General features: G+C 72.0%; 576 protein-coding genes, 3 tRNA genes, 11 pseudogenes and 1 riboswitch. Of the genes and pseudogenes, 273 read left to right on the forward strand and 317 right to left on the reverse strand.

The window, feature by feature from the left end; translation table 11 throughout:
* The first annotated feature begins 618 nt into the window (after positions 1 to 618).
* Entirely contained in the window at positions 619 to 792 is a 174-nt protein-coding gene (locus ACZ6CV_RS13550) for a CsbD family protein (protein ID WP_469250957.1), read from the forward strand.
* Positions 793 to 876: 84 nt separating this feature from the next.
* Here the strand turns inward: ACZ6CV_RS13550 and ACZ6CV_RS13555 are convergent, their stop codons facing one another.
* Positions 877 to 1,176 (reverse strand): hypothetical protein, encoded by a 300-nt coding sequence (locus ACZ6CV_RS13555; protein ID WP_469250958.1) that lies wholly within the window; start codon positions 1,174 to 1,176, stop codon positions 877 to 879.
* On the opposite strand from ACZ6CV_RS13555, the gene ACZ6CV_RS13560 reads away from it, so the two are divergent.
* The 3 genes from ACZ6CV_RS13560 (at position 1,175) to ACZ6CV_RS13570 (ending at position 2,909) form a co-directional block, all read left to right on the forward strand.
* Complete coding sequence (locus tag ACZ6CV_RS13560; RefSeq protein ID WP_469250959.1) at positions 1,175 to 1,708, forward strand: hypothetical protein; 534 nt, start codon at positions 1,175 to 1,177, stop codon at positions 1,706 to 1,708. The genes ACZ6CV_RS13555 and ACZ6CV_RS13560 overlap by 2 nt on opposite strands.
* 181 nt (positions 1,709 to 1,889) lie before the next feature.
* Positions 1,890 to 2,378 (forward strand): VOC family protein, encoded by a 489-nt coding sequence (locus tag ACZ6CV_RS13565; protein ID WP_469250960.1) that lies wholly within the window; start codon positions 1,890 to 1,892, stop codon positions 2,376 to 2,378.
* 93 nt (positions 2,379 to 2,471) lie between these two features.
* Positions 2,472 to 2,909 (forward strand): universal stress protein, encoded by a 438-nt coding sequence (locus ACZ6CV_RS13570; RefSeq protein ID WP_469250961.1) that lies wholly within the window; start codon positions 2,472 to 2,474, stop codon positions 2,907 to 2,909.
* Between the two features lie 70 nt (positions 2,910 to 2,979).
* Here the strand turns inward: ACZ6CV_RS13570 and ACZ6CV_RS13575 are convergent, their stop codons facing one another.
* Together ACZ6CV_RS13575 and ACZ6CV_RS13580 are read right to left on the reverse strand one after the other, a co-directional pair.
* On the reverse strand, positions 2,980 to 3,435 hold the full coding sequence (locus ACZ6CV_RS13575) for a hypothetical protein (RefSeq protein ID WP_469250962.1): 456 nt from the start codon (positions 3,433 to 3,435) through the stop codon (positions 2,980 to 2,982).
* Positions 3,436 to 3,522: 87 nt separating this feature from the next.
* On the reverse strand, positions 3,523 to 5,016 hold the full coding sequence (locus ACZ6CV_RS13580; protein ID WP_469250963.1) for an FG-GAP and VCBS repeat-containing protein: 1,494 nt from the start codon (positions 5,014 to 5,016) through the stop codon (positions 3,523 to 3,525).
* Between the two features lie 304 nt (positions 5,017 to 5,320).
* On the opposite strand from ACZ6CV_RS13580, the gene ACZ6CV_RS13585 reads away from it, so the two are divergent.
* A complete protein-coding gene (locus ACZ6CV_RS13585) occupies positions 5,321 to 5,908 on the forward strand; it encodes a hypothetical protein (RefSeq protein WP_469250964.1) in 588 nt (195 codons plus the stop codon).
* A gap of 68 nt (positions 5,909 to 5,976) precedes the next feature.
* Here the strand turns inward: ACZ6CV_RS13585 and ACZ6CV_RS13590 are convergent, their stop codons facing one another.
* Entirely contained in the window at positions 5,977 to 7,944 is a 1,968-nt protein-coding gene (locus tag ACZ6CV_RS13590; protein ID WP_469250965.1) for an acyl-CoA dehydrogenase family protein, read from the reverse strand.
* Positions 7,945 to 8,056: 112 nt separating this feature from the next.
* A complete protein-coding gene (gene eno, locus ACZ6CV_RS13595) occupies positions 8,057 to 9,400 on the reverse strand; it encodes a phosphopyruvate hydratase (RefSeq protein WP_469250966.1) in 1,344 nt (447 codons plus the stop codon).
* A 234-nt stretch (positions 9,401 to 9,634) separates the two neighbouring features.
* On the opposite strand from eno, the gene ACZ6CV_RS13600 reads away from it, so the two are divergent.
* From ACZ6CV_RS13600 to ACZ6CV_RS13610, 3 genes are all read left to right on the forward strand, one after another.
* Positions 9,635 to 10,057 (forward strand): MarR family winged helix-turn-helix transcriptional regulator, encoded by a 423-nt coding sequence (locus ACZ6CV_RS13600; protein WP_362361812.1) that lies wholly within the window; start codon positions 9,635 to 9,637, stop codon positions 10,055 to 10,057.
* Positions 10,058 to 10,119: 62 nt separating this feature from the next.
* The gene (locus ACZ6CV_RS13605) at positions 10,120 to 10,467 is read left to right on the forward strand and encodes a tetratricopeptide repeat protein (RefSeq protein WP_469251453.1); all 348 of its coding nucleotides are present in this window, start codon (positions 10,120 to 10,122) and stop codon (positions 10,465 to 10,467) included.
* A gap of 117 nt (positions 10,468 to 10,584) precedes the next feature.
* Complete coding sequence (locus ACZ6CV_RS13610) at positions 10,585 to 11,151, forward strand: dihydrofolate reductase family protein (RefSeq protein ID WP_469250967.1); 567 nt, start codon at positions 10,585 to 10,587, stop codon at positions 11,149 to 11,151.
* A 49-nt stretch (positions 11,152 to 11,200) separates the two neighbouring features.
* Here the strand turns inward: ACZ6CV_RS13610 and crcB (ACZ6CV_RS13615) are convergent, their stop codons facing one another.
* From crcB (ACZ6CV_RS13615) to ACZ6CV_RS13630, 4 genes are all read right to left on the reverse strand, one after another.
* The gene (crcB, locus tag ACZ6CV_RS13615) at positions 11,201 to 11,575 is read right to left on the reverse strand and encodes a fluoride efflux transporter CrcB (RefSeq protein WP_469250968.1); all 375 of its coding nucleotides are present in this window, start codon (positions 11,573 to 11,575) and stop codon (positions 11,201 to 11,203) included.
* Complete coding sequence (gene crcB, locus ACZ6CV_RS13620; RefSeq protein WP_469250970.1) at positions 11,572 to 12,057, reverse strand: fluoride efflux transporter CrcB; 486 nt, start codon at positions 12,055 to 12,057, stop codon at positions 11,572 to 11,574. Before crcB (ACZ6CV_RS13620) ends, crcB (ACZ6CV_RS13615) begins: the two co-directional genes overlap by 4 nt.
* Complete coding sequence (locus ACZ6CV_RS13625) at positions 12,047 to 13,162, reverse strand: M20 family metallopeptidase (RefSeq protein WP_469251454.1); 1,116 nt, start codon at positions 13,160 to 13,162, stop codon at positions 12,047 to 12,049. The genes crcB (ACZ6CV_RS13620) and ACZ6CV_RS13625 overlap by 11 nt, the downstream gene beginning before the upstream one ends.
* Before the next feature lie 63 nt (positions 13,163 to 13,225).
* On the reverse strand, positions 13,226 to 13,960 hold the full coding sequence (locus ACZ6CV_RS13630) for a PAS domain-containing protein (protein WP_469250971.1): 735 nt from the start codon (positions 13,958 to 13,960) through the stop codon (positions 13,226 to 13,228).
* 220 nt (positions 13,961 to 14,180) lie between these two features.
* Here ACZ6CV_RS13630 and ACZ6CV_RS13635 point away from each other — a divergent pair, with 220 nt between their 5' ends.
* The gene (locus ACZ6CV_RS13635) at positions 14,181 to 17,441 is read left to right on the forward strand and encodes a bifunctional cytochrome P450/NADPH--P450 reductase (RefSeq protein WP_469250972.1); all 3,261 of its coding nucleotides are present in this window, start codon (positions 14,181 to 14,183) and stop codon (positions 17,439 to 17,441) included.
* An 18-nt stretch (positions 17,442 to 17,459) separates the two neighbouring features.
* Here the strand turns inward: ACZ6CV_RS13635 and ACZ6CV_RS13640 are convergent, their stop codons facing one another.
* Complete coding sequence (locus ACZ6CV_RS13640) at positions 17,460 to 18,884, reverse strand: dihydrolipoyl dehydrogenase family protein (protein ID WP_469250973.1); 1,425 nt, start codon at positions 18,882 to 18,884, stop codon at positions 17,460 to 17,462.
* 165 nt (positions 18,885 to 19,049) lie between these two features.
* On the opposite strand from ACZ6CV_RS13640, the gene trxA reads away from it, so the two are divergent.
* Complete coding sequence (trxA, locus tag ACZ6CV_RS13645; RefSeq protein ID WP_469250974.1) at positions 19,050 to 19,448, forward strand: thioredoxin; 399 nt, start codon at positions 19,050 to 19,052, stop codon at positions 19,446 to 19,448.
* Between the two features lie 22 nt (positions 19,449 to 19,470).
* Here trxA and ACZ6CV_RS13650 read toward each other — a convergent pair whose 3' ends face one another.
* The gene (locus ACZ6CV_RS13650; RefSeq protein WP_469250975.1) at positions 19,471 to 20,505 is read right to left on the reverse strand and encodes a LacI family DNA-binding transcriptional regulator; all 1,035 of its coding nucleotides are present in this window, start codon (positions 20,503 to 20,505) and stop codon (positions 19,471 to 19,473) included.
* 136 nt (positions 20,506 to 20,641) lie between these two features.
* Here ACZ6CV_RS13650 and ACZ6CV_RS13655 point away from each other — a divergent pair, with 136 nt between their 5' ends.
* Positions 20,642 to 22,072 carry an amidase gene (locus ACZ6CV_RS13655; protein ID WP_469250976.1) on the forward strand — a complete coding sequence of 477 codons (1,431 nt, stop codon included), beginning with the start codon at positions 20,642 to 20,644 and terminating at the stop codon, positions 22,070 to 22,072.
* Positions 22,073 to 22,116: 44 nt separating this feature from the next.
* Here ACZ6CV_RS13655 and ACZ6CV_RS13660 read toward each other — a convergent pair whose 3' ends face one another.
* Positions 22,117 to 23,199, reverse strand: a complete 1,083-nt coding sequence (locus ACZ6CV_RS13660) for a glycosyl hydrolase family 18 protein (RefSeq protein ID WP_469250977.1) — start codon at positions 23,197 to 23,199, stop codon at positions 22,117 to 22,119.
* A 71-nt stretch (positions 23,200 to 23,270) separates the two neighbouring features.
* Here ACZ6CV_RS13660 and ACZ6CV_RS13665 point away from each other — a divergent pair, with 71 nt between their 5' ends.
* The 5 genes from ACZ6CV_RS13665 (at position 23,271) to egtD (ending at position 28,293) form a co-directional block, all read left to right on the forward strand.
* Entirely contained in the window at positions 23,271 to 23,729 is a 459-nt protein-coding gene (locus tag ACZ6CV_RS13665) for a type II toxin-antitoxin system PemK/MazF family toxin (protein ID WP_469250978.1), read from the forward strand.
* Positions 23,730 to 23,862: 133 nt separating this feature from the next.
* Entirely contained in the window at positions 23,863 to 25,239 is a 1,377-nt protein-coding gene (egtA, locus tag ACZ6CV_RS13670; protein ID WP_469250979.1) for an ergothioneine biosynthesis glutamate--cysteine ligase EgtA, read from the forward strand.
* On the forward strand, positions 25,236 to 26,579 hold the full coding sequence (gene egtB, locus ACZ6CV_RS13675; protein WP_469250980.1) for an ergothioneine biosynthesis protein EgtB: 1,344 nt from the start codon (positions 25,236 to 25,238) through the stop codon (positions 26,577 to 26,579). The genes egtA and egtB overlap by 4 nt, the downstream gene beginning before the upstream one ends.
* A complete protein-coding gene (egtC, locus tag ACZ6CV_RS13680) occupies positions 26,579 to 27,334 on the forward strand; it encodes an ergothioneine biosynthesis protein EgtC (protein WP_469250981.1) in 756 nt (251 codons plus the stop codon). The genes egtB and egtC overlap by 1 nt, the downstream gene beginning before the upstream one ends.
* A complete protein-coding gene (gene egtD, locus ACZ6CV_RS13685; RefSeq protein ID WP_469250982.1) occupies positions 27,331 to 28,293 on the forward strand; it encodes an L-histidine N(alpha)-methyltransferase in 963 nt (320 codons plus the stop codon). Before egtC ends, egtD begins: the two co-directional genes overlap by 4 nt.
* Positions 28,294 to 28,424: 131 nt before the next feature.
* Here the strand turns inward: egtD and ACZ6CV_RS13690 are convergent, their stop codons facing one another.
* Positions 28,425 to 29,705, reverse strand: a complete 1,281-nt coding sequence (locus tag ACZ6CV_RS13690) for an extracellular solute-binding protein (protein WP_469250983.1) — start codon at positions 29,703 to 29,705, stop codon at positions 28,425 to 28,427.
* A gap of 264 nt (positions 29,706 to 29,969) precedes the next feature.
* Here ACZ6CV_RS13690 and ACZ6CV_RS13695 point away from each other — a divergent pair, with 264 nt between their 5' ends.
* Complete coding sequence (locus tag ACZ6CV_RS13695; protein ID WP_355806691.1) at positions 29,970 to 30,188, forward strand: dodecin; 219 nt, start codon at positions 29,970 to 29,972, stop codon at positions 30,186 to 30,188.
* A gap of 28 nt (positions 30,189 to 30,216) precedes the next feature.
* Here ACZ6CV_RS13695 and ACZ6CV_RS13700 read toward each other — a convergent pair whose 3' ends face one another.
* Entirely contained in the window at positions 30,217 to 30,705 is a 489-nt protein-coding gene (locus ACZ6CV_RS13700) for a phosphatase domain-containing protein (protein ID WP_469250984.1), read from the reverse strand.
* 42 nt (positions 30,706 to 30,747) lie between these two features.
* Here ACZ6CV_RS13700 and ACZ6CV_RS13705 point away from each other — a divergent pair, with 42 nt between their 5' ends.
* Positions 30,748 to 31,773 carry an LLM class flavin-dependent oxidoreductase gene (locus tag ACZ6CV_RS13705; protein ID WP_469250985.1) on the forward strand — a complete coding sequence of 342 codons (1,026 nt, stop codon included), beginning with the start codon at positions 30,748 to 30,750 and terminating at the stop codon, positions 31,771 to 31,773.
* Between the two features lie 37 nt (positions 31,774 to 31,810).
* On the opposite strand, the gene ACZ6CV_RS13710 is transcribed toward ACZ6CV_RS13705, so the two are convergent.
* Positions 31,811 to 32,128 carry a hypothetical protein gene (locus ACZ6CV_RS13710; RefSeq protein WP_469250986.1) on the reverse strand — a complete coding sequence of 106 codons (318 nt, stop codon included), beginning with the start codon at positions 32,126 to 32,128 and terminating at the stop codon, positions 31,811 to 31,813.
* A gap of 296 nt (positions 32,129 to 32,424) precedes the next feature.
* On the opposite strand from ACZ6CV_RS13710, the gene ACZ6CV_RS13715 reads away from it, so the two are divergent.
* Positions 32,425 to 34,782, forward strand: coding sequence for an ATP-binding cassette domain-containing protein (locus ACZ6CV_RS13715; RefSeq protein ID WP_469250987.1), 2,358 nt, complete (start codon positions 32,425 to 32,427; stop codon positions 34,780 to 34,782).
* A 116-nt stretch (positions 34,783 to 34,898) separates the two neighbouring features.
* Here the strand turns inward: ACZ6CV_RS13715 and ACZ6CV_RS13720 are convergent, their stop codons facing one another.
* From ACZ6CV_RS13720 to ACZ6CV_RS13735, 4 genes are all read right to left on the reverse strand, one after another.
* A complete protein-coding gene (locus ACZ6CV_RS13720; RefSeq protein WP_469250988.1) occupies positions 34,899 to 36,413 on the reverse strand; it encodes an acyl-CoA synthetase in 1,515 nt (504 codons plus the stop codon).
* A gap of 79 nt (positions 36,414 to 36,492) precedes the next feature.
* Complete coding sequence (locus ACZ6CV_RS13725; protein WP_469250989.1) at positions 36,493 to 37,239, reverse strand: succinate dehydrogenase/fumarate reductase iron-sulfur subunit; 747 nt, start codon at positions 37,237 to 37,239, stop codon at positions 36,493 to 36,495.
* Complete coding sequence (locus tag ACZ6CV_RS13730; RefSeq protein WP_469250990.1) at positions 37,236 to 39,194, reverse strand: fumarate reductase/succinate dehydrogenase flavoprotein subunit; 1,959 nt, start codon at positions 39,192 to 39,194, stop codon at positions 37,236 to 37,238. Before ACZ6CV_RS13730 ends, ACZ6CV_RS13725 begins: the two co-directional genes overlap by 4 nt.
* 3 nt (positions 39,195 to 39,197) lie before the next feature.
* The gene (locus ACZ6CV_RS13735; protein ID WP_469250991.1) at positions 39,198 to 39,905 is read right to left on the reverse strand and encodes a succinate dehydrogenase; all 708 of its coding nucleotides are present in this window, start codon (positions 39,903 to 39,905) and stop codon (positions 39,198 to 39,200) included.
* A gap of 95 nt (positions 39,906 to 40,000) precedes the next feature.
* Here ACZ6CV_RS13735 and ACZ6CV_RS13740 point away from each other — a divergent pair, with 95 nt between their 5' ends.
* A complete protein-coding gene (locus tag ACZ6CV_RS13740; protein WP_469250992.1) occupies positions 40,001 to 40,876 on the forward strand; it encodes a LysR family transcriptional regulator in 876 nt (291 codons plus the stop codon).
* Between the two features lie 22 nt (positions 40,877 to 40,898).
* On the opposite strand, the gene ACZ6CV_RS13745 is transcribed toward ACZ6CV_RS13740, so the two are convergent.
* From ACZ6CV_RS13745 to ACZ6CV_RS13760, 4 genes are all read right to left on the reverse strand, one after another.
* Positions 40,899 to 41,192, reverse strand: coding sequence for a DUF3303 family protein (locus ACZ6CV_RS13745; protein ID WP_359323886.1), 294 nt, complete (start codon positions 41,190 to 41,192; stop codon positions 40,899 to 40,901).
* A gap of 119 nt (positions 41,193 to 41,311) precedes the next feature.
* Positions 41,312 to 43,447 (reverse strand): putative bifunctional diguanylate cyclase/phosphodiesterase, encoded by a 2,136-nt coding sequence (locus ACZ6CV_RS13750; protein WP_469250993.1) that lies wholly within the window; start codon positions 43,445 to 43,447, stop codon positions 41,312 to 41,314.
* Entirely contained in the window at positions 43,444 to 44,256 is an 813-nt protein-coding gene (locus ACZ6CV_RS13755) for an SAM-dependent methyltransferase (RefSeq protein ID WP_469250994.1), read from the reverse strand. Before ACZ6CV_RS13755 ends, ACZ6CV_RS13750 begins: the two co-directional genes overlap by 4 nt.
* A 213-nt stretch (positions 44,257 to 44,469) precedes the next feature.
* Positions 44,470 to 45,462: an SCO0930 family lipoprotein gene (locus ACZ6CV_RS13760; RefSeq protein WP_469250995.1), complete on the reverse strand. Its 993-nt coding sequence runs from the start codon at positions 45,460 to 45,462 to the stop codon at positions 44,470 to 44,472.
* A gap of 704 nt (positions 45,463 to 46,166) precedes the next feature.
* Between ACZ6CV_RS13760 and ACZ6CV_RS13765 the strand changes: the two genes are divergently transcribed.
* The 4 genes from ACZ6CV_RS13765 to ACZ6CV_RS13780 all read left to right on the forward strand — a co-directional run bounded on the left by ACZ6CV_RS13765 (position 46,167) and on the right by ACZ6CV_RS13780 (position 49,373).
* Positions 46,167 to 46,295, forward strand: coding sequence for a hypothetical protein (locus tag ACZ6CV_RS13765; RefSeq protein WP_355806658.1), 129 nt, complete (start codon positions 46,167 to 46,169; stop codon positions 46,293 to 46,295).
* A gap of 15 nt (positions 46,296 to 46,310) precedes the next feature.
* Positions 46,311 to 47,075, forward strand: a complete 765-nt coding sequence (locus ACZ6CV_RS13770) for a bestrophin-like domain (protein WP_469250996.1) — start codon at positions 46,311 to 46,313, stop codon at positions 47,073 to 47,075.
* A 151-nt stretch (positions 47,076 to 47,226) separates the two neighbouring features.
* Entirely contained in the window at positions 47,227 to 48,573 is a 1,347-nt protein-coding gene (locus tag ACZ6CV_RS13775; protein ID WP_469250997.1) for an alpha/beta hydrolase, read from the forward strand.
* Positions 48,574 to 48,815: 242 nt separating this feature from the next.
* Positions 48,816 to 49,373 (forward strand): hypothetical protein, encoded by a 558-nt coding sequence (locus ACZ6CV_RS13780; protein ID WP_469250998.1) that lies wholly within the window; start codon positions 48,816 to 48,818, stop codon positions 49,371 to 49,373.
* A 122-nt stretch (positions 49,374 to 49,495) separates the two neighbouring features.
* On the opposite strand, the gene ACZ6CV_RS13785 is transcribed toward ACZ6CV_RS13780, so the two are convergent.
* The gene (locus tag ACZ6CV_RS13785; RefSeq protein WP_469251455.1) at positions 49,496 to 49,987 is read right to left on the reverse strand and encodes a hypothetical protein; all 492 of its coding nucleotides are present in this window, start codon (positions 49,985 to 49,987) and stop codon (positions 49,496 to 49,498) included.
* Positions 49,988 to 50,335: 348 nt separating this feature from the next.
* Here ACZ6CV_RS13785 and ACZ6CV_RS13790 point away from each other — a divergent pair, with 348 nt between their 5' ends.
* Entirely contained in the window at positions 50,336 to 51,016 is a 681-nt protein-coding gene (locus ACZ6CV_RS13790) for a class F sortase (protein WP_469250999.1), read from the forward strand.
* 50 nt (positions 51,017 to 51,066) lie between these two features.
* On the opposite strand, the gene ACZ6CV_RS13795 is transcribed toward ACZ6CV_RS13790, so the two are convergent.
* A complete protein-coding gene (locus ACZ6CV_RS13795; protein WP_469251000.1) occupies positions 51,067 to 51,915 on the reverse strand; it encodes a polysaccharide deacetylase family protein in 849 nt (282 codons plus the stop codon).
* A gap of 70 nt (positions 51,916 to 51,985) precedes the next feature.
* Positions 51,986 to 55,285, reverse strand: coding sequence for a bifunctional lysylphosphatidylglycerol synthetase/lysine--tRNA ligase LysX (gene lysX, locus ACZ6CV_RS13800; protein WP_469251001.1), 3,300 nt, complete (start codon positions 55,283 to 55,285; stop codon positions 51,986 to 51,988).
* 155 nt (positions 55,286 to 55,440) lie between these two features.
* Between lysX and ACZ6CV_RS13805 the strand changes: the two genes are divergently transcribed.
* Both ACZ6CV_RS13805 and ACZ6CV_RS13810 read left to right on the forward strand, forming a co-directional pair.
* On the forward strand, positions 55,441 to 55,917 hold the full coding sequence (locus ACZ6CV_RS13805; protein ID WP_362361710.1) for a universal stress protein: 477 nt from the start codon (positions 55,441 to 55,443) through the stop codon (positions 55,915 to 55,917).
* 147 nt (positions 55,918 to 56,064) lie between these two features.
* Positions 56,065 to 57,507 (forward strand): amino acid permease, encoded by a 1,443-nt coding sequence (locus ACZ6CV_RS13810; RefSeq protein WP_469251002.1) that lies wholly within the window; start codon positions 56,065 to 56,067, stop codon positions 57,505 to 57,507.
* Positions 57,508 to 57,513: 6 nt separating this feature from the next.
* Here the strand turns inward: ACZ6CV_RS13810 and ACZ6CV_RS13815 are convergent, their stop codons facing one another.
* From ACZ6CV_RS13815 to ACZ6CV_RS13830, 4 genes are all read right to left on the reverse strand, one after another.
* Positions 57,514 to 59,145 (reverse strand): extracellular solute-binding protein, encoded by a 1,632-nt coding sequence (locus tag ACZ6CV_RS13815; RefSeq protein ID WP_469251003.1) that lies wholly within the window; start codon positions 59,143 to 59,145, stop codon positions 57,514 to 57,516.
* A 61-nt stretch (positions 59,146 to 59,206) separates the two neighbouring features.
* Positions 59,207 to 60,136 (reverse strand): carbohydrate ABC transporter permease, encoded by a 930-nt coding sequence (locus ACZ6CV_RS13820; RefSeq protein WP_469251004.1) that lies wholly within the window; start codon positions 60,134 to 60,136, stop codon positions 59,207 to 59,209.
* Positions 60,133 to 61,176, reverse strand: a complete 1,044-nt coding sequence (locus tag ACZ6CV_RS13825) for an ABC transporter permease (RefSeq protein WP_469251005.1) — start codon at positions 61,174 to 61,176, stop codon at positions 60,133 to 60,135. The genes ACZ6CV_RS13820 and ACZ6CV_RS13825 overlap by 4 nt, the downstream gene beginning before the upstream one ends.
* Before the next feature lie 128 nt (positions 61,177 to 61,304).
* The gene (locus tag ACZ6CV_RS13830; RefSeq protein WP_469251006.1) at positions 61,305 to 62,465 is read right to left on the reverse strand and encodes an ROK family protein; all 1,161 of its coding nucleotides are present in this window, start codon (positions 62,463 to 62,465) and stop codon (positions 61,305 to 61,307) included.
* A 95-nt stretch (positions 62,466 to 62,560) separates the two neighbouring features.
* Between ACZ6CV_RS13830 and ACZ6CV_RS13835 the strand changes: the two genes are divergently transcribed.
* Positions 62,561 to 65,569, forward strand: coding sequence for a glycoside hydrolase domain-containing protein (locus ACZ6CV_RS13835; protein ID WP_469251007.1), 3,009 nt, complete (start codon positions 62,561 to 62,563; stop codon positions 65,567 to 65,569).
* Here ACZ6CV_RS13835 and ACZ6CV_RS13840 read toward each other — a convergent pair.
* Complete coding sequence (locus ACZ6CV_RS13840; protein ID WP_469251008.1) at positions 65,556 to 66,788, reverse strand: CapA family protein; 1,233 nt, start codon at positions 66,786 to 66,788, stop codon at positions 65,556 to 65,558. The genes ACZ6CV_RS13835 and ACZ6CV_RS13840 overlap by 14 nt on opposite strands.
* Before the next feature lie 287 nt (positions 66,789 to 67,075).
* On the opposite strand from ACZ6CV_RS13840, the gene ACZ6CV_RS13845 reads away from it, so the two are divergent.
* Positions 67,076 to 67,588, forward strand: coding sequence for a hypothetical protein (locus tag ACZ6CV_RS13845; protein WP_362362853.1), 513 nt, complete (start codon positions 67,076 to 67,078; stop codon positions 67,586 to 67,588).
* A 90-nt stretch (positions 67,589 to 67,678) separates the two neighbouring features.
* Positions 67,679 to 68,323 (forward strand): zf-HC2 domain-containing protein, encoded by a 645-nt coding sequence (locus ACZ6CV_RS13850; RefSeq protein WP_469251009.1) that lies wholly within the window; start codon positions 67,679 to 67,681, stop codon positions 68,321 to 68,323.
* Between the two features lie 80 nt (positions 68,324 to 68,403).
* Here ACZ6CV_RS13850 and ACZ6CV_RS13855 read toward each other — a convergent pair whose 3' ends face one another.
* From ACZ6CV_RS13855 to ACZ6CV_RS13865, 3 genes are read right to left on the reverse strand one after another with little or no spacing between them, the layout of a single operon-like run.
* Positions 68,404 to 69,264: an Fpg/Nei family DNA glycosylase gene (locus tag ACZ6CV_RS13855; protein WP_469251010.1), complete on the reverse strand. Its 861-nt coding sequence runs from the start codon at positions 69,262 to 69,264 to the stop codon at positions 68,404 to 68,406.
* A 9-nt stretch (positions 69,265 to 69,273) separates the two neighbouring features.
* Complete coding sequence (locus ACZ6CV_RS13860; RefSeq protein WP_469251011.1) at positions 69,274 to 71,391, reverse strand: SpoIIE family protein phosphatase; 2,118 nt, start codon at positions 71,389 to 71,391, stop codon at positions 69,274 to 69,276.
* 45 nt (positions 71,392 to 71,436) lie between these two features.
* The gene (locus tag ACZ6CV_RS13865; RefSeq protein ID WP_469251012.1) at positions 71,437 to 72,645 is read right to left on the reverse strand and encodes a DUF6777 domain-containing protein; all 1,209 of its coding nucleotides are present in this window, start codon (positions 72,643 to 72,645) and stop codon (positions 71,437 to 71,439) included.
* 191 nt (positions 72,646 to 72,836) lie between these two features.
* Here ACZ6CV_RS13865 and ACZ6CV_RS13870 point away from each other — a divergent pair, with 191 nt between their 5' ends.
* Positions 72,837 to 74,264, forward strand: a complete 1,428-nt coding sequence (locus ACZ6CV_RS13870; RefSeq protein ID WP_469251013.1) for a lipase maturation factor family protein — start codon at positions 72,837 to 72,839, stop codon at positions 74,262 to 74,264.
* 34 nt (positions 74,265 to 74,298) lie between these two features.
* On the opposite strand, the pseudogene ACZ6CV_RS13875 reads toward ACZ6CV_RS13870, so the two are convergent.
* The 9 genes and pseudogenes from ACZ6CV_RS13875 to ACZ6CV_RS13915 all read right to left on the reverse strand — a co-directional run bounded on the left by ACZ6CV_RS13875 (position 74,299) and on the right by ACZ6CV_RS13915 (position 83,337).
* A pseudogene (locus ACZ6CV_RS13875) lies at positions 74,299 to 75,182 on the reverse strand (sigma-70 family RNA polymerase sigma factor).
* A gap of 12 nt (positions 75,183 to 75,194) precedes the next feature.
* The gene (locus ACZ6CV_RS13880; protein WP_469251014.1) at positions 75,195 to 76,076 is read right to left on the reverse strand and encodes an amidohydrolase family protein; all 882 of its coding nucleotides are present in this window, start codon (positions 76,074 to 76,076) and stop codon (positions 75,195 to 75,197) included.
* Positions 76,073 to 76,387 carry an L-rhamnose mutarotase gene (locus tag ACZ6CV_RS13885; RefSeq protein WP_469251015.1) on the reverse strand — a complete coding sequence of 105 codons (315 nt, stop codon included), beginning with the start codon at positions 76,385 to 76,387 and terminating at the stop codon, positions 76,073 to 76,075. The genes ACZ6CV_RS13880 and ACZ6CV_RS13885 overlap by 4 nt, the downstream gene beginning before the upstream one ends.
* Complete coding sequence (locus tag ACZ6CV_RS13890; protein ID WP_469251016.1) at positions 76,384 to 77,421, reverse strand: aldo/keto reductase; 1,038 nt, start codon at positions 77,419 to 77,421, stop codon at positions 76,384 to 76,386. The genes ACZ6CV_RS13885 and ACZ6CV_RS13890 overlap by 4 nt, the downstream gene beginning before the upstream one ends.
* Positions 77,418 to 78,173 carry an SDR family NAD(P)-dependent oxidoreductase gene (locus tag ACZ6CV_RS13895; protein ID WP_469251017.1) on the reverse strand — a complete coding sequence of 252 codons (756 nt, stop codon included), beginning with the start codon at positions 78,171 to 78,173 and terminating at the stop codon, positions 77,418 to 77,420. Before ACZ6CV_RS13895 ends, ACZ6CV_RS13890 begins: the two co-directional genes overlap by 4 nt.
* Positions 78,170 to 79,543, reverse strand: a complete 1,374-nt coding sequence (locus ACZ6CV_RS13900; RefSeq protein ID WP_469251018.1) for an L-fuconate dehydratase — start codon at positions 79,541 to 79,543, stop codon at positions 78,170 to 78,172. The genes ACZ6CV_RS13895 and ACZ6CV_RS13900 overlap by 4 nt, the downstream gene beginning before the upstream one ends.
* 47 nt (positions 79,544 to 79,590) lie before the next feature.
* Positions 79,591 to 80,637: an ABC transporter permease gene (locus tag ACZ6CV_RS13905; protein WP_469251019.1), complete on the reverse strand. Its 1,047-nt coding sequence runs from the start codon at positions 80,635 to 80,637 to the stop codon at positions 79,591 to 79,593.
* The gene (locus ACZ6CV_RS13910) at positions 80,630 to 82,234 is read right to left on the reverse strand and encodes a sugar ABC transporter ATP-binding protein (RefSeq protein ID WP_469251020.1); all 1,605 of its coding nucleotides are present in this window, start codon (positions 82,232 to 82,234) and stop codon (positions 80,630 to 80,632) included. The genes ACZ6CV_RS13905 and ACZ6CV_RS13910 overlap by 8 nt, the downstream gene beginning before the upstream one ends.
* A gap of 8 nt (positions 82,235 to 82,242) precedes the next feature.
* Complete coding sequence (locus tag ACZ6CV_RS13915) at positions 82,243 to 83,337, reverse strand: sugar ABC transporter substrate-binding protein (protein WP_469251021.1); 1,095 nt, start codon at positions 83,335 to 83,337, stop codon at positions 82,243 to 82,245.
* A gap of 223 nt (positions 83,338 to 83,560) precedes the next feature.
* Between ACZ6CV_RS13915 and ACZ6CV_RS13920 the strand changes: the two genes are divergently transcribed.
* Positions 83,561 to 84,271, forward strand: coding sequence for a FadR/GntR family transcriptional regulator (locus tag ACZ6CV_RS13920; RefSeq protein ID WP_469251022.1), 711 nt, complete (start codon positions 83,561 to 83,563; stop codon positions 84,269 to 84,271).
* A gap of 118 nt (positions 84,272 to 84,389) precedes the next feature.
* Here ACZ6CV_RS13920 and ACZ6CV_RS13925 read toward each other — a convergent pair whose 3' ends face one another.
* The gene (locus ACZ6CV_RS13925; RefSeq protein ID WP_469251023.1) at positions 84,390 to 85,463 is read right to left on the reverse strand and encodes a hypothetical protein; all 1,074 of its coding nucleotides are present in this window, start codon (positions 85,461 to 85,463) and stop codon (positions 84,390 to 84,392) included.
* Between the two features lie 127 nt (positions 85,464 to 85,590).
* Here ACZ6CV_RS13925 and ACZ6CV_RS13930 point away from each other — a divergent pair, with 127 nt between their 5' ends.
* Complete coding sequence (locus tag ACZ6CV_RS13930; RefSeq protein WP_469251024.1) at positions 85,591 to 86,361, forward strand: hypothetical protein; 771 nt, start codon at positions 85,591 to 85,593, stop codon at positions 86,359 to 86,361.
* 179 nt (positions 86,362 to 86,540) lie between these two features.
* On the opposite strand, the gene ACZ6CV_RS13935 is transcribed toward ACZ6CV_RS13930, so the two are convergent.
* The 5 genes from ACZ6CV_RS13935 to ACZ6CV_RS13955 all read right to left on the reverse strand — a co-directional run bounded on the left by ACZ6CV_RS13935 (position 86,541) and on the right by ACZ6CV_RS13955 (position 94,101).
* Positions 86,541 to 89,558: an alpha-mannosidase gene (locus ACZ6CV_RS13935; protein WP_469251025.1), complete on the reverse strand. Its 3,018-nt coding sequence runs from the start codon at positions 89,556 to 89,558 to the stop codon at positions 86,541 to 86,543.
* Between the two features lie 81 nt (positions 89,559 to 89,639).
* Positions 89,640 to 90,905: a glycoside hydrolase 5 family protein gene (locus ACZ6CV_RS13940; RefSeq protein ID WP_469251026.1), complete on the reverse strand. Its 1,266-nt coding sequence runs from the start codon at positions 90,903 to 90,905 to the stop codon at positions 89,640 to 89,642.
* Positions 90,906 to 90,947: 42 nt separating this feature from the next.
* Complete coding sequence (locus ACZ6CV_RS13945) at positions 90,948 to 91,871, reverse strand: carbohydrate ABC transporter permease (RefSeq protein WP_469251027.1); 924 nt, start codon at positions 91,869 to 91,871, stop codon at positions 90,948 to 90,950.
* The gene (locus ACZ6CV_RS13950) at positions 91,868 to 92,764 is read right to left on the reverse strand and encodes a carbohydrate ABC transporter permease (protein ID WP_469251028.1); all 897 of its coding nucleotides are present in this window, start codon (positions 92,762 to 92,764) and stop codon (positions 91,868 to 91,870) included. The genes ACZ6CV_RS13945 and ACZ6CV_RS13950 overlap by 4 nt, the downstream gene beginning before the upstream one ends.
* A gap of 41 nt (positions 92,765 to 92,805) precedes the next feature.
* Positions 92,806 to 94,101, reverse strand: a complete 1,296-nt coding sequence (locus ACZ6CV_RS13955) for an extracellular solute-binding protein (RefSeq protein ID WP_469251029.1) — start codon at positions 94,099 to 94,101, stop codon at positions 92,806 to 92,808.
* Positions 94,102 to 94,406: 305 nt separating this feature from the next.
* Between ACZ6CV_RS13955 and ACZ6CV_RS13960 the strand changes: the two genes are divergently transcribed.
* Positions 94,407 to 95,420, forward strand: coding sequence for a LacI family DNA-binding transcriptional regulator (locus ACZ6CV_RS13960; RefSeq protein ID WP_469251030.1), 1,014 nt, complete (start codon positions 94,407 to 94,409; stop codon positions 95,418 to 95,420).
* Between the two features lie 64 nt (positions 95,421 to 95,484).
* On the opposite strand, the gene ACZ6CV_RS13965 is transcribed toward ACZ6CV_RS13960, so the two are convergent.
* The 7 genes from ACZ6CV_RS13965 to ACZ6CV_RS13995 all read right to left on the reverse strand — a co-directional run bounded on the left by ACZ6CV_RS13965 (position 95,485) and on the right by ACZ6CV_RS13995 (position 108,076).
* Complete coding sequence (locus ACZ6CV_RS13965) at positions 95,485 to 96,459, reverse strand: nitroreductase/quinone reductase family protein (protein ID WP_469251031.1); 975 nt, start codon at positions 96,457 to 96,459, stop codon at positions 95,485 to 95,487.
* Positions 96,460 to 96,763: 304 nt separating this feature from the next.
* Entirely contained in the window at positions 96,764 to 98,326 is a 1,563-nt protein-coding gene (locus ACZ6CV_RS13970; RefSeq protein WP_469251032.1) for an alpha-L-fucosidase, read from the reverse strand.
* Between the two features lie 29 nt (positions 98,327 to 98,355).
* Entirely contained in the window at positions 98,356 to 100,209 is a 1,854-nt protein-coding gene (locus ACZ6CV_RS13975; protein ID WP_469251033.1) for a family 20 glycosylhydrolase, read from the reverse strand.
* A gap of 293 nt (positions 100,210 to 100,502) precedes the next feature.
* A complete protein-coding gene (locus tag ACZ6CV_RS13980; RefSeq protein WP_355806587.1) occupies positions 100,503 to 100,676 on the reverse strand; it encodes a hypothetical protein in 174 nt (57 codons plus the stop codon).
* Between the two features lie 562 nt (positions 100,677 to 101,238).
* Complete coding sequence (locus ACZ6CV_RS13985) at positions 101,239 to 102,735, reverse strand: SDR family NAD(P)-dependent oxidoreductase (RefSeq protein ID WP_469251034.1); 1,497 nt, start codon at positions 102,733 to 102,735, stop codon at positions 101,239 to 101,241.
* 177 nt (positions 102,736 to 102,912) lie between these two features.
* The gene (locus ACZ6CV_RS13990) at positions 102,913 to 105,267 is read right to left on the reverse strand and encodes a GH92 family glycosyl hydrolase (RefSeq protein WP_469251456.1); all 2,355 of its coding nucleotides are present in this window, start codon (positions 105,265 to 105,267) and stop codon (positions 102,913 to 102,915) included.
* A 175-nt stretch (positions 105,268 to 105,442) separates the two neighbouring features.
* Complete coding sequence (locus ACZ6CV_RS13995) at positions 105,443 to 108,076, reverse strand: PA14 domain-containing protein (protein WP_469251035.1); 2,634 nt, start codon at positions 108,074 to 108,076, stop codon at positions 105,443 to 105,445.
* 173 nt (positions 108,077 to 108,249) lie between these two features.
* On the opposite strand from ACZ6CV_RS13995, the gene ACZ6CV_RS14000 reads away from it, so the two are divergent.
* The 5 genes from ACZ6CV_RS14000 to ACZ6CV_RS14020 all read left to right on the forward strand — a co-directional run bounded on the left by ACZ6CV_RS14000 (position 108,250) and on the right by ACZ6CV_RS14020 (position 114,079).
* Positions 108,250 to 109,263 carry a LacI family DNA-binding transcriptional regulator gene (locus ACZ6CV_RS14000; RefSeq protein ID WP_469251036.1) on the forward strand — a complete coding sequence of 338 codons (1,014 nt, stop codon included), beginning with the start codon at positions 108,250 to 108,252 and terminating at the stop codon, positions 109,261 to 109,263.
* A gap of 168 nt (positions 109,264 to 109,431) precedes the next feature.
* The gene (locus ACZ6CV_RS14005) at positions 109,432 to 110,535 is read left to right on the forward strand and encodes an ABC transporter substrate-binding protein (protein WP_469251037.1); all 1,104 of its coding nucleotides are present in this window, start codon (positions 109,432 to 109,434) and stop codon (positions 110,533 to 110,535) included.
* A 1-nt stretch (position 110,536) separates the two neighbouring features.
* Positions 110,537 to 112,060: a sugar ABC transporter ATP-binding protein gene (locus ACZ6CV_RS14010; protein ID WP_469251038.1), complete on the forward strand. Its 1,524-nt coding sequence runs from the start codon at positions 110,537 to 110,539 to the stop codon at positions 112,058 to 112,060.
* Between the two features lie 52 nt (positions 112,061 to 112,112).
* Entirely contained in the window at positions 112,113 to 113,054 is a 942-nt protein-coding gene (locus ACZ6CV_RS14015; RefSeq protein WP_469251457.1) for an ABC transporter permease, read from the forward strand.
* 29 nt (positions 113,055 to 113,083) lie between these two features.
* A complete protein-coding gene (locus ACZ6CV_RS14020) occupies positions 113,084 to 114,079 on the forward strand; it encodes an ABC transporter permease (RefSeq protein WP_469251458.1) in 996 nt (331 codons plus the stop codon).
* Between the two features lie 10 nt (positions 114,080 to 114,089).
* Here ACZ6CV_RS14020 and glgC read toward each other — a convergent pair whose 3' ends face one another.
* The 3 genes from glgC to ACZ6CV_RS14035 are packed head-to-tail and all read right to left on the reverse strand — an operon-like array spanning position 114,090 to position 117,266.
* The gene (gene glgC / locus ACZ6CV_RS14025; RefSeq protein WP_469251039.1) at positions 114,090 to 115,310 is read right to left on the reverse strand and encodes a glucose-1-phosphate adenylyltransferase; all 1,221 of its coding nucleotides are present in this window, start codon (positions 115,308 to 115,310) and stop codon (positions 114,090 to 114,092) included.
* Between the two features lie 20 nt (positions 115,311 to 115,330).
* Positions 115,331 to 116,497, reverse strand: coding sequence for a glycogen synthase (gene glgA, locus ACZ6CV_RS14030; RefSeq protein WP_469251040.1), 1,167 nt, complete (start codon positions 116,495 to 116,497; stop codon positions 115,331 to 115,333).
* 46 nt (positions 116,498 to 116,543) lie between these two features.
* Entirely contained in the window at positions 116,544 to 117,266 is a 723-nt protein-coding gene (locus tag ACZ6CV_RS14035) for a (2Fe-2S)-binding protein (RefSeq protein WP_469251459.1), read from the reverse strand.
* A gap of 259 nt (positions 117,267 to 117,525) precedes the next feature.
* Between ACZ6CV_RS14035 and ACZ6CV_RS14040 the strand changes: the two genes are divergently transcribed.
* A complete protein-coding gene (locus ACZ6CV_RS14040) occupies positions 117,526 to 118,581 on the forward strand; it encodes a DMT family transporter (RefSeq protein ID WP_469251041.1) in 1,056 nt (351 codons plus the stop codon).
* 24 nt (positions 118,582 to 118,605) lie between these two features.
* On the opposite strand, the gene ACZ6CV_RS14045 is transcribed toward ACZ6CV_RS14040, so the two are convergent.
* The 6 genes from ACZ6CV_RS14045 to ACZ6CV_RS14070 all read right to left on the reverse strand — a co-directional run bounded on the left by ACZ6CV_RS14045 (position 118,606) and on the right by ACZ6CV_RS14070 (position 125,604).
* Complete coding sequence (locus tag ACZ6CV_RS14045) at positions 118,606 to 119,907, reverse strand: transglycosylase family protein (RefSeq protein WP_469251042.1); 1,302 nt, start codon at positions 119,905 to 119,907, stop codon at positions 118,606 to 118,608.
* Positions 119,908 to 120,063: 156 nt separating this feature from the next.
* Positions 120,064 to 121,044, reverse strand: coding sequence for an acetylxylan esterase (locus ACZ6CV_RS14050; RefSeq protein ID WP_469251043.1), 981 nt, complete (start codon positions 121,042 to 121,044; stop codon positions 120,064 to 120,066).
* Positions 121,045 to 121,740: 696 nt separating this feature from the next.
* Positions 121,741 to 122,403 (reverse strand): aspartate/glutamate racemase family protein, encoded by a 663-nt coding sequence (locus ACZ6CV_RS14055; RefSeq protein ID WP_469251460.1) that lies wholly within the window; start codon positions 122,401 to 122,403, stop codon positions 121,741 to 121,743.
* A gap of 230 nt (positions 122,404 to 122,633) precedes the next feature.
* Positions 122,634 to 123,062 carry an aspartate 1-decarboxylase gene (panD, locus tag ACZ6CV_RS14060; protein ID WP_469251044.1) on the reverse strand — a complete coding sequence of 143 codons (429 nt, stop codon included), beginning with the start codon at positions 123,060 to 123,062 and terminating at the stop codon, positions 122,634 to 122,636.
* Positions 123,063 to 123,561: 499 nt separating this feature from the next.
* Positions 123,562 to 123,903: a hypothetical protein gene (locus ACZ6CV_RS14065; protein WP_469251045.1), complete on the reverse strand. Its 342-nt coding sequence runs from the start codon at positions 123,901 to 123,903 to the stop codon at positions 123,562 to 123,564.
* Positions 123,904 to 124,590: 687 nt separating this feature from the next.
* Positions 124,591 to 125,604: an NADPH:quinone reductase gene (locus ACZ6CV_RS14070; protein ID WP_469251046.1), complete on the reverse strand. Its 1,014-nt coding sequence runs from the start codon at positions 125,602 to 125,604 to the stop codon at positions 124,591 to 124,593.
* Positions 125,605 to 126,457: 853 nt separating this feature from the next.
* Here ACZ6CV_RS14070 and ACZ6CV_RS14075 point away from each other — a divergent pair.
* Positions 126,458 to 127,279 (forward strand): hypothetical protein, encoded by an 822-nt coding sequence (locus ACZ6CV_RS14075; RefSeq protein ID WP_469251047.1) that lies wholly within the window; start codon positions 126,458 to 126,460, stop codon positions 127,277 to 127,279.
* A gap of 354 nt (positions 127,280 to 127,633) precedes the next feature.
* On the opposite strand, the pseudogene ACZ6CV_RS14080 reads toward ACZ6CV_RS14075, so the two are convergent.
* The 3 genes and pseudogenes from ACZ6CV_RS14080 to ACZ6CV_RS14090 all read right to left on the reverse strand — a co-directional run bounded on the left by ACZ6CV_RS14080 (position 127,634) and on the right by ACZ6CV_RS14090 (position 129,410).
* A pseudogene (locus tag ACZ6CV_RS14080) lies at positions 127,634 to 128,198 on the reverse strand (DinB family protein).
* Between the two features lie 168 nt (positions 128,199 to 128,366).
* Positions 128,367 to 128,522 carry a hypothetical protein gene (locus tag ACZ6CV_RS14085; RefSeq protein WP_469251048.1) on the reverse strand — a complete coding sequence of 52 codons (156 nt, stop codon included), beginning with the start codon at positions 128,520 to 128,522 and terminating at the stop codon, positions 128,367 to 128,369.
* A 12-nt stretch (positions 128,523 to 128,534) separates the two neighbouring features.
* Positions 128,535 to 129,410, reverse strand: coding sequence for a LysR family transcriptional regulator (locus tag ACZ6CV_RS14090; protein WP_469251049.1), 876 nt, complete (start codon positions 129,408 to 129,410; stop codon positions 128,535 to 128,537).
* A gap of 103 nt (positions 129,411 to 129,513) precedes the next feature.
* On the opposite strand from ACZ6CV_RS14090, the gene ACZ6CV_RS14095 reads away from it, so the two are divergent.
* Positions 129,514 to 130,059 (forward strand): GNAT family N-acetyltransferase, encoded by a 546-nt coding sequence (locus ACZ6CV_RS14095; RefSeq protein ID WP_469251050.1) that lies wholly within the window; start codon positions 129,514 to 129,516, stop codon positions 130,057 to 130,059.
* A gap of 146 nt (positions 130,060 to 130,205) precedes the next feature.
* On the opposite strand, the gene ACZ6CV_RS14100 is transcribed toward ACZ6CV_RS14095, so the two are convergent.
* Positions 130,206 to 130,643 (reverse strand): STAS domain-containing protein, encoded by a 438-nt coding sequence (locus tag ACZ6CV_RS14100; protein WP_469251051.1) that lies wholly within the window; start codon positions 130,641 to 130,643, stop codon positions 130,206 to 130,208.
* Positions 130,644 to 130,904: 261 nt separating this feature from the next.
* Between ACZ6CV_RS14100 and ACZ6CV_RS14105 the strand changes: the two genes are divergently transcribed.
* From ACZ6CV_RS14105 to ACZ6CV_RS14115, 3 genes are all read left to right on the forward strand, one after another.
* On the forward strand, positions 130,905 to 131,312 hold the full coding sequence (locus tag ACZ6CV_RS14105; RefSeq protein ID WP_469251052.1) for an ATP-binding protein: 408 nt from the start codon (positions 130,905 to 130,907) through the stop codon (positions 131,310 to 131,312).
* Positions 131,313 to 131,480: 168 nt separating this feature from the next.
* Positions 131,481 to 132,350 carry a SigB/SigF/SigG family RNA polymerase sigma factor gene (locus ACZ6CV_RS14110; RefSeq protein WP_469251053.1) on the forward strand — a complete coding sequence of 290 codons (870 nt, stop codon included), beginning with the start codon at positions 131,481 to 131,483 and terminating at the stop codon, positions 132,348 to 132,350.
* A 200-nt stretch (positions 132,351 to 132,550) separates the two neighbouring features.
* A complete protein-coding gene (locus ACZ6CV_RS14115; RefSeq protein WP_469251054.1) occupies positions 132,551 to 133,300 on the forward strand; it encodes a class I SAM-dependent methyltransferase in 750 nt (249 codons plus the stop codon).
* 19 nt (positions 133,301 to 133,319) lie between these two features.
* On the opposite strand, the gene ACZ6CV_RS14120 is transcribed toward ACZ6CV_RS14115, so the two are convergent.
* Together ACZ6CV_RS14120 and ACZ6CV_RS14125 are read right to left on the reverse strand one after the other, a co-directional pair.
* Positions 133,320 to 134,003: a hypothetical protein gene (locus tag ACZ6CV_RS14120; protein WP_469251055.1), complete on the reverse strand. Its 684-nt coding sequence runs from the start codon at positions 134,001 to 134,003 to the stop codon at positions 133,320 to 133,322.
* 295 nt (positions 134,004 to 134,298) lie between these two features.
* Entirely contained in the window at positions 134,299 to 134,946 is a 648-nt protein-coding gene (locus tag ACZ6CV_RS14125) for a TetR/AcrR family transcriptional regulator (RefSeq protein WP_469251461.1), read from the reverse strand.
* 233 nt (positions 134,947 to 135,179) lie between these two features.
* Between ACZ6CV_RS14125 and ACZ6CV_RS14130 the strand changes: the two genes are divergently transcribed.
* From ACZ6CV_RS14130 to ACZ6CV_RS14150, 5 genes are all read left to right on the forward strand, one after another.
* Positions 135,180 to 136,655 (forward strand): MFS transporter, encoded by a 1,476-nt coding sequence (locus tag ACZ6CV_RS14130; protein WP_469251056.1) that lies wholly within the window; start codon positions 135,180 to 135,182, stop codon positions 136,653 to 136,655.
* 695 nt (positions 136,656 to 137,350) lie between these two features.
* Positions 137,351 to 137,500: a hypothetical protein gene (locus ACZ6CV_RS14135; protein ID WP_362361536.1), complete on the forward strand. Its 150-nt coding sequence runs from the start codon at positions 137,351 to 137,353 to the stop codon at positions 137,498 to 137,500.
* A gap of 197 nt (positions 137,501 to 137,697) precedes the next feature.
* Entirely contained in the window at positions 137,698 to 139,668 is a 1,971-nt protein-coding gene (locus ACZ6CV_RS14140; RefSeq protein WP_469251057.1) for a B12-binding domain-containing radical SAM protein, read from the forward strand.
* 12 nt (positions 139,669 to 139,680) lie between these two features.
* Entirely contained in the window at positions 139,681 to 142,248 is a 2,568-nt protein-coding gene (locus tag ACZ6CV_RS14145; RefSeq protein WP_469251058.1) for a RiPP maturation radical SAM C-methyltransferase, read from the forward strand.
* Positions 142,249 to 142,283: 35 nt separating this feature from the next.
* Positions 142,284 to 142,925, forward strand: a complete 642-nt coding sequence (locus ACZ6CV_RS14150; protein WP_469251059.1) for a class I SAM-dependent methyltransferase — start codon at positions 142,284 to 142,286, stop codon at positions 142,923 to 142,925.
* A gap of 70 nt (positions 142,926 to 142,995) precedes the next feature.
* Here the strand turns inward: ACZ6CV_RS14150 and ACZ6CV_RS14155 are convergent, their stop codons facing one another.
* On the reverse strand, positions 142,996 to 144,174 hold the full coding sequence (locus ACZ6CV_RS14155) for a serine hydrolase domain-containing protein (protein ID WP_469251060.1): 1,179 nt from the start codon (positions 144,172 to 144,174) through the stop codon (positions 142,996 to 142,998).
* A 179-nt stretch (positions 144,175 to 144,353) separates the two neighbouring features.
* Positions 144,354 to 145,115: a DeoR/GlpR family DNA-binding transcription regulator gene (locus ACZ6CV_RS14160; RefSeq protein ID WP_362361521.1), complete on the reverse strand. Its 762-nt coding sequence runs from the start codon at positions 145,113 to 145,115 to the stop codon at positions 144,354 to 144,356.
* Between the two features lie 271 nt (positions 145,116 to 145,386).
* Between ACZ6CV_RS14160 and ACZ6CV_RS14165 the strand changes: the two genes are divergently transcribed.
* The 9 genes from ACZ6CV_RS14165 to ACZ6CV_RS14205 all read left to right on the forward strand — a co-directional run bounded on the left by ACZ6CV_RS14165 (position 145,387) and on the right by ACZ6CV_RS14205 (position 154,317).
* The gene (locus ACZ6CV_RS14165; RefSeq protein WP_469251061.1) at positions 145,387 to 146,205 is read left to right on the forward strand and encodes an endo alpha-1,4 polygalactosaminidase; all 819 of its coding nucleotides are present in this window, start codon (positions 145,387 to 145,389) and stop codon (positions 146,203 to 146,205) included.
* Between the two features lie 132 nt (positions 146,206 to 146,337).
* Positions 146,338 to 147,666: an ABC transporter substrate-binding protein gene (locus tag ACZ6CV_RS14170; protein ID WP_469251062.1), complete on the forward strand. Its 1,329-nt coding sequence runs from the start codon at positions 146,338 to 146,340 to the stop codon at positions 147,664 to 147,666.
* 9 nt (positions 147,667 to 147,675) lie between these two features.
* Complete coding sequence (locus tag ACZ6CV_RS14175; RefSeq protein WP_469251063.1) at positions 147,676 to 148,698, forward strand: carbohydrate ABC transporter permease; 1,023 nt, start codon at positions 147,676 to 147,678, stop codon at positions 148,696 to 148,698.
* The gene (locus ACZ6CV_RS14180; RefSeq protein WP_469251064.1) at positions 148,695 to 149,582 is read left to right on the forward strand and encodes a carbohydrate ABC transporter permease; all 888 of its coding nucleotides are present in this window, start codon (positions 148,695 to 148,697) and stop codon (positions 149,580 to 149,582) included. The genes ACZ6CV_RS14175 and ACZ6CV_RS14180 overlap by 4 nt, the downstream gene beginning before the upstream one ends.
* Positions 149,583 to 149,670: 88 nt before the next feature.
* Positions 149,671 to 150,627, forward strand: a complete 957-nt coding sequence (locus tag ACZ6CV_RS14185; protein ID WP_469251065.1) for a carbohydrate kinase family protein — start codon at positions 149,671 to 149,673, stop codon at positions 150,625 to 150,627.
* A complete protein-coding gene (gene melA, locus ACZ6CV_RS14190) occupies positions 150,624 to 151,937 on the forward strand; it encodes an alpha-galactosidase (protein WP_469251066.1) in 1,314 nt (437 codons plus the stop codon). The genes ACZ6CV_RS14185 and melA overlap by 4 nt, the downstream gene beginning before the upstream one ends.
* A gap of 146 nt (positions 151,938 to 152,083) precedes the next feature.
* Positions 152,084 to 152,980, forward strand: coding sequence for an SIS domain-containing protein (locus ACZ6CV_RS14195; protein ID WP_469251067.1), 897 nt, complete (start codon positions 152,084 to 152,086; stop codon positions 152,978 to 152,980).
* A 79-nt stretch (positions 152,981 to 153,059) separates the two neighbouring features.
* A complete protein-coding gene (locus tag ACZ6CV_RS14200) occupies positions 153,060 to 153,914 on the forward strand; it encodes a class II fructose-bisphosphate aldolase (RefSeq protein WP_469251068.1) in 855 nt (284 codons plus the stop codon).
* A 4-nt stretch (positions 153,915 to 153,918) separates the two neighbouring features.
* Positions 153,919 to 154,317, forward strand: a complete 399-nt coding sequence (locus ACZ6CV_RS14205; protein WP_469251069.1) for a hypothetical protein — start codon at positions 153,919 to 153,921, stop codon at positions 154,315 to 154,317.
* Here ACZ6CV_RS14205 and ACZ6CV_RS14210 read toward each other — a convergent pair.
* The 4 genes and pseudogenes from ACZ6CV_RS14210 to ACZ6CV_RS14225 form a co-directional block, all read right to left on the reverse strand.
* On the reverse strand, positions 154,278 to 154,646 hold the full coding sequence (locus ACZ6CV_RS14210; protein WP_362361492.1) for a hypothetical protein: 369 nt from the start codon (positions 154,644 to 154,646) through the stop codon (positions 154,278 to 154,280). The two genes, ACZ6CV_RS14205 and ACZ6CV_RS14210, sit on opposite strands and share 40 nt — an antisense overlap.
* Positions 154,647 to 154,674: 28 nt before the next feature.
* Complete coding sequence (locus ACZ6CV_RS14215) at positions 154,675 to 155,472, reverse strand: class I SAM-dependent methyltransferase (RefSeq protein WP_469251070.1); 798 nt, start codon at positions 155,470 to 155,472, stop codon at positions 154,675 to 154,677.
* A 220-nt stretch (positions 155,473 to 155,692) separates the two neighbouring features.
* Positions 155,693 to 156,109 (reverse strand): hypothetical protein, encoded by a 417-nt coding sequence (locus ACZ6CV_RS14220; protein WP_469251071.1) that lies wholly within the window; start codon positions 156,107 to 156,109, stop codon positions 155,693 to 155,695.
* Between the two features lie 164 nt (positions 156,110 to 156,273).
* Positions 156,274 to 156,818, reverse strand: a pseudogene (locus ACZ6CV_RS14225) (GNAT family N-acetyltransferase).
* A 176-nt stretch (positions 156,819 to 156,994) separates the two neighbouring features.
* Between ACZ6CV_RS14225 and ACZ6CV_RS14230 the strand changes: the two are divergent.
* Positions 156,995 to 157,999, forward strand: a pseudogene (locus ACZ6CV_RS14230) (S1 family peptidase); the annotation flags it as partial.
* A gap of 119 nt (positions 158,000 to 158,118) precedes the next feature.
* The gene (locus tag ACZ6CV_RS14235; RefSeq protein ID WP_469251072.1) at positions 158,119 to 158,466 is read left to right on the forward strand and encodes a hypothetical protein; all 348 of its coding nucleotides are present in this window, start codon (positions 158,119 to 158,121) and stop codon (positions 158,464 to 158,466) included.
* A gap of 78 nt (positions 158,467 to 158,544) precedes the next feature.
* Here the strand turns inward: ACZ6CV_RS14235 and ACZ6CV_RS14240 are convergent, their stop codons facing one another.
* Both ACZ6CV_RS14240 and ACZ6CV_RS14245 read right to left on the reverse strand, forming a co-directional pair.
* Positions 158,545 to 159,186 carry a DinB family protein gene (locus ACZ6CV_RS14240; RefSeq protein WP_469251073.1) on the reverse strand — a complete coding sequence of 214 codons (642 nt, stop codon included), beginning with the start codon at positions 159,184 to 159,186 and terminating at the stop codon, positions 158,545 to 158,547.
* A gap of 92 nt (positions 159,187 to 159,278) precedes the next feature.
* Positions 159,279 to 160,199, reverse strand: a complete 921-nt coding sequence (locus ACZ6CV_RS14245; RefSeq protein ID WP_469251074.1) for a hypothetical protein — start codon at positions 160,197 to 160,199, stop codon at positions 159,279 to 159,281.
* Positions 160,200 to 160,487: 288 nt separating this feature from the next.
* Between ACZ6CV_RS14245 and ACZ6CV_RS14250 the strand changes: the two genes are divergently transcribed.
* Positions 160,488 to 161,096, forward strand: coding sequence for an SGNH/GDSL hydrolase family protein (locus ACZ6CV_RS14250; protein ID WP_469251075.1), 609 nt, complete (start codon positions 160,488 to 160,490; stop codon positions 161,094 to 161,096).
* Here the strand turns inward: ACZ6CV_RS14250 and ACZ6CV_RS14255 are convergent.
* The gene (locus tag ACZ6CV_RS14255) at positions 161,093 to 162,043 is read right to left on the reverse strand and encodes an aldo/keto reductase (protein WP_469251076.1); all 951 of its coding nucleotides are present in this window, start codon (positions 162,041 to 162,043) and stop codon (positions 161,093 to 161,095) included. The two genes, ACZ6CV_RS14250 and ACZ6CV_RS14255, sit on opposite strands and share 4 nt — an antisense overlap.
* A 314-nt stretch (positions 162,044 to 162,357) precedes the next feature.
* On the opposite strand from ACZ6CV_RS14255, the gene ACZ6CV_RS14260 reads away from it, so the two are divergent.
* Together ACZ6CV_RS14260 and ACZ6CV_RS14265 are read left to right on the forward strand one after the other, a co-directional pair.
* Entirely contained in the window at positions 162,358 to 163,041 is a 684-nt protein-coding gene (locus ACZ6CV_RS14260; protein WP_469251462.1) for an RNA polymerase sigma factor, read from the forward strand.
* On the forward strand, positions 163,038 to 164,174 hold the full coding sequence (locus ACZ6CV_RS14265; RefSeq protein WP_469251077.1) for a CU044_5270 family protein: 1,137 nt from the start codon (positions 163,038 to 163,040) through the stop codon (positions 164,172 to 164,174). The genes ACZ6CV_RS14260 and ACZ6CV_RS14265 overlap by 4 nt, the downstream gene beginning before the upstream one ends.
* Positions 164,175 to 164,263: 89 nt before the next feature.
* On the opposite strand, the gene ACZ6CV_RS14270 is transcribed toward ACZ6CV_RS14265, so the two are convergent.
* From ACZ6CV_RS14270 to ACZ6CV_RS14280, 3 genes are all read right to left on the reverse strand, one after another.
* Complete coding sequence (locus tag ACZ6CV_RS14270) at positions 164,264 to 165,544, reverse strand: FAD-dependent monooxygenase (RefSeq protein ID WP_469251078.1); 1,281 nt, start codon at positions 165,542 to 165,544, stop codon at positions 164,264 to 164,266.
* Positions 165,541 to 166,875, reverse strand: coding sequence for an MFS transporter (locus ACZ6CV_RS14275; protein ID WP_469251463.1), 1,335 nt, complete (start codon positions 166,873 to 166,875; stop codon positions 165,541 to 165,543). The genes ACZ6CV_RS14270 and ACZ6CV_RS14275 overlap by 4 nt, the downstream gene beginning before the upstream one ends.
* A 315-nt stretch (positions 166,876 to 167,190) precedes the next feature.
* Positions 167,191 to 168,216, reverse strand: coding sequence for a YncE family protein (locus tag ACZ6CV_RS14280; RefSeq protein WP_469251079.1), 1,026 nt, complete (start codon positions 168,214 to 168,216; stop codon positions 167,191 to 167,193).
* 268 nt (positions 168,217 to 168,484) lie between these two features.
* Here ACZ6CV_RS14280 and ACZ6CV_RS14285 point away from each other — a divergent pair, with 268 nt between their 5' ends.
* Entirely contained in the window at positions 168,485 to 169,174 is a 690-nt protein-coding gene (locus tag ACZ6CV_RS14285; RefSeq protein WP_469251080.1) for an alpha/beta hydrolase, read from the forward strand.
* Positions 169,171 to 169,665 carry a hypothetical protein gene (locus ACZ6CV_RS14290; protein ID WP_469251081.1) on the forward strand — a complete coding sequence of 165 codons (495 nt, stop codon included), beginning with the start codon at positions 169,171 to 169,173 and terminating at the stop codon, positions 169,663 to 169,665. Before ACZ6CV_RS14285 ends, ACZ6CV_RS14290 begins: the two co-directional genes overlap by 4 nt.
* Positions 169,666 to 169,736: 71 nt before the next feature.
* On the opposite strand, the gene ACZ6CV_RS14295 is transcribed toward ACZ6CV_RS14290, so the two are convergent.
* Entirely contained in the window at positions 169,737 to 170,987 is a 1,251-nt protein-coding gene (locus ACZ6CV_RS14295; RefSeq protein WP_469251082.1) for a cytochrome P450 family protein, read from the reverse strand.
* 174 nt (positions 170,988 to 171,161) lie between these two features.
* On the opposite strand from ACZ6CV_RS14295, the gene ACZ6CV_RS14300 reads away from it, so the two are divergent.
* A complete protein-coding gene (locus ACZ6CV_RS14300; RefSeq protein WP_469251083.1) occupies positions 171,162 to 171,647 on the forward strand; it encodes a hypothetical protein in 486 nt (161 codons plus the stop codon).
* Between the two features lie 51 nt (positions 171,648 to 171,698).
* Here ACZ6CV_RS14300 and ACZ6CV_RS14305 read toward each other — a convergent pair whose 3' ends face one another.
* From ACZ6CV_RS14305 to ACZ6CV_RS14320, 4 genes are all read right to left on the reverse strand, one after another.
* Entirely contained in the window at positions 171,699 to 172,709 is a 1,011-nt protein-coding gene (locus tag ACZ6CV_RS14305) for a glycosyltransferase family 2 protein (protein ID WP_469251084.1), read from the reverse strand.
* Positions 172,706 to 173,344 (reverse strand): SAM-dependent methyltransferase, encoded by a 639-nt coding sequence (locus ACZ6CV_RS14310; protein ID WP_469251085.1) that lies wholly within the window; start codon positions 173,342 to 173,344, stop codon positions 172,706 to 172,708. Before ACZ6CV_RS14310 ends, ACZ6CV_RS14305 begins: the two co-directional genes overlap by 4 nt.
* Positions 173,341 to 174,156, reverse strand: coding sequence for a PIG-L deacetylase family protein (locus ACZ6CV_RS14315; protein ID WP_469251086.1), 816 nt, complete (start codon positions 174,154 to 174,156; stop codon positions 173,341 to 173,343). Before ACZ6CV_RS14315 ends, ACZ6CV_RS14310 begins: the two co-directional genes overlap by 4 nt.
* A gap of 65 nt (positions 174,157 to 174,221) precedes the next feature.
* Complete coding sequence (locus ACZ6CV_RS14320; protein ID WP_469251464.1) at positions 174,222 to 175,229, reverse strand: acyl-CoA dehydrogenase family protein; 1,008 nt, start codon at positions 175,227 to 175,229, stop codon at positions 174,222 to 174,224.
* A gap of 232 nt (positions 175,230 to 175,461) precedes the next feature.
* Here ACZ6CV_RS14320 and ACZ6CV_RS14325 point away from each other — a divergent pair, with 232 nt between their 5' ends.
* On the forward strand, positions 175,462 to 175,692 hold the full coding sequence (locus tag ACZ6CV_RS14325) for a hypothetical protein (RefSeq protein ID WP_469251087.1): 231 nt from the start codon (positions 175,462 to 175,464) through the stop codon (positions 175,690 to 175,692).
* An 18-nt stretch (positions 175,693 to 175,710) separates the two neighbouring features.
* Here the strand turns inward: ACZ6CV_RS14325 and ACZ6CV_RS14330 are convergent, their stop codons facing one another.
* The 7 genes from ACZ6CV_RS14330 to ACZ6CV_RS14360 form a co-directional block, all read right to left on the reverse strand.
* Positions 175,711 to 176,658 carry a GlxA family transcriptional regulator gene (locus ACZ6CV_RS14330; protein ID WP_469251088.1) on the reverse strand — a complete coding sequence of 316 codons (948 nt, stop codon included), beginning with the start codon at positions 176,656 to 176,658 and terminating at the stop codon, positions 175,711 to 175,713.
* A 32-nt stretch (positions 176,659 to 176,690) separates the two neighbouring features.
* The gene (locus ACZ6CV_RS14335; RefSeq protein WP_469251089.1) at positions 176,691 to 177,338 is read right to left on the reverse strand and encodes an HD domain-containing protein; all 648 of its coding nucleotides are present in this window, start codon (positions 177,336 to 177,338) and stop codon (positions 176,691 to 176,693) included.
* Positions 177,339 to 177,464: 126 nt separating this feature from the next.
* Positions 177,465 to 178,694 carry a metallophosphoesterase gene (locus tag ACZ6CV_RS14340; protein WP_469251090.1) on the reverse strand — a complete coding sequence of 410 codons (1,230 nt, stop codon included), beginning with the start codon at positions 178,692 to 178,694 and terminating at the stop codon, positions 177,465 to 177,467.
* A 96-nt stretch (positions 178,695 to 178,790) separates the two neighbouring features.
* Complete coding sequence (locus tag ACZ6CV_RS14345) at positions 178,791 to 180,692, reverse strand: ABC transporter ATP-binding protein (RefSeq protein WP_469251091.1); 1,902 nt, start codon at positions 180,690 to 180,692, stop codon at positions 178,791 to 178,793.
* Between the two features lie 134 nt (positions 180,693 to 180,826).
* On the reverse strand, positions 180,827 to 181,684 hold the full coding sequence (locus tag ACZ6CV_RS14350) for a GNAT family N-acetyltransferase (RefSeq protein WP_469251092.1): 858 nt from the start codon (positions 181,682 to 181,684) through the stop codon (positions 180,827 to 180,829).
* A gap of 73 nt (positions 181,685 to 181,757) precedes the next feature.
* Positions 181,758 to 182,984: a CynX/NimT family MFS transporter gene (locus tag ACZ6CV_RS14355; protein ID WP_469251465.1), complete on the reverse strand. Its 1,227-nt coding sequence runs from the start codon at positions 182,982 to 182,984 to the stop codon at positions 181,758 to 181,760.
* 198 nt (positions 182,985 to 183,182) lie between these two features.
* Positions 183,183 to 183,959 carry a FadR/GntR family transcriptional regulator gene (locus ACZ6CV_RS14360; protein WP_469251093.1) on the reverse strand — a complete coding sequence of 259 codons (777 nt, stop codon included), beginning with the start codon at positions 183,957 to 183,959 and terminating at the stop codon, positions 183,183 to 183,185.
* Between the two features lie 295 nt (positions 183,960 to 184,254).
* Between ACZ6CV_RS14360 and ACZ6CV_RS14365 the strand changes: the two genes are divergently transcribed.
* The 3 genes from ACZ6CV_RS14365 (at position 184,255) to ACZ6CV_RS14375 (ending at position 187,292) form a co-directional block, all read left to right on the forward strand.
* On the forward strand, positions 184,255 to 185,145 hold the full coding sequence (locus ACZ6CV_RS14365; protein ID WP_469251094.1) for a glycoside hydrolase family 19 protein: 891 nt from the start codon (positions 184,255 to 184,257) through the stop codon (positions 185,143 to 185,145).
* Positions 185,146 to 185,278: 133 nt separating this feature from the next.
* Positions 185,279 to 185,695 carry a CBS domain-containing protein gene (locus tag ACZ6CV_RS14370; RefSeq protein ID WP_469251096.1) on the forward strand — a complete coding sequence of 139 codons (417 nt, stop codon included), beginning with the start codon at positions 185,279 to 185,281 and terminating at the stop codon, positions 185,693 to 185,695.
* A gap of 196 nt (positions 185,696 to 185,891) precedes the next feature.
* On the forward strand, positions 185,892 to 187,292 hold the full coding sequence (locus tag ACZ6CV_RS14375) for an NADP-dependent succinic semialdehyde dehydrogenase (protein WP_469251097.1): 1,401 nt from the start codon (positions 185,892 to 185,894) through the stop codon (positions 187,290 to 187,292).
* 47 nt (positions 187,293 to 187,339) lie between these two features.
* Here the strand turns inward: ACZ6CV_RS14375 and ACZ6CV_RS14380 are convergent, their stop codons facing one another.
* Positions 187,340 to 187,567: a DUF5133 domain-containing protein gene (locus tag ACZ6CV_RS14380; protein WP_469251466.1), complete on the reverse strand. Its 228-nt coding sequence runs from the start codon at positions 187,565 to 187,567 to the stop codon at positions 187,340 to 187,342.
* Positions 187,568 to 187,701: 134 nt separating this feature from the next.
* Here ACZ6CV_RS14380 and ACZ6CV_RS14385 point away from each other — a divergent pair, with 134 nt between their 5' ends.
* Positions 187,702 to 188,223 carry a DUF6328 family protein gene (locus ACZ6CV_RS14385; protein ID WP_469251098.1) on the forward strand — a complete coding sequence of 174 codons (522 nt, stop codon included), beginning with the start codon at positions 187,702 to 187,704 and terminating at the stop codon, positions 188,221 to 188,223.
* A gap of 60 nt (positions 188,224 to 188,283) precedes the next feature.
* Here ACZ6CV_RS14385 and ACZ6CV_RS14390 read toward each other — a convergent pair whose 3' ends face one another.
* Positions 188,284 to 189,465, reverse strand: coding sequence for a 4-hydroxybenzoate 3-monooxygenase (locus tag ACZ6CV_RS14390; protein ID WP_469251099.1), 1,182 nt, complete (start codon positions 189,463 to 189,465; stop codon positions 188,284 to 188,286).
* 257 nt (positions 189,466 to 189,722) lie between these two features.
* Between ACZ6CV_RS14390 and ACZ6CV_RS14395 the strand changes: the two genes are divergently transcribed.
* The 3 genes from ACZ6CV_RS14395 to ACZ6CV_RS14405 are packed head-to-tail and all read left to right on the forward strand — an operon-like array spanning position 189,723 to position 191,747.
* The gene (locus ACZ6CV_RS14395; RefSeq protein WP_469251100.1) at positions 189,723 to 190,418 is read left to right on the forward strand and encodes a HemK2/MTQ2 family protein methyltransferase; all 696 of its coding nucleotides are present in this window, start codon (positions 189,723 to 189,725) and stop codon (positions 190,416 to 190,418) included.
* Positions 190,402 to 190,653 (forward strand): CDGSH iron-sulfur domain-containing protein, encoded by a 252-nt coding sequence (locus tag ACZ6CV_RS14400; protein WP_469251101.1) that lies wholly within the window; start codon positions 190,402 to 190,404, stop codon positions 190,651 to 190,653. Before ACZ6CV_RS14395 ends, ACZ6CV_RS14400 begins: the two co-directional genes overlap by 17 nt.
* Positions 190,650 to 191,747, forward strand: a complete 1,098-nt coding sequence (locus ACZ6CV_RS14405; protein ID WP_469251102.1) for an iron-containing redox enzyme family protein — start codon at positions 190,650 to 190,652, stop codon at positions 191,745 to 191,747. The genes ACZ6CV_RS14400 and ACZ6CV_RS14405 overlap by 4 nt, the downstream gene beginning before the upstream one ends.
* 8 nt (positions 191,748 to 191,755) lie before the next feature.
* Here ACZ6CV_RS14405 and ACZ6CV_RS14410 read toward each other — a convergent pair whose 3' ends face one another.
* The 4 genes from ACZ6CV_RS14410 to ACZ6CV_RS14425 form a co-directional block, all read right to left on the reverse strand.
* Positions 191,756 to 192,442, reverse strand: coding sequence for a DUF6766 family protein (locus ACZ6CV_RS14410; protein WP_469251103.1), 687 nt, complete (start codon positions 192,440 to 192,442; stop codon positions 191,756 to 191,758).
* Between the two features lie 83 nt (positions 192,443 to 192,525).
* A complete protein-coding gene (locus tag ACZ6CV_RS14415) occupies positions 192,526 to 192,930 on the reverse strand; it encodes a hypothetical protein (protein WP_469251104.1) in 405 nt (134 codons plus the stop codon).
* A gap of 172 nt (positions 192,931 to 193,102) precedes the next feature.
* Positions 193,103 to 193,522: a hypothetical protein gene (locus tag ACZ6CV_RS14420; RefSeq protein ID WP_469251105.1), complete on the reverse strand. Its 420-nt coding sequence runs from the start codon at positions 193,520 to 193,522 to the stop codon at positions 193,103 to 193,105.
* Positions 193,523 to 193,622: 100 nt separating this feature from the next.
* Positions 193,623 to 194,588, reverse strand: coding sequence for an LLM class F420-dependent oxidoreductase (locus ACZ6CV_RS14425; RefSeq protein WP_469251106.1), 966 nt, complete (start codon positions 194,586 to 194,588; stop codon positions 193,623 to 193,625).
* Between the two features lie 122 nt (positions 194,589 to 194,710).
* On the opposite strand from ACZ6CV_RS14425, the gene ACZ6CV_RS14430 reads away from it, so the two are divergent.
* Positions 194,711 to 195,874, forward strand: a complete 1,164-nt coding sequence (locus ACZ6CV_RS14430) for a glutamate--cysteine ligase 2 (RefSeq protein ID WP_469251107.1) — start codon at positions 194,711 to 194,713, stop codon at positions 195,872 to 195,874.
* A gap of 136 nt (positions 195,875 to 196,010) precedes the next feature.
* Complete coding sequence (locus tag ACZ6CV_RS14435; protein ID WP_469251108.1) at positions 196,011 to 196,505, forward strand: DUF5709 domain-containing protein; 495 nt, start codon at positions 196,011 to 196,013, stop codon at positions 196,503 to 196,505.
* Positions 196,506 to 196,565: 60 nt separating this feature from the next.
* On the opposite strand, the gene ACZ6CV_RS14440 is transcribed toward ACZ6CV_RS14435, so the two are convergent.
* On the reverse strand, positions 196,566 to 196,874 hold the full coding sequence (locus ACZ6CV_RS14440) for a hypothetical protein (RefSeq protein ID WP_469251109.1): 309 nt from the start codon (positions 196,872 to 196,874) through the stop codon (positions 196,566 to 196,568).
* Between the two features lie 125 nt (positions 196,875 to 196,999).
* Here ACZ6CV_RS14440 and ACZ6CV_RS14445 point away from each other — a divergent pair, with 125 nt between their 5' ends.
* From ACZ6CV_RS14445 to ACZ6CV_RS14460, 4 genes are all read left to right on the forward strand, one after another.
* Complete coding sequence (locus ACZ6CV_RS14445) at positions 197,000 to 197,830, forward strand: SDR family oxidoreductase (protein WP_469251110.1); 831 nt, start codon at positions 197,000 to 197,002, stop codon at positions 197,828 to 197,830.
* 181 nt (positions 197,831 to 198,011) lie between these two features.
* Complete coding sequence (locus tag ACZ6CV_RS14450) at positions 198,012 to 198,698, forward strand: nucleotidyltransferase family protein (RefSeq protein WP_388666073.1); 687 nt, start codon at positions 198,012 to 198,014, stop codon at positions 198,696 to 198,698.
* Complete coding sequence (locus tag ACZ6CV_RS14455; protein ID WP_362361372.1) at positions 198,695 to 198,949, forward strand: hypothetical protein; 255 nt, start codon at positions 198,695 to 198,697, stop codon at positions 198,947 to 198,949. The genes ACZ6CV_RS14450 and ACZ6CV_RS14455 overlap by 4 nt, the downstream gene beginning before the upstream one ends.
* Positions 198,946 to 199,707, forward strand: a complete 762-nt coding sequence (locus ACZ6CV_RS14460) for a metallophosphoesterase family protein (RefSeq protein ID WP_362361370.1) — start codon at positions 198,946 to 198,948, stop codon at positions 199,705 to 199,707. Before ACZ6CV_RS14455 ends, ACZ6CV_RS14460 begins: the two co-directional genes overlap by 4 nt.
* A gap of 65 nt (positions 199,708 to 199,772) precedes the next feature.
* Here ACZ6CV_RS14460 and ACZ6CV_RS14465 read toward each other — a convergent pair whose 3' ends face one another.
* Positions 199,773 to 200,627 (reverse strand): GntR family transcriptional regulator, encoded by an 855-nt coding sequence (locus ACZ6CV_RS14465; protein ID WP_469251467.1) that lies wholly within the window; start codon positions 200,625 to 200,627, stop codon positions 199,773 to 199,775.
* Between the two features lie 236 nt (positions 200,628 to 200,863).
* On the opposite strand from ACZ6CV_RS14465, the gene ACZ6CV_RS14470 reads away from it, so the two are divergent.
* The 7 genes from ACZ6CV_RS14470 (at position 200,864) to ACZ6CV_RS14500 (ending at position 209,358) form a co-directional block, all read left to right on the forward strand.
* Positions 200,864 to 202,132: an extracellular solute-binding protein gene (locus ACZ6CV_RS14470; protein ID WP_469251111.1), complete on the forward strand. Its 1,269-nt coding sequence runs from the start codon at positions 200,864 to 200,866 to the stop codon at positions 202,130 to 202,132.
* 26 nt (positions 202,133 to 202,158) lie between these two features.
* Complete coding sequence (locus tag ACZ6CV_RS14475) at positions 202,159 to 203,127, forward strand: carbohydrate ABC transporter permease (protein WP_469251112.1); 969 nt, start codon at positions 202,159 to 202,161, stop codon at positions 203,125 to 203,127.
* Positions 203,124 to 203,960 carry a carbohydrate ABC transporter permease gene (locus ACZ6CV_RS14480; RefSeq protein ID WP_469251113.1) on the forward strand — a complete coding sequence of 279 codons (837 nt, stop codon included), beginning with the start codon at positions 203,124 to 203,126 and terminating at the stop codon, positions 203,958 to 203,960. The genes ACZ6CV_RS14475 and ACZ6CV_RS14480 overlap by 4 nt, the downstream gene beginning before the upstream one ends.
* An 80-nt stretch (positions 203,961 to 204,040) precedes the next feature.
* The gene (locus ACZ6CV_RS14485) at positions 204,041 to 205,648 is read left to right on the forward strand and encodes a beta-N-acetylhexosaminidase (RefSeq protein WP_469251114.1); all 1,608 of its coding nucleotides are present in this window, start codon (positions 204,041 to 204,043) and stop codon (positions 205,646 to 205,648) included.
* A 95-nt stretch (positions 205,649 to 205,743) separates the two neighbouring features.
* On the forward strand, positions 205,744 to 207,195 hold the full coding sequence (locus ACZ6CV_RS14490) for a cellulose binding domain-containing protein (RefSeq protein ID WP_469251115.1): 1,452 nt from the start codon (positions 205,744 to 205,746) through the stop codon (positions 207,193 to 207,195).
* An 82-nt stretch (positions 207,196 to 207,277) separates the two neighbouring features.
* Positions 207,278 to 208,189, forward strand: a complete 912-nt coding sequence (locus tag ACZ6CV_RS14495; protein ID WP_469251116.1) for an endonuclease/exonuclease/phosphatase family protein — start codon at positions 207,278 to 207,280, stop codon at positions 208,187 to 208,189.
* Between the two features lie 32 nt (positions 208,190 to 208,221).
* Complete coding sequence (locus ACZ6CV_RS14500; RefSeq protein ID WP_469251117.1) at positions 208,222 to 209,358, forward strand: ABC transporter substrate-binding protein; 1,137 nt, start codon at positions 208,222 to 208,224, stop codon at positions 209,356 to 209,358.
* Between the two features lie 42 nt (positions 209,359 to 209,400).
* Here ACZ6CV_RS14500 and ACZ6CV_RS14505 read toward each other — a convergent pair whose 3' ends face one another.
* On the reverse strand, positions 209,401 to 209,901 hold the full coding sequence (locus ACZ6CV_RS14505) for a pyridoxamine 5'-phosphate oxidase family protein (protein ID WP_469251469.1): 501 nt from the start codon (positions 209,899 to 209,901) through the stop codon (positions 209,401 to 209,403).
* A gap of 166 nt (positions 209,902 to 210,067) precedes the next feature.
* On the opposite strand from ACZ6CV_RS14505, the gene ACZ6CV_RS14510 reads away from it, so the two are divergent.
* Both ACZ6CV_RS14510 and ACZ6CV_RS14515 read left to right on the forward strand, forming a co-directional pair.
* Complete coding sequence (locus ACZ6CV_RS14510; RefSeq protein ID WP_469251119.1) at positions 210,068 to 211,666, forward strand: APC family permease; 1,599 nt, start codon at positions 210,068 to 210,070, stop codon at positions 211,664 to 211,666.
* Positions 211,667 to 211,816: 150 nt separating this feature from the next.
* Positions 211,817 to 213,016, forward strand: coding sequence for a PP2C family protein-serine/threonine phosphatase (locus ACZ6CV_RS14515; RefSeq protein WP_469251121.1), 1,200 nt, complete (start codon positions 211,817 to 211,819; stop codon positions 213,014 to 213,016).
* Between the two features lie 115 nt (positions 213,017 to 213,131).
* Here the strand turns inward: ACZ6CV_RS14515 and ACZ6CV_RS14520 are convergent.
* Positions 213,132 to 213,205: transfer RNA gene (locus tag ACZ6CV_RS14520), tRNA-Pro, on the reverse strand.
* A gap of 107 nt (positions 213,206 to 213,312) precedes the next feature.
* Here ACZ6CV_RS14520 and ACZ6CV_RS14525 point away from each other — a divergent pair.
* Both ACZ6CV_RS14525 and ACZ6CV_RS14530 read left to right on the forward strand, forming a co-directional pair.
* Complete coding sequence (locus ACZ6CV_RS14525; protein ID WP_469251122.1) at positions 213,313 to 213,852, forward strand: DUF309 domain-containing protein; 540 nt, start codon at positions 213,313 to 213,315, stop codon at positions 213,850 to 213,852.
* 230 nt (positions 213,853 to 214,082) lie between these two features.
* Positions 214,083 to 216,182 carry an MDR family MFS transporter gene (locus tag ACZ6CV_RS14530; RefSeq protein WP_469251123.1) on the forward strand — a complete coding sequence of 700 codons (2,100 nt, stop codon included), beginning with the start codon at positions 214,083 to 214,085 and terminating at the stop codon, positions 216,180 to 216,182.
* A 16-nt stretch (positions 216,183 to 216,198) separates the two neighbouring features.
* Here the strand turns inward: ACZ6CV_RS14530 and ACZ6CV_RS14535 are convergent, their stop codons facing one another.
* From ACZ6CV_RS14535 to ACZ6CV_RS14560, 6 genes are all read right to left on the reverse strand, one after another.
* Entirely contained in the window at positions 216,199 to 216,990 is a 792-nt protein-coding gene (locus ACZ6CV_RS14535; protein ID WP_469251124.1) for a sulfite exporter TauE/SafE family protein, read from the reverse strand.
* Between the two features lie 10 nt (positions 216,991 to 217,000).
* The gene (locus ACZ6CV_RS14540) at positions 217,001 to 218,518 is read right to left on the reverse strand and encodes a long-chain-fatty-acid--CoA ligase (RefSeq protein WP_469251125.1); all 1,518 of its coding nucleotides are present in this window, start codon (positions 218,516 to 218,518) and stop codon (positions 217,001 to 217,003) included.
* A gap of 152 nt (positions 218,519 to 218,670) precedes the next feature.
* A complete protein-coding gene (locus ACZ6CV_RS14545) occupies positions 218,671 to 219,858 on the reverse strand; it encodes a thiolase family protein (RefSeq protein WP_469251126.1) in 1,188 nt (395 codons plus the stop codon).
* 276 nt (positions 219,859 to 220,134) lie between these two features.
* On the reverse strand, positions 220,135 to 221,355 hold the full coding sequence (locus ACZ6CV_RS14550) for an NAD(P)/FAD-dependent oxidoreductase (protein ID WP_469251127.1): 1,221 nt from the start codon (positions 221,353 to 221,355) through the stop codon (positions 220,135 to 220,137).
* Positions 221,352 to 222,767 carry an FAD-dependent oxidoreductase gene (locus ACZ6CV_RS14555; protein ID WP_469251128.1) on the reverse strand — a complete coding sequence of 472 codons (1,416 nt, stop codon included), beginning with the start codon at positions 222,765 to 222,767 and terminating at the stop codon, positions 221,352 to 221,354. The genes ACZ6CV_RS14550 and ACZ6CV_RS14555 overlap by 4 nt, the downstream gene beginning before the upstream one ends.
* Positions 222,767 to 224,227 (reverse strand): FGGY family carbohydrate kinase, encoded by a 1,461-nt coding sequence (locus ACZ6CV_RS14560; protein WP_469251129.1) that lies wholly within the window; start codon positions 224,225 to 224,227, stop codon positions 222,767 to 222,769. Before ACZ6CV_RS14560 ends, ACZ6CV_RS14555 begins: the two co-directional genes overlap by 1 nt.
* A 237-nt stretch (positions 224,228 to 224,464) precedes the next feature.
* On the opposite strand from ACZ6CV_RS14560, the gene ACZ6CV_RS14565 reads away from it, so the two are divergent.
* Positions 224,465 to 225,457 (forward strand): hypothetical protein, encoded by a 993-nt coding sequence (locus ACZ6CV_RS14565; protein ID WP_469251130.1) that lies wholly within the window; start codon positions 224,465 to 224,467, stop codon positions 225,455 to 225,457.
* A gap of 58 nt (positions 225,458 to 225,515) precedes the next feature.
* Positions 225,516 to 227,042: an amino acid permease gene (locus ACZ6CV_RS14570; RefSeq protein WP_469251132.1), complete on the forward strand. Its 1,527-nt coding sequence runs from the start codon at positions 225,516 to 225,518 to the stop codon at positions 227,040 to 227,042.
* Positions 227,043 to 227,079: 37 nt separating this feature from the next.
* Here ACZ6CV_RS14570 and ACZ6CV_RS14575 read toward each other — a convergent pair whose 3' ends face one another.
* The 11 genes from ACZ6CV_RS14575 to ACZ6CV_RS14625 form a co-directional block, all read right to left on the reverse strand.
* Positions 227,080 to 227,814: an SDR family oxidoreductase gene (locus ACZ6CV_RS14575; protein ID WP_469251133.1), complete on the reverse strand. Its 735-nt coding sequence runs from the start codon at positions 227,812 to 227,814 to the stop codon at positions 227,080 to 227,082.
* A gap of 75 nt (positions 227,815 to 227,889) precedes the next feature.
* A complete protein-coding gene (locus tag ACZ6CV_RS14580) occupies positions 227,890 to 228,243 on the reverse strand; it encodes a hypothetical protein (protein WP_469251134.1) in 354 nt (117 codons plus the stop codon).
* Between the two features lie 45 nt (positions 228,244 to 228,288).
* Positions 228,289 to 228,398, reverse strand: a riboswitch (SAM riboswitch).
* A 75-nt stretch (positions 228,399 to 228,473) separates the two neighbouring features.
* Positions 228,474 to 229,832: a radical SAM protein gene (locus tag ACZ6CV_RS14585; protein WP_469251135.1), complete on the reverse strand. Its 1,359-nt coding sequence runs from the start codon at positions 229,830 to 229,832 to the stop codon at positions 228,474 to 228,476.
* A gap of 106 nt (positions 229,833 to 229,938) precedes the next feature.
* Positions 229,939 to 230,394 (reverse strand): MarR family winged helix-turn-helix transcriptional regulator, encoded by a 456-nt coding sequence (locus tag ACZ6CV_RS14590; protein WP_469251136.1) that lies wholly within the window; start codon positions 230,392 to 230,394, stop codon positions 229,939 to 229,941.
* A complete protein-coding gene (locus ACZ6CV_RS14595) occupies positions 230,394 to 231,848 on the reverse strand; it encodes an MFS transporter (protein WP_469251138.1) in 1,455 nt (484 codons plus the stop codon). Before ACZ6CV_RS14595 ends, ACZ6CV_RS14590 begins: the two co-directional genes overlap by 1 nt.
* A 144-nt stretch (positions 231,849 to 231,992) precedes the next feature.
* A complete protein-coding gene (locus tag ACZ6CV_RS14600; RefSeq protein WP_469251139.1) occupies positions 231,993 to 233,003 on the reverse strand; it encodes a Gfo/Idh/MocA family protein in 1,011 nt (336 codons plus the stop codon).
* Entirely contained in the window at positions 233,000 to 234,031 is a 1,032-nt protein-coding gene (locus ACZ6CV_RS14605) for a Gfo/Idh/MocA family protein (protein ID WP_469251140.1), read from the reverse strand. The genes ACZ6CV_RS14600 and ACZ6CV_RS14605 overlap by 4 nt, the downstream gene beginning before the upstream one ends.
* A gap of 57 nt (positions 234,032 to 234,088) precedes the next feature.
* Positions 234,089 to 234,943 carry a carbohydrate ABC transporter permease gene (locus ACZ6CV_RS14610; RefSeq protein ID WP_469251141.1) on the reverse strand — a complete coding sequence of 285 codons (855 nt, stop codon included), beginning with the start codon at positions 234,941 to 234,943 and terminating at the stop codon, positions 234,089 to 234,091.
* A complete protein-coding gene (locus tag ACZ6CV_RS14615) occupies positions 234,936 to 235,880 on the reverse strand; it encodes a carbohydrate ABC transporter permease (protein ID WP_469251142.1) in 945 nt (314 codons plus the stop codon). The genes ACZ6CV_RS14610 and ACZ6CV_RS14615 overlap by 8 nt, the downstream gene beginning before the upstream one ends.
* Complete coding sequence (locus ACZ6CV_RS14620; protein WP_469251143.1) at positions 235,877 to 237,139, reverse strand: ABC transporter substrate-binding protein; 1,263 nt, start codon at positions 237,137 to 237,139, stop codon at positions 235,877 to 235,879. The genes ACZ6CV_RS14615 and ACZ6CV_RS14620 overlap by 4 nt, the downstream gene beginning before the upstream one ends.
* Before the next feature lie 67 nt (positions 237,140 to 237,206).
* Positions 237,207 to 238,340 (reverse strand): ROK family protein, encoded by a 1,134-nt coding sequence (locus ACZ6CV_RS14625; RefSeq protein WP_469251144.1) that lies wholly within the window; start codon positions 238,338 to 238,340, stop codon positions 237,207 to 237,209.
* Positions 238,341 to 238,831: 491 nt separating this feature from the next.
* On the opposite strand from ACZ6CV_RS14625, the gene ACZ6CV_RS14630 reads away from it, so the two are divergent.
* On the forward strand, positions 238,832 to 239,923 hold the full coding sequence (locus ACZ6CV_RS14630) for a mechanosensitive ion channel family protein (RefSeq protein ID WP_362361283.1): 1,092 nt from the start codon (positions 238,832 to 238,834) through the stop codon (positions 239,921 to 239,923).
* Between the two features lie 146 nt (positions 239,924 to 240,069).
* Positions 240,070 to 240,996 carry a cation diffusion facilitator family transporter gene (locus ACZ6CV_RS14635; protein ID WP_362361280.1) on the forward strand — a complete coding sequence of 309 codons (927 nt, stop codon included), beginning with the start codon at positions 240,070 to 240,072 and terminating at the stop codon, positions 240,994 to 240,996.
* 34 nt (positions 240,997 to 241,030) lie between these two features.
* Here ACZ6CV_RS14635 and lipB read toward each other — a convergent pair whose 3' ends face one another.
* A complete protein-coding gene (lipB, locus tag ACZ6CV_RS14640; protein WP_469251145.1) occupies positions 241,031 to 241,681 on the reverse strand; it encodes a lipoyl(octanoyl) transferase LipB in 651 nt (216 codons plus the stop codon).
* A gap of 307 nt (positions 241,682 to 241,988) precedes the next feature.
* Between lipB and ACZ6CV_RS14645 the strand changes: the two genes are divergently transcribed.
* The 6 genes and pseudogenes from ACZ6CV_RS14645 (at position 241,989) to ACZ6CV_RS14670 (ending at position 246,722) form a co-directional block, all read left to right on the forward strand.
* A complete protein-coding gene (locus tag ACZ6CV_RS14645) occupies positions 241,989 to 242,414 on the forward strand; it encodes a hypothetical protein (RefSeq protein ID WP_469251146.1) in 426 nt (141 codons plus the stop codon).
* 131 nt (positions 242,415 to 242,545) lie between these two features.
* Positions 242,546 to 243,175 (forward strand): class I SAM-dependent methyltransferase, encoded by a 630-nt coding sequence (locus tag ACZ6CV_RS14650; RefSeq protein WP_469251147.1) that lies wholly within the window; start codon positions 242,546 to 242,548, stop codon positions 243,173 to 243,175.
* A 38-nt stretch (positions 243,176 to 243,213) separates the two neighbouring features.
* Positions 243,214 to 243,699: a DinB family protein gene (locus ACZ6CV_RS14655; protein WP_469251148.1), complete on the forward strand. Its 486-nt coding sequence runs from the start codon at positions 243,214 to 243,216 to the stop codon at positions 243,697 to 243,699.
* Between the two features lie 121 nt (positions 243,700 to 243,820).
* Positions 243,821 to 244,357 (forward strand): annotated as a pseudogene (locus ACZ6CV_RS14660) (GNAT family N-acetyltransferase); the annotation flags it as partial.
* A gap of 366 nt (positions 244,358 to 244,723) precedes the next feature.
* The gene (locus ACZ6CV_RS14665; protein WP_469251470.1) at positions 244,724 to 245,572 is read left to right on the forward strand and encodes an aminotransferase class V-fold PLP-dependent enzyme; all 849 of its coding nucleotides are present in this window, start codon (positions 244,724 to 244,726) and stop codon (positions 245,570 to 245,572) included.
* A 157-nt stretch (positions 245,573 to 245,729) separates the two neighbouring features.
* The gene (locus ACZ6CV_RS14670; protein ID WP_469251149.1) at positions 245,730 to 246,722 is read left to right on the forward strand and encodes an esterase/lipase family protein; all 993 of its coding nucleotides are present in this window, start codon (positions 245,730 to 245,732) and stop codon (positions 246,720 to 246,722) included.
* A gap of 77 nt (positions 246,723 to 246,799) precedes the next feature.
* Here ACZ6CV_RS14670 and ACZ6CV_RS14675 read toward each other — a convergent pair whose 3' ends face one another.
* Positions 246,800 to 248,176 carry a phenylacetate--CoA ligase family protein gene (locus ACZ6CV_RS14675; protein ID WP_469251150.1) on the reverse strand — a complete coding sequence of 459 codons (1,377 nt, stop codon included), beginning with the start codon at positions 248,174 to 248,176 and terminating at the stop codon, positions 246,800 to 246,802.
* 1,003 nt (positions 248,177 to 249,179) lie between these two features.
* Between ACZ6CV_RS14675 and ACZ6CV_RS14680 the strand changes: the two genes are divergently transcribed.
* Complete coding sequence (locus ACZ6CV_RS14680) at positions 249,180 to 249,965, forward strand: thioesterase II family protein (protein ID WP_469251151.1); 786 nt, start codon at positions 249,180 to 249,182, stop codon at positions 249,963 to 249,965.
* Entirely contained in the window at positions 249,962 to 250,759 is a 798-nt protein-coding gene (locus tag ACZ6CV_RS14685; protein ID WP_469251152.1) for an AfsR/SARP family transcriptional regulator, read from the forward strand. The genes ACZ6CV_RS14680 and ACZ6CV_RS14685 overlap by 4 nt, the downstream gene beginning before the upstream one ends.
* Positions 250,760 to 250,879: 120 nt before the next feature.
* Here the strand turns inward: ACZ6CV_RS14685 and ACZ6CV_RS14690 are convergent, their stop codons facing one another.
* Positions 250,880 to 252,130, reverse strand: a complete 1,251-nt coding sequence (locus tag ACZ6CV_RS14690) for a cytochrome P450 (RefSeq protein ID WP_469251153.1) — start codon at positions 252,128 to 252,130, stop codon at positions 250,880 to 250,882.
* 272 nt (positions 252,131 to 252,402) lie between these two features.
* Between ACZ6CV_RS14690 and ACZ6CV_RS14695 the strand changes: the two genes are divergently transcribed.
* From ACZ6CV_RS14695 to ACZ6CV_RS14715, 5 genes are all read left to right on the forward strand, one after another.
* A complete protein-coding gene (locus ACZ6CV_RS14695; RefSeq protein WP_469251154.1) occupies positions 252,403 to 257,376 on the forward strand; it encodes a type I polyketide synthase in 4,974 nt (1,657 codons plus the stop codon).
* 111 nt (positions 257,377 to 257,487) lie between these two features.
* Positions 257,488 to 268,899, forward strand: coding sequence for a type I polyketide synthase (locus tag ACZ6CV_RS14700; protein WP_469251155.1), 11,412 nt, complete (start codon positions 257,488 to 257,490; stop codon positions 268,897 to 268,899).
* A gap of 19 nt (positions 268,900 to 268,918) precedes the next feature.
* The gene (locus ACZ6CV_RS14705; RefSeq protein ID WP_469251156.1) at positions 268,919 to 269,353 is read left to right on the forward strand and encodes a nuclear transport factor 2 family protein; all 435 of its coding nucleotides are present in this window, start codon (positions 268,919 to 268,921) and stop codon (positions 269,351 to 269,353) included.
* A 37-nt stretch (positions 269,354 to 269,390) separates the two neighbouring features.
* Entirely contained in the window at positions 269,391 to 269,804 is a 414-nt protein-coding gene (locus ACZ6CV_RS14710) for a nuclear transport factor 2 family protein (protein ID WP_469251157.1), read from the forward strand.
* Positions 269,801 to 271,246: an NAD(P)/FAD-dependent oxidoreductase gene (locus tag ACZ6CV_RS14715; RefSeq protein WP_469251158.1), complete on the forward strand. Its 1,446-nt coding sequence runs from the start codon at positions 269,801 to 269,803 to the stop codon at positions 271,244 to 271,246. The genes ACZ6CV_RS14710 and ACZ6CV_RS14715 overlap by 4 nt, the downstream gene beginning before the upstream one ends.
* A gap of 15 nt (positions 271,247 to 271,261) precedes the next feature.
* Here ACZ6CV_RS14715 and ACZ6CV_RS14720 read toward each other — a convergent pair whose 3' ends face one another.
* A complete protein-coding gene (locus ACZ6CV_RS14720) occupies positions 271,262 to 271,840 on the reverse strand; it encodes a TetR/AcrR family transcriptional regulator (protein WP_362361240.1) in 579 nt (192 codons plus the stop codon).
* 87 nt (positions 271,841 to 271,927) lie between these two features.
* On the opposite strand from ACZ6CV_RS14720, the gene ACZ6CV_RS14725 reads away from it, so the two are divergent.
* Entirely contained in the window at positions 271,928 to 272,809 is an 882-nt protein-coding gene (locus tag ACZ6CV_RS14725) for an SDR family oxidoreductase (protein WP_469251159.1), read from the forward strand.
* A gap of 82 nt (positions 272,810 to 272,891) precedes the next feature.
* Here ACZ6CV_RS14725 and ACZ6CV_RS14730 read toward each other — a convergent pair whose 3' ends face one another.
* The 7 genes and pseudogenes from ACZ6CV_RS14730 to ACZ6CV_RS14760 all read right to left on the reverse strand — a co-directional run bounded on the left by ACZ6CV_RS14730 (position 272,892) and on the right by ACZ6CV_RS14760 (position 333,839).
* Positions 272,892 to 275,915, reverse strand: a complete 3,024-nt coding sequence (locus ACZ6CV_RS14730; RefSeq protein ID WP_469251160.1) for a helix-turn-helix transcriptional regulator — start codon at positions 275,913 to 275,915, stop codon at positions 272,892 to 272,894.
* 44 nt (positions 275,916 to 275,959) lie between these two features.
* Entirely contained in the window at positions 275,960 to 281,215 is a 5,256-nt protein-coding gene (locus ACZ6CV_RS14735) for a beta-ketoacyl synthase N-terminal-like domain-containing protein (protein WP_469251161.1), read from the reverse strand.
* A gap of 17 nt (positions 281,216 to 281,232) precedes the next feature.
* The gene (locus ACZ6CV_RS14740) at positions 281,233 to 293,568 is read right to left on the reverse strand and encodes an SDR family NAD(P)-dependent oxidoreductase (protein WP_469251162.1); all 12,336 of its coding nucleotides are present in this window, start codon (positions 293,566 to 293,568) and stop codon (positions 281,233 to 281,235) included.
* 49 nt (positions 293,569 to 293,617) lie between these two features.
* Positions 293,618 to 305,803, reverse strand: a complete 12,186-nt coding sequence (locus ACZ6CV_RS14745) for an SDR family NAD(P)-dependent oxidoreductase (protein ID WP_469251163.1) — start codon at positions 305,801 to 305,803, stop codon at positions 293,618 to 293,620.
* A 79-nt stretch (positions 305,804 to 305,882) separates the two neighbouring features.
* Positions 305,883 to 318,206 (reverse strand): SDR family NAD(P)-dependent oxidoreductase, encoded by a 12,324-nt coding sequence (locus tag ACZ6CV_RS14750; protein ID WP_469251164.1) that lies wholly within the window; start codon positions 318,204 to 318,206, stop codon positions 305,883 to 305,885.
* A gap of 51 nt (positions 318,207 to 318,257) precedes the next feature.
* A pseudogene (locus tag ACZ6CV_RS14755) lies at positions 318,258 to 324,902 on the reverse strand (type I polyketide synthase); the annotation flags it as partial.
* 42 nt (positions 324,903 to 324,944) lie between these two features.
* On the reverse strand, positions 324,945 to 333,839 hold the full coding sequence (locus tag ACZ6CV_RS14760) for a type I polyketide synthase (RefSeq protein ID WP_469251165.1): 8,895 nt from the start codon (positions 333,837 to 333,839) through the stop codon (positions 324,945 to 324,947).
* A 400-nt stretch (positions 333,840 to 334,239) separates the two neighbouring features.
* Here ACZ6CV_RS14760 and ACZ6CV_RS14765 point away from each other — a divergent pair, with 400 nt between their 5' ends.
* Positions 334,240 to 335,031 carry a thioesterase II family protein gene (locus ACZ6CV_RS14765; RefSeq protein ID WP_469251166.1) on the forward strand — a complete coding sequence of 264 codons (792 nt, stop codon included), beginning with the start codon at positions 334,240 to 334,242 and terminating at the stop codon, positions 335,029 to 335,031.
* Between the two features lie 279 nt (positions 335,032 to 335,310).
* Here ACZ6CV_RS14765 and ACZ6CV_RS14770 read toward each other — a convergent pair whose 3' ends face one another.
* Complete coding sequence (locus ACZ6CV_RS14770) at positions 335,311 to 335,886, reverse strand: TetR/AcrR family transcriptional regulator (protein ID WP_358707263.1); 576 nt, start codon at positions 335,884 to 335,886, stop codon at positions 335,311 to 335,313.
* A gap of 13 nt (positions 335,887 to 335,899) precedes the next feature.
* Positions 335,900 to 337,432: a DHA2 family efflux MFS transporter permease subunit gene (locus ACZ6CV_RS14775; protein ID WP_469251167.1), complete on the reverse strand. Its 1,533-nt coding sequence runs from the start codon at positions 337,430 to 337,432 to the stop codon at positions 335,900 to 335,902.
* 195 nt (positions 337,433 to 337,627) lie between these two features.
* Here ACZ6CV_RS14775 and ACZ6CV_RS14780 point away from each other — a divergent pair, with 195 nt between their 5' ends.
* From ACZ6CV_RS14780 to ACZ6CV_RS14795, 4 genes and pseudogenes are all read left to right on the forward strand, one after another.
* On the forward strand, positions 337,628 to 338,494 hold the full coding sequence (locus ACZ6CV_RS14780) for an SAM-dependent methyltransferase (protein WP_469251168.1): 867 nt from the start codon (positions 337,628 to 337,630) through the stop codon (positions 338,492 to 338,494).
* 34 nt (positions 338,495 to 338,528) lie between these two features.
* Positions 338,529 to 339,404, forward strand: coding sequence for an alpha/beta fold hydrolase (locus ACZ6CV_RS14785; protein ID WP_469251169.1), 876 nt, complete (start codon positions 338,529 to 338,531; stop codon positions 339,402 to 339,404).
* Positions 339,405 to 339,567: 163 nt separating this feature from the next.
* Positions 339,568 to 341,976, forward strand: a pseudogene (locus ACZ6CV_RS14790) (type I polyketide synthase); the annotation flags it as partial.
* Positions 341,977 to 342,008: 32 nt separating this feature from the next.
* The gene (locus ACZ6CV_RS14795) at positions 342,009 to 342,326 is read left to right on the forward strand and encodes an acyl carrier protein (RefSeq protein WP_362361199.1); all 318 of its coding nucleotides are present in this window, start codon (positions 342,009 to 342,011) and stop codon (positions 342,324 to 342,326) included.
* Between the two features lie 45 nt (positions 342,327 to 342,371).
* On the opposite strand, the gene ACZ6CV_RS14800 is transcribed toward ACZ6CV_RS14795, so the two are convergent.
* Complete coding sequence (locus tag ACZ6CV_RS14800; RefSeq protein WP_469251170.1) at positions 342,372 to 342,755, reverse strand: VOC family protein; 384 nt, start codon at positions 342,753 to 342,755, stop codon at positions 342,372 to 342,374.
* A 114-nt stretch (positions 342,756 to 342,869) separates the two neighbouring features.
* Here ACZ6CV_RS14800 and ACZ6CV_RS14805 point away from each other — a divergent pair, with 114 nt between their 5' ends.
* Together ACZ6CV_RS14805 and ACZ6CV_RS14810 are read left to right on the forward strand one after the other, a co-directional pair.
* Positions 342,870 to 343,502, forward strand: a complete 633-nt coding sequence (locus ACZ6CV_RS14805; RefSeq protein ID WP_469251171.1) for a DUF6629 family protein — start codon at positions 342,870 to 342,872, stop codon at positions 343,500 to 343,502.
* A 55-nt stretch (positions 343,503 to 343,557) separates the two neighbouring features.
* Positions 343,558 to 344,106 (forward strand): cupin domain-containing protein, encoded by a 549-nt coding sequence (locus ACZ6CV_RS14810; protein ID WP_469251172.1) that lies wholly within the window; start codon positions 343,558 to 343,560, stop codon positions 344,104 to 344,106.
* A gap of 49 nt (positions 344,107 to 344,155) precedes the next feature.
* Here ACZ6CV_RS14810 and ACZ6CV_RS14815 read toward each other — a convergent pair whose 3' ends face one another.
* A complete protein-coding gene (locus ACZ6CV_RS14815; RefSeq protein ID WP_469251173.1) occupies positions 344,156 to 346,606 on the reverse strand; it encodes a SpoIIE family protein phosphatase in 2,451 nt (816 codons plus the stop codon).
* Between the two features lie 486 nt (positions 346,607 to 347,092).
* On the opposite strand from ACZ6CV_RS14815, the gene ACZ6CV_RS14820 reads away from it, so the two are divergent.
* Entirely contained in the window at positions 347,093 to 347,266 is a 174-nt protein-coding gene (locus ACZ6CV_RS14820) for a hypothetical protein (protein ID WP_469251174.1), read from the forward strand.
* 142 nt (positions 347,267 to 347,408) lie between these two features.
* Here the strand turns inward: ACZ6CV_RS14820 and ACZ6CV_RS14825 are convergent, their stop codons facing one another.
* Entirely contained in the window at positions 347,409 to 348,086 is a 678-nt protein-coding gene (locus ACZ6CV_RS14825) for a DUF3159 domain-containing protein (RefSeq protein WP_469251175.1), read from the reverse strand.
* Between the two features lie 53 nt (positions 348,087 to 348,139).
* Complete coding sequence (locus ACZ6CV_RS14830; RefSeq protein WP_469251176.1) at positions 348,140 to 349,360, reverse strand: FAD-dependent oxidoreductase; 1,221 nt, start codon at positions 349,358 to 349,360, stop codon at positions 348,140 to 348,142.
* A gap of 120 nt (positions 349,361 to 349,480) precedes the next feature.
* Between ACZ6CV_RS14830 and ACZ6CV_RS14835 the strand changes: the two genes are divergently transcribed.
* The gene (locus ACZ6CV_RS14835) at positions 349,481 to 350,137 is read left to right on the forward strand and encodes a TetR/AcrR family transcriptional regulator (RefSeq protein WP_469251177.1); all 657 of its coding nucleotides are present in this window, start codon (positions 349,481 to 349,483) and stop codon (positions 350,135 to 350,137) included.
* A 517-nt stretch (positions 350,138 to 350,654) separates the two neighbouring features.
* Here the strand turns inward: ACZ6CV_RS14835 and ACZ6CV_RS14840 are convergent.
* The 9 genes from ACZ6CV_RS14840 to ACZ6CV_RS14880 all read right to left on the reverse strand — a co-directional run bounded on the left by ACZ6CV_RS14840 (position 350,655) and on the right by ACZ6CV_RS14880 (position 355,963).
* Positions 350,655 to 350,728: transfer RNA gene (locus ACZ6CV_RS14840), tRNA-Pro, on the reverse strand.
* Between the two features lie 100 nt (positions 350,729 to 350,828).
* On the reverse strand, positions 350,829 to 351,041 hold the full coding sequence (locus tag ACZ6CV_RS14845) for a hypothetical protein (protein ID WP_362361170.1): 213 nt from the start codon (positions 351,039 to 351,041) through the stop codon (positions 350,829 to 350,831).
* Complete coding sequence (locus tag ACZ6CV_RS14850) at positions 351,038 to 351,247, reverse strand: hypothetical protein (RefSeq protein ID WP_469251178.1); 210 nt, start codon at positions 351,245 to 351,247, stop codon at positions 351,038 to 351,040. Before ACZ6CV_RS14850 ends, ACZ6CV_RS14845 begins: the two co-directional genes overlap by 4 nt.
* Positions 351,248 to 351,336: 89 nt before the next feature.
* Complete coding sequence (locus tag ACZ6CV_RS14855; protein ID WP_469251179.1) at positions 351,337 to 351,969, reverse strand: disulfide bond formation protein B; 633 nt, start codon at positions 351,967 to 351,969, stop codon at positions 351,337 to 351,339.
* Between the two features lie 11 nt (positions 351,970 to 351,980).
* Entirely contained in the window at positions 351,981 to 352,139 is a 159-nt protein-coding gene (locus ACZ6CV_RS14860) for a DUF5993 family protein (RefSeq protein WP_362361161.1), read from the reverse strand.
* A 201-nt stretch (positions 352,140 to 352,340) separates the two neighbouring features.
* Positions 352,341 to 353,741 carry an MFS transporter gene (locus tag ACZ6CV_RS14865; RefSeq protein WP_469251471.1) on the reverse strand — a complete coding sequence of 467 codons (1,401 nt, stop codon included), beginning with the start codon at positions 353,739 to 353,741 and terminating at the stop codon, positions 352,341 to 352,343.
* Between the two features lie 132 nt (positions 353,742 to 353,873).
* Positions 353,874 to 354,254, reverse strand: a complete 381-nt coding sequence (locus ACZ6CV_RS14870; RefSeq protein WP_469251180.1) for an MmcQ/YjbR family DNA-binding protein — start codon at positions 354,252 to 354,254, stop codon at positions 353,874 to 353,876.
* A gap of 82 nt (positions 354,255 to 354,336) precedes the next feature.
* Positions 354,337 to 355,317 (reverse strand): alpha/beta fold hydrolase, encoded by a 981-nt coding sequence (locus ACZ6CV_RS14875; RefSeq protein WP_469251181.1) that lies wholly within the window; start codon positions 355,315 to 355,317, stop codon positions 354,337 to 354,339.
* Positions 355,318 to 355,606: 289 nt separating this feature from the next.
* Positions 355,607 to 355,963: a beta/gamma crystallin domain-containing protein gene (locus ACZ6CV_RS14880; protein ID WP_355813987.1), complete on the reverse strand. Its 357-nt coding sequence runs from the start codon at positions 355,961 to 355,963 to the stop codon at positions 355,607 to 355,609.
* A gap of 235 nt (positions 355,964 to 356,198) precedes the next feature.
* Here ACZ6CV_RS14880 and ACZ6CV_RS14885 point away from each other — a divergent pair, with 235 nt between their 5' ends.
* The gene (locus ACZ6CV_RS14885; RefSeq protein WP_469251182.1) at positions 356,199 to 356,885 is read left to right on the forward strand and encodes an SDR family oxidoreductase; all 687 of its coding nucleotides are present in this window, start codon (positions 356,199 to 356,201) and stop codon (positions 356,883 to 356,885) included.
* 49 nt (positions 356,886 to 356,934) lie between these two features.
* On the opposite strand, the gene ACZ6CV_RS14890 is transcribed toward ACZ6CV_RS14885, so the two are convergent.
* The 5 genes from ACZ6CV_RS14890 to ACZ6CV_RS14910 form a co-directional block, all read right to left on the reverse strand.
* Entirely contained in the window at positions 356,935 to 357,834 is a 900-nt protein-coding gene (locus ACZ6CV_RS14890; RefSeq protein ID WP_469251183.1) for a LysR family transcriptional regulator, read from the reverse strand.
* A gap of 40 nt (positions 357,835 to 357,874) precedes the next feature.
* The gene (locus tag ACZ6CV_RS14895) at positions 357,875 to 359,086 is read right to left on the reverse strand and encodes a glycine C-acetyltransferase (RefSeq protein WP_469251184.1); all 1,212 of its coding nucleotides are present in this window, start codon (positions 359,084 to 359,086) and stop codon (positions 357,875 to 357,877) included.
* 102 nt (positions 359,087 to 359,188) lie between these two features.
* Positions 359,189 to 360,217 (reverse strand): L-threonine 3-dehydrogenase, encoded by a 1,029-nt coding sequence (tdh, locus tag ACZ6CV_RS14900; RefSeq protein ID WP_469251472.1) that lies wholly within the window; start codon positions 360,215 to 360,217, stop codon positions 359,189 to 359,191.
* A 144-nt stretch (positions 360,218 to 360,361) separates the two neighbouring features.
* The gene (locus ACZ6CV_RS14905; RefSeq protein ID WP_469251185.1) at positions 360,362 to 361,546 is read right to left on the reverse strand and encodes a Gfo/Idh/MocA family protein; all 1,185 of its coding nucleotides are present in this window, start codon (positions 361,544 to 361,546) and stop codon (positions 360,362 to 360,364) included.
* Positions 361,547 to 361,801: 255 nt separating this feature from the next.
* On the reverse strand, positions 361,802 to 363,232 hold the full coding sequence (locus ACZ6CV_RS14910) for a M1 family metallopeptidase (RefSeq protein WP_469251186.1): 1,431 nt from the start codon (positions 363,230 to 363,232) through the stop codon (positions 361,802 to 361,804).
* 281 nt (positions 363,233 to 363,513) lie between these two features.
* Here ACZ6CV_RS14910 and ACZ6CV_RS14915 point away from each other — a divergent pair, with 281 nt between their 5' ends.
* Together ACZ6CV_RS14915 and ACZ6CV_RS14920 are read left to right on the forward strand one after the other, a co-directional pair.
* Complete coding sequence (locus ACZ6CV_RS14915) at positions 363,514 to 365,949, forward strand: polysaccharide lyase 8 family protein (RefSeq protein WP_469251187.1); 2,436 nt, start codon at positions 363,514 to 363,516, stop codon at positions 365,947 to 365,949.
* Positions 365,950 to 366,012: 63 nt separating this feature from the next.
* Positions 366,013 to 367,893, forward strand: coding sequence for a DUF2264 domain-containing protein (locus ACZ6CV_RS14920; RefSeq protein ID WP_469251188.1), 1,881 nt, complete (start codon positions 366,013 to 366,015; stop codon positions 367,891 to 367,893).
* A 4-nt stretch (positions 367,894 to 367,897) separates the two neighbouring features.
* Here ACZ6CV_RS14920 and ACZ6CV_RS14925 read toward each other — a convergent pair whose 3' ends face one another.
* The 5 genes from ACZ6CV_RS14925 to ACZ6CV_RS14945 all read right to left on the reverse strand — a co-directional run bounded on the left by ACZ6CV_RS14925 (position 367,898) and on the right by ACZ6CV_RS14945 (position 371,933).
* The gene (locus tag ACZ6CV_RS14925) at positions 367,898 to 368,479 is read right to left on the reverse strand and encodes a GAF domain-containing protein (RefSeq protein WP_469251189.1); all 582 of its coding nucleotides are present in this window, start codon (positions 368,477 to 368,479) and stop codon (positions 367,898 to 367,900) included.
* Positions 368,476 to 369,069 (reverse strand): GTP-binding protein, encoded by a 594-nt coding sequence (locus ACZ6CV_RS14930; protein WP_355814010.1) that lies wholly within the window; start codon positions 369,067 to 369,069, stop codon positions 368,476 to 368,478. The genes ACZ6CV_RS14925 and ACZ6CV_RS14930 overlap by 4 nt, the downstream gene beginning before the upstream one ends.
* Complete coding sequence (locus tag ACZ6CV_RS14935) at positions 369,047 to 369,418, reverse strand: DUF742 domain-containing protein (RefSeq protein ID WP_362361125.1); 372 nt, start codon at positions 369,416 to 369,418, stop codon at positions 369,047 to 369,049. The genes ACZ6CV_RS14930 and ACZ6CV_RS14935 overlap by 23 nt, the downstream gene beginning before the upstream one ends.
* Before the next feature lie 2 nt (positions 369,419 to 369,420).
* On the reverse strand, positions 369,421 to 369,855 hold the full coding sequence (locus tag ACZ6CV_RS14940) for a roadblock/LC7 domain-containing protein (protein WP_355814016.1): 435 nt from the start codon (positions 369,853 to 369,855) through the stop codon (positions 369,421 to 369,423).
* A gap of 83 nt (positions 369,856 to 369,938) precedes the next feature.
* Positions 369,939 to 371,933 carry a sensor histidine kinase gene (locus tag ACZ6CV_RS14945; protein ID WP_469251190.1) on the reverse strand — a complete coding sequence of 665 codons (1,995 nt, stop codon included), beginning with the start codon at positions 371,931 to 371,933 and terminating at the stop codon, positions 369,939 to 369,941.
* A gap of 322 nt (positions 371,934 to 372,255) precedes the next feature.
* Between ACZ6CV_RS14945 and ACZ6CV_RS14950 the strand changes: the two genes are divergently transcribed.
* Complete coding sequence (locus ACZ6CV_RS14950) at positions 372,256 to 372,774, forward strand: CGNR zinc finger domain-containing protein (RefSeq protein ID WP_469251191.1); 519 nt, start codon at positions 372,256 to 372,258, stop codon at positions 372,772 to 372,774.
* Between the two features lie 31 nt (positions 372,775 to 372,805).
* On the opposite strand, the gene ACZ6CV_RS14955 is transcribed toward ACZ6CV_RS14950, so the two are convergent.
* The 3 genes from ACZ6CV_RS14955 to ACZ6CV_RS14965 all read right to left on the reverse strand — a co-directional run bounded on the left by ACZ6CV_RS14955 (position 372,806) and on the right by ACZ6CV_RS14965 (position 376,228).
* Positions 372,806 to 374,050, reverse strand: a complete 1,245-nt coding sequence (locus ACZ6CV_RS14955) for an MBL fold metallo-hydrolase (RefSeq protein ID WP_469251192.1) — start codon at positions 374,048 to 374,050, stop codon at positions 372,806 to 372,808.
* 134 nt (positions 374,051 to 374,184) lie between these two features.
* Positions 374,185 to 374,970, reverse strand: coding sequence for an SGNH/GDSL hydrolase family protein (locus tag ACZ6CV_RS14960; RefSeq protein ID WP_469251473.1), 786 nt, complete (start codon positions 374,968 to 374,970; stop codon positions 374,185 to 374,187).
* 208 nt (positions 374,971 to 375,178) lie between these two features.
* A complete protein-coding gene (locus ACZ6CV_RS14965) occupies positions 375,179 to 376,228 on the reverse strand; it encodes an aldo/keto reductase (RefSeq protein ID WP_469251193.1) in 1,050 nt (349 codons plus the stop codon).
* 232 nt (positions 376,229 to 376,460) lie between these two features.
* Here ACZ6CV_RS14965 and ACZ6CV_RS14970 point away from each other — a divergent pair, with 232 nt between their 5' ends.
* Positions 376,461 to 377,267: a tyrosine-protein phosphatase gene (locus ACZ6CV_RS14970; RefSeq protein WP_469251194.1), complete on the forward strand. Its 807-nt coding sequence runs from the start codon at positions 376,461 to 376,463 to the stop codon at positions 377,265 to 377,267.
* Positions 377,268 to 377,276: 9 nt separating this feature from the next.
* Here the strand turns inward: ACZ6CV_RS14970 and ACZ6CV_RS14975 are convergent, their stop codons facing one another.
* The 18 genes from ACZ6CV_RS14975 to ACZ6CV_RS15060 all read right to left on the reverse strand — a co-directional run bounded on the left by ACZ6CV_RS14975 (position 377,277) and on the right by ACZ6CV_RS15060 (position 397,429).
* A complete protein-coding gene (locus ACZ6CV_RS14975; protein WP_355814311.1) occupies positions 377,277 to 377,393 on the reverse strand; it encodes a DUF6126 family protein in 117 nt (38 codons plus the stop codon).
* A 50-nt stretch (positions 377,394 to 377,443) separates the two neighbouring features.
* Positions 377,444 to 378,127, reverse strand: coding sequence for a helix-turn-helix domain-containing protein (locus ACZ6CV_RS14980; RefSeq protein WP_469251195.1), 684 nt, complete (start codon positions 378,125 to 378,127; stop codon positions 377,444 to 377,446).
* Between the two features lie 97 nt (positions 378,128 to 378,224).
* Entirely contained in the window at positions 378,225 to 379,655 is a 1,431-nt protein-coding gene (locus tag ACZ6CV_RS14985) for an aspartate aminotransferase family protein (RefSeq protein ID WP_469251196.1), read from the reverse strand.
* Positions 379,652 to 381,562 carry a 1-deoxy-D-xylulose-5-phosphate synthase gene (gene dxs, locus ACZ6CV_RS14990; protein WP_469251197.1) on the reverse strand — a complete coding sequence of 637 codons (1,911 nt, stop codon included), beginning with the start codon at positions 381,560 to 381,562 and terminating at the stop codon, positions 379,652 to 379,654. Before dxs ends, ACZ6CV_RS14985 begins: the two co-directional genes overlap by 4 nt.
* Positions 381,563 to 381,647: 85 nt before the next feature.
* The gene (gene hpnH / locus ACZ6CV_RS14995) at positions 381,648 to 382,670 is read right to left on the reverse strand and encodes an adenosyl-hopene transferase HpnH (protein ID WP_469251198.1); all 1,023 of its coding nucleotides are present in this window, start codon (positions 382,668 to 382,670) and stop codon (positions 381,648 to 381,650) included.
* 5 nt (positions 382,671 to 382,675) lie between these two features.
* Positions 382,676 to 383,329 carry a phosphorylase family protein gene (locus ACZ6CV_RS15000; protein ID WP_469251199.1) on the reverse strand — a complete coding sequence of 218 codons (654 nt, stop codon included), beginning with the start codon at positions 383,327 to 383,329 and terminating at the stop codon, positions 382,676 to 382,678.
* Complete coding sequence (shc, locus tag ACZ6CV_RS15005; protein ID WP_469251200.1) at positions 383,329 to 385,365, reverse strand: squalene--hopene cyclase; 2,037 nt, start codon at positions 385,363 to 385,365, stop codon at positions 383,329 to 383,331. The genes ACZ6CV_RS15000 and shc overlap by 1 nt, the downstream gene beginning before the upstream one ends.
* Positions 385,366 to 385,496: 131 nt before the next feature.
* Positions 385,497 to 386,630, reverse strand: coding sequence for a polyprenyl synthetase family protein (locus tag ACZ6CV_RS15010; RefSeq protein ID WP_469251201.1), 1,134 nt, complete (start codon positions 386,628 to 386,630; stop codon positions 385,497 to 385,499).
* The gene (gene hpnE / locus ACZ6CV_RS15015) at positions 386,627 to 388,036 is read right to left on the reverse strand and encodes a hydroxysqualene dehydroxylase HpnE (RefSeq protein WP_469251474.1); all 1,410 of its coding nucleotides are present in this window, start codon (positions 388,034 to 388,036) and stop codon (positions 386,627 to 386,629) included. The genes ACZ6CV_RS15010 and hpnE overlap by 4 nt, the downstream gene beginning before the upstream one ends.
* Before the next feature lie 124 nt (positions 388,037 to 388,160).
* The gene (gene hpnD / locus ACZ6CV_RS15020; RefSeq protein ID WP_469251202.1) at positions 388,161 to 389,111 is read right to left on the reverse strand and encodes a presqualene diphosphate synthase HpnD; all 951 of its coding nucleotides are present in this window, start codon (positions 389,109 to 389,111) and stop codon (positions 388,161 to 388,163) included.
* A complete protein-coding gene (gene hpnC, locus ACZ6CV_RS15025) occupies positions 389,108 to 390,007 on the reverse strand; it encodes a squalene synthase HpnC (RefSeq protein WP_469251203.1) in 900 nt (299 codons plus the stop codon). The genes hpnD and hpnC overlap by 4 nt, the downstream gene beginning before the upstream one ends.
* A 348-nt stretch (positions 390,008 to 390,355) precedes the next feature.
* Positions 390,356 to 391,159 (reverse strand): ABC transporter ATP-binding protein, encoded by an 804-nt coding sequence (locus tag ACZ6CV_RS15030; RefSeq protein ID WP_362361076.1) that lies wholly within the window; start codon positions 391,157 to 391,159, stop codon positions 390,356 to 390,358.
* Positions 391,152 to 392,090, reverse strand: coding sequence for an ABC transporter permease (locus tag ACZ6CV_RS15035; protein ID WP_362361074.1), 939 nt, complete (start codon positions 392,088 to 392,090; stop codon positions 391,152 to 391,154). The genes ACZ6CV_RS15030 and ACZ6CV_RS15035 overlap by 8 nt, the downstream gene beginning before the upstream one ends.
* Before the next feature lie 94 nt (positions 392,091 to 392,184).
* Positions 392,185 to 393,030, reverse strand: a complete 846-nt coding sequence (locus ACZ6CV_RS15040) for a glycosyltransferase family 2 protein (RefSeq protein WP_469251475.1) — start codon at positions 393,028 to 393,030, stop codon at positions 392,185 to 392,187.
* A 53-nt stretch (positions 393,031 to 393,083) separates the two neighbouring features.
* Entirely contained in the window at positions 393,084 to 393,863 is a 780-nt protein-coding gene (locus ACZ6CV_RS15045; protein ID WP_469251204.1) for a CDP-alcohol phosphatidyltransferase family protein, read from the reverse strand.
* Positions 393,841 to 394,905 carry an iron-containing alcohol dehydrogenase family protein gene (locus ACZ6CV_RS15050; protein ID WP_362361071.1) on the reverse strand — a complete coding sequence of 355 codons (1,065 nt, stop codon included), beginning with the start codon at positions 394,903 to 394,905 and terminating at the stop codon, positions 393,841 to 393,843. Before ACZ6CV_RS15050 ends, ACZ6CV_RS15045 begins: the two co-directional genes overlap by 23 nt.
* Positions 394,893 to 395,630 (reverse strand): phosphocholine cytidylyltransferase family protein, encoded by a 738-nt coding sequence (locus ACZ6CV_RS15055; RefSeq protein ID WP_358707186.1) that lies wholly within the window; start codon positions 395,628 to 395,630, stop codon positions 394,893 to 394,895. Before ACZ6CV_RS15055 ends, ACZ6CV_RS15050 begins: the two co-directional genes overlap by 13 nt.
* Positions 395,627 to 397,429 (reverse strand): DUF5941 domain-containing protein, encoded by a 1,803-nt coding sequence (locus ACZ6CV_RS15060; protein ID WP_469251476.1) that lies wholly within the window; start codon positions 397,427 to 397,429, stop codon positions 395,627 to 395,629. The genes ACZ6CV_RS15055 and ACZ6CV_RS15060 overlap by 4 nt, the downstream gene beginning before the upstream one ends.
* Before the next feature lie 309 nt (positions 397,430 to 397,738).
* Between ACZ6CV_RS15060 and galE the strand changes: the two genes are divergently transcribed.
* The 7 genes from galE (at position 397,739) to ACZ6CV_RS15095 (ending at position 405,296) form a co-directional block, all read left to right on the forward strand.
* Entirely contained in the window at positions 397,739 to 398,722 is a 984-nt protein-coding gene (galE, locus tag ACZ6CV_RS15065) for a UDP-glucose 4-epimerase GalE (RefSeq protein WP_469251205.1), read from the forward strand.
* Positions 398,723 to 398,899: 177 nt separating this feature from the next.
* Positions 398,900 to 399,838: a cation diffusion facilitator family transporter gene (locus tag ACZ6CV_RS15070; RefSeq protein WP_469251477.1), complete on the forward strand. Its 939-nt coding sequence runs from the start codon at positions 398,900 to 398,902 to the stop codon at positions 399,836 to 399,838.
* A gap of 230 nt (positions 399,839 to 400,068) precedes the next feature.
* Complete coding sequence (locus tag ACZ6CV_RS15075) at positions 400,069 to 401,325, forward strand: bifunctional class I SAM-dependent methyltransferase/N-acetyltransferase (RefSeq protein WP_469251206.1); 1,257 nt, start codon at positions 400,069 to 400,071, stop codon at positions 401,323 to 401,325.
* 146 nt (positions 401,326 to 401,471) lie between these two features.
* Positions 401,472 to 402,065, forward strand: a complete 594-nt coding sequence (idi, locus tag ACZ6CV_RS15080; protein ID WP_362361060.1) for an isopentenyl-diphosphate Delta-isomerase — start codon at positions 401,472 to 401,474, stop codon at positions 402,063 to 402,065.
* A 263-nt stretch (positions 402,066 to 402,328) separates the two neighbouring features.
* Complete coding sequence (locus ACZ6CV_RS15085) at positions 402,329 to 403,204, forward strand: glycoside hydrolase family 16 protein (protein ID WP_469251207.1); 876 nt, start codon at positions 402,329 to 402,331, stop codon at positions 403,202 to 403,204.
* A 370-nt stretch (positions 403,205 to 403,574) separates the two neighbouring features.
* On the forward strand, positions 403,575 to 404,081 hold the full coding sequence (locus ACZ6CV_RS15090; RefSeq protein WP_469251208.1) for a transglycosylase SLT domain-containing protein: 507 nt from the start codon (positions 403,575 to 403,577) through the stop codon (positions 404,079 to 404,081).
* A gap of 75 nt (positions 404,082 to 404,156) precedes the next feature.
* Entirely contained in the window at positions 404,157 to 405,296 is a 1,140-nt protein-coding gene (locus ACZ6CV_RS15095; protein WP_469251209.1) for an LCP family protein, read from the forward strand.
* A gap of 34 nt (positions 405,297 to 405,330) precedes the next feature.
* On the opposite strand, the gene ACZ6CV_RS15100 is transcribed toward ACZ6CV_RS15095, so the two are convergent.
* Entirely contained in the window at positions 405,331 to 405,831 is a 501-nt protein-coding gene (locus ACZ6CV_RS15100; RefSeq protein WP_469251478.1) for an ATP-binding protein, read from the reverse strand.
* A 129-nt stretch (positions 405,832 to 405,960) separates the two neighbouring features.
* Positions 405,961 to 406,647, reverse strand: a complete 687-nt coding sequence (locus ACZ6CV_RS15105) for an HdeD family acid-resistance protein (protein ID WP_469251210.1) — start codon at positions 406,645 to 406,647, stop codon at positions 405,961 to 405,963.
* Between the two features lie 90 nt (positions 406,648 to 406,737).
* Between ACZ6CV_RS15105 and ACZ6CV_RS15110 the strand changes: the two genes are divergently transcribed.
* The gene (locus ACZ6CV_RS15110; RefSeq protein WP_469251211.1) at positions 406,738 to 407,490 is read left to right on the forward strand and encodes an enoyl-CoA hydratase/isomerase family protein; all 753 of its coding nucleotides are present in this window, start codon (positions 406,738 to 406,740) and stop codon (positions 407,488 to 407,490) included.
* Between the two features lie 16 nt (positions 407,491 to 407,506).
* Here ACZ6CV_RS15110 and ACZ6CV_RS15115 read toward each other — a convergent pair whose 3' ends face one another.
* Together ACZ6CV_RS15115 and ACZ6CV_RS15120 are read right to left on the reverse strand one after the other, a co-directional pair.
* Positions 407,507 to 408,163 (reverse strand): DJ-1/PfpI family protein, encoded by a 657-nt coding sequence (locus tag ACZ6CV_RS15115; protein ID WP_469251212.1) that lies wholly within the window; start codon positions 408,161 to 408,163, stop codon positions 407,507 to 407,509.
* Positions 408,164 to 408,170: 7 nt separating this feature from the next.
* On the reverse strand, positions 408,171 to 409,172 hold the full coding sequence (locus ACZ6CV_RS15120; RefSeq protein WP_469251213.1) for a GlxA family transcriptional regulator: 1,002 nt from the start codon (positions 409,170 to 409,172) through the stop codon (positions 408,171 to 408,173).
* A gap of 170 nt (positions 409,173 to 409,342) precedes the next feature.
* Between ACZ6CV_RS15120 and ACZ6CV_RS15125 the strand changes: the two genes are divergently transcribed.
* The 3 genes and pseudogenes from ACZ6CV_RS15125 to ACZ6CV_RS15135 all read left to right on the forward strand — a co-directional run bounded on the left by ACZ6CV_RS15125 (position 409,343) and on the right by ACZ6CV_RS15135 (position 413,045).
* Positions 409,343 to 410,233 carry an SCO6745 family protein gene (locus ACZ6CV_RS15125; protein WP_469251214.1) on the forward strand — a complete coding sequence of 297 codons (891 nt, stop codon included), beginning with the start codon at positions 409,343 to 409,345 and terminating at the stop codon, positions 410,231 to 410,233.
* A 112-nt stretch (positions 410,234 to 410,345) separates the two neighbouring features.
* Positions 410,346 to 410,474: pseudogene (locus ACZ6CV_RS15130) on the forward strand (LPFR motif small protein); the annotation flags it as partial.
* A gap of 123 nt (positions 410,475 to 410,597) precedes the next feature.
* Positions 410,598 to 413,045, forward strand: a complete 2,448-nt coding sequence (locus ACZ6CV_RS15135) for a Tex family protein (RefSeq protein ID WP_469251215.1) — start codon at positions 410,598 to 410,600, stop codon at positions 413,043 to 413,045.
* An 18-nt stretch (positions 413,046 to 413,063) separates the two neighbouring features.
* Here ACZ6CV_RS15135 and ACZ6CV_RS15140 read toward each other — a convergent pair whose 3' ends face one another.
* The 6 genes from ACZ6CV_RS15140 to ACZ6CV_RS15165 all read right to left on the reverse strand — a co-directional run bounded on the left by ACZ6CV_RS15140 (position 413,064) and on the right by ACZ6CV_RS15165 (position 422,490).
* Positions 413,064 to 414,707, reverse strand: a complete 1,644-nt coding sequence (locus ACZ6CV_RS15140) for an ABC-F family ATP-binding cassette domain-containing protein (RefSeq protein WP_469251216.1) — start codon at positions 414,705 to 414,707, stop codon at positions 413,064 to 413,066.
* A 25-nt stretch (positions 414,708 to 414,732) separates the two neighbouring features.
* Entirely contained in the window at positions 414,733 to 415,968 is a 1,236-nt protein-coding gene (locus ACZ6CV_RS15145) for an epoxide hydrolase family protein (RefSeq protein WP_469251217.1), read from the reverse strand.
* Between the two features lie 117 nt (positions 415,969 to 416,085).
* Positions 416,086 to 417,117 carry an oxidoreductase gene (locus ACZ6CV_RS15150; protein ID WP_469251218.1) on the reverse strand — a complete coding sequence of 344 codons (1,032 nt, stop codon included), beginning with the start codon at positions 417,115 to 417,117 and terminating at the stop codon, positions 416,086 to 416,088.
* Positions 417,118 to 417,368: 251 nt separating this feature from the next.
* Positions 417,369 to 419,045, reverse strand: coding sequence for a BCCT family transporter (locus ACZ6CV_RS15155; RefSeq protein WP_469251479.1), 1,677 nt, complete (start codon positions 419,043 to 419,045; stop codon positions 417,369 to 417,371).
* 134 nt (positions 419,046 to 419,179) lie between these two features.
* Positions 419,180 to 420,502 carry a M14 family metallopeptidase gene (locus ACZ6CV_RS15160; protein WP_469251219.1) on the reverse strand — a complete coding sequence of 441 codons (1,323 nt, stop codon included), beginning with the start codon at positions 420,500 to 420,502 and terminating at the stop codon, positions 419,180 to 419,182.
* Entirely contained in the window at positions 420,499 to 422,490 is a 1,992-nt protein-coding gene (locus ACZ6CV_RS15165; RefSeq protein ID WP_469251220.1) for a Xaa-Pro dipeptidyl-peptidase, read from the reverse strand. The genes ACZ6CV_RS15160 and ACZ6CV_RS15165 overlap by 4 nt, the downstream gene beginning before the upstream one ends.
* 202 nt (positions 422,491 to 422,692) lie before the next feature.
* Here ACZ6CV_RS15165 and ACZ6CV_RS15170 point away from each other — a divergent pair, with 202 nt between their 5' ends.
* On the forward strand, positions 422,693 to 424,213 hold the full coding sequence (locus ACZ6CV_RS15170; RefSeq protein WP_469251222.1) for a M1 family metallopeptidase: 1,521 nt from the start codon (positions 422,693 to 422,695) through the stop codon (positions 424,211 to 424,213).
* Between the two features lie 45 nt (positions 424,214 to 424,258).
* On the opposite strand, the gene ACZ6CV_RS15175 is transcribed toward ACZ6CV_RS15170, so the two are convergent.
* From ACZ6CV_RS15175 to ACZ6CV_RS15200, 6 genes are all read right to left on the reverse strand, one after another.
* Positions 424,259 to 425,197, reverse strand: coding sequence for an oxygenase MpaB family protein (locus tag ACZ6CV_RS15175; RefSeq protein WP_469251223.1), 939 nt, complete (start codon positions 425,195 to 425,197; stop codon positions 424,259 to 424,261).
* 109 nt (positions 425,198 to 425,306) lie between these two features.
* Entirely contained in the window at positions 425,307 to 426,122 is an 816-nt protein-coding gene (locus ACZ6CV_RS15180) for an alpha/beta fold hydrolase (protein ID WP_469251224.1), read from the reverse strand.
* Between the two features lie 109 nt (positions 426,123 to 426,231).
* A complete protein-coding gene (locus ACZ6CV_RS15185; protein ID WP_469251225.1) occupies positions 426,232 to 426,705 on the reverse strand; it encodes a hypothetical protein in 474 nt (157 codons plus the stop codon).
* A gap of 86 nt (positions 426,706 to 426,791) precedes the next feature.
* The gene (locus ACZ6CV_RS15190) at positions 426,792 to 427,271 is read right to left on the reverse strand and encodes a macro domain-containing protein (RefSeq protein WP_359323311.1); all 480 of its coding nucleotides are present in this window, start codon (positions 427,269 to 427,271) and stop codon (positions 426,792 to 426,794) included.
* A 78-nt stretch (positions 427,272 to 427,349) separates the two neighbouring features.
* Positions 427,350 to 428,819 carry an amino acid permease gene (locus tag ACZ6CV_RS15195; RefSeq protein ID WP_469251226.1) on the reverse strand — a complete coding sequence of 490 codons (1,470 nt, stop codon included), beginning with the start codon at positions 428,817 to 428,819 and terminating at the stop codon, positions 427,350 to 427,352.
* Positions 428,820 to 428,978: 159 nt separating this feature from the next.
* Positions 428,979 to 430,784: an AMP-dependent synthetase/ligase gene (locus ACZ6CV_RS15200; protein WP_469251227.1), complete on the reverse strand. Its 1,806-nt coding sequence runs from the start codon at positions 430,782 to 430,784 to the stop codon at positions 428,979 to 428,981.
* A gap of 218 nt (positions 430,785 to 431,002) precedes the next feature.
* Between ACZ6CV_RS15200 and ACZ6CV_RS15205 the strand changes: the two genes are divergently transcribed.
* On the forward strand, positions 431,003 to 431,773 hold the full coding sequence (locus tag ACZ6CV_RS15205) for a MerR family transcriptional regulator (RefSeq protein WP_469251228.1): 771 nt from the start codon (positions 431,003 to 431,005) through the stop codon (positions 431,771 to 431,773).
* Positions 431,774 to 431,824: 51 nt separating this feature from the next.
* Here the strand turns inward: ACZ6CV_RS15205 and ACZ6CV_RS15210 are convergent, their stop codons facing one another.
* The 6 genes from ACZ6CV_RS15210 to ACZ6CV_RS15235 form a co-directional block, all read right to left on the reverse strand.
* Positions 431,825 to 432,574 carry a hypothetical protein gene (locus tag ACZ6CV_RS15210; protein WP_469251229.1) on the reverse strand — a complete coding sequence of 250 codons (750 nt, stop codon included), beginning with the start codon at positions 432,572 to 432,574 and terminating at the stop codon, positions 431,825 to 431,827.
* 78 nt (positions 432,575 to 432,652) lie between these two features.
* Positions 432,653 to 434,836: a 3-hydroxyacyl-CoA dehydrogenase NAD-binding domain-containing protein gene (locus tag ACZ6CV_RS15215; RefSeq protein WP_469251230.1), complete on the reverse strand. Its 2,184-nt coding sequence runs from the start codon at positions 434,834 to 434,836 to the stop codon at positions 432,653 to 432,655.
* 167 nt (positions 434,837 to 435,003) lie between these two features.
* A complete protein-coding gene (locus ACZ6CV_RS15220) occupies positions 435,004 to 436,218 on the reverse strand; it encodes an acetyl-CoA C-acetyltransferase (protein WP_469251231.1) in 1,215 nt (404 codons plus the stop codon).
* A 64-nt stretch (positions 436,219 to 436,282) separates the two neighbouring features.
* Positions 436,283 to 437,425, reverse strand: coding sequence for an acyl-CoA dehydrogenase family protein (locus ACZ6CV_RS15225; protein WP_469251232.1), 1,143 nt, complete (start codon positions 437,423 to 437,425; stop codon positions 436,283 to 436,285).
* Positions 437,426 to 437,469: 44 nt separating this feature from the next.
* The gene (locus tag ACZ6CV_RS15230) at positions 437,470 to 438,495 is read right to left on the reverse strand and encodes an LLM class F420-dependent oxidoreductase (RefSeq protein ID WP_469251233.1); all 1,026 of its coding nucleotides are present in this window, start codon (positions 438,493 to 438,495) and stop codon (positions 437,470 to 437,472) included.
* Positions 438,495 to 439,682 (reverse strand): CaiB/BaiF CoA transferase family protein, encoded by a 1,188-nt coding sequence (locus ACZ6CV_RS15235; protein WP_469251234.1) that lies wholly within the window; start codon positions 439,680 to 439,682, stop codon positions 438,495 to 438,497. Before ACZ6CV_RS15235 ends, ACZ6CV_RS15230 begins: the two co-directional genes overlap by 1 nt.
* 145 nt (positions 439,683 to 439,827) lie before the next feature.
* On the opposite strand from ACZ6CV_RS15235, the gene ACZ6CV_RS15240 reads away from it, so the two are divergent.
* Positions 439,828 to 440,277 carry a 2-thiouracil desulfurase family protein gene (locus ACZ6CV_RS15240; protein WP_469251235.1) on the forward strand — a complete coding sequence of 150 codons (450 nt, stop codon included), beginning with the start codon at positions 439,828 to 439,830 and terminating at the stop codon, positions 440,275 to 440,277.
* 102 nt (positions 440,278 to 440,379) lie between these two features.
* Positions 440,380 to 441,594, forward strand: coding sequence for a saccharopine dehydrogenase family protein (locus tag ACZ6CV_RS15245; protein WP_469251236.1), 1,215 nt, complete (start codon positions 440,380 to 440,382; stop codon positions 441,592 to 441,594).
* Positions 441,595 to 441,652: 58 nt separating this feature from the next.
* Here ACZ6CV_RS15245 and ACZ6CV_RS15250 read toward each other — a convergent pair whose 3' ends face one another.
* The gene (locus tag ACZ6CV_RS15250; protein ID WP_362360971.1) at positions 441,653 to 443,098 is read right to left on the reverse strand and encodes a glyceraldehyde-3-phosphate dehydrogenase; all 1,446 of its coding nucleotides are present in this window, start codon (positions 443,096 to 443,098) and stop codon (positions 441,653 to 441,655) included.
* A gap of 58 nt (positions 443,099 to 443,156) precedes the next feature.
* Entirely contained in the window at positions 443,157 to 443,864 is a 708-nt protein-coding gene (locus tag ACZ6CV_RS15255; RefSeq protein WP_469251237.1) for an endonuclease V, read from the reverse strand.
* 180 nt (positions 443,865 to 444,044) lie between these two features.
* Here ACZ6CV_RS15255 and ACZ6CV_RS15260 point away from each other — a divergent pair, with 180 nt between their 5' ends.
* Together ACZ6CV_RS15260 and ACZ6CV_RS15265 are read left to right on the forward strand one after the other, a co-directional pair.
* On the forward strand, positions 444,045 to 444,560 hold the full coding sequence (locus ACZ6CV_RS15260; protein ID WP_358707126.1) for a hypothetical protein: 516 nt from the start codon (positions 444,045 to 444,047) through the stop codon (positions 444,558 to 444,560).
* A gap of 143 nt (positions 444,561 to 444,703) precedes the next feature.
* Positions 444,704 to 446,143, forward strand: a complete 1,440-nt coding sequence (locus ACZ6CV_RS15265) for a flotillin family protein (protein WP_469251238.1) — start codon at positions 444,704 to 444,706, stop codon at positions 446,141 to 446,143.
* On the opposite strand, the gene ACZ6CV_RS15270 is transcribed toward ACZ6CV_RS15265, so the two are convergent.
* From ACZ6CV_RS15270 to ACZ6CV_RS15295, 6 genes are all read right to left on the reverse strand, one after another.
* Positions 446,115 to 447,401, reverse strand: coding sequence for a PP2C family protein-serine/threonine phosphatase (locus tag ACZ6CV_RS15270; RefSeq protein WP_469251239.1), 1,287 nt, complete (start codon positions 447,399 to 447,401; stop codon positions 446,115 to 446,117). The two genes, ACZ6CV_RS15265 and ACZ6CV_RS15270, sit on opposite strands and share 29 nt — an antisense overlap.
* Complete coding sequence (locus ACZ6CV_RS15275) at positions 447,398 to 448,345, reverse strand: SpoIIE family protein phosphatase (RefSeq protein ID WP_469251240.1); 948 nt, start codon at positions 448,343 to 448,345, stop codon at positions 447,398 to 447,400. Before ACZ6CV_RS15275 ends, ACZ6CV_RS15270 begins: the two co-directional genes overlap by 4 nt.
* A 53-nt stretch (positions 448,346 to 448,398) precedes the next feature.
* Positions 448,399 to 448,854: an anti-sigma regulatory factor gene (locus ACZ6CV_RS15280; RefSeq protein ID WP_469251480.1), complete on the reverse strand. Its 456-nt coding sequence runs from the start codon at positions 448,852 to 448,854 to the stop codon at positions 448,399 to 448,401.
* A gap of 55 nt (positions 448,855 to 448,909) precedes the next feature.
* On the reverse strand, positions 448,910 to 449,317 hold the full coding sequence (locus tag ACZ6CV_RS15285; RefSeq protein WP_469251241.1) for an STAS domain-containing protein: 408 nt from the start codon (positions 449,315 to 449,317) through the stop codon (positions 448,910 to 448,912).
* Positions 449,314 to 450,195, reverse strand: coding sequence for an STAS domain-containing protein (locus ACZ6CV_RS15290; protein WP_469251242.1), 882 nt, complete (start codon positions 450,193 to 450,195; stop codon positions 449,314 to 449,316). Before ACZ6CV_RS15290 ends, ACZ6CV_RS15285 begins: the two co-directional genes overlap by 4 nt.
* A 251-nt stretch (positions 450,196 to 450,446) precedes the next feature.
* Positions 450,447 to 450,947, reverse strand: coding sequence for a MarR family winged helix-turn-helix transcriptional regulator (locus tag ACZ6CV_RS15295; RefSeq protein WP_469251244.1), 501 nt, complete (start codon positions 450,945 to 450,947; stop codon positions 450,447 to 450,449).
* A 126-nt stretch (positions 450,948 to 451,073) separates the two neighbouring features.
* Between ACZ6CV_RS15295 and ACZ6CV_RS15300 the strand changes: the two genes are divergently transcribed.
* The 3 genes from ACZ6CV_RS15300 (at position 451,074) to ACZ6CV_RS15310 (ending at position 453,190) form a co-directional block, all read left to right on the forward strand.
* On the forward strand, positions 451,074 to 452,246 hold the full coding sequence (locus ACZ6CV_RS15300; RefSeq protein WP_469251245.1) for a PP2C family protein-serine/threonine phosphatase: 1,173 nt from the start codon (positions 451,074 to 451,076) through the stop codon (positions 452,244 to 452,246).
* 128 nt (positions 452,247 to 452,374) lie between these two features.
* On the forward strand, positions 452,375 to 452,788 hold the full coding sequence (locus ACZ6CV_RS15305; protein ID WP_469251246.1) for an ATP-binding protein: 414 nt from the start codon (positions 452,375 to 452,377) through the stop codon (positions 452,786 to 452,788).
* Between the two features lie 102 nt (positions 452,789 to 452,890).
* Positions 452,891 to 453,190, forward strand: coding sequence for a YciI family protein (locus ACZ6CV_RS15310; protein ID WP_469251247.1), 300 nt, complete (start codon positions 452,891 to 452,893; stop codon positions 453,188 to 453,190).
* On the opposite strand, the gene ACZ6CV_RS15315 is transcribed toward ACZ6CV_RS15310, so the two are convergent.
* On the reverse strand, positions 453,187 to 454,296 hold the full coding sequence (locus tag ACZ6CV_RS15315) for a WD40/YVTN/BNR-like repeat-containing protein (protein ID WP_469251248.1): 1,110 nt from the start codon (positions 454,294 to 454,296) through the stop codon (positions 453,187 to 453,189). The two genes, ACZ6CV_RS15310 and ACZ6CV_RS15315, sit on opposite strands and share 4 nt — an antisense overlap.
* 222 nt (positions 454,297 to 454,518) lie before the next feature.
* Here ACZ6CV_RS15315 and ssgD point away from each other — a divergent pair, with 222 nt between their 5' ends.
* A complete protein-coding gene (gene ssgD / locus ACZ6CV_RS15320) occupies positions 454,519 to 454,935 on the forward strand; it encodes a spore wall synthesis regulator SsgD (RefSeq protein WP_469251249.1) in 417 nt (138 codons plus the stop codon).
* Positions 454,936 to 454,979: 44 nt separating this feature from the next.
* Here ssgD and ACZ6CV_RS15325 read toward each other — a convergent pair whose 3' ends face one another.
* Entirely contained in the window at positions 454,980 to 455,672 is a 693-nt protein-coding gene (locus ACZ6CV_RS15325) for a GOLPH3/VPS74 family protein (RefSeq protein ID WP_469251250.1), read from the reverse strand.
* 350 nt (positions 455,673 to 456,022) lie between these two features.
* Here ACZ6CV_RS15325 and ACZ6CV_RS15330 point away from each other — a divergent pair, with 350 nt between their 5' ends.
* From ACZ6CV_RS15330 to ACZ6CV_RS15350, 5 genes and pseudogenes are all read left to right on the forward strand, one after another.
* Complete coding sequence (locus ACZ6CV_RS15330) at positions 456,023 to 457,666, forward strand: ABC-F family ATP-binding cassette domain-containing protein (protein ID WP_469251251.1); 1,644 nt, start codon at positions 456,023 to 456,025, stop codon at positions 457,664 to 457,666.
* A 10-nt stretch (positions 457,667 to 457,676) separates the two neighbouring features.
* Complete coding sequence (locus tag ACZ6CV_RS15335) at positions 457,677 to 459,977, forward strand: ATP-binding cassette domain-containing protein (protein WP_469251252.1); 2,301 nt, start codon at positions 457,677 to 457,679, stop codon at positions 459,975 to 459,977.
* A gap of 62 nt (positions 459,978 to 460,039) precedes the next feature.
* On the forward strand, positions 460,040 to 460,816 hold the full coding sequence (gene ddaH / locus ACZ6CV_RS15340; protein WP_469251253.1) for a dimethylargininase: 777 nt from the start codon (positions 460,040 to 460,042) through the stop codon (positions 460,814 to 460,816).
* 157 nt (positions 460,817 to 460,973) lie between these two features.
* A complete protein-coding gene (locus ACZ6CV_RS15345; protein ID WP_362360922.1) occupies positions 460,974 to 461,945 on the forward strand; it encodes an acyl-ACP desaturase in 972 nt (323 codons plus the stop codon).
* Between the two features lie 308 nt (positions 461,946 to 462,253).
* Positions 462,254 to 463,345, forward strand: a pseudogene (locus ACZ6CV_RS15350) (MMPL family transporter); the annotation flags it as partial.
* A gap of 24 nt (positions 463,346 to 463,369) precedes the next feature.
* Here ACZ6CV_RS15350 and ACZ6CV_RS15355 read toward each other — a convergent pair.
* Both ACZ6CV_RS15355 and ACZ6CV_RS15360 read right to left on the reverse strand, forming a co-directional pair.
* Complete coding sequence (locus tag ACZ6CV_RS15355) at positions 463,370 to 463,615, reverse strand: WhiB family transcriptional regulator (protein ID WP_358707100.1); 246 nt, start codon at positions 463,613 to 463,615, stop codon at positions 463,370 to 463,372.
* Between the two features lie 196 nt (positions 463,616 to 463,811).
* Positions 463,812 to 464,594 (reverse strand): VOC family protein, encoded by a 783-nt coding sequence (locus ACZ6CV_RS15360; RefSeq protein ID WP_469251254.1) that lies wholly within the window; start codon positions 464,592 to 464,594, stop codon positions 463,812 to 463,814.
* Positions 464,595 to 464,825: 231 nt separating this feature from the next.
* On the opposite strand from ACZ6CV_RS15360, the gene ACZ6CV_RS15365 reads away from it, so the two are divergent.
* Complete coding sequence (locus ACZ6CV_RS15365; protein WP_469251255.1) at positions 464,826 to 466,064, forward strand: glycoside hydrolase family 64 protein; 1,239 nt, start codon at positions 464,826 to 464,828, stop codon at positions 466,062 to 466,064.
* Between the two features lie 108 nt (positions 466,065 to 466,172).
* Here ACZ6CV_RS15365 and ACZ6CV_RS15370 read toward each other — a convergent pair whose 3' ends face one another.
* Both ACZ6CV_RS15370 and ACZ6CV_RS15375 read right to left on the reverse strand, forming a co-directional pair.
* Complete coding sequence (locus ACZ6CV_RS15370; RefSeq protein ID WP_469251256.1) at positions 466,173 to 467,204, reverse strand: LacI family DNA-binding transcriptional regulator; 1,032 nt, start codon at positions 467,202 to 467,204, stop codon at positions 466,173 to 466,175.
* A 701-nt stretch (positions 467,205 to 467,905) separates the two neighbouring features.
* The gene (locus ACZ6CV_RS15375) at positions 467,906 to 468,997 is read right to left on the reverse strand and encodes a multicopper oxidase domain-containing protein (protein WP_469251481.1); all 1,092 of its coding nucleotides are present in this window, start codon (positions 468,995 to 468,997) and stop codon (positions 467,906 to 467,908) included.
* A gap of 214 nt (positions 468,998 to 469,211) precedes the next feature.
* Here ACZ6CV_RS15375 and ACZ6CV_RS15380 point away from each other — a divergent pair, with 214 nt between their 5' ends.
* Complete coding sequence (locus ACZ6CV_RS15380; RefSeq protein ID WP_469251257.1) at positions 469,212 to 471,737, forward strand: ThuA domain-containing protein; 2,526 nt, start codon at positions 469,212 to 469,214, stop codon at positions 471,735 to 471,737.
* 89 nt (positions 471,738 to 471,826) lie between these two features.
* Positions 471,827 to 473,974 carry an OmpL47-type beta-barrel domain-containing protein gene (locus ACZ6CV_RS15385; protein WP_469251482.1) on the forward strand — a complete coding sequence of 716 codons (2,148 nt, stop codon included), beginning with the start codon at positions 471,827 to 471,829 and terminating at the stop codon, positions 473,972 to 473,974.
* 102 nt (positions 473,975 to 474,076) lie between these two features.
* On the opposite strand, the gene ACZ6CV_RS15390 is transcribed toward ACZ6CV_RS15385, so the two are convergent.
* The 3 genes from ACZ6CV_RS15390 to ACZ6CV_RS15400 all read right to left on the reverse strand — a co-directional run bounded on the left by ACZ6CV_RS15390 (position 474,077) and on the right by ACZ6CV_RS15400 (position 477,162).
* Complete coding sequence (locus ACZ6CV_RS15390) at positions 474,077 to 475,012, reverse strand: DUF6183 family protein (RefSeq protein ID WP_469251258.1); 936 nt, start codon at positions 475,010 to 475,012, stop codon at positions 474,077 to 474,079.
* A 193-nt stretch (positions 475,013 to 475,205) separates the two neighbouring features.
* Positions 475,206 to 476,237: a non-homologous end-joining DNA ligase gene (gene ligD, locus ACZ6CV_RS15395; protein WP_469251259.1), complete on the reverse strand. Its 1,032-nt coding sequence runs from the start codon at positions 476,235 to 476,237 to the stop codon at positions 475,206 to 475,208.
* Between the two features lie 193 nt (positions 476,238 to 476,430).
* Positions 476,431 to 477,162, reverse strand: coding sequence for a dienelactone hydrolase family protein (locus ACZ6CV_RS15400; protein ID WP_469251260.1), 732 nt, complete (start codon positions 477,160 to 477,162; stop codon positions 476,431 to 476,433).
* Between the two features lie 243 nt (positions 477,163 to 477,405).
* On the opposite strand from ACZ6CV_RS15400, the gene ACZ6CV_RS15405 reads away from it, so the two are divergent.
* The 4 genes from ACZ6CV_RS15405 to ACZ6CV_RS15420 all read left to right on the forward strand — a co-directional run bounded on the left by ACZ6CV_RS15405 (position 477,406) and on the right by ACZ6CV_RS15420 (position 482,871).
* Positions 477,406 to 478,476 carry an ATP-dependent DNA ligase gene (locus ACZ6CV_RS15405; RefSeq protein WP_469251261.1) on the forward strand — a complete coding sequence of 357 codons (1,071 nt, stop codon included), beginning with the start codon at positions 477,406 to 477,408 and terminating at the stop codon, positions 478,474 to 478,476.
* Between the two features lie 326 nt (positions 478,477 to 478,802).
* The gene (locus tag ACZ6CV_RS15410; RefSeq protein ID WP_469251483.1) at positions 478,803 to 480,584 is read left to right on the forward strand and encodes a hydroxysqualene dehydroxylase; all 1,782 of its coding nucleotides are present in this window, start codon (positions 478,803 to 478,805) and stop codon (positions 480,582 to 480,584) included.
* A gap of 181 nt (positions 480,585 to 480,765) precedes the next feature.
* On the forward strand, positions 480,766 to 481,671 hold the full coding sequence (locus ACZ6CV_RS15415; protein WP_469251262.1) for a DUF3048 domain-containing protein: 906 nt from the start codon (positions 480,766 to 480,768) through the stop codon (positions 481,669 to 481,671).
* A gap of 132 nt (positions 481,672 to 481,803) precedes the next feature.
* On the forward strand, positions 481,804 to 482,871 hold the full coding sequence (locus ACZ6CV_RS15420; protein WP_469251263.1) for a hypothetical protein: 1,068 nt from the start codon (positions 481,804 to 481,806) through the stop codon (positions 482,869 to 482,871).
* 49 nt (positions 482,872 to 482,920) lie between these two features.
* Here the strand turns inward: ACZ6CV_RS15420 and ACZ6CV_RS15425 are convergent, their stop codons facing one another.
* On the reverse strand, positions 482,921 to 483,388 hold the full coding sequence (locus ACZ6CV_RS15425; RefSeq protein WP_469251264.1) for a MarR family winged helix-turn-helix transcriptional regulator: 468 nt from the start codon (positions 483,386 to 483,388) through the stop codon (positions 482,921 to 482,923).
* 174 nt (positions 483,389 to 483,562) lie between these two features.
* Between ACZ6CV_RS15425 and ACZ6CV_RS15430 the strand changes: the two genes are divergently transcribed.
* The 6 genes from ACZ6CV_RS15430 to pcaDC all read left to right on the forward strand — a co-directional run bounded on the left by ACZ6CV_RS15430 (position 483,563) and on the right by pcaDC (position 489,119).
* A complete protein-coding gene (locus ACZ6CV_RS15430; protein ID WP_469251265.1) occupies positions 483,563 to 484,378 on the forward strand; it encodes a CoA transferase subunit A in 816 nt (271 codons plus the stop codon).
* Positions 484,378 to 485,034, forward strand: coding sequence for a CoA transferase subunit B (locus ACZ6CV_RS15435; RefSeq protein ID WP_469251266.1), 657 nt, complete (start codon positions 484,378 to 484,380; stop codon positions 485,032 to 485,034). The genes ACZ6CV_RS15430 and ACZ6CV_RS15435 overlap by 1 nt, the downstream gene beginning before the upstream one ends.
* 113 nt (positions 485,035 to 485,147) lie before the next feature.
* Complete coding sequence (gene pcaH, locus ACZ6CV_RS15440; RefSeq protein WP_469251267.1) at positions 485,148 to 485,936, forward strand: protocatechuate 3,4-dioxygenase subunit beta; 789 nt, start codon at positions 485,148 to 485,150, stop codon at positions 485,934 to 485,936.
* Complete coding sequence (gene pcaG, locus ACZ6CV_RS15445) at positions 485,936 to 486,574, forward strand: protocatechuate 3,4-dioxygenase subunit alpha (RefSeq protein WP_469251268.1); 639 nt, start codon at positions 485,936 to 485,938, stop codon at positions 486,572 to 486,574. The genes pcaH and pcaG overlap by 1 nt, the downstream gene beginning before the upstream one ends.
* Positions 486,571 to 487,968, forward strand: coding sequence for a 3-carboxy-cis,cis-muconate cycloisomerase (pcaB, locus tag ACZ6CV_RS15450; RefSeq protein ID WP_469251269.1), 1,398 nt, complete (start codon positions 486,571 to 486,573; stop codon positions 487,966 to 487,968). The genes pcaG and pcaB overlap by 4 nt, the downstream gene beginning before the upstream one ends.
* Positions 487,965 to 489,119: a bifunctional 3-oxoadipate enol-lactonase/4-carboxymuconolactone decarboxylase PcaDC gene (gene pcaDC, locus ACZ6CV_RS15455; RefSeq protein ID WP_469251270.1), complete on the forward strand. Its 1,155-nt coding sequence runs from the start codon at positions 487,965 to 487,967 to the stop codon at positions 489,117 to 489,119. The genes pcaB and pcaDC overlap by 4 nt, the downstream gene beginning before the upstream one ends.
* Here the strand turns inward: pcaDC and ACZ6CV_RS15460 are convergent.
* The 3 genes from ACZ6CV_RS15460 to ACZ6CV_RS15470 all read right to left on the reverse strand — a co-directional run bounded on the left by ACZ6CV_RS15460 (position 489,116) and on the right by ACZ6CV_RS15470 (position 491,787).
* A complete protein-coding gene (locus ACZ6CV_RS15460; protein ID WP_469251271.1) occupies positions 489,116 to 489,889 on the reverse strand; it encodes a type 1 glutamine amidotransferase in 774 nt (257 codons plus the stop codon). The genes pcaDC and ACZ6CV_RS15460 overlap by 4 nt on opposite strands.
* Positions 489,890 to 490,037: 148 nt before the next feature.
* Entirely contained in the window at positions 490,038 to 491,003 is a 966-nt protein-coding gene (locus ACZ6CV_RS15465; RefSeq protein WP_469251272.1) for an SDR family oxidoreductase, read from the reverse strand.
* A gap of 10 nt (positions 491,004 to 491,013) precedes the next feature.
* Positions 491,014 to 491,787, reverse strand: coding sequence for an SDR family oxidoreductase (locus ACZ6CV_RS15470; RefSeq protein WP_469251273.1), 774 nt, complete (start codon positions 491,785 to 491,787; stop codon positions 491,014 to 491,016).
* 90 nt (positions 491,788 to 491,877) lie between these two features.
* On the opposite strand from ACZ6CV_RS15470, the gene ACZ6CV_RS15475 reads away from it, so the two are divergent.
* The 4 genes from ACZ6CV_RS15475 (at position 491,878) to ACZ6CV_RS15490 (ending at position 495,444) form a co-directional block, all read left to right on the forward strand.
* Positions 491,878 to 492,651 (forward strand): enoyl-CoA hydratase family protein, encoded by a 774-nt coding sequence (locus ACZ6CV_RS15475; protein ID WP_469251274.1) that lies wholly within the window; start codon positions 491,878 to 491,880, stop codon positions 492,649 to 492,651.
* The gene (locus tag ACZ6CV_RS15480) at positions 492,648 to 493,520 is read left to right on the forward strand and encodes a CoA transferase subunit A (RefSeq protein ID WP_469251275.1); all 873 of its coding nucleotides are present in this window, start codon (positions 492,648 to 492,650) and stop codon (positions 493,518 to 493,520) included. The genes ACZ6CV_RS15475 and ACZ6CV_RS15480 overlap by 4 nt, the downstream gene beginning before the upstream one ends.
* Positions 493,517 to 494,287, forward strand: a complete 771-nt coding sequence (locus ACZ6CV_RS15485) for a CoA-transferase subunit beta (RefSeq protein ID WP_469251276.1) — start codon at positions 493,517 to 493,519, stop codon at positions 494,285 to 494,287. The genes ACZ6CV_RS15480 and ACZ6CV_RS15485 overlap by 4 nt, the downstream gene beginning before the upstream one ends.
* 92 nt (positions 494,288 to 494,379) lie before the next feature.
* The gene (locus ACZ6CV_RS15490) at positions 494,380 to 495,444 is read left to right on the forward strand and encodes an NAD(P)H-dependent flavin oxidoreductase (RefSeq protein ID WP_469251484.1); all 1,065 of its coding nucleotides are present in this window, start codon (positions 494,380 to 494,382) and stop codon (positions 495,442 to 495,444) included.
* A 110-nt stretch (positions 495,445 to 495,554) separates the two neighbouring features.
* On the opposite strand, the gene ACZ6CV_RS15495 is transcribed toward ACZ6CV_RS15490, so the two are convergent.
* The 4 genes from ACZ6CV_RS15495 to ACZ6CV_RS15510 all read right to left on the reverse strand — a co-directional run bounded on the left by ACZ6CV_RS15495 (position 495,555) and on the right by ACZ6CV_RS15510 (position 501,012).
* Positions 495,555 to 498,203 (reverse strand): ATP-binding protein, encoded by a 2,649-nt coding sequence (locus tag ACZ6CV_RS15495; RefSeq protein ID WP_469251277.1) that lies wholly within the window; start codon positions 498,201 to 498,203, stop codon positions 495,555 to 495,557.
* A gap of 138 nt (positions 498,204 to 498,341) precedes the next feature.
* A complete protein-coding gene (locus tag ACZ6CV_RS15500) occupies positions 498,342 to 499,499 on the reverse strand; it encodes an acetyl-CoA C-acetyltransferase (protein ID WP_469251278.1) in 1,158 nt (385 codons plus the stop codon).
* A 46-nt stretch (positions 499,500 to 499,545) separates the two neighbouring features.
* On the reverse strand, positions 499,546 to 500,133 hold the full coding sequence (locus ACZ6CV_RS15505; protein WP_469251485.1) for a TetR/AcrR family transcriptional regulator: 588 nt from the start codon (positions 500,131 to 500,133) through the stop codon (positions 499,546 to 499,548).
* A gap of 96 nt (positions 500,134 to 500,229) precedes the next feature.
* Positions 500,230 to 501,012 (reverse strand): SDR family oxidoreductase, encoded by a 783-nt coding sequence (locus ACZ6CV_RS15510; protein WP_469251279.1) that lies wholly within the window; start codon positions 501,010 to 501,012, stop codon positions 500,230 to 500,232.
* 93 nt (positions 501,013 to 501,105) lie between these two features.
* Between ACZ6CV_RS15510 and ACZ6CV_RS15515 the strand changes: the two genes are divergently transcribed.
* The 4 genes from ACZ6CV_RS15515 to ACZ6CV_RS15530 all read left to right on the forward strand — a co-directional run bounded on the left by ACZ6CV_RS15515 (position 501,106) and on the right by ACZ6CV_RS15530 (position 506,091).
* Positions 501,106 to 502,287, forward strand: coding sequence for an acyl-CoA dehydrogenase family protein (locus ACZ6CV_RS15515; protein ID WP_469251280.1), 1,182 nt, complete (start codon positions 501,106 to 501,108; stop codon positions 502,285 to 502,287).
* A 19-nt stretch (positions 502,288 to 502,306) separates the two neighbouring features.
* Entirely contained in the window at positions 502,307 to 503,293 is a 987-nt protein-coding gene (locus tag ACZ6CV_RS15520; protein WP_469251281.1) for an acyl-CoA dehydrogenase family protein, read from the forward strand.
* Between the two features lie 520 nt (positions 503,294 to 503,813).
* Positions 503,814 to 504,992 carry an anhydro-N-acetylmuramic acid kinase gene (locus ACZ6CV_RS15525; RefSeq protein ID WP_469251282.1) on the forward strand — a complete coding sequence of 393 codons (1,179 nt, stop codon included), beginning with the start codon at positions 503,814 to 503,816 and terminating at the stop codon, positions 504,990 to 504,992.
* Positions 504,993 to 505,143: 151 nt separating this feature from the next.
* The gene (locus tag ACZ6CV_RS15530) at positions 505,144 to 506,091 is read left to right on the forward strand and encodes a DUF2510 domain-containing protein (RefSeq protein WP_469251283.1); all 948 of its coding nucleotides are present in this window, start codon (positions 505,144 to 505,146) and stop codon (positions 506,089 to 506,091) included.
* A gap of 179 nt (positions 506,092 to 506,270) precedes the next feature.
* Here the strand turns inward: ACZ6CV_RS15530 and ACZ6CV_RS15535 are convergent, their stop codons facing one another.
* Positions 506,271 to 506,855, reverse strand: coding sequence for a TetR-like C-terminal domain-containing protein (locus ACZ6CV_RS15535; RefSeq protein ID WP_469251284.1), 585 nt, complete (start codon positions 506,853 to 506,855; stop codon positions 506,271 to 506,273).
* Positions 506,856 to 507,015: 160 nt separating this feature from the next.
* Here ACZ6CV_RS15535 and ACZ6CV_RS15540 point away from each other — a divergent pair, with 160 nt between their 5' ends.
* Together ACZ6CV_RS15540 and ACZ6CV_RS15545 are read left to right on the forward strand one after the other, a co-directional pair.
* A complete protein-coding gene (locus ACZ6CV_RS15540) occupies positions 507,016 to 507,921 on the forward strand; it encodes a phosphatase PAP2 family protein (RefSeq protein WP_469251285.1) in 906 nt (301 codons plus the stop codon).
* Positions 507,918 to 508,835, forward strand: a complete 918-nt coding sequence (locus ACZ6CV_RS15545) for a DMT family transporter (RefSeq protein WP_469251286.1) — start codon at positions 507,918 to 507,920, stop codon at positions 508,833 to 508,835. Before ACZ6CV_RS15540 ends, ACZ6CV_RS15545 begins: the two co-directional genes overlap by 4 nt.
* A gap of 14 nt (positions 508,836 to 508,849) precedes the next feature.
* Here the strand turns inward: ACZ6CV_RS15545 and ACZ6CV_RS15550 are convergent, their stop codons facing one another.
* The 5 genes from ACZ6CV_RS15550 to ACZ6CV_RS15570 form a co-directional block, all read right to left on the reverse strand.
* Positions 508,850 to 510,286, reverse strand: coding sequence for a methyltransferase (locus ACZ6CV_RS15550; RefSeq protein WP_469251287.1), 1,437 nt, complete (start codon positions 510,284 to 510,286; stop codon positions 508,850 to 508,852).
* Between the two features lie 224 nt (positions 510,287 to 510,510).
* A complete protein-coding gene (locus ACZ6CV_RS15555; protein WP_469251288.1) occupies positions 510,511 to 511,014 on the reverse strand; it encodes an FAD-dependent monooxygenase in 504 nt (167 codons plus the stop codon).
* A 279-nt stretch (positions 511,015 to 511,293) separates the two neighbouring features.
* Entirely contained in the window at positions 511,294 to 512,352 is a 1,059-nt protein-coding gene (locus ACZ6CV_RS15560) for an LURP-one-related family protein (RefSeq protein WP_469251289.1), read from the reverse strand.
* Positions 512,353 to 512,417: 65 nt separating this feature from the next.
* Positions 512,418 to 514,979: a valine--tRNA ligase gene (gene valS / locus ACZ6CV_RS15565; RefSeq protein ID WP_469251290.1), complete on the reverse strand. Its 2,562-nt coding sequence runs from the start codon at positions 514,977 to 514,979 to the stop codon at positions 512,418 to 512,420.
* Between the two features lie 133 nt (positions 514,980 to 515,112).
* Positions 515,113 to 517,170, reverse strand: a complete 2,058-nt coding sequence (locus ACZ6CV_RS15570; RefSeq protein WP_469251291.1) for a phosphocholine-specific phospholipase C — start codon at positions 517,168 to 517,170, stop codon at positions 515,113 to 515,115.
* Between the two features lie 636 nt (positions 517,171 to 517,806).
* On the opposite strand from ACZ6CV_RS15570, the gene mgtA reads away from it, so the two are divergent.
* Together mgtA and ACZ6CV_RS15580 are read left to right on the forward strand one after the other, a co-directional pair.
* The gene (gene mgtA, locus ACZ6CV_RS15575) at positions 517,807 to 520,542 is read left to right on the forward strand and encodes a magnesium-translocating P-type ATPase (RefSeq protein ID WP_469251292.1); all 2,736 of its coding nucleotides are present in this window, start codon (positions 517,807 to 517,809) and stop codon (positions 520,540 to 520,542) included.
* A 100-nt stretch (positions 520,543 to 520,642) separates the two neighbouring features.
* On the forward strand, positions 520,643 to 521,860 hold the full coding sequence (locus tag ACZ6CV_RS15580) for a serine hydrolase domain-containing protein (protein ID WP_469251293.1): 1,218 nt from the start codon (positions 520,643 to 520,645) through the stop codon (positions 521,858 to 521,860).
* 63 nt (positions 521,861 to 521,923) lie between these two features.
* On the opposite strand, the gene ppk2 is transcribed toward ACZ6CV_RS15580, so the two are convergent.
* Positions 521,924 to 522,886 (reverse strand): polyphosphate kinase 2, encoded by a 963-nt coding sequence (ppk2, locus tag ACZ6CV_RS15585; protein WP_469251294.1) that lies wholly within the window; start codon positions 522,884 to 522,886, stop codon positions 521,924 to 521,926.
* A gap of 226 nt (positions 522,887 to 523,112) precedes the next feature.
* Here ppk2 and ACZ6CV_RS15590 point away from each other — a divergent pair, with 226 nt between their 5' ends.
* From ACZ6CV_RS15590 to ACZ6CV_RS15615, 6 genes are all read left to right on the forward strand, one after another.
* A complete protein-coding gene (locus ACZ6CV_RS15590; RefSeq protein WP_469251295.1) occupies positions 523,113 to 524,069 on the forward strand; it encodes a DUF4129 domain-containing protein in 957 nt (318 codons plus the stop codon).
* A gap of 56 nt (positions 524,070 to 524,125) precedes the next feature.
* Positions 524,126 to 524,602: a hypothetical protein gene (locus ACZ6CV_RS15595; protein ID WP_469251296.1), complete on the forward strand. Its 477-nt coding sequence runs from the start codon at positions 524,126 to 524,128 to the stop codon at positions 524,600 to 524,602.
* 65 nt (positions 524,603 to 524,667) lie between these two features.
* Entirely contained in the window at positions 524,668 to 525,675 is a 1,008-nt protein-coding gene (locus ACZ6CV_RS15600) for an AAA family ATPase (RefSeq protein WP_469251297.1), read from the forward strand.
* Between the two features lie 41 nt (positions 525,676 to 525,716).
* Positions 525,717 to 527,051: a DUF58 domain-containing protein gene (locus ACZ6CV_RS15605; RefSeq protein WP_469251298.1), complete on the forward strand. Its 1,335-nt coding sequence runs from the start codon at positions 525,717 to 525,719 to the stop codon at positions 527,049 to 527,051.
* Entirely contained in the window at positions 527,048 to 527,647 is a 600-nt protein-coding gene (locus ACZ6CV_RS15610; protein ID WP_469251299.1) for a hypothetical protein, read from the forward strand. Before ACZ6CV_RS15605 ends, ACZ6CV_RS15610 begins: the two co-directional genes overlap by 4 nt.
* A 65-nt stretch (positions 527,648 to 527,712) precedes the next feature.
* Positions 527,713 to 528,636 (forward strand): NADP-dependent oxidoreductase, encoded by a 924-nt coding sequence (locus ACZ6CV_RS15615; protein WP_469251300.1) that lies wholly within the window; start codon positions 527,713 to 527,715, stop codon positions 528,634 to 528,636.
* Between the two features lie 252 nt (positions 528,637 to 528,888).
* On the opposite strand, the gene ACZ6CV_RS15620 is transcribed toward ACZ6CV_RS15615, so the two are convergent.
* Both ACZ6CV_RS15620 and ACZ6CV_RS15625 read right to left on the reverse strand, forming a co-directional pair.
* On the reverse strand, positions 528,889 to 529,521 hold the full coding sequence (locus ACZ6CV_RS15620; protein WP_469251301.1) for a response regulator transcription factor: 633 nt from the start codon (positions 529,519 to 529,521) through the stop codon (positions 528,889 to 528,891).
* Positions 529,518 to 530,792 (reverse strand): sensor histidine kinase, encoded by a 1,275-nt coding sequence (locus tag ACZ6CV_RS15625; protein WP_469251302.1) that lies wholly within the window; start codon positions 530,790 to 530,792, stop codon positions 529,518 to 529,520. The genes ACZ6CV_RS15620 and ACZ6CV_RS15625 overlap by 4 nt, the downstream gene beginning before the upstream one ends.
* Positions 530,793 to 530,924: 132 nt before the next feature.
* On the opposite strand from ACZ6CV_RS15625, the gene ACZ6CV_RS15630 reads away from it, so the two are divergent.
* Together ACZ6CV_RS15630 and ACZ6CV_RS15635 are read left to right on the forward strand one after the other, a co-directional pair.
* Complete coding sequence (locus ACZ6CV_RS15630) at positions 530,925 to 532,010, forward strand: SDR family NAD(P)-dependent oxidoreductase (RefSeq protein WP_469251303.1); 1,086 nt, start codon at positions 530,925 to 530,927, stop codon at positions 532,008 to 532,010.
* A gap of 88 nt (positions 532,011 to 532,098) precedes the next feature.
* Positions 532,099 to 532,602 carry an FBP domain-containing protein gene (locus tag ACZ6CV_RS15635; RefSeq protein ID WP_469251304.1) on the forward strand — a complete coding sequence of 168 codons (504 nt, stop codon included), beginning with the start codon at positions 532,099 to 532,101 and terminating at the stop codon, positions 532,600 to 532,602.
* Positions 532,603 to 532,663: 61 nt separating this feature from the next.
* Here the strand turns inward: ACZ6CV_RS15635 and ACZ6CV_RS15640 are convergent, their stop codons facing one another.
* Positions 532,664 to 533,053, reverse strand: a complete 390-nt coding sequence (locus ACZ6CV_RS15640) for a (2Fe-2S) ferredoxin domain-containing protein (protein WP_469251305.1) — start codon at positions 533,051 to 533,053, stop codon at positions 532,664 to 532,666.
* Between the two features lie 163 nt (positions 533,054 to 533,216).
* Positions 533,217 to 534,557: a 6-phospho-beta-glucosidase gene (locus tag ACZ6CV_RS15645; protein ID WP_469251306.1), complete on the reverse strand. Its 1,341-nt coding sequence runs from the start codon at positions 534,555 to 534,557 to the stop codon at positions 533,217 to 533,219.
* A gap of 141 nt (positions 534,558 to 534,698) precedes the next feature.
* On the opposite strand from ACZ6CV_RS15645, the gene ACZ6CV_RS15650 reads away from it, so the two are divergent.
* Entirely contained in the window at positions 534,699 to 535,559 is an 861-nt protein-coding gene (locus ACZ6CV_RS15650; RefSeq protein WP_469251307.1) for a hypothetical protein, read from the forward strand.
* 70 nt (positions 535,560 to 535,629) lie between these two features.
* Entirely contained in the window at positions 535,630 to 536,928 is a 1,299-nt protein-coding gene (locus tag ACZ6CV_RS15655; protein ID WP_469251308.1) for an MFS transporter, read from the forward strand.
* A 51-nt stretch (positions 536,929 to 536,979) separates the two neighbouring features.
* On the opposite strand, the gene ACZ6CV_RS15660 is transcribed toward ACZ6CV_RS15655, so the two are convergent.
* From ACZ6CV_RS15660 to ACZ6CV_RS15700, 9 genes are all read right to left on the reverse strand, one after another.
* Entirely contained in the window at positions 536,980 to 538,209 is a 1,230-nt protein-coding gene (locus ACZ6CV_RS15660; protein WP_469251309.1) for an ABC transporter permease, read from the reverse strand.
* A gap of 5 nt (positions 538,210 to 538,214) precedes the next feature.
* Positions 538,215 to 538,919 carry an ABC transporter ATP-binding protein gene (locus ACZ6CV_RS15665; protein ID WP_469251310.1) on the reverse strand — a complete coding sequence of 235 codons (705 nt, stop codon included), beginning with the start codon at positions 538,917 to 538,919 and terminating at the stop codon, positions 538,215 to 538,217.
* Positions 538,916 to 540,187, reverse strand: coding sequence for a peptidoglycan-binding domain-containing protein (locus tag ACZ6CV_RS15670; RefSeq protein ID WP_469251311.1), 1,272 nt, complete (start codon positions 540,185 to 540,187; stop codon positions 538,916 to 538,918). The genes ACZ6CV_RS15665 and ACZ6CV_RS15670 overlap by 4 nt, the downstream gene beginning before the upstream one ends.
* The gene (locus ACZ6CV_RS15675) at positions 540,184 to 541,107 is read right to left on the reverse strand and encodes a hypothetical protein (RefSeq protein ID WP_469251312.1); all 924 of its coding nucleotides are present in this window, start codon (positions 541,105 to 541,107) and stop codon (positions 540,184 to 540,186) included. Before ACZ6CV_RS15675 ends, ACZ6CV_RS15670 begins: the two co-directional genes overlap by 4 nt.
* Positions 541,108 to 541,335: 228 nt before the next feature.
* The gene (locus tag ACZ6CV_RS15680) at positions 541,336 to 541,749 is read right to left on the reverse strand and encodes a peptidase inhibitor family I36 protein (RefSeq protein ID WP_469251313.1); all 414 of its coding nucleotides are present in this window, start codon (positions 541,747 to 541,749) and stop codon (positions 541,336 to 541,338) included.
* Between the two features lie 187 nt (positions 541,750 to 541,936).
* Positions 541,937 to 542,428, reverse strand: a complete 492-nt coding sequence (locus ACZ6CV_RS15685; protein WP_469251486.1) for a thioesterase family protein — start codon at positions 542,426 to 542,428, stop codon at positions 541,937 to 541,939.
* Positions 542,429 to 542,490: 62 nt separating this feature from the next.
* Positions 542,491 to 543,447, reverse strand: a complete 957-nt coding sequence (locus ACZ6CV_RS15690) for a 3-hydroxyacyl-CoA dehydrogenase NAD-binding domain-containing protein (RefSeq protein ID WP_469251314.1) — start codon at positions 543,445 to 543,447, stop codon at positions 542,491 to 542,493.
* Positions 543,448 to 543,597: 150 nt separating this feature from the next.
* On the reverse strand, positions 543,598 to 544,485 hold the full coding sequence (locus tag ACZ6CV_RS15695; protein ID WP_469251315.1) for a beta-keto acid cleavage family enzyme: 888 nt from the start codon (positions 544,483 to 544,485) through the stop codon (positions 543,598 to 543,600).
* A gap of 79 nt (positions 544,486 to 544,564) precedes the next feature.
* Entirely contained in the window at positions 544,565 to 545,449 is an 885-nt protein-coding gene (locus ACZ6CV_RS15700) for a TetR/AcrR family transcriptional regulator (protein ID WP_469251316.1), read from the reverse strand.
* A 183-nt stretch (positions 545,450 to 545,632) separates the two neighbouring features.
* Here ACZ6CV_RS15700 and ACZ6CV_RS15705 point away from each other — a divergent pair, with 183 nt between their 5' ends.
* Entirely contained in the window at positions 545,633 to 546,586 is a 954-nt protein-coding gene (locus tag ACZ6CV_RS15705; protein ID WP_469251317.1) for an ADP-ribosylglycohydrolase family protein, read from the forward strand.
* A gap of 72 nt (positions 546,587 to 546,658) precedes the next feature.
* A complete protein-coding gene (locus ACZ6CV_RS15710) occupies positions 546,659 to 548,530 on the forward strand; it encodes a potassium channel family protein (RefSeq protein WP_469251487.1) in 1,872 nt (623 codons plus the stop codon).
* 43 nt (positions 548,531 to 548,573) lie between these two features.
* On the opposite strand, the gene ACZ6CV_RS15715 is transcribed toward ACZ6CV_RS15710, so the two are convergent.
* The 4 genes from ACZ6CV_RS15715 to ACZ6CV_RS15730 form a co-directional block, all read right to left on the reverse strand.
* Positions 548,574 to 549,425: a metallophosphoesterase family protein gene (locus ACZ6CV_RS15715; protein ID WP_469251488.1), complete on the reverse strand. Its 852-nt coding sequence runs from the start codon at positions 549,423 to 549,425 to the stop codon at positions 548,574 to 548,576.
* Positions 549,426 to 549,454: 29 nt separating this feature from the next.
* Positions 549,455 to 551,110, reverse strand: coding sequence for a cytochrome bc1 complex cytochrome b subunit (gene qcrB, locus ACZ6CV_RS15720; RefSeq protein WP_469251318.1), 1,656 nt, complete (start codon positions 551,108 to 551,110; stop codon positions 549,455 to 549,457).
* Between the two features lie 76 nt (positions 551,111 to 551,186).
* The gene (locus ACZ6CV_RS15725; RefSeq protein WP_469251319.1) at positions 551,187 to 553,091 is read right to left on the reverse strand and encodes a helix-turn-helix domain-containing protein; all 1,905 of its coding nucleotides are present in this window, start codon (positions 553,089 to 553,091) and stop codon (positions 551,187 to 551,189) included.
* A gap of 98 nt (positions 553,092 to 553,189) precedes the next feature.
* A complete protein-coding gene (locus ACZ6CV_RS15730) occupies positions 553,190 to 554,578 on the reverse strand; it encodes an MFS transporter (protein WP_469251320.1) in 1,389 nt (462 codons plus the stop codon).
* A gap of 262 nt (positions 554,579 to 554,840) precedes the next feature.
* Here ACZ6CV_RS15730 and ACZ6CV_RS15735 point away from each other — a divergent pair, with 262 nt between their 5' ends.
* Entirely contained in the window at positions 554,841 to 556,481 is a 1,641-nt protein-coding gene (locus ACZ6CV_RS15735; RefSeq protein ID WP_469251321.1) for a GMC oxidoreductase, read from the forward strand.
* Between the two features lie 15 nt (positions 556,482 to 556,496).
* On the opposite strand, the gene ACZ6CV_RS15740 is transcribed toward ACZ6CV_RS15735, so the two are convergent.
* Together ACZ6CV_RS15740 and ACZ6CV_RS15745 are read right to left on the reverse strand one after the other, a co-directional pair.
* Positions 556,497 to 556,988 (reverse strand): carboxymuconolactone decarboxylase family protein, encoded by a 492-nt coding sequence (locus ACZ6CV_RS15740; protein WP_469251322.1) that lies wholly within the window; start codon positions 556,986 to 556,988, stop codon positions 556,497 to 556,499.
* Between the two features lie 3 nt (positions 556,989 to 556,991).
* Entirely contained in the window at positions 556,992 to 558,068 is a 1,077-nt protein-coding gene (locus ACZ6CV_RS15745) for an NAD(P)H-dependent amine dehydrogenase family protein (protein ID WP_469251323.1), read from the reverse strand.
* A 112-nt stretch (positions 558,069 to 558,180) separates the two neighbouring features.
* Here ACZ6CV_RS15745 and ACZ6CV_RS15750 point away from each other — a divergent pair, with 112 nt between their 5' ends.
* Complete coding sequence (locus ACZ6CV_RS15750; protein WP_469251324.1) at positions 558,181 to 560,970, forward strand: helix-turn-helix transcriptional regulator; 2,790 nt, start codon at positions 558,181 to 558,183, stop codon at positions 560,968 to 560,970.
* Positions 560,971 to 561,549: 579 nt separating this feature from the next.
* On the opposite strand, the gene ACZ6CV_RS15755 is transcribed toward ACZ6CV_RS15750, so the two are convergent.
* A complete protein-coding gene (locus tag ACZ6CV_RS15755) occupies positions 561,550 to 562,317 on the reverse strand; it encodes an SDR family oxidoreductase (RefSeq protein WP_469251325.1) in 768 nt (255 codons plus the stop codon).
* A gap of 398 nt (positions 562,318 to 562,715) precedes the next feature.
* On the opposite strand from ACZ6CV_RS15755, the gene ACZ6CV_RS15760 reads away from it, so the two are divergent.
* The 6 genes from ACZ6CV_RS15760 to ACZ6CV_RS15785 all read left to right on the forward strand — a co-directional run bounded on the left by ACZ6CV_RS15760 (position 562,716) and on the right by ACZ6CV_RS15785 (position 570,349).
* Positions 562,716 to 563,456: a Clp protease N-terminal domain-containing protein gene (locus tag ACZ6CV_RS15760; protein ID WP_469251326.1), complete on the forward strand. Its 741-nt coding sequence runs from the start codon at positions 562,716 to 562,718 to the stop codon at positions 563,454 to 563,456.
* Positions 563,457 to 563,679: 223 nt separating this feature from the next.
* Complete coding sequence (locus ACZ6CV_RS15765) at positions 563,680 to 564,885, forward strand: radical SAM protein (RefSeq protein WP_362360723.1); 1,206 nt, start codon at positions 563,680 to 563,682, stop codon at positions 564,883 to 564,885.
* A gap of 7 nt (positions 564,886 to 564,892) precedes the next feature.
* The gene (locus tag ACZ6CV_RS15770) at positions 564,893 to 567,058 is read left to right on the forward strand and encodes a DegT/DnrJ/EryC1/StrS family aminotransferase (protein ID WP_469251327.1); all 2,166 of its coding nucleotides are present in this window, start codon (positions 564,893 to 564,895) and stop codon (positions 567,056 to 567,058) included.
* Positions 567,055 to 568,227, forward strand: coding sequence for a hypothetical protein (locus ACZ6CV_RS15775; protein ID WP_469251328.1), 1,173 nt, complete (start codon positions 567,055 to 567,057; stop codon positions 568,225 to 568,227). Before ACZ6CV_RS15770 ends, ACZ6CV_RS15775 begins: the two co-directional genes overlap by 4 nt.
* A 7-nt stretch (positions 568,228 to 568,234) precedes the next feature.
* Positions 568,235 to 569,383, forward strand: coding sequence for an acyl-CoA synthetase family protein (locus ACZ6CV_RS15780; protein WP_469251329.1), 1,149 nt, complete (start codon positions 568,235 to 568,237; stop codon positions 569,381 to 569,383).
* A 105-nt stretch (positions 569,384 to 569,488) separates the two neighbouring features.
* A complete protein-coding gene (locus ACZ6CV_RS15785; RefSeq protein ID WP_469251330.1) occupies positions 569,489 to 570,349 on the forward strand; it encodes a phytanoyl-CoA dioxygenase family protein in 861 nt (286 codons plus the stop codon).
* Between the two features lie 63 nt (positions 570,350 to 570,412).
* Here the strand turns inward: ACZ6CV_RS15785 and ACZ6CV_RS15790 are convergent, their stop codons facing one another.
* Positions 570,413 to 571,444: a Gfo/Idh/MocA family protein gene (locus ACZ6CV_RS15790; RefSeq protein ID WP_469251331.1), complete on the reverse strand. Its 1,032-nt coding sequence runs from the start codon at positions 571,442 to 571,444 to the stop codon at positions 570,413 to 570,415.
* Between the two features lie 22 nt (positions 571,445 to 571,466).
* Positions 571,467 to 572,468, reverse strand: a complete 1,002-nt coding sequence (locus ACZ6CV_RS15795) for a zinc-dependent alcohol dehydrogenase (protein ID WP_469251332.1) — start codon at positions 572,466 to 572,468, stop codon at positions 571,467 to 571,469.
* Between the two features lie 222 nt (positions 572,469 to 572,690).
* Between ACZ6CV_RS15795 and ACZ6CV_RS15800 the strand changes: the two genes are divergently transcribed.
* Positions 572,691 to 574,211 (forward strand): glycoside hydrolase family 3 protein, encoded by a 1,521-nt coding sequence (locus ACZ6CV_RS15800; RefSeq protein ID WP_469251333.1) that lies wholly within the window; start codon positions 572,691 to 572,693, stop codon positions 574,209 to 574,211.
* Between the two features lie 45 nt (positions 574,212 to 574,256).
* Here the strand turns inward: ACZ6CV_RS15800 and ACZ6CV_RS15805 are convergent, their stop codons facing one another.
* Together ACZ6CV_RS15805 and ACZ6CV_RS15810 are read right to left on the reverse strand one after the other, a co-directional pair.
* A complete protein-coding gene (locus ACZ6CV_RS15805; protein WP_469251334.1) occupies positions 574,257 to 576,626 on the reverse strand; it encodes a collagenase in 2,370 nt (789 codons plus the stop codon).
* Positions 576,627 to 576,771: 145 nt separating this feature from the next.
* Positions 576,772 to 577,923: an MFS transporter gene (locus ACZ6CV_RS15810; RefSeq protein WP_469251489.1), complete on the reverse strand. Its 1,152-nt coding sequence runs from the start codon at positions 577,921 to 577,923 to the stop codon at positions 576,772 to 576,774.
* Positions 577,924 to 578,364: 441 nt separating this feature from the next.
* On the opposite strand from ACZ6CV_RS15810, the gene ACZ6CV_RS15815 reads away from it, so the two are divergent.
* The 7 genes from ACZ6CV_RS15815 (at position 578,365) to ACZ6CV_RS15845 (ending at position 585,481) form a co-directional block, all read left to right on the forward strand.
* The gene (locus ACZ6CV_RS15815; protein WP_469251490.1) at positions 578,365 to 579,135 is read left to right on the forward strand and encodes an AraC family transcriptional regulator; all 771 of its coding nucleotides are present in this window, start codon (positions 578,365 to 578,367) and stop codon (positions 579,133 to 579,135) included.
* 124 nt (positions 579,136 to 579,259) lie between these two features.
* Positions 579,260 to 580,492, forward strand: coding sequence for an NAD(P)/FAD-dependent oxidoreductase (locus ACZ6CV_RS15820; protein ID WP_469251335.1), 1,233 nt, complete (start codon positions 579,260 to 579,262; stop codon positions 580,490 to 580,492).
* Between the two features lie 112 nt (positions 580,493 to 580,604).
* Positions 580,605 to 580,919, forward strand: a complete 315-nt coding sequence (locus ACZ6CV_RS15825) for a (2Fe-2S)-binding protein (protein WP_469251491.1) — start codon at positions 580,605 to 580,607, stop codon at positions 580,917 to 580,919.
* Complete coding sequence (locus ACZ6CV_RS15830) at positions 580,900 to 582,717, forward strand: FAD-dependent oxidoreductase (protein WP_469251336.1); 1,818 nt, start codon at positions 580,900 to 580,902, stop codon at positions 582,715 to 582,717. Before ACZ6CV_RS15825 ends, ACZ6CV_RS15830 begins: the two co-directional genes overlap by 20 nt.
* Positions 582,714 to 583,622: a dihydrodipicolinate synthase family protein gene (locus ACZ6CV_RS15835; RefSeq protein WP_469251337.1), complete on the forward strand. Its 909-nt coding sequence runs from the start codon at positions 582,714 to 582,716 to the stop codon at positions 583,620 to 583,622. Before ACZ6CV_RS15830 ends, ACZ6CV_RS15835 begins: the two co-directional genes overlap by 4 nt.
* A gap of 68 nt (positions 583,623 to 583,690) precedes the next feature.
* A complete protein-coding gene (locus ACZ6CV_RS15840; protein WP_469251338.1) occupies positions 583,691 to 584,695 on the forward strand; it encodes a proline racemase family protein in 1,005 nt (334 codons plus the stop codon).
* A 90-nt stretch (positions 584,696 to 584,785) separates the two neighbouring features.
* Complete coding sequence (locus tag ACZ6CV_RS15845; protein WP_469251339.1) at positions 584,786 to 585,481, forward strand: GntR family transcriptional regulator; 696 nt, start codon at positions 584,786 to 584,788, stop codon at positions 585,479 to 585,481.
* A 283-nt stretch (positions 585,482 to 585,764) separates the two neighbouring features.
* Here ACZ6CV_RS15845 and ACZ6CV_RS15850 read toward each other — a convergent pair whose 3' ends face one another.
* Genes ACZ6CV_RS15850 through pglW form a run of 6 tightly spaced genes read right to left on the reverse strand, consistent with a single transcriptional unit; the run spans position 585,765 to position 604,154 of the window.
* Positions 585,765 to 587,906, reverse strand: coding sequence for a DEAD/DEAH box helicase (locus tag ACZ6CV_RS15850; RefSeq protein WP_469251340.1), 2,142 nt, complete (start codon positions 587,904 to 587,906; stop codon positions 585,765 to 585,767).
* Positions 587,903 to 589,231 carry a BREX system ATP-binding protein BrxD gene (brxD, locus tag ACZ6CV_RS15855; RefSeq protein WP_469251341.1) on the reverse strand — a complete coding sequence of 443 codons (1,329 nt, stop codon included), beginning with the start codon at positions 589,229 to 589,231 and terminating at the stop codon, positions 587,903 to 587,905. The genes ACZ6CV_RS15850 and brxD overlap by 4 nt, the downstream gene beginning before the upstream one ends.
* Complete coding sequence (pglZ, locus tag ACZ6CV_RS15860) at positions 589,228 to 592,029, reverse strand: BREX-2 system phosphatase PglZ (RefSeq protein ID WP_469251342.1); 2,802 nt, start codon at positions 592,027 to 592,029, stop codon at positions 589,228 to 589,230. The genes brxD and pglZ overlap by 4 nt, the downstream gene beginning before the upstream one ends.
* A gap of 11 nt (positions 592,030 to 592,040) precedes the next feature.
* Positions 592,041 to 595,958: a BREX-2 system ATPase PglY family protein gene (locus ACZ6CV_RS15865; protein WP_469251343.1), complete on the reverse strand. Its 3,918-nt coding sequence runs from the start codon at positions 595,956 to 595,958 to the stop codon at positions 592,041 to 592,043.
* The gene (gene pglX, locus ACZ6CV_RS15870) at positions 595,951 to 599,715 is read right to left on the reverse strand and encodes a BREX-2 system adenine-specific DNA-methyltransferase PglX (RefSeq protein WP_469251344.1); all 3,765 of its coding nucleotides are present in this window, start codon (positions 599,713 to 599,715) and stop codon (positions 595,951 to 595,953) included. Before pglX ends, ACZ6CV_RS15865 begins: the two co-directional genes overlap by 8 nt.
* Positions 599,712 to 604,154 (reverse strand): BREX system serine/threonine kinase PglW, encoded by a 4,443-nt coding sequence (pglW, locus tag ACZ6CV_RS15875; protein WP_469251345.1) that lies wholly within the window; start codon positions 604,152 to 604,154, stop codon positions 599,712 to 599,714. Before pglW ends, pglX begins: the two co-directional genes overlap by 4 nt.
* Before the next feature lie 404 nt (positions 604,155 to 604,558).
* Here pglW and ACZ6CV_RS15880 point away from each other — a divergent pair, with 404 nt between their 5' ends.
* Entirely contained in the window at positions 604,559 to 605,515 is a 957-nt protein-coding gene (locus ACZ6CV_RS15880; protein WP_469251346.1) for a hypothetical protein, read from the forward strand.
* A 174-nt stretch (positions 605,516 to 605,689) separates the two neighbouring features.
* Positions 605,690 to 606,118, forward strand: coding sequence for a hypothetical protein (locus ACZ6CV_RS15885; RefSeq protein ID WP_469251347.1), 429 nt, complete (start codon positions 605,690 to 605,692; stop codon positions 606,116 to 606,118).
* 692 nt (positions 606,119 to 606,810) lie between these two features.
* Here the strand turns inward: ACZ6CV_RS15885 and ACZ6CV_RS15890 are convergent.
* Positions 606,811 to 607,077 (reverse strand): annotated as a pseudogene (locus ACZ6CV_RS15890) (IclR family transcriptional regulator domain-containing protein); the annotation flags it as partial.
* A 45-nt stretch (positions 607,078 to 607,122) separates the two neighbouring features.
* Between ACZ6CV_RS15890 and ACZ6CV_RS15895 the strand changes: the two are divergent.
* The 4 genes from ACZ6CV_RS15895 (at position 607,123) to ACZ6CV_RS15910 (ending at position 608,981) form a co-directional block, all read left to right on the forward strand.
* Positions 607,123 to 607,371, forward strand: a complete 249-nt coding sequence (locus ACZ6CV_RS15895; RefSeq protein WP_469251348.1) for a hypothetical protein — start codon at positions 607,123 to 607,125, stop codon at positions 607,369 to 607,371.
* Complete coding sequence (locus tag ACZ6CV_RS15900) at positions 607,346 to 607,939, forward strand: hypothetical protein (RefSeq protein ID WP_469251349.1); 594 nt, start codon at positions 607,346 to 607,348, stop codon at positions 607,937 to 607,939. The genes ACZ6CV_RS15895 and ACZ6CV_RS15900 overlap by 26 nt, the downstream gene beginning before the upstream one ends.
* A 177-nt stretch (positions 607,940 to 608,116) precedes the next feature.
* Positions 608,117 to 608,443, forward strand: a complete 327-nt coding sequence (locus ACZ6CV_RS15905) for a hypothetical protein (RefSeq protein WP_469251350.1) — start codon at positions 608,117 to 608,119, stop codon at positions 608,441 to 608,443.
* 190 nt (positions 608,444 to 608,633) lie between these two features.
* Positions 608,634 to 608,981 (forward strand): hypothetical protein, encoded by a 348-nt coding sequence (locus tag ACZ6CV_RS15910; protein WP_469251351.1) that lies wholly within the window; start codon positions 608,634 to 608,636, stop codon positions 608,979 to 608,981.
* Between the two features lie 244 nt (positions 608,982 to 609,225).
* On the opposite strand, the gene ACZ6CV_RS15915 is transcribed toward ACZ6CV_RS15910, so the two are convergent.
* Positions 609,226 to 609,313 (reverse strand) — tRNA-Leu (locus ACZ6CV_RS15915).
* A 138-nt stretch (positions 609,314 to 609,451) separates the two neighbouring features.
* Here ACZ6CV_RS15915 and ACZ6CV_RS15920 point away from each other — a divergent pair.
* On the forward strand, positions 609,452 to 610,795 hold the full coding sequence (locus ACZ6CV_RS15920; protein ID WP_469251352.1) for a DUF2254 domain-containing protein: 1,344 nt from the start codon (positions 609,452 to 609,454) through the stop codon (positions 610,793 to 610,795).
* 34 nt (positions 610,796 to 610,829) lie between these two features.
* Here the strand turns inward: ACZ6CV_RS15920 and ACZ6CV_RS15925 are convergent, their stop codons facing one another.
* The 3 genes from ACZ6CV_RS15925 to sucC all read right to left on the reverse strand — a co-directional run bounded on the left by ACZ6CV_RS15925 (position 610,830) and on the right by sucC (position 614,611).
* Positions 610,830 to 612,479, reverse strand: coding sequence for an aldehyde dehydrogenase family protein (locus ACZ6CV_RS15925; protein WP_469251353.1), 1,650 nt, complete (start codon positions 612,477 to 612,479; stop codon positions 610,830 to 610,832).
* Between the two features lie 117 nt (positions 612,480 to 612,596).
* Positions 612,597 to 613,469, reverse strand: a complete 873-nt coding sequence (gene sucD, locus ACZ6CV_RS15930) for a succinate--CoA ligase subunit alpha (protein WP_469251354.1) — start codon at positions 613,467 to 613,469, stop codon at positions 612,597 to 612,599.
* Between the two features lie 11 nt (positions 613,470 to 613,480).
* The gene (gene sucC / locus ACZ6CV_RS15935; RefSeq protein ID WP_469251355.1) at positions 613,481 to 614,611 is read right to left on the reverse strand and encodes an ADP-forming succinate--CoA ligase subunit beta; all 1,131 of its coding nucleotides are present in this window, start codon (positions 614,609 to 614,611) and stop codon (positions 613,481 to 613,483) included.
* 235 nt (positions 614,612 to 614,846) lie between these two features.
* Between sucC and ACZ6CV_RS15940 the strand changes: the two genes are divergently transcribed.
* The 5 genes from ACZ6CV_RS15940 (at position 614,847) to ACZ6CV_RS15960 (ending at position 622,840) form a co-directional block, all read left to right on the forward strand.
* Positions 614,847 to 616,532, forward strand: a complete 1,686-nt coding sequence (locus ACZ6CV_RS15940) for a thiamine pyrophosphate-binding protein (protein ID WP_469251356.1) — start codon at positions 614,847 to 614,849, stop codon at positions 616,530 to 616,532.
* A 14-nt stretch (positions 616,533 to 616,546) separates the two neighbouring features.
* The gene (gene frc / locus ACZ6CV_RS15945; RefSeq protein WP_469251357.1) at positions 616,547 to 617,776 is read left to right on the forward strand and encodes a formyl-CoA transferase; all 1,230 of its coding nucleotides are present in this window, start codon (positions 616,547 to 616,549) and stop codon (positions 617,774 to 617,776) included.
* Positions 617,777 to 619,933: an acetate--CoA ligase family protein gene (locus ACZ6CV_RS15950; RefSeq protein ID WP_469251358.1), complete on the forward strand. Its 2,157-nt coding sequence runs from the start codon at positions 617,777 to 617,779 to the stop codon at positions 619,931 to 619,933.
* A gap of 122 nt (positions 619,934 to 620,055) precedes the next feature.
* On the forward strand, positions 620,056 to 621,444 hold the full coding sequence (locus ACZ6CV_RS15955) for an OFA family MFS transporter (protein ID WP_469251359.1): 1,389 nt from the start codon (positions 620,056 to 620,058) through the stop codon (positions 621,442 to 621,444).
* 1 nt (position 621,445) lies between these two features.
* Positions 621,446 to 622,840 (forward strand): OFA family MFS transporter, encoded by a 1,395-nt coding sequence (locus ACZ6CV_RS15960; protein ID WP_469251360.1) that lies wholly within the window; start codon positions 621,446 to 621,448, stop codon positions 622,838 to 622,840.
* Between the two features lie 74 nt (positions 622,841 to 622,914).
* Here the strand turns inward: ACZ6CV_RS15960 and ACZ6CV_RS15965 are convergent, their stop codons facing one another.
* The 18 genes from ACZ6CV_RS15965 to ACZ6CV_RS16050 all read right to left on the reverse strand — a co-directional run bounded on the left by ACZ6CV_RS15965 (position 622,915) and on the right by ACZ6CV_RS16050 (position 645,122).
* A complete protein-coding gene (locus ACZ6CV_RS15965; protein WP_469251361.1) occupies positions 622,915 to 623,976 on the reverse strand; it encodes a sugar phosphate isomerase/epimerase family protein in 1,062 nt (353 codons plus the stop codon).
* Positions 623,977 to 624,131: 155 nt separating this feature from the next.
* Entirely contained in the window at positions 624,132 to 625,508 is a 1,377-nt protein-coding gene (locus ACZ6CV_RS15970; protein WP_469251362.1) for a nucleotide pyrophosphatase/phosphodiesterase family protein, read from the reverse strand.
* Positions 625,505 to 626,677 (reverse strand): metabolite traffic protein EboE, encoded by a 1,173-nt coding sequence (gene eboE / locus ACZ6CV_RS15975; protein ID WP_469251363.1) that lies wholly within the window; start codon positions 626,675 to 626,677, stop codon positions 625,505 to 625,507. Before eboE ends, ACZ6CV_RS15970 begins: the two co-directional genes overlap by 4 nt.
* Before the next feature lie 3 nt (positions 626,678 to 626,680).
* Positions 626,681 to 627,532 carry a TatD family hydrolase gene (locus ACZ6CV_RS15980; protein WP_469251364.1) on the reverse strand — a complete coding sequence of 284 codons (852 nt, stop codon included), beginning with the start codon at positions 627,530 to 627,532 and terminating at the stop codon, positions 626,681 to 626,683.
* On the reverse strand, positions 627,532 to 628,257 hold the full coding sequence (locus ACZ6CV_RS15985) for an EboA domain-containing protein (protein WP_469251365.1): 726 nt from the start codon (positions 628,255 to 628,257) through the stop codon (positions 627,532 to 627,534). The genes ACZ6CV_RS15980 and ACZ6CV_RS15985 overlap by 1 nt, the downstream gene beginning before the upstream one ends.
* Complete coding sequence (locus ACZ6CV_RS15990) at positions 628,254 to 629,258, reverse strand: sugar phosphate isomerase/epimerase family protein (protein ID WP_469251366.1); 1,005 nt, start codon at positions 629,256 to 629,258, stop codon at positions 628,254 to 628,256. The genes ACZ6CV_RS15985 and ACZ6CV_RS15990 overlap by 4 nt, the downstream gene beginning before the upstream one ends.
* The gene (locus tag ACZ6CV_RS15995) at positions 629,255 to 630,250 is read right to left on the reverse strand and encodes an SCO3242 family prenyltransferase (protein WP_469251367.1); all 996 of its coding nucleotides are present in this window, start codon (positions 630,248 to 630,250) and stop codon (positions 629,255 to 629,257) included. Before ACZ6CV_RS15995 ends, ACZ6CV_RS15990 begins: the two co-directional genes overlap by 4 nt.
* A 187-nt stretch (positions 630,251 to 630,437) precedes the next feature.
* Positions 630,438 to 631,526 carry an inositol-3-phosphate synthase gene (locus tag ACZ6CV_RS16000; protein WP_469251492.1) on the reverse strand — a complete coding sequence of 363 codons (1,089 nt, stop codon included), beginning with the start codon at positions 631,524 to 631,526 and terminating at the stop codon, positions 630,438 to 630,440.
* A gap of 223 nt (positions 631,527 to 631,749) precedes the next feature.
* The gene (locus ACZ6CV_RS16005) at positions 631,750 to 633,219 is read right to left on the reverse strand and encodes a ThuA domain-containing protein (protein ID WP_469251368.1); all 1,470 of its coding nucleotides are present in this window, start codon (positions 633,217 to 633,219) and stop codon (positions 631,750 to 631,752) included.
* A 5-nt stretch (positions 633,220 to 633,224) separates the two neighbouring features.
* The gene (locus ACZ6CV_RS16010; protein WP_469251369.1) at positions 633,225 to 635,705 is read right to left on the reverse strand and encodes a PQQ-dependent sugar dehydrogenase; all 2,481 of its coding nucleotides are present in this window, start codon (positions 635,703 to 635,705) and stop codon (positions 633,225 to 633,227) included.
* A 195-nt stretch (positions 635,706 to 635,900) separates the two neighbouring features.
* Positions 635,901 to 636,905 carry a sugar phosphate isomerase/epimerase family protein gene (locus ACZ6CV_RS16015; protein ID WP_469251370.1) on the reverse strand — a complete coding sequence of 335 codons (1,005 nt, stop codon included), beginning with the start codon at positions 636,903 to 636,905 and terminating at the stop codon, positions 635,901 to 635,903.
* A gap of 32 nt (positions 636,906 to 636,937) precedes the next feature.
* Complete coding sequence (locus tag ACZ6CV_RS16020) at positions 636,938 to 638,155, reverse strand: Gfo/Idh/MocA family protein (RefSeq protein ID WP_469251371.1); 1,218 nt, start codon at positions 638,153 to 638,155, stop codon at positions 636,938 to 636,940.
* Between the two features lie 48 nt (positions 638,156 to 638,203).
* A complete protein-coding gene (locus ACZ6CV_RS16025; protein WP_469251372.1) occupies positions 638,204 to 639,244 on the reverse strand; it encodes a substrate-binding domain-containing protein in 1,041 nt (346 codons plus the stop codon).
* 16 nt (positions 639,245 to 639,260) lie between these two features.
* Positions 639,261 to 640,280, reverse strand: a complete 1,020-nt coding sequence (locus ACZ6CV_RS16030; protein ID WP_358706909.1) for an ABC transporter permease — start codon at positions 640,278 to 640,280, stop codon at positions 639,261 to 639,263.
* Complete coding sequence (locus ACZ6CV_RS16035; RefSeq protein WP_469251373.1) at positions 640,277 to 641,794, reverse strand: sugar ABC transporter ATP-binding protein; 1,518 nt, start codon at positions 641,792 to 641,794, stop codon at positions 640,277 to 640,279. The genes ACZ6CV_RS16030 and ACZ6CV_RS16035 overlap by 4 nt, the downstream gene beginning before the upstream one ends.
* 163 nt (positions 641,795 to 641,957) lie before the next feature.
* On the reverse strand, positions 641,958 to 643,139 hold the full coding sequence (locus tag ACZ6CV_RS16040) for an ROK family transcriptional regulator (protein WP_469251374.1): 1,182 nt from the start codon (positions 643,137 to 643,139) through the stop codon (positions 641,958 to 641,960).
* Positions 643,140 to 643,340: 201 nt separating this feature from the next.
* Complete coding sequence (locus ACZ6CV_RS16045) at positions 643,341 to 644,018, reverse strand: GntR family transcriptional regulator (protein ID WP_469251375.1); 678 nt, start codon at positions 644,016 to 644,018, stop codon at positions 643,341 to 643,343.
* A gap of 156 nt (positions 644,019 to 644,174) precedes the next feature.
* Positions 644,175 to 645,122, reverse strand: a complete 948-nt coding sequence (locus ACZ6CV_RS16050; RefSeq protein ID WP_362360584.1) for a beta-ketoacyl-ACP synthase III — start codon at positions 645,120 to 645,122, stop codon at positions 644,175 to 644,177.
* 392 nt (positions 645,123 to 645,514) lie between these two features.
* Here ACZ6CV_RS16050 and ACZ6CV_RS16055 point away from each other — a divergent pair, with 392 nt between their 5' ends.
* The 5 genes from ACZ6CV_RS16055 to fdhD are packed head-to-tail and all read left to right on the forward strand — an operon-like array spanning position 645,515 to position 652,199.
* A complete protein-coding gene (locus ACZ6CV_RS16055; RefSeq protein WP_469251376.1) occupies positions 645,515 to 646,486 on the forward strand; it encodes a 2-dehydropantoate 2-reductase in 972 nt (323 codons plus the stop codon).
* Positions 646,483 to 648,423 carry a molybdopterin oxidoreductase family protein gene (locus ACZ6CV_RS16060; RefSeq protein ID WP_469251377.1) on the forward strand — a complete coding sequence of 647 codons (1,941 nt, stop codon included), beginning with the start codon at positions 646,483 to 646,485 and terminating at the stop codon, positions 648,421 to 648,423. Before ACZ6CV_RS16055 ends, ACZ6CV_RS16060 begins: the two co-directional genes overlap by 4 nt.
* Before the next feature lie 8 nt (positions 648,424 to 648,431).
* Positions 648,432 to 650,486, forward strand: coding sequence for an NADH-ubiquinone oxidoreductase-F iron-sulfur binding region domain-containing protein (locus ACZ6CV_RS16065; protein ID WP_469251378.1), 2,055 nt, complete (start codon positions 648,432 to 648,434; stop codon positions 650,484 to 650,486).
* Positions 650,483 to 651,343 (forward strand): 2Fe-2S iron-sulfur cluster-binding protein, encoded by an 861-nt coding sequence (locus tag ACZ6CV_RS16070; RefSeq protein ID WP_469251379.1) that lies wholly within the window; start codon positions 650,483 to 650,485, stop codon positions 651,341 to 651,343. The genes ACZ6CV_RS16065 and ACZ6CV_RS16070 overlap by 4 nt, the downstream gene beginning before the upstream one ends.
* Before the next feature lie 7 nt (positions 651,344 to 651,350).
* Positions 651,351 to 652,199: a formate dehydrogenase accessory sulfurtransferase FdhD gene (gene fdhD, locus ACZ6CV_RS16075; protein WP_469251380.1), complete on the forward strand. Its 849-nt coding sequence runs from the start codon at positions 651,351 to 651,353 to the stop codon at positions 652,197 to 652,199.
* Positions 652,200 to 652,320: 121 nt separating this feature from the next.
* Here fdhD and ACZ6CV_RS16080 read toward each other — a convergent pair whose 3' ends face one another.
* Positions 652,321 to 652,770 (reverse strand): MarR family winged helix-turn-helix transcriptional regulator, encoded by a 450-nt coding sequence (locus ACZ6CV_RS16080; protein ID WP_469251381.1) that lies wholly within the window; start codon positions 652,768 to 652,770, stop codon positions 652,321 to 652,323.
* 126 nt (positions 652,771 to 652,896) lie between these two features.
* On the opposite strand from ACZ6CV_RS16080, the gene ACZ6CV_RS16085 reads away from it, so the two are divergent.
* The 3 genes from ACZ6CV_RS16085 to ACZ6CV_RS16095 all read left to right on the forward strand — a co-directional run bounded on the left by ACZ6CV_RS16085 (position 652,897) and on the right by ACZ6CV_RS16095 (position 657,183).
* A complete protein-coding gene (locus ACZ6CV_RS16085; protein ID WP_469251382.1) occupies positions 652,897 to 653,820 on the forward strand; it encodes a quinone oxidoreductase family protein in 924 nt (307 codons plus the stop codon).
* 203 nt (positions 653,821 to 654,023) lie between these two features.
* Positions 654,024 to 655,919 carry an exo-alpha-sialidase gene (locus ACZ6CV_RS16090; protein ID WP_469251383.1) on the forward strand — a complete coding sequence of 632 codons (1,896 nt, stop codon included), beginning with the start codon at positions 654,024 to 654,026 and terminating at the stop codon, positions 655,917 to 655,919.
* A 10-nt stretch (positions 655,920 to 655,929) separates the two neighbouring features.
* A complete protein-coding gene (locus tag ACZ6CV_RS16095; RefSeq protein ID WP_469251384.1) occupies positions 655,930 to 657,183 on the forward strand; it encodes a DUF4185 domain-containing protein in 1,254 nt (417 codons plus the stop codon).
* Here ACZ6CV_RS16095 and ACZ6CV_RS16100 read toward each other — a convergent pair.
* Positions 657,119 to 658,132, reverse strand: a complete 1,014-nt coding sequence (locus tag ACZ6CV_RS16100) for a bile acid:sodium symporter family protein (RefSeq protein ID WP_469251493.1) — start codon at positions 658,130 to 658,132, stop codon at positions 657,119 to 657,121. The two genes, ACZ6CV_RS16095 and ACZ6CV_RS16100, sit on opposite strands and share 65 nt — an antisense overlap.
* A gap of 243 nt (positions 658,133 to 658,375) precedes the next feature.
* On the opposite strand from ACZ6CV_RS16100, the gene ACZ6CV_RS16105 reads away from it, so the two are divergent.
* The gene (locus ACZ6CV_RS16105) at positions 658,376 to 659,245 is read left to right on the forward strand and encodes a LysR substrate-binding domain-containing protein (RefSeq protein ID WP_362360554.1); all 870 of its coding nucleotides are present in this window, start codon (positions 658,376 to 658,378) and stop codon (positions 659,243 to 659,245) included.
* 46 nt (positions 659,246 to 659,291) lie between these two features.
* On the opposite strand, the gene ACZ6CV_RS16110 is transcribed toward ACZ6CV_RS16105, so the two are convergent.
* The gene (locus ACZ6CV_RS16110; protein WP_469251385.1) at positions 659,292 to 660,269 is read right to left on the reverse strand and encodes an Lrp/AsnC family transcriptional regulator; all 978 of its coding nucleotides are present in this window, start codon (positions 660,267 to 660,269) and stop codon (positions 659,292 to 659,294) included.
* Between the two features lie 134 nt (positions 660,270 to 660,403).
* On the opposite strand from ACZ6CV_RS16110, the gene ACZ6CV_RS16115 reads away from it, so the two are divergent.
* Together ACZ6CV_RS16115 and ACZ6CV_RS16120 are read left to right on the forward strand one after the other, a co-directional pair.
* On the forward strand, positions 660,404 to 661,927 hold the full coding sequence (locus tag ACZ6CV_RS16115) for an MFS transporter (RefSeq protein WP_469251386.1): 1,524 nt from the start codon (positions 660,404 to 660,406) through the stop codon (positions 661,925 to 661,927).
* Between the two features lie 120 nt (positions 661,928 to 662,047).
* The gene (locus ACZ6CV_RS16120; protein ID WP_469251387.1) at positions 662,048 to 662,872 is read left to right on the forward strand and encodes a choice-of-anchor K domain-containing protein; all 825 of its coding nucleotides are present in this window, start codon (positions 662,048 to 662,050) and stop codon (positions 662,870 to 662,872) included.
* Positions 662,873 to 662,904: 32 nt separating this feature from the next.
* Here ACZ6CV_RS16120 and ACZ6CV_RS16125 read toward each other — a convergent pair whose 3' ends face one another.
* Entirely contained in the window at positions 662,905 to 663,480 is a 576-nt protein-coding gene (locus ACZ6CV_RS16125) for a dihydrofolate reductase family protein (protein WP_362360543.1), read from the reverse strand.
* A 188-nt stretch (positions 663,481 to 663,668) separates the two neighbouring features.
* Positions 663,669 to 665,141: an amidase gene (locus ACZ6CV_RS16130; RefSeq protein WP_469251388.1), complete on the reverse strand. Its 1,473-nt coding sequence runs from the start codon at positions 665,139 to 665,141 to the stop codon at positions 663,669 to 663,671.
* Positions 665,142 to 665,328: 187 nt separating this feature from the next.
* Between ACZ6CV_RS16130 and ACZ6CV_RS16135 the strand changes: the two genes are divergently transcribed.
* The 5 genes from ACZ6CV_RS16135 to ACZ6CV_RS16155 all read left to right on the forward strand — a co-directional run bounded on the left by ACZ6CV_RS16135 (position 665,329) and on the right by ACZ6CV_RS16155 (position 673,251).
* A complete protein-coding gene (locus ACZ6CV_RS16135) occupies positions 665,329 to 665,928 on the forward strand; it encodes a TetR/AcrR family transcriptional regulator (RefSeq protein ID WP_469251389.1) in 600 nt (199 codons plus the stop codon).
* A gap of 399 nt (positions 665,929 to 666,327) precedes the next feature.
* Positions 666,328 to 668,151 carry an AMP-dependent synthetase/ligase gene (locus ACZ6CV_RS16140; protein ID WP_469251390.1) on the forward strand — a complete coding sequence of 608 codons (1,824 nt, stop codon included), beginning with the start codon at positions 666,328 to 666,330 and terminating at the stop codon, positions 668,149 to 668,151.
* Positions 668,152 to 668,285: 134 nt separating this feature from the next.
* Positions 668,286 to 669,554 carry an ABC transporter substrate-binding protein gene (locus ACZ6CV_RS16145; protein ID WP_469251391.1) on the forward strand — a complete coding sequence of 423 codons (1,269 nt, stop codon included), beginning with the start codon at positions 668,286 to 668,288 and terminating at the stop codon, positions 669,552 to 669,554.
* A 12-nt stretch (positions 669,555 to 669,566) separates the two neighbouring features.
* Positions 669,567 to 672,392: an ABC transporter permease subunit gene (locus ACZ6CV_RS16150; protein ID WP_469251392.1), complete on the forward strand. Its 2,826-nt coding sequence runs from the start codon at positions 669,567 to 669,569 to the stop codon at positions 672,390 to 672,392.
* Positions 672,393 to 672,426: 34 nt separating this feature from the next.
* Positions 672,427 to 673,251: an ABC transporter ATP-binding protein gene (locus ACZ6CV_RS16155; protein ID WP_469251393.1), complete on the forward strand. Its 825-nt coding sequence runs from the start codon at positions 672,427 to 672,429 to the stop codon at positions 673,249 to 673,251.
* Here the strand turns inward: ACZ6CV_RS16155 and ACZ6CV_RS16160 are convergent.
* A complete protein-coding gene (locus ACZ6CV_RS16160) occupies positions 673,220 to 674,260 on the reverse strand; it encodes a chitinase (protein ID WP_469251394.1) in 1,041 nt (346 codons plus the stop codon). The genes ACZ6CV_RS16155 and ACZ6CV_RS16160 overlap by 32 nt on opposite strands.
* Positions 674,261 to 674,687: 427 nt before the next feature.
* Here ACZ6CV_RS16160 and ACZ6CV_RS16165 point away from each other — a divergent pair, with 427 nt between their 5' ends.
* Positions 674,688 to 675,479, forward strand: a complete 792-nt coding sequence (locus ACZ6CV_RS16165; protein ID WP_469251494.1) for an aldo/keto reductase — start codon at positions 674,688 to 674,690, stop codon at positions 675,477 to 675,479.
* Between the two features lie 169 nt (positions 675,480 to 675,648).
* Here ACZ6CV_RS16165 and ACZ6CV_RS16170 read toward each other — a convergent pair whose 3' ends face one another.
* Complete coding sequence (locus ACZ6CV_RS16170) at positions 675,649 to 679,365, reverse strand: nSTAND1 domain-containing NTPase (RefSeq protein WP_469251395.1); 3,717 nt, start codon at positions 679,363 to 679,365, stop codon at positions 675,649 to 675,651.
* A 231-nt stretch (positions 679,366 to 679,596) separates the two neighbouring features.
* Here ACZ6CV_RS16170 and ACZ6CV_RS16175 point away from each other — a divergent pair, with 231 nt between their 5' ends.
* Complete coding sequence (locus tag ACZ6CV_RS16175) at positions 679,597 to 681,111, forward strand: glycosyltransferase family 39 protein (protein WP_469251396.1); 1,515 nt, start codon at positions 679,597 to 679,599, stop codon at positions 681,109 to 681,111.
* A 3-nt stretch (positions 681,112 to 681,114) separates the two neighbouring features.
* Here the strand turns inward: ACZ6CV_RS16175 and ACZ6CV_RS16180 are convergent, their stop codons facing one another.
* The 4 genes from ACZ6CV_RS16180 to ACZ6CV_RS16195 all read right to left on the reverse strand — a co-directional run bounded on the left by ACZ6CV_RS16180 (position 681,115) and on the right by ACZ6CV_RS16195 (position 684,253).
* Complete coding sequence (locus ACZ6CV_RS16180; protein WP_469251397.1) at positions 681,115 to 682,062, reverse strand: class I SAM-dependent methyltransferase; 948 nt, start codon at positions 682,060 to 682,062, stop codon at positions 681,115 to 681,117.
* A gap of 113 nt (positions 682,063 to 682,175) precedes the next feature.
* The gene (locus tag ACZ6CV_RS16185; RefSeq protein WP_469251495.1) at positions 682,176 to 682,916 is read right to left on the reverse strand and encodes a class I SAM-dependent methyltransferase; all 741 of its coding nucleotides are present in this window, start codon (positions 682,914 to 682,916) and stop codon (positions 682,176 to 682,178) included.
* A gap of 177 nt (positions 682,917 to 683,093) precedes the next feature.
* Positions 683,094 to 683,693 (reverse strand): TetR/AcrR family transcriptional regulator, encoded by a 600-nt coding sequence (locus ACZ6CV_RS16190; RefSeq protein ID WP_469251398.1) that lies wholly within the window; start codon positions 683,691 to 683,693, stop codon positions 683,094 to 683,096.
* On the reverse strand, positions 683,690 to 684,253 hold the full coding sequence (locus ACZ6CV_RS16195; protein WP_469251399.1) for a TetR/AcrR family transcriptional regulator: 564 nt from the start codon (positions 684,251 to 684,253) through the stop codon (positions 683,690 to 683,692). Before ACZ6CV_RS16195 ends, ACZ6CV_RS16190 begins: the two co-directional genes overlap by 4 nt.
* A 274-nt stretch (positions 684,254 to 684,527) precedes the next feature.
* Between ACZ6CV_RS16195 and ACZ6CV_RS16200 the strand changes: the two genes are divergently transcribed.
* From ACZ6CV_RS16200 to ACZ6CV_RS16260, 13 genes are all read left to right on the forward strand, one after another.
* A complete protein-coding gene (locus ACZ6CV_RS16200; RefSeq protein WP_355817174.1) occupies positions 684,528 to 684,959 on the forward strand; it encodes a cupin domain-containing protein in 432 nt (143 codons plus the stop codon).
* Positions 684,956 to 685,978 carry a methyltransferase gene (locus ACZ6CV_RS16205; protein ID WP_469251400.1) on the forward strand — a complete coding sequence of 341 codons (1,023 nt, stop codon included), beginning with the start codon at positions 684,956 to 684,958 and terminating at the stop codon, positions 685,976 to 685,978. Before ACZ6CV_RS16200 ends, ACZ6CV_RS16205 begins: the two co-directional genes overlap by 4 nt.
* Before the next feature lie 10 nt (positions 685,979 to 685,988).
* Positions 685,989 to 687,017, forward strand: coding sequence for a methyltransferase domain-containing protein (locus ACZ6CV_RS16210; RefSeq protein WP_469251401.1), 1,029 nt, complete (start codon positions 685,989 to 685,991; stop codon positions 687,015 to 687,017).
* Between the two features lie 3 nt (positions 687,018 to 687,020).
* Positions 687,021 to 688,307 (forward strand): beta-ketoacyl-[acyl-carrier-protein] synthase family protein, encoded by a 1,287-nt coding sequence (locus tag ACZ6CV_RS16215; protein WP_469251402.1) that lies wholly within the window; start codon positions 687,021 to 687,023, stop codon positions 688,305 to 688,307.
* Positions 688,304 to 689,542 (forward strand): beta-ketoacyl-[acyl-carrier-protein] synthase family protein, encoded by a 1,239-nt coding sequence (locus tag ACZ6CV_RS16220; protein ID WP_469251403.1) that lies wholly within the window; start codon positions 688,304 to 688,306, stop codon positions 689,540 to 689,542. Before ACZ6CV_RS16215 ends, ACZ6CV_RS16220 begins: the two co-directional genes overlap by 4 nt.
* Positions 689,521 to 690,021 carry a holo-ACP synthase gene (locus ACZ6CV_RS16225; protein ID WP_469251404.1) on the forward strand — a complete coding sequence of 167 codons (501 nt, stop codon included), beginning with the start codon at positions 689,521 to 689,523 and terminating at the stop codon, positions 690,019 to 690,021. The genes ACZ6CV_RS16220 and ACZ6CV_RS16225 overlap by 22 nt, the downstream gene beginning before the upstream one ends.
* 9 nt (positions 690,022 to 690,030) lie before the next feature.
* Positions 690,031 to 690,285 carry an acyl carrier protein gene (locus ACZ6CV_RS16230; RefSeq protein ID WP_469251405.1) on the forward strand — a complete coding sequence of 85 codons (255 nt, stop codon included), beginning with the start codon at positions 690,031 to 690,033 and terminating at the stop codon, positions 690,283 to 690,285.
* Positions 690,286 to 690,289: 4 nt separating this feature from the next.
* Complete coding sequence (locus ACZ6CV_RS16235) at positions 690,290 to 690,745, forward strand: SRPBCC family protein (protein ID WP_362360478.1); 456 nt, start codon at positions 690,290 to 690,292, stop codon at positions 690,743 to 690,745.
* Between the two features lie 156 nt (positions 690,746 to 690,901).
* The gene (locus ACZ6CV_RS16240) at positions 690,902 to 691,945 is read left to right on the forward strand and encodes a carbohydrate kinase family protein (RefSeq protein WP_469251406.1); all 1,044 of its coding nucleotides are present in this window, start codon (positions 690,902 to 690,904) and stop codon (positions 691,943 to 691,945) included.
* Positions 691,942 to 692,478: a methyltransferase family protein gene (locus tag ACZ6CV_RS16245; RefSeq protein WP_469251407.1), complete on the forward strand. Its 537-nt coding sequence runs from the start codon at positions 691,942 to 691,944 to the stop codon at positions 692,476 to 692,478. Before ACZ6CV_RS16240 ends, ACZ6CV_RS16245 begins: the two co-directional genes overlap by 4 nt.
* A 2-nt stretch (positions 692,479 to 692,480) precedes the next feature.
* Positions 692,481 to 693,290, forward strand: a complete 810-nt coding sequence (locus tag ACZ6CV_RS16250) for a cyclase family protein (RefSeq protein WP_469251408.1) — start codon at positions 692,481 to 692,483, stop codon at positions 693,288 to 693,290.
* A 3-nt stretch (positions 693,291 to 693,293) separates the two neighbouring features.
* The gene (locus ACZ6CV_RS16255; RefSeq protein ID WP_469251409.1) at positions 693,294 to 694,574 is read left to right on the forward strand and encodes an acyltransferase domain-containing protein; all 1,281 of its coding nucleotides are present in this window, start codon (positions 693,294 to 693,296) and stop codon (positions 694,572 to 694,574) included.
* Between the two features lie 20 nt (positions 694,575 to 694,594).
* Positions 694,595 to 695,182, forward strand: a complete 588-nt coding sequence (locus ACZ6CV_RS16260) for a TetR/AcrR family transcriptional regulator (RefSeq protein ID WP_469251410.1) — start codon at positions 694,595 to 694,597, stop codon at positions 695,180 to 695,182.
* Between the two features lie 32 nt (positions 695,183 to 695,214).
* Here the strand turns inward: ACZ6CV_RS16260 and ACZ6CV_RS16265 are convergent, their stop codons facing one another.
* From ACZ6CV_RS16265 to ACZ6CV_RS16280, 4 genes are all read right to left on the reverse strand, one after another.
* Complete coding sequence (locus tag ACZ6CV_RS16265) at positions 695,215 to 696,420, reverse strand: FAD-dependent oxidoreductase (RefSeq protein WP_469251411.1); 1,206 nt, start codon at positions 696,418 to 696,420, stop codon at positions 695,215 to 695,217.
* 51 nt (positions 696,421 to 696,471) lie between these two features.
* Entirely contained in the window at positions 696,472 to 698,019 is a 1,548-nt protein-coding gene (locus ACZ6CV_RS16270) for an MFS transporter (protein WP_469251412.1), read from the reverse strand.
* Positions 698,020 to 698,148: 129 nt separating this feature from the next.
* A complete protein-coding gene (locus ACZ6CV_RS16275) occupies positions 698,149 to 698,808 on the reverse strand; it encodes a response regulator transcription factor (RefSeq protein ID WP_362360455.1) in 660 nt (219 codons plus the stop codon).
* 300 nt (positions 698,809 to 699,108) lie between these two features.
* Positions 699,109 to 699,414: a 4a-hydroxytetrahydrobiopterin dehydratase gene (locus ACZ6CV_RS16280; RefSeq protein ID WP_469251413.1), complete on the reverse strand. Its 306-nt coding sequence runs from the start codon at positions 699,412 to 699,414 to the stop codon at positions 699,109 to 699,111.
* 104 nt (positions 699,415 to 699,518) lie between these two features.
* On the opposite strand from ACZ6CV_RS16280, the gene ACZ6CV_RS16285 reads away from it, so the two are divergent.
* A complete protein-coding gene (locus tag ACZ6CV_RS16285) occupies positions 699,519 to 700,370 on the forward strand; it encodes a helix-turn-helix domain-containing protein (RefSeq protein WP_469251414.1) in 852 nt (283 codons plus the stop codon).
* Here ACZ6CV_RS16285 and ACZ6CV_RS16290 read toward each other — a convergent pair.
* Together ACZ6CV_RS16290 and ACZ6CV_RS16295 are read right to left on the reverse strand one after the other, a co-directional pair.
* Positions 700,367 to 700,810: a hypothetical protein gene (locus tag ACZ6CV_RS16290; protein ID WP_469251415.1), complete on the reverse strand. Its 444-nt coding sequence runs from the start codon at positions 700,808 to 700,810 to the stop codon at positions 700,367 to 700,369. The two genes, ACZ6CV_RS16285 and ACZ6CV_RS16290, sit on opposite strands and share 4 nt — an antisense overlap.
* Positions 700,811 to 700,953: 143 nt before the next feature.
* Entirely contained in the window at positions 700,954 to 701,541 is a 588-nt protein-coding gene (locus tag ACZ6CV_RS16295) for a TetR/AcrR family transcriptional regulator (protein WP_469251416.1), read from the reverse strand.
* A gap of 395 nt (positions 701,542 to 701,936) precedes the next feature.
* Here ACZ6CV_RS16295 and ACZ6CV_RS16300 point away from each other — a divergent pair, with 395 nt between their 5' ends.
* From ACZ6CV_RS16300 to narI, 7 genes are all read left to right on the forward strand, one after another.
* Positions 701,937 to 702,581 carry a CatB-related O-acetyltransferase gene (locus tag ACZ6CV_RS16300; protein ID WP_469251417.1) on the forward strand — a complete coding sequence of 215 codons (645 nt, stop codon included), beginning with the start codon at positions 701,937 to 701,939 and terminating at the stop codon, positions 702,579 to 702,581.
* Between the two features lie 147 nt (positions 702,582 to 702,728).
* Positions 702,729 to 704,027, forward strand: coding sequence for an erythromycin esterase family protein (locus tag ACZ6CV_RS16305; protein WP_469251418.1), 1,299 nt, complete (start codon positions 702,729 to 702,731; stop codon positions 704,025 to 704,027).
* 46 nt (positions 704,028 to 704,073) lie between these two features.
* Positions 704,074 to 705,603: an FAD-dependent monooxygenase gene (locus ACZ6CV_RS16310; RefSeq protein WP_469251419.1), complete on the forward strand. Its 1,530-nt coding sequence runs from the start codon at positions 704,074 to 704,076 to the stop codon at positions 705,601 to 705,603.
* Between the two features lie 239 nt (positions 705,604 to 705,842).
* Positions 705,843 to 709,526, forward strand: coding sequence for a nitrate reductase subunit alpha (locus tag ACZ6CV_RS16315; protein WP_469251420.1), 3,684 nt, complete (start codon positions 705,843 to 705,845; stop codon positions 709,524 to 709,526).
* Complete coding sequence (gene narH / locus ACZ6CV_RS16320; RefSeq protein WP_469251421.1) at positions 709,526 to 711,184, forward strand: nitrate reductase subunit beta; 1,659 nt, start codon at positions 709,526 to 709,528, stop codon at positions 711,182 to 711,184. The genes ACZ6CV_RS16315 and narH overlap by 1 nt, the downstream gene beginning before the upstream one ends.
* Positions 711,181 to 711,759: a nitrate reductase molybdenum cofactor assembly chaperone gene (gene narJ / locus ACZ6CV_RS16325; protein ID WP_469251422.1), complete on the forward strand. Its 579-nt coding sequence runs from the start codon at positions 711,181 to 711,183 to the stop codon at positions 711,757 to 711,759. Before narH ends, narJ begins: the two co-directional genes overlap by 4 nt.
* A complete protein-coding gene (gene narI / locus ACZ6CV_RS16330; RefSeq protein ID WP_469251423.1) occupies positions 711,756 to 712,478 on the forward strand; it encodes a respiratory nitrate reductase subunit gamma in 723 nt (240 codons plus the stop codon). Before narJ ends, narI begins: the two co-directional genes overlap by 4 nt.
* A gap of 31 nt (positions 712,479 to 712,509) precedes the next feature.
* Here narI and dnaK read toward each other — a convergent pair whose 3' ends face one another.
* The 3 genes from dnaK to ACZ6CV_RS16345 all read right to left on the reverse strand — a co-directional run bounded on the left by dnaK (position 712,510) and on the right by ACZ6CV_RS16345 (position 715,976).
* Positions 712,510 to 714,417, reverse strand: a complete 1,908-nt coding sequence (gene dnaK, locus ACZ6CV_RS16335; RefSeq protein ID WP_469251424.1) for a molecular chaperone DnaK — start codon at positions 714,415 to 714,417, stop codon at positions 712,510 to 712,512.
* Between the two features lie 149 nt (positions 714,418 to 714,566).
* Complete coding sequence (locus tag ACZ6CV_RS16340; protein ID WP_362360431.1) at positions 714,567 to 714,992, reverse strand: OsmC family protein; 426 nt, start codon at positions 714,990 to 714,992, stop codon at positions 714,567 to 714,569.
* Positions 714,993 to 715,175: 183 nt separating this feature from the next.
* A complete protein-coding gene (locus ACZ6CV_RS16345) occupies positions 715,176 to 715,976 on the reverse strand; it encodes an SAM-dependent methyltransferase (RefSeq protein WP_355817237.1) in 801 nt (266 codons plus the stop codon).
* Positions 715,977 to 716,107: 131 nt separating this feature from the next.
* Here ACZ6CV_RS16345 and ACZ6CV_RS16350 point away from each other — a divergent pair, with 131 nt between their 5' ends.
* From ACZ6CV_RS16350 to ACZ6CV_RS16360, 3 genes are all read left to right on the forward strand, one after another.
* Complete coding sequence (locus ACZ6CV_RS16350) at positions 716,108 to 716,515, forward strand: VOC family protein (RefSeq protein WP_469251425.1); 408 nt, start codon at positions 716,108 to 716,110, stop codon at positions 716,513 to 716,515.
* Between the two features lie 104 nt (positions 716,516 to 716,619).
* A complete protein-coding gene (locus ACZ6CV_RS16355; RefSeq protein WP_469251426.1) occupies positions 716,620 to 717,303 on the forward strand; it encodes a LysE family translocator in 684 nt (227 codons plus the stop codon).
* Positions 717,304 to 717,606: 303 nt separating this feature from the next.
* Positions 717,607 to 719,241 carry a DUF6345 domain-containing protein gene (locus ACZ6CV_RS16360; RefSeq protein WP_469251427.1) on the forward strand — a complete coding sequence of 545 codons (1,635 nt, stop codon included), beginning with the start codon at positions 717,607 to 717,609 and terminating at the stop codon, positions 719,239 to 719,241.
* A 59-nt stretch (positions 719,242 to 719,300) separates the two neighbouring features.
* Here ACZ6CV_RS16360 and ACZ6CV_RS16365 read toward each other — a convergent pair whose 3' ends face one another.
* The 3 genes from ACZ6CV_RS16365 to ACZ6CV_RS16375 all read right to left on the reverse strand — a co-directional run bounded on the left by ACZ6CV_RS16365 (position 719,301) and on the right by ACZ6CV_RS16375 (position 723,523).
* Positions 719,301 to 720,701 (reverse strand): amino acid permease, encoded by a 1,401-nt coding sequence (locus ACZ6CV_RS16365; protein WP_469251428.1) that lies wholly within the window; start codon positions 720,699 to 720,701, stop codon positions 719,301 to 719,303.
* Positions 720,702 to 720,784: 83 nt separating this feature from the next.
* Entirely contained in the window at positions 720,785 to 722,863 is a 2,079-nt protein-coding gene (locus ACZ6CV_RS16370) for an alkaline phosphatase family protein (protein WP_469251496.1), read from the reverse strand.
* A 219-nt stretch (positions 722,864 to 723,082) separates the two neighbouring features.
* Complete coding sequence (locus ACZ6CV_RS16375; protein WP_362360410.1) at positions 723,083 to 723,523, reverse strand: hypothetical protein; 441 nt, start codon at positions 723,521 to 723,523, stop codon at positions 723,083 to 723,085.
* An 82-nt stretch (positions 723,524 to 723,605) separates the two neighbouring features.
* On the opposite strand from ACZ6CV_RS16375, the gene ACZ6CV_RS16380 reads away from it, so the two are divergent.
* From ACZ6CV_RS16380 to ACZ6CV_RS16390, 3 genes are all read left to right on the forward strand, one after another.
* Positions 723,606 to 724,382, forward strand: a complete 777-nt coding sequence (locus ACZ6CV_RS16380) for an MBL fold metallo-hydrolase (protein WP_469251429.1) — start codon at positions 723,606 to 723,608, stop codon at positions 724,380 to 724,382.
* An 11-nt stretch (positions 724,383 to 724,393) separates the two neighbouring features.
* Positions 724,394 to 724,999: a DedA family protein gene (locus ACZ6CV_RS16385; RefSeq protein WP_469251430.1), complete on the forward strand. Its 606-nt coding sequence runs from the start codon at positions 724,394 to 724,396 to the stop codon at positions 724,997 to 724,999.
* A gap of 160 nt (positions 725,000 to 725,159) precedes the next feature.
* A complete protein-coding gene (locus tag ACZ6CV_RS16390) occupies positions 725,160 to 726,110 on the forward strand; it encodes an SDR family NAD(P)-dependent oxidoreductase (RefSeq protein WP_469251431.1) in 951 nt (316 codons plus the stop codon).
* 46 nt (positions 726,111 to 726,156) lie between these two features.
* Here the strand turns inward: ACZ6CV_RS16390 and ACZ6CV_RS16395 are convergent, their stop codons facing one another.
* The 3 genes from ACZ6CV_RS16395 to ACZ6CV_RS16405 form a co-directional block, all read right to left on the reverse strand.
* Positions 726,157 to 727,206: an MBL fold metallo-hydrolase gene (locus ACZ6CV_RS16395; protein ID WP_469251432.1), complete on the reverse strand. Its 1,050-nt coding sequence runs from the start codon at positions 727,204 to 727,206 to the stop codon at positions 726,157 to 726,159.
* The gene (locus ACZ6CV_RS16400; RefSeq protein ID WP_469251433.1) at positions 727,203 to 728,450 is read right to left on the reverse strand and encodes an aminotransferase class I/II-fold pyridoxal phosphate-dependent enzyme; all 1,248 of its coding nucleotides are present in this window, start codon (positions 728,448 to 728,450) and stop codon (positions 727,203 to 727,205) included. Before ACZ6CV_RS16400 ends, ACZ6CV_RS16395 begins: the two co-directional genes overlap by 4 nt.
* Positions 728,451 to 728,706: 256 nt before the next feature.
* Positions 728,707 to 729,414: an ANTAR domain-containing response regulator gene (locus tag ACZ6CV_RS16405; protein WP_469251434.1), complete on the reverse strand. Its 708-nt coding sequence runs from the start codon at positions 729,412 to 729,414 to the stop codon at positions 728,707 to 728,709.
* 73 nt (positions 729,415 to 729,487) lie between these two features.
* Between ACZ6CV_RS16405 and ACZ6CV_RS16410 the strand changes: the two genes are divergently transcribed.
* On the forward strand, positions 729,488 to 730,618 hold the full coding sequence (locus ACZ6CV_RS16410; protein WP_469251435.1) for a PAS domain-containing protein: 1,131 nt from the start codon (positions 729,488 to 729,490) through the stop codon (positions 730,616 to 730,618).
* 44 nt (positions 730,619 to 730,662) lie between these two features.
* On the opposite strand, the gene ACZ6CV_RS16415 is transcribed toward ACZ6CV_RS16410, so the two are convergent.
* Positions 730,663 to 731,586 carry an RNA polymerase sigma factor SigF gene (locus tag ACZ6CV_RS16415; RefSeq protein WP_469251436.1) on the reverse strand — a complete coding sequence of 308 codons (924 nt, stop codon included), beginning with the start codon at positions 731,584 to 731,586 and terminating at the stop codon, positions 730,663 to 730,665.
* A 245-nt stretch (positions 731,587 to 731,831) separates the two neighbouring features.
* Here ACZ6CV_RS16415 and ACZ6CV_RS16420 point away from each other — a divergent pair, with 245 nt between their 5' ends.
* The 9 genes from ACZ6CV_RS16420 to ACZ6CV_RS16460 all read left to right on the forward strand — a co-directional run bounded on the left by ACZ6CV_RS16420 (position 731,832) and on the right by ACZ6CV_RS16460 (position 738,732).
* Positions 731,832 to 733,598, forward strand: coding sequence for a thiamine pyrophosphate-binding protein (locus ACZ6CV_RS16420; protein ID WP_469251437.1), 1,767 nt, complete (start codon positions 731,832 to 731,834; stop codon positions 733,596 to 733,598).
* Between the two features lie 100 nt (positions 733,599 to 733,698).
* Positions 733,699 to 734,133 (forward strand): CBS domain-containing protein, encoded by a 435-nt coding sequence (locus ACZ6CV_RS16425; RefSeq protein ID WP_358706793.1) that lies wholly within the window; start codon positions 733,699 to 733,701, stop codon positions 734,131 to 734,133.
* 86 nt (positions 734,134 to 734,219) lie between these two features.
* Positions 734,220 to 734,738: a Na+/H+ antiporter subunit E gene (locus ACZ6CV_RS16430; RefSeq protein WP_469251438.1), complete on the forward strand. Its 519-nt coding sequence runs from the start codon at positions 734,220 to 734,222 to the stop codon at positions 734,736 to 734,738.
* Complete coding sequence (locus ACZ6CV_RS16435) at positions 734,735 to 734,989, forward strand: MrpF/PhaF family protein (protein ID WP_469251439.1); 255 nt, start codon at positions 734,735 to 734,737, stop codon at positions 734,987 to 734,989. Before ACZ6CV_RS16430 ends, ACZ6CV_RS16435 begins: the two co-directional genes overlap by 4 nt.
* Before the next feature lie 3 nt (positions 734,990 to 734,992).
* Positions 734,993 to 735,295 carry a monovalent cation/H(+) antiporter subunit G gene (locus ACZ6CV_RS16440; protein ID WP_469251440.1) on the forward strand — a complete coding sequence of 101 codons (303 nt, stop codon included), beginning with the start codon at positions 734,993 to 734,995 and terminating at the stop codon, positions 735,293 to 735,295.
* Positions 735,292 to 735,747 carry a hydrogenase subunit MbhD domain-containing protein gene (locus ACZ6CV_RS16445; RefSeq protein ID WP_469251441.1) on the forward strand — a complete coding sequence of 152 codons (456 nt, stop codon included), beginning with the start codon at positions 735,292 to 735,294 and terminating at the stop codon, positions 735,745 to 735,747. The genes ACZ6CV_RS16440 and ACZ6CV_RS16445 overlap by 4 nt, the downstream gene beginning before the upstream one ends.
* Entirely contained in the window at positions 735,744 to 736,508 is a 765-nt protein-coding gene (locus ACZ6CV_RS16450; RefSeq protein WP_469251442.1) for an MnhB domain-containing protein, read from the forward strand. Before ACZ6CV_RS16445 ends, ACZ6CV_RS16450 begins: the two co-directional genes overlap by 4 nt.
* Positions 736,509 to 736,564: 56 nt before the next feature.
* Positions 736,565 to 736,909, forward strand: coding sequence for a sodium:proton antiporter (locus tag ACZ6CV_RS16455; protein ID WP_469251443.1), 345 nt, complete (start codon positions 736,565 to 736,567; stop codon positions 736,907 to 736,909).
* Positions 736,906 to 738,732, forward strand: a complete 1,827-nt coding sequence (locus tag ACZ6CV_RS16460) for a complex I subunit 5 family protein (protein WP_469251444.1) — start codon at positions 736,906 to 736,908, stop codon at positions 738,730 to 738,732. The genes ACZ6CV_RS16455 and ACZ6CV_RS16460 overlap by 4 nt, the downstream gene beginning before the upstream one ends.
* Before the next feature lie 47 nt (positions 738,733 to 738,779).
* Here ACZ6CV_RS16460 and ACZ6CV_RS16465 read toward each other — a convergent pair whose 3' ends face one another.
* From ACZ6CV_RS16465 to ACZ6CV_RS16475, 3 genes are read right to left on the reverse strand one after another with little or no spacing between them, the layout of a single operon-like run.
* Positions 738,780 to 739,796, reverse strand: a complete 1,017-nt coding sequence (locus tag ACZ6CV_RS16465; protein ID WP_469251445.1) for a Ppx/GppA family phosphatase — start codon at positions 739,794 to 739,796, stop codon at positions 738,780 to 738,782.
* Between the two features lie 43 nt (positions 739,797 to 739,839).
* Entirely contained in the window at positions 739,840 to 740,421 is a 582-nt protein-coding gene (locus ACZ6CV_RS16470; RefSeq protein ID WP_469251446.1) for a TIGR03086 family metal-binding protein, read from the reverse strand.
* Entirely contained in the window at positions 740,418 to 740,657 is a 240-nt protein-coding gene (locus ACZ6CV_RS16475) for a DUF6158 family protein (protein ID WP_355817299.1), read from the reverse strand. Before ACZ6CV_RS16475 ends, ACZ6CV_RS16470 begins: the two co-directional genes overlap by 4 nt.
* Before the next feature lie 285 nt (positions 740,658 to 740,942).
* Between ACZ6CV_RS16475 and ACZ6CV_RS16480 the strand changes: the two genes are divergently transcribed.
* A complete protein-coding gene (locus tag ACZ6CV_RS16480) occupies positions 740,943 to 742,460 on the forward strand; it encodes an alpha/beta hydrolase (protein ID WP_469251447.1) in 1,518 nt (505 codons plus the stop codon).
* A 91-nt stretch (positions 742,461 to 742,551) separates the two neighbouring features.
* On the opposite strand, the gene ACZ6CV_RS16485 is transcribed toward ACZ6CV_RS16480, so the two are convergent.
* Positions 742,552 to 744,171 carry an ABC-F family ATP-binding cassette domain-containing protein gene (locus tag ACZ6CV_RS16485; protein WP_469251448.1) on the reverse strand — a complete coding sequence of 540 codons (1,620 nt, stop codon included), beginning with the start codon at positions 744,169 to 744,171 and terminating at the stop codon, positions 742,552 to 742,554.
* A 139-nt stretch (positions 744,172 to 744,310) separates the two neighbouring features.
* On the opposite strand from ACZ6CV_RS16485, the pseudogene ACZ6CV_RS16490 reads away from it, so the two are divergent.
* Positions 744,311 to 745,360 (forward strand): annotated as a pseudogene (locus ACZ6CV_RS16490) (phosphatase PAP2 family protein); the annotation flags it as partial.
* A 183-nt stretch (positions 745,361 to 745,543) separates the two neighbouring features.
* Entirely contained in the window at positions 745,544 to 746,353 is an 810-nt protein-coding gene (locus ACZ6CV_RS16495; protein WP_469251449.1) for a methyltransferase domain-containing protein, read from the forward strand.
* Positions 746,354 to 746,551: the final 198 nt, after the last annotated feature.

The raw sequence follows: 746,551 nt of genomic DNA on the forward strand, positions 1-746,551 counted from the left end.
GTCGCGCGACCCTGACGGCCGGCTGGCGTCCCGCCGGTGAGGGGGCGACCGCCGTCCCTCCTCCGACCGCGAGTCCGGCCCGGCTCGATGGGCCCCCTCGCGGGCACCCGATCCGGCGCCCGCCTCGCCGTACGCGTACACAGTAGGCGGCGCAGATGTACGCGCTGGTCGCTCTGGTCCCCTTCGTACTGTTCGCCACCGTGCTGGGCCTGTCCTGGTGGGAGGACCGCCTCCTGCCCCCGACCGAACCGGCAGACGCCCTCACGGCCCCGCAGACCTCACTCACCCCGCGCCCGACCACCGGACCCACGCGCTCCGATGGACATTGACATCGGGCGTTCCCGGGCGTTGACTGGCGGCACGGCGCAGGGCCGTGCCCCTCCGGATCGTCCGGCAGCGCACTTCGCCCTCCCGCTTCGCCCGGACCCCGCGGATACCAGGAAACCACTCCGCGCGATCTGGAGTCCCGGCGATGCTCACGTGGATTCTCCTCTCGTCTGCTGATCCCGGTGATCTCCGGTTTCCGCGGCGCCATCCGAGCTCGGATGGGCCGCGACCGCAGTCGAGCCGCCGTCTACACGGCACCGGATTCACCCGATGGACGACCTGAGGACAGCCATGAGTGCTGGAGACAAGTTCAGGAACAAGGCCCAGACCCTCAAGGGCCGCATCACCGAGCGGATCGGCCGCGACACCCGGAACAGGCGGCTGCAGCGCGAGGGCAGGACCGACCGGGTGTCCGGAAACCTCAAGCAGTCCGGCGACAAGGCCAAGGACGCCTTCCGCCGCTGACCCGGCAGGAAGCCACCGGCACGGGGCAGCGGGGCCCCGTGGACCCATCCCATCGGACCCCGTCAGGGCACAACTTCACAGCGGTTAGCCGAGGTTGAGGCACATGAAGCTGAGCAACGCACAGGGCTCGAGCCGGAGAGGGCAGCCATGATCGCCATGGTGATCATCGTTGTGGCCGCGATCGCGGCAAGCGTCTTCCTCTTCGTCGGCCGCTCCCGGGCATCCGGGAGCGGCGAAGGCGGCAGGAGCAGCCTGCAGAAGCGGTTCGGCCCCGAATACCAGCGGTCCGTCGACGGCCACGACGGCGACGTCCGGTCGGCCGAACGGGAAACCGGTGGACTGATCGGCGACGAGCGCTTCGAAGAGGCTGCGGGACTCGACCATGACCTCCTGCATCTCCTCGGTGCTGCTCCGGCACCTGCAATCCCCCGACGACCGCAGCCACGCGCCGTGGGCACAGAGCCGGCGCCACGCGAAGGAAGTGGCACACTTGATGTACGACCGGGAACGCGCACAGCAGCCTGCGAGCGGCAGCCCAAACCTCGCCGAGCAACACGCCCTGCAGGAACCCCTTCACGAGTCGCCCCGCCCGACCGGTGGGCAGGTGCCCGGCACCGACGACTCCGCCCGGGCGGCGGGCCCCGTGCTGCTGGCGCGGGGCGAGCGGGACAAGCTCACCGTGCGGCTCCAGCAGGCCCTCAACACCTTCGTGGAGAGCCCGCGCCAGGCGGTGGAGGAGGCCGACGGCATCTTCGACGAAACCGTCACCCGGCTGACGGAGGCCCTCACGGAGCGGCTCCGCGTACTGCGCACGGGCTGGCAGGGCGCGGGGCAGGGCGCCGAGGTGCAGACCGAGGAACTGCGTCAGGCATTGCAGCAGTACAGGGAGACCGCGAAACGGCTGCTGCACATGTAGGCCTGCCGGTCGGTGAATCGGCCGTCGCACAGGAATCCCAGCCGCCGCGGGGAGCCGGTGTCCCGGTCCGCACGGGGCACGCCCGCGGCGGCTGTGGACCGGAACCGGCCCGACCCGCCGGCCCTCCTTGTGGCGACAACGGGGGCTCGGCACGCCTGCATCCAGAATCACGGAGTCCGCCATGCGAACCGAACCGAACCAGGACCCCTCTCCCGACGACCTGACGTCACCCGGGATTCAACGCATCCCGCCACCGCAGCACGGCATGCGACTCGCCTCGGCCGTGCTGTACGTCTTCGACCTGAGGCAATCGGTGGAGTTCTACCGCGACTTGCTCGGCCTCGAGGTCGCCGTCAGCGCTGCTGACGCCGCGCTTCTGGTCAGCGGTGAGGGGTCACAGCTCTATGTACGGTCAGTGGGCCGGCGCGCGCCGCACGCGACCGGAGGCATCGGTACCCCGTGCCTCATGTGGACCGCCCCGAGCGAGACCGCCCTGCGCCGCTGCGAACGGGTGCTCAAGGTCCGGCACGCCCACATCTCCACGCACGAGGACGCCGGTTTCACCTGGGTGGAAGGCCGCGACCCCAGCGGGATACCGCTGCTGGTGACGTACCCGGGCCCCGAACAGGTGGCGCGCACCCAGATCATCACCCGCGTCTACGCCTGGTGACCGGCGGCCGGAACTCCCGGCCTAGGCCGCCGATTCCACTCCTGCTCACCATCGAGCGGCCTCCCGAGGCCCAAGGCCCCGAAAGGGATGGACATGGTTCTCCCCCGCACCGCTCAGCGAAAGATCGTGGTCGGCGTCGACGGGTCTCCCCCGTCCCGAGCCGCGCTGCGGTGGGCGGTACGACAGGCCCGGCTGACGAACGGGACCGTGGAGGCCGTGATCGCCTGGAGCTATCCGACGGCCCCTGGCTGGCCTCCGCTGCCGCTGCCCGACGACTTCGAGAGCGCCTTCGGCAAGACGCTCGACGAAGTGGTGGAGCAGATCAGCAAGGACGAGCCGGGCGTCGAGATCCGTACGGCGGTGATGGACGGAAACCCGGCCGCGGCCCTGCTCACCGCGTCGCGCGATGCCGACCTGCTCGTGGTGGGCAACCGCGGCCACGGCGGCTTCACCCAGGCGCTGCTCGGGTCGGTGAGCCAGCACTGCGTGCACCTCGCGACCTGCCCGGTGGTCGTCGTCCGCGAGGTCTGACCCTGGTGACGCCCCCGTGGCCATCTACACGGGGCGGCGCGCCGTTCGTCGCCTGCACCGCTCGGCAGGACTACAGGTCCCGGCAGATCCCGCGGGCCTCGTCGAGGTCTCGCCGCACCGTCGCGTCGAAGCGGAACGTCCTCGCGTGGCGATCCTGCGAGCGGCGGATCGCCCGGGCCAGTGGCTTGTAGTGTGCGTCGCCCGCCGCGGCCGACGCGGACAACGCTCCGGCCGCGGCGTATCGGTTGAGGGCGATCTCACCGGCCGGGCCCTTGTCGGTGTACTTCGCCTCGTCGAATCCGTCGAGGGCCCGGCACGCCGCACGGGCGTCTCCGGCGGCACCATCACCGCTCTCCGACGACGCCCTGCCGACGTCCGACGCCCAGGCCGCGCCGACTGCCCCGGCTCCGATCAGGAGACCTGCCGCGAGCCACACGACCACGGTGGTCGTGCGGCCGCGCGGACGCGAGGTGCCGGGCGGGGCGGCGGGGTGGGCCGGGGCGGCGGGTTCCTGCTGTGGCTGCATCCGCACAACATAAGTGCGGGCCGTTCACGGGGCGCCGGTGGGGTCACGGGTTCGGCTCGCGGGTCATGAGTGTGCGGGTCATGAGTGTCAGGGGATCACCGTCCCGGGCCCGTTGTCCCCGCTCAGGTTGTCGCCGAACAGTGCCTTCGCCGCCGGTGCCCCGATGTCCTTCGGGTTCCGCGCCGTCGACTTCGTGGCCGTCAGGCCGCCCGCGGCGCCCCGCAGCAGCCACACCGCGCCGCCGTTCACGACGGAGTCGAGGTTCTCGCCCGGCGCACCCGCGACGAGGTCGGCCTTGGCGTCGCCGGTCGCGTCGAGCAGCCGTACCGACGCGCCGAACACGTCACCGGACTCCGCGACACCCGGCACGCCCGCCGTGTCCTGGTGGAACGCCTGCGCGCCCTTGCCGGTCAGACCGCTCCCGCCGCCCTTCAGCAGGACCACCGCGCCGGCCTTCTTCTTCGTGCCGATCGCCTCGCCGGGGACGCCGACGGCCAAGTCGGGGTAGCCGTCGCCGTTCGCGTCGCCCGCGCTCAGCCGGCCGCCGAACTGGTCGCCCTTCTCGTTCACGCCGGGCACGCCCGTCGTGTTCTGCGTGATCGTCTGCGTACGGGTCTGGCTGGGGCCGGACGCCGAGCCGTAGTAGATCTTGACGGTGCCGAAGTCCTCCTCGGTGCCCTCGGTGTCGCCGCCCGGGAAGATCCGCGTGGCGAGGTCGGCGTAACCGTCCCGGTCGAAGTCGGCGACGGCGGTGCTCGACGCGGAGTTCAGCCGCTGCGGGACCGTGGAGAGACCGGTCCTGGTGCCGAGCCACAGCTTGCCGCCCTCGGCGTGGTTCTCGTAGACGTAGAAGGTCGCGAGATCCTCGATGCCGTCGCCGTTGAAGTCGCCCGCGGCCGTCGAGTTGATGGAGTTGTCGGTGCTGTACACCTGCACCTGCTGTTCGCGCGCGGGGGCGCCGCTCCGGGTGAAGGGGCCGTAGAGCACGTCGTGGTAGTCGTAGTCCTCGCCGTTGCGCAGGAACAGGTCCTGGTGGCCGTCGTCGTCGAAGTCGCCCGCGGTGAGATCGTCGCCGACCTGGGCGTTCGCCGGCGCCGCGACGCGGACGGCGCCCTCGCCGGAGATGCCGGACCTACGGCCCCACAGGACGATCACCGACCCGCTGACGTTGTCGTCGGGCCGGTAGCCGCGGGCGACCGCCGCCAGGTCGGTGAGGCCGTCGCCGTCGAGGTCGCGGGCGACCAGCGCGTAGCCGAAGACCTGGTTGTCGCCCGAGTCGCCGGGCACGCCCGGGGTGTCCTGGGTGATGACCGTGGTGCGGGCCGGGTCGAGGCCCTGGGCCGAGCCGTAGCTGACCGTGATGTAGCCGGCCCACACGTGGCCGCCGACCGTCGCGCCGGGCGCGGCGACGGCGACGTCCTGGTGGCCGTCGCCGTCGAAGTCCTCGCGCACGGTGACGGCGCCGGCCTTCGCGGACGGGCCGGACGTGCCGGCTGCGGCGGACGCGGCGGCCGGTACGCCGAGTGCGCCGATCACGGCGGCGGCCACGGCGGTCGAGAGAGCGGGTCGGCGGATGCCCACGGTTCCTCCTTGGGCGCGAGCGATCGCGAGTGATGTCGAGACGCGTGCGCGCGGGTGACGTTCACCTGCGAGACACGTGGAAGCGGCCGATGGTTGTACACGTGCCGAACGGCCGTCGAAGGGGGAGGACCTGTCGGCCCGCGCACTCTCGGGACCTTCTACCGGCAAGGACGGGACCTGCGGTGACAAAAGGGGCGATATGCCCGTGTTGTGCTTGTGGAAGAGGCGCTCAGCGACGCGCGCTTCCCCACCCCCGTTTCATATCTCGTCCTCATCTCCCCGTCCTCATGGAAGGTCCGCTCGGATGTCCTCCTCACGCACCCGGCGCACGGCCGGCGCCCTCACGGCTCTCGTCGCCGCCGGAGCCGCTCTCGCCGTCGCCTCGGCCGCCCCGGCCTCCGCCGCTCCCGCCGCCCCGAAGCCGCCCGCCCCCTCCTCCGGATACGACGGCCACTACGGCGATGCCTGGATCGGCGGGCACTGGAACCAGGACTACTACCAGTACCCCCGGCCCAAGGCCGGCGCTGACCTCAAGGTCACCGCGACGGGCCCGCAGCACATCGACCACAACCAGGAGCGCGTCTGGCAGGTCGTGGTCACCAACATCGGCAAGAGCACGGCGAACAAGGTCAACTTGTCCACCACGCTCCCCAACGGCATCACGCACGTCGCCGACCGGGTCAGCCAGGGCTCTGCCACGTACACCCTCGGCGGCTCCCTGATCGCCGATCTGGGCGACCTCAAGCCCGGCGCGACCGTCCGCCTGGACATCGCGGGCAAGGGCCCCTCCTACGGCGGCGGCACGGTCCACCTGCGCAGCGAGGCGGGCACCACCAGCCGCGAGACCAACACCGGCAACAACACCGCCTCGGTCGCCACGCGCATCAGCTGACCCGCCCCGAGCGGCCGGCCGTCAGGACGTCAGGGAGTCGACGTCACGGAGTCAGGGAGTCAGCCGCCTCAGCCCACCAGGTCCGGCGCGCGCAGCATCTCCCGCGGAATCCCCCACGCGTTGACGAGTTCGGCCGCGATGGGCCGGATCTTGGCGCAGAGGTCGTTCACCTCGCGGCGGATCGCCTTGGAACGCTGCACGGTCAGCCGGCCGTGCTCCATGAACCAGGCGCGGTCCGCCTCGATGGTGGACAGGGCGAACAGGTCGCACAGCAACCCGAGGGCGACCTTGTGGTCACCGTCGGGCAGCCCCTGCACCTTCTCCACGAAGGCCTCCAGGACCAGCCGTTCGACGTGCGCGTGGGCCACCGCGATGACGTGGTCCTGCACCTGCGAGAAGACGACGCCGGGGTGGCCCTTCTGGTCCATCCCGCGCTTGAGCCGCCGCGCCGCGCCGGCCAGCATGTGCTCCTCGCGGAAGCGGAGCATGGCGAGGTGGTACTCCGAGTCGAGGAGGCCCGCCTCCTGGTCCCACTCGTCGCCGCCGGGCAGCAAATCCCGTACCCGTTCGAGCAGTTTGTGGGCCGAGGACTTCTCGATGACCGTCTCGACGGCGAGGTTCGTGACGTGGCGGACCATGCCGAGCTGGTCCATGCTCTCGAACTCGCTCGCGTAGTGCGTGAGCAGGCCCTTGGCCACCAGTTGCAGCAGCACGTGATTGTCGCCCTCGAACGTCGCGAAGACGTCGCTGTCGGCCTTCAGCGCGGCGAACCGGTTGACGGCGAGATAGCCGGCGCCGCCGCACGCCTCGCGGCACTCCTGGATCGTCCGCGTCGCGTGCCAGGTGCCGAGCGCCTTGATGCCGGCGGCCCGCGCCTCCAGCTCGCGCCGTGCCTGCTCGTCGTCCGCGATCCCCGAGAAGACCTCGTGCAGCTGAGTGCGCGTGACGTCCTGCGCGAAGTGCAGCGCGTAGGTGCGGGCGATGAGCGGGAGCAGCCTGCGCCGGTGCATGCCGTAGTCGAGGAGCACCTGCTCGTCGGCGTCCGAGGCCGCTTCGAACTGCCGTCGCCGGAGCGCGTACTTGGTGGCGACCGCCAGGGCGACCTTGGCGGCGTTGACGGCGCCGCCCGCGACGCTGACCCGGCCCTGCACGAGGGTGCCGAGCATGGTGAAGAAGCGGCGGTTCGGGTTGTCGATCGGGCTCCGGTAGACGCCCTCCGCGGTGACGTCGGCGAACCGGTTGAGCAGTGCCTCGCGCGGCACGCGCACGCCGTCGAACCAGATCCGGCCGTTGTCCACGCCGTTGAGACCCATCTTGCGGCCGTCGTCCTCGATGCGTACGCCGGGGGCCGGCTGCCCGCCGACGCGGATCGGTACGACGAAGGCGTGCACCCCCTGACGCTCCCCGCCCACCTCCAGCTGGGCGAAGACGACTGCCAGCTCGGCGTGCCGGGCCGCGTTGCCGATGTAGTCCTTGCGCGCCTGGTCGTCGCCGGTGGTGATGACGAACTCCTGGGTCCCGGCGTCGTACCGGGCCACTGTGCCGAGCGCCTGGACGTTGGAGCCGTGTCCGGTCTCGGTCATCGCGAAGCAGCCCATCAGCTTCCCGGTGACCACGTCCGGCAGATAGGTCTCGTGGTGGTGCTCGGTGCCGAGCTGCAGGATCGCGCCGCCGAAGAGCCCGAACTGCACGCCGACCTTCACCAGGACCGACAGATCGCCGAAGGCGAGCGTCTCGAACGCGGCGATCGACGCGCCGACGTCGCCGCCACCGCCGTACTCCTTGGGGAACCCCATGCCGGTCTGGCCGGTGGCCGCCATCTCGACGACGATCTCGCGCACGCGTTCGCGGAACGCGTCGAAGCCGAGCTCCTCCGCCTCCTCCAGGACGTCGGCGTACGCCACCAGGTTGGTGCGGACGAGGCGGCGCACCTCGGCGTACTCGCCGTCGAGCAGCTCGGCGAGGGCCTGGGTGTCGATGACGGGCTGCACGTAGCCGCTCGGGGAGTCGGCGTTGTCGGCGTTGTCGGTGACCATGTCGGACGGCTACCCGGTCGCGGGAAGATCAAAGCGGGGCTTGCCCGTACGGACGCGTACGACCGCATAGGACGCGTACGGACGTGTACGGACTGTACGGGCGCCCGCGAGGTCAGGCCTGTCGCAGCACCGCGCGGCCCGCGAAGCGTGCCGCGTCGCCCAACTCCTCCTCGATCCGGATCAGTTGGTTGTACTTCGCGGTGCGGTCGGAGCGGGAGAGCGAACCGGTCTTGATCTGACCGCAGCCGGTCGCCACCGCCAGGTCCGCGATCGTGGTGTCCTCCGTCTCGCCCGAGCGGTGCGACATGACGGCCGTCCAGCCCGCCTCGTGGGCCGTGGTGACGGCGGCGAGCGCCTCGGTCAGCGTCCCGATCTGGTTGACCTTGACCAGGACCGAGTTGCCGACGCCGGTGCGGATGCCCTCGCGGAGCAGCGTCTCGTTGGTGCAGAAGACGTCGTCGCCGGTGAGCTGGCAGCGGTCGCCGACGCGGGCGGTCAGCTCGCGCCAGCCGTCCAGGTCGTTCTCCGCCATCGGGTCCTCGATGGAGACGACCGGATAGGCGTCGATGAGCTTGACCAGGTAGTCGGCCTGCTCGGAGGGCGTGCGGCGCACCCCCTCCCCCGCGTACTCGTACACGCCGTCGCGGAAGAACTCCGAGGACGCCGGGTCCATGACGAGGCCGATGTCGGCGCCGGGGCGGTAGCCGGTGCGCTCGATGGCGGACACCACGAAGTCGAGGGCCTCCTCGGCGGTGCGCAGCGCGGGCGCGAAGCCGCCCTCGTCGCCGACGCCCGTGGAGTGCCCGGCGCTCAGCAGATCCCGGCGCAGGGTGTGGAAGACCTCGCTGCCCATGCGGACGGCTTCGGCGAAGGTGTCGGCGCCCACGGGCGCGATCATGAACTCCTGGAAGTCCAGCGGATTGTCGGCGTGGGCACCGCCGTTGACGATGTTCATCATCGGCAGCGGCAGGAGGTGGGCGTCGGCGCCGCCGAGGTGGCGGTAGAGGGGCCGGCGGTGGGCCGCCGCGGTGGCCTTGGCGGCGGCGAGGGAGACGCCGAGGATCGCGTTGGCGCCGAGCCGGGACTTCGTGGGGGTGCCGTCGAGCTCGATCAGTACGGCGTCGAGACCCGCCTGGTCCGCCGCGTCCCGTCCGCGTACGGACGCCGCGATCTCCTCGTTGACGTGGGCCACCGCGCGGTCGACGCCCTTGCCGTGCCAGCGCGCGGGGTCCCCGTCGCGCAGCTCCACGGCTTCCCGGGCGCCGGTGGAGGCCCCGGAGGGGACGGCGGCGCGCCCCAGGGACCCGTCGGCGAGGACGACGTCGACCTCGACCGTGGGGTTGCCGCGGCTGTCGATGACGCGGCGGGCGCGGACGGTCTCGATGGCGGTGTCGGTGGTGGTGGCGGTGTCGACGGATCCGGCTCGTTCGGCGGACAGGGGTGAGACGGGTGACATGGGAGGTCCTTCCCGTTGTCGCGGTGCCGGGCCCCGGCTGCGACGACGCTGGCGCTGGGCCCTTCGATCACGAACCCTACAGCAATGCTGTTCAGTTTTGCTGCACAGCATTGCTGGCCATCGGCGGAACGGGCCGCGACAGGGGCAGCCCAGGTCGGCCGGGCAGGGCAGCCGTACAGGGAAGCCGCGCAGGTCAGCCGCACGGCGGCGCCGGGCGACGGGCTAAAGTGCCGTATGCCCACCTCGGAAGCCGCCGCCATCGCCGCCGAACTGCGCACGGCGATGGGCAAGCTCACCCGACGCGTCAAGCACGAGGACCGGATCCCTTTGGGCCAGGTCGCCGTGCTCGGCGCGCTCGACCGCGACGGCGCCATGACCACCAGCGACCTCGCGGCCGACCAGCGCGTGCGCCCCCAGTCGATGGCCAGGGCGGTGGGGCTGCTCATGGAACAGGACCTGGTCACGCGCCGGGCGCACCCCACCGACGGCCGCAAGTCGCTGGTCGAGCTGTCGGACGCGGGCCGGGCGGCGCTCGAAGCGGAGCGCGGCCGCAGGGTCGGCTGGCTCGCGCAGGCGATCGACGCCGAACTCGACGACGAGGAGCGGGAGCTGCTCGCACGGAGCGCCACGTTGCTGGAGCGACTCGCCACCCGCTAGTGGAATTTTCAACCACACGGCTCTGTTGCAGGCCTCGAAGGAGGCAGACAGTGGAGCGAACAGTGGACATGACGTACTACGGCCACGGCACGCCGGCGGAGCGCTGGGAGCGGGCGCGGCTGTTCTTCGACGCCAAGGAGTACGCGACGGCGGCGCGCGTCCTGGTCACCCTGGTCGACGAGGTGCCGGAGCAGGTCGCCCCGCGTCTGTTGCTGGCCCGCGCCTACTACCACTCGGCCCAACTGGTGCGTGCCGAGGCCGCGTTGCGCGAGGTCCTCGAACTCGACCCGGTGGAAAGCTACGCACGGCTCATGCTGGGGCGCACGTTGCAGCGGCAGGGTCGCCCGGACGACGCGCGGCCGCATCTGCGGCTGGCGGCCGCACTGACCGGGGACTCCGGCCAAGCGTGAGTCCGTGACGGGCAGACGCCCGTGTGTCCGTAACGGGCACGCGGGCCGCGCACGCTCTACCGTCATCCGTACGACCCGCCGCTGCGGCAGCGGCGGGCACGGATGACGGTGAGGACCATGATGGGCAAGATCATCTGGATGATGTCCGTGTCCCTGGACGGCTTCATGGAGGGGCCGGAACGTGACCTCGACTGGAGCTTGGTCGACGACGAACTGCACCGCCACTTCAACGAGAAGGCGGCCCGCATGGGCGCGTTCTTCGAGGGGCGCGTCACCTGGGAACTGATGGCCTCGGTCTGGCCGACCGCGGACGACGAGCCGGAGTTCACCGAGGCGATGCGGGAGTTCGCCCCCATCTGGCGCACCATGCCCAAGTACGTGTTCTCCCGGACGCTGGAGCGGGCCGACTGGAACACCACGATCGTGCGCGAGGTGGAACCCACCGAGATCCGGGCCCTGTGCGAGAAATCCGACGGGGACGTGGTGGTGGGTGGCGCCGACCTCGCCTCGACGTTCCTGCGCGAGGGGCTGGTCGACGAGATCCATGTCTACGTCCACCCGGTGCTGATCGGCCGGGGCAAGCCGATGTTCCAGCCGACGGACATCAAGACGGACCTGAGACTCGCCGGAACCCACACCTTCGGCAGCGGCGTCGTCCTGCTCCGCTACGAACTCGGCGGCTAGAGAACACCTGTGGGCGCGTCGCACCTGCCCGGCCGCCGCGACGCCCGCCTCACCGCCAGATGGCCTCCGCCACAGCCACCCCCGCGAAAGCCGCGCCCAGGCCCACCGCCACGCTGCCCAGCGCGTTGGCCGCCGCCTTGACGCTTGCGCCACGCTCGGCCAGGCGCAGGGTCTCGTACGAGAACGTCGAGTACGTCGTCAGCGCGCCGCACAGACCCGTGCCGAGGAACAGGTGGGTGTGGGCCGTCGCGGCGCCTGCCATGACCGCCCCGGTGAGCAGGCCGAGGATCAGGCAGCCCACCGCGTTGACCGTGAACGTGCCCCAGGGGAAGGCCGTTCTGTGCCGCCTCTGCACGGTGCGGTCCGTGAGGTAGCGCAGGGGGGCGCCGAGCATGCCGCCGGCGAGGACGAGCAGCCAGTTCATGTCCGCCTCCACGCCACCGCGCGGCGCGTGGTCCACGCCGCGCACCAGACCGCCGCGAGGGCCGCGAGCAGGGTCACGCCCAGGTAGGCGATTCCGGTGCGGGGGTGGCCCTCGCGGACCAGGCGCTCGATGTCCACCGCGTACGTCGAGAACGTGGTGAAGCCGCCGAGGACGCCGGTGCCGAGGAACGGCCGCACCAGGCGGTGTGCCGTCCGTGCCTCCGTGACCAGCACCATGAGCACGCCGATCGCCGCGCATCCCGCGGCGTTCACCACGAGGGTCGTCCAGGGGAACGTGAGGGGGGCGGTCGGCCAGATCTCGGATGCGGCGTAGCGGGCGGTCGCGCCCAGGCCGCCGCCGAGGGAGACCGCCGCGATGATCTGTCCCTGGCCGTGCGTCAGTTCGCGGCGCTGCGCGGCCACGGACAGGTCGATGTCCGGGTCGGTGGGTTCGTCCGCCGACCCGGGCCGTTCAGCTCGCATGGGTTCCACGCTGTCCGGCGGTCCGGCCGGACACCGCGTCACGGGGCCGGTCCTGCAGGGCGCGTACGAGACCGGTGACGAGCTCCGCGCGCTCCGCCATGGCCGCGACCACCAGGTACTCGTGGTCGGCGTGGGCCCCTCCCCCGACGGCGCCGAGTCCGTCCAGCGTCGGCACGCCGAGCGCGGCCGTGAAGTTGCCGTCGCTCCCGCCGCCGACCGACCGGCCTTCCACGCCCGGCATCAGTCGCCGCGCCACGGCGAAGAGTTCGGCCGACGCGGACTCGGGCATCGGGGGGCGTCCGACGGATCCGCGGACGGTAATGTGCGCGCCGTCGAGGTGCGGCGTCAGGGCCGCGAACGCGGACTCGACGCGCTCCTTCTCCTCGCCCGTCGCGACGCGGACGTCGACGACGATCGTCGCCTCGGCGGGGACCACGTTGTCCAGCGTGCCCGCGGACGCGACGGTCGGCGTGACGGTGGTGCCGATATCGGGGCGCCCGAGCGCCGCGATGTCGAGGACCTGGTGTGCCGCTTCGATGAGGGCGTTGACGCCCGCCTCGGGTTCGAGTCCGGCGTGCGCGGCACGGCCCGTGACGGTCACCTCGAACGTCCCGCATCCCTTGCGTCCCGTCTTGAGTCCGCCGCCCTCGGCCGCGCCCTCGAAGACCAGGGCGGCGCCGCAGGCGAGGGCGCGTTCCTCGATGAGGGCGCGGGAGGTGCGGGAGCCGACCTCCTCGTCGGCGGTCACCAGGATCTCCACGCCGGTCAGGTCGTCGAGCGCCGCGAGGCCGTGGACGGCCTGCACGAGACCGCCCAGCATGTCGAAGACCCCGGGGCCTGTCGCGTGCCCGTCCTCGACCTCGAAGGGGCGGCGCGCGAGGGTGCCGAGCGGAAACACCGTGTCGTGGTGGCCGAGGACGAGCACCCGGGGGTCACCGCCGCCCGACCAGTGCACGTGCGGCCCGGCCTCGCTGTCGACCAGCACGGCCCGTCCGCCGAGCCGCTTCTCGACGACCGCGGCGACGGCGTACGCCGAGGCGGTCAGGGCGTCGACGTCGCGGGAGGGCGACTCCACCTCGACCAGCGTCCTGAGGTCATCGATCATCGCGTCGACGTTCACGTCGGCTGCCTTGTGGTGCGTCACGCCGCAAGAATACGTGGCGGTCGATCACGGCCCGCGGCGCGCGACGGGCGCCGCCACCTTCGGCGGCCAGGCCGCGGGATCCAGCAACCCCAGTACGTACGCCCGCGCCACCAGCGCCGTGCGGTTCGGTGCCTGGAGGCGCCGGCAGAGCCGCGTGAGGTGGTAGTTGACGCCGTCGACGCCGATCCCGACCGTGCGCGCCACGACCGATGTCGTGGCGCCGCCGGCCACCAGGCGCAGGACGCGGGCCTCCTGCGCGCTCAGGGCGGGGTGGGCCAGCTCCGCTCCCGTACCGCCCGCGCCGGGCGGGGTGCCCTCGCCCGTCGGCTCCGCCCGCTCCTCGGCCACGCGCAGCGTCACCAGCAGGGGCGGGGTCTCCTCCAGCGGGTCGGTGACCGGTTCGACGGTCACCTGACCGTGCCGGGCCGCGCCCCGCACCCGCCACGTCGCCTCGACGGGGTAACGGGATCTGCGGCCGGAGCGCATGGCCTCGTCGAGCTTGCGGAGCTGCCGTTCGTTGGTGGGCGTGAGCAGTTCGAGCAGCAGGCGGTTCGCGACGCGGCCCGGCTGGAGGCCCAGGGCCGCGGCGAACGCCGGGTTGGCGACGGAGACGAGACCGTCGGCGCCTGCGATGGCGGTCGGGGTGGGGGAACGGTCGAGCAGGCTGAGGAAGCGGCCCCGCCAGACGGCGGCGTCGGCGACCTTCTCCGCCCTGTCGCCGGGGCCGCCGCACGCTTCGCCCGTGTCACTCACATCCATCACTTCCCGCACACATCACGCACCTCCCGCGCACCACGACCGGCCCGTACCGCCACTCGCACAGTTGCGCGCTCCGCGCGCAAGCGCCGGGAGGGAAAAGACCCCTACAAGATTATGTAGTTCTCGGGCCGGATCACGCGCCGGGGCGGGCCACGGTAGGAGCGGCGCCCCCCTTCCGGGCGCTCAACTCCCCTGCGTCCACGGGAAGAGGCACTGGCCCATGAGCGAAGAACACACCGTCGAGATCTACGGTCTGCGGGACCACCCCGACCTCGTACTGCCCACCGTCGACGTGACGGCGGCCGGGCCCACCGACACCCCGATCCAGCAGTCCGTGGAACTCGCGCGGCGGCACGGCCCCTTCTACGTCCGCCGGTACCACGGGCGCGAGACCGTCTGGGTCAGCTCGCTGGAGCTGGTCGAGGAGCTCGCCGACGAGACCCGGTTCGCCAAGGGCATCGGGCCCGCCCTGGAGAACGTGCGCGGCATCGCCGGTGACGGCCTCTTCACGGCGTACGACGACGAGCCCAACTGGGCCAAGGCGCACGACATCCTGCTCCCCGCCTTCGCCATGAACTCGATGCGGACGTACCACCCGCACATGCTGCGTGTGGCCCGGCGCCTCATCGCCTCCTGGGACGGCCGGTTCACGCCCGGCGCCGCCGTGGCGGGGCCGGTGGAGGTCTCGGAGGACATGACCAGGATGACGCTGGACACCATCGGCCTGGCCGGCTTCGGCTACGACTTCGAGTCGTTCGCGCGCACCGATCCGCACCCCTTCGTGCAGGCGCTCGTACGGGGCCTGGCGCACAGTCAGGCGAAGCTGGCGCGCGACCCCGCCGGGGAGTACGCGCGGGAGGACGCGGCGTTCGAGGCCGACGCGGCCTTCCTCGCCCGGGTCGTCGACGAGGTGATCGAGACCCGCAAGGCGTCGGGCGACACCTCCACCGACGACCTGCTCGGCCTGATGCTCAACTCGCCGCACCCCGAGAGCGGCGAGGCCCTGGACGAGGCGAACATCCGCAACCAGGTCATCACGTTCCTCATCGCCGGCCACGAGACGACCTCGGGCACCCTCTCCTTCGCCCTGCACCACCTGGTCAAGAACCCCGCCGTGCTGCATCTCGCGCAGGCCGAGGTGGACGCGGTGTGGGGCGACGACCCGGATCCCGAGCCGACGTACGAGGACGTGGGCAGGCTGCGCTATGTGCGCCAGGTGCTCAACGAGGCGCTGCGGCTGTGGCCCACCGCCCCGGCGTTCCAGCGCCGGGCCCGCGTCGACACGACCCTCGGCGGACGCCACCCGGTCAGGGCGGGCCAGAGCGTCGTGGTGCTCACGCCGATGCTGCACCGCGACCTGGTCTGGGGCGACAACGTGGAGGAGTTCGACCCGGACCGCTTCGCGCCGGAAGCCGAGGCGGCCCGCTCCCCGCACGCGTACAAGCCGTTCGGGACGGGTGAACGCGCCTGCATCGGGCGGCAGTTCGCGCTGCACGAGGCCACCATGCTGCTCGGCATGCTGGTGCACCGCTACCGGTTCATCGACCACGCCGACTACCGCCTGAAGGTCAAGGAGACCCTCACCCTCAAGCCCGACGGCTTCACCATGACCCTCGCGGCGCGCACCCCGCAGGACCGTGCGCGGAGCCTCGCCGCCGCCGGCCGGACGGCCGCGCTCGCCGGCGGCGCGGGCACGGAGTCGCAGGCCGCGGCGCCGGACGACGGTCTGCCGACGCGGGCCCTGCCCGGCACCGCCCTGACGCTGCTGCACGGCTCCAACTTCGGGACGTGCCGCGGATACGCCGAGCAGCTCGGCGATATGGCCGCCGACCTGGGCTTCGACGTGCGCGTCGCCCCGCTCGACGAGGCCGCGGGCGCGTGGGACGCCGGCTCCCCCGTGGTGATCGTCGCCGCCTCCTACAACGGCAGGCCCACCGACGACGCGGGCGCGTTCGTCTCCTGGCTGGAGAAGGCGGCGCCGGACGCCGCCGCCGGTGTGCCGTACGCGGTCCTCGGCGTCGGGGACCGCAACTGGTCCGCGACCTACCAGCGGGTGCCGACCCTCATCGACGACCGGCTCGCGGCCGCGGGCGCGAGTCGCCTCCTGGAGCGCGCCGAGGCCGACGCATCCGGGGACCTCGCCGGGTCGGTGGACCGCTTCACCGCGGCGCTCCGCGCCACGCTGCTGCGGCGGTACGGGGACCCGGAGAGTGTCGGGGCCGCCGGCACCGCCGCCCCGGTCAGGACGTACGACGTCGTGGAGGTGTGCGGCGGGCCGCTGGACGCGTTGGACGCCCGGCACGGCACCCTGCCCATGACGGTCACGGAGACCGCCGACCTGGTCGACCTCGCCCATCCGCTGGCCCGCGCGAAGCGGTTCCTGCGGGTGGCGCTGCCCGACGGCACGGCCTACCGCACCGCCGACCACCTGGCCGTCCTGCCCGTCAACGACCCCGCGACGGTCGAGCGCGCCGCGGCCGCCTTCGGGGTCGGCCTGGACGCGGTCCTCAACATCCGGGCGCACCGGCCCAGCCGCACCACCCTGCCGCTCGACCGCCCGGTCGCCGTCCGTGAACTCCTCGGCCGGTACGTGGAGTTGCGGGACGCCCCGAGCGCCGCGCAGGTGGCGCTGCTCGCCGACCACAACCCGTGTCCGCCCGAGCAGGCCGCGCTGCGGCAACTGGCGGGCGACCCGGAGGCGTTGGCGGCGTGGCGGGGCAACCTCCTCGATCTGGTCGAGGACCACCCGGCGCTGCGCGGGCAGTTGGCGTGGCCGGTGCTGCTCGACCTGCTGCCGCCGGTCCGGCCGCGCCACTACTCCATCTCGTCGTCGCCCTCCGTCGCCCCGGGCCACGCCGAGCTGATGGTCTCGCTGCTCTCGGCACCGGACCGCGCCGGGCGCGGCACGTTCCGCGGCACCGGCTCCTCGTACCTGCACGGTCTGCGGCCCGGCGACGTCCTGCACGCGCGCGTGCAGCCGTGCAGGGACGACTTCCGGATCGCGGCCGACGCATCGACTCCGCTCATCATGGTGGGGGCGGGCACGGGGCTCGCGCCGTTCCGCGGAGCCATCGCCGACCGGGTGCAGCGGCTGCGCGACGGTGGGCGACTCGCGCCCGCGCTCTGCTACTTCGGGTGCGACCACCCCGACGTGGACTATCTGCACCGCGCGGAGCTGGCGGAGGCGGACCGCATGGGCGCGGTGTCGATGCGCCCCGCGTTCTCCCGTGCGCCCGAGAACGACCTGCTCTTCGTCCAGCACCGGATCGCGGCCGAGGCCGACGAGGTCTGGGAGCTGCTCGAGTCGGGCGGCCGGGTGTACGTGTGCGGTGACGGCGCGCGGATGGCGCCGGGGGTCCGCGAGGCGTTCAAGGGACTGCACACGAAGTTCACCGGCGGTGACGCGGGCGCGGCCGAGGCGTGGTGGCGGGAGCTGGTCGCCGCGGGGCGCTACGTCGAGGACGTCTACGCCGGCGGCTGACCGCTCCCGCCAGTGCCGTCAGCCCCGGTAGGTCTCCAGGAGCCGCAGCCACACCTCGCTGATCGTGGGGTAGGCGGGGACCGCGTGCCACAGGCGGTCCAGCGGGATCTCGCCGGCGACGGCCATCGTCGCCGAGTGGATGAGTTCGCCGACGCCGGGGCCGACGAACGTGACGCCGAGCAGGATCTCGCGGTCCAGATCGACGATCATGCGGGCGCGGCCCCGGTAGCCGTCGGCGTACAGGCCCGCGCCCGCGACGCCGGACATGTCGTAGTCCACGGCCCGGACGCGGTGCCCTGCGGCCTCCGCCTCGGCGAGGGTGAGGCCCGCGGAGGCCGCCTCGGGGTCGGTGAAGACGACCTGCGGGACGGCCGCGTGGTCCGCCGTCGCGGAGTGGGCGCCCCAGCGGTCGGTCTCCAGGAGCGGGACGCCCTGGGCGCGGGCGGCAATGGCGGCGCCCGCGATGCGGGCCTGGTACTTGCCCTGGTGGGTGAGGAGCGCGCGGTGGTTCGCGTCGCCGACCGCGTACAGCCAGTCGCTGCCCTCGACGCGCAGGCTCTCGTCGACCGGCAGCCAGGAGCCCGGCTCGAGGCCGACGGTCTCCAGGCCGATGTCCTCGGTGCGCGGGGCGCGGCCGGTGGCGAAGAGGATCTCGTCGGCCTGGAGCGTCGAGCCGTCGTCCAGGGTGGCGGTGACCGTGCCGTTCTCGCGCGCGACCGCGGTGACGGACACGCCGGAGCGGACCTCGGCGCCCGCCTCGGTGAGCGCCTCCTGCACCAGTTCGCCCGCGAAGGGCTCCATGCGGGGCAGCAGGCCGCCGCCGCGCACCAGCACGGTCACCTGCGCGCCCAGGGCCTGCCAGGCGGTGGCCATCTCCACCGCGACGACGCCGCCGCCGACCACCAGGAGCCGGCCGGGCACCCGGTCGGCGCTGGTGGCCTCGCGGCTGGTCCACGGCTTGACGTCGGCGAGCCCGGCCAGGTCGGGCAGGGCGGCGCGGGTTCCGGTGCAGACGGCCACCGCGTGCCGGGCCCGCAGGGTGCGTTCCGTGCCGTCCTTGCCGGTGACGGTGACCGTGCGGGGGCCCGCGAGGCGGCCGTGGCCCCGGTGCAGGTCGACGCCGACGCCCTCCAGCCAGCCGACCTGACCGTCGTCCTTCCAGTGCGAGGTGTACGCGTCACGGTGCGCGAGGACCGCGGGGGCGTCGAGGGGGCCCTGCACGGACTGGCGCAGACCGGGCACGCGGCGGGCGTCCGCGCGGGCGATGACGGGCCGCAGCAGGGCCTTGCTGGGCATGCACGCCCAGTAGGAGCACTCGCCGCCGACGAGCTCGCTCTCCACGATGGCGGCGCTGAGCCCGGCGGCGCGGGCCCGGTCCGCCACGTTCTCGCCCACGGGACCTGCTCCGATGACTACTACGTCGTATGTGATGGCATCCGTCATGAGGACAGTCTGTCGGCAGGTGTGCGCCGTGGCCACATGGGTACGCGCGCCGAATGCGCCGGTGCACATGCGGCACCTTCCGCGCGCACGACAGGCGGAATACGTCCGCATCATCGGCCGTTGTGCACAGCGGCTACGCCCGACAGCAGGAAGTAGGGAAACACCATGAGCAACGCGACCGTGGAGCTCACCAAGGAGAACTTCGACCAGACGGTGACGGACAACGGATTCGTCCTGATCGACTTCTGGGCCGAGTGGTGCGGGCCGTGCAAGCAGTTCGCCCCCGTGTACGAGAAGGCCGCCGAGGCCAACCCCGACCTGGTCTTCGCCAAGGTCGACACGGAGGCGCAGCCCGAGCTCGCCCAGGCCTTCAACATCCAGTCGATCCCGACGCTGATGATCGTCCGCGACCAGGTGGCGGTGTTCGCCCAGCCGGGCGCGCTGCCCGAGGCCGCGCTCACGGACGTCATCGGCCAGGCCAGGAACCTGGACATGGACGAGGTGCGCCGTCAGGTCGCCGAGGAGCAGGCCCAGCAGGCTCAGCAGGGCCAGCCGGAGCAGTAGGCCGCCGAACGGGTCGCAGCCGTCAGCTGGACTCGCGGTGCACGACGTCCGCTCCGAGCACGTCGTGCACCTCGGGTTCGGCGCCCGGGTCGCGCACCACGCGGTCGACGAGCTCGGCGAGGCCGCGGCCGGACGGCAGCTCGATCCGGACGGTGCTGAGCCGGGGTCTGAGGAGCCGCCCCAGCATCAGGTCGTCCGAGCCGATCACGGCCGTCTCCTGCGGTATGGCGACGCCCTCGTCCTGCAGGGCGCGCATCAGGAGCATCGCGTACTCGTCGTTGTACGCGAAGACGGCGTCGACGCCGAGAGCGGGCCAGCGCGCCGCGAGCCGGGCCGCGGACTCCTCGTCGTAGGCGAGCGGCAGCTCGGTGACGGAGGCGCCGGCGGTCCCCGTCTTCCGCACCGCCTGGCGCACCCCTTCGAGGCGGGGGCCCGAGAAGTGTTCCAGGCCCGGTTCCTCGGGGACTATGACGCCTATGCTGCGGCGGCCGCGGGCCAGGAAGTGCAGGGCCGCGGCCTCGCCGACCCTGCGGCCGTCCATGAGCAGGGCGTGCGCGCCCTCCACGCGGTGCGGTCCGAGGGTGAAGACGGCTCGGGCGCCGGACCGCTTCAGGACGCTCACGCCGCGCGGGCCGACCGCGGAGGCGTCGGGGGCCAGGACGGCGACGGGCCGCAGCTCGGCCCAGGCGCGGGCCGCGTCCTCGCCGGTCAGGCCGAGACTCGCGTACTGCACGACGGTGTAGTCGAGCCGGCCGAGCGCCCACTGCAGTTCGTTGAAGAACGCGCTGAAGAGCGGGCCGACCGGGATCTCCGCGGTGGGCATCAGGACCATGCGGCTGTGTCCGGCGCGCAGGCTGCGGGCCGCGGCGTGCGGGACGTAGCCGAGTTCCCTGGCCGCCTCGTGGACGCGGCGGCGGGTGGGTTCGCTGATACGGACGGCGCTGGTGTTGTTCAGGACGTACGAGACGGTGGCGCGGGAGACCCCCGCCAGGCGGGCGACGTCGGCGCTCGTCGGCACGGAGCGCTGCGCGGACTGCTGCTTCGGTATCTGCACCATGGCCCCGTCATCCTCGCAGACCCGGGCCCGGTGTCCACGGCCGGGCGGCAGTGTGAACTTCCCTGCGCGCGTTCCGCGTTGTGCTACTCGCCGGTTAACGTTCGGGCACCCGTCGTCGAGCGAAGGTGTCCCCCACATGACTGCCGACCGTGCCGAGGGCCTGGCGCGCACCGCCCGCGCGCTGGCCGAGGGAGAGGTGTCCGCGCGCGCCCTGACCGAGCGGACGCTGGCCAGGATCGAGGCGTCGCAGCCCGTGCTGAACGCCTTCAAGCTGGTGCGGGCCGAGGCCGCGCTCGCCGAAGCGGACGCCGCAGACCGGGAGTTGGCGGCCGGGGGCGCCGGGCCGGGGCGGCCGCTGCTCGGCGTTCCGCTGGCTGTGAAGGACGACATGGACGTGGCGGGCGAGCCCACCGCGTTCGGCTGCAGGGGCGACTTCCCGCCGAAGGCGGCGGACGCGGAGGCGGTGCGCAGGCTCCGGGCGGCCGGGGCGGTGATCGTCGGCAAGACCAACACGTGCGAGCTGGGGCAGTGGCCGTTCACGGAGGGGCCGGGCTTCGGCGACACCCGTAACCCGTGGAACACCGGTCACACGCCCGGCGGCTCGTCGGGCGGCTCGGCCGCGGCGGTCGCCGCGGGCCTGGTGCCCGCGGCGCTGGGCTCGGACGGCGCGGGCTCGGTGCGGATCCCGGCGGCCTGGACGCATCTGGTCGGGATCAAACCGCAGCGCGGCCGGATATCGACGTGGCCGTGGCCCGAGGCGTTCCAGGGCATCACCGTCAACGGCCCGCTCGCCAGGACCGTCGCGGACGCCGCGCTGCTCCTGGACGCGGCGAGCGGCAGCCACGCGGGCGATCTGCACCGGCCGCCCGCCGTGCGGGCCGCTGAGGCCGCGACGCGCGATCCGGGGCGGCTGCGTGTCGCCCTGTCGCTGCGGATGCCGTTCACGGCGACGGCCAAGCGGCTGCACCCGGTGGTGCGGGACCGGGTGGTGGCGCTCGCGGAACGGCTCGCGGCGCTCGGGCACGACGTGACGGAGGCCGACCCGCGCTACGGCCAGATCGGCCTGACGTTCGTGCCGCGGGCCACGGTGGGCATCGCGGAGTGGTGCCGTCACGTGCCGGACGTCTCCCTCCTCGACCGGCGCACCCGGGAAGCGGCCCGGATGGGGCGGCTGTTGGGCGGCGCCCCGCTGCGGCTGGCGCGCCGCTCGGAGGCCGCGCTGCACCGGCAGGTGGGCGCCGTCTTCTCGACGTACGACGTGGTGCTCGCGCCGACGACGGCCGCTCCCCCGCCGCGCGTCGGCACGCTCGCCGCGATGAACGGCTGGCGGACCGACCAGGCGATGATCGCCGCGTGCCCCTACGCCTGGCCGTGGAACGTGCTCGGCTGGCCGGGCATCAACGTGCCCGCCGGGCGCACCCCGGGCGGCCTCCCGGTCGGCGCCCAGCTGCTGGGCCCGGCGGGCAGCGAGCCGCTTCTGGTCTCCCTGGCCGCGCAGTTGGAGGCGGACCAGCGGTGGTACGAGCGGTGGCCCGCGCCGCTGCCGGACGCGGCGCAGGCACCGTAGCCGCCGTCACGGAGCGCTGTCACGGAGCGCCGTCGCGCCGGCCCTCATGGTTTCGCCAGTTCCGCCCACAGGGCCGGGTCCTCGAAGCCGAGGGCCCACAGCGCGGTGTTGCGCACGCCGTGCCTGCGCAGCACGGGCAGGTGCGCCGCGGTGCCGCGCGCGTCCTGGTACCAGACCGTGCGCTCGGTCCCGCCGTCCCGGTACGTGAAGTGGGGGGTGCTGGAGGCGGGGTCGATGCGGTAGGCCGCGCCCACCTTGGCGCGCAGGGCCTCCGCCTCCCGGGATGTCACGTGCCGGGCGCGCTCGCGCGAGCCGACGGCCCAGTCCCAGCCGTAGGCGGGCAGCCCCATCTCCAGTTTGTCGCGCGGCACTTCGGCGGTGGCGTTGCGCAGGATCTCGTCGTACCAGGCCGGGGTGGACAGGGGGCCCGGGGTGCCCTCCGCCGAGTGCAGGTTGTACGCCATCACGCGGAGCCGGTCGGCGGCGGCGCCGAGCCGCCGGTAGTCCCAGACGCGGCCGGTGCCCGCGGTCTTCGGCGAGACGGTGACGACACAGCTCTTGCGCAGCTCGTGCAGGCGGCGGCACAGGTCGGTGACCAGCGTGGCGTAACCGTCCCTGACCTTCGCGTACTCCGCGTCCGAGGTGATCGCGATGGATTCGTAGTCGAGGTCGAGCCCGTCATAGGCGTGCCCGCGCACGATGCCGAGGAGGGTCTCGATGTGGGCGGCGCGGCCGCGGGGGTCGGTGACCACGGCGGCGAGGGCGCCGCGCGGCAGGGTCTCCATGACGGTCGGCACCACCTTGATGCCGGCCCGGTGCAGCCCGTCGATGACCTTCTGGTCCTCCGCTCCGGAGTGCGGTTCGACCTTTCCTGCCGCCTTCGCCTGGTACCAGAAGGGGCTGACGGTGTGCAGCTGGGCGGCGTGGTCCAGGGCGCTCCGGTACGCGGCCGCCCGGTCCCAGTACGGCAGCCAGGCGGAGACGGTGCGCGGCGGTGCGGCCGCGCCGGGAACGGGGTCCGGGGCGGGGGCCGCGGGGTCGGACGCGGCGGGCAGCGGCGTGAGGACGCAGCCCGCGACGGCGAGGGCGGTGAGGAACCGGGCGTTGCGGAGGGGGCGGAACACCATGGGGTGAGCCTGCGGCCCGACCGTCTCTCCCGCGCTGCGGACTGGGCCGGACAGGTTCTACGGTGGCCCGTGTGACTGCTTTCATCGATGACCCGCACCTGTCCGACCCGCCCGGCCGCTTCGGCCCCGCCGCGACCACCGAGGCCGACCCGCGTGAGGTGGGCCGGGTGCGCACGGAGTACGCGCCGGACCGCGACGGCGACCCCGACCCGGGTGAGGTCGTCTGGACCTGGGTGCCGTACGAGGAGAACGACGGGCGCGGCAAGGACCGGCCGGTGCTCGTGGTCGCCCGCGAGGCGTCGGGGACGCTGCTCGCCGTGCAGTTGTCGAGCAAGCGGCACTCCGGTGACCGGGACTGGGTGCCGATCGGCAGCGGGCCGTGGGACCGGGAGGGCCGGGATTCGTGGGTGGACGTCGACCGGGTGCTGCGGGTGCACGAGCGCGGGATGCGGCGTGAGGCGTGTGCGCTCGACCGCATGCGGTTCAACCTCGTCGTACTCCGCCTGAAGGAGCGGTACGGCTGGCGCTGAGCCCGGGTGGGGCGTCGGCGGCGGGTGGCGCGGCGGGAATTCCCGGTGTGAGAACGGCCTGAGGGGCACTCTTGTGCGAAGGCGCTCAAGGGTTTTGGGTGTGACGAGCTGCACCGGATGGAAGGATCCCCGCATGCCTGAGGGAGACTGTAGGAAACACCGCACCGCGCGCCCCACGAGGGCGCGGGACACGGTGTCGGAGGCGGAGGTGGAGGCGCTGGTCCACGGCATCTGCTTCAAGACCGGCCCGCCCCGCGTCACCGGCGTCGAACTGGAATGGCTCGTCCACGAGCCGGACCTGCCCCACCTGCCCGTGTCCGTCGCCCGCCTCGAAGCGGCCTACGCCGCACTGCGGGCCCTGCCCCTGCACTCCACCGTCACCGTCGAACCCGGCGGCCAGCTGGAGCTCAGCTCGCTTCCCGCCACCTCGTTGGCGGAGTGCATCTCGGCCATGCAGGCCGATCTCGGCGTCGTACGCGACGCCTTACGCCCCCATCGCCTCACCCTCAGCGGGGTCGGCGCCGACCCGTGGCGTCCGCCGGCACGGATTCTGCGCGAGCCCCGCTACGACGCGCTGGAGTCCTGCCTGGACCGCGGCGGTCCCGCAGGGCGCCGGATGATGTGCTCGACGGCGTCCGTACAGGTCTGTCTCGACGCCGGGTACGAGGAGCCCGGTCCGCTCGGTTACGCGCGGCGCTGGCGTCTCGCGCATCTGCTCGGCCCGGTCCTCGTCGCGGCGTTCGCCAACTCGCCGCTGCAGGACGGCCGCCCCACCGGCTGGCGCTCGACCCGCCAGGCCGTGTGGGCGGGCATCGAGCCCGGCAGGTCCGGCGCCCCGCCGCTCGACGGCGAGCCGCGCGAGGTCTGGACCCGGCACGCGCTCGACGCACCGGTCATGTGCGTCAAGAGGGAGCCGGGCGAGGGCCCTTGGAGCGTGCCGGAGGGGCTGACCTTCCGGGCGTGGGCCCGCAAGGGCGCCCCTCTCCGACCCACCCGCGAGGACCTCGTCTACCACCTGACCACGCTGTTCCCGCCGGTCCGGCCGCGCGGTCATCTGGAGCTGCGCATGGTGGACGCGCAGCCCGGCGACGACGGCTGGATCGTGCCGCTGGCCGTGACGAGCGCGCTGTTCGACGACGCGGAGGCGACCGAGACCGCCTACCGCGCCGTGAAGCCGCTGGCCGAGCGGTACGGGCCCGCGGGATCGCCCGCGGCGCCGCACAACCCGCTCTGGCTGGACGCGGCGCGGCACGGCATGGCCGACGCCGAGCTGCGCGAGGCCGCCGTGATCTGTTTCGCCGCCGCCGTGGACGCGCTGCCCCGGCTGGGCGCGCCCCGGTCCGTGCAGGCCGGCGTCGCGGCCTTCGCCGAGCGGTACGTCGCGCGGGGCCGCTGCCCGGCCGACGATCTGCTCGACGCCGTACGCGACGGCCGCCACCCCCACGGGACACCCGGGCCCCACGCGATGCCCGAACGCCCCGAGACACCTGGGAAGGACTCCCGCCGATGACAGGCCCCATCACCGACCCGGAAGCCCTGCGGGAGCGGGCGCTCGCCGCGCTGCTCGCCGCCCGGGACCGCACGACCCTCCTCACCTCCTGTGTGGAGGAGTCCGAACTCACCGCCCAGCACTCCCCGTTGATGTCGCCGCTGGTCTGGGATCTCGCGCACATCGGCAACCAGGAGGAGCAGTGGCTGCTGCGCGCGGTCGCGGGCCGCGACGCCATGCGGCCCGAGATCGACCCGCTGTACGACGCCTTCGAGCATCCCCGCGCCGAGCGGCCGAGCCTCCCGCTGCTCGCGCCCAAGGAGGCGCGCGGCTACGCGGCCGAGGTGCGCGGCCGCGCGCTCGACGTGCTGGAGAAGACGCCGTTCCACGGCACGCCGCTCACCGACGCGGGGTTCGCGTTCGGCATGATCGCCCAGCACGAGCAGCAGCACGACGAGACGATGCTGATCACCCATCAGCTGCGGACCGGGCCGACGGCACTGGCCGCGCCCGACCCGCCGCCCTGCGAACCGTTCGCCGGGCCCGCCGAAGTCCTGGTCCCCGGCGGCCCGTTCACGATGGGCACGTCCACCGAGCCGTGGGCCCTGGACAACGAGCGCCCGGCGCACCGGCGGCTCGTCCCGCCGTTCTTCATCGACACGACCCCGGTGACGAACGGCGCGTACCAGCAGTTCATCGAGGACGGCGGTTACGCCCGGATGCGCTGGTGGGACCCGGCCGGCTGGGCGATGGTCCGCGAGCACGGGCTGCGGGCGCCGCTGTTCTGGCACCAGGAGGGCGGCCGCTGGCTGCGGCGGCGGTTCGGCACGGTCGAGCCGGTGCCGGCCGACGAGCCGGTCCTGCACGTCAGTTGGTACGAGGCCGACGCGTACGCGCGCTGGGCGGGCCGGCGCCTGCCGAGCGAGGAGGAGTGGGAGAAGGCCGCCCGGTACGACCCGGTGACCGACCGCTCCACGCGCTACCCGTGGGGCGACGCGGACCCCACACCGGAGCGCGCCAACCTGGGGCAGCGCCATCTGCGACCGGCCCCCGCGGGCAGCTACCCGGCGGGCGAATCGCCGCTCGGCGTCCGGCAGTTGATCGGCGACGTGTGGGAGTGGACCTCCAGCGGGTTCCTGCCCTATCCGGGCTTCTCCGCCTTCCCCTACCGGGAGTACTCGGACGTCTTCTTCGGCGGCGACTACAAGGTGCTGCGCGGCGGCGCCTTCTCCGTCGACGCGGTGGCCTGTCGGGGCACCTTCCGCAACTGGGACCATCCGGTGCGGCGGCAGATCTTCTCCGGGTTCCGCACCGCACGCGACGCGGGTCCGGCCGAGGCGCCGACCCCGGAGACCGCCTGATGTGCCGTCACCTCGCCTTCCTCGGCCCGCCGCAGCCGCTGGGAAGCTTCCTCGTGACGCCCGAGCACAGCCTGTTCCACCAGTCCTGGGCGCCCCGGATGCAGCGGCACGGCACCGTCAACGCCGACGGGTTCGGGGTGGGCTGGTACGCGGACGGGGACCCGGTGCCCGCCCGGTACCGGCGCACCGGGCCGATCTGGGGCGACCAGTCGTTCGCCGACCTCGCCCGGGTCGTGCGCTCCGGAGCCGTGCTCGCCGCCGTGCGGGACGCGACCGAGGCAGGGGCGGACGGGGAGGCAGCGGCGGCGCCGTTCGCCTCCGGGCCGTGGCTGTTCAGCCACAACGGCGCGGTCACCGGCTGGCCGGGATCCCTCGCCCCCCTCGTCCGTGACCTGCCGCCCGAAGAGCTGCTCTCCATGGCGGCGCGCTGCGACTCCGCGCTCGTGTGGGCGCTCCTGCTGCACCGGCTGCGCCGCGGCGACGAGGCGGGGCAGGCCCTCACGGACACCGTCCTGGAGGTCGCGCGGGCCGCGCCCGAATCGCGCCTCAATCTGCTGCTCACCGACGGCACCACGATCACCGCGACCGCCTGGGGCGACACCCTCTGGTATCTCGCGGAGACCGGCCGCCGCACCGTCGTGGCCTCCGAGCCCTACGACGACGACCCGCGCTGGCGCGAGGTGCCCGACCGCACCCTGCTCGCCGCCGACCGCACCGACGTGACTCTGACCCCGCTCAAGGAGCCTGCTGCGTGAGCCCGTTCCTGCTGACCCGAACCCTGCCCGAGGACGCCACCGAATCCGCGCTGCGCGAGGACGTCCTGCACGGCCTGACCCGCTCCCCGAAGACGCTGCCGCCCAAGTGGTTCTACGACGCGCGCGGCAGCGCCCTCTTCGAGGAGATCACCACCCTGCCCGAGTACTACCCCACCCGCGCCGAGCGGGAGATCCTGGTGGCCCGCTCCGCCCGCATCGCCGAGATCACGGGTGCGCGCACGCTCATCGAGCTGGGGTCGGGCTCCTCGGAGAAGACCCGCCACCTGATCGACGCCCTGCCCGCCCTGCACACCTATGTGCCGGTGGACGTGAGCGAGACCGCGCTGACCGGCGCGGCGAACGCCCTGGTCGCCCAGCGGCCCGCGCTCGACGTGCACGCCCTGATCGCCGACTTCACACGCGGCCTCGCGCTGCCGGGGACGCCGGGCCCGCGGCTCGTGGCGTTCCTCGGCGGCACGATCGGCAATCTGCATCCCGCCGAACGCGCCGCGTTCCTCTCCTCGGTCCGCGACCTCCTCGAACCGGGAGACGCGCTGCTGCTCGGCACGGACCTGGTCAAGGACGAGTCGGTGCTCGTCTCCGCGTACGACGACGCGTCGGGCGTGACGGCCGCGTTCAACAAGAACGTCCTGTCGGTGATCAACCGCGAGCTGGCGGGGGACTTCGACCCCGCCGCATTCGAGCACGTCGCCGTCTGGGACCGCGAGCACGAGTGGATGGAGATGCGGCTGCGCTCCACGACCGCGCAGACCGTCAAGATCCACGCGCTGGATCTGGCGGTCGACTTCGCCGCCGGCGAGGAGCTCCGCACGGAGATCTCGGCGAAGTTCCGCGAGGACGGGGTGCGCACCGAACTGGCCGCCTCTGGCCTGGAGTTGACGCACTGGTGGACAGACGAGCGGGCCCGGTTCGCGTTGTCGCTGAGCACGGTGGCGTAGCGGCACGTCCTGCCCGGAGGCACCTCCTGTCCGGAGGCACCTCCCGTCCGGCCCCGCAGGGTCCGGCTCCGCAGGGTCCGGCTCCGCACACCGATGTGCGGGGCCGGACCCTGGGGTGTGCGCGTCTCGCGTCACAGTCCGCCGAGGTTCAGCGCCCCCGTGATCCGGTCCGACGCCTCGCGGGCCTCGGCCGCCGGGTCGCCGCCGGTGAGGACCTTCGTCATGTACCCCTTGATCGGGTTGTCCGCCTCGACGGCCGCCCAACGGGGCGAGTTGGGGGTCGCCCGGCCGTTCGCCGCGCCGACGGCCATCGCGGCGACGCCCTTCTCGTCGGCGACCGCGGAGGCCAGTTTCGCCTTGTTCGGGACGTAGTTCATGGTCCGCGCGAGGTCGGTCTGCCACTTCTTGCCCGCCAGCGCCTCGATCACCTCGACCGCGCCCTTGTGGTCGTCGCTGCGCTCGGGCACGACGAGGTCGGAGCCGCCGGTGAAGACCGCGCCGGGCTTGCCCGCCTTCTTGCCCGGTACGGGGAAGTAGCCGAGCTTCCCCTTCAGTTCGGGGTTCTTCTCCTCGATGGCGCGGGCCACGCCGGGCACCGCGACGAGCTGGGCGACGTCGCCGGCCGCGAACACCTTCGCCTGCGAGGGATGTTCCTCGTCGGAGTCGCGCGGTCCGTCGCCGAGCGCCTGCAGCCGCTGGTAGAACTCCATGCCGCGCAGGGCCGCGGGCGTGTGCAGGGCGCCGCGCCAGTCGCCGGACGATTCCTTCGTCTCCTTGGCGAGGTCACCGCCCTCGTCCCAGATGAATCCGGCGAGCGTGTACCAGTCCTGACCCGCGAGGTAAATGCCCTGGGTACCGCCGGTGTTGAGCTTCTCCGTGGCCGTGATCCACTCCTCGCGGGTCCGCGGCGGACGGGTGATGCCCGCACGGGCGAACAGGTCCTTGTTGTAGATGACGACGCGGTTGGCGGCGTACCAGGGGATGCCGTACTGGGCGCCGCGATAGCGCCCCGGCTCGGCGAGGCCGGGCAGCCAGTCGTCCATGCCGAGGTCGCGGGCGGACTCCAGGGTGAGGTCGTACAGGCCGCCCTCGTCGACGTACTGCGCGACCTGGGTGTTGCCGACCTCGATGACGTCGGGGCCGTCCCCGTCCTCGTCCTTGAGCGCCTTCTTCACCTTGCCGCCGATGCCGGTCCACTCCTGGACGCGGATGTCCAGGTCGATGTCGCCGTGCTCCTTCTCGAAGTCCGCCGTGAAGCGCTCGACGAACTCGGGCGACGCGCTGCCCCGCATCAGCCAGACCGTGACGGTCTTGGTGTCGTCGCCGCCGGGGAGCACCCCGCATCCGGCGAGCAGAACGGTCGAGGAGAGCGCGAGGGCCAGGGACACGGCGGCGCGGCGGTGCGGGTTCACGTGGGTCACTTTCTACCTGTGGACAGGGAAGGTCGGCCCGACGCGGGGGGATGAGCTCTCGGCTCGAACGGGTTACTGGCTGGATTTTGGTATGTACCAATGATCCGGTCAAGGGGTAGACGGTCGATCCGGTCAAGAGGTACGCCGTCTCGCGCACGCGGGCGCGCTGGTGCACCGTGGAGTGACGGCACTCCACGGAGTCGTGCGTTCCGGCGTACGCGCGTGCGTACGGCTCCACCCGACGGGCCCCGGAGGAACACCTTCATGTCGAACCACACGTACCGCGTCACCGAGATCGTCGGCACGTCCCACGAGGGGATCGACCAGGCGATCCGCAACGGCGTCGAGCGGGCCTCGCAGACGCTCCGTTCACTGGACTGGTTCGAGGTCACGCAGGTGCGCGGCCACATCGAGGACGGTCAGATCCAGCACTACCAGGTGGGCCTCAAGGTGGGGTTCCGCCTGGAGGACGGCGACGTGTAGCGCTTCGCGGGGCGGGTGTGCGCGGCGGTCAGGTTCTGCCCTCTTGTTCCTGGGCCTTCTTCAGTTCCCGTGACGTCGTCGCCCAGTGGGCGCGGATCACGTCGAAGCCCGCCCGCCGCGCTTCCTCGCAGACCAGTTCGTCGTCGTCCACCAGGACGGCGACCTGCCGCTCGCGGGCCAGTTCGCGAAGGATCTCCAGCTTGGTGACGCGGGCGGGCCGGCGGTCGCCGTCGGGCCGCATCCAGACGCGGCCGTCCGGCAGACCGTGACGGGCCAGCCACTCCACCGTGTCCGCCCGGCACCGCTCCGGGCGGCCGGTGAGGTACACGACCTCGCACTCCTCGGTGGAGGCGAGGGCCAGCTCGACGCCGGGTGCCAGCGGCGGGTCCTGGGGCGCCGCCGCGAAGAACGCGTTCCAGTCGCGCGGCCTGCCCTCCAGGTACCGCTGCCGGTGCGCGGTGTCCGCGAGGGTGCCGTCCAGGTCGAACACGGCCAGAGGTCTGCTGTCGTCGGTCACACCGACAGGGAATCATGACGGCGCCGCGGTGTTGAAGTCCGTGTGAGCTCAGTGATCGCAGAAACCCGGTTCTCCGTCCTCGACCGGTCCCGCACCCGTGAGGGGCACGACGGGCCCGAGGCGCTGCGCGACACCGTGCGGCTGGCGCGGGACGTCGAGGCGCTCGGCTACCACCGCTTCTGGGTCTCGGAGCATCACGGCGTCCCCGGGGTCGCGGGGTCGGCGCCCACGGTCCTCGCTGCGGCCGTGGCGGCGGCCACCCGCACCATCCGGGTCGGCACCGGGGGCGTGATGCTGCCGAACCATCAGTCGCTGGTCGTGGCGGAGCAGTTCGGGGTGCTCGAATCGCTGTTCCCCGGGCGGATCGACATGGGCCTCGGCCGTTCCGTCGGCTTCACGGACGGGGTGCGCAAGGCGCTGGGCCGCGACAAGCACGACGCCGAGGACTTCGCGGCCCGGCTCGCCGACCTGCTCGCCTGGTTCCGCGGCACGTCCGGCACGGGCGTACGGGCCCGGCCCGCCGAGGGCCTGACCGTGCCGCCGTACGTGCTGGCCATGGGTGAGGGCGCGACGATCGCGGCCGAGGCGGGCCTGCCGATGGTCATCGGCGACCTCCGGTCCCGCGAGAAGATGCTGCACGGCATCGACCAGTACCGCGCCGCCTTCCGCCCCTCCCCCTGGCTGGCCGAGCCGTACGTCGTGATCTCGGGCAACGTGGCGGTGGCCGGGACGCAGGAGGCGGCCCGCCGGCTGCTCCTGCCGGAGGCCTGGTCGATGGCGTACTCCCGCACCCACGGCACGTTCCCGCCGCTCGCGCCGGCCGAGCGCGTGGCGTCGCTGACCATGACGGAGAAGGAGCGCGGCTTCTACGAGGCGGGGCTGCGCGGCCAGCTGCACGGCACGGAGGAGCAGGTCGCCGAGGAGCTGGAGGCGGTGCTGAAGGAAAGCGGCGCGCAGGAGGTCCTGGTCACGACCAGCACGTACGACCGCGCCGGCCTGCTGGACTCGTTCCGCCGCCTGGCGCGGTTGGCGGGGCTGACGCCGGGCGAGGGACCCGGCAGGAGCTGACAGACCGCATCGCCGCGGAACCGCGGCCGCGGGCAGGTCACGCCGGTGTCGACGCCTCCGTCGGCGGGCGGCGGCCGATGGCCGAGGCTATGGCACGGACCACCCCGGACGGGCCCGTCACCGGCGTGCTGACGCGCAGGTCGTCGCAGGCGGCACGCCAGATCCGGGAGGGCGGCGCGATGATCGAGTTCGTCTCCTTGACGGCACGGATGGTCCAGACGCGGCCCTCGGGGTCTTGCGCCGCGTACTCCAGCGTCGGCCGCTGCTGCACGGTGTAGAGCACACCGTGCTCCCTCAGCTCGGTCTCCAGCGCGGCGGCCTGGTCGGGGCTGGGGTGGGTCGGGTGCACGGTCATGCGCTGTGGAGCCTTTCGGGAGGGGACGGTGGGGCGGACCCGAAGGTGTCGCCGCTCGGTGGGGCGGGCCCGAAGGTGACGCCGCTCACGCCTGTGCCTTCAACGTAAGAGCCGCACCAAGCGGCGGGTAGGGGGCAAAAGACCCCTATGCGCGGGTAAGCGGTCGCAGCCGCAGGTCCCCGCCGGACTCCTGCCGGGGCCGTACGTCCCGTACCGGGAAAGCGCAGGTGAGAGCCGTGGCCGGAGAGCGGGGGCGTTGTATCGTGGGTGTCCCCGAGCCGCGTACGGAGCCCTCCATGCACAGCCCCCACGATCCGTTCGTACGTGTCCGGGGCGCCCGGGAGCACAATCTCCGGGGCGTCGACGTGGACATCCCGCGCGACGTGCTCGCCGTCTTCACCGGCGTCTCCGGCTCGGGCAAGTCCTCACTCGCCTTCGGGACCATCTACGCCGAGGCGCAGCGCCGCTACTTCGAGTCCGTCGCGCCGTACGCCCGGCGGCTGATCCACCAGGTGGGCGCGCCGAAGGTCGGCGAGATCACCGGCCTGCCGCCCGCCGTCTCGCTCCAGCAGCGCCGCTCGGCGCCGACCTCCCGCTCCTCCGTCGGCACCGTCACCACGCTCTCCAACTCCCTGCGGATGCTCTTCTCCCGCGCGGGCAGCTACCCGGCGGGCGCGGAGCGGCTCGATTCGGACGCGTTCTCGTCGAACACGGCCGTCGGCGCCTGCCCCGAGTGCCACGGCCTTGGCCGGGTCCACCGCACGACGGAAGAGCTCCTCGTGCCCGACCCTTCGCTCTCCATCCGCGACGGCGCCATCGCCGCCTGGCCCGGCGCCTGGCAGGGCAAGAACCTGCGCGACGTCCTGGACGCCCTCGGGTACGACGTGGACCGGCCGTGGCGCGAGCTGGCGCGGCGGGACCGGGACTGGATCCTGTTCACGGACGAGCAGCCAGTGGTGACCGTGCACCCGGTGCGCGAGGCCGGCCGGATCCACCGCCCCTACCAGGGCACCTACATGAGCGCCCGCCGCTATGTGATGAAGACCTTCGCGGACTCCAAGAGCCAGACGCTGCGCGCCAAGGCCGAGCGGTTCCTGGCGAGCGAGCCGTGCCCGGCGTGCGGCGGGAGCAGGCTGCGTCCGGAGGCGATGGCGGTCACGTTCGCCGGCCGTACGATCGCCGAGCTCGCCTCACTGCCGCTGTCCGATCTCGCCGACGTCCTCGCGAGCGGCGCGGACACCTCGGAGACCGCCCGCGTGCTGACCGAGGACCTGCTCGCACGCATCGCGACCGTCACCGAACTCGGCCTCGGCTACCTCAGCCCGGACCGCGCGACGCCCACCCTGTCGGCGGGCGAACTGCAGCGGCTGCGCCTCGCGACCCAGCTGCGCTCGGGGCTCTTCGGGGTGGTGTACGTCCTGGACGAGCCGTCCGCGGGGCTCCACCCGGCCGACACCGAAGCCCTGTTGACGGTCCTCGACCGGCTCAAGGCGGCCGGCAACTCCGTCTTCGTCGTGGAGCACCACCTCGACGTCATGCGCCACGCGGACTGGCTCGTCGACGTGGGCCCGCAGGCCGGCGAGCACGGCGGACGGGTGCTGCACAGCGGCCCGGTGGCGGAGGTCGAGGGCGTCCGCGATTCGGAGACGGCTCGTTTCCTGTTCGGCCGGAACACCTCTCCGGTACGTGAAGTGCGCGCCCCCAAGGGGTGGTTGAAGGTCGGCCCCGTCACCCGTCACAACTTGCGCGCGGTGACGGCGGAGATCCCGCTCGGCGCCTTCACCGCCGTCACGGGCGTCTCCGGCTCGGGGAAGTCCACGCTCGTCGGCGAGATCACCGAGGAGCTCGCGGGCGTGGACCGGCTGGTCTGCGTCGACCAGAAGCCGATCGGCCGCACCCCGCGCTCCAACCTGGCCACCTACACCGGCCTCTTCGACGTCGTGCGCAAGGTCTTCGCCGCCACGGACACGGCGAAGGAGCGCGGCTACGGCGTGGGCCGCTTCTCCTTCAACGTGGCGGGCGGTCGCTGCGAGACCTGCCAGGGCGAGGGCTTCGTCAGCGTCGAGCTGCTCTTCCTGCCCAGCACGTACGCGCCCTGCCCGGACTGCGCCGGCGCCCGCTACAAGCCCGAGACGCTCGAAGTGACGTACCGGGGACGGAACATCGCGGAGGTGCTCGACCTGACCGTCGAGGCGGCCGCGGAGTTCTTCGCGGACACCCCGCCGGTCGTACGCAGCCTGCGTACGCTCCTCGACGTCGGCCTCGGCTATCTGCGGCTCGGCCAGCCGGCGACCGAGCTGTCGGGCGGCGAGGCCCAACGCATCAAGCTGGCCAGCGAGTTGCAGCGGGCCAGGCGGGGGCACACGCTCTACCTCCTCGACGAGCCGACGACCGGCCTGCACCCGGCCGACGTCGAGGTCCTCACCGGCCGCCTGCACGAACTGGTCGACGGCGGCAACTCCGTGGTCGTCGTCGAGCACGACATGGCGGTGGTGGCGGGCGCGGACTGGGTCGTTGACCTGGGCCCGGGCGGCGGCGACCGCGGCGGCCAGATCGTGGCGACCGGCACCCCGGCCGACGTGGCCCACACCAAGGACAGCCGCACGGCACCGTATCTGGCCCGCGCACGGGGCGAGGCGGAGGGCCGGGGCTGACGGCCGGGGCTGAGCGACGCCCTCGCGGGGACGCGGGCAGCCGACGTGCGGAACGGACCCGAGCCGCTTCCCCGAGCCGGTTCGGCCCCTGCGGGGCATGACATACGCTCGGCCGGTCACCCCCGCCGATACGACTCCCGCAAGCGCGCCTTCGCCAGCTTTCCGGTCGGGGTGCGTGGCAGTCGTTCGGTGAAGTCGACGGTGCGCGGCGCCTTGTAGTGCGCGAGCCGCTCCCGGGCGAAGTCGACGAGTTCCCCGGCCAGTTCGGGGCCGGGGGCGACTCCCGGCTCGACCTGGACGACGGCCTTGACCGACTCGCCCATCTCGGCGTCCGGCACGCCCACGACCGCCACGTCGGCGACGGCCGGGTGCAGCACGAGCACGTCCTCCGCCTCCTGCGGGTAGACGTTCACACCACCCGAGATGATCATGAAGGCCTTGCGGTCGGTGAGGAAGAGGTAGCCGTCCTCGTCGACGTGGCCGATGTCGCCGGTGGTCGTCCAGTTCGGGTGGTCGGGGTGCTGGGCCTCCCGGGTGCGGTCGTCGTCCCCGTGGTACTGGAAGGGCCGCTCGTCGCGCTCGAAGTAGACCGTCCCGGTCTCGCCCGGCGGCAGGACGCGGCCGTCCTCGGCGCAGATCCGCAGGGTCCCGAGGAAGCCGTCGCGGCCGACCGAACCGGGCTTGCGCAGCCACTCCTCGGGCGAGATGAAGGTGATGCCGTTGCCCTCCGTCGAGGAGTAGTACTCGTACAGGACCGGCCCCCACCACTCCATCATCCGCCGCTTGACCTCGACGGGGCAGGGCGCCGCGGCATGGATGGCGATCCGCAGGGACGACAGGTCGTAGCGCTCCCGCACCGGGGCGGGCAGCTTGAGCATGCGGACGAACATGGTCGGCACCCACTGACTGTGCGTCACCCGGTGCCGCTCGACGGCCGCGAGGGCCGCCTCGGCGTCGAAGGTGTCCATCAGGACGACGGTGCCGCCGAGCGCGGTCACGACGCCGCAGAACCGCAGGGGCGCCGCGTGGTAGATCGGCGCGGGACTGAGGTAGACGGTGTCCTCACCGAAGCCGTACATGGTCTGGAAGACGACGGTGTACGTCGTCGGCTGGTCGCGCACGTCACCGTCGGGCAGCGCCGTCCTGATCCCCTTCGGCCGGCCGGTGGTGCCCGAGGAGTAGAGCATGTCGGCGCCGAGCGGCTGCCGGTCCGGCGGTACGGCGGAGGCGTCCGCGAGGGCCTTCTCGTACGTGCCGTCGTCGAGGTCCAGCACGAGGGCCGGTCCGGCCGCCAACTCCCGTACCTCCGTGGCGAGTTGTGCGAGCGTGCCGGAGTGGATCAGGACGGCGGCCCCGCAGTCCCGCACGATGTGGGCGACGTCGTCGGCCCGCAAGTGGTGGTTGACGGCGGTGAGGTAGAGCCCCGAGCGCATGGTGGCCCAGTAGACCTCGAGGGCGCGCGGGTCGTTGTCGCAGAGGAGGGCGATGTGATCGCCCCGGCGCAGCCCCGCGGCCCGCAGATGGTCCGCGAGCCGCAGGGAGCGTTCTTCGAGCTGTCCGTAGCTGAGGGTCCGTGTGCCGTCGGCGGTGACGACGGCCGTCCTTGCGGGGTCGTACGCTCCCGGATGCATGCGGGCGAAGGTACGCGCCCGCAAGGGGCGCGGGGAACCACGCGACCGGCCACAAACAACCCGCGCCCGGCATCGGGACCTACCGGCTCACCTTCCGGGTGGCCCGCAGCCACTCCTTGTTCATCGCCGAGATGGACGGCAGCGGAATGCCCTTGGGGCAGGCGGTGGCGCACTCGCCGGTCAGCGTGCACCCACCGAACCCTTCCTCGTCCATCTGCGCGACCATGTCCAGGACGCGCGTCTCCCGCTCGGGGGCGCCCTGCGGCAGCACGTTGAGGTGGTTGACCTTGGCGGAGGTGAAGAGCATCGCCGACCCGTTGGGGCAGGCCGCCACGCACGCCCCGCAGCCGATGCACTCGGCGTGCTCGAAGGCGAAGTCGGCGTCCGGCTTGGGCACGGGCGCGGCGTGTGCCTCGGGCGCGGAGCCGGTGGGCGCGCTGATGTAACCGCCGGACTGGATGATCCGGTCGAAGGCGGAGCGGTCGACGACCAGGTCCTTGACGACCGGGAAGGCGGCGGCGCGCCACGGCTCGATGTCGATGGTGTCGCCGTCCTTGAAGGACCGCATGTGCAGCTGGCAGGTGGTGGTGCGCTCGGGGCCGTGCGCGTCGCCGTTGATGACGAGCGAGCAGGCGCCGCAGATGCCCTCGCGGCAGTCGTGGTCGAAGGCGACGGGGTCCTCGCCCTTGACGATGAGCTCTTCGTTGAGAGTGTCGAGCATCTCGAGGAACGACATGTCGGTGGAGATGCCGTCCACCTCGTACGTGGACATCGCGCCGTCGGCGTCGGCGTTCTTCTGGCGCCAGACGCGCAGGGTGAGCTTCATGCGTAGCTCCGCTGAGTGGGGTGGACGTACTCGAAGACGAGGTCTTCCTTGTGCAGGACGGGGGCGGCGCCGGTCTCGGTGAACTCCCAGGCGGCGGCGTAGGAGAACGCCTCGTCGTCGCGGGCCGCCTCGCCGTCGGGCGTCTGGGACTCCTCGCGGAAGTGGCCGCCGCAGGACTCGGCGCGGTGCAGGGCGTCGAGGCACATCAGCTCGGCGAGTTCGAGGTAGTCGACGATGCGGTTCGCCTTCTCCAGGGACTGGTTGAACTCCTCACCGGTGCCGGGGACCTTGATGCGGCGCCAGAACTCCTCGCGGATCTGCGGGATGCGCTCCAGCGCCTTGCGCAGTCCGGACTCGGTGCGGGCCATGCCGCAGAACTCCCACATGACCTCGCCGAGTTCGCGGTGGAAGGAGTCGGGGGTGCGGTCCCCGTCGACGGACAGGAGCAGGTTGAGGCGGTCCTCGGTCTCGGCCAGCACCTCCTGTACGACGGGGTGTTCGGCGCCGACCTCGTCCTGGTGCGGATGGCGGGCGAGGTAGTCGTTGATGGTGGACGGCAGCACGAAGTAGCCGTCGGCGAGGCCCTGCATGAGCGCGCTCGCGCCGAGCCGGTTGGCGCCGTGGTCGGAGAAGTTGGCCTCGCCGACCGCGAACAGGCCGGGCACGGTGGTCTGCAGGTCGTAGTCGACCCAGAGCCCGCCCATCGTGTAGTGCACGGCGGGGTAGATCCGCATCGGGACCTCGTACGGGTTCTCCGCGGTGATCCGCTCGTACATGTCGAAGAGGTTGCCGTACTTCTCCTCGACCTTCTTCCTGCCCATCCGCTGGATGGCGTCGGCGAAGTCGAGGTAGACGCCCTGGCCGCCGGGGCCCACTCCCCTGCCCTCGTCGCACACGTTCTTGGCGGCGCGGGACGCGATGTCGCGGGGTACGAGGTTGCCGAAGGACGGGTAGATGCGCTCCAGGTAGTAGTCGCGCTCGTCCTCGGGGATCTGGTGGGCCGGGCGGTCGTCGCCCTTGGCCTTCGGGACCCAGATGCGGCCGTCGTTGCGCAGCGACTCGCTCATCAGCGTCAGCTTGGACTGGTGGTCGCCGGTGCGCGGGATGCAGGTGGGGTGGATCTGGGTGAAGCAGGGGTTGGCGAAGTAGGCGCCGCGCCGGTGGGCCCGCCAGACCGCGGTGGCGTTGGAGTTCATGGCGTTGGTCGACAGGTAGAAGACGTTGCCGTAGCCGCCGGAGGCGAGGACCACGGCGTCCGCGAAGTACGTGTCGATCTTGCCGGTGATCAGGTCGCGGGCGACGATGCCGCGGGCCCGCCCGTCGACGACGATCACGTCGAGCATCTCGGTGCGGGGGTGCATCTCCACGTTCCCGGCGGCGATCTGCCGGGACAGCGCCTGGTAGGCGCCGAGCAGAAGCTGCTGTCCGGTCTGGCCGCGCGCGTAGAAGGTGCGGGACACCTGGACGCCGCCGAAGGAGCGGGTGTCGAGGAGACCGCCGTACTCGCGGGCGAACGGCACGCCCTGCGCCACGCACTGGTCGATGATCTCGACGGAGATCTGCGCGAGCCGGTGCACGTTGGACTCGCGGGCGCGGAAGTCGCCGCCCTTGACGGTGTCGTAGAAGAGCCGGTGGACCGAGTCGCCGTCGTTGCGGTAGTTCTTCGCGGCGTTGATGCCGCCCTGCGCGGCGATGGAGTGGGCGCGGCGCGGCGAGTCCTGGTAGCAGAACTGCACGACGTGGTAGCCCTGTTCGGCGAGCGTGGCGCCGGCGGAGCCGCCGGCCAGGCCGGTGCCGACGACGATCACGGTGTGCTTGCGGCGGTTGGCCGGGTTGACCAGCTTCGCCTGGAAGCGCCGGGTGTCCCAGCGCTCGGCGATCGGTCCGGAGGGCGCCTTGGTGTCGGCGAGCGGTTCGCCCGTCGCGTACGCGGAGTACTCACTGGGTTGGGTCATGGGTCAGCTCACCAGTCCGGTCATGACGGCCACGGGTACGGAGACGAAGCCGAGGGTCAGCACCACGGCGAAGCCGTTGGCGAAGGGCTTGAGGACGCGGTCGCGGGTGGCGGTGCCGACGCCCAGGGTCTGCGCGGCGCTCCACAGCCCGTGCCGGACGTGGAAGCCGACGGCGGTCACGGCGACGATGTAGATGACGTTGCCGTACCAGGTCGAGAAGGTGTCGATGATGTTCTGGTACGGGTGCAGGTGCTGGTAGGAGCCGGGGTGCACGGTGCCGGTCGTCAGGTCGAGGATGTGCCAGACGATGAACAGCGCGATGATGATGCCGCCCCAGCGCATGGTGCGGGTGGCGAAGCTCGCCTCGCGCCTCTTGTGGACGTACTTGGTCGGGCGCGCCCTGATGTCGCGGCGGCTCAGCTGGTACGCGGAGACGGCATGCGCGACGACGGCGGCGACGAGCACCACGCGGATCAGCCAGAGCGTCCACTCGTAGTGCATGAAGGGCTCGCCGACCGTGCGGAGCCAGTGTGCGTAGTGGTTGATCTCCGACGGGCCGAAGAAGATCTTCAGGTTCCCGATCATGTGCACGAAGAGGTAGAGCAGCATGATCAAGCCGCTCACCGCCATCACCGTCTTCTTGCCGATGGTGGAGTCCCACAGCGTGCGGGTCATGGACGGCCGTTTGTCCGTCCGCGTTGCCAGAGCCATGTCACAGACGCTACGGCCGAAGGTCCCGATCGGTCCAAGAGATGGTTCGGCTCATCTCGATAGCCCGAGCCTATCGATCGACGTATCGTTGCCGTATGCAATTCCAGCAGCTGCACTACTTCGTGGCGGTCGCCGAGGCGCGGCACTTCACCCGCGCCGCGGAACAGGTGCACGTCTCCCAGCCCTCGCTCTCCCAGCAGATCAGGGCCCTGGAGAAGGAGCTGGGCGCGGAGCTCTTCAGCCGGGCGCGCGGCAACATCGCGCTGACCGACGCGGGCGAGGCGCTGCTTCCGCTGGCCCGCCGGATCCTGGCCGACGCCGACACCGCGCGGATCGAGGTGCAGGAGCTGGCGCAGCTGCGCCGCGGCCGGATCCGTCTCGGCGCGACCCCGAGCGTGTGCACCGGTCTGCTGCCCGAGATCCTGCACGCGTTCCACGACCGGCACCCGGGCATCCAGCTCCTCATCGAGGAGGGCGGCTCGCACGATCTCGTACGGGAACTCGCGCGCGGCGCCCTCGACCTGGCCCTGGTGGTCCTGCCGCTGCCCACCCCCTCGCCGGCGCTCACCACGGTCGAGCTGCTGCGCGAGGACCTGGTCGTGGTGTCGTCGCCGGAGTCACGGAGCCTCGGCCGCTCGGTGCAGATCGCGGATCTGCAGGGCGAGCGGCTCGTGATGTTCCGGCACGGCTACGACCTGCGGGAGCTCACCGTCACCGCGTGCCGCGCCGAGGGGTTCGAGCCGGAGTTCGCGGTGGAGGGCGGCGAGATGGACGCGGTGCTCGGCTTCGTGCGGGCCGGGCTCGGGGTCGCGGTCGTGCCGCGCATGGTCGCGGAGCGCGCGGGGCCCGACCTGCGGGTGACGCCGCTGGCCAGGCCGAGCCTGCACCGCACGATCGCGCTCGCCCACCGCAGCGACGTGGCGCCGCCGCGGGCGGCGCGGGAACTCCAGCGGATGCTGCTGGCGCGCTGACGCGCCCGGGACGACTTCGGCCTCAGCGCTCCAGCGCCGCCAGGCCTTTGCGCAGGTCCTCCGCGTTCATCACCGGGTAGATCTCTATCTCCGCGCCGACCTCGCCGAAGAGCGGCTCGGTGATGGACGGCAGCTCCGACGTGTCCTGCATGTCGAAGACGAAGGTGCAGCAGCGGCCGCCGTCACCCGGCCCGAAGTAGGCCGCCTCCGGCTGCAGCCGCTCCGTCAGCGCGCCCACCATCTTCGGCAGGGCTCCGCTCTTGATCGCCTCGTTCGCGGCCTGGGTGTCCAGACGTGCTCTCAACATGACCCTCATGGGACTCACTTCCTCCCTTCCAGAGTCCCGCCGTCCGCCCCGCACCGCACCTCAGGCGGGGCGGTGTCCGGGGCAGCGGTGTCCGGGTCGGCGGTGTCCGGTCCGGCGGCGTGCGGGAGTCAGCTGATCGCGTCCGCGAGGGCCAGTTCGTGCAGCTGGTCCGGCGGGCCGGGCCGCGCGTAGTACCAGCCCTGTGCCGTGTCGCAGCCCAGCTCCCGCAGCTGGTCCGCCTGGGCGCCCGTCTCGACGCCCTCGACGGTGACCGCGAGGTCGAGGCTGTGGGCGAGCGCCACGATCCCCTCGACGATCTTCAGGTCGACCGGGTCGGCGGGGAAGTGCTGCATGCCCTGGGTGAACGAGCGGTCCAGCTTGAGCACGCTCACCGGCAGCCGCCGCAGGTTGGCGAGGTTGGAGTAGCCGGTGCCGAAGTCGTCGAGCGCGATGTCCACGCCCATCTCGGCGAGCCTGCGCAACGGCTTGAGCAGGTCGTCGTCGGCTCCTATCAGCGCGGACTCGGTGACCTCCAGGCAGAGCGCGCCCGGCGCCAGGCCCTCGCGCTCCAGGATGTCGACCGTGTCGGAGACCAGGCCCGGGTGGGTGAGCTGCATGGGCGAGAGGTTGACGTTGACCCGCAGCGGCCCGGCGTCGCTGTGCCGGGCCTCCCAGCGCCGCGCCTGGCGCACCGACTCCTCCAGGACCCAGCGGCCGAGCGGCACGATGAGGCCGGTGTGCTCGGCGAGCGGGATGAAGCGGTCCGGGCCGATGATGCCGTGCTGCGGGTGGAGCCAGCGCACCAGCGCCTCCGCACCGCGCACGCTGCCGTCGCCCAGGTGCACGAGCGGCTGGTACTCGATGAAGAACTCGCCGCGCTCCAGGGCCGCGGGCAGCGCGGTGGTCAGACCGTGCCGGGTGATGGCGCGGGCGTCGGCCTCGGGGTCGGCGAGTTCGTAGCGGTTGCCGCCCGCGGACTTGGCGCGGTACATCGTGATGTCGGCGCTGCGCAGGACCTCCGCCGCGCCGCGCTCGCCCGCCGGGCCCTCCACGATGCCGATGCTGCCGCGCACGGTCAGCTCGCGGCCGTCGACGCGGATCGGGGTGGCGAGCACGCTCATGATGCGGCCGGCGAGCTCGTCCACCTCGGTCTCGGTGTCGGGGCCCGTGGTGAGCGCCACGAACTCGTCGCCGCCGAGCCGGGCCACCATCTCGCCGGGGGCCGTCGCGCAGGACTGCAGCCGGTCGGCGACCTCGACGAGCAGCCGGTCGCCCGCCGCGTGGCCGAGGCTGTCGTTGACGGTCTTGAAGCCGTCGAGGTCGAGGTAGCACAGCCCGAACCGGCCGCTGCCGCTCGCCGAGAGGGCCTTCTCCAGGCGCTCGAAGAACAGGGTGCGGTTGGGCAGGCCGGTGAGCGCGTCGTGCGTGGCCTCGTACCGCAGGCGGAGGTTGAGCAGCCGGCGCTCGGTGGTGTCCTCCATCAGCGCCAGCTGGTACTGCGGCATGCCGTCCGCGTCGCGCAGCAGGGAGACGGTGAGGTTGGTCCACAGGACGGTGCCGTCGGGGCGGTAGAACGCCTTCTCCACCCGGTAGTGCTCGCGCTCGCCGCGGACCAGCTCCTCGTAGAGCTTCCAGACGTGCGGCGAGTCGTCGGGGTGCGTCCACTCCCCCACGTTGCGTCCGCGCAGCTGGTGCTCCAGGCCGCCGAACATGCGGATCAGCGCGTCGTTGACCTCCAGGACCGTGCCGTCCAGGTCGGCGATGCCGATGCCGATCGCGGCGCCGTGGAAGACGGCACGGAACCGCGCCTCGCTGGCGTGCAGGGCCTCGGCGACGGCGCTGCGCGCGCTCAGGGCGGCCCGTGAGATCGCCTCCTGCTCGACGAGGGTGCGCTCGCGCAGCGCCTGGGCGAACCCGGCGGCCATGGCGTGCTGGATGCGCGCGGAGCGGGCCCGCAGCTCCTCGCGCGGGCCGTCACCGCCGCAGTACAGGACGAGGTAGGCGTCGACGCAGTCGAGCGTGCGGCTGAGCGCCTCGGGGTCCGTGCAGTGCGTGCCGACGAGCGCGGCGCCGACGGCCTGGCTCTCCGCCGCGTCGAAGACCCGCGCGCGCAGCGCGTCGCACAACCGCCGGGCGAGCGGCACGAGTTGCTGTTCGAACTCGGGACGGGTGAGCGAGGTGGCCGTCACGGGGAAGATCGCACGGCTCCAGATGGTGGCGAACCTGCGGATTCTCCCCTCCGGTCCGTCCTGCTCGCCGCTCAACGCTTCCGTCCCACGCCCGCGAATCCCGAGAAGGAGTAGGGATCCTCCTCCTCCGGGGCCGTGTCGGGCCGCCAGTGCGGCATCGGCACCAGGCCGGGTTCCACCATGTCGTATCCCTCGAAGAACCGCGCGATCTCGTCGCGCGAGCGCATGATCAGTGGATTGCGGATGTCCTTGTATACACCGACCGTCCGGCCGGCCTGCTCGGGGGGAACGGGGATCCCTTCGTACGAGGCGTGGCTGACGACCAGGAGGCTGCCGGGCGCCGTCGCATCCCGGAGCTCTGCGACCGCCGCACGAGGATCGTACGCGTCCTCCAGGAAGTGCAGGACGGCGACGAGGAGCACCGCCACCGGGCGGTCCAGGTCGAGGACCTCGGCCACCTCCGAACTGCCCAGAATGTCCCGGGGCTTGCGCAGGTCGCCGGCGATGGCCGCGGTCCGCTCGGTGCCCTCGAGGACCGCCTGGCCGTGCGCCACGGCGACCGGGTCGTGGTCCACGTAGACGACGCGTGCCTCGGGGCTCGCCTGCTGCGCCACCTCGTGCACGTTGCCGAAGGTCGGGATGCCGGAACCGATGTCGAGGAACTGGGTGACACCCTGACCGACGGCGTGCCGCACCGCGCGCCGCATGAAGGCCCGGTTGGCCTGCATGACCTTCGGCAGCCCCGGCATGAACTCCATGGCCTTGCGGGCGGCCTCCCGGTCCACCTCGAAGTTGTGCGAACCGCCCAGGTAGTAGTCGTAGATGCGGGACACGCTGGGCATCGAGATGTCGATGCCCAGCGGTGCCCAGGCGGGACGCTCCATCAAGACTCCAAGGCGTAGGGGGGTGGCGCAGGCGTTCCGATGTTCGAGGGTGAGGCTACTGATCGTCCGCCAAGGGGGCGAGTCAAAACGGAAATTGGCCGTCCGTTCTCGGTCACTGCCGTTGGCAAGTGCCGTGCGCCACACCACGGACCGGCCCGCCCCCTCCCTGTGATATGGGAGGAGACGGGCCGGTCTGTCCGAGCGCCGTGCGGGTTACTTGGCGGCGCCCACCGGCTTTCCCTGTGGGCTCGCGGCGTACCAAGTGCCGCCCACCCCTTGGCCGTTGACGTCGCCGGGCTCCTTGTCGCCCGCGAAGGTGTACAGCGGCCAGCAGTTGATCGTCTGCTGCTTCTCGCCGTCGGGCCGGTTGAAGACGGTAAAGCCTTTCTCGAGGATTCCTCGAGTGTCGTTCTTGGCGACGGGCGCCACGACGGGCCACTTCTTCAGGCACGCGCCGGTGCACGCCGACTTCATCGGCCAGGCGGAGTCCTTGGTGAAGCGGTAGACGGTCATGCCGTTCTTGTCGACGACGATCTCGCCGAGCCCGGGGTCCTTGCGGGTGGACAGGCCCGCCGGGTCGACGGGTGCCGCGCCGGCGGCCGAGGGCGCCGCCTTCTTGCCGTCGGGGGCGGCGGCGTGCCAAGTGCCGCCCACGCCTTGGCCCTTGGCGTCGCCGGGCTTGGTGTCCTGCGCGTACCGGTACATCGGCCAGCCGTCGATGGTGAGCTGCTTGGTGCCGTCGGCGGTGGTGACCTCGCCGAGCAGCGACGCGTCGACGCCGGGCGCGACCTGGGCACCGTCGGCGGGGACGGCGGGCCACGTCTTGAGACAGGCGCCCGCGCAGGCGGACTTGGGCGGCTGGGCGGTGTCCTTGTCGAAGCGGTAGAGGGTGAAGCCCGCGCTGTCGGTGACGACCTTGCCCAGCTTCTTGCTGTCCCACACCGCGAGTTGCCCCGCGGACTTCGCCTCGGCGTCCTTGCCGGCGGCACCGGAGTCCGACCCGTAGCCGTCGTCCGACCCGTACGCGTCGTCCGCGCCGTAGCCGTTGTCCTTCGCGGGCGCCTGGTTGCCCACGTTCTGCCCGTTCGGGGACTGCTCGCCCTTTTCCTGGCCGCACGCCGTCGTCAGCGCCAGCAGGGCCGCGGCTGTCGCCACGAGCGAGGCGCTCCGCCAGGCCCGGGGGGAACCCCCACTTGGATGCAGCATCGTTGACTCCCACTGTCCACAGAGGTGTTGTGGCGCCCGATTGCGTCACACATGGCCCTAGGTACGGGCGGGAGCGGCCGTCGCGTTCAGCCGCGCCGCAAGATTCTTGACGCGGTCGGCCCGCCACCGAGACAGGTCACGTGGCGTCAAACCTCTTGCGTGCGCGCATACTTCCTTCGGGTCAATCGAGGGGTTCTCTGGCGTGGCGGACCGATCCGCGGCCCATGCTCCCCGTCGTGCACCGAACTCAGCGGGCCTTGTCACCTCTCGTCACACGCGTGTTGGCGCTCGTCGCACTGGCGTTGCTGCTCGGTGCCTCGTCGGCCGTCGGCACCGCCTCCGCCGACAACTGCGCCTATGCGTCGATCAACCAGGGCGGCGGCTCCTCCGGCGGCACGGTGGCCGTCTCGGGCGACGGCGCCCACTGCCACGCCGGGCATACCCATCACCCGAAACCGCCGCCCCCACCACCACCTCCGGCACCCCCGCCACCGCCACCGCCGCCTCCCCCACCGCCTCCTCCGCCCCCGAAGCCGCGCCCCCCGCAGCCGCCTCCGCCTCCGCCGCCGGCCCCCGCGCCGCCGGAGCCGACCGTCCGGCCCGCCGCGCCACCACCGCCGCCGCCCCCGCCCGCTCCGGCCGTCAAGCCGAAGCCGCGGCCCAAGCCCTCCGTCACCCCACGGCCCACGCCGTCTCCCCCGTCCGTGTCATATCCGGCGTACCACGCCCCGCCGCGCAGGCACCCCCCGCGCAGCGGCCCGTCCATCGTCACTCTCACCCTGCTCATCACGGCGCCCGCGGTGCTCGCCGTCGCCGCGCTGCGCCCGCGCTGACCGCCGGAGGTCTCCATGTCGGAATGGCTTGTTCTCACCCTCGCGATGGCCGCCGCCTGTGTGGTCGTGCTCGTCGTGACGCTGCTGCGGCACCGCAGGACCGGCGCGGACTACGACGCGTCGGAGACCCCGGACGTCATCGAGTACATGACGATGATGATCGGCGTCGTGTACGCCATCGTCCTTGGCCTGGCCATCGCGGGCGTCTGGGAGGCGCGGGGTTCCGCCCAGGAACACGTGCGCCAGGAAGCCCAGGCGCTGCACGAGGTCTCCGAGCGCGCTCGGGTCTATCCGGAGGACGTCAGGGAGCGGATCCGCGCCGACGTACGCGCGTATGTCAGCCATGTGGTCACCACCGAGTGGGACACCATGAAGGACAAGGGCGAACTCACCGACAGCGGCCAGGAACTGCTGACCCGCGTTCGCCACGACGTGACCGACTACCAACCGAAGTCGGACTACGAGGCGCAGGCGTATCAGCCACTCGTCGACGCGGTGGCGGCCGCGGACGACGCGCGCAGCGCCCGCGCGGACAGTACGGGCGCGACCATGCCCGGGGTGGTCTGGTTCGGCCTCATCATCGGCGGGCTCGTCACCATCGGCATGATCTTCGCCCTGCAGATCCGCCGCACGCCCCGCGAACTGATCCTGGCGGGCATCTTCTCCGCGCTGTTCGCCTTCCTGCTCTTCCTCATCTGGGACTTCGACGCGCCCTACAGCCGCGGGATCGCCGCGACGGCCCAGCCCTTCCACTCCCTGTTCCCCGGGCTCGGGGGCTGAGGCGACGCCGCCGGGGCTGACGCGACGCCGCAGGAGGGGGAGCCGCCGGTCCGAACCGGTGCTGTTGCCGGATTCATCCCGATTGTTATGGTTTTTCTGTACGTGCTCCCCCGGGGGCCGGCCTGCTGGCCGGCCCCCGGGGCCGTGTCACATGGAGCCGAACGGAACGGGGACGGGCGTGGAGCGGGTGCCGATGGCCGCCGGGCCGCTGGACTGGTCGCTGGTCGACGGGGCGGTGCCGCTCGTCGTGCAGATCCTCGGCGCCCTTGCACTCGCCGCCCTCCTCCTCTCCCGTGACCGCCGCTGGTGGACCCGGCTGCTGCCGCTCGCCGTCGTCACGGCGGCGCTCCTGACCGTCCTGGTCAAGCTCACCGTCGACGACTGGTGGCAGCCGTTCCCCGACGAGCTCCCCGGCGACGTGATGGTGTGGCTCGGCGTCGCGATCCTCGGGGTGTGCCTGGCCCTCTTCCGGCTGCCGACGCTGCGTCTGCGCGGGCGGGCGGGTGCCCTGGTGGCCGGCGCGCTGGTCGTGGTGCTCGGGCTCTCCGAGGTGAACATCCACTACGACAACTACCCGACGCTGCGGACCATGCTCGGCCCGCAGGACACCGTCAGCCTCAAGGACGCCACGGGTGGCAAGGAGCCGACGGTCGACGTGCCGCCGGGCAAGGCGCTGTCCGAGGTGTGGCGGGCGCCGGCCCGGATGCCCGCCAAGGGCACCGTGTCCACCGCCTCCGTGCCGGGCACGAAGTCGGGCTTCAAGGCGCGCGACGCGTACGTCTATCTGCCCCCGGCGTACCACACCTCACCCCGCCCGCTGCTGCCCGTCCTGGTGCTGATGGCCGGCCAGCCGGGCTCCCCCCAGGACTGGATCACCTCGGGCCAATTGCCGGACATGATGGACGACTTCGCCGCCCGGCACGCCGGTCTGGCGCCCGTCGTCCTGGTGGTCGACCCGCTGGGCTCCCCCTTCGACAACCCGCTGTGCATGGACTCGCGGCTCGGCAAGGTGCAGACGTATCTCGCCGAGGACGTGCCCGACTGGGCGGCCGCCCATCTGCAGACGGCCACGGACCGCTCCCACTGGGCGGTCGCCGGGCTCTCCAACGGCGGCACCTGCGCCCTGCAGCTGGCCGTCAACGCGCCCCGGCGCTTCGGCACCTTCCTCGACATCTCCGGCCAGGACGAGCCGACGCTCGGCAGCCGCAAGAAGACCGTCGACGCGGCGTTCGGCGGGGACGAGGCGGCGTTCGAGAAGGTCAATCCGATGGACGTGATGGCGCGGCGGACGTTCCCGGACACCTCCGGCGCCTTCGTCGCGGGGACCGACGACTCGACGTACCGGCCGCAGGCGCTGAAGGTCTACGCCGCGGCGAAGAAGGCCGGCATGAAGGTCGAGCTGGTCCAGCTGCCGGGCGGGCACAGCTGGCAGGTGTGGCGGCCGGGGCTGGAGAAGCAGCTCCCGTGGCTGGCGTCGCGGACGGGCCTGACGCCCTGACTCCCCCCGGCGGCCTCGCCCCCTCACGCCCCCGAGCGCCGGACGCCTTCGCACGGCCCGGTGTGCCGTTCGCGGAGCCGCGCCGTCGGGTTCGCCCGACCGGCCCACCCCTATGCCCCGTTTGCCCGACACGGATCGCGGCCACCGAGGACCGAATTTAGCGTTTCGGGCATCGAGGTGCATTCAAGACACCAGCGGAAGAAGAGTCCGCGACTGCTCCTCGGGGACCCGGAGGATCCACCATGCGCGCGATACGCGTCGCTTCGGCCGCTCTGCTCACCGCTTCCGCACTCGCCGTGACGGCCCCGACCGCGTCCGCGGCCGCCCTCGGCGAGGAGAACGTGACCGCGTTCGGCTTCAGCGTCTCTCCCAGCACGGTCGCCGCGGGCGGCCAGGTCACCCTCAACGTCGACGGCTGCGACGGCGAGACCAAGGTGACCTCCGGCGTCTTCGAGGACACCACGATCCACAAGGGGCAGAAGTCCGCCACCGCCCAGGTGTTCTGGGACGCCAAGCCGGGCGCCATGTACGAGGTGACGTTCACCTGCAACGGCAGCAACCCCGGCAGCGACAAGACCGACCTCACCATCGCCACCGGCCGCCCCGACCACAACAGCCACCACCCCGACCGACCCGACCACCCCGACCACCACGCCCACAAGGGCGTCAAGGCCGGCACCGGCGGCAGCTTCGGCGGCTTCGACCTGCACGAGATCGCCCTCGGCGGCGCCCTGATCGTGGGTACCTTCGGCACCGCGTACTACAAGATGCGCCGGCGCACCGGCGGGGACCACTCCTGACCGTGGCCGGGCAGCGCTTCGCCCCCGGGACGTCTCCAGATCCCGGGGGCGCCGCACTCTCGCCCGCGGTGCGGGCACGCCGGGCTCGGGGCGGAAGGGGGACGCGCCGGCCCGGCCGGACCTCAGATCCTGTTCTCGGCGCGGCGACGCATCCAGAAGACGCCGCCGCCGACCACCGCGGCGGTGACCAGCGCGCCGCCGATGACCATGTCGGTGCTGGTCGCGCCGGTGTGCGTGCTGCCGCCGATGCCGCCGCGCACCCCGCCGTGGATGACGGTGAAGGCGGCCGGGCGGACCAGGCTCTTGCCGCCGCAGTAGGCCGTGATGTCGTACGCGCCGGGGCGGGCGTGCGAGTGGATGGTCGCGGTGGCGCTCGCCGACGTGCCGCCCGGGATGGAGTGCAGGTGGGCGTCCGGGAAGGCGGGTGACGTGACCTTGCCGCCGGACTGGCAGGAGGACCCGTCGACGGTGACGGTCAGGTGACCCCCTCTCGGGATCACGCTGGGCATCGCCACGATGTTGGTCGGGTCGGCCCAGGCGGACGCGGTCGGGGCGGCGAGCCCGACGACCCCGACGGCCGCGGCGGCGGCCGCGAGGGCACGAGTGGTCCGCATACGGGATGTACGCATGGCAATCCTCCGCGGAAGACGCCCCGGGGATACCGTCCCCGGTCGATCGGCGAGAGCGCCTCCCAGACTGACCCTCAGACGCGGTGCGCGGGGCCGCATGTCGGCGATCGGCCGTCCTGGTGAGACGACACGCCGGGGCGCGTCCGCGCAACCCGACATCACCGCAGGTCACGGACCGTCAGAAATTTCCTGCCGGGCGCGACTCGGATGGCGCACCCCGGTCCCCGCGCCACCCGTTCGCTCCCGCCCTTTCGCACGCCGCGCGCCCCGCGCTTAGCGTGCTGGTACGCGCAACGGACGCGGCACGCCTGCCGCGTTGAGAGGGGATAGAGAATGCCTTCGTCCCATCCGGCCGACGATTTCGAGTTCCAGGAGGCCCAGGCGGACGAGAAGCCGAGGAAGCGCGCCCCGTGGGGCGCCATGGCGCTCGTCCTGCTGACCGGCCTCGCGCTGATCCGCAACGGCTCCGGGGAGTTCGACGTGGGCCCGCCGCAGCCCGCCTCCGCGGCCGCCGCCGACCGCACGCCCGACGCGGTCCCCGGCGCTCCGGCGCCCCTGACGTACTCGCCGGCCGAGCGCGTGCGCATCAAGGGCATCCAGGTGGACGCGCCGGTCATGCAGGTGGGTCTCGACTCCGAGGGCTGGGTGGACGCGCCGCCGCCGGACGACTCCAATCTCGCGGGCTGGTTCACCGGCGCCGTCTCCCCCGGCGAGAAGGGCACGGCCGTGGTCGTCGGCCATGTCGACAACCAGCGCGGCCCCGCCGTCTTCTACGGCCTGGGTTCGCTGAAGAAGGGCAACCACATCGAGGTCAGGCGCCAGGACAAGAAGACGGCGATCTTCAAGGTCTACGGCGTCGAGGTGTTCGACAAGGCCGACTTCCCCGGCGAGCGCGTCTACGGCAACAGCGGCACCCCCGAACTGCGCGTCATCACCTGCGGCGGCGGCTTCTCCAAGCAGGCCGGGTACGACGGGAACGTCGTGGTCTTCGCCCGTCTGATCGCCGTGCGCTGACACGGACACCAGGCGGGCGTGCGGCCCCGCCGCCGGGTTCTGGCGGCGTGTCAGGTGAAGTGGGGGTGCGGGAGCGTGATGCGGTAGCCGGAGTCGAGGAGCTGCGGGAGATAGCTGCGCAGGGCCTCGACGCTGCCCGAGCGGTCGCCGCCCGCGTCGTGCGAGAGGACGACGACGCCCGGTCCCGCGCCCGCGTGCACGCGCCGCACGATGGTCTTCGCGCCGGGCTCGGTCCAGTCGAGGGTGTCCACGGTCCAGGCCAGGGGCTCCATGCCGAGGGCGGCCCCGATCTGGAAGGCGTTGCGGTTCCACGCCCCGTAGGGCGCCCGGAACCAGGTGGGGACGTCCCCGGTCACGTCCTCGATGACGTCACTGGTGCGCTCGATCTCGTCGCGCATCGCCGCCCGGCTCATCCGGGTCAGCAGGGGGTGGGTCCAGGTGTGGTTGCCGATCAGGTGCCCGTCGTCGGCCATCTCGCGCAGCAGGTCCTTGTTGTCGACGGCCATCTCGCCGCAGACGAAGAACACCGCGCGCACGTCGTGTTTGCGCAGCGTCCGCAGGATGCGCGGGGTGTAGCGCGGGTCGGGCCCGTCGTCGAAGGTCAGCACCATCGACCGGTCGCGTCCCGGCATCCGCAGGATGGGGGCCTTGCGCACGTGGGGCAGGGCCCGCCGGGAGCGCGCCGGGCCGTACCCCGCCATGGGCTGCAGACGGTACGCGGAGGGCTTGCGCGCTCGCGCCGCCTGCGGGCCTCCGGCGGGGCCGCCTTCGGAGGCGGAGGGGCCCGGGGCGGGCGGCCGGTCCGTGGCTCCGCATCCCGCGGCGGCCGCGCCGAGCCCGAGGACCGCGGCGGTGCGGAGCAGAATCCGGCGCCCTGGTGTCAGCTGATCGTCTTTCATGACTAATCCGTGGCACGGCCGGAGGCCCGCGCCGCACATCAACACCGGGGCGGCCCCCGAAAACACCCGTTCAGACGCGGCGGACCAGGGGGAAGGGCAGGGTCTCGCGGATGGTCAGGCCGGTGAGGAACATGACGAGCCGGTCGACGCCGATGCCGAGTCCGCCGGTGGGCGGCATCGCGTACTCCAGGGCGTCCAGGAAGTCCTCGTCGAGCTCCATGGCCTCGGGGTCTCCCCCGGCCGCCAGCAGCGACTGCGCGGTGAGGCGCCGGCGCTGCTCCACGGGATCGGTCAACTCGGAGTAGGCGGTACCCAGTTCCGTGCCGAAGGCGACCAGGTCCCAGCGTTCGGCCAGGCGGGGATCGGCGCGGTGCTGGCGGGTGAGCGGGGAGACGTCGGTCGGGAAGTCCTTGTAGAAGGTGGGCAGCGTCGTCTTCTCCTCGACGAGCCGCTCGTACATCTCCAGGACGACGTCGCCGCGGCCGTCGTCGGCCGTGTACGGGACGGCGGCGCGGTCGCAGTGCCGCTGCAGGCCCTCCAGCGGGGTGTCCGCGTCGACCTCCTCGCCGAGCGCCTCGGAGATCGCGCCGTACACGGTCTTGACCGGCCAGGGCCCCGAGATGTCGTGCTCGACGAGCCGTCCCGCTCCGTCGGCCTTGCGGGCCACGGGTGAGCCGAACGCGGCGGTCGCCGCGCCCTGGATGAGCTCGCGGGTGAGGTCGAGCATCACGTCGTAGTCGGCGAAGGCCTGGTAGGCCTCCAGCATGGTGAACTCGGGGTTGTGCTTGTAGGAGACGCCCTCGTTGCGGAAGGTGCGGCCCATCTCGAAGACCTTCTCCATGCCGCCGACGCAGAGCCGCTTCAGATAGAGCTCGGGGGCGATGCGCAGGTACAGGTCGAGGTCGTAGGCGTTGATGTGGGTGGTGAAGGGGCGGGCGTTGGCGCCGCCGTGGATCTGCTGGAGCATCGGCGTCTCGACCTCCAGGTAGCCGCGTTCCAGCAGGCCCTGGCGCAGCGCCTGGACGGCGGTCGAGCGGGCCCGCACCACGTCCCGCGCGCCGGGGCTCGCGACCAGGTCCAGGTAGCGGCGGCGGACCTTGGCCTCAGGATCGGTCAGCCCGCGCCGCTTGTCGGGGAGCGGGCGCAGGCACTTGCCGGTGAGCCGCCAGTCGGTGACGAAGACGGTCAGCTCGCCCCGGTCGCTGGTGCCGACCGTGCCGGTCGCGGTGATGTGGTCGCCGATGTCGGTGGCGGTGGTGAAGCGGTCCAGGACGTCGGCGCCCGAGGCGTCGCGGGCCAGGGCCAGCTGGAGGTCGCCGGACCAGTCGCGCAGCACCGCGAAGACGATGCCGCCGAAGTCCCGTACGAGCATGACGCGTCCCGCCACGGTCACCTGCTGCCCCGTCAGCTCCCGGGTGACGTGCGCCAGTTCGTGGCTGCGCGGGGGCAGGCCCACCGGGTAGGGGTCGACGCCTTCGGCCCGCAGCCGGTCGAGTTTGCGGTGGCGGATGCGGATCTGCTCGGGGAGCTTCGACGCGGGGTCGGCGTCGGTGGCCTCGCCCTGGCCGGCCAGGCCGAGCGCGGCGATGGAGGGGAGCCCCTCGGTGGTCGTGGGCCGGTTGACGCCCCGGGGCTTGTGGCCCTTGCCCCAGAGCTTGCGCAGGGACGGCACGGAGACGAAGCCCTCGGCGATGCCCGAGGCCAGGCTGATGCGGGCGAGGGCGCCGCTGTCGCCGTAGCAGATGAACCGCGGGTACCACTCGGGGTGGTACTTGGCGTTGGAGCGGTAGAGCGCCTCCAGCTGCCACCACTTGGAGAAGAACAGGAGCAGCTTGCGCCACAGCCGCAGGACGGGCCCCGCGCCGATGCGGCCGCCCTCCTCGAAGACCGAGCGGAAGACCGCGAAGTTCAGGGAGATGCGGCGCACGCCGAACTTGGGCGCGGCGGCGCACAGTTCGGCGACCATGAACTCCATGACACCGTTCGGTGCGGTGCGGTCGCGGCGCATCAGGTCCAGGGAGACGCCGTCCCTGCCCCACGGGACGAGGGAGAGCAGCGCGAGGAGCTTGCCGTCGGCGCCGAGGGCCTCGACGAGGAGGCAGCCGCCGTCCTCCGGGTCGCCGAGCCGGTCCAGGGCCATGGAGAAGCCGCGCTCGGTCTCGGTGTCCCGCCAGGCGTCGGCCTTGTCGATGATCTCCTCCATCTCCGCGTCGGAGAGGGTGGAGTGCCGGCAGACCCGGGCGCTCGCCCCGGAGCGGCGCACCCGGTTCACGGCCTGCCGGGTGACGCGCATGTCACGGCCGTCCAGGTCGAAGCCCGCGACGTGCAGGATCGCCTCGTCGCCGAGCTGCAGCGCGCCGAGCCCGGCGCGGGCGTACGCGGTGGCGCCGTCCTCGGACGCGCCCATCACGGCGGGCTGCCAGGCGTAGCGCCGGGCCACGTCCAGCCAGGCGCCGATCGCGTGCGGCCAGGCCTCGCGGTCGCCCACGGGGTCGCCGCTGGCCAGGCAGACGCCGGCCTCGACGCGGTAGGTGACGGCGGCCTTGCCGCTGGGCGAGAAGACGACGGCCTTGTCGCGCCGGGTGGCGAAGTAGCCGAGCGAGTCCTGCGCCCCGTACGTCCCGAGGAGCGCCCGGATCCGGGGTTCCTCGTCGCCGTGCAGGGCCGCTTCCATGCGCTGGGAGCGGAAGAGCGTGGCGGCGGCGTTCAGCAGGGCGAGGGCGCCGAACAGACCGAGCCAGAAGTACAGGCCGCGCGGCGGGGCGCCGTCGAAGTAGTCACCGCCGTGGATCAGCCCGCCGCAGACGCGGTTCGCCGCCCAGAGCAGCCGCTCCCCGCGCACCAGCGTGCCGGGGAACAGCTCGACGAGACCCCAGCCCAGCAGGATCGCGACAACCAGTCCGGCGGCGAGCACCGCGACGGCCCGCCGCACCGCGCCGCGCCGGGAGTCCGCGGAGAACTCCTTGCGGGCCAGGATCAGCAGCACGAAGGCGAGGGAGCAGACGACGAAGGACGGCAGCGACTCCGCCCAGAAGCCGAGCGCCGCGCCGAGCACGTCGAAGGCCAGGAGCAGGCCCAGATAGATCACGACGAGCCACCAGGCGACCTTCTTGCGGGCGGCGGTCGCGGCGGCGAGCAGGAAGAGGAAGACGGCGTACGCGAGGTTGGGGCTGACCGGGACCGTGACGAGGTCGAGGACGCGGATGACCGGCTGGAGCAGCCGGCGCAGCGGGGAGATCACCGCGAGGACCGCGCAGAAGACGCCGAGGACGCCGAAGAAGGTGGCGAACCCCTCCGGGACCCGGCCGAGGAGGCCGTTCCGTGCCCGGATCCGCCCGGTGGCCTCGGGTTCCTCCGTGCTGACCGTCATGGCACGACTCTAGGAAGAGGTGGGCCGCCGCGCGCGTCGAGCGGGGCGGTACGGGGCACGGGGCGAGCCGGGTGGGACGGGGAAAGGACAAGGGGGCGGGCCGGGTGGGCGGCCCGGCGAGCAGGCGGTATGACCGCCTCCGCTAACCTCTCGGCGTGAGCGCAGATGAGTCCCAGCAGTTCGAGTCCCAGCAGTTCGAACGCGGCACCGACGGCCCCAAGGTGATCGTCGTCGGAGTCGACGGCTCCGACACGTCGCTGCGGGCGGCGGCGTACGCCGGAGGCCTGGCGCGGCGGCAGCGGGCCCTGCTCGCCGTCGTGTACATCCAGCCGGTGCTGGCGGCGGGCGCCGCGTTCGGCGCGCCGGTCGCCGAGACCACGGACGAGATCGCGGAGGCGCTGATCGCGGAGATCCGGACCGCCACCGAGCGGGTGAAGGGCATATTCGACGTCCGCTGGGAGTTCCACACCCTGCGCGGCGACCCCTACACGGGTCTGGTCACCGCGGCCGACGACCTGAAGGCGGACGCCGTCGTCGTCGGCGCCTCCGAGCAGGCGGGCCACCGCATCGTCGGCTCCGTCGCCGTCCGCCTGGTGAAGGCGGGACGGTGGCCGGTCACCGTGGTGCCGTAGGGGCACCGCACCCGGCAGCCCTGCGCTGAATGGGCCCGTCCGCGAGAACCTCTCGTACGCCCGAGGTGTGGCGTCTTCCGTCCCGGCCCGGGCTGGGCCATCATGATCCGCCATCAGCCGACTGCCGTCAGCGAAGAGGTGGAGCTCATGCCGGGACTCCGGATGGGACAGGGCGTACTGCGCCGCAAGCCCATCGGACACATCGACGAGACCGAGGCGGGGGCGGGCGGCGGACTCACCCGGTCCCTCGGTCTCTGGCAGCTCACCGCGATCGGTGTCGGCGGCATCATCGGCGCTGGCATCTTCACGCTCGCGGGCACCGTCGCCAACGAGAAGGCGGGGCCCGCGGTCCTGATCTCGTTCCTCATCGCGGGTGTGGCGAGCGCGGCGGCGGCGTTCTCCTACGCCGAGTTCGCGGGGCTCATCCCGAAGGCCGGGTCGGCGTACACGTACGGCTATGTGGTGCTCGGCGAGCTCACCGGCTGGTTCATCGGCTGGGACCTGCTCCTGGAGTACACGGCGATCGTGGCGGTGGTCGCGATCGGTATCTCCGGCTACTTCAACTTCCTGCTCAACGAGATGGGCGCCGAGCTGCCGAAGTGGATGCTGGGCGCGCCCGGCACGGGTGACGGCCACAAGGTCGACCTGTTCGCCGCGGTGCTCTGCCTGCTCATCGCCTACCTGCTCACGCTCGGCATCAAGAACGCGGCGCGCTTCGAGATGGTCGTCGTGGTCCTGAAGGTGCTCGTCGTCATCGTGGTGATCGGCGTCGGGTTCTTCCACGTCAACACCGGCAACTACGAGCCGTTCTTCCCCTTCGGCGTCAGCGGCGCGTTCACGGGTGCGGCGACCGTCTTCTTCGCCGTCTTCGGGTACGACGCGATGAGCACCGCCGCCGAGGAGTCCAAGGACGCCCAGCGCCACATGCCGAAGGCGATCCTCTACTCCCTCGCCATCTCGATGGTGCTCTACGTCCTGGCCTGCCTGGTGCTCACCGGCATGCAGGGCTACAAGGACATCGATCCGGAGAGCGGGTTCTCCACCGCCTTCAAGTCCGTGGGGCTCGGCGGGCTCGCCGACGTCATCGCCGTCGGCGCGATCATCGGCATCCTCACCGTGATGTTCACCTTCATGCTGGGCGTCACGCGCGTGTGGTTCTCCATGAGCCGCGACGGGCTGCTGCCCAAGTGGTTCGCGAAGACGCACCCGACGCGGCACGTGCCGACGCGCGTGACGTGGATCGTCGGGTTCGCGTCGGCCGCCATCGCCGGGTTCCTGCCGATCGGCGAGGCGGCCGAGCTGACCAACATCGGCATTCTGCTGGCGTTCGTCGTGGTGTGCGTCGCGGTGATCGTGCTGCGCTACAAGCAGCCCGAGCTGCCGCGCACCTTCCGCTGCCCCGGGATGCCCGTGGTGCCCGCGCTCGGGGTCATCTTCTCCATCTGGCTGATCACGTTCCTGGAGTGGCAGACCTGGGTGCGGTTCGCCGTGTGGTTCGTGATCGGCCTCGTCGTGTACTTCGGCTACTCGTACCGCAACTCCGAGCTGGCGAAGGCGGACCGGGCCCCGAACGGGAAGACCGGCGGGTGACGCCCGTCAGGCGCTCTGCTCGATCGACTTCTGGAACTCCCGGGCCATCTGCTCCAGGCCCTTGTTCTTCCACTCGGCCCAGAACGGCTTCCACTCACTGAGCTTCTTGCGTCCGCTGACGATGTCGTTGACCAGGTCGGTCGCCTCGGTCGACATGCGTCCGTAGTGCTGGGTGTACGCGTCCGAGTAGTGGCCGACCGTCGGGTTGCGCACGGCGGTCTCCACCAGCTTCTGCTCGGCCGCGTACACGTCCTTGACGTCCCTGGCCCGCTCGGTGCCCGGGAAGCTGGAGGCGATGATGGCGAACGGCGAGGTCGTCGCCGTCGCGAGGCCGCTGTAGAGCCCCTCGACCTGCTGCTTGCCCTGCTTGGTGCGGTCGGGGAAGCCGTGCTCGTCGTACGTGAAGTCGTCGCCCTCGGAGCCGTACTCCAGGAACTCGCGCTCCTTGGAGCCGAACGGCGCCGCCAGGTAGTCGAGGACGCGGAGCAGCATCCGCACCCGCTTCTCGTCGCCCTTCTTGATGGCGGTGTAGCCGATGGTGCCCAGGTGGTAGTGGTGGTTGGGCTTGTTGCCGCCGGCGGCGAACGGGATCATGATCTCGGTGGCGAGACCCGGGTCCTGGACGCGGATCTCCTGCCGCGCGTTGTACGGGTTGGCGTGCACCGTGGCGCCGATGGTGCCCTGCGCCATCTTGATGTAGGCGTCGGCCATCTTGGGGTTGCCCGGGTAGAAGACGCCCGCCCTCTTCAGCTTCAGGACGAAGTTGAGTGTCTCCTCGTACTCCTCGGTGTCCTGGAACCAGGTCAGGGAGCCGTCCTTGTTCTGCCGCCACTTGTTCGGGGCGCCGAAACACTGGCTCAGCACGCTCGCGGCGTTGACGTAGATCGGTTCGAGCGCCCAGGTCTTGCCGCCGGTGACCTCCTTGCACTTGGCGAGGAACTCCTCGGGGCCGCTCGCCTGCAGGCCGTCGGCCTTCGCCCAGACCTTCGGGTTGCCGGCGTAGACCTGGCCGAACGCCGGGTAGGGCACGGGGGCGCCCCAGATCTTGCCGTTGACGACGGCCGTCTTCCAGTGCGCCGGGGTCATCGCGGCCAGGTTCGGGTACGTCTTCACCGCGTCGCCCGAGACGTACTCGGTGATGTCCGCGCACTTGGCCTCCAGGAGCTCGGCGACGTGCTGGATGCCCTGGTTGGGAGGTATCCAGAGCAGGTCGGGCAGGTCGCCGCCCGCGATGGTCGCGGAGAACTTCTCCTCGTAGCCGGGGTCGGTGCCGAGAACGGCGGTCAGGTCGACGCCGAGTTCCTTGTCGAGCCTCTTCCAGTACCCGTTGGAGCCCTTGGGGGTGGGCGGCTGGGTCCAGATCTCCGTGAGCATGGTGATCTTCGAGCCGTCGCCGGGGGTCTTGGCGACGCTGCGGACCAGCTCCTTGGGGTAGGAGAGGAAACCCGCGGAGAGGCCGCGCGCGTTCGGGGCGAGGTCCGGCTCGATCTTGTCGAAGGGGACGTGTGTCGGCAGCTTCACCTTGGACGACGCCGCCTCACCCGTCTTCTTCGCGGACGAGCCGCACCCGGTCAGGGAGGTGGCGGCCGCGCCCGCGGCGACGGCGGTGGACAGGCTCAGAAAGGTGCGTCGGGACATGCCTGGCATGGGAATCTCCGCGGATGAGGTCTCGGGTGGGGGGGGCGGCGCGGGCGGGTGGTCAGCCCTTGATGGCGCCGGTGAGCACGCCCTTGGTGAAGTACTTCTGCAGGAACGGGAAGAGCCCGAGGATCGGCAGCAGCGCGAGCATGACGACGGCCATGGACAGCGACTGCTGCGGCGGCATGTGGGCGATGCCGAGCTGGTCGCTCGTCATCGACTTGTTCTGCACGACGTAGGTGCGCAGGACCAGCTGGATGGGCCACTTGCCGGAGTCGTTGAGGTACAGCATCGCGTTGAAGAAGGCGTTCCAGTACGTCACCGCGTAGAAGAGGCCGACGACGGCGACGACACCTTTGGAGAGCGGCAGCACGATACGGGTGAGGATCCGCCAGTCCCCCGCGCCGTCGATGCGGGCCGCCTGGTAGAGCTCCTCGGGGATGTTCATGAAGAACGCCCGCAGGACGACGAGGTTGAAGGCGTTGATCAGCACGGGGAGGATCAACGACCAGTAGGAGTCGAGGAGTCCGAGCTCCTTGACGACCACGTACATCGGGACCATGCCCGGCGCGAACAGCAGCGTGAAGAGGACCATCAGCAGGATCGGCTTGCTGCCCGGGACGCCTCGCTTGCTCAGGGCGTACGCGAGGCCGATCGTCGTCAGGAGCGACAGTGCCGTGCCGACGACGGTGATCAGGACGCTGACGATCACCGCGCGGCTCACGATGCCGCCGGACAGGATCGTGCGGTACGCCTCCAGGGTGGGCTCGGTGGGGAAGAGGACGAAGCCGCCGGACTCGGTGATCTCCTTGCGGGAGGCGAGGCTGGTGGAGAGCACCGTGAGGAAGGGCAGGACCATCACGGCGCAGATGACCGTGATGACCACGGCCTTGGCGGCCGAGCCGATCTTCGTCGGTGGCTCCTCCCAGGCCGGGCGCTCCTCGCGTATCCGCCGGCCCTGGGTGCGCAGGGGAAATCCGAAGCTGCTCATTTGCTGTACACCCCGTGCTCTCCGAAGGCGTGGGCGACCTTGTTGGCGCCCCAGATCATCAGGGCCCCGATGACGCCCTTGACCAGGCCCGCCGCGGCGCCGACGCCCCAGTCGCCGTAGACGACACCGTGGTAGTAGACGTACGTGTCGAGGACCTCCGCGGCGCGGGCGCCGACCGCGTCACGCTGGAGCAGGAACTGCTCGAAGCCGACGGAGAGCACGTCGCCGAGGCGGAGCACCAGCAGCATGATCGTCACGCCGCGGACGGCGGGCAGCGTGACGTGCCACATCCTGCGCCAGCGTCCGGCGCCGTCGACGGCGGCCGACTCGTACAGGCTCTGGTCGACGCTCGCGAGCGCCGCCAGGTAAATGATCATTCCCCAGCCGATGTCCTTCCAGATCACCTGGCCGGTGATCAGGAGCGGAAAGGTGCTGGGGTCGCTCATCACGTCCAGCGGCGACATGCCGTGGTCGCGCAGGTAGTTGCTGAACAGCCCCGCGCCGCCGAGCACTTGCTGGAAGAGCGCGACGACCAGGACCCACGAGATGAAGTGCGGCAGATACACGATGGACTGCACGAACTTCTTGACGCGCGGGCTGACCAGGCTGTTGATCAGCAGCGCGAGGGCGAGCGGGGCCGGGAAGAAGAAGATCAGCTGGAGCGCGGCGAAGGCCAGGGTGTTGCGGACCGACTCCCAGAACGCCGGGTCGGCGAACAGCTCCTGGAAGTTGGCGAGACCGACCAGCGGGCTGTCCTTGAAGCCGATGAAGGGCTGGTAGTCCTGGAAGGCGATGACGTTGCCCAGCATCGGCACGTAGAAGAACCCGATGAAGAACAGCACGCCCGGGGCCATCAGGGCGAGCATCACCCAGTTGGTGCGCAGCCGGACCCGGAGCGGGGCGCGCAGCCGCAGCTTCGGATCCGGTTTCCCGGAGGGCGACTTGGACGTCGGACTCGACGTGGACGCGGGTGGTGACGCGGCCTGTGGCCTGCGTCGCGTTGCAGGGGATGTCACACGTTCTCCCTGGCCTGACGGCATGACGGCATGGGGTGGCACCGGCAACGGCTTCTCGTCCGCCCTGGGACGGATCCAATTAAGAAGCCAACTTGCCGAAAGTGAGCCACATCATGGAAGGGCTTCTCGCGCCCGTCAACCACCTGCGGGATCTATGGGGTTGGACTTTTCTGCGCGGCGCGTTCGGTCTGCTCCATCTGTTCCAGGTGGTGCAGTGCGAGGCGGGCTGCCCCGATTGCGGTCGATTCCTCACCGAGCACGGAGGTGAGCACCTCGGGTGCGTACGGGCAGTTCTCGGCGAGCCGGCGCGCGAACGGCTCGCTCAGCAGGGTGCCCGCGCGGGAGATGCCGCCGCCGAGCACGACGGCCCGCGGGTCGAGCACGGCGACGTGCCGGGTGAGGCTGTCGGCCAGGCACTCGGCGAAGGCGCGCAGGGTGTAGCGGGCACCGCCGTCGCCCGCCGCTGCGGCCGTGACGACGGCGCGCGCGGCGTTCTCCCTGGTGGGCCTCTCCGCACCCTGGTGTCCGGCGAACCAGTCGAGAAGTCGCTGGTAGGAGCGTTCCCAGCCATCGCCCGCGACCATTTCGCCCGCCGCTCCGTGCCGGCCTCGGTGCAGCTCTCCGCGCAGCCACAGACCGATGCCGAGGCGGTTGCCGACGTACAGGTACACGCAGTCGCGCACCGCGACGCTGACGCCGCCCGCGCACTCGGCGAGGGTGGCCAGCTGGATGTCGTTGCCGACGACCACGGGACCGTCGACGCTGCCGGCGAGCTCCTTAGCCAGGTTCATCCCGGTCCACCCCGGCAGCGAGTCGCTCACCGCGACCCGGCCCTCGGTGTCGACCATGCCGCTGGTGCCGACGCCGGTGGCGAGCGGGCGCACGTCGGCCGCCTCCGGCCCGGCCAGGCAGCCGGCGATGGCGGTGCGCACGGCGTCGAGCCGGTCGCGTGCGCCGAGTTCGGGCGTGACGGCCACGCGATGGGCGGCGACCGTGCGGCCGAGCAGGTCGGCGGCGATCACCAGGATCTTGTGCGCGCCGATGTCCACGCCGAGGACATGGCCCGCCTCGGCGCGGAACCGGAACCTGCGGGCCGGGCGGCCGACGCCGCCGCTGCCGGGGCTCAGCTCGACCAGCCGTCCCTGGCGCAGGAGTTGGGCCGTGAGGTCCTGGGCCGTCGGCCGCGACACGCCGATCAGGGCGGCCAGCTCCGGCACGGTGATCTCGTCGCGCTCGCGCAGCACGCGCAGCGCGGCCGCCGCGTTCAGCCGCCGCAGCAACGACGGATCACCGCTCAACGGGTCGCCGCTCATGGGTCCCTCCCCCTTGACAGCAAGATCGGTTGCTCTCAGCGTGACCCGGAGCGATTGAGAAACTTACCTAACAAACCGCGCCCTGGGGAGCACTGATGGGTGAGACAGAGCCGCAGCCCGGCCGTCCCGAGCCGCGACCCGGACGATCCGAGCCCGAGCGCGGCCATCCCGAGCTGGAGTGCGGCATCGGCCTCTGGGATCAGGACGTCCACGGAAATCATCGCCTGTTGGTGGACGTGGCGGCCGCGGCCCCCGCCGTCGCCGCCGAACTCCCCTGGCGCCGCCAGGAGATGAGCGTACGCTCCGTGCTGGGCGACGTGGACGTGATCGTGCTCGCCCCGTCCGGTCTGCGGGTGCACAACACGGTGGCCGTGGAGGTGACCGAGGAGCGCGGCCGGATCGCCTTCGAACCGGTGGAGGGCCCCGGGGCGTACGCGGTGCACTATCTGCCGTACGCGCACACCGGCAAGCCGTACTACCCGCAGGCCGCCTACCGCCCGCCCACCCGCACCGCGGACCCCGGCTGGGCGCACCGCTGCGGCCTGGGCGGCACCGGGCCCGGCGGACCGGCCGCCGGCTGGGCGCTGCTCCCCCGCGCCGAGGCCTTCCGCTACGAGGCGGCGAGCGCCGTCGACTCCTTCGCCCCGATGGGCTTCGCGGCGACCGCCGCCGAACGCCGGGCGGTCCAACGCGCCCACGAGGGCGAGGCGTTCGTCCTCTACGGCGAGGACCGCGCCCACCCCCTCGGCCGGTACGGCAGCCTGCCGGCGCGCTGGGCGCGGGCCACCCCGGGCGCTCCGCTCGCCGGCACGGCGGACCGCGGCGAGTTCTACGCGCTGCAGGTCGGCGTGTTCGCTCTCACCGACCTCGCGGACGTGCGCGCCGAGGTGCGGGGGCTGCCCTTTCCCGTGCGGTGCCTCAGCACGAACGGCACCGACGCGCGGGGCAGCACCTTCCGGCGGGAGGTCACGGTGCCCGCGGGCGGGGTCAGCGCGCTGTGGCTCGGCGTCGACGTGCCCGAGCAGGCGAGGCCCGGCCGGTACGAGGGGGAGATCGCCGTCCGCGCGCAGGGCATCCCTGAACGCACCCTGCCCCTGCTGCTCACCGTCGGCGAGGACGCGGTCGCCGACCACGGCGCGGGCGAACCCGCCCGGCTTGCCCGCCTTCGCTGGCTCGACTCGACGCTGGCGCAGGACGACGAGGTGGTCCCGCCGTTCACGCCCGTGCGGGTGGACGGGGACCGGCTGGAGATCCTCGGCCGCACGGTCGAGCTCGGCCCCGACGGCCTGCCCCGGCGCCTCACGTCCACGTTCACCCCCTCCGTGACCCGCGCCGACGGTCCCGGCCGCGCGCTGCTCGCCGCCCCGGTCACCTTCGACGTCGGTAGGCCCCTGGAGTACGCGCCGCTCACCCTCGACCAGCCGGGACCGGCGCGCGTGCGCTGGACGACGACGGCCACCGGCCGCGACGTACTCCTGCGCACCGAGGGCGAGTTGGAGGCCGACGGCTTCCTCGTGGTGCGCGCCACCGTCGAGGCGGGTGCCGACACCGAACTCGACGTCCGCCTGGACGTGCCGCTGCGGGAGGACGTCGCGCGGTACGCGATGGGGCTCGGCCTCACGGGCCGCGCCTGCCCGGCGACGTACGACTGGAGCTGGCAGACCCCCACCCGCAACCAGGACGCCCTCTGGCTCGGCGACCCGGCCGCGGGCCTGCAGCTCTCGCTCCGCGACGAGCACTACGCCCGCCCCCTGAACACCAACTACTACCGGGAGAAGCCCCTGGCCACACCCCGCTCCTGGGCGGGTGACGGGGACGGCGGGGTGCGGCTGCGGACGGAGGCCGGGGTGCGCCGCCTCACCGCGTACAGCGGGCCGCTGCGGCTGCGCGCGGGTGAGAGCCGCCGCTTCGAGTTCCGGCTGCTGCTCACCCCGTTCAAGCCGCTCGACCCGGCGCGTCAGCTCGCCGAGCGGTACTACCACGCGTACGCCGCACCCGAGGAGGTCGCGGCGTACGGCGCGAACGTCGTCAACCTGCACCACGCCACACCCCCCAACCCCTACATCAACGACCCGCTGCTCGCCGCGGAGACCCTGCGCGCCTACACCGACGAGGCGCACCGGCTCGGCGTGCGCGTGAAGGTGTACGACACGGTGCGCGAACTCACCCGGCACACACCGGAGTTGCCGGTGCTCGCCGCGTTGGGCGACGAGATCTTCGCGCCCGGCCCCGGCGGCGGCCACGCCTGGCTGCAGGAGCACCTGGGGCGGCGTCACGTGCCGGGGTGGGTGGCCCCCGACGTCGGCGACGTCGCGGTGGTCACCTCCGGCGACTCGCGCTGGCACAACTCCTACGTGTGCGGCATCGAGCGGCTGCGCCGGGTGGTCGGCGTGGACGGTCTGTATCTGGACGACGTGGCGTACGACCGGACCACCATGAAGCGGGTCCGCAAGGCGCTCGCCCGGTCCGGGGAATCCGCGCCGCTGGTCGATCTGCACTCGTGCAACCAGTTCCGGGAGCCGGACGGTTTCTCCTCGAGCGCCAATCTCTACGCGGAGCTGCTGCCGTACGTCGACCGGCTGTGGCTCGGCGAGCTCTTCGACTACGACGACGGGGACGGCGCCGACCCCGCCTACTGGCTGGTCGAGATCTCGGGCGTCCCCTTCGGGCTGATGGGCGAGATGCTGGAGGGCGGCGGCAACCCGTGGCGCGGCCTCGTCTTCGGCATGACGGCGCGGGCCCCGATGACCGATGTACGGCCGCTGTGGCGGGCCTTCGACCGGCTGCGGCTGCCGGAGGCGGAGATGACCGGCTGGTGGGCGGGTGAGCCGCCGGTGCGGACCGGCAGGGACGACGTCCTCGCGACGACGTGGCGGGGTCCCGGCGGGACGGTCACGGCGCTCGCGTCCTGGGCGGCGGGGCCCGCCGAGGCCGTGCTGAGCACGGACTCCGGTCCGGTGGCGGCGTACGCGCCGGCCGTCGAGGGGTTCCAGCCGGAGCGGTCGTTCGCCGCGGGCGAGCCGGTCCCGGTGGCCCCGGGGCGCGGCTGGCTGCTGCGGATCGCGCCGCCCGCGGACGGGGCCGCCGCGGCTACTTCCCCATGACCAGGCCGTCCTTGCCGGCTCCCCGGCTCAGGACGACGCGGCGGATCCGGTCGCGTACGTCGCTCACCTCGGCGCCGCGGTCCAGCGCCCGGTTGAGGTTGACGACGCGATTGGCGTCCGTGTCGAACAGCATCGGCAGGAACTCGGCCTTCTTCACCTGCCAGCGCTCCCCGTCCTTCGCCGGCGGCTCGAAGGTGAAGCGGCCGATGGTGCCCTGGTTGCCGCGCGGGTCGGGCTCGTCCTCGTGGTTGATCATCGCGCCGGCGATCTGGTCGCCCATGCCGTAGATGACCCAGGTGCCGTTCACCTTCTCGTAGGCCTGCGGCACATGGGCGTGTGTGCCGAGCAGCAGATCGATGTCGGGGCGCCCGTCCGTGCGGGACGCCGTGAGCTGTTTGCCGAGGGTCAGCTGTTGCCGGTCGGGTTCGTCCTGCCACTCCGTGCCCCAGTGCATGCTGACCACCACGACGTCGGCGCCCGCCTTCCGTGCCGCCCGTGCGTCCGCGACGATCTTGGCGCGGTCGATCAGGTCGACCGACCAGGGCTTGCCCTTGGGCAGCGGATAGCCGTTCGTGCCGTAGGTGTACGCGAGTTGGGCGACCTTCGCGTCGCCGGCCCGCAACCAGGCCGGGCTCTTGTCCTCCGCGGCGGTGCGGGCCGAACCAGCGTGTTTGACACCCGCCTTGTCCAGCGCGTCCAGGGTGCGGCGGATGCCGTCGGCGCCGTCGTCCAGGGTGTGGTTGGAGGCGGTGGAGCACGAGTCGTACCCGGTGGCCTTGAGGGCGCGGGCCACTTGAGGCGGCGACTTGAAGGCCGGGTAGCCGGAGTAGTCGCCGTCGGCGCCGTAGACCGTCTCCATGTGGCAGATCGCCAGGTCGGCCTGGGACACCACCGGCTTGGCGCCGGCCAGCATCGGCGCGAAGTCGTAGCCGTCGCCGTCCGCGTCGGCGTTGGCCTGGCGGATGATCGAGGCGTGCGGGAGCACGTCTCCGGAGGCGACCAGGGTGAAGGGGTGCCGCTGGGCGGCGGACCCGCCGGCCGGGGACCGTGCCGAGGTGGTCGCCCACGGCTGGGCGGAGCACGCGGCGGCCCCCGCCAGGCCGGCCAGCAGCAGGGCCGCCGCGGCGGCGGTCGCGGGGCGCGGACGCCAGGCGAGGCGTGTGATGACCGAGGTCGGAGGGGTTCTTGTGGGCCGTGAGATCCGTACGCGGTGCGTCATGGGTGGGCTCCGTGGCTGGGGCGTTATCCGGCCAGATGAATCCACATACGGAAATCACATCAAATCAAGAACCATTGCCGTCATAGTCCCTGAAACGGAGTCAAAGGGACGACCCTGTGACGAGAACAACACGAGAGGGCCCACCTGCGGTGAAACGGAAGGCCGGGTCAAGGGTCGGTAAAGCGCCTTGCTCCGCACCCCTCGCGGGTAATCGGCTGTCCTCACCGTGTGCCGGACAGGGGGGCCAGAGGCCGGTGACGCGCACGGACCGGAGGAAGGCGGAGCGGATGCGGCACGAGAGCAGAGGAAACACGGGCGGGCCCCAGGGCGGCGAACTGGCCGTCCCCATGGCGTGGTTGTACGCCGAGTACATCGCCGACGAGTTGCTGCGCACCGGCGATCTGATGCCGCCCACCTCCTTCGAGTACCGGGCGGGGCGCGACGCCCTCGCGCTGACGATCTTCCTGTCGGACAGCAAGGGCGAGCTGTCCGGCATCCGCGTGGTGTCGCAGCTGGAGACCTGGCTGACCCTGACCGCGTACGGCCAGCCGTGGCAGGACTGGGTCCGGGAGCGGCTGGCGCAGCGCACCGTGGACGCCGTCGCCGCCGGCGGCCCCCGGCCCGACCTGGAGCTCGCCGACCGGGCGTGGCGCTGGCTGCAGGAGACCGAGCTGCTTGCCCCGGACCTGGACGCCGTGCCCGGCCGCGCCGGACAGGGCGAGGAGGACGGGCCGAAGGTGTGGACCCCGGCCTGGCGCCTCGGACTGCCGCTCGGACACCTGGCGATCCATCTGTTCTGAGCCCCGGCGCGGCCCTTGAGTGATTCCGCGGCCCCGTGCGTACCGGAGGGCGAGCAGCACCCCCACCGACACGGAACGGCAAGGAACACCATGAGGTCCCTGGAGCGGCATCGTGACGCGGGCGCCTACGCGCTCGGCCTCCTCGACGCGGCGGACGCCTTCCGCTTCGAGGACCACCTCGCGGACTGCCCCGCCTGCCTCCTCGCGCTCGACGAACTCTCCACGACGACAGGCCAGTTGGAGCTCTACTGCCGGGTGACACCGATCGCCGTCGAGCCCTGTGCCGCGCCCTCCGCGGGCCTGCTGGACGGTGTGCTGCGGGAGACCGCACGGCGGTACGGCGCGGGCCGCGGACGCCGCGTCGGCGCGGCCGCCCTCTGTGCCGTCCTGGTGGCCGCCGCCCCGGCCCTGGCCGCGCTGACGACGACGGCGCCGGAACCGGTGCGCATGAGCGCGCGGGACCCGCGCAGCGGGGCCACCGCCACCCTGACCGCGCGGGACCGTGTATGGGGGTCGGAGATCGGGCTCACGGTGCGGGACGCGGCGGCCCGCGGGCGGGTCTGCGAACTGGTGGCCGTCGCCGCCGACGGATCCGAGCAGACCGTCACGACGTGGCGGACGCCCGAGCGCGCCGTGCGGACCCGGGGCGCCTCGGCGCTGCGCACCGGCCGGACCGTGCGGTACGAGGTGCGCACGGCCGACGGGAAGACACTGCTGACGCTGCGGCGTCCCTGAGGGCCCGTGTTCGGCCCCCCGCCCGCGCCGCGAAGCCCGGTCGGTGCGCTACTTCACCCGTACGCCACTTCACCCGTGCGTCACTTCAGCAGCCGCGACATCCGCCGGTCCGCGAGCAGCTTCCCGCCCGTCTGGCACGTCGGGCAGTACTGCAGCGAGGAGTCGGCGAAGGAGACCTCGCGGATCGTGTCGCCGCACACCGGGCACGGTTCCCCGGTGCGGCCGTGCACCCGCAGGCCGCTCTTCTTCTCGGCCTTCAGCCGGCCCGCCGCGACGCCGTGCGAGCGCTCCACGGCCTGGTTCAGCGTATCCAGCAGCGCCACATGCAGCCCATGGATCTCCTCCTTCGCGAGGCTCGACGTGAGCCGGAACGGCGACATGCGGGCCGCGTGCAGGATCTCGTCGCTGTACGCGTTCCCGATGCCCGCGATCAGGCTCTGGTCGCGCAACGCCCCCTTGATCTGCCGCCGTTCACCCGACAGGAGCTCCGCGAACCGCTTCTCGTCGAAGTCGGGGGCCAGCGGGTCCGGCCCCAGCCGCGCGATGCCCGGGATCTCCTCCGGCGCCTCGGTGACGTACACCGCGAGCCGCTTCTGGGTGCCCGCCTCCGTGAGGTCGAAGCCCGCTCCCGACTCCACGGCGACGCGCAGCGCCAGCGGGCCCTTGCCGGGCCGCGGCACGCCCTCGGGCAGCCGGTCGTACCACCGCAGCCAGCCGGCCCTGGCGAGATGGGTGACCAGGTGCGGTCCTCCGGTGTCGATGTCGAGGAACTTGCCGTGCCGCTCCACCGCGGTGACGGTACGGCCCTCCAGGGCGGTGAGCGGCGGGTCGTACGTCTTGAGGACGCTGATCGCGGCGGGCAGCACCCGCTCGATCTCCCGGCCGACCAGGTGGTCCCGCAGGAACTCCTTCAGGGCCTCGACTTCTGGCAGTTCAGGCATGGCTCTCCCTCAACCCCTTTGCTTCTCGGCCGGCATGACGAATTCGCACCACACGCACTTGCCGCCGCCCCGCGCTTCCACGCCCCACCCGTCCGCGAGCCGGTCCACCAGGAGCAGGCCGCGGCCGGAGACCCCGTCGTCGCCCGCGTCGCGACGGCGCGGCAGGGCGCTGGAGGAGTCCTCGACGTCGACGCGCAGCCGCCGCTCGCTGCCGCTCAGGACCCGCAGGGTCACCACCGCGGCGCCGTCGGTGTGCATCAGCGCGTTGGTGATCACCTCGTCGGCGACCAGCTCGATCTCGTCGGCCCGCTCGCCCGCGCCCCAGGCCCGGACGGCCGCCCTGATCATGTGACGGGCGTCGGCGAGTGCCTCGGGGTCGCTTGGCGCCACGTGCTGCTGGAGGCGGCCGCCGGAGCGCGGCGCGTCGACGGCGTGCCGGCGCATCAGGAGCAGCGCGGCGTCGTCGTCGCCGCCGCGTCCGTCGACGATGCCGCAGAGCCGGTCGGCGAGGCGCTGCAGATCGCGGGGGCCGACGGCGGCGAGCTCCGCGAGGGCCCGCATGCCGTCGTCCAGGTCGGCGCCCGGCTCCTCCACGAGCCCGTCGGTGCAGAGCAACAGCGTCTGGCCCGCGTCGAGTTCGAGGGTGGTGACGGGATAGTCGAGCCGCCCGAACTCGGCGGACAGGCCGAGCGGCAGCCCGCCCGCCACCTGCACCCGGCGACAGGAGCCGTCGGCTAGCTGCACCAGCGGGTCGAGGTGGCCCGCCCGGACGAACTGCACCACGCCGGTGGACAGGTCCGCCTCGGCGTACAGACAGGTGGCGAAGCGGTCGGTGTCCAGTTCGTGCAGGAAGGTGGAGGCGCGGGCCATGACGGTGGCGGGCGTGTGGCCCTCGGCGGCGTAGGCGCGCAGCACGATGCGGAGCTGGCCCATGACGGCGGCGGCGTGCGTGTCGTGGCCCTGGACGTCGCCGATGACGGCCCCGACCCGGCCTCCCCCGGAGGGGGCGCCGCCGGGCAGCGGGATCACGTCGTACCAGTCGCCGCCGATGTCCCGGCCGAGCGCCGCCGAACGGTAGCGCACGGCGATCTCCGCGCCGGGGACGCCCGGGATGCTGCGCGGCAGCATGGCCTGCTGGAGGCCCTGGGCGAGGTCCTTCTCCTGCTCGTAGAACATGGCGCGCTGCAGGCTCTGCGCGATGCTGCTGCTCAGCGCGACCAGGACGTTGCGCTCCTCCGTGGTGAAGCCGGTCTTGTCCTGGTAGAGCAGGCCGAGGACGCCGACGGCCCGGCCCTGCGCGATCAGCGGCAGATACGCGGCGGCGGTGATGCCGAGTTCGTCGATGTGCGGCCACAGCAGCGGGTAGGACTCGGCGAAGTCGTCGGCGGTGTCGATGTAGCGCGGGGCGAGGGTGCGGACGACCTCGCTCATGGGGTAGTCCTCGTCGACGCCGGTGAGGCGGGTGCCCTGGACGTAGCTGCCGGCGGGCCCCTCGGCCACGAGCCGGACGCGGCCGGCCTCGACGAGGCCCATGACGAGGTTGGACGCCCCCAGGTGGGCGAGGCCGCGGGTGTCCCGGAGCACGTCGATGACGTCCCGTACCGTGCGGGCGTGTGCCAGCGCCGCGGTGGTGCTCTGCACGAGGGTCGTGGTGCGGCGCCGCTCGGCCTCCTCGTCGGCGCGCTCGGACAGGGCGGCCGGGCTGTCGCCGAGTTCGCGGGTGGCGTCCCGGACGATGCCCAGGATGCGGTGGGGCCGGCCCGTCGCGTCGCGCTGGATGCAGCCCTGGGTGTGGGTCCAGCGCAGCGATCCCGAGCGGCAGCGGATCCGGAAGTACGCGCCGTAGGTGTCGCTGCCGTCCTTCAGGGCGTGCGAGACGGTCTGGTCCAGGCGGTGCGCCTCGACGGTGGGGACGCGGAAGGCGAGGCTCTCGGGGCGGCCGTCGTACTCGTCGGGGTGGACGTCGAAGACCTCGTGGGCGGTGGCGTCCATCGTCATGTGGCCCGTGACCAGGTCCCAGTCGAAGCGGCCCATGCGCAGCACTTTCCCGTACAGCGAGAGGAAGCAGCCGTCCGACTCCCCGGCCGGCTGCCCGCAGCGGCAGTGCCCCGCCGGGTCGTGCTCCATGCGCCCACGCTAGGCGGAGGCCCGGACGCCCGCACGCGGGGAGGCTCAGGTGTCGAAGGTGCCGGGGTCGCTGTCGGAGAAGGGGTTCGGGGACAGGAACGGGTCGTCGGGCACGAGCCCGTCCCCCTCCGGCGTCGGCGGCTCGGTGAGGTCCTCCGGGGCCGGGGGCGTGTCCGACGGCGTCTCGGGCGTGGGGCAGCCGGGCGGCAGTGACGGGGAGGGGTCGGTGGGCGTGCCGGACGGTGTGTCGGACGGCGTTCCGGTCTGCGGCGGGCAGTCGGTCGAGGAGCCGTCCGGGTCCGGGTCCTGGTCCTGGAACGGCTCGGTGGGCCCGTCCGGTCTGCCGCTGCGATCCTGCTCGCCGGGTTCGGTGGCGTCCGGGTCCGTCGGGTCGGGGTCCGTGGGCGGGGTCGTGGGCGGCGGGGTGGTCGGGTCAGGTGAGGTCGGCGAGGGCGTCTTCGGGGAGGGCGTGGGGGGCTTCGGCGGCTTGGTCTCACGGTCGTGGCGGGCGTGCTCGTCCCCGACCTTCCGCTCGATCCAGGTGTGGTCGACGACGTCGACGATGACGAGGTGCGTGACCGGCCGGGGCGCGGGGGTCACGACGACCACGCGCGAGGCCTCGTAACCGCTCCACGCGCGGCCGTTGGGGCGGGGCGTGTGGTGGAGGGCGGCGGGCGGCTTCAGCGGGTTCCCGCACGCGCAGCGCACGCGCGGCAGGCCCCGGTCGTCGACCAGGACGGCCGTGCCGGACTGCAGGACGGACTGGAAGCTCGTCGCGGAGCCGTCGCGGTAGCCGTGGTTGGTGACGCGCGTGTCGGTCCGCAGGACGACGGGGGTCAGGCCCCGCAGATACTCCGGCACTCCGGCCCGTTCGATGCCCGACGCCGCCGCGAAGGCGCGGGCCTTGGCGCGGTCGGCGTCGAGGAAGCGCACCTGCCGGTCGACGTCGCAGCTGCCGAGGGCGTGCGTGCCACCGTAGAGCCCCGCCGTCTCACCCGACACGGTGCGGGTGCCCTGCGGGGTGGCCGATCCCGTCGGCGAGGGCTGCGGCGAACGGGTGACGGGCGGCGGGGGCGCGGCGTCCTTCGCGGTGGAGTCGGTGAACGGGTCGGGGCCCTGCGCGGCGACCGGCTGCAGGAACAGTTCGCCGCCGTCGCCCGCCGACTTCCGGTCGCCGTCGCCGGAACAGCCCGCGAGCGCGAGGGCCGCGGATATCGCGAGGACGAACGCGTGGGTCCTGGTGGGTGTACGCACCGGTTCTCCCGCCGTTGCCGTGCCGTCCGCCCCTGGTCCGGGGAGACCTTGCGTCATTGTCTGCAGGGGCCCCGACGGGCCCGCAAGCCGAACCGGACCACCCGGCACGCGGGCCCAGGACTCCCCCGGCGCCCCTGTGCCCTCCCCCGGTCCTCACTGCCGTAGGGCCTGGCCGGCGGCACAATGGGGCCGTGGAGTGGTTCACGGCTGACACGTACTGGCTGAGCCGGCTGATCGTCCAGCGGCTGCTTGCCGCGGTCTATCTCGTGGCCTTCCTCGGCGCCGCCCTGCAGTTCCGTGCGCTCATCGGGGAGCGCGGGATGCTGCCGGTGCCGCGCTATGTGGAGCGGGTGCCGTTCCGCCGGGCGCCGAGCCTGTTCCAGCTGCGCTATTCGGACCGGTTCTTCGCGTCGTGCGCCTGGCTGGGCTGCGTGGTGGCGGTGGCGCTGCTCGCCGGGCTCGACGGGCACCTGCCGCTGTGGGGCGCGATGGCGCTGTGGCTCGTCCCGTGGGCGCTGTACCTCTCCATCGTGAACGTGGGGCAGACCTGGTACGGCTTCGGCTGGGAGTCGCTGCTCCTGGAAGTCGGCTTCCTCGCCGTCTTCCTCGGCAACGACCGGGTCGCACCGCCCGTCCTGGTCCTGTTCCTGCTGCGGTGGGTGCTCTTCCGCGTGGAGTTCGGCGCCGGGCTGATCAAGATGCGCGGGGACGCGTGCTGGCGCGAGCTCACCTGCCTGGACTTCCACCACGAGACACAGCCGATGCCGGGCCCGCTGAGCTGGTTCTTCCACCATCTGCCGCGACCCGCGCACCGGGTGGAGGTGGCGGCCAACCACGTCACCCAACTCGCGGTGCCCTTCCTGCTGTTCACACCCCAGCCGGTGGCGACGGGTGCGGCCTCCCTGATGATCGTGACCCAGCTGTGGCTGGTCCTCTCGGGCAACTTCGCCTGGCTGAACTGGCTCACCATCGTCCTCGCCGCGTCCGCCCTCGACCTGTCCCCCTGGCACACCGCTCCCGATCTCGCGGACCCGCCCCTCTGGTACAAGGTGGTGGTCGTCGTCGTCACCGCGGCGCTCCTGGCGCTGAGTTACCATCCCGTGCGCAATCTGCTGTCCCGGCGGCAGGTCATGAACACCTCGTTCGACCCGCTGCACCTGGTCAACTCCTACGGCGCGTTTGGCAGCGTCAGCCGGGTGCGCCAGGAGGTCGTCATCGAGGGCACGGCGGATCCGGTGGCGCGCGAGGACTCCGACTGGCGGTCCTACGAGTTCAAGGGGAAGCCCGGTGACGTACGGCGGTGGCCACGGCAGTTCGCTCCCTACCATCTGCGCCTGGACTGGATGATGTGGTTCGCCGGGCTCTCCCCCGCCTACGCCAGGTCGTGGTTCGGCCCGCTGGTGGAGCGTCTCCTGGACGGCGACCGCGACACGCTGCGGCTGCTGCGCGGTTCACCGTTCCCGCCCGACGCCCCGCCCACGTACATCCGCGCCCGGCTCTACCGCTACCGGTACACGACGTGGCGCGAGCGGCGCGAGACGGGGGCCTGCTGGGAGCGTACGTACGTGCGTGAGTTCCTGCCCCCGACCCGGCTCGCCGCGCCGGCCCGGGGGCGGTAGGGCGGGCCCGGGGACAGTAGGGCGGGCGTCGCCCTCATACCGGGGCCGGGAGGTCCATGAGGGCCAGCCTGTCCGGGGCGGTCACGGCGGTGACCTCGGTGATGACGCCGTCCGCGACGGTGAAGACGAGCAGGGCGCGCGGGGTGCCGTCCGCGTTCCAGGAGAGCACTCCGGGGCGGCCGTTGACGGTCGCCGCGACTCCCGACGCCGCGCTGCCCGCCACCCGCGCGCGGGTGGCGACCTCGGTGGCCCCGAGTGTGACGGACGTGCCGCCCCCCGGAGTGTGGACGGTGAACCTCACTTCGGGGTGAAGGACCTTCAGGAGTTCCTCGAAGCGACCGTCGCCCGCAGCGGCCAGGAAGGCCCGGACCACCGCGCGTCGCTGCCGCATGTCGTCCGCCGCCGGCCGGGCGGTCCGGCCCTGCCCGACCTTTCTGCGGGCCCGGCTCGTCAGCATCTTGGTCGCGTCCACTTGCCGAGTATCGCGGCGATCTCGGCGTGCGGCACGGCGAACACGTCGTGCAGCACGAACGCCAGTCGTTCGTCCGGGCGCAGCGAGTCGAGGACGGTGAGGAGCGCGAGGCCGACGGAGTCCCCGAGCGCCACGAGTTCGTCCGGAGCCGGGGTGTCGTCGAACGTCACGGTGAACTCGGGGAGCGGGTCGTCCAGGGTGAGCTGCGGCCGGTTCCTGCCCGACCGCAGCACGTCGAGGCTGAGCCTGCCGACCACGGTGGTCAGCCAGCCGCCGAGGTTGTCGATGGTGCCGGCGCCCTGGCGGGAGAGGCCCAGCCACGCCTCTTGGACCACGTCCTCCGCGTCGGCGTGCGAGCCGAGCACGCGGTGGGCGACGGCCTTGAGCCGGTCCCGGTGGGCCTCGAAGGCCTCGGCGACCGAGTCCGCGGGTGAGGTGTGGGGCAGCTCCAGCGGGCCTCAGATGCCGTACACGCGGCGGGCCGTCCCGCCGAACACCGCTGCCCTCCCGTCGGCGTCGAGGTCCTGAGTCAACAGCCGTGCCGCGTCCAGGACTTCGACGTACCGCGCCGCCAGCGTGCTGACGGGCCAGTCCGAGCCGAACATGAGGCGTTCGGGTCCGAAGGCGGCGAGGACGGTGTCCGCGTAGGGCCGCAGGTCGTCCACCGTCCACGTCCGGTGGTCGGCCTCGGTCACCATCCCGGAGAGCTTGCACACCGTGTTGGGGCGGGCGGCGAACGACCGGACCGCCGACGCCCAGGGTTCGAGGGCGCCGGAGGCGATGGGCGGCTTGCCCATATGGTCCAGGACGAAGGTGAGTTCGGGGTGGCGCGTCGCCGCCTTCGTGCAGGCGGGCAGGTGGTGGGGCAGGACGACGAGGTCGTAGGCGAGGCCCGCCGCGGCGACCGCGGCGAGTCCGCGGTGGACGTCCGGACGCAGCTGCCACTCGGGGTCCGGCTCGCTCTGCACCTGGTGACGGATGCCCACCAGGTGCCGCCCGCCCGGGAGTTCGCGCAGGGCGGCCAGCGTGTCCGCCACGTCCGGGCGCGTCAGGTCGACCCAGCCGACGACCCCCGCGACCAGGTCGCTTTCGGCCGCCAGAGCCAGCATCTCCGGAGTCTCCTCCGGTACCGTGACCGTCTGCACGAGGGCGGTGGCGGTGACGCCCGCCGCCCGGGCCTCGGGGGCCAGGTCGGCCAGGGAGAAGTTCCGGCGGATCGGCGCGAGGGCCTCGCCGGTGATCCAGTCCTGGTCGCGCACGGACAGGTCCCACACGTGGTGGTGGGCGTCGACGAGGGACGGCCCGGGGACCGCGGCCCCGGCCCCCGTGCCCCCGGTCACGGCAGCTCCCACACGACGGGCAGGCCGGCCGCCGCGCCCTCGGCGGAGTAGTCGTGCACCACCTCGAGCAGCTCCGCCATGCGGGCCTGCCAGGCGATGTTGACCGGCAGCTTCGCCAGCTCGGCGAGCATCCTGCCGTAGTCCTCGCACTCCAGGACGTGGAACAGGTCGGTGCCGCCGCGCCAGATGGTCCAGGAGGAGACGCCCACGGCGCGGATCGCGGCCGTGAGCTCGGCGGGGACCGCGCGGTGGGCGTCGTCGTACTCCTCGACGCGGTCGGCGCGGACCTTGGTGTGCAGCGCGACCTTCATGAGCGGACCTCTCCTCGTACGTCACTCGGTCGTACGTCACCGGGCACGGGAACCCGGGACGGTAGCAGCCCCGACGCGCGGGCCTCCTGCCAGAACTCGTCCGGCACCCGGGCCCCGAACTGCCGTGCCGCGTCCGTGACGTGCTCCGGGGCGTGGATGCCGACCAGCACGCTGGCGACGGCGGGGTGGCCGAAGGGGAAGGCCAGCGCGGCGGCCCGCAGCGTGGTGCCGTGCCGTTCGGCGAGGGCACCCAACGCGCGGGCGCGCGCGATGAGTTCGGGCGGCGCTTCGGTGTAGTCGAAGTGTGCGCCCGGCCGGGGGTCGGCGAGCAGCCCCGAGTTGAAGACGCCGCCGATGACGACCGACGCGCCCCGCTCGCTCGCCGCCGGGAGCAGCTCGGCGAGGGCGGCGTGGTCGAGGAGGGTGTACCGGCCGGCGCAGAGCACCGCGTCGACATCCGTGTCGCGGACGAACCGGGTCAGCATCTCCGCCTGGTTCATGCCCGCTCCTATGGCGCCGACGACCCCCTCGGAGCGCAGCCTCTCCAGCGCCGGGTAGCCCTCGCGGAAGGCCTCCTCGGCGTGGTGGTCGGGGTCGTGCAGGAAGACGACGTCGATCCGGTCGAGGCCGAGGCGGGCGAGGCTCGACTCGATCGAGCGGCGCACGCCGTCCGCGCTGAAGTCCCAGACCCTGCGGTGCGTCCGCGGCACCGCGAAGCCGCCGTCGGCGAGATCGTCGCCGCGCACCTCGTCGGCCGGCTCCAGGATCCTGCCGACCTTCGTGGACAGGACGTACGAGGAGCGGTCCCGGCCGCGCAGCGCGGCGCCGAGCCTGCGCTCGGACAGGCCGAGGCCGTAGTGCGGCGCGGTGTCGAAGTAGCGGATGCCCGCGTCCCAGGCGTGGTCGAGGGCGGTGGCGGCCTGCTCGTCGGTGATCGGCGCGTAGAGGTTGCCGATGCCCGCGCCGCCGAAGGACAGCTCGGTCACCTCGACGCCGCCGGGGCCGAGCGGGCGCCGGGCCAGGACGGCGCTCACGAGGCCGCGGGGCGGAGCCGCAGTCCCTGCATGCCGCCGTCCACGGCGAGCGCGGTGCCGGTCGTGGCGCCCGAGAGTGGTCCGGCCAAGTAGGCGATGGCGCCCGCGACTTCGTCCGCCGTGACGAGCCGCCCGCTGGGCTGGCGGGCGGCCAGTGCGACCCGTTCGGCGGCCGGGTCGGGTGCGGCGTCCAGGAGGCGGCCGATCCACGGGGTGTCGACGGTGCCGGGGTTGACGCAGTTGACGCGTATCCCTTCCCGTACGTGATCGGCGGCCATCGCGAGGGTGAGGGAGAGCACCGCGCCCTTGGACGCCGCGTACAGGGCGCGCTGCGGGAGGCCCGCGGTGGCGGCGATGGAGCAGGTGTTCACGATCGCCGCGTGCGAGGACGCCCTCAGGTGTTGCAGGGCGGCGCGGGTGGTGCGGACGATCCCGAGGACGTTGACGTCGAGGACGGCGTGCCACTGGGCGTCGTCGTTGTCCTCGACGGTGCCCTGTGCGCCGATGCCGGCGTTGTTGACCAGGATGTCGAGCCCGCCGAGGTCGGCGGCTGCCGCCGCGACGGCTTCCCGTACGGACGCGTCGTCGGTGACGTCGGCGGTGTACGGGTGGAGGGGCTTGTGCACGCCGCTCGGGTCGCGGTCGACCACGGCGACCTGGGCGCCGTGTGCGGCGAGGAGCTCGGCGGTGGCCCGGCCGATGCCGGAGGCGCCGCCGGTGACGAGGGCGTTGAGCCCTTGGAAGTCGGTCATGCGGCTGCTCCCTTGTCCGGTGCGAGGTCGGGTCGAGCGAGGTCGGGTCGTGCGGCGAGGTCGGCGGCCCAGAACGTGCCGCCCGGGTAGGTGTACGCGGCGATGGATTCGGCCCGCATCGTCGCGGAGAAGCCCGGCGCGGCCGGGGCCGTGTAGTGGCCCGCGCGCAGCACGACCGGGTCGGTGAAGTGTTCGTGGAGGTGGTCGACGTACTCGATGACGCGGTCCTGCGTGGTGCCGGCGAGCGCCACGTAGTCGAACATCGACAGGTGCTGGACGAGCTCGCACAGGCCGACGCCGCCCGCGTGCGGGCAGACGGGCACGCCGAACTTGGCGGCGAGCAGCAGGATCGCGAGGTTCTCGTTGACCCCGCCGACCCGGGCCGCGTCGATCTGCAGGATGTCGATGGCGCCGGCCTGGAGGAGCTGTTTGAACACGATGCGGTTCTGCACGTGTTCGCCGGTGGCGATCTTGACCGGGGCGACGGCGGAGCGGATGGCGGCGTGCCCGAGGACGTCGTCGGGGCTGGTGGGTTCCTCGACCCAGTACGGGTCGAACGCGGCGAGCGCGCGCGTCCAGCGCACCGCCTCGTCGACGTCCCAGCGCTGGTTGGCGTCGACGGCCATGCGGATGTCGGGGCCGATGGCCTCGCGGGCGGTGCGGCAGCGGCGGATGTCGTCGTCGAGGTCCGCGCCGACCTTGAGCTTGATCTGGGTGAAGCCGTCGGCGACGGCCTGCCGGGCGAGCCGGGTGAGCTTCTCGTCGCTGTAGCCGAGCCAGCCGGGCGAGGTGGTGTATCCGGGGAAGCCCCGCTCCCGGAGCAGCGCCGTGCGCTCCACGGCGCCCACCCGTCCCGCGTGCAGCAGGCCGAGGGCCTCCTCCGGGGTGAGCGCGTCGGCGATGTAGCGGAAGTCGACCTGGGAGACGAGCCATGCGGGGGTGGCGTCGGCGAGCAGCTGCCACAGCGGCTTGCCCGCGCGTTTGGCCGCGAGGTCCCAGGCGGCGTTGACGACCGCGCCGATGGCCATGTGCATCACGCCCTTCTCGGGGCCGAGCCAGCGCAGCTGGCTGTCGCCGATCAGGGCGCGGTTGACGGTGCCGGGGTCGGCGCAGACCTCGTCGACGGGGCGGCCGATGACGTGGTGGCGCAGGGAGTGGATGGCCGCGACCTGGACGTCGTTGCCGCGTCCGATGGTGAAGGTGAAGCCGTGCCCCTCCAGGCCGTCGGCGGCGTCGGTGCGCAGCACCACATAGGCCGCGGAGTAGTCGGGGTCCGGGTTCATCGCGTCGGAGCCGTCCAGCTCCCGTGACGTCGGGAACCGGATGTCGTAGGTGTCGACCGCGGTGATGCGGGCGGGGGTCGGGGACACAGGAGGCCTTTCCGGAAAGGGGCGGGGCGCGGGGAACCGGTGGTCGGTCAGTCCTGTGCGCGGCCCGTGGTGACGCGGGCGATCATCAGGGCGACCAGGATGATTCCGCCGTAGATGGCCTGGATCCAGAAGGACGGCACCTGGGCGAGGGTGAGCAGGTTCTGTACGACGCCGAGCAGCAGGACGCCGGTGAGGGCGCCGGACATGGTGCCCTTGCCGCCGTCGAGACTGATGCCTCCGATGACCGCGGCGGCGAACACGGTGAAGATCATGTTCTGGCCCTGGTTGGCGTTGATGGCGCCCACGTAGCCGGTCTGCATGAGGCCGCCGGCCGAGGCGAGGACGCCGGCGACGACGAACACGCCGAGCATGACGCGTTCGACGCGGATGCCGGCGGCGCGCGCCGCGTCCGGGTTGCCGCCGATCGCGTACAGGGCGCGGCCCACCCGGTGGTACTTGAGGACGAAGCCCGCGATGCCGAAGGCGGCCGCGGCCAGCCACACCGACATGGGGATGCTCAGGAAGGTGGTGGTGGCCAGGGTGTAGAAGGCGTCGGACATGCCGAAGAGGGTCTTGCCCTCGGTGGCGCCGACGAGCAGGCCGCGCAGCACGATGAGCATGGCGAGCGTCACGATGAACGCGTTGAGCTTGAGCTTCACGACGAGGATGCCGTTGAAGGCGCCGATGACGGCGCCGACCAGCAGAATGGCGAGGATGCCGACGGCGGCCGGCAGGTCGGTGCCGAACCCGGCCTGGGCGGCGGGCAGGACGAGGAGTGCGCCGACGGCGGGTGCGATGCCGACGACCGACTCCAGGGAGAGGTCGAACTTGCCGGTGATGAGGACGAGCGACTCGGCGAGGACGACCATCGCGAGCGCGGCGGACGCGCCGAGGATGGAGATGAGATTGCGCTCGGTCAGGAACGAGTCGTTGACGAGCGCGCCGAACAGCATGAGGAGCAACAGGGCGGGGACGAGGGCGAGTTCGCGGGCCCGGCGCAGGACGATGCTCTTCGCTGCGCGGGCTTGTACGGGGTGCTTCGGTACGGCGGTTGCGGGCGCCGACTGGGCCGACGGGGCCTTGATGTCAGCCACGGTTGTCTCCTTGTTCTTTCGCCGCGGGACGGTGGGGGCTTGTCGCGCAGTTCCCCGCGCCCCTGTCGGGACCCACGCCCTCGATCGATGCGATGAGGTCCTGGTCGGTGAAGCCCGCCTCGTACTCCGCGACGATCCGGCCGTGGAAGAGGACGAGGACGCGGTCGCAGCGGCGCAGGTCGTCGAGTTCGTCGGAGACGACGAGGACGGCGGTGCCGTCGTCGCGGGCGTGGTCCACGCGGGCGAGCAGCGACTCCTTGGACTTCACGTCGACGCCCGCGGTCGGGTTGATGAGGATCAGCAGGCGGGGGTCACTGGCGAGGGCGCGGGCCATGACGACCTTCTGGGCGTTGCCGCCGGAGAGGTCGGAGACGGGCTGGTCGGGGCCCTCCGTGTGGATGTCGAGCCGGTCGATGAGTTCGTGGGCGAAGCGGCGTCTGGTGTCGGTGCCGACGAATCCGTGGCGGCCGAGCCGGTCGAGGACGCTCATCGTGGCGTTGTCGCCGATCGTCATGCCGAAGACGAGGCCCTGGCCGTGACGGTCGCGCGGCACGCAGCCCACCCCGGCGCGCAGGGCCGCCCGCACGTCGCCGAACGGCAGGGGGCGGCCGTCGAGCCGGGCGGTTCCCTGGGTCGGCGTGTGCAGTCCGGCGAAGCTCTCCGCGAGGTTGATCTTGCCGCTGCCGCTGGATCCGGCGAGGCCGACGACCTCGCCCTTGCGGACGGTGAGGTCGATGTCGGCGTACGACTCGCTGGTCAGGCCCTCGACGTCGAGCAGAACCGGGGCGTCGGCGGGGACCTCGGTGCGGGCCACGGCCCGCTCGGCCTCGGCCTGTTCGGCGATGACCTCGCCCGCCATGGCCTCGACCAGGGCGGCGCGCGGCAGTTCGGCGACGGGAGCGCTGGTGATCCAGCGGGCGTCGCGCAGCACGGTGACGGTCTGGCACACCTCGTACACCTCCTGGAGGTGGTGCGAGATGAAGAGGAAGGTCACGCCGGATTCCTGCAGGGCGCGCATGCGGGTGAAGAGGCGCTCGATCTCTCGGTTGTCGAGTTGCGCGGTCGGCTCGTCGAGCACGATGAAACGCGCGCCGAAGCTCAACGCCCGCGCGATCTCCACCATTTGGCGGTCCTCGACCTTGAGGTCGGCGGTGCGCGCATCGGGGTCGACGCGCACGTCCCAGGTGTCGAGGAGCGCCGCGGCCTCGGTCCGCAGTCTGCGCCAGCTGATGAGTCCGCCGCGGCCTTCGGGCTGCCGGTTGATGAAGAGATTCTCGGCGACGGTCAACTCGGGGACGACGGTGGGCTTCTGGTAGACGCAGGCCACTTTGCGGCGCCAGGCGTCGCGGTCGGCGAGGGGCGGGGCGGGCTCGCCGTCGAAGCGGACGGTGCCCGCGTCGGGTGCCTGGAGTCCGGTGAGGACGGTGACGAGGGTGGACTTGCCCGCGCCGTTGCGGCCGACGAGGGCGTGCGACTCGCCGGGCAGTACGGTGAGCCGGCCGTCCTGCAGCGCGACGGTGGGTCCGTACCGCTTGACGATGCCGGACGCCTCGACGAGCGGGGTCACGTCGCCCCGGCCGGCGGGGGGCTTGGTCATCGGGATGCTCATGTGACCGTGTTGCCCCACAGCTTGGCGTCGTCGACGTTCTCCTTCGTGACCAGCGGCGCGGGCAGTTGGTCCTCCAGCACGCCGCCGGGCAGCTCGACGATCTCGGAGTCGTGGTCGGTCGGACCGGGCTTGAACTTCTTCCCGTTCATCGCGGCCTTGATGTAGTACATGCCGTACTTGGCGTAGGCGTCGGCGGGCTGCGAGACGGTGGCGTCGATCCGGCCCTTGCGGATGGCGTCGAACTCCTGCGGGATGCCGTCGTTGGAGACGACGGTGATGTGGCCCTTCTCGCCCGCCTTCTTCAGCATCCCCTTCGACTTCAGCGTCTGCAGGGTGGGGGCGAGGTAGACGCCGCCGGCCTGCAGGTAGATCCCCTTGATGTCGGGGTGCGAGTTGAGCAGCGTGTCCAGCTTGGCGGCGGCGGTGTCGGACTCCCACTTGGCGGGGATCTCGAGCACCTTGAGCTTCGGGTACTTCTTCTTCACGCAGTCCCGGAAGGCCTTGGAGCGCTCACGGCCGTTGACGGACGCGAGGTCGCCCATGACCTGCACGACCTCGCCGGTCTCCACCTGCTTGCCGAGGTAGTCGCAGGCCTTCTCGCCGTACGCGACGTTGTCGGCCCGCACCACCATCGCGACCTTGCCCTTCTCGGGCGCCACGTCCACGGCGACCACCGGCACGCCCTTGCGCTCGGCCTGGTCGAGGCCCGCGGAGATCGCGGCGCTGTCGAGCGGCGCGACGACGAGTCCCTTCACGCCCTGGTTGAGCTGGTTGTTGATGTCGGTGATCTGCTGCGAGGGGTCGCTGTTGGAGTTGACGGTCTTCATCGCGTCGACGTCCTCGGACTTCGCCATCTTCGGCACGTAGTCGTTGTACGACTGCCAGAACGGCGAGGTCAGCAGGGGCAGGACCACGCCGACCTTGCCCTCACCCCCGCCCCCGTCGCCGGGCGCCGCGGTGTCCTTCGTACTGCCGCACGCCGCGAGCGCCAGGGACGCGCAGGCGGCCGCGGCGGCGGCGCGCACCGCCCGCGACGTCCCCGCCCTGCCGGGCCTGCTCCTGTGCCTGTCGCGCACTTTCCTGCCGGCCATCTGACGGCTCCTCATCGAGGGGGGAACGAACGGGGATCGAGCGTGATCAAGCGCGTCCGAGGCCGCGTCGAGCGGCCACCGGGACCCGATGACGCGAATATTTATCAGACCACTTGGCACCCACAACACCCCTCGTCGGCAACTTTCCGCGCCGTACGGCCGTAGTGGTCGGACCACTTCTCTGGCTAGACTGCCGCGCACCCGTCCAGTGGAGGAGCGTTACGTGGACCAGCCGGACCAGTCCGCCCCGCAGAAGGGCACCGTGACGCAGCGGGCCATCGAGCAGATCAAGGCGATGATCGGCGAGGGCCGCCTAGAACCCGGCCAACGCCTGCCCACGGAACGGGACTTGGCGGTCCAGCTGGGCATTTCGCGCTCCTCCATGCGGGAGGCGATCCGGGCGATGACGGTGCTCGGAGTCCTTGAGGCCCGGCACGGATCCGGCATCTACGTCACACAGTTGGAGGCCGGCGACCTCCTGGAGACCTTCGGGGTGGTCGCGGACCTCTCCCGCGGGCCGCGCCTGGTTGAGCTCCTGGAGGTGCGCCGGGTGCTGGAGTCCACTGCGACGGCGCTGGCCGCCGCGCGGATCTCGGCGGACCAACTGGCGGACGTGGAAAAGCACTTGGAGGCGATGAACGCCACCGACGATCCGGAGGAGATCCTCTCCCACGACCTGGCGTTCCACCGCACGATCGCCTTCGCGGCCGACAACGACACGATGGCCGCGATCCTGGAGGGCCTCTCGTCCCGCACGTTCCGCGCCCGTGTGTGGCGGGGCTACCAGGAGGAGGGCGCCTTCGAACGCACCCGTCGCGAGCACGCCCGGATCCATCGCGCACTCGTGGCCCGGGATCCGGAGGCGGCACGGGCCGCGGCGGCGGCGCACGTGGGCGAGGTGGAGGAGTGGCTGCGGGCTCAGGTGGAGGGCTGAACCCCGCGCGACCCGCGCCCTGGCACGGTAACCGTCAGCCGTCAGCCGTCAGCCGTCAGCCGTCAGCCGTCAGCCGTCAGCCGTCAGCCGTCAGCCGTCAGCCGTCAGCCGTCAGCCGTCAGCCAGGGTGCGCTCGATCCGGGCGACGAAGGCGCGCCAGCTCGTCGAGCTGTGCCTCGTAGTCCGGCAGGCCGTTCACCTCGCCGAGGCGTAGCCAGGCCACGGTGCTGCCCACCCGGACGACGGCCATGGCGTTCGTGCTGTCCTCCGGTTCCTTGTAGTACGTGAAGGTCGAGCTCTTGTCGCCCAGGGGAGGCAGCGACAGCGGTGTCGTCCTGTCGCAGCCGGACTGCTGACGGACCAGCTGCTCCTGCATGCGCTCCGCCTGGTCGGGTGACGTGCAGGCGTGGAGCTGGAACTCGGCCCTGACCGCTCCGGACCCCGACGACATCTCGTACCGCGTGCCTCCCATGTGGCAGCCGCCGGACCGTTCCGCCTCCACGGCACCGGCCGGGCTCTGCTGGGACCAGCCGGGCGGCATGTCCTTCCGCGTGGGCAGGGCGTCGCGCGTCTGCGCCACGGTCAGGGCGCGCGTGCGGTCGGCCGCGTCATCGCCGGTGTCGGCGGCCTTCTCCTCTTCGGCCGAGCCCTTGCCTTCTGCCGTGCCCTTGCCGTCGTGCTCGCCGCCTTCTCCGCTGTCCTGCGCCGAGGTGCCCCGCGGGCCATCGTCGGCGATGAGCCGCGTCCCCCCGTACACGCCGAGCGCCACCAGGGCCAGCAGCAGCACACCGATCAGCGCCAGGACGGTGAGCGCGCCCGGGGTCTTGTTGACCGTGATCGGACCGAGCGCGATGTGGCTGCGCGTGATCGTGCTGCGGTCGATGACCACCGCGTCCCGGTTGTACGTCGTGGGGGCGTTGAGGTGCAGGGCCAGCTGCCGCCCCAGCGCCGGATCCGCCTCGATCTCCTCGCGCAGGACGGTCTGGGCCTGCGACTGGGCGGATGCGCTCGTCCCGTCCCCGTCGATCCCCTCCAGCGCCGCACGCCCCCGCTCCGTGCGGGCCAGACGTGAGCGGACCAGCTCGGTGACAGCGGCCCCGGCCCCCTCCCCACGCCGGTCGCCGCGCCGGTCGCCACCGCGCTGACGACACCCACCGCCAGCATCGCGAGCTCCGTCGACTCCATGCCACACCCCCGTTGCGCGACAGCCTCAGGAGCTCATCATGTTGCACCGGTCCACGGGTGGCACCCCTGTCCCCGCAGGGCGGCCGAAAGAAATACGGGAGACCCGAGCGGGCCGGTTCTGACACCATCCCCGCGTGATCACCGATGCGCGCGCCACCCCGTCCACCCCGTCCCCGCTGTCCGCGCTGTGCGCGACCGTACGCAACAACGCCCTCTGGTGCGACGCCGTCTGCCGCTCCCACGGAGTGCCGGGTGCCGTCGAACGAGGCGTGTGGGCAAGCGCTTTGCGTACGCCTCCGCTGTACCCCGACGCCGTGACGCTCTCCCCCGCCGCGACACCCGACGACGTGCTGTCCCGCATCGACCTCTCCTCCCCCGGCGCCTCCGTCAAGGACAGCTTCGGCTCGCTGGACCTGTCCGCGGCCGGCTTCGAGGTGCTGTTCGAGGCGCGGTGGATCCACCGCGCGGCGACGGAGCCCGCACCGCCGTTGCGAGCCGACCGATGGGGGCCGGTCGAGGGCGCCGCACGACTGCTCGCGTGGGAGGCCGCGTGGAGCGGTGACGGGGAGAGCGGCGGTCTGTTCCGGCCCGCGCTGCTCGACGACGGAGCGGTGTTCCTGGCGCCCGCGGGCACGGGCCCCTCGGGCATGGACCCCGTGGGCACGGACCCCGTCACCGCGGGCGCCATCGCCTATCCCGGCGCCTCCGTCATCGGCATCTCCAACCTCTTCGCCGCCGACGGCGACCTCGACGCCGCCTGGCGCGGCTGCCTGCGGGCCACGGACCGGCTGTGGCCGGGGGTGCCGGTCGTCGGGTACGAACACGGCGACGACCTCACCGCCGCCGAACGTCAGGGGTTCACCCCCGTCGGCCCGCTGCGCGTGTGGCTGCGGACCGAGGCGTGAATGAACCTCTCCGTCGCGTCGCCGTGACGGATGTGCCTTCCACACGGCCAGGACGGGGGAGTTCACCGCCGACGACCACACCGCAGAACCACGCCGAGCCCTGCGGACCCGGCGTGACCCGGCGTGACCCGGCGTGGTCCGGCGTGGTCCGGCGTGATCCGGACGAGGGGACCTGCCCCTCAGCCCCGCGTGAACCGCAGCGTCACCAGCTCGAACGGTCGCAGGGACACCGTCACCGCGTCGCCCGCGAGTTCCGGTGCGCTCACCCCGTCGAGCGGCCGCTCCAAAAGGTCCGTCACCGCCACCGAGCCCACCGTGAATCCGGCCGTCAGCGTGGCCTTCGTCCGGCCGCCGTGGGCCTCGTGGAAGCGGACGACCACGTCGCCGCTGCCGTCGTCGGCGAGCTTGACCGCGGTGACGACCACCACGTCGTTGTCGACCGTCACCAGCGGGGCCACCTCGGAGCCGCCGCGCACCCGCCGCTCCGGCAGGTTGATGCGGTAGCCCTCGCGCACCGCGTCACCGATCCCCGCGCCCGGCACCAGGGCGTGCCGGAAGCGGTGCACTCCCTGGTCGGTCTCGGGGTCGGGGAAGCGCGGGGCGCGCAGCAGCGAGACGCGGACCGTGGTGGTCGTACCGCAGTCCTCCTCGCGCACCGTGCGGGTCACGTCGTGCCCGTACGTCGAGTCGTTGACCAGCGCGACGCCCCAGCCCGGCTCCTCGACGTGCACGAAGCGGTGGTTGCACGCCTCGAACTTGGCGGCCTCCCAGCTCGTGTTGGTGTGCGTGGCGCGGTAGAAGTGGCCGAACTGCGTCTCCGAGGCGTACCGCTCGGCGTGGACGTCCAGCGGGAACGCCAGCTTGAGGAACTTCTCCGTCTCGTGCCAGTCCACCTCGGTGTCGATGTCCAGGCGCCGGTCGCCGGGGGCGAGCGAGAGCACCTGGGTGAGCCGGGAGTCACCGAAGCCGCGTACGACACGGACCGACGCGCCCTCGCCCGGCTCGACCACGTCGGCCTCGGCCAGGTCCGTGACGGTGTTGCGGTAGAACTCGTCGACGTCCCACGCGTCCCACATGTTGGGGAAGTCGGCGTGCAGTTGGGGCAGGTTGGCCGCGCGGCCGGGCGCGATCGTCTCCCGGTCCGCCGCGATGTCGTACGCGGACACCACGAGGCCCCGGCCGTCGATCTCCACCCGCAGCAGGCCGTTGTCGAGGACGTAGCCGCCCTCCTCGCGCGGGGTGATCGTCGCGTCGCCGTCGACGACGGCGGTCCGCGCACCGCCCGCGGGCACCCCGTCGCGGGTGTGCGGCGTGGAGTTGAAGACCAGCGCGCCGGTGCCCTCACCGGCCAGTGAGCGCTGCGCCTTGTCGATGATGCCGTTCAGCTCCTGGGCGAGCGCGGCGTAGGTGGCGCGGGCCTCGCGGTGCACCCAGGCGATGGACGAGCCGGGCAGGATGTCGTGGAACTGGTGGAGCAGCACCGTCTTCCAGACGTGGTCCAACTGCTCGTAGGGGTAAACGAAATCGGGGTTGCGCACGGCGGCGGTCGCGGCCCACAGCTCCGCCTCGCGCAGCAGGTGTTCGCTGCGCCGGTTGCCCTGCTTGGTGCCGGCCTGGCTGGTGAGGGTCGCGCGGTGCAGTTCGAGGTAGAGCTCGCCGACCCAGACAGGCGGGTTCGGGTACTCGGCCTGCGCCTTCTCGAAGAACGTCTCCGGCGTCTCCCACGCGACGGTCGCCGAGCCCTCCAGGTCCCGCAGGCGCGCGGCCTTGGCGATCATCTCGCGGGTGGTGCCGCCGCCTCCGTCACCCCAGCCGGTGGGCGCGAGGGAGTGCCGTGCGACGCCCTTGTCCTTGAAGTTCTTCGCCGCGTGGGCGATCTCGCTGCCCTTCATCGAGCAGTTGTAGGTGTCGACGGGCGGGAAGTGCGTGAAGATGCGGGTGCCGTCGATGCCTTCCCAGTTGAAGGTGTGGTGCGGGAAGCGGTTGGTCTGGGACCAGGAGATCTTCTGCGTGAGCAGCCACTTGGAGCCCGCCGCCTTGATGATCTGCGGCAGGCCCGCGGCGAAGCCGAAGGTGTCGGGCAGCCACGCCTCGTCGTTCTCGACGCCGAACTCGTCGAGGAAGAACCGCTTGCCGTGCACGAACTGACGGGCCATCGCCTCCGAGCCCGGCATGTTCGTGTCCGACTCGACCCACATGCCGCCCGCGGGCACGAACCGCCCGTCGGCGACGGCCTTTTTGACCTTCGCCCACACCTCGGGGCGGTGCTCCTTGATCCATGCCCACTGCTGGGCCTGGGACATGGCGAAGACGAAGTCCGGCTCGTCCTCGATGAGCGCCGTCATGTTGGACGTGGTGCGCGCGACCTTGCGGACCGTCTCGCGCAACGGCCACAGCCAGGCGGAGTCGATGTGGGCGTGGCCGACGGCGCTGATCCGGTGCGCGGACGGCTCGGCGGGCGTGGCGAGCACCTCGGCCAGCTCGGCGCGGGCCGCGGCGGCGGAGCCGCCCACGTCCTGGATGTCGACGGCGTCCAGCGCGCGGCCGACGGCGCGCACGATGGCGTAGCGCCGCCCGGAGTCCTCGGGCAGCTCCACCATCAGCTCGCCGAGCACTTCGAGGTCGATGACGAGCTGCCAGACCGTCTCGTCGAAGACGGCGAGGTCCATGCGCTCCAGCTTGTACTGGGGTTCGCTGCCCGCGGTCTCCTTGTCGCCCAACTGGGTGGGCAGGAAGGGGTGGTAGTCGAGGATGACCGGGTTGGAGGCCGCCTCGACGTGCAGCCGCACCTCTTCGCCGCCCTCGGCGGGCGCGGCGACGCGCACCCACTGGTTGCGCGGGTTGAGACCCTTCACCGGGGTGCCGTCGGGGCGGTAGACGAGCCCCTCGCACTGGAAGCCCGGCATGTTCTCGTCGAAGCCGAGGTCGAGGATCGCCTCGACGGTCTTGCCCGCCCACTCTTGCGGCACGGTCCCGGTCACCCGGAACCAGCTGGTCCCCCAGGGCGCGCCCCACCGCTCCCCCACGGCGGTCGGCGCCGGCTCGGCGGCGAGCCCTTCGGCCACCGGCACCGGCTCGCCCGGCGCGTTCCACACCGCCACGTCGAGCGGCACGGAGGCGGGATACACGGCGGGCCTGATGCGCTCGTCCAGAACGCGCTTGAGGCGGGCTTCGACCAAGGTGCGGTCGTCATGCATGAGGGGTCTCCCAGGGGATAGTCAGCCCGTCCGCCGTTTGAGGACGAGCGCGAAGCGCGATCTACGGTGCGATGTCGCGGGCTAGCTCACCACCTCCGGCGACACGACCTCCGTGATGCCCCGCGCAGCGAGATACGCCGCGTCGGCGGCCCGGCTCGCGAGGACGACCGTCGGCCGCACCCCGTCGGCCACCAGGCGGGCGAACGCCTCGAAGACCACCCCGCCGGGGGCACATTCGGACCGCCGCGCCGGGGCGTCGTCCACGACGAGCGCCGTCGTGCGGGTCGCCGGCGCGCAGGTGCGCCCGCGCCACTCCTTGGCGATGCGGGCGATCGCGGCGCCTGCGGGCTTGACCTGTCCGTCGTTGGTCAGCAGCCCGAGGCTGTACTCCAGCTCGGGAAAGTCCGCGAGGTCCCGCGAGACGTCGTGGGAGCACCACCACGTGACGCCCCACACGTCCTGGCAGTCGAGCGCGGCGGCGATCGTCTCCTCGGTGAAGGCGGCGGCGTGCTCGGCGGGAATCAGCGGCGCGGGCGCGCCGACCTCCTGCAGCCAGACGGGCCGCCCCGGATCGAGCGCCCACGCCTTGGACAGCTCGATCATGTACGCCGCGTGGTGGCGCGTGGCCGTGCCGGTGCGCCCGTGGCGCTGGGCGGTGCCGTTGAAGACCCAGGAGTGGACGGCGGTCACCGCGCCGAGCCGGGCGGCCTGCGCCGGGGTGAAGGGCTGGTCGTCCTGGTACCAGGCGGCGTCGTACTCGGCGTGCAGATGCAGCTTGCCGGGGGCGCCCTCCTCGCAGGCGGCGAGGACGGTGCGCAGCCAGGTCTCCGCCTGCTCCGCGGTGATGCGGTCGGGGTCGGGGTGCGGGCCCGCCGAGAACTGGTTGATCTCGTTGCCTATGGTCATGCCGATGAAGTTCGGCCGGTCGGCGAGCGCGCCGGCGAGCGTGCGCAGGTACGCGACCTGCCCGGAGACCACGTCGGGGTCGGTGAAGATGTTCCGCCGGTGCCAGGTCTGGGTCCATGCGGGCAGGAAGTCGAAGCTGGACAGGTGCCCCTGGAGGCCGTCGACGTTGACGTCGAGGCCGCGTTCGGCGGCGGCGTCGGCGAGCCGGACCAGCTGCTCGACGGCGCGCGGGCGTATCAGGGTGCGGTTGGGCTGGAAGTACGGCCAGATCGGGAAGACCCGGATGTGGTCGAGGCCGAGCGAGGCGATCGCGTCGAGGTCGGCGCGTACGGCGTCGATGTCGAAGTCGAGCCAGTGGTGGAACCACCCTTGGCCGGGCGTGTAGTTGGCGCCGAAGCGCGGGGGGCCCGCAGGCGGCGCGGAAGGCGATGCGGAAGACAAGTGCGGATCCTGGTTCTGAGGGAGTTCGGGTGGCGCGGCGGCTCAGCCCTTGACCGCGCCCTCGCCCACGCCGCGGAAGAAGTACCGCTGCAGGCAGGCGAAGAGGACGATCAGCGGGAGCACGGCGATGACCGTGCCCGCGGCGACGAGGCGCTCGTCGTTGGCGAAGGTGCCGTGCAGGTAGTTGAGGCCGATGGTGAGCGTGAACCGGTCCGGGTCGCTCAGCACGATCAGCGGCCAGAGGAAGTCGTCCCAGGCGCCCATGAAGGCGAAGATCGCGACGACCGCGAGGGTGCCCTTGACGGCGGGCAGCGCGATGCGCAGGAACCGCTGCCACACGTTGGCGCCGTCGACGAACGCGGCTTCCTCGATCTCGTAGGGCACGTTGAGGAAGGCGTTGCGCATCAGCAGGACGTTGAGCGCGGAGACGCAGCCCGGCAGCAGCACACCGATGAGGGTGTTGTTCAGGCCGAGCTCACGCATGGTCGTGAACTGGGCGATGATGATGCCCTCGACGGGCACCAGCATGGCCAGGATGAAGACGACCGTGGCCGCCTTGCGTCCGCGGTAGCGCAGCCGGGCCAGGGCGTATCCGGCGAGGGTGGCGCCCACGCAGTTGGTGACCACGTTGGCGGCGGCCACCTTCAGGGAGTTGAGCGCGTAGTCCCAGACGGGGATGGTGGCGGCGACCCGCTCGTAGTTGTGCAGGGTCGGGTCGGCGGGCAGGAACTTCGGCGGGGAGCTGAAGATGTCCTCGTGCGGCCCCTTCAGGGACGTGGAGAGCTGCCAGAGGAACGGCCCGATCATCAACGCCAGTACGGCGAGCAGGAGTACGTAGCGCAGGACGATCTCCCACACGGGCATCCGGCGGCCGTTCTCGTCGGTGACGCGGCGCCGGGCTGTGCGGGGCGCGTCGGGCGCGGGCCGCCGGGCGGCGGTCGCCGGTGTCTTCTCGACGGTGCTCACGCGTCCTCCTTCCGGTCCGCCCGCAGCACGAGCAGCATCAGTGCGACGGTGACGACGAAGACGACGACCGAGATCGCCGAGGCGTAGCCGACCCGTCCGGTCAGGCCGGTGCCGACGCGCTGCACCAGCATCACGAGGGTGGTGTCCTCGCCGGCCGGGCCGCCGGTGGGGCCCGCCATCAGATAGACCTCGGAGAACACCTTGAAGGCGGCGACCGAGGAGAGCGCGCCCACCAGGACCATGGTGGAGCGCACGGCGGGCACGGTGACGGTGAGGAAGCGGCGGACCGCTCCCGCCCCGTCGACCGCCGCCGCCTCGTGCAGCTCGCGCGGCACGTTGGCGAGCGCCGCCAGATAAATGATCATGTAGTAGCCGAGGCCCTTCCAGACCGTGACGGCCATGGCGCTGAACAGCAGCAGCCACTGGTCGCTCAGGAAGCCGACCTTCCCGACGCCCACCGCCTCCAGGAGGGCGTTGACCAGGCCGCGCTCGTCGAGCATCCACACCCAGATCAGGCCCACGACGACGATCGAGGCGACCACCGGCGTGTAGCAGGCGGACCGGAAGAAGGTGATGCCGGGGATGTGCTTCTGGACGAGCATCGCGAGCAGCAGGGGCAGCAGCACGAGCGCGGGGACGACCACGAGGACGTAGATCGTGCTGTTGCGCAGCCCGATCCAGAACATGTCGTCGTGCAGCAGCTCCTGGAAGTTGGCGAACCCCACGTATTCGCCCGGCATCAACGTCCGTTTGTCGGTGAAGGAGTTGTTGAGCGTGCTGAGGAACGGATAGAGGATGAAAACGGCGACGATCACGAGCCCGGGAGCGGCGAACAGCCAGGGGCTGGTGGGCAGTTGACGCCTGATCTTGGCGGGGGCGGTACGGGTCTTCATGGCTGACGTTCCCTGGTCATGGATCGGCACAGCGGCAGCGGTCAGCTCTGGCTCAGCAGCCGGTCACAGTTCTTGACAGCGTTGTCGAGTGCTTCCTTGGGGCTCTCCTTGCCCTGCAGCGCCTTGGCGACGGCGTTGCGCAGCTCGACCTTCATCTGCTCGCTGAACAGCACGGGCGTGTAGTTCACCGCGGTCTTGATGGACTTCGCGGCGGCGACCCTGACCCGGGTCTCCTCCTTGCCGTCCTGCTCGGTGAAGTACGGGTCGTCGAGGGAGCCCTGGGTGCTGGGGAAGATCGCGACCTTCTTGGCGAACTCCATCTGGTGCCGGGCGTCGGTGACGAAGTGCGCGAAGGCCACGGCGGCCGGGGTCTGCTTGGTACGGGCGTTCACCATCACGCCCATCACGTACATGTTGTCCTTGCCGGTGCTGCTGATCTGCGGGGTGATGCCGATGTTCTTGTAGAGCTTCGGCGCCTCCTTCTTGAACTTCTCCAGGTCGAGCGCGCTGCCGGGGTTCATGGCGACGGCCTCGGTGAGGAACTTCTTGCCGGTCGACTCCGGGGTGGCGGTCAGGGCCTGCCCGTCGAGCGCCTTGGCGTCGTACAACTTCTTGTACTCGGTGAGGAGTTCGACGCCCTTGGCGTCGTTGAAGGTGAAGCCGGTGCCTTCCTTGTTCATCAGCGGGACGCCGTAGCGGCCGAAGTCCTCGATGGTGGGGACGTTGGCGAGCGTGGCGACCTTGCCGTCGCTCTTCTTCGCCAGCCGCAGGGCGTCGTCGAAGAGCTGGTCGTACGTCTTCGGGGGCTTGTCCGCGTCGAGACCGGCGTCCTTGAAGAGCCGCTTGTTGTAGAAGAGCGGGCCGGTGTTCAGGTACCAGGGGAAGGCGTACGTGCCGTCCATGCCCGGTATCTGGTGGCTCTTCCAGGCGCCGGGGAGGTACTCCTTCTCGTACTTGCCCGCCACCTTGCCGAGGTCGAGGGCGAGGCCCGCCTTGGCGAGCGGGGCGACCAGGTCGGGCGAGACGTTGACGACGTCGGGCAGGGTTTCCGCGGCGGCGTCGGCGCTGATCTTGTCGGCGTAGCCCTCGCCGGGCTGGTCGACCCAGCGGACGTCGGTGCCGGGGTACTTCTTCTCGAACTCGGCGACCAGGCCCTCGAAGTAGGGCTTGAAGTTGGCCTTCAGGTTCCAGGTCTGGAAGGTGATCTTGCCTTCGATCTTCCCGGAGGCGTCCTGGGAACCGCCGTCGTCGTCGCCGCCACAGGCGCTCAGCGGCAGCAGGACGGCGAGGACGGCGCCTGCGGCGACCGCTCTGCGAGGGATGCGGGAGATGCGCACGGTGAAACGGCTCCTTTGCTCGGCCCAGCGTGAGAGAGGCGGTGACTGCAACCGTCCCGACCGTGCAATCCGCGCCGAGGCAGACCCTGCACGCAGCGGTGGAGCAAAGTCAATGGATTCGGGACACGGAATTCGAAGAGTGTGCGATCGACCGGCCAACACCGCAGGTCACAAAGGTGCGTTGGAGGCCTTGCGGCAGATGACTAATGCGCTTTAGAGTCCAGCCACTCAAGCGCATTAGTATCCGGGAGCCAGGAAAGGGGCAACGGGTGCAAGGCAAGCGGTCACCGGCACGTCGGCCGACCATGAAGGACATCGCGCGCCGCGCCGGGGTGTCCGAGAGCGCCGTCTCCTTCGCGCTCAACGACCGGCCCGGTGTCTCCGCCATCACCCGCGACCGGGTGCGCAGGGTCGCGGAGCAGCTGGGCTGGCGGCCCAGCACGGCGGCGCGCGCCCTGTCCGGCGAGGGGTCGGCGACGGTGGGCCTGGTGGTGGCGCGGCCCGCGGCGACCCTGGGCGTCGACTCGTTCTTCCTGCAGCTGATCTCGGGGATCCAGGAGGTCCTCGCGGAGCGGCACCTGGGCCTGCTCTTCCAGGTGGTGGAGGACGTGGCCGCGGAGTGCGCGGTCTACCGCCGCTGGTGGGCCGAGCACCGGGTGGACGGCGTGCTGGTGGTCGACCCGCGCACGGACGACCCGCGGCCCGCGCTGCTCGACGAGCTCGGGCTGCCCGCGGTGGTGACGGGCGGCGTGCCCGACCCGGACGCCGGGCACCCGGGCTTGTCCACGGTGTGGGCGGACGACGCGGGCGCGATGGCGTCGGTCGTCGGCCACCTGCACACCCTGGGACACCGCCGCATCGTGCACATCGCGGGCATGGAGGGGCTCGCGCACACCGAGCGCCGCATCCGCACGCTGCGCGTCGAGGCGGCGGGCCGGGGCATGTCGGGGGTGCGTTCGGTGACGACGGACTACTCGGACGCGGAGGGCGCCGCGGCGACCCGCCGGGTCCTTCAGGCCGCCGAGCCGCCGACCGCGCTGGTGTACGACAACGACGTGATGGCCGTGGCCGGCGTGGCCGCCGCGACCTCCCTCGGCTTCGCGGTGCCGGACGACCTCTCGGTGGTCGCCTGGGAGGACTCGGCGCTCTGCCGCATGGTCCACCCGTGGCTGACGGCCCTCTCCCGGGACACGGTGGCCTTCGGCCGCACCGCGGCCCGCGAACTCCTCGCCCTGCTCGACGACGGCCCCGCGGCGACGGTCCAGGTGCCGCTGCCCCGGCTCATCGAGCGGGAGAGCACGGGGCCGGTCAGGGACTGAGCCGGGCCGCCGCCCGGGTGGAGGCCGTTCGCCCGGGCGCCGACCGCTGCCCGGGCGACGGTTCTCATGCGCCCGGGGGCGCCGGAGGCCAGGGCAGCGCGGCCAGGATCGGCAGCAGCGACTCCTCCTCGTAGTCGAGATGAGCGACCAACTCCGTCGACATACGGGCGAGTTCGGAGCGGAAACGGGCGGGGTCTGCTCCGTCGATGTCCGCGAGGAGCGCGGCCAGCTCGCGCTGGATCCGGGCGATCACCCGGTGTTCCTCGGCAAGCCGGTCGAAGGTCTCGCGCAGCTCCGGGTGGTGGTGACCCATCACGGGAAAGAGGTGCGCGTCCTCGCTGGTGTGATGGAACTCCAGAGCGTCGCAGAAGGCCAGGCAGTGCTGGCGGATCTGCAGGCCGATGCCCGGCTTCGGCGGCGCACCCTGCCCCTGATCGGCGGCGAGCACACCGAAGTACGCCTCCGTCTCCTCGCGCACGTGCCGGAGCTGTCCGCGCAGCCAGAGGTGGACCTGGGTCATCTTGTCCGCGAAGGTGGCAGCACCTTCGGGGATGCCGGCCTCGTGCGCGGGCCGCTCCAGGACGACGACGGGCAGGACGCGGCTGGTCCGGTCCTGGTAGTCGCCGTAGCCGGGGGCGGCGGCCACCACCCGCTCGAAGAGGTACTCGCGCCGCTCCCCCTCGGTGGGGACGGCGATCGCCTCGAACGTGTCGGTGCCGAGTTCGACGGTGACCGTGGGGTGGGCGAGGACGTTGCGGTACCAGTCGGGGTGGCGCGGTGCGCCGAGGTTCGACCCGACGACCAGGAGCAGGCCCTCGGCGCGGACGAAACCGAGCGGCGTGGTGTGCGGCTCACCGGTCTTCGCGCCGGTGGTCGTGAGCAGCAGGAGGTCGCCGCCTTCGAAGGGGCCGCCGACCTTCCCGCCACCCGCTCGGAACTCGTCGATGACGGACTGGTTGAACGGGGCGGGCGCGGGCGCGGAGCCTGCGGTGGCCGGGCGGTCGGGCGTGGAGTGCGTGGGCGTTGAGTGCGTGGGCATGACGGTGTCAGGTCTCCGTACAGGGGGTTCGCGCCTCGGAGGACACTCGGAGGCGCGGTGGGTGAGAGGGAACGCCACGCGCCGGAGGCGTGGCCGGGGCGCGCGAAGACGCACGGTCAGGCGGAAGCCCCGGGGTGTGAACTCACGACGTATCCATCGGCGTCGTCCTTGAGTGAAGGTGCTCGCCCGATCGCCGACCTGCCCACTGCTCTTCGGTCGGCGCCACGCGGCACGAGCACCATTACAGTCATCCACTCCCCTGCATGTCAACGGGAGCCGGAGGCCTGCGCCCCTGGTCGGGGCCTCAGACCTCCGACCGGTACAGACCGAACTCCGCGATCCGCACCCCCGCCCGCGACCGCGTCACCCGCAGCCGCCACCGCCGCGCCGTCACCGGGGCATCGAGTCTCAGCACGCGACTGGCGCCCACGGTGTCCACCTCCGTCACGGCCCGCCAACCGCCGTCCGCGTACGCCTCGATGACCGCGTGCTCCAGTTGCTGCCCGTGCCGGATGTCCTCGGCGAGGCGGATGCGGTCCACCGCGCGGACGGCGCCGAGGTCCGCGGTGACGGTCCCCCTCTTGTGATCGTGCCGCAGCGGCGTTCCGCCCGCGAGGTCCTCGGGCAGCTCGCTCCGGATCCGCCGACGGAACTCGCGCAGCCGCACCGCATCGGCGTCAGGCAGCAGCCCGCGCCGGTCCGGCGGGATGTTGAGCAGCAGCACGGAGTTGCGTCCCACCGACCGGAACCAGATGTCCGTCAACTCGTCGACGCTCTTGGGCTGTTGGTCGTCGTGGTAGAACCAGCCGGGCCGGATGGAGACATCGCACTCGGCGGGCCACCACTGCAGATACTGGGCGACGGAGCACGCCTCGGCGAGCGCCGCGCGGCTGCCCTGGTCGGGGGCGTCGTACGGGAGGGCGTAGTCGATGCTGCCGTTGCCGGAGTCCTTGACGGGGACGACGCTCCACTCGTTCTCCCGCGCGAGCCCGCCTTCGTTGCCGACCCAGCGGACGTCGGGGCCGCGCACCGCCATGGTGGCGTCCGGGGCGAGCGCACGGATCAGCGCGTACCAGCTGTCCCAGTCGTACGTCTCCACCTTGTCCGGCGGGATGCGCCCCTGCGCCCCGTCGAACCACACCTCGTCCACGGGGCCGTACTCGGTGAGCACCTCGTAGAGCTGGTTGAGCATGTGGGCGCCGTAGTCGGTGGCGTCGAGGGTGAAGGTGCGCGGATCGTCACCCGCCCGGTCGTCGTCCGGGACGAGGGTGGGGATGGTCCGCGGGGATCGCTTGCTGCCGTTGGCGTAGACGCCGTCGAGGTACTGGTTCTCGTCGGCGGGCGAGATGTAGACGCCGACCTTGATGCCGTACCGCCGCAGCGAGTCGGCGAACGAGCGCAGCGCATCGCCGGTGCCGCCGCGCCAACTGCTGCTCGCCACCGTGTGGTTGGTGTAGCGGGAGGGGTAGAGCACGAAGCCGTCGTGGTGCTTGACGGTGAGGATGGCGAGCCGGAAGCCGCCGTCACGCAGGGCGCGGGCCCACTGGTCGGTGTCGAGTTCCGCGGGCTGGAAGACGTCCGGGTCCTCGTCGCCGGTGCCCCATTCGAGGCCGGTGAAGGTGTTCACGCCGAAGTGCAGGAAGGCGGTCTGCTCCAGTTTCTGCCAGGCGATCTGGCGTGCGGTGGGGCGGACCCGGGAGGCCTTGGCGACCAGCGTGGCGGGCGTGTCACCGGGGCCGACCGGGATGCGGTGGGGTGATTCGGCGCTTCCGGGTCCGCCGGTCGCGGCCGCGGGGAGCGGGGCGCCGGACGCGGCGACGGCCGTGGTGACGGCGGCGGCCATGAAGAGGCGTCTGCTGACGGTCATGGGGTGCCGATCTCCTTCGGAGGCGGGGGTCAGTGCGCGCGCAACGTCCAGGCTGCGGGCCGCTGTTGGTCCGGTGCGTACTGGACGAGTCGGCCGTCCTGCGTGACGTGCACGGCCATGCGTGTGATGGCGTTGGTGATCCGGAGGCCGCCCGGCGCCTTCGCGAGTTCCCACCGCTGCAGGGTGTTCTTCCTGTCGCACGTCTCCTCGGTGACGGCGGTCCCCGGCTGCAGCGGCACGTTGAGCGTCAGCTTCCCGCTGCGGGTCTCCAGGCACTTGCCGCTCACCGTGGACCGCAGCGTCAGGTAGCCGTCGGCGGTGCGCTCGACCCGGACGTCGCGGGGCTCGGCACGTCCGGCCGTGTCCTGCAGGGTGTACGTCCCGTCGGCCACGGGCGACTTGGTGAGGTCGCGCCACCCGGGTGCGTGGCCCACGGACTCGGCGCGGGCGGTGAACTCGCCGTACGTCGGGTCCGGGTGAGCGGCTCCCCAGGTGACCTGCGCGACATGGGCGAGCGGCAGCGCCATCGCGGCCGCGACCTCGTTCTCGGTCTCGCCGCGGCCGTTGTCGGGCCACAGGCTGATCTTCGCGCCGGTGACGCCGCCGCCGGTGGCGAGTTTCTCGCCCTCGAAGCTGCGCGGGTCCCACTGCTGGTCGTACAGCTTGCGGGTGTCGGTGTGGAAGCCGCCGCGCACGAGGTAGAGCGCGTAGGCGGCGTTCATCAACGGGTGACCCTGCGCGATGAGTCGACTGGGTTTCGTCTTCACGTCGAGCCAGTGCTCGACGGTGGTGCCGGGTGCGACGGGCACGGTGTTCGCGCCGGTGAGACCGTCGTTCCAGATGCGCAGGTGCCTGCCCTTGCTCGTGACGTACGCGTGCACGCGGTTCACGAAGTCGATGAAGGCGTCCTGCGGGGTGGCGTTCGCGCCGTACTTCTTCCTCGCGTACTCCAGGATCTGGGGGTACTTGGCGAAGTCGGAGCCGAGCATGTACTCGTCGGCGCCCATGTGCCCAGACGTCGCCGGGAAGACGTCGGCGTACTCGTCGACGAGGCTCGTGTAGTACGCGAAGGACGCGTCCTTGGTGATGTCCAGGCGGGCCGGCTGGCGGACGCCGTCGGAGTCGGTGAGCTGCAGGTCGGGGCGGTTCTCCAGCCACGGGTCCAGATGGCCCGGCGAGTTGATCTCCGGGACGATCGTGACGTGGTACTTCTCGCCGAGCGCGACCAACCGCCGCAGTTCGCTCTTGGTGTAGTAACCCCAGGAGTTGGCCTCGGGGTGCGCGTCGCTCTTGACCTTGAGCTCAAGGAGCAGCTGGTTCTGCTTGCGGTACGCCATCTCGCGGACGAGGTTCTCCAGCCAGGGCGTGGAGATGTGGATGTAGCAGGCGCAGACGCCGACACCGCGCTCCTTGTAGTGGGGCACGTCGACCGTGCGCCCGGCGGGGACGCGGTCGTTCTGGGCGAGGAGTTGGAGCAGGGTCCGGGTGCCGTAGAAGGCGCCTGCCTCGGTGGCGCCGGTGATCTCCAGGCGTCCGCCCACCCGGAGTTCGTACCCCTCGCCGCCCAGCGGCTTCCGCGCCCGGTCGGCGTCGATCACGATGTCCCCGGGGCGGGGCTTTCCGTGCGTCAGGGCCGGGTGGCCCTCGCCGGCGGCGCGCAGATCGTCGGCGAGCGTGGCGGCCACGCGGCGCGAGGCGGGGTCATGCGCGACGAGGCGGGTGCCGGGCCCGTAGCGGTAACTCCCCTCGGCGGGCGTCCAGTCGGTGAGGGCGGGCACGGTGCGCGGTGGATCCGGGGCGGCGGGGGCCGAGGCGCCGGCGGCCGGGAGCGGGGCCGCCACGACGAGCAGAGCGGCGGCGAGGAGTGAGCGCAGTGCGGTCATGAGGTCCGATGATTCAAGCGCCTCACGAAGCTGTCAATGCATCGTTCTCTGCGAGGAGTTGGACATTTGCGCGGGCGTCGGCCGGTGAATCAGAGGCAACCCCCCACGGTTCAGTACGCGCACACGGCGATCCATCGGATGAATTCTTACTTGCTACGGGACGTCGACGCCCCAGACACAGACGCCCCTGACGCAGACGACCGGACACACCGGTGCCCCCGGCCTTCGGGAGCCGGGGGCACGTGGCGAAGCGCAGCGGACCGACACCGGGGGCTTCCCGGAGCAGCTCCGGATCAGTCGATACCGGGGAGGATGTGCGGCTCGGCGAGGTCGTCCTCGTAGCCGGCCAGACGGATCGGGGCCGCCTTGGCCCACGCCTCCAGATTGCGGAGCTTGTGGGGCCGTCCGGCCCGTTCACCGCCGCGTTCCGCCGGTCGATTTTCGTGCTTCGTCAGATCTGGTGTCACCGCGCACTCCTTTGTGTCGCGTAACGGAAGGACAGAGGCAGTTCGGTCGCGGTGGCGCCGGATTCTGGCGGGACCGCGGCCGTGGTACCAGCCTGTCCCGGGGCGGCCGAGGGAGGCTTGTGGCTCCCTGGTGGCTGCCCGCTCGCCTTAGGTTAACCAAATGAGCGAAGCCGCGCTCGATGGGGCCCCAAAGACGGGGATGAATTCCGGACAAGGACGGACCAGACGGCGCACGGAACCGGCAGGTCAGAAGTGGCGCCGGTGACCGACGGCGACCGGAGGGCCAGGTTCCACCAGTGCGGCGAACTCACCGGAGCGGGCCGAGGGGTTCATCGCCACCGCGCGTCACACCCGCGGGATCAGGCCCGTCACTGCTCACAGGGCGTACGACTGGCGCGAAAGGGCCGCACGCGGACCGTCCACAGTGACGGACGCCACACTCCCCGCCGCACGCCGCACGCCGCACGCCGCAGCCCGTGCGCCGCTGACCGCGCACCGCAGACCACGCACCCCGACGCCGACCCCGGCCCGGCCCCGCCTTCAGCTCCCTACCCAGCCCGGACTACCACTTCCCGGGCGCGTAGTCCTTCATGAAGACCCCGTACAGGTCCTCGCCCGCCTCACCGCGTACGACCGGGTCGTACACGCGGGCGGCGCCGTCGATCAGGTCGAGCGGGGCGTGGAAGCCCTCCTCGGCGAGGCGCAGCTTGTCGTAGTGCGGGCGCTCGTCCGTGATCCAGCCGGTGTCGACCGAGGTCATCAGGATGCCGTCGGACTCGAACATCTCCTGGGCGCTGGTCCGCGTCACCATGTTCATCGCGGCCTTCGCCGCGTTGGTGTTCGGGTGGCCCGCTCCCTTGTAGCCACGGCCGAAGACGCCCTCCATCGCCGAGACGTTGACGATGTACGCGCGGCCGCTCTCCGCCTTCTTCGCCGCGTCGGCCATCGTCCGGCGCAACGCGCTGATCAGGATGAACGGCGAGGTGTAGTTGCAGAGTTGGGTCTCCAGCAGCTCCACGGGGGAGATCTGCTCGATGGTCTGCACCCAGGTGTTGCTGTCGACGACGTCCGGCACCAGGCCGCCCGCGTCGATGGCGGTGCCGTCGAGGTGCCGGGCGACGCTGGCGTTGCCGGCGACGAGCGCGAGGTCGGCGACCTGCTGCGCGTCCAGACCGCTGGTGCCGACGGGCAGGGCGGCCAGGCCGTCCACCGCTCCGGAGTTGAAGGCGCCGATCACGGAGTGCGCGGGCAGCTCACCGGCGGGCAGCGGCGCGCTCTCGCCGTCGACCAGGGCGGCGTAGGCGGACGGCAGACGGCGCACGGTCTGCGTCGCGTTGTTGATCAGGATGTCCAGCGGGCCGGCGTCGGCGACCCGCTCGGCGAGGGACACCGACTGCGCGGGATCGCGCAGGTCGATGCCGACGACCTCCAGCCGGTGCAGCCAGTCCGCGGAGTCGTCCATCGCCTTGAAACGCCGGATCGCGTCCTTGGGGAACCGCGTGGTGATGGTCGTGTGGGCGCCGTCCCGCAGCAGCCGCAGCGCGATGTACATGCCGATCTTGGCGCGGCCACCGGTGAGCAGGGCGCGCTTGCCGCTGAGGTCGGCGCGGGCCTCGCGCCGGCTCCGGTTCAGCAGCGCGCACTCCGGACAGAGCTGGTGGTAGAAGTAGTCGACCTCCACGTACCGGGCCTTGCAGGTGTAGCAGGAGCGCGGGCGCTGGAGTATCCCCGCGATCCGCCCCTCCTCGGTCCGCGACGAGGGCAGCAGGCCCTCCGTCTCGTCGTCGATGCGCTGGGCGGAGCCGGTGGCGGTGGCTTCGGTGACGGCCTTGTCGTGGGCGGTCTTGGCGGCCCGGCGCTCCTGACGGCGGCGCTGCTTCACCGTCCGGTAGATCCCGGCGGTGGCCCGGCGCACGGCGATCGCGTCGGGGTGGTCGATCTCGAGCCGGTCCAGCTCGTCGAGCACGCCGAGGCAGACGGCGAGACGGTCGGGGTCGATGCCGGGGCCGTACGCCTCGTGCTCGACGGTCCCCTCCTGGCCTTCGTCTGTCACCGTCATCGCCGCTGTCCTCGTGTCATTCCGTGCCACGGCGCATCTGGTCGCCCGCGGAAGCTCCAAAAGCGGAAGTTTACGTAGCGGTGGCCCCGCTCTCCAAACCCACGCCCTGTGCGCACACCGTCACCGGCGACGCGCACGGACCGAGGGGGTGCCCGGCGGTTCGGAGGCGGGCGGGGATCACCGCACGACGGGCGGCGCGGCTCCCTCCGACGTCCCCCACTCCGAGGGCTTCTCCCCCACCGTGAAGGAGAGCACCCTGGCGTCCCGGATGTCGTCCGTGGTCAGGTACGTCGCCTCGTGGGCGACCCCGTCGACCCGCGCCGACCGGATGTACCGGCTGCTGTCCGAGGTGCCCGGCGCCTTCACCGTCAGCGCGCCCCGCGGGTAGTAGCGGCGGTCCAGGCGCAGGTCGACCCGGTCGAAGACGGGCGTCGACAGGCCCCAGGTGTCCGTGCCCGGCTGGACCGGGAAGACGCCGATCGAGGAGAGCACGTTCCACGCCGACATGGTGCCGAGGTCGTCGTTGCCGGTCATGCCGGTCGGGGCGTCCGTGAAGAGGGTGAGCGCGGCGTGCACCACGTCGGTCGTCTTCCACGGCTGGCCGGTCGAGAGGTACGTGTACGGGGCGATGAGGTCGGGCTCGTTCTGGGGGTTGTACTTGTCGGCGTTGTAGTAGTCGTAGGGGCCGTTGACCCACACCTCGCGGGCGGTCTTCGCGGGATCCTTGAGCAGCTGCTCGTAGGCGAAGAAGGAGTCGAGGCGGTCGGTGGCCGTCCGCTTGCCGCCGATCAGGTCGACCATGCCGGGGATGTCCTGCGGGACGAGCCACTGGTACTGCCAGGACGTGCCCTCGTGGAACCCCTCGCTCTTGGCCGGGTCAGCGGGCCCGGTGAAGGCCCCCGAGGCGTCCCGCGCGCGGAAGAACCCGGTCGAGGCGTCGAAGATCTTCCGGTAGTTCTGGGCACGCGCGGCATAGCGGCGGGCGTCCGCGTCGTGCCCGAGCTCGCGCGCCATCGCGCCCAGCATCGCGTCGGACAGGGCGTACTCCAGCGTGGCGGAGGCGCCGTGGTCGTAGTCGGAGTCGCCGGGCTTGGCGTGCGGGCGGCCCTTGACGTACGGGGCGAAGCCCTCGGCCAGGTACTCCTTGTTGGCCTCGCGCCCGACCGGCGCGGAGTCGGCGGGCGGCACCCCGTCGGCGTTCTTCTTCAGCGCGCGGTACGCCTTCTCCTCGTACCCCTTCAACAGGCCCTGCTGGTAGGCGTTGGTGAGGAAGGGCGTGATCGGGTCGCCGGTCATGATGTTCGTCTCGACCGTGCCGTAGCCCCACTTCGGCAGCCAGCCGCTCTCCTCGTCGATCTTCAGGACGGAGAGCGCCATGTCACGGGACTCGCGCGGCGCGAGCAGCGCGAGGAGCTGGGCCTGGGTGCGGTAGGTATCCCACAGGGACCAGTTCTGGTAGTACGTGAAGCCCTTGGCGCGGTGGGTCTTCTGGTCCCAGCCCGTGTAGCGCCCGTCGACGTCGCTGCCGATGTTCGGCGCGAGGAACGAGCGGTACAGCGACGAGTAGAAGGTGCGGCGCACGGTCTCGCCGCCGCCCCGCGCCCGTACGTCGTCCAGCCGTCTCTCCCACGCGGCGCGCGCCGCGCTCGCGACCCGGTCGTACGAACGGCCGCCCTCAGCACGGAGGTTGCGGGCCGCGCCCGACGCATCCACGTACGAGATGGCGGTCGTCGCCTCGACCGTGCGGTCCTTGCCGGTGTCGAAGCGGACGAAGGCGCCGGTGCGCTCCTCCCCCGCCGAGGTCTCCTTCGCACCCTCGGTGACCTCGGCGCCCTTCCACGTGCCCGACGTCGTGAAGGGGCGGTCGAAGCGGGTGAGGGTGTGCAGCGTGTACGGCCGGGTGTCCTGGCAGAAGCCGCTGCCGGTGATCGAGGTGCGCACGGTGCGGTGGTCGAGGATCTCGACCTTGGTGCGCACCGTCTTGTGCAGCGACTGCCCGGCGTTCAGCAGGACGTTGGCCTTGGCGGTGGCGGGGAAGGTGTAGCGCTGCACGCCGGTACGGGCGGTCGCGGTCAGCTCCGCCTCGATGCCGCCCTTGAGGCCGACGCGGTAGCGGCCCGGGCTCGCGCTCTCGTCGTCGTGGCTGAACTCCGCGGCGTACTTGGCGTAGTCGGTCTCCGTCACGTCGCCCGTGGTGGGCAGCGTCGGCAGGTCGCCGCCGAGTCCGCAGCCGACGCCCGAGAGGTGGACCGCGGAGAAGCCGCGGATGTGGGTGTCGGAGTGGTCGTAGCCGGTGTTGTGGCCGGTGTCGGGCGAGAGCTGCACCATCCCGAAGGGGACGGCGGCACCCGGATAGGTGTTGCCCTCGTTCTCGGTGCCGATGAACGGGTTGACCAGGTCGGTCAGCCGACCACCGGCCGGTGCGCGCGCCGCGTCCGCCTGGGCCGACGGCATCGCCAGGGCGCCGCCGCCGAGCAGGGCGGCCAGCGCCGCAACCGTCCCCGCGCCGCGCAGCCGCCGGGTCCATCTCATGGTGGGACTCATGGGGGAACGCCTCCTCGAAGGCCTGCGCCGAGCGCTTGGGACAACGTTGTCAGAGCCTGTTTCGCGATCATTCTTGGGTTGTCGGCGTGTACCCGTCAAGGGGTCTGCGTCGGACGGGACCGGCCCCCGGCCCGCGCGAACGGCGGACCGGGGGCCGACGGGCTCAGGAGCGTGTGCAGCCGCCCACCGTGGCCTGCGACGCGTCACGGATCAGCGCCTCGTGCGCCGCCTTCACCCGCTTCACGTCGGGCTTGACGACCTTGCGGTCGTAGGTGAGCAGACCGTTCAACTCGCCCTCCACATCGGTGATCTGGGTGTAGACGGCGCCGTTGCTCCCCTTGCAGGCGAGCGCCCGCACCTCGTCGAGCTTGGCGATGTAGTCGTCCGTGTAGGTGGCCGGATCCACGTCGACGTAACTCTGCTGGACGGCCCAGGCGTGGCCGGGCACCGCGAGGCCGAGCCCGCCGTACTCGCCGCTCACCAGGGCCCGTTCGCCGTCGGGGTGCGGCGGCAGCGCCGGGCTCGGGTAGCCGTGCTCGTCCATGATGTCGCCGGCGTTCCCGTCCGCGCCGAGGTTGAGCCCCGACATGTTGTTGACCAGGCGTGTCGGGTCCCAGGACTTGGCCTGTGCCGCGACACGGCCGATGTCGTACTGGCCCCAGCCCTCGTTGAAGGTGACCCACATGACGACCGACGGGCTGCTCGCGTGCTCGTCGATCATCTGCTTCATCTCGCGCTCGTACTCGGCGCGGGCAGCAGTGTCGGGGGTGCGGCCCGCCTCCATGGCCGGCATGTCCTGCCAGACGAGCAGGCCCAGCTTGTCCGCCCAGTAGAACCAGCGGTCCGGTTCGACCTTGATGTGCTTGCGGACCGAGTTGAAGCCCATCTCCTTGTGCATCTTCAGGTCGTACGCGAGCGCCTCGTCGCTCGGCGCGGTGTGCAGGCCGTCCGGCCAGAACCCCTGGTCGAGGGTGGCCATCAGGAAGACGGGTTTGCCGTTGAGGACGGTGCGCGGGGTGCCCTTCACCTTCTCGACGGCGATCGACCGCATCCCGAAGTAGCTGCTGACGCGGTCACCCTTGCCGACCCGCACCTTCAGGTCGTAGAGGAACGGGTCGTCCGGGGACCACAGCCGCGGGTCGGCGATCCTGAGCTTCAGGGGCTGCCCGGTGCGCCCGCTGACCTCCGCGACCTTCTTGTGGCCCTCGTACGCGGCGGCCGTGAACGGCACACCGTCGCGCACGCCCCGCGCCTCCACGGAGACCTGCTTGCCCGGGACGTCGGGCGTGATCTTCAGGGAGTCGGCGTGGTCGGCGGCGACCGGCTCCAGCCACACGGTCTGCCAGATGCCGGAGGACGGGGTGTACCAGATGCCGCTGGGGTCGAGGCGCTGCTTGCCGACGGGCGGGTTGGCGCCGTCCGCCGCGTCGGTCGGGTCGTACACGCCGACGATGAGCTCCTGGGTGCGGCCGGGCTTCAGCGCGTCGGTGACGTCGGCGCTGAACTTGTCGTAGCCGCCCTTGTGTTCGGTGACCTTCTTGCCGTTGACGTACACCTCGGACTGCCAGTCGACGGCGCCGAAGTTGAGGTTGAGCCGCTTGCCCGCACCCACCCGCCAGTTCTTCGGGACCGTGAAGGTGCGGCGGTACCACATGCGGTCCTCGTGCCGTTCGAGGCCGGAGAGCTGGGACTCCACGGGGTACGGGACGAGGATCTTCTCGGCGAGCTTCTTGCCGACCGGGGGCTGCTCGCCCGGCTCGGCCGCGGCGAACTGCCAGGAGCCGTTGAGGTTCTGCCAGTCGGCGCGCTTCAACTGCGGCCGGGGGTACTCGCGGTGGGCGTTGCCGGGAGTGACGTCGTCGGCCCACTTGGTGCGCAGCTCGTACTCGGAGTGGTTGGGGCCGCTGGTCCAGAACTGGCCGACGGCCTTGCCGTCCGTGCCGGTGAGGCCGCCCTTGCCGTCGTAGCGGATGTCGGCGAGGCCGGGCGCGTCGCCGCCCTTCTTGCCGACGACGGGTTCCTTGAGCTTCACGAGAAGGCTGCGCCGGTCGGCCGGGTCGGTCGTGACGGTGCCGAGCGGCCAAGTGGCGCCGCCGATCACGGCGTTCAGGTGGTCGGTGAGGCCGGCGGGCGGTGCGGCGAGCGGCTGGGCGAAGTCCAGCTTGAGGCTGCGGCCGTCCCGCAGGACGGTGGCGTCGATGGCGCCGTCGTAGTCGAAGTCGGCGGGGATGCGCAGGGCGGAGCGCGGGACGGCCTTCTTCTCACCGCCGGGCGGCGTCCACTTCAGGCGCAGGTTGGAGCCGCCGTAGTGCTCGAAGTACTCGACCTTGATGTCGTAGGCCTTGCCGGCCTGCAACTCGACGCCCTGGGAGGTCTGTTCCTTGTCCCAGTCGTCCTGCCAGTGGTCGATGGCGAGCTTGCCGTCGACCCAGAGGCGGAAGCCGTTGTCGCCGATCATCGAGAAGGTGGTGGCGCCGCTCTTCTCGGGCACGATCCGGCCGGTCCAGCGGACGCTGACGTCGTCGGCCTGGCCGGTGGTGGCCTTGAGGCGGGACTCCAGGTTGCCGAAGTCGATGTTCGGGTCGAGGCCGGTGGCCTTCAGCTCGTCGAAGTCGAAGGTGCCGGGGGCGGACTGGGTGTAGTACTCGCCCTTGAGGCCGTGGATCTCGACGGGGTCGTCGTCGGCGTTCGCGGCGGGAACGGAGGTGAGTCCCGCGACGCCGAGGGCCCCTGCGAGCAGCAGGGCGAGGTGTCGGCCGAGACGGGCGGGGCGTCCGGGATGTCGTCTGATGCGCACGGATCCTCCTTGGTGAGGAAGGGTGGCGGCTCGTCGCTGCAGTCTGTACAACGAATCTGTACAACGTTGGAAGGAACGGCAGTTGGCATGACAGCACGCTCTCCGGCGCGCTGTCCAGGGTCACGACAAACGCCCCGGAGGACCGGGCGCACCCACCGACGCAGGGAGACGCAGTGCGGGTAAGCCTCAAGGACGTCGCGGAGCACGCGGGGGTCTCGATCAAGACCGTCTCGAACGTGGTGAACAAGTACCAGCACGTCACCCCGGCGATGCGGGCCCGCGTGCAGGAGGCCATCGACGAGCTCGGCTACCGCCCGAACTTGACGGCGCGTCACCTGAGGAAGGGCCGCACCGGCATCATCGCGCTCGCCGTCCCCGAGCTCGGCAACCCCTACTTCGCCGAGCTCGCGGGCGCCGTCATCGACGCGGCCGCCGAGCACGAGTTCACCGTCCTCCTCGACCACACCCGCGGCGAGCGTGAGCAGGAGGTGCTGGTCAGCCAGGGCTTCCGGGCCCGGGTGATCGACGGCCTGATCCTCAGCCCGCTGGAGCTGGAGTCGGAGGACCTGCGCGGCCGCGAGGACGACGTGCCGCTGGTACTGCTCGGCGAGCGCGAGTACGACCTGCCGCACGACCACATCGCGATCGACAACGTCGCCGCGAGCCGCGCCGCGGTCCGCCACCTCATCGGGCGCGGCCGCACCACCATCGCGTTCCTGGGCGCCCGCACGGACTCCGCGAACCGCCCCGCCCATCTGCGACTGGCGGGCTGGCGCGAGGAGTTGACGTCGGCCGGGATCAGCGCCTCCGAGAGCCTGGTGGGCCCGGTCGGCGGCTGGGACCGCTGGGACGGGGCCAAGGCCATGGCGCGGATGCTGGACTCGGGGGTGCGGCCCGACGCGGTGTTCGCGTACAACGACCTGGTGGCGATCGGCGCGATGCGGGTGCTGCACGAGCGGGGACTGCGGGTGCCGTGGGACGTGGCCGTGGTGGGCTTCGACGACATCGCGGAGGGCCAGTTCGGGGCCGTCACGCTCACCACGGTGGCCCCGGACAAGCAGGCCATCGCCCGGCTGGCCGTCGAGTCGCTGCTGCACAGCCTGGCCCATCCGCAGGAGCCCGCGGGACGCGAACTCATCGCGGACTTCCGGCTGGTGGAGCGGGAGAGCACACTGGGCCGACGCTGAGCATCCCCTCCCTCCCGCCCGGACGCCGCAGGCCGCCGAAGCGTGCGCGGAGGGTTTACAGGCCCCTTTCAACGATGTAAAAAGCTCCCCGTACCGCCGAGTCGACCGCAAGTGCCGTCTTTCCCGTGAGCGCTCTCAGTGCCGGGGCCGTGCCGTTTGGGGACTTCCATGAAGCCGACCACACTCCTCAGCCGTACCTCTGCCAGGACCCTTGTCGCCGCCGGCCTCGCCGCGGGCCTGTTCTTCGCCGCCGGCTGCGCGAAGTCCGAGGACGACGGGTCCGACGGCTCCGGCGGCTCCTCGCAGGACCAGGGCGACGCCGGACAGGAGGTCTCGTCCTCGGGCAAGGGCAGCGGCAAGACCTGCACGATCGACGCGTACGGCGGGAAGAAGCTGGACCTGAAGGACGCGACCGTCGGCTTCTCCCAGTCGGAGAAGGAGGCCAACCCCTTCCGCATCGCGGAGACCGCTTCCATCCGGGCCGAGGCGAAGAAGCGCGGGATCAAGCTCCTCACCGCCAACGCCCAGTCGCAGTTCTCCAAGCAGATCAGCGACGTGCAGGACCTCATCGCCAAGGGCGCCGACGTCCTCGTCGTCGCCCCGCTCAACTCCGACGGCTGGGAGCCCGTGCTGCGCGCGGCGGGCGCCAAGCACATCCCGATCGTCACCATCGACCGCAAGATCAACGCGGCCGCGTGCAAGGACTACGTGAGCTTCATCGGCTCCGACTTCGTCGAACAGGGCAAGCGGGCCGCGGACCGCATGATCGAGACGACGGGCGGCAAGGGCAAGATCGCGATCCTGCTCGGCGCGGCCGGCAACAACGTCACCACCGAGCGCACCAAGGGCTTCGAGGACCGGATCAAGGAGAAGGCCCCGGACCTGAAGGTCGTCTTCAAGCAGACCGGCGAGTTCGCCCGCGAGAAGGGCCAGCAGGTCACCGAGCAGCTCATCCAGTCCAAGCCCGACATCACCGGGATCTACGCCGAGAACGACGAGATGGGCCTCGGCGCCGTCAACGCCCTCAAGGGCGCGGGCAAGAAGGCCGGCGACGTGAAGATCGTGACCATCGACGGCACGAAGGGCGCCGTCCGGGGCATCGTCGACGGCTGGATCGACGGCGTCGTCGAGTCCAACCCGCGCTTCGGCCCGCTCGCCTTCCAGACCCTGGAGACGTTCACCAAGGGTGGCAAGGTGGCGCAGGACATCGTCATCAAGGACAACGCGTACACGAAGAAGAACGCCGCGTCGGACCTCGGCAAGGCCTACTGACATGCTGTCGGTGACCGGCCTGACCAAGACGTTCCCCGGCGTGCGCGCCCTGGACGCGGTCGACTTCACCGCCCGCGCGGGCGAGGTGCACGCGCTGATCGGCGAGAACGGCGCGGGCAAGTCCACGCTCATCAAGGTCCTGACGGGGGTGTACCGGCCGGACGCCGGCGAGCTCCGTCACGACGGCGCCCCGGTGCGGTTCGCCACCCCGCTCGAAGCGCAGCACGCGGGCATCTCCACGATCTACCAGGAGGTCAACCTCGTCCCCCTGATGAGTGTGGCCCGCAACCTCTTCCTGGGCAGGGAGCCGCGCGGACGGCTCGGTCTGATCGACTTCCGGCGGATGCACCGGGAAGCCGACGAGGCGCTGCGCGGTCTCGGCGTCCGCGTCGACGTGCGCCGTCCGCTGCGCGAACTCGGCGTCGGAGCGCAGCAGATGGTGGCGCTGGCCCGCGCGGTCTCGGTCGACGCGCGCGTCGTCGTGATGGACGAGCCGACGTCCTCGCTCGAACCACGCGAGGTGCGCACCCTGTTCGGCGTGATCCGGATGCTCCGCGAACGCGGCATCGCGGTGATCTACGTCAGCCACCGCCTCGACGAGCTGTACGAGGTGTGCGACACGGTCACCGTGCTGCGCGACGGCAAGGTGGTGCACACCGGCCCGCTGGCCGACCTCGACCGGCTGCGTCTGGTCGCCCTCATGCTGGGCCGGGAGATCGAGACGGTGCAGGACGAGGGGCTCACCCGGTTCACCGGAGACCACGAGACGCTGTCCGAACCGGTGCTGCAGGCCGAGGAGTTGACCGTGCGGCACCGGCTGGACGCGGTGTCGGTCACCATCAGGCCCGGTGAGGTGGTCGGGCTCGGCGGGCTGCTCGGCTCGGGCCGCAGCGAGACGGCGAAGGCCATCGCGGGCGCGTTGCCCCCCGACTCCGGACGTGTCGTGCTCGCGGGCAAGCGGATCCGCACCGGTTCCACACCGGCCGCCATCCGGGCCGGCATCAGCCTCCTCCCGGAGGACCGCAAGGCGGAGGGCGTCGTCCCCGGCCTCTCCGTCCGCGAGAACATCGCCCTGGCCGCGCTCCCCCGCCTGTCCCGCTTCGGCCTGGTCCACGAGGAGCGCATCGACACGATCGTGGACACCTTCATGAAGCGGCTGCGCATCAAGGCGTCGAGCCCGCACCAGAAGGTCGGCGAGCTGTCCGGCGGCAACCAGCAGAAGGTGCTGCTCGCCCGCTGGCTCGCGATGCACCCCAAGGTGCTCCTCCTCGACGAGCCGACCCGCGGCATCGACGTCGGCGCCAAGGCCGAAGTGCAGGGCCTCATCGACGAGTTGGCGGCGGACGGGCTCGGCGTGCTGCTCATCTCCTCCGACATGGAGGAGCTGATCGAGGGCTCGGACCGGGTCGTCGTCCTCAAGGACGGCGCCGTCGTCGAGGAGCTCACCGGCACCGACGTGACCGAGGACCGTCTGCTCCGCGCCATCGCCACCCCCCAGACCAGCACCGGAGGCCGCGGTGAGTGACCCCTCCCCCACCGCGCTCGTCGCCCCGCCGGGGCCGGGCCCGAGCGGCGCCGTGCTGCCCCGCGACCGGGAACGCGTGCTGCGCCTCCTCCAGGACTACGGCGTCTATCTGGGCGTCGCCGTCCTCCTCCTCGTCAACATCCTCTTCACCCCGCACTTCGTCTCCGGCGAGAACTTCCGCACCCAGGCCGTCCAGGTCGCCCCCGTCCTGGTGGTGGCGCTCGGCATGGCGCTGGCCATCGGCACCGAGGGCGTCGACCTGTCCGTCGGCTCGGTGATGGCGCTCTCCACCTCCCTGATCTCGCTCTACCTCGGGTACGGGATGTGGATCGCCCTCATCGTGGCGGTGCTCGGCGGCATGGCGGTCGGCACGGCGAACGGCTCGCTCGTCGCCTTCATCGGCGTCCAGCCCATCGTGGCGACGCTGGCCCTGATGGTCGCGGGCCGCGGCCTCGCCCTGGTGCTGCTCCCCCAGCTCAAGGAGGTGCGCGACCCGACCATGGCCTCGCTCGGCTCGGGCGACCTGGTCGGCGTCCCGTACGTGGTGCTGATCGCGGCGGCGCTCGCGCTGATCGTCGCGTTCGTGGTGCGCCGCACCACTTTCGGCCGGCAGCTGCTCGCCATCGGCGACAGCCGTCCCGCCGCGCTCCTCGCGGGGCTGCCGGTGCGCCGCGTGCTCATCGTCGTGTACGTCGTCTCCGGCGCCCTGGCGGCGCTGGCCGGCGTCCTCGCCACCGCCCGGCTGAACGCGAGCGACCCCACCTCCCTGGGCAACCTGATGGAGCTCTCCGCGATCACCGCGGTGGTGGTCGGCGGCACCCCGCTGAGCGGCGGACGCGTCCGCATCGGCGGCACCGTGGCCGGAGCCGTCCTGATCCAGCTGCTCACGGCCACGCTCATCAAGCACGACCTGCCGCCGTCGTGGACGCAGATCGCCCAGGCCGTGGTGATCGTCCTCGCGGTCTACGCGGCGCGCGAGAGGGGCAAGCGATGACCATCGGCACGAAGGGTCCGGCGGACCCCATGAGCCGACCCGTCCAGGAAGAGCAGGTGAGGGAGCCCTCCCGCTCCGAGCGGCTGAGCGCACTGGCCCAGCAGCACGGCGCGCTGGTCACCCTGGTCGTCGCGGTGCTGGCCGCGTCGATCGGCTTCGACACGTTCCTGACCGGCGACAACCTGGAGAACATGGCGGTGTCCTCCGCGTTCCTCGCGGTGGTCGCGCTCGGCATGACCTTCGTCATCGTCACCGGCGGCATCGACCTGTCGGTCGGCTCGCTGTTCGCCCTCGGTGGGGTGCTCGCCGCCTGGGGCTCGCGCCACGGCACGGCGGTCGCGCTGCTCGTGCCGCTCGCCGTCTGCGGCCTGATCGGGCTGGTCAACGGCCTGTTGATCGCCCGCTCCCGGCTCGCGCCGTTCATCGTGACGCTCGCGGCGATGCTGGGCGCGCGCGGCATCCTCCTGTCGGTCACCGACGAGGGCTCCAGGACCTACCTCGTCGACAAGGACTCGTTCTTCGCGACGCTCGGGCAGGGCAAGGTGCTGGGGGTCGGCGCCCCCGTCTGGATCACCGTCGGTCTGTTCGTGGCGGGCGCGGTCGTGCTGCGTCGCACCCGGTTCGGCCAGTACGTGTACGCGGTCGGCGGCAACGAGGACGCGGCGGCGCTGATGGGTGCCCCGGTCGCCCGTACGAAGATCACCGTCTATACGCTCTCGGGGCTCTGCGCCGGCCTCGCCGGGGCGCTCAACGCGGCGTGGCTGGTCTCCGGGGTGACGATCCTCGGATCCGGCATGGAGCTGGAGGCGATCTCCGCGGTCGTCATCGGCGGCACCCTGCTCACCGGCGGATTCGGCTTCATCAGCGGGTCGTTGGTGGGCGTGCTGCTCCTGAAGGTCATCCAGAACGTCATCAACCAGATCGGCTCGCTCGACTCGGCCTACCAACAGGTGGTCAGCGGCGCCTTCCTGGCGGTGGTGGTGATCGCACAGACGTGGCTGGGGCGCCGCCGCAGGGTGCTGTGACCATCGGGACTCACATGGGGACGATCTGGCCCTTCCCGAGCGCTATCACTCCACCCTTCGACACGGTGTACAGCTCCTCGTCTCGCTCCGGGTTGACCCCGATCGTGGCGCCGGGCGGCACGTCGACGTTCTTGTCGAGGACGGCGCAGCGCACCACCGCGCCCCGTCCGATCCGCACGTTGTCGTGCAGGACGGCGCCCTGCACCACCGCGCCCTCCTCGACGGTCACCCCGGGCGAGAGGACGGACCGGGTGACCTGGCCGCGGATGACGCAGCCGGGGCTGACGATCGACTCGCCCGCGATGCCGCCCGCGCAGAACTTGGCGGGCGGCAGACCGTCGGAGTGCGTATAGATGGGCCAGCGCCGGTTGTCCAGGTTGAAGACGGGCTGGTCGGAGATCAGGTCCATGTGGGCTTCGTAGTACGAGTCGAGGGTGCCGACGTCGCGCCAGTAGCCGTGGTCGCGCGGGGTCTCGCCGGGGACGTGGTTGGAGTCGAAGTCGTACACCTGGGCCAGGCCGCGCTCGGTGAGCAGCGGCAGGATGGAGCCGCCCATGTCATGGGCCGAATCCTCGTCCTCCGCGTCCTGCTGTAACGCGTCGACCAGGGTCTTGGTGGTGAAGAGGTAGTTGCCCATCGAGGCGTACACCTGGTCGGGGGCGCCGGGCAGGCCGGGCGGGTCGGCCGGCTTCTCCAGGAAGCGGTCCACCTTCACGCCGTCGCGCGCGGGCGTGATGACGCCGAACGAGGACGCCTCCGCGCGCGGCACCTTGATCCCGGCGACGGTGACCGCCGCCCCGTTCTCGACGTGCTGCTTGAGCATCTGGCGCGCGTCCATGCGGTAGACGTGGTCGGCGCCGAACACCGCTATGTAGTCCGGCTGTTCGTCGTGGACGAGGTTCAGGGACTGCAGGATGGCGTCGGCGCTGCCCAGGTACCAGCGCGGGCCGAGGCGCTGTTGCGCGGGGACGGGGGTGACGTAGTTGCCGAGCAGCGACGACATGCGCCAGGTCGTCGAAACGTGCCGGTCCAGGGAGTGCGACTTGTACTGCGTCAGGACGCAGATGCGCAGGATGTCGGCGTTGACGAGGTTGGAGAGGACGAAGTCGACGAGGCGGTAGGTCCCGCCGAACGTGACGGCCGGTTTGGCGCGGTCGGCGGTGAGCGGCATCAGCCGCTTCCCCTCGCCGCCGGCGAGCACGATTCCCAGCACCGAAGGTCCACCGCGCATCCCGGCCTCCTACTTGTCGGCTATCTGTCGGCGTGCAGGATCTCCTCGTACACCTCGACCGTGCGCCGGGCGACGGCGTCCCAGCCGAACTCGCCGAGCGCTCGGCGGCGTCCGGCGGCCCCCATCGCGGCGGCCAGGCCCGGGTCGGTGGCCAGTCCGTTCAGTTGTCGCCCGAGGTCGCGCTCGAAGCCTTCCGGTTCTTTCTCGTCGTACGGGACGAGTACCCCCGTCGTGCCGTCCTGCACGACTTCCGGGATACCGCCCACGCGCGAGGCGACGACGGCGGTGCCGCACGCCATCGCCTCCAGGTTGACGATGCCCAGCGGCTCGTACACCGAGGGGCAGACGAACACCGCGGCGTGGGTGAGCAGTTGGACGATCTGGGGGCGCGGCAGCATCTCCGGGATCCACTGGACACCGGCGCGGGCGTGGCTCAGCTGCTCGAAGAGCGTGCGGAACTCCGCGTCGATCTCGGGGGTGTCGGGCGCTCCCGCGCACAGCACGACCTGGACGTCGGGGTCCAACTCCCGTACGGAGCGCAGCAGATGCGGCACGCCCTTCTGCCGGGTGATGCGCCCGACGAACAGGACGTACGGCCGGTCGCGGTCGATGCCGAACCGCTCCACGACGTCGGTCGCGGGGTCGGGCCGGTAGAGGCCGGTGTCGATGCCGTTGTGCACGACGTGAACCTTCGCCGGGTCGACGGCCGGGTAGCAGGCGAGGATGTCCTCGCGCATCGCGCCGGACACCGCGATCACCGCGTCGGCGGCCTCGGCCGCGGTGCGCTCGGCCCAGCTCGACAGGGCGTATCCGCCGCCCAGTTGCTCCGCCTTCCAGGGGCGCAGCGGCTCCAGGGAGTGCGCGGTCATCACGTGCGGGATGCCGTGCAGCAGCTTGCCGATGTGCCCGGCGAGGCTCGCGTACCAGGTGTGCGAGTGGATCAGCTCGCGGTCCGCGAGGGCCGCCGCCATGGAGAGGTCGACGGAGAAGGTGCGCAGCGCGTCGTTGACTCCGTCGAGCGCGGGCCACGCGCCGTGCCGCCGCAGGCCGTCGGACGCGCCCTCTCCCCAGCAGTGCACGGCGAGGTCGGTCAGTGAGCGCAACTCCCGTGCCAGGAACTCGACATGGACGCCGGCCCCGCCGTAGACGTCCGGTGGATACTCCCGGGTGAGCAGTCCCACCTTCACGCAGAATCCCCCGTCGTCCGCCCGATGCCGGCCGCGCACCTCATGGTCACCCAGACGGGGCCTCGGGGGAAGACCGCTGCGGCGGACGATCGAAGCAGCAGTCGCCGCACAGCCCGCCGCCCGGGCACCGGTAGTAGAGGCAGCAGCTGCGGCGGCGGAAGGCGGTCCCGCGCAGGGTGCCGGTGGTGCGCAGGTCCGGGTGGGCGAAGAGTTCGGAGGCCAGTGCCAGGGCGCGCTCGCCGACTTCCGGGCGCCCCGACCGCGCCGCCCAGCCGGACAGTTCGCGTACGGCGCCCGCGAGCGCGGAGCCCGCGTTGCCCCACAGCAGCCCGGCGGAGATCCGGTACCGCGCCCGCAACGCCTCGGCCAGCGGCGCCAGATGCCCGTACTGCACGACGTCCCGCACGCTCGCGGCGTCTCCCGGCAACGGACGTACGCCGGTCAGCCACAGGTCGTCGGGCGAGGAGCCGTCGGCGTCCCAGGCCAGCCGTTCCGGATCGAGGTCGGGCACCCGGCCGAACAGCGCGGCGGAGCCGAGCGCCACGGACCAGAGCCGGGCGGCGAGGCCAAGCTGCGCCACGGACACCGCGATGCGGTCCTCGGGGGCGCCGAGGCGCTGTGCGACCTTGCGGACACGGAAGGTGAGCGGGTCGGCGCCGGACGTGGGCGCCGCGTACGCCTGCGCGAGCGGCCGCGCGCCGCCGCCAGGCACCGGAGCCCCGCGCAGGGCGAAGAATCCGCCGACGGAGCCGAGTTCTGCCAGGTCGATGAGGGGGGTCACGACAGCAGTACAGCAAGCGTCGCCGCGCCGTACGCGCGCGGGGTGGCGATGTGGGTCACTCTCCGCGCCCAGGAGGTAACCCCTCTTGGGGAGGACTTGATGAAGGTCGTACTCCATCGGCAGTAGGACCAATTGACTGCTCAGGTACGACGACTTACGGCGGTTTCGGAGTCATCGTTGTAACTATGGAAGCAGACCGTTCGCCAGACCGGGATCACCGGACGCACCGCGCCGCGCGGAGCACCTCATGAGTGCTCTGGCGCTGTCCGTGCTGCTGTCCCTCGTGTCCGCCGTGGCGTACGCCGGCGGGGCGATCCTGCAGGAGCGCGTGGCGGCCACGACACCGGGGCAGGGCTACGCGCCGCTGCGCCGGGGCGCCTGGTGGACGGCGATCGCCCTCAACGGCCTGGGCGCGCTGCTGCACGTGGTGGCGCTCGCCTACGGCCCGCTCAGCCTGGTCCAGCCGCTCGGGGCGCTGACCATCGTGTTCGCCCTGCCGATGGCCGCCGTGTTCGTACGGCGCCGGGCCGGGGCCACCGCGTGGCGCGGCGCACTCATGGCGACGGTGGGCCTCGCGGGCCTGCTCTCCCTCACGTCCTCGTCGGACTCGCAGAGCCTGGCCGACGCGGAGCGCGTGGTGCTCGGGCTCGCCACGGGCGGCGGCGTGCTCGCGCTGATGGGGGCGGCACACGCGGTGCACCGGCACCCGGTGGTGCGCAGCGTGCTGCTGGCCTGCGCGGCCGGTGCGGCCTTCGGCATCGCCTCGGTCTTCACGAAGACGGTGGCGGTGGACTGGGACCGGGACGTCGCCCTCCTGCAGCAGGTGCCGACGCTCGGGGCCATCGCGGTCCTCGCGGCGGCCGGTGTGCTGCTCTCGCAGGCCTCGTACCGGGGCGCGGGCCTGGCGGCGCCGCTGTCCACGGTGACGGTGGTGAACCCGGTGGTCGCGGCCGCGGTCGGGCTGACCCTGTTCGGAGAATCCTTCCGCCACGGCGTCGCGGGGACGGTGCTGGCGCTGGCCTGCGGTGTCGTCGCGGCCGGCGGTCTGGTCCTGCTGACGACCGAGCGGATCGCCCGGGAGACCTCGACGGTGACCGTGGCCCAGGGCGGCCCGGCGGCACCGGCCGCTCCCGCGGCGGAACGGCTGGACGCCCGCGACTCCGCCGCGGGGACGGGAGAGGGCTCCCCCACCCCGCCTCCGGCCACGTCCGTGCTGCCCGGGGTTCCGTCGCAGCCGCCGTCGTCGGCCCACCGCAGGAGCCGGTCACGGCATCCGCGGCGCCGCGAGCACATCGCGTCCTGAGGTCACCCCGCCGGGCAGGACCGCTCAGATCCGTACGCCGCGCGCCCGCAGATACGCCAGCGGGTCGACGTCGGAGCCGAAGCCGGGCCCCGTCCGCACCTCGAAGTGCAGATGCGGGCCCGTGCTGTTCCCGGTGGATCCCGACCGGGCGATGCGCTGTCCGGCGCCGACCTGCTGGCCGGCCTTCACGGAGAGCGCCGACAGATGGCCGTACTGGCTGTACTTGCCGTCGGCGTGCCGGATGACCACCTGGTAGCCGTAGCTGCCGCCCCAGCCCGCGGAGACGACCCGGCCCGCGGCGACGGACTTCACGGACGTCCCGGTGGGCACGGGGAAGTCGACGCCCGTGTGGTACCCCTTCGACCAGGAGCCGCCCGCCGCGCGGTAGGGCGTGCTGGGCGAGGCGGAGACGGGGGCGAAGGCTCCGGCGGCGGGCTTGTGCGCGCGGGACGCGGAGTCCGGCGAGGGCCGCGACTTCTCCCGCTTCTCGGCGGCCGCCTTCTCGGCCGCTTTGCGCTCCGCGGCCTTCTTCTCCGCGGCCTTCTTCTCCGCGGCTTTGCGCTCGGCCGCCTTCTTCTCCGCCGCCTTGCGCTCCGCGGTCTGCTGCCGGGCGCGCGCCTCGGACCGGTCGCCGCTGGGCTCGGCGGCGCGCTCCTTGGTCCCCTGGCCGGTCCCGCGCCCGTGGACGGAGAGCCGTTGCCCCGGCGTGATGAAGTCGGGGTCGTCGCCGATGACCCGGCGGTTGGCGTCGTACAGCTGCTGCCAGCCGCCCCGGATCCGGCGCTCGCCTGCGATGCCGGAGAGCGTGTCGCCGTGGACCACCGTGTACATCTCGGCGGTGCCCGCGGTGGACTGCGGGGTCACCTCGGGCTTGACGTCCTTGACGTGGCGCCCGGAGCGCTCCGGTGTGCGCGGCGCACGGGCCGGGGTGACGTCGGGGGCGCCGCCGCCGCGGGTGAGTCCGGCCTTGGCGGAGCACACCGGCCAGGCGCCCGGGCCCTGCGCGTCCAGGACCTTCTCGGCGACGGAGATCTGCTGGCCCTTGGTGGCCCGGTCGGCGCGCGGGGCGTAGGCCGTGCCGCCGTACGCCTCCCAGGTGGACTGCTTGAACTGGAGCCCGCCGTAGAAGCCGTTGCCGGTGTTGACGCTCCAGTTGTTCCCGGACTCGCAGGCCGCGACCTTGTTCCAGGTGTCGACGTCGGCCGCGCCCGCCGTGCCCGCGACGGTGAGCGGGAGCGCCATGCCCGCGCCGCCCGCGGTGACGGTCAGTGACGCGCGGTTGATGCGGTTCGGCTGATACCGGCGGTGCCGGCCCCGTACGGCCATGGGAGGCCCCCTCAGACACACGTCGTCACGGATTGCACACAGCGGACACACGACAAGCCCGAAAGCTAGCCGGTCCCACCGATCCGTGACAAGAGCCCGACACCGAGGGGGAGTTGAAAGAACGACGAGTGCCCGCGCACAGGAATGCGCCGTCTCTCATCCCCTCAAGTACTGCCCGAGCCATCGGAGTTGGACCCCTTGCTGGTAGGGGCCGCCTCCCTCGTGCTCGTTGAAGGCGTACACCTCGATCGAACGCTCGCTGCCCGCATAGGCGTTGAAGGCGGCGAACACCGTCGAGGGCGGGCAGATCTGATCCTGCAACGCCGTGGAGAAGAGGGCGGGCGCGCGCCCCCGGGCGGCGAAGTGCACGCCGTCGAAGTAGGACAGGGTCTGGAAGACACGTTCCCGACCGTCCCGGCGTGCCTTCAGATAGAGCCCGATCTCGCTGTACGGGGGAAGGCCCGTCAGGGTCGCCGCCCGCGGAAAATCGCAGAGGAAGGGCACGTCGGGCGCGATGGCGGCCAGATCCGGCACGAGCCCGCCGACCGCGAGGGTGAGACCGCCGCCCTGGCTCGTCCCGAGCACGGCGACCCGCGAGGCGTCCACGCGCGGATGCTCGCGGACCGCCTCGACGGCCCGTACGGCATCGACGTACAGCCGTCGGTAGTAGTAGTCGTGCGGGTCCTCGATGCCGCGGGTCATGAACCCCGGGTACGCGGGCCCGCTCCCCACCGGATCCGGGGTGTCGCCCTGCGCCCAGCCCGCGCTGCCCTGCCCCCGGGTGTCCATCACGAGGTGCGCGTAGCCGGCCGCGGCCCACAGCAGATGCATGTGCGGCAGCCCGCGCCCGCCGCCGTAGCCGATGTACTCCACGACGGCGGGCAACGGCTCCCCGTCCTCGGTACCGGCGGGCAGCACGAGCCACCCCTTGACGGGGTGCCCGCCGAACCCGGCGTAGGTGACGTCGAAGACGCGGACGCCGGTCAGCGGCAACTCCATTGGCTCGAACCGCGCGCCCAGCTCGTGCTCCCGCGCCTCCTGCAATGTCTTCTCCCAGAAGGCGTCGAAGTCCTCGGGCTCGGGGAGGTCGGGCCGGTACCGGCGCAGGTCGTCGAGGGGCAGGTCGAAGTGCGGCATGGGCGGCGGCTCCTCGGACGGGTGGACGGGCGGGGAGTGGCTCAGGGTAGGGCAGGGGGTTCGCGCCGGGCAGGCTGACGTGGTGTTTTCGGGCGGGGTTCGGGCGGTGTTTCCTGGGCGGTGGGCGCGCTCGGGTCCCGTGCCGGTGAGGGCGCGCCGGTCGACGGGTGAAGGTGCGCCGACCGGCAGAAGACAGCCGAAGGCGGGGGCATGGGCCCGCTCGGGCCACGCCCCCGCCTTCCGGGGGTAGATCTACACGTCCGGCTGCTTCTGCCGGCGACTACCTCATCGGCCCGGGTTGCGGCTCGGGCTCCGGGTCGGGACCCGGCTGGGGAATCGGCGCGGGCGGCGGGTCCGGGCTGGGCCGGGGCTCGGGGTTCGGCACGGGATCCGGGGCGGGGAAGGGCCGCCCGGGCTCCGGCGGTACGGGGTCGGGGTCCGGGAACGGCCGGGCCGGGCCCGGAGTCGGCACGGGATCAGGGTACGGATGGGTCATTGCACTCCTCCAGCCATTGGTACGCCGGTCCAGCCAGTGGTACGCGAGCGGCTCCTCCCCCGCGTACCCGGCACCCCCGCGCCCAAGCCTTCCACGGTTCCGCACGCCTCGCCCGTGACGCTCACCCGGACCGACGAGACGCCATCGGGACCTACGAGGTCCGGACCTACGAACGGCTGTCGGGACCCACGAGGTCGGACCTACGAGACGCTGTCGGCAACCAGCGCGGCCGCCGCCGCAAGCCCCGGCCGGGGGCTGGAGAACACCGGAATCCGCACCTCCGGAACGAGCGCCTCCGCTCCAGCCATGGAGGCCTGCGCCAGCACGATCGCGTCGGCGTCCCGCACGGCACGTACGGCCCGGGCCACACCCCGCGCATACCCCTCGGAGTCGCCCGCCTCGAACAGCTCCCACACCCCGTCGATCAGCTCGGCACGCACCGAAACGGCGCGGCCGGCCCGCCGGGCCTCCTCCTCGACCAGAGCCGTGGTGGGCCCGAGCGTGGACGCAACGGCCCCGAGGACGACGATGCGGGAGCCGGCCGCGACGGCACGGGCAGCCATGGGCCGGTCGACCCTGATCACGGGGACCGCCATGTCCCGACCGACAGCCTCGGCGACGGCGCCGATGGTCGAACAGGTGCACAGCATGGCGCCGACCCCGTCCCTGGCCGCCCGCACGAGGGCGTCCCGCACGTCGAGGGCGACCGCGTCCGGACCTTCCTGACGCGCGCGGATCAACAGCTCTTCCGCCACATGGTGGCGGAGCTCCAGCTCAGGGTGGTCGGCGTCGCGCAGGCCGTCGAAGACGGGGACGTGGACGGGCGAGGTGTGCAGAAGGGCGAGGGAGACGGACGACGACATCTGCCGGCGGGACACGTCCTGCCCACGCCGCACATGCCCCTGCACCGCCCGCTCCCGCCTCACTCCCCGCCGGGGCCCCGGGCTGCCGTCGCTCACCACGGCGAGGGTTCCGTCCGAGCCTGTCGCACGCACCGCACCCGGTCGTCCCGCAGGTCGATACCGCTCATCCCTCTCCTCACACGTCACACGCGAGCCGCCCCGGAGAGGAGTCGTACCGAACGGAGGCCCGGTCAGACGGAGACCGGGCGGCTCGCCGGATTGCGCACCATGTCCGGGGCGCCCGGCACGGGCTCCGCCGGGTCGTTCCCGAGGGCCACCACGCGGTTGTCCTCGTCGACGTGCACGACCCGCGGCCGCAATGCCCGCGCCTCGGCGTCCTCCACCTGGGCGTAGCCGATGATGATCACCTTATCGCCGGGGTGCACGAGGTGCGCGGCCGCGCCGTTGATCCCGATCACCCCGCTCCCCCGCTCGCCCTCGATCGTGTACGTCTCCAGACGGGCACCGTTGGTGACATCGACGATGTGGACGAGCTCGCCGGGCAACAGATCGGCGGCGTCGAGCAGATCCGCGTCGATGGTGACGGACCCGACATAGTGCAGGTCGGCCTGGGTCACGGTGGCGCGGTGAATCTTGGACTTGAACATGGTGCGCAGCATCGGGGCACTCCCACAAGTAGGCTCCCTGCCCGCATTTTTGCAGGTCAAGGGCTGTTTCCATACCCTACAACGAGTCGCATGTTTCGGGCATTTGTCCCCGGGTTCTCCAGGACTCATGCTGACCACTTGCTGACTTTTCTGCCGCCCGGTTCAGGCTGCCGGGGTGGGCTTCACCCACTCTTGCGGGCCCCACCTTGGCGGTGCCCCAAGCCTACGCAGCCCCTCGAAGGAAGTCCGTGATCACCGTCACGCGAGCGGTCCGGACGATGAACCGCCTGCGCATCGCGGACAGCACGTTCGACCTTGTACGGCGCCACCCGGCCAGCCAGCGAGCCATCGTCAAAAGTTTCTCGTCCGGGCCGAGCAGGCCGTCGATGGAGTCCTGTGGCGCGATGACTCCGGCCGCCTCGAGGGCTGGGCGCAGCAGGTCGGGCTGGGTTCCGGCGGGGTCGTAGCCGGCTCCCAACTCGAAGTGCGGCTGTGCCTGGCCGTCGGCGTGTTAGCTGAAGAAGGAGGGCGGGCCGTCCGGGCGCGGATCGAAGATCAGTACCTCGGCGTCACGCGAGACGGCCGGGTCTAGCGCCCAGCCTTCGCTGCCTCCGCTCTCGACGATGAACGCCCAGTCACCGGCCTGTCCGATGAGCCCCGCGCAGTAGACGTGGGTCAAGTCGACCATGCTGGAGGCCTCCTGGAGGATCGCAGCGGGTTTCATCTCCACCGGCTCGTGGTCGGTCATACGCTCGACGAGTTGCCGCGGGCTGAGTCCGCGGGCACAGGTGATGTACAGGCTTTCGGCGCGCCAGGCATCGGCGATCCATTCAAGGCCGTCAGGCATGGCCACCTTTCCTCCTATGGGGGAATGCGTGGCCGGTGGGGCACCGCGTAAGGACGCCCCACCGGCGCTCAGCAACCTACGGTTTGGGAACGGCGCACGTCACGGTCGGCTTGGATACGTCACAATGCGCGAAGTTGGGGAAGTCCGCCCAGTACGGGTCCTGGTCCAGCAGGCGGCACTTGCCCGAGAAGCCTCCGCTGAATGCTCCTCCCATCGAAGTGGGGTTGAGCCAGCCGGACATGGCGGAGCAGCCATGCGGACGTCGTCGTACAGGTGCCATTCGCTCTACTTGACCCTGGTGGCATAGGTCTGCACACAGTCCTTGCCGGTGTCGACCTCGTTCATGCCGCCCGTGCCGGCGGGCAGGCCACCGAAGTCGTATGTGGGAGCGTGGCCCCGGCGCACGCCATGCTGCCGTTGACGGTGTGGTCGGTGTCGTGCGAAGCGTGCCGGAGTTGAAGGCGACCACAGAGACGACCTTCGTCCCGACGAGCGGGAGGGCAGCAACGCCCCGCCCGCGAGGTGCAAGATCCATCGGGTCATCAGGGAGTCCGCCGAAGCCACGCCTGTAGAGAATCCGGCGAGGTGTGTTTTCGGTCCACTTGGCGAACCCGCAGCTCAGGCCAGATCCAGAGACAGCTGCTCCTACGCGACGGGACACAGGCACACGCCGCCGAGCAGGCGGTGCCACGGTCACGGGATGTCGAGCAGGACCTTCCCCACGACACCCTGCTCAAGCGCGGCGTGGGCGTCAGCGACGCGCTCCAGCTCGAAGCGGTGCAGCGGCAGCCCGGCTTCCTCGCCCACCCGCAGCGCCCGCGCGCCTACGGCCGCCGCGACGTCGGTGACTGCCTGCTGCTTCGCCGCGGGTGGCACGGTGTAGACGAAGACGCTCTGCCAGCGCAGGTTCGCCGACAGCGAGGAAAGCACCGGGACGGACAGCCGTTCGCCCTCGCCACCCGAGTAATAGGCCACCACAGCACCCCGGGCGGCCACCGCGATGTCGAGCTCCGTGTTGGCGCCCGGTGCGACCTCCACGACGATATCGACGCCCTCGGGAGCGAAGTCCAGGATCTCTGCGGCCGCGTCCTGCGTGCGGTAGTCGACCACCCGGTGGGCACCGGCCGCGCGCGCCAGCGCGGCCTTGACCGGGCTGCTGACCGTGGTGATGACACGCGCTCCGGCCCAGTGGGCGAGTTGGACGGCCGCGTTGCCGACGGCGCCGGCGCCGCCCGCCACCAGCACGGTGGTGCCCCGCAGGGTGCCGGGCGCGATACGCCTCGGTCCGCCGTCATGAACGGTCAGCGCGCGGTGGGCGGTCAGGGCCGGTACGCCCAGGGCGGCGCCGAGTTCGAACGGGACGTGGTCGGGCAGGGTGACGGCATGCCGGTCGGGGACGAGTGTGTACTGCTGTGCCGTCCCCCAGGGCCGCTCCCACGCGGCCTCCCAGATCCACACCCGCTGTCCGAGCCGCTCCGGGTCGACCTGTGGACCGACGGCATCGATCACCCCGGCGCCGTCCTGGTGGGGCACCTGCTCGTTCATGCCCTGCGGCAGCGCGCGTCTGCGGCTACGCCAGTCGGTGGGGTTGACGCCCGAGATGTGCACACGGATCCGTACCTCGCCGGGGCCGGGCTCGGGCACCGGACGCTCGACGAGCTTGAGGACCTCGGGGCCACCGGCAGCCGTCCGGATGACGGACTTCATCTCCCACCCTTCCTTTCGTTCCCCCCTGGGGCAGTTGGTCAGCACCTGGGGAGGAGACCACTCTGTATCGGGGTATCGGGCACCCTCTGAACCCCCTTGCGGAGCGGGGTATTCCGAGCGCCTCGACGAACCCTGCAGAAAACCCCGCATTGCCGGGTCGCACAGTGCGTCGCCCGCGGAGGCGCACAGATCGCGCGGTGGCCAAAAGCACTCAAGACAGCAATTCCGCGACACGGCGCGGAGTGAGCGAGGACGAGCAGTCCAAGGCGTGGCCCGGCACGAGCAGTTGAGGGGCTGACAGCCTCGACCGGCGGAGACGGCAAGCGTCAGGATGCTTCGCCGGACCACGCCGCGGCGTCCCGCGCCCGCTCCAGGAGCAGCAGTGCCGCGTCCTCACGTGCCCTACCTCGATAGTCCAAAACACGGCTTATGAGTTCATAGGCCCGAACAAGGTAGTGGAAATATGGACAACTGAGAAGGATGGGTGACTCCACGTCAGAGCGACAGATTTGGCTCTCCCTTGAAGCACCTACGCATGGCAGTCCTGGCCGCCGTCTCGATGGCCACCCCGACGCTTCTGGTCGCTGCACCCGCGGTGGCAGAGGCCGGCCCGCCTGCCCTCTCCATACCGGAACCTGCTCCGGAGACCGGAAGCCCGGAGCCCCCGGCAGGGCAAAGAGAGACGTCAGTCGGTGATCCGGCCGGCCCCGGTGCCGCGGCATCGCCCCAGCCCCCTGCGGCACCCAAGGCTCCCGGGACACCCAGGACACCTCAGACACCCGAGACAAGGACCAGCGCGGCGGCGCCCCCAGCCGGAGTTCCCGCCGAGCCGACGCCGGACACTGCCGGGCCGGTGCCGACCGGTGCCCCCGACACGCAGCCCGAAGCGACCAACACCGTGGACACGACCCCAGGAGAGGAGCCGGGCAGCGAAACCCGGCCGCCCTCCCCCGCCACCGCCCCGGACGACACCATCGAGCCGACCGGGGCCGCCGAGTCCGTCACGCCTGCCCAGCCTGCCGCCAGGCTGGTCCGGAAATCCGCAGAAGACCGGGCCGTAACCGGGAAATTGGGTGAGGCACTGACCACGACCCTGCACGGTCTGCCCAGCAAGGTCGTGCCCGGCTCCGGCTGGAAGAATTTCACCTTCCGCGCCATCAATTCCTCTGCCAAGGCGATCAAGTCGGTCGACGTCTCTACCCAGTTGGCGGCCATCGACCACCTGGGCCGCGACAGGTGGCACCTGCTGACCCTGCAGTGGTACGACGAGGACGCCGGCGTCTGGAAGACGGTCCACCCCGACATCGGCTTCGGCACGGTCAAGGGAGAGTGCTGGGGGCTGGGACTGACGTTCTACTACGGCAGGGAAGAGCGGCTGCGGGGGATTTCGGTCGACGCCCTGAAGGGCCCTCAGGTCTACGCGGACGGCGTCGCACTGGTCGGCCGGACACCCTCGGAGCTCGAACAGTGGATCGTCGACCGCGCCGGAATCCGCGAGCCCTTCTCCGAACTGTTTTACGCGAACCTCGGTGAACCCGGATCACGGAGCCTGGGCGTCGTGATCGGCGTCCAGCGGTCGGGGGACCATCTGCTCACCCGACCGGTGTTCCTCCCCGCGGAGGCCATGGACGCACCGGTGAGCTTCCTGCCCCCTGAGGCGTGGACGATCCACTGACCAGAACCCGCCCTTGCATCCCACTGCATCCCGCCGAGATGCCGACGGAGGCGGCCGGGAAGAGGCCGTACCCTTCCTTGACGATGGGCCGGTGGTGCAGTTCACCGCCCCACCGGACGCACCGGACGCACCGGACGCACCGGCCTCGGCATCGCCGTCGATCGCCGTCGATCCCGCCTGGGAGCTGGTCGTTGCCGCCCGAGAGCCACCCCGCCATGGCCTGGACCGACTTCCGACGCCCCTCCAGCCTCTGTTCTTGACCAGGTCGTATGCGGAGTCGTGATCATTCAGGTGTCGAAGACTGCGGATCCAGATGATCGAGCCATAGAGCGGGGTCGGCGCAGCCGCCCGCGATCACACCCCGACCGCTCCGTCGATCCGTTCGCGGATCAAGTCGGCGTGTCCGTTGTGACGGGCGTACTCCTCGATCATGTGGATGAGTACCCAGCGCAGGGAGACGGTGCCCCGCCAGGGGTCGTGGCCTTCGATGTCGAGATGCGCGGCCTCGGCGACGAATGCTTCCGCGAAGGCGACTTCGGCATGCCAGGCTGCCCATGATGCGGCGGTGACCTCGGGGGCGGCGCCGTCGAAGTCACCTTCGGGGACATCCGTGGAAGAGAAGCGCAGCTCGACGTCGTGTCCGGCGAGTACGGCTCGGAACCCAGCGGCGTTCCACGTCGGCGAGGTGTCGGATGAGCCCAAGCAGGGAGAGCGAGGACGGGGGCACGGACCGCAGGGCCAACTCCGGTCCAAGACCGGAGCACTTCAGCTTCAGGGTGGCCCGCTGGGCGTCCAGCACGGACGCAAGCGTGCTTCGCTCGTCACCGGTCGCGGGGCTGCTGAATCGGTGCTCGCTGCCGGTGCCGGTGCCGGTGCCGGTGCCGGTGAACAGTTCGATCCGTCGGTCGGGAATCTTCATGCCCGCATCATGGCTTTGGGTGACCGTTCTTGAAACCCGCGGTGCGGTTCGGGGACTTGTGCGCGGGCTGACACGGCTGGGGCCTGCGCGGAGTCGCGGCCATCGGGTTCAACGACGAAGGTCGACGTTCACCGTCGCCGCGTCAGCGTAATCGTAGCCGTCACACAGTTACGCACCGCGGAAGAACGCGTGGCACTGCCGACCGGACAGCACCCACACCGCCCACCAGGACGCACGCCGCCAGTCGGCGTACGCGGCACAGTGCGCCGCCAGGTCGACGCGGCCGAGCACTTCCGAGGGCACTTCCCGCGTCGTGGTGTCCATGGGTGCGGTGGGTCAGGACTTGAGGTGGCCCAGTGCGTTGATCACGGCAGCGATGGCGGGCTCGGCGGCGCGGTCGCGGTGGTGGGCTGCCATGAGGGTGACGTGCCATTCGGGCATGTCGCTCACATCGAGTTCGACCAGGGTACGGGCGGCGAGGTCGCGTTCGACCGTGGCGCGGGTGAGGACGGCGACGGCCTGCCCGGAGCGCGCGAGATCGGCTGCCGTCTCGGCGGAACTGATGCGGTAGAGCTGATGCGCGCGGGTGGGGGCATCCAGGAGCAGTTCGTGAAAGAGCTGCGCACCGCTGCCCCAGAGGTTCACGGCGAGAGGGTGGCCGCTCAGCCCTGCGGTGTCGCAGGGGCGCGACGCGAGCGGGTGGTCGGGGTGGCAGACCGCGATGACCGGCTCTCTGCGGAACGTGTGCAGCCGTACCTCGTGAGCGTGCGGCATCGGCAGTGTGATGGCGATGTCGGTCGCGCCCGCGGCCACCCGCTGGAGTGCGTCCTGACTGTGCTGGTCGTCGACCACGACAGAGTATCTGAGCGGCTGCAGGGCACCGATGACGAAGGGGACGGCCAGCGGTGCGTAGCTGGCGTGAGTGGTCACGTGCAGGGTGCCCTGGGTGTCGTCCTCCCGCGCGATGTCCAGGGCCCGGCCCGCCAGATCCAGACACCGCTCCGCGTGGGGCAGCAGCCGTTCCCCCGCGGGCGTCAGCGACACTCCTCGGCTGGAGCGGTCGAGCAGTGGCTGACCGACGAGCCGTTCCAGTCGGCGCAGCCGCTCGCTGAGGGACGGTTGCGCGACGCGCAGCTCACGTGCCGCGCCGGACAGTGAGCCGACGGATGCGGCGGTGACGAAGACGCGCAGGTCCGCGAGTTCCATGGCCATAGGTGCAGCCTATGGCCAGCCCCCTCCGATCATGGGGTTCTGTGTGGCCGTCGGCGCTCATAGCGTGCCGGTATGCCATCCCTTGTGAGGTGAGGAGCCTCTCTTGCACGAGATATACGAGACCGTTGTAGAACTCGTCCCTGCGGTTACGGACGATCTGCCCGGGATCGTCGCCATCCAGAATCACCTGGCCGCGACCTCGCACGCCCGGTTCGCCACCAGACCGCATCGCGTGGAGGAGCGGCGGGACTGGTTCGCTCAGTTCGCGGAGACGGGTCCGTACCGGATGCTCGTCGCCCGGCGCGGCAACCAGGTTCTCGGTTATGCCTGCAGCCAGTGTTACCGCGATCAGGACGCTTTCCGGGAAACGGTCGAGGTGAGCATCGGACTCGGCGAGGACAGCAGAGGGCAGGGGCTGGGGACCGCCCTCTACCGGGCGCTCTTCGGCCTCCTGGCCGATGAACCGGTGCATGTCGCCCTCGCCGGCATCGCCCTGCCGAACGACGTATCGGTGGCTCTGCACCGCAAGTTCGGCTTCGCCGAAATCGGAACCTTCCACGAGTACGCCGTGAAGAACGGCCGGTACCTGAGCTCCCTGTGGATGCAACGCCTGCAGTCCACGCCGTTCCCGGGACCGGACCAGAGCTGACTGGTCCGCGACTGGTCCCGTGATGGTGTGCCAGGGTCCGACGAGAAGACGAGGATACGGGGCGGGGCCCGAAAGAAAGGGGTGGGCCCCGCCCGGTCCGGGCGGAACCCACCCCTTCATCTACGGGTTCTACGGCTGCGGGGCGCTCACATGGAGGCCGACGGTGGGTGGCTCTGGTCGGAGGCCGGTGCGGTGGCGGCATCGGCGTCGAGGAGCTCGTCGCGGAGCTCACGGATCCGCCGGATGCCCTCGTCGCGGCTGTCGGCCATGTTCAGGACGTCGGTGACACCGGTGACCTCGAAGAGCCGCGAGATGCCGGGCTGGTAGGGGCCGGCAAGCACGAAGGGCCGTTGGGCGTGCTGGTGATCGCCGTGGGCGCGCAGGATCACGTTGAGCTGGGTGCTGTCGGCGAAGGTGAGGCCGGACAGGTCGAGTAGCGTCCCGTCTGAAGGGCCCTCGGTGAGGGCACGGGACAACGCGAGCGTCGCCTCGGTGGTGTCTTCGAGGTCCAGCTCGTTGCGGAAGCAGACGACGGTGACCCGGTCCTGTCGGGTGACGTCGATGCTCTGTCTGTCGAAAACCATGCCCAGACCCTCCCACACGTCTGGGAGCATGTGACCGGGGAATGTGCCAGAAATCGTGGGCCAAGGCTGAGGACGGAGCGGGGCGTTCAGGACGTATCCCCGTACGGGAACCCTGTCCCGGCAAGGCGGGCAGGGCCCAGAAGGGCGTGAGGCCCGCGCCTCCGGGCAGGCGGAGGTATACCGGAGAAACGAAAGCGGTGACCGAACATGAACGGGGAAAGGGCCAATGCCGGGATGGGTGTAGCCGAGGCAGTGGAATCAGTGGCGACAGACGAAATCAGCTGTGCGGATGCCCGGTCCGCGGTTCGCTCGGCGCTGGTGGAGGTGTGTAGCGGGCTGCCGCGGCCCGAGGCGCAACGCCTGCGCGACGACGCGCTGCTCGTGGCGAGCGAACTGGCGGCCAACGCCCTCCTGCACGCCGGCGGTGTGACCCGCTTCGGCGTCTCCATAGAGGGTGCCGAGCTGCGGTTGCGGGTGGGGGACGCCAGCCGTGAGGTGCCGCAGCGGCAGCCGACGGTCCGGGGCAGGCCGGGCGGGCACGGCTGGATGGTGATCCAGCGCCTGTGTTCGCGCCTGGACGTCGAGGTGGAGCCGGACGGAAAGACGATCACCGCCGTGCTGGCGCTGCCCGAGCCGCTGGCATCGGCGCCCGCCTCTGCCGGAATGTGATCTGGCATACCCACACACGATGCATGGCTCGTCGAGCTGCGGGTAACCGCAAGCACGCGAGCAGAGCAAGCGCCAACAGAACAGGGCCAGCAGGACACGGCCGACAGAGCAAGACCGGCGCGAGCAGAGCAAGCAGCAATATCAGGTCTACGAAAGGGGCGGGACACCATGAGCAGCGTGGCAGTCGACGAACAGAGGCACACCGCGACCCGGGCGGTCCAGGAGTCCCTGATCGAGCGCGCCTACGCCGACCCCTCCTCGGTCCGCCCCACGGATGCCCGTGAGATCGGCCGGCACTTCTTCGACCGTCTCACCCATCTCGAAGAGGGCACGCGCGAGTACAGCTACGTGCGCAACTGCCTGATCGAGATGAACCTCTCCCTCGTCCAGTACGCGGCCTCCCGCTTCAAGCACCGCGGACAGCAGGAGATGGAGGACATCGTCCAGGTCGGCACCATCGGCCTGATCAAGGCGATCGACCGGTTCGAGCTCACCCGCGAAGTCGAGTTCACCTCCTTCGCGGTGCCTTACATCACCGGCGAGATCAAGCGCTTCTTCCGCGACACCTCCTGGGCGGTGCACGTGCCGCGCCGGCTGCAGGAAGCCCGTATCGAACTGTCCAAGGCCACCGAGGAGCTGCGCACCCGCCTCGGCCGCTCCCCCTCGACGGCCGAGCTCGCGGAACTGATGCAGCTCGACCCGTCCGAGGTCACCGAGGCGCAGAAGGCCTCCAACGGCTACAGCAGCGTCTCGCTGGACGCCGCCGTCGCCGGCAAGGACGACGAGTCCGACACGATGCTCGCCGACTTCATCGGCGTCGACGAGGACCGCTTCGAGCTCGTGGAGAACTTCCACTCCCTCGCTCCCCTCATCGCGGACCTGGACGAGCGCGAGCGTCGTCTGATCCACCTCCGCTTCGTCGAGGAGCACACCCAGAGCGACATCGCCGCCGAACTGGGCTGCTCGCAGATGCATGTCTCCCGTCTGATCAGCAAGCTCATCGCCAAGCTCCGTACCGGCCTGGCGGCAACCGAGTAACCCCTCCCCTCCCCCGACTCGACCTGGAGCTCCGTGCCGCCCACCGGCGACCACGGAGCTCCTTTCGGTCCTAGGGGCCGAGGGTCCGAGGGCCCGAGGGCCGTGGGCCCGATAGCGAGTCGCGCCCACGCCTCGCCTCAACCCGGCCGTGGCGAAAGTCTGTTGACGTTGCTCGGAGCCGTGGTCGACCATCGGTGCTCATGGTTCGAAGTGAGATGTGGGACGCCCAGACCGCGCAGAGCTACGACACCCCGGGGACCGGCATGTTCGCACCGGAGACCCTGGGGCCGACGGTGGAGCGTCTGGCGGAGCTCGCCGAAGGCGGGCGGGCGCTGGAGTTCGCCGTCGGGACCGGCCGGGTGGCGGTGCCGCTCGCGGAGCGGGGGGTCGCCGTCAGTGGTATCGAGCTGTCGGAGCCGATGCTCCACCAGCTGCGCACCAAAGCAGACGAGACGGTCATCCCGGTGGTCGTCGGCGACATGGCCACCGCGCAGGCCCCGGGCGAATTCCGGCTCGTCTATCTCGTCTACAACACCATCTCCAACCTGCTCACACAGGCCGAGCAGGTGGCCTGTTTCCGCAACGCCGCACGCCATCTCGCGCCGGGCGGGCGCTTCGTCGTCGAACTGTGGGTCCCCGAGCTGCGCAAGCTGCCGCCGGGACAGCAGGCCGTGGTCTGGGAGTCGACGGCGGACTACATCGGGCTCGACACCTATGACGTCCTGCATCAGCAGGTCGTCTCGCACCACTTCAAGTTCGACGCCGGGACCGGCCGACAGGCCCTCCTGTCTCGCAGCCCGCACCGATACATCTGGCCGGCCGAACTCGACCTGATGGCCGAGCTGGCCGGCATGACGCTGGAGTGCAGGCACGCGGACTGGACGGGGCAGGAATTCACCGCCGAATCACGCTCTCACGTATCGGTCTACCGGAAGACCACCGCACGCTGACCGAGCGCGTCGGCGGACCTCAGCCGGCCGAGTCGGACGAGTCGGCCAGTCGCCGCATGATCGTCATGAGTTCGTCGGGCGGGGAGATCCTCATCGACCGGCTCTCCTCGTCGAAGGACGTGATCGATGTCAGGGTGCCGGCGCGCCACCAGAACACCCGCGGGGAGAGGCGCCCGGGGCCGTCCTCGTAGGCGCCCAGCCCGAACTGTGCCAGGGAGTTGACAGCCTCTCCCACGTGCTCGTCGGCGAGCGGGTAGAACAGGAGGTTGTGCCGGTTCGGGACGACCAGCAGCACGCCCTCCGCCGGTATCGCGGGTCCGCCGGCGGCTCGGACCGCCTCTTCGAAGACGAGCACCTTGCTGGCCGCGAACACCGACTCCGGGTGACCGAGAAGGTGAAGGACCGCCCCACCGGGAAGATCGACGGTGTCGTAATTGACCGGCTCACTCAGCAAGTTGCTCCACGCGGCGGTCTCCAAAGTGCCCCGCTCGACGAGGGCCACGTCGCGGTCATCGAGGACGCGGACGTTGTCAGGGCTGTCGAGGGCGATACCCACCAGGAGATCCGTGGCCAACGGCCGCAGATAGCTGAACTGCCCTCGCGCTTCCGCAGGTATCGACTCCTCGGCAACCAGCCTCAGGTACACACTGCGCAGGGAGTCCGGGGCGCTGTTGTGCTCGGTGGGATCTGACAGGTAACTCATGCGTAATTCCTTGGGTATTGATGGGTTATCAGGCCGGGCGGAGGCAGCGGCTTGCCCGACCCGGCCTCACTCACACGACTCACACGGCTCACGCGTGCGAGAAATCCTCCAACCGCTTCCTGCCCCGCAACGACTCGGGCAGCAGCGCCCGGACGAACTCCTCCTCGGCATCCGGCAGTAGAAGGGCCTGCCTCAGCAGTCAGCGGTGGGCATCGCTTCCGGGGCGACGAGCAAATCATGGCTCGGCACGCGCGGCGGACAGTTGAATCGGCCGTTCGTCAGCGGGTCGTCCGGATCACGTCCCCGCTTGGAGGCGCAGGCCCGCCAGGGTCAGGTCCAGGGCCGCCAGGAACTGGTCGCGGTCGTCGTGCCCGGCGAACTCGTCGACGATCTGGTGCACGAAGGGGAAGTCCGTCGTGTCGAGTGAGCGCCACTTCTCGGCGAAGCGATTGAGGAAGACGTCGCGGTCCACTTGGCCGTCGAGCAACTCCTGTGGGATCTCCATGCCCAGGTCGGCCGCCGTGCCGACGACGACCCCCGTGATCGCCGAAACGGCGTGGAACCGTTGCCGGGGTGTGAGGTCCAGGCGGAGTGTCTGCTCGCCGAGCTTCTCGTACAGCCGCAACGAGTGGCCCTGGACGTCGGTGTTGCGCATGAAGTACGCCGACAGCCAGGGCCGGTCGATCATCGCGTCGAACAGCGTGACGGCCATCGCGCGGAGGTCGGCGATCGGGTCGTCGCCGAGGGGCTGGTCCTCCACGGCGGCCAGGATCTCCCCGATCGCGTGGTCGGTGGCGCGGTCGAGCAGTTCGTCCTTGTTCGAGACGTACCAGTAGATGGTGCCGACGCCGGTGCCGAGGCGGGCGGCCAGGGCCCGGAAGGTCAGTGCTGATCCGCCGGCCTCGTCCAGGAGGGCGACGGCTGCGGTGAGGACGGCCTCCATGGAGTGCGAAGCGCGCCTGCGTCCTCGGGCGGGGGCTTCGCCGGGGCGGGTTCGCGGGGCTGTCATGACACCCATCCAATCATGAATTGCGCGACATCGAACTGCGTTCTATAGTCGAACGACGTTCCATCATCGAACAACGTTCGTTCATCGAATACTGCTCCACGTCGAGCGCGCTGTTCCACGTCGAGCGTCGTTCCGTGAACGACGACCGTTCAGAGAGGAGGCCGGCCATGACCACGACAACCGAACCCGCCGAGCCCGAGTCCAAGCCCGCCATAGCCCACACCTATCCATCGCTGCGCGCGGCGTGGATTCCACTGGCCGCGCTCTGCCTGGCCTTCTTCGTCGAGATGGTCGACAACACCCTGCTGTCGATCGCGTTGCCCACGATCGGCCGTGACCTCGGCAGCGGTACGACCGCCCTGCAGTGGGTCACCGGCGCCTATTCGCTGACGTTCGGTGGGCTCCTGCTGACGGCGGGATCCTTGGCCGACCGCTTCGGACGCCGACGCGTGCTGCTGTTCGGCCTCGCCGCGTTCGGCCTGCTGAGCCTCTGCGTCATCGCCGTCGACTCCGGCGCTCAGCTCATCGCCCTGCGGGCCGGGCTCGGCGTCGCCGCCGCGGCCATGGCGCCCATCACCAACTCGCTCGTCTTCAGACTGTTCGACGACCAGGCGCTGCGCATGCGTGCGATGACCCTGATGATCGTCGTCGGGATGTCCGGGTTCGTCCTCGGCCCGCTCCTTGGCGGCACCGCGCTCGCCCACGTGAGCTGGCAGTGGCTCCTGCTGATCAACGCGCCGATCGCACTGATCGCCGCCATCGGCGTGCGGCTCGGCGTCGCGGCCGACCGGCCCGAGGATCTCACCAAGGACCGGCTCGACCTGCCGGGCGCCGCCTTGAGTGTCCTCACCATCGGCCTGGCCTGCTACGCGCTGACCAGCGGTGTCGAGCACGGCTGGCTCTCCGCCACCACGATCGCGTCGGTTCTCGGCGCCGTGGCCGCGGGCATCGCGTTCGTGTGGCACGAGCGCCGCAGCAAGGCCCCCATGCTGGACCTCAGGATCTTCTCCCGCGGTACCGTGCGCGGCGCGGCCATCGCCCAGGTCGGAACGTCCATCGCGATGGCCGGCGTGATGTTCGGGCTCATCCTCCACTTCCAGTACGCCTATGGGTGGAGTCCCGTGCGGGCCGGCCTGGCGAACCTGCCGATCATCGTGACCATGATCATCGCCACTCCCCTGTCGGAAGGGCTCGCGAAGAGGTTCGGCCACCGCATCGCCTGCCTGGTCGGCGCGGCCTGCCTGGCCGGCGCTCTGGCCGGCCTCGCCTGGGGTGTCGAGCACGGCTACATCGCCATCGCGGTCTGCATGGTCGTGATGACCGTCGGGCTGCGCACCGTCATGACCATCTGCGCCATCGCCCTGGTCGAGGCGATGCCGGAGAACCGCACCTCGATCGGCACGGCGCTCAACGACACCGCCCAGGAGGTCGGCACCAGCGTCGGCACCGCGATGGTCGGCACCCTGATCGCCGCCCTGGTCACCACGCGGCTGCCCGCAGGTGCCTGGAGCAGCGGCCTCGTGCAGTCCTTCTTCCACGGCGAGCGCATCACGTACGGCGCCCTGGCGGTGATCGTCGGCGTGATCGCGGCCGTCGGCGCCTCCACCCTGACCGATTCGCACTCCGTGGAAGAGGCTGCCTGAGCGTCTACGGGCTCGGCTGTGCCCGTCTGCGTACGCGAGCGGGCTCTCCGGGGTATTCGGGGTATTCGGGCGTCGGCCCGCTCCCGGTGACACGTTCCCGGGGTTGCCCCACCCCGGATCCGGATGGTCGAGGCGCAGGCCCAGGACGACGACGTGCGGGCCGTCATCCCTACGGCGCTCGGCACGGCGAACGACGGCTGACGGTGGCATTCGGCCACCCGAAGGGCGGTCCGGTGCGGGGTTTGTTCTCCCGCACCGAGAGACCCAGGAACCGCCTTGGTGTGAACGACTGTTCATTTCGGGCCTGTTGGAGCTCCTCAGGTGGCCGAGACGCATCGCTGTCCTGACCTTGAGCGGCCGGGTGACTCACATCTACGCACAGGCCTACCGCTGACCAGCAGCGAGATGGCTGTTGGCCGACGTCTCCTTGCGGCCAAGCCCAGCGCCGATTCCATCGTCGCCGCGACCGCTCCGTCACCCGAGGTCACCGCCGGAAGCCGCTCACCGGCTCCCCCGCTGGCCGAAAACCCCCGTCGGACTCAGAACCACGGCCAGCACCCACCGCGCTCACCGGCCGAATCCCCTTGGCTCGATAGTGGCCTTGACCATGATGAAACGTGACAGAGAGCCTGTTCGGGGACGGAAGACCCAGAAGCCTACTCCCGTTTCATCTTCCACTCACGCATGGAGGTTCCATGGACATCGAGATGAACACAGAGATCGAGAGCGACCTCGGTGAACTCGAGGTACTCGAGATGGATGAGCTGCAAGTCAGCGGTTCGTCCACGGCCTACAACTACATCGCCAAGAACGCGGACCGCTCCTCGGACATACCGGCCGCCTGACCGGTCCGACTGAATCGCTCCGCGAGGGGCTCACAAGTCGAGGTCCGAGCTCCACCCGCTTGTGAGCTCCTTCGGTGCCGGTCGGCCCTGTCGACCGTGGCCCGCCGATTCCGACCCCGACGGTTCTGGACCCCACAGGTGCGTCCCCGCACCTCGCGCACCCGGTCGGCTCCACCGTCCGGATCAGGACGGATGGCATGGATCTCTTGCTGCTCTTTCCGCCGTTGACGGAGGCGACCCTCTTTCCGTATCTGAGCTTGCCCTATCTCGCCGGTCACGTCCGCCGGTCCGGTTACAGCGCGCATCAGGTCGACCTGAGCATCGAACTCGTCCATCGGCTGCTCGACGGGCCGGCGCTCGAACAGGAGGCCGCCGCCCTGGACACGGCGCAGGAGCTGCCCGTCTGGTACCGCGCGGCAGTGGCCGACGCCGCCCTGCAGCATCTCGGGGAGATGCGTGACTTCGTCCTGACGAAGGATCCGGCGCCCCACCTCGGCCCCGTACGCGCGGTGCGACTCGCCCGGCAGTCTGCCCAACTGATGCTGAGCGCCTCGCCGTTGTCGCAGGTGTGGGACGACTTCGCGGCACTCGACCAGGCGGTGCTTCACCTGTCCGACGTACGGGTCGATTCACTCGACTTCGCGAGCCGGACCTTGCATGCCCTTCTGGCCGACGCCCTCGGCACCTCCGTGCCTCGTGCGGTCGGTATATCCGTCGCCTTCTTCAGCCAGTTGGCGCCGGCGCTGCTCATCGCCCGATGGATACGGCAGCTTCTCCCCGGGACGCCCATTTGCCTCGGCGGACAGCAAGTCATGCTGCGGCACGACGAATTGGCGGCGATGACCTCCGTACGTACCGCAGTCGACGCGCTCTGCGTCACGGCGGGCGAAGAACCCCTGGAGCGTTGGCTGGCCCATCTTACCGGCAAGACACCCTGTCGCACCGGCCAGGTGCCCTGCTCCGACGTGCCGGGAATGCGATGGCTGAACCCCCATGGCGCGACGCCCCCCAGCCGACCGCCCACGCTCCACTTCAAAGATGTCGGCGCACCCGATTACGACGGGTTGAAGGTGCACTCCTATCTCAACGACACCGTCGTCCTCTCCATGGTGTCCTGTGTGGGCTGTTACTGGGGGCGCTGCGTCTTCTGTTCCTACGGCAACAGATCCCTCGAACGCGGGGCCTACCAACAGGGTTCTCCGCAACAGCTCGCCGACACGGTCCGCCGGATCGTGCAGAGCACCGGAATCGACTTCGTCACCGTCGTCGACGAGAACACCAATCTGCGACTGCTCGCCCGCACCATGCGGCTGGTGCGCGAGAGCGGTCTCCGTGTCCGGTTCAACACGCGCAACCGTCTCGAACCGATCCTGCTCGACCCGGGCTTCTGCAAGGAACTGGCCGAACTCGGCTGTGAGGGAATGGCCGTCGGCTATGAGGGCGTCACTCAGCGACTGCTCGACAGACTGGACAAGGGCGTTCGCGCAGCGGATTTCCAGACCATCCTCGACAATCTCGCGGCAGCCGAGATCCGGGTCAACTTCTCCGTCATGGGCGGGCTGCTGGACGAGAGCGAGGAGGAGGCCGAGGAGTCGCTCCGCTTCCTCGAACGCAACCGTGAGAAGTTCGCCGTCGACGCCTTCGAGCTCATGGTGGCCGAGCCGGGAACCCTCCTGGTCGCGGACCCCCAGCGCTACGACGTGCTCCTGGACGGCTCCGACACCTTCGCCGACAACCGCGAACTCAACTACTTGGGCGGCAGGTTCGGCAGACGGCACACCACCGTCGGCGGACCCGCCCGCCCCGACATGCTGCGGCGGCTGAAGCACGGCATGCGCCGGATCGCCGCGGCCGCAGACGGTCCCGTCGAAGCCGCCGCACAGCGCTCGGCACAGCACAGTGCGCTGCGCCCGCACCCGTGGATCCGCTGCGCTCCACCGAGGTTCGACACCCAAGGGCCGGGCGGTGGTTCGGGCTTGCTCGCCGATCCGGTACGGGAGCAGGTGTACTCCCTCCCGAAGAGCCACGTGGCCTGCGGTACCGCGCCCGGCGAACCCCTGATCGCGACCAGTGCGCACGGCCGGACCATGCTCGGCAAACTCGCCGCCGCGGACGTCGGAGTCATGTGCGACGCACCGCGACCGGCCGTCACCCGCCCGTCACGCTGAAGGAGTCACACGGTGCACATCACCCTGGTCAACATGCCCTGGGCCTCCATCGACTTCCCTTCCCTGGCCCTGGGACTTCTCAAGCGTCGCGTCGCGGACGAGTTCCCGGACAGCCGCGTCGACGTCGTGAACGCCAACCTGGACTACCTCGACTGGATCACCGCACGCGCGGGCCTGACGCGCGAGGAGTACAACTTCTGCTGGGACTCCTATTTCACCGGCTACAGCGAGTGGATCTTCTCCTCCGCCCTGTACGACGATCCCCAGTGGCGCAATGCGGAATTCGCGGACCTCGTGGCGGGTTCGGTGCCGGGAGACATGCTGAACAAGGGGCGGCAACTGCACGCGCTGGCCCCCGAGTACGTCGCGTCCCTGGTCGGCCGCATTCTCGCCGAGCGGCCCGATGTCGTCGGCTTCTCGACGACCTTCGCGCAGAACAGCGCCGTCCTCGCCGCGGCCAGGCTCATCAAGAAGACCGCGCCCGAGGTGTGCGTGGTGCTCGGCGGCGGCAATTGCGACGGCCCGCAGGGGGCGGCGCTGCACCGCGGCTTTCCTTTTGTGGACTACGTCAATCGCGGTGAGGGCGAGGTGTCGTTCACGCGGCTCCTTTCCTGTCTCCGCGACGGGTCGGACCCCGGGGACATTCCCGGGCTCTGCTGGCGCGACGCGGACGGGACCTCGCACGCGAATGCCATGAGCGCGGCCCCGCTGCCCGCGTCCGCGCTGGTCACGCCGGACTACACGGACTACTTCGAGCAGCACGCGGCATCCCGCGCCAGGGCCATGGCCGAGCCCCATCTGGTGCTGGAGAGTTCACGCGGCTGCTGGTGGGGCCAGAAACACCACTGCACCTTCTGCGGGCTCAATGGTTCGTTCATGGAATTCCGCAGCAAGAGCCCGGATCACTTCGTCGACGAACTGCTCGCGATGACGGAACGCCACCAGGTGCTCAATGTCGCCGTGGCCGACAACATCCTCGACATGACCTATCTGCGGTCGGTGGTGCCGAGGCTCGCGGAGGCCGAATGCGATCTGCGCATCAGTTACGAGATCAAGTCCAACATGCGCCGCGAACAGCTCGGCTCCCTCGTCGCCGCCGGCATCCACTACGTACAGCCCGGCATCGAGAGTCTCAGCGGCCGCGTCCTGAAGATCATGGACAAGGGGGTGACCGGCTGCCAGAACGTGCGGATGCTGCGCGACGCGGAATCGGTGAGCCTCGGCGTCGTATGGAACTACCTCTTCGGCTTTCCGACCGAGACCGAAGAGGACTACGACTCGGTGATCGACCAGTTCCCCGCCATCCATCACCTCGCTCCGCCCAACGGAGTCACCCGTATAGCCATCGAGCGCTTCAGCCCCTATTTCAACCGCCCGGAACTCGGCTTCGGCGACCTGCGGCCCGCCGCCCACTATGCGGTGATCTACGACCTTCCGGAGTCCGAACTCCGCGACATGGCCTACGTGTTCGACGCGGCGCACCAAGGCATCTCCACCACGCACGCGGAGCGGCTGGAGAAGGCCGTCGAGACCTGGTGCCACGAGTTCCCCCGCGGGCGGCTGACACAAGTCGACCTGCCGGATTCCATCGTCCTCACCAACACCCGGCCCGGTTTCGCCTGGAGGACGCTGAGCATCGAGGAACCCTGGGAGATGGCCGCCTTCCGTCTGCTGGAACAGCCTTGTACGAGCGATGTGTTGACGAAGAAGCTCCGGGAGAGTGAACACGACGTCACCGCGGAGGACGTGTCGGCCCTGCTGGCCCACTGGCGCACGCTGGGCCTGCTCTTCGACGACGGCGGCCAGAGCGTGCACGTCGTTCCGTACGCCGCCAATCAGGATCTGATGCGCTGGGTGACCCGCGAGGGCAGCCCGGCGCTGGTGCCCGCGCTGCTCGACGACGCGGGCAGCCGCATACCGGGAGCGAGCGCGGTAACGGCACCAGCGGCAGCGACAGCGACGGCGCTTCAATGCTGGCGGGAACGCGACGAGGTGGCGCGCGCCCGGGACGGCATGTACCTGGGCGAGCTCCGGTACGAGGATGCCGCGGTGGAGACCGTGTCGGACCTGGTCGCACGGGGCGCCCGGCATGTCGCCCTGCCCGAGCCCGTGGTCCTCGGCCCCGGTGATCTCGACAGCGACCGGAGGGCGGTCCGGGGGCTCACCCATGTGCGGGAGTCGACCGGGCACGGTGTCTCCGTCGACTGGGATCTGGACCTCGGCGCCGAGATCGGTCAATGGCGGCTGTTCAGCCACCTGTATCCACCGCGTTCAGTGGCGGGCCCCGACGGTGACGCCGTCCTCGACCAGTGGCGTGCCACGTTCCACATGAACAAGTGCGGCTACCGGCGCGGCAGGGGCTTCGTCGAGGTCACCGACCTGCGCCACGGGACGCAGCGGCGCGTCGTCATGCGCAAGGTGCACAAGGGCAAGCTGACGTCACTCCTCGACGGTGCCGCGGTCTCGGATTTCCGGCCGCAAGAGATCGAAGCGTTCGTGAAGGCGGGTCTCGTGCACCGGGTCGGCTCCGTTCTGTGGTGGCTGCCCTCCCGCATCTCCCGCTGGCCGGTCGTGCGCTGAAGAAGACAACCGTCAGCAGAGGGGAATCGACCACCATGCCTCACGGCGAAGCCGATGTGCCGCTGCGCTCCCTCAACGCGGCCGAATGGGACCGCACTTACGGTTCCGCCAGCCCGGGCTGGGACGAGGAGCCGCCGCCCGTGCTCGGTGAACTCCTCGCCGAGCACGCCCCGCCCCCGGCCCACGTGCTGGACGTCGGCTGCGGGCTCGGCACCACGGCGCGGTGGCTCGCCGACCGCTCCTACACCGTGACGGCCTGCGACTTCTCGGCCCGGGCCATCGACGCGGCGCGGCGCCGCACTCCGGCAGGTTCATCGGTGCGGTACGAGGTCCTCGACATCACCGGCCACACTCCCCCGGAGCCGTTCCCCGTGGTCCTTGACCGCGGTGTGCTGCACACCCGCCCCACGCGGCACGAGCGTCGTACGTTCGCCGCGGCGATGGCCCGGATGTGCCGGCCCGGCGGGCTGTGGATCCATGTCGGGGCCGCCGCGCTCAGCGAGGAGGACGCCCTCGACCAGTCCAGCGGACCCTCCTGGACCACCGAGGGGACCTTCCGCTCCACCGTGACCTCGTGGTTCACGGTGCTCGACCTGCGCATCGCGGATTTCGGCCGCCGGAAGGGCGTGACGGACTGGCCCGCCCGGTACGCCGTACTCCGGCGGAACGAGGACTGATTGGGCGGAGAGCTGACCGGGCGGAAACCCGACCGGCCGGAGAACCGATCGGACGGAGAACGGTCGCCGCCTACTTCCCGCGCAGCAACGCGCACACGAAGTTCTCCTCCACCGTCCGCAGCCGCGCCAGCAGCTTCGGCTTGTTCGTCTTGTTGATCTGGGTGGTGAGGGAGACCGTCAGCGACCGCTTGCCGTCCGGGGTGGCGGCGATCAGCTGCGTGTAGCCGGGAAAGTTGCCCGTATGGCCGTACACCACGCCGCAGCGCGTGCTGTACCGGAAGAGGGCGAGACCGGCCTTGTTCTGCCCGGGGCCCGCGGGTTCGGACGCGCCGTTCACCCAGTGCAGCTGCTGGTCCCGGGTCCGGCCGGAGATCAGCTTTCCGCCCGCGTAGCCGCGGATGAAGGCCGTCATGTCCTTCGGCGTCGAGATGATCCCGCCCGACGCCCACACGCCCGACGCGCTCAGCACCTCGCTGACGTCCTCGGGCGGGTTCGACGGGGTGACGTCGTAACCGTGCATGTACGGCTCGGGCATCCGGTAGCCCTGCGGCAGGCTGGTACTGCGCAGGTCCAGCGGGCGGTACACGAGGCGGTCGAGCAGGGTCTCGTAACGTTGTCCCGTCGCCGCCTCGGCCATCAGGGCCACGGCGATGTTGTCGGAGTTGGAGTACGCGTACCGGGCTCCCGGGCGGAACGCCAGCGGCTCGTCGGCGGCGAAGTCCAGCAGCCGGCGGGAGTCGAAGTGGCGGCGCGGATCCTCGGTCACCAGCTTCAGGAACTCCGGGCTCGCGCTGAAGTCGGGCAGGCCGCTGGTGTGGTTCAGGAGCTGGCGCAGCGTCACCCGGTGCCAGGCGCGCGGTTGCCGGGGAAGCACCTTGCCGATGGTGTCGTTCAGGCGCAGCTTGCCGCGGTCGACCAGCCGGAGGGCGACCGCGCCGCTGTATGCCTTGGCCGTACTGGCGATGCGCATGTGGTCGGTGACCCGGACCGGCCGGCCGGAGCCGGTCTCGGCGACGCCGGCCCGGTACACCTCCGTGCGGGATCCGCGCTTGAGGACGGCGATCGCTCCGGGCGGGCCGTCGGGCGCGGTGGTCAGTTCCCGCAACTGCTGTCGCAGTGCGCGGCTGTCGTCGGCGGGGTCGGGAGCTTTGGCTGCCTGGGCCGGGGCCTGCACGAGGCCGGTGACACAGGCGGCGGCCAGCAGGGCGACGAAGGGGAGGCGGAGCTGCGGGGATCGGGAAAGCGGCACGGATGGCTCCTGGAGCGGCAACGCGAGGGGACGGGCGTCCAGCTTCACCCGGCGGGCGGGAATCCGCGCGCGGCTCTGCTCCATCCGGCCGTGAGTCCCGTTGTACGGGTGTACGGGTGTACGGGTGTACGGGGACGGTACGCGGGTCCGCGCCGAGCCCAGCCCCGCCCCCTCCCCGCTCAGCCCACCACCGTGACCCGTACCCCCAGGTCGCCCAGGGCCGCCAGTTCCCCGGTGGGTGCGTGGGAGTCGGTGATGAGGGTGTGCACGCCGGCCGCGGGGCAGATCTTGGCGAAGGTGGTCCTGCCGATCTTGGAGTGGTCGGCGACCACGACGGTACGGCTGCCGTGGGCGGCGAAGGCGCGGTCGGTCGCGGCCTCCAACTGGTCGTACGTGGTGCAGCCGTGGGCCGCGCTGATGCCGTCCACGCCGAGGAAGGCGATGTCCGTGTGGTGGTCGGCGAGGGTCTTCTCGGCGATGGGGCCGACGAGTTCGTAACTCTGGCTGCGGGCGGTCCCGCCGATCACGATCAGCGTGACGTGCGGGCGGAGCACCAGGTTCGCAGCGATGTTGACGGCGTTGGTGACGATGGTGACCGGTCCCCGGTCGGCGAGGATACGGGCTACTTCTGTGGTGGTGGTGCCACCGGTGAGGCCGACCACCGCGCCGTCGGGCACGAGGGCGGCGGCGGCCCGCGCGATGGCCTGCTTCTGCGGGGAGCGCTGGTCGGCACGGTGCTGGAGCGGGAGTTCGATGCTCGATCCGCTGGGGAGCGCGCCGCCGTGCGTACGGTCGAGCAGCCGCTGGTCGCTCAGGTGCCGCAGATCGCGGCGGACCGTGGCCTGCGAGACGCCGAGCAGCCGCGCAAGCTGCGTCACGTCGGCGCTGCCCTGCGCGGCGACGTGGTCGAGTATCCGCGCGTGGCGGTCGCTTCTGAGCACGCGGTGAGCATAGCTCTGACGAGCAGGTTCGCTCAGGGATCGCGCACAATTAACGCGTACTGATGCGTGGTTGAACGGTGATTCGGTCAAAACCGATCTCTTGACATGGCCGAGGGGGATCGCTTTACTCCCTGGCAACGCCGGTGTCGAGCACGCGGCGCAGAGGTACGCCCAGCCGGTAGTTGGCCTTCGCCATGAGCCCGGACTGAGTCGCCAGGGCCCTTCGCGGGTTCCGAGGCGGGGACGTGCCCCCCACAGCTGGAGCTCACCGATGAGCCTCAACCATGTTGTGCGCAGGTGTATGACGGCGGCCGCGGCCCTCACGGCCACCGCGGCGGCCTGCCTGCTCGCCCCCTCCTCCGCGGCGGCCGGTCCGTCGGACGTCGAGCTGCCCTCCCCGCGGGCCGGCTTCGACTACCAGATCGGCGGCGCCTACACCCCGCCCGCCGGCGTGCGGACCGTCAGCCGTGACTACGGCGCCTCTCCCGCCGCCGGTCTGTACAACCTCTGTTACGTCAACGCCTTCCAGGCCCAGCCGGGCGCCGAGCAGGAGTGGGACCCCGATCTGCTGCTGCGGGACGCGAACGGTGACGTCGTCTACGACGGCGACTGGGGCGAGGCCGTCCTCGACATCCGTACCGCCGGCAAACGCGAGCGGATCGCCGCCAAGGTCAACGGGTGGATCGACTCCTGCGCCGACAAGGGCTTCCAGGCCGTCGAGCCCGACAACTACGACACGTACACCCGCTTCCCCGACCACCTGAAGGCGGGCCAGGCCAAGGCCTTCATCGCGCTGCTGTCCGCGCACGCCCACGACAAGGGGCTGGCCGTCGCGCAGAAGAACACGCCCGAACTGGCCGCCGACCGCGAGGAGACCGGCCTCGACTTCGCCGTCGCCGAGGAGTGCGGGGAGTGGGACGAGTGCGGGAAGTACACGGACGCGTTCGGTGACCACGTCCTCGTCGTCGAGTACTCGGCCGACGGGCTGCGCAAGGCCTGCGCGGGCTGGGGCGACCGGCTGAGCATCGTCCGCCGTGACGTGGGCGTCTCGCCCGCGGGCGGGAGCGGGTACCTCCGGCAGACCTGCTGAGCTGATCGCCGGATCGCCGACCGCCCGGGTGCCGACAGCCTGGTTCCGTTCCCGTTCCGGACGTCCGGAACCCGGCCGCCCCCATCCCCCGCGCCCCCTCTCCCCCTCGCGCCCGACCCCCTGGAGGTAGTGATGTCAGCAGTCCCCCGCGCGCCCGGCGCCGTCTCGCGGCGCGGTGTGCTGCGCGTCGGCGGTGCCGGTGCGCTCGCGGCGGCCGGCGGCGGCCTGGCCGGCTGCGCGGCGGGCGCCGCCGACGGGGTGGGCGACGACGGCCGCGTCACGATCCAGATGTGGCACGGTCAGAACGACACCGCGGCCAAGGTCATCAAGAGCCTGGCCGCCGAGTTCGAACGCGCCCACCCCGACATCCGCGTCGACATGGGCGGCGGTGTGCTGGCCGACGCCATGCTGCAGAAGGTGACGGCCGCGCTCGCCTCCGGCGCCTACCCCGACATCGCCTACGTCTTCGGCTCCGACCTCGCCAGCGTGGCCCGGAGTCCGCAGGTGGTCGACCTGACCGAGCAGGTGCAGCGGGGGCCGACGCCGTGGCGCAACTATCACGCGCCGGCCCGCGAGGCCGTCACGATCAACGGCCGGGTCCGTGCGGTGCCCGCCCTCCTCGACGCCCTGGCCGTGGTCTGCAACAAGAAGGTGTTCGCAGAGGCCGGCGTCGAACTGCCCGAACCGGGCTGGACCTGGCGCGAGTTCACCGAAACCGCGCGCCGCCTCACCGACGCGGCCAAGGGGCGGTTCGGCACCGGCTGGCCCGGCACCGGCGACGAGGACACCGTGTGGCGGCTGTGGCCGCTGGTGTGGGACCTCGGCGGCGAGGTGATCGCGGAGGACGGGCGGAGCATCGGCTTCGAGAAGGAGGGCGTCCGCGCTCTGGATGTCGTCAAGGAGCTGGCGGACGACAAGAGCGTCTACATCGACCCCAAGCCCGGCAGCGAGCAGATGTACCAGGTCTTCCTCTCCGGGCGGATGGGCATGGTGCCGACCGCGCCCTGGCAGCTGCCCGACATCGAACAGGCCCACCTCGACTACCACGTCGTCCCGCTGCCGACCTTCAGCCGCCGCCCCATGACCATCTCCGGACCCGACACCTGGACGCTGTTCGACAACGGCCCCGCCCGGACGAAGGCCGCCCGCACCTTCGTCACCTGGCTGACCCAGCCCGCCCAGGACAGCCGCTGGGACGTGGAGGCGGGCAGCCTGCCGCTGAGCCGCCGCAGCGAGAACCGCCCGGCCTGGCGCACGCACTCCGCCCGTACCCCCGGCCTGACCGTGTTCACCGAGGCGGTCGCCTCGGCACGCGTACGCCCCGTGCACCCGGCCTACCCCCGCGTCTCGCGCGCCCTCAGGCAAGCCGTCGTCGCCGTACTGCTCGGCCGCAAGAGCCCTGCGGACGCGGTGCGTTCTTGCGCCGAGGAGTCCAACGCCGCTCTGCTGATACCGCGTTGAGGACCTGACATGCCCCGACTTCCCGCACCGCTGACCCTGCCGCAGCACCCGAGAGAGCCCAAGGGCCCGAAGGAGTACGCGCAGTTGCAGGGCTCCCGCAATCAGAAGGAGCCGCACAACCGGCCGGAGCCGCGTGCCCTGCGCCGACGACGCGGCAAGGAGGCGGCCACGGCCTGGGCGTTCGTCTCGCCCGCCGTGCTCGTCATCCTCGGCCTGAGCGTACTGCCGGTCATCTGGTCGCTGCTGCTGTCCTTCCAGGCCAACGACCTTGTCACACCCAGCCGTTGGGTGGAGCTCGACAACTACCACGCCCTGCGCCAGGACCCGAACTTCCATCAGGCCGTGCGGAACACCGTCCTCTACACGGTGTTGTACGTGCCCCTCAGCATCGCCATCGGGCTCGCCCTGGCCCTCGCGCTCAACCGGCGCATCCGTTTCGTCGGGCTCTACCGGACCCTGTTCTTCGTCCCGTTCGTCATCTCCGCCACCGCACAGGGCGTGCTCTTCTCCTTCATCCTCGACCCGGAGTTCGGGGCGGCCAACTCCCTCCTGCATCACGTGGGCGTCTCGCCGCAGGGCTTCCTCAGCGACCCCGCGCAGGCGCTGCCCCTGCTGGTCGTCATCACCTTGTGGAGCGGCACGGGCCTGTGCACCGTCATCTATCTGGCGGCGCTCCAGGACGTGCAGCAGTCCCTGGTCGAGGCCGCGCGGCTGGACGGCGCCGGGCGGGTCCAGATCCTGCGGCACGTGACGCTGCCCGCGCTCACACCCGTGAGCGTGTTCCTGCTGCTGTGGCAGACCATCCAGTCCCTGCAGGTCTTCGACCTTGTCTACGTGACCACCAAGGGCGGGCCCCTCGGCTCGACCACCGTCATCGTCTACTTCATCTGGGAGCAGGCCTTCAAGGAGTTCACCGCCGGGTACGGGGCGGCCGCCGCCTACGTCCTCGCCCTGGCGCTGCTGCTCGCGGCCCTCGTGGTGCGCGTGGTCCGCCGCGAGCGCACCCCTCGTACGAAAGCAGCCGCCTCATGACCGCGACCACCACCGAGCCGTCACCGCTCACCTCCCGTCCGACGGCCGCGCCGACCGCGCGGCGCCGGCCCCGGCTCCCGTTCAGCGGCCGGCATCTGCTGCTCGCGCCACTGGCCGTGCTGTTCGCGCTGCCGCTGGTGTGGCTCGTGCTGAGCTCGCTGATGAGCGACGCCGAGATCAACCGCTTTCCGCCGGCGCTCTGGCCCTCGAAGATCGACCTGGGCGGGTACGGCTACGTCCTCGGCAACGCCATGTTCCCGCGCTGGCTGCTGAACTCGGTGATCGTCTCAGCAGTCGCCGTCGCCTCCAACCTCGTGTTCGGGGTGCTCGGCGGCTACGCGTTCGCCCGGATGCGGTTCGCCGGTTCGCGGGTGCTGCTCGTCCTGATGCTGGCGACGATGGCGATCCCCTTCCAGCTGACGATGATCCCGACCTTCCTGGTCATGAAGAAGCTCGGGCTCATCGACACGCTCGGCGCGCTGATCGTGCCCGCGCTCGTCACGCCGTTCGCGGTGTTCCTGCTGCGGCAGTTCTTCCTCTCGCTCCCCCGCGAGCTGGAGGAGGCCGCGTGGATCGACGGCTGCTCCCGGCTGCGGGTCATCTGCTCGATCGTGCTGCCCCTCGCGAGGCCCGCGCTCTCCACGGTCGCCGTGCTGACGTTCCTGACCACGTGGAACGACCTGACCTGGCCGCTCATCGCCATCAACCACGACACGCAGTACACGCTGCAACTGGGCCTGACCACCTTCCAGGGGCAGCACCACACCCGGTGGTCGGCGGTGATGGCGGGCAACGTCCTGACGGTCCTTCCGGTGCTGGTCGCCTTCCTCTTCGCGCAGAAGGCCTTCATCCGTTCGGTGACGTCGAGTGGTCTGAAGGGGTGAGGCGAGCCCCCTCGACTCACGCCCGCCGGCGCGACCGCCCTCCGCCGCCTTCTTTCCTTCCTTACGTCCGTCCATTCGAAGGACAGCGATGCCCACCCCGTACGACCTGCTCGTCATCGGAGACGCCAATCCCGATGTCGTCCTCGGCCCACTCACCGAACCGCTCGCCTTCGGCCAGCGCGAACAGCTCACCGACTCCGGATCCCTCGTCGTCGGCGGCTCCGCCGCGATCATGGCCTGCGGAGCCGCCCGCCTCGGCCTGCGCGTGGCCTTCGCGGGCCGCGTCGGGGACGACGACGCAGGCCGGTACCTGCGCGACGCCCTCACCGCGCGCGGTGTCGACACCCAAGCCCTGACCCTGGACCCCGACCGGCCGACACCGCTGACCGTCGTCCTCACCCGCGGCGACGACCGCGCCATCCTCACGGCGCCGGGCACCCTCACCACGACCAGCGGCCGCGACGTCCCCCGTGCGTTGCTGGCCCACACCCGGCACGTCCACGCGGCCTCGTACTTCCTGCAGCCGAGGCTCGCCAAGGACCTGCCGGAGCTGTTGCGCGCCGCCCGCGGCCACGGTGCCACGACGTCCCTCGACACCCAGGACGACCCGTCCGGGCGCTGGGACGGGGCCGCCCTCGACGCGGTCCTGGCGCAGACCGACATCCTGCTGCCCAACGCCCGCGAGGCCATGCACCTCGCGGGCCCCTCCGCCGACACCCCGCAGCGGGCCGCCGCGCTCCTCGCCGGCCGTGTCCCGCTCGTCGCCGTCAAGAACGGCGCGGACGGCGCCCTGTGCCACGACGGCCGCTCGCTGCTGAGCGCACCGGGCATCGCCGTGACGCCGACGGACACGGTCGGCGCCGGGGACAGCTTCGACGCCGGGTTCGTCGCCGCCACGCTCCGCCGTCAACCTCCGCACCGGGCACTGCAGTTCGCGGCCGTGTGCGGAGCCCTGTCCACGAGGGCGCCGGGTGGCACGGCCGCCCAGCCCACCTGGGACGAAGCCCTCGCCCATCTCTCTCCCACCGGAGCGCACGCGTCATGACCCGACCCAAGATCGTCTTCATCGGCGCAGGAAGCGTCGTCTTCACCCAGGGGCTGCTCGCCGACCTCTTCGCCTTCCCCGAGCTGAAGAACGCGCACATCGCCCTGCACGACATCGACGCCGAGCGGCTGGCCACCGCCGAGGCCGCGGCCCGCCGCATCGCGCGCGAGCTGCGCGCCGATCCCCGCATCAGCGCCCACGCCGACCGCAGGGAATCCCTGGCCGGCGCCGACTTCGTCATCAACATCGTGCAGATCGGCATGGGCGAGTCCACGCGTACGGACTTCGACATCCCCGCCCGGTACGGGGTGCGGCAGACCATCGGCGACACCCTCGGCGTCGGCGGCATCTTCCGCGCCCTGCGCACCTTCCCGTTCCTGAAGCGGCTCGGCGAGGACATCGCCGAACTCTGCCCCGACGCCTGGCTGCTCAACTACACCAACCCCATGGCCATGAACGTCCAGTACCTCACCGAGGCCACCGGCCTGACCAAGGTGGTCGGCCTGTGCCACTCGGTGTACTGGACCATGCAGGACCTGGCCAAGCTCGTGGGCGTCCCCTACGAGGAGATCACCTACCGGGCGGCCGGCGTCAACCACCAGGCGTGGGTGCTGCGTTTCGAGCACGGGGGCACCGACCTCTATCCCCGCCTCGACGAACTCATCGCGCAGGACGAGCAGTTGCGGCGCCGGGTACGGGTCGACATGTACCGGCGGCTCGGCTACTACCCGACCGAGACCAGCGAGCACTCCTCCGAGTACGTCCCCTGGTATCTGCACCACGACAGCGAGATCGAGCGGTTGCGGCTGCCGCTCGGCGCCTACCTCGGCATCGTCGACGAGAACGTCGCCGAGTACCGGCGCACCCGCGACGCGCTCGCCGCCGGTGCCCCGCTCGCCGTCGAGGGCACCCTGGAGTACGCCCCGCAGATCATCCACAGCATGGTCACCGGCACGCCGCGCACGGTGTACGGCAACGTCCCGAACCGTGGCCTGATCGACAACCTGCCGGCCCACGGCGTGGTCGAAGTGCCCTGCCTGGTCGACGCGGCGGGCATCCAGCCGACCCGCGCGGGTGCGCTGCCGCCGCAGCTGGCGGCGCTCAACCGTACGTATCTGAGCATGAACGACCTCGTCGTCCGTGCGGCCGTCGACGACGAGCCGCGCCACATCCGACACGCGGCCATGACGGATCCGGCCACGGCGGCAGCCTTGACGGTGGATCAGATCTGGCGCCTGTGCGACGACATGGTGCGGGCACACTCGGATCTTCTGCAGCCGGGGTTGCGGGTGACGCTGGTGGACGACTGAGCCCCGGGGGTGGCCCGAGGGGATGGCGCCGCGGGTCACCGTGGCGTCGGCTGACCCTCCTCCATCCGAGTACCCGCTCGTCGCGCCGCCGCCCCCCCTTCCCACTCACATACCTGTCCCGCTCACCCCGTAAGGAAGCGACCTTCATGTCCGACACGCCCCCCGCATCCCTCACGAGCCAGGAGATCGCCACTCAGCCGCAGTGCTGGAAGAACGCGCTCGAACTCCTCCCCGACATCGCCCCCGCACTGCCTGCGAAGGGCGAGCACGTCGCCGTGATCGGCTGCGGGACCTCGCTCTTCATGGCCCAGGCCTACGCCCACCTGCGCGAGGACGCCGGACACGGGCCCACCGACGCCTTTCCCGCGTCGGCCGCCCGACTGAACCGGCGCTACGACAGGATCGTCGCGCTGACCCGCTCCGGCACCACCACCGAGATCCTCACCGCACTGGCCGCCGCCGACCCGGCCGCCCGCGTCACGACGATCACGGCGGTGCCCGACTCGCCGGCCGCGCGCGTGGCCCACGACGTCATCGCGCTGGAGGAGGCCGACGAACGCTCCGTCGTCCAGACCCGCTATCCCACCACCCAACTGTTCCTGCTCATGGCCCACTTGGGCCACCCGGTCGAACAGGCACAGGCCGACGTCGTGACCGCACTCGGTGCCCCGCTCGACCCGGCACTGCTGGGCGCCGAACAGATCACGTTCCTCGGCGACGGCTGGCAGGCGGGGCTCGCCCACGAGGCCGCCCTCAAGGTGCGCGAGGCCGCGGCCCACTGGACGGAGTCCTACCCGGTCCCGGAGTACCGGCACGGTCCCATCGCCGTCGCGGGCCCCGGCCGGGCCGTGTGGAGCCTGTCCCCGCTGCCCGCGGAGCTCGCGCGGCGCATCGAGGCCACCGGCGCCCACCTGCGGCAGCCGGAGTTCGACCCGCTCGCGGAACTCGTCCTCGCGCAGCGCCTGGCCGTGCGGCTCGCCGAGGACGCGGGGCGCGACCCCGACCGCCCGGCCCACCTGACACGGTCCGTCGTCCTGACCTGACCGACACCGCGCTCGCTCGGCCGCTGTCGGCCCCCTCCCCCCCTCCTGCCCACTGTCCGTCGAACCCGGGACGCACACCATGCCTCTGGTCAGCCCGTACGACATGCTTCACAGCACCTTCGCCGCGGTGGGTGCCTTCAATGTGGCTCTCATCGAGCAGTTGGAGGCCATCCTCATCGGCGCCGAGCGGGAACGGCTGCCGGTGATCGTGCAGATCAGCGAGAACGCCGTCGCACACCACGGCTCCCTGGGCCCGCTCGCGGCGGCGGCCCGTACCGCTCTCGGCGACTCGTGCGTGCCGGCGGCCCTGCATCTGGACCACGCCACCCGCCCCGATCTGATCGAGGAGGCGGTCTCCCTGGGCTTCACGTCCGTGATGTACGACGGTGCCGCGCTGTCCTGGCAGGAGAACGTCGCCCACACCCGCCGCATCGCGCGCCACTGCCGGGAGCACGGCGTGTTCCTGGAGGCGGAGCTCGGTGAGATCGGCGGCAAGGACGGCGCGCACGCGCCCGGGGTGCGCACCGATCCCGGCGAGGCGGCGCGGTTCGTGGCGGACACCGGCGTGGACGCGCTCGCGGTGGCCGTCGGCACGTCGCACCACATGACGGAACGCACCGCCCGCCTCGACCTGGCGCTCGTACGGGAGTTGCGGGCCGCGGTGCCGGTGCCGCTCGTCCTGCACGGTTCGTCGGGGGCCGACGACGCGACGCTGGCCGCGGCGGCGACGGCAGGCATCCGGAAGATCAATGTCTCGACGCACCTCAACGCGGTCTTCACCGCGGCGGTACGCGATGAGCTGGCGTCCGCGCCCGAAGTCGTCGACCCCCGGCGCTATGTGGGCCGGGGGCGCGAGGCGATGGCCACGGAGGTGGCCAGGCTGCTGCGGCTCTTCGCCTCGTCGGTGCCCTCGTCCGTGCCTGCCGTAGATTGACGTCATGTCTTCTGTACTTGTGGTGGGTTACGACCCGCAGGCGATTCCCGGCGTCGACGCGGAGGGCCTTCGTCAGGCCCTGGACCAGGAACTGGCCCGGTTCGGGGAACACGGCATCGACGCGGCCATGACGCTGATCGTGTTCGGGGCGACGGCCGAGCCCACGCTCGTCGCGTCGCTGACCGAGCGGGCGTGGGACGTGGTGGTCGTCGGCGCGGGGATACGCAAGACGGAACAGTTGCTGCCGCTCTTCGAGCAGACGGTGAACCTGATTAGGCGTCACGCGCCGCAGGCGGCGGTCGCGTTCAACGCGGGTGGCGGGGACAGTCTGGAGGCGGCTCGACGCTGGCTCGACGCCTCAGGTCACCCGATGCGCTCCAACGCCTTGCGGGCTGCGAGGTAGCCGGCGATTTTGAACGCCAGCTCGTGGGAGCCGAACGCATCGGCGCGGGCGCGTCGCAGCACCACGCGCGTGGCCGTCACGATTCCGTGTTCGGGCAGGCTCAGTTGTTCCTGGATGCCGGCGGCGACGGCCGCGAAGAAGAGGGGCAGGTCCTCGGCAGGTTCGTACTCCACCGTGAGACCGCGGGCCGTCTGAAAGACGAAGCCCTCGGCCGCGGGCTCGAAGTCGACCTCGATCTCCGCGAATTGCGGCGCGCAGTTCTGCCTTTGATGCAGCACGCGCACGCCACGGATCGGATACGGCGGAAACCGAGGCGCCTGTGACGTCATACCGGAACGCTACCCAAAAGGGCAATGATCAGCTCGGCTTGACGGCCAACGTCGCGAAGTAGTGCGACATGTACTGGGCGGATGCGTTCGACTGATGCGGCGCTTCCGCGAAGCCGGTGAGGACGAACCCCGCGGCGAGTTGCCCGGCGATCTGGTCGGTGAGGGTGTGGCTGTATTCGAGCGGGGCTTCCGCGCCGAACTTCGTGGCACGTTCCTCGGCGGAGTAGTGCGTGACGTCGCTGTAGGGCAGCTTGTGCACGACGTTCAGCTCGCCGCGCTGGTCGAGTGCCTCGTGGTCGAACAGATACACGTCGGGGTTGAGGAAGCCCGCGAGCAGAGTTCCGCCCGGTCGCAGGACGCGGAAACACTCGCGCCATACCACCGCCACGTCCGGTACGAACGGGTTGGAGACCGGATGGAATACGACGTCGAAGGTCGCGTCACCGAAGGCGCTGAGGTCACGCATGTCGCCCAGGACGGTGCGCAGTTCGAGTCCGTCGCGCGCCGCCACCAGCTGATCCTGGCCGAGCTGGCGGGGCGAGTTGTCGAACACGGTGACCCGGGCCCCCGCGGCGGCGAGAATCGACCCCTGCTGGCCGCCGCCGGAGGCCAGACACAGCACATCCTTGCCGGTCAGGTCCGTCGGCAGCCAGGAGCGGTCGACCGGCTCATGCCCGATGAGGACAACCGCCCAGTCGCCCTCGCGGGCGCGCGCGACATCCGCGGAACTCACGGGCCGCGACCACTCGTTGCCGTCCTGGACACATTTGTCCCAGGCGGCCCGATTGTGGGCTACCGGATCGAGGCCGGTGTCACTGTCCTGCACGTCCAACTCCCTGCTACGGCCCAGCGGAGACTTGCGGTACTGCGGTCCTGCGGTACGGCAGGTTCGGTGCGGCCAGCCAACACGATGGCGGGGTGCGGGATCAACGAGATTAGGGGGCGTGGGGGTGTCCGGGGCTTCGACGGGTGGCTCGACGGCTGAGGCAGCGGGTGGTCCGTCGGGTGGGCGCGCAGCGGGTGAGCGGGCTGCGCGCCGATTGAGGCTACGATCTGGCGATCTCTTGTCGAAGCTGCTGGGTGAAGCGATGCAGGAGGTCCAACGTCTCCCGGAACTCGGCCCGGCGATCGTCCCTGCCCTCGGTGGGCCGAACGCTCCAGACCCGACGCGCGAGAGCATCGGCGAGATCGACGGTGTCGCGAGCGCACAGTAGGTAGAGGGCTGACCGCGCTTCCTGCATCCGGTTCGCCAACTCGTTGGCGCCGGGACCGCCGTCACCCAGCTGTGTTCCCTTCAGGCAGTCGAGTAGTTGAACGACAGCTGTGTTGAAGCCGGCCCCGGCCTTGAGCTTCTGTTCGCGGAGCCACATGCGGTCCTGTCGGCGCGCGGTGAACCAGGCACCGAACACGACCCCTATGAGACCGACAGCGGCCCCGATGGCCACGGACAGAACGTTCTCCATGGTCAGCTCCCCCCTCCCCCGACGTACAGCCGACGCCAGGCTACAGAGACCGTCTACCTTCTATCTCGGCCAACGCTCTGGCCTCGTCACCGCTCCAGCACTCAGCGCTGTCGTAGGCGTCAACGAACTCGACGAGGCGCACAGCCAAGAGCCCTGGGCTCCACTCAGACCGACCTCGCGGCCGACGGCCGGACGCCGAGCCACTGTTCCGCGCCGTAGGCCTCGTACCGTTCCTCCTCGTGGAAGCCCAGTCTTGATGCCAGGCGCATCGAGCGTGTGTTGGCGGTCTGCGTGGCGAGCGCCACCGGTTCATCCGGAAGCGCGGTGGCGAACCAGTCGAGTGCCGCCGCGCACGCCTCGGTGGCGTACCCGTGGCCCCACGCCTCCGGCAGGAACAAATAGCCGAGTTCGACCCTCCCAGTGGCCTGAGGCAGATGCCCCGTGTCTCTGTAGAGCGTGATCTGGCCGATCATGGCTCCGTCGCGGTCGACCATGAAACGGCCGGGACGTCGGGCGGGCAACCCCGGCATCTCACGCTCCAACTGATCACGCGATCGCGGTCCGCCAAGGTAGCGGCCCACCTCCGGCGACGCCAGCAGGTCTATGAGTGCGGCGCGGTCCCGGCGTTCCGGTTCTCGGAGCACGAGTCTCTCGGTCTGGATCGGGGCAGGGGTCAGGCGAGGGGGCCGAGCTCAGGCACGTCGAGCATGTCCAGCAGCCAATCACCGAGCTCAGCTGCCATCAAGGCCTTCCGACCAACCGTCACGTCATACCGGTGAACACGACTCGCGCCCCATCCGTATCCAGAGGCCTTAAACGGTTCCAGGAGCCATACGCGGCTTCAGGCACCGTGCACGGTCCGGCACCCCCACAGGAGGCGACGAGTTGAGGCACAAGCGGATAACCAGGCGCAAGGCCGTCCTGACAGGAGCTGCTGCCATGAGCGTCCTGACGACGGCCCTGCTGTTGCAGCATGCCGACGCGTCGCAAACCGGGAAGCCCAGCCAACCCGGTCAGCACGGCAGACCCGACGTCGGGAAAGAGCCGAACGTGCGGAACAGTGCCCGCGAACTTCAGGCCGCCGCACACACGTTGGCCGAGCAGGCCACCATGCCCGGCACCTCGTGGGCCGTTGATCCCCGGACCCGTCAAGTCCTGGTCACAGCCGACCGTACGGTCGTCGGCAAGCGGTGGGACCGGCTTGAGGCGGTCGTCGGATCCCTTGGCGCCGGGATGGCCCGCATCCAGAAGTCCGCGGGCGAGTTCAAGACGTTCGCCGCAGGCGGTGACGCCATCTTCGGGGGTGGCGCGCGCTGTTCGCTCGGCTTCAACGTGACGACGGAGGACGGCAGCCCCGACTTCCTCACCGCCGGCCACTGCGCCGTCGCCGCCCAGGCGTGGTCGGAGGATGCGGAAGGCGCACCCATCGGTACCGTCCAGGCCGCGACGTTCCCGGGCGACGGCGACTTCGGCCTTGTCACCTACGACGACGCGGCCACGGACGCCCCGAGCGTCGTCGATACGGGGGACGGCCGCACCATCCAGATCGTCCGGGCCGCCGACGCGACGGCCGGGCTGGAAGTGTCCCGCATGGGCAGTACGACGGGCCTCCAAGACGGCGCGGTCACCGGACTCGACGCCACGGTGAACTACCCGGAAGGAACCGTCACCGGGCTCATCCAGACCGATGTCTGCGCGGAACCGGGCGACAGCGGCGGCCCATTGTTCACGGTGGACGAAGGCGGGGCCGGAAGCGCCGTCGGCCTCACCTCGGGCGGCAGCGGCGACTGCACTGCGGGTGGCGAGACCTTCTTCCAGCCCGTGTCCACCGCGCTGAGCGCCGTCGGCGCAGAGATCGGCGACGGCGACAGCGACAGAGACCGCGGCGACAGCGACTGACCGTCCAGCAGGGGGCAGGCCCCCGAGAGGCGGGGACGGCACCCGCACCACAGGCTCCTGCCCTGACCGGTAACCCCTCCGCCCCCGCGGACGTACTGCTGCGCCTGTCGGTGGCGGACATCGACCGGCGCGGCCTGTCCCGGCGCCCCGAGCTGCCCGGTGACGTCGCGGCCGCTCTCGCCGCCGACCCCGCCTGGGCCGTGCGGTCGGAACTCGCCGGGAATCCGCACCCTCCCGCCGCGCTCAGCGCACCCTCGCGGACGATGACGACCCACGCGTACGGGGCCCGACTGGCCGAAGGCGCCGAGTACTTCACCACGGTCGGGCCGCAGGGACGCCGACTCCCGGACCCACTGCCGTACGAGGTCTACGAACGAACAGTGGACCAGCTACAGCCGCTGGCACATGCTCGCCCACCCCCCGCGATGCGCCTCGTGGTCGATCAGGCGGGGTGGTGACGACGAGGCGATACGGACGTGCCTCTCCGAAAGCACGCCCCGCCCCTCCGCGAAGCACGGCTCGGCTCGGCTCTCTACTCAGCCAACTCCGGTTTCGCCGGGCGGCGTTCCGATCCCTCCGCCCGTTCCGTTCTCTCCCGCGCCCACCCCAACCGTTCTCGCCGCTTCCTCCACCCTCGCGTACCGGGCCCGCCGACCCTCCTCGCCGGGCTCCGCCGCCGCGTGTTCGGCGGTGGTGCCCGTGGAGCCATCGAGTTGTTCGCGCAGGATGTCGGCGTGGCCGGCATGCCGGCTGGTCTCGGCGAATATGTGCACCAGGATCTCGGTCAACGTCACTTCTGGCCGGGGCCACCAGGGCACGTGCCCCAGCGCTTCGCCTGCGAGGGTCGTGATGGTGGTGTCGGAGTGCTCCGCCACGCGGCGGTACCGGCCGACGATCTCCTCGCGGGTCTCCCGCTCGGTCGCCCACATGTCGGTGCCGCGCGCCTCGGGGTCGTCCCATCGGGGCAGGGGTTCCGGGAACGGGCGGTCGAAGACCTCGCCGAGGTACCTGGCCTCCCAGGTCGAGAGGTGCTTGACCAGGCCGAGGAGGTTGGTGCCGGTCGACGTCAACGGGCGTCGGATGTCGTACTCACTCAGCCCGTCGAGCTTCCAGACCAGCGCCTCGCGGAGGCTTCGCAGGTAGCGGTGCAGGGCTTCTTTCGCGGGTTCATCGATCACAGCCGAGGAGCCTGTCAGCCGCCCTCGACGACCGGCAAGGGAATAAGGCGAGCCAAGGGCGCACCCCGCGGGTCACCGTGGGCCGCCCGTGGTCAGGTGCGGCCGGGACGTCGGCCGGTGGGCCCCGCGCCGCCCGCAGGCCCCGCGGCACGCACCGCACGTCCGATCTCCAGCAGCAGCAACGCTCCCGCTCCGTCGATCCGCTCACGCCGGCCCGGCTCACCGACGAGGTCGGCCAACCACGCCATGCCGACTGGCTGTTCGCCTGTTCCATGCCCATGTCGGTCGCAGTCGGTTGTCATCGAGGCGCGGAAGATCGCCCGGGTCTGCTCAAGGAGCCGTTCGTGCGCGCCCCCGCGCAACAGGTGTTGTACGGCCAGCAGCTCCGTCTCCGCATGCGCGACCACACTCTCGGTGGTCGTCGGAGCGGTGGTCGTGGAACTGACCGTGTGGGTCCGCCAGTTGACGGTGACCGTGGTCAAGGGCGCCATGACCGCCCGTACGGCGGCGGCGAGTTCGGTGTGTTCCCGCCCCGTGAAGTCAGCGGTGGACTGGCCGAGCCGGGTCACCAGGCGCACCAGGCGTGAGCGGGCCGGCGCCGTGCCGGGCGGGTGGGCGAACCGCGCCAGCGGGCCGAGCGCCACGTCGCGGGTGACCTCCTGACTGCGGCGGCCTCGGCCCAGCCAGGTCTGCAGCGCCTTGAGGGCCTGCCGGGTGGGGACGGACTCGTCGCCGTACAGCCAGAGCCACAGCGGAAGTTGGGCCAGGGCGGTGGGTTTCGGCTGCTCGCGGCGGTGTTCCAGCAGGATCAGAAGCAGTCGCCGCTGGCCCGCGCTGTACTCGGCCTTGCCCGAACCGCGGTGCGCGGGGCGCGGGCGCGGATGGTCGAGGAGACCCAGGGAGACCCAGGTGCGGATCAGTCGCTCGTTGACGTCGGGGTGACCCGCGGCGTGCGCGTCGACGACGAGAGCGTCGATCGTGCCCGGCCCCTCGATGTGTTGCCAGTGCTGCACAGCCGGAAAGCTACAGCTGCTCCATGTCTCAACAATTTGTTCAGAATCAAGTGAAATCAGCGCCGACTTTCGCCTCAGAGGCAAGTGACCAGCGGTAATTGACCGTACGTCACCGTGTGGTGACACGAGCTGGTACGTACTTTTCGGTCAGGCGTCATGGCATGTTGGCGTGATGAGGCGGTACGGCGCCCACGTTGTGCGAACGATCTTGACCGGGCACGATGGCGTACCGCCGGGACCCCGTGCTCATCAGGGACGCGCGGAGACCGGACCCGGAAGGAACAGCGCATGATCCGGCTGGCCGATGCACCCATGACCTGGGTGGCGACCGGAGACAGCATCACCCAGGGGGTGCTGCACACGCACGGCGCCCGCGGCTGGGTGGAGCATCTGCACGAGCGCGTCCGGTGGCAGTTGAACCGCCTCACGGACGTCGTCATCAACACCGGCGTCTCCGCGTGGACGGCCACCGATCTGCTCTCGGCGTACGACCTGCTCGTCGGCCGCCACGAGCCCGACGTACTTTCGGTGTCGTTCGGCACCAACGACTGCCTGGCGGGCGAGGCCGGACTGCCCCGGTTCCATGACGCGGTGCGGGGCATCATCGAGCGGACGCGGCCCGCGACCCAGCTCGTCCTGCACACACCGGCCCTGGTCAGCGTCTCGGGCTCGGACCGGCGCGCGGCGCTTCCGGCGTACTGCCGGGCGGTACGGGAGATCGCCGCGGACACCGGCGCGCTGCTCGTCGACCACGAGGCGTACTGGCGGGAGCACCACGGCTCGGACGACCCGATCGCCTGGCTCGACGACCCGGCCCACCCCAACGCGGTCGGCCACCGGCACATGGCCGACCACGCCCTGCGCGTCATGGGGCTCGGCGAGCTGAACCCTCTCTAGCGCGGCGCGGCCGCTCGTGTGTCGTCCAGACGGGCGCGCTGCTCCTCGGTCAGCTCCAGGTCGAGCGCCTCGAGTGCCTCGTCGAGCTGGTCGAGGCGGCTGACGCCGACGAGGGGGATGACGGCGGGTGAGCTCTGCAGCATCCAGGCGTAGACGACCTGGCCGGGCGTGGCCCCGGTCTCCGCCGCGATCTTCGCGAGGACCCGCAGGGCAGGCTCGGTGCCGTCGTGCCGGTACTCGGCCGGGACGGGCTTGCTGCCCGCGTAGGCGCCGTTCAGCAGCGCGCTGTAGGCGAGCACGGTGAGATCGGGCTGCGTGGCGGCGTACGCGAGCGTCGGCTCGTCCAGGGCGACTTGGTAGTCGAAGTCCGCGTCGGGCGCCGGCGTCAGATAGGTGTGCCGCTGCTGGAGCGCGGTGAAGGCGGGCAGGTTCTGCCGCTTCGCCAGTTCCCGGGCCCGGGCGAGCCGTGTCCCGTTCTGGTTGCTCATGCCGACCTGGCCGACCAGACCTTCGGCGACGAGCGCGGCGTACGCGCCGACGGTCTCCTCCAAGGGGGTCGACGGGTCGTCGATGTGCCCGTAGAGGAGGTCGATGCGGTCGGTGCCGAGCCGCCGCAGGCTGCCGTGGACGGCGTGCCGCAGGGCCTTCTCGGACAGGCCTTCGCGGTTGGCGGGCCAGGTCCCCTCGCCGGCGGGCAGGGCGCCGGTCTTGGTGGCCACGGTCACCTCGTCCCGGATGCCGCGGGTGGCCAGCCAGCGGCCGAGGAGCCGCTCGCTGTCGCCGCCGTCGCTTCCCTCGCGCCAGAAGCAGTAGCAGTTCGCGGTGTCGATGAACGTGCCGCCCTTCTCGACGAACCGGTCGAGCAGCGCGAAGGACATGCCCTCGTCGACCACCGTGCCGAACGGCAGTGTGCCCAGGCACAGCGCAGAAACCCGTTGAGAACCCATGGTGTGATGACGCACGGGATACCCCCTCCTCAAGCCCACGAGCAGCCGCCGTCGTTCGGCGGTGATCGGGATCCTGGCACCTGGAGCGCGCTCCAGCGCAAGGCCTAGGCCAAGGCCATGACCTAGGGCTGGGGCCAGGGCTAGCGCTAGGTCATGGCCTGCCGGGTGCGCCGCGCGGACCGCGCGAGCCGCCCCGCACAATGGGCCGGGTCGGCCGACCCGGTGTACCCGGGTCGTCGCGCGGTATGGCGCGGATCACAGGAACTCCGCCGACGCGACGGAGAGAAATCACCGTGAGGGACTCAGAGAACGATTTGCGCAGACGTGTGAGAGCCGGGGAACGCGACGCGTTCGCCGAGCTGTACGACCAGTACGCGGGGGCCGTCTACCAGCACGCGCTGTGGCTCTCCGGCGACTGGTCGACGGCGGAGGACGTCATGTCGGAGACGTTCCTGGCGGCTTGGCGGGCCCGCGAACGGCTCCATCCGGACAAGGGCTCGCTGCGTCCCTGGCTGCTGGGCATCGCCACCCACAAGGTGGAGAACACCCGGCGCGGGCTGCGCCGCCGCCTGGCCTTCCTGGCCCGCCAACGGCGCCGGCCCGAGGTCGCCGACTTCGCTCCCGAGGTCGCCGGGCGCATCGACGACGCCCGCCGGCTGCGCGCCGTACAGGACGCCCTGAACCGGCTGCAGCGTCACGAGCGGGAAGTACTGACGCTCTGCGTGTGGTCGGGCCTCGACTACCGGCAGGCGGCGGAGGCGCTCGGCGTCCCCGTCGGCACCGTGCGTTCACGTCTGTCGCGGGCCCGCGCGAAGCTCGCCCGGTACGCCGACGAGGCGGCGGCCGAAGAGCGGGCGGGCCACGTGAAGAGCACGGCGAACGCGACGCGTTCGGGGAACGCGGCGAGCGCGAAGAACAGGGAACCGCGTGGCGCCCGCGGAGAGATGACTGGTGAAGCCGCACTCGCGGCCCTGCCCGTGCGGGAGGAAACGGCATGAACGACAGGGACACCGCCTCGACCGAGGCCCGGCGCACCGATGCGGACATCGCCGCCGACGCCGACATCCGGGAGATCGCCCGGCTCTTGCCGCCCCCTCCCCCTCAGGGTCTCCCGCACGGGCAGCACCTCCAGCACAAGGAACGACTGATGCGACGCATCGACAGCGACCAGGCCGAGCAGACCGACCGGGCCGCAACGTCCCGGCACACCGGCGCCGACCCGGCCCCCTCCGGCACCCGTCCCTCCCGCCGCCTGCTGCGCCCCGCGCTCCTGGTGCCGGTCTCCGCCCTCGCCCTCGGCGGCCTTCTCGCCGCGGGCATCACCCTCACCTCGGACGACGACGGGCCGGCCACGACGGCGACGCGGCGACACGACGCACGGGACATGCAGCCCGCCGCGGCGCTCCTCGCGCAGATCTCCGACGCCGCGGGCAAGGGTGACGCCCTGCGCGTGAAGGACGATCAGTTCCTCTACACCCGGGAGAAGGTCCGTGAGGCGGATCTCAGCAGCGGCAAGGCGGTGGTCGGTCCGCTCCGGGACTCCGAGTCGTGGGTCTCCCAGGAGCCGGGCCCGCTGCGCAAGCTCGGCCTGACCCGCAGCGACGGGGAGACCCTCCCCATCAACGCCGAGCTGGGCGACACCCACGGCACCCCCGCGGGCCTGAGCCGGCCCACCTACCGCTGGCTCTCCTCGCTGCCCACCGACCCCGAGAAGCTCCTGACGTATCTGTACGCGAAGACCCCCAAGTCCGAGCGTGCGGAGCGGGACCAGGCGGTCTTCGACCTCATCGGAAGCCTCCTCGGCGGAGTGATGCCCCCGAGGACGGGCGCCGCTCTCTACCAGGCGGCGGCCAGGATCCCCGGCGTCACCAAGGTGTCGGAGGCCCATGACGTCACCGGGCGCTCCGGGGTCGCGATCGTCCGAGACGACTCGACGTTCGGCGCCCGTACCGAGTGGGTCTTCGACCCGCAGGACTTCACCTTCCTCGGGGCGCGCAGCTACCTCGTCAAGGACACCCGGTACGGCAAGGTCGGCACCCTCATGTCCGCCACGGCGATCATCGACCATGCCGTGGTCGACAAGGCGGGCCAGGCACCCGCCTCCACGCGGACCTCGACACGGGAGGGCTGACCCGCACCCGCTCCGGTCACCTCGGCCGCCACGACGTTCCCGGTCGCGGCGGCCGATGGGGTCGTGGCCGCCCGATGTGGTCGCGGCGGTCATCTCCCGGCACCCCTCACTGGCACCTCACGAGGGGCGAAGTCGGGCAGAGCGAGGCACGAGTGAGCGGGCTGTCCCTGCGTGGGTGGCAGGGTGCTCAGACCGCGCAGCATGTCGTTCCGCTTCTTCAGGGCCGGGGCGGTGGTCGGGAAGAGTTTCGCGTCGCCCTCACCGATCAGGTCCTGGTTCCTCCTCACGAACTCACGGGTGCCGTGTTCATAGGCGGCGAGCCCCGCCGCCACATCCGGGCCGGCGAGGGAGTTCGCGAGCATGTACGCGCCGACGAGTGCGAGGCTGGAGCCCTGTCCGGTGAGGAACGAGGGCGCGTACGCGGCATCGCCCACCAATGCCACCCTGCCGCTGGACCAACGGTCCATGCGGATCTGGCTGACGACGTCAATGAACAGGTCGTCCGCCTCGTCCATGGCGGCGATCATGCCCGGGACCTCCCAGCCCGCGTCGGCGAAGGTCGCGACGACCAGGTCCCGCTGGGCCTCGGGGTCACGGAACACGTCGAACGGCGGCTTCGCGTGGGCGAAGTTCAGGAAGGCGTGCACCTCGTCGCCGTCGTCCACGGCGTAGAGCGCCGCGGCCCGGCCCGGGACGTTCCACATCACGGTCTCGTGGGAGAGGCCGAGGGTGTTGCGCATGGTGAAGACGGCGAAGCAGTACCCGAGGTAGCGGTGGAACCGCTCTTCGGGGCCGAACAGGGTTGCCCGGGTCCGCGAGTGCAGCCCGCCCGCACCGATCACGACGTCGAACGTACGGCTGCCGCCCCCACGGAAGCCCTCACTGAAGCCTCCATCGAAGCCCCCACGGAAGACGACATCGACGTGGTGCTCGCACTGGTCGACCGTGTCGACGGAGGTGTCGAACAAGAACTCCACGTCGTCGCGGACCGCCCCGTAGAGGGCGTCGGTCAGGTCGCCGCGCCGCACTTCGAGGTCCCGTCCCGCGACACTGCCGACGACGGCGTGCGGGTTGACCGAGGCCACCGTGTCGCCGTCCTCGCCGAGGAAGATGATCCGGCGCAAGTCGACCTGCACGTCCTGTAGTTGGCGCAGAATTCCCATCCTGCGCACCACCTCCAGTGCGGTGCCGCGCACGTCGACGGGGTAGCCCCCGCTCCTCGGTGCGCTCGCCTTCTCCGCCACCGTGACCGCGTATCCGCAGCGGTTCAGCCAGTACGCGGTGGCCAGGCCCGCGATGCTCGCGCCCGATATCAGGGCCGTGCGGCGGTGTGGGACACGGTCCCGCGACAACAGGTCGGTGTGGCTCACTGCTTGACTCCCTTGTTCATGGTGCGGACGGCGAGCAGGGACAGGGCCGTCAGGGCGCCGGCCACGAGGAAGCCGGTGACGAAGGCCGATTCGGCTGGATCCTTCGCCCCGGAGTGGGTTCCCGCGGCGAGGATGCCGCCGCTGACCTGGACGCCCGAGGCGAAACCGATCACGCGGGTCACCAGGACCAGGCTGGTGGCGATGCCGGTGCTGCCCTGATCGACCGAGGTGGCGGTCTTGACCACCATGGCCGTGATGCAGACGCCACTGGCCAGGGCGATCAACGCCTTGCCGACCATCAGGTGCCAGACCTCGGAGTGCAGGAACGCCAGGGCGATCAGGGTGCTCGTCATGAGGCCGATTCCCGCGGTGACCACGGCCGTCGAGCCGTACCGCCGCGCCGCGAGACCGCCGAGGGGTCCACTGATCGCCGCCGTGACGGCGCTGGGCAACAGGTACCGCCCGATGTCGGTCGAACTGGCCCCGAAGCCGAACCCGTCCGCGGACACCGCGAACAGTTGCGGGACGAGGTAGGTCGCCGCCGAGGTCCCGACACAGACGGCGAGCGTGACCACGTAGGAGCTGCGGATCGCCGGCTTGGCCAGCAGGTCCAGGTCGACCATCGGCGCGGCCGACCGGCGCTCCACGACGACCCAACGGGTCACGAGCACGGCGAGGAGTGCGACGAGCGCGCCGAACACGAGCGGCTGGTCGGCGGCGTCGGCAGCCGTCGCGAGTCCGGCCATGAGCGTCAGCAGGATGCCGCTCAGCAGGGCAAGGCCAGGCCAGTCCATCCGGGCGCCCGACCGGACCGGCGCGTCGTCCGGCATCACCCGGTGCACCCATATGGTCGCCACGACGATCGCGGCCGTCGGTATCGCGAACATCCAGTGCCGGGACAGTCCTTCGGCGATGGGCCCGGCCATCAGCGTGCCCAGCATGCCGCCGCCCACGAACAGACCGCTGACCACCCCGATGGCCACCTGAGACTGTCCGGCCGGGAGGTGCTTGCGCACCAGGATGAACGACAGGGGCATCGCGCCCACCATCGCGCCCTCCAGCATCTGGCCGAGCAGCAGAACAGGAAGGTTCGGCGCGAGCGAGGAGATCAGACCGCCGGCCGAGACGATCGCCATCAGCCGGAGCATGACCCACTTGCCGCCGCGGCGGTCACCGAGGTTGCCCGCTGTGGGGGTCACGAGAGCGCCGGTGATGAGCATGGTGATGCTGAGCAGTGCCCCTTGGGCTGTGCTCATCGACAGTTCGCGCTGCAGCAGCGGGAGCGTCGGTGTCACCACGGACTCGAGCGATCCGGTGGCGGCCGCCAGCATGCCGAGAGCGGCGACGGCGGGTTTTCCGATGCGTACGGGGTGAGTGGGCGGGGCGGGACGAGCCAGGGCCGTCGTCACGGACGCATCCCTGGGTTCGTGGTCGCGGTCGTGGTCGTGGAGGCGCTCGTATGCGTGCTTGTGGCCGTGGTCGTGCTTGTGCTTCCTCACATGGGCTCCCTTGTCTTGAGAGCCGGATGTTAGGAATCGGGCCGTTCCCCCCACATCACCCCACGGAGCCACTGTTGATGTCATACCGAGGGGTGAGCCGGTGCACCTTACGGGCAGAGTCGGGCCGCGCCAGGAATGGTCAACAGGTCAGGACCCGCCCGGCAACAGCACCGCCGAGTCCGGCTCCGGCCGAGTGGCGAAGCCCCCGGTGACGGTGAAGCGCTCCAGGTCGACGACCGCGATCCGGTTCGGTCCGAGCAGGGACACGTACGCCATGGGCCGATGGGGGTGGAAGGCCACCGCGGCCGGTGTGCCGTCGAGCGTGAGGGAACGGATCGGGCGCAGGTCGGTGCCGCAGAGGGTGAGCGTGCCGGCGACGATGTCGGTGACCAGGAGCCGCTCGTCGTCGACGGTGTAGACCCGCAACGGGTCCCCGCCCACCTTCCGGCTCCGCCGCACCTTGAGGGTGTGGGCGTCCAGGGCGACCAGCGTCGAGCTCTTGCGGGCGCCGACGAACAGCGTCTTCTCGTCCCGGCTCAGACAGCTGCTCTCGGGCAGCCGCCCGGGGGTGGCCAGGAGCGGCGGCACGGAGGCGTCGTGCGGGCGCACCAGGCTCACCGTGTGGGACAACAGGCCGGTGACATACGCCCGTTCGCCGTCGCGACTGAGGGAGAACAGGTGCGTCTTCACGCCGTGGGTGGGCACGGCGTCGGTCGGTGCCTCGTCCGTCGCCGGGGTGTCGAAGCCGAGCAGGACGGCCTTCTCCTCGCTCAGCGCGTACAGCCGGTCGTGGGCGTCGATCCCCATGCCGTGGACGCGGTTGAACGGCCGTGTGTCGATGGTGCGCGCCAAGGACCGGGTGGCCAGGTCGATGACGAAGACCGCGGCGCCGCCTTCGCCGACGGTGGAGGACATGCGTCCGCCGTAGTGGCCGACGTAGGCGAACCGCCGCCGCGAGTCGACGACCATCTCGTGCGGGTAGTGGGGCAGCGGGACGGTCCCCTGCAGCCGACCCGAGGCCACGTCGTAGAAGCCGACCGAGTGGCCGCTCTTCTCGACGACCACCAGCTCGTCCGCACGCGTCGCCCGGGAACCGGGCAGGGGCAGATCGGTCACCCATGCCCCCGTGCCCGCGCCCGCCGCCGCCTTGATGACCGTTCGACGTGTCGCCACGCTGCCCCACCCCACCCTGGTCTCGACGACTCTCGACGACTCTCGACGCTCTTTCGCCGCGCTCTCGACCGTCCGCCATGCCTCCGGGACCCGTGCCCCTGACATCCAGATCCTCCATCAGGTCGGCGCTCCGGCGCCGGGGTTCGGCTGGGTCGGCTGGACCCAGAGGCGCTCCGCGGGTGAGGGTGGGGCCGTGGATCATACGACGCAATCAGGTCTTTTCACCCGTAGATACGGGCCGTCGCCGCGCCAGGGCGGGCCCGTCGCCGTGCTCGTCCACGGTCTCGGCCTCTCGGGGCGGTACTTCGTTCCGCTCGCGCGACGGCTGGCCGCGGGCGGGGCGACCGTACTGGTGCCCGATCTGCCGGGCAACGCGCGCTCGCGCCGCGCCGTCCGCCGCGCCCCCGAGGTGGGCGAGGCCGCGGACGTCCTCGCCCGCTGGTGCGAACAGACGGCTCCGGGGCCGAACCTGTTCGTGGCCAACTCGGTCGGCTGCCAGGTGGTCGCGTCCCTGGCGGCACGCCACCCGCACCTGGCGGACCGGCTGGTGCTGATCGGCCCGGCCCTCGAACCGGGGACGTCCGGCGTACGTCAGTTCGGTCGGCTCGTCGCGGACGCGCCCCGCGAGCCACTCGGGCTGCTCCCGCTCGCCGCGTTCGACTATCTGGCGACCGGCCTGCCGCGCTGCGCCGCCTCGTTCCGGCACGCCCTGCGGGACGCCGCCGAGGCATTCGAGGTGAACCTCTCCCGGGTGCGTGTGCCGACGCTCGTCGTACGGGGAGCGGGTGACACGATCGCCTCCGACGCCTGGATCCGGCGCGTGGCACACCTGGTCGGCCCCGAGGCCGGCGCCGCCACGGCCGCACTTCCGGGCGCCGCCCACGCAGCCCACTTCAGCGCGCCGGACGCCATGGCGGCACTGATCGAGAAGTTCACCTCGGGAGGAGAACCCCGATGAAGCCGTCGAAGACGTCCGACCCCGCCCCGTCCCGGAAACAGGAACGCCCGTCGCCCTGGCTGCGACTGTTGCCCGGCATCTCCCCCAAGCGCCGGGGGTTCATCCTGGCCTGGTGGGGGTTCGCCCTCACCTTCGGCGGGATGCGCCTGCTCACCTGGCTCATCCACATCGACGTGGCCGGGGTCGGTGACATGCAGGCGGGCGGGGTGCACATCCACCATTACGTGTGGGGCATCCTGCTGCTCGCGGCGGTGGGCGCCGCCGGTCTGGTCGACCGTACGGCGCGGGCCCGCGCGTGGATGGGTCTGGCGTACGGGGTCGGGCTGGCCCTGGTGGTCGACGAGGCAGCGCTGCTGATCAGTCTGGAAGACGTGTACTGGGACACGGAGGGCGGGTTCAGCATCGCCCTGGCCATCGCCCTGATCGCCGTCGCCGGGAGCGTACTGGCGGTCACGCGGGGGCGGCGCGCCTCCAAGAGGGACGACGACTGAGGAGACACTGCGACACTGCGGGCGCTGAGGGTGAGGGCGCTGTGTGCGCTGAGGGCGCGTAATGAAGAGCCTCATTCCTCCGGCCGCAACAGCACCGGCAACGTCCGCACACTGTTGCTGATGAACGAGGGCAGCGGTGCCAAGTCGGCCACAAGCCGGGCGAGTTGCATGTCCGGGAAGCGCTCGAACAGGGCCGGCAGCGCGATCTCCGCTTCGAGACGGGCCAGGGCGGCGCCGATGCAGTAGTGCGGTCCGTGACCAAAGGAGAGGTGCCTCCGCGGTGGCCGGGTGATGTCGAAATCGGCCGCTGCGGGGCCGTGTTGGCGGGGGTCTCGGCCCGCGGCGGCGTACGAGGCCAGGATCGCCTCCCCCTTCGGGATCACGGTGCCGCCGACAGGGATGTCGTCGAGCGCGTACCGCAGCGGGAAGTGGGCGACGGGCGAGTCCCAGCGCAGGGTCTCCTCGACCACCGCGGCCCAGCCGGCCCGTCCAGCGTCGGCCAAGGCGGCCCGTCCCGCGTCGAGCGCCTGCCGCTGCTCCGGGTGGGTGAGGAGCGCCTTGGTCGCGTTGGTGAGCAGGTTGAGCGTGGTGCCGTGACCGGCGACGATGACGAGGATCAGCGTGCCGATCAACTCCCGGGGCGAGAGCCGGTCTCCGCCGTCGTGAGCGGCCGTCAGATGGCTGGTGAGGTCGTCGCCGGGCCGCTCGCGGCGCAGCGTGACCAGTTCGGTCAGCAGCGCGTGCAGGGCGTTCCGCGTCGCCACCGTCTCCTCGGGGGTCGTCGTACTGCTGACCAGGCTGGCGGACAGATCGCGGAAATCGTCGAACCGTTCCGCGGGCACGCCCATCAGCCTGCCGATGGTGTTCATGGGCAGCGGGTAGGCGAAGTGGCGGCGCAAGTCCACTGCTCCGGGCGGGCGTTCGGCGAGTGCGTCCAGCAGGCGGTGGGTCTCGGCCTCGATGCCGTGGCGCATCGCCTCGACCCGTCGGGTCGTGAAGGCCTGTGAGATCAGGCCGCGCAGCCGGCGGTGGTCGTCGCCGTCGGCCGTGGTCATGCCGGGGTTGGTGACGAAGTCGATCAGCGGCCAGCCGTCGGGGACGCGACCCTCGCGCAGCGCCTGCCAGTGCGCGGGATTCTTGACGACGCGAGGATCGGCGAGCAGGTCCTGCAGCGCGTCGTGCCGGGTGATCACCCAGGCGGGAACGTTCCCGGGGAGCTCCACGCGTACGGCGGGCCCGAGTTCGCGCAGGGCGGCGTTCTCACCGTGCACGTCGGCCGCGGTCACGTCGAGGCGTATGAGCGGGGGGTGGTCGGTGGTCACTGGGCACCTTCCTCGTCTGGAGCCGGGCCTTGGGCCGGGTCCGGTGGCCGGCGGATCCTAGGCCCGCACTTGGGAGCCCACCGTCACTACAACGGGTCTGCTGTACGCCGACTGCCCACCATGGCACGCCAACCCGGCGTACAGTCACGGAAGTTGACGGGAGGGGAGCAGCGAATGCTTCATGACCTGGGCGAGCTCGGTCGCGTCGGCCGCGTGCTGCACGAGGTGATGGGCCTGCTCGAGGACGAGCAGAAGCGCCTTGAGCAGCTGTACGGAGAGACTCCGGCCGACGAGTGCGCCGCGGGCAGCCCCCGGCAGACGTTGCACGGGATCGGTGACCTCACGCGCGGCGTGAGCGACGCACTGCGGTACGTCGCCCTGGCCCTCGGCTATGTGGCGCTCGGCCTGGACGCGCGGGCCGACCACGCGGTGAAGATGGCGCGCATGAAGCCGGTCGGCGTCCCCTCCGGGGTGGACCGCATGGCACGGCCGCTCGGCGCGTCCACCGTGCGGGCGTTGGAGCTGATCGGCCAGCTCGACGACTTCTTCGCCGGTGGCATCGGGATGGCAGTCGAAGTGACGTTGGCCGCGCCGCAGGCGACGTACCCGCCGGACGACTGGGATGCGTACCAGCGCCAGCAGATGAACCGGCCGGACTGAGGGCGACACCCCCTCGTACAGAACGCGGGGAGGGAAGGGGGAGAGGCTGGCTCAGGCCTCTTCCCAAGTCACCGCGGCCGACGGACTCACCGCGGCCGAGCCCACCCCAGCGCCCGTCCGGGACGCGTGACGCGTGGCCGTGGGCCGCTCCCACACCGGTGGACGCAGCGTCATCAGGAGGTCGGCGAGGCCGCCGGGTGCCCGCCCGCGCAGCCGGGCCGCCGTGCGGACGGGGTGCTGGTCGGTGCGGGCGACGCGGTGGCCGCTCGCGACGAGCCGGCCCACCAGGTCGCGGTCCTCGCCGGTCGGCAGCGCGGCGAAACCGCCCACCCGCCGGTACGCCGCCGCGCTCAGGCCCATGTTCGCGCCGTGGACGTGCGGGTGCTCCCACGCCGTGGCGCTGCCGGTGAGCGGGCGGGTGCGGAAGTAGTCGGCGTCGTGCCGGGCGACGATCAGGGAGCCGGTCCGGGCGGGGGCGAGCCGGATGGTGCCGAGGACGGCGTCGTACCCGCGCCGGGCCCAGGCCATCTGATGCGTGAGCCAGTCCTCGGGCACGGTCGTGTCGGCATCCGTCATAGCCAGCCACACGCCCTGACCCGTCGAGGGCGGCGCCCACGGTTCCGTAATCCGCTCCCACGGTTCCGCGAAACGCCCGACCGCCGACCGTCCCACAGCCGACCGCCCCGCCATCCGCCGCCCCGCCGTCCGCCGCCCCGCCGTCGGCCGCTCCCCCGCTTCCCCGAGCCGCTCCCCCAGTTCAGCAGGCCGCTCCCCCGCATCCGCGAGCCGCTCCATCGCGTGATCGGCGCCGGCCGCGCGGGCGGCGCCGACGTTCCGCGCGTCGATCTCGACGACCTCCGCCCCGGCGTCGGTGGCCACCGTCGCGGTCGCGTCCGTGCACGCGTCCGCCGCCACCACGATCAGTACGGGGACCGGCGCCGCCCGCGCCGCCGCCCGGCGCAGGCTGTGCAGGCAGGCCCCGATGCGGTGCTGCTCGTTGTGTGCGGGGACGACGACGGCCAGCGCCGCCGGGGCCGGAGCCGAGGCAGGGGTGGAGGTCACGCAAGGCCCTCCGCGCGGGCGGGCGAGAGCGCCGGGCACCCGTCCGGGGTGTGTGCGTGGACGGTGAGGGTGAAGTCGGGGTCGTCGTAGCGGGCCAGCCGGCTCAGGCGCGAGCCCGGACTCCGCTCCGGACCCGGCAACGCGTCGAGGTGGTCGGCGATCTCCCGCCCCGTACAGGTGTGTTCGGCCACGGGGTGGTTCCAGTGCACCGTGACCAGGTGGCCTCCCGCGACCAGACTCTCCACGCTCCGCCGCAGCAGCCGGGTCCGCGTCGCCTCGTCGAAGTAGTAGAGGAGTTCCGAGAGGACCACGAGATCGAAGGTCTGCTCGGGCCACTCGTCGGGGACGGTCATCCGTTGTACGTCGACGTGGTCGAGGTCGGCCGTGCGCCGGACGGTGGACTCGACGGCCGACGGCGCGCGGTCGGTGGACAGCAGGTGGTCGCAGCGGCCGGCCAGCAGCTCGGTCAACACGCCTATCGAGCAGCCCGGTTCGAAGGCGCGCTCATAGCGCGGGCGGGGCAGGGCCGCAACGGTGAGCTGGTATTTCCGCCGGTCGTACCACCGCTCGTCGAGGTGCCAGGGGTCGGTGGCGCGGGCGTACTGCGCGTCGAAGTAGGCGGCGGGGGTGCTCATCGGATCACCGTCTCGAAGGCGCGGGTGTGGTGGGCGATCTCCTCTGCGGGAAGCACCGGCCCGACCTCGGGTCCGCGGGGCTCCAACTGGCTGGTGAAGCGGGCGAGCGCCGCCTGCTTCCGGCCGAGCGCCGCCTCGGAGAGCGGCAGGACGCCGCAGCGGTGCCACGGCACCCGGGAGTCGTCGGGCCGCGCCCAGTGCCACATCCACACCGGGTACGACCACACCGGGAGCGAGACACTCCGGCAGGCACGCAGGGCGGCCCGGCCCGCGGCCTCGTGGTCGCTGTGCAGGTCCGCCGCCCACGGCGCCACGCACACGGCGGCCCCTGTCCCGTCCAGGACCCCGCCGATCACGGTGGCCGCCTCGTGCTCGTACGCGTCGAGTTCCGTGTCGGGCAGCGCGGCGAACACCGGCTCGGGTACGGCTGGTACGGCGGGTACGGCGGGTACGGCTGATGCGTCGGATACGGGGCCGAGTTCGGCAAGCGCCGCCCGCAGCTCGTCCCGCCGCCGGGCGGCCAGTTCGGCCCGGGCGGAGGCCGACGCGGCGCCGTGGGACGCCTCCCCGTCGGTCAGGCACACGGTGTGCACTTCTACCCCGGCGACGAGCAGCGTGGCGATGGTGCCGCCGAAACCCAGGACCTCGTCGTCGGGATGGGCGGCCACGACCACGACGGGCCCGGCCGGGAGCTCCAGCTCCGGCAGCCCTTCGAGCAGCCCCGCGTCCCGCCACTCCGCCTCGGCGGTGCCCCGCGCGTCGATGGCGGCGGCGGCAGCCAACCTCGCACTCGTGCTCGTATGCGTGCTCATGGTCGTATGCGTACTCGTGCTCGTATGCGTGCTCATGCTCTCGGGATGGGTGGTCTGCGGCAGGCTCATCGTGCGGCTCCACCGGCCTCGGCCGTGGCCAGCCGCCCGAGTTGCGCGAGGTCCGCCTCGGCGTGGTGCTGGCGTACGTACACCGTCAGATCCGCCACCGCGCGCGCGTGCGCCTCGTCGTGGCACAGCGGCCCGGCACCGGTGGCACGCCCGACGCGGTCGAGCACCTCCGTGCACACCCTCTCCACGAACGCCCGCACCCGCAGGCCCCGCGCCCGCGCTTCGCCACGCTCGTCGAGGGGGTCGGCGTCGATGTCGTCCCCGGCCTGGCGCAGCAACGTGTCGGCGGTGTGCAGCAGCAGGTCGACGGCGCCGAGGTGGGCCGCCGCGTGGTCGTCGAGCCGACCCGCCGCCGCCCGCTCGTACAGCGGCGCGGCGACCGCGTGGGCGCCGCCGAGCCAGCAGGCGGCCACGCCGATGCCGCCGTGCTGGAAGCCTGGCCGGTCCAGGTAGGAGTTCACCTCGCCGACCGCCCGCGCGGGCACGTCCGCGAAGGACACTTCGAGGCTGTCGCTGCCGGCCATGCCGACGGCGGGCCACGTGCCCCGCACCGGTGTGACGCCGGGCTGCGCCAGGGCCACCGCGAAGAGCCGGTACCCGTCGTCGGCGTCGGCGCTCACCAGGGCGTGCGTGCAGGCGCGGGCACCGGAGCAGTACGGCTTGACGCCGCTGAGCGTCCACCCCCGCGCGGTCCGCGTCGCCCGGACGCCGGGGCCAGGTGGACGCGCCGCCCACACGCCCCACCGCTCCCCCGGCGCGGGCGCGGAACCCTCCACCTCGTGGAGGATCGCCGCCGCGTCCAGATGTCCCTCGGCGAGCCGTACCAGCGACAGGTCACGTCGTCCGAGCGCCGTGAGGGCGGCGAAGCGGCGGGCCGTCGACCGGCCGGGGAGCGGCACGTCGGCGGCTTCCCGCTCGACGAACCCCGCGAACAGGTCCGCGGTGCGCCGCTCCGCGCCGCCGAGCGGTTCTCGCTGCTCGACCAGTTCCGGGGACGGGGTGATCACGCGACCTCCTGCAGATCTTCGACGACACCGACACACGACCTGGTATCCGGAGGCTCTGGCTCAAAACCACCGGCCCCTGTGTGTGGCGTGGCAGACGGTGTGTGTGGGGCCCATGTGCGGCGGGGCGGGGTACGTGGATGAGGAGGACGTGACAGCGGTGGCCTCCACCGCCCACCCGCACCGGACCTCCCAGGCTGCGCCCCGCCCGTACGCGTCGCAACCTGGAGACATGTCACCGGACCCGGCCGACGCCCAGGCCCCGATCGTCGTCCACCGCCCGTCCCCGTCGGGCGGGCGGCGGGTGACGGCGCGCGGGCAGATCCTCGGTCTCGCCCACTCCGACCCCGACGTCGTGGAGTTCCTGCGCCGGGCCGGGCTGCCGGACGCGGAGGGTCTGCTCGACGACCCCGCGTGGGTGAGGTGGCGAGGGGGCCGCGCCCACCACTACGAGGCGGCCTAAAAGCAGCGGAGTCCCAGGTCAGTCGCTCGGCGCGGTGGTCCTGAAGCGGGCCCGGTAGGCGGTCGGGCTCGTCCCGAGAGTGTGCTGGAAGACGCGGCGCATGGTCTCCGAGGAACCGAGGCCGGACTCCTCGGCCACCTGCTCTACGGTGTCGTTGCCCGCTTCGAGGAGGGCTTGAGCGGCTTCCAGCCGTACGGATTCCAGGTACCGCCCTGTCGTCATCCCGGTCTCCCTGCGGAACAGCCTGCCGAGGTGGCGGGCGCTGACGCCGACGTCGCGTGCGAGGGACTCCAGGCTGTGCGGGGCTGCCGGATCCGTGCCGACGCGGTCCATCACCTGACGCACCACCGGGTGCCTCGCCTCACGCGGTGTCAGCCGGGCGCTGAACTGGGACTGCCCTCCGGGCCGCGCCATGAAGACGACCAGCTCGCGGGCCACGTCCCGCGCGAGGTCGGCGCCGTGGTCGTCCTCGACCAGGCACAGGGCGAGGTCGATGCCCGCGGTGACGCCGGCGGAGGTGATGACGTCGCCGTCCCTGACGAAGATCGGGTCCGTCTCCACGCTCACCTCGGGATACGCGGTGGCCAGCTGCCCGGCGAGCTGCCAGTGCGTGGCGGCGCGCCGCCCGTTCAGGGTTCCCGTCTCGGCCAGGACGAAGGCTCCGGCACACACCGACGTGGTCCGCCGAGCCCGGCCGACGACGTCGGTGACGAGGTCCACCAGGCTTTGGTCGGCGACGGCCCGCCGCCAGTCGCGCCGGCCCGGCACGACCACCGTGCCGAGCCGCGCGGGCAGCGCGTCCGGCGTGGCGTCGACGCCGATGCGCACGCCCGACGAGGTGCGGACGTCGGTGCCGGTCGGCGAGACGATCCGTACGTCGTATCGGGCGCCGAAGGCGTTGGCCGTGGTGAAGACCTCGACGGGGCCGGTGACGTCCAGCAGCTGCACGCCGTCGAATGCGGTCACCACGACCACGTGGCGCGTCGGTGTGCGGGCCGCTACTCGTCCCACGGGGAGTCCAGGATGGTGCGCACGAAATCCCCGCGTTCGAAGCCGGGCACGTAGTGCGCGAGCACATCGGCCTTCACGTTGCCGAACGTGGTCTGCGGCTTGGGCCGCACCCCTTCGGTGAAGGCCTCCAGGATGCGCTTCTTGAAGCCGGGGCGCGGGTGGGCGGCGACGACCGCGGCGCGGTCCGCCGCGTCGAGGTCGTGGTAGCCGATGCCGAGGACGTCGTACTCCACACCCGCGGTCACCAGCGCCACCTCCGGCTCCATGTACGCCGGGATGCCCGGCGTGGTGTGCAGGGCGATGGCCGTCCACACCCGTCGGATGCCGTCCTGCGGCACCTGACGTGCCTCCAGGAAACGCCGGGCCTCGTCGGCGCTGTCCACCTCGAAGCGCCGTCCGCTGGCGTGGAAGGGTTCGTTCAGGCCGAGGTCGTGGAAGATCGCTGCTACGTAGAGGAGTTCGGGATCGAAGCTCAGCTTTTGGCGGGCGCCCTGGAGGCTGCCGAAGAAGTACACGCGGCGCGAGTGGTGGTAGATCAGCTCGCCGGTGCTGTCCCGCACGAGCTCGGTCGCCTCCCGCGCGAGCCTGGAGTCCGGCACCCGCACCCCGGCGGGGGCGGAGGAGTCGTCCGTCATCGAAATCACCTGGTCCCTCGGTCCACCGGTCCCTCCGGCGACACCTCCAGTCTCCGGTGCGCCGGGGCGCCGTGCCATGGCTGTGGGGCCACATGCCCCACAGATACGGACACGGCCGCCACCGGGTCAGTGAGCCGCGCCCAGCCGCTTCCGTACGGGCGTGCCGGTGCGCGTGCGGTGGGCGAGGCGGGCCGTGCGGGTGGCGATGTCGACCGTGTACGCCTCGACGGTCATCGCCCGCCCGGACACCTTCAGGACCATGAAGCCGTGCTCGGAGAAGTTCTGCCAGGCCGACGGGTGGCCGAAGTGGGCTGTGCCGTCACCGGACTTGGCGGCCGCTCCGCACACGATCTGCCGGGTGCCGTCGGTGCGGGCGGTGGGCTCCAGGATCTGCAGGGTGTGGTCGTGCCCGGAGAGGATCAGGTCGGCCTGCCCGCACACCACCTCCTCGTACAGCTCCTTGAGGTGGATGCCGCTGGTGTAGTTGCCGATCACGAAGCCGTCGTACGAACCGGCGCTCCCGTGCTGGCCGTTGTTGAGATACGGGTGGTGGCCGAGCACGATCTTCCACCGGGCCCGCGACGCCTTGAGCGCGCCGTCCAGCCAGCTGCGCTGCTCGCGCATGTACCGGCCGTTCCACCAGTAGTGCGGGTCCATCTGGGCGACGTACGAGGCGACGGGGTTGGTGTCGAGCGCGAAGAACTCCACCACCGGGTCGCCGCCGTCGCCCGCGCCGGCCGGCAGGACCACGTTGTAGTAGCGGCTCGGCATGTACCAGCGGGGGGAGGTGGCGGCGTACGCGACCTCGCGGTCGCCGCGCGAGGGGTCGCCGCCGCTGCCCGGGATGAGGCCGGAGCAGTCGTGGTTGCCGAGGACCATCAACCAGGGGATGTCCAGACCGGAGTTGGGGTCCTCGAACTTGGTGCGGAACTCGGAGTCGTCGGCGGACTCGGGGCCGTTCTCGTAGATGTTGTCGCCGAGGCCGACCGCGAGGCCGATGCCTTCCGCACGGCACACCTCGCGGGCCGCGGCGGCGACCGCGTGCTGGGCCTCCTCGCCGGTACCGGCGTCACCGGTGAGCAGCACCGCGTACTCCCCGGCTCTGTTCGGTGCCGTCGGCAACGGGAACTTGCCGGTGCGGGCGGTGGCGGCCGCCGCCGCGGCCGGTGACCCGCCCGGTAGGACAGTCAGCGCGGCCGCCCCGGCCACCACACCGCCGAGCACGGCACGGCGGCCCGGCGCCCGCAACTGCCTGACCCGCTCCCCCACCGGTCCTTCGGCCAGGGCCGGGTCGGCCGTCAGCCACTGATCCTCCGTCAGATCCGCGCTCGGCGGTATCAACTCGTCGTCGCACATGGAGGGTTTCTCTCACGGGAGCGCGTGCCGATGGTGGGGAACCGATGAACTCCTGGTGGACGAATGGACACGGATCGAGCCCCGTGCCCGCGGTCCTCAGGCCGCCTCCACGACCTCGGGACCGTCCGACGGCTCGGTGCCCTTGGCGAACTGGGTGCGGTACAGCTCCGCGTACCGGCCGTCCAGGGCGAGGAGTTCCTCGTGGGTGCCGCGTTCCACGATCTGTCCCGCCTCGACGACGAGGATCTGGTCGGCGGAGCGCACCGTGGAGAGCCGGTGGGCGATCACCACGGCGGTGCGGCCCTCCAGGGCCTCGCTCAGCGCCTCCTGGACGGCGGCCTCGGAGGTGTTGTCGAGGTGGGCCGTGGCCTCGTCGAGGATGACGACCCGCTGTCCGGCGAGGAGCAGCCGCGCGATGGTCATGCGCTGGCGTTCGCCGCCGGAGAGGCGGTAGCCGCGCTCGCCGACCACCGTGTCGAGGCCGTCGGGCAGGGAGCGTACGAGGTCTTCGAGGCGGGCGCGCCGCAGCACGTCCCAGAGCTCGTCCTCGCTCGCGCCGGGCCGGGCGAGGAGCAGGTTGGCGCGGACGGACTCGTGGAAGAGGTGTCCGTCCTGCGTGACCATGCCGAGGGTGGCCCGCATGGACTCGGCGGACAGGTCCCGCACGTCGACGCCGCCGATGCGAACGGCTCCCTCATCGGTGTCGTACAGGCGCGGAAGGAGTTGCGCGATGGTCGACTTGCCCGCCCCGGACGAGCCGACGAGGGCGACGGTCTGGCCGGGTTCGGCGCGGAAGGACACGCCGTGCAGCACCTCGTCGCCGCCGCGGGTGTCGAGGGTGGCGACCTCTTCGAGGGAGGCGAGAGAGACCTTGTCGGCGGAGGGGTAGGCGAACCGCACGTCGTCGAACTCGACCGCCACGGGGCCCTCGGGCACGGGCACCGCGTCGTCCTTCTCCTCGATGAGCGGCTTCAGGTCGAGCACCTCGAAGACCCGCTCGAAGCTGACGAGGGCGCTCATGACCTCGACGCGGGCGCCGGCCAGCGAGGTCAGCGGCGCGTACAGCCGGGTGAGCAGCAGCGCGAGGGAGACGACGGCGCCCGCCTTGAGGGAGCCCTCAAGGGCGAAGTAGCCGCCCAGGCCGTAGACGAGGGCCAGCGCGAGGGCCGACACCAGCGTGAGGGCGGTGATGAAGGCGGACTGCGCCATGGCGGTGCGTACGCCGATGTCCCGCACCCGGTGGGCGCGCTCGGCGAACTCCGCGGACTCGTCGCCCGGCCGGCCGAAGAGCTTGATGAGGGTGGCGCCGGGCGCCGAGAAGCGCTCGGTCATCCGCGTGCCCATGGCGGCGTTGTGGTGGGCGGCCTCGCGCTGCAGCCGGGCCATGCGCGAGCCCATCCGGCGGGCGGGCACGACGAAGACGGGCAGCAGGACCAGTGCGAGCAGGGTGATCTGCCAGGACAGCGTCATCATGACGACGAGGGTCAGGAGCAGGGTGACGACGTTCCCGACGACTCCGGACAGCGTGTTGCTGAACGCCCGCTGGGCGCCGACCACGTCGTTGTTGAGGCGGCTGACCAGGGCGCCCGTGCGGGTGCGGGTGAAGAAGGCGACGGGCATGCGCTGGACGTGGTCGAACACGGCGGTCCGCAGGTCGAGGATGAGCCCTTCGCCGAGGTTCGCCGACAGCCAGCGGCTGAGCAGTCCGAGCCCGGCCTCGGCGAGGGCGATGCCCGCGATGAGGAGGGCGTACCGTACGACCACCGAGGAGTCGTCGCCCGAGACGATGGCGGTGACGACGTATCCGGCGAGGACCGGGGTCGCCACGGCGAGCAGTGCGGTGACGATGCTGAGCAGCACGAACTGCCAGATGCGTCGGCGGTGGGGCCGTGCGAAGACGGCGATGCGGCGCAGTGTGGCGCGGGCGAAGGGGCGGCGGTCCTGCTGGGCATGCATGACGCTGTACATCTGCGTCCATGCCGTCGTTTCCATGCTCATGCGGAAAACGTTAGAACCTCAACTAAACTTGAGGTCAAGCCCCGGCGGGTATTTCACCCGCCGGAACCGCCGTCTCCACCCCGGGGTGTCAGTGGCCGGACGACCCCGGCGCCTGCCTGCCCGGCGGTCGGGCCCTAGCCGAGTTCGAGCGAGGTGACGCCGAAGACCCGTTCGTGCGCGTACTCCCTGATCGGCCCGGTGTACATGCGGGCCGTGTCGAAGGTGGGCTTCATGCCGCGCGCCTCGGCGAGCGCCACCGCCTCCCGGTTGGTGTCGGGCACGTCGATCGCGACGGGGTCGCCGTCCGCCTCCGCGGCCAGCGCGTCGAGGAGCGCCTCGGCGTCGGCGCGGGTGTCCGCGAACAGCGGCCCGACCCGCCGGGCGTCGCGGCCGGGCCTGAGCACCCCGTATCCGGTGAGCCTGCCGTCGACGATGCGGGCGAGGGAGCGGTGGCCCGGGGCGGTCAGCCAGGACTCCAGGAAGCGCGGCCGGTCCGCGGGCAGGCACGCGCTGTCGTACGCGACGAGTGCCCGCAGGCCCGCCGCCTCCACGGGGCGTACCTGCCGGTCCGGGGCGTCGACCACGGGAAGCGTGCCGATGTACCGCTGTGTCCCGTGCTTCCACGCGAAGCCGGAGCGGCGGTAGTTGTCCTGCTGGGCCGGGACGCCGTCCAGTCCCACGGTCCGGTTGCCCGCGTGCGCGAGCCCCGCCCGCCAGGTGGCGAGGCCGTGGCCGCGGCCACGCAGGTCGGGGCGGACGAGGTAGCACCCGAGAAAGGCGTACGCGTCCCCGTAGTTGACCACGGAGATCGCGGAGACCGGTTCGCCGTCGACGCGACCCAGGAAGAACCCGTCCGGGTCCTGCGCGAAGAACGAGGGGGTGTCGGTGAGGCCGGGGTTCCAGCCCTCGTCCGCCGCCCAGCCCGTCACCACCCGCCAGTCGTCGGGCGTGGCCCGTGCGATCGTGAGCTGCCCGGCGGCCGAATCCGTCATCGCTGCACCCTTCTCGATCCGACGGGGCGCGGCGTGGACCACCGCGCCCCGGTGCATCCTGCCCGGACCCGCGTCAGCCGATGCCCGCCACATGACGCTCGCGCGCGGCGCCGAACCCGGCCACCACCTGCGGCACAAGGAGGACGAGCAGGAGGATGAGCGGCACGGTCCAGCTGTGCGAGACGTCGTGGACGGCACCGAGCAGGGTCGGCCCGGTGGCGGCCAGGATGTAGCCGAAGCACTGGGCCATGCTGGAGAGTTGCGCCGCGTGCCGGGCGTCGGGGGCCCGCTGCACGATGAACAGGAGCGCCAGGCTGATGGCCGCGCCCTGGCCGAGGCCGAGCAGCGTCATCCACAGATAGGCGCCGCCGACGGGCGCGGCGAGCAGTCCGCCGAAGCCGACGGCGCAGAGGACGGCGCCGAGCGCGGCCAGGGTGCCCGAACGCAGCCTCCGGCCCACGACGACCGGGGCGAGGAAGGAGCCCGCGATGCCGAGCAGCGAGGAGAAGGAGAGCATCCAGCCGGCGTCACCGGCGGCCATCCCCGCGTCCTGGAACACCGTCGGCAACCAGGCGGCCGCCGCGTAGTAGTTGAGGGACTGCAGGCCCATGTACGCGGTGACCTGCCAGGCCAGCGGGGAGCGCCAGAGGCCCCGTACGGGATGGGCCGCCTGCCGGGCCGCCGCCGCGCTCACCCGGGTACGGGAGCGCAGCTGCGGCAGCCACACGATCAGCGCCACGACCGCGAGGGCTCCCCAACACGCCAGGGTGGTGCGCCAGTTCATGCCGTTCGCCTGCTGTACGGGCAGGGTGACGCCGGCGGCGAGGGCGGCGCCGCCGAACAGCGACATCGAGTAGAGGCCGGTCATCAGGCCGGCCTTCGCGGGGAAGTCGCGCTTGATCAGGCCGGGCAGCAGGACGTTGGCGACGGCGATGCCGGCGCCGATGACGACGGTGCCCGCGAAGAGCGCGACGACGGAGTCGAGCAGGCGCAGCGCGGTGCCCGCGCAGATCAGCGCCATGGTGCCGAGCAGCGAGCGTTCCATGCCGAAGCGGCGGCCGAGCCGTGGCGCGAACGGCGCGAGCAGGCCGAAGCAGAGCAGCGGGAGCGCGGTGAGGAGGCTGGTCGCGGCGGCCGACATGCCGCTGTCGTCGCGGATGGTGTCGGCGAGCGGGGAGACGGCGACGAGGGCGGGGCGGAGGTTGAGTGCCAGCAGGACGACGCCAACGGCGAGGTAGAGCGCGCGGCGCCCGGCCGGCAGGGAGGCGGGGCTCGGAGGTGCGCCGGCCCCGGCAGACATGTGCCCGGCGGCGACGCCGACCTCCGCCGACGCACCCGCCGAGGCCGCGTCGGCCTCGGCGGAGGAACGCGCCGGGCCCGCACCGGGCGCCGTGGCGCCGCCGGGTGCGGCCCCGCCGGCGGCCGGTGCTGCTGTCTCACTCATGTACTGCTCCTGCTCCTGCTTCGCGTGCTGCTGGTCACTCATGTGCGGGGTCACTCACGTGCGGTGTGCGGCGTCGGTTGTGCGGGGTGCCGCGTCCGCCGCGTCCGGGTCGTCGTCGAGGGCGTCGCCGGGGCCGTCCAGCGGCTGCTCGCGCAGCGCGGCCATGCCCTCGGAGATGTGGGCGAGCACCGCGGCCTCGGCGGCCTCGGGGTCACGCGCCTCGATGGCGTCGACGATCGCCTTGTGTCCGGCGAGCTGGTGGCGGACGGAGTCGGGGACGGGTGCCCCCATGACGGACTGCACGGTGGAGCGCAGGGCGTCACTGAGGTGTCCGTACAGCTCGGCCAGGACGGTGTTGTGCGCCGCGTCGGCGACGGTGCGGTGGAAGGCCATGTCCGCGTCGACGAACGCCGCGGTGTTGCCGCTCTCCCAGGCCAGGGTGCGCTCCTCCAGCGCGGCCCGCAGCGTGGCGAGGTCCTCGTCGGTGCGGCGCTCCGCGGCGTACCGGGCGGCGTCGCGCTCAAGGCCCGCGCGCACTTCGTACGCCTCAAGGACCCCCGCCCTGCGCATCCTGCGCTGGACCGCGGCGCCGAAGTCGCTGTTGGCGCGCACATAGGTGCCGTCGCCCTGGCGGGGTTCGAGCATGCCGGTGTGCACGAGCGCGCGGACCGCCTCACGCACGGTGTTGCGGCCCACGGCAAGCTGCTGCACGAGCAGTGGTTCGGCCGGGATCTTCTCGCCGACCCGCCACTCGCCGTCGGCGATGAGGCTCTCCATCTGGGCGATGACGAGGTCGACGAGGTTGGTCCTGGCGGCGCTGCGCAGCGGCATCGGTCGGCACACCTTCTCTCCGGGACGCCCTACGGGCGCCACACCTGGGAACATCCCATGTATACGAGACATGGGAACATCCCATGTTTCCGCTGTCAACCGGCGTGGACACCGACGCGGGCGCGGGCGCGGGGCGGCACGAACGAGGACAACGGGGACCGCCCACCCGTCGCGCCGCAGGTTTTACCCGCCTCCATTGGTCTAGACCTTGACAGGTTCAGACCATTTCGCTTGAGTCGCGGCACCCCCATGGCGGCGCGGGCCCCAAACCGCCCCGCCCGTAAGGAGAGTTGGCATGATCAGACGCATCACCGGCTTCGCGGCTGCGCTCGCCGCACTCGGCGCGACGATCGTCCTCGGCCCGGCCGCCACCTCGGCCTCCGCCGCCGAGTGCGCGGCCCCGTGGAACTCCTCGTCCGTCTACACCGGCGGCAAGGCGGCCTCGTACAACGGGCACAACTGGACCGCCAAGTGGTGGACGCAGAACGAGACTCCGGGCCGCGCCGACGTCTGGGCGGACCAGGGCGCCTGCGGCGGCGGCACGAACCCGGGCGACCCCGACCCGTCCGGCTTCGTCGTCAGCGAGGCCCAGTTCAATCAGATGTTCCCGAACCGGAACTCGTTCTACACGTACCAGGGTCTGACCGACGCGCTCAAGGCGTACCCGGGCTTCGCCAACACCGGCAGCGAGACGGTCCGGCGGCAGGAGGCGGCGGCGTTCCTCGCCAACGTCAGCCACGAGACCGGCGGGTTGGTGTACGTGGTCGAGCAGAACCAGAGCAACTACCCGCACTACTGCGACCAGTCCCAGCCCTACGGGTGTCCGGCGGGCCAGGCCGCCTACTACGGGCGCGGACCGATCCAGCTCAGCTGGAACTTCAACTACAAGGCCGCGGGCGACGCCCTCGGCATCGATCTCCTCCACAACCCCTACCTGGTGGAGCAGAACGCCTCCATCGCCTGGCAGACGGGCCTCTGGTACTGGAACACCCAGAGCGGCCCCGGCACCATGACCCCGCACAACGCCATGGTGAACGGCGCCGGTTTCGGTGAGACCATCCGCGCCATCAACGGCACCCTGGAGTGCAACGGCGGCAACCCCTCGCAGGTCCAGAGCCGCATCGACCGCTACAAGGCCTTCACCCAGATCCTCGGCACCACCCCCGGCTCGAACCTCAGCTGCTGAGGTTCGAGCAGGCGACGGGACCCGCCGTGCCGGTGGATGTTTCCCCCGCGCACGGTGGGCACCCGGTCGGCGACCGCGGTCCGGTCAGCCCGTCGGGCCACCGGGCCGCACACCGATCTGCGAGGAGGTTCGGATGACCACCGCACGCGAGATCATGACTCCGGGCGCGGAGTGCGCCGGAGCCGAGGAGACCGTCCTCCAGGCGGCTGCCAAGATGACGGAACTGGGCGTCGGGGCGCTGCCGATCTGCGGGACCGACAACCGGCTCAAGGGCGTCCTCACCGACCGCGACATCGTGGTCAAGGTCGTGGGCAAGGGCAAGGACCCCTCCAAGGTTCTGGTCAAGGAGCTCGCCCAGGGCGAGGCGGTGACCATCGGCGCGGACGACGGCGTCGACGAGGTCTTCGCGACCCTGACCGGACACAAGGTGCGGCGGCTGCCCGTGATCGACGGGCACGCCCTGGTGGGCATGGTCGCGCTCGCCGACGCCGCCCGCGCCCTGACCGACCCCAAGGCCGGACAGCTCCTGGAAGCGCTCTCCACGGACTGATCCCGCCCTTTGTAGGCCGCGTGGGCCCTTCGCGGGGCCTTCGTGGGGCTTCGTGGGGCTTCGCGGGGCCTTCGTGAGCACTTCGCGGTACGAGGCCGCCGCCTCCCCGCATGCCACATCCCCGCATGCCGCCACGTGCGGGTCGGCCTACGCTGAAATGCCCCGGTACGTACCGCGCGGAGCCTGGAGGAACCGCATGCCCATCGCCACGGTCAACCCGGCCACCGGTGAGACCCTCGAGACCTTCGAGCCGCTCACGCCCGACGAGATCAAGGAGCGTCTGGCGGCCGCCGACGCCGCGTACGCGCACCACCGCACCACCGACTTCGCCGAGCGCTCCCGACTGCTCGAACGCGCCGCCGACCTGCTCGAAGAGGACATCCCGGCCATCGCGCGCACCATGACGACGGAGATGGGCAAGCCGGTCAAGGCCGCGAGGGCCGAGGCGGCGAAGTGCGTCAAGAGCATGCGCTGGTACGCGCGGCACGCCGAGTCGCTGCTCGCCGACGAACACCCCGCGCGGGAGGACGTGGCCGACTCGGGCGCCTCACGGGCCGTGGTCCGCTACCGCCCGCTCGGCGTCGTCCTCGCCGTCATGCCGTGGAACTTCCCGCTCTGGCAGGTCGTCCGCTTCGCCGCCCCCGCCCTGATGGCCGGCAACGTCGCCCTCCTCAAGCACGCGTCGAACGTGCCCCGCACCGCCCTCTACCTCCAGGACCTCTTCACCCGCGCCGGCTACCCGGAGGGCTGCTTCCAGACGCTCCTGGTCGGCTCGGGCGCGGTCGAGGACATCCTGCGCGACCGGCGGGTGGCCGCGGCGACGCTCACCGGCAGCGAGCCCGCCGGACGCGCGGTCGCGTCCGTCGCGGGCGACGAGATCAAGAAGACCGTCCTGGAACTGGGCGGCAGCGACCCGTACATCGTGCTGCCGAGCGCCGACGTCGAGCGCGCGGCCGCGACCGCGGTGACGGCCCGCGTACAGAACAACGGCCAGTCCTGCATCGCCGCCAAGCGCTTCATCGTGCACGCCGACGTCTACGACGCCTTCCGCGACCGGTTCGTCGCCGGCATGCGGGAGTTGACCGTCGGCGACCCGATGGACGAGGACACCGACGTGGGTCCGCTCTCCAGCGAGCAGGGCCGCGGCGACCTGGAGGAGCTCGTCGAGGACGCGCTGGGCAAGGGTGCCACCGCGCTGTGCGGCGGCGAGCGGCCGAAGGAGCAGGAGCGGGGCTGGTACTACGCTCCGACCGTCCTCGCGGACATCACCCCGCAGATGCGGATCCACCAGGAGGAGACGTTCGGCCCGGTGGCCACGCTCTACCGCGTCGCGGATCTGGACGAGGCGTTGGAGCTGGCCAACGACACGCCGTTCGGCCTGAGTTCGAACGTGTGGACCCGTGACGACGCCGAGGTCGAGAGGTGCGTACGCAACCTGGAGGCGGGCGGTGTCTTCTTCAACGGCATGACCGCCTCCCACCCCGGCCTGCCCTTCGGCGGCGTCAAGCGGTCCGGCTACGGACGGGAGCTCTCCGGCCACGGCATCCGGGAGTTCTGCAACGCCACGACCGTCTGGCACGGCGCTCAGGAGGGGTGAGCAGGAGGGGTGACCAGGAGGGCCGACCCGGCAGGGGGCGCCGTTCGTCAAGCGGTCAGCACGGAGTCGTCCATGGTCCTCGCGCCCGGCAGCCGGTGGCCCGCCGCGACGACGGCCGCGTCGACGTCACTGGTGCCGGTCGCGAGGCACAGGCTGTACGCCACGTCCTCGTACGCCTGTCGGCTCTCGGCACTTCCTTGATCGGCGCGGAGCAGAGCCAGAGCCTTGTAGCGCTCCAGCAGGTCTTCCAGGACGACGGGGTGCGCCAGCAGCATGGGGGCTTCCTCCGGATCGGGTGCGATGATCACTCAGACTCCCGCCTGCCCGCCCGCGACGACTCGAATCAAACACGCGCCCGCATTTCGCGCCCCCGTTTGTAGAGTCCTTGGTTCCTGGGCAGACTCATGATGTGGACGCGTCGAACAGGGGAACCGGGGACGGCCCGGGAACGCCCCCTCCGAGCGACGACCGCCGCGAGACCGAGAGCGAGCGCGCCGACCGCCGCTGGGGCGAACTGATCCAGGAGGTTCGGGTCGCGCAGACCGGCGTGCAGATCCTCTTCGGCTTCCTGCTGACCGTCGCCTTCACCCCGCGGTTCCAGGACCTGACCGACACCGACCGGACCATCTACGTCGTGACCGTGATCCTCGGCTCCGCGGCGACCGGGGCCCTCATCGGCCCGGTGTCGTTCCACCGCGTCGTCGCGGGCCGCAAGATCAAGCCGGCGGCGGTGCTGTGGGCCTCCCGGCTCACCTTCCTCGGCCTGATCCTCCTGCTCGGCACGTTGACGTCGGCGCTCCTGCTCATCCTGCGGGTGGCCACCGACGACACCGTGGTCCCCTGGCTGGTGTCCGGGGTCGTCGGCTGGTACCTGCTGTGCTGGTTCGTGCTGCCCATGTGGGCGCGCCACCGCCACACGACACCGGACTGAGCCGACCGGACCGACGCGGGCCGCGCCGGGCTCACCGTTCTACGCGCCCGCTTCACCGCCTCACGTGTCCGCGTTCTTGCCTATGTACAGCTCCGCGAAGGCCGCGGCCCCGGTGGACGAGGCAAGGAGCCGTCGCAGCCGGGCGTCCGCGACGCCCGCCTCGAACGGGTCGCCCGACGAGGCCCCGTGCAGTACGTCGGCGAACCACTGCGAGAACTCCTGGTACTGCCACACGCGCGGCAGGCAGTCCGCCGAGTAGCCGTGCAGGCCGCTCTCGTCGCCGTCCCGGGCGTGCGCGACGAGGGCGTCCCCGAGCGTCAGCGCGTCGTGCAGGGCGAGGTTCATGCCCTTCGCCGCGATCGGCGCCGTGAGGTGGGCGGCGTCGCCCGCCAGGTACAGGCGGCCGCGGGACATCGGCGCCACCACGTAGTTGTGCATGTCCAGGACGCGCTTCTCGACGATCCGCCCCTCGGTGAGCGGCGGCGCCCCGTCGGCGGCAAGGCGCGCGTGCAGCTCCGCCCAGACCCGCTCGTCGGGCCAGCCGGCCGGGTCGTCGCCGGGCGGGCACTCCAGGTAGTAGCGGGTGATCTCGGGGCTGCGCGCCATGTGCGCGGCGAAGCCCCGGGGGTGCAGCCCGAAGACGACGCAGTCCGAGGACGGCGGCGCCTCGGCCAGCAGGGCCAGCCAGCCGATGCCGTAGTCACGCCGCGCGACGACCGCGCCGTGCTCCTCGGTCAGATGGGCGCGGGTCACTCCGCGTGCCCCGTCACAGCCCGCCACGGCGTCACAGTCAAGCCGCACACGCTCGCCGGTGGCGGGATCCGTGTACGACACCGCGGGACGGTCCGTGTCGATGTCGTGCAGTCGTACGTCGCGCACACCGAAGCGGATGTCGCCGCCCGCGCGGTCCGCGTAGGCCCGCACCAGGTCCGTGACCAGCAGCGGCTGGGGGTAGACGAAGTGGCGGTGGCCCGACAGCTCGGCGTAGCGGAACCGATGGCGCTCCCCCGCGCTGCGGAACTCGCACTCGGTGTGCGTCTGCGCGCGTTCGAGGAGCGGCCCGGCCAGCCCTCTGCGCTCCAGGGCGCGCACCGCCCACTCCTCCAGGAAGCCCGCGCGGGGTCGCTGTTCGATGAACTCCCTGCTCTCCGTCTCCAGGACCACGCAGTCCACGGAGGCGGCGCGCAGGATGTTGGCAACGGTGAGTCCGGCCGGTCCGGCCCCCACGACGACGACGGTCATCCGAGCAGTATGGCGGTGCCCCCCGACAGCGGAAGCGGCGCGTCCGTCCTTCCGCGTCCGTCCTTTCCGCCCCGGGAGCCCCAGAGGTGTGGATCACCGCGGCCGGGGCACCCAGTTCCAGGACCGAAGCAGGCAACAATCCGCCCTGATCGCCGTATGTCACTACGTGTCACCGTTCGAGTGGTGGCCGACGCCGAACCGGCGGAGCGTGGAAGGAGGAGCACCCTCGTGGGGTTTCCGCAGACGGGAGATGCCGCATGACCACGCACACAAGGACCCCGATGCCGGCGCCGGCCCGCCCGGCGCCCATCTTCACCCTCCCGGGCGTGTACGCACCGCAGCACGACACCGCGCTGCTCACCCGCGCCCTGGATCGTGAAGACATCGGAGCCGGCACTTCCGTACTGGACCTGGGAACGGGTTCCGGGGCGCTCGCCGTGGCGGCCGCCCGGCGGGGCGCACGGGTGACGGCCCTCGACATCTCCTGGCGGGCCGTGCTGACGGCCCGGCTCAACGCGCTGCTCAGCCGACAGTCGGTCACCGTGCACCACGGCGACCTGACCACCAGGGTGCCGAGAGGGCCGTTCGACCTGGTCCTCACCAATCCCCCCTACGTGCCCTCGCCCTCCCCGATGCTGCCCCGGCGTGGTGCCGCGCGCGCCTGGGACGGCGGGCTCGCCGGGCGTCTCGTCGTGGACCGCGTCTGCGACACGGCGCCCCGGATCCTGCGGACCGGCGGCGTCCTGCTGATGGTGCACTCCGCGCTCTGCGACGAACAGCTCACGCTGGACCGGCTCGCGCTGCGGGGCATGAAGGCCGAGGTCGTCGAGCGGCGGCTCATACCCTTCGGGCCCGTGCTGCGCTCGCGCCAGGCGTGGCTGCGCCGGCGCCACCTCATCGGCGACGACGAGACGAGCGAGGAGCTGGTGGTGGTCCGTGCCGAACGCGTCTGAACGCCCCCGCCGCGTCACGGTCGACCCGGAGGGGCCGCTCCTGGTGGAAGGCCCGGTGGAGGTGGTCGCCGACGACGGGACCGTCTCCGTCTCGGAGCGCTTCGCCGTCGCGATCTGCACCTGCCGCCGCAGCCGTACGTACCCGTGGTGCGATACCAGTCACCGCAAGCGGGTCAAGACCCACGAGGAGAAGCCGTCCACCACCGAGACCGAGGAGCCGGAGGCCTCGTCATGACCGCCCCCGCCGAGACGACGACGCCCGCCGGGCCGACAGCGCCCGTCGAATCCCGTCGCCACATCCCCGAACTCCCCTCCCCGCGCGGCACGTTGTCCCGCGCCCTCGTCACCGCGCTGCGGGGCGAGGGTCCGGCCCCCGACCCCGGACAGGCGCAACAGGCCGAGCCGTACGGGGACGACCTCCAGCTGGCGCTCTACGTCCTCTACGAACTGCACTACCAGGGGTTCTCCGGAGTGTCCGACGAGTGCGAGTGGGACCCGGCCCTGCTGGCCCTGCGGCGCGCTCTTGAGCAGCGCTTCCTGGACGCCCTCGACGCCGACGTGCCGCGCTGCGAGGACGCCGACGAGGCGCTCGGCGCGCTCCTCGTGGAACCCGTCGGGCACGACGCGTCGAGCGTCAGCCACCACCTGCAGCGCGACGGCGAGCCGTGGCAGATGCGGGAGTACGCGGCGCTGCGCTCCCTGTACCACCTCAAGGAGGCCGACCCGCACGCCTGGGTCATCCCCCGGCTGCACGGCCGGGCCAAGGCGGCGATGGTGGCCATCGAGTACGACGAGTTCGGGGCGGGGCGCGCCGAGGACGTCCACGCCCGGCTCTTCGCCGAGCTCATGACCGATCTCGGCCTGGAGACGGCGTACGGCCACTATCTGGACGCCGCCCCCGCCGAGGTGCTCGCCACCGTGAACCTGATGTCCCTGTTCGGGCTGCACCGCGCCCATCGCGGGGCGCTCGTCGGCCACTTCGCCTCCGTGGAGGTGACCTCGTCGCCCGGTTCGCGACGGCTGGCGGCTGCCCTGCGCAGGATCGGCGCCGGCCCCGCCGCGCAGCGGTTCTACGACGAGCACGTGGAGGCCGACGCGGTGCACGAGCAGGTGGTGCGCCGTGACGTCATCGGCGGCCTGCTGGACGCCGAACCGGGGCTGGAGCCCGACGTGGCCTTCGGGGTACGCGCCACCGGTTTCCTGGAGGACCGCCTCGCCGCCCGGGTGCTGGCCGCCTGGCGCGAGGGGCGGAGCGTGCTGCGCGTACCGCTGTCCGACGCGCCCAAGGCCGCTGGCGCGTCCAGGACTCCTGGCGCTGTCGGCGCGTAGTGAAGGGGTCAGCCGCCCTCGACGCCGGTCACGTCGTGCGGCGAGCCGACCGGCTTGGACTCCGGTGAGCCGCGCTGGCGCAGATAGACGGAGAAGATGGCCATCGAGCCCACCGCGAGGAGTTCGGACTGCCAGTTCTGCAGCGTGCGGCCCCAGAAGTCGGCGGTGCCCAGGTAGCCGAACCAGCTGATGGGCGCCTGGAGTTCCCGCAGGTGCTCCTCGTTGTACGCGGCCGCGCCCGCCACCGACTGGGTCAGCCAGGAGAGCAGGAAGAACGTGCACATCAGGATGCCGAGGGACCGCGCGTACCAGGCCTGGCGCAAGCCTCCCGTCGAGGCGAGGGCGGGCGAGTCGGGCTGCGCGTGCGCGCCGACCTTCTGCCGCGCGTCGGACTCCGGGCCCGCCTTGTCGAGCTCCTTCGACTCGGGCGAGCCGCGTTGGAGCAGCCAGACGGTGCCGAAGATGTAGAGGAAGAACTGCAGGTACTCGGACTGCCAGTTCTCCGTCACGTCGACGGCGAAGTCGGAGGTCAGGAGGTAGCCGCCGAACGTCGTCGGGGCCAGCTCCTGCGCCACGAGCTGGTTGTTGAAGTCGGCGTGGCCCGCGACCGCCTGCCCCGCGAGGGCAAGCAGGAAGGCCACGCCGAACACCAGCGTCAGGCTGTTCTCGCGCAGGAAGCGCCGCACCCGGCTCACCGCCGCGTCAGCCCGAGCGCCAGGCAGTAGGCCAGCCCCGCCACCACCACCAGCAGATACAGCGTGAACATCGTCCGCACGCGTCAACCGCCCTTGATCAGACACTGATACGGCTTCTCGGGACGCGGCGTGCAGCCGGCGGCCGTCACCTTCCAGCCGTCCGGGAAGGACGACAGGAAGAGCGTGTCGCGGCCGGTCACGGCGCGCGCCTGGCGTCCGTACACGTCGATGTGGCGTACGGGGGACGCCGGGGGCAGCTTCGCGTCGGGCAGGGCCCGCGCGCACGGGAGTTCGGCGGACTGCTCCAGCTCGTCGAGGGTGCCGGGGGCGAGCGCCGCGCAGCCGCGTACGACGTCCGCGGCGCGCAGGCTCGCCTCGAAACGGTTCGCCGCCCGGCTCGCGGCGTCCTCACGCGCCTGGACGCCGCCGCAGCCGGCGAGTGCGCAGCACAGCAGCGCCACGGGCACGCCCAGCTTCGTTCCGCGCACCGTATTCGCGCTCCCTCACGGTCCCGTCGGTCGGTGGACGCCGCACCGCGACGGTGGTCCGTACGGATGCGGGTCCCCCGACGATGCCGTGGCCCGCCCGGGCGGACGCCTCCCGGCGATGCGACACGCGGGCAGGCGCCCGAACGGAGCGCGCCCGGTCAGCCCTGCCCGGTCAGCCCTGCCCGATCGGCGCGCCGTGCTCGGGGGCGGTCAGGCGGAGCTGTACGTCGACCTCCTGATCGCCGGACGCGGTGCCGACGGTCGCCACCACGAAGGCGGCCTCGAGAGCTTCGCGCAGGCGGGCGACCGCGACCGGTCCGCCGTGCAGGTCGGCGGTGACGGGGCCCGCGAGCAGGGTGCCCGGCACGTGGTCCGGGCACCGGTCGGCGAGGAAGCCGCCGGTCCAGACGGCGGGCCCGGGGTCCTCGGTCTGGCGCGGCGCGTCGGCGCCCCGGTCGGACGGGAAGTGGGCGCGCAGGACGGTGAAGACGGTGTCCGCGTCGGCCACCGAGCACTCGCCGAGGACGACCTGCACGAGGTCCGCGGACTGCGGGTGCGGGGCGGCCGGTGCCTGGTCGGGCGTGGGGTTCACGGGGTCGGTCTCCTTACGGTGATGCGGGGCGCAGGGTGCGTGGCCGCGGCGTGCGTGGACGCGGCGTGCGTGGACGCGGCGTGCGTGGGCGCGGGGTGCGTCACAGCTCCCGCAGCGCGGGCAGCAGCTTCTTCTCGGCCCACTCGATGAAGGGACGCTGGTGTTCGCCGCCCACCTGGACGAGGGCGATCTCCGTGAAACCCGCATCGGCGAAGGGGCGTACGGCCTCGACGAAGGTGTCGACGTCGTCCCCGCACGGGATCTGCTCGGCCATGTCCTGCGGGGTGACGAACTGGGTGGCTCCCGCGAACGCGGCGGGCCCGGGCAGTTCGGCGTTGACCGGCCAGCCCCCGACGGACCAGCGGAACTGGTCGTGGGCGCGGGCGATGGCCGCGTCCTTGTCGGGGTCGTAGCAGACGGGCAGCTGGCCGACCCGGGGCTTGCCGCGGCCGCCGTGCCGTTCGAAGGACTCGACGAGTTCGGCCTTGGGCTCGGTGGCGATGACCAGGTCGGCGTGTCGGCCGGCCAGTGCGCAGGACCGCTCGCCGGACACGGCGATGCCGATGGGCGGCAGCTCGTCGGGCAGGTCCCACAGGCGGGCGTTGGCCACGTCGAAGTGGGTGCCCTCGTGGTTGACGTTCTCGCCGGTGAACAGCCTCTTGATGATGTCGACGGCCTCCTCGAACATGTCGAGGCGGACCCGCGCGGCGGGCCAGCCGCCGCCGACGACGTGCTCGTTGAGGTTCTCGCCCGAGCCGAGCCCCAGCCGGAAGCGGCCCTCGGACAGCAGCTGCATCGTCGCGGCCTTCTGCGCGACGACCGCGGGGTGATAGCGGGTCGTGGGGCAGGTCACGTACGTCATGAGCGGGATGCGCGAGGTGGCCTGCGCCGCCGCGCCGAGCACGCTCCACGCGTACGGGGAGTGCCCCTGGGAGTCGAGCCACGGGAAGTAGTGGTCGGAGGTGACGGAGAAGTCGAAACCGGCCCGCTCCGCCGCGACCAGGTCGTCCACGAGCGCGCGCGGCCCCGCCTGTTCGGTCATCATTGTGTAGCCGATTTGCACCATAGATGATCGTTTTGCCGAATCGCCTCCGCTGAAACCTCCGACGGTTCGCGCGCCACCGGACGGCTGCGGACGCCGTGCCGGGGTATCCGGAGTACCACAGTCACGGACAGAGAGGCACTCCTTTGCGCACCGTAGGAGTGGAGGAAGAACTCCTCCTGATCGACCGCAACAGCGGGGAGCCGCGGGCCCTTTCCTCGGCGGTCCTGGCCCGGGCGGCCAAGGACACCGCGGAGAAGGCGGAGCAAGCGGAGAACGATGAGAACACGGAGACCGGGAAGCAGGACTGCGACTACCGCGAGCCCGAGGACGAGGCGTTCGAGAAGGAACTCCACGGCCAGCAGCTCGAATTCGCCACCCAGCCCCGGGAGAGCATGTCCGACCTCACGGACGAGGTGATCCGGTGGCGCGCGGACGCGGCCCGGCACGCCGGTGACGTGGGCGCCGCCGTCGCCGCCCTGGCCACCTCTCCCCTGCCCGTCAGCCCGTCGGTCAACACGGGGCAGCGCTTCCAGTGGATGGAGGAGCAGTTCGGGCTGACCACCCAGGAGCAGCTGACCTGCGGCTGCCACGTCCATGTGGCGGTCGGGTCGGACGAGGAGGGCGTGGCCGTCATCGACCGCATCCGCCCCTGGCTCCCGGTCCTGGTGGCGCTGAGCTCCAACTCGCCCTTCTGGCAGGGGCACGACAGTCTGTACAGCAGTTACCGCAGCCGGGTGTGGGGCCGCTGGCCGATGGCGGGCCCGACGGAGATCTTCGGCTCTGCCGAGCGGTACGAGCAGCAGGTGCAGGACATGGTCGCCACCGGAGTGCTGCGCGACCGGGGCATGGTCTATTTCGACGCCCGGCTCTCCCACCGCTACCCCACCGTGGAGGTCCGGGTCGCCGACGTCTGCCTGGAGGCCTCGACCACCATCCTGATCGCGGCCCTCACCCGGGGCCTGGTCGAGACGGCGGCGCGCGAGTGGCGTGCGGGCCGGCCGCCCGCCCCGCACGGCATCGCGCTGCTCCGCCTGGCCGCCTGGCGGGCCGCCCGCTCCGGCCTCGACGACGTGCTGCTCCATCCGGTGACCATGCGCCCCACGCCGAGCGGCGAGGTGGTGCAGGCGCTCCTCGATCACGTACGGGAGGCCCTGGAGGACTCCGGCGACCTCGACCTGGTCCGCACCACCGCCGCCCACCTGCTGAAGGGCGGCAACGGCGCGCGCGTCCAGCGGGACATCCTGGAACGGACGGGAAGCCTGGGCGACGTGGTCACGGAGTGTGTGCGCCGCACCCAGGCGGCGTAAAAAGCCGGCACCGGGCACGCGCGCGACCGTCATCGGGGAGATCGTTTGGAAGCGTGTGTCGCGGGCACACCGATGGACCGGCGCGCCGTCGGCAGTGGCGGGCGCGCCGATCCCCGACCCCGAGCGCGAGGTAGTCATGAGCGACCAGAACATGGCGGACGACGCCTACCAGCCCACCGGCGGCAACGAGGAGCAGGAGGACGCCGCGCCGCTCGACCTCCAGGACGCGGTGGACGAGCGCACCTACGACGACATGCTCGACGAGGGCTACTCGCCGCCCGAGAAGCCGCTGGGCGTGACCAAGACCGGCACCACGGCGGCCGAGCAGCACGAGGGCGAGTCGCTGGACGAGCGGCTGCGGCAGGAGGTGCCGGACACGGGCCAGGCCGACGGCGACGGCGACGGCGTCGGCGACCTGCCGGACGGCGAGGGCGAGCCCGTGGATCCGGAGGCCGGCGCGGAGCGCGCGGGCCGTCTGGTGGCTCCGGACGAGGGCGCCCACGAGGACACCACCAAGGAGGCCGTCGCCACGGACGAGGGCATCGACGGCGGCGCGGCGGGCGCAGAGGAGGCGGCAATGCACGTCGTCTCCGACGAGGACCTGCCGCCGGCCTCCGACGGCCGGGACTGACGTGTCCGCGGCCAAGGGCCGGGCCTGCCGGACCGCCCCGTGGGCGTCCGGCGGCCCGGCTCACGGCCGGGGGTTCACCCGCCGCCAGGAGGGCCGCGCGTCGTCCCCGCGCCGTCCGGCCACGGACGCGCACCGCCGGCACAGCACCTGGACGCGGTCCGCCGCGCCACCGGACTCCGGGATGACGTCCGTCCACGGCACGTGCGGGAAACGCCTGAGCTGCGACCGGTGCAGGGAGAGTCCGCAGACGCTCTCGTTGCGGCCGGGCTCCCAGGCGTGCGCCTCGCCGGCGGGCAGCCTGCCGCCGCCGTCCTCCTCGTCGACCCACTGACCGGACGCGGCCACCGCGTATCGCGTGGACCGGACCATCGGGACCACCTCCCACCGCTCGTGCCGGCCCTTCCCACGCTAGGCGGACCGACGCGCGTACGCGCCCGCCAGGACCGCTACGAGAACCCATTCCCCACCCGGAAGCGCCCCCTCAGGAGGCCCCCATGACCGCCCCCACCCCCGCCTCGTCCGCGTCGACCGCCTCCCGTACCGGAGTGGCCGTCGTCACCGGCGCCGACTCCGGCATCGGCCGGGCCACGGCCGTCCGGCTCGCCGAGGCCGGCATGGACGTCGGGATCACCTGGCACAGCGACGAGGAGGGCGCCCGCGAGACGGCCGAGGAGGTGGAACGGCACGGGCGGCGCGCCGCCGTCGCCCGGATGGACCTGACCCGGCTGCCCGACGCGGCGGACGCCGTCGACGATCTCGCCGAGCGCCTCGGCCGCATCGACGTCCTGGTCAACAACGCGGGCACCGGCACGGCCACCCCGTTCCTCGACCTGACCCACTCCGACGTGCAGCGCGTCGTCGACGTGGACCTCATCGGCCCGTTCCTGTGCGGGCAGCGCGCCGCGCGCCGCATGATCCGGCAGGGCGACGGCGGCCGCATCGTCAACGTCACCTCGGTGCACGAGCACCAGCCCCGGGTGGGCGCGGCCCCCTACTGCGCGGCCAAGGGCGGCCTCGGGCTGCTCACCCAGGTCATGGCCCTGGAACTCGCCGAGCACGGGATCACCGTCAACGCGGTCGCGCCGGGCGAGATCGCCACGCCGATGACCGGGCAGGAGGACACGGACGTACGAGGCGTGCGGCGCCCCGGCATTCCGCTCGGCCGCCCCGGTGACGCCCGGGAGATCGCCGCCGTCATCGCCTTCCTCGCCGGGCCCGACTCCTCGTACGTGACCGGCGCGTCCTGGGTCGCCGACGGCGGGATGGTCCGGATGGGGCCACAGGCCGGTTCGCACCTGGAGAGCGACGCGTGGCGGCGGCCATGAGGGGGCCGCGCGAAGAGGTGACGCGGTACGGCCTGCGGTATAAGGGAAGTCCGGCATAAGGGGAATCCGCCCGTGTCGAACCCCGCGGCCCGGGTACCGGTGGTACCTGGAACAGGGATCGACGGAGACCGGCGCGCCGCACGGTCGTGCGGACGGCCGGCGGCCGGAAACGGAGCAGCAGGTGACGCCGAACGCAGAAGGCACCACTCCCGACGCACACAAGCCGGTCACGGAGCTGCGTCCGGCCGGCGTGGCGACCGGGGGTTCCCCGCACCACGAGATGTGCGCCGACGAGCTTCCACCCGACCTCAACCAGGCCATCCTGGAGGCGACCAAGCAGGTCGCCGCCATCCTCAAGCGGCGCGAGCACGACTTCGCCCTCGCCGGCAGCGTCGCCGTCTACGCGCACGGCGGCACCGGCAACCTCCAGCACGACGCCGACTTCTGCATCAAACCCGAGGACGCCGAAGCGGTCGCGGCGTCGCTGGAGGAGGCCGGCCTTCCGGTCTACGCGCCGCCCGAGGACTGGCTCCTGAAGGCCAAGTGCCTGGGCCAGGACATCGACCTCATCTTCCGGCTCGCCTCCCGCCCGGTCTCCACGGAGCTTCTCGAGCGGGCCACCCAGCTGCCGGTGGACTCGGTGCACATGCCGGTCCTCTCGCCGACCGACCTGGTGCGCTCGCTGCTCGCCGCGTTCTCCGAGCACCACTGCGACTTCGGCGCCGTGCTGCCGATCGCCCGGCAGCTGCGCGAGATGGTCGACTGGGAGGCGCTGCGCGACGAGTACGGCGACACCCCGATGCCCGCCGCCTTCCTCTTCCTGCTCGAACGCCTGGAAGTCATCGCCCCGCGAGGAGGAGACCGATGAACGACCACGCCAACGTCGAGTACCGCATCGCGCACCTGCAGGACCGCCTCGCCGCCGAGGAACTCGGCGAGCTGGGCATCCGCATCGAGGCCCGCGGTTCGTCCGTGGCGGTCGTGGGGACCGTGCCCACCGCGCAGTGCCGCGAACAGCTCCTGCGCACCGTGCACGAGGAACTGGCCGAACAGACCGTCCACTTCGATGTCGCGGTGGCCGACGCCTCCGCCCCGGACCACCCGGAGGAAGTGACATGATCCGCATCGCGGCCGTGGGGGACATCCACATGGGGCTGGACAGCCAGGGGGTGTTCCGCCCCGCCTTCGAGACGCTCGACGACTGCGCGGACCTGCTCCTGCTCGCCGGCGACCTCACCCGGCACGGCACCCCGGAGGAGGCGCGGGTGGTCGCCCGCGAGGTCAGCGCTCTGCCGGTGCCCGTCGTCGCGGTGCTCGGCAACCACGACCACCACGACGAACGGCCCGACGAGGTCACCGCCGTGCTCCGTGACGCGGGCGTGCGCGTCCTCGAAGGTGAGGGCACGGTCGTCGAGGTCGGCGGGGCCCGCGTGGGCGTGGCGGGCACCAAGGGGTTCGGCGGCGGGTTCGTCGGCCGCTGCGGCAGCGAGTTCGGCGAGCGGATGATGAAGGACTTCATCCGCTACACCCGGCGCTGCGCCGACGGCCTGCGGACGTCCCTGGAAGAGCTCGCCGAGCAGGGTTGCGGCACGCGGGTGGCGCTCACCCACTTCGCGCCCGTGCCGGACACCCTCGCGGGCGAGCCCCTGGAGATCTACCCGTTCCTCGGCAGCTATCTGCTGGCGGAGGCCGTCGACGCGGCGGGCGCGAACCTGGCCGTGCACGGCCACGCCCACGCGGGCACCGAACACGGCATGACCAGCGGCGGCGTCCCGGTGCGCAATGTCGCCCAGCCCGTCATCCGCAAGGCGTTCAACGTGTACCACCTCAAGGAGCACAGCCCGGCGGAGGTGACGACCGCGGCCAGCGGCGGTTGACCGACGGTGCACGCCCGGCCCAGTGCGGGTCAGGGGGCGTGCTGGGCTCCAGGGGCCTGCTGGGCTCAAGGGGCCTGCTGGACGTCGCCCCGGGTGGAGGAGGCGACGGTGTCGCGGTGCGCGAAGTCGCCCGGCGGGATCCCCGGGTGGTGGCCGGGCAGCGGTGCGGCGGCGGTCGCGGCGGGGCCGAGGGTGAGCCGGGAGACGATGCGGTAGCGGTCGCCGCGGTAGAGGGAGTGCACGTACTCGACGGGCACTCCGTCCGTGTCCGAGGTGAGCCGTTCGAAGAGCAGCGCGGGTGACAGCTCCGGCACGTCCAGGAGCTCCGCCTCGGCCCGGGTCACCACGGTCGGCTCGATGGCCTGTACGGCTTCGCGCACGTGAACGTCGTGGTGTTCGCGCAGGTGCTCGTAGAGGTCGCCGTTCTCCAGCTCTTGGGCGCTCAGGCCCGGCACCAGGTCGGCGCGGATGTGCAGGTGCTCGATGGCCATCGGCGCCCCGTCGACGAGGCGGAGCCTGGCCACGTAGACGATCTCGGCGGCGGGCGAGAGGCGCAGCTTGCGGCCGACGCGGGCGCCCGCCTGGATCGTGGTGAACTCCAGGAGGCGGCTGGTCCAGGCGCCGGCGGCCTGCGGCACCGTCAACGCCTGTTCGCGGGCGACCAGTTCCTGGGTGATCTTCTGCTGGGCGACGAACATGCCGCGCCCGTGTTCGCGGACGAGAAGGCCCGCGGCGACGAGTTCGTCCACGGCCGCGCGCAGCGTCGGGCGGGAGACGCCGAGGGCCGCGCAGAGGGCGCGCTCGGAGGGGATGGGATCGCCGGGGCGCTGTGACTCGATGAGGTCGAGGATGTGGTCGCGGACCCGCTCCCGCTTGAGCACCGCCCCCGGTGGCCGCTCCGTCGCCCCGGTACCCCCCAGCCGCGCGTCCTGCGTGCCGGCGTCGACCGCCCCCTGCACGTCGGCGTTCACCGCCCACCCCCTCGCCCCGTAAGACCAGTTGCCTGACCAGTTGACCACACGAGTCCGGAGAGCGACAACTGACCAGCATTTACAGGGGGGTTGACGCCTTCATTGGTCCATGCCACCTTTCTCCATCACCAGAGGTCACCTGACCAGTCAGCCAACTGGTCAGGTCCGACTCCCAGAGGTGACCCGTGAAGCTCCGCTTGCTCGCCGGCCTGTCCGCGTTCGTCGCGGCCGCCGGGCTCAGTGCCTGCAGTTCCGGCTCCGGCGACGGGGTGTCCGGGGACGGCGGGCGGACCACCATCGACGTGTGGCTGATGCGCGACAGCGTCTCCACCGCGTTCCAGAAGCAGTTCGAGAGGGCCTTCGAGGCGGCACACCAGGACATCGACGTACGGGTGCAGATCCAGGAGTGGGACGGCATCGGCGAGAAGGTCACCGCCGCGCTGGCCAGCAACGACGCGCCGGACGTGATCGAGACCGGGAACACCCAGGTCGCCCAGTTCGCCCAGAGCGGCGGCCTGTGGGACCTGAGCGACAAGGTGGACGACCTCGGCGGCCGCCACTGGCTGAAGGGCCTCGCCGAACCGGGCACGTACGACGGCAAGCAGTACGGCATCCCGTACTACGCGGCGAACCGCGTCGTCATCTACCGCAAGGACCTCTTCGCGAAGGCCGGCGTCGACGCCCGGGCGATCAAGACGCGCGCCCAGTGGATCGCGGCGACGAAGAAGCTCGACAAGGGTGACCGGCAGGGGATCTATCTGCCCGGCCAGAACTGGTACACCCTCTCCGGCTTCATCTGGGACGAGGGCGGCGACCTCGCCGAGAAGACCGGTGGCGAGTGGCGCGGCACGCTCGACACGCCCGAGGCCCTGCGCGCGATGGCCTTCTACGAGAAGCTGCAGGCGCTCGGCAAGGGCCCCAAGGACTCCGACGAGGCGCAGCCGCCCCAGCACGAGGTGATGGCGAAGGGGCAGGTCGCCCAGATCATCAACACACCCGGCGGTGCCAACGTCATCGAGCAGAACAACCCTGCCCTGAAGGGCAAGTTGGGCTTCTTCCCGATCCCGGGCAAGACGGCCGGCACGCCCGGCACGGTCTTCACCGGCGGCTCCGACCTGGTGATCCCCACGGTCTCCGGGCACCGCGACGCCGCGTACACGTTCGTCAAGGAACTGACGGGCGACGCCTGGCAGAAGAAGCTCGCCGTCGCGATGAGCTACGTGCCCAACAAGACGACACTCGCCGGTGCCGTCGCCAAGGACCCCGGCGCGTCCGCGATGGCGGTCGGCGCGGCCGTCGGGCATGCCACGCCGAACACCCCGGGCTGGGCGGCCGTCGAGGCCAAGAACCCGGTCAAGGACTACATGACGGCCGTCCTGACCGGCGGGGACCCGGCGCACGAGGCCCAGAAGGCCTCCGACGCCATCACCTCCGCGATGAAGTCCGGATCCTGACCTCCGCCTTGAAGGGAGTGAGCGCCGTGTCGGTCGTCCGCGAGCGGACCGTACCCCGCCCCCTCACCCGGCCGCCCCGGGGCCCCACCCGGCGGACCCGCCGCGCCACCGGTTCCGGACCGTGGCCCTACCTCCTGGTGGCGCCCGCCCTCCTGGGCATGCTGTACCTGCTGCTCTACCCGCTGGCCCGCACCGTCCTGATCTCCTTCCAGGACTTCGAGCTGCGCCAACTCATCCTGGGCGACGCGCGGTTCACCGGTTTCGACAACTACTCGACACTGCTCTCCGACCCGCGCTTCTGGACGGTGGTGCGCCGCACCTTCCTCTTCATGGCGGTCGACGTCGTGCTGATCATGGTGCTTTCGACGCTGGTGGCCCTGATGCTGGAGCGGCTCGGCAGGATCTGGCGGACGGCGGTGCTCAGCGCGCTGGTGCTGGCCTGGGCCATGCCGGTGGTCGCGGCCACGACGGTCTTCCAGTGGCTGTTCCACTCCGAGTTCGGGATCGTCAACCACGCGCTCACCGGCCTCGGGTTCACCTCGTTCGACGGCTACCCCTGGCTGGCGCACGGGACGGCCGCCTTCGCGATCCTGGTGACGCTGGTGGTGTGGCAGTCGGTGCCGTTCGCCGCGATCACCCTGTACTCGGCGCTCACCACGGTGCCGGGCGAGCTGTACGAGGCCGCGCGCATCGACGGCGCCTCCGCCGCGCGCGTCTTCCGGTCGGTCACCCTGCCGATCGTGCGGCCGATCTTCATGCTGGTGCTGTCCCTCGAGGTCATCTGGACGTTCAAGGCCTTCGTGCAGATCTGGGTGATGACGCGCGGCGGCCCCGGCGACGCCACGACCATCCTGCCGGTCTACGCGGTCCAGACGGCGCTGTCGGGCCAGCACTACGACCTCGGCTCCGCGGCCTCCATCGTGACGGTGCTGCTGATGTCGGGCGTACTCGTCCTCTACTTCCGGCAGATGTTCCGACAGGAGGCCGAGCTGTGACGTCCCCGCGTGCCCTGCGCCGGCTGCCGCTGCACCTCGGCGCCGCGCTCACCGTGGTCCTCTGCCTCTTCCCCGTCTACTGGATGGTCACCACGGCCTTCAAGCCGTCCCGGGACATCCAGTCGGAGCATCCGCGCCTGCTCCCGCGGAGCTGGACGCTCGACCACTTCCGGCGGGCGATCGAGGCGGACGGGTTCGGCCTGTTCTGGCGCAACAGCGTCCTCGTCACACTCGGCGCGGTGGCGCTCTCGCTGCTCGTGGCGCTCGGGGCGTCGTTCGCCGTGGCCCGGATGCGGTGGCGGGGGCGGCGGCAGTTCATGCTCATGGTGTTCGTCGCGCAGATGGCCCCGTGGGAGTCGCTGATCATCCCCGTGTACATCATCGCGCGGGACACCGACATGCTGGACAGGCTGCCGACGCTGACGCTCGTCTACTTCATGATGACGCTGCCGTTCACGATCGTCGTCCTGCGCGGCTTCCTCGCGACGATCCCCCCGGAGCTGGAGGAGTCCGCGCAGGTGGACGGCTGCACCCGGCTCGGCGCCTTCCGCCATGTGGCGTTCCCGCTCCTCGCGCCCGGCCTGATGGCGACGTCGCTGTTCGGCTACATCACGGCGTGGAACGAGTTCGCGTACGCCAACTTCCTGATCATCAAGCAGCAGGACCACCGGACGCTGCCGGTGTGGCTGTCCTCGTTCCACAACACGTTCGGCACCGACTGGGGCGCCACGATGGCCGCCTCCACCCTGTTCGCGCTGCCCGCCCTCGTCATCTTCCTGCTGCTGCAGCGGCATGTGACGTCGGGGTTCGCGGCCGGCGCGGTGAAGGGCTGACCCGCCCGAGGCTCGCCCCGCACCCCCCTGGACCGACCCGCCACCCCGGGCCACCCCGCCCGCTTCCCTGGAGGTCCGCAGTGCCCGCACACCGCCCCGCACCGGTCCCGCATCCCACGCAACTCTCCTGGCGCCCCGGTCACTTCACCCTGGACGCCACGACGACGGTCCGGGCGACCTCCGGCGCCCGCCCCGCCCTGGAGCTGCTCCGCACCCTGCTCGCCGCGGCCACCGGACTGCCCCTGCTCCCTTCGCCCGCAGGGCAGTTGGTGCTGGCGCTCGACCCCCAGTTGCGCGGTCTCCGCGAAGAGGGGTACGGCCTGACGGTGGGACCCGACGCACTCCTCCTGCGCGCCGCCCACCTCACGGGCCTGTTGCGCGGCGTCCAGACGGTCCGTCAACTCCTGCCCGTGCAGGTGCTGTCGGACCGGCCACAGCCGGACACGCCGTGGGAGCTGCCGTGCGTCGAGATCACCGACGTGCCGCAGAGCGCCTGGCGGGGCTTCATGCTCGATGTGGCCCGGCACTTCCAACCGGTGGGTGTGCTGCGGAGATACGTGGACCTGCTCGCCCTGCACAAGATGAACGTGCTGCATCTGCATCTGACCGACGACCAGGGCTGGCGGATGCCGATCGCCGCCTACCCCCGCCTCACCGAGGTCGGCGGGCGGCGCGCCGAGTCGATGGTGGGCCCGGCGGGCGCGGCCCGCGGCACGGGTGACCTCGCCTTCGACGGTGTCCCGCACCAAGGCGCGTACACCCGGGCCGAGTTGACGGACCTGGTCACGTATGCCGCCGCGCGCGGCGTGACGGTGATGCCGGAGATAGAGATGCCGGGCCACGTCCGCGCCGCCCTCGCCGCCTACCCAGAGTTCGGGAACACTCCGGGGCGACGGCTCGGCGTCTGGACCCGCTGGGGCGTGTGCGACACCGTCCTCGGGGTCGGCGACCCGGTGCTCGACTTCTGCCGCACCGTCCTCGACGAGGTCCTCGACGTCTTCCCATCGCCGCACGTGCACATCGGCGGCGACGAGTGCCCCACCACGGAGTGGGCGGCCAGCCCCGCGGCGCGTGCCCGGGCCGCCGCCGAGAGCCTCCCGGACACCGGCGCGCTGCGCGAATGGTTCCTCGGCCGCATCGGGGCGCACCTCATCGAGCGCGGGCGCACTCCGACGGCCTGGGCGGAGACCGGCGAGGGCCTTCCGCCGGAGTTCACGGTGATGACGTGGCGCGACCCCGAGCACACCCGGATCGCACTGAAACGGGGCCACGCGGTCGTCAGCTGCCACCACCGGGCCGCCTACCTCGACTACCCGCAGTCCCACGCGCCGAGCGAGCCGCCGGGGCAGCCGGGCGCGGTGGTGGACCTGCGCTCGGTGCACGCACACGAGGCGGGGTACGGCCCGTACACCACCGAAAGCATCGGCAGGTCGGACTGCGTGGGCACACCCGATCCCCCCGGCCAACTCCTCGGCCTGCAGGCCCAGTTGTGGACGGAGTTCGCCCCCACCGCCGACCACGTCGACTACCTCACCTTCCCCCGCCTGTGCGCCCTGGCCGACCGCGCCTGGCACGGTGCCGCGCCCTGGCCCGGTGTGCACGCCCGGCTCCGGGCCCACGCCGCCCGGCTCGCCGCCCTCGGCCTGCGGCACGGCCCGCTCGACGACCCGTACTCCCCCGCGCCGTAAGCCTCACCCGCCCCGTAAGCCTCACTCGCACCGGAAGCCTCCCTCATACCGGAAACCCCACGTCCCCTCCCCCACCGTTCCGGAAAGGAACAGCCATGAGAAGGACGCACCCCACCGGATCGCGCACGCCGTCGGCATCGGCCGCGAAGCGCTCCCTCACGGCCGCCGTCGCCCTGGCGCTCGGCTGCGCGGGTCTCGTCGCGGTCCCGTCGCACGCCGCCGCGGCCACGGGCGATCTGACCATCCAGTACCACGCGGGCGCCACCGGAAGCGACCAGGCCGAGCCCTGGCTGAAGGTGAAGAACACCGGCAACACCTCCGTCGCCCTCAGCGGCGTCAAGGTCCGCTACTACTTCAAGTCGGACGCGGGCTCCCCGAGTTACCGCTTCGCGTGCTCCTGGGCGGTCAAGGGGTGCGCCAACGTCACCGGTACCTTCGGCACCCTCGCCCACCCGACCACCACCGCCGACCGCTACCTGGAGATCGGCTTCACCTCCGGCGCGGGATCCCTCGCCGCCGGCGCCGACACCGGCGACCTGCAGTTGCGCTTCCACCGCGCCGACTGGCAGGCCCTGAACCAGGCCGACGACTACTCCTTCGGCGCCGCGCAGTCGGCGTACGCGAACTGGTCCAAGGTCACCGCCCGGCTCGACGGTGCGACGGTCTGGGGCACGGCGCCCGAGGGCAACGACCCGACCGACCCCACGGATCCGACCGACCCGACCGACCCGCCCGGCGCCGGGGCCACCCTCTTCGACGACTTCACCTACACCGCGTACGACGACCCGAAGATCTCGGCGCACGGCTGGAACGTCCGCTCCAACTCCGGTGGCCCCGGCGTGCCCGGCGCGACATGGGTGCCGCAGAACGTGACGTTCCCTTCGTCGGGCGGCAGCACCGTGATGAACCTGGAGACGTCCACGGCAGGCACCGGCGCGAGCACCGAGCAGACGGAGGTGCTCACCAAGGCGATGAAGTTCAGGAACGGCACCTACGCGGCGCGCGTGAAGTTCAGCGACGCGCCCCGCGGCGGGCCCGACGGCGACCACCTGGTGCAGACGTTCTTCACCATCAACGACCTCAAGGCACCGATGGCCGACGACTACGCCGAGTACGACTTCGAGTATCTGCCCAACGGCGGCTGGGGCGAGCAGTCGAACATCCTGTACACGACGTCTTGGGAGACCTACAACCCGGACCCGTGGCAGGCCGTCAACCAGCACACGGAGAGCAGGCAGAGCTACGCGGGCTGGCACGACCTGGTGGTGACCATCGACAACAGCTCCATCCGCTACTACGTGGACGGGCAGTCGTTCGGCACGCATGACGCGGCGTACCTCCCGGAGCGGCCGATGTCGATCAACTTCAACCAGTGGCTGATCGACCTGGCCGGTCAGTCGAGCACCACGCCCCGCTCGTACGACCAACAGGTGGACTACGTCCTGCACGTCAAGGACCAGGTGCTGACCCCGGCGCAGGTGTCGACGAAGATCGCCGGCTACCGGGCGGCGGGCACGGCCTTCGAGGACACCATCCCGTCGCCGTGACCCCGTAACCTCGTGCACGCACACGTCGAGAGACGATGTGCGTGCACGAGGCGGGTCGGAGAAGCGGTACGTCGGGGAGGCGATGGTGCTCGGACGGAGCACGGGGTTGCTCGCGGGCGCCATGGCGGTGGCGTGCCTGCTGCTGCTCGGTCCCAGCGCGCCGAGCGGCGCGCTCTACGGCAGAACGCTGCCCGCCGAGGCGGTCAGGGACATCGTGCCGAACCGCGTCATGACGTGGAACATCTGCAACCCGTGCGAGGAGAACAACGTCGGCCGCGCGGCGGAGATCGCCCGCTACGCACCGCAGGTCATCGGCCTTCAAGAGGCGTGCGTACGCGACGTCGAGCGGATCCGGGACTATCTGGAGCAGCTCTACGGCCTCGTCTACCACGTCGAGTACGGGTCGGTTCTGCGCAATTGGGGCCGCTGCGGCGGCTGGCCGTGGAGTCCGGGAGGCTTCGGCCAGGCGCTCCTCTCGGCGGCGCCGATGACCGACCGCGTCCTGGTGGAGTATCCCGACGGCGGCTCCGAGGACCGCGGCTACCTGGCGGTCACCACGTCGGTGGGCGGCCGGCCGACCCGGGTCTTCAACACCCACCTCGCCCAACGACAGCAGGCGCCGGTCCGGGCCGGGCAGGTCCGGGTACTGGCCGCGGAGGTCGCCCGCCACGACCGCGCGGTCGCCCTCGGCGACTTCAACGCGGTGCCGTACTCCCCTGAACTCGCGCCGATGTGGGCCCTGTCGTCGGGTGCGGCGCCCGGCTGCCGGCCCGGATCGGCAGACGCGGACGGAAGCGACGTGAAGGGCGACACCGGCGGCACGGGAGAGGGCGCCTGTGAGCCGACCACCGACTGGCAGAGCACGTTCGACTACGTGTTCCTGCGGGGCCTCACCCCGCTCAGGCACCACGTGCGACCCTCCCCGTACTCGGACCACCACCCGCTCTACGCGGACGTGACGACCTCGGCGGACCGGTCGACGGCCCGCGAATAACCGTTTGCCCGCCGGTGACGCGGACGGATGCAATGTCCGCCATGGTCACCGAAGAGCGCAGTGCGTCGTCAACACCTCCCGGAGCAGGTCGGGACGACGGGTCGCCCGTCAGGATCGGCGCACTCGTCCCTCTGACGCGGCCCGGCTGGGTCGGCGCGGGGCAGCACCTGCTCGCCGGGCTCGAACTGGCCGTACGCGAGGTCAATGCCGAGGGTGGGATCGCCGGAAGGCCGCTGGAGCTGGTGGTACGGGACACCGCCGCCGACCCCGACCGGGCCACGGCGGCCGTAGACGAACTGGCGGACCTGGGCGTCGCCGCCCTGGCCGGCGAGTACCACAGCGTCGTGGCCCGCTCCGTCGCCACCCGCGCCGACGCGCTCGGACTGCCCTACCTCTGCTCGTCGGCCGTGCTGGACACCCTCACCGACCGGCCAACCGACTGGGTCGCGCGCCTCTCCCCGCCGCAGTCGCGCGGCTGGCGGACGTACGCGGACTTCCTCGTCGGAGCAGGCCACCGCCACGTCGCCGTGGCGACCCAGCCGAGCGTCTACTGGGCGGCCGGCACGCGGATCCTCCGGGACCATCTCACCGCACGCCGCGGCAGCGTCGTCGAGATCGACCTGAGCGAGACGTCCCCCGCGGACCTGTGCGACCAACTCGCCGACCAGAGCGCCACGGTCCTCCTGCTGCTGGCCGGCCACCCGGAGCCTGCCGTTCCGATCGTCACGTCGGTCCGCCGCGACCCTCGCCTCGCCGACCTCCTGATCGGCGCGCCGGCCGGACAGCCGGAGCTCGCCGAGTGGGACACGCTCCTGGGGGACGACGGCGCCGCGGTGCCGTTCCTGCGCTATCTGCCGGAGCGCCTGACGCCGCTCGGCACGCGCGTCGAGAGCGTATTGCGCGAGCGGCTGGGAGGGACGCCGTCCTTCGTCGCCTTCGAGGGGTACGACACGGTCGCCGTCCTGGCCGACGTGCTGCGCTCGCACGGCACGGACCGGGCGCGCACCGCCGGGGCCTGGCCGGACGTGGCCGTCGACGGCACCCGCGGGCGGATCAGCTTCTCCCGCGAGCCGGGCATCGACGTCTGGCAGTGGGCCCGGCCCCCGATCCAGGTGGTCGACCGCGATCCGGCGGAACGCGGGCGCTTCCGGGTCCTCCACACCGGCTGAGGGAGGCGCGCACACCGGGTGGCGGCCTGACCGGCCCGCCGCTCACCCGCGCCGACGCTCCTCCCGCCGCTGGATCAGCTCCTCGACCGCGCTCGGCAGCGTCGTCTCGAAGTCGATCAGCTTCGCCCACGTGGGCGTCACGACGATCCGGACCATGCCGTCGGTGTAGAGCGAGCGGATCTCCGCCTCCCACTCGACCCGCTGCTCGGGCGTCATCTCATACGTGCTGGTCGACTGGAGGTACTCGTCCGGGATGCCGTCGACGGGGTCGAGCTCCGCCCGGCCGCGGATGAGCAGGATCTTGGGCGGGTGCGACTCGGTGTCGATCGTCAGCGCGACCATCGGATTCGCGCGCAGCGAGGGGAGCTTCGGGGAGTTCTTCGGTGTGCACACGACGATCGTCGAGCCGTTCCAGGCGAAGATGATCGGAATGTTGCGCGGTGTACCGTCCTTGGCGACGTAGGCCATGCGGACCACGTCGCGCGCAAGAAGCTCCTGGCTGGTCGGCCGGTTGAGGACCTCGCTGATCTCGTTGGCGTCCACGGTGTGCCTCCCGTTGTCGGTGCCGTTGTCGGTGCCGTTCTCGTCCCACTCGTACACCGGGGACGGAACCGACGCCGTGTTCTCGACATCGGGCCGTGTTCTCGACATCGGCACCACGTGACACCCTGACCTCCGAGTGTCCGTGATCGTCGAGGAGGTGTGCCACGTGGCGCAACAGCAGCCGCGGGAGACCACCGGTGCCCCGGATGTCCGCGCCGAGGAGAGCAGGCTGCGCAAGGACCTCGGATTCTGGGGGCTCACCGCGATCGGCTTCTCCAACATCCTCGGCTCGGGCTGGCTGTTCGCCGCCATGTACGCCGCCCAGACCGCGGGACCCGCCGCGCTGCTCTCCTGGGTCGCGGCCGGCCTGCTCTGCGCGCTGGTGGCCCTGGTCATGGTCGAACTCGGCGCCACCAGGCCGGAAGGCGGTGGCACGGTCCGCTGGCCGTTGTACGCGAACGGCCGGCTTGTCGGCACCGTCGTCGGCTGGTCCGTCCTGCTCTCCGTGGGCGGCACCGCGGCGGAGATCAGCGCGATCATGCAGTACGCCGCGCACTACGTGCCCGGCCTCTACCGCGGCGGCACCCTCACCGCGTCGGGCCTGGGTGTCGCGGCCGCGCTGAGCGTGCTGCTCACCGCACTGAACTGGTTCGCGGTGCGGATGTTCGCGCGCGTCAACAACCTGGTCTCGGTGTTCAAGGTCGTCGTCCCGGTGCTCACGGTGGTCGCCTTGTTCCTGTCCGGCACCCACTCGGGCCGCCTCACGGACCACGGCGGATTCGCCCCGTACGGCTACGCGGCCTGCCTCACCGCGCTGGCCGGGGGCGGCATCGTGTACTCGGTGAACGGGTTCCAGGCCCCGCTCGACTTCTCCGGGGAAGCGCGCAATCCGCGCCGCAACGTGCCCGCCGCCGTCCTCACGGGAATCGGCCTCGCGGTCCTCGTCTACCTCGGGCTCCAACTCGCCTATCTGTACACGGTGCCCGACACGCTGCTCACCCACGGCTGGCAGGGCGTCAACTTCGAGTCGCCGTTCGGTCAGCTCGCCCTCGTGCTCAACCTGCACTGGCTCGCCACCCTGCTCTACGCCGACGCGGTGGTCTCCCCGGGCGGCTCCGCCTACGTGGGCGTCGCGATCGACGCCCGCCACACCTACGCCCTCTCGAAGAACGGACTGCTGCCCCGCTTCTTCATGCGCATCGATCCCCGTTCCGGCATCGCGCGGCGCGCCCTGGTCCTCAACCTCGCGGTCATCATCGTGTTCATGCTGCCGTTCGGCGGCTGGCAGGACATCGTGAGCGTGATGGGGGACATGTACCTGATCGTCTACGCCACCTCGGCGGTGGCCGTGGCGTCCTTCCGGGCCCACGACCGGGAGCGTGGCGTGCTCCACGCGGACGGCCGCATGCCGGGGGTCCACTGGATCGCCCCGGTCAGCTTCGCCGTGGCGACCGAGTTCGTCTACTGGTCGGGCTGGGACGACCTGCGCCTCGCCCTGCCCCTCGTCCTCGCCGGTGTCCCGCTGTTCTGGCTGCAACGGCGGAAGGCGGCGGACAGCGCCCCGGCCGCGGAGCTGCGCCAGGGCGCCTGGCTCGTGTTCCACCTGGCGGCGCTGACCCTGCTGTCGTGGCTCGGCACGTTCGGCGGCTCGGGACATCTGCCGGCGCCGTACGACTCCGTCGTGGTGGGCGCCGTCGCCTTCGCGGTCTTCGGATGGGCGGTGCGTTCGGGCGCCGCCCACCTCCGCACGAACCCCGCCTACTAGGCGCTCGACCGCGTCCGGGCACCGGGGCCGCCGCGCTGCGCCGTATGGACCCCGAGTTTCCCGGCGCCCCATGAGTCCCTCCGCCCGTCGGTGATGACGGACGGAAAGTGCGGGAAGGAGATCACGGAACGGAACTGAAGGAGGCCACCCATGGCGCACGACCGAGTCGGACTGGCCGCGATCCTCGCGGCCGCGGAGGACGCCGCACCGGCGGCGTCCCTCGATGTGGTGGCGCGGGATCTCCGGGACCGTTTCAGGGCGGAGTACGTCTCGTTCCTGTTCGTCGACATCGTCGGCCGCCAGATGGTGCGGGTCAGCGAAGAGGGCCAGGTGCCGCGTGCCGGCCACGCGGAACAGATCCCTCTGGCCGGCAGCGACTACGACGAGGTGCTGCGCAGTCAGAAGCTGGTGCAGTACCCCGCCGGCCCGAGGGGTCATCACGTGATCGCGCCGGTCACCAACCGGGGCGACACCATCGGTGTCCTCGAGCTGTACCTCCCCCACGTCTCACCGGACACCCTGGAGCAGGTGGAGGAGACCGCGCACGCCCTGGCGTACATCGTCGTCACCGACCGCCGCTTCACCGACCGCTATTTCTGGGGCCAGCGCTCCATTCCGGTCAGTCTGGCAGCCGAGATCCAGCGCCAGCTCCTTCCCTCGGCACCCTCCTGCGAGGCCGCCGAGTTCACCTTGGCCGCGGCGCTGCTGCCCGCCAACCACATCGCGGGTGACACCTACGACTACGCCCTCGACCACGACACCCTGCACCTGTCGATCACCGACGCCATGGGCCACGACGTGAACGCGGCGCTCATGGCCACCCTGCTGGTCAACGCCTCCCGCGGAGCCCGCCGCACCGGACACGACCTGGCCGAACAGGCCCGCCAGACCCACCAGGCCCTCCTCGACCACGGCCGCCGCACCCTGGCCACCGGCCAGCTGCTGCGCGTCTCCCTGGACGGCAGCGGCGCCCAACTCGTCAACGCCGGCCACCCCCGGCCGCTGCGCCTGCGCGCCGGCACGGTCGATGAAGTCGACCTCATCGCCAACCTTCCCTTCGGCGTCCCCTCCCCCACCCCCCACCGGGTCGAGAACCTCGACCTGCGCCCCGGCGACCGGCTCCTCCTCTTCACCGACGGCGTGCAGGACCGCCGGGCCCAGGACGTCGACCTGTCGGCCCTGCTCCGCGACACCGCCGACGAACACCCCCGTGAGGTCGTACGGATGATGACCACCGCGGTCTCCGACGCCTGCGACGGCGACCTCGTCGACGACGCCACCCTCATGTGTCTGGACTGGCACGGCGCCCACCCCGAAGGCCGCCACTCCCGAGCCGGCGCCAACAGCTAGCGCCCGGCTCTGACGGCGTGGTCGTGTTCCCGGTCGCGCCGGCACGTCCTGGAAACGATCGAGGGGCCGTTTCAGATCTCTCTGAAACGGCCCCTCGATCAACGACTCTCACGAGTCGGGACGACAGGATTTGAACCTGCGACCCCTTGACCCCCAGTCAAGTGCGCTACCAAGCTGCGCCACGTCCCGGTGTGTTCTGTGCGGTGCCCCGCGTGATCACAGGTAGAACTCTACCCCACACCGAAGGGTGCTCCGTTCTCCGGTGACCGCCGTCAGGCACGCGCGACAATCGGCGTATGAGCACTGCACCCGAACCGCACGACCCCGGCCGTGAGCGGGACCGCGACGAGGAAGGGCGGGCGCGTAACCAGCGGCCCCGCGACGGACTCGGCCGGCCGTTGCCCTACGGCTCCGACGGCGTTCCCCGGCAGCCCGAGGGTCTCGTCCGCGCCCCGGAGGAGTCCGTCGCCGAGGCGCAGGCGCTGCTGGACGCCGGGCGGCCCTTCCACGCGCACGAGGTCTTCGAGGACGCCTGGAAGTCCGGGCCCGAGACGGAGCGCGGCCTGTGGAAGGGCCTGGCCCAGCTCGCCGTCGGGCTCACGCATTCGGCCCGCGGCAACACCACGGGCGGGGCGCGGCTGCTGCTGCGCGGGGCCGGGGCGGTCTCGGCGTGGAGCGCGGAGTCCGGGCAGGAGCGGCCGTACGGGATGGACCTCGCGGAACTGGTCGCGTGGGCGGAGGCGTTGGCGGAGCTCCTGGGGCGGGAGGGCGCCTCGGTGGACGCGGCGGCCCACGCGCCGCGGCTGCGGGGTGGCTCGGCGGGCCGGGACCGGTAGCGCAGCGGGGGCGGGGTGGCTCGGCGGGCCGAGACCGGTAGCGCAGCGAGGGCGGGGTGGCTCGGCGGGCCGAGACCGGTAGCGCAGCGAGGGCGGGGTGGCTCGGCGGGCCGAGACCGGTAGCGCAGCGGGGGCGGGGCGCGGTCAGGCGGAGGGCGCGCCTCCCGTTCCGTCACCGAACCGGCCTCGCCCCGCATGCACACGCCCGGCGCCGGTGTGAGGGTGGCCGTGTGACCACCACCGATCAGCCGGCCGCGTCCGCTCCCGTCGAGGCCCAGGCGCCGCCCGTCCTCGACCGGCGGCGGCGCAACGTCGTCTTCGTGACGATCATGCTGGGCATGCTGCTCGCCGCCCTCGACCAGACCATCGTCGGCACCGCGCTGCCGACGATCGTGTCGGACCTGGGCGGGGCGGAGCACATGTCGTGGGTGGTCACCTCGTATCTGCTGGCGGAGACCGTGGCCACGGTCCTGGTCGGCAAATTCGGTGACCTGTTCGGGCGCAAGGTCGTCTTCCAGCTGTCGGCGGTCATCTTCATCACCGGCTCCTTCCTGTGCGGTCTGTCGACGAACATGACGCTCCTCATCGCCTGGCGGGCGATGCAGGGCATCGGCGCGGGCGGGCTCATGGTCACGTCCATGGCGCTGATCGCCGACGTCATCCCGCTGCGCGAGCGCGGCAAGTACCAGGGCGCGATCGGCGCGGTCTTCGGGGTGTCCACGGTGATCGGGCCGCTGCTCGGCGGTCTGTTCACGGACCATCTGACCTGGCGCTGGGCGTTCTACGTCAACGTGCCCATCGCGATCGTCGTGGTCATCGCCGCGGCCCGTACGATCCCCGTGGTGAAGTCCGCCCTGCGGCCCGTCATCGACTATCTGGGCATCGCGCTCGTCGCGGTGGGCGCGAGTGCGCTGATCCTGGCGACGAGTTGGGGCGGCAACCAGTACGCGTGGGGGTCGCCGACCATCATCGGCCTCTTCGTCGGCGGTCTGGTCGCCCTGGCGCTGTTCTGTGTCGTCGAGACGCGGGCGGCCGAACCGATGCTGCCGATGCGGCTGTTCGCGAACCCCGTCTTCACGGTCTGCTCGATCCTCAGCTTCATCGTGGGGTTCGCGATGCTCGGCGCGATGACGTTCCTGCCGACGTATCTCCAGTACGTCGACGGGGACTCGGCGACCATTTCGGGCGTGCGGACGCTGCCCATGGTCATCGGGCTGCTCATCGCGTCGGTCTTCAGCGGCAACGTGGTCAGCAAGACCGGCACGTACCGCATCTTCCCGATCGTCGGCGCGCTGGTGATGGCCCTCGGGCTCTATCTGCTCTCACTGATGGGCAGCGCGACCAGCACCTGGCTGGAGTCGCTGTACATGTTCGTGCTCGGCACCGGCATCGGGCTGTGCATGCAGGTCCTGACGATCGCCGTGCAGAACACCGTCCCGTACTCCGACCTGGGCACCGCGACGTCGGGCGTGACCTTCTTCCGTACGCTGGGCAGCTCGTTCGGCACGGCCGTGTTCGGGACCATCTACGCCAACACCCTCGCGCCCAACCTCAAGGACGGGGTGGCCGAGGCGACCCGGGCGAGCGGCGGTGATCCGGCCGCGATCGGCCGGGCGGCGCAGAACCCGGGCGGGGTGCACGAGTTGCCCGCGGCGGCTTCGGGGCCGATCGTCGAGGCGTACGCGGACACCCTGCACACCGTCTTCCTGTGGACCGTCCCCGTCGCCCTCGTCGGGTTCCTGGTGGCGCTCTTCCTCAAGCAGGTCCAGTTGCGCGACAGCGCCCGCATGGGCGCGCCGGACATGGGCGAGGGCTTCGCGCAGCCGATGAGCGGCGACTCCGGTCATCTCCTGGAGCGCGGCGTGGCGCACATCATCCGCAACGTCGGCATGAACACGGCGCGCGGCATCATCCGCGGCTCGGACACCCGCCTGGACATCGCGGGGGCCTGGGCGGTCATGCAGGTCTCGCTCTTCACCCGGATGGTCGGGCACGCCAGCCTCGGGCTGATCGCGGCCCGGCACCGGATCCCGCCCGAGGTGCTGGTACCCGTCTTCGACCGCATGACGGACGAGGGGTATCTGACCCGCACGGGCACGTACTTCTCGCACACGCCCGCCGGGGAGCGCGAGGCGGAGGTCATCTCCCGGGCCTGGGCCTCCTGGCTGGGCGAGGAGATCGAGAAGGACCTGGGAAAGCCTCCGGACGAGGAGTTGGTGGCGGCGGTCGACGTGATCGCGAAGCGGCTCCTGGCGGAGGACCTGGAACACGGCCTGACACCGGAGACGCTCTCCCCGGACTTGGCGGGCGCATCGGTGGCCGGACGCTGAGTTCCGGCCGGGGCTGTCACCGCAGGAGCAGTTGGAGGCCGCCCAGGATCGTTGCTGCGATCACCAGGCGTTCGAAGAGTCGCTGGTTGATGTGGTGCACCGTGTGCTTGCCCACGAGTGCGCCCGGCACCACGAAGAGCGTCAGGAGTGCGTCCAGGGCCAGTGAGTGGGCGTCGATCAGGCCGAGGCCCACGCTGAACGGCACCTTCGACGCGTTGACGATCAGGAAGAACCAGGCGGACGTGCCCAGGAAGCCCAGTTTTTTAAAGCCCGCCGAGAGCAGATACATCGACATCACCGGGCCGCCCGCGTTGGCGACCATCGTGGTGAAGCCGCCGAGTACGCCGTAGGAAGGGGCCTTGAGGCGGCTTGCCGGAGGGGGTTCGGGGAGCTCATGGGCGGCCTCCGTACGCGCCGTCGCTCTGCGGCGGGCCACCGTGACGCCCGCCATCAGGAGCAGGATCGCGCCGATGGACGTACGGACCACCGCGTCGTCGGCCCACGTCAGGAAGAGCGTGCCGATGACCACTCCCCCGGCGACCGCCGGGAACAGCCGCCACAGGGTGGGCCAGTGGGCGTGTCTGCGGTACGTGAGCACCGCCAGGACGTCGCCCGCGATGAGGACGGGGAGCAGGACGCCGGTCGACGCGCGGGCCGGCAGGACGGCGGCGAAGACCGCGAGGCTGATCGTGTTCGCCCCGCTGACGGCCGTCTTCGAGAAGCCGACCAGCATCGCCGCCGCGGCGAGCGCGGCGAACTGGCCGGCCGACAGGTCCCACGCGTCCCACACATCCCGTACACCCCACATACGGGCATTCTCACGCGCCGTAGTGGGCGCGCAGTTCCCGTTTGAGGACCTTCATGCTGGGGCCGAGCGGGAACGCGTCGATGAACTCGACGAGCCGGGGGTACTTGTGGCGGCCGAGGTGCTCCTTGGACCACGCGATGATCTCGCCCGCCGTCTCGGGCGTGGCCTCGGCGGCCGGGACGACCACCGCGCACACCTCCTCGCCGTGCACGGGGTCGGGCAGGCCGATCACCGCGGTCTGGGCGACGGCCGGGTGGCGCATCAGGACCTCCTCGACCTCGCGCGGGTAGACGTTGAAGCCTCCGCGGATGATGACGTCCTTCTTGCGGTCGACGATGGTCAGGAAGCCGTCGGCGTCCTTGGTGCCGAGGTCGCCGCTGCGGAACCAGCCGTCGACCAGGGCCTCGGCGCTCGCCTCGGGGCGGCCCAGATAGCCGGAGAAGACGTTGTGGCCGCGGACGACGACCTCGCCGAGTTCGCCGGTCGGCAGCAGTTCGACGCGGTCCTCGACGTCCGCGCGGGCGATCTCCACGTCGACGCCCCACGGCGGATGGCCGACGCTGCCGGGCCTGGTGCCGAAGTCGGGCTGGTTGACGGCGGCGGTCGGGGAGGTCTCGGAGAGCCCGTACCCCTCGTAGACCGGGGTGCCGAAGGCCTTCTCGAACCGTTCGAGGACGGCGACGGGCAGCGAGGCGCCGCCCGAGATGCAGATGCGCAGCCGGGGCAGACGCTCGGCGGCCTCGGCCGCGGCGGCCAGCCCCACGTACATGGTGGGCACGCCGTGGAAGGTGTTGACCTCCTCCTCGACCATCAGCTCGATGGCCCGCGCGGCGTCGAAGCGCGGCAGCAGGACCAGCGTCGCGCCGGCCCGCCACGTCGAGTTCATGGAGACGGTCTGGCCGAAGGCGTGGAAGAGCGGAAGCGCGCCGAGCGCGATGTCGTCGGGGCGCACGTCGTTGGCGTCGAAGGCGTTGACCGTCGCGTTCATCACCAGGTTGAAGTGGCTGAGCACGGCGCCCTTGGGGACGCCCGTGGTGCCGCTGGTGTAGAAGACGACGGCCGGGTCGTCGGCGTTGCGGGTGGCGTACGAGGCGAGGGGCTCGGTGGCGCGGGCCAGCGCCTCCAGCTCGCCCTCGTCGCCGAGGCGCACCATGCGCACCCCCGCGGCCTCGGCGGCGGCCGCGCCCGTCGCCGCCTGGGCGGGGTGGCAGAGCAGCAGGGTCGCGCCGCTGTCCCGCAGGACGTGTTCGACCTCGTCCGCGGAGAGCAGCAGATGGACGGGGACGACGACGCCACCGGCGGCGAGGATCGCGAAGTAGGCGCGGGGGAACTCCGCGGTGTTGGGGGCCATCATGGCGACGCGGTCCCCGGGCCGCACACCGAGCTGTGCGAGGGCGGCTCCCTGGGCGCGGGCCTGGTGCCACAACTCCCGGAAGGACAGCCGCAGATCGCCCTCGACGAGCGCGATGCGGTCCGGGTGGCGGCGGGCGGGCTCGGCGAGGATCGCGGCGAGGGAGAGCGTGGCCATGAGGGAGGGTGCTCCGTTTCCGTGGGCTTGCGGTGGATCACATTCCGGAGGGGGTTTGCGGTGCGGCACGTCGTTCCTGACGGTGGCGGCGCGCACTCGCCGCCGCCGTCAGATCGCGCCGCCGCCTCGGCGATGTCGGCGCGGAACCGTCGTCAGTCGCGCTCGACCAGGAGCGCGCTGCCCTGCCCCACGCCCACGCACATGGTCGCGAGGCCGCGGGTGGCGCCGGTGCGCCGCATGCGGTGCAGCAGGGTGGTGAGGATGCGGGCGCCGGAGCAGCCGAGGGGGTGGCCGAGCGCGATGGCCCCGCCGGACGGGTTGACCAGCTCCGGGTCGATGTCGAGGGCGTCGACGCAGGCCAGCGCCTGCGCGGCGAACGCCTCGTTGAACTCCGCCTCGTGCAGGTCCTCGATGCTCCAGCCCATCCGGTCGAGCACCTTGCGGGTGGCGGGGACCGGTCCGATGCCCATGACGTCCGGGTGGACGCCGGCGGAGGCGCCCGCCGCGTACCGCCCGAGGGATTCGAGTCCGAGGTCGTTCAGCGCCTCCTCGCTGACGAGCAGCAGCCCGGCGGCCCCGTCGTTCATCGGCGAGGCGTTGCCCGCGGTGACGGTGCCGTCCTTGCGGAAGACCGGCCGCAGACCGCTGAGCTTCTCGTACGAGGTGTCCTCGCGCACGCACTCGTCGGTGTCGACGACGGTGCCGTCCGGCCGGGTGACGGGGAGGAGTTCGTCGTCGAAGTGGCCGTCCTTGCGGGCGGCGGCGGCGCGCTGGTGGCTGCGGAGCGCGAACTCGTCCTGGCGCTCGCGGGCGATGCCGTACCGCGCGGCGACCTCCTCGGCGGTCTCGCCCATCGCGAGGACGCCGTGCAGGTCCTTCATCGCCGGGTTCGTCAGGCGCCAGCCGAGGCGGGTGTCGGCGGTCTCCATGCGGTGCGGCAGCGCCTCGTCGGGGCGGGGCAGGACGAACGGCGCGCGGCTCATCGACTCGGATCCGCCCGCGAGGACGATGTCCGCCTCGCCGGCGGCGACGGTGCGCGCGGCGGTCGTGACGGCTTCGAGGCCGGAGGCGCACAGCCGGTTCACGGTCGCCCCGGGCACGGACTCCGGGAGGCCCGCGAGGAGGGCGGCCATCCGCGCGACGTTGCGGTTGTCCTCGCCCGCCTGGTTGGCGGCGCCCCAGTAGACGTCGTCGATCCTGGCGGGGTCCAGCTGGGGGATGTCGGCGAGGAGGCCCTTCACGACGCCCGCTGCGAGGTCGTCGGGGCGGACGGAGGAGAGGGCGCCGCGGAGTCTGCCGATGGGGGTGCGGCGGGCGGCGGCGAAGTGGACGGTGCGCACGATACGGCTCCGGATCGTTCTGCGGGGTCTCGTTGCTTCGGTCTCGCGGGTCTCGCGGGTGGATCGAGTCGCTATGGGGTGGATCGAGTCGCTATGTGAATCGATACGTAAATTAGCGCTGCTAGTTTTGGAGTCTATGCGGGAGGCGGGGGCGATGGGAAGAGGGGTCCGGGCACGCCGGACCTCGGCGGGGCGTGCAGCCCATCCGTACCGCAGCGCGAGCCGCCCACCCGTACCGCAGCGCGAGCCCCTCATCCGTACCGCAGCGCGAAGCCGCTACCCCAGCGCGACCCGCACCGCGCCGCCCCTGGCGTCCACCCGCGCCGTCCAGCTCCCGGAGATACGGAACGGACGGTTCGGGACGGCCGGGCGGCGCAGTCCCGCGCGGTGCAGGGTCCTGCCGTCCTGCGTGATCACCAGAGCCGGGCGCGCGACGAACGCGGCGGTCCGCAGGACGAACCCCTCGCTCGGCTCGTCCTCGGTCAGCCGGTTCGGGGCGACCCAGGCGAGCGGCGCCGCGACCCGCAGCGGCACCGTCGTCGCCGGCCAGTCGCCGTCGTGGAGATAGCGCCGCACGGCCGCTGCCGCAACGCTCCCCTCGTGCGCCACCGCACGGGCCGGCTCGGCGGCGTGCAGGACGTTGCCCACCGCGAAGACGCCGCGCGCGTCGGTGCGGAAGGCGCCGTCGACCGCCGGGCCCCGGGTGCCGGGGTCCATCGACAGCCCGCCGCGCCTTGCCAGTTCGTGGTCGGGGACGAAGTCACCCGTGAACACGACGGTGTCGCAGGCGACCTGCGCGGTCCTGCCGTCCCGGTGCCGCAGCGCGACGCCCGAGAGGCGGCCTCGGCCGAGGAGTTCGGTGACCGTGGCGTCGGTGAGCAGCGGGACGCCGTGCCGCAGCCGGGCGTCGAAGGCGCGGGCCCGTGCCGCCTGGTGGTGCGGATGCTCGGTGACCAGCGCGGCGACGGTGACCCCGGCCCGCCGCAGCGTGTCCAGGGCGGCGAAGCTCACCGGCTCGGCGCCGACCACGACGGCCCGGCTGCCGACCCGCTGTCCGTGCAGGTGGACGGCCTGCTGGAGCTCGCCGGTGGTGAAGACCCCGGCGGGCCGGGTGCCCGGCACGAGGCGTGCGGCGCGGGGCCGTTCGCGGGCGCCGGTGGCGAGGACGACCGCGCGGGCGGTGATGCGTTCGAGGCCGCGCGGGCTGGTGGTGTCGACGGTGAGCGGCGCCGACCACGCGGTCACGCTCACCCCGGTCCGCAGGACCGCGCCGTGGCCCACGGCCGCCGCCACGCAGCGCTCCGCGTACTGCGGCCCGGTCATCCCGAGGCGTCCGAAGCCGCCGTGCAGACAGTGCCGCGGGACTCCGCCCGCCTGCCGTTCCCGGTCCACGACCTCGACCTCGCCGACGCCCGACGCGGCGAGCCCGGCCGCGGTGGCGAGGCCCGCGGGCCCCGCGCCGACGACCAGCACGTCGACGATGCGCTCGCGCCTCATCCGGTACCCAACTCCGCACCCCGTTCGTAGAGTTCCCGCACCTCGGCCCCGCAGTAGAAGCCCTGGCAGCGGCCGCTCCGTGCCCGGGTGCGACGGCGCAGCCCGTCGAGCGAGCCAGGCGGCACGGTCGACGCGAGCGCGTCGCGGATCTCGCCGCGGCTCACGCGTTCACAGTGACAGACCACGTCGCCGTACGCGGGGTCGGCCGCGATGAGGTCGGCGCGCTCGCAGGGGCGCGGGAAGGCCTCACCGAGGTTCGGCATGCGGACGGCGGGCAGCTCACGGGGCTCGGCCAGGTGCAGTCCCGTGGCGCCGAGGAGTTCGGTGACGTGGGCGGCGATGGCGAGGGACGCGGTGAGGCCGGTGGAGCGGATCCCGCCGACGGTGACACGGCGCTGTTCCTTGTGGACGCTGATGCGGTAGTCGTCGTGCTCGGTGGCGGCGCGCAGTCCGGCGTAGACCGCGGTGACCTCCTCGTCGAGCAGCTCGGGCAGGATCCGGCCGCCCTGCTCGCGCAGTGCGGCGATGCCGTCGGCCGTCGATCCGGTGGCCGTCTTGTCGTCCAGATCCTCGGCGGTGGGTCCGAGCAGGACGTTCCCGTACACGGTCGGCGCCACCAGGACGCCCTTGCCGAGCGCCGTGGGGACCGGCAGCAGGATGTGCCGCACCAGGTCGCGGGCGAGCTTGTCGAAGACGAGGAGCTGGCCGCGGCGCGGGGTGACGGTGAAGTCGTCGTGGCCGAGGAGCCGGTCGAGGGAGTCGGCGTGCAGACCCGCGGCGTTGACGAGGTACCGGGCGCGCACCGGGCCGCGCGCGGTGATCAGCACGTGCGGGTCGGCCGTCGGACCGACGTCCTCCACGCGGCAGTTGAGGAGCAGGTCCACGCCCGCGCGGACCGCCTGGGTGGCGTAGGCGAGGGTGGTGGTCCAGGGGCAGATGATGCTCTCGCCGGGGACGTCGAGCGCGCCGCGGGCGCCGGGGCCCAGATGTGGCTCGCGGGCCCGGACCTCCGCGGGGCCGATGATGCGGGCGTCCGTGTAGCCGTTGCGCTCCGCCTTCGCCAACAGCCCCGGCAGCGCGTCGAGTTGTTCGGCGTTCCAGGCGACGAGGAGTGCGCCGACGGGTTCGACGGGGATGCCCGTCTCGGCGGCGTACGCGGCGAGCAGCCGGCTGCCCTCGCGGACCAGGCGGGCCTCCAGGGAGCCGGGCACGGCGTCGAAGCCGGTGTGCAGGATCGCCGTGTTCGCCTTCGACGTGCCCTCACCGACGTCGTTCGCGGCCTCGACCAGGGCGATGCGCAGGCCGGGGCGGCGGGCGAGGTCACGGGCGACGGCCGCGCCGACGACTCCCGCGCCGACGACGGCCACGTCGTACGTCACGTCGGGCAGCGCGCCCCGCCTGACCACGGCCATCAGGGCGTACGTTCCGTCAGGGCGGTCACGGCGGAGCGGAAGCCCGCGAGGCGTTCGGCCGCCCGGTCCGCGTCGATCCGTGGTTCGTAGACGGCGGCGGGCCGCCACGCGGGGACCGCGTCCGCGACGGTGAGGGAGGGGTCGAGGCCGATCCGGGCGACGGCGGCCGCGCCGAGCGCGGTGACGTCGGGCAACGCCGAGACCTCGACGGGGAGTTGGAGCAGGTCGGCCTGGGTCTGCATGAGGAGCGCCGAGCGGGTCAGGCCGCCGTCGACGCGCAGGCTCGTCAGGGGCTCCCCGAGGTCGGCGGTCACCGCGTCGGCGAGCGCGGCCACCTGCGCCCCGATGCCCTCGCACAGGGCGCGCACCAGGTGGCCCGGGGTGGTGTCGAGGCCGAGTCCGGTCAGCGACCCGCGCACGTCACCGCGCCACCACGGCGCGGCGAGCCCCGCGAGGGCCGGTACGAAGGTGACGCCGCCGGCGTCCGGTACGGCGGAGCCGACGGGGTCGATGTCCTCCGCCCCCGCGATCACGCCGAGGTCGGTGAGCCAGCGGACGGCCGAGGCGACCGTGTACACCTGCCCGTCGAGGCAGTAGCTGCTGCGCCCCGCGAGCCGCCAGGCGACGCAGCTGACGAGCCCCGAGGCGCCGCGCCGCGGCCGCGATCCGGTCTGCGCGAGCAGGAACGCCCCGGTACCGTAGGTGCACTTGGCGCTTCCCGGCATGGTCACGTCCTGGGCGAGCAGGGCGGCCTGCTGGTCGACGAGGAGGCCGGTGACGGGGAGTTCGGGGCCGAAGGCGGTGGTCGTCCCGACGGGTCCTGCCGCGTCGACGACCTCGGGCAGCCGCTCGTCGCCGAGTCCGTACAGCTCCAGGGCGCGCGGTGACCACTGGACCGTGTCGAGGTCGAGGAGCTGGGTGCGGCCGGCCGTCGCGGCGTCGGTGACGTAGGCGCCGGTGAGCCGGTGGACGAGCCAGGCGTCGCTGGTCGTGACCACGCCGCGCCGGGTGCGGTGGCGGCGTATCCACGCCATCTTGGGCGCCGCGAAGTACGGGTCGAGCGGCAGCCCGGTGAGCTTCCGCAACTCCTCGGCGTGTTCGGCGAGTCCGGCGCAGACGGATGCGGCGCGGCGGTCCTGCCAGACGAGGGCGTCGGTGAGCGGCTTCCCGGTGTCCGGGTCCCAGGCGAGGACCGTCTCGCCCTGGTTGGCGAGGCCGACGGCGGCGACCGGCTCGCCCGCGTCGGCCAGCGCCGCGCGGCCCGCCGCGACGACGGAGCCGTACAGCTCGGCGGGGTCGGCCTCGACCAGGCCGCCGGGGAGGTGGCGGGGACGCACCACGGCCGCGCCCGCGCCGATCACGCCGCGTTCCGGGCAGACGACGAGGGCCTTGGTGCCGGACGTGCCCTGGTCGACGGCGAGCACGGGCCGCTGCGCCGAAGGCCGCTCATAGGTGATCACCGCGGCAGCGTGCTACAGCCGCCCGGAGGGCGTCAAGGGACCTGAATGACACGTTCTGCACACCAAATGACCGTTCGGCGTGCCGTGTTGACAAATCAAGGTCACAAAAGATCCACGAATGGCCTTGGCACCGGAAGGGCCGGATCTACACTGTCGGCCATGTCACATCCTCAACTCCCGTAACACCCGCATCGTTTAACCGTTCAACCTCCGCCCTCTTCCCCCAACAGAGGACTCATGCCCATGGCGTTAGGCCGCCCGGTGTACCACCCGGCAGGCCACGACGAAGCGCTGCGCGCGGTGCTCCAGGACCTCAGGACCGGTCGCTGGGTCTCCACGCGCAACCTGCTGACCGAGACACCCGACTGGGGGTTGTGGACGCAACGCACACAGGTCCTCGGCGCCGCCGTCGCCGGTTCCGACGTGGTGCGGGCCTGGCGTGCCGAGGAGCCGCACAGCGCGTCGGCCGCGGTGCTGCACGCCCGTGTCCTGGTGGAGCGTGCCCTGCGCGCGCACCGCACGGGGCACCACAAGACCAACGACCTGTGGCGCGAGGCCGTCGCCGCGTGCGGCGACGCGTCCGCCCTGTCGCCCGAGGACCCGGTTCCGTGGATCTGCCTGCTCGCCCTGGCCCAGCTCGACGTGGGCCAGCGGTGGGACGAGCACCGGGCGGCGCCGCCTGAGCCGATGCTCTTCCCCGGCCCCTGGCAGCTGCTCGCCGAGGCCGACAAGCGGGATCCGGGCAACCGCGAGGCGTACCACCGGATGCTGCAGTTCGTGTACGGGCGCCGCACGGGAGGCCCCCTCACCGAGGCGTACAACTTCGTGCAGTGGGCGTCGGCCGCCGCGCCCGCGGGATCAGCGCTGCACCTGCTGCCGCTCTACGTGCGCGTCGAGCGGTACCGCCGCGAGTCCGGCCAGGAGCAGGCCCTCGACCTGCACTGGATATCCGAGGACGCCACCCGCTCCGCGCTGCTCGCCCTGCAGCTGTGGTTCGACCACACGACGCCCTCCGCGACCTCGCTGCTCGACCTCAACTACCTCGCCCACGCCTTGTGGGGCGCGCACCAGTTCCACGACGCCTCACGGGTCTTCCAGGCCCTCGACCCGTTCTTCACCACGGTCCCGTGGGCGTACCGCACCCACTCCCCCGGCGACGCCGACGCCGCCGCCGAGGTCTTCGTCCAGGCCCGCGCCCGCTGCTTCAGCGCGTCCCGCGGCCCCGGCTAGCCCGCCCACCCGTCCCTTCTCCCCGCGCTCCCCCGCCGCTCCCCCCGGAGGTCCCACCGTGTCCCGCACCACCTGGTCGTCGAGCACCGTCCCAGCGCCACGCCAGGACGAGGAACAACGCCTGAGAGAACTCGGCTACCAGCCCGTCCTGGCCCGCCGCATGGGCGGCTTCGGCAACTTCGCCATCAGCTTCTCGGTCATCTCCATCCTGTCCGGCTGCATGACGCTGTACGGCTTCGGCATGAACACCGGCGGCCCCGCCGTGATGCTCTGGGGCTGGGCGGGCGTCGGCCTGTTCGTGCTCTGCGTCGGCATGGCGCTCGCCGAGGTCACCAGCGCGTACCCGACGTCGGGCGCCCTGTACTACATGGCCGACCGGCTCGGCGGACGCCGGTGGGGCTGGTACACGGGGTGGCTGAACCTGCTCGGGCTGCTCGGCGCGATAGCGGGCATCGACTACGGCGCCGCGCTGTTCACCGGCGCGTTCCTGAACCTGAAGTTCGGCTTCACGCCGACCCCCGAGAAGACCTTCCTGATCTTCCTGTGCATCCTGCTCCTGCACGCCGTCCTGAACCTGTTCAACGTGCGGCTGGTCAGCCTGCTCAACTCGATCAGCGTGTGGTGGCACGTGGCCGGAGTCGCCGTGATCGTCGGCGTCCTCCTGATCGTGCCGGACCACCACCAGTCGGCGTCGTCCGTCTTCGGCACGTTCGTGAACGACACGGGCTGGGACAACCCGCTCTACGTGACGGCGATCGGCCTGCTCCTCGCCCAGTACACGTTCTGCGGATACGACGCGTCCGCGCACCTGTCGGAGGAGACCTCCAACGCCTCGGTCACCGCGGCACGCGGCATCGTGCGCGCCATCTGGGCGTCCTGGATCGCCGGCTTCGTCCTGCTCGCCGGGCTGAGCTTCGCCATCCAGGACTACGTGGGCGCCCAGAACAGCTCGACCGGGGTGCCGCCCGCGCAGATCATGATCGACGCGATCGGCGAGTCCGGCGCGACGGCGCTGCTGCTCATCGTCATCGTGGCGCAGCTGTTCTGCGGCAACGCGGAGACCGCCGCGGCCAGCCGCATGGTGTTCGCGTTCAGCCGCGACAACGCGCTGCCCGGCTCGGCGATCTGGCGCAAGGTCAGCTCCCGCACCCAGGTGCCGGTGCCCGCCGTGTGGCTGTCGGTGGGGCTCGCCGCGGTCATCGCGCTGCCCTCCCTGTACTCGACGACCGCGTACACGGCGGTGACCGCCATCAACGTCATCGGCATCACGCCCGCGTACGCCATCCCGATCTACCTGCGCCTTCGCGCGGGCGACCGCTTCCAGCCGGGGCCGTGGAACCTCGGCCGCTGGAGCAAGCCGGTCGGCTGGATCGCGGTGGTCTGGGTGCTGTTCGTGACGGTGCTGTTCTGCCTGCCGCAGGTCTCCCCGGTGACCGTCGACTCGATGAACTACGCGTCGATCGCACTCGCCGCGGTGCTGCTTCTGGCCACCGTGTGGTGGTTCGTGGCGCGCCGCTCCTACAGCACGCCGCAGGCGTACGGTTCGGACCGCGAGCAGGCCGAGGTCGCGGAGAACATCGTCTGAGTCACGGTCACGGCCCGAGCCCGCTCCGCGGACGGCGTCAGCGACCGCCTGCCACCCGCACGATCGTGCCGGTCGCGTACGAGGCGTCGTCGGAGAGCAGCCAGCTGACGGCCGCCGCGATCTCCGACGGCCGGCCCGAGCGCCCCAGGGGGATGCCCGCGGCGAGCTTCGCGGGGCGCTCGGGGTCGGCGTGGAACTCGGTCCAGATCACGCCGGGGGCCACGGCGTTGACGCGGATGCCGTCGCCCGCGACCTCCTTGGAGAGGCCGACCGTCAGCGTGTCGACGGCGCCCTTGGCCGCCGCGTAGTGGACGTACTCGCCGGGGGCGCCGAGGGTGGCCGCCGCGGACGAGACGTTCACGATCGCGCCGCCGCCGTTCGCGGTCAGGTCCCGCACCGCGCGCCGGGCGCAGAGCAGATAGCCGAGGACGTTCACTTCGAGCGCCCGGCGCATGCCCTCGGCGTCGGCCTCCGCGAGGGGGCCGACGGGGCCGCTCACGCCGGCGTTGTTGACCAGACCGGTGACCGGGCCGAGTTCGGCGGCGGCGGTGTCGAAGAGGCGGTCGACGTCGGCCTCGTCGGCGGTGTCGACCTGGACGGTGACGCAGCGGCGGCCGGCCGCGCGGACCGCGTCGGCGGCCTCTTCGGCGGCCGCCTCGTCGGAGCGGTAGCCGATGACGACGTCGTGGCCGTCCTCGGCGAGACGGGCGCTGACGGCCGCGCCGATACCGCGGCTGCCGCCGGTGACGACGGTGACGGGGTGGTGCTGCACGGGGGACCTCCGGCTCTGGGTGGCTGACTGTCGCGCCGCCCGGACCCGGGGGTCGCCCGCGTCCGGATCACGCCGTCATCCTACGAAGCGGTGATCTTGACCGGTGGGCAGGGCGGGACGGCCGGTGGGCAGGTCCGCATCGAGCGGGATCAGGGTGGCGCGGCCGGTGCCGTGCCGCAGCCGCAGCAGATTGCGGCCGGGCTCCCACTGGACGACGCCGTGGTGGGCGCGCAGCTGGGCCCGCAGCCGTTCCGGGTCGGAAGTGCGGAGCGCGGCGGGGGCGCCCAGGGTGGGGCCGAGGAGGTGGAGCGGGATCAGGCCGTCGTCGCGTACGTCGTACGAGGAGAGCAGTACGTCGACCTGCTCGGCGGGCTCGTCGTGCGCGGCGTCGTCGGCCGCGAGGGTGGGAGTGGCGTGCTGGTGCGTCATGGTGCGCCTCCGGAGTCGTGGACCCCGGGTGTCGCCGACCCCGGTGATCCGCCGTTCCCCGTGCACGTCGCACGGGGCGGGTCGTCACCCGGGGCACCCGCGACGGAGCGGGGTGCCGTCCAGCGAGCCGGGGCTTGGCGCTGGAACTCGTGACCCGCACCGACCGTAACACGGTGTCCCGGAGGCCTGCCCGGGGTTTCTCACGCCCCGGGCAGGCGTCCGGGCGGGGCCTACGGTGCCTCGGCCGGGACGACCGCGTCCTCCGGGGCGGCCGCCTCGGCGGGCAGGCTGTCCATGAACGAGCTGACCGAGAAGACTGCGTTGCCGGGGCCCGCGGGGCCGTAACCGGGGGGCGACGACAGGCCGTTGGCCTCCATCGTGGCGCGGTAGGCCTCCAGGAGCCGCACGTGGTACTCCAGCGGGGCGCCCTGCGGGTTCGCCTTGCCGAGCGGCGTCGTGGGCTCGGGGCACCACGTGGTGAAGCGGGGCGTGATGCCGCGCGACATGAAGTACTGCAGGCCCTCGACGGTGGAGTCGATGGCCTCGTCGACCGTCTTGAAGCCGAACGGCTCGGCCATCTCCACGCCCGCGACGAAGTTGGGGATGACGTTGCGCGGCCCGAACACCTCGGCGGAGTCCAGGATGCGGCGGTGCCACTCGTCACGGCCGACGTAGCGCTCCTTGCCGGGGCAGTACCGCTCGAAGAGGTAGGGGTCCCACACCTCGTAGTTGGGGTGGTAGATCCGCACGCCGTAGTCGTGGAAGCGCTGCACGTCCGCCTTGGGCAGCGCCTGGGCGACGACCTTGCCGATCCAGCGGCCCGGGAAGCGCTCCTCGATGGCCTTCGCGTACTGGCCGTAGAAGTCGGCCTCGTCCTTGCCCTGGAGCTGTGTGGTGATGGCGCCGCCGGTGAGCGTGTACGCGGTGGACGACTTGTTCGTGTCGTACTTGTCGATGATGGCGAGGGCTTCGAGGACCTCGTCCATCGGCTTCACGCCCGTGTAGGGGCGGCCGGCCGCCTTCTGCTGGCGCCAGTTGTGGTTGATGTCGCAGTACTGGCACTCCTCCTTGGCGCCGAAGTACTGGCAGACCCGGAAGACCGTCAGGTAGATGAGGTAGCCCCACTGGATGGTGGGCGCCACCTCCATCACCGACTTGCCGTTCTCCAGCGTGTGCCGGTAGTAGTCCGGCATCGGCGGCAGGCCGACGTCGGAGATCCGGGCGCCGTCCAGGTACAGGCCGAGGACGCCGTGGTCGTCGGCGGCCACGCGGTAGGGCGAGGACGGGTTCACGCGGACCGAGACGACGGTGCGGCGCAGCTCGTAGGGGCCGCCGGTGAGGACGATCTCCTCGGGCGGTCGGCGCAGGGCCGCGGCGCCCAGTTCGGGGAGCGTGCCGTGGTCGAAGGAGAAGATGAAGTACGACTTCGGCTTGACCTCGCCGCCTTCGTTGTCGCTCAGCGCCGACTCGTCGAAGGCGATGCCGCCGCGCAGCAGATCCTCCTTGATGACGGCTTCCCGCGGCACGTGCGGGAACCGCTCCATGAGTGACTCGATGAGCTCGGTACGGCTCTCGCTGCGGCTTGGCATGGGCCGGGCACCTCGGATCTTGTCGGTCGATCTGTCCCGTCCACGCTAATACCCGGCCGATCCGTTCGGGACCGGGCTCCGGTCGTAGGGCGGTCGCACCGCGCGGCTATGCTTTCAAGAGTTTCGCCAGAACGCGGTCGAGCGCCTCGATGTCCTCGTCCGGCAGCTCCAGGAGCGCGTCGGGCGGTGTGGTGAGGATCGCGGTGGCGCGGGCGGCCGCGGCCCGGCCCTCCTCGGTGAGGTGGACCAGTTTGGACCGGCGGTCGTCGGGGTTGGTGATGCGTTCGGCGAGGCCGCGGCGGACCAGGTCGTCGACGATGACGCTGGTGTAGGGCGGGTCGCTGCCCAGCCGCACGGTCAGGTCCCGCAGCGTGATCGGGTCGCCGGTGAGGCGGCGCAGCGCCCTGATGCGGCTGAAGCTCATGCCGAGGCTATCGGCCACCGCCTTGCGCCGGTTGTGCCGGTCGAGCACCAGCGTGTTCAGGCCCTGCCAGACCCGGGTCGCCGTCCTGAGGGCCGCGTCGTCGGCCGCCTGCGGCTCGGTGTCGTGTGCGCGCTCCATCAGGCCTTCACTGTCTCCTTCGTCCCCTCCGCGTCCTCGGCGGCGAGCGTCCGCGCGGTGCGCCGGGCCGTTTCCCTGGCCCAGCGGCCGGAGGTGAGCGTACCCGTGACCAGCACGGCGGCGCCGCAGCCCCCGATGATCCACCAGGCCGTGCGGCCCGCGTCGGTGAAGCCCGCCGCGCCCGCGTGCACCCCGCCGGCCATGAGCGCGCCGATGACGGCGACGCCGAGGGACTGGCCGACCTGCCGGCTGGTGGAGGCGACCGCGGCGGCGAGTCCCGCCTGCGAGCGGGGCATCCCCGAGACGGCGGTGTTGGTGATGGGCGCGTTGACCAGGCCGAATCCGGTGCCGAAGAGCAGATACGCGACGACGAGCAGCGCCGTCGGCATGTGCGTGGAGTAGGTGAGGGCCTGCAGTACGGCGCTCGCGCACAGCGCGGCCCCCGCGAGCAGCAGCGGCGTGCGCGGCCCGCGCGCGGCCACCATGCGGCCCGAGACCGGCGCGGTGAGCAGCGCCATGAGGGCCATCGGCAGCATGAAGAGGCCGGCGTCCAGCGGGTCGAGGTGGCGCACGTTCTGCAGATACAGCGAGCTGACGAAGAGGAACCCGCCGAGCCCGGCGAAGGTGGCGACCGCGATGACGGTGGCGCCGGCGAACGGGGCGGAACGGAAGAACCGCAGATCGATGAGGGGGTCGGTGCGCCTCGGTTCGTACCGGAGCAGGCCGAGCAGCGCACACAGTGCCACGACCGCGCTGCCGGCGACGAGGGGCGAGGTCCAGCCGCGGGTCGGCGACTCGATGATGGCGTACGTGAGGGTGAGCAGCAGGACGATGACGAGTGCCTGGCCGACCGGGTCGACGCGGCGGGGGCGGGCCGCGCGCGATTCCGGGACGTACTTGCGGACGAGGAAGAGCGCGGCCAGACCGATCGGCACGTTGATCCAGAAGATGGACCGCCAGCCCGCCGACTCGACGAGCGCTCCGCCGATGATCGGCCCGGCGGCCATGCTGATGCCGACGACGCCGCTCCACACGCCGATGGCACGGGCTCGCCGGCGGGGGTCGGTGAAGGTGTTGCTGATGATCGACATGGCGACGGGGTTGAGCATCGAGCCGCCGACGGCCTGCAGGATGCGGGCGGCGACGAGCCAGCCGAGGCCGGGGGCGAGTCCGCAGAGCAGGGAGGCGGCGGTGAAGATCGCCAGTCCCGCCCGGAGCGTGCGGCGGCGGCCCACGCGGTCGGCGGTCGAGCCCGACAGCATCAGCAGGGCGGCGAGGACCAGCGTGTAGGCGTCGACGGTCCACTGCAGTCCGGAGACCGAGGTGTGCAGGTCACGCTGGATGGAGGGCAGGGCGATGTTCAGGATGGTGTTGTCGAGACTGACGATCAGCATGCTCATGCAGCAGATGGCGAGCACGAGCCAGGGCCGCGGGCGGGCGGCGTCCTCCGGCATGACGGGACTCCTCGGGTGGGTGCGCGGCGGGTTCGCGGGTGGGTGCGCGAGTGGGTGCGCTCATTTGTTTGTGTTGTCACAACCATTGTGAGGCTACAACTAATACCCGGAGCTGTCATGCGAGGTTGCGAGGCCGGCAAATTCCTACAGAGCCACCGGCACCCCGCTGCGGGCCGACGCGTAGCCCGCCTCCACTATGCGCAGCGTGCGCAGGCCGCCCTCGCCGTCGGCGACCGTCATGTCGTCCTCCGCGGGGCCGAACAGGAAGGCACGCAGCATGAGTTCGTCCAGGTCGACGCCGAACGGAACCTCGATGCCGCGCCCTTGCCGTTCGCTGAAGCCGTGCACGTTCTGGTCGAAGGCGTCCATCTCCAGGGTGGCCCGTTCGCCGACGACGGTGAGTTCGAGGCCGCCCCAGGAGTGGTGGGAGCGGGGGTGGGACCAGCTGCAGTCGATGGTGGCGACGGCGCCGTCCGCGTAGGTGACGCTGACCAGGCCGCTGGTCTCGGCGGCGACCTCGCCCGCGTACAGGAGGTTGTTGGTCTGGGCGTACACCTCCACGGCCCGCGCCTCGCCGAAGAGGTCGTCGAGGAGGTCGGCGATGTGCACCGTGTGGTCCATGAGGGCGCCGCCGCCGGAGAGTTCGGGCTCGGCGAACCAGCGGCGGGCGCGGGTCGGCATGGCGCCGTTGTTCGCGCCGGACACGGCGAGGATCCGTCCCGTCCGGCCCGAGGCGACGGCCGACTTCACGGCGGCGTACGCGGGGCTGAACCGCACCGGGTAGGCGACCGCGAGCCGCACGCCCGCGGCGCGGCAGGCGGCGACCATCGCCTCGCCGTCCGCCACCGAGGCCGCGAGCGGCTTCTCGCAGAGGACGGGCACGCCGTGCGCCGCGGCGAGCTCGACCAGCGGCCGGTGCCGGGCGTTCTCGGAGCAGACGATCACCGCGTCCGGGCCCCAGGCGAAGACCTGCTCGTACGTGTCCGCGTACCCGGTGCCCGCGGCGTCGGCGACGGCGCGGCCGCGCACCTCGCCGGGGGCGGCGCGGTCCGTGTCCGGGTCGCAGCCGAGGACCTCGATGCCGGGCATGCGGGCGAGGAGGCGCAGATACCCGGCGGCGTGGACGTGGGCGAACGACAGGACGGCGACCTTCATCGTGCTGCCTCCTCGATCTCGATGACGCGGCCGGTGCGGCTGGACTCCACCGCGGCCTCGGCTATCCGCACGGCCTCGACGCCGTCGCGGGTGCTCACGCGGGGTGCGGGTCCGCCGTCGCCGGGCCCGCCCTCCCGCCAGGACGCCGCGAAGTCGCGGAGTTCGGCGTGGAAGGGGCTCTCCGTCATGGGGCTCGACGGGATGCCCTCGTTGGCCGCCCGTACGCCCTGTGCGGTGATGCGGAAGCCGGGCACGGCGGTGGAGTCGTGGTGCAGCAGGCCGTCCCGGCCCGCGACCCGGAAGGTCGTACGGAACTGCTGGTCCGGCAGGCCCCACAGGCCGTTGATGTGGCTGACGGCGCCCGAGGCGTGGGTGAGGACGGCGGTGGCGGTGACGACCTCGGGCGGGGTGCCGGTGGCGCGTTCGACGCCGCGGGTCCGTGCGTGCACGCGGACCACGTCGCCCGCGAGCCAGCGGGCGATGTCGATGTCGTGCACCATCAGGTCCATGATGACGCCGCCGGACTGGGCCGGGTCGCCGAACCACGGCGCCCACTGGGGCCTGGCCCCGCCGCGCGTGAAGCGCAGCACGGCGAGTTCGCCGAGGTCGCCGCGGACGACGGCCCGCCGCAGGGCCGCGTACGCGGGGAAATAGCGCACCACATGGGCGGGATGGAGCCGCACGCCCGCCGCGTCGGCGGCCGCCGCCATCTCCTCGGCGTCACGGGCGGTGAGGGCGAGCGGTTTCTCGCAGACGACGTGCCGGCCCGCGGCGACGGCGGCGAGGACGAGGTCCTTGTGGGTGGGGGTGGGGGTGCAGACGTCGACGGCGTCCGCGTCCGCGAGGAGCGCGCCGGGGCTGTCCACGGACCGGACGTCGTGCCCGCGCCCGGCGTACTCGGACGCGAGCTTCTCGGCGGAGCCGTCGACGGTGTACATGCTCACCCGGGCGCCGAGCGCGAGCCAGCCGGGCAGATGGGCACGGGCGATGCCGCCTGCGCCGAACAGGCCGATGTGGAGCGGTGGCATAGAGGGGCTGCCTTTCCTTGCCGTGGGCAGTGCTGTGGACGTGCCGAGGGGGGCGGGTCAGGTCTTGGAGCCGGAGAGGGCGACGCTTTGCACGAAGTGCCGCTGCAGGAAGAGGTAGACGAGCAGCATCGGCAGGCTGGCGATGAGCGAACCGGCCATCATGACGGGATAGTTCGTCTCGAACTGGCCCTCCAGGGAGGTCAGTCCGGCGCTGATCGGCATCTGCTGCGGGTCGGTGTTGACGATGAGCGGCCACAGCAGGTCGTTCCAGGACCACATGGCGGTGATGACGGCCAGGGCGGCCAGCGCGGGCCGGATCAGCGGCAGCATGATGGACCAGAAGACGCGGAACGCCCCGGCGCCGTCGATGCGGGCGGCCTCCTCCAGCTCCCTGGGCAGCGCGAGGAAGAACTGCCGGAGCATGAAGGTGCCGAAGGCGCTGAACATGCCGGGCAGGAAGAGCGCGGGCGCGGTGTTCAGCAGGCCGAGCCACTGCACGATGTCGTACTGCGGAAGGACCAGAAGCGAACTCGGCACCATCAGGACGGACAGGAAGAGCGCGAACAGCGCGTTGCGCCCCCGGAATTGCATGCGGGCGAACGCGTAGGCGGCGAGCGAGCAGAAGACGAGCTGACCGAGGGTGCGCCCGACGGTGTTGATCAGGCTGTTGGTGAGCATCTCGCGGAACGGCAGCGAGGAGAACACCTCGTCGAAACTGGACCAGTTCCAGGTGTCGGGCAGGAACGTGGGCGGCACTCGTGAGGTCTCCGCGAGGGTCTTGAGCGCGGTGAGCAGCTGCCACAGGAAGGGGAAGACCATCACGAGCGCGCCGAGCGAGAGGACGGCGTGGGTGGCGAGGGATCCGGCGTCGAAGCGCCGCTGTCCGGCCGGTTTTCCGGTCGCGTCAGGCATAGTGCACCCACCTCTTCTGGAGCCGGAACTGCAGGAAGGTCAGACCCGCGATGACGAGCATCAGCAGGAAGGCGAGCGCGGCCGCGGCGCCCTGCGCGTTCTCCACGAAGGCCCATTTGTAGAAGAGGCCGACGATCGACTGGGTGTCTCCGATCGCGGGATTCTTCTCGGCCATCATGATGTAGATGAGATCGAAGGTCTGCAGTGAATTGATCATGCAGATGATCGAGGCGAAGAAGAGGGTGGGGCTGAGCAGCGGCAGGGTGATGGTGAAGAACCTGCGCAGCGCGCCCGCCCCGTCGATCTCCGCGGCTTCGTAGTAGTCGCGCGGAATTCCCTTGATGCCCGCCATGAAGATGATCAAGTAGTAGCCGGTGGTCGACCAGACGATGACCGTGCCGATCGCGTAGACGGCCGTGGAGGGGTCGGAGACCCAGTAGTGCCGGTCCACGCCGAACCAGCTCAGGATTTCGTTGAGAAGCCCGAAGTCGCCGTTGTAGAGCCAGTTCCAGACCAGGCCGACGGCGACCGGGAGGGTCACGAACGGCACGAAGTACAGGCCCCGGTAGACCGCGACGCCGCGCAGGCCGCGCCGGTTCAGGAGGGAGGCGACGACGATCGCGATCGGCAGCGCGGTGAGCCCGATGAGGGTGTAGATCAGGGTGTTGCCGAGGGCCTGCCAGACGGTGACGTCCTTGACGACGCGCACGTAGTTGTCGGTGCCGATGAACGTGTGGCCGCCGAACGCCCCGAATTCGGTGAAGCTGAAGTAGAACGTCTGCAGCAGCGGCCAGAAGTAGAAGACGGCGAAGCCGATGCCGAGGGGCGCGACGAACAGGTACGCGGTCTTGTCGTTGCGGGACCGGGGGCGGGAGCCGGACGCGGTGGCGCGGCGTTCGGCCGCTTTCGCGGCGGCCGTGGCGGGAAAGACACTCATGAGTCGCGTTCCTCCTTCAGGGCCCGGTCCATCTGTTCGCCCAGCGTGCGGGCGGCGCTCTCGATGCCGCCCTTTCCGCTGAACGCTGCGCCGAGCAGCGGGTATTGGAGGTTCTCCCACACGGCGGTGTTCCTGGAGCTCGGATAGGGAACGCCGTACTTCTGCATCTCGATGAAATGCTTGAGGTCGAATTCCGGCATCGAGGTGAGCCAGGCGTCCTGCGTTCCCTCGTACGAGGAGATGGTGACGCCCGCCTTCGCCTGGATCTCGGCGGCTTCCCGGCCGGCCATGAAGTGCACGAACTTCCAGGCCGCCGCCTTCTCGCGGCTCTTGGCGGAGATCACGTTGGCGAGGCCGTGGATGATGGTGGCCCGGCGCCGCCCCTTGGGCAGCACGGCGATGCCGCCGTGGTCCTTGAGCGCGGGCACGGCGTACATCTGGCCGGCCATCGCGGACAGGTCGTAGTTCATGGCGACCTTCTCCGACCAGTAGCGCACCCGGCCGACGGACTCGGTCATCGCGCTCTGCGGCGGCGACCAGCCCCGGTCGATCATGTCGGTCAAGAAGCGCAGGCCCTCGATGGACCGGTCGTCGCCGAAGCCCGAGCGGCCGTCCTCGATGACGTATCCGCCGGCGCCGCAGACGGCCGGGTAGATCTTCATCTGCCGGTCCATCTCGGCGGCGAAGCCGTGCACGCGCTGGTGCGGGTCGGTGAGTTCGGCCGCGGCGTCGCGCACGTCGTCCCAGGTCCAGTCCGCGTCCGGGTAGGAGATGCCCGCCTTGTCGAACAGCCGCTTGTTGTACCAGAGGCCGATGGTGTCGAAGTCCTTGGGAAGGCCGTACTGCGTGCCGCGGTAGGAGTAGAGCTCGACCAGGGCCCGCGGGTGGCGGTCGACGGGAGTGGCGTCGGCCTTGATGTGGCCGGACAGCGGTTCGAGGACGCCACTCGACGCGTACAGCTGGATGTTGACGGCGTTCATCCAGAAGACGTCAGGGGCGGTGCCGCCGCGCATCGAGGTCTTGAGGGTGGTCCAGTAACTCGACCACGGGGTGAGCTCGATCCGCACGGAGATCCGCGGGTTCGCCTTCTCGAACGCGGCGATGATCTTCTCCATGCCCGGCACCTGCGCCGGATCCCACATCCCGTACGAGAGCGTCGTGCGGCCCCCGCCTCCGCCGTCCGAGCCGCCGTTCCCGCCAGAGCAGGCGGCGAGCAAGGGGGCCGCGAGCGCCCCGCCGAGCAGTGTCCTTCTGCGCATCCGCGCCTTCGCCTCCCAGGAAGTCGTCGGGCGCCGCCGCGGTCCGCTCCCGTCGCCGGGCGCGCCGTCAGGACGCCGTGTCCGCGAGCAGTTCCTCCTCCACGTGGTCGAGCGCCTTGCGTACGGCGCCGATGGCCACGCCCCGCTCGCCGAGCGAGCTCAGCGCGATGCGCGGGACGTGCAGGGCCAGGGGGCGCAGCCGCTCCTGGAGCAGCGGCACCAGGTGCCGGCCGACCGGGGTGGCCCCGCCGGTCAGCACGACCAGTTCCGGATCGACGGCGAGACAGAGCGCGGCGACGCCCGGGGCGAGCCGGTCCGCGAACTCCGCGACGGCGGCCAGGGCCCGCGGGTCCGCGGTGTCCGCGGCGCGGGCCAGCGCGGCGACCTCGGACTCGCCCTCGCGCCGGGCGCCCGGCCATCGCAGGGCCTCCTGGGCGGTGTTCAGGCCGAGCAGCGGCAGCAGTCCCAGTTCGCCCGCACCGCCGCGTCTGCCCCGGTGCAGCCGGCCGCCGATGGTGAGGCTGCACGAGACGCGGTGCCCGGTGAGGACGCAGACGACGTCGGCGGCGAGGGTGGCCGCGCCCTGCCACCGCTCGGCGAGGACCGCGAGGTTCACGTCGTTCTCGACGAGGGTGTGGCCGGGCCCGTCGTCCTCGATCAGCCGCCCGAGGTCGACGCCGGACCACTCGGGCACCACGACCGAGGTGACGACCCCGCCCGTGTCCACCACCCCGGGCACGCCCACGCAGCGGGCGAGGACGGTGGCGCGGCGCGGGGCGTGGGCGTCGAGGAAGCTCTCCGTCTCGTGGCGCAGCAGTTCGAGCCGGGCGCCACCGCCCGCTTCCGGATCGATGTCGCGGCGCTGGGCTGCGAGGACGGTGCCGCCGAGGTCGGCGAGGAGCAGCACGACCTTGTGCAGCCCTATGTCGACGCCGAGCACGTGTCCGGCCTCGGTGCGGAAGCGGAACCGGCGGGCGGGCCGCCCCGGTGTGCGCCCGCCCGGTCCGTCGGCCGCCTCGCCGACGAGCCCGCGCTCGGCGAGCTCCTCGACGGCGGCTTCGACGGTGGGGCGGGACAGCCCGGTGGCGGCGGCGAGTTCGGCGAGGGTGCGGGGGCTGCGGCGGTGGAGGGCGCGCAGCACGACGGTGGTGTTGAGCCGCCGCAGCGCCATCAGGTCGTGCCCGCGTGCCGTGTTCCGCATCAGTGCTTCACCTCATGTCCGTGCGACGGCAGCCCTGTTGACGGGCCGCGATGTCCGGCGGCACACGGAATTGGAAAGGAGACTTGCATAACTCGCCGGGCCCGGGAACCCCTTCGACGGGACGGGTTCGGCGCGGGGTGCGCGCGGCCGCGCGGGCGGCTCCGGAACGGGTCGGTCCGCCGGTCGGCGGGCGTGGCCGGTTCGTGAAGATCCAGGTGGGGGCACGTGTGCCCGGCGGCGCCCGATGGGGCAGGATGACGTCCGCGCGGGGCCGGGTCCGCCGGCCCGGCGTGAACCGAACTCCCTGAATCGAGCAGGTATCTCAAGGTGACGTCACATCACATGCGCCGCGTCACGGGGTCATCGCCCCGTACGGCGGAGTACGTGCCTCATGCCGCGTACGCGTCCCGTACGGCGGATCACACGTCCCGTACGGCGCGCCGCGCCGACCGTCCGACGCGATGCGCGTCCCGTACGACGGGAGCAGTCCGATGACCCGTGCCCTCACACTGCACGACTGGATAGCCGCCGGGATCGCGGTGGCCGCGGGCGTCCTGGCCGGGCTGCTGCTGCGCGCCCTGCTGCGCTGGCTGGGCGAGCGGGCCAGCCGCACCCGGTGGAGCGGCGACGACGTCATCGTCGACGCCCTGCGCACCCTCGTCCCCTGCGCGGCCATCACGGCCGGCATCGCCGCGGCGGCGGGCGCGCTGCCGCTCGCACCGCGCACCGGACGCAACGTCACCATGACGTTGACCGCACTGCTCATCATCGCGGCCACGCTCACGGCGGCCCGGATCGTCACCGGCCTGGTCAGGGCCGTCGCGCAGTCGCGCTCCGGGGTGGCGGGGTCGGCCACCATCTTCGTGAACATCACGCGGGTCGTGGTGCTCGCGATGGGCTTCCTGATCGTCCTGCAGACCCTCGGCGTCTCCATCGCGCCGCTGCTCACCGCGCTGGGTGTGGGCGGTCTCGCGGTGGCCCTCGCGCTGCAGGACACGCTGGCCAACCTCTTCGCGGGTGTGCACATCCTCGCCGCGAAGACCGTCCAGCCCGGCGACTACATCCAGCTCAGCAGCGGCGAGGAGGGGTACGTCGTCGACATCAACTGGCGCAACACCGTGGTCCGGCAGCTCTCCAACAACCTCGTGATCATCCCCAACGCCAAGCTGGCCGGCACCAACATGACCAACTTCAGCCGCCCCGAGCAGGAGATGTCGATCACGGTCCAGGTCGGGGTGAGCTACGACAGCGACCTGGAGCAGGTCGAGCGGGTCACGACCGAGGTCGTGGACGAGGTGATGACCGAGATCACCGGCGCCGTCCCCGACCACGAGGCGGCCATCCGCTTCCACACCTTCGGCGACTCGCGAATCAGCTTTACCGTCATCCTCGGCGTCGGGGAGTTCAGCGACCAGTACCGGATCAAGCACGAGTTCATCAAGCGCCTGCACCAGCGCTACCGCGCCGAGGGCATCCGGGTCCCGGCCCCGGCGCGCACGGTCACCGTCCAGCAGGGCGAACTGCCCCCGCCGCTCGGCATCCCGCACCAGCGGGACGCCTCGGTCTCGCCGCGCCTGCACTGACCGTCTCCCGCCGCCGCGACCGGGTGGCTCGTCACACCATCCGGTCCACCGCACCGTCCGGCCCGCCGCACCGGACGGTCACCCGCTGCGCCGAGTGGCCGACCGCTCGGTGGCGGCCCGCCCCACCGCGTGATCCGATCGCGGGCATGGGGCACGACCACGGCCCGGCCGCGGCGACGGCGGGCGGCACGCTCAGCGGCACGTACCGCAACCGCCTGCTGTGGACCATCGGCATCAGCGGTGCGATCACGCTCCTCCAAGTCGTCGGCGCGCTGCTGTCCGGCAGCCTCGCGCTGCTCGCCGACGCCGCGCACAGCCTGACCGACGCGGTGGGCGTCTCGCTGGCCCTCGGCGCCATCACCCTCGCGCAGCGCGCGCCGACACCGCGCCGCACCTTCGGGTTCTACCGGGTGGAGATCTTCTCCGCGGTCCTGAACGCGCTGCTGCTCGTCGCCATCTTCGTCTGGGTCCTGTGGTCGGCGATCGGCCGGTTCAGCGAGCCGGTGGAGGTCAAGGGCGGCCTGATGTTCGTGGTCGCGGTGGGCGGCCTCCTCGCCAACCTGGTGGGGCTATGGCTGCTGCGGGACGCCAAGGACAAGAGCCTCAACCTGCGGGGCGCGTACCTGGAGGTGCTGGGCGACGCGCTCGGCTCGGTCGCGGTGATCGTGGGCGGTCTGGTCATCCTGCTGACCGGGTGGCAGGCCGCCGACCCGATCGCCTCGATCGTCATCGGCCTGCTGATCGTGCCGCGCGCGTACGGGCTGCTGCGGGACTCCGTGCATGTCCTCCTTGAGGCGACTCCGCAGGACGTCGACCTCGGCGAGGTGCGCCGGCATCTGCTGGAGGAGCCGGGTGTGGTCGCCGTGCACGACCTGCACGGCTGGACGGTCACCTCGGGGATGCCGGTGCTCACCGCCCACGTGGTGGTGACCGAGGCGGCCCTCGCGGACGGCTACGGGGAGCTGCTCGGCCGCCTGCAGCGGTGCGTCGGCGGCCACTTCGACGTGGCCCACTCGACGATCCAGCTGGAGCCCGAGGGGCACGTGGAGGACGAGGCGGCGCTGCATACGTGAGCGGGTCGCTCGGCACGCTCACGTGCACGGGCTCTCAGCGCGGCCGCGCCCCGAAGGCTTCGGCCACCGCGTCCCGGACCGCCGCCTCGGCGGGCGCCGCGACGCCCCGTGCGGCGGCCATCTCGGCGAGGGAGGTCATCGCCACCTCGGGCAGCCCGCACGCGGTGAACCGTGTGAACTCGTCCAGGTCGGACGCGATGTTGAGCGCGAAGCCGTGGCTCGTGACGCCGCCGCGGATGCGCATCCCGATCGAGACCAGCTTGGCGTGGCCCGGCGTCCACACGCCCACCAGGCTCTGCGCGCCGGACGGGGTGTCGCGGCGCACCGCGTCGAAACCGAGGGAGCCCACCGCGTCGATCAGCGCGTTCTCCACCTGGCGCACGATGTCGCCGGGGCCGCGCTCGCGCAGATTCAGGATCAGATAGCCGACGAGCTGGCCGGGGCCGTGGTAGGTGGCCTGGCCTCCGCGGTCGACCTCGACGAGCGGGACCGGTGAGTCGGCGCGCGGCAGTTCGTCAGCAGGTGTACGGGTGCCGTAGGTGATGACGGGCGGGTGGGTCAGCAGGACGAGACGGTCACCGAGAGTGCCGGCGCGGCGCTGTTCGACCCAGCCCCGCATGGCCTCCATGGCGTCGAGGTAGGGGACCTCGCCCAGATCGACCCGCTCCAGTTCCCGGGCGCCCACCGCGCCACCTCCTGTACCCGCCGACTCGCACACGCACTCGTCTGCTCGACCAACCGAACCGGCCGGCCCGGCGGGACATTCCCGCCGTACGAGATGAGCCCCGGACCCCCAGTATCCGCCACCACGACCGCCTGCGCGTCGAATCGCTGCAATGTGGGGCGAGTTGCCTATGTTGATCCGGCGCGGGCACGCGCAGTGCCACGCGATTCCCCCTCCCCCGCCGCGACTCAACACCGCGGACTCGACACTGCGGGCTCAACGCCCAGACACGGATGCCACGTTGAAGTCAGACCTGAGCATGAACCCCTTGAAGTACGTATCCACCGCCGGGCTCGTCGCCCTCGTCGGTCTCGCCGCCGGGGCGCTGTTCCTGGGCCCGGCCCCGGACACGGCGGGCGCGGCGAACCGCCCGGCCGCGTACGCCGCGGCGCCGACCACTCCGCCTCCCGCCGCCCCGGGGCCGTCGCTCACGGCGAACGTCTCGGCGAGCAGCGTGCGGAGCGCGGAGGAGTTCCGCATCCACGGCGAGGCCCGCGGTCTGCCCGCCGGGACCCCGGTCACCCTGCAGCAGCGACAGGGCGCGTTGTGGGTGACGCTGCCCGCCACGGTCGGCACCACGCCGCGAGGGACGTACTCGATGCGCGTCAGACTCGCCTACCAGGGGCGCAACGCGCTGCGCATGAGCGCGGGTGAGACGCTCTCGCCCGTCGTGTACGTGACCGTCCTGCCCTGACCCCGGGCGGCACGCTCGTCGTTTTTGCGGATCCCGCAAGAAGGGATGCCGTTTCGCCACCCGTCGGCCCAGACTCGGCCCCAGGGAGTCCGGAGAGCCGGACTCCGAAGGGACCGAGAAAGAGGCATCCGATGGAGCAGACCGACGCGGCCACGTACTGGGACAAGGTGTACGCGGAGCGGCCCGCGCCCGCCGCGCCGCAGCCGAACGCCCGCCTCGTGGAGCACGTCTCCGACCTGACCCCGGGGGACGTGCTGGACATCGGGTGCGGTGGTGGCGGCGACGCGCTGTGGCTCGCGGGGCGCGGCTGGCAGGTCACCGCCGTCGACGTCTCGGACGTGGCGGCCACCCGGCTCGGCCGGCTGGCCCGCGCACGCGGCCTGGGCGACCGGATCACCGCCGCGCGGCACGACGTACGCGCGTCGCTGCCCGGGACGGCGTACGACCTGGTCACCGCCCACTACTTCCACGCCCCCTACGAGCAGGACAGGGCGGCCGTCCTGCGCTCCGCCGCCCACCTGCTGCGCCCGGGTGGGCGGCTCCTGGTCGTCGACCACGGGTCGACCGCGCCGTGGTCGTGGAACCAGGACCCGGACGTGCGCTTCCCGTCGCCCGAGGAGGTCGCGGCGTCGTTGCGGCTCCCGCCCGCGCAGTGGGCGGTCGAACGCGCGGAGAAGGCGCGCCGCGTCGCGGTCGGACCCGACGGGACGACCACGGCCGAGGTCGTCGACCACGTCCTGCTCATCCGCCGGAACCGGTGACATCCCCAACGGTGACGTCCCGCCACAAGGAGAACGCCATGCCCACCGCCTCCCGCCGCTCCGACGCGCCTCCGCCGCGCACCGGGAACAGCGAGACCGAGGTCCTGCGGGGCTTCCTCGACTATCTGCGCGCCTCGGTCGCGGCGAAGGTCGACGGAGCGCCGGAACCCGACGTGCGCACGGCCGCCGTGCCGTCGGGCACCAACCTGCTGGGCCTGCTGAATCACCTGACCGCCGTGGAGAGCGCGACGTTCCTCGGCGAGAAGGTCACCGACTGGCAGGCGACGTTCCTGGCGGACCCGCAGGACGGTGTCGCCGAGGTCGTCGCCCGCTACCGGGCGACCGTCGACCGTGCGAACGAGGTGCTCGACACCTGCGCCGACCTCGGCGCACCACTCCCCCGGCCCGGCCACCCGGGGCCGAGCGTCCGCTGGGCGCTGACCCACCTCATCGAGGAGACCGGCCGCCACGCGGGGCACGCGGACATCCTCCGCGAGCTCATCGACGGCAGCACGGGGCGCTGAGCGAACGGACGGACGGGCGGATGGTGGGCTGAGCGAGGGGATGGCCGAGCCGAACGACAGCCGAGCGACAGCTGGGCGACCGCTGGGCGAGGCGATGCTCGTACGCCCATACGATCACTGGATGGCATCCACCACACCCCCCGCCACCTACCTCCGGCACGGCCCGCGCGTGGCCGTACGCCGCATCCGCCGCGAGGACTACGAGGAGATCACCGCTCTCCGCGCGGAGAGCGCCGACCTGCTGCACCGTTGGCTCGGCGTCCGTGAGGCGTCGGTGGAGGCCTTCGAAGCCTCCCTCGCCCGCTTCCAACAGCCCACCCACGAAGGCTTCGTGGTCTGTCTGCGCGACACCGGCGCGATCGTGGGCGGCGTCAACGTCAACAACATCGTCCGCGGTTCGCTGTGCAGCGGCACGCTCGGATACACCGCCTACGCCTCCACCGTCGGCCGGGGTTACCTGACCGAGGGTCTCGGACTGGTGGTCCGGTTCGCCTTCGAGGAGCTGGAGTTGCACCGTCTGGAGGCGAACATCCAGCCGGACAACGTGGCTTCGCTGAATCTCGTGCGGCGCCTGGGGTTCCGGCGCGAGGGCCTCTCGGAGGCCTTCCAGTTCATCGGCGGCGCGTGGCGGGACCACGAACGCTGGGCCCTCACCGCCGAGATGGCGGCAGCGCAGGCGGGCGGCGCCCCGCCCCGGCACGCGCCCCGGCACCCGTCCCGCCCCACGGCGGGCGTGCACGAGCGGTACGGGCTCACGCGGATCATCAACGCCCGGGGAACCTACACCCCGCTGGGCGTGTCACGGAGCGCGGACTCCGTCGCGGCGGCCGCCGCCGAGGCGCTGGGCGAGTTCTTCGTCATGGCGGAGCTGCAGGACGTCGCGGGACGTACGGTCGCCGCGGCGACGGGGGCGGAGGCCGCGACGGTGGTGCACTGCACCTCGTCCGCCCTCACGCTGTCGGTCGCGGCGTCGATGACGGGCGACTCCGTCGAGCGGGTCGCGGCGCTGCCGGACACGAGCGGCATGCCCACGCGCGTGGTGCTCCCCGCCGGGCACACGATCGACTACGGTCACCCCCTGCTGCAGGACATCCGCCTCGCGGGCGCCCTTCCGGTCCCGACGGGGACGGAGGCCGGCTGCACGGTCGCGGACCTGGACGAGGAGCTCTCCCGGCCCGGCACGGCGTGCCTGCTCCTCGTGTCGTCGCGGCTCGTGCGGGGCGCGGACATCCCGCTCGCGGAGGCCGTCGCGACCGCGCACCGGCACGGGGTGCCCGCCGTCGTCGACGGGGCGGCGCAGGACCTGCGCATCGAGGAGCTGCTCGGGACCGGCGCGGATCTCGTGCTGGTCAGCGGCCAGAAGTATCTGGGCGCCCCGACGGCGGGGCTCGTGATCGGGCGCGCCGGGATGGTGCGCGCGGTCCGGGCGCAGGAGAAGGGCATCGGGCGCGCGATGAAGGCGAGCAAGGAGGCCGTGTGCGGTGTGCTCGCCGCGGTGCGTGCGAGGCAGGAGACGGATCTACGGGCCTGGCGGCAGGAGCAGGAGGAGAAGGTCGCGCGGTTCACCGCGAGGGCGGGCGCGCTGCCGGGCGTCCACGCGGTGGCCGTGCCCGACCCGACGGGGCTGCCCTTTCCGCGCGCCCGGCTCCGCTTCGATGCCGCGGTGTCCGGCGTGGACGCCGTCGCCGTGGCGGATGCGCTGCGGGCGGGCTCCCCGCCGATCTGGCTCATGGACGACGCTCGGGACCGGTACGAACTCGCCCTTGAACTCGTCCCGTTGACGGACGAGGAGATCGACGTCATCGTCGACCGGCTGGGTTCCGTCGTGGCGGCGGGGCGGGCTCCGCACGCCGGGGCGACCGACGGCCCCTGATGTGACCTCTGGAGTTCCGTGACCCCTGGAGTTCCGTAACCCCTGGAGTTCCGCTCAACTCACGTGCCCTGTGCGGTCGTTGACGTATACCGTGGCATCGCTCCACGATGCGGAGCTCCCACGGCAGGGCGCTCCCCCCACCCCCACGGAGGTCCCTGTGCGCACGTCCTCTTGGCTCGGCGGTCTCGCGGCGGCCGTGCTGACCCTGTCCGTCCTGCCCGCATCCGCCGCCCGGGCGGCGGCCGATCCGTCGCCGCCGCTGGAGATCCCGACGGCCCAACTCGCGGCGGCACTGCACTGCCAGACGGACCTCGACGACCTGCGCGAGGCGAGCGACAAACCGACGGTCGTCTTCGTGCCGGGCACCGGCCTCAAGGGCGAGGAGAACTACGCCTGGAACTACATGGCGGAGCTCAACAAGAAGGGCTATCAGGGCTGTTGGGTGGACTCGCCGGGACGCGGGCTCAGGGACATGCAGGAGTCCGTCGAGTACGTGGTGTACGCGGCGCGCACCGTGCAGGAGCGCACCGGCCGCAAGGTCGACCTGGTCGGGCACAGTCAGGGCGGGCTCCTGACGGCGTGGGCCCTGCGGTTCTGGCCGGACCTCGCGGGCAAGGTCGACGACATGGTGACGCTGGGCGCCCCGTTCCAGGGCACCCGGCTCGCCAGTCCGTGCCGCCTGATCACCGAGGTCGCCCGCTGCCCCGCGTCGGTCCTGCAGTTCGCCCGTGACTCGAACTGGACGAAGGCGCTGAACGCCGGGGGCACACCGATGCCCGCGGGCCCGTCGTACACCACCGTCTTCTCGTACGCCGACGAGTCCGTGGTCGCCGACGGGCAGGCCCCGTCGCTGCCGGGCGCCCGGCGCGTCGGCGTCCAGGACATCTGCCCCGGACGCCCCTGGCCGACGCACATCGCCATGGTCGTCGACCAGGTCAGCTACGACCTGGTCGCCGACGCGGTCGAGCACGCGGGCCCGGCCGACTCCGGCCGGATCGACCGCGCGCACTGCGCCAAGCCGATCATGCCGCTCAACAGCGAGGAGGCCGTCAACGCGCTGCCCGGCCTGCTCAATTACCCCATCGAGCTGCTCATCCACAGCCAGCCGTGGGCCGACGCGGAACCGCCGCTGCGCGAGTACGCGCGGTGAGACGCGGCGGCCGGCTCGCCGGGTGAGCCGGGGCCGGCCGCCGGCGTGGGACCGGTCAGACGGCGGCGTGGGACCGGTCAGGCTGCGGCGTGCGGGATGATCGTCCGGTACTTGCCGCCGTCCCCCTGCCGGGGCGGTTCCTCGGCCCGTTCCACGGTGACGTTGTCGAGCTTGTTGTCGGCGAGCAGGCGGGTCAGTCCGTCGTGGGCGTTGCGCCACACGCGGTCGGCGTCGGCGCCGGGGGCCTTGACCATGCGGACCCGCAGCGTCGACGGCTCGGTCTGCTCGATCTGGAACAGCTCGACGCCGGGCATCCGGTCGAAGAGGCTGCTGAAGGCCAGCGGGGCGAGCCTGACGTCGTCACCTCGGCCGGAGGGGAAGCTGAGGATGTCACCGGCCCGGCCCTGGACCCGGATCGCGGGTGACGTGGCGCCGCAGGGGCAGGGGTCGGGGCGGACCATGACGCTGTCGCCCAGGTCGTACCGCAGGAACGGCTGGACGCGGTTGGCGAGGTTGCTGATCAGGACGGTGTGCGAGAACTCCCCGGCCGGCGTGGGCCGCAGGTCGGCGTCGACCGGTTCGAGCACGGCCCAGTCGTCGTTGACGTGGTACCAGCCCTCGACGCAGCCGTGGCTGAGATAGGTGCACTCCGTCGCGCTGTACATCGTGCGCACCTTGGCGCCGAAGGCCTTCGCGATGCGGTCGGTGTCGCTCTCGCTCATCGTCTCGCCGGCCGGTTCGATGAGCACCGGGTCGATGTGCAGCCGGCCCGCCTCCTGCTCGGCGGTGAGCAGCATGATCGTACTGGCGTAGCCGATGACGAACGCCGGTCGGTAGTCGTTGAGTTCGGCCACCAGCTTCGCCATCGGTTCGTGCACCGAAAAGGCGCGGAGCAGTTTGCTGCGACCCCCGCCCTCCAGGGCCATCCGGGAGTAGCCGGCGAAGCCGACGTAGTGCCCTTCGGTGGCGACGAGTTGGGCGAAGCGGCCGCCGCGGGCGACCGCACGGGCGATGCCGAGGGGGCCCAGCCAGGAGGCGAGCACCCGGGAGGAGACGGCGGACGAGACGGACATGTACCGGTCGTCGAGCACGAACAGGCCGCGCCTGCCGCTGGTCCCCGAGGTGGTGGCCACCAGATAGCGACCGAGGAAGCGCCGGCCGATCAGGTCGGGGTCGTCGGTGAACGCGCGCACCTTCTCGAAGGTGATGTCCCGGTCCGTCGGCCAGTCGTCGAAGTGGTCCATCAACTGCTTCTTGTCGGTGACCGGCAGCAGCGCGGGGTCGTCGATCCGCTCGGGCAGACCCCGGTAGAGCTCCCGGTAGTACGGCGATGCGGAGCGGGCGTGGGCGACCAGGTCCGCGAGCCGGTCACCTCGGCGCCGCGCGACCGCGTCCGGGCCCTGTTTGCGGGCCCGGCGGATGTCCCGCATCAGCCACGACATGCTCTCGCTCATCGTCTTGTGCTCCTTCGTGTGGCGGGCCCGCCCGGTGGGGCCCGCCGGGGGCGGCGGGGGTGTGTGCCCGAGCGCCTTCGATACGGGTGGTGGGGGGGGTGACGGGCGCCCGTGGGGCGGGCGGGCCGGCTCCCGACCGACCGCTTTCCCGCAGGCGGCGCCCTTCATCCATGGCACGACGATCGCCGATGGCCCGTCGGCCAGGGCCCCTTGAACGAGGCGAGTCACCCCAAAAGGTGACAACCCCGCCCCGACGTCCACGAAGCCGGGTAGCCCGGCCACCGTCCCTGCACACGGGAGCGGATCCGGCCACGCGACTCCCGCCAACGGCCCGCCGCCCCACCCTCCACGGCCGTGACACGGCCACCTACCGCGCTTCCCGACCGGCGCCGACCAGCACAGGAGCCGCCATCAGGACCGATCCGGAGCCGTCGACACCGCAAGAAAACAACCGGCCACAATCGGCGTCGTACGTTATTCACGCACCAGCCACACGGGGAAAACAGATCATTTCCTCGCGACGGCGCGGAGAGCGAGAAATAGCGCAGGCCAGCAGACGCGATAAAGGGTAAAACCAGGGGCGCGTAATATTCGCGCAAAGAACGGCACGCGGGTGAGTGGAGCGAGAGTCCACGGCGGCTCCAGCCGGGTTCAAGGGCCACTGACCGGGCCCTCGGCCACCGTCCCCCGACCCAGGCCGCACAACGACTCCTTGGAGGCGACCCGTGGGCCGCACCACACCTGCCGGGCCGCACGTCCGCCAAGGCGCATCACCCAGCATTCATATTCAAATTCACCTTAAACCGTCCACTTGTGATTCGATCACGAAAGAATCCGAACAGAAAGTAAAGGGAATGTCCGATTCCGCGCTGTTGCGATCTAACGCACGTTGCCCTTTAAACTTTGAGCTGCGCATGATCAGGAGCTGCAATGCGATGTGGCGACACCGTTGTCAGCGTTCCTGGCGAAGGGAAAGATCTTGTCTGCCTCCCCCACACCCGATATGTCGGACCCCTGGATACGCCGTTTCCGGCCCCGGCCAGAGGCCGCCGTCTCTCTGGTCTGCTTCCCCCACGCAGGCGGCTCGGCCACCTACTTCCACCCCCTGGCGCAGTCCCCCACGCTGCTGCCGGACGCCGAAGTCCTGGCCGTGCAGTACCCCGGCCGACAGGACCGGCGCCGCGAGCGGCTCATCGACGACATCCCGACCCTCGCCGACCTGGTCACCGAGGCCCTCGCGCCGTTCGACGACAAGCCGCTCGCCTTCTTCGGCCACAGCATGGGCGCCGTGCTCGCCTACGAAGTCGCGCAGCGGCTCGGTGAGCACACGGGCGCGCGGCCCTGCCACCTGTTCATGTCGGGGCGCCGCGCCCCCTCCCGGTTCCGGCCGGGCACCGTCCACCTCCTGAACGACCGCGAGTTGGCCGCGGAGCTGCGCCGCGCCGGCGGCACGGACCCGATGTTCCTGAACGACCCCGAGCTGCTCGCGGACATCCTCCCCGTCGTCCGCAACGACTACCGCGCGGTCGAGTTGTACCGGTGGAAACCGGCGCCACCTCTGGACTGCCCCATCACCGCACTGGTCGGCGACCGGGACACGCAGGCCCCGCAGGACGACGTCGCGGCCTGGCGGGAACACACCGCGGGCCCCTTCGACCTCAAGGTCTTCCCCGGGGGCCACTTCTACCTCAACACCCACCAGAGGGACGTCTCGCGGATCATCGCCGGCGCCCTGGCGGACCGCACGCGCCGGCCCGCGGCGCGGACGGCAGGGGGGACGGCCCGATGAGGTACGAGATCCTCGGCCCGCTCCGCATCAGGAACGGCAACACGTACGGCACCATCAACGCGCAGAAGGTCGAAGTCGTCCTCACCGTGCTGCTCATCCGGGCCGACCAACTGGTCTCCCTGGAGCAGCTGATGCGGGAGATCTGGGGCGAGGACCTGCCCCGGCGGGCCACCGCGGGACTCCACGTGTACATCTCCCAGCTCCGCAAGTTCCTCAAGGTACCCGGCTCGACCGGCAACCCGGTCGAGACCCGCGCGCCGGGATACGTGCTGCGCAAGGGCGACGACCGGATCGACGCCCAGGTCTTCCCCGAACTGGTCGACTCGGGACGCTCGTTGCTCAGGGAGCAGCGGTACGACGAGGCGGCCTCCTGCTTCGGACAGGCCCTCGCGCTGTGGCGCGGGCCGATCCTCGGACAGGGCGGGAACGGGACCGTCGCCAACGGCCCGATCGTGGACGGGTTCTCCACCTGGCTGAACGAGATCCGCCTGGAGTGCCAGGAAATGCTCGTCGAGTGTCAGCTGCAGCTCGGCAGACACCGGGAGGCGGTCGGCATGCTGTACGCCCTGACCGCGGAGAACCCGATGTGCGAGGCGTTCTACCGCCAGCTCATGCTGGCGCTCTACCGCTCCGAGCGGCAGGCGGACGCGCTCAAGGTGTACCAGTCGGTCCGCAAGACGCTCAACGACGAACTGGGCCTCGAACCGGGGCGCCCGCTCCAGGAACTGCAGCGGGCCATCCTCTCCGGTGACACGCATCTGATGTCCCCGCCCCTGGCGATGTCCGGCCGCTGACCGGCCCGACGGCCCGTCGCACGGCGTGCGCGCACGGAGGAGGCGTACGTCTGCGGCCGGCCCGCGGCAGGATCGGTGCGTCAGAAGGCGCTCGGAGGACCGTCAGAAGTCAGAGTGCTGTCAGAAGGCGCAGTGCAGGTGCTTGATGCCCTCGATGAAGCTGGAGTCGAGGCGCCGCGGCTGCCCCACGGCGTGGATCTGGGGCAGCGCGGCGAGCAACTCCCGGTACAGGGCGGTGATCTCCATCCGGGCGAGGTGTGCGCCGAGACACACGTGCGGGCCCACCGCCCCGAACGTGACGTGCGCGTTCGCGCCGCGCGTGATGTCGAAGCGGTACGGGTCGGGGAAGACGTTCTCGTCGCGGTTGCCGGACCAGTAGAACAGGAAGATCCGGTCGCCCCTGCGGAACCGGTGGCCGTTCATGTCGCAGTCGCGGGTGGCGACCCGGCGCATCCAGTTGATGGGCGTGGAGACCCGTAGGATCTCCTCGACCGCGTCCTTGGCGTACCGGTCGAAGTCCGACACGAGCAGCTGCTTCTGCTCGGGGTGCTCGGTCAGCAGCACCAGGGCGTGCGAGATGGCGTTGCGGGTGGTCTCCATCCCGGCGATGACGAGCAGGATGAAGAACGACACGAGCTCCTGGCGCGTCAACTGCTCGCCGTCCGCCTGGACTTGCACCAGCTTGGTGATCAGGTCGTCGCCGGGCGAGGCCAGCCGCTCCTCCCGGAGACCGGCGATGTAGTCGCCGAGCTCCCGTGACGCCTCCACCACCGCACGCTCGGAGTCGGCGCGGTCGGGCACGTAGTCCGGATCGAGGGGGCCGACGATCGTGTTGGACCGCTCGAAGAGGAAGTCGTAGTCCTTCTCGGGGATCCCCATCATGTCGCTGAGCACCGCGATCGGCATCTCCGCCGCGACGGGCCTGATGAAGTCCCCGGGCCCGCGCTCGACGAGTTCGGCGATGATGCGCCGCGCCGTGCGCGTCGCCACCGCCTCGAACTCCGGCACCATGGTGCGACCGAAGGAGCGCGAGACGATCCGGCGCAACCGGGAGTGCTCGGGATTGTCCATGTTGATCATCGAGCCGTAGTACTCGTCCAGCTCGGGCGGCAGGCCGATGATGGTGGTCGCGCCGTTCGAGGAGAAGTCCTGCGGCCGGCGGCTCACCTCCGCGATGTCCGCGTACTTCACCAGCGCGTGGTAGCCGAACGTCCAGGGCACGCCCGGCATGTTCTGCCGGATGAACGCCGGGTGCGGCAGCCCGCGCAACTCCTCGAACAGCGCCACGCGTTCCTCGTGCGACCGCCCCCAGAACGACGGGTCGACCAGGTCCGGGAGTGGGGCGGCCGGCTTGCTGTTCGTGATGGACACGATGCCTCGCTTCGCGTGATCGGAGCGTGACGACGTCCCGCTTCGCGTGATCAGAGCGTGACGACCTGACACCGGCTCACCTTTGCAGCCATCGCTTAAGCGGCCCTAAGAAGCTGCGTACACAGCCGAGTATTAGGAGGGCTTTAGCGCCGTCGAGGAGTCTGCGGACCGGCGGGGCTCCGCCTGCCCGATGCACATGCCGACCCCGCGGCCGTCCGGCCATCGGGTCAGGGGCCCGGCCGTTCTCGCGGAGAGGAGCGGTTGTCACCGGGATGGCGCACAACGAAGAGAAGCTTCTTGAGTATCTCAAGCGGGTCACAGCGGACCTGCGTCAGACGGAACGCCGGCTGCAGGACGTCGAGTCGGCGGGCCACGAGCCGATCGCGGTCGTCGGCATGGCCTGCCGGCTTCCGGGCGGTGTCCGGTCTCCCGAGGAGTTCTGGGATCTGATCTCCGCGGGCGGCGACGCCGTCGCCCCGCTGCCCGGCAACCGCAACTGGGACCTCGACGCGCTCTACGACCCGGATCCCGAGAGCACCGGCACCAGTTACGTCCGCGAGGGCGGCTTCGTCTACGACGCGGGCGACTTCGACTCCACCTTCTTCGGCATCGGCCCGAGCGAGGCGCTGGCCATGGCGCCACAGCAGCGGCTCGCCCTGGAGACGGCGTGGGAAGCGGTCGAACGCGCCGGCATCGACCCGTTCACCCTGCGCGGCAGCGCCACGAGCACCTTCATCGGCTGCGACGGCCTCGACTACGCCCTCGGCGCCTCCGAGGTGCCCGAGGGCACCGCCGGCTACTTCACCATCGGCAACTCCGGTAGCGTCACCTCGGGCCGCGTCGCCTACACCCTGGGGCTGGAGGGCCAGGCGGTCACGGTCGACACCGCGTGCTCCTCGTCGCTCGTCTCCCTCCATCTCGCGGCACAGTCCCTGCGCGCCCAGGAGTGTTCGCTGGCCCTGGCGGGCGGCACGTACGTGATGTCGTCGTCGGCCCCGCTGATCGGCTTCAGCGAACTGCGCGGCCTCGCCCCCGACGGCCGGTGCAAGCCGTTCTCGGCGAACAGCGACGGCATGGGCATGGCCGAGGGCACCGGCGTGCTGCTCCTGGAGCGGCTCTCCGACGCGCGCCGCAACGGCCGGAAGATCCTCGCGGTGATCCGGGGCTCGGCCGTCAACCAGGACGGCGCGAGCAACGGCCTCACCGCGCCCAACGGCCCCGCCCAGGAGCGGGTCATCCGCGCCGCCCTCGCCAACGCCCGCCTCACCGCCGAGGACGTCGACGTCGTGGAGGCGCACGGTACGGGGACGACGCTCGGCGACCCGATCGAGGCCGGCGCCCTCATCGCCGCCTACGGGCAGGAGCGGCCGGAGGACCGCCCCCTGTGGGTCGGTGCGGTGAAGTCCAACATCGGCCACACGCAGATCGCCGCGGGCGTCGCGGGCGTCATCAAGATGGTGATGGCCCTGCGCAACGACCTGCTGCCCGCCATCCTGCACGTCGACGAGCCGTCCCCGCACGTGGAGTGGGACGGCAGCGGGCTGCGCCTGCTCACCGAGGCGGTGAAGTGGCCGCGCGGCGAACGCCCGCGCCGGGCCGGGGTCTCGTCGTTCGGCTTCTCGGGGACGAACGCGCACCTGATCCTGGAGGAGGCGCCGGCGGAGGTACCTGCTGCTGACACGGCTTCTGCCTTTAATACGGCTTCTGATACTACTTCTGCTTCAGCCGCTGCCCGGGAGGGGGTGGGCGCCGTCGCGGGTGGGGTGATGCCGTGGGTGGTGTCGGGGCGGTCTGTGGCGGCTCTACGTGAACAGGCCCGGAAGCTCGGTGAGTTCACGGGACGGGACGAGGATGTCTCGGCTTCGGAGGTGGGGTGGTCGTTGGCCACGACACGGTCGGTGTTCGAGCATCGGGCCGTGGTGGTGGGGCGTGACCGGGACGCTTTGACGGCGGGGCTGGGTGCGTTGGCGTCGGGTGAGGTGTCGGCGGATGTGGTGTCCGGTGCGGCGACCTCTGGTGGTGCCGGGCCGGTGTTGGTGTTTCCGGGGCAGGGGTCGCAGTGGGTGGGCATGGGTGCCCAACTCCTCGATGAGTCGCCGGTGTTCGCTGCGCGGATGGGTGAGTGTGAGCGGGCGCTTTCGGCTTACGTGGACTGGTCGTTGACGGAGGTGTTGCGCGGGGACGGGGCGGAGCTGTCCCGGGTTGAGGTCGTGCAGCCGGTGCTGTGGGCGGTGATGGTGTCGCTGGCCGCCGTGTGGGCGGACTCTGGGATTGTTCCGGCTGCCGTGGTGGGGCATTCGCAGGGTGAGATGGCTGCCGCGTGTGTGGCGGGTGCGTTGTCGTTGGATGATGCGGCGCGGATCGTCGCCGTACGCAGTGACGCTCTGCGGCAGTTGCAGGGGCACGGGGACATGGCGTCCCTGGGCACGGGGGCCGAGCGGGCCGCTGAGCTGATCGGCGACCGGCCGGGCGTGTGTGTTGCCGCCGTCAACGGGCCGTCTTCTACGGTGATTTCGGGTCCGCCTGAGCATGTGGCGGCTGTGGTGGCGGAGGCCGAGTCGCAAGGGCTACGGGCGCGGGTCATCGACGTGGGTTACGCCTCTCACGGCCCCCAGATCGACGAACTCCACGACCTCCTCACCGAGCGCCTGGCCGACATCCAGCCGACCCGCACCGACACGGCTTTCTACTCGACGGTGACGGCTGAGCGCCTGTCGGACACCACGACGCTGGACACCGAGTATTGGGTCACCAACCTCCGCCAACCCGTCCGTTTCGCCGACACCATCGAGGCCCTCCTCGCCGACGGCTACCGGCTCTTCATCGAAGCCAGCCCCCACCCCGTCCTCAACCTCGGCATGGAAGAGACCATCGAGCAGGCACAAGCCACCGCCACCGTCGTCCCCACCCTCCGCCGCGACCACGGCGACGCCACCCAACTCGCCCGCGCCGCCGCCCACGCCTTCACCGCAGGCGCCGACATCGACTGGCGGCGCTGGTTCCCGACCGACCCCACCCCCCGTACCGTCGACCTCCCCACCTACGCCTTCCAACGCCAGCACTACTGGCTTGAGCGGGCCGCGGCTCCCGTGGCCGGCAGTGGTGAGCAGGGGGCCGCCGAGTCACAGTTGTGGCAGGCCGTCGAGGAGCTCGATCTCGAGCTTCTGGCCGAGACGTTGGGCTCGGAGGAGGGCAGTGCGGAGGCGGTACGGGCGCTGGAGCCCGCGCTGCCGGTGCTCCAGGGCTGGCGTCGGCGCCATCGGGACCAGACGACCATCGATTCCTGGCGCTATCGCGTCACGTGGAAGCATCAACCGGATGTCGCCGCGCCTGAACTGGGCGGCGCCTGGCTGCTGTTCGTACCCGACGGACACGTCGAGCACCCCGCCGTACGGGCCACCGTGGACGCCCTCACCGCGCACGGGGCGGACGGCGTGCGGCTCCACCCGGTGGAGACCGGCCGGGTCCGGCGCGACGAGCTGGCCTCGGTGGACACCGACGGAGTCGCCGGCATCGTCAACCTGCTGGCCCTGGACGAGGAGCCGCACCCCGAGCATCCCGCCGTACCCGCGGGGCTCGCCGCGACCACCGCGCTGGTCCAGGCCCTCGGCGACAACGGCACGAGCGCGCCGCTGCACACGGTCACCCAGGGTGCCGTCTCCACCGGCGCCACCGACCCGCTCACCCATCCCCTGCAGGCCCACGTCTGGGGGCTCGGGCGCGTGGCCGCCCTCGAACATCCCCGCCTGTGGGCCGGTCTGATCGACCTCCCGGCGCGCGTCGACACCCATATCCACGCACGGTTCGCCGCCGCCCTGCTTCCCGGGGACGAGGACCAGACCGCGATCCGTCCCACCGGCGTCCACACGCGGCGGTTCACCCACGCCCCCACCTCCCCCGCGATCCATCGGACCGAGCCGGCCTGGCGGCCCGAGGGGACCACCCTCATCACGGGCGGCACCGGCGGCATCGGCGCCGTCCTCGCCCGCTGGCTCGCCCACCGCGGCGCCCCCCACCTGCACCTCACCAGCCGTCGCGGGCCCGACGCCCCCGGCGCCGCGGAGCTCGCCGCCGAACTCAACGAGCTCGGCACCACCGTGACCGTCACCGCCTGCGACGTGGGCGACGCCGACCGGGTGCGCCGCCTTGTTGACGACATGCCCGACGAGCACCCTCTGACCGCCGTCATCCACGCGGCGGGGATCACCGATCTGACGGCGGTCGCCGATCTGACGACGGCGCGTCTGGGCGAGGTCCTCGGCTCCAAGTCCGGCGCGGCCTGGACCCTGCACGAGGCGACGCGCGGGATGGATCTCTCGGCGTTCGTGATGTTCTCCTCCGGCGCCGGTGTGTGGGGCAGCGGCCAGCAGGGTGCGTACGGGGCCGCCAACCACTTCCTCGACGCGCTCGCCGAACACCGGCGCTCGCGGGGGTTGCCCGCCACCACCGTCGCCTGGGGGCCCTGGGCCGAGGCCGGGATGTCGGCGGACCCGGAGTCGCTGACGTACTTCAAGCGCTTCGGTCTGCTCCCGATCGGACCGGAGCTGTGCGTCAAGGCGTTGCACCAGGCGGTGGACGCCGGTGACACGACGCTGACCGTGGCGAACTTCGACTGGGCGCGGTTCACGCCGACGTTCACCGCGCAGCGGCCCAGCCCCTTCCTCGACGACATCCCGGAGAACCGGCGGGAGGCCGAGCAGACCGGTTCCGCCGCGGAGACCAGCGCGTTCCGCGCGGAGCTCGCGAAGACTCCCGCGGCCCAGCGGCTCGGCTTCCTCGTCCAGCACGTACGGACGTACGCCGCCGCGACGCTCGGCCGCACGGTCGAGGACATCCCCGCCGCGCAGCCGTTCCAGGAGCTCGGCTTCGACTCGCTCACCGCGGTCCAGCTGCGCAACCAGCTCAACTCCACGACCGGGCTCACCCTGCCGGCCACCGTGATCTTCGACCATCCGACGTCCGAGGCGCTCGCGGCGCACCTGCGCGGGCAGCTCGGCGACGACGGCGGGGCCGCGGGCGAAGGCACCGTGCTCGCCGCGCTCGACAAGTGGGACGCCACGTACGGCACGGCCGAGGTCGACGAGGCAGCGCGCCGGCGGATCGTGGGCCGACTGCAGGTGCTGGTCTCGAAGTGGAGTCCGGCGCAACAAGCCCCGGAAGGAGGCGACTCCGCCCACGCCGATCTGGAGGCGGCCAGCGCGGACGACATCTTCGACCTGATCTCCAGCGAGTTCGGGAAGTCCTGAGCGAAGTCCCGAACCCGCCCGCCTCCCGTCGTCCCTCTTCCCCCACCGTCCTCTCCGCTCCCCCACCCGTACGTCCCCGATCACCACGTAGCGCCAAGGAGCCTGGGTCAGATGTCGAACGAGGAGAAGCTTCTCGATCACCTCAAGTGGGTCACCGCGGAGCTGCGCGAGGCCCGCCAAAAGCTCCGCGACAAGGAGTCGGCCGAACCCGTCGCGATCGTGGGCATGGCCTGCCGCTATCCCGGCGGCACACGCTCCGCCGAGGATCTGTGGCGGCTGGTGCGCGACGAGGGCGACGCGGTCGCCGCGTTCCCCGACGACCGGGGCTGGGACCTGGAGTCGCTCTACCACCCCGACCCGGAACACCCCGGCACCAGCTATGTGCGGGACGGCGCCTTCCTGTACGACGCGGGCGACTTCGACGCCGACTTCTTCGGCATCAGCCCGCGCGAGGCCGTCGCCATGGACCCCCAGCAACGGCTGCTCCTGGAGACCGCATGGGAGGCCATCGAGCACGCGGGCCTCAACCCGCAGGCGCTGAAGGGCAGCGACACCGGCGTCTTCACCGGCGTGAGCGCCCACGACTATCTGACGCTGATCAGCCAGACGGCCAGTGAGGTGGAGGGGTACATCGGCACCGGCAACCTCGGCAGCGTGGTGTCCGGCCGGATCTCCTACACGCTGGGCCTCGAAGGACCGGCGGTGACCGTCGACACGGCGTGCTCGTCCTCCCTGGTGGCCATCCACCTGGCGGCCCAGGCGCTGCGCCAGGGCGAGTGCTCCCTCGCACTGGCCGGCGGCTCGACGGTCATGGCGACGCCCGGCTCGTTCACCGAGTTCTCGCGGCAGCGCGGGCTCGCGCCGGACGGGCGGTGCAAGCCGTTCGCGGCCGCCGCCGACGGCACCGGCTGGGGCGAGGGCGCGGGCGTGGTGGCGCTCGAACTGCTCTCCGAGGCGCGCCGCCGCGGCCATCAAGTCCTCGCGGTGGTGCGGGGTTCGGCGATCAACCAGGACGGTACGAGCAACGGTCTCGCCGCCCCCAACGGTCCCTCGCAGGAGCGGGTCATCCGCGCCGCGCTCGCCAACGCGCGCCTCTCCCCCGAGGACGTCGACGCGGTGGAGGCCCACGGTACGGGCACCACGCTCGGCGACCCCATCGAGGCGCAGGCCCTGCTCGCCACGTACGGTCAAGGGCGGCCGGAGGAACGGCCGTTGTGGCTCGGATCGGTCAAGTCGAACATCGGTCACACGCAGGCCGCCGCGGGTGTCGCCGGTGTCATCAAGATGGTCATGGCGCTGCGCAACGAGCGGCTGCCCGCCTCGCTCCACATCGACGCGCCCTCCCCGCACGTGGCGTGGGAACAGGGCGGCGTGCGGCTGCTCGCCGAATCGGTCACCTGGCCGGCGGAGCGGACACGGCGTGCGGGCATCTCGGCCTTCGGCATCTCGGGCACGAACGCGCATCTGATCCTGGAGGAGGCGCCGCGGGACACACCGGAGTCCGCTGCGGAAGAGCCCGCTCCGGCGCCCGACGCGGCGCCGTCGTCGAACGGGGTGGTGCCGTGGGTGGTCTCCGGGCGGACCGGCGAGGCCCTGCGTGACCAGGCGCGGAGGCTGGGCGTATACGCGGCCGGGGGCACGGGTACCGGGGCCACGGGGACAGAGGACACGGATGCCTCGCCCGTGGAGGTCGGCTGGTCACTGGCCACGACACGGCCCCTGTTCGCGCACCGGGCGGTGGTGGCGGGAGGCGACCGGAACGCGTTGACGGCTGGGCTGGGTGCGTTGGCGTCGGGTGAGGCGTCGCAGGATGTGGTGTCCGGGGTGGCCGGGGATGTGGGTCCCGGTCCGGTGTTGGTGTTCCCGGGGCAGGGGTCGCAGTGGGTGGGGATGGGCGCCCAACTGCTCGATGAGTCGCCGGTGTTCGCGGCGCGGATCGGTGAGTGTGAGCGAGCGCTTTCGGCTTACGTGGACTGGTCGTTGACGGAGGTGCTGCGCGGGGACGGGGCGGAGCTGTCCCGGGTCGAGGTCGTGCAGCCGGTGCTGTGGGCCGTGATGGTCTCGCTCGCCGCCGTGTGGGCGGACAGCGGGGTTGTTCCGGCTGCTGTGGTGGGGCATTCGCAGGGTGAGATGGCTGCTGCTTGTGTGGCGGGTGCGTTGTCGTTGGAGGATGCGGCGCGGATCGTCGCCGTACGCAGTGACGCTCTGCGGCAGTTGCAGGGGCGCGGGGACATGGCGTCCCTGGGCACGGGCGCCGAGCGGGCCGCCGAGCTGATCGGCGACCGGCCGGGCGTGTGTATCGCCGCCGTCAACGGGCCGTCCTCCACGGTGATTTCGGGCCCGCCCGAGCACGTGGCCGCCGTAGTCACCGAGGCGGAATCCCAAGGGCTACGAGCCCGTGTCATCGATGTGGGCTACGCCTCCCACGGTCCGCAGATCGACGAGCTGCACGATCTGCTGACGGACCGCCTCGCCGACATCCAGCCCACCCCCACCGACGTGGCGTTCTACTCCACGGTGACCGCCGAACGCCTCGACGACACCACCTCCCTCGACACCGAGTACTGGGTCACCAACCTCCGCCAACCCGTCCGCTTCGCCGACACCATCGAAGCCCTCCTTGCCGACGGCTACCGGCTCTTCATCGAAGCCAGCCCCCACCCCGTCCTCAACCTCGGCATCCAGGAGACGTTCGAGGCCACCGGCGTCGACGCCCGTACCGTCCCCACCCTGCGCCGTGATCAGGGGGGCCGCGTCCAGTTCACGCACGCCGCCGCCCAGGCGTTCGTGGCCGGCGCGGACGTCGACTGGCGGCGCTGGTTCCCGGCCGACCCCGCCCCTCGTACGGTCGACCTCCCCACCTACGCCTTCCAGCACAAGCACTACTGGGTGGCGCCGCCCGCGGCGGGCGTTCCCGTGGGCGTCGGGCACGATCCGGTCGAGGCGCGGGTGTGGCAGGCCATCGAGGACCTGGACATCGACACCCTCGTCGACAGCCTGGGTATCCAGGGGCAGGCCGAGACCGTGGAGGTGCTGGAGCCCGCGCTGCCTGTTCTGTCCGCCTGGCGGCAGCGGCACCGGCAGCAGACCACCGTCGACTCCTGGCGCTACCACGTCACGTGGAAGCACCAGCCGGACGCCACCGCCCCTGATCTGAGCGGCAGTTGGCTGGTGCTCCTGCCCGCGGCGCACGCCGACCACCCCGTGGCCCGGGCGACCGCGCAGACGCTCGCCGCACATGGCGGGGACGTGCGCCAGCATGTGGTCGACGCACGCGCCGTGGAGCGTGCGGGGCTCGCGCAGGAGCTGCGGTCCCTCACGGACGGGGACGGGGACGGGGACGGGGGCGCCTGCGCCGGGATCGTGAATCTGCTCGCGCTGGACGAGGAGCCGCATCCCGAGCATCCGGCCGTGCCCTCCGGGCTCGCCGCGACCACCGCTCTCGTCCAGGCCCTGGGCGATCTCGCCGCCGACGGCACCAACACCGTCCCGGTACGCACCCTCACCCAGGGCGCCGTCTCCACGAGCGCCACCGACGCCCTCACCCACCCGGTGCAGGCCCAGGTCTGGGGGCTCGGGCGGGTCGCCGCGCTGGAGTATCCGCAGCTGTGGGCCGGTCTGGTCGACCTTCCGGGGCGTGTCGACCACCAGACGCTCTCCCGTCTCGCCGCGGTCCTGGCGTTCCGGGACGAGGACCAGGTGGCCGTCCGCGCGGGCGGCGTCCAGGCCCGTCGTCTCACTCACGCGCCGGCCCGCGCGCACGACAGCGGCATACAGTGGCGGCCCGAGGGGACCACTCTCATCACGGGCGGCACCGGCGGCATCGGCGCGGTCCTCGCCCGCTGGCTCGCGCGGGAAGGCGCCCCGCATCTGCTGCTGACCAGCCGCCGCGGGCCCGACGCGCCCGGCGCCGACGAACTCGGCGCGGAACTACGCGAGTTGGGTGCCGCCGTCACCATCGTCTCGTGCGACGTCGGTGACCGCGAGCAGGTGCGGGGTCTCATCGAGTCCGTACCGGACGAGCATCCGCTGACGGCCGTGATCCACGCGGCGGGCGTGCCGAACTACATCGGGCTCGGCGACGTGTCGGGCGCGGAGCTGGACGAGGTGCTGCGGCCCAAGGCGCTCGCCGCGCAGCACCTGCACGAGGCGACGCGCGGGGCGGATCTCTCGGCGTTCGTGATGTTCTCCTCCGGCGCCGGTGTCTGGGGCAGCGGCCAGCAGGGCGCGTACGGCGCCGCCAACCACTTCCTCGACGCGCTCGCCGAACACCGCCGCTCCCAAGGTCTGCCCGCCACCTCCATCGCATGGGGTCCCTGGGCCGAGGCCGGAATGGCCTCCGATCAGGCCGCGTTGACGTTCTTCAGCCGGTTCGGCCTGCACCCGCTGAGCCCGGAGCTCTGCGTCAAGGCGCTGCAGCAGGCGCTCGACGCGGGCGAGACGACGCTGACCGTGGCGAACTTCGACTGGGCGCAGTTCACGTCGACGTTCACCGCGCAGCGGCCCAGCCCGCTCCTCGCCGACCTGCCCGAGAACCGCAGGGATAGCGCGCCCGCGGCAGCCGAGGAGGAGTCCGCGGAGGCGTCCTCGCTCCAGCGGGAGCTGACCGAGGCGAAACCCGCGCAGCAGCGGCAGTTGATCCTTCAGCACGTACGCGCACAGGCCGCGGCCACCCTCGGGCACGCGGACGTCGACGCCGTACCCGCGACACAACCCTTCCAGGAGCTGGGCTTCGACTCGCTCACCGCGGTGGAGCTGCGCAACCGGCTCAACAAGAGCACCGGCCTGACGCTGGCCACCACCGTCGTCTTCGACCATCCCACGCCCGACTCCCTCACCGACCTCCTCCTCGCCGAACTGTCCGGCGACACCTCGGCCGCCGGCTCCGCCGCCCTGACGGCCACGTCCGCCGCCGGCGACGAGCCGATCGCGATCGTCGGCATGGCCTGCCGCTACCCGGGCGACGTCCGCTCGGCCGAGGAGCTGTGGGACCTGGTCACGGCCGGCCGGGACGCCATGGGGGACTTCCCCGACGACCGGGGCTGGGACCTGGAGACGCTGTACGACCCGGACCCGGAGAGCCGGGGCACCAGCTATGTGCGCGAGGGCGGATTCCTGTACGACGCGGGCGACTTCGACGCCGGCTTCTTCGGTATCAGCCCGCGCGAGGCCGTCGCCATGGACCCCCAGCAACGGCTGCTCCTGGAGACCGCGTGGGAGGCCATCGAACGCGCGGGACTCGACCGGGAGACCCTCAAGGGCAGCAACGCCGGGGTGTACACGGGCCTCACGATCTTCGACTATCTGGCGCTCGTCGGTGAACGCCCCACCGAGGTCGAGGGGTACATCGGCACCGGCAACCTCGGCTGTGTCGCCTCCGGTCGGGTGTCGTACGTCCTCGGGCTCGAAGGCCCGGCGATGACCATCGACACCGGGTGTTCGTCCTCTCTGGTGGCGATCCACCAGGCGGCGCACGCGCTGCGGCAGGGCGAGTGCTCCCTCGCCCTCGCGGGCGGCGCGACGGTGATGGCCACGCCCGGCGCCTTCGTCGAGTTCTCCCTGCAGCGTGGCCTGGCCAAGGACGGGCGATGCAAGCCGTTCGCGGCCGCCGCCGACGGCACGGGATGGGCCGAGGGAGTCGGCCTGCTCGTCCTCGAACGGCTCTCCGAGGCCCGCCGCAACGGCCACAACGTCCTTGCGGTGATCCGGGGTTCGGCCATCAACCAGGACGGTACGAGCAACGGTCTCACGGCACCCAACGGCCAGGCGCAACAGCGCGTGATCCGGCAGGCGCTCGCCAACGCCCGCCTCTCCGCCGAGGACATCGACGCGATCGAGGCGCACGGCACCGGCACCATGCTGGGCGACCCCATCGAGGCGAGTGCGCTCGTCGCGACGTACGGCAAGGAGCGGTCCGAGGACCGGCCCCTCTGGCTCGGCTCAATCAAGTCCAATATCGGCCACGCCCAGGCGTCGGCGGGCGTCGCCGGGGTCATCAAGATGGTCATGGCCCTGCGCAACGAGCAGTTGCCGGCCTCGCTGCACATCGACTCCCCCACACCGCACGTGGAGTGGGAGGGCAGCGGCGTGCGCCTCCTGTCGGAGCCGGTCGCCTGGCCGCGCGGCGAACGTCCGCGCCGCGCGGGCGTCTCGGCCTTCGGCATCTCGGGCACGAACGCCCACCTGATCCTGGAGCAGGCCCCCGACGCACCGGAACCTGTGGACGCCGCTCTGACGGTCGGGTCCCCGGCCGGAGTGGTGCCGTGGGTGGTGTCGGCGCGCGGTGAGGAGGCGCTGCGGGCCCAGGCCGGGCTCCTGGCCGAGCGCGCGACGGCCGACGCTCGGCTCGCGTCACCCCTCGACGTGGGCTGGTCGCTGGTCAAGAGCCGCTCGGTCTTCGAGAACCGGGCCGTGGTCGTGGGCAAGGACCGCGAGACGCTCCTCGCGGGGCTTCGGTCCTTGGCGGCGGGTGAACCCTCCCCGGATGTCGTCGCGGGCGCCGTCCAGGGTGCTTCCGGTGCCGGGCCGGTGTTGGTGTTTCCGGGGCAGGGGTCGCAGTGGGTGGGCATGGGTGCCCAACTCCTTGACGAGTCTCCGGTGTTCGCGGCGCGGATCGGTGAGTGTGAGCGGGCGCTGTCGGCTTACGTGGACTGGTCGTTGACGGAGGTGTTGCGCGGGGACGGTAGTGAACTGTCCCGGGTCGAGGTCGTGCAGCCGGTGCTGTGGGCCGTGATGGTCTCGCTGGCCGCCGTGTGGGCGGACTGCGGGGTCATTCCGGCCGCCGTGGTCGGGCATTCGCAGGGTGAGATGGCCGCTGCATGTGTGGCGGGTGCGTTGTCGTTGGAGGATGCGGCGCGGATCGTTGCCGTACGCAGTGACGCTCTGCGGCAGTTGCAGGGGCACGGGGACATGGCGTCCCTGGGCACGGGCCCGGAGCAGGCCGGTGAGCTGATCGGCGACCGGCCCGGCGTGTGTGTTGCCGCCGTCAACGGGCCTTCCTCTACGGTGATTTCGGGCCCGCCCGAGCATGTCGCCACCGTGGTCGCGGAGGCCGAGTCGCAAGGGCTACGAGCTCGTGTCATCGACGTGGGTTACGCCTCCCACGGTCCCCAGATCGACGAACTCCACGACCTCCTCACCGAGCGTCTGGCGGAGATCGCACCGACCCGTACAGACGTCGCTTTCTACTCCACCGTGACCGCCGAACGCCTCGACGACACCACCGCTCTCGACACCGAGTACTGGGTCACCAATCTCCGTCAACAGGTCCGCTTCGCCGACACCATCGAAGCTCTCCTCGCCGACGGCTACCGGCTCTTCATCGAAGCCAGCCCTCACCCCGTCCTCAACCTCGGCATGGAAGAGACCATCGAACGGGCCGCCCTGCCCGCCACCGTCGTCCCCACCCTCCGCCGCGACCACGGCGACGCCGCCCAACTCGCCCGCGCCGCCGCGCTCGCCTTCACCGCGGGCGCGGAGGTCGACTGGACCGGATGGTTCCCTGCCGTGCCGCTGCCTCGGGTGGTGGACCTGCCGACGTACGCCTTCCAGCGCGAGCGGTACTGGTTGGAGGGGCGCAGGGGTGTCGCCGGGGATCCCGCGGGGCTCGGGCTCGCCTCTGCGGGGCATCCGCTGCTCGGCGCCGCCGTGGAACTCGCGGACGGCAGCAGCCATGTGCTGACCGGCCGGATCTCGCCGCGCGACCAGACGTGGCTGGCGGAGCACCGGGTCATGGACACCGTGCTACTTCCCGGTTCGGCGTTCGTCGAGCTGGCGCTGCAGGCCGCGGCGCGCACCGGCTGCGAGGAGCTGGCGGAGCTGACCCTGCACACGCCGCTCACCTTCGGCGACGAGGGCGCGGGGACGGTCGATCTGCAGGTCGCGGTCGGCGCGGTCGCCGAGGACGGCCGTCGTCCCGTCTCCGTCTACTCGCGCCCTGCGAGCGAGGGCGAGGAGGCCACGTGGACCCGGCATGCCGCGGGTGTGGTCGCGCCCGCCGAAGCGGATGCTGAAGCGGACGCCGAAGCGCTCTCCGCGGCGGGCTCCGCGGCGGACGTCCCGTTCGGCGGGGCCTGGCCGCCACCCGGAGCCACCCCGGTCGGCGGGACGGATCCGTACGACGAACTCGCCACGCACGGATACGACTTCGGGCCCGGCTCCCAGGGACTCGTGAGCGCCTGGCGCCTCGGGGACGACATCTTCGCCGAGGTGGCGCTGCCCGAGAGCGAGAGCGGCCGGGCCGACCGCTACCAGGTGCACCCGGTGCTCCTCGACGCCACCCTGCACGCGCTGATCCTGGACGCGGTCACCTCGTCCGCCGAGACCGACCAGGTGCTGCTGCCGTTCTCCTGGAGCGGGCTGCGGGTGCACGCGTCGGGCGCGTCCCGGCTGCGGGTCCGCGTCGCACGGACCGGCCCCGACCAACTGGCCCTGACGGCCGTGGACAGCGACGGTTCGCCGGCGTTGACACTGGACTCGCTCACGGTGCGGCCGGTCGGCGCGCACCAGATCGCCGGGTCCCGTTCGGCGGACCGCGATGCGCTCTTCGGGCTCGTGTGGGCGAAGGCGGCCGTGGCGGCCGGTGACGGGGGCGGTGCCACGCGTCCCGCCGTGGTGGCGCCGGCCGGCGAACCGCTGGGCGCCGCGCTCGCCGGTGCGCTGTCCGATGCCCCCGTGTGGGGCACGTTCGGCGCGCTCCGGGCCGGTGTCGAGGCGGGCGGCGAGGCTCCCGACGTCGTACTCGCCGTGTGTACCGGGCTCGGTGCGGGTTCGGGGAGCGGCGTGGCCGGTGCGGGTGCACGCGGTGACTCGGGCGGTGCGGGTGGTGCCGGTGGTGCGGACGCACGCGGTGACTCGGCCGGGGCAGGTGCGGTCGGGGACGCGCGGACGGCTGCCGTGGCGCTGCTGTCGCTGCTGAAGGAGTGGGTCGACGATCCGGCGTTCACGGCCGGCCGCCTCGTCGTCGTCACCCGGGGCGCGGTGGCGACCAGGCCGGGCGAGATCCTCGGCGACGTGCCGGGCGCCTCCCTGTGGGGTCTGGTACGCAGCGCGCAGGCGGAGAACCCCGGCCGTCTCACCCTGCTCGACCTCGACGAGTTGGACGCGTCTCTCGGCGCGCTGCCGGGCGTACTCGCCTCGCGCGAGCCGGAGTTGGCGCTGCGCGACGGGCAGGCGTATGTGCCACGGCTCGTACGCGACGACGTCTCGGTGCGGCTCGCGCCACCGGTCGGATCGACTACGTGGCGCCTTGCCCGGGGCCGTACGGAAGGGGCTGGTGCGGGAGGCGCCGGTGCGGGAGGGACCGCTGCAGGAGGGCCGTTGTCGCTCGTCGACGCTCCCGAGGCGGGGCGGGCGCTGGAACCGCACGAGGTGCGGGTGGCGCTGCGGGCCACCGTGCCCGGCTCGGGAACGCGCGGGGCACACGCTCTGTCCGGGGCGGGCTCGGTAGCGCGTGCGGGCTCGGTCGAAGGTGCCGGCGTGGTGACCGAGGTCGGCGACGCGGCGGGCTCGGTGACCGTGGGCGACCGCGTGATGGGCGTGTTCGACGCGGTCGGGCCGGTGGCCGTCGCCGACGCCGGGGTGGTCATTCCCGTACCTGCCGGCTGGAGTTGGGCAAGGGCGGCGGGATCGCTGGGAGCCTACGTGGCCGCGTACCACGTGCTGGCGGATGTCGTCGTGCCGCGCGGCGGGGAGTCGCTGCTCGTCGAGGAGGACACCGGTTCCGTCGGCCGGGCCGTGCTGGGTCTCGCGGCGCACTGGCACCTCGATGTGGTCGGCGGCGGACTGTCGGGCCGCGGATCGGGCGGCGCGCCGGCGGCCGACGGGGTTGATGGGGTCGATGTGGTCATAGGGCGCCAGGACCCCCCGACGGTCACGCCCGGCGACGGCGGCGGCGAGGAGGCCCTGACCGTCCGCCGTTCCGGTGCCGATTCCGGACCCGGTGACGCAGGCACCGGCGCGGGCGCGGGCACGGGACAGCCCGTCACCCCCGCAACCCCCGACCGCGTACGCGAAATCCTCGCCGAACTGGCCCAGTTGGCCGACGACGGCGCCCTGGAGCCGCTCGACGTCTCCGTATGGGACGTCCGGCAGGCGCCAGCGGCAGAAGCCGCACCCCCGTCACCCGGCACCACCGCCGTGTTCACCCTGCCCGTCCCCTTCGACCCCGACGGCACCGTGCTGATCACCGGCGGCACCGGCGCGCTCGGCGCCCTCACAGCGCGCCACCTGGTGAGCCGCCACGGCGCCCGGCACCTGCTCCTGTCCAGCAGGCGCGGGGCCGACGCGCCGGGCGCCCTGGAGCTGGCGGCGGAACTCTCCGCGCTCGGCGCGCGGGTCACCTTCGCGGCCTGCGACCCGGGCGAGCGGGAAGCGGCCGCCGCGCTCGTGGAGTCGGTGCCCGCCGAGCATCCGCTGACCGCCGTCTTCCACTGCGCGGGCACCGTGGACGACGCGGTGGTGCAGAACCTCACCGCCGAGCAGGTCGAGGCCGTGATGCGGGTGAAGGCGGACGCCGCGTGGCATCTGCACGAGCTGACGCGGGACGCCGACCTGTCCGCGTTCGTCCTGTACTCCTCGGTCGCCGGGCTGCTCGGCGGCCCCGGCCAGGGCAGCTACACGGCCGCCAACGCCTTCCTCGACGCGCTGGCCCGGCACCGGTACGACACCGGGCTCGCGGCGACCTCGCTGGCCTGGGGCTACTGGGATCTGGAGAGCGGGATGTCCGGACGGCTCACCGACGCCGACCGGGCCCGCCACGCCCGCGCCGGTGTGGTCGGACTCGACGCCGACGAGGGGCTCGCCCTGCTCGACACCGCGTGGGCCGCGGGCCTGCCGCTCCTGGCACCGGTCCGCCTGGACCTGGCGCGGATGCGGCGGCAGGCCCAGAGCCACCCGGCCCCCGCCCTCCTGCGGGACCTGGTGCGCGGCACGCACAGGAGCGGCGGCGCCGGTACGGCCGGGTCGTCCGCGCTCCTCAAGGCGCTCGGCCGGATGTCCTACACGGAGCGCGAGGAGGCGCTGCTCGACCTGGTGCGTACGCACATCGCGGCCGTCCTCGGCCACGACGCCGCGGCCCCGGTCAACGCGACGCAGGGGCTGCGGGAGCTCGGCTTCGACTCGCTGACGGCGGTGGAGCTGCGCAACCGGCTCTCGACGGCGACCGGCCTGAAGCTGCCGGCCACGTTCGTCTTCGACCACCCCAACCCCGCGGAGCTCGCCGCGCACCTGGGGCAGGAGCTCGCGCCGCGCGCGGCGGACCCGCTCGCCGGCGTCCTCGCGGAGTTCGAACGGCTGGAGAGCTCGCTCCTGTCGGTCTCCTCGAAGGACGGCACCGCACGCGCCGAGCTGGCCGGGCGGCTCCGCGCCACGCTGGCCCGGCTGGACACCCCGGCGGAGACGACGGGCGAGGCGGCGGTGGCGGCCCGCATCCAGGACGCGTCGGCCGACGATATCTTCGCGTTCATCGACCGGGACCTCGGCAGGGACAGCGGCAACGGACAGGCAGTGGAGGGACAGCGGTGAACGAAGGGGAGGAACAGCGGTGAACGAGTTCGCCCGCAAGCAGCGCGCCCAGGAGCACAGCCGGCGGATCAACGCCGGGGACCTCGACGCGCTCGTGGAGCTGTACGCGCCCGACGCCGTCCTCGAGGACCCGGTCGGCCACCCACCGGTCACCGGGCACGCGCAGCTACGCACCCATTACGCGCACCTCTTCTCCGCGCGGCTACGGGAGCAGGCGGGACAGCCCGTCGCCGGGCAGGACGCGGCGCACGCGCTGATCCAGGTGGTCTCCGAGATGGACTACCTGCCCGTGGGCCCTTCGTACGCCGAGCGGGGCTGGCTCAAGGCCCCCGACGTCCCGGAGACGGCCCGCCTGCGGCGTACGGCGATGCTCGTGATCCGCATGGACCCGTCCGGCCTCATCCGGCATCTGAAGTCGTACTGGGGCACATCCGATCTCACGGTCCTCGGCTGAAGCGCAGGCCGAGGCCCCACCCCGCACTGGAGGTGCTATGCCCGACGAGGCCACCCGCAAGCAGATGGCCGTCGACTACGCCGAGCGGATCAACGCCGGTGACATCGAGGGCGTCCTCGACCTGTTCACGGACGACATCGTCTTCGAGGACCCCGTGGGGCGGCCGCCGATGGTGGGCAAGGACGATCTGCGCCGGCACCTCGAACTCGCCGTCTCCTGCGGTACGCACGAGGTGCCGGACCCGCCGATGACCTCGATGGACGACCGGTTCGTGGTGACGCCGACGACGGTCACCGTGCAGCGACCGCGGCCGATGACCTTCCGCATCGTCGGCATCGTCGAGCTCGACGAGAACGGGCTCGGGCGCCGGGTCCAGGCGTTCTGGGGAGTGACGGACGTGACCATGGACGAGCCCGCCGACAGCAGCCAGCCCGAAGGGATCCGCGCGTGACCACCACCCGACCCGCACACGCCGTCGTACTGGGCGCCAGCATGGCCGGCACCCTGGCGGCCCACGCCCTGGCCCGGCACGTGGACGCCGTCACCGTCGTCGAACGGGACGCGCTGCCCGGGGAGCCCCTGCACCGCAAGGGGGTCCCGCAGGGCCGCCACGCCCACCTGCTGTGGTCCAACGGCGCCCGCCTCATCGAGGAGATGCTGCCGGGCACCACCGAGCGCCTCCTCGCCGCGGGCGCCCGACGCCTCGGCTTCCCCGAGGACCTGGTGACGCTGACCGGGCAGGGCTGGCAACACCGCTTCCCCGCGACGCAGTTCGCGCTGGTCGCCAGCCGCCCGCTGCTCGACCTGACGGTGCGCCGGCAGGCTCTCGCGGCCGGCAACATCACCGTCCGGCAGCGCACCGAAGCCGTGCAGCTGACGGGTGACGACCGCCGGGTCAGCGGTGTCGTCGTACGTGAGGTCGACGGCGGGCGGCAGGAGACGCTGGCGGCGGACCTGGTGATCGACGCCACCGGGCGCGGCTCCCGTCTCAAGCAGTGGCTGTCGGCGCTCGGCGCGCCCGCCCTGGAGGAGGACGTGGTGGACGCGGGTGTCGCCTACGCCACCCGGCTCTTCCAGGCACCGCCCGGTGCGACGACCCGCTTCCCCGCCGTCAACATCGCCGCGGACGACCGGGTGCGCGAGCCGGGCCGGTTCGGCGTGGTCTACCCCATCGAGGGCGGCCGCTGGCTGGCGACGCTCTCGTGTACGCGGGGCGCCCAACTGCCGAGTACGGAGGACGAGTTCGTACCGTTCGCCGAGAACCTCAACCACCCGGTCATCGCCCATCTCCTGCGCGACGCCGAACCGCTCACGCCCGTCCACCACTCCCGCTCCGGGGCGAACCGCCGCCTCTATCCGGAGCGGCAGGAGCGGTGGCCCGACGGCCTGCTCGTCATCGGCGACTCGCTCACCGCGTTCAACCCGATCTACGGCCACGGCATGAGCTCGGCCGCGCGCTGCGCCGACACGATCGACCGCGAGTTCGCCCGCGAAGGGTGGGGCGGTCCGGGCGCCGCCCTCGCCCTGCAGAAGGCGATCGGCGCGGCGGTCGACGATCCGTGGATCCTGGCCACGACCAAGGACATCGACTACGTCAACTGCCGTGTGTCCGCGACGGATCCACGCCTCACGGGGGTGGACACCGAGCAGCGGCTGCGGTTCGCCGAGGCCATCACCGCGGCGTCGATCCGCTCGCCGAAGGCGTCCGAGATCGTCACGGACGTGATGAGCCTCAACGCGCCGCAGAGCGAACTGGGCTCCAACCGCTTCCTGATGGCGATGCGTGCCGACGAGCGCCTCCCGGAACTCACCGCACCGCCGTTCCTGCCCGAGGAGTTGGATGTGGTGGGCCTGGACGCGGCGACGATCGCGCCGGAGGCGGCGCGGACCTGAGGTGCCGGTTCCCGGTCAGCCCAGCGAGGCGCTCGCGATCCGTAGCTCGTCCAGGGCCGACAGGACGTATCCGGCGAGTTCCCCCTCGCCCTCCCGGTCGCCGTCGGACCACTGGGCGAACCCGCGCTTGAAGGCGAGGACGCCGAGCTCGCTCGCGAGGGCCGCGGTGGGGTCGGGCAGGCCGCGGGCGACCAGGGCGGCCGTCATCGCGGCAGCGAGCGTGACGGTCTTGAGCGCGTCACGCTCCTGCAGCTCGACGCAGGACGCGATGGCCGCCTTCACGCGCGGGGCGAGCTCGCGGTTCATGGGGCCCATCGCACTCGACGCGCGTTCGAGCCCGGCGGCGACCGCCTCAAGCGGGGTGGCGCGGCGGGGGGCCTCTGCGATGCCCTCGGTGAGCAGCCGGCTCAGCGTCTCCTGCCCGGCCGCCAGCAGCTCCCGCTTGTCGGGGAAGTGCCGGAAGAAGGTGCTCTTGGTGACGCCGGCGCGCTCGGCGATCTGCGCGACCGTCGTGGCGTCGTACCCCTGCTCGGTGAACAGGTCGACCGCTGCCACGACGAGGCGCTCGCGTGCGCCTGGTTCCCACCTACCCATGGGACCAGCATAGGTGACGGGACTCTTGTCCCGTCACCCTGGTAGCTTGTGACGGGACAAGAGTCCCATCACTCGGGGAGGATCCCCATGCGTGTCTTCGTCACCGGCGCCACCGGCCTGATCGGGTCCACCGTCGTCGCCGAACTGCTCGGCAACGGCCATACCGTCCTCGCGCTCGCCCGTTCCGACGCGTCCGCCCTCGCCGCCGAGGCGGCCGGCGCCGAGCCGCTGCGGGGAGCCCTCGCCGATCTGGACGTCCTGCGGGCCGGCGCCGCTCGGGCCGACGGGGTCGTCCACCTGGCGTTCGGCAACGACTTCAGCACCCCCGAGGCCCTCGCGCAGAACGTCGCCGAGGAGAGCGCCGCCCTCGCGGCCCTGGGCGAGGAACTCGTGGGCAGCGACCGCCCCCTCGTGACCGTCTCCGGTACGCCGCACACCCCCGGCCGCCCCTCCACCGAGGCCGACCCGGTGCCGACCGACGGACCGGTCGGCGGTCGCGGCCGCGCGGTCACGGCGATTCTGGGCCTGGCCACGCGCGGGGTCCGGAGCACGGCCGTACGGCTGCCGCGCACGGTCCACAACGAGGGCACCGGCGGGTTCGCCGGCCTGCTGACCGACATCGCCCGTCGCAACGGGGTGTCCGGCTACCCGGACGACGGCACGCAGCGCTGGCCGGCCGTCCACGCGCTCGACGCGGCGGTCCTCTTCCGGCTCGCCCTGGAAGGGGCGGACGCCGGGACCGTCTGGCACGCCGTCGCCGACGAGGGGGACCGGGTGCGGGACATCGCCGAGGTCATCGGCCGGCGTCTGGGCCTGCCGGTCGAGTCGGTGCCGTCATCGACGTACGGCCCGCTCGGCCCCATCTTCGCGAGCGACCAGCCCTCATCCAGCGTCCACACCCGGCAGGCCCTCGGCTGGGAGCCGAAGCGTCCCGGGCTCCTGGAGGACCTGGAGAACAGCCGGCCCTGACCGGCGAAAGACCCCTGCCCTGACCGGGGAGAGGCAGGCCCCGCCCGGCGTACGGCGCGGCGTACGATCTGCCTGCGCGTCGCTACCTCAGGGCAGCCTGCAGATCCACCCGCTTGACGTCGAGCTTCCGGTAGATCCGGGTCAGGTGCTGCTCCACGGTGCTGACCGTGACGCACAGCTTGCGGGAGATCTCGCGGTTGGTGAACCCGTCGGCCGCGAGCTCCGCCACCCGGCGTTCCGCGCCGCTCAGTTCGGCGTCGGGCGAGGTCGCGTCGGGCGGGGTGGCGTCGGGTGGCGCGTTGTGGAGCGGGGCGCTGTCGAGCGGGGCTCCGCCGTCGGGGGCCGTGGCGGGGACGGACGCGTGGCCCCAGCTCCGGGAGAGGAGTTGGGCCTTGCGGGCGAGCAGGCGGGCCCGTTCCGTCTCGCCCCTTTCCCGTACGGCGACGCTCTGGTCCGCGACGGCCCGCGCCAGCTCGAAGGGGTCACCGCACTCCCGGAGCGCCGCCACGGCCTCGTCCAGCAACTCGACGCGCTCCGGGGCGGGCGAGGTCGCGGCCCGCAGGCGCAGGGTCATGCCCCGGGTACGGTCACCCGCCGGGGCATTCAACGCGCTCTGCGCGTCGACTAGTTGGCGGGCCAAGAGCGACTCCCCAAGGGCCAAATACGCCTCGGCCGCGCCGAGCCGCCACGGTTCCAGCGCGGGCAGGTCGAGACCCCAGCTGCTCATGCGGGTCCCGCAGGCGTAGAAGTCGCAGAGGGCGGCGTAGTGGCAGCCGGTGGCCAGGTGGTAGCGGCCACGGGCCGCGAGGTAGTGCAGCCCGGGACGGGTCTGGAACACCGACTGCGGTACGGGCCGCTCCAGGAGGGCCGCCGCGCCGTCCACGTCCCCCAGCGCCGACTTCGCCTGCACGGCGGCAGCCAGCGGCAGTCCGATCGCGGCACCCCAGCCCTTCGGGCCGAGCAGGGCGAGCGCGGTCGCGGCGCGCCGGTCCGCGGCGGCCGGGTCGCCCTGGCGCAGGTGGATCAGGGCCCGCCAGGCGTGGAACAGCGCCTGCCAGGTGGGGCTTTCGCGCTCGGCGGCCTGCGCGACGAGCCCGTCGCACCAGGCGGCGGCGCGGTGCGGACGGTCGTGGTAGGTCAGGGTGGCCAGGGCCGCCGACTGCACCGCCACCGTGCGGGGGCCGAGCCGATACCGGTTCAGGGCGCGCTCGGCGGCCTCGACGGCGTCCGGTCCCGCGCCGTGCAGCAGGTCGTTCAGGAGGGTGCCCGCGCCCTGCAGCTCCGGAGTGACGGCGGGCGGGGCCGAACGCTGCGAGGCGAGCACCCCGGCGCCCAGCCGCTCCTTGACGTGCCCGGGGTACAGGTACGCGCCCCACAGCCACGGGGTGTCGAGGTCAGCGGCGTTCATCGGGGGCGCGCCGCCCGGCCGCCCCGGGCTCGGCCCGCCGGTGAGTGCCTCAATGGCGTCCAGGCCCTCCTCGACCCGACCGTGCCAGAGGAGGTGGGTGGGGAGGAGGGGTGGGGTGAGGCCGAGGAGGGGGGCGGGTGTGTGCGCTGCGGGTGTGTGCGCTGCTGGTGTGTGCGCTGCTGGTGTCCGACCGGCGAGTGAGCGCCCTGCGGAGGGCGCGGCGGTCGCGGTCGGAGCCGTGGGATCGGGCAGGTGGCGGAGCACCTTCGCGGGGTCCACGCGCCACTCCGCGTCGGCGAGCGCGACGACGGTCGCGGCCAGTTGGCCGGTGGTTCGGCACCGGCGGTGGGCCGCCCGCAGGTAGCCGATACCGGTCTCCATCCGGTCGTCCTCCAGAGCGAGTTGGGCCGCCTCCTGGAAGACGGGTACCGCCCACGGCGTGTCCGCGCGGTCGGCGGCCACGAGGTGGGCGGCGACCTCGGTGGCCGGCGCGCCCTCCTCGTACAGCAGGTCCGCCACCCGCCCGTGCAGGGTCCCGCGCTCCTCCGGCGGCATGCCGTCGAGGACGGCCGCCGCGAACGCCGGATGGCACAGGCGCCCCTCGTGCAGGACGTCCGCGACGGTCAGCTGGTGCGTGGCGCGGGCGACGGACGCCGCGTCCACGTCGTCGAGGAGCCGCCCGACCAGCGTCGGACCGGCCCGCGTTCCGAGCGCAGCGACCGCGCGGGCGACCTGGGTGACGGGCGCCTCATGCCGGTGGAGGAAGCGGAGCACCGCGCGGCCGTACGCCTCCCCTGCCCCGTCATCGCCATACGCCTCCCCCGCCCCGCCCGCCGTCCGGTGGTCGTCGATCAGCGCGTGGACGAGGTGCGGGTGGCCCGCGGTCATCTCGTGGACGAGGGGCGTGAGGTCCTGGGCCGTCCGCTCGTCCAGGTGCCGGGCGAGCACGGCGCCCACCCCTGCCTTCGACAACGGCTCCAGGCGGAGTACGCGGAGGTCGGGCTCATGCGGGAATTCGCTGCTGAGCAGGGCGTTCGACGCCTTCTGCTGCGCGTACTCGGTGAACACCACGTGCAGCCGCGCCGACCGCAGGCGTCGCACCAGGTACAGCAGGCACCGCAGCGAGGCGGCGTCGGCGTGATGCGCGTCGTCGACGGCGATCACGACGGGCCGCTCGTCGAGGAGGCCACGCAGCACGGTGCAGAGGCCGCGGAGGGCGGGGGCGGGGAGGGGTTGGGGGTACGGGGCGCCGGGGGCCGGGGTGGTCGGGGCTGAGGTGGTTGGGGCGGAGGTGGTTGGGGCGGAGGTGGTTGGGGCTGACGTGTCCGCGTCGCCGAGCCAGGCCAGGGCGCGTTCGGCGCTCGCGGCGGGCAGGCCGGGGCTGTGCAGCAGCTGCTCCATGATCCCCAGCGGCAGACCGCGTTCGGCGCGGCAGGCGGTGGCGGTCAGCACGAAGGCGTCGGCGCCCAGCCCGTCCGTCCAGGCACGGAGCAGTGCCGTCTTCCCCGTACCGATCCCGCCGCTGAGGACCACGAGGCTGCCGTGGCCGTCGGGGCGGCGGGCAGAACCCGGGTGGGGTCGGGTGCCGGGGCGGGTGCCGGCATCGGGGCGGGAGCCCGTACCGGCAAGGGTGGCATCGACGCCTCCGTACGCGTCCCGTAAAGCGGACAGATGCTCCGAACGTTCCACCAGGTCCACCGCTCACCCCTTCCGTGATCAGCTGCCCGGCCGAGAGGTACGGGTCATCGCGTGCCCCACTCGCGGTCGATCAGCGCGAACATGTCGTCGGCGCTCGCGGTCTCCAGGTCTTCGGCTTCGTTCCCGTCGCCCGGTGTGTCCCTGTCGGCGGGAGCAGCCGCGCCGGTGGTGTCGGGCTGCTGTTTCCACAGGAGGGTCTGCAGGCGCCGGATCAGTCCCTTGCGGCGCGGATCGTCCGCGGCGAGGCCGTCGAGCGCCAGCTCCAGGTCGTCCAGGTGGGCCGCCACCGGCAGCTCCCCCGCGCCGCCGTCGGGCAGGATGCGGTCAAGCAGGTGTTCCGCGAGGGCACGGGGCGTCGGGTAGTCGTAGACCATCGTGGCGGGCAGGCGGAGGCCGGTCGCGGCGCGTAGCCGGTTGCGCAGCTCCACGACCACGAGGGAGTCGAATCCGAGGTCCTTGAAGGCCTTTTCCGGCTCCACCTCCTGCCCCGGCTCGTACCGAAGGACGGCGGCCACTTGTTCGCGGACCACGTCCAAGAGCGCGCCGGTCCGCTGCGGGAGGGGCAGGGCAGCCAGTTCGCGGCGCAGCTCTGCGGCCTTCTCCGCGGCCTTTTGCGCACCCTCGCCGCTTTCCGACGACGCGTCGAGGATCCGTACGGCGTCGGGGACCCCGTCGAGCAGGCGGGTGGGGCGGGCCAGGGTGAACAGCGGGGCGAACCGCTCCCACTCGATGTCCGCGACCAGTGCGTGGCCCTTGCCATCGTCGAGCACGGCATGCAGCGCGCCGAGCGCCAACTGCGGTTCCAGCGGGGGGAGTCCCTGCCGCCGGGACAGCGCGGCGGCGTCGCGCGCCGGCTCCCCGTCGTCGGGCAGATCCCAGATGCCCCATCCGACGGCGACCGTGCGCGGGCCGTCGGCGTCCTGCCGCTGCGACAGGGCGTCGAGGTAGGCGTTGGCGGCGGCGTAGGAGGCGTGCTCCCTGCTGCCGAGCGTGGCGGCGACGGAGGAGAAGTAGAGGATGGTCTCTACGCTGCTCACGTCGGCGTGCGCGGGGGCCGGGGTGTCGGCGTCAAGGCCTGGTGCGGCGGCCGCAGTTGGGGCAGGCCTCGGCCGCGACACGGCACCCCCGAGACCCCCCAGCTCGCCCAGCTCGACGGCGGCGGAGGCCATGGCTACCAGCTCCTCGGGGGTGACCTCGGCAAGCGGGGCGAGCCGGCCGGGGAGCGAGGTGTGGATGACGGTGCGTATGGACAGGTCCGGCAGCTCGGCGAGCGCACGCGTCACCGCCGCCCTGCCTTCGGCCGGGCCACCGGTGAGAACCGTCAACCGGCCTCCGTTCCGGGCGACTTCGTCCGCGAGACCCCCGTCGCGTGGACCCGCCTCGGGGTCCGTGTCCAGGAGTACGACGTGTTCGGCGCCGGACGCGGCGAGCCACCGCACCACCTGGTCCGCCAGGTGACCGACGCCGCCCGTGACCAGGACGGCACCGTGCGGCTGCCAGCGGGAACCGGTGAGGTCGGTGGAGCTGGTCGAGCCGGCGCCGGTGGCGGCGTCGGGTACGAGACGGCGGCCCAGGACCCCGCCGCGCCGCAGGGCGACCTGGTCCTCACCACTGCCGCCGGACAACACCGCGTACAGCGTGCTCGCGTCGAGCGCCTCCGGGTCGCCGGGCAGATCCACCAGGCCGCCCCACAGCTCCGGGTGCTCCAGGGCCGCCACCCGGCCCAGCCCCCAGACCGGGGCCTGCGCCGGGGAGACGACCGGATCGGCCTCACCGCACGAGACCGCGCCACGGGTGGCGCACCACAGGGGGACCCCGAGGTCGGCGTCGAGCAGCCCGTGCACCAACGTCAGGGTGTCGGTCAGGCCCCGGGCGACGCCGTCGAGGACGGGAGCCTCCGCAGATGCCGGGCCACCGGAAGCGAGGGCACCCCCGGCTTCCCGCCCGTCGTCGAGCGCGAGCAGGGACAGCACCCCGCCGAGCGGAGCCCCATCCGGAATCGCGCTCTGTTGCGCCCGAAGCAGCTCCGCGACCTCCGCCCGGCCGCACTGCGGACCGACTTCGACGAGGACCACGGGCACGCCCGCCTCCTCCAGCGCCCGCGCGCAGGCCTTCCGCCAGACGGAAGAGACCGCGTCCGTGCGAGTGACAATCAGCCAGGCGCCGCCGTTTCCGCTGCCCGGCACCCGATCCACCCGCGCGATCTCCGCGTCCCGGCGCGCCGCGACCGGTCCTGCAAGTTCGATGCGCTGCCAGTCGACGCGGTACCGCCAGCCGTCGATGATCGACTTATCACGCCGCTCACGCCGCCACGAGGCCAGCGCGGGGAACACCGTCTCCAGCGCCGCCCTGTGACCGTCGTCTTTGAGGTGGAGGGTGTCGCAGAGCGTCTGGATGTCCTCGCCCTCGACGGCCGCCCAGAAACCGGCCTCCTCACCGTCCGTCTGCGAGGCGACCACCGGCGCCGCGACGTCCGCCAGCCAGAACCGTCGACCCTGAAAGGGGTAGGTCGGCAGGTCGACGGTGCGGGGCACGGGGTCGGCAGGGAAGTACGCGGACCAGTCCACGGTGGCCCCCGCCGTGTGCAGGCGCGCCATCGCCCGCGCGAACGCCACGTCGTCCGGCAACGCGGGATCGAGGGACGCGGCGACGACCGGCTCCGGACCACCGTCACCGCCCTCGGCCTGGTCCGCCGCCGCATCCAGGGTGTGCTGGGCGGCGGTCGCCAGCACGGGAGCGGGACCCAGCTCCACGAACACGCCCGCCGAACCGGCGAAATGGGCAATGGCGGGCTGGAACAACACCGGCTGCCGCACATGTCGCGCCCAGTACTCCGGGGTCGTGATCTCCGCGCCGGCGCGCTTCCCGGACACATTGCTCATCAGCGGGATCGAAGGCTCCCGGAACTCCACATCCCGCAGCGCTTCCGTGAAGTCAGCCAGCATCGGCTCCATCAACACCGAATGGAAAGCGTGACTGACCGACAACGCTTTCGTCTTACGACCTCGCTCTCGCCACACCTCCGCCAGGCGCGACACCTCATCGGCCGGACCCGAAATCACCGTGGAATCAGGCGTATTGACCGCCGCGACCCCCACGCTCGACTCCGCCAGATCGGCCGCCAACTCCTCAGGAGTCGCCTGCACCGCACACATCGCCCCACCCTCAGGCAACGCACCCATCAACCGCGCCCGAGCCCCCACCACCCGACACGCATCCTCCAACCCAAAAACACCCGCCACATACGCGGCCGCAATCTCCCCGATCGAATGCCCGACCACCACATCAGGCCGTACCCCCACCGACTCCCACAACCGCGCCAAACCCACCTGCAACGCAAACAACCCCGCCTGCGCCCACAACGTGTGACCCAACAACTCCCCCGGACCCTCACAGACCACCTCCCTCACCGACCGTCCAGAAGAACCCAACTCCCCGTCCAGCAGCCCACACACCTCATCAAAGGCATCAGCAAACACCGGGAACCGTTCGCACAAACCAGCCCCCATTCCCACCAACTGACTCCCCTGACCACTGAACAGCCAGACCACATCACCACCGACGCACTCCCCCGAAACGGGCGGACCGGTAACGGCCGGATGCAGCTCACCTGCCGCCAACGCCTCCAACCCTGCGATCAGCTCACCCCGGTCCGCACCCGCGACGACCGCACGGTGGTCGTGCAGCGCGCGCGTCGTCAGCAGCGACCAGCCGACGTCAACAGGGGCACCCAACTCGGCTGCCTCCGAGAGACGTTCGGCCAAGGCCGCCGCCTGGGCTCGTAGCGCCACGTCGCTGCGGGCCGAAACCAACCACGGCACCACGAGGTCCGCGCCTGCGCCCCGGTCCTCGGCCTGCCCCTCCGGGGCCACCGCGGGCTCGGGGGCCTGTTCGACGATCAGGTGGGCGTTGGTGCCGCTGATGCCGAAGGAGGAGACGCCCGCCCGGCGGGGGCGGTCGGAGCGGGGCCACGGCATGGGGTCGGTGAGGAGCCGTACTCCCCCGCCCTCCCAGTCCACGTGCGGCGTCGGGCGGTCGATGTGCAGCGACGGGGGCAGTTCGCCGTGGCGCATCGCCATCACCATCTTGATGACGCCCGCCACACCGGCGGCGGCCTGCGTGTGGCCGATGTTCGACTTCACGGAGCCGAGCCACAGCGGCCGGTCGGCCGGCCGGTCCCTGCCGTACGTGGCGAGGAGCGCGTTGCCCTCGATCGGGTCGCCGAGCGTCGTGCCGGTGCCGTGCGCCTCGACGGCGTCGACCGCGTCCGGGGTGACGCGGGCGTTGGTGAGGGCCTGGCGGATCACCCGTTCCTGGGCGACGTCGTTGGGGGCGGTCAGACCGTTGCTCGCGCCGTCCTGGTTGACCGCTGATCCCCGTACGACGCCGAGGACCCGGTGGCCGTTGCGGCGCGCGTCGGAGAGGCGTTCCAGGAGGATCAGGCCGACACCCTCGGAGAACCCGGTGCCGTCGGCCGCCTCGGCGAACGGCTTGCACCGGCCGTCCGGAGCCAGGCCGCGCTGGCGGGAGAACTCCACGAACGCGGTGGGCGTGGACAGCACGGTCACGCCGCCCGCCAGGGCCAGACCGCAGTCGCCCTGCCGCAGCGCCTGGCAGGCCAGGTGGATCGCGACGAGGGACGCCGAGCACGCCGTGTCCAGGGTCACCGCCGGGCCCGCGAGGCCGAAGCTGTAGGCGATGCGGCCGGAGATGACGCTGGCGAGGGTGCCCGTGGTGGCGTACCCCTCGACCTCCCGCGGCACCTGCCCGGCCTGTCCGCCCTGTCCGCCCGACATGTGGTCCTGGCTCGATACGCCCGCGTACACGCCGGTGGGGGTGTCCTTGAGCGTGGCCGGGTCGATGCCCGCGCGCTCGAACAGTTCCCAGGCCACTTCGAGGAGCACCCGCTGCTGCGGGTCGGCGGCCAGCGCCTCGCGCGGGTTGACCCCGAAGAAGTCGGCGTCGAAGCGCGCCGCGTCGCGCAGGAACCCGGCTTCCCGCACGTAGGTCGTGCCGGGGTGGTCGGGGTCCGGGTGGTAGAGGCCGCCCAGGTCCCAGCCGCGGTCGGCGGGGAACTCCTCGATGGCGTCGCCGCCCGAGGCCACCAGGTCCCACAGCTGCTCGGGGGAGCCGATGCCGCCCGGGTAGCGGCAGGCCATCGCGACGATGGCGACCGGTTCCCGTTGCCGCTCCTCCATGTCGCGCAGGCGCTGACGGGTCTGTCCGAGATCCGCCGTCACTCGCTTCAGATAGTGGCGGAGCTTGTCCTCCGTACCCGGCGTGTCGTGCGTACCCGGCATGTCGTCTCCACTCCTGATCAAGAAGGCAGTTCTCGGTCGATCAGTTCGAAGAGCTCGTCGTCCGAGGCGGACTCGAGGTCTCCGTTCCCGGTGTCCGCGTCGTCGGCCTCGCCGGGGCCGCGCGTGCCGTTGCCCGGCGCTCCGGTGGCGGCGTCGTCGAGGCGCCACATCAGGCTCTGCAGGCGTGCCGCGAGCCGGTCACGGGTGTCAGCGTCGTGCGCGTGCCCCGTGATGGCCGTCTCCAGCCGGTCGAGTTCGCCGAAGAGCGGCGCCGCGGGGTCGGCGTCGGCGGGGCAGAGCTGCGTCCGCAGTTCGTCGGCGATGGCCGAGGGCGTGGGGTGCCGGAAGATGAACGTGGCGGGCAGCCGCAGCCCGGTGGCGGCCGAGAGGCGGTTGCGCAGTTCGACGGCGGTCAGGGAGTCGAAGCCGAGGTCCTGGAAGGCGGCGTCTGCGCGGACCGCGTCGGTGCCGGAGTGCCCGAGGACGGCCGCCGCGTGCGTCCGCACCAGGCCGAGCAGGGTGCGGTGCTGTTCGTCCGCGGTGAGCGCGGCCAGCTTGCCCGCCCAGTCGACGTCCTGCCGGACGGTCGCGGCCGTCGGGCGACCGGATCCGCGTCCGCCCGCGAAGGCGCGCAGCAGGGCGGGGAGGGTGGCGGCGGACTGGCCGCCGAGGATACGGGTGTTGAGGTCGGCGGCGACGAGGTGCGGGTGGCCGTGCCGACGCGCGGCGTCCAGGAGGGACAGGCCGTGTTCGGGGGTCATGGCCTTCACACCGATGCGGTTCATGCGGGCGACGTCGGTGTGGGTGAGGGTGCCGGTCATTCCGGTGCCGGTGGTCGTATCAGTGCGGGGCGCGGTGGCGTCGGTTTCTGTGCTGTTCGGCGTGCTGCCCGTCTGCGGCTGCGGGGTCTCCCACAGTCCCCAGCCGATGGAGAGGCCCGACAGTCCTCGGGCACGGCGGTGCTGCATGAGCGCGTCGCAATAGGCGTTCGCCGAAGCGTAGTTGGCCTGCCCGGGGCTGCCGAGGGTGGCGGCCGCGGAGGAGAAGACGGCGAAGAGTCCGAGGCGCATTCCGCGTGTCGCTTCGTGCAGGTGCGCGGCGGCTGAGGCCTTGGCCGCCCATACCCGCGCCAGCCCTTCCCGTGTCTGGGCGGTGACGACCGCGTCCTCCAGGACGCCGGCCGCATGCACGACACCGGTGAGGGGGTGGGCGGGGTCGGTCTTGCCGACCAGTTCCGCCACCGACTCCGCGTCACTGACATCCGCGGCGGCGACGGTCACCTCGGCACCCAACGCACGTATACGAGTCGTCAGTTCACCGGCACCCGGGGCGTCCGGGCCGCGGCGACTGGCCAACAGCAGATGCCGCACGCCCCACTCTCGCACCAGGTGTTCGGCTACGACCTGGCCCAGCGCACCGGTACCACCGGTCACCAAAACCGTGCCCTCGGGATCAAGGGCGGGCGGAACCTCCAACACCAGCTTGCCGGTGTGCTTGGCCTGACTCATGAACCGGAACGCCTCCCGCGCCTGATCCAACGGCCAGGAACGTACGGGCAGGGGCGCCAGGGCCCCGGACGCGAACCGCTCGCCGAGCTCCCTCATCATGATCTCGATACGGTCCGGCCCGGCGTCGGTGACGAGGTCGTAGACCGTGTACGTGACGCCCGGGTACTCGGTGGCCACGTGTTCGGGAGTACGCAGGTCGGTCTTGCCCATCTCCAGGAAGCGTCCGCCATCGTCGAGCAGCCGCAGCGAGGCGTCGATGAACTCGCCCGTGAGGCTGTTGAGTACGACGTCCACGCCACGACCGCCGGTCGCCCGGCGGATGGTCTCCTCGAAGTCGAGGTCGCGGGAAGACGCACGGTGGGCGACATCGATGCCCATCTCATCGAGCACGGCGTGTTTGGCGGGGCTCGCGGTCGCGAAGACCTCCGCCCCGAGGTGCCGGGCGATCTGTACGGCCGCCATACCCACGCCCCCGGTACCGGCATGGATCAGCACCCGCTCCCCCGCCCTCAGGCCGGCCAGCTCCACCAACCCGTACCAAGCCGTCAGGTACGCGACGGGCATACCGGCCGCCTGGCGCATGTCCCAACCCTGCGGAACCGGCGCCACCATCCGCGTGTCCGCCACGGCCATCGGGCCGAAGGATCCGTGCAGTACGCCCATGACGTGGTCGCCGACCGAGAGGTGCGTGACCTCGGAACCGACCTCCGTGACGACGCCCGCGCCCTCGCCGCCCAGGCCGACCTGGCCCGGGACCATGCCGAGGCTGACCAGGACGTCGCGGAAGTTGATGCCCGCGGCGTGGACGTCGAGGCGTACCTGGCCGGGACCCAGGGGCTCCAGGAGCTCCGGGTAGGCGACGGGCGCCACACTCTCCAACGTGTCGGCGGCCCCCTTGTCCAGGCGCCAGGCGCGCGTGTCGGGCACTGTCGCCAGCACGCCGCCGACCGCGCGGACGAGTCGAGGGATCAGCAAGGTGCCGTCACGAAGGGCGAGTTGGGGTTCGTCCAGATCTTCCACGGCCTGGCGGAGGGCGGCTTGCGGCAGTTCGCCGCCGTGTGCGGTGGGGTCGGCGAGATCGCCGTCGACGTCCAAGTCCAAGTCCAACAGGACGAAGCGGCCCGGGTGTTCCGACTGGGCGCTGCGGACCAGGCCCCAGACGGCTGCCGCGGTGGCGTCCACGTCGCTGTGGCAGCCGCCGTCGCCCTCTCCTGCGACGGCAGCGGCAACCGCCCCACGCGTCACCAGGAGGAGGCGGGACTCCACGAGCTTAGGCTCCGCCAGGAACTCCTGCACCAGCGACAGCACCTTCTCCGCCACCGGGAGGGCGTCGCCGGGTGCGGTCTCACGGGGCGAATTCCCATCGGACGCGATCGCACCGGATGCGGTCACGACGGGGGCGGTCTCGACGGGGGCGGTCTCGATGGGGGCGACGACCGCCCAGGGTGCCTCCCCACCGGCTCGCACCACGTCCGCCGGTCCGGCGCCGTCCGTCAGCGTGACCCACTCGCCGCCGCCTTCCGTGTCCGCCCCCGGGGCCGGGAGCGGTAGCGGAAGCGGGGTCCATTCGACCGCGAACAGCCCTTCGTCGCGGGCCCGTTCGGTGCGCAACTGCCCGATGTCTGCGGGGCGGAGGGTCACGGATCCGACGCTCATGACGTGACTCCCGGCGCCGTCGGCGACGAGTACCCGTACTTCCCGCTCGGTGTCGTCGTGCGCGCCGGGCGACAGACGGACGCGTACGGTGCCGGCGCCCGCGGCCCACAAGGCGACCTGGTTCCACGTGAACGGCAGCCAGACCTTGCCGTCGTCCTGCGGCTCCCCGGGCCATTCGAGCAGCAGGGCGGGGTGGAGGGTGGCGTCGAGCAGGGCAGGGTGGATCCCGTACCCGTCATGGCTACCGGCGGCCTCGGGCAGCTCCACCTCGGCGAGCAGATCCTCTCCGTCCCGCCACACCGCGCGCAGCCCCTGGAAGGCCGGGCCGTACGCGTACCCGGACTCCGCCGCCTGCGCGTAGAAGCCCTCGACCTCCATGGGCTCGGCGTCGACGGGGGGCCACACGCCGCCCAACTCTGCTGCTGTGGACGTACTTTCAGGGGTGAGGGTGCCGGTGGCGTGGCACACCCACGCGTCATCACCGTCTGCGGCATCCGTATCGGGGCGCGTGTAGATCTGCACTCCCCTACGCCCGTCGTCACCGGCCTCGTCCACCACGACCTGGACCCGCAGACCGGACGCCTCAGGCACCACAACCGGCGCCTGCAACATCAACTCATCCACACCAGCACAACCGACCTCGTCACCGGCCCGCAGCGCCCACTCCACCAACGCCGCACCCGGCACCAGCACCGCCCCGGCCACCGCATGATCAGCCAGCCACGACACACCGGACCGCGACAACCGCCCCGTCAGCAGACACCCGCCCCGCCCGGCGAACTCCACCGCCGCGCCCAGCAACGGATGCCCCGCAGCGACCAGACCCAGCCCCGCCGCATCCCGACCGGCGCCGCCGCCGCGCCCGGACAGCCAGAACCGCTCCCGCTGGAAGGCGTACGTCGGCAGATCCACCACCCGCGACGCCCCACCAGCCGGGAAGAACCCCGACCAGTCGACGTCGACACCAGCCACATGCAGAGTCGCCATCGCATCCACGAACGCACGCTCCTCGGACCGGCGCTCCCCGGCAAGCGAGGCCACCAGCACCGGCTCGGCCTGCTGTTGCCCGGCAGCGTCGTCCAGGGTGTGCTGGGCGGCGGTCGTCAGCACGGGAGCGGGACCCAGCTCCACGAACACACCGGCCGAACCGGCCAGTTGGGCAATGGCGGGCTGGAACAACACGGGCTGTCGCACATGCCGAGCCCAGTACTCCGGAGCCGTGATCTCCGCGCCGGCCCGCTCCCCGGACACATTACTCATCAGCGGAATCGAAGGCTCCCGGAACTCCACATCCCGCAAAGCCTCGGTGAAGTCGGCCAGCATCGGATCCATCAATACCGAATGGAAAGCGTGACTGACCGACAACGCCTTCGTCTTACGACCCCGCTCAGCCCACAAAGACGAGACCGCGGCCACTTCCTCAGCGGGCCCCGAAATCACCGTGGAATCCGGCGTATTCACCGCCGCGACCCCCACGCTCGACCCCGCCAAATCGGCCGCCAACTCCTCAGGAGTCGCCTGCACCGCGCACATCGCCCCACCCTCAGGCAACGCACCCATCAACCGCGCCCGAGCCCCCACCACCCGACACGCATCCTCCAACCCAAAAACACCCGCCACATACGCGGCCGCAATCTCCCCGACGGAATGCCCGACCACGACATCAGGCCGCACCCCCACCGACTCCCACAACCGCGCCAAACCCACCTGCAACGCAAACAACCCCGCCTGCGCCCACAACGTGTGACCCAACAACTCCCCCGGACCACCAAATACAACGTCCTTCAACCCAGGCCCGGAAGAGCCCAACTCCCCATCCAGCAGCCCACACACCTCATCAAAGGCCTGCGCAAACACCGGGAACCGTTCATACAGACCAGCCCCCATCCCCACCAACTGACTCCCCTGACCACTGAACAGCCAGACCATGTCGCCGCTGGGGGGCGTCGCATCGCCACGCGTCTCCGTGAGGCCGACCGTCGGCTCCCCAAAGGCCACCGCCGCGAGGCCAGCGAGAAGTTCAGAGCGGTCACGGCCCGCCACCACCGCCCGCTGCTCGAACAGCGAGCGCGAGTGCAGCAGGGCCCAGCCCACGTCCCGTACCGCCACAGCCGGATCCGCCGTCACCGCATCGCGCAGGCGGCTCGCCTGAGCACGCAACGCCTCCCGACTACGTGCCGACAACACCCACGGCACCACCGACCCAACACCCACCGGCTCCGACGAGGTGACCTGCGGCTCCCCCACCGGCTCCTCCGGGACCTGCTCAAGAATCAGATGCGCATTCGTCCCCGACGCACCAAACGACGACACCCCCGCACGCCGAACACGCCCCACCTCCGGCCACGACACCGACTCCGACGCCAGCCGAACCGCACCCGACTCCCAATCCACATGCGGCGACGGACCATCCACATGCAAACTCGCCGGCACCACACCACGACGCAACGCCATCACCATCTTGATGACACCCGCCACACCCGCAGCCGCCTGCGTATGACCAATATTCGACTTCACCGAACCCAGCCACAAAGGCCGACCCACAACCCGACCCTGCCCATACGTCGCCAACAACGCCTGCGCCTCGATCGGATCACCCAACGTCGTCCCCGTACCGTGCCCCTCCACCACATCCACATCAACCGACGACAAACCACCACTCGCCAACGCCTGACGAATCACCCGCTCCTGCGACGGACCATTCGGCGCCGTCAACCCATTACTCGCACCATCCTGATTAACCGCAGAACCCCGCACCACCGCCAACACCCGCCGCCCCGACCGACGCGCATCCGACAAACGCTCCAACAACACCACCCCCACACCCTCGCCCCAGCCCGTGCCGTCCGCCGCTGCGGCGAAGGGCTTGCAGCGGCCGTCGGGGGCGAGGCCGCGTTGGCGCGAGAAGCCGGTGAAGACCTCGGGTGTGGCCATGACCGTGACGCCGCCCGCGAGGGCGAGGTCGCATTCGCCCTGGCGCAGCGCCTGCGCCGCAAGGTGGATGGAGACCAGCGACGACGAGCACGCCGTGTCCACCGTCATCGCCGGGCCCTCCAGGCCCAGGGTGTACGAGACCCGGCCGGAGACCACGCTGCCGGAACCGGCCAGCATGGAGTACCCCTCCAGCTGGGCGTCCTGCGCGAGACCCGCCGCGTAGTCGTGGTACATCACGCCCACATAGGTGCCGGTCAGGCTGCCCTTGAGCGTCGTCGGATCGATGCCCGCGCGCTCGAACACCTCCCACGACGCCTCCAGCATCAGACGCTGCTGCGGATCCATCGCCAGCGCCTCACGCGGATTGATCCCGAAGAACGCCGCGTCGAAGTCCCCCGCGTCCGGCAGGAAGGCGCCTTGGTCGGCGTAGCTGGTGCCGGGGTGGTCCGGGTCGGGGTGGAAGAGGCGTTCCAGATCCCAGCCGCGGCCGGTCGGGAAGTCGCCGACGGTGTCCACGCCCGCCTCGACGAGGTCCCACAGCCCTTCCGGCGACGTCACTCCGCCCGGGTACTTGCAGGCCATCGCGACGATCGCGATCGGGTCGTCCGTGGCCGTGGACGAGGGAAGCGCCGCCCGGGTGGCGGGCGCCGCCGCACGGGTGTCGCCGCTCAGGCGCGTGCACAGGTGGGCGGCGAGGGCGTCGGGGGTGGGGTGGTCGAAGGCCATCGTGGCGGGAAGGCGGAGGCCACTGGCCGCCGAGAGGCGGTTGCGCAGCTGTACGGCGGTGAGCGAATCGAAGCCCAGATCCTTGAAGTTGGCCTCGGTACGGACGTCCGCGGCGGAACGGTGGCCGAGCACCGCGGCCACGCACTCGCGTACCACGTCACTCACGACGGCTCGGCGCCCGGCCTCGTCCAGACCGGCGAGCCGCGTCTCCAGGGCCGCTTTGTCGACGGCGGAGTCGGTAGCCGCCTTGCGGCGCGTCCTGCCCGTCAGGTTGCGCAACATCGCGGGCACCTCGTCGGCCGGGAGACCACGGACGTCGATGCCGGCCGCGACCACGAGCGCCGTGTGTGCGGCGGCGTCCCGCGCCGCGTCGAGGAGGGCGAGGCCTTGCTCGTCGAGCAGCGGCTTCACGCCGCCCGCGCGCAGCCGCGCCAGGTCGGCGTCGTCCAGGTGCCGGGTCATGGCGCTGCCGCGCGCCCACAGCCCCCAGGCGATCGACAGACCCGGCAGGCCTGCCGCGCGGCGGCGGGCCATGAGGGCGTCGACGAAGGCGTTGGCGGCCGCGTATCCGGACTGGCCCGCGTTGCCGAGGACACCGGCGGCTGAGGAGAACATCACGAACAGGCCCAGCGGCGAACCTGCCGTTGCGGCATCCAAGTTGGCGGCAACGGAGGCCTTGGCGGCCCACACCCTGGCCAGTTGCTCGGGGGTCTGCGCGGTGACCACGGCGTCGTCCAGGACACCCGCGGCATGGATCACGCCGGTCAACGGGTGCGCGGGATCGACCGACGCGACCAGCTCGGCGGTGGCACGCCCATCCGTCAGGTCGGCCGCGACGATCCGCACCTCGGCGCCCAGACCGGTCAGCCGTTCGGCGAGGTCACGGGCGTCCGGTGCGTCGGGGCCCTGGCGGCTGACGAGCAGCAGGTGCCGTACCGACCAGGCACGCACCAGGTGCTCGGCGACGAGCCCGCCCATCATCCCGGTGCCGCCCGCGATGAGCACGGTGCCGTCGGGGTCAAGGGCCGTGCGGGCGTGAGGGGGGAGGTCAGGGTTCGGGACTGTGTCTCGGTCGGGGTCGCGGTCGGACCCGGGTACAGGTGCGGGTGCCATCGTGGCGCGCGTCAGACGGGGGGCCCTCGGCTCGCCCGCGCGTACGGCGAGCTGCGGTTCCGCGGTGGCGAGGGCGCGGGCGACGGCCGCCCGGTCCGTGCTCTGCTCGACGTCCAACAGGACGAAACGGTCAGGGTGTTCGGCCTGGGCGCTGCGGATGAGGCCCCACACGGCGGCGGCGGGCGCGTCGAGGATCGGGGCGTCCGGGCGCTCGACCTCACCAGCCTCGTCGCCGCTGCGGCCCCCGTCTGCGGGCACGGCCACCGCGTGGCGCGTGAGAAGGACGAGTCGAGCGTCGGCGAAACGTGGTGCGGTGAGCCACTCCCGTACGAGCCGCAGAGTGCGCTCGGCGATCTCGCGGCCGCACGCGTCGACCGTTTCCGCGTCCGATGTCGTGGTGGTGTCGGCCACGACGGTCGTGGGGACGGCCTGTGTTCCCTCGTCGAGCGCGGCGGACAGGGCCGCCAGATCCGGGTAGCGGGTCAGGCCCTCCGTGGCCGGCGTAGCGGCGTCAGGACCGAGCACCACCCAGTCGTCGCCGCTCTCCGCCGCCCCGGCTGTTGCCGGCACGGCGGTCCACTCCACCGTGAACAGGCCGTTGGGCCCGCCGGCTGTGGTGCCCGCCGCGCGCAGCAGTTCGGGGTCGGCGGGACGCAGGGCCAGGGAGTCCGCGCTCAGGACCGGTGCCCCGGTCGCGTCGGTGACCGTCACCCGCAGCGCCGCGCGGCCTCCTGTCTCCGTACCCTCGTACCGTTCCGCTCCCGCGTCGTCCTGGTGCGGGGCCAGCCGCACCCGTACCGTCGTGGCGCCGGTGGCCCACAGGGACACGCCGTTCCACGCGAAGGGAAGCCGGAGTTCTCCCGCTGCCGCTCCCGCGCCCGCGCCCGCCCCCGGACCGTCGTGACCGGGCGTGGCCGGGTCGAGCAGCAGGGCCGGGTGCAGTGCGGCGTCCAGCAGTACGGGGTGGATGCCGAAGCCGTCGTGAGCGCCCGCCTGCTCGGGCAGCTCCACCTCGGCCAGCAGGTCCTGCCCGTGCCGCCACACCGCGCGCAGGCCCTGGAACGAGGGCCCGTACGCGTACCCTGCCGCCGCGGCACGCTCGTACAGGTCACCGATCTCCAGTGCCTCGGCGCCGGCCGGGGGCCATTGCCCGCCGAGACCGTACAGGCCGTCCAGGCCGTCCAAGCCGCCGTCCGGCGCGTCGCCGGCCGTCTCCGGGCTCAGCGTGCCGGTGGCGTGGCACGTCCAGGTCTCGTCCTGGTCCGGTGCGTCGTCGGCGGCGGAGTCGGCGCGGGAGTAGACCCGCACCTCGCGCCGCCCCCGCCCCGCACCGTCGGCCGCGCCGACGACCACCTGAACCTGCAGACCACCGGAGTGCGGCAGCAGCAGGGGCGCTTCCAGCGTCAGCTCCTCGACCGTGGCGCAGCCGGCCTCGTCGGCGGCCTGCAACGCCCACTCGACCAGGGCCGCGCCCGGCACGAGCCTCGTGCCCGCCACCGTGTGGTCGGCGAGCCAGCCACTGCCCCCGGACGCGGCGAGCCGCCCGGTCAGCACGAGCGCGCCGTCGGCCAGACCGAGGGCCGCGGGCAACAACGTGTGCTCCAACCGCCGCAGCCCGGCGGACCGCACGTCCCCCACACCGTCCACCGGCAGCCAGTAACTCCGGCGCTGGAACGCGTAGGTGGGGAGGTCGACGGTACGGGGGGTGGGGTCGGCCGGGAACCAGCGCCGCCAGTCGACCTCGGCCCCGGCGGTGAAGGCGAGGGCGGCGGCGCGGGCGAGCTGGACGGCGTCACCGTGGTCGCGGCGCAGGGTGGGGACGACGGTGGCGGGCACGTCCGCCCGCTCGATGGTCTCCTCCATGCCGAGGTTGAGGACCGGGTGGGGGCTGGCCTCGATGAAGAGGCGGTATCCGTCGGCGAGGAGGGCCTCGATCGTGTCCGCGAAACGGACCTGCTGACGGAGATTGGTGACCCAATACTCGGTGTCCAGCGTCGTGGTGTCCGACAGGCGCTCGGCCGTCACCGTCGAGTAGAAAGCTGTGTCGGTGCGGGTCGGCTGGATGTCGGCGAGGCGTTCGGTGAGGAGGTCGTGGAGTTCGTCGATCTGGGGGCCGTGGGAGGCGTAACCCACGTCGATGACGCGTGCCCGCAGCCCTTGCGCCTCGGCCTGCGCAACCACGGCGGCAACATGCTCGGGCGGCCCCGAAATCACCGTAGAGGAAGGCCCGTTGACGGCGGCGACGCACACGCCCGGCCGGTCGCCGATCAGCTCGGCAGCCTGCTCCGGACCCGTACCCAGGGACGCCATGTCGCCGTGCCCCTGAAGCTGCCGCAGCGCGTCACTGCGTACGGCGACGATCCGCGCCGCATCCTCCAACGACAACGCACCCGCCACACACGCAGCGGCCATCTCACCCTGCGAGTGTCCGACGACAGCGGCCGGGACGACCCCGCAGTCCGCCCACACGGCAGCGAGCGACACCATCACGGCCCACAGCACCGGCTGCACGACCTCGACCCGGGACAGCTCCGCCCCGTCCCCGCGCAATACCTCCGTCAACGACCAGTCCACGTAAGCCGAAAGCGCCCGCTCGCACTCCCCGATCCGCGCCGCGAACACCGGCGACTCATCCAGGAGTTGGGCACCCATGCCCACCCACTGCGACCCCTGCCCCGGAAACACCAACACCGGACCGGGACCCACATCCCCGGCCACCCCGGACACCACATCTGCCGACGCCTCACCCGACGCCAACGCACCCAGCCCAGCCGTCAAAGCATCCCGGTCACGCCCCACCACCACAGCCCGGTGCTCCAACACCGCACGTGTCGTGGCCAAGGACCAACCAACCTCCTCCGACGCCGTGACATCCGCGCCCTCGGCCGTGAACTCGCCCAGTCGCCGGGCCTGTTCACGCAACGCGTCCGTGCCTCGACCGGACACCACCCACGGCACCACGGCCCCCGAAGCGGAGGACCCCAGGCCCCCCTGACCGGACTCCTCCGACTCCGGCTCATCCGGCGCCCCCGACTCCTCCGGCGCCTCCTCCAAGATCACGTGTGCGTTCGTACCGGAGATGCCGAACGACGAGACGCCCGCACGCCGCGCCCGCTCGCCCCGCGTCCACGGGACCGGCTCGGTCAGGAGCCGTACGCCGCCGCCGTCCCACTGGACGTGCGGGGTCGGTTCGTCGACGTTCAGGGTGGCCGGCAGGAGTTCGCGCTGGAGGGCCATCACCATCTTGATGACGCCCGCCACGCCCGCGGCCGCCTGCGTGTGACCGATGTTGGACTTCACCGAGCCGAGCCACAGCGGCCGGTCGTCCTCCCGTTCTTTGCCGTAGGTGGCGATGAGCGCCTCGGCCTCGATGGGGTCGCCCAGCCTGGTGCCGGTGCCGTGCGCCTCGACCGCGTCGATCTCGGACGTCGAGAGGTGGGCGCTGGACAGCGCCTGTCGGATGACGCGGCGCTGCGAGGGGCCGTTGGGCGCGGTGAAGCCGTTGCTCGCGCCGTCCTGGTTGATGGCGGAGCCGCGCAGCACCGCAAGGACCTTGTGGCCGTTGCGGCGCGCCTCGGAGAGCCGTTCCAGGACGATGAGTCCGGCGCCTTCTCCCCAGCCCGTGCCGTCCGCGGCGGCGGCGAACGGCTTGCAGCGGCCGTCGGGCGCCAGGCCGCGCTGGCGCGAGAAGCCGGTGAAGACCTCGGGTGTGGACATGATGGTCACGCCGCCCGCGAGGGCGAGTTCGCACTCGCCCTGGCGCAGGGCGTTGGCGGCCAGGTGCATCGCGACCAGCGAGGAGGAGCAGGCGGTCTCCACGGTCACCGCCGGGCCCTCCAGGCCGAGGGTGAAGGAGAGCCGGCCGGAGAGGACGCTGGGTGCCGTGCCCGCGTACCCCTCGGTCGCCTTGCCGCCGGGGTCGCCCTGGGTCTGGTTGCCGGTGGTGGCGGCGCCGACGTAGACGCCGGTCGAACTTCCCTTCAGGGTCGCCGGGTTGATGCCCGACCGTTCGAGGGCCTCCCAGGACGTCTCCAGGAGCAAGCGCAGCTGGGGGCTGCTGGCCAGGGCCTCGCGCGGGCTGAATCCGAAGAAGTCGGAGTCGAAGCGGTCGGGGCCGGTGAGGAATCCGCCTTCGCGGACGTAGCAGGTCCCCGGGTGGTCTGGGTCGGGGTGGTAGATGCCCTCCAGGTCCCAGCCGCGGTCGGTGGGGAAGGGTTCTATGGCGTCGTCACTGGCGGCGACCAGGTTCCAGAGGCCTTCGGGTGTCTCGATGCCGCCCGGGAAGCGGCACGCCATGCCGACGATGGCCACCGGCTCCTGGCGGCGGTCCTCCACCTCGCGCAGGCGCTGCCGGGTGTCATGCAGCTCGGCGGCGACCCGCTTGAGGTAGTCGACCAGTTGCTCTTCACTCGCCATGAGAGTTCACCCAGCCTTCAGCATGGTTGTCGCGCCGTGCACGGTCGGTTCACACACCCAGTTCTTTGTCGATGAAGTCGAGGACCTGGTCGGTCGTGGCGACCTCCAACTGCTCCTTGGTGGAGCCGGATCCGGGCGTGGCACCGACCGCCTTCCACTTCGTCAGGAGCGCTTCGAGCCGGGCCGTGACGGCGTCGGCGTCCACGTGTTCGGCGAGGGATCCGGTGAGGGCGGTCTCGAGCCGCGCGAGGTCGCGGAGGACCGGGTCGGTGGCCTCCTGCCCGGCGTTGGACCCGACCGTCTCGCCGTCGGGGGCAAGTTGTGCGCCGAGGTGTTCGGCGAGGATGTCGGCGTCCGGGTGGTCGAAGACGAGCCCCGAGGGCAGCCGGAGGCCGGTGGCGGCGGACAGCCTGTTGCGCAGTTCGACGGCGGTGAGGGAGTCGAAGCCGAGCTCCTTGAACGTACTGCCCGTCGCGAGACTGTCGGTGTGCTGCCCGAGAACGGTGGCGGCCTGCTCCCTGATGAGCCGCACGAGCGTGTGGTGCCGGTCGGACGGCGGCAGGGCGGCCAGCCGGCCCGCCAGGTCTGCGGGCTGTCCGCCCGCCGCGGCGGTCGGCCTGCTGCTCGTACCGCCCATGGAAGAGGTGGGGGTGGCCAGGGCGCGCAGGAGCGGGGGGCGGGTGGCCACGGGGTGGGTTGCCAGGGTGCGCAGGTCGAGGTTGAAGCCCACCAGGTGGGGGCGGCCGTGGCGGTATGCGGCGTCCATCAGGGCGAGACCGTGTTCGCGGCTCATGCCCTTGACGCCGATACGGCTCATGCGGGCGACGTCGGTGTGGCTGAGGGTGCCGGTCATTCCCGTGACGGTGGTGCCGGTGCGCGTCGTCGTGGCGGGGCGGGTGGTGTTGGTGTTTGTGGTGGCGGTGCCGGTGTGCGGGGTGCCGGTGTGTGTGGTGCCCGCGCCTGGTGTGGCGGCGCCCGCCGTACCGCCGCCGGATGCCGGACCGTGCGTCGTCCCGTCCGACTGGGCGGGAGCCGTCTCCCACAACCCCCAACCCACCGAGACTCCCGTCAAGCCCTTGGCCTTGCGGTGCTGCATCAGTGCGTCGCAATAGGCGTTCGCCGCCGCGTAGTTGGCCTGCCCCGGGCTGCCGAGAGTGGCGGCCGCGGAGGAGAAGACAGCGAAGAGTCCGAGGCGCATTCCGCGTGTCGCTTCGTGCAGGTGCGCGGCGGCTGAGGCCTTGGCCGCCCATACCCGCGCCAGCCCTTCCCGTGTCTGGGCGGTGACGACCGCATCCTCCAGCACACCGGCCGCATGCACGACACCGGTGAGGGGGTGGGCGGGGTCGGTCTTGCCGACCAGTTCCGCCACCGACTCCGCGTCGCCGACATCCGCGGCGGCGACGGTCACCCCGGCGCCCAACGCACCTATACGAGCAGCCAGTTCACCCGCTCCCGGGGCATCCGGGCCGCGACGACTGGCCAGCAGCAGATGCCGCACGCCCCACTCCCGCACCAGATGCTCGGCCACGATCTGACCCAGCGCACCGGTACCACCGGTCACCAAAACCGTGCCCTCGGGATCGAGGACGGGCGGAACCTCCAACACCAGCTTGCCGGTGTGCTTGGCCTGACTCATGAACCGGAACGCCTCCCGCGCCTCGTCCAGCGGCCAGGAACGTACCGGCAACGGCTTAAGCCGGTCTGAGGTGAACAACTCGACCAGCTGGTCCAGCATCCGCCCGATGAGGTCCGGCCCCGCGTCGCCGACCAAGTCGTACGCGGTGTACGTGACACCCGGGGCCTCAGCCGCCACTTCCTCAGGCGTACGGACATCGGTCTTGCCCATCTCCAGGAACCGCCCGCCGTCGCCGAGCAGCCGCAGGGAGGCGTCGATGAACTCACCCGCGAGGCTGTTGAGTACGACGTCCACGCCGCGCCCACCGGTGGCCCTGCGGATGGTCTCCTCGAAGTCGAGGTCACGGGAAGACGCACGGTGGGCGGCGTCGACACCCATGTCGTCGAGCACGGCGTGTTTGGCGGGGCTCGCGGTCGCGAAGACCTCCGCGCCCAGGTGCCGGGCGATCTGTACGGCCGCCATACCCACGCCCCCGGTACCGGCATGGATCAGCACCCGCTCCCCCGCCCTCAGGCCAGCCAACTCCACCAACCCGTACCAAGCCGTGAGGAAGGCCGCGGGGGCCCCCGCCGCCGCACGCATGTCCCAGCCCCGCGGGACCCGCGTGACCATGCGCGCATCGGCGATGACCACGGGACCGAAGGCGCCCTCGAACACGCCCATGACATGGTCGCCGGCCGAGAGGTGCGTGACCTCTGAACCGACCTCCGTGACGACGCCGGCGCCTTCACCACCCATCGCGCCGTACGCGGGAACCATGCCGAGGGCGACGAGGACGTCGCGGAAGTTGATGCCCGCGGCGTGTACGGAGAGCCGCACCTGCCGGGGACCCAGCGGGCCGAGTACTTCTGGGCAGGCGACCGCCGCGAGCTCGTCCAGGGAACCGTCGTTCACCATCCGCAGACGCCAGGCGGGCTCGCCGGGGGCCGGGACGAGTTCGGTGGAGCGGTGGGCCCGCGTCAGACGGGGGATGCGGATCTGCCCGCCGCGCAGAGCCAGTTGGGGCTCGTCGAGATCTTCCACGGCGTGACGCACTGCGGCTTGCGGCAACTCGGCGAGGTCACCGTCGACGTCCATGAGAACGAAACGGTCCGGGTTCTCCGACTGGGCGCTGCGGACCAGACCCCACACCGCCGCCGCGGACGCGTCCACGTCCATGCCCCCGTCGCTGCCGCCGTCGCCATCACGATTGACGGCAACCGCACCTCGCGTGACCACGAGGAGACGGGACTCGGCGAGCTCCGGCGCGGCGAGAAACTCCTGCACCAGCGCCAGGACCCGTTCCACGACCGGCAGACCGCCGTCACCTTGATTTTCGCCGCTGGGGACCGTGACCGGAGCGAGCACGGCCCACGGGGCCTCGCCGCCCGCCGACACCAGATCAGTCAAAGCGACGCCGTCCGTGAGGCCGACCCAGTCGTCTCCACGTACGGATTCGTGCGTGGATCCGTGCCTGGATCCGCGCACGGACGACGCGTCGGTGCCTGCCGCAGCCGGGAGCGGTGTCCAGTCCACCGTGAAAAGGCCGCGCACGTCGCGCCGTTGGGCGGCTGCCAGCTGTTCCGGTCGTACGGGACGGGTCTGCAGTGCCTCGACGTTCAGGACCGGCCCGCCGGTCACGTCGGTGACGGTGACGTTCAGTCCCTGGTCGACGTTCGCGCCGACGGGACGCAGGCGTACGCGTACGGTCGTGGCGCCTGTCGCGTGCAGCGAGACGCCGGTCCATCCGAACGGTACGTAGACCTGGTCGTCATCGGATTCCTCCTGGAATCGGGCGGCGAGGAGGGGGTGGAGGGTGGCGTCCAGGAGGGCGGGGTGGATGCCGTACCCGTCATGGCTACCGGCGGCCTCGGGCAGCTCCACCTCGGCCAGCAGATCCTCTCCGTCCCGCCACACCGCGCGCAGCCCCTGGAACGCCGGACCGTACGCGTACCCGGACTCCGCCGCCTGCGCGTAGAAGCCCTCGACCTCCATGGGCTCGGCGTCGACGGGGGGCCACACGCCGCCCAACTCTGCTGCTGTGGACGTACTTTCAGGGGTGAGGGTGCCGGTGGCGTGGCACACCCACGCGTCATCACCGTCCACGGCATCCGTATCGGGGCGCGTATAGATCTGCACGCCCCGACGCCCGTCGTCACCGGCCTCCTCCACCACGACCTGCACCCGCAGACCGGACGTCTCAGGCACCACCACCGGCGCCTGCAACATCACCTCATCCACACCAGCACAACCGACCTCGTCACCGGCCCGCAGCGCCCACTCCACCAGCGCCGCACCCGGCACCAGCACCGCCCCGGCCACCGCATGATCGGCCAGCCACGACACACCGGACCGTGACAACCGCCCCGTCAGCAGACACCCGCCCCGCCCGGCGAACTCCACCGCCGCACCCAACAACGGATGCCCCGCAGCCACCAGACCCAGCCCCGCCGCATCCCGACCACCACCACCGCCGCGCCCGGACAGCCAGAACCGCTCCCGCTGGAAGGCATACGTCGGCAAATCCACCACCCGCGACGCCCCACCACCCGGCAACACCGCAGACCAGTCGACATCCACGCCAGCAACGTGCAGACGCGCCACCGCCTGCACAAACGCCTCTTCCTCCGGACGTTCGCCCGCGAGGGAGGCGACCAGGACCGACTGAGCGCCGTCCGTTCCATCCAGGGTGTGCTGGGCGGCGGTCGTCAGCACGGGAGCGGGACCCAGCTCCACGAACACGCCTGCCGAACCGGCCAGTTGGGCAATGGCGGGCTGGAACAGCACCGGCTGACGCACATGCCGCGCCCAGTACTCCGGAGCCGTGATCTCCGCACCGGCCCGCTCCCCGGACACATTACTCATCAGCGGAATCGAAGGCTCCCGGAAAACCACATCCCGCAAAGCCTCGGTGAAATCGGTCAGCATCGGATCCATCAATACCGAATGGAAAGCGTGACTGACCGACAACGCCTTCGTCTTACGACCCCGCTCAACCCACAAAGCCGAGACCGCGGCCACTTCCTCAGCAGGCCCCGAAATCACCGTGGAATCCGGCATATTGACCGCCGCAACCCCCACCCCGGAGCCCTCCAGGTCCCCCGCCAATTCCTCAGGGGTAGCCTGCACCGCACACATCGCCCCACCCTCAGGCAACGCACCCATCAACCGCGCCCGAGCCCCCACCACCCGACACGCATCCTCCAGCCCAAAAACACCCGCCACATACGCGGCCGCAATCTCACCGATCGAATGCCCGACCACGACATCCGGTCGCACCCCCACCGACTCCCACAACCGCACCAAACCCACCTGCAACGCAAACAACCCCGCCTGCGCCCACAACGTGTGACCCAACAACTCCCCCGGACCACCGAATACAACGTCCTTCAGCCCATGCCCGGAGGAGCCCAACTCCGCATCCAGCAGCCCGCACACCTCATCAAAGGCATCAGCAAACACCGGGAACCGCTCATACAAGCCAGCCCCCATCCCCACCAACTGACTCCCCTGACCACTGAACAGCCAGACCACACCACCACCGACGCGCTCCCCCGAAACGGGCGGACCGGTAACGGCCGGATGCAGCTCACCCGCCGCCAACGCCTCCAACCCTGCGATCAGCTCGCCCCGGTCCGCACCCGCGACGACCGCACGGTGGTCGTGCAGCGCGCGCGTCGTCAGCAGTGACCAGGCCACATCGGTCAGCGGTGCGCGGGACGCGTCTTCGGCGAAGTCACGCAGCCGGCTCGCCTGAGCACGCAACGCCTCCCGACCACGTGCCGACAACACCCACGGCACCACCGACCCCGCCACCAGCTCCTCCGCCAGCGGCTCCCCCACCGGCTCCTCCGGGACCGCCGGAAACTGCTCCTCCGGCACCTGCTCCAAAATCAGATGCGCATTCGTCCCCGACGCACCGAACGACGACACCCCCGCACGCCGGACACGCCCCACCTCCGGCCACGACACCGACTCCGACGCCAACCGAACCGCACCCGACTCCCAATCCACATGCGGCGACGGACCATCCACATGCAAACTCGCCGGCACCACACCACGACGCAACGCCATCACCATCTTGATGACACCCGCCACACCCGCAGCCGCCTGCGTATGACCAATATTCGACTTCACCGAACCCAGCCACAAAGGCCGACCCACAACCCGACCCTGCCCATACGTCGCCAACAACGCCTGCGCCTCGATCGGATCACCCAACGTCGTCCCCGTACCGTGCCCCTCCACCACATCCACATCAACCGAAGACAAACCACCACTCGCCAACGCCTGACGAATCACCCGCTCCTGCGACGGACCATTCGGCGCCGTCAAACCATTACTCGCACCATCCTGATTCACCGCCGAACCACGCACCACCGCCAACACCCGCCGCCCCGACCGACGCGCATCCGACAAACGCTCCAGCAACACCACACCCACGCCTTCGGAGAATCCGACTCCGTCGGCGGCGGCCGCGTACGCCTTGCAGCGGCCGTCGGGTGAGAGGCCGCGTTGGCGTGAGAATCCCGCGAACATGTCCGGGTCGGCCACGACGGATACACCGCCCGCGAGAGCGAGGTCGCATTCGCCCTGGCGCAGTGCCTGTGCCGCCATATGAATGGAGACCAGCGACGACGAGCACGCCGTGTCCACCGTGACCGCCGGGCCCTCCAGACCGAAGGTGTAGGCGACGCGGCCGGAGACCATGCTTCCGGTGCTCGCCAGGTAGGCGTAGCCCTCCAATTGGGCGTCCGCCTCGGGGAACGACTTGGCGTAGTCGTGGTTCATCAGGCCGACGTAGGTGCCGGTCAGACTGCCCTTGAGCGTCGTCGGATCGATGCCCGCACGCTCGAACACCTCCCACGACGCCTCCAGCATCAGACGCTGCTGCGGATCCATCGCCAGCGCCTCACGCGGATTGATCCCGAAGAACGCCGCGTCGAAATCGCCCGCGTCCGGCAGGAATCCGCCCTGGTCGGTGTAGCTGGTGCCGACGTGCTCGGGGTCGGGGTGGAAGAGGCGTTCCAGGTCCCAGCCGCGGTCGGTGGGGAACGGGCCCATCGCGTCGGTGCCGGAGTCCAGGAGCTCCCACAGGTCCTCGGCGGAGCTGACGCCCCCGGGGAATCGGCAGGTCATGGCGACGACGGCGATCGGGTCGTCGGTATCGGCCGTCGTCGGCCGTGGGCGAGGGGCCACCGGCACCGGGGCGGACGTGGCCGCCGCCGCGCCCGCGAGGCGCTGGGCCAGGTGGGCCGCGAGGGCCTGGGGCGTAGGGTGGTCGAAGACGAGGGTGGCCGGCAGCCGTTCGCCGCAGGCTGCCGAGAGGCGGTTGCGCAGTTCCACCGCTGTCAGCGAGTCGAAGCCGAGGTCCTTGAAGGCGATGTCGACCTTCACCTGGGCCGCCGATCCGTGGCCGAGGACGGCGGCGACGTACTCGCGTACGACATCGGTGAGCAGTTGCGACCGGGCCTCCGCGTCGAGGCCCGCGAGGCGGCCGGCGAGCGCGCCGTCCGCGAGGCCCTCGGACGCCACGCGGCGCCGCGTTCCGGAGGCGGTCAGGGTGCGCAGCAGCGGCGACAGACCGTCGGTCACGGCACGCGGGTCGAGGTCGGCCGCGACCACGTAGGCGCGGTCGTGGGCGCGGGCGGCGTCGAACAGCGCCAGGCCGCCCTCGTCGGTGAGCGCGGCGAACCCGGCGCGCTTCATGCGGGCCAGGTCGGTCTGGCTGAGCTCGCCGGTCATGCCGCTGGTCGCCTGCCACAGGCCCCAGGCGATGGACTGGCCCGCGAGTCCCTGGGCACGGCGGTGCTGGACGAGGGCGTCGCAATAGGCGTTGGCTGCGGCGTAGTTGGCCTGTCCGGGGCTGCCGAGTGAGGCGGCCGCCGACGAGAAGACGGTGAACAGGCCGAGGGGTGTCTCGCGGGTCGCCTCGTGCAGCAGACGTGCTGCGGTGGCCTTCGCGGCCCATACGCCTGCGAGGCTCTCGGGTGTCTGGGCGGTGACCACGGCGTCGTCCAGGACACCCGCGGCATGGATCACACCGGTCAGCGGGTGCGCGGGATCGACGGACGCGACCAGTGCGGCGACCGATTCCGCGTCGGCGACGTTCGCCGTCGCGATGGTCACGGTGGCGCCCAACTCGTTCAGTTCCGCCTTGAGTTCGGGGGCTCCCGGGGCCGCCTCGCCGCGGCGGCTCGCCAGCAGCAGGTGTCGTACGCCCCACTCCCGGACGAGGTGGCCGGCCACCAGTCGGCCCAGGACTCCGGTGCCGCCGGTGACGAGCACCGTGCCCGCCGCCGGATCGACACCCTCGGTACCGGTGGCCTCGGTGACTCCGAGGTCCCCGTCGGCCTCGATGCCCCCCTCGGCCCCGCCGGCCGTCGTCTCGGCGCGGACCAGCCGCGGCACACGTATCTCGCCGTCGTGCAGGGCCAGTTGCGGCTCGTCGTGGTCACGGTGTGCCGCCGCCACGGCCGCCGCGATCGTGTCGTGCGGCCCCAGGTCGACCAGCGTGAAGCGCCCGGGGTTCTCCGACTGGGCGCTGCGCACCAGGCCCCACACGGCCGCGGCCGCCACGTCCACATCACCGGAACCGTCGCCGTCCCCTCCCACGGCCACCGCTCCCCGCGTCACCACCACGAGGCGCGCCTCCGTGAGCGGCGAGGCGAGCCAGGTCTGGACGAGGTCGAGGACGCGCGTGGTGAGGGCCAGGCCGTCGTCGGTCGCGTCCGGCACGGCGGGCGCGGCCACCAGCGACGGCGCGGGGGAACCCGTCTCGACGGAGGCGATGAGCTCGGGGAGGTCCGCGATGTCCTCGCCGAGCGTCACCCAGCCGCTGTCCGCAGCCTCCGGGAGCGGCGCGGGGTCTGTGCCCGAGTCGTGTCCGGGGGCCGTCCAGGTCAGGTCGAACAGCCCGTGCCGGTCGCGCGCCCCCGCCACGGCCAGGCGACCCGTGTCGGTCGGGCGCGGGCGCAGGTCCCGTACGGAGAGGACGGGCGCGCCCACCGCGTCGGCCACGGTGACCCGTAGCCCTTGGTCGACCCGGTCGCCGAGGAGGCTGAGCCGTACCCGGACCGTCGTGGCGCGTACGGCGTGCAGGGCCACGTCGTTCCAGGCGAAGGGCAGCCAGACCTGTCCGGCGTCCGCCGCAGGGAGGAGCAGCGCCGCGGGCTGCAGGACCGCGTCGAAGAGGGCCGGGTGGATGCCGAACCCGTCGGGGTCGCCGGCCTCCTTGGGCAGCGTCACCTCCGCGAGGACGTCCTTGCCGTGGCGCCACAGGGCGCGGACTCCGCGGAACGCGGGGCCGTAGCCGTATCCGGTCTCGCCGGCCCGCGCGTAGAGGTCCTCGGGGTCGGCGGGCTCGGCGCCGGCCGGGGGCCAGGCGCCGTCGAGGGGTTCGGGGGCGGTGTCGAGTGGTGCGGGGGCGAGGACGCCGGTGGCGTGGCAGGTCCAGGGCCGGGACGACGTGAAGGCGTCGTCGTCATCCGGGCGGGAGAACACCTGGACGTCGCGCCGGCCGTCGGTGGCCGCCGCGTCCACCACGACCTGGATCTGCAGCCCTCCGGTGTCGGGCAGCACGAGCGGTGTCTGCAGCGTCAGTTCCTCCAGGGCGGGGCAGCCCGCCTCGTCGGCGGCCCGCAGCACCCACTCCACCTGCGCGGCGCCGGGCACCAGCGCGTGGCCCGCCACGACGTGGTCGTCCAGCCAGGCCGCCGACTGCCGCGCGAGCCGGCCGCTCAACAGGTGTACGTCGCCCCCGGCGAGGCCGACGACGGCGCCGAGGAGCGGGTGCCCCGACGCCGCGAAGCCGAGCTGGGCCGGGTCGCCGGACGTGCCGCCGGTGGGGGCGATCCAGTAGTCCTGGCGCTGGAAGGCGTAGGTGGGGAGGTCGACGGTACGGGGGGTGGGGTCGGCCGGGAACCAGCGGCGCCAGTCGACCGCCGCGCCTGCGGTGAAGGCGAGAGCTGCGGCGCGGGCGAGCTGGACGGCGTCGCCGTGGTCGCGGCGCAGGGTGGGGAGCACCGTGGCGGGCACGTCCGCCCGCTCGATGAGGCTCTCGGTCGCCAGGTTGAGCACGGGGTGCGGGCTGACCTCGATGAAGAGGCGGTAGCCGGCGGAGAGCAGGGCGTCGACGGTGTCGGCGAAACGTACCGTGTGGCGTACGTTCCTGACCCAGTACGCGGTGTCCAGGGTGGTGGTGTCGGGCAGGTGGCCGCCGGTGACCGTGGAGTAGAACGCGGTCTCGGTGGCGGCGGGGTCGATGCCCGCGAGCTTCTCGGTGAGCTCGTCCAGGATGGCGTCGAGCTGCGGTCCGTGGCCGGCGACGTCGGAGGCGACGGTACGGGCGCGCAAGCCGCGCTCCTGGGCGTCGGCGACGACTGCGGCGATGCCTTCGGGCGGGCCCGAAATGACCGTGGACGAGGGGCCGTTGACGGCGGCGACGACCACGCCCGGGTGGCCGTCGACGAGTTCGGCGGCCTGCTCCTGGCTCACGCCCAGGGAGGCCATGCCCCCGCGCCCGGACAGTTTCCTCAGCAGGACACTGCGGACGGCCACGATGCGCGCGGCCTCGTCCAGGCTGATGGCGCCCACGACGCACGCGGCCGCGATCTCGCCCTGCGAGTGGCCGACGACCGCGGCGGGGACGACGCCCTGGTCGGCCCAGACGGCGGCGAGCGCGACCATGACGGCCCACAGCACCGGTTGGACGACGTCGATCCGGGACAGTTCGGAGCCGTCGCCGCGCAGCACGTCGGTCAGTGACCAGTCGACGTACGCGGAGAGTGCCTGCTCGCACTCGGCGATCCGGGCGGCGAACACCGGTGACTCGTCGAGGAGTCGGGCGCCCATGCCGACCCACTGGCCCCCCTGTCCGGGGAAGACCAGGACCGGGCCCGGACCGGTGGCGCCGGCCGCCGCCCCGGACACGACGTCCGGTGCGGCCTGGCCCGCCGCCAGCGACCGCAGGCCGTCGAGGAGCTCCGCGCGGTCCGTGCCGATGACGACGGCCCGGTTCTCGAAGACCGAGCGCGTGGTGGTGAGGGACCAGCCGATCTCCGCGGGCGACCCGGACCGCGCGTCCGCGCCGACGTGCTCGGCCAGCCGGGCCGCCTGGTCCCGCAGGGCGTCCTCGCCGCGCGCGGAGATCACCCACGGCAGCACGGCGCCCGCCCCGAGCTGGGGCCGGGCTTCGAACCCGGGATCGGGCTCGCGCGCGGGCGGGGACGTCTCTTCCTCGGGTGCCTCCTCCAGGATCACATGGGCGTTCGTCCCGGACATGCCGAAGGCGGAGACACCCGCGCGGCGCGGGCGTTCGCCACGGGTCCACGGCACCGGCTCGGTCAGGAGCTTCACGGTCCCCGTCGACCAGTCGACGTGCGGCGTGGGCTCTTCGACGTACAAGGTGGCGGGCAGGAGTTCACGCTGGAGCGCCATCACCATCTTGATGACGCCGGCGACACCGGCGGCGCCCTGCGGGTGGCCGATGTTCGACTTGACGGAGCCGAGCCACAGCGGCCGGTCCGCGTCCCGCTCGCGGCCGTACGTGGCGAGCAGCGCCCCGGCCTCGATGGGGTCGCCGAGCTTGGTGCCGGTCCCGTGCGCCTCGACCGCGTCGACCTCGGCGGCGCCGAGTCCCGCGTTGGCGAGGGCGGCGCGGATGACGCGCTCCTGGGAGGGGCCGTTGGGGGCGGTCAGGCCGTTGCTCGCGCCGTCCTGGTTGACGGCCGAGCCGCGGATCACGGCGAGGACCCGGTGGCCGTTGCGGCGCGCGTCGGAGAGCCGCTCCAGGAGGAGCAGCCCTGCGCCCTCGGCGAAGCCGGTGCCGTCGGCGGAGGCGGCGAACGCCTTGGAGCGGCCGTCGGGGGACAGCGCGCCCTGCCGGGAGAACTCGGTGAACGCGCCGGGCGTCGACATGATGGTCACGCCGCCGGCCATGGCCAGGTCGCACTCGCCCTGCCGCAGCGCCTGGGCGGCCAGGTGCATGGCGACCAGCGAGGAGGAGCAGGCGGTGTCGACGCTCACCGACGGGCCTTCGAGGCCGAGGGTGAAGGAGATGCGGCCCGACAGGACGCTGAGCGCGTTGCCCGTCAGAAGGTGGCCCTCCACCGTCCTGTCGGGCTGCGCCCCGCCGAATCCGAGCACTCCGGCTCCGACGTAGACGCCGGTGGGGGTGAGCTTGAGTGCGGCCGGGTCGATGCCGGCCCGTTCGAGCAGCTGCCAGGCCGTCTCCATCAGCACCCGTTGCTGCGGGTCCATGGCCAGCGCCTCGCGCGGGCTGATCCCGAAGAACGCGGCGTCGAAGGCGGGCGCGTCGGCCAGGAACCCGCCGCGGCGCACGTAGCTGGTGCCGGGGTGGTCGGGGTCCGGGTGGTAGAGGCCGTCCAGGTCCCAGCCACGGTCGGCGGGGAAGTCGCCGATGGCGTCGCCGCCTTCGGCGACCAGGTCCCACAGGGCCTCGGGGGTGCGGGTGTCACCGGGGAAGCGGCACGCCATCGACACGATGGCGATCGGCTCCTGGGAACGCTCCTCGACCTCGCGCAGGCGCTGGCGGGCCTGGCCGAGGTCCACTGTGACCCGCTTCAGATACTGACGAAGCTTCTCTTCGGTAGTCGACATCGAACGTCACTTCTCCATCACTGAAGGTCACAGGGCACAGGGAGCAGGGGACGAAGGCCGGGGGCGGAGCGGGGCCGGGTCAGAGTTCTCGGTCGATGAAGGCGAACATCTCGTCGTCGGAGACGTCGTCGAGCGCATCGAGGTCGACCGCGCCCGCCGCTCCGGTGGCGGGTCCGCCGGCCGCTCCGTTCAGCTTCGACAGGAGGGTGTTGAGGCGCCGGGTCACCCTGCCGCGCGCGGCGTCGTCGAGGGAGAGGGCGGCCAGCGAGGACTCGATCCTGCCGAGTTCGTTCAGGACCGGGTCCGCCGCGTCCTTGAGCGGGGGCGGGGCGCCGTCGGGGGTCAGGCGTTCCAGGAGGTGTTCTACGAGCGTGGCGGACTCCGGGTAGTCGAAGACGAGGGCGGCGGGCAGTTTCAGGCCGGTCGCCGCGGCGAGACGGTTGCGCAGTTCCACGGCGGTCAGGGAGTCGAAGCCGAGCTCCTTGAACGACGTGTCCGGGCGGACCGCTTCGTGGTCGGTGTGGCCGAGGACGCCGGCCACGTTGCTCCTGACGAGGTCCAGCAGCAGCCGGCGCCGTTCGGCGGTAGGGAGCCCGGTGAGCCGGGCGGCGAGACCGTCCGCCGAGGCGGCCGCGCCCGCGGCGGCGGTGCGCCGGGCGCTCCGGCCGCCCCGGTGGTCCGGCACCGCGCCGGCCGCCAGGGTGCGCAGCAGGGCGGGCCGGGAGGCGGCGGGCTGCGCGGCGACGGTGCGCGCGTCGAGGTCCACCGCTATCAGGTGCGGGTGGCCGTGGGCATGGGCGACGTCGAGCAGCGCGAGGCCGCGTTCGGTGGTCAGCGGGGTGAAGCCGGTGCGCTTCATACGGGCCAGGTCGGTGTCGCTCAGGTGCCCGGTCATGCCGCTCGCCGTCCGCCACAGGCCCCAGCCGACGGAGAGTCCGGGCAGCCCCTCCGCGCGGCGGCGCCTGACGAGGGCGTCGCAATAGGCGTTGGCGGCGGCGTAGTTGGCCTGGCCGGGGCTGCCGAGGGTCGCCGCCCCCGAGGAGAAGACCACGAACAGGCCGAGCGGCGCATCGCGGGTCGCCTCGTGCAGATGGTCGGCCGCGGCGGCCTTGGCGGCCCACACGCGCGCGAGGTGTGCGGGGGTCTGTGCGGTGACCACGGCGTCGTCCAGGACGCCCGCGGCGTGGATCACGCCGGTCAGCGGGTGGGCCGGATCCGTCTTGCCCACGAGCTCGGCCACGGCCTCCGGGTCGCCGACGTCGGCCGCGACGACGGTCGCTTCGGCACCCAACTGACCTAGTCGCGTGACGAGTTCGTCGCACCCGGGGGCCTCGGGTCCACGCCGCCCGGCCAGCAGCAGGTGTCGTACGCCCCACTCCGTGACCACGTGCTCGGCCACGGCGGCGGCGAGGACGCCGGTGCCGCCGGTGATGAGCACCGTGCCGTCCGGGTCGAGGACGGGCGGGATCTCCACGACCAGTTTGCCGGTGTGCTTCGCCTGGCTCATGAACCGGAACGCCTCCCGCGCCCGACCAAGGGGCCAGGACGTGACCGGCAGCGGGGACAGGGCGCCGGAGGCGAACAACTCCCCCATTTCCGCGAGCATTTCGCCGATACGTTCGGGTCCGGCGTGCGGAACGAGGTCGAACGCCCGGTACCAGGCGCCCGCGTGGTCGGCCGCGACCTGGTCGGGGTCGCGCTTGTCGGTCTTGCCCATGTCGACCATGCGACCGCCCTCGGCGAGCAGCCGCAGCGAGGCGTCGGTGAACTCGCCCGCGAGGCTGTTGAGCACCACGTCCACGCCGCGCCCGCCGGTGGCCCGGCGGATGGTCTCCTCGAAGGCGAGGTCACGGGAGGACGCGCGGTGGGCGGCGTCGATGCCCATGCCGTCGAGCACGACATGCTTGGCAGGGGATGCGGTGGCGTAGATCTCGGCGCCCAGATGGCGGGCGATCTGTGTGGCGGCCATGCCCACGCCGCCGGTTCCGGCATGGATGAGCAGCGACTCGCCCGCCCGGAGCCGGCCCAGATCCACAAGCCCGTACCAGGCCGTCAGGAACACCACGGGGACCGCGGCGGCCTCCTGGAGACTCCAGCCCTCGGGCACCGGCACGACCATCCGGGCGTCCGCGATCGCCGAGGGGGCGAACGCGCCCTCGAAGAGACCCATCACGCGGTCCCCGACCGACAGATGGGTGACGCCGGGCCCGACCTCCGTCACATGACCGGCGCCCTCGCTCCCCGCGAACGTGCCCTTGTCGGGATACATCCCCAACGCGATGAGCACGTCACGGAAGTTCATGCCCGCGGCCCGTACGGAGATCCGCACCTGCCCCGGCTCCAACGGAGCGAGCGCCTCCGGGGCGTCGATCACCGCGAGATTCTCCAGGGTGGCGGTGCCGGAGGTGCCGAGGCGCCAGGCGGCTGACCCGACGGGTGGGACGAGCTCTTCGCGGGCTCCGGCGGCCACGAGGCGGGGGACGTACACATTGCCCTCGCGTAGGGCGAGTTGGGGTTCGTCGAGGTCGACGGCTGCATGGCGCAGGAGGGCCTGCGGCAGTGTTTCGGTCGGGGTTGCGCTGTCGATGTCCAGCAGGACGAAGCGGCCGGGGTTCTCCGACTGTGCGGTGCGGACCAGGCCCCAGATGGCCGCTGCGGACGGGTCGACGGGGGCGTGGCCGTCCGCGTCCGCGTCTACTTCGACGTTCACGTCTGCGCCTGGGTCTGCGTCTGGGTCTGGGTCTGCGCCTACGTCCATGGCTGCCCGGGTCACCACGAGGAGGCGAGAGTCGGACAGTTCGGGCGCCGCCAGGAACTCCTGCACCAGCGCCAGGGCTCGCTCCACGTCCGGCAGACCGCCGGCACCGGCCGTCGTCTCCACCGGCGCGAGCACGGCCCACGGCACCTCGCCGTCTGCCGGTACGACGTCGGCCGGACCGCCACCCTCCGAGAGCACCGCCCAGTCGATGCCGTCCACGGGCGGCTGCTCGGCGGGCTGAATTGGAAGCGGCGTCCAGTCCACGGTATAGAGCCCGTCGACTCCGGCGTCGGACCCGAATCCGGCTGCTGCGGAAGCCAGTTGCGCCGGGTCGGCCGCGCGCAATGTCAGCGCGTCCACGCTCAGGACGGGTGCGCCGGTGGCGTCGGCGACATCGATCCGCAGTCGCCGCTCGGCGGCCTCTCCCTGCGGGGAGATGCGGACGCGGACGTGGGTCGCTCCCTCCGCGCTGAGGGAGACCCCGCTCCAGGCGAACGGCAGCCACATCCGCCGCGCTTCGGTACCACCTGAGTCCGTGTCGGCGTCCGGCCGCTCCAGGAGCATCAGCGGGTGCAGGGCGGCGTCGAGGAGGGCCGGGTGGATCCCGAACCCGTCCCGGTCACCGGCCGCCGACTCGGGCAACTCCACGTCGGCCAGCAGATCCTGACCGTCCCGCCACAGCGCCCGCAGCCCTTGGAACGCCGGGCCGTACTCGTACCCGGCGTCGGTGGCCCGTCCGTAGAAGTCGTCGACATCCACGGGCTCGGCGCCGGCAGGAGGCCACGGCCCCGTCAACTCGCTTGAGTGGGCGGCACCTTCGGGACTCACGACTCCCTCGGCATGGCACAACCACGGGGCGCCGCCCGCCTGGTCCGGGCGCGAGTACACCCGTACGTCACGTCGCCCCTGCTCGTCCGCCGCACCCACGGTCACCTGGACCTGGAGCCCTCCGGACTCGGGCAGCACCAGCGGCGCCTGCAGCATCAACTCGTCCAAGGTGGCGCACCCCGCCTCGTCGGCGGCCCGCAGCACCCACTCGACCAATGCCGCTCCCGGCACGAGCGTCGTGCCCGCCACCACATGTTCGGCCAGCCACGAAGGGGCCTTGCGAGAGAGCCGTCCGGTCAGCAAATACGAGTCCGACTCGGCGAGTTCCACGCACGCGCCCAGCAACGGGTGACCGGCGGAGGCCATGCCGAGGTCGGCGGCGTCTCCGCTGACCCCGGCGGGCTCCTCAAGCCAGTAGTGCTGGCGCTGGAAGGCGTAGGTGGGGAGGTCGACGGTACGGGGGGTGGGGTCGGCCGGGAACCAGCGCCGCCAGTCGATGTCGGCTCCGGCGGTGAAGGCGTGGGCTGCGGCGCGGGCGAGTTGGGCGGCGTCACCGTGGTCGCGGCGCAGGGTGGGGACGACGGTGGCGGGCACGTCCGCCCGCTCGATGGTCTCCTCCATGCCGAGGTTGAGGACGGGGTGGGGGCTGGCCTCGATGAAGAGCCGGTAGCCGTCGGCGAGGAGGGCTTCGATGGTGTCGGCGAAACGGACCTGCTGGCGGAGATTCGTCACCCAGTACTCGGTGTCCAGGGCAGTGGTGTCCGACAGTCGCTCGGCCGTAACTGTGGAGTAGAAGGCTGTGTCGGTGGGGGTGGGCTGGATGTCGGCCAGACGCTCGGTGAGGAGGCCGTGGAGCTCGTCGATCTGCGGGCCGTGAGAGGCGTAGCCCACGTCGATGACACGCGCCCGCAGTCCTTGCGCCTCGGCCTCCGCCACCACGGCGGCCACATGCGCGGGCGGCCCCGAAATCACCGTAGAAGAAGGCCCGTTGACGGCAGCGACGCACACGCCCGGCCGGTCCCCGATCAGCTCAGCGGCCTGCTCGGCGCCCGTACCCAGGGACGCCATGTCCCCGTGCCCCTGCAACTGCCGCAGGGCGTCACTGCGTACGGCGACGATTCGCGCCGCATCCTCCAACGACAACGCACCCGCCACACAAGCAGCAGCCATCTCACCCTGCGAATGCCCCACCACAGCAGCCGGAACAACACCACAGTCCGCCCACACGGCAGCGAGCGACACCATCACGGCCCACAGCACCGGCTGCACGACCTCGACCCGGGAGAGCTCACTACCGTCCCCGCGAAGCACATCCGTCAACGACCAGTCCACGTAAGCCGAAAGCGCCCGCTCACACTCCCCGATCCGCGCCGCGAACACCGGCGACTCATCAAGCAGTTGAGCCCCCATCCCCACCCACTGCGACCCCTGCCCCGGAAACACCAACACCGGCCCGGCACCGGAAGCGCCCTGGACGGCGCCCGCGACAACATCCGGGGAGGGTTCACCCGCCGCCAAGGACCGCAACCCGGCGAGAAGCGTCTCGCGGTCCTCGCCCACCACCACGGCCCGGTTCTCGAAGACCGAGCGGCTCTTGACCAGCGACCAACCCACATCGAGGGGCGACGCCAGCCGAGCGTCGGCCGTCGCACGCTCCGCCAGGAGCCCGGCCTGGGCCCGCAGCGCCTCCTCACCGCGCGCCGACACCACCCACGGCACCACTCCAGTCGGGGACCCGTCCGTCAGGGCGTCCACAGGCTCCGGCGCATCGGGGGCCTCCTCCAGGATGAGGTGGGCGTTCGTGCCCGAGATACCGAACGACGACACCCCCGCACGCCGCGCCCGCTCCCCCCGCGCCCACGGGACCGGCTCCGTCAGGAGCCGTACGCCGCCGCCGTCCCACTCCACGTGCGGGGACGGCTCGTCGACGTGCAGGGTGGCCGGCAGCAGTTCGTTCCGCAGGGCCATCACCATCTTGATGACGCCCGCCACACCCGCGGCCGCCTGCGTGTGACCGATGTTCGACTTCACCGAACCCAGCCACAACGGACGGTCCTCGGCCCTGCCCTGCCCGTAGGTCGCCAGCAGCGCCTGTGCCTCGATCGGGTCGCCCAGCGTCGTCCCCGTACCGTGCGCCTCCACCACGTCGACGTCGTCGGGGCTTCGGCCGGCGCCGGCCAGGGCGGCGCGGATGACCCGCTCCTGGGAGGGGCCGTTCGGGGCGGTCATGCCGTTGCTCGCGCCGTCCTGGTTCACGGCCGAGCCGCGCAGCAGGGCCAGGACGCGGTGGCCGTTGCGGCGGGCGTCCGAGAGGCGTTCCAGGACGACGAGTCCCGCCCCCTCGCCCCAGCCGGTGCCGTCGGCGGTCGCGGCGAACGGCTTGCAGCGGCCGTCGGGCGCGAGGCCCCGCTGGCGCGAGAACTCCACGAACGTGTTGGGGGTCGCCATCACCGTCGCGCCGCCCGCCAGCGCGAGGTCGCACTCGCCCTGGCGCAGCGCCTGAGAGGCCAAGTGCATCGCGACGAGCGAGGAGGAGCAGGCGGTGTCCACGGTGATGGCGGGGCCTTCGAGGCCGAAGGTGTAGGCGACCCGGCCGGAGGCGACGCTCGGCGTGCTGCCGGTCATGATGCGGCCCTCGAAGCCGTCCGGCTTGCGGGCGAGGAAGCGGGAGCCGTAGTCGTCGTACATGATCCCGGTGATGACGCCGCAGGGTGTGCCGCGCAGGGTGGCCGGGTCGATGCCCGCGTGTTCGAAGGCCTGCCAGGCGGTTTCGAGGAGCAGGCGTTGCTGCGGGTCGGTGGCGGCGGCCTCGCGCGGGCTGATGCCGAAGAAGCCCGCGTCGAACCGGGCCGCGTCGTAGAGGAAGCCGCCCTCGCGGGTGTAGCTGTGGCCGACCTGGTCGGGGTCGGGGTCGAACAGCGTCGCCGTGTCCCAGCCGCGGTCCTCGGGGAACGGGCCGATGGCGTCGGTCCCGTCGGCCACCAGCCGCCACAGCTCCTCGGGCGAGCCGACGCCGCCGGGGTAACGGCAGGCCATGCCGACGATGGCGATGGGGTCGTCGTCGGTGGCGGCGCGCGTTCGCGGCGCGGTGTCCGCCGCTGGGGCGGACCGGCCGGTGTCGGGCAGGAGGGCGCGCAGGTGGCGGGCGAGGGCGCCGGGGCTGGGGTGGTCGAAGACGAGGGTGGCCGGGAGGCGGATGCCGGTGGCCGTGGAGAGGCGGTTGCGCAGTTCGAGCGCGGTGAGCGAGTCGAACCCCAACTCCTGGAAGGCCCGGCCCAGTTCGATGGAGTCGGGTGAGGGGTGGGCCAGGACGGTGGCGATCTGTTCGCGGATGAGGTCGTTCAGGGCGCGGTCCCGGTCGGCGGCGGAGAGCCGGGTCAGGCGGGCGCCCCACGAGGTCGACGAGCCGGGATCCGCTCCGACGCCGGTCGCACCGGCCCCCGTGGCCCCGGTGGCCTTCGTGGAGAGCGTGGCGCGGGGCGCGGGCACCAGGCCGCGCAGCGCGGGTTGCAGCGTGCCGGCGGCGGCCTGTCCGCGCAGGACGGCGCGATCGAATCGGGTGGCGAGCACCGTGGCGTGCGGGGCGGTGAGGGCCGCGTCGAAGAGGGCGAGAGCCCGGGTGTCGTCCAGGCCGGCCACGCCGGTGCGCTGGATGCGGGCGCGGTCGGCGTCGGCGAGCCGGGCGGCCATGCCGCCGGCTGCGGACTCCCACAGGCCCCAGGCCACGGAGGTGCCGGGCAGGCCGTGGGCGCGGCGGTGCTCGGCGAGGGCGTTGAGGAAGGCGTTGGCGGCCGCGTAGTTGGCCTGGCCGCCGTTGCCGAGCACGGAGGCGCCGGAGGAGAAGAGGACGAACGCCGACAGGTCCAGGTCGCGGGTGAGTTCGTGCAGGTGCCAGGCCGCGTCGGCCTTCGGGGCGAGGACGGTGTCGAGCCGTGCGGAGGTCATCCCCGCGATGAGGCTGTCGTCGATGACGCCCGCCGTGTGGACGACGGCGGTGAGCGGGTGCGCGGCGGGGATGCCGGCCAGGAGGCCGGTCAGCGCGTCGGGGTCGGTGACGTCGCAGGCGGCTGCGCGTACGTCGACGCCGTCGGCGGCGAGGTCGGCGCACAGCTCCGCGATGCCTTCGGCGGCCTCGCCCCGGCGACCGGCGAGGAGCAGGTGGCGGGCGCCGTGCGCGGTGGCCAGGTGGCGGGCGACGGCCCGACCGAGGCCGCCGGTTCCGCCGGTGATCAGGACGGTGCCGTCGGGGTCGATGCGGTTGAGGGGCGTCCCGTTGGAGGCGATTCCGTTGGGGGCGATTCCGTTGGGGGCGGTCTCGTTGGGGGCGGCCCCGGGTCCGGTGGCGTCCGTGTGGTGCGGCGTGACGGTGAGCCGCGGTACGAGCGAGGTGCCCGCGCGCAGGGCGAGTTCGTACTCGGCGTGAGTGGTCGCCGCGGTCAGGGCGGCGGGCAGGACGTGGCGGGAGGCCGCGTCCTGGTCGATGTCCACGAGCAGGACGCGGTCGGGCTGTTCGGCCTGGGCGGCGCGGACCAGGCCCCAGAGAGGGGCGGTGGTCAGCTCGGCGGGCCCGTCCTCGGTACGGGTGGCGACCGCTCCGCTGGTGACGATCACGAGCCGGGCGGCGGCGAGGGAGTCCGCCGCGAACCAGTCGCGCAGCAGCTGCAGGACCTGCTGGGCGTGCGCTCGTACGCGTGCCGGGATGCGGTCCGCGCTCGATGCGACGCCCGAGTCCGGTACGGGGAAGGGGAAGGGGACGAGAACGAGGTCCGGTACGGGCTCGCCCCCGGCGACCGCGGCGGTCAGGGCGGCCAGGTCCGGGTGGTGGGTGGCCGGGCCGAGCCCGGCGTCGTCGGCACCGATCACGACCCGGGTGCCGGTGGCCGACGCGGTGTCGGGCAGCGGCAGTTGACGCCACTCCAGGTGGTGGAGGGGGGTGGTGGCGGGACGGGTGGAGCGCCAGCGGTCGGCGGTGATCAGCCGCAGACGCAGCGTGTCCACGGTGGCGACCGGGGCACCCTCGGGGTCGGTGAGGGTCAGGCGCAGCTGGTCGTCGCCGCGCGGGCTGAGGTGGGCCCGCAGCCGGGTCGCTCCGGTGGCGTGGTGGCGTATGTCGCTGAAGGAGAACGGCAACCGTACTGGGGCCTCCGCGTCGTCCCCGTCGTCCTCGCCGCCCCGGTAGAGCTCGTCGACGGCGTGCAGGGCGGCATCGAGCAGCGCGGGGTGCAGGGCGAACGCCTCGGCGTCGGCGCGCTGTTCGTCGGCGAGGACGACGTCCGCGTACAGGTCGTCGCCGTGCCGCCAGGCGGCGTGGACGGCGCGGAAGGCGGGCCCGTAACGGTAGCCCTGCGCATCGAGCCGGTCGTACAGCGCGTCGACGTCGAGCAGGGTGGCGTGGGCGGGCGGCCAGGCCGTCGTCTCCACGGAGTCCGTCCCGGAGGCCGCCCCGGGGGTCGGTTCGATCGCCGGCTCGGTGGCCGCTCCCGGGGCGAGGATGCCCGTGGCGTGGCGGCGCCACCCGTAAGCTCCCGCGTCGTCGCCGTCCGGCCCTAGGTCGGCGTCTTCGTCGACGGGACGCGTGTGGACGGTGAGCGTTCGGCGTCCCGCCTCGTCCGGTGCGGCGAGGGCGAGTTGAACGTGTACGGCGCCGTCGCCGGCCCCGGACCCGCCACCGGGCCCCGCGCCGGAGCCCGCCTCGTCGAGCAGCAGCGGGCTCTCCAGGGTGAGGTCCTCGACCGTGTCGCAGTCGGCGTGCCGCCCCGCGAGCAGGGCGAGTTCGACGAAGGCGGTGGCGGGCAGCGGGACGCCGCCGGCGATGGCGTGGTCGGCGAGCCACGGATGCGTACGCAGGGAAAGCCGCCCGGCGAGCAGAAGGCCGCCGTCGGCCTGCCGGATGGCGGCGGGCAGGAGCGGGTGGCCGGTGTCGTGGACGTCGGCGGCGCGGGCCGGGGCAGCGGTGTCGGGGGCGGCGCGCCAGTACCTCCGGCGCTGGAACCGGTAGGTGGGAAGCGGCAGTTGACGCGTTTCAGCCGGGAACAGGGCCGTGAAGTCGGCGGGGTGACCGTCGGTGTGCAGCGCGGCGACGGCGCTCAGGAGCGTACGGGTCTCGTCGTGCCCGGCGCGCAGCACGGTGGTGACGGCCGGCGCCGCCTCCTCGCCTTCGGCGCCGCCCGCCGCGCCCGGCAGACAGTCCTGGACCATGGTGGCGAGAACGGGGTCGGGTCCCAACTCCAGGTAACGCACCACACCTTGACCGCCGAGGGTACGCAGACCGTCGTAAAAACGCACGGGCCTGCGGACGTGCCGGACCCAGTACTCGGGGTCGGTCAGAAGCTCCGGTGCAGCCGGCTCGCCGGTGAGGTTGGAGACGACGGGCAGTGTCGGCGGGTGGAACGTCACGGTGCGGACCACGGCCCGGAAGTCGTCCAGCATCGGCTCGATGAGCGGCGAGTGGAAGGCGTGGCTGACCTTCAGGCGCTTGGTCTTGAGCCCGCGTCCGCGCAGGGTCCGCTCGACGTCGGCGACCGCGGCGGCCTCCCCGGAGATGACGACGGCGGTGGGGCCGTTGACGGCCGCGAGCGACAGACGCGCCTCCTCCCCCGCGATCAGCGGCAGCACGTCCTCCTCAGCGGCCTGGACGGCGAGCATGGCCCCGCCGGAGGGCAGCGCCTGCATGAGCCGCCCGCGGGCGGCCACCAGCTTGCAGGCGTCCGGCAGCGTGAAGACCCCGGCCACGTGCGCGGCGGCGATCTCGCCGACGGAGTGCCCCGTGAGGTGGGTGGGCGTGATCCCGAAGGCGGTGGCCTGGCGGTACAGGGCGACTTCGAGGGCGAACAGGGCGGCCTGGGTCATACCGGTCTCGTGCAGCGCGGCCGCCTCCGCACCGCCCTCGGGCGCGAACATGACGGGTTGCAGCGGCTGTTCGAGCAGCGGGTCAAGGTGCGCGCAGATCTCGTCGAGCGCTTGGGCGAAGACCTCGGACTCCGCGTACGACTGGGCACCCATTCCCGGCCGTTGACTGCCCTGTCCGGTGAAGAGGAAGGCGGTGCCACCGGGCCTGGCAGGGCCCGCCGCGCGGGTCAGGGCGGGGTGGGAACGGTCCGCCGCGAGCGCGGTCAGCGCGGCGGCGCGCTCGGCGCTGTCGGCGCCGAGGACCACCGCACGGTGCTCGAACAGGGTGCGGCGCAGCAGTGTCGCGCCGACGTCGGCCGTGGCGCTGTCGGGGTGGGCCGCGAGGTGCCCGGCGAGGGCGTCGGCCTGGGCACGCAGCGCGGCGGGGGTGCGAGCGGACAGGACCCAGGGCACGAGCGACCGTTCGTCGACGGCGCTCGTGGCAGCAGCCTGTACGGAGCCGGCGGCCGACGCGGCACCGACCCGAACGACGGGCCGCTGCTCCCCCTCACCTCCACCCACGCCCTCTGCCGCCCCCGCACCATCGCCGGGGGGCGGCTCCTCCAGGATGAGATGCGCGTTGGTCCCGGAGATCCCGAACGACGAGACGCCCGCACGGCGCACCCGGTCCTGCCGGGGCCACTCCACCGGCCGGGCGAGCAGCCGTACCGCGCCCGACTCCCAGTCGGCGTGCGGGGTGGGCTCGTCGGCGTACAGCGTGGCGGGCAGCGTCCCGTGCCGCAGCGCCTGGACCATTTTGATCAGTCCGGCGGCGCCCGCAGCGCCCTGCGTGTGGCCGATGTTGGACTTCACCGAACCGAGCCACAACGGGCGGCCCTCGTGCCGCTCCTGCCCGTAGGTGGCGAGCAGGGCGTCGGCCTCGATGGGGTCGCCGAGCCGCGTCCCGGTGCCGTGCGCCTCGACCGCGTCCACCTCCGCGGGCGAGAGCCGTGCCGCGGCGAGGGCCGCGCGGATCACGCGCTGCTGGGCGGGGCCGTTGGGGGCGGTCAGGCCGTTGCTCGCGCCGTCCTGGTTGACGGCGGAGCCGCGGATGACGGCGAGGACGCGGTGTCCGGCCCTGCGCGCGTCGGAGAGGCGTTCCAGTACGAGGAGTCCGGCGCCCTCGGAGAAGGCGGTGCCGTCGGCGGCGGCCGCGAAGGGCTTGCAGCGGCCGTCGGCGGCCAGGCCGCGCTGGCGCGAGAACTCGGTGAACACGTACGGGTTGGTCATCACCGTGACCCCGCCGGCGAGCGCCAGGTCGCACTCCCGCTGCCGCAGCGCGTGAGCCGCGAGGTGCACGGCGACCAGCGACGACGAGCAGGCCGTGTCGATCGTCACCGCCGGGCCCTCGAGTCCGAAGGTGTAGGCGAGCCGACCCGAGAGGACGCTGGGCGCGCTGCCGGTGACGAGGTGCCCCTCGGCGGCCGGGTCGATGTGCGGGGTGCCGAAGCCGGGCAGCGCGGCGCCCGCGTACACGCCGGTGCGGCTGCCCTGCAGGGAGTGCGGGTCGATGCCCGCGCGTTCCAGCGCCTCCCAGGCGCACTCCAGGAGAAGCCGCTGCTGCGGGTCGAGGGCCGCGGCCTCGCGCGGGCTGATGCCGAAGAACTCGGGGTCGAACAGGTCGGCGTCGTGAAGGAAGCCGCCCTCGCGTGCGTAGGTCGTGCCCGGGTGGTCGGGGTCGGGGTGGAAGAGCCGGTCCAGGTCCCAGCCGCGGTTGTCGGGGAAGGGGCCCAGGGCGTGGCCGCCGCCGGCGACCAGGTCCCACAGGTCTTCGGGGGTGCGGACGCCGCCGGGGTAGCGGCAGGCCGTCTCGACCACGGCCACCGGTTCCTGGCCGCGCTCCTCGGCCTCGCGCAGCCGTTGCCGGGTGGCGTGCAGGTCCGCGGAGACACGCTTGAGGTAGTCGACCAGTTTCTCTTCGCTCACCATGTGCGCTCTAGCTCCCCGCCCGTGGTCGTGGGTGTCCGGCCGGCACGCGGCTCACACCCCGAGTTCGTTGTCGATGAAGTCCAGTACCTGTTCGGCGGTGGCCGTCTCCAGCTGGTCCGCCGCGTCGTCGCCGTCCGGGGCGGTGGCGTCGCCGGCCGTGGTGAAGCGGGCGAGCAGCGCCTCCAGGCGGGCCGCGACGGCCGCCTGGTCCAGCCCCTGTGCGAGGGCGGCGGACAGCGTGTGCTCGACCCTCGCGACCTCCCGCAGGGCCTCGGCCGTCGCGTCGCCGGCCGGGGCCGGTGCCCCGTCGGGAGCGAGCCGTTCGGCCAGGTGGGCGGCGAGCGCACGGGCCTGCGGGTAGTCGAAGACCAGGGCCGCGGGCAGCTTCAGGCCGGTCGCGGCGGCGAGCCGGTTGCGCAGTTCGACGGCGGTCAGCGAGTCGAGGCCGAGCTCCTTGAACGGCGTGTCCACCTGCACCGCGTCCGGGTCGGCGTGCCCGAGCACCCCGGCCGCGTGGGTCCGCACCACCCCGGTGAGGAGTTCGACGCGTTCGTCCGCGGTGAGGGCGGCGAGCCTGGCCGGCCAGTCGTGCGCCCCGTCGGCCGCCGCCGCGGTCGGCCGGGCGGCGGTGGGCGCGCCCTCGGCCGCCAGGGCGCGGAGTACGGCGGGGGCCGCGGTGTCGGAGGCGGCCGGGATACGGGCGTCCAGGTCCAGGGCGAGGAGGTCGGGGCGGCCGTGGGTGCGGGCCGCGGTCAGCAGGGCGCAGCCGCGGGCGGCGCTGGTCGGCTTGATGCCGTACCGGTCGATGCGCGCCCGGTCGGCGGCCGACAGCGTCCCGGTCAGGCCGCTGGTGGCCTCCCACAGCCCCCATGCCACGGACAGACCGGCGTGGCCGCGCGCCCGGCGCCGGGCGGCGAGTGCGTCGCAATAGGCGTTGGCTGCCGCGTAGTTGGCCTGGCCCGGGGTGCCGAGGGTGGAGGCGAAGGACGAGAACATCACGAACAGGCCGAGCCGCGTCTCCCGTGTCGCCTCGTCCAGGTGGCGCGCGGCGGCGGCCTTGGCCGCCCACACCCGGGCGAGACTCTCCGGGCTCTGCGCGCCGATCAGGGCGTTGTCCAGGACGCCGGCCGCGTGCACGACGCCGGTCAGCGGATGCGCCGGGTCGATCCCCGCGATCAGCTCGGCGACCGCACCGGGTTCGCTGACGTCGGCCGCCGCGAAGGTGACCTGCGCACCCAACTCGGCCAGCCGCGCGGCGAGTTCGTCCGCCCCCTCGGCGGCGCTTCCGCGACGGCTGACGAGAAGCAGGTGCGAGCATGCGCCGGTGCGGGCCAGATGCTCGGCCACGGCGGCGCCGATGGTGCCGGTGCCGCCGGTGACGAGGACGGTGCCCTCCGGGTCGAGCGGCGCGGGCACGTCGAGCACCAGCTTGCCGGTGTGCTTCGCCTGGCTCATGTACCGGAACGCCTCGCGGGCCCGCCCCAGCGGCCGTGCGGTGACGGGCAGCGGGGCCAGCGCCCCGTCCGCGAAGAGCCCGCCGAGCCGGTCGAGCAGCTGCCCGAGCCGTTCGGGCCCGGCGTCGGCGACGAGGTCGAAGGCCTGGTACGACACTCCGGGGTGCGCCTGTACGACGGCCTCGGGCGCGCGGAGATCGCTCTTGCCCATCTCCACGAACCGCCCACCGTCGCCGAGCAGCCGCAGCGAGGCGTCGCTGAACTCACCCGCGAGGCTGTTGAGTACGACGTCCACGCCGCGCCCACCTGTGGCCCGGCGGATGGCCTCCTCGAAGTCGAGGTCACGGGACGAAGCACGGTGGGCGGCATCGACACCCATGGCGTCGAGCACGGCGTGCTTGGCGGGACTCGCGGTCGTGAAGACCTCCGCGCCCAGGTGCCGGGCGATCCGCACGGCCGCCATCCCGACACCGCCGGTACCGGCATGGATCAGCACCCGCTCCCCCGCCCTCAGGCCGGCCAGCTCCACCAACCCGTACCAAGCCGTGAGGTATGCGGCGGGCGCGGCGGCGGCCTGACGCATGTCCCAGGCCGCCGGGACGGGAGCCAGCATCCGTGCGTCGGCGACGGCCCAGGGTCCGAAGGCACCGTCGAGCATGCCCATAACGCGGTCGCCCACGGACAACCGGGTGACGCCCGGCCCGACCGCGGTCACCACACCGGCGGCCTCGGTGCCCGGCACCGCGTCGGGCTCCGGATACATGCCCAACGCGATCAGCACGTCACGGAAGTTGACTCCGGCGGCGTGGACGGCGACGCGGACCTGCCCCTGCTCCAGCGGGCGCAACACCTCGTCGCACGGCTGCGCGGTGACCGCGTCCAGCGTCCCGGACTCCCCGCCGACCAGCCGCCAGGCCCGAGCCCCGGACGGCGCGGCCAGCTCGACGGGCGCCTCGGCGCGCGCCCACCGGGGGATGAGCACCTGCCTTTCCCGCACAGCAATTTGGGACTCCTGAGCGTCCACGGCGGCCCGCACGGCGTCCACCACGTCGATACGGGACGACGCCTCACCGAGCGGCCCATCGAGGTCGACAAGCACGAAACGGTCGGGGTGCTCCGATTGCGCGCTGCGCACCAGGCCCCAGACGGCGGCGCCGGCCGGGTCCGGCGCCCGCACGACCCCGGAGTCCTCGGCGGAGCCGCTCGCGTCCACCGCTCCCCGGGTCACGAACACCAGCTGGGCCTGGTCCAGGCTCGGCGCGTCGAGGAAGGCCTGGATGACGGACAACACGCGTTCTGTGAGGGCGAGTTCACCGGATTCGGCGTCGGTGGTGTTGATGGGGGCGAGCACCAGGGAGGGTGTGGGGTCGGCGGCGTCGACGAGCGCGGCCACGTCCCGGAACCGGTCCGGGCGACGCTGGGCCGGGTCCGAGTCGTCCTCCCCGAGGGGCCGGTCGAGCGCCCCGAGCACGACGTGGTCGGAGGCGCCGGGTGTGCTGCCGCTGCCGTCGGCCGGTACGGGCAGCGGCGACCACCGCAGTTCGTAGAGCCCGTCCGTGCCCGGTGTCACGGCGGCCCGCACGGCCTCGGCTCCGGTCGACCGGAGCCGCAGCTCCGCGACGTCCACCACGGGGCCGCCGGCGGGGTCGGTCACCGTCAGGGACACCGTCTCCTCGTCACCACCGCCGAGTCCCGTCAGCCGGACCCGGACGGTGGTGGCCTCCGTGGCCCACAGGGAGACGCCGCTCCACGTGAAGGGCAGGAGTACGTCGTTGCCCGCCGAAGCCGCTCCCGCCTCTGCGTCTGGGGCACCGTCCGTGTCCGCGTCAGCGCTCCGCTGCGCGAGCAAGGGGTGCAGGGCCGCGTCCAGCAGCGCCGGGTGCACCCCGAACCCGGCGGCCGAGCATGCCGCCTCCGGCAACTCCACCTCGGCGAGGAGCTCTTGGCCGTGCCGCCAGAGCGCCCGCAGCCCGCGGAAGGCGGGCCCGTACGCGTATCCGGCGGCGGCGACGCCCTCGTAGAAGTCGCTCACGTCCATCGGCTCGGCACCCGCGGGCGGCCACTGACCGACCTTCCGGGCCGGCCGGGACACCGCGTCGCGCCCGAGCTCACCGACGGCGTGACACACCCACGCGCCACCGGCGTCCGCCCCGGACGCGTCCCGTTCGGGGCGCGAGTACACGCGTACGTCACGTCGCCCCTGCTCGTCCGCCGCGCCCACGGCCACCTGGACCTGGACACCCCCGGACTCCGGCAGCACCAGCGGCGCCTGCAGCGTCAGCTCCTCCAGCGTGGCGCAGCCCGCCTCGTCGGCGGCCCGCAGCACCCACTCGACCAGCGCGGCACCCGGCACGAGCGCCGCCCCGGCCACCACGTGCCCACCGAGCCACCCACCACGCCCGACGGAGACGCGGCCGTCGAGCACCACTCCCCCGTCGGCGAGCGCCACCACGCCGGTCAACTGCGGGTGCCCGGAGCCGACTTGGCTCGCCCCTGCCGCGCGTGTCACGGAGTCGGCCAGCCAGTAGCGCCGACGCTGGAAGGCGTAGGTGGGGAGGTCGACGGTACGGGGGGTGGGGTCGGCCGAGAACCAGCGCCGCCAGTCGACCTCCGCGCCGGCGGTGAAGGCGAGCGCGGCGGCACGAGCCAGCTGGGTGGAGTCGCCGTGGTGACGGCGGAGGGTGGGAACGACGGTGGCGGGCACGTCCGCCCGCTCGATGGTCTCCTCCATGCCGAGGCCCAGCACCGGGTGGGCACTGGCCTCGATGAAGAGGCGGTAACCGTCGGCGAGGAGGGCTTCGATCGTGTCGGCGAAACGGACGGGTTGGCGGAGATTGGTGACCCAGTACTCGGTGTCCAGGGCCGTGGTGTCGGCCAGCCGCTCGGCCGTCACCGTGGAGTAGAACGCCACGTCGGTGCGGGTCGGCTGGATGTCGGCCAAGCGCTCGGTGAGCAGGTCGTGGAGCTCGTCGATCTGCGGGCCATGGGAGGCGTAACCCACGTCAATGACACGGGCTCGTAGCCCTTGGGATTCCGCCTCGGCGACTACGGCGGCCACATGCTCCGGCGGCCCCGAAATCACCGTAGAGGAAGGCCCGTTGACGGCGGCAACACACACGTCGGGCCGGTCGCCGATCAGCTCGGCAGCCTGCTCCGGACCCGTACCGAGGGATGCCATGTCCCCGCGCCCCTGCAACTGCCGCAACGCGTCACTGCGTACGGCAACGATCCGCGCCGCATCCTCCAACGACAACGCACCCGCCACACACGCGGCAGCCATCTCACCCTGCGAGTGTCCGACGACCGCGGCCGGGACGACCCCACAGTCCGCCCACACGGCAGCGAGCGACACCATCACCGCCCACAGCACCGGCTGCACGACCTCAACCCGGGACAGTTCACTCCCGTCCCCGCGAAGCACATCCGTCAACGACCAGTCCACGTAAGCCGAAAGCGCCCGCTCACACTCACCGATCCGCTCCGCGAACACCGGCGATTCATCGAGCAGTTGGGCACCCATGCCCACCCACTGCGATCCCTGCCCCGGGAACACCAGCACCGGACCGGGACCCACATCCCCGGCCACCCCGGACACCACATCCGCCGACGCCTCGCCCGACGCCAACGCACCCAGCCCTGCCGTCAAAGCCTCCCGGTCACGCCCCACCACCACAGCCCGGTGCTCCAGCACCGACCTCGTCGTGGCCAGCGACCAGCCGACCTCCACCGGCAGCGCGGCCGGATCGCCCGCGACGAAATCGCCGAGCCTCCGGGCCTGTGCGCGCAGAGCGTCCTCAGTCCGCCCGGAGACCACCCACGGCACCACCCCGCCCACCGGAGCGTGCTCGGGCAGCCGCCTTTCGGGGACACCCCCACCCTCCGGCTCGGCCGGCGCCTGCTCGGGCGCCTGCTCCAGGATGAGGTGCGCGTTCGTGCCGGAGATGCCGAACGCGGAGACTCCGGCGCGCCGGGGGCGGCCCGTCTCCGGCCACGGGGTGGGCTCGGTGACGACCTCGACCGCTCCCGCGTCCCAGTCGACGTGCGGGCTGAGTTCCTCGACGTGGAGCGTGGCGGGCACCAGGCCGTTGCGGAGGGCCATCACCGTCTTGATGACGCCCGCGACGCCGGCGGTGGCGTGGGTGTGGCCGATGTTGGACTTGAGGGAGCCGAGCAGCAGGGGGCGTGCGCGGTGCTGCCCGTAGGTGGCGAGGAGCGCCCCGGCCTCGATGGGGTCGCCCAGTTTGGTGCCGGTGCCGTGCGCCTCGACGGCGTCGACCTCGGCGGGGGTGAGCCGGGCGCTGTCGAGGGCGGCGCGGATCACCTGTTCCTGCGCGGCGTCGTTGGGGGCGGTCAGGCCGTTGCTCGCGCCGTCCTGGTTGACGGCCGAACCGCGGATGACGGCCAGGACGTCGTGTCCGTTGCGGCGGGCGTCGGAGAGCCGTTCCAGGAGGATCAGGCCGATGCCTTCGGAGAAGCCGGTGCCGTCGGCCGCCGCCGCGAACGGCTTGCAACGGCCGTCGGGCGCCAGGCCCCGCTGACGGCAGAACTCGGTGAACATCAGCGGGCTCGACAGGACGAGCACGCCGCCCGCGAGGGCCAGGTCGCACTCGCGCTGGCGCAGCGCCTGCGCCGCCAGGTGGATGGCGACGAGGGAGGCCGAGCAGGCCGTGTCGACGGTGACGGCCGGGCCTTCCAGACCGTAGGTGTAGGCGACGCGCCCCGAGATGACGCTGGTGAGGCTGCCGGTGGTGGCGTGCCCCTCGAACCCTTCGGGGATACGGGGGAGTTGGGACATGTAGTCCTCGCTGGACACCCCGGCGTAGACGCCGGTCCGACTGCCCTTGAGTGAGACCGGGTCGATACCGGCACGCTCGAACAGCTCCCAGGACGTCTCCAGCATCAGCCTCTGCTGCGGGTCCATCGCCAGCGCCTCGCGCGGGCTGATGCCGAAGAAGTCGGCGTCGAAGGAGGCCGCGTCGTCCACGAACCCGCCGTGCCGCACATAGCTGGTGCCGTAGTGGGCCGGGTCCGGGTGGTACAGCGCGTCCAGGTCCCAGCCGCGGTCGGTGGGAAAGTCCTCGATGGCGTCCTTGCCTGCGGCCACCAGGTCCCACAGGTCCTCCGGGGACGCCACGCCGCCGGGGAACCGGCAGGCCATGCCGACCAGGGCCACCGGCTCCTGCCTGCGGTCCTCCTCCTGCACGAGGCGACGACGCGTGTCGTGGAGCTCGGTGGTCACCCTGCGCAGATACTCGACCAGTTGCTCTTCACTCGCCATGTCAGGTCACCCGGCCTTCGGAGTGGGGGTCGCGCGCGAGGTGTCGTGCCCGACACCCAGCTCGTTGTCGATGAAGTCGAAGATCTGGTCGGCGGACGCGCCCTTGAGGCGGTCGGCGGCGGCGTCGTCCTCGTCCGCGGCGGTGTTCGTCGTCCGCCACCGGGTGAGCAGCGCCTCGAGCCGCTTCGTGATCTCGTCCGTCTCGCCGTGGGACAAGGGGGACGACTCGCCGGTGAGCGCGGCCAGGGCGTTCTCCATGCGGGTCAGGTCGCTCAGCACCGATCGGGCGCCGGGCGGCGCGTCGACCGTCACCCGCGCGGGCGCGCCGGCCGCGCGCTCCTCGCCCGGTCCGGTCAGCCGCTCGCGCAGGTGCCCGGCGAGGGCCGCCGGGGTCGGGTGCCGGAAGACGAGCGCGGTGGGCAGGCGGAGCCCGGTGTCCTCCACGAGCCGGTTGCGCAGTTCGACGGAGGTCAGCGAGTCCAGACCGAGTTGCTTGAAGGTGGCGTCGCCCCGCAGCGCCGCCGGGTCGGTGCGGCCGAGGACCGCGGCGGCGTGGCCGCGTACGGCGTCGACGAGCAGGCGGAGCTGCTCGGCCGCGGAGAGCCCGGCCAGACGGGTGGACCAGTCCGTGGGGGGCCTGCGGTCGGCGGCGGTGCGGCGGGCCGGGGGCCGCGCCGCCGCCAGGGTGCGCAGCGGGGCGGGCAGCGCGGCGGCGTCCTCACCGGCCAGGGCGTTGAATGCCGGGCGGACGCCGAAGAGGGGGCGGCCGCCGTGCGCGCGTGCGGCGTCGAGGAGGGTGGGGATGCGGTCGGGGGATGTGCCCTTGATGTGGGGGCTGGAATCTCGGCCGGTTTCGGGGGCGGAAGCAGGGGCGGGAGCGCTCGGGGGCCCGTACGCCAAGGCCACACCTGTCGTGTCGACGGAGTGCCGTCGCAGGGCGAGGGCCTCGCGGAACGCGTCGGCGGCGGCGTCCGCCGGGGACCGGTGGGCTCCCACGGAGGCGCCGGCCGGGGAGAGCACGGCGAAGAGGGCCAGGGGCCGATCTGCGGTGGTGGCCTGCGATGCCGCACGGTGCAGGGCGGCCGTGACGCCGGCGCTCGCGGCCCAGGCCTCGGCGAAGGTGGGGGCCGGGGTGCCCGCGGTGGGGGCGGCGGTGACGTGGATGACGCCGGTGAGGGGGTGGTCGGGGTGCACCGCGGCGAGGGCCTCGGTGAGGGCGGCGGGGTCGGACGGGTCGGCTTCGATGAGGCGCACGGTGGCGCCAGCGGAGCGCAACTCCGCTGCCAGCGACTGCAGTTCGGTTTTCGCCGGTGTCTCCGCGTGGGAGTCGGCGAGCAGCAACAGATGCCTGCATTCCCCGGCCCGTACGACGTGTTCCGCGACGGCCGCGATCGGCGCCCCGGCCGACCCCGCCGACCCGGCGATCAGCAAGGTGCCGTCCGGGTCGAGGGCCCGCCCTTCACCGTCCGCGACGCCCGTTGCCGTAAGCCGCGGTACGAGGATCTCCCCCGCGCGCAGGGCGAGTTGCGGCTCGTCGGCGGCGAGAGCCACGCCCACGGCGCGCTCCAGGTCGGAGTCCGGGCCGCCCTCCCCCGCCCTCGCCCCGTCGACGCCCGTGTCGACGAGGAGGAAGCGTCCCGGGTACGTCGATCGAGCGGCCTCGACGACCCCTCGTACGGCGGCGACCGCCGGAGCGGGCAGCCGACCGTCGCCCACCGCGACCGCGCCACGCGTCACGAACACCAGCGGGACGTCGGCGAACCGTGCGTCGCCGGCCCAGCGCTCGACGAGATCCTCGGCCCACCGCGCCGCAGCCAGCCCGGCCCGGACCTCCTCGACCACGTCAGCCGCATCAGCCGCACCAGCCGCGTCGGCACCATCGGCCGTACCGACCGCACCAGCCTCGAAGCCCGCCTCAGCCACGGGAACATCAACCAGAACCGCAGAGGGCACAGACCCCCCACCCTCGACCACCGCGACCAGCGCCGCCAGAGACTCGTACCCGCCCTCCCCCAAGCCCGCCCAGCCGGACGCGCCACCCGCCCTCGCACCCTCCGCCCCGGCCGCGTCCGCCGACGCCGTCGCCCCCGGTACCCACTGAAGCTCGTACAGGTCGGACACGCGTCCGCCCGCGGCCCGTACGTCCCGGGCGCCCGCCGCCACGAGGACCAAGCCCTCGCACGTCAGCACCTCCGCACCGGCCGGGTCGCTCACTCCGACACGCCAGGCCCTACCGCCCTCGCCCGGCGTCCCGGCCGACTCGTCGTCCAGCGGCGTGAGACGGACCCGTACGGACGTGGCGCCCGTGGCCCACAGGGAGACCCCCGTCAGGGCGAACGGCATCCACACCTGACCGGTGTCCCCGCCCTCGCGCCCGACCGGGCGGTCCCCGAGCAGCGCCGGTTGCAGCGCCGCGTCGAGCAGTGCCGGATGGATCCCGAACCCGGCCGCGTCCGAGGCCTCTTGGGGCAGCACCGCCTCCGCGAACAGTTCGGCGCCGCGTCGCCACACCGCACGTACCCCCGTATAGGCGGGCCCGTACCCGACGCCGGCATCCGCTGCCCGCTCGTAGAAGCCGGTCAGGTCGACGGGCTCGGCACCGGCCGGCGGCCACGCCTCATCCGCGGAGCCCTCACCAGCCGGACCCGTAGGGCCTCCCATGGCCGCCCGCACGGGCTCCACCACCAGCTGACCGTCCGCGTGGCAGGTCCAGGGCGCACCGCCCCCGTCGGGGCCGGTCCCGTCCTCGGGGCGGGCGTAGACGTGCAGGTCACGGTGGCCGTCCCGGGCGTCCGCCGACCCCACCACGATCTGCACCTGTACGCCCGCGCCCTCCGGCAACGTCAGCGGAGCCCGGAGCGTGAGGTCCTCGACGCCCGCGCACCCGGCTTCGTCGGCGGCGCGCAGCGCCCACTCCGCGAGCACCGACGCGGGCACGACGGGCGTGCCGAAAAGGGTGTGCTGGGCGAGCCAGGGGTGGCTGTGCCGGCCGATACGTCCGGTGAGCAACCGTACGTCGCCGTCGGCGAGTTCAGCGGCCGCGCCGAGCAGCGGATGCCCGGCCGGGGCGAGACCGAGCCCGGCGACATCCTGAGCGCCCGCGGGCGCCTCCAACCAGTAGCGGCGCCGCTGGAAGGCGTACGTGGGGAGCTCCAGGCCGGACGCCCCGGCGGCCGGGAACCAGTCCTCCCACCTGACCGCGCATCCGGCGCCGAAGGCCTGTGCCAGCGAGAGGGTCAGGCGGTCCAGGCCGCCGTCGTCGCGTCGCAGCGTCGGCACGGTGACCGCGGCGACCCCGGCCTCCTCGAAGGTCTCCTGCAGTCCCAGGGTGAGGACCGGGTGGCTGCTCGACTCGACGAAGACCCGGTGTCCGTCCGCGAGGAGCGCGCCGACGGCGTCGGCGAACCGGACCGGCTGCCGTAGATTGGTGATCCAGTAGGCGGTGTCGAGACCCGTGGTGTCGACACGGGTGCCGGTCACGGCCGAGTAGAACGCCACGGGTGCGGCGACGGGGCGGACGCCCGCCAGGGTGCGGGTCAGTTCGTCGGCGATGGCGTCGACCTGCGGGCTGTGCGAGGCGTAGTCGACGTCGATGACACGGCCCCGCAGACCGCGCGCCTCCGCGTCGGCGACGACGGCGGCGACCTGGTCCGGGGGACCCGAAATGACCGTGGAGGAAGGCCCGTTGACGGCGGCGACGCCCACACCGTCCTGGCCCGCGATGAGCTCGGCGGCTTGCTCCTGCCCCACTCCGAGCGAGGCCATGGCGCCCCCACCCGAGAGCTGCCGCAGCGCCTGGCTGCGCAGGGCCACGATCTTGGCCCCGTCCTCCAGGGTGAGCGCCCCGGCGACGACGGCCGCCGCGATCTCACCCTGGGAGTGTCCGACGACCGCGGCGGGCGTGACGCCGTGATCGGCCCACACGGCGGCGAGCGACACCATGACGGCCCACAGCACCGGCTGCACGACCTCGACGCGGGACAGCTCACTCCCGTCCCCACGCAGCACGTCCGTCAGGGTCCAGTCCACGTAGGTCGACAGCGCCTGCTCGCATTCCGCGATCCGCGCCGCGAACACCGGTGACGCATCGAGGAGTTGGGCGCCCATGCCCACCCACTGCGACCCCTGCCCCGGGAACACCAACACCGGCCCAGGGCCCACATCCCCGGCCACCCCGGACACCACGTCCGGCGACGCCTCACCCGAAGCGAGTGCGCCCAAGCCCGCCGTCAACGCCTCGCGGTCGCGCCCCACCACCACGGCCCGGTGCTCGAAGACCGCCCGCGTGGTGACGAGCGCCCGTCCTACCTGTGTCGCCGTCGCGTCCGGGTGCGCGGCCACGAACTCGCCCAGCCGGGCGGCCTGTTCGCGCAGCGCCGTCGCGGAGCGTCCGGAGACCACCCATGGCAGCACGGCACACTCCGCCGCGCCCCGGCCCGACTCCTGCGTCCGGTGGGCGTGTGCCTTCCCCGGCACTCCCTCGGGGGCCTCCTCAAGGACCAGGTGTGCGTTCGTGCCCGAGATGCCGAAGGAGGACACCGCCGCCCGGCGGGGTCGTTCGCCGCGCGGCCACGCCACCGGCTCGGTCAGCAGCCGGACCGCGCCCGACGACCAGTCGACGTGTCCGCTCGGCTCGTCCACGTGCAGCGTGGCGGGCAACTCCCCGTGGCGCAGGGCCATCACCATCTTGATGACGCCCGCCACACCCGCGGCCGCCTGGGTGTGACCGATGTTCGACTTCACCGAACCCAGCCACAACGGACGGTCCTCGGCCCTGCCCTGCCCGTAGGTCGCCAGCAGCGCCTGCGCCTCGATCGGATCGCCCAGCGTCGTCCCCGTGCCGTGCGCCTCCACCACGTCGACCTCGTCCGTCGCGAGGCGGGCGTCCGCGAGGGCGGCGCGGATGACGCGTTGCTGGGAGGGGCCGTTGGGGGCGGTCAGGCCGTTGCTCGCGCCGTCCTGGTTGATCGCGGAACCCCGCACCGCCGCCAGCACACGATGGCCGTTGCGCCGCGCGGCCGAGAGCCGTTCGAGGAGCACGAGCCCCACGCCCTCGGCCCATCCCGTGCCGTCGGCGCCCTCGGCGAACGGCTTGCAGCGGCCGTCGGGCGCCAGACCGCGCTGCCGCGAGAACTCGGTGAACATACCGGGCGTGGCCAATACGGTGGCGCCGCCGGCCAGGGCCAACTCGCACTCGCCGTTGCGCAGCGCCTGCGCCGCCAGATGCAGCGTGACCAGCGACGACGAGCAGGCGGTATCCACCGTCAGGGCGGGCCCCTCCAGGCCGAAGCTGAACGAGAGGCGGCCGGATGCGACGCTCGGGGTGCTGCCGGTCAGCAGATAGCCGTCGGTGGACTGGGACGGTTCGTGGAGCCGGGGCCCGTAGTCCTGTCCGGTCATGCCGACGAAGACGCCGGTGGGGCTGCCCTTGAGCGTCCGCGGGTCCAGGCCCGCCCGCTCGAAGGCCTCCCAGGCGCATTCGAGGAGCAGCCGCTGCTGCGGGTCGACGGCCAGCGCCTCGCGCGGGCTGATGTCGAAGAACTCGGCGTCGAAGTCGGCGGCGTCGTAGAGGAATCCGCCCTGCCGCGTACTGCTCGTGCCCGACCGGTCGGCGTCGGGGTGGAACAGGCGCTCCAGGTCCCAGCCGCGGTCGGTGGGGAACTCCCCGACCGCGTCGGTGCCTTCGGCGACCAGCCGCCACAGGTCCTCCGGCGACCTGGCGTCGCCGGGGTAGCGGCAGCTCATGGCGACGATGACGACGGGGTCCTCGTCGACGGCGGCGTCGCCGGTGGGGGCCGGCGGGGTGGTGGTCGCGGCGGCGGGGGCGGGTGTGCCGGTGACCTCGGCGCGCAGGTGCGCGGCCACGGCCAAGGGGGTCGGGTGGTCGAAGGTCAGGGTGGCGGGCAGGGGCAGGCCGGTCGCCGAGCCGAGCCGCTCGCTCAGCTCGGCGGCGGCCATCGAGTCGAAGCCCAACTGCTTGAAGGTACGGGCGGTTTCGACCGTGCCCGAGGCGGAGCCGAGCACGGCGGCCACGTGGTGGGCGACCAGTCCGAGCAGGGAGCGTTCCTGGTCGGCGACCGTGAGCGTGGCGAGCCTCCCGGCGAGCTCGGCCCGCGCCCCGCCCGTCGCCGGCGCCGTGCCCCCGGACTCCGCCTCATCCATGACCTCCGGCGCCTGCGATGCCTCCGGTGTCTCCCTGCCCTCCGAGGCCCCGTCCGGCCAGTACCGCTCGCGCTGGAAGGCGTACGGGGGAAGGCTCAGGCGACCGCCTGCCTCGGCGTGGTCCCCGTGCGCGGGGTCGAGGATCCCGTACGCGGAAGTGCGGTCGACGTACGCGGGAGTGAAGTCGACGTCGGCGCCGCGCACGTACGCCTGCGCCAGGGCCGTCATGAACGTGGCCGCCTCGTCGCGCCCGCGGCGGCACACGGCGACCGCCGTGGGGCGGGGTCGGCTCGGGTCCTTGGACGGCGCGGGGAAGCACGCGCGGGCCATCGCGGAGAGCGGCGCGTCCGGACCGAGCTCGACGAAGGTGGTCACGTCGCGCGCGCACAACTCCCGTACGCCAGACAGGAATTGCACGGGCTCGCGCGCATGCCGCGCCCAGTACTCGGGGTCGGCGTACTCGGCTCCGGAGACGGGCCGCCCCGTAATGTTGGAGATCACGGGGAGGGTGGGGGCGCGGAAGGTGAGGCGGGCGGCGACGGCACGCAGTTCGTCGAGGACCGGGTCCATGTGCGGCGAGTGGAAGGCGTGGCTGACCTTCAGGCGATGGGCCTTGCGGCCGCGCGCCCGCCAAGTGGCGGTCAGTTCGTCGACGGTGTCGCGGTCCCCGGAGATCACGACGGAGTCGGGGCCGTTGACGGCGGCGAGGGTGACGCGCTCCTCCTGCCCGGCGAGCAGTTCGGCCACCTCGTCCGGGCTCCCCTGCCAGGCGGCCATCGCACCGGGCGCCCGTACCGCCTGCATCAGCCGGCCGCGGGCGGCGACCAGGGCGCTCGCGTCGGACAGGGAGAGGGCGCCGGCGACATGGGCGGCGGTGATCTCGCCGACGGAGTGGCCGAGGAGGTAGTCGGGCCGCAGCCCGAAGGACTCCGCCAGGCGGTACAGGCTCGTCTCGATCGCGAAGAGCGCGGGCTGGGTGTACGCGGTCCGGTCGAGGAGGGAGAGCTGTGCGGGGTCCTCGCCGAGGACGATCTCGCGCAGGGGGTGGTCCAGATGGCCGTCGAGCGCGGCGAAGGCCTCGTCGAGGGCGTCGGCGAAGACGGAGAAGGCGGCGTACAAGTCGCGGCCCATTCCGGCGCGTTGGGCACCCTGCCCACTGAACAGGAAGGCGACCTTTCCTCCCCCGCCCGCGTCCCCGTACGCCTCGCCGCGGACCACGGACGGGGTGTCCGCCCCCTCGGCGAGCGCGTCGAGGGAGCCGAGCAGTCCGTCGGTGTCACCGCCGAGCAGGACGGCGCGGTGGGCGAGGGGCGTACGGGTGCGGGCCAGCGCGTGCCCGACCCGCCACGGATCGGGGACGTCGGGGAGGCCGCGCAGGTGATCGCGCAACCGCCCGGCCTGCGCCCGCAGCGCGACACCACTGTGGGCGCTCACGGGCCAGGGGGTGGGCGAGGTCGTTGCGGCGACGCAGGGGGCTTCCGACGTCGGGGTGCCACCCTCCCCCACCCCCGGCGCCTCCGCCAGCACCGCATGGCAGTTCGTGCCGCCCATGCCGAACGAGGACACCCCTGCCGTCAGGGGCTCTTCGGGGTGCGGCCAGGGTGACGGTTCCCGCTGGACCCGCAGGCCGAGGTCGGTCAGCGGGATGGCCGGCTGCGGTTCGGTGAAGTTCAGGCTCGGCGCGAGCCGCCGGTGGTGGATGCTCAGCGCGGTCTTGAGCAGCCCGACGACGCCGGCGGCGGCTTCGAGGTGGCCGACGTTCGTCTTCGCGGAGCCGACCGCGAGCGGCGCCGTGCGCGCCCCGTCCTGTCCGAGCGCGGCGCCGAGCGCGGCGGCCTCGACGGGGTCCCCGACGGGCGTGCCGGTGCCGTGCAGTTCGACGTACTGGATCCGGTCCGGTGTCACCCCGGCCCGGCGGCAGGCCAGCCGCACCACGTCGCGCTGTGCCTGCCCGCTGGGCCGGGTGAGTCCGTCGGTCGCGCCGTCGCTGTTGACGGCGCTCCCCCGGATCACGCAGTACACGGTGTCGCCGTCGCGGCGCGCCGCAGCCAGCGACTTGAGCACCACGAGCCCACCGCCCTCGCCCCGCACGAAGCCGTCGGCGCGGGCGTCGAACGTGTGGCAGCGCCCCGTGGCGGAGAGCCCGCCGAAGCGGGCCTCGGCCAGCTCGGTGGAGTGCGGCGAGCAGATGAGGCTGACGCCGCCGGCGAACGCCGTCTCGCTCTCGCCGCCGCGGATGCTCTCGCAGGCCAGGTGCACGGCCACGAGCGAGGAGGACTGCGCGGTGTCGACGGTCAGACTCGGCCCCGCCAAGCCGTACGTGTACGAGATGCGGTTGGCCAGAATGCTGCGGTGCACGCCGGTCATGGTGTGCCGGGTGACGGCGACTTCGGTCCCGCGGCCCAGGACGTGCGTGTAGTCGTCCCAGAAGGCGCCGACGAAGACTCCGGTGCGGCTGCGCGCCAGGTGGGCCGGCCGGATCCCCGCGTCTTCCAGGGCCTCCCAGCTCAGTTCGAGGAGCAGCCGCTGCTGGGGGTCCATCGCCACGGCCTCGCGCGGGCTGACGCGGAAGAACGCCGCGTCGAAACCGTCGATCCGGTCCAGGTAGCCGCCGGGCCCCCGCAGTCCGGAGTCGGCCCGCCGCCGCTCGGGCGGCGCGTCGCGCACGGCGTCGCGCCCCTCGCTCAACAGCCGCCAGAACGCCGCCGGATCGGCCGCGCCGGGCAGCCGGCAGGCCATTCCGACCACCGCGACCGGCTCAGGCCCGCCACTCCCGCCGGTCCCGGCTCCGGACCCGGACCTGGTTCCGGACCCAGGCCCCGACGCCATCACGTCAGCCGCGGTCGACGTCGGAACAACTGGCTGCCACAAGACATCAACGGCGCTCCCGGTCCGAAATCGGAGATCGCTACGAGTACCGGGCTCATCGTGGGCGGGCTCTCTAAAGGCGAACCAAACCGCGGCTAGCCGCCTGCCGCTTTAGACCGGCGCTATGCGCCGCGGCCAGCATCGGGGGCGGGCGGCGCGCGTTCGCCCGGGGCCGCGCGGGCCGACGGCCGGGCGCCGCGGGCCCCGGCGGTGTGCCGTCCGGCCGGGCCCGGCAGCGCGCCGGCGGCGGAGCGGGACGAGAGGGAGTGCGATGGACAGGGGCACGGCGCAGGCGGCGCGGAAGACCGGGGCCGGGGTGTGGCTGCGGCGGTACCACGGCTCGGCGGCGGCACCGGTGAGGCTGGTCTGTCTGCCGTTCGCGGGCGGCTCGGCGAGCTACTACTTCGGGCTGTCCGCCCTGCTCTCGCCCGGCATCGAGGTCCTGTCCGTGCAGTATCCGGGGCGGCAGGACCGGCACAGGGAGCCGTGCCTGGACTCGGTGGCCGCCCTCGCCGACGGCGTGACGGACCAACTGCCGCGCGACGGGAAGCCGTTCGCCCTGTTCGGACACAGCCTGGGCGCCATCGTGGCGTTCGAGGTGACGCGGCGCCTCCAGCGCAGGCCGGGCCCCGGCCTGCCGGGCCTGCCCACGCACCTGTTCGTCTCCGGCGGACTCGCGCGCCCCTACCGGCCGGACGACGGGTCGGCGGTGTTCGGTGACGCGGACCTCCTGGCGCACCTGCGCGCGATGGGCGGGACCGACGAGCGGTTCTTCGGCAGCCCCGAGCTGCAGGAGCTGATCCTGCCCGCGCTGCGCGCCGACTACCGCGCCGTGGGCTCGTACGAAGCACCCGGCCCCGAGCGTCTCGACTGCCCGATCACGGCGCTGATCGGTGACGCCGACGAGCGGACCACGCCGGAGGAGGCCGCCACCTGGCAGGAGCGGACCACCGCGGACTTCGCCCTCCGGGTGCTGCCCGGCGGGCACTTCTATCTGAACGACTGCCAGCAGGAGGTGGCCGCGATCGTCACGACGGCGCTGGCGACGGTCACCGGGACCTGACGCCGCACCACGCGGGCGCCTCGACCCACGGACGGCGGGCAACGCGGCGGACAAACCCCTGGCGTGCTCCGCCGAGGGAATTCGGAGCACGCCAGGTTGGACCGTACGCGGCAGCCGGGGGGACCGTAGCCACGCGCGGTCGTTCTCGCCCCCTTGGGGCCCCGCGCCCCTGCGGGGGAATGAGGGGCGCGGGGGTCGCACCCGGCAGCCGGTGGCCGCCGCGTACGACGTCTGGTCCAGGGGGCGGGAGGTGCCCCGCCCCCTGGGGGTGCGGCCGGATCAGGGCCGCAGATCCTCGAGGCAGTACAGCGCCTCGTCCAACGTGGCCGCGAAGTCCATCTCCGGATCGTTCGCCCAGTCCATGGAGATCTGCAGCATCACTCCGAACACGGCCCCGGTGTAGGCCCGCACCGCGGGGTCCCGCGGGTCGCGGCCGGCCCGCTTGGCCACCTGTTCGCTCATCAGCTGCATGGTCTGGCCGATGTTGCCCAGGCTGGCCCCCCAGAGCTCCGGTTCGTTGAGGATGAGCACGAACCGCTCGCGCTGCAGGGCCAGTTCCTGTTCCGGGATGTCCTTCAGCATCGACCGGATGGCCTGTCGTTCGGCCTGGATCGGCGTCAGGTCGGGCGACTGGGCCTGGAACATCATCGCGAAGGGCAGATCGTAGTCGTGCGAGAAGACCAGGTCCTGCTTGGTCGCGAAGTAGCGGAAGACGGTGCTGGGGGCGACCTCGGCGGCTTCGGCGATCTGCTCGATGGTCGTGGCGGAGTACCCCTGTTCCCTGAACAGGCGCACCGCCTCCCGCTGGATCGCGGCCTTCGTGCGGGCCTTCTTGCGTTCTCTCAGTCCAGGCACGGCTTTGCCCTGGTCAGACTGCGTCTGCGGCTTCATGCTCAGATTCTGCTGTCTTGGTGGTGCTCTGACCAACATGGCGTGGCAGCCACACCACGGCCAGCAGCACCCCGAGCAGCCCCAGGCCTCCGGAGACGACGAGGACCACGTCCAGGGCGTGGACGTACGCCGCGCGCACCGAGTCGCCGAGGGCGGAGGACTTGATCGCCTTGGCGACCGCGAGGCCTCCGAAGACGGAGTCCTTGACCGCGCCGTGCGCCTGCTCGGGCACCCCGTCGAGGTCGAGCTTGCCGCGGTAGCCGGAGTTGAGGACGGAGCCGAGGATGGCCGCGCCGAAGCTGCCGCCGAGGGTACGGATCGACTGGTTGACGCCGGATCCGACGCCCGCGGAGTCCTCCGACAGTGCGCCGAGGGCCGCGTCCATGGCGGTCGGCAGGGCGATGCCGAGGCCGAGTCCGTACGCCGCCGTCCACGCGGCGGCCAGACCGGTGCCGCTGTCGGTGGCGGTGGTCGCGCCGTAGAAGAGCCCGGCGGCCAGCAGCGCGAAGCCGAGGCCGACCGCCGTCTTCGGGCCGAGCCCCTTGGCGATCTTGTTGGCGACCGTCACGCCCACGAGCAGGCCGCCGACCATCGGCAGGAGCCGGAAGCCGCTGCCCATCGCGTCGGTGCCGAGGACCGCCTGGTAGTACTGCGGCATCGTGAACAGCACGCCGAACATCGTGAAGTTGATGACCGTGCCGAGCATGGTGCCCGAGGTGAAGCGTGCGGAGCGGAACAGCGAGAGGTCGACCAGCGGGTCGGCCACCCGCTTCTCCCACCACACGAAGAGCACGAGGGCGAGCAGACCGCCGACGACGGGCGCCAGGGTGGTGACGTCCGTCCAGCCCTTCTCGCCGCCCTGGATCACGCCGTACGTCAGCGCGGCCAGACCCACGCTGGAGAAGACCAGGCCGCCCACGTCGAAGGGCTTGGCCTCCTTGGCCTTGGACTCCGGCAGCCACGCCGAGACCGCGAGGAAGGCGAGGATCACGACCGGCACGTTGATCAGGAAGACCGAGCCCCACCAGAAGTGGTTGAGCAGGTAGCCGCCCAGGATCGGGCCGAGCGGATAGGCCAGCATCGCCGCACCGGCCACCGCGCCGATGGCCTTCGGCCGCTCCTCGTCGGAGAACATGACCGGCAGCAGCGACAGCGTGGTCGGCATGATCAGCGCGGCACCGAGGCCGAGCACCGCACGCGCGCCGATGAACGTGCCGGACGCCGTGGCGTAGGCACAGGCCAGCGAGCTGATGCCGAAGATCACCAGGGCGGCGAGCAGCACCTTCTTGCGGCCGAACCGGTCGCCGAGCATGCCCGCCGGGATCATGCCGGCCGCGAAGACCAGCGTGTACGACGTCACGAACCACTGCAGCTCGACGTTGTTCGCACCCAGATCGTCGGCCATGGCCGGCAGCGCCAGGCTCAGGATCGTCACGTCGAAGCCCACGACCATCGACGCGAGGACGAGAGCTCCGACGGCCCACCACCGCCGCGCACCCACATCTGACACGAGAGTCGACCTCCTAAAGAGAGCTCAATATCTAGTCGGAGCGTACTCTCATTTTTTTCGTCTGGGTACCACCCGGGGTGGAACCAGGGGCGGAAATAGGGGTGGGACTAGGGGTGGGCGGCCGGCCGCCTTAGGGGCTCTTCTGGGGCCGGGGTGGGGTTGTGACGCCGCGTGGCGCGCCGTGACGCTGAGGTCGTGACGAAGAACGCGACGACCAAGAAGCCCCCGACGGTGAACAAGACCGTCGCCCCCGAGCCCAGCGACATCGGCCACTACTACGACCACAAGGTCTTCGATCTGATGACTCAGCTCGGGGACGGCAATCTGCACTACGGCTACTGGTTCGACGGCGGCGCCCAGGACGCCACGTTCGACGAGGCCATGGTCCAGATGACGGACGAGATGATCCGGCGCCTCGACCCCGCCCCCGGCGACCGGATCCTCGACATCGGCTGCGGCAACGGCACCCCGGCCATGCAGCTGGCCCGCGCCCGTGACGTCGAGGTGGTCGGCATCTCCGTCAGCGCCCGCCAGGTCGAGCGCGGCAACCGCCGGGCCCGCGAGGCCGGCCTCGCCGACCGCGTCCGCTTCGAGCAGGTGGACGCCATGAACCTGCCGTTCGACGACCGGTCCTTCGACCACTGCTGGGCCCTGGAGTCGATGCTCCACATGCCCGACAAGCAGCGCGTCCTCAGGGAGGCCCTGCGCGTGGTGAAGCCCGGCGCGCGGATGCCGATCGCCGACATGGTCTATCTCAACCCCGACCCCGCGAAGGCACGGACCGCCACCGTCAGCGACACCACCATCTACGCCGCGCTCACCGACATCGGGGACTACCCCGACATCTTCCGCGCGGCCGGCTGGACGGTCCTCGAACTGACCGACATCACCGCCGAGACGGCCAAGACGTACGACGGTTACGTCGAGTGGATCCGCGCCCACCGGGACGAGTACGTCGACATCATCGGCGTCGAGGGCTACGAACTCTTCCTGCACAACCAGGCGGCCCTCGGCAAGATGCCCGAGCTCGGGTACATCTTCGCCACCGCACAGCGCCCCTGACCCCGCGCCCGCTCCCCACCCCGAGGGTCCGCCCGTGAAGAACCTCCGCATCCCCGTGTCGAACACCGTCTCCCTGAACGTCCGGCACCGGCCCGCGGGCGGCTCCGGGCCCACGGGCCGCCCGTACCTGCTGCTGCACGGCATGCTTTCGAACGCCCGGATGTGGGACGAGGTCGCCGAGCGCGTCGCCGCCGCCGGACATCCGGTCTACGCCGTCGACCACCGCGGTCACGGCGAGTCGGACGCGCCGCCGGACGGCTACGAGAACGCGGCCGTCGTCGGGGACCTGGTCGAGGCGGTCACCGCCCTGGACCTGGCCGGCGCGCTGGTCGCCGGCCACTCCTGGGGCGCGCACCTCGCGCTGCGCCTGACGGCCGAGCGACCCGATCTGGTCGCGGGCCTGGTGCTGATCGACGGCGGCTGGTACGAGTTCGACGGGCCGGTGATGCGCGCCTTCTGGGAGCGCACCGCCGATGTCGTACGGGGCGCACAGCAGGGCACGACCAGCGCGGCCGACATGCGCGCCTACCTCAGGGCCACCCACCCCGAGTGGTCGGACACCTCCATCGAGGCGCGCCTCGCCGACTACCGCGTCGGGCCGGACGGGCTGCTCGTCCCGCGCCTCACCTCGGAGCAGGTCATGTCGATCGTGGCGAGCCTGCAGCGGGAGGCGCCCGCGGACTGGTACCCGAAGATCGGCGTGCCGGTCCGGCTGCTGCCCATCATCCCGGCCATTCCCCGGCTGTCCGATCAGGTGCGCGCCTGGGTGGCCGCCGCCGAGGAGTCCCTGGAGCGGGTGACCGTGCGCTGGTACCCGGGCTCCGACCACGATCTGCACGCCGGGGCACCCGACGGGATCGCCGCCGACCTTCTGGCGCTGGCCCGCGACGCGGCACCGCCGGCGACGTGAGCGCGCCGCACGTCCGGTCGGCAAGGCGGGGGTTAGACCCGCTTAAGCAGCCGCGGCAACCCTGGCAGCGACAGGGTGCGGTCCGCTCCTGCCCGCCCGGTCCCACTCGGTCCCACCTGAGGCTTCACGCGCGAGAACAGGAAGGCTGACCATTCCCGTGGCGAACGAAGAGAAGCTCGTCGAGTACCTCAAGTGGACGACCGCCGAGCTGCACCGGACGCAGCAGCGGCTGCGCGAGTCGGAGGCCGCACGGCACGAGCCCGTCGCCGTGGTCTCCATGGCCTGCCGGCTGCCGGGCAAGACCCGCACCCCGGACGACCTGTGGGACCTGGTCTCCGAGGGGCGCGACGCCGTCACCGGTTTCCCCGACGACCGCGCCTGGGAGCTCCCCGACGAGCCCCCGTACACCGCGCTCGGCGGCTTCCTGGACGACGCGGCGGGCTTCGACGCGGGCTTCTTCGACATCGGCGAGAACGAGGCCGTGGCCACCGAGCCGTTGCAGCGCCTCATGCTCCACCTCGCCTGGGAGACCGTGGAGCGGGGCCGCATCGCCCCGCACTCGCTGCGCTCCACCCTCACCGGCGTCTACGTCGGCGCCACCGGACACGATTACGCGACCCGTCTGGACACCGCGCCCGACGAGCTGCTGCCCTACCTCGGCGGCGGCACGTCCGGCAGCCTCGTCTCCGGGCGCATCGCCTACGCCCTCGGTCTCGAAGGCCCCGCCATCAGCGTGGACACCGCCTGCTCGTCGTCGCTGGTCGCGATCCATCTGGCCTGTCAGGCGCTGCGGCGCGGGGAGTGTCGTCTCGCGCTGGCCGGCGGCGGCACCGTGATGTCGACGCCGCACACCTTCCACGCCTTCGCCCATCAGAAGTCCCTGTCCGCGGACGGCCGTTGCAAGCCGTTCGCGGCCGCGGCGGACGGCATGGGCCTGGGCGAGGGAGTCGGGCTCGTCCTGCTGGAACGGCTCAGCGACGCCCAGCGCGAGGGGCATCCCGTGCTCGCCGTCATCCGCGGCTCCGCGGTGAACCAGGACGGCGCCGGATACGGTCTCGCCGCCCCCAACGGCCCCTCCCAGCAGCAGGTGATCCGCGCCGCCCTCGCCGACGCCCGGCTCGCCCCGGACCAGGTCGACGCCGTCGAGGCGCACGGCACGGGCACGCCCATCGGCGACGCCATCGAGGTGCAGGCGCTGCTCGCCACGTACGGGGCCGGCCGGCCTGCGGACCGGCCGCTGTGGCTCGGCTCCATCAAGTCGAACACGGGGCACACGCAGGGCGCCGCCGGTACCGCCGCCGTCATCAAGATGGTCCAGGCGCTGCGGCACGACACCCTGCCGCCCACGCTCCACGTGGACCGCCCCACCCCGCTCGCGGCCTGGAAGAAGGGCGGGGTCCGCCTGCTCACGGAGGCGGTCGCGTGGCCGCGCCGCGAGGAGCCCCGACGGGTCGGCGTCTCGGCGTTCGCCACCTCCGGCACGAACGCCCACCTGATCCTGGAGGAGCCGCCGCTCCCCGAACCGGCGGCCGACCCCGCCCCCGAACCGCCCGTGGTGGCCTGGCCGTTGTCGGCACGCACCCCCGAGGCGCTCCGGACCCTGGCCGAGTCCCTGGTCACCCACCTGACGGCGGCCGACCCCGAGCCGTCCCCCGCCGAGGTCGCGTACACGCTCGCGACCACCCGCACTCCGCTGGCGCACCGCGCCGTCCTCATCGGCGCGGACCGGGCGGAGCTGCTCGCCGCCACCCGTGCGCTGGCCACCGGAGACGACCACCCCGCGGTGGTCCGCGGCGCACCGGAGGACGACGGCTCCACGCACCCGGGGAAGCTCCTCTGGCACTTCGACGGCGCTCCCCCGGCGGACGCGACGCGCGCCGCCGAACTGCACGCGGTCTTCCCGTACTTCGCCGCCGCCTTCGACGAGGCATACGGCTCGCTGTGCGCGCACCTCTCCGTCCCGTTGCCCGCCGCCCCCTTCGACTCCCCGGACCCGGACCGGGCCGAGTCCGTGCACTTCGCGGTCCTGGCTGCGCTCGCGCGGCTGCTCCGGGAGGCCGGGGTCCATCCGCACGGCCTCACCGGGGACGGGGTCGGCCACATCGCGGCCGCGTACGCCGCGGGAATCCTGGACCTCGGCGACGCGTGCCGCCTCGCCGCGGCGCACCTCACGGCCACGGACGCTCAGGCGACTTCTCCCGACACGTACGAGCCCGTGCTGAAGCAGCTGACGTTCCAGTCCCCCACGCTCACCCTCACGAGCACGGCCCCGGCCGACACACCTGTGGCCTCCGCCGCCTACTGGCACCACCACCTGACGTCACCGACCGCCGATCCCGCCGCCGCCCCGGACACCCGAACCCTCCGCCTCGCCCACGCCGGACCCCCCGAACTGCCCGCCGCACAAGCCCTGTTGACGGCGCTCGCGGAGATCCACACGACCGGCGGCACCGTCGACTGGACCCCGCTCGTCGGGAGCACCCCCGCCCCGAGGTCCGTCGACCTCCCGACCTACCCCTTCCAGGCCACGCGTTACTGGCTGCACGACCACACCGCGCGCCCCGCGGTGTGACACGCCGACCACCCACTCACACAGGAGCCTTCATGACCACCAACGGCAACACCCCCGGCCAGGACGCCACCGACCTGGAGAAGCAGCTCGCCGCGGCCACCCCCGAGGAGCGCGAGCAGCTCCTCACCGACACCATCCGCGCCCAGGCCGGGAAGCTCCTCAACACCGAGCTGTCCGACGACAGCAACTTCCTGGAGAACGGGCTCAATTCGCTCACCGCTCTCGAACTCACCAAGACCCTGATGACGTTGACCGGCATGGAGATCGCGATGGTGGCCATCGTCGAGAACCCCACACCCGCCCAACTGGCCCACCACCTGAGCCAGGAGCTGACGCACACCACCGCGTAACGCGGGCGAACCTCTCGGCCCAGCCCCCGGCGCCCGGTCACCCGGTCAGGGGGTTCGGAGCCGGGCGCGCAGCAGGCAGAAGACGTTGCCCTCGGGATCGCTCAGGACGTGCCAGCTCTCGTCACCCGTCTGGCCGACGTCGGCCGGCTTCGCGCCGAGCGCGAGCAGCCGCTCCAGCTCGGCGTCCTGGTCGCGGTCGGTGGCGCTGACATCGATGTGCAGGGGGAGCCTCCCGGGCCGGGGGTCGGCGCTGGGGCTCAGGACCAGGGTGGGCTGCAGCCCGCCGAAGCCGACGTCGGGCGGGCCGATCTCGATGCTCCCGTCGTCCTCCCTGCCGACTTCCACGTAACCGAGGACCTCGCTCCAGAACGCGGCGAGCCGCTCGGGGTCGGCGACGTCGAGGACCAGTTCACTGATGCGGCATGCCATGAGCGTCAGTTTACGTATGCCGTCCGGGAGTTGGCGCGGACGCGAGCCGGCCGGCACGGCTGCGGGCGCACTCCCGCCGCGCCGCCCCGCCGACGCGGCCGTAACGTTGCTGCCATGTGCTGGAGTGCGACGGCCGATCTCGCGGCGGGTACGGGCATCGCGGCGATCGGGGTCGTTTCGGTGTCCCTGGCCGCCCGGCGCCCCCGTGACCTGACCCTGGCGGCGCTGCCGCTCCTCCTGGGGGCCCACCAGATCATCGAGGCCGCGGTCTGGCACCAGAACGGCGGCACCGGGCCCGCCACGCTCGCCTGGGCCGTCGTCGCCCTGCCGCTGCTGGCCCTCTGGGTGCCGGCGGCCGTGCTGTGCGCCGCGCCGCCGCATGCCCGGCGCCGGCTGCTCGTCCCGCTCGCGCTGGGGGCCGCGACGGCGTCGGTGCTCGCGTACGCGCTGGCCACCCGCACCGTCACGGCCGAGATCCGCGGGCACACCGTCGGGTACTCCCTGGGGCTGCCGCGGGCGGAGCTGATCGTCGTCGGCTATCTCCTCGCCACCATCGGCTCCCTGCTGCTCTCCGGCGACCGGGGCCTCGTCCTGTTCGGCGTCCTGGTCGCCGTGGGGGCCGCGGTCTCCGCCGTGCTGTGGCGGCAGGAGTACATCTCCACGTGGTGCGCGTTCGCCGCGGTCAGCTCGGTGGTCCTCGCGCTCTGGGTCGCGAGGCGCCGGGAGCACGGCCCGAGTCCCGCTTGAGGTAAGGGTCATACTGTGGCCGCGATCGCTACCGTCCACGCAAGGAGTAGATCGCATGAGCGACCTCGTACGGCTGCCGGGTGAGGGGCACAAGCTGGTCACGAAGGCGCAGGAAGTGACCTTCAAGGCCACGGGGGCGCAGGGCTCCTCCGTGTCCATCTTCGAGGTGGTCGTGCCGCCCGGGTTCGACACGGGCGGCCACTTCCACGAGCACTCGGAGGAGTTCTTCTACATCCTGGAGGGCGAGTTGGAGCTGCTCGCGTTCGAGCCCGCCGAGCGCACGGACGACTGGCTCGACTGGGAGTCCGTCGACGGCGACCGGGTCGTACGGGCCGCCGCGGGCAGCAGCATGTTCGTGCCGCCCAACACCCCGCACGCCTTCAGGAACGCCACGGACGAACCGGTGCGCATGCTGTTCCAGAGCTCGCCGTCGCCCGACCACGAGCTCTACTTCGAGGAGATCGCGGAGATCTGGTCCACCGGCGACTCGGTGGATCCCGAGGCGGTGAAGCGCATGCGCAGCCGGTACGACGTCCAGCAGATCACGCCCATGCGGTTCGAACCGCCGACGGCCCGGCGCGCGACGGCGAGCACGCCGTCCTGACCGCCCGGCCGGGCGGCGTCCGCCCACGCCCACGCCCGCGCTCGCACCCTCAGCGGGGGGCGACGGCGCGGGTGGGCGCCGCAGGGAACGCCTGTTCCGTCCAGATGGTCTTGCCGGAGCGCGTGTAGCGCGTACCCCACCTCTGGACGAGCTGCGCGACGATGAACAGGCCGCGGCCCCCCTCGTCCTCCTCGCCGCTGTGGCGCAGGTGCGGCGAGGTGTGGCCGGTGTCCGCCACCTCGCACAGGAGCGTGCGGTCGCGGATGAGGCGTACCTGGATCGGCCCTTCGGCGTACCGGACCGCGTTGGTCACCAGCTCGCTGACGACGAGTTCGGTCGCGAAGGACAGTTCGTCGAGGCCCCAGTCGTACAGCTGCCGGGTGGCCAGTTCCCGGGCCTCGCCGGCGGCGACCGGTTCGGCGGGCAGTTGCCACTCGACGACCTGCGAGGCGTCGAGTTCGCGGGTGCGGACGAGCAGCAGGGCGGTGTCGTCGGCCGTCGAGCCGCCCGGCAGGAGCTGCGCGACGGCCCGGTCGCACAGCTCCTCCAGCGAGGCGTGCCGGTCGCTGAGGACCCGCCCCAGGGTGTCGAGTCCGTGGTCGATGTCGCTGTCTCGGGCCTCGACCAGGCCGTCGGTGAAGAGCGCCAGCAGGCTGCCCACGGGGAGTTCGATCTCCATCGACTCGAACGGCAGGCCGCCCAGGCCGAGGGGCGGGCCCGCCGGCAGGTCGAGGAAGGACGGTGTGCCGTCCGGGTCGACGACCGCGGGCGGCAGATGCCCGGCCCTCGCCATGACACAGCGCCGGGACACCGGGTCGTAGACCGCGTAGAGGCAGGTCGCTCCGGTGGTGACGTCGGTGTACGTGCCGTCGGGCGCGCCGAGCTCGCTCCGCTGCTCCTCCGCCGACTGCGCCACCAGATCGTCGAGCCGCGAGAGGAGTTCGACGGGGTCCATGTCCAGCTGGGCGAACGCGCGCACGCTCGTGCGCAGCCGCCCCATGGTCGCCGCCGCCTGCAGACCGTGCCCGACGACGTCGCCGACCACGAGGCCCACCCGGGTGCCGGACAGCGGGATGACGTCGAACCAGTCGCCGCCGACGCCCGTCACGTCGTCCGTGGGCAGATAGCGGTAGGCGAGGTCGACGGCGGACTGCTCGGGGACGTGGCGCGGCAGCAGCTGGCGCTGCAGGGCGAGGGAGGCGGTGCGCTCGCGGGTGAAGCGGCGGGCGTTGTCCATGGACACGGCCGTACGGGCGACCAGCTCGTCGGCGAGCGCCACCTCGCCGCTGTCGAAGGTGGCGGTGTCCGTCTCCCGCCCGAAGGTGACGAGCCCCAGCGTGCTGTCGTCGGCCCGCAGGGGCACGACCAGGTCGGGCCCGTCGAGCACGAGCCCACCCGAGGCGAGACAGCGGTCCTGCGGGGAGCCGGCGGGGTACGAGACGGGCGACGGGTCCGCGCCGGGGCCGGCCTCGTCACGCCCACCGTCAGCGGGCCCGGCCCCGGCCCCTGCCCCGGCCCCGGCCCCGGCCCCGGTCGAACGGTGGGCCACCCGCACCAGCGACATCGCCGCGGAACTCCCCGTGGCCGGCGTCTCGCCTTCGAGCACCGCCCGCGCGAGGTCGACCGTGACCGTGGCGGCGAACTCCGGCACCGCGACCTCGGCGATGTTCTCGGCCACGACCGTGACGTCGAGGGCGGTTCCGATACCCCGGCCCGCCTCGACGAGCAGGGCGAGACGCCGCTGGGCCCGGTACCGGTCGGTGATGTCGAAGGCGTCCTCGCACACCCCGAACACGTGTCCGTCGGCGTCCTCGAGCCGGTAGTAGGCGCAGGACCAGAGGTGGTCCGTGTCGGGGTCGCTGGGCGGCCGGCCCTGGAAGTGCAGGTCCAGGAACGACTGACCCGTCTCCAGTACGTGGCGCATGACCGCGTCGAGCGTGGGCGGATGCCCCCGCGACACGAACTTCCCGTCGGAGTACAGCTCATCGGCCCGCATCCCGCGGAACTCCGCGAGCGGTCGCCCCATCTCCTGCTCGTACGCCGTATTGCACCAGGTCAGCCGCATGTCGGCGTCGTAGATGGCGAGGCCGACGGGCGACTGGGTGGTCAGCCCGTGCAGCAGGGCGAGCCGGGACTCCCACTGCCGCAGGTCCTCCAGCTCCGCCGCGACGAGGACGCGCCCGGCGGGTCCCGCGCCCGGCAGGGTGCAGACCGCGGCGGCCACGATCAGCTCGCGGCCGTCCCGGTGCCGGGCGACGCGGATCTCGTTCCCGCGGAATTCGGGAGGGAGGGAGAGGGCGGGGGGCGTCGCGGCGGGCCCCGACAGGAAGGAGGTCAGCGGGCGGCCGATCATCTCGTCCGGCCGATACCCGAGGAGCCGCTCCGCCGCGCGGCTCCACCCGACGACCGTGTCCTGGGCGTCGACGACCGCCGTGGCCGCCCTGGTGACGTCCAGAGGGCTACGAAAGTCAGCGCTCTGCTCCGTGTTCCATGCCGTCATGCCGCCGCACCAGCCCCGTTCATCCCCTACAGAATCCGCCGTCCCGGGGGCGGGCACAACTGCGGTACACCCACGCGCGTCCAGCCGACGGCCTCGGGGCTCGCACACGGCTCGGCGGTCCGCTATCCGAACCGGTCGGCCACATCGGCAATCATTCCGGTCCTGAACTTCCGGCGCAGACGGGGCGTCATCCATCCCTGCCACTCGTTGGGGGTACCACTGCGCGACCTTCGCACTCGGCGGCTGGGGCTCCAGGAGCCTGGGCAGGGCCAGGGTGGCGAGGAGCGCGACGGGCACGGGGAGCAGGAAGACGTACCGCCAACCCAGCCCCTGTGTGACGACACCACCGATGATGGCCCCGCCGGCTGCCCCAGGCCGCCGGCGACCGCGACGGCGGCGAAGAGGCCGGCAGCTGACAGGAAGTGCATCTTGGAACCGCGCCCCACCAGCCCCCCGGCAGGCCCGGTAGGTTCTCTCCCGGGGGCGATGATGAATCGTGACTGGGACGACGACAGCGGCTATCAGGACGCCGTCGATCGCGCGGATCGCGTGACGACGTTCGCGTGGAGAATCATGGGATCTCTCGCGGGGATCGCCGTGCTGGCCGCTGCGGCGACGCTTGTGCTCATCCTCGCGCTGCTGGTCGCGATCGCCGCTTAGCCATGCGTCACGCCCACCGCGCCACTTCACCCGCGTCGGGCCGCCGAGCAGCCGCTCCGCGTCCGGCAGCCAGGCCCGGCGCAGGAATTCGATCACGTCGCGATCCGAGTGCGCCAAGCCGAGGACCTGGCCCCTGCGGGGGTCAGCGGGCGGTGCGGGCGGGCATGGCCCGGCGGGCGAAGGCGATGGTGCCGGCCACGATCGCGGCGAAGACGGGGCCGGTGGCGATGTGCACGATGCCGAGGACGACCGGTTCATCGCCGCGGTAGTAGATGACCTGCAGCGCGGCGTTGATGACGTTGACGGCGATGCAGATCAGCGTCGAGACCGTGTACACGCGCCGAAGCCGCGGGATGTGGCGCCAGTCGGACGGGCCGCCGCTGACCTTGTTCAGGAGCACGCCCGTGAGCGGGCGCTTGATCGCGATGCTGGCGATGCATATGGCCAGCACCACGAAGGGGATCAGGGCCGGCACGAGGAAGAAGCCGCGCGCCTCGCCGGTCACTGCGGCGACCACCGCGCACACGGTGACCATGGCCAGGCCGATGACGGCCTGGCGCAGCTTCTCCTTGCGGAGCAGCCGCCACCCGAAGCCGGCCACTGCGGCCACTGCGGCGGCGATCAGCCCGGCAGTCAGCGACGCGATCGCGTTGGCCACCAGAAACGCGATGGTGGGCAGGGCTGCGACCAGGACACCGGTCGCCTTCTGCCTCCCGTCGCCCCGGCCGGCGCTGGAGCCGGGTGGCACCGTGGGTGTGGCTGTCGAGCGCGGGTCGGGACTCACATTGATCATCTTGCTGCCTGCACGGCTCGTATTCATGGCCATCTCTTTGTGCTCGTCGTGTCGGGGTGGGGTGGGCTGGGGTGGGGTGGTCAGCGCGCGAACACCACGCGCTTGACGGGCGACACCTTGTCGGCCACCCGCAGCACGGTGCGGAAAGCGGTGCGCGGCAGGCGGGCCGCCTTGCCCGCGTTACGCGCGTTGCGCAGGGAGGCGGCCACGGCCGGGTTGGCGTACGAGCGCATCTCGGCCTCGTAGGCGGCCACGGCCGTCACCAGATCGCCTGAGTCGACGGTGACGTCGCTCAGGGCGCGGCGCAGCACGGCGGCGTCCCGCAACGCGGTGTTGGCCCCGACACCTGCCATCGGCGTCATGTTGTGGATGGCATCGCCCAGCAGCGTCACGTTGCCGGCGGCCCACTCGGTCAGCTCCGGCATGCTGCGCAGCGCGACCGGTGCGATGGACTCAACGTCACAGTCGCCGACCAGGACGCTCAGGGGAGAGGCCCAGGTGCGGATGCGGGCGAGCACCAGATTCCGCAGGGCCACCGGGGTCCGCCGTGTCACGTCGGCGGGCAGCGCGGCGCGGTCGGCGACGTAGGCCCACACCACGTAGGAGCCATGGGTGTCCTCCCCGGCGGGCAACTGGGTGCCGGCGTGCCAGGCGCAGACGAACAGCCAGCCAGGCCCCGCAGGCACGATGCTGTTGGGGGTCCCGTCCAGGACCTCGGCGGGCAGCCCGGCGGCCCGGGCGGCGGCCAGCGGAGTGCGTCCGGCGATGGTCAGGACCCCGGTGTCTTGACGGGTGACGTCGGGCAGCCGCTGGCGGCGCACCCGCGAATTGCTCGCGTCCGCGCCCACCAGCAGATCCCCATCGGCATGGGTGCCGTCGGCGAAGTGCGCCCGTACCCGGCCCGCGGGCAGCTGCCCGTAGCGCTGGTACTCCCTGCCCCAGTGGATCCGCTCCTGCGGCAACCCCTCCAGCAGCAGCTCGCGCAGGCCCAGACGGCTGATCGAGCGGCGGTTGCCCTGGTGGCCGTTGCCGACGCGCGTCAGCCGTCGCAGCCGCTGGTCGTAGAAGCCTGCCGTGCTGCCGGCGTATCCGGCAGCAGCGTCGATCTTCGACCAGTTCGCGGGCGGCAGGCAGTCCCGCAAAGCGGCGCAGCCCGCCTCGTTCAGGTGCAGCCCGTACCCCTGCAGACCGACGGTCCGATCCGAGCGGCGCTCGAAGACGTGCACGTCGACGCCGTCGCGGTGCAGCCCCTGCGCGAGGGCGAGTCCGCCCAGGCCGGCGCCTATGACCAAGACCTTCATGTTGCTCCTTCAATGGATGCTCCTCAATCAATGTCATTCAGAATAATGACAAAGTCAAATGTGTTGGTGACAGATCACATGGCTGGATGAAAAGGGAGGTCGGAGGGTATGCTCACCGGCATGGCAACGGAGAAGCGCCCACGCCGGGCCCCCCAGGAGGCAGACCGACGCAGAGACTCCGGGCGCACCCGGGAGCGCATCATCAGCGCCGCCGTCAGCGAGTTCAGCGCGCACGGCTACTCCGGCGCCCGCGTCACCCGCATCGCCAAGACGGCCGGCATGAACGCGCAGCTCATCTCGTACCACTTCGACGGCAAGGCCGGCCTCTATCAGGCCGTCCTGGAACGCGGCACCAACGCTTTGGACCCGCTTCCCGCCCCCGGCACTGCGCTCAGCGAGATCGCCGCTGACTACGTGCGCATCACCGGGCGCAACGCGGACATCACGCGTCTGCGCGCCTGGGAGGGCCTCGGTGACACGCCCGAGGCCGACGAGAGCGCCGGCCTCGAGCAGCACGGCCAAGGCCGGGCCGCTTTCATGAGCCGCATCGTCGACCAGTTCCGCGAGCGTCAGGCGGCCGGTGAATTCCCCGACGACCTCGACCCGGGCCACCTGCTCTTCGCCCTCTATGCCATGACCAGCGCACCGGTCCTGCTCCCGCAGGTCGCCCGTCAGATCTTCGGTGCCGCCGCGGATCAGGACGACTTCCAGGAGACATACGCCCAGCAAGTCGCCCGGCTGGTCGCACACTTGGCAGCTCCGCCAGGCGAAAGCTGAGAGTCAGCAGCCGACGGCTCGAGTCCACTCGCCCTAGGGCGCTGCCAGCAAACGCGTCATCGGTGCGGTCCGCTTTCATCGCCGCCCAGCGGAGACACGGCCGTTCCCGCGCGTCGACTGACCCGCACCGCCCCGCTACGTGCCCTCAGTGCCAGGACGTGCACGTCCGCAGCCTGCCGTGGGGCTCGCTGCCGCACGCACGCACCCGGCACCCCGGCCCGTCGTAGGTGCGTCCCGTGGTGAGCAGGTGCTGGCCCAAGGCACCGCCATCAGGCGCCGGGTTCACGGACTCCGCTTCGCGTTGCCGGCGTGACGGACCTCCAGCCACAGACGCCCACGGTCGGAGATCATCCCCGACCCCACACCCAGTCATGCCCCCGCCGGCGCTCGACGTGCAGCGCCGCCCACGGGCGGATCGCTGACCACCACCCAGCGCTACCTGCACCCGGACATACAAAACGATCAAGGGCCGGTTTCGGATTGCTCCGAAACCGGCCCTGACCTCGACTCTCTCGAGTCGGGACGACAGGATTTGAACCTGCGACCCCTTGACCCCCAGTCAAGTGCGCTACCAAGCTGCGCCACGTCCCGGTGCCCGTGTGACCTGGGGTTTCCCCCGGCCGAACGTGCACCGAAACAATACCGCACTCCGAGCGGTGATCGCTCACCCCTTTCCCGGCGGCCGGAGCGCTCAGAGCGTCGCGTAGTCGTGTGCGCCGCCCCCGCGCCAGCGGATGAGCGGCGAGTCCCCCAGCACCAGGCCCTCGGCGTCGTCCAGGCCGGCCCGCCTCAGGAACTCGATCAGATCGCGGTCGTCGTGGGCCAGCCCCAGGTTCACCGAGCCGACCGTGACACGGCGCCCACCGCCCGGAGACGCGGGATGGAGGACCACCTCGGGCGTCATGAGCCCGGCATGCCGCGCCGCGCCACGCGGCGCAGCTCCATGCGGGCGGCGGGATCGCGCAGCCGTGGATGGAAGTGCAGCCGGGCGGTGAGCCGGATCAGACGGCGGCGCAGGGCGGTGCGGCCGGGGTGGGCCGCCAGCTTCTCGTAGGTGCGGGTCCACTCTCGTTGGGTGCGGACGAGGTCGTGGGGAATGGTGTGACGCATACCCTGATGGGATCACACGTTCGATTTTCTGGGCAAGCGTGCCATTGCCCGGTGCTCGTGGGCCGCGTCGCCCGGCCCACGCGGGCGGCTCAGGCGAACAGCTCGTAACGACGCGGGTCGTCGGGGAGCGTGAGGTGGAAGCCCTCCTCGGCGAAGGTCAGCACCGTGATGACGACCGCGATGGCGATCAGCAGCCAGACCACGGCCTTGGACCCGACGCCGTACGACGTTCCCTTCGGGATCAGCTGCGGGGCGAAGACGAAGCTGAGGGCGCAGAAGACGATCACGACGAGGAAGGTGACCAGGGCCCAGGTGTACATGTGCAGGCCGAGCACGGCAGGGCCGTAGCCCTTGGGGTCGGTCAGGTGCAGCAGCACCTGGCGGGCCGCCATGCCGGCGCCTGCGACCGCGACGATCGTCGCCAGGCCGTATCCGGCCATGTAGTCGACCGTGCTGACCGCTCCCGCGCGGGCCCGCACGATGATGTGGGCGGGGCCGGCGGCACAGAGCAGCATCGCCATCCGCTGCACCACGCACAGCGGGCACGGCATGTCGCCGTCGAAGACCTGGAAGGCGAGGCTGGTCAGCAGGATGGCGCAGTACGCGAGGACGAACGCGTGCGCGAGGAGGAAGCCGAGCCGGTTGCTCAGCCGGCCGCCGGTGCGGCCGCCGGTGCGGCCGCCGGTGCCGTCGCCGAGGTGGCTGCCGAGTGTGGAGTTCATGGGACGCCCCGTCAGTAGTGGTAGCCGAGCGGATCGGTGACGTGGTGGTTGAACATGAGCAACGAGGCCACCGTCGAGGCGAGGAGCAGACCGACGACCCAGGGCCGCGGCTTGTCGAGGGCCACCGCGAGCAGGGCGGCGAGGATCAGCAAGAAGATGAGGGTGTCCACGTCGGCACGCTAGGCGCCGCCCGAGGAGGGAAACCGACGACACGCGTACGTGCCGCCACACACGCTTCTCGGTTCATACGTAGGCCGTGACGGGGGTCGTGGGGCGGTTCGGCGGCGGGCGGGGGTGCGTGAGGCGGACGGCTCCGGGCTACGGCACCGTACGGCCGCCCAGCACTACGGCACCGCACGGCCGGCCCGGCACTACGGCACCGTAGGGCCGCCCGGCACCCCCTCCGTCGTGCTCGGCGCGGCACTCGCCGGGTGGTCAAGGGCCGGGACCCCGCCCCCCGGTACCCGCCCCGCGGCCGCCCCCGTCCCCGCGTCCGCACGCACCAGCCCTCGGATCGCCGGTACGGAGAACAGGCCCGCGCACACCACCAGCGTCATCACGCCACCCGTGAGCAGGACCTTCTCGGCGCCGAAGGCGTTCGCGGCGGGGCCCGCGAGGGCCTGGCCCACCGGGAGCATGGCGAGCGAGCCCGCCACGTCGTAGGCGTGGATACGGTTCAGGACGTCCGGCGGAACCTGGGTCTGCACGCTCGTCGCCCACATCACTCCCCAGAAGGAGGCGCCCGCCCCCGCGACGGCCGCGCCCACCGCCATCAGCGGGACGTCGAGCCCCGCGCCGACCGTGGCGGGGAACGCGGAGTAGGCGACCAGCGCGAAGGTCCCCGCGCGGAGCATCCGGTGGGGGCGCAACCGCAGGGCGAGCAGGCCACCGACGACGGTGCCCGCGCCCAGAGCCGAGTTCACCAGGCCGTACGAACCCGAGCCGTGTTCCTGGACGACCAGCGTCGCCACCAGCGGCACGGCGGGTCCGGTGGCCGTGATCATCAGCAGGCCGAAGACGGCGATGACACCCCACAGCCACGTGCGGGACCTGAACTCCCGCCAGCCCTGGACGAGGTCGGCCCGGAAGCCGTTGCTGACCGGCTGGGACCCCGGGCGCGCGGGCGGCAGCCGCAGCAGGACGAGGCAGAGCGCGCTCAACGCGTACGTACCCGCGTGCGCGGCGAAGACCGCTCCGGGAGAGGCGAGGCCGACCAGGACACCGGCCGCGGCCGGCCCCGCGAGGGAAGCCGTCGACTCGGCCACCCGTATCGCGCCGTTCGCCTTCTGCACGTCGGCCGCGAGCCGCGGCACCGTACTGGCCACGCCGGGCTGGAACACGGCCGCGGCCGCGCCGTTGACCGCGCCGATCGCGCAGATCTGCCAGAGGACCACGTGCCCGGTGAAGAAGAACACCGCGGCGAGCGACTGCGTGCCGAGCCGGACGGCGTCGGCGCCGATCATCAGGAGGCGGGTGCTGAAGCGGTCGGCGAAGACGCCGCCGAAGATCACCAGGCCGGCGAAGCAGACCGTCGTGGCGGCCATCGCGAGACCGACCGCCCCGGCGCCGTGCCCCTCCCGCAGCAGGCCCGCGGCGAGCGCGACCGGCAGCATCGTGTCCCCGAGTTTGGCGACCGCGCGGGCCGCGAAGAAGAGTCCGAAGTCCCGCGACCAGATGCCCCGCGCCGCCCCGGCCTCCCCCCGACCCCGAACCCGCCTCCGACCCCGAACCCGGCTCCGACCCCGCCCCCGTCTCCCGGTCTCCGGCTCCATCCCGTGACCTGTCGGCGCGCTCACCCGCCCCACCCCTCCCCTACCGACCGGCTCCCCTACCGCTTCGGTGGGATCATGCCACGCAGGACAGACAGCGCTCTCTATGAATACGCGGCGGGCCCGCGGGCTCGCTCAGTCCGTGGACACGACCCCCAACTCCGGGTGCTGCTCCAGGAGTCGGGGCGGGGCCGCCTGGCGCCAGGAGTCGGCCAGGATGTCCGCGAGCTCGTCCGCGTCGAGCGCCGCGAGGCGCACCCGCACCCAGGCGGAGCCCGCCTCGTGCGCCGCCACCCAGAACTTGTCCGGCTCGGCGAGGACCAGTTCGTCCCGCTCGACCTTCGGACAGCGCACGGCGAAGGACGTCTCGTCGTCGGGAACCGTCACGAACATCTTCCCGGCCACCCGGAACGTGGGCATGCTCCACGCGATCTTCTCCACCGTCTCCGGCAGGGCGAGGGCGACGCGGCGCACGTCGTCGGAGGTGACGCGGGAACGGGATCTGGACTTCGACATGCCACGAACCGTAACCAACGCCACTGACAGTCACCCCTGGACGACCCCGCGCCTCACAGCACCCGGTCGTCCAACCAGGACGTCACAGCACCCGTTCGTCCAACCAGGACGTCAGGTCCTCCTGCACCTCGTCGCGGTTGGTCTCGTTGAGGATCTCGTGGCGCCCGCCCGGGTACGCCTTCCACGTCAGGTCGTCGGCCCCCAGGTACCGGAAGTCCTCCAGGAGTTCGTACACCAGCGTCATCCCCACATGGCAGGGGTCCTGGTCACCGACCGCGACGTGGATCGGCAGGTCGGCGGGCACGCGCGCGAGGTTGCGGGGATCGTTGATCTTCCGCACGGCCCGCACCCAGTCCAGCGTGAGCCCCGCCGAGAAGGTGAACCCGCACCGCTCGTCGGCCACGTACTCGTCCACCTCCGCCTCGTCCCGCGAGAGCCACTCGAAACCGGTGCGGTGGGGGAACGGCTCGTTGAACGAGGCGAACAGGTCGCCGATGTACGAGGACGGCGCGGACCTGCCGTGCTCGGCGATCTCCCGCTCCAGGCGGGCGATCGACCCCTCGATGTCGGCGCCGGGCAGCGAGCGGAACGTACCCGACAGGATCACTCCCGCGAGCCCGTCGGCGTACTCCTGCGCGTAGTCCCGCGCGAGCAGCGAGCCCAGGCTGTGTCCGAAGAGGAAGAACGGCAGGCCGGGGTGGAGCGTGCGGACCTGGTCGCCGATGGCCTTGAGGTCGTCGACGATGGCCCGCCAGCTGTCGGCGTCCTCGCCGCCGGCCACCTCCGAGGTGACCCCGAAGCCGCCGGTGGCCTGTGCGGTGGCGCCGTGGCCGCGGTGGTCGGATGCGACCACGCCGTAGCCGTGTTCGGTCAGATGGCGGGCGAAGCGGTCGTAGCGCAGGGCGTGCTCGCCGGCGCCGTGCGCGATCTGCACATAGGCGCGGGGCCGGCCGTCGGCGGGCAGCCAGGTGTACGTGGCGACGGGCACGCCGTCCGCCGCGTTCAGCAGTCCCGCGGTGTACGCGGCGGGGGCGGAGGTGGGGGCATCGGCACGGTCGGGCATCTTCGCGGACTCCTTGAGGGCTCGTTCGTCCGGGGCTGTTCGTCGGAGTGGCCGTTCGTCGCGGTGGCCGACTCTCTTCGGTGCAGCCTCCCCCGCGCGCGGGACCTCATGCGGACGACCTGCCCGCCCTGACCCGTACGGGGATGTGTGCAGAAATGCCGATAACCGGCCACGCCCGAAAAGGGCGTGGCCGGCTCACTGTGCGATCCGGAAATGGCCACGGTGCGGAGGCGGCCACCGGAGTTTCCCTGCCGAATTTTGGCTCGTATTCACCCGAGCCAATGTTTGGCTACAGGATTTCGATGTCCTTCACCTTCGGCGGACGGTTCGGGAAGGTGATGTCGGTCCACCGGTTGATGCGCACCGAGTCACCATTGGCGTCGTAGTAGATCAGGTCGTTGTTGCCCGTGGAGATCCGGTCGACCCACCACTCGCCGAAGCCGGTCCGGCCACGGTTCGCGTAGCAGTCGACGCTGTGCCGGCCGTCACTGCTGTGCGACCAGATCTTCAAGAAGTTCTCGCCGCCACGGCATTCGACGTGGTCGATGGCGAAAGCGTTACTGCTGGGCATCACGACGGTGAACGCGGCGGCGGCAGCGACCGCCACGCCTGCGGAGCGTGCGATCTTCTTCGTTTTCGACAGCACAGGTACTCCCTGATTCCAGCCCGTACATGACCGCAATTAACGGCCCTTTCCGGGAAGCGGTTTCACGCTTGCAGGACGACGATCCAGCAGGGAACCTGTACATGGCAATCTTTCAATTGGTGCACGGCCGAAATGTATCGCCCAATGTCCTGATCAGTTCTGTATGGGCGTTTTAGTGGTCCTAAGGGTCAAGATTTCGGGCAATGTGGGCGGTGCAAGCGGGCACGGAAGCGTCGTGGCGGCGGCCCGCACCCTCACCTCGGAGCTGACGGCCACCGGCGCGACCGGTATCGCCGTCGACCTCGCCACCGCCGACGGCCCCGCCCGCGCCGTCGACCTGGCCGCGGCCGAGCACGGCGGCATCGACCTGCTGGTCAACAACGTCGGCGGCGGTGACGCGGACGCCGGCTGGACCGGCGGTTTCCGCGCCCTCACGGGCCAACAGTGGCACGACGCCTTCGAGTTGAACTTCTTCGCCGCGGTCCGCGCCACCCGGGCCGCGCTGCCCCATCTCGCCGAGCGCCGCGGCGCCGTCGTCAACGTCTCCTCCACCAGTGCGCGCACCCCGCATGCCGGTCCCGTCGCGGTCAGCACCGCCAAGGCCGCGCTGACCGCCTTCGGCAAGGCGCTGGCCGAGGAGTTCGGCCCCGCCGGGGTGCGCGTCAACACCGTGTCGCCCGGCCCCGTCCGCACGGACATGTGGGAGGGTCCCGACGGTTACGGTGCCGCGCTCGCCCGGTCCATGGGCGTGCCGCAGGAGCGGCTACTCGCCGACCTCCCGGCCAGCGCGGGCATGGTGACCGGCCGACTCGCCGATCCAGCCGAAGTCGCCTCTCTCATCGCCTACTTGGCCTCGCCGCTCGCCGCCGGAGTCACGGGCGCGGACCACCTCGTCGACGGGAACTCGGTCAAGACGGTGTGAGTCGGGGGCGAGCGGCGAGTCGGCCGGGGTGGGCCGGCCGCGTCGGCGGTCAGCCCGCCGCGTCGCCGAGCGCGTCGAGCACCGGGCGGATCAGCGGGTGGTCCTCCGCCCCGCACCGTACGGCCGCGAACACCCGGCGCGTGGGGGCGGCGCCCTCCACCGGGCGGACCACGACCCCCGACACGTCCATGCCGCGCAGCGCCGAGCGCGGCACGAGGGCGACGCCCGCGCCGGCCGAGGCGAGCGCGACCACGGCCCGGAAATCGTCCGACCAGTGTTCCAACAGCGGCTGGAATCCGGCCTGTTCGCAGGCGAGGACGACCACGTCGTGGCAGGGGTTGCCGGCGAAGGGGCCGATCCAGGCGTCCTTGGCGAGTTCGGCCAGGGCGACCCGCTCCGCGTCCGCGAGCCGGTGGCCGAGCGGGAGCACCGCGTCGAAGGGCTCCGCGTAGAGCGGGACGCGGGTGAGCCGGGGGTCGTCCGCGCCGGGGGCTCCCCGGTACTCGACCGCGACGGCCACGTCGACCTGCCGGTCGAGGACCATCGGCAGGCTCGCGTCGCCCTCCGCGTCCTGGACGCGGACCCGGATGCCGGGCGCGGAATCGGCCAGCCGGGCCAGCGCGGGGGCGACGACCAGGCCGATGCCGGTGGCGAACGCGGCGACGGTCACCGTGCCGGCCTCACCGGAGCCGTACGCCGCGAGTTCGGCCTCGGCGCGCTCCAGCTGGGCCAGAACCGCGTTGGTGTGCGTGAGCAGGATCTCGCCGGCCGCCGTCAGCCGTACGCCGCGCGCCGAGCGCTCGACCAGGCGGTGACCGGTCTCCTGCTCCAGGGCGGCGAGCTGCTGGGAGACGGCGGACGGGGTGAGGTACAGCGCGGCGGCAGCGGCCGTGACCGTGCGGTGGTCCGCCACCGCACGGAGGATGTGCAGCCGCCGCGCTTCGATCATGCCGTCGATTCTCCCACGGCAGGTCACACGGCCGGAGCCGTCAGGCCTCGCCCGACTCCGTGAGCTCGGCGCGGGCGGCGACGAACGCGTCGACCGCGCGGTTCACGTCCTCCGTGGAGTGCGCGGCCGACAGCTGGACGCGGATACGCGCCTTGCCCTGCGGCACCACCGGGTAGGAGAAGCCGATCACGTACACGCCACGCTCCAGGAGCAGCTCGGCCATCCGGCCCGCCACGGCCGCGTCGCCGATCATGACCGGCGCGATGGCGTGGTCGCCGGGGAGGATGTCGAAGCCCTCCTCGGTCATCCGCGAGCGGAACAGGGCCGTGTTGGCGGCGAGGTGTTCCCGCAGCTCACCGGCGGATTCCAGGAGGTCGATGACCTTCAGCGAGGCCGCCGCGATGACCGGGGCGAGGGTGTTGGAGAAGAGGTACGGGCGCGAGCGCTGACGGAGCAGGGCGACGATCTCGGCGCGGGCGGCGACGTAGCCGCCGGAGGCGCCGCCGAGGGCCTTGCCGAGGGTGCCGGTGATGATGTCGACGCGGTCCATGACGCCGTGCAGCTCGGGGGTGCCCCGGCCGCCGGGACCCACGAAGCCGACGGCGTGCGAGTCGTCGACCATGACCATGGCGTCGTAGCGCTCGGCGAGGTCACAGATGTCCGACAGCGGGGCCACGTAGCCGTCCATCGAGAAGACGCCGTCGGTGACGATCAGCTTGCGCCGGGCGCCGCCCTCGGTGGCCTCCTTGAGCTGCTGCTCCAGGTCGGCCATGTCGCGGTTGGCGTAACGGAAGCGGCGGGCCTTGGAGAGGCGGATGCCGTCGATGATCGATGCGTGGTTGAGGGCGTCGGAGATGACCGCGTCCTCGGCGCCGAGCAGCGTCTCGAAGACGCCGCCGTTGGCGTCGAAGCACGAGGAGTAGAGGATCGTGTCCTCCTGGCCGAGGAAGGCCGACAGGCGCGCCTCCAGCTCCTTGTGCACCTCCTGGGTGCCGCAGATGAAGCGGACGGAGGCCATGCCGTAGCCCCAGCGGTCCAGGGCCTCGTGCGCGGCGGCGACGACGTCGGGGTGGTCGGCGAGGCCGAGGTAGTTGTTGGCGCAGAAGTTCAGGACCTCGCCGGGGCGGCCGCCCGCGGTGACGGCGACCGTCGCGGACTGCGGGGTGCCGATGACGCGCTCGGGCTTGTGCAGGCCCGCGGCGCGGATCTCGTCGAGGGTGGCCTGGAGGTCTTCGCGTACGGAGTCGAACATGCGGGGTTCCTTCGGGGTGAGCGCCGTCAAGGTCGGGCGGCCGGGGCGGGCGGGCCGGGGCGGCCGTACAGGATCAGCCTTACGAGGGCAGCCGTGCGGAGGTCAGGAGGTCCAGTCGAGGATGACCTTGCCGCCGCGGCCGCTCGCCGCGTCGTCGAAGGCGGCCTCGAAGTCGCGGTGGCCGTACCGGCCGGTGATGACGGGGGCCAGGTCGAGGCCGCCTTCGAGCAGCACCGACATCGCGTACCAGGTCTCGAACATCTCGCGGCCGTAGATGCCCTTGATGGTGATCATCGAGGTGACGATGCGCGCCCAGTCGACGGCGAAGTCCTCGGCGGGCAGCCCCAGCATGGCGATCTTGCCGCCGTGGGTCATGTTGGCGACCATGTCGCGCATCGCGCGGGGGTTGCCGGACATCTCCAGGCCGACGTCGAAGCCCTCGCGCAGACCGAGGTCGCGCTGGCCGTCGGCGATCGTCGAGTCGGCCACGTTGAGGGCGAGGCTGACGCCGACCTTGCGGGCCAGTTCGAGGCGCTCCTCGCTGACGTCGGTGATCACGACGTTGCGGGCGCCCGCGTGCCGGGCGACGGCCGCCGCCATGAGACCGATCGGCCCGGCGCCGGTGATCAGCACGTCCTCGCCGACCAGCGGGAAGGACAGGGCCGTGTGCACGGCGTTGCCGAACGGGTCGAAGATCGCGGCCACGTCGAGGTCGACCGGGACCCGGTGGACCCACACGTTCCCGGCGGGCAGCGCCACGTACTCGGCGAACGCGCCGTCCCGCCCGACGCCGAGGCCGACGGTGGCGCGACAGAGGTGGCGCCGTCCCGCCAGGCAGTTGCGGCACTTGCCGCACACCAGGTGACCCTCGCCGCTGACCAGGTCGCCGGCCGTGATGTCGGTGACGTCGCGGCCGGTCTCGACGACCTCGCCGACGAACTCGTGCCCGACGACCAGCGGCGCGCTGATCGCCTGCTGCGCCCAGCCGTCCCAGGCCCTGATGTGCAGGTCGGTCCCGCAGATCCCGGTGCGGAGCACCTTGATCAGGACATCGCCGTGGCCGATGACCGGCTCCGGTACTTCCTTGAGGCGGAGACCCGGCTCCGCCTTCTCCTTGACCAGCGCCTTCAACGCCACGGCTCCTGTCGTACGTCGCTTCTTCCCCCGACGACACAGGAATCTTCCCTACGGCGGCGCCCCGGTCCATCGAGGATTTCTTAAGCGCCGCCGCAGCTTTCCTTCAGGCCCCGCCGAAACCCCGGCGGCGACCGGCCTTCAGCGGGTCTGCCCCCGCTCGAAGTAGGCGATCAGCTCCGGGTCCAGGTCCGGCACCTCGCGCGGCGTCCCGCCGTCCCGCAGCGACTGCGTCGCCCGTACGCCCGCCGCGACCGCCATGCGCGCCGCGACCGGCGACGTGTCGGTGCGGCCGCCCTCGCGGACGAAGCGCACGAACTCGTCGACGAGCAGCGGATCGGCGCCCCCGTGCCCGCCGTCGTCCTGCGCGTCCGGCACCGGGTACTCCGCGTCCGCCTCGGCCCGGTGACCGGACCGGCGGGAGTTCCACACCTTGACCGCTCCCCCGGGCCCGTCGCCGAAGTTCTCCAGCCGTCCCGCGTCGCCGATGACGGTGTAGTTGCGCCAGTAGTCGGGCGTGAAGTGGCACTGCTGGTACGCGGCGAGGACGCCGTTGTCGAGGCGCATGTTGACCAGGGACACGTCCTCGACGTCGATCACGGGGTTGAGGTCGCGCTGGGTGTGCGGCGGCCAGTGGCCGTCCTTGGTGTACCAGTCGGCCGACTTCGGCTCGCCCGGCTCGCGCCGGTGCGGGTTGTCGCCGTAGACCATGAGGTCGCCGAGCGCCTGCACCCGGCGCGTGTAGCCGCCCGCGAGCCAGTGCAGCACGTCGATGTCGTGGGCGGCCTTCTGCAGCAACAGGCCGGTGGTGTACCGCCGTTCGGCGTGCCAGTCCTTGAAGTACCAGTCGCCTCCGTAGCCGACGAAGTGGCGCACCCAGATGGTCTTGACGGCGCCGACCTCGCCGCGCTCGATGATGTCGCGCATCAGCCGGACGACCGGCATGTGGCGCATGTTGTGCCCCACGTAGAGCCGCGTGCCCGTCTCGTACGCGGTCCGCAGGATCTCGTCGCACGCCTCGACGCCAGTCTCCAGGGGCTTCTCCACGAAGACGGGCTTGCCCTCACGCAGCGCCTCGCAGGCCAGTGCCGCGTGGGTGTGGTCGGGGGTGAGGACGACGATCGCGTCGACGTCCGGGTCCTCGACGACCTTGCGGTGGTCGCTCGATATCAGCGCGGCGGGGAAGGCCGTGGCCGCCTCGGCGCGGGCCGCGGGGTCGGGGTCGGCCAGCGCGGTGACACGGGAGCCCGCGTCCGGCCGGTGGGCGGTGCGGGCGAGCGAGCCGCGCAGCCCGAAGCCGAGGACGCCGAGACGGAGGTCGGTCATGGAACTTCCTTACCTTGAGCCGGTGTTGCGGTGCCGTTGAGCCGGTGTTGCGGGTGCCGAGCCGGCCACACGGGTGCGCTGCCCGGGTGCGGGTGGAGGAGCGCGGCGCGGCCATGGACGGGCTTGATCCTTATCTATCCGCCCGCGCCCACCCGTGTCGAGGCATGTGCACGCACCAACTAACCCCGCGCGCACGCCCGGGGCTCGGACGAGCCCGCTAGGCAGGTCACGAAGCCGCACCGGAGTACCAAGCCGTCAGCGCCAGTCCGGGTGCCCCGGCATCGGCGGGTTGTCCAGGTCGAAGAGCCAGTGCCGCAGGAACACCCCGACGGACGCGTCGCCGGTCACCTTCACCGCGTTGTCGACGAAGTCCTCCGTGGAGGCGTTGGCGTGCCGGTGCCCCGTGAGCCAGGCCTTCATGACGGCGTCGAACTCGTCCTGCCCGATCTGCTGCCGCAGGGCGTACAGGGTGACGGCGGCGCCGTCGTAGATGTTGAAGCCGCCGAGGCCGGTCGGCTTTCCGGGCGGGCCGTCGGTCTTGCGGACCTCGTCGAGCTTCGCGTACGCCGTCCTCATCTTCTCCTCGATCGGCTGGAAGCCCTTCTGGTCCGCCCACACGGCCGCGTAGAACACCGCGGGGCCCTCGTTGAGCCAGGCGTCCTGCCAGGTGGTGGGGGTGACGGAGTCACCGAACCACTGGTGGGTCAGCTCGTGGACCATCGTCGTGGAGTAGGTGGGGCGCTCGAACCAGCCGGGGCCGAAGAGGGAGAGCGTCTGGTTCTCCAACGCGTCGCCGTAGCCGTCGCGCACGATCTGCACGCCGTACGTGTCGAAGGGGTAGCGCACCCCGAGCGTCCGCTCCAGCCAAGCGAGTTGTCCGCCGGTCTCCTCGACGATCGGCCGGTACCTGGCCACTTGGTCCTCGGGTACGAGGTGGCGCAGCCGCACGCCGTGCGGTCCGCGCCCGTACAGGTAACGCTGTTTGTTCACGGAGATGCCCAACAGCTCAGGTGCCATGGGTGAGTTGAGGGCGAAGTCCCAGGTGCGCCCGGCGCCGTGGGCGTCGCGTCGGCCGGTGAGGGTGCCGTTGGCGGCCGGGGTCCAGCCCTTCGGCGCGGTGAGGTGGAAGGTCCAGGTCGCCTTGTCGGAGGGGTGGTCGTTGACGGGTGCGAAGGTGTCGGCGCGTGAGGCCTGGGCGGCCGAGGCGAAGCCTCCGTCGGACATGAGGCGCCAGCCGGGGAGGCCGGCGGGCTTCGTCTTCCCGTTGCCGTGGTAGGTGACTTCGACGTCGAAGGTGCGGTGGTCGCGCAGCGGGCGGGCGGGGGTGACGGTGAGTTCCTGGCCGGTCTGCCCGGGAGCGGTGGTCCAGGTCGCCCGCGCGCCGTCGACCTCGACTGCGTCGACGGTCAGCGCGTCGACGTCGAGGTTGAAGGAGGACAGGTCCTGGGTGGCTCTCGCCCGGATCTTCATGGTGGCGCGGAAGTCGTACGTCACGGGCGTGAAGTCGAAGGAGAGGTCGTAGTGGCGGACGTCGTAACCGCCGTTGCCGAGCGTCGGATACAGCGGGTCGCCCACGCCGTCCGCGCCGGGTGTGGGGGTGAAGGGGGACGCCTGCGGGGCCGCGTGGGCGGGGACGGCGAGCGCGAAGGTGGCGGCCGCGGCCGCCGTCGCGATGGCGGCACGCACGGTTCGGATCCTTTTCTCAGCCATGGGGCGGCAACGTAGTAATCGCTTACTGTCGGCGTCAAGGACCGCACCGATGACCGAGGGGGCCACCCGAGGGTCCACACCGACACCATCCCTGGGCGGCGGCACAGAAAGAACGTAGAAACTCCCCAGCCCCCTTGCGCCGCCATAGCAACCGCTTACATGCTGGCGCGGAATCGCATCGCGCACCGCCTCCCGCCCCTCCACGGGACTCCGGTCCCGTCCGTCGTCCCGTGTGCCCCGACCCCCTGGGAGTTCGCATGCTCACGCCCGCCCCCGACTCCACCGGCCCCCGCCGCCGCACGCTTCTCGCGGCCGGGGCGGCGTCCCTCGTCGTGCCGTCGGTGGCGGGCGGCACGGCGTGGGGCGCCACCCGGGAGGACGGCTTCGCGCCGCTGCTCACGCGCGCCGCGGACCAGCTCACCGGCGGTGACTTCGACGCCACCGACCCGGACTTCGCCGGCGCCCTCAAGACCCTGGACGCCCAAGCCGCCGACTGGTGGGGCACGTTGGACCGTTCCGCCGGGCGGACCGCGCTCTGGCCCGACCTCTCGCCCGCCGCAGACCCCGGGAACTTCGGTCAGAGCTACACCCGTCTCCGCACCCTCGCGACGGCCTGGGCCACGCCCGGCACCTCGCTCACCGGCCACGCGGACACCCTCGACGCCCTGCTCGAAGCGCTGCGCTTCCTGCACTCCGCCGCTTACCGGCCCAACTGCCCCGAAACCGGCAACTGGTGGTTCTGGGAGATCGGGGCGCCCCGCGCGCTCATGGACACCTGCGTGCTGCTGCGGGAGCACCTGCCCGCCGACGACCTGGCCGCGTACACGGCGACGGTCGCGGCGTTCTGCCCCGACCCGGACCGCCGCACCAGCACGCCCGCACTGGCCGAGACCGGCGCCAACCGCGCCGACAAGGCCGTCATCGTGGCCCTGCGCGGGCTGCTCGCCCGGGACGCGGCGACCGTCGCAGTCGCCCGGGACGGCCTGTCCGACGTGCGGGACGGCGGCCGCAACAGCCTGTTCACGTACGTCACTTCAGGCGACGGCTTCTACGAGGACGGCTCGTTCGTGCAGCACGGCTCGGTCGCGTACACGGGGACGTACGGGAGCGTACTGCTGGGCGGCGCGGGGCAGTTGATCGCGCTGCTCGCGGGATCGCCGTGGGCGGTCACCGATCCGAAGACGTCGGTGCTGTACGAGGCGGTCGACCGGACGTTCACGCCGGTGCTCTTCGACGGGCTGATGATGGACGCGGTGCGCGGCCGGGCGATCTCGCGCGAGAAGGCCCGGGACCACACCGACGGGGCGGTCACGCTCTCGCACATCCTGCAGCTGGCGTCCGGCGCCCCGGCCGCGTACGCGCGGCGCTGGCGGACCATGGTCAAGGGGTGCATCCTCCGCAACAAGACCATCCCCTATGCGGGTTTGGTGGGCATCCCCGCCCTGGCCCGCGCCAAGGCCGTCCTCGACGACGCGTCGGTGCCGGCCGCCGACCGGTCCACCGGGCACGTCGTCTTCGCCGACATGGACCGCGTGGTGCACCGGCGGCCGGGCTGGGCGCTCGCGCTGTCCCTCTCCTCCCAGCGCATCGCCGCGTACGAGGCGGGCAACGGCGAGAATCTGCACGGCTGGTACACCGGTGACGGCATGACCTATCTGTACGACGCCGACGACGTGGGGCAGTTCGGCGACGGCTTCTGGGCGACCGTCGATCCGTACCGGCTGCCGGGGACGACCGTGGACACACGTCCGCGTACCGACATCGGCTCGGGCGGCGGCACCAGCACGTACCGCCCCAAGAACGCGGTGGCGGGCGGCGCGGTCCTGGGCTCCCGGTACGGGGCGGCGGCCATGGAACTGCTCGCCGACGGCAGCACGTTGCGGGCCCGCAAGGCCTGGTTCTGCCTCGACGACGTCGTCGTGGCGCTCGGCGCGGACATCGGCACGCGCGACGGGCGCACCATCGAGACGGTGGTCGAGAACCGTGTGCTGCGTGGCGGAGGACAGGCGCGGCGCCTCCTCGTCGACGGTCTCCCGCAGCCCGGCCACGACGGCTGGTCCGCGCGGCGGCGGAGTGCCCGGTGGGCCCACCTGGACGGCACCGGCGGTTACGTCTTCCCCGACTTCCTCGGCCGGGCCCGCGACCTCGGGCTGAACGCCCTGCGCGAGGAACGCGCCGGCGCGTGGCGGGACATCAACACCGGCGCCGACACGGGCGGCAGCACCACCGAGGTGCGGCGCCGCTACCTGACCCTGTGGCTCGACCACGGCGTCTCCCCCGAGGCGGCGTCGTACGCCTACGTGCTGCTGCCCGGCGCGAGCGCCGCCGCGACCGCCCTGTGGGCGCTGGCGCGGCCCGTGCGGATCGTGACCAACGACGCGACCGTGCAGGCCGTCGAGGCCCGCCGCGAGGGCGTGTTCGCGGCGCACTTCTGGGCGGCGGGCCGCGCCGGGGGCCTCGCCGCCTCCGGTCCTGGCACGGTCCTGGTGCGCCGCGACCATCGCGGCGGTGTGTCACTGGCGGTCGCCGACCCCGGCCGCACCGGGACGACGCTCGCCGTCGAACTCCCCTTCCCGGTACAAAAGGTGGTCCGCGCCGACGACACGGTGTCCGTCACGCCGGGACACCGTCCGGTGGTCACCGTCCATGTGGCGGGTTCCCGCGGCCACACGCACGGCGCCGAACTCGCGTGACCGCGCAGGCCTCACAGGCTCTGGCGCACCGGCCCGCATCGTCCACCAAGGAGTGAAGGACCCATGCCCGCACCGCACTTGACCCTGCCGCCCACCGACCGCGTCCTGTCCCCGCTCACCGGCTGGACCCGGGCGCACTGGGAGGCGCTCGCCGACCGGCAGTTGGCGGCACTCGTCCCGTACGCGACGCCAGGGTGCGCGCAGTACCGGCTGCCGGGGCGCGCCAGTTGGTCGGGCGTGGTGTCGGACGGCCTCGAAGGGTACGCGCGCTCCTTCCTGCTCGCCGCGTTCCGGATCGCCGGAGCGGGCGGCGCGGTGGACCCCGGGCTCGTCGAACGGTACGCGCGCGGGCTCGCGGCGGGCACGGACCCGGACAGCGGCGAGGCCTGGCCCCGGCTCACCGACTGCTCGCAGCAGATGGTGGAGGCCGCGTCCATCGCGGTCGGCCTGCACGAGACCCGCCCCTGGATCTGGGACACCCTCGACACCCGGGTCCAGGAGCGGGTGGTCGACTGGCTCTCCGGGTTCGTGGGCGCCAGGACCTGGGACAACAATTGGCGGCTCTTCCAGGTGGTGTCCGAGCAGTTCCTCGCCTCGGTCGGCGCCCCGTACAGCAGGGCCGACATCGAGGGCGGCCTGGACCGCATCGAGGACTGGTACCGCGGCGACGGCTGGTACAGCGACGGCGACGGACGGAACTTCGACTACTACATCGGCTGGGCCCTGCACCTGTACCCGCTGCTGTGGGCTCGGATGGCCGGGGAGGAGGACGGGGGCCGCGCCAAGGCCTACCGCGAGCGCCTCGCCCAATACCTCGCCGCCTACCCGCACTTCTTCGGCGGCGACGGCGCCCCCGTCCACCAGGGCCGCTCCCTCACCTACCGGTTCGCGGCCGCCGCGCCCGTGTGGATGGGCGCGCTCGCCGACTGCACCCCGCTCGCGCCGGGCCTGACCCGGCGCCTCGCCTCCGGCACGGCGCGGCACTTCGTGGAGCGCGGCGTGCCCGACGAGCGGGGGCTGCTGCCCCTCGGCTGGTACGAGACGTTCCTGCCCGCGACACAGCCCTACTCGGGACCCGCATCGCCGTACTGGGCCAGCAAGGGATTCCTCGGCCTGCTGCTGCCCGCCGACCACCCGGTGTGGACGGAGCGCGAACTGCCGCTGCCCGTCGAGGAGTCCGACCAGTACACGGCGCTCCCCCACCCCGGTTGGCTGCTGCACGGCACCCGGCACGACGGCATCGTCCGCCTGGTCAACCACGGCAGCGACCACAACCCGCTCGAAGGCCCCGCCGAGGACGACCCGCACTACGCCAAGTTCGGCTACTCGACGGCGACCGCCCCAGAGACCGCCCCGCGCGCCTGGGAACGCTCCGTCGACGGCCATCTGGCCCTACTCGCCCCCGACGGCACGGCCTCGCGTCGCCGCCGTATCCACCCGCTGAGCTGCGCGGGCCGAGTGGCATCCTCCCGCTCCGACGCCCAACTCCCGGGCGACGAACGGGAGTACCCGATCGAGACCACCAGCGCGCTGCACGGCCCGTGGGAGATCCGCGTCCACCGGGTGCAGGGGCCCGCGGGGGCGACGGTCCGCGAGGGCGGCCACGCGGTGGCGGACGAGACGCGGCCGCACGCCGAGCGGGGCCCCGGCTGGGCCCTCGTACGGACCGCGACCGGGCTGACGAGCGCCGTCGTCGGTCTGTACGGCTGGGACGCGGAGGCGGGCGTCGCCCGCGAGGTGGCGGCGAACGCGTACGGCCCGCACTCCGCGACGCCGTTCCTGACGTCCTCGGCCCACCCCGGCGGCGCCTCCGTCCACGTCACCCTGATCGCCCTCTCCCGGGACACGGTGCGGCCGGGGGCCCTGCGGGAGGCCGTCACCTGCGCCGTGGACGCCGACCGCGTCCGGGTCCGCTTCCCGGACGGGACCGTGCTCGACCTGTGAGCGTTCAGATCCCGCCGTCCTCCCGCCGGTGGATCTGTTCGACCAGCTCCGCGGCCATGCGTTTGATCGTGTCGAGCCCCGCCCTGCCCCAGCGGCGCGGCTCGACGTCCACCACGCAGACCGTGCCGAGAGCGGTGCCCGTACGGTCGATCAGGGGCGCGCCCAGATACGAGCGGACGCCGCTCTCGTCGACCAGGGGGTTGCCCGCGAAGCGCGGGAAGTCGCGGACGTCCTCCAGGACGAGGGCCTTGCGGCGCACCACGACGTGCGGGCAGTACCCGTGGTCGCGGGGCAGATAGCGGCGCGCGTCGCCACAGCCGGCGGGGGCGACGGATCCGGCGGCCGGGTCGGCGAGCGCGAGGACGCCGTCCGGGGCGTGCAGTCCGGCGAAGAACTGCCGGTGCTCGTCGATGAAGTTGACCATCGCGCAGGGTGCGCCGGCCAGGTCGGCGAGCCGGGCGGCGAAGACGTCGAAGGCCGGTTCGGGGTACTGCCCGATGCCGAGCGCGCGCAACCGCCGCACCCGCTCGGGCGCCTCCTTGTCGACGGGGGTGAGCAGGAGGTGCCCGATCGGGTCGTACGTCACGTGTGGGCTCCGTAACTGGGCTCCGGGGCGTGGTTGAGGAGGTGCTTGACGAGGATGAGGAGCGTCTGGATGCCGGAGCTTGAGATACGGGCGTCGCAGCGCACCACGGGCACTCGGGGGTCCAGGTCGATCGCGGAGCGCACCTCCTCGGGTTCGTAGCGGTAGGCGCCGTCGAATTCGTTGATCGCCACGATGAAGCCCATGCCGCGCTGCTCGAAGAAGTCGACCGCGGCGAAGCAGTCCTCGAGGCGCCGGGTGTCGGCGAGGACCACGGCGCCGAGCGCCCCTTCGGAGAGCTCGTCCCACATGAACCAGAACCGTTCCTGGCCCGGGGTGCCGAAGAGGTACAGGACGTGTTCCGGGTCGAGCGTGATGCGGCCGAAGTCCATGGCGACGGTGGTCGTGGTCTTGTTCTCCACGCCGGACAGGTCGTCGGTGGCCTCGCTGACCGTGGTGAGCAGTTCCTCGGTGCTCAGCGGGGCGATCTCGCTGACCGCTCCCGTGAAGGTGGTCTTGCCGACCCCGAAGCCACCGGCGATCAGGATCTTGAGTGCGGTGGGGAAGGGGTCAGAGCTGTCGTCGTAATCCATCGAGCACTGCCTCCAACAGGGACCGGTCGGTGGGGTTGTGGTAGAAGTCCGGGGCCTTCTGGGTGAGGGACCCGCAGTCGAGGAGATCGCAGAGGATCACTTTGGCCACGACCGCGGGCAGCTTGAGCTGCGCCGCGATCTCGGCGACGGAGGTGGGCGCCTCGCACAGGCCGAGCGCCGTGGAGTGCTCGGGCCCGAGATAGCCGAGCGGGGTGTTGCCGGTCGCCATCACCAGGGAGAGCAGGTCGAGTTGGCTGGTCGGTCTGGTCCGGCCGTTGCTGACGGTGTAGGGGCGGACGAGCCGACCGGCCGCGTCGTCGAGCCAGGGCCCGTCGTGCGGGGCCGCCACGCTCAGCGCCTCATCGACGCGGGTTCCCCGGCGGGCTGCCGGGGCGCGGTGATCAGGTACGGGCGGACGCTCTTCACCAGCATCGCCATCTCGTAGCCGAGGACGGCCGCGTCCGCGTCGCGCCCGGCGAGCACGGCCAGACAGGTGCCCGAGCCCGCGGTGGAGACGAACAGGAGGGTGGAGTCCAGTTCCACGACGACCTGACGGACGTCGCCGCCGTCGCCGAAGCGGATGCCCGCGCTGCGCCCGAGGGAGTAGAGCCCCGAGGCGAGGGCCGCCATGTGGTCGGCGCTGTCCGGGTCGAGGCCGTGCACCGACTTCACCAGTCCGTCGGAGGAGAGCAGGACGGCGCTCCGGGTGTGCGGCACTCGCTGCACGAGGCCGCTCATCAGCCAGTCGAGATCGGATACATGGCCGGTCGGCGCATCGCTCGCCATGGTGGATCGACTCCTTGAGGTACGAACGTACGTAGGTCTGCCGGGGCAGAGGTGGTGGTGGGTGCCGGGCCTGCCGGTGCGGGTCAGCCGCCTGGTCCGCGCCCGTCGTGGGGGGCGCCGACCTCGTGTTCGCGCGGGGTGGGATCGCGGGCGTCCTGGGCCTGTGCGAGGCCGATGCCACGCTGGAACGCGGCCATCAGGCCGGGGTCGTGGCCGACGAGGTCGCCGCCGTCGGGCCGCGGCGCCGGGGAGTCCCGCAGCTGGGGTGCGATGTGTTCCTGGGCGCGCCGCTTGGGGAGCTGGGGTCTGCCGACCCGGCCGCGCACCGCGCCGCCCAGCGGGGTCGGCGGCGCCGCGGTGTGCTCGGCGACGGCCTGCCGGTCCTCCGGGCGGATGCCGGGGGTGGCGTCGGCGGGCGTCGGCCGGTCCTGCCGGGAGCCGCGCACGGGGAGCGGGGCGGGCGGGGCGCCGTGCACGGTGCGCGGCCGGTAGGGGCCGGTGCCGGGGTCCGGGGCGGGCGCGGGCGCGGGCGGTGCGGCGCTCGGCCACACCGGGGTGGCGGCGCCCAGGTCGTCCCGTACGCCCCCGGCGTGGCGTGGGCCCGAGGAGTCCGGTCGGGCGCCGGAATCGGGGAGGCCCGCGGTGTCGGGTACGACTCCGGAATCCGGAAGGCCCGCTGTATCGAGTACGGCTCCGGAATCCGGGAGGCCCGCGGTGTCGAGTACGGCGCCGGAGTCACGTACACCTCCGGAGTCACGTACGTCCCCGGGCTCCCCGAAACCCGTGCCCTCGCCCCCGGCCCCCGGCCCCGCCGCGCCCTGTGACGCCACCTCCGCCGCCGGGCGGCGCCGGGTGACCGGCTCGGCCTGCTGGTCGGCGCCCAGCAGCTCCTGCGGCAGGATGAGGACGGCCTGGACGCCGCCGTAGATGTTGGTCTGCAGCCGCACCGCGACACCGTGTCTGCGGGCGAGCGCGGAGACCACGAAGAGCCCGATGCGGCCGTCCTGGAGGAGGCTCGCGACGTTGACCTGGTCCGGGTCGGCGAGCAGCCGGTTCATCTTGTTCTGCTCGGTCAGCGGCATGCCGAGGCCGCGGTCCTCCACCTCGACGGCGAGCCCGGCGGTCACCGCGTTGGCGCGCAGCAGGACCTGGGTGTGCGGGGCGGAGAACACCGTGGCGTTCTCGACGAGTTCGGCGAGCAGGTGGATGACGTCGGCGACGGCGTGGCCGCGCAGGGTGCCGTCGATCGGCGGCACGAGTTTGACGCGCGAGTACTGCTCGACCTCGGCGATGGCGGAGCGCATCACCTCGGTCATGGAGACCGGGTTGCTCCACTGGCGGCGCGAGACGGCGCCGCCGAGCACCGCGAGGTTCTCGGCGTGCCGCCGGATGCGGGTCGCGAGGTGGTCGACGTGGAAGAGGCCCTTGAGCAGTTCGGGGTCCTCGACCTCGTTCTCCAACTCGTCGAGCAGGGAGATCTCGCGGTGGACGAGCGACTGCAGCCGTCGGGCGAGGTTCACGAAGACCTCGACCTTCTGCTCGCTGCCCGCGTGGCTGGAGAGCTGGGAGGCCTGTACGACGGCGCCGACGGCCACGTCGTGGGCGCGGCCCAACTCGTCGGCGAGCTGGTCGAACTCGTCGCCGCCTGCCCGCGCGCGGGCCGGTGTGCCGGGGGTGGGCGGCTGGTCGCCGCGGCGCAACTGTTCGACAACGCCGCGGAGTTCGGCCTGGCCGCGCGCGGCGGTCCGGCGGAGCCCCCCGAGCCGGTCGTGCACGGTCTTGGCGGCGCGCTCGGCGGCGACGGCGGCCGTCACGATCCCGGCGAGAGCGACCAGGGCGGCCGCGGTGAGGACGGCGACCAGGGCCGTCCCCGGCCGGGCGCCGGTCGAGCGCAGGGTGAACAGCACGGCGGCGCAGGCGCTCAGGCCCACGGCGACGGCCGGCAGCACCGCGATGCGCAGGAGCTGCGGCCGTATGTGGGTTTCGGGCAGTGCGGCGGCACTGCGACTGCCGGGCCTGCCGTGCCGGCCGCCCTCCCGGCGGTCTGGGCGGGCGGCCGGTGCGCGTAGATGAGACATCTGCGTCCTCGGTGTGTGGCGACGAAGGTCCGGCGCTCGGTCCGACTCCTCTTTGCGGCGTGGTGGAGGCATCGCCGTGCCGGCCGGCAGGTCGCGACGTCAGCACTGCGTCGTGATCCCTGCGTCGCCCGACGGCCACACACGGTAGTCGGCAACGCATCACGTGCGGTGGGCAGTTGACAAAGTCAGCGGCCAGCGTCCCGCTCTGGTATGACGCCTCGCACGGGGGTCCGATTCGGCTCGTACGCGTGCCTGATTCCCACTCCGTACGGGGATGCTCGTTCGCGTCCCGGCGCGACCGTGCCGCTGCTGTAATGGCCGTATGCACCTCAACCCTTACGGCGAGGACGCCGTGAACCTGGCCGCCGATCTCGCCAACCGCCGCCCCACCGACCCCGAGGAGCTCGCCGACCGGTGCCGCGCCGCGGGCCTGGCCCTCGAACAGCCGGTATCGGATGACGACTTGGCACACGCCCAGGAGACCCTGGACTCCTGGGAGAAGGTGGTGGACGCCGTCGAGGAGCACGAGCGCGCCGAGCTGATCAACGGCATGCTCGCGGCGGCCACCGCCCACCCCCGGCTCACCGACCACGCGGGCACCGGCTGGCACCTGCACTACCGCGACGCCCACCGGCCGCTCGGCGCCCTGCTGTCCTCGCTGATCTCGGTGGGCACGGCGCTGCACCTCGCGGGCCGGGGCATGCATCGGCTGCGGCGGTGCGCCGTCACCGAGTGCACCACCATCTTCGCCGACACCTCGCGCACCGGACGGCAGCGCTACTGCTCCCAGCGGTGCGCCAACCGCGACGCGGTCCGCAGACACCGCGCCCGCGCGGCGTGAGCCTCGCGCACGCCGCGCCTCAAAGCGTCCGTCAGCCGACGGACGTCGTCTCGTGCTCCCCGCTGTCCGTGGTGTCCGTGCTGTCCGTCGCGCTGTCCGTGGTGTCCGTTTTCGGGCCGACCACACTCCGTACGACCAGGGTGGACGCCCCGAGCCAGCCGCCCTCCGGCACGACCGCCACCTCACGCCACCACAGCCGCCCCGGCACGGAATCCGCCCCGGGCTCGAAGGGCTCCCCCGGACAGGGCAGGGCCAGCGTGACGCCCTCGCGGCGCGCGGCGGCGACGGTGCCCTCGCCCGGCTCCGACCAGGCGTGCGGGGCGAGGTTGAAGGTGCCCCAGTGGATCGGCAGCATGACGCCACCCGCCGCGCCGCCCTGGAGGTCCAGGTGCGCCCGCAGGCCCTCCTCGGGCGTCATGTGGATGTCCGGCCACCACTCCGAGTAGGCGCCGATCTGGATCATCGTGACGTCGAACGGGCCGTGCTCGGCGCCGATGTCGCGGAAGCCGGGGAAGTAGCCGGTGTCGCCGCTGTGGAAGACGCGGTGCTCCGGCCCCGCGACCGCCCAGGACGCCCACAGCGTGTGCTGCTGGTTGCGCAGCCCGCGGCCGCAGAAGTGCCGGGCGGGGGTCGCGGTCAGGGTCAGCCCCGCCACCTTCGCGGTCTCGTTCCAGTCCAGCTCGCGGAGCCGGTCGGCCGGCACGCCCCACCGCTCCAGGTGGGCCCCGACGCCGAGCGGCACGGCGAACACCGTGTCGGTACCGGCCAGGGCCTTGATCGTGGGCATGTCCAGGTGGTCGTAGTGGTCGTGCGAGATGACCACGGCGTCGACCGGTCCGAGGGCCGCGAGCGGCACCGGCACGGGGTGCAGCCGCTTGGGCCCGGCGAAGGAGAACGGCGAGCACCGCTCGCCCCACACCGGGTCGAAGAGCACCCGGCGCCCGTCGATCTCCACCAGGACGCTGGAATGCCCCATCCAGGTGACCCGCAGCCCGTCGGCCGGCGGCTTGGCGAGGTCGGCGAGGGTGGTGGGGTGCACCGGGATCGTGCCGGCCGGGCCGCGGCGCAGCCGCTCCTCCCTGCGGAAGTAGATCTTCGCGAACTCCAGGCTCGACCCGGACGGGCGGGTCCTGGCCCCCACGGGGTTCTGGAAGGAACCTTCGGCTACGGAGAAGTTCGGCGATCTGCGGATCCGGGCCAGCCGGGCACCCGCGGGATCCGCGCCGAAGGGAGCGGACCGCAGCGAGCGGAGCCCGGGGATCAGGGACCGGGACACGGGACCTCCTGAGGGGGGTGGATAGGCCCTTCCATTATGTCCACCGGCCCCCGACGAGTCCTGCGCGGCCTCCGAGACCCCCGCCACGTCGCCGGCGGCGCGGCGGTCGGTCCATCGGCCCGGCACCGGGCTCCTCAGGAGGCGGCCTCTATGTGCATCTTGATGGTGTGCGGATTGCGGAAGCCCTTGGCCACCACATGGTCGCCGGAGCTCTCGCCCCGGATCCGCCGGCCGATCCACGGCACCAGGTACTCGCGCGCCCAGTGGATGTCGTCGCGCCGCACCTCCAGCGTGCCGCGCGGCGGCATCGGCGGCCACGCCTGGTCCGGGTCCGCGGGCACGTCGAGCCCGAGGACCTGACCGGCGCGCAGCGCCACGCGCGTGTGCCCCTCGGCGGAGAGGTGCAGCCGGTCGCCGTCCCAGGCCCGCCGGTCCTGCACGGTCCTGAGCGACCACAGGTCGAGCACGGGACAGCCGTACCGGTCGGCGATGGCCCGCACGTGCATGTTGTACGTGGCGATCTTGCCCCGCAGGTGCTTGAGCAGCGCCACGCCACGGGTGTCGAAGCCGGTGGTCACCATGACCGTGCCGACCGCCGACGAGAGGTCCGCGACGGCCCGCTCGAACCGTTCGGCGACCTCGTCGGGGTCGGTGCCGGGGCGGATGATGTCGTTGCCCCCGGCGCAGAACGTCACCAGGTCGGGGGCGAGCTCCTTCGCGCGCGGCAGCTGGTCCTCGACGATCTGGTCGAGGAGCTTGCCGCGGACGGCGAGGTTGGCGTACCGGAAGGTGTGCTCGGGCACCCGGTCGTCGAGCAGGACGGCGAGCCGGTCGGCCCAGCCGACGAAGGTGCCGTCGGGTCCCGGGTCCCCCACGCCCTCGGTGAAGCTGTCGCCGAGCGCTGCGTAGGAGTTGAACACGCGGTTGTTGATGGGGTGATGGATGAAGGATGTCGACTCTGCGCTCACGAGGTAACATCCTTCACCTCCCTAAGTGACCTACGCCACCGTAGGGAGGGGTTGACGGTGCGTGAGATAAGCCACCGGTCAAGTTTGGCCCAACTCGGAATAAGTGCACACCCCACCTTTGGGCCGGGACGACGCCTTGGGCGGGCTCAAACGGCCGAGCTCAAACGGCCGACCTGGTGGCGGCCGCCCGTCGGCGCAGCGCCGGCGTGGTGAGCGACGGTGGGGTCCACGCCCCGTCCGGCGGGTAGATGTCCGTGCCGGGCGGCACGATCTCGTCGATCCGGTCGAGGGTCGCGTCGTCGAGCACCACCGAGGCGCCCTTGAGCGTCTTCTGCAGCTGATCCATGGTGCGCGGACCGATGATCACGGAGGTGACGGCCGGGTGGGCGAGCGGGAACGCGGTCGCCAGCTCCGGCAGGGAGCAGCCCACCTCCTCCGCGAGGGCCACGAATCGTTCGACGGCCTCCAGCTTCGCGAGGGTGCGCGGCGCCGTGGGGTCGAAGCGGTCCGGGAAGACGGTGGGCCGCCCGGTGCTCAGATCGGCGGTGCGCCCCTTCCGGTAGCGGCCGGTCAGGAACCCGGAGGCCAGCGGGGACCAGGTCAGCACCCCCATGCCCAGGCGCTCCGCCACCGGCAGCGCGTGCCGCTCGACGCCCCGGGCCAGCAGCGAGTACGGGGGCTGCTCGGTGCGGAAGCGGTGCAGCCCCCGGCGCTCGGCGACGTGGTACGCCTCGACGACCTCGTGCGGCGGGAACGTGGAGCAGCCGAACGCCCTGATCTTGCCCTGGCGCACCAGGTCGGTCAGGACGGAGAGCGTCTCCTCGATGTCGGTGGTGTGGTCGGGCCGGTGCACCTGGTAGAGGTCGATCCAGTCCGTGTCCAGACGCCGCAGGCTCTCCTCCACCTCGTGGATGATCCAGCGCCGCGAGTTGCCGCCGCTGTTGGGGCCCTCCCCCATCGGGAAGTGGACCTTGGTCGCGAGGACGACGTCGTCGCGGCGGCCCTTGAGCGCCTTGCCGACGACGGTCTCCGACTCCCCGCCCGAGTACATGTCGGCGGTGTCGACGAAGTTGATGCCCGCGTCCAGGGCCGCGTGGGTGATCCGTACGCAGTCGTCGTGGTCCGGGTTGCCGATGGCGCCGAACATCATGGTGCCGAGGCAGTAGGGGCTGACCTGTATGCCGGTCCCGCCCAGAACGCGGTGGCGCATGCAACTCTCCTTGGCAGCGGTGCTCTTGACGATGTTCTTGAGTTGTCCCGAGGCCGGTGACTGTACGAGGTGGAGCGCGCTCCAAGGCAAGCCGTTTTCCGCTCCGGGGCAGCGCCCGCCCGGCCCGGCGGACGAGCGCCGAGCAGGGGTGATTGCCCCGGGTACCCATGTCGTATCGTCGAAGACGCACCCGCCGGCGAGCCGCGCCGGACGCAGAGCCCGAGGAGAGCCCGTGACGCAGCAGGTCCCGTCGACAGAGGTGTCGGAGCCCGAGCTCTCCGGAGTGCGTAACTTCCGTGACGTGGGCGGACTGCCGACGGTCGACGGCCGCCACGTCCGCCGCGGCGTGCTCTTCCGCAGCGGTCACCTGGCGCACGCCACCGCGTCCGACGCCGCCTTCCTCGCCTCCCTGGGCCTGCACACGGTCTTCGACTTCCGCAACGCCGCCGACCAGCGCCTTGAGGGCCCCGACATCGCGCTGCCGGGCGTACGCAACGTGAATCTGCCGCTCACGGACCCGGCCGACGGCGCCGAGTTCTGGCAGATGGTCCGCGACGGCGACCTCGACCAGCTGCGCGGGCTGCTCTCGGACGGCAAGGCCGCGGGCCGGATGGAGACCGCGTACCGCACGATCATCAAGGAGCGCACCGCCGAGCACAGCAAGGTGCTGCACTCGCTGGCCGAGGACAGCGTGCCCGCGCTGATGCACTGCGCCGCGGGCAAGGACCGCGCCGGCCTCTCCATAGCCGTGACGCTGCTCGCCGTCGGCGTCGAGCGCGACGCCATCGAGGCCGACTACCTCGAGTCGAGCGCGTCCCACCGCCGGTACAAGGTGCACCGCACCGACAGCTCCCCGAACGCGATGGCGCCCGAGGTCCTGGAGCTCCTCGACCCGCTCTTCGACGCCCGCAGCGAGTACCTGGCGGCCGCGTTCGAGACGATCGAGCAGACCTGGGGCGACGTGGACACGTACATCGCCGAGGGGCTCCGGGTGGGCGACGCGACCCGGGAGCGACTCCGCGAGCGCCTCCTCGACTGAGGCGAAGCGCTACTGGTTCTTCGCGCCCAGCTCGAAGAGCAGGTAGATGAAGGCCGCGAAGAGGTGGCCCACCGCCACGTAGATGATCAGGCGGACCCAGAGTGCCCGGGGGAACTTCTCCTCCATGGTGTTGCGGGCGGGCTCCGGCCGGAGGGGTCCCTGCTGGTCCGGTTCCGTCATGTCGTTTCTCCGTGGGTCGGGCCGCCGAGGCACAGCGCGGTGGCGGGGCTCTGCAGCAAGGTGTGGACGAAGAGGAGATCGGTGCCGCCCCGGTCGGCGGCGGCGATCCGGTGCGGGGTCAGCGAGTCGAAGTGCGCGCTGTCGCCCGGATCGAGGGCGTGCGCGGTGTCCCCGAGGTGCAGCCGCAGCCGCCCCTTCAGGACGTACAGCCACTCCTCGCCGGGATGGACGCGCACCATGTCGCCCTGCGCGCCGTGCGGCACGTGCACCCGCAGCGCCTGCATGCCGCGGCCGGACGCGCCGGCCTGGAAGTACGTCCAGCCGCCCGCCCGGGTCGGCTCCATGTCCGCGGCCCGGATGACCGCGTCCCGGTCGGCGACCGTCTCGCCGAGCAGCTCCGAGACCGTCGTACCGTAGACGCGTGCGAGTGTGAGCAGCATCGGCAGCGAGGGCTGGCGCTGCCCGGTCTCCAGGCGGGACAGATGGGCGGGCGAGAGCCCGGCGTTGCGGGCCGCGGCCTCCAGGGTGAGGGAGGCGCGGCGGCGCAGTTCACGCAGCTGGGGCGCCACGACGGGCAGCGCGTCGGCCGCGCGGGACGGCTCGGCGGACGGGGCCGCTCCGGACGCGGGCTCGGCGGATTCCGTGGGCTCCATGGGATCCGTGGGCTCGGCAGGGCTCATACCCCTGATTGAGCCAGAGCCTTGCCTCCCGGGCAACTTTCTTGCCCCAGAGGCAAAAACCCCGCCGACGCCTCCGCGTCCTGGTCCGTTCCGGACGTCAGCGGTTCGCGACCGCCTGCTTCACCAGCGTCTTGCCGAAGTCCCACATCAGCCCGCCGCCGCTGTGCGCGTCGTCCATCACCTCCGTGAAGGCCGCCACGAAGCGGTCCACCTCCCGCTCCCCCACCGTCAGCGGCGGGATGAGCTTGATGACCTCCAGATGGTCCCCGGAGACCTGGGTGAGGATGCGGTGCTTCTGCAGCAGCGGTACGACGACCATCTGCGCGAAGAGCCCCTTGCGGGCGGCCTGCAGCATCGTCCAACGCCCGCGCAGCTTCAGCGACTTGGGCCGCCCGAACTCGATGCCCACCATCAGGCCGCGACCGCGCACCTCGCTCAGCAGCTCGTAGCGGTCCACGAGGGCGGCCAGCCGCGACTTGAGCAGGTCGCCCGTGACCCGGGCGTTCTCGACGACCTTCTCGTCCTCCATGACGGACAGGACCGCGAGCCCGGCCGCCATGGCCTGTGCGTTCGAGCCGAAGCTCGCCGAGTGCACGAGGACCCGGTCCATCGACGAGTAGACCTTCTTGAAGATCCAGTCCTTGCCGAGCGTGGCGCCCACCGGCACATAGCCGCCCGAGAGCGCCTTGGCGACGCAGACCAGATCGGGCTCGACCCCGGCCTCGTGCTGGTACGCGTAGAAGTCGCCGGTCCTGCCGAGTCCGGTCTGCACCTCGTCGGCGATCAGCAGCGCCTTGTGCCGCCGCAGCAACTCCTGGGCGGCGAGCAGGTATCCGGGCGGCGTCCCGTGCACGCCCTTGCCCTGGATCGGCTCGACGATCAGTCCGGCGACGTCGCCCTTCTTCAACTCCCGGTGCAGCGCGTCGAGATCGCCGAGCGGGACCGCGGTGTCGGGCAGCAGCGGCGCGAAGCCGTCCCGGAACCCGTCCTCGCCGTTGACGGAGAGGGAGCCGGTGGTCAGGCCGTGGAAGGCGTGCGTGCAGTAGAGCACCCGCGGCTTCCCGGTCGCGTAGCGCGCGAACTTCAGCGCCGTCTCGACGGCCTCCGTGCCGCTGTTGCCGAAGAACACCCGGTCCAGGTGCGGGCTGTGGGTGAGCAGCCGCTCCGCGAGCAGGCCGGGCAGCGGCTGGCAGTCGAAGCGGGTGAGGTCGGCGAGCGAGGCGTCGAGGACGTCGTGCAGGGCCTTGCGTACGACGGGGTGGTGCCGGCCCAGGCCCATGACACCGAAGCCCGCGAGCATGTCGAGGTAGTCGTTGCCCTCCGCGTCCCAGAAGTACGCGCCCTCGGCCCGTTCGTAGACCTTGTCGAAGCCGATGGTGTGCAGCATGCGCGGCAGCTGGTGGTTGAGGTGCCGGGCGTGCAGCTCGTATCGCTCGGCGCCCCGCTCGGCGAGGATTCTGCCGAGGTCGAACTCCTTGCCGCCGGACGCCTGCACGCGGGCGGGCGCGTCGTCGAACTCCGTGGTCATACGCTGTGCTCCTTGCCTGAACCCTGCTCCGGTAGGCCCTCCTTGGCCGCGAGCGTGGCGCCGATCCGCCCGGCGATCTCCACCGGGGTGAGCCCGAGGTCGGCGAGGACCTCGCCCCGTTTGGCGTGTGCGAGGAACTGCTCGGGGATGCCGAACCGCCGTACGGGCACGTCCACTTCGGCGTCACCGAGGGCCAGCGCGACCGCCGAGCCGACCCCGCCGGAGCGGCTGTTGTCCTCGACGACCGCCACCACCCGGTGCCGCGCGGCGAGCCCGGGCAGCTCGGCGTCGACCGGCTTGACCCAGCGCGGGTCGACGACGGTGCAGCGCAGGCCGCGCGCCCGCAGGAGCTCGGCGGCCTGCAGACAGACCGGTGCCATCACCCCGACCGCGACGAACAGCACCTCCGGATCCGCGTCCCGCAGCAGTACGTCCATGCCGCCGAGCCGGTCCACGGCCGGGATCGAGGGCCCCACCGACTCCTTGGGGAACCGCAGGAGCGTCGGCGCGTCGTCGACGGCCACCGCCTCCCGCAGCTGCGCCCGCAACTGGTCGGCGTCGCGCGGCGCGGCGATCCGCAGCCCCGGCACGACCTGCAGGATCGACATGTCCCACATGCCGTTGTGCGAGGCCCCGTCGACGCCGGTGACCCCGGCCCGGTCGAGCACGAAGGTGACCCCGCACCGGTGCAGCGCCACGTCCATCAGGAGCTGGTCGAAGGCGCGGTTGAGGAAGGTGGCGTAGACGGCGACGACCGGGTGCAGGCCGCCCGTGGCGAGTCCGGCGGCGGAGACCGCGGCGTGCTGCTCGGCGATGCCGACGTCCCAGACCCGGTCGGGGTGGGCCGCGGCGAACTTCGTCAGGCCGACCGGGCCCAGCATGGCGGCCGTGATGGCGACGACGTCCTCGCGCTCGGCCCCGATGCGGGCGATCTCGTCCCCGAACACCGACGTCCAGGACGGCGCGTCGGCCGGCGTGAGCGGCTCGCAGGTGAGCGGGTTCATGATGCCCACGGTGTGGAAGCGGTCCGCCTCGTCGGCGAGCGCGGGTTCGTAGCCCCGGCCCTTCTCGGTCAGACAGTGGACGAGCACGGGGCCGTGGAAGCGTTTCGCGCGGCGCAGCGCCGACTCGACGGCACCGATGTCGTGCCCGTCGATCGGCCCGACGTACTTGAGTCCCAGGTCCTCGAACATGCCCTGCGGCGCGAAGGCGTCCTTGAACCCCTTCTTGGCGCCGTGCAGCGACTCGTACAGCGGCTGCCCGATGACCGGGGTGCGCTGGAGGACGTCCTTGCCCCAGGCGAGCACCTGCTCGTACCCGTCCGTCGTCCTGAGCGTGGCCAAGTGGTTGGCGAGGCCGCCGATGGTCGGTGCGTAGGAGCGCTCGTTGTCGTTCACCACGATGATCAGCGGCCGGTCCTTCGCGGCCGCGATGTTGTTGAGCGCCTCCCAGGCCATGCCCCCGGTGAGGGCGCCGTCCCCGATGACCGCGACGACGTGGCCCCGCTCGCCGAGCACCTGACGCGCCTTGGCGAGGCCGTCCGCCCAGCCGAGCGCCGTGGAGGCGTGGCTGTTCTCGACGATGTCGTGCTCGGACTCCGCGCGCGAGGGGTAGCCCGAGAGGCCGCCCTTGCCGCGCAGCTTGGAGAAGTCCTGCCGCCCGGTGAGCAGCTTGTGCACATAGCTCTGGTGGCCGGTGTCCCACACGATGCGGTCGACGGGCGACTCGAAGACCCGGTGGAGGGCGACGGAGAGTTCCACCACCCCCAGATTGGGCCCGAGGTGGCCGCCCGTCCTGGCGACCGCGTGCACCAGGAACTCCCGGACCTCCCCCGCGAGTTCGTCCAGCTCGGTCCCGGAAAGCTTCTTCAGGTCCCGCGGCCCCCGGATGGTTTCGAGAATGGTCATGCTCGGGCCCCCTCTCTGGTTCTTCTCAGCTCACGGTGACGGGGGGCACCCCTCCCGGGGTGCCCGCGTCCGCCCGTTCATGACGTCACCCGCGGTTCCCCGAGACCGTCTCGCGGGCCGCGCGGATGGACTCCTTGAGGGAGCCCATGGTGGCGAGGACGGCGGTCGGTTCGTAACCGCAGTGCGCCATGCAGTTGGCGCAGCGCGGGTCCTTGCCGCGGCCGTACTTGCTCCAGTCGGTCTCCTCGATGAGCTGGCGGTACGTGGGGACGTAGCCGTCGCTCATCAGGTAGCAGGGGCGCTGCCAGCCGAAGAGCGAGTAGTTCGGGATCGCCCACGCCGTGCACGGGAAGTCCGCCTTGCCCTCCAGGAAGTCCAGGAAGAGCGGCGAGTGGTTGAGCCGCCACCGGCGCCGGTTGCCGCCCGCGAAGGCCTTCTTGAAGAGTTCGCGGGTCTGGTCGACGCCGAGGAAGTGCTCCTGGTCGGGCGCCTTCTCGTAGGCGTAGGCGGGCGAGAGCATCATCTCGTCGACCTGCAGGTCGTCGTTGAGGAAGTTCAGGACCTCGATGATGGTCTGCGGGGTGTCGGTGTTGAAGAAGGTCGAGTTGGTGGTGACCCGGAAGCCGCGCCGCTTGGCCTCCTTGATCGCCTCCACCGCCTCGTCGAACACGCCCTCCTTCGCGACCGACTCGTCGTGCCGCTCGCGCATGCCGTCGATGTGCACGGCGAACGCGAAGTACGGCGAGGGCGTGAACTTCTCGATCTTCTTCCGCAGCAGCATGGCGTTGGTGCAGAGGAAGACGTACTTCTTCTTCGCCACCAACTGCCGGACGATCTCGTCGATCTGAGGGTGCATCAGCGGCTCACCGCCGGCGATGGACACCATCGGGGCACCGGATTCAAGGACGGCGCCCACGGCCTGGGCCACCGGCATGCGCTGCTTGAGCACGCCGGCGGGGTGCTGGATCTTTCCGCAGCCCTCGCACGCGAGGTTGCACGCGTAGAGCGGCTCCAACTCGACGATCAGTGGAAACTTGTCACGCTTGCGGAGCTTCTGTTCAAAGAGATACGTCGCGACCTTGATGGTCTGGCGCAGCGGCATGGCCATCTGGCTCACCTCCGGGGGAGCAGCGAAGAACGGTGCCATTCAAAGAAAGCGGGGAGCACGGCACGAAGAACGCGGAAGGCTGATATTCCACCGCGCACCGTGCCGATGCGGACGAGTTCGTGCTGAGGGGCATCCACGACCACCCGGACGGCCGCAACGGGCCGCTGTCCGGCGCGTACGGCGCTGTGCAGGGTCGCCGCGGACTCCATGTCCACCGCGACCGCGCCGGTGGCCAGGAGGTCGCCGCGCTCCTGGCCCCGGACGACGTGGTCGGAGCCGGTGAGCGGGCCGGTGTGCACGGCGCGTCCGGGCAGGGCCCGCACCAGCTCATCGACCAGCAGGCCGGTTCCCGTACAGGGCGTGCTGCCGCGCGCGTCCCTGGTCTCCTCGGCGACGACCAGGTCGCCGGGGTGCATACCGGGGGCGAGTCCGGCGCAGAAGCCGGTGGCCAGGACGGCCGCGTCGCGCAGGGTTTCCTTGCCGAGCGCACCGCTGACGGCCCGCTCGGCGTTCTTGGGGCCCATGCCGGTGCGCAGCACCGACATGGTCGTGGGCGCGCCGCTGCGGTCGCCGGTGCGCAGGGCGAGGCGCTCGATGCCGAGCGCGCAGGCGATCAGCAGCGGCCCGGGGCCCGGCCGCGTGGCCGGGGTGCGGTCCATCAGCTGCCCTTGCCGGGGTGTGCCGCGGAACCGGGCGCGAAGGGCTCTCCGTTGACGTACCTGCCGAGGGCGGTGAGCGGGAACACCTGCCGGTACAGGTGGTAGTTGATGGAGAAGTCCCACGGGAAGCCGGTGCCGGTGAAGTACGGCTCGTCCCAGGAGCCGTCCGCACGCTGTGTCTCGGCGAGCCAGGCGATGCCGCGCTCCACCGACGTGGCGTCCCGCTCGCCCGCCGAGAGCAGCGCGAGCAGCGCCCAGGCGGTCTGCGACGGCGTCGACGTGCCGTGCCCGACCCAGCCCCGGTCGCGGTAGGAGCGCAGGTCCTCGCCCCAGCCGCCGTCGTCGTTCTGCACCGACTCCACCCAGCTCACCGCGCGCCGGATCGCCGGATGCGACGCGGGCAGGCCGGCCGTGACGAGGGCGGGCACCACCGACCCCGTCCCGTAGATGTAGTTGACGCCCCAGCGCCCGAACCAGGCGCCGCAGGGCTCCTGTTCGGCCAGCAGCCACTCGATGCCGCGCCGGGTGCGCGGGTCGCGGGACCTGCCCTCGACGGCGAGCATCTCCACCACGTGCCCGGTGACGTCGGCCGACGGAGGGTCGATGACCTCGCCGAAGTCGCAGAACGGCAGCCGGTTGGGGAAGGGGCTGGTGTTGTCGACGTCGAAGGCGCCCCAGGCGCCGTTCTTCGACTGCATGCCGAGGTTCCAGCGCACCCCGCGCTCGATGGCGTTCTCCAGGCGGGCCTTGTCCGGGTGCGCGACCCGGCGCAGCGCGAGGGCGACCTCGGCGGTGTCGTCGATGTCGGGGTAGTTGTCGTTGTGGAACTCGAACGCCCAGCCGCCCGGTGTAAGGCCCGGCCTGCGCACCGACCAGTCCCCCGGCCGCACGATCTGCTCGCCGAGCATCCAGTCCGCGGCCTTGACCAACTGCGGGTGGTCCGCGGGCAGTCCGGCGTCGGCGAGCGCGATCGTCGCCAGGCAGGTGTCCCACACGGGCGACTGGCAGGCCTCGATCATGCGGGCGCCGTCCTCGCGCCACACGGCGAACCGGTCGAGCGAGGCGAGGCCCGCCTTCAGGACGGGGTGCTCCAGGTCGTAGCCGAGCAGGTGCAGCGCGATGACGGAGTAGACGGCGGGCGGCTGGATCCCGCCCCAGCAGCCGTCGTTCTCCTGCCGCTCGATGATCCAGCGCGCGGCGCTGTTCATCGCGGCCTTGCGCAGCCGGCGCGGCGCCACCTTGTGGTAGACGTGCAGCGCCTTGTCGAGCCGCTGGAAGACGCCGTCCCAACTGGCCACCGGGGCAAGCGGTTTGGCGGGGTTCGGGTCGCCGGCGTCGGTGTGCAGCTCGTCCAGGGCGAAGGGCGCGGGGCGCACCGGCCGCTTCGCGGAGACGATGGTGAGCGGCACTATCGTCTGCCGGGCCCAGCAGCCGAAGTCGTAGATGTTGAGCGGGACCCACTTGGGGAAGTAGATGAGCTCCGGCGGGAGTTCGGGCAGGTCGTCCCACTTCCACCAGCCGAAGAGCGCGAGCCAGATCCGGGTGAAGACCCGGGCGGAGGCGATGCCGCCCCGTTCGCGGACCCAGGCGGAGGCCTTCGCCATGTGCGGCTCGTCGGGCCGGTCGCCGGCCAGGCGCAGCGCGACGTACGCCTCGATGGTGGTGGAGAGTTCGCCGGGCCCGCCGAAGAAGGTGGCCCAGGTGCCGTCGTCGCGCTGCTCGCCGCGGATGAAGAGCGCGGCGGCGCGCGTGGTCGCCTCGTCCCTGATGCCGAGGAACTGACGGAGCAGGAGGTCCTCGGCGTCCATGGTCACATTGGTCTCGAGGTCGCCCTTCCACCAGCCTTCGGCGTCCTGCCGGGAGAGCAGGAACTGGGTGGAGCGGTGCATGGCGCGCACGGCGGCCTCGTGGGGGCCTGCCGCCGCGGTCGTCGTAATCGTGGTTGCCGTCGTGGTGGTGGTGGCTTCGGTGGGCCGGCTGGCCGAGGCTGCGCGGGGCGTGGCCGCTCCGGTGCTTCCGTCGGTCGTCGCTGTCATGGCTTCCCCTTCGTGCAGTGCGGTGGCTACGTCTGCTGTGGGTCCGCCGTCGGCCGGCGCTGGGCGCCGGCCGGCGACTGCCTGGGTCCGGGGTCAGCCCCCGGAGTTCCCGGATATCCGCGCGATAACGCTCATCTCTCTCGTACGACGACGAAGTCGGCGAGCGCGACGAGCTGGGCCCGCACCCGCTCCGGCATCCGGACGCCGTCGAGCGCCTCGATGGCGATGGCGTGCTGACGCCGGGCTTCCTTGGCGGTCCACTCGCGGCCGCCGGCCTCCTCGATCAGCGCGGCGCGCGCGGCGAACTCCTCCTCGGAGAAGTTCTCGAACTCGCTGCTCTTGGCGTCGGCGGCGAGCAGTTCGCCGAGCCGCTCGGACGCGGAGCCGCCCTCGGCGAGCGCGGCCACCACGGGGAGCGACTTCTTGCGCTGCCGCAGGTCGCTCCAGGTCTGCTTGCCGGTGGCCTCCGGGTCGCCCCAGATGCCGAGCAGGTCGTCCACGGCCTGGAAGGCGAGGCCGAGGTGGTAGCCGTACTTCTCCAGGGTGTCGGCGGTGTGGTCGTCCGCGCCGCCGAGGACGGCGCCGATGGAGACCGCGCAGGCGAGCAGGGCGCCGGTCTTCTTGCCCTCCATCTCCAGGCACTCCTCGACGGTGACCCGGTCGCGGTGCTCGTAGCTGATGTCCTGGGCCTGGCCGTCGATCAGCGCGCGCGTGGCGGTGGTGAGGCGGCGGGTGGCGCGGCCCGCCTCGACGGTGCCGAGCTCCAGGAGGATCTCGTTGGCGAGCGCGAAGAGGGCGTCGCCGACGAGGATGGCCTGGGCGGGCCCGTGCACCTTCCACACCGTGTCGCGGTGGCGGCGCTGCTCGTCGCCGTCCATGAGGTCGTCGTGCAGCAGGGAGAAGTTGTGCACGAGCTCGACGGCGACCGCGCCGGGGACGCCGACCTCGGGGGGCGCGCCGGCGGCCTCGGCGGAGAGCAGGGCGAGCGCGGGACGCACGGCCTTGCCGCCATCGCCGTCGGAAGGGTTGCCCTCGGCGTCGATCCAGCCGAAGTGGTAGGCGGCGACGGTGTCCATGGGCGGCGCGAGACGGTCCACCGCGGCCCGCAGCACCGGGGTGGCCAGCGTCCTTCCTTGTTCGAGAGTGGAGGTCACGTCCACCGTGTCGGCAGCCGTTTTCTCGGCCGAGGGCACAGTCGGCACAGTTTCTCCTCTTGTTCCGGTGCTGGTTCTCTGGGGACCTGACCCCAGAAGGTCGAGCTTCACGCCACCGCCTCCTCGCACGCGAAGAGATGGTCACGGGGGCGGTCGAGGGTGGAGAGGGCGGCCTCGGCCGCGCTGACGCCGCTGCGTACGGCGCTCTCCATGGTCGCGGGCCACCCGGTGGCGGTCCACGCGCCCGCGAGGTACAGGCCGCGGGCCTTGGTGCGGGCACCGGGGCGGAGCCTGCCGACGCCGGGGGTGGGCGCGAACGTCGCCGTGCGCTCGCGGGTGACGAAGAAGTCCCGCACCTCGGCGCCGTGCGCGGCGGGCAACAGCCGCTCCAGCTCCGGCAGATAGCGCTCGCGCAGGGCGGCGACGGGCGCGTCGATCTCGTCGTGGGCGACCGACTGGGAGAGCGCCAGGTACTGCCCCTCGGTCAGGCCGGACGCCTCCGTCCGGTCGAAGACCCACTGGACGGGGGTGCCGAGCGCGGCGAAGAACGGGCGCTTCAGCACCTTCCTGTCGTACACGACATGGATGTTGAGGATCGGCGCGGTGTCGATGTCGAGCAACCGGTCGGGGTGGTCGAGCGCGCCGTCCGGCAGGAGGTCGTGCGTCTCGGCCTGCGGCACGGCGAGCACGACGGTGTCGGCCTCGATGCTCTCGCCGGGAACCTCCACGCGCCAACCGCCGTTGTCCGTACGGGAAATGGAGGTGACTCGTGTCTTCAGTTCGGTACGGACTCCCGCGCCGTCGAGCGCCTTGCGGGCCAGCTTGTCGTGCAGATCACCGAGGGGCACCTGGGCCCAGCCGATGTCGGCGGCGCCCGGTTCGGAGAGCAGCCCGGTCTTGAACACCATCGCGGCGAGCCCGAGCGAGGCGTCGCCCGCGACGGCGTTGAGCGTCGCGACGCCGACGAGGTCCCACAGGGCCTCGATGGCGCGCGCCGACTGACCGTGCCGGGCCAGCCAGCTGCCGAAGTCCTGGCCGTCGAGGACCGGATCGGCCGGGTCGAGCCCCTTGAGGGCGAGCGCCGCGCGGCCCACCTGGGCGCGCTCGGCGAGCGACAGATGCGGATACGTGGCGAGGCTGGCCGCCAGATGCAGCGGCACCGGCAGCGCGGTGCGCCGCAACCGCCCGAGGCGGTTTCGGTCGGCGTCGAGGACGGGCACGTCGAGACGTTCCTGCAGCGGTGCGAGGTGCGCGCCCTCGATGCGGTCGAGGAACCACCGGTAGGCGGTGCAGCAGCGCAGGTAGACGTGCTGGCCGTTGTCGACGGTCAGCGCGCCGCGCTGGAAGGAGAACGCGAGCCCGCCGAGCCGCGGCCGCCCTTCGAGCAGCGTCACGCGCAGGCCCGCGTCGGCGAGCGCGAGCGCGGCGGTGATGCCGGCGAGCCCGCCGCCGACCACTACGGCGGCCGCCCCTCCGGGGCGGCCTTCGCCGTCTTCGTCCCGCCCTTCGGGCTGCATGTCCTCGCTCTTCACGCACCCACCCCTTCGGCCGTTTCAGTCTGGGACGCGGCCCCGGAGCGGAGGGTTGCCCGCCGCTTTGCGAACGTTGTCCCAGCTGCCCCACGATCACTCCGGATGCGCATCACACACGCCTCCGTACGGTCTGTCGTGACACGTTCCGCGCGTCGAGCCCGGACAGTCCGCGCACCGCGACGTACGCCTTCTCGCGGCCGGGCAGCGAGACCCGGCCCCGTAGGACCGCCTCGGGGTCCCGCTCGATGCGGTCGAGCAGCCTGCGGTAGATGCCGGCCATCGCCGCGACACAGGCGCCGCTGCGCCGGTCCAGCAGGGGAAGCAGGCGGTAGCCCTCGGCGAACAGGGCCCGCGCGCGGCGCACCTCGAAGTGGACGAGGCCGGCGAAGTCGGATCCGGCAGGCGGCTCGGAGCCGGAGAACCCGGCGGAGCAGCCGAACTTGGCGAGGTCGTCGGCGGGCAGATAGGTCCGCCCGTCCTGGGCGTCCTCGCGAACATCCCGGAGAATGTTGGTGAGTTGGAGCGCGAGACCGAGCGTGTCGGCATACTCGGGCGCGCGCTCGGCGTGGAGCGCCCCGCGCTCGGTGCCGAACACGCCGAGCGAGAGCCGTCCGATGGCACCCGCCACACAGCGGCAGTAGACCTTCAGGTCCTCCCACGTCTCGTACGTCCCGCCGCGTACGTCCATGAGGACGCCGTCGATGAGTTCGTCGAGCCCCTCCATCGGGATCGGGAAGTGGGTGGCCGCGTGCGCGAGGGCGACCGCCACCGGGTCGGTGTCGTCCTCCTGCACGTCGCCCGCGCGGATCCGGGCGACCAGCGCCCGGGTGTCGTCGAGCCGGTCCGCCTTGACCTGAGGCGCGAGCGCGCCGTCACCGATGTCGTCCACCCGCCGCGAGAGGGCGTAGAGCGCGGACATGGCCCGCCGCTTCGGCGTCGGCAGCAGCCTGATGCCGTACGCGAAGTTGCGCGCCTGCTGTCCGGTCACGGCCTCGCAGTAGCTGTACGCGGCGAGCACCGACGCGGACACGCGCGGATCCGTCTCCACGGCCCGGCTCACCCCTCTCCTCGCAGCACTGCACCCGCCTCGCGCAGCATGCGTGGCTTGGTGGGTCTGGGTGGTCCGGGCAGTACGTCGTACCCCGCGGCGACGATCGCCTGGACCGCCGCCCTCCCCCCGGCCACGAACCCGGCCAGCAGCAGCTTCAGCCTGCCGTGGACGCTACCCACCAGGGGGGTGCCTTCATTCAGGAGATCGCGGGCGCGTTCCGCCTCGTACGCGACCAGGGCGCGCACCGACGCGCCCGCCGTCGGCCGGGACAGCTCTGACTCACTCACGTGGAACCGCTTCATGTCCTCAACCGGCAGGTAGATGCGGCCGCGCCGCAGGTCTTCGGCGACGTCCTGGATGTGTTCGACGATCTGCAGCCCGGTGCAGACGGCGTCCGAGCGGCGGACGCGCTCGGGGGTCTCCGTGCCGGTGACGGCCAGGACGAGCCGGCCGATCGGGTTGGCGGAGAGCGCGCAGTACGCCACGAGGTCGTCGAAGGTCTCGTAGCGCGTGACGACCTGGTCCTGGCGGTTGGCCTCGATCAGGCCGAGGAAGGGCGTGATCGTCAGGGTTCCGCGCTCGGCGGCCGGCCGCAACGCCGCCACCAGGGGGTGGCCGGGTTCGGCGCCGCCGAAGACCGTGTCCAGGTCGGCCTCGACGGCGTCCAGGAGGGTGCCGGGATCGCGGGCGCCGGCGTCGTCCAGACCGAGGTGGCGGGCGTGCGCGGACCCGGGTGCGAGGTCGCCGTCGCCGATGTCGTCGATGAGACGCACGACGCCGTAGACGGCCATCAGGTCCTCGCGCCAGGCCCGGGGCAGGAAGAAGGGAGCCACCGGGAAGTTCTCGTCCGCGGCCTTGTCGAGGACGGCGGATGCATCGCGGAGCCGGAGATCATCCGTAGCCATTGCCGTCACATCTCCCGTTCTACACTGCCGACCCAATACATCCCATTTCGGACACGCCGCCCAGCACTCTCCGTGGCGGACCGTGCTCCGGGCCGGGGCGCCCGAGCGATATCGCCCCACTTGCCGCGAATCAGCACCGCTACAGCTTACGTTGTACAACCCCTCTCGCATCGTCGGGGTGTTCCGCGCATCACAACAACACACCGATTGGCGTCAATCTTCCCTGGACGTCCGTGAGTTGAGTGACCGGGGTGGCGCAGGGGACACCATGTCACGACAGTGCCCCGCCGGATCGCTCCTGGCGGGGCACTGCTGCCGAACGGGTGCACGTCCGATGGCTCAAACGGACTACTTGCCCGTGAACTTCTCGTACTCCTTTATGACCTCGTCGGTCGGGCCGTCCATGCGCAGCTCGCCGCGCTCCAGCCACAGCACGCGGTCACAGGTGTCGCGGATCGACTTGTTGTTGTGGCTGACCAGGAAGACCGTGCCGGCCTCCTTGCGCAGCTCGCGGATGCGGGCCTCGGAGCGCTTCTGGAACTTGCGGTCACCGGTGGCCAGGGCCTCGTCGATCATCAGGACGTCGTGGTCCTTGGCGGCCGCGATGGAGAACCGCAGACGGGCCGCCATGCCGGACGAGTAGGTGCGCATCGGGAGGGTGATGAAGTCACCCTTCTCGTTGATGCCGGAGAAGTCGACGATGTCCTGGTAGCGCTCGCGGATCTGCTCGCGCGACATGCCCATGGCGAGACCGCCGAGGATGACGTTGCGCTCACCCGTCAGGTCGTTCATCAGGGCGGCGTTGACGCCGAGCAGCGAGGGCTGGCCGTCGGTGTAGACCTTGCCCTGCTCGGCGGGGAGCAGCCCGGCGATGGCGCGCAGCAGGGTGGACTTGCCGGAGCCGTTCGACCCGATGAGGCCGATGGCCTCGCCGCGGTAGGCGGTGAAGCTGACGCCGCGTACGGCGTGCACCTTGCGCACGCCGCGCTCCTCGCCGCGCCGCAGGATCCGGCTCAGCGCGGAGGTGGCGCTGCCCTTGCCCGTCTTCGCGCCGTTGACGCGGTAGACGATGTGCAGCTCGTCGGCGATGACGGTGGGGATGTGCCCCTTGCCGGCGTTCTTGCCGAGGTCCTCGGTGTTGTCGTCAGCCACGGCCGTAGCGCTCCTCAGCCTTCCAGAAGTACACGAATCCGACCGCGCCGAGCAGCACGGCCCAACCGACGGCGAAGGCCCACACGTGCGGCGGCAGGTAGGAGGATCCGTAGTCGTCGATCATGGCGAACCGGATCAGGTCCATGTAGATCGAGGCGGGATTCCACTGGAGCACGTCGCCGACCCAGCCGGGCACGCTCTCCTTGTCGGCGAGCATCGCGGGGATGCTGAACATGACGCCCGACGCGTACATCCAGGTGCGCATCACGAACGGCATCAGCTGGGCGAGGTCGGGGGTCTTGCTGCCCATCCGCGCGAAGATGAGCGCGAGACCGGTGTTGAAGACGAACTGCAGGACCAGCGCGGGAAGCACCAGGAGCCAGGACAGGGCCGGCAGGATCCCGAACGCCAGCATGATCACGACGAGCACGATCATCGAGAAGAGCAGCTGCTGGAGCTGCTGCAGCGCGAAGGAGATCGGCAGCGAGGCCCGCGGGAAGTGCAGCGCCCTGACCAGGCCGAGGTTCCCGGAGATCGCCCGCACGCCCGCCATCACCGAGCTCTGCGTGAACGTGAAGACGAAGACACCCGTCACCAGGAACGGCACGTAGATCTCGTGCGGGATGCCCCTCCTCGCGCCGAGGAGCAGTCCGAAGATGAAGAAGTAGACCGCCGCGTTCAGCAGCGGCGTCGCCACCTGCCAGAGCTGTCCCAGCTTGGCCTGGCTGTACTGGGCGGTCAGCTTCGCCTGGGAGAAGGCGAGGATGAAGTGGCGCCGTCCCCAGAGCTGGCGGACGTACTCGAAAAGTCCGGGCCGGGCGCCGCTGACGGTCAGACCGTACTTGGCGGCGAGGTCGGCCCGGGAGAGCCCGTCATCGGGCGACGGGGTCGCGGTCACCGCGACCCCGCCGTCATGCGTTGTCTCACTCACGAGTGGAAACTTTCGTCTTCAGATGCGCAGCCGGTCGGGCGTAGGCGTGGGCCAGGGACCGGGGTACGGCCCGATGCTCTCAGATCCGAGCTTGTCAGATGACAGGAGGTCGTCCCAGTCGGGTCAGCCGCCACACGGTACGCCACTTCATGGGTGTACGCGGCCCGCAGGGCGTCGTCCAGCCCTCCTTGAAGCCGCCGAACCAGGCCTTCAGGGCCGGGCCCGAGGGGCGCCGGGCGAGGGTGAGCAGCATCCAGACGCCGAGGTAGACCGGGACGAGCGGCGCGGGGAGGTTGCGGCGGGCCAGCCAGACGCGGTTGCGGGCCACCATGCGGTGGTAGACCGCGTGCCGCGAGGGGGCCGTCGTCGGGTGGAAGAGGACCATGTCGGAGCGGTAGTCGATCATCCAGCCGGCGTTCAGCGCGCGCCAGGCGAGGTCGGTCTCCTCGTGCGCGTAGAAGAACTCGCCGGGCAGGCCGCCGACCTCGGCGAGGACCTTCGTACGGACGGCGTTGGCGCCGCCGAGGAAGGTCGTCACGCGCGAGGAGCGCATCGGGTCCGAGGCCCGCAGCCGCGGCACGTGCCGCCGCTGGGTCTCCCCCGTGTCCGGGTCCGCGATGCGGAAGCTGATGATGCCGAGCTCCGGGTCGGCGGCGAACGCCTTGCGGCACAGCTGGGCCGTGTCCATGGTGGCGAGGAGGCCGTCGTCGTCGAGGAAGAGCAGGATGTCGACGTCGGTGCCGCCGGGCCCGAAGGCCTCGATGCCGACGTTGCGGCCGCCGGGGATGCCGAGGTTCTCGGGCAGTTCGACGGTGCGGACGCCGGCGGGGACCTCGGGCACGGGGGCGCCGTTGCCGACCACGACCACCTCGACCGGGTCGCCGTCCTGCTTGGCGACCGAGTCGAGGAGGGCGCGCAGCTCCTGGGGCCGGTTGCCCATCGTGATGATGACGGCGCCGACCTTGAGCTGCTCTGCCGGGGTGCTCGGGGTGCTCACTTCAACCTGCTCGATACGAGGATGGACACGAGGTGGAGCAGGGTCTGCAGCAGCGCGATGCCCGCGAGCACGGCGACGCCCAGACGGGAGAAGAACAGGTCGCCCCTGGCCTGGTCCACGAACGCGATGAGCAGGATCAGCAGGGACGCCTCGACCCCGAGGATCAGCCGGTGGAACTTGAGCGCGGCGGCGGCCCGGCGGGCCAGCGCCATGCCCGAGGAGCGCGGCTCGGCCGCGGACTCCTTGACCGGCTCCTTGCCCGTCTGGTGACGGGCGACGCCGACGAGGTCGGTCTCCGCCTTGATCAGGATCGCGCCGAGCGCGGCCAGCGTGCCGAGGAAGGCCCACAGCCAGTCGATGCGGCCCGAGCCCCAGATGTCGGCGGCGCGCAGCCCGAAGCCGACCAGGACCGCGGCGTCGCACAGATAGGCGGCGACCCGGTCCAGGTAGACCCCGGCCATCGAGTACTGCTTCTTCCAGCGGGCGATCTCGCCGTCGACGCAGTCGAGCAGCAGATAGAGCTGGACCGCGAGCACGCCGAGCACGGCGCCCGTGATCCCCGGCACCAGAAGGGCCGGGGCGGCGAGGGCGCCGGCCACGGTCATCACGTAGGTCAGCTGGTTGGGCGTGACCTTCGTGTTCACCAGGTGCCGGTCGATGCGCAGGGAGACCTCGCGCATGTAGAGCCGGCCGGCCCAGTGTTCGCCGCTCCGCCGGTCCTTCACCCCCGGGGGGTGAACAACCGGGCGGAGCTCAGCTACCGATGGCTTTTGCATAGTCGGCGTATGCGTCCCTGATCTGGTCGGTGGACAGGTCGAGGTGTTCGAGGATCGTGTAGCGGCCCGGCCGGGTCTGCGGAGCGAACTCCACGACCTGGACGAACTCGTCCACGGTGAAGCCGATCTCCTCCGGCAGCACGGGCAGGCCGTGCCGGCGCAGCACCGAGGCCATGAACGCCGACTCCTCGTGGGCACCGCGCAGGTGCATCGCGAAGGCCGCGCCCAGGCCGCACTGCTCGCCGTGGCTGGCGGCGCGCTTGGGGAAGAGGAGGTCGAAGGCGTGGTTGATCTCGTGGCAGGCGCCGGACGCCGGGCGGGAGTCGCCCGACACGGACATCGCGATGCCGGTGAGGACCAGCCCCTCGGCCAGGACCTGCAGGAAGGCGTCGTCGCCGACGCCGCCGGGGTGGCGGAGCACGGCCTCGCCGGCCTGGCGGGCCATGGCGGCCGCGAGACCGTCGATGTCCTCGCCGCGCTCGCGGGCGGCGAGCTCCCAGTCCCGGATCGCGGAGATGTTGGACAGCGCGTCGCCGATGCCGGAGCGGACGAAACGGACGGGGGCCTCACGGATCACGTCGAGGTCGATGACGACCGCGATGGGGTTCGGCACACCGTACGAGCCGCGGCCCGCGTCGTTGTCGAGGGTCGCGACCGGCGAGCAGAGGCCGTCGTGCGACAGGTTCGTCGCGACGGCGACCAGCGGCAGGCCGACGCGCGCCGCGGCGAACTTGGCGCAGTCGATGATCTTGCCGCCGCCGAGGCCGACGACGGCGTCGTAGCGGCCCTTCTTCATGGCGTCGGCGAGCTTGATGGCGTCGTCGAGGGTGCCGCCGCCCACCTCGAACCATTCGGCGCCGGGCAGCGACGGCATCAGCCGGTCCCGCAGGACCGCGCCGGAGCCGCCGCTGATGGCGATGGCGAGCTTGCCGGTCGACGAGCAGATCCGCTGGTCGGCGAGGACCCCGGCCAGGTCGTTGAGTGCCCCCGGCCGGATGTCGACGACGACCGGCGAGGGGATGAGCCTCGTCAGTACTGGCACGCGATCTCCCGGCCCTTGGCGAGGTCGTCGTGGTTGTCGATCTCGACCCACGTGACGTCGCCGATCGGGGCCACGTCGACCTTGAAGCCGCGGTTGACGAGCTCCTGGTAGCCGTCCTCGTAGTAGAGGTCGGGGTCGCGCTCGAAGGTGGTCTTCAGGGCGTCGGCGAGCTCGTCGGCGGCGGAGCCCTCGATGAGGGTGACGCCGATGTACTCGCCGGTGGCCTCGGAGGGGTCCATCAGCTTGGTGATGCGCTGCACGCCCTTGGCGTCGTCGACGATGACCTTCATCTCCTCGTCGGCGAGCTGCTTCACCGTGTCGAGGGCGAGGATGATCTTCTGGCCATTGCCGCGGGCGGCGAGCAGCGTCTTCTCGACGGAGACCGGGTGCACGGTGTCGCCGTTGGCGAGGATCACGTCGTGCTTGATGGCGTCACGGCCGCACCACAAGGAGTAGGCGTTGTTCCACTCCTCGGCCTTGTCGTTGTCGATCAGGGTCAGCTTGAGGTTGTACTTCGCCTCGAGCGCCGCCTTGCGCTCGTAGACGGCCTCCTTCTTGTAGCCGACGATGATCGCGACCTCGGTCAGACCGATCTCGGCGAAGTTGCCGAGCGTCAGGTCGAGGATCGTGGTCTCCCCGTCGACGGGCACCAGAGCCTTGGGCAGCGTGTCCGTGTAGGGACGAAGACGCCGTCCGGCGCCTGCGGCAAGGACGAGGCCGATCATGCGGGTTCTCCTTCATCGTGTACGGCGGGTGCGCCACGCTTGTGAGCGGTCACCCAGAAGCTGATGCTCTCGACGAGCACCACGAGTGCCACGGCCACGGCGAGTGCCGTGAGCGCGACGGTGAAATCCGAGGCGGGCAGCAGGGTCGCGGCCAGCGCGACCACGAGGGTCCTGCCGTCCTGGCCGCCGATCGATCGCACCAGCCGGCGCGGGGGCGCGCCGGTGCCGCCCTTGATGCGGTACACCGTGTCGTAGTGATGGTAGGCGACCGCGGCCACGAGCCCGAAAGCCGCCGGAAGCGCTCCGTTCACATCGGCGTTGGCCGCGAGGACCAGAATCGTGCCGTACTCCGCCGCGCGGAAGAACGGCGGGACCAGCCAGTCGAGGGGGGCCTTGAGGGGCCGGGACAGCGCGAGGCCGCTGAGGACGACGTGGACCACGGCGGCGACGACGACCCACGGACTGCCGTAAGAGGTGAAGGCGCCCACCGCCACGACCGCCGCGCCGCCGATGAGGGCGATGACGGGGGCGGGCAGCGGCCATCCGCGCTTCAGGGCGGCGAACGAGTCGGCCAGCAGGCCGTTGTCGGCGAGGTCGGAGAGGGCGAGCGCGGCACGGTCGGTGCGGGCGGCCTTGCGGGTCACCGAGCGCAGGACGCGTCCCGCGGTGGTGTAGCAGGCGGCCAGCGCACAGCCGATGAGCAGGACGACGAGCGTGATGCGGGGGGTGGTGACGGCGGTGAGCACCGCGATCATCGCCCAGCGCTCGCCGATGGGCAGCACGATCATCCGGCGCAGCCAGACCGTCCATCCGACGCTGTCGAGCTTGTCGGAGAGGGCTGCGGTGGGGCTGGTGTTGGTGGCCGTGCTGTCGGAGTTCGCCTCGTTGAAGGCGAAGTCCACGACGTGCCGGCAGGTCTGCAGGACCATCGCGCCGAGCGCGAGCGCCCACACGTCGTCGCCGCCGCGGGCCGCGCCGAGCGCGAGGCCCGCGTAGTACGCGTACTCCTTGGCGCGGTCGAAGGTCGCGTCGAGCCAGGCGCCGAGCGTCGAGTACTGCAGGGAGTAGCGGGCGAGCTGCCCGTCCGTGCAGTCGAGGACGAAGGAGACGAGGAGCAGCAGGCCCGCCGCGACGAAGCCGCCGCGCGTACCGGTCGCCGCGCAGCCCGCCGCGATCAGGGCGGTGAGCAGCGAGGCGGTGGTGACCTGGTTCGGGGTCAGGCCCCGGCGGGCGCACCAGCGGGCGATGTAGCGCGAGTACGGGGAGATGCAGTACGTGGTGAAGAAGCCGTCCCGCGACTTGACCGCGGTGCGCAGGCGGACCGCCTCGTCGTCCACGGCTGCGACGGCCTGGCGTGCCTCGTTCCTCGACTGCGGGTCGCTGGGCACGGTGGCGACGAGGGTGCCGAGGTCGGGGCGGTGCACGTCGGTGGTGCCGGACTCCATGGCGGCGGCGATGTCGTCCGGGAGCGCGTCGAGCGTGACGACGGCGCCCGCGGGGCCGGCGCTCGCGCGCAGGGCGCGGGTCAGTTCGGGGCGGGCCTCCGGCTTGGCCGTGACGGCGCCGGGCACGGCGCAGGCGGCGAAGCGGGGGTCGGTGAGGGCCAGGCGCAGCGCGTGGACGTGGCCGACGAAGCGCGCGTCGACGACGGCGACCCGCTGGTCACCGGGGACGGCGGCGAGCAGCGTCTCGGCGTCCGCCGCGTCGGAGGCGACCCGCACGTCGAAGCCCAGGGACCGCAGATCGCCTTCGAGCGGCGACCCGGGGACCGGCTGACCGGTGAGGATGGCGGTCGACAGACGAACTCACTCCTTGAGTACCGGCGCGGCTCGCGCCGGGCACATGCGTAAGGGGAGCGCCCCTGGCCACAGCGGCCGGGCGGCACGTCGGCAGAGGCTATCGGATGCTGGGAAGCGGGCGTTCATCACCCGTTCACGCCCCGGTCAGGGCGGCCTGCGAGGGCCTCGGCCTTCGCGATCATCATGGTGGATGGGGGGCCGCGGCCACAAACCGCGCCCGTACACTGCCCGGCTTGCCCGCATAGCGCCCGTCTGTACCGGCGCACCGGGCCCGTCGGCGCGGGCGGGGTTCGCTTAGGGTGGGCGCCCATGACATGGCTGATCACAGGCGGAGCGGGTTACATCGGGGCACATGTGGCGCGGGTCATGGCCGGTGCCGGGGAGGACGTCGTCGTCCTGGACGACATCTCGTCGGGGGTGCCGCAGCGGCTTCCCGCGAACGTGCCGCTGGTGAAGGGCTCCTCGCTGGACGGGGAGCTGCTGCGCCGGGTTTTCGCCGAGTACGGCGTCCGCGGGGTGGTGCACCTCGCGGCCCGCAAGCAGGTCGGGGAGTCGGTGGAGCAGCCGCTGCGCTACTACCGGGAGAACGTGGGCGGCCTGACGACGCTTCTCGATGCGGTCGCCGAGGCGGGCATCAAGCGGTTCGTCTTCTCCTCGTCGGCCGCGGTGTACGGCGATCCGCCGGACGCGGAGCTGGTGCCGGAGGACGCCCCCTGCGTCCCGGTCAGCCCGTACGGCGAGACGAAGCTCGCCGGTGAGTGGCTGGTGCGGGCGGCCGGGCGGGCGCACGGCATCGGGACCGTGTGCCTGCGCTACTTCAACGTGGCGGGCGCCGCGGCGCCGGAGCTCGCGGACACCGGGGTGTTCAACGTGATCCCGATGGTCTTCGACCGGCTGCGGCGCGACGAGGCGCCGCGCATCTTCGGCGACACCCACCCGACGCCGGACGGCACCTGCGTCCGCGACTACGTGCACGTGTCCGACCTGGCCGAGGCCCATCTGGCGGCGGCGCGGCGGCTCGCGGGCGGCGCGGAGGGCGATCTGACGGTGAACATCGGCCGGGGGCGCGGCGTTTCCGTACGCGAACTCGTCACCCTCATCGGCGAGGTGAGCGGGGACACCCGTCCCGCGCTCGTGGAGCCGGCCCGGGCCGGTGACTCGCCGCGCGCGGTGGCCGACGCCCGGCTGGCCGCCGCCGAGCTCCGCTGGACGGCCCGGCGCGGGGTGCGCGAGATGGTCGAGTCGGCCTGGGAGGGATGGTGCCTGCACCACCCCGACGCGCGCCGCGACTGATCGTCCGGGCGCCCTGACCTGCACCCCTCTCCTTCCCGGCAATCATTGCCATTTTCGCAGGTCAGGGAGATGACAACGGTGTTCAGTGCCGCGTTGCCAGATACCCCCCACCCGTAGTTCACTGTGGTCCGCGACCAGCGAACGGCAGAACCGATGACCGACTCGGGAGGCGGCTCCATGGGGGCTGGGCACGATCACGGACACACGCACGGGCCACCGGCCACGGGGACGGCGGCCCACGCCTACAAGGGGCGGTTGCGCATCGCCCTCGCCATCACGATCACGGTCATGCTGGCCCAGATCGTGGGCGGTGTCCTCGCGGACTCCCTCGCGCTCGTCGCGGACGCGGCGCACATGGCCACGGACGCCCTGGGGCTCGGCATGGCCCTGCTCGCGATCCACTTCGCCAACCGGCCGCCCACCGAGAACCGCACCTTCGGCTTCGCCCGTGCCGAGATCCTCGCCGCACTGGCCAACTGTCTGCTGCTGCTCGGCGTCGGCGGCTATGTGCTGTACGAGGCGGTGGAGCGGTTCATCACGCCCGCGCAGACGGAGGGCAGCCTCGCCATCTACTTCGGCGCCTTCGGTCTCGTCGCCAACCTGATCTCGCTGTCGCTGCTGATGCGCGGGCAGCAGGACAGCCTCAATGTCCGCGGCGCCTTCCTGGAGGTCGTCGCGGACACCCTCGGCTCGGTCACCGTCATCATCGCGGCGGGCGTGATCATGCTCACCGGGTGGCAGGCCGCGGACCCGATCGCCTCGCTGGTCATCGGCTTCATGATCGTCCCGCGTACGGTCAAGCTCCTCAAGGAGACGTTGAACGTGCTCCTGGAGTCGGCGCCCAAGGGGGTCGACATGGCGGAGGTGCGGGCCCACATACTCGACCTGCCGGGCGTCGAGGAGGTCCACGACCTGCACGCCTGGACCATCACCTCGGGCATGCCGGTGCTCTCCGCGCACGTCGTGGTGGGCTCCGACACCCTCGACTCGATCGGCCACGAGAAGATGCTGCACGAGCTGCAGGGCTGCCTCGGCGACCACTTCGACGTCGAGCACTGCACCTTCCAGCTGGAGCCGAGCGGCCATGCGGAGCACGAGGCCAAGCTCTGCCATTGAGGCGCCGCCGTCACTGTCGGTGTTATCGTGGCCCGCGTTCCTGAGTCCTGTGGAGGTGGGTTGATGACTGCCGTGACCGGCGCCGCACTGCGCGGCGACACGTGCATCCCCACGCTCCGGACGCGCGTCTGACCTCTCGTACAGCACACGCACGACGCGTACTCCACACGTACGCCTCGTACATCACACGTACAACGGGTCCGCGGGTCCTCCACACAAGGAACTCCACGGTGACCGACCACACCTCCGTCCACCGCGCCTTCTTCGCCCTGCACCACGGGCTGCCCCGGCAGGGCCCCGGCTCCGACGCCACCTCGCGGCGGCTGCTCTCCCTCGCGGGCGCGCTGCCCGAGCGGCCCCGCGTCCTCGACCTGGGTTGCGGCCCGGGCAGGTCCGCGCTCCTCCTCGCCGCCGAGGCCGGCGCCGAGGTGACCGCCGTCGATCTGCACGAGCCGTTCCTCGACGAACTCCGGGCCGCCGCGCGGGCCCGCGGGCTCGCCGGCTCGATCACCGCCGTCCGCGCCGACATGGCCGAACTCCCCTGCCCGGACGGCTCGTTCGACCTGATCTGGGCCGAGAGCTCGGCCTACGCCATCGGCTTCGACACCGCACTGCGCGCCTGGCGGCGGCTGCTCGCCCCCGGCGGGGCGCTCGTCCTCACCGAGTGCGAGTGGACCGCCGCCGAGCCGTCCGCGCCGGCCCGCGCCTTCTGGGACCGGCACTACACGCTGCGGACCGGCGAGGAGAACATCCGGGCCGCCACGGCCGCCGGGTACTCCGTGCTGGGCACGTACCGGCAGCCCGAGCCCGACTGGGACGAGTACTACGGACCGCTGGGCGCCCGCGCGGACGCGGCGGACCCGGACGCCCCCGGCATCGCCGAGGCGCTGGCCGCCACCCGTGAGGAGATCGCGATGCGGGGTGAGCACGGGACGGAGTACGGCTACACCGGCTACGTCCTGCGGCCGGCGGACTCCTGGCCGACCCGGCCGGAGACCGAGTCCGACGTCGCCGCGGTGCACGCCGTGCACGCCGCCGCCTTCGAGACCCGGGCGGAGGCCGATCTGGTCGACGCGCTGCGCGCGGACACCGAGGCCTGGCTGCCCGGTCTGTCGTGCGTCGCCGAGGCGCCCGACGGTTCGGTGGCCGCGCACGCGTTGCTCACCCGCTGCCGGGTGGGCGGTGCGCCCGCGCTGGCGCTCGCGCCCGTCGCCGTGCTCCCCGCCCATCAGCGCACCGGGGCGGGCTCGGCGGTCGTGCGCGCGCTGCTCGACGCGGCGCGTGCGCGGGGCGAGCGGCTCGTCGTCGTGCTCGGCCACCCCTCGTACTATCCGCGCTTCGGTTTCGAGCCCGCTTCCGGGTACGGGATCCGGCCAGGTTTCGAGGTGCCCGACGAGGCGATGATGGCGCTCGTGCTGGACGGATCCGACGATTCCGCCGGGTTGCCGCGGGGCACGATCCAGTATCCGGCCGCCTTCGGCGTCTGAACGCTTGACCGGGCGCTCGCACGCGAGCGCCCGGCGCGTGTCCCGTCCGCGCCCCGACGCGGCCGGACATGCGGGCCCTCGAAGTGCCGGGGGCGTCCGGAACGTACGGCAGACTTGGCACTCGAAGACCGAAGCGAAGGATGGGTATGCCGATCACACCTGCCACCGCGGCGAACAGCTCGTCGAACGGCACCGGAGAAGCGATCTTGCTGGAACTCGTCGACGAGGACGGCAGGACGATCGGCACAGCGGAGAAACTCTCCGCGCATCAGGCGCCCGGGCAGCTGCACCGGGCGTTCTCCGTCTTCCTCTTCGACGAACAGGGGCGGCTGCTGCTGCAGCAGCGCGCCCTCGGCAAGTACCACTCCCCCGGCGTTTGGTCGAACACCTGCTGCGGCCACCCCTACCCCGGCGAGGCGCCCTTCGCGGCGGCCGCCCGGCGTACGTACGAGGAGCTGGGCGTCTCGCCGTCGCTGCTCGCCGAGGCGGGCACGGTGCGCTACAACCACCCCGACCCGGAGTCCGGGCTCGTGGAGCAGGAGTACAACCACCTGTTCGTCGGCATGGTGCAGTCCGCGCTGAGCGCGGACCCGGCGGAGATCGGCGCCACCGCGTTCGTGACGGCGGCGGAGCTGGCCGAGCGGCACGACCGGGACCCGTTCTCCGCGTGGTTCATGACCGTGCTCGACGCGGCGCGCCCCGCGATCAAGGAGCTGACCGGCCCGGCGGCGGGCTGGTAGCCGCCCGCCCCATCGGACCGCTCCGCGGGACCACCCGAGGCCGGCCCCGTTCCGTCGACGACGGAGCGGGGCCGGCCTCTTCTCCGAGTGACCCGCGGACGGCCGGAGTTGGTCCGCACCAACTCCTTGACGGGCTATGAGAGTCGCCCTTAAATCAAGTACTGAACGAAGTGGGCGCGGCCGATCATGGCAGCGTTCAGCTTCTGACCGTTGCTTGTCATGCGCATGCCCCATCCGCCACCGCCCCCACGCGAAGCGATGTGATGACCGTGCACTTCTCCCCCCACCGCCGCACCAAGCTCTGCGCGCTCGCCCTGGCCTGCGGCGCGGCCAGCCTGGCCGTGCTGCCGTCCGCCTCGGCCGAGCCCGCGCCCCGCTCCCCCGCCGCCACGGCCGCGGCCGCCACGTTCACCGACGACTTCAACGGGCCCGCCGGGTCCGCGGTCGACGGCGGGAAGTGGCAGATCGAGACGGGCGACAACGTCAACAACCACGAGCGGCAGTACTACACCTCCGGCAACAAGAACGCCGCGCTCGACGGCCAGGGCAACCTGGTCATCACCGCGCGCAAGGAGAACCCCGGCAACTACCAGTGCTGGTACGGCCGGTGCGAGTACACCTCGGCCCGGCTGAACACCGCGGGCAAGTTCACCCAGACCTACGGGCACGTCGAGGCCCGGATGAAGATCCCGCGCGGCCAGGGCATGTGGCCGGCGTTCTGGATGCTCGGCGCCGACATCGGCAGTGTGGGCTGGCCGCAGAGCGGCGAGATCGACGTGATGGAGAACGTGGGCTTCGAGCCCGGCACGGTGCACGGCACCCTGCACGGGCCCGGCTACTCCGGCTCCGGCGGGATCGGCGCGGGGTACACGCTGCCCGGCGGCGAGGCGTTCGCGGACAAGTTCCACACCTTCGCCGTCGACTGGTCGCCGAACAAGGTCACCTGGTCCGTGGACGGCACCGTCTACCAGACCCGCACCCCGGCCGACCTGGGCGGCAAGCAGTGGGTCTTCGACAAGCCCTTCTTCGTCATCCTCAACCTCGCGGTCGGCGGCTACTGGCCCGGCGACCCCGACGGCAACACGAGCTTCCCCCAGCAGCTCGTCGTCGACTACGTCCATGTGACGACCGGCAACTGAGATCCGCCGCCCTCGAGGAGGGCACCACGTGCGACCGGCCCGGGTCGGCCTCAGGCCGTCCGGGCCGTCGTCATGCGGTGACCCACGCCACCTCGGGGGGCTCAGGGCTGTGAAGCCACTCATAGGGGTCAGATCACATGCGAAGGGAAATAGTAGGTGCTTCGGGGCAGCTGCCCCGGGGGTTTGGGGCACTTCGGGCCGGTTCCGGCCGGGCACGACTGCGTACCGGGGTAGTACGTCACACCATTGCGTCCGCCGGGGGCCATCGCTAACTCTGGCTGACGTCGCCGGAGCTCGGGGACACCGCCGGGCACAGTCGCCCGCTGCGGACCGAGCTCCCTCTACGTCCCCCCTGAGGAGTCAATCCCCCATGGCCACGACCAAGACGCTCAACCGTGCCGCTCGCTTCCGCAAGATCTCCATCGCCGGCATCGCCACCACCGGTGCGATGGCCGCCGCCCTGACGGTGGCGCCCTCCGCCGCCCACGCCGCGGAGCCCACCAAGGCGAGCACCGCGGTGACGCAGGCGGCCAAGAAGGCCGACAAGAAGTCCTACGCCAACAACCTCGACGGCTGGATCCGCCAGTCCCTCGACATCATGAAGTCGAAGGGCATCCCCGGCTCCTACGAGGGCCTGCACCGCAACATCATGCGCGAGTCCGCCGGTGACCCGAACGCCCAGAACGGCTGGGACGTCAACGCGCAGAACGGCACCCCGTCCAAGGGCCTGCTGCAGGTCATCCAGCCCACCTTCGAGGCCTACCACGTCTCCGGCACCGCAAACTCCCTGACCGACCCGGTCGCCAACATCACCGCGGCCGCGAACTACGCCGCCGACAAGTACGGCTCGATCGACAACGTCGACTCCGCCTACTGAGCGACCGGCCGACCACCCACGGTGACCTGGACCACTCGGTCACCCAGACCCCCCGGTCCCTAGGAGAGTCAGCGCATGCCGCACGAGAGCGGGAACGAGCACCCGGCGCCTTCGGCCGACGGCCCCGCAATCCCCGACTACGGACCCGCGCGGGTACGGCGCTCACGGCGCAAGCCCCGGAAGAAGGCCCTGCGCTACGTCGCATGGGGCGCCCTGGGCCTGGTGCTCGTCGGTGGCGGAGGCGTCGCCTACGCCTGGCAGCACCTCAACGGCAACATCCAGGGCACGGACGTCGACGCCGCCCTGGGCCACGACCGGCCCGCCGGGCAGCGGGACGGCTCGATGAACATCCTCCTGCTCGGGTCCGACTCCCGGGCGGGGACGCACGGCGAATACGGCCGGGGCGTCAGCGGGGCGCGCGCCGACACGGCGATGGTCCTGCACGTCGACAAGACCCACAAGAAGGCCTCGGTCGTCAGCATCCCGCGCGACACCATGGTGCAGCGGCCCTCGTGCGCGCCGTCCCACGGCGGCGCCGGCGCGGCGGGCGCGCAGCAGGCCATGTTCAACTCCTCGTACCAGGTCGGCGGGCCCGCGTGCACCGTCAAGACGGTCGAGAAGATGTCGGGCGTCCGCATGGACCACTACCTCGAAGTCGACTTCAAGGGGTTCCAGAAGCTCATCGACGAGCTAGGCGGCGTGGACATCACCACCCACAAGGCCATCAAGGACCCCAACAGCGGTCTCTCGCTCACCGCGGGCAAGCACACCCTGAAGGGCAAGCAGGCCCTGGAGCTCGTCCGCACCCGGCACGGCGTCGGGGACGGCAGTGACCTCGGCCGCATCCAGCTGCAGCAGGCCTTCATCAAGGCCCTGATCCACCGCGCCGACACCGTCGACCCGCTCAGCGACCCCGCCACCTCCTACGACCTGGCCGACACCGCCACCAAGACGGTGAGCGCCGACTCCGGGCTGGCCTCTGCGGACAAGCTGCTCGGCCTGGCCAAGGAGCTGAAGGGCATCAGCCCGGACCGCACGAACATGGTGACGATGCCGGTCACGTACGACGCGCAGGACTCCGGCCGGGTCAAGCCGCTCGACAAGGCGTCGCACCAGGTCTGGGACGCGCTGCGGCAGGACAGGCCGATACCGAAGTCCGCCACCCAGGACTCGGTGGGCGACCGGGGCGACTCGCCGGTCTCGGCGGGCTCCTGATCCCCGGCGGGCCACCGGTCCGTACGGGCGCGGGTCAGACACCACCGGGCTTGAGGGGCAGCGCGGCCCAGATGACCTTGCCCCCGCTCGCGGTGTGCTCGACGTCGCAGGCGCCGCCCGCCTCCTGAGTGATCTCCCGTACGAGAAGCAGTCCCCTGCCGCCCGTCTGGCCGTGGTCCGCCACCAGCGCCGTCGGGCGGTAGGGGTGGTTGTCCTCGACGGAGACCCGGACCCACTCGGTGCCGACCGCCACCTCCACGGCGAGCATCGGCGAGAGCAGGGCCGCGTGGCGCACCGCGTTGGTGACCAGTTCGGAGACGATCAGGAGCAGGCCCTGTACGAGGTCGTCCGGGGCCGGCACGCCCTGCCGGGCCAGCAGGTCGCGCACCGCGTGCCGGGCCTGGGGCACCGAGGCGTCGACGGCGGGTGCGGTGAAGCGCCACACGCCCTCGTACGGCATCGGCCCGGCACCGCCCGGGAGCGGCGGCGGGCCACCGCTCGGGAGCGGGCCGGGAACCCTCCCGCCGTTCTCCATCGTCCGGTCGCCGTCCTTGCGCTCGATTGTCGCCACACATCGAGTGTTGGGACTGCTCTGGTCCGGACCGCTCCACTGACCAGAAGTCAGCGACTATCGACGGGTTTTGACCGGCGGTGCATGACGTCGTCAGGTGTGCGACTGTTCATGCCCCTGTTGTTCTTTCTTCAAGCGCTCTTCAGGTTGTACGAGACTCACGATGCGGCGCCCGCCGATGCCCGTGGCGATCAGGCCGAGGCCGTCGAAGAGCAGGGCCAGCGAGAAGAAGCACCCGATGACGTACTTGCTGCTGCTCGGCCAGTCGGCGAGGACGAGGATGCCGATGAGCAGCCCGAAGGCGCCCTGCAGCAGCGTCAGGGCGAACTGCGGGCCCCGTACCACCAGGCTGCCGACCAGCCGGAAGACCCCGCCGGTGAGGAAGAGCAGGGCCGCGAACATCGTCAGCGCCTCCGCCGCGACGTCGGGCTTGCGGATGATCACGACGCCCGCCGCGAGGTTCAGCGCGGCGACCACCACGCCGAGCCAGAAGAAGCTGCTTCCCCGGGACTGGACCGCGTGCAGCAGGCCGACGATGCCGCCGACCAGCAGAAGCCACCCGAACAGGATCATCGAGGTCAGCGTGGCGACACCGGTGTAGACGAGGCCGACGAGCCCGGCCACGGCCAGGATCACGCCCAGCAGGGCGAGCCAGCCGAAGCTGCGGCTGAGCCGGGCGCCCTGGCCGCCGGAGCCGCCGGTCCCGGCGGCTCGGTCGGTTCCGGCGGTCCCGGCGGTGGTGGTGCCCCTGTCGGCTCCGGCGTCCTTGCGTCCGAGCATCAGCGTCTCCGTCCGATTGCCCCGTATGCGCCTTTCGTCCTCCACTCCTTCTTGATCGTACGTTCGAGGGGAGCGGATAGCATCCGGCGCATGGAGCCGCAGCTGAGGCACGCCGTCACGGACGGCGTCGCCACCGTCGTCATCGACCATCCGGCCAAGCGCAACGCCATGACCGCCGACATGTGGCGTCAGGTGCCGCCGCTGTTCGGGGCGCTTGCCGCCGATCCCGCGGTGCGCGCGGTCGTCCTGACCGGCGCGGGTGACACCTTCTGCGCGGGGGCCGACATCTCCACGCTGCGCGAGTCCGCGGGCACGGCGCAGGAGCTCGCGGTGCGGGCCGAGGAGGCCCTGGCGGCCTGTCCCAAGCCGACGCTGGCGATGGTGCGCGGGTACTGCGTGGGCGGGGGCGCCCAGCTGGCGGGCGCGTGCGACCTGCGGTTCGCGGACGAGGGTGCGCTGTTCGGCGTCACACCGGCGAAGCTGGGCATCGTCTATCCCGCGTCGTCCACCCGGCGGCTCGTCTCCCTCGTGGGTCCGGCCACCGCCAAGTACCTGCTGTTCTCCGGTGAGTTGATCGACGCCGAGCGGGCGCTGCGCACCGGTCTGGTGGACGAGGTGCTGCCGTCCGGAGGTTTGGAGAAGCGGGTCGCGGAGTTCACCCGGGTCCTCGCCTCGCGCTCCCGGCTGACCCAGGCGGCGGCGAAGGAGTTCGCGACGGGGCGCACCGACCGGGACGCGTACTGGACGGAACAGGCACGCGGCAGCGGCGACACCGCCGAGGGGGTCGCCGCCTTCCTGGAGCGCAGGCCGCCGCGCTTCACGTGGAGCCCGGCGGCCGACTGAGCGGGGAGCGGTCCGTCTACCGGGCCGCCCGCTCCTGCGCCCACTGCTCGAAGCGGCTGCCGTCGCGGAACGCCTCGACGAGGTGCGCGGGCGCCTTGTCGGGGGATCCCGCGTCGTACGGCGGCTGCGGGTCGTACTCGGTGAGCAGCTGTACGGTCTGCGCGTGCTCGTCGCCCGCGATCCGGCCGGCCAGCGCGAGGCCCATGTCGATGCCGGCCGAGACGCCGGCCCCGGTGACGTCCTTGCCGTCGAAGACGACCCGCTCCCCCGTCGCCTCGACGCCGAGCCGGGTCAGTTCGGGCAGGCCCAGCCAGTGCGAGGTGGCGCGGCGCCCCTTGAGGAGGCCGGCCGCGGCGAGGGCCAGCGAGCCCGTGCACACCGAGGTGGTCCAGGTGGACGTGGCGTCGACCGTGCGGAGCCAGTCCAGGAGCACCTGGTTCTCCATCTGGTCGCTCTGGCCCGGGCCGCCGGGCACCACCACGATGTCGGGGCTCCGCACCTCGGCGAAGGACTTGTCGGCGACGAGGGCGAGCGTGCCGTTGTCGTCGCGTACCGGCCCCGCCTGCTCCGCCACGAAGACGGTCTCGTAGCCGGGCAGGGAGCTCAGCATCTGGTAGGGGCCGATGGCGTCCAGGACGGTGAAGCGCTCGTACAGGGCGATCGCGATCTGCATGGTGTCCCTATCGGTGTGAGTGACGGGTGGCAGCGCCGGCCGGTGCGGCCGGCGCGGGGTGGAAGCGGCGGCGGTACTCGGCCGGCGCCGTGCCGAGCGTCTTGACGAAGGCGCGCCGCATGGCCTCCGGTGTGCCGTAGCCACTGGCCCGCGAGACCTGTTCGACGCCGTCGTCGGTGTCCTCCAGGAGGCGGCGGGCGTGTTCGACGCGGACGCGCTCGACGTACTTGCCCGGAGTGAGCCCGGTGTCCGCCTGGAAGGCGCGGGCGAAGTGCCGGGGCGAGAGCCGGGCGCGCGCGGCCAGCGCCTCCACGGAGAGGTCCGCCGCCGGGTGTTCGCTGATCCAGCGCTGGAGCTCGCGCAGCGGCTCGCGCCGCGCGGTCTGCGCGGCGAGCTGGACGCTGAACTGTGCCTGGTTGCCCGGCCGGCGCAGGAAGACCACCAGGTGACGGGCGATGGTGAGGGCCACCTCGCGGCCGAAGTCCTCCTCGACGAGGGCGAGGGCCAGGTCGATGCCCGCGGTCACCCCGGCGGACGTGGCCACGTGGCCGTCGCGCACATAGATGGGGTCCGGGTCGACCTCGATGCCCGGGTGGTCCCTGGCCAGCCTGGCGCAGTACGCCCAGTGCGTCGTCGCGCGGCGCCCCTCCAGCAGGCCCGCCTCGGCCAGCCGGATGGCGCCGGTGCAGACCGACACGAGGCGCGCCGCCCGCGGGCCGTGCACGCGCAGCCAGTCGACCAGCCCCGGATCACCGCCCCGGGTCCCCATGCCGCCCGGGACCAGCAGGATGTCCGGCACCGGGGCGTCGGCGAGCGCCGAGTCAGGGGTCAGGGTGAGGCCACTGGACGTGCGGACGGGGGCGCCCTCCAGGGAGGCGGTGCGGACGCGGTAGCCGCCCCCGGGGTCGCCGAGGCAGTGTCCGACCCCCGCGAAGACCTCCACGGGGCCCGTGACGTCGAGGCTCTGGACGTCGTCGAAGAGGACGACCAGGACGGTTCGCTGCTCCATGCCTCGATTCTTGGCGCGCGCGGCGATGGCCGCAATGACGAGGACCCCACCTTTCCTGCCATCCCGCGCGGACGTGCGGCCCCCTTTGGATCCCCTTGCGCGGGCCGTTGTGCGGCCGTTGTGTGGGGCTCCCCACGGACGACATACCAACCAGTAGGTACCGTGCCCCCATGACCTCTTCGACGACCTCCCCCGCCGGCTCCGCCCTGCCCCCGCGCGCGGGCCGCCGCTGTCACAACGTGCTCAACTCCCTGCACTCCACGCACTACTTCTCGCCCGACTCCGCCCAGGAGCTGAAGGAGTACGGGATCACCCACCCCGCGGCGGTCAACTTCGCGCTGCGCGCGGCGGCGATGGGTCCCGTAGGACCCGGGACCGTGGCCGCCACCTTCTACAACTACAAGTACGAGTTCGTCGCCGCGCACGTGCCCGCGGTGTGGCGCTCGGCCACGCCCGAGCAGGCGGGCGCGGCCCGGCTGCGCGCCGTCGACACGACGCTGCGGCGCCTCCTCGGCGAGGAGCTCGTCGCCTCGCCCGAGATGGCGGAGGCCGCCGGGCTCGCGCTGCGCGCCACCGAGGCCTGCGGCCGGGGCGCCCGCCCGCTGTACGCCGCCCACGCCGACCTGCCCGTCCCCGACGCGCCGCACCTCGCCTACTGGCACGCGGCGACGCTGCTCCGTGAACACCGCGGCGACGGACACGTGAGCGTGCTGCTCGACGCCGAACTCGACGGCATCGAGGCCCTGGCGAGCCACACCGCGACCGGCAAGGGCATGACGCCCAAGTGGGTCTTCGCCACCCGCGGCTGGAACCAGGAGGAGTGGGACGCCGCCGTCGAGCGGCTGCGCGGGCGCGGACTCCTCGACGGCGAGGGCGAGTTGACGGAGGCGGGCGTGGCGCTGCGCCGGGACATCGAGGAGGAGACGGACCGCCTGGACCGCGCCCCGTACGAGCACTTGGGCGCCGAGGGCGTCGAACGGCTCACGGAGCTCGGCACCCTCTTCATCGGCACCGCGCTGCAGGCCGGCGCGTTCCCGGCGAACCTGCTCGGCAAGGGCTGAAAGCCCGTCTTCGAGCCGTTTCGGCATGGTCGGGCCGCTTCGCGGTACCCGGTCGTCTCCTGGCCGCCACCCCGGCCACCCCGGCCCCGCCGGGAGACGAGAGGGGAAAGCCATGTTCCGTGCGATAGCGGATGTCCTGCGCCAGATCGGGGGTGCCATCGCCACCGTCGTGACCCTGCCGTTCCGTGCCGTGGCGAGCCTGTTCGGCGGAGCCTCGCGTTCCGCCGGGCGGGGCGGACGGGGCGGCCGGGGCGCGGGGCGACGGTCGGGTCGGACGGGACGCGGCCGACGGGTCTGATCACCCTCTGTCGGCGCCACCTGCCACAATTGCCCGGCAACCTCAGCGAGAAGGCGGTACCGGAACGTGGCAGCTTTGAAGACGTCCACCCCTGCGTCCATCGAAGGCAGGATCGCCGAGGAGCTCGGCGTACGGGAGCGGCAGGTGAAGGCCGCCGTCGACCTGCTCGACGGCGGGTCCACGGTGCCCTTCATCGCGCGCTACCGCAAGGAAGCGACCGAGATGCTCGACGACGCGCAGCTGCGCACGCTCGAGGAGCGGCTGCGCTATCTGCGCGAGCTGGAGGACCGGCGCGCCGCGATCCTCGACTCGGTCCGTGAGCAGGGCAAGCTCACGGACGAGCTGGAGGCGCGGATCCGCGAGGCGGACACGAAGGCGCGGCTCGAGGACATCTATCTGCCCTTCAAGCCGAAGCGGCGCACGAAGGCGCAGATCGCCCGCGAGGCGGGCCTCGAGCCGCTGGCCGACGGGCTGCTGAGCGACCCCACCGTGGAACCGCAGGCGGCCGCCGCCGCGTTCGTGGACGCCGACAAGGGCGTCGCCGACGCCCAGGCCGCGCTCGACGGGGCGCGGGCGATCCTCGCCGAGCGGTTCTCGGAGGACGCCGACCTGATCGGCGAGTTGCGCGAGCGCATGTGGGTGCGCGGCAGGATCGCCGCGAAGGTCCGCGAGGGCAAGGAGGAGGCGGGCGCCAAGTTCGCCGACTACTTCGACTTCACCGAGCCGTTCACCGAGCTCCCCTCGCACCGCGTCCTCGCCATGCTGCGCGGCGAGAAGGAGGAGGTCCTCGACCTGGTCCTGGAGCCGGAGGAGCCGCCCGCCACGCCGGGCACCCCGTCCACGTACGAGGGGATCGTCGCCCAGCGGTTCGGCGTCGCCGACCAGGGCCGGCCGGGCGACAAGTGGCTGCAGGACACGGTGCGTTGGTCCTGGCGCACCCGTATCCTCGTGCACCTCGGGATCGACCTGCGGCTGCGGCTGCGGACCGCCGCCGAGGACGAGGCGGTGCGGGTCTTCGCGTCGAACCTCCGCGACCTGCTGCTCGCGGCGCCCGCGGGCACGCGCGCGACGCTGGGCCTCGACCCCGGGTTCCGTACGGGCGTGAAGGTCGCCGTCGTCGACGCCACCGGCAAGGTCGTCGCGACCGACACGATCCACCCGCACGTCCCGGCGAACAAGTGGGACCAGTCCCTGGCCACGCTGGCGAAGCTGGCCAAGGAGCACGAGGTCGACCTGATCGCCGTCGGCAACGGCACCGCGTCCCGCGAGACCGACAAGCTCGCGGGCGAACTCATCGCCAAGCACCCGGAGTTGAACCTCACCAAGGTGATGGTCTCCGAGGCGGGCGCCTCCGTGTACTCGGCGTCGGCCTTCGCCTCCCAGGAGCTGCCGGACCTCGACGTCTCGATCCGCGGCGCCGTCTCCATCGCCCGGCGCCTGCAGGACCCGCTGGCCGAGCTGGTGAAGATCGACCCGAAGTCGATCGGCGTCGGCCAGTACCAGCACGACCTGTCCGAGGTGAAGCTCTCGCGCTCGCTGGACGCGGTCGTCGAGGACTGTGTGAACGGCGTCGGCGTGGACGTGAACACCGCGTCCGCCCCGCTGCTCGCCCGGGTCTCCGGCATCGGCGCCGGCCTCGCGGAGAACATCGTGGCGCACCGCGACGCCAACGGCCCCTTCAAGAGCCGCAAGGGCCTCAAGGACGTGGCCCGGCTCGGCCCGAAGGCGTACGAGCAGTGCGCGGGCTTCCTCCGCATCCGCGGCGGCGACGACCCGCTGGATGCCTCCAGCGTGCACCCGGAGGCCTATCCGGTGGTGCGCAAGATGGTGAAGTCGGCCGGGGGCGAGGTCGGTTCGCTGATGGGCAACACCGGGGCGCTGCGCGCGCTCAGGCCGGACGACTTCGTGGACGAGGTGTTCGGTCTGCCGACCGTCACGGACATCTTGAAGGAGCTGGAGAAGCCCGGGCGCGACCCGCGTCCGGCCTTCAAGACGGCGACCTTCAAGGAGGGCGTCGAGAAGCTCTCCGACCTGGCCTCCGGAATGGTTCTGGAGGGCGTGGTCACCAATGTCGCCGCGTTCGGCGCCTTCGTCGACATCGGCGTGCACCAGGACGGCCTGGTGCACGTGTCGGCCATGTCGAAGACCTTCGTCAAGGACCCGCGGGACGTCGTCAAGCCCGGCGACGTCGTCAAGGTGAAGGTCATGGACGTCGACATCCCGCGCAAGCGGATCTCGCTGACGCTGCGCCTGGACGACGAGGCGGGAGCCGGCGCGGGTGACGCGGGCGGGGACCAGCCGAAGCGCGGCGGGGGCCGTCCGCCGCAGCAGCGTCAGGGGCAGCGCCAGCAGCAGGGCCAGCGCCAGCAGCAGGGCCAGGGCTCACGCGGTGCCGGTGGCGGCCGCGGCGGCCAGCGTGGCCAGAAGCCGCAGCGGCAGGGCCCGCCGCCCGCCAACGACGCGATGGCCGACGCGCTGCGGCGGGCCGGTCTGCTGGACCCCGAGCGCCGCTGACGGAGGCACCGGCGGGGGTCAGGGTGACAGCTCGGTCACCTTGCCCTCCGCCACCTCCAGCCGGCGCGTCACGCTGACCGCGTCGAGCATCCTGCGGTCGTGCGTGACCAGCAGCAGCGTGCCCTCGTAGGACTCCAGGGCCGACTCCAGCTGCTCGATGGCGGGCAGGTCGAGGTGGTTGGTCGGCTCGTCCAGGACGAGGAGGTTGACGCCGCGGCCCTGGAGCAGGGCGAGGGCCGCGCGCGTGCGCTCGCCCGGCGAGAGGGTGGTCGCCGAGCGCAGCACGTGGTCCGCCTTGAGGCCGAACTTGGCGAGCAGCGTGCGTACTTCGGCGGGCTCGGTCTCCGGGACGGCCGCGCAGAACGCGTCGAGCAGCGACTCCTCGCCGTGGAACAGCGCGCGGGCCTGGTCGACCTCGCCGACCAGGACGCCCGAGCCGAGGGCCGCGTGGCCCGCGTCCAGCGGGATGCGCTCCAGGAGGGCGCCGAGCAGCGTCGACTTGCCCGAGCCGTTCGCCCCGGTGATCGCCACCCGGTCCGCCCAGTCGACCTGCAGCGAGACGGGGCCGAGCGTGAAGTCCCCGCGGCGCACCTCCGCGTCGCGCAGGCTCGCGACGACCGTGCCGGAGCGCGGGGCCGCGGCGATCTCCATGCGCAGCTCCCACTCCTTGCGGGGTTCCTCGACGACGTCGAGGCGCTCCAGCATGCGCTGGGTCTGGCGGGCCTTGGCGGCCTGCTTCTCGCTGGCCTCGCTGCGGAACTTGCGGCCGACCTTGTCGTTGTCGGTGGCCTTGCGGCGGGCGTTCTTGACGCCCTTGTCCATCCAGGAGCGCTGCATCTGGGCCCGGCCCTGGAGCGCGGACCGCTTGTCGGCGTACTCGTCGTACTCGTCCCGGGCGTGCCGGCGGGCGGTCTCCCGCTCCTCCAGGTACGCGTCGTAGCCGCCGCCGTAGAGGTTGATCTCCTGCTGGGCGAGGTCGAGTTCGAGGACCTTGGTGACGGTGCGGGTGAGGAACTCCCGGTCGTGGCTGACGACGACCGTGCCGGCGCGCAGGCCCCGTACGAAGCTCTCCAGGCGTTCCAGGCCCGCGAGGTCGAGGTCGTTGGTCGGCTCGTCCAGGAGGAACACGTCGTACCGGGAGAGGAGCAGCGAGGCGAGGCCGGCGCGGGCGGCCTGACCGCCGGAGAGCGACGTCATCGGCTGGTCCAGGCTCACGGCGAGGCCGAGCGAGTCGGCGACCTCCTCGGCCCGCTCGTCGAGGTCCGCGCCGCCGAGCGCCAGCCAGCGCTCCAGGCTGGTGGCGTAGGCGTCGTCCGCGCCGGGGGCGCCGTCGACGAGGGCCTGGGTGGCCTCGTCCATGACGCGCTGGGCCTCGGTGACGCCGGTGCGGCGGGCCAGGAAGGCGCGGATCGACTCGCCGGGGCGGCGGTCCGGCTCCTGGGGCAGGTGGCCGACGGAGGCGGTGGGCGGCGAGAGCCTGAGCTCGCCCTCCTCGGGGGTGTCCAGGCCGGCGAGCAGCCGCAGGAGGGTGGACTTGCCCGCTCCGTTGGCCCCGACCAGGCCGATGACGTCGCCGGGGGCGACGACCAGCTCCAGACCGGAGAAGAGGGTGCGGTCGCCGTGGCCTGCGGCGAGTTCTTTGGCGACGAGGGTTGCGGTCATCAGGGGGTGATTGTAGGACGGGCGGTCAGGGCCTGCGGCCCCGGAAGGTGCGGCGCAGGTCGCTCACCCAGGCGTCGGGGTTCTCCCAGGGGATGAAGTGGCCGCCGTGATCATGGGCGTTGACGTTGACGTGGTGGAACCAGTCGGCCTGCGGGCCGTTCCTGAACGCCTGGACGCGCTCCTCGGCGGTGTGGATCCCGGGCGGGTTCTCGTACGTGACGAAGGTGAGGCCGGTCGGGGCCTGCACGCGGGGGGTGCGGTCGTGGGAGGGGGTCCAGGGGTGGCGGTTGGCGTTGGCGTAGTACCGCATCGACGTGGCGATGGAGTTGTTCACCCAGTAGATGGTGGCGTGGGTGAGCAGGTCGTCCTTGGTGAAGACGGACTCGATGTCGCCGCCGTTGTCGCTCCAGGCGTTCCAGCGCTCCAGGAGCCAGGCGAGCAGTCCGGCGGGTGAGTCGCTCAGACCGTGGGCCAGGGTGGCGCCGTCGAGCATGTGCACGGCGAGGTGGGAGGCCGAGCGGTGGTCCAGCTCGACGATGCGGGCGCGGACGTCGGCGGGCTGGTCGTCGGTGAGGGGCCGGTTGCGGGCGAAGTCCCAGGCGCGGGGGCCGGTGAAGAAGTCCAGCGGCAGGCCGGAGCCGATGTGGATGCCGTACAGCTCGTCGGCGTACTTGTGGCCCAGCTGGCTGGTGACGATCCCGCCGATGTCACAGCCCCCGGCGGCGTACTTCTCGTGTCCGAGGGTCTCGGTCATCAGGGTGTGCCAGAGGTCGGAGACCTTCCAGAAGTTGACGTCCGGGAAGCCGGTGAGCGGCCCGGGGAAGCCGAAGCCGGGCAGCGACGGCACGATGACGTCGAACGCGTCGGCCGGGTCGCCGCCGTGCGCGGCCGGGTCGGCGAGCGGGCAGATCACCTTCGACCAGTGCCAGAACGTCCACGGCCAGCCATGGGTGAGGATCAGCGGCACCGGGCGCGGGCCGCGGCCGGGTTCGCGCAGGAAGTGCACCGGAACCCCGGCGACACGGACCTGGTAGTGCTCGTGGGCGTTGAGGGCGGCCTCGGCCTTGCGCCAGTCGTAGGCGTCGCGCCAGTGGGCGACCAGCTCGCCCAGGTAGCTCGCGGGCACGCCGTAGGACCAGTCCTCGTTGCCCTCGTCCAAGGGCGGCCGGGTCAGGGCCAGCCGGGTGCGCAGGTCGTCGAGGACCGCGTCGGGCACGTGGATCGGGGTGGGCTCCAGAGGGAAGGTGCGCGGGGTGGTCATGGCGGGGTCCTCACGGGGTGCGGCGGCGAGCCGGGCCGATACATGGAGTCGCGGGCGCCATTGCCCTCCCCCGTATCCTGCCCCGAACCGCGCCGCCACCGGAGTGAAATGCGAAGGTCAGTGCGCCACCGGTGCGACCAGCACGCTCGTGGAGGTCCTGGCCACCACGTACGCGTCGCCCTTCGTGGCCCTGCCCGGCAGGGTCACCCGGTGCTCCCCCGGCGCGAGCACCTCGTCGAGGGCCTCGTGGACGTGCGTCCGGGAGAGACGGTCCATGCGGTACGCCGTCACGCGGACCCGGCACGCCGATGTGACCTCCAGCTCCGCCGCCCCGGGCCCGGCCGCGAGCCGGGTGAGCCGGCGCCGCTCCTGCGGACCGCGGTCCAGGGCGCCCTCTATCTGGGCGACCAGGAGCGGGATGATCGGGGCGAGGCCGTCCACGTAGGAGACCGGGACCTGCGCCCGGTCGAAGGCCGAGCGGACGGACCGGCGGGTCTCCTCGGGGACGGCGCGGCCGAAGGCGACCGCACCGTACGTGCGCAGCTCCTGCGGTGCGACGCCCGCCGCGTCCCCGGCGATCTCCGCGCCGATGCCGATGGTGCGCAGCGCCGCCGCCAGCTTGGCGAGCAGCGCCACCCTGGCGCCGATCAGCAGGACCCGGCGGCGCGCCTGCGACTCGCCGTCGGCGAGCAACTGGCCGAGTGCCGCGCGGTATTCGTCACCGCGGAAGCGGAACGGCCCTATGCCGTGGTAGCCGTTGAGCGTCAGGTCGGCGGGTTCGGCCGTCTGCCAGGCGAAGTCGCGCCAGACGAAGTCGTCGCTGCCGTCGGTGCTCCTCTCGATCACGGCTGTGACCGCGCCGCACTCCAGGCCCTCGCACTCGGGGCAGCCGTATATGACGTACCGCCCGTCGCCCAGCGGCGCGTTCGCCTCCAGGAGCAGCCGGCGGACGTGTGCCGTGAAGATGGCCGGCGGGATGTCGGCGGCCAGCGGCGACACCGCGTCGAGGTCGGAGAGCTGGAAGAGCAGGGGCCGGCCGTTGACGATGAAGTCGACGAAATCACGGTGCACTTGGTACTCGCCGTTGGCGAGAACTCCACCGGCGCGGATGGCCGGTGCCAGACCGAAGGTCGCGTACTCGGCAGACATGCAGTGAGTATCCCCATCTGTCATGTGATGTGAGCACGGCACGGCACATTTCGCCACGTTCCCGGGATGAGCGGTGAGTTCGGCGGCCGGGTACGAGGAGCTTCTGGGCCTCGGCGGGCTCGGCGGCGTACGCATGGTCGAGGGCGTACGCGCGCAGACGGGGCTGGACGAACCGGGGCTGCGGCCGGGCTGCGTCCAGGAGGCGGCGCGCCCGGTGGGCGCCGCCTCCTGGGACGAGCGGTCAGCTCTGGTCAGCTCTTGTCGACGGCAGTGCTGCCGGACTGGCTGTCGCCCGTGTCGTCCTGGGCGGGGCCGATCCGGAGCTCGAACTCGCCGTCGTACTGCTCGTGGCCGGCGATGACGGCCTTCTCGACGGCTTCCGTGCCGTGCTCGCCGCGCACGATGAGCGGGTCGTGGCGCAGGTCCCGCATCAGGGCGACGCACATGCCGATCATCACGATGGTGAACGGCGCGGCCACCAGGATCGTGAGGTTGCGCAGCCCCGTGAGCGCGTCGTCCGAGCCGTCGCCGATCAGCAGCATGATGGCTCCGACGGCGCCGGTCACGATGCCCCAGAAGACCACGACGAACCGGCCTGGTTCGAGGGCGCCCTTCTGGGAGAGCGTGCCCATCACGATGGACGCGGCGTCGGCACCGGAGACGAAGAAGATGCCGACGAGGATCATCACGAGCAGGCTGGTCACCGTCGCGATCGGGTACTCGTGGAGCAGTCCGAAGAGCTGCGCCTCCTGGCTGGTGTCGCCCTTGAGGCCGCCCCGTTCGGCGACGGTCATCGCGCTGCCGCCGAACACGGCGAACCAGATCAGGCTGACCGTGCTCGGCACCAGGATGACACCGCCGACGAACTGACGGATCGTACGGCCGCGGCTGATCCGCGCGATGAACATGCCGACGAAGGGCGTCCAGGAGATCCACCAGGCCCAGTAGAAGACCGTCCAGCCGCTCAGCCAGTCGGCGACGCCCTTGCCGCTGGACGCCTCGGTGCGGCCGATCAGTTGCGGCAGGTCGTCGAGGTAGGCGCCGAGCGACGTGGGCACCATGTCGAGGATGATGACGGTCGGCCCGGCGATGAAGACGAACACCACGAGCAGGGCCGCGAGCACCATGTTGATGTTCGAGAGCCACTGCACGCCCTTCTCCACGCCGGAGATGGCGGACGCCACGAAGGCCAGGGTCAGCACGGCGATGATGACGACGAGCAGTCCGGTGCCCGCGTTCTCCATCCAGTCGAGCACCTCGATGCCGCTGCCGATCTGCAGGGCACCGAGGCCGAGGGAGGCGGCCGAGCCGAAGAGCGTGGCGAAGATGGCCAGGATGTCGATGACCCGGCCCCAGGTGCCGTGCGCGTGCTTCTCGCCGATGAGCGGCTCGAAGACGGCGCTGATGGTCTGCCGCCGGTTGCGCCGGAAGGTGCTGTACGCGATGGCGAGGCCCACGACCGCGTAGATCGCCCACGGGTGGAGCGTCCAGTGGAAGAGGGTGGTGGCCATCGCGGTCTCCATCGCCGCGGGCGCGTCCGCCGGGTCGGTGCCCGGCGGCGGCGAGGTGAAGTGGGCCAGCGGCTCACTCACTCCGTAGAACATCAGACCGATGCCCATGCCGGCGCTGAACATCATGGCGACCCAGGAGACGGTGCGGAACTCCGGTTCCTCGCCCTCCCGGCCGAGCGTGATCTTCCCGTACCGGCTGACGGCCAGCCAGAGCGCGAAGACCACGAACCCGGTCGCGGTCAGCATGAAGAACCAACCGCCGTTGTGCATCAGGCCGTTGAGCATGTCCGTGGAGATGTCCTGGAGCGAGTCCGTCGACACCGCGCCCCAGACCACGAACGCCAGGGTGAGCACGGCGGTGACGCCGAAGACCACCCGGTCCGTCTGTGGGGACCGGCCGCCGTGGGCGGGCGCCATGATCTCCGGCGCCCCTCCCCCGCCGTCCGCTTTATGCTGATCCTGCGTCACAAGTGACACCTTTCGAGGGGCCGATTGGGTCAAGAGTTTGTTCTCCGCTACCCCCTACCACATGTGACGCACATCTCTCCTCCTCAACAGACCATGTCGGGTCGAGCTGTGACCATGTGGTACGGCGCGCGCTCGTCGAGCAGCAGCGGGACGAGGGCCCGCGCGGACTGCCGCAGCGGGACGTACGCGCCCCCGGACGCCGACCGCTTCACGGTGACGCCGTGCAGGGCCAGTTCGTCCTTGATGTCGCGGTACTGGGCGGCGTCCAGGCGGTAGCCGCAGGGCGGGTCCTGGATGATCTCGGCGGGTTCGGCCGGGTCGTTGTCGGCGCCCCCGACGTAGACCGGGCCCCGGTCCCGCAGCCCCTCGACGCGGGCCGCGTCGGTGGCCGCCTCCAGCCGGTCGCGGCGTTCGTCCGTGAAGGCGGCGAGCCCGCCGAGCGCCGAGCGCTGGGAGGCCACGCGGCGCCGGTTGTTCAGCGCCTCGTCCTGCTTCTCCGCGTCGGTATTGGGGCCTCCCCTGCTCGAACGCAGTTGAGAGCTTGGGGAAGGGTCGACGCGGCTCTCGATCAGCAGTCCCGCGGCGTGCTTGATGCCGGACATGTTGCGCAGGATGCGCTCCTGGCCGTCGCCCGCGGTCTGCTTGACGGGGTCGCCGGTCACCGGGTCGGTCCAGATGCCGTACGTGCCCGTGGAGTAGCCGTCGTGTCCGGCGGCCGGCCGCACATAGTCCTGCGACAGGGTCTGCGCCTCCTTGTGCACGGCCTCGTCGGTGTTGAGGTTGCGCGGCCAGAGGTCGAAGAGGTCCTTGTCGTAGTACTTGGGGGTGGCCCCGTACTCGTGCAGGTCGTAGATGACGTCGGGCTCGCGGTCGCGGATCACGGCGGCCATGGCGCGGGCCTCCGCGGTCTTCAGGGCGAGGTGGTCGCGGTTGATGTCGACGCCGTCGGAGTTGCCGCGGGTGTCGGCGGCGCGGCCGTCCGGGTTGGCGGTGGGCACGACGAGGAGCGTGGTGCGGGAGAGGAAGCGCCGGGTCTTCTTGTCCTTGGCGTACGCCAGGTCGCGGACGGTGGACAGACAGGCCTCGCGGCCCGACGGCTCGTCGCCGTGCTGGCTGCAGATCAGCAACACGGTGTTCCTGGTGGGGCGTTCACCGATCCGGACGAGCTGGAGGGGCCGGTTCTGCTTGGTCGTGCCGATGCGGGTCACGGAGACCCTCTTGGTGGCCCGGTCCACGGCGGCCAGCAGCTTCTGCTCCTCCGGCAGGCTGGTCCAGCGCGCCCCGTCGCTCTCCTCGAATCCGGTACGGGGCGGGGTCGACGTCGCCTGCGCGGGCGCCGTCAGGAGCGGCGCCGCGAGCGCGACGGTGGCGCAGGCGAGGGCCAGGGTGCGGATGCGCGGTGTCATGAAGTGCTGCCTCCGGGACGGGGGTTGAGCGGACGGGGCGGGGCCACGCCGTCGAGCGGGGCGGTACGGGGCGTGCCGGGCGCGGAGGCGGTGAAGGCGCCGGACCCGCCGACCAGCGGCAGCTTCGCCGAGGTGCGGGCCAGGTCGAGCGTGAGCGTGGGGCGGTCCGCGGGCGGTTCGATGAGGTTCTTGTCGGTGCCCGCGATGATCAGGGCGAGGCGGTGGCCCCGGGGCATGACGTGGTCGCTCGCGGCGAGGTCGAGGGTGATGGTGTGCGGCTTGCCCGGGGTGAGGGGGCGGCCGTGTCCGGCGTCGGCCCAGTTGCCGAGGTCGGCCCAGCCTCGGCTGAAGACGGTGTAGTCGACGTCGGCGGTCTTGGCGCGGGTCATTTTGAAGCAGGAGCTGTCGCCGGTGGTGCTCGCGCCCCAGCAGGTGCGTTCGGGGAGCGTGGTGATGCCCTCGCCGGCGGCCGCGTAGTCGCGGATGGTGTCGGGGCCGACGTCGACGAGGACCGCGGAGAGGTGGGCGGTGCGGGTCGTCGGGGTCGCGGTGACGGTCACCGTGGAGGACCCGGACAGGCGCAGGTCACGGGCGAGGGGTCGGCTGACGAAGCCCGCCTTGGCCGGTGTCGACGCGTCGATCCGCGCGGCCCACTCGGTCTCGCTCAGCCGCGGGTCGTCGGTGAAGGTCTCGGTGCCCTTGCCGGGCCGCGTGCCGAGGGTGCCGACGCCGGGTGAAGTGCCCTTGGCGGGGCGGAGGTTGACGGCGTGCGTGCCGCGCGGGGGCCAGACGCGGTCGGTGGTCCAGTGGTTCGGGGAGCGCTCGATGTCGGCCATCGGCTCGCGGTCGATGCCGTTGTCGTAGCCGAGGAGTTCGTGGTCGAACCAGCGGTGCAGGGTGCGCACCCAGTCTGCCCTGCGCAGGTCGAACGGGTCGACGTGGCCCGCCTGGCTGAGCCAGACCTTCCGCTCGACGCCGCGCTCGGCGAGGGCGTCCCACCACTGACCGAAGTGCTTGGTGCGGACGTTGAGGTCCTGCATGCCGTGCACGGCGAAGACGCTCGCGCGCACCTTGCCGGCGTCCGGCACGTGGTCGCGCTCGCTCCACAGGCGCGTCCAGTCGCCGGTGCGCGGCGCCCCGTCGATCAGGCGCTGCTGCACGGCGCCGCAGCGGGCGCGGGCCTCGGGGCTCTCCACGGCGTCCGACAGCCCGTCGGGGCCGCCGTCGTAGAGCGGGGCGCCCTTGGCGAAGTAGTAGTCGTACCAGGAGGAGATCGCGCCGATCGGCACGATGGTCTTGAGGCCGCGGACGCCGGTGGCGGAGACGCCCTGCGCGATGGTCCCGTCGTAACTCTTGCCGATCATCCCGGTGGCGCCGTTGGTCCAGCCGGCCTTCGCGCGTTCGCCGCCGGTGCGGCTGGTGTAGCCGCGGGCCCGGCCGTTGAGCCAGTCGACGACGGCCTTGGCGGACTGCACGTCGGAGCGGCCGCCGACGTCGACGCACCCGTCGGAGCGGTTGGTGCCCGCGAGGTCCACGGCGACGTAGCCGTAGCCGCGGGGCACGAAGTAGTTGTCGTAGTAGAGCGGGAACTGCACGGGTTTGCCGGCCGCGTCGTACGTCTTCTTCTGGCTCTCGTTGCCGCGCCCGCAGCACGAGTAGTACGGGCTGGCGTCCATGATCACGGGTATTCGGCGGCCAGTGCGGTCGAGTTCGCGGGGCCGGACGATGTCGACCGCGACCCGGTCGGACCTGCCGTCCGCGTCGCCGTCGACCCTGGTGTCGACCCAGACGGATTCGCGTATCGCGTCGTCGTACGAGTAGACGGGCCTGCTCTCGCCCCGCGGGTGAGCGGCGTGGCCCGGCGTGCGCGGAGCCGGTGCGGCCCCCTGCGCTGCGCCCGGGGACATGAGGGTGGCGATCAGGGCGGCCAGGGCCGCCGCGAGAAGCGTTCTCCACAGGAGGCGGGTGCGTCGCGCACGTATCGGCATGGCGCGGAAGGTACACCGGTGAACTGCCGTGCGACAGAGGGCCGTACGCCATCGCGTCAGGAGCGTGGGACATTGAGGCACATGTCGGCCGAATGGCGATCGTGTGACGTCTGGGGCCATGGACATGACGTGCGCGGAAGGGGCTGAATAGGGTCGTCGACAAGACGAACCGATCTTGAGTCCCTACGACTTGGAGCTTGACGTGCACCGCAGACTCATCGCCCCGGGCGCGCTCGCGGCCTCTCTTCTGCTGGCGATCCCGGCGTCGGCCGCGGACTTCACCCCCGGGGCGCCGGGCATCGGCGACCCCTACTACCCGGCCAGCGGCAACGGCGGCTACGACGTCTCGCACTACGACCTGAGGCTGAAGTACCAGCCCGCGACCGACCTCCTGGAGGGCACGGCGACGATAAACGCCCGCGCCACCCAGGACCTTTCACGCTTCAACCTCGACTTCGGGCTCAAGGTGTCCGAGGTGCGGGTCAACGGCAAGAAGGCGAAGTTCAAGAAGACCGGCGACCAGGAGCTGGAGATCACGCCGCCGGCCGGGCTGCCCAAGGGCACGCCCGTCACGGTCGTCGTGCGGTACGCGGGCAAGCCGTCCGAGCTGAAGATCAACGGCTACACGGCGTGGCACCGGACGCCGGACGGCGGCGTCGCCGCCCAGGAGCCGGAGTCGGCCGTGTGGTGGTTCCCCGCCAACGACCACCCGCTGGACAAGGCCACGTACGACGTGTCGGTCTCGGTGCCGGACGGCACCCAGGCGATCTCCAACGGCGTGCTGCAGTCGCAGAGTTCGAAGCTGGGCTGGACGCGCTACAACTGGCGCTCCAACAAGCCGCAGGCGAGCTATCTCGCGACGCTCGCCGTCGGCAAGTTCGACATCACGACCGACAAGACCGAGAGCGGCCTGCCGGTCCTCAACGCCTACAGCAAGGACCTCGGCGACAACGCGGGCGCCGCGCGGGCCAGCATCGAGCGGACCACCGAGGTCGCCGAGTGGCTGGAGACGGTCTTCGGCAAGTATCCGTTCAACGCGCTCGGCGGCTACGTCCCGAACGTGAAGAGCAGCTACGCGCTGGAGACCCAGACGCGGCCCTTCTACAGCCCCTCCGCGTTCGCCGGCGGCTCCAACGCGTCCATCGTCGTCCACGAGCTGGCCCACCAGTGGTACGGCGACAGCGTCTCCGTCGACGGCTGGAAGGACATCTGGGTCAACGAGGGCTTCGCCCGCTACAGCCAGTGGCTGTGGTCGGAGAAGGAGGGCGAGGGCACGGCGCAGGAGCTGGCGGACTACGTGTACGCACAGCACCCGGCCGACGACCCGTTCTGGCAGGTCAAGCCGGGTGACCCGGGTCCGGACAACCAGTTCCACGGCGCGGTCTACGACCGGGGCGCGGTCGCCCTTCAGGCGCTGCGGAACCAGGTCGGGGACAAGACGTTCTTCTCGATCCTGAAGAAGTGGCCGCAGCAGCACGCGTACGGCAACGCCAAGGTGAACGACTTCGTGAAGTTCGCCGAGAAGGTGTCGGGCAAGCCGCTCGCGGAGCTCTTCGACACCTGGCTCTACCAGCCGTCGCGTCCGGCGGCCGGGGCCGTGCGGGACGCCGGGATCGCCCGGACGGCCACCGCGCCGGCGAAGCCGAAGTCGTGGAAGCAGATCGCCGCGACCAACGGGGTGCATGAGCACGGTGACGGCCACGGCCCCGGCCACGGTCACTGAGGACCGCCGGCGCCATGACGTTCAGCGGTGCCGCGCCGTACGGGCTCAGTGCCCGGCGGCGCGGTGCCGGGCCCGCGCCCGGCGCGCCTGCGGGAGATAGCGCAGCCGCTCCGGCAGCAGCGGCACCACCGTGCGGACCACCCGGCCGAAGCGGCGGAGCCTGCGCTCCTGCGCGGCCGTCCAGGGCAGGCCGATCGCCGCTCGGGCCTCCGGCGGCATCAGCCCGATGGTGACGAACCGGCGGAAGCGGGCCAGCGGGGGCAGCAGCAGCGGCCACAGGACGCGCAGCGGGATGCGCAGCAGGAGCGGGCCCCGGTCCGGCGGCGGTACGGGGCTGTCGGCGGCGGTGAGCTCCGCGGCCACCGCCGTCAGCTCGATCTCCTCGGCGAGGACCCTGCGGTAGTGCGGCCAGAACTCCTCGACCGTCTGCGGCATGTCCCGGTCGTGGATGCCGAGGACGCGGCCGACCTGGAGCCACTCCGCGTACAGCTGCCGTTCCTGCGCCTCGGTGAAGGGGCGGCCCAGGTACCGCTGCGCGTGCCGGTAGACGGGGAAGCCGGTGGTGTGGACCCATGCGTAGTTCGCGGGGGTCAGCGCGTGGTAGCGGCGGCCGTGGGCGTCCGTGCCCTGGATGGTGCGGTGCAGCGCGCGGAGCCTGCGGCCCTCGGCGGCGGCCTCGTCCCCGCCGTACACCCATGTCAGGAGGGAGCGGACCGAGCGTTCTCCCCGTCCCCACGGGTCGGTACGGAACACCGAGTAGTCGTCGACGCCCGCGCCGACCGCCGGGTGGGCCACCTGCAGGGTGAGCGCGGGCGGCAGCATCAGGACGGCGCGGATGTCGCCCGCGATGCTCCAGAGGATGCCGCCGGGCGGGGGCGGGGCGGGATCACGGTCTTCGGCGTGGTCGGCACGATCGGCACGGTGGTCGTGGTCGGCACGGTGGTCGCGACCCGCACGGTGGTCGCGGTCGGTGGGGTGGTTCATGCGACGTGCTCCTGGGCGGCGCGCGGGGCTTGCGCGTTCCAGTATGCGACCGTCGGGGGCGGTGTCGCTCAGGTCACCGCGGTCGCGGAGCTCACCGCTGTCGCACAGGTCACCGCGCCTCGGCGCACGCCTCCAGGATGAGGTCGGCGACCGCGTCCGGCTCCCGTACGGTCGGGAAGTGGTCGCTGCGTGCGAGGCGCACCAGGCGGCAGCCGGGGATGCGCCGCGCCATCGTCTCGTTCACGCGGACCACCTCGGCCTGGTCGAGCTCCCCGAGGGCGAGGACGCACGGCACGTCGAGCTCGCCGAGGCGGTCGTAGGCGGGCGGGTCGGGCACGTTGTGGGGGTAGTTGGCGAACCACGCGGGGATCACCGCCCTGAGGTGCGCCTCGACCTCCGGGTCGGGTCCGGTGACCGCCGCGCCCGAGGTACGGCGCAGCAGGGCCACGAGCCCCTCCTCGTCCCCCGCCTCGGCGAGCCGGCCCATCTCGGCCATGAACTCGACGGAGACGAGGTCGTCGGCCCCGGTGATGCCCGGCACCAGCAGGACGAGGCCGGCCGCTCGGGCGGGCTCGCGGAGGGCGAGACTGACGGCCGTAGCCCCGCCCATGCTCGACCCGGCGAGGACGGCGCGGGCCACCCCGAAGTGGTCGAGGACCGCGGTCAGGTCCTCTACCAGGGAGAACGCGGCGGTCGGCGCCGGTGACCTGCCGTATCCCCGCGCGTCGTACCGGATCACCCGGTGTCGTCCGGTGAGGCGGGGCAGGATGCCGTCCCAGATGCGGGAGTCGCCGACGCCGGGGTGGAGCAGGACCAAGGGGAGGCCCGCACCGCCGTCCGTGCCGCTAGGGTCGCCCGAGTCGTGCGCCCACAGCTCGCCACCCTTGACCGGAACCGCGACGTCACCGCTGCCCATGCTGTCCATGGGCCGAGTCTCGGTCGGCGGGGGCGGGGCCGCCAGGGGTGAGGGCGGGCGGGGGCGCGAATGCGTACGGCCGCCGACCGGATCCCGTCACCTCGGCGCCGGACAGGGTCTACGGTTCGCCGGGCGACGGTGCCGCGGGCTCGCCGGGCGGCCGTGCCGCGGGCCCGCCGGTGTCCGGCGCCCGGGGCGGGCCGATGAGCGGCTCGGAGGCGATGCGGTTCGCCAGCTCGGACGCCCACTCGGAGACCCGGCCGCGCAGCTCGGCCTCCGCGGCGGCGCGCTCTGCCTCTCCCCTGGCCTGCCCGGTGGCTAGCGCACCGTCGCTCCCGCCGTCACCCTCCCCCTCAGTCTCTTCCGCATGACGTCGGACCTCACCCCGGCCCTCGGAGAACACCGTCCCCCGAACCGGCGGGCTGGCGGAGGCGGGTTCGCCGCCGGCGCGATGCAGGAAGCGTCCGGCGAGAAGGCCCAGGACACCGCACAGGGCGCCGCACAAGACGGCGGCGAACGCCAGAGCCTGCGTCTTCGGACCGACCGGCCCGACCGATCCGATCGGCCCGAGTTCCATGGGGAGGAGCTGCATGTCGGTGCTCTACCCGCTCATCCGTGCACAACAACGCACACCTGCGGACCAGTTGTCCGGCACCGGACCAGGTGCCCGGCACCGGTTCAGTCCCCGAAGTCGTACACCGTCACAGCGATCCCCCGCGCCACCAGGCGCTCGGATATCAGCGGCTCGATACGGGACCAGGTGCCGCCGGCCAGCCCGCAGCCGATGCGCGGCATGTGCACCCCGGCGCCGAGCTCCTCGGCCTTGTCGGCCACCGTGGCGAGGGCGGTGTCGATCGCCTCGTACCGCACGGGGACGCCTTTGCTGCCCGTGCGCATCCCCCGCTGCCCCACCATGTTGGCGACCCAGACGCGACGGCCCACGTCGACGAACTGGACGGCGCCCAGCCCGAAGTCGTTCTTGGCCCGCTCCCGGTGCCAGGCGCGGTACGCCCGCTCCGGCTCCGGCCAGCGGCGCGAGACCGCGAGCACGAAGCCCTTCCCCCAGCCCCCGAGGTCGTTGCAGACGTGGGCGATCAGCTTGACGCCCTTGCCGAACGGCGCGGTGGCGTCACCCCGGACATACGTGATCTCCGACATGACGCCACCGTAGGGGCCACCACTGACAGTGGCGCTCCCTGCTATCGGTCCCCAGCGCCGTGCGCTGGCGATCCGCCGCTACAGATCCTTCGGCCCCGTGAGCCCCTGCGCCTCGCGGCCCACCCTGCGGCGGACGCCGAACCAGCCCGCTACCAGGGCCAGGCCCACGACCGGGATGAGGAACAGCGTCTTGCGGCCGACCTCGGCGTCCTTCCACATCAGGCCGAGCACGACCAGCAGGAACGCGATCGTCACGTACTCGGTGACGCCGCTGAACGGGAGCTGGAACTTCGGCCGGGTGATCTCGCCCCGCTTCGCGCTGCGCACGAAGGCGAGGTGGCACACCATGATCGTGATCCAGGTGCCGATGATGCCGAGCGACGCCACGTTGAGGACGATCTCGAAGGCCTTGCCCGGGACCACCCGGTTGAGGCCGACGCCGACGACGCCCAGCGAGGCGGTGAGCAGGATGCCGCCGTAGGGAACCTGGTTGCGGTTCATCTTGGCGGTGAACTTCGGCGCGGAGCCCGCCATCGCCATCGAGCGCAGGATGCGGCCGGTGGAGTACAGGCCGGAGTTGAGCGAGGACATCGCCGCGGTGAGGACCACGAAGTTCATCACGTCGCCGGCGGCCGGGACGCCGATCTTGGAGAGCACCGTCACGAACGGGCTCTGGTCCGCCGAGTACAGCGAGCCGGGCAGCAGCAGCGCGAGCAGCACCACGGAGCCGACGTAGAAGAGGCCGACGCGCCACATGATGGAGTTCACCGCGCGCGGGACGATCTTCTGGGGCTCGGCGGTCTCGCCCGCCGCGACGCCGACCAGTTCGAGCGAGGCGTACGCGAAGACGACGCCCTGCATCACGATCACGACCGGCATCACACCGTTCGGCACGAGGCCGCCGTGGTCGGTGATCATGTTGAGGCCCGGCGTCTCGCCGCCCACCTTGTGCTGGCTGGCAAGGAGCCAGATGCCGATGATCATGAAGGCGCTCAGCGCGGCGACCTTGATGATCGAGAACCAGAACTCCATCTCGCCGAAGTACTTCACCGAGATGAGGTTCACCGAGAGCACGACCGCGAGGGCGATCAGCGCGAGGACCCACTGGGGTATCTCGGTGAAGAAGCTCCAGTAGTGGGTGTAGAGCGCGATCGCCGTGATGTCGGCGATGCAGGTGGTCGACCAGTTGAGGAAGTACATCCAACCGGCGAAGAACGCGCCCTTCTCCCCGAGGAACTCGCGCGCGTACGAGACGAACGAACCGGACGAGGGACGGTAGAGAACCATCTCGCCGAGCGCCCGGACCACGAAGAACGCGAAGATTCCGCAGACGAGGTACGCGAGGGCGAGCGCGGGGCCCGCCGAGTGGAGGCGGCCGCCCGCCCCCAGGAAGAGGCCGGTGCCGATCGCTCCACCGATCGCGATCATGTTGACGTGACGGGCCTTGAGGTCCTTGCTGTAACCGGCGTCGCCCGCGTCCGCGGGGGCCTGCGACGCATCTGTGCGGGATGCGTCCAGGACGGCCGAATCTACGGCTTCCTTGCTCACGGGTGGATCTACTCTCTGGTGCCCGGAAAGAGCTCCGGGGTCCGGATGTGCTCCGGCCCGCGACACCCCTGACGTGCGCGGACCGACGGGACACCTTCCCTCACGCACCGCCCCCCACGCGGTGGCGCACGTCACATAGCGGAACTTCTCACATGATGATCAGGGGGTGTACAAGGCGTCGATGACCTGCTCGTACTTCTCGCGGATCACCCGGCGCCGCAGTTTCAGCGAGGGCGTGAGCTCGCCCGTCGCCGGGCCCCACTCCTCGGCGAGCAGCCGGTACCGCTTGATCTGCTCGGTGCGGTTCAGGCGCGCGTTGGCGGCCGCCACGGCCCGCGCCACCTCCGCCCGCACGGCCTCGTGGGCGACCAGGTCCCCCTCGATCCCGCGCGCGGCGGCCCACGCGGGCGCCAGCTCCGGATCGAGGACGAGCAGCGCCACCAGATACGAGCGGCCGTCCCCGTGGACGAGGGCCTGGCCGATCAGCGGGTGCTCCTTGAGCGCGTTCTCGACGAGGGCGGGCGAGACGTTCTTGCCCGTCGAGGTCACGATCATTTCCTTCTTGCGGTCGGTGAGCCAGAGGTAGCCGTCCGCGTCGAGCCGTCCGATGTCGCCGGTGGCGAACCAGCCGTCCGCGTCGCAGGCGCTGTCGACGCCGCCGTCGGCCCGCAGGTAGCCGTCGAAGACCGTCGCGCCGCGCACCAGGATCTCGCCGTCGTCGGCGATGCGTACCTCGAGGCCGTCGAGGGGCCGGCCGACCGAACCGAGCCGGAACCGATCGGGGCTGTTCGTCGTGACCACACCGGAGGTCTCGGTGAGCCCCCAGGCGTCCATGATCACCAGTCCGAAGCCGGCCCAGAACCGGGACACGTCCGGCGGCATCGGCGCCGACGCGCTCGCGGTCCACACCAGACGGTCGAAACCGGCGAGGGCGAGCAGCGGGTCGAGCACCTCACGCTTGGCCTCGTCGTACGCGGCCCGCAGCTCGGCGGCGGGTTCCTCGCCGCGCTCACGGCAGGCGACGTAGGCGCGCGCCGTGTCGTTCGCCGCCTCGACCGCGGCGCGCCGCTCCGCGGGCAGCCCGGCGAGCGCGGCCCGCACGGCGGCGGCCAGTTTCTCCCACACGCGCGGGACGCCGAAGAACTGGAAGGGGTGCAGTTCGCGGGCGGTGGCGGCCACCTCGGACGGGTCCGCGCAGAGGTGGACGTGGGCGGCGCGGAGCACCGGCAGGTAGATGCCGAGCAGGCGCTCCGCGATGTGTGCGAACGGCAGGTAGCAGATGTGCCCGACGCCTTCGGGGAACTCGACGACGGCGTCCAGGGCGGTGCCGTTCAGGAGGACGTTGCGGTGGCTGAGGCGGACACCCTTGGGGTCGCCCGTGGTGCCCGAGGTGTAGACGACGGTGAGCGGGTCGGCGGGGCGGATCTCGCGCCAGGACTTCTCGAAGGCCTCGGGGTCGAGGAGCCGTGCGCCCGTGGCGTGCAGGGAGCCGTACGTGCGGTGGCCGTTCGCCTCGGCGCCCGCCACGATGACCAAACGCTCCAGCGGCGCCGTGTCGTCGGCCAACAGGGGCTCCCAGCGCGGCAGTTCACCGGCGCCCTCGACGATCGCGAAGCGGGCCCGGCTGTGCCGCACGATGTGTGCGACCTGTTCGGGGGCGGCGGTGCCGTACACGGTGACGGGGACGGCGCCGAGGTGGACGAGGGCAAGATCGCTCAGCCAGTGCTCCGGGCGGTTGCCCATCATCATCAGGACGTGCTCGCCGCGCCGCACCCCGAGCGCGCCGTAACCGGCGGCGAGGACGGCGACCTTGCGGCGCGCCTCGCGCCAGGTCAGCGTCGACCACTGGGCCCCGGCGCGCCAGGAGAGGGCGGGAAGATCTCCGTGCTCCTCGGCATTGCGGAGCAGCAGGGCGGGGAGCGTGGTGTCGGCGGGGTCCCCGGGACGTCGCGGAATCGTGGTCATGACCGCCTCCTGGCGCCATCGGCTGTGCGTGAGCGGACGGGTGCGTGAGGAGCGAGTGGCCGAGCGGTGGACGTGCACGTAACTGGCCCGGAGGGTTTCACAACACTGGTGTGCCAGCAATACTGTTGCACTGGTTTGCTGCACGCCCCGGTACGCGCCGGATCGCTGCACCCACGGGGAGACGTCCGGAGAGCAGGCCGGGGAGGGAGGGCGCCGTCATGACGACGGACACCACGGAGACCGAGGCCACCGACACCACCGAGCCCGCCGACGGCGGGGAGCCGACGTACACGGTCGACGAACTGGCCGCGCGCGCGGGCGTCACGGTCCGTACGATCCGCTTCTACGGGACCAAGGGGCTGCTGCCGCCACCGGTGATCGGTCCGCGCCGCGTCGGCCACTACGGCCGCGAGCACCTGTCACGGCTCGCGCTCATCGAGGAGTTGCAGCTCCAGGGCATGACGCTCGCCGCCATCGAGCGGTACCTGGAGCAGTTGCCGGCCGACCTGAGCGCCCACGATCTGGCCATCCACCGTGCCGTGGTGGCCTCCTGGGCCCCCGACTCGGCGGAGGACGTGTCCCATGCCGAGCTGGAGCGCAGGGCGGGCCGCGCGCTCGGCGACGAGGACCTGGAGCGGCTCGCGGCGATGGGGGTGGTGGCCCTGACCCGGTCGCCCGGGACGTACCGCGTGGACCTGGGGCTGCTCCGCCTCGGCGTGCAGCTCCTCGACGTGCCCATCGCGCACGAGACGATCCTGGCGGCGCGCACGGTCCTGATGGAGCACACGCGGTCGGCCGCGCACGAGTTGTCGCGGCTCTTCCGCGACGAGGTCTGGGAGCCCTACCGCGAGCGCGAGTCCGACCCCGAGCACGTGGCGGCGATGCGGTCCCTCTCGGCCCACATGCAGCCGATGGTGGTGCAGGCGCTGGTCACGGCCTTTCAGCGCTCCCTCAAGGAGGAGCTGCGGGAATGGCTCAAGGACGGCTGAGCCACCCCGTACCTCGTCACGAGCGCCGAGCTGACGATCATGCCGTGACGGTCACACCTTGACGTGCGCGGCCGTCGCGCTCGGCGTCTCGTCCTGCGTCGCCTGCACCAGCCGCTTGGCGTAGACCTTGGACAGGGCCGTCATGCCGGTCCTGGCGGCCAGCGCCCCGGAGGTGTCCCGTACGTCGAGCGCGCCGATGTACTGGTCCTGGCGGATCACCATCGTCAGCGTGTTCGTGCGCGAGGGACTCTCGTACCCGTACATGAGGCTCGCGTCGCCGTGCGGCGGCCCCTGAAGGACCGTGACCTCGTGCTTGTTGTTCTGCGCGTAGCTCTGCCAGGCGGTGAAGGCGCGCTCGGCGGCCCGCGCGTTCTTGTAGACGATCACGTCGTAACCGGCGCCCTCGGCCTTGTCGCCGCTCCGGTAGCCCACCCGGCCGTTGGCCACGGCTCCCCTGCACTTGCCGCCCGGGTCCTTGCACACGGAGGGCGCCTTGGCGCGGCTGTGCAGTTCGGTGCTGACGTGGCGCAGGGCGGCGGGCATCGTGCCGAGGGGCGGCAGGATCGCCTCGGCCCGGCGCGCGGCGCTCAGCGAACCCGTGCCCGCGGCCCTGCCGCCGGACGCGCCGCCGACGGTGCGGCCGTGCGAGGACGACGCCTTGTGCTTGCCCCTCTTCTTGTCCTTCTTGCCCTCGCAGCCCGTCAGGGCCAGCGAGAGGACCAGCACCCCGACGCCGACTGCCCGCGCCGTTCCCCCTGTCGTGAACCGCACAGCGGTCACCTCTTCGATTGTCGTGATCATGCTCTCCGGCAGGATACGACCCGGGGGCGATGCCTCCGGTTCCGCCCCCGACCAGGCGGAACCGGAGTCACGACAAGGTCAGAAGTCGCTGAACTTCTCCCCCTTTTCCGCCTTTTCGACCAGCAGGGCGGGCGGCGCGAACCGCTCTCCGTAGCGCTCGGCGAGCTCCCGTGCGCGGGCCACGAAGCCGGGCAGGCCGCCCTCGTAACCGTTGATGTACTGCAGGACGCCGCCCGTCCAGCCCGGGAAGCCGATGCCGAGGATGGAGCCGATGTTGGCGTCCGCGACCGACGTCAGGACGCCCTCCTCCAAGAGGCGCACGGTGTCGAGCGCCTCGGAGAAGAGCATGCGCTCCTGCATGTCGACGAACGGGATCTCGTGCCCCGGCTTGGTGAAGTGCTCGCGCAGGCCCGGCCAGAGGCGGTCCCGCTTGCCGTCCACGTACTCGTAGAAGCCCGCTCCCCCGCTCCTGCCGGGGCGCTGGAACTCGTCGACCATGCGGTCGATGACGGCGTCCGACGGGTGGCCGGGCCAGGTGCCGCCGGCCTCCTCGACCGCCTTCTTCGTCTCGTTGCGGATCTTCCTCGGCAGCGTGAGCGTCAACTCGTCCATCAGGGAGAGCACCTTGGCGGGGTAGCCCGCCTGGGCCGCCGCCTGCTCGACGGACGCGGGCTCGATGCCCTCGCCGACCATCGCGACGCCCTCATTGATGAAGTGCCCGATGACCCGCGAGGTGAAGAAGCCGCGCGAGTCGTTGACGACGATCGGCGTCTTGTTGATCTGGCGCACCAGGTCGAAGGCGCGGGCCAGCGCCTCGTCGCCGGTCCGCTCGCCCTTGATGATCTCGACGAGCGGCATCTTGTCGACCGGCGAGAAGAAGTGCAGGCCGATGAAGTCGACGGGGCGGGAGACGCCCTCGGCGAGCGTGGTGATGGGCAGCGTCGAGGTGTTGGAGCACAGCAGCGCGTCCGGCTCGACGACGTCCTGGATCTCCTGGAACACCTTGTGCTTGAGCGAGGTGTCCTCGAAGACCGCCTCGATCACCGCGTCGCAGCCGGCGAGGGCCTGCGGGTCCGCGGTCGGCGTGATGCGGGCGAGCAGCGCGTCCGCCTTCTCCTGGGTGGTGCGCCCCCGCTGCACGGCCTTGGCGCAGAGCTTCTCGGAGTAGCCCTTGCCCTTCTGGGCGGCCTCCGCGGAGACGTCCTTCAGGACGACGTCGATGCCCGCGCGGGCGCACGAGTACGCGATGCCCGCGCCCATCATCCCGGCGCCCAGCACGGCGACCTTGCGGACCTGGCGCGGCTCGACGTCCGCCGGGCGGTTGGCGCCGGAGTTGACGGCCTGCAGGTCGAAGAAGAACGCCTGGATCATGTTCTTGGCGACCTGGCCGGTGACCAGCTCGGTGAAGTACCTCGCCTCGATGGTCAGCGCGGTCTCGAAGTCGACCTGGGAGCCCTCGACGGCGGCCGCGAGGATGTTGCGCGGCGCCGGGTAGTTGGCGCCCGCCGTCTGCTTCTTGAGGTTGGCGGGGAACGCGGGCAGGTTCGCCGCGAACTTGGGGTGGGCCGGGGTCCCGCCCGGGATGCGGTAGCCCGGCTTGTCCCAGGGCTGCTGCGACTCGGGGTTGGCGTCGATGAAGGCGCGGGCCTTCTCGATCATCTCCTCGCGGGTGGCGGCCACTTCGTGGACGAGGCCGTTCTCCAGGGCGCGCTTCGGGTTGTACTGGGTGCCCTGGAGCAGCACCTTGAGGAGCGCGTCGGTGATGCCCATGAGGCGTACGGTGCGGGTGACGCCGCCACCGGCCGGGAGCAGGCCGAGGGTGACCTCGGGCAGGCCGATCTTGGAGCCGGGCGCGTCCAGGGCCACGCGGTGGTGGGACGCGAGGGCGATCTCGTAACCGCCGCCGAGCGCGGCGCCGTTGATGGCGGCGACCACCGGCTTGCCGAGGGTCTCGATGCGGCGCAGCGACCTCTTGATCTCGGTGCCGGTGTCGAACGCCTGCTGGGCGTTCTCGGGGCCGACCTTGATCATGTCCTTGAGGTCGCCGCCCGCGAAGAAGGTCTTCTTGGCGGAGGTGTAGATGAAGCCGCGGATCGCGTCCTTGTCGGCCTCGACGGCGGCCTCCGCGCGGTCGGCGATGGCCGCGATGGAGTCCTTGAACGCCTGGTTCATGGTGTTCGCGGACTGGTTGGGGTCGTCGAGGACGAGCGTGACGACACCGGTGTCGTCCTGCTCCCAGCGGATGGTGGTGCGTTCGGTCATGTGTATCTCCGTGAAGTCTGTTCGTGCAGGGAGGTGAGGCATGCGGTTGCGCCGCGCCTCATGAGGGGCGCACGGAGTGCGCTTTCAGGGGCGCGGGGAACTGCGCGAGCGGCCACGACGGGCCCGCGGCCGGCAGCGCACCCCAGCCCCTACGGCGCGTGGCCGCCCTACAGCCGCTCCACGATCGTGGCGATGCCCATGCCCCCGCCCACGCACAACGTCGCGAGCCCGTACCGGAGGTCACGCCGCTCCAGCTCGTCCACGAGCGTGCCCAGGATCATCGCCCCGGTGGCCCCCAAGGGGTGGCCCAACGCGATCGCACCACCGTTGACGTTCACCTTGTCCAGGGACAGCCCCATGTCCTTGACGAAGCGCAGCACCACCGCGGCGAACGCCTCGTTGATCTCGACGAGGTCGATGTCGTCGATGGTGAGCCCCGCCTTGGCGAGCGCCTTGCGCGTCGCGGGCGCGGGACCGGTGAGCATGATCAGCGGCTCGGAGCCGGACACGGCGGCGGAGACGATCCGCGCGCGCGGAGCGAGCCCGTACCGCTCGCCGACCTCCTTGCTGCCGACCGCGACCAGCGACGCGCCGTCCACGATGCCGGAGGAGTTCCCCGCGTGGTGGACGTGGTCGATCTGCTCGATCCAGTGGTACTTCTGCAGCGCGACCGCGTCGAAGCCGCCCAGGTCGCCGATGTCCTTGAAGGACGGCTTGAGCTTCGCGAGGGAGTCGGCGGTGGTGCCGGGGCGCAGGTGCTCGTCGTGGTCGAGGACGACGAGTCCGTTGCGGTCCTTGACCGGCACGACGGACCTGCCGAACCGGCCGTCCTTCCAGGCCGCGGCGGCGCGCTCCTGGGACAGGGCCGCGTACTCGTCGACGTCGCGCCGCGAGAAGCCCTCGACGGTGGCGATCAGGTCGGCGCCGATGCCCTGCGGCGCGAAGTTGGTCTCGAAGTTGGTCATCGGGTCGGCGAACCAGGCGCCGCCGTCCGAGGCCATCGGCACCCGCGACATCGACTCGACGCCGCCCGCGAGCACGAGGTTCTCCCACCCGGAGCGGACCTTCATCGCGGCGAGGTTGACGGCCTCCAGACCCGAGGCACAGAAGCGGTTCTCCTGGACGCCCGCGACCGTGTCCGGCAGCCCCGCGGCGATGGCCGCGATCCGCGCGATGTCGGAGCCCTGGTCCCCGACCGGGCCCACCACGCCGAGGACGATGTCGTCGATGGCGGCCGGGTCGAGCTCCGGGAAGCGGGCCTGGATCTCGTGGATCAGGCCGACGACGAGGTCGATGGGCTTGGTGCCGTGCAGGGCCCCACTGGCCTTGCCGCGTCCGCGCGGGGTGCGGATCGCGTCGTATACGTACGCTTCGGTGGTCACGCGTGTGCCTTTCGAGGGTGTCCGGGAGGGTGCGGGTCTGGTATGTGCGGGTTTGCGCTGTGGGTCAGCCGAGGAGGGAACGGCCGATGATCTCCTTCATGATCTCGGTCGTGCCGCCGTAGATCGTCTGGATGCGTCCGTCGGTGAAGGCCTTGGCGACCCGGTACTCCGCCATGTAGCCGTAGCCGCCGTGCAGTTGCAGACAGCGGTCGGCGACCCGCTTCTGCAGCTCGGTGGCCCACCACTTCGCCATCGACGCGTGCACGGCGTCGAGCTCCCCGTTCGCGTGGTCGACGATGCACCGGTCGAGGAAGGTGCGGGTGACGGCGCACTCGGTGGCCATCTCCGCGATCTCGAAGCGGATGTGCTGGAGCTTGGCCAGCGGCCGTCCGAAGGCCTCGCGCTCCTTCACGTACGTCGTGGTGATCTCCAGGAGGTGCTCGGCCGCGGCGATCCCGGCGACGGCGATGCCCATGCGCTCCTGCGCGAGGTTCGTCATCAGATGGATGAACGCGCCGTTCAGCTCGCCGAGCAGGTTCTCCTTGGGGACGACGACGTCGTGGAAGAAGAGCTCGGCGGTGTCCTGGGCCTTCTGGCCGATCTTGTCGAGGTTGCGGCCGCGCTCGAAGCCCGCCGTGCCGCGTTCGACGACGAGCAGGGACAGCCCGTGCGCGCCGCCCTCCGGGGAGGTCTTGGCGACGACGATGACGAGGTCGGCGAGGATGCCGTTGGAGATGAACGTCTTGGAGCCGTTGAGCACCCAGTGGTCGCCGCGGTCCTCGGCGGTGGTGCGGATCCCCTGGAGGTCGGAGCCCGCGCCGGGCTCGGTCATCGCGATGGCCGTGATGGTCTCGCCGGTGCAGAAGCCGGGCAGCCAGCGCCGCTTCTGCTCCTCGGTGGCGAGCGAGGTCAGATAGGGGCCGATGATGTCGTTGTGCAGGCCGACCGCGAGTCCGGCGGCGCCCGCGCGCGTGAACTCCTCAGCGAGCACGGCGGAGTAGCGGAAGTCGTCGTTGCCGCCGCCCCCGTACTCCTCGGGGACGGCGAGGCCAAGCAGTCCCTGTCGGCCTGCCGCGAGCCATGCCTCGCGGGAGACGACCCCGTCCTTCTCCCATTGCTCGTAGTGCGGGAGCACCTCCTTGGCGAGGAAGGTGCGCACCGTCTCGCGGAACGCGTCGTGCTCGGCGGAGAAGATCTGCCGCTTCATCTGTACGTGGCCTCCTGGAGCCCTCGGTGAACCAGCGAGCCCTGCTAGAGCCAGCCCTTGACGGTTTCGATCGACTTGGCCGGCTCGGGGCCGACGGGTATGACGTTGAGCATGGTGACGCCGGCCGCGCGGAAGGCCTCGACGCGCTCGCGCACGTAGCCCTCGGGTCCGCACAGCGACATCAGTTCGCAGAACTCGTCCGGGACGGCGGCCTCGGCCTCCCTCTTCTTTCCGGCGAGGTAGAGCTCCTGGATCAGCGCGGCCTCCTTCTCGTAGCCGTAGGCCACCGCGAGGTCGTTGTAGAAGTTCTTGCCCTTGGCGCCCATGCCGCCCACGTAGAGCGCGATCTGCGGGCGGGCGAGGTCGCGGACGGCCGCCGCGTCGTCGCCGATGGCGAGCAATCCCCCGGCCACGGTCCGCAGCGGCCCGAGGGCCGGGTCGCGCCGCGCCCGGCCGGCCGCGAGCGCGGCGCCCCACACCTGGTCGGCCTTCTCCGGGATGAAGAGGGTGGGCAGCCAGCCGTCGGCGATCTCGGCCGTCATCGTCACGTTGGCGGGCCCCAGCGAGGCGACGTAGAGCGGGACTTCGGGGCGGACCGGCCGGGTGAGGATCTTCAGTGGCTTGCCGAGCCTGCCGCCCTTCTCCGGGGGCAGCGGCATGTCCGTGATGCCGTGGTGGTCGATGACCTCGCGGCGCAGGATGCGGCGGGTCAGCTCGATGGTCTCGCGGGTGCGGCCGAGCGGCTTGTCGTACGCCTTGCCGTGCCAGCCCTCGACGACCTGCGGGCCCGAGGCGCCCAGGCCGATGATCGCGCGCCCGCCGGAGACGGCGTCGAGCCCGGCGGCGGTCTGGGCGATCAGGGCGGGCGTGCGGGAGTACACGTTGAGGATGGCGGCGCCGATCTTCATGCGTTCCGTGCGCGCCGCGAGATAGCCCATGATCGTGGGCGAGTCGAAGCCGTACGCCTCCGCGACCCAGACCGCGTCCAGGCCCGCGGACTCCAGGGCGGCGAGGCCGTCGGCCGCCTCGCGCGGGTCGCCCGCGTAGGCGAGCGGTGCCGAGATCTCCATCAGTGGTCGTCCTGATCCTTCGAGGGCCCGGCTTCCTTCGACGGCTCGGCGGGCTGCGACGGCTCCGCGAGGGCCGGTACGTCCCAGTCGCGGGCCACCTCCGCGGTGTCGGCGCCGGGCTGTGCGGGGCCCGTGCGGACCTGGGTCGGGGTCGCGGAGAAGCGGGGGGCCGGGGCCGGCTGGGTGATGCCGCCGTGGTCGACGAAGGTGCCGCGGGCGGCGAGGTGCGGGTGGCCGGGGGCCTCGCGCAGCGAGAGCACGGGCGCCACGCACGCGTCGGAGCCCTCGAAGACGGCCGTCCACTCCTCGCGCGTACGTTCCTTGAAGCGGGCGGCGACCGCCTCGCGCAGCTCGCACCAGCGGGCCAGGTCCTTGCGGGCGGGCGCGGCGTCGGCGAGGCCGAGGAGTCCGATGAACTCGTCGTAGAACTGCTGCTCAAGGGCGCCGACGGCCATGTGGCCGCCGTCCGCGGTCTCGTAGTTGCCGTAGAAGGGGCAGCCGCCGTCGAGGAGGTTGGCGCCGCGCCGGTCCTGCCAGCCGCCCGCCGCGAGCATGCCGTGGATCATCGCGGAGAGGTGCGCGGTGCCGTCGACGATCGCGGCGTCCACGACCTGCCCGGCGCCGTGCACGCGCGCGTGGTGCAGCGCCGCGAGGATGCCGACGACGAGATAGAGCGAGCCGCCGGCGTAGTCGCCCACCAGGTTCGCGGGGATGGCGGGCGGCTCGCCGGGGTTGCCGATCATGCCTAGGGTGCCGGTGATGGCGATGTACGCGATGTCGTGCCCGGCGCGCTGCGCGAGGGGACCCTCCTGGCCCCACCCGGTCATCCGGCCGTAGACGAGCTTCGGGTTGCGGGTGTGGCACTCCGCGGGGCCGACGCCGAGACGCTCGGCGACACCCGGCCGGTATCCCTCGATGAGGACGTCGGCGCGGTCGACGAGGTCGAGGACACGAGCCGGGCCGTCGGGGGCCTTCAGGTCGACGACGACCGAGCGCTTGTTGCGGTTGGTCACGTCGTACTCGGGGTTGATGGCGAGGCCGCCGCCGCGCGGGCGGTCGACGCGCACCACGTCGGCGCCGAGGTCGGCCAGGAGCATGGCCGCGAACGGGCCGGGCCCGATGCCCGCGAGCTCCACCACGCGCACCCCGGCCAGCGGCCCGTGAACGTCCTTGCCCGGCACAGCCATTGAGCCCCCAGCACTATGACACAACTGATGTAACACCAGTGATGCTAAGAACGTGTTCCACCGCGCACAAGCCCCTGACGAGCAAGCGCTTAGCCAATTTCGGGCCCGCGCCCCTCCCGAGCCGTGTCGGGCCTAGCCTGAGGCCATGGATTCCGTACTGGTCAGCGCGTGTCTGCGGGGCGTTCCGTGCCGCTACGACGGCCGCGACAAGGCGTCCCCCGAGCTCGACGAGGCGGTCGCCGGCCGCGCGGTCGTGTCGTTCTGCCCCGAGGCCGCAGGGGGCCTGCCGACGCCGCGCCGCCCCGCCGAGCTCGTCGGCGGCGACGGCCACGACGTCCTGGACGGCACCGCGCGGGTGGTCGACGACACCGGGCACGACGTGACGGCGCAATTCGTCGCGGGAGCGCGGCGCGCGCTCGCGGCCGCGCGGCACGCCGGGTGCACCGAGGCGCTGTTGATGCCGCGCAGCCCGTCGTGCGGGCGCGGCGCGGTGTACGACGGGTCGTTCGAGGGTGAGCTGGTGGCGGGCGACGGGGTCACCGCGGCGCTGTTCGAGCGGCACGGCATCACCGTCCGCACGGCGCCGGGGGTGTGAGGCCCGTCGGGTGGGGCCCCCGGCCGCCGCCGGTTCCTCGCACGCTAGCCTCGGCCACCCACAACTGCACGGGGCGCACGGCGGAGAGGTGCCATGACTGCCATGACCGGTGGAAGCAACAAGAGTCACGACGGCAAGAACAGTGATCGCGCGTACGACATCGTGCTCTTCGGAGCGACGGGTTTCGTGGGAGTGCTCACCGCGGAACATCTGGCCCGCCACGCCCCCGAAGGCGTGCGCTGGGCCGTCGCGGGGCGGGATCCCGCGAAACTGAACGCACTGCGGGAGCGGCTCGCCGCCATCGACCCGGTCTGCGCCGAACTCCCCCTGGTCCACGCCGATGTGGCCGATCCCGCGTCCCTGCGCGAGATGGCCGCCGACGCGCGCGTGGTCGCGTCGACCGTCGGCCCGTACCTGAACTACGGGCAGGAGCTGGTCGCGGCCTGCGCCGAGGCGGGCACGGACTACGTGGACCTGACCGGTGAGCCCGAGTTCGTCGACCTCATGTACGTGCGGCACGACGCCCGCGCGCGGGAGACCGGCGCGCGGCTCGTGCACTCCTGCGGCTTCGACTCGGTCCCGCACGACCTGGGGGCGTACTTCACCGTCAAGCAGCTGCCCGAGGGCGTGCCGCTGCGCGTCGACGGGTTCGTCCGGGTCGGCGCCCAGTTCTCCGGCGGCACCTTCGCCTCGGCGCTGGGCCAGTTCGCGCGGGGACGGCAGATGCTGGCCGCCGCGAAGGAGCGCAAGCAGCACGAGCCGCGCCTGGTGGGCCGCACGGCGTACGCGCCGGTGGGGGCGCCCCGGTACGCCGGCGAGGTCGGCGCCTGGGCCCTGCCGCTGCCGACGATCGACCCGCAGGTGGTGCAGCGTTCGGCGCGGGCCATCGACCGGTACGGACCGGACTTCCGCTACCGGCACTACGCGGCCGTGAAGTCGCTGCCGGTCGCCCTCGGCGGCCCGATCGGCCTCGCCGGACTGCTGACGGTCGCCCAACTGCCACCCGTTCGGCGCTGGTTGTCCGACCGGCTCAAGCCGGGGGACGGCCCGAGCGAGGCGCGCCGTGCCGCGTCGTGGTTCACGGTGCGGTTCGTCGGCGAGGGCGGCGGGAAGCGGGTGTTCACCGAGGTGTCCGGCGGCGACCCGGGGTACGACGAGACGGCGCGGATGCTCGGCGAGTCCGCCCTGTGCCTGGCGCTCGACGAGCTGCCGGAGACGGCGGGACAGGTCACTCCCGCGGTGGCGATGGGCGACGCGCTGATCGAGCGGCTGCGCGCCAGGGGCCTGTCGTTCCGCGTGGCGTCGGTGCGCCAGTAGGACGAAAGCACCAAGGGGCCCAGCACGTCGCCGTGCGGGGCCCCTTTGACCGGTGGGATCAGAGCACCGGCACCGGGTACGTCGGGTACTCGACTCCGGAGACGTGCTGGACGACCCGGATGACCTGGCACGAGTAGCCGAACTCGTTGTCGTACCAGAGGTAGAGGATCGCGTTGTCGCCGTCGACCTTGGTGGCGCCGGCGTCGACGATCGAGGCGTGGCGCGAGCCGACGAAGTCCATCGACACGGCGTCCGGCGCCGTCGTGAAGTCGATCTGCCGCTTCAGCGGCGAGTGCAGCGACACGTCGCGCAGGTGGTCGAGGACCTCGTCGCGGGTGGTCTCACGGCCGAGGCGCAGGCTGAGGATGGCGATCGAGACGTCCGGCACGGGCACGCGGATGGAGCTGCCGGTGATCGGGGCCTTGAGGTCGGGCAGCGCCTTCGCGACGGCGGAGGCGGCTCCCGTCTCGGTGATGACCATGTTGAGCGGCGCGGAGCGGCCCCGGCGGTCGGCCTTGTGGTAGTTGTCGAGCAGGTTCTGGTCGTTGGTGAACGAGTGGACGGTCTCCACGTGGCCGCGCAGCACGCCGTACTCGTCGGCCATCGCCTTCAGCGGCGGGACGATCGCGTTGGTGGTGCAGGAGGCGCAGGACAGGATCTGCTCGTCCGGCTTGATCGTGTCGTGGTTGACGCCGTGCACGATGTTCGGGACGTCGCCCTTGCCGGGGGCCGTCAGGACGACCTTGTCGATGCCCGGGCGCAGGTGCTTGGAGAGGCCCTCGCGGTCGCGCCACTTGCCGGTGTTGTCGACCAGGATCGCGTCCTTGATGCCGTACGCCGTGTAGTCGACCTCGGACGGGTCGTTGGCGTAGATCACCTTGATCTCGTTGCCGTTGGCGACGATGGTGCCGTTCGCCTCGTCGACGGTGATCGTGCCCTGGAACTGACCGTGGATGGAGTCGCGGCGCAGCAGCGAGGCGCGCTTCACGAGGTCCTGGTCGCCGCCCCCGCGCACGACGATGGCGCGCAGTCGCAGACCGTTGCCCGAGCCGGACTTCTCGATGAGGAGCCGGGCGACGAGGCGGCCGATGCGGCCGAAGCCGTACAGGACGACGTCGCGGCCCGCGCCGCCCTCGGCCTTGTTGGCGCCGATGGCACCGGCGACGGCCTCGGCGGTGAACTGCTCGACGGTCAGGCCGCGGTCGTCGGCCTTGTAGGCCTCCGCGAGCAGGGCCAGGTCGATCTGCGAGGGGCCGAGATCCAGGGTGGTGAGAGCCTGCAGGAACGGCAGCGTCTCGGTGACCGAGAGCTCCTCGCCGGCGATCTGCCGGGCGAATCGGTGGGTCTTCAAAATGCTGACCACCGACTTGTTCACCAAGGAGCGGCTGTGCAGCAGGACGGTGACGTCCCGCTCGCGGTGCAGCTTCCCGATGATCGGGATCATCGACTCCGCGATCTCCTCGCGGTGCTTCCAATTGGTGAACGAGTCGTCATTGACAGTCACAGGAGTATCTTTCGAGCTAGGCGGCGCTCATATGCTAACCCGGTCTGATTTTGATCGTTCATCGGGTGCCCCGCGCCCCGGCGGCCTCGCGCAGGGCGGCACGGCACAGGGCGTCCGCGCGGCGCGTGGACTCCGGGAGGCGGTAGCGGGGCGTCAGCGCGAGGACGTGGGCGCAGGCGCCCACCAGGCTCGTGCGATGACCCACCGAGACGAAGACCGGCTTCACGCCCTGCCGGGTGCGCAGCGCGCGGCCCACCTCCTCGGCGCCGTCGAGCAGCGGCGCCGCACTCCCCCGCGCGTCGGCCGGGTCCTCGTGCCGGAAGGTGAACGGATTCTTGGCGACGCCGATCGTCGGCAGACCGGTGAGCACACCGAGGTGGCTGGCGAGCCCGAAGCGGCGCGGGTGGGCGACGCCGTAGCCGTCGCAGACGACGAGCCCGGGGTCAGCCCGCAGTCCGGCGAGCGCGTCGAGGACCGTCGGGATCTCACGGAAGGCCAGCAGGCCCGGCACATAGGGGAACGCCACCGCGCCGACCGCCGTGGACTCCTCGACCACGTCGAGGGTCGCGGCGTCGAGGACGACGACCGCCGCGGCGACGACGTCCCGCTCGTCGTCGTACGCGACGTCCACCCCGGTCACATGTCCGGTGCCGGGCGGCGGGCCCGGCTCGTCGAGGACGACGCGGGCCCGCAGCTCGTCCTGGACGGCGCGCGCCGTCCGCTCGTCGGCGGGCCAGTCGGAGATCAAGGCGTTGTGGCTGGTCATAGTGCGCGGCAGCCTAGTCGGCGCGGCACCTGCCCCCGCGTACGGTGACCGGTCGCGGACACGGCAGACCGGCATCAAAGACGCGTAAAGATTGCCGGAACCCGGCAGTGTGCGGCCCCCGTCCGTCGTGTCAGCATCGGCCCGTACCGAGGTGAACGGCGCGACGGGGGAAGTGATCCGATGACGGTCTTTCTGGGTCTCGGCATTGCGGGGATCGTGCTGCTCGCGCTCTCGCTCGTCCTCGACGGGGTGCTCGAAGGGCTCTTCGCGGGGGCCGGCGTGCTGGACGGGCTCTTCGACGGGCTCCTCTCGCTGCCGGTGATCGCCGGATTCGTCGCCATGCTCGGGTTCGGCGGGGCGCTCGTCCTCGGTACGACCGGGGCGGGCGCGGGCCCCGCCGCCGTCGCGGGGACCTGCGCCGGCACCGGAGCGGCCTGGGTGACCTGGAAGTTCACCAGGGTCCTCATGCGTGAGCAGACCGCCCGCACCCCGCGCGGCGACGACCTGGTGGGGACCGCGGGCTCCGTGGTCACCGCGATCCCGGCCGACGGCTACGGCGAGGTCCTGCTCCGACTCGCGGGCCAGCCCGTGAAGTTCGCGGCCCGCAGCTCCGCGGCCGTGGCGCGCGGCACCGAGATCTGGGTCGATGCGGCGCTGTCGCCGACGTCGGTGGCGGTACGGCCCGTAGAGCGCTGACCGCGCCCCGCCCATCGCCCGCCACCCACACCGGCCGCTCGGCACCCAACACCAAGCACCCAGCACCCACGTCACGTACCGACCGACCGCACCACCATCACGTAACCGATCTGCCGCCCCCGGGTGGCAGGGGGGAATGCACCATGAGTCCAGTCCTGATCTCCGTCGTCGGAGTCGTCGTACTCCTCGTCCTGTTGGCGCTCGCCGTCATCACCCGCTACAAGGTGGCCGGGCCCAGCGAGGCCTTCATCGTGACCGGCCGGCGCGGCAAGAAGTCCACCGACCCGGACACCGGCCGGATCATGACCGACAACAGCGGCCAGAAGGTCGTGGTCGGCGGCGGCGTCTTCGTCGTGCCGTTCGTCCAGCAGAAGTTCACGCTCGACCTGTCCTCGCGGCACATCCCGATCGCCGTGCGCGGCGCGGTCACCCTGCGCGGCGTCAAGGCGAACCTCGAAGGTGTCGCCATCGTCAAGGTCGGCGGCACCGAGGACTCGATACGGGCCGCGGCCCAGCGGTTCCTGGTGCAGCAGGACGGCATCGTCGGCTTCACCCAGGAGGTGCTCTCCGGCGCGCTGCGCTCCATCGTGGGGCGGATGTCGGTGGAGGACATCATCCGCGACCGCGCCGCGTTCGCCGGGCAGGTGGCCGAGGAGGCCGAGGCGAGCCTGTCCGGGCAGGGCCTGGTCCTCGACGCCTTCCAGATCCAGGACATCACCACCGAGGGCTCCTACCTGGAGGACCTCGGCCGTCCGGAGGCCGCCCGTGCCAAGCAGGAGGCGGACATCGCCGAGGCGGTGGCGCGCCGCGCCGCCGAGCAGGCGCGCCTGAAGGCCGAGGAGGAGATCGCGATCGCCCAGCGGACGTTCGCGCTCAAGCAGGCCGAGATCAAGGCCGAGACGGACGAGGCCGCGGCCCGTGCCGGTGCCGCGGGGCCGCTCGCCGAGGCGGCGCGGCAGCAGGACGTCCTCTCCGAGCAGGAGAAGGTGGCCCAGCGTCAGGCGGCCCTGACCGACCGCGAGTTGGACACCAAGGTCCGCAAGCCGGCCGACGCCGCCCGCTACCGGGCCGAGCAGGAGGCGGAGGCCCGCAGGATCGGTCTGGTCAAGCAGGCCGAGGCCGACGCGGAGCGGGCCCGCCTCACCGGTGAGGGCGAGAAGGCGCACCGTGCCGCGCTCGCCGACGCCGTCCGTCTGGAGGGTGAGGCCGAGGCCGCCGCGATCGGCGCGAAGGGCTCCGCGGAGGCGGAGGCCATGCACAAGAAGGCCGACGCGTTCGGGCGGTACGGGGACGCCGCCGTGCTGCAGATGCTCGTCGAGGTCCTGCCGAGCGTGGTCGCCAAGGCGTCCGAGCCGCTCAGCGCGGTCGACAAGTTGACGGTGATCTCGACGGACGGGGCGAGCCAACTGTCCCGTACGGTGGCCGACAACGTCGCCCAGGGCGTCGAACTCCTCAACTCCACCACGGGAGTCGACCTCGCGGAGCTCCTGAAGAACCTCACCGGCGGCAAGCAGGCCACCCCGACGCCGGCACCGGCTCCGGCCCCGGCCGCCGTCAACGGTCGGATCGAGGTGACCGACTGACCCCCGTGCGCCGCACCGCGATGGCCAGGGTGTCGTCCTGGTGGAGCACGTCGCTGAGCAGGTCCTCGGCCAGCAGGCCGGGGATCAGCTCGGTGGGGCGTCGACGGTGCCGGCACAGCGCCTTCTTGAGCCGGGCCTCGCCCTCGATCGGGTCCCGCCGGCTCTCGGTGAGGCCGTCGGTGTAGAGGAGCAGGACGTCGTCCTCGCCCATGGTGGCGGTCAGGACGCGGTCGCTGCCGGGCAGCGGGAAGCCGATGCCGCGCCCGCGCACCTCCAGATAGGACGCGTCGCCGTCCGGGTGGGCGAGCAGCGCCGGCGGGTGGCTGCCGTTGGCCAGCGTGAGCGTCCCGTCGGCCGGGTCGAGCCGGGCGAGGAGCAGGGTGGCCATCACGTTCTGGTCGAAGGGCGCCAGGACGTTGTCCGTCCGCGCCACGATGCTCTCCAGCGGGTGGCCCTCGAGGGCGAGGGTGCGCACCGCGTGGGTGACGGTCAGCGCGGTGCGGGTGCTGGTGATGCCGTGCCCGATCGCGTCGACGACGGTGATGTGCACCGTGCCGTCCGGGAGCGTGAACCAGTCGTAGAGGTCACCGCCGGTGGGCGCGTCGTCGCTGGCCGGGGCGTAGTGCACGGCCAGTTCGAGGCCGTCGACGTGCAGGGGCCGCGGGCGCAGCGCGTCCTCCAGGGCGCGCAGGGTGCGGCCGTGCGCGGTGCGCAGCTGCTCGTCGCGCTCTTCGAGCTGTACGTACAGGGCAAGGACGCCGCTGTTGGTCTCGGCCAGTTCGTGCTTGAGCCGCTGGTGTTCGTCGGCCAGGGTGTCGGCGCGGGCCAGCGCCGCCCGCAACTCCTCCTCCAGGAGCGCCACATCGCTCGCGCCGTGCTGGGCCGCCGTGGTCGGCGGGCGTCCGGTGAAGGGCACGCCGTGGCCGTACGCCGTGCCGGACGGCAGGGGCAGGTCCCACACGAACGTGCCGTCCGGCTGGGTCCGTGCGCGCAGCGGCAGCCGGTCCGTCGACACCTGCGACTCCGTGCCCTGCTGGGGCAGGCGCAGGGCGAGGGTCAGTCGTTGGGCGCCGTCCTCACCCTTCTCGCGCCCGCTCAGCACGGTGACCGGGCGGCCGCCGCCGAGCGCGGACGCGGCCACCTCGCTGAGCGACAGGACGAGCCGCGCCCGGTCGTCGGCGGAGAGCCGGTGTCCCAGGGCGATGCTCCGTACGGTCTGCCGCAGGGCCTTGAGGGTACGGACGGTTTCGCGGGTCATCTCATTCCCAGGTGCGGGCCGAGGGCCAGGACGGTGGCGTCGTCACGCCGGCGGCGGTGGGTGTGGGCCAGGGAGGCCGCGAGCAGCGCCGGAGGCAGCGTGAGGCGCGCGTCGGTGGGGTCGTACGCCCAGCGGTGGTCGATCCCGTCGGTGTGGACGACCACGGTGGCGTGCGGGGTCAGGTCCACGAACCGGCTCCTGGGCGCGGGGAGGGTGTAGCCGACGATACCGGCCTGCCCGGTGAGCTGGTGGTGGACGCCCCGAGAGGAGAGGACGACGGTGCGGACGTTGCCGACGGAGCAGTGCTCGGCCCGGTTCCCGGTGACGCGCAGGGCGGTCACGGCGGCCCCGCGCGTGTGCCGCAGCGCCTTGTGCTGTGCGGTGAGCAGGTCCACCAGCGGGGCGGCCGGGTTGGCCAGGAAGGTCCGTTCGGCGCGCCGGGCGGCCGTGGCGGCCTCGGGGCCGTGGCCGAGGCCGTCGATCACCAGCACGGTCCGTATGCCGTCGTGGTCGGCGATCGCGTAGCCGTCGCCGCTGGCGTCCTCCCCGTCGGCCGGCAGGCAGAGCGCGCCCGGGGCGGCCGGGACGCGCCGCGCGTCCGGTTCGGCCAGACGGGCGTGGGCGAGGGTGCCGAGGCCCGCCTCCGAGCGGATGGTGAAGTCGGTGGCGATGCGGCGCGCGGCGCCCAGGCCCGCGCCCATCGTCTTGGTGGTGCTGTACCCGTCCCGCAGGCTCAGGTCGATGTCGGGCATGCCGGGGCCGCAGTCGACGGCTATGACGTCGAGCCCGGCGCCGAGCGGTGACGGCTGCACGAACAGGGCGCCGTTCCGCGCGTGCTTGATGATGTTGCTGGCGAGCTCGCTCGCGAGCACGGCCGCCTGGTCGGGCAGGGCGCCGGGCATCTCGTGCGCGACCGCACGCGCCTGGTCGGACGCGCTCTGCACAGCGCTCGGATGATCTATGGCGATGTGCAGAGTGCGCGCTGCGACGGCGGCGTTCACGGGCGTCCGTTCCAGCGCACCGCCGTGACCGTCGTGCCCCGGCCGGGGGCGGTCTGCACCGTGAACTCGTCCATCAGGCGCCGCGCGCCGCCCAGCCCGTGGCCGAGCCCGGCACCGGTGGTGTAGCCGTCGATGAACGCCTGGTCGAGGTCGGCGATGCCCGGCCCCTGGTCGCTCACGGACAGCCGCAGTCCGCGGCGTTCGCCCTGCCCGACGATCTCCAGGGTCACGGTGCCGCCACCGCCGTGCACATAGGCGTTGCGGGCCAGTTCACTGGCGGCCGTGACGATACGTGTCTGGTCGACCAGGCCGAAGCCGGCCCGCAGGGTCGCTTCCCGTACCGCGTGCCGCACCGCGAGCAGGTCCTCCTCGGCCCGGATGGTGTGCTCGGTACGGGCGTTCTCGCCCTCGGCGGGACCGTCCGGCGCGCTCCCCTGCCGGTGCGCCGACAGTCGGCCGGCGCGGGCGGGAGCGGGAACCGTGGACGTTCCTTCGAGGTTTTCCAAGTCACCGTAGAGGGACAACAGGACTCCCCTTGGGAGATCGTGACGCGGGCTGCCAGCCCAGCGCGATCATCCCCTGCTCCGCATTGAGCGTGGTCTCCACACCGGAGAGCTGCAGCCCCAGTTCCACCAGCGTGATCGCGACCGCGGGCCGCATGCCGGCCACTATGACCCGTGCTCCCAACAGCCGTGCCGTGGTCGTCAGTTCCATCAGGGTCCGGGCCACGAACGAGTCGATGATCTCGAGCCGTGAGATGTCGATCAGGATCGCGCTGGCCCGGTCGGCGACGATGCGCTGGGTCAGTTCCTCGGTGAAGGCGATGGCCGCCTTGTCGTCCAGTTCGTTGAGCAGACCGGTGACGAGTACGTCACCGAGCCGCAGGATCGGTACGCCGCTCAAGTCGCCGCTCACCGCGCATCCGTGAGAGAGGCCCGCTGCTCCGGATGGTGCGTGAGGAGCGGGATGGCGGCGGCGAGGGCGTCGGCCAGCGTCGCGCGCGTGAGGATGGCGGACAGGTCGATGCCGAGCTGCGCGATGATCTGGGCGATGGGCGGACGGATGCCGCTGATCACACAGTCGGCGCCCATCAGCCGTACGGCGTTGACCGTCTGCATCAGGTGGTGGGCCACCGCGGTGTCCACCGTGGGCACACCGGTGATGTCGATGATGGCGACCTGCGCCTCGTCGCGCTCGATGGCCTCCAGGAGGTTCTCCATCACGACCTGGGTGCGGGTGGTGTCCAGGGTGCCGATCAGCGGCACGGCGAGCACGCGGTCCCAGATGCGCACCACCGGGGTGGACACCTCCAGGAGCTGGCGGCTCTGCCGGCGGATGATCTCCTCACGGCCGTCGACGAACATCTCGAAGGACGTGGCGCCCGCGGTGTCGAGAAGGCGGTTCACGAAGAGGGCGGCCTGGTAGAGCGCGGTGACGTCACGCGTGTCCTGCTGCACGGCCTCCAACAGCGCTTCCTTGAGCGCCAGGACGGCCATGTACGTGGCCGTGGGGCTCGCGCCTCCTCTGGCGCGGCGCAGCGAGAGATCCGTCACGGCCTGGCGCAGACCCTGGTGCTTGACCACGACATGCTGCACCGGATGGTCGGACTCCAGGCCGGCGAGCAGCGCCTCGACCAGGGAGTCGGCTTCCTCGTGCAGCTCGGCCTCGCTGATGCCGGTCTCCAGGACCGCCTGTTCCGACTGAAGCTGTACCCAGCGATCGGCCACCTTCTCGCCCTGCTCACGCAGGGCGGCAATGACACGCAACCGGGCCTCGGGTTCACTGGTGTTCATTCGACCCACCTTAGCAATTGTTGTCGCACGGCAAATGTTATCCGAGGGAGCCGATCACTCTGCACCCGCGGTCACATCGCGTCAACTGCCTGGACGACCAGCACTTCCCATGGGCGTGATCCGGTCTCTCACCAGGTCACGGCCCATCCTTCACCCCAGCCTCACAGCTCTCGGTCCGTCACGACCGTGTGCAAGTACCTGGATACACCGCAAGTAAACCCACGCGATCAGGTGGGTGCCCCGAACGGAGGTCAGGCAGACTCCACCGGGCGGCCGTCCCCGGGCCGCGGACGCGGCGCGGTGCACTCCACCGACCGGTGGAAGCCGCTCAACCCCTTCACCAGGGCGGACCGTTCCGAGGGGCGCATCGCCGAGATGGCTTCGAGCAGTGCGCTTTCCCGGCGGGCGCGCAGTTCGTTGAGGTAATTTTCTCCCCGGCTCGACAAGCGCAGTTCGAGCTCGCGGCGACTGGCTGAACTGAGGGACCGCTCGATGAAACCCAGGGCGTGAAGGCGGTCACACATACGACTCACCGAAGACGGCGCCGACCCCAGATATTCGCCGAGGGTGCGGAGATTGATCCCCTCGGCACCGTCCAGGGCGTACAGCACGCGCAGTTGTGACGACGAGACCGGCGCGGTGGGGGTGATGTCCCGCCCCCTGCTCCACAGGACCTCGAGCAGCTCGATGACTTCCCGGGCGGCATGCGTGGCGGCATCCTGGCCGCCCGCGACGGAAGTTTCGGCATCCATGCCCTCAACTGTGACACTTCGCAGTGGCCCTGTCAGTCGCTGAGGCATGGTGGGCCACGGCTCCTTCACAAGATCACATCCAAGCTCACATCACGGTCACGAACCGGAACAGGTGGTACCAGACAAGTGGACAGATTTACGGCCGTGGAACGCGCTCTGCGCAGATCCGCACCGCACGCTCTCCTGGAAGCGGTCAGGGAGGCGCTCGCTGTTCACTACGGAGCCGGCTCCGTCGATCTGCTGATGGCCGACTACGCGTTGACCATACTGCAACCGGTCGACGCCCTCCCCCGGACCGCCGCCCCCGTACCAGTCCACACCAGCGGGCCAGGCCGCGCGTTCGGATCCCAGGAACCGCACGTCGAGGCAGAGGGTCCGGAAGACCCCGTCACCATCCACCTGCCCGTCACGGTCCGCGGCGACCGCATCGGCATCCTCACCGTGCGCCTGCCCGCCTCCGCCGGGGACCCCGGGACCGTACGCGAACTCGCCGACGTGGCCGAGGTGCTGGGCCACGAGATCGTCGTGGCGGAGCGCGACACCGACCTCTACCTCCAGGCCCGGCGGGCCGACCGGCTCACCCTCGCCGCCGAGATGCAGTGGCACCTGCTGCCGGGCCGCTCCTGCTCCCGCCCCGAGTACGACATCGGCGCCCAGCTCGAACCGGCGTACGCCATCTACGGCGACAACTTCGACTGGTCGACCTCGGCCGACCATCTCACCCTCACCGTGACCAACGGCATGGGGACGGGCATCCAGGCCGCCCTGCTCACCAACCTGGCCGTGAACGCGACGCGCAACGCGCGGCGCGCCGGGCTGTCCCTGACCGACCAGGCCTGCCTGGCGGACCAGGCCATCTACGGACACCACCAGGGCGCGGTCCATCTCTCGGTCCTACTGCTGCGTTTTAACCTCATTACCGGCGAAACGGACATCATCGACGCGGGCTCGCCGAAGATGTGGCGGTTGCGCGACGGGCGGCCCGAACCCGTCGAACTGGACGCACAACTGCCGCTCGGCATGGCGGAGGACACCCCGTACACCGTCGAGCGCTTCCACGTCCGGCCGGGCGACCGGCTCCTCTTCGTCAGTGACGGGGTCTACAACACGGCATCACCGACGGGCGAGCGCTACAGCGAGCGCGCCCTCAGCAGGGCGATGACCAGCACCCGGCTGCTGCCCGCGTCGCAGGTCCCCCGCGCGGTTCTCAAGGAACTGTCCGGGTACCGCGGGCCGATCGACGCCGACGACGACGCGATGATCGTCTGCCTCGACTGGCGGGGGCGGTCCCCCTCCTGACCCGGCGGCGCGATGCCCCGGGTATTTCTCGTGCGTACCGGGGCGTTGAATGCGCCACTTTTCGGGCAGGAGTTCTTCTCGTACGGCCACCGATTCGGTGCAGCCGAAGCCGCTGAAGGAGGAGGCGCATGCGGACACCGCACATACCGCTCAACACCGGACCGCCGGCAACGGCCACCTTCGACAAGAATCCCGCGGCGGTCGCCGACGCCCGGGAGCTCACCCGGGGCTTCGTCGAGGGGCTGAGCCCCGCCGTGGACGGGCAGAACGCCGCGAGCATCGAACTCGTGGTCTCCGAGCTCATCACCAACGTGGTCCGCCATGCCCGCGGCGCCCTGTGCTCACTGCGCCTGCACGCGCAGCACGACGTCATCACCATCGCGGTGTCCGACGCGGATCCGCGTCCGCCGCAGGAGCGCGCCCCCGATCTGCGGGGCGGCACCGGCGGCTTCGGCTGGCCGATGGTCCAGCACCTGGCCAGAGCCGTCGGCGTCACGTTCGACCCGACCGGCAAGACCATACGGGCGGAGCTGGCGCGCTAGACACGCCGAGCCACGAAGCGGACGGACGGCGCCTTCGTGGGCCGCGTCACCTTCCCCGGGGGCCACGGACGGCGGCCGCGGAGCCCCGGTAGCCTCGCGATCATGTTCATTCTCGAATTGACCTACATCGCCCCGCTCGCCGCCGTCGACGAACAGCTGCCGGTCCACATCGTCTGGCTCGAAGAGCACTACGAGAGCGGTGTCTTCATCGCGTCGGGCCGCAAGAACCCGCGCGACGGCGGTGTGATCCTCGCCGTCGCGGAGGACCGCGGCGTGATCGAGGAGCTGATCGCGAAGGACCCGTTCGTGCTGGCCGGGGTCTGCGAGTACCGCGTCACCGAGTTCTACGCGACGAAGACGGCCCCGGCGCTCGCCACGTACCGCGAGGAGCTGCCCGCCTAGCGTCGCTCCAGGCGGGCGATCCGTCCCTTCTCCCCGGCGGCCCAGCAGCCCCGGTCCCGGGCGCAGTCCACGGTGTCGTACGAACCGGGGTCGACGGTGCGCCAGCTCCGGCCGCCGTCCGTCGTCAGGTCGGTGCCCGTCGGACCGACCGCGAGGGCCGTGGAGCGGCTGTACGGGAACCAGGCCACGCCCGAGCGGTAGGCGGGCGGCGGCCGGCCGGCCGGGTCCCAGCTCCGGCCGCCGTCCCGGGTGACCGCGGCGGCCTTCGGCGACGGCTGGTCGGCGCGGTAGTCGCCGCCGACCGCGATGCCGTGCGTACGGTCGCGGAAGGCGAGGCCGAAGACGCCGCGGGCCGGATCGCCCGCCGGGATCGGCGCGTCGGTCGCCGTCCAGGTCAGGCCGCGGTCGGCGGAGTGCAGGACACGCGCGCGTGCCGCTCCCCCGGTGGCGAGCCACACGTCGCGCGGCCCCGAGCTCACCAGGCACTGGCCGCTCGCCGCGAACCCCGCCTCGCCCTCCTGCGCCGCGGGCATGCCGGTGTTCGGCAGCACTTTCCAGGAACGGCCGCCGTCGGCGGTGGAGAGGATGCGGTACTTGCCGTCCACCGGGTCGCTCATGGCCAGGCCGTGGCGGCGGTCGAAGAAGGTCATGCAGTCGTAGAACGCCTTGGCGTCGGTGTTGCGGAAGGACTCCGTCCAGGTCGCCCCGCCGTCCTCGGTGCGCAGCACCCGGGAGGCCTCGCCCTCGCCGATGGCCAGGACCACCGCGCGGCGGCCGTCGAAGGCCTCGATGTCGCGGAACTCCAGATCGGCGGCGGCGGGCGGGGAGACTTCGCGCCATGTCCTGCCGCCGTCGGACGTGCGCAGCACCATGCCCTTGGTCCCGGCCACCCAGGCGGTGTCCCGGCTCACGGCGGCGAGCCCGCGGAAGCGGGCGTCGGTGCCGCTGTCCTTGAGCTGCCAGCGCGGACCGTGGTCCGGACGGTGATCCGGCCCCGCAGGACCCGCCGCCCGCGCGCTGCCGGGCGCCGCGAGGACGGCCCCCGCGAGCGCCGCCGCGCACAGTCCCGTGAACATCGTCCGCCTCGTCGGCTTCGTCTTCCCCATGCCCCTCATGGCGGGCGAAGCTAGCCGACGCGCGGGGCCTCGTCCAGATGGCCTGATGGGGTCCCCCGTGCGACGGGCGCCGGGAACCGCGGGCCGCGCCAGGGTGTCGCGGTGACAGAGGTCACTCCGTCCGACCCGCCCTCCGTGTGCACGGATCCCGTCTTTCCGTCGTCTAGTCAAGTGCCGACCCGAGTCGTCCAGCAGTCAGTGAGGGAGCAGGCGTTGTCCACCGTCATCGAGCAAGCCGTAGAGGCCCGCCTGGTCGCCGCCGCACCGCGGATGCCGACCATCCCCGCCACCCTGCACTACGACCGGCAGGACCCCTTCGCCGTACGGATGAGCTTCCCCGCGCCCGCGACCCTCGAGGGCGTCGAGGTCTACTGGACCTTCGCCCGTGAGCTGCTCACGCAGGGCGTGGAGCGGGCGGTGGGCGACGGCGACGTGCGCGTGCGCCCGTACGGCTTCGACCGCACGGTCGTGGAGTTCCACGCCCCCGAGGGCACCGCGATCGTCCACATCCGCACCGGGGAGCTGCGGGGGTTCCTGCAGCGCACGACGGCGCTGGTGCCGATGGGCCAGGAACACCGCCACGTCGACCTGGACCACGACCTCGCGGAGCTGATGCGGGACGCGTGCTGACGCGGGCCTGAGCCGTGGCGGGAGGGGGGAGCGAGCGGGTCCGGTCAGCCGCCCCCGCCCCCACCGCCGGACGAGCGCGCCGCCTCGGCCGACGCGACGGCCGAGGCCAGCGCCCTGCGGAGGTCCCGCATGAGCGCGCGCAGCTCCGGGGTGGCGCCGCCGGCGCGGTCGGTCAGCTCCGCAAGCCGGTCCTTGTACCGCCTGCGGTCCTTGCCGGTGACGACGGACCGCAGCTTTCCGGTGGCCGCGCAGACGACGAGCACCGCCTCCCCCTGGTCGATCTCCTCGACCGGCCGCGGGCCGCGCAGCGCGGCGAGCGCCTCCGCGTGCAGCGCCTCGGCGTATCCCACCCGCTCCAGCTCCCAGTGGCGGGCGGGAAAGAGGCCGAGGACGCGTCGGCGGCCCTCGCGCAGATAACCGTGGGCGGCGAGGTCGGCACGCACCGCGTTCAGGGTGGCGCGGGAGCGGTGGGTGATCCATCCGCGCCAGGTGCGCGGGCGCGACTGTTCGACGAGTTCGAGGAGGGCGTCGAGGACCGGGTCGCCGGTGCGCTCGCCGACGGTGGCCGGGGTGACGACGCGGTCGGCCTCGACGAGCAGGCCGCGCCCGGCGAGCTCGGCAAGGGCGCCGGCGCGGACCGTGAGGTGGAGATCGGGGCCGCCGGAGAACTTGCGCTTCTCCGGGTGCCAGGAGAGCAGGAACAGCCTGGCGGGCAGGGACAGCGTTGCGAAGTTCACGGCGCCTCCTCGTGCTGCGGCGGGGTCCGCGCGCCGGGCGGGGCACGACGGGCGGGGCCCTCACGATCGCCCCTCACGATAAAACGTTGACACGCTCCCGGGCGCCTCCTACCGTTTCGATCGGTTCTGTAGCCGTCGAACAGGAGTAGGACGTTGCTCGTCTGAGGTCATGAGACACCGCGTCACGCAGCTTCGCGCTGTCGTGTACGTCGCGTGCGACCTCGGCATTCGAGCCGTCCCGTCCCCCGGCGCAGGCCCCTCTTCCCGTTTCTCCGGCCTTCTTCCCGCCGCGGTGTCTCGAACGCGTTGCCCCTGACCACGCTTCCCACCACGCGACCGCGAGGCCCCGTATGTCATCTTCCCCCACTTCCATCACCTGTACGTCGCTCTCCTTCGCCTGGGCCGACGGCACCACCGTCCTCGACGGCCTGCAGGTGGCGTTCGGTCCCGGCAAGACCGGGCTCATCGGCGTCAACGGCTCAGGAAAGTCAACCCTGTTGAAGCTGATCGCCGGGGAGCTGACCCCCGCCGAGGGCACCGTGCGGGTCGTCGGCGAGGTCGGCTGTCTGCCGCAGAACGTCACCCTCGACACCGGCCTGCGCGTCGACGAGGTGCTCGGCATCGCCGCGACCCGTGCCGCGCTGCACGCCATCGAGGCGGGTGACGTGCGTGAGGAGCACTTCACCACGGTCGGCGACGACTGGGACGTCGAGGAGCGCGCCGTCGCCATCCTCGACGAGCTCGGGCTCGGCCACATCGGCCTCGACCGCACCACGGGCGAGGTGTCGGGCGGCGAGTCGGTGCTGCTGCGCCTGGCCGCCCTGCTGCTGCGCCGTCCCGACGTACTGCTCCTCGACGAACCGACCAACAACCTTGATCTGTACGCCCGTCGGCGGCTGTACGCGGCCGTCGAGGCATGGGCGGGCGTCCTGGTCGTGGTCAGCCACGACCGTGAACTCCTCGACCTGGTCGACCAGATCGCCGATCTCCGTGACGGGGAGGTGAGTTGGTACGGGGGCAACTTCAGCGCGTACGAGGAGGCCCTCGCCGTGGAACAGGAGGCGGCGGAGCGCATGGTGCGCGTCGCCGAGTCCGACCTCAAGAAGCAGAAGCGCGATCTGGCCGACGCCCAGGTCAAACTGGCCCGCCGCAAGCGGTACGGCCAGAAGATCCAGGACAGCAGGAGCCAGCCGAAGATCCTGATCGGAGCACGCAAGCGCGCCGCCCAGGAGTCGGCGGGCAAGCACCGCATCCTGCACGAGGAGCGACTCGCCGACGCGAAGGAGCGCCTTGACGACGCCGCCGAGGCGGTGCGGGACGACGACGAGATCCGCGTCGACCTGCCGCACACCCTGGTCCACCCGGGCCGCACCGTGCTCACCCTGAGCAACCTCGAACTGTGCTACGGCGCCCGTGTCAAGGGCGAGTTCGAACTGCGCGGCCCCGAGCGGATCGCGCTGATCGGACGCAACGGCGCGGGCAAGACCACGCTGCTGCGCACGATCGCGGGCGACCTCGCGCCGGTCTCCGGCGAGGCACTGACCCATGTGCCGATGCGCTTCCTGCCGCAGCGCCTGGACGTGCTCGACGGCGAGCTGACTGTCGCCGAGAACGTGGCGGAGTACGCTCCCGACGCGACCAACAACCGCGTCCGGGCGCGGCTGGCCCGCTTCCTGTTCAAGGGCGCCAAGGCCGACCAGCGGGCGGCCACGCTCTCGGGCGGCGAGCGGTTCCGTGCCGCGCTCGCGGCGCTGCTGCTCGCGGAGCCCGCACCGCAGCTCCTGATGCTCGACGAGCCGACCAACAACCTCGACATGGCGAGCGTGAAGCAGCTCTCGACGGCCCTGGAGTCGTACGAAGGCGCACTGATGGTGGCCAGTCACGACCTGCCGTTCCTGGAGTCCATCGGCATCACGCGGTGGTTGCTCCTGGACGGCGAGCTGAAGGAGATCACCCAGGAAAAGAAGACAGAGGCTGTCGGGTATCCCGCCTAGCTTCGAAGGCATGGACCAGGAGACACACCAGTACATCACCATCGACGGAGCCCGCGAGAACAACCTCCGCGCCGTGAGCCTGCGCATTCCGAAGAACCGGCTCACGGTGTTCACGGGGGTCTCCGGGTCCGGGAAGTCGTCGGTCGTCTTCGACACGATCGCGGTGGAGTCGCAGCGCCAGCTGAACGAGACGTTCACCTGGTTCGTCCGCAACCGGCTGCCCAAGTACGAGCGGCCGCACGCGGACGCCATCGAGGAGCTCTCCCCCGCGATCGTCGTCGACCAGAAGCCGGTCGGCGGCCACTCCCGGTCCACGGTGGGCACGATGACGGACATCTACGCGGTGATCCGGGTGCTGTTCTCCCGGCACGGCACGCCGAGCGCGGGTCCGGCCACGGCGTACTCGTTCAACGACCCGGCGGGCATGTGTCCCGCCTGTGACGGCCTCGGCCGCGCGGTGCGGCCCGACTACGACCGCATCCTCGACCCCGCCAGGTCTCTTGCGGACGGCGCCATCCTCTTCCCGCCGTTCGCCGCGGGGACCTGGCAGGGCCAGACGTACACGAACACGCCCGACCTCGACCCGCACAAACCGGTCGGCGAATTCACCGACGCCGAACGGCAGTTCCTGCTGCGCGGAAGCGGCCGGCGACGGAAGGTCAACGTCAACAACACCGGCGGCGCACGGGACATCGACTACGAGGGGCTCGCCGACCGCTTCGAGCGCCTCTACCTCAACCGCGACCTCTCCACCCTCTCCCAGCGGACCCGTGACCTGGTGCAGGGCTTCCTCAGCGAGGACACCTGCCCGGCCTGCGACGGCGCCCGCCTCAACCCCGCCGCGCTCGCCACCCGCGTCAACGGTCTGGGCATCGCGGACTGCACCCGCATGGAGGTCACCGACCTCATCCGGGAGCTCGGCCGCGTCGAGGGCGCGGTGGCGGCCCCGATCGCCCGGGCGGCCGTCACGGCGCTGGAGCGGATCGAGGCGATCGGCCTCGGCTACCTCAGCCTGGACCGCGAGACGTCCACGCTCTCCGGCGGCGAGGGGCAGCGCCTGAAGATGGTGCGCCACCTCGGCTCCAGCCTCACCGGCATGACGTACATCTTCGACGAGCCGAGCGTCGGCCTGCACCCGCGGGACGTGGGGCGCCTCAACGACCTCCTGCTGCGGCTGCGCGACAAGGGCAACACGGTCCTGGTCGTGGAGCACGACCCGGACGTGATCGCGGTCGCCGACCACGTCGTCGACATGGGCCCAGCGGCCGGCGCGGGCGGCGGCCTGGTCGTGTTCGAGGGCACCCCGCGGGAGCTGCGGCACGCGGACACCCTCACCGGGCGCCACCTGCGGCGCGCCAGCGGCATCAAGGAGCGTCCGCGCGAGGCGGCCGGCGGCCGCTGGGTCGAGGGCGCCGCATTGCACAACCTGCGCGACGTGAGCGTGCGGGTGCCGACCGGGGTGCTCACGGCGGTCACCGGGGTCGCGGGGTCCGGCAAGAGCACGCTGGTGTCGGCGTTCACCGCGGCGCATCCGGACGCCGTCGTCGTCGACCAGTCGTCCATCGGCATCTCGGGCCGCTCCACCCCGGCGACGTACCTCGGGATCATGGACACGGTACGCAAGCTCTTCGCGCGCGGGACCGGCGCGAAGGCGAGCCTGTTCAGCTTCAACTCCCATGGGGCGTGCGAGAGTTGTCAGGGCCGGGGAGTGATCTCCAGCGACCTCGCGTTCATGGACCCGGTCACGACGACCTGCGAGGCGTGCGAGGGGCGGCGCTTCAAGGACGAGGTACTGCGGCTCACCGTCGACGGCCGGTCCGTGGTGGACGTCCTGGAGATGACCGCCGAGCAGGCGCTGGAGTTCTTCGCGCGCTTCGACGACACGGCGGTGCGCCGCCGGCTGTGCGCGCTGCGGGACGTGGGCCTCACCTACCTCACGCTCGGGCAGCCGCTGAGCACCCTCTCCGGCGGCGAGCGCCAGCGCATCAAGCTCGCCACCCAGCTGCACCGCACGGGCACCACGTACGTCCTGGACGAGCCGACCACCGGCCTGCACATGGCGGACGTCGACGGCCTCCTCGGGCTGCTCGACCGGCTCGTCGACGCGGGCAACACGGTGCTCGTCGTCGAGCACAACCTCGACGTCGTCAAGCACGCGGACTGGGTGATCGACCTCGGCCCCGACGGCGGCAAGCACGGCGGCCGGATCGTGTTCGAGGGGACGCCCGCGCAATTGCTGCGGGCCGAGGGGTCGTTCACGGCCGAGCATCTGCGAGGCACCCTGGGCCGGGGCCGGGTGCGCGCTGCATGATGTGCGGCACGGCGCCGCCCGGTGAGGGCGGCGGCGCCCCGCCCGCGTGAGGAGAGCCGCCCGTGCCCAGCAAGAAGGCCCTGATCCGCCGCCCGAGCCCGCGCCTCGCCGAGGGCCTGGTCACCCACCTGGAACGCACGCCGGTCGACGTGCGGCTCGCGGTGGGGCAGTGGGAGGCGTACGTGGCGGCGCTGAACCGGCACGGCTGGGAGACCTTCGAGGTGGAGCCCGCCGACGACTGCCCGGACGGGGTGTTCGTGGAGGACGCCGTGGTCGTCTTCCGCAACGTGGCGCTGATCGGCCGCTCAGGTGCCGCGGCCCGGCGGGGCGAGAGCCCGGGTGTCGAGGAGGCGGTGGCCCGACTCGGCTGCTCGGTCAACTGGGTGTGGGAGCCCGGCACGCTCGACGGCGGTGACGTCCTGAAGGTGGGCGACACGCTCTACGTGGGGCGCGGCGGCCGGACGAACGCGGAGGGGGTGCGGCAGCTGCGGGCCGTCTTCGAGCCGCTCGGGGCGCGGGTCGTCGCGGTCCCGGTGGCGAGCGTCCTGCATCTGAAGTCGGCGGTGACGGCGCTGCCGGACGGTACGGTCATCGGCTACGAGCCGCTGGTCGACAGCGCGGCGCTCTTCCCGCGCTTCCTGCCCGTACCGGAGGAGGCGGGGGCGCATGTGGTGCTGCTCGGCGGTTCGGATCTGCTGATGTCGGCGAGTGCGCCGAAGAGCGCGGAGCTCTTCGCCGACCTCGGGTTCGACCCGGTTCCCGTCGATATCAGCGAGTTCGAGAGGCTGGAGGGCTGTGTGACGTGCCTCTCAGTTCGGTTGCGCGGACTGTACGCCTGACCTGCAATGAGGCCTTCCTTGCCCTGGTGAGGGGCGCCCCGCGGTCCGAGGGGCCTTTACGGCGGGCTTAACCTACGGCAACGTAACCTACGAGACCGTAGGTAGTGCACCGCTCGCGCTGCCGCAGAAATACTCCCCGTCCCCCTCTGGAGCCCCCGTGACGATCACCTCTCCCCACCTCGGCAGCGCGGACAGCTGGACCGATGCCCGGCTGCTGTACGCGCTGGAGGAAGTGGTCGAGCAGGAACTCAATCGCCACCTCAAGGTGGCCAAGGACTGGATGCCCCACGAGTACGTCCCGTTCTCCGACGCCCGCAACTTCCCCGGCATCTTCGAGGACGGCGAGGCGTGGGAGAAGGGCCAGTCCCCGGTCACCGACATCGGGCGCATCGCGCTGGTGGTCAATCTGCTCACCGAGGACAACCTCCCCAGCTACCACCACGAGATCGCCTCCCTCTTCGGCCGCGACGGCGCCTGGGGCACCTGGGTGCACCGCTGGACGGCCGAGGAGGGCCGGCACGGCATCGTGATGCGCGACTACCTGCTCGCCTCGCGCGCCGTCGACCCGGACCAGCTGGAGCAGTTCCGGATGGCGCACATGAGCGAGGGCTTCGAGTCGGACAACCGTCACTCGATGCTGCACTCGGTCGCGTACGTCGCCTTCCAGGAGCTGGCGACCCGCATCTCGCACCGCAACACCGGCCACCAGTCCGGTGACCCGGTCTGCGACCGCATGCTGGCGCGCATCGCCACCGACGAGAACCTCCACATGGTCTTCTACCGGAACCTCCTGAAGGCCGCCTTCGAGCTCGCGCCCGACCTGACCATGCAGGCCGTGCGGGACGTGGTGGTCAACTTCCGGATGCCCGGCCACGGCATGCCCGGCTTCGAGCGGGCCGCCGCGCAGATGGCCATCGGCGAGGTCTACAACATGCGCATCCACCACGACGACGTGCTGCAGCCCGTGCTGCGCTTCCTGAAGGTCCTGGAGATCGACGGCCTCGGCCCCGAGGGCCTGAAGGCCCAGGAGGAGCTCGGCTTCTTCATGGGCGGCCTCGACGCGGAGGCCTCGAAGTTCGACGAGCGCCTCGCCGCCCGCAAGGCGCGGATGGCGGCGCGCGGCGCCTGACACCACCGGCGCCGCACTCGGCGCGCAACGCACGGCCCCGGAGCGGACGCTCCGGGGCCGTCGCGGCTTCTTTGGGACGGTCCTCGCCGATCTGCCGACCGCGTTCACTCCGTTGCCGGACACCGGCTGCCGGGCGGGCCACCGCAGGCTTGAATCCGGGTGACCGACGCCTGCGGGAGTGAGCATGCCTGTGCCGACCGGATCGCACGAACAGCGGCCGAGCGCCCGATCACCCCGGCCGGGCGGACACCGCGGGCTCGGCCAGTGGTGCGCCCGGCACTCCGTGGCCGTCGTCGTGCTCTGGCTGGTGGCGAGTGCGCACCCCCGTCGCCGAGACGGACACCACCACCGGGGTGGCGGCGCAGGGCGGCTGGCACCGCTACGCCCAGCGCGTGGAACGACGGCCCTGGTACTTCCTCGTCGGTGGCGCCCTCGTGCTCGCGGTCCTGTCGATCCCGGTCTTCTTCATCCAGCTCGGCCACATCGGCGACGGGGCGGACCCGAAGTCCTTCACCGACCGCCGGGCCTTCGACACGATGTCCGACGCGTTCGGGCCGGGCTCCAACGGCCCGTTGACCCTGGTCATCTCCACGGCCTACTCCGTGGCCGCTCCCCAGGACGAGCGGACCACCGATCTCCTGGACGACCTGACCGATCACGTGTTGCCGCAGGCGGTGTCGGGGACGGACGCACGCACGTACGTGACCGGCACGACCGCCGCGCAGGCCGACTTCCTGGAGATCGTCGCGAGCAAGCTCCCCCTCATCATCGCGGTGGTGGTGGGCCTCGCCTTCCTCGTCATCCTCATCGTCTTCCGCGGCCTGCTGGTCGCGGTCAAGGCCGCGGTCCTGAACGTCCTGTCCATCGCGGCCTCGTACGGGGTCGTGGTGGCCGTCTTCCAGTGGGGCTGGGGCGGCCCGGCGCTCGGCGTCTCGGGCAAGGTGCCGATCGAGAGCTATGTGCCGATGATGATGTTCGCGATCGTCTTCGGCCTGAGCATGGACTACGAGATCTTCCTGCTGTCCCGGGTCCACGAGGCGTGGCAGCGCACGCGGGACGCCCGGGCCAGCGTGGCCCACGCCTTGGAGATCACCGCCCGGGTGATCACCTGCGCGGCGCTCATCATGGTCAGCGTCTTCGCGGCGTTCATCCTCAGCGACAACATCGTGGTGAAGATGCTGGGGCTCGGGCTGGCCGTCAGCGTCCTGATCGACGCGACGGTGGTCCGGCTGCTGTTGGTACCGGCCGTCATGACCCTGATGGGCCGGCACGCCTGGTGGACCCCCCGATGGCTCGACCGCGTCCTGCCGCACATCGACGCGCAGGGCGACGACGAAGGCCACGACGAGGGCAACCACGAGACGGAAGCGGCCGGTCCGGGCCGGCGGGCCCCGATGTGAGGTCGGGGCCCGCCGGCCACGGGCTCAGGCACGGTCGCGTCTGAGGGCGTACCGCTCCTTCTCGGAGAGGCCGCCCCAGACTCCGAAGCGCTCGTCGTTGTTCAGCGCGTACTCCAGGCAGGCCGTGCGCATCTCGCACATCTGGCAGATGTCCTTCGCCTCACGCACCGAGCTACCGGGCTCGGGGAAGAAGAAGTCAGCTCCCGTCTGGGCGCACAGGGCCTGCTCCTGCCAGGCGAGTTCGGGCTCGGCTGTCATCTCGATCTGCATGCCGTCGATGCTGTCCCATCGCGCGAAACAACCGATCAACGATTGATCAACGAACGATTTGTCGGCCCTCCGCCGCCCGTGCGCGGGCCCTCTGCCGCCCGTGCGCCCGGTGAGGGAGCCCCGCCCGTGAGGCCGGTGAAACTGCCCCCATGCGCCCGGCGAGAACTGCCCGACCCGCGCCACCGGCAAACCGTGCTCAGGGCGACGGCTGGAGCACCGCGAACCGCGCGCCCGCCGGGTCGGCGAGCTTGGCGAAGCGTCCCACACCCTCCATCGACACGGGCTCCATCCGGACCGTACCGCCGCCGCGCCGCGCCCGGGCGGCCGTGTCGTCGCAGTCCTCCACCTGGAAGTACGGCATCCAGTACGCCCCCGCCTCCACCTCCGCGGGGTCGGAGTCGAGCGGCACCACGCCGCCGAACATGTCGTCCGCCGTGCCGTCGGCGGGGTGCACCATCGTGTACGACCCGCCGGGGAAGGGGGCCTCGGTGGTCTGCCAGCCGAACACCTCGCCGTAGAACGCGACGGCCGCGGCGACGTCCGGCGTGTACAGCTCGGACCAGACCAGACTGCCCGGTTCGTTCACGACGTCGAGGCCCTTCATCTCCCCCTGCTGCCATACGCAGAAGGGCACCCCGGCGGAGTCGGCGAAGCCGGCCATGCGGCCGAGGTCGAGGACGTCGGCGGGGCCGAAGACGGTGCGGCCACCGGCCTGGTCGACCGCCTTGGCGGTGGCGTCCACGTCCGGCGTGCGGAAGTAGACCGACCAGGACGCCGCGGCCTGGTCGGCGGGCATGGCCATCGCTCCGGCGACGGTCCTGCCGGACTGCTGGTACTGGCTGTACCCGCCCACCTCTTCCCCGCCGCGCAGGAGCTCCCAGCCGAACACCTCGCGGTAGAACGCGCCGACGGTGTCCAGGTCCGGCGCGCACATGTCCACCCAGATCGGGGCACCTGTGACGAAGCGCTTATTGAGCATGATCGACTCCTTTGTCGCATGTCTCTTTCCTCCTTCCGAGTCTGGCACCGGCCACTGACAATCCGCCTTTTCGGCCCCCGCATCGTCATGTGATGAAGCGAGAACATTTTTGAGAGCGCTCTCAGTCACAACTCTTGACGCCGCGCGGGCCCGTCGGAACAGTGGTGCACCACCCCCCACGGCCCCCCAGCCACCCCCACATCCCCCACGCAACCGCGCAGGAGACCTTCCGTGATATCGCGTCGAACGTTCCTGACCTCCACCGCCGGCGCCGCGGGCGCCCTCACCTACCCCGTCTGGGGTAGCGCCCTCAGCCCCGGCGCCCGGGCGGGCGGCAGGGCCGCTCCGGCCACCTGCGAACTGGCCCTCGCGAACAAGTCGCTCCCCGGTCAGGTGCGCGCCTACGTCACCGGCCACGAGCAGGGCACCGACCGCTGGGTGCTGCTCAAGCCGGACGGCGGCGTCTACCGGCCCGAGTCTCCGTCGGCGCCGCAGACCCCGCTGCCCGTCGACTGCGCCATCCCGCTCGGCGCCGCGGGTTCGGCGCCCAAGGTGCTGACGCTGCCTCAGATGTACGGCGCCCGGGTCTACTTCGTACGCGACGACAAGCTGGACTTCTTCCTCAACCCGGGCCCCGCCCTCGTCGAGCCCGCCTTCGCCACCCGCGAGGACCCCAACTACGGCCGCACGTGGTCGTTCTGCGAGTTCACCTTCAACCCGCAGCAGCTCTACTCCAACATCAGTTACGTCGACCTCGTCACCGCGCTGCCCATCGGGCTGACCCTGGAGGGGGACGGGACGCACACCGTCGCACCGCTGCCCGACGGGGCCGTCGACAAGATCGCCTCCGACCTCGCGGCCCAGACGGCCAAGGACGGGCAGCCGTGGGACAAGCTGGTCATCCGCGGCTCCGGTGGCGGTGTGCTGCGGGTGATCTCGCCGCAGAACCTGATGGCGCCGTACTTCGACAAGCCGGACCAGATGCCGTTCCGCGACCTGTGGAACGGTTACATCGACCGGGTGTGGGACAAGTACCGCTCCACGGACCTCAAGATCGACCTGCAGGGCGGCCGCGGCGTGTTCACCGGGCGTGTCAGCGGCGACGTCCTCACGTTCAACGGCGGGCACTCCTTCGCCAAGCCCACCTCGAAGGACATCTTCACCTGCAACCACGGCCCGTTCGCCAACAACCCGGGCGACCCCGACGACAAGAAGGGCCTGCTCGCCCGGCTCGCGGCGGGGTTCAACCGCAGCATCATGCTCACCCACCCCGAACAGCCGAACGGCACGACCACGGCCGACTACTACCGGGACGATGTGACCAACCACTGGTCACGGGTGGTACACGCCAACTCCCCCATCGGCTATGCGTTTCCCTACGACGACGTGCGCCCCGACGGACAGCCCGACGTGTCCGGGGCCGCGCATGACGGGAACCCGCGGCGGTTCACGGTGAGCGTGGGGTCGTGAGCGGTCTGCGGTGCCCCGGGCAGCTGAGACTCCGGTGGTGAGAGTGCGCCGCCCACCCGTTCCGCTGAGGGGCACGCGCGGGAGCACAGGCACAGGCACGGGCGCCGGTCACGCCGAGGCCCTGCGCACCAGGGACGTCGGCAGCACCACACCGGCCGCCGCCCCTGCGGCAGGCTCGCCCGACCTGCCGCGCAGCAGCATCCGGGCCATCAACCGGCCCATCCCCTCGATGTCCTGACGGACCGACGTCAGCGGCGGTTCGGTCTGCTCGGCCACCGCCAGCATGTCGTCGAAGCCGATCACCGCCACGTCGTCCGGCACCCTCCGGCCCTGCTCGCGCAGCACCCGGAGGGCGCCGGACGCGGTCAGGTCGTTGGCGGCGAAGACCGCGTCCAACTCCGGTACGCGGGCGAGCAGTTCCCGCATCGCGCGCTCACCGCCCGCCGGGGTGAAGTCGCCCTCGGCGACGAGCCGCTCGTCCACGTCGCCGAGCGCGTCGCGGAAGCCGTCGAGCCGGTCGACCGCGGAGGTCTGGTCGAGGGCGCCGGTGATGTGCGCGATCCGGGTGCGGCCGAGGCCGACCAGATGGCGCACGGCCTCGCGTGCTCCGCCCCGGTTGTCGCAGTCCACGTACGGCGGCGCCGGCTCGTCCGGGCCCGGCTGCGGCCAGCCGGGCCGCCCGCCGAACACGGTGGGCACCCCCGCCCGCCGGATGATCCCGGGCAGCGGGTCGTCCAGGTGCAGCGAGAAGACGAGGGCGCCGTCCACGTGGCCGCCCGCCAGATAGCGGCCCACCCGCTCGTGGTCGTCCCGCCCCTCGGTGAGCAGCAGCACCAACTGGACGTCGTGGGACGTCAGTTCCTTGCTGATGCCGCGCAGCTGGAGGGCGAAGAACGGGTCGGCGAAGACCCGCGTCTCCGGTTCGGCGATCACCACGGCGACGGCGTCGTGGCGCCGGGTCACCAGGCTGCGGGCGGCGCGGTTGGGGACGTAGCCGAGCTCGTCGACCGCGTGCCGCACCTTCTCGGCGAGCACCTCCCGTACCCCCGGGTCGCCGTTGACGACACGGGACACGGTGGCCCTGGAGACCCCGGCGCGTGCGGCCACGGCCTCCAGGGTGGGGCGCGGTTCCTCGGTCACCTTCGGTCACTCCTCCCTGACGGTGTCAGGAGGCATCCTCCCGTATGGACGGGGGTGTCACGTCGCGGCCCTCCCCCCGCGCGGAGTGGGCTCGCGGCGGAGGAGCTCCTCGTCGGAGCAGTCGGAATCAGGGTCCTCGACCAGACAGAGGTCGAGTCCTTTCCCGTCCCGCCGGACCAGAGCCGACAAGAGGCAGGAGGAGTCGGAGCCGTCGATGTCCAGAGAGATCTCGTCGCCTCTGGTGAGAGCTTCATCGGTGAACGAGGACCCATGGGCGTCGGGGGGACCGAAGAACTGCCAGTACCCGGCCGCCGTTTCAGGGCAGGACGTTCCCCCCAACATCGCACTTTCCAGATGGGACCAGGTCATAGCGCGGTCGGAACCCAGATGAAGCCGAGCGCCGCCCGCATTGCTCCACTCCCCCGCGACGGCCGACTGATCGACACGGGCCGCGTCCCCACCTGCCTGGGCGCAGGCCACGCAGGCCCACGCCAGCGCGACACCCAAGGCCGACAACCGTCTCACTGAGTTACTCATCAGTGCCCCCGCCCCACCCCACGATCAACTGAACGCGTTCAGAATAGGAGCAGGCCGGGAGACCGGTTCAGGGGCCCCACCAGGGAAAAGCGGCCGTCACGAGTCCAGCGGAAAAGGCAGCGCTGTGGCGTGCCGAGCATGAGTGGTCATACGGCAGGACGTAGTCAGTGGTGCTCGTGCTGATGCTCACCCGCCGCCCCGTCCGCGGACAGCTCCCCACCCCCCGACGACTTCGACTGCGACGTCGTCTTCGGCTTCGACTGCGACGTCGTCTTCGGCTTCGACTGCGACTTCGCCGTCCCGCCATGATGCGGCTCGTAGTCCGGAATCGTCCCGTCCGCCTTCTTCACCAGGAACAACCCGGCCATGCCCATGTCCGAATGGCTCTGCACATGGCAGTGGTACATCCACGCCCCCGCCCCCACGCCCTCGCCCGCGATGACCTGGAAGCCGAAGGAGTCGCCCGGGCCCGTGATCTTGTCGTCGAGGATCTGGCTCGGGTCGTCGGGGCCGCTCAGCAGGCCCGTGCGGTTGTCCGCCCAGCGATGACCGTGCACGTGGAACGTGTGGTAGTACTCGCCGTGAGTGATCGAGACGAACTCGACGCGGTCGCCCACCGTGGCCTCGAAGGCCGGAGTGTCGTGGCCCGCCTTGTTGTTGATCGTCATGTCGTTGAAGACGATCGTGAAGGTCTTGTCCGGCAGCAGGTCCCCCTTGCGCCGCACGATCAGCGGCCCGTAGAGGCCCTTGCGCACGCCCCCGGTGCCGTGATCCGTGCCGACCACGTGGTCGTGGTAGTGCCAGTAACCCGCGGTCCCGGGACGCCACGTGCCGTCCTTGCGGCGGCCCGGGGCGTGCGTGCGCCAGGTGTAGGTGCGCTTGCCGCCCGGCTCCACATGGCTCTTGGTGTGCCGGGTGCCGTCGCTGGAGATCTCGTAGTCCATGCCGTGGACGTGCAGACTGGCGTCCACGTCCATGGTGTTCTCGAACTCGATGTGCAGCGTGTCGCCCTCGTTCAGCTCGATCAGCGGCCCCGGTATGGACGCCTTGCCCTTCTCCAGGCCGTACCCCATCTGCCCGTCCGGGAGCTTCTCCGCGTACAGCTTGATGCGCTTGACCTCGCCGCCCGCGGGCGCGGTCTTCGGCCCCTCCGCCGTGCTCGCGTCGGGCGCACCCGCGACCGACAACGATGTCACCCCCGCCGCCGCTGCCGCACCGCCCACGAGCATCCGCCGGTTGAAACTCCGCCTGTCCAGATTCCGTCGAGCCATGACGAACCCCCCTGTGCGGTACGGGTGTTGGCGGGGCGCCTCGGGCCCCGGGGACGGCCACACGGTATCGGCCGGATCTTTGTTTATCCACACGCAGGACAAAGTTCGTGCTATCGCGGTGATACCTATTGGCGCGGCGCGAAAAGAGGTCTAGCTTCGTCGGCGCTGTTGCTGTGACCGACGAGGGGTGGGTGTACTCATGCGGCGCACACCGCATCAAAGGCCGTTGACCGTACGAGGGTTGAGCCGACCACGACGGAGACCGAACCGCTCGCACCGGGCCTGGGCGGCGGCGCTGCTGTCCGGCGCCCTGGTCACCGGGGCGCTCTCGACCCAGGCCGCGTCGGCGCGGCCGTATCCGGAACCACCGTTGACAACGATGTCCCTTCCCTCGCCGCCCGGCGGGGCCAACGTCAAGGTGCTGGTCTTCCACGGTTCGGCGGCGGGCGGCGACGAGTCCCCCGTCGTCGACGCGGGGATCGCGGCGATCGAGAAGATCGGCCAGACCGGCCCCGCCGCCGGGCGGTTCAAGATCGAGGCGACGGACGACCCGTCCGTGTTCACCCATGAGGCCAAGCTCGGCAAGTTCAACGCGGTGACCTTCCTGACCGGCGGCGGCGACGTCCTCGACGCCGAGCAGGAGGCGGGCCTGGAGGCCTACATGGAGGCCGGCGGCGGCTTCCTCGGCATCCACGACGCGGCCCGCGCCGAGCCGTACTCGACCTGGTTCACCGGACTCCTCGGCGCCCGGCCCGCCGACGCGAGCCCGACCACCGTCCAGCGGGCCACCGTCGAGGTCGGCGACCGGGAGAATCCGGCCACCAAGAACCTGCCCCTGCAGTGGAAGCGCCCCGACCAGTGGCTGAACTGGCAGAAGAACCCCTCCGGTGACGTGCACACGGTCGCCCGCGTACGGGAGTCCACGTACCAGCCGGGTGCGGGCAAGAACGGCGCGGACCACCCGGTGTCGTGGTGCCGCGACTACGACGGCGGCCGCTCCTTCTACACGGGCATGGGCGGCACCGCGGCCTCCTACGACGAGGTGGACTTCCGCGACCACCTGCGCGGCGCCCTGATGTGGACCACCCGGCTGGCGCGCGCCGACTGCAAGGCCACGATCAACGCCAACTACAAGGCGGAGCGCCTCACCCAGCCCAACCAGCCGGGCAAGAACGACCAGATCGGCGAGCCGCACGGCCTGGTCACCGCGCCCGACGGCAAGGTCCTCTACATCGGCCGCGGCGGCGCCGACTCCTCGCAGCCGGTCGTCACCGACTGGAACGACCCGAACGTCGGCAAGGGCACCGGCGAGATCCACGTCTACGACCCGAAGACGAACAAGGTGACCCTCGCGGGCGCTCTGACCGTCTTCGGCAACAAGGGCGGCGGCGAGGAACTCACCAAGGTCGAGGAGGGGTTGCTCGGCATCGAACTCGACCCGAAGTTCGAGCAGAACGGCTGGGTGTACCTGCACTACACACCGCACGCGAAGATCAACCGCGAGACCCACATGGCCGAGCGGTACGTCTCGCGCTTCACCCTCGACCGGGCGACCGACAAGCTGGACATGGCCAGCGAGAAGGTGCTGCTCAAGTGGCCGGTACAGATCCACAGTTGCTGCCACGCGGGCGGCGGCATGGCCTGGGACTCCAAGAACAACCTCTACATCGCGACCGGTGACAACAACTCCTCCGGGTTCAGCGAAGGTTACTCGGGCAACAACCCGCAGCCGAACTTCAAGGGCGTCTCCTTCGCGGACGCGCGCCGCACCGCCGGCAACACCAACAACCTCAACGGCAAGATCCTGCGCATCCACCCGGAGCCGGACGGCACGTACACGCTCCCCGACGGCAACCTCTTCACCGGCAAGGAGCAGGACGAGGGCGGCGGCAAGACGCGCGGCGAGATCTACGTGATGGGCGTCAGGAACCCCGCGCGCATCTCGATCGACAAGAAGACCGACACCCTGTACGCGGGCTGGGTCGGCCCGGATGCCGGCGCGCCGTCGACGACCTGGGGCCCGGCCAAGTACGACACGTTCGCCGCGATCACGCACGCCTCCAACCGCGGCTGGCCGTACTGCATGGGCAACAACCAGCCCTACCGCGACCGCAATCTGCCCGACCCGACGAAGCCGCTCGGCTGGTACGACTGCAAGAATCTCAAGAACGAGTCGCCGAACAACGACGGCCTGGTGAACATCCCGCCGGCCGAGCCCAACAACATCTGGTACTCGCCGCAGGGCGGCGGCGTCGACTACCCGCGGGACGCGAACGGCGTGCCGAGCTACAAGACGGAGGAGCAGAAGACGCTCCTGCCGTGGCTCAAGGGCGGCGGCCAGGCGACCATGAACGGCCCGGTCTACCGCTTCGACGCGGCGAGCACGAGCGCCGACAAGTGGCCCTCGTACTGGGACGGCAAGTGGTTCGTCGGTGACTTCTACGACGCCGACCAGCCGCGGCATGCGGTCCTCATGGACCCGAAGAACGTGGGCAGCGGTGGTCTGCCCGTACACGCCGAGTCGCTGAAGAAGATCATTCCGATCGGCAACGACGGCATCAAGAACCTCATGGACTGGAAGTTCGCGCCGGACGGTTCGCTGTACGTCCTGGACTACGGCAGGGGCTTCTTCACCTCGGACTCCAAGTCCGCGCTGTGGCGCGTGACCTACAAGGGCGGCGCGGCGACGCCGGCCGCCGACGACCTGGCGAGGAAGGCGGGATGATGCGCGCATCCTGGAACGCGCCCGGCGGTGCCCGACGCACCGCCTCCGGAGGGCGAAGACTGTACGCGGCGCTGTTCGTGGCGCTCCTGATGGTGCTCGGGCTGACCTCCACCACGGCGGCGGCCCGCCCCGACGACAACGGTCCCGCGGCGGCCCAGACCCTCACCTGGACAGCCGACAACGACATCACGAAGTACAAGTCGGCGCCGACCACGGCGGTCGCGGGCGCGACGACGATCGTCTTCGAGAACAGTGAGGCGACCGGCAACACCACCGGCATGCCGCACACGTTGACGTTCGACACCTCCGACCCGGAGTACAACAACGACGTCACGCTGAACATCCTGGCCAACCCCAACGACGACCAGGGCGGCAAGCACACCGCCGAGGTCACGCTGTCCCCGGGCCGCTACCGCTACCACTGCACCATCCCGGGCCACGGCTCGATGCAGGGCGTCCTGGTGGTGACCGCGGGCGGCGGCGAGGACAGCACGGCGCCGGAGGCCTCCGCGAAGGTCGAGGGGACCACCAACGCCGATGGCGCGTACGTCGGTTCGGCCACTGTCGCGGTGACCGCGACGGACGAGGGCTCGGGCGTCGCCACGATCGAGTACGCGCTCGGCGCGGACGGCGCCTGGCAGCCGTACACGGTGCCGGTCGTCGTCGACCAGGTCGGCACGCACAAGATCCGCTACCGGGCCACCGACAAGGCGGGCAACGCGTCGGCGGAGAAGTCCGCCGACTTCACGGTCGTCGCGCCGCCGACGGACGACAAGACGCCGCCCGAGACGTCCGCCACCGTGGCCGGTGAGAAGAACGACCAGGATCAGTACGTCGGGATGGCGACGGTCACCGTCACGGCGTCGGACACCGGCTCCGGCGTCAACAAGATCGAGTACGCGCTCGGTGACGGCGCCTGGACCGCGTACACGGCTCCCGTGATGGTCCACGAGGCCGGCGCGCACAAGGTGCGGTACCGCGCCGCCGACAAGGCGGGCAACCAGGCGGCGGAGAAGTCCGTCGAGTTCACCGTGGTGGCGCCGCCCGTGGAGGACAGGACGCCGCCGGAGACCTCCGCGAAGGTCGAGGGCGACAAGGACTCGGACGGCGCCTACCTCGGCCGGGCCAAGGTGACGGTCACCGCGACGGACGCCGGCTCCGGGCTCGACAAGGTCGAGTACTCCCTGGACGGCGGCCCCTACCTCGCGTACGGGGCGCCGGTCACCGTCGACCGCGTGGGGCGGCACAGCGTGGCGTACCGGGCGAGCGACAAGGCGGGCAACACCGCCGCGGCCAAGACGGTGTCCTTCACCGTCTCCGAGGGCGGCGGCGTGCCCTCCCCCAACTGCCCGGAGTACGACGAGCGGTCGACGGTCTTCGTCGGCACGGTCGACACGGGCATCCCGAACCGGGTCACCAACAACCGGTGCCGCGTCGGCGAGTTGATCGAGGACGAGAAGGAGTGGACCTCCCAGGCGCTGTTCCTCAAGCACGTCAAGGGCGTCACGGACAAGCTCCTCAAGGCGGGTGAGATCGACCAGCGCGAGTACAACAAGATCAACCGCGCCGCCAAGCAGTCCGGCATCGGCAAGCCCGGCCAGACCGAGGGCTACCGCAAGATCTTCGACGGCACGCAGAAGTCCTTCGACCAGTGGGAGCAGGTGGGCGGCGGCAAGTTCGGTCTCAACGCCGACGGTTCGATCACCAGCTCCACCTCGGTCGACGGCATGGGCATGCTGTGGTTCCCGAAGCGGAAGTACGGCGACTTCTCGCTGAAGCTGCAGTGGCGGGACGACGCTCCGGGCAACGGCAACGCCAACGGCGGTGTCTTCGCCCGCTTCCCGCAGGTCCACGACCACCCGGAGGAGTCGCGCCCGGAGTGGGTCGCCATCAAGTACGGTCACGAGCTGCAGATCAACGACCGCCCCGACGGCGACATGTACAAGACGGGCTCGGTCTACGGCTTCGACCGCGTGGGCCTCGCCGGCGCCCACGTCACCCCGAAGGGCACGTGGAACGACTACGAGATCAAGGTGGTGGGCCAGCACTACTCGATCTACCGCAACGGCGTCCTGATCAACGAGTTCGACAACGTCGGCGGCCAGGACTTCACACCGCCACGCGGCGACGACCCCGGCACGGACGGCCGCCGCTACGCGTCCGGTTACCTGGGCCTGCAGGTCCACAGCGTCTCGGACGTGGTGTCGTACCGCGACGTCCGGGTCAAGGAGCTGTAGCCCGACCCCGGCCCCGGCCCGCACCACCGCGGCGCCCTCACCCGTACGGGGTGGGGGCGCCGCCTGCGGTGCACCGCGTCCGCCGTGCCCTCCGGGCGGGCCCTATCCACCGGTGTCCGTTGCCGCCAGCACGGCCGCCCGCGTGCGGGAAGGATCAAGCATCGCGAGACCCACGTCGGCCGTGCCGTGATGGAACCAGGGGGTGAACGCCAGGAAGCGCAACCATCGGCAACCGGACGCGTACCGCGCCGCCTCGAGGAACGGTGTGTCCGAGGGCAGGTCCATCAGTGCGTACAGCCCTTGCCATGCGTACAGTCGCGCGTAGACGCCATGCTGTGGGCGGCCGTCGACCCCACCGTTGCAGGCCGCCGAGTACAGCTCGTTGAGTGCGTCGTCGGCGGCAGTCAGACAGGCCGACATGCCGCCCCGGCCCGGCTCGCCCTCGAGCGCGTCGAGCGGTAGCTCCCGCAGGAACGCCATGCCGAAGTCTTCATCGGCCAAGGGCCGCGGCAGGGCGAAGAACCGCGCCTCCGGCTCACGCGCCCAGCCTCCCGCGGTGAACGCCCGGGCGACCGCTCGCGACCGCGCAGCGTCCGGCACCGCGTGCGCCGCGGCCCCGGCTGCCGCGCCGCGTTCCGTGCCGGGCATCTCGGGGAAGCGCTCCGCCAGTTGTCGCGCGGTGCGCACGCGCCCGGCCCCGCGCGTCCGCACACCGAAGCGGTGCTCCAGATCGAGGCGCGTGTCCGGCAACCAGGCCAACGGGTGCCCCACGCCCCGCAGTTGTTCCGCGTACGCGTCGAGCGCAGGCAGCGCGCGCCACGCAGCTCCCCGCAGAGACAGCTCCGCGATCACACAGGCCCGCAACTCGGTCTCCGGATCGGCGCCCTCGCGGGGTGACTCGGCGAAGAGGGGTTCGAGCTGCGGGAGGCGCCGGCTTCTCGCCAGCTCGGCGGCGATCCCCCGAAGCACATCCGGCCGGGACGCGGCCAACCGCTTCAGCTCCGCCGGGTCGGGCAGGATCATTTCGTCACCACTCATACCAGGAGACTAGGAGTCGCCCACCCCGCTGAAGTATCAGGGTTTCGCCTCCTGGCAGGACCTTGCGTATCTTCCTTCAAACGTGCATGCAAGGAACTGAGCTTGTGCGACGGGGGATCCGCACCGGGTGCGGTCGCTGGCGAAAGACCTCCACGGCTTGTCCGATCTGACGCGAAGCGTGGAAATGAGACCGCTACTCCTCGTGCCTCGCCCGGCTCGGCTGCACCCGTTTCGGCTCCCCCGGCATCTTCGGGTACTCCGGCGGGTACGGCAGGTCGCCGAGGCCGTGGTCGCGTTCGTCCTGGTTGGCCAGGTCGAGCAGTGCGTCGAGGGAGTGTGCCCGGTCGTCCATGGCGGCGTGCACGTCGCCGACCTCCGCGAAGCGGACCGGCATCGTCGCGAGGTCGAAGTCCTCCGGTACGGCGTCGTCGACCTCGTCCCAGCGCAGCGGGGCCGAGACGGGGGCGTGCGGGCGGGCCCGTACGGAGTAGGCGGAGGCGATCGTGCGGTCCCTCGCGGTCTGGTTGTAGTCCACGAAGATCTTGGAACCGCGCTCCTCCTTCCACCACGCCGTGGTCACCGCGTCCGGCATCCGCCGCTCCAGCTCCCGGCCGCAGGCGATCGCGGCGCGGCGCACCTGGGTGAAGGTCCAGCGCGGTTCGATCGGCACGAAGACGTGCATGCCGCGGCCGCCGGACGTCTTGGGCCAGCCCACGAGACCGCCGAACTCGTCGAGCACCGCACGGAGTTCGTGCGCGGCCCGCACCGCGTCGGCGTAGTCCGTGCCGGGTTGCGGGTCGAGGTCGATGCGGAGCTCGTCGGGGTGGTCGATGTCGTCGCGCCGCACGGGCCAGGGGTGGAAGGTGAGGGTGTTGTACTGCGCGGCCCAGACGACCGCGGCCACCTCGGTGGGGCACATCTCGTCGGCGGTGCGGCCGCTGGGGAACGTGATGGTGGCGGTGGGGATCCAGTCCGGGTGGTTCTTCGGGGCGCGCTTCTGGTAGAAGAACTCGCCGGCCGCCCCGTCCGGGTAACGCTGCAGCGTGGTGGGGCGGTTCCGGAGCGCCCGCAGGATGCCGGGGCCGACGGCCACGAAGTACTCGGCGAGGTCCCGCTTGGTGAACCCCCGCTCGGGGAAGACGACGCGGTCGGGGCTGGAGAGGCGCACCTCCCGCTCCCCCGTGTCGATCTGCACGGCCGCGCTCTTGCCGTTGGCTGCACCCATGCGAGCCACGCTAAGCGGGTTGCGCGTGTGGCGCATGGCGGGGCGCCGGTGTGCTCGGCCCGCCCGCGGCTTCGACGGTCCAGAACGCGGCCGCCGCGGGCGCGGCGGCGGGCGTACGCCTGCCGGCAGGGGCCGGGTCAGGGCCCGGAGCTGCCCAGGCGGAGCTGATACCAGCTGACCCGGCCCCCCTCCGCTACGCGCGCAGCGTTCCGGCGAGGAGCGGGAGCAGCCGCTCCCAGTGGCGCCACAGCCCGTCCGGATCGAACGCGTCCGTGTCGGCCATGGTGAACCCGTGGACGGTACCGGGATAGATCTCCGAGGTGCCGTGGGCCTTCGCGGCGTCCAGGGAACCGTTCAGCTCGGCCAGCGCCTCGGGGGTCAGATCGCTCTCGGCGTGGCCGAAATGGATCCGCGCGGTGATCCGGGCGAGGCTGTCGGGCCCGTCCGCGCCCACCGGGGCGTGGAACGCGGCGAGGGCGGCGACCCGGTCGGGGTGGGCCGCGGCGGTGCGCGTCGCCAGCAGGCCGCCTATGCAGTAGCCGGTCACCGCGACCGGTCCCGCGGCGACCTCGGGCCGGCCGGCGAGGAACTCCAGGTAGGCCTCGGCGTCCCGGCGTACCCGGTCAACGGTGTGCTCCTCGATGAGTGGCATCACCTGGGCCAGGAGCGCGGTCCTCGCCTCCTCTCCGATGTGCTCGGGAAGGTCGAACAGGGGGATCGGTCCGTTCCGGTAGAAGATGTGCGGGACGAGCACGTAGTACCCGTGCCCGGCCAGTTCCTCGGCCATCTCCCGCAGGACGGGCCGGATGCCGAAGGCGTCCGGGTACATCAGCACCGCGGGATGCCGTCCGCCGTCGTCGGGGAAGGCGGCCAGGGCCTCGGCGCGGCCGTCGGGGGCGGGGATCTGCAGCATGGTGGTGGGCATGAACGCTCCGTCGTGGTTGAGGGATTGAGCCTGTGATCAACGACGACGGAGGCGGCGGCGCCCGCTCCCGGGCCCACGACGCACGTCCCGACCGCAGGACCGCGCCTGCCCGCACGGCACTCAGCGGAGCGCCGGGGAGCCGTTTCGTGTGTGGCGTAACGCCGTCCCGGTCTTCATGGCCGCACAGCCTAACCGACCGGCGCCGAACAGGCGGAACGTACGGACCCCTCCTAGATTTGGACCATGGATCTGCCGGTCATGCCGCCCGTGAAGCCCATGCTCGCCAAGCCCGTGGCGAAGATTCCGCCGGGCATGCAGTACGAGGCCAAGTGGGACGGGTTCCGCGCGATCGTCTTCCGCGACGGCGACGAGGTCGAGATCGGCAGCCGGACCGGGAAGCCGCTGACCCGGTACTTCCCCGAGCTGGTGACGGCCCTGCGCGAGCGCCTGCCGGAGCGGTGTGTGGTGGACGGCGAGATCGTGATCGTCCGGGACGGTCACCTCGACTTCGACGCGCTCACGGAGCGCATCCATCCCGCCGTATCCCGCGTGACCCTCCTGGCCGAACGCACCCCCGCCTCCTTCGTGGCCTTCGACCTCCTCGCCCTCGCCGACCAGGCCCTTCTCACCACCGGCCTCGCCGAGCGCCGCGCCCTCCTCGTGAAGGCGCTGTCCGGGGTCACGCCACCCGTCCACCTGGCGCCGGCGACCACGGACCCGGCGACGGCGCAGGTGTGGTTCGAGCAGTTCGAGGGGGCGGGCCTGGACGGCGTCATCGCCAAGCCGCTCGACCTGGCGTACCGCCAGAACGAACGCCTGATGTACAAGATCAAGCACGAGCGGACGGCGGACTGCGTCGTCGCGGGTTACCGGTTCCACAAGAGCGGCCCCGTCGTCGGCTCGCTGCTGCTCGGGCTGTACGACGACGAGGGCGCCCTGCAGCACGTCGGCGTCTGCGCGGCGTTCCCGATGAAGCGCCGTGCCGAACTCGTCGAGGAGCTGGAGCCGCTGCGGATGGAGTCGGCGGCCGGGCACCCGTGGGCGGCCTGGACCGACGAGAGCGCCCACGAGACGTCCCGGATGCCCGGCGCCCCCAGCCGCTGGTCGGGCAAGAAGGACCTCTCCTGGATTCCGCTGCGCCCGGAACGGGTCTGCGAGGTGGCGTACGACCACATGGAGGGCGGGCGACGGTTCCGCCACACGGCCGCGTTCCGCCGGTGGCGCGCCGACCGGGCCCCGGAGAGCTGCACGTACGCCCAGCTGGAGCAGCCTGTGCGGCACGCCCTCGACGACGTCTTCGGCACCCCCGGCTGACCGGCGCTACCCGTCCCCCACGCACCTCGGCCGACCGGCGCCACCCGTCCCCCCACGCACCCCGGCTGACCCGGCGCCTCCCGTCCCTCACGTACTCGCACGCCCGTCCCCCGCGCACCCGCGACCACCGCAATCACGCCAATGTGCGATCACGTCCGCCCGTACCTTCCACCCCATCCGCCGTGACCGTAGGCTCCTGCGCCTGACACCGCAGTTACCGACGGTAATGGGGGCTGGACATGGGGCGGGGCATGGGGCGGGACGAGGGTGCGGCCAAGGATCCGGGGGCGAGACGCGAGGGCACCGAAGGCGCGGGGGCCGAAGGCGTGGGCGCCGAAGGCAGCACACGACGGGGATTCGTCGCGGGGGCCGCCGCCGTCGGCGGGGCCGCCGCACTCGGCGTGGGCGTGGGCGCGCCGCCCGCCGCGGCCACCCCGACGGCGCCGCGGGCCAAGCCGTCCGTGGCCGTGCTCGGCGGCGGTGTCGCGGGACTGACCGCCGCCCACGAGCTGGCCGAGCGCGGGTTCGCGGTCACCGTCTACGAACGCCGGGCGCTCGGCGGCAAGGCCCGCAGCATGGACGTGCCGGACAGCGCGAAGGGCAACCGCAAGCCGCTCCCCGGCGAGCACGGTTTCCGCTTCATCCCCGGCATCTACCACAACCTCCCGGACACGATGCGCCGCATCCCCTTCCCCGGGAACGCGCACGGCGTGTGGGACAACCTGGTCGCGCCCCGCGAGATGTCGTTCGCGCGCACCGGCCGCGAGGATCTCCGGATGCCGATCCCCTGGCCGGGCAGCGACCCGGAAAGACTCACCCTCGACGACATCCGGCGGGCGCTCGGCGCGCTGCTCGACACCGCGTTCAACCTGCCGGCCCATGAGGCCGCGTACTTCGTGAACCGCGCGTTGGTCTTCCTGACCAGCTGCGACGAACGCCGGGAGGACGACTGGGAGTCCACGCCCTGGTGGGAGTTCACCCGGGCCGAGCGGATGTCCAAGGACTACCAGCGCATCCTCGTCATCGGCGTCACCCGCAACATCGTGGCGACCAAGGCCGAGGAGGCCAGCACCCGCACCGTCGGCACGCTCGGCGAGGCGTTCGTCCTCAACGCGCTCGGCCAGGGGGCGGACGGCCCGCCCGACCGGATCCTCAACGCGCCGACCAACGAGGCGTGGATCGACCCGTGGGTCACCCATCTCACCTCCCTGGGCGTGGAGTTCCGTATCGGCTGGACCGTCCGCGAGCTGGGATTCGACGGCGGCCGCGTCACCAAAACTGTGGTGGAGGACCCGGACGGCGTACGGCGCGACATCACCGCCGACCACTATGTGCAGGCCATGCCGGTGGAGCACGCGCGCCGCACCTGGAGCGCCGCGATGAAGGCGGCCGATCCACAACTGGCGCGCTGCGACGAGCTGCAGACGGACTGGATGACGGGCATCCAGTTCTATCTGACGGAGCGTCCGCCCGTGGTGCGGGGCCACTTCAACCTCATCGACTCGCCCTGGTCGCTGACCGGCATCGCGCAGGCGGCGCACTGGCCGGAGCGCGACTTCCCGACGGACTACGGCGACGGCGTCGCGGTCGACTGCCTCTCGGTGGACATATCCGAGTGGGACAAACCGGGGATCCTGTACGGCAAGACGGCCAAGCAGTGCACTCGCGACGAGGTCGCCAAGGAGGTGTGGGCGCAGCTCAAGGCCGCACTCAACGACACCGGAAGGACCGTCCTGAGCGACGGCAAGCTGCACTCGTGGTTCCTCGACCCCGGCGTCTCCGGACTCGGCACGCCGAACCCGACGAACGAGGACCAGCTCCTCATCCACCCGGTGGGCACGTTCCACAACCGTCCGTCGGCCGCCACGAAGATCCCGAACCTCTTCCTGGCCGGCGACTACGTCTCCGTGGACATCGACCTGGCGACGATGGAAGGCGCCAACGCCGCGGCCCGCCAGGCGGTCAACGCCCTTTTGAAGCAAGCGGGTTCGGACCAGAAGCAGTGCACGGTGACGCCGCTGTACCGGGTCCCGGAGATCGAGGTCCTCAAGCGCCACGACCGCACCCGCTACCGGCTCGGCCTGCCGAACGCCCTTGATCTGGGCTGACGCAACGGGCTGCGACCGTACGCGATCGGGGTAGGACTCCCGCATGAAGCGGCGAGCAAGAACGCGGACACCGGCGCGCACCGGAACACCCGGCGTCGGAACACCCGGCCCCGGAACACCCAGCACCGGGACGCCCGGCACCGGAACACCCACCGGAACGCGCGCCCGAGCCGGGGCGGCGGTGGCGATCGCGGTCGCGACCGCCGCCCTGACGTCTGGCTGCACGATCGAACCCTCCGGGGCGGACGGCAACCCGCCCCCGGGCTCGGGGCAGGGCGGCGTACTCGCCGTGAAGATCGACAACGTCGGCCCGGCCCGCCCGCAGACCGGCCTGGACGCCGCAGACGTCGTCTATGCCGAGCAGGTGGAGGCGGGGCTCAGCCGACTCATGGCGGTCTACGCGTCCCGGCTGCCGTCCGCCGTGGGTCCGGTGCGCAGCGCGCGCGAGACCGACCTGGAACTGCTGCGCCAGTTCGACCGGCCCGTGCTCGCGTTCTCCGGCGCGCAGTCCAAGCTGCTCCCCCTCATCGCGGGCGCGCCGGTGCGTGCGCTGCCGCCCGGAAAGGCGCCCGGCAACGCCTATTACCGGGGCGCCGACCGGGCCGCGCCGCACAACCTCTTCCTCCGTCCGCGTGCCCTGAAGGCCGACCCGAAGGCAGGCGCGCTGGCCGCCACCGGCTTCCGGTTCGGGCCGCGCCCGCGGGGCGGCACTCCGCAGGCCCACCGCACGGTCCGCTTCCCGGCCGCCAGTTTCTCCTTCGACTGGGTGGAGTACGAGGGGCGTTGGCGCGTCACGATGGACGGGCGGCGGGCCCGTACCTCCGACGGCAAGGAGCTGGCCCCGTCGACGGTCGTCGTGCAGTACGTGAAGGTGCGGCCGTCACGCTTCCACGACCGCGCGGGCAGCGTCTCGCCGTTCACCGAAACCGTCGGCCAGGGCTCCGCGAGCGTGCTCCGGGACGGCCGCGCCTACCGGGCGCACTGGAGCCGCCCCTCGGCACGGTCGGGCACCGATTTCACGACCCCCGACGGCACACCGCTGCCCTTCGCCAAGGGACAGGTGTGGGTGGTGTTCGCGAAGGCCTGAGGTTGCTGCGGTGTGGGGTCGGGGCCGCTGATACCGTCACCCACGCCATCGACGGAAGCCAACCAGGGGGAACGGGTGCGGAGTTGGACAAGTGCGTTACCGCGCAGGGTCGTTCGTTACGGTGCCGCAGCGTTGACGCTCTTCGTGGTCGCGGGGGTGGGCTGGTTCTTCATCGGGGGTGGCTTCGCGAAGTGGCGCGACGGGCCGTCGTTGGCTGATGCGTGTGACGGTACGGTGGCCGTCGATCAGGTGCGCGCGCTGCTCAAAACCGATGATGTCACCGGCAAGACGAAGCACACAACCCTGGGAAGAAGCTCCGCGGACGAGTCCGGCCCGCCCGTCATGTGCTGGTTGGACGGCCCCGGCGGGTTCAAGCAGCGGGCGGTCGTCGAGATGGAATGGCGTTCCAAGGCGTGGAGTCCGGAGATCGTCTCCGGCCGGAGAGGCAGCTCTTACGTCACTCAGTTCTCGACGCCGATCACCGGCGGTTGGTCGGGCATGATGACCCCTGCGAACGATCAAGCCACGGCTGCCGTCGTCCTCAGGTGCCGCAACACGACAGGGCCGCGTGTCGGGGACAGTCTGTCGCTGTTCGCGACGAGTTGGGGCGGGCGTCCGTTCAAAGAGGCGGCACAACGTGTGCGGCTGGCCCGGTTAGCGACGCAGACCGCGCAGGCGGCCGCCCGCGAGTACGGCTGTGATGCCCGCTTCGGCAGCCGTGTGAAGCGTGTCGCTCCGCTCAAGTACAGCTCGGAGACAAATCCGGATGCGCCAGTCCTGGCTCGGGCGGGTGGCACGTGCGCGGGTGTCAGGGCGGGCTGGTTGATCACCCGGGCCCAGGGGACCGCTACGGCCGAGGCACCCGTCGAGGACTGCCTGCTGCTCGACGATCATGGACGGACCAGGTTCCGCCTGTCCGCTTACTACGGCACTTTCGCCGATGATCAACGGCTCAAGACGCGGTCCACCAAAAGCCTCAGGGAGTACAGCGACACCTCGCCGCTCCGGACGGATTTCGTCTACCGCGCGGAGGCGACCTGCCCCGGCTCACCGCGCCAGGCTGTCTTCGTCATCGACTACCTCGCACGCAGCGACAGTGACGACGACAAGCCACAACGCCGGTATGCGCGAGCAGCATTGCAAGACTTCGCCGAGCGATCCGCGACTCGGCACGGGTGTACCGACACAAAACTGCTGTAGACCGACACAAACTGCTGTAGAGGGTTGGCCAAAGAGGACCTGAGGCCCGTCAGTCCGTCGCGGCGACCGCCGACGGCATCGGGTTGCGCAGGTCCTCCGCCGCGTCCGCGACCCGTTGGATCAGGTCGAGGAACACGGCCCGCTCCCCGGCGGAGAGCGGCGCGAGGAGGACCTGGTTCATCCGGGCCGTGCGCACGGTGAGCCGGCGGTGCGTGCGCAACCCCTCGTCCGTGAGGCGCAGCAGGAAGCGGCGGCCGTCCCGCGCGTCGCGCACCTTGTCGAGCAGATCGCGCCGGATCAGCCGCGCCACGACCTCGGCGATCGTGGACCGGTCCAGACCCACCCGCTCGCCCACGGTGCGCTGGTCGAGGCCGGGTTCGGCGACGAGGGCGTTGAGGACGGCGTACTGCGGCGAGGTGATCTCCTCGGACACCATCGCGTTCCACAGCAGGTGGTGCGCCTGCTGCAGCCGCCGGGCCAGGTGCCCGGGGTGGGTGGCAAGGTCCACCGCGGCCATGGGGGCCTCCGCTCCTCGATGTGTCTTGTGCTTTTGCGTGTGCACTGAAGAGTAACCGGGTCATCTACCCAACAGCACAGCCCTTGTCAGACAGTTGGCATCAACCTATCCTCGCCCAAATAGTCAGTGCCCTGAGCATTTGACGGGGGCGACAGGACGAGAGGGGGCGCACGGATGGACAAGGTGGTGGCCACGGCCGCCGAGGCGGTGGCCGACGTCCGGGACGGGGCGTCGGTGGCCGTCGGCGGCTTCGGCCTGAGCGGCGTGCCGAACGAACTGATACGCGCGCTGCACCGGTCCGGGGTGACGGGCCTGGAGATCGTGTCCAACAACTGCGGCGCGCTGGACTCGGGCCTCGCCGTGCTCCTCGCGGCCGGCCGCATCGCCCGGGTCACCGGGTCCTACATCGGCGCCAACAAGGAGTTCGCCCGGCAGTACCTGGGCGGTGAGCTGGAGGTCGAGATGATCCCGCAGGGGACGCTCGCCGAGCGGCTGCGGGCCGGCGGCGCGGGCATCCCCGCCTTCTACACCCCGGCCGGGGTGGGCACCCAGGTCGCCGACGGCGGACTGCCCTGGCGTTACGACGGCGAGGGCGGGGTCGCCCTGGCGTCGCCGGCCAAGGAGGTACGGGAGTTCGACGGCACCCCGCACGTCCTGGAGCACGGCATCCGTACCGACTACGCACTGGTGCGCGCCGCCCGGGGCGACCGGCACGGCAACCTCGTCTTCGCCCGGTCCGCCCGCAACTTCAACCCGCTGGCCGCGATGGCCGGGCGGGTGACCGTCGCGGAGGTCGAGGAGCTGGTGGAACCGGGGGCGATCGACCCGGACGCGGTGCACCTGCCGGGCATCTTCGTGCAGCGGGTGGTGGCCCTCACCCTGGAACAGGCCGCCGACAAGGGCATCGAGCGGCGCACGGTCACCGAGACCACGACGCCCGGGACTTCCGGGGCGGGCCCGGCCACGAAGTCGGGGACGGTGAGCGGCTGATGGCCTGGACCCGGGACGAGATGGCCGCCCGCGCCGCGCGGGAGCTCCGTGACGGCCAGTACGTGAATCTGGGCATCGGTCTGCCCACGCTGATCCCCAACCATCTGCCGCCGGGCGTGGAGGTGGTCCTGGAGTCGGAGAACGGCATCCTCGGCGTGGGCCCCTACCCCACGGAGGCGGAGGTCGACCCGGACTTGATCAACGCGGGCAAGGAGACCGTGACCGTGCTGCCCGGCGCCTCCTTCTTCGACTCGGCGCTCTCCTTCGGGATGATCCGCGGCGGCCACATCGACGTCGCCGTCCTGGGCGCGATGCAGGTCTCCGCGCGCGGGGACCTCGCCAACTGGGCCGTCCCCGGCAAGATGATCACGGGGATCGGCGGCGCGATGGACCTCGTGCACGGAGCGCGGACGGTCCTCGTCGTCATGACGCACACCGCGAAGGACGGCTCGCCGAAGATCCTCGAGGAGTGCGCGCTGCCGCTGACCGGCCGGGGCTGCGTCGACCGGATCATCACCGACCTCGGCGTCCTGGAGGTGACCGGCCACGGTCTGGTGCTGGTCGAGACGGCGCCGGGCGTCACCGCCGCCGAGATCACCGCCAGAACGGCGGCAAAGGTCCATGTCCCGGCGGGGTTCTCGCCGGGACACGCGTAGAAACCCGCGCAGGAAAGCCGCGTGGAAAACCTGAGTGGGAATCCTGCGTGGGAATCCTGCGTGGGAAACCCCGCCTGACCGACTCCTCCGAGGTTCGAACGGAGCCCGAAGACATGTCCCTCAGCACCGAACCGCCCGCCACCGACCCGCTGCCCGACGGACTGACCCAGGACGCGATCGACGCCGAGGTCGCGAAGGCGCAGGCCGCGGCGGCGGGGGGACACCATCCGCCGCGCGACTACCCCCCGTACCGCAGCAGCCATCTGCGCCATCCCAAGCGGCCGCTCGTACCGTTGCGCGATCCGGAGGCGGTGGAGCTGACCGGGCCCGCGTTCGGCGTCGCCGACGTCACCGCTCTGGACAGCGATCTGACCTCCCACCATCCGGGCGAGCCGCTCGGCGAGCGCATCACCGTGACCGGCCGGGTCCTGGACCGCCGAGGGCGGCCCGTGCGCGGGCAGTTGGTGGAGCTGTGGCAGGCCAACGCCTCGGGCCGGTACGCCCACCAGGTGGACCGGCACCCGGCGCCCCTGGACCCCCACTTCACCGGGTTCGGCCGCTGTCTGACCGACGACGACGGCACGTACCACTTCACCACCATCAAGCCGGGCGCCTACCCGTGGCGCAACCACGTCAACGCCTGGCGCCCCGCGCACCTGCACTTCTCGCTCTTCGGCACGGCGTTCACCCAGCGCCTGGTGACGCAGATGTACTTCCCCGGTGACCCGCTCCTGCCGTACGACCCGGTGCTGCGCTCGGTGACCGACGAGGCGGCGCGGCAGCGGCTCGTCTGCGCCTACGACCACACCCTGTCCGTTCCCGAGTGGTCGCTCGGCCACCGCTGGGACATCGTCCTGGACGGCCCGTCCGCGACGCTCTTCGAGGAGGACGAGCAGCACTGATGCCTTCCACGCCGACGCCCCCGCGCCCGAGGCCCGCTCCGCCCGGCGCCACGGACTCCCCCGCGCCCGTGTCCACGTACGCCCCCACGCCTTCCCAGACCGTCGGACCCTTCTACGGGTACGCGCTGCCCTTCCCGCGCGGCGGCGAGGTGGCCCCGGCCGGACACGCGGACACGATCACCCTGCACGGGTACGTGTTCGACGGCGCCGGGCAGCCGGTTCCGGACGCCCTGATAGAGACCTGGCAGCCCGCGCCCGACGGTTCGCGTGCGGGGGTGCCGGGGTCGCTGCGGCAGGATCCCGTGACCGGGCGGGCCGTGGGGCGCGACGGGGTCGCGTTCACCGGGTTCGGCCGGGTCCCGACCGACGCGGACGGCCACTGGGCCGTGCGGACACTGCCGCCGGGCGGCGTCTCGTACGTCTCGATCGCGGTCTTCGCGCGCGGGCTGCTCCACCACCTGTACACCCGCGCGTACTTGGTGGACGAACCCGGCGACGCGCTGCTCGGCTCGCTGGACCCGGAGCGGCGAGCCACGCTGCTCGCCCAGAGCGAGGCCTCGCACACCTACCGGTTCGACATCCGTCTGCAGGGCGCACAGGAGACGGTCTTCCTGGAATTCCCCGCGGAGTCCTCGTGAGCGGCCTGTTCTCGCCGGGTTCGGCCGGGTCCCCGGCCGAGGACGCCACCTCCGACCAGGCCTTCCTCGCGGCGATGCTGGAGGCGGAGGCCGCGCTGACCCGGGCGCAGGCCGCGGTGGGCATGGCCCCGCCGGAGGCGGCGAGGGCCGTGACGGCGGCGGCCGCGGACCCCGGCAGGTTCGACGCCCGGGACATCGCGCTGCGCGCGCGGGACGGCGGGAATCCGGTGATCCCGCTGGTGGCACGGTTGACGGCGGCCGTGCCCGACGAGTCGGCCCCCTATGTCCACCGGGGCGCGACGAGCCAGGACATCCTGGACACGGCCCTGATGCTGCTCGCCGCCCGGACATCCGACCTGATCCTCGCCGATCTGGCGCGTACGGAACGGGCGTTGGCCCGGCTCGCCGCCGCGCACCGGAACACCGCGATGCCGGGCCGCACGCTCACCCAGCACGCGGTGCCGACAACGTTCGGCCTGAAGGCGGCGGGCTGGCGGTCGCTGGTCCTGGACGCGCGGGACCGGGTGGCGGGTGTTCGGCGCGCATTGCCGGCGCAACTGGGCGGTGCGGCCGGGACGTTGGCGGCGTTCGGGGCGTACGGGGCCGGTGGTGGCGTCTCCCGCGCCGAGGGTGAGCACGGACTATCGGAGGCGGGACGGGAGCCACCCGGCCAGCGCCTGGTCTCGGCCTTCGCCCGCCAACTCGGCCTGTGTGAACCCGTGTTGCCCTGGCACACCCTTCGTACCCCGGTCGCCGATCTCGCCGCCGTCCTCGCCTTCACCGCCGGCGCGCTCGGCAAGGCGGCGGCCGACGTGCTCACGCTCTCCCGCACCGAGATCACCGAGGTCTCCGAGGGCGCGGGCGGCGGGTCGTCCGCCATGCCGCACAAGGCCAATCCCGTCCGCGCGACGCTGATCACGGCGGCCGCCCGCCGTGCGCCGGGCCTCGCGGCGACCCTCCACGGTTCGCTGGCCGCCGAGGACGAGCGGCCCGCGGGCGCCTGGCACGCCGAGTGGGAGCCGCTGCGCGACCTGCTGCGGCTGACCGGCGGGGCGGCGCGGGACGCGGCGGAACTCGCCGAGGGGCTGCGCGTGCACCCGGCGGCGATGCGTGAACACCTGGACCTCACCGGCGGGTTGGTCGTCTCCGAGCGTCTTTCGGCCACGCTCGCCCCGCTGCTCGGACGGGCCCGCGCGAAGGAGGTCCTGACCTCGGCGGCCCGGCGCACCCGGGACGAGGGACGGACGCTCGCGACGGTGCTCGCGGAGACCCTCACGGAACTCGGCGTCGACGAGCCCGCCTTGAAGGACGTCGACCTCACCGAGCTCACCGATCCCACCCACTACACCGGCGCCGCCGCCGCTCTCACCGACCGCGCCTTGGAGCGACGTTGACCACCACACCGAACGGCCGGCTGCCGCACCACACCGTCGAGGGCGCCGCCACCGCTCCCCCGCTCCTCCTCGGCCCGTCGCTCGGCACCTCCACCGCGCTGTGGGACGCGGTCGCGCCCGAACTCGCCACCACCCACCGGGTCGTACGCTGGGACCTCCCCGGCCACGGCCGCTCCCCCGCCGACCTGATCGGCCCCGGCACGACGGTCGACGACCTCGCCGCGCTCGTCCTCACCCTCGCCGACGCGCTCGGCATCGACCGCTTCGCGTACGCGGGGGTGTCGCTGGGCGGTGCCGTCGGGCTGTGGCTCGCGGCCCGGCACCCCGACCGGGTGGCGTCCCTCGGGGTGGTCTGCTCGTCGGCCCACTTCGGTGGCGCCGAGCCGTGGCGGGAGCGGGCCGCGCTGGTGCGGCGCGAGGGACTCAGCGGGCTCGTGGAGTCGGCGCCTGAGCGGTGGTTCACGCCCGGCTTCACCGTGCCCGGCCTGGTCGCGGACCTCCGCGCGGCCGATCCGGGGGCGTACGCCGCGTGCTGCGACGCGCTGGCCGCGTATGACCTGCGGCACGCGCTGACGTCGATCGTGGCGCCCACGCTGGTCGTCGCCGGGCGCGAGGACCCCGCGACGCCGCCCGCCCACGCGCGGGAGATCGCCGACGCCGTGCCGGGCGCCTCCCTCCTGGAGCTGTCCGGCGCCTCACATCTGGCGCCCGCCGAACGGCCCGAGGCCGTCGCGGCGGCGTTGCGAGGCCATTTCGCCGACGGGACCCCGGCGAGCGGTACGGCCGTGCGGCGGGCCGTGCTCGGGGACGCGCACGTGGACCGCGCACAGGCGAACACGACGCCCTTCACCGCGCGCTTCCAGGACTTCATCTCCCGCTACGCGTGGGGCGAGATCTGGACCGACCCGACGCTGGCCCGCCGCGAGCGCAGCATGATCACGCTGACCGCGCTGGTCGCCCACGGCCACCTCGACGAGCTGGCCCTGCACGTCCGCGCCGCGCGCCGCAACGGGCTCGCTCCCGAGGAGATCGGCGCGGTCCTGCTGCAGACGGCGGTCTACTGCGGGGTCCCCGCGGCCAACGCGGCGTTCGCGGTCGCGCAGCGCGTGCTCGCCGAGGAGGACGTCGCCGCGGGGCCCGCGGAGCGCTAGAGCCCCGCCCGCGCCACGAAGAGGGACCTCAGATGGGCCAGGCCGCGCTCGGCCAGCGGTCGCAGGGCCGGGGCGACGGCCCGGGCGTCGGCCGCCAGCCGCTCCGCCGCGCCGGGGCCGAGCGCCTGGGCCGCCTCCGTGGCGAAGGACGGCTCGGCGAGCCAGTCGTCCAGGAGGCCGGGGGTGACCTCCAGATGGAACTGCAGCCCCCAGGCCGCGGGCCCGGCCCGGAACGCCTGGCACTCGGTCGTGTCGGTGCGGGCGAGCACCTGGATCCCGGCGGCGGGCACGATGCGGTCGCCGTGCCAGTGGAGCACCGCGGGGGCGTCGGCCAGCGGGCCGACGACGGGGTCGTCCCGGTCCACGTCGCGCAGCGGGGCCCAGCCGATCTCCTCGCCCTGCCCGCGCTCGGCGCCGGTCCGTACGACCAGACCTTGGGCGCGGGCGAGCAGTTGGGCGCCGAGGCACACGCCCAGGGTCGGGACGCCGGCCCGCAGCGCGTCGGCGAGCAGGTCGCGCTCCAGCTTCAGTGCCGGGTGGCCTGCCAGGTCGTCGGCGTTCATGGGACCGCCCATCACGACGAGTCCCGCCAGGTCGGCCACGGGCGGCAGGTCGGCCGGCGAGGCGTTCGGGGCGCTCTGGGCGCTCTGGGCGTCGAGCAGGTTCCGGATGTCGACGTCGAGCCCGCTGCCGTCGAGCGCCTCCAGGATCAGGCCGGGCTTCTCGACCTCGACGTGCTGGAGGATCAGGACGGTACGCGGCGCGGGCATGACGGGGACTCCTCGGCGGGACGGATACGACTGCCCACACTAACCGCAGGTCCCAGGGCTCCCCGGCGAAGACGTCGGCGGGCGACACCGGTGGACGGCGCCGGGGAACGGCGCCGGTGGACACCATCGCAGCCGCACCGCCGGGCCGTCAGCGCGCCCCGTACACCGGCTGCGGCGGCTCCGCCTCGGCGAGCAGTTTCCGCGCGGCCTCCCCGGCCTCCGCCGGCGACCAACGGGCTCCCTTGTCCGCCGTTGGGCCCGGCCGCCAGCCCTCCATGACGGTGATCCGGCCCGCCTCCGCCTCGAAGACGCGGCCCGTGACCCCGGCGGAGGCGGTGGAGCCCAGCCAGACCACGAGCGGCGACACGTTCTCCGGGGCCATCGCGTCGAAGCCGCCGTCCTCGGGCGCGGCCATGGTGTCGGCGAAGGTCCGCTCGGTCATGCGCGTGCGGGCGGCGGGGGCGATGGCGTTGACCCGCACTCCGTAGGAGCCGAGTTCGGCGGCCGCGACGAAGGTCAGACCGAGGATGCCGGCCTTGGCCGCGCTGTAGTTGCCCTGTCCGACGCTGCCGAGGAGCCCCGCTCCCGAGCTGGTGTTGACCACGCACGCGTGCGGGGCGCGGCCGGCCTTCGCCTCGGCACGCCAGTGCGCGCCCGCGTGCTTGAGGGTGAGGAAGTGCCCCTTGAGGTGGACGCGCATCACGGCATCCCAGTCGTCCTCCCCGAGGTTGACGAGCATGCGGTCACGCAGGAAGCCCGCGTTGTTGACGAGGGTGTCGAGCCGTCCGTACGTGTCGAGCGCGGTCCGCACCAGTGAGGCGGCGCCCTCGGACGTGGCGATGTCGCCGCCGTGCGCGACGGCTCGGCCGCCCGCCGCGCAGATCTCCTCGACCACGTCGTGGGCGGGCCCACCGGACTCCCCCGAACCACCGGACTCCCCCGCTCCGTCGGGGCCCACGCCGAGGTCGTTGACGACGACCCGGGCGCCTTCGGCCGCGTACGCGCGCGCGTGCGCCCGGCCGAGGCCGCGCCCCGCGCCGGTGACGATCACGACCCGGCCCTCGCAGAGTCCGGACCCGGACCCGGACCCGGACCCGGCAGCAGCTGACGTCATGACAGAGCTCCTAAGAGGGTGTGTGGTTGACGGGTGCGGCGGCCAGGAACGCGGGGCGTTCACCGCCGCCGTGCAGGCGGAGCGCGGCACCGCTGATGTACCGCGCGCGGTCGGACGCCAGGAACACGCAGGCGTCGCCGACGTCGGCGGGCTCGGCGAGGCGGCCGAGCGGGACGGTGCGCGCGACCCGCGCGACGCCGTCCTCGTCGCCGTAGTGCAGGTGGGCGCTCTCGGTGCGGGCCAGGCCGAGGACGACCGTGTTGACGCGGACGGCCGGGGCCCACTCGACCGCCATGGTGCCGGCGAGGTTCTCCAGGCCTGCCTTGGCCGCTCCGTACGCGCCGCTGCCGGGCGAGGGCCGGGTGCCGCTGACGCTGCCGATCATCGTGATGCTGCCGCCGCCCTCCTGACGGCACATCACCTCATGGGCGCCGAGTGAGGCGTACAGCGGCGCGAGCAGGTTCAGCTCGACGATCTTGGCCTGGCGGGCCGGGGCGGTGCCGGCGAGCAGTCCGAAGGGGGTGCCGCCCGCGTTGTTCACGAGGACGTCCACCGCGCCGTGGTCCGCGGCCACTTCGGCGAAGAAGGCGCGGGCCGCCTCCGCGTCACGCAGGTCGAGGGGTCTGAACTCGGCGGTGGCGCCCGCCGCTTCGACGGGCTCGTCCGGTGGCCTGCGGGCGCAGACGACGACGCGGGCCCCGGCCGCGAGGAAGCTCCGGGCGATTCCGGCACCGACGCCGCGGGTGCCGCCGGTCACGACGACCACCTGCCGACCGTCAGTCATCGCTCTGTCGTGTGTCAGTCATCGCTGCTACCTTTCCAACTAACAAATGTTTGGTTGAAGGCGTGTGGTCGAAAGGTAGCGGATCCTCTGATGTCTGTCTCCACCTCCGCCCCGGACAAGGGCGTCGCCGTCGTCACCGTCGACCACCCACCGGTCAACGCCCTGCCCGTACAGGGGTGGTTCGACCTGGCGGACGCGGTGCGCGCGGCCGGGCGCGATCCCGGGATCCGCTGTGTCGTGCTGGCCGCCGAGGGCCGCGGGTTCAACGCGGGCGTGGACATCAAGGAGATGCAGCGCGACACCGGCCACACCGCGCTGATCGGCGCCAACCGCGGGTGTTACGCGGCGTTCTCGGCGGTGTACGAGTGCGAGGTCCCCGTCGTCGCGGCGGTGCAGGGCTTCTGTCTGGGCGGCGGCATCGGCCTGGTGGGGAACGCGGACGCGATCGTGGCGAGCGAGGACGCCACCTTCGGCCTGCCCGAGCTGGACCGGGGCGCGCTCGGCGCCGCCACCCATCTGGCGCGGCTCGTGCCCCAGCATCTGATGCGCACCCTCTACTACACCTCGCGCACGGCGACCGCCGCCGAGCTGCACGCGCACGGCTCGGTGTGGCGGGTCGTCCCGCGCGAGGAACTCGCCGAGGCGGCAATGGAGTTGGCGCGGGAGATCGCCCGCAAGGACGGCACGCTGCTGCGTTTCGCGAAGGCCGCGATCAACGGCATCGACCCCGTCGACGTGCACCGCAGCTACCGCTTCGAGCAGGGTTTCACCTTCGAGGCGAACCTCAGCGGCCTGGCCGACCGCATCCGCGAGGACTTCGGGACTCAAGGAGATTCCGGGACACACGGGGAGGGCAGGGCATGAGTGGCAGGACCGACAAGAGGATGACGCCGGACGAGATCGTGGGGCGCCTGAGGAGCGGTATGACGCTCGGCATCGGCGGCTGGGGGTCGCGCCGCAAGCCGATGGCGCTGGTGCGCGCGCTGCTGCGGTCCGATGTCACGGACCTGACCGTCGTCTCGTACGGCGGCCCGGATGTCGGCCTGCTCGCCTCGGCCGGCCGGATCCGCAAGCTGGTCACCGCCTTCGTGACCCTCGACTCGATCCCCCTGGAGCCGCACTTCCGGGCGGCACGCGAGCGTGCCGCCTTCGAACTCGTCGAGCTGGACGAGGCGATGTTCATGCAGGGGCTCACCGCGGGCGCCCAGCGGCTGCCGTTCCTGCCGATCCGCGCGGGCCTCGGCTCGGACGTCCTGCGGGTCAACCCCCGGCTGCGGACGGTCACTTCGCCGTACGAGGACGGGGAGGAGCTCGTCGCCGTACCCGCCCTGCGGATGGACGCGGCCCTGGTCCACATGAACCGCGCCGACTCCGCGGGCAACGGACAGTACCTGGGCCCCGACCCGTACTTCGACGACCTGTTCTGCGAGGCGGCCGACACCGCGTACGTCTCGTGCGAGCGCGTCGTAGACCCCGAGGAGCTCACCGCGCACGCGGCGCCGCAGACGATGCTGATCTCCCGGCACGCGGTGACCGGCGTGACCGAGACGCCCGGCGGGGCGCACTTCACCTCCTGCGTACCGGACTACGGCCGGGACGAGCCCTTCCAGAAGGAGTACGCGACCGCGGCGGCGGACCCGGCGGCCTGGGACGCCTTCCGGACCCGCTTCCTCTGCGGCGACGAGCGCGACTACCACCTGGCCGTCCGGACCTGGCACAAGGAGCAGCGATGACGTCGACCACCGCGCGGGCCGTCACCCGCGCCGAGTACTGCGTGATCGCCTGCGCGGAGGCCTGGCGCGGCGACGGCGAGATCCTCGCCTCCCCGATGGGCACGGTCCCCTCCGTCGCGGCCCGCCTCGCCCGACTCAGTTTCTCCCCCGACCTGCTGCTCACGGACGGTGAGGCCCTGCTCATCGGCGACGTCCCGGCCGTCGGCGCCGCCTCGACGGTGACCGAGGGCTGGCTGCCGTACCGCAGGCATCTGACGATGGTCATGGGCGGCCGACGGCACGTGATGATGGGCGCGAGCCAGCTCGATCGCCACGGCAACCAGAACATCTCGTGCATCGGCGACTGGGAACGCCCCAAGCGCCAGCTCCTGGGCGTGCGCGGCGCCCCGGTCAACACACTGAACAACCCGGTGAGTTACTGGGTGCCGAGGCACTCGACCCGGGTCTTCGTCGAGAAGGTCGACATGATCAGCGGCGTCGGGTACGACAGCGCGGCGGCGGCCGGTCCCTCCGCGACCCGCTTCCACGACCTGCGCCGGGTCGTGTCCGATCTCGGCGTCTTCGACTTCGCGACGCCCGACCGCCGCATGCGCGTCGCCTCGCTGCACCCGGGCGTCACCCTCGACCAGGTGCGCGAGGCCACGGGGTTCGCCCTGGCCGTGCCGGACGACGTGCCGTACACCCGCGAGCCGTCCGCCGAGGAGCTGCGGCTGATCCGCGAGGTGGTGGATCCGCGCGGCCTGCGCGACCGCGAGGTGCGCACGTGACACGAGAACCACCGCGCCCGCTGCCCGGGACGGGCCCTCCGTCCGAAACGGACCCGCTGTCCGGGACGGACCCGCAGTCCGGGACGGACCCGCTGCCCGGCACCCCCGTCCTGGAGACGCCGCTGACCCGGCTGGTCGGCGTCCGGCATCCGATCGTGCAGACCGGCATGGGCTGGGTGGCGGGGCCCCGCCTCGTCTCGGCGACCGCGCAGGCGGGGGCGCTCGGCATCCTCGCCTCCGCCACGATGACGGTCGACCAGCTGCGCGCCGCCGTGCGCGAGGTCAAGTCCCGTACGACGGCGCCCTTCGGGGTCAATCTGCGGGCCGACGGGGGGGACGCGCGGGAGCGTGTGCGGATCATCGTCGAGGAGGGCGTGCGGGTCGCGTCGTTCGCGCTCGCGCCGTCGAGGGAGCTGATCGCCGAGCTGAAGGACGCGGGCGTGGTGGTCATCCCCTCCGTCGGCGCGCGCCGGCACGCGGAGAAGGTCGCCGCGTGGGGCGCGGACGCGGTGCTCGTCCAGGGCGGCGAGGGCGGCGGCCACACCGGCGAGGTCGCCACGACCGTGCTGCTCCCGCAGGTCGTCGACGCGGTGGACCTGCCGGTGATCGCGGCGGGCGGCTTCTACGACGGGCGCGGCCTCATCGCCGCGCTCGCGTACGGGGCGGCGGGCGTAGGCATGGGCACCCGCTTCCTGCTCACCTCGGACTCGACGGTGCCGGACGCGGTCAAGGCCCGCTATCTGGCGGCCTCCGTCAAGGACGTCACGGTCACCACGCGCGTGGACGGCCTCCCGCACCGGATGCTGCGCACGGAGCTGGTGGCGGAGCTGGAGAGAGCGGGCCGGATCACGTCACTGGCGCGCGCGATGCGGCACGCGGCGGCGTTCCGGAAGATCTCCGGCATGAGCTGGCGCCGACTGGCCCGCGACGGCCTGGCGATGCGGCACGGCAAGGACCTGACGTGGAGCCAGGTCGTGCTGGCGGCGAACACCCCCATGATGCTCAAGTCGGCGATGGTGGACGGCCGCCCGGAGCTGGGGGTGATGGCCTCGGGCCAGATAGCGGGCCTCATAGCGGACCTGCCTTCGTGCGCGGAACTGGTGGAGCGGGTGATGAGGGAGGCAGGGGAGGTACTGGGTCGCCTACAGCGGGCGTGACACGTTCTGACGGCGGAGCGTGCCCGATACGGGTGGTCTGACGCGGGTCGTCCGATGCGGGTGGTCTGATGCGGGTGACGTACCCCGACTGTCCTCTCTCCCCCCCCGCCTCAGCGCCTCACCAGCGGCAAGTGGTCGAGGGCCCGGTCGGCGAGGCCGTCGGCGCCGCAGGAGCGGGCCAGGGTCAGGCCCCGTTCCAGATCCGGCGCGGACTCCGCGGCGATGCCGTACTCGACGCGGGCCACCGCGTGTTCGTACGCGCAGGGCGAGGCCTCCAGGTAGCCGGCGGCCTGCCGGTACAGGGCGACGGAGCGTGGGCCGGTCTCCAGCGCCGCCGCGCACCGCAGGGCCTCGCCGATCGCGGTGTCCGTACCGAACCGCTCGGCCTGCCTGCGGGCGTCCGCGACCAGGTCGGCCGCGCGCCGGGGGTCCTCGTGGGCCAGCGCACGGGCGAGGTCGTACGCCCACGGGGCGAGCACGGTGTTGTACTGGCCGCGCGCGGTCAGCGCCTTCGCGGTCGCCTCCAGTACGTTCAGCCCCTCCTTCGCCCGTCCGAGGGCGAGCAGGAGCCTGCCGCGCACGGACGGCGCGTCCGGCACGTAGATCGTGGAGGCGGACGGCGGCGCGAAGCCGTACCGGTCGGCGACGGCGCCCGCTTCCTCGACGTGGCCGCGCGCCAGGAGCGTGTCGATGAGCATGCTGGCCGCCTCCCAGTGCATCGGCAGCCCCTCACCGACGCGGTCGGCCAGCCGCAGGCTCTCGCGCAGCGAGCGTTCGGCGTCGGTCAGCCGGCCGCGCCTGCGGTACACATAGCCGAGGAAGGCGTGCGAGAGGGCGAGGTGCCCGCCGCTCCAGCCCGCGGTCTCGTAGGCGCGCACGGCCTCGGTGAACAGGCTCTCCGCGCGGTCGAGCCGGTCGGAGAAGGCGTACGACCCGCCGAGCATCAGCCGGAGTTCGAAGCTCCACTCGGGGTCGGTCCAGCCGAGCCCGGGCGCGAGGCGGCCGTTGACGAGGGCGCGGTCGCAGAGCTCGACGACGAGTTCGGCGCTCTCACCGCGGGTCATGGCGTCGAAGGCGCGCAGGATCAACAGGGCGCGCTCGGAGTTGTCGCGGCCGCGGAGGGGACCGGCGAGCGCGGCGAGCCGCCGCGACCGTCCCGGCGAGTCCTCCTCGTCCGCGTGGATGCCCTCCCACATGTAGTGCACGGCCTGCAGCCGCAGCCGCGCGGGCCCCTCGTCGAGCCGCGCCGCCTCCTCGGCGATGACGCGCAGGCCCTCGTCGAGCTGGTCGTTGTGTACCAGGGCCTGGGAGAGGCGGCAGACCGCGTCGACCCGCAGCTCCTGGTCGAGGCCGGGCATGGAGAGCGCCTCGCGCAGATGGCCGATGGTGGTGACGGGCGAGGTGAGCAGGGTGGCGCAGCCCAGTTCGTAGCGCACGCGCGCGTGGATCTCGGGCAGCGGGGGTTCGGCGAGGGCGCGCTCCAGGCACCGGCGGGCCGCGTCGGGCGCGCCGACGGCCAGATGTTCGGCGGCGGCCCGGCGCAGCTGCTCCACCAGCTCGGGGTCGTCGTCGGGGTGGACCTCAAGGAGGTGCCGGGAGGCGGCCGCGGCGCCACGGCCGTCGTGGGCGACGACGGAGGCGGCCTGGCCGTGCATCGCGGTGCGGGTGGCGGCCGGGATGGAGCGGTAGACCGTGGTGGCGATCAGCGGGTGGACGAACTCCATGCCGTCGTCGCCGTCGATCAGGATGCGCGCGGTGCACAGGCGCTCCGCGCACCGCTCGGCCTTCTCCGGGGTCATCCCGGCGAGCGAGGCGGCCAGTTCGACGGAGATGGCGCTGCCGAGGATGGCGGCGGCCCAGGCGAACCGGGTGGCGTCGGTGCCGAGCCCTTCGAGGCGGGCGACGAGGCCGCGGCCACGGGCGGTGCGGTTGAGGGCGCGCAGCTCGTCGGCGGAGCTCTCCACCGGGTCGAGCTCGCTGTCCTGCACCTTGGCGAGGAGCTCCACGGATTCGTACGGATTGCCGCCGGTGACCGCCCAGACCTCGCGGCAGAACGGGGAGTCGGCGTGCTCGCCGAGCGTGGCGCGGGTCAGGCCCGCGGCGGCGTCCGGGGTGAGGGCGCGCAGGGTGGTGAACGAGCGGGCCTTGGCGGTGACGGCGGCCAGGTGGCGGGCGCTCTCGCCGGAGGCCTCGCCGGGCCTGCGGGCGATCACGACGAGTACGGGCAGTTCGTCCAGGCGCTGGGCGAACGTGGCGAGCCAGTGCAGGGTCTCCTGGTCGGCCCAGTGCGCGTCGTCGATGAGCAGGACGAGCGGCCAGTGCAGCCGGGCGAGCCGGGAGACGGCCTCGACGAGGCCGTCGCAGACTCCTTGCGGATCCGGCTGGCGGCCGCCGGGCTCGGCTATGCCGAGGGCGGGGCCCGCGATGTCGTAGCAGTCGCCGAAGTACTCGCGGGCGTCGTCGGGGCTGAGCTGGACGAGGGCGGGCTGCAGGAGCTGGCGCACGACGTTGAAGGGGACGGAGGTGACGGTCTCGCCGCCGCGCGCCGCCCACACCGTGGCGCGGCCTTCCGCGAGGCGGCGCACCTCGGCCAGGAGCGCCGTCTTGCCGATGCCCGCTTCGCCGCTGAAGGCGATGAGTCCGCCCGCGGTCGTCGCGTCGGCGCAGAGTTCCTCGATGGCCCGGGTGGCCGCGGCGAGTTCGTCGTCGCGCTCCCACAAGGGGCCCCCGGCAGCTCCTCCGGGCCGTACCTGCGTCATCGCGCTACCTCCCGGGGTCGCTCAATCGACGTACAGAAGTCGAGACTAGCCGGGTCGGGGCCGTGATGGAGCGCGGTCGGCGCAGGTACTCCCGCAAGGGGTGAGGAAGAGTCCATTTCCCGGACGGGCGGCGGCCGGTCAGAGGCGTTCGATGATCGTCACGTTGGCCTGGCCGCCGCCCTCGCACATCGTCTGGAGTCCGAACCGGCCGCCGGTGCGCTCCAGTTCGTGCAGGAGCGTGGTCATGAGTTTCACGCCGGTCGCGCCCAGGGGGTGGCCGAGGGCGATCGCACCGCCGTTGACGTTGACCTTCTCCGGGTCGGCGCCGGTCTCCCGCAGCCAGGCCAGGACGACCGGCGCGAACGCCTCGTTGATCTCGACGAGGTCGATGTCACCGATGCTCATGCCGGTCTTCTTGAGGGCGTGGGCGGTGGCGGGGATCGGTGCGGAGAGCATCCGGATGGGGTCTTCGCCGCGCACGGAGAGGTGGTGGATCCGCGCGCGGGGCGTCAACCCGTGGTCCCGGACGGCCTGTTCGCTCGCGATGAGCAGCGCCGCCGCGCCGTCGGACACCTGTGAGGAGCAGGCGGCGGTGATCGTGCCGCCGTCGAGGACCGGCTTGAGACCGGCCATCTTCTCCAGGGTGGTGTCGCGCCGCGGACCCTCGTCGGTGGTCACGCCCCGGCAGGCGGTCAGTTCCCGGTCGAAGCGGCCCTCGTCGATGGCGCGGACCGCCCGCCGGTGCGAGCGGAGCGCGAACTCCTCCATGTCACGGCGGGATATCCCCCACTTCTCCGCGATCAACTGGGCGCCGTGGAACTGGTTCACGGGACGATTGCCGTACCGCGCGCGCCAGCCCTCGCTGCCCGCGTAGGGGCCCTCGGTGAGGCCGAGGGGTTCGGCGGCCTGCCGGGAGGCGAAGGCGATGGGGATCATCGACATGTTCTGGGTGCCGCCGGCGACGACGAGGTCCTGGGTGCCGGAGAGCACGCCCTGCGCGGCGAAGTGCACGGCCTGCTGGGACGACCCGCACTGCCGGTCGATCGTCACGCCGGGCACCACCTCGGGCAGTCCGGCCGCCAGCCAGCTGGTGCGGGCGATGTCACCGGCCTGCGGCCCGACCGTGTCCAGGCAGCCGAAGACGACGTCCTCGACGGCTGCGGGGTCGACGCCGGTCCGCTCGACGAGCTCCTTCAGGACGTGGGCGCCCAGGTCGGCGGGGTGGACCTCGCTCAGTCCTCCCCCGCGCCTGCCGACGGGGGTGCGGACCGCTTCGACGATGTAGGCCTCGGCCATGACTGCGTACTCCTCGGTCGTGCGGCGCCGTCCGACGACCCGCCGCTCACGTACGTACGGAGATGCCGTCCAGGACCATCGACAGGTACTGACGGGCGATCTCCTCGGGGCTGTGGCCCCCGCCGGGGCGGTACCAGGACGCGGCGACCCAGACGGTGTCGCGCACGAAGCGGTAGGCGAGCCGGATGTCCAGGTCGCCCCGGAAGACGCCTTCCGCGACGCCGCGCTCCAGCGTGGTGAGCCAGGCCTTCTCGAAGTGCTGCTGCGAGTCCGACAGGTACTGGAAGCGCTGCTGGGCGACGAGGTGGCGGGACTCCTTCTGGTAGATCGCGACGGCGGCGCGGTGCCGGTCGATCTCCCGGAAGGATTCGGTGACGAGGGCTTCGAGCGTTTCCCGGGGGCCGAGCTGGGCCTGGAGCACGGTGTCGTACCCGTCCCAGAGCTCGGTGAGGAAGGTGCGGAGGATCTCTTCGAGCATCGACTCCTTGGAGTCGAAGTGGTAGTAGAGGCTGCCCGCCAGCATCCCCGCGGCGTCGGCGATCTTGCGGACCGTGGTGGCGTTGTACCCCTGTTCGGCGAAGACGTCGGCGGCGATGGCGAGGAGTTCGCGGCGACGCTCGGGTGACGGGCTCACCTGCGACTTCTTCGCGGCGCCGGCCGACTTGCGCGGTGCGGGGTCGGCCCTCTTGCTGGTGCTCTGGTTCGGTTTCGACACACCATCATTCTCCGCCTAGGCGTGCTGACTGCTGACCGAGACCGTCTCGCCCGTCATGTACGAGGAGTAGTCGCCGGCCAGGAAGACGATGACGTTGGCGATCTCCCACGGCTGCGCGTACCGCCCGAACGCCTCGCGGGCGGTGAGCTCTTCGAGGAGCTCGGGAGAGGTGACCTTGGCGAGGTGGGGGTGCATGGCGAGGCTCGGCGCGACCGCGTTGATCCGTATGCCGTGCGGGGCCGCCTCAAGGGCTGCGCAGCGGGTGAGGGCCATGACGCCCGCCTTCGCCGCGGCGTAGTGCGCCTGGCCTGCCTGGGCGCGCCAGCCGAGCACCGAGGCGTTGTTGACGATCACGCCGCCCCGGCCCTCGGCCCGCAGTCGGCGCAGGGCGGCGCGGGTCGAGCGGAACGTGCCGTTCAAGGTGACGTCGATGACCTTGTCCCACTGCTCGTCGGCCATCTCGGTGAGCTCGGCGGTCCCTCCGAGGCCGGCGTTGTTCACCACGATGTCGAGGCGGCCGTGGCACCGCTCCGCCAGGTCGAACAGGGCGTCGATCTGCGCCGATTCCGTGACGTCGCACGGTATGCCGTCGACCCGGTCCGCGCCGAACTCCGCGGCGAGCTCCGCCACCGTCTCCTTGGTCCGGCGCGCGTGGGCGTCGCCGATGACGACCCGGGCGCCCTCCTGCAGGAAGCGGCGTGCGGTGGCGCCGCCGATGCCGGCCCCGGCGGCGGCCGTGATGACGGCGGTGCGGCCCGCGAGCAGGTCGTGCGCGGGCACCTGGGCTGGTGCGTCCATGGGCTGTCCCCCGATTCCGGCTCCGGGCCCTCGACTCGTCGGCTCCTCTCAGGTTAATCTACCAAACACTTGTTAGAGAAGGGTGGGCCACGGATGGACCTCGACTTCACCCCCGAGGAGGGGGAGTTCAGGCAGCGGGCGCGCGACTGGCTCGCCGCGCACGTGCCGGCCGCGCCGCTCCCCTCCCTGGAGACGGCGGAGGGCTTCGCCGCCCACCGCGCGTGGGAGCGCACCCTCGCGGCGAACCGCTGGTCGGTGGTCTCCTGGCCCGAGGAGTACGGCGGGCAGGGCGTCGACATCGTCAAGTGGCTGGTGTTCGAGGAGGAGTACTACGCGGCGGGCGCGCCGGGCCGCGTCTCGCAGAACGGCATCAACCTCCTCGCGCCCACCCTGTTCGACTTCGGCACCGAGGAGCAGCGGGCGCGGGTGCTGCCGTCCATGGCGACCGGCGAGGTCGTCTGGGCCCAGGCCTGGTCGGAGCCGGAGTCGGGGTCCGACCTGGCGTCACTGCGCTCCACCGCCCGCCGTACGGAGGGCGGTTGGCTGATCAGCGGGCAGAAGACCTGGTCGTCCCGGGCCGCGTTCGCCGACCGCGCGTTCGGCCTCTTCCGCAGCGGGTCGCCGGGGGGCGGCGGGAAGCTGCCGGACAAGCCGTACCAGGGCCTGACCTACCTGATGTTCCCGCTCGACGCGGACGGGGTGACGGTCCGTCCCGTGGGCCGCCTGGACGGCAAGCCCGCCTTCGCCGAACTCTTCCTGGACGACGTCTTCGTGCCGGACGAGGACGTGATCGGCGAGCCGGGCCAGGGCTGGCGCATCGCCATGTCCACCACGGGTAACGAACGCGGCCTCACCCTGCGCTCCCCCGGCCGCTTCCTCGCCGCCGCGGACCGCCTGGCCCGCCAGTGGCGCACCCACGCGGACCCGACCGACACGGCGCTGCGCGACCGCGTCGCCGACGCCGTCATCGGCGCCCGCGCGTACGCCCTGTTCACCTGGGCGAACGCCTCGCGGTTCCTGTCCGGCGAGACCATCGGCGCCGAGTCCAGCCTCAACAAGGTCTTCTGGTCGGAGTACGACATCGCCCTGCACGAGACGGCGCTCGACCTGCTCGGCCCGGACGGCGAGTTGACCGACGGCCCGCGCGCGGGCGGCCCCGACTGGGCGGAGGGGTACGTGTTCTCGCTCGCCGGACCCATCTACGCGGGCACCAACGAGATCCAGCGCGACATCATCGCCGAGCGGCTGCTCGGTCTGCCGAAGGGACGCCGCTGATGGAGAAGGGACGCCGCTGATGAAATTCCTCCTCGACGACGAGCAGCGGGAGTTCGCCCGCTCCCTGGACGCGATGCTGACGGCGGCCGACACGGTGGCGGCCACGCGCGCGTGGGGCGCCGGCGACCCCACCCTCGGGCGCGCGATATGGGCGCGCCTTGCGGACGCGGGCGTCTTCGCGCTGCCGGTGCCAGAAGAGTACGAGGGGGTGGGCCCGCTGCCCGTCGAAACGGCCGTCGCCTTCGTGGAGTTGGGAAGGCACGCCGTGCCGGGCCCGGTCGTCGAGACGGTGGCGGCGGCCGCGCTCCTGACGCGTCTCGCCGAGGAGGGCGAGCGGGCTCCTGCCAAGCGCCTGCTGCCCGCGCTGGCCGCGGGGACGGCGAGCGCGACCCTCACCCTGCCGGATGGCGGCCCGCACGCGGTGGACGCGGACACCGCCGACCTCGTCCTGGTCGTGACGGACGAGACCTTGCGGATCGCGCCCGGGCACGCGCGCGTGCGACAGTCCCTGGATCCCGCGCGGCGGCTCGCCGCGCCGCTGCCCGGCGGCGAGTTGCTCGCCGCGGGCACAGCCGTGACCGCGGCCGCGCGGCACGCGACGCGTTGGGCGGCACTTGCCACCGCCGCGCAGGCGCTGGGCGTCGGCCTTGCGCTGCTCGACAGGACCGTGGCGTACGCGAAGCAGCGCACGCAGTTCGGGGTGCCGATCGGATCGTTCCAGGCGGTCAAGCACCGGCTGGCGGACGTCCTGGTGAGCCTGGAGTTCGCCCGGCCGCTGGTGTTCGGCGCGGCGACGACCCAGGCGCAGGCCGACGTGGCCGCGGCGAAGGTGACGGCATCCGAGGCGGCCTACGGGGCGGCCCGCGCGGCACTCCAACTGCACGGGGCACTCGGGTACACGGCGGAGTTCGACCTCTCCTTGTGGCTCACGAAGGCACGGGCGCTGCGGGGCGCGTGGGGGGACCCGGGGGTGTGGCGGGAGAGGGCGCTCGCGGGGTACGAGTGAGGGGTTCGGGGCGGGCGGGGGCGGCTGGACGACCGGGGCGCGAGCCTCGCCGCCGCGCGCCGGGCGCGCAGGACACGAGGAGCACCAGCACGCGGGCGGGCACCTGACGCGCGCACGCGCGCAATCGGCGCGATTGGCAGACACCCGCCGCAAGACGCGCCCCTGGCAGAACCCCAGGAGGCGCCAACGCTGACGCCGCGCGTCAGGGCATCAGGGCGTCAGGACCCCGTTCACGCCCCCCAGAGGCCCACCGAACCGCACCCCACAGCTATGCGCCACAGCAGACCGTGCCCCCCGACCTCCGGACCGGAAGCCGAAAGGGCGCGAACGCCCCCCACTCGCGTCGGGCACCGACGACAGCGAGCCACCCACACGCCGCAGAACGCGCCCGCACCCCAGAACCGAAAACCGGCCAGGCAACCTCCCACCCCGTGCCGCTTTCCGGGAAGGCCTGCCGCCCGTCGGCCGTGGGATGCGATGATCAAGCGCAAGGGTGAGCCGACCGAGAAGGAGGCCCCACGTGCGCGTGATCGGGCTGATGTCAGGGACCTCGTACGACGCGATCGACGCGGCAGCCGCCGATCTGACCCTCGACGGGGACCGGCTGACCCTCACTCCCCTCGGGCTGATCAGCCGCGGCTACGACGAGGGGCTGCGGGCCGACCTCGCCGCCGCGCTGCCACCCGCGGCCACCACACTCGCCGAGGTCTGCCGGCTCGACACCCGGATCGGCCGGGCCTTCGCGGCCGCCGCGGTCGAGGCCGACCGTGACCTGTGCGAGGGCCAGGCCGAACTGGTCGCCTCGCACGGCCAGACCGTCTACCACTGGGTGGCGGACGGCCAGGTGCACGGCACCCTGCAGATCGGCCGGCCCGCCTGGATCGCCGAGGCGACGGGCCTGCCGGTGGTCGCCGACTTCCGCCCCCGGGACATCGCGGCGGGCGGCCAGGGCGCGCCCCTGGTCAGCCTGGTGGACCTGATGTGGCTGCGCGGCCGCCCCGGCACCCCCGCCGCGCTGAACCTCGGCGGCATCGCCAACATCACGGCCGCCGACGGCACCGCCTTCGACACCGGACCCGCCAACGCCCTGATCGACGCCGCCGTCCACGCGGCGACGGACGGCCGCCTCGCCTACGACCTGGACGGCGAGCTCGCGGCGCGCGGCACGGTCGACGAGGGGCTGCTCTCCCGGCTCCTCGCCGAGCCCTACTACGCCCTTCCGGCGCCGAAGACGACGGGCAAGGAACTCTTCCATCTGCCGTATCTGCGTACGGCGTTGCGGGGATACGAGAAGCTGTCCACCGAGGACGTCGTCGCCACGCTCACCCGGCTCACCGCCCGCACGGCCGCCGACGCCGTCCGTTCCGTCGGCGCCTCGGAGGTCGTCGTCTCGGGCGGCGGGACACGCAATCCGGCGCTGATGGCCGCCCTGCGCGCGGAGTTGGGCACGGGTGTCCCGCTGCGCGCCTCCGACGAGCTCGGTCTGCCCTCCGCGGCGAAGGAGGCGTACGCCTTCGCCGTCCTCGGCTTCCTGACCCTGCACGGGCTGCCGGGCACCGTCCCCGCGAGCACCGGGGCGCGGCACGCGAGCGTGCTGGGCTCGATCACCCCGGGGCGGCCGGGCACGCCGTGGCCGCGGACGGTGGACGGCCCGGGTCCTTCGCGGCTCGTCATAAACGGTTACGGGGAAGGGAGTTGACCCACACCGGCTGAGCGCATCGCGGACGCCTGGACGGAAGGCGTACGGAAATGCGGAAGGCGTACGCAAAAGGGGCAGAACGCGGGGAACCGGTTCATCACCGGGGGACCCTCTCATCCCCCTTTCACGCGGGGCTCATACGCTGGCGGCCATGACCCAGATGACTCCCCCAGGCTGGTACCCCGATCCCGGCCAGACCGCCGGCGGTCCTCCCACCGAGCGCTGGTGGGACGGGACCGTGTGGACGGACCAGGTGCGCGCCGCCGCGAGCACCGCGGCACACCCGACGCAGCCGGCGTTCCCGGCCTACCCGGGGCAGCCGCCCGCCCCCGCCCCGCGGCGCCGGCTGCGCATCGCGATAGCCACGGGCGTGGTCCTCGTCGTGCTCGCCGGGATAGGCGGCGGCGTCTACGCCCTGACCTCCGACGGCGACGGGGACGACGGCGTCTCCACGGCCAAGGAGCCATCGGCCGGCGGCCCGCGCGAACCGGGCTCTTCCGAGTCGCCCCGGACACCTCGGTCCCCGGACGAAGGCGACGGGCCGCAGGCGCCGGAGCAGGACCCGGGCTTCGCGAGCGACCTGGTGAACGGCGTCAAGATACCGGTCCCGAACGGCTGGAAGGGCGGGAGCACGCGGTACGGCGCCGGGGTGCAGACCGACTCGATCCCCTGCCCCGGCAACACGTCGGAGCAGTGCACGCGCGGGAGCGCGTTCTCCCAGTCGGCCGAGCAGTTGAAGGTCGACGCCACGACGCCCGAGGCGGCCGCGAAGGCGGACATCGCGAAGAACGCCAAGTCGGGGTACGGCGGCAAGACCTACGGCAAGATCACCTCGCACAAGGTGCTGGCCTCGGAGCCGGTCACGGTGGCGGGGCAGAAGGGCTACCACGTCCGCTGGAAGGCGGTCACGGAGAAGAGCGACGACGGCTACGTCGAGTCGCTCGCGTTCCCCTCCCCCGCCGACACGTCGAAGATCGTCATCGTCCGGATGGGCATCGACGTCAACAAGGACGCCCCCTCGCAGTCCGCGATGGACAAGATCGCCGAGGGCATCAAGGCCGGCCCGGTCGGCGGTGGCGGCGCCGGCAAGAACGTATAGCCGACCAGAACGCACGGGCGGACCCGGCAGGACCGCCGCGCCCGTGACGCAGCGGACCGGGCGGGGTTCCTCGCCGCTCAGGAGGAACCCCGTCCGGTCCGGGGGTGCGCGCCGCCCCCGTCCCCACGGTGCGGCGCGGGCAGGCCCGGGTCAGCCATCCAACAGCCCCGGGCCCACGATCAGGTGAGACCGAGTGCGGGAAGCACACAGGCCTCGACGAAACGGGTCAGATACTCCTCGTCGGCGTAGACGCCCTCGAGGATCGGCCGGGCGCGCAGGACGCCGAACAGCTGCACCGAGAGGAACTCCACCGCCGGGTGGCCCTCGACGATCTCGCCGCGCTCCACGCCGCGCCGGATGATCGCGGCCATGGCCCGGCGCTCCGGTTCGACCAGCGTCTCGCGCAGCGCCTCCTGCAGCTCCTCGTCCTGCAGGACCGCGTGGCTGAGCGCCTGGACCAGCATCGTGTCCCGCCCGGACTGCTCGCCGGCCGCCCGGGCCGCCTCCCGCAGGTCCCCGGCGAGGCTGCCGGTGTCGATGCCGGCGAACCGCACACAGCGATTGGCGCGCAGCGCCGCGGCCACGAACTGGGGCTTGGTCTTCCACTGACGGTAGAGCGTGGACTTGCTGCACCGGGTGCGGGTGGCCACGCCCTCCATGGTCAGGGACTCGTAGCCGCACGCGCGGAGCTGGTCGAGGACGGCGTCGTAGAACTCCTGCTCACGCTCGGGCGTGATCTTCGAGCGGTTCGACGTCGACGTCATGGCTCTTCTCCTCGGTACGGCGGCCGACCGGCTGAATCGGCCCCTTTCGATACGCCAGTGTACCGGTACGCTTCCGTATCGGTACACTGGCGTATCGATGAGTGGGGCGATCCTCCGCTCAGCACCGCACCACCCAGTCGTCACGTAAAGGGGCCGGGGGATGGAATCCCGAACCGAGCCTGCCGAACGGGAGCCGGACATACGGGTCCGGGAGCCGGGCGCGAAAGCCGTCCGGAAGCCGGACACATCTGCCCGACCGCCCCTCGTCCGCGAGCTCCTCCTCGTCGTAGGACTCTTCCTCGTCTACAAATTCGGCAGGCAGCTCGCCAACGGTCACACCGGCGAGGCCTTCCGCAACGCTCACCACATCTGGGACGCCGAGCGCACGCTGCACCTGCCCGGCGAGGGCTCCGTGCAGCACGCACTGATCGGCGACGAGACGCTGATCCACGTCGCGAACACCTACTACGCGACCGTGCACTTCCCGGCGACCCTGCTGTTCCTGGTCTGGCTGTATCTGCGCCGCCCCCGGCACTACGTGTGGACGCGCCGGGTGCTCGCCGCGCTGACCGCGGCCGCCCTCGTGCTGCACCTCGGGTTCCCGCTCGCGCCGCCGCGCATGCTGGGCGCGGCGCACCTCGTGGACACCGCGCAGGTCTACGGGCCCTCGGTGTACTCCGCGAAGCCCGCCACCGACACCATGGCGAACCAGTTCGCGGCCATGCCCTCGCTGCACTTCGGCTGGGCCCTGATGCTCGCCGTCGGCATGATCGTCGCCACCTCGACCCGGTGGCGCTGGCTGTGGCTGCTGCACCCGCTGCTGACCCTGCTCGTCGTGGTCGGCACCGCCAACCACTACTGGCTCGACGCGCTCGTCGCGACCGCGCTGCTCGGCATCGCCCTCGCGGTGATCCGGCTGCCGCGCGCGGGCCGGTCGCGCGTGGTGCACCGCTCGACGCCGACCCCGGCACCGACCTCGACACCGACGTCGTCCCCGGCACCGGCTGCCGCGCCGGTACCCGCCTCCCCGTCGTCCGAACTGATCACCTCGGGGGCAGGCCGATGAGCGCCACGCTTCTCGCCGTCGCCCTCTCCCTGGTCTCCGCGGCCGCGTACGCCGCCGCCGCGGTCGCCCAGGAACGGCTCGCATCGCGCGTCACCGAGGGCGAGAGCGGCGTGCTGCGCATGCTCGGCAGCGGCGTGTGGTGGTCCTCGGTCGGGCTCAACGCGTCCGCGGCGCTGCTGCACGTGGCGGCCCTGAAGTACGGGCCGCTCACCCTGGTCCAGCCGCTCGGCGCGCTCACCCTGGTCGCGGCCGTGCCCCTCGGCGCCCGGCTCGCGGGACGCCGGGTCACGCGGCTGGAGTGGCGCGGCACGGGCCTCACCCTCATCGGTCTGGGCGCGCTGCTCCTGACCGCTTCGGGGCCCGCGCCGGACGACACGCTGACGGTGCCGGAGGCGCTGGTCGTGGCCGCGTCGACGATGGCGGTCATCGGGATCCTGTCGCGGCCCGGCGCCCGGCCGGGGCTGCGCCACGCGACCGCATCCGGCTTCGCCTCCGGGGTCGCGTCGGCCCTCACCCAGACCGTGACGGTCGCGGTGACGGACCGCACGGGCCCGCTGTTCACCCCGCAGGTGGTGATCGTGGCGGTGCTGGTCGCGGCCTTCGCCGCCGGCGGCCTGCTGCTCTCGCAGACCGCCTACCGCGGCGGACTCGGCGCACCGCTCGCCGTGGTCACGCTGGCCAACCCGGTCGCCGCCTCGGTGATCGGTGTCGCACTGCTCGGCGAGCGGCTCCAGGGCGGGGCCGGCGGAATCCTGCTGGCCGTGGCGGGCGCGGCGGTGGCGGCGTACGGCGTCGTGGTCCTCACGCGGTCGCCGCGCACGCTCCCGGCCACGGGTGAGACCGCGCCGGACTTCCTGCCGTCGATCCCCGCCCAGCCGGTGGAGCCCCCGGCGCTCCATCTGTCGCGGCCGTAGGCGAGCCGCACGGTTCAGCTCTCTGTGGCCCCCGCCCTGCGGACGTGCAGGACGCTGCCGTCCAGGGGCAGGGGCGAGTGGCCCACCAGGGTGAGGCCCGCTTCGGCGAACAGGCGGGCGTAGTGGTCGGCGCGGCGTTCGCGGCCGCCCACGTTGCACATCATGTGCAGGTCCCAGGCCGTGGCCAGGGAGGACGAGCCGTCGTCGGGCAGGACCCGTTCGACGACGAGCAGGTCGGCGGCGGGGGACATCGCGCGGGCGCAGTGCCGCAGGATCTCGCGGCAGCGGTCGTCGTCCCAGTCGTGCAGGACGCGGGACAGGACGTAGACGTCGGCGCCCGCGGGCACGTCCGCGAAGTCGCCCGCCCGGAAGGTGCACCGCCCCGCGTGCCCTGCCGCGCCCAGAAGGTGCCGGGCGGCCTCCACGGTGAGCGGGCGCTCCAGGAGGAGGCCCCGCAGCCGTGGGTGCGCGGAAAGGATGCGGCTGAGCAGCTCCCCGTTGCCGCCCGCGATGTCGGCCACGGTGGCCCCGTCCGCCGCCGCGGTGAGGACGGGGTGGGCGGGCAGCGGGTCGAACATCCGTGACCCCGCGGCCATCGACCGGTCGAAGAGTCCGGCGAGTTCGGGGTCGCGCGCGAAGAGGTCGAAGTGGTTCTCGCCGAAGCGCCGCTCGAAGGCGACCTCACCCGTGCGCACGGTGTGGTCGAGCCCGGCGAAGGACTCGTAGAACGGCCCCCCGTACATCAGCGCCAGCGACCGCATCGACCCTTCGGCGTCCGCGCGCAGCAGTACGCCGGTGTCGGTGAGCCGGAACCCGTCGCGGTCCTCGCGCACCACGCCGAGCATGGCGAGGTAACGCAACAGGGTGGTCAGGCCGGGCTCGAAGGCGCCCACCGCGCGCGCCAGTTCGGCGAGGCCGACCCCGCGCTCCGCGCCCATCGCGTCGGCCACCTCCAGGCGCGCGAACGCGGCCAGGGCCTGCGTCGTCCACGCCCCGGTCAGCAGCCGCAGCAGCGTCTCGGCGGGTTGCCCCGTGCGGTGCGCGTCGAGGTGTCCCGTGAGGATGTCGCGGTGGTCGCCGGGGACGTACAACTCGACGCGCCGGTAACCGGCCTTGGCCTCGGCGGGTGCGGTGAAGTAGAACACCGTGCCGTTCTCGTGCGGGTTGTAGCCGCCGCCGTCGGGGACAGCGCCATACCGCTCGAAGGCGGCGCAGAGTCCGCGCAGTACGAGCGGGTCGGGGGCCTCGACCTCGAAGGCGACGTGCGCCTCGTGCTGCCGCTCCCGCTCGTGCGCGGCGAGCGCCGCGAGGTCCGACCCCGGGGGCACGGTCAGCGCGAAGACCTCCACCATGCGCCGCGCCCCGTCCCGGCACCGCACCGCGGGGCGCAGGATGCCGACGTCGAGCTCCGCCGCACACCGCCGGTGCCGCAGCGCGAGACGCTCGCGCACGACGACGGGGCGGGAAGACGAGCAGCGCGGCGTGCGAGAAGGCGCAGCGCTCGGTCAGGGCCCGCAGCTCCGGGCCGTTGAGGCCGGGGAGGAGGAGCGGGAGCAGGGTGGCACCGTGATCATCGCGGGTGGTTCCTCATTCCGGGTTCAGAGGTGCGCAGGGGAAGTTCAGAGGTACGCGGGGAGGTTCGGAGGTACGCGGAGGGCGCCCGGGAGGCGGCGGGTCACACGCCGACGTAGTGCTCGGCGAACCAGTCCTGCTGGCTGCGCGAGGTGCGCAGCGACGCGAGGCGGGCGCGGCGCAGGGAGTTGTGGAACAGCGACTCGCCGTCCGTGCCGGATCGGCCGTGCAGCAGCCCGATCATCCAGTGCGAGAACTCCTGCGCACGCCAGATGTGCTTCAGGCACCGTGCCGAATAACCGTCGAGCCCTTCGGTGTTACCGGTGGTGAGTGCGTCGGTCAGGGCGCTCGCGTGGAGTTCGGCCTCCAGGACGGCGAGGTTGGCGCCCTTCGCGGCGGACGGGCTGATCAGCGCCGCGGCGTCGCCCGCGAGGAACAGCGCGCCGTGGCGCAGCGGTTCGAGTACGTCGGACTCCAGCTCGACGACGGAGTGCTGCAGGATGCGGCCGCGGTGCAGCGGGCCGTACTTCGCCGCCCCATCCGCAGTTCCAGCTCGTCCCAGATCCGCCCGTCGGACCAGGCGTCGGCCGGGGTGCCGGGCTCGCACTGGAGGTAGCGACGACGCAGTCGATGCCCCGGTCCACCAGGATGTTGCCGAGCACGAGGCCGGCGGGCCCGGCCCGAGGACGACCACGTCGGTCGCCTGGTCGGCCGGGCGCGTCCTGCTCTTCCCGTCTGCCACGGAACGAGCTCCTAAGGAGCGCGGAATCCCGTACGTACCCGCATCACCTGAATGCCCGGATCGAACGGTGAAGCGATCATTCGCGGCCGGGCGAAGCGGTCATCGGATGCGGGTGACGCGGTCGTCCGATGCCGGACGAAGCGGTCATCCGAGGCCGCGGGAGTCCTGCTTCAGCGCGGTGTCGACCGTCAGGGCCGTCGCGACGACCAGGCTCAGGAGCGGCTCGGGCAGCTGGTAGTGGATCTGCAGGACGTAGTTGTCCGCGGTGGTGAACATGGTCTTGGCCAGGCCCTCCCACGTCTTCGTGATCCGGGCGACCTCGTTGTCGGCGTGGTCGACGATCGAGAAGTTCCAGGCGCGCCAGTTCTCCGCCTTGATCGCGCCGACCTGCTGGCCGTTGACCATCATCCCGAAGTTGATCTTGCCGATCATGTTCTGCTGGACGATCTCGCCGATCTGCTGGCCGTCCGGGCGCTCGACGATGACCCGCGACTTCATGAACTTGCGCGGGCGCGTCAGCAGCATCTGCGGCTGGCCGTACGCGTCACGGATCTCCAGCTTGTGCGTCATGAACTGGTCGACGCTGGAGACGAAGCGCGCGACCTTCTTCAGCGTGCTCTGACCGACCTGGACCACCGTGCCGAGCATGTTGCCCGCCTGGTCCATGACGCTGTACTCGTTCGTCAGCTCGATGAGCTTGGCCTTCTGGTTCACGACCAGGACCGGCTCCGTGAACAGCGTGCCGCCGCCCTGCGCGGACGGTGCGACGCCGGCCTGGTGCTGCACCTGGCGCTGCACCTTGGCCGGGTCGACCGCGGGCGCGGCCTGCGCCTGCGGCTGGCCGAACTGCCCCTGCGGCTGGGCGAAGTGACCCTGCTGCTGGGGCTGCCCCTGGGCCTGCGGGTGCCCGAACTGCCCCTGCTGCTGCGCGGCGTGGGCCTGCTGAGCCTGCTGGACCGGCTGAGCCTGCGCCTGCGGCTGGCCGAACTGTCCCTGCTGCTGGGCGGCCGCGGCCTGGGCCGGCTGCTGCGCGGGCTGCGCCTGCTGCGGGACCTCCTTGGCCTGGCCCTGCGCGGCCTGACCCTGGCCCTGGCCCGGGCTGGTGTGCTGGGTCCACTGGGAACCGTCCCACCAGCGAAGGAGCTGGGGCGTGCCCTGGGGGTCCGGATACCAGCCTGCAGGAGTGTTCGAATGCGTTGTCACCCGGGTGACCCTACCCCCCGCACCTGGGCCGTCCGCCAGCCCCTTGCGAGGGTGTGACGTCCGACTCATTCGGGCGCTCGGAGCTCCACCTCGACCCGCAAGGGACCGTCCTCCTCGCGCAGCTCGACCGCGGCGACGTGTCCCGCCGCCCGCACGTCCCCCTCCGCCGCGGCGAGCCGGTCGAGGGTGGGCCGCGGGGCCGCGACGGTCAGCCGGACCACCTCGGCCCGCATCGAGAGCCGGGCCCGTGACTTGGCCCCGCGGATCGCGGCGATGGCCTCCGCGGCCGCGCCGAGGACCGCCGCGTCGTCCGCACGCTCCCGCAGCTCCCCGGCGACCGGCCAGGCCGCCCGGTGCACCGAGCCCTCGCGCCACCACGACCAGACCTCCTCCGTGACGAACGGCAGGACCGGGGCGAAGAGCCGCAGCAGGACGTCGAGGGCCGTGCGCAGCCCCGCCCGCGCCGACCCGGTCGCGGCCGCGTCGCCGTGGTCGCCGTAGGCGCGGGCCTTGACCAGCTCGACGTAGTCGTCGCAGAACTGCCAGAAGAGCTGTTCCGTGCGCTCCAGGGCGCGTGCGTAGTCGAAGGCGTCGAAGGCCCGCGTCGCCTCCTCGACGGTCGACGCCAGCTCGGCGAGCAGCGCACGGTCGAGCGGCTCGGCAATCATGGCGTCCGGCGCGGGCTCGCCGAGGTTCAGGACGAACCTGCCGACGTTCAGCAGCTTCGTGGCGAGGCGCCTGCCGACCTTCATCTGGCCGACGTCGAACGCGGTGTCCGTGCCGGGGCGTCCGCTCGCCGCCCAGTACCGGACCGCGTCCGAGCCGTGCCGGAGGAGCAGGTCGCCCGGAGTGACGGCGTTGCCCTTGCTCTTCGCCATCTTCTTGCGGTCGGGGTCGAGGATCCAGCCGGAGATCGCCGCGTGCCGCCAGGGCAGCGCGTCGTGCTCCGCGTGGGCGCGGACGACCGTGGCGAACAGCCAGGTGCGGATGATCTCGTGGGCCTGCGGGCGCAGGTCCATGGGGAAGACCCGCGCGAACAGGTCCGGGTCCGTGAGCCGGCCGCCCGCGATCTGCGGGGTGAGCGAGGAGGTCGCCCAGGTGTCCATGACGTCGGGGTCGCCGACGAAGCCGTACGGTGCGCCGCGCTGGTCCGCGTCGTATCCGGGCGGGGTCTCGGCGCTCGGGTCGACGGGCAGGGCGGCGCGGTCGGGGACGATCGGGCGGCCGTGGTCGGGCCGGCCGGAGCCGTCCAGCGGGTACCAGACGGGGATGGGGACACCGAAGAACCGCTGACGGCTGATCAGCCAGTCGCCGTTGAGACCGCCGACCCAGTTCTCGTAGCGGACCCGCATGTGCGGCGGGTGCCAGACCAGTTCCGCGCCCCGGGCCAGCAGCCGCTCGCGCAGCGCGGCGTCCCGGCCGCCGTTGCGGACGTACCACTGACGGGTCGTGACGATCTCCAGCGGCTTGTCGCCCTTCTCGAAGAACTTGACCGCGTGTGTGCCGGCGCGCGGCTCGCCTTGCAGGTCGCCGCTCTCCCGGAGCAGCTCGACGACGCGTTCCCGGGCGGTGTGCGCGGTGGCGCCGGCCAGCCGGGCGTACGCCGCGACGGCGGCCGGGGTGCGGACGCCGTCCGGCGGCTCGGCGAGGAAGCGTCCGTCCCAGCCGATCACCGGCCGGGTGGCGAGCCGCAGTTCGCGCCACCACGTCACGTCGGTGGTGTCGCCGAACGTGCAGACCATGGCGATGCCGGTGCCCTTGTCGGGCGTCGCGAGGTGGTGCGCGACGACGGGGACCTCGACGTCGAAGAGCGGGGTGCGGACCGTGCTGCCGATCAGGTCCCGGTGGCGCTCGTCGTCGGGGTGGGCGACCAGCGCGACGCAGGCGGGGAGCAGTTCGGGCCGGGTCGTCTCGATCAGGACGGTCCGGCCGGCCGGACCGTGGAAGGCAAGCCGGTGGTAGGCGGCGGGCCGCTCGCGGTCCTCCAGTTCCGCCTGGGCGACGGCGGTGCGGAAGGTGACGTCCCACAGCGTGGGCGCCTCGGCGACGTACGCCGCACCTCGCGCGAGGTCGTCGAGGAAGGCCAGCTGCGAGGTGGCGCGGGCGTCCGCGCCGATGGTCCGGTAGGTGCGGGACCAGTCGACGGAGAGGCCGAGCCGCCGCCAGAGGTCCTCGAAGGCCTTCTCGTCGTCGGCGGTGAGCCGCTCGCAGAGCTCGATGAAGTTCCGCCGGGAGACGGCGAGTTGCTGCTTGCCCGGCGCGGCCGGGGGCTCGAAGTCCGGGTCGTAGGGCAGGGCCGGGTCGCACCGGACGCCGAAGTGGTTCTGGACGCGCCGCTCGGTCGGCAGGCCGTTGTCGTCCCACCCCATGGGGTAGAAGACTTCCTTGCCGCGCATGCGCTGGTAGCGGGCGACGGCGTCGGTGTGGGTGTACGAGAAGACGTGGCCGACGTGGAGCGAGCCGCTGACGGTGGGCGGCGGGGTGTCGACGGAGAAGACCTCCTCGCGCGTCTTCGTCCGGTCGAAGGCGTATACGCCCGACGCGTCCCATCGCCGAGACCATTTCTCTTCGAGCCCGTCGAGAACGGGCTTCTCGGGGACGCCTGCGGGGCGATGGGTGGGTGCCATGCCTCTGGATGCTATCCAGCCGCACCCGCCCGTGGCCTCCGCTTTTTCGGCGTGCCCGGGGCGCCCGCCCCGTGCCGGGAGCGGCACGAGGCGGGGAGTCGGCCGGACGGGGGGCCGCCCGGCCAGGAGTGGGTCAGCCCGTGATGATCGCCGGGTCGCTGATGCCCGCCGCGCCGGTCTCCACATGGCCCGCGAGGCGCCGCAGGAACCCGGCGTCCGCGTCGGACTTCACGGTCAGGTCGTACCAGCGCTTGGTCGCCCGCAGGTCGACGGTGTGCTGCACGGAGGCGCCCGCCTTGACCTTGAAGGTCTGGCTCGCGCCGCCGTAGGCGTTGGTCACCGTGAGGTTCACATCGGCGCTGCCCGCGTTCTTCAGGGTCAGCCTGATGTTGCCGCTCTTGTCGTCGTGGCGGGCGACGACCTCCGGGCCCGCCTTCTTGCCGGGGCTCTTGAAGGTGCGCAGGAAGCCGTTGGGGCCGAACACCGACAGGTCGTGCGTGCCGCCCGAGTACGCGGAGTTCCAGGCGTCGGAGACCGTCTTGCCCGCCTCCGTGGTGTAGGTCCAGGGGCCGTCGGTGCGGTTGCCGGACCGGACGTGGAAGCAGACGCCCGCCTTGGCGCCGCCGCCGAAGGTGAGCGTGATCTTCCCGGTGCCGGCGTCCACGGCGCCGTCCACGACGGGGGCGTACGGCAGTGCGCGGGCGGGCCGGGAGCCGGACTCCTGCTTGGGCAGCGCCGGGTTCGCGGGCGGCTTCGGGAAGTAGTCGGGGTGGCGCTCGTGGTCCGGCGGCTCGTAGCCGGCCGTGTCGGGGAGCCTCGCCGGGTCGGTGTCCTTGCCGGCGAAGTCGAACGCGGAGGTGAGGTCGCCGCAGACCGCCCGGCGCCAGGGCGAGATGTTGGGCTCCTTGACGCCGAAGCGCCGCTCCATGAACCGGATGATCGACGTGTGGTCGAAGACCTCGGAGTTCACGTAGCCGCCGGTGCTCCACGGCGAGACGACGAGCATCGGGACGCGCTGGCCGAGGCCGTAGTGCCCGGCCGCGTAGGAGGCGTTGCCGGGGAAGTGGTCCAGCGTGGTGTCCACCGTCGACTTGCCCTGGTTGGCGTCCTTGGGGACGTACGGCGGCACGATGTGGTCGAAGTAGCCGTCGTTCTCGTCGTAGGTGATGAACACCGCCGTCTTCGCCCACACCTCCGGGTTGGAGGTGAGCGCGTCCAGGACCTGCGCGATGTACCAGGCGCCGTAGTTCACCGGCCAGTTGGGGTGCTCGCAGAAGGCCTCGGGGGCGGCGATGTAGGACACCTGCGGAAGCCTGTCCGCCTTCACGTCGGCCTTGAGGATGTCGAAGTAGCCGTCCCCCGCCTTGGCGTTGGTGCCGGTGCGGGCCTTGTCGTACAGCGGGTCGCCGGGCTTGGCGTTGCGGTACTTGTTGAAGTACAGCAGCGAGTTGTCGCCGTAGTTGCCGCGGTACGCGTCGTCTATCCAGCCCCAGTGCCCGTCCTTGTCCAGGCCGTCGCCGATGTCCTGGTACACCTTCCAGGAGACGCCCGCCTGCTCCAGGCGCTCGGCGTACGTCGTCCAGTCGTAGCCCGCCTCCTGGTTGCCGAGGACCGGGCCGCCGCCCTTGCCGTCGTTGCCCACGTGGCCGGTCAGCATGTAGTAGCGGTTGGGGTCGGTGGCCCCCATGAACGAACAGTGGTAGTCGTCGCAGACCGTGAAGGCGTCGGCGAGGGCGTAGTGGAAGGGGATGTCGTCCCGTTCGAGGTACGCCATCGTCCGCTCGCTCTTCGCGGGGATCCACTGGTCGTAGGCGCCGTTGTTGAACGCCCTGTGGCCGCCGGCCCAGTCGTGGTCGAGGCCCGCGATGAACTGCATGCCGAGGTTCTCGGCGTCCGGGTGGAAGGGCAGGACCTCCTTGGCGCCGTTCGGCTGGTGCCAGACCGGCTTGCCGTTCGGCAGCGTCACGGGGCGCGGGTCGCCGAAGCCGCGCACGCCCTTGAGGGTGCCGAAGTAGTGGTCGAAGGAGCGGTTCTCCTGCATGAGCACGACCACGTGCTCGACGTCCTTGATGGTGCCGGTGGCGCGTCTGGCCGGCAGCGAGGCGGCCCGGGCGATGCTCTCGTTGAGCACGGCGAAGGCCGCGGTGCCGCCGGCCAGTTGCATGAAGCGGCGCCGATTGAGTTCAGGCATGTGTGATCCGACCTCGTGGAGTGGGGGACGCGAGCGGGTGAAGTGTGCCAAGGGGAGCAAGCGACAGGGAAGAGCCGGTGACCGGCGTGTGAAGAGAAGTCCAACCCCTGATGGGCAGGACACAAGGCCCGGATATTTCGGGACGAAGGTCCCATATTTGACAGATCACATCGCGCGTGTCTGACTGGGCGATGCGCCGGTCTGTGGCGTGTTCTTCGAGGTCCGCGACGGCAAGGAGGTGTTCGGGATGAGTCCCGAAGGAAGTCCTCGCGTCAGCGGTGCCCTTCGCTGAGGCCGCTCTCCGCCGCCTCTTCTTCTCCCTCCGCCGCCCCGTCCGTACGGTCCGTACGGACACCGCGGCACCTTCCGCCGTACCGCCACCGCGGCATCTCCGTCCACCGAGCTGACACCTCGGCCTGAGGCCGCGCTGACATTTCGGCGCCTGAGGCCGCGCTGACACCTCGGCAGCTTTCGCCGCACCGGCACGGGCACCGACCCCGTCACCGTGACGTCCGCCGCGCGACCGGCTCTCCGCGTCGGCGCGCTCCGGGCTGTTTTCACAGTACTTTCACACCACATCTACGTCCTCGTGCGCGGCCCCGCTTCGCCGTGTCCGCGCACGGAGGGAGGTCTGCCATGAACAAGCTGATTCCCCGCGTACGCCTGGCCCCGCCAGGCGAGAACCCCACCCCCCGCCCGGCCCCGCGCGCCCGCAGGGCCGCCGAACTGGACGCCCGTACCCGTGAAGTCGGCGCCCGGCTCGCCGAGTTCAGCGCCCGGCCCGCCCGCGACGTCCTGCGCGACCTCGGCACGTCCACCCGCGGACTGCGTCAGGACCAGGTCCTGGAGCGCGTCGAGCGGTACGGCGAGAACACCGTCGACCGCGAGCGCGCGCCGCACTGGACCGTCCAGCTCGCCACGTCCTTCCGCAACCCCTTCATCGGCGTGCTCGTCGTGCTCGCCGCGGTCATGTACTGGCAGGACCCCGCCGACCCCGGCGTCTGCATCCTCGGCTCGATGGTGCTGATCAGCGCACTCCTGCGGTTCTGGCAGGAGTTCCGCTCGACCCGGTCGGCCGAGGCGCTGCGGGCCCTGGTCACCACATCCTGCGCGGTCCGGCGGCGCTGGAGCGAGACCGCGGCCACCGAGGAGATCCCGATGGACCAGGTCGTCCCCGGCGACCTGGTCACGCTGGCCGCGGGCGATCTGGTCCCGGCCGACCTGCGGCTGCTCACCGCCAAGGACCTGATGGTCGCTCAGGCCGCGCTGACCGGCGAGTCGTTGCCGGTGGCCAAGGCCGACACCCGCGCCCACGACCTCGGGCAGCGGGCCACCACGGACCCCGTCGAGGCCGACAACCTCTGCCTGATGGGCACCACGGTGACCTCGGGCACGGCGACCGGCGTGGTCGTCGCGACCGGATCCCGCACATACCTCGGCTCGATGGCGGGCGCCCTGACCGGCGACCGTCCGCAGACCGCGTTCGACCTCGGCGTGCGCCGGGTCAGCTTCCTGCTGATCCGGTTCATGCTGGTGATGGTCCCCGTCGTCTTCGCGCTCAACGGCCTCACCAAGGGCGACTGGGACCAGGCGCTGCTCTTCTCGATCTCCGTGGCCGTCGGGCTCACGCCCGAGATGCTGCCGATGGTGGTCTCCGCCAACCTGGCGCGCGGCGCCGTCGCCATGTCGAGGCGCCAGGTCGTCGTCAAGCGCCTCAACGCGATCCAGAACCTCGGCGCGATGGACGTGCTGTGCACCGACAAGACGGGCACGCTCACCGAGGACCGCGTCGTCCTGGACCGCTTCCTCGGCACGCGCGGCGAGGAGGACCGCGAGGTCCTCGAATACGCCTACCTCAACGCCCACTTCCAGACCGGGCTGCGCAGCCTCATGGACCGGGCGGTCATCGACCGGATGGACGAGGCCGAGGAGGTCGTCGTCGACCACCTCTTCACCATGGTCGACGAGATCCCCTTCGACTTCGCCCGGCGCCGGATGTCCGTGGTGCTGCGGCGCAACGAGCTCGCCGGACCCGTCGCCGAGCACACGCTCATCACCAAGGGCGCGGTCGAGGAGGTCCTCGACCGGTGCGGCCACCTCATGGACGGCGGTGAGCGGGTCGCGCTCACCGACGAGCTGCGTGACCGGGTGACGCGGCTCGGCGAGCGGCACAACCGGGCGGGCCTGCGGGTCCTCGCGGTGGCGACCCGGACGTTCCCCGTCGCCCCCGACGCACCGGAGCGCAGCGCCTACTCCGTGGCCGACGAGACGGAGCTGACGCTGGTCGGCTTCCTCGCCTTCCTCGACCCGCCGAAGCAGGACGCGGCGGACGCCCTGCGCGCGCTCGCCGGCAGCGGCGTCGCCGTCAAGGTCGTCACCGGCGACAACGAACTCGTCGCCGCGCGCGTCTGCGCCGACGTGGGCCTGGACGTCGGGGAGCTGATCACCGGCGCGACCGTCGACCTCGTCGACGACGCCGAGCTGGCCCGACTGGCCCGTACGACAACGGTGTTCGCGAAGGTCAACCCGGTCCAGAAGGCGCGGATCGTGCGCGCCCTGAAGGCCGGCGGCCACACGGTCGGCTTCCTCGGGGACGGCATCAACGACGCGGCGGCGCTGCGCGAGGCGGACGTGGGCGTCTCCGTCGACACGGCCGTGGACATCGCCAAGGAGTCCGCGGACATCATCCTGCTGAAGAAGGACCTGATGGTCCTGGAGCAGGGCGTGTTGATGGGGCGTCAGACGTTCGGCAACACCGTCAAGTACATCAAGATGACGGCGTCGTCGAACTTCGGCAACGTCTTCTCGGTCCTGGTGGCGTCGGCGTTCATCCCCTTCCAGCCGATGCTCGCCATCCACCTCCTGGTGCAGAACCTCTGCTACGACATCAGCCAGTTGGCGATCCCCTGGGACCGCATGGACGAGGAGTACCTGAAGAAGCCGCGCGCCTGGGACGCCCGGGGCATCGGCCGCTTCATGGTCCGGATCGGGCCGATCAGCTCGCTCTTCGACATCACCACCTTCCTGGTCCTGTGGCACGTCTTCCACGCCGACACCCCGGCGGAGCAGACCCTGTTCCAGACGGGCTGGTTCGTGGAGGGGCTGCTCTCGCAGACCCTCGTCGTGCACATGATCCGCACCCGGAAGATCCCGTTCATCCAGTCGCGGGCGTCGGTGCCGGTCCTGGTGATGACGGGCGCGGTGATGGTGTTCGGCCTCTGGCTGCCGTTCTCGCCGCTGGCCGCGGCGCTGTCGATGGAGCCGCTGCCGATGAGCTACTTCCCGTGGCTGTTCGGCACGCTGCTCGCGTACTGCGCGCTCACCCAGGCGGTGAAGGGCTGGTACATCCGGCGGTATCACGGCTGGCTGTAGCGGGAGTACGGGCGGCCGGGCCCCCTTGCCAAGGTAGGTGCCGTGGGCAACCATGCGCGGAGGTGGGTCGCCCCCTCCCCTTCCGCCCCCGAGGAGAGTCATGACTGTGCGCGTCCACGGCACCTGCGCCCCCGGATTCGAGGGCGTGCGCGAGGAGTTCGAGCGGAGCTTCGCCGAGCGCGACGAGCTCGGCGCGTCCGTCGCGGCCACGCTCGACGGCGAGGTCGTCGTCGATCTGTGGGGCGGCGACGCGGACCGCTCCGGCACCCGCCCCTGGGAGCGGGACACGCTGGTGAACGTCTACTCCACGACCAAGGGCATGACCGCGCTCTGCGCCCATCTCCTCGCCGACCGGGGCGAGTTGGACCTGGACGCGCCGGTCGCCCGGTACTGGCCGCGGTTCGCGCAGGCGGGCAAGGGTGACATCCCGGTGCGCTGGCTGCTGAGCCACCGGGCCGGCCTGATCGCGCCGAGCGAGCCATTGGCGCCGGGGACGGCGTACGACTGGGAGAAGGTGACCGAGGCGCTGGCGGCGACGGCGCCGTGGTGGCGGCCGGGCACGGCGCAGGGCTACCACGCGGTGACGTTCGGCTTCCTGGTCGGCGAGGTGGTGCGGCGCGTCAGCGGGCTCTCGCTCGGGGAGTTCCTGCGCGCCGAGGTGACCGGGCCGCTGGACGCCGACGTCCACGTCGGCACGCCCGAGAGCGAGCACGGGCGGTGCGCGGACCTGGCGCCGCCCGTCTCCGCCACCGGGGGCGCGGGTGCGGCGCGCAGCACGTTCGGGGACGCGCCGAAGCCGCCGGTCGGCGGCCTGGACGACCACCCGATGGCGCCGGTCACGCTGGCCCTGCACTACGTGCCGCTCGGCGACGTGAACAGCGCGGCCTACCGCAGCGCGGAGATCCCCGCCGCCAACGGCCACGCCACCGCGCGCGGGCTTGCCGCGGTCTACGCCGAGCTGGCCTGCGGGCGGCTCCTCTCCCCCGGCGCGCTGGAGCGGCTGCGCACCCGGCAGAGCGAGGAGAACGAGCCCGACCTGGTGCTGGGGGCGGCCACACCGCTCGCCGAGACCTGGCCGTGGGGGCTCGGCTACATGCTCAACCAGTACGGTCAGGCCGGCCCCAACCCGCGGGCGTTCGGGCACGGCGGCATGGGCGGGTCGTACGCCTTCGCCGACCCGGAGAACCGCGTCTCGTACGCGTACACGATGAACCGGATGGGCGCCGGCACGTCGGGCGAGGATCTGCGCAGCGTCCACTTGGTCGGGGCGCTGTACCGGGCGCTGCGGGAGCGGGGCGCGGTCCCGGAGCAGGGGTGATTCAGGGGCGCAGGCCGCACGGCCGACTACCGGGCGTCAACCGTCCCACCGGGCTCACGGGCGTCAGCCGCGCGGGTGCTTCCCCGGCCCCCGGTCGTGGTCGGCCAGTTTGCTCGGTGACAGGTCGGTGGGGTCCTCGCCGGGTTCGAGCAGCGTGTTGGCGGCGCCGATGATCAGTGGGTCCGCCTTGCCCACCGCCTCGGTGTCCTTGGCCTCGTAGTCGATCTGGAGCAGGAGGTGGCGCATGGCTTCGAGGCGGCCGCGCCGCTTGTCGTTGGTCTTCACGACGGTCCACGGGGCGTGCGGGGTGTCCGTGGCGCGGAACATCTCCACCTTCGCGTACGTGTAGGCGTCCCACAGGTCGAGCGAGGCGATGTCGGTGGAGGACAGTTTCCACTGGCGCACCGGGTCGACCTGGCGGATCGCGAAGCGCGTGCGCTGCTCGGCCCGGGAGACGGAGAACCAGAACTTGATGAGCAGGATGCCGTCATCGGTGATCATCTTCTCGAAGAGCGGCGCCTGCTCCAGGAAGTGCTGGTGCTGCCGCGGGGTGCAGAAGCCCATCACCGGCTCGACGCCGGCGCGGTTGTACCAGGACCGGTCGAAGAAGACGATCTCACCCGCCGACGGCAGCTGGGCCACGTACCGCTGGAAGTACCACTGGCCCGCCTCGTGCTCGTTCGGCTTGTCCAGCGCCACGGTGCGCGCGCCGCGCGGGTTGAGGCGCTCGGTGAACCGCTTGATGGTGCCGCCCTTGCCGGCCGCGTCGCGCCCCTCGCACAGCACGACGACGCGCCGACCCTCCTCGCGGACGGTCTTCTGCAGCTTGAGGAGCTCGATCTGCAGGATCCGCTTGCGCCGCTCGTACGTGGACCGGCTCAGCTTCGTGGCGTACGGGTAGTTCTCCCGCCAGGTCTGCAGGGGCCGCCCGTCCTCGTCGAGGAGCACCGGACGCTCCGGCCGGGCGTCGTCCACCGACAGCCCTGCCAGCAGATCGTCCTCGTTCCCGTCGCTCGGCACCACCACGCCGCCCTCTCCCTCGCCGGTCCGCCCGTCGTCTCTATCGACAGCTTGCCCCCGAGATCGCGGGTCAGCACCTGAGACCCGTACGGAAACCGGCGCGGACGCGCTCCGGCCCTGCTGACACGCTGTCGACCTGTGTGCGAAGCTGCCGATCACTAGGGAGGGTGGGACGGTGGGGCGGAAGCGTACGGCGGGCGGTGGACGGCGCGAGATCGGTGCCTTACAGGTCGTGTCGGCGTCGCTGGTGGTGGGCGGAGCGGCCCTGGCAGCACTGGTGCTCCGTCCCGACACGGGTCTGCTGGCCAAGGGCCGCGGGCCGCTCGGCGGCAACCCCGCCCTCGTCATCGGCCTCGCCCTGCTGTCGCTCCTCGGCGGCCTGGCGCTGCGCGGGAAGTACCAGGAGCACGTCGGGGCGGCCCGGGAACTCGGTCCCGTCGAACAGCGGATGGTCGACGGCGTGAGCCGCGTCCTGGCGGCCGCGACGCTGGTCGTCCCGCTGCTCGTCCTGGTCCTGCACCGGTTCGGTTCGTCGGACAGCAGCCGCGGGGACGGCCACGAGTCGTCACCGCTCCCCGACCGGCGGCAGGGCCCGGTACCCACCCCCCTGCCCTCGCACCATGCCGGGCAGGCGCACCACAGCTCGCACGTCGGGCTGACGCGCATCCTGCTCGGTCTCGGTATCGCCCTGCTCGTCGTGGTCGTCGTGATCGCCGGGCTGCGTCTGTGGCGGTATCTGACCCGGCCGGCGGCGCCCGAGGCCCCGGCGACGTACGCGACGCTCGACGACGAGCAGGAACGCCTGGCCCGGGCCGTGGACTCCGGGCGCCGCGCCCTGCGGGACGACACCGACGCCCGCGCGGCCGTCATCGCCTGCTATGCCGCCATGGAGCAGTCGCTCGCCGACTCCGGCGTCATCCGGCGCGCCTCGGACAGCCCGCAGGATCTGCTGGAGCGGGCCGTCGCCGGCAGTCTGCCCACGGGGGCGGCCGCCGCTGCGCTCACCGCGCTGTTCCGGGAGGCCCGTTACTCCACGCACCCGATGGACGGCGGCCACCGCGACCGGGCCGCGGCCGCGCTCGCCGAGATCGCCGACGGCCTGAGCACGCGGACGCCTGGACCCGAAGCCGGGACGGGTATCTCGCCCGAAGCCGGGACGGGTACCTCATGCGTGACGGGTACGTCATGAGGGCGCCCGTCCGGTTACCGGCCATCGTCACCTCCGTACTCGGAACGCCTGGTTCGGTGCGCCACTCGCTGGCCGTACTGGGCACCGTCGCGGTCGCGACCACCGTGCTGCTCGCCCTGGCCGACGGCGCCGCTGCGGCCGCCACCGGCCTCGCCCTCATCACCGCCGTCGCGCTGGCCCTGGGTCGCTATGCCGTGGGCGGCGCCGCCCGGGACGGCGAACACCGCAGACCGGTGCGCCTGTTGGGCAGCAGGGCCCCGGCTCTCGACGGATGGCGGCGCATCGTGACCGACACCTTCGCGGACGACGCCGAAGTGCACTTCGCCTCCGTCATGCGGCCGCAGTTGCAACGGCTGTTCGCCGCCCGGCTGGCCGAACGGCACAGCGTGGCGATGTACCGGAACCCGCAGCGGGCCTCGGCACTGGTCGGGGCCGAGCTGTGGCCCTGGATCGATCCCGAGGCCGCCGCTCCGCGGCCCACGCTCTCCGAGCCCGTGCTGCGCTCGCTGCTCGACCGGCTGGAAACCCTGTGACCGGGGGCGCCGCGGCCGGCCCCGCAGCCCGCCCACCCCGACCCCTACCCCGCGAGGAACCGACCGTGACCAGCCCGCACCCCGCTCCCGACCACGACACCCTGACTCCCCGACAGGCGGGCGAACGGGCCGCGGCCGTGCTCGACGGGGTCCGCACCGCCGTGATCGGGAAGCCGGAACCGCTGGCGCTGGTGATGCTCGGCATCCTCGCCGGCGGCCACGTCCTCATCGAGGACCTGCCGGGACTCGGCAAGACGCTGCTGGCGCGCTCCTTCGCCACCACGCTCGGCCTGGACTTCCGCCGCATCCAGTTCACCCCCGACCTGCTGCCCTCCGACGTCACCGGAGCCCCGTTCTACGACCAGCGGACCGCCGACATGGTCTTCCGGCCCGGACCGGTCTTCACCCACCTGCTGCTCGCCGACGAGATCAACCGCACCCCGCCCAAGACCCAGGCCGCGCTGCTGGAGGCGATGGCCGAGTCCCAGGTGTCCGTCGACGGACGCACCCGGTCGCTGCCGAAGCCCTTCGTGGTCGTCGCCACCGCCAACCCCATCGAGTACGAGGGCACGTACACCCTGCCCGAGGCGCAGCTCGACCGGTTCATGCTGCGGGTTCGCATGGGCTATCTGGCGGCGTCCGAGGAGGCGGGCATGCTGCGCGCGCGTGTCGACCGGGCGGCGCCCGAGGCCGTGCTGCGCACGCTCAGCGGGCCGGACGAGATACTGGCCATGCGGGCCGCCGTCGAACGCGTCGAGGTGGACGACGACCTGCTGGAGTACGTCGTCGCACTGGTCCGCGCCACCCGGGCCCACCCCCATGTCCAGGTCGGCGCCTCCCCGCGCGGGGGCCTGGCCCTGGTGCAACTCGCCCGCGCCCGTGCCGTCCTGGAGCTGCGGGACTACGTGGTCCCCGAGGACGTCAAGTCCGTGGCGGTCCCGGCCCTCGCGCACCGCGTCACCCTCAAGCCGGAGCTGTGGGTCCGGCAGATCGACGCCGACGACGTGCTGCGCGAGATCGTGCAATCCGTGCACGCCCCGCAGACCCTGCCGCGCACACCGATCGCGTCATGACGGAGCACCGGGTCGTCCACGCGGGTGGAGAGCGCCCGCCCATGCCTGCCCGCAGAGCGGCCGCCGCCGTGCGACGGGCCCTGGACGGCCGCCACGACGGGGCCACCCAGCCCCCGCCACCACCTCCGCCCGGCCGCCGCGCCGGTGAACGCGCCCTGAGGTGGGCCACGTTGACCGTCGTCGCACTGGCCGCCGCGCTGATCACCGGGCGCCCCTGGGTGCTCGCGCTCGCCGCCACGCCCCTGGTGCTGCTCGCCCTGGCCCTGCCGAGCGGGCCGCGCCCAAAGGCGGTGACGGCCGAGGTCGAGGTGGAGCCGCGGCGGTGCTTCGAGGGCGAGCAGGTGACGGTGCGGATCACGCTGTCGTACGAGGGTGCGTCCGCCCGCCTGGACCCCGGCGTCGCCCTGGGCCACGGGGTCCGGCTCGACCACCTCGCGGTCGGCCCGCACCGCGTCGATCTCGTCCTGACCGCGCGGCGCTGGGGCCGCTGGACGCTCGGCACGGTCGACGTCGACGTCTATGACCCGGGCGGCCTCGCCCGGCGCACCGTGCGAGCCGAACTCGGCGAGATCGCCGTCTTCCCGGTGCCCGACCGCGCCGGCCTCACGCCTGTCCCGGTCCGGCTGCCGCAGCGGCTCGGCGAGCACACCGCCGTGCAGCGCGGCGAGGGCGTCGAGGTCATCGGTGTCCACCCGTATGTACGCGGCGAACGGCAGCGGCGGATCCACTGGCCGGCCACCACCCGGCGCGGCACCCTGCAGGTCCACCAGTTCGCCGCGGAGCGCACCGCCGACACGGTGGTGCTGCTGGACGTGCTCGCCGACGTGGTCGACCCGGTGACCGGCACGTCCTCGCTCGACGCGACCTTCCGAGCCGCCGCCGGCCTGGTCCGCGCCTATCTGGGCACCCACGACCGGGTCGGCGTCGTGTCGATCGGCGGCGCGACCCGCTGGCTGCGGCCCGGCAGCGGCCACGGGTACTTCTACCGCATCGTCGAGAGCGTGCTGGAGGTCCGCAAGGACCGCGCGTACCGCACAGAGGGACTCACCCCGCTCCCGCCGCCCGCGTTGCCCGAAGGGGCGCTGGTGTACGTCATCACGCCGCTGACCGACCAGCGGATCTTCGACGTCCTGCACCAGGTGCGCGGACGGGCCAACCCGATGGTCGTGGTCGAGATCCCCACCGGCCAACCGGTCCTGGAACCCGGCGACACCGTGGGCGAACTCGCGCTGCGGCTGTGGCGGGCCGATCGCGACGCCATGCGCTTCACCCTGCTGGAACGCGGCATCGCGGTCGTCACCCATCGGCCCGGCGAGACCCTCGACCTCGCCCTCGCGCCGCTGCTGCGCACCCGCATCCGCGGAGGGACTCGATGACCACCGTCCCCGCCCGGCTCCCCGCTCGGCTCCTCGCACGTCTCACCTCGCGCATCACCGACCGCTTGCTCGGAACGGCCCTTGCCGTCGCCGCCTGCGACCCGCCGGCCGCCCTGCACGCGCCGCTGCCGGTCCAAGGGCTGGTGGTCGGAGCGGCGGCGGCCGCGTGGTGGGCCGCTCCCATGGTCGACGCGCGCCCCGTCTCGACCTTCATGCGCCTGCGGACCGTCGCGGCCCGCCGCAGGACGACCGTGCTGCCGGCGGCGGCCATCGCGGTCGCCGCGGCCACCGACCCCCCGCTCTGGCTGATCGTCTGCATCGCCGCCCTGTTGCCTGCCTATCTGCTGGTCACCGACCCGTGGACAGCCGGTGTCACCGCCCCGCCCGGCCGCCCGCAGGCGACACCCGCGCCGGCGGCCGCCGCCGCGGCCGCAGTGGTCCTGCTCGCCGCCCAGGCACCGGTCGCGGACACCTCATGGGCACGTCTGCCCGCCTCACTCGCCATCGCGGCGACCACGATCTGCCTGGTCCTGGCGCTGCGCACCCGTTCGGCGTTCAGCCGGGATGCTGCCGACCCGTCTCACGAGACCCATTAGGTTCTGCAGAAGGACGAATGACGGACCGTCGACACAGCGGTAGACCTGAGCGAGGGAGCAGCCCCATGCCGAAGGCGTACGTATTCACCGAACACGGTGGTCCCGAGGTCGAGGCCTTCCTCGATGTGGCGAAGCCCGAGCCGGGCCCGGGGCAACTGCTCGTCGCGGTCCGCGCGGCCGGGGTCAATCCGGTCGACTGGAAGCTGCGCGCCGGCAAGCGGCGGCCCGGACAGGCGCCCCTGGCCGGCCACGAGGTGCTCGGCAGCGAGATCGCCGGTGTCGTGGAGCGGGTCGGGCCCGGCGTGACGGGGTTCGCGGCCGGTGACCCCGTGTTCGGCAACCCGGTGACCGGCGGGTACGCCGAGTTCACGCTGCTCCCGGCCGACATCGCCGCGCACAAGCCGGACGCCCTCTCCTTCCCGGACGCGGCGGTGCTGCCGGTCGCGGCGGCGACGGCGTACGACGGGCTGCGCCAGCTCGATCTGCCCGCCGGGGCGACGCTGCTGATCACCGGGGCGGGCGGCGGGGTCGGCGTGGCCGCCACGCAGATGGCGCGGCATTTCGGGCTCCACGTGGTGGGTACGGCGAGCGCCGGCAAGAAGGAGTTCGTCGAGTCGCTGGGCGCCGTCCACGTGCCGCCCGGCCCCCGCCTCGCCGAGCGCGTCCTGGAAGCGGCACCGGACCACCGTGTCGACGCGGTCTTCGACCTGGTCGGCGGCGCGGACCTGGTGGAGCTCGCGGAGCTCCTGACCGACCGCGGGAGGCTGATCACGGCGGCGGCCAAGGAGACCGTGGCCGAACTGGGCGGCGCCCCGGTCGCCCGGGCCCGCACGTCGGCGGTCCTCGACGAGGTGGCACTCCTTGCCGTGGCGGGCGTGCTGCGGCCGCACGTGACGGCGACGTACCCACTGGACCGCGCGGACGAGGCGCTGCGCGCGGTGGAGAGCGGTCACGCCCGGGGCAAGGTCGTGATCGAGGTGAAGGGGTGAGACCTTGAGGCGTCCCGGTGGCCCGGTGGACCGGTGGGCCGGTGGGCCGGTGGGCCGGTGGGCCGGTGGGCCGGTGGGCCGGTGGGCCGGTGGGCCGGTGGGCCGCCTTCCCGCCGTCTCGACGCCGACGCCACGCCTCTCCGCCTGGGGGCCGACCGGTCGTCACCGTCCCGGGTGGGGGTCACGTTCACGAAGCCCGGCGTGCACGGCGGGGGCTCGCGGGCGGCAAGGACGACGTGCCGCTCTTCTCGGTCAGTCGGGGGTGACGCCCGCAAGGACGGCCAGGACCGCGAGGCGGATGCGGTTGTCCCGGCCCGTCTTCGCCATCAGGCTCGCCACATGCGTCTTGACGGTGGTCACACCCAGGTGCAGCCGGTCGGCGATCTCCGGATTGGACAGGCCCGTACCGAGGAGACCGAGGACCTCCCGCTCCCGGGGCGTGATGGCCGGCACCAGGGCCGGCACCTCGCCCCCGGCGGCGGAGCGCGTGTGCAGCGCCCTGGTCACGAGGCGGTCCAGGGCGGCCCCGCTGAAGGGCGAACCGCCGGTCGCGGCCCGGCGTATGGCGTCGAGGAGTTCGGCCGGCGGGGTGTCCTTGACGAGGAACCCGCAGGCTCCCGCTTCGAGCGCCGGGTAGAGGTGATCGTCGTCGTCGAACGTCGTGAGGGCGACGATGCGCGCGGCGGGGCGGGCGGCCAGGATGCGGCGGGTGGCCGTGACGCCGTCCATGCCCGGCATTCTGAGGTCCATCAGGACGACGTCGGGGCCGAGGCGCTCCGCGCTTCGTACGGCGTCCGCGCCGTTGTCCGCCTCCCCCAGGATCTCGATGTCCGCGGCCTGGTCGAAGAGCATGCGCAGCCCCATGCGGACGAGAACGCGAATCATGCCCGCACCTCCAACGCTTCCGCGCGGAGCGGCAGTTCGGCCGCGAGCCGCCAGCCATTGCCCTCGGGCCCGGCGTCCAGACGACCGCCGAGCAGGTCCACGCGCTCACGCATGCCGGTGATGCCGTGTCCGACGGGGTTCGCGGCCGCACTCCGCTCGTGACCGCCGCCGTCGTCCTGGAGCGTCATGTGTACGGCCCTGTCGGTCATCCGTACCGTCAACGCGGCGGAAGTCCCGGAGCCGGCGTGCTTGGCCGAGTTGGCCAGGCCTTCCTGGACCAGGCGCAGCACCGCGAGGCCACGGACCGCGTCGAGCAGCGCGACGGCTGGGTCCACCGAGGCGGTGACGGTGAGGCCGGTCCGCCGACTGCGCTCGACGACCGCGTGCAGGGCGGCCGGCAGCGCTCCCGGCGTGACCAAGGAGGAGGCGTCGAGACCCGCGCCGTCCGGGGCGCGCAACACGGCCACCAGCCGGCGCAGGTCGGCCAGTGCCGCGCTGCCGCTGGAGTGCAGGTCGTCCAGGACGCCGGTGAGCCGAGGGTCGACGCCCGGGGCGGGGCCGGCGCCGGTGTCGGCGCCGTGGGGGCCTGTGGCCGCAGCGACCCCGACAGCTGCCCTGACTCCGGTAGCTCCCGTCGCGGCGATGACGTGCCGGGCGACGCCGACGCGCAGCACCATGGAGGAGACGTGGTGAGCCACCAGGTCGTGCAACTCCCGGGCGATGGCGGTTCGTTCGGCTGTCCTCGCCGCCAGCAGCCGCTGATCCGCCTCCAGTTCCCGTCGGCGTGCGCGTTCCCTTGCGTGCACGGCGGCGTCACGTGTCGCCCGCACGTAGGCCCCCAGGAGCAGCGGCACCCCCGCGACGACGCCCATCTTGTACAGCACCTGCGGGAGTTCGCCGGGCAGATCCGCCACCCGGTTGGCCAGGACGGCGAGCGCCAGCGAACCGGCCCCCACCGCGGGTCGCCGCCCCGGCTCCCGAACCGCGAGCTCGAAGAGCGTGAGAGCCGCCAGAACCTTCACCGAGGCGACGGGGCCCGCGCCCAGCGCATGGGCGACGACGAGCAGAGCCGACCCGGCCAGGAGCGCGCCGAACGCCCACCGGGCGGTGGCCAGGCACAACACGACCCCGGCAGCCGCCACCCCCCAGTCCCGCGGGCCGACCGGCCTCTGCACCCAGAGGAGGTCGCCGGCCAGGACTCCGGAGAGCAGCAGGGCCCGTACGAGGGCGAATCTTCCGTCGAACGCCAACTCGATCCGTGGTCGGTTCACGCCGACCAGGTTAAGGGGACGCCGACGCGCGCCGGGTCCTGCCGTGGGAGGAGTCCGCCTCCTCCCGCCAGCCGCTATGTGCGGCCCGCAGACGGAGCCGCACGCCCGCACCGCACTGCGACCGTGATCGACATGAACCCGAACCCGATCTCCACCTCTCGCCCGAGCACGAACACGGACACAGACGCGGCCAGGACCGCGGTCACGGACACGAACGTGACCGCGGACACCCGCACGAGCACGGGCGCCGGCCTCCACCCGGACCCGCCCTCGAAGGACGACGCCGCTCACCCGGCGGGCATGAGGCGCCGCGCCCTGGTCGGTGGCGCCGCCGCGCTCGGTGTGGCGGGCGCCGCCCTGGGCAGCTCCACCGCACGGGCCGCTGCACGGACCACCTCCCGGACCACGCCCGGGCACCGCACCGGCCGCTTCCAGGGAAAGTCCGTGCTCATCACCGGGGCCACCTCCGGCATCGGGGAAGCGACCGCCGTGGCCTTCGCGGCAGCGGGAGCCCACGTCGGATTCTGCGGCAGGCGCGCCGAGTTGGGGCGCCGGGTCGAACGGCGCATCCGCGACGCGGGCGGCGAAGCGACGTACATTCAGGCCGATGTCCGCGTGGCGGCGCAGGTCCAGAAGTTCGTGGACCGGGTGGCCGGCCGCTACGGCGGCATCGACATCGCCTTCAACAACGCCGGGATCGGCAGCGCCAAGCTCCCGCACGAGCTGAGCGTCGAGGAGTGGGACGACGTCCAGGACACCAACGCCCGCGGCACGTTCCTCGCGCTCAAGTACGAGATCCCGCACATGCTCGCGGCGGGGCGCGGCGTCATCATCTGCACCTCCTCGTCGGCGGCCGAGCAGGCCAGGCCGAACGGCGCCGCGTACACCGCGAGCAAGCGGGCCGTCCAGGGCATCGTGAAGGCCGCGGCGCTCGCGTACGGTCCCAAGGGGATCAGGGTCAACGCCCTCCTGCCGGGCACCACCGACACCGCCTTCGTCCGCCCGCCGGGCATCCCGGACGCGGACTGGGCCGCGTACAAGAAAGCGTTCGGGCCGCTCAACGTCGACGGTCTGGGGCGCATGGCGGAGGCGGAGGAGATCGCGGGCGCGGTGCTCGGGCTCGCCTCGGACGACTTCCCGTACATGACAGGCGCGTCCGTCGCCGTGGACGGGGGCAGCACCGCGGGCCGGAAGATGATCCGGCCGGGCGGCGCCTGACCGATACGCGGCATGCATCGACCGGGGGGGGTACGCGACGGAGAAAAGGAGACGACGGGCCAGGCACCCCGTTGATACCTTCCGGATCATGCAGCCCGTCAGTGAGAACGAGATCCGTACGTCCTTCGTGAACTGTTCCAAGGGCGAGGCGCGCAGGCTCACACTCCCTGTGGGCTTCGCCGAGACCCCCTGGTCCGACCTGGACTTCCTCGGCTGGCGCGACCCCAAGGCGCCGGACCGCGGCTACGTGGTGACCTGGCGGGACGGCGGGCCCGTGGGCATCGCCCTGCGCGCCTCGACAGGCGTGCGCAAGAGCCTGTTCAAGTCCAGCATCTGCTCGGTCTGCGTCACCCCGCAGTCCGGTTCCGGCATCACGCTGCTCGTCGCCCCGAAGGCGGGCGCGGCGGGCCGTCAGGGCAACTCGGTGGGGCTGTACGTCTGCGCGGACCTGGCCTGTTCCCTCTACGTGCGCGGGAAGAAGACCTCGGCGCTGGCCCGCCGCCTGGAGGAGAGCCTGACCCCGGACGAGCAGAACGCCAGGACCCTGCGGAACCTGCACGGCTTCCTGGACCAGGTCGTCGCGGAGAGCTGAGTCCCGCCCGCTGGTGGTTCGGCCCACCCGTAGTGGACCGGCCCACCATGGTGGACCGGCCCTAGACCGCCCGGGGATCCACCAGCTGGAGCGCCAGCGTGGCCGACGGTTCGGCCACGCCGGGGCCGCCCGCCTCGGCCCAGGCGAGTATCTCGTCGATGGACTCGTCGTCCATGGCGAAGCCGACCCAGGAGGCCCTGCCACCCTTCCTGCGCCCCTCCGCCGAGGGCTGGACGACCACGATGTTCGCCTGGCCGCACGGCCCGAGGCAGTCGCTCGTGCGGACCGCGAACCGGCCGCGCGAGGCCGCCGCCGCGGCCCGCAGCCGCTCCAGCTGCCAGGCGTGGTCGACGCCGGGGTGCTTGCGCGCGTCGCCGCAGCAGCAGCCCCGGCACACGACGAGCGTGCAGGGGCGGCGGGCGGCGGCACCGATGGAGACGACGGGACTCATGTCGTGATCATCTCAGGTGCGGGATACGGCCTGTTCATCGCGGGGTGACGGGGGCGCGTGCCCGACGAAGGTGGCAGAGCGGCGGGCTCGGCGACGGCGGCTGAGCGGCGTGCTCGGCGACGGCGGCTGAACGGCTGCTCGGCCAAGGCGGCAGCGGGCGTGCTCACCGCAGATACGCGAGCCCCGGATGCACGCCCCGGTACCCCTCCACCAGCCGCCGCGCCACCGACACGGAGTCGACCAGCGGATGCAGCGCGAACGCCTTGACCGCGGTGGCCGACGAGCCGCTCTCGGCCGCGGCGAGCACCTCGCGCTCGACGGCCTTGACCGAGCACACGAGTCCGGTGGCGTGACCGGGCAGCGGCGCCACCGCCATGGGGTGCGCGCCGTTGGCGTCGACGGAGCACGGCACCTCGATGACGGCGTCCGCGTCCAGGGCGGTGAGGGTCGTGCCGTTGCGGACGTTGAGGATCAGCGTGGCCCGCTCGTCGCGCGCGATGGCCCGCATCAGCGCGAGGGCCACCTTCTCGTACCCGCCGGACTCCAGGTCCTCCTCGGCCCGCTCCCCCACGCCGGCCGCTTCCCTGTTCTCCGCCATGTACGCCGCCTCGCGCTCGGCGAGGGTGTCGTTCCATGCCTGGAGCGCGGGGGTGCCGGGGTGGCGCATGCCGTCGTAGAAGCGGGCCTGCTGGTGGTGGAGGAAGGCGCCGCGGGTCCGCCTGGCCTGCCGGTAGGCATGCACGGTGTCGCGGTTGAAGTAGTAGTAGTGCAGGTACTCGTTGGGGATCGCGCCGAGCGACTGGAGCCAGTCGGCGCCGAAGAGCCTGCCCTGCTCGAAGGAGACCAGGAGCTTCGGGTCGGCCAGCAGCCGCGGCAGCTCGTCGCGGCCCGCGATGTGCAGGCCGCGCAGCCAGCCGAGGTGGTTGAGGCCCACGTAGTCGATGAACGCCTCGTCGGGGTCGCCGCCGAGGACCTGCGCGACCCGGCGGCCGAGCCCCACCGGCGAGTCACAGATGCCGATGACGCGCCCGCCGAGGTGACGGGACATCGCTTCGGTCACGAGCCCCGCGGGATTGGTGAAGTTGATGACCCAGGCGTCCGGCGCGAGCCGGGCGACGCGCCGCGCGATGTCCACGGCGACGGGCACCGTGCGCAGCCCGTACGCGATGCCGCCCGCGCCGACCGTCTCCTGCCCGAGGACACCCTCGGCGAGAGCCACGCGCTCGTCGGCGGCGCGCCCCTCCAAGCCGCCGACGCGGATCGCGGAGAACACGAAGTCGGCGCCGCGCAGCGCCTCGTCAAGATCGGTGGTCGCGGTGACGGAGGGCGCGTCGGGCACGCCGTCGGCCTGCTCGGCGAGGACCCGGGCGATGGCGTCGAGGCGTGCCGCGTCCAGGTCGTGCAGGACGACGTCGGTGACGCGGCCCTCGGCACGGTCGCCGAGCAGCGCCCCGTACACGAGGGGCACACGGAATCCGCCGCCGCCGAGAATTGCCAGCTTCACGTCTGAACCGCCTTCTGTCGTACCGGTGTCGCCGGGGTTCACGTTACGTACCGCACCGGGTCCGGCGTTCCGCACCTCCCCGTGGCGCGCCTTACGTACGATGACGCGGCAGCGTTCCGACCCCCACGGAGGTAGCGCCCGATGACCCTCTGGAAGACACCCACCGCCCTGTTCGGCGCCGTCACGCTGGCGGTGATGACCGGCGGGGCCGCCTCGGCCGCGCCCGCAGCGCCGGGCGGCTGGCAGGAGTCCGGCACCTCGTACGTCAACTCCCTCACCGGAAGCCAGGGTCTGGCGAGCCGCGCGGACGGCAGCCTCCTCTACCGCGGCCTCGGGTCCATATCGCTGGACCTGCGCATCAAGGGCTGGGGGCACATAGGCGACCCGGACGTCGCGGACGGCCACACCTTCGACGCCTACCAGGGCGGCGACACCGCGCGGTCCAAGATGTACGCGGTCACCACGCCGGCCGGGAAGCGCTACCTCTACGAGCATCAGCTCGACCCCGGCGAGAAGCTCAACAACTCCTTCGCGGCCGTCTCGCCCGACCACCAGTGGCTGGTGTCCGGCGAGTGGGGCGATCAGAACCGCCTCCAGGTCTTCCCCGCCCCGCTCCTCAACTCCGCGACCCCGCCCACCGGCGGCGCGCTCCCGCAGGCCGGGCAAATCTCGCTGGACAAGCCGGTGCGCGACATCCAGGGCTGCGACTTCGCCACCGACACCCGCCTGCTGTGCGCCTCCAACGACGCGTCCAAGGAGCTGTTCCCCGAGGACCGCCCGGTCCTCCAGGTCGACCTGGACCGGCCGCTCGACGGGAAGCCCGTGACCGGCCACGTCAGCAGCCTCTTCGCCGCGCCGCAGCGCAGCATCTGCTCCGGCACCTTCGAGACCGAGGGCATCGACTACGATCCCGCGCGCCGCAGCCTGCGCGTCCAGGTGGTGCCGCCCGCGCCGTGTCTGGTGACGACGGCGGTGCACGCGTACCGGCCGACGACCGGCTGAGGCGCGCACGCCCCGTCCGCCTTTCGGACAGCACGTGTGGGGCGCCGCACCGGAGGGGAGGGTCGTGATCATGACACAGCACGACCAGCAGGTGGCCGACACCGTCCGCTCCCCCGTGCGGCGCCCGATCCGGCAGTTGCTCGCCGCGTCGGTCGGCAACGCCGTGGAGTGGTACGACTGGTACGCGTACACCTTCCTCGCCACGTACATCGCCGACCAGGTCTTCCCCAAGGGGTCCGGCAACTCCCTCGTCCCGCTGCTCTCCACCTTCGCCGTGTTCGCGGTGGGCTTCTTCATGCGGCCCGTCGGCGGGCTGCTCATGGGCGCGGTCGCCGACCGGCGGGGCAGGCGCGCCGCGCTGACGGTCACGATCCTGCTCATGGGCGGCAGCAGCCTGCTGGTCGGCCTGACGCCCACCTACGCGTCCGTCGGCGTGCTCGCGCCGGTGGTGCTGGTGCTCGCCCGGCTGCTCCAAGGGCTCTCCGTGGGCGGCGAGTTCGCCGCGTCGACGACGTTCCTCGTGGAGTCGGCGGGCCCCGGCCGGCGCGGGCTCTTCTCCAGCTTCCAGTACGTCTCCACCAGCGCGGGCCAGCTCGCGGCGTCGGGCGTCGCGGCCCTGCTGGTCGCCACGGTCTCCGAGGGGCAGATGGACGGCTGGGGCTGGCGCGTGCCGTTCGTCCTGGGGGCGCTGCTCAGCCTGGTCGGGTTCTGGATCAGGCAGGGCGCGCACGAAACGCGCAAGGTGCCCGTCGAACAGGGCGAGCGGCCGGGCCTGTTCGACGCGCTGCGGCACCACCCGCGCCAGTCGCTGCTGATCGGCGGCATCACGGCGGGCGGCACCCTCGCCTACTACACCTGGACGTCGTACCTGCCGACGTACGCCGAGCTGAACACCGACATCAGCAAGGGGCAGGCGCTCCTCGCGGGCACCCTCTCGCTGGCGTTCTTCGCCGTGCTCCAGCCGGTCGGCGGGCTGCTCTCGGACCGGTACGGGCGCCGCCCGCTCCTGCTCTTCTTCGGCATCGGCTTCGCCGTCCTGAGCGTGCCGCTGCTCAAGTCCCTTTCGGGGTCGTTCGGTTCGCTGCTGTTCGTGCAGTGCGCGGGCATGGTGCTGCTCACGGGCTTCACGTCGATCTCGGCGGCGGTGAACGCGGAGGTGTTCCCGGCGCGGGTGCGGGCCGCCGGGATCGGCTTCCCGTATTCGCTGACCGTCGCGCTCTTCGGCGGCACGGCCCCGTACATGGGCACCCTGTTCAAGCAGATCGGCTCTCCCGGGCTCTTTCCCGTGTACGTGGCCGTGCTGTGCGTCGTGTCCTCGGTGGTGTATCTACGGCTGCCGGAGACGGCACACCGGGAGCTGGACCGTTAGGGCGCGGGTACGCCGCACGGCGTTGGCTTCCTGGATGGCCGGCGGCGGCCGTCACGACGCCAGCGCCGCCACCGGTTCGAGGCGGGCGGCCTTGAGGGCCGGGTAGAAGCCGGCGGCCAGGCCCACGGCGAGACCCAGGATCGGGCCCGCGAGGAGGAGCCACGGCGAAAGGGCCGCCGTCCACCCCTTCGCCAGTGCGATGGAGATGGTCAGGTCCAGGCCGCAGACCGTACCGACCAGGCCGCCGAGCAGCCCCAACAAGCCGCTCTCGAAGAGGAATTGGGACAGGATCGAGCGCCGTGAGGCTCCGACGGCCCTGCGCAGTCCGATCTCGTGGCGTCGTTCGAGAACCGCGACGAGTGTGGTGTTGCCGATGCCGATCGCGCCGATCAGCAACGACACCGCGGCCAGCGTGAGGAACAACCCCCTGGTGTCGTTCTCCACGTGAGCCCTCAACTGTTTGGGATCAGGCGGCACTTGGGAGAGCAAGTCGCCGGGACGCTCCGGCGAAAGAGCGAGCTTCGCCTCGGCGCCCACCTGCTGGGCCGCGCCGGGCCGGGTCCGCACCATGACCTTCGGCGCCTCGAAGGAGATGTCCGTGGCCGCCGCGTGGGCCGTCCACGACGGCAGGATCACGGAGAACGGGGCCTGGGAGTCGAAGTCGGGCGTCTTGACGATGCCGATCAGCAGGTACGGCTTCCCCGCGACGAACAGCAGGGTGCGGCCGTCCACGTCACGTACCCCGGCGTTGCGGGCGGCGACGTCGCCGAGCAGGGCGACCCGGTACCGCCGCCGCTCGGGCACGGCGTCGAAGAGGCGCCCCGACACGGCCCGGAGGCGCAGCGCCTTGAGTGCGCCCGGGTCGGCCGCCATCACCTGGGTGTCGACCCCGGTCGAGCCGGTCCGGCCCGCGGAACGGGAGACGTCGGGCAGCGTGTCCTGCGTGCTGTACACGACCCCTGCCGCCGCGACACCGTTGAGCCGCGCGGTGCGGGCCACGGCGGCGCGGGACACGACCGCCCCGTCGTCGAACCCCTGGACCGACACGCTGGTGGCCTGCAGCGCGTTGAAGCGCGCCGACACCTGCGCGGCGGCGGTGCTGGTGAGGCCGATGGTGGCGACCAGGGTGAGGATGCCGAAGGCCACCCCCGTCAGGGTGAGGGCGCTGCGACCGCGCCGCCCACGGATCGCTCCCCACGCCTCGGCCGCGATGTCCCCCCACCTGCCCCCGTACCGCCTGCTTTCCCGGCCGTCACGCGACCGCGACCGCACTGATCCCATCGCCCTCACGTCTCCTCCGCCCACGTCTCCTCCGCCGCGTCGAGCCTGCCGTCCCTGACGCGCAGCACCCGGTCCGCCCGGTCGGCGACCGTCAGATCGTGCGTGACCACGACCACGGCGAGTCCGTCGGCCGCCAGCTGCGCGAGATGGCCCATGACCATGCCGGTGGACTCGGTGTCGAGGTTGCCCGTGGGCTCGTCGCACAACAGCAGCGACGGACGGTGCACCGTGGCACGCGCGATGGCGACTCTCTGCTTCTCTCCGCCGGACAGCGTGTGCGGCAGCGCGTCCACCCTGTGCCCCATGCCGACCCGGGCCAGGGCCTGCTCGGCGGTGCGCCGCCGGTCATGGCGAGGCGCACGGTTGTAGACCAGGGGCAGCACCACGTTGACACCGGCGGGTTTGTGCGCGACCAGGTGGAAGGCCTGGAAGACGAACCCGATCCGCTGGGCCCGCAGCCGGGTGCGCTCCTTCTCGCGCAGGCCCGCGGTGTCGACCCCGTCGAGGAGGTAGGTGCCGGCACTCGGCCGGTCGAGCAGCCCAAGGATGTTGAGCAGGGTCGATTTGCCCGAGCCGGACGGGCCGATGACCGCCACCAGTTCCCCGGCCCGGACGCCGAAGCTCACCTGGTCGAGGGCGTGGACCGGGCCCGACACCGCCTCGTACGTCCGTCCGACGGCGCGCGTGTCGATCACCGCGGGCGCGATCATGACGGACCGTCCCGGCGTGACAGGTCGGACACGACAACCTTGTCGCCTTCGTGCAGCACTCCGCGGGGATCCCGTACGGAGACCTCGCCCTCGGCCTCGAAGACGGGTACGACCTGGACTTCGTGCTCGGCGCCGGAGCGTACGACCTTGACGATCGTCTTGCCGCCGGGGCGGGACCACAGCGCCGACGAGGGGACGACGGGACCTCGTCCGGGCGCCTTGCCCACTTCGACGCGGACCCGGTAACTCCCCTGCTGTGACGGTTCCTTGGGTGTACGCACGACAATCCGCGGCCCGGTGGCTCCTCCGTCGCCCTCGTCCTCCGTACGGTCCTTGTCCTCGCCCGCCTCGGAGGGGCTCTCTCTCGGGACCGGCGACGGCGCTCCCTGCGCCGAGGGCGCGGAGGCGCGGCCCGACCCGGCCGGGAACGGATCCACGCGTCCCCGTCCCGTCGACCCGTCGGGTGCGACGACGGAGGCCGCCGCGCCCGACCGGATCTGCCGCAGCGCCCCCTCGGCGGGCACCGGGCAGTGCAGCGCCCGCTCGCCGGCCTCCACGGACAGGTCCGTGGAGCGGGCCGGGCCTCCCACGACCGAGGTGACCGCGCCCATCCGGCCCGGTAGCCGGGGGACGAACAGCAGCTCGTCGCGTGCGGTCGTGGTCCCGCCCTCATCGCCGGCCCGGTGCGGTGCCGGATAGCCTCGCTCCCGGTACAGGTCGGCCAGGGCCCGCTGGGTCGCGGTGTCGAAGACCCGGGTGACGGTACCGGGGCCGAGCAGCCGGAGTCTGGCCAGGGCCCGTTGCAGCTGGGCCACGTCGGGCCCGGTCGCACCCGGTGCCAGATCGCGGTACGCGGGCAACCGGCCCGCCAGGGCGATCACCGGGCGCCCCGAGATCTCCGCGACGACCTTGCCCTCGGCCACCGTGCGCCCCTGGCCGAGTGGCAGGCCGGTGACGACCGGCGCGCCCTGCGTCCCTTCGGCGGACTCCCCCGTGGGAACGGGGACGGGCAGCACCGTGCTCGGCTTCACCGCGCACTCCACCGCCACGGAGCGGACCAGGGTCTCGACCTTCACCGGCACGGTGATCCGGGAGCTGGGCGGTGCCGCCGCGTCCGCCGCGAGCTGCTCGGGCGTGCGGGCCTGCGCCGCGAGAGCCCAGGTCGTCCCGGTGACGGCGAGGACGCCCCCGACCGCGACGTGTACGAGCCAGCGCCTACGGCGCCTCGCGCGCGGGGAGTCCGACCGCGTCGGTCCGGCCGCTTTCATCGGTCCCTCCCCGACAGGATGTGCTGGGCGCGCTCCTGGGCGTCGCGGTTCATCTCGCGTACCGCCGTCACCTCGGCCTCGTACTTGCGCATCCCCGCGGTCAGGTACAGGTCTTCCACCAGCCGGCGCCGTGGGGCGTAGTGCAGGCGCTCCTGGCAGGTGGCGTCCGCCTCGGCGATGGCCGTCTCGAAGGTGAAGGCGTCCTCGGCGCTCCGGCTCTTGTAGGCGTCACCGGCCCGGACCGCCGCCTTCGAGGGCTCGGCGAGCCCCGGGTAGTCACGTTTCATCATGCAGGCGGACCATCGGCCGTTGAGTGCCGTCACGCGCGGGTCGCGGGCGGCACGCTGCTGCATCTGTCCGGCGAAGTTCCCCTGGAACGTGAGGAGTTTCAGGAACTGTTCGAGCGACCCGTACAACTGCCGCCTCGCCTTGGCTATGCAGCCGCCGTCGCGTGTCTGCATCTGACCGACCTCGGGCACGGACACCTTGACCATCGGGGCCGTCCTGTCGCCCGAGAACGCGGTCTGCCATTTCTCGCGCCGGGACGCGGGGAGCGCCCTGAGTGCGTCGTTGTTCGCGTCGCGCGGGGCGTTCGCCGTCGATGCCAGCTGCGCGCGCAGTCCGTATCCGCGCTCCTCGGCCTCCTCGGGCGATATCGCGTAATCCGCGGCCGTCTTCACCGGCGCGGCGTCGTCGGGCGCCTTGATGTAGCGGAATCCCCGAGCCGCCATGCACTGACGAATCAGTTCCTCTTCGGCGGCGCTCCGTACGCCTATTCCGTCCATCAGCCCGGCCGCCGCATCGCGGATTCCGGGGTCCGGCCGCTCCGGGAGTTCCCAGGAAGTCGCCGTCGTCTTCTCCTGCGCGGGACCGCCACAGGCCGCGATCCCGCCCTGCAGCACGATCACCGTGGCCAGCACACCGATGAGGGTGCGCCCGCCGCGCCCGCGGCGTCGGCATCGTCCGCGGCGTCCGCCTTGTCCGCGGCGTCCGGCGTGGCCGCTCCGGGCCACGGGGCCCTCCGGGGTCAGGGGGCTCATGTCCTCACCACCACTCTTCTCGTCGTCACCCGACGGCAGGGCCAGGGCGAGCGCGCGGGCCGGACCGCTTCACGGGCGGCTCCGCGCGCACGCCATGGCCTCATTCGGTCAGCACGTGGTGTTGACACCCTTGTGGCTGGACCCCTTGTCGCCGTTGCCGTAGTGGTGGGCGCGGCCCGAATGCTTGGGCATCCAGATGGTCATGCCGCCCCGGTAGTACGCGTCCTTGTAGATGCACGCGTACTTGAGCGTGTTGAAGTTGTCGTAGGACGACGAGTCCTTGTCGTTGAGCGCGGCGGTGACGTTCCCCGCCGTGCGCCAGTTCTGGATCGCCGTCTCGACCTCGAAGTGCGTGCCCCGGTAGTTCGCGTCCTTGTAGACGCAGAAGTTGTAGGCGTCGCACTGCTGGTCCATGACCGAGTTCGCCTGTGCGGCGCCTGCGCCCACGGACAGGGTCGCGGCGGCCGAAGCCGCCACCACCACACCGACGATCGCTCGCCGTATCCCCCTGACCTTTCGCATTTCTTCTTCCCTCCGCTGGGGTCCATTCGATGCGTGGCCGGCAACCTGCCTTTCTGGAAAGGCACTTCAGGTCGTCGCCAGCCGAACGGAACCCTAGGGCCGGGCGGTGCGCTGTCGCGTCAGTCGAGAGGTGTCACATGAGTGCACCCAGCGCGGTAGCGCATGGCCAAACCCTCGCGGTAGGGGGTCAACCGAGAGTTGATGTCCCCTTCGGCACCTCGGTGATCGCGCGGCCCGCCCACGCGGGGGCCGGTTCCGTGAGGGACGTGAGGCGCTCGCGGATTCCGTCCGGGAACGGGGTCGTGCGGCCCGCGTTCTGGTCGACGTGGAGCGCGAGCAGTTCCGTCGTCGCCACGGGGGACGCGTCCGGTGCCGGCTCGGCGCCCTCGTCCTCGACCACGTACATCTCGTGGGCGAACCGCGCCTTCTTGGCGTCCGCGCCCAACAGGCTGGTGCGGACGGCGAGATGGGCGCCCTCGGAGACGTCGCTCAGGTACCGCACGTGGGCCTCGACCGTGTAGAGGGAGCAGCCGGTGGACTCGCGGTAGCCGGCGTGCAGGCCCGTCTCGATCATCATGGCGTCGGTCGCATAGCCGAAGACGAGGACGTAGAAGGCCTCGCTCATGTGGCCGTTGTAGTCGATCCACTCGGGCCGGACGGTGCGGTGCAGCAGGGGCAGCGGGTCGGTCCGCGTCTCCGTTCGCGTCTCGGTCCCCGTCTCGGTTCGCGTCTCGGTGTCGCTCACTTCTTTCCTCCGTTCAGGCGGCCGGTCGCGCGCAGCACGTCGATCACGCCCTGGTCGCGCTCGGCGACGAGGTCGGCGATGGTGCGGTCGCCCGCCTCCTCGTCGCAGCCCGCGACCACCGCGTCGTACAGCTTCTTGTCGAGTTCGGGGGCCTCCAGGCGCGTCCACGGCGACTTCAGGGACGGGCCGAAGTGGTCGAGCATGTGGGCCATCCCGCCCTCGCCGCCCGCCAGCGCGAAGGTGAGCATCGGGCCCATGAACGCCCACCGCAGGCCGGGGCCCTCGGTGATGGAGTCGTCGATCTCCTGGACGGTGGCCTCGCCGTTGGCGACCATGTGCAACGCCTCGCGCCACAGCGCCTCTTGGAGGCGGTTGGCGATGAAGCCCGGCACCTCGCTCTTCATCGTGATCACGGACTTGCCCGCGACCTCGTAGAAGCGGGAGGCCCAGGCGACGGCGTCGGCGTCGGTCCGCTCGCCGCCGACGACCTCGACGAGCGGTATGAGATACGGCGGGTTGAAGGGGTGGCCGACGACGAGGCGGCCCGGGGTCGCGGCCTCGGTCTGCATGTCGGTCATCGGGTAGCCGGAGGTGGAGGACGCGATGACGACGCCGGCGGGCGTCGCGGCATCCAGCTTCGCCAGCAGATCGCGCTTGAGCTCCAGCTTCTCCGGGGCGCTCTCCTGCACGAACTGGGCGTCGGCGACGGCCTCTTCGAGGGTCGCGGTGACGGTGAGGCGGTCCTGCGAGGCGCCTTCGGCGAGACCGAGCTGGGTGAGCGCGGGCCAGGCGGCCCGGACGAGGCGGCGCAGCCGCTGCTCGGCGTCGGGCGCCGGGTCCCAGGCGCTCACGTCGTAGCCGCGGGCCAGGAAGTAGGCGACCCAGCCGCCACCGATCACCCCGGCACCGACACAGGCGACACGGCGGACTTCTTCGGGAGAGGTGGTGGTCATAGGGGTGAGGGGTTCCTTTCGTCGCTGCGGGTGGGGGGAGTTGGAAAGGGCGGCGCACCGGCGGTGTCCCAGGGGCGCGGGGAACTGCGCGACCAGCCACAGTCCACCCGCACCGAAAACACCTCACACACCGCCCGATCCAGCGAAGCGCTACCGCTTGAGGCCGAGCTTCTGCCGCGCCTCGTCCGGCGTGGCGACCCGCGACCCGAGGTTCTCGGTGATCTGGACGGCACGCTCGACGAGCTGCCCGTTCGTGGCCTTGTTGCCCTTGCCCAGGTAGAGGTTGTCCTCCAGGCCGACGCGGACCTGGCCGCCGAGCAGGATGGACTGCGCGACCCACGGCATCTGCATGCGGCCGAGCGCGAAGCTGGCCCACTGCGCGCCCTCGGGCAGCATGTTGACCATGGACTGCAGGACGCCGGGGTCGGCGGGCGCGCCCCACGGGACGCCCATGCACAGCTGGAAGACGGTGGGGTCGTCGAGCAGTCCCTCGGCGAGCAGCTGCTTGGCGAACCAGAGCTGGCCGGTGTCGAAGATCTCCAACTCGGGCCGCACGCCCAGCTCCTGGATGCGCTTGGCGCCCTGGCGGAGCATGTCCGGGGTGGAGATGTAGAGGTTGCTGCCGTCGCCGAAGTTGAGTGAGCCGCAGTCGAGGGTGCAGATGTCGGGGAGCAGGTCCTCGACGTGCGGGAGCCGGTCGATGCCGCTGACCAGGTCGGTGCCGGGCAGGTGCTTGAGCGGCTCGTCGGGGTCGATGACGAGGTCGCCGCCCATGCCCGCCGTCAGATTGATGACGACGTCGGTGCCGGTCTCCTTGATGCGCTCGACGACCTCGCGGTACAGCCGCGGGTCGCGGGAGGGGTCGCCGGTCTCGGGGTCGCGGACGTGGATGTGCACGACGGCGGCGCCCGCCTCGGCGGCCTCGACCGCGGAGGCGGCTATCTGCTCGGGCGTGACGGGCACGTGCGGGCTCTTGCGCACGGTGTCGCCCGCGCCGGTCAGGGCGCAGGTGATGATGACGTTGTCGTTCACGGGCATGCGGAACTCTCCCTCGGGGGTGGGGTGTTGGGTATGCGGGTGGTACGGGGAGTACGAGGCGTACCTGGCGTACGCGAGGTCAGTGCGCGGTCAGCGTCGCGGCGACGTAGGCCGTGAGGGCCTCGTGCATGTCGTCCGGGCTCGTACCGGGGCCTTCGGGCGTCGAGGCGAGCACCTGGGTGGCGAGGCCGTCGATCAGCGCGGTCAGACGCAGGGCCGCCGCTCCTGGGTCGGTGGGGCGGAAGACGCCCTCGGCGACGCCGCGCCGGATGACGTCGGCGACGGTGCCGCGCCACTGCAGGTAGTAGTCGGCGTGCAGCCGGCCCACGGCGGTGGAGCGGGCGGCCTCCGCCCACAGGTCGAGCCAGACGCTCCACTGCCAGCGCTGCCGCGGGGTGCGGGGGATCTGCAGCTCGATGAGCTGCCGCAGTTCGTCGGCGGTGTCGGCGGCGTCCGCGACCCGCGCGGCCCGGCGCGCGGTGTCCTCGTCCATGCACCAGCGCACGGCGGCCTCCAGGAGGTCGTCGCGGCCGGGGAAGTGGTAGTGGATGGCGGCGGTACTGGTGTCGCAGGCCGCGGCGATGTCCTGGACCCGGACGGCGTGGAAGCCGCGCTCCGCGATGAGGCGGACGGTCTCGCGGACGATCTGCAGGGGCCGGCCGCCCTCGGGGGACGGCCCGCCGCCGCGCGTCCGCCGGGCCGCCGCGGCGGCAGGCCCTGCGGCTCCGGCAGGCCCCGCGGCGCCCGTGGGCCCCGTGCCGAGGAGCCAGCCCGCGTCGACGTTCCCCATCGCCGCGACCCGGGCCAGCTCCGCCGCGGTGAACCGGCGCGTGCCGCCCAGGGAGCGGGACAGCTTGGACGGGTCCATGACGATCCGGCGGGCGAACTCCCGCTGGGTCACCCCGGCGTCGGCGATGACCTTGCGCACCCGCTCGGACACGTCGTCCCGCTGCTCTGACTGCATGGTGAGCCACCGTACCCATGCGTTGCGATGAGCACAACATGGCGTCACGAGAATCCCGCACACTCCGTACGCTCACTGGATCAGCGGCGGAATTGCGATACTAACTGATGCATCAGTCACACCAGACGTCAGCCGCACCCGGGCCGACGCCGCACGGGTACCCCGCACGGATACCCTGCTCGAATGCATCGTCGTCAACGCGCCGCGGGCGCGCTCGTCGGATCGGCCGTGGGGGACGCCCTGGGCGCCCCCTTCGAGTTCGGGGCGGAGGGCGCGTTCTCCGCGCGCTTCCCGGCCGGCACGGCGGACGACGAGATGTGCGGGGGCGGCGGCTGGGATCCCGGTGAGGCCACGGACGACACACAGATGGCGCTGCACGTCGCCGACTCCCTCCTGGAGCGCGGCGGCCTCGACCTGCCCGACATCTTCGCCCGCTTCCAGCGGTGGGCCGCCGACGAGCCCAAGGACATCGGTCTGCAGACCGAGGACGTCCTTACCAACGGCATGCCGTGGGACCGCGCCGCGCAAGCCCACTTCCAGGTCAACCTCCGCGCCGCGGGCAACGGTTCGCTGATGCGCGCCACCACCGCCGCCCTCCACTTCGCGTCCGCCGGGCAGACCGCCACCCTGGACGCCGCCCGCCGCATCGCCGCCCTCACCCACGGCGACCGAGCCGCCTGGGAAGGCACCGCCCTCTTCCACGAGTTGCTGCGCCTGACCCTGGCCGGCGCCGATCCGCTGGCCGCGCTCCCCGGCGCCCTGGCCCTCGTCCACCCGGACCACCGGGAGCGGTACGCGGTGGTGCTCTCCCCCGGCTGGCACCCGGATGACGCCACCGAGTTCAACGGCGCGGTCTGGCCGTGCCTCGGCTCTGCGGTGTGGGCGCTGCGCACGACGGGGTCCTTCGAGGACGCGTTGCGGGCCGCCGTCGACCTGGGCGGCGACACCGACACCGTGGCCGCGGTCACCGGTGCCCTGGCCGGCGCCCGGTACGGGCTCGACGCCGTTCCCGCCCGCTGGACCGCGCCCCTCCACGTGCCGCTGCCCGGCGCCGCGGAGGCCGGCCGCGTGGTCAGGCTCGACGGCCTCGTGGAACTCGCCGGGCGGCTCGACTGCGGGAACCAGCGCCTGACTTGAGGCACTCTTCTGTCTGTGTCGCACGCATCTTCGTTCCCCCCGCAGCGTCCGCCGCTGACCGCCCCCGGCCACATGGTCGTGTGCGGCGGCGACAACGCCCTGGCCCATCGGCTCGCCGCCGAACTCCGCGGTGTCTACGGCGAACAGGTCGTCCTCGTCGTACCGCCCGCGGGACGCGACGAGCGCCGGCCGACCGGCCGGGCCATGACCACGGCGCTTCTCGGGCGCATCACGGCCGTCGTCTCGCGCACGACGGGGAACGGGAACGGCGAGGGCGGCGGCGTCCCGGGGCCGCCGCGGATCCTGGAGGCCGTCGACTTCACCGACGACGTGCTCACCGAGGCGGGCATCCCGCAGGCCACCGCGCTCGCCCTCATGCACGACGAGGACGAGACCAACATCCGCACCGCGCTGGCCGCCCGCCGGCTCAACCCCCGCCTGCGCCTGGTGATCCGGCTCTACAACCGCAAGCTGGGCCAGCACCTGGAGGAGCTGCTCGACCAGGCCGCGGCCGTGGCCGGCCTCGCCACCACCGACGCCAGCGTCACCGTCCTGTCCGACGCCGACACCGCGGCGCCGGCCCTCGCGGCCACCGCGGTCGCCGGGACCAGCAAGGTCGTGCACGCCTACGGGCTGCTGCTGCGCGCCGTGGAGCGCACGCCCCCGGCGCCGGGCCAGGTGGCGCCGCGCGGCCTCGCCACCCTCGCGCTGCTCTCGGCGACCGCCAACGACCCGGCGGGCGCGGAGGGTTCGGACGACGCGGGGGCCGATGCGGGGCCGCGGCTGCTGCCGGACGACGACGCCGTGGCGGCCGCCCCGGGGCGCGGCGCGCTGGTCCTGGAGACGGTCTCCTATTCGGGGGCCGCCGCGGGGTCCACGCCGCCGCCCGGGTTCCTCGCGGGTCTGCGCGTGCCGCTGCGCCAGCTGTTCTCGCGCCGGCTGCGCTGGTCGGTGGCCGGATTCGCAGCGGCCGTCCTTGGCATGGCCATCGCGTCGATCGTCACCACCGACGACACCCCGCTGCACGCCACGTATCTGACGCTCCTCGACCTCTTCTCCCTCAACGACCCGGCCACGGACGGCCCGACGAGCCGCCAGATCCTCCAGCTCCTCGCCGGCCTGGTCGGCCTGCTGCTCCTGCCGATCCTCTTCGCCGCCGTCCTGGAGGCCCTCGGCACCTTCCGCACCGCCTCCTCGCTGCGCCGCCCGCCCCGCGGCCTCTCCGGCCACGTCGTCCTGCTCGGCCTCGGCAAGATCGGCACCCGGGTCCTCGCCCGGCTGCGCGAGCTGGACATCCCCGTGGTCTGCGTGGAGGCCGACCCCGAGGCGCGCGGCATCTCCCTGGCGCGCCGGCTGCGGGTGCCCACCGTGATCGGCGACGTGACGGAGGAGGGCGTCCTGGAGGCGGCCAAGGTGCACCGCGCCCACGCGCTGCTCGCCCTGACCAGCGCGGACACCATAAATCTGGAGGCGGCCCTGTACGGGCGTTCGGTCAAGCCCGACCTGCGGGTGGCGCTGCGGCTGTACGACGACGAGTTCGCGACCGCCGTCTACCGCACCCTGCGCGCCGCGCACCCGGGCGCGCTGACCCGCAGCCGCAGCGTGTCCGCCCTGGCCGCCCCCGCGTTCGCCGGGGCGATGATGGGCCGGCAGATCCTGGGCGCGCTGCCGGTGGAGCGTTCCGTGCTGCTCTTCGCCGCCCTCGACGTCTCGCTCCAGCCGCAGCTGACGGGCCGCAGGATCGCCGACGTGTTCCGGCCCGGGGCGTGGCGGGTCGTCGCGCTGGAGCGCGGCTCGGGCGAGGGCCCCGGCCTGCCGCCCGGCCTGGAGTGGGAGCTCGACCCGGACTACACGCTGCGGCCCGAGGACCGGGTGGTCCTGGCCGCGACCCGCCAGGGCCTGGCCGAACTCCTCGCCCGCAGACCGCTCCCCGCCCGCCCCTGAGGGGCCCCGCCGTCGGTCCCCGCCGTCAGGCGCCCGACACCCGTCAGCCCTCGTCCGGCACGGGCAGCACCTGCCGCAGGTGCGGGTCGGGGTGGAAGTCCCTGCGCCACTCGCGCGGATAGCCGACGGACGCCTCGATGTGCGGCACCCCGTCGTGCACGGTGGTCCGCGGGATGTGCAGATGGCCGTAGACGACGGCCGCCGCCCCGTACCGCACGTGCCAGTCGGCGCTCCGCTCGGTGCCGCACCAGAGCGCGAACTCGGGGTAGCGCAGGATGCTGGTGGGCTCGCGCAGCAGCGGCCAGTGGTTGACCAGGACGGTGGGCATGCCCGCGGGCCGCTCGGCCAGCCGCTCCTCGGTGTGCTTGACGCGGGCGCGGGACCAGTCGTCGCGGGTCGCGTACGGGTCGGGGTGCAGGAAGTACTCGTCCGTGCAGACGACGCCCGCCTCGTGGGCGGCCTCCAGCGCCGCCTCCTTCGTGTGCGTCCCCGCGGGGCGGAACGTGTAGTCGTACAGCAGGAACAACGGTGCGACGACGACGGGCCCGCCCGCGCCGCGCCACACGGGGTAGGGGTCCTCCGGCGTCGAGATCCCCAACTCCCGGCAGATTTCGACGAGATGCCGGTAGCGGTGCTCGCCGCGGAGCTGGACCGGGTCGTCCTTGGGCGTCCACAGTTCGTGGTTGCCCGGCGACCAGACCACCTTGGCGAAGCGCCCGGCGAGCGTGCGCAGCGTCCACTCGATGTCGGCCATGCGCTCGGCGACGTCGCCGGCGACGATCAGCCAGTCCTCGTCGGTGCCGGGCCGGATGGCCTCGACGTACTTCCTGTTCTCCGCATAGGCCACGTGCAGGTCGCTGGTCGCGAGCAGCTTCGGAGTCTTCTCGGATGCCATCACGCTGCGAGGCTAACCGAGCCGCCCGCTCAGTGGTGTTCGCCCTCTCCCCGCCGGATCGCCAGGTACTCCTCCGGGGTCGCCTTCGGCACCTGCGCCTTGGGGCCGTACATGGCGCGGGCGAGGCGGGCCCGGACCCGGTCGGAGGTGCGCACCTTGCGGCGCACGCCGCCCGCGTCGACCAGGGGGCCGATCTCGTAGGGGCGGGGCTGTTCGTGGGCGGTCAGCCGGTAGAGCTCGGACTGCGGCAGCGGTTCGTGGATCTCCACGTACTCGCCGTGCGGCAGCCGTTTGATGGTGCCCGTCTCCCGGCCGTGCAGCACCTTCTCCTGGTCCTTGCGCTGCAGCCCGAGGCACATCCGGTGGGTGACGAAGAAGGCGACGACGGGCGCGACGAAGAAGCCGATCCGCACCATCCAGGTGATGGTGTTGATCGAGAGGTGGAAGTGGGTCGCCCACAGGTCGTTGCCGCCGCCGACCATCAGTACGCCGAACACCGCGAGCCAGGCGACGCCGAGCCCGGTGCGCACCGGCGCGTTGCGCGGCCGGTCCGCGATGTGGTGCTCCCGCCGGTCCCCCTTGACCCAGGACTCGATGAACGGATAGACGCCGATGGCCGCCAGGATGATCGGGAAGAGCGTGAAGGGGATGAAGACGCCCAGTTGGAGCGTGTGCCCCCAGGCGTTGATCTCCCAGCTGGGCATCACCCGTATCAGCCCCTCGGAGAAGCCGAGGTACCAGTCGGGCTGGGCGCCGGTGGAGACCAGGTCGGGGCGGTAGGGGCCGATCGCCCAGACCGGGTTGATCGAGGCGACCGCGCCCATCACGGCGAGCACCCCGAAGACGAGGAAGAAGAAGCCGCCCGCCTTGGCGATGTAGACGGGCAGGAGCGGCGCGCCGACCACGTTCTTCTCGGTCTTGCCGGGCCCGGCGAACTGGGTGTGCTTGTGGTAGAAGACCAGGATCAGATGGGCCACCACGAGCGCCAGCATGATCCCGGGAAGCAGCAGGATGTGGATCGGGTAGAGCCGCGGGATGATGTCCTCGCCCGGGAACTCGCCGCCGAACAGGAAGAAGGACAGATACGTGCCCACGACCGGGGTGGCGAGGATGGCGCCCTGGGCGAAGCGGATGCCGGTGCCGGACAGCATGTCGTCGGGCAGCGAGTAGCCGGTCAGGCCGGTGATGATGCCGAGGAACAACAGGGTCCAGCCGAACAGCCAGTTGAGCTCGCGCGGCTTGCGGAACGCCCCGGTGAAGAAGACCCGCATCATGTGCACGAGCATCCCGGCGACGAAGACGAGCGCGGCCCAGTGGTGGATCTGCCGGATCAGCAGTCCGCCGCGGACCTCCATGCTGATGTGCACCGTGGACTCGTACGCCCGGGAGACCAGGAGGCCCTTGAGCGGCGTGTACGGCCCGTCGTAGGCGACCTCGGACATGCTGGGGTCGAAGAACAGGGTGAGATAGGTGCCGGTCAGGATCAGGATGATGAAGCTGTAGAGGCAGATCTCCCCGAACATGAACGACCAGTGGTCGGGGAAGATCTTCCGCATCTGGCTCTTGGCCAGGGAGTTGATACCGAGCCGGCCGTCCGCCCAGTCGGCTATCCGCTCCCCCTTGCCGGGCCGTGCGCGTCGTGCGGGTGGTGCGTCCGGTCCGGTGCGCTCGATGCTTCCGCTCATGCGACTCCCTTTCAGGCGGTTCCAGGGTAGGTCGCATGGGTGACGGATCCAACAGGGCCGCATGTGACAACTTCACTCAGCCGGGCGGCGCCAACCGGTGGATTCTCAGGGCGAGTTGGATCTCCAGGGTGCGGGCCGGCGTGTTCCAGTCGTCGCCGAGCAGCCGCGCCACCCGCTCGAGCCGCTGCACCACGGTGTTCACATGGACGTGCAGCGCGGTCTTGGCTTTGGTGAGGCTGCGGTCCTGGCCGAAGTAGGCCTCCAGGGTGCGCAGCAGTTCCGTGCCGCGTTCCGCGTCGTAGTCGAGGAGGGGGCCGAGGGTGGCCTTGACGTAACCGCCCAGGTCGGCCTGTTCGCCGATGAGGAGCCCGACGAAGCCGAGGTCCGCGAGGGCGGCGCCGTGCCCGGTGTGGCCGAGCGCCCGCAGCGCGGACAGGCAGCGCAGCGCCTCGGCGTGCGCGGCGGGAAGACCGGCGGGGCCGGTGGCCGGGCCCGCGGCGCCGACGGTGACGGGGGCGCCCACGGCCTGACCGAGCGTGGCGGCGAGGGTCCGGGCGGCTTCGCCCGGGGTCGCGGCGGGGGTCACGAGGACCACGTCGTCGTGGTGCAGTCCGGCCAGGCCGCTGTGGATACGGGCGGCGCGGTGCGCCGCGGCGAGCAGCCGGGGCCGGGGCACGCTCTCGCCGTGCGCGACGAACACGGCGTGCGGCCGGTCCAGGCGGACGCCGAGGCGGCGGGCGCGGCCCGCGAGGCCTGCCGGGTCGCCGGAGGGTGCGAGCAGGTCGCCGAGGAGTTCGCCGCGGACCCGGTCCTCGGTCTCGGCGACGGAGCGGCGCAGCAGCAGCAGGAGCGCGGTGACGACGCCCGCCCGCTCGAACAACCGCCGGTCGGCGTCGGCGAGTTCGGGCCGCCCGGTCAGGGCGATGCTGCCGAGGAGTTCCGGCCCGGCGAGCACCGCGCAGACCCAGGTGCCGTCCTGCGGCACGGCGCGGCCGCTGGCGCGCGAGGCGGCGACGGCGGGGGCCGGCGGTGGCAGCGGGCCTGCGGCGGTACGGGCGAGCTCGACGCCGTCCGCGTCGTGGATGAGGACCCCGCCGTCGAGGAGGGCGGCGATCCCGTCGGCCACGTCGCCCGCGCCGCCGCCGCGCAGCACGAGGTCGGTGAGCTGGTCGTGGGCCTGCTCGGCGCGGCGCATCGCCCGGCTGTGCGCGCGGATGGTCTCGGTGGCGGCGTTGAGGTCGACGAGCGCGGCGCGGGTCTCCTCCAGGAGGCGGGCGCCGTCGATGGCGATGGCGGCGTGGTCGGCGAGGGAGGAGAGCAGCACGATCTCCTCGGTCGCGAAGGTGCGGGCGGCGCGGTCGGCCGCGTACAGCACGCCGATGACGCGCGAACCGAGCCGCAGCGGTACGCCGAGGATCGCCCGCAGTCCCTCCTGCAGGACGGCGCTGTCGATGGCGTCGGTGTGGTGGAAGCGGGGATCCTGCTGGTAGTCGCCGGTGACGTAGGGGCGGGCGGTCTGCGCGACGAGGCCGCCGAGCCCCTCGCCCATGCCGAGCCGCAGCTGCTGGAAGGCGGCGGCCACACTGCCGTCGGTCACCCGCATATAGGTGTCGCCGGCCGCCTCGTCGTTGAGGGAGAGGTACGTGACGTCGGTGCCGAGGAGCAGTTTGGCGCGGCGCACGATGGCGCGCAGCACGGCGTCCGCGTCGCGCAGCGCGGCCAGGTCGCTCGCGGTGTCGAACAGGGCGGTGAGTTCGGCCTCGCGGCGGCGGTGCGTGCCGAGGGTGCGGTGGACGCGCAGGGCGACGTCGGTGGCCTCGTCGAGGGCGGCGAGGTCGGCGGGGGCGGCGCCGGCCTCGCGGGCCCGGGCGGCGGGCCGCGCGAACTCCTCGGCGGGCGCGCCCCGGTCGAGCAGGTCGAGCAGGCCGCGCAGGGCCGCCCGGGTGTCGGCGGGGCCCGCGCCCTGGGTGGTGGGGGGCATGGTGCGATGGTCTCCCGGCGGGGTGGGTGCGGTCGATGGGCTGTCCGGGATCGGTCGCCCGACCCCTCGGGTCGCGGGCCGCCCGGTCGTCCCCGCGGTCAGCCGCCGAGCCGCACCGGGCCGGCCGTGCCGGGTTCCGCCGTGTGCGGTGCGGGCGCGCCCGTCGCGTCCGCCGTCAGGTCCCGGCCCCGCGTCTCGCGCGCGAAGTGCACGGTCACGGCGGTGACGAGGGCGGCGAGCGACATGTAGAGGGCGACGGGCAGCGCGGAGTCGTAGTCCTTCAGCAGCTCCACCGCGATGATCGGGGCGAGCGCCCCACCGATGATGGAGGCCAGCTGGGAGCCCATCGAGGCGCCCGAGTAGCGGACCCTGGTGTCGAACAGCTCGGAGATGAACGCCGCCTGCGGCCCGTACATCGCGCCGTGGAAGAGGAGTCCGACGGTGACCGCGAGCGCGATGACCGGGAAGGACCGGGAGTCGACCAGCGCGAAGAAGGCGAACGCCCAGCCGGCCATGCCGAGCGCGCCGATCAGCGTGACCGGCCTGCGCCCTATGCGGTCGGAGAGCGCGCCCCACAGCGGGATGGTGACGAAGTGGAACGCGGAGCCGATGAGCACCGCGTTGAGCGCGTCGCTCTTGGGCAGCTCCAGGTGGACGGTGACGTAGACGAGGACGAAGGCCGTGAGGATGTAGTACGAGATGTTCTCGCCGAAGCGGGTGCCGATGGCGGTGAGGACCTCGCGACGGCTCTTGCGGAACACCTCGATCACGGGCGGTTTCACCTCGGCCCCCGCGGCGGCGGCCGCCCGCGCCTTCTGCTGCGCCTGGAGGAAGACCGGCGACTCGGTGACGGAGATGCGGATCCACAGGCCGATCATCACGAGCACCCCGGAGAGCAGGAACGGCACGCGCCACCCCCAGGCGAGGAAGGCCTCGTCGGACTGGACGGCGGCGAGCAGCGCGAGCACGCCGGTGGCCAGCAGGTTGCCGCCGGGCGCACCGGCCTGCGGCCAGGACGCCCAGAAGCCGCGGCTCTTGTCGCCGCCGTGCTCGGAGACGAGGAGCACCGCGCCGCCCCACTCGCCGCCGAGGGCGAACCCCTGCACCAGGCGGAGCACGGTGAGCAGGATCGGGGCGCCGACGCCGACGCTCGCGTGGGTCGGCAGCAGGCCCATCGCGAAGGTGGCCCCGCCCATCATCAGCAGACTGACGACGAGGAGCTTCTTGCGGCCCATCCGGTCGCCGTAGTGCCCGAAGACGACTCCGCCGAGGGGGCGTGCCGCGAACCCCACCGCGTAGGTGAGGAAGGACAGCAGGGTGCCGACCAGGGGGTCGCTGGACGGGAAGAAGAGGCTGTTGAAGACCAGCGCGGCCGCCGAGCCGTAGAGAAAGAAGTCGTACCACTCGACGGTGGTGCCGACGAGGCTCGCCGCCACGATGCGGACGATGCCGGCGCGGGTGGGCGGAGCGGTTCCTTGCGAGGCCATGTGCACCACTTCCAGGTGTTCTGCGGGGACGCCTGCCTACCGGCTCAAGGTAGGAAACCGCAGTTCAGTGGCGTATATGGCGAAGCCCCATGGTTCGGCGCCCGGCCGTGTGCACGACCGACATGTCCGCCGGGGGGCCGGGTCGCGCGGCGCGGGATCCGGTCGGGTCGTTCGGACAGAAATTACTCACAGGTATGGCGTGACTTCGCACACGGCCCGCAGTAGAACTCGTTTCGATTACGCCAAACGTGAGGAAGATCACATGAGTGCATCTGCCCTGCGTGACACCGCAACTGATGGGGTGTCACGTCGAAGATTCATCGCAGGAACAAGTTCTATTCTCGGCGCGGTCGCGCTGGCCGGTCAGGCGGGCCCGGCCCGCGCGAGAACCGCTGCGGCCGCACCGGTCGCCGACGGGGCCGACGTCCCGGCCCTGGTGATCGGCACCGGGTACGGCGGCTCCGTCGCGGCGCTGCGGCTCGCCGAGGCGGGCGTCGACGTCCACATGATCGAGATGGGCATGGCCTGGGACACCCCGGGGTCAGACGGCAAGATCTTCGCCAACACCACCACCCCGGACCTGCGTTCGTTCTGGCTGCGCACCAGGACCAAGCAGCCCATCAGCAACTTCCTGGGCTTCCCGATCGACAAGGACGTCCCCAAGCACACCGGCATCCTGGACGCCGAGGAGTTCGGCGGCATCATCGTCTACCAGGGCCGCGGCGTCGGCGGCGGCTCCCTGGTCAACGGCGGCATGGCGGTCACCCCGCAGCGCGAGAACTTCGCCGCCGTCCTGCCCACGGTCGACGCCAACGAGATGTACGGCACGTACTACCCGCGCGCCAACGCGGGTCTCGGCGTCAACGCCATCGACCCCAACTGGTTCGAGACGGCCGAGTGCTACCAGTACGCCCGCGTCGGCCGCAAGCACGCCCAGCGCTCCGGCTTCCGGTTCACCTTCGTGCCCGACGTGTACGACTGGGACTACATGAAGAAGGAGCAGGCGGGCACCGTCCCCAAGTCGGCGCTCGCGGGCGAGATCCTGTACGGCAACAACTACGGCAAGAAGTCCCTGCAGCAGACCTACCTCGCCCGCGTCAGGGCGACCGGCCGGGTCACCATCACGCCGCTGCACCGGGTCACCTCGGTCACTCCGGCGGCCGGCGGCGGTTACACCGTCACCATGGAGCAGCTCAACACCAGCGGTGACGCCACGGCCACCAAGTCCGTCACCGCGGGGCGGGTCTTCTTCGCCGCGGGCAGCGTCGGCACCAGCAAGCTCCTGGTCAAGCTGAAGGCCACCGGCGCCCTGCCCCGCCTCAACGGCGAGGTGGGCAAGGGCTGGGGCGACAACGGCAACGTCATGTGCGGCCGCGCCAACCACCTGTGGGACCCGACGGGCAAGCTCCAGTCGTCCATCCCCACGGCCGGCATCGACAACTGGGCCGCGGGCGGCGCCTTCGCCGAGGTCGCGCCGCTGCCCACCGGCATCGAGACGTACGCCTCGTTCTACCTGTCGATCACCAAGAACCCGCACCGCGCCGAGTTCACCTGGAACGCCGCGGCGAACCGGGCCGAGCTGAACTGGCAGACGGCCTGGAAACAGCCCGGGATCGACGCCGCCAAGACCATCTTCGACAAGATCAACGCGAAGGAAGGGACGATCTACCGCACCGACCTCTTCGGCACGTACAAGATCTGGGGCGACCACCTCACCTACCACCCGCTCGGCGGCGCGGTCCTCGGCAAGGCGACCGACAACTACGGGCGCCTGCAGGGTTATCCGGGGCTCTACGTCATCGACGGCGCCCTGATCCCCGGCAACACCAGCGTCAATCCGTTCGTCACCATCACGGCGCTCGCCGAACGGAACATCGAGAAGATCATCGCGACGGATCTGTAGCGTCGCCGCCGGGCATCAGGGCTTGGGCAGCACGCACACCGTGTCGAGCCCCAGTACGTGGTTGAGCCGCCCGAAGGCCAGCCACGATCCGATGCTCATGCTCAGCTCCACGATCTCGGCCTGGCTGTAGTGCGCGGTCATCCGCGCCCAGAACGCGTCGTCGAGGTTGTGGTGGTCCAGGGCGTACCGCTCCGCGTACTCCGCGGCCAGTCTCGTCCGGTCGTCGAAGACATCGGTGGTACGCCACTGGGTGACCGCGTCGGGGAAGGTCTCCTCGACCTTCTCCCCGTCCCGCTCGGTGCGCCAGTCCAGGCAGAACACACAGCCGTTGATCTGCGCGATGCGCAGCCGGGCCGCCTCGAACTCGCGCAGCCCCAGGGTGGTGTGGGCGTACACCGCGAGCGAGAAGTTCGACGCGGCCTCCCCGATGCCGGGCACCATGTCGCCCCACACGTACGGGATGGGCTCCTGGCCCTCGGGGATGTCGATGCGCAGGGCGTCACTCATGAGTCACTTCCTTCCCAGTCGGCCCGCCGCCGGGCGCAGCGGGACGTCGAGCGCGTCGTACAGGCCGGGTTCGGCGTCCACCAGCCAGTCCACGGCGTTCACCAGGCGGCCCACCGCGGTGGCGTTGCCTCCCGCGGAGCGGTTCTCGTCCTCGTCGGTCGCCTCGACGCTGACCACGATGCGCGGGCGCCCCTCGACGATCACGCGGTGGGCGCCGTCGCCGCCGTCGGGCGGGTAGGGCCAGTGCGGCGCGCAGGAGGGGTGGATGCGGGTGATGTGTTCGATCACGATGCGGGGTTCGCCGCCGACGATGCCCTGTACCTCGAAGCGCACCGCCCCCTGGGTGCCCGCCGCGAACTCGCCCATGGTGCGGGTGCGCACCGCGGCGTGCAGCGGATGGCGCTCCAACGTCTCGCGGATGTCGTCGAGTTCGACGTCCAGCGCCCGCGCCAGCAGCCGTATCTGCCCGCCCCACACCATGGTGGGGATCGAGGGCGCGAGCATGAGCGGCTCGTACTCCATGGGGTGCCCCATGCCGATCAGGTCGCGGACGGAGTCCTCCTGGTCGTACGTGGAGTAGTCGAAGATCTCCTGGCAGCGGATCGCGTCGACACGCGAGCCGAGTCCGCTGATCAGCAGCGGCAGCACGTCGTTGCCCCAGCCGGGGTCCACGCCGGAGACGAACAGCGAGCCGCCACCCTCCGCGACGGCCTCGAGCACCGGGTCCCGGAACTCCGGCGGTGCGCCGCGCTGGTCGTAGAGCGGGTAGAGCGCGGGCGTGACGACGACGGCGCCGGACCGCACCGCCCGCACCACGTCGGCGAGCGCCTCGTCGGGGCGCAGGTCGCCGGAGGCCGCGTACACCACGGCGCCCGGCCGGGCGGCGAGGACGGTCTCGACGTCGCCGGTCGCCCGCACCCCCAACTCCGCGCCCAGACCGGCCAGTTCACCGGCATCGCGGCCGACCTTGGCCGGGTCGTGCACGAGGACGGCCGCGAGCGTCAGACCGGGATGGGCCTCGACGGCGCGCACGGCCGCACGGCCGACGTTGCCGGTGCCCCAGACCACCGTGGGAATCATGCGCGGAGGGTAGCGAGGGGCGTCGACGGTTGACAGAGGCACGGCCCCGGAAGAAGAGAAACGTCGCTTTCCACATCTCTCCGAAGTCACGGACCGCCGGTACGCTTGACGCATGCTCCTGGGGCGTTCCGCGGAATGCGCTCGTCTTCTCGCTCTCATCGACAAGGCACGCGGGGGCGAGAGCGGCGCCCTGCTCATCCGCGGGGAGGCCGGGATCGGCAAGACCAGCCTGGTCGGCCATGTCGCCGAGCACTCCCACGACCTGCTGCGGATCGGCACGCGCGGCGTCGAGGTCGAGTCCGACCTGCCCTATGTGGGTCTCGCCGATCTGCTCCGGCCCGTCCTGCACTTCCTCGACCGCATCCCGGAGCGCCAAGCGGCCGCGCTCACCGGCGCGTTGGCGCTCGGGCCGGTCTCCCAGGACCGTTTCGCGGTGGCCGCGGGCACGCTCAGTCTGTTCGGCGCGCTCGCCGAGGACGGGCCGGTCCTGGTCACCGTCGACGACGCGCAGTGGCTCGACCCGTACTCCCTGGACGCGCTCGCCTTCGCCACCCGCAGGCTGGGCCGCGAAGGTGTGGTCGTGCTGTTCACCGCGCGCGACGAGGAAGAGGAGACCGCGTCCCGGCTCGCCTCCATCGAGACGTTCACGCTCACCGGCCTCGACCCCGCGTCCGCGCACCGGCTGATGGCCGAGAAGGGCACCGCCGAACTCACCGAGCGGGAGGCGGCCCGGCTGCTCGCGGAGGCGCGCGGCAACCCCCTCGCCCTGATCGAACTGCCCGCGCTCCTCGCCGGCAGCGGCACCGGCGACGAGGCGGACGGCGCCGGGGCGCCGCTGCCCATCGGTGAGATGCTGGCCCACACCTTCGGCAGCGCCGTGGCCAGGCTGCCCTCCGAGGCGCAGGACGCGATGCTGCTGCTCGCCGTCCTCGGGACCCGGCCGCTCGCGGGCACCGAGGCGGCGCTGCGCGCGCACGGGCTCAGCTACGAGTCGCTGGAGGCCGCGGAGGCCGCGGGGCTGGTCGTCGAGGAGCGCGACGGGTACGCCTTCCGGCACCCGCTCGTGCGCTCCGCGGTGTACCACAGCGCCACGCCCGTCCGCCGACGGCGGGCCCACCACGCCATCGCCCGCTCCCTGCAGGGCGCCACCGCCCCGGCCCTCGAGCAGTACGCCTGGCATCTGGCCGCCTCGGGCGCCGGCCCGGACGAGCACGTCGCCTCACTCCTGGAGAACGCCGCGGCCGGCGCCCCGGAGACCCTCGCCTACCCACTGGCCTCGCGGCTGTACGAACGGGCCGCGCGCTTCACCCCGCAGGGGCAGCGCACGGCGGAGCGGCTGCTGTGCGCGGCCCGCGCCTCGCAGGCCGCTGGGTCCCTGAACGAGGCGGCCGCGATCCTGGACCGCGCCCTGGAACACGCCGAACAGCTCGCCACCCAGCTCGACATCCGCCAGCTCCGCTGCTACCTCGACGTACAGCGCGGCCGGCCGACGCGCTCGCGCGAACTGCTCAGGTCGGCCGTCGACGAGGCGGAGAAGGTCGACCCGGCGCTCGCCGCGGTCATGCTCGGCGGCATCGCGCTCACCGAGCTCGCGGTCGGCGACCTCACCGCGGCCCTGCGCACCTCGGCCGCAGCGGTGGAGCTCGCCGACTCCGCGCGCCAACCACTGGTGCCGGTGCGGCTGCTGCACACCCTGATGCTGCTGCTCGGCGGCGACGCCGAGACGGGCCGCGCCCTGCTGCGCGAACTCGCGGGACCGCTCGCCTCGCCCGACCCGACCTTCCCCTACCCGGTGGCCGGGGTGGGCGGCCTGTGCCACCTCTCCGCGGAGGAACTCGACGAGGCGCACGGCCTGTTGGACCGCGCCGCGTACACGGCGCGCGGTTCCAGTGCGGTCGGACTCCTCTCGCATCTGCTCGGGACGCTGTCGGTGGTCGAGTTCTGGCGGGGCCGCTGGACGCCGTCGCTCGCCCACGCGGACGAGGCGGTGCGGCTCGCGGAGGCCTCCGGGCAGCTGATCGAGGTGTCGCGCGGGCTCGGCGCCCTGGTCAGGACCGAGGCCGCGCTCAACCGCGAGGAGGACTGCCGGCGGCACGCGGCGCAGGCCATGGAGTGGGCCGCCTCCACCGAGCTCCAACTGGACGCGGCGCGCGCGCTCGGCGGGCTCGGCCTGCTGGAGCTCGGTCTCGGCCGCTTCGAGGAGGCGGTGCACCATCTGGAGGAGGTACGGGCGTTCTCGCGGCGGCACGGGCGGGGCGACGGCCTGTATCTGACGTGGGCGGCGGACCTGGCGGACGCGTACGTCCATCTGCACCGGACCGCCGAGGCGCGCGAGGTTCTCGACGTCCTGGAGTACGAGGCGGGCCGCGGCCACCGTCCCGTCACGGCGGGGGCGGCCGCCCGGTGCCGCGGGCTGCTGGAACCGGGGGACCCGGAGGCCGCGTCGCGGCACATGAAGCGCTCCCTCGCGCTGTTGTCGGAGCGTCCGGTGCCCTTCGAGCGGGGGCGGACGGAGTTCGCGTGGGGCGAGCAGTTGCGCAGGCAGGGCAGGCGCAGCGAGGCCCGGCGCCTCCTTGAGCGGGCGCTCGCCACGTTCGAGCGGCTCGGCGCGACGGGCTGGGCGGCGCGGGTGGCCGCCGAGCTGCGTGCCGCGGGCGGCACCGAAGTGCGGCCGGAGCGGGCGCCGTTGGAGCGGCTCACGCCGCAGGAGCTGCAGGTCGCGCTGGTGGTCGGGCGGGGTCTGACCAACCACGAGGTGGCGGAGCGGCTCTTCCTCAGCGTGAAGACGGTCGAGTTCCACCTGAGCAACATCTACCGCAAGCTCGACGGGGTGCACCGCAGGGCGCAGCTGGTCCGGCTGCTCGCGCGGGCGGCGGAGTCCCCGGAGGTCTCCGGGGTGTGACCGGGCGGGGCGGTTCGGGCCGGGCGAGGCGATTCGGGCGGGGCGGTTCGGGCCGGGCGGGGCAGTCCGGGCGACCGGACCGTCGGGCCGGGCCGGCCGGAGTCCGGATCCGCCGCGCGCCGTCGTGCGGCACCCCTCAGCCGCACGGGCAGCAATGGCGCGCGCAGGACCCGGATGCGGTCCCGCACCCGAGCGGGGGCGCCGTGGCACCCCCGTCCCCCGCCCTTGCGACGGTCGCTCCCCCGATCCCGGCGGACCCTCCGGCCGTACACCCCCGTAGTACGTCCGGTCACCGGTGTTGCTCCCCCGAGCCCGGTGTGTCGGGTCCGCCGCGCCTCCGCGACCGTGGGTATACCTTCCCGCCGTCCGCGCTCGGGGGCGACCGTGAAAACCCTGGAGTACGGGTACGGGGGCCGGGGTGGCCGGCCGGGCGCGGAGGGAGGGGTGGGGCGGACGGGACGCGCGGCCTCGAACGTGAGGTCGGCGAGCCGGCTCCCCACCCGTCCAACGAGGGTGCCCGCTGCCCGAACCCAGGGTTTTCCTCGGGGAGTTCGGGCCCGGCGACCCCTCACTCCTCTCTCAACTCGCCCCCCAGCCGCCGTCCACGGGGAGCGAGGTGCCGGTGATGTAGCCGGTGTGCGGGCCGCAGAGCCAGCGGACGGCGGCGGCGACCTCGGCGGGTTCGATGAGCCGCTTGATCGCCGAGCGGTCCAGGAGGACGTCCGCGACGACGTCCTGCGGGGCGATGCCGTGCACGGCGGCCTGGTCCGCGATCTGTCCCTCGACCAACGGGGTACGGACATAGCCGGGGTTGACGCAGTTGCTGGTCACACCGTGCGCGGCCCCCTCCAGGGCGGCGACCTTGCTGAGCCCCTCCAGGCCGTGCTTGGCGGCGACGTACGCGGACTTGAAGGGGCTGGCCCGCAGCCCGTGCATGCTGGAGATGTGCACGGCGCGGCCCCAGCCCCGCGCGTACATGTACGGCAGGCAGTGGCGGAGCAGGAGGAAGGGCGCGGTGACCATCAGGCGCTGGATCAGCTCGAATTGGGCGGGGTCGAACTCCTCGATGGGGGCCACGTGTTGGGTGCCGGCGCTGTTGACGAGGACGTCGATGTCGGCGGGCAGGCGTGGGATCGCGCTCGCGTCGGTGAGGTCGAGGGCGTGCGGGACGCCTCCGACGGCGTCGGCCACCGCCTTGGCCGACTCGGCGTCGACGTCCACGACATGCACGAGCGCGCCGACCGCCGCGAGCGCCTCGACACAGGCCCGCCCAATGCCACTGCCGCCCCCGGTCACGAGGGCGGTACGCCCGGTGAGGTCCACGCCGTCGGTGGTTTCGCTCGTCATACCTGGCACGGTAGACAACGGGCACGGGTCCTTCCCATGGTTCTGGGCACCATAGGGCGGCGGGGTGGGGTGTGGGTGGGTGCTGGGGGTGGGGTGGCTCACGGGAGCAGCCGGCGTTGATCGCGTCGAAGTCACGTCGGCTGACGACCCGTCCGTGTACGTGCGTTGATCTGCGGGGACGACCTCCCCAGGATGAGCCTTGCCACCTCGAACCGGCACGGGTGACGTGATCCGCGGCGCCGACCTCACGAGGAAGTTCCGGGCGGACCTTCCCTGACCCTGAGGCACCGGGCGGTCGCCCTCATATCCGGCCGGATCCGTACATCCGGCCGGATCCGCTCGAAGCCAGTGTCAACTGAAGGTTGACAGTCGCCGAACTGTCAACCTAAGGTTGCGCCATGACGACTCCCGACCGCACGACGGCCCAGCCACCGATCCGTCTCGACGACCTCATCGACGCCATCAAGACGGCCCACAGCGACGCCTTGGAGCAGCTCACCGACGCGGTGATCGCGGCCGATCACCTCGGTGACGTCGCCGACCACCTCATCGGCCACTTCGTCGACCAGGCACGCCGCTCGGGCGCCTCCTGGACCGACATCGGCAAGAGCATGGGCGTCACGCGCCAGGCGGCCCAGAAGCGGTTCGTCCCCAAGAAGCCGGGCGAACCCTCCGACCTCGACCCGAGCCAGGGCTTCGGCCGCTTCACCCCGCGCGCCAGGAATGTCGTGATGGCCGCGCACAACGAGGCCAAGGCCGCCCACCACGACCAGGTGGGCGCCGGGCACCTGATCCTCGGCCTGCTCACCGAGCCCGACGCGCTGGCGGCGCAGGCCGTCGTCGCCGCGGGCGTCCCCCTGGAGGACGTCCGCCGGGCGGCCCTCGCCGGGCTGCCCGACGCGGCCGCCGACGTGCCCGAACTCGTCCCGTACGACGCGGACGCGCGCAAGGTGCTCGAACTGACCTTCCGCGAAGCCCTGCGGCTCGGCCACAACTACATCGGCACGGAACACCTCCTGCTCGCCCTCGTCGAGTTCGAGGACGGCGCGGGACCGCTCACCGGCCTCGGCCTGCAGAAGGACGGCATCACGAGCTGGGTCACCGACGCCATCGGCAAGCTCACCCCGCCGAAGGACTGACCCTCCGCCCGCCCCGGCGGGTGGGCCCCGATCCGCGCACGGGGCCCACCCGCCGGGGCGCCCGCGATTACCACGTACGACCCCCGTCGCAACAGACCGGCAGGCCTGATTCCGCCATCAACGACCGTGTTGTCTAGACCCGTTGACAGCGATTCCGGCGCTCCCTAGTGTCCCCACCACCGCGAGAAAACGTCACCGCACATCGATCATGCGTGGGGGGTTCGTGAACAGCACACCTGGTGCCCGCGACATCGAAATGGCAGCCCCCCAGAATCGCGAAGGACTGCCCATCGTCAGTCTCGATCAGGCCCATTCGCCGCAGAAGGTCCTCGCCCACGGTGAATTGCTGCGGCGGTTCGTGGCGGACGAGGAGATCAAACCGGTCCACATGCGGATCGGCATCATGGGCGCCTGCAATATGCGCTGCAATTTCTGCAACTTCCACTCCCCCAACGAAGAGCAGTTCTACGACCTGTTCTCGTTCAAGGACTCCATCGCCACCGACAAGGCGGTCACGCTGCTGCGCGAGTTCGCCGCGAACGACGGGCGCGCCGTGACCTTCTGCGGCAGCGGCGAGTGCACGATCCACCCGGGTTACGCGGAGATCTGCCGCGAGGGACATGCGGCCGGGCTGCGCATCGGGCTCATCACCAACGGCTCGCGCCTGGGCCGCCCCAAGGTCGCCGACTGCGTCGCCGCGACCCACACCTGGGTCCGCATCGGCCTGAACGCCGGCACGGAAGCCACCTTCGACGACATCACGCGCGACCGCGAGCAGACGTTCTCGAAGTTCATCGGCTCGGTCGGCAGGCTCAGGGAGAACGCCGTCGATCCGGATTTCCGCATCGGCTTCAACTACGTCATCACCCTGCAGAACTACCGGGAAATCATGGCGGCGGCCCGCATCGCCCGTGAGTCCGGGGCGCATTACGTGCGGTTCGAGCCGGAGTTCTACAGCGCGCTCGGCCACGAGACCATCGAATCCGTGATGCCGGAGATCTCCGAATCCCTCACCCGCGCCGCGGAACTCTCCACGGACGCCTTCGAGGTGTCGGTGCCGAAACTCGACCGCGGCCCGATGGACCAGGTCGAAGAGGTCGAGGGCGACTTCGAGCGCTGCCACTACAGCCGTTTCGTCACGGCCGTAGGCGCCGACGGAAATCTCTACCCGTGCCCGCAGGTGCACCTCAACAGCCGCTATCTGATCGGCAATGTCGTCGAGCAGGGGTACGCGGAAGTCCTGGAGGGCGGCCCGCGCGCCGAGTGGGAGGCGTCCAACCCGCGCAGGACCGACCTGTGCAAGTCCTGCTTCTACCGCCCGCAGAACGAGCTCCTGGAACTCCTCAAACGCGGCCAGATCAAACTCGACGAGGCCCTGGACGCGTACGCGCTGGAAGTGCCGAGCACCTTGCACGGCGACTTCGTCTGAGCCGCGCATGCAGCGACGTCACCTTCAACGGCTCCTCTCCGCCGAGCCGACCCTGCGGTACGCGAAGAGCGCCGACTCCGCCGACCCCGCCGACGGCGGACACGCGGACCGGGCCCGCCGGATCCGTGCCGTCGTCGAGCGGCTGGCCCGCGTCGACCACGCGCCGCTCTCCGTCACCGGGTCGACCGCCTCGGTCCGCGACGGCCTGCACCGCGAGCGGCTCCAGTTCGACTCCCCCGTACGCGGCGCCTTCCACGGCACCCTCCTCGCACCGGCCGACGCCCCGGCCCAGACCTCGGCCCACGCGCCGGCAAGACCCGGCGTGCTCGTCCTCGGCGGCAAGAACGCTCGCCTGGACCAGCTGACCGGTGACGTGCCGCCGGACCACCCCGACCGCAACGTCGCCGAACAGCTGGCCAGGGCCGGTTGCGTCACGCTCTCCTTCGACCACGGCATCGGCGGCACCCTGGACGCCGACCGCAGGGCCGGCCGGGACGAGGGGACGCTGCTCGCCCACGCCTTCGCGCTCACCGGCCGCTCGCTGCTCGGCGCGCTCACCGGCGACGCCCTCGGCGCGCTCGACGTACTCGCCGCACACCCGCTCGTCGATCCGGAGCGCGTCGGCCTCTTCGGCCACAGCCTCGGCGCGGCGGTCGCCCTGCACACCGCGCTGCTCACCGGGCGCCGGGGCGTCCCGCTCTGCGCTGCCAGTCACCTCGGCAGCTATCCGGCCCTGTACGAACGGCTGTTGACCGGCCACGAGGGGGCGGTGCTCCCCGGCATCCTGGACTACGCCGACCTGCCCGACCTGTACGGCGCCCTCGCCCCGGCGCCCCTCCACCTCCAGTACGGCACGGCCGACGCCTATCTGGAACCGGCCGACGCGCGCGCGGCGGCCGACGCGGTCCGGGAGGCGTACGCCGCGGCGGGCGCCGACGCCGAGATCCACGAACTCCCCATGGGCCACGGCACCCACGTCGGCCACGCGGCGGACTTCTTCGCCCGCACGCTCGCCGGAAATCGGCGGCCCGCCGATGCCGCCGTGCCCGCCCAGCGCATCCACTTCACCGTCGACGACCGCCGGGCCGTCCTCGACCGCGTCGACGCCGCGCTCGCCTCCGGGATCCTCACCCAGGGCCCGCAGGTGGCCCGCTTCGAGGAGCTCGCCCGCCCCTGGACCGGCGCGGACACCGCTGCGGTCGCCTCCGGCTCCGCGGCCCTGGAGATCGCGCTGCGTGTCATCGGGGTAGCGGGCCGCACCGTGCTCGTACCGGTCAACACGTTCTTCGCCACGGCGGCCGCCGCCGTGCGCGCCGGGGCGGCCGTCCGTTTCGTCGACATCGAACTCGACGGCCTCGGCATGGATCCAGGCGCCCTGCGGGCCGCGCTGGCCCGCCATCCCGACACCGCCGCCGTGCTGCCCGTGCACATCGGCGGCATCGTCTCGCCCGCGCTCGACGCGGTGCTCGCGGACTGCCACCAGCACGGCGTCCCCGTGGTGGAGGACGCCGCGCACGCCCTCGGAGCCACCCTCCACGGGCGCCCGGCCGGAAGTCTCGGCCGGTTCGGCGCCTTGTCCTTCTTCCCCACGAAGGTCGCCGTCAGCGGTGAGGGCGGCTTGCTCAGCGCCGCGTCGGCGGACGACCTGGAGCAGGTACGGCGCTGGCGCGACCACGGCAAGAGCGCCCAGGGCTCCACCCTGCACGACCGGCCGGGCTCCAACTGGCGGCTCAGCGAACTGCACGCCGCCGTCGGCACGGTGGACCTGGAGCGCTTCGCCGGCACGCTCGCGGCCCGCCGAGCGCTGGCCGCCCGCTACGACGCGCTGCTCGCCGACGTCCCGGGAGTCCGGCCGCACCCCGTACCCACCGGATCGGACAGCAACTTCTACAAATACCTCGTCTATGTGGCCCCCGACGCGCCGCTCGACCGCCCGCTCCTGAAGAAGCGGCTGCGCGAACGGCACGGCGTGAGCCTCGCCGGTGAGGTCTACGACCATCTGCTCTGCGACCACCCCTACTTCGCGCCGCAGCGCGAACAGGACGCCGCAGACGGGGCGTTCACCCGGGCCCGCTGGTTCGCGCGCCACCACATCGCCCTGCCGCTGTACCCGTCCCTCACCGAGGCCGAGCAGATACGGGTGGCCGCCGCGCTCCGCAGCGAGCTGCCGTGACCACCGTGCTCCACGCGTTCCGCGGGGGCGCGTGGCGGACGTCGGCCGACCGCGCCCCGCTGCCCGGCACACCGGACCGGGAACTCTCGCTGGTGCCCGAGATCGTCGCCGACGCCGACCGGCGCTGGTGGCAGAGCACACTGCCCGGCCTGCCGCCACTCACCGACCCCCGTGAACTCCTGCTCGCCGCAGTGGAGTTGTTCGACCGCGGCACGCTCACCGTCGGGGGGGTCGGCAAGCAGAGCGCCGACGCCTTCCGCTCGGCGCTGTGGGAGAGCGCCGGGCTGCCCAGCCCGCTGGTCGACCGGTGGTGCGGGATGCTCCGGTCCGGACTCCTCGCCCAGGGCGAGGCGCCCGCGCCCGACGAGCGTCTCGCCCTGGTCGCGCTGCCGGGCAACACGTTCACCTGCCTGGAGTCGGTCTGCGAGCAGGCGGAGCGTTCGGCGGGCGTGTGGGTGCGTCCGAGCCGGCGCGAACCGCTCTCCGCCGCCCGGTTCGTCGCCGCCCTGCTCGCGGCCGGCTGGCCCCCGGCCCGCGTCGGCTTCTACCCGGGCGCGCGGCCATCCCTGAAGGGTCTGGTGCGGCTCACGGACCGGCAGATCGTGTACGGCGGCGCGAGGCTCGCCGCCGCGGTGCGCGACTCCCCCGGCCTCACGCTGCACGGTCCCGGCCGGGGCTGCGCCCTCGTACCGGCGGACATGCCGACGGGCGAGGCGGTGTCCTGGCTGCTGCCGCTGGTCGCGGCGGACGCGGGCCGGTTCTGCAGCAACGTACGGACCGTCATCTGCGCGGAACCCGGCCGGGCGGAGCCCCTGGCGCGGGCCCTCGCCGCCGCCCTTGACGCGCTTGCGCCCGACGGCGAGTGGCCGCTGACCGCGTTCCGTGAACCGGGGGCGGCGGAGCGAGCGGCCCGTGCCGTCCGCGACCGCCTCCGCCCCGGCGACCGCGTCCTCACCGGCCGCGCACCCGGCCCCCCGTTCACCGACGACCAACGCGCGACTCCCCAACTGGTGCTACTGGCAGACCACTTGGCGGACGCTACGCCCCTCCCCCACCCCCTGATCGGATACGAGGTCCCCTATCCCTTCGCCGCCGTTCTGAGCGCGTCCCGCGAGGCCGAGCGGGCCATCACCGCCGAGTCCCTGTTCGTGTACCGCCCAGCGAAGTGAGGCCCGCATGACCGTCACCTTCGGCACGCTGCCCGAGGCACTGCGCGAGCGCGTACCGGAGCTGGGCGTCGACCTCGACACCTGGACGCGCCGGATGATGCGCTGGCACTTCGACGCGGAGACCGGCAGCCCCTTCTGGGTCGGCCGCCGCGCCAAGCTCGGCTTCGACCCGGTCGCGGACATCGGCGGCTTCGCCGACCTGGCGCGCTTCGGGCTTTTCGACAAGGCCGAGCTGCGCGCCGCGAGCGCCCGCGATCTGCTTCCGCGCGGCTACCGCGACCGGCCCTTCCGGGTCTTCGAGACCGGCGGCAGCACCGGCGCGCCGTGCCGGATCGTCAACGTCACGCGGCTCGCGTACGACGTCGAGATCTACCGCACCGTGCTGGAGGCGCGCGGGGTGGCCGGCGGTGACGTGCTCGCGATGACGCCGAGCGGCCCGCACGCGTACGGGCACTTCGTCGAGGGCCTCGCGGACAGCTGGCGCGGCGCCGTGCACGCCATCGACTTCGATCCGCGCTGGGTGAAGACCGCGCTGCGCTCGGGCGGCGACGCGGACGCATACACCGGACACCTGATCGACCAGACGCTCGCGCTGCTGGCCGCCGAGCATCCCTCACTGCTCTTCACCACGTCCCGGCTGCTCGTGGAGCTCGCCATGCGGCTGCCGCGCCCGCTGCACACGTACGGCATCCGCGCCGTCTGCACCGGTGGCACCTCGTGCACCGCCGCCGAGGCCGAGTTCCTGCGCGAGGAGCATCTGCCGGGGGTGCAGTGGATCGACACCTACGGCAACACCCTGGTCGGCCACGCCCTGCAGGCAGATGTCCTGCAGGGCGGCGTCCTGCAGGCTGACGCCGGGCGGGGAGCGCCGTCCGTGCCCGGCGGGACCGGGCACTCCTACCATCTGCCGCCGCCCTTCGCGGTGTTGACGGTCGTCGACCCGGCGGACCCGTGGCGCGAGGTCGAGGTGGGGCAGCGGGGCCGGGTGCGGACCACGACCCTCCTGGAAGACCTGTTCCTGCCCCACCTCCTGGAGCGGGACAGCGCGGTCAGGACCGGGCCGCACCCCTGGTTCCCGTGGGACGGCGTCGCCGCGGTGCGGCCCTTCCTGGAGGACTCGGCGGGCGCCGAGGAGGCGGTGGAGGGCGTCTACTGAACCGAAGGGCTGCAGGACCCGAAGTACCGAAGGAAGAACGGAATCAAGGGACGGAACCAAGAACGGAACGAAGATTCAGGGATCGAGGGATCGAGGGACACGCACGTGAACCTGTCGTCGAACGGCGTACCCATACCCTTCACGCCGGAGCTCTTCGGCCCGCTGCGCTCCAGCGCGGACCTCCTGGCTCGGGCGGACCCCGGCGCGCTGCGGGAACGGCTGCACGCGGACGGCTGTCTGTATCTGCCGGGGCTGCTCGACCGCGCGGAGGTCCTGAGGCTGCGCGGCCGGTACTTCTCGCTCTTTCCGCCGGGGCTGCTGGCGCCGGGCACCGGACCCGAGGACGGGGTGTTCTCGGGGCGCGTGCCCGCGGGCGTCCCGGAGCACGGCGTGGCGGGCCACCCGGCGCACACGTTCGTCCGCTCGGCCCCCTTCCACGACTTCGTGAGCAACCCCGCCCTCGCCGAACTCGCCGCCCAACTCCTGGACGGCAAGGCGGAGATGCTGCCGCGCCGCATCCTGCGCCACTTCCACCGGGGCACCCGGCGCGCCTCCCGCGCCCACGTCGACTTCGACTACATGGACCAGGGGTCGCCGCGCGTCGTCACGTTCTGGATCCCGGTCGGCGACTGTCCGCCGCGGACCGGCGCGCTGGTGTATCTGGAGGGCTCCCACCGGCTGCCGCCCGAGGAGTACGCGGCGCTGCGCGACGTCACGGACCGGCCCGGTGACCGTCGGCAGATCTGCCACGACCTGGAGCTGACCGCGCGGACGCTCGGGCGGCGCTGGCTGCACACGGACTTCGCCGCGGGCGACGTGATGGTGCATCTGCCGCGGATCATCCACGCGTCCCTGGACACGACGACGGACGCGATGCGGCTGTCCGTCGACGCGCGCTTCGTCCACGCGGACGACACGCCGGACCCGCGCTGGCTGCGGGCCTGGTCGGCGGACGACGGGGCCTGAACTCCCGTACATGCAGCGCTAGTTCTGCCAAATGCGACCAGTGCCGTGATCCGTACGCGTGGTTCAGCCCCAGGGGCGGACCGCCCGTCCGCCCGCCGCGTCCGAGCGCTCCGCCGCCACCAGTACGTCGTCGACAAGGCGCGCCTCCGCGACCGGGCACACCGGAGCCGCGCCGGTCGCGACCGCGGCCGCGAAGTCGGCGAGCAGATCCTGGTGCGGATTGGCCGCGGGCGGCAGCAGCGCCGGTGAGGGCCCCACGACGCCCTCGATGCGGCCGGAGTCGAGGGGGTCGAGCGTCAGGGTGCGGCCACCGCCCGTGAACCGCATCCGGTCCACGGGCGGCCCGTCGCCCCACTCCACGCGGCAGTGCGCGCGCACTCCGCTCCGCCAGCGCAGGACCAGGTCGGCCTGCCGCTCCGCGCCCAAAGGGAAGCGCGCGCCCAGTCGGGCCGTGATCGTCCGGGGCCGCCCGAACAGGTGGAGCAGCAGGTCGATCCGGTGGCTTCCGGCGTCCGCGAGGACGCCGCCGCCCGACACGGCCGGGTCGGTGCGCCAGCGCATCGGGTCGTCGGGGCCCGGCGCGAAGGCGCACCGGAACCGCACCTCCACCCGGTCCGGCGCCCACCCGGCGAGCTCCTCGCGCAGCCGCCGCACGGCGGGCGCGAGCCTGCGGTAGTAGGCGACCCCCGCGCACGGGCCCGCCCCGCCGCCTGTGACCGCCCCGCCGGCTCCGAGATTCCCGACGACTCCGAGATTACCGGCGAGCGGCTTCTCGATCAGTGCGGGGATCCCGGCGGCCAACACCGCACGGGCGAACGGCACATGGTGCACAACGGGCGTGGCGACGTACACCGCGTCGACGTCGGACAGCAGCAGCTCGGGGTCGTCGCCGGACCTCGCGACGGCGTACCGCTCGGCGATCCGGGCCGCCCGGTGCGGATCTCGGCCCCAGAGGGCCACCGGCTCCTCGCCCAGCGCGTGCAGGGCGGGCAGAACGCGACGGGTCACGATGTCGCCGTAACCGGCGATGCCCCATCTCACGCGGCCACCGCCACGGTCACGGTCGCCGCCACGGCCATCGCCACGGCCCGGCACCTTGCCCTCACACCGATGCGCGTCAGGGGACGATCGCCACCTTCAGCGTCTCCGGCGGCGGACCGTCGTAGGGGGCCGTTTCGGCGTCCGGGTAGAGGGAGCGGCTCGCGGAGAGCTGCTCCATGGCCTTGGGGAGCTCGTCCAGGGGATACGTGTGGGTGTGCAGGTCGGGCAGGCGCAGGGCGTCGGTGCGGCGGTGCGCGAGGCGTTCGGCGACGGCGAGCGCCTCCGCCCGCGCGGTGTCCAGCGGTTCGGCGGAGCTGTGCACGCGCAGGCCCTTGCGCTCCCAGGTGACCAGGTCGACGGTGACGTGCGTGTCGACGTGGTGGGTGCCGAGGAGGACGACGAGGCCGTTCTGGCGTACGAGCGCCACGCAGGCGTTGAGGGTCGTAGGGGTGCCGACGGCGTCGACCGCCACGTCGAAGTCGGCTCCGACGGCGACGAGTTGTTCGCAGCTGCCGTCCACGCGGCGGACCGCGTCGGCGCCCGCCGCGGAGGACCGCTCCAGGCGCCAGTCGTCGAGGTCCACGGCGACGACCTCGGCGGCGCCGCGTGCCACGGCGACCCGCAGCGCCATCTGCCCCACGGGCCCCTGCCCGACGATCGCGACGCGGTCGCCGAGCCGCACGCCCCGGGTGGCGTGCACGGCCAGCGGCAGGAGCTGCAGGGTCGCGCCCTGCTCGAACGGCACGGAGTCGGGCAGCGCGCCGACGGATATCTCCCGGGCGAGCGCGAAGTCCGCGTACCCGGTGGTGAGCGGCGTCCGCACGAACACCCGCTGTCCGGGCACGACACGGCTCACCCCGGCGCCGGTGGCCTCGACGACCCCGGCGACCTCATGGCCGAAACAGCCCTGGGAACAGTGGTCGCGGAGCCCGTAGTAGTGGAAGTAGGCCAGGTCGCTGCGGTTGCAGACCGTGCAGGCCCGTACCCGCACGAGCACCTCCAGCGGTCCCGGTTCGGGCACCGCGACATCCGTGACCAGCCGGATGTCGCGCCTGCCGACGAGCTCGTACCTGCGCATGGCCTTCTCCCCTCAGCGGTTGCCACCGGCGGAAGTTCCAAGGATTCCCCAACTCGCGCCGCCTCATGGTGGATTCGCCCGCCTCGACCGGTTCCGCCTCCTTGACAGCCCTGTTCGGTACGAGCCAATATCCACTATCCGATTGGCCTGGACCAATCAGCAGGAGCCCCGCCCCTCGCCCCGTTCCCCGCCTGTCCCACCCGCAACTTCGGAGGTCGCGCCATGGCATCGAGCAGTGACCCGACTCTGGAGCACCTCGCCCGCTCCGTGCTGCAGCCCGGCTTCGAGGGCACCACGGCCCCCGACTGGCTGCGCCGCGCGATCGGTGAGGGTCTGGGCTCCGTCGTGCTGTTCGCGCGGAACATCGAGACCCCCGAGCAGGTCGCCCGGCTCACCGCCGAGCTGCGCGCGGAGAACCCCGACCTGATCGTCGCCATCGACGAGGAGGCGGGCGACGTGACCCGCCTGGAGGCCTGGACCGGCTCGTCCCGGCCGGGCAACCTCGCCCTCGGCGCGGTCGACGACATCGACCTGACCGAGCGGGTCGCGCACGACATCGGCCGCGATCTGCACGCCGCGGGCGTCTCCCTCAACTTCGCGCCCAGCGCCGACGTCAACTCCAACCCCCTCAACCCAGTGATCGGCGTACGCTCCTTCGGCTCCCGCACCGACGTCGTCTCCCGCCACACCGCCGCCTGGATCCGCGGTCTGCAGGCCGCCGGCGTCGCCGCCTGCGCCAAGCACTTCCCCGGGCACGGCGACACGGTCGTCGACTCGCACTACGGGCTGCCGCAGGTGCAGGGCTCCGCGGAGGAGATCGCCCTCACCGCGTTGCCGCCGTTCATCGCGGCGATGGAGGCGGGCGTCCGCGCGGTGATGACCGCGCACCTGCTCGCCCCCGCCTACGACCCGGACCTGCCCGCGACCCTCAGCCACCGCATCCTGGTCGAATTGCTGCGCGGAGAGCTGCACTTCGACGGCCTCCTCGTCACCGACGGCATCGAGATGGGCGCGGTCACCGACCGCTACGGCATCGACGGGGCGACGGTGAAGGCCGTCGCCGGTGGCGTGGACGCGGTCTGCGTGGGCGGCGAGAGCGCCGACGAGGCCACCTTCGACCTCCTCTCGACGGCCCTGGTGAAGGCGGTCATCGACGGCACCCTCCCCGAGGCGCGGCTCGTCGAGGCGAGCAGACGCGTCCACGAGTTCGCGACCTGGTCCGGCGAGCGGTCCCGGGCCGTGGCGCGCGACGCGGGGCCCTCCGACATCGGCCTGGTCGCGGCCCGGCGCGCGGTGCGGGTGCGCCACCGCGCGGGCACGGCGGACGCGGCGCTCCCGCTCGCCGGCACCCCGCACGTCGTGGAGCTCTCCCCCACGATGAACCTCGCCGTCGACGGCCACACCCCCTGGGGCGTCGCGGCCCCCCTGCGCCATCTGCGCCCCGGCACGACATCGGTGCGCCTCACGGAGACCGAACTCGCCCACGCGGACGATCTGTTGACCCGAGCGGTCCTGGCCCCGGCGACGGGCCGGGCCCTGGTGGTCGTGGTCCGCGACGCGGCCCGGCACCGCTGGATGACCGACACCCTCAACCGGATCCTGCGCAACCGCCCCGACGCCCTCGTCGTGGAGATGGGCGTCCCCTCGGGTGACGCGCTCGGCGCCACCCACCTCGTCACGCACGGCGCGACCCGGGTGTCGGGCATCGCGGCGGCGGAACTGCTCGCGGGCGCCGCGGGCTGATACGGGATGTCGGGGCGACGCGGCCTGATGCGGGGGCGGCGCGGCTCAGCCCTTCAACGGGCCCTCGCAGGCGAAGTCCGCACTCCCCGCGCGCCCGTCGGACCAGATGTCCACCTCACCGAACGTGCAGTTCATGTCGGCCAGGTTGTTGTCCCCCTTCGCGGCCCGGTCCAGGAGGTAGTAGTCCACCGTCTCCGACATGTCCTCGAAGACGGCGTCGGCGTCGCCGGACGCGCTCAGGTTCGCGGTGATGCGGCCCGTGCAGGCGTAACGCGGGCGCTCCTTCGCCCCGTTGGCGCGACAGGAGGGCGTGATGCCGGTGGTCGCGGCGAGGGAGGCGCGGACCTGTTCCGCGGTGGTGTCGCGGAGTCGCGCGAGCGGGACGTACGTCGTGTCGGGCACGAAGAGGTCGTCGACGTGGGCGATCTGCCGGTCGAGGAAGGCGTCGTACCGGCTCTGCAACCCGCCGTCCCTGCCCAGCCGATTGCGCCAGGCGTCGAAGGCGGCCGGGTCGTCGGCCCGCAGATGGCGGTACATCTCCTTGAGCAGCGCGGGGCGTTCGGTCCACAGGAACTCGAAGAACGTGCCGGCGTAGTCGTAGAAGCGGAAGCCGTCGCCGTCGTAGGTGGCGTGCAGGAGCTGGTCCACGGTCATCCGCGGCCCGCCGTTCGCCGTGTCCTCGATGATGCCCCGGACCAGTGACTTGCGGACCTTGATGCCGTCGTCGCGGGTGGCGCCGTCGAAGAACTCGGCGGTGCCCTCGTCCATCGCGGTGGTCCGGTCGCCCGCGTACCACGGGCCCTCGCCGAAGAAACCGGGCACCGCCCAGCGGCCGTTGAGGTAGTGCGTGTACTCGTGCCGGAAGAGCTCCTCCAGCGTCAGCGTGGAGTCCTGCGGGACGCGCCGCTGGTACGTGTAGAAGGTCGCGCCCTGCTCGATGTAGACGCCGCCGTTGTCGGTACCCATGCCGGTGAGCAGCGGGTGGTAGTTCTCGTAGTCGGCGCGCGAGGCGTAGAGGATGGTCGTCAGACCGGTGTTGGGGTCACCGGCGAGCGGCTCCTCGGTCCCCACGACGCGGTGGAACTGCGCCTTGACCTGCTTGCTCGCGTAGTACAGCTGGTCCACGGCGTCCCGGCCGAGCGCCGTGCGGACCTTCATGCCGCCCTTGTCGTACGTGTAGGTGTACGGGAAGAGGCGGCGCTCGATGTCCGCCTTGCACACCTTGTACGGGGCGCAGGCGCCGAACTCGTTCAGCCAGGTGGCGACCTTGGCCCAAGGGGCGCTTCCCTCACCGAAGTTGCGGGTGGTGGTGGCCACCAGTGCGCCGAGCCCGGCGACGATCTCGTCGGTGAGCCCGTCGACCTGGCCGAGCCTGCCGTACTCGCTCAGCGCGTCCCGCACCACCCAGGCGTTGCCGCTGTCCTTGAGGTGGGTGTAGCCGCCGAAGGCCTTGAACGCGGCGCGGTAGGAGGAGTCGGCCCGCACCGCCGCGTGGAAGGCGTCGTCGTGGTTGCCGGGGTACACGCCGAGATAGTTCAGGGAGAGCGCGGCGAGCGCGGAGCCGCCCCACGCCGCGTCCTTCGCCGTGTTCGGGTGGGCGCCGTCCATGGTGGTCAGGACCCTTTTGATGAGCGGGAGTTGGTGCTGGCGCAGACCGGGCGCGCTCGCCGCGTAGAGGGCCTCGCGCAGCGACTCGGCGTTGGTCCGGGTCGCGTCGAAGGTGCGGGCGGCCGAGCCGAAGGTGTCCACGGCGCGGCGCATGGCGGCCACGGTCGGTGCGTCGGTGACGTCGATCTCGTCGTGCGAGAAATCCTGGTACGCGACGGCGTGGAGATAGGTGAGCAGCTCCAGGAGGTGACTGCCGTTCTTGCCGTCGTGGGCGGGAGCGAGCCGGGTGACGCGGTCGGAGACGGCCTGGACGTGGGCGTCCGACATGACCGGCGCGAGACGCGCGTCCCAGGTCCAGATGAGGGTGCTCAGACAGTCGTCGGCGGTGACGGCCGGGTCGACGAGGAAGTCGGCGAAGCGCTCGGGCGAGAGTCCGGTGACGCCGTCGAGGGTGCAGGGCGCGACCACGGGGCGGGTGGTGTGCCGCTCTTTCGCAGGTGCCGTCGACTCCGACTTCGGCTTCGGCTTCGGCTTCGACGGGCGGGCTCCCGGGGTGCGGCCGTCGCGCAGCCCATCGGGTGCGGGGAGCTCGGCGGCGCTCGGCCGGGGCGCCTTCGCCCTGCGGTCGACGACGTCCAGGGGGTTGGGCGCGGCGGGCGCGGGGGCCGTCGCGGCGGTGCGGGCCGCGGCCTCCTGGGCGGAGGGGGCGGCCGCATATCCGTACTGGGCGGCGGTGAGGCAGAGCGTCGCGGCTATCGCGCCGGCGAGCGCGGATCTGCGCAGGGTGCGTGGTCGTGGCTGGGACACCGATGGCTCCTGAGGTGTGGGGTGGAGGTCATGCATCGGGAGTTCAACTCACCTTCATTCAGCGGCACTTGTACGCGTGCCGCTGAACCATGTGATGCGTAACGTAGTAATGTGAAATTGCACTGACAACCCCTCAGACACCAACTCACCGGGAGGACGTCACCACCGCCCCCGGCTCACGCAGCGTCCGCAGCAGGAGCCAGCCCAGGGCCGGCAGCGCGATCAGCGGTGCGAGCGCCGCCCGCAGGGAGACCGCGTCGGCGACCGCCCCGATCAGCGGACTCGCCAGCCCGCCGATGCTCACGGTCAGCCCCAGGGTGACGCCGCTCGCGGTGCCCATGCGTCGGGGCAGGTAGTCCTGCCCGAGGGTGATGTGCAGGGAGAACGGCACGTACAGACCGGCCGAGGCGAGCGCGACGAAGACGTACAGGAGGGGCCCGGGGACGAACACGACCCCGGCCACCGCCAGGACCGTCGAGGCGTACGACCACCGGACCACCGGCAGCCGGCCGTACCGCGCGGCGAGCCGGCCGCCCGCGACGGTGCCGACCGCGCCGCCCAGGTAGAGCACGAACAGGGCCACGGTTCCGGCGACTTGGCCTCCGCCCGCGCGCTCCCGCACGTACAGCGCGATGAACGTACTCAGGCCGGTGAAGACGATGGAACGGCAGACGATGGCGCCGGTCAGCCTGACGAACGACGGCCAGTCGTCGTCGCCGGACACGACCGCGCCCGCCACGCCCCCCTCACCGTCGGCCGCCGCCTCCCTCGCCCGGACACTCCGCAGCGCGGCCACGCACAGCCCCGCCCCCGCCAGCGCGGGGACCACGAGGAGCGGCGACGCGCGCAGGCCGCCCGTGGCGACGACGGCGGAGACCAGCAGGGGCGCGGCGGCGAAACCGACGTTGCCGCCCAGCGAGAACCAGCTCATCGCGGTGTGGCTGCCGCGGCTCGCCTGCCGCGCCACCCGCGCGGCCTCCGGGTGGTACGCGGCGACGCCGATCCCGGACACGGCGACGGCGAGCAGCGTCAACGCGTAGTTCCCGCCGACCCCGGCGAGGGCCACACCGGACCCGCCCACAAGTGCGCTGACCGGCAGCAGCCACGGCATGGCCCACCGGTCGGTGAGCGCGCCGAACAGCGGCTGCACCACCGACGAGAGCAGCGAGGCCGCGAGGACGACGCCGGACGCGGCGGCGTAGGTGTAGGCGCGCTCCGAGACGAAGAACGGGACCAGGGCGGCGACGGCTCCCTGGTAGACGTCCACGCAGGCGTGGCCGAGCGAGAGCAGGAGGATGGGGCGGCCGGCGCGCGGCGGCCGGGCCGCCTTCGCCGGGTGGACGTGCCGACGGGGGCGTGAGCGCTGGTTGATGGACATCGCCTCATCGTCACCAGCGACCACCGTGGCCCGCTTCCGATAAAGTGCCATCTTGTGCCGAACTCCCGCCACGAGCGCCGCGAGCGCCGCGAGCCCCGCGAGCCCCGCGAGCCCCGCGAGCCCCGCGAGGAAGCGTCGGCCTCCCGCCAGGAGCGCCACGAGCCACGCGGGGAAGCGTCGACCTTCCGCGACGAGTGCCGCGGGGAAACGCCGACCTCACGCGACGAGCGCCGCCGGGAAGCACCGGCCTCCCGCGACGAACCCCGCCGGGAAGCGCCGACCTCCCGCCACACGGCCCCCGAGCTCCGCCCCGAGGACACCGAACGTATCGCCACGCCCCTCACCGCGAGGCGCGGCCCCATGTCCCGCCCCGAAGCGACGCACCCCATCCGCCACGCCCCCGAAGCCCCCACCGTCACCCGCGAGATGGCCCCCGGCGAGCGCATCGACGCCCACCGCCACGACGACCACCAGATCGTCTACGCGGGCTCCGGCGTCGTGGCGGTCACCACCGACGGCGGCACCTGGTTCGCGCCGGGCACCCGCGCCATCTGGGTCCCCGCCGGGTGCACGCACGCCCACCGCGCCCACGGCCACCTCGCCCTGCACCTGGTCGGGCTGCCCGCCGCCACGAACCCGCTCGGCCTCGACGCCCCGACCGTGCTCGCCGTCAGCCCGCTGCTGCGCGAACTGATCCTCGCCTGCACCCGCACACCTCCCGAGGAACCCCCGTCCCCGGAGCGGCTCCGGCTGCGTGCCGTGCTCCTCGACCAGTTGCGCGCGTCGCCGCAGGAGCCGATCCAGTTGCCCACCCCCTCGGACCCGCGCCTCGCGGCCGTCTGCGCCCTGCTGGGACGCGACCCCGCGGACCGTCGCGGTCTGGCGGAGCTGGCCTCGGCGGTCGGCGCGGGCGAACGTACGCTGAGCCGCCTTTTCCGCGGCGAGTTGGGCATGACGTTCCCCCAGTGGCGCACCCAATTGCGCCTCTACCACGCGCTTCGCATGCTCGCCGACGGCCTGCCCGTCACGGTGGTCGCGCACCGCTGCGGATGGGCGTCCACCAGCGCGTTCATCGATGTGTTCCGCCGGGCCTACGGCTACACACCCGGGACGCACCACCGCAGAGCGTGACTCCAGGGCGGCACGGGGCCCGATCCCCGGAGGGGCCCACCTCCGACCAACTCCCTTTCGTACCGCTGACCTTGGCGACGCACGACCCCTTGGCAGCACCAGTGCCATGTGAAATATTACTGCCGTGCTCACGGGACACTCGTCCGGATCACCGGACCTCATCGTCGTGGGGGCGGGAGTGGTCGGCGCCGCCTGCGCCTACTACACCGTCCGCGCCGGCCTCCACGTCACCGTCATCGACCGCGGACCCGTCGCCGGCGGCACCACCGGAGCGGGCGAGGGCAACCTCCTCGTCTCCGACAAAGAGCCGGGCCCCGAACTCGAACTGGCCCTGCTTTCAGCCCGGTTGTGGCGCGAGCTCGCCGCCGAACTCCCCGCGGACATCGAGTACGAGGCGAAGGGCGGCGTGGTCGTCGCCTCGACCGAGCCGGGCCTCGTCGCGCTGCGCGACTTCGCCGCGGGCCAGACCTGCGCGGGCGTCGAGGCCGTCGAGGTGCCGGCGGACCGGCTCTCCGACCTCGAACCCCACCTGACCCCGGGCCTGGCGGGCGGCTTCCACTACCCGCAGGACGCACAGGTGCAGCCCGCCCTGGCGGCCGCGCACCTGTTACGGGCGGCCGCCGGCACCGGGCGCCTGACCCTGCGGCTCGGTGAGGAGGTCACCGCGGTCCTCACCGGACCACGGGGCGAGGTGCGAGGTGTGCGGACGCGCCGGGGCGAGGTGCGGGCGCCGCACGTGCTCAACGCGGCCGGTACGTGGGGCGGCCGGCTCGCCCGTCTGGCAGGTGTGGACCTGCCGGTCCTCCCCCGCCGCGGCTTCGTCCTCGTCACCGAACCGCTGCCGCGCGTGGTGCGCCACAAGGTGTACTCCGCCGACTATGTGGCCGACGTCGCGAGCGACTCCGCGGCGCTGCAGACCTCCGCCGTGGTCGAGGGCACCCCGGCGGGGCCCGTACTGATCGGGGCGAGCCGGGAGCGGGTGGGCTTCGACCGCACGCTGTCGGTGGAGGCCCTGCGGCGCCTCGCAGCCCAGGCCGTCGCGTTGTTCCCCGCCCTCGCCACGGTGCGGGCGATCCGCACCTACGCGGGGTTCCGCCCTTACTTGCCGGACCACCTCCCGGCGATCGGCCCCGACCCGCGGGCACCCGGCCTGCTGCACGCGTGCGGCCACGAGGGCGCGGGCATCGGCCTCGCCCCGGCGACGGGAGCGCTGGTCGCGGCGATGCTGACGGGGCGTGAACTCCCGGTGCGGGTGCAGCCGTTCGGTCCCGGGCGGTTCGCTTCGCCGCCCGCGACTCCGGCGTCCGACTCCGGCGTGCGGCGTTCACCCCGCGCCACGTCCATCCACGACGCCTGACGTGAGAGGAGCCGCCTTCGTGGCGCGTGACAAGCCCGACGACGACCGGACCCCGGCCGGTCTTGCGGGGGCCGGCCCCGCGGACCTGGTGCGGGCCGACCCCGCGGGCCGGGTGCGGACCACCCCCGCCGACCTCGTGGGGGCGACCCCTGCGGACACCTTCCCGATCACCTTCGACGGACGCCGAATCGACGCGCGGCCGGGTCAGTCCATCGCCGCGGTGCTGTGGTCCGCGGGGATCCTGGCCTGGCGGACCACCCGGGTCGGCGGCAGGCCACGCGGCGCGTTCTGCGGCATCGGCCAGTGCTACGACTGCCTCGCGACGGTCAACGGAGCGCCCAACCTGCGGGCCTGCCTGGTCACCGCACGCCCCGGTGACGCGGTCACGACCCAGGAGGGACACGGTCATGCCGGGTTCGACGCCTGAGCCCGGCGGTTCGCAACGGCCCGGGACTCGCCCCGACCGCCGGGAACGGTACGACGTGGCGGTGCTCGGCGCCGGGCCCGCCGGTCTCGCCGGTGCGGTGCGCGCCGCGGAACTCGGCCTGTCCGTCGCCCTGTTGGACTCTTCGGGGCAGCCCGGCGGCCAGTACTACCGCCACCCGCCCCCTGCCGCACGCGCCGCCCGGCCCGAGGCCCTCCACCACGACTGGCAGGTCTTCGCCGACCTGCGCGACCGCCTGACGTCAAGCAGCGCCACACAGCTGTTCGGGCACGACGTATGGACGATCACGCGAGCGGCCGAGGACGACTGGACCGTGCACGCCCTCGCCGATGAGGCAGACCCCAACTGCCGTACGGGGCAAGGGCGGCGCCCCGTCACCGTGCGGGCCCGCGCGATCCTCCTCGCCACCGGCTCGTACGAACGTCACCTCCCCTTCCCCGGCTGGACCCTGCCCGGCGTGGTGGGCGCGGGCGGCGCCCAGGCCATGCTCAAATCCGGTCTCGTACTGCCCGGAAGGCGTGTGGTCGTCGCGGGCAGTGGCCCTCTGCTGCTCGCCGTGGCCGCCTCCCTGACCTCGGCAGGGGCCCGGGTACCCGAACTGATCGAGGCTTCCGGCTATCTCGGTTACGCCCGCCGACCGGACGTACTCGCGGCGCAGCCAGGGAAGTTGACGGAGGCGGTCCGACACGGCACGGCTCTGCTCCGCCGCGGGGTACGGCTGCGCACCCGCCATGCGGTGACCGAGGCGCACGGCACGGACCGGGTGGAGGCGGTGACGGTGACGCGTCTCGACCGCGACTGGCGGCCGGTGCCGGGCACGGACCGCCGTATCGCCTGCGACGCGCTCGCCGTCGGCCACGGCCTGATCCCGCAGATCGACCTGGCGACGGCCCTCGGCTGCGCGACCCGGCGCACCGCCGACGGCACCCACGCACTGGAGCTCGGCCCGTTGCAGGAGACGTCACTGCGCGGGATGTGGTCGGCGGGCGAGACGACGGGGGTCGGAGGGGCGCAACTGGCTGTGGCGGAGGGCACGTTGGCGGGACTAGCCATCGCCGCCCGGCTGACGGGACGGTGCCCCGTAACGACCTCGCGCCCACGCGCCCGGGGTGACGTGAGCGCCTTGCGTGGCTTGCGTGCCTTGCGCACCCTGCGTGCCTTGCGCCGGAGCCGCGACCGCATGCGTGCCTTCGCGGACGTCATGGCCGCGGCGCACGCGCCGGGCCCCGGCTGGCCGGGGTGGCTCTCCGACGACACGGACGTGTGCCGCTGCGAGGAGGTCTCCGCGGGGCGCGTGCGCGAGGCCGTCAGGGAGTACGGCGCCCGTGACGCCCGCACCGTGAAGCTCCTGACCCGCGCGGGCATGGGCTGGTGCCAGGGCCGGATGTGCGGATCGGCCGTGGCGTGCCTCGTCGCATCCGCGACCCCACGGACCGGGGCGTTCACCTCGGCGCCGACCTCCGACCACCGACTGTCCGCCGAAGCGGAAGCGGAAGCCGAAGCCCGAGCGGAAGCCGAAGCCGACGACGCGCCCGCGCCCGCACCGGCCCCGGACCGCCGCCTCCTGGCCACACCGGTCCCGCTGGCCACCCTCGCCGCCCCGCCGGAGCCTCCGGGCACCTCACCCCAGGGGCACTCACCGCACGAGACGCCATTCGAAGCACCGTACAAAGCGCCGCAGGACACCGAAACCCCGGCCCCGCACGACTCCCCCACCCCATCCGCAACCACCACCTCCCCCGCCTCCCCTCCCCACCCGACAGAAGGGCAGCCGTCATGACCTCCGCCACCTGGACCCCCGACCGCCCCTGGCGCGGCATCATGGTCGCCACCGCGCTCCCCCTGCGCACGGACCTCTCCGTCGACTACGACGCCTACGCCGCGCACGTCCGCCACCTCATCGACAACGGGTGCGACGGCGTCGTCCCCAACGGCTCCCTCGGCGAGTACCAGACGCTCACCGACGACGAGCGCGCCCGCGTCGTCCGTACCGCCGTCGAGGCCGCGGGCGACGGAGCCCGCGTCATGCCCGGCGCCTCGGCCTACGGCAGCGCCGAGTCGCGCCGCTGGGCCGAGCAGGCCGCGGAGGCGGGCTGCGGCTCGGTGCTCCTGCTGCCGCCCAACACCTACCGCGCCGACGCACGGTCCGTACGCGACCACTACGCCGAGGCCGCAAAGGCCGGCCTGCCCGTGGTCGCCTACAACAACCCCCTGGACACCAGGGTCGACCTCACCCCGGACCTGCTGGCCGACCTGCACGGGGACGGCACCGTCGTCGCCGTGAAGGAGTTCAGCGGTGACGTCCGCAGGGCGTACGAGATCGCCGAACTCGCCCCGGACCTCGACCTGTTGATCGGCGCGGACGACGTGCTGCTCGAACTCGCCGTCGCGGGCGCGGTGGGCTGGATCGCCGGCTACCCGAACGCGTTCCCCGCCACCTGCGCCGAGCTCTACGCCGCCGCCTGCGCCCGGGACCTGGACACGGCGCTCCCCCTCTACCGCTCGCTCCACCCGCTCCTGCGCCAGGATTCCAAGACGGAGTTCGTGCAGTCCATCAAGCTCTCGATGGACATCGTGGGCCGGGTCGGCGGCCCGACACGACCGCCGCGCTCACCGCTGTCCGGCGCCACGGAAGCCCTGGTCCGGTCGGCCACCGAGAAAGCGATGGCGGCCGGCCACCACTGAGCCCCCCGTCTCGGCCACCACTGAGCCCCTGTCTCCACCGCCCGGCAGCAGCGAACCGGAAGGGATCCATGCGCACCCGTCACGTCTTCCACGCCGTCGACTCGCACACCGAGGGCATGCCCACGCGCGTGATCACCGGCGGCGTCGGGGTGATCCCCGGCGCCACCATGGCCGACCGCAGACTCCACTTCATCGAGCACCTGGACCAGCTGCGCACCCTGCTGATGTACGAGCCGCGCGGCCACTCCGCGATGAGCGGCGCGATCCTGCAGCCCCCGACCCGCCCCGACGCCGACTACGGAGTGCTCTACGTGGAGGTGTCCGGACTCCTGCCCATGTGCGGCCACGGCACCCTCGGCGTGGCCACCGTCCTCGTCGAGACCGGCATGGTGCGGGTGACCGAGCCGGTGACCACGGTCCGCCTGGACACCCCGGCCGGCCTGGTCTCCGTCGATGTGCAGGTGACCGACGGCGCCGCCACCTCGGCGACCCTCACCAACGTCCCCGCCTTCTGCGTCGGCCTGGGCCGCAAGGTCGACGTGCCGGGCCACGGCACGGTCACGTACGACATGGCGTACGGCGGCAACTTCTACGCGTTCGTACAACTCGACGCCCTGGAACTGCCGTTCGACCGGGCGCGCAAGGACGATCTGCTCGCCGCGGGCCTCGCCATCATGGACGCCATCAACGGCTCGCCGGATCGGCCGACCCACCCCGGACAGCCGGACATCACCGGGGTCAAGCACGTGTACCTGGCCGCGCCCGGCTCCGACGCCCACCGCTCGCGGCACGCCATGGCGATCCACCCGGGCTGGTTCGACCGCTCACCGTGCGGCACGGGCACCTCGGCTCGGATGGCGCAGCTGCACGCCCGCGGCGAACTCCCGCTGGACCACGACTTCGTCAACGAGTCCTTCATCGGCACGGAGTTCACCGGCCGCCTGGTGGCGCGCACAGAGGTGGCGGGCCTGGAGGCGGTCATCCCCCGCATCACCGGCCGCGCCTGGATCACGGGCACGGCCCAGTACTTCCTCGACCCCACCGACCCGTTCCCGGCGGGCTTCCTCCTCTGACCCAGCGGCCCCCGGCCCCGTCCCCAACTGACAACGTGACATTGTACTTTGGTGATCCGCGCGGGCGCGGGGACCACCGGAGGGGACACCATGGGCCACCTGAAGCAGAAGAACCTCATCACCACCAGGGAGCGGCTGCGCGACCAGGTCGGCCACGCCCTGCGGGCCGCCCTGATCTCCGGCGAGCTGCGCCCCGGCGAGATCTACTCCGCGCCCGGCCTCGCCGAGGACTTCGGCATCTCCGCGACGCCGGTCCGCGAGGCGATGCTCGACCTGGCCAGGGAGGGCCTGGTCGAGCCCGTCCGCAACAAGGGCTTCCGGGTCACCGAGGTCGACGAGCGCGACCTCGACCAGTACACGGAGATCCGCAGCCTGATCGAGGTCCCCATGATCGGCCGGATCACCCGCACCGCGGCCCGCGCGGACCTGGAGGTCCTGCGCCCGGTCGCCGAGGAGATCGTGCGGGCGGCCCGCGATCACGACCTCATCGGCTATCTGGAGGCCGACCGCCGCTTCCACCTGTCGCTCCTCGCCCTCTCGGGCAACGACCGCCTGGTCGAGACGGTCGGCGACCTCCGCAAGCGCTCCCGCCTCTACGGCCTGACGGCCCTGGACCAGCGCGACCAGCTGACCCCGTCGGCGGAGGAGCACATCGAACTCCTCGACCTGATGCTGGCCGGCGACGCGAAGGGCGCGGAGCGCTGCATGGCCCGACACCTGGGACACGTCCGTTCCCTCTGGGCCGAGAACGACGGCACGGCCCCGGCCCCTACCCCTGGCCGGTAGCGCCGCGCCCACAACGCAAAAGAACCCCAGGTGACCTGGGGTTCTTGCTGGTGGGTCGTTCACGAAATCCGCTGGCCAGGGTCGACGCCTCCAGCCAATCAAGCGATTCCCGGCGGCATTGAGAGCACTCCCGGATAGTTGTGTGCGCATGTAAATGCCGTCGATATTGTGCTGCCTTCTCTGCACCCTTTAAGCGCGTCAGAAAGTCGTGGATTCCGCATCTTGGCAGCCACCGTGCTGGCGATGACGACGTTGGCTTAGCCCGGCCCGGCGCACGGCAAGGTCAGGAGACTTGGCGCCCTGATCCGGTGAATCGTACGGCTTCCGCCAGGCTTGCCGCCGCCCCGTCCAGGTCCGCCAGACGGGCGGCCAGAGTGGCTTCCGCCAGTCGGGTGGGCAGCGCCGCGCTGAACTTCAGACCTTGCAAGGCCCGAGGATCCACCGCGGGCAGACCCATCCGATCCTTGGCATCCGCGGTGGCCTCCTTCCAGGCTTCGGGAGTGAGGTCCTCGCGGAGCCGGAGATGTGTGGCGGTAGGCCGCTGGAGAGGGTCGGCCACCGTGCTGAGCGTCGCGGCCAGTGTCGCGTTGGCTCGCTGACCGGCCCAGGTCCACCAGCGCACGCTGGTGTCCTTGCCGCCTCGCACAATCACCGTCCGCTCCGGGTGCACCAACTCCGTGCCGCTCTCACGGGCTTCGGCGAGTGCGGCCTGGGCGCGCCGAGTGAGGGTGACCGGCGGTGTCGCACCGAGAAGGACCTCGCGGGCCGCGCGCGTGAGCTCGTACGAGGCGACCCGTCCGCCGCCCAGCCCGCCCCAGCGGGCCCGCCCACCACCCTCGACAGGTTCGACGAAGCAGCGGCGCCGCGCCCAGTCGATGTAGGCCACCTCCCAGCTGCGTCCGGCGAGCAGCAGCCGTCGGGGGCCCGCTACCTCCTCCGTGAGCAGCGCCGGGTCTGTGGTGCCGATCTCGGTACGGCCTGCCAGGACGGTGAACTCGGGGGCGGCCGTGAACACCGCAGTCAGGTCCATGAAGTGGCGGAAGCCGAAGCGCTGTTCGGCCTCGGGGCCGATGAACAGCATTCCTCCGTCCCGGTCAAGGAATCCCTCCTCAACGAGGTGCCGGACGATCGGCTCGGCGGCGGGACCGAAGGGGCCGAGGCCACCCCACCACTCGGGCCAGAGGCGGTCGCCGACCCGATGCTCCTGCAGGCAGAGCGCCAGGATCTGCTGGGCGGCGATGTGGCGGGGCTCGGGCGGGGCGATCACCGGCTCGACCCAGCCCCGCGACCAGAGCAGGAGCAGCGCGGCGGAGGCGAGGAGGCCGTCCTCGTCGAGGGAGAGGAAAAGGCAGTTGCGGGTGGAACCGGCGCGGCGACCGGTCCGGCCGAGACGTTGCAGGAACGAGGCCACCTTGCCGGGTGCGTCGATCTGGATGACCCGGTCGAGGTCTCCTACGTCGATGCCGAGTTCGAGCGTGGAGGTGGAGACGATCACGCAGTCGCGGGCCTCGGCGAAGGCTTCCTCGGCCCGTCGTCGCTCGTCCACGGAGAGCGAGGCGTGCGAGAGGAAAGTGGTGACGCCCTTGGCCCGCAAAGATTCGCCGAGCTTCTCCACCTGTCGCCGTGACTCGCAGAAGACGAGGCGCTTTTCCCCCCGGTGCAGGGTGGCGATCACCTTGGCCGCGTTCTCCACTGAGCCCACGTAGTCGAGCTGAATGTCTCCAGGCGGCGGGAGGACGGGCTGCTTTTCGCGGAGGTGCGGGGCGACCACCGTGGCCGTCCTCCTGCCCCGGCCGGATCCCTGCAGCCAGCCGAGTAGCTCCTCCGGGTTGCCCACCGTGGCCGAGAGGCCGACGCGCTGAACCGGCCGTCCCACCACACGTTCCAGGCGTTCGAGGACGGCGAGAAGGTGCCAGCCCCGGTCATCCCCGGCGAAGGCGTGTACCTCGTCGACCACGATGGTGCGCAGCCCGGAGAAGAAGGCCCGGTGGTCGACGTTGGCGCTGACCAGCATGGCTTCGAGTGATTCGGGGGTGGTCAACAGGATGTCGGGCCGGTTGGTCAGGATCCGCCTGCGCTTGGGCTGCGAAACGTCCCCGTGCCACAAGGCGGCCGTGCGGCCCAGCCAGGCAGTGTAGGTCTCCAGCCGCGGCAGCAGGTTGTTGAGGAGCGCTTTCAGCGGACACACGTACAGCACCGAGGTGCCCGTCCACCGTTCCTGGGCCATCCGGGAAAGCAGCGGGAAAGAGACCGCCTCGGTTTTGCCGCCGGCGGTGGGCGCGAGGAGGATCGCGTCCGAGCCGTCGAGCAGCGGGACGATGGACTCCTCCTGCAGGGGCCGGAGTCCGGGCCAGCCCAGCGTGTTGACGATGTGGTGGACGAGGCCGGGGTGGAGCCGGTCGAGTGGCTCGGGTGCGCCCGTCACGACAGGTCCAGTTCAATCTCGTCGGCGTTGTCCGCCGCCGCGTTGCGTTCGACCTCGGTGAGTTCCGCCGTGCTGACGGTCAGCGCGTAGTGGGTGCGTGGGTCGAAGTCCTCAAACTCGTCGACCCGGTCGAGGACGTCTGCTACCAGTTTGCGCAGGAACAATCGGGGAGCGATGCCGGCCCGTCCGCCGAGGCGCCCGGTCATCGCGGTGGCCAGTTCGGAGATGTATGCGTGGTCGACGTGGGCGGCGATCCGATCCGGGTGGCGGGCCGCGCCCGCGTACAAGTCCCGTACTGCGCGGCCGAGTTCACCGAGTCGCTGCAGGTCGAAGCCGGTCAGCCGGAGCTGGACGGCGCGCGGGGAGTCGAAGCGCGTATCGGTGGAGAAGTCGGTGGCGAGCCGTTGGGCGAGCGGGGGGAGCCGTTGGACGCCCTGCTGGCCGTCGTAGAAGGCCGGGGTTCCGGTGATCACCAGGAAGAGGCCGGGGAAGCGTCCGGAGTCGATCTCGTCGAGGAGCTGACGCAGGGCGTTCAGCCCCTTCTCACGGACGTCCCCCCGCACCCGCTGGAGGGTTTCGATCTCATCGAGGACCACGAGGAGTCCGGGGTGGCCGCAGTCCCTGAGGACAGTGAGCAGCCCCTGGAGGAAGCCGAGGGCAGCGAAGTGGTCGAGGTCGCCGCGTACCCCCGCGGTGCGCCGGGCGGAGGCGGCGACCGACTTCTGGCCGCCGAGCCAAGCGATGACGGACTCGGCGGTCGCCGTGTCCCCGGCGACGACGGCCTTGCGGTAGCCGCGCAGGGCGGCGGAGAAGGCCGGGGTGGTACGGGCGACCATACGGAGCCGTTCCTCCAGGAGGTTCTCGACGGCGCTCTCCAAGGCGCCTGGATCCTCGGCGAGTTCCGGGTGGGCCTCGTCCACCTCCTCCTCCAGGGTGTAGAACCAGCCGTCCACGATGGCGCGCAAGGCACTGGCCGGTTCGGTGGCGGTGGTCAGGCGTTCGGTGAGGCGGCGGTAGACCGTCTCCAGTTTGTGCAGCGGTGTCTCGGTCTCCGAGATCTGGATCTCGGCGGTGGCGAACCCAGCCCGCTTGGCGCGTTCGGCGAGCCAGCGAGCGAAGAAGGTCTTGCCGGAGCCGTACTCGCCGCGGATCGCGTGGAAGGCGGCGCCGCCGCTCGCGGTGCCGGTGATCCGCTCATCCAGGGCCGGGGCGAAGCGGTCCAGGCCCACCGCAAAAAGGTCAAGCCCGGACTGGGGTACGGTGCCGCGCCGCAGTGCGTCCAGGACCTCCCTGCGGCGGGCTGCGCTCACACGTGCGGAGATCATCGGTTGCTCTCCCCTGCAGAACCTGTCTGGCCGGTGAGTTCGAACTGTTCGCGCAGGATGTCGCGGTCCAGGCGTACTCGGGTGCGGGAGTCGATCAGTCCGATGACCTCGTATCCCTCGATGTTGAGCATCCGGGTGAGCATGGTGACCAGCCCTTCGGGGCGCGTGTGCGTCCGACCACCAGAGGCGGTGACAGCGGCCTGGACGGCGGCGAGGGAGAGGGTGCCGCCTGCCGCGTCGAGTGCGTCGATGACGGCGGCCACCACTTTGCGCTCGGGGGCTTTGCGGACGTACTTGCCCTGGTTCTCGTAGATCTTGGTGGCGACCACCTGCTGTCCGAGGCTGACCCACTCAGGGACGGCGGGTGCGCTCTTTGCCGCAGGAGTCTTGACCGCATCATCGGCGAAGAGCTCACCCTCCTGAGGCCGTTGCTTCTTTTTGGGAGGCGTCGGTTTGCGGGCCGGTTCGACGTGGACGGGCGGTGCACCGGGGATCCCTTCGCGTGGCTTCCACCACTGCGGCTGTACGGACTCCGCCGACACCTCGCTCCAACCGGCTGGAGCGAACGTGGCAGAGGGGGTGAGAACGAGGATCGGCACGGTCATCTCTGCCAGGGACGCTCCGCCGTGGTAGCCCGCCTTGCGTGGGGTGTAGCGGATCCGCTCGTCCCAGGGGACGGTGACGCGGCCGTCGTTCTCCAGGACGCGGGGGCCGACCAGATGGACTTCTCCCTCCCCGGGAACCGTTCCGGTGCGCCATCGTGCGGATTCCACGCCTTCGGCGGACACCGGCCCTTCGCCGGGTGCAGACCGGTCCAGGACGTGACCGTGGTCGGCGACCAGAACCACCGGGCGGCCCTGGCCCCTGGCCCCGTTGAGGAGTTCCTGGAGATAGGTGATGTCGGCCACCGACCAAGCGGAGACGGAGCCCTGCTGCCCATGGTCAAGGCCGTCGTCGATGGTGTTGAGGACCACCGCGACCACGTCGTCCGAGGCGAGAGCGGCGACCAGGCGAGGGTGGAGCAGATGCCCGGGAGGGCCGGGAATGTCCGCCTTGTGGAAAAGTGAGGAGCCGAGACGGTGCCGGTCGCGCCAGAAGGCGGCGAAGCCATCATGCTCCACGCTCTGCCCGCCCACGGCCGGGCGTCCGGAGAGCAGGGTGGCCCTGCTGATCACCGTTACCGAGGGGATCATCGCGACGGCAGCAGCCCGCTGTCCGCCAGGCGCCAGTTCGCTCCAGCGGCCGGTGCCGGTCAGTTCCTCGCCGAGCTGGGCGGCGACCGCGCTGCTCATACCGTCGAGGATGATCAGGAGTGGCCGGGGCCGGTCCTTCTTTTTCGCAAGCGGAGCCACGATCTGTTCGAGGACGTCCTCGATGAGGAGCGCGCCCTCGGAGTGACCGGTCGTGGCGTGGGCTGCCCAGGGGGCCAGCTTCGCGGCGAAGGACTCGTCGAGGGAGCGGCGCCTGTGCTGCGCGGTGGCGTACAGGTCCCGATAGGCGCGGGCGAGTACGGGGTCGGCCTCGGTGTCGCCGGACCACAACTGTGTGAGAGCCCGGTCAATCAGTCCCCAGTCGGCCGCATGGGTGCGTACAGCCTGGTCGACGTCGGTCACCTGTGGCTCCGGCTCCTCCAGCCAGCGAGCGAGACGGACCGCCATCCCGGCGAGTTCGACCCGGTGCGCGGCGAACAGGGAAGCAGTGCGGTGGTCCCGTACGTGATCCCAGGCGGCCTGGGCGGCTTCGGCGCCGATGGGCAACGCCTCGGCGAGGCGCCCGAGTCGGGCCTGGAGGCCGGAGAGCAGGAAGGGGTTGTCCGCCAGGGCGTCGGTCAGGTGGGCGGCGTCGGCGAGTTCGTCGGCCTGTCGCAGCACCGCGAGGACTCGCTGTCTGGCCTGTTCGGCCGAGGCGCCGCGGCCGGCGGCCTCGTCGATCCAGCGGGTCAGGGCACCTTCCACCGCGCGGGCGTACGAGCGCAGTTCGCTGACCTTGGCGCCGGCCGCGCCGAAGAGAGTGCCGAGCGCCATGGCGGCGTCCGGGGAGGCGTTTTCCTCTGCGACCGCGGAGGCGAGCAAGCCGAGCGCGGTGGCCTCTGCGCCGCGGCCGTTCAGTGCGAGCCGGAGCAGGAGTGGAGCGGCGTCGCCGGCACTCTGCTCCAGCCAGCCCGCGATACCGGCCCGCTCGGTCTCCTCAAGGGCGGCGAACCGCTCGGGTCCGCCGGGGGTGCGGGACCAGGCGAGCAGCGCGTCCATGTCGACCGAGCCGCCGCCCTCGAAGACCTCGGTGAGGCCGAGTCGGCAGCCGACCAGGGCGCGCATCGCGGCGTCCAGGGTGAGGACGGCCCCGTGCTGAGGCCAGCCGCCGGAGGCCGGTTCGGCCGCGATCAGCGCGGCGGGCAGCCACAACCAAGGGTCACGCCGCATCCGAGGGTCCAGGTTAGCCGCCCCGAAGAGCTGCTTGACGATGTCGGCCTCGTCGACCTTGATGACGTGCGAGCGCACCATCTCGCCGACCAGATCGAGCCCAAGCCGCTCGTCGGGAACGTCGGTCGTCACCACAAGGACGTCCTGTTTGTCACCCCTGTCCTTGAGATGGGTCTGCCAGGCGTCGGTGACGCCCAGGGCCGAGGTGCTGTGCACGACCCGGACGGTGCGCCGCTCGCCGTCGCCGACAGCAAGCGTGAACTCCTCGGGGCTGCCCCCTGCGTATCTGCCCTGGACGAGCACGAGACGTCGCCCCTTGGCCTGGGGGAGGCGGGTGGTGAGAAGTCCGGCGACGACCCGTTGGTCGAGTTCCGGCACGACGGCCCCCATCAGCTCTCACTGCCCGCGTCGGTGGAACCGTGCTGCGGGCTGCGCACCGTCCAGTTGATCTCGATCTCTACACCGGGATGCTCGGCCGCGTAGGCACGGATCTCCTCCTGGAACCCGGCCAGCGCGTTGCCGATCGACCGCTCCAGGGCGGTGGGGTCGCCATCCGCGAGGAGCCGTCGGACGCGCCGGGCGACGGGCTGTGCCGTGGCATCGGGCTGGCCCGTCGAGGGTGTCCGTTCCGAGGGCACCGACGGCTGGTCGTGGCCGGGCAGGCTGACGTCCTCGGGGCCCGGCTGTTGCGGGCCGGGGGCCGTGGACGTCGGCGGTACGGGAGGAGCCACCGTGCTGAGCCGCGCCGCCTCGTTGATCAGCGCCACCGCCTGCTTACGGGCGCCGGTCAGGACCGGAGCGAGCTCGGTGTCGAACTCGTCCTTGGCCGCTGCCTCGGCGATCTCGGAGAGCAGGTGCTGGGAACGATCGGCGAGGGCGTCCCCGCGCCCGGTGTAGGCACGCAGGCTGTCGATCAGCTCCCAGTCGGTGCTGTCCAGGGCGTCCAGGACGCTCTGCGCGGAGGAGACCGTCTTGCCGAGCACCACATCGGTGGTCTGGTAGGAGACGGCCGCGAGATCCCGGGCGAGCGGGGTCGGGTCCGGAGTCTGCTTGATCCGCGCGAGCAGGTCGGCTGCGTCACGCACCGCCCGCTCACGCGAGGTCGGCTGCTCACCGGAAATCCCGAGAGAGGTACGGAACCGGTCCAGTGCACGGCGGAGTCCATCCACGGCACGGTCACCGGCCTCCGCCTTCTCCCGGACCCGCTGGGCAAGCGCGTTGACGTTCCGGGCGAAGAGCAGGGTGGGCACGTCACTGCTTCCGAAGACAGCTGCGGCCCGGGTGTGCGCGGCGGCGAACTCCTCGGCGCTGGGCAGCTCCTGGGCACGCAGGGTCCAGCCGGGGCCGATCTGGTCGAGGGACGGTGCGGGCTTTGGCTCGCCGTTGTAGAGCCAGGAGCGGTCGGCGAGCAGCGCGTACGTGGCGATCACGAGGTTGGACACGATGCGGTCCAGGCCGGTCCAGCCCAGATCGGCGATCCACGTACGGATGTCCTCGACCTTGTAGTCACCCTTGGCCTGGTGCTTGCCCGCTTGTTGGTCGATGGCCCGACGCCAGTCGGTGGAGACGTTCAGTGGGCCGTCGTGCACTTCGCCCAGCTCAAGGGGGTGCACGATCTTCGCGACCAGCCCCAGGTCCCCGCTGTCGACGATGACGCGGCGGGAGTCGTCGTCCATGGCCTTGACGATCCACTCGTACGCCTTGCGGAACTGGGCAGGGGTGACCGGCTTGCGTGTCTCCCCCCGGTCGAAGTTCGGGTGCTTGGGGAACATTGCATCGAGCAGACCGTCAGCGAGCTTGAGCAGGTTGTACTCGAAGACTCCGCCACGCTGGAGTTCAGGGGTGTGCCCGGCGTAGAGCGCATGCACATGGCGGCCCTCGGTGACCTCGGAACCCAGATCGGTGTCACTGCCCTTGTTGATGCCGTAGGCCTGGTGCAGGACAGTGCCGAGGTTGGCGATGAGCGTCTCGCGCTGGGCCTCCAGCTGGTGCCGGACCCGGATCTGGTCGTCGGAGGACAGGTGGGTGGCGAAGTCCTTGAGGTGGTCGCGTTCGAGCAGGTAGTTGATCTTCAGGAGGCGGCCGAGCTGGTTGATCCGCTGCGAGGCAAGGAAGGACGGAAGCCAGACGATCGTCGCGGACTGCGGCTGCTCCTGCTGGAGTTCACGGACCCGATTCTCGTCCGCGCTGGGCGAGCTCTCCTCATCGAAGGGGTAGTCGATGACGAAGCGGATCCGGTCCGGCGAGGACGGCTCGAACTGCGCGGACGGCAACAACTGCCGGTCGCGTACGTTCTCGAAGACGAACTCGGCGGTGCGCTTGGTCCCGTGCCACACGATCTCCCTCGTGGAGACGAAACCGCCGTCGTCGACGATCTTGAGCTCCCGCCACAGCCATTCCTGCACCCACCGCTTGCGGGCGGGCACGTTGTCCTTCTCTCCGACGCTGTCCAGAATCGGCTCGACATCGAGATCCGACAGATGCAGAGTGAACACCGGGTCAGCGGTGCCCTCGGTGCGCAGCTCGCCGGGGAACCGGGCCTGCAGGTCCCGCAGCCGCGTGACGACGATCCGGTCCTCCTGCCCGGTACGAGATCGGATCGAGCCGTGATTGAGAGCGGCGAGCCGGGGACCCGTCAGCCGGGTCAGGGCGGGGACCTCGGGCGCCAGGTAGGCGAGCAGCAGGGTCTTGACGAAGCGCTCGTCGGCGATGAACTTGGGGTCGTCCGCAGACCCGTACTTCTCCAGGAGGAACTCCCGGACCTTGCCGTGGAAGCGGTCCGCCGCCTCCGCCTCCCGGGTCAGCCGCTCGGTAAAGGCACCCTTCAAGTCCTCGGCGAGGACGTCCCACAAATCGCCGAGCGGGATCAGCTGGCCGACCTTCAGGTCGTCGCGCCGCTTGTAAAGCAGCTGCTGGAGCAGCTTGAGGCCAGTGCGTTCGCGCTGGAGCGCGCCGGAGAGCGCGACGAGCACGTTCAGGAGCACCGGGGAAACCGGGTAGAGCGCCTTGAAGTCCGCCCAGTCGGCGTGGGTGGCGCCCTGCGGGTCGAGCAGGACGTCACGGACCGACTGGTTGGAGGTCTCGATACCGGCGAACGCCGCGTCGAGGGCGGAGCGGGCGGCGGCGTCACGCGGCTTGAGGACGCGTTCCTTCACGATCTCCGGGAGGTTACGGTCCTCCAGGTCGATCGGATCGATCCGGCCCGCCAGATACTTGAGCTGCGCCTCCAAGTTCTTGGCGTCCACGCCGACGGTGTTGGCGCCGATCAGCTCCGACAGATCACGCTGCCGAGAGATGAACGACACGATCGGCAGTGCACGACCGCCGGTGCCCGATTCGATCAGCTTGACCAGCTTGTCGACCTCGTTGTTCACGAAGATCCGGTCGGTGAGGTGCGCCTGCAGCCAGAGGATCAGTTCGTCGATGAAGAGAATCAGCGCGTCGTAGCCCAGGGATTTGGCGTGCTGGCTGATGATGTCGAGGCCGTTCTCCAGCGGCAGATAGGCGTCCTTCGCGCCGAGGGCGCCCTGCGCGTAGGAGGAGTAGGGGCCAGAGAGGAGAGCCGAGACCAGCCAGTTTCGGGTCTTCTCGCCTGGGGCGGCATCGAATGCCTCGTTGAGCAGCGCCGGAGTCCAGACCTTGGGAGCCTCCTTGAGATCGAGATCCTCCAGGTCGTCCAGATCGTCGTCCTCTCCCGAGTCAGCGCCTGCTGCGGCCCCCTCGTCCTGCGGCAGCGAGGGGTCGCCCAGCCAGCGGACGAACTGTGCGTCGTCCTTGAAGAACTCCCGTTGCCTGCGGGCGTCTTCGAGCATCGCGTCGGCCCGGTAGACCGGCGGGACCGAGGCGTCCGGCTCCGCTTCCCGGATGAAGCGGACGTAGCCGCCGAGGATCGCGGAGTCCAGGTCGGTCGCGCCCACCAGGTGGAAGGGGACCTTGAGGAACTTGCGGCCCCGCATCCAGGAGTCGTGGTCCGCGATGATCGGCTGAAGAGTCGCCTTGGTACGGGCGGCCGGAGAGTCGGCGAGGATCGCGTGCAGCACGGTCATGAAGTGGCTCTTGCCGGAGCCGAACGAGCCGTGCAGATAGGACGCGTTGGGCTTGCCAGACCGCACCGACTCTCGTACGACGGTGAGCGCGCGGCGCAGCGCCTTGTCGATGTTGGCCGTGACGACGTACTGACGGACGGATTCCTCGGTCTGCTCGATGCCCTCGGACAGGTCGACCTTGAACGAGCCGGCAAGGACGGAATCGGGCAGGTCGAGCACGTCGCGCAGGTAGAGCTCGCCGTTGCTGGTGCCGTTACTCATGGCCGTCCGTGCCTTCTTCCATCGCCGTCTTGGTCGTCTTCTTCGCAGCCGCTGCGGCCTTGCGCGCCCGGGTCTTCTTATGCGGGCGCCAGGCGGGGAGCGCGGTCCGAGCGATGCCGAGGTCGTCCAACTCCCCATCAAGGAAGCTCTGTAGCTCCTCGGCGGCGGACTGCTCGCCCCACTCATCGTCCACCTCACCGAACCACTGACGCAGCCAGGGCATCAGCTCGGCGATCCCGGCGAGGAGCGGAAGGATCCGCTCCTCGGGCCAGGCGTGCTCGCGACGGCGATCCTGTACGAGATTGAGCAGCGCGGTGGCCTGGTCGCGATGGTCCCAGCCGGCCCAGCCGAGGAGCAGGGAGGGGTCGGCGTCGGGGCTCGCGTCCGGGTAGGAGACGAAGCGCTCCTTGGGGACGTCGAGCTTACCGCGGTTGGACCAGTAGCTCTGCTTGGTGAAGTCGGCGGAGGCGTACTTCGGAGGGACGGGAATGGGGAGAGGGTTCCCCTCCTTGTCCATGAGATCGAGTTCGCCCTTGTCCTCCTTGCGCTGGAGGTCCCAGACCTCCTCCCACTGGGCACGCTTGCGCAGGCCGGAGTCCTTGTAGCGGTACGCGGCGAGGTAGGGAACGTGTTCGGCGTCGATCACGTCCGCGAGGACGGCGGCGAGCGGAAGGTTCGGCTTGCCGAGGTGGGTGGCGTACAGCGCGGCCGTGTTGAGGACGGCTTCGGCGTCCGGCCGCTTCTCCACCTCGTCGGCGAGTTGCCCGACGGTGAGCGTACGGGGCTGCTCGAAGCCGTCCCGGATGTGGAACCAGAGGCTCCTGTCTTCGCAGCGGTCGAGCAGCCAGGTCCGGAGGGCTGCCTTCTCGCGCTTCTCCCAAGGGTCGGTGGACCAGCGGCGCTTGCACTCGGGGCGCTCGATGAGGGCAAGGTCGCGGCGAGATTCGATGGTGTTGATGCGGGCCTGGACGATCTCGCGGTACCAGTCGGGCCAGTGGGAGGGGATCTCGGTGACGGGGGTGGAGCCGTGGCGGTCGAACCACGCGGTCTCGATCTTCCCAGCCTTCTGCTTGCGCGCGAGCACGATCTCGAAGGCTCGTTCGCCGAGGCGGACGCGGGGGATGGTGGTGGGCGACGGTGAGGCGACGGTGAGGAGCGCCTTCTCGTCGTCGGAAAGCAGCCCGTAGGAGTGGTAGACCTCCCAGTCCAGCTCTTCCTGGAGGGAGATCATGCGCTCGCGGGTGCGGGTCCAGGCGTCGCGGGCGGCGTGGAGGTGGGTGCGGGTGGGGGATGCTGCTGCGGTGCAGACGGCAGAGGGCTCGTGGGCGGATAGTTCCTGGGCGAGGGCGTCTAGGGCACGGCCGAGCGAGAGGGGGAACTGATCAGGGAGGGGAAACTGCTTAACTTTTGTGCTGTTGAATTGGTGGAACCGTTCCCAACCGGCGCTGGTGATCCCGCCGCCTTCACCGCGGTTTCCCTTGTCGTGACAAACCTGCTTGAGCCAGAAGCACGCGGTCGACGAGTTCAGCACCCCGAGCAATGCCAGGTGCTCATCCTCCGTGGCCCCCTCCGGCAACTTGACCACTGGCGCAGGGCGGTTGAAAATCTTCCCGCCCCGGTCCAGGACGAAGTGGTTATGCGTCGCAACTTCTGCGTACGCGATCGTCAGCGGCGTCTTCAGCTTGCCCGGATACAGCTCTTGCCATTCGTGCCAGGCCATACCACGCTCAACCATCGGAACGCCGAATCGCTTCCGATGTGCAATAGCCGTCCGATACGCAGTCAGAAGCCGCGCCGTGGTACCGACTGAAGCCAACGGCAAGGCGCTCAGCTTGTCGTCGTAGACCCAAATGGCATCCGCCGCGGAAGAAACCACGAAGTCACGAATGACGTCGCCCGTCACCATCGGGCGGGTTTCAGCAACCCCGAGACGATGCGCGGCCCCGTCAGTTGACAGCAAGAACAGGTCATCTTCACCTGTCACCGACATGATGCCAGCGGATTCCGCTGCGGCTTCCAATCGGGACCGGCTGGCAGACTCCACCGTGCCCAACAGGTCACCGGCCCCACCCCCGCTCAACGACCACGGGTGTTCGGCAAATCCACCGCGCTCCAAGTCACCGGCCGAGACCCAATCCGACTCGCTCCCCGACCGTCCGACCTGCTCAACAATGGCCCGCCAAACCTGCCCATCCTCCGCGTCCTCCGGCTGGTTCGGCTCACCCCGCACGCCAAGCACCGCCCGCACTGTCTCCTCCTGCCGAGGCACATGGTTCCGCCCCACCAGAATCACCGTCGGCGTCCCATGCCCGGGGATGTACGCACCCGACGTATCGATGACATGCGTCAGGTGGACCTTCATCCGGAAGAAGTCCTCGATCAGCTTCTTGCCGAACTCCCGCTTCATGAAGGAGTTTGCCGTAATCTGCCCGACATACCCCGCATCCCGCTCCGAACCACCAGTCCGTACCGCAAGCTGGAACAGTCGCTCCGCGAACGGCACCGACAGCGCGTACTTGCCGGAACAGGACTCATACACCCGGTAGTTGAGGTTCTCCTGCTTGTCCTTGACCGTGATGTAGGGCGGGTTGCCGACCACCACGTGGTACGAGCCTCGGGTCAGCAGATCGCAGCGTTCCGCGTAGTCCTCGATGTCCTCAGGGCGGTAGTGGAAGGTCTCCTGGCTGGAGAACAGGTCCTCACTGTCCCGCTTCGGCGCCTCGCGCCCGTGCAGCAGCGAGTCCCCCACCGCAACGTTGATCGGGAACTCGCCCAGCGCGTCCAGCCGCCGCACGTCCGCCGCCTTCAACACAGCGACGAGCAGGCGGAACCGCGCGATCGCCACGGCGAACGGGTTCTTGTCGCAGCCGTGGACCGCGTCCAAGGCTCGCCGGATCAGCACCATGTCGTCCGTGCCGGGTTCCGCATCCCGCCACTTTGCCAGCATGCGCTCGAAGATGCCGAGCAGGAAGTGACCCGATCCGCACGCCGGGTCGATCGTCCGCAGTCCCTCCGGGAGTTCACGTACGTCACCGTGCCCGTCGACGATCCTGACGACCGGGGTCAGGCCGAACTCCTCCACCGCTGGTTCCAGGGTCAGGTCGAGGATGAACTCCTCGACGAAGACGGGGGTTTGGAGCAGCGCGTACGTCTTGCGTGCGTGCTCGCTCAGGTCCTGGTAGAGGTCGCCGAGGAACCGCGTGTCCAGCTCCGGGTCAACAAACGCGTGCACGAGTTCGCCGTTCGCGTCGACCCGTCGCCAGAACTTCAGCAGCGCGGTCGCCGCTTCGTACGAGGGCTCGATCTCCCACATCGGGTTGTGGGCCCGGTCGAACAGACCCGCCACCGTACGGTTCGTCCCTGCCAGGTGCTCGAAGGCCGCGATGATCCAGTCACGGTCGTTCAGCGTCGGGTTCTTCGCGAAGAACTCATGGTCGTGGTCCTCGGCGTCCTTCAACCGGTCACCGACACCCGCCAACCACGGCCGCTCCACCAGCCGGTTGTCCTCGCAGAACCGTACGAACACACACCCGAGCACCCACGCCGCCGCGACCTGAGTGACCCGCTCGTCCCGCCACGCCCCGTACGTCGCAGCGGTTCGCTCGGCCTCCCGAGCCTGACGGTATTCGGCCTCCAGCCGCTCCCGGTACTCGTCCATCGATTCACTGCGTGCCCGCAGGTCCTCCTCCAGGGCCGCGACCTGCTTCCGGAGGTCCTTGAGGAGCGAATCGCTCTTGCCCTTGCTCCGCGCGCTCACTGTGCCAGTGCCTCTCGATGCATCGTCAGGTAGGTGAGGAAGTCTTGCGTCAAGACCGCCCGCTCGGCGTCGCCACCGGTGATCTCGACTGTGCGGCCGTCCAACTCGGGGTAGCCGTTCTGGTTCTGGGCCGGGGTGAGGAGCCAAAGCCCGTGCGGGTTGCCGCCCGGGCGACGGGCCTCGCGCTGGAGGCCGACGAGAATGTCGTGACCGCCGGCCTCGTAGTAGTGGGCCAGGAGCCCGGCCGTGTGGACGAAGAGCACCGTGCCGGGTTCCCGTCGGCCCACCTCGGCGAGCCGATCCGCCACCCTCGGCCAGACCCGGGCCACGTACGACCGCAGGCCGCCGGGCAGCTGGCCGGATCGGGTATAGCGGGTGTCCGCGCCGAGGACCTTGGACCAGTCAGTGCCCTGTTCGGCGGCGAGCGCCTTGAATTCGGTGAGGAAGACCTGCGCCAGGTTCACCTGCCGCACCGGGAAGGCTTCCGCCAGCGCGTCCGCTGCGCCCCGGAGCCGCTTGTGGTGCACGTTCAGGGCGAGGAACCCGCCCGCGTGAATCGCCGAGTCCAGCTTGGAGCGCAGCTGCTGCACCGGGTCACGGCCGTCGCCCACCGTACCTGTCGGCGTGCTCTGCCGGGCAGCGAGCGTCCCCGTGCTCGACGAGCGCAGCCAGCTGGTGGCCGCGCCGAACGCGGAGCTCGGAACGGACGGCTTGAAGCGCTCCTCGGTCCGCTCGTACGTGAGAGGGAAACCGGCCTTGGCCAGCGCGTCCTCGACCTCGACATACGTGGGCCGGTCGAGCAACATCTCGGGGAAGCGGGACCGTAGACGGGCCAGCAGGCCCTCCAGACTGATGCCGGTCTCCCGGCGCACGCCCGCCGCCGCCTGCGAGATCTGCAACGCCCGCCACAGTTCCAGATCACGGGGGTACAGCTCCAGGCGAGGAGAGGCCGCCGCACCGTCGGAGGTGGCCGCGGCCAGAGTGACCAGGCGCGCGTCCGGCAGCGGTGTCATTCCCTCGGGGGCACCGACCGCGCGCAGATCACGCAGCGCACTGTCGGAAGCGGGCAGAGGCTCGGCACCAGCCAGCCGGTCCGCCTCCTCGCCGAGCGCTATGGCGTACGTCGCGAGCTCATCAGCGGTGGGGTCGTCGGCCCCGTCCAGGGACGCCAGAGCGATCACGATTCGCCCGCGCCGACGCATCAGCTCCAGCCGGGGTTCGTGCTCCTCGTCACGGCCGGTGAGAAGAGTCTCGGCAGCGACAGCGGCGCGGACCACCGCAGCGGCCGCCCGCTCGGCGCCTTCGACCTTCTCGCTCTCCGAACCGTGCGCGGCGACCAGGACCCGGGCCAGTTCGTGGGCGGTCATGACCCGGCCGGCCTCCCGTACCGCCTCGACCAGCTCGTCGCGGAGCGCGATCATCCAGCCCGCCGCGGCCCACTCACCGATGGCAGCGCTGAGGTGCTTGGAGACGGTGAACTCGGATACCCGGACGATCTTCGCGACCTCGCGGTTGGTGGGCCAGGCACCTGCGGCGGCCGACCCGTCGAGACCGAGCCAGGCCGCAACCACCTGGGGCCGCCGATTGTCCTTGCGGCCCTCCGGCACCGGGTTGAGCAGGGCCGCGAGCCGCTCGACGTTCTGCCTGAGCTGCTCCCCGGCGAGCAGCTCGAAGGCGGCGGCCTCCTCCGCCGGGGGGTCAGGCCGCGCCGGTTCCTCTGCGCGTGCTACCGGAACCGCGGTACCCGCCGCCCGCGCCTTCTTCGGCCGCAGAGCCGTTGTCCACTGCCGGTGCCTGCGGCTGAGCTCCTTCTTCACCACCGCACCGATGCCCCGCTTGCCGCGGAAACGGTTGAGCGGCAGGTCGAGAAGTTCACTGACTGTGGTGGCGCCCAACTCCTCGGCCACCGCCGCCGCACGCACGGTCAGGCCCGCGGCCTTGAGGTCGGTGCCGAGCTTGGCACGCTCGGCCTGCAGGTCGCGGATGTCGTCCTCGGTCAGCCCTTCGGGCAACACACCGAGACCGGCCAGGGCTGCGCTCTCCCCGGTCGGGTGCGGACGACCCTTCTCGGCCTCGGTGAAGACCGAGCGCCAGGCGTCGCGCATCTGCTCCAGGGTTTCGAAGCGGTGCTTCGCATCCCGGTGCAGGGCCCGCTCGAAGAAGGACTCCAGGCCGGGCGCGAGGGCCTGCTCGAAGGCGTCGACGGCGATCACCGGCGTCTCGTCGGTGAGAGCGGTCTGCGGGTCGTCGCCGCCACTGCCCCACTCCGGGCGGACGGCGGAAGCCATCTCGTGCAGGACGACGCCGGCCGCGTACCGCTCGGCGTAGTCGTCGTACACCAGACGCCGTGCGGCGCCGAGGAAGGGGTCGAGGTAGCCGCGGGTTCCGGCCTTGATGTCGCGGTCGGAGGCTCCGGCCAGGGAGAAGTCGAAGAGCATCAGCTGCTCGTCGCCGTCTTCGCGCTGCATGATGCCCAGGTTGTCGGGCTTGAGGTCTCGGTGGCGCATGCCTCGGGCGGCCAGATCGTCGAGGGCGGTGAACAGGTCTTCACCGAAGGAGGCCAGGTCCTCGTAACCGAGGCGGCCCTTGGCGCGCAGCCGCTGGCCGAGCGTCTCCTGACCCGCGTACTCCAGCGCCAGGACACAGCGTCCGGCCAGCATGCGCGGCCCTTCGTACAGCTTGACGATGCGGCCGCTGCTGACCTGCTTCAGGGCTGCGGCTTCCGCCGCGAGGCGCTCGTTCTTCTCCTGGTCCAGGGCGACCTTGAGGACGCGCTCCTCACGTACCGTGCGGCCGTGCTCGTCCTCGACAGCGCGGGTGACGTAGAGAGCTCGGGCAGTGGCGCCGGAGCCGAGGACCCGTTCGACCGTCCAGTCTCCGTCGACGGACTGGCCGGCGGTGGCCTCCAGCGGGTCGGCTTCCACCGAGAGAGCCTGGGCGGCGCTCTCCTGCTCGGCGCGGTCGAGAAGATCGAGGAAGGCGTCGGCGGAGTCGAGCCGGTCGTCGCCGAGCGAGCGGGTGGCCGCGTACACCAGCTCGTCGAGGTTGGGGTCGACGGAGTCGCTGACCGCGTACATGTGCAGGCCTCCGTCGGCTGCAAGACGCTCCTTGAGGGCTGTACGCGACGAGGCCGGTGGGGTGCCGGTGAGGATGTGGTGGGCTACCGCGCCCAGGCCGAAGACGTCCAGTTCGACCGGGTCGGGGTAAAGGGTGTCGGCTTCGGGGGCCAGGTAGCACTGGGCGGCGTCCTCCAGGTGCTCGCCGGTGAACGAGGTGTCGCCGAGCGAGCGCAGGGAGGTGGTGTCGAAGTCGCGGGCCGAAGCCTGCCAGTCAATGATCCGCAGTACCGGAGCCGAGCCGTTGTCACGAGCGCTGACGTACACCGAGCGGGCGGCCAGGGCACGGTGGTAGAGCGAGCGGCGGTGGGCGTAGCGGACAGCCTCGGCGAGCTGGCGTACCAAGCTGCGCCGGACCGCCTCGGACAGTTTCGGTCCGTGCAGCGCCAGGTAGTTGTCCAGGCGCAGGTCGCTCTCGCGGTGCCGGAAGAGAATCGCCGGACCGCCCTGATGCTGGCGCAGGGCAACGGCCTGCGCGATGCCTCGGTGGTTGATCCCTTGAAGGACCTGGTACTCGCGCTCGGCGGCACGGGTGGTGGACCGCCGCTTGGCAGGGTCGGCGAGCTGTTCGACGAGGTAGATCCGGACCCGGCCCTCCTCGTGGATCATCTCCTTGCGTTCAGCGAGCCGGTCCTCCCAGGTGGGGCCGGCGTCCAGGGGGCGGGAGGCGAGCTTCCAACCGTCACCGAAGTCGAGGTGGGCGGTGGAGGCCCGCACACCGATCTTCTTCATGAGCTCGGGAAGATGCCGGGTGAAGTCCTCGCGGATCCGCCACTCCTCTCGGTCCGGCGGCTGGCCGAGGAAGTCGTCCCAGATGTCGGGTAGGCCGCTGTCGACCCCGTCCCGGCCGAACACGCGAGTGCGCTGCACCGTGTCGAGGTCGCTGCGCAAGAGGGGGTCGGAGAGGAAGACCGCCGGCTCGATCCGCGGGATGCGCAGGCTCGGGTAGAGGGAGCGCGCCGCTTCCTGGAGGCGGGACTTGAGCTCCTTGGACTTCAAGTCGGTGAGGTGCAGCGGATTGCGGATGGTGCGGATCCGGCCGTCCGGAGCGTGGAAGCTCCACGTGTCGCCGCTGTTGACGACCCGGCCCGGGTGGCCCTTCAACTCGACCAGATAGAGGCCACGAGGCGTCGCGACGAACAGGTCGCACTCGTTGATCCGACCGCTCATCGCGGTGAACGAGAAGGTCGCCCAGGCATAGTGCGGAGCAGTGTCCGGCATCCGGCGACGCAGGTGATCCAGCGCGTCCTGCTCCCAGGGGAATGGGGACTGCCGCGTCTGGTACCAGCGCTTCACCGGAGGTGGGCCAGGTTTGGGGACCATCGGGCCACCACCTGCTGACGCCACTGACGCTCACCGCACCTTTCCGCTGTTTCGTCGCCGACCACACCCGCTGGTGGTACCAGAGCATCGGCGCGTTTCCGATCGCCTCGCGATGGTATGGGGTGAAATGCGGCAACTTGAAATCGCAGGACCCCTCGGTTTGGACATCCTGCCAGGTAGGAGGCTGTTTCGCAGGGGCCTGGTGCGAAGTCTCAGCCAGGGCTGCGCGGAGACGGAAGTGGTGCCCGGGTAGAGAGAAATGAAGGCCGGGAGGTCAGGAGCGACATGTATGACACGCACGGGACACAAGGTGCAACAATCAAGCCAGCTTCGGGCGGCGCTGACAACCGCCACCAGCGATCGTCGTACGATCTTGAGGACGTACGGGTCCCCGGGGGTATGGCATGTCCAGGTCGACGCGCAAGCGCACCGTGTTCTTCTTCGAGATCGTCCGGGCGAGCCCCGAGGAGTCTCGGATGTCCCCCCAACCATGGCGCGAGTTTCTGGACGGGATAGCCGCACGCGACCCCTGGGAGCGGACCGTGGTCAGCGGCGAAGACAAGCTGGTCGGTTTCGTCGACCGGGACATGACAGAGAACCATCTCCTGGTTGCCAAGACCACCGGCGAGGTCCCCCACCAGCTGGACCGTGAGCACGGCACCATCGGCGCCCTGCAGCTGCCGGATGGAACCGATGTTGCCCATGTGACCACGCTCTGCTTCCTGCCCTACGGCAATCTCGTCGGCGCCCTGTACGGCGGCATGTCCGCGCCACGCGTCTCCGCGCTCACCAAGTGGTTGAACGGGGTGGGTCTGCCCTGCAACCCGGTGCTCCTGAAGCCTGTGATCCACCCAGGGGCTCGCGAGACCCTGAACCGCATCGAGGCGGTCTCCGAGTTCACCGTGACCCTGGAGGGGGCGCCCGCAGACACCCTGTCTGCCCTGCGCGCCAACGCGGAACTGGGTCGCAGTCTGGGGAACCTGGGACGTCGCCATCCGGACACGTCGATCACGCTCAGCCTCAAAGTGCCCCGTCGCGGCAACCCGCTCAGCCGACTGCGCCGCAACCGCGCTGCCACCAGACTCCGCAACGACGTCCTGGAGTTCATGCCCGACCTCGACGAATGGGTGGACGAGTCGGGAGTGGTCCGTTCGGTGACCGGGCAGGTCGCAGTCCGTGATCCTTACCGGCAATCGCTGGCCTACGAACCGCTGGACTTCCTGTCCCACCGCATCACCGCCCAGGTGGAGGTCCCCGTGGCCCTCACCGACGGCCGCTCGGTGGACCTCGCCTTCGCGGTCCGTACCGTGTTCGAAGCGGCACGCGCCCACGAACAGGCCCTCAAAGATGCCTGCCGCTGACCGCCGGAAAGCCGGCTCCGCCCGGCCAGCTTGTCAGTGGGGACGACTAGGCTGACCAGCGAACTTCGGTGATGCAGGGCACGGCGGAGCGGGGGGCGGGGTCCGATGGTGCGGGATTGGCGGGTCCACTGGGTAGGGCGTCCGTCGCTCGACTGGTGCGGTGCTTTAACCGTGGTGGGTGGCCATCTGGCAGTGGTGCTGGCGACGGGGCGAGGCGACGTACTGGCCTGGCCCGATCGTGATCAGCGAATCGACATCTACACGGCGATCGCGACCGTTGCCGCACTCGTCGGCAGTTTCGTCACGGCAGCCATCGCCCAGTACGCATCCGCGGCGGGACCGCGGATGCGGTTCCTGCGCACACATCCGGTCCAGGGGGTTCAGTTCCGGCGGAACTGGCTCGGGGTACTCGGAGCGACACTCGCTGTCTCGGGCCTATGCCTCCTGGCCATGGCACTCGACACCACTGAGTCTGATCCAGGTGGCGTGCACTGGCTGGCCGAGATTGCCGTGTGCCTCGGCGCAGTGCGTGCGCTGCGGCTGTACTGGTTGTTCGGGCGGGTCATCGTGGCAGCGGACATCGACTTGGAACAGTCCGAGTGAGCGCTCCGGCCGTCCGGACAAGGCTCGCAGTTGATATCTCGACAGCCTGGTGGTTGACGTCCCGGCCCCGCGCCAGGCGGGCATTGCCAACCGAGCCAACCAAGGGAGCCGACGAGCGCTGGCCCCGTTGAACGATCCGTGCAGTGCCCTCCGAGACCGGGTGCAGCGGACACCCGGATCAGACATTCTTGGACCACAGAACTGGGCTGGCCGGTTGAGCGGCCGCATGTCAGCATCAGTATGTGGCCGTGTTCGGATGTCAGCGAAACCCCGAAATTCCACCCCATAACCGATCCCCGGATGTGCCGGGTGGTGTTCGTCGCGGTGCTGAGCCCTATGCCGACGCTCGCGCTGGTACCTAAACGATCCCTGAGGACTTGGCCTCAAGTGCCTGTGCCTGCAGGCCGGAGGCGCCGGGAAGCGCATGTATTCACCTTTCGCCTCTCGACGGCTGACGGCCGGCCTGAAGATCTGCCGTGGAGGGGCCCGGTGCGCTGGGTGGGGCCTGACCAATGGCCGCCGCTGTGCGGACGATGCGATCTGCCGGACGTGGATGTGCTGTTGACGGGGCATCTGGAGGGATGGATCCCGAACGGGCGGATCAAGTTGGAGCCCTGACTACTACTCCCCGTTGGCGATGACTGTGGCGGTCTCCAGCAGCACCGCGGCCACGGCAGGCAGGTCCTGCTCCCTCAGGCGCACGGCGGCGCGTGGACGGAGATCGCCGCGAGGGGCTCTCCGATCCGGTTACAGACGGCCACTGCAACGCCATGCAGATCGGGTGCACTCTCCTCAAGATCCGCGGCCCATCCCCGGACTCTGACCTCCTCCAACTCACCCTCCAGGTCCGCCCATTCAGTGATGCTTGCTGTCGCCGTTGCGGGGAGTTGGCCCGGGAGGACGGCACGTATCTGTCCTGGGTCACACAGCGCGAGCAGGGCCTTGCCCGCTGCGGTGACATGGGCGGGTAGTTCCTACCCGAGCGAGACGCTGACGCGCAGGGTTTGTCGGCACTCGACTCCGTCGAGCAACCGGACCACGGCGGCGTCGAGCATGTAGAGGCACACCGTTTCCTGCAGTCTCTCGGACAGCTCTTCCAGATGCCGGCGGCCCTGTCGGCGGACATCGAGGTAGGCGATCGCGTCCAGGCCCATACGTACGAGCTGCGGGCCGAGGGAATATCCGCGCTGGCCCGGATCGTGGCGCAGGAATCCCGTGTGTTGCAGCGTGACCAGGACGCGGGTGTGCGGTAGAGCGAGACATACCGAGCTCTCGGGCGGTCTCGGTGACGCCGATCTCATTCCCGACGACGCCACCGCCGACGGCATCGCGCATCAGCAGTACGCAATGTCGAAGCGCGTCTACCGCTCCTGGACATCGACGACCCGGCGTCTTGACCCCGCGCCGCACGACCGTCGCAAACGCCTGACGTTCAGCGAGGCAAAGAAGGTCCGCCGGAAGTGGAACTCCTCGGCAAACGTCGACGCCGTACGCAACCTGAAAGCGATCGCCCAGGATCTGCTTCTCGATCCGGTCATGGCCTCCTACCGGCGTGGCGACTTCGCCCGCTGGCAAGGGCACGTCGCGGTTGACGACACTCCAGTCCCGGTCTGGGGAAAGGCGCCGGACTCCAGGAGAGACAGAGCCTCGCTCGAGATCACCGCCGGCAACTACCAGAAGGGTGACAAACCGAAGAAGCGAACGACGCGCGATAGCAGCGCCCGAGCCACACACACACGAACACTGGCACCCGACGCGGCACGGCCAACAAGCGAGCGCCCCGGAAAACCAAGGCAAAGACGGGGGCGGGTAAAGAGGTAAAAGCCAAGAAAGGCAAGGGCCTGTTCCGCTACGCCATGATGGCGGCCTTCCCCGGCCATGGCCACAGGAAGCTTGCTGGCGCCTAACCTGCAGTCTGTCTCGGCATGAACCTCCACACTCCCGGCACCGAACCTGGCCCAGCGGCTCTGCGCCATCCAACCGGCCTACGAGCGGGGCTTGGTGAAGGGGCTCCTCTGCGCCGACCGGGGCATCTCCCAGGCCCGGACTGAAAACCTGCATCTGCAGCTGCTCGAACTCGACCTGGATGTGGTGAAGCACTACAACGACGACGAGGTCGACCAGAAGGACTACCGCGGCATGCAGCTCGTCGGCGGTGAGTTCTACTGCCCGCTGATGCCCATCCCACTGGTCACCGCGGGCACCGCATACATCAACGGCCGAACGGACGAGAACCGCGTCCACGCACTCAACTTGATCCAGTCCCGTAAGAGCTACCAGACCAAGATCAAGGAGTACGGGCCCGCAGGCGACCAGCGTCGATAACGCCCGGCCCTCGGACCGCACGCCACAGTCACCTGCTACCGCCGTCCCCAACCACGCCGGTCCACCGTCGTCGACCTCGATGCCCCCACCGTCCGCACCGCGGCAGCTCTTCCCGCGACCCCAACCCAAGCAGGAAACGGGCGCCTTCCCCGACATCTGCACGGGGAAGAGCATCACCGTTCCCGGCACCGTGCTGGCCAAGTGGCGGCAGAAATACCCCCTGTTCACCCCCGAGTGGCAGGAAGCCTGGTCCGGACTGCGCAGCCAGAACGAGGGCGGCAACGACAACCTCAAGAAGTCCGCTCTCGACAGCATCGACAACGCCCAACTGCGTCTGCCCCACGGGCGCGTCGCACAGACTCTGCTCAACGCCGTCATCATCTTCGTGGCGAACCTTAGGGCCATCGAGCGCTTCCGTCGCGACCAAGGAATCCGTCCCCGCAAAGCGAGCGCGACGGGCATCGCAGGGCAGACCAGCCCGCGCACCGACCCACCGCAGCACCGATCTCGTGCGGCCGAGCCGCCGCCACGTGAGTGACCCGCCCGAACCGCAGCCCACCCCCCGATAACCCCACATGCCTGCGCCACGGCGATGAGCCGTCGCACAGGCATATCCTGTTTCCGCAGGTGAGAGACGCAGTGCCCGGACCGCCACCGCACCAACCCCTCACTGAGTCGATCGCACGGCCCGAAGGCCCTAGGAACGCGAAAAACCGGCGAATCAGATGACTCGGCCGGTAATTCGTGAACTCTCTGGGTCGATCTCGTGAACGTCCCCTTGCTGGTGTCCGAGGGGGGACTTGAACCCCCACGCCCGATAAAGGGCACTAGCACCTCAAGCTAGCGCGTCTGCCATTCCGCCACCCGGACAAGGTGTCTGCCGCGCGGGGTGTTCCCCGCGGCGACATGGACAACAATACCAAGGTTTCGGAGTGCCTTTCACCTGCGTATCCGTCCGCTGATCACCGGTTGCGCGACGGCTCGGTACGGCCGCCCTAGAGTCTGACCATGAGTGACGGGTTGATTACCGAGACGGCTGAGGCGCTCGGCGGGATGACGGCGCGGCGGCCCCGGATGCTGTCGCCGCTGCGCGAGCACCTGCGGGACACCATGTGGTTCGCGCCGACGGCCGGGCTCGTGGGAGCCATGCTCCTGTGGTGGGTCGCGGCGGAGCTGGACACGCAGATCGTCTCGGCCCTGCGCGACGACGGCGACCAGGACGCGATCAAGGACCTGATGGGCATCGCCGACGACGCCAAGGCGGTGATCAGCACCATCGGCAGCGCGATGATGACCTTCATCGGTGTCGTCTTCAGCATCTCGCTCGTGGCCGTGCAGATGGCGAGCGGGCAGTTCAGCCCGCGAGTGGTCCGGCTCTACGTCCGGTCCCGGATCACCAAGATCACGCTCACCGTGTTCATGGCCACGTTCCTCTTCTCCCTGATGACGCTCACCTCCTTCGACAGCGAGGAGGACCCCCGGCTCCTGACGAGTGTGCCGCTGATCGAGTCGGTGCTGGCGATGCTGATGGTGCTGCTGAGCCTGCTGCTGTTCGTGGCGTACGTGAACGGGACGGTGCGGATGATGCGGATCGGCTTCGTGATCGACCGGATCGCGCGCGAGTCGTTCCGGGTCGCCGTGAAGCAGCCCACGGAGCTCCCGGTGGACACGGCGCGGCTCGGTCCGGAGACCGCCCAGGTCACCCATCAGGGCAGGGCCGGGGTGCTGCGGGACGTGAACATCGCGCGCGCCGTGCGGGCGGCCCGGCGCCAGGGGGTCGTACTGCGGCTGATCCCGCGGATCGGGGACTTCGTCGTGCCGGGAACCCCCGTGTTCACGGTGCACGGCGGGGCGGCGCCCGCGCGGCGGTCACTGGCGTACACGGTGTCCGTGGGGGTGGAGCGCACCTTCCACCAGGACCTCGGATTCGGGTTGCGGCAGTTGTCCGACATCGCGCTGCGGGCGCTCTCCCCCGCGGTGAACGATCCGACGACCGCCGTGCAGGCCCTGGACCGCATCGTGCAGTTCCTGGCGTCGATCGTCCCGTATCCGTTGGGCGCCCTCGGCCACCGCGACCGGCGCGGGGCGCTGCGGCTCGTGCAGTCCGTGCCGGACTGGACCGCTCTGGTCGATCTGGGGTTCGCCGAGATCAGGGGGTGCGCGGTCGGCAACCCCCAGGTGACCCGGCGCATGCTGGCCGGCCTCGACGACCTGCTGTCGCTGGCCCCCGAGGAGCGCCGCGAGCCGCTCCTGCGGCACCGGGAGCTCCTCGTGCAGGCCGTGGAGCGCTCGGTGCCGGAGGCGGCGGACCGCGTCTTCGCCCTGCTGCCGGACCGGCAGGGCATCGGCTGATCCCGGCCCGCAGCCTGGTGGGGCGGCCCTCGTGTCACACCATGCGGTGGTCGCTCGGGAAGTTGCCCGGTGGGTGCTCGCCGGCCGGCCCGCGGGTGACGGCGCGCACCAGCAGCTCCCCGCCCACGAACGCGCCGCGCCAGGACCCGCCGAACCCGCCGAAGTGCTCGTCGCGGTCGCCGCGGGACCGTGGCTTGCCCCGGCCGGTCTTGAAGGCCCGGATCTGCGGCGCGAGACGGTCGTACGTCGCCGGGTCGTCGGTGGAGAGCGTGGCGACGAGCGCGCCGTTCGACGCGTTCATGGCGGCGAGCAGCTCCGCCTCGGTGTCGACGAGGACGATCGTGTCGACGGGCCCGAACGGTTCCGCGTGGTGCAGGGGTGAGGAGGGTGGCGGGTTGAGGAGGGTGACGGGGTGCAGGTACGCGCTCGTGTCCTGGCCGCGCAGGAAACGTCCGTCGTCCGGCGTGCCGCGGTGGAGGGGTACGGCGCCCCGGTCGACGGCCTCGGTGATCTGGTCGTCGAGCTCCTTGGCCTTGGCCGCGTTGATGAGCGGCCCGAAGTCGAGGTCGGGGAACGGGTCTTCGGGCTGCCCGACGGCGAGCGGGTGTCCTACGCGTACGGTGCGGACCGCCGGCAGGTAGGCGGCCAGGAACGCGTCGAACAGGGCGCGCTGGACGACGAAGCGCGGGTACGCCGTGCAGCGCTGCTTGCCGTAGTCGAAGAGCTTGGGGATGTGCGCGGCCAGCGCGTCCCAGTCGCTGTAGTTCCAGATGCCCCAGGTGTTCAGTCCTTCCTGTTCGAGGATGTGTGGCTTGCCGAGGTCGGTCACCGCGGTGGCCACGGCGGCGCCGGTGTCCCGGCCGCCGACGAAGGAGACACAGCCGATCTCGGGCGCCCGCACGAGCGATGCGGACAGCTCGCGCCCGCTGCCGCTGACGAGGGTGACGGGCAGCCCCTCGCGGGCGGCGAGCGCACAGGCCAGGGTGAGGCAGGCGACGCCGCCGTCGGTCGGGGTCTTGGCGATGACCGCGTTCCCTGCCAGTGTCTGGACCAGCATGGTGTGAACGAGCACGCTCATCGGGTAGTTCCAGCTCGCGATGTTGGAAACGGGACCGTCCAGCGGGACCCTGCCGTCGACCATCGGTTCGATCCCGTCGACGTACCAACGCACGCCTTCGATGGCCCGGTCGACGTCGGCCTGTGCCAGACGCCAGGGCTTGCCGATCTCCCAGACCAGGAGCAGCGCGAGCAGTTCGCGGTGGCGGGCGAGGGAGTCGAGCGTCGCGGCGACGCGGGCGCTCCGCTCGGCGAGAGGGACGTGCCGCCAGGCGCGGTGCTGGTCGAGCGCGGCGCGCACGGCCTGCCCGGCGGTGATGGCGTCGAGCCGGGGCGGTCCGGTGATGGGTCTGCCGTCGACGGGGCTGGTCGCGGGCAGGGTCCGGCCGTCGTCCTGCCAGGCGCCGTTCCACAGATTGAGGACGTGGTCGTCGCGGAAGGCCTCGGGGGCGACGGCGAGGCAGCGCTGCCAGGCGTCGGTCCAGTCGGTGCCGGCCTTGAGGACGAGTGCGTCGCGGAATTGTCCTCCGCGGACGTGTCCTTCGTGTTCACGTTCTTCGCGGACTTGTCCTGCGCGTTCACGTTCTTCGCGGTCGAGGGCGTCGCGTGAGGTGCTCGGGGCTGTCATCTGGGTGTCTCCGCTCACGGTGCACGGTCGGGGCGGGGAGGAACATCAGGAACGTACGGCCGGGACGGGGCACCCGGTCGGCCAGGAAGGTACGGCCAAGGCGCACGACCAGGGCCGTCAGAGAAGGTCGAGCACCAGCCGCGCCGTCTCGGTGGGCGTGCTGCCCACCCGTACGCCCACCGCCTCCAGCGCCGCCTTCTTCGCCTGCGCGGTGCCCGAGGAGCCGGAGACGATCGCGCCGGCGTGACCCATCGTCTTGCCCTCGGGCGCCGTGAAGCCGGCGATGTAGGCCACGACGGGTTTGCTGACGGACGCCTCGATGTAGGCGGCGGCGCGCTCCTCGGCGTCGCCGCCGATCTCACCTATCAGGACGATGAGTTCCGTGTCGGGGTCGGCCTCGAAGGCGGCCAGGCAGTCGATGTGGGTGGTGCCGACGACGGGGTCTCCCCCGATGCCCACACAGGTCGAGAAGCCGACGTCGCGGAGCTCGTACATGAGCTGGTAGGTGAGGGTGCCGGACTTCGAGACCAGGCCGATGCGGCCGGGCTTGGTGATGTCGGCGGGGATGATGCCCGCGTTGGACTGCCCGGGAGTGATCAGGCCGGGACAGTTGGGGCCGATGACGCGGGTGCCGCGCTCCTTCGCGTACGAGAGGAAGGCGACGGAGTCGTGCACGGGGACGCCCTCGGTGATGACGACGGCGAGTGCGATGCCGGCGTCCGCGGCGTCCAGGACGGCGGCCTTGGTGAAGGCGGGCGGCACGAGGACGACGGTCGTGTCGGCGCCCGTCGCCGCCATCCCGTCGGCCACGGAGCCGAACACCGGCACGGCGCGGTCGTCGAAGTCAACGGTGCGGCCCGCCTTGCGGGGGTTCACGCCGCCGACGACGTCCGTGCCCGCGGCGAGCATGCGGCGGGTGTGCAGCATCCCGACGGCACCCGTCATGCCCTGGACGAGGACCTTGCTCTCCTTGGTGAGGTGGATCGCCATGTCCCGGCTCCTTAGCGCGCGTTGGCGAGGTCGGCGGCGCGGCGGGCCGCGCCGTCCATGGTGGTGGCCTGCTGGACCAGCGGGTGGGCGCGGCCGTCGAGGATGGCACGGCCGCGGGCGGCGTTGTTGCCGTCGAGCCGGACCACCAGGGGTTTGGTCAACGTGACGGACTCCAGGGCGCTGACGATGCCGTCGGCCACGGCGTCGCAGGCGGTGATGCCGCCGAAGACGTTCACGAAGACGGACCTCACCGAGGGGTCGGAGAGGATGACGGTGAGGCCGTCGGCCATGACCTCGGCGGAGGCGCCGCCTCCGATGTCGAGGAAGTTGGCGGGGCGTGCGCCGCAGCCGGCGACCACGTCGAGGGTCGACATGACGAGTCCGGCGCCGTTGCCGATGACGCCGACCTCGCCGTCCAGCTTCACGTAGTTGAGGCCCTTGGCCGCGGCCGCCGCCTCGAGTTCCTGTTCGTGGGTCTCCTGGTCCGTGCCCCAGCGCTCCTGCCGGAAGCGGGCGTTGTCGTCGAGGGTGACCTTGCCGTCGAGGGCGAGGATTTCGCCCTGTGCGGTGCGCACGAGCGGGTTGACCTCGACGAGGAGTGCGTCCTCCCGGGTCAGCACGTGCCAGAGCCTGACCAGGGTGTCGGCCGTCTCGGCGGGGAGGCCGGCGGCGGCCGCGATGTCGAGTGCCGTGGCCCGGGTCACCCCTTCCTCGGGGGCGATGGAGATGCGCGCCACCGCTTCGGGGCGGCTCGCCGCGACCTCCTCGATGTCCATGCCGCCCTCGGCGGACGCGATCGCGAGGAAGCGCCCGGCCGCGCGGTCCAGTACGTAGGAGACGTAGAACTCGGCGTCGATGGCGACGGGTTGGGCCACCATCACCGCGCGCGTGGTGTGGCCCTTGATGTCCATGCCGAGGATCTGGCGGGCCGTGATCTCGGCCGCGGCGGGGTCGGCGGCGAGCTTCACTCCGCCTGCCTTGCCGCGTCCGCCTGTCTTGACCTGGGCCTTGATGACGACGCGGCCGCCCAGCCGCTCCGCGCACGCGCGGGCCTCCTTGGCCGTGCGGGCGACCTCGGCGCGGGGCACCAAGATGCCGTGCTCTTCGAAGAGTTGCCTTGCCTGGTGCTCGAAAAGATCCATTTCGGCTCCTGACCACTGTGGCTGATCGCCTGACCGCTGTGTCTGATCGGGTGTGCCGTTCGGGGTGAGATCCCCGGGCCCCCGAAAAGTGCCGCACGCCCCCTGGACACCACTCACCGGATGCGGGATAACAAGCTTCATACAGTATTCGTCGACTGTATGCAATCTACCGCGAGGGCGCCCCCAGAGCGTGCGAGCGCACTCCGACTCCCCTACGAAGGGACAGGACTTCGCCATGCCCGACGACAACAGCCAGCAGGACATATCCGGTGGACATCTGGTCGCCAAGGCGCTCAAAGCGGAGGGCGTCGAGGTCATCTACACCCTCTGCGGCGGCCACATCATCGACATCTATGACGGCTGCGTCGACGAGGGCATCGACGTCGTCGACGTACGCCACGAACAGGTCGCCGCCCACGCCGCCGACGGCTACGCGCGCATCACCGGCAAGCCGGGCTGCGCGGTGGTGACGGCAGGACCCGGCACGACGGACGCCGTCACCGGGGTCGCCAACGCCTTCCGCGCGGAGTCCCCCATGCTGCTGATCGGCGGCCAAGGAGCCCACAGCCAGCACAAGATGGGCTCGCTCCAGGACCTGCCGCACGTCGACATGATGACGCCGATCACCAAGTTCGCGGCGACCGTGCCGGACACCGCGCGCGCCGCCGACATGGTGTCCATGGCGTTCCGCGAGTGCTACCACGGCGCCCCGGGCCCGTCCTTTTTGGAGATACCGCGCGACGTGCTCGACGCCAAGGTGCCAGCCGCCACGGCGCGCGTCCCCAAGGCCGGGCACTACCGGGCCTCGACACGGTCCACCGGTGACCCCGAGGCGGTCGAGAAGCTCGCCGACCTCCTCGTGCACGCCGAGAAGCCCGCCATCCTGCTCGGCAGCCAGGTGTGGACGACCCGGGGCACCGAAGCCGCCATCGACCTCGTACGCACCCTCAACGTGCCCGCGTACATGAACGGCGCGGGCCGCGGCACCCTGCCGCCCGGAGACCCGCACCACTTCCAGCTCTCCCGGCGCTACGCGTTCTCCAACGCCGACCTCATCGTCATCGTGGGCACCCCCTTCGACTTCCGCATGGGCTACGGAAAGCGGCTCTCGCCGCAGGCCACCGTCGTCCAGATCGACCTCGACTACCGCACCGTGGGCAAGAACCGCGACATCGACCTCGGCATCGTCGGAGACGCCGGACTCATCCTCAAGTCGGTCACCGAGGCCGCTTCAGGCCGGCTCAACGGCGGGGCGTCCCGTCGCAAGGAGTGGCTCGACGAGCTGCGCGCCGCCGAGCAGACCGCCGTGGAGAAGCGTCTGCCGCACCTCAGGTCCGACGCGTCCCCGATCCATCCGTACCGCCTGGTGAGCGAGATCAACGACTTCCTCACCGAGGACTCCGTCTACATCGGCGACGGCGGCGACATCGTCACCTTCTCCGGCCAGGTCGTCCAGCCCAGGTCGCCCGGCCACTGGATGGACCCGGGGCCGCTCGGCACGCTCGGCGTCGGCATCCCCTTCGTCCTCGCCGCCAAGCAGGCCCGGCCCGACAAGGAGGTGGTGGCCCTCTTCGGAGACGGCGCCTTCAGCCTCACCGGCTGGGACTTCGAGACCCTCGTCCGCTACGACCTGCCCTTCGTCGGAATCGTCGGCAACAACTCGTCGATGAACCAGATCCGTTACGGCCAGAAGGCCAAGTACGGGCAGGAGCGCGAGCGCGTCGGCAACACCCTGGGCGACGTCCGCTACGACCGGTTCGCCCAAATGCTCGGCGGCCACGGCGAAGAGGTCCGCGACCCGGCCGACATCGGCCCCGCCCTGCGCCGCGCGCGCGAGTCCGGCAAGCCCTCCCTGATCAACGTCTGGGTCGACCCGGACGCGTACGCCCCCGGAACCATGAACCAGACCATGTACAAGTGAGGAGCCCGACGGCCATGACCAAGGCTCTTGAAGGCATTCGCGTCCTCGACATGACGCACGTCCAGTCCGGCCCCTCGGCCACCCAGCTGCTCGCCTGGCTCGGCGCGGACGTGGTGAAGCTGGAAGCGCCCACCGGCGACATCACCCGCACACAACTGCGCGACCTCCCCGACGTCGACTCGCTGTACTTCACGATGCTCAACTGCAACAAGCGGAGCATCACCCTCAACACCAAGACCGAGCGCGGCAAGGAGCTCCTCACGGAGCTGATCCGGCGATCCGACGTGATGGTGGAGAACTTCGGCCCCGGCGCCGTGGACCGGATGGGCTTCACCTGGGAGCGCATCCGGGAGATCAACCCGCGCATCGTCTACGCCTCGATCAAGGGCTTCGGAGACGGCCCCTACACCAACTTCAAGGCCTACGAAGTGGTGGCCCAGGCCATGGGCGGCTCCATGTCCACCACCGGCTTCGAGGACGGCCCGCCGCTCGCCACGGGCGCCCAGATCGGCGACTCCGGAACGGGCATCCACGCCGTCGCCGGCATCCTGGCCGCCCTCTTCCAGCGGGAGAGCACCGGCAGGGGCCAGCGCGTGAACGTGGCGATGCAGCACGCCGTGCTGAACCTGTGCCGCGTCAAACTCCGCGACCAGCAGCGGCTCGCCCACGGGCCGCTGGCGGAGTACCCCAACGAGGACTTCGGGGACGAGGTCCCCCGCTCCGGGAACGCGTCCGGCGGCGGGCAGCCCGGCTGGGCCGTCAAGTGCGCGCCGGGCGGACCGAACGACTACGTGTACGTCATCGTGCAGCCCGTCGGCTGGCGGCCGATCACCGAGCTCATCGGGCGCCCGGAGCTTGCCGACGACCCCGACTGGGCGACTCCGCAGGCGCGGCTGCCCAAGCTGGGCAAGATGTTCCAGCTGATCGAGGAGTGGTCCTCGACGCTGCCCAAGTGGGACGTCCTGGAGCGGCTCAACGCCCACAACATCCCCTGCGGCCCGATCCTCTCCACCCGGGAGATCATCGAGGACGCCTCCCTGGTCGCCAACGAGATGGTCGTCGAGGTCCCGCACCCCGAGCGCGGCAGCTTCACCACGGTCGGCTCCCCGCTGAAGCTCTCCGACTCACCCGTGGAGATGGTCAGTTCGCCGCTGCTCGGCGAGCACAACGAAGAGGTGTTCGTCGGCGAGCTCGGCCTCGGCGACGAGGAACTGCGCCTGCTCAAGTCGAACGGGGTGATCTGAGTGGGCACCGAGGACCGCCGGCGGAGGGTGCGCGCGCTCCTGGACGCGGTGCGCGCCCAGGACCGTACGTCGCTGACCGCCCCCGAGGGCAAGGTCGTCGCGGACGCCTACGGCATCGCCGTACCCGGCGAGGCGCTGGCCACCGACGTCGACGAGGCCGTGGCGCACGCCGCCCGCCTCGGCGGGCCCGTCGTCCTGAAGATCGTGTCGCCGGACATCCTGCACAAGACCGACGCGGGCGGCGTGGTGGTCGGTGTGGAGGGCGCGGCGGACGTCCGGGCCGCCTTCCACCGGATCGTGGAGAACGCCCTCGCATACGCCCCTCAGGCCCGTGTGGAGGGCGTCCAGGTGCAGGAGCTGCTGCCGGGCGGTCCTTCGGTCCAGGAGGTCATCGTGGGGGCGGTCACCGACCCCACGTTCGGGAAGGTCGTCGCCTTCGGCCTCGGCGGGGTGCTCGTGGAGGTCCTCAAGGACGTCACCTTCCGGCTGGCACCCGTGGACACCGACGAGGCCGCCTCCATGCTCGACTCCATCAGGGCGGCGGAGATCCTGCACGGGGTGCGCGGCGCGCAGCCGGTGGACCGGCGGGCCCTCGCGGAGCAGATCCGCCTGGTCTCCGAACTGGTCACCGACTTCCCGGAGATCGCCGAGGTGGACCTCAACCCGGTCGTCGCCACACCGCACGGCGCGGTCGCGGCGGACATCCGGATCATCCTCTCCGAAGGAACCCCCGAGCCGCGGCGCACCTACACGCGCGAGCAGATGCTCGCCTCGATGCGCCGGCTCATGCAGCCCCGTTCGGTGGCCGTGATCGGCGCCTCGAACGAGGCGGGGAAGATCGGCAACTCGGTGATGCGCAACCTCGTCGACGGCGGCTTCTCCGGAGAGATCCATCCGGTGAACCCCAAGGCCGATGACATCGTCGGCCGCAAGGCGTACATGAGTGTCACGGACGTTCCCGGCGAGGTGGATGTGGCGGTCTTCGCGATCCCCGCCGCGTTCGTGGCCGCGGCCCTGGAGGAGGTGGGCCGCAAGGGCATACCGAACGCGGTGCTGATCCCCTCCGGGTTCGCGGAGACCGGCGAACACGCCCTCCAGGACGAGATCGTGGCGATCGGCGAGCGGTACGGGGTGCGGATCCTCGGGCCCAACATCTACGGCTACTACTCGACCTGGCACGACCTGTGCGCCACGTTCTGCACGCCGTACGACGTGAAGGGACCGGTCGCCCTGACGAGCCAGTCGGGCGGCATCGGCATGGCCATCCTCGGCTTCGCCCGCACGACCAGGACGGGTGTGTCGGCGATCGTCGGACTCGGCAACAAGTCGGACCTGGACGAGGACGACCTCCTGACATGGTTCGGCGAGGACCCTCACACCCAGTGCATCGCCATGCATCTGGAGGACCTCAAGGACGGGCGGGCCTTCGTCGAGGCCGCGCGGGCGACGGTTCCCAAGAAGCCGGTCGTCGTCCTGAAGGCCGGGCGCACCGCGGCGGGCGCGAAGGCCGCCGGCTCGCACACGGGCGCGCTCGCGGGCGACGACGCCGTGTACGACGACATCCTGCGCCAGGCGGGCGTGATCCGGGCGCCCGGCCTCAACGACATGCTGGAGTACGCGCGCGCGTTGCCGGTGCTGCCCACTCCGAAGGGCGACAACATCGTCGTCATCACGGGCGCCGGCGGCTCGGGGGTGCTGCTCTCGGATGCCGTGAGCGACAACGGTCTGCGGCTGATGGACATCCCCGAGGACCTCGACGCGTCCTTCAGGGCGTTCATTCCGCCCTTCGGGGCCGCGGGCAACCCGGTGGACATCACGGGTGGTGAACCGCCCGCCACGTACGAGGCGACCATCAGGCTCGGCCTGGAGGACCCCCGTATCCACGCGCTCGTCCTCGGCTACTGGCACACCATCGTCACGCCTCCCATGGTCTTCGCCGAACTGACGGCCCGTGTGGTGGCCGAGTTCCGCGCGCGGGGCGTGGAGAAGCCCGTGGTGGCCTCGCTGGCGGGCGATGTCGAGGTGGAGGAGGCCTGCCAGTACCTCTTCGAGCGCGGCGTCGTGGCGTACCCGTACACGACCGAGAAGCCGGTCGCGGTGCTCGGCGCGAAGTACCGCTGGGCGCGGGCGGCCGGGCTGTTGGGGGGCGGTCGATGAGGTGACCGGTTCGGGGCCGGCCGGCGGTGCGCGCCGCCGGCCCCGGGTCCCGCGCGCACACGGAAGGGATGGGACAGGGGGCGCTGGCCAGGGTCTTTCCGACGCAAGGGGTGCTGTGCGACATGACGACAACTGACATACCGACGACCGTCCCCTACCGGGAGGTGAGGGACGCCAACGGCCGGGTGTACCGGGTCGGTGAGACCGACATCGACATCCTGGGCCGCAAACGCAAGTGGATGGTGATCCTGCCGTGGGTGGGCATGATGGGCATCAGCTCGGCCGAATACGCCTTCGCCTCCGCCGAGGACACCCTGCACACCGCGCACCACTGGAGCAGCCTGCACATCTTCTGGATGCTGGGCGTCTGGGTGTTCTTCCAGGCAGCGGTCGCCTTCCCGGCGGGCAAGCTCCGGGAGACCGGCAGACTGCCGGCGCGCCACGCGATGATGCTCGGCGCGCTCGGCACGCTCCTGGGCTACCTGTCCCTGGCCTTCGCGCCGCACGTGGTGGTGGCCTACATCGGTTTCGGCATGTTCAGCGGCATGGGCGCCGGCATGGTCTACGCGACCTGCGTGAACATGGTCGGCAAGTGGTACCCCGAGCGGAAGGGCGGCAAGACCGGCTTCGTCAACGGCGGTTTCGCCTACGGCTCGGTGCCGTTCGTCTTCCTCTTCACCGGCTACATGGACCTGACGAACTTCCGCTGGGTCCTGGTGGCCGCAGGCCTGCTGCTCGCGTCGATGGTCGCCGCGGCGGGCTACTACTTCCGGGACCCGCCGAAGAACTGGTGGCCCGCGGACGTCGACCCGCTGCGCCCGCCGGACGACCCGAGGGCCCGCCGCGCCATGCGGATGAATCCGCCGGCCGTGCGCCAGTACACCCCCAAGGAGGCATGGCAGACGGGCCGGGTGGCGCTGATGTGGTTCTGCCTGCTGTGCACCTCGGGCGTGAACATCTTCGGCATCGCCTTCCAGGTGGACATCGGTGAGGAGGCCGGGTTCGCCGGCGGCATCGTCGCGACGGCGATGTCCCTGAAGGCCATCGTCAACGGCACCGGCCGCGGCGTCATCGGCTGGCTGTCGGACCGCTACGGACGCAAGCGCTGTCTGATCTTCGTCTGCATCGTCCTGGGTCTCGCGCAGTACGGCATCCTCTGGTCGGCCGACATCAAGAACCTTCCGCTGTTCCTGATCTTCTCCAGCATCTCCGGCTTCGGCGGCGGGGCCATCTTCCCGATGTTCGCGGCCCTGACGGCGGACTACTTCGGCGAGAACAACAACGCCTCCAACTACGGCCTGGTCTACAGCTCCAAGCTCGTGTCCGGCCTCCTCGGCTCCGGCATGGGATCCGTCGTGGTCAGCCACTGGGGGCACACCGGGGCGTTCACCCTCGCCGGTTCGATCTCCCTGTTCGCCGGGTTCATCGCGCTCTTCCTGTCACAGCCCGGCAGGCCCAACTCCAAGCACGTACAACCCAATCCGCAGCCCCTCGGTGAGGAGATGGCTTGACATGACGGCGGAGCCCATCGCCGGTCGCCACGCATCGGCCGACCGCGACACACCGGACAGAGAACTTCCCTACAGGGAGCTCACCGACGCGCGCGGCCGCGTCTACCGCATCGGCGAGAGCGACCGGGAGATCCTCGGCAGACCTCGCTGGACGATGGTGGCGCTGCCCTGGGTGGCCATGCTCGCCATCAGCGTCTTCGAGTACGCCTACGGAGCGGCGGAGGACACGCTGTCCGCCGCGCACCACTGGACGTCGTCGAACACGTTCTGGGTGCTCAGCGTCTGGATCTTCTTCCAGGCCGGGGTCTCCTTCCCCGCCGGCAAGCTGCGCGAGAAGGGCATCCTGACGAGCAGGGCGGCGATGCTGACGGGCTCGGTCCTGTCGCTGCTCGGCTTCGTGAGCCTCAGCCACGCGCCGAACGTGGCGGTGGCGATGGTCGGCTTCGGTCTGCTCGGCGGCGTCGGGTCGGGACTGATCTACTCGACGTGCGTGAACATGGTCGGCAAGTGGTATCCCGAGCGGCGCGGCGGCAAGACCGGCTTCGTCAACGGCGGATTCGCCTACGGAGCGGTGCCGTTCATCTTCCTGTTCTCGTACGGCTTCGACACGTCCAACTACCGCACCGTGCTCGACCTCGTCGGCTTCTACGTGCTGGCCGTCACCCTGGTGGCGGGCCTGTTCTTCAAGGATCCGCCGAAGAACTGGTGGCCGGCCTCGGTCGACCCGCTGCGGCTCGACGGTGACCCGCGCACGGCGGCGGCGCTGGCCAAGAACCCGCCCGCTGACCGTCAGTTCACCCCTGGCGAGGCGCTGCGGACCGGCGTGATCCCGCTGATGTGGGTGGGCATGCTGTGCTGCGCCGGGGTGTCGATCTTCGGGATCTCCTTCCAGGTGCCGTTCGCCAAGGAGATGGGGTTCGGCCCGCTCATCGCGGCGTCGTCGATGGGCGTCATGTCGGTGATCAACGGCACCGGGCGGGGTGTGGTGGGCTGGCTCTCGGACCGCATGGGCCGACAGCGGACCCTCACGTACGTGTGTCTGGCGCTCGCGGTGGCGCAGTTCGGGGTGTTGTGGGCGGGCGAGATCCGCAACCAGCCGCTGTTCCTCGTCTTCGCCTTCGTGTCCGGCTTCGCGGGCGGCGCCTTCTATCCGCTGTTCGCGGCGCTGGTACCGGACTACTTCGGAGAGAACAACAACGCCTCCAACTACGGCATGGTGTACAGCGCGAAGCTGGTGTCCGGACTGTTCGGCGGCGGCATGGGCGCCATGGTCGTGGACTCCTGGGGTTACGTCGGCGCCTACACGACCGCCGGGGTGGTGTCGCTGGTCGCGGCGGGCCTCTCCCTGCTGCTGCGCCGGCCGGGAGCGCCACGCGCGCGTGCGGCACTGGCCTAGCCGACGTTCGGATCAACCGCGGATGGGGCCCTCCCGCAGGTCGGCGGAAGGGCCCCATCCGTGCTGTCGTACGGTCAGTCGCCGCAGCGGCCGGACCGCAGGGAGTGCAGATGCTCGCTGGACTTGCGGGCGAACGCGTAGGACTCGGACGGGTTGTCGTGCTCGGTCTGCCAGTGGTGGTAGCGCCGGCCCTGGTGGGTACGGGCGGTCACCTTGGACAGGAACTTCTTGTAGTCGATGTCGCCGTCGCCGACATCCGTCATGCGGTAGCCGTCATGGGTGGTCTCGTCGCGGATGCCGTCCTTGACGTGGAACAGCGGGTAGCGGTGCGGCTGCTTGAGCACGTAGTCGAGCGGTTCGAAGGGGGCGGGGGTGCCGTCGGCCCGCTTGCCGAAGCGGAACTGGGCGCTGAACGCCCAGTAGATGTCCATCTCCAGGTATACGGAGTCCGGGTCGGTCTCGGCGAGCAGCACGTCGTAGAGCCGGACCTTCGGCTTGTCGGTGGCGAAGGAGAACTCCTCGGCGTGGTTGTGCTGGTAGAACTTCATGCCGCGCTTGCGCGCCGCTTCGCCGTACGTGTTGAAGTCCTCCGCCGCCCGCTTCCAGGCGTCGACGGTGTTGCCGTAGCGGAAAGGGCCCGAGGCGGTACCGATGTGCTTGAGGCCGAGGGCTTCGGCATCGTCGAGGACCTTGGTGAGGTTCTGCGCGAACGTGTAGGCGCTCGGGTTGCTGTCGTCGTAGTAGCCGACGTGCGAGCCGATCGGGTGCAGTCCGTGGTCGCGGGCGAGCGCCTTGAGCTGGGCGAGGGTGATGGGGCCCGCCGAGCCCTGGGTGTACCCGGCGAATTCGATCTCGTCGTATCCGTACTTCTCCAACTCGGCGAACACCTGGGCGAATCCGACGGTGGAGACCTTGTCACGGAGGCTGTAGAGCTGTATGCCGAGGCGGCCCGGGGGCAGGACGGGGCGGCCGTGGCCGTGGCCGTGCTTTTGGCCGGCGGCGGGTGCGGCCGTGGCGGTGGGGGCGGCGGCGCCCACGAGGGCCGCGGCGGTGGCCCCGGCCGCCACGCCGAGCATGCCGCGTCGGCTGAGTCTGCGGGCGAGCTCGGGATCGGTGGAAGAGGGCTTCGGGCTCATGCGGTTCTCCTCGGCTGGATCGAATCAGGGGCGCATCAGGGTTGGGTTCGAAAAACGGATCAGGGATCACTGAGGGCCGGGCCCTGATGGCAGGGCCCGATCGCTCTGGTTCAGTGGAGATCAAGCAGATTCGGCGCCGCGGGCCGCGGCAGGCATCAGGTCAGGCCCGCGAGGTCGAGCAGGAGCGACTTCACATCGGTGGCCGCGACGCGGTCACGGACGGCACGGGGGGTGGAGCACAGAATGAGCGGACCTTCGTCCTCACTCGTGGGGAGGCGGCCATGGCTGCCGCGAATAGGTGACGGGTCCAGCGGCACGACCGCCATGCGATAGCGCATGCCGAGCTTCTTCCTGGCCAGCGCGCCCGCGGCCTTGACGCGGACGTAGGGGTCCTGGGGATCCATGAAGAGCTCGACGGGGTCGTAGCCGGGTTTGCGATGGATCTCGACGAGCTGCGCGAAGTCGGGCGCGCGGTCGTCGTCGAGCCAGTAGTAGTACGTGAACCAGGCGTCCGGCTCCGCGACGGCGACGAGCTCACCGGCGCGCGGGTGATCCAGGTGGTGGGCCTTCTTGCCTTCGTCGTCGAGGAGTTGCTCGATGCCGGGGACGCCATCGAGGGCGGCGCGGGTGGCCGCGAGGTCCTCCGGGCGGCGGACGTAGACGTGGGCGATCTGGTGGTCGGCGACGGCGAAGGCGCGCGACGCCATCGCATCGAGGTACTCCATGCCGTCCTGGGTGTGTACCTCCAGCAGGCCGGCGCGGCGCAGCACCCGGTTGATGTCGACGGACCGGTTCACCCGGGTGATGCCGTACTCGGAGAGCGCGACGACGGTCCGGCCCTCCGCCTTCGCGTCGGCGAGGAGCGGGGCGATGGTCGCGTCCAGGTCGGCGGCCGCGCGGAAGGAGCGCGGGTCGTCGGGGCCGAAACGCTGCAGGTCGTAGTCGAGGTGAGGGAGGTAGCACAGGGCGAGGTCGGGGCGGCGGGTGTCGATGACGTGGCGGGTGGCGTCGACGATCCAGCGGCTGGACACGAGGTCGGCGCCGGGGCCCCAGAAGTGGAAGAGGGGGAAGGTGCCGAGCTTCTCGGTGAGTTCGTCGTGGAGCTCGGGGGGCCGGGTGTAGCAGTCGGGTTCTTTGCGGCCGTCGGCGTAGTAGACGGGGCGGGGAGTGATGGTGAAGTCGGTGTCGGCGCCCATGGCGTACCACCAGCAGATGTTGGCCACGGTGTAGCCGGGGTGGGCGCGGCGGGCCGCGTCCCACAGTTTGTCTCCGGAGACGAGGCCGTTGTGCTGGCGCCACAGCAGGACGTCGCCGAGCTCACGGAAGTACCAGCCGTTGCCGACGATGCCGTGCTCGGCGGGGGTGGTGCCGGTGAGGAAGGTGGACTGGGCGGCGCAGGTGACGGCGGGCAGAACGGTGCCGAGCGGCGCCCTGGAGCCGGACTGACCGAGCGACTTGAGGTGCGGCATGTGGTCGAGGAGGCGCGGGGTGAGGCCGACGACGTCGAGGACCAGCAAGGGGGTGGGAGTCATGGCAGTTCCTTGAGGCCGAGGTCGGTGAGGAGGTCGCGGGCGAGGGCGAGTTCGGCGGCGATGCCCTCGGCGAGCTGGGTTCGGCCGCGCGGGCGCAGTGCGGGCGGGAGGGCCTGCCAGGTGTAGGTCTCGACCTCGAGGTGGTGGGTGCGGGGCTCGGATCCGCCGACGAGTCGGCCCAGGACGTCCTTCAGCACGGGGAGCGTGGAGGTGAGGGGCGCGGCGGGGGCCGCGTGCAGGGGGACGTGGAAGTGGGCCCGCCAGGGTGCCGTGTCCGGCAGGGCGCCTGCGGTGAGGGCTTCGCCGAGGTCGTCGGTGCCTTGGAGGAGGCCGGCGCCGGTGAGGGTGCGGGTCTGGTGGAGGAAGCGGGGTTCGTCGAAGGCCGCGAGGGCTTCGCGTACCTCGGGGAGGTGGGGGTGTTCGGCATGGAGGGTGGCGGACAGCTGCGATTTGACGACGGGGATGCCCGCGGCGGCGAGAGCGTCGAGGGCGGTCGCCGGGTCTTCGAAGGAGGTGGCGAGGTGGCAGGTGTCCACACAGAGGCCGATGCGGTCGTGGCCGACGGCGGAGAGGGGGGCGATGGCGTCGGCGGTCGTCTCGACGGTGCAGCCGGGTTCCGGTTCGAGGCCGACGCGGATGGAGCGGCCGGTGAGTTCGGTGAGGGCGTCCAGGCGCTGGACGAGCACGGTGAGGGCCGAGCGGGCGGCCTCCGCGCGCGGGGCGTCGAACGGGGCGCGCCAGGCGAGCGGCAGGGTGGAGATGGTGCCTTCGGTGACGTCGTCGGGGAGCAGGGCGGCGAGGAGCCGGGCCAGGTCGGTGGTGTGGCTCAGCCGCTCCGGGTCGGTCCAGTCCGGCTTGTACACGCGGTACTTGACCTGTTCGGCGCCGAAGCCCTCATAGGGGAAGCCGTTGAGGGTGACGACCTCGAGGCCACGCCGGTCGAGTTCGCTGCGCAGGCCGCGCAGCGCGGCGGGGTCGGTGACGAGGGCGTGAGCGGCGTCCTTGGCGAGCCAGAGGCCGATGCCGAGCCGGTCCCTGCCGAGCCGCCTGCGCACGGGCTCGCAGTGGTCGCGGAGCTGGGCGAGTACGCCGTCGAGGGTCTCGGCCGGATGGACGTTGGTGCAGTACGCGAGGTGGACGGTCGACCCGTCGGGGTGGCGGAAGCGCATGGCTCACGACCCTCCGCGCAGGATGGAGTTGCCCTCATGGGTGGCGGTGTCCGGTTCCCGCACGTCGAGCTGGAGCCGGCCGCTGAGCCCGTAGAACTCCACGGGGTTGCGCCACAGCACGAGGTCGACGTCGTCCTCGTCGTACCCGACGGCGAGCATGGCGTCGGCGACCTTGCGGGTCTTGAGGGGGTCGCTCTTCCCCCAGTCCGCGGCGGAGTTGACGAGCACCCGGTCGGGTCCGACGTCGCGCAGGATGGCGATCATGCGGTCTTCGTCCATCTTGGTGTCGGGATAGACGGAGAAGCCCAGCCAGCAGCCGCTGTCCTTGGCCTCCTTGACGGTCGTCTCGTTGAGGTGGTCGATCAGGACGCGGTCCAGGGGCAGAGCGGACTCCCGGATGACGTCGACGGTGCGGCGCAGGCCCGCGAGCTTGTCGCGGTGCGGGGTGTGCACGAGGGCGGGCAGCTGGTGGTCGGCGGCGAGCTGCAGCTGGGTGGCGAGCGCGGTGTCCTCGGCGGGCGTCATGGAGTCGTAGCCGATCTCCCCGACGGCGACGACGTTGTCCTTGACCAGATAGCGGGGCAGTTCGTCCAGGACGGGCGTGCAGCGGGGGTCGTTCGCCTCTTTGGGGTTGAGGGCGATCGTGCAGTGGTGGGCGATGCCGTACTGGGCGGCGCGGAAGGGTTCCCAGCCGAGGAGGGAGTCGAAGTAGTCGACGAAGGAGGCGGGCGAGGTGCGGGGCTGCCCGAGCCAGAACGCGGGTTCCACGACCGCGCGGATCCCGGCGGCGTACATCGCCTGATAGTCGTCGGTGGTGCGGGAGGTCATGTGGATGTGGGGATCGAAGATGCGCATCAGGACTCCTGCTCCTCGCCGGTCTGGGGGCCCGCGGGGGCCGGGGGTGCCGCCGGGGCCGGTGCCTTGGACGGTCCGGGGGCGGTAAGGGACAGCACTCGGTGCAGGTCGCCCGGTACGGGGCGGCCGGCGGCGGTCCGTTCGCTCGCGTAGTCGCCGAGCATCCGGGCGAGTTCGGCGTCACCGTCGGCCCGCGCCGACAGCTCGGCGACGGCGTCCACGGGGACACCGGTGAACAGGCACTTGAGGACGGCGTGCCGCCAGTCGTGCGGGGCGAGGTGCCGCGCGGCGTACGGGCCGACGGCCGCGGCGACGAGCCGGGTGTCGTTGGTGCGCAGGGCGTCCTCGACGAGAGGTACGGCCTCGGGACCGGGCACCAGGTGCGGCAGGGCCTGCAGTACGGCACGCCGCTCGGCTGCGGTGCCCTGGGCGTAGATGCGGGCGAGGGTGTCCGGCGTGGCGTGCGCCGCGTGCAGGACCAGGATGCGGGCGGCGTCGGCGTGGTCGGCTCCACAGCGGCGGCCGGCCTCGGCGAACCGCAACTCCCAGAGGGGAAGTGGGCCTTGCGTCTCCCCCGCCGACGGCCCGCGTTGGGTGGTGGCCTGAGCTGCGGCGTCGGAGGCGGCCTCGGCGGTGGCCTGATCCAGCCAGGCCCGGGCGGCTCCGCCGAGCTCTGCTTCGAGCCGGGCACGGAGGGCGGCGACCCCGGGGGCGTCGTCGGTCATGGGGTGCCTCCTACGGCGGTGGGAGGGGCTGACGGCACGGCGGCGGCCTCGGCTGCTCGGGTCAGGAAGTCGAGGGAGTGGGCGGCGAGGTCGGGGCCGGCGTGGGAGTGGCGGGGCAGTTCGACGACGGTCAGCCCCTGATAGCCACTGGCGGCCAGCGCTTCGAGGACGGGCGGGAAGTCGATCTCACCGTCTCCGAAGGGCAGATGCTCGTGGACGCCGCGGCGCATGTCCTCGATCTGGACGTGGCGCAGCCAGGGGGCGACGGCGCGTACGCAGTGCGCGGGAGGGAGTGGTTCCAGGCACTGGCAGTGGCCGATGTCGAGGGTGAGGCCGAGGAGCTCGGGGTGGGGGTCGCCGAGCTCGTGGCGCAACCGGTGGAAGTCGGCGAGGCAAGAGAGGAGGTGACCCGGCTCGGGCTCGACGGCCAAGGGGACGCCGGCGTCCGACGCGGCGTCGAGTACGGGGCCGAGTGCGTCGGCGAGGCGTTGCCACGCGGTGTCGTCCGTGGTGTCCGGCGGGGTGATGCCGCTGAAGCAGTGCACGGCGTGGGCGCCGAGGTCGGCGGCGACCTGGACGGCGCGGATCAGCAGACGGACGCGGGCGGCGCGGTGTTCGGGGTCGGGGTCGAGGAGGGAGGGGCCGTGTTTGCGGCGGGGGTCGAGGACGTAGCGGGCCCCGGTTTCGACGGTGGCGGTCAGACCGAGGTGCCCCAGCCTCCGGGCCACCGTGCGGGTGCGGGCGGCGAGATCGGGGGCCAGGGGGTCGAGGTGCATGTGGTCGAGGGTCAGGCCGACGCCGGCGTATCCGAGGTCGGCGAGCAGGCCGAGGGCATCGTCGAGGCGGAGGTCGGTGAGGCCGTTGGTGCCGTAGCCGAAGCGGAGGGGGGTGGGGGTGGGGTCGTGCGTGCTGATGTCGGGGGCGGTACTCGGGAGTGGGCCGGCGCCGGGATCGTGGATCGGGTGCTCGTCGTCCCCGGGCCGGGGGGTGGTCCCGCTCATGTGACGCTCACCTTTCGTGCGAACTTGCGGGCGGCGGGGGCGAGGGCTGCAGTCAGCAGAGCGGTGCCGGCGGCGCCTGCGCGGGCGGTGAGCGCGGCTTGCAGCGGAATCATGGCGCGGATGCCGCCACCGACGGCGCGTTGGGTGAGAGGAGGTGAAGGGTTGAGGACGGCGTGGAAGAGGGGCTTGGCGGCGGTCCCGAAGTAGGCAAGAGCGAGCGCGCCTCGGAGGGACTGGCGGATGGTGGGGAGGGTGGCGTTGCTTGGCTGGAGGGGGCCGGTCGCGAGGTCGGCGTGGCCGGACCTGTCGCCCCGGCCGACGTGGCCAACGTGGCCGCCCCGGTCGCCCAGGTCGCCCCCGTCGCCGCGCCACCCCGCCGCCACCAGCCGCGACAGGGCTGCCGTCACCGCCAGTGCGGCCAAGGGGGCGGTCGAGGCGCCGCCCTGTGCCTCGTGGCGGGAGACGACGGTGACGGCGAGGGTGTGGGCGGCCAGGGCCGCGGCGGACGGGGCGGCGGACTCGGCGGTGCGGGCCAGGTCCGGGCCCGCCGTGGCGGTCGCGCCCAGGAGCAGGTCGAGGCCGCGTGCGGCGGCCATGGCTGCCGGTCCGGCGGGGGTGTGCTTCAGGCCGAGGTCGTAGGCCCACACCGTGCCGGCCAGGGCGCCCGCCGTCACCAGGGACGGGCGCCCGGCGCGGGCGGCAAGGGTGAGGCCCACGGCCGTGAGGGCGGTGGCCGCAGCGAGGGCTGCGGGCGGGGCGATGCGGCCGGAGGGCAAGGGGCGTTCGGGACGTTCGACGGCGTCGTCCGCGCGGTCGGCCCAGTCGTTGAGGGCCATGCCGGCCTCGTACAGGCATAGGGAAGAGCCGACGGCGAGGAGGGTGCGGCGGTTGGGGCGCAGGCCGGTGGTCGCCGCGCCGGCAAGCGCGTCGCCGGGGACGGTGAACAGGGCGGGGAGCCGCAGAAGTTCGACCCAGGCACGCGGCGCGTTCATGCGGCCTCCCTCACCGTCACGGCACGGCCGGCCCTCACGGACCTCGCGGACCTCAAACCACAAGCGCAACCACCCCAGCCGTAATAACCACCCCCGCCACAACCGACACCCACGCTCACACCCACCCCACTCACCACACCCACCGCCACACTCACCACCCCCGCCACACCCGCCACACCAACCCCCCTCAAGCCCCCTCCCCCAACCGCCCCGCGAACCCCACCAGTTGCGCGAACTGCTCGCCCAGCGCCGAGGGGGCGCCCGGGTCCGGGTCCTTGAAGTAGAAGGCGAGGTCGGGCTGCGCGCCGGTGAGGCCGTTTTCGTGGGCCCGGGCCATCAGGCGGGCGAGGTCGAGGATCAAAGGGGCGGCGAGGGCCGAGTCGCAGCCCTGCCAGGTGGTCTGGAGGACCATGCGCGTGCCGAGGAAGCCGTCGAAGGCGATGTGGTCCCAGGCCGTCTTCCAGTCGCCGAGGGAGGGCACGTCGTCGATGTGGACCTCGCCCTCGGGGGCGGCGCCGAGCGTGTCGGCGAGGACGCGTTCCTTGCCGGCGTTCTTCGCGGCGGCGGCCGCCGGGTCGGCCAGGGCCGCGCCGTCGCCGCCGCCGAGCAGGTTGGTGCCCGACCAGGCGCGGACGGCGAGGGCGCGTTGGGCGAACATCGGGCCGAGCACCGAGCGCAGCAGGGTCTGGCCGGTCTTCCCGTCCCGGCCGGCGTGGGGCAGGCCCGAGGCGCGGGCCGCGTCGGCGAGGCGTGGGTGGTGCAGTCCTGTCGAGGGGGTGAAGTTGACGTAGGGGCAGCCGGCGCGCAGCGCGGCCGCCGCGTAAAGGGAGCTCGCGGGGAGCCGGTCGGCGTCGGGGGCGGGGAGTGGCTCGGTGGAGGCGACGTTCACGACGACCGCGCGGGCCAGGCCACGGCGTCGTACGAAGTCGCGCAGGTCGGCGGCGAAGGCGTCGATGAGTTCGTCGTCGCTGCGGGTGTCGCCGGGTTGGGGGCCGCCGGGGCGTATCTCGGCGTCGGCGGCGGCGAGTTCGGCGCGCACGGCGGAGGGGACTCCGTGTGGCAGGACGCCGCCCGCGGCGAGTTCTTCGGCACGTTTGGGCAGCGGACAGCTGGTGGTGTCGTGGCCGCCGAAGACGAGCGTCGACAACGTTGGCAGGCCTCGGTCGAGGAACGGCTGTGTCTCGGTCACCATGCCGGTGGGTGGGTGGAGACCGGCCGCGATCGCCGCGCAGCCCGCGACGGCGGTGGTCGCGACCGAGCCGCGTGCCCCGATCAGCCAGACGCCGGTGGGCGAGCTCCCCTGGAAGTCTCCGTGGGAGGTCCCGTGGGAGTCACCGTGGGGGGAAGTTGAGGGCGCAGATGTTGAGGTCGCGGATGTGGACACGGCTGCCTCCTGCCAGGAACGGAAGAGCTCGGGGCACGGCGCGGGAGCTCGGGGTACGTGAGGTGCGGTGTGTGAGACGGCGGGCGGAGGTCCGGCGTCCTCCGCCCGCCGCCGTCTAGCGACCCGCGTCCGAACCGGTCGGGGCGGGTGATTCAGATGGCACGACAGGGGATACAGGTGACCCGGCGGGTGATACAGGTGACCCGACGGGTGATGCAGGTGGCACGTATGGTCCGGTTCCGCGGGCCGGCGGCAGTTCCTTCAGCCGGATGTCGCGGAAGGACACCTCGTCGCCGTCGCCGTGGTTCTGGATGCCGATGTGTCCTTGGCGCAGGCTGCGTGCCGGGTCGGTGTTGGTGTAGTCGTTGATCTGGACGCCGTTGAGGTAGACGCGCAGGCGTTCGCCTTCGACGCGGATCTCGTAGGTGTTCCACTGCCCCGGCGGGTTCAGTGCCTTGTCGCGCTTCTTCAGGTCCGCGGACCGGAAGCCGTAGACGGAACCGGTGGTCTTCTCGGGGACGTCGGTGGCGTCGATCTGGATCTCGTATCCGTTGTCCACGGCCGACCAGGGGTCGTCGGAGGGCGGGAAGCCCACGAAGATCCCCGAGTTGTCGTCTCCGGACATCTTCCAGTCGAGTTTGAGCGAGTACGAGCCGAGTTCGCGCCGGTCGTACCAGAGCATGCCCATGCCGCCGGTGGTGGTGAGGGTTCCGTCGTCCTCGTCGAGGGCGAAGGAGCCGGGGCCCGCCTGTTTCCAGTTCTCCAGGGAGGCCGCCGTACCGTCGAAGACGGGTGTGTAGCCCTGTTCGGGCCGGCAGTCGGCCTGGACCGCGCCGACGGCCCAGCGGATGCCGCCCAACAGGTGCTGGCGGAAGGCGGGTTCGGCGAACGATTCCTTGGTGTGGCCGCCGCCGGTGTAGAAGGAGCGGCCGCCCTGGAGGTTCTGGCACCAGGCGATGGGGTGGTCGCCCGACATGGTCCCGCCGGTGTACGACGCTTCGTCGAGGGTGGCGAGGACGCGGGCCCGGTCGCGGGGGTTGGAGCGGTAGTTGTACCACTCGTCGGTGCGGTCCCAGCTGCCGGTGCCCAGATGGGCGGTGGCCGGGTGCGCGTGGTCCTCGGCGTGGACCTTCGCGGGCTGGACGGCCGGGTGCGACTGGAAGTAGGCGCCGGCGAGCCAGCCGTAGAAGGGCCAGTCGTACTCGGTGTCGGCCGCGGCGTGGATGCCGACGTAGGCGCCGCCCCCACGGATGTACTTCTCGAACGCCGTCTGCTGCCCGGCGTCCAGGACGTCACCCGTGGTGGAGAGCCAGATCACGGCGTCGTACCGGGCGAGGTTCTTGGCGGTGAAGGCCGCCGCGTCCTCGGTGGCGTCGACGGCGAAGCCGTTCTGCGCGCCCAGTTCCTTGACGGTGGCGATGCCCGTGGGGATCGAGTCGTGACGGAACCCCGCGGTCTTGGAGAAGACGAGGACGCGCTCGCCTTCCCGGTCCGGCTTCGGCTTGGCGGCCGTCGGACCCGACGCGCAGCCGATGAGCAGGGCGGCCGCGGCCGTCGCGGTGATGATGCGTGCTCGTCCGCGCATCGCGCTCACCCCTTCCGGCCGGCGGCGGCCTTGGTGGTGAACGTGAAGTCGTCCACGTCGTAGAGCGCGCCGGTGCCCGTGCCCTTGAAGACCAGGTAGAGCGTGGTGGTCTTGGTGGGCGGCTTGCTGATGGCGGTGCTGACGTCCTTGTACGTCTCCCATCCGCCGGTCGGCTCGACCTTCACGGAGCCGAGGAGCCGGCCCGTCACCGATCCGCTGCGTACTTCCAGGGTGCCACCGGAGCCGGCCGAGGCGACCCGGGCGTCCATCTTGGTGACGTTGCCGAGGATGTACGGCTTGAAGGAGACCCAGTCGCCGTTGTGGATGTCGCCGACGGTCTTGCCGCCGTGCGCGGGGGTGTGGTTGATCACCGAGACGCCCTTGGAGTCGCCGTAGTGCTCACCCTGGCGGTGCTTGGGCTGGACGATGTTCTGGTCGTGGGTGGTCAGCGCGGGCTGCCCGTTCGCGCCCTTGTCCGTGTACTCGGCGTCGAAGACCCCGAAGATGTTGGCGTTGGGGTCGTGCTCGCCGTCCGCGGACGTCTGGAGGGTGCCTTCGCAGCCGTTGGCGGAAGTGACCGGGTGGCCGTGGCTGTCGTGGCCGAGGATGTGGGTGACCTTGACCTTCGTGCAGTCGATCGGGCCGTCCTCCTTGTCGCTCACCGTCACCTTGAAGGGCACCTTGTCGCCGAAGGTGAACAGCTGGCCGTCACCGGGGAGTTCGAGGGTGACCTTGGGCGCGGTGTTGCCGACGGTGACGTGCGCGCTGGCCGAGCCGGTGCGTCCGGTGGAGTCCTTGACGGTGACGGTGGCGGCGTAGACGCCGTTCTTCTTGTACGTGTACGTGGGGTTCTGCTGGGTCGACTTGCCGCCGTCGCCGAAGTCCCAGGCGTAGGTGAGCGTCCCGCCGTCGGCGTCGGTGGCCTTGGCGGTGAACTTGGTCTTCAGCGGCGCCTGGCCGCTGGTCACCGAGGCGCCCGCCTCCACGACCGGCGAGTGGCCGTCGGTGGCGTTCTCGATGCGGAACAGGGCGGAGTTCTCGTCGCCGTTGAAGTAACCGGTGCCGTAGTCGAGGACGTACAGCGCGCCGTCAGGGCCGAAGGCCATGTCCATGACCTGGGTGCCGGTCCATGGGAACGCGTTGATCTTGGAGACGGTGCCGTCGGCGCCCTGTTCGATGCGCTTGATCCAGCGGCGGCCGAACTCGCCGGCGAAGAAGTCGCCGTCGTAGGCCTCGGGGAACTTCACCGGGGAGTCGTTGGCCGCGTCGTAGCGGTAGACGGGGCCGCCCATCGGGGACTCGGAGCCGGAGCCGAACTCGGGCACGGAGCCGCCGTCGTAGGGGATCCAGGCCTCCTGCGCGGGCGGCAGGTCGGTCAGTCCGGTGTTGCGCGGCGAGTCGTTCTTCGGTGCCTTGCAGTCGAAGGCGGAGCCGGAGGTGCCGGTGGCGAAGTCGTAGTCGATGTACGCGTCGTTCTTGCCGGTGCAGTACGGCCAGCCGAAGTTGCCGGGCTTGGTGACGCGGGCGAACTCGACCTGTCCGGCAGGGCCGCGCTTGGGGTCGGCGGCGCCCGCGTCGGGCCCGTAGTCACCCACGTACACGGTGCCGGTGGGCTTGTCGACGCTCAGCCGGAAGGGGTTGCGGAAGCCCATCGCGTAGATCTCCGGGCGGGTCTTCTCGGTGCCCTTGGCGAAGAGGTTGCCGTCCGGGACCGTGTAGGAGCCGTCGTCGGCGACCTTGATGCGCAGGATCTTGCCGCGCAGGTCGTTGCTGTTGCCGGCGCTGCGCCGGGCGTCGAAGGCGGGGTTGCGGTTCGCCCGCTCGTCGATGGGGGTGAAGCCGTCGGAGGCGAAGGGGTTGGAGTCGTCGCCGGTCGAGAGGTAGAGGTTGCCGTCCTTGTCGAAGTCGATGTCGCCGCCGACGTGGCAGCAGATGCCGCGGTTGGCGGGGACGTCGAGGACCTTCTTCTCGCTGGCCGCGTCCAGCGTGCCGTCGGCCTTCAGGACGAAGCGGGAGAGGCGATTGACGCCGTCGAAATTCTTGAAGTCCTCGGCGGTGCCGGTCTCCGGGGCGTCGCCCGCGGGGGTGTCCAGCGGGGGCGCGTAGTAGAGGTAGATCGCGCGGTTCTCGCTGAACTTCGGGTCGATGCCGACGCCTTGGAGGCCCTCTTCGTCGTGGGAGTAGACGGGTATCTTGCCCGCGACCTTGGTGTCGCCGGCGGCGTCGGTGAGGCGCAGTGTGCCGTCGCGGGCGGTGTGCAGGACCGAACGGTCCGGGAGGACGGCGAGCGTCATGGGCTCGCCCATCTCGGGCTCGCCCTTGGCGAGGGTGACCTGCTGGAAGTCCTCGGCGGCGGCGGCCTTCGCAGGCGGATCCGCCGGGACGGCGCCGGCCTGCGGGACGGCGAGGGCGATCCCGGCGCCGGTGAGCACGGTGGACGTGAGGAGGGCGAGCGTCGTGCGGAGTCTCGGACGTTTCCTGTGCACGGGGGTTCCTCCGGATGGGGGGGCGGTCGTACGGGGGCGAGTGCGCCGTGCGCCGGGGTGCGCCGTCACCCCGGAGAGTTTCATGTCCTGTACACCTCAAGGACGGTAGCCACGTTTGTCCCGGGCGGAAAGCCCTTACGCAGCACGGAAGTTGAACTTTTTCCTGTCAATGGACAAACAGGGACGGGGGCCGCCCTAGTCGGAGCCGCCGAACGCCGCGTCGAACGACGCCGTCGGGGCCTCGAAGTCGAACGCCTTCAGCCGCGCGAGGGCCTCGGGGGCGCCCTGCAGCCGGTCCATGCCCGCGTCCTCCCACTCCACCGAGATGGGGCCCTCGTACGCGATGGAGCGCAGCATCCGGAAGACGTCCTCCCAGGGGACGTCGCCGTGTCCTGCGGAGACGAAGTCCCAGCCGCGGCGCGGGTCGCCCCACGGCAGATGGGAACCGAGGCGGCCGTTGCGGCCGTCGAGGCGGCGCCGGGCCTCCTTGCAGTCGACGTGGTAGATGCGGTCGCGGAAGTCGTAGAGGAAGCCGACCGGGTCGAGGTCCTGCCACACGAAGTGCGACGGGTCGAAGTTGAGCCCGAAGGCGCTGCGGTGGCCGACGGCCTCCAGGGCCTTGTGCGTGGTCCAGTAGTCGTACGCGATCTCGGAGGGGTGCACTTCGTGGGCGAACCGCACGCCTTCGGCGTCGAAGACGTCCAGGATCGGGTTCCAGCGCTCGGCGAAGTCCTCGTATCCACGCTCGATCATCGATGCGGGGGCGGGCGGGAACATCGCGACCAGGTGCCAGATGGACGAGCCGGTGAAGCCGACGACCGTGTCGACGCCGAAGGCCGCGGCCGCCCGCGCGGTGTCCTTGATCTCCGCCGCGGCCCGCTGCCGCACCCCTTCCGCCTCGCCGTCGCCCCAGATGCGGGAGGGCAGGATCGCCTGGTGCCGCTCGTCGATGATCGCGTCGCAGACGGCCTGGCCGACGAGGTGGTTGGAGATGGCCCAGCACCTGAGGCCGTACTTGTCGAGCAGTGCGTGCCGCCCATCCAGGTAGGCGGGGTCGGCGAGCGCCTTGTCGACCTCGAAGTGGTCGCCCCAGCAGGCGAGTTCGAGGCCGTCGTAGCCGAAGTCGCGGGCGAGCCGGCAGACCTCTTCGAGCGGCAGGTCGGCCCACTGGCCGGTGAAGAGCGTGAACTGGCGTGGCATGTCCAGGGCCCCCTCGGGCGAAATCGGCGGGTTCAGGCGGGGATCGGCGTGTACACGGAGTTCTTCGCCGCGCTCTCCTCCACGGCGGCGAGCACGCGCTGCACGCAAAGGCCGTCGGCGAAGGAGGGCTCGGGGCGCGTTCCCTCGGCGATGGCGAGGAGCAGGTCGCGGGCCTGGTGGACGAAGGTGTGCTCGTAGCCGAGGCCGTGTCCCGGCGGCCACCAGCCCTCCAGGTACGGGTGTTCCGGCTCGGTCACGAGGATGCGGCGGAAGCCGGAGGACGCGGCGGGCTCGGTGTGGTCGTGGAAGGAGAGCTCGTTGAGGCGCTCCAGGTCGAACGCCAACGAGCCCTCGGAGCCGTTGAGTTCGACCCGCAGAGCGTTCTTGCGTCCGGCGGCGAAGCGGGTGGCCTCGAAGGAGGCGAGGGCGCCGGAGGCGAAGCGGCCGGTGAAGACGGCCGCGTCGTCGACCGTGACCGTGCCGAGACGGCTGCCGGCCTCGGCGGTGAGGCCGCTGGACGCGCCTTCCAGGAGCGGGCGTTCGCGGACGAACGTCTCGGTGAGCGCCGACACCCCGGCCACCGGCTCGCCGACCAGGAACTGTGCGAGGTCCACGATGTGTGCGCCCAGGTCGCCGAGCGCCCCGGAGCCCGCCCGGTCCTTCCGCAGCCGCCAGGTGAGCGGGAACCCGGCGTCCACCAGCCAGTCCTGAAGGTACGTCAGGCGTACGTGGCGCAACGCGCCGAGCCGGCCCTCGGCGACCATCCGTCTCGCGAGCGAGAGGGCCGGAACGCGGCGGTAGTTGAAGCCGACCATGGCCACCTGGCCCCGGGCGCGGGCCCGTTCGGCGGCCTCGGCCATCGCCTCGGCCTCCTCGACGGTGTTGGCGAGCGGCTTCTCGCACAGTACGTGCTTGCCCGCCTCCAGGGCGGCGACGGCGATCTCGGCGTGGCTGTCGCCCGGGGTGCAGATGTCGACGAGGTCGACGTCCTCGCGGGCGATCAGGGCGCGCCAGTCGGTCTCGGCGGCGGCCCAGCCGAGCCGGTCGGCGGCGGCGCGCACGGCGCCGCCGTCGCGGCCGCAGACGGCCGAGAGCACCGGCCGCACCGGCAGGTCGAAGACGCGCCCCACGGTGCGCCAGCCCTGGGAGTGGGCGGCGCCCATGAAGGCGTAGCCGACCATGCCCACTCCCAGCGGCCGCTTGCCGGCCGGCCCGGAATCGGACCCTGCCTCGGTTTCCGTCTCACGCATGCGGTACTCCTCCTGGTAAACGCTCGGTGGGGGGTGCGGGCGTGCGCATCACTTGAAGCCGGTGGACATGTACTGGCCGACGTTGTCCTTGTCGACGACGGCGGAGTAGCAGGTGACGAACGAGGGGATCTCGAACTCCGCCATGCCGCCGATCCCCTTGCCCTGGCCGAGGGCGCGGGCCAGGTCGATGGCGGAGGCGGCCATGGTGGGCGGGTAGAGGACGGTGGCCTTCAGGACGCTGTTGTCCTGCTCGATGGCCTGCATCGCGGAGAGCGCGCCCGCGCCGCCGACCATCAGGAAGTCGTCGCGGCCCGCCTGCTTGATGGCGCGCAGGGCGCCCACGCCCTGGTCGTCGTCGTGGTTCCACAGGGCGTCGAAGTTCTTCTGGGCCTGCAGCAGTTGCGACATCTTCGACTGCCCCGACTCGACGGTGAAGTCGGCGGCCTGGCGGGCGACCTTCTCGATGTTGGAGTAGTTCTTCAGGGCGTCGTCGAAGCCCTTGGAGCGCTGCTTGGTGAGCTCCAGGTTGTCGAGTCCCGCGAGTTCGACGACGCGTGCGTTCTTCTTGCCCTTGAGCTTCTCGCCGATGTAGTGGCCCGCGCTCAGGCCCATGCCGTAGTTGTCGCCGCCGATCCAGCAGCGGTAGGCCTGCGGGGTGGCGAAGACGCGGTCGAGGTTGACGACCGGGATGCCGGCCTTCATCGCCTTCAGGCCGACCTGGGTGAGGGCCTTGCCGTCGGCCGGCAGGATCACCAGGACGTCGACCTTCTTGTTGATGAGCGTCTCGACCTGGCCGATCTGGGCCGCGGTGTCGTTGGAGCCCTCGGTGGCCTCCAGGGTGACGTCCTGGTACTTCTGCGCCCGCTTCTTGGCGTTGTCGTTGATGGCGTTGAGCCAGCCGTGGTCGGCCTGGGGGCCGGCGAAGCCGATGGTGACCTTCTTGCCCGGCTTGTCGTCGGCGACCTGCTGCGACCTGTCGTCGGAGTCGTCGTCCTTCGACTCGTTGCTGGTGCACGCCGTCAGGAGCGCCCCGGAGGACAGCGCGGCGGCTCCGAAGAGGAGTCCTCTGCGGCTCGTGTTGGTTGGCATGGGTGAACCCCTCAGCTCAGGATGTGTGGGCCGTACGTCGTTGGACGAGCACCGCGGCGACGATGATCGCGCCCTTGGCGATCTGCTGGGTCGCGGTCTCCAGGTTGTTGAGCGCGAAGATGTTCTGGATCGTGGTGAAGATCAGCACGCCGAGCACGGAGCCGGTGATGGTGCCCCGGCCGCCGCTGAGCAGGGTGCCGCCGATGATCACCGCGGCGATGGCGTCGAGCTCGTACAGGTTGCCGTTGGTGTTCTGGCCCGAACCGGCCAGGACGATCAGCAGGAAGGCGGCGATGCCGCAGCACAGGCCGGAGAGCAGGTACAGGTAGAGCCGCTGCCTGCGGACGTCGATGCCGGCGAGCCGGGCGGCCTCCGCGTTGCCGCCGACCGCGACCGAGCGCCGCCCGAAGGTGGTGCGGTTGAGCAGCAGCCAGCCGACGACGGTGACGGCGGCGAAGACGATGACCAGCGGCGGGATGCCGAGGATGTAGGAGTCGCGCTCACCGAGGCTGAGGACGCCGTCGACGGTGACCATCTGGGTCTTGCCGTCGGTGATCTGCAGGGCGAGGCCGCGGCCCGAGGCCAGCATGGCGAGGGTGGCGATGAACGGCACGATCCCGCCGTACGCGATGAGCAGGCCGTTGACCAGGCCGCATCCCATGCCGACGAGCACGGCGGTGAAGAGGATGCCGGCGAATCCGTACTCCTGGGTGGCGACCGTCGTCGCCCACACCGAGGCGAGCGCGACGATCGCGCCGACCGACAGGTCGATGCCGCCGGAGATGATCACGAAGGTCATGCCCACGGTGACCACGCCGATGACGGAGGCCTGGGTGAGGATCAGCTGGACGTTGTCGGTGTCGAGGAACGAGTCGGGCTGGGTGATGCCGCCGATCAGGATCAGCACGGCGAGCACACCGAGCAGGGACAGCGTCCGCACGTCGGCGCGGGCCACGGTGGCGCGCCACGGGCGGCCGTTGTCGGCGGGGGCGGTCTTGCGGGTGGCGGCCTCGGCCGCCGGTGCCGGCTGGGTCATGCCGCCGGGCTCCCTTCTAGGACGAGGTCGAGTACGCGGTGTTCGTCGAGGTCACGGGCGGGTGCGGTGTGGACGACGCGGCCCTCGCGGAGCACCAGGACGCGGTCGGCGAGGCCGAGCACCTCGGGCACCTCGCTGGAGACGAGGAGGACGGCGAGGCCCTCGTCGGCGAGCCGGCGGATCACCGCGTACAGCTCGGCGCGGGCACCGACGTCGACGCCGCGGGTGGGCTCGTCGAGCAGCAGGACGCGGCAGCCGCGCAGCAGCCAGCGGGCCAGGACGGCCTTCTGCTGGTTCCCGCCGGACAGGGTGCGCACCGGGACGGACGGCTCGTCGGGGCGCAGGGACAGCTCGCGCGTCGCGGCGCGCGCGGCCTCGCGTTCGGCGCCCCGGTCGAGCCAGCCGCCGTGGCTGAAGCGGGACATGGAGGAGACCGAGACATTGCGGGTGACGGACTCCAGCATGAGCAGGGCCTGCGCCTTGCGCTCCTCGGGGGCGAGCCCGAGCCCGGCGCGGACGCCGGCCCGCACGCTGCCGGGCCGCAACACCCGTCCGTCGACCGTCACTTGACCTGAGCTGGGTTTGCGGGCGCCGTAGATGGTCTCCAGGATCTCCGAGCGTCCCGAGCCGACGAGCCCGGCGAGGCCGACGATCTCGCCGGGGCGCAGTTCGAGGTCGAGGGGCGCGAACTCGCCTTCGCGGGCGAGGCCGCGAGTGGTCAACACCGGTGGTGCGGTGGGTGGTTCGGCGGGCCGGTCGGGGAAGACGTACTCGACGTTGCGACCCGTCATCAGCGCCACGACGTCCTTGGTGGGTGTGGACTTCGCGGGGAGTCCGCCGGCGACGGCGCGGCCGTCCTTGAGGACGGTGACCCGGTCGCCGATGCGGCGGATCTCCTCCAGGCGGTGGGAGATGTAGATGACGGCGACGCCGTCCGCGGTGAGGTCGCCGACGATGCGGAAGAGGTTGTCGACCTCGTCGGGGTCGAGGGCGGCGGACGGCTCGTCCATGACGATGAGGCGGACCTCGTGGGAGAGGGCGCGGGCCATCGAGACGATCTGCCGCTGGGCGGCGGAGAGGTCGCCGACGAGCCGGCCGGGATCGATCTCACCGTGCCCGAGCCGCTTGAGCAGGGCGGCCGTCGACGCCCGCGCCGCCCGGCCGCGGACGACGAACCCGGCGGCGGTCGGCTCATGCCCGAGGTGGACGTTCTCGGCGACGGACAGCCCCTCCACCAGGTCGAGTTCCTGGTAGATGGTGGCGATGCCGAGCCGCATGGCGGCGATCGGGGAGCGGAGCGTGGTGCGTTCGCCGCGCCAGGTGATCTCGCCGTCGTCGGGCTGGTGGGCGCCCGCGAGGACCTTGATGAGGGTGGACTTCCCGGCGCCGTTCTGGCCCAGGAGGCAGTGCACCTCGCCGGCCTGGACCCGCAGGTCGACGCCGTCGAGGGCGCGGACGCCGGGGAACGACTTGGTGATGCCGGACATGGTGAGCAGGGGTGGTTCGGGTGCCATGACGGTTCCCCTCGGCGGCGGCCGCAGCAGGGCAGGGCGGATTCAGGGCAGGGCGAAGAGAGAGGTGACGGTGACGGTGATTGCGCTATTGAGCAGGGCATGACAGAGCGAGGCACGGTGTCGCCACGATCCGTACGTACCGGTGGTAGGTGTCGCCGACCCGTCAGGCCGGTGAGAACAGGTGGTCGCTGATGAGCCGCGCGCCGCCGATGACTCCGGCGGTGGGGCCCAACTCGCCTAGGACGATGGGGAGGTTGCCGGTCGCCAGGGGCAGCGACTGGCGGTAGACCTGGGTGCGGATCGCGGCGAGCAGCGTGTGGCCGAGGCCGGTCACACCGCCGCCGATCACCACGAGACCGGGGTTGAAGAAGCTGACGAGGCCCGCGATGACCTGGCCGGTGCGGTTGCCGCCGTCGCGGATGAGGTCGAGCGCGGTGGCGTCTCCCGCCGCCGCGGCCGCCGCGACGTCGACGGCGCTGAGCCGCCCCGTCTCGTCGAGCCGCGTGGCGAGCTCCGCCGAACGCCCCTCCCTGGCCGCCTCCTCGGCGTCGCGGGCGAGCGCCGCTCCGCTGAAGTAGGCCTCCAGGCACCCCTTGTTGCCGCAGGCGCAGGGGCGTCCGTCCGGTTCGGACTGGATGTGGCCGATGTCGCCCGCACTGCCCGTCGTACCGCGGTGGACCTCACCGCCGACGACGATGCCGCAGCCGATACCGGTGCCGATCTTGACGCAGAGGAAGTCGCCCACGGAGCGTGCGACGCCCGCGTGCTGCTCCCCCATCGCCATCAGGTTCACGTCGTTGTCGACCATGACGGGGCAGCCGAGGTCCTGGCTGAGCGCCTCCCGCACGGGGAAGCCGTCCCAGCCCGGCATGATCGGCGGGGCGACCGGCACACCCTCCGGGAAGCGGACGGGTCCGGGGACGCCGATGCCGGCGCCGTCGAACCCTTCCGCGAGCCCGGAGGCCTTGAGCTTGGCCGCCATGGCGAGGACCTGCTCGAAGACCGCGACCGGGCCCTCGCGCACGTCCATGGGCTGGTTGATGTGGCCGAGCACCTCCAGCTCGGCGTTGGTCACCGCGACGTCGATCGAGGTCGCGCCGATGTCCACGCCGAGGAAGCGGAGGGCCGGGGCCAGGCGGATGTTGTGGGACCGGCGGCCGCCGCGCGAGGCGGCGAGTCCGTCGGCGACCACGAGTCCGGTCTCCAGGAGCCGGTCGACCTCGACGGCCAGTTTGGACCGCGAGAGATCGACCTGATCGCCCAGCTGGGCGCGGGAGTTGGGACCTCCGTCGCGCAGCAGCCGCAGCAAGCGCGCCTGGTGCGCATTGGCGGGTCGAGCCGTCATACGTCTCACGCGCCCCTCCCCGCCTCATCGGGCTTCCCGTGCCGTTGCCGTCAGGCTTTGCGTGCCGTCGCCTTCGGGCTTCCTTCAGGCTTTCGAGGGGAACGTAGCAGCGCCTGTCGGGGCTGGGAAGAAGTTGCGCAGGAATTACCCATGACTTTCTCCAGTCACAGGACAAAGGTGGCGGCGCGCAGGCCGCAGGGCTCAGTCCGTCTCGCGCTGGTGGTAGGTGCGCCGGGTGTGCTCGGTGTGGGCCCGCATGATGTCCGTGGCGCGCTGTTCGTCGCGCTCGGCGATGGCCGCGATCAGCTCGCGGTGCTCCAGCCAGGACTGACTGCCGCGCTGCCGGGCCACCGGCGTGTAGTACCAGCGGACCCTGCGGTCCACCTGCCCGGCGAGCTCGGCGAGGACCACGTTGCCCGCGAGCTCCATCACCTTGGCGTGGAAGGCCGCGTTGAGGGTGACCACCTGGTCCACGTCGCCGTCCGCCACGGCTTGTTCGCCGCGGGTGCACAGCTCGTCGAGGGCGGTGATGCCGGCGGTGCCGGTGTTCGCGGCGGCGAGGCGTGCGGCCTCGGCCTCCAACAGGGTGCGCACGGTGAGGAGTTGGTCCGCCTCCTGCTCGGTCGGCTCGTGCACGAACGCGCCCTGGGCGGGCCGCAGGTCGACCCAGCCCTCGGTGTTGAGCCGCTGCAGCGCCTCGCGCACCGGCTGCCGCGAGACGCCCAGGTGGCCGGCCAGTTCGCTCTCGACCAGGTGCTGGCCGGGCTGCAGCGAGCGGGTGGTGATCAGTTCGAGCAGCGCCTCGTAGACCCGCTCCCGGAGCGGTCCCGGGCGTTCGAGCTTGGGCACCGCTCCTTGCGGCAGTCCAGTGGACAACATCGCGGTCCCCTCCTCGACGATTGCCTTTTGTCTACAGTCTACGAGCCGGAGGGGCCAGCACCAGGGCGAGTTGAGCCGATCACAGCGCCGCACATGACTCATTCATGGGCATCGCATGACCCGTTCTTGGGTATCGCGCGGGCCTGCGCGGCCGTGTCAGGGGCAGCGCACGACCTGTCCCGCGTACGAGAGGTTGCCGCCGAAGCCGAACAGCAGGACCGGGTCGCCGGAGCGGAGGTCACCGCGCTCGACGAGCTTCGACAGGGCCATGGGGACGCTCGCCGCCGAGGTGTTGCCGGACTCGACGACGTCCCGCGCGACGACGGCGTTCACGGCGCCGATGCGCTCGGCGAGCGGCTCGATGATCCGCAGGTTGGCCTGGTGCAGGACGACCCCGGCGAGGTCGGCCGGGGTGAGCCCGGCGCGCTCGCAGGCCGCGCGGGCGAGCGGGGGCAGCTGGGTCGTCGCCCAGCGGTAGACGCTCTGGCCCTCCTGCGCGAAGCGCGGCGGCGTGCCCTCGATGCGGACGGCGTTGCCCATCTCGGGCACCGAGCCCCACAGCACCGGGCCGATGCCGGGCTCCTCGCCGGGCCCGCACGCCTCGACGACGGCCGCGCCCGCGCCGTCGCCGGTCAGCACGCAGGTGGTGCGGTCCGTCCAGTCGGTGACCTCGGTCATCTTGTCCGCGCCGATGACCAGGGCGCGGGTGGCGGCGCCGGCCCGCAGGGTGTGGTCGGCGGTGGCGAGGGCGTGCGTGAAGCCCGCGCAGACGACGTTGACGTCCATCGCGCACGGCCCCGGGATGCCGAGCCGTGCGGAGACCCGGGCGGCCATGTTCGGGGAGCGGTCGATGGCCGTGGAGGTGGCGACCAGGACCAGGTCGATCGCCTCGGGCGGCAGGCCCGCGGCCGCGAGCGCCTTGCCGCCGGCGTGCGCGGCCAGCTCGTCGACCGGCTCCTCCGGGCCCGCGACGTGGCGGGTGCGGATGCCCACCCGGGACCGGATCCACTCGTCGCTGGTGTCGACCATGCCCGCGAGCTCCTCGTTCGTGAGGATCTTGGCGGGCTGGTAATGGCCGACAGCGGCGATGCGCGAGCCGTGCATGGACGGGTCCCCCTTGGTGCGGACGTGGTGCGGAAACTGCTGGCCGGACTCGGGTGCCGGAGATGCGGGACCCTCCAGTCTGGTCAGCGACCGGTGAGTAACCGTGCGCGTGATGCGACAGGAAAGGGGCGCGGGGTTTGGATGCTTCTCATGATCCGGTCACCCTCTGCTGAGGGGTGTGACCTTGTGTGCGAGTGCGTGTCATCCGTAGGTGCGACGCCGCAAAAGGCAGGGCACCCGGCGCCGCCCGGCGCACGCAGTGCTGTGCGAACCCTTGCTGGCCCAACTTCCATACTGTAGACAATATTTCGTAGACGTTTTCTTCGCGTCCTGCGGCACACGCTCGCCGCCCCTCACGTTCCTCGGATCCCTCAACCGAACGGAGCGCCCCCGTGAAAGTCGCAGTCCTCGGTGCCGGTGCGATCGGCGCCTACGTCGGAGCCGCGCTGCACCGCGCGGGCGCCGACGTCCATCTCGTCGCCCGTGGACCACACCTCGCGGCCATGCGGCGGCACGGAGTCCGGGTGCTGAGCCCGCGCGGCGACTTCACCGCGCGGGCCCGCGCCACCGACGACCCGGCCGATATCGGGCCCGTCGATTTCGTCTTCCTGGGCCTGAAGGCCCACTCGTACGCGGCGTGCGGGCCGCTGATCGCGCCGCTGCTGCACGAGCGCACCGCGGTCGTCGCCGCGCAGAACGGCATCCCCTGGTGGTACTTCCACTGGCACGGCGGCCCGCACGACGGCCACCGCGTCGAGAGCGTCGACCCGGGCGGCGCGGTGAGCGCGGTCCTCGCGCCGGAACGCGCGATCGGCTGTGTCGTCTACGCGGCGACCGAGCTCGAAGGGCCGGGCGTCGTACGCCACTTGGAGGGCACCCGCTTCTCCGTCGGCGAGCCCGACCGGTCCCGCTCGGCGCGGTGCACGGCGTTCAGCGAGGCCATGGTGGCGGGCGGCCTCAAGTGCCCGGTCGAGCCGGAACTGCGCGGCGACATCTGGATCAAGCTGCTCGGCAACATCTCCTTCAACCCGATCAGCGCGCTGTCCCGCGCCACCATGGCCGAGATGTGCCGGCACGGCGGCACCCGGCGCGTCATCGAGATCATGATGAACGAGACGCTCGCCGTCGCCGCCGCCCTCGGCTGCAAACCGGACATCTCGGTGGAGCGGCGTCTCGCCGGCGCCGAGCGGGTCGGCGACCACCGCACCTCCACCCTCCAGGACCTGGAGCGCGGCAAACCGCTCGAACTCGACGTGCTGCTCGCGGCCGTCGTCGAGCTGGCGGACATCACCGGCGTCCCGGTGCCCACGCTGCGCACCGTGCACGCCATCTCGGACCTGCTCGCAGTGAGGACCGCCGCATGAGCCCACGTGACGACGCCCGCGGGGCCAGGACCCGCACCCCCAAGACGTACACCCGCCTCACCCACCCCCTGGTCCGCGACGCCCGCGACGAACCGCTGCGCCGGGCCACCTGGGAGGAGGCGCTGACCCGCACGGCGGCCGGGTTCGAACGGGCCCGCGGCGCCTTCGGCATGTTCTCCTGCGCCCGCGCCACCAACGAGATGAACTACGTGGCGCAGAAGTTCGCCCGCGTGGTGATGGGCACCAACAACGTCGACTCCTGCAACCGCACCTGCCACGCGCCCAGCGTCGCCGGGCTGTCGGCCGCGTTCGGCTCGGGCGGCGGCACCTCCTCGTACGAGGAGGTCGAGCACACCGACGTGATCGTGATGTGGGGCTCCAACGCCCGCTTCGCGCACCCGATCTTCTTCCAGCACGTCCTCAAGGGCATCCGCAACGGCGCCCGGATGTACGCGGTCGACCCGCGCCGCACGAAGACCGCGGAGTGGGCGGAGAGCTGGCTGGGCCTGGACGTCGGCACGGACATCCCGATGGCGCACGCGATCGGCCGCGAGATCATCCACGCGGGCCTGGCCAACCACGCGTTCATCGAGCGGGCGACCACCGGCTTCGACGACTACGCAACCCTCGTCGAGCCGTGGACGCTGTCGCTGGCCGAGCAGGTGACGGGTGTACCGGCCGCTGCCATCCGGGAGTTGGCGCACGCCTACGCGCGCGCCGAACGGGCGCAGCTGTGCTGGACGCTCGGCATCACCGAGCACCACAACGGCACGGACAACGTGCGCGCGCTGATCAACCTGTCGCTCCTGACCGGCCACGTGGGCCGCTACGGCTCGGGGCTGCAGCCGCTGCGCGGCCAGAACAACGTGCAGGGCGGCGGCGACATGGGCGCCATCCCCAACCGCCTGCCCGGCTTCCAGGACCCGCGCGACCCGGACACCCAGCGGAAGTTCGAGTCGGCGTGGCACACGGTCATCCAGCCGCGGTACGGGCTGACGCTCACCGAGATGTTCGAGGCGATGGAGGAGGGCACCCTCAAGGCCGTCTACTGCATCGGCGAGAACCCCGCGCAGTCCGAGGCGGACAGCGAGCAGGCGGTACGACGGCTGCGTGCCCTGGACTTCCTGGTCGTGCAGGACATCTTCCTGACGAAGACGGCCGAGCTGGCGGACGTGGTGCTGCCCGCGACCGCCGCGTGGGCGGAGACGGACGGCACGACGACCAACAGCGAGCGGCGCGTGCAGCGGGTCCGGGCGGCGGTGCGGCCGCCCGGCGAGGCGCGCGAGGACATCGACGTCCTGTGCGACCTCGCCACGCGGCTCGGCCACGACTGGAAGTACGCCGACGCGCGGGCGGTCTGGGACGAGGTGCGGGCGCTCTCGCCGGACCACCACGGCATGACGTACGAGCGGCTCGACGCGCTGAAGGGCATCCAGTGGCCCTGCCCCGACGAGGACGGACTCGAACCGCCTTATCTGCACGGCAGGTTGTGGGACGCGGATCCGGCGCGGCGCGGTCCGCTCGCGCCGTTCGGGCTCGTCGAGCACGATCCGCCGGTCGACGTCACCGACGAGGCGTACCCGATCCGGCTGACGACCGGGCGGCGCCTGGACTCCTACAACACCGGTGTGCAGAGCGGGGGTTACGCTTCGCCGCTGCGCCGCGGCGAGTACGTCGAGCTGTGCCCGCAGGACGCGGAGCGGTACGGCGTCGTGACGGGCGAGGAGGTCCGGGTCTCGTCGCGGCGCGGGACGGTGACGGCGCCGGTCTGGATCGACCCGGGCCTGCGTCCCGGCCTGGCCTTCATGACCATGCACTTTCCCGACGAGGTCGACACCAACCGGCTGACGATCGAGGCGAATTGCCCGATCGCGGGCACGGCCGAGTTCAAGGCGTCGGCGATACGCATCGACAAGCTGTCCGCACCAGTGAGGTGAGGTGACGTATGGATCTGCACTTCGGTGACAGCGAGCCGACGGACGAGGAGCGGGCGGCCGTCGACTCCGTGCTCGGCCCGCCCGGAGCCGCCTGGGAGCTCCCCGCCGGTCGGAGCACGGACGGCGACGGCGCGGACGGCGACGGCGCGGAACTGCGCTGGGCGCGGGGCGGCCGGGCGGCCCGGGACCGGCGCGACCAGCTGTTGCCGGGGCTGCACGCCCTCAACGACCGGGTGGGGTGGATCAGCGAGGGCGGCCTCGACTACCTGTGCCGGCGGCTGACGGTTCCGCCGGCGGAGGCGTACGGGGTGGCCACGTTCTACTCCATGTTCTCGGTGCGCCCGCGGCCGGCGACGGTGGTGCGGGTGTGCACGGATCTGGCGTGCGGGGGCGCCGCGCTGTGCGGTGAGGTGACGGAGCGGTTGCGCTCCGCGCCGGGGGTGGCGGTGGAGGCGAGCCCCTGTCTGGGGGTGTGCGAGCGGGCTCCGGCGGCGATGGTGGTGCGGGCGGGGGCTCCCTCTTCCGCCGGTCCGGCGTGTGAGGACGAGCGCGCGGTGCGATCGGGAGGCCGGGGGCAGAGCCCCCGGGACGGCGCCCCCGTGGCGGCGGAGCCGCTGGATTCGGGTGGGGGCGGGAGCGGGGGGAAGGCCCACGCCACCGCGACCATCGCCCCGGCCACACCCGAGACCCTCGCCGCCGCGGCCACGAACCCCGACCTCGCCCCCGCCGAACCCCCGGCCGCCCTGTCCGTCCCCCAGACCGGCCACCCAAGCCACTCGAGCCACCCGGGCCTCCCAGACCACCCGGACCACCCGGACCACTCGGGCTCGGGCCACCCGGAGCGCGCCGACCTGCTGCTCCTGCACCGGATCGGCACCGTCGATCCCGCCTCCCTCGACGACTACCGCGCCCACGGCGGCTACACCGCCCTGCGCCGCGCCTTCGCCATCGGTCCCGCCGAGGTCATCCGGGAGGTCACCGAGTCGGGGCTCGTCGGCCGGGGCGGCGCCGCCTTCCCCACCGGCCGGAAGTGGGCGGCGACCGCGGCGCAGCCGGACCACCCGCACTACCTCGTCTGCAACGCCGACGAGTCCGAGCCCGGCACCTTCAAGGACCGGGTGCTCATGGAGGGCGATCCGTACGCCCTGATCGAGGCGATGACGATCGCGGGGTACGCGACCTGCGCCCACCTGGGCTACCTCTACCTGCGCGGCGAGTACCCGCGCGCGCTCCGGCGGCTGCGGCACGCGATCGGCCGGGCCCGCGCGCGGGGTCTGCTGGGCGACGACGTGCTCGGGCAGGGGTACGCCTTCGACATCGAGATCAGGCGGGGCGCGGGCGCCTACATCTGCGGCGAGGAGACCGCCCTCTTCAACTCCATCGAGGGGTACCGGGGCGAGCCGCGGTCCAAGCCGCCCTTCCCGGTCGAGAAGGGCCTGTTCGGCAAGCCCACCGCCGAGAACAACGTGGAGACCCTCGTCAACGTCCTGCCCATCCTGACGATGGGTGCCCAGGCGTACGCCGCCATCGGCACCGGTCAGTCGACCGGGCCCAAACTGTTCTGCGTCTCCGGCAGCGTGACGCGGCCCGGCGTCTACGAGCTGCCGTTCGGGGCCACGCTCGGCGAACTCCTCGACCTCGCCGGGAAGCCGGACAACCTCCGCGCGGTCCTGCTCGGCGGTGCCGCGGGCGGCTTCGTGCGCCCCGACGAGCTGGACATCCCGCTGACGTTCGAGGGCACCCGCGCCGCCGGCACCACCCTCGGCTCGGGCGTCGTGCTCGCCCTCGACGACACGGTGCCGCTCCCCCACATCCTGCTGCGCATCGCGGAGTTCTTCCGGGACGAGTCGTGCGGGCAGTGCGTGCCCTGCCGGGTCGGCACCGTACGCCAGGAGGAGGCCCTGCACCGGCTCCTGCAGCGGACCGGCGCCGAGGCGGCCGGCGACATCGCGCTCCTGCGCGACGTGGGCCGCGTCATGCGGGACGCCTCGATCTGCGGTCTCGGCCAGACCGCGTGGAATGCCGTGGAATCCGCCATCGACCGTCTGGGGGCGTACGCATGACCGCCGTTCCGCTGCAACCGCCGCGCCGCCTCGTGGAGTTCACCCTGGACGGGCAGGAGGCCAGGGTGCCGGAAGGGGCGACGCTCCTGGACGCCTGCCGCGCCGCGGGAAAGGACGTCCCGACCCTGTGCGAGGGCGACACCCTGACCCCCAAGAACGCCTGCCGGGTCTGTGTCGTCGAGGTGGAGGGCGCCCGCACCCTCGCGCCGGCCTGCTCACGCCGGGCCGAACCCGGCATGACGGTCCGCACCGACACCGAGCGCACCCGGCACAGCCGCCGCCTCGTCCTCGAACTGCTCGCCTCCTCCATCGACTTGTCGACGACGCCGAAGGTGGCGGGGTGGCTCAAGGAGTACGAGGCGAAGCCGGACCGCTTCGGTCCCGACGCGGCGCGCCTGAACGAGGAGCCACGGGTCGACAACGACCTGTACGTGCGCGACTACGACAAGTGCATCCTCTGCTACAAATGCGTCGACGCGTGCGGCGACCAGTGGCAGAACACCTTCGCCATCGCGGTGGCGGGCCGCGGCTTCGACGCCCGTATCGCCGTCGAGCACGACGCGCCGCTGACCGACTCGGCGTGCGTGTACTGCGGGAACTGCATCGAGGTGTGCCCGACGGGCGCGCTCAGCTTCAAGTCGGAGTTCGACATGCGGGCGGCGGGGACCTGGGACGAGCCGGCGCAGACCGAGACGACGACGGTCTGCGCGTACTGCGGAGTCGGCTGCAGCCTGACCCTGCACGTGCAGGACAATGACATCGTGAAGGTCACCTCGCCGCACGACAGCCCGGTGACCCACGGCAACCTCTGCATCAAGGGCCGCTTCGGCTACCAGCACGTACAGAACCGGGACTGATCGACACATGGGACGAGTCACTGAGCGACGCAAGGTGATCCGGGTCCGGGACGGGCACGTCTCGGAGCGGCCCGACACCCTGGTCGCCGAGGAACCCCTGGAGATCCAGCTCAACGGCAAGCCGCTGGCCATCACCATGCGCACGCCCGGTGACGACTTCGCGCTCGCGGCCGGGTTCCTGGTCAGCGAGGGCGTGCTCGGCGCCGCGGACGAGCTCCAGTCGATCGTGTACTGCGCCGGCGCGACCGCCGACGGCGTGAACACGTACAACGTGGTCGACGTGCGGACCGCGCCGGGCGTCGTCGTCCCCGACATCACGCTGGAGCGCAACGTCTACACCACGTCCTCGTGCGGCCTGTGCGGCAAGGCGAGCCTGGACGCGGTCCGCACCACCGCGCGCTTCCCGATAGCCGACGCTCCCCCGGTCCGGCTCGGCACCGAGCTGCTCGCGAGCCTCCCCGACCGGCTGCGCGCGCGGCAGCAGGTCTTCGACCGGACCGGGGGGCTGCACGCCGCGGCGCTCTTCGACGAGGAGGGGGAACTCCTCGACCTGCGCGAGGACGTGGGGCGGCACAACGCCGTCGACAAACTCGTCGGCCGCGCCCTGCAGGAGGGCCGGCTTCCGCTCTCCCGCGCGGTCCTGCTCGTCTCGGGCCGCGCCTCCTTCGAGCTCGCCCAGAAGGCCGTGATGGCGGGCATCCCGATGCTCGCCGCGGTCTCCGCGCCGTCGTCGCTCGCGGTGGACCTGGCCGCCGAGACGGGGCTGACGCTGGTCGGCTTCCTGCGCGGCTCCTCCATGAACGTGTACGCGGGCGAGCACCGCGTCGCCCTGCGGGCCGCGGCCTCCCAGGGCTGACCCGGGACACCCGCCACACGGCGGCGGCGCCCCGGCCGGCGGGGAGCGCCCCCTGCGCCGGCCGGGCCCCCTGCCCCTGCCCCGCGTCGAGCCCCGTCCCGGCGTCACGGCCGTACCGGCGTCAGTCCTGCGGCTCGACCCCCGAGATCCGGACCAACAGCGCCAGGAACTGTTCACGTTCCGCCGCCGAGAGGGGCGCGAGGAATTCGGCGTTGGCCTGCTCGGCCGCCTCGGCGCAGCGCCGCACGGTCCGCCTGCCGCGCGCGGTGATGGTGATCGCGTTCTTGCGGCGGTCCGCGGGGTCGGGTGCGCGTTCGACCAGCCCGTCGGCCTGCAGGTCGTTCAGGACGCCGACCATGTCCTTCGGGTCGAGCGAGACGCTCCGGCCGAGCTCCGCCTGGGCGAGCGGGCCGAGGTCGGCGACGGCGCACAGCACCACGTGGTGCCACATCTTCAGCCCCTCGCGCGCCAGCGCCTCGGCGACCAGGCCGCGCCCGCGGGCGGCCGCGCGGCCGAGCAGCCAGCTGGGGAGGGTGCGGATGGTGCTGGGGGCGGGCGGTGTCGTGGCCATGGGAGCAGCCTAGCCAAGGATCGCGTAATCGTTGGACTTCCCCACGGTTTCTGGTCTACAGTCGGAGTCGTTGGGAGTCCCAACGGTTTCCCGGTTTCCCGGTTTCCGGTGTCTGGAGGTGGTCGGATGCGTCGCGTCCGGTACGAGCGCAGTGGTGGACCCGAGGTCCTGTTCCTGGAGGAGGTCCCCGTCCCCGAACCGGGGCCCGGTGAGCTCCTGGTGCGGGTCGAGGCGGTCGGCGTCACCCTGCCCGTCGTCCGCAAGGTCCGCGAGGACTGCCCGCCGATCCCGCTCGGCGGAGAGATCGCCGGTGCGGTCGTCGCCATAGGCGAAGGCGTCACCGCTTACGCGCCGGGCGACCGGGTGACCGGCCTCGTCTTCGGCCACGGGTACGCCGACCACGCCCTGCTGCACACCACGATGGCCTCCCCCGTGCCGGAGGGCGCGAGCGCCGTCGACGCCGTCGCGCTGGTCCGCTCCGGCCTCGTCGCCCGCGGCGCCCTCGAAGCGGCCCGCCCGGCGCCCGGCGAGTCCGCGCTCGTCACCGCGGCGGCGAGCGGCGTCGGACACCTCGCCGTGCAGCTGGCCCGGGCGAAGGGCGCGGGCCGGGTCGTGGCCGCCGTGTCCGACGCCGCCAAGGCGGACTTCGTGCGCGGCCTCGGCGCCGACGAGGTCGTCACGTACGACCGGGCGGAGTGGGGCGAGCCCGTGGACTACGTCCTGGACGCGGTCGGCGGCGAGTTGCTCACGCCGGCCGTCCGCTCCCTCGCCCCGCACGGCCGGCTCGTGGCGTACAGCTCGGGCGGCGGCACGGTGGCCGCGTACGACCTGCTCGTCGGCGCGAAGTCCGTCATCGGGTTCCAGATGGGGCTGATCGCGCGCGGGCGGCCGCAGCTGTACGAGGCGTGGCGGCGCGAGCTGTGGGAGCTGCACGCGGCGGGCGCGCTGCGGCCCGCGGTGCACGCGGAGTTCGCCCTGGAGGACGCGGCGGACGCGCACGCGGTGATCGAGGCGCGGGCCAACCGGGGCAAGGTCGTCCTGATCCCGTGACGCCTGCTCCTTGTGGGTGGCGGAGAGCCCCACGTAGCGTCTGTGCCACGCACATGGGACGTGGGATGTCAGGATGTCCGCATACGCGATGTCCACATAACCGTACGACCTGACCGACCGTCATCCCGGGTCCGGGACCGGGGCGCCTCGCCCCGGCCCCTCTTCGCCATGAGTCGCCGTCGCCCCGAAAGGCGGACCGCACCATGCCATCGAGCCTCCGTGCACGTCTGAGACCGCTCCGCGCCGCCACGGCCCTGCTGACCGCCGTCGCCGTCGGCGCCCTGCTGCCCGCACCCTCGGCGCAGGCGGCGCGGGCGGCGGCCGCGCCGGCCCCCGCCTTCGAACAGCAGGTGCTGTTCAGGGCCTCCCAGGATCCCGGTTACGCCTGCTACCGCATCCCCGCCGTGGTGCGGACGGCCAAGGGCACGCTCCTCGCCTTCGCCGAGGGACGGGTGAACAACTGCGGCGACGCGGGCGACATAGACATCGTGGTCAAGCGGTCCCACGACGGCGGGCGGACCTGGGGTCCGCTCCAGGTGGTCACCGAGGGCGCGGGCGACACCCACGGCAACCCCGCCCCCGTCGTGGACCGCAGGACCGGCCGCATCCTCCTCGCCGAGACGTACAACACCGGCCGCACGGACGCGCAGAACTGCACCATCCCCTGCGACCGCACCCCCCACCTGCAGTACAGCGACGACGACGGCCGCAGCTGGTCGGCGCCGCGCGATCTGAGCGACCAGATCCTGCCGAAGGACTGGAACTCGTGGTACGCGACCGGCCCCGTGCACGGGCTGCAGCTGACCCGCGGCCGGCACCTGGGCCGGCTCGTCTTCACCGCCAACACCGAGACGTGGGACGGCAGTCGGGTCACCGCCAACCACGCGGCGCTGATCCTCAGCGACGACGGCGGCGACCACTGGAGGATCGGCGCCAGGGACTCGTATCCGATACCGGCCGACGGCACCTTCCGGCAGAAGCCGTCCGAGATGACGATCACCGAGCGGCCCGACGGGACCCTCTACGTCAGCGGCCGCGAGCAGGACGGCACGGACCTGGGCCACCGCACGCACACCGTCAGCCGCGACGGCGGGAACTCCTTCGCCGCGCCGTTCCGGGCGATCCCCGATCTGTACACGCCCCAAGTGCAGGGCTCCACACTGCAGTTCGGCAAACGGATGCTGCTCGCCTGCCCCGCCGACCCCGACCGGCGCCGCACCATGCAGATCCGCTCCTCCTACGACGGCGGCCGCACCTGGGACAGCGTCGACCGCGGTACGACGGTGACCACCGACTGGTCGGGCTACTCCGACCTGGTGCGGGCCGACGGCGCGCACGGGGGGCTGCTGTACGAGGGCGGCGCCGTCGACGCGCGCGACGAGATCCGCTTCGCCCGCTTCACCGAGGAGTGGCTCGCGCCGCGCCGCGGCCCGGACCCGACCACCCCCGACCGGGCGCCGGGCGCCCGTCCCGCGGCGGTGCTGGGCGGGGCGCGCACGACCGAGGGACGGTTCGGCGGAGCGCTCGCCCTGGACGGGACCGACGACGCGGTACGACTGCCCTTCCGGCGTCACCTGCCGCTCGGTACAAGCGACTTCACGGCCTCGCTGTGGTTCCGCTACTCCGCCACGACCGGTGAGCAGCCGCTGCTCTGGATGGGCGGCATCGGCACCAACCAGCCGCAGGTGTGGCTGCGCGGCGAGCCCGCGAGCAACCGGGTCACCGGCCTGATCACCACGCGCGAGGGCGCCGCGCCCCCGAGGTCGGCGTCCGTGCGCACCACCGGCGCGTACAACGACGGCCGGTGGCACCATGTCGCCCTGCGCCGCGGCGACGGGCGCCTGACGCTCTTCCTCGACGGGGAGCGGGTCGAAGCCCCGGACGTGCCGGGCTCGGTCAGCCGCAACTCCCCCTTCGGCGTGCACGTCGGCCAACGCATGGACAGCCGCGCCTACTTCACCGGGGCCATCGACGAAGTACGGGTGTACGACAGGGCGTTGGACGACGACCGGATGGAAGCCCTGCGTACGGAAGGGACCGCTGTGACACGGGACACCGTGATCCGGCTCCCCATGGACCACGTGCGCGGCAGCAACTAACGTCCCGGGCGTGTCCGCCCGCGAACGTTCCGCCCCCGGGCCGCGCAGGATCTGGCCGGTCCTGCTGCTGGTCCTGGCCTGCGCGGCCGTGCTGCTCATCGCCCTCCCGGACGACGACCGGGAGGGCGACGCGACGTGCCGCCCCCGTACGGTCTCCTCCTGGAGCGCCGACGACGCGGCCACCGCGGAGTTCGCCCGGTACGGCGACGACACGGCGCGCACCGACGACTGGACCGGCGGCGACGGCACCCACTCGGTGCGGCTGCCGGACGGACGGGTGCTGTGGCTGTTCTCCGACACCTTCCTCGGCCAAGTCCACGCGCCGCCCAACCCGGTGGGCCAGCCGCACACCTGGCGCGACGCGAACACCCCGATGGTCCGCAACTCCGCGGTGGTGATGTCCCGTTCGGGCACCCTGCGGCGCACCCTCGCCGCGCCGCTCTTCCCCGATCCGGCGCCGCAGCAGTGGCGCTGGCCGGTGGCGGCCCGCGTGGAGCCCCGCAGCCCCGGCGCCGACGAGCGGGTCGTGCGGGTGCTGCTGTGGACCCGGCAGGCGAGCCAGGGCCCGTGGATCTACGGCGTCCCGCTGGCCACGGAGGTCGCCACCCTCTCCCTGCCGGATCTGCGCGTCGAGTCCGTCGTGAAGGTCTCCGACCAGCAGGCGGTGGCCGATCCGCAGAAGCGGGTGCTATACGGCACGACGACGGTCGACGACGACGGCTGGACGTACGTCTTCGGCGGCACGGACGCCCAGGCGGCCGCCCGCCCCTCCTCCCACGCCCATGTGGCGCGCGTCCCGCACGGCAGGCTCGCCGACGCCTCGGCGTGGGAGTACTGGGACGGCGAGGAGTGGGGGCACCGGGTGACGTCGCGGTCCGTGCTCGGGGACGGCGGGCGCAAGGGGGTGGGCAGCGCGTTCACCGTGGTGCGGGACGACGGCACGTATGTCCTGTTCACCATGGCCGCGGGCACCGAGGGCCTGACCACCGTCGCCTCGTACTGGTCGTGCTCACCGACCGGCCCCTGGCACGGTCCCGCCAAGGCCTTCGAGGCGCCGCTCCCCCGGGACGGCAACCCGCAGCAGGAGACCGCCGCGTACAACCCGCAGGTCCACCCGGCGCTCGGCGGCGACGGCCGGGTCGTCCTCAGCTACGACGTCAACTGGCTCAACGCGACGCCCACGACCGCGCAGGCCAATGTCAGCCGGAACGTGTCGCTGTACCGACCGCGGTTCGTGTCCCTGCGTCTTGCGGCGGCTCGCTGACGAACTCCTGGGGGTCGCGCGAGCGGCGCTTGGCGATGACGGCGCAGACCATCAGCTGCATCTGGTGGAAGAGCATCAGCGGCAGCACCGCGAGGGAGGCGTCCGCGCCGAACAGGACGCTCGCCATGGGCAGTCCGGCGGCCAGGGACTTCTTCGACCCGGCGAACTGGATCGCGATCCGGTCCGCCCGTCCGAAGCCGAGCCGCTTCGCGCCGTACCAGGTCAGCGTCAGCATCACCGCGAGCAGCACCGCCTCGACGCCGAGCAGCGCGAGCAACCGCACCGGGTGCACCTGGTGCCAGATGCCCTGCACCATGCCCTCGCTGAACGCGGTGTAGACGACCAGCAGGATCGAGCCGCGGTCGACGTAGCCGAGGATCTTCTTGTGCCGCGTGATGAAGCCGCCCACCCAGCGGCGCAGGAACTGCCCGGCGAGGAACGGCACTAGCAGCTGCAGCACGATCTTGACGAGCGAGTCGCCCGAGAACCCGCCGCCGCTCTCCCCGAGCAGCGCCGCCGCGAGGAGCGGGGTGAGCAGGATGCCGGCGAGCGAGGAGAAGGAGCCCGCGCAGATCGCCGCGGGGACGTTGCCGCGGGCCATCGAGGTGAAGGCGATGGACGACTGGATCGTCGAGGGCACCAGGGTGAGGAAGAGGAAGCCGCTGAAGAGCGCGGGGGTCAGGACGTACGGGACGAGTCCCTTCGCCGCGAGCCCGAGCAGCGGGAAGACGACGAACGTACAGGCCAGGACCGTGACATGGAGCCGCCAGTGCTTCACCCCGTCCAGCGCCTCGCGGGTGGAAAGGCGGGCGCCGTAGAGGAAGAAGAGCAGGGAGACGGCCGCGGTGGAGGCGCCGGAGGCCACGTCGGCGGCGGTGTCGCGGGCGGGCAGCAGGGCCGCGAGCCCCACGGTCGCGAGCAACGCCACGATGTAGGGGTCGACCGGCATCCAGGACGGCCACTTCAGGCGTTTCACGGTGCTCCATGTGCTCGGTGCGGGGTGGTACGGGTGGTGCGGGTCGTACGGGGTGGTAGGGGTCGTACGGGTGGCGCTGGGTCGGCGGGGGGGGGGGCGTCGATCGGCGCCCGTGACGTGCCCCTCCCATGATCCTCCCGTCCCGGGTGATCGGGAATCCCGTACACCGCACTGACTGCCATCGCGATACGTGATGACCGGGTTAGGCTGGCCCGTGTGTACGACCCCTCGCAGCTCCGTACCTTCCTCGCGGTCGCCCAGACGCTGAGCTTCACGCGCGCGGCCCGGCGGCTGAACCTGCGCCAGTCGACCGTCAGCCAGCACGTGCGCCGCCTGGAGGAGGCGGCCGGACGGCAGCTGTTCACCCGCGACACCCACAGCGTGGAGCTCACCGAGGACGGCGAGGCGATGCTCGGCTTCGCCCGCCGGATCCTGGCCGCGCACGAGCAGGCGGCGGCGTTCTTCACCGGCAGACGGCTCGGCGGGCGGCTGCGGTTCGGGGCGTCGGAGGACTTCGTCCTGACCCGGCTCACCGACATCCTGGAGTCGTTCCGCCACGACCACCCCGACGTCGACCTGGAGCTGACCGTCGAGCTGTCCGGCACGCTGCACAAGCGACTGGACGCGGGCAGGCTCGACCTGGTGCTGGCCAAGCGGCGCCCGGAGGACCCGCGCGGCGAGCTGGTCTGGCAGGACGACCTGGTCTGGATCGGCTCCGAACGGCTGCGGCTCGACCCCGAGCGCCCGGTGCCGCTCATCGTCTATCCCCCGCCGGGCATCACCCGCGCCCTCGCCTTCGAGGCCCTTGAGCGGCGGGGCCGCGCGTGGCGGGTGGCCTGTACGAGCGGCAGCCTCAACGGCCTGGTGGCGGCGGCCCGCGCCGGCCTCGGCGTGATGGCGCACTCCCGGGGCCTGATCCCGCCGGGCCTCGTCCGCGTCCCGGACCGGGCGGGCCTGCCGGAGCTGGGCTCGGTCGACTTCGTCCTGCTGCACGGAGAGCGGCGGGCCTCCGCGCAGGAGGCCGCGGACGCGCTGGCGGCGGCGATCCTGGCGGGCGGCGACCGGCTGCACCGGGGCGGTCGGTAGCGAGCCGCGCGTCGCGCCCCACGGGGCCCGTCGCCGCACCAGGCCCCTAGCGCAGGGGCCGCGGGTAGGTCAGCTCCTTGAAGCGGCGCAGATACGGCGCCGATTCGACGTGCCGCACGCCGTCGAGCGTCCCGAGGCCACCGCTCAGATAGGCGTAGAGCTCCGCGGTGTCGCGGGTCAGGACGCTCGCCATCAGGTTGGCGGTGCCGGTGATCGCGGAGACGTGGGCGGTCTCGGGGTGTTCCGCCATCGCCCGGCCCACGGCGTCCAGGGCGCCGGGCGCGACCGTGATCCACAGCATGGTGGCCGTGGTGAACCCGAACCGCGCGGTGTCGTACTCGACGTCGATGTAGAGGGCGCCCGAACCGAGCAGCGCGGCGATGCGGCGCTTCACCGCGGACTCGGAGCGGCCCGTGACGCGCTGCAGTTCGGGGTAGGTGGCGCGGCCGTCCGCCTTCAGGGCCGCGACCAGGGGCTCGTCGTCGGGCGCGATGCGGACCGGCCCCGTCGTCTCCGGGGGCACGAAGGCACCCAGCGCGGCGACCTGGTCGGCGGCGAGCGGCCGGTGCTTGCCGATCCAGCCGGTGCGGCCGCCGTAGAAGCGGTGCAGCAGCTGGTGGGCGGTGACCTCGATGAGCTTGCGGCTGCGCAGGAGCTTGCCGAAGAGCAGGTCGTCGTAGTCGCCGGCGGTGCGCGGCAGCGTCAGACAGACCACTTCGGTGCCGGCCGATGTGAGGTGGACCCACGCGGTGTCGGGCCTGCGGGCCAGCGCCGCCGCGACGGCCTCCGCGCCGTCGGGCGCGCAGCGCAGCCGCAGCATCCACTCGTCGCGGCCGAGGCGCCGGGGGTCGCGGACGCCGATGACGCGCAGCCCGGCCTCGGCGCGCAGCCGGCGGTAGCGCCGGGCGACCGTCTGGTCGGAGACCCCGAGAACACCGGCGATACGGCTGAAGGGGGCCCGCCCGTCGATCTCCAGGGCGTGCAGCAGCTTCCGGTCCAGCTCGTCGAAGCCGTCGGATTCCACCAGCGATGCCCCTCTGCATGTCGGATCCTGCCGCCTACCCGTGCTCTGTCACCGGGATCGTCCGACGGCTGCCTCATCGTACGACGACGGCCACCGGGACCCGGATCGGCCGCGAGACGGAGGAAGGACGAGAGATGCGTACATGGGGGCCGCTGACCGCGGTGTCGCTGGGAACGTTCATGCTGCTGCTGGACGTGTCGATCGTGATCGTGGCGCTGCCCGACATGGCGCGGGCGCTTGACGCCTCGCTGAGCGATCTGCAGTGGGTCATCGACGGTTACGCGCTGGCGCTTGCCGCGCTGCTGCTCGGGGTCGGCGCCGCCGCCGACGTGCTCGGCAGGCGGCGGCTGAACGTGCTCGGCACCGCGCTCTTCGCGGCGGCCTCGCTCGCGTGCGGGCTCGCCTCGGACGCCCAACTGCTCGTGGCGGCCCGCGCCGTGCAGGGCCTGGGCGCCGCCGCGATGCTCGCGACGACACTGCCGCTGCTCGGCGCCGCCTACCAGGGGCGCGCCCGGTCGACCGCGCTCGGGGTGTGGGGCGCGGTGAGCGGGGCGTCGGCCGCGCTCGGCCCGGTCGTGGGCGGACTGCTCACCCAGGGGCCCGGCTGGCGCTGGATCTTCTTCGTGAACCTGCCGGTGAGCGTGGTGTCGATATGGCTGACGCTGCGCGTGGTGCCGGAGTCGGAGGCGCCCGCGGGGCGGCGGGTCGACTGGGCGGGCACGGCGGCGTTCGCGTGCTTCGCGGGGGCGGGGACGTACGGGGTGCTGCGCGGCGGTGCGGAGGGCTGGGCGTCGGCGGCCACGGGGGCGTCCTTCGTGCTCTCCGCACTCGCGCTGCTCTGCTTCGTCTTGGTCGAACGGCGCGTCGCGCAGCCGCTCCTCGACCTGCGGCTGCTGCGCAAGCCCGCCTTCACCGGGGTGCTGATCGGCGCCGTCGGCTACAACGGGGCGGCCTTCGGTGTCGTGCCGTATCTGTCCCTCTGGCTGCAGACCGTGCTCGGCATGAGTCCGGTGCGCGGCAGTCTGGTGCTGCTGCCGCTGGCCGTGACGTCGTTCGTGGTGGCCCTGCTCGCCGGGCGGCTGCTGCACGGGGCCCCGCCGCGTCTGGTCATCGGGGTCGGGCTGCTGCTGATCGGTGCGGGCGGGCTGTCCATGGCGGTGCTCGACGCCGGGTCGTCCTGGGCGGCGCTCGCACCGGGTCTGACGGTCACGGGGGTCGGCGCGGGGCTGGTCGCGCCGGGTCTCGCCGGCGCCGCGCTCGCCGCGGTGCCGCCCGCGAACGTCGGGATGGCGGGCGGCGCGGTCAACACCTTCCGCCAGCTCGGATACGCGGTCGGGGTGGCCCTGTTCGGCACGGTGCTCACCTCTCGTATGGAGGACTCGCTCGGCCGCTCGGCGGCGCACACCGCAGCGGGCGGCGGCGCGTCGGCCCTGCACGGCACGGTGTCCGAGCACGCGGTGCGCGCGGCCTTCGCCTCCGGCCTCAACGGCGCGTCGCTGGCGGCGGGTGCGGCGGGACTGGTCGCGGGCGCCCTGGTGCTCGTGCTGGTGCGGACGCCGCGGCGGCCGGAAGGTACGGGTTCGGCCCGGCCGTCGGACCGCCCCGTGGGCGATGCCGCCTCGTCGCCGCGCATCGACGCGGCCCGTACCGCATCTTGACGGCCCGCACCGGTCCCCGCGCCGTCCGTGCCACGCGAGCCCGCGAGAGACGGGAGGGGGCTCGTGGGCTCTGAGTGCGGGGCTTCGTCCCCCTCGACGGAATACTCCGACGGAAAGTCCGTGGAGGTTATCGGTCATTCGCGAAGACTGCCGAACCTTCCTGAATTCGCCTTTCGGTCCTATCCGCCCCAAAGCTATCGTCACGGTCCCGGCCGGTCGGCCGGGACGACATCAACCGGGGCAGAGGAGATCTGCACGCTCGGCACGTTCACCCACCAGAACTTCCCGATCCAGGGCATGCCGCAGAACCAGTGCGAGATCGATCTCGCCGCGCGCGTCGTGTTCGAGGACCAGGTCCCGCACGACTTCAGTTTCCGGTTCCAGCACAACGAGACGCCGAACGTCGGCCCGAACCCCGAGGACATCGTCGACCTGCCCACCCGGGTGTCACCGGAGGCGGTCACCATCGACAACACCGAATACGCGGTGGTCATCACGGGATTCAAGCAGGGCGGCCAGATCGTCACGCGTTTCATCAGCCCGGAGAACGCCGCCAACAGCGCGGACCTCGTCGCCGTGCTGGCCCGCACCGGGCAGCCGGACGTCCACATCACCACCGTGCGGTTCAAGGGCGAGGTGAAGCGCTCGCAGGCCGACGAGTACGTGGAGGTCGTCAACCGCGGCACCGCGCCCGCCGACATCTCCGGCTGGGTGCTCGGCGCGGACGACGCGGGGCAGGACTTCACCTTCCCGGCGGGCACGACGCTGCTGCCCGGCGCCCGCATCCGTATCTACACCGACCAGAACCACCCGGAGTGGGGCGGCTTCTCGTACGGCAGCGGACGCCCCATCTGGAACGACCGGGGTGACGCGGCCAGGCTGCGCGACACCGGCGGCACCCTGATCTCCGAGTACGCCTACGGGTCGGCCGCGTCCGCTCCCTGAGCCGCGCCCTGTCTCCGTCCCGCTCGCGCGGGTCAGTGGAGGGTGGGCCGGTAGATGAGCTCCTGGATGTGGCCGTCGAGCGTCCGGCTCTCCAGCAGTTCCAGGTCGAAGTCGTCCGCGCCCCGGAAGATGGGGGCAAGGCCGGTGCGGCCGGTGACGACGGGGAAGACCGTCACCTGCAGGCGGTCGACCAGGCCCGCGGCCATCAGCGCCCGGTTCATCGACAGGCTGCCGTGCGAGCGCAACGGCACGGCGGACTCCTTCTTGAGCCGGGCGACGACGTCGACGGCGTCCCCGTGCGCCACGGTCGCGTCCGGCCAGTCGAGCGGGTCCTCCAGCGTCGTCGACACCACGGTCGCCGGCAGGTTCACCATCCGGGTGACCCACGGGTCGCGCACCTCGGACTCCTCGGTGGCCGCCCCCAGCATCTGCACGAACTCCCGGTGGGTTCGGGCGCCGAAGACCATGCGCTGCTCCGCGCCGTACAGCGAGAGGCGGTGGTCGAGCAGCTCGGGGCCCTGCTTGCCCCAGTACCCGGTCCAGTCGCCCTCGGCGGAGCCGTAGCCGTCGAGGCTGGAAAAGACGTCGAAGGTGTAGGTGGCGGCCATGGTGTTCTCCTCGGGGCGGCGGCTGCGGCGGGTTGGGACGACCAGCGACGGATCGCTCGCACGATCCAGGGATCGATCGCTAGGACCATCCAGCGATCCGTCGCTTCGGCGATCAAGCAATCCATCGACTCAGCGATCGTCACCCCTGTAGACCCGGCGCGCCCGCGGAACTCATCGCCGCGCCCCCCTCAGAGCGCGGACCCCACCGGCGCGCTCCCTGCGGCGTCGCCCGCCCACACCCGTGGCGTCCGGCCCGCCCACGGGCTCGCCTGTTCGAGCTGCCCGGCGAGGCGGAAGAGCAGCCCTTCGCGCCCGAATCCCGCGGCGAACTGCGCGCCGACCGGCAGCCCGGTCGCGGCGTCGGCCGTCACGGGCACGGACATGGCGGGCGTACCCGCCACATTGAACGCCGCGGAGAACGGCGCGCGGTCGAAGAGCCCGCGCAGCCAGCCGAAGCCGTCCAGCGCCTCCGCCTCGCGCCCCAGTGCGCCCAACGGAACCGGAAGCTCCGGCAGGGTCGGCGTGAGCAGCACGTCGTAGGCGGCGAAGGACCGCGCCAGGCTTCGGGCGACGCGGTTGCGGACCGCGAGTGCGGTGACGAACTCGGCGCCGGTGATCCGCTGCCCGTACCGGTAGCCGGCGAGGGTGGGCGGCTCCAGGGTCGACAGGTCGACGGGCCGGCCGAAGGCGGCGGCCAGCTCGTCGACCGACGCGGTGAGGTTGGCCGTCCACTGCTGGACGTTGGCCAGGACGAACTCCTCCCAGTCGACGCCGAGTTCGACCTCGGCCTCCGTCACCCGGTGGCCGAGGGATGCGAGGAGGGCGACGGTGCGGGCGAGGGCGTCGGCGACCGGCGCGGTGGTGCGCTGCCCGCCCCACGGCTGCCCGAGGACGCCGATGCGCAGCCGGCCCGGGTCGCGGGTGACTTCCTCCGCGTACGGGCGGGGCGGCTCGGCGGCGAAGTAGGGGTCGCCCGGTTCGGGGCCGCGCACCGCGTCGAGCAGGACCGCGCTGTCGCGCACCGTACGGCTGACGCAGCCCTGCACCGCGAGGCCGCCCAAGACCTCGTCGGCGTCGGGGCCGACGGAGACCCGGCCGCGGGTGGGCTTCAGGGCGAACAGGCCGGTGCAGGCGGCGGGGATGCGCAGCGATCCGGCGGCGTCGGTGCCGTGGGCGACCGGCACCACCCCGGCGGCGACCGCCGCGGCCGCGCCCCCGCTGGAGCCGCCGGCGCTGCGGTCCGGGTCCCACGGGTTGCGGGTCGGGCCGTGAAGCACCGGTTCGGTGGTGATGCCGTACGCCATCTCCGGTGTCGCGGTACGGCCGAACGTCACGAGGCCGGCGCGGCGGAAGCGCCGCATCAGGAAGGAGTCGGCGCGGGCGACGTGGCCGGCCGCGAGGCGGCTGCCGAGCTCCATGCGCCGGCCGGCCATCGTGACGCCTATGTCCTTGATCAGGAACGGGACCCCGGCCAGCGGAGCGCTGCCCGGCTCCGGGCGGTCGTCGGTGGGCCAGGTCTCCACGATCGCGTTGATCAGCGGATCGGTCGCCCGCGCGGCCTGGCGGGCGACCGCCTCGACCTCGGCGGGGCTCACCTCGCCCGCGGCGACCAGCGCGGCGAGTCCGACCGCGTCGTGGCTCACATACTCGGCAATTCTCACTGTCACTCCCAGCGGTAGGCGATACCGGACGCGCACCTGTCGATACCGATGAGTACCTGGTGATACCGATCGGTATCGCGTGGCACGGACTGGTACCGTAGCACCGCGCCGAGGGCCTAAGAGCAGAGACCCAGAGGGCCCGGAGAGCGCAGAGAGCCCCGGAGCGGACGGACGATACGGAGGACTCATGGCGACGACCGCCGGCAGGCCGAACAGAGTGGCGAAGCTGCCGCCGCGCGAGCGGATCCTCGACGCGGCCGAGGAGCTCTTCCAGGGCGAGGGCATCCGGCGGGTGGGCGTCCAGGCGATCGCCGAGAAGGCCGAGACCACCAAGATGGCGATCTACCGGCACTTCGAGACCAAGGACGCCCTCGTCGCGGAGTGGCTGCGCATCGTCGCCGCCGACTACCAGGCGGCCTTCGACCGCGTCGAGGCCGAGCACCCCGGCCGTCCCGAGGAGCAGATCCTGGGCCTGGCCCGCTTCATCGCGGAGGGGCTGCCCGGCATCTCGTACCGGGGCTGCCCCTTCATCAACTCCCTGGCCGAGCTGCCCGACCGCGCCCACCCGGCCCGGCAGGTGATCGAGCAACACAAGGCGCTGCAGACCCGCAGACTGGTCGCCATGTGTGCCGCGGCCGGGCTGCCGGACCCCGGGCAGGCCGCCGCCGAGATCACCTTCGCGCTCGAAGGTGCGCAGGTCAGCACGCAGAACGGCAGCATCGACCGGGTCGGCGAACGGCTGATGACGATCGTCGAAGGCATCGTGGACCGCCATCGCGGGCGATGAATCGGCACAAGTTCCCCACCTGCTCCACGTCCGAGGAGCCGTGACGGAGGGCCGGTCACCAGGTGCCCGCCGGGCTCGCGTCGCCGCATCGCTCCGCGAAGTCCCAGGTGGGAGAGGAATGGCGGCAGTACGGACACGTACATGATCTTGCGGGGGTGAGCGGGTCGGAAAGATCGTCCGATGCGAACGAATCTGTGTGCTGCGTACAGATTCGGTGGAGATTACGCCTCCGAAACTTACTCCACCGTAAGTAAGTTGTCCGGCCCTTCCCCTTGTGGCCGCATTTCCACCGGCTGACCAGTGCCGATGGTCCGTACCGGCGCCTTTTGGACCCCCTCCCGAAGGCGGGCGGGGTGGGGTACCGTCACGGCGCTGTGCGGAGCGCCACAAGGAGCATCATTGCGCGAGTTCTCGAATCCTCCGATGGCGTCGGCGCCGCTGGTGGGCGGCCTTGCCGACGCCGTGTTCGACCATGCCGTCGAGGACCCGTCGCGCGTCGCGTTCGGCCGCAAGACCGACGGACGCTGGACCGACGTCACCGCGGCAAAGTTCCGCGACGAGGTGCTCGCGCTGGCCAAGGGCCTGATCGCCCAGGGGGTGCGGTTCGGCGACCGCGTCGCCATCATGTCCCGCACCCGCTACGAGTGGACGCTCTTCGACTTCGCGCTGTGGACCATCGGCGCCCAGGTGGTGCCGATCTATCCGACGTCCTCGGCCGAGCAGGTCTTCTGGATGCTGCACGACGCGCAGGTGTCGGCCGCGATGGTCGAGCACGAGGACCACGCGATGACCATCGGCTCGGTCGTCGACCGGCTCCCCCAGCTGCGCAAGCTCTGGCAGCTCGACGCCGACGCGGTGGGGGAACTGGGCGCCGCGGGACGCGACATCGACGACGAGGTGGTGCACCGCCACCGCCGCGCCGTCACGCCCGACTCGATCGCCACGATCATCTACACGTCCGGCACCACGGGCCGGCCCAAGGGCTGTCTGATCTCGCACGCGAACTTCATGTTCGAGGCGGACGTGATGGTCTCGCGCTGGGAGCCGGTCTTCCACTCCAAGCGCGACAGCGAGGCGACCACGCTGCTCTTCCTGCCGCTCGCCCACGTCTTCGGCCGCATGGTGCAGGTCGCCGCGGTGCGCGGCCGGGTCAAGATGGGGCACCAGCCCAACCTCAACGCGGCGGCGCTGCTCCCCGATCTCGCCGCCTTCCGGCCCACGTTCATCCTGGCCGTGCCGTACATCTTCGAGAAGGTCTTCAACGCGGCGCGGCGCAAGGCGGAGAAGGACGGCAAGGCGGGTCCGTTCGACAAGGCCGTGGAGTGCGCGGTGCGGTACGCGGACGCGCTGGAGGCCAAGGCCTTCGGGACGGGTCCCGGCCCGGCTGCGGGGCTGCGCATGCAGCACCAGCTCTTCGAGAAGCTCGTCTACTCCAAGGTCCGCGAGGCGATGGGCGGCCGGGTGCGGCACGCGATGTCCGGCGGTTCCGGGATGGACCGCAGGCTCGGCCTTTTCTTCGCGGGCGCCGGGGTGACGATCTACGAGGGGTACGGCCTGACGGAGTCCACGGCCGCCGCGACCGCCAACCCGCCCGAACGCACCCGCTACGGCACGGTCGGCCAGGCCATCCCCGGCGTGAGCGTGCACATCGCGGAGGACGGCGAGGTGTGGCTGTACGGCGGCAATGTCTTCCAGGGCTACCTCAACGACCCCAAGTCCACCGACGCGACCCTGCACGACGGCTGGCTCGCCACCGGTGACCTGGGCGCGCTCGACGAGGACGGCTATCTGACGATCACCGGGCGCAAGAAGGAGATCCTGGTGACGTCCGGCGGCAAGAGCGTCTCGCCGGCCCAGCTGGAGGAGCGGGTGCGCGACCATCCGCTGGTGGCGCAGTGCATCGTCGTGGGCAACGACCGCCCCTACATCGCGGCGCTCGTCACGCTGGACTCCGAGGCCGTGGAGCACTGGCTGACCATGCGCCGCAAGCCGATGATGACGCCGGGCGACCTGGTACGCGACCCCGACCTGGAGACCGAGGTGCGGCGGGCCGTCGTCGCCGCCAACACCCTGGTGTCCCAGGCCGAGTCGATCCGTACGTTCCGCATACTGGCGCACCAGTTCACCGAGGAGCACGGCCTGCTGACGCCGTCGCTGAAGCTGAAGCGCAAGGCGATCGAGACGGTGTACTCGACGGAGGTCGAGGCGCTCTACCGCAGCTAGACACGGTCGCGCCGGCGCGGAACACGGGCCCAGTACGTCTCCTGACGGGCCATCAACTGACGCTGCGCCAGTTATTGACGGCTCGTCAGGTCGCGCACAGAATCAGCCCCAGTCGACTTCAGGGGGGCTCGACCGTGTCGCGATCGATCCGCACCATCACGGCCGTCGCAGCGGCCCTGCTGCTCGCCACCGCCTGCAACTCCGCATCGGACAGCGGTGGTTCGGGCGGCGACGGCGGGGGCAAGGGCGGCAGTTCGGCGCGCGGGGTGACCCACGACTCCATCAAGGTCGGCGGGATCGTCTCCATGACGACCGCCAGCGGCTACAGCAAGAAGGACACCGACCTCGGCGCGAAGGCCCACTTCGACCGCGCCAACGCCGAGGGCGGCGTGCACGGGCGGAAGATCGACTACCTCGGCGCCGAGGACGACGGTCAGGATCCGTCCAGGAACCTCGCTGCGGCCCGCAAGCTCGTGCAGCGGGAGAAGGTGTTCGCGATCGCGCCGATGAGTTCCGTGACCTTCTCCGGGGCCGACTTCCTGCAGAAGCAGAAGGTGCCCACGTTCGGCTGGGGCACCATTCCGCCGTTCTGCGGCCCGACGTACATGTACGGCTTCGGCGGCTGCATGGTGCCGATGCCCGGCGGCACCATCACACAGAGCTGGCCCGAGGGCCTGAAGAAGGTCACCGGCGGAGCCAAGGGCAAGTCGGTGGCCATCCTCGCCAACGACAACGACGCGGGCACCTTCGCCATCCGCACCTACAAGCAGAGCTTCGCGGCGGCCGGTTACGAGGTGACGTACGCCAAGTCGACGGTGCCCGCCACCTCGGTGCCGAGCGACTGGTCGGCGTACACCAAGGAGATCCTGCGCTCCGACGGCGGCGAGGCACCGGACGCCGTCGTCTCCGTCATGCAGACCCCGTACAACATCGGCCTGTTCACGTCCGTCAAGCGCGCGGGCTTCCGCGGCGTCCTCACCGACCCGACCGACTACGACCCCGGCCTGCTCACCAAGAGCGCGACGAAGAAGGCGCTCGACGGCGTGCACGTCCTGCTCTCCTTCCAGCCCTTCGAACAGGACGGCGCGGACATGCGGAGGTTCAAGGCGGACATCAGGAAGGCGGCGGGCAAGGACGTGCCGCTCAACATGCACATGATGACCGGCTACATGTCGGCCGACCTCTTCCTCGCCATCGCCGAGAAGGCCGGCAAGAACCTCACCGTCGACTCCTTCCAGCAGGCCGCCGACGGCTACTCCGACCGCGACACCATGGTCGGCGACCGCCGCCTCCCCGAGGGGCGCAAGGAGTCCTTCGGCTGCGGCGCCCTGGTCCAGCTCAAGGACGGGAAGTACACGGTGACGTCACCGTTCGAGTGCTACGAACCGATCCCCTTCAAGTAGGGGCGGGCCGCCATGTCGGACCTGCTGGGATTCGTGCTGAGCGGTCTCGTGTCCGGTGCCCTCTACGCCCTCCTCGCCACCGGCCTCGTCCTCTCCTACTCCGCGTCGGGCCTGTTCAACTTCGCCCACGGCGCGACCGCCTACCTCTGCGCCCTCACCTACTACGAGCTGCACTCCGGACTCGGCTGGCCCGCCGTGCCGACGGCGCTCCTGCTCGTCCTGGTGGCGGCCCCCGCGCTCGGCTGGGGCCTGGACCGGCTGATGTTCCGCAAACTGGCGCGGGTGGGCGAGACCGCGCAGATCGTCGCGACCATCGGACTGCTCGTCGCGCTGCCCGCGCTCGGCCTGTGGGCGGTGGAGCTCCTGGCGGACGCGGGCGCCCCGGTCAAGCCGGCCGAGAACCAGTTCGGACTGCCGGGGGTGGGCCCGAGCCCCGCCACCAGCTGGCAGCTCATGGACGGCGTCGGCATCGACTCCGACCAGCTGATCACCTGGGTGGCCACGGCGGTGGTCGCGGTCGGCCTGTGGATCCTGCTGCGCCACACCGCGCTGGGCCTGCGGCTGCGCGCCGCCGTCGACAACCGCTCGCTCGTCGAACTGCGCGGCATGAACGCGGACCGGCTCTCCTCGGTGGCGTGGATGCTGTCGTCCGGTCTCGCCGGCCTCGCGGGCGTGCTCGCGACGCCCCTGCTGGGTCTCTCCTCGCACGACTTCACCCTGTTCCTCTTCGTCTCCGCGACGGCCGCCGTGCTGGGCCGCTTCCTCTCCGTGCCGCTGGCGTTCGCCGGCGGGCTCGGGCTCGGGGTGCTGCAGAACCTCGTCGCGGGGTACGCCGACTTCGCCGAGAAGATCACCGGCTTCCGTACCGCCGTACCCTTCCTCATCCTCTTCGCCGGGCTGCTCCTGCTCACCCGACGCCGGCGGACCGCGGGCACGGCCGCGGTCGACGCACCGCCCGTCGACTATCTCGCGGGCAGGTCATGGGCGCGCAGATGGGGTCCGTGGGCGGTGGCCGCCGCGCTGCTGGCCCTCGCCTTCTACACCGTGACGACACCGTTCTGGAGCGGCATCCTTGCCCAAGGGCTCGCGATCTCACTGGTGTTCGTCTCCTTCACCGTGGTGACCGGTCTCGGCGCGATGGTCTCGCTGGCGCAGGCCACCTTCGTCACGGGCGCCGCGCTCGTCGCGGGCCTGCTGATGAGCCACGGCTGGCCGTTCGTGGCGGCGGCACTGGTGGGCACCTGCGCGGCCGCGGTGCTCGGCGCGCTGGTGGCGCTGCCCGCGCTGCGGCTCGGCGGCCGCTCCCTGGCCCTCGCCACGCTGGCGCTCGCCTTCCTCGCCGACCAAGTCCTTTTCCAGCTGGGGCGGTTGCGCAACGGCGACACGGGGTGGGAGATCCCCCGCCCGGTCTTCGGCCCCGTCGACCTCTCGGACGACCGCGCCATGGGCGTCGCGATGATCGTCCTCGTCTCGGCGGCGGTCGCCGCGCTCGACGCGCTGCGCGACAGCCCGACGGGCCGGGCGATGCTGGCGGTACGGTCGGCTCCCGCGGCGGCGATGGCCTCGGGCATCTCCGTCATCCGCACGAAGCTCCTCCTGTTCACGCTCTCGGCGGGGCTCGCGGGGTTCGGCGGCGTGATGTACGCGTCCTTCAACACACGGATCACGGCGACCGACTTCACCGCCATGACCGGGCTGATCTGGCTGGCCGTGGTGGTCGCCGCGGGGGTGCGCAGGGCGCAGTTCGCGGTGGTGGCGGGGCTGGTCTTCGCGATCGTCCCGCACCTGGTCGCGGAGTACGTCACGGACTCCGCGCACCTGCCGGTGGTCCTCTTCGGCCTGGCGGGCCTCGCGCTGGCCAATGACCCGGACGGGTATTGCGCGGCGGTGTCGGTACGGGGGTATCGGCGGCGGGTGCGGAGGGGTGGGAGTGGGGGTGGGCCTCAGCGTGGGCCGGGGGATCCGAACCCCGAGCCGGTGCAGGGGAGTTCGAGTCGCGCCTCGGCGCAAGGGAGTGCGAGCCACGTCTCCGTACGGCGGGACGCTGGCCACGCCCCCGTACCGCAGAGCCCAGACGAAGAGCACACCCCCGCCCCCGCCCTCTCCCTGCACGACCTCCACGCCGGGTACGACGGCGCGCCCGTCCTCCACGGGGTGGACCTCACCGTCCGCACCGGCGAGATCGTCGCCCTGCTCGGGCCCAACGGGGCCGGCAAGTCGACCACCTGCCTGGCCGCGGCCGGTCTCGTCCCGCTCACCGCGGGCCGGGTCCGCGTCGCCGGACGCGACGCCACCCGCGAGCGCGCCGCCCACCGCGCCCGCGCCGGCGTCGTCCTCGCTCCAGAGGGCCGCGGCATCTTCCCCGCGCTCACCATCGAGGAGAACCTCGCCCTGTACCTGCGGGAACGCGACGCGCGGGACGCCGTGTACGAGCGGTTCGCCGGGCTCGCCGCCCGGCGTCGGGTCACCGCGGGCGCCCTGTCCGGCGGCGAGCAGCAACTTCTCGCCCTCGCACCGCTGTTGCAGCGCCCGCCGAAGGTGCTGATCGCCGACGAGCCGTCGCTCGGACTCGCGCCCCGCGTGGTCGACGACGTGTTCCGGCTCCTGGTCGAACTGCGGGACGCGGGCGCCGGGTTGCTGCTCGTCGAGGAGAAGGCGGCCGAGATCCTCGGCGTCGCGGACACGGTGGCGTATCTCGCGCAGGGCCGCGTCTCCTGGTGCGGCCCGCGCTCCGAGGTGCGGGCGGACCGGCTCACCGAGGCCTATCTGGGCATGGCCGCGGACGGCGTGCCGGGGACGGCGAAGGAGGGGACGGCGAAGGACGTGACCCGGCCATGAGAAGCCGGCGTCGAGGAGGAAGAGGAGGATCAGGATGAACGACGGCGACCACGCCCTGGTGGTCGAGGACGTCGGCGTCCGCTTCGGCGGGATCCGCGCCCTCGACGGGGTGGGCCTCGCCGTCCGTCCCGGCGAGATCTGCGGCCTCATCGGGCCCAACGGCGCGGGCAAGACCACGCTCTTCGACGTGGTGTCCGGCATCCGCAGACCGGACCGCGGCCGGGTGCTGATGGACGGCCGTGACGTCACGCGCCGCTCCCCCGTGTGGCGGGCCCGGCACGGGATGCGCCGCACCTTCCAGCGGCAGCAGCTCTTCGGACAGCTCACGGTCGCCGACCACTGCGTCGTCGCGCAGGAGTGGCGTGGCGGTGGCGGCGGGTTCGCCGCCGATCTGCTGGCCGCACCGACCCGGCGTACCCACGAGGTGCGACGGCGCGAACGGGCCGCCGAGGTCCTGCGCGCCTGCGGCCTCGACGTGCTCGCCGGACAGTACGCGGGCGCGCTGCCGGTCGGGCAGGCCCGCATGGTGGAACTCGCGCGCGCGGTCGCGGACCCGCCCGGGGTGCTGCTCCTGGACGAGCCCGCTTCCGGGATGACGGCCGACGAACGACGCCAACTGTCGGACGTCGTCCGCCGGCTCGCGGCCGAGGAGGGCTGCGCGGTCCTGCTCGTCGAGCACAACGTCGCCTTCGTGATGGAGCTCTGCGCCCGCGTCGTCGTCCTCGACCTGGGCCGGGTCATCGCGCAGGGCACGGCGGCCGAGGTGCGCGCGGATCCGCGGGTGCGGGACGCCTACCTGGGCACGTCGCTACGGGACGACGGGTACCTCACCCCCCGTACTGAGCAACGATCTTGGTGAACTCGTACGGCGACTGCGCGACGCCGCTGCAGGAGTCGCCCGGGCTGCCGCCGGAACCGCAGTCGCGGTCACGGTTGACGGCCCAGAAGGCGTACCGCGCGATGTGGTGCTGCTGCGCGTACCCGAGGATCTTCCTGAAATCAGCGGTGGTCACCGTCTCGCCCGCCACGTCGGTCTTGCCGTTCATGGAGGAGATCCCGATGTGCTTGTACGCGTCGGCGTCGCCGTAGCCGTAGGCGCTCTTGACCGCGGCCTTGAGGCCCTCCATGGCGCTGACGGAGGCGTCGCCCATGGTGCCGCTGTGCCCGCCGAAGTCGAAGGGCATGATCACCCAGGCGTCGTTGGCGAGCCCGGCGGCGGCCCCGAGCTTGATGAGGTCCTTGCCGGTGGCGTCGGGGCCCTGCGGGGTGGTGCCCATGGTGACGTAGGTGACGATGCCGGGGTTCTTCGACTTGACGATCTTCAGTGCGTCCACGACGCGCCGGCGCACGGTGGCGTTGCTGAACTCGGTGTTCTCGATGTCGATGTCGAACGCCTTCAACTTGTAGGCGTCGATGACCTTTTGGTAGGCACCCGCGAGCGCGGAGGCGCTGCCGCACTTCTCGCCGAGCTTGGCGCCGCTCCAGCCGCCGACGGAGACGACGATGTCGCCGCCCGCACCGCGTATGGACTTGATGGCCGCCTCGTCGGAACCGCCCTTGAGCGGGCGGTTGCCGTCCCAGGCCGGGTTGCAGCCGCCGTCGGAGAGGATGAAGGCGAGCGTGAACCACTTGACGCCCGTCGCGGCCATCACGTCGGTGGGCTTCTGCGGGTTGCCCCAGCCGAGGTACTCGTACGGGGCGGCGTGGAGGGTGCCGGAGGCCTTGACGGCCGGGGCGGACGCGGGCGTCGGGGAGGCCTGCGCGGACGGCTCCGCGGCCAGGGTCAGCGCGGCGGCGCCGGCCAGACCGAGGGCGGCGAGCGCGGCGGTCGTCCTGCGGGGGGTGGAGTGGGGGGTGTGAGGTGGCACGACGGTGGATCCTCTCTGCGATGCGGATCTGCGGCGCGGGACTCGGGACGTGGCTGCGGTACGGGGCTGCGGTACGGCAATGTCAGGAACCTTTCCTGACAGTTCGTGAGCGCAAGGGTCGCCAGGCGCGTCAGGCGTTCACATGGATGTCCTGCGTTCATCGATGTGCAATAGAGTCGCGGCATGACGGGACACCGTCAATGGTCCGGACCGATCCGCGAGGAAAACCGCGTCCGCATCCGTTTCGCCACCCGCCCCAGGGGCGACAGGATGGTGACCGGTGCACACGACGATCAGCGTCCCGACCGCCGCGGCCAGGAATGCGGCACGGCCCGTGATCGTTGACCATGGGAAGACCAACCGACGACTTAAGGATCGAAAGCTCGTGAGCAAGGTTCCCCCGATCATCCTGAACAACGGCGTCGAGATGCCCCAGCTCGGCTTCGGCGTGTGGCAGGTTCCGGACGACGAGGCCGAGAAGGCCGTCGCGCTGGCCCTGGAGGCCGGGTACCGCAGCATCGACACCGCGGCCATCTACGGCAACGAGGAAGGCACCGGCCGGGCGATCGCCTCGTCCGGCGTGGCCCGTGAGGACCTGTTCGTCACGACGAAGCTCTGGAACAGCGAGCACGGCCACGACGCGACGCTGCGCGCCTTCGACGCGTCGCTGGAGAAGCTGGGTCTCGACTACGTGGACCTGTACCTGATCCACTGGCCGGTGCCGTCGAACGACAAGTACGTGGACACGTACAAGGCGTTCGAGAAGATCCTGGCGGACGGCCGCGCCAAGTCCATCGGCGTCTCGAACTTCCTCCCCGACCAGCTGCGGCGGCTCATCTCCGAGACGTCGGTCATCCCCGCCGTCAACCAGATCGAGCTCCACCCGCACCTGCAGCAGCGCGCCTCGCGCGAGCTCCACGCCGAGCAGGGCGTGGCCACCGAGGCGTGGTCGCCGCTCGGCTCGGGCAAGGGCCTCCTGGAGGTCCCGGCGATCATCGCCATCGCGCAGAAGCACGGGCGCTCGCCCGCACAGGTCGTCCTGCGCTGGCACATCCAGCTGGGCAACGTCGTGATCCCGAAGTCCGTGACGCCGTCGCGGATCAAGGAGAACATCGACGTGTTCGACTTCGAGCTGGACCCCGAGGACATGGCGGCGATCTCCGCCCTGAACGAGGACCGCCGCATCGGCCCGGACCCGGCGACGTTCGACGTCGTCTGAGCCGCCGCCGCACGGATCCAGCGATCCCGCGATCCCGCGATCCCGCGGTTCGGCATCCCACGGGCCCGGCACGGCAGGCAGGGCACAACGCCTCCCGCCGTGGCCGGGCCCGTGCGTCGCTCCCGGTCCGTTTCCGGACCGGCGCAGACCGCTCACAGGTCCGATGACGTCAACAGCTGCGGCGGTACGCCGTGTCGGGCAGATACGTCCGCCATTCCTCCCGGGTCAGCCCGCCCCCGGCCCGACGGCACACCCTCTCCGCCGCCCGCTCCGCCGCGATGGAGAGCCCACGGACCGTTCCGTGCGAGGTCGTGACCCGCAACGTGTCCCCGGCGAAGCCGAGGGCCAGAACGGCCCCGCCCGTCCCCGGATACCGGGCGCCGGCGAGGCGCGGAGCATCCGTCTCCCACACCCGGACCGCCCCTCCGGCGACGCTCGCCGCGAGATGGCGGCCGTCGGCGGAGAAGGCGAGAACCGGCGCGGGCCCGCCCCCGCCCCCTCCCTGGCCGTCCGTGGACAGAACGGCGAGGGGCCGGGTCGCCCGGCCGTCCCACAGCGTGAGCCTTCCGTTGTCGTCCGCGACAGCGAGGAAACGGCCGTCGGGGCTGAACGTGCCGGACGTCAGCGTGTCCTCGCCGCGCAGCACCGGCCGCGTACGCCCCGTCCCGAGGTCGGTCATCCGGCCGTCCAGGGAGAGGAGTTCACGCCCGCCGGGCGCGAGGACCAGAGGGCCGTGGAGACCGTGGAGCAGTACGCGATTGCCGAGCCGGCCGCCGGCCCGTCCACCGACCCGCAGGACCTCGGTCTTCGAGGTGTCGTTGTCCTGTTGCACGGGCGGGGTTCCGGCGGCCACGAGGGGTGCGTCCCCCTCGGGCAGCACCAGACTCTGCACCCACGACGCAACGGTCGTCCGCGTCGTCTCCCGGTCCCGCCGCAGGTCCCACCGCCGGATCGTCGAGCCCTTGGCCGCCTCGAACACCTTGACGGCGTACGCCAGCGTCTCCCCGTCCGGCGAGAAGGCCAGGGGTGCGGTGCAGTCCGCGCACACACGGCCGGGCAGCGTGCGCAGCACCGTGCCGTCACGGCCGTCGCGCAGCCGTAATCGCGCCTCCCCGTGGTGACGCTCCAGGGTGACCAGGGTGCGGCCGTCCGGGCTGAAGCGTGCCTCTTCGAGGTCGGGCGGCAGTGACGTCCGCGCCCCCGACAGGACGTCGTGCACGTCCAGGGTGCGGATCACCCTGGCGCTCGCCTGCAGGCGGATCGCCCCGGCGCCCTCGTCCAGGCGCACCCCCGCGGCCGTGAGCTCACCCACCGGATGCCGCATCAGCAGGGCTCCGGGCGCGGCGGTGCGCCACAGGACCATTTCGCGGTCGCCCAGGGCCACCGCCGTGGTGCCGTCGGCACTGAAGTCGACGCTCGGTTCGGCGGCGCCGGGCAGTGCGAGGCGGGGCCGCTCGTCCCCGCTCCGCACGTCCCAGGTCCGCACGCCTCCTTTTACGGGAACGGCCAGCGCACGGCCGTCCGGCGTGAAGGTCGCCTCCGGCGCCGAGCAGAAAGCGCGGTCGAGCGCACGCGGCCAGGTCCTCGCGAGGTCGCGGCCGGTGCCCACCTGCCGTACGACGAGCGTGCCCTCCTCACCCGTACAGGCCGCGAGGAACCGGTCGTCGGGGCTCATGACGGAGAAGGGGGCGCTGCCCGCGTCCGCTCCCCGGACCGTGGTGAGGACCTTGTGCCGCCGCACGTCCCACACCCGGACGCGGCCGCGGCGCTCGTCGTGGACGATGAACCGGCGCCCGCTGGGCGCGAATCGCCCGCTCACGTCCGCCCGGCCCCTGCTCTCCAGCGGCCGCCCCACCGGCCGTTCGTCCTGCAGGTCCCAAATCTTGAACCCCTGGCCGGTCAGCCGGGCGATGAGCCGGCCGTCCGCGCTGACGTCCACGTCGTAGTCGGACGCGCCGAACGGGCCTGGCCTGTCGTACGTACTGATCCGCCGGTGCCTCCTCAGGTCCCGGCGGGTCACGCGTCTCCCGGTGGAACTGGTCAGGACGCGGCCGTCCGCGCTGAGGAATCGTGCCGTCCGGGGCGGGCCCTGCGCGCCGTCCCCGAAGAACGTGTCCTGCTCGCGTTGCGCTGAGGCGCCGCGTACCGCCTCGCGGGTCTCCGGCAGATCCGCGAGCCGCCAGGCCGCCACGCTCAGCCGCATCGAGGTGACCGGGTCGGACGTGTGCAGCGACCGCGCGACGCCGACGATTTGCCGTGCCCGGGCCTCGTCCCGCTGGCGCTGTCCGTTCCTGTTCTGCTGCCAGGCCACCGCTCCCGCCACCGTCGCCAGGCAGAGGACCACCGCGAGCGTCACGAGGAGCGCCCTGGTCCGGCGGGCGGCCCGTGTGCGGGCCCGTACGCCCTGTTCGTGGGCGGTGATGCACGCCTGGAGGAACTCGGCCTCGCCCGGCGTGAGTTCACCGGCCGCGCCGCCTCCCCCGAACGCCTCTCTCGCCGTCCTGAGCCTCATCCCCCGGTACAGCGCGCCGGCGTCCCGGCCCAACTCCTCCCAGGTGCGGGCGGCTTCGGTCAGCGCCCGGTGCCGTCGCAGCCGCTCCCTGTCCTCGTCGATCCAGGCGCGCAGCCGCGGCCAGGCGCCGATCAGCGCCTCGTGCGCGAAGTCGACGGTCGTCCCGTCCACGGTCAACAGGCGTGCCGCGACGAGCCGTTCCAGGATGTCGTCGCAGCCCGGCGGCAGTTCGGTGCGGTCGACGGGGCGTCCGGTGTCCTCCGTGCCGTCGCCCGGTGCCACCATCCGCAGCAACAGCGTGCGCGCTCGGGCGGCCTCCGTCTCGTCCAGCGAACCGTAGACGTCCTCCGCGGTGTGCGCGACGGCACCGCGCACCCCACCGATCGCCTCGTACGCCGCCTCCGTCAGCGTTCTGCCGCTGCGCCGTCGCCACACTTCGCGCAGCGCGTGGGCCATCAGCGGCAGGCCGCCCGGCTCGTCCGCCACGTCGGCGACGATCCGTGCGGTCAGGGCGCGCTCCACGATCAGGCCCTCGGCCAGGGCCGGTCTGACGACGGCTTCGCGCAGACCGGCCGGTGACATCGGCCCGACCAGCGCATGGGCGTCGCCCAGCGCGGCGGCGAGCGTGCCGTGCTCGGCGCACCGGCCGTAGAAGTCGGCGCGGACCGCGAGGATCACGCGGAGCCGGGCGGCGGAGTCCCGCGCGGTGAGCAGTCCGTCGAGGAAGGCGTCGCGCTCGGCCGGGTCGTGACAGAGCGAGAAGACCTCCTCGAACTGGTCCACCACCAGCAGGGTGTCGCCCTCGCCGTCCGCCGGTGTCAGGAGATGCCGGTGGGTGCGGTCCGGGCGCGGCCCGGGGGTCAGGACGCGGATCGTCGCGGGTCGTGCGGGGCCGGTCGACTTCCGTAACGCGGGGATCAGTCCGGCCCTGAGCAGGGACGACTTGCCGCATCCCGACGCGCCGATCACCGCGGCCACGCGCCGCCGGGACGTGAGGTCCACGAGCGCGTCCACCAGGTCGTCGCGGCCGTGGAAGCGGTCCTCGTCGTCGGTGCCGAACCGGGCGAGGCCCGGGTAGGGGGACTCCCCTTCGTCCGTACCGCGTCCGGCGTCCTCGGCCACCGTCTCGTACCAGTACCGCTCCCATTCGTCCGGGTCCCCCGCGCACGCGGTGACGTAGGCGCGCAGCACCGGCAGCGTCGGCAGTCGCTCACCCGCGGCGGCCGCGGAGAGGGTGGGCGCCGAGTACGAAACGCGCTGGGCCATCGTGCGGTAGGTCGGGCTGCCGGCGTCGGCGCGGAGCGTGCGGAGCCGGTGTGCCAGGCGCGGGACGGGGCCCGCCGCCGGCTCCAACGGCTTCTCGCGACGTCCCACGCGACACGCCCCTCCCGGCCCCCCGGGCCTTCGACCGACCTTCCACCGGCCTCCGACCGGCGTCTCCCCGGCGCCGACCGGAGCCCTCGGTCAAGATCCGCAGCCACGCTAGCAATTGATTGGCGCGGCGGAACAGGGCTGCCCATCAAATCGCGGGCCGCTGAACTCGGCCTTCGGAGCCCGCTCTTGGGCCCCTCGGCCCCGCCCGTCGCAATCCGCCCTCAGGAGCACGTGATCGCCACCACCAGCCGCCCCTCCCACCCGGCCGCTGCCCCGCGTGCCCCGCGCGACGGCGCGTACCACCACCTGCCGCGAGCCCGTGGGAGAGCGGCGCTCACCGCGCTTCCCGGCGTCCTCCTGACGCTCGGTCTCGGTCTCTGGGGAGTGCGGCGCGACGGCACCATGTGGCTGGACGAGATGGCGACCTACGAGGCCTCGCGGCGCGGTGTCGGAGAGCTGTGGCGGACGCTGGGAAACGTGGACGCCGTGCACGGGCTCTACTACCTGCTGGTGCACGCGCTGTTCGGGATCACCGGCGACGCCGACCCGCTGCTGGTCCTGCGCATTCCCTCCATCCTCGCCATGGGTGCCGCCACCGCGGGGGTGGCGCTGCTCGGCAGGAGGCTGGCGGGTCCGCGTGCGGGGGCACTCGCCGGCGTCGTGTTCGCCCTGATTCCGGCGGTCCAGCGGTTCGCCCAGGAAGGCCGTTCGTACGCGCTGGTCTGTGCGCTCGTCGTCTGGGCGACGTACGCGCTGGTGGGCGCCGTGGCGACGGAAGGCCGCCGGGCGCGGCGTGCGTGGTGCCGCTACGGCGCGTTGATGCTGGTGGCGTGTCTGCTGCACGAGTTCGCCGTGTTCGCGCTGGCCGGGCACGCGCTGACCGTGCCGCGCGCCGCCCGCCGGCGGTGGGCCGTCGCCGCGGCCGCCGTGTGCACGGGCCTCGCGCCGCTGGTGGTCGTGAGCCGGCACCAGCAGGCGCAGGTGTCCTGGATCCGCTTCGACACCGGCATGTACACGGACACGCTCACCGTCTGCCTGCTCGGGGCGGGCTGCGCGGTACTTCTGGGGAGGCTGCCGCGCGGGCCGGCTGAGCCGCCGGTGGGGCTCGTCCGCGTGACGTTGCCGCTGCTGGTGGCGCCCGTCGGGGTGCTGATGCTCCTCACCCCGGTCAAGCCGCTGTTCCTGGACCGCTATGTCCTGTACTGCCTGTGCGGGCTCGCCCTGCTCGTGGGACGGCTGCTCGACCGGGCGCTCCGGGGCCGCCGGTGGCACGGCGTCGTCGCCGTGATCACCGCGACGGCCGCACTCGCCCTCGTGGTCCCCGAGGCGCGGCAGCTGCGGGATCCCGCGCACCGCAGCGGCAATGCCGATGCCGGCGCCACGGCTCGGGCCGTCCGGGCGCTCGGCCGCTCCGGCGATGCCGTGGTGTACATGCCGACACATCACCGGGGGTGGGTGCTGCCGACGCCCAACACCGTGGCGGGCCTTCGCGACATCGCACTGGACAGCGGCCCGAACGCCTCACACACCCTGTACGGCGTCGAGGCGCCCGCCCACGTCATCCGCGCCCGCATGACCGCGGCGTCGCGCATCGTCTTCGTCACCGACCGGTCGGTCGGGGCCGCGGGCCGGGCCGAGCCGGAGGCCACGAAACTCCGCGTGATCCAGAGCCTGTTCCAGAAATGCCGGACGTGGCGGGGGCACGGGCCGCTCGTCACCCTGTACGCGCGGCCCGGCCACTGCTGACGCCTAGCTCCCGGCCGCGTCCTCGACCTCTGCGTCCTTGACCGCCACATGCACCGTCTGCGCCGTCAGTACGAACAGGTCGGCGCGGCGGTGCAGGCTCTGTGGGTCCTGCTCGTCCAGGAGGCGGTCGAGGGTGGTGAGGTCGTCGGGGGCCAGGCGGTCGGCGTGCATCTCGCGGCGGCGGGTGAACTCCTGCACCACGTGGGCGCGGGCGTCGTCAGAGAGCGGGGCCGGCAGGTCGAGCAGGAAGCTGCGGGTCGCCGCGTACCGCAGGCCCGCGCCGGCGAGGAGGGCCGGCCAGTCCTCCGGGGTGTCCTTCGAACCGTCGAGGCCCGTCCGCATCTCCGTGAACCACTCCTCGTCCGCCGCCTCCAGCCGGCTGTGCAGCCCCGGGCGGCCGATGCCGATGTCGCGGGGCAGGTAGCGGGGGCTCAGGCCGCCCTCCAGGAGAGCCATCGTGCCGCCCGGCGCGAGGCGGTCCGCGAGCGCCGCCAGTGCGCCGGCCTGGTCGCCCACGTGGTGCAGGGACTTGCACAGCCACAGCAGGTCGGCCGCCGGCACGCCGTCGATGTCGTCCGGGAGTGCGGCGCGCGCCGTGCCGAACCGGTCGGCCAGGCCCTCGCGCTCCGCACGCTCGCGGGCCTGCTCCAGGAGGGCGTCCTCCGGGTCCGCCGCGACGATCCGGGCCTTCGGGAACGCCTCGGCCAGCAGGAAGGAGACGGCCCCGGGACCGGAGCCGACGTCGGCGACCACGCCCGGTGCGGGGGCCCACCGCTTCAGCCAGTCGGCCACCTGGCCGTACAGGGGCGCGGCGACGCGGGCGTAGCGCTCCAGCATGGCGCCCATCGCGGCCCAGTCCATGTCGCCGCCATGCCCGTGGCCGTGACCGTGGCCCGCACCGTGACCGTGGCCGTGCCCCTGCCCCTGCCCGCTTCCGTGGTCATGCCCCATCGTCTTCTGCCGCCTTCCGGGTCCCGTGCCGCGCTGTGTGCTGCCGACGGAGCCAGCCTGCTCCCCGTACCGGTTTCGGACCACCACACTTGCCGGTTCCGCAAAAAGAACCGTCAGCCTCGCTTGCGGTACGCCCGCACGCCGAATCGGGGGTCGGGGCGCGGAACGTCCTGGTCGGGGAGGTCGGCCAGCGCGGTCGTGAGCCGCGCGGCGAGCGGCCCGTCGGCCGGGATCCGGGTGAACCAGCCGCGTCGCACGTCCTCGATGGTGGAGCGGGGCGAGCGGCCCTGGCCGTGGCCGCGGAAGCTCGCCCGGCCCGCGGGCGTCAGGCCGTGCTCGGCGGCGTGCGCGTCGACGGCTTCGGCGCCGTCGACGGCCGCCGTCACCGGGCGCGGCGCGAGCACGGCGTCGATGTCGCTGCCCACGTCGTGCGCGGCGGCCTTGTCCACGGTGGTGACGTAGACGCCGCCGGGCCGCAGCACCCGCGCGCACTCCGCGACGACCGCCGAGGTCTCCTCAGGGCCGGACAGCAGATGCAGCAGCCACACCGTGCTCACGGTGTCGAACGACGCGTCGGCGAACGGGAGTTGACGGCAGTCGCCGAGGACCACCGCGCCCGGCAGCCGCCCCGCCGCCATCCGCGCCATGCGGTACGCGGCGTCGACGCCGGTCACCCGCAGCCCCTGCCGTGCGGCGAGGCGGCGGGTGACCAGGCCGGTGCCGCAGGCGACGTCGAGGAGCGTGCCTGCCCCGTCGGGCAGCAGGCCGAGCACCGCCTCCGCGGCGGCGGCCGCGCGGGGCTCACCGCCGCGCGATGCGTCGTACCGGTCGGCTTCCTCGCTGTAGTCCAGCATCGGCCCCTTACTCCCCTTGCTCGCCTTGCTCGCCTTGCTCGCCTTGCTCGCCTTGCTCGCCTTGCTCAGTTGCTTCGCTTGCCCAGTTGGGCCGCCGTCGATGCGGGGCAGCCGCCGGTGCGGGACGGTCGCCGGTGCACGACAGCCGCCGGTGCGGGCCATCCGCCGAGGAAGGCCTCACCCGTCCCCGGCGAGGTAGCCCCCCAGTACGGGTGCGAACAGCTCGACCAGCGTCTCCGTGGACGCCGAGGCGAGCGGCTCGACCCGCACGATATAGCGCACCATGATCAGGCCGATCAGCTGTGAGCCGACCATCGTGGCGCGCACCGGCGCATCGGGGCCGGGAATGGACCGTGCGAGCGTGCCGAGAACCTCCGTGGTGATGAACTTCCGCAACTGGAGCGCGGCGTCCTCATGGGAGACCGCGGACCGGATCACCGCCAGCATGGGATCGCGCCGCTCCACCGTCTCCCACTGCTGGAGGAAGCTGCGCAGGATCCGTTCGCCGAGGCCGTCCGGTCCGCCCGCGAGTACGTCGGGCTTGATCTCGGCCGGCTGCAGGGCCCGGCTCATCGCGGCCGAGAAGACGCCCTCCTTCGTACCGAAGAAGTGGTGGACCAACGAGGCGTCCACGCCGGCCTCGCGGGCTATCGACCGGATCGTGGTGCCTTCGTAGCCGCGTTCGGCGAACTTGACCTGGGCCGCCCGCAGGATCTGCCCACGGGCGCTGCCCGCGCCGGGCCGTCTGCCCCGGCGGGTCGGCGGACCGGGGCTCACGGCAGCGGCTCCCTCAGCAGGACGAGCAGGTAGTCGCCGAGCGCCCCGGGGACCAGCGGCGCCGGCGGATCGAGCAACTCGGCTCCCGCGCAGGACAACAGGGCGAGGCCCAGTAACTGACTGACCGTCATGGCAACCCGTGATTCCCGGTGTCGCGGCTGCGCCGACCCCAACAGCTCGTCGACAAGACCGGTGAGGAACGAGCGGAGCAGCGCCCCGGAGCGCTCGTGGGTGAGCGCCGCGGCCACCAGCGCGCGGCCGACGGGAGGGTCGGCGGCCCAACTGCGCAGGAGGGCCTGGGCGATACGGGGGCCGGCCGGTGCGCCGGGCTCCCCCGCGTCGGGCGGGCCGGACCCGGCCGGGCCGCAGGGAAGCCTGACGGCCTCGGCGCAGAGCCGGTCCTTTCCGGCGAAGTAGTGGCTCACCAGGCGGGTGTCCACCTGCGCCCGTCGGGCGACGCCGCGCAGTGTCATTCCGTCGTAGCCGTGCCGGGCGAGCTCCTGGCGGGCCGCGTCGACGATGCGCTCCTTCGTGGGGGCTCTGGGCGTGCGGTCGGACACTTCGACCTCCACTGCGTTGAATTCAACTTCCGTTTATTTTTCGCAGACTAGAGGAAAGCGAAGCAGCCGCGCAGGGCGGATTTCGGCAATCATCCCGGCTGCCCCAGACGTATCGGGGCACCTGTCCCCGTAGGTGGGCGATCGTCCCGGGTGCCTTCGGCCATTTGTCACGTGCCGGCCGTGATCCGCGCCCATCGAAACCGCGAGCAGTACTGCCATAGATTCATGTGCGGCACCGACCCGATCCGGCAATCACCTGACGGAAAGGAAGCACATGAGGCGCGTTCACAGGACTGCCGTAAAGGCGGAGATCGTACGGGAGCCGGGAGCGAAGGAAACCACCCACCGCAAACTCATCGACACACCCGACGGCGCGGACCGGTTCGTCCTCACGGAATTCGAGGTGGCGCCGAACGGCTCCACGCCGCCGCACTTCCACGAGTGGGAGCACGAGATCTACGTCATCGAGGGCACCATGGGCCTCGTCATGCCCGACCAGGGCAGGACCGAGCAGGTGGGCCCGGGTGACGCCATCTTCATCCCCAGGAACGAGCCCCACGGATTCGTCACCGGCCCCGACCAGACGTGCCGGTTCCTGGTCGTGGCGCCCTGCGAACGGCCGCCGGTGCGCAACGTCTTCCTCTCCGAGGACCCGTACGAGTACACGCAGCTCCCCGCGTACACGAGTCTCTTGGAGGGCAAGTGAGCACGACGGACGCCACCGGGCAGGACTCCTCGCGGGTCCACTCGATCCTGACCGCCTACCTCCAGTCCAAGGCGGTCTTCAGCGCACTCGAGCTGGGCGTCTTCGAAGCCCTCGAGAAGAGTCCGCGCTCCATCGAGGAGCTGGCGGCGGAGCTGGGACTCCAGCGCCGGCCCACCCGCGCCCTGCTGGTCGCGCTCACCGGGCTCGACCTGGTGGCGCGCGAGGACGGCCGCTACCGCAACACCCCGGAGGCTTCCCGCTTCCTGGTCGCGGGCCGGCCCGAGTACATGGGCGGCTTCGCCGAGCACCAGAACAAGCACTTCGGCCACTTCGACCGGCTCGGGGACGCGGTACGCGAGAACGCCTCGCTCAACCAGCGTGTCCTCAAGGAGGGTTACCGCGACCAGGGCGCGGCGGCCGGCGAGGGCCGCGAGGGCACCGGCCGGCTGATCCAGGCCATGCGGGTGAGCTCCCGGCTGCAGGCCGACAAGCTCGCCTCCGCGGTGCCCCTCGACGGGGTGGGGAACATCATCGACCTGGGGTGCGGCTCGGGCGACTACTCCATCGCGCTGGCCAAACACCACCCGCGGCTGCGCGTCACCTCCCTCGACTACCCCGCGGTGTGCGAGCTGACCAAGGCCAATGTGGCCGAGGCGGGCGTCGGGGACCGGGTGGAGGTCCGGCCGTCGGACATCATGAGCGACCCGTGGCCCGAGAGTGACGCCGTCCTGCTCTCGCACGTGCTCGACGGGTACGGCCCGGAGCGCGCCGCACATCTGATCAAGCGGATCCACGAGCACCTGCCGGAAGGCGGGCGGCTGTTGGTGCACGCGCACATGCCGTCGCTGGCCACCGGGCTCTTCCCGTACATGTTCGGCCTGATCCTCCTCGTCAACACCGAGGAGGGCGAGGTGCGCGACAGCGAGGACATCCTCGGCTGGGTGCGGGACGCGGGCTTCCGGTCCGTCCGGACCAGCAACGTCTCGCTCCTCTCCGGGCTGGTCGTCGCCACCAAGTAGGGAGCTCCCGGTGCCGAAGAACATCCCCTCGTACGACCTGTCCACGGTCCTGGAAGGCCCCGACCCGGCTCCGCTGCTCGCCCTCAACTTCGGGTTCGCACGCGCCAGGGTGCTCTCCGCCGCCCTGGAGCTCGGCGTCTTCACCGAACTGGCCCGTGCCCCCCGCACCTCCGCCGCGCTCGCCGGGGTGCTGCGCTGCGACGGTGAGGCGGTGCGCAGGCTGCTGGACGCGCTCGCGGAACTGGGCCTGGTCCGCGGTGACGACGCGTCCGGCCGGGAGGTCACCGAGCTCTCCCGGGCCCATCTCGTCGAGGGCGGCCCGGGATTCCTCGGGGACCACTTCGCCGAGGTGCTGGCGCAGTGGGACAGCTGGGGCGGCCTCACCGATCTGGTACGGAGCGGTCGGCGCGGCGGCGACCTGGGCGAACCCGGGGCCCGCGGCGCCCATCGCGGGATGTTCGGCGGCGCCTTCGCACTGGCGGCACGCGCCGCCACGGCCGTGGTCGAGGCGCTGCGGCCGGCCCCGGTCGGCCGGGTCCTCGACCTCACCGCGGGCGGCGGGGAGTGGGGCATCGCCCTGGCCGTGTCGGACCCGTCGGCGCGGGTGACGGCCCACGACGATCCGGCACTCCTTGCGGGGGCCCGGGAACGGGTGGCGGAGCTGGGTCTGCTCGACCGCTTCGACTTCGTGCCGGCCGACTTCGGCCGACCGCCGTTCCCCGACGGGTCGTTCGACACGGTGGTGATGGCGCACGCGGGGCGCTTCGCGGGGCCCGCGGCCGCGGGGCGGCTCATCCAGGAGTGCGCCCGGGTGCTGCGCCCCGGCGGAACCCTGCTCCTCGCCGACGTCATGCGGCCGGCACCCGGGGAGCCGACGCTCTCCCGGTCGATGCTCGATCTCAGCCTGCTGGTGAACACCACGGAAGGCGGTCTACCGGAACCGGATGAATATCGCACGCGGATGGAGAAATCAGGCGTGACGGCGAAAGAGTCCGTGACACGGGGTCTTGTGACGGCACTGACAGGTGAAAGGCGGTAGTTCATGCGAGAAGTGGTCGTCACCGGGCTCGGCGTCATCAGCCCGGCTGGAATAGGAAAAGAAGCCCTCTGGGAAACCGTTTCGGCGGGTAAAAGCGTCACCAAATCCCTGTCGGACATCACGAGTTCCGATCTGTTCGGGGATTTCGACTTCGTGTCCGACGCGGTGGCCGAAGTCCCCGGATTCGAGGACCAGGTGCCGGCGCTGCCGACCGAGGTGCAACGGCTCGACCGGTATGTGCAGTTCGCGGTCGCCGCGGCGCTCCAGGCGATGGGGGACGCCGGGCTCGAAGCCGGTGACTACGCCGCCGAGCGGACCGGCATCTCGCTGTCCACCGCCATCTGCGGCACCCCCAAGATGGAGCAGGAGTTCCTCGCGGTCACGGACCGGGGCCGGGGGCCCATCGACCCCGCCAAGGCCGGCCGCGATCTGTATCTCGCGTCCATGTCGAACACCCCGGGTGTGATCCTCTCGGCCCTGCTCGGCACCCAGGGGCCGTGCGTGACGCTGTCCACCGGGTGCATCGGCGGGATCGACGCCGTCGGCCACGCGGTGGAGGCGATCCAGTACGGCGAGGCGGACGTGATGATCGCCGGAGCCAGCGAGGCGCCCATCACCCCGGTGACGGTGGCCTCCTTCGAGATCATCAACTGTCTCTCGCGCGACTACCGGGACCGGCCGGAGGCGGCCTCGCGCCCCTACGACGCGGGGCGGGACGGTTTCGTGCTCGGCGAGGGCTGCGGCGTCGTCATCCTCGAGGAGCGCGAACACGCGCTGCGCCGCGGCGCCACCCCGTACATGGAGATCAACGCCTTCTCGCACACCTCCAACGCCGTGCACATGACCGACCTGCTCTCCGACGGCGCCGACCTGACCCGTGCCATGACCCAGGCCGTCGAACGGTCCGGACTCACCCCCGCCGACATCGACCACGTCAGCTCGCACGGCAGCTCCACCCCGCAGAACGACACCTGTGAGACCAGTGCGCTCAAGCTCGCCCTCGGCGACCGGGCCAAAGAGGTCCCGGTGAACTCGGCGAAGTCCATGCTGGGCCACGCGCTCGCCGCGGCCAGTGCCATGGAGATCGTGCTCTGCGCGCTGGCCTGCGAGCGTTCCTTCGTCCACCCCACGGCCAACTACGAGACACCCGACCCCAGTTGTGACCTCGACTACGTGCCGGGAAGCGGCCGGCCCTGGAACGGCGAGGTGATCCTCAAGGACGCCAGCGGATTCGCCGGGCTGCACGCCGCGATGGTCGCCCGCGCCGTACGGGAAGGGGCAGCGCGATGAGTGTCGTCATCACCGGAATCGGCGCGGTGACCCCCGCGGGCACGGGCATGGAACCCCTGTGGCGGAGCGCCCGTGACGGGGTCGCGCGGCTCACGACGATCGACCGCTTCGACGCCTCGGAGTACGCGTGCCCGGTCGCGGGCCAGGCGGACTTCGACGCGCGCGCCGAACTGCCGTCCCGGTTCGTCAAGCGCACCGACCGTTTCACCCACCTCGCCGTGCACGCGGTGCGCCAGGCGTTGGCCGAGGCCGGGGTGCGCGTCGGCGAGGGCGTGGCGCCCGAGCGCACCGGCGTGATGGTCGGAAACGTGCTGGGCGGCTGGGAGTTCGCGGAGCGCGAGCTGCGCAAGTTGTGGACCGACGGCCCGCGCGCGGTCAGCCCTTACCAGGCCACGGCCTGGTTCCCGGCGGCCCCACAGGGCAACATCTGCATCGACCAGGGCATCAAGGGCCCGGCCCGCACCTTCGTCGCGGACCGGGCGAGCGGGGCGTACGCCCTGATCGGCGGCGCCGAGGCGCTGCTGCGCGGCAGGGCGGACGTGGTGCTCGCGGGCGGGGTCGAGGCGCCGCTGTCGCCGTACGGCTGGCTGTGCCTGGAGACCAGCGGGCTCAACGCCAAGCCCCGGGCCCCGCTCGCCCCGCACGAGCTGTACCGGCCCTTCGACGCCGGGCACACCGGCAGCGTGTTCGCCGAGGGCTCCGTCTTCCTGGTGCTGGAACGCCGGGAGCACGCCGAGCGGCGCGGCGCCGTCATCCACGGGGAGCTGGCCGGCTGGGGGGTGAGCAGCGACGGCTACATGCCGTACTACACGGTCGAGCCGACCGGGCAGGTGCTCGGCCGCGCCATGCGCGCCGCCACCGAGCGCGCCGGCATCACCGGCGAGCAGCTCGGCGCGGTCCTCGGACACGGCTCGGCCATTCCCTTCGAGGACGTCACCGAGGCGTACGCGCTGCGCGAGGCGTTCGGCCGCACCGCGGACCGGCTGCCCTTCACCGTGCCCAAGTCGGGCTTCGGCCACCTCCTCGGCGCGGCCGCCCCCGCCGACGCGGCACTCGCGCTGTACGGCATGCGCGACGGCTTGGTGCCGCCCACCGTCAACCTGGACAGGCCCGCGCCGGGCGTCGACCTCGACCTCGTACGGGACACGGCGCGGCCGGTGCGGGACTGGGAGCACACCCTGGTGGTCTCCCGCGGTCTGGGAGGGGTCAACGCGTGTCTGCTGCTGCGGCGTTGACCGCACTCGGGGGTGTGGGGAGCGCTCTGGCGGTCGGCATCGACGTGGTCGACGCCGAGCGGCTCGGCGCGATGGTGGCACGCCGCGGGCAGCCGCTGCGGGACCGGCTGTTCACCCCCGTCGAGCAGGCGCTGTGCGAGGGTGCGTCGCCGCGCTACCGGACGTACTGCATGGCGGGGCGCCTCGCGGCCAAGGAGGCGGTGCGCAAGGCCCTCGGTGCGCACGGCCGAGGCATCGGCTGGCTGGAGGTGGAGATCGGCCGTGCCGCGTCGGGTGAGCCGTTCGCCGGGCTGTCCGGGCGGGCGCAGGAGGCCTTCCGCCGCGCCGGGTTCAGCGGGTTCCGGCTGAGCATCGCGCACGAGGCCGGGGTGGCCGTGGCGATCGCGCTGGCGCTGGGAGCACCCGGCGGCGCGGATGTGTCGGGGAGTGCCGCCGGGGGTGCCGCCCTCGGGGTCGGGGTCAACACGTACGAGAGGTAAGGGGAGTTCATGGACATCCACCAGGAAGTGGTCTCCGTCATGGAGGGCATCGGGTTCCAGAAGGAGGAGCTGGCGCCGGACAAGCGGCTGGCGAAGGACCTCGGCATCGACTCGACCGAGCTGGTGGAGATCGTGGTCGCGCTGGAGGAGCACTTCCACATCTCCATCGACGCGGACGCCGAGGACGGTTTCACGACCGTGGCCGATCTGGTCGGCCGGGTCGACCGGATGCTGTCCGCCGGCGCGCACCCGAGGAAGGACTGACGCCATGCCCAGGATCGAGAACAGCATCGTCATCGAGGCGGCTCCCGAGCTGGTCTTCGCCATCACCAACGACATCGAGCGCTGGTCGGAGATCTTCAACGAGTACAGCCACGCCAAGGTGATCTCCCAGGAGAACGAGGGCCGTTGGACCGAGATCGTCTTCGAGCTCACCAACGCGGAGGGGGCGACGTGGCGCTCCTGGCGGCTGCTCGACCACCGCGAGCTGACCGCGGTCGCCGAGCGCCGCGACCCGCTCTACCCCTTCCGCTACATGCACTTGAAGTGGACCTGCGCACCGGTCCCCGGCGGGACCTCGATGACCTGGATCCAGGACTTCGAACTCGACGAGAAGTTCGACGTGCCGCTGGCGACCGTGCTCGACCGGATGCAGCTGCACACCAGGGAGAACCAGGCCGGCATCAAGCAGAAGATCGAATCCGGGGCCGTCCCGGCCACCTGACGGACCCGCTCCGGCCTCCGTCGCGCGCAGGCAGCCGCCCCCACGTCTTTGCCGGGTGGCCGGGTGGCCGCCTGCCCGCTCCCCCGCCGGCGCCCCGGCGGGACACGTCACCCGGAGTCCCGCCTCGTACCGTTTCCCGCCCTCAGGAGGCTCCAGGTGCGCATCGCCGTCACCGGAACCATCGCAACGGACCATCTGATGTACTTCCCGGGCCGCTTCGCCGACCAGCTCCTGCCCGACCGGCTGCACGCCCTGTCCCTGTCCTTCCTCGTCGACCGGCTGGAGATGCGGCGCGGCGGAGGGGCGGCCAACATCGCCTACGGCATGGGCCGGCTGGGCCTGACCCCCACGCTGGTCGCGGCGGTGGGCACGGACTGTGCCGACCACCAGATCTGGCTGAAGCAGCACGGGGTCGACATCGACTCGGTCCTGACCGTGCCGGGCGAGCCCACCGCCCGCTTCGTGTGCACGACCGACGTGGACCATCACCGGATCGGCGCCTTCTACCCCGGCGCGATGCGGGCAGCCTGCACCATCTCGCTGCAGGGCGTCGTGGAGCGGGTCGGCGGGATCGACCTGGTGATGATCTCGCCCGACGACCCCGCGGCGATGCTCCGGCACACCGAGGCGTGCCGCACCTCGGGCCTGCCCTTCGCCGCCGACCCGTCCCGGCGGACCGCCGGCATGAACCGTCAGGACGTGCAGTTCCTGCTCGACGGCGCCCGGTATCTGTTCGCCAACGAGTACGAGGCCGCGCTGCTCCAGGAGAGCACGGGCTGGAGCGCGCTGCGCATCCTCGAACGGGTCGGCGTGCGGTTCACCACGCTCGGGGCGGCGGGCGTGCTCCTCGAGCGGGCGGGCCAGGAGCCGCTCGTCGTTCCCGCGATCCCCGACGTGTCGGCCGCCGATCCGACCGGCGCGGGGGACGCGTTCCGGGCCGGGGCGCTCACCGCACTCGCCCGCGGCGCCTCGCTGCGGACCGCCGCACAACTCGGGTGCGTCCTGGCCTCGTTGGCCCTGGAGTCGGTCGGGACACAGGAGTACGCGCCGACGGTACGGTCCCTCGCGGGACGCATCCGCGGTGCCTACGGCGAGGAGGCGCTGGCCGCGGCGGCGCCCGTCCTCACGGGGTCGTCACACGCGCGGACGCCGCTCACGGGGACGTCCCGCACGGGAACGTCACTCGCGGGGGCGTCATGAGTGCCGGGCGCCTGGCGCGCCCCGCGCCCGTACTGATCCCGCTGGTCACCGCGGGACTGGTGCCGACACTGCTCGGCCTGCTGCTGCCCGGGCCAGGACTGCCGGTGCCGGGTCTGCTGCGGCTCGTCGGCGGGGGCGTCCTGGTGCTGCTCGGCGGCTGGATGACCGCGGACTCCGTGGACCGGGTCTATCTGCGTCAGCGCACACCGCTGGGCGACCGGCCGCCCGAACACCTGGTCCGCGCGGGCTGGTACCGGGTCGTCAGGAACCCGATGGCGGCCGGGATGACGCTGCTCCTCATCGGCCTCGCGCTGTGGTGGTCCGCGTCGTCCGTCCTGTGCTGGGCCGCCGTCGTCCTCACCGTCTCCTGCGTGGCCGTGCTGCGCGTCGAGGAGCCGAGCCTGCTCGACACCTTCGGTGCGCAGTACGCCGCGTACCGGCGCGAGGTGCCCGGGTGGATCCCGTACGCCCCGAGACCGCGGTCCACGAAAGCTGTGCCGTACGCCGCCGATGCCCGGCCGAACAAGGACTAGCCATGTATGTCGATCTGAGCATTCCGATCAGTCGCCGGGCGCCCGGCGTGGAGTTCGAGCAGTGGCTGCACCGGGACGGGATACGCCATCTGACCCGGCGCATCAGGGCGTTGCCCGGCGACAGCCGGCGCGAGCGCCGCGTCAACTACTGGCGGTGGCTGACCGGCGGACGCCGCCTGCGGGAAGCGGACGTGCCCGGGGGCTGCTTCCTGTCGAACGAGTTCTACCGGATGTCCGTGCACCAGGGCACCCACGTGGACGCGCCCTTCCACTACGGACCCGAGTGCGAGGGCCGGCCCGCGAAGAAGGTCATGGAGCTGCCGCTGGAGTGGTTCAGCGGGCCGGGGGTCGTCCTCGACGTGCGCGGATGCGGCGGGAGCGTCGGCGAGCGCGACGTCAAGGAGGCGCTGCGCACGGCCGGTCGCGCGGTGGGCCCCGGCACGGTGGTGCTGTTCCGTACCGACTCGGACCTGCGCCTCGGCACCGCCGCCTACTACACGGAGTCGACCGCGATCTCCCCGCCCGCCGTCGACCATCTGCTGGACCTCGGCGTGAAGGTGCTCGGCACGGACTGCTGGAGCTTCGACGGGCCCGCCCGCCCCATGGTGGAGAAGTTCTTCCGCACCCGCGACCCGCACGCACTGTGGCCCGCCCATATGCACGGCAGGAAGCGCGAGTTCATCCAGATCGAAGGGTTGGCCCGGCTGCGCGAGCTGCCACCGGGACCCTTCACCTTCATGGCCTTCCCGATCGCCCTGGCCGACGCCGGTGCCGCCTGGTGCCGCGCGGTGGCCAGGCCGGAGACGGCGTAAGGCATGACCACGCCCACCACACATCTGCTACCGCTCTCGGCGGCCACCGCGGAGGCACTCGCGGACCGCGCCCTCGCCGCCGTGCGCTCACTCTCGGAGCTCGGCGCCGCCTCTCCCGGCGCACTGTGCGCCACCGCCGCCGCGGCCCGGCACCACACGCACCGGCTCGCGGTGACCGGACGGGACGCCGACGAGTTGGCGGCGGGCCTGCGGGCGTACCTCGACGGCACCACGGCGCGCGGGGTGTCGGCCGGGGCGGCCCGCGCGGACGGACCGCGCGTCGCGTTCCTGTTCAGTGGCCAGGGTGCGCAGTTCCTCGGCATGGCGCACGGGCTCTACCGCACGGCGCCGGTGTTCCGGTCCGTCGTCGACCGCTGCGCCGAGGCCGCCCGGCCCTTCCTCGACCATCCGCTGCAGGAACTGCTCGATCCGGGGTCGGGACGCGGCGACGCCGTGCACCGGCTGGTGGCCGCCGCGCTGGGCACGTTCAGCGTGAGCCTCGCGCTCACCGCCCTGTGGCGCGGCTGGGGCATCGAGCCGACCGCCGTGCTCGGGTTCAGCTCGGGCGAGTACACCGCGGCGTGCTGCGCCGGGGTGCTCACCCCCGAGGCGGCGATATGGCTGCTCGGCACCGAGGCCTCGCTGGCGGCGCGGGTGACGGACGGCGCGATGGCGATGGTCACGCTCGACGAGGCCGCGGCACGCGAACTGCTCGCGGACGGTACGGAAGCGGTGGACGTCGCCGCGGTCGTCTCGGAGCACGAGGTGTCGATCTCCGGCGAGATCGGGGCCCTGACCAGGCTGACGGACCGTCTGGAGGCGGACGGTGTACGGGTGAGCCGGCTGCCCGTGCCGCAGGGCCTGCACTCCCCGCTCCAGGAACCGGCGCTCGACGCGTTGGCGGAGGCCGCCGCGACGGTCACCTTCGCGGCGCCGCGGATTCCGCTGGTCTCGACGGTGACCGGCACAGTGGTGGACGCCGCCGCGATGAGCGAGCCGGGGCACTGGCGCCGCCATATGCGCGGCCCGGTCCGCTTCCTGGACGCGATCCGAACGCTGGACGGCCTGGGCTCCGACACGTATGTCGAAGCAGGTCCGGGACGGGCGCTGGTCGGTCTCGGCGCCCGCTGCCTGCCGGGCGGTGGACGGCAGTGGCTGGCTTCCCTCGGGCGCAGCACCGACGGCCGCGGCCCGATGCTCGACAGCCTCGGCAGGCTCTACACCGCGGGAGCGCCGGTGCGCTGGTTCGGTGGTGTCCATCCCGAGGGCTCCGGCGGCCGATAGCCGTCGTTACAATGGCTTGAATGGCTCAGGAGAATACGACCCGACCGTCGCCGGGGCGCCCGCGCAGCGCGGAAGTGTCCCGGGAAATCGTCGCGGCCGCACTGAAATTGCTGCGCGAACGGGGCCCTCAGGGGGTCACGGTCGAGGCCGTGGCCCTTTATTCGGGCTCCGCGAAGACCACGATCTACCGCAGACACAAGAACCGCTATGAATTGCTGCGGGCGTCCCTTGCGTTCGTCGAAGACATGCCGGAGCCGCCGGCCGACCTGTCGGCCCGGGAACGGGTCGCCGAGTTGCTGAGGCAATTCAGGTACGGCCTGGAGGAGGTCGTGGGGCTGCGTGCTCTGGCCGCCCTCCTGCACGGCGACGAAGACCCGGAATTCACCCGCGCATTCCGCGAAGGTGTGCTTCAGCCACGGCTCGACATTCTGCTCGGCGCGCTGCAGGCGGGCGTGCGCGACGGCGAGCTGCGCCCGGACGCCGATTACCAAACAGTGGTCACCATGATGGCCGGTTCGTTCATCGCCCGGTCCGCGGTCCAGGGCTCCGCGCCCGCCGACTGGGCCGACAGCGTGCTCGACACGATCTGGCCCGCTCTGCGGGCCTGACGGCAGGCCGTTCAGTCACGGCCGACCCGTGATCAGTCACGGCCGACCCGTTCCGGACGCAGCCCGACCCCGATGAAGTGGGCGGTCCAGCGGGTGAGGAAGGGGAACCTCCGCACGAGGCGCGCGGCGAACGGCCGCTCGACCGTGGAGTGCCGGTCCTTGGGGTAGAGGTCGGCGAGCATGTGGACCTGTGCCAGTTGCATGGCGCGGACGGGGAACGCGCGCCGGCGCTGGACGCGGGAGAGTTCCTTCCGGGTGGGCCGTCGTCCGGCGCGCAGGACCGGCCCCAGCATCCGGGCCGCGGCCACCCCGTCCTGCACCGCGAGGTTGATCCCGACCCCGCCCGCGGGCGACATCGCGTGCGCGGCGTCCCCGATGCACAGCAGTCCCCGGCGGTACCAGGTGCGGAGCCGGTCGACGCGGACGCTCAGCAGCTTCACGTCGTCCCAGTCGTCGATCTCCGCGCGCAGCCGGCCGGCGAACTCCGCGTGTATGGCGGTCACATCGGCGTGCAGCCGGCCGAGGCCCTCGTGCCGGACGGTTTCGTACTGGCCCTGCGGGATGACGTACGCGATCTGCCAGTAGTCGCCGCGGTCGATGGTGATCAGCACGAAGCCCGATCCCGTGTGCAGGAAACTCATGGTTTCGTCCGGTTCTCTGCTCAACCGGAACCAGAGCACGTCCATGGGCGCCGCCCCGGAGATCACGGGGAGTCCGACGGCCCGTCGCATGGACGAGTGCCGTCCGTCGGCGGCGATGACGAGGTTGGTCCGGAACTCCAGGGGCCCGTCGGGGGTTTCGGCGCGGACGCCTCGTACCTCGTCGCCCTCGCGGATCACGTCGACGGCCTCCGCCTTCTGGATCAGCCGGAAGCCGGGCAGCTCCGCCGCCTTGCGGGCCAGGAAGTCGAGCACGTCCCACTGGGGCATGAACGCGATGTACGGGTAACGGCCGCCGAGCTTGGAGAAGTCCGCGAAGTCGGTGGGCCCGGCCGGGGTCTCCACCGTGATGGTGGAGACCTTGCTGTGCGGGATCTGCAGGAACTCGTCGATCAGGCCGAGCTCCTCGAAGATCCGCAGGGTCGAGGGGTGCACGGTGTCGCCGCGGAAGTCCCGCAGGAAGTCGCCGTGCTTCTCCAGGACGACGACGTCCACCCCTTGGCGGGCGAGCAGGAGACCCGTCATCATGCCGGCGGGCCCCCCGCCGACGACGCATGCCTGGATCTGTTCGGTCTTCATTCGTCGGGCTCCTGGGTGTGGGTGGCCGGGGTGGTCGGTCCGGTGCCGTGCTCAGTGCCCCGCCGTCATCGCCATGCGCTCGCCGTCCGGGTCCGACGTGTCGATGTCCCGGCTCCTGATGAGCGGCAGCACGGCGACCGCGCCGACGAATGCGACGATCGCCGCGACGACCAGGATCGAGTTGAGGCCGTCGATGAAGCCGGCCTCGGCGGCGTGCGAGAACACTCCGCGCTCCTTGGGCGGGAGTCTGCCGATCACCTCGCCGACCTGGCCCGACGACACGGCGTCGGACAACTCGTCGGCCCGGCCGGACAGCGGCGTACCGGCCAGCTCCTCGCGCACTCCGTCGCGCACCCGGTCGGCGAAGACGGCGCCGAGGGACGCGATGCCCACGGCGATCCCCAGCGAGCGGCAGGTGTTGCTCAGGCCGGAGGCGATGCCTGCCCTCGACGGTTCGACCGCGCCCATCGCGGCGGCCACCACATTGGGGTTGACCAGGCCGACCCCGAGACCGGTGACGAGTTGCCCGGCGAGCAGCGCGGTCCAGGCGTCGCCCACGTCGAGGCCGCCCATCAGGAGCAGGCCGACACCGATGCAGGCGAGACCCGACGAGACCAGCCAGCGCGCGGGCAGTACGGTGCCGAGCCGTGCGGCGAGCGCGGAGGCCACGAAGATGGACAGGGTGAGCGGCAGCAGGCGCAGTCCCGCCGCGAGCGGTTCGAGGCCGAGCACCGTCTGCAGATAGAGCGTCAGATACAGCAGCAGCGCGAAGGCGGTGGCGCTCATCGCGAGGACTCCGACGCTGGCGCCCGTGGTGGTGATCCGGGTGAAGACGCTGCCCGGCAGCATCGGGTCGCGCCGGACCCGCTCGACGAGGACGAACAGGGCCAGTCCGGCGGCGGCGACCACGAAGGCGCCCACCACCTGGAAGCTGCCCCAGCCCTCCTCGTTGGCCCGGAGCAGGGCGAACGAGAGGGAGCCGAGGGCGGTGCCGAGGGTGAGGAAGCCCGGCCAGTCGATGCGACCCGCGGACGGCGCCCTGGACTCGTCGACCCTGGTCAGGGCGGCGAGCAGGGCCAGCGCGCCGACCGGCAGGTTGACCAGGAAGATCCACCGCCATCCCGCGCCCTCGACCAGCAGCCCTCCGGCGAGCGGTCCGACGGCGAGGGCGGCCCCGCTGACCGCTCCCCAGACGGCGAGCGCGACATGCCGGTCCTTGCTCTCCGGGTAGGCGGCGGCGAGCAGGGCGAGCGAGGTGGCGAGCATGGCGGCACCGCCCACCCCCTGGAGCGCGCGCGCCAGGATGAGCACCAGCGGATCGCCGGCCACGCCGCACAGGAACGAGGCGACGCAGAACAGCACCATCCCCCAGGAGAAGAGGGCGCGCCGCCCGAACTTGTCGGCGAGCGAGCCCGCCGTGAGCAGGGCCGCCGACAGCGCGACCGCGTAGGCGGCGACCACCCACTGGAGATCGGTGAGCGTCGCGTCGAGGGCGCTCTCGATCTCGGGCAGCGCGATGTTCACGATGGTGACGTCGAGCAGCAGCATGAAACTGCCGACACACACCACGCCCAGCGTCCACCAGCGGCCGCGCGCCATGGCCCCCTCCCCTCAGCCAGGGTCCCTTTGCATCCGTCGGGCTCCCATTTAAATACGATACGAGGAGCGTAGCGTATCTAAGAACGACGCGGCAAGGCGTTCCGGAGGGGAAGGGAGGCGTGCGGGGAACTACGACTCGGCGGGCAGATCGGCCGGCTGGCCCAGGAAACGCCGGGCGTACAGCACGGTCTGCACCCGGTTCGGGGTGCCGAGTTTGGCGTAGATGCGGCTGAGGTAGTTCCGGACGGTCTTCGGGCTGATGCCCAGGAACTTGGCGATGTGCCCGGTCTCCTGGTCATCGGCGACCAGGTACAGGATCTGCCGCTCGCGCTCCGTGAGCCGGGCGAGCGGCGAGCCGCCCGCGACCGGCCGCTCGGACACGAGCCCGAGGACGTGCGCGGCGGTCTCGGACGAGAGGGCCACTCCCTCCCGGTGCACCGTGAGCAGGGCGGTGCGGAGCTCGCTGGCGCCGATGGTGCGCGACAGGTAGGCGTTGGCGCCGGCCTGGAACGCCTCCCGCATATAGACGGGCTGCTGATTGGAGGTCAGGATGACGATCCGCGTGTGGCTGAAGTCCCGGCGAATCGCGCGGGTCGCCCCGACACCCCCCATGCCCGGAACGCCGAGACCCATCAGAACGATGTGCGGGAAGTGCAGCCGCATCTGGCGCAGCGCCGACGGGCCGTCGCAAGCGAGCGAGACCACGGAGAACTCCGCGAATCCCTCCAGGAGCTTGCATAATCCCTCGATGACGATCTTTTCGTTGTCGACCAGCAGAACCTTTATCATCCGAGCAGCCCCCGTGATGTGGATTCCTTCATCGCTGAATTATGCGCCTGCGGAACAGAGTACCGCACACTTCAATCAACTCCATTGGGGCGTGGAGAATTTAGCCATCCGAGACGCGCGCTACAGCGGAATTCTCGATTCCTATTTCACCGGAATTTACCATTCCTATTCTCGCGGAGATCCCGGGTTCGCGCGATGTCGAATGAAAGTTCGTATGCCGCCGGATGCTCCGCCGCGGGGCGACAATTTCCCCTTCCGCACCGTCAGTAACTCATTTCCCATTACCCAACTCATTCCCCGTTACTCGGCGCCGTGGCCGGGCGCCAACTCCTCGACCCTGCGCGCGAGTTGGAAGTCGAGCCCGGTGAGTGCGCCACCCGCGCTGTGCGTGTGCACGGCCAGCCGGACGGTGTGGTAACCGAGCGTCAGGTCGGAGTGGTGGCCGAGCTCTTCCTGCGTCTGGGCGATGTGGACGACCAGGCCGGTCGCGGCGAAGTGCGTGCCGAGCCGGTAGGAGCGGGTCAGCCTGCCGTCCGCCACGGACCAGCCGGGCAGCTCGGCGAGGCGGTCCTCGATCTCCTTCTGCGAGAGGGGTTCGGGGTTCATGGGCGGCCACGCTCCTTCGGGGGACGGGGTGGGGGCGTCTCGGCGGCCGGACGGCCGGCCACCGAGTCACCTTGCCACACGGTGTGTTCGCTTACCGTCTACGTATGACGACCGCCGCGCGCGCCAAGGGGACCACCGGAGGCAGGGCCAAGGGGACCGCCGCCGATCACGCATCAGGAGTGGGGCCGCTGCTGCGCGGCTGGCGTGAGCGGCGCCGGGTGAGTCAGCTGGACCTGGCGCTGCGCGCCGACTCCTCCGCCCGGCACATCAGCTTCGTCGAGACGGGCCGGTCGCGGCCGAGCGAGGAGTTCCTGCTGCGTCTGGCCGACCATCTCGACGTGCCGATGCGGGAGCGCAACTCCCTTCTCCTGGCGGCCGGTTACGCCCCCCGCTACCGGGAGACCCCGCTGGACGACCCGTCCATGGGCACCCTGCGCGAGGGCCTCGAACAGCTCCTCGCCGGGTACGAGCCCTATCCGGCGCTGGTGGTCGACGCGACGTACGGCGTGATCGCGGCGAACCGCGGCATCGCGATGATGCTCGACGGGCTCCCCGAGCACCTCCTGGCCCCGCCCCTCAACGCGATGCGCCTCACGCTCCACCCGGAGGGCCTCGCCCCCCGGATCCGCAACCTGCGCGAGTGGCGGGGCCACCTGCTGCACCAGATGGAGCGGCAGATCGCGCTGCAGCGCTCCGACGCGCTGCGGGAGGTGTACGAGGAGGTGGCGGCGTACCCGGTGGCCGATCCCGGCGTGGACGCCTTCGAGGCCGGGACGGACGTGCCCTACTTCGCGCTGCCGCTGCGGATCGAGCACGACGGGCACGTGCTGTCGTTCATCTCGTCGATCTCGACCTTCAACACCCCGATGGACGTGACGGTCGCCGAGCTGGCCGTCGAGACCCTGCTCCCGGCCGACCCGGCGACAGCCAAGTATCTGCAGACGCACATGCCCTAGAGGCGGCCCCGCCGGGCCCGCAGCGCCCGCAGCGCCGCGTACTGCGCCACGGCGAAGGCGCCCACGACCACGGCCTGCAGCGGGATCCACACCGTTCCGGCGGCGCCCGGCGACAGCCAGGCGAAGAGCGCGACGAGGGAGAGCAGGGCCCAGACGGCGTTCGCCTCGACGACCGCCTGCACAGCGGCCCCGGGCGGGCTCGTGCGGGCGGCGAGCAGCCCGACCCCCGCCGCGTACAGGACGAGCCCGATCCCGAGGCCGAGGAGCAGCCCGGAGTCGACGCCGAGGAGGTCGCCGAGCGGCCCCGGCGCGGCGGCGTACGCGAGACCGTTGGCGCCGGTGACGACCGCGTCCAGGCCGAGGAAGCGGCGCAGCACCGCCTTAGGGTCGGCGGTACGGGCCAGGGCGGCGAGCGGGTACGCGGGCGTGGACGTGGCCATGACGGAGTACCTCCATGGGGAGACGGATGTCGGGTGCCGGACCCGGTCCGGAGTGCGCCGGACCGGATCCGTGGACACCACTGTGTCCGTACGGCGTGACCTGGTCGATTACGTCGCAGGTAAGGGGCCCCGTCCTCGTGACGTCACTGCGCGTGGGCGGGGCCCATTCCGGCGAAGAGGGCGTCGAGGATCCGGTCGACGTACGCGTGTGTCAGTGGTTCCTGGGTGATCAGGAGTTGGAAGTAGAGCGGGCCGGACAGGATCGCCATCGCCAGGGTGAGGTCGAAGGCGGGCGACAACTGGCCTTGGTCGCGGGCCGCCTTCAGGCGGGCGACCGTCTTGTCCGCCTGCGGGGCGATGAATTGCTCGTTGAGCGCGGCGGCGATCTGGCGATCGTGCTGGGCCTCACCGATCAGGGCCCTGAACAACGGCCCGACGGGTGGCCCCGACAGCAGATCGACGGCCGAGCGGATCTGGGCGCGCAGGTCGGCCACGACGTCGCCGGTGTCCGGGTAGTCCAGGGACGGCCCGTTCAACGACAACAGCGAGTCGAACAACAGGGCCGCCTTGGACGACCACCGGCGGTAGATGGTCTGCTTGCTGGCGCCGGCCCGGGCGGCGACCGCCTCCATGCTCAGTTTGGCGTAGCCGATCTCCTGTCCGAGTTCCAGAGTGGCCCGCATGATGGCCTCGGTCCGGTCGGCACCGCGACGGTGGGGCGTGTCGGTCATGCCGTCAGCTTATCGGTACGGAGCGTTCCGTACGGGCGGGGCCGGTGACGGCGGCGCGGATTCAGGTCGCCCCTCTCGGCGTAGGCCGTGCGTCGGCCGAGCGGTGCACGCAGAGGCAGTCCGGCGCGGCGGGCTCGTCGCCCTCGGGAGGCACGGTGAGCGCCCGTCCGGTGCGGTGCGTCTGCGAGCCCGCCCTTGAACCTCCTTATCGAAACGATACGTTCCGTACTTGACGCCGGGCAACCGCGCGCCCATCATCTTATCCGTACGAGACGTTCCGTACGGTTAGCAAGGTTCCAGGACTCTCCTCGTCCGCCCCGGATGACGTCAGGGCGACGGGCCCGACGTTCTCCGCCCCGCCCTCCGCCACCTCGTGGGAAGAAGACGATCACCCCATGCCGCTCCCTCCGGACCCGAACGCGCTGCACCCCATGCCCGGCCAGTCTCGCGTCGTGCTGCTCAAACCGCTGGTGACCTCCGCGCTGATCGAGGTCGGCGAGTTCTCGTACTACGACGACCCCGGTGACCCGACCGCCTTCGAGACCCGCAACGTGCTGTACCACTACGGCCCCGAGAAACTGGCGATCGGCAAGTTCTGCGCGCTCGGCGAGGGCGTCCGGTTCATCATGAACGGCGCCAACCACCGCATGGACGGCCCCTCGACCTTCCCTTTCCCGATCATGGGCGGCGCCTGGGCCGAACACTTCGACCTCATCACGGGCCTGCCCGGGCGCGGTGACACCGTGGTGGGCAACGACGTCTGGTTCGGCTACCGGTCCATGGTGATGCCGGGCGTCCGCATCGGCCACGGAGCGGTCATCGCCTCCGGCGCCGTGGTCGTGGACGACGTGCCCGACTACGCCGTCGTCGGCGGCAACCCCGCCGGGCTCATCCGCCGCCGCCACAGCGACGCCGACATCACCCGCCTTCTCGAACTGGCGTGGTGGGACTGGCCATTGGAGCATCTCACCGAACACGTCGCCGCGATCATGTCCGGCAACGTGGCGGAGTTGGAGGAGGCGGCGGCCCGCAGGCCGTAGGGCGCGCGGCCGGTTCCGCCGACATCTCCGTCCCATGCGCCCCGCCCGGCGATCCGACTCTCACCCCAACCTTGCTGCTCACGCTGCCCTTTGACATCACCTCACCTTTCGTCAGCAGACTTTCACTGTCAGAATCGAGCCGTCCGCATGCCTGCCCCGCCCCGCCGCGGCCCTTCCCTCCCCACCCCCTCACGCCACGACCCGTTCGCCGGCTGGCTTCGCCACCACGCCGTTCCGCTCACCCACCTCGACCCCGAGGCGCCGCTCGACGACCTGGAGCCGCTGCGCGACCTCGTCGGTGACGCGCGCGTCGTCGCGGTCGGTGAGAACTCCCACTTCATCACCGAGTTCTCGGTCATGCGCCGACGCATCCTGCGGTTCCTGGTCGAGCGCTGCGGATTCACCGTCCTGGCCTTCGAGTACGGCTTCAGCGAGGGCATCGGCCTGGACGCCTGGGCCCGGGGCGAGGGCGCGGACGACGAACTGGCGACCCGGCTCGGCGCGGCGATACCCGTGGGGGTGGACGAGCCGCTGCGCTGGATGCGCCGGTACAACGCCTCGGCCGCCGAACCGGTGCGGTTCGCCGGGATCGACATTCCCGCGGCCGGCGGGTCCCTGCTCCCCGCCCTGGCCCCGGTCGCCGACTACCTGCGCCAAGTCGACCCCGAGGCTCTCCCGTTGGCGCAGGAGGCGCTACGGATCGCCGGGTCGTTCGCAGGCGCCTCCGCGGCGTCGGCCGCGCCGGCCTGGTCCCGCCTGGCCTCTGCGGAGCAGGACGCCCTCAGCGCGCTCCTGACGCGGTTGCACACGCGGTTCCGCGCCGTCGAGTTGCTGTACCTCTCCCGCGCCGACCGGCCCAGTTACGACATCGCCCTGCGCCGCCTGGAGGCCGCTTGCAGCGCCGACCACGGATTTCGTGCCATGGCCGGCCTGTACGCGAACACCGGCCTGACCGCCGACACCTCGGCCAGGGACGTCTACATGGCCGAGTCGGTCCAGTGGCACCTGGACCGCTCCGGCCCCGAGGCCCGCGTCGTGCTGGCGGCCCACAACGCCCACATCCAGAAGACACCGGTCTTCTTCGACGGCCGACTCACCGGGCTGCCCATGGGTCAGTATCTGCACGACCGCCTGGGCGCCGACTACCTCGCGCTCGCGCTGACCAGCCCGGCCGGACACACCGCCGACATGCGTCCGGACGAGAGCGCCCGCTTCGGCTTCACCATCGACCACACCGCGCTGCGGCCGCCCGAGCCGGGCAGCGTCGAGGTCGCGTTCCTCGACGCCGGGCTCGGGCTCAGCTTCGCCGATCTCCGCCGGGCGCACGAGGTGACCGGCCCCGACCGCATACGCATCCAGAGCGCCTACGTGCACACGCCCGTCCTGGAGGCGTTCGACGGCGTCCTCAGCACACCGTCCTCCACCGTCGCGGACATCGTGGGCTGACATGAAACACATCCGAGAAGACGACAGATCTTGGGAGAGCGAGCCAGTGAGGAACGACGTGGTCATCGTGGGGGCCGGGCCGACCGGTCTCATGCTGGCGATCGAACTGGGCCTGGCCGGAGTGCGGCCGCTGGTCCTGGAACGGCACCCGCACCGCCGCGACACGCCCAAGGCCGGAGGTCTCGGCGGCCAGATCCTGGAACTGCTGCGCTACCGGGGCCTGTTGGAACGTTTCCAGGACGCCTGCCCCGGCCCGGCCCCGGCGCCGCGGTTCCCGTTCGGCGGGGTGCACCTGGACTTCACCGGGCTGACGGATCCGCCTCTGCACGCGCTGCCGCTGCCGCAGCAGCGGCTGGAGCGGCTGCTCGACGAGCGCGCCGGTGAACTCGGCGTGGACGTACGCCGTGGGCACGAGGTGGCCGAGGTGCACCAGGACGGGACAGCGGTGACGGTGGACGTGCGGGGTCCGGACGGGCCGTACCAGGTGAGGGCCCGCTACCTGGTGGGCTGCGACGGCGCGCGCAGCCGAGTGCGCGACCGGTCGGGCATCGACTTCCCCGGCACCGTCTATCCGGAGGTCAACCGGCTGGCGCAGGTCACCCTGCCCGACGCGGTCACCGTGCTCGGCAACGGCGATCTCGACGTCCCCGGGTTCGGTACGATCCGGGCCGGCTTCACCCGCACCGAGCACGGCCTCTTCGGCCTAGGCTCCGCACCCGGCGCCCGGAGCGTCTCGCTCTACACCGTCGAGGACGAGGGCACCGAGTACGACGACGACGTCCCGATGACCCTGACGGAACTGCGGGACAGCGTGCGCCGCGTGCTCGGGGCGGACCTGCCCGTGGCCGGATCGACCCGGCTGTCGCGCTTCACCTTCAAGGCCCGCCAGGCCGAGCGCTTCCGGGCCGGGCGCATCCTGCTCGCGGGCGACGCGGCGCACCTGTTCCCCGCCACCGGCACGGCGCTCAACGCCGGCCTCCTCGACGCGGTCAACCTGGCCTGGAAGCTCGCCGCCGACCTGCTCGGACGGGCGGCGCCCGGTCTGCTGGACACCTACCACCACGAACGCCACCTCGCCGCGGCCCGCACCATGCTGCACACCCGCGCCCAGGTCGCGCTGCGGCGCGGGCACGACCCGGCGGCGGAGGCGCTCCGTGAGGTCTTCCAGGAACTGCTCACCGACGAGGAGCCGCTGCGCCGCATGGGAGCGTTGGTAGCCGGAGCCGACCTCCGCTACGCCATGCCCGGTGCCGACCCCCATCCGCTGGCCGGCACCTTCGCCCGCGACGTCGCCCTCCACACCGACCGGGGCGTCACCAGCGTCGCCGACCTGCTGCGCCCTGCCCGGCCGGTTCTCATCGACCTCGCCGACCGCTCCGACCTGCGCGAGGTCGCCGCTGACGGCTGGGGGGAGGTGGTCGACGTCCACACGGCCAAGACCGACGAGCGCCCCGCCGACGCCCTCCTGATCCGCCCGGACGCCCACGTGGCCTGGGCGGCACGGATCGACCAACCCGCGGGAACAGCCGCGCCCGCACTGCGGGAGGCCCTCGCCCACTGGTTCGGCACCCGGTGAGAGTGCCGCGACCACGGGTCCCGAGAGCGCACCCGCACCGCCACACACGCCTCAGAGCGCCACCAGCCCCGCCCCCGTCGCCCTGAACCCGCACGCGTCCAGGTAGAACCCCCGCAGCTCGTCCCCGAAGTCGACGTGCAGCCATAGGTCCGGCCCGCAACCCGTACGGCGGCGGCCGACAGGTGCCCCGCGCCGCGCGCGCCTAGGTTCGGTGGGAGGCAGACCTAGGGAGCTCCACGGTGACAGAGACGACCGAGCCCGCCGCCGCCCTGCTGCGGGCGGGGAAGTTCTTCCGGCGCGGCACCCCCGCCCCCGACCTGCACAGCGTGCGGCTGACCGGCGGCCGGGACGCGGACGCCTTCTACCGGGACCGGTGGAGCCACGACAAGGTCGTGAACTCCACGCACGGCGTGAACTGCACCGGCTCCTGCCGCTGGAAGGTGTACGTCAAGGACGGCATCATCACGTGGGAGACGCAGGCGACGGACTACCCGAGCGTCGGCCCCGACCGCCCCGAGTACGAGCCGCGCGGCTGCCCGCGAGGCGCCGCGTTCTCCTGGTACACGTACTCCCCCACGCGCGTCCGCTACCCGTATCTGCGCGGCGTCCTCCTCGACATGTACCGGGAGGCGAAGGCGCGGCTCGGGGACCCGGTGCTCGCCTGGGCGGACATCCAGGGCGATCCGGAGCGCCGCAGGACCTACCAACAGGCGCGCGGCAAGGGCGGGTTGGTGCGGGCGAGCTGGGACGAGGCCGTCGAGATCATCGCGGCCGCGCACGTCCACACCATCAAGACGTACGGGCCCGACCGGGTCGCCGGCTTCTCCCCCATCCCCGCGATGTCGATGGTGTCGCACGCGGCCGGGGCCCGCTTCATGAGCCTCATCGGCGCGCCGATGCTCTCCTTCTACGACTGGTACGCGGACCTGCCGGTCGCCTCCCCGCAGGTCTTCGGCGACCAGACGGACGTGCCGGAGTCGGGCGACTGGTGGGACGCCGCGTATCTGATGATGTGGGGCTCGAACGTCCCGGTGACGCGGACGCCGGACGCGCACTGGATGGCGGAGGCGCGCTACCGGGGCCAGAAGGTCGTGGTCGTGGCGCCCGACTACGCCGACAACGCCAAGTTCGCCGACGAGTGGCTGCACCCGCATCCGGGCACCGACGGGGCGCTGGCCATCGCCATGGGCCACGTGATCCTGAAGGAGTTCTTCGTCGACCGGCCGACGGAGTTCTTCACCGACTACGTCCGCCGGTTCACCGATCTGCCCTTCCTGGTGACCCTGACCGAGCGGGACGGCGCGTACGTCCCCGCGAAGTTCCTGCGCGCCACCGACCTCGGCGACGAGGGCGAGGGCGGCGACTGGAAGACGGCGGTGCTCGACGCGAACACGGGCCGGCCCGCCGTGCCGAACGGCTCCCTGGGCTTTCGCTGGACCGAATCCGGCAAGGGCAGGTGGAACCTCGAACTCGGTGACATCGACCCGCAGTTGTCCCTGCACGGCTCGGACGTGGCGACCGGCGTCGAGGTGCTGCTGCCGCGCTTCGACACCGAGGGCGGCACCCACGGCCAGGGCCGCGGCGAGGTGGTGCGGCGCGGCGTGCCCGCCACCCGGCTCGGCGGGCAGGACGGGCCGCTGGTCACCACGGTCTTCGACCTGCTGCTCGCGCAGTACGGGGTGGGGCGCGAGGGTCTGCCGGGCGCCTGGCCCGCCTCGTACGAGGACGCGGACACCCCCGGCACGCCCGCCTGGCAGGAGGCGCACACCTCCGTACCGGCCGCCAAGTGCGTGAAGATCGCGCGGGAGTTCGCGGCGACGGCGGAGAAGTCCCGCGGCCGCTGCATGATCCTCATGGGCGCCGGCACCAACCACTGGTTCCACTCGGAGACGATCTACCGCTCCTTCCTGGCGCTGCTGCAGCTCACCGGCTGCCAGGGCCGCAACGGCGGCGGCTGGGCGCACTACGTGGGGCAGGAGAAGTGCCGTCCGGTGACCGGCTGGGCGACGCTGGCCGGCGCGGCCGACTGGAGCAGGCCGCCGCGGCAGATGATCGGCGCCGCGTACTGGTTCCTCAACACCGACCAATGGCGTTACGACCGGTTCGCGGCGGACGTCCTCGCCTCGCCGCTGGGTGAGGGCCGGTTCGCCGGGATGACGGGCGCCGACTGTCTCGCGCTGTCCGCAAGGACCGGCTGGATGCCGTCGTACCCGACGTTCGACCGCAACTCCCTGGACCTCGGCGAGCGGGCGGGCGACCCGGTGGCGGGCGCCGTCGACGAGCTCAAGGCGGGCACCCTCAAGTTCGCCTGCGAGGACCCCGACGCCCCCGAGAACTGGCCGCGCGTGCTGACCCTGTGGCGCGCCAACCTGCTCGGCTCGTCCGCGAAGGGCGCCGAGTACTTCACCAAGCACCTGCTCGGCACGCACTCCTCGCTGCGCGCCGAAGAGGCGGGCCCGGACGAGCGGCCCTCCACGGTGACGTGGCGCGACGAGGCCCCCGAGGGCAAGCTCGACCTGCTCGTCTCCCTGGACTTCCGCCAGACCTCCTCGACGCTCCTGTCGGACGTGGTGCTGCCCGCGGCCACCTGGTACGAGAAGCACGACCTGTCGACCACGGACATGCACCCCTACGTGCACTCCTTCACGCCGGCCGTCGACCCGCCCTGGCAGGCCCGCACCGACTTCGACACCTTCCACGCCATCGCCGACCGGCTCAGCGAACTGTCGGTCGACCACCTCGGCGTGCGCAAGGACCTGGTCGCCACCGCGCTCCAGCACGACACGCCCGGCGAGACCGCGCAGCCCGGAGGGGTCGTCCTGGACTGGCGCAAGGGGGAGTGCGAGGCCGTCCCGGGCAGGACGATGCCGAACCTCACCGTGGTGGAGCGCGACTACACCGCGATCGGCGCGAAGTTCGCCGCGCTCGGCCCGCTGGTGGAGAAGCTCGGGCTGCCGGTGAAGGGGATCTCCTTCAACCCGGACCAGGAAGTCGACGAGCTGCGCGAGCGCAACGGCGTCGTGCGCGGCGGTCCCGCCGACGGCCGGCCCGCCCTGGACACGGCGGTGAAGGCCGCCAACACCATCCTCGCGCTGTCCGGCACGACCAACGGCCGCCTCGCCACCCAGGGCTTCCACACCCTGGAGGCGCGCACCGGCCAGGAGATGGCACACCTCGCCGCCGAGCACGAGGGCAAGCGCGTCACGTACGCCGACACGCAGGCCGCGCCGGTCCCGGTGATCACCTCGCCGGAGTGGAGCGGCAGCGAGTCCGGCGGGCGCCGCTACACGGCGTTCACGCTCAACACCGAGCACCTCAAGCCCTGGCACACGCTCACCGGGCGCCAGCACTTCTTCATCGACCACGACTGGATGCACGAACTGGGCGAGGCGCTGCCCGTCTACCGGCCGCCGCTCGACATGAACCGGCTCTTCGGCGAACCACGGCTCGGCCCGGACGGCGAGAAGGAGGTGACGGTCCGTTACCTCACGCCGCACAACAAGTGGTCGATCCACTCCGAGTACCAGGACAACCTCTTCATGCTGTCGCTCTCGCGCGGCGGCCAGTGCATCTGGATGGCGCCGCAGGACGCGGACGCGATCGGGGTGCGGGACAACGACTGGATCGAGGCCGTCAACCGCAACGGCGTGGTGGTGGCCCGCGCCATCGTCTCGCACCGCATGCCGGCCGGCACCGTCTTCATGCACCACGCGCAGGAGCGCACCGTGAACGTCCCCAAGGCGGAGACCACCGGCAAGCGCGGCGGCATCCACAACTCGCTGACCCGCTTGATCCTCAAGCCGTCCCATCTCATCGGCGGGTACGCCCAGTTGTCCTGGGCGTTCAACTACCTGGGCCCGACGGGCAACCAGCGCGACGAGGTGACGGTCATCCGCCGCCGCAGCCAGGAGGTGCAGTACTGATGGCCCGAGGCCGAGCCGACGGCGGACGACGCGTCATGGCCCAGATCGCGATGGTCATGAATCTCGACAAGTGCATCGGGTGCCACACCTGCTCGGTCACCTGCAAGCAGGCGTGGACCAACCGCGACGGCATGGAGTACGTCTGGTTCAACAACGTCGAGACCCGCCCGGGACAGGGCTATCCGCGCCGCTACGAGGACCAGGAGAAGTGGCGCGGCGGCTGGGAGCTGAACAAGAAGGGCGCCCTGAAGCTCAAGAACGGCGGCCGCGTCAAGTCGCTCCTGGAGATCTTCTCCAACCCCAAGCTCCCGGAGATCAAGGACTACTACGAGCCCTGGACGTACGAGTACCGGAACCTCACCGACGCCCCGCTCGGCGACGACTACCCGGTGGCCGAGCCGCGCTCGCTGATCTCCGGCAAGCCCATGAAGATCGAGTGGTCCTCCAACTGGGACGACAACCTCGGCGGCGCCACCGAACACGGCCACCTGGACCCCATGGTCGCCAAGACCCGCGAACAGGCTGCGGAGAAGGTGAAATTCGCCTTCGAGCAGACCTTCATGTTCTATCTGCCGCGCATCTGCGAGCACTGCCTGAACCCGTCGTGCGTGGCGTCCTGCCCGTCCGGCGCGATGTACAAGCGCTCCGAGGACGGCATCGTCCTCGTCGACCAGGACCACTGCCGGGGCTGGCGCAAGTGCGTGACCGGCTGCCCGTACAAGAAGGTCTACTTCAACCACCGCACCGGCAAGGCCGAGAAGTGCACCATGTGCTACCCGCGCGTCGAGGTGGGCCTGCCGACGGTCTGCTCGGAGACGTGCGTGGGCCGGCTGCGCTACCTCGGTGTGATCCTGTACGACCCCGACAAGGTGACGGCGGCCGCCTCCGAGCCCGACGACCACCGGCTGTACGACGCCCAGTTGGGCGTCTTCCTCGACCCGGACGACCCCGAGGTGCGGCGCGACGCGGAACGCTCCGGGATCTCCCACGACTGGATCGAGGCGGCCCGCCGCTCCCCCGTGCACGCGCTGATCAGCAAGTACAAGGTGGCGCTCCCGCTGCACCCGGAGTACCGCACCATGCCGATGGTCTGGTACATCCCGCCGCTCTCCCCCGTCGTCGACGCGCTCACCGAGACCGGCCACGACGGCGAGGACCTGGGCAATCTGTTCGGCGCCATCGACACGCTGCGCATCCCCCTGGAGTACCTCGCGGAGATCTTCACGGCGGGCGACGTCGGGCCCGTCCGGTCCTCCCTGGAGAAGCTCGCCGCGATGCGGGCCCACATGCGGGCCATCAACCTCGGCGACCGGCCGGACGACGCGACCGCACGGTCCGTGGGGATGACGGGCACCGAGATCGAGGAGATGTACCGGCTGCTCGCCATCGCCAAGTACGAGGACCGGTACGTCATCCCGACGGCGGCCGTCGCCGACGCGCAGCGCCTGGAGGAATCGGCGCTGCCGGACTCCTGCAGCCTCGACTACGAGGGCGGCCCCGGCATGGGCGACGACGGGCCCTTCGGGCAGGACTCCGGCCGCCGCCAGCTGCCGCTGGTCACCATCGAGAACTTCCACACGCTGCGCGCCCGGCAGACCGCCGACGAACAGCCCAGCGCGGCCGAGAAGGCCCACGCGGCCAAGGAGGACGACGAGTGACCCGGCACGCCCTGCTCTACCAGGCCGCGGCGCACTGCCTGGCCTACCCCGACGAGGAGTTCCGCGAGCGGCTCCCCCTGCTGACGGCGGCCGCGCCCGCGGAACTCGGCGGCTTCCTGGAGTACGCCCGCACCACCGGGCCCCGCGAGCTCGCCGCCCACTACGTCCAGGTCTTCGACTTCAAGAACCGCCACAGCCTGTACCTGAGCTGGTGGCGGGAGGGCGACACCCGGCGGCGCGGCATGGCCCTGGTCCGCTTCAAGGAGGTCTACCGCGAGCACGGCCTGGAGTTCACCGACGAGGAGCTGCCGGACTTCCTGCCCGCGGTCCTCGAGTTCTCCGCGCACGCCGGGCCGGTGCTCCTGACGGAACACCGCGGCGGCCTCGAACTGCTGCGGATCGCGCTCGCCGACTTCGGCACGCCGTACGCGGCGGTCCTGGAGGCGGTGTGCGCGACCCTGCCGGGCCCCACGCCCAAGGACCGCGCCGAGGCCCAGGCCCTCGCCCGCTCCGGGCCGCCGCGCGAGGACGTCGGCCTGCAACCCTTCGCACTCATCGGGGAGCGCCCCTCATGAAAACGCTGCTGTGGGGCGTGCTCCCCTACGTCGCCTTCGTCCTGCTCGTCGCGGGCATCGTCTGGCGCTACCGATACGACAAGTTCGGGTGGACGACCCGCTCCTCCCAGGTGTACGAGTCGAAGCTCCTGAACATCGCGTCGCCGATGTTCCACTACGGCATCCTCTTCGTGCTCGTCGGCCACCTGGTGGGGCTGTTCCTGCCGCAGTCGTGGACGGACAAGGTGGGCCTGACCGAGCACACGTACCACCTGTTCTCGCTGTACGGCGGCACCGCGGCCGGCATCCTGCTGGTCCTCGGCATCCTGCTGCTGCTCTACCGGCGGCGGACCAACGCGCCGGTGTTCCGTGCGACGACGGCCAACGACAAGCTGATGTACCTGGTGCTGTTCGCGGCGATCGTGCTCGGCATGGTCGCCAAGCTGACGCACGCGTCGGGCGACGGCTACAACTACCGCGCGTCCATTGCCCCATGGGCACGCAGCCTCTTCACGCTGCAGCCGGACATCGACCGGATGACGGGGGTGCCGCTGCTGTACGAGATCCACGCGGTGGTCGGGATGGCCCTCATCGCGCTGGTGCCGTTCACCCGGCTCATCCACATGTTCAGCGCACCGGTGCAGTATCTGTTCCGGCCGTACGTGGTCTACCGCACCAAGGATCCCAAGCGGGTCGGGGCGCGGCCGGACCGGCGGGGCTGGGAGCGGACGGGTTCCTGACCCACCCGCTCCCCGCCCGCTCCCCTGCCGGTTACGGGGTGGCGCCCTTGTCGCGGTCGTCCCCGCCTCGGTCGGCCCCGCTCCGATCGTCCTCGTCCACGATCTCGGCGTCGACCACGCTGTCCTCGGCAGCGGCCTCCGTACCCTGCGTGCCCCCCGTGGCCTGTTGCTCCTGGGCGGCCCCGCCTGCCTCCGCGTACATCGCCTGGCCCATCTTCTGGCTGACGGCGGCCAGCTTCTCCGCGCCGGCGCGCAGGGCCGTCGTGTCGTCGCCGCGGTTCTTGAGGATCTCCTTCAACTCCGCGGCGGCCGACTCCACTTCGGACGTCGTGGCGGCGGGCACCTTGTCGCCGTTGTCCCGCAGGAAGCGTTCCGTCTGGTAGACGAGCTGCTCCGCCTGGTTGCGGGTCTCCGCCGCCTCGCGCCGTTTGCGGTCCTCCTCCGCGTGCTCCTCGGCCTCGCGCACCATGCGGTTGATGTCGTCCTTGGGCAGCGCGGAGCCACCGGTCACGGTCATGCGCTGCTCGCGCCCGGTGGCCTCGTCCTTCGCCGAGACGTGCATGATGCCGTTGGCGTCGATGTCGAAGGTGACCTCGATCTTGGGGACGCCGCGCGGGGCGGGCGGCAGCCCGGTCAGGTCGAAGACGCCGAGCTTCTTGTTGTACGCGGCGATCTCCCGCTCGCCCTGGAAGACCTGGATGCCGACCGAGGGCTGGTTGTCCTCGGCGGTGGAGAAGGTCTCCGAACGCCGCGTGGGAATCGTGGTGTTGCGCTCGATGAGCTTGGTCATGATGCCGCCCTTGGTCTCGATGCCGAGGGACAGCGGCGTCACGTCGAGCAGCAGCACGTCCTTGACGTCGCCGCGGATCACCCCGGCCTGCAGCGCGGCGCCGAGCGCCACCACCTCGTCGGGGTTGACGCCCTTGTGCGGGTCCTTGCCGGTGAGCTCCCTGACCAGCTCCGTCACCGCGGGCATCCGGGTGGAGCCGCCGACCAGGATCACGTGGTCCACGGCGGAGAGCTTGACGCCGGCGTCCTTCACCGCCTGGTGGAACGGCTCCTTGCAGCGGTCGAGCAAGTCGGCGGTCAGCTCCTGGAACTGGGCGCGGGTCAGTTTCTCCGCCAGGTGCAGCGGTCCCTCGGCCGAGGCGGTGATGTAGGGCAGGTTGGTGTCGGTCTCGCTCGACGAGGACAGCTCGATCTTCGCCTTCTCGGCGGCCTCCCGCAGGCGTTGCAGCGCCATCTTGTCCTGGCCGAGGTCCACGCCGTGGCCGTTCTTGAACTGGCGGACCAGGTGCTCGACGATCCGCTGGTCCCAGTCGTCGCCGCCGAGCCGGGTGTCGCCGTTGGTGGCCTTCACCTCGATGACGCCCTCGCCCATCTCCAGGAGCGAGACGTCGAAGGTGCCGCCGCCGAGGTCGAAAACGAGCACCGTCTCGTCGTCGCCCTTGTCGAGGCCGTACGCGAGGGCCGCCGCCGTCGGTTCGTTGATGATGCGCAGGACGTTGAGCCCCGCGATCTCGCCGGCCTCCTTGGTGGCCTGGCGCTGGGTGTCGTCGAAGTACGCGGGCACGGTGACCACCGCGTCCCTGACGTCCTCGCCCAGATAGGACTCGGCGTCGCGCTTGAGCTTCTGCAGGACCCGCGCGGACAGTTCCTGCGCGGTGAAGCGGGTGCCGTCCACAGATCCTTCCGCCGGGAACCGCCAACCGCCGTCGCCCATATGCCGTTTGACGGAGCGCGCGGTGCGCTCCACGTTGGTGACCGCCTGCCGCTTGGCGACCTCGCCCACCAGAACGTCGCCGTTCTTGGCGAACGCGACGACCGAGGGCGTGGTGCGGGCCCCCTCCGCGTTGGCGACGACGGTGGGCTCACCGCCCTCCAGTACGGCCACCACTGAGTTCGTCGTACCGAGATCGATCCCGACCGCACGTGCCATGGTCCAGTCCCTTCCGCCGCGGGCTCACGTCCCCGTATCCAGGTCTACTCCATTCCCCATCACAAAACTTGAGCGGGCTGTTGTCAATGCCGCGCGTGACAATGCCGCCACCCCGGAGAGGGGCGGCGGCATCGTCAACAGGCGCCGGGTCAGGCCAGCTTGGCCGAGAGCGTGATGGGCGTGGCCGACAGGGCCTGGCTCACCGGGCAGCCCGCCTTGGCGGTCTCGGCGGCCTCGACGAAGCCGGCCTCGTCGAGGCCCGGCACGACGCCCTCGACGGTGAGGTGGATGCCGGTGATGCCGGTGCCCGGCTGCAGGGTCACGTCGGCGGACGTGGTGAGCCGGGTGGGCGGGTTGCCGGCGCCGGTCAGGGTGTGCGACAGCGCCATGGCGAAGCAGCTGGAGTGTGCGGCGGCGATCAGCTCCTCCGGGCTGGTCTTGCCGTTCGCCTCTTCGGCGCGCGACGGCCAGGACACCGCCTGCTCGCCGATGCCGGAGGAGTCGAAGGTGACGGTGCCCGAGCCCTCCGTCAGAGAGCCTTCCCAGACCGTGTGCGCGGAGCGCGTGGTTGCCACGATGCAGTTCCCTTCAGTGCGGTTCATGAGGTTCGGCGCGGTTCCGCGAGCGGAACTTCCGTTGCCGCCATCCGATCACACTCCGCGTGAAAACGGCGCACGCGGCCGCAGGGGTGGTCGCGTACGTGGCCGGTACGGGCCTGTACGGGCTGGTACGGGGCCGGCGCCACGCCCCGCCCCCCGTCAGCGCTTGCGGGCCACCGCCCCGTACATCGCGATGGCCCGGTCGTCGATGCCTTCCTGCGTCGGGCCGGGCCGCCACTTGTGCACCTGGGTGACTCCCGGGTCGAGCAGGTCCATCCCGTCGAAGAAGGACGTGGCGGTCGGCAGGTCGCGCAGCACCATGGGCATGCCTTGCTGCGCGTACTCCTCGGCCACGCGTCCGACCTCCTCGGGGGCGAAGTCGGCGGTGCCGATGGTCAGCGCGAGGAAACTGCCGGAGGGCAGCGGGTCGAGCAGCCGCCGGACCAGGCGCTGGTCGTCCGGGGGCAGGATGAAGTGCAGGATCCCGATGATCATCAGCCCCACGGGCTCGCCGAGGTCGATCAGGGCGCGGAACTCGGGGCTGTCCAGGATGGCGTCCGGGTCGTGCATGTCGGCGTCGACGTAGGCGGTCGCGCCCTCCGGGGAGCTCTGCAGCAGGGCGCGGGCGTGGGCCAGCACGATGGGGTCGTTGTCGACGTAGACGACGCGGGACTCCGGCGCGACGTCCTGCGCGACCTCGTGCAGGTTGGGGGCGGTGGGCAGGCCGGTGCCGATGTCGAGGAACTGGCGGACGCCCTGCTCCTGGGCGAGGTAGCGCCCGGCGCGGTGCATGAACCGCCGGTTCTCCCGCATGTGCACGGGCAGCGCGGGCCAGTGCCGGCACATGACGTCGCCCGCCTCGACGTCGACCAGGTAGTGGTCCTTGCCGCCCAGGATGTAGTCGTACACCCGCGCCGAGTGGGCCGTCGAGGTATCGATCCGATCGCCTGCGCCGTGCATGGGCAACTCCGCTCTTCACCGCTGGACTTGAGCTGGCACCGAGACGTCCTGGGACGACTCGGCAGTCATTGAACTGCAGACGTTACGCCGGGAACTCACCGGGGCCGCACCCGCCTTGTTGGGGTGCGCCGATGTCCTCGATGTCATCACTGCCGGTCGTGAAGAAGTTCCAGGTCACCTTCGACTGCGCGCAGCCCGAACGCGTCGCCCGCTTCTGGTGCGAGGCGCTGGGGTACGAGCTCGCGCCGCCTCCCGAAGACCGCGGCGCGTGGGCCGCCTGCGCGGATCCCACGGGGGTGGGCCCGCGGCTGTACTTCCAGCGCGTCCCGGAGGGAAAGACCGTCAAGAACCGGGTGCATCTGGACGTACGGGCCGGCACCGGCCTGGTGGGCGAGGAACGTCTGTCGACGCTCGAAGCGGAGTGCGCGCGCCTGGTCGCACTCGGCGCGACCCGCGTGCGGCTGCTGCCTGCCGACGAGGAGAACGAGTCGTGCCTCGTGATGCAGGACGTCGAGGGCAACGAGTTCTGCCTCGACTGAGCGTAGGCCCGTCCACCGTTTTGCCGACAGACGTGCGCCCGACGCCGATCTGCGGGTAGGGGTAAGCCCCTGAGCCTGCTCTTGGCGGACGAGACGGAGCGCGAATGTCGGTCGACCTCATCGGTTTCCTCGGCGTGGTGCTGGTGGCGTACGTGGTACCCGGCCCGGATTTCCTGGTGGTGGTCCGGTCGGCGGTCGAGCATCCGGCCAGGGGACGAGCGGCCGCGCTCGGCGCACAGGCCGGGCTGTGCGTGCACATGCTCGCCGCCGCAGTCGGTCTGTCGGTGATCGCCACCCGCTCGCCGGCGGTATACGACACGATCAAACTCTTGGGCGCGGCCTACCTGGTCCACCTGGGTGTACGTGCGGTGCGTGCCGCCCGACGAGCCGCTCGGGAGCGGGCTGCCGGAGGGACGACGCACGGGGGCCGCCGCCGCCCGGATGACCTCCCTCAACCACCGCTGGGGGAAGCAGAGTTCGGTGGCGGCGCGCGGTGGCGTTCCGGCTTCACCCAGGGGTTCTTCACCAATGTGCTCAACCCCAAGGCCGCGTTGTTCTTCCTCAGCATCCTGCCGCAGTTCGTCGACGGCGACGGGTCGATGCCGCGGCAGATCTTCCTGCTCGGCGCTCTGGACGTCCTGATCGGGATCGTCTACTGGTTCGCCCTGGTGGCCGTGGCCGCCCGGCTGCGCGCCCTGCTGGCCCACCCGAAGATCCGGCACCGCTGGGAGCTGACCACCGGCTGGCTGTTCATCGCGATCGGCATCGGCGTCGCGACGGTCGCCTGACGGGGTCGATTGCAATCTGCTCAACTCCGCTGCTCCGGTGCGACCTTGGGCCAGTTGCCGGGCCTCAGGATGAAAACGGGCCGCCCCACGCCCCGGCCCTGTTCGAGCGGGGCCCGCAGGTGCGCCTCCGTGGATCCGAACACGTGGTGTGTGCCGGTGGGCCCGAGGGGCCGTTGAGGTGCGGGGACGGCCCCGTGGCCGGGGGCCTATGGCCGGAATCGCAACTGGGCAAGCGGCGTTCGCGGTGACACTTTGAGGCCCCCTCGCGCACGGCGCGAGGAGACCGTCTCAGGGGGTTTGGCCATGCGCATCAACTACTCGGACCGCGGTCCCTCTCCACTCGAACCGGAGAAGCCCGGAGCCGCGGGGCACCGGGACTCGACCTTCGGCTGGTGGGGTGCCTTCAGCATCCAGAAGTTCGTCAACCAGGCGACGCTGTACCACACGCACGAGGACGCCACCGGCTGGCTGGCGTACCTCCAGCAGTTCTACGACCGCAACTTCTGGTTCGCCGACGGTGGCGCCCAGGTGTGGGCGTACGAGGAGACGTACGACAACTGGCAGGACCGGTACGGGATGGACGCGGTCGTCGCCGTGTACCACTCGGGCCACGGCGGCATGGACGGCAACGGCGTGTTCTTCGCGCCGCTCGGCGCGGCCTGGGACGGCCGCAGCGACGCGGTCTCCAACCGGATGGCGCTCGGCAACGAGAAGGTGAACTACGTCTTCTTCTCGACCTGCGACTCGCTCAAGGTCACCGGCGGCCACTCCCCGATCCGCACCTGGGGCGGCCCCAACATCGGCTTCCGGATGCTCTTCGGGTTCGAGACCGTCTCCATCGACAGCGGCGACTACGGCAAGAAGTTCTGGGAGAAGTGGCGGGCCGGGCAGACGTACTGCGACGCCTGGCTGAACGCGAGTTGGGACATCTACCACGGCCAGGCACCGTCGGTGTGCGCGGTCGGCGCCACCCAGGCCGAGGCCACCAACCGCCTCAACACCGAGCGGAACTTCTACCGCGAGCACGTGCCGGACAGCTGGTACGCGTGGCGCTGGTACTACGCGCGCGCCGGCATCAGGGACACGCTCACCCAGCTCCCCGGACAGCGGCAGATCGTCCAGCTGGCGCCCGTGGAGCCGGGCGCCGAGCTGAGCGGGCTCGGGCAGCTCGCCGACTTCCCCTCCGCCGCGCTGCAGGAGGTCCAGACCGAGCGGATGGGCGTGCTCAGCGCGACCTCCGGCGACCGCGTCATCTCCACCTCACCGCAGGGCAACCGCTGGATCAGGCTCGCCGAGCCCAACCACCGCAACACCCAGCAACTGCCCACCGAGCGCGCGATCGAGACCGCGCGGACCTTCGCCGAGCGGTACGCCGAGGGCGCCGAGCTGGTCGTCGACAGCGTGCACGACCTGATGCAGAACTCCGGGACGAAGGACGGCTCGGAGGTCGGGCGGCCGGTATCGCTGCAGACCCATGTGACGTTCCGGCAGGTCTTCGACGGCGTCCCGGTCATCACCCCGGGCCTCGGCCTGATCCGCGTCGGCCTCGACAACGACGGCACGCCCGTGCAGGCGCAGATCGCCACCCGCCGGGCCACCGGCGTCACCCGCGAGCCGAGCAGCGAGATCTCCCCGCCGCAGCCCAAGGGCGGCACGGCCTCGGCGGCCCCGCTGGAGCGCGACCCGCGCCAGGCCCTGGACGCGGCGCAGCGCAGGCTGCTCGCCCACCTCGCGGCGGTCACCGCCGGTGAGGAGGGCGCGCGCGGCGCGGCGGCGGAGCAGTCGCTCGAGGTCACGGACGTGCCCGGCACGTTCGACGTCGGTTACGAGGTGGAGGGCGACGAGGCGTACCCCGCGGCCCGCAAGCTGATCGAGATCGGCGCCCGGGACAGCATGTTCAAGACCCGTCGCTGGGTCGTCGCGCAGCTCGCCCGGTAGGCCCGGACAGCGGTAGGCCCGAACAGCAGTAGACCCGGCCAGCGGTAGGGAGGACCGGTTCAGTCGTTCGTCACGGTGGCGGCCCGCTGCTTGCGGGCCGCCATCCACGCGTACACGAGCACGCCCACGAAGAGGAACAGCACGCCCTGGTAGACGGCCGCGTAGCCGGAGCCCGCGACCAGCCACATGGAGAACGCGAACGCCGCGCCCGCGAGCACCGCGTCCCGCACCAGGCGCCCGCGCACGACACGCTCGCGCTGTCCGGAGACCAGGAAGTAGATCTGCGCGGCGGTGGCCAGGAGGTAGGGCACGGTCGCCGTGAACGTGGTGATGAGGACCAGGGACTCGAAGACCCCGCCGGAACCCGCCGTGTAGTTGTAGACGGTGAGCAGCGAGGCGAGGACGACGGTGACGAGCACACCGACGGTCGGCACCCCGCGCTTCTTCTTCCCGAACGCGCTCGGGAACAGCCCGTCCTGGGCGGCGGCGTACGGCGTCTGCGCGCTGAGCAGCGTCCAGCCGTTGAGGGCGCCGACCATCGAGACCAGCGCGGCGACGGCGACCGCGGTGCCGCCCCAGGAGCCGCCGAACATCGCGTCGACGGCGTCGGAGAAGGGCGCGGTGGAGCCCACCAGCTTGTCGTGCGCGACCGTCCCGAAGACGGCGAGCGTGCCGAGGAGGTAGACGAGGGCGACGCCCAGGGTGCCGAGAATGGTGGCGCGTCCGACGTTGCGCCGCGGGTCGCGCACCTCACCGGCGCTGACGGCCGCCGACTCGACGCCGAGGTAGGAGAAGAGCAGGATCGCGGCGGCGGCCGAGACCGCGCCCGTCGGGCTGTCGTCGCTCGCCTGGAAGGGACCGAGGTTGGCGCTGTCGAAGGAGAAGAGCCCGCCGACGGCGACGAGCAGCAGCGGCAGGAACTTCAGTACGGTGGCGACGAGTTGGACGGCACCGACGTACCGGGTGCCCGCGAAGTTGGCGAGGGCGGGCAGGAGTTGCAGGACCAGGGCGGCCACGCAGGCCGTCCACTTGTGGTCGCCGACGGGCAGCAGGACGTCGAGGTAGCCGACGGCGGCGACGGCCAGGGCCGCGTTCGAGACCCAGGTGGTGATCCAGTACGACCAGGCGGCCAGGAACCCGGCGAAGTCGCCGAAGGCGGCGCGGGCGTAGACGTAGGGGCCGCCGGTGCGCGGGTCGCGTTCGGCGAGCCGGCCGAAGACGAGCGCGAGGGCGATGGCCCCGGCGGTCAGGACGCCGAAGGCGACGAGGCTGATGGTGCCGAACGGGGCGACGGACGCCGGCAGCAGGAAGATGCCGCCGCCGATGATGTTCCCCATCACCAGGCAGGTGGCGATCGGCAGCCCGAACCTCCGGGCGTGCTTGCTGTGCGGCGCGGATTCCCCGGATTCCTGCTGGTCGGGGGCCGGAGCCGACGGTGCAACGGTTCCGGTGTCGTGCATGGGGTGGTGCGCCTCTCGTCGTGCCCGGCGCCCGGGATCGCCGGGCGGAAGACATGGTCGGGCACGCCCGGCGCTGCTCCAAATCAGCGCGTATTGTCCTGCGCCGCACGGTCGGGGACCGCAAAAGCTGTGTCGGCGGGCGGCTCGAACAGGGAATCGTTCGCCGGTACGGCCACGGGGATCTGCGGTCCCAGGTCCTCCCCCAGCCAGCGCCGCAGCACCCGGTGGACCTGTTCGGCGCCGACCGGTTCGGTGCCGTCCGGCGCCGGGTCGCCGAGCGCGAGCGGCGACAGCAGGAAGGGGCGGGCCTGCGCGCCGCCGAGGCCGCCGTGCGAGCCGATCTGCTCCTCGAAGGCGAGGACCTCGCCCTCCTCCGGGTCGTACCAGGAGTTGACCATGATGTCGGCGACGTGCGGGAAGCCGTCCGTGCGGCGCACGGCGTCCGCGGCGCCGGGCCCGAAGTCGGCGAGCGGCCCGAGGTCGGCGGAGTCCTCGTCCAGATGAACCTCGTCCAGGTGGACCTCGGCGCCGCGCGCCCCGAGCACGAGGGGCCCGCGCTCGGCGCTGCGGACGAGCAGGAAGCCGATGCCCGGATGGTTGGCGAGGGTCGCGAGCAGCGCCGGGTGACGCTGGTCGATCTCCTCGCGGGTCAGGCGGTGCGGCACGTCGGGGAAGGAGACGAGCCCGAGGTTGCCGGAGGCCAGCACGATCGGTTCGGCGCCGCGGGCCGGGCGGTGCTGGTCGGCGGCCTCCTCGACGGGCCGGCGCAGCGCGGCGCGCACCGCGGAGCGGGCCTCGGCGCCGCTGTGCGTGCGCTGCGCCTTGCGCGGCACGGGCAGCCCGCAGCCGGCCCGGACCAGGTCGCCGAGGGTGAGGCCGTAGCGGGCGCGGAACGTCTCGCCCGGACTCTGCCCGTGGTCGGAGAGCACCACGATCCGGTAGGCGCGCGGCGCGTGCTCCGCGACCTGGTCGAGGAGCGCGAGCGACCGGTCGAGGCGGCGCAGGACCTTGTCGACGTCCTTGCCGGCCGGCCCGGAGTGGTGCGCCACCTCGTCGTACGCGACGAGGTCGGCGTAGACCGCGCTGCGCCCGGCGAGCATGTCCCCGATGACGGCGGCGACCACGACGTCGCGCTCGACGACGGTCGCGAAGGCGCGGATGAAGGGGTACAGGCCGCCGCGGCCGACCCGCGGGCGGCGCCGCTTCAGCCGGGCGCCGGTGGACTCGCCGATCTCGCGGAAGACCTCGGCGACGAAGGAGAGGGCGGTGCGGACGGCGTTGGCGGGATCGGAGAAGTACGCGAAGTACCCGGCCCGGGAGCGGTTCTCCTTGCCGCGCCGGGCGGCGATCGACAGGACGAGGGCGAGCTGTTCGGCGCCGCCGCTGAAGAGGTTGCCGCGGCTGGCGCCGTCGACGGTGAGGAGCCCGCCGTCGCCGGTCCGTTCCACGGCCCTGCGCTGCAGTTCGGCGGCGGAGGCGGGCCGGTTGCTGACCATGACCTCGCCGGTGTCCTTCTCGTACCAGCGGAACGCGGGCACGTCGTGGTTGGAGCCGTGCAGGATGCCGAGCTGGCTGGCGCCGGTCTGGCTGGACCAGTCGGTGCGCCAGGGGGTGAGGCGGTGCGAGGCGGTTCCCGTCGGCCCCTTGCCCAGCCAGCGCGCGACGGTGGGCATGACGTCCCGGTCGACGGCCGAGGTCAGCACGTCGTGTCCGACGCCGTCGAGCTGGATGAACACGGTGCCGGGCGTGGTGGGGCCCGGGCTGCCGTCGGGGCCGCGCCTGCGGCGGCGGTCGGCGAGGCGGTACAGCCGTCGCCGGTAGGCGTCGTCGTCCCGTACGGCGAGGGCGCCACCGGTGGCCGACGCGACGGCGGACATCACGGCGGCCACGACCACGGCGGTCTCGGCGCCCGCCTCCCCGCGGCCCTCCGGGATGAGGCTCAGGGCGAGCAGGAACAGCGACCCGTTGAGGAAGAAGGCGAGCAGGCCGAGGACCAGGGCGGGCACGAGCAGCAGGGCCCGTACGAGCAGCGGCCACACCAGGACGGACAGCAGACCGAAGGCGCCGGCGCCGAGGGCGGCGGTCATGGCGATGCGGGTGGCGCTGTCGCCGGAGTCCGCCTGGAGCTTGAAGTCCGGCAGGATGCCGGCGAGCACGAGCATCGTGAGCGTACTGACGGCCCATACGGCGGCCACGCGCCACAGCGCGCTGCCGAGTCTCCGCCATCGCCCTTGCCCCACGCCGCGCCCCTTCACGTTTCCCCCGCAACCGGAGACCAGCGTGTCATACCCGTCGATCGCCCCGGCGCGGAGTAGTACCGGGCGCGGAGCGAGGCGGCCCGGCGCAGGAGTCTGGAACACGGCGCGGGCGAGGGGGCCCGGTCAGCGGCCGTCGTACCCCGCCGTCGGCATCGAAAGGCGCCGGTGCACCCGTGCCTTCATCTGGGAGTCGTACGCGGGCTCGGCGAGCCCCGCCGTCTCGACCCGCACCCCGCGCCGCGCGCACTCCGTGGTGAACTCGTCCGCCGACCGCAGCGCCCGCTCCAGGACCCTGCGGCTGGGCACCACGAAGAGGTCCACGAGGCCCGCGTCGACGTCGTCCCACAGCATGGCGTGGTCGGCGCGCAGTCCCCGTACGACGAGTTCGCGGGTGATCACGTAGCCCTGCTCGGCCGCCCACCGCGCGCACATCGCGTGCTGGCTGCGCGAGTCGACCAGGAACGGGTCGGCGTCGAGCTCGGCCAGGGGCGTCAGGCTGGCGATGGCGGCGACGCGCAGGGCGCCGACCGCGGTGCCGGCACCGGCCCCCACGACATCTCCCATGGCGTCCCCTCACCCTCGGCGTAGGCCGCCGACCCTACTCCTGGCCGTAGGCTCGGAGACAGTCGCACGAAGGAGGAACCGGGTGCCCGTCGAGGTCACATGGTGGGGTCATGCCACATGCACGGTCGAGGACTCGGGTGTCCGCGTCCTGACCGACCCCCTGTTCGCCCGTCGCCTCGCCCATCTGCGCCGGCGCAGAGGCGCGCTGCCGCCGCCGGAGGCGGCCGTCGCCGACGTGGTGCTCCTGTCGCATCTGCACGCCGACCACCTCCACGTGCCCTCGCTCGCCCGGCTCGTGCCGGGCACCCGTGCGCTGGTCCCGCGCGGGGCGGCGCGTGCCGTGCCCGGTCTGGCCCGCAGGCTGCCCCACCTCCGCTTCACCGAGGTCGCGCCGGGCGACGAGGTCCCGGTCGGCGACGTCGTCGTCCGCGTGGTGTCCGCGCTGCACGACGGGCGGCGGCTGCCCGTCGGCCCGCACCGTTCGCCGGCCCTCGGCTTCGTCGTGGCGGGCGAGGCGCGCACGTACTTCGCCGGGGACACCGGGTTGTTCGACGGGATGGCCGAAGAGGTCGGCGACGTCGACGTGGCGCTGCTGCCGGTCGGCGGCTGGGGCCCGTACCTGGGCCAGGGGCATCTGGACGCGGGCCGGGCCGCGGAGGCGCTGGCCAGGATCGCGCCGCGCAGCGCGGTCCCGGTGCACTACGGAACGTACTGGCCGATCGGCATGGACGCGGTGCGCCCGCACGAATTCCACGCCCCGGGCCATGAGTTCGTCCGGCAGGCGGCACGGCTCGCCGCCGACGTGACGGTGCACCGGCTCGCGCACGGGGAGAGCGTGCTGCCGGAGGTGGCCCGGTGATACCCGACGCGGTGACGCAGATCCCTCCGGAGGGCACCCAGCAGGCGCTCGGCTATCCGTCGCTCTTCCTCCTCGTGGTGATCGGCGCGCTGGTCCCGGTGGTGCCGACGGGCGCGCTGGTCAGCTCGGCGGCGGTGGTCGCCGTCCACCAGACGGCGCCGTTCTCGCTGCTCCTCGTCTTCGGTGTGGCGGCGTTCGCGGCGTTCCTCGGGGACGTCGCCCTGTACTGGCTGGGGCGGCGCGGCATGCGGTCTAAGAACGGGTCGCGCTGGCTGGCGGCGATCCGGGACCGGGCGCCGGAGGAGCGGCTGGCGCAGGCGCAGGCCAAGCTGAAGGACCACGGCGTGATGGTCCTGGTGCTGTCGCGGCTCGTCCCGGCCGGACGGATCCCGGTGATGCTGGCCTGCCTGATGGCGAAGATGCCGCTGCGTCAGTTCGCCCGCGGCGACATCCCGGCGTGCCTGGCGTGGGCGGTGACGTACCAGCTCATCGGCATCCTCGGCGGCTCCCTCTTCAAGGAACCGTGGGAGGGCGTCGCGGTGGCGGTCGTCCTGACGGTCCTGATCAGCGTGGCGCCCGCGGTGTGGCGCAAGGTACGGGGGGCGCCGGCGCACTAGCGCCTCTCGTCGGACTCCGCGGTCCTGTGCGCGGTGTCGGGTGTCTGTCGGTGGCTTCCCGGACCTGTCGGTCGTCTGTCGGTGGCGGATGTGATCTTGGGGGCGTGGGTGTTCCGTCGGGGCACCCCGCACGCCGACCGAGCACGAGGAGTCCGCCATCATGTCGTCCATCGCCCGGCACCGACCGTGGGACGTAGACCGGTTGCCGTCCGCCCGAGAGCGCGTGTTCCTCGTCACCGGGGGCAACGCCGGGATCGGCTACTTCACCGCCGAGCAGCTCGCCGGCACCGGCGCCCTCGTCGTGCTCGGCAGCCGGGACGACGCGAAGGCCGAGGCGGCCATGGCCTCGATCCGCTCCCGGGTGCCCGGCGCGCGGGTGCGCCACCTCCGCCTCGACCTCGCCGACCTGTCGTCCCTCAAGGGTTCCGTGGACCGGCTGGGCCTCGACCGGCTCGACGCGGTCGTCCACAACGCGGGCGTCGCGCTCGACGATCCGCCGCGCCGCGAGACGAGGGACGGCCACGAGCTGATGTTCGGCACCAACCACCTGGGCCACTTCGCCCTCACCGGATGGCTCGCGCCCCTCCTGCGCGCCGCCCCGGCCGCCCGGGTCGTGACCGTGGGGAGCTTCGCGGCGCGCTCCGAACGCCTCGACCCGGACGATCTGCAGTCGGCCAGGGACTACCGCCCCAAGCGCACCTACGGCCGGTCGAAGCTGGCGCAGATGCACTTCGGCTTCGAACTCGACCGGCGGCTGCGCGCCACCGGGAGCACGGTGCTCAGTCTGGTGGCCCACCCCGGCGGCGCGCTGGACTCCCTCACGCCCGCCCGCCCGCCGGTCCACCAGGTCTCCCCCGGCGCCCGGCTGCGGGCCGCGCCCGCCGGGCTCATGGTGCAGGGCAAGGACGCCGGGGCGTGGCCGGTCGTCCGCGCCGTGCTCGACCCCGAGGCCGAGGGCGGGCAGCTGTGGGGCCCGCGCGTCTTCGGGCTGCGGGGCCTGCCGCGGTGCGAGCCCGTCCCCGAGCACATGCGGGACACGGCCGTCGCCGCCCGGCTGTGGGCGGCCAGTGCCGAACTGACCGGCGCGGACCCGCATCTCGGGTTCCGGTAGAGGGAGGGTAGGGGCGGGCCCGCCGCCCACGCACGTATCCGTTCGCTCACGCGAGGACCCGTGACGCCCCCACCGGCAGGTCCCACAGATCCTCGCGGGGGCGTCCCGTCTGCTCCCAGGCCGCCCGCACCCGGGTGAGCGGTTCGAGCACGGGCTCGGCCGAGAGCAGGAACGTGCCCCAGTGCATCGGCGCCATCCGGCGCGCGCCCAGGTCGGTCGCCGCGCGGACGGCCTCCTCCGGGTCGCAGTGGACGTCCCTGAGCCACCAGCGCGGCTCGTACGCGCCGATCGGCAGGAGCGCGAGATCGATGCCGGGGTAGCGGGCGCCGATCCGCTCGAACCAGTGGCCGTACCCGGTGTCGCCCGCGAAGTAGACCCGTTGGCCCTGCGCGTCGGTGAGCACCCAACCGCCCCACAGCGTCCGGCAGGTGTCGAGGAGGGACCGCTTCGACCAGTGGTGGGCGGGCACGAAGTCGAAGCGCACACCGCGCAGTTCGGCGCTCTCCCACCAGTCGAGCTCGGTGACGTGGGTGAAGCGGCGCCGGGTGAACCAGCGTGCGAGGCCGGCGGGCGCGAAGACCGGGGTGTTTCTGGGGAGCCGGTTCAGCGTCGGCGCGTCCAGGTGGTCGTAGTGGTTGTGGCTGATGACGACCGCGTCGACGGGCGGCAGGGCGCTCCAGGCGACGCCGACGGGGGTGACACGGGCCGGGGTGCCGAGGATCTTGCGGGACCAGACGGGGTCCGTGAGCACGGTGAGGCCGCCGATGCGGACGACCCAACTGGCGTGCCCCGCCCAGGTGACGGCGACGGTGCGGGCGTCGACACGCGGCAGTGGGCCGGGGTCGAAGGGCAGCCGCCGGATGTCGGCGAGGCCCTCGGCACGCGGCCGCAGCGCGCCCTCGCGCGCGAACCTGGCGAGTCCGCGCAGCCCGGGCAGGGGCGCGGTGAGCCGGTCGGCGAAGGACCTGGGCCACGCCCGGGTGTCTCGGGGCGGGCGCGGCGGTGCGGGTGCGGCGGTGGACACGTCCAACAGGCCGGGCCCGTCGGAGACATGGGGCAGCCGACCGTCTTCCTGCGGCTGTGCCTGCTGGGTCATCGAGGAGGCTCCCTTCGCTCGGCGGCTGCGCGGAGGTCGTCGAAGGCGGCGGTGAAGGTGCGCAACGCCCGTTGTACGTGCGGCAGTTCCAGCGGGTCCGGCGCGGCGAGCGACGCCAGGCGCTCCGCCTCGGTCGCGCCGAGGAGCGGTCCCGTGGACAGCCGTACGCGCAGGGCGTCGATGTCGTCGCCGAAGCGGTGGCCACCGGGCGCGGGCATGCCGAGCCGGGCGGTGAGGAAGTCCTCCAGGTCCTGCGCGTCACCGACGCCGCGCGCGGCGAGCACGGAGCGCAGGGGGCCGAGGTCCGCGTACAGGTGGCGGCCCGCCTGCGGGGGCCGGGCCAGGACGCCCGCGCCGAGCAGCGCGCGGTGTGCGGCGGCGGCCACGCGCGCGTGCAGGCGGACGGCGGCGGCGAGCCGCCCGGTGACCTCGTCCGGCTCGCCGAGCGCGTACGCCGCCGCTGCCGCGGCCGGGGCGGCGAGGGTCGCGCCGAGCGCGGTGAGGACGTCGAGGGTGCGGGCGCCCAGGGCGGCGCCCGCAGCGGTCGCGGGGAAGCGGGCGACGGCGGCGGGCAGCGCCGGCGGGAGCAGCGACCCGGCGAGGTCGCACAGGACGGTCACCCGCTCGTGGTCCATCTCGGCGGGGCCGACGAGGACGGTGTCGTGGGGGTGGTGCAGGCTGTCGCGCCAGGTCTCGTCGCTGACGACGTGCAGCCCCTCGTCGGCGGCCGCCTCCACGGCCTCGTGCAGCACTTCGGGGGGCGGCACGGTGGCGGTCGGGTCGTCGGCCACGGAGAGCACCAGGAGCCGGGGGTGCCCGCCCTCGGCGCGGACCCGGCGGACGGTCTCCAGGAGGGCGTACGGGTCGGGGACACCGCCGCACTCCGCCGGGGTCGGCACGTGGTAGACCGCGCTGCCGAGCAGCCGCGCCTGCGGCGCCCACCAGGCGGGGCAGGGCCGGGGCAGCAGGACGTCGCCGCCTAGCGCCGCACCGAGGGCGAGCAGCAGGGGCGGGGCGCCGGGCGCGGCGGCGATGCTCTCGCGCTCCACGGGCAGGCCGCGCCGGTCCCAGTAGCCGCTCGCGGCGTCCAGGAGCGCGGGCCCGCCGCCCGGGGGCTCGGCGGCGGAGCGGCCCGCGACCGCGGCGGCGGCCGCCGCCACCTCGGGCAGGACCGGGAGGCCGGGCTCCGGCGCGGGCGGCCCGTACCGGACGGGGCCGTGGCCCTCCGTGTCCGTCCGCCTCATCCGTACCTCCGTGCACTCGTGTGACGGTGTCCTCATGCCCCGTGGGCCGGTGCGTACCCAGGACCGCCGGGACATCGCCGTACCTGCCCATCACAACGCGGCGCCTTCCCGCGCGCCCGCGCTGGCCCCCGCCCGGGTGAGCGTTCCGCGGGCCCGCGCGGCCGGTGGAGCAGGCACGGGAAGGGCCCGGACCTGGCCGTTTCCGACCGGTCCGGGCCCTGAAAGCGCTGCCCCCTGTGCGGCTGCCTCGGCGTTCTCAGCGCCCCAGCGAGACCAGCTCGCGCTCCAGTCCGCGCCCCTTCGTCTCGACCAGCGCGGCCGCGACGTCCGCGAGCTTGCGGTTGGTGGCCTGGGAGATCCGCCGCAGCACCCCGAACGCGACGTCGGCGTCGCAGCCGAGGACGTGCATGACGATCCCCGACGCCTGGTCCACGACGGGCCGGGTCCGCAGGGCCGCGCCGAGCTGGTCCAGCTCGGTCAGCGCGGCGCGGTAGTGCCGGTCGCGGACGAAACTCGTGGTGGCGAAGGAGCCGAGGGCCTGCGCGGGCCCGTACCGGGTCTCGTCGAAGGCGCCCGGGTGGAAGCTGAACAGGGTCAGGGTGACGGTGAGGCCGCCGCGCAGGAACGGCAGGGTGACGCAGGACCGTACGCCGGAGTCGAGGGCCAGCGCCCGGTAATCGGGCCACCGTTCGTCCCGCAGCAGGTCCTCGGAGCCGACCACCGTGCCGCTCTCCTCCGCGGCGGGGACCGGTCCGTCGCCCGAGCGCAGCTGCACCGCGAGGAGACCGGCGAGGTCCGGGTGGGTGACCGCGGCCGGGTGCTCTCCGCCCAGGTCGGAAACGGTCGTGCCGGCGCCGCAGCAGGCGGGTGTGCAGCGGACGGCCTGTTCGGCGAGTTCGGACAGCCTGCGGCCGGGCAGGGACGACTCAGGCCGCAGCAGGTCCGGATCCGGCAAGGGAGCCATGGCGTCTCCTCCTCTCCTCTTCGGCTTCCCGGCAAGGCCTCCGGAAAACGGTCGCAGCCGTTAGGTTCGACCCATGTCCCACATGGAGGAGTTCGGTGAAGACCTCGCGGATTTTGTGCGTCGTATCGCCGAGTTGAAGTCGGCCCGCTCCGTCCCCACGGGTGACCTCAGCACCGTGCTCGACGCGGCGCTCTTCGAACTCGACCACGTCGCCGACCAGTTGTGGCCCACGTACGAACGCCTCGCGGTCAACGGGCAGTGGGACAACGCCACGTCGGACCGGGACGAGCAGCGGCTGCTGCGGGCGCTGTTCCAGCGGATGCCGCTGCCGGTCGCGCTGATGGACAGGGAGACCGTGGTCCGGCGGATGAACTTCGCCGCGACCGGTCTCACCGGGGTCCGCGCCGGGTACGCGACGGGCCGGCCGCTCGCCGGGTTCCTGGTCCACGCCGACCGGGTCGCCTTCCGTTCGCAGACCGCGGCGGTCGCCCGCGGCGAGGGCGACCGGAGCCTCAACGTCCATCTCCAGCGGAGCCCCGGCACCCCGGTGCGCGCCACGCTCACGGCACTGCGCCCCGGCGCCGAGCCGCGCACCGCGGTGCTCGTCGTGCTGCAGCCGTCGGGTGGGCGCGCCGAGCGGCTGCCGAGCACCACCGGCCCCACCCCCAACCTCGGCGAGGCGACCCGGCACGCCGCGCAGCTCGACCTCGCCGACGCGATGACGGCGGCCCTGCTCACCGCGCCCGCCGGGGACCGCGCGGCCGTCCTCGAACGGGCGGCGGAGGTGCTGCACGGGCGGTTCGCGGACTGGGTGATCGCCGACGAGGGCGCGGCGCGGCTGCGGCGCGTGACGGTCCTCGGACCGCGGGACGCGCCGGCCGACGACGTCCTGGCGCAGGACCCCGCCGCGTGCCCCCTCGTCGTGGAGGCGGCGCGCGGCGGGGCGGCCTCGCTGCAGGTGCGCCCGGACGACCCGGACGCCTTCGGCAGGGACGCGTCCGGCGCGCACGTCCTGGTGCGCGCCGAGGTCACCTCTCTGCTGTGCGTGCCGCTGACCGCCCACCGGCACGGGCCGGTGGAGGGCGTCCTCACGCTCTTCCGCAGCGGCCCGCGCCTCGCCTTCTCGATGGCGGAGGCGCGGGCCGTCGACGTGATGTCCCGGCACATGGCGCTCGCCCTGCGCCGCGGCGGCGCCGCACCCTGAGCCTGGTTCCGCGGACCCGGAGCGCCCGGGCCCGCGCCCGGGGGTCAGGCGGCGTCCCGCATGACCTGGTCGCGCAGCCGGTCGCAGCAGCGGCTGATGAGCCGTGAGACGTGCATCTGCGAGATGCCCATCTCGTCGGCGATGCGGCTCTGCGTCATGTCGCCGAAGAACCGCATGTAGAGGATGGTGCGTTCGCGCTCGGGCAGCTGGGCGATGCGGGGCTTGACGGCCTCGCGGTCGACGACGATGTCGAGCGCGTGGTCGGGTCCGCCCAGGGCGTCGCTCAGCGAGTAGCCGTCCTCGCTGCCCGGGAGTTCGGCGTCGAGGGAGAGCGCGGTGAAGCTGTCCAGGGCCTCCAGGCCGGCCTTCGCGTCCTCCTCGCTCATCTGCGCGTGTTCGGCGATCTCGGCGACGGTCGGGGCGTGCCCGGAGGCGGTCTGGGAGAGGTCCTGGCGCGCGAACCGCACCCGGTTACGCAGGTCCTGGACGCGGCGCGGCACGTGCAGGGTCCACATGTGGTCGCGGAAGTGCCGCTTGATCTCACCGGTGATGGTGGGCACGGCGTAGCTCTCGAAGGCGGTGCCGCGCCGGGCGTCGTAGCGGTCGACGGCCTTCACCAGGCCGAGGGCCGCCACCTGGCGCAGGTCGTCGAGGGCCTCGCCGCGGTTGCGGAACCGGCCGGCGAGGCGCTCGGCCATGGGGAGCCAGGCCTGGACGATCTCCTTGCGCAGGGCGTCCCGTTCGGCGCCGGGCGCCAGGTCGACGAGGCGCTCGAAGGCCTCCACGGTGTCGGGGGCGTCGTCGTGCGGGTGACGCTTGGTCCGCGCGGGGAGCGCGGCGCCGGTGGCCACGCGCGCGGGGGCCGCGGTGCGGGCCGTCCCGGCGGGGGCCGTGGGGGCGGTCGTCCGCGTGACCACGGCGGTGCCGGACGTCCTGTGGGGTACTGCCGTGCTGGTGTGGGATCGCATGGTGCGTCGCAACTCCCTCGTGGGTGCCTTGGGTGGACGGTCACCGTGGGAGCGCGTGCGCGTCGGACCACGACGGGGCACACCCGGGAGGAGTGACGCGGTCACTCCCACGGACGTGCCTCCGGTCCGAAGCACTCTCCTCCGCCTGCCCCCGGCTCTCCGCGACAAACGCCCCGAGGTTTCCCGCCGGTTGCTCGGGACACCCGGACTGATCCGACTCCGGCACCGCCCGGAGGTTTCCCGTCATGAGTGCCAAGGTCGTCGACCACGTCCTGGAACGCCTGCGCGCCCGGGGCGTCGAGCGGGTCTTCGGCTGTCCGGGTGACGGCGATGACGGTCTGCTCGCCGCGTGGGGCGGGGTCGGGGAGCTGCCGGGCCTGGTGCGGGCGCGGCACGAGGAGGCGGCCGCGCTCGAAGCGGTGGGGTACGCCAAGTGCGGCGACCGGCTCGGGGTGTGCGTGGCGGAGTGGGGCCCCGGCGCCGCCCACCTCCTGGCCGGTCTGTACGACGCGAAGGCCGACCGTGTGCCGGTCCTCGCCCTGGTCAGCCGTACGGGCCACGCCGCGCCGGGCGGCGCGTACCGTCCCGAGGCCGATCCGCACGCCCTCTTCGCGGACGTGGCGGGCGAGTTCGTGGAGACGGTGACGGCGCCCGAGCAGCTGCCGGACGTCATCGACCGGGCGATCAGCACCGCGTACACACACCGCTGCCCCACGGTGGTGATCCTCCCGAGCGACGTCCAGGAGCCGGACCACTCCCGTCCCGGCCACGCGCCCGACCCGGCCCTCGCCGACACCGGGACGCCCCTGCCCTCGCCGGACGCGCTGCGCCGGGTCGCGAAGGTTTTCAACGCCGGTGAGCGGGCCGCGATCCTCGTCGGCCAGGGCGCGAGGGAAGCGCGCGCCGAGGTCGAGGAGCTCGCCGGACTCCTGGGCGCGGGCGTGGTGAAGACGCTGCTCGGCAAGGACGTGCTGAGCGACGAGCTTCCGTACGTCACCGGCGTGCTCGGCCCGCAGGGCACCCGCCCCGGCTACGAGCTGATGCGCGACTGCGACACGCTCCTGACCATCGGGGCCGGCCGCCCCCACCCGGACTTCCTGCCGGAACCGGGCAAGGCGCGCTCCGTGCGGATCGACACCGACCCACGGGAGGGCGGGGCGCATTCCGCGTACGAGTACCCGTACGAGGAGGTCGTCGTCGGCGACGCGCGGGCGACGTTGCGCGCACTGATCCCGCTGATCGACGAGGAGCGCCGCTCCGTCAGCCGCGAGTGGGAAGACGAGATCTGTGCCGGCGTCAGGCGCTGGGACGCGGTCCTCGCCCACCGGGCCGGACTCGACGCGGACCCCCTGCATCCGGAGCACGTGGCGCGCGCCCTGGACCCGCTGCTGCCCGACGACGCGGTCATCACCTGCGACACGGGCCCGGTGGCGACCTGGTACGCACGCCATCTCAGGCTGCGCGGCACCATGCGCGCCTCACTGTCCGGCACGCTCGCCGTGCCGGGCTGCGCGGTGCCGTACGCGATCGGGGCGAAGTTCGCGCATCCGGACCGGCCCGTCCTCGCCCTGGTGGGCGACGGTGCGATGCGCAGGGGCGGCATGGCGGAGCTCGTCACCGCCGCCGAGAACCGCCACGGCTGGGACGATCCGCGGCTCGTCGTGGGCGTGTGGAACGACGCGTCCGACGTGCCCTACGCGGAGTTCGCCCGCTTGCTCGGCCTGACCGGCATCCGGGTGGACCGGCCCGAGGACGTCGCCGATGCCTGGCGTGCGGGACTCGACGCGCCGGGCCCCGCGCTCGTGGAGTTCCGCACCGACCCCGCGGTGCCGCCGCTCCCGCCGCACGCGACGTGGGAGCAGGTGGAGGCCGCTGCGGCCGCGCTCCTCAAGGGGGACGCGGGCGCGGTGGCGGCGGTGCGGCAGGGGTTGAAGGCGAAGGTGCAGGAGTTCCTGCCGGGCGTGGGCCGGCCGGGTGACGACGGCGGCGCACGGGAGAGCGACGGGCACTGAACCTCCGCGACCTGCCGAGGCATAGGCCGTTGACGCAGGGGTACGCGCCGACATCACCACGACGAACGTACGACGGACGCAGGCAGGAAGGGGCTCGGCCATGGCTGAATTCGTGAGGGACGTCATGACGCCGGGCGTCGTGGCGGTACGCCCCGACGCCTCCCTCGTCGAGGCGGCGCAGCTGATGCGCGCGCAGGACATCGGCGACGTGCTGGTCGCCACCGACGGGCACGTGCTCGGCGTGCTCACCGACCGGGACATCGCGCTGCGCGCCGTGGCCGACGGCGCCGACCCGCTGACGGTCAGCGCGCAGGCCGTCTGCACGCCGAACCCCGTCGTCGTGGCCCCCGACGACGCGGTGTCGGAGGCGGTCGGCCTGATGCGCGACCACGCGGTGCGCCGGCTGCCCGTCGTCGAGGACGGCCACCCGGTGGGGATGGTGAGCCTCGGCGATCTGGCGCTCGCGCAGGACCCGTCCTCGGCGCTGGCGGACATCAGCCGCGCCGCCCCGGACGCCCGGCCGGGCCGGCCCTGAGCCCGAGGGGGCGCGCCGTGTCGCTGCCCCGCACGGGCGCGGAAGGCCCGTACAAAGGCTGGACGGTGAGGCGAGGGGACGGTGACATGCGGTCGGCCGGTCGTGAAGTGCTGCTCTGGGCGGTCCTGTTGCTCGCCCTCTACCTGATCCTCGTGGGTCCGCTCTCCCTCCTCGAACTGGTCGTCGGCGCCGGCCTCGCCGTGCTCGGCGCGCTGGCCGCCCGGAGCGTGCGGCGCGTCTCCGGGGTGCGGGTCGACGGTCTCGGCCGGTGTCTGGCGGCGCTCCACGTCTGGCCGGTCACCTGCGTCGCGGAGCTGGTCGGCCTGGGGGCCGCGGTGGTACGGGCGCTGCGGGGGCGCCCGGAGCGCGGCGGATTCCGGACGGTGCGGCTGCGCCCGGAGGTCGGGCCCGCGTGGGCGGCCACGCTGCTGTCCTCGACCCCGGGGGCGTATGTACTGGACGCGGACGACAGGGAGATGCGGGTGCGCGCCCTCGACGGAAAGCCGTCACGGATCGAGCGGGTCCTGTCGGCGGGCGCCGACGAGGGGTCGCCGTCGCGCACCCCGGACGGCTCCGCGCCGCGGCCTGACGGCGGGGCATCGTGAACGGCTGGCTCGTGGCGGCCCTGGTGCTGCTCGTCGGGGGCCTGGGCCCCGCGCTGTGGGTGGCCTGCCGAGGTCCCGCGACCGAGCGGCTCGTCGGGCTCGCCCTCGCCTCCACGTGCGCGCCCGCCGTGTTCCTCGCCCTCGCCGAGAGCTTCGGCCGCTCCTCGTACGTGGACGTCGCCCTGGTGTCCGTCGTGCTCGGGCCCGTCGGGGTGCTGGTCTTCGCCCGCTGCCTGCCTCTGGAGGACTGATCCGTGCGGCACGCCTGCGCGTTGACGCTGCTGACGGCCGGCGTCGGCGTCCTGTTGTTCTCCGCCCTCGCGCTGCTCGTCCTGGAGCGTCCGTACGGGCGGCTGCACGCCCTGGCCCCGGCGGCCTCGGTCGGGGTGCCGCTCGTGGCGCTGGCGGCGGCGGTGGAGGCCGGCCCGGGACGTGCGGCGCTCAAACTGCTCTTCCTCGCCCTGCTCTCGGCGGTCGGCGGTCCGGCCACGACGACGGCGGTGGCCCGCGCGCAGGCCCGCAGGACCGACATGCCGCGGAAGGACGACGCCCGGTGAACCCCTCCGATCTGCCCCTGGTCGCCGCACTGTTGCTGGTGGCGGTGGCCGCGACCGTCTCCGTGCTCACCCGGGATCCGGTGCGCCAGGCGGTGGTCCTCGCCATGCTGGGGCTGCTGCTCGCCCTGCTGTTCCTGCTGCTGCACGCCCCCGACGTGGCGCTGTCGCAGCTGGCGGTGGGCGCGGCCGTCACCCCGCTGCTGATCCTGCTGACGGCACGGTCGTTGCGCAGGTCGGCGGGGCAGCGCGCGCGGTCCGGGGGCGGGGCGGGAGTGCGGGGCGTGGGCGGTGGTGACAGCGATGGCGGGGGCCATGGCGGTGCCGGTTCCGATGGCTCTGCCGGAGCCGGGCGAGGCACCGGCGGGCCCGGTGACGCCGCCGACCCTGCCGAACCCGCCGACCCCGCCGACCCCTCCGGTCCCGAACGCGCACCCGGCGAGGGAGGGGCATGAGCCGGCGCGTCAGGACGCTGCTGTTCCTCGTCTCCGCCGCGGCGTTCGCCGTCTGCTTCGCCCTGGCCTGTTTCCGACTGCCGCCCTTCGGCACCGACCACCACCCCTACGGGACCCGCGCGGTGGCCGCCTCCCTCCAGCAGCGGACCGCCAACGTCGTCGCCTCCCTCACCTTCGACCAGCGCGGCCTGGACACCCTCGGCGAGGAGGCCCTGCTCTTCGCCGCGGTGCTCGGCGCGGTGGTGCTGCTGCGCCGGGCCCGCGACGAGCGCGCCCACGACCCCGAACGGCTCGAAGTGTCCCCGCCCATCGGCCTGTTCGGCGCCCTGTCGCTGCCGGTGACCCTGCTGGTCGGTGGCTACATCGTGGCGCATGTGCAGCTGACCCCCGGCGGCGGCTTCCAGGGCGGCATCGTCCTGGCGACGGGCCTGCACCTGGCCTACCTGGCCGCCGACTACCGGGTGTTGAAGCGGGTGCGGCCGCTCGCCACCCTGCACGCCGCCGACGCGATCGCCGCCGGGGCGTTCGCCGCGCTCGGCTGCGCGGGACTCCTCGCGGGCGGCGCGTACCTGGAGAACGTGCTGCCGCTCGGCACCTTCGGAGAGCTCTCGTCGGCGGGCCTGGTGCCCGTCGTGAACGTCGCCGTCGGCGTCGAGGTGGGCTCCGGCATCGTCGTCCTCCTCGCCCACTTCCTGGAGCAGGCGCACGAGATGGGGTCGGCCGGGCAGGAGTCGGAGAAGGGTTCGGGAGAAGCGCGTTGAGTCCAGGAGGGACGCGTTGAGTTCAGGAGGCGCACATTGACCTCGGGAGGAGCACGTTGAGTACGCTGCCGTTTCTGGTCGCCGGATGGATCTTCCTGGTCGGGCTGTACGGGATGGTGACCAGCCGGGACCTGATCCACACCGTCGGCTGTCTGTCGGTCACCCAGTCCTCCACGTACGTCCTGCTGCTCGGCGTCGGCTACCGGGACGGCGCCGGCGCCCCCGTGTTCGCCGACGTGTCCGTGCACACGCCCGTGGTGGACCCGGTGGTGCAGGCGATGGCCCTGACCGATGTCGTCGTCGGGGCGACCGTGACCGCGCTGCTGCTCGCGCTGGTCCTGCAGATCCGCAAGCGGAGCGGCACCGTCGATCCGGACCGGCTCGGCGAGCTGCGCGGATGAGCCCTGGCGCCGCCCTCCCCCTCGCGGTCGCGCTGCCGCTGCTCGGCGCGTCCGTCCTCGTGCTCGCGGGGCGCAGGTTGCCGCGCGTCGCCACGGACGCGCTGACCGCGGTGTTCGCGGTGGGCGTGCTCGTCGATCTGACCGTGCTGTGGGTTCGTACGGGTGGCTCGGGCGGCTCGCGCGTCGTCGAGTGGGCGGGAGGCTGGCGGCCGCGGGACGGGCGCAGCGTCGGCATCGTGCTGGTCGGCGACCGGTTCGGGGTGGGTGTCGCGCTGCTCGCCGCCCTGCTGGTGCTTGCCGTGATCGCCTACTCCTGGCGGTACTTCGAGGAGCCGCCGCGCGGGCACCCCGGTGTCTTTCCCGCCCTGGTGCTGCTCTTCGAGACGGGCGTGTGCGGCTTCTCGCTCACCGGCGACCTGTTCAACTCCTTCGTCTTCTTCGAGCTGATGGGGGTCGCGGCGGTCGCCCTCACCGGCTTCCACATCGAGGATCCCCGGCCGCTGCAGGGCGCGTTGACCTTCGGCATCCTCAACGCGCTCGCGGGCTGCTGCATGCTGCTCGGCATCGGACTGCTGTACGCGCGCACCGGCGAGCTGGGTTTCGCGCAGATCGGCGCCCGGCTCGCCGAGCTGAAGCCGGACGCGCTGCTGGGGTGCGCCGTCGCGCTGGTCCTCACCGGGCTCCTGGTCAAGTCCGCCTCCGCGCCCTTCCACTTCTGGCACGCCGACGCCCACACGGTCGCGCCGACGCCGGTGAACATGCTGCTGGCCGGGGTGATGGTGCCGCTCGGCGTGTACGGCGTGGCCCGCGTGTCCACGGTGGCCTTCGGCGGCCCCGGCGGGCTGCCTGCCTCCGTGCACGGGCCGCTGCTGACCGGTGCCGGTACGGTGACGGCCCTGCTGGGCGCGGTGATGTGCTGGCAGCAGCGCAACCTCAAGCGCCTGCTCGCCTTCTCCACGGTGGCCCACGCGGGCCTGCTCCTGATCGGTGTCGCGCCGCTCACGGCCGACGGCCTGGCGGGGACAGCGGTGTACGTGGCCGGGCACGCGGGGGTCAACGCGGCCCTGTTCGGCCTCACCGGGATCGTGCTCGACCGCTACGGCTCCGTGGATGAGCGGGAGTTGCACGGCAGGGCGCGCGAACTCCTGGTGACCGGGGCGATGTTCCTGGTCGGCGGCCTCGCGCTGGCCGGCCTTCCGCCGTTCGGGACGGCGCTCGGCAAGTCGCTCACCGAGCATGCCGCGTCGCTGGAACACGCCTGGCTGCCCGCCGTGTTCGTGGTGGTGTCCGCGGTGACGGGCGGCGCGGTGCTGCGGGCCGGTCTGCGCGTGTTCTTCGGCGCGGGCGTACGGGTGGGGCGCGGGCCCGCCGAGGAGATGAGCGGGGCGCGCGAGGACCCGGAGGTCACGGAGGCGGCGGAGCGGCGGGTGCCGCGTCCCATGCTCGCCGTCCCCCGGCTGCTGCTCGCCGCATCGCTCGCGGCGGGCACGGTCCCCGCGGTGCGGCACGCCCTGGGGGACGGCGCGCGGCTCTTCGCCGACCGCGCCGGGTACCTGGCGGCGGTGCGGGGCGTCGCACCGCCGCACCTCGCCGCCGCGGTGCCGCCCACGGCGTGGACACGCGAGGGCGTGCTGTACGGGCTGCTCTCGGCGACCCTTGCCGCGGCGCTCGGCCTCCTGGCGGTCCGCCGCCCGAGCCTCGGCCCGCACCGCGTCCTGCGCCCCTTGCTGCGGCTGCACTCGGGGCGCCCCGGCGACTACATCAGCTGGCTGGCTGCGGGACTCGCCGCGCTCACCCTGACCCTCGTACTCACCCTGCACTGACGGCGGCTCACGTCAGGTGGCGGGGCCGTACGCACACCGCCGCCCCCTCACGTCGTGCAGGTCGCCCCGGCGAGGTGCAGGGAGGTCGGGGCTCCGCCGATGGCGTCGGCTGAGCGCACGTGTTCGCGGGCCCACCAGTCCGCGTCGCCGTCCTCGATGTAGCGCAGCAGGATGCCCTCACGCAGCGCCCACGGGCAGACCGTCAGCGTCTCGGTGCCGGTCAGTTTCATGGCCGTGTGGGCGACCACCGCGCCGGCCACGGACTGGCCGGCGCGCGCCGCCGAGATCCCCGGCAGCTGGGCGCGCCGTTCCGCGGGCAGTCCGGCCAGTTCCTTCAGCGCCACGCCGAGCGCGCGGCGGTCCAACCGCCGTTCCACGAACGGGCCGTGGCGGCCGGGCGCCGCCCCGCACAACCGGGCGAGCTGCTGGAACGTGCGCGAGGTGGCGACGGCCGTGTGCGGCATCTCCCAGCGGATCCGGGCGGCCACGTCCCGCAGCTGGTGGCGCACTTGACGCCGGACGGCCTTGAGGTGCTCCGCGCGGGGCGGGTCCTGCCCGTCGAAGAGTTCGTGCGTCAGCCGCCGCGCGCCCAGCGGCAGCGAGGCCGCGTAGTCCGGCAGGCGGCTGCGGCCGAAGGCCACCTCCAGGGAGCCGCCGCCGATGTCGAAGAGCACCAGGGGCCCCGCCCGCCAGCCCATCCACCGCCGGGCGGCGAGGAACGTCAGCTCCGCCTCGGCCTCTCCGGACAGCGTGCGCAGCCGGACCCCCGCCCCCGACTCCACCGCGGCCAGCACCTCGTCCCGGTTCGGTGCGTCCCGCACGATCGACGTCGCGAACGCGAACGGCTCCGCCACGCCCCACCGTTCGGCCTCCTCCTGCACCTCGCGGACGGCGTCGACCAGGGCCCGTACCGGCTCCTCGCCGAGCCGGCCCCGGGCGTCCGTGTACTCGGCGAGCCGCAGCCGTCTCTTCGCCGTGTGGACCGGCAGCGGCACCTGGCCGTCGGCGTCCGCGACGACCAGTCGCACCGTGTTCGATCCCACATCCACCACGCCAACTCTCATGCACACCAGGTTCCCTCAGTGCGCCCGGAGCAAGCGGACGGTGTCACACCCTGCGCCCCATGAGGTTCAGCAGTTTCGTCTGCGCGTCGGCGTCGGGCGGCGGTTCGACGGCGGGCGCGAAGAGGCCGCTCTTCTCCAACTCGGCCGCGTGCGGCTCCACTTCACCCCGTACGAAGTCGACCAGCGGGCCGGGCAGCCGCTCGTCGGCGCCGATCGCGCGGGAGAGGTCCCACGTGTGCACCGTCAGATCGGTGATCATCTGGCCGAGGTAGAAGGTGGCGCCGGTGTCGCCGAAGGAGAGGTGAACGGTGCGGTCGAGTGCGCCCGGCTCCCGGAACGCCGCGCGCGCCGCGGCGGCCGCCGTGTCCCAGGACGCGACCGGGTCGGGGCCGAGCACGTCGCCGTCGAAGGAGTCGCCGACGGACTCCGTCGTGGCGCCGTCGCGCACCAGCGCGGGCACCCAGAGCTGTTCGGTCGTGAGGTGGCCGACCAGGTCGCGCACGGTCCAGTCGGTGCAGGGCGTGGGGGCGTCCCACTGGTCGCCCCGGACGGCGTGCACCCGTTCGGCGAAGAGGTCGAGCGCCTCGGCGTGCCGGTCGAGGAGGGATGGTGCGTCGCTGCTCATGGATCGGGGGTTCCCTTCTCCCGCTCGCGCGCTCCCGTACGGGTCCGTCCGACCGCCACCGACCTGCGCGGATGGCGGCGCAGATACTCGCCCTCCAGTTGCGCCATGCGTTCGTTGTGGGTCCGCAGGGCGTCGTTCGAACCGTGCAGCAGGGTGCTGTGGCGGGTGCGGTGGATCGTCTCCAGCTCTCTTATGAGCTGCTGGTCGTCCAGCCGGCCCGGATCGACTCCGTTCATGGATCGCTCCGATCGCTCTGTGCGTCGCCCTGCCCCGGGGCGCCCGTGCGGCCCGTACTACCCAGGATGCACCGCGAGGGGTCCGCGCGCGCACCGCACGGAGCGACCGGGTACAGAACGGCCTCGCGTGTCCGGAAATCGCGGCGGTGCGGGGGCAGGCAGCGGACGCTGTTTCCGCGTCCCACCGGTCGGCAGAGCAATTCCGACGCGCATTCGAACGGAAGGACCGCCCACGTGTCCCACCGCGCACCGAGACGCCTCCTCTTACCGCTCCTCGCCCTCGGCGTGATCGCCACCCAAGCCCCCGGCCTGCTGGCGACACCCGCCTCGGCCACACCCCGGCAGGCCGCCGGCGCCGCCGCCCCCGGCCATCCGCTCGCCCGGTTCACGGACCAGGAACCCGACTGGAAGCGGTGCGGCCCAGACACGCCCGCGCGGTTCCGCTGCGCCACCCTCACGGTGCCGCTCGACTACCGCTCCCCCGGCGGCGCCACCATCGACCTCGCCGTCTCCCGGATCGCGGCGGGGGATGCCGGCAAGCGCCGCGGTGTGCTGTTGTCCAACCCCGGCGGGCCGGGCGGGCCGGGGCTCGGTCTGCCGCTGTATCTGGCCGAGAAGATGCCGAAGTCCGTGACGGACCGGTACGACCTCATCGGGTTCGACCCGCGCGGCATCGGCCGCAGCGCGCCGGTGAACTGCGGACTGACCACGGCGGAGCGGCAATGGCCGCGCACCTTCCGGCCGTTCGGGGAGAGTGTCGCCCGGGCCAGGACGATCGCGGACAAGTGCCGGGCGAGGGCGGGCGGCACGCTGGCGCACATCACCACCCGCAACACCGCGCGGGACATGGACGTCCTGCGGGCCGCGCTCGGGGAGAAGAAGATCTCCTACTTCGGCGTCTCGTACGGGACGGCCCTCGGCGCCGTCTACACCCAGCTGTTCCCGGGCCGCGCCGACCGCTTCGTACTGGACAGCGCCATCGACCCGAAGCGCATGTGGCGCGAGATGTTCCGGATGTGGGCGCCGGAGGTGGAGCCGGCGTTCGCGCGGTGGTCACGGTGGACCGCGGCGCGCTCGGCCACGTACGACCTGGGCAGGAACCCGGCCCAAGTACGCGCCCGCTTCTGGAGGTTGGTGGAGCGGGCCGACCGGGATCCGATCGTCGTGGGTGACGACAAGCTCACCGGCACCGACATCCGCGCGGTCCTGCGGCGCGAGTTCTTCACCGTCCGCGGCGCCGCCGAACTCGTCGCGCTCCTCCGGGACGCCGCCGCGGGCAAACCGGTCCCCGAGTTCCCGACGCCGCCGGAGGAGGACACCGACAACGGGGCGTCGGCCCTGTGGTCCGTCGTGTGCGGTGACGCCGCGTGGCCGCGCGATCCTGGGACGTACCTCCGCGACTCGGCCAGGGACGCCGCGCGCCACCCGCTGTTCGGGGACTTCGCCTCGAACATCGCGCCGTGCGCGTTCTGGGACGCCCCGGTGGAGCCCGTCACCCGGGTGGACAACACGGTCGGCACGCTGATCCTGCAGAACGAATGGGACTCGCAGACCCCGCTGGCGGCGGCGCGCAGCACGCACCGCGCGCTCAAGGGCTCCCGCATGGTGACGATCGACGAGGGCGAGGGCCACGGCGTCGCCTACGGCATGGCGCCCGGCCCGACCAACCGGTGCGCGCAGGACACCGCGACGTCATACCTGGTGACGGGCGCGCTGCCGGGCAAGGACGTGACGTGCCGGGCGGTGCCGGACGACGGGCCCGGCACCGGGCCGGCGAAGCCGGTGCGCCCGGCCTTCGGCTGACCCTGGGGCTACGGGCTACGGGCTTCGCGGCTGCGGGGTCGGGGCTTCGCGGCTTCGCAGCCTCGGGCTACGAGGCTGGGCGGCCGAGCGGCTACCGCACGCGTTCGACCCGCCGCTCGTCCCACACCGGCTCGGGGGTCTCCCGGACCCGTCCGTCGCTGCCGAAGACCAGATAGCGGTCGAAGGAGCGGGCGAACCAGCGGTCGTGGGTGACGGCGAGGACCGTGCCCTGGAAGGCCTCCAGGCCTTCCTGCAGCGCCTCGGCGGACTCCAGGTCGAGGTTGTCCGTGGGCTCGTCGAGGAGCAGCGCCGTGCAGCCCTCCAGTTCGAGCAGCAGGATCTGGAAGCGGGCCTGCTGGCCGCCGGAGAGCCGTTCGAAGTTCTGCTCGGCCTGCTTGGTCAGCTCGTACCGCCGCAGCCGGGACATCGCGGCGCCGCGGTCCTGGGCGTGCTCGCGCCAGAGGATGTCCAGGAGCGGGCGGCCCACCAGCTCGGGGTGCGCGTGGGTCTGGGCGAAGTGCCCGGGCACCACGCGCGCGCCGAGCTTCCAGGCACCGGTGTGCTGCACGTCCTCACCCGCGAGCAGCCGCAGGAAGTGCGACTTGCCCGAGCCGTTGGAGCCGAGGACGGCGACCCGCTCGCCGTAGAAGACCTCCAGGTCGAAGGGTTTCATCAGACCGGTAAGCTCCAGCCGCTCGCAGGTCACCGCCCGGACGCCGGTCCGCCCGCCGTGCAGCCGCATGGTGATGTCCTGCTCGCGCGGCGGCTCGGGCGGCGGGCCCGCCTCCTCGAACTTGCGGAGCCTGGTCTGCGCCGCGTGGTAGCGCGAGGCCATCTCGTGGCTGACGTCGGCGGCCTGGCGCAGCGTACGCACCAGCTTCTTCAGCTGCTCGTGCTTCTCGTCCCAGCGACGGCGCAGCTCCTCGAAGCGCGCGAAGCGCTCCTTGCGGGCCTCGTGGAACGTCGCGAAACCGCCGCCGTGCACCCAGGCGTCGGCGCCCTCGGGGCTCTGCTCGACGCTGACGATCTTCTCGGCGGCGCGGGCGAGCAGCTCCCGGTCGTGGGAGACGAACAGGACGGTCTTGCGGGTCTCCCTGAGCTGCCCCTCCAGCCAGCGCTTGCCGGGGACGTCGAGGTAGTTGTCCGGCTCGTCGAGGAGCAGCACCTCGTCGCCGCCGCGCAGCAGCGCCTCCAGGACGAGCCGCTTCTGTTCGCCGCCGGAGAGCGTGCGCACCTCGCGGAACTGCGCCTTGTCGTACGGGACGCCGAGCGCGGCCGTGGTGCAGATGTCCCACAGCGTCTCCGCCTCGTACCCCTGGACCTCCGCCCAGTCGGAGAGCGCCTGCGCGTAACCCATCTGGGCGGCCTCGTCGTCGACCGTCATGATCGCGTGCTCGGCGGCGTCCACGGCCTGCGCGGCCTGCCGGATCCGCGGGTGGGAGACGGAGACGAGCAGGTCGCGCACGGTGGTCTCGTCGCGTACGGAGCCGACGAACTGCGGCATCACGCCGAGGCCGCCACTGACGCTCACGGTGCCGCCGTGCGGCTGGAGCTCGCCGGAGATGAGCCGGAGCAGGGTGGTCTTGCCCGCGCCGTTCGCCCCGACGAGAGCGACCACGGCGCCCTCGCCGACCCGGAAGGAGACATCACCGAGCAGCGCCCGCCCGTCCGGCAAGTAGTACTCGAGGTGTGCCGCTTCCAGATGTCCCATGTGCGGGATTGTCCGTGGCCGACCGCCACCCGGGCAAACCGTTTGCCGAGCCGGCCGGCGAAACGTCCGGTGCACCGCTGCGACCTGGCCTTTCCGTGGCCGGGCGCCTGAAGCGCGACGCTCGGGGTACGAGGGCGCCATGAGCGCTGACACCCCGGCCGTCTCCGGCCTCGACCTGTCCCGGCCCGCTCCCGGCCCCCGCTCGTACAAGGCGCGTCTGCTCGCTCTCGACAGGCGCCTTTTCGACGCGGTCGCCACCCGGCACTGGCCCGGCGCCGACCGGGTGCTGCCCCGGCTCAGCCGGAGCGCCAACCACGGCGTGCTGTGGTTCGCGACGGCGGCGGGGATCGCCGCGACGCGCAGCCCGCAGGCCCGCCGGGCCGCCGTGCGCGGCGTGGCCTCCCTGGCGCTGGCCTCCGCGACCATCAACACGCTGGGCAAGCGTTCGGTGCGCCGGGCCCGCCCCGTGCTCGACACGGTGCCGCTGATCCGGCAGCTCAAGCGGCAGCCGATCACCACCTCGTTCCCGTCCGGCCACTCGGCGTCGGCCGTCGCCTTCGCCACGGGGGTGGCGCTGGAGTCGCGGGCGTGGGGCGCGGTCGTCGCGCCGGTCGCGGCCGCCGTGGCGATCTCCCGGATCTACACCGGTGCGCACTTCCCGAGCGACGTCCTGGTGGGCGGGGCGCTGGGGGCGGGCGCGGCGTTCGCGGTGCGGGGTCTGGTGCCGACGCGGGAGCAGCAGGCCCCGCCCGGCCACCCGCGGGTGACGGCGCCCGCGCTGCCGGGCGGCGCCGGTCTGGTGCTGGTCGCCGACGCGGGGGCGGGCACCTCGCAGAGCGTACAGGCGCTGCGCGAAGCGCTGCCCGACGCGGAGATCGTGATCGCCGAACCGGCCGACCTGGAGGCCGAGTTGGCGAAGGCCGCGACGCGCGCCCAGGCCCTCGGCGTGTACGGCGGCGACGCCGCAGCGAAGGCCGTGAACACCGCGGCCACCGTCGCCCTGCAGCACGGGCTGCCGCTCGCGGTGCTGTCGACCGGCACGCTCGTTCGCTCCGCCCACTTCGCCCAGGGCCTCGGGGTCGAGGACGCCCGCGCCCTGGCGGGCGCGGTGGAGGCGGGCGAGGCGGTCGCCGTCGACGCCGGCCAGTTCCGGGCCGAGGACGCGAGCGGATCCGGCGGACAGGAGGGCGGCAGCGGGCCCGGCGGGCAGGAGGAGGAGTACGTCGAGGCGCTGACGGTCTACCGTCCGTCGAGCCGCGTACGGTGAACCACTCCCTGACCACCTACTGATACGGAGGTCTCATCATTCGACATGGCGGCGTACGGTGCGTGCTACCCGGTGCGGGATACACGTACACGAAGGAGTGCCGCCATGCCGAAGGAGACCGCCGTCTACACGCACGGACACCACGCGGCGGTGCTGCGCTCGCACACCTGGCGCACCGCCGCCAACTCCGCCGCGTATCTCGTCGGTTCGCTCAAGCCGCACATGCGGGTCCTCGACATCGGCTGCGGCCCCGGCACCATCACCGCGGACCTGGCCGAGCTGGTCCCCGAAGGACGGGTCACCGGCGTGGACCGGGCGCCCGGCATCCTGGACACCGCACGCGCCACGGCCGCCGAACGCGGCCTGGACAACGTCGAGTTCGCCGTCGCGGACGTGCACGACCTCGAGTACCCCGACGACTCCTTCTGCGTCGTCCACGCCCATCAGGTGCTGCAGCACGTGGGCGACCCGGTGCGGGCGCTGCGCGAGATGCGGCGGGTCTGCAAGCCCGGCGGCATCGTGGCGGTCCGGGACGCGGACTACTCGGCGATGACCTGGTACCCCCACTCCCCCGGCCTGGACGACTGGCTGGACCTCTATCTGCGGGTGGCCCGCGCCAACGGCGGTGAGCCCGACGCGGGACGGCGCCTGAAGGCCTGGGCCCTGGAGGCCGGCTTCACGGACGTCACCACGAGCGCGGGCGCCTGGTGCTACAGCTCCGAGGAGGAGCGGGCCTGGTGGAGCGGGCTGTGGGCGGAGCGCACGCTCGCCTCCACGTACGCCGAGCGCGCGGTGGCCGGCGGGCACGCGGACCCAGAGCGGCTGCGAGCCGTCGCGGCGGCCTGGCGGGAGTGGGGCGGGCGGGCGGACGCCTGGTTCGCGGTGCTGCACGGCGAGATCCTCTGCCGCACGTGACGGCCGCCCGCCCCTTCGGCGAGGGGGCGGGTGCGCAGCAACTGCCCTGCGGGACAGCCAAAGCGGCGCGGGGGGGGGGGGGGGGGGGGGGGGGGGGGGCGGCCCCCCCCCCCCCCCCCCCCCCCCCCCCCACACACCTCTGTGGCCCGCCTACCGCTAAGTCCGACGTTCCCCCCCCCCCCCACAAACACACCGACT

Source organism: Streptomyces sp. NPDC041713 (genome assembly GCF_055591085.1).

What these genes read in the sequence shown, in the direction of transcription:
- ACZ6CV_RS15070 (WP_469251477.1), top strand. Translation starts at nt 398,900, where the DNA reads ATGGGGGCTGGGCACGATCACGGACACACGCACGGGCCACCGGCCACG.
- ACZ6CV_RS13840 (WP_469251008.1), bottom strand. Translation starts at nt 66,788, where the DNA reads ATGACGCACCGCGTACGGATCTCACGGCCCACAAGAACCCCTCCGACC.
- ACZ6CV_RS16450 (WP_469251442.1), top strand. Translation starts at nt 735,744, where the DNA reads ATGAGCCGGCGCGTCAGGACGCTGCTGTTCCTCGTCTCCGCCGCGGCG.
- ACZ6CV_RS15755 (WP_469251325.1), bottom strand. Translation starts at nt 562,317, where the DNA reads ATGACGAGCGAAACCACCGACGGCGTGGACCTCACCGGGCGTACCGCC.
- ACZ6CV_RS14940 (WP_355814016.1), bottom strand. Translation starts at nt 369,855, where the DNA reads ATGGCGAGCGATGCGCCGACCGGCCATGTATCCGATCTCGACTGGCTG.
- ACZ6CV_RS16300 (WP_469251417.1), top strand. Translation starts at nt 701,937, where the DNA reads ATGCCGCTCCCTCCGGACCCGAACGCGCTGCACCCCATGCCCGGCCAG.
- ACZ6CV_RS14460 (WP_362361370.1), top strand. Translation starts at nt 198,946, where the DNA reads ATGATCCGCATCGCGGCCGTGGGGGACATCCACATGGGGCTGGACAGC.
- ACZ6CV_RS14830 (WP_469251176.1), bottom strand. Translation starts at nt 349,360, where the DNA reads ATGAAGGTCTTGGTCATAGGCGCCGGCCTGGGCGGACTCGCCCTCGCG.
- ACZ6CV_RS14760 (WP_469251165.1), bottom strand. Translation starts at nt 333,839, where the DNA reads ATGGCCTGCCGGCTGCCCGGCGCGGCCGATCCGGCGGCGTTCTGGCGG.
- ACZ6CV_RS14725 (WP_469251159.1), top strand. Translation starts at nt 271,928, where the DNA reads ATGCGTGTCTTCGTCACCGGCGCCACCGGCCTGATCGGGTCCACCGTC.
- ACZ6CV_RS15965 (WP_469251361.1), bottom strand. Translation starts at nt 623,976, where the DNA reads ATGAGCCCGAAGCCCTCTTCCACCGATCCCGAGCTCGCCCGCAGACTC.
- ACZ6CV_RS13760 (WP_469250995.1), bottom strand. Translation starts at nt 45,462, where the DNA reads ATGCTGCATCCAAGTGGGGGTTCCCCCCGGGCCTGGCGGAGCGCCTCG.
- ACZ6CV_RS16495 (WP_469251449.1), top strand. Translation starts at nt 745,544, where the DNA reads ATGCCGAAGGAGACCGCCGTCTACACGCACGGACACCACGCGGCGGTG.
- ACZ6CV_RS16125 (WP_362360543.1), bottom strand. Translation starts at nt 663,480, where the DNA reads ATGGCCGCCACCTACACCTTCGACGTCTTTTCCAGCCTCGACGGCTAC.
- ACZ6CV_RS15770 (WP_469251327.1), top strand. Translation starts at nt 564,893, where the DNA reads ATGCAGCGACGTCACCTTCAACGGCTCCTCTCCGCCGAGCCGACCCTG.
- ACZ6CV_RS13815 (WP_469251003.1), bottom strand. Translation starts at nt 59,145, where the DNA reads ATGTCCCGACGCACCTTTCTGAGCCTGTCCACCGCCGTCGCCGCGGGC.
- ACZ6CV_RS16030 (WP_358706909.1), bottom strand. Translation starts at nt 640,280, where the DNA reads ATGACCCAGCCGGCACCGGCGGCCGAGGCCGCCACCCGCAAGACCGCC.
- ACZ6CV_RS14980 (WP_469251195.1), bottom strand. Translation starts at nt 378,127, where the DNA reads ATGAGCCCTGCCGAGCCCACGGATCCCATGGAGCCCACGGAATCCGCC.
- ACZ6CV_RS14265 (WP_469251077.1), top strand. Translation starts at nt 163,038, where the DNA reads ATGAACGACAGGGACACCGCCTCGACCGAGGCCCGGCGCACCGATGCG.
- ACZ6CV_RS14765 (WP_469251166.1), top strand. Translation starts at nt 334,240, where the DNA reads ATGGACAGGGGCACGGCGCAGGCGGCGCGGAAGACCGGGGCCGGGGTG.
- ACZ6CV_RS16305 (WP_469251418.1), top strand. Translation starts at nt 702,729, where the DNA reads ATGCCTGCCCCGCCCCGCCGCGGCCCTTCCCTCCCCACCCCCTCACGC.
- ACZ6CV_RS16420 (WP_469251437.1), top strand. Translation starts at nt 731,832, where the DNA reads ATGAGTGCCAAGGTCGTCGACCACGTCCTGGAACGCCTGCGCGCCCGG.
- ACZ6CV_RS16460 (WP_469251444.1), top strand. Translation starts at nt 736,906, where the DNA reads ATGAGCCCTGGCGCCGCCCTCCCCCTCGCGGTCGCGCTGCCGCTGCTC.
- ACZ6CV_RS14405 (WP_469251102.1), top strand. Translation starts at nt 190,650, where the DNA reads ATGACCGCCCCCGCCGAGACGACGACGCCCGCCGGGCCGACAGCGCCC.
- ACZ6CV_RS15530 (WP_469251283.1), top strand. Translation starts at nt 505,144, where the DNA reads ATGACCCAGATGACTCCCCCAGGCTGGTACCCCGATCCCGGCCAGACC.
- ACZ6CV_RS13590 (WP_469250965.1), bottom strand. Translation starts at nt 7,944, where the DNA reads ATGGTCACCGACAACGCCGACAACGCCGACTCCCCGAGCGGCTACGTG.
- ACZ6CV_RS16270 (WP_469251412.1), bottom strand. Translation starts at nt 698,019, where the DNA reads ATGGCGCGCGGCCGCTGGTGGACGCTGGGCGTGGTGTGTGTCGGCAGT.
- ACZ6CV_RS16070 (WP_469251379.1), top strand. Translation starts at nt 650,483, where the DNA reads ATGACCGCCGTTCCGCTGCAACCGCCGCGCCGCCTCGTGGAGTTCACC.
- panD (WP_469251044.1), bottom strand. Translation starts at nt 123,062, where the DNA reads ATGCTGCGCACCATGTTCAAGTCCAAGATTCACCGCGCCACCGTGACC.
- ACZ6CV_RS15335 (WP_469251252.1), top strand. Translation starts at nt 457,677, where the DNA reads ATGGACCAGGAGACACACCAGTACATCACCATCGACGGAGCCCGCGAG.
- ACZ6CV_RS14550 (WP_469251127.1), bottom strand. Translation starts at nt 221,355, where the DNA reads ATGAGGCGCGAGCGCATCGTCGACGTGCTGGTCGTCGGCGCGGGGCCC.
- ACZ6CV_RS15990 (WP_469251366.1), bottom strand. Translation starts at nt 629,258, where the DNA reads ATGAGCGGGACCACCCCCCGGCCCGGGGACGACGAGCACCCGATCCAC.
- egtB (WP_469250980.1), top strand. Translation starts at nt 25,236, where the DNA reads ATGACAGGCCCCATCACCGACCCGGAAGCCCTGCGGGAGCGGGCGCTC.
- ACZ6CV_RS13635 (WP_469250972.1), top strand. Translation starts at nt 14,181, where the DNA reads ATGAGCGAAGAACACACCGTCGAGATCTACGGTCTGCGGGACCACCCC.
- ACZ6CV_RS15700 (WP_469251316.1), bottom strand. Translation starts at nt 545,449, where the DNA reads ATGCAGTCAGAGCAGCGGGACGACGTGTCCGAGCGGGTGCGCAAGGTC.
- ACZ6CV_RS16235 (WP_362360478.1), top strand. Translation starts at nt 690,290, where the DNA reads ATGCCCAGGATCGAGAACAGCATCGTCATCGAGGCGGCTCCCGAGCTG.
- ACZ6CV_RS16215 (WP_469251402.1), top strand. Translation starts at nt 687,021, where the DNA reads ATGCGAGAAGTGGTCGTCACCGGGCTCGGCGTCATCAGCCCGGCTGGA.
- ACZ6CV_RS15045 (WP_469251204.1), bottom strand. Translation starts at nt 393,863, where the DNA reads ATGCAAAAGCCATCGGTAGCTGAGCTCCGCCCGGTTGTTCACCCCCCG.
- ACZ6CV_RS13855 (WP_469251010.1), bottom strand. Translation starts at nt 69,264, where the DNA reads ATGCCTGAACTGCCAGAAGTCGAGGCCCTGAAGGAGTTCCTGCGGGAC.
- ligD (WP_469251259.1), bottom strand. Translation starts at nt 476,237, where the DNA reads ATGGGTGCAGCCAACGGCAAGAGCGCGGCCGTGCAGATCGACACGGGG.
- ACZ6CV_RS16470 (WP_469251446.1), bottom strand. Translation starts at nt 740,421, where the DNA reads ATGAGCAGCGACGCACCATCCCTCCTCGACCGGCACGCCGAGGCGCTC.
- valS (WP_469251290.1), bottom strand. Translation starts at nt 514,979, where the DNA reads ATGGCACCCACCCATCGCCCCGCAGGCGTCCCCGAGAAGCCCGTTCTC.
- ACZ6CV_RS16475 (WP_355817299.1), bottom strand. Translation starts at nt 740,657, where the DNA reads ATGAACGGAGTCGATCCGGGCCGGCTGGACGACCAGCAGCTCATAAGA.
- ACZ6CV_RS14875 (WP_469251181.1), bottom strand. Translation starts at nt 355,317, where the DNA reads ATGCCCGACCGTGCCGATGCCCCCACCTCCGCCCCCGCCGCGTACACC.
- ACZ6CV_RS15205 (WP_469251228.1), top strand. Translation starts at nt 431,003, where the DNA reads ATGACGACGGACACCACGGAGACCGAGGCCACCGACACCACCGAGCCC.
- ACZ6CV_RS14355 (WP_469251465.1), bottom strand. Translation starts at nt 182,984, where the DNA reads ATGTCTGCCGGGGCCGGCGCACCTCCGAGCCCCGCCTCCCTGCCGGCC.
- ACZ6CV_RS15970 (WP_469251362.1), bottom strand. Translation starts at nt 625,508, where the DNA reads ATGACTCCCACCCCCTTGCTGGTCCTCGACGTCGTCGGCCTCACCCCG.
- ACZ6CV_RS14745 (WP_469251163.1), bottom strand. Translation starts at nt 305,803, where the DNA reads ATGTCGACTACCGAAGAGAAGCTTCGTCAGTATCTGAAGCGGGTCACA.
- ACZ6CV_RS15150 (WP_469251218.1), bottom strand. Translation starts at nt 417,117, where the DNA reads ATGTCTGCCGAGTACGCGACCTTCGGTCTGGCACCGGCCATCCGCGCC.
- ACZ6CV_RS13845 (WP_362362853.1), top strand. Translation starts at nt 67,076, where the DNA reads ATGCGGCACGAGAGCAGAGGAAACACGGGCGGGCCCCAGGGCGGCGAA.
- ACZ6CV_RS15545 (WP_469251286.1), top strand. Translation starts at nt 507,918, where the DNA reads ATGAGCGCCACGCTTCTCGCCGTCGCCCTCTCCCTGGTCTCCGCGGCC.
- ACZ6CV_RS15000 (WP_469251199.1), bottom strand. Translation starts at nt 383,329, where the DNA reads ATGGACCGCACCCCGGCCACGCGGCCGGGCCCCGGGCCGCTGCTGATC.
- ACZ6CV_RS16465 (WP_469251445.1), bottom strand. Translation starts at nt 739,796, where the DNA reads ATGAGAGTTGGCGTGGTGGATGTGGGATCGAACACGGTGCGACTGGTC.
- ACZ6CV_RS15780 (WP_469251329.1), top strand. Translation starts at nt 568,235, where the DNA reads ATGACCGTCACCTTCGGCACGCTGCCCGAGGCACTGCGCGAGCGCGTA.
- crcB (WP_469250970.1), bottom strand. Translation starts at nt 12,057, where the DNA reads ATGCGAGCTGAACGGCCCGGGTCGGCGGACGAACCCACCGACCCGGAC.
- ACZ6CV_RS13985 (WP_469251034.1), bottom strand. Translation starts at nt 102,735, where the DNA reads ATGACGGTGACAGACGAAGGCCAGGAGGGGACCGTCGAGCACGAGGCG.
- trxA (WP_469250974.1), top strand. Translation starts at nt 19,050, where the DNA reads ATGAGCAACGCGACCGTGGAGCTCACCAAGGAGAACTTCGACCAGACG.
- ACZ6CV_RS14325 (WP_469251087.1), top strand. Translation starts at nt 175,462, where the DNA reads ATGTCACCGGACCCGGCCGACGCCCAGGCCCCGATCGTCGTCCACCGC.
- ACZ6CV_RS15835 (WP_469251337.1), top strand. Translation starts at nt 582,714, where the DNA reads ATGACCTCCGCCACCTGGACCCCCGACCGCCCCTGGCGCGGCATCATG.
- ACZ6CV_RS15465 (WP_469251272.1), bottom strand. Translation starts at nt 491,003, where the DNA reads ATGACGTCAGCTGCTGCCGGGTCCGGGTCCGGGTCCGGGTCCGGACTC.
- ACZ6CV_RS15105 (WP_469251210.1), bottom strand. Translation starts at nt 406,647, where the DNA reads ATGCTCGGACGCAAGGACGCCGGAGCCGACAGGGGCACCACCACCGCC.
- ACZ6CV_RS14250 (WP_469251075.1), top strand. Translation starts at nt 160,488, where the DNA reads ATGATCCGGCTGGCCGATGCACCCATGACCTGGGTGGCGACCGGAGAC.
- ACZ6CV_RS15540 (WP_469251285.1), top strand. Translation starts at nt 507,016, where the DNA reads ATGGAATCCCGAACCGAGCCTGCCGAACGGGAGCCGGACATACGGGTC.
- ACZ6CV_RS15980 (WP_469251364.1), bottom strand. Translation starts at nt 627,532, where the DNA reads ATGCGCATCTTCGATCCCCACATCCACATGACCTCCCGCACCACCGAC.
- ACZ6CV_RS14360 (WP_469251093.1), bottom strand. Translation starts at nt 183,959, where the DNA reads ATGCCGCTGCGCAGCGCCGCCAGGACCAACCTCGTCGACCTCGTCATC.
- ACZ6CV_RS15115 (WP_469251212.1), bottom strand. Translation starts at nt 408,163, where the DNA reads ATGCAGATCGCGATCGCCCTGTACGAGCGCTTCACCGTCCTGGACGCC.
- ACZ6CV_RS15725 (WP_469251319.1), bottom strand. Translation starts at nt 553,091, where the DNA reads ATGCCCCCCACCACCCAGGGCGCGGGCCCCGCCGACACCCGGGCGGCC.
- ACZ6CV_RS14110 (WP_469251053.1), top strand. Translation starts at nt 131,481, where the DNA reads ATGAGCAGCGTGGCAGTCGACGAACAGAGGCACACCGCGACCCGGGCG.
- ACZ6CV_RS14975 (WP_355814311.1), bottom strand. Translation starts at nt 377,393, where the DNA reads ATGGAGGAGAAGTTCCCCCGGGCACTCTGGGTCCGCCTGATCATCTAC.
- ACZ6CV_RS14595 (WP_469251138.1), bottom strand. Translation starts at nt 231,848, where the DNA reads ATGCCGGAGGACGCCGCCCGCCCGCGGCCCTGGCTCGTGCTCGCCATC.
- brxD (WP_469251341.1), bottom strand. Translation starts at nt 589,231, where the DNA reads ATGATCTCCGCACGTGTGAGCGCAGCCCGCCGCAGGGAGGTCCTGGAC.
- ACZ6CV_RS15815 (WP_469251490.1), top strand. Translation starts at nt 578,365, where the DNA reads ATGTCCCGCCCCGAAGCGACGCACCCCATCCGCCACGCCCCCGAAGCC.
- ACZ6CV_RS14555 (WP_469251128.1), bottom strand. Translation starts at nt 222,767, where the DNA reads ATGGCCGTGGTCAGGCGGGGCGCGCTGCCCGACGTGACGTACGACGTG.
- ACZ6CV_RS15360 (WP_469251254.1), bottom strand. Translation starts at nt 464,594, where the DNA reads ATGCTCAATAAGCGCTTCGTCACAGGTGCCCCGATCTGGGTGGACATG.
- ACZ6CV_RS15290 (WP_469251242.1), bottom strand. Translation starts at nt 450,195, where the DNA reads ATGAACACCAGTGAACCCGAGGCCCGGTTGCGTGTCATTGCCGCCCTG.
- crcB (WP_469250968.1), bottom strand. Translation starts at nt 11,575, where the DNA reads ATGAACTGGCTGCTCGTCCTCGCCGGCGGCATGCTCGGCGCCCCCCTG.
- ACZ6CV_RS15235 (WP_469251234.1), bottom strand. Translation starts at nt 439,682, where the DNA reads ATGGCTGTGCCGGGCAAGGACGTTCACGGGCCGCTGGCCGGGGTGCGC.
- ACZ6CV_RS13560 (WP_469250959.1), top strand. Translation starts at nt 1,175, where the DNA reads ATGACCTCCTGCATCTCCTCGGTGCTGCTCCGGCACCTGCAATCCCCC.
- ACZ6CV_RS16250 (WP_469251408.1), top strand. Translation starts at nt 692,481, where the DNA reads ATGTATGTCGATCTGAGCATTCCGATCAGTCGCCGGGCGCCCGGCGTG.
- ACZ6CV_RS14590 (WP_469251136.1), bottom strand. Translation starts at nt 230,394, where the DNA reads ATGGAGCGCGCACACGACACCGAGCCGCAGGCGGCCGACGACGCGGCC.
- ACZ6CV_RS13630 (WP_469250971.1), bottom strand. Translation starts at nt 13,960, where the DNA reads ATGGATGTGAGTGACACGGGCGAAGCGTGCGGCGGCCCCGGCGACAGG.
- ACZ6CV_RS14685 (WP_469251152.1), top strand. Translation starts at nt 249,962, where the DNA reads ATGAGGTACGAGATCCTCGGCCCGCTCCGCATCAGGAACGGCAACACG.
- ACZ6CV_RS13960 (WP_469251030.1), top strand. Translation starts at nt 94,407, where the DNA reads ATGAAGGACATCGCGCGCCGCGCCGGGGTGTCCGAGAGCGCCGTCTCC.
- ACZ6CV_RS14920 (WP_469251188.1), top strand. Translation starts at nt 366,013, where the DNA reads ATGCCCGCACCGCACTTGACCCTGCCGCCCACCGACCGCGTCCTGTCC.
- ACZ6CV_RS14365 (WP_469251094.1), top strand. Translation starts at nt 184,255, where the DNA reads ATGATCAGACGCATCACCGGCTTCGCGGCTGCGCTCGCCGCACTCGGC.
- ACZ6CV_RS15215 (WP_469251230.1), bottom strand. Translation starts at nt 434,836, where the DNA reads ATGACCGAACGCACCACCATCCGCTGGGAGCAGGACGACACCGGTGTC.
- ACZ6CV_RS16150 (WP_469251392.1), top strand. Translation starts at nt 669,567, where the DNA reads ATGTCGGACCTGCTGGGATTCGTGCTGAGCGGTCTCGTGTCCGGTGCC.
- shc (WP_469251200.1), bottom strand. Translation starts at nt 385,365, where the DNA reads ATGACAGCGACGACCGACGGAAGCACCGGAGCGGCCACGCCCCGCGCA.
- ACZ6CV_RS14525 (WP_469251122.1), top strand. Translation starts at nt 213,313, where the DNA reads ATGAGCACTGCACCCGAACCGCACGACCCCGGCCGTGAGCGGGACCGC.
- ACZ6CV_RS13950 (WP_469251028.1), bottom strand. Translation starts at nt 92,764, where the DNA reads ATGAAGACCCGTACCGCCCCCGCCAAGATCAGGCGTCAACTGCCCACC.
- ACZ6CV_RS15800 (WP_469251333.1), top strand. Translation starts at nt 572,691, where the DNA reads ATGGCATCGAGCAGTGACCCGACTCTGGAGCACCTCGCCCGCTCCGTG.
- ACZ6CV_RS14205 (WP_469251069.1), top strand. Translation starts at nt 153,919, where the DNA reads ATGTCTTCTGTACTTGTGGTGGGTTACGACCCGCAGGCGATTCCCGGC.
- ACZ6CV_RS14905 (WP_469251185.1), bottom strand. Translation starts at nt 361,546, where the DNA reads ATGACCGACCTCCGTCTCGGCGTCCTCGGCTTCGGGCTGCGCGGCTCG.
- ACZ6CV_RS14915 (WP_469251187.1), top strand. Translation starts at nt 363,514, where the DNA reads ATGCTCACGCCCGCCCCCGACTCCACCGGCCCCCGCCGCCGCACGCTT.
- ACZ6CV_RS14040 (WP_469251041.1), top strand. Translation starts at nt 117,526, where the DNA reads ATGAGTGCTCTGGCGCTGTCCGTGCTGCTGTCCCTCGTGTCCGCCGTG.
- ACZ6CV_RS15315 (WP_469251248.1), bottom strand. Translation starts at nt 454,296, where the DNA reads ATGGGGAAGACGAAGCCGACGAGGCGGACGATGTTCACGGGACTGTGC.
- ACZ6CV_RS14625 (WP_469251144.1), bottom strand. Translation starts at nt 238,340, where the DNA reads ATGCGGAACACGGCACGCGGGCACGACCTGATGGCGCTGCGGCGGCTC.
- ACZ6CV_RS14675 (WP_469251150.1), bottom strand. Translation starts at nt 248,176, where the DNA reads ATGAGCGAGAGCATGTCGTGGCTGATGCGGGACATCCGCCGGGCCCGC.
- ACZ6CV_RS16405 (WP_469251434.1), bottom strand. Translation starts at nt 729,414, where the DNA reads ATGGCTCCCTTGCCGGATCCGGACCTGCTGCGGCCTGAGTCGTCCCTG.
- ACZ6CV_RS13895 (WP_469251017.1), bottom strand. Translation starts at nt 78,173, where the DNA reads ATGACCGACTTCCAAGGGCTCAACGCCCTCGTCACCGGCGGCGCCTCC.
- ACZ6CV_RS14425 (WP_469251106.1), bottom strand. Translation starts at nt 194,588, where the DNA reads ATGGTGCAAATCGGCTACACAATGATGACCGAACAGGCGGGGCCGCGC.
- ACZ6CV_RS13660 (WP_469250977.1), bottom strand. Translation starts at nt 23,199, where the DNA reads ATGGTGTTCCGCCCCCTCCGCAACGCCCGGTTCCTCACCGCCCTCGCC.
- ACZ6CV_RS14130 (WP_469251056.1), top strand. Translation starts at nt 135,180, where the DNA reads ATGACCACGACAACCGAACCCGCCGAGCCCGAGTCCAAGCCCGCCATA.
- eno (WP_469250966.1), bottom strand. Translation starts at nt 9,400, where the DNA reads ATGTCACCCGTCTCACCCCTGTCCGCCGAACGAGCCGGATCCGTCGAC.
- ACZ6CV_RS13780 (WP_469250998.1), top strand. Translation starts at nt 48,816, where the DNA reads ATGCGCGCGATACGCGTCGCTTCGGCCGCTCTGCTCACCGCTTCCGCA.
- ACZ6CV_RS16085 (WP_469251382.1), top strand. Translation starts at nt 652,897, where the DNA reads ATGCGTCGCGTCCGGTACGAGCGCAGTGGTGGACCCGAGGTCCTGTTC.
- ACZ6CV_RS15535 (WP_469251284.1), bottom strand. Translation starts at nt 506,855, where the DNA reads ATGACGTCGACGTCGAACCGCTCGAAGATCACGCCCGAGCGTGAGCAG.
- ACZ6CV_RS14070 (WP_469251046.1), bottom strand. Translation starts at nt 125,604, where the DNA reads ATGAAGTCCGTCATCCGGACGGCTGCCGGTGGCCCCGAGGTCCTCAAG.
- ACZ6CV_RS15330 (WP_469251251.1), top strand. Translation starts at nt 456,023, where the DNA reads ATGTCATCTTCCCCCACTTCCATCACCTGTACGTCGCTCTCCTTCGCC.
- ACZ6CV_RS14665 (WP_469251470.1), top strand. Translation starts at nt 244,724, where the DNA reads ATGCCCACGCGCGTGGTGCTCCCCGCCGGGCACACGATCGACTACGGT.
- ACZ6CV_RS13550 (WP_469250957.1), top strand. Translation starts at nt 619, where the DNA reads ATGAGTGCTGGAGACAAGTTCAGGAACAAGGCCCAGACCCTCAAGGGC.
- ACZ6CV_RS14180 (WP_469251064.1), top strand. Translation starts at nt 148,695, where the DNA reads ATGACCGCGACCACCACCGAGCCGTCACCGCTCACCTCCCGTCCGACG.
- ACZ6CV_RS15435 (WP_469251266.1), top strand. Translation starts at nt 484,378, where the DNA reads ATGGCCTGGACCCGGGACGAGATGGCCGCCCGCGCCGCGCGGGAGCTC.
- ACZ6CV_RS15670 (WP_469251311.1), bottom strand. Translation starts at nt 540,187, where the DNA reads ATGAAAGCGGCCGGACCGACGCGGTCGGACTCCCCGCGCGCGAGGCGC.
- ACZ6CV_RS15460 (WP_469251271.1), bottom strand. Translation starts at nt 489,889, where the DNA reads ATGCCCGCGCCGCGTACCGTCCTGATCCTCCAGCACGTCGAGGTCGAG.
- ACZ6CV_RS15355 (WP_358707100.1), bottom strand. Translation starts at nt 463,615, where the DNA reads ATGCAGATCGAGATGACAGCCGAGCCCGAACTCGCCTGGCAGGAGCAG.
- ACZ6CV_RS14535 (WP_469251124.1), bottom strand. Translation starts at nt 216,990, where the DNA reads ATGTGGGGTGTACGGGATGTGTGGGACGCGTGGGACCTGTCGGCCGGC.
- frc (WP_469251357.1), top strand. Translation starts at nt 616,547, where the DNA reads ATGACCAAGGCTCTTGAAGGCATTCGCGTCCTCGACATGACGCACGTC.
- ACZ6CV_RS13935 (WP_469251025.1), bottom strand. Translation starts at nt 89,558, where the DNA reads ATGCATGACGACCGCACCTTGGTCGAAGCCCGCCTCAAGCGCGTTCTG.
- ACZ6CV_RS14620 (WP_469251143.1), bottom strand. Translation starts at nt 237,139, where the DNA reads ATGCGCAGAAGGACACTGCTCGGCGGGGCGCTCGCGGCCCCCTTGCTC.
- qcrB (WP_469251318.1), bottom strand. Translation starts at nt 551,110, where the DNA reads ATGAGCGGAAGCATCGAGCGCACCGGACCGGACGCACCACCCGCACGA.
- ACZ6CV_RS16350 (WP_469251425.1), top strand. Translation starts at nt 716,108, where the DNA reads ATGTCCTCGATGTCATCACTGCCGGTCGTGAAGAAGTTCCAGGTCACC.
- ACZ6CV_RS14580 (WP_469251134.1), bottom strand. Translation starts at nt 228,243, where the DNA reads ATGACGCACCAGCACGCCACTCCCACCCTCGCGGCCGACGACGCCGCG.
- ACZ6CV_RS13885 (WP_469251015.1), bottom strand. Translation starts at nt 76,387, where the DNA reads ATGAAGGTCGCGCTGCACACCAAGGTCCGCGCCGACCGCGTCGAGGAG.
- ACZ6CV_RS15185 (WP_469251225.1), bottom strand. Translation starts at nt 426,705, where the DNA reads ATGCAGCTCCTCCCCATGGAACTCGGGCCGATCGGATCGGTCGGGCCG.
- ACZ6CV_RS15390 (WP_469251258.1), bottom strand. Translation starts at nt 475,012, where the DNA reads ATGAGTGGTGACGAAATGATCCTGCCCGACCCGGCGGAGCTGAAGCGG.
- ACZ6CV_RS14710 (WP_469251157.1), top strand. Translation starts at nt 269,391, where the DNA reads ATGCCCGACGAGGCCACCCGCAAGCAGATGGCCGTCGACTACGCCGAG.
- ACZ6CV_RS15040 (WP_469251475.1), bottom strand. Translation starts at nt 393,030, where the DNA reads ATGGGCAACCGGCCCCAGGAGCTGCGCGCCCTCCTCGACTCGGTCGCC.
- mgtA (WP_469251292.1), top strand. Translation starts at nt 517,807, where the DNA reads ATGAACAAGCTGATTCCCCGCGTACGCCTGGCCCCGCCAGGCGAGAAC.
- ACZ6CV_RS15240 (WP_469251235.1), top strand. Translation starts at nt 439,828, where the DNA reads ATGGATTCCGTACTGGTCAGCGCGTGTCTGCGGGGCGTTCCGTGCCGC.
- ACZ6CV_RS14195 (WP_469251067.1), top strand. Translation starts at nt 152,084, where the DNA reads ATGTCCGACACGCCCCCCGCATCCCTCACGAGCCAGGAGATCGCCACT.
- ACZ6CV_RS16165 (WP_469251494.1), top strand. Translation starts at nt 674,688, where the DNA reads ATGCCCCAGCTCGGCTTCGGCGTGTGGCAGGTTCCGGACGACGAGGCC.
- ACZ6CV_RS13600 (WP_362361812.1), top strand. Translation starts at nt 9,635, where the DNA reads ATGCCCACCTCGGAAGCCGCCGCCATCGCCGCCGAACTGCGCACGGCG.
- ACZ6CV_RS15840 (WP_469251338.1), top strand. Translation starts at nt 583,691, where the DNA reads ATGCGCACCCGTCACGTCTTCCACGCCGTCGACTCGCACACCGAGGGC.
- ACZ6CV_RS16245 (WP_469251407.1), top strand. Translation starts at nt 691,942, where the DNA reads ATGAGTGCCGGGCGCCTGGCGCGCCCCGCGCCCGTACTGATCCCGCTG.
- ACZ6CV_RS15140 (WP_469251216.1), bottom strand. Translation starts at nt 414,707, where the DNA reads ATGACCGCAACCCTCGTCGCCAAAGAACTCGCCGCAGGCCACGGCGAC.
- ACZ6CV_RS14850 (WP_469251178.1), bottom strand. Translation starts at nt 351,247, where the DNA reads ATGCGTCACACCATTCCCCACGACCTCGTCCGCACCCAACGAGAGTGG.
- ACZ6CV_RS15960 (WP_469251360.1), top strand. Translation starts at nt 621,446, where the DNA reads ATGACGGCGGAGCCCATCGCCGGTCGCCACGCATCGGCCGACCGCGAC.
- ACZ6CV_RS15260 (WP_358707126.1), top strand. Translation starts at nt 444,045, where the DNA reads ATGACGGTCTTTCTGGGTCTCGGCATTGCGGGGATCGTGCTGCTCGCG.
- ACZ6CV_RS13655 (WP_469250976.1), top strand. Translation starts at nt 20,642, where the DNA reads ATGACTGCCGACCGTGCCGAGGGCCTGGCGCGCACCGCCCGCGCGCTG.
- ACZ6CV_RS15500 (WP_469251278.1), bottom strand. Translation starts at nt 499,499, where the DNA reads ATGGCCGAGGCCTACATCGTCGAAGCGGTCCGCACCCCCGTCGGCAGG.
- ACZ6CV_RS15475 (WP_469251274.1), top strand. Translation starts at nt 491,878, where the DNA reads ATGTCTGTCTCCACCTCCGCCCCGGACAAGGGCGTCGCCGTCGTCACC.
- ACZ6CV_RS13715 (WP_469250987.1), top strand. Translation starts at nt 32,425, where the DNA reads ATGCACAGCCCCCACGATCCGTTCGTACGTGTCCGGGGCGCCCGGGAG.
- ACZ6CV_RS14100 (WP_469251051.1), bottom strand. Translation starts at nt 130,643, where the DNA reads ATGGTTTTCGACAGACAGAGCATCGACGTCACCCGACAGGACCGGGTC.
- ACZ6CV_RS15605 (WP_469251298.1), top strand. Translation starts at nt 525,717, where the DNA reads ATGCCTGCCCGCAGAGCGGCCGCCGCCGTGCGACGGGCCCTGGACGGC.
- ACZ6CV_RS15265 (WP_469251238.1), top strand. Translation starts at nt 444,704, where the DNA reads ATGAGTCCAGTCCTGATCTCCGTCGTCGGAGTCGTCGTACTCCTCGTC.
- ACZ6CV_RS14810 (WP_469251172.1), top strand. Translation starts at nt 343,558, where the DNA reads ATGAGCGACCTCGTACGGCTGCCGGGTGAGGGGCACAAGCTGGTCACG.
- ACZ6CV_RS14740 (WP_469251162.1), bottom strand. Translation starts at nt 293,568, where the DNA reads ATGGCGAGTGAAGAGCAACTGGTCGACTACCTCAAGCGGGTCGCCGCC.
- ACZ6CV_RS13775 (WP_469250997.1), top strand. Translation starts at nt 47,227, where the DNA reads ATGGAGCCGAACGGAACGGGGACGGGCGTGGAGCGGGTGCCGATGGCC.
- ACZ6CV_RS16040 (WP_469251374.1), bottom strand. Translation starts at nt 643,139, where the DNA reads ATGACGGCTCGACCCGCCAATGCGCACCAGGCGCGCTTGCTGCGGCTG.
- ACZ6CV_RS13825 (WP_469251005.1), bottom strand. Translation starts at nt 61,176, where the DNA reads ATGCCGTCAGGCCAGGGAGAACGTGTGACATCCCCTGCAACGCGACGC.
- ACZ6CV_RS15795 (WP_469251332.1), bottom strand. Translation starts at nt 572,468, where the DNA reads ATGCGCAGGTACGAGCTCGTCGGCAGGCGCGACATCCGGCTGGTCACG.
- ACZ6CV_RS13755 (WP_469250994.1), bottom strand. Translation starts at nt 44,256, where the DNA reads ATGGAGCGTCCCGCCTGGGCACCGCTGGGCATCGACATCTCGATGCCC.
- ACZ6CV_RS13725 (WP_469250989.1), bottom strand. Translation starts at nt 37,239, where the DNA reads ATGAAGCTCACCCTGCGCGTCTGGCGCCAGAAGAACGCCGACGCCGAC.
- ACZ6CV_RS16265 (WP_469251411.1), bottom strand. Translation starts at nt 696,420, where the DNA reads ATGAAGACCGAACAGATCCAGGCATGCGTCGTCGGCGGGGGGCCCGCC.
- egtC (WP_469250981.1), top strand. Translation starts at nt 26,579, where the DNA reads ATGTGCCGTCACCTCGCCTTCCTCGGCCCGCCGCAGCCGCTGGGAAGC.
- sucD (WP_469251354.1), bottom strand. Translation starts at nt 613,469, where the DNA reads ATGGCGATCCACCTCACCAAGGAGAGCAAGGTCCTCGTCCAGGGCATG.
- ACZ6CV_RS16005 (WP_469251368.1), bottom strand. Translation starts at nt 633,219, where the DNA reads ATGCGCGGACGAGCACGCATCATCACCGCGACGGCCGCGGCCGCCCTG.
- ACZ6CV_RS15730 (WP_469251320.1), bottom strand. Translation starts at nt 554,578, where the DNA reads ATGGCCTCGCAAGGAACCGCTCCGCCCACCCGCGCCGGCATCGTCCGC.
- ACZ6CV_RS15165 (WP_469251220.1), bottom strand. Translation starts at nt 422,490, where the DNA reads ATGCCGATACGTGCGCGACGCACCCGCCTCCTGTGGAGAACGCTTCTC.
- ACZ6CV_RS16200 (WP_355817174.1), top strand. Translation starts at nt 684,528, where the DNA reads ATGAGGCGCGTTCACAGGACTGCCGTAAAGGCGGAGATCGTACGGGAG.
- ACZ6CV_RS15380 (WP_469251257.1), top strand. Translation starts at nt 469,212, where the DNA reads ATGCGGCGCACACCGCATCAAAGGCCGTTGACCGTACGAGGGTTGAGC.
- ACZ6CV_RS16180 (WP_469251397.1), bottom strand. Translation starts at nt 682,062, where the DNA reads ATGGGGCATGACCACGGAAGCGGGCAGGGGCAGGGGCACGGCCACGGT.
- ACZ6CV_RS14120 (WP_469251055.1), bottom strand. Translation starts at nt 134,003, where the DNA reads ATGAGTTACCTGTCAGATCCCACCGAGCACAACAGCGCCCCGGACTCC.
- ACZ6CV_RS14175 (WP_469251063.1), top strand. Translation starts at nt 147,676, where the DNA reads ATGCCCCGACTTCCCGCACCGCTGACCCTGCCGCAGCACCCGAGAGAG.
- ACZ6CV_RS15160 (WP_469251219.1), bottom strand. Translation starts at nt 420,502, where the DNA reads ATGACACCGCGCATCCGCACCCTGGCCCTCGCCTGCGCCACCGTCGCG.
- ACZ6CV_RS13820 (WP_469251004.1), bottom strand. Translation starts at nt 60,136, where the DNA reads ATGAGCAGCTTCGGATTTCCCCTGCGCACCCAGGGCCGGCGGATACGC.
- ACZ6CV_RS16375 (WP_362360410.1), bottom strand. Translation starts at nt 723,523, where the DNA reads ATGGGAGATGTCGTGGGGGCCGGTGCCGGCACCGCGGTCGGCGCCCTG.
- ACZ6CV_RS16230 (WP_469251405.1), top strand. Translation starts at nt 690,031, where the DNA reads ATGGACATCCACCAGGAAGTGGTCTCCGTCATGGAGGGCATCGGGTTC.
- ACZ6CV_RS13770 (WP_469250996.1), top strand. Translation starts at nt 46,311, where the DNA reads ATGTCGGAATGGCTTGTTCTCACCCTCGCGATGGCCGCCGCCTGTGTG.
- ACZ6CV_RS13740 (WP_469250992.1), top strand. Translation starts at nt 40,001, where the DNA reads ATGCAATTCCAGCAGCTGCACTACTTCGTGGCGGTCGCCGAGGCGCGG.
- hpnC (WP_469251203.1), bottom strand. Translation starts at nt 390,007, where the DNA reads ATGGCTACGGATGATCTCCGGCTCCGCGATGCATCCGCCGTCCTCGAC.
- ACZ6CV_RS14135 (WP_362361536.1), top strand. Translation starts at nt 137,351, where the DNA reads ATGGACATCGAGATGAACACAGAGATCGAGAGCGACCTCGGTGAACTC.
- ACZ6CV_RS16135 (WP_469251389.1), top strand. Translation starts at nt 665,329, where the DNA reads ATGGCGACGACCGCCGGCAGGCCGAACAGAGTGGCGAAGCTGCCGCCG.
- ACZ6CV_RS14600 (WP_469251139.1), bottom strand. Translation starts at nt 233,003, where the DNA reads ATGAAGGTCGCCGTCCTGTCGTTCGCCCACGTCCACGCCGCCGGGTAT.
- idi (WP_362361060.1), top strand. Translation starts at nt 401,472, where the DNA reads ATGCCGATCACACCTGCCACCGCGGCGAACAGCTCGTCGAACGGCACC.
- ACZ6CV_RS13730 (WP_469250990.1), bottom strand. Translation starts at nt 39,194, where the DNA reads ATGACCCAACCCAGTGAGTACTCCGCGTACGCGACGGGCGAACCGCTC.
- ACZ6CV_RS15620 (WP_469251301.1), bottom strand. Translation starts at nt 529,521, where the DNA reads ATGATTCGCGTTCTCGTCCGCATGGGGCTGCGCATGCTCTTCGACCAG.
- narI (WP_469251423.1), top strand. Translation starts at nt 711,756, where the DNA reads ATGAAAACGCTGCTGTGGGGCGTGCTCCCCTACGTCGCCTTCGTCCTG.
- ACZ6CV_RS16100 (WP_469251493.1), bottom strand. Translation starts at nt 658,132, where the DNA reads ATGCCGGTCGACCCCTACATCGTGGCGTTGCTCGCGACCGTGGGGCTC.
- ACZ6CV_RS16290 (WP_469251415.1), bottom strand. Translation starts at nt 700,810, where the DNA reads ATGGCCACGTCCACGCCCGCGTACCCGCTCGCCGCCCTGGCCCGTACC.
- ACZ6CV_RS15695 (WP_469251315.1), bottom strand. Translation starts at nt 544,485, where the DNA reads ATGCCCGTGAACGACAACGTCATCATCACCTGCGCCCTGACCGGCGCG.
- ACZ6CV_RS14210 (WP_362361492.1), bottom strand. Translation starts at nt 154,646, where the DNA reads ATGACGTCACAGGCGCCTCGGTTTCCGCCGTATCCGATCCGTGGCGTG.
- ACZ6CV_RS15635 (WP_469251304.1), top strand. Translation starts at nt 532,099, where the DNA reads ATGCAGCCCGTCAGTGAGAACGAGATCCGTACGTCCTTCGTGAACTGT.
- ACZ6CV_RS14395 (WP_469251100.1), top strand. Translation starts at nt 189,723, where the DNA reads ATGACCACGCACACAAGGACCCCGATGCCGGCGCCGGCCCGCCCGGCG.
- ACZ6CV_RS13720 (WP_469250988.1), bottom strand. Translation starts at nt 36,413, where the DNA reads ATGCATCCGGGAGCGTACGACCCCGCAAGGACGGCCGTCGTCACCGCC.
- ACZ6CV_RS13640 (WP_469250973.1), bottom strand. Translation starts at nt 18,884, where the DNA reads ATGACGGATGCCATCACATACGACGTAGTAGTCATCGGAGCAGGTCCC.
- ACZ6CV_RS15095 (WP_469251209.1), top strand. Translation starts at nt 404,157, where the DNA reads ATGCCGCACGAGAGCGGGAACGAGCACCCGGCGCCTTCGGCCGACGGC.
- ACZ6CV_RS14090 (WP_469251049.1), bottom strand. Translation starts at nt 129,410, where the DNA reads ATGGCCATGGAACTCGCGGACCTGCGCGTCTTCGTCACCGCCGCATCC.
- ACZ6CV_RS15225 (WP_469251232.1), bottom strand. Translation starts at nt 437,425, where the DNA reads ATGAAGCGGCAGATCTTCTCCGCCGAGCACGACGCGTTCCGCGAGACG.
- ACZ6CV_RS14515 (WP_469251121.1), top strand. Translation starts at nt 211,817, where the DNA reads ATGGCGCACGACCGAGTCGGACTGGCCGCGATCCTCGCGGCCGCGGAG.
- ACZ6CV_RS13990 (WP_469251456.1), bottom strand. Translation starts at nt 105,267, where the DNA reads ATGAGATGGACCCGGCGGCTGCGCGGCGCGGGGACGGTTGCGGCGCTG.
- ACZ6CV_RS15985 (WP_469251365.1), bottom strand. Translation starts at nt 628,257, where the DNA reads ATGACCGACGACGCCCCCGGGGTCGCCGCCCTCCGTGCCCGGCTCGAA.
- narH (WP_469251421.1), top strand. Translation starts at nt 709,526, where the DNA reads ATGGCCCGAGGCCGAGCCGACGGCGGACGACGCGTCATGGCCCAGATC.
- ACZ6CV_RS15405 (WP_469251261.1), top strand. Translation starts at nt 477,406, where the DNA reads ATGGATCTGCCGGTCATGCCGCCCGTGAAGCCCATGCTCGCCAAGCCC.
- ACZ6CV_RS15760 (WP_469251326.1), top strand. Translation starts at nt 562,716, where the DNA reads ATGACGACTCCCGACCGCACGACGGCCCAGCCACCGATCCGTCTCGAC.
- ACZ6CV_RS15385 (WP_469251482.1), top strand. Translation starts at nt 471,827, where the DNA reads ATGGTGCTCGGGCTGACCTCCACCACGGCGGCGGCCCGCCCCGACGAC.
- ACZ6CV_RS14680 (WP_469251151.1), top strand. Translation starts at nt 249,180, where the DNA reads ATGTCGGACCCCTGGATACGCCGTTTCCGGCCCCGGCCAGAGGCCGCC.
- ACZ6CV_RS13790 (WP_469250999.1), top strand. Translation starts at nt 50,336, where the DNA reads ATGCCTTCGTCCCATCCGGCCGACGATTTCGAGTTCCAGGAGGCCCAG.
- ACZ6CV_RS15100 (WP_469251478.1), bottom strand. Translation starts at nt 405,831, where the DNA reads ATGGAGAACGGCGGGAGGGTTCCCGGCCCGCTCCCGAGCGGTGGCCCG.
- ACZ6CV_RS15120 (WP_469251213.1), bottom strand. Translation starts at nt 409,172, where the DNA reads ATGGAGCAGCGAACCGTCCTGGTCGTCCTCTTCGACGACGTCCAGAGC.
- ACZ6CV_RS14350 (WP_469251092.1), bottom strand. Translation starts at nt 181,684, where the DNA reads ATGACGGATTCGGCCGCCGGGCAGCTCACGATCGCACGGGCCACGCCC.
- ACZ6CV_RS16260 (WP_469251410.1), top strand. Translation starts at nt 694,595, where the DNA reads ATGGCTCAGGAGAATACGACCCGACCGTCGCCGGGGCGCCCGCGCAGC.
- ACZ6CV_RS14255 (WP_469251076.1), bottom strand. Translation starts at nt 162,043, where the DNA reads ATGGGTTCTCAACGGGTTTCTGCGCTGTGCCTGGGCACACTGCCGTTC.
- ACZ6CV_RS14300 (WP_469251083.1), top strand. Translation starts at nt 171,162, where the DNA reads ATGCTTCATGACCTGGGCGAGCTCGGTCGCGTCGGCCGCGTGCTGCAC.
- ACZ6CV_RS14455 (WP_362361372.1), top strand. Translation starts at nt 198,695, where the DNA reads ATGAACGACCACGCCAACGTCGAGTACCGCATCGCGCACCTGCAGGAC.
- ACZ6CV_RS15310 (WP_469251247.1), top strand. Translation starts at nt 452,891, where the DNA reads ATGTTCATTCTCGAATTGACCTACATCGCCCCGCTCGCCGCCGTCGAC.
- ACZ6CV_RS13910 (WP_469251020.1), bottom strand. Translation starts at nt 82,234, where the DNA reads ATGACCAAGCCCCCCGCCGGCCGGGGCGACGTGACCCCGCTCGTCGAG.
- ACZ6CV_RS13835 (WP_469251007.1), top strand. Translation starts at nt 62,561, where the DNA reads ATGGGTGAGACAGAGCCGCAGCCCGGCCGTCCCGAGCCGCGACCCGGA.
- ACZ6CV_RS15245 (WP_469251236.1), top strand. Translation starts at nt 440,380, where the DNA reads ATGACCGGTGGAAGCAACAAGAGTCACGACGGCAAGAACAGTGATCGC.
- ACZ6CV_RS16220 (WP_469251403.1), top strand. Translation starts at nt 688,304, where the DNA reads ATGAGTGTCGTCATCACCGGAATCGGCGCGGTGACCCCCGCGGGCACG.
- pcaH (WP_469251267.1), top strand. Translation starts at nt 485,148, where the DNA reads ATGTCCCTCAGCACCGAACCGCCCGCCACCGACCCGCTGCCCGACGGA.
- ACZ6CV_RS15090 (WP_469251208.1), top strand. Translation starts at nt 403,575, where the DNA reads ATGGCCACGACCAAGACGCTCAACCGTGCCGCTCGCTTCCGCAAGATC.
- ACZ6CV_RS14820 (WP_469251174.1), top strand. Translation starts at nt 347,093, where the DNA reads ATGATGAATCGTGACTGGGACGACGACAGCGGCTATCAGGACGCCGTC.
- ACZ6CV_RS14150 (WP_469251059.1), top strand. Translation starts at nt 142,284, where the DNA reads ATGCCTCACGGCGAAGCCGATGTGCCGCTGCGCTCCCTCAACGCGGCC.
- ACZ6CV_RS16345 (WP_355817237.1), bottom strand. Translation starts at nt 715,976, where the DNA reads ATGCACGGCGCAGGCGATCGGATCGATACCTCGACGGCCCACTCGGCG.
- ACZ6CV_RS14370 (WP_469251096.1), top strand. Translation starts at nt 185,279, where the DNA reads ATGACCACCGCACGCGAGATCATGACTCCGGGCGCGGAGTGCGCCGGA.
- ACZ6CV_RS14835 (WP_469251177.1), top strand. Translation starts at nt 349,481, where the DNA reads ATGGCAACGGAGAAGCGCCCACGCCGGGCCCCCCAGGAGGCAGACCGA.
- ACZ6CV_RS15690 (WP_469251314.1), bottom strand. Translation starts at nt 543,447, where the DNA reads ATGACCACCACCTCTCCCGAAGAAGTCCGCCGTGTCGCCTGTGTCGGT.
- ACZ6CV_RS14085 (WP_469251048.1), bottom strand. Translation starts at nt 128,522, where the DNA reads ATGGACACCACGACGCGGGAAGTGCCCTCGGAAGTGCTCGGCCGCGTC.
- ACZ6CV_RS15110 (WP_469251211.1), top strand. Translation starts at nt 406,738, where the DNA reads ATGGAGCCGCAGCTGAGGCACGCCGTCACGGACGGCGTCGCCACCGTC.
- lysX (WP_469251001.1), bottom strand. Translation starts at nt 55,285, where the DNA reads ATGACGGTCAGCACGGAGGAACCCGAGGCCACCGGGCGGATCCGGGCA.
- ACZ6CV_RS16370 (WP_469251496.1), bottom strand. Translation starts at nt 722,863, where the DNA reads ATGCTCGTGCTCGCCGGCATCCTGCCGGACTTCAAGCTCCAGGCGGAC.
- ACZ6CV_RS16090 (WP_469251383.1), top strand. Translation starts at nt 654,024, where the DNA reads ATGCCATCGAGCCTCCGTGCACGTCTGAGACCGCTCCGCGCCGCCACG.
- ACZ6CV_RS15255 (WP_469251237.1), bottom strand. Translation starts at nt 443,864, where the DNA reads ATGACCAGCCACAACGCCTTGATCTCCGACTGGCCCGCCGACGAGCGG.
- ACZ6CV_RS15630 (WP_469251303.1), top strand. Translation starts at nt 530,925, where the DNA reads ATGAACCCGAACCCGATCTCCACCTCTCGCCCGAGCACGAACACGGAC.
- ACZ6CV_RS15295 (WP_469251244.1), bottom strand. Translation starts at nt 450,947, where the DNA reads ATGGATGCCGAAACTTCCGTCGCGGGCGGCCAGGATGCCGCCACGCAT.
- ACZ6CV_RS15085 (WP_469251207.1), top strand. Translation starts at nt 402,329, where the DNA reads ATGACCGTGCACTTCTCCCCCCACCGCCGCACCAAGCTCTGCGCGCTC.
- ACZ6CV_RS16365 (WP_469251428.1), bottom strand. Translation starts at nt 720,701, where the DNA reads ATGCACGACACCGGAACCGTTGCACCGTCGGCTCCGGCCCCCGACCAG.
- ACZ6CV_RS14870 (WP_469251180.1), bottom strand. Translation starts at nt 354,254, where the DNA reads ATGTCGAAGTCCAGATCCCGTTCCCGCGTCACCTCCGACGACGTGCGC.
- ACZ6CV_RS13970 (WP_469251032.1), bottom strand. Translation starts at nt 98,326, where the DNA reads ATGACCGTCAGCAGACGCCTCTTCATGGCCGCCGCCGTCACCACGGCC.
- ACZ6CV_RS14585 (WP_469251135.1), bottom strand. Translation starts at nt 229,832, where the DNA reads ATGCCAAGCCGCAGCGAGAGCCGTACCGAGCTCATCGAGTCACTCATG.
- ACZ6CV_RS15570 (WP_469251291.1), bottom strand. Translation starts at nt 517,170, where the DNA reads ATGCCTGAACTCAATCGGCGCCGCTTCATGCAACTGGCCGGCGGCACC.
- ACZ6CV_RS16255 (WP_469251409.1), top strand. Translation starts at nt 693,294, where the DNA reads ATGACCACGCCCACCACACATCTGCTACCGCTCTCGGCGGCCACCGCG.
- ACZ6CV_RS15305 (WP_469251246.1), top strand. Translation starts at nt 452,375, where the DNA reads ATGCGGACACCGCACATACCGCTCAACACCGGACCGCCGGCAACGGCC.
- sucC (WP_469251355.1), bottom strand. Translation starts at nt 614,611, where the DNA reads ATGGATCTTTTCGAGCACCAGGCAAGGCAACTCTTCGAAGAGCACGGC.
- ACZ6CV_RS13975 (WP_469251033.1), bottom strand. Translation starts at nt 100,209, where the DNA reads ATGACCGCACTGCGCTCACTCCTCGCCGCCGCTCTGCTCGTCGTGGCG.
- ACZ6CV_RS16280 (WP_469251413.1), bottom strand. Translation starts at nt 699,414, where the DNA reads ATGAACCCCGAACCCCTCTCGCAGAAGGAGATCGAGGACCGCCTCGCC.
- ACZ6CV_RS14490 (WP_469251115.1), top strand. Translation starts at nt 205,744, where the DNA reads ATGAGAAGGACGCACCCCACCGGATCGCGCACGCCGTCGGCATCGGCC.
- ACZ6CV_RS16115 (WP_469251386.1), top strand. Translation starts at nt 660,404, where the DNA reads ATGCGTACATGGGGGCCGCTGACCGCGGTGTCGCTGGGAACGTTCATG.
- eboE (WP_469251363.1), bottom strand. Translation starts at nt 626,677, where the DNA reads ATGCGCTTCCGCCACCCCGACGGGTCGACCGTCCACCTCGCGTACTGC.
- ACZ6CV_RS15470 (WP_469251273.1), bottom strand. Translation starts at nt 491,787, where the DNA reads ATGACTGACGGTCGGCAGGTGGTCGTCGTGACCGGCGGCACCCGCGGC.
- ACZ6CV_RS16020 (WP_469251371.1), bottom strand. Translation starts at nt 638,155, where the DNA reads ATGCGTGAGACGGAAACCGAGGCAGGGTCCGATTCCGGGCCGGCCGGC.
- ACZ6CV_RS15520 (WP_469251281.1), top strand. Translation starts at nt 502,307, where the DNA reads ATGAAATTCCTCCTCGACGACGAGCAGCGGGAGTTCGCCCGCTCCCTG.
- ACZ6CV_RS14890 (WP_469251183.1), bottom strand. Translation starts at nt 357,834, where the DNA reads ATGATCGAAGCGCGGCGGCTGCACATCCTCCGTGCGGTGGCGGACCAC.
- ACZ6CV_RS15740 (WP_469251322.1), bottom strand. Translation starts at nt 556,988, where the DNA reads ATGAGTGACGCCCTGCGCATCGACATCCCCGAGGGCCAGGAGCCCATC.
- ACZ6CV_RS13965 (WP_469251031.1), bottom strand. Translation starts at nt 96,459, where the DNA reads ATGCCCACGCACTCAACGCCCACGCACTCCACGCCCGACCGCCCGGCC.
- ACZ6CV_RS13795 (WP_469251000.1), bottom strand. Translation starts at nt 51,915, where the DNA reads ATGAAAGACGATCAGCTGACACCAGGGCGCCGGATTCTGCTCCGCACC.
- ACZ6CV_RS16390 (WP_469251431.1), top strand. Translation starts at nt 725,160, where the DNA reads ATGTCGTCCATCGCCCGGCACCGACCGTGGGACGTAGACCGGTTGCCG.
- ACZ6CV_RS15640 (WP_469251305.1), bottom strand. Translation starts at nt 533,053, where the DNA reads ATGAGTCCCGTCGTCTCCATCGGTGCCGCCGCCCGCCGCCCCTGCACG.
- ACZ6CV_RS14695 (WP_469251154.1), top strand. Translation starts at nt 252,403, where the DNA reads ATGGCGCACAACGAAGAGAAGCTTCTTGAGTATCTCAAGCGGGTCACA.
- ACZ6CV_RS13850 (WP_469251009.1), top strand. Translation starts at nt 67,679, where the DNA reads ATGAGGTCCCTGGAGCGGCATCGTGACGCGGGCGCCTACGCGCTCGGC.
- ACZ6CV_RS16275 (WP_362360455.1), bottom strand. Translation starts at nt 698,808, where the DNA reads ATGATAAAGGTTCTGCTGGTCGACAACGAAAAGATCGTCATCGAGGGA.
- ACZ6CV_RS15680 (WP_469251313.1), bottom strand. Translation starts at nt 541,749, where the DNA reads ATGCGAAAGGTCAGGGGGATACGGCGAGCGATCGTCGGTGTGGTGGTG.
- ACZ6CV_RS15735 (WP_469251321.1), top strand. Translation starts at nt 554,841, where the DNA reads ATGAGTGCATCTGCCCTGCGTGACACCGCAACTGATGGGGTGTCACGT.
- ACZ6CV_RS14200 (WP_469251068.1), top strand. Translation starts at nt 153,060, where the DNA reads ATGCCTCTGGTCAGCCCGTACGACATGCTTCACAGCACCTTCGCCGCG.
- ACZ6CV_RS15665 (WP_469251310.1), bottom strand. Translation starts at nt 538,919, where the DNA reads ATGATCGCGCCCGCGGTGATCGACACGCGCGCCGTCGGACGGACGTAC.
- ACZ6CV_RS15580 (WP_469251293.1), top strand. Translation starts at nt 520,643, where the DNA reads ATGACTGTGCGCGTCCACGGCACCTGCGCCCCCGGATTCGAGGGCGTG.
- ACZ6CV_RS14615 (WP_469251142.1), bottom strand. Translation starts at nt 235,880, where the DNA reads ATGAGTGTCTTTCCCGCCACGGCCGCCGCGAAAGCGGCCGAACGCCGC.
- ACZ6CV_RS16035 (WP_469251373.1), bottom strand. Translation starts at nt 641,794, where the DNA reads ATGGCACCCGAACCACCCCTGCTCACCATGTCCGGCATCACCAAGTCG.
- ACZ6CV_RS16415 (WP_469251436.1), bottom strand. Translation starts at nt 731,586, where the DNA reads ATGCGATCCCACACCAGCACGGCAGTACCCCACAGGACGTCCGGCACC.
- ACZ6CV_RS14445 (WP_469251110.1), top strand. Translation starts at nt 197,000, where the DNA reads ATGACCGCCCCCACCCCCGCCTCGTCCGCGTCGACCGCCTCCCGTACC.
- ACZ6CV_RS15995 (WP_469251367.1), bottom strand. Translation starts at nt 630,250, where the DNA reads ATGAACGCGCCGCGTGCCTGGGTCGAACTTCTGCGGCTCCCCGCCCTG.
- ACZ6CV_RS15845 (WP_469251339.1), top strand. Translation starts at nt 584,786, where the DNA reads ATGGGCCACCTGAAGCAGAAGAACCTCATCACCACCAGGGAGCGGCTG.
- ACZ6CV_RS14805 (WP_469251171.1), top strand. Translation starts at nt 342,870, where the DNA reads ATGTGCTGGAGTGCGACGGCCGATCTCGCGGCGGGTACGGGCATCGCG.
- ACZ6CV_RS16430 (WP_469251438.1), top strand. Translation starts at nt 734,220, where the DNA reads ATGCGGTCGGCCGGTCGTGAAGTGCTGCTCTGGGCGGTCCTGTTGCTC.
- ACZ6CV_RS14045 (WP_469251042.1), bottom strand. Translation starts at nt 119,907, where the DNA reads ATGGCCGTACGGGGCCGGCACCGCCGGTATCAGCCGAACCGCATCAAC.
- ACZ6CV_RS15865 (WP_469251343.1), bottom strand. Translation starts at nt 595,958, where the DNA reads ATGAGTAACGGCACCAGCAACGGCGAGCTCTACCTGCGCGACGTGCTC.
- ACZ6CV_RS15705 (WP_469251317.1), top strand. Translation starts at nt 545,633, where the DNA reads ATGCATCGTCGTCAACGCGCCGCGGGCGCGCTCGTCGGATCGGCCGTG.
- ACZ6CV_RS16185 (WP_469251495.1), bottom strand. Translation starts at nt 682,916, where the DNA reads ATGCTGGACTACAGCGAGGAAGCCGACCGGTACGACGCATCGCGCGGC.
- ACZ6CV_RS14390 (WP_469251099.1), bottom strand. Translation starts at nt 189,465, where the DNA reads ATGACCGTCGTCGTCGTGGGGGCCGGACCGGCCGGACTCACCGTTGCC.
- ACZ6CV_RS14055 (WP_469251460.1), bottom strand. Translation starts at nt 122,403, where the DNA reads ATGTCGTCGTCCGTCTCCCTCGCCCTTCTGCACACCTCGCCCGTCCAC.
- ACZ6CV_RS14005 (WP_469251037.1), top strand. Translation starts at nt 109,432, where the DNA reads ATGAAGCCGACCACACTCCTCAGCCGTACCTCTGCCAGGACCCTTGTC.
- ACZ6CV_RS15200 (WP_469251227.1), bottom strand. Translation starts at nt 430,784, where the DNA reads ATGACCACGATTCCGCGACGTCCCGGGGACCCCGCCGACACCACGCTC.
- ACZ6CV_RS16485 (WP_469251448.1), bottom strand. Translation starts at nt 744,171, where the DNA reads ATGGGACATCTGGAAGCGGCACACCTCGAGTACTACTTGCCGGACGGG.
- dnaK (WP_469251424.1), bottom strand. Translation starts at nt 714,417, where the DNA reads ATGGCACGTGCGGTCGGGATCGATCTCGGTACGACGAACTCAGTGGTG.
- ACZ6CV_RS14750 (WP_469251164.1), bottom strand. Translation starts at nt 318,206, where the DNA reads ATGGTGAGCGAAGAGAAACTGGTCGACTACCTCAAGCGTGTCTCCGCG.
- ACZ6CV_RS14140 (WP_469251057.1), top strand. Translation starts at nt 137,698, where the DNA reads ATGGATCTCTTGCTGCTCTTTCCGCCGTTGACGGAGGCGACCCTCTTT.
- ACZ6CV_RS14310 (WP_469251085.1), bottom strand. Translation starts at nt 173,344, where the DNA reads ATGAGCACCCCCGCCGCCTACTTCGACGCGCAGTACGCCCGCGCCACC.
- melA (WP_469251066.1), top strand. Translation starts at nt 150,624, where the DNA reads ATGACCCGACCCAAGATCGTCTTCATCGGCGCAGGAAGCGTCGTCTTC.
- ACZ6CV_RS16045 (WP_469251375.1), bottom strand. Translation starts at nt 644,018, where the DNA reads ATGTTGTCCACTGGACTGCCGCAAGGAGCGGTGCCCAAGCTCGAACGC.
- ACZ6CV_RS14610 (WP_469251141.1), bottom strand. Translation starts at nt 234,943, where the DNA reads ATGCCTGACGCGACCGGAAAACCGGCCGGACAGCGGCGCTTCGACGCC.
- ACZ6CV_RS14170 (WP_469251062.1), top strand. Translation starts at nt 146,338, where the DNA reads ATGTCAGCAGTCCCCCGCGCGCCCGGCGCCGTCTCGCGGCGCGGTGTG.
- galE (WP_469251205.1), top strand. Translation starts at nt 397,739, where the DNA reads ATGACATGGCTGATCACAGGCGGAGCGGGTTACATCGGGGCACATGTG.
- ACZ6CV_RS14895 (WP_469251184.1), bottom strand. Translation starts at nt 359,086, where the DNA reads ATGTTCGACTCCGTACGCGAAGACCTCCAGGCCACCCTCGACGAGATC.
- ACZ6CV_RS15400 (WP_469251260.1), bottom strand. Translation starts at nt 477,162, where the DNA reads ATGCCCACCACCATGCTGCAGATCCCCGCCCCCGACGGCCGCGCCGAG.
- ACZ6CV_RS13710 (WP_469250986.1), bottom strand. Translation starts at nt 32,128, where the DNA reads ATGACCGTGCACCCGACCCACCCCAGCCCCGACCAGGCCGCCGCGCTG.
- ACZ6CV_RS14275 (WP_469251463.1), bottom strand. Translation starts at nt 166,875, where the DNA reads ATGCTGGCGGCCGCCACCGGATCGCTCGAGTCCGTGGTGACACCGACG.
- hpnH (WP_469251198.1), bottom strand. Translation starts at nt 382,670, where the DNA reads ATGGCCATGCCGCTGCGCCAGACCATCAAGGTCGCGACGTATCTCTTT.
- ACZ6CV_RS15660 (WP_469251309.1), bottom strand. Translation starts at nt 538,209, where the DNA reads ATGGGATCAGTGCGGTCGCGGTCGCGTGACGGCCGGGAAAGCAGGCGG.
- ACZ6CV_RS14220 (WP_469251071.1), bottom strand. Translation starts at nt 156,109, where the DNA reads ATGGAGAACGTTCTGTCCGTGGCCATCGGGGCCGCTGTCGGTCTCATA.
- ACZ6CV_RS15745 (WP_469251323.1), bottom strand. Translation starts at nt 558,068, where the DNA reads ATGATTCCCACGGTGGTCTGGGGCACCGGCAACGTCGGCCGTGCGGCC.
- ACZ6CV_RS13860 (WP_469251011.1), bottom strand. Translation starts at nt 71,391, where the DNA reads ATGGAGCACGACCCGGCGGGGCACTGCCGCTGCGGGCAGCCGGCCGGG.
- ACZ6CV_RS16025 (WP_469251372.1), bottom strand. Translation starts at nt 639,244, where the DNA reads ATGCCAACCAACACGAGCCGCAGAGGACTCCTCTTCGGAGCCGCCGCG.
- ACZ6CV_RS13830 (WP_469251006.1), bottom strand. Translation starts at nt 62,465, where the DNA reads ATGAGCGGCGACCCGTTGAGCGGTGATCCGTCGTTGCTGCGGCGGCTG.
- ACZ6CV_RS14315 (WP_469251086.1), bottom strand. Translation starts at nt 174,156, where the DNA reads ATGAGCACGCATACGAGCACGAGTGCGAGGTTGGCTGCCGCCGCCGCC.
- ACZ6CV_RS14290 (WP_469251081.1), top strand. Translation starts at nt 169,171, where the DNA reads ATGAAGCCGTCGAAGACGTCCGACCCCGCCCCGTCCCGGAAACAGGAA.
- ACZ6CV_RS15175 (WP_469251223.1), bottom strand. Translation starts at nt 425,197, where the DNA reads ATGAACCACCCCACCGACCGCGACCACCGTGCGGGTCGCGACCACCGT.
- ACZ6CV_RS13575 (WP_469250962.1), bottom strand. Translation starts at nt 3,435, where the DNA reads ATGCAGCCACAGCAGGAACCCGCCGCCCCGGCCCACCCCGCCGCCCCG.
- ACZ6CV_RS13745 (WP_359323886.1), bottom strand. Translation starts at nt 41,192, where the DNA reads ATGAGGGTCATGTTGAGAGCACGTCTGGACACCCAGGCCGCGAACGAG.
- ACZ6CV_RS16425 (WP_358706793.1), top strand. Translation starts at nt 733,699, where the DNA reads ATGGCTGAATTCGTGAGGGACGTCATGACGCCGGGCGTCGTGGCGGTA.
- ACZ6CV_RS13785 (WP_469251455.1), bottom strand. Translation starts at nt 49,987, where the DNA reads ATGCGGACCACTCGTGCCCTCGCGGCCGCCGCCGCGGCCGTCGGGGTC.
- ACZ6CV_RS16080 (WP_469251381.1), bottom strand. Translation starts at nt 652,770, where the DNA reads ATGGCCACGACACCGCCCGCCCCCAGCACCATCCGCACCCTCCCCAGC.
- ACZ6CV_RS14865 (WP_469251471.1), bottom strand. Translation starts at nt 353,741, where the DNA reads ATGGAGCCGGAGACCGGGAGACGGGGGCGGGGTCGGAGCCGGGTTCGG.
- ACZ6CV_RS14815 (WP_469251173.1), bottom strand. Translation starts at nt 346,606, where the DNA reads ATGACGGCATGGAACACGGAGCAGAGCGCTGACTTTCGTAGCCCTCTG.
- ACZ6CV_RS15940 (WP_469251356.1), top strand. Translation starts at nt 614,847, where the DNA reads ATGCCCGACGACAACAGCCAGCAGGACATATCCGGTGGACATCTGGTC.
- ACZ6CV_RS14165 (WP_469251061.1), top strand. Translation starts at nt 145,387, where the DNA reads ATGAGCCTCAACCATGTTGTGCGCAGGTGTATGACGGCGGCCGCGGCC.
- fdhD (WP_469251380.1), top strand. Translation starts at nt 651,351, where the DNA reads ATGGGACGAGTCACTGAGCGACGCAAGGTGATCCGGGTCCGGGACGGG.
- ACZ6CV_RS14010 (WP_469251038.1), top strand. Translation starts at nt 110,537, where the DNA reads ATGCTGTCGGTGACCGGCCTGACCAAGACGTTCCCCGGCGTGCGCGCC.
- ACZ6CV_RS14380 (WP_469251466.1), bottom strand. Translation starts at nt 187,567, where the DNA reads ATGCTGCTGGCGCACCCCGTCGTCCTGGAAGACCTGCTGGAGCGCTAC.
- ACZ6CV_RS15925 (WP_469251353.1), bottom strand. Translation starts at nt 612,479, where the DNA reads ATGACAGCCCCGAGCACCTCACGCGACGCCCTCGACCGCGAAGAACGT.
- ACZ6CV_RS15955 (WP_469251359.1), top strand. Translation starts at nt 620,056, where the DNA reads ATGACGACAACTGACATACCGACGACCGTCCCCTACCGGGAGGTGAGG.
- glgC (WP_469251039.1), bottom strand. Translation starts at nt 115,310, where the DNA reads ATGCGCGGTGGACCTTCGGTGCTGGGAATCGTGCTCGCCGGCGGCGAG.
- ACZ6CV_RS14635 (WP_362361280.1), top strand. Translation starts at nt 240,070, where the DNA reads ATGGGGCACGACCACGGCCCGGCCGCGGCGACGGCGGGCGGCACGCTC.
- ACZ6CV_RS14345 (WP_469251091.1), bottom strand. Translation starts at nt 180,692, where the DNA reads ATGAGCATGGAAACGACGGCATGGACGCAGATGTACAGCGTCATGCAT.
- ACZ6CV_RS14855 (WP_469251179.1), bottom strand. Translation starts at nt 351,969, where the DNA reads ATGAACTCCACACTCGGCAGCCACCTCGGCGACGGCACCGGCGGCCGC.
- ACZ6CV_RS14020 (WP_469251458.1), top strand. Translation starts at nt 113,084, where the DNA reads ATGAGCCGACCCGTCCAGGAAGAGCAGGTGAGGGAGCCCTCCCGCTCC.
- ACZ6CV_RS14495 (WP_469251116.1), top strand. Translation starts at nt 207,278, where the DNA reads ATGGTGCTCGGACGGAGCACGGGGTTGCTCGCGGGCGCCATGGCGGTG.
- ACZ6CV_RS15190 (WP_359323311.1), bottom strand. Translation starts at nt 427,271, where the DNA reads ATGTCGGAGATCACGTATGTCCGGGGTGACGCCACCGCGCCGTTCGGC.
- ACZ6CV_RS16410 (WP_469251435.1), top strand. Translation starts at nt 729,488, where the DNA reads ATGTCCCACATGGAGGAGTTCGGTGAAGACCTCGCGGATTTTGTGCGT.
- ACZ6CV_RS13810 (WP_469251002.1), top strand. Translation starts at nt 56,065, where the DNA reads ATGCCGGGACTCCGGATGGGACAGGGCGTACTGCGCCGCAAGCCCATC.
- ACZ6CV_RS15710 (WP_469251487.1), top strand. Translation starts at nt 546,659, where the DNA reads ATGGTCGTGTGCGGCGGCGACAACGCCCTGGCCCATCGGCTCGCCGCC.
- ACZ6CV_RS15750 (WP_469251324.1), top strand. Translation starts at nt 558,181, where the DNA reads ATGCTCCTGGGGCGTTCCGCGGAATGCGCTCGTCTTCTCGCTCTCATC.
- ACZ6CV_RS14945 (WP_469251190.1), bottom strand. Translation starts at nt 371,933, where the DNA reads ATGTCTCATCTACGCGCACCGGCCGCCCGCCCAGACCGCCGGGAGGGC.
- ACZ6CV_RS14795 (WP_362361199.1), top strand. Translation starts at nt 342,009, where the DNA reads ATGACCACCAACGGCAACACCCCCGGCCAGGACGCCACCGACCTGGAG.
- ACZ6CV_RS13610 (WP_469250967.1), top strand. Translation starts at nt 10,585, where the DNA reads ATGATGGGCAAGATCATCTGGATGATGTCCGTGTCCCTGGACGGCTTC.
- ACZ6CV_RS14800 (WP_469251170.1), bottom strand. Translation starts at nt 342,755, where the DNA reads ATGGCATGCCGCATCAGTGAACTGGTCCTCGACGTCGCCGACCCCGAG.
- ACZ6CV_RS16065 (WP_469251378.1), top strand. Translation starts at nt 648,432, where the DNA reads ATGGATCTGCACTTCGGTGACAGCGAGCCGACGGACGAGGAGCGGGCG.
- ACZ6CV_RS15485 (WP_469251276.1), top strand. Translation starts at nt 493,517, where the DNA reads ATGACGTCGACCACCGCGCGGGCCGTCACCCGCGCCGAGTACTGCGTG.
- ACZ6CV_RS15270 (WP_469251239.1), bottom strand. Translation starts at nt 447,401, where the DNA reads ATGACCCGCGAAACCGTCCGTACCCTCAAGGCCCTGCGGCAGACCGTA.
- ACZ6CV_RS14565 (WP_469251130.1), top strand. Translation starts at nt 224,465, where the DNA reads ATGCCCATGGCGTTAGGCCGCCCGGTGTACCACCCGGCAGGCCACGAC.
- ACZ6CV_RS15830 (WP_469251336.1), top strand. Translation starts at nt 580,900, where the DNA reads ATGCCGGGTTCGACGCCTGAGCCCGGCGGTTCGCAACGGCCCGGGACT.
- ACZ6CV_RS14825 (WP_469251175.1), bottom strand. Translation starts at nt 348,086, where the DNA reads ATGAATACGAGCCGTGCAGGCAGCAAGATGATCAATGTGAGTCCCGAC.
- ACZ6CV_RS14125 (WP_469251461.1), bottom strand. Translation starts at nt 134,946, where the DNA reads ATGGAGGCCGTCCTCACCGCAGCCGTCGCCCTCCTGGACGAGGCCGGC.
- ACZ6CV_RS14185 (WP_469251065.1), top strand. Translation starts at nt 149,671, where the DNA reads ATGCCCACCCCGTACGACCTGCTCGTCATCGGAGACGCCAATCCCGAT.
- ACZ6CV_RS16395 (WP_469251432.1), bottom strand. Translation starts at nt 727,206, where the DNA reads ATGACCCAGCAGGCACAGCCGCAGGAAGACGGTCGGCTGCCCCATGTC.
- ACZ6CV_RS16295 (WP_469251416.1), bottom strand. Translation starts at nt 701,541, where the DNA reads ATGACCGACACGCCCCACCGTCGCGGTGCCGACCGGACCGAGGCCATC.
- ACZ6CV_RS15920 (WP_469251352.1), top strand. Translation starts at nt 609,452, where the DNA reads ATGAGTGACGGGTTGATTACCGAGACGGCTGAGGCGCTCGGCGGGATG.
- ACZ6CV_RS14050 (WP_469251043.1), bottom strand. Translation starts at nt 121,044, where the DNA reads ATGCCGCACTTCGACCTGCCCCTCGACGACCTGCGCCGGTACCGGCCC.
- egtA (WP_469250979.1), top strand. Translation starts at nt 23,863, where the DNA reads ATGCCTGAGGGAGACTGTAGGAAACACCGCACCGCGCGCCCCACGAGG.
- ACZ6CV_RS14435 (WP_469251108.1), top strand. Translation starts at nt 196,011, where the DNA reads ATGAGCGACCAGAACATGGCGGACGACGCCTACCAGCCCACCGGCGGC.
- ACZ6CV_RS14950 (WP_469251191.1), top strand. Translation starts at nt 372,256, where the DNA reads ATGCACCTCAACCCTTACGGCGAGGACGCCGTGAACCTGGCCGCCGAT.
- ACZ6CV_RS14650 (WP_469251147.1), top strand. Translation starts at nt 242,546, where the DNA reads ATGGAGCAGACCGACGCGGCCACGTACTGGGACAAGGTGTACGCGGAG.
- ACZ6CV_RS15610 (WP_469251299.1), top strand. Translation starts at nt 527,048, where the DNA reads ATGACCACCGTCCCCGCCCGGCTCCCCGCTCGGCTCCTCGCACGTCTC.
- ACZ6CV_RS13570 (WP_469250961.1), top strand. Translation starts at nt 2,472, where the DNA reads ATGGTTCTCCCCCGCACCGCTCAGCGAAAGATCGTGGTCGGCGTCGAC.
- ACZ6CV_RS15210 (WP_469251229.1), bottom strand. Translation starts at nt 432,574, where the DNA reads ATGATCACGACAATCGAAGAGGTGACCGCTGTGCGGTTCACGACAGGG.
- ACZ6CV_RS13585 (WP_469250964.1), top strand. Translation starts at nt 5,321, where the DNA reads ATGTCCTCCTCACGCACCCGGCGCACGGCCGGCGCCCTCACGGCTCTC.
- ACZ6CV_RS15515 (WP_469251280.1), top strand. Translation starts at nt 501,106, where the DNA reads ATGGACCTCGACTTCACCCCCGAGGAGGGGGAGTTCAGGCAGCGGGCG.
- ACZ6CV_RS14630 (WP_362361283.1), top strand. Translation starts at nt 238,832, where the DNA reads ATGACCCGTGCCCTCACACTGCACGACTGGATAGCCGCCGGGATCGCG.
- ACZ6CV_RS16060 (WP_469251377.1), top strand. Translation starts at nt 646,483, where the DNA reads ATGAGCCCACGTGACGACGCCCGCGGGGCCAGGACCCGCACCCCCAAG.
- ACZ6CV_RS14375 (WP_469251097.1), top strand. Translation starts at nt 185,892, where the DNA reads ATGCCCATCGCCACGGTCAACCCGGCCACCGGTGAGACCCTCGAGACC.
- ACZ6CV_RS14700 (WP_469251155.1), top strand. Translation starts at nt 257,488, where the DNA reads ATGTCGAACGAGGAGAAGCTTCTCGATCACCTCAAGTGGGTCACCGCG.
- ACZ6CV_RS15430 (WP_469251265.1), top strand. Translation starts at nt 483,563, where the DNA reads ATGGACAAGGTGGTGGCCACGGCCGCCGAGGCGGTGGCCGACGTCCGG.
- ACZ6CV_RS14735 (WP_469251161.1), bottom strand. Translation starts at nt 281,215, where the DNA reads ATGCCGGGTACGCACGACACGCCGGGTACGGAGGACAAGCTCCGCCAC.
- ACZ6CV_RS13735 (WP_469250991.1), bottom strand. Translation starts at nt 39,905, where the DNA reads ATGGCTCTGGCAACGCGGACGGACAAACGGCCGTCCATGACCCGCACG.
- ACZ6CV_RS14845 (WP_362361170.1), bottom strand. Translation starts at nt 351,041, where the DNA reads ATGACGCCCGAGGTGGTCCTCCATCCCGCGTCTCCGGGCGGTGGGCGC.
- ACZ6CV_RS14500 (WP_469251117.1), top strand. Translation starts at nt 208,222, where the DNA reads ATGTCCGCCATGGTCACCGAAGAGCGCAGTGCGTCGTCAACACCTCCC.
- ACZ6CV_RS13565 (WP_469250960.1), top strand. Translation starts at nt 1,890, where the DNA reads ATGCGAACCGAACCGAACCAGGACCCCTCTCCCGACGACCTGACGTCA.
- ACZ6CV_RS16360 (WP_469251427.1), top strand. Translation starts at nt 717,607, where the DNA reads ATGCGCATCAACTACTCGGACCGCGGTCCCTCTCCACTCGAACCGGAG.
- ACZ6CV_RS13555 (WP_469250958.1), bottom strand. Translation starts at nt 1,176, where the DNA reads ATGGTCGAGTCCCGCAGCCTCTTCGAAGCGCTCGTCGCCGATCAGTCC.
- ACZ6CV_RS15880 (WP_469251346.1), top strand. Translation starts at nt 604,559, where the DNA reads ATGTCCAGGTCGACGCGCAAGCGCACCGTGTTCTTCTTCGAGATCGTC.
- ACZ6CV_RS15180 (WP_469251224.1), bottom strand. Translation starts at nt 426,122, where the DNA reads ATGGACAGCATGGGCAGCGGTGACGTCGCGGTTCCGGTCAAGGGTGGC.
- ACZ6CV_RS16355 (WP_469251426.1), top strand. Translation starts at nt 716,620, where the DNA reads ATGTCGGTCGACCTCATCGGTTTCCTCGGCGTGGTGCTGGTGGCGTAC.
- pglW (WP_469251345.1), bottom strand. Translation starts at nt 604,154, where the DNA reads ATGGTCCCCAAACCTGGCCCACCTCCGGTGAAGCGCTGGTACCAGACG.
- ACZ6CV_RS13625 (WP_469251454.1), bottom strand. Translation starts at nt 13,162, where the DNA reads ATGATCGATGACCTCAGGACGCTGGTCGAGGTGGAGTCGCCCTCCCGC.
- ACZ6CV_RS13695 (WP_355806691.1), top strand. Translation starts at nt 29,970, where the DNA reads ATGTCGAACCACACGTACCGCGTCACCGAGATCGTCGGCACGTCCCAC.
- ACZ6CV_RS15615 (WP_469251300.1), top strand. Translation starts at nt 527,713, where the DNA reads ATGCCGAAGGCGTACGTATTCACCGAACACGGTGGTCCCGAGGTCGAG.
- ACZ6CV_RS16400 (WP_469251433.1), bottom strand. Translation starts at nt 728,450, where the DNA reads ATGAGGCGGACGGACACGGAGGGCCACGGCCCCGTCCGGTACGGGCCG.
- ACZ6CV_RS16155 (WP_469251393.1), top strand. Translation starts at nt 672,427, where the DNA reads ATGAACGACGGCGACCACGCCCTGGTGGTCGAGGACGTCGGCGTCCGC.
- ACZ6CV_RS14605 (WP_469251140.1), bottom strand. Translation starts at nt 234,031, where the DNA reads ATGCCACCGCTCCACATCGGCCTGTTCGGCGCAGGCGGCATCGCCCGT.
- ACZ6CV_RS15055 (WP_358707186.1), bottom strand. Translation starts at nt 395,630, where the DNA reads ATGATCGGCCTCGTCCTTGCCGCAGGCGCCGGACGGCGTCTTCGTCCC.
- ACZ6CV_RS15495 (WP_469251277.1), bottom strand. Translation starts at nt 498,203, where the DNA reads ATGACGCAGGTACGGCCCGGAGGAGCTGCCGGGGGCCCCTTGTGGGAG.
- ACZ6CV_RS14985 (WP_469251196.1), bottom strand. Translation starts at nt 379,655, where the DNA reads ATGACCACGGAGTTCGACGACGCGCCCGCCCGCGTGCAGGCGTCCGGC.
- ACZ6CV_RS15715 (WP_469251488.1), bottom strand. Translation starts at nt 549,425, where the DNA reads ATGGCATCCGAGAAGACTCCGAAGCTGCTCGCGACCAGCGACCTGCAC.
- pcaG (WP_469251268.1), top strand. Translation starts at nt 485,936, where the DNA reads ATGCCTTCCACGCCGACGCCCCCGCGCCCGAGGCCCGCTCCGCCCGGC.
- ACZ6CV_RS14440 (WP_469251109.1), bottom strand. Translation starts at nt 196,874, where the DNA reads ATGGTCCGGTCCACGCGATACGCGGTGGCCGCGTCCGGTCAGTGGGTC.
- ACZ6CV_RS15155 (WP_469251479.1), bottom strand. Translation starts at nt 419,045, where the DNA reads ATGGCGCCCGCCCACGGCGGCCGGTCCCCACAGACGGACCGGGTGGTC.
- ACZ6CV_RS15480 (WP_469251275.1), top strand. Translation starts at nt 492,648, where the DNA reads ATGAGTGGCAGGACCGACAAGAGGATGACGCCGGACGAGATCGTGGGG.
- ACZ6CV_RS14965 (WP_469251193.1), bottom strand. Translation starts at nt 376,228, where the DNA reads ATGCGCCACCGCGTTCTGGGCGGGACCGGCATACAGGTCAGCCCCTAC.
- ACZ6CV_RS15145 (WP_469251217.1), bottom strand. Translation starts at nt 415,968, where the DNA reads ATGACCACCCCGCGCACCTTCCCTCTGGAGCCCACCCCGATCCACGTG.
- ACZ6CV_RS15230 (WP_469251233.1), bottom strand. Translation starts at nt 438,495, where the DNA reads ATGGAGATCTCGGCACCGCTCGCCTACGCGGGCGACCCGCGCGAGGCG.
- ACZ6CV_RS13650 (WP_469250975.1), bottom strand. Translation starts at nt 20,505, where the DNA reads ATGGTGCAGATACCGAAGCAGCAGTCCGCGCAGCGCTCCGTGCCGACG.
- ACZ6CV_RS15650 (WP_469251307.1), top strand. Translation starts at nt 534,699, where the DNA reads ATGACCCTCTGGAAGACACCCACCGCCCTGTTCGGCGCCGTCACGCTG.
- ACZ6CV_RS15510 (WP_469251279.1), bottom strand. Translation starts at nt 501,012, where the DNA reads ATGGACGCACCAGCCCAGGTGCCCGCGCACGACCTGCTCGCGGGCCGC.
- ACZ6CV_RS14720 (WP_362361240.1), bottom strand. Translation starts at nt 271,840, where the DNA reads ATGGGTAGGTGGGAACCAGGCGCACGCGAGCGCCTCGTCGTGGCAGCG.
- ACZ6CV_RS14115 (WP_469251054.1), top strand. Translation starts at nt 132,551, where the DNA reads ATGGTTCGAAGTGAGATGTGGGACGCCCAGACCGCGCAGAGCTACGAC.
- hpnE (WP_469251474.1), bottom strand. Translation starts at nt 388,036, where the DNA reads ATGCAGCCCGAAGGGCGGGACGAAGACGGCGAAGGCCGCCCCGGAGGG.
- ACZ6CV_RS14540 (WP_469251125.1), bottom strand. Translation starts at nt 218,518, where the DNA reads ATGGCCACGCTCTCCCTCGCCGCGATCCTCGCCGAGCCCGCCCGCCGC.
- ACZ6CV_RS15425 (WP_469251264.1), bottom strand. Translation starts at nt 483,388, where the DNA reads ATGGCCGCGGTGGACCTTGCCACCCACCCCGGGCACCTGGCCCGGCGG.
- ACZ6CV_RS14340 (WP_469251090.1), bottom strand. Translation starts at nt 178,694, where the DNA reads ATGTGCGACGACGAGTTGATACCGCCGAGCGCGGATCTGACGGAGGAT.
- ACZ6CV_RS16285 (WP_469251414.1), top strand. Translation starts at nt 699,519, where the DNA reads ATGACGACCGCCGCGCGCGCCAAGGGGACCACCGGAGGCAGGGCCAAG.
- ACZ6CV_RS13915 (WP_469251021.1), bottom strand. Translation starts at nt 83,337, where the DNA reads ATGGCCGGCAGGAAAGTGCGCGACAGGCACAGGAGCAGGCCCGGCAGG.
- ACZ6CV_RS14655 (WP_469251148.1), top strand. Translation starts at nt 243,214, where the DNA reads ATGCCCACCGCCTCCCGCCGCTCCGACGCGCCTCCGCCGCGCACCGGG.
- ACZ6CV_RS16050 (WP_362360584.1), bottom strand. Translation starts at nt 645,122, where the DNA reads ATGCACGGCTCGCGCATCGCCGCTGTCGGCCATTACCAGCCCGCCAAG.
- ACZ6CV_RS15655 (WP_469251308.1), top strand. Translation starts at nt 535,630, where the DNA reads ATGACACAGCACGACCAGCAGGTGGCCGACACCGTCCGCTCCCCCGTG.
- ACZ6CV_RS16015 (WP_469251370.1), bottom strand. Translation starts at nt 636,905, where the DNA reads ATGCCACGCCAGTTCACGCTCTTCACCGGCCAGTGGGCCGACCTGCCG.
- ACZ6CV_RS14930 (WP_355814010.1), bottom strand. Translation starts at nt 369,069, where the DNA reads ATGGATTACGACGACAGCTCTGACCCCTTCCCCACCGCACTCAAGATC.
- dxs (WP_469251197.1), bottom strand. Translation starts at nt 381,562, where the DNA reads ATGACCATTCTCGAAACCATCCGGGGGCCGCGGGACCTGAAGAAGCTT.
- ACZ6CV_RS14335 (WP_469251089.1), bottom strand. Translation starts at nt 177,338, where the DNA reads ATGACGGACGACTCCTCCGCCCCCGCCGGGGTGCGGGTGCCGGACTCC.
- ACZ6CV_RS15125 (WP_469251214.1), top strand. Translation starts at nt 409,343, where the DNA reads ATGACCTCTTCGACGACCTCCCCCGCCGGCTCCGCCCTGCCCCCGCGC.